Source organism: Arthrobacter sp. LT660, assembly GCF_056172845.1.
The window spans coordinates 1,997,845-2,901,289 of sequence record NZ_CM149651.1 but is presented as its reverse complement, the minus strand read 5'-3'; the positions used below and the strand labels follow the sequence as shown (position 1 = coordinate 2,901,289).

824 protein-coding genes, 10 tRNA genes, 3 rRNA genes, 1 other RNA gene, 20 pseudogenes and 9 riboswitches (2 of these 867 running past the window's edge) are annotated in these 903,445 nt (G+C 68.4%); of the genes and pseudogenes, 425 read left to right on the top strand and 433 right to left on the bottom strand.

Annotated elements, in window-relative coordinates; genetic code table 11:
• Positions 1-77, bottom strand: the start of a protein-coding gene (locus tag AC0QSG_RS13505; protein WP_475375771.1) for a helix-turn-helix domain-containing protein. Its footprint begins 1,420 nt before the window's first position; 77 of the gene's 1,497 nt are visible here — the first part of the coding sequence; its start codon is at positions 75-77; the stop codon falls past the left edge of the window.
• 157 nt (positions 78-234) lie between these two features.
• Between AC0QSG_RS13505 and aceA the strand changes: the two genes are divergently transcribed.
• From aceA to AC0QSG_RS13490, 3 genes are all read left to right on the top strand, one after another.
• The gene (gene aceA, locus AC0QSG_RS13500) at positions 235-1,539 is read left to right on the top strand and encodes an isocitrate lyase (RefSeq protein WP_475375770.1); all 1,305 of its coding nucleotides are present in this window, start codon (positions 235-237) and stop codon (positions 1,537-1,539) included.
• 32 nt (positions 1,540-1,571) lie between these two features.
• A complete protein-coding gene (gene aceB / locus AC0QSG_RS13495) occupies positions 1,572-3,203 on the top strand; it encodes a malate synthase A (RefSeq protein ID WP_475375769.1) in 1,632 nt (543 codons plus the stop codon).
• A 96-nt stretch (positions 3,204-3,299) separates the two neighbouring features.
• Positions 3,300-3,539 (top strand): hypothetical protein, encoded by a 240-nt coding sequence (locus AC0QSG_RS13490; RefSeq protein ID WP_475375768.1) that lies wholly within the window; start codon positions 3,300-3,302, stop codon positions 3,537-3,539.
• 32 nt (positions 3,540-3,571) lie between these two features.
• Here AC0QSG_RS13490 and AC0QSG_RS13485 read toward each other — a convergent pair whose 3' ends face one another.
• The 6 genes from AC0QSG_RS13485 to benA form a co-directional block, all read right to left on the bottom strand.
• Positions 3,572-6,295 carry a LuxR C-terminal-related transcriptional regulator gene (locus AC0QSG_RS13485; protein ID WP_475375767.1) on the bottom strand — a complete coding sequence of 908 codons (2,724 nt, stop codon included), beginning with the start codon at positions 6,293-6,295 and terminating at the stop codon, positions 3,572-3,574.
• 86 nt (positions 6,296-6,381) lie between these two features.
• Entirely contained in the window at positions 6,382-7,755 is a 1,374-nt protein-coding gene (locus AC0QSG_RS13480) for an MFS transporter (RefSeq protein WP_475375766.1), read from the bottom strand.
• A 70-nt stretch (positions 7,756-7,825) separates the two neighbouring features.
• Positions 7,826-8,620 (bottom strand): 1,6-dihydroxycyclohexa-2,4-diene-1-carboxylate dehydrogenase, encoded by a 795-nt coding sequence (locus AC0QSG_RS13475; RefSeq protein WP_475375765.1) that lies wholly within the window; start codon positions 8,618-8,620, stop codon positions 7,826-7,828.
• Complete coding sequence (gene benC, locus AC0QSG_RS13470) at positions 8,617-10,209, bottom strand: benzoate 1,2-dioxygenase electron transfer component BenC (RefSeq protein ID WP_475375764.1); 1,593 nt, start codon at positions 10,207-10,209, stop codon at positions 8,617-8,619. The genes AC0QSG_RS13475 and benC overlap by 4 nt, the downstream gene beginning before the upstream one ends.
• A gap of 23 nt (positions 10,210-10,232) precedes the next feature.
• Complete coding sequence (benB, locus tag AC0QSG_RS13465) at positions 10,233-10,760, bottom strand: benzoate 1,2-dioxygenase small subunit (protein ID WP_475375763.1); 528 nt, start codon at positions 10,758-10,760, stop codon at positions 10,233-10,235.
• Positions 10,761-10,770: 10 nt separating this feature from the next.
• Positions 10,771-12,198, bottom strand: coding sequence for a benzoate 1,2-dioxygenase large subunit (gene benA, locus AC0QSG_RS13460; RefSeq protein WP_475375762.1), 1,428 nt, complete (start codon positions 12,196-12,198; stop codon positions 10,771-10,773).
• Between the two features lie 287 nt (positions 12,199-12,485).
• Here benA and AC0QSG_RS13455 point away from each other — a divergent pair, with 287 nt between their 5' ends.
• Both AC0QSG_RS13455 and AC0QSG_RS13450 read left to right on the top strand, forming a co-directional pair.
• The gene (locus AC0QSG_RS13455) at positions 12,486-13,709 is read left to right on the top strand and encodes a benzoate/H(+) symporter BenE family transporter (RefSeq protein ID WP_475375761.1); all 1,224 of its coding nucleotides are present in this window, start codon (positions 12,486-12,488) and stop codon (positions 13,707-13,709) included.
• Positions 13,710-13,737: 28 nt separating this feature from the next.
• Complete coding sequence (locus AC0QSG_RS13450; protein ID WP_475375760.1) at positions 13,738-14,451, top strand: DsbA family oxidoreductase; 714 nt, start codon at positions 13,738-13,740, stop codon at positions 14,449-14,451.
• Positions 14,452-14,609: 158 nt separating this feature from the next.
• Here AC0QSG_RS13450 and AC0QSG_RS13445 read toward each other — a convergent pair whose 3' ends face one another.
• The 3 genes from AC0QSG_RS13445 to AC0QSG_RS13435 form a co-directional block, all read right to left on the bottom strand.
• Positions 14,610-16,004 (bottom strand): IS1380 family transposase, encoded by a 1,395-nt coding sequence (locus AC0QSG_RS13445; RefSeq protein WP_475375142.1) that lies wholly within the window; start codon positions 16,002-16,004, stop codon positions 14,610-14,612.
• Between the two features lie 122 nt (positions 16,005-16,126).
• Positions 16,127-16,813: a LytR C-terminal domain-containing protein gene (locus tag AC0QSG_RS13440; RefSeq protein ID WP_475375759.1), complete on the bottom strand. Its 687-nt coding sequence runs from the start codon at positions 16,811-16,813 to the stop codon at positions 16,127-16,129.
• A gap of 2 nt (positions 16,814-16,815) precedes the next feature.
• On the bottom strand, positions 16,816-17,115 hold the full coding sequence (locus AC0QSG_RS13435) for a type II toxin-antitoxin system VapB family antitoxin (protein ID WP_435728195.1): 300 nt from the start codon (positions 17,113-17,115) through the stop codon (positions 16,816-16,818).
• Positions 17,116-17,296: 181 nt separating this feature from the next.
• Here AC0QSG_RS13435 and AC0QSG_RS13430 point away from each other — a divergent pair, with 181 nt between their 5' ends.
• Positions 17,297-18,322, top strand: coding sequence for an isopenicillin N synthase family dioxygenase (locus AC0QSG_RS13430; RefSeq protein WP_435728194.1), 1,026 nt, complete (start codon positions 17,297-17,299; stop codon positions 18,320-18,322).
• Positions 18,323-18,442: 120 nt separating this feature from the next.
• On the opposite strand, the gene AC0QSG_RS13425 is transcribed toward AC0QSG_RS13430, so the two are convergent.
• From AC0QSG_RS13425 to AC0QSG_RS13410, 4 genes are all read right to left on the bottom strand, one after another.
• Positions 18,443-19,930, bottom strand: a complete 1,488-nt coding sequence (locus AC0QSG_RS13425) for a multicopper oxidase domain-containing protein (RefSeq protein ID WP_475375758.1) — start codon at positions 19,928-19,930, stop codon at positions 18,443-18,445.
• A gap of 3 nt (positions 19,931-19,933) precedes the next feature.
• Complete coding sequence (locus tag AC0QSG_RS13420) at positions 19,934-21,349, bottom strand: multicopper oxidase domain-containing protein (RefSeq protein WP_475375757.1); 1,416 nt, start codon at positions 21,347-21,349, stop codon at positions 19,934-19,936.
• Complete coding sequence (locus AC0QSG_RS13415; RefSeq protein ID WP_475375756.1) at positions 21,342-22,001, bottom strand: hypothetical protein; 660 nt, start codon at positions 21,999-22,001, stop codon at positions 21,342-21,344. Before AC0QSG_RS13415 ends, AC0QSG_RS13420 begins: the two co-directional genes overlap by 8 nt.
• A gap of 254 nt (positions 22,002-22,255) precedes the next feature.
• Positions 22,256-22,340, bottom strand: a tRNA-Ser gene (locus AC0QSG_RS13410).
• Between the two features lie 120 nt (positions 22,341-22,460).
• On the opposite strand from AC0QSG_RS13410, the gene ffs reads away from it, so the two are divergent.
• The 4 genes from ffs to recR all read left to right on the top strand — a co-directional run bounded on the left by ffs (position 22,461) and on the right by recR (position 27,018).
• Positions 22,461-22,557: signal recognition particle sRNA small type (gene ffs, locus AC0QSG_RS13405), an RNA gene on the top strand.
• A gap of 20 nt (positions 22,558-22,577) precedes the next feature.
• Positions 22,578-23,516, top strand: a complete 939-nt coding sequence (gene gluQRS / locus AC0QSG_RS13400) for a tRNA glutamyl-Q(34) synthetase GluQRS (protein ID WP_475375755.1) — start codon at positions 22,578-22,580, stop codon at positions 23,514-23,516.
• On the top strand, positions 23,513-26,365 hold the full coding sequence (locus AC0QSG_RS13395; protein ID WP_475375754.1) for a DNA polymerase III subunit gamma and tau: 2,853 nt from the start codon (positions 23,513-23,515) through the stop codon (positions 26,363-26,365). Before gluQRS ends, AC0QSG_RS13395 begins: the two co-directional genes overlap by 4 nt.
• Positions 26,366-26,418: 53 nt before the next feature.
• On the top strand, positions 26,419-27,018 hold the full coding sequence (recR, locus tag AC0QSG_RS13390) for a recombination mediator RecR (protein WP_435728188.1): 600 nt from the start codon (positions 26,419-26,421) through the stop codon (positions 27,016-27,018).
• A gap of 47 nt (positions 27,019-27,065) precedes the next feature.
• Here recR and AC0QSG_RS13385 read toward each other — a convergent pair whose 3' ends face one another.
• On the bottom strand, positions 27,066-27,824 hold the full coding sequence (locus AC0QSG_RS13385) for a GntR family transcriptional regulator (protein ID WP_475375753.1): 759 nt from the start codon (positions 27,822-27,824) through the stop codon (positions 27,066-27,068).
• Between the two features lie 341 nt (positions 27,825-28,165).
• On the opposite strand from AC0QSG_RS13385, the gene ehuB reads away from it, so the two are divergent.
• From ehuB to AC0QSG_RS13360, 5 genes are all read left to right on the top strand, one after another.
• Positions 28,166-29,086 carry an ectoine/hydroxyectoine ABC transporter substrate-binding protein EhuB gene (ehuB, locus tag AC0QSG_RS13380; RefSeq protein WP_475375752.1) on the top strand — a complete coding sequence of 307 codons (921 nt, stop codon included), beginning with the start codon at positions 28,166-28,168 and terminating at the stop codon, positions 29,084-29,086.
• A gap of 86 nt (positions 29,087-29,172) precedes the next feature.
• Positions 29,173-29,901 (top strand): ectoine/hydroxyectoine ABC transporter permease subunit EhuC, encoded by a 729-nt coding sequence (ehuC, locus tag AC0QSG_RS13375; protein WP_475375751.1) that lies wholly within the window; start codon positions 29,173-29,175, stop codon positions 29,899-29,901.
• Positions 29,898-30,566, top strand: coding sequence for an ectoine/hydroxyectoine ABC transporter permease subunit EhuD (gene ehuD / locus AC0QSG_RS13370; protein ID WP_435728184.1), 669 nt, complete (start codon positions 29,898-29,900; stop codon positions 30,564-30,566). The genes ehuC and ehuD overlap by 4 nt, the downstream gene beginning before the upstream one ends.
• Positions 30,550-31,398: an ectoine/hydroxyectoine ABC transporter ATP-binding protein EhuA gene (gene ehuA, locus AC0QSG_RS13365; RefSeq protein ID WP_475375750.1), complete on the top strand. Its 849-nt coding sequence runs from the start codon at positions 30,550-30,552 to the stop codon at positions 31,396-31,398. The genes ehuD and ehuA overlap by 17 nt, the downstream gene beginning before the upstream one ends.
• Positions 31,399-31,623: 225 nt before the next feature.
• Positions 31,624-32,910, top strand: a complete 1,287-nt coding sequence (locus AC0QSG_RS13360) for an aspartate kinase (RefSeq protein WP_475375749.1) — start codon at positions 31,624-31,626, stop codon at positions 32,908-32,910.
• On the opposite strand, the gene AC0QSG_RS13355 is transcribed toward AC0QSG_RS13360, so the two are convergent.
• A complete protein-coding gene (locus tag AC0QSG_RS13355) occupies positions 32,907-33,920 on the bottom strand; it encodes a D-2-hydroxyacid dehydrogenase (protein ID WP_475375748.1) in 1,014 nt (337 codons plus the stop codon). The two genes, AC0QSG_RS13360 and AC0QSG_RS13355, sit on opposite strands and share 4 nt — an antisense overlap.
• A gap of 57 nt (positions 33,921-33,977) precedes the next feature.
• Between AC0QSG_RS13355 and AC0QSG_RS13350 the strand changes: the two genes are divergently transcribed.
• Genes AC0QSG_RS13350 through AC0QSG_RS13320 form a run of 7 tightly spaced genes read left to right on the top strand, consistent with a single transcriptional unit; the run spans position 33,978 to position 45,105 of the window.
• Positions 33,978-35,273: an aspartate aminotransferase family protein gene (locus AC0QSG_RS13350; RefSeq protein ID WP_475375747.1), complete on the top strand. Its 1,296-nt coding sequence runs from the start codon at positions 33,978-33,980 to the stop codon at positions 35,271-35,273.
• A complete protein-coding gene (locus tag AC0QSG_RS13345; RefSeq protein WP_475375746.1) occupies positions 35,270-38,308 on the top strand; it encodes an FAD-binding and (Fe-S)-binding domain-containing protein in 3,039 nt (1,012 codons plus the stop codon). Before AC0QSG_RS13350 ends, AC0QSG_RS13345 begins: the two co-directional genes overlap by 4 nt.
• Positions 38,305-39,774: an NAD-dependent succinate-semialdehyde dehydrogenase gene (locus AC0QSG_RS13340; protein WP_475375745.1), complete on the top strand. Its 1,470-nt coding sequence runs from the start codon at positions 38,305-38,307 to the stop codon at positions 39,772-39,774. The genes AC0QSG_RS13345 and AC0QSG_RS13340 overlap by 4 nt, the downstream gene beginning before the upstream one ends.
• A 60-nt stretch (positions 39,775-39,834) precedes the next feature.
• A complete protein-coding gene (locus tag AC0QSG_RS13335; RefSeq protein ID WP_475375744.1) occupies positions 39,835-41,178 on the top strand; it encodes a M24 family metallopeptidase in 1,344 nt (447 codons plus the stop codon).
• Positions 41,175-42,395: an aminotransferase-like domain-containing protein gene (locus tag AC0QSG_RS13330; protein WP_475375743.1), complete on the top strand. Its 1,221-nt coding sequence runs from the start codon at positions 41,175-41,177 to the stop codon at positions 42,393-42,395. Before AC0QSG_RS13335 ends, AC0QSG_RS13330 begins: the two co-directional genes overlap by 4 nt.
• On the top strand, positions 42,392-43,657 hold the full coding sequence (locus AC0QSG_RS13325) for a M20 family metallopeptidase (protein WP_475375742.1): 1,266 nt from the start codon (positions 42,392-42,394) through the stop codon (positions 43,655-43,657). The genes AC0QSG_RS13330 and AC0QSG_RS13325 overlap by 4 nt, the downstream gene beginning before the upstream one ends.
• The gene (locus tag AC0QSG_RS13320) at positions 43,654-45,105 is read left to right on the top strand and encodes an MFS transporter (RefSeq protein ID WP_475375741.1); all 1,452 of its coding nucleotides are present in this window, start codon (positions 43,654-43,656) and stop codon (positions 45,103-45,105) included. The genes AC0QSG_RS13325 and AC0QSG_RS13320 overlap by 4 nt, the downstream gene beginning before the upstream one ends.
• Before the next feature lie 71 nt (positions 45,106-45,176).
• On the opposite strand, the gene AC0QSG_RS13315 is transcribed toward AC0QSG_RS13320, so the two are convergent.
• Both AC0QSG_RS13315 and AC0QSG_RS13310 read right to left on the bottom strand, forming a co-directional pair.
• Positions 45,177-45,872 carry a GntR family transcriptional regulator gene (locus AC0QSG_RS13315; RefSeq protein WP_475375740.1) on the bottom strand — a complete coding sequence of 232 codons (696 nt, stop codon included), beginning with the start codon at positions 45,870-45,872 and terminating at the stop codon, positions 45,177-45,179.
• 168 nt (positions 45,873-46,040) lie between these two features.
• Entirely contained in the window at positions 46,041-49,139 is a 3,099-nt protein-coding gene (locus AC0QSG_RS13310; protein ID WP_475375739.1) for a S8 family serine peptidase, read from the bottom strand.
• 191 nt (positions 49,140-49,330) lie between these two features.
• Between AC0QSG_RS13310 and AC0QSG_RS13305 the strand changes: the two genes are divergently transcribed.
• From AC0QSG_RS13305 to AC0QSG_RS13285, 5 genes are all read left to right on the top strand, one after another.
• The gene (locus tag AC0QSG_RS13305) at positions 49,331-50,275 is read left to right on the top strand and encodes a 3-methyladenine DNA glycosylase (protein ID WP_475375738.1); all 945 of its coding nucleotides are present in this window, start codon (positions 49,331-49,333) and stop codon (positions 50,273-50,275) included.
• Positions 50,272-50,799, top strand: a complete 528-nt coding sequence (locus tag AC0QSG_RS13300) for an SSI family serine proteinase inhibitor (protein WP_475375737.1) — start codon at positions 50,272-50,274, stop codon at positions 50,797-50,799. The genes AC0QSG_RS13305 and AC0QSG_RS13300 overlap by 4 nt, the downstream gene beginning before the upstream one ends.
• Positions 50,800-51,022: 223 nt before the next feature.
• Positions 51,023-52,720 carry a carbon starvation CstA family protein gene (locus tag AC0QSG_RS13295; protein ID WP_435728169.1) on the top strand — a complete coding sequence of 566 codons (1,698 nt, stop codon included), beginning with the start codon at positions 51,023-51,025 and terminating at the stop codon, positions 52,718-52,720.
• Between the two features lie 118 nt (positions 52,721-52,838).
• Entirely contained in the window at positions 52,839-53,093 is a 255-nt protein-coding gene (locus tag AC0QSG_RS13290; RefSeq protein ID WP_435728168.1) for a cory-CC-star protein, read from the top strand.
• Between the two features lie 44 nt (positions 53,094-53,137).
• Positions 53,138-54,226, top strand: coding sequence for an ArsA family ATPase (locus tag AC0QSG_RS13285; protein WP_475375736.1), 1,089 nt, complete (start codon positions 53,138-53,140; stop codon positions 54,224-54,226).
• 682 nt (positions 54,227-54,908) lie between these two features.
• Here the strand turns inward: AC0QSG_RS13285 and AC0QSG_RS13280 are convergent.
• Positions 54,909-55,265 (bottom strand): GntR family transcriptional regulator, encoded by a 357-nt coding sequence (locus tag AC0QSG_RS13280; RefSeq protein ID WP_475375735.1) that lies wholly within the window; start codon positions 55,263-55,265, stop codon positions 54,909-54,911.
• The gene (locus AC0QSG_RS13275) at positions 55,262-56,248 is read right to left on the bottom strand and encodes a hypothetical protein (protein ID WP_475375734.1); all 987 of its coding nucleotides are present in this window, start codon (positions 56,246-56,248) and stop codon (positions 55,262-55,264) included. Before AC0QSG_RS13275 ends, AC0QSG_RS13280 begins: the two co-directional genes overlap by 4 nt.
• Before the next feature lie 293 nt (positions 56,249-56,541).
• On the opposite strand from AC0QSG_RS13275, the gene AC0QSG_RS13270 reads away from it, so the two are divergent.
• On the top strand, positions 56,542-57,864 hold the full coding sequence (locus AC0QSG_RS13270; RefSeq protein ID WP_475375733.1) for an ATP-binding protein: 1,323 nt from the start codon (positions 56,542-56,544) through the stop codon (positions 57,862-57,864).
• A gap of 7 nt (positions 57,865-57,871) precedes the next feature.
• On the opposite strand, the gene AC0QSG_RS13265 is transcribed toward AC0QSG_RS13270, so the two are convergent.
• Together AC0QSG_RS13265 and AC0QSG_RS13260 are read right to left on the bottom strand one after the other, a co-directional pair.
• The gene (locus tag AC0QSG_RS13265) at positions 57,872-58,282 is read right to left on the bottom strand and encodes a YchJ family protein (RefSeq protein WP_475377315.1); all 411 of its coding nucleotides are present in this window, start codon (positions 58,280-58,282) and stop codon (positions 57,872-57,874) included.
• Positions 58,279-58,407 (bottom strand): hypothetical protein, encoded by a 129-nt coding sequence (locus AC0QSG_RS13260; RefSeq protein ID WP_475377353.1) that lies wholly within the window; start codon positions 58,405-58,407, stop codon positions 58,279-58,281. Before AC0QSG_RS13260 ends, AC0QSG_RS13265 begins: the two co-directional genes overlap by 4 nt.
• 178 nt (positions 58,408-58,585) lie before the next feature.
• On the opposite strand from AC0QSG_RS13260, the gene purS reads away from it, so the two are divergent.
• From purS to purL, 3 genes are read left to right on the top strand one after another with little or no spacing between them, the layout of a single operon-like run.
• On the top strand, positions 58,586-58,837 hold the full coding sequence (purS, locus tag AC0QSG_RS13255; RefSeq protein ID WP_435727763.1) for a phosphoribosylformylglycinamidine synthase subunit PurS: 252 nt from the start codon (positions 58,586-58,588) through the stop codon (positions 58,835-58,837).
• Positions 58,837-59,592: a phosphoribosylformylglycinamidine synthase subunit PurQ gene (purQ, locus tag AC0QSG_RS13250; RefSeq protein WP_435727762.1), complete on the top strand. Its 756-nt coding sequence runs from the start codon at positions 58,837-58,839 to the stop codon at positions 59,590-59,592. Before purS ends, purQ begins: the two co-directional genes overlap by 1 nt.
• Positions 59,589-61,889, top strand: a complete 2,301-nt coding sequence (purL, locus tag AC0QSG_RS13245; RefSeq protein ID WP_475375732.1) for a phosphoribosylformylglycinamidine synthase subunit PurL — start codon at positions 59,589-59,591, stop codon at positions 61,887-61,889. The genes purQ and purL overlap by 4 nt, the downstream gene beginning before the upstream one ends.
• A gap of 405 nt (positions 61,890-62,294) precedes the next feature.
• Here the strand turns inward: purL and AC0QSG_RS13240 are convergent, their stop codons facing one another.
• Genes AC0QSG_RS13240 through AC0QSG_RS13230 form a run of 3 tightly spaced genes read right to left on the bottom strand, consistent with a single transcriptional unit; the run spans position 62,295 to position 64,848 of the window.
• Positions 62,295-62,993 carry a TetR/AcrR family transcriptional regulator gene (locus AC0QSG_RS13240; RefSeq protein WP_435727760.1) on the bottom strand — a complete coding sequence of 233 codons (699 nt, stop codon included), beginning with the start codon at positions 62,991-62,993 and terminating at the stop codon, positions 62,295-62,297.
• Positions 62,994-63,024: 31 nt separating this feature from the next.
• Positions 63,025-63,933 carry an SDR family oxidoreductase gene (locus AC0QSG_RS13235; RefSeq protein ID WP_475375731.1) on the bottom strand — a complete coding sequence of 303 codons (909 nt, stop codon included), beginning with the start codon at positions 63,931-63,933 and terminating at the stop codon, positions 63,025-63,027.
• Between the two features lie 9 nt (positions 63,934-63,942).
• Positions 63,943-64,848 carry an oxygenase MpaB family protein gene (locus AC0QSG_RS13230; RefSeq protein ID WP_475375730.1) on the bottom strand — a complete coding sequence of 302 codons (906 nt, stop codon included), beginning with the start codon at positions 64,846-64,848 and terminating at the stop codon, positions 63,943-63,945.
• 50 nt (positions 64,849-64,898) lie between these two features.
• Here AC0QSG_RS13230 and AC0QSG_RS13225 point away from each other — a divergent pair, with 50 nt between their 5' ends.
• Positions 64,899-65,939, top strand: a complete 1,041-nt coding sequence (locus AC0QSG_RS13225) for a hypothetical protein (protein ID WP_475375729.1) — start codon at positions 64,899-64,901, stop codon at positions 65,937-65,939.
• Between the two features lie 7 nt (positions 65,940-65,946).
• On the opposite strand, the gene AC0QSG_RS13220 is transcribed toward AC0QSG_RS13225, so the two are convergent.
• Positions 65,947-66,279 carry a putative quinol monooxygenase gene (locus AC0QSG_RS13220; RefSeq protein ID WP_475375728.1) on the bottom strand — a complete coding sequence of 111 codons (333 nt, stop codon included), beginning with the start codon at positions 66,277-66,279 and terminating at the stop codon, positions 65,947-65,949.
• A 117-nt stretch (positions 66,280-66,396) separates the two neighbouring features.
• On the opposite strand from AC0QSG_RS13220, the gene AC0QSG_RS13215 reads away from it, so the two are divergent.
• Positions 66,397-67,200, top strand: a complete 804-nt coding sequence (locus tag AC0QSG_RS13215; protein WP_435727754.1) for a DUF1206 domain-containing protein — start codon at positions 66,397-66,399, stop codon at positions 67,198-67,200.
• Here the strand turns inward: AC0QSG_RS13215 and AC0QSG_RS13210 are convergent.
• From AC0QSG_RS13210 to AC0QSG_RS13195, 4 genes are read right to left on the bottom strand one after another with little or no spacing between them, the layout of a single operon-like run.
• Positions 67,197-67,628 carry a CoA-binding protein gene (locus AC0QSG_RS13210; RefSeq protein ID WP_475375727.1) on the bottom strand — a complete coding sequence of 144 codons (432 nt, stop codon included), beginning with the start codon at positions 67,626-67,628 and terminating at the stop codon, positions 67,197-67,199. The two genes, AC0QSG_RS13215 and AC0QSG_RS13210, sit on opposite strands and share 4 nt — an antisense overlap.
• Before the next feature lie 53 nt (positions 67,629-67,681).
• A complete protein-coding gene (locus AC0QSG_RS13205; RefSeq protein WP_475375726.1) occupies positions 67,682-68,569 on the bottom strand; it encodes a carbohydrate ABC transporter permease in 888 nt (295 codons plus the stop codon).
• Between the two features lie 2 nt (positions 68,570-68,571).
• Positions 68,572-69,513 carry a carbohydrate ABC transporter permease gene (locus AC0QSG_RS13200; protein WP_435727751.1) on the bottom strand — a complete coding sequence of 314 codons (942 nt, stop codon included), beginning with the start codon at positions 69,511-69,513 and terminating at the stop codon, positions 68,572-68,574.
• On the bottom strand, positions 69,510-70,880 hold the full coding sequence (locus tag AC0QSG_RS13195) for an ABC transporter substrate-binding protein (RefSeq protein ID WP_475375725.1): 1,371 nt from the start codon (positions 70,878-70,880) through the stop codon (positions 69,510-69,512). The genes AC0QSG_RS13200 and AC0QSG_RS13195 overlap by 4 nt, the downstream gene beginning before the upstream one ends.
• A 166-nt stretch (positions 70,881-71,046) precedes the next feature.
• On the opposite strand from AC0QSG_RS13195, the gene AC0QSG_RS13190 reads away from it, so the two are divergent.
• Together AC0QSG_RS13190 and xylB are read left to right on the top strand one after the other, a co-directional pair.
• Positions 71,047-72,003 carry a sugar-binding transcriptional regulator gene (locus AC0QSG_RS13190; protein ID WP_475375724.1) on the top strand — a complete coding sequence of 319 codons (957 nt, stop codon included), beginning with the start codon at positions 71,047-71,049 and terminating at the stop codon, positions 72,001-72,003.
• Entirely contained in the window at positions 72,000-73,403 is a 1,404-nt protein-coding gene (gene xylB, locus AC0QSG_RS13185) for a xylulokinase (protein ID WP_475375723.1), read from the top strand. Before AC0QSG_RS13190 ends, xylB begins: the two co-directional genes overlap by 4 nt.
• 12 nt (positions 73,404-73,415) lie before the next feature.
• Here xylB and AC0QSG_RS13180 read toward each other — a convergent pair whose 3' ends face one another.
• From AC0QSG_RS13180 to AC0QSG_RS13145, 8 genes are all read right to left on the bottom strand, one after another.
• Positions 73,416-74,900 carry a mannitol dehydrogenase family protein gene (locus tag AC0QSG_RS13180; protein WP_475375722.1) on the bottom strand — a complete coding sequence of 495 codons (1,485 nt, stop codon included), beginning with the start codon at positions 74,898-74,900 and terminating at the stop codon, positions 73,416-73,418.
• Between the two features lie 95 nt (positions 74,901-74,995).
• A complete protein-coding gene (locus AC0QSG_RS13175; RefSeq protein WP_475375721.1) occupies positions 74,996-76,429 on the bottom strand; it encodes an NtaA/DmoA family FMN-dependent monooxygenase in 1,434 nt (477 codons plus the stop codon).
• A gap of 2 nt (positions 76,430-76,431) precedes the next feature.
• The gene (locus AC0QSG_RS13170; RefSeq protein ID WP_475375720.1) at positions 76,432-77,682 is read right to left on the bottom strand and encodes an acyl-CoA dehydrogenase family protein; all 1,251 of its coding nucleotides are present in this window, start codon (positions 77,680-77,682) and stop codon (positions 76,432-76,434) included.
• A gap of 29 nt (positions 77,683-77,711) precedes the next feature.
• A complete protein-coding gene (gene nikE / locus AC0QSG_RS13165; protein ID WP_475375719.1) occupies positions 77,712-79,343 on the bottom strand; it encodes a nickel ABC transporter ATP-binding protein NikE in 1,632 nt (543 codons plus the stop codon).
• A 15-nt stretch (positions 79,344-79,358) separates the two neighbouring features.
• Positions 79,359-80,270, bottom strand: a complete 912-nt coding sequence (locus tag AC0QSG_RS13160; protein WP_475375718.1) for an ABC transporter permease — start codon at positions 80,268-80,270, stop codon at positions 79,359-79,361.
• A 17-nt stretch (positions 80,271-80,287) separates the two neighbouring features.
• A complete protein-coding gene (locus tag AC0QSG_RS13155; RefSeq protein WP_475375717.1) occupies positions 80,288-81,247 on the bottom strand; it encodes an ABC transporter permease in 960 nt (319 codons plus the stop codon).
• Between the two features lie 6 nt (positions 81,248-81,253).
• Positions 81,254-82,909: an ABC transporter substrate-binding protein gene (locus AC0QSG_RS13150; protein WP_475375716.1), complete on the bottom strand. Its 1,656-nt coding sequence runs from the start codon at positions 82,907-82,909 to the stop codon at positions 81,254-81,256.
• A gap of 93 nt (positions 82,910-83,002) precedes the next feature.
• Positions 83,003-83,092, bottom strand: a riboswitch (SAM riboswitch).
• A gap of 380 nt (positions 83,093-83,472) precedes the next feature.
• On the bottom strand, positions 83,473-84,729 hold the full coding sequence (locus AC0QSG_RS13145) for an acyl-CoA dehydrogenase family protein (RefSeq protein ID WP_475375715.1): 1,257 nt from the start codon (positions 84,727-84,729) through the stop codon (positions 83,473-83,475).
• An 8-nt stretch (positions 84,730-84,737) separates the two neighbouring features.
• A riboswitch (SAM riboswitch) is annotated at positions 84,738-84,835 on the bottom strand.
• A gap of 225 nt (positions 84,836-85,060) precedes the next feature.
• Positions 85,061-85,151, top strand: a riboswitch (SAM riboswitch).
• 5 nt (positions 85,152-85,156) lie between these two features.
• On the opposite strand from AC0QSG_RS13145, the gene AC0QSG_RS13140 reads away from it, so the two are divergent.
• The 7 genes from AC0QSG_RS13140 (at position 85,157) to AC0QSG_RS13110 (ending at position 92,983) form a co-directional block, all read left to right on the top strand.
• Positions 85,157-85,987, top strand: coding sequence for an ABC transporter ATP-binding protein (locus AC0QSG_RS13140; protein WP_475375714.1), 831 nt, complete (start codon positions 85,157-85,159; stop codon positions 85,985-85,987).
• Between the two features lie 77 nt (positions 85,988-86,064).
• On the top strand, positions 86,065-87,105 hold the full coding sequence (locus AC0QSG_RS13135) for an aliphatic sulfonate ABC transporter substrate-binding protein (RefSeq protein WP_475375713.1): 1,041 nt from the start codon (positions 86,065-86,067) through the stop codon (positions 87,103-87,105).
• On the top strand, positions 87,105-87,947 hold the full coding sequence (locus AC0QSG_RS13130; protein ID WP_435727737.1) for an ABC transporter permease: 843 nt from the start codon (positions 87,105-87,107) through the stop codon (positions 87,945-87,947). The genes AC0QSG_RS13135 and AC0QSG_RS13130 overlap by 1 nt, the downstream gene beginning before the upstream one ends.
• A 145-nt stretch (positions 87,948-88,092) precedes the next feature.
• Complete coding sequence (acs, locus tag AC0QSG_RS13125; protein WP_475375712.1) at positions 88,093-90,048, top strand: acetate--CoA ligase; 1,956 nt, start codon at positions 88,093-88,095, stop codon at positions 90,046-90,048.
• Positions 90,049-90,612: 564 nt separating this feature from the next.
• Positions 90,613-91,347 carry an ArsR/SmtB family transcription factor gene (locus AC0QSG_RS13120; RefSeq protein ID WP_475375711.1) on the top strand — a complete coding sequence of 245 codons (735 nt, stop codon included), beginning with the start codon at positions 90,613-90,615 and terminating at the stop codon, positions 91,345-91,347.
• A gap of 101 nt (positions 91,348-91,448) precedes the next feature.
• Positions 91,449-92,540 carry a YihY/virulence factor BrkB family protein gene (locus tag AC0QSG_RS13115; RefSeq protein WP_475375710.1) on the top strand — a complete coding sequence of 364 codons (1,092 nt, stop codon included), beginning with the start codon at positions 91,449-91,451 and terminating at the stop codon, positions 92,538-92,540.
• Between the two features lie 77 nt (positions 92,541-92,617).
• Positions 92,618-92,983: a lipopolysaccharide assembly protein LapA domain-containing protein gene (locus AC0QSG_RS13110; RefSeq protein ID WP_475375709.1), complete on the top strand. Its 366-nt coding sequence runs from the start codon at positions 92,618-92,620 to the stop codon at positions 92,981-92,983.
• On the opposite strand, the gene AC0QSG_RS13105 is transcribed toward AC0QSG_RS13110, so the two are convergent.
• Complete coding sequence (locus AC0QSG_RS13105) at positions 92,980-93,597, bottom strand: histidine phosphatase family protein (protein ID WP_475375708.1); 618 nt, start codon at positions 93,595-93,597, stop codon at positions 92,980-92,982. The two genes, AC0QSG_RS13110 and AC0QSG_RS13105, sit on opposite strands and share 4 nt — an antisense overlap.
• A gap of 113 nt (positions 93,598-93,710) precedes the next feature.
• A riboswitch (SAM riboswitch) is annotated at positions 93,711-93,802 on the top strand.
• A gap of 56 nt (positions 93,803-93,858) precedes the next feature.
• Here AC0QSG_RS13105 and sfnG point away from each other — a divergent pair.
• From sfnG to AC0QSG_RS13090, 3 genes are read left to right on the top strand one after another with little or no spacing between them, the layout of a single operon-like run.
• A complete protein-coding gene (gene sfnG / locus AC0QSG_RS13100; RefSeq protein WP_435727731.1) occupies positions 93,859-95,055 on the top strand; it encodes a dimethylsulfone monooxygenase SfnG in 1,197 nt (398 codons plus the stop codon).
• Positions 95,055-96,428: an O-acetylhomoserine aminocarboxypropyltransferase/cysteine synthase family protein gene (locus AC0QSG_RS13095; protein WP_475375707.1), complete on the top strand. Its 1,374-nt coding sequence runs from the start codon at positions 95,055-95,057 to the stop codon at positions 96,426-96,428. The genes sfnG and AC0QSG_RS13095 overlap by 1 nt, the downstream gene beginning before the upstream one ends.
• A complete protein-coding gene (locus AC0QSG_RS13090; RefSeq protein WP_475375706.1) occupies positions 96,425-96,925 on the top strand; it encodes a CoA-binding protein in 501 nt (166 codons plus the stop codon). The genes AC0QSG_RS13095 and AC0QSG_RS13090 overlap by 4 nt, the downstream gene beginning before the upstream one ends.
• Positions 96,926-97,005: 80 nt before the next feature.
• On the opposite strand, the gene AC0QSG_RS13085 is transcribed toward AC0QSG_RS13090, so the two are convergent.
• The 3 genes from AC0QSG_RS13085 to AC0QSG_RS13075 all read right to left on the bottom strand — a co-directional run bounded on the left by AC0QSG_RS13085 (position 97,006) and on the right by AC0QSG_RS13075 (position 99,469).
• A complete protein-coding gene (locus tag AC0QSG_RS13085) occupies positions 97,006-97,926 on the bottom strand; it encodes a hypothetical protein (protein ID WP_475375705.1) in 921 nt (306 codons plus the stop codon).
• Complete coding sequence (locus tag AC0QSG_RS13080) at positions 97,913-98,443, bottom strand: RNA polymerase sigma factor (RefSeq protein ID WP_475375704.1); 531 nt, start codon at positions 98,441-98,443, stop codon at positions 97,913-97,915. Before AC0QSG_RS13080 ends, AC0QSG_RS13085 begins: the two co-directional genes overlap by 14 nt.
• Before the next feature lie 240 nt (positions 98,444-98,683).
• Positions 98,684-99,469, bottom strand: a complete 786-nt coding sequence (locus tag AC0QSG_RS13075; RefSeq protein ID WP_475375703.1) for a carbon-nitrogen hydrolase family protein — start codon at positions 99,467-99,469, stop codon at positions 98,684-98,686.
• 69 nt (positions 99,470-99,538) lie between these two features.
• Here AC0QSG_RS13075 and AC0QSG_RS13070 point away from each other — a divergent pair, with 69 nt between their 5' ends.
• Positions 99,539-101,119: an FAD-dependent monooxygenase gene (locus AC0QSG_RS13070; RefSeq protein ID WP_475375702.1), complete on the top strand. Its 1,581-nt coding sequence runs from the start codon at positions 99,539-99,541 to the stop codon at positions 101,117-101,119.
• Here AC0QSG_RS13070 and AC0QSG_RS13065 read toward each other — a convergent pair.
• The 8 genes from AC0QSG_RS13065 to bioB form a co-directional block, all read right to left on the bottom strand.
• Positions 101,073-103,580 (bottom strand): excinuclease ABC subunit UvrA, encoded by a 2,508-nt coding sequence (locus AC0QSG_RS13065; RefSeq protein WP_475375701.1) that lies wholly within the window; start codon positions 103,578-103,580, stop codon positions 101,073-101,075. The genes AC0QSG_RS13070 and AC0QSG_RS13065 overlap by 47 nt on opposite strands.
• Before the next feature lie 38 nt (positions 103,581-103,618).
• Positions 103,619-104,908 carry an adenylosuccinate synthase gene (locus tag AC0QSG_RS13060; protein WP_475375700.1) on the bottom strand — a complete coding sequence of 430 codons (1,290 nt, stop codon included), beginning with the start codon at positions 104,906-104,908 and terminating at the stop codon, positions 103,619-103,621.
• A 206-nt stretch (positions 104,909-105,114) separates the two neighbouring features.
• Positions 105,115-106,620, bottom strand: a complete 1,506-nt coding sequence (locus tag AC0QSG_RS13055) for an SLC13 family permease (RefSeq protein WP_475375699.1) — start codon at positions 106,618-106,620, stop codon at positions 105,115-105,117.
• A gap of 27 nt (positions 106,621-106,647) precedes the next feature.
• Positions 106,648-107,373: a dethiobiotin synthase gene (gene bioD, locus AC0QSG_RS13050; RefSeq protein ID WP_475375698.1), complete on the bottom strand. Its 726-nt coding sequence runs from the start codon at positions 107,371-107,373 to the stop codon at positions 106,648-106,650.
• Positions 107,370-108,464: a cytochrome P450 gene (locus AC0QSG_RS13045; RefSeq protein ID WP_475375697.1), complete on the bottom strand. Its 1,095-nt coding sequence runs from the start codon at positions 108,462-108,464 to the stop codon at positions 107,370-107,372. Before AC0QSG_RS13045 ends, bioD begins: the two co-directional genes overlap by 4 nt.
• On the bottom strand, positions 108,461-109,636 hold the full coding sequence (locus tag AC0QSG_RS13040; protein ID WP_475375696.1) for an aminotransferase class I/II-fold pyridoxal phosphate-dependent enzyme: 1,176 nt from the start codon (positions 109,634-109,636) through the stop codon (positions 108,461-108,463). The genes AC0QSG_RS13045 and AC0QSG_RS13040 overlap by 4 nt, the downstream gene beginning before the upstream one ends.
• Complete coding sequence (locus AC0QSG_RS13035) at positions 109,636-111,003, bottom strand: adenosylmethionine--8-amino-7-oxononanoate transaminase (protein ID WP_475375695.1); 1,368 nt, start codon at positions 111,001-111,003, stop codon at positions 109,636-109,638. The genes AC0QSG_RS13040 and AC0QSG_RS13035 overlap by 1 nt, the downstream gene beginning before the upstream one ends.
• The gene (gene bioB / locus AC0QSG_RS13030; RefSeq protein WP_475375694.1) at positions 111,000-112,115 is read right to left on the bottom strand and encodes a biotin synthase BioB; all 1,116 of its coding nucleotides are present in this window, start codon (positions 112,113-112,115) and stop codon (positions 111,000-111,002) included. The genes AC0QSG_RS13035 and bioB overlap by 4 nt, the downstream gene beginning before the upstream one ends.
• 106 nt (positions 112,116-112,221) lie before the next feature.
• Between bioB and AC0QSG_RS13025 the strand changes: the two genes are divergently transcribed.
• Positions 112,222-112,797, top strand: a complete 576-nt coding sequence (locus AC0QSG_RS13025; RefSeq protein WP_475375693.1) for a TetR/AcrR family transcriptional regulator — start codon at positions 112,222-112,224, stop codon at positions 112,795-112,797.
• Here AC0QSG_RS13025 and AC0QSG_RS13020 read toward each other — a convergent pair.
• Positions 112,769-113,197, bottom strand: a complete 429-nt coding sequence (locus AC0QSG_RS13020; protein WP_475375692.1) for an SRPBCC family protein — start codon at positions 113,195-113,197, stop codon at positions 112,769-112,771. The genes AC0QSG_RS13025 and AC0QSG_RS13020 overlap by 29 nt on opposite strands.
• 68 nt (positions 113,198-113,265) lie before the next feature.
• Positions 113,266-113,892 carry a thymidine kinase gene (locus tag AC0QSG_RS13015; RefSeq protein ID WP_475375691.1) on the bottom strand — a complete coding sequence of 209 codons (627 nt, stop codon included), beginning with the start codon at positions 113,890-113,892 and terminating at the stop codon, positions 113,266-113,268.
• 62 nt (positions 113,893-113,954) lie between these two features.
• Between AC0QSG_RS13015 and AC0QSG_RS13010 the strand changes: the two genes are divergently transcribed.
• On the top strand, positions 113,955-114,602 hold the full coding sequence (locus AC0QSG_RS13010) for a hypothetical protein (protein ID WP_475375690.1): 648 nt from the start codon (positions 113,955-113,957) through the stop codon (positions 114,600-114,602).
• 9 nt (positions 114,603-114,611) lie between these two features.
• On the opposite strand, the gene AC0QSG_RS13005 is transcribed toward AC0QSG_RS13010, so the two are convergent.
• The 3 genes from AC0QSG_RS13005 to AC0QSG_RS12995 form a co-directional block, all read right to left on the bottom strand.
• Positions 114,612-115,037 carry a DUF3151 domain-containing protein gene (locus AC0QSG_RS13005; protein ID WP_475375689.1) on the bottom strand — a complete coding sequence of 142 codons (426 nt, stop codon included), beginning with the start codon at positions 115,035-115,037 and terminating at the stop codon, positions 114,612-114,614.
• Between the two features lie 8 nt (positions 115,038-115,045).
• Entirely contained in the window at positions 115,046-116,068 is a 1,023-nt protein-coding gene (gene fbaA, locus AC0QSG_RS13000) for a class II fructose-bisphosphate aldolase (protein ID WP_475375688.1), read from the bottom strand.
• Positions 116,069-116,162: 94 nt separating this feature from the next.
• A complete protein-coding gene (locus AC0QSG_RS12995) occupies positions 116,163-117,422 on the bottom strand; it encodes a lipase family protein (RefSeq protein ID WP_475375687.1) in 1,260 nt (419 codons plus the stop codon).
• 344 nt (positions 117,423-117,766) lie between these two features.
• On the opposite strand from AC0QSG_RS12995, the gene AC0QSG_RS12990 reads away from it, so the two are divergent.
• On the top strand, positions 117,767-118,960 hold the full coding sequence (locus AC0QSG_RS12990) for a TerC family protein (protein WP_475375686.1): 1,194 nt from the start codon (positions 117,767-117,769) through the stop codon (positions 118,958-118,960).
• An 18-nt stretch (positions 118,961-118,978) separates the two neighbouring features.
• Here the strand turns inward: AC0QSG_RS12990 and AC0QSG_RS12985 are convergent, their stop codons facing one another.
• Positions 118,979-119,677 (bottom strand): TrmH family RNA methyltransferase, encoded by a 699-nt coding sequence (locus AC0QSG_RS12985; protein WP_475375685.1) that lies wholly within the window; start codon positions 119,675-119,677, stop codon positions 118,979-118,981.
• Positions 119,678-119,735: 58 nt separating this feature from the next.
• On the opposite strand from AC0QSG_RS12985, the gene AC0QSG_RS12980 reads away from it, so the two are divergent.
• Both AC0QSG_RS12980 and AC0QSG_RS12975 read left to right on the top strand, forming a co-directional pair.
• Complete coding sequence (locus tag AC0QSG_RS12980) at positions 119,736-120,776, top strand: magnesium and cobalt transport protein CorA (RefSeq protein ID WP_435727701.1); 1,041 nt, start codon at positions 119,736-119,738, stop codon at positions 120,774-120,776.
• Complete coding sequence (locus tag AC0QSG_RS12975) at positions 120,773-121,570, top strand: HAD-IIA family hydrolase (protein ID WP_435727700.1); 798 nt, start codon at positions 120,773-120,775, stop codon at positions 121,568-121,570. Before AC0QSG_RS12980 ends, AC0QSG_RS12975 begins: the two co-directional genes overlap by 4 nt.
• Here the strand turns inward: AC0QSG_RS12975 and AC0QSG_RS12970 are convergent.
• The 5 genes from AC0QSG_RS12970 to AC0QSG_RS12950 form a co-directional block, all read right to left on the bottom strand.
• The gene (locus AC0QSG_RS12970; protein ID WP_475375684.1) at positions 121,534-122,079 is read right to left on the bottom strand and encodes a gluconokinase; all 546 of its coding nucleotides are present in this window, start codon (positions 122,077-122,079) and stop codon (positions 121,534-121,536) included. The two genes, AC0QSG_RS12975 and AC0QSG_RS12970, sit on opposite strands and share 37 nt — an antisense overlap.
• A complete protein-coding gene (gene manD / locus AC0QSG_RS12965; protein WP_475375683.1) occupies positions 122,076-123,305 on the bottom strand; it encodes a D-mannonate dehydratase ManD in 1,230 nt (409 codons plus the stop codon). Before manD ends, AC0QSG_RS12970 begins: the two co-directional genes overlap by 4 nt.
• A gap of 68 nt (positions 123,306-123,373) precedes the next feature.
• Positions 123,374-124,840 (bottom strand): mannitol dehydrogenase family protein, encoded by a 1,467-nt coding sequence (locus AC0QSG_RS12960; protein WP_475375682.1) that lies wholly within the window; start codon positions 124,838-124,840, stop codon positions 123,374-123,376.
• Entirely contained in the window at positions 124,837-126,243 is a 1,407-nt protein-coding gene (uxaC, locus tag AC0QSG_RS12955; protein ID WP_475375681.1) for a glucuronate isomerase, read from the bottom strand. Before uxaC ends, AC0QSG_RS12960 begins: the two co-directional genes overlap by 4 nt.
• 89 nt (positions 126,244-126,332) lie before the next feature.
• On the bottom strand, positions 126,333-127,340 hold the full coding sequence (locus tag AC0QSG_RS12950) for a LacI family DNA-binding transcriptional regulator (RefSeq protein ID WP_475375680.1): 1,008 nt from the start codon (positions 127,338-127,340) through the stop codon (positions 126,333-126,335).
• A 196-nt stretch (positions 127,341-127,536) separates the two neighbouring features.
• On the opposite strand from AC0QSG_RS12950, the gene AC0QSG_RS12945 reads away from it, so the two are divergent.
• The 4 genes from AC0QSG_RS12945 (at position 127,537) to AC0QSG_RS12930 (ending at position 133,014) form a co-directional block, all read left to right on the top strand.
• A complete protein-coding gene (locus tag AC0QSG_RS12945) occupies positions 127,537-128,544 on the top strand; it encodes a TRAP transporter substrate-binding protein (protein WP_475375679.1) in 1,008 nt (335 codons plus the stop codon).
• Between the two features lie 30 nt (positions 128,545-128,574).
• Positions 128,575-129,078 (top strand): TRAP transporter small permease, encoded by a 504-nt coding sequence (locus AC0QSG_RS12940; protein ID WP_475375678.1) that lies wholly within the window; start codon positions 128,575-128,577, stop codon positions 129,076-129,078.
• A gap of 8 nt (positions 129,079-129,086) precedes the next feature.
• The gene (locus AC0QSG_RS12935; RefSeq protein WP_435727693.1) at positions 129,087-130,397 is read left to right on the top strand and encodes a TRAP transporter large permease; all 1,311 of its coding nucleotides are present in this window, start codon (positions 129,087-129,089) and stop codon (positions 130,395-130,397) included.
• Between the two features lie 238 nt (positions 130,398-130,635).
• The gene (locus AC0QSG_RS12930; RefSeq protein ID WP_475375677.1) at positions 130,636-133,014 is read left to right on the top strand and encodes a glycoside hydrolase family 3 protein; all 2,379 of its coding nucleotides are present in this window, start codon (positions 130,636-130,638) and stop codon (positions 133,012-133,014) included.
• An 86-nt stretch (positions 133,015-133,100) separates the two neighbouring features.
• On the opposite strand, the gene pyrE is transcribed toward AC0QSG_RS12930, so the two are convergent.
• Both pyrE and AC0QSG_RS12920 read right to left on the bottom strand, forming a co-directional pair.
• A complete protein-coding gene (pyrE, locus tag AC0QSG_RS12925; protein ID WP_475375676.1) occupies positions 133,101-133,667 on the bottom strand; it encodes an orotate phosphoribosyltransferase in 567 nt (188 codons plus the stop codon).
• 9 nt (positions 133,668-133,676) lie between these two features.
• On the bottom strand, positions 133,677-135,071 hold the full coding sequence (locus AC0QSG_RS12920) for an HNH endonuclease (protein ID WP_475375675.1): 1,395 nt from the start codon (positions 135,069-135,071) through the stop codon (positions 133,677-133,679).
• Between the two features lie 224 nt (positions 135,072-135,295).
• On the opposite strand from AC0QSG_RS12920, the gene AC0QSG_RS12915 reads away from it, so the two are divergent.
• Both AC0QSG_RS12915 and AC0QSG_RS12910 read left to right on the top strand, forming a co-directional pair.
• Positions 135,296-135,745 carry a MarR family winged helix-turn-helix transcriptional regulator gene (locus tag AC0QSG_RS12915; protein WP_475375674.1) on the top strand — a complete coding sequence of 150 codons (450 nt, stop codon included), beginning with the start codon at positions 135,296-135,298 and terminating at the stop codon, positions 135,743-135,745.
• A complete protein-coding gene (locus AC0QSG_RS12910; RefSeq protein ID WP_475375673.1) occupies positions 135,746-137,377 on the top strand; it encodes a stealth family protein in 1,632 nt (543 codons plus the stop codon). It abuts the gene before it with no gap.
• On the opposite strand, the gene AC0QSG_RS12905 is transcribed toward AC0QSG_RS12910, so the two are convergent.
• Positions 137,374-138,324 (bottom strand): phosphodiesterase, encoded by a 951-nt coding sequence (locus AC0QSG_RS12905; RefSeq protein ID WP_475375672.1) that lies wholly within the window; start codon positions 138,322-138,324, stop codon positions 137,374-137,376. The two genes, AC0QSG_RS12910 and AC0QSG_RS12905, sit on opposite strands and share 4 nt — an antisense overlap.
• Before the next feature lie 194 nt (positions 138,325-138,518).
• Between AC0QSG_RS12905 and nadE the strand changes: the two genes are divergently transcribed.
• Entirely contained in the window at positions 138,519-139,340 is an 822-nt protein-coding gene (gene nadE / locus AC0QSG_RS12900) for an ammonia-dependent NAD(+) synthetase (protein ID WP_475375671.1), read from the top strand.
• 4 nt (positions 139,341-139,344) lie between these two features.
• Here nadE and mmsB read toward each other — a convergent pair whose 3' ends face one another.
• Positions 139,345-140,265: a 3-hydroxyisobutyrate dehydrogenase gene (gene mmsB, locus AC0QSG_RS12895; RefSeq protein WP_475375670.1), complete on the bottom strand. Its 921-nt coding sequence runs from the start codon at positions 140,263-140,265 to the stop codon at positions 139,345-139,347.
• 146 nt (positions 140,266-140,411) lie between these two features.
• On the opposite strand from mmsB, the gene AC0QSG_RS12890 reads away from it, so the two are divergent.
• The 7 genes from AC0QSG_RS12890 to AC0QSG_RS12860 all read left to right on the top strand — a co-directional run bounded on the left by AC0QSG_RS12890 (position 140,412) and on the right by AC0QSG_RS12860 (position 147,872).
• Complete coding sequence (locus tag AC0QSG_RS12890; RefSeq protein ID WP_435727684.1) at positions 140,412-141,215, top strand: exodeoxyribonuclease III; 804 nt, start codon at positions 140,412-140,414, stop codon at positions 141,213-141,215.
• Between the two features lie 2 nt (positions 141,216-141,217).
• Positions 141,218-142,081 carry a DUF8083 family protein gene (locus AC0QSG_RS12885; RefSeq protein ID WP_475375669.1) on the top strand — a complete coding sequence of 288 codons (864 nt, stop codon included), beginning with the start codon at positions 141,218-141,220 and terminating at the stop codon, positions 142,079-142,081.
• A 62-nt stretch (positions 142,082-142,143) separates the two neighbouring features.
• Positions 142,144-142,506, top strand: coding sequence for a hypothetical protein (locus tag AC0QSG_RS12880; RefSeq protein WP_435727682.1), 363 nt, complete (start codon positions 142,144-142,146; stop codon positions 142,504-142,506).
• Positions 142,503-144,095, top strand: coding sequence for a hypothetical protein (locus tag AC0QSG_RS12875; protein ID WP_475375668.1), 1,593 nt, complete (start codon positions 142,503-142,505; stop codon positions 144,093-144,095). Before AC0QSG_RS12880 ends, AC0QSG_RS12875 begins: the two co-directional genes overlap by 4 nt.
• Positions 144,096-144,134: 39 nt before the next feature.
• Positions 144,135-144,644 carry a hypothetical protein gene (locus AC0QSG_RS12870; RefSeq protein ID WP_475375667.1) on the top strand — a complete coding sequence of 170 codons (510 nt, stop codon included), beginning with the start codon at positions 144,135-144,137 and terminating at the stop codon, positions 144,642-144,644.
• The gene (locus tag AC0QSG_RS12865; RefSeq protein ID WP_475375666.1) at positions 144,641-145,957 is read left to right on the top strand and encodes a hypothetical protein; all 1,317 of its coding nucleotides are present in this window, start codon (positions 144,641-144,643) and stop codon (positions 145,955-145,957) included. Before AC0QSG_RS12870 ends, AC0QSG_RS12865 begins: the two co-directional genes overlap by 4 nt.
• Positions 145,958-146,174: 217 nt before the next feature.
• Positions 146,175-147,872 (top strand): glycoside hydrolase family 13 protein, encoded by a 1,698-nt coding sequence (locus tag AC0QSG_RS12860; protein WP_475377314.1) that lies wholly within the window; start codon positions 146,175-146,177, stop codon positions 147,870-147,872.
• On the opposite strand, the gene AC0QSG_RS12855 is transcribed toward AC0QSG_RS12860, so the two are convergent.
• The 11 genes and pseudogenes from AC0QSG_RS12855 to AC0QSG_RS12805 form a co-directional block, all read right to left on the bottom strand.
• Positions 147,869-148,480: a hypothetical protein gene (locus tag AC0QSG_RS12855; protein ID WP_475375665.1), complete on the bottom strand. Its 612-nt coding sequence runs from the start codon at positions 148,478-148,480 to the stop codon at positions 147,869-147,871. The two genes, AC0QSG_RS12860 and AC0QSG_RS12855, sit on opposite strands and share 4 nt — an antisense overlap.
• Positions 148,477-149,055: a hypothetical protein gene (locus AC0QSG_RS12850; RefSeq protein WP_475375664.1), complete on the bottom strand. Its 579-nt coding sequence runs from the start codon at positions 149,053-149,055 to the stop codon at positions 148,477-148,479. The genes AC0QSG_RS12855 and AC0QSG_RS12850 overlap by 4 nt, the downstream gene beginning before the upstream one ends.
• Complete coding sequence (locus AC0QSG_RS12845) at positions 149,052-149,402, bottom strand: hypothetical protein (RefSeq protein WP_475375663.1); 351 nt, start codon at positions 149,400-149,402, stop codon at positions 149,052-149,054. The genes AC0QSG_RS12850 and AC0QSG_RS12845 overlap by 4 nt, the downstream gene beginning before the upstream one ends.
• Positions 149,399-149,590 carry a hypothetical protein gene (locus AC0QSG_RS12840; protein WP_435727674.1) on the bottom strand — a complete coding sequence of 64 codons (192 nt, stop codon included), beginning with the start codon at positions 149,588-149,590 and terminating at the stop codon, positions 149,399-149,401. Before AC0QSG_RS12840 ends, AC0QSG_RS12845 begins: the two co-directional genes overlap by 4 nt.
• Complete coding sequence (locus tag AC0QSG_RS12835) at positions 149,587-150,063, bottom strand: Asp23/Gls24 family envelope stress response protein (protein WP_475375662.1); 477 nt, start codon at positions 150,061-150,063, stop codon at positions 149,587-149,589. Before AC0QSG_RS12835 ends, AC0QSG_RS12840 begins: the two co-directional genes overlap by 4 nt.
• Positions 150,064-150,104: 41 nt before the next feature.
• Positions 150,105-151,895 carry a GmrSD restriction endonuclease domain-containing protein gene (locus AC0QSG_RS12830; RefSeq protein ID WP_475375661.1) on the bottom strand — a complete coding sequence of 597 codons (1,791 nt, stop codon included), beginning with the start codon at positions 151,893-151,895 and terminating at the stop codon, positions 150,105-150,107.
• Positions 151,896-151,897: 2 nt separating this feature from the next.
• Positions 151,898-152,173, bottom strand: a pseudogene (gene rhuM, locus AC0QSG_RS12825) (RhuM family protein); the annotation flags it as partial.
• Between the two features lie 153 nt (positions 152,174-152,326).
• Positions 152,327-153,673 (bottom strand): IS256 family transposase, encoded by a 1,347-nt coding sequence (locus AC0QSG_RS12820; protein ID WP_475375126.1) that lies wholly within the window; start codon positions 153,671-153,673, stop codon positions 152,327-152,329.
• A gap of 59 nt (positions 153,674-153,732) precedes the next feature.
• Complete coding sequence (gene rhuM / locus AC0QSG_RS12815) at positions 153,733-154,413, bottom strand: RhuM family protein (protein ID WP_475375660.1); 681 nt, start codon at positions 154,411-154,413, stop codon at positions 153,733-153,735.
• A gap of 15 nt (positions 154,414-154,428) precedes the next feature.
• Positions 154,429-154,638, bottom strand: coding sequence for a type ISP restriction/modification enzyme (locus AC0QSG_RS12810; protein ID WP_435727671.1), 210 nt, complete (start codon positions 154,636-154,638; stop codon positions 154,429-154,431).
• Positions 154,635-155,282 carry an amidohydrolase family protein gene (locus tag AC0QSG_RS12805; protein WP_475375659.1) on the bottom strand — a complete coding sequence of 216 codons (648 nt, stop codon included), beginning with the start codon at positions 155,280-155,282 and terminating at the stop codon, positions 154,635-154,637. The genes AC0QSG_RS12810 and AC0QSG_RS12805 overlap by 4 nt, the downstream gene beginning before the upstream one ends.
• Before the next feature lie 166 nt (positions 155,283-155,448).
• Here AC0QSG_RS12805 and AC0QSG_RS12800 point away from each other — a divergent pair.
• A pseudogene (locus tag AC0QSG_RS12800) lies at positions 155,449-156,973 on the top strand (IS1182 family transposase).
• 285 nt (positions 156,974-157,258) lie between these two features.
• Here AC0QSG_RS12800 and AC0QSG_RS12795 read toward each other — a convergent pair.
• The 3 genes from AC0QSG_RS12795 to AC0QSG_RS12785 all read right to left on the bottom strand — a co-directional run bounded on the left by AC0QSG_RS12795 (position 157,259) and on the right by AC0QSG_RS12785 (position 157,636).
• Positions 157,259-157,334: transfer RNA gene (locus tag AC0QSG_RS12795), tRNA-Phe, on the bottom strand.
• A gap of 52 nt (positions 157,335-157,386) precedes the next feature.
• Positions 157,387-157,460: transfer RNA gene (locus AC0QSG_RS12790), tRNA-Asp, on the bottom strand.
• 100 nt (positions 157,461-157,560) lie between these two features.
• Positions 157,561-157,636, bottom strand: a tRNA-Glu gene (locus AC0QSG_RS12785).
• Between the two features lie 121 nt (positions 157,637-157,757).
• On the opposite strand from AC0QSG_RS12785, the gene AC0QSG_RS12780 reads away from it, so the two are divergent.
• From AC0QSG_RS12780 to AC0QSG_RS12770, 3 genes are all read left to right on the top strand, one after another.
• Positions 157,758-158,129: a metallopeptidase family protein gene (locus AC0QSG_RS12780; RefSeq protein ID WP_435727663.1), complete on the top strand. Its 372-nt coding sequence runs from the start codon at positions 157,758-157,760 to the stop codon at positions 158,127-158,129.
• Positions 158,129-159,070, top strand: coding sequence for a cation diffusion facilitator family transporter (locus AC0QSG_RS12775; RefSeq protein WP_475375658.1), 942 nt, complete (start codon positions 158,129-158,131; stop codon positions 159,068-159,070). Before AC0QSG_RS12780 ends, AC0QSG_RS12775 begins: the two co-directional genes overlap by 1 nt.
• Positions 159,071-159,248: 178 nt before the next feature.
• A complete protein-coding gene (locus AC0QSG_RS12770) occupies positions 159,249-160,874 on the top strand; it encodes a C40 family peptidase (protein ID WP_475375657.1) in 1,626 nt (541 codons plus the stop codon).
• A gap of 3 nt (positions 160,875-160,877) precedes the next feature.
• Here the strand turns inward: AC0QSG_RS12770 and AC0QSG_RS12765 are convergent, their stop codons facing one another.
• Complete coding sequence (locus AC0QSG_RS12765; RefSeq protein ID WP_475375656.1) at positions 160,878-161,846, bottom strand: universal stress protein; 969 nt, start codon at positions 161,844-161,846, stop codon at positions 160,878-160,880.
• Positions 161,847-161,948: 102 nt separating this feature from the next.
• Here AC0QSG_RS12765 and AC0QSG_RS12760 point away from each other — a divergent pair, with 102 nt between their 5' ends.
• Positions 161,949-163,397 carry an NCS2 family permease gene (locus AC0QSG_RS12760; protein ID WP_475375655.1) on the top strand — a complete coding sequence of 483 codons (1,449 nt, stop codon included), beginning with the start codon at positions 161,949-161,951 and terminating at the stop codon, positions 163,395-163,397.
• 7 nt (positions 163,398-163,404) lie between these two features.
• On the opposite strand, the gene AC0QSG_RS12755 is transcribed toward AC0QSG_RS12760, so the two are convergent.
• The 3 genes from AC0QSG_RS12755 to AC0QSG_RS12745 are packed head-to-tail and all read right to left on the bottom strand — an operon-like array spanning position 163,405 to position 165,133.
• Positions 163,405-164,250 carry a spermidine synthase gene (locus AC0QSG_RS12755; RefSeq protein WP_475375654.1) on the bottom strand — a complete coding sequence of 282 codons (846 nt, stop codon included), beginning with the start codon at positions 164,248-164,250 and terminating at the stop codon, positions 163,405-163,407.
• A complete protein-coding gene (locus AC0QSG_RS12750) occupies positions 164,243-164,767 on the bottom strand; it encodes an N-acetyltransferase family protein (RefSeq protein ID WP_475375653.1) in 525 nt (174 codons plus the stop codon). Before AC0QSG_RS12750 ends, AC0QSG_RS12755 begins: the two co-directional genes overlap by 8 nt.
• 54 nt (positions 164,768-164,821) lie before the next feature.
• A complete protein-coding gene (locus tag AC0QSG_RS12745; protein ID WP_475375652.1) occupies positions 164,822-165,133 on the bottom strand; it encodes a thiamine-binding protein in 312 nt (103 codons plus the stop codon).
• A 98-nt stretch (positions 165,134-165,231) separates the two neighbouring features.
• Between AC0QSG_RS12745 and AC0QSG_RS12740 the strand changes: the two genes are divergently transcribed.
• Positions 165,232-166,647 (top strand): amino acid permease, encoded by a 1,416-nt coding sequence (locus AC0QSG_RS12740; protein WP_475375651.1) that lies wholly within the window; start codon positions 165,232-165,234, stop codon positions 166,645-166,647.
• A gap of 48 nt (positions 166,648-166,695) precedes the next feature.
• Here the strand turns inward: AC0QSG_RS12740 and rraA are convergent, their stop codons facing one another.
• A complete protein-coding gene (gene rraA, locus AC0QSG_RS12735; RefSeq protein ID WP_475375650.1) occupies positions 166,696-167,160 on the bottom strand; it encodes a ribonuclease E activity regulator RraA in 465 nt (154 codons plus the stop codon).
• 72 nt (positions 167,161-167,232) lie between these two features.
• Between rraA and pta the strand changes: the two genes are divergently transcribed.
• The 5 genes from pta (at position 167,233) to AC0QSG_RS12710 (ending at position 174,112) form a co-directional block, all read left to right on the top strand.
• Positions 167,233-169,320 carry a phosphate acetyltransferase gene (pta, locus tag AC0QSG_RS12730; RefSeq protein WP_475375649.1) on the top strand — a complete coding sequence of 696 codons (2,088 nt, stop codon included), beginning with the start codon at positions 167,233-167,235 and terminating at the stop codon, positions 169,318-169,320.
• 2 nt (positions 169,321-169,322) lie between these two features.
• Positions 169,323-170,465 (top strand): acetate/propionate family kinase, encoded by a 1,143-nt coding sequence (locus AC0QSG_RS12725; RefSeq protein WP_475375648.1) that lies wholly within the window; start codon positions 169,323-169,325, stop codon positions 170,463-170,465.
• Between the two features lie 10 nt (positions 170,466-170,475).
• Positions 170,476-171,066 carry a P-loop nucleotide/nucleoside kinase family protein gene (locus AC0QSG_RS12720; RefSeq protein WP_475375647.1) on the top strand — a complete coding sequence of 197 codons (591 nt, stop codon included), beginning with the start codon at positions 170,476-170,478 and terminating at the stop codon, positions 171,064-171,066.
• Positions 171,067-171,107: 41 nt separating this feature from the next.
• Positions 171,108-172,871 (top strand): dipeptide ABC transporter ATP-binding protein, encoded by a 1,764-nt coding sequence (locus AC0QSG_RS12715; RefSeq protein ID WP_475375646.1) that lies wholly within the window; start codon positions 171,108-171,110, stop codon positions 172,869-172,871.
• Positions 172,872-173,074: 203 nt separating this feature from the next.
• Positions 173,075-174,112 (top strand): hypothetical protein, encoded by a 1,038-nt coding sequence (locus tag AC0QSG_RS12710; protein WP_475375645.1) that lies wholly within the window; start codon positions 173,075-173,077, stop codon positions 174,110-174,112.
• Positions 174,113-174,148: 36 nt separating this feature from the next.
• Here AC0QSG_RS12710 and AC0QSG_RS12705 read toward each other — a convergent pair whose 3' ends face one another.
• The 6 genes from AC0QSG_RS12705 to AC0QSG_RS12680 all read right to left on the bottom strand — a co-directional run bounded on the left by AC0QSG_RS12705 (position 174,149) and on the right by AC0QSG_RS12680 (position 180,043).
• A complete protein-coding gene (locus tag AC0QSG_RS12705; protein WP_435727647.1) occupies positions 174,149-175,120 on the bottom strand; it encodes an ABC transporter permease in 972 nt (323 codons plus the stop codon).
• On the bottom strand, positions 175,117-176,121 hold the full coding sequence (locus AC0QSG_RS12700) for an ABC transporter permease (RefSeq protein ID WP_435727646.1): 1,005 nt from the start codon (positions 176,119-176,121) through the stop codon (positions 175,117-175,119). Before AC0QSG_RS12700 ends, AC0QSG_RS12705 begins: the two co-directional genes overlap by 4 nt.
• 70 nt (positions 176,122-176,191) lie before the next feature.
• A complete protein-coding gene (locus tag AC0QSG_RS12695; protein WP_435727645.1) occupies positions 176,192-177,883 on the bottom strand; it encodes an ABC transporter substrate-binding protein in 1,692 nt (563 codons plus the stop codon).
• 202 nt (positions 177,884-178,085) lie between these two features.
• Positions 178,086-178,397, bottom strand: coding sequence for an AzlD domain-containing protein (locus tag AC0QSG_RS12690; RefSeq protein ID WP_475375644.1), 312 nt, complete (start codon positions 178,395-178,397; stop codon positions 178,086-178,088).
• Positions 178,394-179,134: an AzlC family ABC transporter permease gene (locus tag AC0QSG_RS12685; RefSeq protein WP_475375643.1), complete on the bottom strand. Its 741-nt coding sequence runs from the start codon at positions 179,132-179,134 to the stop codon at positions 178,394-178,396. The genes AC0QSG_RS12690 and AC0QSG_RS12685 overlap by 4 nt, the downstream gene beginning before the upstream one ends.
• 9 nt (positions 179,135-179,143) lie before the next feature.
• Complete coding sequence (locus AC0QSG_RS12680) at positions 179,144-180,043, bottom strand: glycerophosphodiester phosphodiesterase (protein ID WP_475375642.1); 900 nt, start codon at positions 180,041-180,043, stop codon at positions 179,144-179,146.
• Between the two features lie 125 nt (positions 180,044-180,168).
• Between AC0QSG_RS12680 and AC0QSG_RS12675 the strand changes: the two genes are divergently transcribed.
• Positions 180,169-181,443, top strand: coding sequence for a DUF445 domain-containing protein (locus AC0QSG_RS12675; RefSeq protein ID WP_475375641.1), 1,275 nt, complete (start codon positions 180,169-180,171; stop codon positions 181,441-181,443).
• Between the two features lie 46 nt (positions 181,444-181,489).
• Here the strand turns inward: AC0QSG_RS12675 and AC0QSG_RS12670 are convergent, their stop codons facing one another.
• Positions 181,490-182,314, bottom strand: a complete 825-nt coding sequence (locus tag AC0QSG_RS12670; protein ID WP_475375640.1) for a hypothetical protein — start codon at positions 182,312-182,314, stop codon at positions 181,490-181,492.
• A 153-nt stretch (positions 182,315-182,467) separates the two neighbouring features.
• On the opposite strand from AC0QSG_RS12670, the gene AC0QSG_RS12665 reads away from it, so the two are divergent.
• Complete coding sequence (locus AC0QSG_RS12665; RefSeq protein ID WP_435727639.1) at positions 182,468-182,719, top strand: DUF6458 family protein; 252 nt, start codon at positions 182,468-182,470, stop codon at positions 182,717-182,719.
• On the opposite strand, the gene AC0QSG_RS12660 is transcribed toward AC0QSG_RS12665, so the two are convergent.
• From AC0QSG_RS12660 to AC0QSG_RS12650, 3 genes are all read right to left on the bottom strand, one after another.
• Positions 182,716-183,351: an alpha/beta hydrolase gene (locus tag AC0QSG_RS12660; RefSeq protein WP_475375639.1), complete on the bottom strand. Its 636-nt coding sequence runs from the start codon at positions 183,349-183,351 to the stop codon at positions 182,716-182,718. The genes AC0QSG_RS12665 and AC0QSG_RS12660 overlap by 4 nt on opposite strands.
• 52 nt (positions 183,352-183,403) lie before the next feature.
• Positions 183,404-184,723: an endonuclease/exonuclease/phosphatase family protein gene (locus AC0QSG_RS12655; protein WP_475375638.1), complete on the bottom strand. Its 1,320-nt coding sequence runs from the start codon at positions 184,721-184,723 to the stop codon at positions 183,404-183,406.
• A gap of 287 nt (positions 184,724-185,010) precedes the next feature.
• Positions 185,011-185,083, bottom strand: a tRNA-Lys gene (locus AC0QSG_RS12650).
• Between the two features lie 77 nt (positions 185,084-185,160).
• On the opposite strand from AC0QSG_RS12650, the gene AC0QSG_RS12645 reads away from it, so the two are divergent.
• The 3 genes from AC0QSG_RS12645 (at position 185,161) to AC0QSG_RS12635 (ending at position 187,667) form a co-directional block, all read left to right on the top strand.
• Complete coding sequence (locus AC0QSG_RS12645; RefSeq protein ID WP_475375637.1) at positions 185,161-185,817, top strand: hypothetical protein; 657 nt, start codon at positions 185,161-185,163, stop codon at positions 185,815-185,817.
• A 244-nt stretch (positions 185,818-186,061) separates the two neighbouring features.
• Positions 186,062-186,643 (top strand): hypothetical protein, encoded by a 582-nt coding sequence (locus tag AC0QSG_RS12640; RefSeq protein ID WP_475375636.1) that lies wholly within the window; start codon positions 186,062-186,064, stop codon positions 186,641-186,643.
• A 7-nt stretch (positions 186,644-186,650) separates the two neighbouring features.
• Positions 186,651-187,667, top strand: coding sequence for an inorganic phosphate transporter (locus tag AC0QSG_RS12635; RefSeq protein ID WP_475375635.1), 1,017 nt, complete (start codon positions 186,651-186,653; stop codon positions 187,665-187,667).
• A 131-nt stretch (positions 187,668-187,798) separates the two neighbouring features.
• On the opposite strand, the gene pstB is transcribed toward AC0QSG_RS12635, so the two are convergent.
• The 4 genes from pstB to AC0QSG_RS12615 all read right to left on the bottom strand — a co-directional run bounded on the left by pstB (position 187,799) and on the right by AC0QSG_RS12615 (position 191,976).
• Positions 187,799-188,578: a phosphate ABC transporter ATP-binding protein PstB gene (gene pstB / locus AC0QSG_RS12630; RefSeq protein ID WP_475375634.1), complete on the bottom strand. Its 780-nt coding sequence runs from the start codon at positions 188,576-188,578 to the stop codon at positions 187,799-187,801.
• 28 nt (positions 188,579-188,606) lie between these two features.
• Positions 188,607-189,728 (bottom strand): phosphate ABC transporter permease PstA, encoded by a 1,122-nt coding sequence (gene pstA, locus AC0QSG_RS12625; RefSeq protein WP_475375633.1) that lies wholly within the window; start codon positions 189,726-189,728, stop codon positions 188,607-188,609.
• Entirely contained in the window at positions 189,728-190,660 is a 933-nt protein-coding gene (pstC, locus tag AC0QSG_RS12620; protein ID WP_435727631.1) for a phosphate ABC transporter permease subunit PstC, read from the bottom strand. Before pstC ends, pstA begins: the two co-directional genes overlap by 1 nt.
• 206 nt (positions 190,661-190,866) lie before the next feature.
• Positions 190,867-191,976 (bottom strand): phosphate ABC transporter substrate-binding protein PstS, encoded by a 1,110-nt coding sequence (locus AC0QSG_RS12615; RefSeq protein ID WP_475375632.1) that lies wholly within the window; start codon positions 191,974-191,976, stop codon positions 190,867-190,869.
• A 227-nt stretch (positions 191,977-192,203) separates the two neighbouring features.
• Between AC0QSG_RS12615 and AC0QSG_RS12610 the strand changes: the two genes are divergently transcribed.
• From AC0QSG_RS12610 to disA, 3 genes are read left to right on the top strand one after another with little or no spacing between them, the layout of a single operon-like run.
• On the top strand, positions 192,204-193,331 hold the full coding sequence (locus AC0QSG_RS12610) for an FUSC family protein (protein ID WP_475375631.1): 1,128 nt from the start codon (positions 192,204-192,206) through the stop codon (positions 193,329-193,331).
• Between the two features lie 51 nt (positions 193,332-193,382).
• Positions 193,383-194,762: a DNA repair protein RadA gene (gene radA, locus AC0QSG_RS12605; RefSeq protein ID WP_475375630.1), complete on the top strand. Its 1,380-nt coding sequence runs from the start codon at positions 193,383-193,385 to the stop codon at positions 194,760-194,762.
• A 57-nt stretch (positions 194,763-194,819) separates the two neighbouring features.
• Positions 194,820-195,896 (top strand): DNA integrity scanning diadenylate cyclase DisA, encoded by a 1,077-nt coding sequence (gene disA / locus AC0QSG_RS12600; RefSeq protein WP_435727627.1) that lies wholly within the window; start codon positions 194,820-194,822, stop codon positions 195,894-195,896.
• Here the strand turns inward: disA and AC0QSG_RS12595 are convergent, their stop codons facing one another.
• Positions 195,897-196,574, bottom strand: coding sequence for a hypothetical protein (locus AC0QSG_RS12595; RefSeq protein WP_475375629.1), 678 nt, complete (start codon positions 196,572-196,574; stop codon positions 195,897-195,899).
• 91 nt (positions 196,575-196,665) lie between these two features.
• Here AC0QSG_RS12595 and AC0QSG_RS12590 point away from each other — a divergent pair, with 91 nt between their 5' ends.
• Together AC0QSG_RS12590 and AC0QSG_RS12585 are read left to right on the top strand one after the other, a co-directional pair.
• Entirely contained in the window at positions 196,666-197,697 is a 1,032-nt protein-coding gene (locus tag AC0QSG_RS12590) for an HhH-GPD family protein (RefSeq protein WP_475375628.1), read from the top strand.
• Positions 197,698-197,723: 26 nt separating this feature from the next.
• Positions 197,724-198,173: a hypothetical protein gene (locus AC0QSG_RS12585; protein ID WP_475375627.1), complete on the top strand. Its 450-nt coding sequence runs from the start codon at positions 197,724-197,726 to the stop codon at positions 198,171-198,173.
• Between the two features lie 113 nt (positions 198,174-198,286).
• Here AC0QSG_RS12585 and AC0QSG_RS12580 read toward each other — a convergent pair whose 3' ends face one another.
• The 6 genes from AC0QSG_RS12580 to lysS form a co-directional block, all read right to left on the bottom strand.
• Positions 198,287-198,550 carry a hypothetical protein gene (locus AC0QSG_RS12580; protein WP_475375626.1) on the bottom strand — a complete coding sequence of 88 codons (264 nt, stop codon included), beginning with the start codon at positions 198,548-198,550 and terminating at the stop codon, positions 198,287-198,289.
• A gap of 168 nt (positions 198,551-198,718) precedes the next feature.
• Positions 198,719-199,231: an amino-acid N-acetyltransferase gene (locus AC0QSG_RS12575; protein WP_475375625.1), complete on the bottom strand. Its 513-nt coding sequence runs from the start codon at positions 199,229-199,231 to the stop codon at positions 198,719-198,721.
• A gap of 85 nt (positions 199,232-199,316) precedes the next feature.
• Positions 199,317-201,848: an ATP-dependent Clp protease ATP-binding subunit gene (locus AC0QSG_RS12570; RefSeq protein ID WP_475375624.1), complete on the bottom strand. Its 2,532-nt coding sequence runs from the start codon at positions 201,846-201,848 to the stop codon at positions 199,317-199,319.
• Between the two features lie 100 nt (positions 201,849-201,948).
• Positions 201,949-202,245, bottom strand: a complete 297-nt coding sequence (locus AC0QSG_RS12565; RefSeq protein WP_435727621.1) for a histone-like nucleoid-structuring protein Lsr2 — start codon at positions 202,243-202,245, stop codon at positions 201,949-201,951.
• Positions 202,246-202,329: 84 nt separating this feature from the next.
• Positions 202,330-202,491, bottom strand: coding sequence for a hypothetical protein (locus AC0QSG_RS12560; protein WP_435727620.1), 162 nt, complete (start codon positions 202,489-202,491; stop codon positions 202,330-202,332).
• Positions 202,492-202,498: 7 nt separating this feature from the next.
• Positions 202,499-204,031: a lysine--tRNA ligase gene (gene lysS / locus AC0QSG_RS12555; protein WP_475375623.1), complete on the bottom strand. Its 1,533-nt coding sequence runs from the start codon at positions 204,029-204,031 to the stop codon at positions 202,499-202,501.
• An 89-nt stretch (positions 204,032-204,120) separates the two neighbouring features.
• Here lysS and AC0QSG_RS12550 point away from each other — a divergent pair, with 89 nt between their 5' ends.
• Positions 204,121-205,008 carry an alpha/beta fold hydrolase gene (locus AC0QSG_RS12550; RefSeq protein ID WP_435727618.1) on the top strand — a complete coding sequence of 296 codons (888 nt, stop codon included), beginning with the start codon at positions 204,121-204,123 and terminating at the stop codon, positions 205,006-205,008.
• A 3-nt stretch (positions 205,009-205,011) separates the two neighbouring features.
• On the opposite strand, the gene AC0QSG_RS12545 is transcribed toward AC0QSG_RS12550, so the two are convergent.
• The 7 genes from AC0QSG_RS12545 to AC0QSG_RS12515 form a co-directional block, all read right to left on the bottom strand.
• Positions 205,012-206,997 carry a M13 family metallopeptidase gene (locus AC0QSG_RS12545; RefSeq protein ID WP_475375622.1) on the bottom strand — a complete coding sequence of 662 codons (1,986 nt, stop codon included), beginning with the start codon at positions 206,995-206,997 and terminating at the stop codon, positions 205,012-205,014.
• A 201-nt stretch (positions 206,998-207,198) separates the two neighbouring features.
• Positions 207,199-209,562 carry a phosphoketolase family protein gene (locus AC0QSG_RS12540; RefSeq protein ID WP_475377313.1) on the bottom strand — a complete coding sequence of 788 codons (2,364 nt, stop codon included), beginning with the start codon at positions 209,560-209,562 and terminating at the stop codon, positions 207,199-207,201.
• Between the two features lie 102 nt (positions 209,563-209,664).
• Positions 209,665-210,432 (bottom strand): ATP-binding protein, encoded by a 768-nt coding sequence (locus AC0QSG_RS12535; RefSeq protein WP_475375122.1) that lies wholly within the window; start codon positions 210,430-210,432, stop codon positions 209,665-209,667.
• On the bottom strand, positions 210,432-212,021 hold the full coding sequence (gene istA / locus AC0QSG_RS12530) for an IS21 family transposase (protein ID WP_475375123.1): 1,590 nt from the start codon (positions 212,019-212,021) through the stop codon (positions 210,432-210,434). Before istA (AC0QSG_RS12530) ends, AC0QSG_RS12535 begins: the two co-directional genes overlap by 1 nt.
• 351 nt (positions 212,022-212,372) lie before the next feature.
• Positions 212,373-212,489: ribosomal RNA gene (gene rrf, locus AC0QSG_RS12525) — 5S ribosomal RNA — on the bottom strand.
• 225 nt (positions 212,490-212,714) lie between these two features.
• A 23S ribosomal RNA gene (locus AC0QSG_RS12520) occupies positions 212,715-215,846 on the bottom strand.
• A gap of 585 nt (positions 215,847-216,431) precedes the next feature.
• Positions 216,432-217,957, bottom strand: a 16S ribosomal RNA gene (locus tag AC0QSG_RS12515).
• Together the 16S, 23S and 5S rRNA genes form the textbook arrangement of a ribosomal RNA operon.
• 578 nt (positions 217,958-218,535) lie before the next feature.
• Between AC0QSG_RS12515 and AC0QSG_RS12510 the strand changes: the two genes are divergently transcribed.
• The gene (locus tag AC0QSG_RS12510; protein WP_475375621.1) at positions 218,536-219,546 is read left to right on the top strand and encodes an NAD(P)H-dependent flavin oxidoreductase; all 1,011 of its coding nucleotides are present in this window, start codon (positions 218,536-218,538) and stop codon (positions 219,544-219,546) included.
• Positions 219,543-220,451: a phosphotransferase family protein gene (locus tag AC0QSG_RS12505; protein WP_435728817.1), complete on the top strand. Its 909-nt coding sequence runs from the start codon at positions 219,543-219,545 to the stop codon at positions 220,449-220,451. The genes AC0QSG_RS12510 and AC0QSG_RS12505 overlap by 4 nt, the downstream gene beginning before the upstream one ends.
• Before the next feature lie 3 nt (positions 220,452-220,454).
• Here AC0QSG_RS12505 and panC read toward each other — a convergent pair whose 3' ends face one another.
• The 14 genes from panC to dacB form a co-directional block, all read right to left on the bottom strand.
• A complete protein-coding gene (gene panC, locus AC0QSG_RS12500; protein WP_435728818.1) occupies positions 220,455-221,396 on the bottom strand; it encodes a pantoate--beta-alanine ligase in 942 nt (313 codons plus the stop codon).
• Between the two features lie 30 nt (positions 221,397-221,426).
• A complete protein-coding gene (locus tag AC0QSG_RS12495; RefSeq protein WP_475375620.1) occupies positions 221,427-222,302 on the bottom strand; it encodes a Rossmann-like and DUF2520 domain-containing protein in 876 nt (291 codons plus the stop codon).
• On the bottom strand, positions 222,295-223,725 hold the full coding sequence (locus tag AC0QSG_RS12490; protein WP_475375619.1) for a PH domain-containing protein: 1,431 nt from the start codon (positions 223,723-223,725) through the stop codon (positions 222,295-222,297). Before AC0QSG_RS12490 ends, AC0QSG_RS12495 begins: the two co-directional genes overlap by 8 nt.
• Positions 223,722-224,234, bottom strand: a complete 513-nt coding sequence (locus AC0QSG_RS12485) for a PH domain-containing protein (protein WP_435728823.1) — start codon at positions 224,232-224,234, stop codon at positions 223,722-223,724. The genes AC0QSG_RS12490 and AC0QSG_RS12485 overlap by 4 nt, the downstream gene beginning before the upstream one ends.
• A complete protein-coding gene (locus AC0QSG_RS12480) occupies positions 224,215-224,718 on the bottom strand; it encodes a DUF3180 domain-containing protein (RefSeq protein ID WP_435728824.1) in 504 nt (167 codons plus the stop codon). The genes AC0QSG_RS12485 and AC0QSG_RS12480 overlap by 20 nt, the downstream gene beginning before the upstream one ends.
• Positions 224,719-224,724: 6 nt before the next feature.
• Positions 224,725-225,243, bottom strand: coding sequence for a 2-amino-4-hydroxy-6-hydroxymethyldihydropteridine diphosphokinase (folK, locus tag AC0QSG_RS12475; protein WP_435728826.1), 519 nt, complete (start codon positions 225,241-225,243; stop codon positions 224,725-224,727).
• On the bottom strand, positions 225,240-225,620 hold the full coding sequence (folB, locus tag AC0QSG_RS12470) for a dihydroneopterin aldolase (protein ID WP_435728828.1): 381 nt from the start codon (positions 225,618-225,620) through the stop codon (positions 225,240-225,242). Before folB ends, folK begins: the two co-directional genes overlap by 4 nt.
• 2 nt (positions 225,621-225,622) lie before the next feature.
• Positions 225,623-226,555, bottom strand: coding sequence for a dihydropteroate synthase (gene folP, locus AC0QSG_RS12465; RefSeq protein WP_475375618.1), 933 nt, complete (start codon positions 226,553-226,555; stop codon positions 225,623-225,625).
• Positions 226,556-226,560: 5 nt separating this feature from the next.
• Positions 226,561-227,166, bottom strand: coding sequence for a GTP cyclohydrolase I FolE (folE, locus tag AC0QSG_RS12460; RefSeq protein WP_475375617.1), 606 nt, complete (start codon positions 227,164-227,166; stop codon positions 226,561-226,563).
• A gap of 24 nt (positions 227,167-227,190) precedes the next feature.
• On the bottom strand, positions 227,191-229,293 hold the full coding sequence (ftsH, locus tag AC0QSG_RS12455; protein WP_475375616.1) for an ATP-dependent zinc metalloprotease FtsH: 2,103 nt from the start codon (positions 229,291-229,293) through the stop codon (positions 227,191-227,193).
• 203 nt (positions 229,294-229,496) lie between these two features.
• Positions 229,497-230,048, bottom strand: a complete 552-nt coding sequence (gene hpt / locus AC0QSG_RS12450) for a hypoxanthine phosphoribosyltransferase (RefSeq protein WP_475375615.1) — start codon at positions 230,046-230,048, stop codon at positions 229,497-229,499.
• Between the two features lie 108 nt (positions 230,049-230,156).
• Positions 230,157-231,206, bottom strand: a complete 1,050-nt coding sequence (tilS, locus tag AC0QSG_RS12445) for a tRNA lysidine(34) synthetase TilS (RefSeq protein WP_475375614.1) — start codon at positions 231,204-231,206, stop codon at positions 230,157-230,159.
• A 23-nt stretch (positions 231,207-231,229) separates the two neighbouring features.
• Positions 231,230-232,375: a zinc-dependent metalloprotease gene (locus tag AC0QSG_RS12440; RefSeq protein ID WP_475375613.1), complete on the bottom strand. Its 1,146-nt coding sequence runs from the start codon at positions 232,373-232,375 to the stop codon at positions 231,230-231,232.
• 61 nt (positions 232,376-232,436) lie between these two features.
• The gene (gene dacB, locus AC0QSG_RS12435; RefSeq protein ID WP_475375612.1) at positions 232,437-233,894 is read right to left on the bottom strand and encodes a D-alanyl-D-alanine carboxypeptidase/D-alanyl-D-alanine endopeptidase; all 1,458 of its coding nucleotides are present in this window, start codon (positions 233,892-233,894) and stop codon (positions 232,437-232,439) included.
• 130 nt (positions 233,895-234,024) lie between these two features.
• Here dacB and AC0QSG_RS12430 point away from each other — a divergent pair, with 130 nt between their 5' ends.
• From AC0QSG_RS12430 to AC0QSG_RS12415, 4 genes are all read left to right on the top strand, one after another.
• A complete protein-coding gene (locus AC0QSG_RS12430) occupies positions 234,025-234,543 on the top strand; it encodes an inorganic diphosphatase (RefSeq protein WP_475375611.1) in 519 nt (172 codons plus the stop codon).
• A 114-nt stretch (positions 234,544-234,657) separates the two neighbouring features.
• A complete protein-coding gene (gene yczE / locus AC0QSG_RS12425; protein ID WP_475375610.1) occupies positions 234,658-235,371 on the top strand; it encodes a membrane protein YczE in 714 nt (237 codons plus the stop codon).
• Between the two features lie 102 nt (positions 235,372-235,473).
• On the top strand, positions 235,474-236,085 hold the full coding sequence (locus tag AC0QSG_RS12420; protein WP_435728843.1) for a hypothetical protein: 612 nt from the start codon (positions 235,474-235,476) through the stop codon (positions 236,083-236,085).
• A 108-nt stretch (positions 236,086-236,193) separates the two neighbouring features.
• Positions 236,194-236,562 (top strand): DUF1761 domain-containing protein, encoded by a 369-nt coding sequence (locus AC0QSG_RS12415; protein WP_475377312.1) that lies wholly within the window; start codon positions 236,194-236,196, stop codon positions 236,560-236,562.
• A gap of 21 nt (positions 236,563-236,583) precedes the next feature.
• On the opposite strand, the gene AC0QSG_RS12410 is transcribed toward AC0QSG_RS12415, so the two are convergent.
• On the bottom strand, positions 236,584-237,420 hold the full coding sequence (locus AC0QSG_RS12410) for an HAD family hydrolase (RefSeq protein ID WP_475375609.1): 837 nt from the start codon (positions 237,418-237,420) through the stop codon (positions 236,584-236,586).
• Positions 237,421-237,549: 129 nt separating this feature from the next.
• Entirely contained in the window at positions 237,550-238,836 is a 1,287-nt protein-coding gene (gene serS / locus AC0QSG_RS12405) for a serine--tRNA ligase (RefSeq protein ID WP_475375608.1), read from the bottom strand.
• Between the two features lie 38 nt (positions 238,837-238,874).
• Between serS and AC0QSG_RS12400 the strand changes: the two genes are divergently transcribed.
• A complete protein-coding gene (locus tag AC0QSG_RS12400) occupies positions 238,875-239,930 on the top strand; it encodes a diacylglycerol/lipid kinase family protein (protein ID WP_475375607.1) in 1,056 nt (351 codons plus the stop codon).
• A gap of 24 nt (positions 239,931-239,954) precedes the next feature.
• Here the strand turns inward: AC0QSG_RS12400 and pheA are convergent, their stop codons facing one another.
• Both pheA and AC0QSG_RS12390 read right to left on the bottom strand, forming a co-directional pair.
• Complete coding sequence (pheA, locus tag AC0QSG_RS12395) at positions 239,955-240,896, bottom strand: prephenate dehydratase (RefSeq protein WP_475375606.1); 942 nt, start codon at positions 240,894-240,896, stop codon at positions 239,955-239,957.
• Positions 240,893-241,219, bottom strand: a complete 327-nt coding sequence (locus AC0QSG_RS12390; protein WP_435728852.1) for a rhodanese-like domain-containing protein — start codon at positions 241,217-241,219, stop codon at positions 240,893-240,895. Before AC0QSG_RS12390 ends, pheA begins: the two co-directional genes overlap by 4 nt.
• 112 nt (positions 241,220-241,331) lie before the next feature.
• Between AC0QSG_RS12390 and AC0QSG_RS12385 the strand changes: the two genes are divergently transcribed.
• Entirely contained in the window at positions 241,332-242,732 is a 1,401-nt protein-coding gene (locus AC0QSG_RS12385) for an amidase (protein WP_475375605.1), read from the top strand.
• Here the strand turns inward: AC0QSG_RS12385 and AC0QSG_RS12380 are convergent.
• Entirely contained in the window at positions 242,725-243,132 is a 408-nt protein-coding gene (locus tag AC0QSG_RS12380; protein ID WP_435728855.1) for a DUF4190 domain-containing protein, read from the bottom strand. The two genes, AC0QSG_RS12385 and AC0QSG_RS12380, sit on opposite strands and share 8 nt — an antisense overlap.
• A 107-nt stretch (positions 243,133-243,239) precedes the next feature.
• Between AC0QSG_RS12380 and pgm the strand changes: the two genes are divergently transcribed.
• Positions 243,240-244,886, top strand: a complete 1,647-nt coding sequence (gene pgm / locus AC0QSG_RS12375) for a phosphoglucomutase (alpha-D-glucose-1,6-bisphosphate-dependent) (protein WP_475375604.1) — start codon at positions 243,240-243,242, stop codon at positions 244,884-244,886.
• Between the two features lie 99 nt (positions 244,887-244,985).
• On the opposite strand, the gene AC0QSG_RS12370 is transcribed toward pgm, so the two are convergent.
• Entirely contained in the window at positions 244,986-245,540 is a 555-nt protein-coding gene (locus AC0QSG_RS12370; RefSeq protein ID WP_475375603.1) for an NAD(P)H-dependent oxidoreductase, read from the bottom strand.
• Between the two features lie 124 nt (positions 245,541-245,664).
• The gene (locus tag AC0QSG_RS12365; protein ID WP_475375602.1) at positions 245,665-247,137 is read right to left on the bottom strand and encodes an aldehyde dehydrogenase family protein; all 1,473 of its coding nucleotides are present in this window, start codon (positions 247,135-247,137) and stop codon (positions 245,665-245,667) included.
• A 73-nt stretch (positions 247,138-247,210) separates the two neighbouring features.
• A riboswitch (TPP riboswitch) is annotated at positions 247,211-247,304 on the top strand.
• Between AC0QSG_RS12365 and thiM the strand changes: the two genes are divergently transcribed.
• The 5 genes from thiM (at position 247,296) to AC0QSG_RS12340 (ending at position 252,816) form a co-directional block, all read left to right on the top strand.
• Complete coding sequence (gene thiM / locus AC0QSG_RS12360; RefSeq protein WP_475375601.1) at positions 247,296-248,126, top strand: hydroxyethylthiazole kinase; 831 nt, start codon at positions 247,296-247,298, stop codon at positions 248,124-248,126. It overlaps the preceding riboswitch by 9 nt.
• Positions 248,123-248,806, top strand: coding sequence for a thiamine phosphate synthase (thiE, locus tag AC0QSG_RS12355; RefSeq protein WP_475375600.1), 684 nt, complete (start codon positions 248,123-248,125; stop codon positions 248,804-248,806). The genes thiM and thiE overlap by 4 nt, the downstream gene beginning before the upstream one ends.
• The gene (locus tag AC0QSG_RS12350) at positions 248,803-250,425 is read left to right on the top strand and encodes a bifunctional hydroxymethylpyrimidine kinase/phosphomethylpyrimidine kinase (protein ID WP_475375599.1); all 1,623 of its coding nucleotides are present in this window, start codon (positions 248,803-248,805) and stop codon (positions 250,423-250,425) included. The genes thiE and AC0QSG_RS12350 overlap by 4 nt, the downstream gene beginning before the upstream one ends.
• Positions 250,426-250,470: 45 nt before the next feature.
• Positions 250,471-251,787 carry a uracil-xanthine permease family protein gene (locus tag AC0QSG_RS12345; RefSeq protein WP_475375598.1) on the top strand — a complete coding sequence of 439 codons (1,317 nt, stop codon included), beginning with the start codon at positions 250,471-250,473 and terminating at the stop codon, positions 251,785-251,787.
• 30 nt (positions 251,788-251,817) lie between these two features.
• On the top strand, positions 251,818-252,816 hold the full coding sequence (locus tag AC0QSG_RS12340) for an aminoglycoside phosphotransferase family protein (RefSeq protein ID WP_475375597.1): 999 nt from the start codon (positions 251,818-251,820) through the stop codon (positions 252,814-252,816).
• Here the strand turns inward: AC0QSG_RS12340 and AC0QSG_RS12335 are convergent.
• The 5 genes from AC0QSG_RS12335 to AC0QSG_RS12315 form a co-directional block, all read right to left on the bottom strand.
• Positions 252,813-253,655, bottom strand: coding sequence for a glycerophosphodiester phosphodiesterase family protein (locus AC0QSG_RS12335; protein ID WP_475375596.1), 843 nt, complete (start codon positions 253,653-253,655; stop codon positions 252,813-252,815). The genes AC0QSG_RS12340 and AC0QSG_RS12335 overlap by 4 nt on opposite strands.
• A 25-nt stretch (positions 253,656-253,680) precedes the next feature.
• Positions 253,681-254,478 (bottom strand): HAD family hydrolase, encoded by a 798-nt coding sequence (locus tag AC0QSG_RS12330; protein ID WP_435728869.1) that lies wholly within the window; start codon positions 254,476-254,478, stop codon positions 253,681-253,683.
• A gap of 18 nt (positions 254,479-254,496) precedes the next feature.
• Positions 254,497-255,411, bottom strand: a complete 915-nt coding sequence (locus tag AC0QSG_RS12325) for a carbohydrate kinase family protein (RefSeq protein ID WP_475375595.1) — start codon at positions 255,409-255,411, stop codon at positions 254,497-254,499.
• Positions 255,412-255,511: 100 nt separating this feature from the next.
• Entirely contained in the window at positions 255,512-256,333 is an 822-nt protein-coding gene (locus tag AC0QSG_RS12320; RefSeq protein ID WP_475375594.1) for an alpha/beta hydrolase family protein, read from the bottom strand.
• A 4-nt stretch (positions 256,334-256,337) separates the two neighbouring features.
• Positions 256,338-257,180: an enoyl-CoA hydratase/isomerase family protein gene (locus AC0QSG_RS12315; protein WP_475375593.1), complete on the bottom strand. Its 843-nt coding sequence runs from the start codon at positions 257,178-257,180 to the stop codon at positions 256,338-256,340.
• A 218-nt stretch (positions 257,181-257,398) separates the two neighbouring features.
• On the opposite strand from AC0QSG_RS12315, the gene AC0QSG_RS12310 reads away from it, so the two are divergent.
• Complete coding sequence (locus AC0QSG_RS12310; RefSeq protein ID WP_475375592.1) at positions 257,399-259,369, top strand: HNH endonuclease; 1,971 nt, start codon at positions 257,399-257,401, stop codon at positions 259,367-259,369.
• Between the two features lie 68 nt (positions 259,370-259,437).
• On the opposite strand, the gene AC0QSG_RS12305 is transcribed toward AC0QSG_RS12310, so the two are convergent.
• The gene (locus AC0QSG_RS12305; protein ID WP_475375591.1) at positions 259,438-260,736 is read right to left on the bottom strand and encodes a carboxylate--amine ligase; all 1,299 of its coding nucleotides are present in this window, start codon (positions 260,734-260,736) and stop codon (positions 259,438-259,440) included.
• A gap of 179 nt (positions 260,737-260,915) precedes the next feature.
• On the opposite strand from AC0QSG_RS12305, the gene AC0QSG_RS12300 reads away from it, so the two are divergent.
• Both AC0QSG_RS12300 and AC0QSG_RS12295 read left to right on the top strand, forming a co-directional pair.
• Positions 260,916-262,304 (top strand): OFA family MFS transporter, encoded by a 1,389-nt coding sequence (locus tag AC0QSG_RS12300; protein WP_475375590.1) that lies wholly within the window; start codon positions 260,916-260,918, stop codon positions 262,302-262,304.
• Between the two features lies 1 nt (position 262,305).
• Positions 262,306-262,452 carry an MFS transporter small subunit gene (locus AC0QSG_RS12295; protein WP_435727927.1) on the top strand — a complete coding sequence of 49 codons (147 nt, stop codon included), beginning with the start codon at positions 262,306-262,308 and terminating at the stop codon, positions 262,450-262,452.
• A gap of 96 nt (positions 262,453-262,548) precedes the next feature.
• On the opposite strand, the gene AC0QSG_RS12290 is transcribed toward AC0QSG_RS12295, so the two are convergent.
• Complete coding sequence (locus tag AC0QSG_RS12290) at positions 262,549-263,268, bottom strand: FadR/GntR family transcriptional regulator (protein ID WP_475375589.1); 720 nt, start codon at positions 263,266-263,268, stop codon at positions 262,549-262,551.
• A 128-nt stretch (positions 263,269-263,396) separates the two neighbouring features.
• Between AC0QSG_RS12290 and AC0QSG_RS12285 the strand changes: the two genes are divergently transcribed.
• Both AC0QSG_RS12285 and AC0QSG_RS12280 read left to right on the top strand, forming a co-directional pair.
• Positions 263,397-263,924, top strand: a complete 528-nt coding sequence (locus tag AC0QSG_RS12285) for a gluconokinase (RefSeq protein WP_475375588.1) — start codon at positions 263,397-263,399, stop codon at positions 263,922-263,924.
• Positions 263,925-263,944: 20 nt separating this feature from the next.
• On the top strand, positions 263,945-265,345 hold the full coding sequence (locus AC0QSG_RS12280) for a GntP family permease (RefSeq protein WP_435727933.1): 1,401 nt from the start codon (positions 263,945-263,947) through the stop codon (positions 265,343-265,345).
• A gap of 87 nt (positions 265,346-265,432) precedes the next feature.
• On the opposite strand, the gene AC0QSG_RS12275 is transcribed toward AC0QSG_RS12280, so the two are convergent.
• Complete coding sequence (locus tag AC0QSG_RS12275) at positions 265,433-266,224, bottom strand: substrate-binding domain-containing protein (RefSeq protein WP_475375587.1); 792 nt, start codon at positions 266,222-266,224, stop codon at positions 265,433-265,435.
• A 35-nt stretch (positions 266,225-266,259) separates the two neighbouring features.
• Between AC0QSG_RS12275 and AC0QSG_RS12270 the strand changes: the two genes are divergently transcribed.
• A complete protein-coding gene (locus AC0QSG_RS12270) occupies positions 266,260-266,667 on the top strand; it encodes a DUF5997 family protein (RefSeq protein WP_435727936.1) in 408 nt (135 codons plus the stop codon).
• Positions 266,668-266,761: 94 nt separating this feature from the next.
• Here the strand turns inward: AC0QSG_RS12270 and AC0QSG_RS12265 are convergent, their stop codons facing one another.
• From AC0QSG_RS12265 to AC0QSG_RS12250, 4 genes and pseudogenes are all read right to left on the bottom strand, one after another.
• Positions 266,762-267,193, bottom strand: a complete 432-nt coding sequence (locus AC0QSG_RS12265; protein WP_475375586.1) for a universal stress protein — start codon at positions 267,191-267,193, stop codon at positions 266,762-266,764.
• A 55-nt stretch (positions 267,194-267,248) separates the two neighbouring features.
• The gene (locus AC0QSG_RS12260; RefSeq protein WP_475375585.1) at positions 267,249-267,947 is read right to left on the bottom strand and encodes a dienelactone hydrolase family protein; all 699 of its coding nucleotides are present in this window, start codon (positions 267,945-267,947) and stop codon (positions 267,249-267,251) included.
• Between the two features lie 32 nt (positions 267,948-267,979).
• Complete coding sequence (locus tag AC0QSG_RS12255; RefSeq protein WP_475375584.1) at positions 267,980-268,855, bottom strand: phosphotransferase family protein; 876 nt, start codon at positions 268,853-268,855, stop codon at positions 267,980-267,982.
• A gap of 350 nt (positions 268,856-269,205) precedes the next feature.
• Positions 269,206-270,274: pseudogene (locus AC0QSG_RS12250) on the bottom strand (M14 family zinc carboxypeptidase).
• 248 nt (positions 270,275-270,522) lie between these two features.
• Between AC0QSG_RS12250 and AC0QSG_RS12245 the strand changes: the two are divergent.
• The 5 genes from AC0QSG_RS12245 (at position 270,523) to AC0QSG_RS12225 (ending at position 277,511) form a co-directional block, all read left to right on the top strand.
• Positions 270,523-272,316 (top strand): L-lactate permease, encoded by a 1,794-nt coding sequence (locus tag AC0QSG_RS12245; RefSeq protein WP_475375583.1) that lies wholly within the window; start codon positions 270,523-270,525, stop codon positions 272,314-272,316.
• 174 nt (positions 272,317-272,490) lie between these two features.
• A complete protein-coding gene (locus AC0QSG_RS12240; protein WP_475375582.1) occupies positions 272,491-274,671 on the top strand; it encodes a malate synthase G in 2,181 nt (726 codons plus the stop codon).
• Positions 274,668-275,096, top strand: a complete 429-nt coding sequence (locus AC0QSG_RS12235; protein ID WP_475375581.1) for a GlcG/HbpS family heme-binding protein — start codon at positions 274,668-274,670, stop codon at positions 275,094-275,096. The genes AC0QSG_RS12240 and AC0QSG_RS12235 overlap by 4 nt, the downstream gene beginning before the upstream one ends.
• 75 nt (positions 275,097-275,171) lie before the next feature.
• Positions 275,172-276,542 carry an FAD-binding oxidoreductase gene (locus tag AC0QSG_RS12230; RefSeq protein WP_475375580.1) on the top strand — a complete coding sequence of 457 codons (1,371 nt, stop codon included), beginning with the start codon at positions 275,172-275,174 and terminating at the stop codon, positions 276,540-276,542.
• Between the two features lie 213 nt (positions 276,543-276,755).
• On the top strand, positions 276,756-277,511 hold the full coding sequence (locus AC0QSG_RS12225; protein WP_475375579.1) for an IclR family transcriptional regulator: 756 nt from the start codon (positions 276,756-276,758) through the stop codon (positions 277,509-277,511).
• Between the two features lie 253 nt (positions 277,512-277,764).
• On the opposite strand, the gene AC0QSG_RS12220 is transcribed toward AC0QSG_RS12225, so the two are convergent.
• Positions 277,765-277,848 (bottom strand) — tRNA-Leu (locus tag AC0QSG_RS12220).
• A 275-nt stretch (positions 277,849-278,123) separates the two neighbouring features.
• Between AC0QSG_RS12220 and AC0QSG_RS12215 the strand changes: the two genes are divergently transcribed.
• From AC0QSG_RS12215 to pknB, 8 genes are all read left to right on the top strand, one after another.
• Entirely contained in the window at positions 278,124-279,170 is a 1,047-nt protein-coding gene (locus AC0QSG_RS12215) for an ISAs1 family transposase (RefSeq protein WP_475375578.1), read from the top strand.
• A 93-nt stretch (positions 279,171-279,263) separates the two neighbouring features.
• The gene (locus AC0QSG_RS12210; protein ID WP_435727954.1) at positions 279,264-279,998 is read left to right on the top strand and encodes an FhaA domain-containing protein; all 735 of its coding nucleotides are present in this window, start codon (positions 279,264-279,266) and stop codon (positions 279,996-279,998) included.
• The gene (locus tag AC0QSG_RS12205; RefSeq protein WP_475375577.1) at positions 279,995-280,477 is read left to right on the top strand and encodes an FHA domain-containing protein FhaB/FipA; all 483 of its coding nucleotides are present in this window, start codon (positions 279,995-279,997) and stop codon (positions 280,475-280,477) included. The genes AC0QSG_RS12210 and AC0QSG_RS12205 overlap by 4 nt, the downstream gene beginning before the upstream one ends.
• Before the next feature lies 1 nt (position 280,478).
• Positions 280,479-281,891, top strand: a complete 1,413-nt coding sequence (locus AC0QSG_RS12200; RefSeq protein ID WP_475375576.1) for a PP2C family protein-serine/threonine phosphatase — start codon at positions 280,479-280,481, stop codon at positions 281,889-281,891.
• Entirely contained in the window at positions 281,888-283,318 is a 1,431-nt protein-coding gene (locus tag AC0QSG_RS12195) for an FtsW/RodA/SpoVE family cell cycle protein (protein ID WP_475375575.1), read from the top strand. Before AC0QSG_RS12200 ends, AC0QSG_RS12195 begins: the two co-directional genes overlap by 4 nt.
• Entirely contained in the window at positions 283,315-284,760 is a 1,446-nt protein-coding gene (locus AC0QSG_RS12190) for a peptidoglycan D,D-transpeptidase FtsI family protein (RefSeq protein WP_435727960.1), read from the top strand. Before AC0QSG_RS12195 ends, AC0QSG_RS12190 begins: the two co-directional genes overlap by 4 nt.
• Positions 284,757-286,682 carry a protein kinase domain-containing protein gene (locus tag AC0QSG_RS12185; RefSeq protein WP_475375574.1) on the top strand — a complete coding sequence of 642 codons (1,926 nt, stop codon included), beginning with the start codon at positions 284,757-284,759 and terminating at the stop codon, positions 286,680-286,682. Before AC0QSG_RS12190 ends, AC0QSG_RS12185 begins: the two co-directional genes overlap by 4 nt.
• A gap of 22 nt (positions 286,683-286,704) precedes the next feature.
• Positions 286,705-288,735 (top strand): Stk1 family PASTA domain-containing Ser/Thr kinase, encoded by a 2,031-nt coding sequence (pknB, locus tag AC0QSG_RS12180; RefSeq protein WP_475375573.1) that lies wholly within the window; start codon positions 286,705-286,707, stop codon positions 288,733-288,735.
• Between the two features lie 27 nt (positions 288,736-288,762).
• Here pknB and AC0QSG_RS12175 read toward each other — a convergent pair whose 3' ends face one another.
• The 3 genes from AC0QSG_RS12175 to AC0QSG_RS12165 are packed head-to-tail and all read right to left on the bottom strand — an operon-like array spanning position 288,763 to position 290,377.
• Positions 288,763-289,407 carry an anthranilate synthase component II gene (locus AC0QSG_RS12175; RefSeq protein WP_475375572.1) on the bottom strand — a complete coding sequence of 215 codons (645 nt, stop codon included), beginning with the start codon at positions 289,405-289,407 and terminating at the stop codon, positions 288,763-288,765.
• Positions 289,404-289,574, bottom strand: a complete 171-nt coding sequence (locus AC0QSG_RS12170) for a hypothetical protein (RefSeq protein WP_435727968.1) — start codon at positions 289,572-289,574, stop codon at positions 289,404-289,406. The genes AC0QSG_RS12175 and AC0QSG_RS12170 overlap by 4 nt, the downstream gene beginning before the upstream one ends.
• An 8-nt stretch (positions 289,575-289,582) precedes the next feature.
• A complete protein-coding gene (locus AC0QSG_RS12165) occupies positions 289,583-290,377 on the bottom strand; it encodes a class E sortase (RefSeq protein ID WP_475375571.1) in 795 nt (264 codons plus the stop codon).
• 176 nt (positions 290,378-290,553) lie between these two features.
• On the opposite strand from AC0QSG_RS12165, the gene AC0QSG_RS12160 reads away from it, so the two are divergent.
• Entirely contained in the window at positions 290,554-290,805 is a 252-nt protein-coding gene (locus AC0QSG_RS12160; protein WP_435727971.1) for a cell division protein CrgA, read from the top strand.
• A 126-nt stretch (positions 290,806-290,931) separates the two neighbouring features.
• Here the strand turns inward: AC0QSG_RS12160 and AC0QSG_RS12155 are convergent.
• Positions 290,932-291,738: pseudogene (locus AC0QSG_RS12155) on the bottom strand (SDR family oxidoreductase).
• A gap of 53 nt (positions 291,739-291,791) precedes the next feature.
• On the opposite strand from AC0QSG_RS12155, the gene AC0QSG_RS12150 reads away from it, so the two are divergent.
• On the top strand, positions 291,792-292,289 hold the full coding sequence (locus tag AC0QSG_RS12150; RefSeq protein ID WP_475375570.1) for a DUF3817 domain-containing protein: 498 nt from the start codon (positions 291,792-291,794) through the stop codon (positions 292,287-292,289).
• 48 nt (positions 292,290-292,337) lie between these two features.
• Here AC0QSG_RS12150 and AC0QSG_RS12145 read toward each other — a convergent pair whose 3' ends face one another.
• The 5 genes from AC0QSG_RS12145 to AC0QSG_RS12125 form a co-directional block, all read right to left on the bottom strand.
• A complete protein-coding gene (locus tag AC0QSG_RS12145) occupies positions 292,338-292,826 on the bottom strand; it encodes an SRPBCC family protein (protein ID WP_475375569.1) in 489 nt (162 codons plus the stop codon).
• 64 nt (positions 292,827-292,890) lie between these two features.
• Complete coding sequence (locus AC0QSG_RS12140; protein WP_475375568.1) at positions 292,891-294,093, bottom strand: PQQ-dependent sugar dehydrogenase; 1,203 nt, start codon at positions 294,091-294,093, stop codon at positions 292,891-292,893.
• Between the two features lie 38 nt (positions 294,094-294,131).
• Positions 294,132-295,106, bottom strand: a complete 975-nt coding sequence (locus AC0QSG_RS12135) for a GNAT family N-acetyltransferase (protein ID WP_475375567.1) — start codon at positions 295,104-295,106, stop codon at positions 294,132-294,134.
• Positions 295,107-295,750: 644 nt separating this feature from the next.
• Positions 295,751-296,389: a rhomboid family intramembrane serine protease gene (locus tag AC0QSG_RS12130; RefSeq protein WP_435727982.1), complete on the bottom strand. Its 639-nt coding sequence runs from the start codon at positions 296,387-296,389 to the stop codon at positions 295,751-295,753.
• 357 nt (positions 296,390-296,746) lie between these two features.
• Positions 296,747-297,292, bottom strand: a complete 546-nt coding sequence (locus AC0QSG_RS12125) for a peptidylprolyl isomerase (RefSeq protein WP_435727984.1) — start codon at positions 297,290-297,292, stop codon at positions 296,747-296,749.
• 157 nt (positions 297,293-297,449) lie between these two features.
• Between AC0QSG_RS12125 and AC0QSG_RS12120 the strand changes: the two genes are divergently transcribed.
• Both AC0QSG_RS12120 and AC0QSG_RS12115 read left to right on the top strand, forming a co-directional pair.
• Positions 297,450-298,394: a hypothetical protein gene (locus AC0QSG_RS12120; RefSeq protein ID WP_435727985.1), complete on the top strand. Its 945-nt coding sequence runs from the start codon at positions 297,450-297,452 to the stop codon at positions 298,392-298,394.
• 81 nt (positions 298,395-298,475) lie between these two features.
• Positions 298,476-299,315: a glycosyltransferase family 2 protein gene (locus tag AC0QSG_RS12115; protein WP_435727987.1), complete on the top strand. Its 840-nt coding sequence runs from the start codon at positions 298,476-298,478 to the stop codon at positions 299,313-299,315.
• Between the two features lie 6 nt (positions 299,316-299,321).
• On the opposite strand, the gene AC0QSG_RS12110 is transcribed toward AC0QSG_RS12115, so the two are convergent.
• From AC0QSG_RS12110 to dnaA, 12 genes are all read right to left on the bottom strand, one after another.
• A complete protein-coding gene (locus AC0QSG_RS12110; protein WP_475375566.1) occupies positions 299,322-300,215 on the bottom strand; it encodes a DMT family transporter in 894 nt (297 codons plus the stop codon).
• A gap of 108 nt (positions 300,216-300,323) precedes the next feature.
• Positions 300,324-300,396, bottom strand: a tRNA-Ala gene (locus tag AC0QSG_RS12105).
• Between the two features lie 12 nt (positions 300,397-300,408).
• Positions 300,409-300,525 carry a DLW-39 family protein gene (locus tag AC0QSG_RS12100; RefSeq protein ID WP_475375565.1) on the bottom strand — a complete coding sequence of 39 codons (117 nt, stop codon included), beginning with the start codon at positions 300,523-300,525 and terminating at the stop codon, positions 300,409-300,411.
• Positions 300,526-300,559: 34 nt separating this feature from the next.
• A tRNA-Ile gene (locus AC0QSG_RS12095) sits at positions 300,560-300,633 on the bottom strand.
• A gap of 122 nt (positions 300,634-300,755) precedes the next feature.
• A complete protein-coding gene (locus AC0QSG_RS12090; protein ID WP_435727991.1) occupies positions 300,756-301,346 on the bottom strand; it encodes a DUF3566 domain-containing protein in 591 nt (196 codons plus the stop codon).
• A complete protein-coding gene (gyrA, locus tag AC0QSG_RS12085; RefSeq protein WP_435727993.1) occupies positions 301,343-304,012 on the bottom strand; it encodes a DNA gyrase subunit A in 2,670 nt (889 codons plus the stop codon). The genes AC0QSG_RS12090 and gyrA overlap by 4 nt, the downstream gene beginning before the upstream one ends.
• A gap of 51 nt (positions 304,013-304,063) precedes the next feature.
• Positions 304,064-306,064, bottom strand: a complete 2,001-nt coding sequence (gene gyrB / locus AC0QSG_RS12080) for a DNA topoisomerase (ATP-hydrolyzing) subunit B (protein ID WP_475377311.1) — start codon at positions 306,062-306,064, stop codon at positions 304,064-304,066.
• A gap of 421 nt (positions 306,065-306,485) precedes the next feature.
• Complete coding sequence (locus AC0QSG_RS12075) at positions 306,486-306,983, bottom strand: DciA family protein (protein ID WP_475377310.1); 498 nt, start codon at positions 306,981-306,983, stop codon at positions 306,486-306,488.
• 62 nt (positions 306,984-307,045) lie between these two features.
• The gene (gene recF / locus AC0QSG_RS12070; RefSeq protein ID WP_475375564.1) at positions 307,046-308,227 is read right to left on the bottom strand and encodes a DNA replication/repair protein RecF; all 1,182 of its coding nucleotides are present in this window, start codon (positions 308,225-308,227) and stop codon (positions 307,046-307,048) included.
• A 14-nt stretch (positions 308,228-308,241) separates the two neighbouring features.
• Positions 308,242-309,129, bottom strand: a complete 888-nt coding sequence (gene gnd, locus AC0QSG_RS12065; protein ID WP_475375563.1) for a phosphogluconate dehydrogenase (NAD(+)-dependent, decarboxylating) — start codon at positions 309,127-309,129, stop codon at positions 308,242-308,244.
• A gap of 42 nt (positions 309,130-309,171) precedes the next feature.
• Positions 309,172-310,293: a DNA polymerase III subunit beta gene (dnaN, locus tag AC0QSG_RS12060; RefSeq protein WP_475375562.1), complete on the bottom strand. Its 1,122-nt coding sequence runs from the start codon at positions 310,291-310,293 to the stop codon at positions 309,172-309,174.
• A gap of 413 nt (positions 310,294-310,706) precedes the next feature.
• Positions 310,707-312,122, bottom strand: a complete 1,416-nt coding sequence (dnaA, locus tag AC0QSG_RS12055; protein WP_435728001.1) for a chromosomal replication initiator protein DnaA — start codon at positions 312,120-312,122, stop codon at positions 310,707-310,709.
• Between the two features lie 547 nt (positions 312,123-312,669).
• Here dnaA and rpmH point away from each other — a divergent pair.
• From rpmH to AC0QSG_RS12015, 8 genes are all read left to right on the top strand, one after another.
• Complete coding sequence (gene rpmH, locus AC0QSG_RS12050) at positions 312,670-312,807, top strand: 50S ribosomal protein L34 (RefSeq protein ID WP_003800212.1); 138 nt, start codon at positions 312,670-312,672, stop codon at positions 312,805-312,807.
• A gap of 95 nt (positions 312,808-312,902) precedes the next feature.
• Complete coding sequence (gene rnpA, locus AC0QSG_RS12045; protein WP_475375561.1) at positions 312,903-313,283, top strand: ribonuclease P protein component; 381 nt, start codon at positions 312,903-312,905, stop codon at positions 313,281-313,283.
• Positions 313,270-313,641, top strand: a complete 372-nt coding sequence (yidD, locus tag AC0QSG_RS12040; RefSeq protein ID WP_475375560.1) for a membrane protein insertion efficiency factor YidD — start codon at positions 313,270-313,272, stop codon at positions 313,639-313,641. Before rnpA ends, yidD begins: the two co-directional genes overlap by 14 nt.
• A gap of 6 nt (positions 313,642-313,647) precedes the next feature.
• Positions 313,648-314,604: a membrane protein insertase YidC gene (gene yidC / locus AC0QSG_RS12035; RefSeq protein ID WP_435728007.1), complete on the top strand. Its 957-nt coding sequence runs from the start codon at positions 313,648-313,650 to the stop codon at positions 314,602-314,604.
• A 3-nt stretch (positions 314,605-314,607) separates the two neighbouring features.
• Positions 314,608-315,153 carry a Jag family protein gene (locus tag AC0QSG_RS12030; RefSeq protein ID WP_475375559.1) on the top strand — a complete coding sequence of 182 codons (546 nt, stop codon included), beginning with the start codon at positions 314,608-314,610 and terminating at the stop codon, positions 315,151-315,153.
• Between the two features lie 34 nt (positions 315,154-315,187).
• On the top strand, positions 315,188-315,823 hold the full coding sequence (gene rsmG / locus AC0QSG_RS12025; protein ID WP_475375558.1) for a 16S rRNA (guanine(527)-N(7))-methyltransferase RsmG: 636 nt from the start codon (positions 315,188-315,190) through the stop codon (positions 315,821-315,823).
• Between the two features lie 63 nt (positions 315,824-315,886).
• Complete coding sequence (locus AC0QSG_RS12020; protein WP_475375557.1) at positions 315,887-317,005, top strand: ParA family protein; 1,119 nt, start codon at positions 315,887-315,889, stop codon at positions 317,003-317,005.
• 484 nt (positions 317,006-317,489) lie between these two features.
• On the top strand, positions 317,490-318,644 hold the full coding sequence (locus AC0QSG_RS12015; RefSeq protein WP_475375556.1) for a ParB/RepB/Spo0J family partition protein: 1,155 nt from the start codon (positions 317,490-317,492) through the stop codon (positions 318,642-318,644).
• A 1,615-nt stretch (positions 318,645-320,259) separates the two neighbouring features.
• On the opposite strand, the gene trxA (AC0QSG_RS12010) is transcribed toward AC0QSG_RS12015, so the two are convergent.
• The 5 genes from trxA (AC0QSG_RS12010) to AC0QSG_RS11990 all read right to left on the bottom strand — a co-directional run bounded on the left by trxA (AC0QSG_RS12010) (position 320,260) and on the right by AC0QSG_RS11990 (position 325,777).
• On the bottom strand, positions 320,260-320,583 hold the full coding sequence (gene trxA, locus AC0QSG_RS12010) for a thioredoxin (protein ID WP_435728013.1): 324 nt from the start codon (positions 320,581-320,583) through the stop codon (positions 320,260-320,262).
• A 27-nt stretch (positions 320,584-320,610) separates the two neighbouring features.
• Positions 320,611-321,591 carry a thioredoxin-disulfide reductase gene (gene trxB, locus AC0QSG_RS12005; protein ID WP_475375555.1) on the bottom strand — a complete coding sequence of 327 codons (981 nt, stop codon included), beginning with the start codon at positions 321,589-321,591 and terminating at the stop codon, positions 320,611-320,613.
• A 107-nt stretch (positions 321,592-321,698) separates the two neighbouring features.
• A complete protein-coding gene (locus AC0QSG_RS12000; RefSeq protein ID WP_475375554.1) occupies positions 321,699-323,456 on the bottom strand; it encodes an ABC transporter substrate-binding protein in 1,758 nt (585 codons plus the stop codon).
• A gap of 100 nt (positions 323,457-323,556) precedes the next feature.
• A complete protein-coding gene (murJ, locus tag AC0QSG_RS11995; protein WP_475375553.1) occupies positions 323,557-325,254 on the bottom strand; it encodes a murein biosynthesis integral membrane protein MurJ in 1,698 nt (565 codons plus the stop codon).
• Positions 325,244-325,777, bottom strand: a complete 534-nt coding sequence (locus AC0QSG_RS11990) for an NUDIX hydrolase (RefSeq protein WP_475375552.1) — start codon at positions 325,775-325,777, stop codon at positions 325,244-325,246. Before AC0QSG_RS11990 ends, murJ begins: the two co-directional genes overlap by 11 nt.
• Before the next feature lie 111 nt (positions 325,778-325,888).
• Here AC0QSG_RS11990 and AC0QSG_RS11985 point away from each other — a divergent pair, with 111 nt between their 5' ends.
• From AC0QSG_RS11985 to AC0QSG_RS11975, 3 genes are all read left to right on the top strand, one after another.
• Entirely contained in the window at positions 325,889-327,340 is a 1,452-nt protein-coding gene (locus AC0QSG_RS11985) for a CCA tRNA nucleotidyltransferase (protein WP_475375551.1), read from the top strand.
• The gene (locus AC0QSG_RS11980) at positions 327,337-327,927 is read left to right on the top strand and encodes a histidine phosphatase family protein (protein WP_435728021.1); all 591 of its coding nucleotides are present in this window, start codon (positions 327,337-327,339) and stop codon (positions 327,925-327,927) included. Before AC0QSG_RS11985 ends, AC0QSG_RS11980 begins: the two co-directional genes overlap by 4 nt.
• Positions 327,928-328,761: 834 nt before the next feature.
• Entirely contained in the window at positions 328,762-330,447 is a 1,686-nt protein-coding gene (locus AC0QSG_RS11975; protein WP_475375550.1) for a formate--tetrahydrofolate ligase, read from the top strand.
• A 93-nt stretch (positions 330,448-330,540) separates the two neighbouring features.
• Here the strand turns inward: AC0QSG_RS11975 and AC0QSG_RS11970 are convergent, their stop codons facing one another.
• Positions 330,541-331,626 carry an inositol-3-phosphate synthase gene (locus tag AC0QSG_RS11970; protein WP_475375549.1) on the bottom strand — a complete coding sequence of 362 codons (1,086 nt, stop codon included), beginning with the start codon at positions 331,624-331,626 and terminating at the stop codon, positions 330,541-330,543.
• A gap of 229 nt (positions 331,627-331,855) precedes the next feature.
• Here AC0QSG_RS11970 and AC0QSG_RS11965 point away from each other — a divergent pair, with 229 nt between their 5' ends.
• From AC0QSG_RS11965 to AC0QSG_RS11905, 13 genes are all read left to right on the top strand, one after another.
• Entirely contained in the window at positions 331,856-333,313 is a 1,458-nt protein-coding gene (locus AC0QSG_RS11965) for a glycosyltransferase family 87 protein (protein ID WP_435728024.1), read from the top strand.
• 74 nt (positions 333,314-333,387) lie between these two features.
• Positions 333,388-334,314 carry an ABC transporter ATP-binding protein gene (locus tag AC0QSG_RS11960; RefSeq protein WP_475375548.1) on the top strand — a complete coding sequence of 309 codons (927 nt, stop codon included), beginning with the start codon at positions 333,388-333,390 and terminating at the stop codon, positions 334,312-334,314.
• A complete protein-coding gene (locus AC0QSG_RS11955) occupies positions 334,311-335,129 on the top strand; it encodes an ABC transporter permease (RefSeq protein ID WP_475375547.1) in 819 nt (272 codons plus the stop codon). Before AC0QSG_RS11960 ends, AC0QSG_RS11955 begins: the two co-directional genes overlap by 4 nt.
• Before the next feature lie 93 nt (positions 335,130-335,222).
• Positions 335,223-336,539, top strand: coding sequence for a sensor histidine kinase (locus tag AC0QSG_RS11950; RefSeq protein WP_475375546.1), 1,317 nt, complete (start codon positions 335,223-335,225; stop codon positions 336,537-336,539).
• An 82-nt stretch (positions 336,540-336,621) separates the two neighbouring features.
• Positions 336,622-337,290 carry a response regulator gene (locus AC0QSG_RS11945; RefSeq protein ID WP_475377309.1) on the top strand — a complete coding sequence of 223 codons (669 nt, stop codon included), beginning with the start codon at positions 336,622-336,624 and terminating at the stop codon, positions 337,288-337,290.
• 10 nt (positions 337,291-337,300) lie between these two features.
• Complete coding sequence (locus AC0QSG_RS11940; RefSeq protein WP_435728029.1) at positions 337,301-337,516, top strand: hypothetical protein; 216 nt, start codon at positions 337,301-337,303, stop codon at positions 337,514-337,516.
• A complete protein-coding gene (locus tag AC0QSG_RS11935) occupies positions 337,506-338,786 on the top strand; it encodes a M18 family aminopeptidase (RefSeq protein ID WP_475375545.1) in 1,281 nt (426 codons plus the stop codon). Before AC0QSG_RS11940 ends, AC0QSG_RS11935 begins: the two co-directional genes overlap by 11 nt.
• A gap of 37 nt (positions 338,787-338,823) precedes the next feature.
• Complete coding sequence (locus AC0QSG_RS11930; protein ID WP_435728031.1) at positions 338,824-339,426, top strand: GNAT family N-acetyltransferase; 603 nt, start codon at positions 338,824-338,826, stop codon at positions 339,424-339,426.
• Between the two features lie 227 nt (positions 339,427-339,653).
• Entirely contained in the window at positions 339,654-339,959 is a 306-nt protein-coding gene (gene rpsF / locus AC0QSG_RS11925) for a 30S ribosomal protein S6 (protein ID WP_435728032.1), read from the top strand.
• 41 nt (positions 339,960-340,000) lie between these two features.
• Positions 340,001-340,567, top strand: a complete 567-nt coding sequence (locus AC0QSG_RS11920) for a single-stranded DNA-binding protein (RefSeq protein WP_475375544.1) — start codon at positions 340,001-340,003, stop codon at positions 340,565-340,567.
• A gap of 63 nt (positions 340,568-340,630) precedes the next feature.
• A complete protein-coding gene (rpsR, locus tag AC0QSG_RS11915) occupies positions 340,631-340,870 on the top strand; it encodes a 30S ribosomal protein S18 (protein ID WP_149956646.1) in 240 nt (79 codons plus the stop codon).
• 15 nt (positions 340,871-340,885) lie between these two features.
• On the top strand, positions 340,886-341,338 hold the full coding sequence (gene rplI / locus AC0QSG_RS11910; RefSeq protein WP_475375543.1) for a 50S ribosomal protein L9: 453 nt from the start codon (positions 340,886-340,888) through the stop codon (positions 341,336-341,338).
• Between the two features lie 147 nt (positions 341,339-341,485).
• A riboswitch (SAM riboswitch) is annotated at positions 341,486-341,601 on the top strand.
• Between the two features lie 15 nt (positions 341,602-341,616).
• Positions 341,617-342,123, top strand: coding sequence for a flavin reductase family protein (locus tag AC0QSG_RS11905; protein ID WP_435728035.1), 507 nt, complete (start codon positions 341,617-341,619; stop codon positions 342,121-342,123).
• A gap of 37 nt (positions 342,124-342,160) precedes the next feature.
• Here the strand turns inward: AC0QSG_RS11905 and AC0QSG_RS11900 are convergent, their stop codons facing one another.
• Positions 342,161-342,607: a hypothetical protein gene (locus AC0QSG_RS11900; protein ID WP_475375542.1), complete on the bottom strand. Its 447-nt coding sequence runs from the start codon at positions 342,605-342,607 to the stop codon at positions 342,161-342,163.
• Positions 342,608-342,635: 28 nt separating this feature from the next.
• A pseudogene (locus tag AC0QSG_RS11895) lies at positions 342,636-342,923 on the bottom strand (DUF1801 domain-containing protein); the annotation flags it as partial.
• A 753-nt stretch (positions 342,924-343,676) separates the two neighbouring features.
• Between AC0QSG_RS11895 and dnaB the strand changes: the two are divergent.
• Complete coding sequence (gene dnaB / locus AC0QSG_RS11890; protein ID WP_435728037.1) at positions 343,677-345,053, top strand: replicative DNA helicase; 1,377 nt, start codon at positions 343,677-343,679, stop codon at positions 345,051-345,053.
• Positions 345,054-345,095: 42 nt separating this feature from the next.
• Here dnaB and AC0QSG_RS11885 read toward each other — a convergent pair whose 3' ends face one another.
• The 4 genes from AC0QSG_RS11885 to AC0QSG_RS11870 form a co-directional block, all read right to left on the bottom strand.
• On the bottom strand, positions 345,096-345,611 hold the full coding sequence (locus tag AC0QSG_RS11885) for a GyrI-like domain-containing protein (protein ID WP_475375541.1): 516 nt from the start codon (positions 345,609-345,611) through the stop codon (positions 345,096-345,098).
• Positions 345,612-345,689: 78 nt separating this feature from the next.
• Positions 345,690-346,724, bottom strand: a complete 1,035-nt coding sequence (locus AC0QSG_RS11880; protein ID WP_475375540.1) for a pirin family protein — start codon at positions 346,722-346,724, stop codon at positions 345,690-345,692.
• A 32-nt stretch (positions 346,725-346,756) separates the two neighbouring features.
• Entirely contained in the window at positions 346,757-347,044 is a 288-nt protein-coding gene (locus tag AC0QSG_RS11875; RefSeq protein ID WP_475375539.1) for a MoaD/ThiS family protein, read from the bottom strand.
• A gap of 8 nt (positions 347,045-347,052) precedes the next feature.
• Complete coding sequence (locus tag AC0QSG_RS11870) at positions 347,053-348,165, bottom strand: WD40/YVTN/BNR-like repeat-containing protein (RefSeq protein ID WP_435728041.1); 1,113 nt, start codon at positions 348,163-348,165, stop codon at positions 347,053-347,055.
• Between the two features lie 145 nt (positions 348,166-348,310).
• On the opposite strand from AC0QSG_RS11870, the gene AC0QSG_RS11865 reads away from it, so the two are divergent.
• From AC0QSG_RS11865 to AC0QSG_RS11845, 5 genes are all read left to right on the top strand, one after another.
• A complete protein-coding gene (locus AC0QSG_RS11865) occupies positions 348,311-349,108 on the top strand; it encodes a dioxygenase family protein (RefSeq protein ID WP_475375538.1) in 798 nt (265 codons plus the stop codon).
• Positions 349,109-349,345: 237 nt separating this feature from the next.
• The gene (locus AC0QSG_RS11860; protein ID WP_475375537.1) at positions 349,346-351,079 is read left to right on the top strand and encodes an ABC transporter ATP-binding protein; all 1,734 of its coding nucleotides are present in this window, start codon (positions 349,346-349,348) and stop codon (positions 351,077-351,079) included.
• Positions 351,080-353,101: an ABC transporter ATP-binding protein gene (locus tag AC0QSG_RS11855; protein WP_475375536.1), complete on the top strand. Its 2,022-nt coding sequence runs from the start codon at positions 351,080-351,082 to the stop codon at positions 353,099-353,101. It begins immediately after the preceding gene.
• 55 nt (positions 353,102-353,156) lie between these two features.
• Positions 353,157-353,918: a CPBP family intramembrane glutamic endopeptidase gene (locus AC0QSG_RS11850; RefSeq protein ID WP_435728045.1), complete on the top strand. Its 762-nt coding sequence runs from the start codon at positions 353,157-353,159 to the stop codon at positions 353,916-353,918.
• Positions 353,919-353,978: 60 nt separating this feature from the next.
• Complete coding sequence (locus AC0QSG_RS11845) at positions 353,979-355,145, top strand: MFS transporter (protein ID WP_435728075.1); 1,167 nt, start codon at positions 353,979-353,981, stop codon at positions 355,143-355,145.
• A 14-nt stretch (positions 355,146-355,159) separates the two neighbouring features.
• Here the strand turns inward: AC0QSG_RS11845 and AC0QSG_RS11840 are convergent, their stop codons facing one another.
• A complete protein-coding gene (locus tag AC0QSG_RS11840) occupies positions 355,160-356,023 on the bottom strand; it encodes an NYN domain-containing protein (RefSeq protein ID WP_475375535.1) in 864 nt (287 codons plus the stop codon).
• 62 nt (positions 356,024-356,085) lie between these two features.
• On the opposite strand from AC0QSG_RS11840, the gene AC0QSG_RS11835 reads away from it, so the two are divergent.
• The 5 genes from AC0QSG_RS11835 to AC0QSG_RS11815 all read left to right on the top strand — a co-directional run bounded on the left by AC0QSG_RS11835 (position 356,086) and on the right by AC0QSG_RS11815 (position 359,443).
• Positions 356,086-357,450 carry an MATE family efflux transporter gene (locus AC0QSG_RS11835; RefSeq protein WP_475375534.1) on the top strand — a complete coding sequence of 455 codons (1,365 nt, stop codon included), beginning with the start codon at positions 356,086-356,088 and terminating at the stop codon, positions 357,448-357,450.
• A 65-nt stretch (positions 357,451-357,515) separates the two neighbouring features.
• On the top strand, positions 357,516-358,250 hold the full coding sequence (locus AC0QSG_RS11830) for a S1C family serine protease (RefSeq protein WP_475375533.1): 735 nt from the start codon (positions 357,516-357,518) through the stop codon (positions 358,248-358,250).
• Positions 358,251-358,260: 10 nt separating this feature from the next.
• A complete protein-coding gene (locus AC0QSG_RS11825; RefSeq protein ID WP_475375532.1) occupies positions 358,261-358,497 on the top strand; it encodes a PDZ domain-containing protein in 237 nt (78 codons plus the stop codon).
• Positions 358,498-358,525: 28 nt separating this feature from the next.
• A complete protein-coding gene (locus AC0QSG_RS11820; protein ID WP_475375531.1) occupies positions 358,526-359,104 on the top strand; it encodes a hypothetical protein in 579 nt (192 codons plus the stop codon).
• A 36-nt stretch (positions 359,105-359,140) separates the two neighbouring features.
• Positions 359,141-359,443 (top strand): hypothetical protein, encoded by a 303-nt coding sequence (locus AC0QSG_RS11815; protein ID WP_475375530.1) that lies wholly within the window; start codon positions 359,141-359,143, stop codon positions 359,441-359,443.
• 2 nt (positions 359,444-359,445) lie between these two features.
• Here the strand turns inward: AC0QSG_RS11815 and AC0QSG_RS11810 are convergent, their stop codons facing one another.
• Positions 359,446-359,772 carry a hypothetical protein gene (locus AC0QSG_RS11810; RefSeq protein ID WP_435728051.1) on the bottom strand — a complete coding sequence of 109 codons (327 nt, stop codon included), beginning with the start codon at positions 359,770-359,772 and terminating at the stop codon, positions 359,446-359,448.
• A 90-nt stretch (positions 359,773-359,862) separates the two neighbouring features.
• Positions 359,863-360,420 carry a CGNR zinc finger domain-containing protein gene (locus tag AC0QSG_RS11805; RefSeq protein ID WP_475375529.1) on the bottom strand — a complete coding sequence of 186 codons (558 nt, stop codon included), beginning with the start codon at positions 360,418-360,420 and terminating at the stop codon, positions 359,863-359,865.
• A gap of 88 nt (positions 360,421-360,508) precedes the next feature.
• On the opposite strand from AC0QSG_RS11805, the gene AC0QSG_RS11800 reads away from it, so the two are divergent.
• Positions 360,509-361,453 (top strand): EamA family transporter, encoded by a 945-nt coding sequence (locus AC0QSG_RS11800; RefSeq protein ID WP_475375528.1) that lies wholly within the window; start codon positions 360,509-360,511, stop codon positions 361,451-361,453.
• A 6-nt stretch (positions 361,454-361,459) separates the two neighbouring features.
• On the opposite strand, the gene AC0QSG_RS11795 is transcribed toward AC0QSG_RS11800, so the two are convergent.
• From AC0QSG_RS11795 to AC0QSG_RS11785, 3 genes are read right to left on the bottom strand one after another with little or no spacing between them, the layout of a single operon-like run.
• Positions 361,460-363,820 carry a heavy metal translocating P-type ATPase gene (locus tag AC0QSG_RS11795; RefSeq protein ID WP_475375527.1) on the bottom strand — a complete coding sequence of 787 codons (2,361 nt, stop codon included), beginning with the start codon at positions 363,818-363,820 and terminating at the stop codon, positions 361,460-361,462.
• 12 nt (positions 363,821-363,832) lie between these two features.
• The gene (locus AC0QSG_RS11790) at positions 363,833-364,057 is read right to left on the bottom strand and encodes a heavy-metal-associated domain-containing protein (RefSeq protein WP_435728055.1); all 225 of its coding nucleotides are present in this window, start codon (positions 364,055-364,057) and stop codon (positions 363,833-363,835) included.
• Positions 364,058-364,079: 22 nt separating this feature from the next.
• Complete coding sequence (locus AC0QSG_RS11785; RefSeq protein WP_475375526.1) at positions 364,080-364,409, bottom strand: metal-sensitive transcriptional regulator; 330 nt, start codon at positions 364,407-364,409, stop codon at positions 364,080-364,082.
• A 105-nt stretch (positions 364,410-364,514) separates the two neighbouring features.
• On the opposite strand from AC0QSG_RS11785, the gene AC0QSG_RS11780 reads away from it, so the two are divergent.
• The gene (locus tag AC0QSG_RS11780; protein ID WP_475375525.1) at positions 364,515-365,663 is read left to right on the top strand and encodes a lipid II:glycine glycyltransferase FemX; all 1,149 of its coding nucleotides are present in this window, start codon (positions 364,515-364,517) and stop codon (positions 365,661-365,663) included.
• A gap of 21 nt (positions 365,664-365,684) precedes the next feature.
• Here the strand turns inward: AC0QSG_RS11780 and pstS are convergent, their stop codons facing one another.
• From pstS to AC0QSG_RS11765, 3 genes are all read right to left on the bottom strand, one after another.
• Entirely contained in the window at positions 365,685-366,827 is a 1,143-nt protein-coding gene (gene pstS / locus AC0QSG_RS11775) for a phosphate ABC transporter substrate-binding protein PstS (protein WP_475375524.1), read from the bottom strand.
• A gap of 173 nt (positions 366,828-367,000) precedes the next feature.
• Positions 367,001-367,261: a GlsB/YeaQ/YmgE family stress response membrane protein gene (locus tag AC0QSG_RS11770; RefSeq protein WP_475375523.1), complete on the bottom strand. Its 261-nt coding sequence runs from the start codon at positions 367,259-367,261 to the stop codon at positions 367,001-367,003.
• Between the two features lie 14 nt (positions 367,262-367,275).
• Positions 367,276-368,229, bottom strand: a complete 954-nt coding sequence (locus AC0QSG_RS11765) for a DUF2254 family protein (protein ID WP_475375522.1) — start codon at positions 368,227-368,229, stop codon at positions 367,276-367,278.
• Between AC0QSG_RS11765 and AC0QSG_RS11760 the strand changes: the two genes are divergently transcribed.
• Positions 368,155-368,664, top strand: coding sequence for a hypothetical protein (locus AC0QSG_RS11760; protein ID WP_475377352.1), 510 nt, complete (start codon positions 368,155-368,157; stop codon positions 368,662-368,664). The two genes, AC0QSG_RS11765 and AC0QSG_RS11760, sit on opposite strands and share 75 nt — an antisense overlap.
• 221 nt (positions 368,665-368,885) lie before the next feature.
• On the opposite strand, the gene AC0QSG_RS11755 is transcribed toward AC0QSG_RS11760, so the two are convergent.
• Positions 368,886-369,236 (bottom strand): hypothetical protein, encoded by a 351-nt coding sequence (locus AC0QSG_RS11755; protein ID WP_435728061.1) that lies wholly within the window; start codon positions 369,234-369,236, stop codon positions 368,886-368,888.
• A 142-nt stretch (positions 369,237-369,378) separates the two neighbouring features.
• On the opposite strand from AC0QSG_RS11755, the gene AC0QSG_RS11750 reads away from it, so the two are divergent.
• Positions 369,379-369,645 (top strand): SHOCT domain-containing protein, encoded by a 267-nt coding sequence (locus AC0QSG_RS11750; protein WP_435728062.1) that lies wholly within the window; start codon positions 369,379-369,381, stop codon positions 369,643-369,645.
• Positions 369,642-371,144, top strand: a complete 1,503-nt coding sequence (locus AC0QSG_RS11745; RefSeq protein WP_475375521.1) for a multicopper oxidase family protein — start codon at positions 369,642-369,644, stop codon at positions 371,142-371,144. The genes AC0QSG_RS11750 and AC0QSG_RS11745 overlap by 4 nt, the downstream gene beginning before the upstream one ends.
• 38 nt (positions 371,145-371,182) lie before the next feature.
• On the opposite strand, the pseudogene AC0QSG_RS11740 reads toward AC0QSG_RS11745, so the two are convergent.
• Positions 371,183-371,407, bottom strand: a pseudogene (locus AC0QSG_RS11740) (hypothetical protein); the annotation flags it as partial.
• 148 nt (positions 371,408-371,555) lie between these two features.
• Between AC0QSG_RS11740 and AC0QSG_RS11735 the strand changes: the two are divergent.
• The gene (locus AC0QSG_RS11735; protein ID WP_475375520.1) at positions 371,556-371,747 is read left to right on the top strand and encodes a hypothetical protein; all 192 of its coding nucleotides are present in this window, start codon (positions 371,556-371,558) and stop codon (positions 371,745-371,747) included.
• A 182-nt stretch (positions 371,748-371,929) separates the two neighbouring features.
• Here the strand turns inward: AC0QSG_RS11735 and AC0QSG_RS11730 are convergent, their stop codons facing one another.
• Positions 371,930-372,160 (bottom strand): DUF2188 domain-containing protein, encoded by a 231-nt coding sequence (locus AC0QSG_RS11730; RefSeq protein WP_435728065.1) that lies wholly within the window; start codon positions 372,158-372,160, stop codon positions 371,930-371,932.
• Positions 372,161-372,362: 202 nt separating this feature from the next.
• Between AC0QSG_RS11730 and AC0QSG_RS11725 the strand changes: the two are divergent.
• Both AC0QSG_RS11725 and AC0QSG_RS11720 read left to right on the top strand, forming a co-directional pair.
• Positions 372,363-373,409, top strand: a pseudogene (locus AC0QSG_RS11725) (PDDEXK nuclease domain-containing protein).
• 448 nt (positions 373,410-373,857) lie between these two features.
• Complete coding sequence (locus AC0QSG_RS11720; RefSeq protein ID WP_475375262.1) at positions 373,858-375,111, top strand: IS256 family transposase; 1,254 nt, start codon at positions 373,858-373,860, stop codon at positions 375,109-375,111.
• A 737-nt stretch (positions 375,112-375,848) separates the two neighbouring features.
• Here AC0QSG_RS11720 and AC0QSG_RS11715 read toward each other — a convergent pair.
• The 11 genes and pseudogenes from AC0QSG_RS11715 to AC0QSG_RS11665 all read right to left on the bottom strand — a co-directional run bounded on the left by AC0QSG_RS11715 (position 375,849) and on the right by AC0QSG_RS11665 (position 385,658).
• Positions 375,849-376,736, bottom strand: a complete 888-nt coding sequence (locus tag AC0QSG_RS11715; RefSeq protein ID WP_475375519.1) for an Abi family protein — start codon at positions 376,734-376,736, stop codon at positions 375,849-375,851.
• A gap of 455 nt (positions 376,737-377,191) precedes the next feature.
• Complete coding sequence (locus tag AC0QSG_RS11710; protein WP_435729153.1) at positions 377,192-378,538, bottom strand: IS256 family transposase; 1,347 nt, start codon at positions 378,536-378,538, stop codon at positions 377,192-377,194.
• Between the two features lie 63 nt (positions 378,539-378,601).
• Positions 378,602-379,243: a DUF6338 family protein gene (locus AC0QSG_RS11705; RefSeq protein ID WP_475375518.1), complete on the bottom strand. Its 642-nt coding sequence runs from the start codon at positions 379,241-379,243 to the stop codon at positions 378,602-378,604.
• Positions 379,244-380,604: 1,361 nt separating this feature from the next.
• Positions 380,605-381,018, bottom strand: a complete 414-nt coding sequence (locus AC0QSG_RS11700; RefSeq protein ID WP_475375517.1) for a DUF2243 domain-containing protein — start codon at positions 381,016-381,018, stop codon at positions 380,605-380,607.
• 25 nt (positions 381,019-381,043) lie between these two features.
• A pseudogene (locus tag AC0QSG_RS11695) lies at positions 381,044-381,100 on the bottom strand (hypothetical protein); the annotation flags it as partial.
• Between the two features lie 239 nt (positions 381,101-381,339).
• Positions 381,340-381,750 carry a DUF302 domain-containing protein gene (locus tag AC0QSG_RS11690; protein ID WP_475375516.1) on the bottom strand — a complete coding sequence of 137 codons (411 nt, stop codon included), beginning with the start codon at positions 381,748-381,750 and terminating at the stop codon, positions 381,340-381,342.
• A 91-nt stretch (positions 381,751-381,841) separates the two neighbouring features.
• Positions 381,842-383,158: an MFS transporter gene (locus AC0QSG_RS11685; RefSeq protein ID WP_475375515.1), complete on the bottom strand. Its 1,317-nt coding sequence runs from the start codon at positions 383,156-383,158 to the stop codon at positions 381,842-381,844.
• Between the two features lie 84 nt (positions 383,159-383,242).
• Positions 383,243-383,614, bottom strand: coding sequence for a thioredoxin (trxA, locus tag AC0QSG_RS11680; RefSeq protein WP_475375514.1), 372 nt, complete (start codon positions 383,612-383,614; stop codon positions 383,243-383,245).
• 45 nt (positions 383,615-383,659) lie between these two features.
• Positions 383,660-384,553 (bottom strand): sulfite exporter TauE/SafE family protein, encoded by an 894-nt coding sequence (locus tag AC0QSG_RS11675; RefSeq protein ID WP_475375513.1) that lies wholly within the window; start codon positions 384,551-384,553, stop codon positions 383,660-383,662.
• 63 nt (positions 384,554-384,616) lie between these two features.
• Positions 384,617-384,913, bottom strand: a complete 297-nt coding sequence (locus AC0QSG_RS11670; RefSeq protein ID WP_475375512.1) for a rhodanese-like domain-containing protein — start codon at positions 384,911-384,913, stop codon at positions 384,617-384,619.
• Positions 384,914-385,019: 106 nt separating this feature from the next.
• The gene (locus AC0QSG_RS11665; RefSeq protein WP_475375511.1) at positions 385,020-385,658 is read right to left on the bottom strand and encodes a rhodanese-like domain-containing protein; all 639 of its coding nucleotides are present in this window, start codon (positions 385,656-385,658) and stop codon (positions 385,020-385,022) included.
• 72 nt (positions 385,659-385,730) lie between these two features.
• On the opposite strand from AC0QSG_RS11665, the gene AC0QSG_RS11660 reads away from it, so the two are divergent.
• Positions 385,731-385,988, top strand: coding sequence for a metal-sensitive transcriptional regulator (locus AC0QSG_RS11660; RefSeq protein ID WP_475375510.1), 258 nt, complete (start codon positions 385,731-385,733; stop codon positions 385,986-385,988).
• A 336-nt stretch (positions 385,989-386,324) separates the two neighbouring features.
• Here AC0QSG_RS11660 and AC0QSG_RS11655 read toward each other — a convergent pair whose 3' ends face one another.
• Positions 386,325-387,728, bottom strand: a complete 1,404-nt coding sequence (locus AC0QSG_RS11655) for an MBL fold metallo-hydrolase (RefSeq protein ID WP_475375509.1) — start codon at positions 387,726-387,728, stop codon at positions 386,325-386,327.
• A 179-nt stretch (positions 387,729-387,907) separates the two neighbouring features.
• Between AC0QSG_RS11655 and AC0QSG_RS11650 the strand changes: the two genes are divergently transcribed.
• On the top strand, positions 387,908-388,099 hold the full coding sequence (locus tag AC0QSG_RS11650; protein WP_475375508.1) for a hypothetical protein: 192 nt from the start codon (positions 387,908-387,910) through the stop codon (positions 388,097-388,099).
• 132 nt (positions 388,100-388,231) lie between these two features.
• On the opposite strand, the gene AC0QSG_RS11645 is transcribed toward AC0QSG_RS11650, so the two are convergent.
• The 3 genes from AC0QSG_RS11645 to AC0QSG_RS11635 are packed head-to-tail and all read right to left on the bottom strand — an operon-like array spanning position 388,232 to position 390,260.
• Positions 388,232-388,582, bottom strand: coding sequence for a hypothetical protein (locus AC0QSG_RS11645; RefSeq protein WP_475375507.1), 351 nt, complete (start codon positions 388,580-388,582; stop codon positions 388,232-388,234).
• Positions 388,579-389,487, bottom strand: a complete 909-nt coding sequence (locus tag AC0QSG_RS11640; protein WP_475375506.1) for a cytochrome c biogenesis CcdA family protein — start codon at positions 389,485-389,487, stop codon at positions 388,579-388,581. Before AC0QSG_RS11640 ends, AC0QSG_RS11645 begins: the two co-directional genes overlap by 4 nt.
• Positions 389,487-390,260 carry a DsbA family protein gene (locus tag AC0QSG_RS11635; protein WP_475375505.1) on the bottom strand — a complete coding sequence of 258 codons (774 nt, stop codon included), beginning with the start codon at positions 390,258-390,260 and terminating at the stop codon, positions 389,487-389,489. The genes AC0QSG_RS11640 and AC0QSG_RS11635 overlap by 1 nt, the downstream gene beginning before the upstream one ends.
• Before the next feature lie 238 nt (positions 390,261-390,498).
• Here AC0QSG_RS11635 and AC0QSG_RS11630 point away from each other — a divergent pair, with 238 nt between their 5' ends.
• Positions 390,499-391,041 carry a hypothetical protein gene (locus tag AC0QSG_RS11630; protein ID WP_475375504.1) on the top strand — a complete coding sequence of 181 codons (543 nt, stop codon included), beginning with the start codon at positions 390,499-390,501 and terminating at the stop codon, positions 391,039-391,041.
• Complete coding sequence (locus tag AC0QSG_RS11625) at positions 391,038-391,439, top strand: BlaI/MecI/CopY family transcriptional regulator (protein ID WP_475375503.1); 402 nt, start codon at positions 391,038-391,040, stop codon at positions 391,437-391,439. The genes AC0QSG_RS11630 and AC0QSG_RS11625 overlap by 4 nt, the downstream gene beginning before the upstream one ends.
• Before the next feature lie 960 nt (positions 391,440-392,399).
• On the opposite strand, the gene AC0QSG_RS11620 is transcribed toward AC0QSG_RS11625, so the two are convergent.
• Positions 392,400-393,026 carry a recombinase family protein gene (locus AC0QSG_RS11620; RefSeq protein ID WP_475375502.1) on the bottom strand — a complete coding sequence of 209 codons (627 nt, stop codon included), beginning with the start codon at positions 393,024-393,026 and terminating at the stop codon, positions 392,400-392,402.
• Between the two features lie 210 nt (positions 393,027-393,236).
• Between AC0QSG_RS11620 and AC0QSG_RS11615 the strand changes: the two genes are divergently transcribed.
• Both AC0QSG_RS11615 and AC0QSG_RS11610 read left to right on the top strand, forming a co-directional pair.
• Complete coding sequence (locus AC0QSG_RS11615) at positions 393,237-393,713, top strand: hypothetical protein (protein WP_475375501.1); 477 nt, start codon at positions 393,237-393,239, stop codon at positions 393,711-393,713.
• Positions 393,714-394,021: 308 nt separating this feature from the next.
• Entirely contained in the window at positions 394,022-394,825 is an 804-nt protein-coding gene (locus AC0QSG_RS11610) for a hypothetical protein (protein WP_475375500.1), read from the top strand.
• Positions 394,826-394,888: 63 nt separating this feature from the next.
• Here AC0QSG_RS11610 and AC0QSG_RS11605 read toward each other — a convergent pair whose 3' ends face one another.
• Entirely contained in the window at positions 394,889-395,287 is a 399-nt protein-coding gene (locus tag AC0QSG_RS11605) for a hypothetical protein (protein WP_475375499.1), read from the bottom strand.
• Positions 395,288-395,796: 509 nt separating this feature from the next.
• Here AC0QSG_RS11605 and istA (AC0QSG_RS11600) point away from each other — a divergent pair.
• From istA (AC0QSG_RS11600) to AC0QSG_RS11590, 3 genes and pseudogenes are all read left to right on the top strand, one after another.
• Entirely contained in the window at positions 395,797-397,338 is a 1,542-nt protein-coding gene (gene istA / locus AC0QSG_RS11600; RefSeq protein ID WP_475375124.1) for an IS21 family transposase, read from the top strand.
• Positions 397,335-398,114: an IS21-like element helper ATPase IstB gene (gene istB / locus AC0QSG_RS11595; RefSeq protein WP_435728490.1), complete on the top strand. Its 780-nt coding sequence runs from the start codon at positions 397,335-397,337 to the stop codon at positions 398,112-398,114. Before istA (AC0QSG_RS11600) ends, istB begins: the two co-directional genes overlap by 4 nt.
• Before the next feature lie 491 nt (positions 398,115-398,605).
• Positions 398,606-398,791, top strand: a pseudogene (locus tag AC0QSG_RS11590) (IS256 family transposase); the annotation flags it as partial.
• Between the two features lie 91 nt (positions 398,792-398,882).
• Here AC0QSG_RS11590 and AC0QSG_RS11585 read toward each other — a convergent pair.
• Positions 398,883-399,209 carry a histidine phosphatase family protein gene (locus tag AC0QSG_RS11585; protein WP_475375498.1) on the bottom strand — a complete coding sequence of 109 codons (327 nt, stop codon included), beginning with the start codon at positions 399,207-399,209 and terminating at the stop codon, positions 398,883-398,885.
• Positions 399,210-399,512: 303 nt separating this feature from the next.
• Positions 399,513-399,947 carry a VOC family protein gene (locus AC0QSG_RS11580; protein ID WP_475375497.1) on the bottom strand — a complete coding sequence of 145 codons (435 nt, stop codon included), beginning with the start codon at positions 399,945-399,947 and terminating at the stop codon, positions 399,513-399,515.
• A 119-nt stretch (positions 399,948-400,066) separates the two neighbouring features.
• Between AC0QSG_RS11580 and AC0QSG_RS11575 the strand changes: the two genes are divergently transcribed.
• The 5 genes from AC0QSG_RS11575 to AC0QSG_RS11555 all read left to right on the top strand — a co-directional run bounded on the left by AC0QSG_RS11575 (position 400,067) and on the right by AC0QSG_RS11555 (position 405,528).
• Positions 400,067-401,374, top strand: coding sequence for a GAF domain-containing protein (locus AC0QSG_RS11575; RefSeq protein WP_475375495.1), 1,308 nt, complete (start codon positions 400,067-400,069; stop codon positions 401,372-401,374).
• A 204-nt stretch (positions 401,375-401,578) separates the two neighbouring features.
• Positions 401,579-403,102, top strand: a complete 1,524-nt coding sequence (gene adh / locus AC0QSG_RS11570) for an aldehyde dehydrogenase (RefSeq protein WP_435727870.1) — start codon at positions 401,579-401,581, stop codon at positions 403,100-403,102.
• Positions 403,103-403,234: 132 nt separating this feature from the next.
• Positions 403,235-404,269, top strand: a complete 1,035-nt coding sequence (gene adhP / locus AC0QSG_RS11565) for an alcohol dehydrogenase AdhP (protein WP_435727869.1) — start codon at positions 403,235-403,237, stop codon at positions 404,267-404,269.
• A 103-nt stretch (positions 404,270-404,372) separates the two neighbouring features.
• Positions 404,373-404,786, top strand: a complete 414-nt coding sequence (locus AC0QSG_RS11560; RefSeq protein ID WP_475375494.1) for a DUF779 domain-containing protein — start codon at positions 404,373-404,375, stop codon at positions 404,784-404,786.
• Positions 404,787-404,898: 112 nt separating this feature from the next.
• Positions 404,899-405,528, top strand: coding sequence for a DedA family protein (locus AC0QSG_RS11555; protein ID WP_475375493.1), 630 nt, complete (start codon positions 404,899-404,901; stop codon positions 405,526-405,528).
• Between the two features lie 13 nt (positions 405,529-405,541).
• Here AC0QSG_RS11555 and AC0QSG_RS11550 read toward each other — a convergent pair whose 3' ends face one another.
• From AC0QSG_RS11550 to AC0QSG_RS11535, 4 genes are all read right to left on the bottom strand, one after another.
• Positions 405,542-406,588, bottom strand: coding sequence for an NAD(P)-dependent alcohol dehydrogenase (locus tag AC0QSG_RS11550; protein ID WP_475375492.1), 1,047 nt, complete (start codon positions 406,586-406,588; stop codon positions 405,542-405,544).
• A gap of 68 nt (positions 406,589-406,656) precedes the next feature.
• Positions 406,657-407,067, bottom strand: coding sequence for a MerR family transcriptional regulator (locus AC0QSG_RS11545; RefSeq protein ID WP_475375491.1), 411 nt, complete (start codon positions 407,065-407,067; stop codon positions 406,657-406,659).
• Between the two features lie 109 nt (positions 407,068-407,176).
• The gene (locus tag AC0QSG_RS11540; RefSeq protein WP_475375490.1) at positions 407,177-407,638 is read right to left on the bottom strand and encodes a pyrimidine dimer DNA glycosylase/endonuclease V; all 462 of its coding nucleotides are present in this window, start codon (positions 407,636-407,638) and stop codon (positions 407,177-407,179) included.
• A gap of 365 nt (positions 407,639-408,003) precedes the next feature.
• Positions 408,004-408,210 (bottom strand): hypothetical protein, encoded by a 207-nt coding sequence (locus AC0QSG_RS11535; RefSeq protein WP_475375489.1) that lies wholly within the window; start codon positions 408,208-408,210, stop codon positions 408,004-408,006.
• 368 nt (positions 408,211-408,578) lie between these two features.
• Between AC0QSG_RS11535 and AC0QSG_RS11530 the strand changes: the two genes are divergently transcribed.
• The 5 genes from AC0QSG_RS11530 (at position 408,579) to AC0QSG_RS11510 (ending at position 413,750) form a co-directional block, all read left to right on the top strand.
• Positions 408,579-410,300, top strand: a complete 1,722-nt coding sequence (locus AC0QSG_RS11530; RefSeq protein WP_475375488.1) for a gamma-glutamyltransferase — start codon at positions 408,579-408,581, stop codon at positions 410,298-410,300.
• Between the two features lie 151 nt (positions 410,301-410,451).
• Complete coding sequence (locus tag AC0QSG_RS11525; RefSeq protein ID WP_475375487.1) at positions 410,452-410,940, top strand: hypothetical protein; 489 nt, start codon at positions 410,452-410,454, stop codon at positions 410,938-410,940.
• A 114-nt stretch (positions 410,941-411,054) separates the two neighbouring features.
• Positions 411,055-411,663 carry a DUF305 domain-containing protein gene (locus tag AC0QSG_RS11520; RefSeq protein ID WP_475375486.1) on the top strand — a complete coding sequence of 203 codons (609 nt, stop codon included), beginning with the start codon at positions 411,055-411,057 and terminating at the stop codon, positions 411,661-411,663.
• A 28-nt stretch (positions 411,664-411,691) separates the two neighbouring features.
• Complete coding sequence (locus AC0QSG_RS11515) at positions 411,692-412,561, top strand: F510_1955 family glycosylhydrolase (protein ID WP_475375485.1); 870 nt, start codon at positions 411,692-411,694, stop codon at positions 412,559-412,561.
• 55 nt (positions 412,562-412,616) lie between these two features.
• Positions 412,617-413,750, top strand: a complete 1,134-nt coding sequence (locus tag AC0QSG_RS11510) for a DUF418 domain-containing protein (protein WP_475375484.1) — start codon at positions 412,617-412,619, stop codon at positions 413,748-413,750.
• Here AC0QSG_RS11510 and AC0QSG_RS11505 read toward each other — a convergent pair.
• Both AC0QSG_RS11505 and AC0QSG_RS11500 read right to left on the bottom strand, forming a co-directional pair.
• A complete protein-coding gene (locus AC0QSG_RS11505; RefSeq protein ID WP_435727857.1) occupies positions 413,739-414,149 on the bottom strand; it encodes a four-helix bundle copper-binding protein in 411 nt (136 codons plus the stop codon). The genes AC0QSG_RS11510 and AC0QSG_RS11505 overlap by 12 nt on opposite strands.
• 136 nt (positions 414,150-414,285) lie before the next feature.
• The gene (locus AC0QSG_RS11500; protein ID WP_475375483.1) at positions 414,286-415,476 is read right to left on the bottom strand and encodes an ROK family transcriptional regulator; all 1,191 of its coding nucleotides are present in this window, start codon (positions 415,474-415,476) and stop codon (positions 414,286-414,288) included.
• Between the two features lie 209 nt (positions 415,477-415,685).
• Between AC0QSG_RS11500 and AC0QSG_RS11495 the strand changes: the two genes are divergently transcribed.
• The 7 genes from AC0QSG_RS11495 to AC0QSG_RS11465 are packed head-to-tail and all read left to right on the top strand — an operon-like array spanning position 415,686 to position 423,006.
• Positions 415,686-416,483, top strand: coding sequence for a sugar phosphate isomerase/epimerase family protein (locus AC0QSG_RS11495; RefSeq protein ID WP_475375482.1), 798 nt, complete (start codon positions 415,686-415,688; stop codon positions 416,481-416,483).
• Positions 416,480-417,625: a Gfo/Idh/MocA family protein gene (locus tag AC0QSG_RS11490; RefSeq protein ID WP_475375481.1), complete on the top strand. Its 1,146-nt coding sequence runs from the start codon at positions 416,480-416,482 to the stop codon at positions 417,623-417,625. The genes AC0QSG_RS11495 and AC0QSG_RS11490 overlap by 4 nt, the downstream gene beginning before the upstream one ends.
• Before the next feature lie 36 nt (positions 417,626-417,661).
• Entirely contained in the window at positions 417,662-418,984 is a 1,323-nt protein-coding gene (locus tag AC0QSG_RS11485; RefSeq protein WP_475375480.1) for an extracellular solute-binding protein, read from the top strand.
• A gap of 10 nt (positions 418,985-418,994) precedes the next feature.
• On the top strand, positions 418,995-420,035 hold the full coding sequence (locus AC0QSG_RS11480) for a carbohydrate ABC transporter permease (RefSeq protein WP_475375479.1): 1,041 nt from the start codon (positions 418,995-418,997) through the stop codon (positions 420,033-420,035).
• On the top strand, positions 420,028-420,867 hold the full coding sequence (locus tag AC0QSG_RS11475; RefSeq protein ID WP_475375478.1) for a carbohydrate ABC transporter permease: 840 nt from the start codon (positions 420,028-420,030) through the stop codon (positions 420,865-420,867). The genes AC0QSG_RS11480 and AC0QSG_RS11475 overlap by 8 nt, the downstream gene beginning before the upstream one ends.
• Before the next feature lie 10 nt (positions 420,868-420,877).
• On the top strand, positions 420,878-422,002 hold the full coding sequence (locus AC0QSG_RS11470) for a Gfo/Idh/MocA family protein (protein WP_475375477.1): 1,125 nt from the start codon (positions 420,878-420,880) through the stop codon (positions 422,000-422,002).
• Between the two features lie 2 nt (positions 422,003-422,004).
• Positions 422,005-423,006: a sugar phosphate isomerase/epimerase family protein gene (locus AC0QSG_RS11465; RefSeq protein WP_475377308.1), complete on the top strand. Its 1,002-nt coding sequence runs from the start codon at positions 422,005-422,007 to the stop codon at positions 423,004-423,006.
• Between the two features lie 93 nt (positions 423,007-423,099).
• Here the strand turns inward: AC0QSG_RS11465 and AC0QSG_RS11460 are convergent, their stop codons facing one another.
• From AC0QSG_RS11460 to AC0QSG_RS11450, 3 genes and pseudogenes are all read right to left on the bottom strand, one after another.
• Complete coding sequence (locus AC0QSG_RS11460; RefSeq protein WP_475375476.1) at positions 423,100-424,179, bottom strand: MFS transporter; 1,080 nt, start codon at positions 424,177-424,179, stop codon at positions 423,100-423,102.
• A 147-nt stretch (positions 424,180-424,326) separates the two neighbouring features.
• On the bottom strand, positions 424,327-424,554 hold the full coding sequence (locus AC0QSG_RS11455) for a hypothetical protein (protein WP_475375475.1): 228 nt from the start codon (positions 424,552-424,554) through the stop codon (positions 424,327-424,329).
• A gap of 130 nt (positions 424,555-424,684) precedes the next feature.
• Positions 424,685-425,083, bottom strand: a pseudogene (locus AC0QSG_RS11450) (YsnF/AvaK domain-containing protein); the annotation flags it as partial.
• Between the two features lie 130 nt (positions 425,084-425,213).
• Here AC0QSG_RS11450 and AC0QSG_RS11445 point away from each other — a divergent pair.
• The gene (locus tag AC0QSG_RS11445) at positions 425,214-426,464 is read left to right on the top strand and encodes an IS256 family transposase (protein ID WP_475375474.1); all 1,251 of its coding nucleotides are present in this window, start codon (positions 425,214-425,216) and stop codon (positions 426,462-426,464) included.
• Between the two features lie 13 nt (positions 426,465-426,477).
• On the opposite strand, the gene AC0QSG_RS11440 is transcribed toward AC0QSG_RS11445, so the two are convergent.
• The gene (locus AC0QSG_RS11440; RefSeq protein WP_475375473.1) at positions 426,478-426,921 is read right to left on the bottom strand and encodes a PRC-barrel domain-containing protein; all 444 of its coding nucleotides are present in this window, start codon (positions 426,919-426,921) and stop codon (positions 426,478-426,480) included.
• A gap of 407 nt (positions 426,922-427,328) precedes the next feature.
• Between AC0QSG_RS11440 and AC0QSG_RS11435 the strand changes: the two genes are divergently transcribed.
• Complete coding sequence (locus tag AC0QSG_RS11435) at positions 427,329-428,405, top strand: AI-2E family transporter (RefSeq protein ID WP_475375472.1); 1,077 nt, start codon at positions 427,329-427,331, stop codon at positions 428,403-428,405.
• Positions 428,406-428,432: 27 nt separating this feature from the next.
• Here AC0QSG_RS11435 and AC0QSG_RS11430 read toward each other — a convergent pair whose 3' ends face one another.
• Complete coding sequence (locus tag AC0QSG_RS11430) at positions 428,433-429,191, bottom strand: hypothetical protein (RefSeq protein ID WP_475375471.1); 759 nt, start codon at positions 429,189-429,191, stop codon at positions 428,433-428,435.
• Positions 429,192-429,202: 11 nt separating this feature from the next.
• A complete protein-coding gene (locus AC0QSG_RS11425) occupies positions 429,203-429,613 on the bottom strand; it encodes an alpha/beta fold hydrolase (protein WP_475375470.1) in 411 nt (136 codons plus the stop codon).
• Positions 429,614-430,301: 688 nt separating this feature from the next.
• Here AC0QSG_RS11425 and ectA point away from each other — a divergent pair.
• From ectA to rlmN, 9 genes are all read left to right on the top strand, one after another.
• Complete coding sequence (gene ectA / locus AC0QSG_RS11420) at positions 430,302-430,766, top strand: diaminobutyrate acetyltransferase (RefSeq protein ID WP_475375469.1); 465 nt, start codon at positions 430,302-430,304, stop codon at positions 430,764-430,766.
• Positions 430,767-430,858: 92 nt separating this feature from the next.
• Positions 430,859-432,127, top strand: coding sequence for a diaminobutyrate--2-oxoglutarate transaminase (gene ectB / locus AC0QSG_RS11415; protein ID WP_435727848.1), 1,269 nt, complete (start codon positions 430,859-430,861; stop codon positions 432,125-432,127).
• A gap of 72 nt (positions 432,128-432,199) precedes the next feature.
• Entirely contained in the window at positions 432,200-432,604 is a 405-nt protein-coding gene (locus tag AC0QSG_RS11410; protein WP_435727847.1) for an ectoine synthase, read from the top strand.
• 136 nt (positions 432,605-432,740) lie between these two features.
• Positions 432,741-433,640, top strand: coding sequence for an ectoine hydroxylase (gene thpD / locus AC0QSG_RS11405; RefSeq protein ID WP_435727846.1), 900 nt, complete (start codon positions 432,741-432,743; stop codon positions 433,638-433,640).
• A gap of 161 nt (positions 433,641-433,801) precedes the next feature.
• A riboswitch (TPP riboswitch) is annotated at positions 433,802-433,916 on the top strand.
• On the top strand, positions 433,909-435,372 hold the full coding sequence (locus AC0QSG_RS11400) for a sodium:solute symporter family transporter (protein ID WP_435727845.1): 1,464 nt from the start codon (positions 433,909-433,911) through the stop codon (positions 435,370-435,372). It overlaps the preceding riboswitch by 8 nt.
• On the top strand, positions 435,369-436,565 hold the full coding sequence (locus tag AC0QSG_RS11395) for a LuxE/PaaK family acyltransferase (protein ID WP_475375468.1): 1,197 nt from the start codon (positions 435,369-435,371) through the stop codon (positions 436,563-436,565). The genes AC0QSG_RS11400 and AC0QSG_RS11395 overlap by 4 nt, the downstream gene beginning before the upstream one ends.
• A gap of 5 nt (positions 436,566-436,570) precedes the next feature.
• Entirely contained in the window at positions 436,571-438,118 is a 1,548-nt protein-coding gene (locus tag AC0QSG_RS11390; protein WP_475375467.1) for an acyl-CoA reductase, read from the top strand.
• Positions 438,115-438,921: an SDR family oxidoreductase gene (locus tag AC0QSG_RS11385; protein WP_475375466.1), complete on the top strand. Its 807-nt coding sequence runs from the start codon at positions 438,115-438,117 to the stop codon at positions 438,919-438,921. Before AC0QSG_RS11390 ends, AC0QSG_RS11385 begins: the two co-directional genes overlap by 4 nt.
• A gap of 58 nt (positions 438,922-438,979) precedes the next feature.
• Positions 438,980-440,347, top strand: a complete 1,368-nt coding sequence (rlmN, locus tag AC0QSG_RS11380; RefSeq protein ID WP_435727841.1) for a dual-specificity RNA methyltransferase RlmN — start codon at positions 438,980-438,982, stop codon at positions 440,345-440,347.
• Positions 440,348-440,384: 37 nt separating this feature from the next.
• Here the strand turns inward: rlmN and AC0QSG_RS11375 are convergent, their stop codons facing one another.
• Positions 440,385-440,873: a septum formation family protein gene (locus tag AC0QSG_RS11375; RefSeq protein WP_475375465.1), complete on the bottom strand. Its 489-nt coding sequence runs from the start codon at positions 440,871-440,873 to the stop codon at positions 440,385-440,387.
• Positions 440,874-440,914: 41 nt separating this feature from the next.
• On the opposite strand from AC0QSG_RS11375, the gene AC0QSG_RS11370 reads away from it, so the two are divergent.
• From AC0QSG_RS11370 to AC0QSG_RS11350, 5 genes are all read left to right on the top strand, one after another.
• Positions 440,915-441,733, top strand: coding sequence for an oxygenase MpaB family protein (locus tag AC0QSG_RS11370; protein WP_475375464.1), 819 nt, complete (start codon positions 440,915-440,917; stop codon positions 441,731-441,733).
• Between the two features lie 123 nt (positions 441,734-441,856).
• A complete protein-coding gene (locus AC0QSG_RS11365; protein ID WP_475375463.1) occupies positions 441,857-442,291 on the top strand; it encodes a hypothetical protein in 435 nt (144 codons plus the stop codon).
• A 121-nt stretch (positions 442,292-442,412) separates the two neighbouring features.
• Positions 442,413-443,567 (top strand): aminotransferase class I/II-fold pyridoxal phosphate-dependent enzyme, encoded by a 1,155-nt coding sequence (locus AC0QSG_RS11360; RefSeq protein WP_475377307.1) that lies wholly within the window; start codon positions 442,413-442,415, stop codon positions 443,565-443,567.
• A 91-nt stretch (positions 443,568-443,658) separates the two neighbouring features.
• Positions 443,659-444,054 carry a hypothetical protein gene (locus tag AC0QSG_RS11355; RefSeq protein ID WP_435727829.1) on the top strand — a complete coding sequence of 132 codons (396 nt, stop codon included), beginning with the start codon at positions 443,659-443,661 and terminating at the stop codon, positions 444,052-444,054.
• Positions 444,055-444,184: 130 nt separating this feature from the next.
• Positions 444,185-444,958: an SRPBCC family protein gene (locus tag AC0QSG_RS11350; RefSeq protein WP_475375462.1), complete on the top strand. Its 774-nt coding sequence runs from the start codon at positions 444,185-444,187 to the stop codon at positions 444,956-444,958.
• Between the two features lie 67 nt (positions 444,959-445,025).
• Here AC0QSG_RS11350 and AC0QSG_RS11345 read toward each other — a convergent pair whose 3' ends face one another.
• Positions 445,026-445,238 carry a hypervirulence associated TUDOR domain-containing protein gene (locus AC0QSG_RS11345; RefSeq protein ID WP_435727827.1) on the bottom strand — a complete coding sequence of 71 codons (213 nt, stop codon included), beginning with the start codon at positions 445,236-445,238 and terminating at the stop codon, positions 445,026-445,028.
• Positions 445,238-445,804, bottom strand: a complete 567-nt coding sequence (locus AC0QSG_RS11340) for a DUF488 domain-containing protein (protein ID WP_475375461.1) — start codon at positions 445,802-445,804, stop codon at positions 445,238-445,240. Before AC0QSG_RS11340 ends, AC0QSG_RS11345 begins: the two co-directional genes overlap by 1 nt.
• On the opposite strand from AC0QSG_RS11340, the gene AC0QSG_RS11335 reads away from it, so the two are divergent.
• Positions 445,779-446,414, top strand: coding sequence for a DUF2695 domain-containing protein (locus AC0QSG_RS11335; protein ID WP_475375460.1), 636 nt, complete (start codon positions 445,779-445,781; stop codon positions 446,412-446,414). The genes AC0QSG_RS11340 and AC0QSG_RS11335 overlap by 26 nt on opposite strands.
• A gap of 12 nt (positions 446,415-446,426) precedes the next feature.
• On the opposite strand, the gene AC0QSG_RS11330 is transcribed toward AC0QSG_RS11335, so the two are convergent.
• The gene (locus AC0QSG_RS11330; protein ID WP_475375459.1) at positions 446,427-447,473 is read right to left on the bottom strand and encodes an FUSC family protein; all 1,047 of its coding nucleotides are present in this window, start codon (positions 447,471-447,473) and stop codon (positions 446,427-446,429) included.
• A gap of 49 nt (positions 447,474-447,522) precedes the next feature.
• Positions 447,523-448,929, bottom strand: a complete 1,407-nt coding sequence (gene purB, locus AC0QSG_RS11325) for an adenylosuccinate lyase (protein ID WP_475375458.1) — start codon at positions 448,927-448,929, stop codon at positions 447,523-447,525.
• Between the two features lie 172 nt (positions 448,930-449,101).
• Here purB and AC0QSG_RS11320 point away from each other — a divergent pair, with 172 nt between their 5' ends.
• Positions 449,102-449,464 carry a hypothetical protein gene (locus AC0QSG_RS11320; protein WP_475375457.1) on the top strand — a complete coding sequence of 121 codons (363 nt, stop codon included), beginning with the start codon at positions 449,102-449,104 and terminating at the stop codon, positions 449,462-449,464.
• Positions 449,461-450,882: a hypothetical protein gene (locus AC0QSG_RS11315; RefSeq protein ID WP_475375456.1), complete on the top strand. Its 1,422-nt coding sequence runs from the start codon at positions 449,461-449,463 to the stop codon at positions 450,880-450,882. The genes AC0QSG_RS11320 and AC0QSG_RS11315 overlap by 4 nt, the downstream gene beginning before the upstream one ends.
• On the opposite strand, the gene AC0QSG_RS11310 is transcribed toward AC0QSG_RS11315, so the two are convergent.
• The 5 genes from AC0QSG_RS11310 to AC0QSG_RS11290 form a co-directional block, all read right to left on the bottom strand.
• On the bottom strand, positions 450,851-451,255 hold the full coding sequence (locus tag AC0QSG_RS11310) for a phage holin family protein (RefSeq protein WP_475375455.1): 405 nt from the start codon (positions 451,253-451,255) through the stop codon (positions 450,851-450,853). The genes AC0QSG_RS11315 and AC0QSG_RS11310 overlap by 32 nt on opposite strands.
• A 32-nt stretch (positions 451,256-451,287) precedes the next feature.
• Complete coding sequence (locus AC0QSG_RS11305; protein ID WP_475375454.1) at positions 451,288-453,999, bottom strand: AMP-binding protein; 2,712 nt, start codon at positions 453,997-453,999, stop codon at positions 451,288-451,290.
• A gap of 141 nt (positions 454,000-454,140) precedes the next feature.
• The gene (locus tag AC0QSG_RS11300; protein ID WP_475375453.1) at positions 454,141-455,685 is read right to left on the bottom strand and encodes an FAD-dependent oxidoreductase; all 1,545 of its coding nucleotides are present in this window, start codon (positions 455,683-455,685) and stop codon (positions 454,141-454,143) included.
• The gene (locus AC0QSG_RS11295) at positions 455,682-457,841 is read right to left on the bottom strand and encodes a molybdopterin oxidoreductase family protein (RefSeq protein WP_475375452.1); all 2,160 of its coding nucleotides are present in this window, start codon (positions 457,839-457,841) and stop codon (positions 455,682-455,684) included. Before AC0QSG_RS11295 ends, AC0QSG_RS11300 begins: the two co-directional genes overlap by 4 nt.
• Positions 457,842-457,899: 58 nt before the next feature.
• On the bottom strand, positions 457,900-459,303 hold the full coding sequence (locus tag AC0QSG_RS11290) for an MFS transporter (protein WP_475375451.1): 1,404 nt from the start codon (positions 459,301-459,303) through the stop codon (positions 457,900-457,902).
• A 151-nt stretch (positions 459,304-459,454) separates the two neighbouring features.
• Between AC0QSG_RS11290 and AC0QSG_RS11285 the strand changes: the two genes are divergently transcribed.
• From AC0QSG_RS11285 to idi, 10 genes are all read left to right on the top strand, one after another.
• Positions 459,455-460,576, top strand: coding sequence for a histidinol-phosphate transaminase (locus AC0QSG_RS11285; RefSeq protein WP_475375450.1), 1,122 nt, complete (start codon positions 459,455-459,457; stop codon positions 460,574-460,576).
• 120 nt (positions 460,577-460,696) lie between these two features.
• On the top strand, positions 460,697-461,860 hold the full coding sequence (pdhA, locus tag AC0QSG_RS11280) for a pyruvate dehydrogenase (acetyl-transferring) E1 component subunit alpha (protein WP_475375449.1): 1,164 nt from the start codon (positions 460,697-460,699) through the stop codon (positions 461,858-461,860).
• On the top strand, positions 461,857-462,831 hold the full coding sequence (locus AC0QSG_RS11275; protein WP_475375448.1) for an alpha-ketoacid dehydrogenase subunit beta: 975 nt from the start codon (positions 461,857-461,859) through the stop codon (positions 462,829-462,831). Before pdhA ends, AC0QSG_RS11275 begins: the two co-directional genes overlap by 4 nt.
• Before the next feature lie 53 nt (positions 462,832-462,884).
• Entirely contained in the window at positions 462,885-464,381 is a 1,497-nt protein-coding gene (locus AC0QSG_RS11270) for a dihydrolipoamide acetyltransferase family protein (RefSeq protein ID WP_475375447.1), read from the top strand.
• A gap of 112 nt (positions 464,382-464,493) precedes the next feature.
• Positions 464,494-465,387: a LysR substrate-binding domain-containing protein gene (locus AC0QSG_RS11265; protein ID WP_435727811.1), complete on the top strand. Its 894-nt coding sequence runs from the start codon at positions 464,494-464,496 to the stop codon at positions 465,385-465,387.
• Complete coding sequence (locus tag AC0QSG_RS11260) at positions 465,384-466,484, top strand: enolase C-terminal domain-like protein (RefSeq protein WP_475375446.1); 1,101 nt, start codon at positions 465,384-465,386, stop codon at positions 466,482-466,484. Before AC0QSG_RS11265 ends, AC0QSG_RS11260 begins: the two co-directional genes overlap by 4 nt.
• A gap of 26 nt (positions 466,485-466,510) precedes the next feature.
• The gene (catC, locus tag AC0QSG_RS11255) at positions 466,511-466,789 is read left to right on the top strand and encodes a muconolactone Delta-isomerase (RefSeq protein ID WP_435727809.1); all 279 of its coding nucleotides are present in this window, start codon (positions 466,511-466,513) and stop codon (positions 466,787-466,789) included.
• A gap of 157 nt (positions 466,790-466,946) precedes the next feature.
• Positions 466,947-467,795, top strand: coding sequence for a catechol 1,2-dioxygenase (catA, locus tag AC0QSG_RS11250; protein ID WP_475375445.1), 849 nt, complete (start codon positions 466,947-466,949; stop codon positions 467,793-467,795).
• Positions 467,796-467,881: 86 nt separating this feature from the next.
• On the top strand, positions 467,882-468,499 hold the full coding sequence (locus tag AC0QSG_RS11245; protein WP_435727807.1) for a flavin reductase family protein: 618 nt from the start codon (positions 467,882-467,884) through the stop codon (positions 468,497-468,499).
• 119 nt (positions 468,500-468,618) lie between these two features.
• The gene (gene idi / locus AC0QSG_RS11240; RefSeq protein WP_435727806.1) at positions 468,619-469,179 is read left to right on the top strand and encodes an isopentenyl-diphosphate Delta-isomerase; all 561 of its coding nucleotides are present in this window, start codon (positions 468,619-468,621) and stop codon (positions 469,177-469,179) included.
• A 79-nt stretch (positions 469,180-469,258) separates the two neighbouring features.
• On the opposite strand, the gene AC0QSG_RS11235 is transcribed toward idi, so the two are convergent.
• Positions 469,259-469,870 (bottom strand): flavin reductase family protein, encoded by a 612-nt coding sequence (locus tag AC0QSG_RS11235; protein WP_435727805.1) that lies wholly within the window; start codon positions 469,868-469,870, stop codon positions 469,259-469,261.
• Positions 469,871-470,100: 230 nt separating this feature from the next.
• Complete coding sequence (locus AC0QSG_RS11230; RefSeq protein WP_475375444.1) at positions 470,101-470,703, bottom strand: NAD(P)-dependent oxidoreductase; 603 nt, start codon at positions 470,701-470,703, stop codon at positions 470,101-470,103.
• A gap of 99 nt (positions 470,704-470,802) precedes the next feature.
• On the opposite strand from AC0QSG_RS11230, the gene AC0QSG_RS11225 reads away from it, so the two are divergent.
• The 3 genes from AC0QSG_RS11225 to AC0QSG_RS11215 all read left to right on the top strand — a co-directional run bounded on the left by AC0QSG_RS11225 (position 470,803) and on the right by AC0QSG_RS11215 (position 473,839).
• Positions 470,803-471,183 (top strand): winged helix-turn-helix transcriptional regulator, encoded by a 381-nt coding sequence (locus tag AC0QSG_RS11225; protein WP_475375443.1) that lies wholly within the window; start codon positions 470,803-470,805, stop codon positions 471,181-471,183.
• A complete protein-coding gene (locus tag AC0QSG_RS11220; protein WP_475375442.1) occupies positions 471,180-471,902 on the top strand; it encodes an NUDIX hydrolase in 723 nt (240 codons plus the stop codon). Before AC0QSG_RS11225 ends, AC0QSG_RS11220 begins: the two co-directional genes overlap by 4 nt.
• Before the next feature lie 269 nt (positions 471,903-472,171).
• Positions 472,172-473,839 (top strand): ribonuclease J, encoded by a 1,668-nt coding sequence (locus tag AC0QSG_RS11215; RefSeq protein WP_435727801.1) that lies wholly within the window; start codon positions 472,172-472,174, stop codon positions 473,837-473,839.
• A 232-nt stretch (positions 473,840-474,071) separates the two neighbouring features.
• Here the strand turns inward: AC0QSG_RS11215 and AC0QSG_RS11210 are convergent, their stop codons facing one another.
• The 4 genes from AC0QSG_RS11210 to AC0QSG_RS11195 form a co-directional block, all read right to left on the bottom strand.
• On the bottom strand, positions 474,072-475,361 hold the full coding sequence (locus AC0QSG_RS11210) for an aminotransferase-like domain-containing protein (protein ID WP_475375441.1): 1,290 nt from the start codon (positions 475,359-475,361) through the stop codon (positions 474,072-474,074).
• 68 nt (positions 475,362-475,429) lie between these two features.
• Positions 475,430-476,029 carry a hypothetical protein gene (locus tag AC0QSG_RS11205; RefSeq protein WP_475375440.1) on the bottom strand — a complete coding sequence of 200 codons (600 nt, stop codon included), beginning with the start codon at positions 476,027-476,029 and terminating at the stop codon, positions 475,430-475,432.
• A gap of 153 nt (positions 476,030-476,182) precedes the next feature.
• Complete coding sequence (locus AC0QSG_RS11200; protein WP_475375439.1) at positions 476,183-476,563, bottom strand: helix-turn-helix domain-containing protein; 381 nt, start codon at positions 476,561-476,563, stop codon at positions 476,183-476,185.
• 7 nt (positions 476,564-476,570) lie between these two features.
• Positions 476,571-478,112: a glycoside hydrolase family 1 protein gene (locus AC0QSG_RS11195; protein ID WP_475375438.1), complete on the bottom strand. Its 1,542-nt coding sequence runs from the start codon at positions 478,110-478,112 to the stop codon at positions 476,571-476,573.
• A 259-nt stretch (positions 478,113-478,371) separates the two neighbouring features.
• On the opposite strand from AC0QSG_RS11195, the gene AC0QSG_RS11190 reads away from it, so the two are divergent.
• Together AC0QSG_RS11190 and AC0QSG_RS11185 are read left to right on the top strand one after the other, a co-directional pair.
• Entirely contained in the window at positions 478,372-479,550 is a 1,179-nt protein-coding gene (locus AC0QSG_RS11190) for an NAD(P)-dependent malic enzyme (protein WP_475375437.1), read from the top strand.
• Positions 479,551-479,824: 274 nt separating this feature from the next.
• Positions 479,825-480,664: a Gmad2 immunoglobulin-like domain-containing protein gene (locus tag AC0QSG_RS11185; RefSeq protein ID WP_475375436.1), complete on the top strand. Its 840-nt coding sequence runs from the start codon at positions 479,825-479,827 to the stop codon at positions 480,662-480,664.
• A gap of 26 nt (positions 480,665-480,690) precedes the next feature.
• Here AC0QSG_RS11185 and AC0QSG_RS11180 read toward each other — a convergent pair whose 3' ends face one another.
• Entirely contained in the window at positions 480,691-480,987 is a 297-nt protein-coding gene (locus tag AC0QSG_RS11180; RefSeq protein WP_475377306.1) for a DUF503 domain-containing protein, read from the bottom strand.
• A gap of 120 nt (positions 480,988-481,107) precedes the next feature.
• On the opposite strand from AC0QSG_RS11180, the gene AC0QSG_RS11175 reads away from it, so the two are divergent.
• Positions 481,108-481,953 (top strand): HpcH/HpaI aldolase/citrate lyase family protein, encoded by an 846-nt coding sequence (locus tag AC0QSG_RS11175; protein ID WP_475375435.1) that lies wholly within the window; start codon positions 481,108-481,110, stop codon positions 481,951-481,953.
• Positions 481,954-482,050: 97 nt separating this feature from the next.
• Here AC0QSG_RS11175 and AC0QSG_RS11170 read toward each other — a convergent pair whose 3' ends face one another.
• The 3 genes from AC0QSG_RS11170 to AC0QSG_RS11160 all read right to left on the bottom strand — a co-directional run bounded on the left by AC0QSG_RS11170 (position 482,051) and on the right by AC0QSG_RS11160 (position 483,636).
• Positions 482,051-482,254 (bottom strand): cold-shock protein, encoded by a 204-nt coding sequence (locus tag AC0QSG_RS11170; RefSeq protein WP_435727790.1) that lies wholly within the window; start codon positions 482,252-482,254, stop codon positions 482,051-482,053.
• 244 nt (positions 482,255-482,498) lie between these two features.
• On the bottom strand, positions 482,499-482,768 hold the full coding sequence (locus AC0QSG_RS11165) for a hypothetical protein (protein WP_475375434.1): 270 nt from the start codon (positions 482,766-482,768) through the stop codon (positions 482,499-482,501).
• Between the two features lie 4 nt (positions 482,769-482,772).
• Complete coding sequence (locus AC0QSG_RS11160) at positions 482,773-483,636, bottom strand: fumarylacetoacetate hydrolase family protein (protein ID WP_475375433.1); 864 nt, start codon at positions 483,634-483,636, stop codon at positions 482,773-482,775.
• Positions 483,637-483,860: 224 nt separating this feature from the next.
• Here AC0QSG_RS11160 and AC0QSG_RS11155 point away from each other — a divergent pair, with 224 nt between their 5' ends.
• Positions 483,861-484,328 carry an Hsp20/alpha crystallin family protein gene (locus AC0QSG_RS11155; RefSeq protein ID WP_435727787.1) on the top strand — a complete coding sequence of 156 codons (468 nt, stop codon included), beginning with the start codon at positions 483,861-483,863 and terminating at the stop codon, positions 484,326-484,328.
• A 148-nt stretch (positions 484,329-484,476) separates the two neighbouring features.
• Here AC0QSG_RS11155 and AC0QSG_RS11150 read toward each other — a convergent pair whose 3' ends face one another.
• Positions 484,477-485,205, bottom strand: a complete 729-nt coding sequence (locus AC0QSG_RS11150) for a FadR/GntR family transcriptional regulator (protein WP_475375432.1) — start codon at positions 485,203-485,205, stop codon at positions 484,477-484,479.
• A 76-nt stretch (positions 485,206-485,281) separates the two neighbouring features.
• On the bottom strand, positions 485,282-487,084 hold the full coding sequence (locus AC0QSG_RS11145) for an L-lactate permease (protein ID WP_475375431.1): 1,803 nt from the start codon (positions 487,082-487,084) through the stop codon (positions 485,282-485,284).
• A gap of 250 nt (positions 487,085-487,334) precedes the next feature.
• On the opposite strand from AC0QSG_RS11145, the gene AC0QSG_RS11140 reads away from it, so the two are divergent.
• The 4 genes from AC0QSG_RS11140 to AC0QSG_RS11125 all read left to right on the top strand — a co-directional run bounded on the left by AC0QSG_RS11140 (position 487,335) and on the right by AC0QSG_RS11125 (position 491,102).
• A complete protein-coding gene (locus AC0QSG_RS11140; protein ID WP_475375430.1) occupies positions 487,335-488,135 on the top strand; it encodes a (Fe-S)-binding protein in 801 nt (266 codons plus the stop codon).
• Positions 488,132-489,658 (top strand): lactate utilization protein B, encoded by a 1,527-nt coding sequence (locus tag AC0QSG_RS11135; protein WP_475375429.1) that lies wholly within the window; start codon positions 488,132-488,134, stop codon positions 489,656-489,658. The genes AC0QSG_RS11140 and AC0QSG_RS11135 overlap by 4 nt, the downstream gene beginning before the upstream one ends.
• Positions 489,655-490,293, top strand: coding sequence for a LutC/YkgG family protein (locus tag AC0QSG_RS11130; RefSeq protein WP_475375428.1), 639 nt, complete (start codon positions 489,655-489,657; stop codon positions 490,291-490,293). The genes AC0QSG_RS11135 and AC0QSG_RS11130 overlap by 4 nt, the downstream gene beginning before the upstream one ends.
• Before the next feature lie 158 nt (positions 490,294-490,451).
• A complete protein-coding gene (locus AC0QSG_RS11125) occupies positions 490,452-491,102 on the top strand; it encodes a peptidyl-tRNA hydrolase (protein WP_435727781.1) in 651 nt (216 codons plus the stop codon).
• A 151-nt stretch (positions 491,103-491,253) separates the two neighbouring features.
• Here the strand turns inward: AC0QSG_RS11125 and AC0QSG_RS11120 are convergent, their stop codons facing one another.
• Positions 491,254-493,197: a S8 family serine peptidase gene (locus AC0QSG_RS11120; RefSeq protein WP_475375427.1), complete on the bottom strand. Its 1,944-nt coding sequence runs from the start codon at positions 493,195-493,197 to the stop codon at positions 491,254-491,256.
• A gap of 148 nt (positions 493,198-493,345) precedes the next feature.
• Positions 493,346-494,131 (bottom strand): endonuclease/exonuclease/phosphatase family protein, encoded by a 786-nt coding sequence (locus AC0QSG_RS11115; RefSeq protein ID WP_475375426.1) that lies wholly within the window; start codon positions 494,129-494,131, stop codon positions 493,346-493,348.
• 639 nt (positions 494,132-494,770) lie between these two features.
• On the opposite strand from AC0QSG_RS11115, the gene istA (AC0QSG_RS11110) reads away from it, so the two are divergent.
• Both istA (AC0QSG_RS11110) and AC0QSG_RS11105 read left to right on the top strand, forming a co-directional pair.
• On the top strand, positions 494,771-496,360 hold the full coding sequence (gene istA / locus AC0QSG_RS11110) for an IS21 family transposase (protein WP_475375123.1): 1,590 nt from the start codon (positions 494,771-494,773) through the stop codon (positions 496,358-496,360).
• A complete protein-coding gene (locus AC0QSG_RS11105) occupies positions 496,360-497,127 on the top strand; it encodes an ATP-binding protein (protein WP_475375122.1) in 768 nt (255 codons plus the stop codon). Before istA (AC0QSG_RS11110) ends, AC0QSG_RS11105 begins: the two co-directional genes overlap by 1 nt.
• Positions 497,128-497,219: 92 nt before the next feature.
• Here the strand turns inward: AC0QSG_RS11105 and AC0QSG_RS11100 are convergent, their stop codons facing one another.
• From AC0QSG_RS11100 to AC0QSG_RS11055, 10 genes are all read right to left on the bottom strand, one after another.
• Positions 497,220-497,816, bottom strand: a complete 597-nt coding sequence (locus AC0QSG_RS11100; RefSeq protein ID WP_475375425.1) for a hypothetical protein — start codon at positions 497,814-497,816, stop codon at positions 497,220-497,222.
• 136 nt (positions 497,817-497,952) lie between these two features.
• The gene (locus AC0QSG_RS11095; protein ID WP_475375424.1) at positions 497,953-501,150 is read right to left on the bottom strand and encodes a type I restriction endonuclease subunit R; all 3,198 of its coding nucleotides are present in this window, start codon (positions 501,148-501,150) and stop codon (positions 497,953-497,955) included.
• 22 nt (positions 501,151-501,172) lie between these two features.
• The gene (locus tag AC0QSG_RS11090; protein WP_475375423.1) at positions 501,173-501,589 is read right to left on the bottom strand and encodes a hypothetical protein; all 417 of its coding nucleotides are present in this window, start codon (positions 501,587-501,589) and stop codon (positions 501,173-501,175) included.
• Positions 501,586-501,996: a helix-turn-helix domain-containing protein gene (locus tag AC0QSG_RS11085; protein WP_475375422.1), complete on the bottom strand. Its 411-nt coding sequence runs from the start codon at positions 501,994-501,996 to the stop codon at positions 501,586-501,588. The genes AC0QSG_RS11090 and AC0QSG_RS11085 overlap by 4 nt, the downstream gene beginning before the upstream one ends.
• Positions 501,993-502,376 (bottom strand): hypothetical protein, encoded by a 384-nt coding sequence (locus tag AC0QSG_RS11080; protein ID WP_475375421.1) that lies wholly within the window; start codon positions 502,374-502,376, stop codon positions 501,993-501,995. The genes AC0QSG_RS11085 and AC0QSG_RS11080 overlap by 4 nt, the downstream gene beginning before the upstream one ends.
• Before the next feature lie 3 nt (positions 502,377-502,379).
• Positions 502,380-503,498, bottom strand: a complete 1,119-nt coding sequence (locus AC0QSG_RS11075; protein WP_475375420.1) for a PDDEXK nuclease domain-containing protein — start codon at positions 503,496-503,498, stop codon at positions 502,380-502,382.
• Between the two features lie 48 nt (positions 503,499-503,546).
• The gene (locus tag AC0QSG_RS11070) at positions 503,547-505,100 is read right to left on the bottom strand and encodes an SNIPE associated domain-containing protein (protein ID WP_475375419.1); all 1,554 of its coding nucleotides are present in this window, start codon (positions 505,098-505,100) and stop codon (positions 503,547-503,549) included.
• 84 nt (positions 505,101-505,184) lie between these two features.
• A complete protein-coding gene (locus AC0QSG_RS11065; RefSeq protein ID WP_475375418.1) occupies positions 505,185-506,294 on the bottom strand; it encodes a restriction endonuclease subunit S in 1,110 nt (369 codons plus the stop codon).
• A complete protein-coding gene (locus AC0QSG_RS11060; RefSeq protein ID WP_475377305.1) occupies positions 506,291-507,862 on the bottom strand; it encodes a class I SAM-dependent DNA methyltransferase in 1,572 nt (523 codons plus the stop codon). The genes AC0QSG_RS11065 and AC0QSG_RS11060 overlap by 4 nt, the downstream gene beginning before the upstream one ends.
• A 65-nt stretch (positions 507,863-507,927) precedes the next feature.
• On the bottom strand, positions 507,928-510,045 hold the full coding sequence (locus AC0QSG_RS11055) for a hypothetical protein (RefSeq protein WP_475375417.1): 2,118 nt from the start codon (positions 510,043-510,045) through the stop codon (positions 507,928-507,930).
• A gap of 262 nt (positions 510,046-510,307) precedes the next feature.
• Here AC0QSG_RS11055 and AC0QSG_RS11050 point away from each other — a divergent pair, with 262 nt between their 5' ends.
• The 3 genes from AC0QSG_RS11050 to AC0QSG_RS11040 all read left to right on the top strand — a co-directional run bounded on the left by AC0QSG_RS11050 (position 510,308) and on the right by AC0QSG_RS11040 (position 512,290).
• Positions 510,308-510,817 (top strand): hypothetical protein, encoded by a 510-nt coding sequence (locus AC0QSG_RS11050; protein WP_475375416.1) that lies wholly within the window; start codon positions 510,308-510,310, stop codon positions 510,815-510,817.
• On the top strand, positions 510,814-511,449 hold the full coding sequence (locus tag AC0QSG_RS11045) for a hypothetical protein (RefSeq protein ID WP_475375415.1): 636 nt from the start codon (positions 510,814-510,816) through the stop codon (positions 511,447-511,449). Before AC0QSG_RS11050 ends, AC0QSG_RS11045 begins: the two co-directional genes overlap by 4 nt.
• Before the next feature lie 70 nt (positions 511,450-511,519).
• Positions 511,520-512,290 carry a TM2 domain-containing protein gene (locus AC0QSG_RS11040; RefSeq protein WP_475375414.1) on the top strand — a complete coding sequence of 257 codons (771 nt, stop codon included), beginning with the start codon at positions 511,520-511,522 and terminating at the stop codon, positions 512,288-512,290.
• A gap of 159 nt (positions 512,291-512,449) precedes the next feature.
• On the opposite strand, the gene AC0QSG_RS11035 is transcribed toward AC0QSG_RS11040, so the two are convergent.
• From AC0QSG_RS11035 to AC0QSG_RS11015, 5 genes are all read right to left on the bottom strand, one after another.
• Complete coding sequence (locus tag AC0QSG_RS11035) at positions 512,450-513,397, bottom strand: glycosyl hydrolase family 32 (protein WP_475375413.1); 948 nt, start codon at positions 513,395-513,397, stop codon at positions 512,450-512,452.
• A gap of 63 nt (positions 513,398-513,460) precedes the next feature.
• A complete protein-coding gene (locus AC0QSG_RS11030; protein ID WP_475375412.1) occupies positions 513,461-514,405 on the bottom strand; it encodes a carbohydrate ABC transporter permease in 945 nt (314 codons plus the stop codon).
• Between the two features lies 1 nt (position 514,406).
• Positions 514,407-515,345, bottom strand: a complete 939-nt coding sequence (locus tag AC0QSG_RS11025) for a carbohydrate ABC transporter permease (RefSeq protein ID WP_435727772.1) — start codon at positions 515,343-515,345, stop codon at positions 514,407-514,409.
• Between the two features lie 59 nt (positions 515,346-515,404).
• Positions 515,405-516,691, bottom strand: a complete 1,287-nt coding sequence (locus tag AC0QSG_RS11020) for a sugar ABC transporter substrate-binding protein (RefSeq protein ID WP_475375411.1) — start codon at positions 516,689-516,691, stop codon at positions 515,405-515,407.
• 81 nt (positions 516,692-516,772) lie between these two features.
• Positions 516,773-517,819: a LacI family DNA-binding transcriptional regulator gene (locus tag AC0QSG_RS11015; RefSeq protein WP_475375410.1), complete on the bottom strand. Its 1,047-nt coding sequence runs from the start codon at positions 517,817-517,819 to the stop codon at positions 516,773-516,775.
• 199 nt (positions 517,820-518,018) lie between these two features.
• Here AC0QSG_RS11015 and AC0QSG_RS11010 point away from each other — a divergent pair, with 199 nt between their 5' ends.
• Positions 518,019-518,966 carry an ABC transporter ATP-binding protein gene (locus tag AC0QSG_RS11010; protein WP_475375409.1) on the top strand — a complete coding sequence of 316 codons (948 nt, stop codon included), beginning with the start codon at positions 518,019-518,021 and terminating at the stop codon, positions 518,964-518,966.
• Positions 518,963-519,778: an ABC transporter permease subunit gene (locus tag AC0QSG_RS11005; protein ID WP_475375408.1), complete on the top strand. Its 816-nt coding sequence runs from the start codon at positions 518,963-518,965 to the stop codon at positions 519,776-519,778. Before AC0QSG_RS11010 ends, AC0QSG_RS11005 begins: the two co-directional genes overlap by 4 nt.
• A 128-nt stretch (positions 519,779-519,906) precedes the next feature.
• On the opposite strand, the gene AC0QSG_RS11000 is transcribed toward AC0QSG_RS11005, so the two are convergent.
• The gene (locus tag AC0QSG_RS11000) at positions 519,907-520,560 is read right to left on the bottom strand and encodes a GntR family transcriptional regulator (RefSeq protein WP_435728931.1); all 654 of its coding nucleotides are present in this window, start codon (positions 520,558-520,560) and stop codon (positions 519,907-519,909) included.
• Positions 520,561-520,695: 135 nt separating this feature from the next.
• Between AC0QSG_RS11000 and AC0QSG_RS10995 the strand changes: the two genes are divergently transcribed.
• The 4 genes from AC0QSG_RS10995 to madM are packed head-to-tail and all read left to right on the top strand — an operon-like array spanning position 520,696 to position 524,635.
• A complete protein-coding gene (locus AC0QSG_RS10995; protein WP_475375407.1) occupies positions 520,696-521,928 on the top strand; it encodes a malonyl-CoA decarboxylase domain-containing protein in 1,233 nt (410 codons plus the stop codon).
• A complete protein-coding gene (locus AC0QSG_RS10990) occupies positions 521,925-523,454 on the top strand; it encodes an AMP-binding protein (RefSeq protein WP_475375406.1) in 1,530 nt (509 codons plus the stop codon). Before AC0QSG_RS10995 ends, AC0QSG_RS10990 begins: the two co-directional genes overlap by 4 nt.
• Before the next feature lie 9 nt (positions 523,455-523,463).
• Complete coding sequence (madL, locus tag AC0QSG_RS10985) at positions 523,464-523,871, top strand: malonate transporter subunit MadL (protein WP_475375405.1); 408 nt, start codon at positions 523,464-523,466, stop codon at positions 523,869-523,871.
• Positions 523,868-524,635, top strand: a complete 768-nt coding sequence (gene madM, locus AC0QSG_RS10980) for a malonate transporter subunit MadM (RefSeq protein WP_475375404.1) — start codon at positions 523,868-523,870, stop codon at positions 524,633-524,635. Before madL ends, madM begins: the two co-directional genes overlap by 4 nt.
• Positions 524,636-524,901: 266 nt before the next feature.
• Here the strand turns inward: madM and AC0QSG_RS10975 are convergent, their stop codons facing one another.
• Genes AC0QSG_RS10975 through AC0QSG_RS10960 form a run of 4 tightly spaced genes read right to left on the bottom strand, consistent with a single transcriptional unit; the run spans position 524,902 to position 529,848 of the window.
• A complete protein-coding gene (locus AC0QSG_RS10975) occupies positions 524,902-526,371 on the bottom strand; it encodes an ABC transporter ATP-binding protein (RefSeq protein WP_475375403.1) in 1,470 nt (489 codons plus the stop codon).
• Positions 526,368-527,228 (bottom strand): ABC transporter permease, encoded by an 861-nt coding sequence (locus tag AC0QSG_RS10970; RefSeq protein ID WP_475375402.1) that lies wholly within the window; start codon positions 527,226-527,228, stop codon positions 526,368-526,370. Before AC0QSG_RS10970 ends, AC0QSG_RS10975 begins: the two co-directional genes overlap by 4 nt.
• Positions 527,225-528,241, bottom strand: coding sequence for an ABC transporter permease (locus AC0QSG_RS10965; protein WP_475375401.1), 1,017 nt, complete (start codon positions 528,239-528,241; stop codon positions 527,225-527,227). Before AC0QSG_RS10965 ends, AC0QSG_RS10970 begins: the two co-directional genes overlap by 4 nt.
• A gap of 2 nt (positions 528,242-528,243) precedes the next feature.
• Entirely contained in the window at positions 528,244-529,848 is a 1,605-nt protein-coding gene (locus AC0QSG_RS10960) for an ABC transporter substrate-binding protein (RefSeq protein ID WP_475375400.1), read from the bottom strand.
• Between the two features lie 390 nt (positions 529,849-530,238).
• Between AC0QSG_RS10960 and AC0QSG_RS10955 the strand changes: the two genes are divergently transcribed.
• From AC0QSG_RS10955 to AC0QSG_RS10935, 5 genes are all read left to right on the top strand, one after another.
• A complete protein-coding gene (locus tag AC0QSG_RS10955) occupies positions 530,239-530,880 on the top strand; it encodes an ABC transporter permease (protein WP_475375399.1) in 642 nt (213 codons plus the stop codon).
• The gene (locus AC0QSG_RS10950) at positions 530,873-532,195 is read left to right on the top strand and encodes an ABC transporter ATP-binding protein (protein ID WP_475375398.1); all 1,323 of its coding nucleotides are present in this window, start codon (positions 530,873-530,875) and stop codon (positions 532,193-532,195) included. Before AC0QSG_RS10955 ends, AC0QSG_RS10950 begins: the two co-directional genes overlap by 8 nt.
• The gene (locus tag AC0QSG_RS10945; RefSeq protein ID WP_475375397.1) at positions 532,192-532,962 is read left to right on the top strand and encodes an ABC transporter permease; all 771 of its coding nucleotides are present in this window, start codon (positions 532,192-532,194) and stop codon (positions 532,960-532,962) included. Before AC0QSG_RS10950 ends, AC0QSG_RS10945 begins: the two co-directional genes overlap by 4 nt.
• Before the next feature lie 4 nt (positions 532,963-532,966).
• Complete coding sequence (locus AC0QSG_RS10940; RefSeq protein WP_475375396.1) at positions 532,967-533,977, top strand: glycine betaine ABC transporter substrate-binding protein; 1,011 nt, start codon at positions 532,967-532,969, stop codon at positions 533,975-533,977.
• Positions 533,978-534,220: 243 nt separating this feature from the next.
• Positions 534,221-535,456: a glycerophosphodiester phosphodiesterase family protein gene (locus AC0QSG_RS10935; RefSeq protein WP_475375395.1), complete on the top strand. Its 1,236-nt coding sequence runs from the start codon at positions 534,221-534,223 to the stop codon at positions 535,454-535,456.
• Positions 535,457-535,471: 15 nt separating this feature from the next.
• On the opposite strand, the gene AC0QSG_RS10930 is transcribed toward AC0QSG_RS10935, so the two are convergent.
• Positions 535,472-535,618: a hypothetical protein gene (locus AC0QSG_RS10930; protein ID WP_475375394.1), complete on the bottom strand. Its 147-nt coding sequence runs from the start codon at positions 535,616-535,618 to the stop codon at positions 535,472-535,474.
• A 116-nt stretch (positions 535,619-535,734) separates the two neighbouring features.
• Positions 535,735-536,985, bottom strand: a complete 1,251-nt coding sequence (locus AC0QSG_RS10925; protein ID WP_475375393.1) for an MFS transporter — start codon at positions 536,983-536,985, stop codon at positions 535,735-535,737.
• A gap of 533 nt (positions 536,986-537,518) precedes the next feature.
• Here AC0QSG_RS10925 and AC0QSG_RS10920 point away from each other — a divergent pair.
• From AC0QSG_RS10920 to AC0QSG_RS10910, 3 genes are all read left to right on the top strand, one after another.
• The gene (locus tag AC0QSG_RS10920) at positions 537,519-538,055 is read left to right on the top strand and encodes a flavin reductase family protein (RefSeq protein ID WP_475375392.1); all 537 of its coding nucleotides are present in this window, start codon (positions 537,519-537,521) and stop codon (positions 538,053-538,055) included.
• Between the two features lie 90 nt (positions 538,056-538,145).
• On the top strand, positions 538,146-538,844 hold the full coding sequence (locus tag AC0QSG_RS10915) for a maleylpyruvate isomerase family mycothiol-dependent enzyme (RefSeq protein WP_475375391.1): 699 nt from the start codon (positions 538,146-538,148) through the stop codon (positions 538,842-538,844).
• A gap of 635 nt (positions 538,845-539,479) precedes the next feature.
• Positions 539,480-540,439 carry an aldo/keto reductase gene (locus tag AC0QSG_RS10910; protein WP_475375390.1) on the top strand — a complete coding sequence of 320 codons (960 nt, stop codon included), beginning with the start codon at positions 539,480-539,482 and terminating at the stop codon, positions 540,437-540,439.
• Positions 540,440-540,451: 12 nt separating this feature from the next.
• Here the strand turns inward: AC0QSG_RS10910 and AC0QSG_RS10905 are convergent, their stop codons facing one another.
• From AC0QSG_RS10905 to AC0QSG_RS10895, 3 genes are all read right to left on the bottom strand, one after another.
• Positions 540,452-540,715: an OsmC family protein gene (locus AC0QSG_RS10905; RefSeq protein WP_475375389.1), complete on the bottom strand. Its 264-nt coding sequence runs from the start codon at positions 540,713-540,715 to the stop codon at positions 540,452-540,454.
• A gap of 18 nt (positions 540,716-540,733) precedes the next feature.
• Positions 540,734-540,997: an OsmC family protein gene (locus AC0QSG_RS10900; protein ID WP_475375388.1), complete on the bottom strand. Its 264-nt coding sequence runs from the start codon at positions 540,995-540,997 to the stop codon at positions 540,734-540,736.
• A gap of 36 nt (positions 540,998-541,033) precedes the next feature.
• Positions 541,034-541,149: riboswitch (SAM riboswitch) on the bottom strand.
• A gap of 348 nt (positions 541,150-541,497) precedes the next feature.
• Positions 541,498-542,892: an IS1380 family transposase gene (locus AC0QSG_RS10895; RefSeq protein WP_475375387.1), complete on the bottom strand. Its 1,395-nt coding sequence runs from the start codon at positions 542,890-542,892 to the stop codon at positions 541,498-541,500.
• Between the two features lie 470 nt (positions 542,893-543,362).
• On the opposite strand from AC0QSG_RS10895, the gene AC0QSG_RS10890 reads away from it, so the two are divergent.
• The gene (locus AC0QSG_RS10890; RefSeq protein WP_475375386.1) at positions 543,363-544,229 is read left to right on the top strand and encodes an alpha/beta fold hydrolase; all 867 of its coding nucleotides are present in this window, start codon (positions 543,363-543,365) and stop codon (positions 544,227-544,229) included.
• Positions 544,230-544,303: 74 nt separating this feature from the next.
• Here the strand turns inward: AC0QSG_RS10890 and mhpA are convergent, their stop codons facing one another.
• Positions 544,304-546,055: a bifunctional 3-(3-hydroxy-phenyl)propionate/3-hydroxycinnamic acid hydroxylase MhpA gene (gene mhpA / locus AC0QSG_RS10885; protein ID WP_475375385.1), complete on the bottom strand. Its 1,752-nt coding sequence runs from the start codon at positions 546,053-546,055 to the stop codon at positions 544,304-544,306.
• Positions 546,056-546,298: 243 nt separating this feature from the next.
• On the opposite strand from mhpA, the gene AC0QSG_RS10880 reads away from it, so the two are divergent.
• On the top strand, positions 546,299-547,399 hold the full coding sequence (locus tag AC0QSG_RS10880) for an oxidoreductase (protein WP_475375384.1): 1,101 nt from the start codon (positions 546,299-546,301) through the stop codon (positions 547,397-547,399).
• Between the two features lie 7 nt (positions 547,400-547,406).
• Here AC0QSG_RS10880 and AC0QSG_RS10875 read toward each other — a convergent pair whose 3' ends face one another.
• From AC0QSG_RS10875 to AC0QSG_RS10850, 6 genes are all read right to left on the bottom strand, one after another.
• Complete coding sequence (locus tag AC0QSG_RS10875; protein ID WP_475375383.1) at positions 547,407-548,120, bottom strand: IclR family transcriptional regulator; 714 nt, start codon at positions 548,118-548,120, stop codon at positions 547,407-547,409.
• A gap of 234 nt (positions 548,121-548,354) precedes the next feature.
• Positions 548,355-549,398 (bottom strand): 4-hydroxy-2-oxovalerate aldolase, encoded by a 1,044-nt coding sequence (gene dmpG, locus AC0QSG_RS10870; protein ID WP_475375382.1) that lies wholly within the window; start codon positions 549,396-549,398, stop codon positions 548,355-548,357.
• A 9-nt stretch (positions 549,399-549,407) separates the two neighbouring features.
• On the bottom strand, positions 549,408-550,358 hold the full coding sequence (locus tag AC0QSG_RS10865) for an acetaldehyde dehydrogenase (acetylating) (protein WP_475375381.1): 951 nt from the start codon (positions 550,356-550,358) through the stop codon (positions 549,408-549,410).
• A 17-nt stretch (positions 550,359-550,375) separates the two neighbouring features.
• Positions 550,376-551,218 carry a 2-keto-4-pentenoate hydratase gene (locus tag AC0QSG_RS10860; RefSeq protein ID WP_435728957.1) on the bottom strand — a complete coding sequence of 281 codons (843 nt, stop codon included), beginning with the start codon at positions 551,216-551,218 and terminating at the stop codon, positions 550,376-550,378.
• The gene (locus AC0QSG_RS10855) at positions 551,215-552,156 is read right to left on the bottom strand and encodes a 3-carboxyethylcatechol 2,3-dioxygenase (protein ID WP_475375380.1); all 942 of its coding nucleotides are present in this window, start codon (positions 552,154-552,156) and stop codon (positions 551,215-551,217) included. The genes AC0QSG_RS10860 and AC0QSG_RS10855 overlap by 4 nt, the downstream gene beginning before the upstream one ends.
• Before the next feature lie 91 nt (positions 552,157-552,247).
• A complete protein-coding gene (locus AC0QSG_RS10850) occupies positions 552,248-552,697 on the bottom strand; it encodes a PaaI family thioesterase (protein WP_435728959.1) in 450 nt (149 codons plus the stop codon).
• A 220-nt stretch (positions 552,698-552,917) separates the two neighbouring features.
• On the opposite strand from AC0QSG_RS10850, the gene AC0QSG_RS10845 reads away from it, so the two are divergent.
• Positions 552,918-553,361, top strand: a complete 444-nt coding sequence (locus tag AC0QSG_RS10845; protein ID WP_475375379.1) for a VOC family protein — start codon at positions 552,918-552,920, stop codon at positions 553,359-553,361.
• Between the two features lie 69 nt (positions 553,362-553,430).
• On the opposite strand, the gene AC0QSG_RS10840 is transcribed toward AC0QSG_RS10845, so the two are convergent.
• A complete protein-coding gene (locus AC0QSG_RS10840) occupies positions 553,431-554,807 on the bottom strand; it encodes an MFS transporter (protein WP_475375378.1) in 1,377 nt (458 codons plus the stop codon).
• Between the two features lie 161 nt (positions 554,808-554,968).
• Entirely contained in the window at positions 554,969-556,738 is a 1,770-nt protein-coding gene (locus AC0QSG_RS10835) for an HNH endonuclease (RefSeq protein ID WP_475375377.1), read from the bottom strand.
• A gap of 530 nt (positions 556,739-557,268) precedes the next feature.
• Between AC0QSG_RS10835 and AC0QSG_RS10830 the strand changes: the two genes are divergently transcribed.
• Positions 557,269-558,006 carry a GTP cyclohydrolase II gene (locus AC0QSG_RS10830; RefSeq protein WP_475375376.1) on the top strand — a complete coding sequence of 246 codons (738 nt, stop codon included), beginning with the start codon at positions 557,269-557,271 and terminating at the stop codon, positions 558,004-558,006.
• Here AC0QSG_RS10830 and AC0QSG_RS10825 read toward each other — a convergent pair.
• Positions 557,988-558,965: a DUF6454 family protein gene (locus AC0QSG_RS10825; RefSeq protein WP_475375375.1), complete on the bottom strand. Its 978-nt coding sequence runs from the start codon at positions 558,963-558,965 to the stop codon at positions 557,988-557,990. The genes AC0QSG_RS10830 and AC0QSG_RS10825 overlap by 19 nt on opposite strands.
• A gap of 332 nt (positions 558,966-559,297) precedes the next feature.
• Here AC0QSG_RS10825 and AC0QSG_RS10820 point away from each other — a divergent pair, with 332 nt between their 5' ends.
• The 9 genes from AC0QSG_RS10820 to AC0QSG_RS10780 all read left to right on the top strand — a co-directional run bounded on the left by AC0QSG_RS10820 (position 559,298) and on the right by AC0QSG_RS10780 (position 566,772).
• Complete coding sequence (locus tag AC0QSG_RS10820; protein WP_435728078.1) at positions 559,298-560,119, top strand: enoyl-CoA hydratase-related protein; 822 nt, start codon at positions 559,298-559,300, stop codon at positions 560,117-560,119.
• A 150-nt stretch (positions 560,120-560,269) separates the two neighbouring features.
• Positions 560,270-561,619 carry an aromatic ring-hydroxylating oxygenase subunit alpha gene (locus tag AC0QSG_RS10815; RefSeq protein ID WP_435728079.1) on the top strand — a complete coding sequence of 450 codons (1,350 nt, stop codon included), beginning with the start codon at positions 560,270-560,272 and terminating at the stop codon, positions 561,617-561,619.
• A 28-nt stretch (positions 561,620-561,647) separates the two neighbouring features.
• Positions 561,648-561,995, top strand: a complete 348-nt coding sequence (locus AC0QSG_RS10810) for a bifunctional 3-phenylpropionate/cinnamic acid dioxygenase ferredoxin subunit (protein WP_475375374.1) — start codon at positions 561,648-561,650, stop codon at positions 561,993-561,995.
• Positions 561,985-563,196, top strand: a complete 1,212-nt coding sequence (locus AC0QSG_RS10805) for an FAD-dependent oxidoreductase (RefSeq protein ID WP_475375373.1) — start codon at positions 561,985-561,987, stop codon at positions 563,194-563,196. Before AC0QSG_RS10810 ends, AC0QSG_RS10805 begins: the two co-directional genes overlap by 11 nt.
• Before the next feature lie 43 nt (positions 563,197-563,239).
• A complete protein-coding gene (locus AC0QSG_RS10800; protein WP_475375372.1) occupies positions 563,240-563,851 on the top strand; it encodes an aromatic-ring-hydroxylating dioxygenase subunit beta in 612 nt (203 codons plus the stop codon).
• A 27-nt stretch (positions 563,852-563,878) separates the two neighbouring features.
• Entirely contained in the window at positions 563,879-564,730 is an 852-nt protein-coding gene (locus tag AC0QSG_RS10795; protein ID WP_475375371.1) for an SDR family NAD(P)-dependent oxidoreductase, read from the top strand.
• A complete protein-coding gene (locus AC0QSG_RS10790; RefSeq protein WP_475375370.1) occupies positions 564,727-565,617 on the top strand; it encodes an AMP-binding protein in 891 nt (296 codons plus the stop codon). Before AC0QSG_RS10795 ends, AC0QSG_RS10790 begins: the two co-directional genes overlap by 4 nt.
• Positions 565,608-566,273, top strand: a complete 666-nt coding sequence (locus tag AC0QSG_RS10785; RefSeq protein WP_475375369.1) for a class I adenylate-forming enzyme family protein — start codon at positions 565,608-565,610, stop codon at positions 566,271-566,273. Before AC0QSG_RS10790 ends, AC0QSG_RS10785 begins: the two co-directional genes overlap by 10 nt.
• Before the next feature lie 4 nt (positions 566,274-566,277).
• A complete protein-coding gene (locus tag AC0QSG_RS10780) occupies positions 566,278-566,772 on the top strand; it encodes a GNAT family protein (RefSeq protein WP_475375368.1) in 495 nt (164 codons plus the stop codon).
• Positions 566,773-566,783: 11 nt separating this feature from the next.
• On the opposite strand, the gene AC0QSG_RS10775 is transcribed toward AC0QSG_RS10780, so the two are convergent.
• The gene (locus AC0QSG_RS10775) at positions 566,784-567,596 is read right to left on the bottom strand and encodes an IclR family transcriptional regulator (protein ID WP_475375367.1); all 813 of its coding nucleotides are present in this window, start codon (positions 567,594-567,596) and stop codon (positions 566,784-566,786) included.
• A gap of 71 nt (positions 567,597-567,667) precedes the next feature.
• On the opposite strand from AC0QSG_RS10775, the gene AC0QSG_RS10770 reads away from it, so the two are divergent.
• The gene (locus AC0QSG_RS10770; protein ID WP_475375366.1) at positions 567,668-568,255 is read left to right on the top strand and encodes a helix-turn-helix domain-containing protein; all 588 of its coding nucleotides are present in this window, start codon (positions 567,668-567,670) and stop codon (positions 568,253-568,255) included.
• Between the two features lie 59 nt (positions 568,256-568,314).
• Positions 568,315-568,422, top strand: a riboswitch (TPP riboswitch).
• On the top strand, positions 568,420-570,225 hold the full coding sequence (gene thiC, locus AC0QSG_RS10765; protein WP_475375365.1) for a phosphomethylpyrimidine synthase ThiC: 1,806 nt from the start codon (positions 568,420-568,422) through the stop codon (positions 570,223-570,225). Its footprint overlaps the riboswitch before it by 3 nt.
• A 659-nt stretch (positions 570,226-570,884) precedes the next feature.
• On the opposite strand, the gene AC0QSG_RS10760 is transcribed toward thiC, so the two are convergent.
• Entirely contained in the window at positions 570,885-571,610 is a 726-nt protein-coding gene (locus AC0QSG_RS10760) for a DUF72 domain-containing protein (protein WP_475375364.1), read from the bottom strand.
• A 98-nt stretch (positions 571,611-571,708) separates the two neighbouring features.
• On the opposite strand from AC0QSG_RS10760, the gene AC0QSG_RS10755 reads away from it, so the two are divergent.
• The 5 genes from AC0QSG_RS10755 to AC0QSG_RS10735 all read left to right on the top strand — a co-directional run bounded on the left by AC0QSG_RS10755 (position 571,709) and on the right by AC0QSG_RS10735 (position 575,841).
• The gene (locus tag AC0QSG_RS10755) at positions 571,709-572,119 is read left to right on the top strand and encodes a TOBE domain-containing protein (RefSeq protein ID WP_435728101.1); all 411 of its coding nucleotides are present in this window, start codon (positions 571,709-571,711) and stop codon (positions 572,117-572,119) included.
• On the top strand, positions 572,116-572,889 hold the full coding sequence (modA, locus tag AC0QSG_RS10750) for a molybdate ABC transporter substrate-binding protein (protein ID WP_475375363.1): 774 nt from the start codon (positions 572,116-572,118) through the stop codon (positions 572,887-572,889). Before AC0QSG_RS10755 ends, modA begins: the two co-directional genes overlap by 4 nt.
• Positions 572,886-573,713, top strand: a complete 828-nt coding sequence (locus AC0QSG_RS10745) for an ABC transporter permease (protein WP_435728103.1) — start codon at positions 572,886-572,888, stop codon at positions 573,711-573,713. The genes modA and AC0QSG_RS10745 overlap by 4 nt, the downstream gene beginning before the upstream one ends.
• Positions 573,710-574,759 carry a sulfate/molybdate ABC transporter ATP-binding protein gene (locus AC0QSG_RS10740; protein ID WP_475375362.1) on the top strand — a complete coding sequence of 350 codons (1,050 nt, stop codon included), beginning with the start codon at positions 573,710-573,712 and terminating at the stop codon, positions 574,757-574,759. The genes AC0QSG_RS10745 and AC0QSG_RS10740 overlap by 4 nt, the downstream gene beginning before the upstream one ends.
• Before the next feature lie 113 nt (positions 574,760-574,872).
• On the top strand, positions 574,873-575,841 hold the full coding sequence (locus tag AC0QSG_RS10735; protein WP_475375361.1) for a zinc-binding dehydrogenase: 969 nt from the start codon (positions 574,873-574,875) through the stop codon (positions 575,839-575,841).
• A 22-nt stretch (positions 575,842-575,863) separates the two neighbouring features.
• Here AC0QSG_RS10735 and AC0QSG_RS10730 read toward each other — a convergent pair whose 3' ends face one another.
• The gene (locus tag AC0QSG_RS10730; RefSeq protein ID WP_475375360.1) at positions 575,864-576,685 is read right to left on the bottom strand and encodes a hypothetical protein; all 822 of its coding nucleotides are present in this window, start codon (positions 576,683-576,685) and stop codon (positions 575,864-575,866) included.
• A gap of 11 nt (positions 576,686-576,696) precedes the next feature.
• Entirely contained in the window at positions 576,697-577,620 is a 924-nt protein-coding gene (locus AC0QSG_RS10725) for an NAD(P)H-binding protein (protein ID WP_475375359.1), read from the bottom strand.
• Positions 577,621-577,717: 97 nt separating this feature from the next.
• On the opposite strand from AC0QSG_RS10725, the gene AC0QSG_RS10720 reads away from it, so the two are divergent.
• Both AC0QSG_RS10720 and AC0QSG_RS10715 read left to right on the top strand, forming a co-directional pair.
• Positions 577,718-578,539, top strand: coding sequence for an SGNH/GDSL hydrolase family protein (locus tag AC0QSG_RS10720; RefSeq protein ID WP_475375358.1), 822 nt, complete (start codon positions 577,718-577,720; stop codon positions 578,537-578,539).
• Between the two features lie 94 nt (positions 578,540-578,633).
• Positions 578,634-579,899 (top strand): MFS transporter, encoded by a 1,266-nt coding sequence (locus AC0QSG_RS10715; protein WP_475375357.1) that lies wholly within the window; start codon positions 578,634-578,636, stop codon positions 579,897-579,899.
• Positions 579,900-579,904: 5 nt separating this feature from the next.
• Here AC0QSG_RS10715 and ald read toward each other — a convergent pair whose 3' ends face one another.
• Entirely contained in the window at positions 579,905-581,035 is a 1,131-nt protein-coding gene (gene ald / locus AC0QSG_RS10710) for an alanine dehydrogenase (protein ID WP_475375356.1), read from the bottom strand.
• 113 nt (positions 581,036-581,148) lie between these two features.
• Between ald and AC0QSG_RS10705 the strand changes: the two genes are divergently transcribed.
• From AC0QSG_RS10705 to AC0QSG_RS10665, 9 genes are all read left to right on the top strand, one after another.
• On the top strand, positions 581,149-581,664 hold the full coding sequence (locus AC0QSG_RS10705; protein ID WP_475375355.1) for an Lrp/AsnC family transcriptional regulator: 516 nt from the start codon (positions 581,149-581,151) through the stop codon (positions 581,662-581,664).
• A gap of 120 nt (positions 581,665-581,784) precedes the next feature.
• Positions 581,785-582,543: a pullulanase X25 domain-containing protein gene (locus AC0QSG_RS10700; RefSeq protein ID WP_475375354.1), complete on the top strand. Its 759-nt coding sequence runs from the start codon at positions 581,785-581,787 to the stop codon at positions 582,541-582,543.
• Between the two features lie 115 nt (positions 582,544-582,658).
• Positions 582,659-584,845 (top strand): glycogen debranching protein GlgX, encoded by a 2,187-nt coding sequence (gene glgX, locus AC0QSG_RS10695; protein WP_475375353.1) that lies wholly within the window; start codon positions 582,659-582,661, stop codon positions 584,843-584,845.
• A complete protein-coding gene (treY, locus tag AC0QSG_RS10690) occupies positions 584,842-587,157 on the top strand; it encodes a malto-oligosyltrehalose synthase (protein ID WP_475375352.1) in 2,316 nt (771 codons plus the stop codon). The genes glgX and treY overlap by 4 nt, the downstream gene beginning before the upstream one ends.
• Complete coding sequence (gene treZ, locus AC0QSG_RS10685) at positions 587,154-588,965, top strand: malto-oligosyltrehalose trehalohydrolase (RefSeq protein WP_475375351.1); 1,812 nt, start codon at positions 587,154-587,156, stop codon at positions 588,963-588,965. The genes treY and treZ overlap by 4 nt, the downstream gene beginning before the upstream one ends.
• A 132-nt stretch (positions 588,966-589,097) precedes the next feature.
• The gene (locus AC0QSG_RS10680) at positions 589,098-589,391 is read left to right on the top strand and encodes a DUF1540 domain-containing protein (protein ID WP_435728116.1); all 294 of its coding nucleotides are present in this window, start codon (positions 589,098-589,100) and stop codon (positions 589,389-589,391) included.
• A 127-nt stretch (positions 589,392-589,518) separates the two neighbouring features.
• Positions 589,519-590,751 carry an NRAMP family divalent metal transporter gene (locus AC0QSG_RS10675; RefSeq protein ID WP_475375350.1) on the top strand — a complete coding sequence of 411 codons (1,233 nt, stop codon included), beginning with the start codon at positions 589,519-589,521 and terminating at the stop codon, positions 590,749-590,751.
• Positions 590,752-590,755: 4 nt separating this feature from the next.
• Positions 590,756-591,571 carry a putative hydro-lyase gene (locus tag AC0QSG_RS10670; RefSeq protein ID WP_475375349.1) on the top strand — a complete coding sequence of 272 codons (816 nt, stop codon included), beginning with the start codon at positions 590,756-590,758 and terminating at the stop codon, positions 591,569-591,571.
• An 88-nt stretch (positions 591,572-591,659) separates the two neighbouring features.
• Positions 591,660-595,025, top strand: coding sequence for a DEAD/DEAH box helicase (locus AC0QSG_RS10665; protein ID WP_475375348.1), 3,366 nt, complete (start codon positions 591,660-591,662; stop codon positions 595,023-595,025).
• A 13-nt stretch (positions 595,026-595,038) separates the two neighbouring features.
• Here AC0QSG_RS10665 and AC0QSG_RS10660 read toward each other — a convergent pair whose 3' ends face one another.
• The 13 genes from AC0QSG_RS10660 to AC0QSG_RS10600 all read right to left on the bottom strand — a co-directional run bounded on the left by AC0QSG_RS10660 (position 595,039) and on the right by AC0QSG_RS10600 (position 609,380).
• Positions 595,039-596,022, bottom strand: a complete 984-nt coding sequence (locus AC0QSG_RS10660; RefSeq protein WP_475375347.1) for a 2-hydroxyacid dehydrogenase — start codon at positions 596,020-596,022, stop codon at positions 595,039-595,041.
• On the bottom strand, positions 596,022-597,188 hold the full coding sequence (locus AC0QSG_RS10655; RefSeq protein WP_475375346.1) for a mandelate racemase/muconate lactonizing enzyme family protein: 1,167 nt from the start codon (positions 597,186-597,188) through the stop codon (positions 596,022-596,024). The genes AC0QSG_RS10660 and AC0QSG_RS10655 overlap by 1 nt, the downstream gene beginning before the upstream one ends.
• Positions 597,185-598,279, bottom strand: a complete 1,095-nt coding sequence (locus AC0QSG_RS10650; RefSeq protein WP_475375345.1) for a tartrate dehydrogenase — start codon at positions 598,277-598,279, stop codon at positions 597,185-597,187. Before AC0QSG_RS10650 ends, AC0QSG_RS10655 begins: the two co-directional genes overlap by 4 nt.
• A gap of 24 nt (positions 598,280-598,303) precedes the next feature.
• On the bottom strand, positions 598,304-598,744 hold the full coding sequence (locus AC0QSG_RS10645; RefSeq protein WP_475375344.1) for a tripartite tricarboxylate transporter TctB family protein: 441 nt from the start codon (positions 598,742-598,744) through the stop codon (positions 598,304-598,306).
• A gap of 1 nt (position 598,745) precedes the next feature.
• Positions 598,746-600,293, bottom strand: coding sequence for a tripartite tricarboxylate transporter permease (locus tag AC0QSG_RS10640; protein WP_475375343.1), 1,548 nt, complete (start codon positions 600,291-600,293; stop codon positions 598,746-598,748).
• A complete protein-coding gene (locus tag AC0QSG_RS10635; RefSeq protein WP_475375342.1) occupies positions 600,293-601,267 on the bottom strand; it encodes a tripartite tricarboxylate transporter substrate binding protein in 975 nt (324 codons plus the stop codon). The genes AC0QSG_RS10640 and AC0QSG_RS10635 overlap by 1 nt, the downstream gene beginning before the upstream one ends.
• A gap of 126 nt (positions 601,268-601,393) precedes the next feature.
• On the bottom strand, positions 601,394-602,470 hold the full coding sequence (locus AC0QSG_RS10630) for a tartrate dehydrogenase (RefSeq protein ID WP_475375341.1): 1,077 nt from the start codon (positions 602,468-602,470) through the stop codon (positions 601,394-601,396).
• A gap of 68 nt (positions 602,471-602,538) precedes the next feature.
• On the bottom strand, positions 602,539-603,435 hold the full coding sequence (locus AC0QSG_RS10625) for a LysR family transcriptional regulator (protein ID WP_475375340.1): 897 nt from the start codon (positions 603,433-603,435) through the stop codon (positions 602,539-602,541).
• Between the two features lie 48 nt (positions 603,436-603,483).
• Positions 603,484-604,170 carry a GntR family transcriptional regulator gene (locus AC0QSG_RS10620; protein ID WP_475375339.1) on the bottom strand — a complete coding sequence of 229 codons (687 nt, stop codon included), beginning with the start codon at positions 604,168-604,170 and terminating at the stop codon, positions 603,484-603,486.
• A gap of 149 nt (positions 604,171-604,319) precedes the next feature.
• The gene (locus tag AC0QSG_RS10615) at positions 604,320-606,068 is read right to left on the bottom strand and encodes an acetyl/propionyl/methylcrotonyl-CoA carboxylase subunit alpha (protein WP_475375338.1); all 1,749 of its coding nucleotides are present in this window, start codon (positions 606,066-606,068) and stop codon (positions 604,320-604,322) included.
• Complete coding sequence (locus AC0QSG_RS10610; RefSeq protein WP_475375337.1) at positions 606,065-607,696, bottom strand: 5-oxoprolinase subunit B/C family protein; 1,632 nt, start codon at positions 607,694-607,696, stop codon at positions 606,065-606,067. Before AC0QSG_RS10610 ends, AC0QSG_RS10615 begins: the two co-directional genes overlap by 4 nt.
• A complete protein-coding gene (locus AC0QSG_RS10605; protein WP_475377304.1) occupies positions 607,693-608,451 on the bottom strand; it encodes a LamB/YcsF family protein in 759 nt (252 codons plus the stop codon). The genes AC0QSG_RS10610 and AC0QSG_RS10605 overlap by 4 nt, the downstream gene beginning before the upstream one ends.
• A 77-nt stretch (positions 608,452-608,528) precedes the next feature.
• Entirely contained in the window at positions 608,529-609,380 is an 852-nt protein-coding gene (locus AC0QSG_RS10600; RefSeq protein ID WP_475375336.1) for a hypothetical protein, read from the bottom strand.
• Between the two features lie 158 nt (positions 609,381-609,538).
• Here AC0QSG_RS10600 and AC0QSG_RS10595 point away from each other — a divergent pair, with 158 nt between their 5' ends.
• A complete protein-coding gene (locus AC0QSG_RS10595) occupies positions 609,539-610,039 on the top strand; it encodes a DUF456 domain-containing protein (RefSeq protein WP_475375335.1) in 501 nt (166 codons plus the stop codon).
• Positions 610,040-610,133: 94 nt separating this feature from the next.
• On the opposite strand, the gene AC0QSG_RS10590 is transcribed toward AC0QSG_RS10595, so the two are convergent.
• The gene (locus AC0QSG_RS10590) at positions 610,134-611,894 is read right to left on the bottom strand and encodes a S8 family serine peptidase (RefSeq protein WP_475375334.1); all 1,761 of its coding nucleotides are present in this window, start codon (positions 611,892-611,894) and stop codon (positions 610,134-610,136) included.
• Positions 611,895-611,952: 58 nt separating this feature from the next.
• Positions 611,953-612,102 (bottom strand): alpha/beta fold hydrolase, encoded by a 150-nt coding sequence (locus AC0QSG_RS10585; RefSeq protein ID WP_475375333.1) that lies wholly within the window; start codon positions 612,100-612,102, stop codon positions 611,953-611,955.
• A gap of 352 nt (positions 612,103-612,454) precedes the next feature.
• Here AC0QSG_RS10585 and AC0QSG_RS10580 point away from each other — a divergent pair.
• The 7 genes and pseudogenes from AC0QSG_RS10580 to egtC all read left to right on the top strand — a co-directional run.
• Positions 612,455-613,219, top strand: a pseudogene (locus tag AC0QSG_RS10580) (FAD-dependent oxidoreductase); the annotation flags it as partial.
• Between the two features lie 56 nt (positions 613,220-613,275).
• Positions 613,276-613,461, top strand: a complete 186-nt coding sequence (locus AC0QSG_RS10575) for a hypothetical protein (protein WP_475375332.1) — start codon at positions 613,276-613,278, stop codon at positions 613,459-613,461.
• A 90-nt stretch (positions 613,462-613,551) separates the two neighbouring features.
• Positions 613,552-613,776: a hypothetical protein gene (locus tag AC0QSG_RS10570; RefSeq protein WP_475375331.1), complete on the top strand. Its 225-nt coding sequence runs from the start codon at positions 613,552-613,554 to the stop codon at positions 613,774-613,776.
• Positions 613,777-613,886: 110 nt separating this feature from the next.
• Positions 613,887-614,897: an L-histidine N(alpha)-methyltransferase gene (gene egtD / locus AC0QSG_RS10565; RefSeq protein ID WP_475375330.1), complete on the top strand. Its 1,011-nt coding sequence runs from the start codon at positions 613,887-613,889 to the stop codon at positions 614,895-614,897.
• Positions 614,898-614,920: 23 nt separating this feature from the next.
• Positions 614,921-616,237, top strand: a complete 1,317-nt coding sequence (locus AC0QSG_RS10560; RefSeq protein WP_475375329.1) for a glutamate-cysteine ligase family protein — start codon at positions 614,921-614,923, stop codon at positions 616,235-616,237.
• Entirely contained in the window at positions 616,224-617,603 is a 1,380-nt protein-coding gene (gene egtB / locus AC0QSG_RS10555; protein ID WP_475375328.1) for an ergothioneine biosynthesis protein EgtB, read from the top strand. The genes AC0QSG_RS10560 and egtB overlap by 14 nt, the downstream gene beginning before the upstream one ends.
• A gap of 2 nt (positions 617,604-617,605) precedes the next feature.
• Positions 617,606-618,355 carry an ergothioneine biosynthesis protein EgtC gene (gene egtC / locus AC0QSG_RS10550; RefSeq protein WP_475375327.1) on the top strand — a complete coding sequence of 250 codons (750 nt, stop codon included), beginning with the start codon at positions 617,606-617,608 and terminating at the stop codon, positions 618,353-618,355.
• Here egtC and AC0QSG_RS10545 read toward each other — a convergent pair.
• The 9 genes from AC0QSG_RS10545 to AC0QSG_RS10505 form a co-directional block, all read right to left on the bottom strand.
• Complete coding sequence (locus AC0QSG_RS10545) at positions 618,300-618,953, bottom strand: mycothiol-dependent nitroreductase Rv2466c family protein (protein WP_475375326.1); 654 nt, start codon at positions 618,951-618,953, stop codon at positions 618,300-618,302. The genes egtC and AC0QSG_RS10545 overlap by 56 nt on opposite strands.
• Before the next feature lie 70 nt (positions 618,954-619,023).
• Positions 619,024-620,469 carry a cryptochrome/photolyase family protein gene (locus AC0QSG_RS10540; RefSeq protein WP_475375325.1) on the bottom strand — a complete coding sequence of 482 codons (1,446 nt, stop codon included), beginning with the start codon at positions 620,467-620,469 and terminating at the stop codon, positions 619,024-619,026.
• Between the two features lie 48 nt (positions 620,470-620,517).
• On the bottom strand, positions 620,518-621,372 hold the full coding sequence (locus tag AC0QSG_RS10535) for a prenyltransferase (RefSeq protein ID WP_475375324.1): 855 nt from the start codon (positions 621,370-621,372) through the stop codon (positions 620,518-620,520).
• Positions 621,369-621,683 carry a lycopene cyclase domain-containing protein gene (locus AC0QSG_RS10530; protein WP_475375323.1) on the bottom strand — a complete coding sequence of 105 codons (315 nt, stop codon included), beginning with the start codon at positions 621,681-621,683 and terminating at the stop codon, positions 621,369-621,371. Before AC0QSG_RS10530 ends, AC0QSG_RS10535 begins: the two co-directional genes overlap by 4 nt.
• On the bottom strand, positions 621,680-622,012 hold the full coding sequence (locus AC0QSG_RS10525; protein ID WP_475375322.1) for a lycopene cyclase domain-containing protein: 333 nt from the start codon (positions 622,010-622,012) through the stop codon (positions 621,680-621,682). Before AC0QSG_RS10525 ends, AC0QSG_RS10530 begins: the two co-directional genes overlap by 4 nt.
• A complete protein-coding gene (gene crtI / locus AC0QSG_RS10520) occupies positions 622,009-623,577 on the bottom strand; it encodes a phytoene desaturase family protein (RefSeq protein ID WP_475375321.1) in 1,569 nt (522 codons plus the stop codon). The genes AC0QSG_RS10525 and crtI overlap by 4 nt, the downstream gene beginning before the upstream one ends.
• Positions 623,574-624,458 carry a phytoene/squalene synthase family protein gene (locus AC0QSG_RS10515; protein ID WP_475375320.1) on the bottom strand — a complete coding sequence of 295 codons (885 nt, stop codon included), beginning with the start codon at positions 624,456-624,458 and terminating at the stop codon, positions 623,574-623,576. The genes crtI and AC0QSG_RS10515 overlap by 4 nt, the downstream gene beginning before the upstream one ends.
• A gap of 4 nt (positions 624,459-624,462) precedes the next feature.
• On the bottom strand, positions 624,463-625,512 hold the full coding sequence (locus AC0QSG_RS10510) for a polyprenyl synthetase family protein (protein WP_475375319.1): 1,050 nt from the start codon (positions 625,510-625,512) through the stop codon (positions 624,463-624,465).
• Positions 625,503-626,015 (bottom strand): MarR family winged helix-turn-helix transcriptional regulator, encoded by a 513-nt coding sequence (locus AC0QSG_RS10505; RefSeq protein WP_475375318.1) that lies wholly within the window; start codon positions 626,013-626,015, stop codon positions 625,503-625,505. The genes AC0QSG_RS10510 and AC0QSG_RS10505 overlap by 10 nt, the downstream gene beginning before the upstream one ends.
• A gap of 115 nt (positions 626,016-626,130) precedes the next feature.
• Here AC0QSG_RS10505 and AC0QSG_RS10500 point away from each other — a divergent pair, with 115 nt between their 5' ends.
• Both AC0QSG_RS10500 and AC0QSG_RS10495 read left to right on the top strand, forming a co-directional pair.
• On the top strand, positions 626,131-626,967 hold the full coding sequence (locus tag AC0QSG_RS10500; protein WP_475375317.1) for a tryptophan-rich sensory protein: 837 nt from the start codon (positions 626,131-626,133) through the stop codon (positions 626,965-626,967).
• A complete protein-coding gene (locus AC0QSG_RS10495) occupies positions 626,964-628,433 on the top strand; it encodes an SDR family oxidoreductase (RefSeq protein ID WP_475375316.1) in 1,470 nt (489 codons plus the stop codon). The genes AC0QSG_RS10500 and AC0QSG_RS10495 overlap by 4 nt, the downstream gene beginning before the upstream one ends.
• A gap of 32 nt (positions 628,434-628,465) precedes the next feature.
• On the opposite strand, the gene AC0QSG_RS10490 is transcribed toward AC0QSG_RS10495, so the two are convergent.
• Positions 628,466-628,945: an Lrp/AsnC family transcriptional regulator gene (locus tag AC0QSG_RS10490; protein WP_475375315.1), complete on the bottom strand. Its 480-nt coding sequence runs from the start codon at positions 628,943-628,945 to the stop codon at positions 628,466-628,468.
• 381 nt (positions 628,946-629,326) lie between these two features.
• Between AC0QSG_RS10490 and AC0QSG_RS10485 the strand changes: the two genes are divergently transcribed.
• The 10 genes from AC0QSG_RS10485 to lepB all read left to right on the top strand — a co-directional run bounded on the left by AC0QSG_RS10485 (position 629,327) and on the right by lepB (position 639,792).
• On the top strand, positions 629,327-629,560 hold the full coding sequence (locus AC0QSG_RS10485) for a helix-turn-helix domain-containing protein (protein ID WP_475377303.1): 234 nt from the start codon (positions 629,327-629,329) through the stop codon (positions 629,558-629,560).
• Between the two features lie 64 nt (positions 629,561-629,624).
• Positions 629,625-630,146, top strand: coding sequence for a hypothetical protein (locus AC0QSG_RS10480; protein WP_475375314.1), 522 nt, complete (start codon positions 629,625-629,627; stop codon positions 630,144-630,146).
• Positions 630,146-631,594, top strand: coding sequence for a phytoene desaturase family protein (locus AC0QSG_RS10475; RefSeq protein ID WP_475375313.1), 1,449 nt, complete (start codon positions 630,146-630,148; stop codon positions 631,592-631,594). The genes AC0QSG_RS10480 and AC0QSG_RS10475 overlap by 1 nt, the downstream gene beginning before the upstream one ends.
• A 130-nt stretch (positions 631,595-631,724) precedes the next feature.
• Positions 631,725-631,797: transfer RNA gene (locus AC0QSG_RS10470), tRNA-Ala, on the top strand.
• 399 nt (positions 631,798-632,196) lie between these two features.
• Positions 632,197-634,224 carry an Ig-like domain-containing protein gene (locus AC0QSG_RS10465; RefSeq protein WP_475375312.1) on the top strand — a complete coding sequence of 676 codons (2,028 nt, stop codon included), beginning with the start codon at positions 632,197-632,199 and terminating at the stop codon, positions 634,222-634,224.
• A 237-nt stretch (positions 634,225-634,461) separates the two neighbouring features.
• Entirely contained in the window at positions 634,462-635,451 is a 990-nt protein-coding gene (locus AC0QSG_RS10460; RefSeq protein WP_475375311.1) for an AfsR/SARP family transcriptional regulator, read from the top strand.
• A 192-nt stretch (positions 635,452-635,643) separates the two neighbouring features.
• Positions 635,644-636,267, top strand: a complete 624-nt coding sequence (locus AC0QSG_RS10455) for a response regulator (protein WP_475375310.1) — start codon at positions 635,644-635,646, stop codon at positions 636,265-636,267.
• Complete coding sequence (locus AC0QSG_RS10450) at positions 636,260-637,630, top strand: sensor histidine kinase (protein WP_475375309.1); 1,371 nt, start codon at positions 636,260-636,262, stop codon at positions 637,628-637,630. The genes AC0QSG_RS10455 and AC0QSG_RS10450 overlap by 8 nt, the downstream gene beginning before the upstream one ends.
• A gap of 93 nt (positions 637,631-637,723) precedes the next feature.
• Entirely contained in the window at positions 637,724-639,331 is a 1,608-nt protein-coding gene (locus AC0QSG_RS10445) for a multicopper oxidase family protein (RefSeq protein ID WP_475375308.1), read from the top strand.
• Positions 639,316-639,792 (top strand): signal peptidase I, encoded by a 477-nt coding sequence (lepB, locus tag AC0QSG_RS10440; RefSeq protein WP_475375307.1) that lies wholly within the window; start codon positions 639,316-639,318, stop codon positions 639,790-639,792. Before AC0QSG_RS10445 ends, lepB begins: the two co-directional genes overlap by 16 nt.
• Here lepB and AC0QSG_RS10435 read toward each other — a convergent pair.
• The gene (locus AC0QSG_RS10435; RefSeq protein WP_435728161.1) at positions 639,761-640,414 is read right to left on the bottom strand and encodes a sensor histidine kinase; all 654 of its coding nucleotides are present in this window, start codon (positions 640,412-640,414) and stop codon (positions 639,761-639,763) included. The two genes, lepB and AC0QSG_RS10435, sit on opposite strands and share 32 nt — an antisense overlap.
• A 27-nt stretch (positions 640,415-640,441) precedes the next feature.
• Entirely contained in the window at positions 640,442-641,002 is a 561-nt protein-coding gene (locus AC0QSG_RS10430) for a hypothetical protein (protein WP_475375306.1), read from the bottom strand.
• A 125-nt stretch (positions 641,003-641,127) separates the two neighbouring features.
• Here AC0QSG_RS10430 and AC0QSG_RS10425 point away from each other — a divergent pair, with 125 nt between their 5' ends.
• Both AC0QSG_RS10425 and AC0QSG_RS10420 read left to right on the top strand, forming a co-directional pair.
• Positions 641,128-641,442, top strand: coding sequence for a hypothetical protein (locus AC0QSG_RS10425; protein WP_475375305.1), 315 nt, complete (start codon positions 641,128-641,130; stop codon positions 641,440-641,442).
• A 326-nt stretch (positions 641,443-641,768) separates the two neighbouring features.
• A complete protein-coding gene (locus AC0QSG_RS10420) occupies positions 641,769-644,117 on the top strand; it encodes an HNH endonuclease signature motif containing protein (RefSeq protein ID WP_475375304.1) in 2,349 nt (782 codons plus the stop codon).
• Positions 644,118-644,129: 12 nt separating this feature from the next.
• Here AC0QSG_RS10420 and AC0QSG_RS10415 read toward each other — a convergent pair whose 3' ends face one another.
• From AC0QSG_RS10415 to AC0QSG_RS10395, 5 genes are all read right to left on the bottom strand, one after another.
• Positions 644,130-644,957 carry an IclR family transcriptional regulator gene (locus AC0QSG_RS10415; protein ID WP_475375303.1) on the bottom strand — a complete coding sequence of 276 codons (828 nt, stop codon included), beginning with the start codon at positions 644,955-644,957 and terminating at the stop codon, positions 644,130-644,132.
• 82 nt (positions 644,958-645,039) lie between these two features.
• A complete protein-coding gene (locus tag AC0QSG_RS10410; RefSeq protein WP_475375302.1) occupies positions 645,040-646,287 on the bottom strand; it encodes a M24 family metallopeptidase in 1,248 nt (415 codons plus the stop codon).
• A 254-nt stretch (positions 646,288-646,541) separates the two neighbouring features.
• A complete protein-coding gene (locus tag AC0QSG_RS10405; protein ID WP_475375301.1) occupies positions 646,542-647,375 on the bottom strand; it encodes a creatininase in 834 nt (277 codons plus the stop codon).
• A 53-nt stretch (positions 647,376-647,428) separates the two neighbouring features.
• Positions 647,429-649,207, bottom strand: a complete 1,779-nt coding sequence (locus AC0QSG_RS10400; RefSeq protein WP_475375300.1) for a BCCT family transporter — start codon at positions 649,205-649,207, stop codon at positions 647,429-647,431.
• Positions 649,208-649,360: 153 nt separating this feature from the next.
• The gene (locus AC0QSG_RS10395) at positions 649,361-650,020 is read right to left on the bottom strand and encodes a GntR family transcriptional regulator (protein WP_475375299.1); all 660 of its coding nucleotides are present in this window, start codon (positions 650,018-650,020) and stop codon (positions 649,361-649,363) included.
• A 147-nt stretch (positions 650,021-650,167) separates the two neighbouring features.
• Between AC0QSG_RS10395 and glyA the strand changes: the two genes are divergently transcribed.
• The 6 genes from glyA to purU are packed head-to-tail and all read left to right on the top strand — an operon-like array spanning position 650,168 to position 657,626.
• Entirely contained in the window at positions 650,168-651,634 is a 1,467-nt protein-coding gene (gene glyA, locus AC0QSG_RS10390; RefSeq protein ID WP_475375298.1) for a serine hydroxymethyltransferase, read from the top strand.
• A 4-nt stretch (positions 651,635-651,638) separates the two neighbouring features.
• On the top strand, positions 651,639-652,856 hold the full coding sequence (locus tag AC0QSG_RS10385; protein ID WP_475375297.1) for a sarcosine oxidase subunit beta family protein: 1,218 nt from the start codon (positions 651,639-651,641) through the stop codon (positions 652,854-652,856).
• Between the two features lie 13 nt (positions 652,857-652,869).
• Entirely contained in the window at positions 652,870-653,181 is a 312-nt protein-coding gene (locus tag AC0QSG_RS10380; protein WP_475375296.1) for a sarcosine oxidase subunit delta, read from the top strand.
• A complete protein-coding gene (locus AC0QSG_RS10375; protein ID WP_475375295.1) occupies positions 653,178-656,093 on the top strand; it encodes a sarcosine oxidase subunit alpha family protein in 2,916 nt (971 codons plus the stop codon). Before AC0QSG_RS10380 ends, AC0QSG_RS10375 begins: the two co-directional genes overlap by 4 nt.
• A complete protein-coding gene (locus AC0QSG_RS10370) occupies positions 656,083-656,703 on the top strand; it encodes a sarcosine oxidase subunit gamma (RefSeq protein ID WP_475375294.1) in 621 nt (206 codons plus the stop codon). Before AC0QSG_RS10375 ends, AC0QSG_RS10370 begins: the two co-directional genes overlap by 11 nt.
• Positions 656,704-656,756: 53 nt before the next feature.
• A complete protein-coding gene (gene purU, locus AC0QSG_RS10365; protein WP_475375293.1) occupies positions 656,757-657,626 on the top strand; it encodes a formyltetrahydrofolate deformylase in 870 nt (289 codons plus the stop codon).
• 38 nt (positions 657,627-657,664) lie between these two features.
• Here the strand turns inward: purU and AC0QSG_RS10360 are convergent, their stop codons facing one another.
• Complete coding sequence (locus tag AC0QSG_RS10360) at positions 657,665-658,657, bottom strand: AraC family transcriptional regulator (RefSeq protein ID WP_475375292.1); 993 nt, start codon at positions 658,655-658,657, stop codon at positions 657,665-657,667.
• A gap of 241 nt (positions 658,658-658,898) precedes the next feature.
• On the opposite strand from AC0QSG_RS10360, the gene AC0QSG_RS10355 reads away from it, so the two are divergent.
• From AC0QSG_RS10355 to AC0QSG_RS10335, 5 genes are all read left to right on the top strand, one after another.
• Positions 658,899-660,248 carry an ABC transporter substrate-binding protein gene (locus AC0QSG_RS10355; RefSeq protein ID WP_475375291.1) on the top strand — a complete coding sequence of 450 codons (1,350 nt, stop codon included), beginning with the start codon at positions 658,899-658,901 and terminating at the stop codon, positions 660,246-660,248.
• A 63-nt stretch (positions 660,249-660,311) separates the two neighbouring features.
• Entirely contained in the window at positions 660,312-661,283 is a 972-nt protein-coding gene (locus AC0QSG_RS10350) for a carbohydrate ABC transporter permease (protein WP_475375290.1), read from the top strand.
• Positions 661,280-662,200, top strand: a complete 921-nt coding sequence (locus AC0QSG_RS10345; protein ID WP_475375289.1) for a carbohydrate ABC transporter permease — start codon at positions 661,280-661,282, stop codon at positions 662,198-662,200. The genes AC0QSG_RS10350 and AC0QSG_RS10345 overlap by 4 nt, the downstream gene beginning before the upstream one ends.
• A gap of 30 nt (positions 662,201-662,230) precedes the next feature.
• On the top strand, positions 662,231-663,289 hold the full coding sequence (locus tag AC0QSG_RS10340; protein WP_475375288.1) for an NAD(P)-dependent alcohol dehydrogenase: 1,059 nt from the start codon (positions 662,231-662,233) through the stop codon (positions 663,287-663,289).
• Between the two features lie 47 nt (positions 663,290-663,336).
• Positions 663,337-664,287, top strand: coding sequence for a carbohydrate kinase family protein (locus AC0QSG_RS10335; protein WP_475375287.1), 951 nt, complete (start codon positions 663,337-663,339; stop codon positions 664,285-664,287).
• Here the strand turns inward: AC0QSG_RS10335 and AC0QSG_RS10330 are convergent.
• Complete coding sequence (locus AC0QSG_RS10330) at positions 664,284-665,399, bottom strand: glycosyltransferase (protein WP_475375286.1); 1,116 nt, start codon at positions 665,397-665,399, stop codon at positions 664,284-664,286. The genes AC0QSG_RS10335 and AC0QSG_RS10330 overlap by 4 nt on opposite strands.
• A gap of 85 nt (positions 665,400-665,484) precedes the next feature.
• Between AC0QSG_RS10330 and AC0QSG_RS10325 the strand changes: the two genes are divergently transcribed.
• Positions 665,485-666,369, top strand: coding sequence for a glycosyltransferase family 2 protein (locus tag AC0QSG_RS10325; RefSeq protein ID WP_475375285.1), 885 nt, complete (start codon positions 665,485-665,487; stop codon positions 666,367-666,369).
• On the opposite strand, the gene AC0QSG_RS10320 is transcribed toward AC0QSG_RS10325, so the two are convergent.
• The 6 genes from AC0QSG_RS10320 to AC0QSG_RS10295 form a co-directional block, all read right to left on the bottom strand.
• Positions 666,366-667,469, bottom strand: coding sequence for a glycosyltransferase (locus tag AC0QSG_RS10320; RefSeq protein ID WP_475375284.1), 1,104 nt, complete (start codon positions 667,467-667,469; stop codon positions 666,366-666,368). The genes AC0QSG_RS10325 and AC0QSG_RS10320 overlap by 4 nt on opposite strands.
• Positions 667,470-667,477: 8 nt before the next feature.
• The gene (locus tag AC0QSG_RS10315; protein WP_475375283.1) at positions 667,478-668,638 is read right to left on the bottom strand and encodes a glycosyltransferase; all 1,161 of its coding nucleotides are present in this window, start codon (positions 668,636-668,638) and stop codon (positions 667,478-667,480) included.
• Positions 668,639-668,676: 38 nt separating this feature from the next.
• Positions 668,677-669,348: a hypothetical protein gene (locus tag AC0QSG_RS10310; RefSeq protein WP_475375282.1), complete on the bottom strand. Its 672-nt coding sequence runs from the start codon at positions 669,346-669,348 to the stop codon at positions 668,677-668,679.
• An 82-nt stretch (positions 669,349-669,430) separates the two neighbouring features.
• Complete coding sequence (locus tag AC0QSG_RS10305; RefSeq protein ID WP_435729084.1) at positions 669,431-670,039, bottom strand: protein-tyrosine phosphatase family protein; 609 nt, start codon at positions 670,037-670,039, stop codon at positions 669,431-669,433.
• Positions 670,036-670,689 carry a VWA domain-containing protein gene (locus AC0QSG_RS10300; RefSeq protein WP_475375281.1) on the bottom strand — a complete coding sequence of 218 codons (654 nt, stop codon included), beginning with the start codon at positions 670,687-670,689 and terminating at the stop codon, positions 670,036-670,038. Before AC0QSG_RS10300 ends, AC0QSG_RS10305 begins: the two co-directional genes overlap by 4 nt.
• Positions 670,690-670,735: 46 nt before the next feature.
• Positions 670,736-671,098 carry a hypothetical protein gene (locus AC0QSG_RS10295; protein ID WP_475375280.1) on the bottom strand — a complete coding sequence of 121 codons (363 nt, stop codon included), beginning with the start codon at positions 671,096-671,098 and terminating at the stop codon, positions 670,736-670,738.
• 147 nt (positions 671,099-671,245) lie between these two features.
• Between AC0QSG_RS10295 and AC0QSG_RS10290 the strand changes: the two genes are divergently transcribed.
• From AC0QSG_RS10290 to AC0QSG_RS10275, 4 genes are all read left to right on the top strand, one after another.
• Positions 671,246-672,478 carry an NAD(P)/FAD-dependent oxidoreductase gene (locus AC0QSG_RS10290; RefSeq protein ID WP_475375279.1) on the top strand — a complete coding sequence of 411 codons (1,233 nt, stop codon included), beginning with the start codon at positions 671,246-671,248 and terminating at the stop codon, positions 672,476-672,478.
• 106 nt (positions 672,479-672,584) lie between these two features.
• The gene (locus tag AC0QSG_RS10285; protein ID WP_475375278.1) at positions 672,585-673,829 is read left to right on the top strand and encodes an MFS transporter; all 1,245 of its coding nucleotides are present in this window, start codon (positions 672,585-672,587) and stop codon (positions 673,827-673,829) included.
• Between the two features lie 95 nt (positions 673,830-673,924).
• Positions 673,925-673,997 (top strand) — tRNA-Ala (locus AC0QSG_RS10280).
• 133 nt (positions 673,998-674,130) lie between these two features.
• Positions 674,131-674,616, top strand: a complete 486-nt coding sequence (locus AC0QSG_RS10275; RefSeq protein WP_475375277.1) for a hypothetical protein — start codon at positions 674,131-674,133, stop codon at positions 674,614-674,616.
• Here the strand turns inward: AC0QSG_RS10275 and AC0QSG_RS10270 are convergent.
• The 24 genes and pseudogenes from AC0QSG_RS10270 to AC0QSG_RS10155 all read right to left on the bottom strand — a co-directional run.
• Positions 674,605-675,687, bottom strand: a pseudogene (locus tag AC0QSG_RS10270) (recombinase family protein); the annotation flags it as partial. The gene AC0QSG_RS10275 and the pseudogene AC0QSG_RS10270 overlap by 12 nt on opposite strands.
• Positions 675,688-675,835: 148 nt before the next feature.
• On the bottom strand, positions 675,836-676,033 hold the full coding sequence (locus tag AC0QSG_RS10265; protein WP_019482647.1) for a hypothetical protein: 198 nt from the start codon (positions 676,031-676,033) through the stop codon (positions 675,836-675,838).
• A complete protein-coding gene (locus AC0QSG_RS10260) occupies positions 676,033-676,659 on the bottom strand; it encodes a hypothetical protein (RefSeq protein WP_019482646.1) in 627 nt (208 codons plus the stop codon). Before AC0QSG_RS10260 ends, AC0QSG_RS10265 begins: the two co-directional genes overlap by 1 nt.
• Positions 676,660-676,677: 18 nt before the next feature.
• A complete protein-coding gene (locus AC0QSG_RS10255; protein ID WP_019482645.1) occupies positions 676,678-677,145 on the bottom strand; it encodes a single-stranded DNA-binding protein in 468 nt (155 codons plus the stop codon).
• An 84-nt stretch (positions 677,146-677,229) separates the two neighbouring features.
• Positions 677,230-678,936, bottom strand: a complete 1,707-nt coding sequence (locus tag AC0QSG_RS10250) for a type IV secretory system conjugative DNA transfer family protein (protein WP_083850887.1) — start codon at positions 678,934-678,936, stop codon at positions 677,230-677,232.
• A gap of 74 nt (positions 678,937-679,010) precedes the next feature.
• Complete coding sequence (locus AC0QSG_RS10245; protein ID WP_019482643.1) at positions 679,011-679,574, bottom strand: hypothetical protein; 564 nt, start codon at positions 679,572-679,574, stop codon at positions 679,011-679,013.
• On the bottom strand, positions 679,571-681,055 hold the full coding sequence (locus AC0QSG_RS10240; protein WP_019482642.1) for an ATP-binding protein: 1,485 nt from the start codon (positions 681,053-681,055) through the stop codon (positions 679,571-679,573). Before AC0QSG_RS10240 ends, AC0QSG_RS10245 begins: the two co-directional genes overlap by 4 nt.
• On the bottom strand, positions 681,052-681,891 hold the full coding sequence (locus AC0QSG_RS10235; RefSeq protein WP_019482641.1) for a hypothetical protein: 840 nt from the start codon (positions 681,889-681,891) through the stop codon (positions 681,052-681,054). Before AC0QSG_RS10235 ends, AC0QSG_RS10240 begins: the two co-directional genes overlap by 4 nt.
• An 89-nt stretch (positions 681,892-681,980) precedes the next feature.
• On the bottom strand, positions 681,981-683,450 hold the full coding sequence (locus AC0QSG_RS10230) for an SCO6880 family protein (protein ID WP_019482640.1): 1,470 nt from the start codon (positions 683,448-683,450) through the stop codon (positions 681,981-681,983).
• 7 nt (positions 683,451-683,457) lie between these two features.
• Positions 683,458-685,014, bottom strand: a complete 1,557-nt coding sequence (locus tag AC0QSG_RS10225) for a TrbL/VirB6 family protein (protein WP_035766772.1) — start codon at positions 685,012-685,014, stop codon at positions 683,458-683,460.
• Between the two features lie 40 nt (positions 685,015-685,054).
• A complete protein-coding gene (locus AC0QSG_RS10220; protein ID WP_050994907.1) occupies positions 685,055-685,327 on the bottom strand; it encodes a DUF6112 family protein in 273 nt (90 codons plus the stop codon).
• A 160-nt stretch (positions 685,328-685,487) separates the two neighbouring features.
• Entirely contained in the window at positions 685,488-685,754 is a 267-nt protein-coding gene (locus AC0QSG_RS10215; RefSeq protein WP_019482637.1) for a DUF6112 family protein, read from the bottom strand.
• Positions 685,755-685,759: 5 nt separating this feature from the next.
• A complete protein-coding gene (locus tag AC0QSG_RS10210) occupies positions 685,760-687,415 on the bottom strand; it encodes a M23 family metallopeptidase (protein ID WP_019482636.1) in 1,656 nt (551 codons plus the stop codon).
• Between the two features lie 20 nt (positions 687,416-687,435).
• Positions 687,436-688,131: a hypothetical protein gene (locus AC0QSG_RS10205; RefSeq protein WP_019482635.1), complete on the bottom strand. Its 696-nt coding sequence runs from the start codon at positions 688,129-688,131 to the stop codon at positions 687,436-687,438.
• 41 nt (positions 688,132-688,172) lie between these two features.
• Entirely contained in the window at positions 688,173-689,180 is a 1,008-nt protein-coding gene (locus AC0QSG_RS10200) for a ParB N-terminal domain-containing protein (protein WP_019482634.1), read from the bottom strand.
• A complete protein-coding gene (locus AC0QSG_RS10195) occupies positions 689,177-690,076 on the bottom strand; it encodes a hypothetical protein (RefSeq protein ID WP_475377302.1) in 900 nt (299 codons plus the stop codon). The genes AC0QSG_RS10200 and AC0QSG_RS10195 overlap by 4 nt, the downstream gene beginning before the upstream one ends.
• A 96-nt stretch (positions 690,077-690,172) precedes the next feature.
• Complete coding sequence (locus AC0QSG_RS10190; RefSeq protein ID WP_019482631.1) at positions 690,173-690,571, bottom strand: hypothetical protein; 399 nt, start codon at positions 690,569-690,571, stop codon at positions 690,173-690,175.
• Entirely contained in the window at positions 690,568-691,317 is a 750-nt protein-coding gene (locus AC0QSG_RS10185; protein WP_019482630.1) for a DUF2637 domain-containing protein, read from the bottom strand. Before AC0QSG_RS10185 ends, AC0QSG_RS10190 begins: the two co-directional genes overlap by 4 nt.
• Positions 691,317-692,264 (bottom strand): bifunctional DNA primase/polymerase, encoded by a 948-nt coding sequence (locus tag AC0QSG_RS10180; protein WP_475375276.1) that lies wholly within the window; start codon positions 692,262-692,264, stop codon positions 691,317-691,319. Before AC0QSG_RS10180 ends, AC0QSG_RS10185 begins: the two co-directional genes overlap by 1 nt.
• Positions 692,264-693,391: an ArdC-like ssDNA-binding domain-containing protein gene (locus tag AC0QSG_RS10175; protein WP_475375275.1), complete on the bottom strand. Its 1,128-nt coding sequence runs from the start codon at positions 693,389-693,391 to the stop codon at positions 692,264-692,266. Before AC0QSG_RS10175 ends, AC0QSG_RS10180 begins: the two co-directional genes overlap by 1 nt.
• Positions 693,392-693,541: 150 nt before the next feature.
• Complete coding sequence (locus AC0QSG_RS10170) at positions 693,542-694,144, bottom strand: hypothetical protein (RefSeq protein WP_337459694.1); 603 nt, start codon at positions 694,142-694,144, stop codon at positions 693,542-693,544.
• A 53-nt stretch (positions 694,145-694,197) separates the two neighbouring features.
• Entirely contained in the window at positions 694,198-695,454 is a 1,257-nt protein-coding gene (locus tag AC0QSG_RS10165) for an MFS transporter (protein ID WP_475375274.1), read from the bottom strand.
• The gene (locus AC0QSG_RS10160; RefSeq protein ID WP_019482626.1) at positions 695,451-695,573 is read right to left on the bottom strand and encodes a hypothetical protein; all 123 of its coding nucleotides are present in this window, start codon (positions 695,571-695,573) and stop codon (positions 695,451-695,453) included. The genes AC0QSG_RS10165 and AC0QSG_RS10160 overlap by 4 nt, the downstream gene beginning before the upstream one ends.
• Positions 695,570-696,847, bottom strand: a complete 1,278-nt coding sequence (locus tag AC0QSG_RS10155) for an NAD(P)/FAD-dependent oxidoreductase (protein WP_019482625.1) — start codon at positions 696,845-696,847, stop codon at positions 695,570-695,572. Before AC0QSG_RS10155 ends, AC0QSG_RS10160 begins: the two co-directional genes overlap by 4 nt.
• A 303-nt stretch (positions 696,848-697,150) precedes the next feature.
• Here AC0QSG_RS10155 and AC0QSG_RS10150 point away from each other — a divergent pair, with 303 nt between their 5' ends.
• The 8 genes from AC0QSG_RS10150 (at position 697,151) to AC0QSG_RS10115 (ending at position 708,802) form a co-directional block, all read left to right on the top strand.
• Complete coding sequence (locus AC0QSG_RS10150) at positions 697,151-698,734, top strand: MFS transporter (protein ID WP_019482624.1); 1,584 nt, start codon at positions 697,151-697,153, stop codon at positions 698,732-698,734.
• Positions 698,735-698,741: 7 nt separating this feature from the next.
• Positions 698,742-701,996: a beta-phosphoglucomutase family hydrolase gene (locus AC0QSG_RS10145; protein WP_475375273.1), complete on the top strand. Its 3,255-nt coding sequence runs from the start codon at positions 698,742-698,744 to the stop codon at positions 701,994-701,996.
• Positions 701,989-703,041, top strand: coding sequence for a type II glyceraldehyde-3-phosphate dehydrogenase (locus tag AC0QSG_RS10140; protein WP_026041049.1), 1,053 nt, complete (start codon positions 701,989-701,991; stop codon positions 703,039-703,041). The genes AC0QSG_RS10145 and AC0QSG_RS10140 overlap by 8 nt, the downstream gene beginning before the upstream one ends.
• 125 nt (positions 703,042-703,166) lie before the next feature.
• Complete coding sequence (locus AC0QSG_RS10135; RefSeq protein WP_019482620.1) at positions 703,167-703,379, top strand: heavy-metal-associated domain-containing protein; 213 nt, start codon at positions 703,167-703,169, stop codon at positions 703,377-703,379.
• 335 nt (positions 703,380-703,714) lie between these two features.
• Entirely contained in the window at positions 703,715-704,494 is a 780-nt protein-coding gene (locus AC0QSG_RS10130; protein WP_475375272.1) for a hypothetical protein, read from the top strand.
• Positions 704,495-704,539: 45 nt separating this feature from the next.
• Positions 704,540-706,918 carry a heavy metal translocating P-type ATPase gene (locus tag AC0QSG_RS10125; RefSeq protein WP_019482618.1) on the top strand — a complete coding sequence of 793 codons (2,379 nt, stop codon included), beginning with the start codon at positions 704,540-704,542 and terminating at the stop codon, positions 706,916-706,918.
• Between the two features lie 290 nt (positions 706,919-707,208).
• Positions 707,209-708,441, top strand: a complete 1,233-nt coding sequence (locus tag AC0QSG_RS10120; RefSeq protein WP_475377301.1) for an MFS transporter — start codon at positions 707,209-707,211, stop codon at positions 708,439-708,441.
• 1 nt (position 708,442) lies between these two features.
• Positions 708,443-708,802, top strand: coding sequence for an ArsR/SmtB family transcription factor (locus AC0QSG_RS10115; protein ID WP_019482616.1), 360 nt, complete (start codon positions 708,443-708,445; stop codon positions 708,800-708,802).
• Between the two features lie 56 nt (positions 708,803-708,858).
• Here the strand turns inward: AC0QSG_RS10115 and AC0QSG_RS10110 are convergent, their stop codons facing one another.
• Positions 708,859-709,191, bottom strand: coding sequence for a metal-sensitive transcriptional regulator (locus AC0QSG_RS10110; RefSeq protein WP_019482615.1), 333 nt, complete (start codon positions 709,189-709,191; stop codon positions 708,859-708,861).
• Positions 709,192-709,425: 234 nt separating this feature from the next.
• Between AC0QSG_RS10110 and AC0QSG_RS10105 the strand changes: the two genes are divergently transcribed.
• The 10 genes from AC0QSG_RS10105 (at position 709,426) to AC0QSG_RS10060 (ending at position 718,605) form a co-directional block, all read left to right on the top strand.
• A complete protein-coding gene (locus tag AC0QSG_RS10105; RefSeq protein ID WP_019482614.1) occupies positions 709,426-709,638 on the top strand; it encodes a YHS domain-containing protein in 213 nt (70 codons plus the stop codon).
• Positions 709,639-709,702: 64 nt separating this feature from the next.
• A complete protein-coding gene (locus AC0QSG_RS10100; RefSeq protein WP_019482613.1) occupies positions 709,703-710,044 on the top strand; it encodes an NADH-quinone oxidoreductase subunit A in 342 nt (113 codons plus the stop codon).
• Positions 710,035-711,432, top strand: coding sequence for a hypothetical protein (locus AC0QSG_RS10095; protein WP_019482612.1), 1,398 nt, complete (start codon positions 710,035-710,037; stop codon positions 711,430-711,432). The genes AC0QSG_RS10100 and AC0QSG_RS10095 overlap by 10 nt, the downstream gene beginning before the upstream one ends.
• Positions 711,425-712,384 (top strand): complex I subunit 1 family protein, encoded by a 960-nt coding sequence (locus AC0QSG_RS10090; RefSeq protein WP_202802717.1) that lies wholly within the window; start codon positions 711,425-711,427, stop codon positions 712,382-712,384. Before AC0QSG_RS10095 ends, AC0QSG_RS10090 begins: the two co-directional genes overlap by 8 nt.
• A 94-nt stretch (positions 712,385-712,478) precedes the next feature.
• On the top strand, positions 712,479-713,036 hold the full coding sequence (locus tag AC0QSG_RS10085) for an NADH-quinone oxidoreductase subunit J (protein ID WP_026041046.1): 558 nt from the start codon (positions 712,479-712,481) through the stop codon (positions 713,034-713,036).
• A gap of 20 nt (positions 713,037-713,056) precedes the next feature.
• A complete protein-coding gene (locus tag AC0QSG_RS10080) occupies positions 713,057-713,350 on the top strand; it encodes an NADH-quinone oxidoreductase subunit NuoK (protein ID WP_475375271.1) in 294 nt (97 codons plus the stop codon).
• Positions 713,347-715,206 carry an NADH-quinone oxidoreductase subunit L gene (locus AC0QSG_RS10075; RefSeq protein ID WP_019482608.1) on the top strand — a complete coding sequence of 620 codons (1,860 nt, stop codon included), beginning with the start codon at positions 713,347-713,349 and terminating at the stop codon, positions 715,204-715,206. Before AC0QSG_RS10080 ends, AC0QSG_RS10075 begins: the two co-directional genes overlap by 4 nt.
• Positions 715,207-715,208: 2 nt before the next feature.
• Positions 715,209-716,837 carry a complex I subunit 4 family protein gene (locus AC0QSG_RS10070; RefSeq protein WP_019482607.1) on the top strand — a complete coding sequence of 543 codons (1,629 nt, stop codon included), beginning with the start codon at positions 715,209-715,211 and terminating at the stop codon, positions 716,835-716,837.
• Positions 716,834-718,267: an NADH-quinone oxidoreductase subunit N gene (locus tag AC0QSG_RS10065; RefSeq protein WP_019482606.1), complete on the top strand. Its 1,434-nt coding sequence runs from the start codon at positions 716,834-716,836 to the stop codon at positions 718,265-718,267. Before AC0QSG_RS10070 ends, AC0QSG_RS10065 begins: the two co-directional genes overlap by 4 nt.
• Positions 718,268-718,311: 44 nt before the next feature.
• A complete protein-coding gene (locus AC0QSG_RS10060; protein ID WP_019482605.1) occupies positions 718,312-718,605 on the top strand; it encodes a glutaredoxin family protein in 294 nt (97 codons plus the stop codon).
• Positions 718,606-719,494: 889 nt separating this feature from the next.
• Here the strand turns inward: AC0QSG_RS10060 and AC0QSG_RS10055 are convergent.
• Together AC0QSG_RS10055 and AC0QSG_RS10050 are read right to left on the bottom strand one after the other, a co-directional pair.
• A complete protein-coding gene (locus tag AC0QSG_RS10055) occupies positions 719,495-720,037 on the bottom strand; it encodes a hypothetical protein (protein ID WP_475375270.1) in 543 nt (180 codons plus the stop codon).
• Positions 719,947-720,252: a response regulator transcription factor gene (locus AC0QSG_RS10050; RefSeq protein ID WP_237715265.1), complete on the bottom strand. Its 306-nt coding sequence runs from the start codon at positions 720,250-720,252 to the stop codon at positions 719,947-719,949. Before AC0QSG_RS10050 ends, AC0QSG_RS10055 begins: the two co-directional genes overlap by 91 nt.
• Positions 720,253-720,852: 600 nt before the next feature.
• Between AC0QSG_RS10050 and mobF the strand changes: the two genes are divergently transcribed.
• Positions 720,853-724,383, top strand: a complete 3,531-nt coding sequence (gene mobF / locus AC0QSG_RS10045) for a MobF family relaxase (protein WP_035766706.1) — start codon at positions 720,853-720,855, stop codon at positions 724,381-724,383.
• Here the strand turns inward: mobF and AC0QSG_RS10040 are convergent.
• The 4 genes from AC0QSG_RS10040 to AC0QSG_RS10025 all read right to left on the bottom strand — a co-directional run bounded on the left by AC0QSG_RS10040 (position 724,313) and on the right by AC0QSG_RS10025 (position 725,873).
• Positions 724,313-724,960 carry a DNA-processing protein DprA gene (locus AC0QSG_RS10040; protein WP_475375269.1) on the bottom strand — a complete coding sequence of 216 codons (648 nt, stop codon included), beginning with the start codon at positions 724,958-724,960 and terminating at the stop codon, positions 724,313-724,315. The genes mobF and AC0QSG_RS10040 overlap by 71 nt on opposite strands.
• A gap of 22 nt (positions 724,961-724,982) precedes the next feature.
• Positions 724,983-725,288 carry a DNA-processing protein DprA gene (locus AC0QSG_RS10035; RefSeq protein WP_475375268.1) on the bottom strand — a complete coding sequence of 102 codons (306 nt, stop codon included), beginning with the start codon at positions 725,286-725,288 and terminating at the stop codon, positions 724,983-724,985.
• A gap of 5 nt (positions 725,289-725,293) precedes the next feature.
• Positions 725,294-725,455, bottom strand: a complete 162-nt coding sequence (locus AC0QSG_RS10030; RefSeq protein WP_019482530.1) for a hypothetical protein — start codon at positions 725,453-725,455, stop codon at positions 725,294-725,296.
• A 76-nt stretch (positions 725,456-725,531) separates the two neighbouring features.
• Positions 725,532-725,873, bottom strand: coding sequence for a hypothetical protein (locus AC0QSG_RS10025; protein WP_019482529.1), 342 nt, complete (start codon positions 725,871-725,873; stop codon positions 725,532-725,534).
• A 291-nt stretch (positions 725,874-726,164) separates the two neighbouring features.
• On the opposite strand from AC0QSG_RS10025, the gene AC0QSG_RS10020 reads away from it, so the two are divergent.
• From AC0QSG_RS10020 to AC0QSG_RS09985, 8 genes are all read left to right on the top strand, one after another.
• Positions 726,165-729,533: an NACHT domain-containing protein gene (locus AC0QSG_RS10020; RefSeq protein WP_019482528.1), complete on the top strand. Its 3,369-nt coding sequence runs from the start codon at positions 726,165-726,167 to the stop codon at positions 729,531-729,533.
• A 704-nt stretch (positions 729,534-730,237) separates the two neighbouring features.
• Positions 730,238-731,254, top strand: a complete 1,017-nt coding sequence (locus AC0QSG_RS10015) for a hypothetical protein (RefSeq protein WP_019482527.1) — start codon at positions 730,238-730,240, stop codon at positions 731,252-731,254.
• Complete coding sequence (locus AC0QSG_RS10010) at positions 731,251-732,141, top strand: hypothetical protein (RefSeq protein ID WP_019482526.1); 891 nt, start codon at positions 731,251-731,253, stop codon at positions 732,139-732,141. Before AC0QSG_RS10015 ends, AC0QSG_RS10010 begins: the two co-directional genes overlap by 4 nt.
• 55 nt (positions 732,142-732,196) lie before the next feature.
• Positions 732,197-733,192, top strand: coding sequence for an ImmA/IrrE family metallo-endopeptidase (locus AC0QSG_RS10005; RefSeq protein ID WP_019482525.1), 996 nt, complete (start codon positions 732,197-732,199; stop codon positions 733,190-733,192).
• Positions 733,193-733,313: 121 nt separating this feature from the next.
• Entirely contained in the window at positions 733,314-734,375 is a 1,062-nt protein-coding gene (locus AC0QSG_RS10000; protein WP_019482524.1) for a nucleotidyltransferase domain-containing protein, read from the top strand.
• A gap of 77 nt (positions 734,376-734,452) precedes the next feature.
• Positions 734,453-734,842 (top strand): hypothetical protein, encoded by a 390-nt coding sequence (locus AC0QSG_RS09995; RefSeq protein WP_156809013.1) that lies wholly within the window; start codon positions 734,453-734,455, stop codon positions 734,840-734,842.
• Positions 734,839-735,360, top strand: coding sequence for a hypothetical protein (locus AC0QSG_RS09990; protein ID WP_019482522.1), 522 nt, complete (start codon positions 734,839-734,841; stop codon positions 735,358-735,360). Before AC0QSG_RS09995 ends, AC0QSG_RS09990 begins: the two co-directional genes overlap by 4 nt.
• An 822-nt stretch (positions 735,361-736,182) precedes the next feature.
• Positions 736,183-737,034: a formate/nitrite transporter family protein gene (locus tag AC0QSG_RS09985; RefSeq protein ID WP_475375267.1), complete on the top strand. Its 852-nt coding sequence runs from the start codon at positions 736,183-736,185 to the stop codon at positions 737,032-737,034.
• Between the two features lie 21 nt (positions 737,035-737,055).
• Here AC0QSG_RS09985 and AC0QSG_RS09980 read toward each other — a convergent pair whose 3' ends face one another.
• Positions 737,056-737,475 (bottom strand): hypothetical protein, encoded by a 420-nt coding sequence (locus AC0QSG_RS09980; protein WP_475375266.1) that lies wholly within the window; start codon positions 737,473-737,475, stop codon positions 737,056-737,058.
• A gap of 155 nt (positions 737,476-737,630) precedes the next feature.
• Between AC0QSG_RS09980 and AC0QSG_RS09975 the strand changes: the two genes are divergently transcribed.
• Genes AC0QSG_RS09975 through AC0QSG_RS09960 form a run of 4 tightly spaced genes read left to right on the top strand, consistent with a single transcriptional unit; the run spans position 737,631 to position 743,327 of the window.
• Entirely contained in the window at positions 737,631-738,317 is a 687-nt protein-coding gene (locus tag AC0QSG_RS09975; RefSeq protein WP_475375265.1) for a hypothetical protein, read from the top strand.
• Between the two features lie 49 nt (positions 738,318-738,366).
• The gene (locus AC0QSG_RS09970; RefSeq protein ID WP_475375259.1) at positions 738,367-739,614 is read left to right on the top strand and encodes an IS256 family transposase; all 1,248 of its coding nucleotides are present in this window, start codon (positions 738,367-738,369) and stop codon (positions 739,612-739,614) included.
• Positions 739,615-739,659: 45 nt separating this feature from the next.
• Positions 739,660-740,331 carry a hypothetical protein gene (locus AC0QSG_RS09965; protein WP_475375264.1) on the top strand — a complete coding sequence of 224 codons (672 nt, stop codon included), beginning with the start codon at positions 739,660-739,662 and terminating at the stop codon, positions 740,329-740,331.
• Positions 740,313-743,327, top strand: a complete 3,015-nt coding sequence (locus AC0QSG_RS09960; RefSeq protein WP_475375263.1) for a Tn3 family transposase — start codon at positions 740,313-740,315, stop codon at positions 743,325-743,327. The genes AC0QSG_RS09965 and AC0QSG_RS09960 overlap by 19 nt, the downstream gene beginning before the upstream one ends.
• Before the next feature lie 226 nt (positions 743,328-743,553).
• Here the strand turns inward: AC0QSG_RS09960 and AC0QSG_RS09955 are convergent, their stop codons facing one another.
• Entirely contained in the window at positions 743,554-744,633 is a 1,080-nt protein-coding gene (locus AC0QSG_RS09955) for an XRE family transcriptional regulator (RefSeq protein WP_019481158.1), read from the bottom strand.
• Positions 744,634-744,646: 13 nt separating this feature from the next.
• Positions 744,647-744,946, bottom strand: a complete 300-nt coding sequence (locus AC0QSG_RS09950; protein ID WP_019481157.1) for a type II toxin-antitoxin system RelE/ParE family toxin — start codon at positions 744,944-744,946, stop codon at positions 744,647-744,649.
• Positions 744,947-745,565: 619 nt separating this feature from the next.
• On the opposite strand from AC0QSG_RS09950, the gene AC0QSG_RS09945 reads away from it, so the two are divergent.
• The 6 genes from AC0QSG_RS09945 (at position 745,566) to AC0QSG_RS09920 (ending at position 751,424) form a co-directional block, all read left to right on the top strand.
• Positions 745,566-745,829, top strand: coding sequence for a DUF3892 domain-containing protein (locus AC0QSG_RS09945; protein WP_019481156.1), 264 nt, complete (start codon positions 745,566-745,568; stop codon positions 745,827-745,829).
• A gap of 98 nt (positions 745,830-745,927) precedes the next feature.
• A complete protein-coding gene (locus AC0QSG_RS09940; RefSeq protein WP_475375262.1) occupies positions 745,928-747,181 on the top strand; it encodes an IS256 family transposase in 1,254 nt (417 codons plus the stop codon).
• Positions 747,182-747,222: 41 nt separating this feature from the next.
• Positions 747,223-747,633 carry a hypothetical protein gene (locus tag AC0QSG_RS09935; RefSeq protein WP_475375261.1) on the top strand — a complete coding sequence of 137 codons (411 nt, stop codon included), beginning with the start codon at positions 747,223-747,225 and terminating at the stop codon, positions 747,631-747,633.
• A 362-nt stretch (positions 747,634-747,995) separates the two neighbouring features.
• The gene (locus AC0QSG_RS09930) at positions 747,996-748,544 is read left to right on the top strand and encodes a recombinase family protein (protein ID WP_475375260.1); all 549 of its coding nucleotides are present in this window, start codon (positions 747,996-747,998) and stop codon (positions 748,542-748,544) included.
• 75 nt (positions 748,545-748,619) lie between these two features.
• Positions 748,620-749,867 (top strand): IS256 family transposase, encoded by a 1,248-nt coding sequence (locus AC0QSG_RS09925; protein WP_475375259.1) that lies wholly within the window; start codon positions 748,620-748,622, stop codon positions 749,865-749,867.
• A 510-nt stretch (positions 749,868-750,377) separates the two neighbouring features.
• On the top strand, positions 750,378-751,424 hold the full coding sequence (locus tag AC0QSG_RS09920; RefSeq protein WP_026040851.1) for an NAD(P)-dependent alcohol dehydrogenase: 1,047 nt from the start codon (positions 750,378-750,380) through the stop codon (positions 751,422-751,424).
• Positions 751,425-751,507: 83 nt separating this feature from the next.
• Here the strand turns inward: AC0QSG_RS09920 and AC0QSG_RS09915 are convergent, their stop codons facing one another.
• From AC0QSG_RS09915 to AC0QSG_RS09905, 3 genes and pseudogenes are all read right to left on the bottom strand, one after another.
• Positions 751,508-751,990: a hypothetical protein gene (locus tag AC0QSG_RS09915; RefSeq protein ID WP_019481149.1), complete on the bottom strand. Its 483-nt coding sequence runs from the start codon at positions 751,988-751,990 to the stop codon at positions 751,508-751,510.
• Positions 751,991-752,125: 135 nt separating this feature from the next.
• The gene (locus AC0QSG_RS09910) at positions 752,126-752,842 is read right to left on the bottom strand and encodes a VIT1/CCC1 transporter family protein (protein ID WP_026040850.1); all 717 of its coding nucleotides are present in this window, start codon (positions 752,840-752,842) and stop codon (positions 752,126-752,128) included.
• Positions 752,843-752,901: 59 nt separating this feature from the next.
• Positions 752,902-753,121, bottom strand: a pseudogene (locus AC0QSG_RS09905) (heavy metal translocating P-type ATPase); the annotation flags it as partial.
• 262 nt (positions 753,122-753,383) lie between these two features.
• On the opposite strand from AC0QSG_RS09905, the gene AC0QSG_RS09900 reads away from it, so the two are divergent.
• Complete coding sequence (locus tag AC0QSG_RS09900) at positions 753,384-753,968, top strand: recombinase family protein (protein ID WP_019481146.1); 585 nt, start codon at positions 753,384-753,386, stop codon at positions 753,966-753,968.
• Positions 753,969-754,051: 83 nt separating this feature from the next.
• Here AC0QSG_RS09900 and AC0QSG_RS09895 read toward each other — a convergent pair whose 3' ends face one another.
• The 4 genes from AC0QSG_RS09895 to phnC form a co-directional block, all read right to left on the bottom strand.
• Complete coding sequence (locus AC0QSG_RS09895) at positions 754,052-755,089, bottom strand: phosphonate dehydrogenase (RefSeq protein WP_475375258.1); 1,038 nt, start codon at positions 755,087-755,089, stop codon at positions 754,052-754,054.
• Positions 755,086-755,922 carry a phosphonate ABC transporter, permease protein PhnE gene (gene phnE, locus AC0QSG_RS09890; protein WP_019481144.1) on the bottom strand — a complete coding sequence of 279 codons (837 nt, stop codon included), beginning with the start codon at positions 755,920-755,922 and terminating at the stop codon, positions 755,086-755,088. Before phnE ends, AC0QSG_RS09895 begins: the two co-directional genes overlap by 4 nt.
• The gene (gene phnD, locus AC0QSG_RS09885) at positions 755,919-756,815 is read right to left on the bottom strand and encodes a phosphate/phosphite/phosphonate ABC transporter substrate-binding protein (protein WP_050994815.1); all 897 of its coding nucleotides are present in this window, start codon (positions 756,813-756,815) and stop codon (positions 755,919-755,921) included. The genes phnE and phnD overlap by 4 nt, the downstream gene beginning before the upstream one ends.
• A gap of 82 nt (positions 756,816-756,897) precedes the next feature.
• Positions 756,898-757,698, bottom strand: a complete 801-nt coding sequence (gene phnC / locus AC0QSG_RS09880) for a phosphonate ABC transporter ATP-binding protein (RefSeq protein WP_019481142.1) — start codon at positions 757,696-757,698, stop codon at positions 756,898-756,900.
• A gap of 172 nt (positions 757,699-757,870) precedes the next feature.
• Between phnC and AC0QSG_RS09875 the strand changes: the two genes are divergently transcribed.
• The 3 genes and pseudogenes from AC0QSG_RS09875 to AC0QSG_RS09865 all read left to right on the top strand — a co-directional run bounded on the left by AC0QSG_RS09875 (position 757,871) and on the right by AC0QSG_RS09865 (position 761,006).
• Positions 757,871-759,109, top strand: a complete 1,239-nt coding sequence (locus AC0QSG_RS09875; protein ID WP_019481141.1) for an alpha-D-ribose 1-methylphosphonate 5-triphosphate diphosphatase — start codon at positions 757,871-757,873, stop codon at positions 759,107-759,109.
• Between the two features lie 755 nt (positions 759,110-759,864).
• Positions 759,865-760,164: pseudogene (locus tag AC0QSG_RS09870) on the top strand (recombinase family protein); the annotation flags it as partial.
• 80 nt (positions 760,165-760,244) lie between these two features.
• On the top strand, positions 760,245-761,006 hold the full coding sequence (locus AC0QSG_RS09865; protein ID WP_475375257.1) for an HNH endonuclease: 762 nt from the start codon (positions 760,245-760,247) through the stop codon (positions 761,004-761,006).
• Between the two features lie 71 nt (positions 761,007-761,077).
• Here the strand turns inward: AC0QSG_RS09865 and AC0QSG_RS09860 are convergent, their stop codons facing one another.
• The 6 genes from AC0QSG_RS09860 to AC0QSG_RS09835 all read right to left on the bottom strand — a co-directional run bounded on the left by AC0QSG_RS09860 (position 761,078) and on the right by AC0QSG_RS09835 (position 766,334).
• Complete coding sequence (locus tag AC0QSG_RS09860; RefSeq protein WP_475375256.1) at positions 761,078-762,511, bottom strand: DUF1731 domain-containing protein; 1,434 nt, start codon at positions 762,509-762,511, stop codon at positions 761,078-761,080.
• Between the two features lie 112 nt (positions 762,512-762,623).
• Entirely contained in the window at positions 762,624-762,884 is a 261-nt protein-coding gene (locus AC0QSG_RS09855) for a GlsB/YeaQ/YmgE family stress response membrane protein (protein ID WP_435728410.1), read from the bottom strand.
• A gap of 200 nt (positions 762,885-763,084) precedes the next feature.
• Positions 763,085-763,216, bottom strand: a complete 132-nt coding sequence (locus AC0QSG_RS09850; protein WP_475375255.1) for a hypothetical protein — start codon at positions 763,214-763,216, stop codon at positions 763,085-763,087.
• Between the two features lie 59 nt (positions 763,217-763,275).
• On the bottom strand, positions 763,276-763,503 hold the full coding sequence (locus AC0QSG_RS09845) for a hypothetical protein (protein WP_435728406.1): 228 nt from the start codon (positions 763,501-763,503) through the stop codon (positions 763,276-763,278).
• Positions 763,504-763,699: 196 nt separating this feature from the next.
• Complete coding sequence (gene putP / locus AC0QSG_RS09840; RefSeq protein ID WP_475375254.1) at positions 763,700-765,223, bottom strand: sodium/proline symporter PutP; 1,524 nt, start codon at positions 765,221-765,223, stop codon at positions 763,700-763,702.
• 118 nt (positions 765,224-765,341) lie between these two features.
• A complete protein-coding gene (locus AC0QSG_RS09835) occupies positions 765,342-766,334 on the bottom strand; it encodes a LysR family transcriptional regulator (protein WP_475375253.1) in 993 nt (330 codons plus the stop codon).
• A 172-nt stretch (positions 766,335-766,506) separates the two neighbouring features.
• Between AC0QSG_RS09835 and AC0QSG_RS09830 the strand changes: the two genes are divergently transcribed.
• Positions 766,507-770,127, top strand: a complete 3,621-nt coding sequence (locus AC0QSG_RS09830) for a proline dehydrogenase family protein (RefSeq protein WP_475375252.1) — start codon at positions 766,507-766,509, stop codon at positions 770,125-770,127.
• A gap of 82 nt (positions 770,128-770,209) precedes the next feature.
• Here the strand turns inward: AC0QSG_RS09830 and AC0QSG_RS09825 are convergent, their stop codons facing one another.
• The 6 genes from AC0QSG_RS09825 to AC0QSG_RS09800 all read right to left on the bottom strand — a co-directional run bounded on the left by AC0QSG_RS09825 (position 770,210) and on the right by AC0QSG_RS09800 (position 776,644).
• A complete protein-coding gene (locus AC0QSG_RS09825) occupies positions 770,210-770,776 on the bottom strand; it encodes a rhodanese-like domain-containing protein (protein ID WP_475375251.1) in 567 nt (188 codons plus the stop codon).
• 73 nt (positions 770,777-770,849) lie between these two features.
• Positions 770,850-771,134 (bottom strand): HPr family phosphocarrier protein, encoded by a 285-nt coding sequence (locus AC0QSG_RS09820; RefSeq protein ID WP_435728397.1) that lies wholly within the window; start codon positions 771,132-771,134, stop codon positions 770,850-770,852.
• Between the two features lie 59 nt (positions 771,135-771,193).
• Positions 771,194-772,882 carry a putative PEP-binding protein gene (locus AC0QSG_RS09815; RefSeq protein WP_475375250.1) on the bottom strand — a complete coding sequence of 563 codons (1,689 nt, stop codon included), beginning with the start codon at positions 772,880-772,882 and terminating at the stop codon, positions 771,194-771,196.
• Entirely contained in the window at positions 772,879-774,888 is a 2,010-nt protein-coding gene (locus AC0QSG_RS09810; RefSeq protein ID WP_475375249.1) for a PTS fructose transporter subunit IIABC, read from the bottom strand. Before AC0QSG_RS09810 ends, AC0QSG_RS09815 begins: the two co-directional genes overlap by 4 nt.
• 8 nt (positions 774,889-774,896) lie before the next feature.
• Complete coding sequence (locus AC0QSG_RS09805; protein ID WP_475375248.1) at positions 774,897-775,862, bottom strand: 1-phosphofructokinase family hexose kinase; 966 nt, start codon at positions 775,860-775,862, stop codon at positions 774,897-774,899.
• The gene (locus AC0QSG_RS09800) at positions 775,859-776,644 is read right to left on the bottom strand and encodes a DeoR/GlpR family DNA-binding transcription regulator (RefSeq protein WP_435728391.1); all 786 of its coding nucleotides are present in this window, start codon (positions 776,642-776,644) and stop codon (positions 775,859-775,861) included. Before AC0QSG_RS09800 ends, AC0QSG_RS09805 begins: the two co-directional genes overlap by 4 nt.
• Positions 776,645-776,819: 175 nt before the next feature.
• Between AC0QSG_RS09800 and AC0QSG_RS09795 the strand changes: the two are divergent.
• Positions 776,820-778,668, top strand: a pseudogene (locus AC0QSG_RS09795) (glycoside hydrolase family 15 protein).
• 84 nt (positions 778,669-778,752) lie between these two features.
• On the opposite strand, the gene AC0QSG_RS09790 reads toward AC0QSG_RS09795, so the two are convergent.
• A complete protein-coding gene (locus tag AC0QSG_RS09790) occupies positions 778,753-780,024 on the bottom strand; it encodes an MFS transporter (protein WP_475375247.1) in 1,272 nt (423 codons plus the stop codon).
• Positions 780,025-780,270: 246 nt separating this feature from the next.
• Between AC0QSG_RS09790 and AC0QSG_RS09785 the strand changes: the two genes are divergently transcribed.
• Entirely contained in the window at positions 780,271-780,870 is a 600-nt protein-coding gene (locus AC0QSG_RS09785) for an acyl-CoA thioesterase (protein WP_475375246.1), read from the top strand.
• A gap of 115 nt (positions 780,871-780,985) precedes the next feature.
• Here the strand turns inward: AC0QSG_RS09785 and AC0QSG_RS09780 are convergent, their stop codons facing one another.
• Genes AC0QSG_RS09780 through AC0QSG_RS09765 form a run of 4 tightly spaced genes read right to left on the bottom strand, consistent with a single transcriptional unit; the run spans position 780,986 to position 785,853 of the window.
• On the bottom strand, positions 780,986-782,668 hold the full coding sequence (locus tag AC0QSG_RS09780; RefSeq protein WP_475375245.1) for a glycoside hydrolase family 13 protein: 1,683 nt from the start codon (positions 782,666-782,668) through the stop codon (positions 780,986-780,988).
• Between the two features lie 40 nt (positions 782,669-782,708).
• On the bottom strand, positions 782,709-783,611 hold the full coding sequence (locus AC0QSG_RS09775) for a carbohydrate ABC transporter permease (protein ID WP_435728381.1): 903 nt from the start codon (positions 783,609-783,611) through the stop codon (positions 782,709-782,711).
• Positions 783,608-784,531: a carbohydrate ABC transporter permease gene (locus tag AC0QSG_RS09770; RefSeq protein WP_475375244.1), complete on the bottom strand. Its 924-nt coding sequence runs from the start codon at positions 784,529-784,531 to the stop codon at positions 783,608-783,610. Before AC0QSG_RS09770 ends, AC0QSG_RS09775 begins: the two co-directional genes overlap by 4 nt.
• Before the next feature lie 23 nt (positions 784,532-784,554).
• Positions 784,555-785,853 (bottom strand): ABC transporter substrate-binding protein, encoded by a 1,299-nt coding sequence (locus tag AC0QSG_RS09765; RefSeq protein ID WP_475375243.1) that lies wholly within the window; start codon positions 785,851-785,853, stop codon positions 784,555-784,557.
• A 108-nt stretch (positions 785,854-785,961) separates the two neighbouring features.
• Between AC0QSG_RS09765 and AC0QSG_RS09760 the strand changes: the two genes are divergently transcribed.
• The 4 genes from AC0QSG_RS09760 to AC0QSG_RS09745 all read left to right on the top strand — a co-directional run bounded on the left by AC0QSG_RS09760 (position 785,962) and on the right by AC0QSG_RS09745 (position 790,679).
• On the top strand, positions 785,962-787,233 hold the full coding sequence (locus AC0QSG_RS09760) for an ROK family protein (protein ID WP_475375242.1): 1,272 nt from the start codon (positions 785,962-785,964) through the stop codon (positions 787,231-787,233).
• 63 nt (positions 787,234-787,296) lie between these two features.
• A complete protein-coding gene (locus AC0QSG_RS09755; protein ID WP_475375241.1) occupies positions 787,297-788,094 on the top strand; it encodes a CPBP family intramembrane glutamic endopeptidase in 798 nt (265 codons plus the stop codon).
• Between the two features lie 100 nt (positions 788,095-788,194).
• Positions 788,195-789,982: an FMN-binding glutamate synthase family protein gene (locus AC0QSG_RS09750; protein ID WP_475375240.1), complete on the top strand. Its 1,788-nt coding sequence runs from the start codon at positions 788,195-788,197 to the stop codon at positions 789,980-789,982.
• A 79-nt stretch (positions 789,983-790,061) separates the two neighbouring features.
• A complete protein-coding gene (locus AC0QSG_RS09745; protein ID WP_435728374.1) occupies positions 790,062-790,679 on the top strand; it encodes a tRNA-specific adenosine deaminase in 618 nt (205 codons plus the stop codon).
• Between the two features lie 13 nt (positions 790,680-790,692).
• Here AC0QSG_RS09745 and pcaC read toward each other — a convergent pair whose 3' ends face one another.
• The 7 genes from pcaC to AC0QSG_RS09710 form a co-directional block, all read right to left on the bottom strand.
• Positions 790,693-791,106 carry a 4-carboxymuconolactone decarboxylase gene (gene pcaC, locus AC0QSG_RS09740; RefSeq protein WP_475375239.1) on the bottom strand — a complete coding sequence of 138 codons (414 nt, stop codon included), beginning with the start codon at positions 791,104-791,106 and terminating at the stop codon, positions 790,693-790,695.
• Between the two features lie 23 nt (positions 791,107-791,129).
• On the bottom strand, positions 791,130-791,948 hold the full coding sequence (locus AC0QSG_RS09735; RefSeq protein ID WP_475375238.1) for an alpha/beta fold hydrolase: 819 nt from the start codon (positions 791,946-791,948) through the stop codon (positions 791,130-791,132).
• Positions 791,945-793,348 (bottom strand): lyase family protein, encoded by a 1,404-nt coding sequence (locus tag AC0QSG_RS09730; protein ID WP_475375237.1) that lies wholly within the window; start codon positions 793,346-793,348, stop codon positions 791,945-791,947. The genes AC0QSG_RS09735 and AC0QSG_RS09730 overlap by 4 nt, the downstream gene beginning before the upstream one ends.
• A 28-nt stretch (positions 793,349-793,376) precedes the next feature.
• Positions 793,377-793,955 (bottom strand): protocatechuate 3,4-dioxygenase subunit alpha, encoded by a 579-nt coding sequence (gene pcaG / locus AC0QSG_RS09725; protein ID WP_475375236.1) that lies wholly within the window; start codon positions 793,953-793,955, stop codon positions 793,377-793,379.
• On the bottom strand, positions 793,956-794,789 hold the full coding sequence (gene pcaH / locus AC0QSG_RS09720) for a protocatechuate 3,4-dioxygenase subunit beta (RefSeq protein WP_475375235.1): 834 nt from the start codon (positions 794,787-794,789) through the stop codon (positions 793,956-793,958).
• Positions 794,790-794,866: 77 nt separating this feature from the next.
• Positions 794,867-796,069 carry a 4-hydroxybenzoate 3-monooxygenase gene (locus tag AC0QSG_RS09715; RefSeq protein WP_475375234.1) on the bottom strand — a complete coding sequence of 401 codons (1,203 nt, stop codon included), beginning with the start codon at positions 796,067-796,069 and terminating at the stop codon, positions 794,867-794,869.
• 149 nt (positions 796,070-796,218) lie between these two features.
• Positions 796,219-796,701 (bottom strand): MarR family winged helix-turn-helix transcriptional regulator, encoded by a 483-nt coding sequence (locus AC0QSG_RS09710; RefSeq protein WP_435728364.1) that lies wholly within the window; start codon positions 796,699-796,701, stop codon positions 796,219-796,221.
• A 150-nt stretch (positions 796,702-796,851) separates the two neighbouring features.
• Between AC0QSG_RS09710 and AC0QSG_RS09705 the strand changes: the two genes are divergently transcribed.
• The 10 genes from AC0QSG_RS09705 (at position 796,852) to AC0QSG_RS09660 (ending at position 806,663) form a co-directional block, all read left to right on the top strand.
• Positions 796,852-797,778 (top strand): SDR family oxidoreductase, encoded by a 927-nt coding sequence (locus tag AC0QSG_RS09705; RefSeq protein WP_475375233.1) that lies wholly within the window; start codon positions 796,852-796,854, stop codon positions 797,776-797,778.
• 11 nt (positions 797,779-797,789) lie between these two features.
• Positions 797,790-798,677: an amidohydrolase family protein gene (locus AC0QSG_RS09700; RefSeq protein ID WP_475375232.1), complete on the top strand. Its 888-nt coding sequence runs from the start codon at positions 797,790-797,792 to the stop codon at positions 798,675-798,677.
• A complete protein-coding gene (locus tag AC0QSG_RS09695) occupies positions 798,674-799,861 on the top strand; it encodes an acyl-CoA dehydrogenase family protein (protein ID WP_475375231.1) in 1,188 nt (395 codons plus the stop codon). Before AC0QSG_RS09700 ends, AC0QSG_RS09695 begins: the two co-directional genes overlap by 4 nt.
• 52 nt (positions 799,862-799,913) lie before the next feature.
• Entirely contained in the window at positions 799,914-800,369 is a 456-nt protein-coding gene (locus AC0QSG_RS09690) for a MaoC family dehydratase (protein WP_475375230.1), read from the top strand.
• A gap of 178 nt (positions 800,370-800,547) precedes the next feature.
• Entirely contained in the window at positions 800,548-801,534 is a 987-nt protein-coding gene (locus tag AC0QSG_RS09685) for an ABC transporter substrate-binding protein (protein ID WP_475375229.1), read from the top strand.
• 28 nt (positions 801,535-801,562) lie between these two features.
• Positions 801,563-803,185: an o-succinylbenzoate--CoA ligase gene (gene menE, locus AC0QSG_RS09680; protein ID WP_475375228.1), complete on the top strand. Its 1,623-nt coding sequence runs from the start codon at positions 801,563-801,565 to the stop codon at positions 803,183-803,185.
• Positions 803,182-804,156, top strand: coding sequence for an ABC transporter substrate-binding protein (locus tag AC0QSG_RS09675; RefSeq protein WP_475375227.1), 975 nt, complete (start codon positions 803,182-803,184; stop codon positions 804,154-804,156). The genes menE and AC0QSG_RS09675 overlap by 4 nt, the downstream gene beginning before the upstream one ends.
• Complete coding sequence (locus AC0QSG_RS09670; RefSeq protein ID WP_435728352.1) at positions 804,153-804,986, top strand: ABC transporter permease; 834 nt, start codon at positions 804,153-804,155, stop codon at positions 804,984-804,986. Before AC0QSG_RS09675 ends, AC0QSG_RS09670 begins: the two co-directional genes overlap by 4 nt.
• Entirely contained in the window at positions 804,983-805,756 is a 774-nt protein-coding gene (locus AC0QSG_RS09665; RefSeq protein WP_475375226.1) for an ABC transporter permease, read from the top strand. Before AC0QSG_RS09670 ends, AC0QSG_RS09665 begins: the two co-directional genes overlap by 4 nt.
• 76 nt (positions 805,757-805,832) lie before the next feature.
• Positions 805,833-806,663 carry an ABC transporter ATP-binding protein gene (locus AC0QSG_RS09660; protein WP_435728415.1) on the top strand — a complete coding sequence of 277 codons (831 nt, stop codon included), beginning with the start codon at positions 805,833-805,835 and terminating at the stop codon, positions 806,661-806,663.
• Between the two features lie 48 nt (positions 806,664-806,711).
• Here AC0QSG_RS09660 and AC0QSG_RS09655 read toward each other — a convergent pair.
• From AC0QSG_RS09655 to AC0QSG_RS09645, 3 genes and pseudogenes are all read right to left on the bottom strand, one after another.
• Positions 806,712-806,909: pseudogene (locus AC0QSG_RS09655) on the bottom strand (ABC transporter ATP-binding protein); the annotation flags it as partial.
• Between the two features lie 236 nt (positions 806,910-807,145).
• A complete protein-coding gene (locus tag AC0QSG_RS09650) occupies positions 807,146-807,895 on the bottom strand; it encodes an IclR family transcriptional regulator (protein ID WP_435728350.1) in 750 nt (249 codons plus the stop codon).
• 9 nt (positions 807,896-807,904) lie between these two features.
• Positions 807,905-808,960 (bottom strand): enoyl-CoA hydratase/isomerase family protein, encoded by a 1,056-nt coding sequence (locus AC0QSG_RS09645; RefSeq protein WP_475375225.1) that lies wholly within the window; start codon positions 808,958-808,960, stop codon positions 807,905-807,907.
• A gap of 212 nt (positions 808,961-809,172) precedes the next feature.
• Between AC0QSG_RS09645 and AC0QSG_RS09640 the strand changes: the two genes are divergently transcribed.
• The 5 genes from AC0QSG_RS09640 to AC0QSG_RS09620 all read left to right on the top strand — a co-directional run bounded on the left by AC0QSG_RS09640 (position 809,173) and on the right by AC0QSG_RS09620 (position 813,986).
• Positions 809,173-810,384, top strand: coding sequence for a thiolase family protein (locus AC0QSG_RS09640; protein WP_475377300.1), 1,212 nt, complete (start codon positions 809,173-809,175; stop codon positions 810,382-810,384).
• 38 nt (positions 810,385-810,422) lie between these two features.
• Positions 810,423-811,094 (top strand): 3-oxoacid CoA-transferase subunit A, encoded by a 672-nt coding sequence (locus tag AC0QSG_RS09635; protein WP_435728348.1) that lies wholly within the window; start codon positions 810,423-810,425, stop codon positions 811,092-811,094.
• The gene (locus AC0QSG_RS09630) at positions 811,094-811,759 is read left to right on the top strand and encodes a CoA-transferase (protein WP_475375224.1); all 666 of its coding nucleotides are present in this window, start codon (positions 811,094-811,096) and stop codon (positions 811,757-811,759) included. The genes AC0QSG_RS09635 and AC0QSG_RS09630 overlap by 1 nt, the downstream gene beginning before the upstream one ends.
• Before the next feature lie 51 nt (positions 811,760-811,810).
• Positions 811,811-812,635: an IclR family transcriptional regulator domain-containing protein gene (locus AC0QSG_RS09625; RefSeq protein ID WP_475375223.1), complete on the top strand. Its 825-nt coding sequence runs from the start codon at positions 811,811-811,813 to the stop codon at positions 812,633-812,635.
• 154 nt (positions 812,636-812,789) lie between these two features.
• Positions 812,790-813,986, top strand: coding sequence for an SH3 domain-containing protein (locus tag AC0QSG_RS09620; protein ID WP_475375222.1), 1,197 nt, complete (start codon positions 812,790-812,792; stop codon positions 813,984-813,986).
• A 2-nt stretch (positions 813,987-813,988) separates the two neighbouring features.
• Here AC0QSG_RS09620 and AC0QSG_RS09615 read toward each other — a convergent pair whose 3' ends face one another.
• The 7 genes from AC0QSG_RS09615 to nirD all read right to left on the bottom strand — a co-directional run bounded on the left by AC0QSG_RS09615 (position 813,989) and on the right by nirD (position 818,969).
• Positions 813,989-814,924, bottom strand: a complete 936-nt coding sequence (locus AC0QSG_RS09615) for a LysR family transcriptional regulator (protein WP_435728344.1) — start codon at positions 814,922-814,924, stop codon at positions 813,989-813,991.
• A 63-nt stretch (positions 814,925-814,987) separates the two neighbouring features.
• On the bottom strand, positions 814,988-815,251 hold the full coding sequence (locus tag AC0QSG_RS09610) for a hypothetical protein (RefSeq protein WP_475375221.1): 264 nt from the start codon (positions 815,249-815,251) through the stop codon (positions 814,988-814,990).
• Between the two features lie 90 nt (positions 815,252-815,341).
• Positions 815,342-816,334, bottom strand: coding sequence for an LLM class flavin-dependent oxidoreductase (locus AC0QSG_RS09605; RefSeq protein ID WP_475375220.1), 993 nt, complete (start codon positions 816,332-816,334; stop codon positions 815,342-815,344).
• Positions 816,335-816,362: 28 nt separating this feature from the next.
• Positions 816,363-817,211 carry a methylenetetrahydrofolate reductase gene (locus AC0QSG_RS09600; protein WP_475375219.1) on the bottom strand — a complete coding sequence of 283 codons (849 nt, stop codon included), beginning with the start codon at positions 817,209-817,211 and terminating at the stop codon, positions 816,363-816,365.
• Positions 817,212-817,362: 151 nt separating this feature from the next.
• Positions 817,363-817,566, bottom strand: a complete 204-nt coding sequence (locus AC0QSG_RS09595; RefSeq protein ID WP_343901574.1) for a cold-shock protein — start codon at positions 817,564-817,566, stop codon at positions 817,363-817,365.
• A 222-nt stretch (positions 817,567-817,788) separates the two neighbouring features.
• Positions 817,789-818,574 carry a sirohydrochlorin chelatase gene (locus tag AC0QSG_RS09590; RefSeq protein ID WP_475375218.1) on the bottom strand — a complete coding sequence of 262 codons (786 nt, stop codon included), beginning with the start codon at positions 818,572-818,574 and terminating at the stop codon, positions 817,789-817,791.
• A gap of 8 nt (positions 818,575-818,582) precedes the next feature.
• Positions 818,583-818,969 carry a nitrite reductase small subunit NirD gene (nirD, locus tag AC0QSG_RS09585; RefSeq protein WP_435728334.1) on the bottom strand — a complete coding sequence of 129 codons (387 nt, stop codon included), beginning with the start codon at positions 818,967-818,969 and terminating at the stop codon, positions 818,583-818,585.
• Positions 818,970-819,275: 306 nt separating this feature from the next.
• Here nirD and nirB point away from each other — a divergent pair, with 306 nt between their 5' ends.
• The 3 genes from nirB to AC0QSG_RS09570 are packed head-to-tail and all read left to right on the top strand — an operon-like array spanning position 819,276 to position 824,127.
• A complete protein-coding gene (gene nirB, locus AC0QSG_RS09580; protein WP_475375217.1) occupies positions 819,276-821,984 on the top strand; it encodes a nitrite reductase large subunit NirB in 2,709 nt (902 codons plus the stop codon).
• Positions 821,981-823,009: a uroporphyrinogen-III C-methyltransferase gene (gene cobA, locus AC0QSG_RS09575; protein ID WP_475375216.1), complete on the top strand. Its 1,029-nt coding sequence runs from the start codon at positions 821,981-821,983 to the stop codon at positions 823,007-823,009. The genes nirB and cobA overlap by 4 nt, the downstream gene beginning before the upstream one ends.
• Positions 823,006-824,127 (top strand): uroporphyrinogen-III synthase, encoded by a 1,122-nt coding sequence (locus AC0QSG_RS09570; protein ID WP_475375215.1) that lies wholly within the window; start codon positions 823,006-823,008, stop codon positions 824,125-824,127. Before cobA ends, AC0QSG_RS09570 begins: the two co-directional genes overlap by 4 nt.
• Here AC0QSG_RS09570 and AC0QSG_RS09565 read toward each other — a convergent pair.
• Both AC0QSG_RS09565 and AC0QSG_RS09560 read right to left on the bottom strand, forming a co-directional pair.
• Positions 824,099-824,677 carry a DUF2087 domain-containing protein gene (locus tag AC0QSG_RS09565; protein ID WP_475375214.1) on the bottom strand — a complete coding sequence of 193 codons (579 nt, stop codon included), beginning with the start codon at positions 824,675-824,677 and terminating at the stop codon, positions 824,099-824,101. The genes AC0QSG_RS09570 and AC0QSG_RS09565 overlap by 29 nt on opposite strands.
• 180 nt (positions 824,678-824,857) lie before the next feature.
• Complete coding sequence (locus AC0QSG_RS09560) at positions 824,858-826,432, bottom strand: MFS transporter (protein ID WP_475375213.1); 1,575 nt, start codon at positions 826,430-826,432, stop codon at positions 824,858-824,860.
• Between the two features lie 127 nt (positions 826,433-826,559).
• On the opposite strand from AC0QSG_RS09560, the gene AC0QSG_RS09555 reads away from it, so the two are divergent.
• Together AC0QSG_RS09555 and AC0QSG_RS09550 are read left to right on the top strand one after the other, a co-directional pair.
• Positions 826,560-827,102, top strand: a complete 543-nt coding sequence (locus AC0QSG_RS09555) for a TetR/AcrR family transcriptional regulator (RefSeq protein ID WP_475375212.1) — start codon at positions 826,560-826,562, stop codon at positions 827,100-827,102.
• Position 827,103: 1 nt separating this feature from the next.
• Positions 827,104-828,354, top strand: coding sequence for an MFS transporter (locus AC0QSG_RS09550; protein WP_475375211.1), 1,251 nt, complete (start codon positions 827,104-827,106; stop codon positions 828,352-828,354).
• A gap of 31 nt (positions 828,355-828,385) precedes the next feature.
• Here the strand turns inward: AC0QSG_RS09550 and AC0QSG_RS09545 are convergent, their stop codons facing one another.
• Positions 828,386-828,937, bottom strand: a complete 552-nt coding sequence (locus tag AC0QSG_RS09545) for a DUF1697 domain-containing protein (protein WP_475375210.1) — start codon at positions 828,935-828,937, stop codon at positions 828,386-828,388.
• Between the two features lie 105 nt (positions 828,938-829,042).
• On the opposite strand from AC0QSG_RS09545, the gene AC0QSG_RS09540 reads away from it, so the two are divergent.
• Positions 829,043-829,357, top strand: a complete 315-nt coding sequence (locus tag AC0QSG_RS09540; RefSeq protein ID WP_475375209.1) for an acylphosphatase — start codon at positions 829,043-829,045, stop codon at positions 829,355-829,357.
• A 39-nt stretch (positions 829,358-829,396) separates the two neighbouring features.
• Here AC0QSG_RS09540 and AC0QSG_RS09535 read toward each other — a convergent pair whose 3' ends face one another.
• Together AC0QSG_RS09535 and AC0QSG_RS09530 are read right to left on the bottom strand one after the other, a co-directional pair.
• Positions 829,397-829,801 (bottom strand): hypothetical protein, encoded by a 405-nt coding sequence (locus AC0QSG_RS09535; protein ID WP_475375208.1) that lies wholly within the window; start codon positions 829,799-829,801, stop codon positions 829,397-829,399.
• A 41-nt stretch (positions 829,802-829,842) separates the two neighbouring features.
• On the bottom strand, positions 829,843-830,373 hold the full coding sequence (locus AC0QSG_RS09530; protein WP_475375207.1) for a hypothetical protein: 531 nt from the start codon (positions 830,371-830,373) through the stop codon (positions 829,843-829,845).
• Positions 830,374-830,666: 293 nt separating this feature from the next.
• Here AC0QSG_RS09530 and AC0QSG_RS09525 point away from each other — a divergent pair.
• The 3 genes and pseudogenes from AC0QSG_RS09525 to AC0QSG_RS09515 form a co-directional block, all read left to right on the top strand.
• A pseudogene (locus AC0QSG_RS09525) lies at positions 830,667-832,241 on the top strand (Tex-like N-terminal domain-containing protein); the annotation flags it as partial.
• An 81-nt stretch (positions 832,242-832,322) separates the two neighbouring features.
• Positions 832,323-833,291 (top strand): IS481 family transposase, encoded by a 969-nt coding sequence (locus AC0QSG_RS09520; protein ID WP_475375206.1) that lies wholly within the window; start codon positions 832,323-832,325, stop codon positions 833,289-833,291.
• Positions 833,288-834,244: pseudogene (locus AC0QSG_RS09515) on the top strand (helix-hairpin-helix domain-containing protein); the annotation flags it as partial. The gene AC0QSG_RS09520 and the pseudogene AC0QSG_RS09515, both read left to right, overlap by 4 nt.
• Before the next feature lie 5 nt (positions 834,245-834,249).
• Here the strand turns inward: AC0QSG_RS09515 and AC0QSG_RS09510 are convergent.
• Positions 834,250-835,947 (bottom strand): ABC-F family ATP-binding cassette domain-containing protein, encoded by a 1,698-nt coding sequence (locus tag AC0QSG_RS09510; protein WP_475375205.1) that lies wholly within the window; start codon positions 835,945-835,947, stop codon positions 834,250-834,252.
• A 142-nt stretch (positions 835,948-836,089) separates the two neighbouring features.
• On the opposite strand from AC0QSG_RS09510, the gene AC0QSG_RS09505 reads away from it, so the two are divergent.
• Positions 836,090-836,593: a ferritin gene (locus tag AC0QSG_RS09505; RefSeq protein WP_475375204.1), complete on the top strand. Its 504-nt coding sequence runs from the start codon at positions 836,090-836,092 to the stop codon at positions 836,591-836,593.
• A gap of 346 nt (positions 836,594-836,939) precedes the next feature.
• Positions 836,940-839,240 carry an HNH endonuclease signature motif containing protein gene (locus AC0QSG_RS09500; protein WP_475375203.1) on the top strand — a complete coding sequence of 767 codons (2,301 nt, stop codon included), beginning with the start codon at positions 836,940-836,942 and terminating at the stop codon, positions 839,238-839,240.
• 58 nt (positions 839,241-839,298) lie between these two features.
• Here the strand turns inward: AC0QSG_RS09500 and AC0QSG_RS09495 are convergent, their stop codons facing one another.
• The 4 genes from AC0QSG_RS09495 to AC0QSG_RS09480 form a co-directional block, all read right to left on the bottom strand.
• A complete protein-coding gene (locus AC0QSG_RS09495; RefSeq protein ID WP_435728554.1) occupies positions 839,299-839,697 on the bottom strand; it encodes an RNA-binding S4 domain-containing protein in 399 nt (132 codons plus the stop codon).
• A gap of 73 nt (positions 839,698-839,770) precedes the next feature.
• On the bottom strand, positions 839,771-840,976 hold the full coding sequence (locus AC0QSG_RS09490; protein WP_475375202.1) for a glycerate kinase: 1,206 nt from the start codon (positions 840,974-840,976) through the stop codon (positions 839,771-839,773).
• 25 nt (positions 840,977-841,001) lie between these two features.
• Complete coding sequence (locus AC0QSG_RS09485) at positions 841,002-842,198, bottom strand: sugar diacid recognition domain-containing protein (RefSeq protein ID WP_475375201.1); 1,197 nt, start codon at positions 842,196-842,198, stop codon at positions 841,002-841,004.
• Between the two features lie 13 nt (positions 842,199-842,211).
• Positions 842,212-842,991 (bottom strand): DeoR/GlpR family DNA-binding transcription regulator, encoded by a 780-nt coding sequence (locus tag AC0QSG_RS09480; RefSeq protein ID WP_435728552.1) that lies wholly within the window; start codon positions 842,989-842,991, stop codon positions 842,212-842,214.
• Positions 842,992-843,282: 291 nt separating this feature from the next.
• Here AC0QSG_RS09480 and AC0QSG_RS09475 point away from each other — a divergent pair, with 291 nt between their 5' ends.
• The 8 genes and pseudogenes from AC0QSG_RS09475 to AC0QSG_RS09440 all read left to right on the top strand — a co-directional run.
• Positions 843,283-844,644, top strand: coding sequence for an ABC transporter substrate-binding protein (locus AC0QSG_RS09475; protein ID WP_435728551.1), 1,362 nt, complete (start codon positions 843,283-843,285; stop codon positions 844,642-844,644).
• Between the two features lie 22 nt (positions 844,645-844,666).
• On the top strand, positions 844,667-845,575 hold the full coding sequence (locus AC0QSG_RS09470) for a carbohydrate ABC transporter permease (RefSeq protein WP_435728550.1): 909 nt from the start codon (positions 844,667-844,669) through the stop codon (positions 845,573-845,575).
• Positions 845,575-846,471 carry a carbohydrate ABC transporter permease gene (locus tag AC0QSG_RS09465; RefSeq protein ID WP_435728549.1) on the top strand — a complete coding sequence of 299 codons (897 nt, stop codon included), beginning with the start codon at positions 845,575-845,577 and terminating at the stop codon, positions 846,469-846,471. The genes AC0QSG_RS09470 and AC0QSG_RS09465 overlap by 1 nt, the downstream gene beginning before the upstream one ends.
• Before the next feature lie 7 nt (positions 846,472-846,478).
• Positions 846,479-849,703: a glycoside hydrolase family 2 TIM barrel-domain containing protein gene (locus tag AC0QSG_RS09460; RefSeq protein WP_475375200.1), complete on the top strand. Its 3,225-nt coding sequence runs from the start codon at positions 846,479-846,481 to the stop codon at positions 849,701-849,703.
• On the top strand, positions 849,700-851,835 hold the full coding sequence (locus tag AC0QSG_RS09455) for an alpha-galactosidase (RefSeq protein WP_475375199.1): 2,136 nt from the start codon (positions 849,700-849,702) through the stop codon (positions 851,833-851,835). Before AC0QSG_RS09460 ends, AC0QSG_RS09455 begins: the two co-directional genes overlap by 4 nt.
• Positions 851,836-851,894: 59 nt before the next feature.
• Positions 851,895-853,013 carry a galactose-1-phosphate uridylyltransferase gene (galT, locus tag AC0QSG_RS09450; protein WP_475377299.1) on the top strand — a complete coding sequence of 373 codons (1,119 nt, stop codon included), beginning with the start codon at positions 851,895-851,897 and terminating at the stop codon, positions 853,011-853,013.
• Positions 853,010-854,266, top strand: a complete 1,257-nt coding sequence (gene galK, locus AC0QSG_RS09445) for a galactokinase (protein ID WP_475375198.1) — start codon at positions 853,010-853,012, stop codon at positions 854,264-854,266. Before galT ends, galK begins: the two co-directional genes overlap by 4 nt.
• Positions 854,267-854,356: 90 nt before the next feature.
• A pseudogene (locus AC0QSG_RS09440) lies at positions 854,357-855,147 on the top strand (TIGR00366 family protein); the annotation flags it as partial.
• A 51-nt stretch (positions 855,148-855,198) separates the two neighbouring features.
• On the opposite strand, the gene AC0QSG_RS09435 reads toward AC0QSG_RS09440, so the two are convergent.
• Positions 855,199-856,152 (bottom strand): aldo/keto reductase, encoded by a 954-nt coding sequence (locus AC0QSG_RS09435; protein WP_475375197.1) that lies wholly within the window; start codon positions 856,150-856,152, stop codon positions 855,199-855,201.
• 219 nt (positions 856,153-856,371) lie between these two features.
• Here AC0QSG_RS09435 and AC0QSG_RS09430 point away from each other — a divergent pair, with 219 nt between their 5' ends.
• Positions 856,372-857,445, top strand: a complete 1,074-nt coding sequence (locus AC0QSG_RS09430) for a GTP-binding protein (RefSeq protein WP_475375196.1) — start codon at positions 856,372-856,374, stop codon at positions 857,443-857,445.
• On the top strand, positions 857,442-857,564 hold the full coding sequence (ykgO, locus tag AC0QSG_RS09425) for a type B 50S ribosomal protein L36 (RefSeq protein WP_133409460.1): 123 nt from the start codon (positions 857,442-857,444) through the stop codon (positions 857,562-857,564). Before AC0QSG_RS09430 ends, ykgO begins: the two co-directional genes overlap by 4 nt.
• 45 nt (positions 857,565-857,609) lie before the next feature.
• Here the strand turns inward: ykgO and AC0QSG_RS09420 are convergent.
• Positions 857,610-858,885 (bottom strand): annotated as a pseudogene (locus AC0QSG_RS09420) (cation:proton antiporter).
• Positions 858,886-859,193: 308 nt separating this feature from the next.
• Here AC0QSG_RS09420 and AC0QSG_RS09415 point away from each other — a divergent pair.
• Positions 859,194-859,961, top strand: a complete 768-nt coding sequence (locus tag AC0QSG_RS09415) for a SurA N-terminal domain-containing protein (protein ID WP_475375195.1) — start codon at positions 859,194-859,196, stop codon at positions 859,959-859,961.
• Between the two features lie 15 nt (positions 859,962-859,976).
• Here the strand turns inward: AC0QSG_RS09415 and AC0QSG_RS09410 are convergent, their stop codons facing one another.
• Both AC0QSG_RS09410 and AC0QSG_RS09405 read right to left on the bottom strand, forming a co-directional pair.
• A complete protein-coding gene (locus AC0QSG_RS09410) occupies positions 859,977-860,969 on the bottom strand; it encodes a 2-hydroxyacid dehydrogenase (RefSeq protein WP_475375194.1) in 993 nt (330 codons plus the stop codon).
• The gene (locus AC0QSG_RS09405; protein WP_475375193.1) at positions 860,966-862,153 is read right to left on the bottom strand and encodes an AI-2E family transporter; all 1,188 of its coding nucleotides are present in this window, start codon (positions 862,151-862,153) and stop codon (positions 860,966-860,968) included. Before AC0QSG_RS09405 ends, AC0QSG_RS09410 begins: the two co-directional genes overlap by 4 nt.
• Before the next feature lie 203 nt (positions 862,154-862,356).
• On the opposite strand from AC0QSG_RS09405, the gene AC0QSG_RS09400 reads away from it, so the two are divergent.
• Positions 862,357-862,677: an META domain-containing protein gene (locus AC0QSG_RS09400; RefSeq protein WP_435728538.1), complete on the top strand. Its 321-nt coding sequence runs from the start codon at positions 862,357-862,359 to the stop codon at positions 862,675-862,677.
• A gap of 68 nt (positions 862,678-862,745) precedes the next feature.
• Here the strand turns inward: AC0QSG_RS09400 and AC0QSG_RS09395 are convergent, their stop codons facing one another.
• The 5 genes from AC0QSG_RS09395 to AC0QSG_RS09375 form a co-directional block, all read right to left on the bottom strand.
• Positions 862,746-864,149 (bottom strand): NAD-dependent succinate-semialdehyde dehydrogenase, encoded by a 1,404-nt coding sequence (locus AC0QSG_RS09395; RefSeq protein ID WP_475375192.1) that lies wholly within the window; start codon positions 864,147-864,149, stop codon positions 862,746-862,748.
• A gap of 230 nt (positions 864,150-864,379) precedes the next feature.
• On the bottom strand, positions 864,380-865,441 hold the full coding sequence (locus AC0QSG_RS09390; protein ID WP_475375191.1) for an aldo/keto reductase: 1,062 nt from the start codon (positions 865,439-865,441) through the stop codon (positions 864,380-864,382).
• Positions 865,442-865,509: 68 nt separating this feature from the next.
• Complete coding sequence (locus AC0QSG_RS09385; RefSeq protein ID WP_475375190.1) at positions 865,510-866,718, bottom strand: thermonuclease family protein; 1,209 nt, start codon at positions 866,716-866,718, stop codon at positions 865,510-865,512.
• Positions 866,719-866,988: 270 nt separating this feature from the next.
• Positions 866,989-867,198, bottom strand: a complete 210-nt coding sequence (locus AC0QSG_RS09380; protein WP_475375189.1) for a hypothetical protein — start codon at positions 867,196-867,198, stop codon at positions 866,989-866,991.
• Between the two features lie 312 nt (positions 867,199-867,510).
• A complete protein-coding gene (locus AC0QSG_RS09375; protein WP_475375188.1) occupies positions 867,511-868,695 on the bottom strand; it encodes an acetyl-CoA C-acyltransferase in 1,185 nt (394 codons plus the stop codon).
• 80 nt (positions 868,696-868,775) lie between these two features.
• Here AC0QSG_RS09375 and AC0QSG_RS09370 point away from each other — a divergent pair, with 80 nt between their 5' ends.
• Positions 868,776-869,561 (top strand): alpha/beta fold hydrolase, encoded by a 786-nt coding sequence (locus AC0QSG_RS09370; RefSeq protein ID WP_475375187.1) that lies wholly within the window; start codon positions 868,776-868,778, stop codon positions 869,559-869,561.
• Between the two features lie 154 nt (positions 869,562-869,715).
• Here AC0QSG_RS09370 and AC0QSG_RS09365 read toward each other — a convergent pair whose 3' ends face one another.
• The 6 genes from AC0QSG_RS09365 to AC0QSG_RS09340 all read right to left on the bottom strand — a co-directional run bounded on the left by AC0QSG_RS09365 (position 869,716) and on the right by AC0QSG_RS09340 (position 876,151).
• On the bottom strand, positions 869,716-871,011 hold the full coding sequence (locus tag AC0QSG_RS09365) for an acyl-CoA dehydrogenase family protein (protein WP_435728531.1): 1,296 nt from the start codon (positions 871,009-871,011) through the stop codon (positions 869,716-869,718).
• A gap of 89 nt (positions 871,012-871,100) precedes the next feature.
• A complete protein-coding gene (locus tag AC0QSG_RS09360) occupies positions 871,101-871,922 on the bottom strand; it encodes a TetR family transcriptional regulator (protein ID WP_475375186.1) in 822 nt (273 codons plus the stop codon).
• Positions 871,919-872,740 (bottom strand): amino acid-binding protein, encoded by an 822-nt coding sequence (locus AC0QSG_RS09355; protein WP_475375185.1) that lies wholly within the window; start codon positions 872,738-872,740, stop codon positions 871,919-871,921. Before AC0QSG_RS09355 ends, AC0QSG_RS09360 begins: the two co-directional genes overlap by 4 nt.
• 174 nt (positions 872,741-872,914) lie before the next feature.
• Positions 872,915-874,372, bottom strand: coding sequence for a DHA2 family efflux MFS transporter permease subunit (locus tag AC0QSG_RS09350; RefSeq protein WP_475377298.1), 1,458 nt, complete (start codon positions 874,370-874,372; stop codon positions 872,915-872,917).
• 129 nt (positions 874,373-874,501) lie between these two features.
• A complete protein-coding gene (locus AC0QSG_RS09345) occupies positions 874,502-875,485 on the bottom strand; it encodes a PhzF family phenazine biosynthesis protein (protein ID WP_475375184.1) in 984 nt (327 codons plus the stop codon).
• Positions 875,486-875,605: 120 nt separating this feature from the next.
• Entirely contained in the window at positions 875,606-876,151 is a 546-nt protein-coding gene (locus AC0QSG_RS09340; RefSeq protein ID WP_475375183.1) for an AMIN-like domain-containing (lipo)protein, read from the bottom strand.
• Positions 876,152-876,469: 318 nt separating this feature from the next.
• Between AC0QSG_RS09340 and AC0QSG_RS09335 the strand changes: the two genes are divergently transcribed.
• Complete coding sequence (locus tag AC0QSG_RS09335; RefSeq protein WP_475375182.1) at positions 876,470-877,576, top strand: mechanosensitive ion channel family protein; 1,107 nt, start codon at positions 876,470-876,472, stop codon at positions 877,574-877,576.
• A gap of 187 nt (positions 877,577-877,763) precedes the next feature.
• Here AC0QSG_RS09335 and AC0QSG_RS09330 read toward each other — a convergent pair whose 3' ends face one another.
• Positions 877,764-878,567 (bottom strand): SDR family NAD(P)-dependent oxidoreductase, encoded by an 804-nt coding sequence (locus AC0QSG_RS09330; protein ID WP_475375181.1) that lies wholly within the window; start codon positions 878,565-878,567, stop codon positions 877,764-877,766.
• Positions 878,568-878,765: 198 nt separating this feature from the next.
• Here AC0QSG_RS09330 and AC0QSG_RS09325 point away from each other — a divergent pair, with 198 nt between their 5' ends.
• On the top strand, positions 878,766-879,800 hold the full coding sequence (locus AC0QSG_RS09325) for an iron-siderophore ABC transporter substrate-binding protein (RefSeq protein ID WP_475375180.1): 1,035 nt from the start codon (positions 878,766-878,768) through the stop codon (positions 879,798-879,800).
• A gap of 32 nt (positions 879,801-879,832) precedes the next feature.
• Here AC0QSG_RS09325 and AC0QSG_RS09320 read toward each other — a convergent pair whose 3' ends face one another.
• Positions 879,833-880,678: an MBL fold metallo-hydrolase gene (locus AC0QSG_RS09320; RefSeq protein ID WP_475375179.1), complete on the bottom strand. Its 846-nt coding sequence runs from the start codon at positions 880,676-880,678 to the stop codon at positions 879,833-879,835.
• A 56-nt stretch (positions 880,679-880,734) separates the two neighbouring features.
• On the opposite strand from AC0QSG_RS09320, the gene AC0QSG_RS09315 reads away from it, so the two are divergent.
• The 7 genes from AC0QSG_RS09315 to AC0QSG_RS09285 all read left to right on the top strand — a co-directional run bounded on the left by AC0QSG_RS09315 (position 880,735) and on the right by AC0QSG_RS09285 (position 888,784).
• Positions 880,735-881,799, top strand: coding sequence for a FecCD family ABC transporter permease (locus AC0QSG_RS09315; protein WP_475375178.1), 1,065 nt, complete (start codon positions 880,735-880,737; stop codon positions 881,797-881,799).
• A complete protein-coding gene (locus AC0QSG_RS09310; protein WP_475375177.1) occupies positions 881,796-882,824 on the top strand; it encodes a FecCD family ABC transporter permease in 1,029 nt (342 codons plus the stop codon). Before AC0QSG_RS09315 ends, AC0QSG_RS09310 begins: the two co-directional genes overlap by 4 nt.
• A 1-nt stretch (position 882,825) precedes the next feature.
• Positions 882,826-884,817, top strand: coding sequence for an SIP domain-containing protein (locus AC0QSG_RS09305; RefSeq protein ID WP_475375176.1), 1,992 nt, complete (start codon positions 882,826-882,828; stop codon positions 884,815-884,817).
• 79 nt (positions 884,818-884,896) lie between these two features.
• A complete protein-coding gene (locus AC0QSG_RS09300; RefSeq protein WP_475375175.1) occupies positions 884,897-885,856 on the top strand; it encodes an Lrp/AsnC family transcriptional regulator in 960 nt (319 codons plus the stop codon).
• A 189-nt stretch (positions 885,857-886,045) separates the two neighbouring features.
• A complete protein-coding gene (locus AC0QSG_RS09295; RefSeq protein ID WP_475375174.1) occupies positions 886,046-886,792 on the top strand; it encodes a DUF5058 family protein in 747 nt (248 codons plus the stop codon).
• Positions 886,793-886,817: 25 nt separating this feature from the next.
• The gene (locus tag AC0QSG_RS09290; RefSeq protein WP_435728516.1) at positions 886,818-887,552 is read left to right on the top strand and encodes a hypothetical protein; all 735 of its coding nucleotides are present in this window, start codon (positions 886,818-886,820) and stop codon (positions 887,550-887,552) included.
• Between the two features lie 14 nt (positions 887,553-887,566).
• Positions 887,567-888,784: an amidohydrolase gene (locus AC0QSG_RS09285; RefSeq protein ID WP_475375173.1), complete on the top strand. Its 1,218-nt coding sequence runs from the start codon at positions 887,567-887,569 to the stop codon at positions 888,782-888,784.
• A 19-nt stretch (positions 888,785-888,803) separates the two neighbouring features.
• Here the strand turns inward: AC0QSG_RS09285 and AC0QSG_RS09280 are convergent, their stop codons facing one another.
• Positions 888,804-889,268 (bottom strand): universal stress protein, encoded by a 465-nt coding sequence (locus tag AC0QSG_RS09280; RefSeq protein ID WP_475375172.1) that lies wholly within the window; start codon positions 889,266-889,268, stop codon positions 888,804-888,806.
• Positions 889,269-889,364: 96 nt separating this feature from the next.
• A complete protein-coding gene (locus AC0QSG_RS09275; RefSeq protein WP_475375171.1) occupies positions 889,365-890,537 on the bottom strand; it encodes an MFS transporter in 1,173 nt (390 codons plus the stop codon).
• Positions 890,538-890,660: 123 nt separating this feature from the next.
• Here AC0QSG_RS09275 and AC0QSG_RS09270 point away from each other — a divergent pair, with 123 nt between their 5' ends.
• Positions 890,661-891,428: a phosphatase PAP2 family protein gene (locus tag AC0QSG_RS09270; RefSeq protein ID WP_475375170.1), complete on the top strand. Its 768-nt coding sequence runs from the start codon at positions 890,661-890,663 to the stop codon at positions 891,426-891,428.
• Here AC0QSG_RS09270 and AC0QSG_RS09265 read toward each other — a convergent pair.
• A complete protein-coding gene (locus AC0QSG_RS09265; RefSeq protein WP_475375169.1) occupies positions 891,425-891,970 on the bottom strand; it encodes a MarR family winged helix-turn-helix transcriptional regulator in 546 nt (181 codons plus the stop codon). The genes AC0QSG_RS09270 and AC0QSG_RS09265 overlap by 4 nt on opposite strands.
• 94 nt (positions 891,971-892,064) lie before the next feature.
• On the opposite strand from AC0QSG_RS09265, the gene AC0QSG_RS09260 reads away from it, so the two are divergent.
• Together AC0QSG_RS09260 and AC0QSG_RS09255 are read left to right on the top strand one after the other, a co-directional pair.
• Positions 892,065-893,942, top strand: coding sequence for an ABC transporter ATP-binding protein (locus tag AC0QSG_RS09260; RefSeq protein WP_475375168.1), 1,878 nt, complete (start codon positions 892,065-892,067; stop codon positions 893,940-893,942).
• A 113-nt stretch (positions 893,943-894,055) separates the two neighbouring features.
• The gene (locus AC0QSG_RS09255; RefSeq protein WP_475375167.1) at positions 894,056-895,168 is read left to right on the top strand and encodes a glutathione S-transferase family protein; all 1,113 of its coding nucleotides are present in this window, start codon (positions 894,056-894,058) and stop codon (positions 895,166-895,168) included.
• Between the two features lie 106 nt (positions 895,169-895,274).
• Here AC0QSG_RS09255 and AC0QSG_RS09250 read toward each other — a convergent pair whose 3' ends face one another.
• A complete protein-coding gene (locus AC0QSG_RS09250) occupies positions 895,275-896,816 on the bottom strand; it encodes an alanine/glycine:cation symporter family protein (RefSeq protein ID WP_475375166.1) in 1,542 nt (513 codons plus the stop codon).
• A 231-nt stretch (positions 896,817-897,047) separates the two neighbouring features.
• On the opposite strand from AC0QSG_RS09250, the gene AC0QSG_RS09245 reads away from it, so the two are divergent.
• The 4 genes from AC0QSG_RS09245 (at position 897,048) to AC0QSG_RS09230 (ending at position 902,300) form a co-directional block, all read left to right on the top strand.
• Positions 897,048-898,721: an alkaline phosphatase D family protein gene (locus AC0QSG_RS09245; RefSeq protein ID WP_475375165.1), complete on the top strand. Its 1,674-nt coding sequence runs from the start codon at positions 897,048-897,050 to the stop codon at positions 898,719-898,721.
• Positions 898,718-900,052 carry an alkaline phosphatase family protein gene (locus AC0QSG_RS09240; RefSeq protein ID WP_475375164.1) on the top strand — a complete coding sequence of 445 codons (1,335 nt, stop codon included), beginning with the start codon at positions 898,718-898,720 and terminating at the stop codon, positions 900,050-900,052. Before AC0QSG_RS09245 ends, AC0QSG_RS09240 begins: the two co-directional genes overlap by 4 nt.
• Before the next feature lie 76 nt (positions 900,053-900,128).
• Entirely contained in the window at positions 900,129-901,097 is a 969-nt protein-coding gene (locus tag AC0QSG_RS09235; protein WP_475375163.1) for an RNase H family protein, read from the top strand.
• A 30-nt stretch (positions 901,098-901,127) separates the two neighbouring features.
• Complete coding sequence (locus tag AC0QSG_RS09230; RefSeq protein WP_475375162.1) at positions 901,128-902,300, top strand: serine hydrolase domain-containing protein; 1,173 nt, start codon at positions 901,128-901,130, stop codon at positions 902,298-902,300.
• 14 nt (positions 902,301-902,314) lie between these two features.
• Here the strand turns inward: AC0QSG_RS09230 and AC0QSG_RS09225 are convergent, their stop codons facing one another.
• Positions 902,315-902,473 (bottom strand): hypothetical protein, encoded by a 159-nt coding sequence (locus AC0QSG_RS09225; protein WP_475375161.1) that lies wholly within the window; start codon positions 902,471-902,473, stop codon positions 902,315-902,317.
• Between the two features lie 581 nt (positions 902,474-903,054).
• On the opposite strand from AC0QSG_RS09225, the gene AC0QSG_RS09220 reads away from it, so the two are divergent.
• On the top strand, positions 903,055-903,445 hold the 5' portion of the coding sequence (locus AC0QSG_RS09220) for an SGNH/GDSL hydrolase family protein (RefSeq protein WP_475375160.1). Its footprint extends 380 nt past the window's final position; only the first 391 of its 771 coding nucleotides appear in the window; it begins with the start codon at positions 903,055-903,057; the stop codon falls past the right edge of the window.

The window sequence follows — 903,445 nt, the reverse complement described above, 5'->3', positions numbered from 1 at the left end:
TCCAGGTCGTCGGCGGCGGCGTCCGGGGAGCTGGTGGACGTGCCCTTGGCGGGGCGGTTCCAAGTGGGAGTCGTCATTTCTTGATGGTACGCGAAGAAATGCCAATCTTTCCTTCAATTCCCTCTAGAGAAGTGTGCTGGAGTGCAGAAAAGTGAGTCGTACGAAGAAAAACGCCGGAAGCCAGGCACCGTCGCCCAGCACCAACGTCCGGCCGAGCGATACGAGGAGAACACGATGACCGAGAACCAGAACCCCACCGCATCCCGCGAAGAGGCCTTGGAGCTGGAGTGGAGCACCAACCCCCGCTGGGACGGCATCACCCGCGACTACTCGGCCGCCGACGTCGTCCGCCTCCAGGGACGCGTCCAGGAGGAGCACACGCTGGCCCGCCGCGGATCCGAGAAGCTCTGGACGCAGCTGACCGAGGAGGCCAAGACGGGCGGCTACACCAACGCCCTCGGCGCCCTCACCGGCAACCAGGCGGTGCAGCAGGTCAAGGCCGGCCTCCGAGCCATCTACCTCTCCGGCTGGCAGGTCGCCGCCGACGCCAACCTCTCCGGCCAGACCTACCCGGACCAGTCGCTGTACCCGGCCAACTCCGTCCCGCAGGTCGTCCGCCGCATTAACAACGCGCTGCTCCGCGCGGACCAGATCGAGTTCTCCGAGGACATCCAGACCGTCGAGGACTGGATGGTCCCGATCGTCGCCGACGCCGAGGCCGGCTTCGGCGGACCGCTCAACGCCTACGAGCTCATGAAGTCGATGATCACCGCCGGCGCCGCGGGCGTGCACTGGGAGGACCAGCTCGCCTCGGAGAAGAAGTGCGGCCACCTCGGCGGTAAGGTGCTCATCCCCACGAGTCAGCACGTGCGCACCCTGAACGCCGCCCGGCTCGCCGCCGACGTCTCCAACACCCCGTCGGTCGTCATCGCCCGCACCGACGCCGAGGCCGCCACGCTGATCACCTCCGACGTCGACGAGCGCGACCAGGAGTTCATCACCGGCGAGCGCACCGCGGAGGGCTTCTACAAGGTCCGCAACGGGATCGAACCCTGCATCGCCCGCGCCAAGGCCTACGCGCCGTACTCCGACCTCATCTGGATGGAGACCGGCACCCCGGACCTGGAGCTGGCGCGCAAGTTCGCCGAGTCGGTCAAGTCCGAGTTCCCGGACCAGATGCTCTCCTACAACTGCTCGCCGTCGTTCAACTGGAAAAAGCACCTCGACGACGCCACGATCGCCAAGTTCCAGCGTGAATTGGGCGCCATGGGCTTCACCTTCCAGTTCATCACCCTGGCCGGCTTCCACGCCCTGAACCACTCGATGTTCGACCTCGCCCAAGGCTACGCCGAGTCCGGGATGAGCGCATACGTCGAACTCCAGGAACGCGAGTTCGCCTCCGAGGCCCGCGGATACACCGCCACGAAGCACCAGCGCGAAGTCGGCACCGGCTACTTCGACAAGATAGCCACCACCCTGAACCCCGGCGGTAGCACCCTCGCCCTCGTGGGGTCCACCGAAGAGGGCCAGTTTCACTAACCAGCCTTTTGGACCAGCAAGGAGTTTGAGCCATGAACGATCCCATCACCCTCAATGGAATCACCCTCACCGCGTCCCCCGTGTGCCGGCAGGAGGAGATCCTGACGCCCCAAGCGCTGGACTTCCTCGCCACCCTGCACCGGACGTTCGAACCACGACGTCGGGAGCTCCTCCAGGAGCGCACGTCCCGCACCCGGCGCATCGCCAACGGCTCCGACCCCCGCTTCCTCCCCGAGACCCGAGGCATCCGCGAGGACCGCGAGTGGCGCGTGGCCCCCGTCGCCCCGGGTCTCGAGGATCGCCGCGTGGAGATCACCGGCCCGACGGACCGCAAGATGACCATCAACGCCCTGAACTCCGGGGCCAACGTGTGGCTCGCCGACCTGGAGGACTCCAACACCCCCACGTGGCGCAACGTCGTCAAGGGACAGCTGAACCTCCGGGCCGTCCTGGACCGCAACATCGACTTCGCCTCCCCCGAGGGGAAGGAGTACAAGCTCGCCGGGCAGACGCTGACCGACCTGCCGACCATCGTGGTCCGGCCGCGCGGCTGGCATCTGCCGGAGAAGCACCTGCTCGTCGCCGGCGAGCCGATCTCCGGTTCGCTCGTGGACTTCGGACTGCACTTCTTCCACAACGCCCAGCGCCTCATCAGCCAGGGCCGCGGCCCGTACTTCTACCTCCCCAAGACGGAGAGCCACCTGGAGGCCCGCCTCTGGAACGACGTCTTCGTGCTGGCGCAGGACCTGCTCGGCATCCCACAGGGGACCATCCGCGCGACCGTCCTGATCGAGACCATCACGGCGGCGTTCGAGATGGAGGAGATCCTGTACGAACTCCGCGACCACGCCGCGGGCCTGAACGCCGGACGCTGGGACTACATCTTCTCGGTCATCAAGAACTTCCGCACCCGCGGACCGCGCTACGTGCTGCCGGACCGTGCGATGGTCACCATGACGGCCCCGTTCATGCGCGCCTACACCGAACAGCTGGTCCGGGCCTGCCACCGCCGCGGGGCGATGGCGATCGGTGGGATGTCCGCCTTCATCCCGAACCGCCGGGACGAGGCCGCCAACACCGTGGCGTTCGAGAAGGTCACCGCGGACAAGACCCGCGAGGCCAACGACGGCTTCGACGGCACTTGGGTGGCCCACCCGGACCTGGTGCCGGTGGCCCGCGAGGTGTTCGACGCCGTCCTCGGCGACCGGGCCAACCAGCTGGACCGGCAGCGCGAGGACGTTGTTCCCGACGACCGCGCGCTCCTGAACATCGCCGGCACGCAGGGACTGATCACCGAGGGAGGGATCCGGAGCAACATCGAGATCGGCATCCGTTACATCGAGTCGTGGCTGCGCGGCAACGGCGCGGTGGCCCTGCAGAACCTGATGGAGGACGCCGCCACCGCGGAGATCTCCCGCTCGCAGATCTGGCAGTGGATCCACCAGTGCGCCGTCACCGACGAGGGCGACCTCATCACGCGGCACCGGGTCCAGGAGATCGTCGAGGAGGAGTTCGCGCGGATGGAGCGCTTCGAGGGCGACCGTTTCGAGGACGCCCGGGAGATCTTCGAGGAGTGTGCCCTGACGGACGACTACCCCGAGTTCCTCACCATCCCGGCCTACGACCGCTTCCTGTGCGAGACCAAGGAGCACCAGAGCGCCTGAGCGGCGCACAACGGCGCGACGGCGGCCACATTCCCCTTGGGTGTGGCCGCCGTCGCGCCTATTCTGGTGTCATCCCCCGAGAGCAGGAGGCACACGGTGGCACACGAACGGCAGGAACCCGCATGGACCGCGTCCGAACCCCTGGACGACGGCGACGCGCAGGCCCTCTCCGACGGCGTGATCGACTTCGAGGACGCCCGGCCCGCGGCCGCATCGTCGGCCGACGATCCGGCCGGCGTCGACAGCGAACGCCGGGTGGTCCTGCAGGACCGGCGGGACGGCACCGACGCGGACGCCCCCGACGTCGAGGACCCACTGGATCCCCGCGACGCCTGAGCCGCGCACGGGCGCAGTCCGCCTGCGCGGGCTCAGTCCGCTTGGGCCGGGTCCGTCAGGCGGTAGCGCGCCGCGAGTTCGCTGCGCGAGGCGACGCCCAGCTTGTCGTAGGCATGCGTCAGGTGGTACTGGATGGTCTTCACGCTGATGTAGAGCTCCTCCGCCGCCTGTTTGTTGCTCAGCCCCGCCGCCACCAGTTTGGCCACCGCGCGCTCCTGCGGTGTCAGCGCGGCCATGTCCGTGTTCTCGCGCCGCGAGACGCTGGTGCCGGCGGCCTGCAGCTCGCGCTCGCACCGCTCCACATAGGCGGCCGCGCCCATCGCGGCGAAGTCGGCGCGCGCGGTGGTGAGCACCGCCGCGGCCTCCCTTCGCTTGCCGGCCCGCCGCATGGTCTGCCCGTAGGCGAAGTCCACGCGGGCCCTGTCGAACGGCCGGTTCATCCCTGCCAGCTGGGCGCGGCCGGCCTCGAACGCCGCGCGCGCGCCGTCCGTGTCCCCCTCGGCCCCCAGGATACGGCCGCGCACATAGGCCATCCGGGCGGTCGCCGAGCGGTGACCCCTGGCGGCCGCCAGCTCCTCGAGCGGGCGCAGGAACGCGGAGGCCTCCGCCACCCGGTCTTTCATCACCAGCGCGTTCGCGTAGACGTCCTGCCACGGCCAGAACCCCGGCTCGTCCAGTCCCACCGAGCGGTTCAGCAGCAGCAGCGGCTTCAGCGCCCGGATGACGCCGTCGTAGTCCGAGCGCGCCTCCGCCGCGCTGGCCATCGCCAGCCGCCCCGGCACCTGCATGACGGGGTAGCTGTCCGACGTGGCGCGTCCGCGCTCGAGGTGTTCTGCCGCGGCGTCCCAGTTCCCGCGCAGCGCATGGATCTGCGTGGCGGTCCAGTGCAGCAGCGGCCGCACCAGGTCCATGCCCACCCGCTCCTGCAGGGCCACGGCTTCCTCGGCGACCTGCAGCGAACGGGACCAGCGGCCGGCGGAGAACTCGACCCGGGCCAGCCACGCCCTGGCCCACAGGGAGATCCGGTAGGAGCCGTCGCTGAAATCCGTGGAGACCGCGGCGGAGAGCTCCTCCCGCGCGGCCTCGTGCTGGTCGGTGGCCAGGTGCAGCCACCCGCTGCCCATGAGGACCCGTTGGTGCTGCGCGCCCAGATCCTTCCGCGATTTCAGCTGCGCGTAACCCTCCTCCGCCTCCGCGATCCGGCCCATGGCGCCCAGCCCCAGCCCGCGGATGGCCTGGGATTCGATGAACGCCGGGCTGTCCGGGCGCGCCAATGTTCCCGCCTGCGCCGCCCAGTGCAACAGCTCCGGTCCGTCGATCAGCGCCAGCGAGTGCAAGACGCGCCGCTGGGCGATGGTGGCGCGCAGGTCCCGCCCCGCCTCGCCGGTGGCGGCATCCCACGCCCGCGTCAGCAGTGCCTCCGCAACCCCGCCTTGCCCCTGCAGGATGGCGATGTAGGCGGACACCGCGTCGCGGAAGGGGCTCGGGGCGAAGTTGCCGACCTCGTCGGCGTGCGCCAGCGCACGCGGGAGCTGGCCCGCCGCGACCATGGCGTCGATCGCCCGGAGCAGACGGGTCTCGCGCCCCTCGGTTGTCGGGAAAAGCTGGCTCGCCGTGAACAGGGCGTCCGCGGCATTCTGCCAGGCTCCGGCCTCCGCCTCGCCCGCCGCGTACTCCTCCAACTCGGCGGCCAAGGCTGCGTCCGGCAGGAGGCTGGCCGCCGCTCGGTGCAGCAGCTTCTGGCCGCGGCCCTCGAGCCGCGCCGCGGCGGCGAGGTGCAGCATGTTCCTCCGGGACAGCGGCACCCGGTGGTAGACGGCGGCGCGCCGCACCGGCGACGCGAAACCGACGGTGAGCGCCCCCGAGCCCCCGGACAGGGTCAGCAGGCCCGCATCGACCGCCTCCTCCACCGGTCCCAGCGGTTCCGGCAATCCGGCCAGCGCGGCGGCGTCGCGCAACGGGGACACCAAGCCCAGGACGGCTGCGGCCTCCACCAGGTCGCGCGCCGGAGCACCGAGCCGCTCGAGCGCCCGCGCGACCTCGGCGGAGAGTTCGGCGGGGGCGGGCAGTTCCGGTTGCCACTGGCTCCGCAGTTCGTGGGGATACTCGCGCAGCAGCGCCAGGATGTGACGGGGGTTGCCGTCCACATGGGCGGCCAACCGGTGCGACGCCGCCGTCGACAGTTCCACCCCGGCCCGCAGGGCGATGCCGCGCACACAGGTCCCGTCGAGGGGCCTCAGGACCACGGCCGTTCCCCGCTCCCCGTCGTGGAGCGCGCGGGCGCCGGGCGGCAGCAGGTGGGCCTCCTCCTCCGTGAGCGTGACCAGGACCAACAGCGGCTCGTCGGTCAGCCGGCGGACCGTGAACAACAGGGCGCGCAGCGTTTCCTCGTCCACCCAGTGCAGGTTCTCAATCAGGACGACGCCGGCGTCCCGCCCCCCGGCGCGCAACGCGGCCAGCAACCGCTCCCCCGGGGGGCCCGTCCCGTTGGCATCCGGGACGGGTGCGCCGAGCAACTGCCGCAACACTCCGCCGTCGTACTCCCGCTCCCAGGCGGCCCCGCTGGCACGCAAGACCGACGTGCGCGGGTGCGCGGCCAGGAAGGCCTCGACCAGCGCCGACTTGCCGATCCCCGAAACGCCGCGCACCACCGCCAGCTGCGGCTCCCCGGCGGCCGCCGCCTCCAGCAGTCCGTCGAGGATCGCGAGTTCGCGCTCCCTGCCCTCAAACGCGCCCGTTGTCCCGATGCCTCCCATGGGCACCAAGACTAGCGGCAGAGGGCGCCCCGCGATGCGGGGCGCCCTCTGTTTGGTGCGCGTGTGCCGTTCGGAAGCGGCGGAGGCTACGCCTTCTCGAGCGGGGCGGCCGACGGCGCGTGGCGCGCGTCCGCCGGGACGACCTCGACGATGTCCTCCGGACGCTTCGGGACGAACATGGTCACGAAGGCACCGGCCGTCGCCACCGCGGCGAAGACGTAGAACGCGACCTGGTTCTCGACGCCGGACGCGAGCAGGAACCCGCCCACCAGCGGGCCGAAGATTCCGCCTAGGCGGCCGAACCCGGCGCACCATGCCACGCCCGCGCCGCGGGCGTTGCTGGAGTAGTAGTTGGAGACGAAACCGTAGATCAGCACCTGCGTGCCGATGGTTCCGACGCCGGCGACGGCCACCAGTGCGAGCAGGACCGCCAGGGGGAACTGGAGCGTCATCAACACCATGGCCAGTGCGGCCATGAAGAACGTCGTCGAGACGATCCGCTTCGGACCGAAGCGGTCCGCGGAGATGGAGGCGATGACGCCGCCGACGATCGCTCCGGCGTTGAGCACCAGCAGGAAGGTCAGCGAGTACGTCTTGCCGTATCCGTAGAGGCTCATGATCTGCGGGAGCCAGGTGTTCAGGCCGTAGGTGAGCAGCAGCCCGGAGAAGCTCATCAGGCCCAGCAGTGCGGTCGGGAACGCGTAGCGCTTGGTGGCAAGGGCGGCGAAGCCCACGCGTTCGGCCTTCTTGACGACGACGCTGCCCTCGATGGCGCCAGCGGGGACGTTCACCGGGACGCCGGTGCGCTCGGAGACGCGGACGGCCTCGTCGAGGCGGCCCCGGGTGACCAGCCACTGCGGGGATTCGGGCAGCTTGAGCAGGGCCATCGGCAGCAGGAACAGCAGCGGCAGCGCGCCGATCCAGAACAGTCCGCGCCAGCCGATGACGTCGATCAGGACGATCGCGAGCAGCGAGGCCAGCACGCCGCCGGCCGGTACGCCGGAGTAGACGACGGCGTTGTAGAAGTTGCGCTTGCCGGCGGGGGCGAACTCCGCCACCGTGGCTCCGGCGGTCGCCACGAGGGCCCCTACGCCGATGCCGGTGAGGAAGCGCATGATGCCGAACGTGGCGATGTTCGGGGCCATGGCGGTGATCGCCATGCCGACGGAGAACCAGACGATGCCGGTGATCATGACGCGGCGGCGACCGACGTAGTCGCCGACCGCTCCCGTGGTCAGCGCGCCGACCAGGACACCCATCAGGGCGTAGCTGCCGAGGGCTCCCGCCTGCGCCGGATCAAGCTGGCCGAGCTGGGTCGGGTCGCTCAGCAGGCCGGAGACGACCGTTCCGTAGACCACGAGGTCGTAGCCGTCGAAGATCAGGGCGATGGCCGCGATGGACACCACCCAGCGAACGGTTTTCTTCTGCCTGAGGGATACTGCGAGTTCTGAGGTGTTCATGGTGCGACTCCATTGTCATGGAACCCGCCGGGGGACGGCGGGCCCGAAGGATGGTGCGGGATGGTCTGTGCTAGCCGAGGTCCCCGCCGGCCACCGGCAGCGTGTTGCCGGTGATGTACGAGGCCTCGTCGGAGGCGAGGAACGCGATCGGCGCCGCCTGCTCGTCGAGCGTGCCGTAGCGCTTGAGCAGCGACGACCCGATCGTCTGGTCGACGATCTGCTGGTACCAGGCGGTTTCCCGCTCCCCCTGGGGGGAGGGACCGCGGCGGACCTTGCGTTCCGGCGCCTCGGTGCCGCCCGGGGCGGTGGCCACCACGCGGATGCCGTGCGGGGCCGCCTCCAGGGCGAGGGAGGCCGTGATGGCCTTGACCCCACCCTTGGCCGCGGCGTAGGGGACGCGGTTGACGCCGCGCGTGGCGACGGAGGAGACGTTGACGATCACGCCGGCGCCGCTTTCGATCATGTGCGGCAGGACGGCCCGGCAGGACCACAGCGTGGGGAACAACGAGCGGTTGATCTCCTTGCCGATCTCCTCCGGCGTGTAGTGCTCGAACGGCTTCGCCCAGATGGTGCCGCCGACGTTGTTGACCATGACGTCGACCCGCCCGTGCTCGGCGATGGCCGCGCGGACGGCCGAGTCGGCGCCGTCGTACGTCTCCAGGTCCGCGGTGACGGAGATGGCGGACGCGCCCTCGGCGCGCAACCCGGCGGCGACCTCGTGGACCAGTTCGGCGCGGTCCACCAGGACGACGGCGCCGCCCTCGGCGGCGATCCTCCGGGCGACCGCAAGGCCGATGCCCTGCGCCGCCCCGGTCACGACGACCGCCTTGCCGTCGAAGCGGCCGGCGTGGATGGAACCGCTCATGCGCTTGCGTTTCCGGCGTTCTCGGCGGCGCGCATGGTGGCCTTGGCGTGCTCGTTGTGCGCGACGATGCAGCGGCGCGCCGCCTCCTGATCGTTGTTCTCGAACGCCGAGACCAGCTCCAGGTGGTCGTTTGCGACGGAACCCTCGACCCAGTGTCCGCTGCGCAGGACCTTGGACATCAGGCCCTGGACCTCGAGCCGGGAGTACGCCTCGCTGAGGAAGCGGTTGCCCGTGCAGGCGAACAGGAAGTCGTGGAAGGCGGCGTTGGAGACGGTGAAGCCCTCCGCGTCATCGAAGCGCTCGCCGCTCAGCGACTTCCCGGCGACCTCGGCCAGGATGCGGTATTCGGCGAGCTGCTCGGTGGTGAGCCGGCCCATCATCAGTTCCATGGCACCGAGCTCCAGCGCCATCCGGGCATCGAACTCGGCCTCGAACGTCGAGTGCTCCTCGCCGATCTCGTATCCGGTGCCCGGGGCGGGCGCGGCGGGGGCCACGGGCGCGGCCTCCTCGGCGACCTCGGCGACGGCCTCCGCGACCGCTTCCCCTACCTCGGCCTCGGCTTCGGCGGGCGCCTCGGCGGCCGGGACGGCCAGCGCGAACTTCTCGTAGTAGAAGTTCACCGGCACGATGTCCTCGGCGGCCAGGTGGCGGCGGACGCCTTCGACCATGGGCGGCGGGCCGCACAGGTAGATGTCGACGTCGCCGTCGTTGAGGTGCTCGGGCAGAAAGTGGTTGGTGACGTACCCCTTCTTCTCCGCCGTGCTTTCGGGGTCGCCGACGACGACGTCGAAGGTCAGTTTCTCGATCTTCGCGGAGTAGTCCTCCAGCACGTCGACCTCCACCAGGTCGGTGTCCGTGGTGACGCCGTAGATCAGGTGGACGGGCTGTTCCGGCTGCTGGCCGGTCATCTTCTCCAGCATCGACAGCAGCGGCGCGAGGCCGGTTCCGCCGGCGAGCAGCAGCGCCGGCCGCTTGAGCTCGCGGAGGAAAAAGCTGCCCATCGGACCCGTGAGGGTGAGCTTGTCGCCGACCTGGGCGGTGTCGCGCAGGTAGGAGGACATGACACCCTTGTCCGTGATGCGGATCAGGAAGGACAGCGTGTTCTCGGTCGGGCCGGAGCTGAACGAGTACGAGCGTGCCTGGTCCGTTCCGGGAACGGACACGTTGACGTACTGCCCCGGCAGGAAGGCGAGCGCGTCGCGGTTCTCGATCTCGACGTCGAAGCCGTAGGTCGTCGTGGACAACCGGCGGATCTGCGTCAGCGTGGCCTCGAACTCGCCGGCCTCGGTCTTCGCGACGTCGGAGGTCGTGGGGATCTGCAGGACCAGGTCCGATTCGGGGACCATCTGGCACGGCAGGCAGAAGCCCTTGTCCGCCTCTTCGTCGGACAGCGCGTCCTCGATGTAGTCGCCGCCGTCGTACTTGCCGGACTCGCAGAAGGACTTGCAGGTACCGCACGCGCCGTCCCGGCAGTCCAGCGGGATGTTGATGCGGGCCTTGTAGGACGCGTCGGCGACGGTCTCGTTCGGCCCGCACTTGATGAAGCGGGTGATCCCGTCTTCGAAGCTCAGGGCAACCTGGTAGGTCATGTGAATCGCTCTTTCCGAGGGGATCAGATGTGGTAGATGTCCACGACGTGGTGGATGAAGTCGTTCTTGAGGACGACCTTCTTGCTGGTGATGACCGGTTGCGGGCCCGAGAAGTCCACCGTGTAGTACGACGCGCCGAAGTAGGTGTCGACGTTCTGGTACCGGTAGTACAGCGTGAACCAGTTGAAGCGCAGTTCCACCAAGCCGTCCGCCTGGGAGAGGATCTCGACGTTGTTGATGTTGTGCCCGGTGCGCGGCTCCGGCAGGCTGGTGGCGCTCGAGCGGTCCGTCTTGATGCGGAAGACGCGGTCCTCGAGGCCTCCGCGGTTGGAGTAGTAGATCAGCGAGATCTCGCGCTGCGGGTCCTCGGTGAGCTTGTCGTCGTCGGCCCAGGCCGGCATCCAGAACGTGGCCTCGGGGTGGTAGCACTCGATCCACTCGTCGAACTGGCGGTCGTCGAGGTAGCGGGCCTCGCGGTAGAGGAACTGCTCGACGTCGGCCTGCGAGACCCGGCCGGCGACGTTGCCTTCGGTGGTGTTGGTGATCGTCATTGCCCGCTCCCTAGCGCTCGGTGTTTTCGGTGTGGCCGTGGCCGCTGCACGGGTCCGCGGCGGACGCGCCCGGGGCTGATGCCTGCGGGGCCGCGATCTCCGCGGCGACCGCGGCACGCATGGTGTCCCGCCAGTAGCCGTGTTGGATCGGGTACAGGCCCTCGTCCTCGGTGCGGGCGCCGCTGGAGATCGGCTTGAGCCCGATCTTGTCAGCGTTCTCGTCCGGACCGGTGATCTGGTGCGCCTGGCCGCGGCTGAGGTCGTTCCACTTCGCTGAGGTGGCCATGTACGTCTTCTGGCAGGAGCGGAACTCCTCGAGGTCGTCCGGGGTGGCCATGCCGGAGGCGTTGAAGAAGTCCTCGTACTGGCGGATGCGGTTGGCGCGGGCCGCGTCGGACTCGCCCTTGGGGGCGATGCAGTAGATGGTGACCTCGGTCTTGTCCACGGCGATCGGACGGAACTGGCGGATCTGGGATCCGAACTGGTCCATCAGGTACACGTTGGGGTAGAGGCACAGGTTGCGGGAGATGTTGATCATCCAGTCCGCCTTGGCCTCCCCGAACTTCGCCACGAGCTCGTCGCGCTGGTCGAACAGCGGACGGTTGGCCGGATCCAGCCACTCGGTCCACAGCAGCAGGTGGCCGTGCTCGAAGGAGTAGTAGCCGCCCTTCTGCTTGGCCCAGCCGCCGGCGTCCATGGTCTTGGTGTCGTTGGTGGACTCGCCGGCGGTGCGGCGGGCCTGCGTGGCCGCGTAGTTCCAGTGCGTCGCGGAGACGTGGTAGCCGTCGGCGCCGTTTTCCGCCTGAAGCTTCCAGTTGCCGTCGTACGTGTACGTCGAGGAACCGCGCAGGACCTCCAGTCCGTCCGGCGACTGGTCCACGATCATGTCGATGATCTTCGTGCTCTCGCCCAGGTGCTCCTCGAGCGGCTTGACGTCCGCGTTCAGCGAACCAAAGAGGAAGCCGCGGTAGTTCTCGAACCGCGCGACCTTCGTGAGGTCGTGCGAGCCGTCCTTGTTGAACTGCTCCGGGTAGCCGGCGCCGCGGGAGTCCTTGACCTTCAGGAGCTTGCCGGAGTTGTTGAACGTCCAGCCGTGGAACGGGCAGGTGAACGTGGTCCGGTTGTCCGTCTTGCGGCGGCACAGCATGGCGCCGCGGTGGCTGCACGCGTTGATGAGGGCGTTCAGCACGCCCTCCTTGTTGCGGGAGATCACGATGGGCTGGCGGCCGATGTTCGTGGTCAGGTAGTCGCCGACATTGGGGATCTGCGACTCGTGCGCCAGGTAGATCCAGTTGCCCTCGAAGATGTGCCGCATCTCGAGCTCGAAGATCTCCTCGTCGGTGAAGATGTTGCGGTTGGCGCGGAAGACGCCGTTTTCCTCATCCTCGATCAGGGCCTGGTCCAAACGTGCGCTGACTTCATCGAGTATCTCGGTCATGGCGTCTCCTTCTGTGTATTCATTGCCACTGCGGCCGCGCCATCCTGCCGAATGGGACGCGGGAAAAAATGGGTGACCTCAACCATCACACCTAGTGCGCGCGGTCACACTGGGCATTTACCTAGGCTTGACCAAGGGTGCCTATTGAGAGCCTTTTCCTATGGATTACGGGGCTTTTGGTATTTGTGGCACGCTCCTCGGCGGCGTACGGTGGGCTGGGTTTGGGTGTGCCCCGGATCACACCGGATGCCCTCCACACAGACCCCCACACGAATGAAAGGCGCGGCATGCAGTCATCCACCGGGCTCCGCGCCCCCGACGCGCGGCGCGGCGGCTTCTTCCGCGACGTCTCGTTGTCCGCCGTCGTGGCGGGGTTCATCGCCGTCGCCGTCTCCTACGCCGGACCGCTGCTGGTGGTTCTCGGGGCCGCGAAGCGCGCCGGGCTGACGGCCGACCAGACCACCTCCTGGGTGTGGGCCATCTCGGTCGGCAGCGGGATCGTCTGCGTCCTGCTCAGCGTGATGACGCGGATGCCCGTCGTCGTCGCGTGGTCCGTACCGGGAGCGGCCCTGTTGCTGACCGCGCTGGGCGACTACGCGTATTCGGACGCGATCGGCGCGTACATCGTCGCCGGGGCCCTCGGCCTCGCGCTCGGCGTTTCGGGCCTCTTCGGCCGCCTGCTCACCGCCGTTCCCCGGCCCGTCGTGGCCGCCGTTCTGGCCGGCGTCCTCCTGCCGTTCGTGATCAACGTGGCCGGCGCCGTCGTCGACTCCCCGCTGGTGGCCGGCGGGCTGGTCGCCGCCTACCTTCTGGGCCGCCGCTTCCTCCCCAAGTACGCCGTCCTGCTGGCCCTTCTCGCCGGCGTCGTGCTCGCCGTCGCCTCCGGCCAGGCCACCGCGCCGGAGGTCGAAGCCTCGCTGTCCGGCCCGCTGTGGACCACCCCGACGTTCTCCCCGATGGCCGTGCTGGGCATCTCCGTTCCGCTCCTGATCGTGACGATGGCGGGCCAGAACGCACCCGGGCTGGCCATGATGATCTCCAGCGGCTATGTGCCCAACGACCGGCTGCTGCTCGGCGGGGCGGCGGCCGCCTCCATCGTCTTCGCGCCGTTCGGCGCCCACTCGATCAACCTGGCCGCGATCACGGCCGGGATCTGCGCGGGCAGGGAGTCCCACGAGGACCTCCGCCGCCGCTACGTCGCCGGCGTCGCCTGCGGGGCGTTCTTCATCCTCTTCGGCACCTTTAGCGCGACCATCGTTTCCCTGCTCGACGCCGTCCCCGACGAACTCGTCACGGCGATGGCCGGCGTCGCCCTGGCCGGGGCCCTCCAGGGCGCGTTCGCCGACGCGATGGCACCGGACAAGCGGGGTCCGGCGGCGGTCGAGGCCGCACTGATCACGCTAGTGGTGACCGCCTCCGGCATCGCGCCCTGGGGCATCGTCGCGCCCTTCTGGGGGTTCCTCGCCGGGAGCCTGGCGTACCTGCTGTTGCGCCGCACACGCCGGGAATAGGCCCGTCCGTCCCGGGGTTCACCCTCGTATGAACCAGCCCCGCCTCACCGTAGACATTTGGTCCGACATCGCCTGCCCCTGGTGCTACATCGGCAAGCGCCGCTTCGAGACGGCCCTGGCCGGCCTCCCCTTCCGCGACCAGGTCGACGTCGTGTGGCACAGCTACCAGCTGGACCCCTCGCTGCCGGAGCGCTATGAGGGCACGGAGACCGAATACCTCTCCACCATCAAGGGCCTGCCCGCCGCGCAGGTCACCCGGATGCTGGAGCACGTCACGGGCCAGGCCGCCGGCGAGGGGCTCGCGTACGACTTCGGGAACCTCAAGGTCGCCAACTCGTTCACCGCCCACCGCCTCCTGCATCTGGCCAAGGAGAACGGCCGCGGCGACGAGGTCAAGGAGGCGTTGCTCTCCGCCCACTTCGAAAAGGGCCTGGATACCGGGGACCGCGGCACGCTCCTGTCGCTTGCGACGGAGGCCGGGCTCACGGAGGCCGACGTCGCCGGCGTCCTGGACGGCGACGACTACCGGGATGCCGTCGAGGCCGATTTCGCGCAGGCGCGCGCCCTCGGCATCACCGGGGTCCCGTTTTTCGTGCTGGACATGAAGTACGGCATCTCCGGGGCACAGCCCGCCGAGGCCTTCGCCAAGGCGCTGACCACGGCATGGGGGGAAAGCAACCCGCTCACCCTGGTTGCCGCCGGCGCCGACGGCCAGACGTGCGGTCCGCGGGGCTGCGACTAGCCTTAGCCTCGATCCACCGATGCGTGGTGAGTGATAGATCGTTTACGTGAACTTTTGAGTTACGTGGTTTTGGGTGTCGTTGATGTCCCGGCCTCGCTGCCGGTGGTGTTCCACGTTGTTTTTCCGGTAGTGCCGCGGTACGGCTGACTGGTCGGTTTTCAGGAAGGTTGTGGTGGTGCGTTCACTGCGGTGAAGAGTCGTTCCCACGCCGATTGCCAGGGCCATGCCTCGGGTAGGCGTAAGCGGATTCTTCGGCCACTGGAGGCGATTCGGGCCGGGACGTTGACGAGCTTGGCCCGGATTGTTGCGGTCCTGGCTTTGGTGAACTTCCCAGCGGCCAGGACGCCCGCGGTCCGGGCGAGGTTGTAGGCCATTACGGCCAGCGCCAGCCAGGCGGAGTTCGCCCCGAAGTGCCCGGATGGAAGGTGTGCCAGGGCACTGTTTTTCAGGTCGGCGTTGACTTGTTCGATGATGGCGTGTTTGCGGTGGGCCGCATCCGCGGCGACTGTGTCCAGAACGTCGTTGGTGACGGTGGTGAAGAACGCGTGGAACCGATGCGCCTGGAACAGGGTCGGCTGGCCGACTCCGGATTGCGGGTTCAGCTCGGGTATGCGGCGCACGACGAGGCGTCCGGTGACTTGTTCGCCCTTCTTGCGGGAGGTGAACGCGGTGAAGGATGTTTCGGCGACTTCCGCGCGGGAAATCCAGGCGCCGGCGTCCTCGTCGAAGACCGCGTCGGTGTATTCGATGGTTGTCCACGCGGAGTCCTCGATGCCGGCGATGGCGCGTTTCACTGCCTGGTCCATGCGCACGGTTACCGAGATATCGGCCCTGGCGGCCAGGGCGGCGGATACCGGCGCGTGGCCGTAGTAGGCCGAATCGAAGCGGCAGAGCACCGGGGCCCCCTCACGGATGCGCCCCAACGTGGACAGGGCATCGGCAACCAGCCGCCTGGCGCCGCGGGCCGAGTTCGCCGCGCCCTTGCGCAACCGTTGGGCCAAAACGATCGGGGCGGCGTCCTTCGTGGAGGCGGTGGCCAGGAGGGCGTTCAGTCCCCGCACCCCGGAGTAGCCGTAGCCCGATCCCTGTTTCTGGTAGCCGTGGACCTCGATGATCGTGTCGTCGACATCGACGAAGACGAAGCCGGGGTCCGAGGGGTTTCCCAGTGGTGCTGCCCTGTCGGCGAGGTTGACCAGGAAGCGGGAGGCAACCGCGTCGATCTGGCGGACGTGTCCGAAGGTAAAGGACCGCAGGAACGAGCCCAGAGTCGAGGGAGCATAGGCGGAGCTGAAGATCCGTTTGGTACCGCCGTGGCGCAGCACTGCCATGTCGTCGATGGAATCCGCCCCGGCGGTCATCCCGGCCACCAGCGAGGTGACCTTCAAGCCGGCGTTCGCGCCCTTGTCCGTGGGCACAGTGAGCCGCGCGTCGGCCAGTTCGCGCAAGCCCGCGTCCCTGGCCAATCCGAGGATCGGCACCAGCCCCGCGGCAGACACGAGGTTGGGCTCGTCGAAGGAAACTGACACGGCGGAGGGACTGTGGGAAACTTGCACCTGCGAGATGCCCTTCTGATTCAGGAAACTTGTTCTGTGGTAAGTCCAATTTTCCCTGAAAAGACGGGCATCTCCTCATTAATGACGTCCTACCCCACCTGAGCCCGTCGGTGGATCAAGGCTTAGGGGGCCGGCGTCGCCTCGGCCGACTTCTCCTCCTCCGCGGTCGCCCGCGGGCAGCGCAGGCGTCCGTCGTCGGTTGAAACGGACGCGGCGTCGATGATTTGGTCGAACTGCTGCCCCACCACCAGGTCCACCGAATCGCCGTCGTTCGCTGGGTCCTTCACGTACTCGGTGCCTTCGATGTGGTGCTGGAGGGTCAGCGCTTGGCCACGGCCTGCCGTCCCGGAGACCACGGCCGCCACGATGTCCGGATCGTTGAGCACCTTGTTGCCCACCTCGCCGATCGTGAAGCCGCGCTGTTCGAGCCGGTTGGCGGCGGCGCCGGCCAATCCGTTGATTTGCGTGGCGTTGTAGACGTTCACCGTGACGGTTTGCGGGTCGAGGTAGGGGTATGTCTGAACGGGGCACGCCGGTTCCGCCACCGCGGTCACGGGCGCCTCGGCCTCCGGCTCCAGGGCGGGGATAACCAGTTGCCGGGTCGAGACCAGGTAGGCGCCGACGAGCGCCGCCACCACGAAGGCCACCAGCAGCACCAAAACGACGCCGTGGCGCAGCCGCTTCATGTAATGGTGGGGGTCGTTGACGTGTTCGGGATCGCTGGCGTCGAAGTCGCGGGCCAGGTCGTCCTCGGTGACGATGCGGTGTCCATGCCACTCTCGCGGGTCCACGCGCTTCTTACGCGCCATGCCTAGTCCTCCAGGACCAGCACGCGCGCATGCATCACTGAGCGGTGGTGCAGCGCCGTGCGAACCGCCCGGTGCAGCCCGTCCTCGAGGTACATGGTGCCCCGCCACACCACGACGTGCGGGAACAGGTCGCCGAAGAAAGTGGAGTCCTCCGCGAGCAGCGCGCCGAGGTCCAGGGTGGTCTTGACCGTCACGAGCTCGTCCAGCCGGACCTGGCGCGGGGAGACGACCGCCCAGTCCTTGGGCGAGACGTAACCATGGTCCGGGTACGGGCGGGAATCGCCAACGGCTTTGAAGATCACCAACCCAGCTTAGGGAACGGCGGACCAACATAGAACGACCGCAGCCGCGTCGGCGGTGCGGCGCGTCGAACGGCAAGCCGGCGGCGCCTTAAGTCAAGGGTTCCGCAATGTTCCGACACATGACGGAATAGCGCGTCATGATCGCTTCCCCGGCCACGTAACACGGGCCTAACGTTGTGTCATGAACACAGTCCGCACCTCCGTTCCCGTATTGGATATGTCCACCGCGCGCACCGCCGACGGACATTTCGATCCCGACTTCATCGCCGCGCTGCGCGACGCCGCACACAATGTCGGCTTCTTCCAGATCACCGGCTACGGGGCGCGCGCCGAGCAGGCGCGGGAGCTACTGGACACCATCGCCCGCTTCTTCCGCCTCCCCCTGGAGGAGCGGCTCAAGCTGGACAACCGCAGCTCGGCCCAGTTCCGCGGATACACCCGCCTCGGTACGGAAATCACGCGCGGGCGCGCCGACTCGCGCGAACAGATCGACTTCGGTCCTGAGCGCGAGACGCTTCTCGAGGTGCCGGCCGACCGCCCGTACCTGAATCTGCAGGGACCGAACCAGTGGCCCGAGGCCTTCCCGGACCTCGAGCACGCGGCCATGGAATGGGCCGGACTCATGAGTTCGATCGGCGCGGAGCTGCTGTCCGCGATCGCCGTCTCGCTCGAGCTGCCCGAGGACTACTTCGCCGAGCCGTTCGAATCCGCCCCGGCCTGGATGGGCAAGCTGGTCCACTACGTCGGCGGCAATCTGGTCCCCGAGGCAGGCAACCAGGGCGTCGGCGCCCATGCGGACTACGGTTTCGTGACCCTGCTGCTGCAGGATCTGGTGGGCGGGCTCGAGGTCAAGCCCTACGGCCAGGACGAGTGGATCACGGTCGAACCCATCGAGGGCGCGCTCGTGGTGAACCTCGGCGAGATGCTGGAGGTAGCGACCAACGGCTACCTGATGGCCACCATCCACCGCGTGACCGCTCCCCCGGCCGGCGTCGACCGCTATTCGGTGCCGTTCTTCTGGTCGCCGCGCCTCGACTCGGTGATCGACACGATTCCGCTGCCGCCGCACCTCGCGGCGGACGCGCGCGGCGCGTCGGACGATCCCCACAACCCGATGCTGTCCTCCTACGGGGCCAACGTGCTCAAGGGTTGGCTCCGCGCCCACCCGCAGACCGCGAAGATCCACTACCCGGAACTGGCCAAGTAGCCTCCGGCGCTGATCCGCGGCGGGCTTTCCAGCCCAACCGGTGGTGTCGGGATACATGTCGAAAAGCCTCGCGCATTCCGACACATATCCCGACACGGACAGAACTGGTTGGGTTGCCGGCTACGAGGCGATCAACTTCAGCGTCCGTGTCCCGAGCACCGCCCCGGTGATCCAGTGGTGCCACTCGATCGACATGACGTACTCGCCCGGCACCTCCGGATGCAGCAGGATGTCGTAACGCTCGGCGGCGCCCATCGCCACGACGTGGGTGGTCAGCCGGTTCGCCTGGTCCTCCAGCATGCTGGTCGGGATGGAGGGCCCCAGGGGATCCGACGTGTCCCGGTAGGGACGCCCGTCGTGGGCGATCAGTTCGGCGATGCGGGCGTACTTGCCGTCCGGTCCCTTGAACTTGATCTTGTTCGGCAGGTAGTTGCCGTCCAGCAGTCGCATCAGACTGGGTGCGCGCCCTTCCCTCTCGATGTTGATCGGCAGCTGGTCCGGGGCCCACACGGCCTCGTCCTTCTCCACGCGGCTGTCCAGGAGGCCGCCGGTGATGTAGAAGTTCGTCGGTTCGAACCGGTTCAGTCCCACGTCCTCGCCGGACAGCCCGGCCGCGTGGCCCAACTCGTGCCAACGCGGGTCCACCGAGTACGGCATGATGAGCGACTCCGTGGCGATGTCGTACAGCGGGCCGTCGGCGAACGCGCGGCGCATGCCGGCGGGCACCGGGAATTCTGGCAGCACCACGGGATCCACGATCAGCGGCCCCAGCAGCCCCATTTGCGCATGCAGTGGCGTGTTGACGTGGCAGTGGTAGAAGTACGTTCCAGCCGCCCCGTAGTTCGGGTCGCCCGCGCGGCCCGGCTCCGCCCTCCACTGGTAGGTGTAGACGTCGTCGATCTCGAAGGACGTGTGCCCCACGCCGTCGTTCCGGGGGTCCGGTTCCATGCCGTGCCAGTGGACCGTGTGCGGGCCCAGGCTCGGCTCGACCGTCGCGTGGAAGACCTCGTTCTCCTTCGGCCGCAGGCTGGGGCCGGGGAACCCGCGGCCGGACGCGTCGTTGTCAAAGACCCACATCTTGAAGTCGGCGCCGTCGGGGAACGTGAGCTTGCGGCCGGAGACACCGAGGTTGACGGCGTACTGGGGTGTTTGCCGGAACTCCGTCACCGGCCGGTCCTGCTCCATCTGATGCGAGGCGAAGTCGGCCTGCGAGTCGTACTCGACCGCCGCGCCGTCGTCGTCCTGCGGTCGGAGCGTCGATGGGGCACCGCTCGACGGCGCACTCGACGACGCGGGAGCCGAGGAGGAGGGCGGCACGGAGGAAGTCAGCGCCTCCGATGAAGTCACGGGTGCTGACGTGGACGCCGGGGCCCGGGTCGGCGTCGCGGACCGCCCGGCTCTCCGTTTGTCCTCTTCCCTGGCCTTCTTGGCCGCCCGCGCCTTCCTGGCCGCTTCGGCCTTCTTCGCCTTGCGCTCGGCGGCCTTCCGCTCGCGTTCCCGGGCTATCTTTGCCGCCTTCGCGAGCGCACGGGCGCGCCGCTCGTCGGCCTTGGACGCCCGCTTGGAGCGTCGCCGTGCGGTTACTGTCCCGATCTGTGCTGAAGCCATGACCTACACCCCCCAAGGCATTGATTTGAGATTCCAGTGGGCGACCAGGCCGCCCGGGTACAAACCGCCGGCCGCGGTTTGCGACGGCTCGGCGTGGCAGTGCATCGGATACAGCCAGTCGGTTCCCCTGGCCTCCCACACCATGTCCGTGGCGTCCGGCGGTCGCTTCATCGGGATCATGCAGTCCTTCGCGTCCATCGGCTCCAACTCCACGACGTCCTCCCACTGCTGCAGGACCACGTGCCCGTCGGCATCGACATAGCCCCGCGTGCGCGGCCACTCCACGTTGTTGCGCCGCACGGTCCACAAGTGGTTGCCGTGGAAGTGGATCTGGTGGAAGACGATGCCCGGGTTGACCAGACGCACCATCTGCCCGGCGCGGATCGTGCCGGCCACCAGGTCCTCCCCGAACAGCCGCACATCGACCTGTCGCGGATAGCCGGAGATCAACGACTCCTCGTGGCATGCTTGGTTGATGGCCTTGTTCGGCGAATGGGCCAGGGCCTCGTACCCGCTGCGGTCGTTGAGCAGGAAGTACCGCGGGACGGCCGGGTTCGCCTTCTGGTCCACGGTCCCGCCCGCAGCTTCGATGGCCGCCCACTCCGGATCGACGGCGTGCGCCATCCACAGCCATTGCCGTTCGAAACAGGCCTGGTCCTTGGCCACGTGCCAGGGTTCCTCCGGGTCGGCGACCAACAGGCATCCGAACAGCCCCAGGGTCCGTTGGACCGGTGCATTGGTCGAGTCGTGGTAGATGTAGGTGCCGGGCGGCGGCGCCTCGAATTCGAGCATGCCGTACCCACCCGGCGGAATGTCTCCCGTCGTCAACTCGGTCCCGTCCGCTCCGGCGCGGGCGATCGTCAGCCGGTGCGTGCCGGCCAGCGTGTTGAACACGCGCAGCCGCACCGTGGCCCCAAGCTCGGCGATCAGCGTACGTTCCGGGAAGTGGCTGGCCCAGTAGTCGCGGCGGATTAGGAACTGTCCCACGTTTGCGGGATCCTGGGTCAGCGGCGTGGGCGTCCCGTCCGCAGGCACCTCCGCGTCCAGCGGATAGGTCCGCGAATCGACGATCCGCCCGTCGGCCGTGAAGACCTTCGGCTTCATGCGCAGGGCCGGTTTGGCGGCCTTGAGCGTGGTCGGCGCGTCGCCGAACCCGCGGTGGTAGACCAGCGAGTCGTCGACCATCTTCGCGTATCCCTCGTTGATGTAGATGTCGAGGACGCCCGGCAGCGGAACCTCGGCCGCGGGCACGGCCGCCGGCGTGCGCACCGGCCGGACCGCGGCTCGCGCGGCCACGGACGGTCCGGCGGCCAGGGCGACCACCGCCACCACACCTGCCGCGGCGCCGAGCTTCAGCGCGTCCGCGCGGTCCACCCGCGTGTCCCCGCCCGTTCCCGTGGCGTTCTGGTTCTCACGCATGGCTGGCCTCCAGGTATCCGGGCCGCCACGCGACCGCCGGCAGGGGAAGTTGCAGGGACCCGGCGTTGACGGCGACGACGTCGTCGAATTGCGCCGTGAAGGCATGGGCATCGGACGGAACCAGGAAACTGATGTCCCCGCCGATCGACCCGCCCGGCGGCACCACGGACGCCCGGAGATCCGATCCCCGGTTGACCACCAGCCACGGCTGCGTATCCGGCAACACCCGCAACTGGCCCGGGGACAAGAGGACGTCCTCGTCGGATTCGTTGAAGACCTCCAGACGGAGCACCAGATGGTCGCCGTACGTCATGTTCGCCGGTTGCGCGGAGGACGTTCCGGCGACCTCGTGTCCGCTGTGCGAGGCACCCGCCCCCACTCCCGACAGCCTCGACTGTCGTTGCGCGGCGACGATGCGCAACCTTCCGAAGCTCGCGGCCACCGTCGTCGTGCCGGGCGGCCCGCCCGAGGCGAACGCCGCGGCCAACGCGCTGATACCGCCGGCGCCGACCACGATGGACGAGCCCAGCACCAGACCAAAGCCACGCCTAGACAGCCCTTCGACCGCCACGCCGGATGTGCCGCCGGCGTCGAACGCGCCATTTCCCAATTTTTCGTCGCGCAGGCGCGACTTCCCCCAAGTCCCGAACACGGTAAAACCATCCTTATAGTCGATGCCCCAAACATCGAAGGACCCTCAATACTGCCCCAAACGCGGTCCGAAGGTCCTCCATCTCCCCACTTGCGACTTAGTATGCACCCGCGTCAAAAAAGTGTAAATAGTCAGGGGGCAGTCAATACATCGATTCGAGTGAATCGCGCCGGCAGTCGGCTCTGACTTGGGCCTGGAAGGCCTCGGTTAAACGAAAAAGATCCCGCCACAAGGGCGGGACCTGTTCCGATCCGCGGAGGATGGGGGATTTGAACCCCCGAGGGCGTGAACCCAACACGCGTTCCAGGCGTGCGCCATAGGCCGCTAGGCGAATCCTCCAGATTGCTCAAAAGAGCAGTCTCCAGAGTACCGGAGAAACCGCCGGGGGACGAATCGGGGCCGGGATGGCATGCCTGCGGTGCCGGTTTCGAGGCGCGGGCCCAAGCGGTTAGACTATTTGTCGGCCCCCCGTGTGGTGTCATCCTGTCGAACTCCCCCAGGACCGGAAGGTAGCAAGGGTAGATGGGCTCTGGCAGGTGCACGGGGGGTCTTTAATTTTCCGCGGGAGGTGCCACGGTGGGAGCAGGACGCTTCGCCCCGAGCCCTTCGGGCGAACTGCACGTCGGCAACGTCCGCACCGCCATTCTCGCCTGGCTCTTCGCCCGCTCCACCGGCCGCCGGTTCCTGATCCGCGTCGAGGACCTCGACCGCGCACGGGCCGGCGCGGAGGCCCACCAGCTGCGCGACCTCGCGGCCATAGGCCTCGACTGGGACGGCCGCGCCGAACGCCAAACGGACCGCATGGACGGCTTCCGGGACGCCGTGGCGGCGCTCCTGGCCCGCGGGCTGCTCTACGAATGCTTCTGCACCCGGCGCGACATCGCCGAGGCCGCGTCCGCTCCGCACGCGGCGCCCGGCTCCTACCCGGGAACGTGTCGCCTTCTCGGCGACGCCGAACGCAGCGAACGACGCCGGCACAGCCCGGCCGCGCTGCGTCTCCGCACCGACGTCGTGCGCCTGACCGTCGCCGATGAACTCCACGGACCGTACACCGGCGCCGTCGACGACTTCGTGGTGCTCCGCAACGACGGCGTGCCCGCCTACAATTTCGCCGTCGTCGTCGACGATGCGCTGCAGGGCGTCGACCAGGTGGTCCGCGGGGACGACCTCCTCAGCTCGTCCCCGCGCCAGGCGCACCTCGCCTCGCTCCTCTACGGACCCGCCGCCGTTCCCGCCTACGCGCACGTGCCGCTGGTGCTCAACCAGGAGGGTAGACGACTGTCCAAGCGAGACGGTGCCGTGACGCTGACGGACCTTGCGAACGACGGCGTTCCGCCGGCCCGCGTGCGCGCCCTCCTGCTGCGTTCGCTGGGGCTTCCGGAGGACTCGCTCGCCTCCGCGCTGGCCGCGTTCGAACCGGCCCGGCTCCCGCGGGAGCCTTGGGTCCACTCGCCCCTCACAGCGGCCGATCGAGGATGCGGCGAGACGCCGCAAACGGATAGGGTGCAGTGGTGAGTACAGCCCTTTACCGTCGCTACCGTCCGGACACTTTCGCGGACGTCATCGGGCAGGAGCATGTCACCACCCCCTTGATGGCGGCGCTGGAAAAAAACCGCGTCAACCACGCCTACCTCTTCTCCGGACCTCGTGGCTGCGGCAAGACCACGTCGGCCCGCATCCTGGCCCGCTGCCTGAACTGCGAACAGGGCCCCACCGCCGCGCCCTGCGGCGCCTGTGGAAGCTGCGTGGAGCTCGCGACCGGCGGTCCCGGCTCCCTTGACGTGATCGAAATCGACGCCGCGAGCCACGGTGGCGTCGACGACGCGCGCGACCTGCGCGAACGCGCCACGTTCGCCCCGGTCCGCGACCGCTACAAGATCTTCATCATCGACGAGGCCCACATGGTCACGTCCGCCGGGTTCAACGCCCTCCTCAAGATCGTCGAGGAACCGCCCGAGCACATCAAGTTCATCTTCGCGACGACGGAGCCGGACAAGGTCATCGGCACCATCCGCTCGCGCACCCACCACTACCCGTTCCGGTTGGTGCCGCCCGAGCCGCTGATGGCGTACCTCGAGAGGCTCAGCGAATCCGAGGGCGTGCCCGTCGCGCCCGGCGTCCTGTCCCTGGTGGTCCGCGCCGGCGGCGGTTCCGTCCGTGACTCGCTGTCCGTCTTGGACCAGCTGATTGCCGGCGCCGGTCCGAACGGGCTCGACTACGAGCTCGCCGTGTCCCTCCTCGGCTACACGCACGCGTCCCTGTTGGACGACGTCGTCGACGCGATGGCGGCGCAGGACGCGGCGGTCGTCTTCGGCGCGGTGGACCGCGTCATCCAGACCGGCCACGATCCTCGCCGCTTCGTGGAGGACCTCCTCGAGCGGTTCCGCGACCTCATCATCGTCAAGGCGATGCCGGACAACGCCGCGCAGATCATCCGCGGGTTGCCCGAGGACCAACTCAACCGCATGCGGCAGCAGGCCACCCAGCTGGGGCAGGCGGAGCTGAGCCGCTCCGCCGACGTGACGAACCAGGCCCTGACCGAGATGACCGGGGCCACGAGCCCGCGCCTGCACCTGGAGCTCCTGTGCGCGCGGTTGCTGTTGCCGGCCTCCGACGCGACGGAACGCGGCATCAACGCGCGTATCGACCGGATCGACCGGCGGCTGGCGTACGCCGGGGATGTGCCGGCCGCATCGAATGCCCTCCCGACCGCCAACTGGTCCGACGCCGGAACCGCGCCGGCCTCGTCCGGAACGTCATCCGGCGGCGGTTTCGAATCCCCCCGCGAACAGGGTGCGGCGCAGGTCCGCGAGGCCCTGCGTTCCGCGCGCAAGCAGGATGCCGGGGACCCGCCGGAGGTCGCCCCCCGGGACGTCGGCGACCAGAACCCGACTGTCGCTCCCGCCGCCCCCGTCGCACCAGCTGTCGCCCCCGTGACGGCGGTGGCCACCGCGTCCTCGCCGGCCGCCGTGTCGCCCGCCGAAGCTCCCGCCGCCAAATCGCCCGCGGCCGCACCGGGGGAAGCCGCGGATGCCTCACCCGATTGGGGCGGGAACTGGGGCGTGGTGCCGGAAGCCGAGTCCGAGTCCGACAAGCCGGCGTCTGTCCGGTCCGAACCGGTTGCCACCCCGCCCGCTCCCGAACGCGGGCCCACCCGCGACCAGCCCGTTCCGCAGACTGACGAAAAGGTCTCCGGTCCCGTTTCGGAACCGGCATCGGTGCAGACCCCGGAACCCGCTTCCGCTCCCCCTTCCCCCAGCGCGCCCGCGGCGGGCTCCATCGAAATGTTCCGCCGGGCCTGGCCCGAGATCATGGCCGCCCTGAAGGAGGAGAAGAAGTACGTTTGGCTGACCATCCAGCCGCACGCCTCCCTCGCCGGCTACGACGGCCGCACGCTGACCGTCGCCTTCGCCAACCCCGGGCCGATGAGGGCATTCGAGGGCAAGCCGGAGAACGTCGGCCTCCTGCAACAGAGCATCCACAAGGTCCTTGGGGTCAAGTGCGAGATCGTCATCACCGCCGGGGGTTCCGCTCCGGCGGGTGGTTCGGGCCCAAAAGCTGACCGCCGGCCAACGCCGGCGGCCGCCGAACCCGTAGCAACCGCGGCACCGCACCGTCCTGCCGCGCCCTCTTCAGAGCCCGCGCCCGCCGTGGCCGCCGCGCCGACCGGCTCTCCCGCGCCCGCCGCGGCCGCGGCTCGATGGAAGGCCGCTCGGCAAACGGAGACGTCCCGCGGTCCCTCGCGCGCCGCTTCGCCACCACCATCCGACGACGAATCCCCCGACTTCGGTCCCGAGCCCGAGGACGAGGGCGGCTACGACTGGGGCGCGGACAACGTCCCCGTCCCCGACTGGGAGCAGCCCGTCCCGCCGAGCGCCGCCGCGCCCCGCCCGGCCGGACTCGCCGCCGCACCCGCTCCTGCCGTGCGCATCCCGGGCGCCGCGGCACCGGCCCCCGGAGCCGCGGCACCGCCGCCGTCGGACTTCCAGCCCATGGACTCGGACTCCGTATCCATGCCGTCGCCGTCGCCCGAGGCGTCGGCACCCGCCGCCCCCGCACCGGCACCGGCGTCGTCCGGTCAGAAGCGCATGAGTCGCTACCAGCAACTCCTCAGCCAGGCGCGGGAGTCGGGTCCGCCGGAAACCCGGACCCAACAGCCAGCCGCGCCCTCCGGCCAGCCGGGAGGACCCGCCGCATCCCCGGGCGGCGGCAAGCCCGTAGAATCGACCTACGTTGAGGACGTCCCCAGCGACGACGACATCGCGATCGAGGAGTCCGGGGTCGTCGGGCGACCGGCCATCGAGCGGATCCTCAACGGGCGGCTAATCGAGGAACGCAACCACGACGGTTCCCCCGTCACCTGATTCCCGGTCCACGGCCGCCGTGGTCCCATCCCATCCCAGCAGTGTGAGGTCTTGTGTACGAAGGCGCAGTTCAGGAACTGATCGATGAGTTCGGCCGACTACCTGGCATCGGCCCCAAGTCCGCGCAGCGCATCGCCTTCCACATCCTGGAGGCCAACCGCGAGGACATGGACCGGCTCGCCGACGCCATCCGCGCGGTCAAGGACAAGGTCAAGTTCTGCTCGATCTGCTTCAACGTCTCCGAGCAGGAGACCTGCAACATCTGCCGCGACGCCCGCCGCGACGAAACCATCCTGTGCGTCGTCGAGGAATCCAAGGACGTGATGGCCGTCGAGCGCACGCGCTCCTTCCGCGGCCGGTATCACGTGCTCGGCGGCTCCATCAATCCGATTGCTGGCATCGGACCGGACCAACTGCATATCCGCGAACTGCTCGGCCGCCTGCACGACGACAAGATCGAAGAGGTCATCATCGCAACGGATCCGAACCTCGAGGGCGAGGCGACCGCGACCTATCTGGCGCGCATGCTGAAAACCATCGGCATCAAGGTGACCCGCCTCGCCTCGGGCCTGCCGGTCGGCGGCGATCTGGAATACGCCGACGAGGTCACCCTCGGCCGCGCGTTCGAGGGGCGCCGCAGCGCCATCGGCTAGCGACCCACGGCCGGCCGCGGCATCCGCCGACAGGCGGGAGGCGGGCCCTAACCGCCGATCGGACCGAGTTCGAGCTCGTCGTGGGATAGCTCCGCGGCCATCGTCCGGACCCCGGCTTCGGGGTGGCCGGTCAACCGATGGACCGTGCCCGAAAAGTGTTCCCGCAAGGCCCGAACCGCGCCCTCGCCATCGCCTTTCAACACCAGCTCGAGCCGTTTGCTGTGCGGGCCGTGCATGTCCGTGCGGACCACGTATCCCAACGGATTGCCAAAACTGGCCATGCGGGTTTCGATGACCAGCGTCGACATGCACCGGGTCAACCGCTGGTTGCCCGCCGCACGCACCATCTCGAAGTGAAAATCCAGGTCCGCGTCGCCGATGGCGCGGGCCATGGCCTCCTGCTCGGCCTGATCGGCGAGGACCTCTGCCTGCTCGCACGCGACGAGGACCCGCCGCAGGACGGTCCTCGAATCCTCGAGCCGGCGCGCGCGGCATTCGGGATCCGGCTCCCGGGCCAATCGTCTCAGGGCGGCGCCCTCGATCGCCAGCCGCGCCTCGTAGAGTTCTTCCAGTTGGTCCATTCCGACGGTCGCGACGCGCAGTCCCTGCCCCGGCCGAGCGACCAACAGACCCTCCTGGACGAGCCTCTGGGCGGACTCCCGAAACGGTCCCCGGCTCACGCCCAGCTGTCTGGCGATCTCCAGGTCCGGCAATGGGGTCCCAGGCAACAGCCCGCCGTCGTAAATCGCATTGCGCAATTCCAGGGTGATGAGGTCGACGGTCGAGGAACGCTGAACGCGGGGCACGCTGGGAGCTCCACCCGTCGGAGACCTGTGCATTCGAGCTCCATTCGTCGTGGCCGAGTCCGGTCCATCGGGGAACAGGGGCGTTCCGGGCGGTGACCACCAGTGATCGTAACTTAATCGTGACCGCGGGCCCTCCGCCGTCGGAACGGACGGAACCTTCCGCAGGATGTCGCGGAAATCCGCGCCAATACTGGCATCTAAGCACAAGGACCCCGGGGTTGTCGACAAAAGGACATGAGGACAGACGGATTGTAAAGTGGCTGTCAGATCGATAGCGTGGCACTAATCACAGGCCGCGCCGTGGCCGCCGCACCGTTGATAATCCGCTGAAGGGGCACATCATGAACAGCAACCAACGACGCCGGGCGCTCGCCGCCGGCTCGATCCTGGCTTCGCTCTCGCTCGCGCTGACCGCCTGTGGCGGTTCCACGACAACCGAGAGCGAGGGTGGCGGCAGCGCGGCGGCACCCGCCGGAGACAACAAGCTTGAGGCGCTCCAGGAGGCCGGCACCATCACGGTCGCCATCGCCGGCGAGGCCCCCTATTCCTACGAGGAGGGCGGGGAGCCGACGGGCGCCACCATCGCCCTGGCCGAGCAGATCTTCGGCGAGATGGGCATCGACAACGTCGAGACCGTGCTCGTCGACTGGAACTCGCTGATCCCCGGGCTCAACGCGGGTCGCTTCGATGCCGTGAGCGCCGGAATGTCCATTCTTCCCGAACGCTGCGAACAGGCCGACTTCGCGGACCCCGAGATCATGTACACCACCGCGCTGATGGTCCAAGAGGGCAACCCCATGGAACTGACCGATCTCGACTCCGTGGTGGACAAGGGCGATGTGAAGCTGGCGGTCCTCGCGGGAGGCATCGAAGCCGGCTACGCGGACAGCCTCGGACTCGACGTGCAGTCCGTCCCAGACGCCCAGACCGGCATGGACACGGTAGCCAACGGCCGCGCCGACGCCTTCGCCATGACGGCCATCTCGCTGAACTTCATGGCCGACCAGAACCCCGACGCCGGGGTCGAGGTCACCGAGGCCTTCGAGCAGACCATCGACGGCACGCCGCAGGTCGGGGCGGGATCCACGGTCTTCCACCAGGACGACGACGAACTCCGTGAGGCCTACAACGAGGGTCTGGCCAAGATCACCGAGTCGGAGGAAACCTACCTCGACGTGGTGGGCGAATTCGGATTCACCGCCGAAAACCTGGCGCCCGAGGACCTCACCACCGAGCAGCTTTGCTCGGGCGAGGTGGGTTAGCAGCGACAATCCCGTGGACCCCGGCGCCGCCGGGGTCCACGCGCACCGTGGTCCCCACAGCCCCCTAGCAAAGGAGTCCGTCCGCCGTGGACGAGAAATTCGAGGCGCTCGGCGAGGCCATGCCGCGCCTGCTCAACGGGATCTGGATCACCCTCGAGCTCACCGCCCTGGGTGCAATCCTCGCCTTCGCCATAGCCGTGGTCCTGGGCCTGATGTCCTCGCACCGATCCAAGCTGGTCCGGATTCCGGCCCGCGTGGTCGTCGAGTTCTTCCGCGGCACGTCGCTGGTGGTTCAACTCTTTTTCCTGTTTTTCGTCCTCCCCCAGCTCGGGGTTGACCTACACCCGCTGGTCTGCGGCGTGCTGGGGCTGGGGCTAAACTACGGTGCCTACGGTGCCGAGGTCGTCCGGGGTTCGCTCAATTCCGTCCCGGCCGGCCAGTGGGAAGCCACCACCGCGCTGAGCCTGGGCAAGGTCAAGCGCATGCGGCGCATCATCTTTCCGCAGGCATGGGCCCTGATGATCCCCTCGCTCAACAACCTGCTCATCCACCTGATGAAGGGCACCGCGATCGTCAGCTTCATCACGATCGCCGACTTCACGTTCCAGCTCGACCAGCTCAAGCGCGTCACCGACACGTTCTTCGCCTACGCACTGGTGGGGCTGATTACGTACTTCCTCATTGCGCTGGTGCTCACGCTGCTGATGAACGCCTTGGAGCGGCACGCCAAGCACAAACTCGGCCAGGGCAAGTCGTTGCGCTCGATCCTCAGTCCCGCGCCGACGCCCACCACCCAGAGCGGAGTCGCCGCATGATCGCCGTTCCCGCCGCCGTCGATTGGAACTGGGACGCCACCTGGGATTCCCTGCCGATCCTGCTGATGGCCTTCCTCGAGGTCACCCTGCTGGTCACCGTGCTGAGCACCCTGATCGCGGCGGTCCTCGGTCTCGCCATCGCCATCGTGATGCGCGTGGCTCCCAAGCCGATCGCCGTCACCGTCAAATGGATCGCCAACTTCATCCGCATGACACCGATCGTGGTGCAGCTGTTGTTCGCGTACTACGCGTTCCTGAACCTCGAGGCCCTCACCATTGGCATCATCATCTTCGGTGTCCACTACTCCACGTACATGTCGGAGGTCTACCGCGCGGGCATCGATTCGGTGCCCAAGGGACAGTGGGAGGCCACCACTGCCCTGTCGATGTCGGCGGGGCGCACCTGGACCGCCGTGATCGTCCCGCAGGCCCTGCGCGCCACCATTCCCGCGTTGGGCAACTACGCCGTCTCGATGTTCAAGGACACTCCGTTCCTCCTGGTGATCGGCGTGGTCGAACTCGTCAACGCCGGCCTGATCTACGGCGGCAACGCCTTCCGCTACGTCGAGGCCATCACCCTGGTCGGCATCATCTTCCTGCTGGCCAGCTACCCCACCTCACTCCTCATCGGCAGATTGGAAAAGCGCCTTGCCTTCAACACCTGAGTCGTCCGCGACGGCCACCCCGTCCCCGGCGGCCGGCGGAACGCCGGTCATCGAGTTCCGCGACGTCGAAAAGCGCTTCGGTGACAACGTGGTCCTGAAGGACCTGAACTTCTCCGTGTCCAAGGGCGACCGCGTCACGCTGATCGGGCCCTCCGGCTCCGGCAAGACCACGATCCTCCGCCTGGTCATGACCCTCGAGAAGGCCACCGACGGCTTCATCTTCATCGACGGCGAGCCCCTCACCCACGAGGAGCGCAACGGAAAGCGCGTGGAGCGCAGCCCCAAGGAGCAGAAGCGGATCCGCCAACGGATCGGCATGGTCTTCCAGCAGTTCAACCTGTTCCCCAACATGTCCGTGCTGGAGAACATCATCGAGGCGCCGGTGCACGTGCTGGGCCAGTCCAAGGCGGAGGCCACGGCCAACGCCCGCTCCCTGCTGGAGAAGGTGGGGCTGGCGGACAAGGCGGATCAGCACCCGACGTCGCTCTCCGGCGGCCAGCAGCAGCGCGTCGCGATCGCCCGCGCGCTGGCCATGGACCCCGAGATCCTGTTGCTGGACGAGGTCACCAGCGCGCTGGACCCGGAAATCGTCGGCGAAGTGCTGGGCATCCTGCGCCACATCGCGGAGACCACGGATATCACCATGCTGATCGTCACCCACGAGATGCAGTTCGCACGCGACGTCTCCAATCGCGTCCTGATGTTCGACGGCGGCAAGATCGTCGAGGAGGCCGCCCCCGACGTCATGTTCAGCAACCCGAAGCACGAACGCAGCCAGGCGTTCCTGCGCGCAGTGCTCGGCGGCGCCGAGGGGACGATCGGCACGCACTAGATCCGGTGTGCGACACCGGCACGTCCACACGCTTGGGGGCGCCGGCGTGCTGCGCACACGCATGCCTGCGAATACATCACCTCGTATGACATTGCCAGTCAATGTGACCCCGTGCGGTCACGAATCCCCGGGGCCCGAAACGGCCTCGCTACACTGAAAAATGCATGCGCCGGGAACGTCGGCGCAGTCTACCCAATTCCCTACCCCCGTGGAGTGTGCTGTCCCATGAGCCTCATTGTCCAAAAGTTCGGCGGTTCTTCCGTGTCGGATGCCGAGGGCATCAAACGCGTCGCCCGCCGGATTATTGACACCCAGGCCGCCGGGAACGACGTCGTTGTTGTCGTCTCCGCGATGGGCGACAGCACCGACGAACTCCTCGACCTCGCCGGCCAGCTGACCGACGAGCCGCCCGCGCGGGAGATGGACATGCTCCTCTCCGCCGGCGAGCGGATCTCCATGGCCCTGTTGGCGATGTCCATTAACAGCCTCGGCGGCAAAGCCGTTTCCTTCACCGGGAGCCAGGCCGGAATGATCACCGACTCGATCCACGGCAAGGCCCGCATCATCGACGTTTCGCCGCACCGCGTGCGCCGCGCGATCGACCGCGGCTACGTCTCCATCGTCGCCGGATTCCAGGGCATGGCCAAGGAATCCAACGACATCACGACCATGGGCCGCGGAGGATCGGACACCACCGCCGTGGCTCTGGCCGCCGCCCTGGATGCGGACGTCTGCGAGATCTACACCGACGTCGACGGCATCTACACGGCGGACCCGCGCATCGTCCCCTCGGCCCAGAAGCTGGACCTCATCTCCTCCGAGGAAATGCTGGAGATGGCCGCCTCGGGCGCCAAGATCCTGCACCTGCGCTGCGTGGAGTACGCGCGACGCTTCGGGGTGCCGCTGCACGTGCGTTCGTCCTTCAGCAACAACGAGGGGACCTGGGTCCAGCCCAACCCCGACGACCAGATCAAGATCGAAGAGGGAGCACCCATGGAACAGCCCATCATCTCCGGCGTCGCGCACGACCGCTCCGAAGCCAAGGTCACCGTCACGGGCGTCCCCGACGTCCCCGGCTCGGCCGCGGAGATCTTCCGCGTCATCGCCGGCGCCAACGTCAACATCGACATGATCGTGCAGAACATCTCGAAGGCCGAGACCGGCAAGACGGACATCTCCTTCACGCTGCCGATCGTCGAGGGCAAGGACGCGATCGCCGCACTGCGGCAGGCGCAGGCCGAGATCGGATTCGAGGACATCTCCTACAACGACAACGTCGGCAAGCTCTCCCTCATCGGCGCCGGCATGCGCTCCAACCCGGGCGTCTCGTTCCGCTTCTTCGAGGCACTGCACCAGGCGGGCGTCAACGTGGACATGATCTCCACCTCCGAAATCCGCATCTCCGTGGTCACCGACGCCGCGCTGCTGGACACCGCGGTCCGCGCCGTGCACGGCGCCTTCGACCTGGACGGCGAAGCCGAGGCCACGGTCTACGGCGGAACCGGCCGCTAGGCCCCGGCCCGGGTGGACGTGGGCGCCGGCACGTAGCCGCGTTCCTTGTCCACCACGTTCCCGAGCGGCTCGCCGGCCACATAGGCGTCCAGGTTCTCCAGGAACTGGTCCGCCAAGGCGTCCCGCCACCCCACCACGTCACCGCACATGTGGGCCGAGACGTGGACATTCGGCATCTCCCAGAACGCGTGGTCCGCAGGTAGCGGCTCCACGGTGAAGACGTCCAGCGACGCCGCCGCGATGCCTCCGTCCCGCAGCGCCCGCTCCAGTTCGGGCTCGTCCACGAGGGCTCCGCGCCCGATGTTGACGAGGTGCGCGTGCGGGGCCATCGCGGCCAGCACGGCCGCATCCACGATTCCGGCGGTCTGCGGGGTCAGCGGCGCCGCCAGCACGACGTGGTCCGCCCAGCCGACGTGCTCGGCGAGGTCCGCGCTGTCGACCACGGTGCCGAAGTCCGGGTGGTCCGTGCGGGCCGTGCGTCCAGCCCCGCGCACCTCCATGCCGACTGCGTGCAGCAGCCGGGCGGTGGCCCGCCCGATTCCCCCGGTGCCCACCACGAGCGCGCGCGAACCGCGGGTCGCCGTCGGTTCCCGGTGCCGCCACACGCCGTCGCGCTGCAGCGACTTGCTGGCGTGGAGCTGCTTCTGGTGGGCCATGACCGAGGCCAGCACGAACTCCGCGATCGGCACATCGAAGAAGCCGTGGGCATTGGTCAGGAGCACGTCGGAGTCCCGGAGCTCGTCGAACATGATCGCGTCCACGCCGGCCGCGGCCACGTGCACCCACTCCAACCGGTCGGCCCCCGGCCAGGCGTCGCGCAACGCCGAGCTGAAAAAGTCCCACAGCAGGACCGCGTCCGTTCCGGCGAGCGCCGCGGCCAGGTGGTCGGCGTCGGTCAGGACGACGTCGGCCCGTGCCCGGATGGCGTCGATGTTGTGCGGTTCCGGGACTCCGGGTGCGGTCAGGACGGCCAGTCGCGGCCGTGTTTCATTGCTCTTCACGCCCTCCACGCTACGGCATTGGTAGATTGTTGACAATCATGCCGTGTGATGTGCAACATAGAACTCATGACAAGCCTGAGCCCCCTCCTGAAACAAGCCACCCCCGTAATGGTGGACCACGCCCTCGGCTCCTGGATTTACGGCACCGACGGACGTTCCTACCTCGACTTCACGACCGGCATCGGCGTGACCAGCACCGGCCACTGCCACCCGAAGGTGGTCGCCGCCGCCCGGGAACAGGCCGGCAAGATCATCCACGCGCAGTACACCACCGTGATGCACCGGCCGCTGCTGGAGCTCACCGACAAGCTGGGCGAGGTCCTGCCCACGGGACTCGACTCCGTCTTCTACGCCAACTCCGGCTCGGAGGCCGTCGAGGCCGCCGTCCGCCTTGCCCGCATGGCCACGGGCCGCCCCAACATCGTCGTCTTCCAGGGCGGGTTCCACGGCCGCACGGTCGCCGCCGCATCGCTCACGACCGCCGGCACCAAGTTCTCCGCGGGCTTCGCGCCGCTGATGGCCGGCGTCCACATGTCCGCGTTCCCCTACGCCTACCGCTACGGGTGGGACGAGGACACCGCGGTGGCCTTCGCCCTGCAGGAACTGGACTACCTCCTGCAGACCCGCACCGCCCCCAACGACACCGCCGCCTTCCTGATCGAGCCCGCCCTGGGCGACGGCGGCTACCTGCCCACGCCCCCGGCGTTTCTCGAGGGCCTGCGCGAGCGCGCCACGCACCACGGGATCCAGCTCATCATCGACGAGGTGCAGGCCGGCGTCGGACGCATGGGCCGTTTCTGGGGACACCAGTTCTCCTCGGCCGAGCCGGACATCATCGTCACGGCCAAGGGCATCGCCTCCGGCTTCCCGATCTCCGCGATCGCCGCGTCCACGGAGACCATGTCCAAGGGATGGCCCGGATCCCAGGGCGGCACGTACGGCGGCAACGCCGTCTCCGCCGCGGCCGGCGTCGCCACGCTCGGCGTCGTCCAGGAGGAGGGCCTCGTCGAGAACTCCCGGCTCCGCGGCGACCAGCTGCAGGCCGGCCTGTTGCGCATCCAGGAGCGCTTTCCCGCCATCGGCAACGTGCGCGGGCTGGGCCTGATGCAGGGCATCGAGTTCACCGGCGCCGACGGAAAGCCCGACGCGGCCACCGCGACCGCCGTCCAGCAGGCCACCACGGAGCAGGACCTCCTGACGCTGACCTGTGGTCCCGCGGGCAACGTCGTCCGCCTGATCCCGGCCCTCGTCGTCACCGAGGACGAGATCTCCACGGGCCTGGCCCGTTTCGAGGCCGCCCTGGGCACCGTGGCGGACGCCGCCACGGCCGACCCCGTCTTCGGAGAGCCCTCCTACCGATGACTTCGCTCCACACCGCTGCCGCGCAGGCGCCGTCGAACGGCTCGTCCGTCCTCGACCGGCTGCGCGGCGCGGGGCTGGCGCCCGACGACAGTTCGCGCCGCCTCGCCGAGTACTCCTACGACGCCTCCAACTACCGGGTCCCGCCGGTCGCCGTCGTCTTCCCCGCCTCGACCGACGACGTCGTGCGCGCCATGGCCGCGTGCCGCGCCTCGGGCACGCCGCTCGTCGGCCGCGGAGCGGGAACGTCGATGGCCGGCAACGCGATCGGGCCCGGCGTCGTACTTGACTTCTCCCGACACCTCACCGGCATCGGCGCCATCGACGAGGACGCCATGACCGTGGATGTGGAGCCGGGCGTGATCCTGGCGACGCTGTCCGCCGAGGTCGAACGCCGCACGGGAAACCGGCTCACGTTCGCCCCCGACCCCTCCACCAAGGCCCGCGCCACGGTCGGCGGCGCGATCGGCAACGACGCCTGCGGCAACCACTCGGTGCGCTACGGCCGCACCAGCGACCACGTCGAGGAGCTCGACGTCGTCACGTCCGACGGCGCACGCCTCACCGCGCACCGCACCGGGCTGCGCGCCACCGATTCGACAGACGCGGCGTCCGTCCGGCGCGCCGCCGAACTGTCCGCCGGGCTGCGGGACCTCGCCGCGGCGAACCTCGGGGACATCCGCGTGGGACTGGGACGCATCCAGCGCCAAGTCTCCGGCTACCATCTGGACCACCTGCTGCCCGAGAACGGATTCGACGTGGCCCGCGCGCTCGTCGGCTCTGAGGGCACTTGCGCCGTCGTCGTACGCGCCCGCGTGCGTCTGGTCCCCAAGCCGGCCAGCCAGCTGCTGCTGTGCGTCGGCTACCCGGACGTCGTGGAAGCGGCCCGCGACGTGCCGACGATCCTGGGCTTCGACCCCGCCGCGGTCGAGGGGATCGACGACGCGATCGTCGAGACCATGCGTTTCCGCCGCGGCGACGACTCCGTCACCGGACTCCCCGCCGGCCGCGCCTGGCTGTACATCGGTCTGGACGGGACGGACCCGAAGGCCGTCGAGGACAAGGCCGAGGCACTGCTGGAGGCACTGCGCGGGAAGGGACGCATGGTCGACGGGCGGGCCGTCCCGGACGCCGCCGAACGCGCCGGGCTCTGGCGCGTCCGCGAGGACGGCGCCGGGCTGTCCGCGCGCCTTCACACCGGCGGGGAATCCTGGCCCGGCTGGGAGGACTCCGCCGTCGCGCCGGAAAACCTCGCCGACTACCTCGCCGACTTCCGCGACCTGCTGCAACGCCACGGACTCACCGGAGTGATGTACGGGCACTTCGGAGCCGGATGCATGCACGTGCGCATCACCTACGACCTGCGCAGCGACGCCGGACGCCGCGTCTTCCGGGCGTTCACCCGCGACGCCGCGGAACTGGTGGTCGCGCACGGCGGATCGCTCTCCGGCGAGCACGGCGACGGCCGCGCGCGTTCCGAGTTCCTGCCCCTGATGTACTCCCCCGCCCTCATGGAGGCGTTCCGCGCCTTCCGTGCGGCCTGGGACCCGGACGCGATCCTCAATCCCGGATCGCTGACCGAACCGGACGCCATCGACGAGAACCTCGCGCTCGAGGGCGTGCCGGACCGCGAATGGCGTACCAGCTTCGACCTGCGCCCGCTCGGCGGCCACGGGAACGATTCCGTGGCCGCCAACGAACCCGCGCACCCGGAAACGGACCAGCCGGGGAAGCTGGACGACTTCGTGCACGCCGTCCAGGGCTGCATCGGCGTGGGACGCTGCCGCACGCCGTCGGGCGGGGTCATGTGCCCCAGCTACCGGGCGACGGGCGACGAAAAGGACTCCACCCGCGGACGCGCCCGGGTGCTGCAGGACATGGTCCGCGGCGCGGCGACGGTCGCCGAGGGCTGGAAGTCCGAGGACGTCCGCGAGGCGCTGGACCTCTGCCTGTCCTGCAAGGCGTGCTCGTCCGACTGCCCCACCGGGGTGGACATGGCCACGTACAAGTCCGAGTTCTTCTCGCACTACTACGAGGGCCGGCGACGTCCGGCGGCCCACTATTCGCTCGGATGGCTGCCGCTCTGGCTCAGGCTCGCCGGCCCGGTGGCCCCGCTCGTGAACGCCGTGCTCGCCACGCCCCTGGCCCGCCTGGCGCCGCTCGCCGGCGTCACCGCCAAGCGCGCCATGCCGCGCTTCGCCGGCGCCTCCGCGTGGCGCCGCGAGGTGCGCGACGCCGGCGCGACCGACGGCCGCACGGCGGGCGGGGACTCCGGCGTCGTGTTGTTCGTGGACACGTTCACCCGGGGGTTCCGCCCCCGGGTCGCCGGCGCGGCGGCCCGGGTGCTGGCGGGCTCCGGGGACGCGGTCGAGTGCTCCGCCGACGCCTGCTGCGGACTGACGTGGATATCCACCGGGCAGCTGGACACGGCCAAGCGGAAGCTCGCGCACGCGGCCGCGGCGCTCGACGACGGCACGGACCGCCCGATCGTCGTCGTCGAACCCTCGTGCGCGGCGGCGCTGCGCAAGGACCTCCCCGAACTGGTGCACACCGACCAGGCCAAGCGGGTCGCCGCGCGCATCCGCAGCTTCGCCGGGCACGTGTCCACCCTGGCCGCCGCCGGCACCCTGCCGGCGCCGGCCACGGACCTGCCGGAGCGCGTGGTGGTGCAGACGCACTGCCACGAGTACTCGGTGTTCGGCGCCACCACCCAGCGCAAGGCGCTGGCGGCCGTCGGGGTTCCCGACGTCGTGGAGGCGACCGGCTGTTGCGGCGTCGCCGGCAACTTCGGATTCGAGAAGGAGCACTACGACCTCTCGATGAAGGTCGCCGAACAATCGCTGGCCCCGGCGCTGGCCTCCGAGACCGCCGCGCCGGTGCTCGCCGACGGCTTTTCCTGCACCATGCAGGTCCAGCAACTCGATTCCGAACGCGCCGGGCTCCATCTGGCCGAGCTGCTGGACCCGGGCCGCCGAACCACCCCCGTAAAACCAACCACCCCCGAAACAAGCACCAAACAGACCAAGGAGAAGCCATGACCACGCTGCAGAACCACGAGGCACCGGCAGTGGCCGGCATCCGCACGGACCTGTTCATCGACGGACAGTGGGTCGAGTCCACCTCCGGGAAGCGGTTCGACGTCGTCAACCCCGCCACCGAGGAGACCATCGCCACCGTCGCCAACGGCAACGCCGAGGACGCCCGCCTGGCCATCGAGGCCGCCGGCCGCGCCCAGAAGGACTGGGCCCGCACCGCCCCCCGCGTCCGCAGCGAGATCCTGCGCCGTGCCTACGACCTGATCATGGCCCGCCAGGACGAGCTCGCCCTGCTCATGACCACCGAGATGGGCAAGCCGCTGGCCGAGGCGAAGGGCGAGGTGGCCTACGCCGCCGAGTTCTTCCGCTGGTTCTCGGAGGAGGCCGTGCGCATCGGTGGCGACATGACCACCACCGGCGACGGCAAGAACCGCATCATGGTCTCCAAGGAGCCGGTGGGCCCCTGCGTCCTCATCACGCCGTGGAACTTCCCGCTGGCCATGGGCACGCGCAAGATCGGGCCGGCCATCGCGGCGGGTTGCACCATGGTGTTCAAGCCGGCCAACCTGACGCCGTTGTCCTCCCTCGCCCTCGTCGGCATCCTCGTGGAGGCCGGGCTTCCCGCCGGAGTCCTGAACGTGGTCCCGACCACCAGCGCGGGAACCGTCGTGACGCCCTGGATGGAGAGCGGCATCGCCCGCAAGATCAGCTTCACCGGATCCACCGGCGTCGGCGTCCGGCTGCTGGAGCAGGCCGCGCAGCACGTGATGCGGTCCTCGATGGAGCTCGGCGGAAACGCCCCGCTGCTGGTCTTCGAGGACGCCGACCTGGACCGCGCCGTCGAGGGGGCCCTGGCCGCCAAGATGCGGAACATGGGCGAGGCCTGCACCGCCGCCAACCGGATCTTCGTCCAGCGCCCCGTCGCCGACGAGTTCTCCCGGCGGCTCGCCGAACGCATGGGCTCCCTGACCGTGGGCGACGGCGCGGCCGCGGGCACCGACGTCGGACCGTTGGTGGAGCGCAAGGCGCTGGACAAGGTCCAGGAGCTCGTCGACGACGCCGTCACCCGCGGGGCGACGGTCGTGTGCGGCGGCAACAGCCCCGACGGCGCCGGCTACTTCTACAACCCGACCGTCCTGTCCGGTGTCCCGGCCGACGCCAACCTGATGTCGGAGGAGATCTTCGGACCCGTCGCCCCGGTCATCCCGTTCGACACCGAGGAGGACGTGGTCCGCCTCGCGAACGACACCCCCTGGGGCCTGGCGGGCTACCTGTTCACGTCCGATCTGGACCGGGCGTTCCGCGTCGGCGACGCCCTCGAAGTCGGCATGGTGGGCCTGAACACCGGGATCGTGTCCAACCCGGCGGCGCCCTTCGGCGGCATCAAGGCCTCCGGACTGGGGCGCGAAGGCGGCCGCGTGGGCATCGAGGAATTTTTGGAGACCAAATACATGGCCATGCCCCGCTAACCGTCCCTACCCTGTACGTCAAACCGCACTCCAACCCACAGAAACCCGAAAGGACAACGCATGGCAAGTGACGGCATCGCCATCCAAGCGTTCACCGGCGATGAATACGTCGCGCGGCTCGCAGCCGTGCGGGCACGCATGCAGGAGCAGGGCCTCAGCGCCCTGATCGTGACGGACCCCGCCAACATCTACTACCTGACCGGGTACAACGCGTGGTCGTTCTACACGCCGCAGATGGTCTTCGTCCCGGAGGAGGGCGAGATGGTCCTCTACGCACGGGAAATGGACGCGCACGGCGCGTTCCGGACCAGCTGGCTGCCCCCGGAGAACATCGTGGGCTACCCGGAGAGTTACATCCAGCGCCCGCACGTCCACCCGTTCGACTGGGTCGCCTACTCGATGCGCCGGCGGCAACTGGTGGCCCGCGCCTCGCGCGGCTGCGTCGGTCTGGAGATGGACGCGAGCTTCTTCACCCCGAAGGCCTACCGCGCCCTGGTCAACGCCCTCCCGGAGTGGACGCTGGTGGACAGCTTCGAACTCGTGAACTGGGTCCGCGCGGTCAAGTCCCCCGCGGAAATCGACCTCATGCGCAAGGCCGCGTCCGTCACGACCCTGGCCATGCAGGCCGCCCGGGAGGCAATCGACGTCGGCGTGCGACAATGCGACGTCGCCGCGGCGATCTCGGCGGCACAGGCCGCTGGCAGCCTCGACGCGGGCGGCGACTACCCCGCGATCGTGCCCATGCTGCCGACCGGCGAATCCGCCGACACCCCGCACCTGACCTGGAACGACGACCGCCTGAAGAAGGACCAGGCGGTCATCGTGGAACTGGCCGGCGCCCACCGCCGCTACCACGTGCCGATGGCCCGGACGTTCGTCCCCGGACGCGCCCCGGACCACGTGCAGCGCTTGGCCGACGCCGCCGACCACGGGCTGGCCGCCGTCCTGGAGACGGTGTCAGCCGGAGTCCCGGTGTACGACCTCGCCCAGGCGTGGAACCTCACCCTGTTCGAGTACGGCTACGAGAAGCCCTCGCGGTTCGGTTACTCGATCGGCATCGGTTACCCGCCGGATTGGGGAGAGCGGACCATCAGCCTCCGCAGCGAGGACCAGACGGTCCTGCAGGAGAATATGACGTTCCACCTGATCTGCGGCATGTGGATGGACGGCTACGGCTACGAGGTCTCGGAATCGATCCGCGTCACCGCAACCGGCGTCGAATTGTTCACGTCGTTCGGGCGTGGACTGCTTCCCGCGGGCGACTCGGGCCTCGAGGCCGTCCGAACGGGCCAAATGCCCATCGTCACGGACCACGGGGTCGCGCCACCCCGCGTCGTGACGGTCGGCGATCCCGCAGGCCTCCCCGCCGCCAACGACCACCTCGACACCAAGGATTTCGAATGATGCTCCCCACCCTGCCCCTGGCCGCCCGCGCGGATTCGCTGGTCGGCTCCGTGATCGATTCCAGCACGTCGCTGCTCGCGGCGCAGAAGCACGACATCGTTCGCTTCGCCATGGGATCCCCCGCCAGCGAGTTCGTCCCGGTCGACATCTTCAACGACATCGCCGCCACCGTGCACGACGCCTCCTCATACACCTACGGCGCCAGCGAGGGCGAGCCCCGCCTGCTGGACGCGCTGCTGGAGTACTTCTCCGACAAGGCCGAGGCCACCACGGAGGACCGGGTGACCATCACCTCCGGTGGCATGCAGGGCCTGGACATCGCGTTCAAGCTGTTCGTGGATCCCGGGGACCTGGTCGTCGTCGAATCCCCGACGTACACCAACGGCTCCGCCACCGCGCTGAGCTACGGCGCCAAGCTGCTTGAGGTGCCCATGGACGCCGACGGCCTCGACGTCGATGAGCTCGAGCGGCTCGTGGAGGCCGGCGGCACGAAGCCGAAGGCGATCTACACGATCCCCAACTTCCAGAACCCCTCCGGGACCACGCTCTCCACGGAGCGCCGGATCCGGCTGATCGAGCTGGCCCGGAAGTGGAACGCCGTCATCATCGACGACGACCCCTACGGCCTGCTGCGTTTCCAGGGCGAGGACCTGCCCGGGTTCCGCGAGCTCAGCGGAGAAGACCCGCTGGTCTTCTCGGTCCGCACCTTCTCCAAGATCCTGGCCCCGGGCCTGCGCGTGGGCTGGATCGACGCGGACCCGTCGCTCCGCCAGCTGGTGATCAACGCGAAGCAAGCCATGGACACGTGCACTAACGTCCCGGCGCAGCACGTCGTCGCGGAGTTCCTCCGGCGCGGAGGGCTCGACGAGCACCTCGCCGGGCTGCGCGAGGAATACAAGAACCGAAAGGCCGCGATGGCGGCGAGCATCGAGCGCCACCTGGGCGGCCGGGTCCGCACGACCGACCCCGAGGGCGGGTTCTTCCTCTGGGTGACCCTGCTCGGCCCGGACGCCGCGGTGGACTCCCGCCGGTTGTTCGAGATCGCGCTGGCCCAAGGCGTCGCCTTCATCCCGGGGCCGGCACTGTCCGCGGAGGGCCGCTTCAAGGACGCGTTCCGCGTGTGCTTCGCCTCCAGCAACCCGGAGCGCACCGAGGAAGGCGTTCGCCGGCTGGCCGGCGCGCTGGACACGGCCCGGGCCGAACTGGACACCGAATGACCGCGACGCAGGCGGTCGGCCTGACCGGCTCCGAACGCGCGCTGGTCGACGCCGTCGACGTCGACGCACTCGTCGAGCTGGCCTGCGCGCTGGTCGCCGCCGGCGGAGAGAACCCGGGAGGCACCGAGGAGGCGACCGTCGTCGTACTCGAGGAGGCGGCGGGCCGGCTCGGGCTCGAGGTCCTGCGCGACGACGTCGCGCCGGGCCGTCCGAACGTGCTGCTGACGCTTCCGGCCACCACCGAAGCGGTCGGCGAGGGACTCCTGTTCCTGGGCCATTCCGACGTCGTGCCGGTGGGTCCGGGCTGGAGCCGGGAGCCGTTCGCTCCGGTCGTCGAGGACGGGCGCCTGTACGGGCGCGGTTCCACGGACATGAAGGGCGGACTCGCGTCCGTCCTCGCCGCAATGGCCGCGCTCAAGGCGTCCGGCTTGCCGCGAGGCGGTCCGGTGACGCTGGCGTGCACCGTCGACGAGGAGGACCTCGGCATCGGCATCCGTGCGCTGGCCCGCGCCGGCCTGCCGCACCGGTACGCCGCGTGCGTCGTCGCCGAACCGACGGACCTCGAGACCGTCATCGCCTGCCGCGGAGACAGCTACCTGGAGATCGCCGTCACCGGACGTGCGGCCCACTCCGGCCGGCCCTCCGACGGGCGCAACGCGATCGATGCCGCGGCCCGCATCTGCGCGCTGATCGCCGAGGACCACAAGGACCTGCAGGGCAGTCTCGATCCGCTGCTCGGCGCAGGGTCGTGGAACGTCGGCATCATCGAGGGTGGCCGCGGCACCTCGATCGTGGCGCCGGAGTGCCGCATTTCGGTGGACCGCCGCCTGATGCCGTTCGAGGACGCCCAGGAGCTGTGCGCGAACCTGCTGCGGCGGATTTCCGCGGCGGGATTCGACGGAGACGGGATCGAGGTGGGCGCCGAGGTCACCATGTCCATGCCCGGATTCTCGACGCCGGCGGACCATCCGCTGGTCCGGTCCTCCACGGATGCGCTCCGCGACGCGGGCACGGCCTCCCGCGTGGCCGGCTGGACGGCCGCCTGCGACGGCGGCTTCATCGCCCGCGACTTCGGCGTCCCGACCATCGTCATGGGGCCGGGCGGACTGAACGACCAGGCTCACCAGCCCGACGAATGTGTCAGGCTGGAGGAACTCGCCACAGCCGCCCGCGCCTACGCGCTGATGGCTACACGACTGCTCACTCCCAACACATCGACCACCCGGGGCGCCCCGGTCCGAACAGAAGGCAGGATCCTATGAAAGAGAATCCCCGCGGAGGCGAGGCAATGGTGGAGGACTCGAACGCTCCCGGCGCCGAGCCCCAGACCCCAGAGGGCAAGACCGAACTGAAGCGTTCCATCCTCGGATCAGCGCTTGGCAACGCGGTCGAGTGGTTCGACTACGGCGTCTACGGCTACCTGACGATTTTCATGGCCGTGAACTTCTTCGGATCCGAGGAGGGGGACGGCGGACTCGGCGTGACGCTAACGCTGGCGACGCTGGCGCTGTCCTTCCTGGTCCGCCCGCTCGGCGGCATCATCCTCGGCCCCCTCGGCGACAAGATCGGCCGCCAGAAGGTCATGGTCATGACGGTGACCATGATGACCGTCGCCACCGGTGCGATCGGTCTCCTGCCGACCATCTCCTCCGTCGGCATCCTGGCCCCGATCCTCCTGCTGGTCTGTCGTCTGGTGCAGGGCTTCTCCGCCGGCGGCGAGTATGGCGGCGCCGCGGTCTACATGGCCGAGTACGCCCCCGACCGGCGCCGCGGCTTCTTCGGCTCCTTCCTGGAGTTCGGCACCACGACCGGGTTCATCCTGGCCGCGATCGTCTGCACGTCGCTGACCACGATCGTCGGAGACCAGGCCATGATGGACGGCTGGTGGCGCCTGCCGTTCCTGCTGACCGTTCCCCTCGGCCTGACGGCCCTCTACATCCGGACGCGCCTGCACGAACCCGAGGTCTACGCGGAGGCCAGCGAATCCAGTGAGATCACGAAGTCCCCGATCCGCGACGTCTTCCGCCGCAACTGGCGCCAGATCGTGGTCCTGATGGGCTTCGTCGTGCTGCTGAACGTCGCGTTCTACCTGATCCTCGGCTACATGCCCACCTACCTGAGCACCCAGCTGGACCACAGCACGGCCCAGGGCAACTGGATGCTGGTCGGCATCATGGCGATGATGCTGGTCGCCATCCCGCCGATGGGCGCGCTATCGGACAGGGTGGGGCGCAAGCCCCTGCTGCTCGCCGCCGCCGCAGGATACGCGCTGCTCTCGGTCCCGGCGATCATGCTGCTCGGGATCGACAACCTGTTCCTGCAGTTCGTCGGGTTGGCCGTCCTGGGCCTGCTGCTGGTGATCCTGGTGGCATCCGTGTCCTCCACGCTGCCCGCCCTGTTCCCGACGGCCGTGCGCTACACGGGCTTCGCGATCGGCTACAACTTCTCCACGGCGTTCTTCGCGGGTCCCTCGCAGACCCTGGCGAACCACCTCGTTGAGACCACCGGCAACACGCTGATCCCGGGCTGGTACCTGGCGATCGCCGGCGTCATCGGGTTCGTCAGCATCCTGTACATGCGCGAGACGTCACAGGCGTCCCTCCGCCACGAGGAACTGCCAGGCGATCCCGGCTCGTTGGGGCTTCCGAGCACCAAGTGGGTGCAGGTCAACCGCGAGAAGGCAGACGCCGGCAAGGCCATGTCCCGCTAGTTCCGCCAGCCCGGGACACCGGGAACCGGCACCCGCTTTGGCCGGGCCGGAGCCACAAGCTGCATCGGCAGCTAGACGGCTTCGGCCCGGCCAAACATGCTTCCGGCGATCTGTTCCACGGCGGAGTCCATGTGCCGTGCCAGCAGGCCGTGGAGCCGGGCGACGTCGGCAGCACCGATGGCGCGGGCGATGTCCCGGTGCTCGCTAATGCGGTCCTGCGGCGTGTAGCCGGTGTCCTCCAGGGCGGACAGGCACATCCGGGTCTCGGTGACGAGCGTGGCGTGCATGCGCGAGAGCCGCAGGCTGCCGGCCAGATCCACGAGGGTCTCGTGGAACTCGATGTCCAGTTCCGACAGCGGGCGCGGCTCCAGGTTCCCGGCGACGACGAGCGCCTCCATGCGGTCCACGATCCGATCCAGGGCGGAGGCGACCTCCGACTCCCGGTGGTCCAGTTCGATGATCTTCAGGCAGGCGGAACGCTCGACGGCGGTGCGGGCCAGGTAGATGTCGGCAACGTCGTCGGCCGTCGGCTCCGCGACGAAGAGCCCGCGGTTGCGGATACTGAGCAGCAGCCCCTCCTGGGCCAGCCGCTGCATGGCTTCGCGCAAGGGCCCACGGCTCACGCCGAGCTGCCGGGCGAGGTCCGCCTCCCCCAGTTGCTCCCCGGGACCGAACTCGCCGTTGCCGATGGCGGTCCGGATCTTCCGGGCAATGATTTCCGGAGTTGATTCCTGCCTGAGCGGCTCGAGCGGGTTGCGCGTGGTCATGGCATCGTCTTCCGGTCCGGGGCATTTGGTTTGCAGACAATCCTACAACCCGCACGGTCATCGGCCAAGGAACGCGTCACACCCGTCCGGCTTCCCGAGGGACCCGCAGAGACCGGTGGCGGCCGCCGGACTGGGTCCGGTGGCCGCCACTGGCTGGTGCTGGTCTGTTTACTTGAGCGAGGACTTCGGCAGCTTCGCCGCCTCGTCGCCCGTCAGGACCACGGGTGATTCCGCCGCGGCTGCCGCTCCGCCGACGGAGACCTGGACGCCGATCGACTTGCCCGTGCCGTCCAGCGAGATCTTGCCGAAGTACACGCCGGACTCGAGGCCGGACCAGGCCGCGGTGATGGCCGTGGGCTCGCCGTTGACGAGCTCCAGCGGATCCGGGGAGACCTCCAGGTTGCCGGCGTCGTCCGCCAGCGCCACGAAGTCCATGCTGGCCGTCGCCGGTCCGCCATCGGACGTCGAGTACAAGTTGGCGATGATCCGGTAGTTGCCGGCCGCCGGCGCGTTGAGCACAATGCGCTCGCTGGCCGATGCCGTGGCGGCCTGAACGACCGTGCCGGCCGGGGTGATCAGGAACAGGTCCCAGTCGTCCGTGGCGTCGTCCGCGTTGACCGCGAACGTCGCGGACGTGGACCCCGCCGGAACGGTGACGTTCTTGATGCCGTTGGACGCATCCTCCCGCGCCGAGGGCGAGCCTCCAGGCACCTTTTCCGTCGTGGTGCTGTCGGCCTTGGCGAGTCCGTTCACGGACAGGTCGACCGTGCGGTCGACTCCGCCGACGACATCGATGACGCCGGAACCCTCGCCGGACTCGGACTCGAACGAGGCCACCGCGGGGGCCTGGACGGTCACGGGCCGGACGCTGACCGGGGAGGTCACCGTCGCGCCGCCACCCTTGCCGCCCTCGCGGGCCCAGGTGAGGGATCCGTGCGCGAACCGGTCCGCCTCCGCCGTCGTGCGCTTGAACGTGACGGTGAACGTCTTTGACTCGCCGGCCTTCTTGAAGGCGAGCTTCGAGGGGCTGACCGTCACGTCGACGCCGGGAACATCGGCCGACGCCGTGTAGGTGCCCTTCGTGGTCGCGGTGACGGTGCGGGTGACCGTGGTTTCACCGATCAGGTTGCCCAGCGCGTAGGACGCGAGGTTCAGGTCCTTCGCCTCGAGCTCGCCGTCCAGCATGGCGTTCCAGTCGTCCACGCCGTTGTCGTAGACCAGGCCCGGAGCGGTCATCGCGCCCGGATCGGCCATGCCGGCGCCGGTGGCGAAGTTGTCAAGATCCGCCGAACCGTCGGCCTTGACGGCGTCGTACGCCGTGGTCATCATGGCCGACTTCACGGCGGCCGGCGACCACGTGGGGTACTTGCCGAGCATCAACGCGCCCATGCCGGCGGCGTGCGGGGACGCCATCGACGTTCCGGACATGAAGCCGGCGGTGTCGCCGTTGTAGCGGGCCGGAACGACGCCGGACATCACGTTCACGCCGGGGGTCGCGAGGTCCGGCTTGAGCAGGTCGGAGCCCTCGGCGAGCGTCGGGCCGCGCGAGGAGAAGCCGGCGATCTGCGGGAATTCGACCGAGGGCAGGCCGGTGGTGTCCGTCATCCGGATGGTGCCCGTGATGCCCGGGTTGGACGCGACCTGTTCCTTGATGGCCGGATTGGAGATGTGCACGGTCGGGACCGCGTGGATGTCCGAGTCCTCGGACATCGGGGAGAGGTTGACGAGGACCATGCCCACGGCGCCGGCGTCGCCGACCACCTGCGACTTCTCGACGCGGGCGTTGACGCCGCGGTCGCAGACCACGATCTTGCCCTCGGCCTTGGCCGGGTCGATGGTGTCCGGCAGGCACAGTTCGGGGTTGGTGGCGCCGGTCCTGCCGGCGTCGGCCGCGAGGACCAGTTCGGTGTCCAGCACCTCGCGGGAGGCGACCGAGACGCCGCGGTACTTGGTGCCGTCCTCCATCTCGACCGTTCCGGTCAGTTCGGCGGAGAACGTGGACGCGGCCACCGTGGTGAGCCACGGTGAAGCGTGATTGACGGTGGAGACCGTCGGGCCCGAGTTGCCGGCCGAGGCGGCGACGAAGACGCCCGCGGCTGCGGCGTTCTTGAACGCCGTGGCCACCGGGTCGAGGACCGAGTTGTTGTTCCCGGAGATCGAGTAGTTCAGGACGTCGACGCCATCGAGGATCGCCTGTTCGATCGCCGCGACCGAAGCCGCGGTGTAGCAGCCGCCGGTGTTCGGATCGGTGTCTTCCCAGCAGATCTTGTAGACGGAGACCTTCGCCGAGGGTGCGACGCCGGACCCCGTGCCGAAGTCCCGCCCGTTGACGGTCTGCTGCGTGTCGTTGTTGCCGGCGGCGGTGGACGCCGTGTGCGTTCCGTGGCTTCCGATGTCCACCGGGGAGATGACCTCCTCGGGAGCGCGCTTCTCCTCGGGGACGAACTTCAGGAAGTCGTCGGCGAAGTAGCGGGCGGAGAGGACCTTGTCGTTGCACAACGAGCCGTCAAAGCCCTCGCCGACCTCGCACTCGCCCTTGAAGACAGTGCCATCGGACTTCAGCATGGCGATTGCGCCGTCCGAGCCGCGGTACGGCTCTCCGACCTTCGCCTTCTTCTTGCCCGGGAGCGCCGAGACCTCCGAGCCCTCCAGGTAGGGGCTGGAGGGGAGGTAGCCGGTGTCGATCACGCCGACGACGACGCCGCGGCCGGCGTTCCGCTCGCCCTTGAACTCCTCGGCCCACACGCCGTCTTCGCCGCGCAGCCCGAGGTAGTCGACGGATGCGTAGTCGGGCGCGAACTGGACGTTCTCGCTGACCGAGAGGACGTTCTTGTCCTTGGAAAGATCCTGGGCCTGACGGGCGGTCAGATTCGCCTGGAAACCGTTCAGGGCCGTAGTGAAGTCCCGCTGGACCGCCACCTTCTGCGACTTCGCGACCGCCTTCTGCGCCTTCCTCAGGTGCGCCTGGTACGCCTTGACGTTGCGGTCTCCGGCGTCGAGCTTCTTGCCCCGCTCCGGTTGCGTGGCCGCGATGCCGGGGACCCCGCCGTCGTAGCTGGCAACCGGAGCCTCCTTGAGGACGACGATGTAGTTGCCGTCCTTGAAGGACTGGGGCGAGGCCGCGACGGCCGGCGTTTCGGCTTCGGGGGCCGCGGCGGCCTGCTGGGCGCCGAGGCCCATGGTCAGGACCAGCGGCAGGCCCATGGCGACGGCGGTTGCGGCGCGCCAAACGGGGCGCCTCCCCGTCCGCGCTGAGACGTTCTCCATAACTAGCTACCTTTCGTGGGTGCGGTGATGATGCCCGATGGGCGAGATGTCCTCCGCGGCGTCCTTCGTGTCCCATTTCACACAGGGAGGGATCTGAATGAAATGTACCTCAACTGTTCAAGAAATGAAATGAGTGATTGACACTTTCCGTAGATTCGCGGACGGCGCAGCACCCGGCCGACAATGGAGTCATGATCGAGCCGGAACCCGAAGTCCTGCCAGAGGATCTCTGGCGACCACGCGCCGCCGCACACGCCGCGCGGGTGGACCGGTTCGCCGCGCCCTTCCTCGACCGCCGCATGACCGGCAGGAAGCACCCCGTCGAGGATTTCCTCTTCACCTACTACACCCAAAAGCCCGGCCAGCTGCGGCGCTGGCACCCGGGCCCCGGCGTCGTCCTTGCGGGTGATGCCGCCCGCGAGCGTGCGGGCTGGAAGTTCTACGCGCACAGCGCGGCCGGGGCCGGGATGGAACTCGACGCCGGCGCCTTCGCCACCGCGCGCGCCGAGGCACTCGGGTTCGCGCGCGTCATCCTCTCCGGAACCGCGGCCCGCCCCGCACAGTTCTCCTGCTTCGGCCTGCACGAGTGGGCCATGGCGTACCGCTCGGAGGAGAACGGGATCCGCCACGAGTACCTGCCGCTGCGCCTGGGCGCGTCCGGCACCGACAGGGTGGTCGAGGAGAACCGCATCCGCTGCACGCATTTCGATGCGTTCCGTTTCTACGCACCCCAGGCCGTGGCCCTGAACGAGCTGACGCCGACGCGCGAAACGCAGCGGGACCTCGAGCAGCCCGGGTGCCTGCACGCCAACATGGACCTGTACAAGTGGGCCTACAAGCTCTCCCCCGCGGTTCCGAGTGACCTGGTCATGGACTGTTTCGAGTTGGCGTGGGACATTCGAACCATGGACATGCAGGCCTCACCGTACGACCTCGGCGACTGGGGACACGAGCCGATCAGGATCGAAACGCCCGCTGGCAAGGCGCGCTACGCCGACCTCCAAAGAGGCTTCGCGGAGCGCTCCGCCGTGTTGCGTGGCCGACTCCTGACGGCCTTCGAGGACATCGACGCCGCGGTGGCCGCGACGTCGGGGGCGATTTCGGGGACGACGCCGGTCGCGGGGGTGGTGCCGTGACGGCGGCCGACCGCCCACGTTCGCCCCGGACCGTGCGACCGTTCGCCACGCTTTGCTTCGCCGCCGGGCTCTTGGTCTTGACCGCCTGCGGACAGACGACTCCCGGAACGCCGGGGGGATCCGGGGGCAGCACCGGCAGTACCAGTGGGGAGCCCACCGGTACTGCCACCGCGGGCTCCGGCGTCACGGACGTGACCGTGGAAGTCATGGCGAACGGCACCGACGTCGACGCCACGCACCGGGTGGTGTGCGTGGATGGCGCTCCCGCCGCCGGCACCGACCATCCGACGCCGGAAGACGCCTGCGCGTTCTTGTCCGGCCCCGACGCCGGACTGCTGACGGCGCTCCCCCGCAAGGATGTCGCCTGCACGCAGCAGTATGGCGGACCGCAGAAGGCCCGCGTGCACGGAGTGGTCGACGACAGCGAGGTGAACAAGACGTTCAGCCTCACGGACGGGTGCAAGATCGGCGAGTGGGATTCGGCACGCGCACTGCTTGGCATGGGATCCGGCGCCGGAACCTGACCACGGCCACCCTGGAACCGCTCACCGCAAAATCGGGCGCCCCCGGCGCACCGCCGAGCCTGGACATCGCGGCCCCATGTGATCCAGCGCACTGGCCATTATGATTGGCGCTGATCAACCTCGCCGGCCGGACCATCACGGCTGAAAGCCCCACGTCAGCGCACCCACGACTTCGCAGACGGACCGAGTAGCTGGCGAACCCACACAGGAAAGAGGTTTGGCCTTGAGTTCCGTCGCACTCGCGCTCATTGGCATCGCAATGGTCATTGCGGGCTATCTGCTCTATTCGAAGTTTTTGGCCCGGCGCGTCTTCGCGCTGGACCCGTCCTACCAGACGCCGGCCCACCGCTACCAGGACGGCGTCGACTTCGTCCCCACCAACAAATACGTCCTGTGGGGCCACCACTTCACGTCCGTTGCCGGCGCCGCGCCGATCGTCGGCCCGGCCATCGCCGTCATCTGGGGCTGGGTGCCCGCGGTCCTCTGGGTCACGCTCGGCACCGTGTTCTTCGCCGGCATGCACGACCTCGGCGCCCTTTGGGCCTCCAACCGGAACAAGGGCCAGTCGATCGGCACTCTCTCCGGCCGCTATATCGGGGCTCGCGGACGCAACCTGTTCCTGGTGATCGTGTTCCTGGTTCTCCTCATGGTCAACGCGGCGTTCGCCACGGTGATCTCCAACCTTCTGGTCGCCACCCCGACGGCGGTCATCCCCGCGTGGGGTGCCATTGTGGTTGCGCTGTTCATCGGGCAGGCGATATACCGCATGAAGTGGAGCCTGCCGTGGGTCTCCGCCCTCGGCGTCGTGGCCCTGTACGGCCTGATCCTGCTGGGTGACGCATTCCCGGTGGTCCTGCCGGAGACGATCCTGGGCCTGAGCGCGAACGCGTTCTGGATCATCATCCTCTTCGTCTACGCCGGCATCGCCTCGCTGCTTCCGGTGTGGATGCTGCTGCAGCCGCGCGACTACATCAACGGTCTGCAGTTGTTCATCGCCCTCGGCATCCTCTACGGCGCCATCCTGATCTCCGCGCCCACGCTTGTGGCACCGGCTTTCAACACCAATCTGCCCGAGGGCACGCCGTCGATGGTTCCGCTGCTCTTCGTCACCATCGCCTGCGGTGCCATCTCCGGCTTCCACGGCATCGTGGCGTCGGGGACTTCTTCGAAGCAGCTGAACAAGGAAACTGACGCTCGATTCGTCGGGTACTTCGGCGCCGTCGGCGAGGGCCTGCTGGCCCTCGGAACCGTCATCGCCGTGTCCGCGGGCTTCCGTACGGTGGCCGAATGGGAAGAGGTCTACTCCGCGTTCGGACAGGGCGGCGTGGGTGCGTTCGTCACCGGCGGCGGGACCATCGTGAACCAGGGACTCGGGCTTCCGGAGTCGCTCTCCGCCACGATCCTGGCCACCATGGCGGTGCTGTTCGCGGCCACCACCATGGACACGGGCGTGCGCCTGCAGCGCTTCGTGGTGTCCGAAGTCGGCGACATCGCCGGCATCCGCGTCAATCCCGCCGTCGCCACGCTGGTTGCGGTCGGCGTGACCGCCGGCCTGACGTTCAGCGCGGGCGGCGATGGCTCGGGCGGAATGCTGATCTGGCCGCTGTTCGGCACCACCAACCAGCTGCTGGCCGGCCTGACGCTCTCGATCGTCGCGGTCATGCTGATCAAGCGCCGCCGTCCGGTCCTGCCGGCCCTGATCCCGCTGACGTTCATCCTCGCCATGAGCGTTCTGGCGCTGCTGGTCCAGCTGAAGGGCTTCTACGAGGCGGGCAACTGGTTCCTGCTCGGTTTGGACCTCGTCATCCTTGTGGCCGCCGTCTGGGTCATCGTGGAGGCAGTCATCGCAATGGGCCGCGCCCGGCGCGAGCCCGCGGACGCCGACAACGCGGACGACGTGGACCGCTTGGTCGACCGGTAGGTCCGCTGGACCTAAGTCCGGCCGGGGGTAGCCCCGACGGGCTGGCCGTGGCATCCTCGAGATGCCCCGGCCAGCCCGGCAGCCCCCCCATCACCGACCACGAAGAATGCGAGCGGGCATGAGTTGGATGGAAAAGGCCAGCCGCGGACTCGCCGAGTTCTACGCGGCACCGTACCGCAGCGCCTTGGCACGTGCCCGCCGGGACGAGGAGGACCTGTTCATGATGCTGGTCCTTTCCGAATCGCTCGGCGTGCCGAATCCCGCCAGCTACTACACGCTGGAGCTGCTGCCCGTGATGTTCGACCGATTCCACGAGTGGCACCGCCGCATGGGCATGGAACGTTCACCGTTCGACAACCTGTCGTGTTGCTGATTCCCGCCCTATGGCACGAAGAACGTCTCCCGCACAAGGAACCCATGTCTTCTGAAGCTTCCCGGCCCGACACGGATGTCGACGGACGCGGTGACCTCCGCGCCCTCGGTCCGGGCGCACGCGTCATGTTCTTCTCCGGCAAAGGTGGGGTCGGTAAGACCACACTGGCCGCTGCCACCGCGGTGGCGCGTGCCGACACCGGAGAGCGAGTCCTTCTTGTTTCCACGGACCCGGCACACAACCTCGGGCACCTCTTCGAATGCCGCCTGGGGGACGCCCCCCGCACGCTCATCGACTCTGATGGCGCAGGCGGGGGGCGTCTCGACGTCGTCGAAATGGACCCGGCGGCGATCACGGCCCGGCACCTTAAGGACGTGGGCGCCACCATCCGGAGGATGATGCCCGAGCACCTGCACCACGAGGTGGACAAGTACCTCAAGCTGGCCGCCGATGCCCCGGGAACCCACGAAGCCGCCGTACTGGAGCGGATAGCCGAACTCACGGAGACGTCCTTCGACAGGGCTGCTCCCGTTGCGGAGGCACCGGGCCTCGGCCGGTTTGGCCGCTCCGCAGGCTCGGCCGCGGATTACGACGTCTTGATCTTCGACACGGCACCCTCGGGGCATACTTCGCGGCTCATGGCTCTGCCGGAGATGATGACGGCGTGGACGGACGGTCTTCTCCGCCGCCGCGCCGCCAGCGAGAAGTTCGGGGAGGCCCTGGTGGGTCTCGGCGGCGCGCGCAAGGACGAGGACTCAAGGGACGCCCGCATCCGCCAACTGCTGACGCGCCGCCGGAAACGTTTCGCCGGGCTCCGCGAGCTCCTGACCGACGAGTCGCGGACCGCATTCGTGCTGGTTCTGGCCGCCGAGCGGCTCCCGGTGGCCGAAACCATCGAATTCCATGAACACCTGCGTTCACAAGGGATCTCGGTGCGCGCCCTCCTGGTCAACAAGCGGTCTCCCCGCGACGCCGGGGACTTCCTGGCGCAGCGCCGCTCCGCCGAAGATCGCCACGTGGCCGAGCTGAACCGCGCCCTGCCAGGGCTCCCGGAGATGAACCTGCGTTTGTCACCCGGCGAAATCCGTGGGATCGACGGACTGCGCGCGGTCCCCAGCTTGATCGAGCCCTAAACCGACGGTGCAGGATCTCCGCGATTTCATGCGGTTTTGCGTGGTTTGAGGTGTTGGAGGAGGCGTGTGGCGGAGCCTGCGCCGACCCCGGCACGGCGTCCGACTCGGCCCCTTGCTCGGAGCCCCACTCGCCACCTGACCCGGCACCCCGCCGGGTACCCCGCTGCGGGTCCGGCACCGGCGTCGGCTGCTGTTCCTTGGACATGGCTCCACGCTACCTACCACCACCGACAAAATGGGAACAAACCTTCGAACGAGGAAAAGATTCCCATACCGGCACCTGTGGAGGAGAGAAGCGACGCCCGGCATCGCTCTTCACGCCAGGGAATCTGGCCACCGCGGCGCTACGACACCCTGCGTGACGTGCAGCGTTGTTCCGACCTTCGGCGCCTTCCGTGCCACAGCTCTAGACGCAGGCGTTTCGCCTGTGCCAGATGGGCCAGGTGGTCCAGGTAGCGCCGTCCCCCAGTAGGTTCTTCTCGTCCCCAGCGGCCGTCCGCACCGGGCACAGAATCGGTTGCTCGCATGTGCGCAACACGTTGTCCACGAGGTTCCGCTGGTCATGGGCGGACCCGATCACCTCGCTCGCCATCGCGGCGATTGCCGACAAGGAGAGCCCCGAGGCACTGACGCGGGGACGCCTGCCGCATCCCCGGGCGTGGCGATGGACCTTTCTTATCCGTCAGTCCCGCGCTTCCCACCTCGAGGCAACCACGCCGAGTGCCTCGTCGAGCTCCAGGCCGGCGGAACGTGCGACCCGAACGAGGGCGGCGGCGGCGGCGAGCACCGCGTCACTCGTCAGCTGCCCCGGGTTCACGCGCGTTCCGGCCGCACGCCCCGTGCGGATCAACCCGGCACCCTCAAGCTCCCTGTACGCCTTGGCCACGGTCCCCGGCGCGACGCGCAGGTCGCCCGCGAGCTGCCGCACGGTGGGCATCCGGGCGTCCGCTTCCAAAGACCCGGTGCGGATCAACGCCGCCAGCTGGGACCGGATCTGTTCAACCGGCGGGCTCGGCGAGGCGGGATCCACGGAGATCACGACGCGACCGAACGCGCGCCGCGGCGGTCTCCGGAGGCGACGGCCAGACCCTCCACCACGACGCCGCCCGCCCGGCAGAGGAGCACCAGTGCTGCGAGGCCGGCGACAAAGGCGCCACCTATCAGGAGCAGAGCAAGGATCGGGCCCTGGGAGTTTCGCAACGCCAGCCCGGCCATGAGGGACACCACCGCGACTTGGAAGAGGAGGACAGAGGTCGACGCGGACACAACGAACCGGGTTTGCACAACGCGCAAGGCGGTGTCGACGCCGAACAGCGCCTCGTCGGCAGGGCGGGCAGCCCGCGCCGCCCGACGCAGGACCCACCACACCCCGACCACCAGCACCAAAGTTCCCGCCATCAGCGGCACACCGTAGAACCAGCCGGGAAAAGGCCCGGTTGTCTGCACGGTGACACCCTCGCCGATCACCGGGATTCCGTCGACCAGCGGGATGACGACACTCCGCAAGAAGCGGTGCTGGCCGTCCTCGCCGGCAACGGACCCGAGCCCGGCGACGGCGAGGCCCACCACCAGGAGGCAGGCCGCGGCCAGCGGAAGCGCGAAGGTCCGGCCGCGGCCGAAGCTCGTGGATCCGCGCGGGGTCAAGTCCGCGACGACCACGCCGCCCCGCGCCTGGGGCCAGCGCGGGCTGGGCACGAGCGCGATGACCGGCAGGCCCGCCAGCGCGCCGGCCATGGCGGCAAGGAAGAACGGCAGCCCGTGGTGTTCGCCCCCGTCGAGTCCCCACCACGCGCAGGCGGCGGCAACAGCGAGCCCCGCGGCCAACGCGGCGGCTTCGGTCCGCGCCACCCAACGCACTCCGGGGTCGGCTTCTGCCCGCCGTCCACGATCCAGCGCCGCCAGCTCCCCTGCGAGACCCGTGGCACCGTGGGGGGTGCGCCGGAGCACCGCAACGAAGCCCCATAGGAGGAGCACCAGCGCGAGGGCGACCAGCAGGATCATGACTAGCTCGAGCATGGCCATGGGGTGGGTCCATTCGATCGTGGGTGACGACGGCTTGTGCCATCCAAATAATACAAACGAATCTCGCCTCTTGTGTCAACACCTTGGCACAACAGTTCCTTATTCGGGTAGGCGCGCGGGCTCGGCGCCGGATGCGGTTCCACATATGTGCCGGAAGTACGGCACCCGTTTTCCCACAACGCGAAGAATCGCCGTTCTTTCACGCGGAGCCCCCTAGATCGCCGCGTGGATTTGCAGAAGAGTGGAGAGCACGAAAGCAGCCGGGGCCGCGGCCCCAACGAACGGAGACGCTCATGACCACCTGGCGCATCAGGGACTTCCACTCGGCCGACCTCGACGGGATCCTGCACCTCTGGGAATCCCTCAAGGCCACCGGCGTCGAACCCGTCTACGCGCTCTCCGAGGTGCTGGCCTCCTGCGAGAAGGACCACGCCGTCGTCGCGGTCCAGGGCGAGCAGGTGGTCGGCGCCGCCGTCGGGCGCGCCGCGCACGACCAGGGCTGGATCGTCTTCCTCGCCACGCTGCCGGAATTCCGGGGCCGCGGCATCGGCACCTCGCTGCTCGCCGCCGTCGAAAACCGAATGGCCCCGCACGGGCTGAACAAGCTCTCAGCGCTGATGCCGGAGGCGGAGACCCGCGTGGACGCGTTCCTGGACCGCGGCTTCGTCGTGAAGCAGAACCTGCGCTACTTCGAACGGAAAATCCCGGTCCAGCGCCAGGAACTCGAACCGCTGGCCCAGCTGGGCGGCCGCATCCTCGCCCGGGACCTCTGGGAGAACGTGGCCGGCATGCGCAACGAAAAGGAATTGCTGGAGCGTCGCCTCGTCCTGCCCCTGGCCGAGGCGGATCTCGCCGACGAATACGGCGTGGTGCCCCCGCGCGCCGTCGTGTTGTTCGGCCCTCCCGGAACCGGCAAGACCACGTTCGCGAAGGCGATCGCCTCCCGGCTGGAATGGCCGTTCGTCGAGGTGTTTCCGTCCCGGCTCGCCTCCGATCCGCGGGGCCTGGCCGGCGCGCTGCGCGAAACGTTCCTCGAGATCGCGGAATTGGAGCACTGCGTCGTGTTCATCGACGAGGTGGAGGAAATCGCCGCCCAGCGCTCGGGCGAACCGCCGTCGCCCCTGCAGGGCGTCACCAACGAGCTGCTTAAGATCATCCCGGCGTTCCGCGAACAGCCCGGCCGCCTTCTGGTCTGCGCCACCAACTTCATTCGCGCCCTGGACTCCGCGTTCCTGCGCCACGGCCGCTTCGACTACGTCATCCCGATCGGACTGCCGGACAGCCAGGCGCGCGAGGCCATGTGGCAGCGCTTCATTCCCGCGCATGTGGTCGGCGGAGTGGACGTGGCCCTGCTGGTGGAGCGCACCGGCGGCTTTTCCCCCGCGGACATCGAGTACGCGGCCCGGAGTGCGTCCCAGCGCGCCTTGGAAAAGGCGGTGTACGACGACGACAACGGCGGAGCGGCCACGGAGGGCGGCGCGGCGGTTTCGGGCCAGGCCCGCAAGGGACCGTCGACGCAGGACTACCTCGACTCGATCGCGGACACGCGGACCACCGTCAGCGACGAGGTCCACGGGAAGTTCCTCGAGGACATCGACGCGCTCGGCCGGGTGTGAGGGCGCGCTATTCGCCGTCCACGTAGTACCAGCGGCCGTCCTCGCGGACGAAGGCGCTGACCTCGCGCTGGGCGCCGCGTTCGCCGTCGTGCCGGTAATGCGCCGCGAACTCGACGACGCCGCGGTCGTCGAACGGTCCGCCGGCCTCGACCCGCACGACGTCGAGGCGCCGCCAGACGGTTCCGCCGTCGAGTTCCAGCGATTCCGGGCACGTTGACGGATGCCAGGTGGCCAGCAGGTAGTCCACCCGGCCGGCCACGAACGCGCTGTAGCGCGAGCGCATCAGCCCGGCCGCCGTGGGAGGCCACACGCCGTCGTCGAAGCCCGCGTGGAAACGCCCGCAGCACGCGCCGTAGGCCTCGCCGGACAGGCAGGGGCAGGACGCGGCGTCAGCGGTGCCGGGGGCCGGCGGGGTCAGGACCCGCGCCGGTCGTCGGCGCGCTTGCGCAGGACCAGTCGCAGGAGCCCGGCCGCGACGGCGGTCGCCATGATGGGGAGCAGGAACGACGGCGGACGCCCGTCGGTCGATCGTTGTGTAGCCATGGCACCAGATTACGTCCCCCGCTCTCCGCACCCCAGTGGCACCGGTCACGGACGCCGGGCCGCCCGGCGTCGAGCCGGTAGACTGGGCGGGCAAGCTCGCGGAGCGCCGGCACCCTGGCGTGAGACGGCACCTCCGCAGGCGGCTTTAACCACACCCCTCGCGCACAGGAGACACCGGATGCCCCGGATCGTTGTTGATGTTATGCCCAAGCCCGAAATCCTTGACCCGCAGGGCAAGGCCATCGTGGGGGCGCTCCCGCGGCTCGGCTTCGACGCCTTTTCCGGCGTCCGCCAGGGCAAGCGGTTCGAACTCACCGTCGAGGGCGAGGTGACCGAGGCCGTCCTGGCGCAGGCCCGCGAAGCCGCCGAGACGCTCCTGTCCAACCCGGTGATCGAGGACGTCGTCAACGTCGAGGTCGTCGCCGAATAATGAGCACCGGAATCCCCCTGATCGGCGACTATTCGCCCGCGCCGGGCGCCGCGCTCTCCGGCGCCCGCATCGGCGTCGTCACCTTCCCCGGAACGCTGGACGACCGCGACGCCGCCCGCGCCGTGCGCCTCGCCGGCGCCGAGGCCGTGCCGCTCTGGCACGGCGACGACACCCTTTCCGACGTCGACGCCGTGGTGATCCCCGGCGGCTTCTCCTACGGCGACTACCTGCGCGCCGGGGCGATCTCACGCTTCGCGCCCATGATGGGCCGCATCATCGACGCCGCGAAGTCGGACGCCAAACTGCCCGTGCTAGGCATCTGCAACGGCTTCCAGATCCTCACCGAATCCCACCTGCTGCCCGGTTCGATGATCAAGAACGACCACCTGAAGTTCCTCTGCCGCGACCAGACGCTGCGCGTCGAGAACGCCGCGACATCCTGGACCAACCAGTACGACGCCGGCCAGGAGATCTCGATCGTCCTGAAGAACCAGGACGGGCAGTACATCGCCGACGAGAAGACGTTGGACGCGCTCGAGGCCGAGGGCCGCGTGGTGTTCCGTTACGTCGGCTGGAACCCGAACGGCTCCCGCCGCGACATCGCCGGCATCTCCAACGCCGCCGGAAACGTCGTGGGCCTCATGCCGCACCCCGAGCACGCCGTCGAGGCCGGCTACGGTCCCGACCACACCGGAACCGACGGACTGGGCATGTTCACCTCCGTCCTGACCACCCTCGTTGGAGGAACCAAGTGACCCAGCAGTTCAACATCGACACCGTTGAGCACGCCGCCACCACCCCGGACACCGAGCTTCCCTGGGCCGAACTGGGCCTGAAGCAGAACGAGTTCGAGGAGATCATCAAGGTCCTGGGCCGCCGCCCGACCGCCGCCGAGCTCGCGATGTACTCGGTCATGTGGTCCGAGCACTGCTCCTACAAATCCTCCAAGAACCACCTGCGCCAGTTCGGCGAGAAGGTCACCGAGGAGATGAAGAAGGACATGCTGGTGGGCATCGGCGAGAACGCCGGCGTGACCAACCTCGGCGACGGCTGGGCCGTGACCTTCAAGATCGAGTCCCACAACTCGCCGTCGTTCGTGGAGCCCTACCAGGGCGCGGCGACCGGCATCGGCGGGATCGTGCGCGACATCATCTCCATGGGTGCCCGCCCGGTTGCCGTGATGGACCCGCTGCGCTTCGGCGCCATCGACCACCCGGACACCGCCCGCGTCATGCACGGCGCGGTCGCCGGCATCGGCGGCTACGGCAACTCCCTGGGCCTGCCGAACATCGGCGGCGAGATGGTCTTCGACTCCGTCTACCAGGGCAACCCGCTGGTCAACGCCCTGGCCGTGGGTGTCATGCGCCACGAGGACATCCGCCTGGCCAACGCCTCCGGCAAGGGCAACAAGGTGGTCCTGTTCGGCGCCCGCACCGGCGGGGACGGCATCGGCGGCGCCTCCGTGCTGGCCTCCGAGTCCTTCGACGACACCAAGCCGTCCAAGCGCCCCGCGGTCCAGGTCGGCGACCCGTTCGCCGAGAAGGTGCTCATCGAGTGCTGCCTGGAGCTGTTCAAGGGCTCCCTCGTGGAGGGCATCCAGGACCTCGGCGCCGCGGGCATCTCCTGCGCCACGTCGGAGCTGGCCTCCAACGGCGACGGCGGCATGCAGGTGGAGCTCACCTCCGTCCTGCTGCGCGACCCGACCCTGACCCCGGGCGAGATCCTGATGTCCGAGTCGCAGGAACGCATGATGGCCGTCGTCTCCCCGGAGAACGTCGAGGCGTTCGAGGCCGTCATGGAGAAGTGGGCCGTGGAGTACTCCTGGCTCGGCGAGGTCACCGACACCGGCCGGTTGATCATCACGTGGAACGGCGAGACGATCGTCGACGTCGACCCGAAGACGGTCGCGCACGAAGGTCCGGTCTACGACCGCCCGTACGCGCGCCCCGAGTGGCAGGACAAGCTGCAGTCCGAGACCTTCCGGTCCTCCGACGCCGGCGCCGGGCTTCCGGCCACGGGCGAGGCGCTCAAGGCCGCGGTGCTGGAACTGGTCGCGTCCCCGAACATGTGCGACAAGTCCTGGATCACCAACCAGTACGACCGCTACGTCGGCGGCAACACCGCCCTGTCCGCCCCGGACGACGCCGGAGTGATCCGCGTCGACGAGGAGACCGGTCTGGGCGTGGCGCTGTCCACCGACGCCAACGGCCGTTACGCGTTCCTGGATCCGTACACGGGCGCGCAGCTGGCCCTGGCCGAGGCCTACCGCAACGTCGCCACGTCCGGCGCCGTGCCGATGGCCGTGTCCGACTGCCTGAACTTCGGCTCCCCCGAAGACCCGGACGTGATGTGGCAGCTGGCCGAATCCATCCGCGGCCTCTCCGACGCGTGCATGGAGCTCGGCGTCCCGGTCACCGGCGGCAACGTCTCGCTCTACAACCAGACGGGTTCGACGCCGATCCACCCCTCCCCCGTGGTGGCGGTGCTCGGCAAGTTCGACGATGTCGCGCGCCGCACGCCCTCGGGCTGGCGTGACGACGCCGACGGCCAGGCCATCTACCTGCTCGGCACCACGCGCGACGAGTTGGACGGGTCCGAGTACGCGAACATCCGCGGGCAGCTCGGCGGCCTCCCGCCGAAGATCGACCTCGCCGCGGAGAAGACGCTCGGCGCGATCCTGATCAACGCTTCCCGCGACGGCATGATCGACTCCGCGCACGACCTCTCCGAGGGCGGGCTCGCGGCGACCCTGTCCGAGATGTCGCTGCGCTACGGCGTCGGCGCCCGCGTGGCGCTGGACGACCTCTGCGACCGGGACGGCGTGGACGCGTTCACGGCGCTGTTCTCCGAGTCCCAGGCGCGCGCCGTCGTGGCGGTGCCCCGCTCGGAGGAGGTCCGCTTCAACGACATGGCCACGGCCCGCCGGTACCCGGTGGTGCGCCTCGGCGTCGTCGACACGGAATCCGATGCGCTCGAGGTGCAGGGCCAGTTCACCCTGGACCTGGCGGAACTGCGCGAGGCCCACGAGGGGACGCTGCCGAAGTACTTCTAACTTCGACAAAGCCACCTGCCTCCCCCTCGCGTTTCGACGAAGGTAGATGTCGGTTTCGGCCACGAATCCGACATCTACCTTCGGTCAAACGGGGGCGGGGGGCATCTGCCTTCGTCGAAAATAGGCGCGCAACAGAAGAGACCCCAGCCGAATACGGCCGGGGTCTCTTCGTAACTACTCCGAGGGACGTTCTAGATGGCCGAAGCGATCCAGATAACCAGGGCAACAGCCACCAGCACGCCCACGATGGTCCAAACAAGGTTGTTTCCGCGCATGTTGATTCCTCCGTTTCTTTGTCGTTACCCCCCATTATGGTCATAGACACGCGCCAAACCGGCATCGAAGGGCTGGCGTGTTTCTCGAATCACCAGAAGGCGGGGGAAAACTTCGGCGCAATGGGCCGATTCAGCGCAGCAGCGCCAGCCTGTTCAACAGGCTTTCGAGCGCCTCCTCGAACTCCTCCGTGGTGCGGTCGTCCGAAAGCGGGCCCTTGAGCCGGAGTATCACCGGGTAGTCGCTCAGGTCGGATTCGGCCATCTCCTCCGGCGTTCCGGTCTCCACCGGGGTGATGTCCGCGCCCAGTGCCGCCACCTCCAACAGCAGGTGGCCCAAGAGGAAACTGCAGAACGCCCGGTAGGCCGCCACCGATTGCTGGTCGCCGAAGCCCGAGCTGGTGAGCGCGCCCAGAAACGATTCGATCCACTTCAGACTCCGCAGCGGCGGCTGGATCCAGGGAGCCTGCGGTGGCTGGGTGGCGATCAGCGGAAAGATCTTCGGGTGCTCCAGGGCGATGCGCCGGACGCCGTGCGCGAGCCGGACCAGGTAGTCCTCCCAGCCGTCCTGCGGCTCCACATGCACCTCCGCGTCGGCGGACAGCCCCTCCAGCACCTGTTCCACGATCCCGTCGAGCAGATCGTCGCGGGAGGGGACGTAGCGGTAGAGCGACATCGCCTCGACGCCCAGTTCGGCGCCCAGGTGGCGCATGGACAGCTGCCGGAGGCCGTGCTGGTCGATGTACGCGGTGCCGGCCTGGAGGATCATGCGCCGGTCCAGCCGGCGTTTTGGCGCGGGCTTCTTCGGCTGCTGGTTTCCTGGTGAAGTCACGGACTTACCCCTAAGTAGGCTGTTGGAAATTCTACGCGGGAAAACCGATCCCGGCCATGCCTGCCGTCACGTCGAACAGCCGGCCACGGTCCGCGTCCCGGCGCGCGGCGAGCGGCAGCCGGGCGGCCACCGGCGGACCGGCCAGCCCCAGCACGCCGTTCGGTCCGAAGTACATGGCGCCGTCCGGGTCCGTGGCCGCCATCAACACGGGCAAGGCACCGGCGTCGGCCTCGTGTCCGAATTGGGACCATCCCACCCCTGCGCCGAGATGCCGACGCAGCCCGCCGTCGCGCCCCTTGCCGTCCAGGGGCCCGTTGTTCACCAGCTCCGTGCGCGCCAGGCCCGGGTGCGCGGCCCGCGCCGAGATGCCCCATCCCAGCTCCCGGCTGCGCGCGTCGAGTTCCAGCGCGAACATGACGTCCGCGAGCTTCGACTGGGCGTAGGCGGACCACGGCGAGTAGCGGCGCCGGAGGTTCGGATCGTTCCAGTGGATGCGACCGCGCCACGCGGCGACCGATCCGAGCATCACCACCCGCCCGGCGGCCGCCCGCAACCCGGGCAGCAGCCGGGCGGTCAGCGCGTACGGGCCCACGTAGTTGGTCGCCCACTGCTGCTCCAAGCCGTCGGGGCTTTCCCTGCGCTTCGGGATGGCCATCACGCCCGCGTTGTTGACCAGCAGATCCAGCGGGCGTCCGGCCTCGCGTTCCGCGAACGTGCGCACGGAATCCAGCGACGCGACGTCGAGTTCGGCCAGCTCCAGCCGGGCATCCGGTTGGTCGCGCCGCAGGCGTTCAAGCGCGTCCCGGCCTTTCGCCGCGTCGCGCACCGCCAGTACGACGCCGGCCCCCGCGCCGGCCAACGCTTTGGCCGTTTCGAGGCCCAGCCCCGAGTTCGCGCCCGTGACGATGGCGCGCTTGCCTTGCAGATCCGGTAGCAGCATGCCGTCAGGCTACCCGCTGGCGGCGGCCCCGAGGCGGGCGAGTCGACGCCGGGCCGCCAGTTCGCTGGGGCTCCGTTTGCCGAGGGCAGCGCCGACGACGGCGAGCGACACCCGCCCCGCCGGAACGAGCGGCAGCCGCACGCGCGGCCGGCGCAACCCCAACAGTTCCCGGTATCTCGGAGGCAGCGTGTCCACGACGGCGGCGAACAGGAGCCGGTACCCGGGGAGCAACAGCGGATCGAGCGGCGGGTTCCGCAGGAAGGACACCACCTCCTGTACCCGCGGTCCGCCGGCGAGTTGGCCATCGGCGTCGTACTCCCCCAGGCGCGCCCGCAGCGCGGCCTCCGTGCGCGGCGGGTCGGCGATGCCCATCAGTTCCCCGGCGACCGCCCACTCGCGGACGTACGCATCGGCTCCTCCCGGCACCGGGCCGCGGAAGAGTTCGTGGCTGCGCAGGAAGGCGTCCGTGAACGCCAGGTGCACCCATTCGGCCAGCGCCGGGTCGTTGGCCGAGTACGCCTGTTGTGTCCCGTGTCCGTCAATGTAGGTTCCCGTGACCGCAACGTGCAGTTTCCGGACGTGGTCGCAGGCCCGGCGCCCGGCGACCGTGTCCCCGTAAGTCACCGTGAAGATCCAGCGGATGGTTCCCGCGAGACGGGCGAGCGGATCGGCGCGGTAGTCGGAGTGCTCGACGACGCCGGCCAACGCCCCGGGATGCAGCGCCTGCACCAGCAGCGCCCGGATGCCCGCGGCGATCGGCGTCATGCCGCCGTGCACGGCCCAGACCGCGGAGTCCGGCGGGAAGTGCCCGGCGTCGTCGCCTTCCGCCAGGGCGGTCTCCCAGGCCGGAATGCCGTCGGTCTGGCCCGCGAACGTGAGCTGGAGACGGGTGCGCAGGGGTGCCAGGACGTCCATCCCCCGAGCCTACGCCGCCGCGGACTTCCGCGGTTGGCTAGGCTGTGTGCATGGACAGCAGCCGGGCCGCAACGGACCACCACCAGGGCACGACGGCGGCGCGGCGGGCGGCGTTCACGGCCGCCATCGCGGTGCTGGCGGTGGTCGCGCTGACGGGCTGCGAGACGGCCCGCGGCGTGTTCCCCAAGGCGTTCCCCTCCGAATCCGCGACCTCCGCACCGCCCGTGCGTGCCTCCCCCGCCGCCGACGATGCGTGGAAGACCGTCACCACGCGGGCCGGGGACCTGTCCTTCCGGATCCGCGACGGCTGGTCCGTGGAGTCGGCCGCCGCCACGCCCGGCTCGTCCCTCACCGGCATCCCGGCGTACGCCGTGCTCAACGCCGACGGAACCGAGATCGCCCGGCTGCAGCAGAACCCGGGCCCGCAGACCGAGGGCGCCCTGCCCGGTTCGACGTTCACGCACCTCGACGCCGTTCCGGCCCCGGACGCCGACCTGCTGGTCGACTCGGCGAAGGCGCAGGTGCGGTTCGACCTCACCACCCATCCGAACGCGGACAGCGAGGCCGCCTACGGGCTCACGTCGGGCGTGGCGGTCACCGCCAAGACCGCCCCCGGTGGCCGCGTTCCGCTGGGCGGCGGGATCGACGGGACGCCGAAGCTCGCCGGGCCGCTGGTGTTCCAGGGGATCTTGGCGCTCGGCCCCAACGAGCACACGCCGAGCCAGCAGGACAAGGCGCTGGCGGCGGCTAAGGCGTATGTCCTCACCCAGGAGTACGCGGACCTGACGGCCATGTTCCAATCTCTCGCCTACCACCCGGATCGCGCCACGGGCACCGAGTGCGGCGGCTCCACCTTCACGTACTCCACCGTGAACATCGACTGCGACACGGTCCTGGAGGTCTACCACACGGCCCGGATCGCCGAGCGCTACGATGCCCGCTCCGGGTCCAACGTGCGCGTGCTCGGCGCCTACTCGTGCACGCTCAAGGAACTCGGCGCGAAGCTCGACGGAATCCGCAAGGGAGAGGGCATCGACGGCGTGTGCCGGGTCGACGGCGGCTACGGCTCCTTCACAGCCACCTGGCGGTAGCCGGGAACTACTCCGGGGAACCGTCGATCCGCAGCTCGCCCATGCGGTCCCAGCCGTCGCCGTCGATCTGCCGGCTGATGATCCGCGGTGTCTCGGCCAGTGCGGGACGCATGGCGTCCAGTCCCGCGGCGAAGTGCTCGCTGGAGACGTGGGCCTCGGCGGCGCCGTCGCGGAACGCCTCCACGAGGACGAACTCCTCCGGGTGCTCCACGCTGCGGGACCAGTCGAACCACAGGTTCCCCTCCTCGGCCCGCGTGGCCTCGGTGAAGGGAGCCGCGATGTCCAAAAAGCGTTCGGTGTATTCGGGCCTGGTCCGGAATTTGACGACGATGAAGATCATTCACCCAGCCTAGCGAGAATCTCCCGGTCGGCCCGGGCCCGCCGCAGTCGACCGTGTTCCAGTGCCGCCTGCGGCGCATCCACTGGTAGTCCACGCGCAAGATCCTATGCTTAGGTTATGGGAAAACCACGCGAAGCCGTGAATGCGGCGAAGAAGGCCTCCGACCACCCCTGGTTCGAACGCGTGGCGCGGATCGGATACGTCGCCAACGGAGTGCTCCACGGCCTCATCGGCGTGTTGGCGCTGAACGTCGCGTTCGGGAAGTCGGGCGAGGCGGACCAGGGCGGCGCCCTGGACACCCTGGCCCGGCAGCCATTCGGCGCGGCCATTCTCTGGGTGTGCTTCCTCGGATGCATCGTCCTCGGGCTCTGGCATTTCGCGGAGGCCGGCTTCGAATCGCATGCGAAACTGACGCGGCGGCTCAAGGACGCGGGTACCGGCGTCGTGTTCATTGCGGTGGGTGCGGCGTTCGGGCGCTACGCCATGGGCGGCAGCGAGGACTCGGGCGAGAAGACCAGCGCCGTCAGCGCCGAACTGATGAAGAACCCCGCGGGGATCGTGGTCCTGGTCGCGCTCGGCGCGGCGTTGATCGCCGTCGCCGGCTACTACGTCTACAAGGGAGCCACCCAGCGCTTCCGCCGGGATCTCCGCCTGCCGTCCGAGCCCAACGTGCGGCGGGCCATCACGGTCACCGGGACGGCCGGGTACGTCGCGAAGGGTCTGGTGCTGGCCGCGCTGGGGCTCCTGTTCATCGTCGCCACCATCCAGCACGACCCGGAGGACTCCACCGGAATCGACGGCGCGCTGAAGTCGGTCCGCGACCAGCCGTTCGGGCTCCCCGCACTGGTGACGATCGGCGTCGGGCTGATCGCCTACGCCGTGTACCTGGTGCTCCGGTCCCGCTACGACAAGATGGACTAGCGCAGCCGGGCCGCCTCGATTTTCGGGCAGGTGTCCATGACGACGTCGAGGCCGGCCGCCTTGGCGCGGGCCGCCGCCGCCTCGTCCACGACGCCGAGCTGCAGCCACACGGCCTTTGCGCCGACGGCGATGGCCTGGTCCACGACGGCGCCGACCTTGGACGAGTTCACGAAGCAGTCCACGACGTCGATGTCCCCGGGGACGTCGGCCAACCGGGTGTAGCCCCGCTCGCCGTGTACGTCGTCCCCCTTCAGCGACACCGGAACGATCCGCATCCCCAGCGTGTCGCGGATGAACAGCGAGACCGAGCGGGCAACGCGGCGCGGGTTGTCCGAGAGGCCCACCACGGCCCAGCGGGCCGGGGTGGTCATCAGCCGGACGATCGTGTCCGGGTCGTTGGCGTGGCGGGTGTGCTCGGCGTCCGTCATGGGACACACGCTACCCCCGGCCGCGGCGGCCCGGGCTACTTGACGGCCTTGGGCTACTTGACGGCGCCCATGGACAGACCGCGGACCAGCTGCTTCTGCGCCAACCAACCGGCCAGGACCACGGGCAACGAGGCCAGGACGGACGCGGCGGACAGCTTGGCGAGGAACAGTCCCTCGCTGGTCATGGTGGACATGAGGAACACCGGGACCGTCGCCGCCTGCGCGGCCGTGAGGTTCAGCGCGAAGAAGAACTCGTTCCAGGAGAAGATCACGCAGATCAGCGCCGTCGCCGCGATGCCGGGCGTGACCATGGGGATCAGCACCGACCGCAGGGTCTTGATCAGGCCCGCCCCGTCCATCGACGCGGCCTCCAGGACCTCGTGCGGAACCTCGGAGAAGAAGGACCGCATCATCCACACGGCGATCGGCAGGTTCATGGCCGTGTAGAGGACCACGAGGGTCCAGATGTTGTCCAGCACCCGCAGCTGTCCGGAGATGACGTAGATCGGCATGATGACGGCCACGACCGGCAGCATCTTGGTGGAGATGAAGAAGAACAGCACGTCGGACGTCTTCTTCACGGGCCGGATGCTCAGCGCGTATGCCGCCGGGATGGCCAGGAGGATCACCAGGCCGGTGGAGACGCCGGTGGCGATGATCGAGTTCAGGAAGAACGGCGCCGCGTCGGAGGAAAGGACGGCGCGGTACTGCTCCAGGGTGGGCTCGAAGAAGAACGTGGGCGGGTTGGACGCGGCCGCGTTCTCCTGCTTGAAGGACGTCGCGACCATCCACATGACCGGCGCGAAGAACACGAGTGCCAGGATCCAGGTGGCGACCGTGAGGATCGGGCCGGCGGGGAGCCGGCGCCTGCGCGGCTCCGGGGCCCCGCTGGTGCCCGCGGGGACGCGGTTTTCCGTGGTTGCTGTGCTGGGGGCTGCCATGGCTAGTCCTTCGTGTCGAAGCTACGGAAGATCAAACGCAGGGCGAACGTCGCCACCGCGATCGTTGCGATGACCACGACGACGCCCATCGCGGCGGCCTGCCCGATGTCGAAGCCGAGGAACGCCCGCTGGTAGATGTAGAAGGGCAGGTTCGCGCTGGCCGTTCCCGGCCCGCCCGCGGTCATCAGGTAGATCTGGTCGAACGTGTTCACCACGTAGATGGCCCCGAGCAGGACCGCCAGTTCGATGTAGCGGCGGAGCTGGGGCAGGGTCACGAACAGGAACGTCTTTCCCCAGCCGGCGCCGTCGATCGACGCGGCCTCGAGCACGTCCCGCGGCTGCGCCTGCAGTCCGGCGAGCACCAGCAGCATCATGAACGGCGTCCACTGCCACACCAGCGCCATCACGACGGAGAGCAGCGGGGCCTGCGAGGTGAAGTCGATGGGTCCGGCGCCGAAGAGGCCGATCACCCAGTTCAGGAGCCCGTAGCTGGGGTTGAGCATCGAGACGCCCCAAAGCATGGACGAGGCCACCGGCATGATGAGGAACGGCGTGATCAGGAGCGTGCGGACGATCCCGCGTCCCTTGAAGTCGCGGTCCAGCAGGATCGCGAACAACGTCCCCAACACCAGAGCGACGGCGACGCAGCCCAGCGTGATGAGCACCGAGTTCAGCGCGGCGCCCCGGAACGTGGAGTCCCCGAAGATGTCAACGAAGTTCCGCAACCCCACGAAGGTGTTGCCGTCCGGGCGCAACAGGTTCCACGACCGCAGCGAGTACCAGATGGTCATCAGGAACGGCAGCTGTGTCACCAGGATGGTGAAGATCAATGCCGGGAGCAGCGGCAGCCGCCGACTCCATCCTTCGCGGCGTGCCGCTCGGCGCGTCTCCCGGACCCGTCCGGCGTCAACCGGCCGTTCCCTGCGCATTGTCGTGGCGCTCATGCCTGGCCCTCCGTCTGATAGGTGCGTGCAACGGTCTCCGCGAAGCCCTGCGCCTGGGCGAGGGCCTCGTCGACGGTCTGGTTGCCCGCGATGGCCGCGGAGATCTGCTGGGCCACCCGGGTGCCCAGGTCCTGGAACTCGGGAATGCCCACGAACTGCAGGCCCTCGTAGGGAACGCTGCCGACGATCGAGTTCTCCTGGGTGGCGTTGCCCATGGCTTGCAGCGTGGGTTCGGCGTAGGCGCTGGCGATGTCCGCGTACTCGGGGATCTCGTACGTGGACCGCCGGCTCCCCGGAGGCAGCCGCTCCCATCCCAACGAGTTGCCGACCAGGTGCATGTAGTCCTTGTTCGTCATCCAAGAGACGAAGTCCCAGGCAGCCTGCTTGTTGCGGCTGCTCTCCGGGACGGCCAGCGCCCAGGTGTACAGCCACCCGGCCGATTTCGTGTCGCGGACCGGCGCCAGCGCGTAGTTGGTCTTGCCGACCACCGTGGAGGACCCCGGATCCTCGATCGAGGAGACCATGGCGGTCGCGTCATACCACATGGCCGCGTTGCCCTGCGCGAAGCGGGTCAGGCAGTCGCCGTACCCGGACGTCGCCGCGCCGGGCTGTCCGTGGGAGCGGACCAGGTCGACGTAGTCGCCGACGGCCTCGCGCACCTGCGGGCTCTGCAGCTGGGGGTTCCAGTCCTCGTCGAACCAGCGACCGCCGTAGGTGTTGATGACGGTGTTCAGTGGAGCCATGACCTCGCCCCACCCGGCCAGCCCGCGCAGGCAGATTCCCGAGAAGTCGCGCTCCGGGGCGTGCAGCCGCTCCGCGAAGGTGCGGATGTCGCGCCACGTCGGCTGCTCCGGCATGGTGAGGCCGGCGTCGTCGAAGAGGTCCTGGCGGTAGACCACGAAGGAGGACTCGCCGTAGAACGGGACGGAGTACTGCGAACCCTCGTAGGTCAGCGCCTCGCGGATGGTGGGGAGGAAATCCGCGGCGTCGTAGCCGGCCGTCGCGTCCATGTACGGCGTGATGTTGGCCAACCAGCCGTTCTCGGCCCACATCGGGGTCTCGTAGTTGGAGATCATCACGACGTCGAACTCGCCGCCGCCGGTGGCCACGGACGCGGTGATCTTGGCGCGGGCCTCGTTCTCCGGCAGGGACACGAAGCGGACGTTGATGCCGGGGTGCTTGGAGCGGAAGTCCTCCATGAGGCCGACGGCGTCAGTCATCTGCGGGTTGGAGACGATCGCGACCACGATGGTGGTCGCCCCCTCCCCGGCAGACGCCCCGCAGGCGGTCAGGCCGGCCGCGGCGAAGGCGCCCGCACCGAGGCCCAACAGCCGGCGGCGGTCGAGTGTCACGTTGGGTATCTGCATGGAACGGCTCCTCGTTGGTCCGGCCTGGCTGGTGTCCGGTCCGAACCGGCGCTCATTTGATTGTCGAACATCGCTCATTTGAATTGTGACTCTAGTCATATAAGATCAAATGAGCAATGCCGTGACGCTCAGAAGTGGCAATCCGGCCCAAAACTAGGAGCGATGCATGCACGCACGGCACCAGCGGATGCTGGCCGATATCGCGGCGCTCTACTACCTGGACAACGCCTCCAAGGTGGAGATCGCGCGCACCCATGGAATGTCCCGTTTCCAAGTGGCCCGCTACCTCGAAGAGGCGAAGCGGGAGGGGATCGTGGACATCACCATCCACCGTCCGCATCTGGTCGCCGCCGGCGCCGAGGGACTGGCGGACGCGCTCGGCCTGCTCTCCGTCGAGGTCGCGCGGGCACCGCAGCCGGGCGACGACGGCCGCGACACCCTGGCCCGCGCCGCCGCCGGCGTCTTGGCGGACATCGTGGTCCCCGGCGCGACGGTTGGCGTCTCCTGGTCCCGCACCCTGAACCTGATGGCCGCGCACCTGCCCTCCCTGCCCGGTTGCGACATGGTCCAGCTGGCCGGGGACCTCACCATCGGTAACGACGGCGGCTCCGGGCAACTCCTGCACCGCCTCGGGCTCGTATCCGGCGGTAGGGTATGGCCGCTTCCGGCCCCGTTGTTGGTGGAGAGCGCCGAAACCGCCGCGAGCCTGCGCCGCCAGCCGGAAATCAGTGCGGCACTCGACCGTGCCGACTCGCTGGACATCGCCGTCGTCGCACTCGGCACGTGGACGGAGGGCCATTCCACGGTGTGGCAGCGAGTCGGGGAGGCCGAACGGCTCGAGGCCCTGCGAGCCGGGGCCGTTGGGGAGGTCTCCGGGCGGTTGATCGCCGCCGACGGGTCCGCGGTCGCGGGGACACTCGACGAGCGCGTGATCGCCGTCGGACTGGACCAGTTGCGCCGGACCCCGTCCCTCCTGGCGGTGGCGCGCGGCGCGAACGGGGCGCCCGGCGTCTTCGCGGCCGTGCGGGCCGGACTGGTCAACCACCTCGTGGTCGACGAGCCCTTGGCCGCCGCACTGCTTGCGAAACTGGAATCAGCCGAATCGAGCGAAGGAGAAGCATGATGGACGCCGTGGTCGGGGTGGATTCGTCCACGCAATCCTGCAAGGTTTTGGTCGTCGATGCGGAAACCGGCGAGGTGCTGCGTTCCGCGAGAGCGGCCCATCCCGACGGAAGCAGCATCGATCCGCGCGTCTGGATCGCCGCCCTGCGTTCCGCATGGGAGCAGGCGGCGCCCGGCAGCAGGGAGCGGATCCTCGGTGTCGGGCTGGCCGCACAGCAGCACGGCATGGTCGCGCTCGACGACGCCGGCGAGCCCGTCCACGACGCCCTGCTGTGGAACGACGTGCGCAGCGCGGACGCCGCCCGGGCCATGGTGGACGAGCGCGGCGCGGAGTTCTGGGCCGAGGCCGTGGGGTGCGTCCCGGTCCCGTCGTTCACGCTGACCAAGCTGGCCTGGATGGCGAAGCACCGCCCGGACGCCGCCGCGCGGACCGCGCGCGTGGTGCTCCCCCACGACTATCTGAACCACGCGCTGACGGGGCAGTGGTTCACGGACCGCTCCGACGCGACCGGCACCGCCTACTTCAGCACCCGGGACGGGTACCGCGAGGACCTCCTCGAGGAGTACTTCGGGCGGGTTCCGGAGTTGCCGGAGGTGATCGCGCCGGGTGCGGCCGGGGGAACGCTGCTACCGGAGTGGAACCCCTGTCCGGTGCCCGTGTCCGCGGGGGCCGGGGACAACGCCGCCGCGGCGCTGGGGTTGGGGATGGCCTCCGGGGAGGTGGCCGTCTCCATCGGCACCTCGGGGACCGTGTTCGCCTCCGTCCCGGACGCACCCGCCCCGGACCCGAGCGGGGCGGTCGCGGGTTTCGCCGACGCCGGGGGCGGGTTCCTGCCGCTGCTCGCCGTCATCAACGCGGCCCGGGTCATGTCCACGACGGCGGAGCTGCTGGGGGTGGGACTCCAGGAATTCGACGCCCTGGCCTGCGAAGCAGATCCCTCCGCCGCGGCACCGCTGATGATGCCCTACTTCGACGGCGAGCGCACGCCGAACCTGCCCGACGCGCGCGGCGCCCTGACCGGAATCAGCCGCGCGGGCCTCACCCGGCCGAACGTCGCGCGGGCGTCCGTGCTGGGCGTCCTCAATTCGCTGGCCGACGCCGCGGATGCCCTGGAGTCGGCGACGGCTCCGGCGGACAGGGTGCTGCTGATCGGTGGCGGGTCCAGGTCCCACGCGTTGCGCACCGCCGCGCCGGAGATCTTCGGCCGCACGGTGGACGTCCCCGCCGCGGGAGAGTACGTGGCGCTCGGGGCGGCGCGGCAGGCCCTTTGGGCGGCCACCGGCACGCTTCCGACGTGGGAACGCCGGCTCGACGCGACGCACGTCCCCGCGGGCGCGGGCTGGGGCCGCGACGTGCGCGAGCGGTACTCCGCGGAGCGGCTGCGCCTGTACGGGGTGTAGCCGGAGGCGCGGCTAGCGCCAGCCGGCGTCGCGCATTCGGGTGACGAGCGCCGTCGCACCCTCCGAACGCAACGTGTCGAGGGCGCCGGTGTAGGCCCGGGTGAACTCCGGACGCTCGGCGAGGTCCCCGAAGAGGCCGCGGTCGCGCAGGAACGCCAACGGGTCCTCGCCGTTCCGGCCGGCCGCCGCCATGACCCGGTCGCGGAGACGGTCGACGACCTCAATGGGACGGCCCTGTTCGTCGGTCCCCTCCGCGTAGCGGGCCCACGACGCGACGATGGCCGCGCTGAGGCGCACCGCACCGCCGTCGCGCAGATTTTGCCGGATGACCGGGACGAGCCAGGTGGGGATGCGGTCCGAGGATTCGGCGGCGAGGCGGGCCAGCGTGTCCTTGACCTGCTCGTTGGCGAAGCGGTCGATCAGTTGGAGCTTGTAGGCCGCGAGGTCGATTCCCGGGACCGGCTGCAGGGTGGGCGTCGCCTCGAGGTCCATGTAGGCGGTCAGGAAGCCGACGAAATCCGGGTCCTGGCAGACCTCGTGCGCGTAGCGGTACCCGGCCAGGTAGCCCAGGTAGGCCATCCCCTGGTGGCTGGCGTTAAGCAGGCGGAGCTTCATGAGTTCGTAGGGCTCGACGTCGGAGACCATCTGGACGCCGGCCTCCTCCCAGGCGGGGCGGCCGGCCGTGAAGTTGTCCTCGAGCACCCACTGGAGGAAGTCCTCGCTGACCACGGGCCAGCGGTCGTCGATCCCGTACTCGGAGGCGACCGTCTCCCGGTCCGCGTCCGTGGTCACGGGCGTGATGCGATCCACCATGGAGCTCGGGAAGGCGACGTTGGCGCGGATCCATGCGGCCAGTTCGGGGTCACGCAGCTCGGCGAAGGCCGTGAAGACCCTGGCCGCGAGGTGGCCGTTGCCCTGGATGTTGTCGCAGCTCAACACGGTGAACGGCGGCGTTCCGGCCTCCCGACGTCGGCGCAGCGCCTCGACCACGAAACCGAAGGTGGTGCCCGGGACGGCGCCGGGGCGCAGGTCGGCGGCCACGGCGGGGTTCTCGGCGTTGAATTCGCCGGTGGCCTGGTTGTAGTTGTAGCCCCCCTCGGTGACGGTGAGGGAAACGATGCGGACGTCCGGGTCGGTCAGCTGGGCAAGTACGGCCTCCGGGTCGTCGGGCGCGAAGAGGTAGCGGGCGATGGACCCGATCACCCGCGCTTCGCGCGTGCCGTCCGGGGCCTTCTCGACAAGCGTGTAGAGGTGGTCCTGGGCCGCGAGGGCGTCGCGCATGGCGGAATCGTGCGGCATCAGTCCGACGCCGCAGATGGCCCAGTCGAGGTCCCGGCCGGCCGACATCAGCCGGTCGAGGTACAGCGCCTGGTGCGCGCGGTGGAATCCCCCGACGCCGAAATGGACGATCCCGACCCGGCGCTTCTCGAGGGCGTAGGTCGGGACCGCCACGGCGGCGTCCAGTTGGTCGAGCGTCTGGTTGTTGAGCTGGCCCATCACACGTTCCCGTCGGTCGGAGAGACGAAAGTGAGACGAGCATAACATTTGAGCCATGCCGGGCGCTCAGATGAGCGATCGGGTTGGCTCAGGTGTCAGCGGGCCGCGTCGATCCCGCTCGCCTCCAACGGGGCCTCGGTTGCCGCTGCGGAGTGCCGGGCGAAAGCCCCGCGGTACCGGGCCGCGGGGTGGTTGGACTCGAGGTGAGCGCCGCGGCCGAAGACCTTTTCGCGCAAAGTCCCCGGGGCGTACTCGGTTTGGGCAAGGCCGCGCCGGCGGAGCTCCGGCAGCACCCCCTCGATGAAATCTGTGTAGGACTCCGGGAGGATCTGGTTCATGACGTTGACCCCGTCCATGCCAGCGTCCTGCCATCGCTCCAACGCGTCGACGATCTGTTCCGGCGTTCCCGCGATTTGCTGCGCCTTGGCCCGGTAGCGGGCCAGATCGCCGATCGTGGGCTTGCCGCCGGGCACGGCGGCGATCGCGGCCTCGAGCACGCCGCGCGCGCCCTCGGTCTCCAGCTCGCCGAGCGGTGTGTCGAGGTCCAACCCGCCCAGGTCGACGCCGATGCCGCCGCCGATGTGGGCGATGATCGCGTGCGGATCCAGGTACTCGTCGAACTCGGCCTCCTTGCGCCGCGCTTCCTCCTCCGTGCTGCCGACAACGAAGGAGAGCCCCGCGAAGACCTTGACGTCGCCGGCGGACCGTCCGGCTTGCGCCTCCAGTACGCGTAACTGGTCCACCTGCTTCCGCACGTAGTCCGTGTGCGGGGCGAACAGGAACGTCGCCTCGGCGTTGGCGGCCGCGAAGGCACGGCCCCGGGTGGAGCTGCCCGCCTGGAACAGGAACGGCGTGCGCTGCGGGCTCGGGATCGCCAGGTGCGGTCCCTCGATCGAATAGCGGGCACCCTTGTGGTGGATCTTGTTGACCTTGGCCGGGTCGGCGAAGACGCCGCTGTCCTTGTCGGCGAGGACCGCGCCGTCGTCCCAAGACCCTTCCCACAGCTTGTAGGCGGCCTCCATGTATTCGTCGGCCCAGTCATAGCGGTCGTCGTGGGCCGTGAGGCCGCCGGCGCCGAAGTTGCGGTGCGAGTTCTCCAGCACGCTGGTCACCACGTTCCACGCCACGCGTCCGCCGGAGATGTGGTCCAGGGTGGAGAGTTGACGCGCCAACTGGTACGGCTCGGACTGGATCACGGAACTGGTCATCGCCAGGCCGATGTGCTCGGTGGTGGCGGCCAGCGCGGACACGAGAACCAGCGGGTCGTGCGAGGGGACCTGCATGCCCTTGCGCACGTGGGATGCCCAACCGCCCTCGTGGTTCCCGTAAAGACCAACCACGTCGGCGAAAAACAGGTTGTCGAACTTCGCCTCCTCCAGCTCGCGGGCCAGGTCGGTCCACAGCGAAAGTTCGTGGAAGCGGTGCTGCTGTGCCCGCGGGTGCCGCCACTGGCCACCGAGGATGTGACTGGGCGTGTTCATGAGGAACGCGCTCAGCAAAAGGCGCGGCCTGTTCTCGAAAGTTCCCATGTCTACTTGTTCCCTTCTGTGGCGGCGACGGCCGAACCGGCGGTCGCCTCGCCGATGCTGTTCAGCCCGGTCGGAATGGTTCCGTTGATGTGGAAGTCGCCCACCGACCTCGCCTTGAACACCACCGGGTTGTGCGTGGCGACGGTGCGGGCGTTGCGCCAGTAGCGGTCGAGCGCCTTGCCCCTGGAGGTGGCGGAGGCGCCCGTGACATCGAACAGCGCGCCCGCGGCGTCCAAGACCAGCTTCGGGATAGTGACGTGGGCCGACTGCACCGCGAGTTCCGCGCGCAGGAACGCGGAGGCCTCGTCCAGGCCCAGATCCGGGTCGACGGCGGCGTCCAGATCGCGCGCCGCGGCCGCGACAATGGCTTCGGCCGCGTAGACTCCGGCGGCGATTTGCCCGACGCGTTCCTGGATCAGCGGATCATTGCGGAACAGGTCGCCGGATCCGGTGTTGAACGTCCGCGTCCGGGTGCGCACGATCGCCGAGGCCTCCCGCAGGGCCGCGCGACCGATCCCCGCCAGGACGGAAAGCAGGACCAACTGGAAGAACGCGGGTTCCAGCGTGCTGGATACCTTGCGGAGGATGATGTCCTTCTCGGCGACCTCGACGTCGTCGAAGATGGCGGTTCCGGTGCCGGTCAGGGGCTGACCGAAGCCGTCCCAATCGTCGAGGATGGTGACCTTGGGATCGTCGACCCGAACCAGCGCGTACTGGCGGCCTTCGACGCCCTCCGTGCTGGCCATGACGACCACCCAATCCGCGAAGATGCTGCCGGTGGTGTAGAACTTCTCCCCGGCCAGCAACCAGCGCCCTTCCGCGCGGCGCAGCTTGGTCGCCGTCGTGCCCAGGGCGTTTCCGGACCGCTCCGTGGCGGCGTTTCCGAAGATTTCCCCGGCGAGCACACGCGGGAACCAGCGCTCCTGGAACTCCAGGGGCTGCAGCGCGATGGTCTCGCCGAACGCGAAGTGGCTGCGCAGCAGGTGGGACACGTTCGAGTCGGCCTCGGCCAGCTCGACGAGCAGTCGGAAGAGGTGCTCGTGGCTGATTTCCGCTCCGCCGTGCACGGCCGGGACACGAAGCGCCGTGAATCCGGATTCCTTCAGCCACCGCACCTGCTCGAACGGCAGCGTGCGGGTTGCTTCTCGCTCCTGCGCGCCCGCGGCGATGCGGTCGAACACGGGGCGGAACCGAGCGGCGAGTCCCGCGTAGTTGGCTTCGGTTGATTGCCGTTGCTTGAGACTGGTGGCCATGTGACTTCCTTCGGATTCGATGTTGTTCTCTAGAGGGCCGCGAGTTCGCGCAGCCTGTGCCCCGGGTTCGCGTCCAACAGCAGCGACGTGTATTCGCTCTGCGGATCCGCGAAGACGCCCGCCGTGGGACCGGTTTCAACCAGACGTCCGCGGCGCATGACCCCGACGTCGTGCGAGATGCGCTCGACAATGTGCAGGTCGTGCGAAATGAACAGATAGGACAGGCCGAGCCGCGACTGCAGGTCCTCAAGGAGCGCGAGGATCTGCGCCTGCGTGAGGACGTCCAGTGCCGAAAGCGCCTCGTCCAGCACCAGCGTGCGGGCGCCCAGGGCCAATGCCCGCGCGATGGCTACACGCTGCCGCTGGCCACCAGACAGCTCGCGGGCGCGCAGCGGTGCGACCCGCGTCGGCAGGCTCACCTGGCCGAGGAGCTCGGCGACCTTGGCTTTGCGTTCGGTCCGGCTGCCCACGCGGTAGCTGTTCAGGGGTTCAGCCACGAGGTCCTCCACCGAGAGCCTCGGGTCCAGAGCGGAATCGGGGTTCTGATACACCAGCTGCAGTCCGCGCCAGAGCTCCCGCTTGCCGGTTCCGCGGAGTCCGGTGACGTCGCGTCCGTCGATCCGCACGGTCCCCCCGGTGGGATCGAGCAGCCTCATGATCATCCGAGCGGTGGTCGACTTTCCGGATCCGGATTCGCCGACGAGCGCGAACGTGGTGCCCGGGCGAACGGCGAACGAGACGCCGTCGACGGCCAGGTGTTCGGACTTTCCCCGGCCGAACGCTTTGGCGAGTCCGGAGACCTCGATCGCTGGGGCTTGCGTTCCGGCGTCGTTACCTGGCCGCTCGATCGGCGCCGTCGGGGCCGCCTCCGCCAACAGGCGAACCGTGTATTCGTCCTCCGGGCGGGTGAGGATGTCCAGCACGGGGCTGTCCTCGCGGATCCTCCCCCGCTGCATCACCACGATCCGGTCGGCCAGGTCCGTTGCGACGGCCAGGTCGTGGGTCACGAAAATGACGGCGGTTCCGCGTTCCCGGGCCAGCCGCGTGAAGACGTCCAGAACCGTCCGCTGCACCGTCACGTCCAGTGCGGACGTCGGTTCGTCGGCGATCAACAGCTGGGGATTGAGGCAGAACGCGATGGCGATCAGCACACGTTGCTTCAATCCACCGGAAAGCTCGTGGGGATACTGTCCCAGTCGCTCCTCGGGGCGGTCGATCCCCACCGTCTCGAACAGGCGGACCACCTCGGCGCGGAGTTCCGCCCGTGAGCGCCTGCCGCCGTCCGGGTGGAGCCGGAACACCTCGGCGACTTGGGAACCCACGGTTTGCACGGGGTCCAGCGAGGCGCCCGGATCCTGCGGGACCATTCCGATGCTCTTACCGCGCATGCGTTCAAGTGCCCGCTCCGGAAGGGAGAGCAGGTCGGCGCCCGCGAAGTCGATGGCACCGTCGAGGTGGGCGTTCGCGGGGAGCAGCCCGATGATCGCTTTGGCCAGGGTGCTCTTCCCGGAGCCGGACTCGCCGACCAGCGCGACGATCTCGCCAGTGCGCAGCGTCAGGTCCAGACGGTCGCCCGCCAGCACGGACTCCCTTCCGGAGCCGTAGGTGATGCTCAGTCCGCGCACGCTCAGTAGCGCTCCTGTGGGGGTTGTGGTGGTCATGGTGTTCCCTCGTCCCTAGAAACGGAAGATCTTTTGTAGCTGCCGGCCGAGCCCCGCGAGCAGGATGACGGCGGCGACAATGACAACGCCGGGAAGGCTGGTCAGCCACCAGGCGGTGGCCAGGTACTGCCGCCCCTCGGCGATCAGGAGGCCCCACTCGGGCGTGGGAGGCGGAGAGCCGAACCCGAGGAAACCAAGGCCGGAGATCGCCAGGATCGCCGCGCCCAGATCCACGGCCAGCAATGCCAGTACCGGCCCGCAGGCGTTGGGAAGGATGTGCTTGACGACGACGGACGCGTACGAACCCCCGTTGAGGAACGCCGCCTCCACGTAGTCCAGGTTGCGAACGCGCAGGACCTCGGAGCGGACGACGCGGGCGAAGGACGCGATGGAGGCGATGCCGACGCCCACGCCGAGCGAAATCGGTCCCGGCGCGTACGCCGTGACGATGATCAGCGAAATGAGGAAGCCGGGAACGGCGAGCAGCACGTCCACCAGCCGCATGGTGGCCGCGTCGGCGAAGCGTCCCGCCGTGGCTGCGGCCAGCCCGATGGCCGTGCCGACCACCAGTCCGATCAACACGGCCAACCCCGCCGTGAGCAGGGTCTGCGAGGTGCCGTGCACCACGCGCGCGTAGACATCACGACCAAGGTGGTCCGTGCCGAACCAGTGTTCGGCTCCCGGGGCCTGGAACTTCTCGGCCGGCACTCCTGTGACGGGGTCGAAACCGGTGAAGAGTCCGGGCAGGAGCGCCCATCCCAGCACCAGTAATAGCGGGGCTGCGGTCAACCACAGCGCCGGCAAATGCATGGCGCCGCGGTGCCGCCCACCCGTCGGCCCTGGGTCGGGGGTGGATGCCTGCGTCGCAGCCTCGGGTGGGAACGCCACCGCGGCGACCGGGGCGATCGTATCCGGCTTGGTGCTCATGTTCGCTCCGTTTCTTATCAGGCGGCCAGCGCACGGGGTGCGCCGTGGGTGCTGCTTTTCAGGATCCGCGGGTCCAGCAGCGGGTACAGCAGATCCACGGCGAGGTTGACCCCCACGAAGGCGGTCGCGGTCAAAAGCACGAGCCCCTGGACAAGCGGCACGTCCTGGGCGGTAACCGCCTGGAGGACGACCTGCCCCAGGCCGGCGCGGGCGAAGACGGTCTCCGTGATCACCGACCCGGCCAGCAGCGTGCCGACCGTGATACCGCTGATGGTCATCGCCGGCGCAGCCGCGTTCTTCAGTGCGTGCCGGTAGAAGATCCACGCCGGAGAGGCGCCCTTTGCCCGCAGCACGTCGATGAAGGGTTGCGCATAGACGGCGTCGAGACTCTTCAGCAGGACTTGGGCGATCGGTGCCGAGACGTGCACGGCGAGCACCAGGACCGGGACGGCCAACGACGCGAACGAACCGTCCGGGAAGAGCGACATCACCCCCCACTGGATGGCGAGCACCTGCAGCAGGACCAGTCCAAGCCAAAAGACCGGCACAGCGGCGAAGAGCGGGGGAAGGTTCAGAATGGTCCGCTTGAGCCAAGTGGCCCGTGCCAGCGTGGCGGTCGCGGCGAGCGCAACCGCCAACAGGACCGCGCCGACGAACGCACTGCCGGCCAGCGCCAGCGTGGACGCGATGACGGAGCCGATGCGTTCCGAAACGGGTTGCCCCGAAGCGAGCGAGTAGCCCACGTCTCCGCGGAGGATGTCCGCGAGCTGGCCGACGTACTGCACCAACAGCGGCTGGTCATAGCCGTACTGGGCCTTCATGGCGGCGATTGTCGCCGGGTCGGCTGCCGCATCGGCGGAGAGGAAGATCGTCACGGGATCGTTGGGCAGGAGCTGCACGGCCAGGAAGACCAGCGTGTAGGCGAGCCAGACGACCAACAGGGACTGTCCGATCCTTCTCGCGATGTAGGCGGCCACGGCGGACTACTCCCCGGTCTTCCAGGCGCCCTGGAATATGGGCGCGGTTCCGGAGGTGAATTCCACGTGTGAGCCCGGGGCTCCCCCGTAGACCTGCACCTCGTCCCACAAGACCAGCGAAAGTGCCTGGTCGACAACCAGTTGACGCTGTTCCTCGGCCACGAGTTCCAGATGTTCCTCGTCGCTGGCCGCGGCGCGTTCCTCGGCGAAGAGTGAGTTGAGGTCCTTGTCCGCGTTGAGCGTCTGGGTGTTGCTCTCCGGTCCGAAGACCGGGCCGAGTCCCCCGTAGGCGAACTGCCGGGTGCCGAAGAACTCGATGTTGGGGTCGATCATGGCCGTGGCGAGGAACGTGTTGTCCGCTGCTCGGTTGACCAGCTTCACGCCGATCTGGCGCCACTGCTGCTCGATCAGTTCGAAGGCGGGTTTGATCACCACGGAGTTGTTGGAGGAGGTGACGGTGACCTGCAGCTTCTCGCCGTCCTTTTCGCGGATGCCGTCTGTTCCGACCTTCCAACCCGCCTCGTCGAGCAACTGCTTGGACTTCTCGGGCTCGTAGGCGAGTTCCGCGGAAAGGTCGACGTATCCGGGCGCCGCGCGGTTGAGCACCGACCCGGCAATCTCGTAGCTATCCGAAAGCACGGTGTCCTTAATGGTCTGGCGGTCAATGCCGACCTGCAGTGCCTGACGCACCTTGACGTCGGCGAGCTTGCCGCTGCCGATGCGCACGGCGGCCATGTTCGCCGTTAGGTCCACGCCCTTCGCGGGAAGCACCTGCGCTCCTCCGGCTGCCAGCGCCGCCTCATCGGCAGGCTGCAGGCCGCGGACGAGGTCCACCTGGCCGGACTGCACGGCGCCGGCACGGTGGGCAACCTCCGGTAGGTACTTCACGGCGAGCTTGTCCAAATAGGCCGCACCCTGGTTCTCGGCCGTCTCGGGGGCCCACGCGTAGTCGGCTCGCTTGGCGAACACGACCTCCTCGTCCGTCTTCTCGGACTCGAACACAAACGGGCCCGAGCCGACGATCTTCGAGATTGCGGACTGGCCCGCGTTGTCCAGCTTCAAAGTTTCCGGGGAAACCAGTCCGGCGGTCACCGAAGAGGTCGCCCGGAGGAAGTTTGCGTCCGGGCTCTTCAGCGTGACCTTCACCTGGCTGTCGGCAAGAACCTCGGCGGACTTGTAGGACGCGAAGTCGACGTTCGGCTGCACCTGGGCGGCCTCGACCCCCAGACCCAGGGCGTCGAGGTTGGCCTTCACGGCCTGCGCGTCCAGCGGCGTCCCGTCGGAGAACGTCACGCCATCGCGGATGGTGAATGTGAACTCGGTCTTGTCCGCGTTGGCCTCGAACTTGCTCGCAATCCATCCGACCAGCTCGCCGTTCTCAGCGTCGAAGTAGGTGAGGCGGTCGAGCACGCTGTTGAGGACGTTCGCCTTCTCGTAGAAGCGCGCGGCCTGGGTCTGCCAATTGTTGATCGGAGTGACCTCGGCATAGGTGAACGTTCCGCCCTGCACCGGCTCGCCGGCGGCGGCCGACGGCTGGTTGCCGGACGCGCCCGATCCGCAGGCCGCCAATGCCAAGGAGGCGGCTCCCAACAGTGCGACGAGTGCGGAAGCGCGGCGAACGGTGCCGCGGCCGGGACGGGAAATACGGGGTGTGGGTTCCATAGTGGATCCTCTCGGTTGTTACCGAGGAACGCTCTGTCCGCAGCTGTGTGGACGTCGGCGGACCGACGTTTAAGAACCTGCGGAGTCTGGCAATCTCCATCGGTCCTGGCATGAGCACCGGCCCCGAGGGGGTGGTTGCTGCGGCGTCAATGAGCCAGGTCTCTCAGCCGCTCTGGATGGTTGTCGTGTGACTGCGGAACCTCCGCGGTCATGTTTAAAGTGTCTTGCAGGATCTTCGATGTGACCAAGGATTACGGCGATATGGCGAAACAAACGGACACGAACCGGCTTGGTGACTCATTCGTTCAATGTTGCTCCAGATGACGCCGGGTTACGTGAGAGTGCGGCGCCGAGTAGCCGGACCGCATTTTTGCGAGGAGTCTGACCGCGACTAGGCGAGGCCAGCGGTCCTCGTCCTCGCGATGGGATGTGGGAGGTGCTCCAGACCGGGTGAAAATATCGAGATCTCCCGGAATTTCGGCAGGTCTCGGCAATATTGGGCGGTCTCGGCTGCAGGAGGGCGGGAGCGGTCGCGGTCGCGGCACCGCCAACCGACCAACCGCTCAACGCGCGAAACCCACCTGGGCCACGTCTCCCACGGCGTCGAACTTCCGCGGGGCGGTTCCATTGACCTCGTAGTCCCCGACGATCCGCGCCTTGTAGATGGTCGGGTTGTGGGTCGCGACCGTGCGCGCGTTCCGCCAGTGGCGGTCCAGGTTGCACACGCGCGCCGTGGACGAGGCGCCGAGACCGTCGAAGAGCTTGGACGCCGCGGACAGCACCAGCGGCTGGACCACGGTCTGCGCGCGGTTGGCGGCCAGCTCGCACACGGCCCACCGCTCGGCCTCCGTCAGCCCCGACTCGCCATCCACGGACTCGACCTCCGCGACGGCGGCCAGCACCACGGCGTCGACCGCGAACGCCGTGGAGGACATCTCTCCGATGAGCTGCAACACCTGCGGCTCCTCACGGACGGGAACGCCCGTACCGGTGCTGAATGTCCGGGTCCGTGCCTGGACGGCCGCGCGGGCGTCGGCCAGCGCGGCCCTCGAGATCCCGGCCAGCACGGCGAGCAGAACCAGCTGGAAGACGGCCGATTCCACGTGCGCCTCGAGCTCGGCCGGCCGAAGCAGGGTGTCGACCGGAACGTCGTCGAAGGTCGTAGATCCCGTGCCGGTCAACTGCTGGCCGAAGCCGTCCCAATCGTCGAAGATCCGCACGCCGGAGTGCTGCGTCGATACGACGGCGATGTGGCGCCCGGCGACGCCCGGCACCGTCGCCGCGACTGCCGCCCAATCGGCGAAGATGGTGCCGGTGCAGTAGTACTTTTTGCCCGTCAGCCGCAACAGGCCGTCGTGTTCCAGGAGCCGGGTGTTGAGCGTTCCGAGTTCATTGCCTCCGCGCTCGGTGTACGCGTTGCCGACCAGCTGTCCCCCGACGAAGCGGGCAAACCAGCGGTTGCGGACCTCCGCGTCGTCCAGCGTCAGGACGGATTCGACGAACCCGACGTGCGAACGGAGCAGGTGGGACACCTGCGAGTCCGCCTCGGCCAACTCGATGAGCAGCCGGAAGGTGTCCGCCAGCGATGCCCCGTAGCCGCCGTCCGCCTCCGGCACGCGCAGGGCGCCGAACCGCAGCTGGTTGAGCCATCCGACCTGCTCGTAGGGCAGCACCCGCTCGGCGTCGCGCACCGCGGCGCCCTCCGCGATGCGCTCGAAGACGGGCCGAAACACGTCGGCCAGCTCGTCGTAGTGGCTGGTTGCGGGCACGCCCGGAGTCAGTTTGATCAGGTGGCGGGCGGGGACAGGGAACTGCTCCACAGTGAATCACTCCATCGGACCTAGCGTGAGCACCTACCTCCCGACGGACGGGAAGGGGTTGCTGCGGCGTCATGGAGCCAGGACTCTCGGCCGCTCTGGATGGTTTGTTGACTCATTTGTACCCGGCCATCGCGGGCTCGCCAAACATCGGACTGCCTCTCCGGGCGCGATTCCGGGATCCAGCGCCCCGTAAATATCCTGAAGATTCGGTGCAAGGACACGCCTTTGCCGAAGTTTCTTCGAAAAATACGCACACCGAAGTATTACGCCGAATGTTTCGGGGATGCGTCGTAACTTGCCGAATGCGCCGGGATGACATTAAGTTGACTCAATACCATCCCGAGCGGCCGAGAGATCTGGCTTGTTGACGCCGCAGCAACCACCCCGTCCGGGGACGGTGCTAACGCCAGGACCGATGGAGTTGAGCATGAGCACCACCACCGCGCCGGACAACCGGCGGACATCCACTTCCACCCGCCAGCCGGGTTCCGCGCTGCCCGTCTCGTTCTCCGGCCTCGGCCGCGCGTTCGGCGACGGCGACGCCCGCCGCGCCGTCCTCGAATCCATAGATTTCGACGTCGTTGCCGGCGAGGTGCTGGCCATCCTCGGTCCCAGCGGCTGCGGCAAATCAACCCTCCTGCGAGCGGTGGCGGGCCTCGACCGTCCGACCAGCGGCGGGGTGTCCATCGACGGACGCGACATCCACGGTCTCGACGACCGCTCCGCCGTCGCCTTCCAGGAACCGCGGCTGCTGCCGTGGCAGACCGTCCGGCGGAACGTCGCGCTCGGACTCCCGCGCGGGACGCCCAAGGCGGAGGGTGCGGAACGGATCGCGGAACTGCTGGACCTCGTCGAGCTGTCCGGACACGCCGACCACCGCCCCCGCGAGATCTCCGGCGGCATGGCCCAGCGCGCCTCGCTGGCGCGGGCGCTGGCCCGCCGTCCGGGCGTGCTCCTGCTGGACGAGCCCTTCGGCGCGCTCGATGCCCTCACGCGGCTGAAGATGCAGGACCTGCTCCTGGACATCCACCGCGCCCACCCCGCCACGGTCCTCCTGGTCACGCACGACGTCGACGAGGCCCTCCAGCTCGCGGACCGCGTCCTGGTCCTCGGCCGGGTTCCCGGGCAGGAGGGCGCCGGCATCACCCAGGTCCTCACGGTCCCCGGCGAGCGCCCGCGCGACCGCGCGTCCGCCGAACTGGCCCGTCTGCGCTCGTCCCTGCTCGAAAGCCTCGGCGTCGACTCCCACCGACACTGACACCGGCTTACCCACCGACACCCCCGGCCGACGTCGGCCACCACCCGCATCCCACACCGCATCCCCGAAGGAACCCCATGATTTCCCACGCCCTGTCCCCCGTCTCCCGCCGCCGTTTCCTCGGACTCGGCGCCGCCGGTGCCGCCGCCGCGCTCCTGACCGCCTGCGCGGGCGAGGGCTCCGGTTCGGAGGCCGCGGCCGGCGCCGCCAAGACGCTGAACATCGACTTCGCCACCTACAACCCGCTCAGTCTGGTCATCAAGGAAAAGGGTTGGCTCGAGGCCACGCTGAAGGAGCAGGGCGTAACGGTCAACTGGCTCCAGTCCGCCGGGTCGAACAAGGCCAACGAGGCCCTGCGCGCCGACGCCATCCAGGTGGGTTCAACTGCAGGATCGGCTGCCCTGCTGGCCCGCGCCAACGGATCCCCCATCAAGGTGATCAGCCTCTACTCGCAGCCGGAGTGGTCCGCGCTGGTGGTGCCGAAGGATTCGACCATCAAGTCCGTGGCCGAGCTCAAGGGCAAGCAGATCGCGGCGACGAAGGGCACCGACCCCTACTTCTTCCTGGTCCAGTCGCTCGAGGAGGCCGGGCTGTCCATCAACGACGTGACCGTACAGAACCTCCAGCACGCGGACGGGCGCGCGGCCCTGGACAACGGCTCCGTGGACGCCTGGGCCGGGCTGGACCCGATCATGGCCGGCGCCGAGCAGGCCGGGGCCACGCTGCTCTACCGAAACCTCGACTTCAACACCTACGGCTTCCTCAACGCCACCGAGAAGTTCCTCAACGACTCCCCGGAGCTCGCGCAGACCGTCGTCGACGCCTACGAGAAGGCCCGCGGATGGGCCGCGGAGAACCCGGAGGAGACCGCCGCGATCCTCGCCGACGTCGCCTCCCTGGACCAGGCCGTCGCCAGCCAGGTCATCCTCGAACGCTCCAACCTCGACGTCGACGGCGTTCCGGGCGAGGCCCAGACCAAGGTCCTGACCACGGTCGGCCCGATCTTCGTCGAGACCGGCGACGTGTCCGACCAGGCGGACATCGACGACGCCGTCGCGACCATCGTCGACGACACCTTCGCGAAGAAGGCGGACGCCTCGACCATCAAGGACGCGTGATGACGCTCGGCCCGAACACCAAGGTCTCCGACGGGGCGGTCGCCGGCCGCGCCTCGTCGACCCGCGGCACGACGCCGGCCCGCCCCCGGGGTGCCACCGCGCGCCGGGTGGCGATCGGCGCCGTCGTGCCGGTGGCCCTGCTGGCGTTGTGGCAGGCGGCCAGCTCGCTGGGATGGGTCTCCGCCGTCGCGCTTCCGGCGCCCGGGGCCGTGTTGGCCGCCGGCGCGGAACTCGTCGAGCGCGGCGAGCTGACCCGGCACATCGGGATCTCGCTGCAGCGCGTGCTGCTGGGCTTCGGCATCGGCGCGGCGCTCGGGCTGGCGCTGGGTTCGCTCGTGGGCCTGTCCCGGTGGGCCGACGCGCTGCTCGGCCCGACGGTCGGCGCGTTCCGCGCGGTGCCGTCCCTGGCTTGGGTGCCGCTGCTGATCCTGTGGATGAAGATCGGCGAGGACTCGAAGGTCACGCTGATCGTCATCGGTGCGTTCTTCCCAATCTTCACCACCGTGTACCTGGCGCTGCGCCACGTGGACAAGAACCTGGTGGAGGCCGCGCGCGCCTTCGGCGTCAACGGTCTGCGGCTGCTGACCACCGTGCAGCTGCCCGCCGTCGTTCCGGCGATCTTCTCCGGGCTGCGGCTCGCGTTGGCGCAGGCGTGGCTGTTCCTGGTCGCGGCGGAGCTGATCGCCTCGTCCATGGGGCTCGGCTTCCTGCTGACCGATTCGCAGAACAACGGCCGCACCGACCGCCTGCTCCTGGCCATCATCCTGCTCGCCGTGATCGGCAAGATCACCGACGGGCTGCTGGGGATTCTCGAGCGCTGGGCCGTGAACCGCTGGGCGTAGGAACACGCCGCGCGGGACGTGCGCCCACGGCCGCATCCCGCCTCCGCGCGCCGGCGCGAATGTTGCGTTTTGCGCGGCACCGGTTTGCGGCCGCGGCCCCGCGGGACCTTTAGTAGTGCTACCGCCAGGATCGATGGAGCTGATGATGACGAACCAGAACGAAACCGAGCGCCTCGCCTTCTGGGAGGAGGCCGCGTCCCGCCTCCAGTGGGCCGAGCCCTGGCACACCACCCACTCGGCCACGCCCGCGGACACCGCCGCCCGCCGCGGCCCCGAGCTTCGCTGGTTCGACGGCGGGAAGCTCAACGCCGCCGTCAACTGCGCCGACCGCCACGTCGCGGCCGGCCGAGGCGACAAGGTGGCCCTGCACTTCGAGGGCGAGCCGGGCGACACGCGGACCGTCACCTACCGCGAACTCACCGCGCTCGTTTCCCAGGCCGCCAATGCGCTGACGGAACTCGGCATCGGGAAGGGCGACCGCGTCGTCGTCTACCTGCCCGTGCTGGTGGAGACGGTCGTGATCACGCTTGCGTGCGCGCGGATCGGCGCCGTCCACTCGCTGGTCTTCGGCGGCTTCTCCGCCGAGGCGCTGCGGTTCCGCGTCGAGGACACCGGGGCCAAGCTGCTGGTCACCACGGACGGCCAATTCCGCCGCGGCACCGCCGTGCCGGTCAAGTCGCAGGCGGACGAGGCCGTGTCCGGGGACAACGCGATCGAGCACGTCCTGGTCATCAACCGCACCGGACACACCGACGTTGACTGGGTCCAGGGCCGCGACGTGTGGTGGCACGACGTCGTCGACTCCCAGCCCACCGAGCACGCAGCCGAGGCGTTCGACGCCGAAACGCCACTGTTCATCATGTACACCTCCGGCACCACCGGGCAGCCGAAGGGCCTGGTCCACACCACCGGCGGTTACCTGACGCAGGCCTCCTGGAGCCACGAGTTCCTGTTCTCCCACCCCGATCCGGCGCAGCGCGAAAACGACGTCCACTGGTGCACCGCCGACCTCGCCTGGGTCACCGCCCACACCTACGAGATCTACGGACCGCTCTCCAACGGCGTCACCCAGGTCATCTACGAGGGCGTGCCCAACGCACCCCACCCGGGCCGGCACTTCGAGATCATCGAACGCTACGGCGTCACGAGCTACTACACGGCCCCCACGCTGGTGCGCTCGCTCATGGGCTGGTTCCCGGACGGCATCCCGGCCCCATACGACCTCTCCTCCATCCGCCTGGCCGGAACGGTCGGCGAGGCCGTCAACCCCGAGGCCTGGCGCTGGCTGCGCACGCAGGTGGGCCGCGACGCCGTCGTTCCCGGGGACCCCGATTCCGGCGTGCCGATGGTGGACACCTGGTGGCAGTCGGAGACGGGCGCGACCGTCCTCTCCCCGCGCCAGGACGATCCCTCGTTCAAGCCCGGCTGCGCCACGCGCGCGCTGCCCGGACTCGCGACGGACATCGTGGACGACGCCGGAGCGCGGGTTCCGGCGAACACGCAGGGGAACATCGTTCTCACCCGGACGGGGCCGGCGATGGCGCGCACCGTGTGGGGCAACCCCGAGCGCTACTTCACGTCCTACTGGGAGAAGTACGCGGCGCAGGGCTGGTTCCTCGCCGGGGACGGCGCCCGGTTCGACGACGACGGCCACACCTGGATCCTGGGCCGGACCGACGACGTCATCAACATCTCCGGGCACCGGCTCTCCACGATCGAGATCGAGTCCGCGCTGGTGTCCCACGCCGCGGTGGTCGAGGCCGGCGTGTGCCCGACGTTCGATGCGAAGACCGGCCACGCGGCGACCGCGTTCGTGGTGCCTCGCGACGCGTCCCTGATCGGCGGGACGCTGGCCGACGCGCCGGCGGACGTCCGCGACTCGGTGGTCGCCGCCCTGCGGGCCCACGTGTCCACGCAGATCGGACCAATCGCCAAGCCGCGCGACGTCGTGTTCGTGCCCGACGTGCCGAAGACCCGCTCGGGGAAGATCATGCGGCGCCTGTTGACCCAGCTGTTCGAGGGAAGCACGCTTGGCGACACCACCAGTCTGCAGAACGAGCCGTGCATCGAGCGGATCAAGGAGATCTGCGACGCCCGGTAGGCCCGGCGTCGTGCCGTGCCGTGCCGTTGCGTGCCGTCGTGAGCAACTATGGCACAACTCCGGCACAACGCCCCTAGTCAGAGCGCCGAGGAGACCGCAAAGCCGTTCACGGGGGCCCAAAACCGCTCAACTCGGTACGGCCGCGGACGCGCTACATGCAGCCGCCGGACTGGGCATGGAACATCGGGCCTCCTCCGGCGGTCGAATTCAACGTCCATGGCCGCGCCTTCGCGCCACGAATGACGGATCCGGCGAACGACGGCGGCCCGACGGTGCGGAGGCCGGCCGCCGTCCGGGCGGCGAAAGATGCGACGGCTGCGGCCTAGTCATCTATCGTGTTGCTGATTATTGGGGAACTGGTGTGCGTTGTCATGCCAACAGAATCGATCCGGCGAGGGCGGCACGCCACGATTTGGCGAGGACCGAATCCGGGAATACTCCGCGCAGCCCCAGGCTGGCCCAGGCGCCACCCGGGCGCGGCGGGCGCGGGCCACTCGCCCACCGCCAGGATTCGGCCTCAGCCGAATCCTCGCGTCCGGGTGCGCGTCGCCCTACCCTGATTCCATGCACATCACACTCACCAGCGGGGACCTCACGAAGATCCGCTTCGAGGCCTCGCACCTGTGGGAAACGGTGACCAGCCTCCGCGCGCTCCAGGTGGGCACGCCCATCCACCGTCCGTGGATCGAATCGGCCAAGCGGAGCATCGCGGCGTCCATGGACCCACGCAAGGGCGCCCACCTGAGGCTGTTGAGCACGGTGGTCCTCCCGCGGGGCTTCATGGCGGACGGGCTGACCCCACCCCCCGGCACCAGGATTCGTTCGAGGAGATGCCGGCGGCGGTGGCCGCGACTGCGCTCCGTGCTGTTGGCGGACATCGACGCCCGCCTGGCGCGGATCTCGCGGAGCGGCATCGTGGAGGTGTTCCGCTCGTTGCACCCCAGTGTGATCCCGACTCCGACCGGGCTGGAGATCGTCCGGGGGTGCGATCAGGTGGTCCCACCGGATCCCGGGCAGGGGCTGATCCTGGTGCCCAACGCCTTCATCTGGCCCAATACGCGCGTGTTGAACGCCCGCCCGGTGGCCCAGCTGCCCGGCCGGCCCCGGGCACAGATCCTCGCCCAGCTGGACGTCCCCATGACCACCACCCAACTGGCCTGCGCGCTGGACCTCGCCGCCGGGACCGTCACCGGCCACCTCAAGATCATGGCCGCGGGCGGGCTGGCGTCCTCGCTCCGTTCCGGGCGGGAGGTCTTCTACCAACGGGCCGACGTCGGCGAGGCACTCGCGCGCATGTAGAAGGCGCGCCGTCCTTTCCCTTGAACGCGCCGCGGGCCCGTGCTTTGCTGGCGGCGATCACCACCGAGGAAACGCGATCACGACAGAGGAAAGGCGGGGCCATGGCCGAGCGCAGCACGAAGGGCACGAGCGCGGAAAAGGCTCACACCGCCCCGGATCCGAACGACGATAGGAAACCGGACAGCCCCCGGGACGTCGGCAAGCCCGCCTGGAAGTACATCCTCAAGCGCACGCTCCGGGAGTTCTCGCGGGACCAGTGCACCGACCTGGCCGCCGCGCTGACCTACTACGGAGTCCTGTCCCTGTTCCCCGCCCTGTTGGCGCTGGTCTCCCTGTTGGGGGTGGTCGGCCAGGCCGAGCAGACGACGCAAACCCTCCTGCAGGTCGTCGAGGGCGTCGCCGACCCGTCCGTCGTGGACAGCATCCGGCCCACGATCGAGCAACTGACGGGTTCGTCGGCCGCTGGGTTCGCGCTTGTCGCGGGCCTTTTGGGCGCCATCTGGTCCGCGTCCGGCTACGTCGGAGCCTTCGGGCGTGCCATGAACCGGATCTATGAGATCGACGAGGGGCGACCCTTCTGGAAGTTGCGGCCAACGCTGCTGGCCATCACGGTGGTCCTGCTTCTGCTCGCCGTCGTGATGGCGTTGCTGCTGGTCCTCTCCGGACCGGTTGCGGAGGCCATCGGCGGTGCGATCGGCTTGGGCGAGACCGCCCTCCTGATCTGGAACATCGCCAAGTGGCCGGTGATGGTGGGCTTCGCCGTCCTGATGATCGCCGTTCTCTACTACGCGACACCCAACGTCAAGCAGCCCAAGTTCCGCTGGACCAGCATGGGTTCCCTGATTGCGTTGGTTGTCCTGGCCCTGGCGACGCTCGGCTTCTTCTTCTACGTCTCCAACTTCGGCAACTACAACAAGACCTACGGGGCCATCGCCGGCGTCATCGTCATGCTGCTCTGGCTGTGGCTGGCGAACATCTCGCTGCTCTTCGGCGCGGAGTTCGACGCGGAGATGGAACGCGGGCGCCAGCTCCAGGGCGGGCTGGAGGCCGAGGAGAGCATCCAGCTACCGCCGCGGGACACCAAGGCCAGCGACAAGAAGGCCGAGAAGGAGCGCCAGGACGTCAGCGACGGCCGTTCGCTGCGCCGGAAATCCGGCCGGGGCTCCGGCCTCGGCTCCGAGCGCGACTCGTAGTCCGGCGGCGGTGCGGCACGCCGGATCCGTGCAACAGTTGGAGTGAAACCGACAACCCGGCAGGAAGAGGCCACACCATGAGCGGCGAACCGAAGAACCCGAACACACCGCCAACCCCCACCACCCCAACGCCGACGGCGCCTCCGGCGCGCGAAACCCCGGACAGGAAACACGCCACGCGCACCGGAATGATCTGGGCAGCGACCATCGCGGCCCTGGTCCTGCTGGTGTTGCTGATCGTCTTCATCGCACAGAACCAAACGACCGTTCCGCTGCGCTACTTCGCGGTGGAGAGCACGGTTTCGCTGGGGCTGGCGCTGCTGGCCGCGGCCGTGGCCGGCGGATTCGTGGTGGCCAGCGCCGGGGCGGCGCGCATCATCGCGCTCCGCACCCAGGCGAGCCGCGAGAGCCGCAAGCGCGCCAAGACACAGGGCCGCCGCTAGGCCCCCACCGGCGTCGCCGTCCCGGCCGCGCCCGGGGCGAGGTGCACGACGTCGGGCGGGTCGCCCTCGGGCGCACCGCGGCGTGCGCCAGCGAACAGCTTGGCGTCGAGTTCAACGATTTGGCCGTTGCGGAACCGCGGGTGGTCCGCGCCGAGGATCCTGGTCAAGGTGAGGCGCAGCAGCGTCCCGTGCGCGACGGCGACGACGTTTCGCCCGGGGTACCGCTCCACGAGTCCGGCGAGGGACCGCACCCCGCGGTCGGCCACCTCGTCCTCGGGTTCGGCGGATTCGAGCAACCGGTCGATGTCGTGCCGCGGGAGCCCGGCCACCACGCGACCCTCGCAGCGGCCGTAGTCGCGCTCGGCCAGGCCGGCCAGGGTCTCCGTGGGTTCGAGTCCGAGCACCACACCGGCCAGGGAGGCGGTCTCCGCGGCGCGGGCCAGCGGCGAGGAGACCAGCACGTCCCACCCGCCGGCCGCCAGCAGTTCGCGGCCGGCGGCCCGCGCCTGGCCGCGGCCCACCTCGTTCAGGGCGATGTCCATCCGGCCCTGCAGGCGGCCCTCCGCGTTCCAGTCGGTCTCCCCGTGACGCACCAACGCAAGTTTCGATCCCATCCCTCCAGCCTATCGCCCGCGTTCCGGGCCGCAGGATATTCGATCCGGCAACCCCGCGACGCAATCCGGCTCAACATTCTTTGATCGCGGCCCCGTTCTTGCCACAATGGAACGAACCATCCCGAGCGGCCGAGAGATCTGGCTCGACGACGCCGCAGCAACCATCCGCCCCCCGGAAAGGTGCTACCGCCAGGACCGATGGAGAGCGCGCAAGCGATCTTCCGCCCAGCGCCCGCGGCGCCCGTCCCCAAGGAACCAGCCATGAGCACCAATAACCCCGTCAGCCCCGTGGCCGATCTCGAGACCCCGCTCAAGTTCGCCTATTGGGTGCCGAATGTCTCCGGTGGGCTCGTCGTCTCCACGATCGAGCAGCGCACCAGTTGGGACTTCGACTACAACAAGAAGCTGGCCCGCATCGCGGAGAACTCCGGCTTCGAGTACGCGCTCACGCAGACGCGCTACGCCGCCAGCTACGGCGCCGACAAGCAGCACGAGGCCACCAGCTTCTCCCTCGCCCTGCTCGGCGCCACGGAACGCCTCAAGGTCATCTCGGCCGTCCACCCCGGCATGTGGCACCCCGGCGTGCTCGCCAAGTTCATCATCACCGCCGACCACATCTCGGGCGGCCGTTCCGCCGTGAACATCGTCTCCGGCTGGCTCAAGGACGAGTTCGTGAACTTCGGCCTCGAGTGGCTCGAGCACGACGAGCGCTATGTCCGCACCGAGGAGTTCATCAACGTCCTGCGCGGGCTGTGGACCGAGCAGAACTACAGCCAGTCTGGCAAGTACTACAACATCAACGACTTCACGCTGAACCCGGCGCCCGTGGACATCCCCGGCCGCGCCCACCCGGAGATCTTCTTCGGCGGAAACTCCACAGCGGCCCAGGCCGCCGCCGGGCACGCCGCCGACTGGTACTTCTCCAACGGACGCTCCCTGGAGGGATTCAAGGACAACATCTCCGGCGTGGTGCAGGCCGCGAACGACGGCGGCCGCACCGCGGCGGCGAAGCCCCGCTTCGGTCTCAACGGCTTCGTGATCGCCCGCGAGACGGAGAAGGAGGCGCACGAGACGCTGCGCGAGATCATCGCCAAGGCGCACCGCCCCGCCGTCGAGGGCTTCGCCAACGCCGTCAAGGAGGCCGGGCAGTCCACCAAGGACGGCAAGGGCATGTGGGCCGACTCCACGTTCGAGGACATGGTCCAGTACAACGACGGCTTCCGCTCCGAGCTCATCGGCACCCCCGAGCAGATCGCCGAGCGCGTGATCGAGTTCAAGAAGATCGGCGTGAACCTGATGCTCACCTGCTACCTGCACTTCCAGGAGGAGGTCGCCGCGTTCGGCCGCGACGTGCTGCCGATCGTCCGCGAACTCGAGGCGGACCTCGCGCGCAAGAACGGCACGGAGCTGAACACGGACCTGCTGCCGACCACCAACCTCGAAGGGGCCACCGCCTAATGGCAGACCACCAGTTCGGATTCCGCACGCGCGCCCTGCACGCCGGCGGCACGCCCGACGCTGAGCACGGCGCCCGCGCCGTCCCGATCTACCAGACGACGTCGTTCGTCTTCAAGGACACGGACGACGCCGCCAACCTGTTCGCGCTGCAGAAGTACGGGAACATCTACTCGCGGATCGGCAACCCGACGGTCGCCGCGTTCGAGGAGCGCATCGCCTCCCTCGAGGGCGGCATCGGCGCGGTCGCCACCGCCTCCGGCATGGCCGCCGAGTTCATCACGTTCGCGGCGCTGACCCAGACCGGCGACCACATCGTGGCCTCCTCGAAGCTCTACGGCGGAACCATCACGCAGCTGGACGTCACGCTGCGCCGCTTCGGCGTGGAGACCACGTTCGTGGACAGCAACGACGCCGCCGACTTCGCCGCGGCGATCCGGGAGAACACCAAGGCCGTCTACACCGAGGTCGTCGCCAACCCCTCCGGCGACATCGCGGACCTGAAGGGCCTGGCCGAGGTCGCGCACGCGGCGAACGTGCCGCTGATCGTGGACTCCACGCTCACCCCGCCCTACATCCTGCGCCCGATCGAGCACGGCGCGGACATCGTCATCCACTCCGCCACCAAGTTCCTCGGCGGACACGGCACCACGCTCGGCGGCGTCGTCGTGGAGTCCGGGACGTTCAACTGGGGCAACGGCAAGTTCCCCACCATGACCGAGCCCGTGGCCAGCTACGGAAACGTCTCCTGGTGGGACAACTTCGGCGAATACGGCTTCCTGACGAAGCTGCGCTCCGAGCAGCTGCGCGACATCGGCCCGGCCCTGTCCGCGCAGTCCGCGTTCCAGCTGCTGCAGGGCGTCGAGACCCTGCCCCAGCGGATGGACAACCACCTCTCCAGCGCCCTGGCCGTCGCCCAGTGGCTGGAGGCCGATCCGCGCGTCACCTACGTGAACTACGCGGCGCTGCCGTCCCATCCCCAGCACGCGCGCGCGCAGGAACTGCTGCCGCAGGGCGTCGGATCCGTCTTCAGCTTCGGCGTCAAGGGCGGCCGCGAGGCCGGCGGCCGGTTCATCGAGGCGCTCCAGCTGGCCAGCCACCTGGCCAACATCGGCGACGCGCGCACGCTGGTGCTGCACCCGGCGTCGACCACCCACCAGCAGCTCTCGGCCGGGCAGCTGGAGGCGGCGGGCGTCCCCGGGGACCTGATCCGCCTGAGTGTGGGCCTCGAGGATGTCGAGGACATCCTGTGGGACCTCGACCAGGCGCTCGAGGCGTCCCAGCAGGACGTGGCGGGCGGCGGGCTCGCGGCTCCGGAGTACGACGGCGAGGCGTGCGCCGTCCCGGCGCCCGCCCAGATCGGAGCGGCACAGTGAGCGCAACCACCGAAGAGCGCACCTGGGAGGGCCCCTCGGCCCCCGAGCGGCTCAACATCCTGCGGAACACCACGTCCATCGCGATAGTCGGCGCGTCCAACAAGCCGAGCCGGGCGTCGTATTTCGTGGCGACCTACCTGCTGTCCTCCACCCGGTACAAGGTCTACTTCGTGAACCCGGTATTGGACGAGATCCTCGGCCAGCCCGTGTACAAGTCGCTGGCGGACCTGCCGGAGACGCCGGACCTGGTGGAGGTCTTCCGCAAGCACGACGACCTTCCCGGCGTGCTCGACGAGGCCGTTGCCGTCGGGGCCAAGACGATCTGGCTCCAGCTGGGTTCATGGCACGAGGACGTCGCGGCGGACGCCGAGAAGGCCGGGCTGAACGTGGTGATGGACCGCTGCGTGAAGATCGAGCACGCCCGGTTCCACGGCGGGCTCCACCTGGCCGGGTTCAACACCGGCGTGGTCAGTTCGAAGCGGCAGGTCCTCGCCTAGGCGGGAACGCACAAGGGCCCCGTGCGTGGCCGGCACCACCACGGTGCCGGGACGGGCACGGGGCCCTTGCCGTGTTGGTGCTAGCGCGGCAGGTTGAGCTTCAGCTTTTCGACGGGGCGCTTCACCATTGCCGGGGCCTTGGACACGGATCTCTTGACCGAGGTCGTCGCCTTCTGCGCGGCCTTGCGGGCCGCCGCCTTCTTGGCTTGTGCCGCGGCTAGAGCGCGGGCGGACTGTCCAGCGGCCTTCGCCTTGGCTTGTGCCTCCCGCTTCGCCTGCGCCACTTTCTGCGACTGCGTCTGTGCCTTGCGCTCTGCCGCGGCTTGTCGCTGCGCCGCCGAGTTCTGGGCCGCCGACTTCTGGGCAATCGACTTCTGTTGCGCCGCCGCCCTTTGCTGGGTCGCGGAGTTCGCCCCAGCCTGGGTGAGGGCCTTCGCCGCGCCGGCGCTCGCTGTCTTGCTTTGGGCTTGCGCCTTCTCCTGCTTCGCGGGAATTTTCGGCGCCGCGGCCGGTGCCGCCGCGGAACGTGTCTGGAGCCCTGGAGGGTCCACCTCGCGCGGGACGCTGGAGGGCACGGCCACGGGAGCGGGCGTGGGGGCCGGGACGGACGTGACCCTGGCTCGGGGATATTCCGTGACGGGACCCGCCGCGACGCCCACCGAGGAAACGGTCGGCGCCTTGTCCTGCCACGACGTTGCGGCCGCGACACCTCCGAGGCCGGCGGCAAGGGCCAAGGCCAGGGCGGTTCCTGCGGCGGTCGAGCCTCGCCGTCGGCGCATCGGCACCACGTTGGACTTCCCGCCGTCGGACTTCCCCCCGGCAGCGTTCTCGCCGATGCCGTCGAGCAGCGCCTTCAGTTGGCCGGTGGGGCCGGGAGCTTCGCGATCCGCGTAGGTCTCGAGGGACATGAGCGCCTTTTCCAGGCGCGGGTCCGACGGGACGCCACTCTCCGCGAGCAGACGGGCCACGTTCGCAGCGCTGTTGCCGTCAATGCGTGTCATTCGTGTCCGCCTCCTCCAAAGTCTTCTTCATGGCCAGCAGCCCGCGCCGCTGCAACTGCTTGATGGCCCCCGGGCTTTTGCCCATGATGTTGGCCGTTTCTTCAATGCTCATTCCCGCCACGACCCGGAGCAGGACGCACTCCCGCTGGTCCGTCGGCAGTCCGTCGACGACTGCGCCGAGGGGGCCGGAATCAAGCCGGTCCAAGATGGTTTCGTGTGCGGAAGAGGCCTTGCGCGGATCCGTGTCCGCCTCGTATTCGTCGAGGCGGGGCGCGCGGACCCTGGCCCGGGTCGCGTCAACCATCCGCGCGTGGGCCACCGAGAACGTGAACCTCTTGAATCCAGCGATGCCTCCCTCAAGCTTGGCCAGCTGGGTAAAGACCGCCAGGAACACATCCTGCGTCACACCCTCGGCGTCTTCCACGCCCTTGGCCTCGAGATAGCCGCGGACTTGACCTGCCAGACCCCCGTACAACACGGACAGAGCCTCGGCATCACCTTGCCGGGCCCTGTTCATTACCTCATCCGTGAGGACGGGGACCAAGACACTCCTGAAATCGTTTGGGACGGTTTGGGCTAGAGTCTAGTCGCCCCTAGCCGCCCGTCGACGAATCGTCCGGCCGGAGATGTTCAGAAGCCGGGCCGAGACTCGTTGGGGGGAACCCTCGGCCCGGCTTCTTCACTTCGGTAATCGCGGCCACACCCACGGAAGTTACGCGCGGCCGAAAAACTTTCGATCCGCGGCAACCGGCCCCGTTCACACGCCGATTCGGCGGTTCTTGAGGACGGGCAGGAACTCCCGCACCTCGTCGAGCCGCCGCCGCGTCACGTCCACGGTCACCAGTTCCTCGCGCTCGTCGTCGAGGAAACCGACCGGAATGCCCAACGGATCCAGGATGGCGGAGTGCCCGATGGTGTTCGTCGAGCTCGTCCCGGCGGCCGCCACCCACACGGTGTTCTCCACGGCCCGCGCCTTGAGCAGGGTTTCCCAGTGGTCGATCTTGTGGTCTCCCTTGAACCAGGCCGCGGCGACCAGCAGCACGTCGGCGCCGTCCACGGCCAGCTTCCGCGCGAGTTCCGGGAACCGGATGTCGTAGCAGGTCATGACGCCGAACTTGAGGTCGCCGATCTCGAACGTCCCGGTGGCCTCGGGGTCGCCCGCCTTGATCTTCGTGGACTCCTGGTAGGAGAACGCGTCGTAGAGGTGCACCTTGCGGTAGGTCCCCACGATCCGTCCGGTCGCGTCGACGACAACAAGCGTGTTGTACGGCTGCGGCTCACCGCTGGCCTCGTAGCCGCCGGCAACGATCGCGATCGAGTTCTCGGCGGCGATGAACGAGACCTGTTGCACGAACGTCGACCAATCCCGCTCGACGGCGGAGGCAAGGTCGCCCTCGACCTTGCGCACGGTGAACATCGTCTCCTCGGGGAAGAGCACGAGCCCGGCGCCCTCGGACGCCGCGCGTCCCGCCAGCCTGCGGACCACATCCAGGTTTTCCTCGAGGGTTCCGGCCGGAGAAAACTGACCAACACTGATTTTCATCTTGCTGCCTTCCGCTGGGGGACTGTTTCCAGCGTACCCAGACCGCGTCGCCGAGCGTAGCCTGTGGTCATGGGCACTGCCTTGTTGCGCACCGAGGTCGTGGTGGTCGGCGCCGGACCGACCGGCCTGATGGCCGGCAACTGGCTGGAGAAACTGGGGATCCACGCCATGGTCATCGACGCCAAGCCGGGCCCCACGCGGGAGTCCCGCGCACTCGGCGTGCATTCGCGGACCATGGAGATCTACCGGCAGCTCGGGGTCGTCGACGAGGTGCTGCGGCGGGCGGTTCCGGCGTCCGAATTGCGCCCGGGGGTGGGTGTGCGCACGCTCGGAGCGCTTCCGCTGGGGCGGATGGGCCACGGGCTGACGAAGTACCCCGGTATCCACATCCTCGAACAGAGCGACAACGAGGAGATCCTGTCCCGGCGCCTCGCCGCGCGCGGCCGCGCCGTCTGGTGGAACCACGCCTTCGTCTCGCTGGAGCAAATGCACGACGACGGCCGCGTCGCCGTCGAAGCGGACGGCTCCGAGGGGCGCATCAGGATCCTGGCCCGGTACGTGATCGGCGCCGACGGCACGTCCTCCCCCGTCCGCCGCGCACTCGGCATCGGGTTCCAGGGCGTCACGAGCGAGCAGGTCTTCTACGTGGTGGACGCCAACGGCGTGTCCGGGACGGGGTCCGGCATCAACCTGCGCGTCAGCGAGGAGAACTTCATGCTCGCCTTCCCCATGGGCCCGGACGGCTCCGGCGGCGAACGTGTGCGGCTGCTCGGGATCGTTCGCCAAGAAGACGATGCCGCGCCGATCGGTCAGGAAGCCGCCGCCGTCGACGAGGGGCGGGCACGCGCCACGCTCGCCGGCGACTTCGGCATCCGCTACACCGGCGCCGGGTGGTTCGCGACGTACCGGGTGCACCACCGTGTGGCCGACGCCTTCCGTCACGGCAGGGTGTTCCTGACCGGGGACGCGGCCCACATCCACTCCCCGGTCGGCGCGCAGGGGATGAACACCGGCCTCCAGGACGCCCACAACCTGGTCTGCAAGCTGGCCGATGTGCTGTGTGGCCGCATGCCCCGGGACTATCTGGACCGCTACGAAGCGGAACGCCGGCCCGTGGCACTGCGGCTGGTCTCGACGACGGACCGGGTGTTCACCGCGGTGACCTCCACCTCCCGGGCGGCGCGTGCCCTGCGGACCGTGGTGCTGCCGCGCGTGTGGCCGGTGGCCATCAGGCTGGTGCCGCGGTCGCCGGCCGGCGGCAGGATGTTCGGGTACGTGTCCCAGATCCGGATCCACTACTGGATGACGGAGTCGGAGCGCCGCGCCGCGGAGGCCACCCGTGGTCTGGCGCGGTGGAACCGCCGCGGCATGCTGGTGGGTCGCCGGCTCCCCTGGGTCCCCGACAACCACGCCCCGCTGCAGGACGCCTGCTGGCAGGTCCACGCCTACGGACCGTCCGCGGCGGCGTTGGGCGGCGAGGTTGGGCGGCGCCACGGCTTTCCGTTGCATGGGTTCGCCGCCGCCCCGGGACGGCACCTGCCGGACGGCACCGTCGTCGTCGTGCGGCCGGACGGGTTCGTCGCCGAGGCGCACCGCGCCGCCGCTAGGATTCCGTCCCCGGAAGCCTCGCGGCGAGGTAGGGCGCGGTAGCGCTTCCCTTGGCGACGGCGACCTGCGCGGGAGTGCCCGCGGCCACGAGCCGCCCGCCCTTGTCGCCGCCGGACGGGCCCATGTCGATCACCCAGTCGGCGGCCGCCACCACGTCCATGTTGTGTTCGACCACCACCACCGTGTTCCCGGCGTCCACCAGCCGGTCGAGTTGGCGCATCAGCCGCACGACGTCGGCCGGGTGCAGCCCCGTCGTCGGCTCGTCCAGCACGTAGAGCGTGTGCCCGCGCTGCAGCCGCTGCATCTCGGTGGCCAGCTTGATCCGCTGCGCCTCGCCGCCGGAGAGCTCCGTGGCCGGCTGTCCCAGCCGGAGGTACCCCAGGCCCACCTCCCGCAGCGTGGCGAGGCTCCGCGCGGCCGCGGGAACGTCCGCGAGGAACTCGGCGGCGTCGTCGACGGGCAGGGAAAGGACCTCCGCGATGTTCCTGCCCCGGTACGTGACCTCCAGCGTTTCGGGGTTGTAGCGCGCACCGTGGCAGTCTGGGCAGGGGCCGTAGCTTCCGGGCAGGAACAGGAGCTCGACGGCGACGAAGCCCTCGCCCTGGCACGTGGGGCACCGCCCCTCGGCGACGTTGAAGGAGAACCGGCCGACGCCGTATCCCCGCCGCCGCGCCTCGTCCGTCCCGGCGAAGGCCTTCCGGACGGAGTCGAACAGGCCGGTGTAGGTGGCCAGGTTGGAGCGCGGCGTCCGCCCAATGGGCTTCTGGTCCACCGTCACCAGCCGGTCGAGGGTCTCCAGCCCGGCGACGTGCGCCACGGACGCCACCGCCTCGGGGACCTCGGGCTCGCCGTCCGCCGGTCCGTCCGCGGCCGCGGCGCGAGCCTCCGGCCTGACGTGCCGGCGCACCGAGTCCGCCACGACCCGCACGAGCGAGGACTTCCCGGAGCCCGAGACGCCTGTCACCGCGGTCATCACGCCCAGTGGGAACTCGGCGGTCAGCGAGCGCAGGTTGTGCAGTTCGATGCCCTCCAGGCGGATCCGGCCCACCGCCTCGCGCGCGCCGACACCCCCGGCGGAATCCGGGCGCGCTCCGGAGGCCGACCCGTCGCCGTCGAACAGGAAGCCGCGCGTAATGGAGGCGCCGACGTCGGCCAGCCCCTCCACCGGCCCGCTGTAGAGGACGTCGCCTCCGCCCTCGCCGGCGTGCGGCCCGACGTCGACGATCCAGTCCGCCCGGCGCACCACGTCCATGTTGTGCTCGACGACGAAGACCGAGTTTCCGGCCTCCTTGAGCTGCTGCAGTACGGCCAGCAGGGGTTCGGCGTCCGCGGGATGGAGTCCGGCGGACGGCTCGTCCAGCACGTAGACGACGCCGAAGAGCCCCGACCGCAACTGGGTGGCGATGCGCAGCCGCTGCGTTTCGCCCGGGGAGAGCGTGGGCGTGGTCCGGCCGAGCGCGAGGTAGCCGAGCCCCAGGCCGAGCAGCACGTCGACGCGCCGCACCAGATCCTCCGTGATGGGCGCCGCGATGTCCGCAACGTTGGGCCCGCCAGCGGTGGCCGGATCGCAGGAGCGCAGCCGCTCGGCGAGCACGGTCATCGGCAGGGCGTTGAGGTCCGCGATGGTGGCGCCGTCGAACGTGACGGCGAGGGCCTCGGCGCGCAGGCCGCTGCCGCCGCATTCGGCGCACGGGCCGGATTCCATGTAGCGGAGCACGCGGTCGCGCATGGTCTGGCTCTTCGAGTCCGCGAGCGTGTGCATGACATAGCTCTTGGCGCTCCAAAACCGGCCCTTGTACGGCTTCGCCACGCGGTCCCGCTCCGGGTTCACCTCGACGACCGGCTGTTCCTCGGTGAAGAGGATCCAGTCGCGCGTCTTCCGCGGCAGCTTGCGCCAGGGGACGTCGACGTCGTGGCCCAGGACGGTGACGATGTCGCGGAGGTTCTTGCCCTGCCAGGCGCCGGGCCACGCCGCGATGGCGCCGTCGCGGATGCTCAGCGAGGGATCCGGGACCAGGGACGCCTCGGTGACGGTGTGCGCGACGCCGAGTCCGTGGCAGACCGGGCAGGCCCCCGCGGCGGTGTTGGGCGAGAACGAGTCCGAATCCAGCCGAGGCGCGCCTTCCGGGTACCTGCCGGCACGGGAGAACAGCATGCGCAGCGAGTTGGAGAGCGTGGTGATCGTCCCGACGGTCGATCGCGAACTGGCCGTTCCCCGGCGCTGCTGGAGGGCGACGGCGGGCGGCAGCCCGGTGATCTCCTCCACCTGCGGGTTGTGGCCCTGGGTCAGGAGCCGGCGCGCGTACGGGGCCACGGATTCGAAGTACCGGCGCTGGGCCTCGGCGTAGATCGTGCCGAACGCGAGCGAGGACTTGCCGGATCCGGAGACCCCCGTGAACGCCACCACGGCGTCCCTGGGGACATCGACGTCCACGTTGCGCAGGTTGTTTTCGCGGGCGCCGCGGACGCCGACGAAACCGGAAGCGGGGGAACTGGTTGCCATTCCCCCGACTCTAGCCGCGAATCCCTGCCCGTCGAGGCCTAACCGTTGACGAGGTCGTGACGCACGATCGTCTGGTCGCGGTCCGGACCGACGCCGATGGCCGAGAACCGCGCGCCGGACATCTTCTCCAGCGCCAGGACGTAGTTCCGCGCGTTCTCCGGAAGATCCTCCAGCGTCCGCGCCCCGGTGATGTCCTCGGTCCAGCCCTCGAAGTGCTCGAAGATCGGCTTCGCGTGGTGGAAGTCGGTCTGCGTCATCGGCATCTCGTCGTGGCGCACGCCGTCGACGTCGTACGCGACGCACACCGGAATCCGCTCGATGCCCGTCAGGACGTCCAGCTTCGTCACGAAGTAGTCCGTGAATCCGTTCACCCGCGCGGAATAGCGCGCCAGAACGGCGTCGTACCAGCCGCAACGGCGCGGGCGGCCGGTGTTCACGCCGAACTCGCCGCCGGTCTTCTGCAGGTATTCGCCCATCTCGTCGAAGAGCTCCGTGGGGAACGGTCCGGCGCCGACGCGGGTGGTGTAGGCCTTGACGATGCCGATGGACCGGGTGATGCGCGTGGGGCCGATGCCCGAGCCGACGGACGAGCCGCCCGCCGTCGGGTTCGAGGACGTGACGAACGGGTAGGTGCCGTGGTCGACGTCGAGCAGGGTGGCCTGGCCGCCCTCCATGAGGACCACCTTGCCCTCGTCCAGGGCCGTGTTCAGCTCGAGGGTGGCGTCGATCATCAGGGGGCGCAGGCGTTCGGCGTAGGAGAGGAAGTACTGGACGATCTCCTCCGTCTCCACGGTGCGGCGGTTGTAGATCTTGACCAGCAGCTCGTTCTTCTGGCGCAGCGCGCCCTCGACCTTCTGGCGCAGGATGGATTCGTCGAAGACGTCCTGGACGCGGATGCCCAGGCGTCCCACCTTGTCCATGTACGCCGGGCCGATTCCGCGGCCGGTGGTGCCAATGGCGCGCTTGCCGAGGAAGCGTTCGGTGACCTTGTCCATGGTCTGGTGGTACGGGGCGACGAGGTGGGCGTTGGCGGAGACGCGGAGCCTGGAGGTGTCGGCGCCGCGGGCCTCGAGCCCCTCGATCTCCTCGAAGAGCGCCTCGAGGTTCACCACGCAACCGTTGCCGATGATCGGGATGGCGTTCGGGGAAAGGATGCCCGCGGGAAGGAGCTTGAGCTCGTACTTCTCGCCGCCCACGACGACGGTGTGCCCGGCGTTGTTGCCGCCGTTGGGCTTGACGACGTAGTCGACCCGCCCCCCGAGCAGATCGGTGGCCTTGCCTTTGCCCTCGTCGCCCCACTGGGCTCCGACGATCACGATTGCTGGCATGGGATCCTCCCCTTGCTGGTTCGGCCAGACCGGTTCGCACCGGGTTCCGGCGGTGCCGGACACAAGAACGCCCCTGACCACTCGCCCGCGCCCCGTCCCGGGGGCGCGCGTAAGAGATAGGGGCTCTTACGCGCCGAGTTTACCGGAGTGGGCAACAACATGCGAGTTATCCACAGGAGGCGGCGTCCGGCCGGTGCCGCGTTCTGTCAATAGACGAGCCCGAAGACCCAGGCGGCGAGGGTGAGCGTGGTGATCGTGGTCAGGACCAGGGCGATGAGGTTCAGCCAGACGCCGGCCCGGACCATGTCGTCGATCTGGACGTGGCCGGAGGCGAAGGCGATGGCGTTGGGCGGCGTGGCCACCGGCAGCATGAACGCACAGGTCGCGGCGATCGCCACGGGGATGACCAGCAGCATGGGGTCGATGCCGAGTCCGATGGCGACGCCGCCGATCAGGGGCAGGAACGTCGCGGCGGTCGCGGTGTTGCTGGTGAGTTCGGTGAGCAGGAGGACCAGTCCGGCGATGACGGCGACGAGCAGGATCAGTGGAAGCGCCTCGAGGCCTGCGACTTTCGTGCCGATCCATTCGCTCAGGCCGCTGGATCCGAACTGGGAGGACAGCGCCAGACCGCCGCCGAAGAGGATGAGGATGTCCCACGGCAAGGCCTTCGCGCTCGACCAATCCAGCAGGGGAACGCCCTTCCGGACATCCGCCGGGAGGACGAACAGCACGACGGCGACGGCCATGGCGATGACGGCGTCGGCGATATTGGAATCCGGCCAGAGGAACGGCACGCAGATCCAGGCCGCGGCGGCGAGGACGAAGATCGCCAGGACCTGTTTTTCGCCCACGCTCATCGAACCGAGCTTCTTGTACTCACTGTGGATCAGTTGACGGCCGCCGGGGATCTCATCCATTTCCGGCTTGTAGACGACGCTGGTGAGCAGAAACCAGGCGATGGCCATGAAGACGATGGCCATGGGAACGCCCACCAGCATCCATTGGCCGAACCCGACCGTGACGTCGTGGTTCTCGGCCAGGTAGCCGACCATCAGCGCGTTGGGCGGGGTCCCGATGATGGTGCCGAGCGAACCGATGGACGCCGCATAAGCGATACCGAGCATCAGGGCGATGCTGAAGTTCTTCGGCGCGCGTGTGCCGTTGCCGGACTCCGCGACGAGCGTGATGACCGAGAGCCCGATGGGAATCATCATCACGGCGGTGGCCGTGTTGGAGACCCACATGCTCAGGAATCCGGTGGCGACCATGAATCCGGCAATGAGCATCTTCGGCTTGGTGCCCACCAGCAGGACCGTCGCCAGGGCGATGCGCCGGTGCAGGTTCCAGCGTTGCAGGGCCAGGGCAAGCAGGAAGCCGCCCATGAACAGGAAAATGATGGGATTGGCGTAGGGCGGCGCGACGTCGTCGATCGGCGCCACGTTGAGCACGGGAAAGAGCACCAGGGGCAGTAGCGCGGTCACGGCCAACGGAACGGCCTCGGTCATCCACCAGACGGCCATCAGGGCCGCGATCGCCGCCGTCGTCCGGCCGGCCTGTTCAAGGTCCGCCGGGAGCAGGAAGTACACGGCCACGGCCAACAGCACGCCGGCTGCCAGTCCGATGCGTTTGCGCATGATGACGCGGGGATCCTCCGCCGGAGCGCGCATCCCGGGCGCGACTGAATGGTCAATTCCAGTGGACGGCGTTGTCATGGTGGAACCTTTCAACTCGGACAAAATTCATGAATCGGCTCCGTTCGAGTATACGACCGCCGCCCGCCCCAGCAACGAAGCGGCCCGCGCGCGGAACTTCGCCGGGGAAAGCCCGGCGGATCCGGCGGGCAGCTTCCCCCACCACTCGATGCCCCGTTTCAGGCACGCGTCCCGCAGGAACTCCTCGTTGGACAACTCCACCGCGGTCGGGACGGCGGGCCAGGCCCCGATCAGCACTCCGGCGACCGGCACCCCGCGCGCGCCCAGGGCCTCCAGCGTCAGCAGCGTGTGGTTCAGCGTTCCCAGGCCCGCCCGAGCCACCACCAGCATCGCGCCGCCGGCGGCCAGCGCCAGGTCCGCGATCGTCTCTCCGGCTGCGGTCAGCTCCACCAGGACGCCGCCCGCGCCCTCGACCAGCACGACGTCGTTCGTCCCGCCCAGCTCCGCTACGCGCCCCGCGTGCTCCGCGAGCGTGGGCAGCCCGGCCCCTTCGGCGGCGGCCGCCGCGACCGGGGCCATGGGTTCGGCCAACCGGGCGCCCTCGGCGACCACGATGCCCGGCCCGGCCAACCGCGTCACCTCGCCGATGTCGCCACCCGGGTGTTCGGCTCCGTGCCCCGCGGCCGGCTCCCCGGTCTGCACCGGCTTGTAGACGGCCGTGCGCATTCCGGCCGCATCCAGCGCGGCCGCCAGTGCCGCCGTCGCAACCGTCTTGCCGACGCCGGTGTCCGTTCCCGTGACCATGAGGATCATGCGGACCCCTCCCCGGCCATCCGGGCGGCAACCCGCAGCGGCGCCTGGAAGGACAGCAACCGCAGCCACGGCGGCTCCGGCCCCGTCCCCACCGCCGCGGGAAGCAGCCGCGCCGCCTCCCGCAGCGCCAGCACGGCCTCGAGCTCCGCCAGGCGCGCGCCCAGACACCGGTGCAGGCCGTACCCGAACGCCAGGGCGTAGCCGCTGGAGTCGCCCGCCCGGTGGTGCCCGCTCAGCTCCAGCACGATCTCCGCCCCCGCCGGCAGGCTGTGCCCGTCGACGACGGCCCGCGTGACGGCCCGGCGCCGCCACGTGTGCACGGACGATTCGGTCGCCAGGATCCTGCGGACCTGCGCGCGGGCCGCCGGTTCCTCGCGGCACGCCGCCCACGCCTCCCGGTCCCGCAGCGTCCGGTACAGCACGGTGTTGATCAGCAGGGCGGTCGTTTCCTGCCCGGCGATGACCAGGAAGTACCCCAGCGAGCAGATCCGCCGGACGTCGAGTCCGGCGTCGTGCAGGACGCCGAACAGGTTTCCGCTCCCCCGCGACGCCTCCACCTCGCCCCGAAGCCACGCGTAGAACTCCGCCGCGCTGCGGGCCAGCTCCACCTGCCGTGCGGGGTCCGGCCACCCCCAGAACAGCTCGAGCGAGTCGCGGCTCCACCGCTTCAGGGCGTCGCCGTCGGGGACCGCGGTTCCGGTAAGCCGGGCCATGATGGCCGGCGGCACCACCGACGCCAGCGCCTGCCCCAGGTCCACGTCGCCCCCCACAATCATCCGTTCCCGGGCGGCCTCCGCGGCGTCAGCCGCCAACGCGGCAATGTCCGCCTCCAGCGCGCCGACCTTCCCCGGGCTGAAGAACGCTGCAACCGTGCGCCGAACGTCCAGGTGCTCCGGACCGGACGCCGACGCGAGCACCGGAGGCAGCGAGAAGCCGACGCGCGCCAGCACCCGCAGCGCCTCGGGACACAACGGCACGACGGCGGTGAGCGCGTTCTCCGGCAGGAACTCCTCGGTGCGCCGCAGGACATCGCGTACCGTGTCGGGGTCCCGCACGCGCAGGTAGCGTCCGTCGGTGTCGGTCTTGGTCATGCGGTGGCTTCCTCACGGGACGGGCGGTCGCTGGCGCACCGGTCGCTGCGGCGCAGGACGTCGGCGACCTCGGCGAGCGCCCGGTCGAGGTCCGCCGCGTTCTGGTTGGCGCGTGCGGTCACGCGGAGGCGGGAGACGCCGTCGGGCACGCTGGGCGTCCGGAAGCAGCCGACGGCGATGCCCCGGGTGCGCAGTTCCCCGGCCGCCGCGGTGGCCACGGCGGCGTCTCCCACGCGGACCGAGTGCACGGCGCCGGTCCCGGATTCGAAGCCCGGGCCGGCGAGCGCGGCGGCGATCCGGTCCGACCGTTCGGCGAGCGAGCCGGGGAGCCCGGGTTCGGAGGCGACGATGCGGGCCGCCTCCGCCGCGGCCGCGGCGGGTCCGGGGGCCAGCCCGGTGTCGAACAGGAAGGTGCGCGCGGTGTTGACCAGGTGTTCGCGCAGAGCCTCGGCGGGCGGCCCGGCGGCCAGGACGGCGCCGCCCTGCGCCCCGAGTGCCTTGGACAGCGTCGCGGTCACGACGACGTCGGGGTCCCGCGCCAGCCCGGCCGCGTGGACGGCCCCGGCCCCGTGGACCCCGAGCGAGTGCGCCTCGTCGACCACCAGGAGCGCGTCCAGTTCCCGGCAGGCGCGGGCCAGTTCGCGCAGCGGCGCCGCGTCGCCCAGCACCGAGTACACGGACTCCACCACGACGACGGCGCGCGGCACCGTGCGGCGCGCGAGCAGCTCGCGGACGTGTGCGGCATCGTTGTGCCGGGCGGTTTCGACCGGGCTGCGGGAGAGCCGGGCGCCGTCGATGAGACTGGCGTGCGCGTGGGCGTCCAACACCACCAGCGTCCCGGGTCCCCCGAGCGCGCCGAGCACGCCCAGGTTGGCCGTGTATCCGCTGGAGAACACCAGCGCGGCGTCCCGGCCGGTCAGGGTGCGAAGGGCGGACTCGAGCTCGTCGTGCACCGGGAGGGTTCCGGTGACCACCCGGCTGGCGGCGGCCCCGGCGCCGAACTCCGCAACGGCCCGGCGCGAGGCCTCGGCCAGCCGCGGATCCCGGGCCAACCCGAGGTAGTCGTTGGACGCCAGGTCGTAGAGCCCGGCGGCGCCGCGGGTGTCGCGGACGGTGCCGCGGTCCGCCCGCACCCGGGCGCGTCCGGCGATCCAGTCGTGCATGGAACCCATCAGTGGTCCTCTCCGGCGCCGTCGTGAACCTCGGCGATCGCGGCGGTCACGGCCGCACCCAGTACGGCGATGTCCTCCGGCACACAGACATAGGGGGGCATCACGTAAACGAGGTTCCGGAACGGCCGCACCCAGGCGCCGTGGCGGACGGCGGCGCGGGTGACGGCGACGACGTCGACCGGGCGATCCAGTTCCACGACGCCGACGCCGCCGAGCACCCGGACGTCGCTCACGCTCCGGAGGCCCGAAGCGGGACGCAGCGCGGTGGTCAAGGAATGGTGCAGGGCGGTGGTGGACTCCCGCCAGGCGGGTTCGGGCTCCCCCGCGGCGAGCAGGTCCAGCGAAGCCGCTGCCACCGCGCAGGCCAGCGGGTTCCCCATGAACGTGGGGCCGTGCAGGATCGCGCCGTGTTCCGATCCGGACAGGGCCGCGGCGACGCGCGTGTGGCACAGCACGGCCGCCAGGCTCAGGTAGCCGCCGGTCAGCGCCTTGCCCACGCACATGATGTCCGGCACCACGCCGGCCCACTCGCTGGCGAAGAGTTTTCCGGTCCGGCCGAAGCCGGTGGCGATCTCGTCCACGATCAGCAGCAGCCCGTGCCGGTCGGCCGCGCGGCGCAGCATCCGCAGGGCCTCGGGCGGGTAGACATGCATCCCGCCGGCCCCCTGCAACACCGGTTCGACGACGATCGCGGCCAGTTCCGCCTCGTGCGTGCCGGCCAGCCGCCCGAGGTCGGCCTCCCACGCGGCCAGCGCTCCGGCGTCGTACTCCCAGGTCCCGGAATCCAGTGGCTGGCCGTCGGGCACGCGCAGGCGTGCGGCCGGGGGCCGCGGGGCGTGGACCTGCCCGGCGACGAGCCCGGGGAAGGCCGCGTGCATCCCGTCCACCGGGTCGCACACGCTCATGGCCGCGAAGGTGTCGCCGTGGTAGCCGCCGCGGATGCTCAGGAACCGCTGCCGTCCCGGCCTGCCGGACGCGGCCTGGTACTGGACGGCGGCCTTCAGCGCGACCTCGACCGAGACGGAGCCCGAGTCGGCGAGGAAGACGTGCTCCAGCCCCTCGGGGGCCATGCGCACCAGGCGTTCGGCTAGTTCGACGGCGGGGGCGTGCGTCAGTCCGCCGAACATCACGTGGCTGAAGTCGCCGAGTTGGCGGGCCGCCGCGGCGTCGAGCGCCGGGTGCCCGTAGCCGTGGACCGCGGACCACCAGGACGCCATGCCATCGATCACCGTGTGGCGGCCGGCGCCGTCGTCCAACGTGAGCGTGGGACCGGACGCGCCCGTGACGGCGAACAGCGCCCCGCCGTCCAGCGGCGCGTACGGGTGCCACAAGAGGCCGGCGTCGCGCTCCAGGAGCCGCGGGCTCACGCGTTCGGGGCGGCGCCGGTTCCCGCCCCGCGCTGCCGGAGGACGGGGCTGGAGGCCGAGGCACCGGCGTCGTGCCCCAGGATGGTGAAGCCGGCGTCGGCGATCATGGCCAGGTCCGCCTCGGCGTCCTGACCCTCGGAGGTGAGGTAGTCGCCGAGGAAGAGGGAGTTCGCCACCTCCAGCGCGGTGGCCTGCAGCGAGCGCAGGTGCATTTCGCGGCCGCCGGCGATGCGCAGTTCCTTGTCCGGGCAGGCGAGACGGACCATGGCGAGGATCCGCAGGCAGCGCAGCGGGGTCAACTCCCACGTGCCCTCCAGCGGGGTGCCCTCGAACGGCATGAGGAAGTTGACCGGGATCGAGTCGCTGTCCAGCTCGCGCAGCGCGAAGACGGCCTCGACGAGCTGCGCGTCGTTCTCCCCCATGCCGACGATCAGCCCGGAGCACGGGGACAGGCCCGCGTCCTTGGCCTTCTCGACGGTGGCGACGCGGTCCGCGTACTCGTGCGTGGTGCAGATGTCCTGGTACTTGGACTCGGCGGTGTTGAGGTTGTGGTTGTAGGCGTCGACGCCGGCCCCGCGCAGCGTCTCGGCCTGGCCCTGCTTCAGGATGCCCAGGCAGGCGCAGACCTCGACGCCGGGGTGCTCGTCCTTGAGCTGCCCCACCATTCCGGCGACGCGCTCGACGTCGCGGTCCGAGGGCCCCTTGCCGCTGGCGACCATGCAGACGCGCGTCGCGCCCCCGCGGATGCCGAGGGTTGCCTGCTGCACGGCCTCCTCCGGCTTGAGCCAGCTGTATTTGAGGATCTGCGCGGCCGAGCCGAGCCGCTGCGAGCAGTACGTGCAGTCCTCGGGGCAGAGGCCGGACTTCAGGTTGACCAGGTAGTTGACCTTGACCGTGTCGGCAAAGTGGCGGCGGCGGAGCGTTCCGGCCGCGGCGACCAGGCCGAGCGTTTCGGCGTCCGGCACGGAGAGGACGGCGAGCGCCTCCGCCGCGGTGAGCCGGTGACCCTCCAGGATCCGCCGGGCGAGATCGGACGGCCCGGGGCCGTTGGGCTGTGCCGCGCCCTTTTCCGCGCCCGTTTCCGCCTGCTGCCGATCGATGGTTTCCGTCATAGCCGTCCTCCTGAACAGTGTTCAATTCACTTGACTACAACCTACACCACCACTGGGGGGAGGCCGCGTTCCTCAGAGCGCCGGTGCGCGCCCCTAGACTGTGGGCATGGCGCTGACACGGGAACAGGTGGTGGAGACCGCCGTCGGCATCCTCAGCGACTTCGGCCTCGGCGACCTCTCCATGCGCCGCCTGGCCCGCGAACTCGACGTCCAGGTCGGCGCCCTGTACTGGCACGTGAAGAACAAGCAGGAGCTTCTGGTCGACGTCGCTGCGCGGCTCCTCGGCGGCATCGCCGGGGACACGGCGCCGTCAGCCGAACCCCGGGAAGCCATCCGGCGGCTGGCCGTAGCGATCCGCGGCGCGCTGGCCCCCGTCCCGGACAGCGCCGAGGTGGTCCAGCTGGCCCAGACGATGCAGCCCGCCGCGTTGGCGCCGATCATCCGCCTGCGGAACCTGCTGGAAGAAGCCGGCGTTCCCGCGAACCGCTCCGCGTGGGCCCAGCACCTGTTGCTCAACCACATCCTGGGCTCCGTGGCCGCGCAACAGGACCGGGCGACGTTGGACGCCGTCGGCGCGACCGGCGGTCCCGACCTGGGCGAGGCGGCGTTCGCGTGGGGTGTCGGCGCGATCCTCGACGGCGTGCTGGGCCGGCCTACGGAGCCGCTTCCGCATACCGCTTGAAGTTGGCGAGCTGGGTCTGGTCCGCCTCGGCGACCGAGGCGGCGATGTCCCCCGCCATGTCCCCCAGTTGCTCTCCGACACGGACGGTGACATCGAGCGTCAGCCGCGTGTCCAGGCCCTCGGCCGCCAGCAGATACGCATAGTGGACTCCAGCGTCCCCCTCCCCCGTGGAGATGGTGATGCTCCGCCCGGGATCAAGCGCGGTGATCTCCGCGGTGCGGTCGTGTCCGCGCGCGTGGAAGTCGATCACGAGTCCCGGTTCAGTGGGTCCCTCCGCGTGCATTTCCGTCACTCCGGGCATCCACACCGGCGCGGCCACCCAGTCCGTGAGCAGGGCCCACGCGCGAGGAGGGGGAATGTGCACAACCACGCTCTCGGCGAGCGCCTGGACCGGTTCCATACCTGCATGATGCTCGCCCGCCGGCGATCAGGGAAGAGCGGGCGGTCCCGGGACCCCGGTCGGAGGACTCAGGATCCCAGCCGGCCGCCGGACGCCTCGAGGTAGCAGGACCCGCACAACGACTCGTACCAGACGTCCTGGCCGTCGATGGCGACCTGGTCGCCGTCGAACACGACGCCGTCCCCGACGCGACGGGTGTTGAAGATGGCCTTCCGCCCGCAGCGACAGATGGTCTTGAGCTCCTCCAGCGTGTGGGCGATCTCCATCAGCCGGTGCGATCCGGGGAACGCCCGCGTCAGGAAGTCCGTTCGGATGCCGTAGGCCAGCACCGGCACGTTGTCCCGCACGGCGATGCGGAAGAGGTCGTCGACCTGCGCGCGGGAGAGGAACTGGGCCTCGTCGACCAGCAGGCACGCGACGGGCTGCCGGTCCACGTGTTCCAACAGGGCATCGGGATCGTCGCCGGCCGCGTGCGCGGCATACAGGGCGCGGACGGGCGCGTCCGGCGGAATCAGGAAGTCCACGGAACGCGTCATGCCCAGGCGGGACACGATCTCCGCGTCGCCCTTGGTGTCGACGTCCGGCTTGGCCAGCAGGACGCGCTGGCCGCGCTCCTCGTAGTTGAACGCCGCCTGCAGCAAGCCGGTCGACTTCCCGGAGTTCATGGCGCCGTAGCGGAAGTAGAGCTTGGCCAAGGGGGTCCTTTCGACGGGTGCGGCTATCGATTCTATGCGGAGCGGCCCCGTAGCGTGGGGCCATGGAACGCTTCACGGGGTACATTGCCGGGTTCGGCACCACTGGGGGCCGGCGGCTGGTGGTCGGGCATTGGACCGAGTCCCCGCTGGGCGCCTTCACGGACGTGATGACGGAGGACCGAGCCGGAAACCGAACGTTGCTGGCCCCCAACCGCGCGGTCGCGGACTACGTTTGGGCGACCTACCGATTCGACGACGTCGTGGTGTCCCCACTGACCGCAGCCCTAACCGGGGACCTCGTCCTGCGGGTTTGCGGCGGTCCCCTGGACCTCACGGTCCACCTGGGCGCGGTCACCGCGCTGGGACGGGCGATGGAGCGCATCCCGGCGCGTCTCGCCGTCCATCCCGCGTGGCTGGCCGCCATCAACCCGTTGGCGCGCGCGCTGGTGCCCGGCGTCGCGACGGCGGGCTCGGCCGGCGGGGGCCGCCGCGAGTTCTACGGAGTCCGCTCGATCCGCGGCATCGACCGGGTTTCCGCGGGCTGGGGCGGCGCGGACCTCGGCGCGTTGGCCCCGGTCGATCCGCCCGTGCGCTTTGGGTTCAGTTCGGTTCCCCGCACTCCCCAAGCCGTGGCCATCACGACGACGGTCCTCCCACCACGGCGCGGGGCCGCGGCGGAAGGACCGTCTCTTCGTCGTAGCTACCTGTAGCTACCGGGGCTATTCGCCGGACTCGATGGCGGCCTTCGCCGCCGGGTCCGAATCGTCCAGGAACTTGCCGATCCGATCGACCTCGTCCGCCTCGCCGATCGCCGCGGCCGCACGGCCCAGCGCGTACAGCGAGCGCAGGAAGCCGCGGTTCGGCACGTGGCGCCACGGGACGGGCCCCTGTCCGCGCCAGCCGGACTTCCGCAGCGAGTCCAGCCCACGGTGGTAGCCCACCCTGGCGTACGCGTAGGACTCGACCGGGTGGCCCTCGGCGAACGCGTCGTCCGCCAGCAGCGCCCAGGCGAGGGACGACGTCGGCTGGGCCGCCGCGATGTCCACGGGCTCGTCGCCGGCCGCCAGGCGGGCGTCCACCTCCGTCTCGTCCGGAAGCAGTGTTTCGGAAATGCCGAGCAGGTTGCGGCCCAGGCCCTCGCTCACGCCGCCGCCTACTTCAGGCTCTTGCCGGCGGAGCCGAGCTGACGCGCGGCCTCCACGATGCGGGCGGCCATGGAGGCCTCGGCCGCGGCTCCCCAGACGCGCGGGTCGTAGGTCTTCTTGTTTCCGACCTCGCCGTCGATCTTCAGGACGCCGTCGTAGTTGGCGAGCATGTGGCCGGCCACCGGGCGGGTGAACGCGTACTGCGTGTCCGTGTCGATGTTCATCTTGATCGTGCCGTAGGAGACCGCGTCGGCGATCTCCTGCTCGGAGGAGCCCGATCCGCCGTGGAAGACGAGGTCGAACGGGTTGTCCTTGCCGATCTTCGCGCCGACCTGCGCCTGGATGTCCTTCAGGATCTCCGGGCGCAGCTTCACGCCGCCGGGCTTGTAGACGCCGTGCACGTTGCCGAAGGTCAGCGCGGTGATGTAGCGGCCGTTTTCGCCTGATCCCAGGGCATCGATGGTCGCCAGCGCGTCCTCGACCGTGGTGTACAGCTTGTCGTTGATGGCGTTCTCGACGCCGTCCTCCTCGCCGCCCACGGTGCCGATCTCGACCTCGAGGATCTGCTTGGCGGCCGCGGTGCGGGGAAGCAGCTCGGCCGCGATGCGCAGGTTGTCCTCGAGGGTCTCCGCCGAGCCGTCCCACATGTGCGAGTTGAAGAACGGGTCGCGCCCGGCCTTGACCTCCTCCTCAGATGCGGCCAGCAGCGGCAGCACGAAGGAGTCCAGCTTGTCCTTCGGGCAGTGGTCCGTGTGCAGGGCGATGTTGACGCCGTAGCTCTTGGCGACCTGGCGGGCGAAGGCGGCGAAGCCCAGCGAGCCGACCACCATGTCCTTCACGGATGCGCCGGACCAGTAGGCCGCACCGCCGGTGGAAACCTGGATGATGCCGTCCGACTCCGCCTCGGCAAAGCCGCGGATCGCCGCGTTGAGCGTCTGCGACGAGGTCACGTTCACCGCCGGGAAGGCGTAGCCGCCGGACTTGGCGGCGTCGATCATGGCGTTGTACTTGTCCGGGGTTGCGATAGGCATGCTGACTCCTGATTCGATGGGGTGGGAGTAGACGTCGTTGGCTAACTATCATCCTAACGATTCCGCGGGCGACGCTGCGTTCTGTGTCACACGGCTACAGCCGCCAGCAGCTCGACAGCTGTCCGGCGCCGTCGAACCGCGCCTTGAGGAACAGCAGCGCCCGCGGCGTCGCCGCGGCGTACCCGCCCAAGTGGGTCGGGGCGAGCGTCGTGTCCCACGAGACGTTCGCGCCGGCGTCGCACCAGCGCTCGGCGACGCCGCGTCCGGCGCGGTAGGGGATGACGTCGTCGAGCAGGCTGTGCGAGAGCAGCACGGGCACGCGGGGCGCCCGCCCGTCGCCGATGAGCTGTTCCCGCAGCGCCGGCGCGAACCCCTCGCCGCGGGACAGCCGCGTGAAGTTCTCGCCCGAGTTGGTGAGGGTGGAGGTTTGCGCGAACGCGTGCGCCAGCAGCCCATCGACGGTGCAGTCCTCGGCCGCCTGCGCCACGCGCTGGCGTCCGGAGTCGTTCAGGATTCCGTCCAGGTCCAGGGCGTACTGCGCATCGAGCGAGGAGAGCGCAAAGAGCAGGAAGGCGGGGTAGAGCGAGGAATCGATCTGCGCGGCCACGGGGTCCAGGTCCCCCGGGACGGCGCCGGCATAGGCGCCCTTGAGGTTCAGTTCCGGCGCGTAGGCGTGGGCGAGCTCCGCGGCCGACGCCGAGGCCGCGCCGCCCTGCGAATACCCGACCAGCCCCACCGGGTTGGTTGCGCCGATGCCGGCGACGCCAAGGCGCTGGGCCGCGCGCACCGAGTCCAGCACCGCTTGGCCCTGCGCGGCGCGGGCCATGTAGCTGTGCGTCCCGGGCGTCCCGAGCCCCTGGTAGTCGGTGAGCGCCAGCGCGTAGCCGGCGTCCAGCAGGGCCGAGACCATGGGGCCCTCGTACTCCTGGCCGATCGCCATCTGCCGCGACGGCGCGCAGCGGTCCGCCGCGCCCTGCGTCCCCACCGCGTAGCCGATCAGCGGGCGCTGGCCGGCCCCGGTCCAGACCTTCGTGGGCACCAGCACGGTTCCGGTCACGGCCATGCGCTCCCCGTGGGCGTCGGTCGAGGAGTACATGATGCGGGTCGCGGCCGCGGCGGGTTCGATCAGGCGCACCGGATCCAGATAGAACCGTGTCGGCTCGCTGCGGATCACCGTCCCGTCGCCCGCCGGCAGCTCCGACGGCGGAACGTAGAAGTCGCCGTCGACGGTGGCCGCGAGCTTCTCGAGCGCGCGCTGGCGCTCGAGGTCGCCCTCGGCGAGGGCCCCGGCATCGGACGCGTCGGTGGTGTCCACGGTCCCGGCGTGGGCGGGCGCGATGGCCCCCAGGGACATGACGACGGCGAGCGCCGCGGCCGCGGCTCCCGTGGCGAGGCGGCGGGCGGTGCGGTGCCTCCGGACTCCTTCGATGGGGGCGGCGTCGTTGCCGCGCCGGCCATCCCGCGATTACTCGCGGGTAATATGTGGGGCACGTCACACCCTATGGGCACTTCCGCGCATCCGTAAAGGTCGGCACAGCGAACCGACAGGCGCCTCCGCTATGCTGGGCTGAGCGTGAGGGAGTATCCCCGCGCTGCACCCGTCAACACGCGAGGCACCGTTGCCGCGCCGGGTGCAGCGACCGGACGGCGTCCGGTGGAGAGACTCGCGGGAATCAACGTCCCCGAAAGGATCCGCCCGTGACCGTTCCCCCGTTTGTCTGGATAGCGACGATCATCGCCATTGTGGGCCTGCTGGCCTTCGACTATTTCTTCCACATCCGCAAGGCGCACATTCCGCAACTCAAGGAAGCCGCCATCTGGTCCTCCGTCTACGTGGGCTTGGCTATCCTGTTCGGAATCGGGGTGCTCGTTGTCGGAGGCGGAACCATGGGCGGGGAGTACTTCGCCGGGTACATCACCGAGAAGGCGCTTTCGGTGGACAACCTGTTCGTGTTCCTGGTCATCATGGCCAGCTTCAAGGTCCCGCGCGAGGACCAGCAGAAGGTGCTGCTCTTCGGCATCGTCTTCGCCCTGATCATGCGCACGGCGTTCATTTTCGCCGGTGCCGCGCTCATCAACACGTTCTCGTGGATCTTCTACGTCTTCGGCCTGATCCTGCTGCTCACGGCCGGCAACCTGCTCAAGCCGAGCGGGCACAGCGACGACCAGGCCAACAACTTCATCATCCGGCTCGCCAAGCGCTTCCTGCACACCTCGGACCACTACGACGGCGACAAGCTGTTCACGATCGTCAACGGCAAGAAGGCCCTGACCCCGATGCTGCTGGTGATGGTGGCCATCGGCGGGACGGACATCCTGTTCGCGCTGGACTCGATCCCGGCGATCTACGGCCTGACCCAGAACGTCTTCATCGTCTTCACCGCCACGGCCTTCTCCCTGATGGGCCTCCGCCAGCTCTACTTCCTGCTCGACGGACTGCTGGACCGGCTCATCTACCTCTCCTACGGACTCGCCGCGATCCTGGGCTTCATCGGCGTCAAGCTCTTCCTGCACGCGCTCCACGAGAACAACCTCCCGTTCATCAACGGCGGCGAACACGTGGACGTCATTGAGATCACCACCGCGCTCTCCCTTTCGGTGATTGTCGGCGTCCTGGTGCTCACCGTCGTCGCCTCCCTGGTCTCCAAGGCCGGCAAAGCCCAGACCGCCATCAACAACGCCCGCCGGCACGCCGAGACGTACCTGGACCTCGACTACACCGCCGACACGGCCGAGCGCGAGCGGATCTACACGAGCCTCGTCCAGGAGGAGGAGAACATCCGCACCATGGAGCAGAAGTACCGCGACAAGGCCAAGGACGTGGACGCGATCCGCGCTAAGGTCGCCCTCGCCCACGAACGGCACCGCGAGCTGGCGTCCGGCCCGGCCTAGGGAGGCGCCCCGGGGAACTCAGGCGGGGAGCTGGCCGAAGACGTGCCGGCGGATCCACGCGTGCATGGCAATGCCCGCGGCGGAGGCCGCGTTGATGGAGCGGGTGGAACCGAACTGCTCGATGCTCAGCGTGGCCTCCGCCGCCGCGTGCACCTCCTCCGAGAGCCCCGGGCCCTCCTGCCCGAACACCAGGACGCAGTTGCGCGGCAACTCGAAGGTCTCCAGCGGCACGGAGTCCGGGAAGATGTCGATCCCGATGACCGCGAGCCCCTCGCCGGCCGCCCATTCGGTGAACTCCGCGACGGTGGCGTGGTGCCGCACGTGCTGGTAGCGGTCGGTGACCATCGCGCCGCGCTTGTTCCACCGGCGTCGTCCGATGATGTGGACTTCCTTGGCGAGGAACGCGTTGGCCGTGCGCACCACCGTGCCGATGTTCATGTCGTGCTGCCAGTTTTCGATCGCGATGTGGAAGTCGTGCCGCCGCGTGTCCAGGTCGGCGACGATCGCCTCGTGCGACCAGTACCGGTACTTGTCCGCGACGTTGCGCCGGTCGCCGTCGCGCAGCAGCTCCTCGTCCCAGTGCGTCCCCTCGGGCCGCTCGCCCTCCCACGGCCCGACGCCGACGGGCGGGTTCGGGTCCTGCCACGCCACGGTCGGCTCCTCGGCTTCGGCGGGCGCGGCGGCTGAATCGGGGGCTTTTTCGGGGGCGTTCTTCACCGTCCAATCCTAGTTGGTGGAAGACTGGCCCTACCCGCACGCCGAAAGGAGCCCGCCCGTGGCAATTGTGGACAGCGCCATCTACGTCGACGGCAAGCGGACCGCCGCGCCCGCGGACTTCACGGAGACCTTCGAGCACATGAAGGCGGTCGGGGGCATGGCGTGGCTGGGCCTCTACCGCCCGGACCATGCCGAGCTGCGCGCCGTCGCGGACGAACTCAACCTGCACGAACTCGCGATCGAGGACACCCTCAACGGCCACCAGCGCGCGAAGATGGACCACTACGGGGACCACACGCTGGTGGTGCTGCGGCCCGCGCGCTATCTGGACGACGTCGAAAAGGTCGAGTTCGGGGAGCTTCACGTGTACACCGGCCCGGACTTCGTGGTCACGGTGCGCCGCGTGGAGGTCCCCCATCTCGCGCCCGTGCGCCGGCGGCTCGAGGACGATCCCGCGCTGCTGTCCATGGGCCCGCACGCCGTGCTCTACGCGATCCTGGACCAGGTCGTCGACGAGTACGTGCCCGTGGCCGACGGCCTGGACAACGACATCGAGGAGATCGAGTCGGAGCTGTTCACCGGGAACACCCTGGTGGCGCGGCGCATCTACGAGCTATCCCGGGAGGTCGTCGAGTTCCAGCGTGCGGTCTCCCCCCTGGAGCGCATGGTCTCCGTCCTGCGCCGCGCGGCCGTCAACGACGACGCCGAACCGCGCGGCAGCGCCGTCGAGCGTCCCGGCGCGGACCCGGCGGCACTGGAGCTGGACCGGCTTCTCGCGGACGTCCAGGACCACGTGATCCGCCTGACCGAGCGGATCGCCGCAATGCGCCAGGTGCTCACCAACGCGCTGTCCCTGTCCTCCACGCTGATCTCGCAGCGGGCGGCGGAGGCCAGCGTGGAGCAGAACGAGCAGATGAAGCAGATCTCCTCCTGGGCCGCCATCCTCTTCGCCCCCACGCTGGTGGGGAGCATCTACGGCATGAACTTCCAGCGCATGCCGGAGCTGTCCCTGGCCTGGGGCTACCCGGCCGCGCTCACCCTGATGGCCGCCACGAGCGTCTGTCTTTTCCTGGTCTTCAAGAAGAAAGGTTGGCTATGAGCCCCCTGATCCAAAGCCGCACCCCCCACGACATCGAATGCTGGCTGACCGACATGGACGGCGTGCTGGTGCATGAGAACCAGCCGATTCCCGGCGCGTCGGATCTGATTTCGCATTGGGTGGACACGTCCAAGCGGTTCCTGGTGCTGACGAACAACTCCATCTTCACGCCTCGGGACCTGCAGGCGCGGCTGTCCGCGTCCGGGCTGGACATCCCCGAGGAGAACATCTGGACGTCAGCGCTGGCGACGGCCGAGTTCCTCAAACGCCAGGTGCCGGGCGGCCGGGCGTATGTCATCGGCGAGGCGGGATTGACGACGGCGCTGCACGAGGCCGGCTTCATCCTCACCGACCAGGATCCGGACTACGTGGTCCTCGGCGAGACCCGCACCTATTCCTTCGAGGCGATCACGAAGGCGATCCGGCTAATCGACAGCGGCGCCCGGTTCATCTCCACCAACCCGGACGCCACCGGCCCCTCGACCGACGGCGCGCTGCCGGCCACCGGCGCGGTGGCCGCGCTGATCACCACGGCGACGAAGCGCACGCCCTACGTCGTGGGCAAGCCGAACCCCATGATGTTCCGCTCCGCAATGAACCGGATCGAGGCGCACTCGGAGACCACCGCGATGATCGGGGACCGGATGGACACGGACATCATCGCCGGCATGGAGGCCGGGCTGTTCACGGTGCTCGTGCACACGGGAATCACCCGGCCGGCGGACATCGCCGCCTACCCGTTCCGCCCGGACGCCGTCTACCCCTCGGTCGCGGAGCTGCTGCGCGAGATTTGACCAAGCCACGCCGTCGCCGCGTGGGCGATCTCGGCGGGCTCGGCGGCGATGTCGAACACGCGCCCGGCCTCGTCCGTTTCCAGCTCTTCGAGCGTCGCGAGCTGGGAGTCCAGCAGGCTGGCCGGCATGAAGTGCCCCGGCCGGTCTTCCATCCGCTCCCTAAGGAGCGCGCGGCTGCCGTGCAGGTGCACAAACACGGCCTGCGGCGCGGCGGCGCGGATCAGGTCGCGGTAGGAACGCTTCAGCGCGCTGCACGCGATCACCAGGGTCTCCCCCGGGGCGGCGGAGGCCAGGCGTTCGCCGATCTCGCGGAGCCAGGGCTCCCGGTCGCCGTCATCCAGCGGCTGGCCCGCGGCCATCTTGTCGATGTTGGCCTGCGGGTGCAGCGCGTCGCCGTCGAGGAACGTCCCGCCCAGGTCCTGCGCGGCGAGCGCCCCGACCGTGGACTTGCCACAGCCGGAGACGCCCATGACCACCACGCGGTGGCCGCCTTCGGTCCGGGTGCTCACCAGTCGTGGACCGTTCCGTCGATCAGGCGGTTGTACGGCAGGTAGGCCTGCTGGTACGGGTACTTCGCCGCCGCCTCCGCGTTGAACTCGACGCCGATGCCGGGCCTGTCGCCCGGGTGCAGGTAGCCGTCGGTGAAGGACATCGACTGCTCGAAGACCTCGTTGGTGGCCACGGAGTGCTGCATGTACTCCTGGATGCCGTAGTTGTGGATCGCGAGCCCCACGTGCAGCTGGGCCGCGAAGCCGATCGGCGAGATGTCCGTCGGGCCGTGGAAGCCGGACTTGATCTGGTACTGGGCGGCGAAGTCCATCATCTTCTTCAGCGGGGAGATGCCGCCGAAGTGGGTGGAGGCGGCACGCACGTAGTCGATCAGCTGTTCCTTGATGATCGCCTGGTAGTCGTAGACCGTGTTGAAGACCTCGCCGATGGCCAGCGGGGTGGTGGTGTGCTGGCGGACCAGGCGCAGGGCCTCCTGGTTCTCGGCCGGGGTGCAGTCCTCGAGCCAGAACAGGTCGTACGGCTCCAGGGACTTGCCCAGCCTGGCCGCCTGGATGGGGGTCATCCGGTGGTGGCCGTCGTGCAGCAGAGGGATCTCGGGGCCGAACTCGTTGCGCACGGCCTCGAACACGGTGGGCAGGTGGCGGAGGTAGGCGCGGGTGTCCCAGTCCTCCTCCTGCGGGAACGCGCCGCGGCCGGCGGGCTCGTAGTCGTAGCGCTCGCCCGAGGACTGGGTCTGCGCGGCGACGCCGTAGACGGCCTTGATGCCCGGGACGGCGGTCTGCACGCGGATGGACTTGTAGCCCAGTTCCAGGTGCTCGCGGATGGAGTCGAAGAGCTGCTCGGTGTCGGTTCCGGAGGCGTGGCCGTAGGCCCGCAGGCCGTTGCGGGACGCCCCGCCGAGCAGCTGGTACACGGGCAGGTTCGCGACCTTGCCCTTGATGTCCCACAGCGCCATGTCAACGGCGGCGATCGCGGCCATGGTGATCGGCCCGCGGCGCCAGTAGGAGGAGCGGTAGAGGAACTGCCACGTGTCCTCGATCCGGTGCGGGTCCTTGCCGATGAGCAGCTGGGCGACGTGGTCCTTCAGGTAGCTGGCCACGGCGAGCTCGCGGCCGTTGACGGTCGCGTCGCCGATGCCGACGACGCCGTCGTCCGTGGTCACGCGCAGGGTGACGAAGTTGCGCGACGGGCTGGTCACGAACACTTCGGCTTTGATGATCTTCATCGGTGGGGGTCCTCTCGGAGGTGGGATTCCGTGTAGTGGGAAGGAAGCGTGGAAGGTGTGCGGCGGGCCTAGCCGGCGATGGTGCCGCGCTGGCGCACGACGCCGGCGACGGCCTCGGCATCGTCGCCCAGCGCCTTGTCGACGACACGGAGCAGCGCTGCGGTCTGCGCCGTGGCGTCACCCGCGGAATCGGCGAGGACGGACGCCAGTTCGGCCGCGGCCGGGTCGGGGATTTCGACGCCGGCGGCCGCCTGCGCGGCCATCTGGTCCGCCCACGCGGCGAGCAGCCGCAGCGCGGCCTCGCCGTCCCGGCCGGCCTCGCGTTCGGCCCGGTAGACCGGGACCGCGCGCATGGCGAGCTTGACGGACCCGTCCATGGCGATCTGCGCCAGGTGGTGGGCGATGCGCGGGTTCCCGAACCGGTCCAGCAGCGCGGCGCGGTAGCCCGGGATGTCCAGCACCGGATCGGTCAGGTGGGCGGCGGCGGCGTCCCAGAACGCGTCGACCCAGCCGGCGACAGCGGGGTCGACGAGCGCCTCGGCGACCGTGGCGTGCCCGCGGAGCTGGCCCGCGTAGGCCATGAGCGAGTGCGCGCCGTTGAGCAGCCAGAGCTTGCGGCGCTCGAAGGGCTCGAGGTCGTCGACGAACACGGCGCCGGCCTCCTGCCAGTCCGGGCGTCCCGCGGGGAACTCGCCGCTCAGGACCCAGCTGCTGAAGGGCTCCGTCACCACGGGCGAGGCGTCGGAGTAGCCGGTACCCCCGGCGACCGCGGCGCGGTCGGCGTCCGTGGTGCGCGGGGTGATGCGGTCGATCGACGTGTCCACGAACGAGACGTTCTCCGCGATCCAGGCGGCCAGCTGCGCGTCGACCAGCTCGGCCATTCCGACGACGGAGGCCCGGGCCGCGGCCCCGTTGCCGGCGAGGTTGTCGCAGGAGACGACCGCCAGCGGCCAGCCGTCTGCCGCGCGGCGGACGGCGAGCCCGGCGACGAGGCGCCCGGGCGCCGTCGTGACCTGGCGTCCGGTGAGGGATCCGGCCGCGTCGGGATCGGCGAGCTCCAGCAGCCCGTCGGAGTAGTGGGCGGACAGCGCGGCGGCATCCGCGGCGACCGCGGCGTCGGCGATGTCCAGCCGCGGCTTTCCGCCGCCCGGCGCCAGCTTGTAGCCGGCCTCGGTGACGGTCAGCGTGACCATGGCCGTGGAGGGCAACGCCAACAGCGAGGCGAGCGCGTGGAGGTCGGCGCCGTCGTGTGCCTCGACGATCGAATCGACGACGGCGAACGTGTCGCCCTCCGCGCCGCGCTCGACGAGCGTGAACAGGCCGTCCTGTCCGGCGAGCTCGTCGGCGGCGGCGGCGCTGCGGCCGGTGAAGGCGGCGATGCCCCACTTGTTGCCCCCGACGAGTTGGGTGTACCGCGCCTGGTGCGCTCGGTGGAACGCACCCAGTCCGAGGTGGACGATGCGCACGGGGGCGCGCTCACCGGCGTCGTACGTGGTGGCGTTCAGCGGCCGCGCGGCCGTGGTCAGGGCGCTCACAGCTTGAACGCCCGGCGCGGCGACGTGTCGACGACGTCGACGATGAGTTCGCGGGCGCGCTCCTCGCTGACCCGGTGCTCGGCGACGAGCCGGGCCAGGAACGCGGCCTCCGTGCGGCGCGAGGCGTCGTGGCGGGCCGGGATCGAGCAGAAGGCGCGCGTGTCGTCGATGAACCCGGAGGAGCGGGAGAAACCGGCGGTCTCCGTGACGGCCGAGCGGAAGCGCAGCATCGCGTCCGGCGCGTCCAGGAACCACCACGGGGCGCCGATGTACACGGACGGGTAGAAGCCGGCCATCGGGGCGAGTTCGCGGGAGAACACCGTCTCGTCCATGGTGAAGAGGATGAAGTTGAAGCCCGGCGCGGTGCCGAAGTCCTGCAGCACGGCCCGTACGCCCTCGGTGTAGCTGACCGGGAACGGGATGTCGTGGCCCGTGTCGGCGCCGAACTTCTCGAAGGTCGGGAGGTGGTGGTTGCGGAAGGATCCGGGGTGGACGGTCATGACGAGCCCGTCCTGGACGGACATGCGCGCCGATTCGTACATCATGTGCGCCTCGAAGATGTCGCGGTCCTCCGCCGTCGCCTCGCCGCAGCGCGCCTTGGTGAAGAGGCGCTCCGCCTCGGCCCGGTCCAGCTTCAGCGTCTGCGGCGTCTTGCTGCCGTGGTCGGCCGAGACCGCGCCGTGCCGGATGAAGAACTGGCGGCGGTTCTCCAGGGCCGCGATGTAGCCCGCGTAGCCGGACGCGCCGTCGCCGGCCTCTCCGATGAGCCGGTCGACGTTCTCCACCCAGTCCGGGTGCGCGATGTTGAGGTAGGCGTCGGGGCGGAACGTGGGGACCACGCGGCCGGAGAAGGTCGGGTCCGCGGCGATGTCCGCGTGGTGCCGGAGGTCGTCCATCGGGTCGTCGGTGGTGGCGAGGACCTCGATGTTGAAGTCCTTGAAGAGCTGGCGGGGGCGGAAGCCCGGCTCGTTGAGGCGGAGCTGGAGCGCGTCGTAGGTGGCGTCGGCGGTCTCCTCGGAGATCTCTCCGCCCAGCTTGAACACGTGCTCGAACTCGGAACGGAGCCAGTAGCCGGAGGCGGTGCCGTCGAACAGCGGCCAGGCCTTGCAGAACTCGCGCCAGATGGACCGGGAATCGACGTCGGGGCCGGAACCGAGGGTCAGGCGCTCCATGGGGACGCCGTTGGCGTGGATCAGTCGCTTGACGTAGTGGTCCGGCGTGACCAGCAGCGACGCCGGATCCGGGAACGGGGTGTCGTTCGCCAGGACGGCCGCTTCGACGTGGCCGTGCGGGGAAATGATCGGGAGGTCTTCGACGAGGGCCAGCAGGTCCCGGGCAATGGCGCGGACGCCGGAATCGGACGGGAGGAGCCGGTCTGGCGCGGCGGCAATCGATGGGGACATGCCAACATCGTTTCCGTCCGGCGGGCCCGGGGTCAAAGAGTTGCCATTTGTTGGCAACATCAATTTCAGGCGGGCGGGGCGGTCGCGACTCAGGCGGGGGCCGGTCCGGTCGAATCGCGCACGACCAGCCGCGTGGGCAGGACCACCGGCGTGTTGGACCTGGACTTCGCGCCGGCGGCGAAGGCCAGCAGGTTGTTCACCGCGGTCGCACCCAGCGAATACAGCGGCGCCTCGACCGTGGTCAGCGACGGCGTGACGAGCGCGGCGCCGTAGCTGTTGTCGAAACCGACCACGCTGAGGTCCCGCGGCACGCGCACCCGCGCCCGGCGCAGCGCCTTGATGAAGCCAATCGCCATCTGGTCGTTGTACGCGATCACGCCGGTGGTGCGGTGCTGCAGCCATTCGGCCGCCAGCTCCTCTCCCCCGCCGATCGTCGGCGCCCTGGAGCTGGTCCGCCGCACGGCGAGGTCCAGTTCCAGCGCCGCCTCGCGGAGCGAGCGCCACCGCATCCCGTCCGCCCAGGATGCCTCGGGCCCGGCGAGGTACGTGATGTTCCGGTGCCCCAACTCGCCCAGGTGCTCCGCGGCGCGGCGGATTCCCCGCGGGTTGTCCGTGACCACGCTCGCGACGTCCTTGACGGCGCGGTTCATCACGATCATCGGCTTCTGCTTGGCCAGCATCCGGATGGCGGAATCGGACATCCGGGAGCTGGAGAGCACGATCCCGTCCACCGACGCCAGCGCGCGCTCCAACGCCAGGCGCTCTTTGGCCTCGGACTCCTGGGTGTGGGCCAACAACATGGTGTAGCCGGATTCGGCGGCCGCGGCCTCCGCCCCGCGCACTATTTCGGCGTAGACGGGGTTCCTGATGTCCGCGATGACCAGGGCGATCATCGAGGTCCGCTGGCCCTGGGCATGACTGATGCCCCTGACGTGCGCGGAGCGGTATCCCACGGCGGCCGCCGCCTCGAAAATCCGTTGCGCCGTCTGGTGGCTGACGCGGCCCGGCCGGGCGAAGGCACGGGACACCGTGGACGCCGAGACCCCGGCGGCTTCGGCGACGTCGTAGATCGAGGGCAGTTTGGACGCATCTGTCATGTGGACCTCCCGCGCCAACTGTAGGCGCGGCGCGTGCAACTAGTGGCAACTTGTTGAAAAGTGAAGCTTGGGACTGGCTCCATAGAGTTATGGCAATGGCCCGCCGCCCCCGGCGGAAAGGTCCATCGTTGCGAGTGAGTCGGCCGGACATCCGCGCCCTTACAGATGCCCGTGAAAGGGCAGGAAAAGGTAAACCATGCGTACCACCAAGTTTGTTGGACTCGCAGGCACCGCGACAGTGATGATGCTGTCGCTCGCGGCCTGTGGCGGCGGCGCTTCGGAAGGCGGCGAAACGAAGGAGTTTCGCCTCGCCCTGAACCAGACCGAGACCCACCCCTCCTATATCGCCCTGGACAACTTCGGCACCAACGTCGGCGAAGGCACCGAGGACCGCGTGTCCGTCGACGTCTACGCCAACGAGACCCTCGGCGCCCAGCAGGAGGCCATCCAGCTGGTCAGCGACGGATCGGTCGATATGGCCGTCGTCTCCGGAACGCAGCTGGAGAACCTGAACTCCGAGTTCCAGGTCTTCAACCTCCCGGGTGTCTTCGACAGCGTCGAGCACCAGATGAGCGTCATCGGCGACGACGCGATCGTCGGCGACCTCTACGCCTCGCTCGAGGACCAGAACATCACCGTCCTGGGCGGCCTCACCCAGGGCACGCGCAGCATCTACAACTCCGAGCGCGCGATCAACACCCCGGAAGACATGAAGGGCATGAAGATCCGCGTCCAGGAGTCCGACGTCCAGATGGACATGATCGAGAGCATGGGAGGCTCCGCCACCCCGATGGCCTTCGGCGAGGTCTACACCGCGCTGCAGTCGGGCGTGATCGACGGCGCCGAGAACAACGAGGTGTCCTACCTGACGCAGAAGCACAGCGAGGTCGCCAAGTACTTCTCCAACACCAACCACCTGGTGGGGCTGGACTACGTGGTCATCAACACCGACGCCTACGAGGACATGTCCGAGGAGGACCGCGCGGTCTTCGACGAGCAGTGGGGCGCGGCCGTCGAGGAGCACACCGAGCTCTGGACGACCGAGACGGAGAAGGCCCACGCCGAGCTGGAGGCCGCGGGCACCGAGTTCAACGACGTCGACACCGAGGCGTTCCGCACCGCTCTCGAGCCGCTGATCGAGAAGTACGTGACGTCCGATTCGGTCCAGGCAATCTACGACGCCGCACGCGCGGCCGCCGAGTAGCCAACGCATCGCCGACGAACAGGTAGTTCCATGCAAGTAGTCAAGAAAAGCCTCGACCGGGTCCTCGCGCTGGCGTGCGTCGCCCTCTTCGCGATCCTCGTGGTGACGGTGGTCTGGCAGGTGTTCTCACGCCAGGTCCTCCAGAACCCCAGCGCCTGGACGTCTGAGTTGGCGCAGTACCTGTTCGTTTGGCTCGGCCTCTTCGGGGCGGCACTCGTGTTCGCCGAACGCGGCCATATCGCCGTCGACTTCCTGGTCCGCAAGTTCGCACCGGCCGTGGAGAAGGCGACGGCGATCTTCGTCCAGGTCGCCATCGTCGCGTTCGCCGTGCTCGTGCTGGTCTGGGGCGGACTCCGGGTGACCGAACGGACGTGGGGGCAGGCCCTCTCGGGCCTGCCCGTCACGGTCGGCCCGCTCTACCTGGTCATGCCGATCACGGGACTCATTGTCATCTTCTATGCGGTCTACCACGCCCTCGCGATCATCCGCGGGGACGAAGCGCCCATCGAAGACACCGAACCCGACGTTATCTAGGAGTCACCGTGGAAACTGCATTGCTCGCGGGACTCATACTCCTCGTCGGGATCGTGGTGCTCATCGCACTGTCCGTTCCCATCGCCGTCGCCATCGCGCTTCCCTCCGTCGCGGCGATCATCGCCGTGATCGGCTTCGACCGCGCCGTCCTCACCACCTCGCAACAGATGTTCGCCGGCATCAACTCGTTCACGCTGCTGGCCATACCGTTCTTCATCCTCGCCGGCGTGCTCATGAACAACGGCGGCATCGCCGCGCGCCTGATCGACGCCGCCAAGGTGCTGGTCGGACGGATGCCCGGTTCGCTGGCGCAGACCAACGTCGTCGCCAACGCGCTCTTCGGCTCCGTCAGCGGGGCCGCCGTCGCGGCGGCCGCCGCCGTGGGAACCGTCATGGGGCCGCGTCAGGCCAAGGAGGGCTACGACCGCAGCTTCTCGGCCGCCGTCAACGTGGCCTCCGCGCCGTCCGGAATGCTGATCCCGCCGAGCAACACGTTCATCGTGTACTCGCTGGTCAGCAGCACCTCCATCGCGGCGCTGTTCGTCGCCGGCTACGGTCCGGGCCTCGTCTGGATCGCCGCCTGCATGCTGGTGGTCTACTTCTACTCGCGCAAGCGCAAGGAGATGAGGTCCACCGAGCGGGTCACGTTCGCCGTGGCCGTCCAAACCCTGCTCAAGGCCGTTCCGTCGATGCTGATGATCGTCATCGTGATCGGCGGAATCCTGGCGGGCGTCTTCACGCCCACCGAGTCCGCGGCGATCGCGGTCGTCTATTGCCTGGTCCTGGGGTTCGCCTACCGCGCCATCAAGGTCCGCGACCTGCCGGAGATCCTGCTCAACGCCACCAAGACGACTGCGATCGTCATGCTGCTGGTGGGCGTCTCCACGGCCATGTCCTGGCTCATGTCCTTCGCGAGGATCCCGGACCTGATCTCGGATAGCTTGCTGGGACTGACCGAGAACCCGACGATCATCCTGATCCTCATGATGGTGATCCTGCTGGTCGTGGGAACGTTCATGGACCCGACGCCGGCCATCCTGATCTTCACGCCGATCTTCCTGCCGATCGTCATGGAGTTCGGCATCCACCCGGTCCACTTCGGAACGATGATCGTCTACAACCTCTGCGTAGGTACCATCACCCCGCCGGTGGGCAACGTGCTGTTCGTCGGCGCCCGCGTCGCCGGGCTCCGCCTCGAGCCGGTCATCCAGCGGATCATCCCGTTCCTGATCGCGCTCATCGTGGGGCTGTTCCTCGTGGTGTTCGTGCCCGAGTTGAGCCTGTGGCTGCCGACCCAGCTGGAGCTGATCAAGCCCTAGCGTTTCCGCGTCGCCCCCAGGATCCCCCGCAGGCCGTGTGCCCGCGGGGGATCCGGCGTTAACCGGCCTTCCCGAAGCGGCGCGGCCGGCTGCAACAGGGCAACAAAAGCAATTGTTGGCAACCAGTCGGACAATCAACGTGTCTCGGGTCACTGTGGAGATGCGCCATGCGGCGGCCTTTCCTACGGGCCCCGCGCGCACCTCGCACCCATCCGACGGAGGCTTCAGCATGATCCGAATGTTCCCCCCAGCCCACCGGGGCCGCGCCGTTGCGGCCCTGGTCGTGCCCCTGGCGCTCGCCCTGGCGGTTCCCGCCGCCGGCGCGCCGCCCGTGCGCGAGAGCGCACCCGCAAACGTGCCCGCCACCGCGCAGAAGGACGCGCGGAAGGACCAAGGCAACCACGGGAAGCCGCCAGCGCTCGGCGCCCGGGTGAAGGACACCATCAAGGTCAACGGACGGACGTTCAAGGACCTCAACGCCAACGGCAAACTCGACGCCTACGAGGACTGGCGCCTTCCGGCTGGCGAACGCGCGGCCAACCTGGTGTCCCTCATGACGCTCGAGGAGAAGGCCGGCCTCATGCTGATCGACACCCTCAACGCGGCCTGCGACCAGGACACGCAGACCCGGGGGACGCTCGATCCGGCCGCGGAGGGCTACATCAACGACCAGAAGATGCACCGTTTCGTCTTCCGCAACACCGTGACCAGCGAGGACAAGGCCGTCTGCGGCGGCGCCACGGGCGGTTTCCGGGCCGGCACCTCCCTGACGCCGGAAGAGGCCGCCAAATACACGAACTCCGTCCAGGAGCTCGGCGAGGCCACCCGGTTGGGCATCCCGATGCTCTTCAAGTCCAACGCGCGCAACCACATCGACCCGAACGCCCGCGCGGGCATCAACGAATCCGCCGGCGCGTTCAGCGCCTTCCCCAAAGAGGCCGGCATCGCCGCCGCGGCCCTGGGCGAGGAGGCGCTGCGCACGGGCGAGGCACCCACGGACGGGGACATGTCCGTCGTCGAGGATTTCGCCGGCGTCATGGGCGAGGAGTGGGCGTCGATCGGCCTCCGCGGTATGTACGGCTACATGGCCGACCTCTCCACCGAGCCGCGCTGGTACCGCGCGCACGAGACCTTCTCGGAGGATGCGGACCTCACGTCCAACATCATGTCCTCGCTGGTCGAGAACCTGCAGGGACCGGTCGGCGACGAGGGAGTCTCGCTCAGCCCGGACTCCCCCGTGGCCCTCACCATGAAGCACTTCCCGGGCGGCGGGCCGCAGGAACTGGGCATGGACGCGCACTACTCGTTCGGCAAGACGCAGGTCTACCCGGGCGACGGCTTCGGGTACCACCTCCAGCCCTTCGAGGCCGCCATCGAGGCCGGCGTCTCGTCGATCATGCCGTACTATGGCGCACCGGTGAACGTGACCCACAACGGCGTCGACTACGACGAGACCGGCATGGCATTCTCCAACCAGATCGTGAACGACCTGCTCCGCGGCGAACTCGGCTTCGCCGGGTACGTCAACTCGGACACTGGCATCATCAACGACCGCGCCTGGGGCCTTGAGGACAAGACGGTTCCGGAGCGCGTGGCCGCGGCCATCAACGGCGGCACCGACACGCTCTCCGGCTTCCACGACGTCAAGACCATCACCGAGCTCGTCGACGCCGGACTTGTCACAGAGGAGCGCGTCACTCTCGCGGCCACACGCCTGACGGAGCCGTTGTTCCAGATGGGGCTCTTCGAGAACCCGTACGTCGATCCGGCCGCGGCCGGCGGCGTCGTCGGCAACGCCGCCAACCGCGAGGTCGGCCTCGACCTGCAGCGCAAGTCGGCAGTGCTTTTGGAGAACAAGGAAACGGCCGACGGCGACAAGGTCCTGCCGCTGAAGCCCGACTCCGACGTGTACGTCCTGGGTGATTTCACCGAGGAGACGGTCGCCAGCTACGGCTACGACGTGACCAACGGCAACACCGCGGACCCGGCGGATCGCCCGAGCGCCAAGGACAGCGACTACGCGTTGATCTCGGTCACGGTCAACAACAAGGACACCGGTTCCTACGTCAGCAACGCCGCGGAATCGGGAATGAACCCCGAGCACATCAACCCCTCCGTATTGGAGGGCGTGACGGGTCTCGACGGCCAAAGCCCGTTTGGCGCTGCGGACGCGTGCGTCGCCCAAGGCGCGGCAAGCTGCACCGACAACGGGCTGCGTTTCGGCGGTTCGCTGCCGTGGGAGACCAGCGTGCTGGACTTCACCGGCATGGCCGAGTCCGAATCGTGGGAAATCAGCCCGTCGCTGGACACCATCCAGCAGGTGATGGGCGAGGTCGAGGATCCCAGCAAGGTGGTCCTGCACGTGTACTTCCGCCAGCCGTTCGTGATGGACGAAGCCAGCGGACTGCGCGACGCCGGAGCGATCGTGGCCGGGTTCGGCATGGGCGACACCGCGCTGATGGACGTCCTTTCCGGCAAGGTCGCGCCGCAGGGACGCATGCCGTTCGCCCTGGCCGGCACCGCCGACGCCATTCGCCAGCAGTTCAGCGACCTGCCGGGCTACGACGAGACCGATGACGGGGCGCTGTACCCGTTCGGATACGGGTTGGACTACTGATCCGTCCCGTGTATCCCCCCGACAAGGAAGGCGCCCGCTCCGATGGGAGCGGGCGCCTTCTGTGTTTTGCCGGGTCAGGGACCCTGTTAGTCGAGAAGCCCGAGCTCGTCCTTGCCGAACGCGAAGAGGTACGGAACGCCCGCCTCCGCCTCGATGCGCTCCTTGGAGCCGGTGCTGCGGTCGACGATGACCGCCACGGCCTTCACGTTGCCGCCGGCGTTGCGCACCCCCTCGACGGCGGTCAGCGCGCTGCCGCCCGTGGTGGAGGTGTCCTCCAGGACCACCACATCGCGCCCGTCCACCGAGGGGCCCTCCACCTGGCGGCCCATGCCGTAAGACTTCTGCGCCTTGCGGACCACGAAGGCGTCGACGGCGCGTCCCGCGTCGCCCGCGGAGTGCATCAGCGCCGTGCCGACCGGGTCAGCTCCCATGGTCAGCCCGCCCGCGGCGGCGAACTCGATGCCGGCCTGGTCCAACAGCTCGAGCATGACCTGGCCGACCAACCGCGACGCCTCGTGGTGGAGGGTGATGCGGCGGAGGTCGATGTAGTAGTCGGCTTCCTTGCCGGAGGACAGAATCACCTTGCCGCGGACGACGGCCAGCTCCTTGATGAGTTCGAGCAGGCGGGCACGGGCATCGCTGTGGGTGGTCATGGTTCGATTCTAGTCGGGCGAGGAGGGCGGCGATCCGGGCGGCGGTGGCGGTGTCCCGGGCGGCGCCGGCGCCGTGGATGTGTACCGATGGCCGCTCGGCGTCGTCGTCGTGATGGTGTTCCGGACTCCATTCGCGACCGCCGCGACCTCCGAGAACCATCCCTCGGCGTCCTTCGAGTAGTTGCAGGTTTCGCAGAGGCCCTGCGCATTGGCCATGCTCGTTGCGCCCCCGGCCACGAACGGGACGACGTGGTCGTGGTGACGGATGGGCGCGTCGCACCACGACCGTCGGCACTCAAGGTCCCGGGCCGCGATGAGCCGGCGCATGTTGTCGGGGAAGACCCTTGCCTTGGAGTCCATGGCCATCAACTGGCCGGTCGTCGGCGCCGTGTACAGGCGCCGGATCCAGACTTCCGGCGCGGCTCCCGGGTTCGCGGTCCGGCTGGGCCGCGAAAGCGGAGAATACCGCACGAGGTCCCGCACGGTCTGCGCGGGAACCACGCCGTACCCGACGAGTTGCGCGGGCTCCGCGTCCCCTTGGAACAGCGTCCGGTCGGTCAGCACGACCTGCAGCTCCACCTTCACCGCTCCCGCGTGGGACTGCCCGGTCACGCGTTCGACGAGCGTGTCCGCCATGACCTGTCCGCGGTTGCGCTCATCGCCGGCCGCCCGGCGGCTGTCCGCCTCCTGGCTCAGCGCCTTGTAGACGGCGACCCCCTGCGCTACAGGCAGAAGCCCCGACAGATAGACCATGGTGTCCGGCGCCGGGCGACAGGTCACCGTCCGCTCCTCGACCGCCTTCGCCGCCCGCTTCACCACGGCGCGCGCATCGAGGGCCATCGCCGCGGCCCTCACCTCTCCCGCGAGTTGCTTGGTGCCCTTGCCCTCCAGCAGCGAGGGATCGCCACAGATTTGTTCATCGATCCGCGCCCGATCCTCGACGTCGAGACACGCCGTCTCGCGGACGATCACCGTGGCGCGCCATTCGTTCAGGTTGCCGTGGGCCAGTGCGGCGAGGGTGTGGGGCATCTCGCGCACCAGCATCTTGGCCGTGCCCAGCTGAATCTTGCCCTGATGGGGAGATTCCTTCCGCGCCAACGCCACCTGCGCGGCCACGGCGGAACCGCGTTTCCTGGCGGGGACCCCGGATGCGGCCTCGTCTCGCCGAACGGCCTCGTCCAACCGGACCGCCAGTCGGGCCTGGGCGGCACACGCCGCCGATTTGAGGACCTCCAGGGCACGGAGCTGGTCGACCAACGGCGCCTGCCCCGGTTCGCCGACGGCGCCTCCCGCGCCGACTTGCCCCATCCGGGACACCCAATCCAGCACTTCGACCGCATCCGGCACAAGACCCGCGTCCGGCACGGACGTTCGGGCGTCGGGAACGGCTGGATCGAAAGGCATGTCCCCAACGTATCGACGGTGCAAGGCCCGCAGGGGAACACGCCTTCGAATGTGGATGGCCGGGATCGGCAACTCGCCTGTGGGGGACGAGTCCGTGCGGCGGGAAACGAACGGCCGCCGTCATCGAGGACACTGCGGGCGTGGCGTCCACGCCGTCCACGGGCTAAGGGTAACCCCGCGCCTGCTTGGGCGACATCGGGGTGTCCCGGCGTTAGGCTGGGGCCATGGATGCTCAGAGATCGCTTGGATACTGGCTGAAACTAGTGGACTCGCTCATTTCGGAGCAGTTCGCGGTTTCGCTTGAGGAACACGGCGTCACCCGCCGGCAATGGCAACTGCTCAACGTGCTCGAGAAGGGGCCCGCGACGGGCGGCGAACTGACGTCGGCCCTGTCGCCGTTCTTCGGCGAGCCCGTGGCCGAAGGCGAACCCACCAGCCCCTCCGAACACCTTGCCGAACTCGTGGAGTCCGGCTGGGTCGCCGAGGACGGCCACACGTTTACGCTCACGGAGCGCGGGGCCACGAGCCTGGACCGTCTGACGGAACTGGTCGACTCGATGCGCGAAGAATCCAGCGCCGGCGTGTCCCCCGAGGACTACTCGACCACCGTCTCCTCGCTCCGCCGGATGGCCCTCAACCTCGGCTGGAACGATCCCGCCGGTCAGGCCGACTAGATGGCCAACGCTCTCACCCCCGCCGATGTGACCCCCGGCGAGGTCTACCACGGAGCGCCCGAGCCCGAGTCGCCGTTGGGCGAGGTCCGCGAAGTCACGTCCCCCGAGGCGATGGCCCGGTTCCTCGACCGTGAGGACATCGTGCGGGTCAAGGGCCGCTACGCGCTGCTGAACAAGACGATGACCCCGCACACGGCCATGGTCGCGGACCTGTTGTTCGTCCGCGGCGTGCTCGAGGACGCCGGCATCCCCTACCTGCTGGTCCGCGGAAACGACGCGCGGCCCGTCATCGCCGTGGATTGGGAGAAGCGCAAGAAGCTCCGCAAGGCCCTGGTCGCCGCCTGCCAGGACGAGCCGTTCTATTCGATGACGGTCGACACCCGCAAGGACAAGGCGCTCCTGGTCGCCGACGGGCGCCTGGGAAGCAGTGGCAAGGCGCGCATGTTCCGCCTCTACCGCCCGCGCGTCGAGCCCGAGGGTGGGCTGCACTACGGCCAGGGCACGGGCGTTCAGATCGAGCTCTGGCGATGGAACGACGACGGAACGCTCCACCTGCCGATCGAGAACTCCCTCACCCGCGCCACCCTTCCCGCGGCCGAGGCGATCCGCGGCACCGTCTGGCGCTTCGGCGTCGAGTGGCCGACGATCGAGAACATGTTCGCCGACCACGCCGCGGACATCGACTTCCCCATCGACATCGTCTTCTCTTGGGTGGACGGCAACAACCCCGAATACCAGCGCTACCGCGCGTCGTTCATGGAGAACGTCGTGGTCGGGGAGGGGGACGACGCCGAGGCACGCTTCCGCCAGATCGACGAGTTGAAATATGCTCTGCGGAGCATCCACATGTTCGCCCCGTGGATACGGCGGATCTTCATCTGCACCGACTCGGACCTTCCGGAGTGGCTGGACACCGAGCACCCGGACGTGACAATCGTGCGCGCCGCGGACCACTTCAAGGACCCGGCCAGCCTCCCCACGTTCAATTCGCAGGCCGTCGAGTCGCAGCTCCAGCACATCGAGGGGCTCTCCGAGCACTTCCTGTATTCCAACGACGACATGTTCTTCGGCCGTCCGGTGGGCCCCGATATGTTCTTCTCCCCGGGCGGCATCACCAAGTTCATCGAGGCGCCCACCCGCATCGGGCTGGGCGACAACCACCTGGACCGTTCCGGCTTCGAGAACTCGGCCCGTGTCAACCGCCGCCTGCTGCACGACAGGTTCGGCCGGATCACCACGCGCCACCTCGAGCACACGGCCGCGCCTCTGCGCCGCAGCGTCATGATCGAGCTCGAGGAGCTGTTCTCCCGGGAGTTCCGCGAGACGGCGGCCAGCCGCTTCCGCGCGAAGGACAACATCTCCGTCACCAACTCGCTCTACCACTACTACGCGCTGCTCACCGGGCGCGCCGTCACGAAGGTCGGCGCCAAGGTGAAGTACGTGGACACCACCATGTACTCGGGGCTGGATGCGCTGGCGCGGATGCTCGCCAAGCGCAACCAGGACTTCTTCTGCCTCAACGACGGCAGCTTCCCGGAGGTCCCCGCCCAGGAGCGGCAGCAGGTCGTGACCTCCTTCCTGCGCCGCTACTTCCCCGTTCCGGGGCCGTGGGAGAGGCCGGAGGAAGGTTAGGCGATCTGGCGCCGCGGCGCACTCGGCGCCTCCGCGACGTCGTCGTCGTAGTTCTCGTAGTCGAGCCCGTGGTTGGCCAGCGACTCGGTGACCTCGGCCGGGTCGTACACCGTGCCCACGGATTCCCCCCCGGCGCGCGGGACCACGGAGTGGACGATCGTCTCCGGATAGACGTGGATCAGGTTGTAGGACTGCGCGGCGTCGCGTCCCCGCGTGCCGCGGACGCCGTTCACGGGGTCGACGGCGGTCGCGAGGTCCTGCGTGTAGCAGGTGGCCGAGGCGACAGATACGGGGATCCCCGCGAACATGGCGTTCGTCGAGTAGTGCAAGTGCCCGCCGATGATGGCGCGCACGTCCGTGCCGCGCAGGATGTTCTCCAGTGCCGCCTGGCCGCGCAGCTCCACCAGGGTGGCCAGCGGCTGGATGCTTGGCACCGGCGGGTGGTGCAGGGCCAGCAGGGTCCCCTCCGGAGCCGGCTGGAGGAGTTCGGCGCGCAGCCAGTCGTGCTGGTGCGGTGCGAGTTCGCCGTGGTGGGATCCCGGGACGGTGGTGTCCAGCGTGATGACGCGCAGTCCCCCGATCCGGTACACGCGGTCCAGCGGCTCGGTGCTGCGGCCCTCGTCGAGTAGGTTCTCGCGCAGGTTAGCCCGGTCGTCGTGGTTGCCCATCGCCCAGATGATCTGGGCTCCGAAACGCTCCGCCGCGGGTTCTACGATGGCCCGGAGCCGGGCATACGCGTTCGCCTCGCCCTTGTCCGCTAGGTCGCCGGTGAAGATCAGCGCCTCCGGCCGCGCGCCGCTGGCCTCGAGGGCGGCGAAGACCTCGCGCAGCCGGGCCTCGCTGTCCAGGGTCCCCAACAGCGGCACGTCGCCGCCGACCAGGTGGGTGTCGCTCAGGTGTACCAAAAAGTGCTCCGGGCGGGGATGCTCGGGCCGGATGGTTGCCATGACCAGCTCTCTCCGTTGTTGGCGGGACCTTTCGGCCCGCCGCGTGGACTGTCTCCACAATCAATATCCAAGCACGGCTTGCGCGAACCGGGAACGCAATCCCGGGGCAAGTTGCGTTCCCGTCGCCGGATTGGCGCGAATTTGCCCGCTGTTAGGCAACGCGCACGAAACGACGGCCCGCTAGGGTGGTTTCCATGCGCGATCTACAGGTGAGGATCATCGAAGAAATGGGCGTGAAGCCCACCGTCGACCCCGCGGAGGAGGTGGCCCGCCGGGTGGGGTTCCTGAAGGACTACCTCAAGACCACCGGGACCCGCGGCTTCGTGTTGGGCATATCCGGTGGGCTGGATTCCACGCTCGCGGGCCGCATGGCCCAGATTGCCGTCGGGGAGCTGGCCGTCGAGGGCGTGGAGGCGGACTTCGTCGGCGTCCGCCTTCCCTACGGCGTCCAGCACGACGAGGACGACGCCCGCGCGGCGATGGACTTCGTGGGCGCCAAGACGGAGCAGACCTACAACATCAGGCCGGGCGTCGACGGCTTCGAGGCGGAGTACGAGTCCGCCACCGGCGAACGCATCTCCGACTTCAACAAGGGCAACATCAAGGCGCGCCTGCGCATGGTGGCCCAGTACGCGCTGGCCGGCGAGGGCAACTTCCTGGTCGTCGGCACGGACCACGGCGCCGAGTCGGTCACGGGGTTCTTCACCAAGTACGGCGACGGCGGCGCGGACATCCTGCCGCTCTTCGGCCTGAACAAGCGCCAGAACCGCCAGCTGCTGCGCCACCTCGGCGCGCCGGAGCGCCTCTGGGCCAAGGTCCCCACCGCCGACCTCCTGGACGGCAGGCCCGGCCGGACGGACGAGGACGAACTGGGGCTGTCCTACGACGAGATCGACGACTACCTGGAGGGACGCGAGATCGCACCGGAGGCCGCCGAACGGATCGAGGCGATGTACCTCCGGACGCGCCACAAGCGGACCGTCCCGGTCAGCATCCTGGACAACTGGTGGAAATGACCGGCTAGCCGGCGTCCCCGGAGCGGTCGCGGATGTCCGTGATGATGCCGGAGAAGTCGCGGCCCGCGCCGCCCTCCTCGGCGAACCGGTCGTAGATGCGCGAGGCCAGCGGGCCGAGTTCCGCGGCCACGCCCGCGCCCTCCAGCGCGTTCAGCGCCAGCCGGAGGTCCTTGGCCATCAGCGCCCCGGCGAATCCGGGCTGGTAGTCGCGGTTCGCGGGGCTGGTCGGCACGGGTCCCGGGACGGGGCAGTTGGTCGTCACGGCCCAGCACTGCCCGGAGGCGGTGGATACGACGTCGTACAGGGCCTGGTGGGTGAGCCCGAGCCGCTCCCCCAACACGAACGCCTCCGACGCCGCGATCATGGAGATGCCCAGGATCAGGTTGTTGCAGACCTTGGCCGCCTGCCCGGCGCCGTGGCCGCCGCAGTGCACGATCCGCCGCCCCATGACCTCCAGCAGCGGTTCGATGGCGGCGAAGTCCTCCCCCAGCGCACCGACCATGAACGTCAGCGTCCCGGCCTCGGCGCCCACGACTCCCCCGGAGACGGGAGCGTCCGCGGACCGGTGTCCGGCGGCGACCGCCAGCTCGGCAGCCTCCCGCGCCTCGTCCACGTTGATCGTCGAGCAGTCCAGGAACATGGTGCCGGCCGGCGCCGTTTCCAGCAGGCCGGGTCCGCCGTTTCCGCGGTAGGCGTCCAACAGGTGTCTTCCGCTGGGGAACATGGTGAGCACCACGGCCGCGCCGTCGGCCGCCGCGGCCGCGGATTCCGCCGTGGGCACCCCGTTCTCCCGTGCGGCGTCCAGGGCGGCGGGCATCACGTCGAACCCCAGAACGTCGTGGCCGGCCGCCACCAGGTTTTTGGCCATCGGTCCGCCCATGTGCCCCAGCCCGAGGAAGGCGATCCTTCCCGTCTCCTTGCTCATCGCGCGTTCTCCTTCGTTGTCCGGATGCCCCCACCCCGTCGCCTTCAACCTACCCGCAGTCGCGGCCGAGGGCCACGGCTCCGGGGACCCGCGTGCGCCCCTTCGCAGGACCTCGGACTCCGGCGCGCACTTGATAGGTTGGAGGCGTGAAGATCGCTACCTGGAACGTCAATTCCCTCCGTGCCCGCGCCGACCGCGTCGAGGATTGGCTGCGGCGTACCGACGTCGACGTCCTGGCCATCCAGGAGACCAAGTGCAAGGACGAGAACTTCCCCTGGGAGCTCTTCGAGAACAACGACTACGAGGTGGCGCACTTCGGGCTGAGCCAGTGGAACGGCGTCGCGATCGCCTCCCGCGTGGGCCTGGAGGACGTGGAGCGCACGTTCATGGACCAGCCGCCGTTCGGCAAGGGCGGCAAGGACCCGGTCCAAGAGGCCCGCGCCATCGCCGCGACCTGCGGCGGCGTCCGCGTCTGGAGCCTCTACGTCCCCAACGGCCGCGCTCTTGAGGACGAGCACATGCCGTACAAGCTGCAGTGGCTGGACACGCTGAAGCGGCACGCCTCCGCGTGGATCACGGAGGACCCCGCGCGTGAGGTCGCGCTGATGGGCGACTGGAACATCGCCCCGCACGACGACGACGTCTGGGACATCGACTTCTTCCGCGCCAACGCCATGACGCACGTGAGCGAGCCGGAGCGCGCGGCGTTCAACGCGTTCCTCGACGCCGGGTTCGTGGACGTCGTCCGGCCGCACACCCCCGGCCCCGGCGTCTACACGTACTGGGACTACACGCAGCTGCGCTTCCCCAAGAAGGAGGGCATGCGGATCGACTTCGTGCTGGGCTCCCCCGCCCTCGCCGCGCGGGTGACCGGGGCGTCGATCGACCGCGAGGAGCGCAAGGGCAAGGGCGCCTCGGACCACGCCCCCGTCATCGTGGAGCTCGGCTAGCCGTGGCCCCGGACGCGGGCGGCACGAACGGCACGGCGCGGCGGAACGTTCCGCCGACGTCGTACCTTCGCGTCTACGAACCGCTGCGCGCCTATTCCGACGCCGATCAGCTGCTGATCGCCGCCCAGCGCTCCGTGCCGCGCACCGTGTTCGAGGAGCGGGCCGCCACCGAGTCGATCCGGCGGGTCACCCGGCACGTCTCCGACCCGTTCCCGCACCACACGGGCGAGCGGTTCCGCATCCTGCACTACCCGGGCGCGGACGCGGCCACCACCGCGTACTTCTGCCCCGACCAGCTTCCCGTGCGCGCCACGCTCGCCGCGGAGCAGCTGGACGGGAGCATGCGCCCGCAGCTGCTGGAGCTCCTGGTCCCCGACGCCGCCCGGCAGGCCAACGCCGGCCGCCTGGAGCACGACGGCTTCGCGGACGCCGTCGCCGCGCTGCACACGCGCAGCGCCACCTGGGGGGTCCCCTTCGCCTGGTTCGTGGTGCTGCGCGAGGACGACCACTGCGAGGTGGACGACGACGGCGAGGCCGTCCACAGCGTCCGGCTCGCCGCGCCGTCCGTCCAGGTCCTGGAGCGCGCGCGCTTCGCGGCCGCGTCGCTGGCGGTCAACGCCCCCGAGCTGGACATGCTGGACGAGCTGACCGCGCTGAGCGAGTGGCTCCGCCTGTTCCACGCGGACTCGATCGTGGAACTCGACTACGGGCGCCTTGCCGAGCTGGTGTGGCCGGACGATTCCCCGCACGACATCCGGATGGGCATCGAGTCCCTGGCCGAGGGGGACATGCTGGGCGCCGCCGCGTCCTACCGACGCCTGGCCTCGCGCTGGCTGAAGATCCGCCAATTGGGCCGCGCCAGCTAGGGGAGTTCTCCCCATCGACGAATCCCACAGACCCTCTAAAGTGTTGAGTCGAGGGGGTCAACATGCCGGGTAAGTACGAGATCAACGTCGGCGACGCGCGGGCTGCCGTGTCCGGCGCGCGGAGCAACTTCGACGACCTCCACGGCCACGAGGCGAAGATCAAGGCGTCCAGCGGGGAACTCGCCGACGCCTCCCGCGAGCCGAAGATCGAAGCGGCTCTGCAACAGGTCTTCGACGACTTCCTGAAGCCCTGGACCGCCACCTTCGTGGAGCACGGGGACAACATCCTCACCGCCGCGGACGCGATCATCTCCGAGTTCGTCGCGGCCGACGGGGAAATGGAGTCCGCGGCGAACCTCGTCCGGCAGGCGGGCATCCAGCACCGGGTCGGGACCATCGACGACACCCCGGACTACGGCGGATGAGCGCCGGTGAGGGGATGCACGTCCCGGACATAGTGTTTTCGGCCTACCTTCCGGAGAACCTGCCCGACGCCGGCCAGATCCGCGGCGCGGGCGCCGGCCTCAAGGCGAAGGGCGACAAGGTCGACACCGTCTACTCGAATACCATCGGGCACTGGAACAGGCTGCCCGCCGCGGCGACCTACCCGAACTCGTCGACCGTGGACAACGCCTTCAGCACGGAGATCCTGCCGCTCGCCGAGGCGGTCGTAGCGGGCATCGACGGCATCCGGAAAGCCACGGACGCGTTCGCCGCGAGCCTCGACGACTTCGGTGGCCGGTACGCCACCCTGTCCGCCGATGTGGCCGCGTTCAACGCCCTTCCGGCCCGCGTGTCCTCGACGGAGCAGCAAACGGAGGCCCGGGACACCGGAAGCTACCTGCCGACCACGCGGACGATGCCGGAACACCAACGCCTCACCGGGCTGCTGGCGACGGCGAAACAGGACTACGAGGGCTTTGTCGACACGTGCGAGGCCGCGATCAAGGCGTCGGCCCCCGCGGCGGCGGCGCCGTCGTCGGGCCGTGCCGTGGTCGCGGTCATCAAGGGCTTCAAGAACACCTACGGCATGGTCAACACCAGTATCGACCGCGCCACCACCATCCAGTCGACGCGGGGCGGCCGCCTCAAGCTGGTCTGGTCGATGAGGGAACGCACGTTGTCGCAGTTCGCGTTCGACGGCGCCCCGAACCTGAAGAAGTTCCTGTTGGACCGAAAACTCGGTCCGTTCTCCACCCCCGAGTTCGTGGGGCGCCACTCGGACGAGTTCGCCCGCTGGGCCGACGCGAAGTATCTGAAGTTCACGACCGGCGCGAACACCTGGGCCGATTCGGTGCTCCACCCCGGGCTCATGCTCATGATGCCCGCGGCACTCCGCGGTAAGCTCTCCGCCCTCGGGGGATCCAACCGGATCAACCTCGGTTCCGATCGTCTTCAGCTCTTCCGGAAGAGCAACAGCCACGGCCGGACGCAGTTCACGCTGAACATCGGCGGGGCCGGGGAGCGCGGACGCCACAACAAGGCGATCGAACGCATCGCGAAGGTGGACGGCGCGCTCGACAAGTTCAACAAGAGCCCCATCGCCAAGTGGGGCGGCCGCGGCCTGGGCGTGCTCGACACGGGCATGACGTACTACGACTCCTACACCTCCAACTACAACGAGGCGCTGAGGAACAACCCCGACGCCGATCCGTCGGACATCCGCAGCGAGGCCGTGAAGTCGACGGCCGTCGAGGGGACCGCGGAAACAGCCGGCAAGATCGCCGGCGGCGTGGCGGGCCGGGCGCTCGGCGCGGCCGCGGGCCAGGCGCTCATCCCGATTCCGGGCGTCGGGGCCGCGGTCGGCGGATTCGTCGGCGGCATCGCGGGCGAGTGGGTCGGCGGCAAGATCGGCAAGGGCGTCGGCGAGTTCATGAACGACTGGCGGCAGGGCGGCTCCAGCAAGGCCTTCGGCGATGCGGCCGACGCCGTCGGGGACGCGGGTGCCGCCGCGGTGGACGGACTCAAGGACGTCGGGAAGAGCCTCGGAAAGAAACTGCTGGGATGGGGCTAGTACTCTCGATGGACACCAACAGACCGGAGAACGTCCCGCATGCTTGAGGACACGAATTGGTACCTGCTCTTCCGCTTCGAGTTCTGGGGCGGCGTCGCCGTTGCCCTGCTCCTGTGGTGGTTCCCCACGACCCTGGCTCGCAGGGCGCTCGGCGGTAGTTGGCGCAGTTGGGTCATGTCCCCGCCCATTCCGTTCCAGATCTCGTCGCGGAACACATGGCCGTTCATGGCCGCGGCCGCGGCCGTCGCGATGGCCATCGCGCTGCTCAGCCTCCCGTTGGAGGTCCTGAACTGGGAAGGCGCGCGGCAGGGGATCTGGAATCTGTTCTTCGTGCCGTGGGTGTTCGTCTTCCTCTCCTTCTTCTGGTGGCCGCTGGGGCTGAGCCCTGCGTGGTACCGGGAGTGGGCCCGGTCCCGAGGCTCGCGCGGAACCAACCCGTGGTCCCCCGCCGAAGCGGCCGCGGTCCGCGACGCGCCTCCGTCGAAGAAGCGCGACCGCCGGCTGGCCGACGTCGAACGTTGCCTGAGCAAGGAGGACCGCCTCCCATGACCGAAGCGACCGGACGCACCGGAACCGTGTCCCTGACGCTGCCCGAGGGGTGGCAGGCCGGCCCCAATCGGGACGAATACGAACTGCTGGCCCTCCTCCCCGCGCCGTCCGAATCCTTCGGGCCGACCGTCGTCGTCACCGTCAACCCATACGACGGCGGCATCGCCGAGTTCCTGGAGCGGGCGCTGGAGGGCATCGCCTCCGGGACCGCGGCCCCGCAGATCGTCGATATCCGTCCCTGGGGACGCGCGCCGGAGTCCGGGCGGAGCATCGCGTACACCCAACTCTCGCCGACGCACGGGCTGAGCCTGTTCACCACCGATTTCCTCTTCATCGAACGGGGCCTGGCCGTCCAGGTCACGGCGACGGCGACCGTCCAGCAGTGGCAGTTCCTGGGTCCGTTGCTGCACGACGTCGCCGCCTCCGCGCGCCTCGCCGGGGCCAACGCGGCGGGCGACGGCGCGGGCGCGGCGCTGCCTCCCGTTCCCGCCGGCGCCGTGGATCCCGTGGCCTCGGCCGCGCTGGGGCACGAGGTGGAGAAAATCGACGGCCTCGTGAAGGCGCAGCCGTTCGAGTTCGACGGCGCGTGGATCCACGGCAGGTCGCTCGAGGTCCTGACCGAGCTGTGCCAGGGGCTCCGGATCGGGTCGCTGAACCGGTCCTCCTACGCGGAGCCCCTGCGCGAGCTGGAGGAGCTCGAGTTCGTCGACGGCGCCGCGCTGACCGATCTGGGGTCGGCGGTCGGGGCGCATCTGGTCGAGCCGCAGGCGTCCTACCGCATCACCGGACTGGACAGCGGGGGCGAATCCTGGTTCCAGGCGTGGGCGCACGGCGCGACGGCCCTGCTGGTCGCCGAACCCGGCTACCACCGCGTGCTGGGCGGCCCGGCGGAGGGCCGCCCCTCGCCCGAGCACTTCAACCTCCAGCTGGTCCCGCTGACGATGCTCTCCACGCTCATGGCGCGGTGGGTGGGCCTGCAGCCCGCCTGGAACCTGGCGCTGCTGCCCAGCCCGCTTCCGGTGGACGACCTGGCCCGCGGATGGCCGGGCGACCGCACTCCCCCGGCCGGGTCCAACGCCGCCATGCGCGCGTTCTGGGACGAACCGTGGTTTTCCTGGACGCTCACCGCGACCGGCGTCGACTCGGAGCCGGACGACGTCGCCTACCTCAACGGCGGGCGGGTGGGCCACCAGCGGATGTTCGACGAGGGTTCGGCCGTGACCCTGTCCCCCACGGACTCCACGTTCGTCTTCCTGCAGCTCGAGGACCGGATCCAGGCGACCATCTTCGGACGCCGCGCGGTGGTTCTCTAGGAGCGGCGGGGCAAGTGGCCGGGGTGGAACCGCTTTCACGCCGTCGTTAGACTGTCCGGGTCACCAACCGTCGACGCGATCCCGGAGGACGCCCGTGCAGCAGCCCAGCACCACCCCAGCAGGCACCGAAGCCGCCCCGTCCCGCGGCCCGTGGTGGGCCGACGCAGTCATCTACCAGGTCTACCCCCGCTCGTTCGCCGACGCGGACGGGGACGGGATGGGCGACCTGCGCGGCATCGCCGGGAAGCTGCCCTACCTCGAACGCCTCGGCGTGGACGCCGTGTGGCTGTCCCCGTTCTACAAGTCCCCGCAGGCCGACGCCGGGTACGACGTCGCGGACTACCGCGCCGTGGATCCGCTTTTCGGCACGCTCGAGGACTTCGACGCGATGCTGGCGGACGCGCACGCCCGCGGCATCAAGGTGATCGTGGACCTGGTTCCCAACCACACCTCCGACGAGCACGTCTGGTTCCAGGCGGCCCTCGCCTCGGCGCCCGGTTCCCCGGAGCGCGCCCGCTACATCTTCCGCGACGGCGTCGGGCCGGACGGCGCGCAGCCGCCGAACAACTGGCAGTCGATCTTCGGCGGACCGGCGTGGACGCGCACCACCGAACCCGACGGCGCCCCGGGACAGTGGTACCTGCACCTGTTCGACACGAAGCAGCCGGACCTCGATTGGGAGAACCCCGAGGTCCACGAGGAGATGAAGGACGTCCTGCGCTTCTGGCTGGACCGCGGGGTCGACGGCTTCCGCGTGGACGTCGCCCACGGCATGGTCAAGGCCGAGGGGCTACCGGATTGGTCGGCGAAGGTCGCGATGGTCGCAGGCAACGAGAAGCCGACGGTCGCCGAGCCGACGGACACCGGGAACGTCTCCGTCATCGAGCCGTCCATGGACCTCCCGCCGGAGGACCGGAACGAGACCAACATGGCGCCCTCGGGCGAGGACACCCCGCCGTACTTCGACCAGGAGGGCGTCCACGCGATCTACGAGTCGTGGAACAAGGTCCTCGCGGAGTACGACGGCGACCGCATGATGGTCGCCGAGGCGTGGGTGGAGCCGATGTCCCGGATCTTCCGCTACGTCCGCGCGGGCGAGATGCAGCAGGCCTTCAACTTCGGCTTCCTGCTGGCCGGCTGGGACGCCGGGCGCATCGCCGACAACGTCACCGAGACGCTCGCCGAGGCCGCCGCCGTCGGCGCCCCTCCCACCTGGGTGATCTCCAACCACGACACGGTCCGGCACTCGACCCGCTACGGGCTCAGCGACCCGACGACGTTCCCGAAGGGCATCGCCGCCGACGACGAGCAGCCGGACGAGCGCCTGGGCTGGGCCCGCGGCCGCGCGGCCGCCATGGTGATGCTCGGCCTGCCGGGCTCCTCCTACGTGTACCAGGGAGACGAGCTCTCTCTCCCTGAGCACACGACGCTGCCGGCCGAGGCGCGCCAGGACCCGAGCTTCTTCCGCACCGGCGGCAAGGAGCGCGGCCGCGACGGCTGCCGCGTGCCGATGCCCTGGGCCGCCAACGCCCCCGGGTACGGGTTCTCCGACGGCGACGCGGCAACTTCGGGCCGGGCGTCCGCGCCGTGGCTCCCCCAGCCGGACAGCTACTCCGCTTACGCGGCGGACCGCCAGGTCGGCGTCGAGGGCTCCACGTTCGAGCTCTACCGCGAGCTGTTGGCCCTGCGCGCCGAGCACGGCCTGGGACACGGCGCCCTGCGGTGGGCCGAAACGCACGACGCCGAGCACGGGCTCCTGGGCTACAACAACGGCGGCGTGCTGGTGCTGGCGAACATGGGCGTCGCCCCCGTCGAGCTGCCGGCCGGCCACCGCGTGGTCGCCTCCAGCCACACAGAGGCCGTCGCCGACGGGCAGCTGTCCGCGGACGCGGCCGCCTGGCTGCTTCCGGCCTAGCGGACCCGCTCGGCCCGCGACATGCGGGTCCGGGCGCCGCCGGCGAGGTGGATGAGCACCGGGCCGCCGCGGCCCAGCGCGGCCTGCACGGCGGCGACGGCGGCGGAGACGTCGTCGGCGATCCGTCCGGGGGCCGCGCCCAGGCGCGGCTGCACCTTGACCCGCAGTCCGGCGTCGTGCTCCGCCTCCCACGTGGTGACGTGCACGGAGACGACGTCGGGGCGCCCGGCGAGCGCGGCGCGGATGGCCTGCTCGGGGACGGCGGCGACCATTTCGACGACGCCGCGCGCCTCGTCGTCGTGGTATTCGCGGGCGAAGACCCCGGTCTTGCCCTTGCCCTGGACGGCGACCCACCATGCCATGAGCAGGATGAGGCCGATCATGGCGACGGCGACCATGATCCACAGCCACGAGTCTCGCTGGCCGGTGAGCGTGGTGGCCTCGAAGAGGGCGCCGCTGGACTCGCCGACGCGCGCGGCGAGTCCGCGCCACCGGTCGGCGTAGCCGCGGAACGCGGAGAGCAGCAGGCCGTGGGCGCCGGCGGCGGTGAGCAGCAGGCCCAGGATGGTCAGCACGGTGCGGTTGACGGCGCGCGGTGTCTGGTTCACTGTCCCAGCACCCCGCTTTCGGCGACGCGGACGTGGACGTCGGGGACCGGTTCGATCCGGTTGCGGCGCAGTTCGTCCTCGACGGCGGCGCGGATCCCCTCGGGGTGGACGGGGATTCCGGACGTCGGGCGGACCTGGACCTCCACCCGCGAGCGGGAGACGACGACGAGCACCTGTTCGGGGGCGACAGCCGCCTCGGTGCGGGCGCGGCGGGCGAGCGTCGCGGCGATTACCTCGTTGTCCACCACGACGACGGCGTGCGGGTCCGGCAGCGCGTGGCGGGCGCGGCGGCCCGGCAGGATGCCCTGCAGCAGGAAGTAGAGCCCGAGTCCCAGGACGGCCAGGCTGCCGGCCGCGAGGACGAGCGGATCGGCCGAGCCGGGGAGGTTGGCGAGCCAGTCCCACCACTGTTCGGGTGACCGGATCCAGACGTCCTGGCCGATGGACTTCAGCGCGGCCTCGAACATGAGGTAGAGGCAGAAGGCCGTGACGACGACCGCCGCGACGACCGATGCGGTGGACCGGGCCGAGTGGAGTTCGTGGCGTTCCAGCCGTTCGCGTTCCTGCTCCGTCACCGGGCCCTCCTCTCCGGCCGGGCCGTGGTGCCGGTGACGCGGACGTCGACGCGGCTCACGTGGGTCCCGGTGAGCTCCACGAAGCGGTCGCGGACGGCGGCGCGGGAATCGCGGGCCATTTCCCAGACCGTGGGCGCGCCGTGCCGGCCGGCGCCGGTGGCGTGCCGGCCGATGGGGAGGGGCAGGCTGAGGCCGAGGGCCAGGGAGCCGAATTCGTCGTTGAGTCCCACGCGGACCTGGGCCGGCGGGACGGCGAAGACGTCCGCCGCGACCGCGCGGGCGGTGCTGGTGAGGGCCTGCGTGCTGATCCGCGTGTGCCCGGCGTACTCGGGTGCCGGCTGCGTCACGACGACGAGCGCCGTCCGGTCAGCGCGTCGCGCACGCCGCGCAGGTCGATCCGCCCCTCGAGCACGCGGCCGACCAGCAGGCCGACGGCGAGGAAGATCGCCATGAGGACGAAGCCCCCGAAGCCGTGCTCCAGGGAGGCCCAGCCGAGCACGGCGGCGACCGCGAGTCCGAGCAGGGTGGGGTTCATCGTGGCTCCGTTGGTGGTGGGGCCGGCGCCGCGGGCGGCAGGCCGGGGAGGTGGACGTCGCCGATCTCCACGTTGACCTCGATCACGCGTAAACCGGTGAGGGATTCGACGGCGCGGAAGACCGCGGCGCGGACGTCGGCGGCGATGGCGTGGAGCGGGCGGCCGTAGGTGGCGGTGAGGACGACGTCGACGGCGGCCTCGGCGGTTCCGACCTCGGCGGTGACGCCGTGCGCGGTTTCGGCGGTGGCCCCGACGGCCCCGCGGAGGGCGCCGAGGGCGCGGTGGGAACCGATGCCGAGGGAGAACACCCCGTCGACGGTGCGGGCCGCCGCGGCGGCGACCTTGGCGACGGCGGCGTCGGAGATGGCCGTGGTGCCGGTCGCGCCGGAATGCGTTTCCTGCCTGGGCGGGGTGCTGGGTGGAGCACTGGGCTCCGGCGGCAGCGGGTCCGGCGTGGCGTCGAGGCGGTCCATGGATCCACCCTACCGCCCGGCTCCTGAGGCGGGCAGGACTATTAGAGGCTGCGGTAGTAGTCCCTGATGAAATGCGCCATCAGGCGCCTGCGTTCTTGGAGGAAACCTTGGTAGGACTCGGCGGTCGTGGTGTAGATGCTGTCCGGTATGGCGTTTGCGGCGAGATTCTCACGTAGTTCGTAGCCTTCGGAAATCTCACCCAGTTCACGGGCGCCCGATCCGATCTGGGCTTGGACCCGGTTCATGTAGTCAGCGGGGGCCGAATCCCTGATGGCTATGTTGATCGGAGTCTCTGTGAGTGCGTAGTTGGCGATCTGGTTGTAGTCGCCGCGGTCCGGCACGCCGTTCTTCTGGAGATAGTTCTTGGGAACCAGGTGGTGGATGTCCCCGGCTTCCTCCACCATGCTGCGCACCGTGATGTTTTTCGAGAGGAATCCGCGAGCTCCGGAGTGGACTTGCGCCGCGAGAAACGTCTGGAAGTACGGACTCCGAATGCTTGTGGATTCCATGTCCATGGGTACGGCGACGTCCCAGAAATTCTCACTCATGGCGGACTTCTCAATATTCGCCAAGAGCTCGGGCGCCCCTTGCTCCGCGATGCGGCGGATGTCGGCTTCGAAGGCAGTCTCGAAGGACCCCGTGTATCGGCTCGTGATCAGCGACATCACGAACCAGCGGCGCACCACGTTTTTGATCTCGCCTTCCGTCATCCTCTGTTCGCTGCGCAGGTGGAGGTACAGGGCATAAGCGAAGTTCAGGGCGTTTCCGGAGGTGATCATGCTGGATGAGATGAAGCCGGCCGACTTGATGGTCATGGTGAACTGCTGGAAGTTGTACTGGTTGACGATTTCAAGAAGCACGTTCTCGAGCCGCTTGAACGATTCGACGGCGAGCTGCTCATCGAACCGCCTGGTTTCGAAGTCCCTTCCCGACAAAACGCTGACCAGCGCGGCGACTTTGCCGCGCTTGAACTCCTTGATTCCGGCTACGCGAATAACGTCGGTATAGCTGGGGTCGTACAGGTCCGAGGAATCGTTGCGGAGCCAGGCAATCCTCTGCATATAGCCGGAAGCAGCGAACGCAGCGTCGTTTCGGGATATGTCGTCGTATACATGCGGCGCTACGGCCAGATGGCAGAAATAGTCGATCAGTTTGCGCAGATTCGAGCCGAACGTACCGTGGCTGGCAATCTTGCTCATCGCGAAATCGGCGCTGCTGAGGGGCACGCCTTTGGAGTTAATTCGGATGAAGATCTCGGTGACCGTGTTGATGTCCAGATCGTCAGCAAGCGTGATGATCCCGACCTGCGCGGTCCTGATCGCCCCCAGCTTTCCGAATGCCTGCTCGACGGAGAGCTCGTCGGCTTCGGGGTTAGCCGCTAGGTAATTCCTGATGAAGCTCATGACACCGGGTGCACTGATGTACTCGGCGATGTCGGAAACCCATTCCGGGCTTCGCTCAATGACTGGAGTAAGCGTGGCGAACTCTTCGGTGACTGGGTTGAACGCGATCTTGATGCGCTTCTTCCGGTAAGTCTTATCGACAACATTGGCCCCTACGAGTGCCGCGGTCATGGCGGTGATCCGCTGCTGGCCGTCGATGAGGATCTGTTTGAAGTTGGACGTACTCCCGTCCTTGAGACCGACGTCAAGGCTCTGCCACGTGATGAGGTAACCGATGGGGAAGCCATTGTAGAGGGAATCCATGAGGTCGCGCACTTTGGTGGTGTTCCACACGAAAGGCCGCTGCATCTCGGGAATGGCGACCTGCCCACTGCGGACCCACCCCAGGAGCGTGTCGACCTGCTGTTGCTGGACGGTGTATTTGGCCACGGTCAGATCTCTCTCCCGGACGAATCGTCGCGGTCATGTGTAGAAGTGTCAACGGCCCCGGCTGTTCGCAAGAGTTCGTTCAGGTCGTGCGCTTCCTCTTCGAGAGCCAGTTCGGCGTCCTCGGTACGGCGCCGGTTGTTGAAGTCCAGGAAGCGGTCCGCCTGCGCTACCCAATCGGCCATGAGGGTCTGTTGGCGACGGCGCGCGCGGTCCTCTGCGAAATCGAGGAACATCACGGTCAGGCGGTCGAGTTCCGTGACTTCGTCCGCCGTGAGGTAGTTTTTTGCTGTCTCCGCGTCGCTTCGCTTGACCTGTTGACCCGCCCAGTTGGTGAGGGGCCTGTCAAGCTGTTTGTGTAAGTGAACTAGTCAGTTAGTGGTTTTAGTCGTTTCAGAGGTGGACGACTTAGCGTCTTCTGGTCCGTTTTGGTGTTATGCGAGGTGTTGTTCGAGGCGTTCGGGGTAGGTGAGCATCAGGTGCTGGAGGGCCTGGTTCCAGCCCATGGTTCCGGCTCCTTCGACGAGGCCTCCGCTGGTCGATTCCCGGGTGGTGGTGCGGGCCTTGGCCCTTTCGCGGGCGCGTTTGTCCTCGATGTTGCAGATCGCCAGCCAGAGCAGTTTGGTGGCGGCCTGGTCGTTGGGGAAGTGCCCGCGGGTCTTGGTGACCTTGCGCAGCTGGTAGTTCAGCGACTCGATCGCGTTGGTCGTGTAGATGACCTTCCGCAGCGCCGGCGGGAAGCCGAGGAACGGCGTGAAGCGCTCCCAGGCGTGCTCCCATGTCTTCACCGCCGCGGGGTACTTGACCCCCCATTTCCCGGCCGCGAACTCATCCAGGGCCTCCCGGGCGGCTTCCTGGGTCGGGGCCGTGTAGATGGTGCGCAGGGACGCGGCGACCTGCTTGCGGTCTCCGTAGGACACGAAGCGGGTGGAGGCTCGGATCAGGTGCACGACGCAGGTCTGCACGGTGGCGTGGGGCCATGTCGCGCCGATCGCCTCGGGGAACCCGGTCAGGCCGTCGCAGCACACGATCAGCACGTCCTTCACGCCCCTGTTGGCCAGCTCCGCGCAGACCCCGGCCCAGAACTTGGCGCCTTCCGTCTCGGCGATCCAGATGCCCAGCACGTGTTTGATGCCCTCCATGTCCACGCCCACGGCGATGTGGGCGGCCTTGTTCTTCACGTGGTGCCCGTCGCGGATCTTCACCACGATCGCGTCCAGGTACATGATCGGGTAGATCGCATCCAGCGGCCGGCTCTGCCAGGTGATCACCTCGTCCAGGACCTCGTCGGTGATCTTGGAGATCGTCTCGCGCGAGAGCTCGGTGCCGATCGTGGAGGCCAGGTGGTGTTCGATGTCGCGCACCGTCATGCCCCCGGCATAGAGGCTCACGATCATGTCGGCCAGCTCGCTGGTGCGCCGCGATCCCTTGGGAACCAGGCGGGGCACGAACGTGCCGGCCCGGTCCCTGGGCATGCCCAGTTCGACGTCCCCGGCACTGGTGGACACCGTCTTGGGGTAGGTGCCGTTGCGCGAGTTGGACACCGCGCGTCCGGCGTACTCGTTCTTCTCATACCCCAGATGCCCGGACAGTTCGGCCTTCAGGCCACGCTCCAAGCCGGCCTTGATGATCTGCCGGATGAACCCGTCCTTGCCGTCGAGCTCGATCTCCCCACGGTCGATCTGGCCCATCAACTCGTCAAAGGCCCCCGAAGACTTCAGCGCCTCCATGTCCCCCACCGCAGCCATCCGCTCGGCGGTTTTGGACGCGTCTACTTTCATCACCGGATTCTTGTGGTCAGTCACAGTCACAATCATGCTCCATTCCAAGGGTGACTAGGCTACTTACACACACCATCTGACACCCTCTTGGTGAGCCCCATGTTGGCCGAGCTCGAGTCCGCACGCTCAAGGACGAGCTCCGCCGCGGTCCTGCCTGCAACCGCGTAGATCAACTTGTTCTGAATGGTGGCGAAGAACGTCCTGGCGGTATCCGAACGGCTGTCGTAGTCCGCGCTCGTCTTCGCGAAGATTTCACGGACCTTTTGGTAGAACCGCTTCTCCGAAGCCCTGATGCTGCGAATCCGCTCCAGCAGCTCGTCGAAGTAGTCAGTTCCTGCCGGATCCTTCAGGTAACCGTCGTTCATCGCGAAGCCCTTAACCAGGTACTCCTTCAAAACGGTGGTGGCCCATTGCCGGAACTGCACGGCTCGGGGTGTAGTCACCCGGTAACCGATGGCAAGAATCATGTCGAGGTTGTAGAACTTGACCTCGCGCTGCACCTGACGCGTGCCCTCGGTTCGAACACTTAACTCTGAGTTAATAGTTGAACTAGGCACCTCACCGTCGGCAATGATCCGCCGGATAAGTTGTGCGATATTTGGAACGGACGTCCCGTACAGCTCCGCCAACTGGGTTTGAGACAACCAGGCTGTCCCTCCCGACGCCCGCAGTTGGACTCTCTGCTGACCATCGTCGCTGGCGTACAAAATAACCGCGCCGGTCCCCTCCTGTTCCCCCATCGTCCCCGTCCCCAGTTATTCGGCAATGTCTAGCGCCGGCAGCGCTGCCACGATCCTATGGGTCTCCACCGACACTGTCACGATCCGTTTGATGAGATCGATGACGTACCGCGGATTCCCAACCTCGCGGCAGTAGTCATTGGGATCGTTGGTGATCTGCGAGTCCTTGTGGGTGGTTACCGGGTAGCGGTCCAGGATCCACTCCAACGCCGACTTGCCGTTCACCTGGTCTCGAAGACCTCCTCCGGGATGCCCTCGAGGGTGATGTTCTGGCTGTAGACGATCCGCGTCTTGTCCTTCCGTGAACCCCGGGACAACTTCTGCACGCGGTAGTACGCGTACTGTTCCTCACCGGACGATGGCGGCTCGGAAGAACGCACTTCCGTCAACTCGCCCGGGACTAGGGGAGAGAATCCCCCCACCTGGATATGGACCTTGAAGATCCGGGCACCCTGTTCCAGGCTGTGCGCGACGATTCGTTCCACACCGGGCTCCGGGTAGAACGTGGCGGAGTGGATGGCATCGCAATGCACCGAGGCGAACGCCGTCGAGTAGTCGTTGAGCCACTCAGCCATGCCTGGGCGGTGTGCGTAGTTCAGCGTGCTGAAGGCCTTCACGCCCATGTTCCGGAGCGTTCGCACGCGCTCCTCCTCGGTATTCCGGTAGACGATGCGCCAGGCCGGAGCGCCGCTGTCCGCAACGCCGTCGAAGAATGCCCAAACCTTCTCCATCACGTTCCGGGGCATGAAATGCACGTGCAGGTCGATGATTCCCGGCACGCCCAACGAGTCGAGGTAGGTGCGGATCTCCGCATCTGAACCCGGTACGGCCGGTATGGCCACGACGAACCTCCCATGGTTGCTTCTCATCGGCGGGCGCACCCGTTTCCCACGCGCCGAGACTCAGCCTAAGCAGGCCCCGGGCGGAGCCACCCGTGCAACTCGCTGAGGGGCCGCACTAGGAAACTGCTGAACAATTTTCCAGGTTTAAGGCGCGCCTCCGGCGTTTCGGGCCGTGGTCATTAAGACTTGATGAATGCAGGGATTTGAGCAGGCCCAACGCGGGTTGTTGGATGTGCAGGCACTGGCCGGGGAGTTGTTGGCTCCGGGCAGTGCCTTCGCGTTTCTGGCCGAGCACCGGGAGCGGTTGTTTCCGGACTCGATGATGGAAGACCTGTTCCCGGTGCGCCGCGGCAGGCCTGCGATTCCGGCTTCGGTGATCGGCTCGGTCCTGGTCCTCCAGGTCTTGGAGGGCCTGTCTGACCGCGGGACGGCGGAGGCTTTGACCTTTGACCTGCGGTGGAAGGCGGCCTGCGGTTTCGGGCTCACCCAGGCCGCGTTCCATGCCTCCACGCTCACGTATTGGCGCAAGCGCCTGGCCGCCAGCGAACGTCCCCACCGGATCATGGAGGCCGTGTTCGAGGTCGTCACCGAAACCGGGGTCCTTGCCGGCAAGCGCCGGCGTGCCGTGGACTCGACCGTGCTCGATGACGCGGCGGCCAGGCAGGACACCGTCACGCAGCTCATTGCCGCGATCCGCCGCGATCCGTCGCTTCGGCCGCGACGTCCCCGAGGGAGCTACCCTGTTGGCCGTCCATGCCACCGGGTACGACTATTCGAGGGTCGGGAAGCCGGACATTGCCTGGGACGACAGGGAAGCCAAGGCCAGTGAGTCCTTTGCGTTGCTGGCCCTGGTGGCCGGTCAGGACGTGGAACCGGCCGAAGGGTCCGACGGCACCGACGGGCGGTGGCGCATCGCCCGCAGGGTCGCCAAGGACCGGATCATTTCGGTGGTGGATCCCGAGGCCCGGCACGCGCACAAGTCCCGCTCGGTCTTGCGCGATGGATACAAGGCCCACATCGTGGGCGAACCGGAAACCGGGATCTATACCAGCGGGGCCGTGACGAAGGCCGGCGGTCCGGGCTCCGGAGATGCCGAGGCCGGAATCCAGTTGCTGGGCACCGACCCCTCCATCCCCACCACCGACACCGCGGCCGCGACCGGGGACGGGGAACGGTTGAAGGTGCTCGGCGATTCGGCCTACGGCTCCGGGAACATGCTCGAGGCCCTGGAAACCGCCGGACATGAATCGGTGGTCAAGCCCAGGCCGCTGCGTCCGGCCGTCACCGGTGGGTACGTCTTGGACGACTTCGCCTACGACCCGGAAAAGCAGACCCTCACATGCCCCAACGCCGTGGTGCGCAAGATCAGCGCCAAGGGCAACGTGAACTTCGGCGCCGCCTGCAAGGGCTGCCCGCTGCGGCAGATGTGCACGAAGGCGAAGAAGGGCCGCAAGGTCGTCATCACCGAACACCACGGCAGGCAACGCGCCCACCGGGCCGCGGCCAAGGACACCGGGTTCCAACACGACTACCGGGCCTACCGGCCGTTGATTGAACGATCCATTGCCTGGCTGGTCGCCGGGGGCAACCGGCGCCTGAGATACCGGGGGACGGTCAAGAACAACGCCTGGTTGCAGACCCGTTTGGCGGGCCTGAACCTTCGGCGACTGCTGAAACTGGGTCTCACCCGCCAAGAAGGGGCGTGGATCCTGGCCTGAGACCCCGGCCGGGGTGGGATCCGGGACCGTAACCCGCCACGGAGCCCGGTAGCCGACTATGGGGGCCGCCGAAAACGATCCCCAACCCAAAACCGGTGATCGAAAAGCCGTGGGCCACCAAGGCTCCCAACGCCAAGGAAGACCGGCCCGGTACAAAAACACCCGAACCGGCCCTCCAAAAGACCACTAAATCAGCAGCATCCTAGGGCCGAATCAAGGACGACGGCGCTCCGGCACCGTCCGGGCAAAAGCAAAACCCCCCGGGACATCCCGAGGGGTTCTAGCTGGTGGCTCCGACCGGCGTCGATCCGGTGACCTTTCGATTTTCAGTCGAACGCTCTACCAACTGAGCTACAGAGCCTGGCATCATCTGACGATGATCACCGTGATCCTCCGTCGCCGGAAAACCAAAGCGACCCTGACGGGACTTGAACCCGCGACCTCCGCCGTGACAGGGCGGCGCGCTAACCAGCTGCGCTACAGGGCCTTGCTCGTGGGTTTCACCCCACTGTTCACCGGCTTTGAACCCGGCTCACAAGACCTAAACTTTAGCAGAGGGAAACCCCGCTTGTGAAATCAGGCCTTGCTGGTACCCCCAACGGGATTCGAACCCGTGTCGCCGCCGTGAAAGGGCGGTGTCCTAGGCCTCTAGACGATGGGGGCTCAGAACTCCGCGCGGGATCACTCCCGCGCAGTGGACCTCATAAACTATAAGCGACGCCCGGGCATCCGCAAAACCGGCTTCGCGAACGGCCCGGCACGTCCCGCTGGGTAGAGTCGGGGCATGGCCTACAGCATGTCCGGGGACGACTTCGAACGCGCGGTGGTCCGCGCCCTCGACGAGGTCCCGGAGCCGCTGCGGGACATGATGGACAACGTCGCGATCTTCATCGAGGACCGCTACGAGCCGCTCCCCCACGAGGACCCGGAGACCGTCCTGCTGGGCCTGTACGACGGCGTCCCGCTCACCGAGCGCGACCAGGGCTGGGGGGCCGGCTCCATGCCGGACCGGATCATCCTCTACCAGGACTCGATCCTGGACATCTGTGACACCGAGAAGGACGTCGTCGAGGAGGTCGGCATCACCGTGGTCCACGAGATCGCCCACCACTTCGGCATCGACGATGACACCCTGCACTCCCTGGGCTGGGGCTGATGGGCGCCGGGCACGGGGCGCACGCGGGCCACACCCACGGGCTGACGGGAGGGACGGCCTCCTCGCGCCACCGGCGACGGCTGGCCGCCGTCGTCGCCATCACCCTCCTCGGCGTGGCCGCGCAGTTCATCGGGGCGCTGGTCTCGGGCTCGCTGGCGCTCCTCGCGGACGCCGGGCACATGCTCTCAGACGCCGCCGGGGTGTCGATCGCCCTGTTCGCCGTCTGGGTCGCGGGCCGCCCCGCGACGTCGAAGCGGACCTTCGGCTGGCAGCGCGCCGAGGTGCTCGCCGCGCTGGCGAACGCCACCGCGCTGGTGGCGATCGCCGTCGTCATCTTCGTCGAGGCCCTGCGCCGCTTCGGGGAGTCGCCGGAGATCCAGACGACGCCGATGCTGCTCGCCGCCGCCGTCGGCGGCCTCGCCAACCTGGTGTGCCTGGCGATCCTCCACGGCGGGCACCGCGAGAGCCTCAACGTCCGCGGCGCGTACCTGGAGGTGCTCGGCGACCTGCTGGGCTCGGTCGCCGTGGTGGTCGCCGCCGTCGTCATCATGCTCACGGGGCGGACGGTCGCGGACCCGATCGCCTCGATCGCGATCGCCGTGATGATCCTGCCGCGCGCCTGGTCTCTGATGCGCGAGGTCGTGGACGTGCTGCTGGAGGCCGCGCCGCGGGGCGTGGACCTCGACGAGGTGCGCCGACACATCCTGTCCGTCGACGGCGTGACCGGCGTCCACGACCTGCACGCGTGGACCATCACCTCCGGCGTCCCCGTGTGCTCCGCCCACGTGGTGCTGGACGGCGAATCGTTCACCCCGGAGCGCGCCCACCTGGTCCTGGACCAGCTGCTGGGCTGCCTGGGCGAGCACTTCGACACCGAGCACTGCACCTTCCAGCTGGAGCCGGCGGGACACGTGGGCCACGAGTCGGCCGGCCACGCGTAGGTTCGAAAAGCCCGAAATTCCGGGTCAGAATGACACTGATGTTATTCGTGATGAAGTTGTGACGCTTGTTGCATGTGTTGCTCCAGTTGACTTAGTCTCGAGATAAGTCAGTATCCGAACCGTGACCTTTTGGCGTCCTCGCACCCGCCCGGCACGGGCTCCCGCAGTGAGGATCAGCATGGCCAAGCGGCACACACTGGGCGTCGCCCTGTGCACCATCGCACTTCTGGGGAGCACCGCCCTGGCGGGAACCGGCGCCCTGGCCGCCCCCGGAAGCGGCTCCCGGACCGCCAGCGTCGAGTTCAGCGCCGCGCAGATCGAGGCCGCGAAGAACAACCCCACCCGGCTCGCCGGCATGGTCGCCAAGATCGAGACGGCCATCGGGGATTCGAACGCCGAACTGCTCGGCGCCGAGGCGTCCGCCCTCGAGGGTCTCGACGCCTCCACCGCCGCGGCCGAGGTGCTGCGCGAACGCAATGCCGCCGCGCAGGACGCCCAAACCCAGGCCGCCAAGGCCTCCGCCTACCACCGCGCCGTCCGCGAACAGGTGGGACAGCTGGCCGGGGACCTCTACCGCAACGGCGGCATCAACCCCGGCGTCGTCTCGCTCCTGGAGGACGGCGACGACAACGACATCCTCTACAAGGCCGCCACCATGAACACGCTGGCCGCCAACCGTTCGCGCACCCTCAGCACGGCCGAACAGGCCGCCACGCTCCGGGCCGAATGGCGGAACTATGCCGCGGCGACCGAGGACGCCGCCGCCGAGGCCGCCGGGGCCAGCGCCGCCGCGCTCGACGAGGCGGAACGCACCCGCGCCGCCTACGAGGACCGCGCCGCGGCCGAGCAGAAGCTCCGCGGGGAACTCATCGCGCAACTGGCCTACCTGCGCGACACCTCCGTGGCCGCCGAGTCCACGCGCATCGAAGCCGTCGAGAACGCCCAGCGCGAGGAGGCCCTGCAGGCCACGCTGGCCGCCGGCCCGGCGGCACCCGCCGCCGTCGCCCCCGTCGCCGAGGCCGCTCCGGCGGCGCCCGACGCCGTCCCCGACGCGGTGCCCGTGGCCAGCTCGCTGTCCCCCATCGCCCCCGCCGCGCCGGCCGCCGAGTCCCGCCCCGCACGGGCGGCCGCGCTGCCCACGAGGCCCGCCACCAGCACCACGCCGGAGCCCGCACCCGCGCAGGCCGCCGCCAGGACCACCGCGCCGGCGGCCGCGCCAATCAAAACCACCCCAACCAAAGCCGCTTCCCCCAAGAGCACGCCGGCCCCGGCCACCCAGGCCGCGCCCACCCAGGCCGCGCCCGCCCCGAGCAGGACGGCCAGCCCGACGCCGACCCCCACGCCTCCGCCGGCCCCGAAACCGGCGCCCAAACCCGAGCCGACCCCGGAACCGGAGCCAGCCCCGGCCCCGTCTGCGGGAACCAGCTCGTCCATCGTCGAGCCGGCGATCTCCTGGGCCATCCGGACCGCGGACGACGAGAGCATCCAGTACCGCTACGGCGCGAACGGCCCGGACTTCTACGACTGTTCGTCCTTCACCCAGCGGGCGTTCGGCAAGGGCGGGCTGTCCCTGACGCGGACGTCCACCAGCCAGTACTTCAACGCACCCACCAAGCTGCCGCTGAGCCAGCTCAAGCGCGGGGACCTGGTGTTCTCCTCCAGCAACGGCGGGTCGTCGTTCTACCACGTGGCGATCTACCTCGGTAACGGCCAGGTGGTCCACGCGCGGAACCCGTCAGTGGGGATCTCCGTCACGCCACTGAGCCACGTCAACAACCTCTACCCGTACGCCGGGCGGTACTAGCCCCTACCGGGTGTCGGCCGGATCGTCGAAGTCAGGGCGGTTCGCCAGGCGGGCGTCGTCGCGGTCCGGGACCACCATCACCGGGCCGCGCGAGTGGTGCAGCACCCCCTGGCTGGTGGACCCGAGCAGCATGCCGGCGAATCCGCCGCGTCCGCGGGAGCCGGTGACCAGCAGGCTCGCCTTGGACGACTCGTTGATCAGCACCTCGATCGGCGGCCCGTCGATGACATCGGACTCGATGACCAGGTCAGGGAAGTGGCTCTGCAGCCACCGCGTCCCGGAACGCAGCTGCCGGCGCACGTCCAGCGTGAGCGCCTCCTGGTCGACGGTCGCCGGCATCCAGGCCAGCGAACCGGTCAGCGGCGGGAGCGCGCAGACCACGCGCAGCGGAACGCCGCGCGCCGTCGCCTGCTCGGCCGCGACCAGGACAGCCAGCCGCGCGCGCTCGGAACCGTCGACGCCGACCACCACGATGTCCCGCTGCCCGGGCGCCTGCTCCGCACGGTCCCTCACGCACAACGGCACGACGACGGAGGGGCACTTCGCGTGCGCGGGCAGGGCGCTGCTGACGGAACCCAGCAGGCGCCCGACGAATCCGCCGCGGCCACGCGTCCCGACGACCACCAGGTCCGCCTCCGCGCTCAGGTCCAGCAGGACGCCGGAGGGATCCCCGGACTCCACCCGCGCACGGACCTCGATGCCGGGATCCGTGATCCTGTCGCGGGCCTGGCGGAGGACTTCCTCGGCGCCGTCGCGGATGACCTGGTCGTCCAGCGTCGCGTAGCCGGCGTCCATGCTGGAGGCCGCGAAGACGGGGATCGTGTAGGCGGTAACGATGTTCAGGGGGACCCTGCGGCGTTTGGCCTCCGCGGCGGCCCAGTCCAGGGCGCACAACGCGGGATCCGAGCCGTCGACACCCACCACGATTCCATCCGTCGGGATGGTCGATCGATCGTGAGCTTGTTCACTCATGGCCTTCGCTCCTTCGTCATTGGCGGGGCTCCGTTGCCTCCATTGTTCACCCTACCCAGACAAGCGTCCATGTCAGCCGGGCGAACCGCATAGGATTTCCCCATGCAAAAACAGGCCTCTGCGGTTGTGGACCGCTACTTCCGCATGACCGAGCGCGGTTCCAACTATTCCCGCGAGATCCGCGGTGGTTTCGCCACGTTCTTCGCCATGAGCTACATCGTGGTCCTCAACCCGCTGATCCTCGCGGGAGCGGACTCGACCGGCGCCGAACTCGGCATCCCGCGCGTCGCCGCGGTGACGGCGCTCGTGGCCGGCGTCATGACCATCCTCATGGGCGCATGGGCCAAGCACCCGTTCGCCATGGCCGCCGGGCTGGGCGTCAACGCGTTCATCGCCATCACCGTCGCCACCAACCCGGGCCTGACCTGGCCGGACGTGATGGGCCTGGTCATCGTGTCCGGTGCCACCATGCTGGTGCTGGTCCTCACGGGCTTCCGGACCGCCGTGTTCAACGCCGTCCCGGCCTCCCTGAAGACCGCGATCGTGGTGGGCATCGGCATGTTCATCGCCCTCATCGGCCTCGTCAACGCCGGTTTCGTCCGCCGCGTGCCGGACGCCGCGGGCACCACGGTCCCCGTCGGCCTGGGCTTCGACGGCACGCTCACCGGATGGCCGATCCTCGTCTTCATCGTCGGGCTGCTCCTGACCATGGCTCTGGTGGTGCGCCACGTCAAGGGCGCCATCCTCATCGGCATCGTCGTCTCGGCCATCCTCGCCAACATCCTCGAGGCGGTCTTCAGGATCGGCCCGAGCTTCAACGGGGCAACCGGCGAGTTCAACCCGGAGGGCTGGTCGCTGGTGGTGCCCTCCCTGCCCGAATGGACCCTGCCCGACCTGTCGCTGATCGGCGAGGCCAACGTGTTCGGCGCCTTCCAGAACCTGGGCGCCACCGCGGCCCTCCTGCTGGCGTTCGTGATCCTGCTGTCCATCTTCTTCGACGCGATGGGCACCATGGTGGGGCTCGCCAACGAGGCCGGGACCGTGGACAAGGACGGCAACATCCCCAACGTGGACCGGGTCCTGCTGGTGGACGCGCTCGGCGCGATCGCCGGCGGCGGCGCCTCCACGTCGTCGAACCAGATCTACGTGGAGTCCGGCGCCGGCATCGGCGAGGGCGCCCGCACCGGGCTGGCGTCCATCGTCACGGGCGTCCTGTTCCTGCTGGCCATGTTCCTGACGCCGCTGATCTACCTGGTGCCGTTCGAGGCCGTCGCGCCGGCCCTCGTGGTGGTCGGTTTCATGATGATCAGCCAGGTCTCGCGGATCGATTGGACCGACTGGGGCGTGGCGATCCCGGCGTTCCTGACGTTTGTGCTGATGCCGTTCACGTACTCGATCGCCAACGGAATCGGTGCGGGCTTCGTCGCCTACGTCTTCATCCGTGCGGTTCAGGGGCGCGCCCGCGAGGTGCACCCGCTGATGTGGGCCGTCGCGGCCGCCTTCGTGCTGTTCTTCGGCATCGGGGTGATCGAGCAGGCCGCCGGCATGTAGGGGCGCGTCAGCGCGCGAAGGCGCGCACGGCGGCGTCGTCCAGCATCTTCGCGGGGACGGCTCCGCCGAGCAGCTCCCGCACCAGCGCCGGGGTCGGTTCGATCGGGGCGTCGGAGCCGGCGATGACGACGTTCCCGCGGCGGCGCCCCTTGAGCATGGCCGGATCCGCGACGATCGCCGTGTGCGGGAACACCGAGCCGATCACCGCCGCCTCCGCCCGCGCGTTCCCCAGGTCCGGGGTGTCGCCGCAGTTCACCACGTAGAGCCCGCCCGCAGCGAGCACCCGGTGCGCCTCGCGGGTGAACTCCGGCGTCGCCAGCTCCGGGGGCGTCTTGTCCCCGGCGAAGACGTCCCGGATGACCAGCTCCCGCGTCGCGGACGTCAGCGAGGACAGCACGACGCCGGCGTCCCCCACCCGCAGCCGCAGCAGCGGCGCCCGAGGCAGGTCGAACCACGCGCGCACCAGTTCGGCGAGCCTGCCGTCCAGTTCGACGACGACCTGCCGCGCGTCCGTGTATTCGGCGGCCGCCCAGCGGGCCATGGAGCACGCCCCGCCGCCGAGGTGCAGCGCGCGGAGGCGACGCGCGGCGCCGTCGTGTTCGCCGCCGGCGTACTCGGTGGCGGGGAAGCGCGCGCGGACCAGGGCCGCGATCCAGCGCATGTACTCGAAGTCCAGGCGCGCGGGGTCGGCGAGGTCGACGTGCGAGGAAGGCACTCCGTTGACCTTCAGGATCCACCCGGTGTCGCTGTAGGCGTCGCGCTCCAGGGTGGCGGTGCCGGTGTCTATCGGATAGTCGCCGGGCGCGGGGCCGGCCGCCGCCGCGCCCGGCGACTTGCCCGAGCCCCTACCCACGCCGGACCATGCGCACCTCGTTCAGGCCCGACCACCGGCCCTCGAGCGCCTCGGTGCGGCCGTCCGCCGCGAATCCGTTCTTGCGGTAGAAGCCCTGCGCGCGCGGGTTGCGCTCCAGGACCCAGACCAGCGCCGGGAGGTCGCCGATGGCCCGGCGCATCAGCCGCGCGCCCAGGCCGGAACCGTACGCCTCGGCGAGCACATAGAGCAGCTGGAGTTCGACGCCGACGCCCGCGTCCACGTCGTCGGCCAGGGCGGGGGCCGCGCCCGAGCAGCCGACAACGCGCCCGGCGGCGTCCTCCGCGAGCCACAACTCGGCGCCGGCGTGCAGGCCGCGGGTCCACCAGTCGACCTGCCCGTCGCGGCCGGCCGCCTCCTGCTCGAAGAACGACTCGGGCCGTTGCGTGGAATACGCCTCGCGCCAGGCGGCGAGCTTCATGTCCAGGACGGCCGGAACGTCGGCCACGGCGGCTCGGCGGATGGTGAATGCGGGGGTGCTGGAATATGGAACGGTCACGCTGACAAGGTTAGCCGCGGTCGGGGCCGGCCGGGGTCGGTTCCGGGGTCCGGGCTAGTCGCTGTCGAGGCGGCCCAGCGCCTCCTCCAGGCGCTCAACCTTGCCGTCCAGCTCGCCGGTGTGGCCGGGGCGGATGTCGGCCTTGAGCACCAGGGAGACGCGCGAGCCGTGGGCCGCGACGGCCTCCGTGGCGCGCTTGACGACATCCATGACCTCGTCCCACTCCCCCTCGAGCTCGGTGAACATGGACGACGTCCGGTTCGGGAGTCCGGACTCGCGGACGATCCGCACGGCGGCGGCAACGGCGTCGTGCACCGAACCGTCCGTGCCGGAGGTGGACGGGGCGACGGAGAAGGCGACGATCATAAGGACAATTGTGTTGCATAACACGACCCATGGAAAACTTGATGCGGCCGACGCCCCACCGGGCGCGCCGCTCCCCACGCCACGACCCAGGCAGGACCATGCACACGAACACCGACAACGCCCAGGAAACGGGCTCCCGGACCGCGCTGAACCGCAAGCTCTCGCTGCGCCATATCAGGTTCATCGCGCTCGGATCCGCCATCGGCACCGGCCTCTTCTACGGATCCTCGGCCACCATCCAGGCCGCCGGCCCCGCCGTCCTGATCGCCTACGTCATCGCCGGTTGCGCGGTGTTCGTGGTGATGCGCGCGCTCGGCGAAATGGCCGTGCGGCACCCCGTCGCGGGCTCCTTCGCGCAGTACGCGAACCGCTACGTCAGCCCGCGCATCGGCTTCCTCACCGGATGGACCTTTGCGTTCGAGATGGTCATCGTCGCGATCGCCGATATGACCGCCGTCGGGCTGTACATGGGCATGTGGTATCCGGACGCTCCGGGCTGGATCTGGATGCTCGCCGCCATGCTGCTGATCGGCGGGCTGAACCTGATGCGCGTGGGCGTGTTCGGGGAGCTGGAGTTCTGGTTCACGCTGATCAAGATCACCACGATCGTGGCGATGATCGGCGGCGGCCTGTACCTCTTGGTCTTCAGCGTGAGCATCGGCGGCTACCAGCCGGGGTTGCACAACCTCTTCGACCACGGCGGCTTCGCCCCGTTCGGGGTGTGGGGCATCGTCATGAGCCTGGGGATCGTGGTGTTCTCCTTCGGCGGCATCGAGACGCTCGGCATGACGGCCGGCGAATCGGAGAACCCGCGCACCGCGATTCCGAAGGCCGTGAACACGGTCCCGGTCCGGATCCTGGTGTTCTACGTGCTGTCCATCGGCGTGATGCTGTCCCTGTTCCCCTGGAACGAGATCGGCTCCGAGGGCAGCCCGTTCGTGCAGGTGTTCGCGGGGCTCGGCATCCCCGCCGCCGAGCACATCATCAACGGCGTCGTGCTCACGGCCGCGCTCTCGGCGATGAATGCCATCTTCTTCGCCGCCGCCCGGACCATGTACGGGCTGGCGGAGCAGGGCCACGCGCCCAAGTCCTTCACGCACGTCTCGCGCAACGGGATCCCCGTGTGGCCGGTCGCCATCATCGTCGCCTGCCTCATTGTGGGGCTGGGGCTGTTCTTCTGGATCCCCGACCAGCTGTTCCTGCTCGTCGCGTCCATCGCCACGTTCGCCACGGTCTTCACGTGGGGCTCCATCCTGCTGTCGCACCACCGGATGCGGCGCGAGATGCGCGCGGCCGGCGAGCCCGCCGGCAGCTTCTCCCTCCCCGGATGGCCGGGGCTGACCTATGTGGCGATGGCCTTCATGGCGTTCGTCGTGGTGATCCTCGCGTTCACGCCCGCCGGACGCACCGCCCTGGTGGTGGGCTTTGTCTGGCTGGGTCTGCTGCTGGTGGCGTACCACTTCCTGGTTCGCAGCGAAGGCCGACGCCGGATCGAGCTCGAGGTCCGGGACTGACCAACGCAACACCGAGAATCCCGGGCCCTCCGGCGGCGGGGCTGCAGGTCAGCCGGCGACGAGGATCCCGTCCTCGTCGCTCCACAGCATGGCCCCGGGAGTGAACACGACGCCGCCGAACTCGAGGACAACCTCCGTTTCACCCACGCCGTCCTTCGCGGATTTGCGCGGATTCGAGCCCAACGCCTTCACGCCCAGTTCCAGTCCGGCCAGGGCCACGCGGTCTCGGATCGCCCCGTTGACCACGACCCCGGCCCAGCCGTTCGCGACGGCCGCCGCCGCGATCATGTCCCCCATCAGTGCCGATTCAAGCGACCCGCCGCCGTCCACCACGAGCACGGCTCCCCCGCCCGCGGAATTGAGGGTCGACTTGACCAGTCCGTTGTCCCGGTGGCAACGGATCGTCCGGACGGGTCCGGAGAACCTGGTGTGTCCACCCAGATTGAGAAGTTGCAGGGACACCGACTGTAGCGTTTCGTCGGCGTCGAAGAGATCGCAGGTGGTGAACGTCATGCGCCCAGCCTATGGGACGGCGGTTGCGGTTAGATTGGACGGATAGCCCATCCGCACCACAGGAGGAGCACCATGGCCCGCGGCCTGTACGTGAGCGCATCGACGTCGTCGAGCGGAAAATCGCTGGTCACCCTCGGCCTGGCGGACATGCTGCACCGGCGGGCCGACAGGATCGGCTTCTTCCGCCCCATCGTCGAGGGCGACTGCGGCGCGACGGCGAACGGGGCCGGGGACGCCGTGGTCACCCTGATCGGCGACCTCTTCGGCCTCGAACCGCAGCATGCCGTCGCGGGCATGACCCGGGCCGAGGCGCGCGAACTGATCGTTGACGGGCGGATCGACGAGATCTACTCGCGCTCGCTCGCCACCTACGCCGAGATCGCCCGCAACGTCGACGTCGTCATCGTGGAGGGCACGGACCTGACGGGGCACGACTTCGCCGTCGAATTCGACCTCAACGCGCGTTTGGCCAACCACCTCGGCTGCCACGTCGTCGCCGTCGTGAGCGCCGCAGACAAGAGCGTGGCGGAGGCGGCCGACGCCGTCGACGTCGCCCGCGAGGCGTTCCATGAGGAGAAGGCCGCGCTGCTCTCCGTGATCGTGAACCGCGCCCGGCCCGACGACGTCGAGGCCATCCGGCGGGCCGTACGCCCCGGCCAGAAGCGCCGCCCGGTCTACGTCCTGCCGGAGATCGAGGAGATCGTCCGCCCGACCGTCGGCGAGGTCTCCTCCGCCCTCGGCGCGCGGCTCATCGCCGGGCTGCCCGACCTCGACCGCGACGTCCGCCACGTCATGGTCGCGGCGATGAACGTCGGCTACCTGCTGGAGCGCTACCGCGACGGCGCGCTGGTGATCACCCCGGCGGACCGCTCCGACGTGATGGTCGCCGCCGTCGCCACGTCCCGGACGCCCGGCTTCCCGTCCACCGCCGGGCTCCTGGTGACCGGCCCGCGCCCCGTCGAGGACTCCGTCCTGCCGCTGTTGGCCGAGGCGCCGTTCCCGGTGTTCGCCGTCGAGGAGGACACGTTCACCTCGGCCCACCGAGTGTGGGAGGTCAGCGGCGCGCTGAAGGCCGGCCAGCCGCGCAAGACCGCGGCGGCGCTGGGCACCTGGTACCGCGAGGTCGACGAGGACGAGCTCCTGGCGCGGATCAGCCTTCCGGCGCCGGAAACCATGACTCCCCTGCGCTTCCTGCACCAACTGATCGACCGCGCCCGCGCGGACCGGAAGCGGATCGTCCTCCCGGAGGGCGAGGACCTGCGGATCCTGCGTGCCGCGGAGATCATCCGCCGCCGGGACATCTGCGACCTGGTCCTGCTCGGCAAGACGGCGGAAATCCGGGACCTGGCGACGCGCCGCGGCGTGGACCTCACCGGGATCGACGTCGTCGACCCCGAACGCAGCGACCTGCTGGAGCCTTTCGCGGCCGAATACGCCCGGCTCCGCGCGCACAAGGGCGTCACCGTCGGGCAGGCGCGCGAACGGATGGTGGAGCGCTCCTACTTCGGGACCATGATGGTGCACCTGGGGCACGTGGACGGCATGGTCTCCGGCGCCGCCCACACCACCGCCAACACCATCCGGCCCTCGCTGGAGTTCATCAAGACCAAGCCCGGGGTGTCGATCGTGTCCTCGGTCTTCCTGATGCTGATGGCGGACCGCGTCCTCGTCTACGGCGACTGCGCGGTCAACCCCGAACCCGACGCAGCTCAGCTGGCGGACATCGCCGTCGCCTCCGCCGCGACCGCCCGGAGCTTCGGCGTCGCGCCCCGCGTCGCGATGCTCTCCTACTCCACGGGCACGTCGGGTTCCGGCGGGTCGGTGGACGACGTCCGCGCCGCAACCGAGCTGGTCCGCTCGCGCGAGCCCGGCCTCGACGTCGACGGTCCCATCCAGTACGACGCCGCGGTCGACGCCTCGATCGGCGCCTCCAAGCTGCCGGGCTCGTCGGTCGCGGGCCAGGCCACCGTGTTCGTGTTCCCCGACCTCAACACCGGAAACAACACCTACAAGGCCGTCCAGCAGTCCGCGGGCGCCGTCGCGGTCGGCCCCGTGCTGCAGGGTCTGAACAAGGCCGTCAACGACCTGTCGCGCGGATGCACCGTCGACGACATCGTCAACACCGTCGCCATCACCGCCATCCAAGCCCAGGAGTCCTGAGCATGCGCGTCCTCGTCATCAATTCCGGTTCCTCCTCGCTGAAGTACCAGGTCCGGGACACCGACACCCACGAGGTGCTGCTGTCCGGCCTGGTCGAGCGGATCGGCGAAGAGGTCCCGGACCACGCCGCCGCGCTGGACACCGTCGACGCGCACCTGCACCGGGTCCTCGGGGAAACCACGGTCGACGCCGTCGGCCACCGGGTGGTGCACGGCGGCGAGCGCTTCGCCGAACCCGTGCGGATCTCCGATGACGTCACCGACGCGATCGAGCGACTCGCGCCGCTGGCCCCGCTGCACAATCCCGCCGCCGCCCTGGGCATCCGCGCCATCCTGGAGCGCTGGCCCAAGATGCCGCAGGTGGCGGTGTTCGACACCGCCTTCCACCGCACGATGCCCGAGCATGCGTGGCGCTACGCCGTGCCGGAGGCCCTGTACCGGGAGCACGGGGTGCGCCGCTACGGCTTCCACGGCACCAGCCACGACTACGTCACCGGCCGGGCCGCCGAGCTGCTCGGCGTGGACCGCGCGGACTTCAGCGCCGTCGTCGCGCACCTCGGCAACGGCGCGTCCGCCACGGCGATCCGGGGCGGCGTCAGCGTCGACACGTCCATGGGCTACACGCCGCTGGAGGGACTCGTGATGGGCACCCGGTCCGGGGACCTGGACCCCTCGATCATCACCCAACTCATCATCCGCGGGGAATATACCGCCGAGGACATGGACCGGATCCTCAACAAGGACTCCGGGCTGAAGGGGCTGGCGGGCGAAAACGACATGCGCGCCGTCGTGGAGGCGGCCGAAGCCGGCGACGACCGCGCCGAGCTGGCCCTGTCCGTCGCCGCGTACCGCCTGCAGAAGTACATCGGGGCGTACCACGTCGCCGTCGGCGGGGCCCAGGCGATCGTATTCACGGCCGGCATCGGGGAGAACTCCTCGCCGTTCCGCGAGCGCGTCGCCGCCGGACTCGCCGCCCTCGGCGTCGAACTGGACCCCGCCGCGAACCTCGAGCGCTCGCCCCGGCCCCGCGTGGTCTCCACCGCCGCATCCGCCATCCCGGTACTCGTGGTGCCCACCGACGAGGAGGCGGAAATCGCCCGCGCCTCGGCCGACATCGTCCGCGCGGACGTCCCCGGACAGACCTAGGCCGATGGCCATGACCGCCGATCCACCGAGGGGTGCGACGCAGGGAAACGCCGGGCCGCGCCTGATCGTGTTCTGCGGCCTCCCGGGGGCGGGCAAGACCGCCGCCGCTGACGCGCTCGCGCGCCGGCTGGGACTGCCGGTGTTCGGCGTCGACCCGCTGGAGGCGTCCCTCGTGGCCGCGGGCATCAACCAGAACCGGCAGCCGACGGGCCTGGCCGCGTACTCGGCCGTGGAGGCGATGGCGGAGGCGCAACTGCGCAACGGCCTCGGCGTCGTCATCGATGCCGTCAACGACGTCGCCGAGTCGCGCGGGCAATGGATCCGCCTCGCGGCCCGGACCGGCGCCGCCCTGTCCTGGTTCGAGGTGATCTGCTCCGACCCGACGACGCACCGCATGCGGCTGCAGAAGCGCCAGCGTACCGAGGACCCGCTGATCGGCGCGCCGACGTGGGAGTCGCTGAACCGCCGTCGTCGTCAGCTGGCCATCTGGCGCGACCCCCGCACGGTCCTGGACTCGCTGCACCGCACGCCCGAGGAACTCGCCGAGGATGTCGCGGCGGCACTGTCCCGGGCACACACCACGGCGCGAAGCCAGTTGTGACCGCACTCACTTTTGCCATGGACTAGGGCAGGATGGAGGGCATGACCGAACACCGCGCCGAGCCCCTCGACATCACGCCCCGCGACAGCCCCGCCGCAGGATCGCCGCCCCCCGGGGGCGAGCCGTCCGTCCTGTTGGAGATCTCCGACCTCGCCGTTGGCTTCGCCACCATGCACGGCGAGGTGAGGGCCGTCGAGAACGCATCACTGCGGTTGCGGGCCGGGCGCACGCTGGCGATCGTCGGCGAGTCCGGGTCCGGGAAGTCCACCACCGCCATGGCGGCGATCGGGCTGCTGCCGGCCAACGGCCGCGTGACTGCCGGCAGCATCAAATTCGACGGCGAGGAGCTCGTCGGGATGCCCGAGTCGCGGATGCGGGCGATCCGCGGGCGGCAGATCGGGCTGGTGCCGCAGGACCCGATGTCCAACCTGAACCCCGTCACGAAAATCGGCCAGCAGGTCGCCGAGACCCTGCTGGCGCACGGCATGGCGACGTCCCGGAACGTGGATGCGAAGGTGGTCGCGACGCTCGAGGCCGCCGGACTGCCCGACGCGCGCGAACGCGCCAAGCAGTACCCGCACGAGTTCTCCGGCGGCATGCGGCAGCGGGCCCTGATCGCGATAGGCCTGGCGTGCCGGCCGCGGCTGCTGATCGCCGACGAGCCCACGTCCGCGCTGGACGTGACCGTGCAGCAGACCATCCTGGACCAGATCGGGCGCATGACCGACGAGCTCGGCACCTCGGTCCTGCTGATCACCCACGACCTCGGCCTGGCCGCGGAGCGCGCCTCGGACCTGGTGGTGATGCACCGCGGGAAGGTCGTGGAGGCCGGGCCCGCGCGGCAGCTCCTGGAGGACCCGCAACACCCGTACACGCGGTCGCTGGTGGGGGCGGCGCCGTCCGTCGCCGCGGTGCGCCTGCGACCGGGTGCGTACGCGGGCGACGCCGCCGCCCGTGCGGCGGCCGCCGCCGAAGCCGTCGCCGAGAACCTGGATCCCGCCGTGGCGACCGGGAACATCGTGGAGATCCGGGACCTGAACAAGGTGTACAGGCGGCGCGGGTCCAAGGAGGACTTCTACGCCGCGAAGGACGTGTCGCTGGACATCCCGCGCGGATCCACGGTCGCGATCGTGGGCGAGTCCGGATCCGGGAAGACGACGACGGCGCGCATGCTCCTGAAGCTCATCGAGCCGACCAGCGGCACCATGGTCTTCGACGGGATGGACGTCGCCACGCTGTCCAAGGCGCAGCTGAGGGATTTCCGCCAGCGCGTCCAGCCGGTGTTCCAGGACCCGTACTCTTCGCTGAATCCCATGTTCACGATCGGCCGAATCGTCGAGGAGCCCCTGACCACCTACAAGCGGGGCAACGCGCGGGAGCGGGCCTCCCGGGTCCGGGAGTTGATGGACCAGGTGTCGCTGCCGCATTCGATGCTGCGGCGCTACCCGGCGGAGCTGTCCGGTGGTCAGCGCCAGCGCGTGGCGATCGCGCGGGCGCTGGCGCTGAAGCCGGAGCTGATCGTGTGCGACGAGCCCGTGTCCGCCCTGGACGTCCTGGTGCAGGCGCAGATCCTCCACCTGCTGGGCGACCTGCAGGCCGAGCTGGGCCTGAGCTACCTGTTCATCTCCCACGATCTCGCCGTGGTGCGCCTCATTTCCGACTACGTTTGCGTCATGAAGGAAGGCGAGCTTGTGGAGGCCGCCAGCTCCGAGGAGATCTTCACGAACCCGCGCCACCCCTACACCCGCCGCCTGCTCGCCTCGATCCCGGGCAACGAACTCGAAATAGATCCGGACGCCGCCTGACCCTCCCCCACCACCCACCCACCACCGGAAGTGGACATTTCCTCGCGTTGGAGCGTGTGGTTTCGTCCACTTCCGGTGGTGTGGGGGCGGACGGCGGCCGGATTGATTGTCCACAGGCAGCAGTTGTTGGTCGCGGACCGGCAGGCATCCACAGCCCGACCAGAAAGCGGGCGTGGACCCGCGCTCCGGCCCACGCTGGTTCCATGGAGTTTCCCGCAGCGCGCATCGTCACCTCCGCCTCCGTCCGCAGGGCCGGCGGCAGCCTCCGGGCCGTCGCCCGCGAATACGAGTCCGGCGCTCTGGTGCGGCTGATGCGCGGTGTGTACATCGACACGGACGATTGGATCGGCGCCACGACGTGGGACCGATACCTGCTGACGACGGCGGGGCTCGCACTCGCCGAACACCGTTACGTCTTCTGCCGGGAGACGGCGCTGGTCCTGCTCGGCATCCCGCTGGGCACGGTCCCGGAGCGCGTCCACGTACTGGTCGGGCACCCGGCCAGGGTCGGGGCACGGCGCGGGACCCTGGCCTACGCCAAGCCGCCGGAGGGGCGACCGCCGTCGGGTTTTCCGGTCACCGGACATCGCCTGGAGGGCATCGGCAGGGCACACGTCGACTCCGAAGAACTCGGGGTCAGGCTCCACTGCACGGATCTGGACAACACCCTCGCGGACACACTCGCCGACCTCCGACTGGACGCTTCCGCCGTCGTACTGGATGCCGTCATGGCGGGCCGCGACGCGTTGGCGGAACACCGGAGAACCCGCGCGCAGCTCGCCGCCTTGGCGCGGAACGAGTCTTCGGCCGCGCCCCGGCGGCGGATGCTTGCGGCGGTGAGGTTCGCCGATCCCGCGTCGGAGTCCCCGGGCGAGTCGCGTAGCCGTGCGGTGATCCACCAGCTCGGCTTCGTGGCTCCCGTGCTGCAACGCGAGGTGCGGGACGCGCGCGGGCTGGCCGGCAGGGCCGATTTCTGGTGGCCGTCCGTCAACGTGGTCGGCGAGTTCGACGGGATGGTGAAGTACGTGCGGTCGCGGGAACTGTCGGGACAGGATCCTTCGGAGGTCGTGGTCTCCGAGAAGTTGCGGGAGGACCGGCTGCGGGCGGCGGGGTGCGGCGTCGTCCGGTGGGGCTGGGCCGACCTCGAGGATCCGCGACGCCTGGCCGCGAAGCTCGACGCCGCCGGAATCCCCCGCTTCCAGCGAAAAAAACCCCGCGAAGTGGACAATACCGCCGGTTAACAAACCGTTGCATTGTCCACTTCGCGGGGTGGGGGGTTAGCGCTGGCGGGACTTGGGGTCCAGCGCCTCGCGCAGGGATTCGCCCAGGAGGGTGAAGCCCAGCGCGGTGATGGCGATGCAGATGCCCGGCAGGAAGGCGAGCTGCGGCGCGATGCCGAGCTCGGCCTGCGCGTAGGTAAGCATGCGCCCCCACTCGGCGGTCTGCGGCACGCCGCCGCCGAGCCCTAGGAAGGACAGCGCGGCCGCGTCGATGACCGCGGTGGCCAGCGTCAGGGTGGCCTGGACGATGACCGGGCCCACGGAGTTCGGCAGCAGGTGGCTCATGGTGATGGTGCGCCGGCTCAGGCCCAGGGTCTGCGCGGCCAAGATGTAGTCGGCGCCCTTCTGCTGGAGCATGGACGATCGCAGGAGCCGCGCGAAGATCGGGACGGCGGAGACGCCGATGGCGATCATGATCGCGTAGGCGCCCTGCCCCAGCACCGCGGCGATGGAGACCGCCAGCAGCAGGTTCGGCACGGACAGCAGGATGTCGACGAACCGCATGATCACGTTGTCCACCCAGCCGCCGATCCCGCCGGCCAGCAGCCCCAGGATCATGCCGCCGACCAGGCCCATGGCGGTGGACACGACACCGATGGTCAGCGACGCCTGCGCCCCCCAGATGAGCTTGGAGAGCACGTCGCCGCCGAAACGGTCCAGGCCCAGCGGATAGCCGTCGATCTCGCCGGGTCCCGGGATGTTGGTGGGGGTGATCTCCGTGCGCCCCGGGAGGTCGTTGCCGCCGTACGGCGCGAGGATCGGCGCCAGCACCGCCACCAGCAGGAACGCCAGGACGATCACGGCTCCGGCGATGGCGGCGGGATTGCGGCGCAGCCGGATGAACGCGTCGCGCCAGACGCTGGTGCCCTTGGCATCCCGGACCTCGGACGACGGCGGAGGCGCGGCGGCGCCGTCTCCGGCCGGGGACATTTCGGGTCCGCCGGGGGCGGGGGGAAGAGTCATGCTCATTGCACACGCACCCTCGGGTCGATAAGGCCATAGGAAACGTCAACCAGCAGGTTGATCAGCGAATAGATGATCGCGATGAAGATGATGAACCCCTGCAGCACCGGATAGTCGAGTGTGAAGATGGCATCGCGCAGGAACCGTCCGATCCCGTTGAACGCGAACACGGTCTCGGTCAGCACCGCCCCGGAGATCAGCAGCCCCAGCTGGAGGCCGATGGTGGTGGTCACCGGCAACATGGCGTTGCGGAGGATGAATCGGTTGCGGATCAGGGTTGTCGAGAGGCCCTTCGCCCTGGCCGTGCGGACGTAGTCGGCGTTCATGACCTCGAGGACGGAGGCGCGCGTTATGCGCACGATGATCGCCAGCGGGATGGTGCCCAGGGCGACGCCGGGAAGGATCAGGTGCACGAAGGCGTCCCAGGCCGCGTCCCACTCCTGGGTCATCAAGCCGTCCAAGACGTAGAAGTCGGTGACGTGGGTGGCGTTGATCCGCGGGCTTTGGCGTCCGTCCGTGGGGAACCACGGCAGTTGGATCGCGAACACCCACTTGAGGATGAACGCCAGGAAGAACACCGGAATCACGATCCCGAAGAGCGAAATCAGCACCGAGGCGTGGTCCTGCCACTTGCCGACGTTCCTGGCCGCCCAATAGCCCAGCGGGATGCCTATCCCGATCGCGAAGACCAGCGCCACCGCGCTGAGTTCCATGGTGGCGGGAAAGCGGCTGGCGAACTCCTCCAGGACGGGCCGGCCGGTGCGCAGGCTGACCCCGAAGTCCCCCGTGAGCAGCTTGCCCATGTAGAGGAAGTACTGCGACAGGATGGGCTCGTCGAAGCCGTAGAGCTCGTTGATGCGGGCGACCGCCTCCGGGGTGGCCTTGTCGCCGAGCAATGCGGTGGCCGGCCCGCCGGGCAGGTTGCGGACCCACAGAAACAGCAGGATCGACAGGCCGAAGAGGGTGGGAACAAGCAGTGCTAGCCGCTTGCCGATGACTCTGAGCACGGGGTCCTCTCGAGAGTGGTCAAAACGGCGCGGCGACGGGCCCGGGCCCGCCGCCGCGCGCGATGAGGGGCTACTTATTCAGTTTGATCTCGTTGAAGACCTCGTCGTTGACCGGGCTGGTCGGGAACGAGTCGACGCGTTCGTTGAAGGCCAACGACGGCGCCGGGTGCGCCAGCGGGACGGCCGGGACGAGCTCGGCGATGTCCGCGTTGATCTCCTCGTACAGCGGGGTCTGCTCCTCGAGGACCGGGACGCCGCGCGCCTCGGTGAGCTTGCCGAACAGCTCCGGGTCGTTGAACCCGAACTCCGGCTTCTCGCCGCCGAAGAAGACGCCGACGAAGTTGTCGGTGTCGTTGTAGTCGCCGGTCCAGCCGAGCAGGTGGATGCCGTGGTCGGCACCGCCCTGGATGCGGTCCAGGTAGTCCGGGCTCCACTTGTCCGGCTGCGCGTTGACCTTGATGCCGACCTCCGCGAGCTGGGCGCTGATATTGGTGAACACCTGCTCCGGCGTCGGCATGTACGGCCGTGAGACGCCGGTCGGGTAGTTGAAGTCCAGGTCGAAGCCGTCCTCGTAGCCGGCGTCGGCCAGTAGCTGCTTCGCCTTCTCCGGGTCGTAGTCGTACGCCTCGACGTCGGGGTTGTAGCCGTTCACGGAGTCCGGGATGAACTCGATGGCCTTCTTGGTGCCCTCCGGCAGCGTCTGCTTGATGAGCGCGTCCTTGTCGATCGCGTGCGCGATCGCCTGGCGGACCTCGAGCTTGGCCAGCTCCTCCACCTTCTGGTTCATGCCGAGGTAGAGGATGGTGAACGGGTCGCGGGCCATGATCTTGTAGCCGGCTTCCTCCAGTGCCGCGGTGTCGGCCGGGGCCACCAGGTCGTAGCCGTCGATGTCGCCACCCTCGAGCGCCTGGCGGCGGGCCACCGGGTCCTCGATGACGCGGAAGACGATGCGCTCGATCTGGCCCTTCTCGCCCCAGTACTCCTCGTTGAAGGAGAGCTCGATCTGCTGGCCGTTGTCCCAGCTGCCGAACTTGAACGGGCCGGTTCCCACCGGGTGGCCGGTCGCGTACTCGGAGAGCACCGGGGCCTCGGACGTCCCGCTGATCTCGTCGGCGCCGAACTCCTCCATGGCTGCCGGGGACTGCATGGAGAACGCCGGAAGGGACAGCGACGCGATGAAGCCGGCGAACGGCTTCGCCAGCGTGATCTTGGCCTCCGACTCGGAGACCGGCTCACACGACTCGTAGACGGCGTTCTCGGGGCTGTCCTTGTAGCCCTTGAACAGCGCGTTGTAGTAGTAGCCGACGCTGGCCGCCTGCTGGATGCCCTCGAAGTTGTACCAGCGTTCGAAGTTGGCGCATACGGCTTCGGCGTTGAAGTCCGTGCCGTCGTGGAACTTCACGCCCTCCTTGAGCTTGAAGTCGTAGACGAGTCCATCCTCGGAGTTCTCCCAGGACTCGGCCAGCAGCGGGGCCGGGTTCGCGGTTCCGGATTCGGTGCCGACGAGGCCCTCGAAGATCTGGCGGGAGACGCGGAACGATTCGCCGTCGGAGGCGAAGGCCGGGTCGAGGGATTGCGGGTCCGAGGACGCCGCGAAGATGAAGGTCGAGTTGACGTCGCTGTCAGCCCCGGCCCCCGCGTCCGCGTCCTCGCGCTCGCTCTGGGCGCATCCGCTGAGGACGAGCGCCCCGATCGCGAGCGATGTGGTGATGGTGGCAAAGCGGCGGGCGGCCGTTCGCTTCGGCCTGCCATTGTGGGTCATGGCTTCTCCTGGGTTCGAGTCCTGGCACCGGCAGCCGCGCCTGACGACGTCGGCCCTCCGGGTTCGGAGCGTCGGTGCATGATGTGAGCCTAGTCTCATTCAAGACTTGTTTCACGCGTTCCCGGGAAGGATCACAGGGCCGACGATCACGATTCGATTACGGGCGCGGACGTGCGCCCGGGAGCGCCGGACCGTCGCCGGGTTAGGGCAATCCCGCCAGGCGCAGGAGGGCCGCGGTGGCCGCCCCGACGATCACCACCACCAGGAACGGGGCGCGGAGGGCCAGTACGACGCCGGCGGCCAGCAACGCGCCGAGGCGGGAGTCGAGTGCCAGCTCCTGGCCGGAGCCGAACGCGTTCACCGCGGTGAGCGAGGCCAAGAGTCCGATGGTGAGCGCGCCGGCGACGCGGGTGACGTGCGGGTTGTCGAGCAGGCGGGCGGGCACCAGGTAGCCCAGCAGCTTCGTGGCGTACGAGACCGCGCAGGCCACCAGGATCCAACCCCAGAGGCTCACGGCGCCGCCTCCCCCGCCGCCCGCGCGTGCTCCGCGGCGTAGGGATCCACGTCCGGCTCCAGGCCCTCCCCGTCCGGGCCCCGGACAAACCAGCCCCAGATCCCGGCGACCAGTGCCGCCACCAGGATGGGCAGGCCCGGCGGCGCGAACGGCACGGCCAGGACGGTCACCAGGGCGGCGACGACGGCGAGCGCCACCGGCTGACCCGAGCGGAGTCGCGGCCAGAGCAGTCCCAGGAAGGCAGCGACCGCCGCGCCGTCGAGGCCCCACGCCTTGGGATCGCCCAGCGCGTCGCCGAGCAACGCGCCGGCGACCGTGAAGAGGTTCCACATCACGAACACGCCGATGCCCGCGACCCAGAACCCCCGGCTCCGCTCGCCCGGCTCGGTCTGCCCGGAGGCCGTCGCCGCGGATTCATCGATCGTAACGTGCGCCGCGAGGGCCTTGCGCCATCCGGAGGGCCGGAGCAGGGCGTTCATCTGCATTCCGTAGACCACGTTGCGCACGCCCAGCAGGGTTGCGGCCCCGAACGCGGCGGACCCGCCTCCGCCGCCGGCCACCACGCCGATGAACGCGAACTGCGAACCGCCCGTGAACATCAGGGCGCTGAGCGCCACGGCCTGCCAGACGTCGAGCCCCGAGGCCACGGCCAGGGCCCCGAAGGAGATGCCGTAGAGCCCGGTCGCGACGGCGATGGCGGCGCCGACCTTGACGGCGGGCGACTGGGCGAATTTCACCAGTCCAGTCTAGTGCGGGATCGCCTGCGGGGACGCGGCCAGGGCGGGTGGCACCGCACCGTTCCGGGCGGCGAGGTGCCGTTTGACGTGGGCGGGACGGTTGCTGGTCAGTTCCTGCACGCCGAGCCCCACGAGGTAGTCGACGTCGTCGTCTGCGTCCACCGTCCAGGCGCGGATCCGCAGGCCGGCCCCGATCCACCGACGCAGGGTCTCGGAATTCGCGCGCGCGAACGCCACCCCGGGACCGGCGATGCCGACCGCCCCGGCGTCCAGCCTGTCGATGCTGCCGTCGAGGGTGCGGAGGATGACCTGCTCCATGGCCGCGCGGCCGATCATCCCGAAGTCGTCCATAAAGTCCTCGTCTATCCCGGTCACGAGCTGGCAGAGGTGGTGCCCGGGAACGCCCTGGAGCAGGTAGTCGATCGAACCGGGGTCGAAGCTCATCAGGCTCACGGCGACCTTCCCGATCCGGGAGGTCTCGGGGTCCCATCCGGCCCGCATCAGTTCCGCCAGGACCCGTTCCTCGAGCTTCCGGCCAAACGGACTGGGGTGCTTCAGCTCGATCGCGAGGCCGATCTCCCGGTCCGCCAGGCGCGTCATCTCCAGGATTTCCGGCAGCGTGACCAGCTGCTGCGAGCGGGCCCCATACGGGTCGGGGACGCGCGCCCCCTTCCACGAGGAGAAGTCCAGGCGGCGCAGCTCCCGCAGGGTGTACCCGGCGACGGACCCCGTGCCGTCGGACGTCCGGTCCACCGTCTGGTCGTGGTGGCAGACCACGTGGAGGTCCTGGCTCAGCTGGACGTCGCACTCGACGCCGTCGGCCCCCTCGTCGATGGCCTGCTGGTACGCGGCGCGGGTGTTTTCGGCGTAGGCCAGGCTGGAGCCGCGGTGCGCGAAGACTCTCTGCATATTCCCAAAAATACGCGATGATTCCGGCCCCGGCACCGCATGGGGGGACCGGGCGGGTGAACTATCGTTGAAGCCTTGGGAGCCGCCTAGCCCTAGAGATGACGCCCAGCCGCGAGGAGCCCACGATGGACGAGACCACCGACGCGAAAACCGGAGCGACGACGGACGCGGAGCGGGCTGTGGCCCTGACCCGCATGAAGCGGCTGGCGACCGGGCTGCTGGTGGCCCTCGCCGTCGTCTTCGCCGTGTCCTTCTCTTTGCAGGACCGGTACCCGTGGCTTGAGTACGTGCGGGCGGCGGCCGAGGGGGGCATGGTCGGCGCGCTGGCGGACTGGTTCGCCGTGACCGCGCTGTTCCGCCATCCGCTGGGGCTGAAGATCCCGCACACGGCCATCATCCCGCGCAAGAAGGACCAGATCGGCGAGAGCCTCGGCGGGTTCGTGCAGGACAATTTCCTGTCGGACGAGATCGTGTCCCGGAAACTGGACGGCTTGGCGCTCGCGGCGACGGCGGGCGCCTGGCTCGCCCGGCCCGAGGGCGCCGAACGCGTGGCCACGGAGGGCGCGACCGTGATCCGCGGCGTCCTCGGGGTCCTCGACGACGAGGACGTGCTGCGCCTGCTGGAGTCCCTCGCCCGGAAGCACATGCTGGCCCCCGAGTGGTCCTCCACGCTGGGCCGCGTCCTGGAGACGGTGGTGCGCGACGGCCACCACCGCCAGCTCGTGGACCTGTTGGCCGACCGCGCGGCGGACTGGGTCGCCGCGAACCGCGCGACCGTCGTCGGACTCGTCGCCGAGCGCTCCCCCACGTGGCTGCCCGGGGCGCTGGACCAGCTGGTCGGCGAGAAGCTGCACCGCGAGCTGGGCCGGTTCATCGACGCCGTGCGCGCGGACCCCGGGCACAGCCTGCGCCGAAGCATCGACGGTTGGCTGGGCGACTTCGCGGCCGACATGCAGTCCAACGCGGACACGGTGGCGAAGGTGGAGCGACTCAAGCATTCGCTGCTGGGGGACCCGCAGCTGCGCGAGCTGGCCGCGGCGGGCTGGGCCAGCATCAAGGCGGCGCTCGTCGACGCGGTGGAAAACCCGGAGTCCGAACTGCGGCGCTCGTTCGTTCGCGCCGTCGCGGACCTCGGACGGCGGCTGACCGAGGACGCCCGGCTGGCGGGCAAGGTGGACGCCTGGGTGGCCGGTGCCGTCGGCTACGTGGTGCGCACCTACCGCGGCCAGATCGCCGACGTCATCCGCGAGACGGTCGCGCGCTGGGACGGCGCGGAGACCAGCCGGAAGATCGAGCTCCAGGTGGGACGGGACCTGCAGTTCATCCGCATCAACGGAACCGTCGTCGGCTCGCTCGCCGGGCTGACGATCTTCGCGGCCGCGGACCTGCTGCTGCGGTAGCCGTGCGGACGGCTACGTCTCGGGCGTGGGTCCGCGCGGAGACTTCCTAGGACCCGGAACGACGCCGGCGCTCGGCCTCGATGTCGCGCTCGACGTCGGCTTGCGCGCGTTGGATCGCGCCGCCGTCGTGCCCCTGGGACCGTCCCGATGCCCTCGCGAGCTCGCCCGGGATGATGGTCGGCAGCGGGCCGAAGGCCAGCGACGCGGCCTCGACGACCTTCTTGCCGAGGAAACGGTTGCCGGCGCCGCCAACGGCGGCGCCGATGCCGAACGGGATGGCCCGCCCGAGCAGCGAGGCGCCCTGGGTCGCCAGCATCCGGCGCAGGAAACGCTTCTGGACGCTCTTGGAGATGCCGCCCCACATGCCGCCCGGGCCGGTCGCGCCGAACACCGAGCCCCATCCGCGGACCGGACCCGCGCCCTTGCCGGCGGCCTGATGCGTGAGCGCGGAGATCATGGAGCTGCCCTCGTCGCCCATCAGGACGGCCATCACCAGGGCGCGCGCCTTGTCCGGATCCGCGGTGGTGATGCCGTGAAGCTCCGCCAGCGACTGCGCGTAGAGCGCGCTCGCCTCCAGGAAACCCACGGTCGCGGCGGCGGAGAGTCCCAGCGAGGCCACCGTCCCGATCCCGGGCACGACGGCTGTCGCGCCGACCGCGGCGCCGCCGCCGGTCACGGCCACGAGATAGTCGCGTTCGATCAGGCGGGCCAGTTCGGCCGCGCTCGCGCCGGGGTTCTTTCGGTGCAGCCTGGACAGGTAGGCGAGGACCAGCGGCCGCTGGACGCCGATCGCCCTGAGCATGGCGCCCTGGATGCCCTCCACCGGCTTGCCGTCCTCGCCGAGGACCACGGAAGTGAATTTGTCTGTCATAACAGCACCACTCTATGGGGTGGAACCGACGACCGCGAGGGATGCGAATCGCGGTGTCCATGCCGTGTGGTTTGGCCCGGTCAAGGGTAGTTTGGGTGTTGTGGCACCGGCCACACGGCGGTTGTTGCCGCCGCAGTCGAAAGGGGCACCCCCATGCGCATTGGCCTTTCCATCTTCCTCCTCGCCCTCGGGGCGATCCTCGCGTTCGCCGTCAGCGACGCGGTCCCCGGGGTCGACCTGACGATCGTCGGCTACATCCTGATGGCCGCGGGCGTCCTCGGCGTGATCATCTCGCTGGTTGTCGGCATGCCGCGGTCCAGGCGCCGGGTCAGCGAGTCGCGGACCCTCCAGGACCCGCACACCGGCGAGGCCGTGACGCGGAACGAAACCCGGAACGACCTCTAGCCCTCCCGCGGCAGGTAGTGCCGCAGGAACGCTCCGGCGTCGCGCAGCTCGTCCGCGCTCGTGGCGTGCCCCATGCCGGGGTAGGTCCGCGCGGTCAGCCGCGTGTGCCGCTGCAGCCACCCGGCTGTGTGCTCGGCCGCGTCGGCGTTGATGACCGGATCAGCCCGGTCGCGCCCCCAGAAGAACGGCGTGCGGCCGACCGGGCCCCCCGGTTCCGGATCGATCAGCTCGAGGAGCTTGCTATCCAGCACGAACCCGCTCAGCCCGACCGCCGAGCGGTACGCCCCCGGCCTCAGCCGCATCAGCGTGGTGGCCATGGCCATGCCCTGCGAGTAGCCGAACAGGTTCACCGATTCGAACGCTTCGGCGTGGGCGTCCTGGAAGTCCAGCACCGACTGGGCGGAAGCGACGACGTCGGCGAAGTCATGCGCCAGGAAATAGTCCAGCAGGAACCAACCGCTGGCCCCGCCGACATCGAGTCCGCCGCGGAGTGCGACGCCCGTCACGTTCGGCGGCAGCGTGCCGAAATGCCGTGCCATCGCCGTCTCCGATGAACCGTAGCCGTGCAGCATCAGCAGCAGGTGCGTGCCCGCGCGCGCCGCGGGCGGCTTGGAGAACAGGGCTTCGGGCATGGGGACATCCTAGGTCCGGGCGTATCGCATCTCGGCCCCTTGCCCGGGGTGGCTAGGTCGCGGAGAGGCTGACGTCCACCCAAACCAGCCGATGGTCGCTGGTCCGGAACGGGTTGCCGCCCACCAGGTCGGCGCCCTCTTCCGCGGCCGAGGGCCAGAAGACGCCCGATCCGGCCACCGGGAGGTCCCGCGACGGAAGTACGTAATCCACACGGAGTGGTCCGGTGCCGCGGCCCCGGAAGTCCGCCGTCCGCAGCCTGGCAGCATCGTCGGACTCGTCCCGTGGCACACCGTCGGGCGTGAACGAGGTGAAGCCCCATGATCCCCCGCCGGCGGCCGCCCCCGTGGACGACGGAAGCGGATCCGTGAGCCGCGGGTTGTCGAGGAGCCGGGAAACCGCGCCCTCGCGGGACCCGCCGCGCAGCGGATCCGCATTGAGGTCGCCCAGAACCACGAAGCGCTCACCGGCCGGGAGACCGCCCTGTGCTCCGGCGTCGTCATAGATGTACTCGGCGGCCTTGCCGCCGGAGACGTAGTCGCTCAACAGGCGGATCTCGTCGTGGTTGCGGCGGGCGTTGCGGCGTTCCGGGCCGTCGAAGACGGGCGGTGTGGGGTGCGCGGCCACCATGTGGACGACCTGGCCATCGACGTCGACGGGCACGTCCCAGTGCGACTTGCTGCTGAGCCGGAAGACGTTGCGCACCAACGGGCTGTAGTAGCCGGACGGCATCAGGTTCTTCGGCATGTCCTTCCACAGGAAGTTCTGGAACGTGCGGACCTCATCCTCGAGAATCGGATACTTCGAGTAGAGGACCATGCCGTACTGGCCCGGAAAATCGCCGAAACCGAAGGAGTCGTCGGCGCCGCCCACGGATCCGTCGCGGTCCAGGTCGGCCCCGATCGGGACACCGGTGTTGGTCGGAGCGGCGTACATGTAGGGGTAGGTGAGGCCCGACTGGCCGTTCTGTCCGGCGGAGAGGTAGTTGTCGCGGAAGAGCGTCGCGGCCTCGTGGTCCTCGTCATAGTCGAACTCGTTCAGCAGCACCACGTCCGGTGCGGTGCGCTGGATCACTTCGGCCACGGCCTGGGCCTGGGCGTTGTTGGGACTGGTCAGATCCGAGACCAGGTCCCCCGCCGCGGCACGGTTGAGGGAGACGTTGTAGGTCGCGACCCGAAGGTCCGCGGCGCTGCCCGATTCCGTCGACGAGAATCCGTCCGCCCAATTCCGCGCGCCGTCCGCGGCGATGTTGTTGCCCATCAAAACCGGTCCTCCCGCGGGAACTTGGCGTTCCGCGTATGCCGGCGCGCCCACACCGACGGCCAGACAGGCAGCCAGCAGGACGGCACAGGCCGCACGGGGAAACGAATGCATGGAACCAGACTAGGCGCTCGGCCTTCGCAACGGCCGTGACAAACGCCACTTGTGGATGGCAGGGCCTCTTGGGCGGATGTGGGGGAGACCAGCGGGCACGCCCCGATCGCCGTTATTCCGCGGATCTCCGGGGAGGTAACGGGCCGGCGGCCGTTCCCTCGGACAAGCCCATCGTTGCCGGATCGATATCTGCGACGTACGTATTCGGCGTCCTTCCATCGGCGGACGTCACGATGCCGAACCAAAAGCGCCCCGCGCCGGCCGTGGCCGACGCGGGGCGCCCGGGGTGGGCCCTGCGGGGATCGAACCCGCGACCCGCGGATTAAAAGTCCGATGCTCTACCATCTGAGCTAAAGGCCCCTGGCCGCAAAACGGCCGAACACCATGCTAGCGCAAGCCCGGCGCCGTGCGGCGTCGACGGGAGTATCGTTCCTGCCATGGCTCCCACGAATCAAGGCCGCGGATCCGGTGCTCCGCGCCACCACAAGCCCAAGCCCTTCGCGCCGGCCGACTTCGAGCCGTACGTCGGTGGGGCGGATCCGGCCCGCGTCTCCGAGGCGGCGCACCTGGCCGCCCAGGCGCTGGTGCATCACGGACGCGCCAGCGAGGATCCGGCCGTCACCGAGCGGCTCGTGGCGCTCGCGGACAAGGAGGGGCTCGAAGCCATCGCGGAAATGTGGGCCGAAAGCCCCGCGCGTTCACTCCCGGGCGCGCTCTGGCGGCTGTACGCGCTGCGCGCCGTGACCGTCCAGGACCCGGAACGCATGGCCGCGTACTTCTCGGCCGGACGCCAGCGGGCCCAGGTGGAGCACGTCGTCGCCGGCGTCGCGGAACCGCCGGGCGCCGAGGAACTGCGCACCATGGCCGACTCGATTCTCTCCGGGGCGTTCGACGGCGACTTCGACGTCGCGCTGGAGCGCGCGGCCGCCTTCTGCCGGGTGGTGGCGCTGGGACAGGTGGACCATGCCGACGCGGCGGAACACGCCAACGGCGCCCACGCGAGCAAATTGACACGCAATTCACATCTGCTGGTTCGGACCGCGGAGGACCTGGAGGCCGCGGCGCACGCCTGGAGACGCCAGGAACTGGCCTGACTAGTGTTGTTGACAGGACCGGCGGCCGGGGAGAACACTGTAGGCGGTGCCGGACCGCGGTAACCCCGGGCTCCAACTTGCAGCCGCTTCGAGCGGCCTTCCGCCGAGAGGCGTTCCCGGTTCGGCACCGCCCCGCTCAGCCGCGTCGCCTGTGCGTAGACTTGCAACCGACCCTTGCATGCCCCGCACACCACTTGGCGGTTACCTCGTGAAATTCAGCCTGTTCCCCTCGGAAAAACGAGCCTTGGAACTACTGCTTGGCCTGTGCACGGAGGTCCACAACTGCCTGGAGGTCCTTTCCCAGATGCTGGGGTCGATCGCCGAGGACCGTCCGGAACTCGTGGAGGAGCTCAACCGCATCGAAATCGGCGCCACCGATCTGCACTACGCCCTACTGACGCACCTGCGCACCAGTTTCGTGAACCCGCTCCCCCGCGAAGACCTGTACACCTTCTCCCGGCTGCTGCACGAGGTCGTGACAGACCTGTCCGGCGCGGGCCAACTCATGGGTCAACCCGGCGTCAAATGGTTGTCGGAACGCGCCGCCGAGCAGCTGGAGATCATCGCCCGCCAGACGGAGCTGACCACCACCGCCATCGGCGAACTCGACCGGCTGGACGACCTCGAGGACACGTGGCTCCAGATGGTCCGAACCACCAAGCGGGCGCACCGGACGCACCACAGCTGGCTGGGCGAAATCGGCGAGCTCCACAAGGCCTCGGCCATCGTCAGGCACCGCGCGGTGGCCGACCAACTGCTCGCTTCGGCCAATTCCCTGCGCGCCGTCGCCGACCACCTGGGCCGAGTCCTGGTCAAGGAGTCCTGAGCCCGGGATGGAGACACCCTTCCTGGCCGTGGTGCTCGTGGCCATGTGCGGATACGCCTTCCTCAACGGCTATCGCGACGCCTCCAACTCCGTCGCCACGGCCGTCCGCACCCGCGCCCTGACGCCCACGGTCGCCGTCGTGACGACCGCCCTGTTCGTCTTCGCCGGGACCATGCTCGGCACCGGATTAGGCGCCTACCTCGTCTCCGCCGTCGGGCTGAACCTCCCCGCCGGGAAACAAGGGCTGGGCATCATGCTTGCCGCCGTGGTCGCGGCGGGCGCCTGGGGCCTCTACTGCCTCTGGCGCGGGTTGCCCATGTCATCCACGCACGCCGCGATCTCTGGATTGGCCGGCGCCAGCGCCGCCTCCGCGGTTCTGGGCGGAAACGGCGTGGGCGCCGAAGTCGGCCTGATCCTCCTGGCCGTCGGGCTTCCCCTCGTGGTGACGCCGATCGTCGGATACTTCGTGGCGTACGTGCTGGTCTTCCCGGCGACCTGGTTGCTGCGCCACTCGTCGTCCGGCGACGTGAACCGCTTCGGGCGGGCGGGCCAGGGCATCGGCGCCTGCGCCGTCGCCCTGGGACACGGCCTCCAGGACGGGCAGCGCACCGGCGCGATGATCACGTTGGCGCTGGTGGCGGGCCACGCAACCGAACCCGGTTCCATTCCCGTCGGCGCGCAGCTCGCGGGCGCCGCGTTCCTGTCCGCCGGCGCCCTCGGCGGCGGCTGGCGGATCGCCCACACCCTCGGCTACAGGCTGGTCTCCATTGATCCCATGCGCGGCATGACGGCCCACGCCGTCTCCGCGGCCATGCTCTATCTGGGCTCCATGGTGCTGCACCTGCCGCTGTCCACCACGCAGGCGGTGGCCAGCGCAACGGTGGGCGCCGGCGCCAACCAGCGGTTCGAGTCCGTGATGTGGCGCAACGTGCTCCAGATGGTCCGCTATTGGCTCGCCACACCGCTGGTCTGCGCCTTGGCGGCGGGCATCCTGTTCCTCTCCCTGCACCCGCTGCTGGCCTGACGCAAAGGGAAACGGCGGGCGCCGGCACGAAGCCGGCACCCGCCGTCGATCCCCCTCAAGATCCCCTGAAGATCCCCCTCCAGGGTCGTCCCCGTCCGGCGCAGGCGCCGAACGGGGAACGCTAGCCGGACCTACCCGAAGCGGCCCGAAACATAGTCCTCCGTTGCCTTCACGGAGGGATTGCTGAACATGGTGGCGGTGTCGTCGAACTCGATCAGCTTGCCGGGCTTGCCCGTGCCCGCGATGTTGAAGAACGCCGTCCTGTCGGACACGCGCGCCGCCTGCTGCATGTTGTGCGTGACGATGACGACCGTGTAGTCGTTCTTCATCTCGTTGATCAGGTCCTCGATGGCCAGCGTGGAGATCGGGTCCAGCGCCGAGCACGGCTCGTCCATCAGAATCACCTCGGGCTTGACGGCGATGGTACGGGCGATGCAGAGCCGCTGCTGCTGTCCGCCGGAAAGACCGGAACCCGGCCTGTCCAGGCGGTCCTTGACCTCGTTCCAGAGGTTCGCGCCCTTCAGCGACGACTCGACGAGGTCGTCGGCGTCTCCCTTGCTGATGCGCTTGGAGTTAAGCTTGACGCCGGCCAGCACGTTGTCGCGGATGGACATGGTGGGGAACGGGTTGGGCCGCTGGAAGACCATCCCGATCTGGCTGCGGACCGTCACCGGGTCGACCCCGGACTCGTAGAGGTTGTCCCCGTCGAGGAAGACCTCACCCTCGACGCGGGCGCCCGGGATGACCTCGTGCATACGGTTCAGCGTGCGGAGGAACGTGGACTTGCCGCAGCCGGACGGGCCGATGAAGGCCGTCACGGATTTGGCCTCGATGTTGATGGTGACATCCTCGACGGCCTTGAAGTTGCCGTAGAAGACGTTGAGGTCTTTGACTTCGATGCGCTTGGACATGGGATTCCTTAGCTGAATGCTTGGCGGCCTAGCGGCCGGACTTGGGAGCGAAGATGCGGGCGATCAGGCGGGCGCCGAGGTTGAGCACCATGACCATGGCGATCAACAGCAGGGCGGCGGCCCATGCGCGCTGCGCGCTGGGGTCGATGTTGGTCGGCGACGTCGGCGTCAGGATCTGGTAGTAGATGAACGTCGGCAGGGTCGACATCCAGTCCGAGAAGACGTTCCAGTTGATCCCGTTCGCCAGGCCGGCCGTCACGAGGATCGGCGCGGTTTCGCCGATGACGCGGGCGATCGCCAGGGTGACGCCGGACGCGATGCCGGAGATCGCCGTCGGAATGACGACCTTGGTGACGGTGCGCCACTTGCGCACGCCCAGCGCGTAGGAGGCCTCGCGCAGTTCGTTCGGGACGATCTTGAGCATCTCCTCCGTCGCGCGGACTACGGTCGGGATCATCAGGACGGACAGTGCGACGGCGGCAACGATGCCCATGCGCGTACTGGGACCGAAGAGGAGCCCGAAGAGCGCCGCAGCGAACAGGCCGGCCACGATCGACGGGATGCCGGTCATGACGTCGACGAAGAACGTGATGCCGCGCGACAGTGTCCCGTTCTTTCCGTACTCCACCAGGTAGATGGCGGCCAGCATGCCGATCGGCACCGAGATGATGGTGGACCACAGGGTGATCAGCAGCGTCCCGACGACGGCGTGGTAGGCGCCGCCGAGCACGGGCGTTCCCGCCTCGACGGTCTCGTTGTCGATGGCTCCGGTCATCCCGTTCATCGACGTGAACAGGAAGTCGTAGGTCATCCCGGGCATTCCGCGCTCGAGCACCGTCCAGATGACGGAGATCAGCGGCACGAGGGCCACGAGGAAGGCGCCGTAGACCAGGTAGGTCGCGAAGGCGTTGCCGCCGTGGCGGCGCCCCTCGACGGCGACCGTCGTGGCCGTCGCGGCGACGACGAAGAGGACGGCGGCGAGGATCAGGAACGTCGCGACGCTGAAGCCGATGAGCGTGGACAGCGCGGCGCCGACGATCAGCGCGCCGGCGCCGACCGCGGGGATGGCCCAGCGGGGGAGCCTGCCCTTGGACAGGCGGTTGCGCCGGGAGGCGGTGGTTTCGGGAATCATGGTGTTTGTGTGGCTCATCAGTTGGCTCCCGAGAATTCCTTGTGCCGGGCAATGATCCAGCGGGCGATCATGTTCACGGCGAGGGTGATGAGGAACAGGACCAGGCCCGCGGAAATGAGTTCGGCGAGGCGCAGGCCGAAGGCCTCCGGGAAGTTCAGCGCGATCTCGGCGGCGATGGTCTGGTTGCCGGTCTTGATCAGCGACGGGATCAGGCCGCCGGTGGAGAGCACCAGCGCCACGGCCATGGTCTCGCCGAGGGCCCGGCCGAGGCCGAGCATCACGGCGGAGATGATGCCGGGCCGCGCGAACGGAAGCACCGCCATGCGGATCATCTCCCAGCGGGTCGCGCCGAGCGCCAGGGCGGCCTCCTCGTGCAGGCCGGGCGCCTGGAGGAAGATCTCGCGGCTGAGCGAGGTGATGATGGGCAGGACCATGACGGCGAGCACGATGCCGGCCGTCAGCATGGTCTTACCGGTCTGGCTGGCGGGGCCCTCGAAGATCGGGATGAAGCCCGCGTTCCGGGACAGCCACTCGAACGCCGGCACCAGGGCCGGGGCCAGGACCATGTACCCCCATGCGCCGTAGATAACGGACGGAATCGCCGCCAGCAGGTCGATCACGTAGCCCAGGCCCGCGGCGAAACGGCGCGGGGCGTAGTGGGAGATGAACAGGGCCACGCCGATGCCGATCGGCGTCGCGATGAGGATCGCGATGGCGGCCGCGATGACCGTTCCCACGACGATGGGCCAGATGTAGGAGAAGAAACCCTCCCCGCCGCTGATGTCGGCGGGGTCCGCCTGGAAGGCGGGGATGGCCTGCACGAGCAGGAACATGGCAACGGCGAAGAGCGTCACCAGGATGAGGATGCCGGCGGACAGGGAAAGCCGGGAGAATATCTTGTCTCCGGCCTGTCCCGACCTCCCGCGGCTTGTCAGCGCACTGGTAGTCATAACGACCTTTCGGTCCTTTGGCGTCCGCTGCCCTGTGGGGGGATCCGGCGGGCGGACGCGCTGTCTTGAGGGGACGAACGGCCGGTCCCGTCCTGCGCGACCACGGGTCTCGCGGGACGGGACCGCCCACTTCGCTTACTTATTAGTACAACACGGGCCGATCAGCACCAACATTGGCCGGTACCGCGCCCGCGGACGCCCGATGGCTAGGATGCGCCCTCGATGGAGTCGATCGCGGCCAGCGCCCGCTCGCGGAGGGACTCGGACATGGGCGCGCTGCCGGCGGAGTTCGCGGCGTCGTCCTGGCCCTGCTCGCTGACCACGTACTCGCCGAAGGCCTTGACCAGGTCAACCGTCTCCTGGTCCTCGTAGGACGTGCAGAAGAGCTCGTAGGACACCAGGACCACCGGGTAGGAACCGATTTCGGTGGTGTCCCTCTTCAGGTCCAGCGACATGTCGTTCTCGGAGCGGCCCGCAACCGGGGTGGACGTCTCGACGGCCTTGGCCGCGGCCTCGGCGGACAGCTCGGTGTATTCCTCGCCGACCTTGACGCTCACGGTGCCCAGTCCGCCGACTGCGGAGGCGTCGGCGTAGGTGATGGCGCCGTCGGTGGCAGTCGTCGTGGAGACGACGCCGGAGGTTCCCTTGGCGTTCTCGGCCTGGATGGCGGAGGGCCAGTCTCCGGAGACGTCGTAGGTCCACACGTCCTTGGCGGCGGCCGCGAGGTACTCGACGAAGTTCTCGGTGGTGCCGGACTCGTCGCTGCGGTGGACCACGGTGATGGCGGTGTCCGGGAGCTCGACGCCCTCGTTCTGGGCCGCGATCTCCTCGGCGTTCCACTTGGTGATCTCCTGCTTGAAGATCTTGGCGATCGTGTCGGCGTCGAGCTTCAGGGTATCGACGCCCTCGAGGTTGTAGGCGATCGCGATCGGGGAGATGTAGGCGGGGATGTTGATCGCGCCGTTGGGGCCGCACACTTCCTTCGCGGCCTCCATCTCCTCGTCCTTCAGGTACGCGTCCGAGCCGCCGAATTCGGCGGCGCCGGCGATGAACGCCTCGCGGCCGGCGCCCGAGCCGTCCGGGGAGTACTGCAGCGACGCTCCGCTGTGCTGGGCGGAGAATCCGGCCTTCCAGGCGTCCATGGCGGCGTTCTGGGCCGAGGAGCCGATGCCGGTCAGCGTGCCGGAGACCGAGGAGTCCCCGGCCGGGGCGTCGCCGCCGGCCGAACCGGTGGCGTTGTCGGAACCGCAGGCGGTCAGGCCGAGTGCTGCGACGGACAGGACTGCTGCGGCTTTGCCGAAACGGGTAACCTTCACGATTTTTTTCCTTCGTTAAGCGGGATTGAACGGAAACGGTGGGGATCGCTCGCCAACGACACTATGGGGGCGAGGTAACAAAATGTTCGGGCGAAGGTGAACACGGGGTGAACAGCTGCCCCGCAACAGGGCCAAAGCTCACTATTTCCACGCTTTTCGGCTAGCTTGCGGCCCTCTCGCGGTCACGTGAGATTCGCGTCACCCCGCGCATACGGCAAACTGTAGGCATGACCCCGGCGAACCCCCTGCGCAGACTGGCCGCGTTCGCCGCGCGGCGCACCCGCGTCGGCGCGCTGCGCGTGAGGTCGTCCCTGCTGAAGATCGTCCAGATCACCGTGTGCGCCGTCTCGGCGTATTGGTTCGCGGAGATCGTCCTGGGCCACGAGGGCCCGCTCTTCGCCGCGACGTCGGCCATGATCGCGTTGGGGTTCGGCCGGGACACGCGCATGCGGCGGACCCTGGAGGTCGCCTTCGGGTGCACGCTGGGCATCCTGATCGGCGACGTCCTGCTCTCGGTCCTCGGCACCGGCCTCTGGCAGGCGGCCCTCGTCGTTTTCATCTCGCTCGTCGTCGCCCGCTTCCTGGACAGCGGGACCATCTTCAGCACGCAGCTGGGGCTGCAGGCGCTGCTCGTGGTCCTCCTGCCGGCCCCGGAGGACGGCGTGTTCTCCCGCAGCGCGGACGCGATCGTCGGCGGGGTGGTCGCGCTCGCGATCACCGTTCTGACACCGCGGGATCCACGCCGCGAGCCGGCGCACGAGGTACGCAGCCTCCTGACCGAGCTGGCCGGGGTCCTGCGGGACAGTTCGACGGCGATGCGCCAGTCCGATTCGACGCTCGCCTGGCATGCCCTGGTCCGCGCGCGCGGCACTCAGTCACTCATGAACACCATCCCCGCGTCGGTGCGCGGGGCCCAGGAGATCGCGACCATGTCGCCCGCGTTCCGCCGCCAGCGCGGCGAGCTCATCCGTCTCCGGAGGATCGCCGGCAACGCCGATCTCGCGGTGCGCAACTCCCGGGTCTTCGCGCGCCGGCTCGCCTCGGTCATCAACCACGCGGCATTGAGCGACGAGGCCATCGAGGAACTCTCACCCCTGCTGGACGAGCTCGCCGATGCCGTGGACGTGCTGGCCCGCTCCGTCGCGGAACCGCAGCAGGCCGGCCGGGACCGCGCCGAGCACACGGCCAGGAAGGACCTGGCCGCCTGCGCCACGCTGTTGAATCCGCAGTCCCTGAACGTCGCGGGGGTGCAGGGAGAGGGCCTGGTGCTGCTCCTGCGCCCGATGACCGTGGACCTGATGGAGGCCGCCGGGATCCAGCACGACGAGGCCGTCGGCTACCTGCCCGGACTTTAGGCGGCACGGCGAACACCGGGCTGTCGGGACGAGCGGATAGAGTCGTTCTCCATGGCCACCAAGACCTCCACCCGCGCGAAATCGGGCCCCGCCTACCGCTGTTCCGAATGCGGTTGGACCACCGCGAAGTGGGTGGGCCGGTGCGGCGAGTGCCAGGCCTGGGGAAGCGTCGACGAGATCGGACAGGTCGGCGCCAAGACGACGGCGGCGGCCACCATTTCGCGCCCGGCGCTGCCGATCGCCGACGTCGACTCCTCCGTCGCCGGCTACCGACCCACCGGGGTCGGCGAACTCGACCGCGTGCTCGGCGGCGGGCTGGTCCCGGGCGCGGTCATCCTGCTCGCGGGGGAACCGGGCGTGGGGAAGTCGACGCTACTGCTCGACGTCGCCGCCCGGACGGCCCGCGGCAGGCGCCGCGTGCTGTACATAACCGGCGAGGAATCCGCCGCGCAGGTGAAGATGCGCGCCGAGCGGATCAACGCCGTCGCCGAGACGCTCTACCTCACGGCGGAGACCGACCTGGGGATCGCACTGGGCCAGATCGAACTCCTCGATCCCGAACTGCTGATCGTCGATTCGGTACAGACCGTCTCCTCGTCGGAGACCGACGGCGCCGCGGGCGGCGTCACGCAGGTGCGCGAGGTCGCCGCGTCCCTGATCAACGCCGCGAAGAAGCGGAACATGACCACGCTGCTGGTCGGCCACGTGACGAAGGAGGGTTCGATCGCCGGACCCCGGCTCCTGGAGCACCTGGTGGACGTGGTGTGCCAGTTCGACGGCGAGCGCCATTCGCGCCTTCGCCTGCTGCGGGCCATCAAGAACCGCTACGGCCCCACGGACGAGGTGGGCTGTTTCGACCTCACCGAGACCGGGATCGAGAGCCTCGCGGATCCCAGCGGCCTCTTCGTCACGCGGACCAAGGAGCCCGTGTCCGGCACCTGCATCACGGTGACGCTGGAGGGTCGCCGCCCCCTGGTCGCGGAGGTCCAGTCGCTGCTGGCCAAGACGGCCAACTCGCAGCCGCGCCGGGCCACCAGCGGACTCGACTCGGCGCGCACCGCCATGATCCTGGCGGTGCTGCAGAGCCGGGCGGGCCTGGACCTGTCCACCCTGGACTCCTATGTGGCCACGGTCGGCGGCGTGAAGCTCAGCGAGCCCGCCGTGGACCTGGCGGCGGCGCTGGCGATCGCCGGCGCCAAGCTGGACCGGCCGCTGCCGTCCCAGTTCATCGCCTTCGGCGAGGTCGGCCTGGCCGGGGAGGTCCGCCCCGTGCCGGACATCGCCCGCCGCATCACCGAGGCGGAACGGCTGGGCTTCCGCTACGCGGTGGTTCCCGCCTCCCCGAACGGTCCCGGCCAGGTGCCCGAAGGGTTCCGCGTGTGGCAGGTCAGCACGCTGACCGAGGCGCTCGAGGTGGCTTTCCGGGCCTGACGCGCGCGCCCGGGCGGGCGGCACATACGATGGTGGTAACCGCCGGAAGGAACCGCCATGCCCAAGAGCCCCGAAGAAGCGCTGCGGACAACGCTCGCCCGCGTCGCCCCGGGCACCCACCTGCGAGACGGACTGGAACGGATCCTCCGCGGGCGCACCGGAGCCCTGATCGTCCTGGGGTCAGACCGGACCGTCGACAGCATCTCCTCGGGCGGCTTCGACATCGACATCGTCTTCTCCCCCACGCGGCTGCGTGAACTGGCCAAGATGGACGGCGCGATCGTGTGCGACCGCGACGGTTCGAACATCCTGAAGGCCGCGGTGCAGCTGGTTCCGGACCACACCATTCCCACGCAGGAGTCGGGAACGCGGCACCGCACCGCGGAACGCGTCGCCATCCAGACCGGTTTCCCCGTCATTTCCGTTTCCCAGTCCATGCAGATCATCGCCATCTACATTCAGGGCATCCGCCACGTCCTCGAGGGTTCCGAGCCGATCCTCGCGCGCGGCAACCAGGCCCTCGCGACCCTGGAGCGCTACCGGAACCGGCTGGACCAGGTCACCAGTTCGCTCTCGGCGCTCGAGATCGAGGCGATGGTGACGGTCCGCGACGTGGCGGTGGTCCTGCAGCGGCAGGAGATGGTGCGGCGCATCTCGGACGAGATCGCGCAGTACGTCCTGGAACTCGGCATCGACGGGCGCCTGCTCGCGCTGCAGTTGGACGAACTCAGCGCGGGGTTGGGCGCCGGCAGCGACCTGCTGCTGAAGGACTATTCCGAGCTCGGCAGCGAGCCACAGGACATCGAGGCGGCACTGTCCAGGCTCCACGAATTCTCGTCGGCGGACATGATCGACCTGGGGAAGATCTCCACCGTCCTGGGCTTCACGCCCGGGACCGATTCGCTCGACGCCGTCCTGCACCCCAAGGGGTACCGCCTGCTGGCGGGCATCAAGGCCGTGCCGCGCGCGGTCGCGGACCGGCTCGTGGCCAGTTTCGGCGGCCTGCAGAACCTGATGGCGGCGAACATCGAGGACCTGATGGCCGTGGACGGAATCGGCGAGCAGCGCGCGCGCACGGTCCGCGAAGGCCTGTCCCGGGTGGCGGAGTCCAGCCTGCTGGACCGGTTCATGTAACTACTGGAGCGTGAAGGGCGCCCTGTTGCTTGCGGTCTCGCCCAGCTTGGCGGTGAAGACGTAGGTTCCGGGCCGCGGTTTGGCCTCGACCGTCTTGCATCCCGGCGCGCTGCGCAGCCGCTCCCACGTGAAGCGGGCGGTTTCGGTCTTGCCCGCGGCGATCGACACCTCGACGTCGGTGGCCTCCGCCAGGCAGTCGACGGTGGAGAAGATGCGGTCCGAGCCGCTGACCACCGTGAACTCCTGTTCGGCGGTTCCGACGTTCACCGTGCATTCGGCATCCCCGGTGTTCTCGATGGACATCACCAGGACCGGGTCCTCGTTGGCCCCGTAGGCGGACTGGTCCGTGTCCGCCGTGACGGAGATGTTCCCCGCCCCGCAGTCCTCCGGCGCCGTTTCCTCCGAGGCCGAGGCCGACGGCGATCCCTCGGCGCCGGACGGGGAAGCGGACGCGGACCCTGAGGACGTCGACACAGAGGACCCGGCCGACGACGGCGCGGCCACGCCCCCGGCGGCGTCCGGATCCGCGTTGGCCCCGAAAAGGCCGGCCAAGGCGACGACGCCCCACGCCAGCAGCCCGAGGACCACCATCGCCAATACGGCGGCGACCGTGCGCCGCCGTCGGAGCACCTCCGAACTGGGGCGCCCGGCACCCGATCGCGACTGCTGGTTTGCCATGCCTCTAGGCTATGGAAGACCCACTGCGCGCGGTGGTTCCCACGCCGGACGCTAGGGTATTTATGCCGCAACCACCCGAACCAGGAGCACCGTGCCCCCTCAAGCAGAACGTGCCCGGCCGGTCGCGCACGCCGAACCGCCCGCCGGCCTCCACCGCCGCGTCACCGAATGGTATGCCCTGAACGCCCGCGATCTGCCGTGGCGACGGGACGATCGCACCGCCTGGGGCGTGATGGTCAGCGAGTTCATGCTCCAGCAGACACCCGTGGTTCGCGTGACCCCGGTATGGACGGAATGGATGGCCCGCTGGCCGCGGCCGGCCGATCTCGCCTCCGAGCCGGTCGGGGAGGCCCTGCGGGCGTGGGGCCGCCTGGGCTATCCCCGTCGCGCCCTGCGCCTCCACGCAGCCGCCCAGCGCATTGCCGAGGACCACGACGGCGCCGTGCCCGACTCGCACGCCGAGCTTCTGGCCCTCCCCGGCGTCGGCGCGTACACGGCCGCAGCCATCGGCAGCTTCGCGTTCGGCAGGCCGGAGTCGGTGGTGGACACGAACATCCGCCGCGTCCACGCCCGCCTGGTTTCCGGGCGCGCCCTCCCCGAACCGAGCTACACGGCCGGGGAGGCCCGGCTCGCCGAGGCGCTGATGCCGGATTCCGCGCACGACGGCGGTGCGCTGGCCAACGCGTGGAACGCCGCCGTCATGGAGCTGGGCGCCCTCGTCTGCACGGCGCGGTCGCCGCGTTGCGCCGAATGCCCGGTGCTGGAATCGTGCGCGTGGGTTGCCGCGGGCCGGCCCGAGCCGCACTACGTCCCCAAGGGGCAAGCGTGGGCGGGAACGGACCGACAGGTGCGCGGCGCCATGATGGGTGTGTTGCGTGCCTGCGACGGACCCGTGCCCCGGCACCTGTTGGTCGGAGTCGCCGACGTCGTGTTCTCCGGTGGCACCCGGGACTCCGCGCCGGGCGAAGCCGCCGCGCTCCCCGGCGGCGGGGGCGCGGAGGCCGCGTGGCGGCGCCTGACGGAGCTGCCCGCCGCGGCTCCCCAGCGCGAAGGCTGCCTGCGGGGCCTGTTGTCCGACGGACTGGCGCACGAGGGGCCGGACGGCGTCGCCCTGCCGCACTAGGGGTGTTCCGCGCCTATCCTGAAACCATGTCCACGCGTCGGTCGGGTCTCCGCGCGGGGACGGCGCCGTTGGTCTTCATCGTGCTGGTGGAGGCCGACTCGGTCCCGGATAAACCGCCGTCCGGCGTACTCGTCGAGGCCTGCCAAGACGGCGCGTGCCGCTCCGCGCAGATCCACCTGACGCCCGGCATGGACTCCGTGGACCTGGGTTGCGCCGGGGATGCGCACGATGCCCCGTGTTCGGCGGTCTCCGTGCCCAACGGGACGCTGACGGGGTCCTGGCCCGTGGACGGGTTCGCCGCCGGGCCACTCACGGCGACCGTCGCGGGTCGGGGGTTCGGGCCATTCGCCGCCGAAGTCGTGGGGACGAACGCGGTGTCCGGTGCCGGCTCCTGCCAACAGACGCGGTTCCAGACCACGCTGCGCATCTCAGGCGGCGTGCTCACGGCGCCGGAGTCTCGGGTGGTACCGGACTGACCCTTCGGATCAGCGCCGACGGGAGGCCCGGGCCCGCAGGGGCCCCACACCGGGAAGTCCCCGCCGGCACATGGCCGGCGGGGACTTCCCGTGTTGCGGTACTGCCGCGGGGACTACTGGTTTCCGCGGTTCTCGCCGTCAGGGTTGCCCTGCTGCTGGTCGCCCTGCTGACCCTGCTGCTGGTCGCCGTCCTGACCGCCGAGGTGCTGCTCCTGCGCGCCGTCGATGAAGTCGTCCGCCTTGCCCTGGTGCTCGCCCAGCTTGTCGCCGTGCTGCTCCTGCAACGAGTCAACACCGTCGTTGATCTTGTCGCCGTGCTCGTTCTTGAGGTTCTCCGCGTGTTCGCCGAGTCCGCCGAGGTTGTCTCCGAAGCCCATCGTCGACCTACTTTCGTTGGTGTTTCATGTGGTGATATTCGGTCCCACGCGCCCCGGAACCGTCCGCTGGAGGCGGTGGCCGGTGGTGCGCGGCCTCCACCGTAGGCACGCCGGAGACTCCCTGTCCACCCATTTTGTCGAATTCGCGGTGAACAGCCGACCCATCATCTAAGAAGGCAACACCGCGATCATCCGCGTGTTCCCGAGGGTGTTGGGCTTGACGCGCGCCAGGTCAAGGAATTCGGCCACGCCCTCGTCGGTGGAGCGCAGCAGTTCGGAATAGACGGTGGGGTCCACGACGCTCTGGTCCGCCATCACCGCGAACCCGTTGCGCCGGAAGAAATCGACCTCGAACGTCAGGCAAAAGACCCGGCCGACGCCGATGTCCCGCGCCTCCTCCATCAGCCTATCCAGCAACGCCTTGCCGACGCCGCGCCCGCGCCAGGCGCCGGAGGTCGCCAGCGTGCGCACCTCCGCGATGTCCTCCCACATCACGTGCAGCGCACCGCACCCGACGATCCCGCCGTCGTGCGCCTCCGCCACGAAGAACTCCTGGAGGTTCTCGTAGTACGCCACCGCCTCCTTCTCCAGCAGGACGCGGTCGTCGGCCAAGGGCTTAACGAGCTTGCGGATGCCCGCGACGTCCGGAGTGCGTGCCCGGCGGATGGAAAACGAAGTCATGCGCCCCATCTTAGGCGCGCGGAGAGGCCCGCCCCGCATGAGCGCGGAGCGGGCCTCGTGCATAGCTGCCGGTGTGCCGCCGGGACTACTTGCCGTCGTGCGTCAGGTGGCCCTCGATGGCCGCCGGTTCGTCCGCGCCCTCGATGGCCGCGTCCTCGACGTGGCCGACGAAGGTGAACTTCGCGTCGTCGCCCTCGCCCTCGACGTCCACCGTCACGGTCTGGCCGGTGACCAGTTCATTGAAGAGGATCTTCTCCGAAAGCTGGTCCTCGATGTCGCGCTGGATGGTGCGGCGCAACGGACGGGCACCCATGGCGGGGTCATAGCCGCGTTCGGCCAGCAACACCTTTGCGGCGGGTGTAAGCCTGACGTGCATTCCCTTGTTCACCATCCGCTTCTCCAGGCGAGCCACGAACAGGTCGACGATCTTGACGATCTCCTCCCGGGTCAGCTGCGGGAAGACCACCACGTCGTCGACGCGGTTCAGGAACTCCGGGCGGAAGTGCTGGCGCAGTTCCTCCTGGACCTTGGCCTGCATGCGGTCGTAGCCGGTCTTGGTGTCCGTCGCCGACTGGAAGCCGGTCATGACGCCCTTGGAGATGTCGCGGGTTCCGAGGTTGGTGGTCATGATGATCACCGTGTTCTTGAAGTCCACGACGCGGCCCTGGGAGTCCGTCAGGCGGCCGTCCTCGAGGATCTGCAACAGCGAGTTGAACAGGTCAGCGTGGGCCTTCTCCACCTCGTCGAACAGCACCACGGAGAACGGGCGGCGGCGGACCTTCTCGGTGAGCTGACCGCCCTCCTCGTAGCCGACGTATCCCGGAGGGGCGCCGAAGAGCCGCGAGACCGTGTGCTTCTCGGAGTACTCGGACATGTCCAGCGTGATGAGCGCGTCCTCCTCGCCGAACAGGAACTCGGCAAGGGCCTTGGCGAGCTCGGTCTTTCCGACGCCGGTCGGGCCGGCGAAGATGAACGAGCCGCCGGGGCGGTTCGGGTCCTTCAGCCCGGCGCGTGTGCGACGGATCGCCTGCGAGATGGCCTTGATGGCCTGGTCCTGGCCGATGACCCGCTTGTGGATCTCCGCCTCCATGTTGAGCAGGCGGCTGGACTCCTCCTCGGTGAGCTTGATGACCGGGATGCCGGTGGAGTTCGCGAGGACCTCGGCGATCAGTTCGGCGTCGACCTCGGCGATCTCGTCCATGTCGCCGTTCTTCCAGGCCTTTTCCTTCTCGGCCCGGGCGTCCTGGAGCTTCTGTTCCTTGTCGCGCAGCGACGCGGCGCCCTCGAAGTCCTGCGAATCGATGGCCGCCTCCTTCTCGCGGCGCACGTTGGCGATCTCCTCGTCCATGGCCTTGAGCGCCGGCGGCGCCGTCATTCGGCGGATGCGCAGGCGCGCGCCCGCCTCGTCGATCAGGTCGATCGCCTTGTCCGGGAGGAAACGGTCGGACACGTAGCGGTGCGCCAGCTGCGCGGCGGCCTCCAGCGCCTCGTCCGTGATGGACACGCGGTGGTGCGCCTCGTAGCGGTCGCGCAGGCCGCGGAGGATCTCCGTGGTGTGCTCCACGGAGGGCTCCTTGACCTGGATCGGCTGGAAGCGGCGCTCCAGCGCGGCGTCCTTCTCGATGTGCTTGCGGTACTCGTCCAATGTGGTGGCGCCGATGGTCTGCAGCTCGCCGCGGGCCAGCATCGGCTTGAGGATGGAAGCCGCGTCGATGGCGCCCTCCGCGGCGCCGGCGCCGACGAGGGTGTGGATCTCGTCAATGAACAGGATGATGTCCCCGCGGGTGCGGATCTCCTTGAGCACCTTCTTCAGGCGCTCCTCGAAGTCGCCGCGGTACCGGGATCCGGCGACGAGGGAGCCGAGGTCCAGCGTGTACAGCTGCTTGTCCCGGATGGTTTCGGGAACGTCGCCGCGCACGATCGACTGCGCGAGGCCCTCGACGACGGCGGTCTTGCCGACTCCGGGCTCGCCGATGAGCACCGGGTTGTTCTTGGTGCGGCGCGAGAGCACCTGCATCACGCGCTCCATCTCGAACTCGCGGCCGATCACCGGGTCGAGTTTGCCCTCGCGGGCGGCGGCCGTGAGGTTGCGGCCGAACTGGTCCAGGACCACGGAGCCCGCCGGGGTGCCCTCCTGCTGGCCCTGTCCGACGCCGGCGCCGGCGGTCTCCTTGCCGCCCTGGTAGCCGGAGAGCAGCTGGATGACCTGCTGGCGCACGCGGTTCAGGTCGGCGCCGAGCTTCACGAGGACCTGGGCGGCGACGCCCTCGCCCTCGCGGATCAGGCCGAGCAGGATGTGTTCCGTGCCGATGTAGTTGTGGCCGAGCTGCAACGCCTCGCGCAGGGAAAGTTCGAGGACCTTCTTGGCGCGCGGCGTGAACGGGATGTGGCCGGAGGGCGCCTGCTGGCCCTGGCCGATGATCTCCTGGACCTGCTCGCGCACGGCCCCCAGCGAGATGTTCAGCGACTCGAGCGCCTTGGCGGCGACCCCCTCGCCCTCGTGGATCAGGCCGAGCAGGATGTGCTCGGTTCCAATGTAGTTGTGGTTGAGCATGCGCGCCTCTTCTTGGGCGAGCACGACAACGCGACGGGCACGGTCGGTAAATCTCTCAAACATGCGGCACACTCCTAGCTAACGCGTATTTCGATGCTACGCACCAAACGCGCGCTTGGGGCGCTTGTTCGCCGTAGGGATAAACCTCCCGGCGCCCGGCGGGCTAGGGATGGGCCGTGCGGTAGGCCTCGATGACCTCGGAGTGCAGCCGGCCCCGCTCGCTGACGTGGAAACCCTGCTCGGCGGCCCACGCGCGGATTGCCGGAGCCTCGGCCGAGGAGTACGCGTTCGAGCGCCGCGCGGCGTCGACGAACGGGGCGAGGATCTCCCGCAGGCGGCCGGCGTTGGCGGCGCCCAGGTCGATCTCATAGTGGCTGCCGTCCAGCCCGAAGTGCACGGTCTCCTCCGCGGGCGACCCGTCAAGGTCGTCGACCAGCGTGATTTCGACTTTCCGTGCCACGGTGGCTCCTAGGTCAAGTCAGGGGTGCGTTGCCAGTCTATGCACTTCCCGCGGGCGGCAACCATCTTTGCCCGCGACGGAAACTCAATTTCCGGCGTCGTCCTTTGGGTTTTCCTCGGCGCTGCGCGCGTCCGCCTCCGCCTCGGCGCGCCGTTCGTTGCGGTCCACGCGGAAAAGCGTGCGGACGACGAACCAGAAAATGAGCGCGACGACGACGGTCGGCGCGAGGACCTCCACGTATTGCATCCCGAGCCTACGCTTCCGGCTTCAGGAGCGGGAAGAGGATGGTCTCGCGGATTCCGGCGTCCGTGAACAGCATGACCAGGCGGTCGACGCCGAGCCCGATGCCGCCCATCGGCGGGGCGCCGTACTCCAGCGCCCGCAGGAAGTCCTCGTCCAGCTGCATGGCCTCGTCGTCGCCGCCGGCCCCGAGCGCGGACTGCTCCGTGAGCCGCTCGCGCTGGATCACCGGGTCGATCAGCTCGGAGAAGGCGGTGCCGCGCTCCATGCCGCCGATGATGAGGTCCCACGCCTCGATGACGCCCGGCTTGGAGCGGTGCGGGCGCGCCAGGGGCTGCGCCGTCGGCGGGTAGTCGAAGACGAACGTCGGATCGATCAGCGTGGGCTCGACGATCTCGCCGAACAGCTCGATGACGAGCTTCTCGGCTCCCCACTTCGGGTCCGTCTTGACCTCGTGCCGCTCGGCGATCCCGCGCAGCGTGGCCTCCGGCGTCTCCGGGGTGATCTCCTGGCCCACGGCCTCCGAGAGCCCGGGGTAGACGCCGAGCCAGCGCCACTCGCCGTCGAGGTTGATGGTGCCCTTGGACGTCTCGATGCTCCTGCCCGCGCCGACGGCGTCCGCGGCGTTGAGGATGATTTCCTTGATGCGGTCCGCCATGACGAACTGGTCCGCGTAGATTTCGTAGCACTCGAGCGTGGTGAATTCCGGGGAGTGCGTGGAGTCAACACCCTCGTTGCGGAAGAGCCGGCCCACCTCGAACACGCGCGGGATGCCGCCGACGACGGTGCGCTTGAGGTAGAGCTCCGTGGCGATGCGCAGCGTCATGCCCTGGTCGAACGCGTTCAGGTGCGTGCGGAAGGGGCGTGCCGCCGCGCCGCCGTGGACGAGTTGCACAATGGGCGTCTCGACCTCCACGTAACCGTGGCCGTACAGGGTGTCGCGGATGGCGCGGGTGACGGCGTCGCGCTTGTAGATCATTTCGCGGGCCTCGTCGCGGACGATCAGGTCCGCGTAGCGCTGGCGCACGCGCGTCTCCTCGTTGAGGTCGGCGTGCAGCACCGGCATCGGGCGGATGGCCTTGGACGCCATCTCCCATTCGGTGACCATGATGGAGAGCTCACCGCGGCGGGAGGAGACCACCGCACCCTTGACGAACAGGTGGTCGCCGAGGTCGACGAGCCGCTTGAAGTCCGCGAGGGACTCCTCGCCGACGTTGGCCAGGGACAGCATGGCCTGCAGTCGCACGGCCGCGCCGGACGGACCGGACTCTTGGAGGGTCGCGAAGCAGAGCTTCCCGGTGTTGCGCTGGAAGACCACGCGTCCGACGATGCCGACCAAGTCCTCCGTCTCCTCACCCGCCTCCAGGTGCGCGTACGCGTCGCGGACCTCCAGCAGGGTGTGCGTGCGCGCGACGCCGACCGGATACGCCTCGCGTCCGGAGGCCAGCAGCTCGGCGCGCTTCTCCAGGCGCACCTGGCGCTGGTCGCTGACGTCGATGGGCGCGGGAGTCGCGGCGGGGGCGGCGGTTTTGTTCTCGGCAGTCACGGTAGACAATTCTACGTCCTTCGGGATGTCCGCGCCCCGGGGCCGGCGACGCCGCCCCGGGCACGCCCTCTCCATAGGATGGGGAGACCATGAAAGAGCGCATAGTACCCACGCCCGACGGCGGCCGGCTGGCCCTGCACACGTACGGCCAGGCCGACGCGCCCGGGGACCGGCGCGTCCTGGTGGTCGGCGGCGCGTTCATCACGGCCCTGATCTACCGGCCCTTCGCCAAGTCCCTCAGCCGGTGCCTCGGCGAAAGTTGGGCGGTGGATGTCTACGACCGGCGGGGCCGGGGACGCTCCTCCGACCAGCCCGACGGCTACGGGATGCACACCGAGATCGCCGACCTCGCGCTGATGCTTCGGGCCACGGGCGCGCGTAACCTCTTCGGCCACTCGCTCGGCGGGGCCGTGGTGCTCAACGCCGTGCAGGCCTTCCAGTCCGGGGACCCCGACGACGCGCGCTTCGCCGACCCGTCGCTGGTCCCGGACCGGCTCGCCGTCTACGATCCAGCGATCAACATCGACGGGAGCATCGACTCGGCATGGGTCGAGGGGTTCATCCAGGCCGTCGAGGCGGGACGGTGGCGGCTCGCGCTGGCGCGGCTGCAGCGCGGAACGCGCCACTCCCCCACCCTGTCCAAGGTGCCCGAGCCGATCCTGGCCGTCCTGTTGGCGGGAACCGCCCTCACGCGCGCCGGACGGATGTTCCGGCGGCTGCTGCCCACGGGCGTGGGCGAGTTGCGGGCCGCGCTCCAGGAGGAGGACACGGCCGCGCATTTCGCCAGCCTGCCGCCCAACACGCGTTTCATGGCCGGCGCCAACAGTCCGGAGTATTTCCGCGAGACCGCCCGGATCCTGCACGGGACGGTGGCCGGCTCCGGCTACGAGGAGTCCCCGAAGGGGATCCACGCCTCCGTGCCGGCCGCCGTCGGCGAGCTGGTCAGCGACGTCGCCGAATACTTCCAGACGCCCTAGCGGCTACCAGATCTCCACGCGGTCGGCAGGGTCCAGCCACATGCCGTCGCCCGGTTTTGTCCCGAAGGCCTCGTGGAAGGCCGCCATGTTGCGGGGCACCTGGTTGCAGCGGAACTCCCCCGGCGAGTGCGGGTCGGTGGTGATGCGGGTGACCATCGTCTCCGGCCGCGTCAGCGAGCGCCAGCATTCGGCCCACGCGTGGAAGAAGCGCTGGTCCCCGTTGCGCCCGTCGAGGACCTCGTCCTCGTCCTGGCCGCGCGCGGTCAGGTCCAGCTTGTAGGCCTTGTACGCGATGCCGAGCCCGCCGAGGTCGCCGATGTTCTCGCCGAGGGTGAGTTTTCCGTTGACGTGGTACTCCGGCGCCTCGGGCGGAACCAGGGCGTCGTACTGCGCCACAAGCTTCCCGGTCAGTTCCTCGAACGCGGCCCGGTCCTCTTCCGTCCACCAGTTCTTGAGCTCGCCGGTGCCGTCGAACTGGGATCCCTGGTCGTCGAAGCCGTGCCCGATCTCGTGGCCGATCACCGCGCCGATGGCGCCGTAGTTGGAGGCCGCGTCGCGGTCGGCGTCGAAGAAGGGCGCGCGGAGGATGCCGGCGGGGAAGCCGATCTCGTTCAACAGCGGGTGGTAGTACGCGTTCACCGTCTGCGGGAACATGAACCACAGGTCGCGGTCCACGCCGTCGTCGATTTTCTTGAGTTCGCGGGCGAACTCGAACGCGTTGGCGCTGGCGACGTTGGCGATCAGGTCCGCCGGATCCGCCTCGATGGCCGAGTAGTCGATCCACTTGACCGGGTAGCCGATCTTGGGGCGGAACATTGAGAGCTTCTCCAGCGCCTTGGCGATGGTCTCGCGTCCCATCCACGGCAGGGCGGAGATGGAGAGGCGGTAGGCCTCCGTGAGGTTGGCGACCAGGCCCTCCATCAGTTCCTTGCTGCGCTGCGGGAAGTGGCGCTCCACGTAGAGCTGGCCGATGTCCTCCCCGACGGCCCCCTCGGTAAACGCCACGCCGCGCTTCCAGCGCTCCTTGAGTTCCTTGGTCCCGGCGAGCTTGGCCGAGTAGAAGGAGAAGTTCTCCAGGACGAACGCCTTGGAGAGGTACGGCGCGTTGCTCCGGACCACCTGGACCGCGAGCCAGTGCCTCCATGCGCCCAGCGGCTGTTCTGCCAGCACCTTCTCGAGGCCCTCGAGGTAGCTGGGCTGCCAGACGTCGACCTCCGCGTAGTACCGCTCCGCGATCCCGGCGCCCTCGAGCCACAGGCGCGCGGAGGGGTGCAGCGCGAACAGCTCGTCGGCGGTCATCAGGTTGTAGCGGGCCTGGGCGTCGCGGCACTTCACGCGGTCCCAGTGGTGGGCGGCCAGCGCGGCCTCCAAACGCACGACGGCGTCCGCCGCCTCCTCGGCGTCGGGCACCTCGGCGAGCGTGAGCAGGCGCCCGAGGTGTGTCCGGTATTCGGCCAGGAGGTCGGCGAACTGCTCCTCGCGGTAGTACGACTCGTCCGGCAGGCCGAGGCCGGACTGCAGGATGGTCAGCAGATTCCGGTCCGGGGCGCCCGCGTCGCTGCTTGCGCCGGCCTGGAAGTATCCCGAGACGCCGCGGCGCTGCAGGGATCCCGCCAACCGCACCAGGGACCCGATGTCCCCCAGCTCGTAGACCGCCGCCAGATCTCCCCGGATCGGTTCCATGCCGCGGGCCTCGATCGCGTCCTCGTCCATGAAGCTGGTGTAGAGAGCGCCGATCCGCACCTTCCGGGCGTCGCCGGCCCCACCGTTGGACGCCGCGGCCCGCGCGTCCTCGATGATCTCCAGCACGGCCGCCTCGGACTCGTCGCGGAGCTGCATGAAGGAGCCGTAGCTGCCCTGGTCGCCGGGGATCTCCGCCGTGGACAGCCAACCGCCGTTGACGTGCCGGTACAGGTCGTCCTGCGGGCGGACCGACGCGTCGCCGTGGTCGCGCTTGGGTGTCGGCAGTGCCTTGGGTTCTGCGGTCATGGCTCCCCGTAGATCGTGGTGTCTCGGCCGCCGCCGGTTTCCCGGCGTCGACTGTGGCGTGCATTACGTTCTGAAACACTCACTTTACTGGGATGGTCACCCGAGAGCGCCCGCTTTGGCGGAAGTTTCCGGGGGTTTCCTCTCAACGCGAAATTCAGCCGGCGCGGAAACCCGGTGAGCGATATCCTCCGCGCATTTCCCTCAGAGCGTCCAGCCGTCGATCTCCGACAGGTCCTCCCCGTGGCTGCGCGTGTGGTCGTGGGCCTGGCGCAGGCGGAGCTCATAGCGGGACCGGAGCCCGGGTTGCCGGGCTTCGACCTCCGGAACCCGGTCCAACACGTCCAGCGCCAAGTGGAACCTGTCGATCCGGTTCAGCATGGCCATGTCGAACGGCGTCGTGGTGGTGCCCTCCTCGATGTAGCCGCGGACGTGGAAGTTGTCGTGGTTCGTGTGCCGGTAGGCCAGCCGGTGGATGAGCCACGGGTACCCGTGGTACGCGAACACCACGGGGCGATCGGTCGTGAAGTAGGAGTCGAAGGCGGACTTCGCCAGGCCGTGCGGATGGGCGCGGTCGTCCTGCAGCCGCATCAGGTCGATCACGTTGACCACGCGTATCCGCAGCTCCGGGTCGTCCGCGCGCAGCATGGCGGCCGCGGCGACCACCTCCGTCGTCGGAACGTCGCCGGCGCAGGCGAGGACGACGTCGGGTTCCCGCCCCTCGACCTCGCTGCCGGCGAAGTCCCACACCCCGAGCCCCGCGGCGCAGTGCTCCGCGGCCTGCCGCGGATCCAGCCATTGCAGGGCCGGGGCCTTGCCCGCGACCACCACGTTCACGTAGTCCCGGGTGCGCAGAACGTGGTCCATGGTGTGGATCAGGGTGTTCGCGTCCACCGGCAGGTAGACCCGCACCACCTCCGCCTTCTTGTTGACCACGTGGTCGATGAAGCCCGGATCCTGGTGGGAGAAACCATTGTGGTCCTGCTGCCACACGTGGGAAGACAGCAGGTAGTTGAGGCTGGCCACCGGACGGCGCCATGCCAGTTCCCGGTGCACCTTCAGCCATTTGGCGTGCTGGTTGAACATGGAGTCGACGATGTGCACGAACGCCTCGTAGGAGTTGAGCACCCCGTGCCGGCCGGACAACAGGTAGCCCTCCAGCCACCCCTGGCAGAGGTGCTCGCTCAGCACCTCCATCACGCGGCCGGCGCGGGCCAGGTGCTCGTCGACGTCGCGGATCTCGCCCTGCCACACTTTGTCCGTCGCCTCGTACACGGCGGAAAGTCGGTTCGACGCGGTCTCGTCCGGCCCGAAAAGGCGGAAGTTGCGGGGGTTGCGCCGGATCACCTCGCGCATCCACCCCCCGAGGTTGGCCATGGCACCCAGCCGTTCGGTGCCGGGCGCGCCGACGTCCACGAGATGCTCCGCCGGATCGGGAAGGTCGAGTGGCTCCAGCAGCCGACCCCCGTTGGCGTGGGCGGTAGCGCTCATGCGCAGCTCGCCCTCCGGCGCGAGTCGCACGACGTCGGCGCGCGGCGTCCCGTCGCCGTCGAACAGTTCGTCGGGTCGGTAGGACAAGAGCCACTCCTCCAGCTGCGCCAGGTGACCGGGGTCCTCGTGGATGCCGGAAAGCGGGACCTGGTGAGAGCGCCACGTGCCCTCCACGGACTGGCCGTCGACGGTGCGGGGGCCGGTCCATCCCTTGGGTGAACGGAACACGATCATCGGCCAGATCGGCTGGGCCTCGTCGACCCGATGCCGGTCCGCACCGGGCCGTTCGTCCGCGGCATGTCCGCCGCGGGCCCGGTCCTGGATCCCCCGGATGCCGTCGAGGCACGCGTCCAGCGCCGCCGCGAAGTCGGCGTGCGCCCCTGCGTGGTCGTCGGGGTCTCCGACGGTGACGAACCGCGGGGCGTAGCCGAGGCCCTCGAAGTATTTCCGGAGCCGCTCTTCCGGCATCCGTGCCAACACCGTGGGGTTCGCGATCTTGTAGCCGTTCAGGTGGAGGATCGGCAGGACGGCGCCGTCGTGGACCGGATCGATGAAGTTGGTCGACTGCCAGGATCCGGACAGCGGACCGGTCTCGGCCTCGCCGTCGCCGACGACGCAGGCCACGATGAGGTCCGGGTTGTCGAAGGCGGCCCCGTAGGCATGGGCCAGGGAGTAGCCCAGCTCGCCTCCCTCGCTGATGGAACCCGGCGTCTCCGGCGCCGCGTGACTGGGCACGCCGCCGGGGTAGGAGAACTGCCGGAACAGCCGATCGAGGCCGGCCTCGTCGGTGGTGATGTCCGGATAGACCTCGGTGTAGGTTCCCTCGAGGTAGGCGTTGGCCACGTTGGCGGGCCCGCCATGGCCCGGGCCCGTGACGAACAACATGGATTGGGCGCGTTCCCGGATGGCCCGATTCAGGTGAGCGTAGATGAAATTCAGTCCGGGCGTGGTTCCCCAGTGGCCCAGCAGGCGCTTCTTGACGTCGTCCGCCTCCAACCGGCGACGGAGCAGGGGGTTGGCCCGGAGGTAGATCTGGCCGACGGAGAGGTAGTTGGCCGCCCGCCACCAGCGTTCCAGTGGCGAGTAGCGCTTGCTGGTAGCGGTAGTCCATTTAGTCGGTAGCGCGGTTCTGGCGAGGTGGTAGCGGCCCGGGCGCTGTGTACCCGGGCCGCTCCGGTGTTATTCCCAGTAGTCCTGGTGGGCGCGGGCCTGGTCGTTTTGGTGCCTTCGCATATCGATCTGGCCGAGGTTGATGATCCGGGCGTTGTTGGCGAGGCGGTTCACGATCGAGTCCGCCGCGACCCGATCGGGCAGTTCGGCGATCCAATGCGCCGGCCCGGTCTGCGAGGCGATCATCGTCGGCAGCCGGTGTTCGCGGTTCGCGAGGATCGCGAACAGGTCGCTGGCGGCGTCGCTGTCGATGCCGACGGTGAGGAAGTCGTCGATGATCAGCAGGTCGATGTTGGAGAGCTCGTTCAGCAGTTTCTGGTGGGCGATGCCGTCGCCGCGTGCGATGACGAGCCGACGGGCGAGGTCGTCCATCCGGAAGTAGAGAACCGAGTGTTCGCTCTGGCAGGCGCCGATGGCCAGCGCGCAGGCGAGGTAGGTTTTCCCGCCGCCGGTGGGCGAGATGATGAGCAGGTTCGTCGCGTCGGAGCGCCAGTCGTGGGCGGCATAGCGTCGCATCCGAATGGGGGTGATGCCGCGCCCGTCGCGGTAGTCGACCTCGGCGACGGTCGCGCCCGGGATCGGGAAGGCGGCCTGGCGGATGAGTTTGTCGACCTTGTTGATGCGCCGGGACTCAAGGGCGTCGTCGACGGCGGTTAGGAACAGCTGCTCGGGGGTGAGGGTGTCGTTGCCTTCGTCTTGGATGAGCTCTTCCAGCCGGGTCGCGACGTGGGTCACGCGCAGGGCCCGGAACTTGTCATAATCGATGCTGGTGAACATCACTTCCCCTCCTCGTCGCGTGCATAGTGGGAGGCATCGCGAACATAGACGTCTGGCATGGTGTCGCGGAAAACGACGGTGCTGACGCGTTTGCGTGTCGAGGCCGCCGGGACCTGCGGCCGAGGCTTCTTCGCGTCGCTGTCGATCGCCGCCATCAGACGTTTCAGTGTCGAGTAGGTCGGATGGGCGCTGCGGTTCACGAGTTCCTGGCAGGCCGCCTCCAGCCGTTCCCGGTTGTTTTTGCCGAGCCCGTCCAGGACGTTCTGGCAGGACAGGTAGCCCTGCGCCTCAATCACCTGGCCGTCGAGAATCTGCTCGATCACCGTGACGGTTGCCGGCCCGACGCTGCGCGCCCGATCGGTGAACCACCGCCTGGACCACAGCCCATCGATATTGCGGTGCTGCGGCGGGACATGGCCGGGCAGGGTCGAGTACTGGCCCTTTCGGCCGGTCAACCGCGGGTGTTCGCAGAGCATCTCGTGCCCATCGAAGACCGTCACCCGGGACGAGGTCAGCCTCACCCGCAACAGCTTCCCCGCCAAAGCGAACGGCACCGAATACCGCTGCGTTTCGGCGGTGACGTGGTAATTACGGCCGGCCTTCAGTTCCTTCCAGGAGACGTCTTCGAACGCAGCGTCCGGCAACGGCTCGAGGAACTCCCGTTCCTCGGTGTCGAACCTCTCCCACCTGGTCGTATCGTCAGCGCGGCGGATGTCGTGGTTGATCTCCCGCACCCGCTCCTCGATCGCAGCATTCAACTCGGCCACGGTCGTGAAGACATCGTCGTCGAGGTAACCGATGACGCGCTTGTTCACGACGTTCACCGCGTTCTCGGCTGCGGCCTTGTCACGCGGGCGCTTAACGCGTGCCGGAACGATCGCGCACTGGTAATGGTCGGCGAGCTGCTGATACCGAGTATTCACAACCCGCTCCGCGTCACCCTTGTGGACTTGGTGGGTCGAGGTCGTCGGGTTGTCCGGAACGACGATCTGCGGAACGCCGCCGAAGAACGTGAACGCCTGAACGTGAGCGTCGAGCCAGGCCGGGGACTTCATATCCGCGTAGGCGCGGCAGAAGATCACGCCCGAGAAAGGCAGCACAGCAACGAACAACACCGCCCTGACCACCTCGCCGGTGATCGTGTCAACGACGTCCATCGTGTCGCCGGCCCAGTCCACCAGCATCGCCCGGCCCGGCTCGTGCCGGAGCACCGCCACCAAATCGTGGGTGCGGAGATAATCGGTGAACAGGGCGCAGAACTGCGAATACCCGTACTTCTTGCCCGCGTCCTTGGTATCGACGTAACGGCGCCAAGCCAACAGCAGAGTGAAGTGCCGGTTCTGTTTCATCGACGCCAGCACCTGCGACAGGTCGGGCTGGACGTACTCCTCTGATACCTTCCGGCGCCCGTCGGGGAACCACTTCGCGAGCTCAGTGTCGGTGATCGCACCCACCGAAGTGACACCCCGGCCCTGGATCTCCTGCCGAACCCGGGCCACGTCGCGATGCGAGCACCCCGCGATCTCGACGACTTCGCGGTAACTCCGCCCCTCCAGCAACAGCCCCAATATTTTCCGATAGTCCACCATGAACCCGCCCTTAACAATGAAACGACAACGCCGAATGCGTTGTCCCTTCACAGCAGAGCAGTACATCAACCGCCAGCGCTACCGTGTACCCGGAAACGTGCTACCAACTCGACGGACTACCGCTACCACCAAGCGCTAGGTGCCATTCCAGCGCTTCCACGTCCGGGGCGTGCTCGGATGAATCCAGATCGGTGTGCGAAGTAGCCATGGGACGCACGCTACCCGCAGCCGTCCGGCGGTTGCAGGGGTGGCGGCGCACCGAAGGACGCCATGCCACCGGAAGTCGCTCTTCAACCTGGGCGTTAAATGGGTCGGGGCCCCAACTGTGTTGGGGCCCCGACCTGAAATTATGTCCGGCGGTGTCCTACTCTCCCACACCCTCCCGAGTGCAGTACCATCGGCGCTGTGGGTCTTAGCTTCCGGGTTCGGTATGGGACCGGGCGTTTCCCCCACGCTATGACCGCCGTAACCCTGTGTCCCGTTCCGCCCGGCACCGGTGGTGTGGGGGTGGGAAATCGTGTGGGTCACGGTTGTTTTCGTGACGTTCCCGCCCACCGTGGTTCACCCCCTGGTTTTTGGTGGGGGTGTGCCGTGGTGGCGGGTTATTTTGTTGTGGTTTTCCGAAACGGTTGTTGTTTCGGGACCGCATAGTGGACGCAGCGTTTCTTGCCACACGCTGTTGGTGTGGTGTTTGTGGTGTAAGTTGTCGGCCTATTAGTACGGGTCGGCTTCACGAGTCTTTGGTCCTCGCTTCCACGTCCCGCCTATCAACCCAGTGGTCTGCTGGGGGCCTCTCACCATAAATGGTATGGAAATCTCATCTTGAAGCGGGCTTCCCGCTTAGATGCTTTCAGCGGTTATCCCATCCGAACGTAGCCAATCAGCGGTGCACTTGGCAGTACAACTGACACACCAGAGGTTCGTCCGTCCCGGTCCTCTCGTACTAAGGACAGACCTTCTCAAATTTCCTGCGCGCGCAGCGGATAGGGACCGAACTGTCTCACGACGTTCTAAACCCAGCTCGCGTACCGCTTTAATGGGCGAACAGCCCAACCCTTGGGACCTACTCCAGCCCCAGGATGCGACGAGCCGACATCGAGGTGCCAAACCATGCCGTCGATATGGACTCTTGGGCAAGATCAGCCTGTTATCCCCGAGGTACCTTTTATCCGTTGAGCGACGGCCGTTCCACAACGTGCCGCCGGATCACTAGTCCCGACTTTCGTCCCTGCTCGAGCTGTCGCTCTCACAGTCAAGCTCCCTTGTGCACTTACACTCGACACCTGATTGCCAACCAGGCTGAGGGAACCTTTGGGCGCCTCCGTTACTCTTTAGGAGGCAACCGCCCCAGTTAAACTACCCATCAGGCACTGTCCCTGACCCAGATCATGGGCCGAAGTTAGGAATCCGGTACGGCCAGAGTGGTATTTCAACGATGACTCCACCCGAACTGGCGTCCGGGCTTCAACGTCTCCCACCTATCCTACACAAGCCGCACCGAACACCAATACCAAACTATAGTAAAGGTCTCGGGGTCTTTCCGTCCTGCTGCGCGTAACGAGCATCTTTACTCGTAGTGCAATTTCGCCGAGTTCATGGTTGAGACAGCGGGGAAGTCGTTACTCCATTCGTGCAGGTCGGAACTTACCCGACAAGGAATTTCGCTACCTTAGGATGGTTATAGTTACCACCGCCGTTTACTGGGGCTTGAATTCTCAGCTTCGCCTTGCGGCTAACCGGTCCTCTTAACCTTCCAGCACCGGGCAGGAGTCAGTCCGTATACATCGTCTTGCGACTTCGCACGGACCTGTGTTTTTAGTAAACAGTCGCTTCCCCCTGGTCTCTGCGGCCCCGATCCCCTCCCACACGCAAGGTGTGTTCAAGGTTGGGGCCCCCCTTCTCCCGAAGTTACGGGGGCATTTTGCCGAGTTCCTTAACCATGATTCTCTCGATCGCCTTGGTATTCTCTACCTGATCACCTGTGTCGGTTTGGGGTACGGGCGGCTGGAACCTCGCGTCGATGCTTTTCTTGGCAGCAGAGGATCACCGGATCACCCCGAGAACGGGGCGCCTATCGGGTCTCAGGCATCGTGAACGGCGGATTTGCCTACCGTTCGCCCTACACCCTTGGACCAGGTCGATTCCATTGCCTGGCCCGGCTACCTTCCTGCGTCACACCTGTTAATACGCTTACCTCCCTGGCTCGGGTCCCGCGCCGCGCACCCGGTATCCCTCCCGAAGGAGGAATGGTGGGCGTTTGGGGCGGTTAGCATCGCCAGCTCGGTATGGGCGGTTCTTCGCCGGTACGGGAATATCAACCCGTTGTCCATCGACTACGCCTGTCGGCCTCGCCTTAGGTCCCGACTTACCCAGGGCAGATTAGCTTGACCCTGGAACCCTTGATCATTCGGCGGACGGGTTTCTCACCCGTCTTTCGCTACTCATGCCTGCATTCTCACTCGTGCCGGCTCCACAACTGGTTCACACCGCTGCTTCACTGCCGGCACGACGCTCCCCTACCCACCCGGACGGCTGGACCACGAAGGCCTGCCTCAATATCCGGATGACGCAACTTCGGCGGTGTGCTTGAGCCCCGCTACATTGTCGGCGCGGAATCACTTGACCAGTGAGCTATTACGCACTCTTTCAAGGGTGGCTGCTTCTAAGCCAACCTCCTGGTTGTCTTCGCAACTCCACATCCTTTCCCACTTAGCACACGCTTGGGGGCCTTAGTTGGCGTTCTGGGCTGTTTCCCTCTCGACTATGAAGCTTATCCCCCACAGTCTCACTGCTGCGCTCTCACTTGCCGGCATTCGGAGTTTGGCTGACGTCAGTAACCTTTTGGGGCCCATCGGCCATCCAGTAGCTCTACCTCCGGCAAGAAACACGCAACGCTGCACCTAAATGCATTTCGGGGAGAACCAGCTATCACGAAGTTTGATTGGCCTTTCACCCCTACCCACAGCTCATCCCCTCCATTTTCAACTGAAGTGGGTTCGGTCCTCCACGCGCTCTTACACGCGCTTCAACCTGGCCATGGGTAGATCACTTCGCTTCGGGTCTAGATCACGCCACTGCAACGCCCTATTCAGACTCGCTTTCGCTACGGCTTCCCCACACGGGTTAACCTCGCGACGTAACACTAACTCGCAGGCTCATTCTTCAAAAGGCACGCCGTCACCCCAACAATGGAGGCTCCGACGGATTGTAGGCACACGGTTTCAGGTACTGTTTCACTCCCCTCCCGGGGTACTTTTCACCTTTCCCTCACGGTACTTGTCCGCTATCGGTCATTAGGTAGTATTCAGGCTTACCAGGTGGTCCTGGCGGATTCGCACGGGATTTCTCGGGCCCCGTACTACTTGGGATACCTTCACAGGGCGGCGGAAAGCATTACGGCTACGGGACTCGCACCCCCTATGGTCCGGCATTCAAACCGGTTCGCCTATACTTCCGCACCTCGCCCCACCAGTCCGGCAGAACTGATATGGATGGTCCCACGACCCCGGCCATGCAACGCCCGCCGGCTATCACACATGACTCGGTTTAGCCCCATCCGCTTTCGCTCGCCACTACTCACGGAATCACTGTTGTTTTCTCTTCCTGCGGGTACTGAGATGTTTCACTTCCCCGCGTTCCCTCCACGCAGCCTATGTGTTCAGCTGCGGGTCACACAGACACTCGCGCGCTGTGCGGGGTTTCCCCATTCGGAAATCCTGGCGTCAACGTCCGGTTATCGACTCGACCAGGCTTATCGCAGATTCCCACGTCCTTCTTCGGCTCCTAATGCCAAGGCATCCACCGTGCGCCCTTGAAAACTTGACCACAAACAGGCCAAGCAAAGAGCTATCTACAAATCGAGAGAACCACACGGACAACCGGACCACGAAGGCCAGGCCACCGGGGTTCTCAAATCAAAGAAATTGCTATTTGCACGGAAAACACCACAAAGGGCGTTCCCCGGTACAAGATGCTCGCGTCCACTATGCAGTTCCCAAACAACAACCCCAACACACCCACACCCCACCACCAACACCCCCGCAAAAAAGGGGATGCCGGAACCGGCGGGCCTAGGCCATGCGCGGGGACAACCAAGACACACAACCGCCCCCCCCACCACACACCCCGCACAACCGTGCGGAACATGCGCCGAAGGGCGCGGGCCTGTTGTCTCAGGGCCCAACAGTGCGCCATGGACCCGCCCCGACACCGACCCGGACCACCGCTTTCCAACCCCCCCCAAAAGGGGAGGCGTACTCGCACGGTCCAGGCACACGCCGGAACAGGCCACAATCCGTTGACATTCCACCCATGAGCACCCGCCGGCCGACAAACGCGGCCGCAACGGGCAAACACTGAACAAAACCCCCCACACTCAAGTGCGGACGGCGTTTGCTAGCTGCTCCTTAGAAAGGAGGTGATCCAGCCGCACCTTCCGGTACGGCTACCTTGTTACGACTTAGTCCCAATCGCCGGTCCCACCTTCGACGGCTCCCTCCCACAAGGGGTTGGGCCACCGGCTTCGGGTGTTACCAACTTTCGTGACTTGACGGGCGGTGTGTACAAGGCCCGGGAACGTATTCACCGCAGCGTTGCTGATCTGCGATTACTAGCGACTCCGACTTCATGGGGTCGAGTTGCAGACCCCAATCCGAACTGAGACCGGCTTTTTGGGATTAGCTCCACCTCACAGTATCGCAACCCTTTGTACCGGCCATTGTAGCATGCGTGAAGCCCAAGACATAAGGGGCATGATGATTTGACGTCGTCCCCACCTTCCTCCGAGTTGACCCCGGCAGTCTCCCATGAGTCCCCGGCATAACCCGCTGGCAACATGGAACGAGGGTTGCGCTCGTTGCGGGACTTAACCCAACATCTCACGACACGAGCTGACGACAACCATGCACCACCTGTGAACCGGCCCCAAAGGGGAAGCCGTGTTTCCACGGCGGTCCGGCCCATGTCAAGCCTTGGTAAGGTTCTTCGCGTTGCATCGAATTAATCCGCATGCTCCGCCGCTTGTGCGGGCCCCCGTCAATTCCTTTGAGTTTTAGCCTTGCGGCCGTACTCCCCAGGCGGGGCACTTAATGCGTTAGCTACGGCGCGGAAAACGTGGAATGTCCCCCACACCTAGTGCCCAACGTTTACGGCATGGACTACCAGGGTATCTAATCCTGTTCGCTCCCCATGCTTTCGCTCCTCAGCGTCAGTTAATGCCCAGAGACCTGCCTTCGCCATCGGTGTTCCTCCTGATATCTGCGCATTTCACCGCTACACCAGGAATTCCAGTCTCCCCTACATCACTCTAGTCTGCCCGTACCCACCGCAGATCCGGGGTTGAGCCCCGGACTTTCACGGCAGACGCGACAAACCGCCTACGAGCTCTTTACGCCCAATAATTCCGGATAACGCTTGCGCCCTACGTATTACCGCGGCTGCTGGCACGTAGTTAGCCGGCGCTTCTTCTGCAGGTACCGTCACTTTCGCTTCTTCCCTACTGAAAGAGGTTTACAACCCGAAGGCCGTCATCCCTCACGCGGCGTCGCTGCATCAGGCTTTCGCCCATTGTGCAATATTCCCCACTGCTGCCTCCCGTAGGAGTCTGGGCCGTGTCTCAGTCCCAGTGTGGCCGGTCACCCTCTCAGGCCGGCTACCCGTCGTCGCCTTGGTGGGCCATTACCCCGCCAACAAGCTGATAGGCCGCGAGTCCATCCCCAACCGCTAACACTTTCCACCCCCCACCATGCGGCGGAAGGAGAATATCCGGTATTAGACCCAGTTTCCCGGGCTTATCCCAGAGTCGGGGGCAGGTTACTCACGTGTTACTCACCCGTTCGCCACTAATCCCCCCAGCAAGCTGGGGATCATCGTTCGACTTGCATGTGTTAAGCACGCCGCCAGCGTTCATCCTGAGCCAGGATCAAACTCTCCGTAAAAAAATACAGACACAACCAAGAAGACCCAAGGAAAATCGGGCCAACGATTGCACCAAGCAAAACAATCCCGGCAAAAAAACCCTCCCACCACACCGAGGTGCGGCAAAAAGGGCCATTCACCAATAATCGATAAAAAATCGGTGTCAACAAACATGGCACACTATTGAGTTCTCAAACAACAGACGCTTCCAACCTCCACGACCCGGTAACCGGCGCTTCGCTCTGGAGCAACTTGTCTAACTTACCCTACTGCGTGTCGCTTCGCAAATCCACCGTTTCCGGCTCGCTGCGACTACGATGCGCTTTCCCTCAATCCGAGTTCCGGGCGCAAAACGCTCCGGTCCATTTTGGACTGATTTTGTAGGGTTGGGCCGCCTGCGATCTTCAGCGTTTCCGCTGTCCTTGTCCCGGCGACTCAGAAAACTTTACACGCGATCCGCCCCCGCGCCAAATCGCGGGCTCTCCCCGGAAAATCCTTGCCCACGCTGGGATCCAGCCCCCTCAGGCCCCCTCTGGAGACGCCACGGCGCACCACGGGTTTTTGAGCCCTGCGTCACACCTAATCCTAGACTTGACGCATGTCCCCACAACGCGCATCGACGCCCCCGTCCCCCGCAGCCGAACGCCACGATCTCGCCGCCCGCCTGGGCCTGTCCGAACCACTGGTCAACGCCCCCATGGCGGGGGCGGCCGGCGGACGTTTGGCCGCGGCCGTCTCGCGGGCGGGCGGGCTCGGCATGGTCGGCATCGGCGGCGGGGCGACGGCGGAGTGGATCTCGGCGGAGTCGGCTCGGGCGCGCGAGTCCGGCGGCGCGTGGGGGGTCGGACTCATGGCCTGGGTCCTGGAGAAATCGCTCGACCCGCTGCGTGCCGCGTTGGAAGCCCGGCCCGGCCTCGTCTGCGTGAGTTTCGGCGACCCCGGGCCGGCGGCCGCCCTGGCGCGGGAGGCGGGGGTACTCACCGCCATGCAGGTCGGTACCGGCGCCGAACTCGGCCGGGCGCTGGAGGACGACATCGACGTCGTGGTGTGTCGTGGAAGCGAGGGCGGCGGACACGGCCGCAACGACGTCGCCACGCTGCCGTTGCTCCAGCTCGCCCTCGACTCGACCGACAAGCCGGTGGTCGCTGCCGGTGGCATCGCGACGGCGCGGGGCGTGGCCGCCGCGCTGGGAGCCGGCGCGCAGGCCGCCTGGGTGGGCACCCGGTTCGCGGCGTGCGTCGAGTCGCTCAGCCACGCGCGCGCCAAGGAGGCCATCTCCGCCGCGGGCCTCGACGACACGGTCTACACCCGGGCCTTCGACATCGCCCAGCGCATCCCGTGGCCGAGGGAATACGGGGGCCGCGCGCTGGGCAACGCGTTCAGCGCGCGGTGGGCCGCCGACGAAGAGGGCCTGGAGCGGGAGTTGGCGGAGCACCCGGAGATCACCGCGGAGATGGAATTCGCCCGCGCGGGCGGGGACACGGCCACGGCGCCCGTCTACGCCGGCCAGTCCGCCGCCATGACCCGCGCCGGGGAAACGGCCGCCGACGTCGTGGCCGACCTCGCGCGCTTCCGCACCCACCTGCGGGACGCCGCGGCGCGCTGGTGATCCCCCGCGTTCCCGGCGGGCGGATCCACGGCTCGTTGACGCCGCGGCAGGAGACGGTCCTGGCCGCGGCCTTCCCCGGCATGGCCGTGGCCGCGGACCACAGTTGGCCGACGGGCGCCACGGTCTTGGAGTTCGTCGCCGGCGGCGGACGTTACATCCTCAAGGCCGCGGAGGATTCGCACCACATCGTGCGGGAGGCCCGCGCACACCGGACCTGGCTGGGCCCACTGGCCGGGAATGCCCCGGAACTGGTCCTGTACGACGGGCGGGCCGGGCTTTTGGTGACGCGCCACCTGCCCGGACACATCGCCCTGGGCTCCCCCGCGGCGGGGGACCCGGACGTGTTTAGACAGGCCGGTTCCCTGTTGGCGCACCTGCACCGGGGAGCTTTCGGCGGGGAGCGCGCCTCCACCCGCTACGAGGCCGCCATGGTCCGGCGCAGCGCGAACCTGGTGGAGCGTTCGCGCGGCCTGGCCCCGGCGGAGGAACTGGAGACGTTGGCGCGGTGGCTGCGGAACTTCGCGCCGTCGCCGGTGGAGCTGGTCCCCACCCACGGCGACTTCCAGCCGCGCAACTGGCTGGTCCGTCCGGACGGACGGGTGGCGCTCATCGACTTCGGCCGCGCGGATCTGCGGCCCTGGTACACGGATCTGGTGCGACTCGAACACCAGGAGCTCGCGGGCCGCGGGGATCTGCGGTCGGCCTTGCTGGAGGGCTACGGCGGACCTTCCGCGCCGCCCCGCAGCGCCGGATGGATGCTGGACAACGTCCTGCAGTCGCTCGGAACGGTCGTCTGGGCACACGAACGGGGCGACGCCGCCTTCGAGCGGCAGGGCCGCGGGATGCTTGCCACCACCGTCCGCACGCTGGGCGAGGGGCCGTGGCCGCCCGATTCGGTGCGCTGACCGCTAGGAGCCGGCGGTTCCCAGCGGCAGGTTGTCGATCAGGCGCACGGAACCGACGCGGGCCGCCACCAGCGCCAGGGCCTCGCCCGTGAAGGGGGTCTCGCGGCAGTTGAACGCCAGCGGCTCGAGCGTCGCGGGATCCACGACCTCGAAGTAGTCGAGATCGACGAGCGGCTGGCTGCGGATCAGCGCCTCGGCGTCCTCGGGCCGCAGCGCCTGGTGCGCGTCGGCGCGCTCGCGCATCAGCGTCAGCGCGCGGGACAGCACCAGCGCGGCGTCGGCCTCCGGGGCGGAAAGGAACCGGTTCCGGCTCGAGAGGGCGAGCCCCTCCGGCGACCGGACGATCGGCACGGCGCGGATCTGGACGGGATAGGCGAGGTCCGCGACCATCCGCCGGATGATGGCCAGCTGCTGCGCGTCCTTCTGCCCGAAGTACACGCTGTAGTGGACGGCGACCGCCGTGTTCAGCGGGGCGGCCCCGTAATGCAGGAGTTTGGCCACGACGGCCAGCACGCCGTCGAAGTGCCCGGGCCGCGAGGCGCCCTCGAACTTGGCGCCCAAAGCGCCGCTGGAGACCGCGACGAGCGGCGCTCCGTCCGGGTAGACCTCCGACTCCTCGGGCGCGAACACGAGGTCCGCGCCGGATTCGGCGAGCAGCTCGACGTCGTTCTCCAGCGTCCGGGGATACCGCTCGAAGTCGGCCTCGTCGTTGAACTGGAGCCGATTGACGAAGACGGAAACGACGACGACGTCGTTCTCCTCGCGCGCGGCGCGGACCAGTCGCTGGTGGCCGGCGTGCAGCGCACCCATCGTGGGCACGAGGGCCAGCCGCCGGGGCTTTCCGGGCTGGTCCAGCGAGGACTCGAGCAGCGCGCGCGAGGCGTTCTTCAGCTCGGAGACGGTGCGGACGATCCTCGGCGGGGTCGCGGGCTCTGCGGTACTCACGCCAAGAGTCTAGTCCCGCCGCCCGGTGCCCTACGCGAGGGCGTCGAGGATCGCCGCGGCCCGTGCGTCGCTGAGCAGGCCGCGCGCCACCGCGCGCTGGGCCGTGGCGCGGGCCATGGCCAGGTACGCCTCCCGCACGTCGGGCGGGACCTCCTCCTGGGCCAGCGCCTGGCGATGGATGGACACCGTTCCGACGTCGCCGCGGGCGACCGGGCCGGTGAGCGCGCCCTCCCCCGTGGACAGGGCGTTCTCCAGCGAGGCGCGCATCAGCGGCCCCAGGACGCGGTCCGGCCGGTCGATGCCCACGGCGCGCAACAGTTCGGACGACTGTCCGGCGACGGTCACGAGGTGGTTCGAGGCGTGCGCGAGCGCCGCGTGGTAGAGGCCGCGGTCCTTTTCCTCGACAACGGTGGGCTCCGCACCCATCTCCACCACGAGGGCCTGCGCGATGGGCAGCATCATGCGATCGGCCGTCACCCCGAACATGCAGTCCCGCAGTCGCGTCAGGTCCAGGCTGAGCCCGGTGAAGCTCATGGCCGGGTGGATGGCCAGCGGAATGGCGCCGGCGTCGCGCGCCGGTTCGAGGATCCCGACGCCGTAGCGTCCCGCGGTGTGGACGACGAGTTGGCCCGCCTGCCAGTGCCCGGCGTCCGCGAGGCCCTTGACCAGGGGACCCAGGGCGTCGTCCGGCACCGCGATCAACACCAGTTCGGCACGGCGGAGGATTTCGGGGATCGGCAGGATCGGCACCCCGGGCAGCAACGCGTCCGCACGTTCGCGCGAGTCCTCCGAGACGGCGTGGACGCCCACAACCCCGTGTTCGGCGGCGCGCAGGGCCGCGCCGAGTACGGCGCCCACCTTGCCGGCGCCGATGACGCCTACGCCCAGGCGGCCGGGCTTATTCATGGTTCTCGCCTTCCAGCCAGTGGTCGCGGTCCCGCAGGTGGCGGGCCGTTGCCGCGCGGTGGGCCTGTTCCAGGAACAACGCGCGTCCGCATTCGACGTCAGTCTGCACCACGCACGGGTCCACCGGACCACTGGTGGTGGCCAATTGGACGTCGCAGACGCCGAAGCGCCGCGCCAGCGGCCCCTGGCTGAGCACCAGTCCCTGCGTGCGTTCGTGGGGAACCAGGACCAGCCGTTTGACGAGCACGCCGGAACGCGCCAGCAGGGCCGTCCCGGTGACCGCGAACCCCTGCCTTCGCCAGGCCAGCGGCGCCAGCAGGCGGGCGCCACGCGGGGTGTTGGTGAAACCCGCCTCGGGACCCCTTCCGCCGATTCCTGCGTCGATCAGCGCCAGCGGGTTCTCGGTTCCGGGGTCCGGGAGCACCACGGCAAGCACGTTCAGCACGTCCTCCCGTGTGCCCACCGGCAACAGCGTGGAACGCGAGGCGCCGTCACCGCCCGCGTTCCCGTAGCCCGCCACGTTGACCACCACCTTGTGCCAGCCGAACAGCCGCCACACGACGCCCTGGCTGATCTGGATGGCTTGCACCCGGCCCGGCGGGACGGTCTGGTGCCGGGTGTCGAGCAGGCCGTAGCTCAGGCGCAGTCCGTCCGCGGCCACGCCGGCCCGGAAGTTGTAGCCCTGGCTGAACTGCCCCCACGTGGCGGGGACGACGCCGAGGAGGAACGGAAGGAGGAAGAACACCGAGAACGCGCCATCGGTGATCCGCATGGCGAGTAGCCCACCGACCAGGACCAGCGCCGTGATCCACACCCACGGGCTGAGCAGGACCGATCCGACCAGCCGGCCCGCCGGAACCACCGCGACCACCGTCTCCGGAGCCTCCGGCGCGTCCTCGGACGGAGCCGTGGCATCCGTCTCGAGTCCCGCGGCGCGGGCCAGGATGGTGTTGCGCAGCCGCTTGGCGTCGTCGAGCTTGAGGAAGGCGAGGCTCATGGCGGTCTCGCCGGCGTCGGCCACCTCGAATTTCAGCTCGGCCAGCCCGAAGACGCGCGCGATCAACGGCTGGGCGATGTCGATGGCCTGGACGCGGTCGATGCGCGCCTGCCGTTGCTGCCGGAACACGATGCCGGAGTTGACGTTCACGTGGCGTTCGGTGATCTGGTACCGGGTGAACCACCAGGACAGAAAGAATCCCAACACGATCAGCACCAGGACCCCCAGGCCCACCGCAATGGTCACCAGCAGATCCGGTGTGAACTGCCAGCGCCCCGACGCGCCCTCCGAGGCCTGGCCCTGGGCGAAGATGTCCTCGAGCCAGTTTTGGCCCCAGAAATAGGCGAACGCCAGCACCGCGATCCAGCCGCGGACCAGCGGCGACACGGGGTGCACCCGGTACCAGGGGACCTCCGGCTCGCTCACAGTCCCGCCAGCCTGGCCTCGCCGCGGGCCGACAGCTGCTCGCGCAGCCGGGTGCCCTCGGCGGCGGGCAGCCCCGGGATCTCGGCGGTCGCGCTCGTCGAGGCGGTGTGCAGCTGTACCCTGCACAGTCCCAGCTGGCGGTCGATCGGGCCGACGGCGACATCCACGTACTGCATGCGGCCGTACGGGACCACAAGGACCTTCTGGAAAAGGAGGCCCGAACGCACCAACAGGTCGTTCTCGCGTTCGGCGTAGCCGATGGCACGCACCTGCCGCGGAATCAGGATCAGGGAGACGATCTCCAGCCCCACGACGGCGGCGGGCACGCCCCATGCGAGCCACAGCGGATAGGCCGGCCAGATCCCCGAGAGCCGAAGCGCCAGGGGGACGCCGAGGAGCACGAGGGCGACAAGGAAACCGACCAGCGAGCCGATGATCCGGACCCGCGCGTACTTCGGGGAAACCCTCCGCCACTGAATACCGGCGGGATCAACTGGTTCCTGGGGCATACCCTTCGTTTTCCTCACTGTCGCGCGCGTTCGCGTCGGGTGCGGACGGGTCGTCCGGCGGCAGCTTGCAGAATTGCTCAACCGCCCATCCCACAATAACCATTGCGACGGCCGCTCCCATCATCACCAGGGACGATGTGGAGGAGCCGGTGCGCAGCCCGCTGGCGGCCATCAGGTCCACGAGGATACCCAGGTGCCAGCCGGCGATCAGCGCCCCGGCGTAGGCCGTGGCCTGCGCGAGGACCAGGGTGCGGGCGGCCTGAAGCGGATCCAGCATCCGGCGGAGCTTGCCCTGTTGGTAGCGCCGGACCCGCAGCCCGAATCCGAGCGTGATCAGGATTCCGGCGCCCATGGTGATCAGCGAGGTCCAGTGGAGCACCGGAGCGGGCAGTCCGTTGGTCGAGGCCAGCCATTGCCCGATCCACCCGGCCAATGCCGCGCCGAGGCAGATCGCCAGGAGCCAGAGGGGCCTGATGGTGCTCATCAACGCTCAGCCGTCCCCTTCGGGCCGGTAGGGCCGCAACCCGTCGGCGTCGGGCGCCCTGCCGGCCAGTTCCGCCACCGCCACGCCCCCGAGCGTGGCATCCGGGTCCATCCGGGACCACGGCTGGAGCACGAACGCGCGCTCGGCCGCCCGGGGATGCGGGACCGTCAGTTCCTCGCAGTCGATGGCGTGGTCCCCGTAGGTGATGATGTCGATGTCCAGCGTTCGCGGTCCCCAGCGGACGTCGCGCACGCGGTGGTGCCGCCGTTCGACGTCCTGGCAATGGCGCAGGAGGGCCAGCGGGGCCAGCGTGGTCTCCACCTCGATGACCATGTTCAGGAAGTCGGGCTGGCCTGCCGGCCCCCCGACCGCATGGGTCTGCACCACCGGGGACACCCGGCGCAGGGTGACCGCGTCGCCATCGGCGATCTCGGCGACGGCGCTTAGCAGCGTCTCACCCCGCTTCCCCTGGTTGCTGCCCAGGGCGAGCACGGCCACGATCGGCGCGGCGCTCCCGGAGGTCACGGGCGCTCCCGGTGGATGGTGATGGCGACGTCGCCGAACGGCACCGGGATGGGCGCCTGCGGCTTGTGGACGGTGATGCCGACGGCGTCGACCGCGAAGTCCGCCAGCACCCGGGCGGCCAGTTCCTCCGCCAGCTTCTCGATGAGGTCGAATGGGCCGGAGGCCACGACCCCGGCGACTGTCTCAGCGAGTGCCCCGTAGTTGGCGGTGTCCGCGAGGTCGTCCGAGGCGGCCGCCGGGCGGATGTCGGTGTGCAGCACGACGTCGACGACGAACGGCTGGCCGTCCCGCTTCTCGTGCTCGAAGACGCCGTGGTGCCCGATGGCGGTGATGCCGCTGACCGCAATGGTGTCGCGGGGGGCGGCGCCTGCGGCCATGGCTAGGCCCCGGTTCCGGCCGGGACGAGTGCGGGGTTCGCCCACGCGGTGGCGACCTTCACGGCGTCGAGCGTGGACTCGACGTCGTGCACACGCACGCACCAGGCGCCCGCGGCGGCGGCCAGTGCGCTGGTGGCGGCGGTGGCGACGTCGCGCTCGGCCGGCGGGGCGGGCTTTCCGGCCTCCGCGAGCAGCGAGCCGAGGAAGCGCTTGCGGGACGTGCCGATCAGCACGGGGTGGCCGAGGGCCGACAGCTTGTGCGTCGCGCGCAGCAGCGCCCAGTTGTGTTCGGGCGCCTTGGCGAAGCCCAGTCCCGGATCGAGGACGATCGACGACGCCGGAACGCCGGCGGCCAGGAAGCGGTCGCGCAGTTCGGTGAGCTCGGCGAGGACCTCCGCGACGACGTCGGTGTAGTTGGCCTCCGTGACCATCGTCTGGGCGTCTCCGCGGCGGTGCATGAGCACGTAGGGGACCTTGCGCTCGGCGATCAGCGCCGGCATGTCCGGTTCATGGGTGAGGCCCGAGACGTCGTTGACGATGTGCGCCCCGGCGTCCAGCGCGGCCCGCGCCGTGGAGGTGTGCATGGTGTCGATGGAGACGATCGCGCCGGCCTTCACGAGGGCCTTGATCACGGGCAGCACCCGGTTCCGCTCGTCCTCGGGGGAAACGAAGTCCGCACCGGGGCGGGTGGACTCCCCGCCGACGTCGATGATGTCCGCGCCGGCGTAGAGCATGCGCAGCCCGTGGCCGATCGCGTCGTCGGCGCGCACGTAGCGGCCGCCGTCGCTGAAGGAGTCCTCGGTGACGTTGAGGATGCCCATGACCAGCGTGCGTCCGGTGGGCAGGTCGGCGAACCGCTTCGGCGCCTTGATGGGACGAATGACGGGAAGGGGGGAGGTTGCGGGGCCGGTTCCGGGGATTGCTCCGAGGGACATGGTTCCTACTTTCCGAGAATGAGGCCCATGGCCTCGGCGCGGGTCGCCGGCTCACGCAGCTGGCCGCGGACGGCGCTGGTGACGGTCTTGGCTCCGGGCTTCCGGACGCCCCGCATGGACATGCACAGGTGTTCGCATTCGACGACGACGATCGCGCCGCGCGGCTCGAGGTGGCTCATCAGCGCTTCGACGATCTGGGTGGTCAGGCGCTCCTGCACCTGGGGACGGCGCGCGTACAGCTCGACGAGCCGCGCCAGTTTGCTCAGGCCGGTCACCTTGCCGTCCCGCCCGGGGATGTAGCCGATGTGCGCCGTGCCGTGGAAGGGGACGAGGTGGTGTTCGCAGGTGGAGTAGAACGGGATGTCCTTGACCAGGACGAGTTCGTCGTGCTCGATGTCGAACGTGGTGGCAAGCAGGTCGGCGGGGTCCATGTGCAGGCCGGCGAAGAACTCGGTGTACGCCTTGGCCACCCGGGCGGGCGTCTCCCTGAGGCCGTCGCGGTCCGGATCCTCGCCGATGGCCTCGAGGATCTCCCGCACCGCGCGCGCGATGCGTCCCTGGTCCACGGCCGCCGCGGGCGCGTCTGTGTACTCTTCGTCGATGTCCGTCACGGTTCCGATCCTAGCTTGCCCGGGCTAACCGCGGTCCGGCACGGGCAGGCCGCCGCTGTCCGGGCCGCTGCCCCGGCCGGGGCCGAATCCGCCGTCGTTCCCGCTGTCCGGGCCCGGGTGTCCGCCCGGGAGGTCCGGCCCGCTTCCCGGGTCCACGACAACGTCCGAATGGCCCTCGTTCTCGCGCGCGGCGCGTCCCTCCGCCTGCTGGCGCAGCTCGACCGGGGACATGATGGGGCCCTCGGCGTGGACGGGGCGGCTGTCCTTGGAGAGCCAGACCTCGCGCTCCGGGCGTTTGACGATGTCCGCGAAGACCTCCACCAGGTCCTTCTGGTTCAGCGTCTCGCGCTCCAACAGGGCCAGGGCCAGGCGGTCGAGCACGTGGCGGTTCTCCGTCAGCACCGCGTAGGCCTCGTCGTGGGCCGCGTCGATCAGCGCGCGGACCTCCTCGTCGACGATGGCGGCGATGCGCTCCGAGTAGTCGCGGTCGTGCCCGGCGTCGCGGCCGAGGAACGGCTCCCCGCCGCCGGAGCCGAGCTTGACCGAACCGATCCGCTCGCTCATCCCGTACTGGGTGACCATCTTGCGTGCGGTGCCCGTCGCCTTCTCGATGTCGTTGGATGCGCCGGTGGACGGATCGTGGAAGATAATCTCCTCGGCCACGCGGCCGCCCATGGCGTAGGCGAGCTGGTCCAGGAGCTCGTTGCGCGTGATCGAGTACTTGTCGTCATCCGGCACCACCATCGTGTAGCCCAACGCCCGACCGCGGGGAAGGATCGTGATTTTCGTGACCGGGGCGGAATGGCGCATCGCCGCCGCGACGAGCGCGTGTCCGCCCTCGTGGTAGGCGGTGATCTTGCGCTCGTGTTCCTTCATGAGGCGCGAACGCTTCTGCGGTCCCGCCATGACCCGGTCGATGGCCTCGTCCAGGGCGCGGTCGTCCACGAGCTGGGCGTTGGAGCGTGCCGTGAGCAGGGCGGCCTCGTTGAGCACGTTGGCCAAGTCCGCGCCTGTGTAGCCGGGGGTCTTCTTGGCCACGGCGCGGAGGTCGACGTTCTCCGCCATCGGCTTTCCCTGGGCGTGGACGCGCAGGATCTGTTCGCGTCCCACGAAGTCCGGCGCCTCCACCGGGATCTGCCGGTCGAAGCGTCCCGGGCGCAGCAGGGCCGGATCCAGGACGTCCGGGCGGTTGGTGGCCGCTATGAGGATGACGTTGGTGTTCACGCCGAATCCGTCCATCTCCACGAGGAGCTGGTTCAGCGTCTGCTCGCGCTCGTCGTTGCCGCCGCCCACGCCGGCGCCGCGGTGGCGCCCGACGGCGTCGATCTCGTCGACGAAGATGATGGCGGGGGCGTTGTTCTTGGCCTGCTCGAAGAGGTCGCGCACGCGGGACGCGCCCACGCCGACGAACATCTCGACGAAGTCGGAGCCGGAGATCGAGTAGAACGGCACGCCCGCCTCACCGGCGACCGCGCGCGCCAGCAGCGTCTTGCCGGTTCCCGGGGGGCCGTAGAGCAGGACGCCCTTGGGGATCTTCGCCCCGACGGCCTGGAACTTGGCGGGCTCCTGCAGGAACTCCTTGATCTCGTGGAGCTCCTCGACGGCCTCCTCGGCGCCGGCGACGTCCACGAAGGTCACCTGCGGCATGTCCTTGGTGATGAGCTTGGCCTTGGACTTGCCGAACTGCATGACCTTGGATCCGCCGCCCTGGGCGCGCGAGAGCAGGAACCAGAACAGCAGGGCGATGAGGATGAACGGGATGAGGATTCCGAGCATGCTCAGGAACCAGTTGTTCTCCACGGGCTGGTCGGTGAACCCGTCGAGGTCGGCGTCGTCCATCGCCTGGACGACGTCCTCGGCGCGCGCGTTGGAATAGAAGAAGGAGACCTTCTCTCCCTTGTCGACGCCGTCGAGGGTGAAGCTCTCCTTGAGCGAGAGGTCCACGCGCTGGTCGCCGTCGAAGATCTTCGCCTCGCTGGCCTTGTTCTCCGCCAGAAGTTGGAGCCCGACGCTCGTGTCGACGCGTCCGGTGTTGCCGGACGTGAGCGAGGGCAGGAAAACCAGCAGCGCCACGGCGCCCACCAGCACCCAAATGACCCAGCTGTTGAGGATTTTCTTGACGTTCATGCGTTGGGGGCCCTGTCCCCCGTCCCTTCTGGTCGAACCACGCGGCGCTTGGGCGCCGCACCGGTCCGCGCAGGCCGGGGCTGGACCCCGGGAGCGCGGAATGCTCTCACGGCAATGCGTTGCCTTCCAGCATCGCACTCCCGTGGGCTTTCACGCATGGCGGGCCGCGAAAGTTCCCTCAGGGCGTAGCGGTGGCGGCACCGCTACGCGTAGACGTGCGGCGCGAGGGTTCCGATGAAGTCCAGGTTGCGGTACTTTTCGTCGAAGTCCAGGCCGTAGCCGACCACGAACTCGTTCGGGATCTCCATGCCGACGTACTTGACGTCGATCTCCACCTTGGCGGCCTCGGGCTTGCGCAGCAGGGTGCAGATCTCCACGGAGGCGGGCCCGCGGGACACCAGGTTGGCCTTGAGCCAGGAAAGCGTCAGTCCGGAGTCGATGATGTCCTCGACGATCAGGACGTGCTTGCCCATGAGGTCGGTGTCCAGGTCCTTGAGGATCCGCACGACGCCGGAGGACTGCGTCCCGGAGCCGTAGGAGGAGACGGCCATCCAGTCCATCGTCACGTGCGAGTGGAGGGCGCGCACGAGGTCGGCCATGACCATCACCGCGCCCTTCAGGACCCCGACCACCAGGATGTCCCGGCCCTCGTAGTCCGCGTCGATCCGGGCGGCCAGCTCGTCGATCTTCTGCTGGATCTCCTCCCGCGTGTAGAGGACGTGCTGGAGGTCTGCGGTGACGTCGTTCGAATCCACGAATGGCTCCTGATCGTTGCTGCCCGTGCGGAGGGGCGGTGGGGGATGCGCTACTCGCTTCCTAGGGTGCCACAGCGCGGGCGCCGGTGGGGAACGACGCCGGGCGGATCAGCCGCGCGGGCGGCGCGGGTCCGCGCCGGGAACCAGCACGAGTGTGGGCGACGCCACGCCGTCGTTCCCCCGCAGCCGGGCGCGGAAGGCGGCGACCGGCCCCGCGAGCTGGACCGGCCCGGCCGAATCCGATCCCTCCAGCAGCAGCCCCAGCGCCCGCACGCGCTCGAACGCGGGCGGTTCCCCGCCGGCCAGCACGACGGCGGAGCGCAGCACGCGGCGCCGCAGCGCCGGGTCGAGAGCCAACAGGGAGGCGACGGGGAGGCCGACGCCGTCGGGCACCCCGGGTGCGGCGTCCAGGGCTTCGCGCAGCGCGGCCGCGCACAGGTGGTCGAGGTAGTCGGCGTCCTCGCGCGCGAGTTCGGCGGTGCGCGCCAGCGCCTCCGCCGCCCCGGGACCGAGCGCCGTTTCCAGCGCAGGCAGGACGTCCAGGCGGACGCGGTTGCGTGCCGCGCGGCGCTCGGTGTTGGTCGGATCGCTCCAGTAGTCCAGGCGCTCGTGCGCGCAGATCGCTTCCGTGTCGGCGCGGCGCAGGCCCAGGAACGGCCGGAGGTACCGTCCGCGGGCGCGCGGCATCCCGGACAGGGAGCGCGTACCGGAGCCGCGGGACAGCCCCAGGAGCACCTGTTCGGCCTGGTCGTCGAGCGTGTGACCGAGCAGGATTCCGGCGGCGCCCGCGTGGTCCGCCGCGGAATCGAACGCCGCGTAGCGGGCCCTGCGGGCGTCGTCCTCCGAGCCGTTGCCGCCCACGGCGGACCGCTCGAGGAGGACGGGATCCAGCCCCAGGGCCCTGGCCTGTTCCACCGCCCGCGCCGCGACGGCGGCGCTGCCGGCCTGCAGCCCGTGGTCGACGACGACGGCGCCGGCGCGGAGCCCGCCCTTCCGTCCGAGGAAGGCCGCGGTCGCCGCGAGGGCCAGCGAATCCGCTCCGCCGCTGCACGCCACCAGGTACAGGTCGCCGGCGGCGGCGCCTTTCCCGGGCCGGCCGGTGGCGCCCACCGTGTCCCGCAGCGCCGCGCGCACGGCATTGCGGGCCGTGGCCAGCACCGGCGGGAGCTTGCCGCCCACCGTTAGGAGGAGCTCGGTTCGATGCCCGCCACCCGGGAGATCCACTCGTCCGGATGGTGCAGCTCGCGTTCCGTCGGGAGATTCTCCGGCCCCTCCCACACCACGTTGAAGCCGTCCATGCCGATCCGCCTCACCACGGCGGAGACGAACCGCTGGCCGTCCGCGTACTGGCGCATCTTGGCCTCCATGCCGAGGAAGCGGCGCAACCACGTCTCCACCGCACCGCGGTTGGCGCCGCGGTCGTTGAAACGCTGGCGGATGGTCTTCACGGACGGAACGATCGAGGCGTCGACGGCGTCCATGACCACGTTCGCGTGGCCCTCGAGGAGGCTCATGACCGCCGTCAGGTGGCTCATGACGGCGCGGTCCTCGGGGTCCTGGATCACCGAGAGCAGGCCCGCGCCGGAGCCGGGCTCCGGCGTCGTTGCTTCGTCGCGACGGTCGCGCCCGACGCGCGACTCGACCGCCGCGCGGGCCGCTGCCCTGAGGCGGTCACCGAACCCGTCGGCCTTGTCGAAGAGGCCCCCGGTGAGCTGGCCGATGCTCTCGCGCAGGTGGTCGCGCAGCCACGGCGCCGACGCGAATTGGACCCGGTGCGTCTGTTCGTGGAGGCAGACCCACAACCGGAAGTCCGCCGGTTCCACGTTGAGTTCGCGCTCGATTTCGACGATGTTCGGGGCCACCAGGAGCAGCCTCCCGCCGGGGGCGATGCCGGCCCGCATCAGGGCCGCGAAGGGATCGTATTGTCCGAGGACCTTGGAGGAGAGGAACGCGAGGATGCTGCCCATTTCCGCGCCGGTGACGGTCGCGCCGACGGCGACCGATCCGGCGTCGAGCTGGTCCCGCTTCGTCTCGGCCAGCCGCCGCAGGACGGGCTCGAGCAGCGCCTCGAAGCTGTGTACGTTCGCGCGCGCCCACGATGCGCGGTCCACGATCAGCACCTGCGAATCGCGCAGGTCGCGCGCCGCCTCGAGCCCCGTAATGCGGTGGACGTGGCCGACCGACTCGTCGGCGTGCCGGCGGAGGTCGGCAACGACGTCGGCCGCCTCTGCGGGCGTCAGCTTCGGGCCCGGCGTCGAAAGGCGCGCGGCCGTTCCAGCGGCCAGTTCCCAGTTGATCAGCCGGACGGGTGTGGTGGAGGTTTCCATGTGACCATCAGATCACGGAAGGCTGTGGAACCGGCCGGATTTCGTCGAAGGCCGATGCGGGTCAGCGGCAACCGCACCCGGCGAGAACCGTCGCCGCGCGGTCCAGTGCCGCGCGGGCGGGCCCCAGCGAACCGGGGATGTCGCGTGCAAAGAAGGAGAACGCCAGCAGGCGGCCGTCGGCCGTGACCACGGTCCCGGTCAGAGTGACGAGGCCGGTGAGCGTGCCGGTCTTGGCCCGCACCAGCCCCTGGGTGGAGTCGCCGTCCAAGCGTCCGGAGAGCGTTCCCGTGGCGCCCGCGACCGGCAGCAGGTAGGTGAGGTCCCGCAGGTCCGGGTTGTTGGAGGCGCCGGCCGCGCGCAGCGTGGCGACGAGTTGCGCCGGGCTGACGCGGTTCGCGTCCGAGAGCCCCGACGTGTCCGCAAGGGACATGCCGACGGTATCCACCCCGAGCCGCCCAACGGCCTCCCGCACGGCCTGCGTGGCGCCCCCGAACGTTGCGGGCTTGCCCGCCTCGATGGCCACCAGGCGCCCCATGGCCTCCGCCACGTAGTTGTCGGATTCCACGCCCATGTGGCGCAGCTGGTCCCGCAGCGGAGCCGACTCGACGGCGGCGAGTTCCCGCGCGCCCTGGGGCGCGGCCGCCCGACCCACGGGCTTGGCCACGGTCGGCGCGGCGGCGACCGTGGCCTTGCGGTCGGCGAGCTCCGCGGCCAGCAGCGCCCGGAAGACGCTGGCCGCCCGCCGTGCGGGATCCTTGACGCGCGGACTGTTCGGCTTCGCGTCCTTCCGCGCGCTGTAGAGCGCGATGGGGCCGACCGCGGTGATGTTGGAGGTCTCCACGAGGGACGCGTCCCACACGGGGTTGACCGCCGCCCCCGTAAACAGCGAGTCGTCCAGGAACACGCGCAGGGTCACGGCGGATCCGGCGCCCTGCGCCGCGCCCTCCAGCAAGGCGTCGGCGGTGCGTTCGGCGAGCGTCGCCAAACCGGCGCGGCCGACCACGCCCGTGCCGGACGCGCCTGCACCCAGCAGCACGTCGCCGCCCCCCACGAGGAACAACGCGTTCCCCTCCCCGCGCACCACGGACGTCCGGAGCGTGGTGTCGGCGCCGAGTTCGGACAGTGCCGCGGCGGCGGTGGCGATCTTCAGGCTCGAGGCCGGCACCATCGGGACCTTGCCGCCGCGGTCGTACAGCACGCTGCCGCTGGACACGTCGGCGACGGACGCGGAGAACCGCGCTCCGCCGTCGGCCTTCAGTGCCTTGTCCAGCGCGGCCTTGACCTTCGCGGCGCCGGGAACCGGCGCGCTGTCGCCCACGGGGGGAAGCGCGGTGAGCGAGGCGGGCGGGACGGACGGCGCCGGCACGGTCCGCGCGGGCGCCACGGCGGGGGAGGCGGCCTCTGTCGGCGCGTCCGCGGGATCGAAGGCCGGCAGCAGGTTGAGGGTGATGGCGCCGAGGAGCGAGCCGAGGACCACGACGAACAACAGCGACGTGAGCACGCGCGGGCCCCTGTTCATGCGCACTCCTAGAAATAGTTGTTGCGCCGCGCCGCAATATACGCTGTGCACAGCACCTTAAGACTAGACGGCGCGACGGCATCCCCATGGCCGGGCCGCCCCCAAGACACCGAAAGTCGAGGAGACTCAGATGAGCCACGACGTCACCATCGAGATCCCGTCCGGATCGCGCGTCAAGTACGAAATCGACCACGAAACGCACCGCCTGCGCCTGGACCGCGTGCTGTTCACGTCGATGCAGTACCCCACGCACTACGGCTACTTCGAGGACACCCTCGGCGAGGACGGCGACCCGCTGGACGCGCTGGTCTGGATCCCCGGCGTCGACCTCATCCCGGGCGTGCTCGTCGAGTCCCGCCCGATCGGCGTCTTCAACATGACCGACGACGGCGGCGGCGACGCCAAGCTGATCTGCGTCCCGGCCGACAAGCGCTTCGACCATATCCGGGAACTCGAGGACATCGACGCCTGGCTGATCCAGGAAATCGAGCACTTCTTCCTGCGCTACAAGGACCTGGAGCCCGGCAAGTGGGTCAAGGCCGACGGCTGGGAGGGCCGCGAGGCCGCCGAGGCCGAACTGGCACGCTCGGTCGAGCGCTTCGCCAAGGTCGGCGAGGAGCCCGAGGAAGACGATCCCCAGGGCCGCTAACCCCCGTTCCTCCCTCACCCCCGCGCGCCCCCGCGAAGTGGACATTACCGCCGGTTACTTACCCGCGGTGATGTCCACTTCGCGGGGGTTTGTTGTTAACGGGATGATGGACCCATGGCCCCTTCCCCCAATCCCAGGCTCCTGGCGCTGACGCCGCTCGAGCAGCTCCGGGCGGGACGGCTTCCCGGTCGGCTCGTGCGGTTGTTCTTCGGGCTGTCCCTCTTCGGCCTCGCCATGGCTGCCTTCGTGCGCGCGGGCCTCGGCCTGGAGCCCTGGGGCGTGTTCCACTACGGGATTGCCACCAAGCTGCCGCTCACGCTCGGGACCGTCGTCGTTCTCGTCGGCTTCCTGGTCCTGCTGCTGTGGATCCCCCTGCGCCAATGGCCGGGCGTGGGCACGATCGCCAACGTGGTGTGGATCGGCGTGGCGACGGACGTCGGTTTGGCGCTGATCCCGCCCGTGGCCGCGTGGCCCGCGCAGTGGGGGCTGTTCGCCGCCGCGTTGGTGCTCAACGCCCTGGGCGGTGGACTGTACATCGGCAGCCAGTTGGGGCCCGGACCGCGCGACGGCCTGATGACGGGTCTTCACCTGCGCACGGGCCTCAGCCTGCGGTTGGTCCGGACCGTGCTCGAGCTCTCGGTTTTGGGCCTGGGCTGGCTCATGGGCGGGATCGTCGGCGTGGGAACGGTGCTGTACGCGCTGCTGATTGGTCCGCTCACTCAGTTCTTCCTGCGCTGGACCGTCGTAGAACTTCCCGGCGTCGCATCCCGCACCCTGCGCGACCCGCCTACCCCACCCCGCGAAATGGACATTACCACGCCGCGTTAACCGGGGTTTTGTCTACTTCGCGTGGTGGGGGGGCGGGGATGACGTGGGGTAAGGGTCTGGGGAAATCAACCGAATAGGGTTGCTGAGCGGCATACTGGTGGCATGTACGTCCTGACCATCAACCAGCGCGACTCGCGCGAGGTCGGGGACCGGGTCGACGAACTCGTCGCCGGCCTCGGCCACCTGCCCGCGGCCATCCCCTTCCAACGCTCCGTGGGCGACGAGGCCATCGGGGTGGTGGCCGAGCCGGGGACCGCCGTTGAAGCCGCCATGATCGCGCTCCGCACGCGTCGCTGGCACGTGGGCATCGGCGTCGGCTCCCTCCACGTCCCGCTCCCCGAGGAGATCGCACATGCCGAGGGGTTCGGACTCGTCTACGCGCGCCGGGCGGTGGACCGCGCCCGGAAGACGGGCGAGCGGGTTCCGCTGGCGGTCGCCGGGCCTGACACGGAGGTCGCCGCGGAGGCGCAGGCCGTGCTGCGGCTGATCGGGCAAATCGTGTCCACGCGGACCGACGCCGAGTGGGCCGTCCTGGACTTCATGGTTCCCGGCGTCAGGGGGCAACAGCGCGCCATCGCCGACGAACTGGGCGTCACCACCCAGGCGGTCTCCAAGGCGGTGGTCCGGTCCCACTGGAACGAGGAATGGGCATGCCGTCCCGCCGCCGCCCGGCTCCTCGGCCTGGTCGCCGGCCCCGCTGTCCTTACACTCTAGTCAGCACCGGATTATCGGCGCCCCGCACACCGGGCCGAAGCAAACGAGGAGCAGGTCACGGTCCCCGAAATCAACGTCTTGGCGGTCGTCGTCGCCACACTGTCCACGATGGTCATCGGCTCCGTCTGGTACACGCCCAAGGTGTTCGGGAACTACTGGATGAAGACCGCCGAGGTCACGCCGAGCGGGAATTCCAGGGACGCGATCCGGCCGATCCTCGTCACCCTCGTGGTCAGCGCGATCACCGCCTGGGTGCTCGCGGGGTCGGCCTCGATCGCCCACGAGTTCTACGGCGGCAGCTTCCTGGGCAACACCTTCGTGACCGGCATCATCCTGTGGGCCGGCTTCACGGCCGCCCGCTTCACCACGCACGACGCCTTCGAGGGTCGCCCGGCGGGATTGACGGTGCTCAACTGCGCCCACGAACTCGTGACGGTCCTGGCGATGTGCCTCGTGATCGGCCTGTTCGGAGCCTAGGGCCAGCGGCCCGGACGCGGATTAGAGCAGGCTCCGCAGGACGGCCTCCAGGCCGTCGTCGTCCACGCCCGCGGCGATTTCGTCGGCCGCCGCCTTGACCTCGTCGGGGGCCTGGCCCATCGCGACGCCGCGGCCCGCCCACGCGAGCATTTCGATGTCGTTCCGCCCGTCGCCGACGGCCACGGTGTCTTCGGGGGCGATGCCCAGGCTCTCGCGCAGCACCTCGATGCCGCTGGCCTTGTTGACCCCGTCCGCCGCGATGTCCAGCCACGCCGTCCAGCCGACCGAGTAGGTCACGCCGTGCAGCCCGATGGCTTCGACCGCCTCGCCGAAATCCTCCGCGGTCGAGTCCGTGGAGAACACCACGAGCCGGACGGCCGTCGCTGCCAGCAGGTCCTCGAAGGGCACGCCCGTCGCCACCACCCCGAAGCTCGCGTCCTGGAAACGCTCCGTGGACAGGAAATTCCCCGCGTTGTCCTCCAGCGCGTACTTGGCCGCCGGAAGGGCCTCGCGCAGGGCCATCAAAGCCGGAGCCGGGTCGAAGGTCTTGCGGTCGATCACCTCGAAGCGGTCCTCGAGCGTGGGGTCCAGGCGCACGGTGACGCCTCCGTTGCAGCACACGGCGTACCCCGTGTGGATGTCGAGCAGCTCGAGGATCGGCAGCGTGGCCCCCAGGGAGCGTCCGGTGGAGACGACCACCTCGTGGCCGGCATCGACGACGGCGCGCGCCGCGGTCCGCACCGCCTGGGACATGTGCCCCTCGTGGTTCACGAGGGTGCCGTCGACGTCGAGGCAGACCATCTTCTTGTTTTGGGTTTCGAACCGGTCTTCGGTGCCGGTGTTCATCGCGAGTGTCATTAACCCAGTCAACCACTCCACCCCGTCAAAGCGACATAACGCGCATCACGCGGGAGGTGAACTGCCCGTGAATATCCACAGGAAACCCACAATGTGGGTATCCGCGGCGTCGCGGCCCCGCCCGACGGGTCAAACGAGCGGCAGGACCTCCATGCCGCCCAGGTAGGGGCGGAGCGCGGCGGGCACGTTGACGGTCCCGTCCGCGTTCTGGTGGTGCTCGAGGATCGCCACGATCCACCGGGTGGTGGCGAGCGTCCCGTTCAGCGTCGCGACCGGGCGCGTGCGCCCCGGCTTGCCCTCGGCGTCGAACTCGCGCTCGCGGATGTTGAGGCGGCGCGCCTGGAACGTGGTGCAGTTCGACGTCGACGTCAGCTCGCGGTAGGCGTCCTGCGTGGGGACCCACGCCTCGCAGTCGAACTTCCGCGCGGCGCTCATGCCCAGGTCGCCAGCGGCCGTGTCGATGACCCGGTACGGGAGCTCGACCTTGGCCAGCATCTCCTCTTCCCAGGCCAGCAGCCGCCCGTGCTCGGCCGCCGCGTCCTCCTGGGAGCAGTAGACGAACATCTCCAGCTTGTTGAACTGGTGCACGCGGATGATGCCGCGGGTGTCCTTGCCCGCGGAGCCGGCCTCGCGGCGGTAGCAGGAGCTCCAGCCGGCATAGCGCGTGGGCCCGGCGGCCAGGTCGATGATCTCGTCGGCATGGTACCCGGCGAGGGCCACCTCCGAGGTGCCCGTGAGATACAGGTTGTCCCGCTCGAGACGGTAGATCTCGTCGTCGTGCGCCACGTCGAAGCCCGTGCCCTGCATGGTCTCCGGACGCACCAGGGTGGGCGTGATCATCGGGATGAAGCCGTTGGAGACGGCCTGGTCCAGCGCCATGTTCATCAGCGCGATCTCCAGGCGGGCGCCGACGCCGCGCAGGAAGTAGAAGCGGGACCCGGAGACCTTCGCGCCGCGCTCCATGTCGATGGCGCCCAGCAGCTCCCCCAGCTCCAGGTGGTCGCGCGGCTCAAAGCCCTCGGCGGCGAAGTCGCGCGGAGTCCCGACCGTCTTCACCACGGTGAAGTCGTCCTCGCCACCGGCGGGGGCGCCGTCCTGGATGAGGTTCGGGACCGAGCGCTGCAGGGACGTGAGTTCCTCCTGGGCGGCGTCCGACGCGGCCTGGGCCGACTTGACGCGGGCCGAAAGCCCGCGCACCTCGGCCAGCAGCGCCTGCTTCTCGTCGCCCTTGGCCTGGGCCACGCGCTTCCCGAAGGCGTTCTGCTCGGCCCGGAGGTTCTCGTAGGAGGTGATCGATTCACGGCGCGCGGCGTCCGCTGACACGATGGCGTCGACCACCGATTCGTCGGCGCCGCGGAAGCGCTGGGAGGCGCGGAACTTGTCGGGATTCTCTGCGAGTTCTTTAACGTCGATCACCAGTACAGGGTACAGAAGGCGGCTAATGTGGGAGCACTATGACCCTAGAGATCCTCGTCCTCCTCCTCGTTGCCGCGACGCTCGTGATCGCGGGGACCAGCCTCTACTCCGTGCGCCGGCTCAAGGGCCGGATCAGCGAGATCGAGGACGCCCCCGCCGTCGCCGGATCGATCGGCTACTCGGTGCCGCTGCAGAAGGTCGCGATGGTCGTCAATCCGTCCAAGTTGGGGGCCAGCGACGCGATCCTGGCCGTCAAGGCCGCCTGCGCCGGCGTCGGGTTCTCCGAACCGCTCATTCTGGAGACCACCGTGGAGGACCCGGGCCACGCGATGACCGTCGAGGCGCTGGAGAAGGGCTGCACGCTGGTGATCGCCGCGGGCGGCGACGGAACGGTCCGCGAGGTCGCCGAGGTCCTCGCCGGCACCGGGGCCACGATGGCGCTCCTGCCCCTGGGCACGGGGAACCTACTGGCCCGGAACCTGGACTTCAACGTCGAGGACATGGACAACGCCCTGCGCGTCGCCCTGCACGGGCGGTCCCGTTCGATCGACGCCGTGCGGATCGTGCTGGAGCGCACGGACGGAAGCACCGGTGAGAACGTCTTCCTGGTGATGGCGGGGATCGGATTCGACGCCGACATGATGAGCGACACGAACGACGACCTCAAGGCCAAGGTCGGCCCCCTGGCCTACGCCGAGGCGGGCATGCGGCACCTGCCCGGCCGGCGCCGCAACGTCACCATTTCCATCGACGACGGCCCGGAGCAGACGCGCAAGATCCGCTCGGTCATCGTCGCGAACTGCGGCAAGCTGCAGGGCGGCCTGGACCTGGTTCCCGACGCCGTGGTCGACGACGGGAAACTGGACCTCGTGGTGATGAGCCCGCGCTCCGTCGTCGGATGGGTGTGGATCGCCGCGAAAACCGCGCTCCGGCACCGCCGCGGGATCCCGGTGATCGACTACTACCAGGCCCGCAAGGTCCGCATCTCGGCCGCGGACCCCATCAGTTCACAGCTCGACGGCGACACCACCGGAGACGTCACCGCGCTGACCGTCGAGGTGCTTCCGAAGGCCCTGAGCATCCGGGTGCCCTAGCGGCATCGGCGGCCGGGTCCGGAGCTATTCGGGCAGCCGCGACCGCAGCGCCTCGACCCAGTCGCGCGCCTGCGCGAACGCCCCGTCCGTGTTGTGCCGCGCCACCGAGGGGCGCGAGACGGCGGCCTCCGGCTGGGCACTCGGATAGGACCCGAGGTAGCGGATCGCCGGACTGATGCGGTGCAGTCCCGCGAGGGCGTCGGACATCCGGGCCTCGTCGATGTGCCCGTCCGCGTCCACGGAGAAGAAGTAGGACCCCAGCCCCGCGCCGGTGGGGCGGGACTCGATCCGGCTGAGGTTCACGCCGCGCGCCGCGAACTGCTCGAGGATGCCCATCAGCGCACCCGGGTGGTCCTCCGGCAGCGGGATCACCACCGTGGTCTTGTCCGATCCCGTGGGCGCCGGCAACGCGCCCGGCCGGCGGACCAGCACGAAGCGCGTGACCGCGTCCCGGTTGTCCTCGACGCCCGACCGCAGGACCTTCAGCGGATTCTGGCGGGCGACCAGCGGCGAGCAGATCGCGGCGTCGTACCCGTGGCCCGGTTCCAGCAGCGCCAGGGCGCCGGCCGCCGTCGACGACGCCGGGACGAACTCCGCCTTGGGCATGTTCGCGCCCGCCCAGTTGCGGCACTGGGCCCAGGCGTGCCCGTGGGTCGCGACCGTGCGGATCTCCTCGAGCGAGTCGATGCCTTCGCGCACCACGAGGTCGAACGTGATCGGCACCAGGACCTCGCCGACGATCTGCAGCGCGACGCCGGTCGCGATGGCGTCCAGCGTGGCGGACACCCCGCCCTCCACCGAGTTCTCGATCGGCACCATGGCTGCGTCGGCGGCCCCGGAGCGCACGTTCTCCAGCGCGGCGTTCACGCTCGACGCAGGCACGCGCTCGGCGTCGTCGGCGCCGGGGACCTGCAGGAGCGCTGACTCCGTGAAGGTTCCGGACGGCCCCAGGTACGTGTAGATCATCGGACGTTGGGCTCCTGCCCGTTGTCGCTCTCCATCGGAAGTCCGGCCTCCAGCCACGCCCCGGAGCCGCCGGCGATGTTGAAGGCGGTGTACCCCTGACCCACGAGGAACGCCGCGACCTGCGCCGAACGGCCGCCGGTGCGGCAGATCACGTAGGTGTCCTCGTCGGGATCCAACTCGTCGAGCCGCGTGGGGATCTCCGCCATCGGAATGTGGAGCGCGCCCTTGGCGTGGCCCTCGACCCACTCGTAGTCCTCGCGCACGTCCAACACGGCGGCGCCCTCGGGAATCTGGTTGACCTCGACGGTCTCGAACTCGCTCATTTTCATCCTTTCGGTGGGATCCTCCCCAACCACCCCAGCCTATAGTGGGGGAAACGGCCGGAACTCAACATGAAGGGGTCCGATCAGCCCACGCGGCGGGCACCGGTAGACCATGGATCCATACTCACACCCCCACACCGCGCTCGAGTTGCGCGGCCTGCTCGCCTCCGGCGCCCTGTCCGCCCGCGAGGCCGCCGAGCACTACCTCGCGCGGATCGCCGAGCTCAACCCCCGCCTCGGCAGCTTCACGACCGTCACCGGCGAGCGCGCGCTCCGGGACGCGGACCGGGCCGACGCCGCCCTCGCTGCCGCCCGGCGCGACGGGGCCGAAACGCCGCCGCTGCTCGGCATGCCGCTCGCCTGGAAGGACCTCTGGGAGGTCGCCGGGGTCCCCACCACCTACGGGACCGCCGCACTCCCCCACGTCCCCGCGGAGACCGACCATCCGCTGGTGTCCCGGGTGCACGCCGACGGCGCCCTGAGCCTGGGAAAAACGCAGATTCCGGAGTTCGGGCTCAACTGCTACTCGGAAAACCGCATCGCCCCTCCGGCGCGCAATCCGCTGGATCCGCGCCTGTCGCCGGGCGGTTCCTCCGGCGGGAGCGCGGCCGCCGTCGCCGCCGGAATGTTGCCCTTCGCCCCCGGGAACGACGGCGGCGGTTCGGTCCGCATCCCGGCCGCCGCGTGTGGCCTGGTGGGCCTGAAACCGGGCCTGGGCACGGTTCCGGCGGACCTGGCCAACGGCTCCGTCGACGCCTGGGGCGCGCCGCGGTTCGTCGCCTCGGGGCCGATCGCGCGCAACGCCGCGGACGCGGGCCTGCTCCTGGACTCCATGGTCGGGGGCACGGGCGGCGCGTTCCTGGCCGCGGCGCTCGCGGCCGATCCGGGCGGCGGGCGTGCGCTGCGCATCGGAGTCTCCACGCACTCGCCCTTCGCGTCGCACTACGAGATCGCGCTCTCCCCGGCGGCCGCGGCGGCGCTGGATGCCGGCGTCGTGCTGTTGGAACGGGCCGGCCACCACGTGGAGGAGGCGGAGATCCGCTACGACAACCGCTATGCGCCGGCGTTCCAGGCCATCTGGACCGCGGGGCTGGCCGAGGCGCGGATCCCGCGGGCCGGCGAGCCGCACCTGACGCGGTTTACGCGCTCCTTCCGCGATCGGGCGATCGCGCGCCCCGACGCTCAGAAGGCGTCCGCCGCGCGCATCCTGCGCCGCATCGCCGAGGACTCGCGCGCGCAATGGGGACGGTACGACGCCGTGCTGACGCCGGCCCTGGCGCAGACGCCCCGCCCGATCGGCCACTACAACTCGCATCCCCCGGACGACGACTACCGCCTGCAGTGCCAGTACACGCCGTTCACGTCGATCGTGAATGTGGCCGGCGTGCCGGCCATCGTCCTGCCCACGCTGTCCACCGGGGCGGGACTGTCGATGGGGGTGCAGCTGATCGGCCGCGCCGGCGCCGAGGCCGGGCTGCTGGGACTGGCGGCGCAGCTCGAAGCGGCTAGGTGAAGTCCCCGGACATGGCGGACATGACCGGCAGGAAGAGCACGAGCAGCAGCAGGAGCACGAGCCCCAGAACCACGACGAGGTAGCCGAGGACAAGCCCGGCGATCGCCATGCCGCGGCCCTCCGGCTCCCGGCGCAGGGCGATGTGCCCGACGACGATCGCGCCTATCTGCGGAAGGAGGAGGAACCCGCCGGTTACGAGCCCAACGATGCCCAACACCAGCGCGACGATGCTCAGCGTCTTCGGTTCCGCGGCCGGATACGCGCCGGGGTAGACGCCGGGATGGGCCTGCTGCTGCGGCGCCTGGGCGGCGTACGGATTCTGCGGCGCGGGACCTCCCGGTTCCGAGTACCAGGAGGGGTGGCTCGGATCGTTGAACGGCCGTTGTTGCTCGTTGCCCATGGTCCCCGCGTCCTCGCTGTTCGTCCCCGCTGTACGCACCCATTCTAGGATGGCGAAATGTTCCCGCACACATCCGACTTTGGCGGCGGATCTGTAAAGCTGTACCCATGGCGAACCGAGCGGGCACAGTAGCCCTCCCCCAGGACCTGATCGACGTCGACGCGGTGCGCGGCGCGTACTTCGACATCATTCCGGATCCGTCCGATCCCGTGCAGCGCGTCGCTTTCGGCACGTCGGGACACCGCGGAAAATCCCTGAACGGCTCGTTCAACGAGAACCACATCGCGGCCATCACCCAGGCGATCGTGGAATACCGGACCGGCCAGGGCATCACCGGTCCGATCTTCGTCGGCAAGGACACCCACGCGCTCTCGGACCCGGCGCAGGACACCGCCCTGGAGGTGTTGGCGGCCAACGGCGTCCGGGTCCTCCTGGACGCGCGCGACGCCTGGACCCCGACGCCGGCGCTGAGCCACGCGATCCTGGCCCACAACCGCGACGGCGGCGCCGCGCGGGCCGACGGCATCGTCATCACCCCCTCCCACAACCCGCCCAGCGACGGCGGCTTCAAGTACAACCCGCCGCACGGAGGACCCGCCGACTCCGACGCCACGGGCTGGATCGCGGGCCGCGCCAACGAACTGCTGGAGGGCGGCCTCAAGGGCGTCAAGCGCATCCCGCTGGCGCGGGCCAAGGCCGTCGAATCGGTCGGGACCTTCGATTTCCTCGCCGGCTACGTCGACGACCTGCCCTCGGTGCTGGACATCGACGCCATCCGCAACGCCGGCGTGCGCATCGGCGCGGACCCGATGGGCGGCGCCTCCGTGGACTACTGGGCCGCCATCGCCGAGCGCCACCGCCTGGACCTGACCGTGGTCAACCCCGAGGTGGATCCCCGCTTTGCGTTCATGACCTTGGACTGGGACGGGAAGATCCGCATGGACTGCTCCTCGCCCTCGGCCATGGCCTCGCTGATCGGCAAGGTGCGCGACGGCGGGGACCTGTACGACATCGCGACCGGCAACGACGCCGATGCGGACCGCCACGGCATCGTCACCCCGGACGCCGGCCTGATGAACCCCAACCACTACCTCGCCGTGGCCATCGACTACCTCTACCGCAACCGGCCGCAGTGGCCCTCCGGCGCCGGCGTCGGCAAGACGCTGGTGAGCTCGTCGATGATCGACCGGGTCGCCGCATCGCTCGGACGCGAGCTGGTGGAGGTGCCCGTCGGCTTCAAGTGGTTCGTGCCGGGCCTGCTGGACGGAACCGGCGTGTTCGGCGGCGAGGAGTCGGCCGGGGCCAGCTTCGTGCGCTTCGACGGCACCCCCTGGACCACGGACAAGGACGGCATCCTGCTGGCCCTGCTCGCGTCCGAGATCCAGGCCGTCACCGGCAAGTCCCCCAGCCAGCGGTACGGCGAACTGACCGCGGAGTTCGGCGCGCCGTCGTACGCCCGGATCGACGCCGCGGCGACCCGCGAGCAGAAGGCCGCGCTGGGCAAGCTGTCGGCCTCGGACGTCACCGCGACGACGCTCGCGGGGGAGGAGATCACCGCCAAGCTGACCGAGGCACCCGGCAACGGTGCGGCCATCGGCGGGCTGAAGGTGACCACCGAAAACGCCTGGTTCGCCGCCCGCCCCTCCGGGACCGAGGACGTCTACAAGATCTACGCGGAGTCCTTCCGGGGCGACGAGCACCTCGCGCAGGTCCAGGCCGAGGCGAAGAAGCTGGTCGACGGCGTGATCGCCTAGTCGCCCGGGAACCGGGCACAACGAAAAGGCCGGCCCCGTGGGGACCGGCCTTTTCCGCGCCGGCGGGCGCCGGCGTCTTGCTGGTTCTTTTCGGTCGCGCTAGTTCTTTTCGGCGGCGGCGCGGATGCCCTCGAGCACCGCGGCGACCTGGCCGGCGACCTCGGCGTCGTCCTTCGGGTGGGTCTTGGCGAAGCGGACCAGGGAACCCGGGATGGACAGCTTGACGTCCTCGAGGACGGTCGCGCCGGCGATGCCGACGGCCTTGCGGGCCTCGTCCTGCGCCCACACGCCGCCGAACTGGCCGAACGCGGTGCCGATGACGGCGGCCGGCTTGCCGGTCATGGCGCCGGCGCCGTACGGGCGGGACAGCCAGTCGATGGCGTTCTTCAGGACGGCCGGCATGGTGCCGTTGTATTCCGGGGAAACCAGCAGCATGGCGTCCGCGGCACCGGCGGCGGCGCGCAGCTCGGCCGCGGCGGCCGGAACCTGGCCCTCGATGTCGACGTCCTCGTTGTAGAACGGCAGGTTCTCGAGGCCCTCGAACACGTTGACCTCCACGCCCTCGGGCGCGTTGGCGGCGGTGGCCTCGGCCAGCTGACGGTTGGTGGATCCGTTGCGCAGCGAGCCGACGAGGGTCAGGACGGTGGTTGCCATGGGGATGCTCCTATTGGTTTGGGGAACCGGCGCGGGGGCCGATCGATCTTCCACAATATGCAACCGCATGCAATACCGGCCTGTTCCCGTCTCCGTCGTGACGCTCGACACCCTCGCGGCCGCGCTAGAGGATCCGGCGCAGCAGCCCCGCCTTCAGCCGCCCGTACGGCGGGTACACGGCCCGGAGCGTATCGACCACGGCCGTCTTCGACAGAACGGACCGGAACTGGCTGAACGTCTCGAACCCCGCCCGCCCGTGGTAGCTCCCGTGCCCGGACGCGCCGACGCCGCCGAACGGGAGCGCGGGGATGGCCAGGTGCGCGTTGCAGACGTTGTGCCCGATCGCCCCGGCACGCACGCGGTCCTCGAAGGCGGACTGCAGCCGGGGCTTCTCGCTGAACAGGTACGCCGCCAGCGGGGAGGGACGGGAGTTGATGAACCGCACCGCGTCGTCGAACGAGGCCACACGCACGATCGGCAGGACCGGCCCGAAGATCTCCTCGGTCATGACCGGGGACGCCGGGTCGACGTCGGCCAGAAGGGTCGGCTCGATGAACAGCGACTCGGCGTCCGAAGCGCCGCCGCTCACGATGCGGCCCGCGCCGCCCGCGGCCGCCTCGATGAACCCCGCGAGCCGGTCGAACGCGGGGCGGTTCACGATCCGTCCGTAGTCCCGGCTTTTCGCGGGGTTGCGACCGTAGAAGGAAGCGATCGCCTTGGGGAGGTGCTTCTCCAGCCCGTCCGCGGACGTCCCCACGGCCAGGACGTAGTCCGGGGCCACGCACGTCTGGCCCGCGTTCGGGAACTTGCCGAAGGCGATGCGGCGCGCGATCGCCGCGGGGTTGCCGTCCACGACGACGGCGGGGCTCTTGCCTCCCAGCTCAAGCGTGGTCGGCGTCAGGTGGCGGGCGGCCGCCTCGGCCACGATGCGGCCCACCCGCTCGCCTCCCGTGAAGAAGATATGGTCCCACCGCTGGGCCAGCAGCGCCTGGCTGGTCTCGACGCCGCCTTCCACGACGGCGACGGCGCGGGGGTCGAGGTACCGGGGAACCAGTCGCGCGATCAGCTCCGACGTCGCCGGCGCGAGCTCCGAGGGCTTGAGGACCACGCAGTTCCCGGCGGCCAGCGCGCCCACCAGCGGCGCGAACACCAGGTTGACCGGGTAGTTCCACGGACCGATGACCAGCACCAGGCCCAACGGCTGCGGCTCGACCTTGGCGGACGCCGGCTGGAACGCCAGCGGAACGCGGACGCCCTTGGCCTCCATCCACTCGGTGAGGTGGAGCTGCGCATGGTCGATCTCCCCGCGCACCAGATCCAATTCGGTCAGGTGCGCCTCGACGGCCGATTTGCCGAGGTCCGCGGCCAACGCCTCGAGGAACTCGCCCTCGTGGGCGTCGAGCATGCGCTCCAGTGCGCGCAGCTGCCCCGCACGGAACCTCCGCGGGTGGGCCAGCTGCGTGGACGCCGAGTCGCGGAGCCGGGTGACGGTCTCCGCGACGGTGGGGACGACCGGGGCGTCCGGGTCCGCCGACGAAACGTCCGCGACGGTGTCCGCGCGCGGCGGACGCGGCTTGGTGCGTGTAAAAAGACCCATGGTCATCAACCTAGCCGTTTCGGCATCCGCCCGAGCACGAGGGAGTTCACGGGCGGAACACGGTAAGCTCGCCTGCAGTGACACGGGGTGTCCGCCAGGGACTGAGATCACACCCGTACACACCTGATCTAGTTCGTACTAGCGGAGGGATGTCGCCCATGGATTCCATTGCGCCTTCACACCTTGTTCCACCCGTCGTCTCGCCCGAATCGGCCGCGAACCACCTGGGGCGGCTGCGCGCCACGGCGCCGCTGGTCCAGTGCCTGACCAACACGGTCGTCGCGAACTTCACGGCCAACGTCCTCCTCGCCGCCGGCGCCGCCCCGGCCATGGTGGACGTTCCCGGCGAGGCCGCCGAGTTCGCCCGCCTCGCCTCCGGAGTCCTGGTCAACCTCGGGACCCCGCACCGCGAGCAGCGCGAGGCCATGCTCGAGGCCGCCCGCGCCGCGCACGAATCCGGCACGCCCTGGGTGCTGGATCCCGTGGCCGTGGGCGCGCTGGCCCTGCGCACCGGGTTCGCGGGCATGCTCGTTGAGCTGCGCCCCGACGTCGTGCGCGGCAATGCCTCGGAGATCATGGCCCTCGCCGGCGTCGGCGCGGGGGGACGCGGCGTGGACGCGACGGACGACGTCGACGCGGCGCCCGGCGCGGCTGCCGCGCTGGCCCGCCGGACCGGCGGCGTGGTGGCAGTCTCCGGCGCGGTCGACCTGATCACGGACGGCGAGCGCACGGTGCGCGTGCACGGCGGCAGCCCGCTGCTCACGCGCGTCACGGGCGGAGGCTGCGCGCTGGGCGCCCTGGTCGCCGCGTTCGCCGCGGCCGCGGACGATCCATTCGCCGGCAGCGTCGCCGCGCATGCGTTCTTTTCGGTGGCCGCGGAGGCCGCGGCCGCCTCGGCGACGGGTCCGGGGAGCTTCGCCGTCGCATTTCTGGACGCACTGTCCTCCACGACGCCGGAGCAGCTCGCGGAACGGGCGGTGCTGCGATGAGCGCCGCGTTCGACCTCTCGCTCTACCTGGTGGCCAACGCGGGGAGCACCAACGGGCGCCCGCTGGCGGAGATCGTCGCCGCGGCGGTCGACGGAGGGGCGACGATCGTCCAGCTCCGGTGCAAGGACGTCCCGGCCCGCGCCTTCCTCGACGACGTCGTGGCCTGCTCCGAGCTCACCGCGGGCCGCGCGGCGCTCGTCGTCAACGACCGCGTGGACGTGTACCTGGCCGCCCGTGAGGCCGGCGCCCGCGTCGACGGCGTGCACATCGGGCAGTCGGACCTGCCGGCGCCGCTGGTGCGCCGTTTGATCGGCCCGGACGCGATTCTCGGTCTCAGCTCGGGGAAGCTGCCCCAGCTGGAAGCCCTCGCGACCATGCCCGCCGGCACGGTCTCCTACCTGGGGACAGGTGCGGTTCGGCCGACGCCGACGAAGAAGGACCACCCGGATCCGATCGGCTTCGGCGGGCTGGCGGAGTTCGTCGCCGCCGCGCCGCTGCCCTGCGTGGCCATCGGCGGGCTGGGCCACGGCGACGCGGGCGCGGTCGCCTCCGCGGGGGCGTCCGGCATGGCGGTGGTCCGTGCGGTCTGCGCGGCGGAGGACCCGGCCGCCGCCGCGCGATCGCTGCGTTCAGAATGGGAGGCGGCCCGCGCCGCGCGCCGATCGGGGGAGCGCGCATGAGCGCCGTGCCCAACATCCTGTCCATCGCCGGGTCCGATCCCTCGGGCGGCGCCGGAATCCAGGCGGACCTGAAGTCGATCGCCGCGTGCGGAGGCTACGGAATGACCGCCATCACGGCGCTGACGGCGCAAAACACCCGCGGCGTCAGCGGCGTCCACATCCCCCCGGTGGATTTCCTGGCCGCCCAGCTGGCGGCGGTCGCGGAGGACATCCGGATCGACGCCGTCAAGATCGGCATGCTCGGCAACGCGGAAACCATCCGGACGGTGTCCACCTGGCTCCAATCCCTCCCCCCCACCACGCGAAGTGGACATTACCGGGGGTTAGTTAAGGGTGGTGATGTCCACTTCCGGGGGTTGGGGGAGGGGCGGCCGGTGGTGGTGTTGGATCCCGTCATGGTCGCCACCAGCGGGGACCGGCTCTTGGACGACGACGCCGGGGCCGCGCTGCGCGCGCTGCTTCCCCTCGCGGACCTCGCCACGCCCAACCTCGCCGAGCTCGCCGAGCTGTCCGGCGCGCCCCTGGCCACCAGCTGGGGACGGGCACTCGAACAGGCCCGCTCCGTCGCGGCCGAGTTCGGGATCCTGGTTCTCGCCAAGGGCGGCCACCTGGCCGGCCACCCCGGCGGCTGCCCCGACGCGCTCGTGGACGCGGACGGCGTCGTACTGGAGGTCCTCGGGGAACGGGCGCCGACACGCAACACCCACGGAACGGGCTGTTCGCTGTCCTCGGCGCTCGCCACGCTGTACCCGCGGACGGGCAACTGGCCGGACGCACTGCGCCTGGCCAAGGCCTGGCTCGGTCAGGCGCTCGCGGCCGCTGACGCCCTCGACGTCGGATCCGGCGAGGGACACGGCCCCGTCAACCACTTCGCCGGGCTCTGGCAGGGCGGCGTTCCGCCGACCCCGGACGCCCTGCTCGGTTCCTGGTGGGAGGACATCGCCGGGATCCGGGCGGGCATCGACGACCTCGCGTTCATCCGCGGACTCAAGGACGGGACGCTGGGACAGGAGGACTTCGAGCACTACCTCGGGCAGGACGCGCTCTACCTGCGCACGTACGCCCAGGTGCTGTCACGGGCGTCGGAGCTGGCGCCGAACGCCGAGGAACAGCGCTTCTGGGCCGCCTGCGCCACGGGCTGCCTCGAGGAGGAACTCGAACTGCACCGCGCCCATCTCGGGTCCGCCGCCCCGCCGGACCCCACCGCGACCACCGCGGGCTACCTGAACCACCTCACTGCGTCCGGCCGGACGTACCCCGTCCTGGTCGCCGCGATCCTGCCGTGTTTCTGGCTCTACCAGGACGCCGGAACCCGGCTGGCCGCGGCGGCCCGGGACGGGCACCCCTACGCCGACTGGCTGGCCGCCTATTCCTCACCCGAGTTCGACGCCGCGACCCGCGACTCCATCGACCTGGTCCAGAAGGTCGCGCTGCGCTCCGGCGCCGACGAGTTGGCGGCCATGCGCCGCGCCTTCCACGAGTCGTCCCGGCACGAGTTGCTGTTCTTCGCGCAGACAGCGGCCGACGGCGATCCCGGGGGCTCCGGGCCCGAGCTCGCCGAGACCGTGCCGGCCCCAGGGTGCGGCACCGTCGTGCCGGCCGGGGCGCGCGCGGAGTAGGATTCCGGGGGGATCCCCCACCCAGCACCCTCTGCGGAAGGCACCATGAGCAACCCCCTCGGCTTCGGCTGGACCCTGCACGGCGACGGCAAGACCATCCGCCCCGGCACCGTCGTCGCCCCCGACGAGCGACTGAACTGGTTCCAGACCACGGGCATCGGCGTCCAGCACGTGATGGCCATGTTCGGCGCCACCGTCCTGGTGCCCACCATCACCGGTTTCCCGGTCACCACCACGCTGCTGTTCTCCGGCATCGGAACCCTGCTGTTCCTGATCGTCACCGCCGGCCGCGTGCCCAGCTACCTGGGATCGTCGTTCGCGTTCATCGCGCCGGTCGCGGCCGCCATGGGAGCGCACGGCATGGGCGGCGCGCTGGGCGGGATCGTCCTCGCCGGCGTCGCGCTGTTCCTGGTGGGCCTGGTGGTGCAGAAGGCCGGCGCCGGCTGGATCCACGCCATGATGCCGCCCGTGGTGATGGGCACGATCGTCGCGCTGATCGGCCTGAACCTCGCCACCACGACGACGGCGGCCATGGAGGAGGTGCCGCTGACCACCTTCACCACCGTGGCCGCGATCGTCCTGTCCGCGGTGCTGTTCAGGGGACTGCTGGGGCGGCTGTCGATCCTCGTGGGCATCGTCGTCGGCTACCTCGTGGCCCTCGCCCAGGGGCAGGTGACGTTCGCGCCGGTGGGCGAGGCCGGCTGGCTCGGGCTGCCGCCGTTCGCCGTTCCGTCCTTCCACTTCGACGTGCTCGCCCTGTTCCTGCCGGTCGTCTTCGTGCTGGTGGCGGAGAACATCGGCCATGTGAAGACGGTGGGCCTGATGACCGGACGGAACCTCGACGGGGTCAACGGCCGCGCGCTCATGGCCGACGGCGCCGCGACGGTCCTCGCCGGGTTCGGCGGCGGTTCGGGCACCACGACCTACGCGGAGAACATCGGCGTCATGGCGTCCTCGCGCGTGTATTCGACCGCCGCGTACTGGGTGGCCGGAACCGTCGCCATCCTGGTGGCGTTCCTGCCCAAGTTCGGTGCGGTCATCAACACCATCCCGGCGGGCGTCAGCGGCGGCGCGGGGATTGTGCTGTACGGCATGATCGGCATCATCGGCGCCCGGCTCTGGGTCCAGAACCGCGTCAACTTCTCCAACCCGATCAACCTGATGACCGCCGGCGCGGGCCTGATCATCGCGATCGCCAACCCCACGCTCGCCGTCGGCGGCATGCAGTTCGGCGGGATCGCGCTGGGAACGGCCGCGACGCTGGCAATTTACCACGCCATGGGAACCATCGCCCGGGCCCGCGGGACCGAGCCGACGGACGCGCCCGAGGACGAGGGCGCCGAACCCAGCAAACTCGGTTGAGCGGCCGGCCGCCCCCGGTAGGATTGCCGGGTGGCGGACTGGAACGAGGAGTGGGAAACGGAGCACTGGCGGGCCGAGGCCCGCGAGTGGATCTCCCTGGTGCTCGATTCGTACTCGCTGCGCGCGACGGGACCGTCCGACCAGGGACCGATCGACCTGTGGTCCACCCGGATCACCGTTCCGACCGACCACGGCACCCTGTACTTCAAGGCGAACAACCCCGGCCAGTTCGCCGAGGTCACCGTGACCTCCACCGCCGCGAACCTGGCGCCGGACCAGCTCGTGATGCCGCTGGCGATCGAACCGGTGCGTGGTTGGATGATCTCCCCGGACTACGGCGAGACGCTCCTGTCCGTCCCCACCACGGACTACCAGTTGTGGGGCCGGATCGTGCGGGACTTCGCGCGGCTGCAGCAGGACCTCGTTCCGTTCGGCGACACGCTCTTCGACGCCGGACTCCTCCAGCTCGACCCCGCCGGGCTCCCCGGCTACATCGACGGCCAGTTGATGCTGCACGCGTCCATGCCGCCGGACCACCCGCTGCACCTCCCGGCCCGCGACGCCGAGTACCTCAACGCGCGGCTCGGCGACATCGGAGACATGACCGCGTTCCTGGCCTCCGGCCCCGTGCCACTGACCCTGGACCACAACGACCTGCACCGGGGCAACGCCTTCCTCCCGGTCACCCCCGACGAACCGCTGCGGTTCATCGACCTCGCGGACGCCTACTGGGCCCACCCCTTCTCCTGCCTCGGCGTGCCCATCCGCGTGATGTGCGAGGAACTGCGCGCCACGCCCGACGATCCGCGGATCCGCCGCGTGGTCACGGCCTACCTCGAGCAGTGGCGGGAATACGGGACGGTGGAGGAGCTGCGCCCGTACGTCGAGCCCGCGTTGCGCGCGGGAAAGATGCAGTCGCACGGGACCTGGATGCGGATCCTCGCGGGGGCGTCGGAGGCCGACGTCGAACGGCACGCGCACCAGGTCCTGCGCCCGCTCGCCGAGCTCGCCGAACCGGTCGTCGGCTAGCTTGGCGGACGGCTGGGTCCGGCCCCCGCGCCGTACTGCGGCCACTGGCCCCGCTCGGCCATGACCTCCGCCAGCAGGTCCGCGCGGTCCGCCATCAACCCGTCCACGCCCATGTCCAGGAGCCGGCGCATGTCCCCGGGATCGTCCACGACCCACACGTGGACGTGCAGGCCGGCCGCGTGGGCCCGCCGGACGAACGCGGGCGTCACGACACGAAGCGGCCCGTGCCGTTCCGGCACCTGCAGCGCGGCGATGCTGCGCAGCCTTCGGCGGAGCAGACGCGACAGCCCCACGGGTCCGAGCAGGGTCACCAGCGACACGGTGGCCAATCCGCCGCTGGCCGCGACCGGCTCGCCCAGGGCGGCCGTCAACTGCCGCCGCCGCGCGTCGGAGAACGAGGCGAGCATGACCCGCGCGTGGGCCCCGTGGTCCTCGATGATCCGGGCCACGGGCACGACGCCGGCGCGGTCCTTGACGTCGACGTTCAGCCGGATGTCCGGCCACTCGCCCAGCAACTCCTCGAAGGTGGGGATCGGTTCGCGCCCCGCGACGCGGACCCCGCGCAGTTCGGCCAGGGTGCGGTCGGCGACGCGTCCGGTTCCGTCCGTGGTGCGGTCCAGTTCCTCGTCGTGGCAGACCATCGGGACGCCGTCGCGGGTCGTGCGCACGTCCAGCTCGAGGTAGCCGAAGCCCAGTTCGACGGCGGCGCGGAACGCCGCCATGGTGTTCTCCTCGCCGTTGGGCGCGTACCCGCGGTGGGCGAACGCGAGCGGCCAGCCGCGCGGGGCATCCCCGCCGGAGACCTGCAGATACGGGACGCCGCCCCCATGCGTGCTCACGGTCCCGACTCTACCGGCCGGAGCGTCAGCGCAGGAGCCCCTCGATGACGCGCGCCACGCCGTCGTTCTCCAGGGTCTCCGCGACCGAATGGGCCGCCGCCTTCGCCAGGGGGTGCCCCGATCCCATGGCGTAGCCGCGACCCGCCCAGGCGAGCATTTCGACGTCGTTCGGCATGTCCCCGAAGGCGACGACGTCGGCCGCGCCCAGCCCCAGCGCGGCGGCGTAGACCTCCAGCGACGCCGCCTTGTTGACGTCCCGCCGGGCCATCTCCAGTAGGGCGACGTTCGGCGCGGAGTGCGTCACGGACACCAGGTGCCCGATCGCCGGGTGGACGGCCTCGAGGAACTCCTCGGCGGTGTACTCGCGCGACTTGGCGAGGAACTTCACCACGCCCTCCTCGCGAAGCCGGTCCATGGGGAACGCGCCGGGGACGACGCCGTCGAGCAGTCGGGCCTCGGACGGCTCCACGAACCCGGGCTCCAGGTACAGGCTGCTAGTGGTCTCCGCGGCGAACCGCGCGCCAGGCTCCAGCTCGAGGATCAGGGCGCGGGTGTCCCGGACCAGCTCGCCGTCGACCGTTTTGGCGTCGAGGACGGTTTCCGCCTCGAGGTCGTAGACCAACGCCCCGTTCGAGCAGATGACCGTGCCCAGGTGCCCGAACGCATCCTGCACGGGACCCAGCCAGCGGAACGGGCGTCCGGTGACGAAGACGACCTCCACCCCGGCGTCGCGCGCGGCGCGGAAGGCGTCAACGGTCCTCGCGGAAATGGTGTTGTCCGGGTGGAGGATGGTCCCGTCGAGGTCGCAGGCGATCAGGCGCATGGAGGGCCGCCGGGCAGGCTAGCGGATCTCGTGGCGGAAGGGCGGATTGGCCCCGGCCCGCGAGACGGTGATGGCCGCGGCGCGGGCGGCGAAGGCGAGGATCTCCGCCAGCTGTCCGGCCGTGAGGGCGTGCAGGGCGTCGCGGCGGGACGCTCCGACCAGTTCGCGGTCCACCAGCGCGGAGACGAGCGCGGCCATGAACGAGTCCCCGGCGCCGACGCTGTCCACCACGTCCACGACGGGCGCGTCCGCCTTGGCCGGGCCTCCGGCGACGAGCCCCCAGGGTCCGCGGGATCCGTAGGTGGCGACCACCATCGCCGGCCCCAGCCCGAGCCAGGCCGCGGCGGTGTCCTCCACGCTGCGGCCCGGATACAGCCATTCGAGGTCGCTGTCGCTGGCGCGCACCACGTCGCTGAGCTGGACGAACCGCTCCACCTGCGCGACCGCGGCGGAGTGGTCCTCCACGAAGGTGGGGCGGATGTTCGGGTCGAAGGTGATGGTCGCGTGGGGGCGCGCGCGACGGACTGCCTCCAGGACGGTGGTGGCGCCGGGTTCCACCATGATGGCGATCGATCCGGTGTGCAGCAGTTGGGCGTCGTCGAGGGCGCGGTCGGAGACGGCGGCGAAGCCGGCCAGGTCCCACACCAGGTCGAAGTCGTACGTGGCGGCGCCGACGGGGTCCAGGACGCCATGGGCGGTGCTCGTCGGGTGCGCGTCCGGCGGCAGGACCTCCTGGACCGAGTTGTCGCGCAGGTGTTCGTGGATCTTGCGGCCGTATTCGTCGTCCCCGTAGCGCCCGACGAACGTGACGGGGTGGCCGAGCCGGGCAAGGCCGACGGCCACGTTCATGGGGCTTCCACCCACGTAGCTTTGGGGTGCGGACATTCCTCCGGACAGGACGTCCACGAGGGTCTCACCAATGACTGTCAGCACAACTCAACCTCACCTCGGCGTTGACGCGGTGCACTCAATATACCGGTGCGCCACGACCATCCGACCAACGGAACCGTGCTTCCGCCGTGCGACATACCCCTCAGTCCGTCCACGTCAGCCGCTCCAGCGCCCGAACGCAGGCCTCCCACGCGGCGCTCCAGGGGGTGATGGGGGTGAAATGGTCCCCGGGCATGGTCTCCAACCGCACCGGGTCGCCGGCGGCCGCCGCGGCATCCGCGTAGGAGCGGGCCAGCGCGAAGGGCACGGCTTCGTCGTCGTCCCCGTGGAGGACGACCACCGGCACGCCGATCGGCAGCATCGCCACAGGGTCCGCCCACCGCCAGCGCTCCGGCTCCGCGGACGGATCGGCGCCCATGAGAAGCCGCGCCGCCCCGTGGCTCAGCCCGAGCCGCTCGGCGAGCGACATGTCCAGGACGCCGGCCTGGCTCACGACGCCGGCGATCGGCGTGGCGGGATTCGCGCCCGGCGCGCCCGCGGGCAGCGTGTGGCGTCCGGCCGCCCAGACGCCCAAGTGGCCCCCGGCGGAGTGTCCGAGGACGACGACCGGGCCCGTTTCCCCGGCGACTCGCTCCATGACGGCCGGCAGCAGATCCAGGCCGGCGGCGACGTCGTCGAAAGTGTGGGGCCACCCGCCGGCGTCGTTCCCGGCGCCGCCCGTCCTGCGGTACTCCAGGTTCCAGACCGCCCACCCGCGCGCCGCCAGGTCCGCGGCCAGGGGCCGCCCGAGTTCGGCTCCGTACTCGGCGCGCCAATAGCCGCCGTGCACCACCACCACGACGCCGGGGCGGGTGCGCCGGGCGGGCATCGTCAGTTCGGCGTACTGGCTGGGCGCGGGGCCGTAGCGGTGCGTCGTGGTGGCGGACGCGGCGGGCACGACGTCGGCTCCGCCGCCGTCTTCCATGGGGTTACCGCCCCGGGAAGTCCGGCGTCTCCTTGGCGAGAAACGCTGCGCGCCCCACCCTGGAGTCCTCGGTGGTGAAGGCCGTGTGGAAGCTCAGTGCCTCGACGTCGAGCCCCTCCTTGACGGGTAGCCCGTAGGCCGCGCCCATGGCCGTCTTGGCGTTCGCGACGGCCGTGGGGGACTCCGCGGCGATCTCCGCGATGGTCGCCAGGGCAGCCTCGAGTAGTTCGGCGGGATCCGCGAAGACCGCGTTGGCCAGCCCGATCCTCAGCGCCTCGTCCGCCTTGATCCGGCGGCCCGTGAAAATCAGTTCCCGTGCCTGGCCCACCCCGACGCGCTGCTGCAGTCGCACGGAGCCTCCGAAGCCGGGCACGAGGCCGAGATTGACCTCGGGCTGGCCGAAGCTGGCGTTCGCGGAGGCGTAGATGAAGTCGCACGCCATGGCGAGTTCGCAACCACCGCCGAGCGCGAAGCCGTTGACCGCCGCGACGACGGGAACCGGGAGGGATTCCAGCCGCAGGGTGACCTCGTGCATGCGCCTGCCGTAGGCCTCGGCAGCCTCGGCATTCATCCCCGACATCTCGCGGATGTCCGCACCGGCGACGAAAGCCTTGCCCGCGCCCGTCAGCACGACGCCGCGGACCGGCCAGTCACCGTCGCGTCCAACGGATTGCAGGGTTCGCGTCAGGTCCAGCAGGTCGTCGACCATTTGTCCGGCGAGGGCGTTCATCGCCTCCGGACGGTCGAGGGTGACGACCAGCGCTGGCCCTTGGACCTCCGCGCGCAATGTCTCGTAAGTGCCCCAGTCCATATCTGCTCCTTCGTCGACGTCGTTTTGCCCAAGCATGCCAGATCCCTCGTGGGCCGAGGGGCGAGGCCGGGTTGGCGACCGCTGAGGTTGACTGCTGAGGTTGACGCCTGAGGGCTGGCGGCGATGTGTCGTCGTGTGGCGGGTGCCAGCCGATGACGCGGCTGACTCGTCCTCCACGGGTGCCGGTATGGGAATCTTTTCCCCGTTCGAAGGGTTGTTCCCATTTTGTCGGTGGCGGTCGGTACCGTGGAGTCATGTCCAAGGAACAGCAGCCGACGCCGGAGCCGGGCCCCCAGCGGGGCGTCGGGCCGGGTGCGGGGCCAGGTACCGGGTCAGGTGGCGAGGCAGGCGCCGATCCGGGTGCCGAGCGAGAGATTGCGCCGGGGCCCGCGAAGGTTCCGCCGCCCGTCGTGGATCCGCGGAACGTCGGCGCTCAGATCGCCGGTTCCCCGGGCGTGAGCGGCGCCTCCGGCGGGCCGGGTGGTTTCGCGGCGGAGCTGGCGGCGGTGGGTGCGGTGGCGGAGTATCTGGGCGGGATGCGGTATGCGGATCTGGTGGCGGAGTCCGCCGCTGGGGATTCCGCCGGCCGGCCCTCGCGCGCCGATCGCGGCGAAGGCTCCAGCGGGTTACCGGCTGATCCCGCCGGCACCGCCGGCACCGGCGGCCCTACCGTTCCTTCGCGGCCAGCCGAACGGGGTGGGGGTTCGTATGTGTCGGATGGGACGGTGATCCGTCGGCGGGGGACCGCGGATCGTTCGGATGCGGCGGTGGTGGATCTGATCCGGGGGCTGGAGGTCGTGAAGTCCGCGGTGTGCGCGGCGCAGGCCCGCCTGGCCGCGGGGCTGGACGCCTCGATGCGCTCCGCCCGCGCGGACGCCGGGATCCCGGCGGACAGGCGCGGGGACGGGATCGGGCACCAGATCGGGTTGGCCCGGCGGGAGTCCCCGCACCAGGGCGCCGCGCACCTGGCCCTGGGCAAGGCCCTGGTGGCGGAGATGCCCCACACCCTGGCCGCGTTGGAGACCGGGGCGTTGAGCGAGTGGCGGGCCACGGTGCTGGTGCGCGAGACCGCGTGCCTGTCCGTTCAGGACCGCGCCGCGGTCGACGAAGAACTCTGCGCGGACCCGGACCTGCTCGAAGGCATCGGGGACAAGGCCCTGCGGAACAAGGCCAGGGCCATCGCCATCGCGGCCGACCCGGCCGCGGTCGTGAAGCGCTCGCGCAAGGCCGAAGGCGAACGCCGCGTCACCTTCCGTCCCGCGCCGGAGACGATGGTCTACGTCACCGCCCTGCTGCCGGTCGCCCAAGGCGTCGCCGTCCGGGCCGCCCTCACGAAGGAGGCGGACCGGCTCCGCGCCGCCGGGGACCCCCGCGGGCAGGGCCAGAGGATGGCGGACACCTTCTACGAACGCGCCACCGGCAAGGCCGTCGCCGACGGCATCGACGTCCAGGTCCAACTCGTCATGACCGACCGGGCCCTGTTCCAGGCCGACGCCGAACCGGCGCACCTGAACGGCTACGGAACCATCCCCGCCCAACACGCCCGCGACCTCATCCGCCTCCACCCCAAGAAAACGCCAGACACGGACGACCCCGACGCCGCCGATGCCGCCGGAGGCGCCATCCCCGAGACCGGTGGCACGGCGGCCCGGCCGGGAACGGCGTTCCACCGCCAACCAGATCCCGGACCGGCCCGAGAACCGGATCCCGAGCAGGGGACCGTCACCTGGTCTCCGCCGAACGACATCCAACCCGCCCCGCCACCGGGGTCGATGGTGTGGCTGCGCCGGCTCTACACCCACCCCACCACCGGACAGCTGCAGGCGATGGACTCCCGGGCGCGGATCTTCCCCGCCGGGATGCGCCGCATGGTCGCCGCCCGCGACCAGGACTGCTCCAACCCCTGGTGCGACGCCCCCTTCCGCCACCACGACCACATCGTCCCCGCCGCCGCCGGCGGACCCACCACCCTGGAGAACTCCCAAGCGCTCTGCGAAGAATGCAACTACGCCAAAGAAGCCCCCGGCTGGTCCGTGATCCCCGTCCCCGGCATCCGGCACACCGTCCAAACCACCACGCCCACCGGCCACACCTACACCTCCACAGCACCGGCCCTCCCGGGCACCCCGGCCCCCCGGCAGCCCGCAGGGGAACTCATCGAATACCGCGGCCAACACCGCAGAACACGACTCCTCCAACACCTCAAACCACGCAAAACCGCATAGTCACGGGGCAGCGTGAGACGAGGCGGGAGTCAATGCGGAGGGACGTCGAACCGAGAAGGGGATGCCGCCTATCCTTCGCGCGGCGGGTACTGGCGGAACTTGCGAAACTGGTTGACGGCGCTCAGCGCTATGTAGAGCAACCGGCGCGGATGCCGCTCGGCCTTGTAGCGCAGGGGGTTGGCAACTCGACCGTTCTTCATCAGCCGGTCTGCCTTTTCCCCCACAGGACCGCGCAGATGACGCCGAAGCAGCGCCAAAGGAAGCACGGTACACAGCACCTCCTCGCGGACGATCGCCATGCTGGCACTCCCCTGCGTCGAGCCTTCCGGCGTCACGGCGGAGTCAGTGTCGCGAGCGGCGGTGTCGTACTCCACTCCAAGGTATTCGCGAACGTAGAACCGGGACGCGTTATGACCGGCGGCGGTCAAGTAATAATGGTTTCTTCCCAGCCGGGGATTGAGCTCGAAGAATTTCACTTCTCCGTCGCGCGGGTCCAGCTTGGCATCGAACATCGCGAACCCGGTCCACCCAAGGTGCTCCAAAATGCGCCGCCCGTGATCGATGACCTCGTTGTCGACGGCGGTGACGATGCCAGCGGAGTTTCCGAGCACGATCGGCGCGTGTTCCTCCACGACCACCTCTCCGTAGCCGGCAAAGCGGACAGCCCCGGACCGGTCGCTAAAGTATGTGCAAAGACGCATATTCGTGTCACCGCCCGGAACAAGCTCCTGAAGTATGAACGACTCGGCATACCCGGACACCGCAATCCGCGCCAACAGGTCTTCCAGCTCCAGACGATTGTTGATCGTGTGGACCTTCTGCTTTCCCTCGAACTTGGCGCGCACCCACGCCGACGAGTCCGCCGGCTTCCCGATCAGGGGGAAAGGCAGGTCGTCCGGCAGCGGCTGCGGGTGCGAGGCGGTGTCGTAGGAGACCGTTCGCGGATGCGGAACACCCAGCTCGGCGCACATTGCGTAGAAGTTCTGCTTCAGCGCCGCACGCTCCATCGTCTCCAGCGACACGTAGGGAATCGTGTAGAACTCACCGAGCGCCCTGCGATGCCGCGTGATCAGCATGACCTGCAGGTCCAGCGAGCCGCAGAGCAAGAGAGGGCGTGGCCGCGAGCCGTCGCCGGTCAGCTCCCGGGCAACGTCCAGGAGGTGCGCCACGACGACGGCGTCGTCCACCATCGTCCCGGCCGGACGGACATCGATCGCGACGGAATGGTCCAGGACGCCGTTGGACCCGGCGGGAACGGCAACGCTGACGGCACCGTAGGCCTCGTGGAACTCCCTGGCCAGCGAATACGTACCGATGTCACCGCCCAGAATCACCGGGACAAAGGGCTGTGAATCCGGAATGCGCATGAGAACAAACCTAATGGGCGTCGCGCACGGGGAGCGATTTCGGCGCGGGCATCGCCGGACGATTTGGCGCCGCCAACTTAAAGCTATGCAAGCGGCATGATCCGTAACACAATGGCTGGAGGCAACCAACGGCCGCGCATCAGCGCGGCCGTCTTCGCGCAAACGCAGCAGGAGGCACCATGCGCTGGCTCGACAGATCGCATTCCATCGCACCCCCGGGGTTCAACCGCTGGCTGATTCCCCCGGCCGCGCTGGCCGTCCACCTGTGCATCGGCCAGGCCTATGCGACCAGCGTCTACAAGATCTCGCTCGTGGAGCACTTTGAGACCAGCCAGACGGCGATCGGGGTCATCTTCTCGATCGCCATCGTGATGCTGGGACTGTCCGCCGCCATCATGGGCACCTGGGTCGAACGGAGCGGACCGCGCATGGCGATGTTCACGGCCGCCTCCTTCTGGAGCGCTGGCTTCCTCGTAGGTGCCGCCGGAATCTTCACTGAACAACTCTGGCTGGTGTACCTCGGATATGGATTCCTTGGAGGAATCGGCCTCGGCATCGGCTACATCTCGCCGGTATCCACCCTCATCAAGTGGTTTCCCGACCGCCCCGGTATGGCCACCGGCATGGCGATCATGGGCTTCGGTGGCGGTGCCTTGATCGCTTCCCCGCTGTCCACACAGCTTCTGCGGACGTTCGACCCGAACTCCGGCGCGGAAGGCTGGATCGCCAGTGGCGACGCCGTCGGGCGGTTGTTCTTGACGCTAGGCATCGCCTACTTCGTGGTCATGATGTACGGCGTCTTCAGCATCCGTGTTCCGGCGGAGGGCTGGCGCCCGAACGGCTGGGACCCGTCGATGACCAAGCACTCCGAACTCGTGACGAAGAACCACGTCTCTGCCTCAAACGCCATCAAGACGCGGCAATTCTGGCTGTTGTGGACCGTACTCTTCCTGAACGTGACAGCGGGTATCGGCATCCTGGAGCAGGCGTCCCCGATGATCCAAGACTTCTTCCGCACTTCTGACGGCAATTCCGCGCTGAACGCTGCGGTCGCCGGCGGTTTCGTGGGCCTGCTGTCCATCGGCAACATGGCTGGCCGTTTCATCTGGTCCAGCACGTCCGACCTAATCGGGCGGAAAAACATCTACATGGTCTACCTCGGCGTGGGAGCCGTGCTCTACCTGGTGCTATCGCTGTTCGGCGGCAGCTCGACGCTCCTGTTCATCCTGTTCGCCTTTGTCATCATCAGCTTCTACGGCGGCGGATTCGCCACCGCGCCCGCCTACCTCAAGGACCTGTTCGGCACGTTCCAGGTCGGCGCCATCCACGGCCGACTGTTGACCGCCTGGTCCGCCGCCGGCATCGCAGGTCCCATGATCGTCAACGGAATGCTGGACGCCCAGGGCAAACCGGGAACCCTGATGGCGCAGAACTATCAGCCGGTCTTGCTGACCATGGTGACGCTCCTGGCTGTCGGTTTCGTGGCCAACCTGCTGATCAAGCCGGTGGATTCGAAACACCATGAACCGGACAAGAACACCACCCACGATTACGCGAAGGAGTCCTGACATGGCCACGGCCAGGCAACCGCAAGCACACGACGTCCGAACCAAACCGGCGGTCGGCAGACTCGCCGTCGGATGGCTGCTGGTCGGAGTTCCCCTTCTCTACGGCATCGTCCAGACACTCACGCGGGTGGCCCAACTGTTCCAGTAGCACCAACCGCTCCATGAGGCTCGGCCGTTCGGTGCGCATCGGCGCCCGGACGGCCGCCTTATTGATGGGCCCTCCTTGGTTCTTCCCGGGGCGGAGTTAACCCGCTCCCCCGTCGAGGTCCTTCTCCAGCGCATGGCGGACCTCGTCCACCAGGACCTGCATATGCGCTTCGGCGGCGACGCGGTCTCCCGCGGCGATGGAAGCCGCCACGGCCTCGTGCTCGTCCAACGCCTCGGAATGTGGCCGGAAGGGCATGAGCCCCTGTTGCGTGCGGCCCGAGAGGACCTCCGCGACCACGGACCGCAGCGAGGCGAACATCGCGTTGCCGCTGGACTCCAACAGGAGCGAGTGGAAGGCGATGTCCGCCGCGAGGAAGGCCTCGAGTTCGCCGGCCTCACCATGCCGGCGCAGGTCCGCGGCAAGAGCCACCATCTCCGCCCGCGCCCCATCGGACGCCCGTTCGGCGGCCCCCGCGGCGGCGATCGGCTCCACCGCTATGCGCAATTCGGTCAGTTCGGCGTACTGGCGGTCGCGCCCTGGGCCGGCCAGCCGCCACCGGATGATGCGCGGGTCCATCGGATTCCAGAAGCGGGACTCCTGCACCACAAGGCCCAACCGGCGCTTGGGATAGACCAGGCGGAGGGACTCAAGCACCCGCATGCAGTCCCGCATCACCGTGCGCGATACCCCGAACCGCTCCTGGAGGCGTTCCAGTGTCAGGCGTTCACCCGCGGGCAGCTCGCCGCCGACAATCTCGCGCCCAAGGGTCTCGATGATGGGTTCCTGAAGCACCTTTGCCCCGGTTGGCCTGTTCATAATCCACATAGTAGGCAACGCGGAGCGAAAAAGCCTCAATTAGATACTACCTTTACAGAATCAAAGGTGCTATCTTTTGTAGCGCAGCACACATGCACGAGGCCAGCGACGTCCTTCCAGGAGCACATATGGACACCGAACAAGCGCGCACGCCCAGCACCCACGTGGTGGTGATGGGCGTGTCCGGATCCGGGAAAACGACCCTGGCGCAACTTCTTGGTGGCAGCCTCGGCTACCCGGTGGCGGAGGCCGACGAATTCCACCCCGAGGCCAACGTCCGCAAAATGGCCGCCGGAATCCCCCTCACGGACGCCGACCGCTGGCCGTGGCTGGAAACCATCCGCGGCTGGATGGAAACCAGCGCGAATGCCGGACACGGCAGCGTCGTCACCTGCTCGGCCCTGAAGCGCGAGTACCGCGACCTGCTGCGCCAGGCATCCGGCGTCGTGCTCTTCGTCCATGTCACGGCGGATCCGACCACCTTGGCTGACCGCATGGGTCAGCGTGCGGGGCACTTCATGCCCGCTTCGCTCCTGCCCAGCCAGCTCCAGACGCTCGAACCCCTGGAGCCGGACGAAGGCGGGCTGACGCTGGTCAACGACACCACGCCCGACAATTTGGCCGCCCGCGCGCTCGCGGGCATCGGCCACCCTTAACCCCCAACCCCGGAGAAAACATGACCATCGAAGGCTGGACCCAGACCCTGGGCGCAGGACCCCTTCTCGGCATCGCCGCCGCAGCCATCCTGCTTCTGCTGTTCCTCATCATCAAAATGCACATGCACGCGTTCCTCGCGCTGATCCTGGTCAGTCTGCTGACCGCGTTCGCCACCGGCATCCCCGCAGGCAACGTCGTCTCCGTGCTGACCGGCGGGTTCGGCTCGACCCTGGCCAGCGTCGCGCTCCTCGTGGGCCTCGGCGCCATGCTCGGCCGCCTCGTCGAGACGTCCGGTGGCGCCAAGGTGCTCGCCGATCGCCTGATCGGCATCTTCGGCGAAAAACGCGCACCGTTCGCGCTTGGTGTCGCGTCCCTGATCTTCGGCTTCCCGATCTTCTTCGACGCCGGCCTCGTGGTCATGCTGCCGGTCATCTTCGCCGTCGGACGGCGCCTAGGCGGGTCGGTGCTCCTCTACGGGCTCCCGGCCGCCGGCGCGTTCTCGGTGATGCACATCTTCGTTCCGCCGCACCCCGGGCCCGTCGCGGCCAGCGAGTTCTTCGGCGCCAACGTGGGTTTCGTCCTGCTCATCGGACTCGTCGTCGCGATTCCCACCTGGTACGTCACCAGCTACCTCTTCGGCATCTGGGCCGGCAAGAAGTGGGACCTTCCCATCCCGTCGCTCCTCGGCCAGGCCGACGCCGAGCACGAGGCGAACCCGCCGAAGTTCGGCGCCGTGGCCTCCGTCCTCCTGCTCCCGCTGGTCCTGATTTTCCTGAACACCGGCCTGAACACCCTCGCTTCCTCGGGCGCCCTCGCCGAGGGTACGTCCGAAGCCACGTGGTTCCAGTTCCTCCGCGCCATCGGCGAGACGCCCGTCGCGCTGTTGATCTCCCTGTTCGTCGCAGCGTTCGTCCTCGGCCGGCGTCGCGGGATGGAGTCCTCCGCGATCGAACAGATCATGGAGAAGGCGCTCGGCCCGGTCTGCTCGGTCATCCTGATCACCGGCGCCGGCGGAATGTTCGGCGGCGTCCTGCGCACCTCCGGCATCGGCGATGCGCTAGCCGACGTCCTGGGCGACCTTGGCGTGCCGCTCATCGTCGCCGGGTTCCTGATCTCCGGCATCCTCCGCATCGCCCAGGGTTCGGCCACCGTCGCGCTCACCACCGCCGCGGGCCTGCTGTCGACCGCCGTTGCCTCCGCCGGCCTCAACGACATCCAGCTGGCCACCATGGTCATCGCGGTCGCCGCGGGCTCGGTCATCGTCTCCCACGTGAACGACTCCGGCTTCTGGCTGGTCGGCCGCTTCTTCGACATGGACGTCAAGACCACCCTGAAGACGTGGACCGTCCTGGAGACGCTCATCGGCGTCATGGCGTTCGTCCTCGCCGCGGGCATCTTCGCGGTCGCCTCGATCGGCTAGTTCCCGCATTTCAAGCGGCAGTACGACGCCGGAGGCCCGTCCCGTGGGGGCGGGCCTCCGGCGTCGTACTGCTTTCCGGGGTCGGGGCTAGCGCTTTCCGCGGCCCGCCCCGCCGGACTTCCCGCCGCGGCCCCCGCGTCCCCCGGACTTGGGCGCACCCTTGCCGCCGCCGGACTTGCCGGTCTTCGAAGTCTTGCCGCCCTTGCCCGAACCCGCCGCCGCTCCGGCACGCGAGGGTCCGGACTGGCGCTTCTTCAGCGCCTTGGCGGCGTCCTGCTGCTGGCGTTCCTGCACGGACGGCTGGCGGGAGGAGTGGGCGGCCCGTCCCCGGACAATCCCCACGAACTCCTCGATCAACGGGTTCTCCGGATCGTCGCCCTGCGGCCGGCTCCAGGCGAGGCCGATCCGGGTCGATTCGACGCCCAGCACCTCGCGGCTGACCACGTCCTTGCGCTGATACATCCGTGCGAGGGACATCGGGAGCACCAGCAGGCCGGCCCCGGTCCCGACGACCTCCATGGCCATGGCCGTCCCGCCGACGTCGTTCGGGTAGTCGGCGAGGTCGAGGAAGGTCTCGTTGGAGAGGTCGGCCAAGGGCACGGCGTCGTCGTAGAGCTCGACTTCGTGCTCGCGCGGGGCGCAGACCACCGGGAGCTCCTCGTAGAGGGAAATGACATGGGTGCGGGAGTCAGCCGGCGACTGGCCATCCGGGAACCGGACGAACACCAGGTCCGCCGCCCCGTCCGACAGCAGGGCGAGGGGGGCGCCGGCGTCGTGCAGCGCGGCCTGAACGGGGGCGTCCGGGTAGCGCTCCTGCCAGCGGTCCAGCCATTTACCGGGGGTGACTCCGGGAACGTACGCGATCTTCAGTTCTGACACCCGGCCCAGCCTACCGTTACCGGTAGTCTGGGGGGATGACGCAGAAGACCCCGCAGACCATGAAGCCGGCGACCGCCGCGAAGAAGCTCGGCATCTACCTCCCGGGTGCGCCTGCGGAGTTCCAGGAGAATCCCGTGAGCCGGGACGCGCTCAACGAGATGATGAACGAGCCGCCACAGTGGCTTGTTGACCTGCGCCAGAACGGTCCGCACCCGCGGCCGGTCGTCGCGCAGAAGCTCAACGTCACCATCTCGGGACTGGCGCGCGGCGGTGTCACGGAGGCGCTGACCACCACCGAGATCGAGGCGTTGCTGGCCGACCGTCCCGAATGGCTCCAGGAGGAGCGCTCCAACATGGCGGCCGTCCGCGCCGAGGAGACACGCGTCCGCGAGGCCGCGGCGGCCAAGGCCGAGAAGGCGGCGAAGGCCCAGAAGGACGCCTAACGGGTCCCCACGGCCACACACGCATACGGGAAAGCCCGCCGACTTCCACAGGAGTCGGCGGGCTATTCGGTTTTTCAGGTGAGAACCGCGGAAGCTATCCGGCGGTCTTGACGATGTAGACGTCGCAGGGCGCCGCGTGGGCCACGCTGCTCGCGACGCTGCCGAGCACGCGTCCGAGGCCTTTCATCCCCACGTTGCCGACCACGATCAGCTGGGCGTTGGAGCGGGTGGCCTCCTCGACGAGCGCGTCCTGCGGCTTGCCCTTCACGGCGACCGAGCTGATCGTGGCCCCCGGCACCACCTGGCGGAGCTGCGAGGCGGCCTTCTCGGCGAGCTTCTTGGCCTGCTCGGCGTCGTCCAGGATCCACGTGTCGCTGCCGATCTTGACCACCTCGGTGTTGTCCTTGGCGTGCGCCGTGACGACGGACAGGTCCGCGCCGAGACCGGCCGCGATGGTGGCGGCCCGCGTCGCGGCCTTGAATGACGTGTCGCTTCCGTCGACGCCGACGATGACTGTTCCTGACATGTTTACTCCTTATCGGGGTGCGCGCCGAACGGCCCGCGCGGTGGGTTGGTCTGCGCTACGCGAGGCGCTGGGAGAGGAATTCCACGGCCTGTCCCCAGGCCAGGTTGGCGGCCTCCGGGCGGTAGTTGCCCTGCGGGTTGCCGTCGTTGTGGAAGGCGTGGGGAGCGTCGTAGTAGTGGAAGACGACGTCGGCGGCGGATTCGCGGCGGATCTGCGCCTCCTGCTCGCGGGCCTTTTCGACGGGGTAGAACCCGTCCTGCTCCGCGTAGTGGCCCTGGATCGCGGCCGTGACGCCGGTGTAGGTGTCGGGGACTCCCTGCCCGACGCCGTAGAAGGGCACCGCGGCGGCGATGCGTTCGCCCTGTTGGGCGGCCAGCGACAGGACGAATCCCCCGCCCATGCAGAATCCGATGGCCCCGACGGCGTCACCTGTGACGGCGTCCAGGTACAGCAGGTGGTCCACGGCCCCCGACAGCAGGCGGGCGCCCTCCTCGGCCGGGAGCTTGGACATCATCTCGCCCGCCTCGTCGCCGTCGTGCGTGATCCGGCCGCCGTAGAGGTCCGGCGCCAAGGCCACGAAGCCGGCCGCCGCGAGACGGTCCGCCACGTCGCGGATGTGGTCGGTCAGGCCCCACCACTCCTGGATGACGATCACTCCAGGACCGGTGCCGGATTCCGGCAGCGCCAGGTACCCGTGTGCCTGTTCTCCGGCGGACTCGAACGTCGTGTTCTGGTGCGGGGTCTTCTCTGCCACTGAGCACTCCTCGTCGTAGAATGTCGCGTACATCACCAGTCTATGCATACGGATCGGCGGCGTATCCTCTCGGCCGCGCGTCCGATGGTCCGCTCCAACTCCTCCGCCGGGCGATTTCTCGTCAGGGCGAAGCCGATGGTTTGGAGCGGAAAGGATTGGCTGATGACCTTTGCTCGTTGGATCGTCGACTTGTCTGCGAGGTGGGGCGCAACCTGCCAGCCGTGCCAGTCGGCGAGACTGGCTATATCATCGGCCGGATCGTCGCGGCTCGCGAGGTCCCAGTCAAGGACGCCAGCCACGCTGTCGCCGCTCCATAGGACGTTCCAGCCCGCCAAGTCGCCGTGGTTTAGGACCCTGGCGGGAGGCTCGAGGGCGGCCAGGTCCGCGACGATGCGCCGACCGATCTGACGCAGTGCGCTCGGGAGTCGCGGCACAACGAGCTCCCGCAGGACCGTTTCCCAGTCCTCGCCTCCGCAGAAGGCGTGCGGCGTCGCCGTGTGCGCGGAAACGTGGTCGATATCGACGTCGTGGATCGCATCGACGAGAGCCCGCAGCGTTTGGGGGTCCCCGGAGCCGACAGGGTGCACGGTTCCGCGGATTCTCTCCGTGGCAACGGCGAGCAGGCCGTCCCGCCGGGCCACGGAACCAACCGAGCGCGGCACGCGGAACGGTAGCATGGGCAAACTGTCCACCAAGCGCTGGCTGCGCTCAAGCTCGGCGTGGGCCCTACCATCCCGTGCGATCCTGCAGGCCACCGCATCGGTGAGCACCGACACATGGCCGGAACCGCTCTCCACCCACTCCCATTCGACGGGCGGCGTCCGGTCCCCGGCTTCCGTCAGGACGTCGGTGACGAGACGGGCCATCTGGGTCTGGTCCGGCCGCGCATAACGCGTTTCATGGTCCATACCTCGACCCTACTTAAGGAGGCGCCCGCTAGACGCCAACCCTCATCCCGGCGATCTCTCGGGCGAGCAACCCGGACGTCGCGGGCGGCAGTCCCAGCAACGGGATCAGGGCGACCTCCTGCAGGTGCACGGGGTCCCACCCTGGGACGCGTCCAGCAACTTCCGCCCGACCTGCGCCGCACTGAGGCGCCTCTACGTCCACGAGGACATCTACGAGAACGCAGTCGTCGCCGGTCCGGGCCGCCAAGGACGCCGGCGCCCGCGAGGTCGCGGCGCGGATGGATGCCGGCGTCGGGGCTTCTCACCCACAGCATACGACGCCGGTGCCCTACCCGGGTGGGGCACCGGCGTCAAACTGCCTTCCGGTACTCCCCGCGGACGTTCTGCTCCGCGAGCGAGTCCCAGAAGGAGGTGTCGACGTCGTCGATCGAGCCGTCCGAGATCGCGCGCACCGTCGCGTCCAGGGTCGTGACGGTCTGCCTGATCAGGTAGCCGTTGCTCTTCTGGCCGAGGACCGCGTCCGGGTTTTTGTGGTCGCTCATGCCACGCATCTCGAAGAGCAGCGTGGAGATCCCGTATTCGACGGCGATTCCGTTGCGGCTGATGGTCTGCGCCGTGCCGCCCACGTACTTGCCGAGGTGGCCCCACCCGATCGAATCGACCGCGCCGAAGACGACGCCGCCCAGCTTCTTCGGTCCCTACAGGACATCGGGATCCACGTTGGGGGTGGTCGGATAGAGGATCGAACCCGAAACCAGCTTCCCGTTGCGCTCGCTCTTGGCGCCCTGGTGGTGCAGGTCCACCATGTTGGCGAGTAGCGTAGGCAGACATCACGTTGGTGTTCTGGGCGCGCGTCTCGGGTTCGATCATGGAGACGTGGTCGCGGTTCAGGTCGGCCTCGTTGGCGTTGTAGCGGGTCAGGTGCCGGTCCCCGGAGGCGATGTAGTCGTCCAGGGAGAAGCCGACGTCGCCCATGGCGCCGTCCGGGTTCAGCATCGGCACCACGAGGACGTTGACGCCGTCGAGCACTCCGCGGGACTTGCCGGTGCCGAGGTGCTTGATGAATTCCAGCGCGCCCTCGGTGGTGAGCTGCTCGTTCCCTTGCTGCTGCGTCAGGAACAGGATAGTGGGGTTGCCCGGATCCGAAACGTACTTCGCCAGGTAGAGGTCCCGGCCCTTCACCAACTGTCCGATCACCTCCTGCTCCATCGCGTCCTGCTTGGCGTCCTGCTTTTTGAGCTCGGCCGCCAGTTCGTCGTACGTGTGCAGGATGGAGGTGTTGATGGTCTCGTTCCCGCCCTAGCCCGGACCATTTCCGACGCCGAAGGCCGGCTGGGCGACGACGGCGCCCGCGCAGGCGCAATAAAACCCCAGGTTTAGCCGGACACGGGCGGTCCGAGGGAAGAACCTCTTGGCCATCGGCGCTCGCCTGGCCCAACACGTAGTCCGTAGTGGTACTCCACGGCGATTCCGTTGCGGGTGATGGTCTCCGCCCTGCCGCCGCCCCCGTCAAGGAATTATTTGGGCGTACGGGGCCACAAGGAAGACTGCTCAGGTCGGTTGCAGCCACGACATAAAACGTGGCTTGGCTCACAGTATGCAAAAAAACACGCTATGGTCTGTGGTCTGACCATCACTCTGTCACCCCCTCAACGTGGAGGATTTACGTGGACAACCTAGCCGTACTGGCTCTCTTAGCATTAGCGCCGATCCTCTTGGTCGGTGTCCTCCTTGCTGGCTTTCGCTGGCCAGCCAAATATGCCATGCCGGTCGGCTACGTTGCCGTAGTGCTCGTGGCGCTGTTCGTGTGGCAAATGGACTTCACAGGGGTGCTCGCCGCCACCCTTGAAGGCCTCATTACTGCCGGTACCTTGCTCTACATAGTGTTCGGCGCACTCCTATTGCTTTCCACCCTCACGGTGAGCGGCGCTATGTCTGCGATCCGTGCCGGATTCAACAATATTTCCCCCGACCGCCGCATTCAGGCCATCATCATCGGTTGGCTGTTCGGGAGTTTCATCGAAGGCGCCTCAGGCTTCGGCACCCCCGCGGCCGTCGTTGCGCCGCTGCTGCTGGCGCTCGGTTTCCCTGCCATGGCTGCAGTCATGGTGGGACTCATCATCCAGAGCACACCGGTGAGCTTCGGCGCCGTCGGTACGCCGATCCTCGTCGGCGTTGGCCAGGGGCTCGGCGGCGATCCCGCTGTGGCCGAACGTATCAACGTTCTGGGCCTGACCATGCCGGAATTCGTGAGCTCCATCGGATTTCAAGTTGCCGCGATCCACGCCATCGTCGGCCTGCTCATACCTCTGATCTTGGTTTGCATGCTCACAGGATTCTTCGGCCAAGAAAAGCGCTTCCGGGACGGCCTGTCGGTTTGGCCATTCGCCATCTACGCGTCCGTGGCCATGACCGTTCCCTACGTCCTGACCGCCCGGCTCCTGGGTCCGGAATTCCCGTCACTCTTTGGCGGACTGATCGGGCTTGTGATCGTCATGTTCACCTCCAGCCGCGGCTTCCTGATGCCAAAGGAAACTTTCGACTTCGGCCCCCGCTCCAGCTGGTCGGACCGCTGGATGGGCACCCTCGAGCCTGCCAAGGCCGCCGACATGACGGCAAACATGAGCCTTGTGCGCGCTTGGGCACCCTATGTGCTGATGGGGCTGCTGCTCGTGGCAACCCGTGTCATTCCGGAACTCAAGGGCTTCCTCACCGGCCTCGCCATCCCCTTCACGAACATTCTGGGCACCGACATCTCCACCAGCGTTCAGCCGTTCTACCTGCCCGGCTTCGTGCTCATTCTTGCCTCCGGCTTCGCATTCGTCCTGCACCGGATGAAGGGCAAGCAGATCCTGCAGGCGGTAAAGGTCTCTGCCGGCCAGCTTGTCGGCACCGCAGTGGCGCTGCTCTTTGCCGTTCCCATGGTCCGTATCCTCATCCAGTCCGGTCCGGAACTGAACGCCTCCGGGCTCTCCAGCATGCCCGTCACGCTCGCCGAAGGTGCGGCCGCGATCTCCGGCGGATCATGGCCGCTCATAGCGCCGTGGGTCGGTGCCCTGGGAGCGTTTGTCGCTGGCTCCAATACGGTGTCAAACCTGACATTCTCGCAGTTCCAGTTCTCCACTGGCGCCCAGATCGGGGTCCCCCCGGAGGCTGTAGTAGCGGCCCAAGCCGTAGGCGGCGCCGGCGGTAACCCCATCGCGATCCACAACATCGTCGCCGCATCGGCGACCGTGGGCTTGCTGGGGAGGGAAGGGGATCTACTGCGAAAGACCATCCTTGTCACCATTTACTACTGCCTTACTGCGGGCATCGTCGCATTCCTCTTTATCCACGGGCTGGGCCTCAACGTCGGCACCATCATGCTGGTCATGCTGATCGCGGGGCTTGGACTGCTGGTCCGGTGGATGCTGAAGCACAAGCCACGCCGTGAAGTCGTCGGGATCCAAACCCGACCTTGACGGCCGCTCTTCAGGCTTCTACGTGAGATGGTCCGGTGGATGCGCCGTCGCCTCCACCGGACCGCGCCATCACATGTGCGGGACAGCATTGACAGGACGTAGGTACGGTCGTTAGATTCTACTTGTTGGAAAGTTGTTTCCGCTTTGTGGAATATCAGAGATTAGGCGAGGATCATGTCGAAGCGAATTGACACTAACGGCCTTGACGTGGCCGAGGAGCTCTACGCCTTTGTGCGGGACGAGGCGTTGCCCGGCACTGGCATCGAGGAGAATGACTTTTGGAGCGGTGCCGCGGCGCTCATCGAGGAGTTCTCACCAAAGGTGTCCGAGCTGCTGAGTGTTCGTGAGCAGCTGCAGCAGCAGATCGACGAGTTCCATCGCACGAACGGTCCCGCGGATCCCGAGGTGTACGAGGAGTTCCTGCGTTCGATTGGCTACCTGGCTGATGAGCCCGCAGATTTCACTATCACGACGGATCAGGTCGACCCTGAAATCGCCACGGTGTCCGGACCTCAATTGGTCGTACCGCTGCTGAATGCGCGCTTTGCGGTCAACGCGGCCAACGCCCGCTGGGGCTCGCTGTACGACGCACTATACGGAACCGACGTCATCGACGAGGCGGAGGGACGTGGCCGAACCGCCGACTACAACCCCGTCCGGGGCGCCGCCGTCGTCGCCCGCGGGCGTCAGTTCCTCGACGAGCACGCGCCTTTGAAAGCCGGCTCGCACGCGGCTGTCACCGCCTACCGCATCGACGGCAACGTCCTCGTCGCCGAGACCGCGGACGGCACTACAGGGCTAGCCGAAGACGACCAACTGCGTGGCTATCGGGGAGCAGCGGATGCGCCCGAGTCCGTACTACTCGTCCATAACGGCCTGCACGTGGAAATCCAGATCGATGCCACCCACGCCATTGGCTCGGACGACCCGGCCGGCGTCAAGGACATTGTGCTGGAATCCGCAGTCACAACCATCATGGACCTCGAAGACTCGGTCGCGGCCGTCGACGCGGAGGACAAGGTGGTCGGCTACCGAAATTGGCTACAGCTGATGCAGGGCACGCTCACAGCCGAGGTCGCCAAGGGTGGGGGCACGTACACCCGAAAACTCAATGCTGACCGTCAATACACAGCACCTGACGGGTCCGAATTGGCCATGACAGGCCGGTCGCTGTTGCTCATCCGCCAGGTCGGCCACCTCATGACGAGTGACGCCATTCTTGATTCGGCTGGTCAGCCGGTGCCGGAAGAAATCCTCGACGCCTTGTTCACGGGGCTGGGATCCGTACACGACCTTCGCGGGCAAAACGCGCGCCACAATTCGCGGACCGGCTCGGTGTACATTGTGAAGCCGAAAATGCACGGACCGCATGAAGTCGCTGTGGCCTGCGCTTTACTTGCGGGCACCGAGTCGGTGCTGCGCCTTGACCCGCTCACGCTCAAAATCGGAATTATGGATGAAGAGCGCCGAACCTCGGCGAATCTCAAGGCGTGTATCTGGGAGGCCCGCGATCGCGTAGTGTTCATCAACACCGGCTTCTTGGACCGCACCGGAGACGAGATCCACACCTCGATGCTCGCAGCGCCCATGGTGCGCAAGGCGGACATGCGCTCTTCCAGCTGGATTACCGCATACGAGGACGCCAACGTCGACATCGGGCTGGAGTGCGGTTTCCGCGGCCGGGCGCAAATAGGCAAGGGAATGTGGGCGGCACCGGACAACCTAGCGGATATGCTCGCCCAGAAAATCGCGCACCCGCTCGCTGGCGCCAACTGCGCCTGGGTTCCCTCGCCCACCGCGGCAACCCTGCACGCCATCCATTACCACCAGGTTGACGTGGACGCTCGACAGGCAGACCTCGCTGGGGAGCGTCGATCCACGCTGCGTCAGCTGCTTACGCTCCCGGTCGGGGACCCGACCGGCTGGGACGCCAGCGCTCGGCGCAATGAGCTGGACAACAATATCCAAAGCACCTTGGGCTACGTAGTGCGCTGGGTCAACGCGGGCATCGGATGCTCTAAAGTCCCCGATATTGCTGGAGTGTCACTCATGGAGGATCGAGCCACCTGCCGCATTAGCTCGCAGCACGTCTCCAACTGGCTCCAGCATGGCGTCGTGAGTACGGACGAGGTCGAAGAATCGCTGCGCCGCATGGCCAAGGTCGTCGATGAGCAGAATGCCTCAGATCCAAGCTATTTGCCGATGTCCCCCGAGTTTGAAACCGAGGCGTTCCTTGCCGCCCGCGAGCTCGTCCTTGACGGCGCCGCACAACCGTCCGGATACACCGAGCCCGCTTTACACCGGCGTAGAGCCGCACAGAAACACCTCGACAACCTCGCCAGGAGCACTTCATGAACCTAGATCTAGCCACTGCCCAATCCATCATCTCCCAGGCCCTCACCTCCGGTGAGCAACACAACTTCAAACCACTGACCGTCGTCGTCCTCGACGCAGGAGGCCACGTCGTTGCCGCCGTTCGCCAGGATGGCGCATCGAATAACCGTTTCGAAATTGCCCAAGGCAAGGCCTACGGTGCCCTCGCACTGGGGATGGGCTCACGGGCGCTCATGGAGCGCGCAGAGCAGCAACCCTACTTCATCGCCGCGGCAACCGCCGCCCTCGCAGGCCGCTTGATACCCGTACCCGGCGGCGTCCTCGTCCGAGATGAAGACAATACGGTCAAGGGCGCCGTCGGCATTAGCGGAGACAGCTCCGACAACGATGAAACAGCGGCAGTGTCGGCGATCGAGGCGATCGGTCTCATGGCGCAAGTGGCCTAAGCGCCCCCGTGGTTTGCGCTTCAGACGACTACCGTTCCATCCGTATCGCCCAAGAAAACAAAGAGGTTTCCTTGCATGAGCACTACAACAGCTCCCACAGCGTCTACTGCACTCCTGAACGCCAGCTCCCACTCGTCGACCCAGTTGGACGAACGTGTCCGGGTCAGCACGGACCGGTCTGGTTACGTCCCGCCCAGCCTTCCGGATGGCGTCGTGTACGCGACGAGCACGGAGGAAGTGGTTGCCACCATGAAGCTGGCAGCGGCACACAACGTGCCGTTGGTTCCCCGCGGCGCCGGCACGGGATTGGCTGCGGGAGCTTCGGCCCACGCGGGCGAGGTGGTTCTTGACCTGGCCCGGATGAACAAGATCCTCCACATCGACCCTGTGGAGCAGCTGGCCGTCGTGGAACCCGGCGTTCTCAACGCTGAAGTGAATGCCGCAGCGGGGGCTCACGGCCTCTTCTATGCGCCGGACCCCGCGAGTACGGCAATCTGTTCCATCGGCGGCAATATCGCCACAAACGCCGGTGGAATGTGGTGCGCAAAGTACGGCGTGACGCGGGAATCCGTCTTGGCCCTCAAAGTCGTCCTGCCCGACGGCCGGGTGTTGCGGACGGGACGCAATACGATCAAGGGGGTTACTGGGTATGACCTGAATGCCCTGATGATTGGCTCTGAAGGCACGCTCGGCGTCGTGGTGGAAGCCACGTTGCGCCTGCGACCCCGCCCCATCCAGACCGCTACCGTTGCCGCCTATTTCCCGGACGTCGCTGCCGCCGCCCGCGCTGCGTCCGCCATCATCGCGGCCCGGCTGCAGCCCTCGGTGCTGGAACTCATGGACGGCCCAACTCTGGAAGCAGTAGACGCGGCGCACGGCACCAATCATCGCTCCAAGGGCGGCGCCTTTCTGTTGGCCCAAACCGACGGTTACGGCGCCTTCTTGGAGCAGGATGTCCTGCTGCAAGCTATCGAGCCTTTCGCCAGTTACATCGAGAAAGCCCTTGAACCCGCGGACGCGGATGCGCTGGTGGCCACACGAAGGGAAGCCATCCCGTCGCTTGAGCGGCTTGGACGGGTCTCGATCTGCGATATCGGCGTGCCTCGAAACCAGTTGTCCGCAGTGTTTGCGGGGCTGGAAGACATTTCACGGAAAACCGGCGTTCGAATTTTCAACATTGCCCACGCGGCAGACGGCAACCTTCACCCGATGATCGTCGTAGAGCCCGACGAATCCATCACCGAAGGCCCCGCCAAGAAGGCACTCGGTGACATGTTCTACCTCGCCCAGCGCCTCGGCGGCACATTAACGGGCGAGCATGGCATCGGTCTGCTCAAGCGGGACTGGCTGGAGGAAGAGCTCGGCAGCGTTTCGCTGGAACTTCAGCGGTCGATTCGCAATGTGTTCGATCCGCAGGGAATTTTGAACCCGGGTAAAGCCATCTAGCGAGACCCGCGGTCCCTCTATCCCGTCGAGTGAAAAGGTGACGCGGCTGCGGCCACCCGGGTGGCGCCCAGCCGTGGCCACGTCGATGGCGGCGGTGAAGTGCGACGGTCCTCAACCGGCTGGCAAGCTTCTCTTTGAGGTATCTTGAAGGATCAAACATCTTTTCACGATGCGGACAAGTGTTGTCAGAAACCGAGCCACAGGAGCAGCTAGATGACTGAGCAAGCCCGTAGAGGCGTCCAGTCCGTTGAGCGGGTCTTCGAACTCTTGGAACTGATCACCGACGCGGGAGGCGACGCCACACTCAGCGAGTTGGCTTCATCCACAGATCTGCCACTGCCCACCATCCACCGCCTGCTCCGCACCTTGGTGTCACTGGGCTATATCCGCCAGTTGCCGAACCGGCGGTACGCCTTGGGTCCGCGGTTGATCCGGTTGGGCGAAGGAGCGAACAAGCAGCTCGGCGCCGTAGCCCGACCGCAACTGAAAACACTAGTGGACAGGCTGGGGGAGACCTCGAATATGGCCGTCCTCGACTCGGACATGGTGATCTACGTGGCGCAGGTCCCTTCCCTGCATTCGATGCGCATGTTCACGGAGGTGGGCCGCCGCGCACACACGCATGACACGGGCGTGGGCAAAGCTATCCTGGCCCAGCTTGACGACGACGTGGTCCGCGGGATCCTGGCCCGATCGGGCATGCCAACTCCCACTCCGAAGAGCATTAGCGACGTCGAGAGCCTCCTAGCCGACCTAGAGCTGGTTCGGGAACGGGGTTACTCGATAGATGAGGAGGAGCAAGAGCTGGGGGTTCGGTGCTTCGCGATGCCCATACCGAACGCGCCCACTCCCTCCGCCATCTCCGTCTCCGGACCGGTGTCCCGCGTGGACCAATCCTTCGGCGAACGCGCCGTTCCGCTGCTCCGCGAGGCTGCCCAAGCCATATCGGACGAGTTCAACGGCAACTGATCCTGACAGCGCCAAAGGCCGGGCCCATGGCTGGACAACGGCTACAAGGGAGCCGCCCCTTGACGCCATAGCCATGACCAAAAGCAGACGGAGTCCGGACAACAAGGGCCTTCCCGTAACAGAACGGGGCCTAAGTAAACGGTATTGAGGCTAAACAAGAAAAACCGGCCACCCTTTCGGGGTGACCGGCTTTCCATTCGCATTTCGGGAGTTTCACAAACTCACTATTCAGAGTTTCGCAAACATCCCTCGGTGCGCGAGGGGGGACTTGAACCCCCACGCCCTTGCGGGCACTGGCACCTGAAGCCAGCGCGTCTGCCAATTCCGCCACTCGCGCAAATCACCGAATCGAGGGTTTCCCCCCGAACAGCGAGATCAATCATAACCGGCACCGTGGCGGGTTGCCTAATCGGGCAGGGCTATTTCAAAGTCCGGTGGGGCTGGCTGCATCGATCCGGTATTGACCTGTGCCCGGCGCGGCGGCTTTTAATCAAGGAGAACTCCTGTGAATCCGGTGTTTACCACAACGCCGAGACACAGGAGTCCCCCGATGCAATCTTCCCCCACGAACCTGCTTTCACAGCGCTTCTTTGCGGTGCTCGCACGCTGACGATGATCCGTGAATGGGCCGACCGCACCCACCGGGACCGGCTCCTGTTCGGCTGCGGCAGGGCACCATCCCTGGCCATGATCCACCGCATCGCGTTGCTGGTGGACCCCGTCGGCCTCGACACCGCGGTCGCGGCCTGGACCACTGCCCGCACCAGGACCTCGGATACGCCGTTGCCGGCGATCGCGATCGACGGCAAGGAGGTCCGCGGATCCAAGCACGCCAACGGGGACCGCGTGTTCCTCATGGCGGCTTTGGACCAGGCCGATGGCACCGTGCTGGCCCAGGAGGCCATCGGCGTGAAAACCAACGAGATCCCCCACCTGCCCCTGCTCCTGGACCGTCTCGGGAGCCTGGACGGAAAGGTCGTCACCATCGATGCCCTGCACACCCTCGGCGTGCAAGCCAAGGCGATCATCGCCCGCGGCGGTCACTACGTCTTCACTGTCAAAGCCAACCAACACGCCCTGCGCGAGAGGAGAGCCTCCCAAGGCTGGTCCCGCCGGACACCGGGATACCAAGCCCGGGAGAAGGCCCACGGCCGCACCAGCACCCGGGAAGCCGCCGTCCAACCGGCCCAAGCCTGGATCGGGTTCCCCCACGCCGCCCAGACCATGCGGATCATCCGCGGCCGCAACGAGCACGGCACCGAAAACAAAACCGGTGAGCTCGCCTACGTGATCACGTCGCTACCACCGAAACTCGCCGGAGCCACGGAACTGGCGGAACTGATCCGCGGCCACTGGGGCATCGAGAACCGACTCCACTGGGTCCGCGACACCGCCTACCGCGAAGACGCCTCCCAAGTCCGCACCGGCCACGCCGCGCACGTCATGGCCGGCCTGCGCGCGCTGGACCACGAACCAGAAACCGTGCGCCAACTCACCGGACTTCGAAATCGCCCTGCTAATCGGGGCACTCCACCGGTGCGCGGGGCCACAACCGCCCGCACCGCGCCGCACCGCATGGAACCAACACGGACATCCCGAACGTTTCCATATGGGTGTGATTCGGCACCCCTAGGACCTATTCCTAGGCGGGGCAAGTAGTATCGGAAAGGCACGGGCCAACCGGTCCGCCGTTCCGCCGCGCATCGCGGCGGTCCACAGCGAACACCAACGACAGCGAGAGGAGCGGCGCCCATGGGCTTGGTAGACAACGTTGAGCGCGGCTTGGAAAAGCTGGTGACTAGCGTGTTCCGGGGCTCCGGTTCCGCGGACGTCCAACCCGTGGAGATCGCCAGCCGACTCCGCCACGAGATGGACACCCGCTCCCTTACCCTCTCGCAGGGACGCACGTTGGCGCCCAATGTCTTCACGGTCCAGCTCGGCGAGGACGACTTCGCCAAGGCACGCGAATGGGGCGAGCCCCTCGCGGGCGAGCTGTGCGACGTGGCCATCGAACACGCCAGGAGCCAGCGGTACACGCTGCAGGGACCGGTCCGCGTTTCGTTCAGGAAGGACAGGTCCCTGAAGGTCGGCCATTTCGCCGTGGAGGCAACGATCTCCAAGGAGGCCGCACCGGCCAAGGCCGCCCCCGCCACACCGGCCGCGCCCGCCCACCAGCCCGCAGGCCTGCAACCCGTTCTGGATCTCAATGGGCAGCGCTACGCCCTCAACGCGGATTCGATCGTCCTTGGGCGCGCCTCGGACGCCGACATTCCCGTGGACGACCCGGGCGTCTCACGCCGACACGTCGAAATCCTCCGGGAGGGTGGATCCGTCTTCGCGGTTGACCTCGGATCCACGAATGGAAGCTACGTCAACGGCCAGCGGGTCGACGGCCGCGCCGAGCTCTTCGATGGTTCGATTGTCGCCATGGGCCGTACCCGGATCACGTTCCGACTCTTGCCCCAACGCACTGGAGGCCGCCCGTGACCGAGTTAGTCCTCACCGCGCTGCGCCTCGGTTTCCTCATCCTTCTCTGGATCCTCATTCTCAGCATCGTCGGCGCGTTGCGGCGCGACCTCGTCGTGGGCAAGCGTGAACGCACCGGAGCCCCGAGCGCGCGACAGGCCCGCAACAACCCCCAGGCGACGGCGGAACCGGAACAACCCGCCAAACAGACGTTTCGGACGCTGGCCGTACTCGAAGGACCGCTGGCGGGAACCACCCTGGACCTGGCTGCCAGCCCCATCCTGCTGGGCCGTGCCCAAGAGGCAACGCTGGTCTTGGAGGACGACTACGCCTCCGGTCGGCACGCCCGCCTCTTCCCGCAGGGCAGCCGCTGGTTCATCGAGGACCTCGGATCCACGAATGGCACCTACCTGGGCGAGAGCCAGTTGACCCGCGCGCAGCCGGTGGACCCGGGGCAGCGCATCCGGATCGGCAAAACCGTCATGGAGTTGAGGCCGTAGCATGGCCCTCACGTTGCGGTTCGCGGCGCGGTCCGATGTAGGCAAGGTCCGCGCCAAGAACGACGATTCCGGCTATGCCGGGCGCTACCTCGCGGTGGTTGCCGACGGCATGGGCGGTCACGTCGGTGGCGATGTCGCGTCCGCGTCCACCGTGCTGGACCTCGTACATCTGGACCACGCGAACCAGGTGGGCGCCGAAACGGTGTTGCCGGACGAGATCCAGACCGCTAACTCCATCCTTAACGAATTGGTCAACGCCAACCCGAAGCTTTCCGGGATGGGCACCACGGTCACGGCGCTGCTGTTGACGGAAGACCGCTTCCAGTACGCCCATATCGGCGACTCCCGGGCCTACCGCCTGAAGAACGGGGTGTTCGAACAGGTCAGCAAGGACCACACGTTCGTCCAGCGACTCGTCGACGAGGGTCGATTGCGCCCGGAGGAGGCGGAAACCCACCCGCACAAGAACGTGTTGATGCGCGTGTTGGGCGACTCCGACGCCAGCCCCGAGCTGGACATCGAGCAGTACGAGGTCGAACCGGGCGAACGTTGGCTGCTTTGCTCCGACGGACTCAACGCCGTCGTGCCCGACACCATCACAGAACAGATCATGCGCGGCACTTCCTCGCTGCAGGAGACGGTCGATGACCTGGTCGAGGTCACCCTCGCCAACGGTTCCCCGGATAACGTCACGATCGTTGTCGTCGAGGTCTCGCAGGACGACGACGCCGGTGCGCCTCCCTCGGCGGGCAACGAATCCGCACCCGACACCGGGATGCTGCAGATCGCGCGCGACGGCGACGTCGAGGCAAGCGCCGCCGTAATCCGCCACGAACTATCCCATAGGCCCCACGCACTGGTCGGCGCCGCCGAGCTGGCGACCCGCACGGGCCGGATCCCCGTGGTCACGCAGCGTTCCGCCGAGAAACGCGCTGCGGCGATCCTCACCCACAAGGCCTCCACCACGATGCCTCCGCACGGGGACGCCGCGGAGGACCACGGTCGGATGCGGCCCCCGTCCCGCGGCTGGCTGATACCGGCCTTCATGGCAATCATGGGCCTGATTCTGTTGTCTGTCTTGAGTCTGGGCTACCTCTGGACGCAGACGCAGTACTACGTCGGCAACGACAGTGGCCGCGTCGCAATCTTCAACGGCGTCTCCCAGGATCTGGGGCCGATCAAGCTCTCCCACGTGGACACGGTGACGCCGATACCGCTCGAAGCCCTGCCCTCCTACACCCAGCAACGCCTGCGGACGTCGCTGCCGGCCAAGGACCTCGGCCACGCCCAGGACATCGTCCGCGAATTGACGATCACCGCCAAGCAGTCATGTCCCGTCATCGTTCCCAGCGCGCCCGAGTCCGGCGACGCGCCGCCCACCCTGCCCAGCTACTGCGAGGAGGTGGCACCATGACGGATATCCAGACGGCCCCGGTCGCCCGCCGCAACACCGAGCTTTTCCTTCTCGTTCTGGCACTTGCCGTGGCCGTAGGCGCCAACTACCTGGTGAGCCTGAGCAATCCCGACGGGCTGGACCCTGATTTCGCGACCCAGGGCGGCATCCTCGCCGGCCTCGCCATCGCCATGCACGTAGTGCTGCGCATCTGGGCCAAGTACGCGGACCCGATCATCCTGCCCTGCGTGGTCGCGCTCAACGGGATCGGACTGGCCATGATCCACCGCCTGGACCTGGTCAACGACGACAACGCGGCTACCCGGCAGCTCCTGTGGACCGGCGTGGCCATGACCGCTGCCATGATCACGCTGTGGGCCATCCGCGACCACCGGGTCCTGCGCCGGGCCACCTATATCTTCCTGGCCGTGAGCGCCATCCTCCTGCTCATGCCGCTGATTCCGGGGCTCGGGCTGGAGATCAACGGCGCCCGTATCTGGGTGGGCCTCGGCCCGTTCTCCTTCCAGCCCGGCGAACTCGCGAAGATCACGCTGTCGATCTTCTTCGCGGGATACCTCTCCAGCAACAGGGACCTGATCCTTTTGGCCGGCCGCAAGTTCGGACCCATGCAGTTTCCGCGCGGCCGCGACCTCGGACCGATGGTCGTGGCCTGGCTGGTGAGCATCGGCGTGCTGGTGTTCCAGCGCGACCTGGGTTCTTCGATCCTGTTCTTCGGCCTGTTCATGGTGATGATCTACGTCGCCACCGCTCGCATCAGCTGGATCGTGATCGGCCTGGGCATGATCGCCGTGGCCGGCGTCCTGGCGGCCCGTTTCATGTCGCACGTCTCACTGCGCATGGACTCCTGGATCAACGCATTCGACCCCGAAATCTACGACCGCCAGTTCGGAGGCAGCCGGCAGATCGTCCAAGGGTTGTTCGGCCTCGCCAACGGAGGGCTGGCCGGCACCGGAATCGGGAACGGCCGCCCCGACTTCGTGCCCCTCGCCAACTCGGACATGATCGTCGCGGCGCTGGGCGAGGAACTCGGCCTGATCGGGCTCACCGCCGTCATCCTGCTCTACGTGCTACTGGTCAGCCGCGGAATCCGCGCCGCGTTGGGCACCCGCGACGCCTTCGGCAAGATGCTCGCCGCGGGCCTGTCCTTCACGATCGGCCTGCAGTGCTTCGTCGTGATGGGCGGCGTCACCCGGCTGATCCCGCTGACCGGGCTGACCACGCCGTTCATGTCCGCCGGAGGATCCGCGATGCTTTCCAACTGGATCATCGTCGCCCTTCTGCTCCTGGTCTCACACAACGCCCGGCGGCCAGCGGCCAGCGGGCCGATGACCGACCTCGAGCGGGCGACGTCCGCTCCCTCCGTGGGCAAAAAGGGTCCCGACACGAAAAGGGCCGGCAAACCGGTCGGCAAGCGAGGACCGGCATGAACCAGGCCATTCGCAACGTATGGATCTCCGTGATGCTGATGTTCGTGCTGGTGCTCGGCGCGCTGAGCTACATCCAGTTCTTCGCCGCGGCAGACCTCACGTCCAACTCGCTGAACAACCGCCAGCTCTTCCGCGACTTCGACCTCCCGCGCGGTGCGATCCTCGTGGACGGGGAACCGATTGCCGAATCCGTGGACGCCGACGGTCAGTTCGACTACCAGCGCGTCTACAACGATCCGAAGCTCTACTCGCACCTCACGGGGTTCTACTCGCTCGCGTTCGGTTCCCGCCACCTCGAGTTCGCCATGAACGAGGAACTGTCGGGCCAGAGCGACAGCCAGTTCTACGACCGCATGATCGCGCTGCTGTCCGGCGGGACCAACGAGGGCGCCTCCGTGGAGCTGACCATCGACTCCGAGCTGCAGAAGGCCGTCTACGACATCCTGCCCGACGGCGTCCAGGCCACGGCGATCGTGTCCGACCCGTCCAGCGGCGACATCAAGGCCATGGTCTCCAAACCGTCCTACGACACCAACGACCTCGCCATCCACAGCACCGGCCAGGCACAGGCCAACATGGACGAGATCCTGAAAACACCGGGCCTGAGCCCGAACATCAACCCCGCCATCGGCCACCTGATCGCCCCCGGCTCCACGTTCAAGGTGCTCGACGTCGTCGCCGCGCTCGAATCCGGGGAGTACGACCTCGACACGGTGATCGACAACCCATCCAAGGTCACCCTGCCGGGCACCACCGCGGAACTGAGCAACTTCGGCGAGGGCATCTGCACCCAGCAGCCACGGGCCAGGCTGGATTTCATCATGGCGCAGAGCTGCAACACGCCCTTCGTGGAGATGAGCCAGAAGGTTGGCCAGGACGCCCTGCGTGACGTCACCGAACGCTTCGGTTTCGGCCAACAGCTTCAGGTGCCGCTCCGGGTCACCCCGAGCGTCTTCCCTCCGGACCTCAACGACGCCCAACTGGCGCAATCGGCGATCGGCCAGTTCGACGTCAAGGTCACTCCGCTGCAGATGAACATGGTTGCCATGGGGATCGCGAACGACGGTGTCATCATGAAGCCCAACCTGGTGCGCAAGGTGGTCGCGCCGGATCTACGGGTCCTGAGCGAAAGCACACCCGAGGAGTTCAGCACGGCCACCACCCCGGAGGTCGCCGAGCAGGTCACGGAGCTGATGCGCGGTCCGCTCGACGGCGGGACGGCGGCCGCCGCGGACATCCCCGGGCTGGACATCGCAGCCAAGACCGGTACCGCGGAGATCGGCGACTCCGGTCTCGTGAACTCCTGGATCACCGGGTTCGCTCCCGCCGACAATCCAGAGGTGGCGGTCACGATCGTCATCGAGAAGGTCGAATACCCGACCGGAAGCACGCTCACCAGTCCCAACATGAAAAAGATCCTAGAGGCGGTGTTCAACAAGTGAGGCCAACATCAGGAATCACCCTGGGCGGACGGTTCCAACTGACGGACCGCATCGCCATCGGTGGCATGGGTGAAGTCTGGAAGGCCAAGGACCAGATCCTCGGACGCATCGTGGCCATCAAGGTCCTCAAGGAGGAGTACACGGGCGATCCCGGGTTCCTCCAGCGTTTCCGTGCGGAGGCCCGCCACACCGCTCTGCTGAACCACAACGGGATAGCCAACGTCTTCGACTACGGCGAGGAGGGCGGTTCCGCCTACCTCGTGATGGAGCTGGTCCCGGGGCCGCCCCTTTCCTCCGTCATCGAACGCGAGAAGGTGCTGTCGCCGGACCGTACGCTGTCCATCGTCGGACAGACCGCGCGCGCCCTGGCGGCCGCCCACGCCCAGGGGCTGGTGCACCGCGACGTGAAGCCCGGGAACCTGCTGATCCTCCCGGACGGCCGCGTGAAGATCACCGACTTCGGCATCGCTCGCATCGCGGACCAGGTTCCGCTCACCGCCACCGGCCAGGTCATGGGCACCGCCCAGTACCTCGCCCCGGAACAGGCCACCGGTCAGCAGGCGACCGGCTCTTCGGACATCTATTCGCTCGGCGTCATCGGGTACGAATGCCTCGCCGGGAGGCGTCCGTTCTCCGGCGAATCCCAGATCGCGATCGCCCTCGCGCAGGTGAACGATTCGCCGCCGCCACTGCCGGAGTCCATCCCCGCGCCGGTCCGCGCCCTCATCATGTCCATGCTCTCCAAGAGCCCGGAGGACCGTCCCGCAAACGCCACGAAACTGGCAGAGGCCGCGGAGGCCATCCGAGCCGGAAACATCCGGGCCGCAGAGGCCGCGGTCCCCGGGATGCTCCTGTTCAACGCGGAAACGGCCCCCACCGCAGCCGTTTCCTCCGACGACATCGCCACGCGTGCCAATCCGACGCCGGGTGGCTCGAACCGCGCCCCCAGCACCAGCGCCTTGCCGACCGTGGCCGGGGCCGGGGCAGCGGGTGCGGCCGGCGCGGCGGCCGGTGCAGCAGCCGCCTCACAGGACGGAAATTTCGATTCCGTCGTCGGGGCCAGTCGGCGCTGGAACCCGGACGCGAACGACGACGAGGCCGCGGAAGTCGCCGATGAAGAGCCCGCCAAGCGGCGTAGAAGCCCCTGGACCTGGCCCTTGATCGCGCTTGTGGCCCTGATCCTGTTCGCCGTCCTCGGCGCGTTGCTGCTGCCGTTGATCCCCGCGGGTGACGATGAACCGACGTCGTCCGCACCCTCGTCGCCGTCCAGCTCCTCGTCGTCGTCCTCGTCTTCGTCATCCTCGGCGCCGTCCTCGACCAGCGCGCCGGCGACTTCCGCCCCGGCCACCACCGCCGCGCCGGAAACCATCACGGTGAGCGAGAACGCCTACCTCGGCAGGATGTTGGAGGAAGCCCGCGCGGACCTCGTGGCGCTCGGCTTCGAGGTGACCACGGAACCGCAGGAAAGCGAGCAACCCGAGAACACCGTTCTGGCGGTCTCGCCCACCGGAGAGCGCACCCGCGGGGAGACCATCAACCTCGTCTACGCGGTCCCGCCGGAGGAGGAAGAGCAGGCGACCGTGCCGTCCGGTCTCGTCGGCCAAAGCGAACAGGAAGCCGCGGCCTCGATCCGCAACGCCGGGCTGATCCCCGTGTCCTCCGGCACGACCGCCAGCGACCAACCGGAGGGAACCGTCGTGTCCGTCGATCCCGGGGAGGGCCAGGACGTGGACCCGGGCTCGGAGGTCGCACTCACCCTGTCGGAGGGACCCTCCGAAACCCCGACACCCACGCCGACACCCACGCCGACACCCACCCCAACGCCCACCCCCACGCCGACGGCGGCCGACAGCACGGAGCCTTCAGCCGCGCCGGCGAGCTCGAGCATCCTGCCCGAGCTGTCCCCACCGGCCGACGGCTAGGAACGGCATCCAGAGGAACCCCGTGACTGAACCCCGCATTCTCAATGACCGTTACGCCGTCGGCGACCTGATTGGCCGCGGCGGCATGGCCGACGTGCACCAGGGCACCGACGTTCGTCTCGGCCGCGAGGTGGCCATCAAGCTGCTGCGTCGGGACCTCGCCCGGGACCCGGTGTTCCAGAGCCGTTTCCGCCGCGAGGCGAAGGCCGTTGCCGGATTGAACCACCCCGCCATCGTCGCCGTGTACGACACGGGCGAGGAGGAGTCACCCAACGCCCAGGAACATGATGTCCGGGCGCCGTTCATCGTCATGGAATACGTGCACGGGCGGACCCTGCGCGATCTGGTGCGCTCGGGCGAGCTCACGGTCGAATCGTCGGTTCGCCACACCCTCGGGGTCCTGACGGCGCTGGCCTACAGCCACCGCAAGGGGATCGTCCACCGGGACATCAAGCCCGCCAACGTCATGGTCACGGCCGACGGTGCGATCAAGGTCATGGACTTCGGGATAGCCCGCGCCCTCGCCGACTCGGCGGCGACCATGACGCAGACGCAGGCCGTCGTGGGAACGGCCCAGTACCTCTCCCCCGAACAGGCGCGCGGCGAGAGCGTCGACGCCCGGAGTGACCTCTACTCCGCCGGATGTCTGCTCTACGAACTCCTCACCGGCCGTCCGCCCTTTGTCGGCGACAGTCCGGTCTCCGTGGCCTACCAGCACGTCAGCGAAGAGGCGCCCCCGCCCAGCGAACTGAATTCCGACGTCGGGCCTCAGTTGGACCGCATCGTCGCGGTCGCCCTGCGCAAGGACCGCGACGACCGCTACCAGGACGCCGACGCGTTCGCCAAGGCACTTGCGGCCGCGGCTGCCGGAACGCCGGTTCCCGGGGACCGCGGCGACGCGACCACGGCCCTGGCCGTCTCCGCTGCCTCCACCCGGGCGCTCGACACCGTCGAAGACAACCCCACCCAGACGCTCGCCTCCGCCTTCGCCCCGTCGGTGGCGGCGGGCGGCGCCGCCGACGCGCCCGCGGGAGGCCCCGCAACCGGTGCGCTGGGGATCATGGAGGATCCCGGACACCCTCACCCGAACGGCGAGCTAGCGGAGCGAAGGCGCTACGAAACCAGCCGGCGTCGGGCCTGGATCACCGTGTTCTCCGTGATTACCCTGCTGGTTATCGGTGTCGGAGCGTGGCTTTTCTGGAACTGGAACCAACAGGAACTCGCACGGAACGTGTCCGTCGCCGTGCCCAGCGTCGCCTCCATGGACCAGACGCGGGCCCAAAACGCGCTGATGGCCGTGAATTTGGTGCCGGCAGCGGAGGAGGTCTTCGACGATTCCGCGCCCGAGGGCATGGCTGTCGGCACGGACCCCGCGGCGTCCCAGCAGGCCCCCGTCGGTAGCCGGGTCCGGTTGTTGATCTCCAAGGGGCCGGAACAGGCGACGTTGCCGCAGGACCTCGCGGGGCAGACGGAAGCGTCCGTGACGCGCGTCCTCGAGGAGCTGGGACTGAGGGTCGGCGACGTGACACAGGAGAACAGCGCGAGCGTGCGCGCCGACCGGCTCATCGCCACCAATCCGAAGCTCGGGGAGCAGGTCAAGGCGGGCAGCAGCGTGGATCTGGTGTTGTCCACCGGCGAGGTGTTTGTGCCCAACCTCCTGGACCTCACGCTGGAACAGGCGCGCAAGGCCCTGGCCGACGAGGCCGTGGGACTTTCCCCAAGCGTCGTCGAGGTGGAGAACACGGTGTTGGAGCCCGGTACGATCACGAAGCAGCAGCCGGAGGCCGGGACCTCTCTCGAACAGGGCGGAACGGTCGTCATCACCGTCACAAAAGAGCCCGACGCACCGGTGGAACCCGCTCCGAGCGAATCCCCCCCGCCCAGCGCCCCCGCGTCCAGCGCCCCCGCCGACTCCAGCCCGGCGGCGGGCTCCGACGAACCGGACAACGAGGGCAACGGCAACGCAGGCAATGCGGGGGGACCCGACAACGCAGGGGGACCAGGGAACTCCGGCCGCGGAAACGCCAGCGAGGCGCCCGGCCAGCAGCCGTAGCCGCGAGGCGGGGCGTTCGTGGGTCGGCTACTCCTTGATGAGCGGGCTCAGGGTGGCCGCCTTGGCCGCTGCCCCGCGGACGCCCAGGGACTCGAGCCAGTTCCCCAGCATCTGGTACCCGCCCTCCGTGAGCACGGATTCGGGGTGGAATTGCACGCCCCACAGCGGCGCGTCCCGGTGCGCGAGGCCCATCACCACGCCCCCGCCGGTCTCCGCGATAATCTCCAGCACGTCCGGGACGGTGTCCCGCACGGCGGCCAACGAGTGGTAGCGAGTGGCCGTGAACGGGTCCGCCACGTCGTGGAAGACCGGGTGGCCGCCGTGGTGGATCAGCGACGTCTTGCCGTGCATCAGTTCCTCGGCATGCGTCACGACGCCGCCATACGCCTCGGCCAGGGCCTGGTGCCCCAGGCACACGCCGAGCATCGGTTTCGATTCGACGCCGCACCACTTGATCATCTCCACGCACACTCCGGCGTCCGCGGGAGTGCCCGGTCCGGGCGACACGAGGACACCGTCGCGGCTGGCTGCCAGCTCGATCGCCTCGGCGAGCGTCACGTCGTCGTTCCGGACGACCGTGGTTTCCGCGCCGAGTTCCTGGAGGTAGCCCACCAGGGTGTAGACGAAGCTGTCGTAGTTGTCGATCACGAGGATCCGTGCGGGGGCGGTCATCGCGGGAGCACCAGGCCAATCGTCGAATCGGTCCATGGGCTGAATTGGTTGGCCCACGGGAAGACGTATTCCATCAGGACAAGTATGACGGCGACAATCAGCAACAGCGAAATGAGAACCCGTGTCCAGAGCCGGCCGGGCAGGTGCCGGAAGATCCAGGCGTACATGGCGTCCCCTACTTCCCGGCCACGGTGGCCGCGACGGCGTCGGCTATGGCTGCCGGTGGACCGGCCGACGAAGGCCGCCACGATTCCAACTCCGCGTAGGAGACGATCCGCATGGCCGTGCTGAAGGGCGGATCGCAGCTGGTCAGCGTCAGGAGCGGGGCCTCCGGCACGGCGTCCGGACGGTGCGGAACGGGAAGCAGGACCTCCGTTTGCGTAGGATGGACGATCTCGGTGCTGCGGTACGCATAGGTGTAGTAGCCCTCGGACGTCTGCACGTGGATCCGGTCTCCGACGCGCAACCGGTCGATGCCTCGGAAGACCCCGCCATGCGTCTGCCGGTGAGCGGCAACCGCGAAATTTCCCGGTTCGCCCGGCATTTGTGTGGAGGGATAGTGGCCAATCCCGAGATTATCCAGGACATCCGGCCCAACGCCGCGGGTCACCGGCCGGGCGAAATCCTCGCCGAAGCGTGGGATGTACATGATCGCAAAGGTGGAGCCGTCCAGCGCGCGCCGTGCTTTGGGCGGTTCGCCGAACTCGGCGCGGTCCGACCATGCAGCCGCTTCCGGGTCGTCCCCTTCCCGCGTCTCCGGAACCAGTCCGGGCACCGCCACGTCGCCGAACTCCCGTGCCAGGGCCGTGGTGGCCGCCTCCTGTTTCCGGTCCGCCTCCAGATTCGTCCACCACAGTTGCCAGGCGACGAATAGCAGGAGCAACAGCCCCGCCGTGATCAGGAGCTCGCCGACGACGCCGATGGCCCGCCGGGCGATGCCGGTCCGACCGCGCGTGGGCTCTGCGGGCACGGCTCTCCTTCGGTTCGGTGGCGCGCCCCGCGGTCCACTGGTCGAGGTCCGTGCAACGGATAGGATGGGGGCACCACGGTCGCCCGTCCTTCCCTCGAATCGGCGGGTCCACAGCCAGAATATCGTCCGTCGGCCGGAACCGGGGATTGTTCCGCCGACTGAGGTCAGGAGACGCAGTGCCAGAGTCAAGGATGCGCCGCAAGGACCGCCGTCCAGACCGGACCCCCGCGGCGTCCGGCGATTACAAGCCGCTGCCCGTTTGGTACAAGCCGGTGATGTTCGGCCTCATGATCCTGGGCCTGCTGTGGATCATCGTCTACTACATTTCCGAGGGCCTGTTGCCCATCGTGGTCGCCGGCGGTTGGAACATCGTGATCGGCTTCGGGTTCGCCATGGTCGGCTTCGTCATGACGACCCGCTGGCGCTAGCCCTCGTCTCTCGTTTCGACTGAGTTCCCGCCCGCCCCTCTCGTTTCGACTGAGGTAGATGCTCCTTTTCGGCCTAATTCAAGCATCTAACTTTGTCGAAACGCGGGTGCGGGGTGAACTGCGGGATCAGGCCGAGAAGCCACCGTCGGCCTTGACCAGTTGCCCGTTGATCCAGCCGCCGGGACCGGAGAGCAGGAACGCGACGACGGCGGCCACGTCCGCGGGGGTGCCGAGGCGCCCGCCCGGTTGGCGTTCGGTGAGCGCCGCGCGGACCTCCGGCGTCATCCACCCGGTGTCCACGGGGCCGGGATTGAGGACGTTCGCGGTGATCCCCTGACGGGAAAGCTCGCGGGCCGCCGCCAGCACGATCCGGTCCATCGCACCCTTGCTTGCCCCGTAGGGCATGTTCCCCACCGTGTGGTCGCTCGTGAGGGCGAGAATCCGACCGCTCCCGTGAAGCGCCGACGGGAAGCGTGCCGCGAATTCGCGCACCAGAAGCCACGAGGCCCGCGTGTTCACCGCGAAGTGGCGTTCGAAGGCCTCCACGCCGGTGTCCATGATCCCCGAATCGACGGACTCGCAGTGGGACATCACCAGCGCCGAGACGTGACCCAACTCGGCGGACGCGGAGTCGAGCAGCCGGGACGCGACGGACGCGTCCGCCAAGTCCGCCTCCAGAAGCACCACGCGCGCCCCGGTCACCTCGAGCTCGGACGCGAGCCCGTCGGCGTCGTCCGGCTGGCGTCCCCAGGGCATGCGGTCGTCGTAGGGACCCCAGTAGGCCAGGGCCAGATCCTATCCGGCCGCCGCCAGTGAGCGGGCGACGGCCGCGCCGAGTCCGGCGGCGCGGCCAACTCCGGTGACCAGGGCCACCGGCCGGTGGCCGGCTTCCGCCGCCGGCGCCTCCGTGGTGTCGTGATTCGCATCATTCATGGCACCACCCTACGGCCGGGCGTGGCATGCTGGAGGGTGGACGAGAGGACACCATGACCGACACCCGGACCCCCACCGCCCCGCCGCGGAACACCTTGTCGCCGAAGCGGCTCTACGGAGCGCTCGCATTCGCCGAGATGGTGACGTGGGCACTGCTGATCATCGGCATGGCGCTGAAGTACTCGGGCACCAGCGAGGCATTCGTTCCCGTGTTCGGCCCGATCCACGGGGTGGTCTTCATCGCCTACTGCGTCGTGACCTGCTTCGTGTGGGTCAACCAGCGCTGGAGCTTCGGGCGCGGCGCCGCCGGGCTCGCGTCCGCCGTCGTTCCGTTCTGCACCATCCCGTTCGAAAAGTCCGCGGAACGCCGCGGCCTGCTGGAGGGCGGCTGGCGCCTGGCCGAGGGCGGCGACGAGCCGCGCGGGCCGGTCGAGCGGATCCAGGCCCTGTGCCTGCGCCACCCGGTGGCCGCCGGCATCGCGGGGATCACCTTCGTGGCGCTCGCGACGGCGGTCCTGCTGGTCGTCGGACCACCCGTTCCCAAGGGCTGATAGCCCGGCGCTCCTCGCCTGCCGTGGGCGGCGCAGGCGGCGCGCGGTCTACAGGGACTCGTAGTAGTCGCGCATCCCGGGATAGTAGGACTCGAAATCGGGCATCGGCCCGTTGACACGGCTCGCGGCCAGCCGGTCGAGGTAGAACTCCCACCCGGCTCCGATCTGCCCCAGTCCCGCGCGGGACGCCAGATGTTGGATGAGCCGGACCAGCGTTCCCGGTCCGGTCCGCTCCAACCGGAACTCCAGGTCCCAGACGCCATGCTCGTCGTGCATGGAAACCTCCAGCCGGTGCGGCGGCTCGCAGGCGACCACGTCCAGGCGCGATGTCGGTGCGCCGTCCTCCGCCGTCATCGTCACCACCACGCGGCCGCCGGGCCGCCCCTCGCCCTCCCACGGGCCGAACCACAGGGCCGTGCGCGTGCTCTCGGTCAGGCTGCCCCAGACGTCGGCCACGGGCGCCTGCAGGTAGCGTTCCACCACCAGGTCGATTCCCGAGTCCGTGGGGACGACGCGACCAGTCGGATCAACCGGCATGTGCGCACCTCCGTCCCGCGGGTTCGGCCGGTGCGGTCGCCCGGATGCTTTAGTTTCCCCCCGCCTATCCCGCGGGGGCAAGGGCCAGCCGCAGAATCCTGGAGGACGCGCCCTCGTTCGTGGCCACCCACAGCTGGCCGCCGGTGGACTTCCCCGCTTCGCCCGCCGCGGCCCCCGCGGCGCTCCGCGGCACGGTCACCACCTCCCGTAGCCGCCCGTACTCGCCGCGCAGGAATTCCCGTGCGCCGGGCAGGGCTCCGCCGGCCCCGGTCTCCGAGCCGCTTTGGGGCAGCGGCAGTTGCCACAAACGTTCCCCGCGCAGGCAGGCCGCGTAGGCGTATCCGCCGGCGATCGCCAAGGCGCTTGGCGAGGCCTCCGCGGTGGCGCTCCAGACATGGACGGCGGGCACGAACCGGCCGTCGTCGGCCGCGCCCGTAACCTCCGGCCACCCGTAGTTCCCGCCGTCGCGTATGAAATTGAGCTCGTCGTCGCGGTCGGGCCCGAACTCCGTGGACCACATTCGTCCCTCCGGATCCCACCCGATGCCCTGGACGTTCCGGTGGCCCAGCGACACGAACGGCGCCGGCGTCCGCAGGGGCAGGTCCCGACCCGCGGCCACGTCCAGGCGCAGAATCTTGCCGGACGGGGATTGCGGATCCTGGGAGGCCTCGCGGCGGCCCGCGTCGCCTGTTCCCACATACAGGAGACCGTCGGGGCCGAACCTGATGCGGCCGCCGTTGTGGTTCCCGGCGGAGGGCATGCCGGTCAGCACGGGTTGTTCCCTGCCGAGCCCGGTTGCGCCGACCTTGAACCGGGACACCCGGTTGCCGTCGTCGGCCGTGAAGTAGGCATAGAGCAGGGCGTCGTTCCCAAATCCGGGGGACGGCTCCAGTCCGAGTAGGCCCCCTTCTCCCCCATGCACGACGCCGGGGACCACCCCGAGGACGTCGGTGCCGCCGTCGGGCTTGACCCGGTGGACGGCGCCGGTGTCGCGCTCGGAGACCAGGGCGGTCCCGTCCGGGAGGAAGACGATGGACCACGGCGTGTCCAGGTTTTCGGCCACGGTGCCGACGACGCGCGGTTCGGGCGGCGGATCGCCGGCCGCCGTCGTTCCGTTGGGCGACGCCGGAGCGACGCCGGTCGAGACCGCACCACCACCACGACTGCGGCCGGCGTCGGAGCACGCCGCGAGCAACCCGCCGCACAGTGTGGCGGCGCCGGCCGCGAGCACCGTCCTCCGGCTTGCGCGTGCATCCCGCTGGTCCATGGCCCCAGCCTAGGACCGGGTGCCCGCGGGGTCGACGGCTACGGCCGAAGCAGGCGGGAAAAAACGACGTTGGTGCGAATCTTGCGAAAACCGACACGCTCGTACAGGCCCACCGCTCCCGTGGGACTGTCCGAATCCACGCCGAGGTCCACGATCCGATAGCCGTCCTCCTTCGCCGCCCGGACGACGTCGGTCAGCATGCGCCCAGCGTGTCCCCGTCCCCGGGCACGACGGCGGGTGCCCACCAGACTGACGTAGAGCTCCCCGGGGGCCCATTCGCCGCTCAGCAGGTAGGAGTCCACGGCGTCGTCCTGGCTCGCGGTTGGTTCGGGGTTGAGAACCAGCCTGCTGTACCCGGGACGGAAGCTGCGCGAGTTGAGTTGGTCGAGCCACTTTTCGGCCGACCGTTCCGTGGATCCCCAGTGGTCGGCGAACGCCTCGTTGTGCGCCACCCGGGTGGCCTCGGCGTACTCGGGTGCGAACGCCACGGCCGGGGAGTCCGAGGCTTCCGCCATCGTGGGGGCGGCCGGGGCTTCCCACCGGGCGAGGTAGACGCGCATGTCCTGAAAGTAGCGGACTGGTTCGTAGCCCCTGGCGGCGACCATCCGCGCGGCCGAAGACCCCGGTTTACCCGACCACACGTCGACCGTGGTTGGAATGCCGGGATGACGCTGCCCGGAAAGTTCCCTGCCGCGTTCCTCCATCCTGTCCATGATCTCGCGGCCGATGCCACGCCCACGGTGGTCCCCGACGACACCACCGCCGATGTGGGCCTTGGCGCGGCCGTCCCTGAGCGTATCGCTGACCCGCAACTGCCCGAAACCAACCATGGTGTCGCCGTCCCAGACGGCGAGGCTGTCCACGGAGGCATCGAACCCCGGTTCCGCGATCTCCTCGGCAAGGTCCTCGGGCCCATAGACCTCATCGGTGTCGTCCTGCCGGGCCAGAAGGTTCGACAACACACTCCATGCCGGGGTGTCTTCCACCTGGATGCTTCGCCAGACCAGTGCCATGGGCAACTCCCGTCTCGATGCGGCCGGTCGTTTCTACCGGTCCCGTGATTGGTATTTCCCAATGCGGTATCTGGAATCTATCCCTCGGGCCGGCGAATGTCACGCCCCGAGGCGCCGTTCCCGTGAACCAAGAAGTACACATGCTGTGAACATGGTTATCCACACATGGGGACAGAACTGTTGGTAAGTATGTTCTATTCGCCGTCAGCGGCGGGATGCGCTACCCGCGAAGGGCATGAACTACATCGATGTAAGTTGTGAACACTGTGGATAGAGGCTGTGGATAGGCGTTCGGGGGCGCCATTTTCCGCGCCAAACCAAGGAACGGCTGCGTGGGAACTGTGTTTCCGGCTTTGGCAACGTCGGGGGGTACATGGTCATTCACTGCGCACAGGATGTGCACAGAACTTATCCACAGGTGTGGATGACTATGTGAATCATCAAGGGAATTCCCTTGGTTTCAAGTTCGTGGACGCTCCCTGCGGGCATCGGGCGCCTCGGGGGGCGGTGAACTACACGGCTGTCACTTATTAACACTGTGGATAAGTCCTGTGGAAACCAGACAGGCACGTCCCCGGCGGAAGGCGGGAACGTGCCTGGTGAAGACCTTGCGTCTGGTCGTCGGGCGGAGACCGTGTTGGGGCCTATGCGACGCCGAAGAGCCGAACGGGAACCAATTGCCAGCCATACCAGGTCAGGCCCAGCAGGATGGCCGAAACCAGCCCCACACCCGTCCACTGCACCAGGGAGCGCCGCGGGCCGCGCGGCGCGTACGCGAACACCGCTGCGAGCGCGGCCCCGGTGAGGAGTCCGCCCAGGTGCGCCTGCCAGGAGATGTTCACCCCCGGGAGGAAGCCGAGGACCAGGTTGATGCCTATGAGGATCAGAATAGGCCGGTAGTTGCCGCCCCTGGCCTTCATCACCACGAGCAACGCGCCAAAGAGGCCGAACACCGCGCCGGACGCTCCGACCACCCCGACCCGGGGCGATTCCAACAGCAACACGGCAACCGAACCACCGAAACCCGCAATGAGGTACAGCATCAGAAACCGGAGCCTGCCCAACAGCGGCTCCAACGCCTGGCCAATCACATACAGCGCATACATGTTGAAGGCGATGTGCATGAGGAAACCCGTGGAGTGGAGGAACGTCGCCGTGAGCATCCGCCACGGCTCGCTGCCCGTGTAGAGGCCTGCGTAGAGCAGCAGGCCCTCGAGCGGGGGCACCGCGAACTGGCCCACGAAGACCGCCAAGCACGCGGCGATGATCGCGTAGGTCACCACGGGCTTCCCCCCTCGCTCTTTTCCCCCGAAGGCGGTACGGGTGGCACGGACCTGGGAACCGGTCGCCTTCACGCAGTCGACGCACTGAACACCGACCGCCGCGGTGCGCTGGCACTCGGGGCAGGCCGGTCGTCCGCAGCGCTGACAGCGGACGTATGAGGTGCGGTCCGGATGCCGAGGGCAAACGGGGACCTGCATCTCGGGTTGCTCCGCGGGAACGCCGAAGGCCATGGGGGTCTCTCCTGATAGGTGGGTTGGCGGACGCTTAAACGCGAACGGGTCCCGTCACGGATTCGAAAGAACCGAGACGGAACCCGCCGTGCCGCGAATGCCGCGAAAGTACGGAGTGCCGGGTGCCTAGACGGCTTCGACGTCGATGGTGTTGATGACGACGTCCTCGAGCGGCTTGTCGCGGCCGTCCGTCGGAATCGCGTTGAGCTTGTCGACGACCTGGCGGGAGGCCTCGTCGGTGACGTCGCCGAAGATGGTGTGCTTGCCCTGCAGCCAAGTGGTCGGAGCCGCCGTGATGAAGAACTGGGAACCGTTGGTTCCGCGTCCCATCTGGATTCCGGCGTTGGCCATCGCGAACTTGTACGGCTCGGTGAAGTCGAGGTCCGGGTTGATCTCATCGTCGAAGCGGTAGCCCGGTCCGCCGACGCCCTGGCCCAGCGGGTCCCCGCCCTGGATCATGAAGTCGCTGATGATGCGGTGGAAGATGGTTCCGCTGTAGAGCGGGGTGTCCGTCAGTTCCTGGCCGGATTCCGGGTGGACCCAAGCCTGCTCGCCGGTGGCGAGGCCAATGAAGTTCTTGACGGTCTTGGGCGCGTGGTTGCCGAACAGGTTGACCACGATGTCACCGTGGTTGGTGTGGATGGTGGCCTTGTGTGTGGGAATGGCAGTCATGCGCCTATTCTTCCATGGCCCCGGGGGGCCCCGGCCCCCCATGTACGCGGACAGTGAACACGGCGCTCGACCGCCCGTGCCTCGCCCGCGTGGATGGCCCGCCCGAAGTGCAACGCGTAGGCTAGGCGCGGATGCTCCAACAATTCGGGAGGAACGTGTGAAGAAGACAGAACGCATTGCCCGTGACCTTGGTGATTCGGTCACCACCGGTGTGGAAGGTGCCCGCGATTGGGCCACGCCCCGGGTGGAGGCGGCCGTGGGCTGGGCGGTGCCACGCCTCGAGAAGGGAATCGAGACGGCTTCCCCCAGGATCCAAGAGGGGCTGCATCGCGCGGCCAGCGAGCTTGCCGGGGGTGTCGCGAAGGTGACGCCGCGGATCCAGGACGGCTTGGACCGTGTCGCGCCACGCATCTCCCAGGTGGTCGACGAGGCTTCCCCGCGTATCCAGCAAACGCTGGACAAGGCGACGCCGGCGATCCACCGAGCGCGCGACCTCGTGGTGAACCAGTACATCCCCACGGCCAGCGCCAAGCTGGGCGAGGCCGCCGACTACACCGCGCGCCGTTTGGACGGGGCCACCTTCCCGCAGCCGGTGCACGAGGCGGTCGCCTCGTTCTCCGGAGACAAGAAAGCGCTGAAGAACGCACAGAAGTCCGCCGTCGTCGCCGTGCGCCAGGCCGGTAAGCAGCTCCGTAGGGAACAGGCTCACCAAGGCCGCAAGCGCGGGTTCCTGATCTTCGGGATCATCGCCGCGGTGGTCACGGCCGGCGTCGCCGCTTGGAAGGCGTCCAAGCCCGTCGAGGATCCATGGAAGTCACCGGCGCCTGTGGAACCCACCCCTGTGCCCGTCGCGGTGCCCGCGACGGAGACCGAGGCCTCGACCGAAGAGGTCCGCGAGCATCTCGCCACCGCCGAGACGCCGTCGGTCGACTCGCCCGAGCCCCTGTTCGCGGAAACCGCCCAGGGATCCGCGGCCGGGGTCGACGCCGATTTGGCCACAGAGGACGCGACGGATGGCGACTCCGACGCTTCCCCGAAGCCGGGCCCGCGCGGCGCCGCACACCGCGCGCCCGCGACAGGCACTTCCACGACGGAGGGCTAACGCCCCACGGCGCGGAATGGGGGGAGGTTCGCTACGGCGGACCTCCCCTTCCGCATGTCCGGTCGCTGATAGATTGGACATGTGGATAACGTCAAACCCAGGGTCTCGATCGTCGTTCCGGCGTACAACGAGGAAAGCGTGATCCGCCAGTGCCTGGTCGCCGCGATCTACCAGACCGAGCCGGCACATGAGATCATCGTCGTCGACAACATGTCCCGGGACACCACCGCGGAGATCGTGCGGCAAATGCAGGCCGAGTATCCCGAGGCTCCCATCCGGCTGATGAGCCAGGATCGCGAGCAGGGGCTCATTCCCACGCGCAACTACGGGCTCGGCGCGGCCACCGGAGACGTCCTGGGACGCATCGACGCCGATTCGGTGCTGGAACCCGATTGGGTGGAGCAGGTCTCCCGCACCTTCTCCGACCCGGAGGTCATGGCGGCCACGGGGCCCGTCGTGTACTACGACATGCCCATGCGGCGCTGGGGTCTCAAGGCGGACGACAAGATGCGCCAACTGGTGCTGAAGGTCGCCTACAAGCAGTACCACTTCCTCTTCGGGTCCAACATGGCGCTGCGCCGCACGGCGTGGAAGACCATTGCCTCCGAGGTGTGCCGCGACGAGGCGGACGAAATGCACGAGGACATCGACATCTCGGTCCATCTCGCGGACCACGATCTCCTCATCCGGTATGTCCCTGGCATGGTGTCCGGCATGTCCGCGCGCCGCCTGGAGGATTCGCCGAAGGACTACCGCTACTACGTCACCCGGTTCGACCGCACGTACAAGGCGCACCAGATCAACCGGACGGTCCTGAAGATCCCGATGCTGATCTTCATGTCCATCTACTACCCGGCGAAAATGCTGCGGTACATCCACACGGTGCGCAGCTCGCAGCCGGTGCGTCGCGGCGGGATCTGAGCCGCCCTAGTCGGCGCCGAGCTCGGCGGTCCTGCGCAGCGCGGCCTCCCGCCCCTGCCCGCGCACGACGGCGATCAGCCCCAGCACGATCAGTCCGAGTCCGACGTAGGTTCCCGCCGGCAACTGCTCGGCGAGGAACACGGCCGCCAGGAGGGCCGCGCCGGGGATCTCCAGCAGGATGATCGTGGAGACGGTGAGGGCGCCGAGCGTGGACAGCAGGTGGTTGAAGATGCTGTGTCCCAGGAGCTGGGCGCAGACGGCCAGCGCCACGATGCCGACCCACCCCTCGGGCGGGAAACCCCACAGGGGTTCCCCGAAGACGAGGCACAGCCCCAGCAGCACGAGCGCCGTCATCGAGTAGCAGAGCGTGGTGTACGAGCCCGTGTCCATGGTCTCGCGCGCCTTGCTGCCCGCCAGGGTGTAGGCGCCCGCCAGCGCGCCCCCGGCGATGGCCAGCACGTCTCCGCGCAACGCCTCCGGCGAGCTCCCGACGTCGAACCCCGTGATCACGACGACGCCGGCGAGGGCGAGCAGCATTCCAACGGCGGCCTGGGTCGGCAGCTTGATGCCACGCAGTCGCTGGAACAGGACGATCCAAGCCGATTGGAGGCAGACCAGCGCGGTGGCCGCCGCGACCGAGGTCAGGCGGATCGACGTGGTGAAGCAGACGAAGTGCAGGGCCAGGGACACCGCGGCGACGGCGCTCCATCCCCATTCGCGCCGTCCGGCGGAACGCAGGCTCTTGGGGTTGCCGGCCAGCACCGGCACGGCCGTGGCCGCGGCCCCGATCGCGTTGCGCCAGAACGCCATGGCCATGGGAGGAACGCTGGGCGTCGCCGCGATGATGGGGCCGGACGCCGAGACGCCCAGGACGCCGATGGCGGCCAGGAGGATGATCACCGCACCACTCTAGGCCCAGGCGCGAACATCCAATGGCGATCCGTGGGCGGAGTGTGCACAAACGACGAAAGGTCCCGGACCAGTGGCCCGGGACCTTCGTTTTCACGGTGGAGGCAAGGGGACTCGAACCCCTAACCCCCTGCTTGCAAAGCAGGTGCGCTACCAATTGCGCCATGCCCCCGTGGGGTCGGAACTAGTCGATCGTGTCCGTCGACTCGCTCCAGACGGATTTCTCCGCCTCGGTTTCCTTCCACTTCCGATACGTGGCGATTCCCGCGATGGCGGCCGCCAAGACCAGCAGTTTCCGCATCGGGACCTCGTTCATTCCGGAGGGAGGGATTCCGTGGGCGTACCAGGACTTGAACCTGGGACCTCTTCGTTATCAGCGAAGCGCTCTAACCGCCTGAGCTATACGCCCTCAGTGTCCCTTGAGGACGAGATATGACTTTACCCGAACATTTGGCCCATAAACAAATCGGTTCCCGGGCCGCGGTGCGAACCACGTCCCGGGAACCGATCGAACGGCCTGCGGCGCGTCGTTTAGTCGTCGGTCAGCGTGATTCCGATGCCACCGACCAAGGTGGAGGAGATGTTGTACAGCACCGCCGCCAACATGGACAGGGCGGTCAGCAACACCACGTTCACGACGGCGATGATCGTCGCGAAGGAGGCCACCTGCCCCAGCGAGGCCAGTTCCTTCAGGTCGAAGCTGCTCTCGCTGCCCGCGACCTCGAGCAAGAGCTCGTTGACCCGGTCGAAGATGCCGGTCAGGTCGAGCACCGACCACAGGACAACCGACGCCACCACGGTGACGATGCCCAGCGCGACGGACAGGAGGAACGCCATCTTCAGGACGGACCAGGGATCCACCTTGCTTACCAGCAGGCGGGCCTTGCGGACCTTCGCTTTGGGTGCGGGACGCACCAACTGCTGCGGACGCTGGCCCGGACGCTGCTGCCCGGAACCGGCGGGACGCTGCCCCGGACGCTGCTGCGCGGCCCCGGCGGGGCGCTGGGCGGTGCCCCCGGCGCGCTGCTGCGCAGACGGAGTCTGGCGCGGCGCGGCCGGACGGGTACCGGCCTGCCCCGCGGGGCGGGGGGTCCCCGGTCGGGGGTTGTTGGGGGTGCTCACGCGTTACCTCCATCGGTGTCTGGCTCCGGGGCGGCCTCAGCCGATTCCGGCTGTGCGCCGGCATCGGTCAGGGCGTCGCCGGACGGGGTTCCGTCTTCGGCGGCCTGGATTTGGTCTGGATCCAACGGTACTGCATCGTCTTCCGCGTCGGCTCCCAGCCCACGCTCGGCGTTCTTCGCCACGGCAATGATCCGGTCCTTCTTGTCCGGCTTCGCGAAGATCACACCCATCGTGTCGCGGCCCTTGGCGGGGACCTGTTCCACCCGGGAACGAACCACCTTGCCACCGCCCATCACCACGAGGACCTCGTCCTCCTCCTGGACGATCAACGCGCCCACCAGGTCGCCGCGGTCCTCGGCGAGCTTGGCCACCTTGATGCCGATGCCGCCGCGGGACTGAACGCGGTATTCCCCCACCGAAGTCCGCTTCGCGTAGCCGCCCTCGGTCACCACGAAGACATACGAATCATCACGGACGACGTCGGCGGCCAACAATTCGTCGGTGTCGCGGAACTTCATCCCGGTCACGCCCGAGGTGTTGCGCCCCATCGGCCGCAGCGCCTCGTCCGTGGCGGTGAAGCGCACCGACTGCCCCTTCCGCGATACCAGCATGAGATCGTCGGTCTCGGACACCAACCGCGCCGAGACCAACTCGTCCCCGTCGCGCAGGTTGATGGCGATCACGCCGGCGGACCGGTTGGTGTCGTAGTCGACCAGCCGAGTCTTCTTGACGAGGCCGTTCCTGGTGGCCAGCACCAGATACGGGGCCTGCGCGTAGTCGCGGAGGTCCAGCACCTGCGCGATCCGCTCGTCGGGCTGGAACGCCATGAGATTGGCCACGTGCTGGCCCTTGGCGTCGCGCCCGGCCTCGGCGAGCTCGTAGCACTTGGCCCGGTAGACGCGACCGTGGTTCGTGAAGAAGAGCAGCCAGTTGTGGGTGGTGGTCACGAAGAAGTGCTGGACAACGTCGTCCCCGCGCAGTTGAGCGCCCCGGATGCCCTTGCCGCCACGGTTCTGCTGGCGGTAGTTATCGCTGCGCGTGCGCTTGACGTAGCCCCCGCGCGTGATGGTGACTACCATCTCCTCCTCGGGGATCAGGTCCTCGATGGACATGTCCCCGTCGTAGCCCATCAGGACCGCGGTGCGACGATCGTCGCCGTGCTTGTCGACGATCTCCTTGAGCTCCTCGGAGATGATGGTGCGCTGGCGTTCTGGATCCCCGAGGATCACCTTGTACTCCGCGATCTCGATTTCCAGCTTGGCGTGCTGGTCCTGGATCTTCTGGCGTTCCAGCGCGGCGAGTCGGCGCAGCTGCATATCCAGGATGGCCTGGGCCTGCAGGTCGTCGATGTCCAACAGGGACTTGAGGCCCTGGCGCGCGTCGTCGACCGTGGGGGAACGGCGGATCAGCGCGATGACCTCGTCCAGCGCGTCAAGCGCCTTGAGCAGGCCACGCAGGATGTGGGCCGCCTCTTCGGCCTTGCGCAGGCGGAACTGCGTGCGGCGCACGATGACGTCGATCTGGTGCGTCACCCAGTGCCGGATGAACGCGTCGAGCGAAAGCGTCCGCGGGACGCCGTCAACGATGGCCAGCATGTTGGCGGAGAAGTTGTCCTGCAGCTGCGTGTGCTTGTAGAGGTTGTTGAGGACCACCTTGGCGACGGCGTCGCGCTTGAGCACGATCACCAGGCGCTGGCCGGTGCGTCCGGAGGTTTCGTCGCGCAGGTCGGCGATGCCCTGCACCTTGCCGTCCTTGACCAGGTCGGCGATCTTGATGGAGAGGTTGTCCGGGTTGGCCTGGTACGGCAGTTCCGTGACCACCAGGCACGTGCGGCCCTGGAGCTCCTCGACACTGACGACGGCGCGCATGGTGATCGAGCCGCGGCCCGTGCGGTAGGCGTCCTCGATCCCCTTGTGGCCGAGGATGGTCGCGCCGGTGGGGAAGTCGGGTCCCTTGATGCGCTTCAGGAGCTCCTCGAGGAGCTCATCCTTGGTCGCGTCGTGGTTCTCCAGATACCACTGCACGCCGTCGGCGACCTCGCGCAGGTTGTGCGGCGGGATGTTGGTGGCCATGCCGACGGCGATTCCGGAGGACCCGTTGACGAGCAGGTTGGGGAACCTGGCCGGCAGGATGGTCGGCTCCTGGTTCTTTCCGTCGTAGTTGTCCTGGAAGTCGACGGTTTCCTCGTCGATGTCGCGGACCATTTCCATGGCCAGCGGGGCCATCTTGGTCTCGGTGTAACGCGGGGCGGCTGCGCCGTCGTTGCCCGGCGATCCGAAGTTGCCCTGGCCCAGCGCCAGGGGGTAGCGCATGGTCCAATCCTGGATGAGGCGGACGAGGGCGTCGTAGATCGCGGAGTCGCCGTGCGGGTGGTACTGGCCCATGACTTCGCCGACCACGCGGGCGCACTTGTTGTACGAGCGCTCGGGACGGTAGCCGCCGTCGAACATCGCGTAGAGCACGCGGCGGTGGACGGGCTTCAGCCCGTCGCGCACGTCCGGGAGGGCGCGGCCGACGATGACGGCCATCGCGTAGTCGAGGTAGGACCGCTGCATCTCGGTCTGCAGGTCGATCTGGTCGATGCGGTCCACGAATGTCTGTGTCTCCGGCATGATCCGGCCCTCGATCTCGGGTCCGTCGGGGTTTTCGGGCGTCTCGTCGCTCATCGGATTCTTCCTTTAGTCACATCTGGGGAACGTGTGGGGAGGTGCGCGGGACTAGATGTCCAGGAAGCGCACGTCCTTGGCGTTCTGCTGGATGAAGTTGCGTCGCGATTCGACGTCCTCGCCCATGAGCACGGAGAAGATCTGGTCGGCCGCAGCGGCGTCGTCCATGGTGATCTGGCGCAGCGTCCGGTGGTCGGGGTCCATGGTGGTGTCCCACAGCTCGGTGTAGTCCATCTCGCCGAGGCCCTTGTAGCGCTGGATGCCGTTCTCCTTGGGGAGGCGCTTGTTCGACGCCGCTCCGGCCTTGAGGGCGTCGTCGCGCTCCTTGTCCGTGAACACGTAGTCGTGAGCCGAGTTGGACCACTTGATTCGGTACAGCGGCGGCATGGCCAGGTAGACGTAGCCCTGTTCGATCAGCGGACGCATGTAGCGGAACAGCAGCGTCAACAGCAGCGTCGTGATGTGCTGCCCATCGACGTCGGCGTCGGCCATCAAAACGACCTTGTGGTACCTGAGTTTGGTGGCGTCGAACTCCTCGCCGATGCCCGTGCCGAAGGCCGTGATCATGGACTGGACCTCGGAGTTGCCCAGGGCCTTGTCCAGCCGGGCGCGCTCCACGTTCAGGATCTTTCCGCGCAGGGGGAGGATCGCCTGGGTGCGCGGATCGCGCCCACGCTTGGCCGAGCCGCCGGCGGAGTCTCCCTCCACGATGTAGACCTCACACTCGACCGGGTTCTTGGACGAGCAGTCGGACAGCTTGCCCGGCATGCCGAATGTCTCCAGCGGGCTCTTGCGGCGCGCGTTGTCGCGCGCCTTGCGGGCCGCCAGACGGGCCTGGGCCGCGAAGAGGGACTTGCGGATGATGTCCCTGGCGGTGTTCGGATTGCGCTCCAGCCAGTCGCCCAGCTCCTCGTTAACGACGCCCTGGACGTAGCCCTTGGCGATCGAGTTGCCCAGCTTCGTCTTGGTCTGGCCCTCGAACTGCGGCTCGCCGAGCTTCACGGAGACGACGGCGGTCAGGCCTTCGCGGATGTCGTCGCCCGTGAGGTTCTCGTCGTTTCCCTTGAGCAGGGTCTTTTCCCTGGCGTACCGGTTGATGAGCGAGGTCATCGCCGCCCGGAAACCCTCCTCGTGGGTGCCGCCCTCGTGGGTGTTGATCGTGTTCGCGTAGGTGTGGACGGATTCCGAGTAGGCGGTGGTCCACTGCATCGCGATCTCAACGGAGATCTGCTTGTCCTTGTCCTCGCTCTCGAACGCGATGACGTCGTCGTGGACCAGCTCCACCTTCTTGGACGCGTTGAGGTGCTTGACGTAGTCCAGCAGCCCGTCCTTGTAGAGATAGTCGACGCTGCGGTGCTTCGGCTCGGCGGCCTCGGCGGCGCGCTCGTCATCCTCCTCCGCGATTTCGTCGGCGGAGTCCTCGAGTGCGCGCTCGTCGGTCATCGTGATGCGCAGGCCCTTGTTCAGGAACGCCATCTGCTGCAGCCGCGCCCGCAGGGTCTCGAAATCGAACTCGACGGTGTCGAAAATGTCCGGGTCCGCGTAGAAGGTCTGGGTCGTTCCCGTGCCGTTCGCGTCCTCGCCCTTGACGAGTTCGCCCTGTGGCTTGCCGCCGTCCGCGAAGGACATGCGCCAGACGCTGCCCTGGCGGCGGACCTCCGTGTCGACACGCCGCGAGAGGGCGTTGACGACGGAGATTCCGACGCCGTGCAGACCCCCCGATACCGCGTAGCCGCCGCCGCCGAACTTTCCTCCCGCGTGCAGGATGGTCATCACGACCTCGACGGTCGGCTTGCCCTCGGTGGGGTGGATGTCCACCGGGATGCCGCGGCCGTTGTCCACGACCCGCACTCCGCCGTCGGCCTGGAGGGTGATCTTGATGTGGTCGCAGTAGCCGGCCAGGGCCTCGTCGACGGAGTTGTCGACGACCTCGTAGACGAGGTGGTGCAAGCCGCGGGGACCCGTGGAACCGATGTACATGCCGGGCCGTTTGCGCACGGCCTCGAGTCCCTCGAGGACCGTGATGTCGCTTGCGCCGTATTCGTGCGTCACGCGCCCGCCGTTCGAGAGGTCCTGAGCGCCTTCGGAAGGGGCTTCCGCCGTCTCCTGCCGGTCTTCCCCGACGCCGGAATCCCGGGGTTCCTCGTCCGGGTTTTCCTCGGGTGCGGTGTTCTCTATATCCACAGGCGCTACAGACTCCTTGTGCAATTCCGGCGGGCGGCGCCCGTCAGGCCGCCACTCATGAACCGGCGTCCCACAAAGCTGGGGGACACCACGCCCTAAATTCTACCGCGAATCGTCTCTGGAATCGCGCCGATCCACGGCCGATAGGCCCCCATTGGCCAAAAAAGTGCCATAGAAGCCACTGATGGACCCTCGCATGTGGGCCTGTATGGCTCCCGGGCTTGCGGGGCGTGAGCAGGCAAGGCAACGCAGGCGACTCGGCCCCGTTCCCCGAATGGCCCCCACACCGCTATCCGTAGGTGTCTCGGGGGCCCCTGCCCTGTACCCGGCGCATTCCCTTGCGCCAGCTTGGCGCCGAAGGACCGATCACCCGGATGACGGTCACGACGCCGGGACCGAGCTTCTCGTCGAAGGTCTTCAGCAGGCTGTGGCTCAGGAGCCGCAGCTGGGTGGCCCAAGCGGTGGAATCGCACCTGACGACCACCGTCGTCTCCTCGAAACTCTCCGGCGTGCAGTGCGCGGAGATTTGGGGGCCCACGAGCTCCGCCCATCGGGAAATCACCGATCCGACGGCGACGGGAGAGGTCCAGCCCCGGTCCCGCACCATGCGCGAGAACACGTTCCCGATGCCCTGGGGGTCGCGTCCGTCGTCGTATTGGATTCCCGCCGGCGACTTTCGCCGCGTGGCGCGCACCTCCGCGGCGCGCTCCCCGGCCCGCTGCGCCTGGGCCGCGTTGACGCGGATTTCCCCGCGCGCCGCCGCGGACTCGCGCATCCTGTTCAGCATGGCCCGCGCCGCGTCGAATTCGACGGGCTGTTTGCCCGTCGGGGCGGGTTCCCGCCGATCGGTCACGACTCCACCGTTCCGGGGCCAACACGCAGGACCGTCCCGCCCAACTCCTCCGGGACATCCTCCGGCACCGCGGCGGTGACGATGACCTGTTCGGCGTCCGCCACCACGGCCGCGAGTTTCCGCCGGCGCCCGGTGTCCAACTCGGCGAACACGTCGTCGAGGATGAGGATCGGCCGGGCACCCTCGCGCGGATCGTCCTCACACATGGCCCGGTAGGCGGCCAGCCGCAGGGAAAGCGCCAGCGACCAGGTCTCGCCGTGGGACGCGTACCCCTTCGCCGGCACGGCCCCGAGACCCAGGAGCAACTCGTCGCGGTGCGGGCCCACCAGCGTGAGCCCGCGCTCGAGTTCCTTCTTCCGCCGGGCAGCCAGTGCCGTCAGCAGGAGCTTTTCCAACTCCGCCGTGCCGGCGTCGGCAAGAGGGTTCTCCTCCGCTCCCGGCAACGGTCCGGGTGTGCTGTCGTCGTCGAGTTCCTCCACCACGGTCGACCGATAGACCGCGGTCGCCGCCTTCGATCCATCCGTGAGCCCCGCATAGGACGCTTCGAGGTGCGGCGTCAAGAGCGCCAGAACATCCAGCCTTCCGCGGAGGAGCCGGGCGCCCGCTTGGGCGAGGTGCTGGTCCCAGACGTCCAGCGTCGCCTCGTGGGAGGAAGTGAACCTCCCGGCCGCGCGCCCGGATTTGAGGAGGGCGTTGCGTTGCTTCAGGACACGTTCATAGTCGCCACGGGTGGCGGCATGGTGCGGCTGCAGCGTCACCAGCAGATCATCCAGGAACCGACGCCGGTTGGAGGGGTCTCCCTTCACCAGCGCGAGGTCCTCCGGGGCGAAAAGGACGGTTCGGACAATGCCGAGGACGTCACGGGCGCGTACCGGGTTGGCCCGGTTGATCCGCGCACGGTTGGCCTTGCCGGCGGTGATCTCCAGTTCGATCGACGTCGCCTGGGCACCGCGTTGGATGCGCGCCCGAACCAGCGCCCGGTCCGTGCCGAACCGGATGAGCGCCGCGTCTGATGAGACGCGGTGCGATGACAGCGTGGCCAGGTAGCCCAAAGCCTCGGCGACATTGGTCTTCCCGACTCCGTTGGGTCCGACCAGGACGCTGGTGCCTGCCGCCAACTGGATGTCCACCTGGGCGTAACTGCGGAAATCGGTCAGGGATATGTGAGAAACGAACACCCGGGGGTATGTCCCTATTCGCCGGGGCGCTTGACCGCGTGGCCGCCGAACTGGTTGCGCAGCGCCGCCACCATCTTCATTGCTGGCGCGTCGTCCTGGCGCGACGCGAACCGGGCGAAGACGGAAGCGGTGATCGCAGGCGCCGGGACCGCGTTGGAGATTGCCTCCTCCACGGTCCAGCGCCCCTCGCCCGAGTCCTCGACGTAGCCGACAACGTTGGCGAGCTCCGGATCTTCGCGCAGGGCCACGACCAGCAGATCCAGCAGCCAGGAGCGGATAACCGTTCCCTCCTGCCAGGCGGCGAAGGTGCCCGGAACATCCTTGATGATGTCCTTCGCGGCAAGGAGTTCATATCCCTCCGCATAGGACTGCATGATGCCGTATTCGATGCCGTTGTGGACCATCTTGGCGTAATGGCCGGCGCCGACCTCCCCGACGTGCACGAAGCTTCTGGCGGCATCGCCTTCCGGGCGGAGCGCATCAAAGACCGGCATGATTTCGGCGATGTCCGCGTCGGATCCGCCGGCCATCAGGCCGTAGCCGTTTTCCAACCCCCATACTCCGCCGGAGACGCCGCAGTCGACGAAACGGATCTGTTTCTCCGCGAGTTCGGCGGCGTGGCGCCGGTCGTCGCTGAAGCGGGTGTTGCCGCCGTCGATCACCAGGTCGTCCGGGGAAAGCCGGTCCTTGAGATCCGCGATGACGGAGTCGGTGATAGCTCCCGAGGGAACCATCAGCCACACGATGCGGGGCGTCGGCAACGCTTCCAGCATTGCCTCGACGGTGTCCACGTCAGTGAGCCCCGCATCGCGGTCGTATCCGGTGACTTCGACGCCGCCCTGGCGTAGGCGGGCGCGCATGTTGAAGCCCATCTTCCCGAGACCGATCAAACCTATGTGCATGGGTTTCTCCTTGTCGTCGATGTGGACCCGGACGGCCCCGCTCTAGCTGGGAAGCCTCACGGGCATGACCAGGTACCGGTAGTCGTCCTCATCGTCTCCGTCGAGCGACTTCTGTGCCGTCATCATGGCCGGCTTCGGCGCGGTGGTGAAGGAGAAGCGGACGAACTCGCTGTTGAAGGCGTTTAGTCCCTCGCCGAGGTAGGCGGGGTTGAACGCCACGGTGATGTCCTCGCCGTCAAGCTGTGCCTCGATGGCTTCCTCGGCCTGCGCGTCCTCGCCGGTTCCGGCGTCGAGGGAAAGCTGTCCTTCGGTGAAGGCCAGCCGCACGGGCGTGTTCCGCTCGGCAACCACGGCCACGCGACGGACGGCCTCGACGAGGTCGGTGGTGCGCACGGTCGCATGGATGGGCGTGTTTTCCGGGAAAAGCGAACGGATCTTCGGATAGTCGCCGTCCACGAGGAGGGACGTGGTGCGGCGGCTGCCGCTCTCGAACCCAATGAGGTCGTTGCTCTGGCCGAGTGCGATCTTGATGTCGCCGGCCCCTCCAAGGGTTTTGGCGACCTCATTCAGTGTGCGGGCCTTGACGAGCGCGGATGTCGAGATGCCCGGGTTAGCGGGACGCCATGAAACCTCGCGGAGAGCCAGTCGATAGCGGTCGGTCGCCAGGAATGTGATGAGGTCGTCTTCGATCTCCATCTTGACGCCGGTGAGGATGGGGAGCGTGTCGTCCTTCGACGCCGCAACGATGACTTGGCTGATGGCCTGGGCAAAAGCCTCTCCATCAACGACGCCGGCGATGTCCGGAAGTGCCGGCAATGCCGGGTAGTCAGCGACCGGCATGGTGGCCAGATGGAAGCGGCTGCGTCCACAGGTGACGGTGACTTTGTTGCCTTCCGTCTCGATCGTGACCTTCGCCTGCGGGAGGCTCCGGCAGATCTCGGCAAGAAGCTTTCCGGAGACCAGGATCGTCCCCTCCTGGGGTGTTTCCGCGGGAATCTCCAGGTGCGCCGAAATCTCGTAGTCGAAACCGGCGAGGGAAACGACGCTGTTTTCCGCTGTGATGAGGATCCCCGATAAAACCGGCGATGGCGGGCGCTGGGACAGTGAGCGGGCAGTCCAGGACACGGCTTCCGCCAGGACGTCCCTTTCGACACTGAACTTCACGTATTCCGCCTTTCACAGCACATGGGGTGACAACTTTCCGTTGCAAGCTTAGCCGGAAGGCTCGAACGGGGAATACCAGCGCAGGGAGCGGTGGACAGGTCGTGGGAACCAGCGGGTGGAATGGGAACTTGTTATCTGGAATCTCATAAAAGGTGGGATTCGTAGTGTTAATAAGTCCTGTGGATTCTGTGGATAACAGGCGCAGACCGTACGGCAAGGCCGATTATGCATGTGCACAACATGTTGGTTCGCCATGGCTAAGTGCCGGTCGGCGGTGGACAAAGATCCGCGCCGTTTAAGGGATCCACAGGGGAAGGCGGATTTATGCGCAGGTAAGCGGCTTCGTCCACTTAACCATCCACAGGTTTATCCACAGCTGTGGTTGTCGCCGCATTGGCAGGGATCGGGGCCGGTCAGCCTTCGCGCTGTTGTTGCTTGATCCGGTTGGTCAGTTCCGTCACCTGATTGAAGATCGCACGGCGTTCGGCCATCAGTTCGCGGATCTTTCGGTCGGCGTGGATCACGGTTGTGTGGTCGCGGCCACCCATTTCCTGCCCGATCTTGGGGAGGGACATGTCGGTGAGTTCCCGTAGCAGATACATGGCGATCTGTCGGGCGGTCACGAGCGTCCGGGTCCGGGACTTGCTGTTGAGTTCCTCGATGCTGAGGTTGAAGTACTCGGCTGTCTGGGCGACGATCGCCGCCGGCGTGATCTCCTGGGCCCCCTCGTCGGTGATGAGGTCCTTCAACACGGTTTCGGCGAGGGCCATGTCGACGCCCTGGCTGTTGAGGGACGCGAACGCGGTGACGCGGATGAGGGCACCCTCCAACTCGCGGATGTTGGTGGAGATCTTCGAGGCGATGTACTCCATGACGTCGTCCGGCGCCGAGAGTCCTTCCGCGGTCGCCTTCTTGCGCAGGATGGCGATCCTGGTTTCGAGTTCCGGCGGTTGGATGTCCGTCAGCAGGCCCCACTCGAAGCGCGATCTCATGCGGTCCTCAAAGCCGGCCAGCTGCTTCGGCGGCAGATCGGACGTGATGACGACCTGCTTGTTGTGGTTGTGAAGCGCGTTGAAGGTGTGGAAGAACTCCTCCTGCGTGGCGTCCTTGTTGGCCAGGAACTGGATGTCGTCGATCAGGAGGATGTCCACGTTGCGGTAGGTCTGCTTGAAGCTGGCCCCCTCGTCGTCGCGGATCGAGTTGATGAAGTCGTTCGTGAATTCCTCGGAGTTCACATACCTGACCCGGATGCCGTTGTAGAGATGGCGCGCATAGTGGCCGATGGCGTGCAGCAAGTGGGTCTTACCCAGACCGGAATCTCCGTATATGAACAACGGGTTATATGCCTTGGCGGGTGCCTCGGCCACGGCCACCGCTGCGGCATGTGCGAAGCGGTTGGACGATCCGATCACGAAGGTGTCGAAAATGTACTTGGGATTGAGTCGGCCGAATTCCTGGGACGTCGAGGGGGGGGACGGCTGCGGGCGGTTATCGCTGATCCGTTCCTTGGGGACGGGCGGCTGCTCGGACTCGGCCGGCTCCGGGCTAGCTTCGGGCACCAGATCGGAGTCGATACTGAAGGCACAGAGGATGTCGTCCTGGAATACTTGGCGGAGGGCGACGTCAAGGGGCCCCTTGAGCTGGGTCTGCAGGACTTCCCGGGTGAGTTCGTTTGGGACGGCCAACAGGAGTGTGGTGCCGATCAGCCCCTGCGGCTGGGCAAGCACCACGAAGCCGCGCTGACGCGGGGTGACGCGATCGTCCTGCTCCAGGTTGCGCACCACCTGACGCCACGCGCTGCCTACCGTGTTCGATTCTTCCGTGCTCACTATCGCAGTCCCCTCAAAGGTGTTGCCGCTCGAAAGGCGGAGGTTCCCGTCCCGGCCGAGTGCACCGGACGGCGACGGGAGTTCCGATTCTAGCCGTCATCCACAATGTTGTTCACAGACGGTGGATAACTCGATCGTTGGCGCGAACCTCCCGCTAGCGGACACGTAGATGCCTCCGCTCCCGGAATGACGGGGAAGTCGATGAAATCCGTCGTCGCCGCCCGACCGCCTCGGATCCAGCTTGTCCACAACTGTGGATTCGCTACACACAGGGTGTGGGAACTCGCTGTAGGGTTGGGAGAAGTAGACGGTGGCCACAGGTGGCCCCAGGAAGCCCCATCCCCGGTTTGACGGGGAGGGCTTCTTTCCCCTACCGTTATTTAGTCCTGTGTGTGTGTTTTCAGTGATGCCTTACGTCCTTGGTCGAGTCAGACAGGGGACAGGGCACCTGCGGAACCGCCACTTTTTGATTCGAGCGTCAGCCTGTTCTTCCCACCTTGTAGCAACGGGTTAAGGCGCATCAAATGATCGTCTTGGAGTTACTACTGTGAGCAAGCGGACTTTTCAGCCGAATAACCGCCGTCGTGCCAAGAAGCACGGCTTCCGTCTTCGTATGCGCACCCGTGCGGGTCGTGCCATCCTGGCTGCGCGCCGCGGCAAGGGCCGCACCGAACTCTCCGCATAGCATCGAGCGGATCCGCACGGATCGGCCGCATTCTTCCATGAGTGCCTTCTCCCGCGGCATCGGCGTCTGACGCCGTGCTGCCGAAGGAGCACCGGATGCGAACCGCCGGGGAATTCTCGAACACCGTACGTTCCGGCGCCCGCTCTGGGCGCCGGAACGTAGTGCTATATGCACGTTCCCGAATCGAGGAGGGCGCCGAGGCGCGTTCGCGGTTCGGGTTTATTGTGTCTAAAGCGGTGGGGAACGCTGTTGCCCGGAACCTCGTTAAGAGGAGGTTAAGGGCGGTTGCCGCCGAGGCCTTGGTTAATCAGGGCCACACCTACGACGTCGTCGTGCGTGCCCTGCCGTCCGCCGCTCAGGCGACCTGGGCCGAACTTTCAGTCGAGGTATCCGAGGCGATTACGGCCGCCTGCCGCGCGGCGGACCGTAAGGCGACGACCCAGAGGTCGGGGAGGGACAACCATGGCATTTCCTGAGGAAAAACCGTCAACCGGCGTCATTCGCCGTCTTGTCGATGTGCCCCGGCAGATTGCCGTGGCGTTGCTCAAGGGATACCGCGTGGTCGTTTCCCCGCTCTATGGCGATGTCTGCCGCTACTTCCCGAGTTGTTCCGCCTACGCGCTTGAATCCGTCACAGTCCACGGCGCGGTTAAGGGCTCCGGATTGGCCGCCTACAGGGTTCTTCGCTGTAATCCGTGGAGCCACGGTGGCATCGACCACGTGCCGGCCGGCCGCAGGATTTGGCCGAACGGCCACACCCCAAAGATCATGGTGTTGAATCATCCGCCGATTCCCGCCGACGATGATGCCGCAGACGCGGCTCGAGGAGCATGACCTTTAATGGAATTCTTTGACACGCTGCTGTGGCCGTTCCGCCAGGTGGTTTCGTGGATCCTTTGGGCGTTCCATGAATTGTTCACCTGGGTGGGCATGGACCCGGATTCAGGTTGGACCTGGACGCTTTCCATCGTTTTCCTGGTGCTTCTTATCCGGACCGCCCTGATTCCCGTCTTCGTCAAACAGATCAAGGCGCAGCGCGCCATGCAGGCGCTGCAACCGGACCTGCGCAAGCTGCAGGCCAAGTACAAGGGGAAGAAGGACCAGCTCTCGCAGCAGGCGATGATCGCCGAACAGCGGGAGCTATTCAAGAAGCACAAGACCAATCCGCTGTCTTCGTGCCTTCCGATCCTCGTGCAGATGCCGTTCTTCTTCGCGCTGTTCACCGTGCTGAACAACGCGGCGAAGGCGAGCGCTTCGGGCGATCCCATCGGTGCGCTGTCGGCCGCTCATATCCGGAGTTTCGACCAGTCGTCGATTTTCGGCGCCAAGCTCTCCGACACCTTCCTCGGCACCTTGAATTCCGGCTCCCCCAGCATGTCCGTGATCGTCACCGCCCTCGTCATGATCATCGCGATGACGGCGTCGCAGTTCATCACGCAGAAGCAGATCATGTCCAAGAACATGACCAAGGAGGCCCTCGAGGGCCCGTTCATGCAGCAGCAGAAGATGATGCTCTACATCCTTCCCCTGGTGTTTGGGATCGGCGGCATCAACTTCCCGATCGGTGTTCTGATCTACTGGACCGCTTCCAACGTCTGGACCCTTGGACAGCAGTTCTACGTCATTCACAACAATCCCACTCCCGGTTCCCAGGCGGAGCGCGAGCTCAACGAGCGTCGGGCTGCGAAGGGACTTCCGCCGCGGGGACAGAAGAAGATTGAGGACACCGTTCCCGAGGTCGTTGAACCGAAGGTGCAGCGGACGCAGCCGCAGCGCAAGAACAGGAAGAAGAAGTAGTCCATGAGCAACGTTGACGAGACCTCTACGCCGCTTGACCCCGCCACGCAGGACGCCGACGACGAGTCCTCGCCGAGCAGGTTGGAGGAAGAGGGCGACGTCGCCGCGGACTATCTCGAGGAACTTTTGGACATCGCCGACATCGATGGGGACATCGACATCGAGGTCCGTAGCGGACGGACGTACATTTCGATCGTCAACGAGGAAGGTGGCGACGAGCAGTTGCGCGGCCTGGTCGGGCATGAGGGCGAGACGTTGGAGGCCCTTCAGGAGCTCACCCGGCTGGCCGTCCTGTCGTCCACGGGGAACCGGTCGAGGCTGGTGTTGGACATCGTCGGCTACCGGGAGGGTCGTGTCAGCGAATTGCAGGGCGTCGCGGAGGACGCCGTCGCCAAGGCACGTGAGTCTGGAGAGCCAGTGGCACTGCCTCCCATGAGCGCCTACGAGCGCAAGCTCGTGCACGACGCCGTCGCCGCCCTTGGATCTCACAGCGAGTCCGATGGCGAAGGACCGCGCCGGCACATCGTCGTCTCGGCCAACGAGGCCTAGGACAGGCACCAGAGGAGAGCGGAACCACGTGAGCATGGAGCATGAACCTACGGCGGAGGAACGCCGCGCCGCCAAACTTGTTTTCGGAGATCGACTCCCCCTAGCCGAAAGGTACGTCGAGCACCTGGCAACGTCCGGTATGGAACGCGGGCTGTTGGGTCCACGCGAGGTTCCCCGGCTCTGGGGGCGTCACGTTCTTAACTGTGCTGTCGTGGCGGACCTGATCGCCCAGGGCTCCGAGGTCGCGGACGTGGGCAGCGGGGCGGGGCTGCCGGGGCTCACGTTCGCCATCGCGCGGCCGGATCTTTCGGTGACGTTGATCGAGCCGTTGGAGCGTCGATGCATTTGGCTCAGCGAGGTGACGGAAGATCTTGGGTTGGACAACGTGACCGTTTACCGGTCCCGTGCCGAACAGGCCGTGGGGCACGTCGTTGCCGATGTGGTGACCGCACGGGCCGTGTCCGCCCTGGGCAATCTCGCCGGACTGACGATCCCGTTGTTGGGCGGTTCCGGCGAAGTCTTAGCGATCAAGGGTCGCAGCGCGGCCGAGGAAATCGACAAGGCATCGAAAGCCATTCGGAAGCTCGGCGGACGGGGAACCGAGGTGGTGACTGTCGGCGAGGACGTGCTCGAGGAACCAACGACGGTTGTCCGCATCCGCGTCGGTTGACGTCGAACCGATAGTCTGTACTGGTGGCCGATGCGCCATGCAGTGCGTCGAGGAGGAGGAGTAGTGAAGAGCTCGGGAAGCAAGATCCCGCCGTTTGCAGCACTCTTTCGTTCGTCGACGACCGTCAGGACTTCGGTGCAACTCGAAAAGGTTGCAAATGCTGGTGAAGACACCGTTTCACGTGAAACGACTGGTCAGGAGACCACACAGTCGGCGTCAGTCGTCGCGCACGAAGACCCCGTACGGTCGCAAGAAGCAGTTCAGGCTCGAGCAGAGGCACCGGTTCAGAACGTTATGGACACCATTGACGACAGCACACCGCTGGCCAGTGAACTGGCTAGCGAAAACAAGCGACGCGAACGCCTGAGCGGCCGTACACTGCCCAGCCCGGATGAAACACGCTACTTCACGGTCAGTAACCAGAAGGGCGGGGTCGGCAAAACAACCACCACGGTGAACATCGCCGCGGCCCTTGCCTCCGCTGGTCTGAATGTTCTCGTCGTTGATATCGACCCGCAGGGCAATGCGTCGACCGCGTTGGGGATCGAACACCACGCCGAGGTCGACAGCATCTACGATGTGCTCATCAACGACGTTCCCTTAGCCGAAGTCGTGGCGGCTTGTCCGGACGTTGACAACTTGGTTGTTGCGCCGGCCACCATCCATTTGGCAGGCGCGGAGATCGAGTTGGTTTCACTCGTTGCCCGCGAGCAGCGGTTGCGGCGCGCCCTGGACCAGTACGCCAAGTACCGCGAAGAAAACCACCTGCCCCGGCTGGATTATGTTTTTGTGGATTGTCCCCCAAGCTTGGGGCTGCTTACGGTCAACGCGTTCGTCGCCGCTCGAGAAGTGCTCATCCCCATTCAGTGCGAGTACTACGCTTTGGAGGGGCTAAGCCAACTTCTGAAGAACATCGAGATGATCCAGAAGCATCTGAACGCGGATCTGGTTGTTTCGACCATTCTTCTCACCATGTACGACGGCAGGACCAATCTGGCGTCCCAGGTGGCAGCCGAGGTGCGAGAGCATTTCCCGAAGCAGGTACTCGGAGCCCTGATTCCCAGGAGCGTCCGGATTTCCGAGGCGCCCAGCTACCAACAGACCGTTATGACCTACGATCGCAACTCAACAGGCGCGCTTTCCTATCTCGAGGCAGCCACGGAGATTGCGGAACGCGCCTAGCCTCCGCGTAACGACGCATTGCGCCAAGTAGACTCGTTCTCGAGCATTCACGCCCGGCAGTACGGGCACATCGCCGAGAGGAAGTCACATGGCGGAAAAGCGACGGGGTTTGGGGCGCGGCTTAGGAGCTTTGATCTCCAGTGCACCCAGCAGCGACGAGACGTCTGAAGTTTCGGACGGAGGTACCGCTGATCGTTCAGTGCAGGCTGTGGCCGGAGGCGACTCGACGGACGAAGCCCAATCCGTTTCACGTGAAACGCTACGCACGGAGTCGGAACCCATTGGCGACTCCCGGGGCTCTGGCACGCCCAGGATGGGCTCAACGCGGTCTGAGGGTGCGGATGTCGGCGCCATCTCCGATGAGTCTCCAGTGGAGGTCACGAGGGCATCTGAGCGCAAACCTGCCTTGGATGCAGCTGCCGGTGCTAAATTCCAAGCTCCGACGGCCAGCGGAGGGAAATCTGCTGATCGCAAGACGCGTCCGGTGGATATGTTCTTTACGCCGGGTAAGTCCGCCGCAGATTCACTGACAAACGAGAAGCCGGCAGCTAGCAACGGCGCTGGCGATGACGTGCGCGCCGAAACCCGTTCACCGCGGACAAAGGCAACTGGAAAGCGTCCCCAAATGCCGGACTTCATCGGCGAAGTGCGAGGACGTGGTTCCGACGGTGCACGGTCACGATCTGAAGTTGATTCGTCGGCCGTCCACGAGACGACCGCGGGCATTTCTGGGCCTTCCGAGGACAGTGCGCGGACTTCATCTGCGGAGGAAACCGATCGTTCGATCGACTCGGAAGTTTCACGTGAAACACTCGTCGCCGTGCCGGGCGCTTCGTTTGCCGAGATCCCGGTGGACAAAATCCACCCGAATCGGAAGCAACCGCGAACGGACTTCGACCAGGAGGATATGGCAGAGCTTGTCCACTCCATCAAGGAAGTGGGCCTGCTTCAGCCGATCGTAGTCCGCCCGTCCCCTGAAGGCGGCGATGCAGCTTATGAACTTGTCATGGGTGAACGTCGTTGGCGGGCAACCCAGGAGGCTGGCCTCGCAACGATACCGGCCATTATCCGTGCCACCACGGACATGGATCTTCTTCGCGACGCTTTGTTGGAGAACCTCCACCGTTCCCAGTTGAATCCGCTTGAGGAAGCGGCAGCGTATCAGCAGCTTTTGCAGGAATTTGGATGCACGCAGGACGAGTTATCGGAGCGGATTGGTCGGTCGCGACCACAGATTTCCAATACGATACGTCTCATGAAACTGCCGGCACTGGTGCAGCGACGTGTTGCAGCGGGTGTCTTGAGCGCTGGACACGCGCGCGCACTCCTCGCGCTGGCCGATGTGGGCGATATGGAACGGCTTGCTCAACGTATCGTGAATGAGGGGCTCTCTGTCAGGGCCACCGAAGAGATCGTCGCGCTCAGCGATGGACTCCGTCGGCCGGCCAAGGAATCGTCGCCGCGGACGACGGCTCGTCACGAGCGCCTGGATTTTTTGGCTACGTCACTCTCAGATCGCTTGGACACCAGCGTAAAGATCACGTTGGGGGCAAAAAAAGGCCGCGTCAGCATCGAATTCGCCAGCGTCGACGACTTGAACCGCATCATGGGCGTCATTTCTCCCGGTTCGCCTAACTGAACGATCAACAAGAGAGCGAATCGGTGGGTGTGTTTCACGTGAAACACACCCACCGATTCGTAACCGGTTCGTCTTCGGCCTTTGGTCCGAGAATGCCCGTCAGCGGGATCTGCGCCTGGACAGTCCGTCCACTTTGATTCCCGGCATCTCATCAATTTGTTAGGGATGATGACCGCACATACCAAGCTTGTAGTTCAAAAGTCTGGTTGACCCTGGTTATGGTCTTCACAGACTTACTTTGCTCGGCGTCGCGTCCTGCCTCCACGCAGACTCGATTTGGCCTACAATCCGGTATCGCTTCACTTGAAACATGGCCATATTCGAAAGTCGCGAGCCCGCGCGTCAGGGCGTTGTGTTTCACGTGAAACTATCGACAAGTCTGCGCTAATCTTTTTCGGTGACGCCGTCCTTGGGTCAATGTAGGCGCGGCCGACGGCGTGAATGCGTGTTCTTCGTGTCGTTCTCCACGCTAAACACTCTGTGAACTTCTAACTCGAGACGAAGACTATGGTTCTAGATGACAGCCACGAGGGACTCCTGTTCACGATGGGCGTCTTTGTATCAGATCAGTCGGTTGGGACGACTGCTCGGTGCATCCGTGATCGGGCCAGAGTACAGCGGTCCCCCCTGATGCCGCGGGACACCCGTGTTTCACGTGAAACCGTCGCCGTTTCCATCGCGTTACACGTTTTGAACGCTCCATTGATCGCCGCGTATAGCGTAGAGGCCGGGGCACATTGCGCGTTGGAAGCGTCGTGATCGCGCGCACGGACGATGGCGGGCAAGCGGTTACCGTGTTGTGATGCTTTGAGCGGGTAAGTACAAGCGAGCATTGAGATAAAAGGCGCCTTGTTGTGCGATGCGTCCATGCTCGCGTTCCACGACGGTTGGTCGTTGTGGCTACAAAGTACCAGACCGCGCTCCGTCGAGTAGCGGTGCTCACTCAATGCTTTGCCGCCCATGTGCATTTTCTGGTCTGCCAGAGAAGTGCGTCTCGTATCCAGGCACTTCACTGACCGAGTGTGGAGACGCGACGATCTCCCAAGAACGGGTCCCCTCGAACCCGCCGTTCCTGGATTCTGAACCCCATGCCTTCCCGTGTTTCACGTGAAACCACATGATCCAGCGGTGAGGGGTTTGAAGAACCACCGATTTCCCGGCACGGAGTCGATCGCAGGTTGCGATACCGACCGAGGTTTTGTACTGCCGTAATGGCTCGGGTGAATGGCGCATGCGTGAGCAGAACTATCGCATTCGAAGCGGAGTCTCAATGCCGCGGTGCAGGCAGGCGCGGACTCAGGGTCTGTCAAAAAGCTAGAGCTATATGGTCAGCGCGAAGCGAGACGCGAGGAACTGGCGTCCGTGGCGGCGGGTGGTCCGGCCGTAGCTTGATGACAAGTATCACTGCCTCGGCGCAACGTCCGTGAGCGACATATAGCTCGAGAACAAACCAAAACGTTTGTAATACGTGGTTAGTTTGCTGACAAGCCGTCGGCCCGGGCAGAGCCAGGTCTCTGGACCCGGCAAAAGCACCTCGACGCAGAAAGGGTCCACACCGGTTGCTCCGGCATGGACCCTTCCTCCGGACGTTTGGGTCCAGAAGCAATTTCACGGATTAGAGGTAGGCCGCGAATTCCTGTTCGATGACTTGCTTTGGCTTCGCTCCGATCGAACTGGCGACGTGCTCCCCTCCTTGGAACACGAAGACGGCCGGAATGCTGGTGATGCCGTACTTCGCGGCGATGGCCGGGTTGTCGTCAACATTGACCTTCACGACCTCGATCTTTTCCGCATGCTCTGCGGCAATCTGATCGAGGATCGGGGACAGCTGGCGGCACGGGCCGCACCATTCTGCCCAGAAGTCCACGAGTACCGGCTTCGCGGAATCGAGGACATCGGTCTGGAAAGTGGCGTCGGATACGTCCTTGGCGTGGCTCATGTGCATGGCCCTTTCTGGTTGGTTCGACTACAGGCTTGCGCCGGCCGTCTCTGTCTTGGAGGAGTGGAGATCGGAAAGGAAATGCTCGACGTCCAGGGCGGCTATGCAACCGGAACCGGCAGCAGTGACCGCCTGACGGTATGTGGGATCGATGACGTCGCCCGCGGCAAAGACACCGGGAATGTTGGTCTTGGATGTACGCCCCTCGACGGCAATGGTCCCCTCCGCCGTCAGGTCCAACTGGCCCTTGACGAGCTCGGTTCGTGGATCGTTGCCGATGGCGACGAAGACGCCGGTCACGGGGAGCTTGGACGCCGTCCCATCGACGAGGTTGCGCAGCTTAATGGCCGTGACCTTCGCATCGCCCTCGAAGCCCTCCACACCGGTGTTCCATACGAACTCGATCTTCGGGTGCGCGAGCGCCCGGTCCGCCATGATCTTCGACGCCCGAAGCGTGTCCCGGCGGTGTACGACGGTCACCTTCGAGGCGAACTTCGTGAGGAACAGAGCCTCCTCCATGGCCGAGTCGCCACCTCCGACGACGGCGATTTCCTGGTCCCGGAAGAAGAAGCCGTCGCACGTGGCGCACCAGGACACGCCGTGGCCCGACAGACGCTTCTCGTCCGGCACACCGAGTTCGCGATACGCGGACCCGGTGGAGACGATGATGCTGTGGGCGCGGTACGTGTCCCCATTGGCCAGAACGACGGTCTTGACCTCGCCGCCCAATGCGGCGGAGGCGACGTCCTCGAACAGGATCTCGGCGCCGAAACGCTCGGCCTGGGCCTGCATGTTGTCCATGAGATCCGGCCCCATGATCCCGTCGCGGAAACCCGGGAAATTCTCCACGTCCGTGGTGTTCATGAGTTCGCCGCCGGCGGTCACGGAACCCGCGATGACCAAGGGTGAAAGATTGGCGCGGGCGGTGTACACGGCGGCCGTGTATCCCGCGGGTCCGGAACCGACGATGATGACGTCGCGGATGTCATTGGTAGTCTCAGTGGCCACGCTCGGTGAACCTCTCTGTAGGTCCAGGGAGCATGGTGCCCTCCGGATCGGTGATCGAGTCTGCCCTGCACAACGAGCCAAGGCATGCCGGTATTCCCGGCCGGTGTCTAGGAGACCTTGATCTCCGCGACCTGTAGGCCGTATGGCCGCGAGTTGTTGGAGCCGGACGCCAGACGAGGAAGCTCCGTGACGTTGATGAACACATACTGGGCCTTGGCGGGACCCCCGTCGTCACCCGCGACGGGAACGGTGACGGTCGGTCCGGTAAAGGATCCCGAGGTGATTTCCCGCGCTGATCCGAGGTCGTTGGTGTCGCCGATCCGGATCTCGAATGCGCCGCCGGTGCCGTTAAGCCCCGACAACTCCACCGACGAAACGTCGGACTCCTCCTCGAGCTCCACCACCAAAACCATGTTCGATGCGAACCCGCCAAACTGCGGCTGCGTGAACGAATACGATCGGTACATGCTGCCCTGGCTCCCGTCGATCGCGTTGACGAGAGTCGCATCGGTTTCCGCATTCAGCGCCTGGTTACCCGGAACCAGACGCGAGAGACCGGTTATACGGGGTTCCACCACGGGGGCTTCGGACGATTCGGGGGCGGCGCTGGACTCCGCGGATCCGCCTTCGTTCTCTTCCTCGCTTGCGGCCGGCGCGGAGCTGGTGCCGGCCACTGGCCCGGGTTCCTCACCGGGACCGAGGTTGTTGAAGGCGAACACCACCGCGACGATCAACAGAATCGCCAACACCGCGCCAACCAGAAGGCGCGTGCCCTTCCTGCCGCCGGAGGAAGCGTCCTCGTATTCGTCGTCCGCATAATCCGCAGTCTCGGCCGGATCCTGGAAAGAGCGGGCCCCGGCGGGAAAAACGGACGCCTTGCGCAGGCCGCCGTCCTCCGCGGGGGGTGAGCCCGGCGCACCGGCACCGGCACCAACGCCGGCGGTACCAGCTGCACTGGCGGCAGCCGTCCCGGCCGTTGGCGGGGTGTTGGTGTCGTCGCGTGGTTCGTGCCGGTGACTTGGCGCCTCGTCGGCAGCGAAGTCGTCGGCGTCGTACATCGAAACCTTGGAGGATGTCGGGTGGGCCGCGGTGGGGGGCTGGGGGGCCTCGGGCTGCGCCTGCGTCGCCGCGCCATGGTCGGCAGGGGACGAATCCGCGGCGGAGCGCGGGGCCTCCGTGGGCCGCGGGGGAACACGCGCGGCGGGGTCGGCGGCGCCTGCCGCGCCGGCACCGGAAGCCGTGGCGTTCGCCGCCGCCGCGGCGCTCGCTCCAGCGGCACCGGCCGCCCCGCCTGCGGCCGCACCACCCGTTGCCGCGTCGTCGCCCGAGCCCGGCGCGTTCCGGCCCTTGGCGAAACGGGATTTGAAGCCGGACAGGCGGTCCGTGAGGTTGATTTCGGGGAGCCGGCCGATCATGCCCGGACGGTTCTGCTCCTGGGCGCGCAGTTCCTCGTAGTACTCGTCGTCGTCCTCGTAGACGTGCGGCTCCATGGAGCGCGACTCGCCGAAGATCTCGGAACCGAGGGTGTCGGTGTAGAACGGCTCCACGAAGGGTTCGTCACGCTGAATTACGAGGTCCAGCAGGTCCGCGGGCGCCGCGGTGTTCGTGATCAGGTAGGTGGTGCCGTCGGAGATGCCGAGGTCCAGGACCTGCATGGCGCCATAGCGTTCCCCCGTGGCGATCTCGCGGGCGCTGGTGGCCACCTGGCTGGCGTTCTCCGCGGATGCCACCAGGATGCTGACCTCGCGGTTGAGAACCTGATCGGTCCCGTCCAGGACCACGTCGCCGTCAGCGGAGGCCAGAACCACGCCGGAGACCTTGTAACGGCCGCCGAGAACTGTTCCGACATCGATGGGCTGCGACACTATTGACTCCCGGGATTGGATGGTGGGTGCGGTTGCACCCGTCTCAGTTGCTCGTACCATGCTACCGGTGCGCGCGCCGCGACCCACGAAGCCATGGTCCCTATCGGCGCGAAAGGCGTCCCAGATCCGGAATTCGGCGGGCCAGTGGGCCCAGGAACTCCTCCAGCTCCGGTAGGCGCGCGGCCCGCAACAGCAGCAGGAAGACCACCAGCATGACCGAACCGACGACGGCGATGCTCACCACGGCGTTCGGAATGCCGTCCCAGGGGTACCCGTCGCTGTAGCCTCCCATCAGCCAAAGGACCGCCGCCCCCACTGCGCCGGCCGCCGCCGCCATCCAGCCGATCCGGATGTAGGTGCCGGCCACCTCGGACGTTCCGTAGTCGCCGTACCGGCGCACCACGAGGACGTGGGCAAGCACGGCGGACAGGACGTTCGTCAGGCCGTACAACAGGGCGATGCCCACGGCGATCCGCGTCGCGGGCAGGAATGCAGCCATGGTGTACGCGGCGGCGAGTCCGACGGCGGCGATGGTCGTCTGGATCAGCATCGGCGTCTTGGTGTCCTCCTCGGCGAAGAACACCCGGATGAGGAAGAAATGGATGCTCTTGAACGGAAGCCCCAGGGCCGTCAGGACCACGAGCTGGCCAATCGCGGCGCCCGCAGCCGCGGCCGTGCTGCCCGTTCCGCCGAAGATCCTGCCCACGGGGCCGGCCAGGACGATGAACGCCACCGAGGCGAAGACAACCGGCACCGCAGTCGTCCGTAGTCCGCGCGAGAGCAGGGGCCCGATCGCCTCGCGATCGCCGTCCGCGAAGGACCGCGACAATTCGTTGAACAGGACCGTGGCCAGCGACAGCGCGAAGATCGAGTGCGGCAGCACGGTGATGAGCTGCGAGGTGTTCAGCGCGTACTCGCCCGCCACCGAGGCGCCGCCCGAGTCCAGGGCCGCACGGGCCGGCGTCGCACTGGAGACCAGGCGCGCGTAGGCCAGGGACGCGACGTTGCCGACCGTCATCGAAACCAGCGTCCAGACGGCGAGGCGCCCCACGTGGCGAAGCCCCATGCCGCGCCACCCGAATTTCGGGCGGATGTGCAGTCCCATCCGGGCCAGCGGAAGGAACAGCACGAGCGCCTGGAGCGCTATCCCGAGCGTCGACCCGCCGGCCAGCAGCAGCGTCTGTTGCCGTGTCCAGGAGGCGAAGGGATCGTCGGTGCCGCCATAGGCGCCGAAGAGGGCCATGTAGGTGCCGATCACGGCTATCTGCACCACATTGTTCACCACCGGGGCCCACATGTAGGCTCCGAAACGACCGTGGGCGTTGAGCACCTGGCCCACCACGGCGTAGACGCCGTAGAAAAAGACCTGCGGCAGGCTCCAGTAGGCGAACGCCGTGCCCAGGGCCAGCATGGAAGGCGTCCAACCCTTGGTGAGTAGCGTGATGATGGGCCCGGCGAGCAGGGTCAACAGGACGGCGAACCCGGCCATCACCACCACCGTTAGCGTGATGAGCCGGCTGGTGTAGTCGGAGCCACGGTCCGCGGCCTTGGACGCCTTGATCAGCTGAGGCACCAGTACCACGTTGAAGATGCCGCCCGCGAGCAGCATGAAGATGATCGTGGGGATGATGTTGGCTTTTTCGAAGACGTCGGCAACGGTCGTGATGGAGCCGATCGCGACGGCGAGCAGCGCCGTCCGCACGAAGCCGAGGATCCGCGAGACGAGCGTACCGGACGCCATCAGCGCATAGGCCCTCGAGTGCCCGCCGGAGGCCGTGGGGGTCTTGCTAGTCGACATGCTGTGGAAGGACTTCCCGCGCGAGGTCGGCGATGCGGCGCTCGTTGGGGAAGGACAGGCGCTTGCCGAGCTCCGCGATGGGGACCCACGCGACGTCGACGGCCTCATGGTCCGGATCGTTGTCGATGGTCAGTTCCCCGCCTGTCGCCCGCAACAGGAAGTGGTGCACCGTCTTGTGCACGCGGTAGCTGGTGACGGTGAACCAGTAGTCGATGCTCCCCAGCGGTGCCAGGACGCGCCCGGCGATGCCGGTTTCCTCCTCGACCTCGCGGACGGCGGCTTCCTCGTTCGTTTCCCGGCCCTCCGGGTGGCCCTTGGGAAGACACCATTCCAGGCGGCCGCCCCTGTTGTAGCGCGCGATGATCGCCACGGGCAGCTTTGGCTTGGAGGTGTCCACAATGACCCCACCGGAGGAAACCTCCTCGACGGTGGGGAGCGCGTGGTGTCCCGGCTGCGCCTGCGCGTGCGCCATTGACGCAGTCAACGGCGTGCGCTTCGGGGCGCTGGGAACTGGATGGGCCATGCGCTCCACTCTATCTATGTTTCGCGCGGCACCGTGTTGTCCCCACGCGCGGAGAGGCAACACGGCCCCGAGCAGGCCGAACGGGTGAAAGTCTGGCAGGGTTAAAGCACTATGCAGCAGCTTCCAGACCCGACTGCGCTCACCGCGCTCCTGCCTCCCGTCGTCTTCGACCTGGCGCGCCGCTTCACCGACGCCGGCCACGAGCTCTCGCTCGTCGGCGGACCCGTGAGGGACCTGTTCCTGGGCAGGGTCTCGCCGGACCTGGATTTCACGACGGACGCGGACCCGGACCAGACCCTCGCGGCGGTCGCCGGATGGGCCGACGCGACATGGGAGGTCGGGCGTGCCTTCGGGACCATTGCGCTGCGGAAGGGCAACGACTCCATTGAAGTCACGACCTATCGTGCGGACGCGTATGACGCCGATTCCCGCAAACCGGCCGTCGCCTTCGGCACCTCGCTGAGCGACGACCTATACCGGCGCGACTTCACGATGAACGCCATGGCCCTGCGCCTTCCCTCGCTCGAGCTCGTCGATCCGTTCGGCGGGTACGGAGACCTCGCCGCCGGCGTCGTCAGGACACCCGGCGCGCCGTCGTCGTCCTTCTCCGACGACCCGCTGCGCATGATGCGCGCCGCGCGGTTCGCCTCCCAGTTGCGCGTCGCGGTCGCGCCCGAGGTCAGCCAGGCCATGACGGACATGGCCGAACGAATCGACATCATCTCCGCCGAGCGGGTCCGGGACGAACTCGTCAAGCTGGTCTGCGGCGCCGATCCGCGCACCGGGATCGACCTGCTCGTGGAGACCGGCTTGGCCGACCGGGTCCTGCCCGAGGTCTCCGCGCTCAAGCTGGAGGTGGACGAGCACCACCGCCACAAGGACGTCTACCAGCACTCGCTCCAGGTACTCGAGCAGGCCACCGAACTCGAGACCGGACCGGACGGTCCCGCGCCGGCCCCCGACTTCGTGCTGCGCTTCGCGTCCTTGCTGCACGACGTCGGCAAGCCGGCGACGCGGCGCTTCGAACCCTCCGGCGCGGTCACCTTCCGACACCACGACGCGATCGGCGCCAAGCTGGTCAAGAAGCGGATGCGCGCCCTGCGCTTCGACAACGAGACCATCAAGTCGGTGGCACGGCTCGTGGAGCTTCACATGCGCTTCTACGGCTATGGCGAGGCCGGATGGTCCGACTCCGCGGTGCGCCGGTACGTCACGGACGCCGGCCCGTTGCTCGAACGGCTGCACCGGCTGACCCGATCGGACGTGACCACGCGCAACCGGCGCAAGGCCGAGCGCCTCGCCTTCGCGTACGACGACCTCGAACACCGCATCGCCGAATTGGCGGAGCGGGAGGAGATGGAAGCCATCCGGCCGGATCTGGACGGCCAGGCGATCATGGGCATTCTGGGGATCTCCCCGGGGCCCGTGGTGGGACGCGCCTACCGGTACCTGCTTGAACTGCGGCTCGACAATGGACCCATGGACCGGGCGGCCGCCGAGGCGGCGCTCACGGCGTGGTGGCTGCAGCAACCCGAATCATCAACCGAGGAGACCCAGTCATGATCGAACTTCCCCGCCTCTGGCTAGTGCGCCACGGCGAGACCGAGTGGTCGCGCAGCGGCCAGTACACGGGCCTGACGGATTTGCCCCTCACGGCCGAAGGGGAGGTGCAGGCCCTCGAAACGGGGCGGAAGCTGGCGGCGGTCCGCGAGGCGGGAACCAACTTCGGCCTGGTGATGACCAGCCCGCTCCAGCGGGCGCGTCGTACGGCGGAACTCGCCGGCTTTCCCGACGCGGACCAGGTGCCCTGGGCTCACGAATGGGACTACGGGGACTATGAGGGCGTGAACTCCGCGGACGTGCGCGCCGAGGATCCCGCGTACCTCATCTGGGACAACGGCGTGCCCAACGGCGAGACCCTGGAACAGGTCGGGGCCCGCGCGGACAGCGTGATCGACCGCGTGCGCACCGAGCTCCACTCGGGCGGAGACGCGCTGCTGGTGTCCCACGGCCATTTCAGCCGCGTGTTGACCGCGCGCTGGCTCGGCCTGGACGCGAGCTACGGACGGCATTTCGTCTTGGGTACGGCGCAACTGTGCCGGCTGGGCTGGGACAAGCGGTCGCCCGCCGTGGAGGCCTGGGGGATCTGACTCGGGCACGGCGTGTTGTACGCGACGCGCCGGTTGGTATTTCAACAAGCCGAGAAAATTCGGCGCAGACGGTGGCTTTCCGGCGTCGTACTGTGTAGCTTGTAATCGGTGATTGAGAAAACTCAATGCGAGCTCTCGATCAGCGGACAATATTGGAGCCGGTTAGCCGGCCTGTTCACCTAAAAGGAGGTGGGATTCGTGATTACTGAAATGGAATTCAGAGGAGTGTTTAGCACTCCGGCCGGCACCGGCCACCGAGCCCGTGCAATCGCCCCCGCCTCTGGAACAGCGCTCCGCTAAGCGCACACCGGCCGTCTGCCGAAGACGCTGCTCCCGAGGCCTCCCGCCTCAGAGGTTCCCCAGGAAGAGCAGCGATGTCCGCAAAAACCAGCACCAATTCGCCGACCCCGGCGCGTTCCGCCGAGTTCATCTTCTCCGGTCCGGACGTACTCAGCCCCAGGCCGGCGAACCGCACGGTCCACGTGCGGACCCTGTCCCCCCGCCCTCGCGAAGGGAGGTGAGAGGAATGCGCAAGGATCGCCGAGATCCACGCCAGGAGCGCACCACCCGGTTCAATCCGGAGCCGCGCCAACGCACCGAGGCACAGTTTCCCCTGGAGATGCTCTTCCGCATCCGGTAGGGCACGCAGCCGGCCCAGCCGGCCAGATGAGCGGCCCGCCACAGGAGGACGAATGGCCAATTTCCACTTACCGACCGCAAAGCCCGCCGGCTTCACCGGCGGGCTTTGCCGCTTAAGATAGCTTGGTTTCCACGGCGGCCGATAGGGCAGCCGAGAACCGACGCGGCCACAAGCCGAGAAGGCCAAGTGATCCCATGACGACGACGTCATCCACCGACCAAAGCGACCTCGCCATCGCTGGCCGCGCCACGCTCCGGCCCATCGCGGAGATCGCCGCGGCGGCCGGCATTCCCGAGGACGCGCTGGAGCCCTACGGTCGGCACAAGGCCAAGATCGACGTCGGCGCGCTGCTGCCGCGGGACGCCGCGCCGGGCAAGGTGGTTCTGGTGAGCGCCATGTCCCCGACGCCGGCGGGCGAGGGGAAGTCCACGGTCACGGTCGGGCTCGGGGATGCGTTGGCGCGGGCCGGCCGCAGCACCATGATCGCGCTTCGCGAACCCTCGCTGGGACCCATCTTCGGCATGAAGGGCGGCGCCACCGGGGGCGGATACTCCCAGGTGCTGCCCATGGAGGACATCAACACACACTTCACCGGAGATTTCCACGCCATCACCAGCGCCAACAACCTGTTGATGGCGCTCGTGGACAACCACATCCACCAGGGCAACGAACTCGGGATCGATCCGCGGCGGATCACGTTCCGCCGGGTCATGGACATGAACGACAGGGCGCTGCGGTCCATCGTGATCGGACTCGGCGGCCCCAGCGAGGGCGTTCCCCGGGAAGACGGCTTCGACATCACCGTGGCCTCCGAGGTCATGGCGGTGTTCTGCCTGGCGGCGGACCTCGCGGACCTCAAGGAGCGGCTGGCCCGGATGACGGTGGGCTACGGCTACGACCGGCGGCCGATCACCGTCGCGGATCTCGGTGCGCAGGGCGCCATGGCGATGCTCCTCAAGGACGCCATCAAGCCGAACCTCGTTCAGACCATCGCCGGCACTGCGGCGCTGGTCCACGGCGGGCCGTTCGCCAACATCGCGCACGGCTGCAATTCCGTGATCGCCACCAACACCGCGCGGAATCTGGCGGACATCGTGGTAACCGAGGCCGGGTTCGGCGCGGACCTCGGCGCGGAGAAGTTCATGGACATCAAGGCGCGCTGCGCGGGATGCGAGCCCTCCGCCGTCGTGCTTGTCGCCACGATCCGGGCGCTGAAGATGCACGGTGGCGTTTCGAAGGACGGCCTGGCCAACCCGGACCCGGAGGCGGTCCACGCCGGGCTCGCCAACCTCGAACGCCATGTCCGCAACGTCCGGAAGTTTGGCATCGCGCCCGTCGTGGCGCTGAACCGCTTCCACAGCGACACCGAAGAGGAGCTGTCGCTGGTGTTGGACTGGTGCGCAGGACACGGCGTGGAGGCAGCCGTTGCGGACGTGTGGGCGTCGGGCGGCGCCGGCGGCGCCGAACTGGCGGCGAAGGTACTCGCGGCGATCGAACGACCCACCGATTTCCGGCACCTGTATCCCTTGGAACTGGGCGTGGAGGAGAAGATCGCCACGATTGTGCGGGACATCTACGGCGGGGCCAGCGTCGAATTCTCCCTCCAAGCCAGGCGTCGGCTGGAGGAGATCCGTGCCAACGGCTGGGACTCCCTTCCGGTGTGCATGGCGAAAACGCAGTATTCGTTCTCCGACAACCCGGCCTTGCTCGGTGCGCCCGACGGCTTCACCGTGCACGTCCGGGACCTGATCCCCAAGACGGGTGCCGGCTTCATCGTTGCCCTCACGGGGACGGTGATGACCATGCCGGGACTGCCCAAGGTTCCCGCGGCCATGCGCATGGACGTGGACGCCGACGGAAACGTGGCCGGACTCTTCTAGGACGCACCCGACGAGACGGGGGTCTTGGCGGACTTGGCCAACCCGACCCCGCACCCCTTTAGCTGAGGGGCGCGGGCATCGCGGCTACGGTTCCTAGCGCTCGATGTCGCCGCGGATGAAGGCCTCGACCTTCTCGTGGGCGATGTCGTCGTTGTACTGCTCGGGCGGGGACTTCATGAAGTAGGAGGATGCGGAGAGGATCGGACCGCCGATGCCGCGGTCCAGGGCGATCTTCGCGGCGCGGACTGCGTCGATGATCACGCCGGCGGAGTTCGGGGAGTCCCAGACCTCGAGCTTGTACTCGAGGGAGACGGGGGCGTCGCCGAAATTGCGGCCCTCGAGACGAACGAACGCCCACTTGCGGTCATCCAGCCACGCGACGTAGTCGGACGGGCCGATGTGGACGTCGTCGGCCCCGAGCTTGGCCGAGGTGTTGGAGGTGACGGCCTGGGTCTTGGAGATCTTCTTGGACTCGAGTCGGTCGCGCTCGAGCATGTTCTTGAAGTCCATGTTGCCGCCGACGTTGAGCTGGTATGTGCGGTCCAGCGTCACGCCGCGGTCCTCGAAAAGCTTTGCCATGACCCGATGGGTGATGGTCGCTCCGATCTGGGACTTGATGTCGTCGCCGACGATCGGGACGCCGGCGGCGGTGAACTTGTCGGCCCATTCCTTGGTTCCGGCGATGAAGACCGGCAAGGCGTTGACGAACGCGACGCCGGCGTCGATGGCGCACTGGGCGTAGAACTTGGCGGCGGCGTCGGAGCCGACGGGGAGATAGCAGACCAGGACGTCGGCGCGGGACTCCTTGAGGGCGGCGACCATGTCGACGGGCTCGGAGTCGGACTCAACGATGGTCTCGCGGTAGTACTTCCCGAGGCCGTCGAGGGTGTGGCCGCGCTGGACGGTCACACCGGTGGGGGGGACGTCCGCGATCTTGATGGTGTTGTTTTCGCTGGCGAGGATCGCCTCGGACAGATCGAGGCCCACCTTCTTCGCATCGACATCGAACGCCGCAACGAACTGGACGTCGTTGACGTGATACTTGCCGAACTGGACGTGCATCAGGCCAGGGATCGTCGCGTCCGGGTCGGCGTTCCTGTAGTACTCGACGCCCTGAACCAGCGACGTGGCGCAGTTTCCCACGCCGATTATTGCGACCCGAATGGGGTTTCCCGACAATGTGACTCCTCAGCAGAAATTCATGAAACGCGGCCGGGGGCCGCGTTAAAGCCTTCACGAGTCTAAATGAACGGATCCCCAACTTTTATTCCTTGGAGGTGCGACAAAACCGCATTCAGACGGGCGGCACTCCGTGTCCCGCCGCTACCGGGGAGCAACCCCGTCCGCCGGTGCCGACGTGATGCCTCGGGATACGGTTGGGACCCGCGCGCAACGTAGGCTGAAACACATGGCGCAACCACCCAAGGATCCAGGGCACCGGCCGTCCCTTGGGCCTGTGCGCATCACGGTGCCCAGCCGCAACGATCCGCTGCTCCGCCGCCTCGTCGAGGTTATCGGCGGCCCGCTGGGTCGCCACGCCGACCCGGGCCGCGTCTCCCCGGGGTTCTGGACTGTTGAGCGGGTGCTGGTGTTGCTGACCGTGGTCGCCGCGGTCGTGGCGGTGCTGGCCAAGAACATGTGCCGGACGCTGGGGTGGGGCGGATCGAACCCGTACATCTGGGCCTGCTATTCCGACTGGCCCGCCCTGTTCCACGCTCGGGGGTTCGCGGAGAACGCGTTTGCGCCGTTCGCGGCGGGGGCGCAATTCGAATACCCCGTGCTGATGTCCGTCGTCGCCAGCCTCACGGCCTTTCTGGTGGTTCCGGGAGAGTACGACCGGACCCTCGCGTACTTCGACATCAACCTGTTCTTCGTTTTCCTGCTGTGGATCGTGACGGTGCTGGCCACCGCGCGAAGCGCCGGCAGACGACCGTGGGACGCCGCGATGGTGGCGGTGGCGCCCGGAATCATCCTGGCGTCGAGCATCAACTGGGACATGTGGGCCGTGGCCCTGTTGGCGCTTGCCCTGCTGGCCTTCGCGCGCAACGAGTCCTTCCTCGCGGGCGTGCTGGTGGGGCTCGGGGTCGCCATGAAGCTGTATCCCATCCTGTTCATCGGTGCCGTACTCGTCCTCGCGTTGCGGACGGGCCGCGTCAAGCCACTGGTCGTGACCGCGGGCGGGGCCGCGGCGTCGTGGTTGGCCGTGAATCTTCCGTTTATGCTCACCAACTTCGATGCGTGGCTGCATTTCCTCCGATTCACACGCGAGCGCGAGGCGGGGTTGTCCTCCTTGTGGCACGCGTGGAACGTGGCCGCCGGGGTCCTGCCCGGTGTGCCGAACCTGGGTGCGGACACGATCAACTCGGCCGGCTTCTGGCTCTTCGCCGCCAGCTGCGCGGGCATTGCGGTCCTTGGCCTCACGGCGCCGCGGCGCCCCCGGATGGCGCAATTACTGTTCCTGACCGTTGCCGCGTTCGTGCTGTTCAACAAGGTGTATTCGCCCCAGTTCGTGGTGTGGCTCATTCCCTTGGCGGCGCTGGCCTGGCCCAGATGGCGCGACTTTCTCCTCTGGCAGCTGGTCGAAGTGCTCCACTTTTGGGCGATCTGGATGTACCTCTACGCCTCCACCGCGGACATCCAGCCACAGAATACGTTCCCCGAGGCGTTTTACGTCTACGCCGTCGTCGCCCATATGTTGGCAACGGCATATATCATGTACTGCGTCGCACACAGCATGATGCACCCCGAATTCGATCCGGTCCGACGCGTCGGCCAGGACGATCCGCAAGCGGGACCCTTCGCCGGGCTTCCCGACGGCGGCCTCCGGGCGCTCTTGGCCGGGCGCAGAGTAGGGAACTACTCCTGAAGGCGTAGGGCGGCCCACCGAAGATCATCCGCGGGGGCGGCTCCCGCGCGCGGCGACCTCCGTAGTCTTGGTACATGATCCAGGCGACCTCCCTAGCCAAGTCCTACGGCGCAAAGCATGCCGTGGATGGCATAAGCTTCAGCGTCGAGCCCGGCCGCGTCACCGGATTCCTAGGGCCAAACGGCGCGGGGAAATCCACCACGATGCGCATGGCGATGGGACTCGACCGGCCCACGTCCGGCCAGGTTACCGTCAACGGAAAGCGTTTTGCCGAACACGCTGCCCCGCTACGGGAGGTCGGGGCCCTGCTCGAGGCCAAGGCGGTGCACAAATCACGCAGCGCCAGGAACCACCTCCGTGTCCTGGCCGCGACGCACTCCATCCCGGACCGCCGCGTGGACGAGGTGATCGAATTGACCGGTCTCGGTGCCGTCGCACGCAAGCGCGTGGGTGGTTTTTCGCTGGGAATGGGCCAACGGCTGGGCATCGCCGCGGCCCTGTTGGGGGACCCGCAGACACTCATTCTGGACGAACCCGTCAATGGGCTCGATCCCGAGGGGGTCCTTTGGGTTCGCAACCTGGCGCGCGGCCTCGCGGCCGAGGGCCGCACCGTGTTCCTGTCCTCGCATCTCATGAGCGAGATGGCGGTGACCGCGGACCACCTGATCGTGATCGGCCGCGGACGCATCCTCGCGGACGCCCCGATGGCGGAGATCCTGAATGGGCGGGATTCCGCACGCAGCCGCGTCAAGACCGAGCAACCGGACGAGCTCTTTAGGGCGCTCGCCGCTCCGGGCGTCCAAGTCACGCTCGTCGGAGGCGACACGCTCGAGGTCACGGGCATCCCTCCGCGGGACATCGCCGGCCGCGCCCTTGACCGCGGGATCCTGGTCTACGAACTCACGCCGCTGGTGGTCTCCCTTGAGGACGCGTACATGGAGCTGACCAAGGACGAGGTTGAGTACCACTCCGGAACCGCGGGAAAGCAGGCGCAACCATGACAGCGACGATGGTGCGCAACACGAGTTTCTTCCGGGTCCTCAGGTCGGAGACCATCAAGTTCACGTCCGTGCCGTCCACGCCGGTGCTCATCCTGTGCACGATGGCGGTGATGGTGGGCTTCGCGGCCCTCAACGCCTGGGCGATCGGTTCGTTCTTCGAGAACGCGCCGGGCAACGCGGACATGGCCGCGGGAACGGACGAGGTCCAGGCCGCCGCGGACAGCGTCGCTGCCGGCGGAGTGGTCTTTGCCCAGCTGATCATGGGATCGCTGGCCGTTCTGGTGATGAGTTCCGAATTCGCGACGGGCATGTCGCGGGCCACCTACGCGGCGGTTCCCAAGCGCTATCCGGTGTTCCTGGCCAAGGCCCTGCTGGTGGCCGCTGTTTCGTTCCTGGTCGCCGCGGTGTCCATCCTGATTGCGTATCTGGCCATCGGCCCCATCACGGATCACTACGGGATCCCCTTGGACTTCGCGTCGGCGGGGTTCCAGCGGAGCCTGTGGGTATCCGCCGCCTACGTGGGCGCCATCTCGTTGATCGGCTTCGCCCTCGGCTCCCTGCTGCGGAACTCCGCCGGCGGCATCGTGACACTGGCCGGGTTGACGTTCGTGGCTCCGATCGCCTTCGCCCTGCTTCCGGGGGAACTCGTCGCGAAGACCGCGCGGTTCTTCCCCGACTCCGCCTACACCAACCTCCTCGCGGCGCAGACGGCGCCCGACGCCCTGGAGAAGTGGCAGTCGGCGCTGGTGCTCGGCCTGTGGGCCGCGGTCCCCTTGGCCGTGGCCGGCATCGTGGCCCAGCGCCGCGACGTGTAGCGGCCCCCCGACCCGCCGCGGGGACACGGAACGAACGGCCGTCGTCCCCGCGGTCCACCACCAGTCGCCGACCGCGAAAGCTAAGCTCGCACCATGATCACAGAGCGGCCTCACGAAGGCTCGGGAACCCCCGACGCCACCTTCGCCGAGCTCGCTCAACGGCGCCGCGGACCGCTCATGCACTACCTGAGGAACCATCCCCGCGTGCTGGACGCCCTGGTGTGCGCGGGTTACCTGGCGCTCACGGTCACGCCGATGGTCGCCACCGGGCCGGAAGCACGCCCACTCGAGTTGGGAGGCGCGGTGCTCATCGCCATCGTGCTGTGGTTCCGGCGCCGGCGGTCTCTCCTGGTGCTGGCCATGGTGTTTGTGCTGGAGGCCGTGGCGCTCTTCTCCAACCCGATTGAGAGTCCCGCGGGGGTTGGCCTGTGGATCGCCCTCTATACCGCGGCCACCAAATATACTGCCAGGCGCATGTTTCCCCTTGCCGTCCTGATCAGCGCCATGGAGGCGATGACGCTGATGGCGTGGGTCGATCCCACTCTCCTGGGTCTGGAACCGGCCGCAGTCCCCACCGGAGAGGAGCGCACGCCGTTGATGCTCGGATTCATCGCGGCGCTGATCCTCGCGCTCAACCTCACCTGGGTCGCCGTCGGAGCGATGGTTCGCAACAACAGGCTGCACGACGCCGAGTTGGCCAATTGGGCCCGTCGCGTCCAGGCCTTGGCCCAAACCTCGGAACGCAACCGCATCGCACGTGAGATGCACGACGTGGTCGCCCACTCGCTGTCCGTGATGATCGCGCTGTCCGACGGCGCCGGCGTCGTGCTCAAACGCGATCCCCAGAAGGCGGCCGGGGTCCTGTGCGAGCTCTCCTCCACGGGCCGGAGCGCGCTGGCGGACATGCGCCGGGCGATCGGGGTGCTGCGAGACGGTTCCAACGCGCCCCTGTCGCCCCAGCCCGCCACGTCCTCGCTGCGCGAGATGCTCGAGGGGTTCCGGGTCGCCGGACTCCCGTTGCGCGTGAGTCATACCGGCCCCGAGCTACCCCACGATGCCGCCCTGCAGTTGACCGTCTACCGGATCGTCCAGGAGTCGCTCACCAACGTCTTGCGCTACGGCCGGGACGTGACCCGCGTCGACGTCGGAATCGAGCGCGACGGACAAACCGTGCGCATTAAGGTTGCCGACGACGGGCAGTCGGCCGGATCGGCGCGCGAGACCGTCGGCAGCGGCCAGGGGCTCCAGGGCATCGCCGAGCGGACCGCCATCTACGGGGGGTCCGTCTACGCGGGGCCCGGCCCGCGGGGCGGTTGGGTGGTCCACGCCATCCTGACCGCCCCGGACGTCGAAACCACACCACGATCCTTCCAGGGGGAACCGAAAGATGACCAAGCAAACGGACGCTGACGGCGGGTCCGCTCAGGCCTCGCCGGCCGAAGCGGGTCGGCCTATCCGGATCCTGCTCGTCGACGACCAGCCACTGCTGCGCATGGGGTTTCGGCTGATTCTCGAGGGGGAGGGTGATCTCCGCGTGGTCGGAGAGGCGGGTGACGGCGAGGAGGGCGTCGCCAGCGCGGCGTTGTTGAGTCCGGACGTGGTTCTGATGGACGTGCGGATGCCGAAAATGGACGGCATCGAGGCCACCCGTCGCATCGCGGCCGCGAATGCGGACGCCCGAATCATTATCCTGACCACGTTCGATCTCGACGAGTATGCGTTCGCGGGCCTGCGCGCCGGGGCCTCAGCGTTTCTGTTGAAAGACGTCGCACCGCACGAGCTCGTCGGCGCCGTCCGGCTGGTCGCCAGCGGCGACGCGGTGGTGGCGCCGCGGGTCACGCAGAGGCTCCTGGAAACCTACGTGCGCGCCTCCGGTGCCGACGGCGGGCCCGCGCATGACGACGCCGGCGCGCGGGCGGTCGCGGCGGAACGCGACCCGCTGCTCCAGGACCTGACGCCACGGGAACTAGAGGTCCTCGGAACGATCGCCGAGGGACTGTCCAACGCCGAAATCGCGCACCGCTTCTTCCTGTCGGAGGCCACGGTGAAAACGCATGTGCGGCGGATCCTGATGAAGCTGCACCTGCGCGACCGCGTGCAGGCGGTGGTGTACGCCTACGAAACCGGCCTGGTCGTGCCCACCCAGGGCCTGGACTACTAAGGGGACCGGCGTGGACATAGAATTCCTCCGCAGCCCCTGGTTCATGCTCTCCGTGATCCTCATGGCGGGCGGCGCCTTCCTCCTCTGGGTGCTCGGCTGGGCGCCCGCGGGCTGGAGTAGCATCGTGGTGGGCGTGGCCGCCATGGCATTCGCCCGGTATCGACAGGGCCCCGGAGCCCCGCGAAACCATCCCGGACAAGGACCGAAGGACGGACATGCCCAGTAGTGCCGCGCTGGAACACATCGAGGACCTGGGTCGCTACGTCTCGGCCTCGCCGTCGAGCTTCCACGCGGCCGAGGAGGCCGCGCGCCGGCTAGACGCCGCCGGGTTCGAGCGGGTGTCGGAGCGCGAGGCCTGGGAGGGAACGCCGGGCGCGCGCTACACGGTGCGCGACGGCGCCGTCGTCGCGTGGATGGTACCCGGAAGCGCCGGCCCCACCACCGGATTCCGCATCCTGGGCTCGCACACCGACTCGCCGACCTTCAAACTCAAGCCCAAGCCGACCACGGGCCGCGACGGCTGGCTGCAGGCGGGCGTCGAGGTCTATGGCGGACCGCTGCTGAACTCCTGGCTGGACCGCGAACTGCTCCTGGCGGGCCGGCTCGTCGCGCGGGACGGGACGGAACACCTGGCCCGCACCGGAGCGCTGCTGCGCTTTCCGCAACTGGCCATCCACCTGGACCGCAATGTCAACGACGGCCTGACGCTGGACAAGCAGCGGCACATGAATCCCGTCTGGGGGCTCGGCGATCCCTCACATGCCGATCTCCTGGGTGTGCTGGCGGGTTCCGCGGGGCTGGAGCCGGAAGACATCGGTGGCTACGACGTCGTCATCGCGGACGCACAGGCGCCCGCCGTCTTCGGCGCCGACGGCGAGTTCTTCGCCTCGGGAAGGTTGGACAACCTCTCGTCCGTGCACGCTTCGCTGGCAGCGCTCGAGGCGCACCGCCGGGCCGGGGACGGAGACCACATTGCGGTGCTGGCGGCGTTCGACCACGAGGAGGTCGGTTCCGCGTCGCGCTCCGGCGCCTGCGGTCCGTTGCTGCAGGAGGTCCTGGAGCGGATTTCCGCCGGGCTCGGGGCCGGTGCCGACCACCGCGCGCGGGCCTATGCGGACTCGGTGTGCGTCTCGGCCGACGCCGGGCACGCGGTGCACCCCAACTACGGCGAGCGGCACGACCCGGCCAACCGGCCCCTGCCCGGCGGCGGGCCGCTACTGAAGATCAATGCCAACCAGCGCTACACGACCGATGCCTTCGGTGCCGCGCTGTGGTCCCGCCTATCCGGCGTGGCCGGCGTTCCCTACCAGGAATTCGTCTCCAACAACGCGCTGCCGTGCGGTTCGACCATCGGTCCCTTGACCGCAACGCGTCTCGGCATCCGCACGCTGGATGTCGGCATCCCTTTGCTCTCCATGCACTCGGCCCGGGAAATGTGCGGCGTCGAGGACCCTCTGGGACTGGCCAGGGTCGCGGAGGCCTTCTTCCGGGACTGACACCACCAACGGCGGCAAAGTAGATGGGGGAGCGGACATGTCCGGACCGACGCGTCAGACGATCTTCACGCACAAGCCGACCCTGCTCGGACAGGGTTTCCTGTTGCGGCCGTTCACCGAGGCGGACATCGGGGCGATGGGGCCGATCCTCGCCGATCCCGAGGTGCTGCGCCTCACCGGAAGCGTGCACAGCACGGCGGAACTAGAGGCGGCCACGGGCGTGCTCGACGACGAGACGCTGGACTGGTACCGGACCCGGGCGGACCAGCCGGACCGCATGGATCTTGCCGTCGTCGATGCCGCCACCGGCGCCTGCCTCGGGGAGATCGTCCTCAACGACTGGGAGCCGCGGAACCAGGCGTGCGGACTGCGGATTCTACTGGGACCGGGCGGGCGGGACCGCGGTCTCGGAACGGCGTCGGTTCGGCTGTTGCTGGAGTACGTGTTCACGCAAACGGACCTGTTCCGCATCGGGCTGGAGGTCCACGCCTTCAATCCGCGCGCGCTGCGGGCCTACGAGAAGGCGGGGTTCGTCGTCGAGGGCCGGCGGCTTGCCGCCCACGTGTTCGACGGCGTGCGCAGCGACGTCATCACCATGTGTGTGCTGCTGCGGGACTGGATGGACGCTGACGCAACCTAGGCGGGTGGACTCGGCGTCCACACGCCCGGGGGCGGCGGGCGCGATCCACAAGTCGACCGGCGGCCGAGTGCGGGCGGCACGGCGGGGTTAGTCTGGGGTTCGGACATCCGGTAGGATGGTTCAGGCTGTTTCCGCCGTGCCCGTAGTCGGGCGTGGCGGCAGCCAACGCAAAGAACCTCCTGTTACGGAAAGACCGTGACCGTTTAGCCCAAAGGAGGTGGGTTCACATGCGTAATTACGAATTGATGGTACTGATCGACCCCGAGGTCGATGAGCGTACCGTGGAGCCGACTCTCGGCAAGTTCCTGGACGTCGTCCGCAACGATGGTGGAACCATCGACAACGTCGACATCTGGGGCCGCCGTCGCCTGGCCTACGAAATCCAGAAGAAGACCGAAGCGATCTACGCTGTCGTCAACTTCACCGCCACCCCGGCGACTTCCGCGGAACTTGACCGCCAGCTGTCTCTGAACGAGACCATCCTGCGCACCAAGATCACCCGTCCGGAAGAGCAGAAGGTCACCGCAGAGTAGTCTGCGTTTCCTTTACGTAGAGACCGACAACAGGAGGCACCATGGCAGGCGAGACCATCATCACGGTCATCGGTAATCTCACCAGTGACCCGGAGCTTCGTTTCACTCCGTCCGGTTCGGCGGTGGCGAACTTCACCATCGCTTCCACCCCGCGGACCTTCGACCGCCAGACCAACGAGTGGAAGGACGGCGAAACGCTGTTCCTCCGCGCATCGGTGTGGCGCGAAGCTGCCGAAAATGTCGCCGAGACGCTGACCAAGGGCATGCGAGTCGTCGCCCAGGGTCGGCTGAAGTCGCGTTCCTACGAAACCAAGGAAGGCGAAAAGCGCACGGTCACCGAGCTTGAGGTCGATGAAATCGGCCCCTCGCTGCGCTACGCCTCTGCCAAGGTCGCCCGCACCCAGCGCTCCGGCGGTGGCGGCGGCAACTCCGGCGGGTTCGGCGGCGGCAACGCCGGCAACTCGGGCGGATTCGGCGGCGGCAACTCCGGTGGAAACTGGAGCGCCCCGGCGGAAGACCCGTGGGCGTCCTCCTCCTCCTCGTCGTCCTCCGGCGGCGGCGGTGGTGGCTGGGGCAGCAACCCCGGCTCTGACGAACCGCCTTTCTAAACACCATATTCACCATCCCGCAGAACCTTTCTGCGGGCTCCACTAGATCAAAGGAGCTCCACGATGGCTAAGGCTGAACTCCGTAAGCCCAAACCAAAGTCCAACCCCCTGAAGGCCGCTGACGTCAAGGTCATCGACTACAAGGACGTCGCATTGCTGCGCAAGTTCATCTCCGACCGCGGAAAGATCCGTGCCCGTCGCGTGACCGGCGTCTCCGTCCAGGAGCAGCGCAAGATCGCCCAGGCCATCAAGAACGCGCGCGAAGTTGCCCTGCTGCCTTACTCCGGCGCTGGCCGCGGCTAAGGAAGGGATACCAACATGGCAAAGCTCATTCTGACCCACGAAGTCACCGGACTCGGTGCCGCAGGCGACATTGTCGAGGTGAAGAACGGTTACGCCCGTAACTACCTTCTTCCCCGCGGTTTCGCCCTGACCTGGACCAAGGGTGGCGAGAAGCAGGTCGAGTCCATCAAGGCCGGCCGTGCCGCCCGCGCCGTTGCCAACTTGGAAGACGCGCAGCAGCTTGCTGCTGCGCTGTCCGCCAAGCCGGTCAAGGTGACCGTCAAGGCCGGTGCTTCCGGCCGTCTGTTCGGAACCGTCAAGGCCGAGGACATCGCCAAGGCGGTCCAGGCCGCCGGTCTCGGTGCCATCGACAAGCGCAAGGTTGAAATGCCGGAGCACATCAAGTCGACCGGCAACTACCAGGCGACCGTGCGACTGCACGAGGACGTCTCCGCCACGCTCGACCTGCAGGTCATCGCGGCAAAGTAGTCACGTACGCGGCGGGATCCGTCCCGTCCGAACGAGTGCTTGAACACGGAAGGGTCCCGCCTGTTGGCGGGGCCCTTCCGCGTCTCCTTGCGAAATGTTGCGTGGGTCTTTGACCCCGTCCCTCCGTCCGGCCTAGCGTTGTGGGTGAATCAAGAGCGCCAACGCGAAGCCCTGGCTCGTTGGACGGCAACCCTCTTTCGGTAGTGGGGTGCTCCAGGTGATGATTCGGCCGCCCGGATGCCCCGGAGCGGCAAGTGCCGAGCACGCGAAGGAACACCATGCCGCTGACAGGAAGACTCCAGCCGGACTCGCTACGCAACTCGTTCGCCCGCTTCCCCTCCGGGATCGCCGCTCTGTGCGCCACGGTGGACGGAAAGCCGCAGGGCATCGTCGCCTCGTCCTTCACCGTGGGCGTCTCGTTGGATCCACCGCTCGTCATGTTCGCCGTCCAAAAGACCTCCCGGACCTGGCCGATCGTGCGCGGCGCCGCGCGGATCGGCGTGTCCGTTCTGGGGGAACTCCACGAGGGTGTCTGCCGACAGATTGCTTCCCGCGACGGGGACCGTTTCGCGGGACTCAAGATCGAAACCACCGAGGAGGGTGCGCTCTTTCTGGACGACGCAGCCCTCTGGCTGGATTGCAGCGTGGAACAGGAAGTATCCGCTGGCGACCACGACGTGGTGATCCTGCGCGTACACGGGCACGAGTCCCACGGCGACGTAAATGAACCGCTGGTCTTCCACGGGTCCGAATTCCGCAAGCTGCAGGAATCCGCGCTCGTTTAAACCGCCGTGATAAGCCGTCCCGGTCGCGTTGGCGCGGTCAGGCGGAGCGCATGGAATTGACGACCTTCGTGGCCTCGCCCAGAGACGCGCCCGTGTCCCGACGTACCTTGCGGATCGCCTCCACCGTCTTGCCCGCGCGGATCAGTTGCAGTGTCTCCAGATAGGCGGGATCCGGTGTCCCTCCGGGAGGGTGTTGCGCACTGGCCGCGCGGCTCGCGGCGTACGAAGCGCCCTGGCCGGTGCGGCCGGAGGAAGCCCTGGCGGCGGCCGTTGAGCGTTCCACGGTGGCCCGCCGGATCCTGTCGGCGCGCTCCGTCTCCTGCCGCTGCTGCTCCGCCGCCGCCGCGTTCAGGCGCGCAATGTAGTCGTCCTCCTCGTTGGTCTGGTTTCGTGGCCTGTTGGCGATGGAGGCCACCAGGAGCCAGACCAGGCCCCCGGCGACCAGAACCGTGATCAACAGCTCCGGAGGGCTCATTCCGAACATCGTGTGCTCCTTTGTGGCGGGCGGGCCGCTAGGTGGTTTGGGGTGCCGTGCCGCCGGCGTGGAGTTCGGCCATGACGTGACGGTATCCCGCGGCGGTTAGTTCCGCGAGGACGCGGAGGTCGACGTCGTCGAGCTTGTTGACGTAGAGGCAGGCGGCCCCGGTCCGGTGCTTGCCGAGTCGCGGCAGGAGCGCTGCGGCGTCGGAGCCGTACGTCAGTCCGTACAGCGAGAGCCCGGCGCCCCGGGGTGAGAATCCGACGGCGCACGCGTCGCCCTCGCGACCGGACGCGTAGCGGTAGTGGTAGGCGCCGAAGCCGGCCGGATCCCCGTGGCGCGGCTTCGTCTTGGCTTCGGTCATGCGCACAGTATCGCAGTGCCCCAGACGGGCCACAAGGACCGTTCGCGGCCAGAGGGGCTCTCTGGCCGCCGGTCGGGTACGGCACGGTCGGGGACCTTCTGATGGTGCGGTGGCCGACCCTGCGAAAGCAGGCACGCGGGACACCTGGCCAGTCCACGCCGCCTCCCACCAACCCACGGCGCCCCTGTCATCCCTGCGTCATCCAGCATGAACCCGGTACCTACGCCGTGGAAACGGACGACCCGCGCGGCTTGCGGAGACGAATCGCGGGCGTGTCTGTGGATAAGTTGGGGATATGTGGGTAACCGGTGGCACCCCTAGGTGTTTACTCGGCAGTAAACATGCAACGTCGACCTGAATGTTCTCGGGAAACTAATTTCCCGCAATTGTCCGACATCTACTAACTGCCTAGTCAGACACCTATTGAGGACTAAAATACTTTGTCATCCACAGGGTCATCCCCAGTCTGTGCACGCAACACGCCGTAGTACCCACAGGTTCTCCACACGGGCTGTGGATAAGCGTGTTGGGCTGGGCCGATTAAGGGTCTATGGTGGCAAGGTCTTCGGTCCAATTGTGGATAAGAGGCTGGTTTGCCACAGCTCCATCCACATGGCTACTCAATGGCCCCAGGGTGTGGGAACCCGCTGTGATACTGGAGTCTTCAGGGCGCGCCGCAGGCCGCCCACGTTCACCTGGAAGGTAATTGTCGTGTCGTTGACGCAAGCGGAGCCCAAGGGTTCGCGGGAGGCGGAGTTCGGGCGCACCCCGCCGCAGGACCTCGTGGCCGAGCAAAGTGTGCTCGGCGGCATGATGCTTTCCAAGGACGCCATTGCGGACTGCGTCGAGGTCCTCCGAGGCATCGACTTCTACCGTCCCGCGCACGAGTCGATCTACGAGGCGATCATCGACCTCTACGGCCGGGGCGAGCCCGCGGACGCAGTAACCGTCTCGGACCTGTTGACGAAGCGGGGTGAGATCTCCCGGATCGGCGGCCCCGCCTACCTGCACACGCTGATCCAGTCGGTTCCCACGGCGGCCAACGCCGGGTTCTACGCGGAGATCGTCCGCGAGCGCGCGGTGCTGCGCCGTCTGGTCGAAGCTGGCACCAAGATCGTCCAGATGGGCTACTCGCAGGACGGCGAGGTCGACGAGATCGTCAACCAGGCCCAGGCGGAGATCTACGCCGTCGCCGAGCGGCGCACCGCCGAGGACTACGTGGCGCTGCGCGACATCATCGAAGGGACCGTCGACGAGATCGAATCCGCCGGCAGCCGCGGCGAGGGCATGATCGGCGTCCCGACGGGGTTCTACGAGCTCGACGAGTTGACGCAGGGGCTCCACGGCGGCCAGATGATCGTCATCGCCGCGCGGCCCGCGGTCGGAAAGTCCACGTTCGCCTTGGACTTCGCCCGGTCCGCGGCCATCAAGAACAACATGACCACCGTCTTCTTCTCCCTCGAAATGGGCCGGAACGAGATCGCCATGCGTCTGCTCTCCGCCGAGGCGAGCATCGGCCTCCAGGACCTGCGCAAGGGCACCGTCAAGGACGAGCAGTGGGGCAAGATCGCCACGACCATGGGCCGCCTCAACGATGCCCCGCTGTACATCGACGATTCACCGAACATGTCGCTCATGGAGATCCGGGCTAAGTGCCGTCGGCTGAAGCAGAAGCACGGCCTCAAGATGGTCGTCCTGGACTACCTCCAGCTCATGAGCTCGGGAAAGCGCGTGGAATCCCGGCAGCAGGAGGTCTCCGAGTTCTCGCGTGCGCTCAAGCTTCTCGCCAAGGAGCTCGACGTCCCGGTCATCGCGCTTTCCCAGCTGAACCGTGGATCCGAGCAGCGCACCGACAAGAAGCCCATGATCTCCGACCTCCGCGAATCCGGATCGATCGAGCAGGACGCGGACATGGTCATCCTGCTGCACCGCGAGGATATCTACGACAAGGAGTCCCCACGCGCCGGCGAGGCCGACGTGATCGTCGCCAAGCACCGAAACGGCCCCACCAAGACGATGGTCGTCGCCTTCCAGGGCCACTACTCCCGGTTCAACAACATGGCAAGCGAGGGCGGCGGCGGGTTCTAACCGCGGCCACCGGCCCGCGCGCCGCCGCGACGCGACACGGGGCTACCGGTCGACTGGCAGGTAGAGGTCCGTCCGCATTGCCGCGGGGTCGCCGTCCGGCGAAGGCCCGGTGACGTAGACCTCCCAGAACGGCAGTCCCGGCGTGTGCCCGTTGGCCTGGACCCACTCCATGAGCGACGACCATGCCGCGGCGAGCTGTTCGTAGCCGTCAAGATGGGAGACGGTGGCCGCGGCTCCTCCGGGCAGGACGGACGCGTGCACCAGGGTCCCGTCCTCCGTGGCGTGCTCGCCGGAGAGGGGATGGTCGATCGCGAAGCCCACCTCGAGGTCCATGGTCTGCCCCGGCATGAGCGTGTGCAGGGCGAAGGCCGGGCCCACGGCGGTCAGCGATCGTTCCCTCAGGAATGCGGTAAGTACACGGAACGAGTCGTCGTAGAAGCCTCCGATAGATTCGGCGGGAATGTCCCGGCCGCGGACGACGGCGGTGCGCGCCTCGGCGAGGTTCAGGATCGCGGGAGCCTCCCGGGCGGGAGCCACATGCGGGTGCTGCTGGGTCATGGTTTGCTCCTCGCTGCGGGGACGAAAGCCTTGGTGGGCGCTACCCTACGCCCGCCCCGCCACCGGCAACAGGGCACGCTAGCCCCGGGGCCGCATCCGGACCTGGGGCAGGGCGGGTGCCGGCAGCGGCGCGGGCCGGCCGTCGGGAAACGGGCCGAAGCGCGGGAAGGGGGCTCCGTCGTCGTACGCTCCGGTTTCCTCCGGGGTTCCGCCCGCCGCCGTCGGTACGGCCGGTTCGCGGCCGATTTCGGCCTGGTAGGCGGCGCGGTAGGCGACCACCTCGTCGTGCGAGCGGCCCACGAAGTTCCACCACATGACGATCTGTTCGCCCAGCGGCTCCCCGCCGATCAGCAACGCGCGCACCGGTTCATCCCCGGCCGCAAGCACGACGCCGGTGCGCCCGGTGGGCAGGTACGCCAGGTTGTCCCGGGGAACGGGATGGCCGTCGACGCGCAGTTCGCCGGCGTCGAGCAGGATGCCGTGTTCGTGCGACGGATCGAGGGCGAGGGACCACTCCGTCCCCGGTTCGAGCAGCAGCTCGGCGCCCACCAGCGGCGTGTGTGTGCGGACGGGGGACACGCCGCCGCCGAGCGATCCCAGGAAGACCCGCATTTCCCACCCGTCGCCGGAGACGGGTTCGGGACGGAAGTGCTCGAAGCCCGGTTCGATGTGCCTCGTCGCGTCCGGCAACGCCGTCCAAAGCTGCGCGCCGTGGAGGACCTCGGTTTCCGGTGTGGAGAACTCGGAGTGCGTGATGCCGCGGCCCGCGGTCATCAGGTTGAGCTCCCCGGGACGGACGGTCGCCTCGTTGCCGGCCGAGTCGACGTGCTCGACCTGCCCCGTGAAGAGCCAACTCACCGTTTGCAGGCCCGTGTGTGGATGCCGCGGCACCTGCATGCCGCCCGAGGCGGCCACGTTGTCGGGACCGTAGTGGTCCAGGAAGCACCACGCGCCGATGAGGCTCCGTTGGCGTTGCGGCAGCGTGCGCCGCACGTCCATGGCGCGGGGTCCGCCGAGCGGGACCTTGCGGGGCTCCAGGAGTTCGACTGCGGCGGATGCCGCCTCGCGGCCGTCGCACAGCAGTTCGTCGGGCGCGGGATCCAGGTTGCTCATGGTGAGAGCCTAGGCGCGCCGCGGCGGGGGTGCTACCCGCCGGCCACGGACTGGATGACCATGATGCGCGTGCCGTCCGGCGCCGGCGTGTCCAGCCCGGCGAGGTCGCGGATGTTGTCGCGGCCGACGAACACGTTGGCGAACCGCCGGACCCTGCCGGTCTCGTCGCGCACCCGCCTCGCGAACACCGGGAACTGGGCGGAGACGGCGTCGAGGACCGCTCCGACGGTCGCCCCGGCGTCGCACTCCACCTCGAAGACGCGGCGCCCGCCCACGGCGGGAGCGAGGACCGCCGGGACCTGCAGGGTGACGCTGGCCATGCGAACCCCTAGCGCACGACGGCGGCGCGGACGCTGAGCACGTCGGGGAGCCGTTCGGCGACGGTCGTGAAGCTCGCGCCCTCGTCGGTGCTGGCGAAGACCTCGCCCGAGCGCGTTCCAAAGTAGACGCCCACGTCGCCGTCGTGGTCGTCGGCGCCGGCGGCATCGCGCAGCACGGAGTTCCATTCGACGTCGGGAAGTCCGGCGTGCTGCTCCTCCCACGTCGTCCCGGCGTCCTTCGTGCGGTAGACGCTGAGCCGGGTTCCCACGGGCGTGCGCTGGTAGTCGCCCTGCAGGGGCACCGTCCACGCCGTGTCCGGGGTGCGCGGGTGGCTCAGGAACACGAAACCGAAGTCGGCCGGCAGGCCGCCGGCGATGCTGACCCACTGGTCTCCGGCGTCGTCCGTCCGGTAGACGCCGCCGTGGTTCTGCGCGTAGAGGCGGTCCGGGTTTCCGGCGTCCGCCGCGATGCGGTGGACGCACTGCCCGAACTCCGGTTCCTCGTCCGGCATGAAGCCGGCCGCGATGCCCCTGTTGCGGGGTTCCCAGGAGGCGCCCGCGTCGCGGGAGCGGTAGACCCCGCCCGTGCTCATGGCCACGTGGACGGTGTTCTCGTCCACGGCGTTCGGGAGGATCGTGTGGGCCGTCGCGCCGCCGCCGCCGGGTTGCCATTGGGTTCGGTGGGGATGGTCCCAGAGGCCGCGGTTGAGCTCGAAGTGCTCGCCGCCGTCGGTCGACTTCCACACGGAGATCGGTTCGCAGCCGGCCCATACGACGCCGGGCCTGGCCGCCGTGTCCGGGCGGATGTGCCAGATGCGCTCCAGTGCGGCGTCCGTGTCCGCGGGGAACTTGACGGCGCCGTTCTCCGGCTCGGACCAGGTGGCGCCGAGGTCGTCCGAATACACGACGGTGGGCCCCCAGTGCCAATCCGTCACGCCGGCGAGGATGCGCGTGCCGCCGTTCCGCGTGTCGATCGCCACCGAGGAGACTTCGATGTTGAGAAAGTGCGGTTCACCCAGGTTCCAGCTGGCTCGGTCCCCGCTGGTGGCCAACCACAGGCCCTTCTTGGTACCGATGGCGATCAGTGTCGTCGTGGCCGTATCGGTGGTTCCGGTGCTCATGGCCCACAGTCCACCACCGCATTGGTTGCCCGGCAAGGGCCTACGGCATGCCATTTACCGTCGGGTCCGCGTACGCTCGCCACCAAGGTAGCCACACCGTGATTTCATGCTTGAACATTCAATCAAAAACGTTTAGACTGGACCCATGACGCAGACAATCGAGCGGCCCCCCGTCCTGTTCCTCAGCCATGGCGCCCCGCCCCTGGCCGACGACGCGCGCTGGACGCGCGAGCTGGCCGACTGGTCCGGGGAGATCGGCAAGCCCAAGGACATCCTCATGGTCTCGGCCCACTGGGAAAACGCGCCCGTCACGCTCAGTGCCACGCGCCGTCCCGCCGAGCTGGTCTACGACTTCTGGGGCTTCCCGCAGAAGTACTACGACGTGCGCTACGACGCGCCGCAGGCCACCGAGCTGGCCGACGAGGTCGCCCGCCTGGCCGGCGACCACGGCCACCACGTCGAGCGCGACGAGGAGCGCGGGTTGGACCACGGTGCCTACGTTCCACTGAAGGAAATGTTCCCGGATGCGGACGTGCCGGTGGTGCAGATGTCCATGCCGACGCTGGATCCGCAGGGACTCTTCGAACTCGGGAAGTCCCTGGCGCCGCTGCGCGAGCGAGGAACGCTCATCGTGGGCTCGGGGTTCACCACGCACAACCTCCGCTGGTTCAACCCGTCGGCGGGACCGGACGTGGCGCCGCCGACGGCATCCAGCGAATTCGACCACTGGGCCGAGGAGGCCATGGGCCGCGGCGACATCGATTCCATCCTGGACTTCCTGCACAAGGCTCCCGCCGCCCGCGAGGCGCACCCGCGGTCCGAGCACTGGGCGCCCCTCTACGTCGCCCTCGGAGCGGCATATGCCTCGGGCGGCATAGAGGCGAAGACCGCCATCGACGGATTCTGGTTCGGCCTGTCGAAACGGTCCTGGACCCTGGGCTGACCTCCTGCACCCCCACCCCCCGAAGTGGACATGACCGCGGTTTATTACCCGCGGTCATGTCCACTTCGGGAGGCGGGGCGCGGTGGGGTGGGTAGTCGCGAAATCATCCCTCCGGCGGATCCCCCGCACGAAGACCGGAGGCTAAAGTGTGCCTTGCCCCGTCGCAATTGCGTCGGTCGCTCCCGAGATCCTCCGCCACCGCGAGGCCGTGGGGCGTTTGAAGAAGGACTTGGACCCATGCTCTTGCGACTCATCCTCCAGTACTCCAAGCCATACAAGCGCTGGATCGCGGCCGTGCTGCTGCTCCAGCTGGCCACGACCATCGCGACGCTGTTCCTGCCCAGCCTCAACGCCCGGATCATCGACGAGGGCGTCACGCAGGGGGACACGGACTTCATCTGGCGCACCGGCGGCGTGATGCTCGCCGTCGCGTTCGCGCAGGTGCTGACCGCCGTCGCCGCCGTGTACTTCGGCGCGAAGACGGCCATGGCGATCGGGCGGGACCTGCGCAGCGGCGTCTTCCACACCGTGTCCGCGTTTTCGGCGCGCGAGGTGAACCGGTTCGGGGCACCGACGCTCATCACCCGCGGCACGAACGACGTCCAGCAGGTGCAGATGCTGGTGCTCATGGGGCTGAACTTCATGGTCTCCACGCCGATCATGTGCATCGGCGGCATCATCATGGCCCTCCGCGAGGACCCGGGCCTGTCCTGGCTGGTCTGGGTGTCCGTGCCGGTGCTCGTGGTGGTCGTCGGTTTCCTGGTCTACCTGCTGATGCCCCTCTTCCGCCTGATGCAGGAGCGCATCGACTCCATCAACGGCGTCCTGCGCGAGCAGATCATCGGGATCCGCGTGGTCCGCGCGTTCGTCCGGGAACCGTACGAGACCCAGCGCTTCGCGGCCGCCAACGAGCGCCTGACCGAAGTCGGCGTCAAGGTCGGCAACCTGTTCGTGCTGATGTTCCCGCTCATCGGGATGGTCCTCCACCTCGCCACCGCGTCCGTCCTCTGGTTCGGCGGGCAGCGCGTTGATTCCGGCGAGATGCAGGTCGGCGCGCTGACCGCGTTCCTGCAGTACCTGCTGCAGATCCTCATGGCCGTCATGATGGGCACCTTCATGGCGATGATGATCCCGCGCGCCGCGGTGTGCGCCGAGCGCATCGCCGAGGTGCTCGACGTCGAGCCCTCGCTTCGCGACCCGCCCACGCCGGCCGTCGAGGTCCCGCGCACGGGAACGGTCGAGTTCCGCGGCGTCGCGTTCGGGTACCCCGGCGCCGCCGCGCCGGTTTTGTCGGGCCTGACCTTCACCGCCGAACCGGGCAAGACGACGGCGATCATCGGCTCCACGGGAGCCGGCAAGACCACGCTGCTGAACCTCATCCCGCGGCTGTACGACGCCGACGCGGGCGACGTCCTGCTGGACGGCGTCCCCGTGGGGGCGATGACGCGCGCGCAGATCTCCGAGCGCGTGGCCGCGGTGCCGCAGCGGCCGTACCTCTTCTCCGGGACCATCGCGTCCAACCTGCGCTTCGGCAGGCCGGAGGCCACCGAGGCCGAGCTGTGGGAGGCCCTCGAGACAGCGCAGGCCGCCGACTTCGTGCGCGAGCGGGCCGAGGGTCTCGAATCACCCGTGTCCCAAGGCGGGACGAACGTGTCCGGCGGACAGCGGCAGCGGCTCTGCATCGCCCGCGCGCTGGTGGCCCGTCCCTCCGTGTACCTCTTCGACGATTCGTTCTCGGCGTTGGACGTCGCGACGGACGCGCGGCTGCGGGCGGCCCTCAAGGGGCCCACGCGGGACGCGGCGGTGGTCATCGTCGCCCAACGGGTTTCCACCATCACCGAGGCGGACCAGATCCTGGTGCTGGACCGGGGCGCCGTCGTCGCCCGCGGATCGCACGGCGAGCTGCTGGAAACCTCGGAAACGTACCGGGAAATCGTCGAGTCGCAGAGCAGCGTGGAGGAGGTGGCCTAGATGGGAAAGCGCAACAGGGAAAGCGAAGCGCGGGCCGGGGCCACTACGTCGCCCGTGGTCGAGGAATTCGAGGACATGTCCATGGACGACGGCTGGGGCGGGCAGCAGTCCGTCCGGAAGGCCAAGCGTTTCTGGCCGTCCGCCGCGCGGCTGATCGGCCTGCTGGCCCCGGAGAGGCTGGCCATGGCCGTGGTGCTGGTGTTCGTCTCGGCCAGCGTGGTGCTGACCGTCATCGCCCCCCGGATCCTGGGCCGGGCGATGGACGTGATCTTCTCCGGCGTCGTCGGAAAGAACCTGCCGCAGGGCGCCACGCAGGACCAGGTCATCGCGGGGCTGCGCGCCGAGGGACAGAACGACCTCGCGGACATGCTCTCCGGGATGGCCGTGGTCCCGGGCGCCGGAATCGACTTCGTGGAGCTCGGCCGCCTGATCATGATCGTGCTGGCCATGTACTTCGTGGCGTCGGCGTTCATGTGGGCGCAGGGCTACATCCTCAACCGCCTCGTCATGCGCGTGGTGTACAACCTACGCCGGGACGTCGAGGACAAGCTCAACCGCCTGCCCCTGAACTACTTCGACACCCGCCAGCGCGGCGACGTGCTCTCGCGGGTGACCAACGACGTGGACAACATCCAGAACGCGCTGCAGCAGGCGTTCGCCCAGCTGGTGCAATCACTTCTGACGGTGATCGGCATCATCGTCATGATGTTCATCGTGTCCTGGCAGATGGCGCTGATCGCGCTCGTCGCGTTGCCGCTCTCCGGAGCCGCCGCCGCCCTGATCGGCACGCGGGCGCAGGGACTTTTCGCCGCGCAGTGGAAGTCCACCGGCTCGCTCAACGGCCAGATCGAGGAGTCGTTCTCGGGCCACGACCTGATGAAGGTCTTCGGCCGCGAGGACGATGCGCGGGCGAGGTTCGAGGAACGCAACGAGGAGCTGTTCAAGGCGTCATTCGGCGCGCAGTTCGTCTCGGGGACCATCTTCCCGGTCATGCAGTTCATCTCCTACCTGGCGTACGTTGGGATCGCCGTCGTCGGCGGCCTGCGCGTGGCCTCCGGGCAGATGACGCTGGGCGACGCGACGGCGTTCATCCAGTACTCGCGCGAGTTCACCCAGCCGCTGGGCCAGATGGCGGGCATGGCGAACATGCTGCAGTCCGGCGTCGCCTCGGCCGAGCGCACGTTCGAGCTGCTCGACGCCGACGAGCAGGACCGCGAGAACGCCACGGCGAGCCTGCCGGAACGCACGGACGGCCACGTGGGATTCCACGGCGTGACGTTCTCCTACGATCCGGAGAAGCCGCTCATCGAGGACCTGTCCTTCGAGGCGCATCCCGGCCACACGGTCGCGATCGTGGGGCCGACCGGGGCAGGCAAGACCACGCTGGTGAACCTGGTCATGCGCTTCTACGAGCTCGACGGCGGGTGGATCACGGTCGACGGCGTGGACGTCACGTCCCTGTCGCGGGCCGAACTGCGCTCCAAGGTGGGCATGGTGCTCCAGGACGCGTGGCTGTTCAACGGCTCCATCCGGGACAACATCCGCTACGGGCGGTTGGACGCGACCGAGGAGGAGGTCCTGGCCGCAGCGGAGGCGACCTACGTCGACCGTTTCGTCCGGGCGCTGCCGGAGGGCTACGACACGGTGATCGACGACGAGGGGACCAACGTCTCCACGGGGGAGAAGCAGCTGATCACCATCGCCCGGGCGTTCCTGGCGAACCCGTCGCTGCTGATCCTGGACGAGGCGACGTCCTCCGTGGACACGCGCACCGAGCTCCTGGTCCAGCACGCCATGGCCGCCCTGCGCACGGACCGGACGAGTTTCGTGATCGCCCACCGGCTCTCCACGATCCGGGACGCCGACACCATCCTGGTGATGGAGTCCGGGCGCATCGTGGAGCAGGGCAACCACGAGGCGCTGCTGGCGGCCCGTGGCGCGTACCACCGCCTCTACGTCTCGCAGTTCGCCGCCCCGTCCCCCACCGAACCACGCGAAGTGGACAATACCGCGGTTAACTAACCCCCGGTAATGTCCACTTCGGGTGGCGGGGGCGGGCGGAGATAGGCTGGTCGGCATGCAGCACGTCCCGGGCCAGTTCCCCACACCCGCGCCACGGCGCCGGCAACCCGTCTTCGATCCGGGACCCTTCCGCCGCGGGGACGCGGTGGTCCTGCTGGCGTACGTGCTGTTGTTCGTTGTCGGGCTCGCCGGCCTGCTCACGCTGGTGCCCGGCTTCCACGAGACGTTCACGACGCCGGACAGCGCGTCGTTCGCGGTCAACCTCGTCGCCTACGCGGTGCTGTTCACGGCATCGATGATCATGGGCGTCGGCGCCCTGGCCTCCTCGCTGCGCACGTTCCGGTACCACCCGTGGGCCAAGGGCTTCCTGATCCCCGGCGCGTGGCTCGGGAGCCTCATCATCACCGCCAGCGTCCTGATGACCATGGGCGAGGCGGTGAAGAGCGAAAACCAGCTGGCGATCGAAGGCATGACGACGTCGGTGCCGTTCCCCACGATGTTCGTCGTGGCCGTGGTGATGGGTCCGTTCGTGGAGGAGTACGTTTTCCGCCACCTCCTGATCGGCAAGCTGAGCCGCAGGATCAACGTCTGGGTCTGCGTCGCGATCTCGATCGTCTTGTTCGCGGGCATCCACTTCATAGGAACCGGGTCCTTCGATCCGACGTCGTTGGTTCCGTACCTGACGCTCGGCACGGTGATCAGCGTGGCCTACGTCCTCAGCGGCAAGTCCCTGGCGTACGCGTACATCCTGCACGTGTTCAACAACGGCGTGGCCCTGGCGATCGCCTACACCGTGCTCCCGCTGCTGGAACAGTAGGTGGCCCGCGAACCGGACGGCTGGGCCGGCCACGCGCACGGAACTCCGGGGTACCGGCGGATGATCCTGGCCCTTTTCGCGGCCGGCGTGGCCACGTTCGCCCAGCTGTACTCGGTCCAGGGCGTCCTTCCGGAGCTCTCGCGCGACCTCCGGGTCGCCGAATCCCAGGCGGCGCTCGCCGTTTCCTCGGCGACCCTCGGCCTCGCCGTCGCCGTCCTCGGGTGGTCCGCTGCCGCCGACCGCTACGGAAGGCTCCGCACCATGACGGTCGCGGTCGTCGCCGCCGTCGCGCTGGGCCTGTTGGTTCCCGCGGCTCCGACCTACGAGACTTTGTTGGCCGTCCGCTTCGTCGAAGGGCTGGCGCTGGGCGGCATACCGGCGGTCGCTCTGGCGTACCTGAGCGAGGAGGTCGCACCGCTGCACGCGGCCGTCGCTGCGGGGACGTACATCTCCGGGACGTCGCTGGGCGGCCTGGCCGGACGCCTGGTGGCCGGACCGCTGAGCGAGTTCGTCAACTGGCGCGTGGGCACCCTCGCCGTGAGTCTTCTCGCCGCGGTCGCGGCGGCGGTGTTCATCGCGTCGGCGCCGCGGCCGCGCGGGTTCGTGCCGGTTCCACGAAGATCGGCCGACGCCGTTCCGCTGCGCCTGTTGCTCGTCCGGAACCTGCGCAGCTCGCGATTGCTGGCGCTCTACGCGCAGGGCCTGTTGCTGATGGGAGGATTCGTCGCCGTGTACAACTACCTGGGCTTCCGACTGGAGGCGCCGCCGTTCCTCATCCCGGTCTCGCTGGGTTCCCTGGTGTTCCTGGCGTACCTGTCCGGGACGTGGTCCTCGCGCAGGTCCGGCGCCCTCGTAGGCCGGTTTGGACGACTGCCCGTGCTGCTGGGTTCGATCGGGGCCATGGGGGCGGGCCTCGCGGTCACGCTCATCGACTGGCTTCCGGCCGTCGTCGCCGGCCTGCTACTACTGACCGCCGGGTTCTTCTCGGCCCACGCCGTGGCCAGCGGCTGGGTCCCCGCGCTCGCGGTGGGCGGCCGCGCGCAGGCGGCCAGCCTCTACAACCTGGCCTACTACGGCGGATCGAGCCTCTTCGGCTGGGCCGTGGGACTGGCGTTCGCCCCGTGGGGTTGGCCCGGGGCGGCCGGCCTGGTGGGGTTGCTACTGGTTCTGGCCGCGGCCATCGCAACCGGGGCGCTGCGGGACGGCGCGGCACCGGCCGGAGCCTGATCCGCGGGGGACAGTCACATGCCGGCGGGCTTGCCGCCGCCCGCAACGGGCCGCGCCATTTCGAGGGCCAGGTGCAACCGCAGGAAGGCGCCCAGCGTTGCGCTGCCGAAGTCCTTGTGGGTGGTTTCGGGCCACTGCTTCCGCAGGAGCGAGCCCAGCGCCGAGCCGGCGACCTTGCCATCGACGACCAAGGCGGGGTTTGCGCCGATCAGCGACTGGACGGTCTCCTTGTAGGCCTCGAGGGTCGGTGCATCCGCGAGGGCCGGAACGGCCTGCTTCGCTGCCGACTTGGGTGGGACGGACGGCGTCATGGCCTTTTTCGCCGGCGTCTTCGCCTCGATCCGGTCCGCGACGGGGGTGGCAGTCAGCCCCAGCGGGCCGAACTCGTACGCGTCGTCGGCCACGGAACGGAGCATGTGGCTGGAGATGCCGGCGTCCTCGTGGCCACCGGAGACGACCACGACGTATTTCCCGAGCGCGTGGAGCCGCCGCACCAGCGGGATGAAGCCCCCGTCGCCCGTGACCACCACGAAGGTGTCGATCCACGGGGAGTCGTGGGCGACGGCCAGCGCGTCGACGCACAGCTCGATGTCCGCCGCATTCTTCACCCGGGCTCCGAAGGAGAAGACCTGCACCGGTTCGATCCCGTGGCGCTGGATGTCGCCCTGGTATGCGAACATGTCCGGGTGCGCCCAGTTGGCGTACGCGCGGACCACGGCCAGGCCAGCGCCGACGCCGGTGTGTTCCACCACGCGGCGCACCTCCGTGACCAGGTTCCCGAGCGGGACGGCGCCCACTGTCCGACCGTATCCGCCGAACAGGTTCTCCAAATCCACAAGAACGGCGACGTTTCGCCGCGGTGGCACACCACTAGCCATCAGACCCCCCAGTCCACGATTTACCGGCAAGCCTACCGCCGGCGCCGCACTAGGCTGTCAAGGTGACCCCTGACCCCCGCGCGGACGCCGCCGAGCCGCGCCATCTGGGCCGCACGATCCTCGCGCTCGCCGTCCCCGCGCTCGGCGCCCTCATAGCCGAACCGCTGTTCCTCATCGCCGACACGGCGATCGTCGGCCACCTCGGCATCGACGAACTCGCCGGCGCCGGCCTGGGCACCACGGTGCTGCACACCGCCGTCGGACTCATGATCTTCCTCGCCTACTCCACGACGCCGGCCGTCGCCCGCCATGTCGGAGCACGACGCCGGGACCTCGCCCTCGCGGCGGGACGGGACGGTATCTGGCTGGCCGTCGCGCTGGGCGCGGTGCTGGCGGTGGCCGGATGGCTGTCAGCGCCGGCGCTGTTGGGCGCCATGGGGGCCGAAGGGGCCGCGCTCGCCTTCGCCGTCGACTACCTCCGCTGGTCCATGCCCGGCCTGCCCGCGATGCTGCTGGTCCTCGCCGCGACCGGAGTCCTGCGCGGACTGCAGGACACGAAGACGCCCCTGGTGGTGGCCGGCGTCGGATTCGGCGCGAACATCGTGCTGAACTACGCCCTCGTCTACGGCGCAGGGATGTCCGTTGCCGGCTCGGCGCTCGGCACGTCGATCGCGCAGTGGGGCATGGCGGCCGTCTACCTCTGGCTGCTGGTGCCCCGGACCCGCGCGGAGGGCGTGCGGCTGCGGCCGAGCCGTGGCGGCATGCTCGCCACCGGGAGGGTCGGGTCCTGGCTGATGCTGCGCACCGCCTCCCTGCGGCTGGCCCTGCTGGCGACCGTCTGGGTGGCTACGTCCCACGGCACCCTCACGCTGGCCGCACACCAGTTGGTGTTCACGCTCTTCACGTTCCTGGCGTTCGCCCTGGACGCGCTCGCCATCGCCGCGCAGGCCCTGATCGGCAAGGAGCTCGGCGCCGGCAACACGGCCATGGCCCGCCGGCTGACCGCGACGATGACGCGCTGGGGCCTGCTGTTTGGCGTGGCCACCGGCGTGCTGCTGGCGCTCGCCGCCCCGTTCGTCGGCGCGCTGTTCACATCCGACGCCGATGTCCAGCGCGCCGCGGCCGTCGGCCTGTGGGTCCTGGCCGCCGCGCAGCCGGTGTGCGGACTGGTGTTCGTCCTGGACGGCGTGCTGATCGGGGCCGGGGACGCACGGTACCTCTCAATCGCGGGCGTCGTGACCCTGGTCGTGTACCTGCCGCTGCTGTGGCTCGTCGCCCTGACCGACCTTCCCGGCACGTCGGCGATTCTCTGGCTGTGGCTCGCCTTCGGCGTCGTGTTCATGTGCGCCCGGGCGGCCACGTTGCTCTGGCGCGTGCGCGGCGACGCATGGATGGGGGAGTCCGCGGGACTCACAGCGCAGACATAGCCTCCGCTGGGACGGGGCACGGGCGGATGGGATGGAATGGATACATCGCCCTCCCGAAAGGATGCATGGACACGAATCCCGCAAACTGCACCACCCGCCACCCCCTTGCCCTCCGTGTCGGCGCCGGCGCCAGCCTCGCCGCCTTCGCAGTGGCGTGCGTCGCGCCGGCCGCCTCGGCAACCGCCGTTGACCCCGCGTTGGAGGGGGCCGGCAGCTCGTTGGGCCACGGATACAGCGGCTACAGCGGCTCCGCGGCGGCCGCCACGTCGACCGCCGTCGACCCGGGCACCCGCACGGACGCCGCGGGCGTGTTGCTGGTTAAGACCGAGACCGCCTCCGGCGGAGGCGCCGGCACCGGAATGGTCCTGACGTCCGGCGGCCTGGCCCTCACGAACCACCACGTGGTGGAGGACTCGACCGAGGTGCGGGTGACCGTGGCGGACACCGGGGCCGTCCACACGGCCACGGTCGTGGGCAAGGACGAGGCGAACGACGTCGCCGTCCTCCAGCTCAAGGACACGTCCGCACTGGAGACCGTGTCCATGGACGACGACGGAACCCGGCCCGGCGAGGCGGTCGCCGCGATCGGCAACGGTCGCGGCCAGGGCTACCTGACGACCGTCGCGGGCGTGTTGGAGTCGACCGGCGATTCTCTCACCACCCGGGACGCGGACGGCGAGGTCGTCGGCATGACCACCGCGGCCTCGACCGGAGTCGGGGGCCGTGGACATCGGCCCCGATGCGGCGCTCGGCGTGGCGGTCGCCTCGCCCGCCGCCGCTGCATCTGGGCCCCGGGGTGACGGACAACCGATGGAGGCGGGCGCCGCGGTCGTGGACGTAACGCCGGAATCGGTCGCGGACGCGGCGGGCCTGACCGTCGGCTCGACCATCACGGCGATCGGCGGTGTCGACGTCGGCGACCACGGGGAATTGGCGCGGACCCTCTCGGACCACGAGCCCGGGGACACGGTGTCGATGTCGTGGAAGGACGCCGATGGCGCGAACCGGACGGGTTCGGCGGTCCTGGATGCCAGCGGCACCAACTGACCGGGCCGTCGCGAACTAGAATCGGGAGGTGCCTGCCCTGACGACACCCCCCGAAATCGCCGAAGCGCTCTGGAAACCCGTGATGTTCCGGTCCGTGGTGGCCGCGGTCTTCGGTGGGCTCTCCGTGTTCTGGCCAACGCCGGGTGAGAACGTGTTCGCCTACGCGTTCGCCGCGTACCTGGTTCTGACCTCCAAGGCCGTGTGGGATTTCGCACAGGCCGCCGTCGTTCCCTCGCCCGTCCGCGGACTCCTCGGCGGAGCCGCGATCGCCTGGTCGCTCGCCGCCGTCTCCATGTTGCTCATGCCGGGTGGGAGTGCCGTGGCCCTTGCCGGAGGTTCCGCGCTGGTGCTGTCGGGACTGATGGAACTGACCGCCTGGCTCCGTCGCCGCGCCGGTCTCGTGGCCGTTCGGGATTTTCTGGTGACGGGTGTGGTCTCCGTCGGGACCGGCGTCGGCCTGCTCGGGTCGCTCGCGATGGGACTCGATCTGGACGCGCATGGGCTGTTCGGCATCGCCGGCGGTGGTGCGATCATCGTGGCCGTGTTCGGCCTGATCGCCGCGTTCGGGTACCGGCACGATGCCAGACGCCCCGCCGAACCTCGCTAGACTGGGAGCCACACCATCCCTTCAGGAGGAACCCCCGTGGGCAACAACCCGTCCCAGCAGAAGCCCGACTGGCAGCAGAGCATCAAGGCGCCGTTGACCTTCTCGGTGGTCCTGGGCCTGGTCGCAGGCGTGGCCGCGTCCGTCTTCGCCACCGGAGGCTCCGACGAGCCGTTCCGCATCGACATCGGATTGACCGCGTTCGGCATCGCCTTCGTGGCGAGCCTGCTGGTTATTTCCGTGCTGACGATGGCAAGCAAGGACAACCCGAAGAGCCACGGCGGGGGTGCCGGCGTGAACCGTTCCTCGCTGAACCCGGACCGCCGCAGGCCCAAGGGCTAGCTTCAGGAGGCGGTCTCGACGCCGTCCTTGCCGTCCCATTCCCGCAGGAACTGTTCGCGGGTCATTTCCTCGAGGTCGCGCCGGATGAGGGCCACAAGACCCTCCGCCTCGTCGATGTTGTTGCCCGTGATGCGCAGTACCTCGGCGTTGTTGTCGATGCGGCGGACCACCGCCGTCGCGCCCATGGCGTCCGAGCCGTCGCCGCCGAGCACCGCGTCCGCGATGCCCACGAACCAGCGTCCGGCGGCCTTGAACGGTCCGTCGGTTGCCTTTTCCAGATCGACGTCGTAGTCGGCCGAGGCGTGCGCGGCCGGAATCTCGTGGGTCACGGTCGTTCCTTTCGTGGTTCCTGCGGCGGGTGGAACCGCCTGACCCCAGTCTATGACCGGATGCCCCCGCGTGGACGGCACACCTGCGGACTACCCGTCCGTCCCGCCCGCCCGTGCGCGCCGCCGCCGATAGGCCCGGACATGCTCGCGGTTGGCGCAGTTCCCCGTGTCGCAGTACATCTTGGAGCGGTTCCGAGACAGATCGAGCACGACGGCGCCGCAGTCGTCCGCGGCGCAGACCCGCAACCGCTCCAGCTCCCCGGACCGCAGGACGTCGACGAACGCCATGGCGGCCTCGACGGCCATGCGTTCGGCCAGCGGGGCCTCCGGCGTCGTGGCGTGCAGGTGGTAGTCCCAATGGTCGTGCTTCACGAGCTGGGGAAGAGCGCGGGCGTTGCGCAGGATGTTGTTCACCGTGGCGACCGCCGCGTCCTCGTCGGCCAGCCAGATGGATCTCAGCGTGGCCCGGAGCTGGCGCACCGCGCGCAACTCGCCCGCCGAATGCGTGCGCGATCCGGTGAACTGCTCCCGGGCCAGGAACTCGTCCAGATCGGCGCGCGTCAGGAGTCCGTCGATATCCGTCTCCGCGGTGTTGACCAGATTCACGACGGATCCGAGTGCAACCAGGGTGTCAGGTGCAAAGCTCATTTTCGCTCCTGTCGAACTTCGGTGGATTGGGCGTATGTTTCTTGTCATTAGTGTATGCGATTTTACTTATGACACCCGAAAGCAGGCCATGGCAACGCAACAAGCACCGGGGAAGACCGCCCTCCGTAGCCCCGCAATGACGGGCATTTGGATCGCGCTCTTCTCCTCGGCGGTTTTCGGGATCTCGGGATCCTTCGCGAAACCGCTGTTGGAGTCGGGATGGTCCAGCGGAGCGGCGGTTGGGGCCCGCATGGCCGGTGCGGCGCTGATCCTCCTGATTCCCACGCTCGTCGTCCTGCGCGGGCGGTGGGCGACCGTGTTGGAGAACTGGAAGCCGATCAGCCTGTTCGGGCTCTTTGGCGTCGGCATCTGCCAGTTCTCCTACTTCCAGGCCGTCGAGCGGCTGAGCGTGGGGGTCGCGCTGCTCCTCGAGTACCTGGCGCCCGTCCTGATCGTCCTGACCCTCTGGGCGCGGAGCCGGCGCCTTCCGGCCCCGCTCACCATCGCCGGGACCGTGGTCTCGTTGCTCGGGCTCGTCCTGGTGCTGAACCTGACGGGAACCGAGCGCGTGGACCCGATCGGCGTGCTGTGGGGGCTCGCCGCCGCCGTCGGGCTGGCCGTGTATTTCTTCATCACCGCCAAGGCCAACGCCACGCTCCCGCCGCTGGTGCTGGCCACGGGAGGCCTGGTGGTGGGTGCCGTCCTGATGTTCCTCCTCGGTGCCGTGCGCCTGCTGCCGATGGAGGCCACGTTCACGGACGTCGACTTCGTGGGCTTCGCGACGCCGTGGTGGGTCGCGCTGCTCGGACTCGTGGTGGTCGCGACGGTGATCGCGTACGTTTCCGGCATCATGGCCGCACGCGCCCTGGGCAGCAAGCTGGCGTCGTTCGTCTCGCTGACCGAGGTCCTGTTCGCCGTCCTGTGGGCTTGGCTGCTGCTCGGCGAGATGCCGGCGGGGATCCAGCTGCTCGGCGGGTCGCTGATCGTCGGCGGCGTTCTGCTGGTGCGCGCCGACGAGATCCGCTCGCCCTGACTCGCCTTACCGCCCGAACCGCCGAAGCCGGAGGCTGTTCGCGACCACCAGCACGGAGCTGGCCGCCATCGCCGCGCCGGCGAGCATCGGGTTCAGGAGGCCCAACGCCGCCACGGGGATGCCCAGCGTGTTGTAGAGGAACGCCCAGAACAGGTTGGCCTTGATCGTCGCGAGCGTCTTGCGGGACAGCTCGATCGCCTGCCCGACCTGGGCTACGTCGTTGCCCATCACGGTGATGTCCGCGGCCTCGATGGCCACGTCGGTCCCGGACCCCATGGCGATGCCGAGATCGGCCTGCGCCAGCGCGGGGGCGTCGTTCACGCCGTCGCCGACCATGGCAACGACCGCGCCGGCCGCCTGCAACTGGCGAACCGCCTCCACCTTGCCCTCCGGCAGCACGTCGGAGAACACCGCATCCGGGTCGATCCCCACCTCGGCCGCCACCTGACGTGCGACCGGTCCGTTGTCGCCGGTGAGCAACACGGGACGCAGGCCCAGGGCCCGCAGTCGGGAGATCGCGCCCGCGGATCCCGCCTTCACGGTGTCGCGCAGGCCTAGGACGCCGGCCACACCACCGTCGACGGCGACCAGCACCGCCGTCGTGCCCTTGTCCTGGGCGGCGTGGAGCGCGGCGTAATCGGTGTCCCGGAGCTCGACGCCGTTGTCGGCCAGCCACTGGGCCTTGCCCGCCAGCACGACGGCGCCGCCGACGTCCGCGCGGACACCGCCGCCCGCCTCGGAGGCGAAGTCCCGCACCGTGGAGGCGACCCGGCGGAAGCCGTCGGCCTCCTCGGCGGCCTCGACGATCGCGCGGGCGATCGGGTGTTCGGATCCGGATTCGGCCGCCCCGGCGAGGGACAGCAATTGTTCGCGGCCGAAGTCCCCGAGCGTTTCGACGTCCACGACTGACAGCTTGCCCTCGGTGACGGTGCCGGTCTTGTCCAGCAGGACCGTGTCCACCCGGCGTGTGTCCTCGAGGACCTGCGGGCCGCGGATGAGAATGCCCAGCTGGGCCCCGCGGCCGGTGCCGACCAGCAGGCCGATCGGCGTGGCCAGGCCCAGCGCGCACGGGCAGGCGATCACCAGCACGGTGACCGCGGCCGTGAACGCCGGTCCCAGTTCGCCGCCGATGGCCAGCCAGAGCACGAACGTCAGCACGGCGATGGCCAGTACGATCGGCACGAAGACGGCCGAGATGCGGTCGGCGAGCCGGGCGATCGGCGCCTTGCCGGTCTGCGCCTCGGAGACCAGGCGCCCCATCTGCGCCAGCGTGGTGTCGCGGCCCACGCGCGTGGCACGGACCAGGAGCCGGCCGGAGGCGTTGATCGTGGCGCCGGTGACGGTGTCGTCCGGACCGACGTCCACCGGCACGGATTCGCCGGTGATCAGGGAGGTGTCGACGGCGGAGGCGCCCTCGACGACGTAGCCGTCGGTGGCGATCTTCTCGCCGGGACGCACCACGAACTCGTCGCCGGGGACCAGATCGGCGGCGGGGACGCGGACCTCGCGTCCGTCGCGCACGACCGTGGCCTCCTTCGCGCCCAGGTCCAACAGGGACTTCAGTGCGTCGCCGGCGCGGGCCTTGGCGCGCGCCTCGAGGAACCGACCGAGCAGCAGGAACGTCGCAACGACGCCGGCCACTTCGAAGTAGAGCTGGTGTCCGGCCCCATCCATCGCCATGCCGGTGCCCGCGTGTTCGGTGAGGCCGGGGTCCGCGATGAGCTGCCAGGCGGAGAAGAAGTAGGCGGCGAGCACGCCGATGGACACCAGCGTGTCCATGGTGGACGCGCCGTGGCGGGCATTGATTGCGGCTGCCCGGTGGAACGGCCAACCGGACCAGAGGGTCACCGGCGTCGCGAGGGCGAACGCCACCCAGCCCCAGTGCGGGAACTGCGCGGCGGGGACCATGGAGACGATGAACAGCGGCACCGTGAAGATGGCGGCGACGATGAGCCGCGGCGCCAGCTGGCGTGCCGTGCCCCCGTGTCCCATGTGGTCGTCAGCGCCGTGGACCGCGTGGACCGCGTGGTCCGCGGGAGCCCCGGGAGAGCCGCCGGATCCCGGGCCAGCGCCGTCGTCGTTCCCCGTCGTGGCGCCGGGGGCGCCCGGGGGGTGGTGGGCGTGGGCATCGCGCTTGAGGCTGGCCTGGTAGCCGGCCGAGCCGACGGTGTCGATGAGCTGCTGGTCGGTGACCTCGTGCGGGACGGTGACCCGCGCGGACTCGAGCGGCAGGTTGACCAGCGCCTCGACGCCTTCGATCTTGCCGAGCTTGCGCTCGACCCGACCTACGCACGAGGCGCAGGTCATTCCCCGGATGTCCAGCTCGACAATCCGGCCGGCACCTCCGGCCGTGTCCTCGTTGCCCATGGCTTTGCCTCCTTACGCGTTGTTTCCCACCACGGTGTAGCCGGCCTCGGCGACGGCCTCGCTGAGCGTCGCCTCGCTGACGTCCGTGGCGGAGGTGACGGTCGCGGTGGACACGCCCCCGGCGACGAGTTCCACCTGGACGTCCTGGACGCCGGCGATGGACTGGATTTCCTCGGTGACAGAGGCGACGCAGTGGCCGCAGGTCATGCCGTCGATGCTGATGGTCTTGGTGTTCATGGTGGTTCCTTTCAAGGGGGTGTCAGCGCAGCAGGCGGCCGATGGCGGCCGATGCCTCGCGGACCTTTTCGTTGACGATTTCCGGGTTGCCGGTGGCTTCGGCGTCGCGCGCGGCGCCGACGACGCAGTGGGCGATATGTCCCTCCACCAGTCCCAGGCTGACCTTGTGGAGGGCGGCGTTGACGGCCGAGACCTGCGTGAGGATGTCGATGCAGTACTTTTCTTCCTCGACCATGCGGGCGATGCCGCGCACCTGTCCTTCAATCCGGCCGAGCCGCCGAAGGAGCCCCTCCGTGTCCGTGGTGTAGGCGTGTTCGCGGTGTTCGTCCCCGCGCGCTGGTTCCGTTGACATGCTGCAAATATACCCCCGGTGGGTATCCGGGGTCAAGTACCCCCTAAGGGTATCCTTCCGGTGCGCCGAACCCGCCGGGACGGGCCCCGTTGCTATGCTGTCCCGGTGCCAGTGAACCAGCTTTCCGTCCGCCCGATCACCCACGACGAGCACCGCGCCCACCTGGCCACGCGCCCCGAGTCCAGCTTCCTGCAGCTGCCGGCCTGGTCCGGCGTCAAGCGCGAATGGCGCGCCGAATACCTGGGCTGGTTCGATGCCGCGGGCGAGCTCCGGGGTTCCGCGCAGGTCCTCCACCGTCCGGCGCCCGTCATCAAATGGACTCTGGCCTATCTCCCGGAGGGTCCGGTGATGGACTGGGAGTCCGTCTCCGCGCCGGACGTCTTCGAGCCCATGCTGGCGCACTTCCGCCGCAACCGCGTTTTCCTGGTGCGGATGGGTGTGCCGCTGATCGGCCGCCGCTGGACCGGTGCGGCGGTCCGCAAGGCGCTTTCCGCGGGCGGCCACTCGCTGGTCACCGAGCTGGAACCGGCGCACGACGACGGACGCGCCGCCCTCGTGGCGGCCCAGCTGCGCACCACGGACTGGCGCAAGCAGGACGTCGGCGAGGACTTCGCCGCCGGCCAGCCCGAGTTCCAGGCCCGGATCCCGCTGGTGTCCGACGACGGAACGCCCCTCGACGTGGATGGTGTCCTCGCGGGCATGAACCAGAACGCCCGCCGCGAGACCCGCAAGGCAGCGTCGGGACCCCTCGAGGTCCAGACGGGCGGGGAGGGGGACATCGAGCGTTTCCACGCCATCTACCGCGAGACCGCCGAGCGCGACGGATTCACCGGGCGGCCGGCGCACTACTTCACCACCATGTTCAACGAGCTCAACGCCCACGCGCCGGGGACGTGCACGGTGTACTTCGCCGTGCACGAGGGGCGCGACCTCGCCGCCGCCATCCGCGTGCACAGCGGGCACGGCGCCTGGTACGTGTACGGGGCGTCGTCGGCCGCCGAACGCAAGCTCTTCGCGCCGAAGGCCCTGATCCACCGCATGGTGGAGGATTCGCTGGCGGAGGGTTGCCGCTTCCTGGACCACGGCGGCGTCTCGGCGACCCTGGACAAGGAGCACCACCTCGCGGGGCTGACCCTGTTCAAGACGACGCTGGGCTGCGACGTCGTCCAGACGGTCGGCGAGTGGGACTACGCGCTCAACCGCCCGCTGGCGGCCGGATTCAACCTGTACATGAAGAAGCGCTCCAAGCACTAGCCGGCGTCGTGCCCCGGTTGTCTACCGGGTGGTGATGCTCTCGACGGCGGCGTTCGCGCGCTCGGCGAGGGCGTCCGGCATCGGCGCGCTCCCAACCGAGTCGGCGGCCGTTTGCTGGCCCTCGTCGCTGACCGCGTACTTGCCGAAGGCCTTGACCAGCTCCACCGTCTCCGGGTCGGGGTAGGACGCGCAGTAGATCTGGTAGGAGACCAGGACCAGCGGGTACGCGCCGGGCGCGGTGGTGCCGCGGTCCAGCTTCAGCGCGAAGTCGTGCTCGCCGCGTCCCTCGACGGGCTGGGCCGCGTCGACGGCCAGCGCGGCGGCTTCGGCGCTGACGGCCACGAACTCGTCGCCGACCTTCAGCTTGGCCTTGCCCGCGGTCTTTCCGGCGACGGAATCGTCCACGTAGGCAATGGATCCCGCGGTGCGGGTGACGGTGCTCATGACGCCGGCGTTGCCCTGCGCATTCTCGCCGCCGAGCCCCGAGGGCCAGGAGCCGTCCTCCTCGTCCGTCCAGGTGTCCGGCGCCGTTGCGTGCAGGTAGTCGGTGAAGTTCTCCGTGGTTCCGGAGTCGTCGGAGCGGTGGACCGCGGTGAGGCGCATGTCCGGGAGGTCGACGCCCTCGTTCAGCGCGGCGATCGCCGGATCCGACCAATTGGTGATTTCACCGCGGAAGATGCCCGCGACGGTCTCGGCATCCAGATTGACCTCCTTGATGCCCGGGAGGTTGAAGGCCAGGGCGATGGGGGAGATGTAGGCGGGGATGTTCATCGCGCCGCCGGGTCCGCAGTACGCCTTCGCGTCCTCCATCTCCTCGTCGTCCAGATACGCGTCGGAGCCGGCGAACGCGGCGCCGCCGGCGAGGAAGGCGGTGCGTCCCGCGCCCGAGCCGGCCGGGGAGTACTGCACGCGTACACCCGGGTTCAGCGCACTGAAGCTCGAGATCCACGTGGACATCGCTGCGCTTTGGGCCGAGGATCCGACGCCGGTGATGGTTCCGGAGAGGTCGGACGCGTTGGCTTCGGCCGCGCGCCGCTGCTCTTCGCCGAGCGGGTAGTCGGAACCGCAGGCGGCGAGCGTCAGGACGACGGCGGCGCCGGCGAATGCGGCCGCGGCACGGCGGTGTCGGACGGGGAGGGGACGGGGCGTCGACCTGAAATGCATGAGAGCCAGTGTACGGACATCCGGGGGCGTGGCGGACGACAACGGCAGAAGGCCCCAGTCCGGGGGACTGGGGCCTTCACCATCACTCGCTCACTCGCACCTTGAGAGGCAAGTACCACGTTACCGAGCCACGCTGTGCGGCACCTGTGGGGGGCGGAGGAAATCCCTGCAGGTCAGCGTACGGCCTTGCGGCGGCCCGCCAGTCCTTCGGCGACCCCGATCAGCAGGACGGCCGCGACGACGGCGACGATGAAGCCGAGGACGTTGAGCTCGAAGATGTCGCCGGTGTTCAACAGGCTCGCGATGACGCCGCCGATGACCGAGCCCGCGAGCCCAAGCAACAGGGTGGCGATCAGGCCGAGGTTCTGCTTGCCCGGCTTGATGAGCCGCGCAAGCGCGCCGATGACGAGTCCCGCGATGATGAATCCAATCATGTTCCAGCCCTTCTCTAGGTTCCGGGACCGCTCCTTGGCGGCTCCTCGGCCAGCAATCCTATGCCAGTGTGCGCCGCTGCGCCTCCCGGGCGGTCCGTGGATACCGGCGTGCGTGTGCCGACGCGTTCTTCCACTGGAAAAGTGAACCGTGCGATACGGAGAGGGCGGGGAGGTGGCGGCGCGCCGGATCGTTGGCGGAAAGGCCGCCGATGGCCCCCGCCAACGCAACCGCGACTTGGGGGTCCTGGCGCCCGTAGGTGCGGATGGACCCGAAGGCCGTAGCCAGCGGGTCCGTGAAGTTGGGCAGTGGCAGGACCGCCCCCCGGCGCTTCGGCGTCGAGCCGGGCCACCGGTCCGCAGTCGCGGCGCAGGGCCCTGACGAGCACGGCGGAGGCATGGTGGATGGCGTGGACCGCAATGGTGGGGTCGTTGGTGCCCGGGGGTAGTGCCCGGGCAGCGACGTCGGCCAGTTGGCTGAGCGAGAGTGCGGTGTCTATGAGCTGCGTCCGTTCAGGGCCCAGCTTAACCGCGGCGTTGATGCTGGCGGTGATCCGCGTGATCTCCTCCTCGGAAAGGTCGGGGCCGCCGGCCACCGCCAGGATGGCGCCCTCCAGGACGTCGTCCCCCGGCATGGCGTTCAGGTGGACGACGCTCTCGATTTCCCTTCCGACCGCTGCGACGTCGGCGACCTCGACCGACGTCGGGAACCCGCTTGCCTGCGAGAGGATGATGACCCGTGGTTGGGCGGGGGCCGTGATCCGCGTTTCGGATCCCGCGGGCCAGGTGTGCCAGAAAGAACGCCAGCGCGGCGATACTGCAGAGTCCGAGGACGAAGGCGAAGGTCCTGAGCATGCGGGGCGTGTATTGGCTGCTCGCCAACTGCGTGCGAGGAGATGGACGCCGCGGGGGAGAAGGTCACCGTCTCGGCGGTGCGCTCCCGCGCGGGCGTCTCCATGGAGGCCGCCCATCTCGGCGTCGAGGAGTGGCGGGCCCAGGCGCGGCAGTCCGAGGTCGCGATCCCGGAGGCCGTGCAGCGGGCGTTCGTCGGAGCGTGGGCCGCCGCCCGGTACCAGGCGGACCGCGAAGCGGCCGGCCACCTCGTCGAGGCGGCGCAGGTCGAGGCCAGGGGCGCCGGGGACCTCGTCGACACCGAAGCCGCGCGCGTCGACGCCGAAGCGCAGCGCGCCGCGGCGGCCGAGGAGCAGGTGGCGCACCTGACCGAACGCCTTGCCGCCCTGATCGCCCAGACCGAGGGCCAACGCCGGGACGCGGCATCGGCGCTGGAAGCCGAGCGGGCCGCCGCCGCGGTCGCACGGGAGGAGCTCGCAGAAATGCGCGGACGTCTCGCCGTCCTCCAGGAACAGGCCGAGCTGTACTGGAGCAAGGACGACACCGACCGGTAGGCGCGCGGGCCGCCCCTATCACGCGCGAAGGTCCCGGCCCGGGGGAGACCGGGACCTTCATCATCACTCGCACCTCCAAGAGGCGCTCCCGACACTACGGAACCGGACTGTATGGCCTCTGTGCGCCGGGCGGGAACCCGCTGGAGCCGGCTTTTGCGTGGGGGACCGGTCGCCCTGATCCCGGAGGGCACCGTCGGGTCCGTCCGGCGTCGGGGTGGCGGCTACGGGCGTTCGTTGCGGCGGGTGAGTCCGAGCAGGGCGAGGGCGGTCTGGAGTTCCGGGGTGTCGGCGGTGAGTTCCAGGGGTTCGAGGTCGGTGACGTGGCTGCTGGTCTGGCCGTCGGTGTCCCGTTCGTACACGGCCCAGAGCAGCAGGTCGTCCCCGTGCCGGGAGCGGAACTGGATGCCGTCGCAGAAGTCCGAGCCGTCGGGGTTCCTGCGGGTCCAGAGGTGCTGGGAGACGTCCTGGGTGAGGAGCCGGTGCTCGGCGTTCTTCAGGGCCGCGGCGTCGAAGTCCTTGAGGTTGTAGGCCAGGGCGCGGCCCTTGAAGAGCTCTGCGGGCGGACGGATCATGATGGGCAGGTCCGGGCTGGTCGCTGCGTTCGGTTGACATCCTTAGCCGGCGAGAGTCAAGACTTGTTCGGGCGTGCGCGCCAGAAGGCGCATAGCTACGAGAGAACTGACCGCGTACGACGAGAGATTGAGGAGCACGATCATGATGAACGGCGATGGTATGGGCGGCATGGGATTGATATGGATCTTCGGGCTGCTGGTGCTCGTGGGGGTGCTCGTGTTGGTGATCGTGTTGGTGAAGGCCTTCTCCGGCAAGTCCTCGAACAATGACAGCCCCGACGCCGGCCGGGGACCGGGCGGGGATCCTGACCGAGGGAGGCAGATCGTTGAAGAGCGCTACGCCCGTGGGGAGCTGAGCACCGAGGAGTACCGGGAGCGGCTGAGGATTCTGAAGGAGGGCGGCCGGTGAGTCCGTTGAACCGCCGTCAGCTGCTGGCTCTGGGTGCCGCCGGTGCCGGTGCCACAGCCCTCGGCGGGGCGGGGATGTGGTGGATAACCAGCAACGACCCCCGATACGTAGGCACCGAGGAACTGACCGAGCCCTCGGTGCTGTCCAGCCGCGACGGCGTGCTGGAACTGGATCTTGAGGCCGCCCCGCTACGTCTCCAGGTCGGCGGGCGTGAAGCCTCTGTGCTGGCCTTCAACGGGTCCCTGCCGGGCCCGACCCTGCGTGTGGCGCCCGGGGACACGATCCGGGTGACGATGACGAACGCGCTTCGGGCCCCGACGAACCTGCACGTGCACGGGTTGCACGTCTCCCCTGAGGGCAACGGCGACAACCCTTTCCTGAGCATCAGCCCGGGAGAGTCGTTTGAATATGAATTCGTCCTGCCCGAGGACCACCCGGCGGGCACCTACTGGTACCACCCACACCGCCACGGACATGCTGCCGATCAGGTCGCCGCCGGCCTGTATGGGGCGATAGTGGTTGAGGACCCAGAGCTGATTCCGGTGACCCGCGAGCGGGTCCTGGTCGTCTCGGACCTGTCCCTGGACTCCTCCGGTAACCTCGCTGAGGTCGACCGGATGCAACAGATGATGGGCCGGGAGGGTGAGGTCGTCCTCGTCAATGGTCAGGTTCACCCGCGACTGGACGCCGCACCGGGGGAACGGGAGCGGTGGCGGATCGTCAACGCCTGCCCCTCCCGGTACCTGCGCCTGCAGCTGGAAGGCCAACAGGTCCGATTGCTCAGCCGTGACCTCGGGCGCCTGCCGACCCCTGAGGAGACCACCGAAGTGGTGATCGCTCCCGGCAACCGCATCGAGCTGCTCGTCGAGACCACCGCGGGCTCATCGGTCCTAGCCGCGGCGCCCGTAGACCGCGGCGGCATGGGCGCCATGATGGGTGGGGGCATGATGGGCGGAAACGGTCCAGGCAGCGGGGGAGTGATCGAGCTGCTCACCCTCAAGGTGTCCGGTGACCCGGCGCAGACGCCGGAGCCCGTGCCGGCAGGGCCTGCGCTGCGGGACCTGCGCGGGGAATCCGTCACCGGTCGCCACACTTTGGATTTCTCCATGGGTATGGCCGGCAGTATGGACGGTGACGGCCCGATGATGGGCGATGGAGGCGGTGCAGACACCATGATGGCCTTCTCCATCAACGGCCGGGAGTTCGACCCCGCCCGGACTGATACCACGGTGGCGGCTGGGGCCGTGGAGGAGTGGACACTGGTCAACTCCAGCCCCATGGACCACCCCGTACACCTGCACGTGTGGCCGATGCAGGTCATCGAGGACGGTGACCGCGACGTCTCCCAGCCGAGGTGGCAGGACGTCGTCAACGTCCCAGCCTTCGGGCAGGTCAAAGTCCTTATCGCCTTCGACGACTTCCCTGGACGAACCGTTTATCACTGTCACATCCTCTACCACGAGGATCAAGGAATGATGGGCATCGTCGAAGCTCGCTGAGGCTAGGGCGGCCGGAGCGCGAGGTCGCTGCCTGACCGTTAGTGCCATAGCTGCGTCCGACGGCAGGGGACCCCCGAGCAGAATCCCGTCCCATGGGACCGCCGGGTACTAGGGCGTGTCTCCCAATAGGGAGAGATGATGACGGTGGGCAGAACGGTCGCCGAGCGGTACGTGAGGGCCAGTTTGTCGTAGCGGGTGGACAGGGATCGCCATTGCTTGAGGGTGTTGAAGCTGCGTTCGACGACGTTGCGCTGCTTGTAGGCGTCCTTGTCGTAGGTGACGGGACGTCCGCCCGTGGTGCCCTTGCGTTTTCGGTTGGCTTTCTAATCTTCCTTTTCGGGGATGACGCATTCAATGCCAAGGCCGCGTAGGTACGTCCGGATTGCTTTGGAAGAGTAGGCTTTGTCGGCCATGCCGCGGTCCGGACGTTTGCGGGACCGTCCGGGACCAGCCCGTTCGCGCCGGGACGCGGCATCGGCGCTGGACGCCGAGCGGGCCGCCGCCGCGGCCGCACGGGAGGAGCTCGCCGAAATGCGCGGACGTCTCGCCGTCCTCCAGGAACAGGCCGAGCTGTACTGGAGCAAGGACGACACCGACCGGTAGGCGCGCAGGCCGCCCCCTTGTCACGCGCGAAGGTCCCGGCCTGGGGGAGACCGGGACCTTCATCACCACTCGCACCTTCAAGAGGTGGCACCTACATTACCGTTGCGCCGGCCCAGACCGGCCCAGCTACTTAACGCTGAGTGCTGCGAAGGTCAGGATCATCTTGTTCCCGTCTCGATGTCTCAGTTCTTGTCTCGCGGGGGATTGGGGTCGTTGCCGTAGGAATTCTTGGCACCAATGGTTCCGTCGAGATTCTTGATGACGTGCTCGGCCTGATCGCGCTTGGCGGCCGCCCGTCCCTGCTCCTGCTGCTCGGCCTTCGTGCCTCCCACGGAGAAGGCTCGGCTGCTTCCCTGGCGCCGGCTCTTCCAAACGCCGTCCTCGCTGTAGGTCTCGATCTCAGGCTTCACCACGGCTAACTCCTTCATCCGAAAAGAATCCACTAACAACCCGAAGTCTATTCACGGCCTCCGACAACTTGCGGTCTGACGGAGGGATGCGGGAATCAATCGCCGGGCAAGTGAGTTTCGTCGGAGGCGCCGCTATGGGCGCCAAGACGAGTCCACTGTTCGCGGACGCTGTGTCCGGCAGGCGGCAGCAGTGGGGCTGGCTAGGATGAAGTCCGTGACGACGTCCGGTGAACTTGTGCTGCCCGATGACTATCCCGCCTTTCTCGGTCAATTGAAGGACCGTGTCAGCGGGGCCCGCCTGCGGGCGCTGCGGCGGGTGAACACCGATTTGCTGGAGCTCTATTGGACGATCGGACGGGACATCCAGGCCCGGCAGGAAACCCAGGCGTGAGGGAGCGGGGTCATCGGCCGGCTGGCCGAGGACCTGCGCGCCGCGTTCCCGGAGATGAAGGGCTTCTCCCGCAGCAACCTCTTCTACATGCGCGGGTTCGCCACGGCCTGGCCGGAGCCAATAGTCCAACAGCCTGTTGGACAACTTCCCTGGGGACACATCACCGTGCTGCTGGACAAGCTCGATACCGCCGAAACGCGGGATTGGTACGCGTCCGCGGCCGTTGAACACGGGTGGTCCCGCAACGTGCTGATGAACATGATCATGAACAGGACCCTGGAGCGCTCGGGCTCGGCGCCCTCGAACTTCGCACAGCACCTGGTGGCGCAGGACTCCGAACTGGCCCAGCAAGTCGCCAAGGACCCCTACTCCTTCGAGTTCCTGGGCCTGTCGGGCAAGGTCGCCGAACGGGACCTCGAACAGGCCCTCATGGACCGCATCACCGAAACGTTCAGGGAACTCGGCAACGGGTTCGCGTTCGTGGGACGGCAGGTGCACTTCGACGTCGACGGAGACGACTTCTACATCGATCTGCTGTTTTTCCACGTCGAGCAGCTGCGCTACTTCGTCATCGAGCTCAAGACCGGGAAATTCCAGCCCGAGTACGCCGGCAAGCTCAACTTCTACGTCGCCCTGGTCGATGACAAGCTCAAACGCCCAGCCCATGCGCCGACCGTGGGGATCCTGATCTGCGGCAGCAAGAACGACCACAGCGTCAGGTACGCCCTGGGCCGGTCCACCTCGCCGATGGCCATAGCCGCCTACACCTACGACGAACTGCCGGCCGCCGACCGGGACCTGGTGCCACCAGAGGAACAGCTCACCGCCGCCCTGGACGCCCTGCCCGACGGGGACTCCTAGCCGCGCACCCGTTCTGTGCAGGTTCCCGGGTGCGGTCGCGGGGACCGCGCACCATTGGAAGGTGCAGGATCCCGTCAAAACGCCCGCTTCCATCCCGGCGTTCAGCGACGGGCCACCCGTCCATGGCCGCCGGGCGCCGAGAACCTACTCCCGGCCCCCGGAACAGCCGCCCATGCCAGTTCCCTCAACAGGGAACGAAACGGTCGTCCCGGTAGTGGAAGAAGCATGGGAAGAACAACCGGGAGGAGCACGATGGCAGGGACGAACTGGAACGAAGGCGAGCATGTCGAGGTCGTGGACTCGGCGGGGACAAAGTTCAGTGGCAAGTAGTGCCCATTAGCGTGGTGTAACAGCCCGGGCTCGGGCGTGTTGATCCCGAACGTGAGGCGGCCACCGCGTGATTCTTGAAACGACCTACCAAAGTACGTTTCGAAAGAGAGACCACGCGATGACCGCACCCCATGTTATCGATCCTGCCCGCTTCCTGTCAGAACAGCTCGAACAAGCCTCGCCGGACCTGATGCGCCAGATGCTGACCACCTTCGTCAACGCCCTGATGAGCGCCGAGGCCGACGCTGTCTGCGGCGCCGACTACGGTGCCCGCTCCCAGGACCGGACGAACTCCCGCAACGGGTACCGCCACCGGGACTTCGACACCCGGACCGGGACGCTGGACGTGGCGATACCGAAATTACGCTCGGGGTCGTATTTCCCCGACTGGCTACTCGAGCGCCGGCGCCGCGCGGAGGCCGCGCTGACAACCGTGGTCGCCACCAGCTACCTGCTCGGCGTCAGTACCAGGCGGATGGAGAAGCTCGTCGAGACCCTCGGGATCACCAAGCTCTCGAAGTCCCAGGTCTCGGTCATGGCCCAAGACCTGGACGCCCAGGTCGAGGCGTTCCGCACCCGCCCGCTCGACGCCGGACCGTACACGTTCGTCGCCGCCGACGCCCTGGTCCTGAAGGTCCGCGAGGGCGGCCGCGTGGTGAACGTGCACGCGATGGTCGCCGTCGGGGTCAACGCCGACGGCCATCGGGAGGTCCTGGGCATCCAAGCCTCCTCCGCCGAGGACGGGGCCGGTTGGCTGGGCTTCTTCCGCGACCTGAGCGCCCGCGGCCTGACCGGGGTGAAGCTGGTGACCTCAGACGCCCACGCCGGGCTCGTCGCCGCCATCGGCGCGACCCTGCCCGGTGCCGCGTGGCAACGTTGCCGAACCCACTACGCGGCCAACCTGATGTCCGCCACGCCCAAGAGCAGCTGGCCGTGGGTCAAGACCCTGTTGCACTCGGTCTACGACCAGCCCGACGCGGTGTCCGTGCACGCCCAGTTCGACCGCGTCTTGGCGGCCCTGGCCGAGAAGCTGCCCAAGGCCGCGGACCACCTCGAGGCCGCCCGCGAGGACATCCTCGCGTTCACCGCCTTCCCCAAGGGACTCTGGCGCCAGGTGTGGTCCAACAACCCCCAGGAACGGCTGAACAAGGAGATCCGTAGGCGCACAGACGTGGTCGGGATCTTCCCGGACCGCCCCGCCCTGATCCGCCTCGTCGGCGCAGTACTGGCCGAGCAGCACGATGAATGGACCGAGTCCCGCCGCTACCTCGGCCTCGACCTCATCCAGCAATCACAAGCCGTCGGCACCACACCCGCCGCCGAGACGGACAAGAAGGAGGACACCCAGCCCGACCTGGCGCTCAGCGCCTAAGCAACCCAAGAATCACGCGGCAAACGCGTTACACCACGCAAATGGACTTGACCCAGTGGCACCGTGGAACAGGTCGCTCCAGAGATCGGGGCAGCGTGGATCCGCGAAGACGGATTGGGCGAACGGCGACTGGTGATCACGGACGAGGTAGTTGCACCGGACTAACCTCGACGCATTTTCGTGACAGCCGAAGGAGTCTCCACGCTGTATCCACGGAATTAGTCGCGCTGCCCGTGGTGCCGCTACAGACTCCTTCGGCGACAAACGACCCACGTTCCTGCCTGGTCATGCGGCCGTTTGGTTTTGTGAGACAGCTTGGTAGGAGCCCTTACCTAGATGCCCGAGCGTAAGAAGTTCACGTAGAAGTAGAAGGATGATGCCGTGGAGTTGGTGATTTCCTCCGGTCGTCCGATTTTCAGGCAGGCGTGCCAACAATTGAGCGTTGAATTGCTACTGCGGCGGCGCCGCGGACCCATTGGTCGAAACCCGTGGGTTGGATGGACAGCGGCGTCCGTGGAGGCCCGGGACGAATGGGTCATGGTGTTCCGGTGGAGACGAGCGGATCGCCAGGCCCTCGACATCAGGCCGCGGATGGATCCGAGACAGGCGCATACAGGATAGGCGCGCCGAGTCTGGGAGGAACAGGGCTTCGGCACCCTTGGGCAGGGACCCCGGGGCTCTTCATATGCGCCGTTATCGGCGTTTCAATGACAACGGCGCTGGCCAAAAGTCGGCGGCTAGCGTCGATGAGGTTTCGTCAGCCCAGCGAGGAACTCCGGGTATGCGTTGATGTGGCCGTACAAAGACTCTGAGAATGAACTGGTCTTTTTGATGCCGTCTACGGCATCCGCAAGCATCACTATGTATGCCCAGGGCGTGCGGTAATAGATGTCTTTGTCTCGGTTGGACTTGAGCCGTTTGAGGACGGTCGGCGGGTATACGCAGCTGTGGTTCCAAATTCGCGCGTTATGTGCGCACTTATTCCGCAAGGTTGAGAATGACCGCGAAATCGTTTCTGCAAATGCTGGATCCGGGTAGCCGAATGATTTGCTTACGGGGTAGCGAACGTCATCGTCCAAGAGCAGTCGATACATCTTCGACACTGTGCCCATGCTTAGCACCTCAACCGCTACCCAAATGGGGATGGGTTTTTCGCGTTCGATATGCGACTTCACGAAGTCCTCGTGCGACCGCTTGAGCTCACTGTCTATGTCCCGCACGAGATCTGTTCGGTACGACCTGACTTCACCGTCGCGCTCATATTTCTCGTCGCGGTACAGCTCGATCGAAGAATAGTTATAGGCGTCTTTGTGTACGGAAAAGAAGTAAGCCAATCGCGTACGGAAGGCCACCTCAAAAATACTCAGACCCTCGAATAAGAGACTGCGCAGAATTTCATCAAATTCGTAGACATCAACTATTTGCTGCAGGGTGGTGTCCGCGTGGAATTCATTGTCTCCGTTGTGAGGCGACTTTTGGAAGTACCGCCAATAACCGGACAATCGGTAGTAGCCCTTGCTTAGGAGCAGGCTCGTCATTGTGGTTTCATCGCCGGCTGCGAGTTTAAGTTTGCGCTCGCTGAGGAGCTCGAGCTGCTGAGGAATAGTGAGTGCCGGTTTATTCACTGAATCAGCATAGTTAAAGAAAAAGCCCGCCGGTCTTGGGGAAGCTTTCGCTCTAGCCCTGGCGGGGTTTGTTGCATAAAACGATACCGTAAGTGCCCGGGAAAAGAAAAAGAGTCTGGCATGTCAGACCTCGTATCGGGACTTGACGGGTTCGAGCCTCGTAATCTGCACCGTCTAACCCGCGTTGGCATGCGGCGCCAAGTTGTGCGGAATGATGATGCCATGGCTTCTTCTTCCTTCGGGCAGGTCCTTGACCAGCTGTACTTCTCCGCGACCGACTAGCGGGACAAGGGCTCCAAGTTCGAGCGGCTGATCAAGCGCTATCTGGAGCTGGAGCCGAAGTACGCGGACCAGTTCGCGGGCCTGTCAAGCTGTTTGTGTAAGTGAACTAGTCAGTTAGTGGTTTTAGTCGTTTCAGAGGTGGACGACTTAGCGTCTTCTGGTCCGTTTTGGTGTCATGCGAGGTGTTGTTCGAGGCGTTCGGGGTAGGTGAGCATCAGGTGCTGGAGGGCTTGGTTCCAGCCCATGGTTCCGGCTCCTTCGACGAGGCCTCCGCTGGTCGATTCCCGGGTGGTGGTGCGGGCCTTGGCCCTTTCGCGGGCGCGTTTGTCCTCGATGTTGCAGATCGCCAGCCAGAGCAGTTTGGTGGCGGCCTGGTCGTTGGGGAAGTGCCCGCGGGTCTTGGTGACCTTGCGCAGCTGGTAGTTCAGCGACTCGATCGCGTTGGTCGTGTAGATGACCTTCCGCAGCGCCGGCGGGAAGCCGAGGAACGGCGTGAAGCGCTCCCAGGCGTGCTCCCATGTCTTCACCGCCGCGGGGTACTTGACGCCCCATTTCCCGGCCGCGAACTCATCCAGGGCCTCCCGGGCGGCTTCCTGGGTCGGGGCCGTGTAGATGGTGCGCAGGGACGCGGCGACCTGCTTGCGGTCTCCGTAGGACACGAAGCGGGTGGAGGCTCGGATCAGGTGCACGACGCAGGTCTGCACGGTGGCGTGGGGCCATGTCGCGCCGATCGCCTCGGGGAACCCGGTTAGGCCGTCGCAGCACACGATCAGCACGTCCTTCACGCCCCTGTTGGCCAGCTCCGCGCAGACCCCGGCCCAGAACTTGGCGCCTTCCGTCTCGGCGATCCAGATGCCCAGCACGTGTTTGATGCCCTCCATGTCCACGCCCACGGCGATGTGGGCGGCCTTGTTCTTCACGTGGTGCCCGTCGCGGATCTTCACCACGATCGCGTCCAGGTACATGATCGGGTAGATCGCATCCAGCGGCCGGCTCTGCCAGGTGATCACCTCGTCCAGAACCTCGTCGGTGATCTTGGAGATCGTCTCGCGCGAGAGCTCGGTGCCGATCGTGGAGGCCAGGTGGTGTTCGATGTCGCGCACCGTCATGCCCCCGGCATAGAGGCTCACGATCATGTCGGCCAGCTCGCTGGTGCGCCGCGATCCCTTGGGAACCAGGCGGGGCACGAACGTGCCGGCCCGGTCCCTGGGCATGCCCACCTCGACGTCCCCGGCACTGGTGGACACCGTCTTGGGGTAGGTGCCGTTGCGCGAGTTGGACACCGCGCGTCCGGCGTACTCGTTCTTCTCATACCCCAGATGCCCGGACAGTTCGGCCTTCAGGCCACGCTCCAAGCCGGCCTTGATGATCTGCCGGATGAACCCGTCCTTGCCGTCGAGCTCGATCTCCCCACGGTCGATCTGGCCCATCAACTCGTCAAAGGCCCCCGAAGACTTCAGCGCCTCCATGTCCCCCACCGCAGCCATCCGCTCGGCGGTTTTGGACGCGTCTACTTTCATCACCGGATTCTTGTGGTCAGTCACAGTCACAATCATGCTCCATTCCAAGGGTGACTAGGCTACTTACACACACCATCTGACACCCTCGATGTCGTCACAGCGGATATAGAGTCCATCTGGAGCCGAGACATCCTCGGTGAAGCTCCCATCACTATTCATGGCGTATCCGACCTCAAGGAAGATTTCCCGGGGATCCGGAAAGGAACTGGCAAAGGATGAGCTCCCAAACCATCCGCCCATCCATGCACCGTCAGAGGACTGCACACGTATCCACCCTTCCCCACGCTCGGCGAAAGCAAAGTCCCAAGCACTCGGGGTTGGATCCCATTGATTGCGGAGGCCCAACTTCTTGACGACAGTCGAGGATATAAGCACGAACCAGCTTGAAGTTAGGGCATAAAAAACAAACCTTGCCCCCAACCATGGAACCGCGAGTACCAGCACAAAAATCCAAAATGCCACCCAGCGCCAAGAGGTTGGTAGACCGTCAGGACCTACAGCTAGTCCGTAGGGAGGGAACCCAAGGGCAACGATATAGAGGCAGAAGAAGACAACACTCGTCGCTATTGAGCGCAGGACGCGGATGCTGACGCTTTGTTCATCGGGACCAGGGCCACGCACCCGCCGAAGGCTAATCTGATAGACGAAGCCGGGCACAACGGCAGCGACAATGATCAGCAATTGGACTGAATCTTGAGGGTACAACCACTCTCACCTGTCGAAATAGTCGGGCCTTTGCCCTTAGAGGATATTGGTGATCGTACGTGCTTCGCTTCTCGCATCCTGACAAGCTCGGACTCGACATCAGACCTTCGGTTGTCACCGAGGCCTACGTTGCACAGCATGGGACGCGGTGTCGCGTGTCAATCTTCGAAGTCGTCTTGCGGAATGACCGAAGCCGCATAACCACCTCGGTCGGCCTCACATGCCCAGCTCAAAAGGTGCCCTACGTCCCAGTTCCTTGGAAGTGGAGCACCCTGCGCGGGGTAGTCCGCAGCGAGCGGCACGCCAGCGAATTCTGCCTCAGTATTAGTGCCACAAAGATGTCCCGAACCAAACGTGCGGAAGATACTTTTGGCACAACTTCCTGCCATCGCGGTACGACCAGGTGCGTCCGTCGCGATCGATACCGGCCGGATTGTCGTTCCCGGGTGCTGGTCCGCTCGTCTCCTTGAGCTAGTTGGCCCGCCGGCCGTGGCTGTTGCCCCGTACGCCGTTCCGGCCATGACTGTTCGCGCGCTGTCCGGCGCGCTCCTGGCTCGGTCGCGGACGGAACGGGATCTCTGGTTCCGGCAGCGGCTCGTCAAAGCCTTCAAGTGCCGGGGGAGCGTCGAACACGGCCGGGGGAGCAGCCGTTTCGGGGGATGCCGGACTGACCAACGGGTCCGGTCCGGCCAACGGGTTCATGAACAGGGTTTCAGGGCGCACGGAGGCCTTTCGAGCGGGGCGGGAGGGTTGGATCAGCCTACCCGTGAAGTCCGAGATGTCACTGCCTACCTCGCAGGGCGCGAGTCTCCGGCGGCTGGTTTATACCTTCACGTGGGAGGAGCGCGCCCCGACGACCGGGAGGCCGTCGTCAACCTCGAACTACACGACGTCGGGGACGGCACCTGCCTGGTGCTTTCCCAGGGGGCATTCCTGACTTCCCGGCGCCCGGCTCTGCACCGCCTTGGTTGGACGGACTCCTTAGAGAGGTTTCGCGCTGCTGTCAGCGGCACGAGGGATTCTCCCCGCCACCGGGCGCGACGGCCTCCGGTTGAAAAAGTGGCAAAGGAGTCAGAATGGGGTACACCACAACCTGACGTCAGGATCGCTGATCAAACCTGTCAGATTAGGGTTTGTTTTCGCGATAGTGGACACCTCTGGCGAGGGGTCCACTAGAGTTCAACCTGACGGTTTGGGGAGTACCGGATAGTGCCGCGAGGCAACTGCCATCTGACGCTGTGATGCGCACGTCAAGTTCTTGAGGCGGTTCGGTTGGGTTTGGTTACGCGGCGAGGGTTTCTTGACCGCGGATCTGATAGGCAGTCGGTGCTGCCGTTGGTGGGCGGCGTGGTTTTCGGCCGTCACCGGCGTCGAGCCTTGGTAGCGGCGAGATCGAGTGCGTGGCCCGAACGCTGCAGCAACCACCCTCCCACTATGAGCAGGGCGCCTAACAATAGGAAGGCGATGTCCGCGACGGTTTGGTTGGGCCCGCTGACGACGTGGTGTATCCCGAGGAGGTGGTGGTCCACGATTCCCTCGACTACGTTGAACACCCCCCAACCGGCCATGATCCAGCCCCAGAGCATCCGCGAACTCCATACCCGGCCGCGCGAATGCGTCACCCGGGAGTAAAGGATGCCCAGCCCCGCCAACACTGCCAGCCACGTGAGGGTGTGGAAGAGGCCGTCCCAGAGGGTGTTCATTTGTAGGCCGTCGACGGTATTGGCGGGGTAGTCGCCGATATTGATGTTGGCGGTCGCGGCGCTTGTGAGCATGGTGCCACTGGAGGATCTGATGGAGCAGGATTCCGTCGACGAACCCGCCCAGTCCAATCCCCAGCAGCAACCCCGGCAGCATGATGCGCTTGCGGTCGGCAGTGGACTCGGGGTTGTTGTCTTCCCTACTGTTCCCGTTCATCTCCATTCCCCCTTCTGGGCCGGGCGCTCGGGCTCGTGATGGTTGGGAGGCTACGCCGCGGGACCGGGCGACTCAATTGATGCGCGGGGCCACCCGGGCGGCCGCGCTCCGAACCCGGACGGGGCTCCGCCTATGGGCACCCGCGCGGCGTCTCGCAGGATTCTGAGGGTCCGCAGCGTCTACCGGCCGGCGATGTCCTCGAGGGCTGTCTGGAGGCGGGTGTCGGCGTCGTTGGCGACGTCGCGTGTGGCGTCGCTGTCGCTGAGTTGGACCATGGTTTGTGGGTCGATGGTTTCGACGGTGGTTTCCGTCGCTTCGGGGGCGCGGCGGACGACGACGTTGCAGGGGAGCAGGGCGCCGAGTTCGGGCTCGGCGCTGATGCCGCGCTGGGCGAGCTGCGGGTTGCAGGCGCCGAGGATGATGTAGTCGCCGAGTGCGTCTCCCGCTTCTTGTCCGAGCTTCTTGGTGAACGTCGCCCTGACGTCGATCTCGGTCAGGACGCCGAAGCCCTGCTCGGCGAGGGCGCCGCGGGTGCGTTCGACGGCGTCGTCCCACGTCAGGGGGACGGTGATGGTGTGGGTGTAGGCCATGGTGGTTCTCCTTGTGTTTCGGTGTGGCTGAGTTTGTCGGGTCAGTGGTCCGTTGCAGTGGAGCGCGGCGGAACCTGTCACCTACGCCACGCTACCTGCGAGTTTCTCGGCGCGGAAGCCGCAGGTCAGGGTCCGTTCGCCGGGCGGAAGGGGGGTGCGTTTCGTACATTCGGACCGCGACGGCGATGGCCGCGGCCGCACTGAGGGCCGCTGCCGACCAGACGGCGGCTTGCAGGCCAGCCGCGTCGGCAACGACACCGCCGAGGATCGCGCCGACCGCGTAGCCGAGGTCGCGCCAGACGCGGTAGACGCCCACGGCGCGTCCCCGCCAGGCGGGGTGGGCGACGTCGCCGACGGCCGCCAGGAGCGTGGGGTAGACCATCGCGGTTCCGACGCCGAGCAGCACGGTTCCGGCGGCCCAAGCCCCGAATCCGTGGCCGAGGGCGATGACTGACAGGGCGGCGGCCTGGGTCGCCATTCCTGCGCTGATGAGGTGCTTGCGTCCGATCCGGTCCGAGATGGCGCCGGTGGCCAGCTGCCCGAGTCCCCAGACGCCCGGGTAGAGCGCGAAGAGCAGACCGATCTGTCCCGTGCTCAGCTCCGCGGTGGCGAAAAGGAGGGGGAACAGGCCCCAGGCGAGGCCGAAGTTCAGGTTGTTCACCAGCCCGGCCAGGCTGGCCGAGGACAGCGCCGGTTCGCGCAGGCTCGCCAGCGCCAGGATCTGGCGGTTGGTCAGGTTGGCGTCCAGATTATGCCCCGGGGCTCCGCGGACGGCCACGCGACCGGCGTCCAGCCGGGTGTGGCCTCGGGTCTCCCTGACGAAAACGCCGGAGAGAAGCAGTCCCAGGGCGGTGTAGGCGAGTCCGAGGAGAAAGGGCGCGGGGCGCAGGCCGTATTGTTCGGCCAGGTAGCCGGCCAGCAGGGACGTGGCCGCCACCGCCCCGTAGCCGGCGGCCTCGTTGAGCCCCATGGCCAGTCCGCGCTGCGCCGGGCCGACGAGGTCGATCTTCATGACGACGGTGGTGGACCACGTGAGTCCTTGGTTGATGCCCAGCAGGACGTTCGCGGCGACCACCCATCCCCAGTCCGGCGCGAGGATGAGCATGATCGGCACCGGGATGGCGAACAGCCAGCCGGCCAGCAGCACCGGCTTGCGTCCGTAGCGGTCCGAGAGCGTCCCGGCGAACCAGTTGGCGATCGCCTTGGTGATGCCGAAGGCGGCCACGTAGGCGAAGACGAACGTGTAGCCCGTTAGGCCGAACTCAGCCTCGGCGAGAAGCGGCAGGACGGTCTGTTGCTGGCCGACCATGCCGCCGACCAGCGCGTTGACCGCGACCAGCAGGGTGAACTGGGCGGCGTTGGCGCGCAGCCCCAGGGTGGGCAGGCGTGCCGTGGTGGTGTTCTTCATGCGGGAGCTCCTGGCGGCGTTTGGCACCGCTCGGCGGCGGGGAGGGGCGGTTGCGGCAGGGGGACCAAGCGGGCGCCGGGCGAACTAGGCCTGCTGGGTACGCTGCGCTTCGAGCTGGGCGCGGACCTCGGCCATGTCCAGCGCCTTGACCCCGGCGATCACTGATTCGAGGTCGGCGGCGCGTAGCGCACCGGGCTGGCTGAAGACCAGCACGCCCTCGCGGAAGGCCATCAGTGTCGGGATGGAGGTGATGGACGCGGCCGCCGCGAGGCTCTGTTCGGCCTCGGTGTCGACCTTGCCGAAGACGACGTCTGGGTGCTGCCCGGACACGGCCTCGTAGGTGGGGGCGAACATGCGGCAGGGGCCGCACCAGCCGGCCCAGAAGTCCACGAAGACGATCGAGTTCTTCGTCAGGGTCTGCTCGAAGTTCTGTTCCGTGAGGTTGACGGTGGCCATGGTGCTCCTTCGTTCTGGTGCTGTTGCCGTGGGGGCGGCGGTGGGTCAGTGCGTTTCGGTCGTTTCGGTGGCCTTGGGGGCCGCGAGTGCCTTGCGCAGGGGGCAGGCGGGGACGGCGTACCAGCAGAGCGCGGCGGCCGCGGCGAGGGCGGCGGCGGCGATGCCGAGGACGAGGTTGGCGGGGGAGGGCAGTTCCTGCATCAGGACGAAGACGCCCATGGCCAGGACGAAGATGCCGAATCCCTTGCGCAGTGCGGCCTCGGGGATGCGTCCGGCCAGGCGGGCCCCGATGAACGAGCCGAGGATCGCCGCTGCGGTGACGCCGCCGACGAGCGCCCAGTCGAGGGTGACGGTGGTGAGGTAGCCTCCGAGGCCGGCGAAGGATTTCATGGCGATGACCACCAGCGAGGTGCCGACGGCGACGGGCATGGACAGGCCTCCGAGCAACGCGAGCGCCGGGACGACGAGGAAGCCGCCGCCCGCGCCGACGAGTCCGGTGACCAGACCCACGACGAGGCCTTCGAGGATGACTTTGCCGACGGGCAGTTCATCGTTGTGCGGTGCGGCTGTGCGCTCCTTGCGGCCGCGGATCATGGCCAGGGAGGTGGCGACCATCATGAGCGCGAAGGCGATCATGAGGATGGTTCCGGGGATGTGTCCGCCGAGGAGTCCGCCTCCGAAGGCCCCTGCCATGCCAGCGGCGCCGAAGACCAGGCCGGTGCGCCACTTCACGCGCTTTTTGCGGGCGTGGTCGACGGCGCTGACGGCGGAGGTCGCTCCGACGACGAACAGCGAGGCGGCGATGGCTTCCTTGGGGTTCAGGCCGGCGACGTAGGTGAGGATCGGGACGGTGAGGATGGACCCGCCGCCGCCGAGCAGGCCGAGCGAGAGCCCGATCAGCACCGAGAGCAGGAGGGTCAGCGCGAGCGTGACGGTCATGGGTGGGGATCCTTGTCGGAAGAGGAGGGAGGCGGTTGCGTCGGTGCGCTACGGGCCGCTTGGCTAGGTGGTGGGCAGCCCGGCGCTCTGCCAGGCGGTCATGCCGCCGGCCATGGTGTCCGCGGCGAATCCGGCGGCGTTCAGTGCCTCGGCGACGCGGGCGCTGCGGTTGCCGCTGCGGCAGACGACGACGACGGGGCGGTTGCGGTCGATTTCGCCCAGGCGGGCGTCGAGGTCGCCCATGGGGATGTGGAGGGCGCCGGGGATCATGCCCTCGGCGACCTCGAAGTCCTCGCGGACGTCGAGGACCTGGTCGGTGTCTTGGCGGGCCGCGGCCTGCTGGATGTCGATCTCGCCCATGTTGTCTTTCCTTCGGCGTTGTTGGTGGTTGGAGGGAGGGGCCGCACGGCCCCGGTCTGTTGGTCCGCCCGGGGCCGTCCCCGACGGGACGGCCCGGGCGGGTGGTCTACTTCTGTGCCGGCAACCGGTCGATCGCGGTGCGGGCCGAGGGCTCGGACGCGGTCTTGTTCCAGGGCATCTTGGCCAGGGCCTGGCCCATGGCGCAGGTGTTGGTGGCCGCGGAGAACGTCAGCCCGGTGCCGATCGCGCCGGCGAGGAGGCGCATCCTGGGGGAGACGAGCTTCCCGGCGACGAGTCCGGTGACCACGAGGGAGCCGGCGACCATGCGCACCTGGCGCTCGAGGTCCCAGCGCTGAGCGCCGCGGACGACCTCGCCCCCGGCGGCCGCGAACCCCGGGACGCCGCCATTGAGGACCAGTGCGGTGCCGATCCCGGCGCCGCCGAGGCGGGTGCGGGCCTGCTCGGCGCGGACGCCGGACTGGCAGACCAGTACGACGCGGCTGCCGAGGCGCTCGGCGAGTTCGTCGGTGTGCTCGGACAGCAGCGGGAGCGGCACGTTGTAGGAGCCGCGGATGTGCATGGTCTCGAATTCGGCGGCGGAGCGGACGTCGATGACAATCAGGTCCTCGTGCCGGTCGATCCACTCGCGCAGGGTCTGTGCGTCGAGGTCGGTCACGGTGGGGGTTGCGGAGGCCAAGGGGGTCTCTTCCTGTCGAACGAATGTGTCTCCAGAAGTCTGCCACATACCCCATAGGGTATGCAACACACCCTCCGGGGTATAAGATTGGGGGAGCGAACACCATCCGAGGAGAAACCCATGCAGCTCGACACCACCGACCTCAAGCCCGTCATCAACCGCCTCAAGCGGGCCCAAGGCCAGCTGGCCGCCGTGACCCGCATGCTGGAGGAGGGCCGGGACTGCAAGGACGTCGTCACCCAGCTCGCGGCCGTTTCGAAGGCGTTGGACAAGGCGGGCTTCGCGATCATCGCGACGGGCCTGGAGCAGTGCCTGGCCAGCGAGGACAACTCCATGGACAAGAAGGACCTCGAGAAGCTCTTCCTGTCCCTGGCCTAGACACCGGGGGCGGGTCCCCGGCGCGGATGTTCCGCCGGCCGGTTTCGGCGAATGGAAAGGGTGCCGCGTAGTGCGCGCGGCACCCTTTTTGTGCCTCGGCGGCCCTTTGGGGCCGCCTGCGTGGCCCGCGCCCCAGGGAGCGGATGCCGGGGGCGGTGCCCTGCGGAGCCTTGCCTCGGGGGGCTCGGGTGTGGGCGCGGAGGGGGCCGTCGTCACACGCCGTGGTCCTCGCGTCGCCGGGGCGCCCGCTGCCCGTGCGCGGCACGGACGCACGAAGGGGCGCACCGCTGTCTGCGGAGCGCCCCTTCCTTGCGTGTCCGGTGTGCCGGCGCGCTGTTAGGCGTTGGCGGGCTGTGACGCCTTCCAGTCGGACCAGGCGGCGTAGCTGCCGTCGAGTTCGACGACGTCGTGTCCGGCCCGGCGCAGCGCGCTCGCGGCGACGGAGTTCCGCACGCCGCTCTGGCAGTAGGTCACGATGGTGCCCTCGGCCGGCAGCTGGTCCTGGTGCCAGAGGACGCGGCCGGCGTTGAGCTGGCGGGACCCGGGGATGTGTCCCTCGGTGTGTTCGGTCTTGTTGCGCACATCCAGAACCAGCGCCGCGTCGAAGCCGTCCAGCTCCTCGGGCTGGATCAGCCGCGGGGTCTGGAGGGGCAGGCCCCCGAGGCCGGTGACGTAGCCGGCGACCTTGTCGATGCCGACGCGGACCAGGTGGTCCCACATTTCCTGTGCCTGCTCCTGGTCCGCGGCAAGCAGGACCAGTGGGCGGCTGTCCGTCTCGGGGTCCACTGCCCAGGCTCCGTAGCTGGCGGTCTTGTTCCCGGCCGGGATGTTGACCGATCCGGCGACGGTGCCCTTGTGGACCTCGTGGTTCGGGCGCGTGTCCACGAACGTGACCGTGTCCTGCTCGAGGTCGCGGGCCACGTCCTCGGCGGACAGTTCCGCGAGGGGGGCCCGCTCCCCCAGCATGGCCGGGCCCTGGCGGTTTTCGCGCTTCATACGCCCGAAGTAGGCGTGGGCGTCCGGCTGCCCGTCGAGCAGCTCGTCGACGAAGCCCTGCTCGTCGTTCGCCTCCAGGTGCTTGCCCCACCAGGCGTAGAGGCGCTCGTAGCCGACCGTGGTGGACGGCAGCGCGCCGAGCGCCTTCCCGCAGGCGCTGCCCGAGCCGTGGCCCGGGAAAACCTGCACGTGGTCCGGCAGGGTCAGGAACTTCTCGCGCAGGCTTCGGAAGAGCTGCTTGGCGCCCTCGAAGCGGGTGTCGGTGCCGCCGGCGGCCTCGTCCAGCAGGTCCGGACGGCCAAGGTCCCCGGAAAACACGAAGTCGCCGGAGAGCAGGTAGCCGGGCTGGTCGCTGAACGCGCCGTCCGTGACCAGGAAAGAGAGGTGCTCCGGGGTGTGCCCGGGGGTGTGCACGGCCTGGACGGTGATGTTGCCGCTGGTGATCGCGTCGCCGTCGTGCAGGCGGTTGGCCTCGAAGCCGTACTGCCAGTCCGCGCCACCCTCGCCTGAGACGTACATCTGCGCGCCCGTGGCGGCGGCCAGCTCGCGGGTGCCGGAGAGGTAGTCGGCGTGGATGTGGGTCTCGGCCACGGCGACGATTTTCATGCCGTTGGCCGCCGCCAGATCCAAATAGGTGGCGATGTCCCGGCGGGCGTCGACAACGACCGCCTCCGCCTTCCGCTGGCAGCCGATGAAATAGCTCGCCTGGGCCAGGTCCTCGTCGTAGATGCGCTCGAGCAGCATGTTTTCTCCTTCAGGTTGTCTTGGACACCCATGGGGGTATCCGCCTTCCCTCCTAACAATAATACCTACTGGGGTATCCCGCAAGCCCGCTTCCGCATGTTTGCATACCTATGGGGGTATGAGGGACGATGGGGCGGGAGCAGTCCCTCCCACACCGAACGCGAGACGGAGTCACAAGAATGTGCCGAGCAGTCACCTGCCGAAAGTGCGGCAAGACCACCTGGGCCGGATGCGGCAACCACGTCGACCAGGTCATGCGCAACGTACCCAAATCCAACCGCTGCACCTGCGGCGTATCCGCGAAGGCGCCCGCCAAGACCGAGCGGACCGCCGGGGCGGGATGGCTCGGCAGGCTCTTCGGCCGGGAGTAGGCCCCCTCCGGATTCCGTCGGCGCGTTGGCACCCGCCGGCGTTGGCGCCCGTGCTCCATAAACCTTGCGCTTGTGGCCTTGGGCCTGTGGCTATGGCCCCAGGGCCACATCCGGCGTTGCATTCCGGCCCAGTCAGACGCGGACATAGGCGGTGCCCTCGTACTGGCGTTGGGCGAGGTGGGCGACTGCGGCCGGAACGACCACCACGCCCTCGGCCAACGCCCCGGGGATCATTCCGGCCGAACGCAGGCTGTTCGCGCACGCCGCGATGGACAGGCCGGGGTTGCCTGCCAGTGTGGCGATGTCGCCCGCATGCTTTCCGTCCGCCGCCAACTGGCGCACCGCCGGACCCTGGACGACGATTTCCACGACCGCGTCGGGCATCTCTCCGTGCGCGTTGCGGGCCATCCGCACGGCCGCCGCCACGTCCGGGAAAGGCTCGGCGCCCGGGCCGGCCAGATGCAGCAGAAGCCGCCGGGTCACGGTAGGGCCTTCCCGGGAACCCCGGCGTCCCGTACGGCGGGTGCCGCCCCGGACGGTGCTGCGGGCACGGGCGCTTCCTCGGCGCGCAGGCGTCTGCGCACGGCCGTGATCCACCAGGCCAGCAGCAACACCGCCAGCAGGGCTGGCCATGACCAGCCCGGAAGCGTGGCGTCAATCTGGCCCGCGGCGGCGGAAATCCGGTCCATGGTGCCGGCGGAGAGAAGCTCGGGCATGGTGAGGAGTCCCCCGGTGGTGAGCATGACGATCCCGACGGCGGTCGTCACGGACCCCGCGACCAGTGAGTTCGTGTGGAGGCGGAACCGGCCCACGCGCACGAGGTGTCCGCGCAGCCATCCGGCGCGGAAGTTGCCGGCGCGGCGCATGGCCGCGGCCACGCCGAGCACGGGCAGCACCATGCCCAATGCGTAGCTGGCCAGCAGCATGCCGCCGCCGAGTGCGCTGCCGTTGGCCAGAACGAGGGTCAGGATCGCCCCCAGCACGGGCCCGGTGCAGAACCCGGCGACGCCCGCCACGGTCCCGAGCAGGACCGCGCCCCACGGCGAGGCGGAGCCGGCACCCCGGGGGCGGGCGCGCCCGGGCAGCAGCCGGGACAGGTCGAATCCTCCGCCGAGGATCTGGACCAGTCCCAGGGCCACGATGACCCATGCGCCAGCGACCACCAGAAGGCGGCGGTCGATGGCGAGGGCACCGCCGAGCCAGCCGATGCCTAGGCCCAGTGGGACGAGCGTGGCCAGCATGCCGACCAGGAAGGCGAGCCCGAGTACCCGGAGCCGGTGGCCGGAGGTCGCGGCATGGGCGAAGAACGCGGGCAACAGCAGGGCGTTGCACGGGCTGAAAAGCCCGAGCACGCCGCCGGCAAAGGCGAAGACCAGGCCTGCTTCCATTATTGCTTGCCCTCTTCGGCCTTCCGGAGTTCGGCGTCGATGGCGGCTGCGAAGTTCTCCATGGGTTGCGCGCCGACGAACGGCGTCTGATTGATCAGGAATGACGGGGTGCTCATGACGCCTAGCGACACGGCCTCGTCGAGGTTGCGCTGCACCGCGTCCTTGGCATTCTTGCTGTCCATGTCGGCCAGGAACTGCTCCCCGTCCAGTCCCAGGTCCTCGGCGGTGGCCTTGAGGTTCTGGTCGGTGTATACCGACTTCTTGGCTATGGTGCCGCCCTCGGCCATGCGGGCATGGAAGGCCACGTAGCTTCCCTGCATGGCCGCGGCCTGGGCGGCGTGCGCGGCGACCAGGGACTCGTCGCCGAACAGGTCAAGGTCCCGCCACTCGATGCGCAACAGCCCGTGGTCGATGTACCGGCCCATCAGTTCGGGCAGCGTGTCCGCCGTCCACTTCGCGCAATACGGGCACTGGAAATCGGTGTACGCGACCATGACCACCGGAGCGTTGACATCTCCCAGCGCCGTCGGGTCCTTCGGGTCCAACCGCGCGACGTCGGGTAGGGCCGCCGTGTTTTGGGCCGGCGGGCCGGTGTCCTGCCCGGGGTTTTGCGCGGCGGCGGCCGGCGCCGGGGTCGGCGCCTGGTCGCCGCCGGGGAGCTGCACGCCGATCAGCAGGCCGATGGCCAGAGCGACGGGGATGGGGGCAACCCACAGCCACGGAACCCTGCGCCGGGTTCCCGCCACCCATCCCCGAAATCCGGATGCGCGCACCGTCCGCTCCTCCCCGGTGTGCCCGGACTCGGCCATGCCACCCCCCGGCCTTGCCTGGTTACGCCCGGGTTCTGCCTTATCGCTCTCGGAAGTCTGATCCACGGTCCCGCCGCTTTCGCTCGATTTGCTACTATGTTGCATAGTAGATCTACTATCCTTGATAGTAGATAGCGATCCGAAGGGCAAATTCGGGGACGCTTTTTTGGACAAATCACGCACCGAGCACCAAGGAGGCACCATGCGGCGCACAATGGCCGATTTCCGCCGCCGCCTGCCGTTGGCCGGCGCGGCGCTGCGCTGGTGGGGCCCCCGGCAGTGGACGGGCGCCGCCGCCTTGGCGCTGGCCATGGCCCTGCTGCTCGGCTTCGCCACGGTACTCATTCCCAACGGCGTCTTCAGCCGGGACATCCCGCCGGTGCCGTGGAACTACCCCGTCTGGATAGGCACCTCCGTCCTGAGCGGCCTGCTGGCCGCGAGCTACATCCGGCCATCGGTCCCGGCACGGGGAACCACCGCGGAACCGACCCGCCGCAACTCACGCTTTGGCCTGGCCGGCGGGCTGCTGGCATGGTTCGCGATCGGCTGCCCGGTCTGCAACAAGATCGCCTTGCTGGCACTGGGATACTCCGGCGCCATCACCTACTTCGCGCCGCTGCAGCCCTGGCTCGCGACACTGGCCCTGGTATTGACGGTGCTGGCTCTGGTGTACCGCCTGTCCGGGCAACTGGAATGCGCAATGCCGGATCCCCGGCCCGAAATACAGGAAAGGATGCCATCATGACCACCACGACCCGCGGGGACGCCGAAGAACTGCCGTTCGTGCCCGGAGCGGCACCGCCCGTCGGGGCGCTGGAACGGCGCGTTCTGGACGTGCTTTGGAAGACCCGGCAGGCACACACCGCCCGCCGCATGGTGGCGGCGCTCGTGGCGGAAAGTGGCCAAAAGCCGGCGTATACAACCGTCGCAACCGTCCTGAGCCACCTCGTGGACAAGGCGCTCGTGGACCGCGAGCTCATTGGTGGCGTATGGTCCTATTCCGCCGCGCTTACCGGCTGCCAGTTCTCCGCCGCGCACATGGTGCGCGCGCTGGACGAAACCAACGACCGCCGACGCTGCCTCACCCGCTTCGCCGGCATGCTCGACGCCGAGGACGTCGCGTTCCTGAGGTCCCTGCTCTAGCGACCGTAGCCGTGCGGGCGGCGCAGCCTGACAGCTAGCAGCAGCCAGTGAAGGTCTGAGGGCGGACGGCCAGGGAAAGAAGGAACAACGCGATATTCCATACCCGCTGCCCACGTCAAGGCACCCCGAGGCCCACCCACGACCCCGAGCGTCTCTTTCACTTTCCATGGCCTTCCGCATCGCCGGACTCTTCGCCCAGCCCATCGAGTCCATCTTCATACCGGACGAAGAGGCGCCCCCCGCTGACGCGGGACTGGAAGGGCGCCCTCTCTGCGCGTCCTCGCCGCAGCCCAAAGCTGGAGATGAGGAAGGCGCGGTCGGTACGGACGTTCAGGATCCCTCAACGCCGGGATCCCCGCCCCTCGGGGTCGCCAGGCTGTCCGCGGTGGCCCTTTCCTACTTGTCTGAGTGTCCGGCCGACGGCCCGGCCCGCCTCGCACCGGAGGGATACCCCACCCACTCGCCGCACCCGCTCGGGAAAATGTTGGTGGCCCTTTCGACGCACTCATATGCATCCCGCCGCGCATCTTGGTTCGGACCCTAGAACTCAGCCAGCAGCTCAAGCGTCGTGAACCGCCGTTCGTCGCCGAGCACCTCATAGGTCGACTCGCGCCCCAGGGAAAAGAGGCCGGAGCGCTCCTGCGCTACCACCCTGAACCACTTCTCCTGATACTCCATGCTGGCCAGAATAGCCGCGGCTACGCCAACGGGACCGCCCCGCAGGTACCTTCAGAGCTGGTCGGCACCGACGGCGTCGTCTTATCTAACGTTCCATTGCTGAGACCAGGTGCGGGCATGCCATGGGGACGCCTCATAGCGCCCAAGCTCTTCCGTGGGAAATCGCCTTGTGCGGTCTCAATTCCGTTCTGTCGCATAGGTGGCCCGTGGCCGGCTTTTGGTGCGACAAGCCGTGCAAGGGACCTCAACCCCGCAACGCTTGTATCACTTGCAATGCAAGCATTACTTGTATTCCTGCGGGCGGTCAGGCGAGGCCACTGGTTCTGTCCGACTCGCGGTGAGGGCTTGCTGGTGGCGGTAGAGCGTCGCGCGGCTCCACCCGACGAGGCGTGCGGCGTCTTCCGCGGTGCGTCCCTTCGCGCGGGCTTCCGTGGCGAGCGCGAGCTTGTCGGCGATCACGGCCGGATCGGAGAGTGGCCGGCCGAAGCGGGTGCCGCCTTGGCGGGCTGCGGCGATCCCGGCGTTGACGCGTTCGACGATCAGTTCGCGCTCGTACTCGGCCAGGGTGGCGAGCATGTTCAGCATTAGCCGCCCGGTCGAGGTCGCTGGGTCGATTCCGTCCGATATGGACCGGACGTGCACGCCACGTTCGCGCAGCAGGTTCACGGTGTTCAGGACGTCGATCAGGGAACGGCCCAGCCGGTCCACGCGCCAGACAACGACGGTGTCGCCCGCTTGCGCGTAGTCGAGGAGTTTCTTCATTCCGGGGCGGTCGATTGCCGTCTTGCTCCCGGACGTGATGTCGGCGAACACGTCGCGTTTCTGCACGCCGACCTTGAGTAGTGCGTCGAGCTGCAGCTGCGCGTCCTGGCTCGACGTGCTGACCCGTGTGTATCCCAGTTGCCTCATCTCGCCATTCTGCCTCGAAAAACCCCTCCCAAGGCACGGATGAGACGATTTACGGTGAGACGACTTTCCGAGACAGCACGGGCCCCGTCTTTCCGGCACGGATTTTCGGCACAACCTGCACAAGGGGCGTGTCTCGAAAAGCTGTAGATTTTTGAGACATGATCGCCGGGAAATGGTCCGTTCCGCGGGTAAGGCAGGCAGAATCAGCATGTGACGGATTTCCTGAACCCTGCCCTGCTTGACGCCACCCTTCGGGCGGCTGAGCAATGGCGCATTCTCTTTGCCGACCTCGGGACCTTTGCCGGTGGCGTGACCTTCAGCCACGATTCCGCGGCGTTCGGTGGGGACGGAGCGGACATTGCGAGGATCGTGGTCAACGGCGTCGAGATCGAAGCGGCCGAGTGGGCGTCGCACGACATCCGGTTTTCTGCCGAGTTTCCCGACGGACGGTCCGTCTATGGAGAGGAGACCTTCTTCGAGGAGACCGACGGCCGGGGTGGATTGTTCGGACTGCGGCGGGTGCAGGAAGCGGACGTGGAGGCCCGCTCCGCGCTCAACGCCTTGATGGTTCTGGCGACCATGAAAGCCATCGCGGACACGGTAGCGAAGAAGTCCTGGGACGATATCCGGTGTTCGGGCGGAATCGACACCCCCATAGGCAGGTTGTCTGCTTTCAACCCGGCGTGACTCCCCGGGGAAACCCGCACCACGGCAGTCCACGCGAGCACAGGGAGGTGCAGGCCGCTCAACGGTTCTGCAGGACGCCAAATAGCCCCACGATATACGCGCCAGTTATCGATGCGATTCACAGCTTGGGAGGACAGCATGAACGAATTTGATCTTCGCCCCGATCCCAGTGGTGGTTTCGATTTTCTGGTCGATGGCCGGTTCCTTCGGGAGATCGTTTTCGATGGCGAAGACATGGAGAACGTGAGGTCACCTTGTTGCGCCGGGGGCTCTCCTCCGGCGGGGCACAGGATCAGATACGTCGCCTGATGGGGGAGCTGCCTGGAGAGTTCTTTCCGGATCGGGTCTGGCTCTATTTCTGCCCCGAATGCTTTAGCGAGGGCTGTGGCGGAATCAGCGCCAGGGTCCAGGTCGGACGCGAGCGGGTGGTGTGGAGCGACTTCCGCCACGACGGGATGCCCGGCACCGACAACGAAGTAGAGCACTTCGACGATGAAGACGCGATCACCGCCGTCGGGACACTGGTCTTCGACCGCGGCGAGTACGAGGCCGCCTTGGAGCGGACGGCCGGACAGCTGGGCCGCAGCTTCGTAGCCTATTGGCGCAGCACGGCGGCCCTTAGCCAGGCGACCCTTGGACTGGAGCGCGTGGTTTCCCGCAGGCAGTTGCGGAAGCGGCCACCGGATCCGAAGGAGGGATTGCAGTGGACCATCGACAGGCGTCCGCTGTCCCGGATTCTGCGGGGGACCGCTGGCAAGCTTTCCAAGAGGGGACAGGGGCTGCAGTCCGACCTGTATTTTTCCGTGGTCCAGGAGCGGCACGGCAGCTACGGGGAAGAGGGCCGCAACGCGATACGTCTATTGCTCGGCGAGGGAACGTGGGACGACCTGCCCGGCAGGGTACCCCTTCTCGTCGGGGACTGCCTCGACATCCCGTGCGGGGTCGTCACCACCCACGTCGAACGCATGGAAGACATTGTCGTGTGGAGTGACTTCAGGGTTCACGGGACGGGACCGGACGAGTACGGCCACCCCTACGACCCCAACCTGACGTTCACCTTCGACCGCCGGCAGCACGACGAGACGCTGTGGCGCGTGTTGGCAAAACTCTGATGGCGTGAGTGGGCCGGTTGCAAGACAGCCGCGCGGATGGATTCGCGGCTGCTCGCGGCGTGGTTAGTGGAACTTCTTCATTCTCCACTCGGCGCCCTCGGCCATCGGGACGGAGAGATAAGGACGCTTGAAGACGCGGCTCTTGCGCTCCACAGGGACCCTGCCGCTGAGGAAAAAGTCCACGATGGCGTCCACGGATTCCTTCGCGAACCCGGTCTGGTCCTCCGGCTCTCCTCCGATCAGGTCGCGGCGGATGTACTGACCGTCGTAGACGATCTCTGGCGCCTCGCTGCCGAGGACCAGCGTGAAGGTTGCGAGTCGTGTCCCCTTGATCTCCGCGTAGACATGGTTGTCGCGTATGCGTGTCGTGCCATCGACACCGTCGGGAAGACCGGCGAAGATGCCCTCGACTTCGCCGGCAAGCCATGACAGATACCGGCGTACTTTCTCTTCATCATTCATCGGCAGCAATCCGTCCCCAGAGCGAACCGCGTTCGCGCGCTGGTCCTGTCCTCGCAGCCCACTGCAGTTCCGGCCGGTTTTCGCTCTGGTTCATGCCTTGATCCTAATGACCCGCGTCTTCGATGCGGAGCCGGAAACGTTCGAAGCGACGTGATCGCGTAGACGCTCAGTGTGTATCCGCCTCGGACGGTGCCGGGTGCTCTGCAATCCACCATCTGCAAGGCGACCGCACCTCGCTTGATCCCGAGTTCGTGGGACAAGAGCATGGTGTCGGTTGTGGGGCGGCCATACGGACAGGCAGGTCCTGAAGTGCAAGTGTTAGCGGCCATGAAAAACTGCCCATAGGCGGCCACGGAACTGCCCACTGACGGCCATGGAAACTGCCCGTTGGTGGCCGTGAGATCTGCCCACTTCTTTGACGTAGCCCTGCTGCTTAAGCGGCGGGAGCCTCTTCCCGGGGTTTGATAACGGTGTCTAGTCGCACCAAAGTCGCCCGGGAAGAGGCCCTAATGAAGTTTGACGGAGAAATCATGGAAATACTTGCTGCGTATGATCTGACGGGTTCGTTGCGCGCCGCCGCGGAACTCACCGGCTGCTCGCACCACACGGTCGCCCGGCACGTCGCTGCCCGGGACGCCGGTCAGCCGATCGCCGAGCCGGCCTACCGGGGCCGGGTCACTGATGCGTTCCTGCCCAAGATCGAGGAATGGATCGAGGCTTCCAAGGGCAAGATCCGAGCCGATAAAGCCCACGAGAAACTCCGTGCCCTCGGTTACGAGGGTTCGGAACGCTCGACCCGCCGGGCAGTCGCGCAGGTCCGCGCCGCCTGGCGGCTCGGCCACGTCCGGGTGCACCGCCCCTGGGTGACCGAACCTGGTCAGTGGATCCAGTACGATTTCGGCGACGGCCCAGTGATCGAGGGCAAGAAGACCGTGTTGTTCGTGGCATGGCTGGCGTGGTCCCGGTTCCGGGTCGTGATCGTCCTGCGGGACCGGACGGCGCCGAGTGTGTTCGCGGCGCTGGACCGCACGTTCCGTGTCGTGGGCGGCGCCCCAACCTACGTCCTCACCGACAACGAGAAAACGGTCACCGTTTCCCACGTCGCCGGGGTCCCTGTCCGTAACCAGCAGACGGTCGAGTTCGCCCGCCATTACGGCGTGACGGTCCTGACCTGCCAGCCGGCTGATCCCGCGTCCAAGGGCGGCGTGGAGTCCTCGGTGAAACTCGCCAAGGCCGACATCGTGCCCAAGGACACCAACCTGCGCCCCGAATACGCTTCCTTCGCCGAGATCGAGGCGGCGTGCCAGGGCTTCATGGATGAGGTCAACCACCGTGAGCACCGCGCTACCCGCCGAAAACCCGCCGCGATGCTGACCGAGGAAGCGCCACGGTTGCACCGCATCCCGGACACCGCGCACACGGTCGCGTTCGGCCTCTCCCGGTCCGTCCCGGAGAACACGCCGATGGTCACCTTCGAGAACGGTCAGTACTCCGTCCCGGCGTATCTGCTCGGCGCGGGGGTGTTCGTCCGATCCCACGGCGCCGGACCCGATGAACAGGTCATCGTCGTCCACCACGGCAGCCAGGGCCCGGTGGAAGTCGCCCGGCACCGGCGCGCCCGGCCCGGCAGCCCGGCGATCAACGACGCCCACTTCCCGGACCACCGGCCCAGGATCCCTGGCGACTACACAGCGAAGGCCCGGACGGCCGCGGAGGCGGAGTTCCTCGCGATCGGGGACGGCGCCCGGACCTGGCTGCTCGAGGCCGCAGCCGCCGGGACGGCACGGATGAACGTGAAGATGGCCGAAGCCGTCGCCCTGGCCAAGATCGCCGGGCAGTCCGAAGTCGATCACGCGTTGGGAACCGCGGCCATCCATGGCCGCTTCGCGAACAAGGACCTCACCTCGATCCTGAACGCAGCGGGTTCACGCACCACCACCCATGCCGCCAGGGAAACCCAGTCCCTCACCCAAGGCACCGCAGGGTGGGCAGCCATCGGCCAGCCACCCGCAACCGCCGAGGCCGCCGCCGTTCTGGAGGAAAGCGCATGAGTCCGGTCCCGGTCACCGCACCGGCCTTGCCGGCGGAGCTGGAGGCGCTGATGCGGCAGCTGAAGATGCCCCACGCGCGGGCTTTGGCGCCGGAGCTGATCGCGACTGCCCGCGCCCAGCGCTGGGAACCGGCCGAGGTCGTCAAGGCCCTGTTCGTCGAGGAAGTCGCCGGTCGATCCCGCTCCATGCTTGCCGCCAGGCGCAAGGCCGCGGGCTTCCCGACCGGGAAAACCTTCGACACCTGGGACCCCGCCGCATCCTCGATCCCCACGCCGACGCAGCAGGCGCTGCGGACGCTGGAATGGATCGGAAGGAAGGAGAACGTCGTGATCTGCGGCCCCTCCGGCACGGGCAAGACATTCTTCCTCGAAGCCCTCGGGCAGCAGGCCGTCGAAGCCGGACTGCGGGTCGCTTGGTTCCGCCTCGAGGACCTCGGCGCTCTCATGCGCGCCCACCGTTCCGATGACAGCGTCACCAAAGTCGTCGCCCGGATCCTGCGCGCAGATCTGGTGGTGGTCGATGACATAGGCCTCTTGCCGGTCGGCGTTGACGCGGCGGAGGGACTCTACCGTCTCGTCGACGCCGCTTATGAGAAACGGTCTATCGCGGTGTCCTCAAACTTGCATCCTGCCGGCTTTGACGAGCTCATGCCTAAAACCCTGGCAACGGCAACCGTGGACCGGCTGCTGCACCACGCCCACGTCTGCCAGACATCAGGAGATTCAATCCGACTCAGCCAGGCCTTGGCCGGAAAAGGAGTCACGCCAATGAACTAAACCCCGACCCCAACATGGCCAACGCCACCGAACATCAGGTGGGCAGATCTGGTGGCCATGAGTGGGCAGTTTTCATGGCCACCAGCGGGCATTTCTGCTGGCCGCCCATGGGCACAAACTATTGGCCATTGACATGCAAGATGCTATTTGCGGTTGTGAAAGCAAAACTGTCTTGCAACAGTGGTTGAGTACCGGATTTCCGGTCCCAGCTTGCAAGACATGGTAGCAAGGCGGTCGGACCCTTGAGTTTCCGCGGACGCGAAAGTGTCTCGACGGCGTGTCTTGCAACCCGCCGGTTGCAAGACAGGTGGTCGGCCCAGGAACAGATCGAATCGAGGTTGGCCGGACTTCCTAAGCCTTGATGTAGCGAGACGATATGCAGGTGGCGCTGGCTCGGGGGCCGACCGTGAACCCGGCATCCCGGTTCGGGGCGCTCGATGAGCCGAGACGCACGTCTTTAATGCCTTCGCCGCCGCGGATGTCGTAGGGGTTTTCCCAACCCCGCCGCCCTGCTCAGACTCGCCGGCGCGGTCCTCGTCGAGCAACACGATGAATGGGAAGCCGGAGACCGCCGCTATCTCTCGGAGGCCTCCATGGCCGAACTCAAGGCCATGGATGAGACCACCACCGCACCGATCGAGGAGGCGATTTCACTCCCAGAACTCACTGCAGCGTGATCAGAACACTGACCCTTACGGTGTCGAGGCAAACTCCACCTGAGCGGGGGCACACATTCTGGTTAGATTCCTCGCCTACTGTCTGCACTCTTTACTCTTTCTTCTTCATTCGCTTTAGCACTTTCTCGGATTTCCGGTCTCCCCCCTCAGCTCCGCTGCGGATCCATGCAGCGCCTTCTTCCGTCTTGCCCAGTTTCATGAGCAAAGTGCCCAGATTCAACTTTGCATAGAGTTCGCTCGCGTCCAGCCCCAGCTCCCGGGCGATCGGGTCCGCGGTCTGCTGGGTCCTGACGAGGTTGGGCGTGTACAGGGTCTCGATGCCCACGCCGCCGAGGGCCGCCGGCAGCGCCATCGCCTGCTCGCGCCCGAGGTCAGTCAGGTCGGCGCCGGGTGCGGCGGTGTCGAGGTTCTGCCCCACGTTGGAGGTCGTTTGACCGTGGCGGACGAGGACGAGTCGGATGTCCCCCATCCTGCCACCGCCGGGGTTCCGGCCGCCGATGCCCGGGCGTAGAGTGACGCTACCTGACACTCGATGAGGGAGATGGCAATGGGCGAGTACCGCGCGTACACGGACAGCGAAAAGGCCTCCTACGTGGCCCCGGCCTGCGATCGGTGCGGACAGCATCGGCACATGACTTGGGAGGACAAGGGGGGCGGCGATGCGCATTGGGTTCCGCGCGACGCGGGCTGCTCCAACGAGGCCTGCACCGGATAGCGTCGGCTATTCGCCCGTCGCCCCGGTGGGCGTCGCGTCCTCAGGCTGCTCCATCCAGGTCAGCTCCCACACGTGCCCGTCCGGGTCCGTGACGGCGGAGCCGTACATCCCCGGGAACTCGGATTCCGCCTCCCGGTAGACCAAGCCGCCGTTGGCGGCGGCCACCCGCGTCAGTTCGTCCACGTGGGCGGACGAGTCGCAGCTGAGTGCGTTGAGCATCTGCTTCGCGCCCTCGCCGAACGACGCCTGGTCGCCGCCGCGCAGGAAGCCCGCGAAGAACGGCTCCTGAAGCGACATCACCCAGATGTCCGGCGTGACCATCCAGGCGGTGGCGTCGTCGTTGGAGAACGCCGCGTTCCGTTCGAAGCCCAGCGCCCCGTAGAACGCATTGGCGGCGGCCAGGTCCCGGGTGGGCAGGTTGACGAAGATCATGCGACCCATGGCTTGTGTCCTTGTCTCTGGGTCCGGCGGTCCGCCCCGCCGGCGCGTGCCTTAAGACTAGACTGTGTTCCACGCCACATGCCGGGACCCCGGCGCCCTTTCGACGGATGGTGACCTACATGGGGTTGACGACGCCCGCCTCCCGGACGCTGCAGCGCCATGCGCGCGCCGCCCACGCTGTCCTGGGTCATGGCAGGCCGGACACGACCGCGGAGGGTTCGCCACTTGCCGGTCTGCGCCCAGTGGTCCACGATTCATGGCTCCGCTCGCTCGATTTCCTCCCCGATCCGGACCGCGTCCAGCCGGGTCCAGGCCTGGCCGGCACCGAATTGGAGGCCTACCGACGCGCCCATCCGCTCGCCGTCGTCATGCCGGTGATCGACCGCCTCCTGGTGCAACCGGCTCGAGACACCGGCCTCTTGGTGGCCGTCGGCGACGAGTTCGGGCGCCTGCTCTGGGTGGAGGGCGATTCGTCCGCCCGGCGTCGGGCCGAGGGGATGGCGTTCGTTCCCGGCGCCGACTGGTCCGAACGGTCCGTCGGCACCTCGGCGCCCGGGACGGCGCTCGCCACCGACCGCGGTGTCCAGGTCAGCGGCGCGGAACACTACAGCCGCCAGGCGCACCGGTGGAGCTGCACGGCCGTCCCCGTGCACGACCCCGCGACGGGGCGCCTCATCGGCGTCGTGGATCTCACCGGCAACGCCGACGCCGTCGCCGCGCACTCACTGTCGCTGCTGCACGCGGCCGTGGCCGCCGCCGAAGCGGACCTCCGATTCGGCTCAGCCAGGGGACGAGCCCCGCGGCGTGCCGCCCCTCGCGCCGCCGTCCGTCCGGCGGGGGCGGGCCTCGCGGTCCTGGGGCACGACGCCGGAGTCCTCGCCTCGGGCGGGTCCCCGCTCGCGCTCGGCGGACGGCACGCCGAGATCCTGACGCTGCTGGCGTGGCACCGGTCCGGGCTCGACGCCGACGCGCTCGCCGACGCCGTCCTGGGCGACTCCGGACAGCGGTCGACGCTGCGCGCGGAGATGGTCAGGCTCCGCCGGGCGCTCGCCGGCCACGATTCGTCGCCGTCGCTGGTCTCGCGTCCCTACCGGCTGGAGCCCCGTCCCGCGCTGGACGCCCGCGACGTGTTGGATCTCGTGGCCCGCGGCCAACACCGCCGCGCCCTGGCGGCCTACCGGGGTCCCGTGCTGCCCCGGTCCTCCGCGCCCGGAATCGAGGCGATCCGCGCCGAGGTCTCCGGCGGACTGCGCCAGGCGATGCTCCAGGACGCCGGCGCCGACGTGCTGATGGACTACCTGGAGCTGCCGGAGGCGGCCCGGGACGCGGAGGCGCTGCACACCGCGTTGCAGGTGCTTCCGCCGCGGTCGCCGCGCCGCGCCGTCGTCGTCGATCGGTTGGAACGGCTGGAAGCCGAGCTCGCCTGATCCCCGGCCGGCACCCCCGGACCCTCGTGAGCGGCTTTGGACCTTCCCGAGCGGCATTGCCGCGTGTGGCCCGCTATGGCTAGCGCGTTTCCGTGGCAGGACGCGCAAAGCCGCTCACGACGGCCCGGTGCAACCCGGGTGCAACGTCCCCGGGCGTAGCGTCACACCCACCAGCAGCGAACACGCGCCAACAAAGGAGTTGCCATGACCGTCTATGCCGTCCCGGGAACCGAGGGATCGCCCGTCACGTTCAAGACCCGCTACGAGCACTACATCGGAGGCGAATGGAAGGCCCCGATCAAGGGCGAATACTTCGAGAACATCACGCCGGTGACGGGCAAGGGCTTCTGCGAGGTCGGCCGCGGAACCGCCGAGGACATCGAGGCCGCGCTCGACGCCGCCCACGCCGCCGCCCCGGCCTGGGGCCGCACCAGCCCGGCCGACCGCGCCGTGATCCTCAACAAGATCGCCGACCGCATGGAGCAGAACCTGGAGATGCTCGCCGTCGCCGAGTCCTGGGACAACGGCAAGGCCGTCCGCGAGACGCTCAACGCGGACATGCCCCTGGCGATCGACCACTTCCGCTACTTCGCCGGCGCCATCCGCGCGCAGGAGGGCGGCCTCTCCCAGATCGACGAGAACACCACCGCCTACCACTTCCACGAGCCGCTCGGCGTCGTGGGGCAGATCATCCCGTGGAACTTCCCGATCCTCATGGCCGTCTGGAAGCTGGCTCCCGCGCTGGCGGCGGGCAACGCCGTCGTGCTGAAGCCAGCCGAGCAGACCCCGGCGTCGATCCTGGTTCTCGCCGAGCTCATCGGCGACCTGCTCCCGGCCGGCGTGCTGAACATCGTCAACGGGTTCGGGCTGGAGGCCGGCAAGCCGCTGGCCTCGAACAAGCGCATCCGCAAGATCGCGTTCACCGGCGAGACCACCACCGGCCGCCTGATCATGCAGTACGCGTCGGAGAACCTGATCCCCGTCACGCTGGAGCTCGGCGGCAAGAGCCCCAACATCTTCTTCGAGGACATCGCCGCGAAGGACGACGCCTTCTACGACAAGGCGCAGGAGGGCTTCACGATGTTCGCCCTCAACCAGGGCGAGGTCTGCACGTGCCCGTCCCGCGCGCTGATCCAGGAGTCCATCTACGACCAGTTCATCGGCGACGTCGTCAAGCGCACGGAGGCCATCACGCAGGGCAACCCGCTGGACACGGACACGATGATGGGCGCGCAGGCCTCCAACGACCAGCTGGAGAAGATCCTCTCCTACCTGGACATCGGCCGGCAGGAGGGCGCCGAGGTGCTCACCGGCGGCGGGCGCGCCGACCTCGGAGGCGATTTCACGAACGGCTACTACGTGCAGCCCACGATCTTCAAGGGCCACAACAAGATGCGCGTCTTCCAGGAGGAGATCTTCGGTCCGGTGGTCTCGGTGACCACGTTCTCCGACTACGCGGACGCCATGTCCATCGCCAACGACACCCTCTACGGACTCGGCGCAGGCGTCTGGAGCCGCAACGGCAACGCCGCGTACCGGGCGGGCCGGGACATCCAGGCCGGACGCGTGTGGGTCAACCAGTACCACGCGTACCCCGCGCACTCGGCGTTCGGAGGGTACAAGTCCTCCGGGATCGGGCGCGAGAACCACCTGATGATGCTGGACCACTACCAGCAGACCAAGAACCTGCTGGTCTCCTACTCGGAGGACAAGCTCGGCTTCTTCTAAACCCGGAGCGCGCATCCCGCGCCCCACCCGCACCATCGAATGCCAAACACGGGATTCGCCATTCACAGGTCGTGGGCGCGCACCGGCAACGTCGCCGGGGCGCGCACGCGATCCCAACAGATAGGCAAAACCATGAGCACCATGAAAGCCGCGATCGTTCGCGCCTTCGGCGAGGAACTCGACGTCGGTACGACGGAAGTCCCCACGCCCGGCCCAGGCCAGGTGCTGGTCAAGCTCATCGCCTCCGGAGTCTGCCACACCGACCTGCACGCCGCAGGGGGCGACTGGCCCGTCAGGCCGAGCCTCCCGCTCATTCCCGGCCACGAGGGCGTGGGCACGGTCCAGCAGCTCGGCGAGGGCGTCACCGAGCTAAAGGTGGGTGACCTCGTCGGCAACGCCTGGCTGGCCAACGCCTGCGGAAGCTGCGAGTTCTGCGGCACAGGCTGGGAGACGCTCTGCGAATCCCAGTCCAACGGCGGTTATTCCGTCAACGGTTCCTTCGGCGAGTACATGCTGGTGGACGCGAAGTTCGCCGCTCTCATCCCCGACGGCGCGGACCCCTATGAGATCGCCCCGGTGCTGTGCGCCGGCGTCACGGTCTACAAGGGCCTCAAGCGGAGCGAGGTGAAGCCCGGTCAGTGGGTCGTCATATCGGGAATCGGCGGCCTGGGCCACATCGCGGTCCAATACGCCGTCGCCATGGGCATGCGCGTCGCCGCCGTCGACGTCGCTGAGGAGAAGCTGGCCCTGGCCCGCAGCCACGGTGCCGAGGTCACAGTCAACGCATTCGCCGTCGATCCGGCGGAGGCCATCCAGCAGGCCACAGGCGGTGCGCACGGAGTGCTCGTCACGGCCGTGCACCCGGCGGCGTTCGGCCAGGCGATCGGGATGACCCGCCGCGGCGGCACGATTGTCTTCAACGGCCTGCCCCCGGGCGAGTTCCCGGCGCCGATTTTCGACATTGTGCTTAAAGGGCTGACCATCCGCGGTTCGATCGTCGGCACCCGGCAAGACATGGTTGAGGCGCTGGAATTCTACGCGGCCGGCAAGATCAAGCCCACGTTCCACACCCGCCCCCTAGAGGATGTGAATGCGGTCTTCGACGAGATGCGGCACGCCAAGATCGACGGGCGCGTGGTCATCGACTTCGTGGGAAGCGCCGCTTGACACTACCCGCCTAGCAGGGGACCAGAGCGAGACCGGTCCGGACGAGCGCAGACCGCGCGCTTCCGGGCCGGGCCGCCACCGCACCAATAACAGGGAGAACACCATGGACGCGACACTCGACGCCCGGCCCGCGATCGAGGGCGAGACGCGCTCGCGCGTCGCGCTGACCGGGGAGGCGGCGGCGCTGCTGCGCCGGCTGTGGGACCGGCACGGACCGCTGATGTTCCACCAGTCGGGCGGGTGCTGCGACGGCTCGTCGCCGATGTGCTTCCCCGAGGGGGACTTCAAGACCGGGGGATCGGACCTCCTCCTGGGCGTCTTTGATTTGGCGGACGACGCCGGTGCGCCCCTGGGGGAGATCGGCTTCTGGATGTCCCGGGAACAGTTCGAGTACTGGCGGCACACGCACCTCACCGTGGACGTGGTGACCGGCCGCGGGGCGGGGTTCTCCGTGGAGGCCCCGGAGGGCAAGCGGTTCCTGATCCGCAGCCAGATCATCGGCCCGGAGGCCGGCTGAACGGACCCCCTTTCGGCTGATCCAGTCGGGGCCCGGCCCGGTATCATGGTGGTACGCCGTCGGCGTCCGCGCGCCGGTGCGGAGCCGCCGTCGATCGTGGGAAAGGGAAGCCGTGGACCAGTGGGGCGAGCTCCTGCGTGGACTCGATCCGTTGTGGGTATATCCCCTCGGCGCGCTCATCGTCACGTTGTCCGCGATGGTCCCGCCGGTGCCCAGCACCACGCTCTTCGTGGGACTGGGCGCGGTCTCCGCCAGCTCGGACGCCTTGGACCCCTACCTGCTGGCCGCCGCGATGTTCGCCGGCGCGCTGGCGGGCGACGCCGCGACCTACGCGCTGGCCCGACGGTTCGACATGGCCTCCTGGAGCCTCATGCGGGGGCGGAAACGCCAGTCCGCGCTGGATTCCGCACGGCGGCGCCTAGCACACGACGGACTGCCGCTGGTGATGAGCTCCCGCTACATCCCGCTGGGCCGGCTGACCATGAACCTGGCCTCGTCCCTGACGCCGGTCCCGTGGAACAGGTTCCTGGTCCACGCCTGCGTGGCGGGGGCCGTGTGGTCCGTGTATTCCGTGGGCGTGGGTGCGATGTCCGGCATCTGGCCGCAGGTCTCCACGGAGTTCGCCGTCGTGCTCGCGATCGCCGTGTCGTTGTTGCTCGGCAAGGCGTTCAGCATGCTGGCCGAGTGGGTCGAGGATCGCCGGCCGGAAACCAGCCGGGACCTCGAGGCCCTGGCCGAGTAGGCCCGCCGGGCGGTTAGCCGAGCGTGGCGGTGTCGATGACGAAGCGGTAGCGCACGTCGGAGGCGAGGACGCGCTCGTAGGCGTCGTTGATCTTGTCGGCCGGGATGACCTCGATCTCCGAGCCGATGCCGTGTTGCGCGCAGAAATCGAGCATCTCCTGGGTTTCGGCGACGCCGCCGATCATGGAGCCCGCGAACGACCGGCGGCCGCCGATGAGCGCCATCGCGTTGACCGGCAACGGTTCCGCCGGCGCCCCCACATTGACCATGGCGCCGCCGACCGTCAGGAGCCCCAGGAAGGCGCTGACGTCGACCGCGGCGCTGACCGTGTTGATGATGAGGTCAAACGAACCGGCCAAGTCGGTGAACGTGGATTCGTCGCTGGTCGCGTAGTAGTGGTCCGCGCCAAGGCGCAGGCCGTCCTCCTGCTTCTTGAGGGACTGCGAGAGCACGGTGACCTCGGCACCCATCGCGTGTGCGATCTTGACGGCCATGTGGCCGAGGCCGCCGAGTCCGACGACGGCGACCTTCCTTCCGGGCCCGGCGCCCCAGCGCTGGAGGGGCGAGTAGGTGGTGATGCCCGCGCAGAGAAGGGGAGCGGCGACGTCGAGCTCGATGCCCTCGGGGATCCGGAGCACGAAGTCCTCGGTGACGACGACGTGCGTCGAGTAGCCGCCCTGGGTGGTGGTCCCGTCGCGGTCGGTGGCGCCGTAGGTCCCCACCGTTCCGTTGAGGCAGTACTGCTCGTCTCCCGCCGCACAGTTCCTGCAGTCCCCGCAGGAGTTGACCATGCAGCCGACGCCGACCCGGTCGCCGACGGCGTGTGTGATCACCTCGGATCCGATCTCCGCGACGATGCCCGCGATCTCGTGCCCGGGGACCAGCGGGTACGGCTGCGGGCCCCAGTCCCCGCGCACGGTGTGGATGTCGGAGTGGCAAATGCCGGCGTACTTGATGTCGATCAGGACGTCGTGGGGACCGACGTCGCGGCGTTCGATGGTGGTGGGAACCAGGTCCCCGTCGGCCGAGGGGGACGCGTAGGCGTTGACGGTGGTGCTCATGGTGATTCTCCTTCGTGAGGGCGGTGGGGGCGCGACCGATCAGCGGCCCGCCGGGTCCACCGTGGCGTCTACTGCTTCTTGGTCTTCTTAAGGGCGTCGGCCAGGGATCGAGCCTCGGCCGCCAGGTGCGCGGCCGCGTCGGTGTCGCCGGCCTGGACCGCTTCCCAGTAGTCGATCTTCAGGGCGACGTAGCGCTTCCGCAGGGCGATCCACCTCGACTCCGTGGACAGCTGCTCCTGTTGCGTCCCGAGCAGGGCGATCTGCTCGGCCGCGGCGGCCGCGCCGTGCTGGCCGTTTGCGACGTAGCGGCGCATGTCGCCGACCGACATTCCCGTCGCGCTGAGGCACGCCACCCAAGTCAACAGATCCAGGTTGTCCTCCGTGTAGACCCGGTGTTTGCTGCTGGCGTCGCGACCGATCGGCGCGATCACTCCGATTGACTCGTAATAGCGCAGGGTGCTGGCCGGAAGGCCGGTCATCGCCGCCGCTTCCTTGATCGTGTAGGTCCGCCGGATGGTTGGTGCGCTCCCTTCCTCAACGATAGGAACTTCAAGTACTTGAAGACAAGGGGTGCGTGGTTCGGGAGGTTCAGCCCAGGATTTCCCAGGGTTCGATCTCACCCTCAACCACCCTGAAGAGTGGGTGCGGATCCGGTGCGGCGGACTCCAATGCGGGGAGCCGTTCCGGATCGCGGACGGCCAGTTTCGCGGACAGGTGGGCGCGTTCGTAGTTCATCTGTCCGCGCGTGACCGTCAGGAAATCCGGGCCGCCGGCCGACGCCGCGCCGGGTTCGACGCCGGCCGGCGGTACGACGATGAGGGACCGGTTGAAGTTGTAGCCGCGCGCAGCTGCCTCGCCGGCCATGCCCGCGAGGTAGGCGCCGATGGCGGCGACGGGTTCGGGACAGGCGCGGAAGCGGACCAGTTGCGGGTGGTTGCGGTAGCCCGCCGTCGCGCCCTGGAGCACCTTTTGGGCCAGCAGCGTCTCGCGCCAGCACGCCACCAGACCCTTGGAATCCAGGTACCGCGGATGGAGACTCCAGATGCGCATCCCCCCAGCCTAGCCATGATGATCGAGAGAGAACGGCACGTTGGCCGAGGCCGGATGCGTTGGAGCACATCACCAGCGCCCCGGGACGTGCCAGCGGTGTAGGTGCGGGGGCAGCCGGCTCGCCTGACCCTCCATAGGACGGACCGGTCGCGCGGGCCGCAAGGCACCGGCGGTCCTTCCGCCCGTGGAACCGTCGCAACACCTCACGGCTCGGGCTGATTTTCTCTGCCCGGGGGAGCGATGGCTGATTACACCAAGCAATGGTTGTGCCTCGGAGACCGGATCGGTAGCTCACCCTCGAATTAGCCCAGCACGCGTTTGCTGCCGACACTCTGTGCGTCCGCAGCAAACGCGTGCTGTGTGGATCAGTTGTTTGTGATGGTGACGTTGCCAGCGTCCGTGCGGCAGATGGTCTGGCCCTGGTCGGAACGGTCTACGGCAATCGCCCGTGCCAGCACGGCGATCTGGTTGACAGCAACGTCTGCGACGTCGCATGCGGTCACTGCAGCTAGAACTGCGGCGTTGACGTCCACGGCATCCTCAATGGTGATGTCGCCGACGTTCACATTCACGAGACCGTCCTAGACGGTCGGCGCGGCCATGGCCGGGGCCATTCCGCCGGTGAAAAGCAAGGATCCTGCGAACGCTGTGCCTACTGCAGCTTTGGTGAAGAGACGCATGGTTAGCTCCTTGTTGATAGTGTGGATTGGGTAACGTCAAGGTAACGATCCGCATGCTTTCGGTCAAGAGATAGCGCTGACTCAGCGGTGATATTCGCAGAATGCGCTAGAGCACAGGGTTCCTGTAGGGCGCAAGAGGAACGTAACCAGACCGTTGGGTCTGTCCGCGTCGGAAAACGCCTGGCCTGCTCTGGGGATTTCCCCGGCCACCTAGCCGGCCGTTGGGCGGCCGCGCTATTGCCGGTAGCGTGGAGCGCACCATGACGATTGTAGGAATGCGGGCCGCCGCCGCTTTGGCCGCCGCCCTGTTGACACTGACCGCCTGCACCGCGCCGCAACCGGGACGACCGCCCGCCAGCAGTGCGGCGCCGTCAAGCTCGGCGCCCAGCACGTCCGCGAGCCCCTCGCCCAGCGCTTCGGCCGAGGCCAGCACCACGCCGGACGCGGAGGCGGAATCCCTGCTCGGGCAGCACGGGGTCTCGGCCGCGCATCCGGCCGCCGTCGATGCCGGCATGAAGATCCTGGACCAGGGCGGCAACGCGGCGGACGCGGCCGTCGCCGTGGCGTTCGCGGTCGCCGTGGTGGAGCCCTTCGCCTCCGGCATCGGCGGCGGCGGCTCCGCGGTGCTCGCCGAGGCCGGAGCCGACCCGATCGCCTACGACTACCGCGAGGTGGTCGCCAACGACGGCGTCATCCCCGATTCCGGCACGGGCATCCCGGGATTCGTCTCGGGCCTCGCCCGCATCCACGAGGACCACGGCTCCCTGGAGTGGAAGGCCCTCCTGGCGCCCGCGATCGACCTCGCGGAGAACGGCTTTCCCATTACAGACTTCCTCGCCCTGCGCATGGAAAGCGACGCCGGCCCGGCAGCGCTCGACGGGCTCGGCCAGTTCAAGGCCTTCGCCGGCATCGGGCTGCTGAAGTCGGGCGACGAACTGGTGCAGGAGGACCTCGCCGCCACCATGCGCACGCTCGCCGACGAGGGTCCCGAGGCGTTTTACACGGGCAGCCTCGTCGCCGACCTCACGAAGGTCGACGGCATCGACGCCGCCTCGCTGGCCGACTACAAGCCCGAGCGGCTCAAGCCGGCGCGCGGCGCGTTCGGCGAGTACGACGTCGTTTCCGTTCCGCCCGCGCTGCCCGGCCCCGCCGTCGTGCAGTTGCTTCAGGTGGCCGAGGGACTCGGCATCGCCGACTCCGCCCCGGGATCCGCGCCGTACGTGGACCGGATGACCAAGGCCTGGTCCGTGGCCGACTCCACGGTGACCGAGCACTTCGGCGACCCCCGGTTCGTGGACGTGCCGGTCGATCGGATCACCGACTCCGAGGCGAACGCGGAGCTGGGCGACAACGCGCAGGCCAGCGGCGCCGGCGCGGAGACCGGCGACGCGCCGCAGGCGGGCGGACCGATCGAGGCGGGCAACACCACGCACCTCACGGTGGTCGACTCCAGCGGATTCACCGTCTCCATGACCAACACCATCACCAACTTCTGGGGCGGGGGAAAGACCGAAAGCGTCGGCGGGTTCTTCCTCAACAACCAACTCTCCCGGTTCGCTTCGCTGGACACCCCGAACAACCAGCCCGAACCGGGCCGCAAATCCGTGAGCTGGGCCGCGCCGTCGCTGGTCATGGACGGCGAGGACCGCGTGGTCATGGGCCTCGGCAGCCCGGGTGGACACCAGATCCCGAACATCCTCGCGGGCGTGCTGGTGCCGTGGGCCCTGCAGGACGCGCCGCTCCAGGAGGCGATCGATTCGCCCCGCTACCACCTGCAGGACGGCGTCCTCGCCGTCGAGCGGGATCCGTCCGCCGGACTGACGGGATTCGTGGACTCCAAGGGCTGGGAACTGCAGCGCACGCAGCGCGAGGAGGCCGTGTTCGGCTCCGTGCAGGCGCTGGAGATCGACTACGAAACGGGGAAGATCATCGGCGCCAAGGACACCCGGCGGGAGGCGGACTTCGCGACCGCCGAACCGTAGCCCGCGGCAGAACGGTCCGGGGACGGCGCCTCGCCGGGATAACCGCGGCGTAGTGATCTAAAATGGACCGTAGATCTTGAAAAACCCACCACCCCGCCGAGTGCACACCGAAGCGATGCGCACGGGGATTGCCTTGGGAAGGAGGCCGACCGTGACCAGCAGCCCCGCCGCAGCGCACGGCCGGCTGTCCGGAGCCACGCTCGCGCTGGGCAAGGTTCTCCTGTTGTTGGGGCTGCTCCTAGTGCACGTCGTCGGCGGGGACCACGTTCCCGCCACGCATGCGGCCCACACCCAGACCGCGACGCATTCCTCCCCTGCGGATGCACATCGACACGCCACCGCCGCGTCCGAGGCGGCCGCGCCGGCGTCGTTCTCAGCTTCGTCCGCGCCAGCGTCGGATTCGCTGGCCGCGGACGGGCACGACGCCGGATCGTGCGTGGGCGAAGGCTGTGGCCTGACGATGGCGATGGCGGGGTTGTGCCTGATCGCCCTCCTCGCCGGCGGCCTGATCCTCCGCCGGGTCTACCGCAATGCTTCCCCGCTGGTCCGGCGCGGACCTCCGCCGGTGCGGCTCTGGAGGCCAATCCCCGCCGTCCGCACGGGACCTTCGCTGGTTCGTCTGTCGATCAGTCGCACCTAAAAATGCGCACGGACCGCACCCTTGAGGGGGTCGGTTCGTGCTTCGCCGCGCCCGCCGCTCCCCGGACGGCGGATCAATGCCAGTGAATCCGCATGCACTCGAAGGAAAAACACCATGAAGAAAGACAAAGCACTCGCCGCCACCCTGCTGGCCGCCACGCTCGCGCTGACCGGCTGCGCCGCCGGAACCGACCCGGGCGCCGGATCCGGCATGGACCACGGTTCCATGTCGGCTTCAGCGGAGTCTTCGCCGGACGACGCCGCGGAGCACGGGCCGGCGGACACGATGTTCGCCCAGATGATGATCCCCCACCACGAGCAGGCGGTGGAGATGAGCGAGATCATGCTCGCCAAGGACGGATTGGATCCGCGCATCCTGGACCTGGCGAACAAGATCAAGGCCGCCCAGGCGCCGGAGATCGCGACGATGACCGAATGGTTGGGCGCCTGGGGGGAGCCCGTGGAAGCCGAATCCATGGGCCACTCCATGGAAGGCATGATGACCGACGAGGATCTGGACGCCCTCGATTCCGCGAAGGGAGACGCGGCGGCCGAGCTGTTCCTGACCCGGATGATCGAGCACCACGAGGGGGCCGTCGAGATGGCGGAGAACCAGGTCGCCGAAGGATCGAACTCCGAGGCCGTGGCGCTCGCCGAGCAGGTCGTCGAAGACCAACAGGCCGAGATCAAGGCCATGCAAGAGATGCTGCCGGATTTCCGGTAGCGTCGGCCTCGGCCCAAGAAAGCGAATCATGCCTTTTCTCCCGTTACGTCCCGTCCGGCGGAGACGCGTACCCGGCGCGCCGCGCGCGCTGGTCGTCGCGGCCGCGGGGGCCATCCTCGCGCTCGCCATCGCCGGATGCTCCGCGCAGCCGGCGGAGCCGACGCCCGGTGACGCCGAGACCGCCGGCGGTCTCGCCCACGTCCATGGTGCCCACGCCGACCCCGACACGGGGAAGCTGCTGCTTGCCTCCCACCACGGCCTCTTCGACGCCACCCGGGAACCCGCTGAGCGGATTGGTCCGGAGGTTGATCTCATGGGCTTCACCGCCGACGGCAACGGGGCTTTCTACGCCTCGGGCCACCCGGGGCCCGGCGTCGACCTTCCCAACCCCGTGGGACTCCTGAAGTCGACGGACGGGGGAGAAACCTGGGATCCGCTCTCCCGCCAGGGCGAGTCCGATTTCCACGCGCTCACCACCACCCGGGACGGGATCGTCGGATTCGATGGCGAACTTCGCACCAGCGCGGACGGCACCGCGTGGGAGACCGTCCGGAACGCGCCGAAGCCCTACGCGCTGGCCGGCAATCCGGAGGGCCGCGTGGTGCTGGCGACCACCGAGGATGGCCTCTGGAGATCGGAGGACGGGGGCGCCTCGTGGTCTCCGCCCTCCGGCGGGCCCGTCCTGCTCGCCGCGGCCTTCGTGGACGCCCGGACCGTGGCCGGCGTCGCGCCGGACGGCGCCGTGTACATCAGCGACGACTCAGGAGAAACGTGGGCGGAGACCGGGGCTAGCGGCGGCCAGCCCGCCGCCGTGACCGGGACCCGGGACGACGCCGGGGAGGTCACCGTCTGGGTTGTCGAAGCCGACGGCACCTTCGAGGAGGTGCGGATACCGTGACATTCGACCCCATCTCCGTTTCCGCGCCCGCATGTGAAGGGGCGTGACGCCGAACATGGCGCAAGCCACCGAACCCGTTCCCGTGTCCCCCGAGGAGCGCCCCGCCGAAGGCGGCCGCATCGTGGCCCTGGACGCTGCCCGCGCGGCGGCGATCGTGGGCATGATCGCGGTCAACGTCGGCCCGCGGGAGGACGGCGGCGGACTGCTCGCGGTGCTCTACGGGTTGCCTGTCGGACGCGCGTCCCTGTTGTTCATGATGCTCGCCGGAATCGGGATGTCCATCCTCTCGCGACGCGCGCGCAGGCCCGGGGGACGGCTCCCCTGGCCCTCCGTGCTCTGGCGCGCCGGGCTGCTCTTCGTCTCCGGGCTCGCCCTCCAGCTCCTGGACCATGAGGTCAGCGTGATCCTGGCGACCTACGGGATGCTCTTCCTGCTCTGCCTTCCGTTGCTGCGGGCCCGGGCACGCGTCCTGGCCTGGACGGCCGGCGTGGTCACTGTTGCCGGACCGCTCCTGTGGGTAGGCGCGCAGGTGGCCGCCGGCGACACCTACCGGTTCATCCAGCCGACGCTTCTCGACCCCCCCGCCGACGTCCTCCGTGGGACGTTCCTGTCTGGGTCCTATCCGGTGGTGGTGTGGGCCGCGCCGTTCCTCGTGGGGCTCCTCTTGGGGCGCGCCGATCTGAGGAGCCGGGCGCTCCACAAGCGTTTGGTCCTGTGGGGCGCGGTCGCGGCGGTGGCGGGCTACGTGGTCTCCCGGCTGCTGATCCTGGCGTTCGGCGAGCCACCGAACCGCATGGGGTGGGACCACCTCGTATCCGCGGTGGACCATTCGCAGATGCCGTTGTGGCTGGTCTCCGGCCTGGGCAGCGCGGCCTTCGTGCTCGGTATCTTCATGCTGGCAGAGCGTTTCGTGGCCCGTCGACTCGGGGCGCTGATCGCCGCGGGGCGGTTGTCCCTGACCATCTACGTCGTGCACCTGGGCGTGCTCGCCGCGCTCGTGAGGCCCGAGCCGCACACCCTTTACGACGGGATCCTGATCACCACGGTTCTCTCCGTCGGCTCCATAGTCTTCGCCGTGCTGTGGCTGAAGTGGTTCAAGACGGGGCCGCTCGAGTACCTGTTGCGTACCCCCGACCTGCCGCGCTGGCGCCGGGGGAACGCGAGGTCCCCGGGGGCCTCAGGGGAGTAGGGCCAGCAGTTCGGCGCAGGCTTCCTCGCAGCGGCGGCAGGCGTCCGCGCAGACGCGGCAGTGCTCGTGCATTTCCGCGTGGCCCGCGCACTCGTCGCCGCACGCCTTGCAGGCCGCGCGGCAGGCCTCGAGGAGGGCGCGCACGACGCCGGCGTCCCGTTCGGTTTGTCGGGAGAGCACCGCCCCGGTCGCCGCGCAGACGTCGGCGCAGTCGGCGTTCAGCCGGATGCATTTGGTCAGGCCGGACACCATGTCCTCGCCCAGGCAGGCGTCCGCGCATGCGGTGCACGTGGCGGCGCATTCGAAGCACGCGGCAATGCAGGCGGCGAGCTTGTCGGCGTCGGGCGTTGCCGCGGCGCGGGGGTGGGTGTCGATCATGGCGGCAATGTGGTGCGTCATCGGTCTCTCCTTCGTTTGGGGTGAGGTGTCGTCCTCCGACGGGGTCCGAAAGGGACCCCCGTGGCCGACCCTAACCCACGGGATAGGAAGGGGGAACAGGGGCGGCGTCGACGCGACGGGGCGCCGCGTCGCACGGTCAAGCGGTGTGCCGCGGGATTCGGCCCGCCGATTCGATCGCCTCGGGGGAGAGCGCGTAGTCCGTCGCCAGCGCCGCGGCACCCATTACACCGGCGCGGTCGCCTGCCGTGGAAGTGACGATCCGCAGGTGTTTGGTCGCCAGTGGCAGCGACCGCGTGTAGACGACCTCGCGGATGCCGGCCAGCAGGTGCTCTCCGGCCTGGGCGAGAGACCCGCCGACCACGATGAGCGACGGATTGACGAGGCTGACGTAGGTGGCCAGCACGCTCCCCAGATGGCGGCCGGCCTCGCGCACCATCCGGACCGCCTCCAGATCGCCCTCACGGACGCGTCGGGTGACGGTGCCGCCATCATCCAATCCCAATTGTCGGGCGATGGCGGGGCCGCTCGCCACGGCCTCCAGACAGCCCGTGTTACCGCAGGCGCACGGCGCGTCGAGGCCGCCGGGTACCCGCACGTGGCCGAGGTCTCCCGCAGTGCCCTGGGCGCCGCGCTGCAGGACACCGCCGGCGATGATGCCGGCGCCGATCCCGGTCGCGACCTTGACGAACACCATGTCGTTAACGTCCTGCCAGGCTGTCTTGCGCTCGCCGAGGGCCATGATGTTCACGTCGTTATCCACCAGGACGGGGACATCGAAATCTTGCCGAAGCCGTCCCGGGACATCGAATCCGTCCCAGCCCGGCATGATCGGCGGGCTGACCGGGCGCCCGGTCTCGAATTCCACCGGCCCCGGTAGGCCGATGCCGATCGCGGCGAGATCGACCGGCGTGCGGCCGGCGTCGTCGAGGAGCCGACTGATGGTCGATGAGAGCCACGCCAGCACCTCCTCCGGGCCGCGCCTGATCGGCAGGCATTCGCGCAGCTCGCCCATTATCGTGCCGCCCAGGTCGGCCAGGGCCACCAGTGCGTGGCTGGCGCCGAGGTCGGCGCCGATGACGACGCGCGCCTCGGGATTCAAGGCGAAGAGCGACGGCGGTCGCCCGCCGGTGGAGTTCGCACCGCCGAAGGGCGCCACGTAGCCGAGACCTAGCAGAGTGTCGACGCGGGTGGAGACAGTGGAGCGGGCCATTCCGGTGATCTGCGCCAGCTCGGCACGGGTGCGCGGGCGTCCGTCGCGTAGTAGTTGCAGGAAGTCCCCGGCGCGGGCCAGGTCGGCCCCGGGGTTCTCCGAGTCCGTGGTGCTCATGTGCGGCTCCTTCCCTGCTTCGCCCGAATGATGGTGGCGATGGCCCGTATAGAGCATGCCAGTCCAGCGCCAGTTAGGCACGATTGCGAACGATGCGTCGATTCCAGTTGGGCTTTCAATGGTTCATTTAACATCTTTTGCTTGACTGCCGTCAAAAGTCTGCCTAGGCTCGGAGTGACGCAGAACACAACGACCAAATGGGAGCCACCATGACCGAATCGCACGTGATCCCCGCCGCGGCGATCGCCGACCGCACCACCGGACTCAACGTCTCCGTCCAGCTCTACAGCGTGCGCGACGCCGTTGCCGCGGACCTGCAGGGAACGGTCGCCCGCCTCGCTGGCCTCGGCTTCCGGAACGTGGAACCGTACAACTTCGTCGCTCTCGCCGACGACCTGCGCCGCGCCTTGGATGCAACCGGATTGAAGGCGCCGTCCGGACACGCGCCGCTGCTTCGCGAGGATCAGGAGGAAATCTTCGCCGCCGCGCTGAAGCTGGGGATCACCACGGTGATCGACCCCTACCTCCCGGCCGAGCACTGGGAAACCGAGGAGCAGGTCGCCGCTACTGCCGCCACGCTCAATGCCGCGGCTGTCGCGGGCGCCGCCCACGGAATCCGCGTGGGCTACCACAACCACGAATGGGAGATTTCCACCCGCATCAACGGAACCACCGCCCTGGAACTGATGGCCGCCCACTTGGACCCCGCCGTCGTCCTGGAGGTGGACACCTACTGGGTCGCCGTCGGAGGCGAGGATCCTGCCGCCTTCTTGGACCGCCTCGGGGACCGCGTGAAACTGGTGCATCTGAAGGACGGACCCGTGAACCGCGACACCGCCGCCCAACAGCCCGCCGGCCAGGGTGCCATGCCGATCGACGCCGTGCTAGAGGCCGCGGTGCGCAACGGAGTGGAGATCGGCGTCGTTGAGTTCGACTCGTACACCGGCGACCTCTTCGAAGCGCTCGGCGCCTCGCTCGCCTACCTCGATGGTGGTGCCGCGCGATGACCGCTCCGGACACGGCCACCGACGCGCGCGTCGCCGCGCACCGTTCTGGTCCCGTCGGTGTCGGGATCATCGGCGCCGGCGTGATCAGCACGCAGTACCTGGACAACCTGACGACGTTCTCCGACGTCGTCGTCCACGCCATCGGCGACCTGGTGCCCGCCGCGGCGCAGGCACGCGCCGAACAGTATGGGATCACCACGCACGGCACCCCTGAGGACGTTCTGAACCACCCCGATGTGGAGATCGTGGTGAATCTGACCATCCCCGCGGCGCACGTCCCCGTGGCCCAGGCGGCCATTCGGGCCGGCAAGCACGTGTGGAGCGAAAAGCCGTTCGCCCTCGACCGGGAATCCGGACGCGCCCTCCTGGCAGAGGCCGAGGCCGCCGGTCTGTTGCTGGGTTGCGCCCCGGACACGTTCCTCGGGGCGGGTCTGCAAACGGCCCGCCGCGCCATCGAAGCCGGCGTCATCGGCACCCCGCTGACGGCGCTGACCCTGTTCCACGTCCCCGGCCCGGAAGCCTGGCACCCCAACCCTGAGTTTTTGTTCCAGGCCGGAGCAGGCCCGCTGCTGGACATGGGCCCGTACTACCTCACCGCCCTGATCCAAACGTTCGGCTCCATCCGGCGCGTCGCCGCGATGGGCAACCGCTCCCGGGACATGCGCACCATCGCCACCGGACCCAAGGCGGGCACGGACTTCGACGTCGCCGTGCCCACACACGTGGGCGTGCTCATCGAGTTCGAGTCCGGTCAGCAGGCGCAGTCCATCTTCAGCTTCCAGTCCACGCTCAAGCGCATGGGCTGGATCGAGATCTCCGGCACCGAGGCCACGCTATCCCTGCCCGACCCGAACATGTTCGACGGCGAACTACGCATCACGCGCCCCGACTCCGACGACTGGGAGGTGTTGGAGCTCCAAGGCTCAACCGCCGGCCGCGGCCAGGGCGTGCTCGACATGGCGCGCGCTCTCCGTGCCGGACGCGAACACCGCGCCCAGGGCGTGCTCGCATTCCACGTGGTCGACGCGCTGTTGGCCATCGACGAGTCCGTGGCGACCGGGGAGTTCGTGGCCGTCATGTCCAGTGCCCCAGCGGTGCCGCCGCTGCCCGCCGACTGGGATCCCACGGCCCCGACCCTCTAATCGCGTTCCACCCTTCCCACCACTGTAGGAGTAGACATGAACAAAACCCTCCGCCTCGGCGCCGTCGCCGTGGCCTCCGCATTCACCCTCGGCCTCAGCGCCTGCGGCTCCTCCGGGGGCGGCGACGCCGGCGCACAGGAAATCACGTACTGGGCGACCAACCAGGGCGAGTCCCTGGACCACGATCGGGAGGTGCTCTCCAGGTCACTGGAACGCTTCACCGAGGAGACGGGCGTCAAAGTCAATCTCGAGGTCATCCCCTGGACCGACATGTACAACCGCATCCTCACGGCGGTAACGTCCGGCGACGGCCCCGATGTGCTCAACATCGGCAATACCTGGGCGGTGACCCTGCAGGAAACCGGCGCGTTCGAGGCGGTGGAGGGTGAGTTCCTCGAGGCCGTCGGTGGGCAGGACCGTTTCGTGGCCTCCAGCTGGGCGACCGCGGGCGCGGAGGGCAAGGCCCCGACGTCCGTGCCGCTCTACAGCCAGGCATACTCGCTGTACTACAACACCGAACTCTTTGACGAGGCCGGTATCGAGGCGCCGCCGGAAACCTGGGACGAGTTCGTCGACACCGCCAAGAAGCTCACCAAGGACACCGACGACGACGGCAAGATCGACCAGTGGGGCATCTCTACCGAGGCGGGGGCGGTGACCAACGGCGCGCACCACTCCTTCATCTGGGGCAAGCAGAATGGTGGCGCCATGTTCGACGCAGAGGGCAAGCCTACTTTTGACGCAGAGGGGCAGATCGCCGGAGTTAACCAGTGGATCGATCTCATGGGCACTCACAAGGTCATGAGTCCCTCGGACGCCGAGATGACCAACGGCGCCGACGCCGTCGCCAACCTGATCGATGGTCGCGCCGCCATGGTGATGAACCAGAACCCGGTCAAGAACTTCAAGGCACGGGACTTCACTGATTGGGCCGTCGCCCCGATGCCGCTGGTCGATCCCGCGGCCACCGGTGACCAGGCGGTCATGAGCTTCGCAGCCGGCTCCAACATTTCGGTCTTCAAGAACTCGGACAACAAGGAGGCCGCGTACCAACTGGTCTCACACCTGACGGACACCGAGGAACAGGTCTACCTCAACGACTCCTACACGTCCCTGCCGACGGTCACCGACGCGTACGACGCAGAGGAATTCCAGGACGAGGGCGCCAAGCTGAAAGAAATGACCCTCGCCGACCACGCGCAGCCGATGCCGCTGGTGGCCCAGGAGGGCCAGATGGAGACCCTCGTCGGCACGGCGGTGAAGGGACTCTTCGCCCAGGCGGCCACAGGGTCCGTGACACGCGCAGACGTCGAGCGCGCGCTCGCGGACGCCAACAACCAGATGTCGGCCGCCCAGTAGGGAGACCTCAATGCCACCGAACAACGACGCGCCGGTACTGGACCGGCAGGAACCCGCCCCCTCCGAACCGGGCGTGCGCGCCGAGCGCCGCGCCCGGGGCGGCGGACCCTCGGCGGCCGCGCTACGGCGCCGCACGCCGCGCGGCAAGGCCGAATCGCGCCTCGCCTACTACCTGATCACCCCGGCCGGGCTCATGGAACTGCTGATCCACATCGTCCCCATGGCTTTAGGCATTTGGATCGCGTTCACCGCACTGAACCAGCTGAACCTCACGGACTGGCTAAACGCCCCCTTCGTGGGCCTGCAGAACTTCGCCAACGGATTGAACCCGGATTCGACGATCGGACAGTCGTTCTTTGCCGCGCTGGGCCGCACCACCTTCTACACGGTGGTGGTGGTCGCCGGGTCGTGGATCCTGGGCATGGCCGGCGCTGTGTTCCTGTCCTCCAAAGTCCGGGGCCGCACCTTCCTGCGCACCCTGTTCCTGGTGCCCTACGCGTTGCCCACCTACGTGGGGACAATCGCCTGGGCCTTCATGTTCAACCAACGCGACGGGGCCGTGAACCAGGTCCTGGTGGACGTGTTCGGGTTCTACGGCGGGGAACGCCCGTTCTGGCTGCTGGGCGAGAACTCCCTCGCCGCCATGATCGTGGTGAACGTCTGGACACTGTGGCCGTTCGCGTTTCTGATGCTCCTCGCCGCCCTGCAGAACGTCTCCGGCGACGTCTACGAGGCCGCTAGTCTGGACGGAGCCAGTCTTTGGAGCCAGTTCCTGCACATCACACTGCCCATGGTGCGCCCGGCCAACGGCGTGCTTGTCCTCGTGATGGGGCTTTGGACGTTCAACCAGTTCAACATCCCGTTCGTGCTGTTCGGTCCGTCGTCGCCTGCGGAGGCCATGCTGGTCACCCCCCTGATCTACCAGAACTCTTTCGGGTCCTGGAACTTCGGCCTCGGTGGCGCGATGAGCGTCCTGCTGTTGCTGGCCATGCTCATTGCCACGGCTTTCTACGTCCGCATGGTCCTGCCTAAGGGAGCCGACAATGATTGAGACCAAGCCCTTCAAAATCATCCGCGCGATCGTCCTCACTATCCTCACCATCTGGGTGGTGGTCCCGCTGTACGTGGTGTTCTCCACGTCCGTGAAACCGCTGGCGGACGTCTCCGGGGTCTTCCGCTGGATCCCCGAGCGGATCACGTTCGAGCCGTACCTGGACATTTGGCAGACCGTGCCCCTGGGTCGGTACTTCGTGAACTCGTTGATCATCACCGTGACGGCGACTGCGTGCTCGGTGGTCATCGCAATCCTCGCCGCGTACGCCATCTCCCGCCTGGACTTCCGCGGCAAACGGGCGTTCAGCCTGACGGTGCTCTCCACGCAGATGCTGCCCGGCATCTTGTTCTTGCTGCCGCTGTTCTTGATCTTCACGCAGATCCGTAACGCCACCGGCATCCAATTGCAGGGCAGCTTCGGCGGCCTGATCCTGACGTATCTGACGTTCACCCTGCCGTTCGCGATCTGGATGCTCACCGGGTACCTGGCCTCGATCCCGCCGGCCCTCGAGGAGGCCGCAATGATCGACGGCACCAGCCGACTCGGGGCACTGTGGAGGGTGGTGCTCCCGGTCGCCAAGCCGGGCATCGTCGCCGTCGCCGTGTACTCGTTTATCGCCGCGTGGGGCGAGGTGCTCTTCGCTTCCGTGCTCGCCAATGAATCGACAAAGACGCTGGCGCTGGGACTGCGCGCGTACGCCTCCGAGACCGACGTTTTCTGGAACCAGCTGATGGCGGCCTCCGTAGTGGTCTCGCTGCCGGTCCTCATCGGGTTCATGCTGGTGCAGAAGCACCTGGTGGCCGGCCTGTCCGCCGGCTCCGTGAAGTAAGGGAGTGGACATGAAAGAACTGCGGGTTGCCACCGTCGGCTACGCCTTCATGGGACGGGCGCACTCGAACGCCTGGCGCAATGTGGGCGCCTACTTCGACGTCCCTGACGTGCGGCAGGCTGTTCTGGTGGGTCGCGACCCCGCCGCCACCAAAGAGGCCGCACGGCGTCACGGCTGGGCGGAGACAGCCACGGACTGGCGGGATGTGGTGGGGCGGGACGACATCGACATTATCGACATCTGCGCCCCCGGCTGGCTGCATGCGGAGATCGCGATCGCGGCGCTCGAGGCCGGCCAGCACGTACTCGTCGAGAAGCCGCTGTCCAACACCCTCCCCGAGGCCCGCGCGATGGTTGCCGCCGCGGAGGCGGCGCCGAATCAGGTGTCGATGGTCGGATTCACGTACCGCCGCGTGCCCGCGCTGGCCTATGCCCGCGATCTCATCCATTCAGGACGGCTGGGCACCGTGCGGCAAGTCCGCGCCGATTATCTGCAGGACTGGCTCGCGGACGCCGGCGCCCCGATGACCTGGCGCCTGCGCAAGGAGACTGCCGGCTCGGGCGCGCTGGGGGACATTGCCTCCCACGCGGTGGACCAGGTCCAGTACCTCACCGGGCAGAAGGTGACGACGGCCTCGGGCACACTGCACACGTTCGTCCCGGAGCGTCCGGGCCCGGACGGCCCGGAGCCGGTGACAGTCGACGACGCCGCTTGGGCGACGTTGGGGCTCGACGGCGGCGCCGTGGCGAGCGTCGACGTGTCCCGTGTGGCGTTGGGACGGAAGAATGCACTGCGGATCGAGGTCTACGGGAGCGCCGGCGCGCTCTCGTTCGACCTCGAACGCCCCAACGAACTGCAGTTTCTGGACGGCGCCAACCCGGTGGAGGAGTCCGGTTACCGTCGCGTCGTTGTCACCGAGCCCGGCCACCCCTATGTAAATGCATGGTGGCCCCCAGGCCACGTGCTCGGCTGGGAGCACGCGTTCACGCACCAGGCGGCCGACTTCCTCGGTGCGATCGCGGACGGACGCCCCGCGTCGCCGTCGTTCGCGGACGGCTTGGTCGTGCAACAGGTTCTGGAGGCGATCGAGACAAGCGCTGGCAACGGCGGGTCCACCACTCGGATTGGAGCATGACTATGGCACGCAACTTCACGCTGTTCACCGGACAGTGGGCGGACCTGCCGCTGGAGGAGGTGGCCCGACTCGCCGCCGGCTGGGGCTACGACGGGTTGGAGATCGCGGTCTCCGGCGAACACCTGGACGCGTGGCGGTGGGACGACGACGAGTACGTCGCCGGACGCCTCGAGATCCTCGAACGCCACGGGCTGAAGGTCTGGGCCATCTCCAACCACCTCAAGGGCCAGGCGGTCTGCGACGACCCGATCGACTTCCGGCACCAGGGGATCGTCGGGGAACGCGTCTGGGGCGATGGCGACGCCGAGGGCGTGCGGCGGCGCGCGGCCGAGGAACTCAAGCACACCGCGCGGCTGGCGAAGAAGCTCGGCGTGGACACCGTCGTCGGATTCACCGGATCGTCCATCTGGCAGTACGTGGCGATGTTTCCGCCGGTCCCGGCGGAGACCATCGATGCCGGGTATCGGGACTTCGCGGACCGCTGGAACCCGATCCTGGACGTGTTCGACGAGTGCGGGGTGCGTTTCGCTCATGAGGTTCACCCGTCCGAGATCGCCTACGACCACTGGTCCACCGTCAGAACGCTGGAGGCGATCGGGCACCGCGAGGCGTTCGGGCTGAACTGGGACCCGAGCCACATGATGTGGCAGGGGATCGACCCGGTGGCGTTCATCTCCGACTTCGCCGACCGGATCTACCACGTGGACTGCAAGGACACGCGGATGCGGATGGGCGGGGGGCGCAACGGCATCCTCGGCTCGCACCTGCCGTGGGGCGACCCTCGGCGCGGCTGGGACTTCGTCTCCGCCGGACGCGGCGACGTGCCCTGGGAGGACGCGTTCCGGGCCCTCGCGGCGGCCGGCTACGCGGGACCGATTTCGGTCGAGTGGGAGGACGCCGGGATGGACCGCCTTCACGGCGCGCCGGAGGCACTGGCCGCGCTCAAGAGGTTCGACTTTCCGGCGTCGGCCCTGTCCTTCGACGCCGCCTTCAAGCAGGGCTGACGCCGAGGCGGCCCGGGCCCCGCGCCGGGGGAGCGCGGGACCGGGCCGCGGCCGGGGGGAGATGCCGGGGCGCCGTGGGGCGCCCCGGCATCGTCAGTTTTCGCGAATGAGCGCGCTGTCCTTGGTTTCCTTCATGAGGACGCCGGTGGCCAGCGTGATCGCCGCAACGGCGATCAGGTAGAAGAGGAACCAGTCCTGGTGTCCGGTCTGCGACAGGGCGGCGTTGATGTGAGGAGCGGTTCCGCCGAAGATCGCCGTCGCCAGGGACAGCGGTCCCGCGACGCCGACCGCGCGGACCCGGGTCGGGAACACTTCAGCCCACACGGCGCCGTTGACGCCAAAGAGCAGTGCCATGATCGTCAGCGACGCAAGCATCGCCAGCAGCAGGCGGCCGAAGCTGCCGTCGGCCAGACCTTGGATCGGGATGGTCAGCAGGACGAAGGCGACGCCGAACGCGATGGCCATGGGCCTGCGGCCGACCCGGTCGCCGAGCCATCCGGCGCACAGGAAGTAGACCTGCGCGATCAGGCTGGCGGAGAGCCCGAAGACGATCAGGATGGCCTTCCAGTGCCCCGGCAGCCCGCCCCTGGCGGTCTTCGGGGCGCCGTCCGGCGTGCCGGACGACGCGGTCATGGCCGTCTCCTCGAAGGCGTCCGTTTCGGTGAGCCGACGGCGGAGGTACAGCGCGTAGAGGTCCAGCACGCCGCCGATGCCGAACGCGACGCGCCATCCCCACTCGCGGATGCCCATTTCGCCGCCGTGCGCCAGCCACTGAAAGAGGCGCGCGAGGAGCAGGATCACGGACGCGGCGATCCCGACGGTCCCGTAGGTGGGGGCGAAAAAGATAACGATACTTCCGACGGCGGTGAGCATCATCGCCAGGGTCAGGTTCTGGCGGCGTCCCACCCGGTCGGCGTAGGCCCCGAACAGGAACCCTCCGATGAGGTGGGCGACGAATCCGACGGCAAACACGGCGAGCGTTGCCAGAAGCGCGGACGCGGGGTTGTTCGGCTGGAAGAACTGGACGGCGAAGTAGGTGGCGAAGATCGAGTAGATGGTCCAGTCAGCTGCGCCGGCTGGAGGTGCGGCGGGCGACAGAGGCGCTTGCCGTTGCCCGCGCGTGCGAGCTGGCGACCGCCGTCGAACTGGCGCGCGTGCGCGAGTTGGTCCCACAACGAGTACCTGGCCGATGCGATGACGCCGCTGCAGGGACTCTCCCGACGGTTCTGGCTGGCCCACATCCGTTGACTTCGCGCTGGGGGTCGCGACCAGCAAGGCGCGTCTCGGCAGCAGGACGGCGCCGACCGCCTGACCCGGGGATCAACCGGGGAACGGGACGTTCGGGACGTCGCCGTCGTCGTCGCCGTCCTTGTCGCCGAAGGCCTTCGTCGCGAGGCGGTCGGCGGTTCCCTCGTCGCCCTGGACGGGGATTTCGCCGGATTCTCCCTGTACGCCCCGCTCGTCGTTTCCGCCGGTCGGATCCCCGTCGGGATTGTGGTCCCGCGGGTTCTCGCTGTTCGGATCGAACGGGCTGTCGGTGTGGCTCACGGTTCCTCCTGATACGGCGGGCGGTGGTCACGGCCACCATACGTCCGCGGCGGACCCGGACCAAGGGAACGACGGCGGAAACAGAAAGAGGGACCCCGGACGCAGCGTGCGCCCGGGACCCCTCTGCCGGTTAGCGGTTGTCGTCGCCGTCCGTGTCGATCTGTTCCTTGCGGACCCGCTCGGCGACCGTCTCCTCGTCGGTGAAGGTCTCCTTCTCCAAGCGGACCCGTTCGACGGGAACGGTTTCCTTGGCGACGACGGGGCGCTCCTCGTTGAGGACCACCTCGTGCTCCTCCTCGCTGAGCTCCGGGCCGGAAAGGGCGTCTCCGCGGTTGGCCTCCGTGATCGGTTCGCGTTCGATGCGGACCTCTTCCCGGCTGACGGGGACGGTGGTCGTCACGTTTTCCGTGACTATGTACTTGCGCAGCCGCGCCCGGCCGGTCTCCCGGGATTCCGTGCCGACCCGCACCTGCTCCTCGGAGCGGGTCATCGCGTCGTCCGTCGTCGGTCCGGAGGTGTCGTGGCCGACCGTCTCGGGTAGTGCCCATTAGCGTGGTGTAACAGCCCGGGCTCGGGCGTGTTGATCCCGAACGTGAGGCGGCCACCGCGTGATTCTTGAAACGACCTACCAAAGTACGTTTCGAAAGAGAGACCACGCGATGACCGCACCCCATGTTATCGACCCTGCCCGCTTCCTGTCAGAACAGCTCGAACAGGCCTCCCCGGACCTGATGCGCCAGATGCTCACCACCTTCATCAACGCCCTGATGAGCGCCGAGGCCGACGCGGTCTGCGGCGCCGAATACGGTGTCCGCTCCGAAGCCCGGAACACCTCACGCAACGGATACCGCCGCCGCGAGTTCGACACCCGCGCCGGCACCCTGGATGTCGCCATCCCCAAGCTGCGCCAGGGTTCCTACTTCCCCGATTGGCTCCTCGAGCGCAGACGCCGAGCCGAGGCCGCCCTGACCACCGTGGTGGCCACCTGCTACCTCCTCGGTGTCAGCACCCGCCGGATGGAGAAGCTCGTCGAGACCCTCGGGATAACCCGCCTGTCAAAGTCCCAGGTCTCGCTAATGGCCGCCGACCTGGATGAACAGGTCGAGGCGTTCCGAACCCGCCCGCTGGATGGCGGCCCGTACGCCTTCGTGGCCGCCGATGCGCTGGTCCTGAAAGTCCGCGAAGGCGGGCGGGTAGTGAACGTACACGCGATGATCGCCACCGGGGTCAACGCCGACGGACACCGCGAGGTCCTGGGCATACAGGCATCCTCCGCCGAGGACGGGGCCGGCTGGCTCGGCTTTTTCCGCGACCTGACCGCCCGGGGACTGACGGGGGTGAAGCTGGTGACCTCCGACGCCCACGCCGGCCTCGTCGCGGCCATCGGCGCGACCCTGCCCGGGGCCGCGTGGCAACGGTGCAGAACGCACTACGCTGCGAACCTGATGTCTACGACCCCCAAGACCAGCTGGCCGTGGGTGAAGACGCTGCTGCACTCGGTCTACGACCAGCCCGACGCCGCCAGCGTGCACGCCCAGTTCGAGCGCGTGCTGGACGCCCTGCAGGACAAGCTGCCCAAGGTCGCCGAGCACCTCGAGGGCGCCCGCGCGGACATCCTCGCGTTCACCCCCTTTCCGAAGGGGTTGTGGCGCCAGGTGTGGTCCAACAACCCCCAAGAGCGCCTGAATCGCGAGATCCGGCGCAGGACCGACGTGGTGGGCATCTTCCCCGACCGCGATGCGCTGATCCGCCTCGTAGGCGCCGTGCTCGCCGAGCAACACGACGAATGGATCGAATCCCGCCGCTACCTCGGACTGGACCTCATCCAGCAATCACAAGCCGTCGGCACCAAGCCCCCGACCATCACCGAACAGGAGGACCCGAACACCGACCTGGCGCTCAGCGCCTGACCAACATCAAGAATCACGTGGTGAACGAGTTACACCACGCCAATGGACTTGACCCCGTCTCGCGGTCCATCGCATCGCGCTCGGCGTCGCGGTCGGTGAATCCCTTGACCTCGTCCTGGAATCCCGATGCCGCGCCGGGCGCCGCGAGGTTGTAGTGCCGGTACAGCTCGGATTCCTCGTCCGGGGTGATCTCGCGGTCCGCCTCGATGCGGGGGGCGTCCTTGATGTGCGACTTTTCATAGGGAACGCGAAGGTCTGAGCCGTCCATGGACGCGTCCGCCAGCGGTACGAAGGTCTCGGACGTGCCGAAGAGTCCGGTGCTGACCGTCGCGAAGGAGGGTTCCCCGCTGTGATCGTCGAGGTAGACCTGGCCGACGCTGCCGACTTTGTCGCCGTCGGATGAGTAAACCGTGCCCTTGCCTGAGAGCAGCGTGTCGATGTCGTTGGAACCAATCATTGTCTTCTCCTGTGGTCGTGGCTGCGGTGCCCGCGGCCCTTTCGCATGGATCGAACGATCCCTTTGATCTCCACTTCTGGCGTCCGTGTGGGTGTCCGCAAGTGTTTGACTGATCCCGACGATAGCCGCTTACGACGTAAATTGGCGGCTTGGGCAGTAGTTAATTTCATCCCTTGACCACCGTCTGCGGCCGCGGCATACTTCGCCGCATTGCCTCGACGCGAACAGCACTCGAGACCTGGAAAGCGAAGCGTCCGCGACTCGATCCAGGTTCGGATACGGCTGCTGCCGCCCCGGATGCCGGTCAATGCCGCGTCCCGAGCATCGGTAGGCTGGTGGTCGCCGTTGATGGGTTTGGGCTTCAAGAGTCGTGGTTCCGCGACCTGCCCCAGAGAGGAAAGGTCCGCGTGGCACAGATCAATCAGGATCCCGGTGAGGGGATGCGGTGGCCAGACAGCCTGAGCCGGGCCGGGGAACGCTCCCGCCAACTTCTGTGGGTGCTCGCGCTGGTGGCCGTCGCCGTCTTCGTGCTGTTGCAGGTCCGGCTCGTGGTCATCCCGTTCCTGCTGGCCCTGATCCTGGCCGCGGCCATCGTCCCGCTGGTCAATTGGCTTCGCCGCAGGGGGTGGCCTGATGCGCTGGCGACCGGTACGGCGTTCGTCGCGCTCCTGACGGTGTTCGGTGCAGTGGTCGCGGGCATCGTCGTTACCGTCCGCAGCCAATGGGACTCCCTGGTCGCCAAAGCGGGCGAGGGGTTCGACCAGTTGTACGCGCTCCTGAGGCAGGGACCCCTGCCCGTGGACGATGCCATGGTCCAAGACGCCCGCGAATCCGCGATGGACTTCGCCACCGGCGCCGGCGCGGGGAACCCCGCCGTGGACGGCATCTTCGCCGCCGGCTTCGTCCTCATGGCCGTCATCCTGTTCTTCTTCCTCAAGGACGGCAGGAGTATGTGGGTGTTTTGCCTTCAACCCGTCACGGGCCGGCAGCGGGCGAAAACGCGGCTCGCCGGGATCCGCAGCATCGAGGTCTTGGGTGGTTACGTCCGGGGCACGGCCATCGTGGCACTGGTCGACTCCGTGCTGATCGGGATCGCCCTGTGGATACTGCAGGTCCCGCTGGCGCTACCCCTGGCGGCCGTGGTCTTCGTGGGGGCCTTCATCCCACTGATCGGCGCGACCTTCGCCGGTGTCCTCGCGGCCGTCGTCGCGCTGGTGGCCAACGGTCCGCTGGCGGCGCTGATCGTCGTCGGCGTCATCGTCGCCGTAAACCAGCTCGAGGGCAATCTTCTTCAACCGGTGGTGATGGGCAAGACCCTCAACATTCACCCGCTGGTCATCCTGGTGTCCCTGGCCGCCGGGACCGTCCTCGCGGGAATCACCGGCGCCATTCTTGCGGTTCCGGTGGCCGCCGTCGGCTGGTCCGTCGCCAAAATATGGATCGGCAACCGGTTCGGCTCCGGCCCGATCCCCGGCCGCCACTAGACCCGCCACGGCCGAACCGCGGCACCGCTACGCGGGGCGTCGGGCTTGCGGGCCGCCTCGCGACGAGTCTCCCGGACCGTCTCCCGGTGTCGTACGGTGCGGGACCGGCACCGGACCCGATAGCGGCTCCCGCAGGAAGTACGCGCCCAGGGAACCGGCGAGGGTGGCGAACACGGCCACCGAGTAGAGCGCCAGGATGATCTGCAGGACCTTGGAGAACGCGTCGTCCGTCGTGATCCCGCTCCCCGTGATGGTGGCCAGGGCGGCCTCGTAGAGGGCATCGGTGTAGTCGGCGTGGGAGCCGACGGCGTAGAGCAGTTGGCTGGACGCCAAGACCACGACGGCGGTGATCGTCGCCAGCCACCCGATCCGGTTGGACAGCAGCCGCCCCGCCGAGCGGGACCCGCGGACCCCGGCGGACAGGATCCCGCCGACCCTGGCCAGGCGACCCAACCGCAGCAGTCGCACGGCCTGCAGGGCGCGGAAGAAGCGCAGAAACGGCACGAGCAGGAAGATCACCTGCCACCAGTTCCGCTTCCAGAACGCGCCTTGGAAACGCGCAATGTGGGCGCGTATCAGGAACTCGGCGACGAAGATCGCCCAGAACACCCAGCCGACGACGGCGAAGGTCCGGCTCCAGCCCGGGTCCGAGACCAGGAGCTGACCGAGCACCACGAACAGGAAAACTACCCCGAGCAAACCCATCGGCCGGTCGAGTCGCGCGGCGAAAGCCTCCGCGGACCACAACCGGCTCCGTGCCCCCTCGTTCGTCGTCGCGTCGTCCACCGTGCCCCTTTTCAGCCCGTGAGGTGCTCGGGCATGGCGGACGCGACGGCCTCCGTGGAGTCTTCGGTGGGGATGTGCCGGCCAGTCACCTCCACGAGGTCGCTCCCGGATATCTCGCGGACGTACCGGCGCGCGAAGGCGACCTTCTGGAAGTCGTCGTCGCGTCCCCAGACGAGGCGGGCGGGGATGGCGGTCTCGGGCAGACCCGGGACCAGATCCGTGGTGAGGCGCGCGTCCGCGGCGCCTGCCATCGCCATCCACGACCGGCAGCGGGCCGGGCTTGTCCAAGGGGAGGTGTAGTCCGCTATCTCGTCGTCGCTCAACTCGCGGCCCACGGTCATTTGCATGGTCTTCGTCCGTACGGCGAGCAGGTCCTCGGGCGTGGTCCCCGCGCGGACGTCCGGGTTGCGGAAGCGGGCCACCGCGGGGAGGGGTCACGAGTCGAACATGACCGAATTGACGAGGACGAGCTTATCGACGCGTCCACTGTGGACGGCGAGATGTTGGGCGACGCCGCGGTGGCGGTTCCGGCGACGTCGACCTCTTCCCGGCGCATGTGGGAGGTGTCGGGTTCCATGGATCCTCCTGGAATCGTGCAGCGAGCGCCACGCCCGCTTCGGCGGCGCGCTCCGTCCGTGGGGTCGGTGCGCCGTACCCACACTCTAGGCGCCTTCGGCGGCACGCAAAGGGGTTTTTCGTTCCCGAAACCAGCCGCGAATCGAGTCCGCGCGTCGGCGGACGGGACGCCGTCGCGGTGGGCGCCTCTGCCTGGCAAGCGGGCGGGCACGCTACCCCGTGAGGGCGTCCAGCGGCAAGATGAACGCTACGAAATATAACGGCTTGGTAACGATGGCGAAGGCGGGCCCGGGTTGTGACTACGCTAGCGCGCTGGCCGCGCCAACCCGGCGATCCCCGGGGGTGCTCGACGGGGCCGCGGGCCGCCGAAATATCGCCAAATGGTGTCAAATACCCCGGACCCGGCTTGATGTTCTCACACAGGTCGCTACCTTGGAATAGATGGCTGACCAACTCGAAGAACCCCAGACACGTCCGAGGCACGAGGCAGAATTCCGCCACCCAGATACCACCGACGGCCACGCGCTCTGGCGCATGGCACGCGACACGGAGGTCCTGGACCTCAACTCGTCCTACTCCTATCTCCTGTGGTGCCGCGACTTCGCGGCGACGTCCATCGTCGCCACCGCGGGCAACGAACCCTGTGGCTTCGTCACGGGCTACATGCGCCCCGACGAGCCCGGCACGCTGATGGTGTGGCAGGTCGCGGTCGACGAAAGCCAGCGCGGACGCGGCCTCGCCGCGGCCATGCTGGACGAACTGGCCCACCGGGCCGGCGCCGACCGCGTGGAAACCACGATCACGGCGGACAACGCGGCCTCCAACCGCCTGTTCACCAGTTTCGCCGAGCGCCACGGAGCGGATTTCGACCGCGAACCGCTCTTCACCCCGGATCTCTACCCGGACGGCCACGACACCGAGTACCTGTACCGCATCGGCCCGCTCGGCCTCGACGCGGACCTGCGCGCACTGCAGCTGACCGGCGCATCCGCCCGCTGACCGCGCCGCGCGCCACTCCACCACCGCCGTACGACGCCGTTGCCTCCGCACCGTCCACGGCGCCACTCGCACCACCACCGAAGGGATTTCCCATGACTGATATTTTCGAGACGCTCGAGTCCGAGGTCCGCGGCTACTGCCGCAGCTGGCCGGCAGTGTTCACGCACTCCTCCGGCAGCACCATGACCGCCGAGGACGGCACCGACTACCTGGACTTCTTCTCCGGAGCTGGCGCCCTCAACTACGGCCACAACAACCCGAAGCTGCTGGCGCCGCTGATGGACTACCTGGCGAGCGGCGCCGTCGTGCATTCGCTCGACATGAAGACGCCGGCGAAGCGCACGTTCCTCGAGACGTTCCAGCGCCTCATCCTGGAGCCGCGCAACCTGGACTACAAGGTCATGTTCCCCGGCCCGACAGGGACCAACACCGTTGAGGCGGCCCTCAAGCTGGCCCGCAAGGTCACCGGCCGCCAGCACATCCTCTCCTTCACGAATGCCTTCCACGGCATGACGCTGGGCTCGCTGTCCGTCACCGGCAACTCGATGAAGCGCAAGGGCGCCGGCATCCCGCTGACCAACAGCTCCAAGATTCCGTACGACGACTACTTCGACGGCGAGACGGCAGATTTCCTGTGGCTGGAGCGCGTCCTCGAGGACAGCGGCTCGGGCGTGGACAAGCCGGCGGCCATCATCGTCGAGACCGTGCAGGGCGAGGGTGGCCTCAACGCCGCGCGCGCAGGCTGGCTCCGCGGACTCTCCGACCTGTGCAAGAAGCACGAGATCCTGCTGATCGTCGACGACGTGCAGGCCGGCTGCGGCCGCACGGGCACGTTCTTCAGCTTCGAGGAAGCCGGCATCGAGCCGGACATCGTGTGCCTCTCCAAGTCCATCTCCGGCTTCGGCCTGCCGATGGCGCTCACCCTGTTCCGCCGCGAACTGGACGTCTGGGGCCCGGGCGAGCACAACGGCACCTTCCGCGGCCACAACCCCGCGTTCATCACCGCCACCGCGGCGCTGGAGAACTACTGGGCCAACGACGACTTCCAGAACCAGGTCGCCGGCACCATCGCCACGCTGCACCGCGGACTGGACGCGTTGGCCGCCTCGGTCGAAGGCGCATCCGTCCGCGGACGCGGCCTGCTCGCCGGAGTGCGCTTCCCGGACAAGTCCACCGCCGGGCTCGTGGCAGCCGAGTCGTTCCGCCGCGGTCTCCTGGTGGAGACCTCGGGACCGGACGACGAGGTCCTCAAGCTCATGCCGGCGCTGACCATCAGCGACGCCGACCTGAACCGCGGCCTGCAGATCCTGACAGACGCCACGCGCGTCGCCGTGGGCGCCCCCGCGCTCGCCACGGTCTAGCACGACGCCGGAACCCGCCTGCCCGGGCCGCCGCGCGCGGCGGCCCGGGCACCCCAGAACCAAAGGAGCACCATGCTTGTTACCCAGTTGAACGATCTCAACGACACCGACCGCGACATCAAGTCCGACACCTGGCGCAGCCGCCGCATGGTGCTGTCCGGGGAGGGCGTCGGTTTCTCGTTCCACGACACCGTGATCTACGCCGGCACGACGTCGACGTTCCACTACGCCAACCACATCGAGGCCGTGTACTGCGTCCAGGGCGAGGGAACGCTGACGGATGAGACCACCGGCGAGGTCCACGACCTGCGCGACGGCACCATGTACCTGCTGAACGGCAACGAGAAGCACACGGTGCGCGCCACCAGCGAGTTGCGCATGGCCTGCGTCTTCAACCCGCCGGTCACGGGCCGCGAAGTGCACGACGAGAACGGCGTCTACCCGCTGATCGTCGAGGAGCCCGCGCCGGTCTCATAACCCGCGCCGGGGCACCGCCCCCAAGGATTTGCCCATCCGCAAGGCTGGGCAGCAACGATGTGCCGGCCCGAAAGGTCCGGCACATTGGTGTCTGCGCGGTACGGCGCAGACCGGCAACAACCGAGGAGGAACGGACATGACGGAGACACTGAGTCGCCTACACGACCAGTATCCAACACGAACAGGCAGCGACTACAAGGTGCTGGACCGGACCGGTCCCGTGGTCTGGGGATCCGCCACCGACGGTCCCATGGACGCGGGGACCCTCGAGGGTTTCGAGTCCAAGGGCTACCTGGCCATCGACCAGCTCATCACCGCCGACGAGCTGGAGACGCTCCGGGGCGAACTGAGCCGGCTGTCCGAGGACCCGACCGTCCGCGCCGACGACCGCACCATCGTCGAGGCGAAGTCGCAGGAGGTGCGCTCGATCTTCGACGTGCACCGCACCAGCGCGGTCATGCGGAAGATCGCCAACGACCCGCGGGTGGTGGAACGCGCCCGGCAGATCCTGGGCTCGGACGTCTACATCCACCAGTCCCGGGTGAACTTCAAGCCCGGCTTCGAGGGCAAGGAGTTCTCCTGGCACTCGGACTTCGAGACCTGGCACGCCGAGGACGGGATGCCCACCCCGCGCGCGGTGAGCGTCTCGATTTCGTTGACGGACAACTACTCCTACAACGGGCCGCTGATGATCATGCCCGGTTCGCACAAGAAGTACATCTCGTGCGGGGGAGAGACCCCGGAGGACAACTACAAGGCGTCGCTGGTCATGCAGGGCGCCGGCACCCCGGACAAGGAGACGCTGACCCGGTTCGCCGACGAATACGGGATCGACGTCCTCGAGGGCAAGGCCGGCGGGGCGATCATGTTCGACTCGAACTGCATGCATGCCTCCAACGGCAACGTGACGCCGTACCCACGCTCCAACGTGTTCATCGTGTTCAACAGCGTCGAGAACACCCTGGTGGAGCCGTTCGGCGCGGCCGAGCCGCGCCCGGACTACATCGGAGTCCGGGACTTCACGCCCGCGGGCTAGACAGTGCGACGGCGGTGCGCCCGCTGGCCGTTTTCGGGGTTCGATGTCCCCGGGAACGGCCAGCGGCGCGTGGGCCAGTAACATGCCCGCGAACCGATCCACAGCCTCGAACGCTTGACGAATTCCGGTTTGGAGGCGGGCAGCGGCGCGACTACAGTCGAGTCGTGTAGAGCGGGAGCTCGGGTACGAACCGGGCTGAGAGGGCGAATGACGACGTCGCCGACCGCATGAACCTGTCCGGGTAATGCCGGCGAAGGGATGAGCATTCATGCTTGGTGTTTCCACGACCATCGCAATTCTGGCGGGCGTTCTCGGTGTTTTCGCGTGGGTTGGGCTGGCCGTGGGCCGGGACCGCGACCTCGAACAGTTCACGGTGGCACGCGGCAGCCAGGGCGGACTTGGACTGGGGCTGTCGTTTTTTGCCTCGGGCGTCGGGGCCTGGATACTCTTCGCGGCGCCCGAGGTCGGCGCTTCAGTGGGGCTGGCCGGCGTCCTGGGGTACGCCGTGGCGATCACGGTTCCCCTGTTCGGCCTCGTCTTCGTGGGACGGCGGTTGCGGGCGCTGGTTCCCGAGGGGCACAGCCTGATCGAATTCGTTCGGATCCGCTACGGCCGCACCATGCACGTCTACGTGCTCGGCATCTCCGTCTTGTACATGCTGGTGGCGTTGGCAGCTGAACTGACCGCCGTCGGCGCCGTGCTCGGACGCCTGTCCAGCATGGATCCGCGGGTCGGCATTGCCGCGGTCGCGCTCATCACCGTTCTCTATACGGCCTATGGGGGCCTCCGCGCCTCCATCCGGACCGACCGGTGGCAATCTTGGCTGTTGTTTCCCCTGCTGATAGTCGTCGGCGCACTGCTCTTCGGCGGACTGTCGCGGGAAGCCGCGCCGATGGATCCGGCGTTGTTCGCCGTGGACCTGACGGGCGTCGAGGCGGCACTGACGCTCGTCGTGGCGGTGACGGCAACCACCCTCTTCCACAACGGCTACTGGCAGCGGGTGTGGGCGGCCCGGGACGGGCGTGCGCTGGGCCGCGGAGCGGTCCTCGGGGCAGTGACGCGCTTTCCCGTCGTTTTCGCCGCGGGCATGGTCGGTCTGCTCGCGGCGGCCTATGGCGTCTCCCTCGGCGAACCGCCCGCACCCTTCTTCGCCCTGCTGGATTTCCAGCCCCAATGGGTTCTCGCGCTGGTCCTCATGCTCACCCTCGCGCTGGTGGCATCCACCGTGGACACGCTGCAGAACGGACTCGCCGCCGTTGCCGTCACGCACACCCCTTCCATGGGGCTCACCGGTGGACGCATCGCAACGGCAGTGTTCACGGTCATCCCGGTACTCGTCGCGTTCCAGGGCTTCTCGGTGCTGCGTCTATTCCTCATAGCGGACCTTTTCTGCGCGGCCACCATCGTGCCCGCGTTGCTGGGGCTGTGGCGCCGTTCGACGCCGGGCGGCGCGGTCAGCGGTTCGGTGGCCGGCCTCGTGGCCGCCCTCGGGTACGGTTTCGCGGTCGGCGGCAGCCTTCCCGAGGCCATTGCCGTTGCGACCTTCGCGGAGGGACTCGCGCTTCCCCCGTTCCTCGCCGCGCTGTTCGCCTCCGCACTGGTCACCGTCGTGGTTTCCCTGGCGTCCGGACGGAGCCGGGACATGGAGGGCATTGGTGCGTTGGCCACGCCATTGACGTCGCCGCAACGGCCGGGACCGTCCGCCGCCGATGCGCCGGAGACGGTCCGATGACCGCCGACGCGGAGCCGGCCGCGGCCGTGGAACGCGACAGCCTGGATCTGCGGATCCAGGCATTCGTCGAACGCGGTGCCGCACCGTCGGAAACCGGCGGCGGGGGCGGGGCCGGCGGGAGCGACGCGGAGGTCGAATTCGGGGGACTCGCGCTCGAGTTGTTCGAGCACCAATACCGCCACAACAAGGCCTACCGGCGCTTTTGCCGCTCGCGCCGCGCGGAACCGGGGAGGATCACCAGCTGGGACCAGATCCCCGCTGTGCCGTTGGCCGCGTTCAAGCAGCTCACTCTCGCGTGCGAGCCACCGGAGGACGCGGCGGCGGTCTTCATGACCAGCGGCAGCACCGACCCCACCCAGCGGGGGCGCAACCACCATCCGCACCTCCACTTGTACGACGCGTCGCTGCGCGCGGGATTTGAGCATTACTTCCTGCCGGACCGTAAACGCATCCGCCTGCTGGTGCTCAACGCCCGCCCCGGGGAGCAGCCGCATTCCTCGCTCGCGTACTTTTTCGGCCGCCTGGTTGATTTCTTCGGGGCAGCGGGCAGCACCCACTTCATGGAGAACGACCGCCTCGACGTGCGGCGCGTGGCGGCGGTCCTGCGGGAGGCCGAGGAAGCGGGGGAGCCCGTCGCGCTGCTGGGCGCCTCCTTCGCCTACGTGCATTTGCTGGACGCCTTCGACAACGAGGGACTTGCCTTCCGCCTGCCGGCGGGGAGCCGCCTGCTGGACACCGGAGGGTACAAGGGACGCTCCCGGGAGGTGTCCGCCGAGGACCTGCGCGCGCGGTTCGGGCGGCTCCTCGGACTTCCCGAGTCCCGGTGCGTCAACTACTACGGGATGACCGAGATCAGCTCCCAGTACTACGACACCGCACTCCGCGACGGCTGGGAGGGAACCGGCGTCCGGACCCGCCGCAAGGGCGTCCCGGCGTGGACGCGGATCCGTGTGGTGGACCCGGAGACCGGGGCGTCCGTGGAGCCTGGGCAGAGGGGCCTGATTGTCCACTACGATCTGGCCAACCGGGGATCGTGCCTAGCGGTTCTGGCCGAGGACGTCGGCCACCTGGTCGCACCGGATCCCGGTCGGGAAGCCGCGATCGAATTCGTCCTCCGTGGCCGTGCCGAGGGAACCGAATCCCGCGGGTGCTCGATCGCCTTGGACGAAATCCTCGGCGCGAACCGGAGCTGATCGCCATGACCGCCGCCGAACAACGGCAAGTCCCGCCGCCCACCGGCCGCCCGCCCGCCGCGGGGCCGGCCGTCGATGGCTTCTTCCTGCCCCAACTCAGCCAGTCCGAGCTCGACGGCCTCGGGTGGGAAACCCGCTCGTGGGGCGCCGTCGATCTCCGCATGCCGGTCGTGACTCCGGCTCTGGTGGACCTCGTGTGTCGGCGGCTCCTCCAAGCCCAGGTCGATTGCCTGGCCGAGCGTCCGGTCATGGAGATCGTCGAAGTGCTCGGACGGGTAGTGGCGAAATGGTCTGATCCGGACTACCCGTTGCGGCGGCAGGCCGAGGAGCTGCTGCCCACAGTGACCGGGTATTCGCCGGACATGGTGCGCCGGGGGCTCAAGGACTACCTCAAGACCTTTCGTCGAGACCGACTGCTGCGTTTCCTCGCCCAGGACTTCGACAACCCGTTGGTGCTCGACGGCTTCCAGCCGAACCGGGCGCAGGGACGTTCCCGCGCCTACGGACCGGGGCTGACGACGCAGTTTTTCGCCGGCAACGTTCCGGGGCTGCCGGTGTGGAACCTCGTGTGCGCGCTTCTGGTGAAGTCGGCGACGTTGGGAAAATCCGCGTCCGGGGAACCATTGTTCGCGGTGCTTTTTGCGCGCAGCCTGGCCGAGGAGGACCCCGCCCTCGCCGCGTGCCTGTCCATCCTGCACTGGCCGGGCGGGGACGACGCGATTGAACAGGCGGCCTTCGCCCACTCCGGGGCCGTGACCGCGACCGGTGGCCGCTTGGCCATCGAGAGCGTCGCAAAGCGCCTGCCCGCAGGCATGCCGTTCGTGCCGCACGGGCACAAGATGAGCTTCGCCGTCGTCGGGCGGGAAGCCCTGGCGCTGAACCGCTACGCTGAGACCGCCCGACGCGTGGCGCACGATGCCTCGCAGTACGACCAGCAAGGATGCCTGTCCCCGCATTGCGTGTTCGTGGAACGCGGCGGGGCGGTGGACCCCGGGACGTTCGTGGAGGCCGTGGCGTCCGAAATGGGGCGATTCGAGCGCAACAAGCCCCGCGCCCGGCTCACCCTCGAAGAGAGCGCGGGCATCGAGCGGGTCAGGTCGCACTACGAGTTCCGGGCCTACGAGGACGAATCGGTCCGGCTGTTCACCAGCGAATCCGGAACCAGCTGGACCGTGGTCTACGAAGAAGGGCCGGTGCGGTTCGAACCCTCGCCGCTGAACCGGCTCCTGCGGGTGCATCCGGTGGACGGAATCGACGACGTCGTACGCCTCGCGGGCCCCCTGTCCCGTTACCTGCAGAGCGTCGGCATCGCGTGCTCGCCCGAACGCCTGGACGCATGGTCCTTGGCGCTGGGACGGTGTGGCGTCGACCGGATCTGTGCCGTGGGGCAGATGCCGGAGCCCGCCGCCGGGTGGCACCACGACGGACGCGGAAACCTCACGTCGCTGGTCCGCTGGGTCGACATCGAGGGCGCGGCCGAGGCTGCCCTGGAACATTACGACGCCGAATGGACGCTTCCCGGGCGCCACGTCAGCCAGGGGATTCGCCCGTGAGCCGGGAGGGCCCGGGACGCGCCCTCGGCACCAGCAACCTCCTGGCGGACCGGGTAGCGATTGTCACCGGGTCCAGCCGGGGGGTCGGGGCCGCGACCGCCCGAGCGCTCGGCGCCCATGGGGCGACCGTCGTCGTGAACTACCTGCGGAACGCCGAGGCGGCGCACCGGGTGGTCGCGGAGGTGGAGGCCACGGGCGGCCGGGCGGAGGCGTACGCCTCCGATGTCACCGACGCCAATGCCGTCGCAGCGATGGTCGAAGACGTCACCGAACGATGGGGCCCGGTCAACCTGCTGGTGAACAACGCGCTGCGGAGCTACACGTTCGATCCGCTGACCCGCCGCACGGCGTGGGACATCTCCTGGGAGGAGTACCAGTCGCAGTTCGAAGGCAGCGTCGGCGGCGCGTTCAATCTCTGCCGCGCCGTGTTGCCCGGGATGAAGGGTGCGGGAGGCGGGCGGATCATCAACCTGGTCACGGACCTCATCGAAAGGCCGGGCGTCGCCTACCACGACTACAACACCGCGAAATCGGCCCTGCGGGGGTTTTCCCGCAACCTCGCGTCGGATCTGGGACCCTTCGGCATCACGGTGAACTGCGTTGCCCCGGGGCTCGTGTATCCAACAGATTCGAGCAGGGCCGCGACCGACGAACAGCGCGACGCGCTGGAGGCGGCCACGCCGCTGCGGCGGCTCGCCACCCCGGAGGACGTGGCCGGCGCCGTGCTGTTCTTTGCCAGTGGATGGTCCGGTTTCGTCACCGGCGGCTGTCTGTTCGTCGACGGCGGGCTCGTGATGAACTGACCCTCCTTCCCGGCGCACCGCCGCGTCCGGGCTGGACACGCGTGGGAGAATGGACGTAATGACTTCAGACCAGCACCGCAACGAGGACCGGAAGCACACCCCCGCCGGTCCGGGTTCCCCGGCCGTCCACGAGCCGGCCGACCTCCATCCCGCCGACGGACACCACCGGACGGGCACGTCCCGGGCGCACGCCGTCCGCCCCGAGCGCACGCCGGAGAAGCTGACCACGAAGCGCAGCGACGGCCGCATCCAAGTCAAGCCAACGGCCGAGGGCTGGAAGCAGGCCATGGGTCCGGACGGACGGCCGCAGCTGCAGTTCGGCACGCGCACCCGGGTGACCCAGCCGCCGGAGCACCTGGCGGACCTCTCCCTCCAGGAGCGCCAGGCGAAGCTGAAGGAGATGGGGTTGCCGGCGTTCCGCGCCAAGCAGCTCTCCGTGCACTACTTCCAGCACTACACCACCGATCCGGAGGTGATGAGCGACCTCCCGAAGGACCGCCGCGGGGAGCTTGCCGGGGCGATGTTCCCGAAGCTGCTGACCGAGATCAAGCGCCTCACCACGGACAACGGCGACACCGTCAAGTTCCTGTGGCGGCTGTTCGACGGCTCGCTGGTCGAGTCCGTGCTGATGCGCTACCCCGGACGCGTGACGCTGTGCGTGTCCAGCCAGTGCGGCTGCGGCATGAACTGCCCGTTCTGCGCCACCGGACAGGCGGGACTGACCCGCAACATGTCCGCAGCGGAGATCCTGGACCAGATCGTCCAGGCCAACCGGGTGATCGCCGAGGGCGGACTCGGCGGGACCCGGCGCGACGGCGGGCACGACGCCGAGCGCGTCACCAACATTGTTTTCATGGGCATGGGCGAGCCGCTGGCGAACTACAAGCGCGTGATGACGGCCGTTCACCGCATGGTCGCCGAGGGGCCCGAGGGTCTGGGCATGAGCGCCCGGAACATCACGGTGTCCACGGTCGGGCTGGTCCCGGCGATCAACAAGCTGGCCGAGGAGAACGTCCCGGTCACGTTCGCGCTGAGCCTGCACGCGCCGGACGACGAGTTGCGCGACGACCTGATCCCGGTGAACTCGCGGTGGAAGGTCGACGAGGCGCTCGACGCCGCGTACAACTACTACCGCGTCACCGGACGGCGCGTGTCCATCGAGTACGCGCTGATCAAGGACATGAACGACCACCCGTGGCGCGCGGAGCTGCTGGCCAAGAAGCTGAACAAGCGCGGCCGCGGCTGGGTCCACGTGAACCCGATTCCACTGAACCCGACACCGGGCTCCATCTGGACGGCGTCCGAGCGCGACGTCACCCGCGAGTTCATCAACCGGTTGATCGACAACGGAATCCCGACCACGCTGCGCGACACTCGCGGCAAGGAGATCGACGGGGCCTGCGGCCAGCTCGCCGCCGCTGAATAGCCGGGTCGACCGGCACGGCCGGCACGGTGTTCCGGACCTAGCGCTTCGATCCGGCCAGCGTCCCGGTTGTCTCCTCGAAGCCCGGCATCGCCACCATGCAGAGGACTTCGCGGTCGCCTTCGGCCCAGCTCTCCGGCGTAGGATTCAGGCTGCTGGTCTCCAAGGTGGAGTCGAGCCAGGAAACGCCGACGAACTTCGCGAACGCCGGGTCGCACATCTCCTCTTCGATGAGCGACCACTCGTCGTCCGTGGCCGGGAGCTCGCCCTGGGTCAGGTTGAAGCCGTGGAAGACCTCCATCTGGTGGGGCTCTGCGCACGGAATAATCCGCACGGCGCTGACCTCCTCCTGTCCCGGATCCTGCAGGCAGTCCCCGACCTTGACGGCAAAGGCGTCGGCCCGCGCGGCCGCGGTGGCGGCACCGGCGTCGTCCCGCGGAGCGTCGCCGGGTATGCCGAGCGCCGAGCAGCCGGAAAGAACGACGGCGGCGCCAGCCGCCAGGGCGAGGTGAAGCAGGCGCTGGTTCATGGGGTCCCCCGACCAATGATGCGAATGATGGCAAGAGCATAATGCACGTTACGATCGCCGTCATGGGACTCGATGGGAGACACGGCAGTCGCATGCACGGGATTGCCGACGTCGCACCGGAATCTGTGCTGTTGGCGGGCGCCGGCCGCGCGATCCTGCTGCAGTTGGCGCATCCCGCGGTGGGCCACGGCGTCGCCCGGCACAGCTCGTTCGCGCACGATCCCCTGAAACGCCTCCACGAGACGCTCCGATACATCTATGCGCTGACGAACGGGACGCCGGAGCAGGCCGCCGCGGCGCGGGCTTGGGTCGATCGGGCCCATGGGCCGGTGCGGGCGGACGCGGCGGCGGACGGGATCCACCCCGCCTACGACGCCCGCGATCCCGAACTGCAGTTGTGGGTCGCGGCCACGCTTTACGATTCCGCGACCGCCATCCGTGGCGCGGTTTTCCCGCCGCTGTCTCCGGCGGCCGCGGACGCGCTGTACCGGGACTACGCGGTGCTGGGCACGGCGCTGCAGATGCCGGCGGAGCTGTGGCCGGCCACGCGAGAGGCCTTCGCGTCCTACATGGCGGGCATGCTGCCGACGCTCCGCGTGGACGACGCCGTCGCCTCGGCCGCGCGCGAGCTGCTGGCCGCCCGGAACGCCCCACTATGGGCGCGCCTCCTGATGCCGCTGGCTCGGCTGTTGACCGCCGGGTTGCTGACGCCGGAGTTGCGGACGGCCTTCGGCCTGCCGTGGTCCGCGGCCCGGGACCGGGTGTTCCGCGCGGTCCTTTCCGCGACCGCCGTCGTCTATCCCCGGCTGCCGGAAGCCATCCGGCACGCCCCGATGCGCTACTATCTCCGGTGGCCCTGAGGGCCGCGGGAGTCTGGAAACTCCCTGCACAGGATCCCGGCCGGGTCGGACCTTCCACAATTACCGGTATCCCGCTCCACCGGGCCCGTCCTGCCGGGACCATGGTCGTGGAAGGGAGAAACCATGACAGATCAGGACCATTCAACCGAAGTGGGACTGCGGGAGGTGCTCGCGGAACTGCCCCTGGCCCAGAAGGCGCCGAAGCATTGCGAGTGCCTCGTCTGCTACGTCTACCGCATGTGGCGAAACCACGGCGCCGGAGGCCAGTTGGAGCTAGCCAGCCTCTACCGGACGTACGCCGCGTCCAAGGACACCACCCTGATCGAGAGACTCCTCGCCGCCGGCGTCGGCACGGACCGGGAACTTGTTTTCTCCGTTCATCGACCCAACGAGCCCAATTGGGACCCGACCGGATATTGCTCGTGCCACAAGCCGGTCGACGGGGTGCCGTGGTGCCACGAGGTGGTGCGTGGTTCCACGGCGGCGTGCGACTTGTGGCTGCGCTCGGGAAACGAGAGGCCCGCGGGGGCACACAAACACAAGCGGCTCTGGGCATGACCGGTGACGCGGGGCGGGTGTGGAAAGCTGGAGGCGACCGCCGCCGTTCTGCCGCAGGAGTGCCTCCGTGAAACCCCAACCCACCGTCGCCAGCCGCGCACAGGTTCCCGCCTTCCAGGTGATGGACATCCTCCAGCGAGTCGCGGAACTTCGGGCACAGGGGCGCGACGTCGTGTCCCTGTGCGCGGGCGAGCCGAGCGGTGGAGCACCTACGGCCGTCTCGGAGCGGGCGGAGGCCATCCATGCCTCGCGGACGCCGCTGACCTACACACCGGCGCTGGGACTCGCCGTCCTGCGGACGGCAATCGCGGAGCATTACCGCAGTTGGTACGGCCTCGAGGTCAACGCCCACAACGTCGCCGTCACCACCGGGTCGTCCGGCGCGTTCATGCTCACGTTCCTGTCCGCCTTCAACGCGGGGGACCGCGTGGCGCTGGCCCGTCCCGGCTACCCCGCCTACCGCAACATCCTGCGCGCACTGGGTGTCGATGTCGTCGAGGTGGACTGCGGACCGGGGTCCCGATACCAACCCACGCCCGCGTTGCTCGACGCCGCCGAACGCGAACACGGCCCGCTGTCCGGACTGGTACTCGCGTCCCCCGCCAACCCGACCGGAACCATGGTCTCGCGCCCCGAACTTGCCGCGCTCTCCGCGTGGTGCGCCGAGCGCGGCGCCCGACTGGTCAGCGACGAGATCTACCATGGAATCACCTACGCGGACGCTGGGACACAGGACGCCCGCGGCGTGTGCGCGTGGGAGCTGGACCGCAGCGCGGTGGTCATCTCCAGTTTCTCCAAGTACTGGGGGATGACCGGCTGGCGGCTCGGCTGGGCGATCGTCCCGGACGATCTGGTGTCCACGGTCGACGCGCTGGCCGGCAACGTGGCGCTGTGCCCGCCGGCCCCTGCGCAGTACGCGGCGATCGAGGCGTTCGGCGAGGGAGCGTACGCCGAGGCGGAGGCCTTCGTCGCGGAGTTCGCGGCCACCCGCGCGGCCCTTCTGGCGAACCTCGAGCGTTTGGGCTGGGGAGACGCGGCACCCGCCGACGGTGCCTTCTACCTCTACGCCGACCTGGGTGCGGCGTTGGAGGGCTTCGAGGACTCGACGGCGTACTGCGCCGCGCTGCTCGAAAGCGAGGGGGTGGCGCTGGTTCCGGGCGCTGATTTCGACGCGGTGGGCGGGCGCCGCGCTGTGCGGCTGAGCTTCGCCGCGGGCCAGAAGGCCGTGCTGGAGGCCGTCGAACGCATCGTGAGGTTCCAGGAACGACGGCGGTGACAGCCGTATACGAGGGTCTTGACAAGTCCGGCCGCGCGATGCAATTTCTTTCTGAAGCCACACGGACGGCCGGAAAGAACAGGAGCCCAAAATGTTCGGTGGACGCAGCGACGGCGACCGCGGCGGATGGCGCCGCTACGACGACAACCTCTTCCCCGTGTTTCATGAGCGGTTTGAGGAGCGTTGGGGACCGGGCACGGCACCATTTCTGGACCCCAGTGTCTACGACGAGAACCAACCGCGGCCGCGCGCGCAATGGATCAACGTCGACACCGGGGCGGCGGTCGCCGTCGTGCCGGTGTGGGAAGACGGGAGCGAGCACCGGACGTTCGCTGTCTTCTACCTTCCGCCGGCCGGCGGGATTTGGGCGCTGCGGCCCGGTTTCACGCAATACGTCGAAGACGCCGACGATACAGCGCTACGGAACGACTCGTTCCGGAAGGCCGTCGTGCACGCCGAGGCGTTCATCTTCGGGCAACAGCAGTAGGGAAGCGGCGGTTACGGCGGATTCGAAAACCGCGGGTTCCTTGTCTGGCAACGGGTGGGAGCAGGCGGTAGCGTCTCCGGCGTGGCCAGGGCCACCCAGTTTCATTCCGGATCTAGCCAAAGGAGACGTCGTGAGCACGAGGATTGAGAAGCAGATCATGGTGAACATGCCCGTGAGCGCGGTTTACAACCAGTGGACCCAGTTCGAGGACTTTCCCCAATTCATGGGCGCGATCAAGCAAGTGACGCAACTCGGCGACGACCGCCTGGAGTGGATCGCGGAGATCGGCGGGGTCCGCCGGCAGTGGGAAGCCCGGATCGTGGAGCAGGTCCCCGACCAAAAAGTCGCGTGGGCCGCGACGGAAGGCGCCACCAACGCGGGGGTGGTGACGTTCGAGGACGTCGGCGGCGGGCAGACGTCCGTGCGGCTTTCCCTCGAATACGATCCCGAAGGCCTGGTCGAGAAGATCGGGGACAAGCTCAATGTCGTCGAGAAGCAGGCGGAGGGGGACCTCGTCCGCTTCAAGGAGTTCATCGAGTCCGAGGGCTACGCGAGCGGCGCGTGGCGCGGAACCATCAACGAGGGAGCCGGCGCCACCCCCGGGGTGCAGGACGCCGCCGCGTCGCGCGGCGACAGCGGCAAGGCCGGCGTGTCCGGAACCGCCGCGGCGGTCGGGCTCGGGGTCGCAGCGGCCGCAGGTGCCGCCGCAGCGGCATCGGGCAAGAAGTCGGGCGCGGACCAAAGCACGACGCCGGCCACGGTTCCGCCAGTGACGCCGGTCGTCGCCCCGGACCCGGTCGTCGTGGAGGAAACGGACCCCGCCGCGGGCATCACCGTGGTCGGACCGGGCGAGGACGCAAAACTGCCTCCCACCACGGACCCCCGGGGCACGACGCCGCGGTAGTCGGGACGTTGCGTCGGCGGCGCCGATACCGGACACGATTTCCGGTATCGGCGCCCGGCCCTTCCGCCTACTTCAGCTTCCGAAGCGCTTCTTCCTTGTGGGCGGCGACGTGGCTGGTTTTATCGCTTTCGATCTCGTACTGCGGGTCATCGGGGCTTGCGTGCCGTTGATGTCCCTTGTACTGAAAGTCCTTGACGTGGATCTTGGTGATCGTGCCCGAAACCCGTCCCGCCTCCGAATTCCAGCTCACGTGGTCCCCTACCTTGAATTTGCTGCTCATCAGGCTTCCTCCTCGCCGACAGGATAGGTGACGACGCCGTCGCGGCCCACCGTTGGCGTCGCTCCCGATTGTCCGAACTCGTGTTCGCGCGGCCGGCCGTTGACGGTCAGGTGCACCACCCGCCACCCACGGGCGGCCAGTACGTTGGAGATGAGCAACCTGTGGCACCGCCACGGCATCGGTTCGCCGCACATCACGACGACGTTCCGGTTTTCGGCCAGACGGGTGAGCCGCTCGAGTCCCTGCTCGAACTCCGGCGTGAGCGTGTAGTCCGCGTAGTTCTTGAAGCTCGCGTTGTGCCAGCCGCCGTTGACGACCGGGTCGATCCCGCGTTGGCGCGGACGCCGGCCCCCGAGCTCGGTCAGGTGCAGGTATTCGACCCCGGACGCCGCCAACCATGAAGACATCTCCCCGGCGTCGAACTGCGGGCTCCGACGCGAGCCCGGCATCTTGCGCACATCCGCCAACAGCGTGATTTCGGCGGCCGCAAGCGTGCTGGCCACGGCCTCCTGCGGGCAGGTCCAATGCCCGATCGTCCACATGGTCCCCGGCCACTTCGACGTCATCGTCCTGAGTGCCTTTCGCGCGTCGCAGTCTTACACAGGGTGCCCGACGCCGGGTGTGCTTGTCGCCATCTGGGCTCCCCCTGTTTCCGACCGATATCGCCTCCACAGGAGGCACGACGTCCGCGTCATCCACAAATGGGGGCCAGCATTCCCGGAGAGGTTACAGGCTTGCCATGCTCACTGGCAACGGCGACGACCAGCCGCCGGCGAAGGGAGCGGAAACATGGGTGAGCTGGACATCAACAACCTGGAGGGCGAACTGCGGTCCCTGTCCGCGGAACTCACCAGTCCACGAGCGCGGGAGTGCCTACTGTGCTACCTGTACAGGATGCTCGATTTCGGATGCCGGGGACACGCGTTCACGGAAAGGTACCGTGACGAGGCGGCTCCCCGGTCGACGGCCCTGCTGCGACGGTTGGCCCGAATGGGCGCCTGCTGCTGCGAGTGCGAGGTCTTCCTCAATGCGTTCCAACCGAACCCGAGACACGTTTCGGTCGACGAGAACGGCGATTTCGTCATGAACCCGGTGCCGGAATGCCACGGTGTTAGGCGTGGCTCCACCCAGCCGTGCTGCCTCTGGGTACGCATTCGGCGCGGGCGATGGCGGTGAAACGGCGGTGGGCTACACCTTGTGCAGGGCGTCCCGGATTCGGTGCAGGCATTTCGCCACCGACCCTTGGACCTGAAAGTTGTCTGACCCGGCCGCCGGCTCGGACACTAGCCATTCCTCGAGTTCGACGAACGGCTCTTGCCCCGTCTCCGGGGCGTCGTCCGGCGTCTCGCCGTCCGCCGCCGTGCGCGCCGACGCGTCGCGGAGGCACCGGGCCACCAGCCTGCGGAAGGATTCGGGCAAGTCTCCGTCCAGGCCCTCGCCGACAAGCGGACCGACGAGGAGCTCCGTGAGGTCGTGCACCTGGAAGGAGATGCTGTCCAAGGCGTTCATGGTGACGTAGTCGTCGCTCTGGTCGATGCCGAGTAGCTTGGCCCGCGGATTCCCCCGGGCGCTCTCGCCGCCAAGGTCCAGTCCCGCCCGAACACGTCGCGAGTCGTCGAGCAGGGCCTGTGCCCTTTGGCGCCACACGTCCCCATCGGGCGGCCATCGGTCGCCGACGTCGTCGGCGATGGCGTCCAGGTCGCGTGCCAGCCGTTGCCGGAACTGCTCCAGATCCAACGTTGCCGTCGCCGTGCGGAGTGGCGGAAACACGACGAAGTTCACCGTTATCCCCACCAGTATCCCGAGCCCCATCTGGACGAGGTATCCAAAAGAGTAGCCGTCGGCGTCGCCGCCACCGAGCACCAGCACAAACAGGGCGGAGATGGGAAGGTAGTCGCGACCGGCACCCACGCGGGGAAGCCCGCCGAGCAAGACCCCGACGCCCGTGACCAACATGATTCCGGCCAGCGGGGGCACGGAAAGCAGGACGAACGCCCCCGCCAGAAGGATTCCCAATACGATGCCCAGCAGGGTCTCGAGACCAACCCGGAACGAATGCACGAAGGTCGGGTGCATGGTGATGACCGCGCCGAGGGGGGCGTAGTACGGGAACTCCGCGGCCACGCCCGGCATGAACGGCGCCAGAACCCAAGCGGTGCCCGCGGCCAGGGCCACCTTCCCGGCCAGCAGGGTGCGTTCGCCCATTGCGTGGCGCATGCGTTCGGAGATCTTCATTCGGCCTACTGTGTCACCGGCGTCCCGCGCAGACAACTCCTGGGATGCGCTACTTCAGGTGGTCGACCAGGTCCGGCGCGATGCCGTGGTACGTGGCGGGGGTCAACCGCAGCAGGCGCTCGCGCGCGCCATCGGAGAGCCCGAGTCCCCCGACGAACTCCTTCATCCGCGCGGCGTCGACCCGGTGCCCTCGCGTAAGGTCCTTGAGCCGCTCGTACGGGTTCTCCATGCCCTCGACGCCTGCGACGGCCTCGGCGCGCATGACCATCTGGATGGCCTCGCCGAGCACCTCCCAGTTCTGGTCGAGGTCCTCGGCGAGCACCTGCGAGGCGACGTCCAGGCGGTCCAGTCCCTTGGCGACGTTGGAGATCGCCAGCAGTGAGTGGCCGAACGCGGTGCCGATGTTGCGCTGCGAGGAGGAGTCGGTGAGGTCGCGCTGCCACCGGCTGGTCACCAGCGTCGCGCCCAGCGTGTCCAGCAGGCCGTTGGAGATCTCGAGGTTGGCCTCGGCGTTCTCGAAGCGGATCGGGTTGATCTTGTGCGGCATCGTCGAGGAACCGGTGGCACCGGCCACCGGGATCTGCGCGAAGTAGCCGATCGAGATGTAGCTCCACACGTCCGTGCAGAAGTTGTGGAGGATGCGGTTGAACCGGGCGACGTCGGCATACAGTTCGGCCTGCCAGTCGTGCGACTCGATCTGCGTCGTCAGCGGGTTCCAGGAAAGCCCGAGCCCCTCGACGAACGTGCGGGCGACCTCCTGCCAGTCCGCCGACGGCACCGACGCATAGTGCGCGGCGTACGTGCCCGTGGCGCCGTTGATCTTGCCCAGGAACTCCGTTCGGGCGATGCGGTCCAGCTGGCGGCCCAGACGCCACGCGACGACGGCGAGCTCTTTGCCGAGGGTCGTCGGCGTGGCCGGCTGTCCGTGGGTGCGGGACAACATCGGGATCTCGCGGGTGGACCCGGCCATCGCCGCGATCTGTTCCACGAGCGTGCGCGCGGCCGGCAGCCAGACGTCCTCGACGGCGCCCTGGACGCCGACGGCGTAGGAGAGGTTGTTGATGTCCTCGGAGGTGCATCCGAAGTGCACCAGCGGGGTCAGGTGCTCGAGCCCGAGGCCTCCGAGTCGACGCCCGATGTAGTATTCCACGGCCTTGACGTCGTGGACGGTGACGGCCTCGATCTCCGCGAGTTCGGCGACGGATGCGGCGTCGAACTCGGTGGCGATCCGGCGCAGTCCCTCGACCTGTTCGGTGGTCAGCGGCTCCGTGCCGGGCAGCACGGACTGGCCGGTCAGGTGGATGAACCACTCGACCTCCACATGCACCCGGTCCCGGTTCAGGGCCGCCTCGGACAGGTAGTCGACCAACGGTGCGACGGCGGCGCGGTAGCGCCCGTCGAGGGCGCCAAGGGCGAGGGGTTCGGAAGCGAGGGAAGTGCGCGCGGAATCAGCCATGCGGCCATTCTTCCACGATCCGCGGCGTCGTCGAGAGTCGGTGTCATGCCCTCCACACGACCGCCCCGGATGGCGCGATCCACATTTCGGGTGGTCGCCGAGTGCGGCGGTCCGTGGCCTTCTAGCGTGGGATGACCGGTTCGAACGGCCGACGGAGGGGCGGGCAAGGGCAATGGGCGGGGAATGGAACGACATGGTCTGGGAGGACATGGAGCGGCGCGCCCTGCAGGCGGACGAGTACGTTGCCGCCGCCCGGCGGAGCCTCGGGGAGCTGCACGGGCTGGACTGGGTCTCCCCGGCGGGCGTGGCATTCCACCGGCAGCTGGCCCTGCTGCAAGCGGAGCTGCTGCTCCTGTCCGGCAGCGTGGACGGGGCCCGGCATGACGTTCAACAGGCGCGGGTCTTGGCGGCTGCCCTCCGGAGCCTGCGCAATCTGGCGTTGACGGCGGCGGCCGAACAGGTGGTCGAATCGGCCACCAGGCCGTTGTTGCCGGGCATGGGGTTGCCGGAATGGGGAGGGGCAGGACCCCGATGAGTGCCCGAAGCAGCGGCGGAGTCGCCAGCGCGGACTTCAGCCTGGCGGAGCTCGAGCGCGCGCGGACGTTTCTGGGCCGCACGGCGTCGGACTTGGGCGAGGCCGCGGGCTGCCTCGACGGTTCGCTCCTGTCCCTGGCGATGCTGGCGGCTTCGGAGGACGCCGCCTTGGCGGCGACGGCGGAATGGCAGCTCCGGCGGGCATCGCTGCTGGTCCGCGGCGCCCAGGCGCAGGCCGGCATCCTGGGCGAGGCCGTCGAGCGGAGCCGCGTGGTCTACGAGGAGACCGAACAGCGGGTGCGCCGCCTGGTCAACGAGGCCCGCGCCGCCCTGCTCCCGCTGATCCTGGCGCACGACCTGCAGACCAACGGATTCCGGCCCAGGACCGTGACGACCGAGGACCTCATCAACCAGTCGCCGGCGCTCGTCGGCACGATCCTGCCGATTCTGTTCCCCGCCTCGTATCCCGTCGCTGCGCAGTTCGGCAAGCTGCGCGACCGGGCGCACGGGGGGTTGTTCGAGACCACCGTGGCGGAGCGGCTCTACCCGCGGATCGCGGGTGTGGCCACGGACCTGGAGTGGGTGAGCGTCGCGCCGTTGGAGATCCGCGGACATTCCTCGCGCTCGGGCGTGCCGTTCCGGGGCGGCATGGACGACTTGCTGGCCCTCCAGGCGGATGCCGAACCCGGGCGTTCCGGTCATGGCGCGATGCTGGTGACCACCGTCGCCACCGATCGGGGTACGGTGCACGTGCTGACGCTGCCGGGAACACAGTCGGAGTCCGGCGCGGAGGGAACCAACCCGTGGGACGGGGGTGGCGTGGTGGAGGGCATGGGACTCGGGAGCCAGCACGTGGCCGCCGGGGCGTTGGAGGCGCTGGAACTTGTCGGAGCGGAACCGGGGGATCGGCTGGTCCTCACGGGCTACAGCCAAGGCGGCATCCACGCCGCGAACCTCGCGGTCGATCCGCGCGTTTCCGCCGCCTACGACGTCGAATACGTTGTCACCGCCGGATCGCCTGTGGGCGGGACCCCGCTGCCTTCGCAGGTGCGCGGCCTGCAGCTCGAGCACGTGGACGACCCGGTGCCGGGGACGGACGGAGCCACGAATCCCAACGGGCGCAACCAGGTCACCGTGTACTTCGACGGTTACGCTCCGGAGACGGACAGGGCGGCGGGCGGCTTCGGCGCGGCACACGGGCTGGGCAACTACGCCCAACAAACACGTGCGCTGGCGGACTCGGAGGACCCTGCGGTGGTGGAGGCGCGGGCGGCCCTCGGAACGGTGTTCGCCGGAGCGGCGGTGGCCACCGTGCACACCGTTCGCCTCGGGCGCGCCCCGGTCGGTGGAGTCCCCAGCGGCGGCGCCCCCGGCCGGCGCCGAGCCACTAGTCGCGGCCAGGGACCACCCAGCCGATGACCGCGGAGACGACGCTGATGATGATCGATCCCAGGATGGCGTCCCAGAAGAAGCTCGCCACGTTGAAGCCGATCGGGGTGAAATCGGCGATCCACGAGGTCAGCATCAGCATGCCCGCGTTGATGACGATCGCGAACAGCCCCAGCGTCAGGCACGTGATCGGCAGGGACAGGAAGCCGATGATCGGCCGCACCACCGCGTTCACGAGTCCGAAGATCAACCCGACGAAGAGGTACGCGAGGATGATCCCGGCCGTGTCGTTTCCCGTGGCTTCGGCGGTGGCTTCGGACCCGATGGTGATGCCGGGCAGGAGCCACGCTGCCGCGGCCAGAGCGAGGGCGTTGACGATGACGCGGACTATGAAGCTGAACATGCGCCCATCCTGACACACCGCGGGCGCGACCGTCAGGCCGGTGGCCGCGCCCGCGCGGCAAATCTCTCGAGACGGCGCATCGCACGCGATGAGACTGCCCAATACGCGATGCCTCCGACCAGCGACGCCGCGACGGCCAACGCCGCACCATGGTGCACGAGCGGCGGATAGATCAGCCAGTGCGCCAGATAGGCGTAGACGGACGCCATCGCAAGCACGCCGATCGGTCGGTGGAGGAGTGCGGGCAAATGGAAGACGGGGACCCAGACCATGACCAGGATTCCGGCGAGGATCACGGCGTTCCGGGAGGGGTCGTCCGCGAAGAAGTTGGGTGTGCTGGCCGCGGCGATGGCCGTGAGCAGGAGCCGGTGCCGCAAGGTCCGGGCCCGGGCCGCAGCCCAACCCAAAGCGAAGAGCCACAGCACCGGCATGGTGTGCGGGGCGGGGACGTCCAGGATGCCGAATCGCGGGACCAGCCCGATGGCCAGGAGCCCCACCGGAACCGCGAACGGGAACCGCCGCTCCGTCCGATCGACCCACGGCACCGCGAGCAGCGCCGCCATGCACACGAGGATGTACACCAGGAGCTCGATGAACCAGAAGTTCCAGGTGTTGCCTATCGATGTGGGCCCGAGGAACGCGTTGAGCAGCGCCACATTGTACCACTCGTATTTGTCCGGGGAGACGAGCACCGCAACACCGATGAACGCGACACTCGGGACGACGATCCGTGCCAGGCTGACCAGTTGCCGGCGCAGTCGCGGCAGCCGGCCGCCGGCCAGGTGGAACCTCGCGAAATTGAACCCGCACAGGGCCATCAGCACGTGTGCTGTGCCCTGGAAATCCAAGAGGCCGACGTGCGAGGAAACGATGGCCACAATGGCGACCGCCCGAAGCGCAATCCCGGATTCCAGGGGAGCCATCCGCAGCGCCCGGGCGGCCGCGGAACCGATGTCGCTGTTCCGGTGGCGCCCGGGCACCGGCGGGGTCGACAGCGGTACCAAGCGCGAGACGGGAGTGACGTGCCAATCCGCGGGTAGGTGTCCCAGCAACTGCTCGAGGCGGATGGACGCGGCGACGTAGGAAAGCGAGTCGCCCCCGAGTGAGACGAACGAGTCGCCGTCCTTGACAGAGTGTGGATCGACGTCGAGCGTGTCGGCGAAGACGGACCGGACGTCCTCGGGGCCGGATGCGACGGCAGCGGTGCCCGCTGGGCCGAGCACCGCCGGGCCTCCGCCTCGGGAGCCGAATCCGGCGTCGGACGGGCCCGCCGACCACGGGCGGGCGGATACCGGCGCGTCCAGTGCCCGCACCGCCGGGTAGTCGATCTTGCCGTTCGCCAGCCGGGGGAGATCAACGACCGGATGCACGGCGACCGAACGGCGGGGCAACCCCAGCCGCCCGGCGAGGTCCTTGGCGAGCAGGCCGCCGTCATGCTCCCCGGCGGCGGCCACGACCAGCCGTTCGTCCGCGCCGGTGGCGGCGGCGTCCACGCCCAGATCCGCCAGGAGTGCCTCGACCCGGCCCAAGTCCACCCGCAGCCCGACGATCTTGACGAAACGGCTCCGCCGCCCGACGATCCGGTACAGGCCGTCGTCGCCCAGGCGCGCCAGGTCTCCGGTCCGCAGCTCGTCGACGACCCGGCCGAGGGCGAGGTCCGCAGGGGATTCGGCGTAGCCGAGCATCGTGTTGGGGCCGCTGTAGACCAGCTCGCCGTCCTCCAGCCCGTCCACCGGATCGATCCGGAAGGTCCCTCCCGGCACCGGCACGCCGATGGCGTCGGGGTGCTCGGCGGCCAGCTGCGGCGGCAGGTACGCCATGCGCGCCGTCGCCTCCGTCTGCCCGTACATGACGAAAAGTTCCCAGCCGCCGGCTGCGCCCAGGCGCGCGTACCGGCGCACCACCTCCGGCGCTAGCCGCCCCCCGGCCTGGGTGACACAGCGCAGCGATGGCAGGTCCATGGCCCCGAATCCGACGCGCTCCAGCAGCTCGAACGTGTACGGCACGGCGGCGAAGGACGTGGCGCCCGCGGCCCGGAACGCCTCCCAGAAGCACGGGTCCACGACGGACAGTTCGGTGAGCACGAGCGACGCGCCACGAAGGAGGTGGCTATTGACCACCGAGAGACCGTAGCAGTAGGACAGCGGCAGCGTGGTGGCGGCGCGGTCGCCGGGGCCGATGCGCAGGTATTCGGCGATGGATTCCGCGTTGGCCTGCACGTTCGCGGCGGAGAGGCGCACCAGCTTCGGTGAGCCCGTCGAACCGGACGTGCTCATGAGCAAGGCGAGCTCCGGGTGCCGGTCGTGTGCCGACCCGGGGTGCCGTTCCTCGATCAGAGTGGCTTCCCCGCCGCCGCGCAGGACCACGTCCGGGGCGTAGGCCGCGACCAGCGCCTCGAGGGTCTCGGGCTTGTCCGCGGGGACGACGGCGAGCGGGTGTCCCGTGGCGAGGCACGCCAGATACGCGACTAGCGAGCCCAGCGTGTTGTCCGCCGCGAGCACCGCGAGCCGCGGCTCCGGACCCAGGCGCGCGGCCACGTCGTCGACCTGTCGGGCGAGCTCCGTGTAGTCCACCGTACGGTCCGGGAGCACGACGGCGGCGCGCGCGCCGAAGTGCGCCAGGCGCTGCGCGAAGGGGACTCCGCGGAGCGTGGTGGGCGGCGGCTCGGTGGGGCCCGGGGACGCGGCGGTGGCCAAGGGTGCGACGGTTGCCGACGCGGGGCGGGTGAGGGCGGACGTGCTCATGGACGGACTTTCCGGAAGGGGATCCGGCGGAGGGGCGCATGGAAGTGACGTCGGGCGCGCCGCCGGGTGACGTATCCAAGGATACGAGCTTAGGGACACCTGAAAGAACAACGCAAAGGCAATGTGTCGTAATTTGTCGCCTCATCTGGCCGCGGCGACGGCCACCCTCGCGAGCATCTCCTCGATCCGGTCCCGGCAGCCGCCGCATCCCGTCCCCGCCCGGCAGGCCCTACCCACGGCGTCGACCGAGTCGTTGCCGGAGTCCACGGCGGCCGTGACCTCCCCGTGGGTCGCCCCGCTGCAGCGGCAGAGCACGTCGTGCTCCCCGACCGGAGGTGCCGCGGCGGGCAGTGCGGCGTCGTCGAGGCGGAAGAGCGTGGTGCGGTCCGCCGGGAGCTCGCTTCCGCGCTCGTACAGCAGCACCAGCTCCGCAGCCGTCCGGGGCATCCCGACCGCCAAAAACCCCGTCAGGACGCCGCCCACCGTGACCATCTTGCAGTAGCGGCGCTCTTCCGGGTCCGACCAGACGCTGACGCGCTCGGGCCCGCCGTCCCACGGCCCCACGGCGACGCCACCGGCCGCGGCGAGGTCCACCCCGCGGGCCTTGAGCAGGATGACGCCGGGACGCTCGGCGGGGACGCCCGGACGCTTTGCCGGGACGGAACCGGAGGGGCGCAGCGGATTCTCGGCAAGGTACCCCGCCAGCCAGGACGCCTGCGTCCACCCCGGGCCGATCAGGCCGCTCGGCGGACGCCCCTCCACGGAGGCGCAGTCGCCGATCGCGAAGACCCGGTCCTCCGTGTCCGCCCGCAGATGCCCGTCGACCCGGATGCCACGCTCGACCACCAGGCCGCATCCCTCGGCCAGTCCGGCCCGCGGGCGAACTCCGGCGGAAACTACCAGCAGGTCGCCCGGCACCACGGAACCGTCGTCGAGTTCCAGCCCGGCGAAGTGTCCGGCTTCCAGCCGCACGCCGACCGCCTTCGCCCGGGGGATCACGTCGACGCCGGCGGCTCCCAACGCGGCCGCGAGGACCCGGCCACCGTCGTGGTCCACGGAACGGGCCAACGGAACGTCGCCGTGGTGCACCAGGGTGGCCGAGGCGCCGGCCTCCCGGATCGCCAGCGCCGCCTCCACGCCCAGGATGCCGCCGCCGAGCACCACCACGCGGCCGGCTGCCCGGACGACCGTCAGCAGGGCGGCGGCGTCGTCGAGCCCGCGTAGCGCGATGACGCCGTCCGGAAGCGACGCCTCGCCGCGCGGGGAGAAATCCAGCCCGCGCAGGACGGGGATGGTGGGACGGGCTCCCGTGGCGAAAACCAGCCGGTCGTAGGGGACCGGCGGACCGTCGGACACCGTCACCGTGCGGCGGGCCCGGTCCACGCGCAGCGCGGTGGTTCCCAGTCGCACACCGACCCCGGAGGCCTCGAGTTCCGCCGCGTCGGCGAGGGAGACGGCCTCCGGCGTGGTGCGTCCCGTTCCGACGTCGGCCACCAGGACGCGGTTGTACGCGGCGTGGCGTTCCGCGCCGAGGACGGTGACGGCGATTTCGCCGCCGGCGACCCGCGGCAGGAGCTCCTCGACCAACCGCGCGGCCACCGGTCCGAACCCGATGACGACGAGGCGTTCCGGAAATCCGGTTGCCGAGGAACCGGCCACGGTTCCGGTGTTTTTCGGGGCGCTCATCGGGCACCCGCCAGGATGGCCTGCGGTTCCACCGCGGTCCGGAGGCCCCGCACCACCACCGACGTGTTCTTGAACGCCGGCATCGAACTGATGGGATCGGTTAGGCCCGGGGTGAGCAGGTTCGCGCTACCGTCACCGCCGAAGTGGAAGGGCAGGAACACGCAGTCCGGGCGCACGTCCGCGGTCAGGCTCGCGCGGGCCACGGCCCGGCCGCGATCGTTGCTGATCGAGACGGCGTCGCCGTCGGCCACGCCGAGGGCCAGCGCGGTGGACGGGTGGAGTTCGGCGCGCGGCTCCGGTTGCGCGGCCGCCAGCTCGGGCACCCGCCGCGTCTGCGCGCCCGACTGGTAGTGCTCCAGCAGCCGGCCGGTCAGCAGCGTCAGGGAACCGGGTTCGTTGAGCGTCTCGGCCGGGGCGGAGAGCCGAACCGGGACGAGCCGGGCGCGCCCGTCCGGGTGGGCGAAGCGGTCCAGGAACAGTCGCGGCGTGCCGCATAGGCGCGGCCCGTCGGCGGCATTCGTCCCGCAGGCTCCGACGGCGTTGCCGGTCCCGTCGGCGTCCGCGGTGCCGTCCGGGCACGGCCAGTACACCGCCGCGCCGGCATCGAGTTCCTCGTAGCTGATGCCCGAGTAGTCGGCCAGTCCGCCGCGGGAGGCCTCGCGCAGTTCGGCGAACACCTCGCGCGGGTCGGCCGGGAAGCGGCCGGGCGCATCGAGCCGCCGGGCCAACTCGGACAGGATCCACAACTCGGAACGCGCCTGACCCGGTGGCTCGGTGGCACGGCGGCGTCGCAGCACCCGCCCCTCCAGGTTGGTCATGGTGCCCTCCTCCTCGGCCCACTGCAGGACCGGCAGCACGACGTCGGCCTCTGCCGCGGTCTCCGAGAGGAAGAAGTCGGACACCACCAGGAAGTCCAGCCGCCGCAGGCCGGCGATGACGCGACCGGAGTCGGGCGCCGACACCGCGACGTTGGCGCCGTGGACCATCAGCATCCGCGGCCCGCCGGGCAGGCCCAGGCTGTGCAGGAGTTCGGTGGCGGGAACGCCGGGGCCGGGGATCAGCGATTCGTCCACGCCCCAGGCCGCGGCGACGTGCGCGCGGTGCGCGGGGTCGGTGATCTTGCGGTAGCCGGGCAGCTGGTCCGACTTCTGCCCGTGCTCCCGCCCGCCCTGCCCGTTGCCCTGGCCCGTCAGCGTGCCGTAGCCGCCCGCCGTCGTGCCGGGAAGCCCCAGCAGTAGCGCCAGGTTGATGGCCGCCGTCGTGGTGTCCGTGCCGTTGGCGTGCTGTTCCACGCCGCGGCCGGTGAGGATGTACACGCCGGGACCGCCGGAGCGCGCGGTTTCGGCCGCGGCGGCGAGGCGGTGCGCGGCCTCCCGGACCATGCCGGCGGGGATCCCGGTGCTGGCCTGGACGCGCTCGGGCCACCAGGGGGCCACGGAACGCACGATCGCGTCGCGCCCCCCCGTGCGATCGGCGAGGTATGCCTCGTCGGCCAGGCCCTCCATGAGCACCACGTGGGCGAGGCCGAGCAGCAGCTGCAGGTCCGTTCCGGGGGTGGGCTTCAGGTGCAATCCCGCGCCGTCTTCCGTCAGTTTCGCGGTGGCGGAGCGGCGCGGATCGACGACGATCAGCCCGCCGGCGTCGCGCGCGCCCTGCAGGTGGCGGACAAACGGCGGCATGGTCTCGGCGACGTTGGAGCCCAAGAGCAGGATGGCGTCGGCGCGGCCGAGGTCGGTCAGCGGGAAAGGCAGGCCGCGGTCCAGGCCGAACGCCCGGTTGCCGGCGGCGGCCGCGGAGGACATGCAGAACCGCCCGTTGTAGTCGATCATCGCGGTCCCTAGGGCCAGCCGGGCGAACTTGCCCAGCTGGTAGGCCTTCTCGTTGGTCAGCCCGCCGGCGCCGAACACGGCCACCGCGTCCGCGCCGTGGTCCCGGCGGATGCCGCGCGCCCGGTCGGCGACGGCGTCCAGCGCGTCGTCCCACGTGGCGGGGCGCAGCTCGCCGTCGTCACCGCGCAGCAAGGGTTGCGTGATGCGTTCCGGCGAGCCCAGCAGCTGGGCCGCGGACCACCCCTTGCGGCAGAGCGCGCCGCCATTGGTGGGGAAGTCCCGTGCCCGGATCTCGGGGACGCCGCCGTCGACCGGAGTCACTGTCATGGCGCACTGCAGGGCACAATACGGGCAATGCGTCGGGGTGGGTGCGGAGGCCGGCACGCTACACCCCCTGCCGTGCGAAAGCCGTGCCCGGACGCAGGTAGCAGAACCAGGTGACCGCCAGCATCAGAACGTAGGCGGCGATGAACCCGACGAAGGCCGCCGTGTAGGCGCCGGTGGCCCCGGCGGAGGCGCCGAGGGCCTGCGGGATGAGGAAACCGCCGTACGCGCCGATCGCGGAGACCAGCCCCAGGGCGGCGGACGCCTGCCGCTCCGGCGAGACCGAGAGCGCTTCCGGGGTGGACGGGGCCTTGCCGACCGAGCGCAGCGCGAAAACCGTGGGGATCATCCGGTAGGTGGATCCGTTGCCGATCCCGCTGGCGGTGAAGAGCAGGATGAACAGCCCCAGGAACAGCCAGAAGTTGCCCACGGGAAGCGTCAGCGTGACGGCCAGGGTGATGGCCGCCATGACGGCGAACGCGGTGACCGTGATGCGCGCCCCGCCGATCCGGTCCGCGAGCCGGCCCCCGAGGGGCCTGGCGAGCGAACCGACCAGCGGGCCCAGGAAGGCGAGCGACAAAGAGGCGCCGACGACGGCGAAGGTGGAGAACTCCGGGAACGTGTCCTTGATGAGCTTCGGGAAGACCGCGGAGAATCCGATGAACGAGCCGAACGTCCCGATGTAGAGGAAGGCGATGATCCACAGGTGCGGTTCCTTGAGCGCCGCGAGGGACCCGGCGACGTCCCCCTTGGCGTGGCTGAGGTTGTGCATGTGGCGGCGCGCGCCCCACGCGGCGAAGAGGATGAACGGGATCCAGAAGAGCCCGGCCATCGGCAGGTTCAACGCGCCGGCGGCGAACGCCGTCACGGCCAGCGGGACGATCAACTGCGCGACGGCGGCGCCCAGGTTCCCGCCCGCGGCGTTCAGTCCCAGCGCCCAGCCCTTTTCCCGAGCCGGATAGAAGTAGGTGATGTTCGCCATCGAGCTGGCGAAGTTGCCGCCGCCGAAGCCGGCCAGGCCGGCGAGGGTGAGCATCATCCAGAACGGCGTGGTCGGATCCGAGACCGCCCAGGCCAGCCCCCCTGCCGGAATGAGCAGCAGAAGCGCCGAGACCACCGTCCAGTTCCGGCCGCCGAACCGGGCGACCATGAAGGTGTAGGGGATTCGCAGGGTCGCTCCGACCAGGCTCGGCATGGAGATGAGCCAGAAGATCTGTCCGGTGGTCAGCTCGAAGCCCGCCGCCGGAAGGTAGATGGCCACGATCGACCAGAGCTGCCACACCACGAAGCCCAGGAACTCGCAGAAGATCGACCACTTGAGGTTCACGCGCGCCGTGTCGCGGCCGATCCCCTCCCAGAAGTGCGAGTCCTCGGCGTTCCAGTTGTCGATCCACCGGCCGGGGCGCATGGCCAGGACGGGGGGCTGTGCCCGGGTGCGGGCTGTGAGTTGCTCGGCGGGACCCATTCGGAACCTCCACTTGGTCTGGATTCGTTTGGCCCCAGCCTGCCAACGCCGCGTTTCGGGCAGGCCCGGCCCGTGTTGCGTTTGGCGAAATGGTTTCTCACCGCCGTTCTGCGCTCCCGTGAGGAAGGCCGTGCGGCGTTAGGCTGGGGCCATGACTTCAGAGAATTCCGTCGCGCCCAACGAGGTGCAGCCCCGCCCCGTGCTCGAGGTGTTGCCCAAGTACGCCGCCGGCAAGCCGCCAGCGGCCGTCGAGGGGCTGTCCGCGTACAAGCTTTCCTCGAATGAAAACCCCATGCCCCCGGTGCCGGCCGTCCTGGCCGCCATCAAGGACGGCGTCGACTACAACCGCTACCCCGATCCCGTGGCAACGAAGCTGCGCGACGCCCTGGCGGGTTTCCTCGACGTCCCGGCCGAGGACGTCGTCACCGGTGCCGGCAGCCTCGGCGCCCTCACCCAGATCCTGCTGACCTTCGCGGGCCAGAACGACGACGGCGTCGCGGACGAGGTCGTCTACGCCTGGCGCTCCTTCGAGGCCTATCCCATCTGCGTCGGCGCCACCGGCGCGGATTCCGTCAAGGTCCCGCTGCTCGCCGACGGGCGCCACGACCTGGACGCCATGGCCGCGGCCGTCAACGACCGCACGTCGGTGGTGCTCCTGTGCACCCCGAACAACCCGACCGGTCCCATCCTGACGACGGCGGAGGTGGAGGGCTTCCTCGCGGCGGTCCCCCGCAACGTCCTGGTGGTCATCGACGAGGCGTACAACGAGTTCGTCCGCGCCGAAGACGCCGTCAACGGGATCGACGTCTACCGCCGGCACCCGAACGTCGTCGTCCTGCGCACCTTCTCCAAGGCGCATGGGCTGGCGAACCTGCGCGTCGGTTATTCGGTGTCCCGCCCGGAGATCACGCGGCACCTGCGGGTGATGGCGACGCCGTTCGCCGTCTCGTCGCTCGCGGAGAAGGCAGCCGTCGCGTCGGTCGAGAATTTCGGCGATGTTGTCGAAAGGGTACAAAGCCTGGTCGACGAGCGGGAACGAGTCGTGCGCGGACTGCGCGAGCTGCAGTGGGACGTTCCGGACGCCCAGGGCAATTTCGTTTGGCTGAACCTGGGCGCCGATACGGAGGAGTTTGCCCGGCTTGCCGCGGAACGCGCGCTGTCGGTGCGCGCGTTCGGCAGCGAGGGCGTGCGGGTCAGCATCGGCGAGCCGGAGGCCAACACCCGTTTCCTCGAGCTTTGTAGCAACTATCCAAACCGGCCGACCCTTTCCTAGTTGGTAACAGAACGGGGGACGGTCCCGGACGGCCAGTAGGCTGGAGGAAACGGTTCCGTCATATGCCTGGTCGGGAATGCATTCCCGACCAGGCATATTTCAAGCGAAGGGCAGCGGCGCATGACGTCCACAGGGCAGGAAACCACCGAGTCGGCCACCGGCGAGGCCGGCATGGTCCAACTGCTGGGCCCGGACGGTTCGGTCGGCTTCGACGCGGACTATTCGCCCTACGTTGCGGACGTGGACGCCGAGACGCTGCGGAGTTTCTACCGCGACATGGCGCTGACCCGCCGGTTCGACGAGGAGGCCACGGCGCTCCAGCGGCAGGGACAGCTGGCGTTGTGGGTCCCGCTCCGCGGCCAGGAGGCCGCGCAGATCGGCTCCGGCCGGGCGACGCGCCCCAACGACTACATCTTCCCCACGTACCGCGAGCACGGGGTCGCCCTCACCCGCGACGTCGACTTCCCGCAGATGCTGCGGATCTTCCGCGGGATCTCCAACGGCGGCTGGGACCCGCGGGAAAACAACTTCCACATGTACACGATGGTGCTCGCCGCCCAGGCGCCGCATGCCACGGGCTACGCCATGGGCGTCAAACGCGACCAGGCCGGCTGGGACAGCGACCGCCTGGAGAAGGAGGGCACCGCCGTCGTGGCCTATTTCGGGGACGGCGCGTCCTCCGAGGGCGACGTCCACGAGTCCATGGTGTTCGCGGCCAGCTACAAGGCCCCGGTGGTGTTCTTCTGCCAGAACAACCAGTGGGCCATCTCCGTCCCGTTCAGCGTCCAGTCGCAGGTCCCGCTGGCGCAGCGCGCCCACGGCTACGGCTTCCCAGGGGTCCGGGTGGACGGCAACGACGTCCTCGCGGTGCTCGCCGTGACGCGCTGGGCGCTGGAGCGCGCCCGCCGGGGAGGGGGACCGGTCCTGATCGAGGCCCACACCTACCGCATGAGCGCGCACACGACGGCGGACGATCCCACCAAGTACCGACTGAGCGCGGACGAGGAGCCGTGGATCGCCAAGGATCCGCTGACCCGGCTCGAGAAGCACCTGCGCGCCGAGGGACAGGCCGACGACGCGTTCTTCGCGCGGGTCTCCGCCGACGGCGATTCCATGGCCGCCCGCGTGCGCCGCGAGGCCCTCGCCTTCGAGGCGCCGCCACTCGAGAAGTCCTTCCGCAACGTCTACGCCGAGGCCCATCCGCTGATCCAGGAGGAGCTGCGCTGGCACCTCGACTACGAGGCCGGCTTCACCGACGCCTCCACGAAGGAGTCCGGCCGATGACCTCCATGACCATCGCGAAGGCGATCACCGCCGGCCTGCGCCGCGTGCTCGAGGACAACCCGAAGTCCCTGCTGATCGGGGAGGACATCGGGCGGCTCGGCGGCGTCTACCGCGTGACGGAGGGGCTGCTGGCGGACTTCGGCGAGGACCGCGTCGTCGATTCCCCGCTGGCCGAGTCCGGGATCGTCGGCACCAGCATCGGGCTCGCCCTGCGCGGCTACGCGCCGATCGCCGAGATCCAGTTCGACGGCTTCGTCTTCCCCGCGTTCAACCAGATCACCACCCAGCTTGCCAAGATGCGCGCCCGGTCCGAGGGCCGGCTGGGCGCCCCGGTGGTCATCCGCATCCCGTATGGCGGCGGCATCGGCTCGATCGAACACCATTCGGAGTCGCCGGAGGCGCTGTTCGCGCACACCGCCGGCCTGCGCATCGTCAGCCCGTCCAACGCGAACGACGCGTATTGGATGATCCAGCAGGCCGCGGCCTGCGAGGACCCGGTCATCTTCTTCGAGCCGAAGCGCCGCTACTGGCTCAAGGGCGAGGTGGACACCGAGAACCCCGCACCCGACGCGTTTTCCGCCCAGGTGGTCCGCGAGGGCACCGACGCCACGATCGTCACCTACGGGCCGCTGGTCCCGGTCGCCCTCGCCGCGGCGGAGGCCGCCGCCGAGGACGGCCGCGAGGTGGAGGTCATCGACCTGCGCTCGATCAGCCCGATCGACTTCGACACGGTGATCGCGTCCGTCGAGAAGACCGGCCGCCTGATCGTCACGCACGAGGCACCGACGTTCGGCGGCATCGGCGGCGAGGTCGCGGCCCGCGTCTCGGAGCGGGCCTTCCTGTCCATGGAGGCCCCGGCGATCCGCGTCGGCGGCTTCCACATGCCCTACCCGGTCTCGAAGGTCGAGGAGCAGTACCTCCCCGACATCGACAAGCTGCTCGAGGCGCTGGACCGCTCCTTCAGCTTCTGACCGTTCCGCCGTCCGCCCACAGACCGTCGCCAGCGAACCACCCAGGAGACACCATGAGCACCTTCACCCTCCCCGACGTCGGCGAAGGCCTGACCGAGGCCGACGTCGTCTCCTGGAAGGTCAAGCCGGGGGACACCGTCGCCGTCAACCAGGTGTTCGTCGAGATCGAGACCGCGAAGTCGCTGGTCGAGCTCCCCAGCCCGTACGCCGGCGTCGTCACCGCGCTGCACGCGGCCGAGGGGGAGACGCTCGCCGTCGGCGCGCCGCTCTTCTCCGTCGACGAGGAGGCCGACGGGTCCGCGGGTCCCGACCTGCCCATCGAGGTGGCCGATCCGGACGCCCCGAAGGAGGGCGTGGCCGGGGAAGGCCAGTCGGAGGAGGACAAGTCGGCCGCGCCCGGGCCGCTGGTCGGCTCCGGCCCCAAGGCCGATCCCGTACGACGCCGGCCGCGCCAGCGCCCGGGCGCCGTCAGCGACGCCGGCGGTGCCTCGGGGACGACGCCGGCCCCGTCGGGCGCCCCGGCAAGCCTCCCATCCGGCGCGGCTCCGGCAAGGGGCCCCGTGGCGAACGCCGCCCCCGGCGCCGCCTCCCGCTCTTGGACCGCGGCTTCTGCCGCCGCGGCCGCCGCGTCCGCCGGGCCGATGGCCGCCGAGTTCCTGGGCCGCGTGCTCGCCAAACCGCCCGTCCGCAAGATCGCCAAGCAGCTGGGCATCGACCTCTCCAAGGTCCCGGGAACGGGCGGCCGGGGGGAGGTCACCCGCGAGGACCTGATGTCCTACCAGGCCCAGCGCGAGGCCGAGCAGGCGGCGGCGCCGTCGTTCTGGGCGGCGAAGGAGGCCCCGCTGGACAGTAGGATCGAGCGCGTCCCGGTCAAGGGGGTGCGCAAGGCGACCGCCAAGGCGATGGTCGAGTCCGCGTTCACCGCTCCCCACGTGAGCATCTTCGTCGACGTCGACGCGTCGCGGACCATGGAATTCGTGCAGCGGCTCAAGAAGAGCCGGGACTTCGAGGGCATCCGGGTATCCCCGCTGCTGATCCTCGCCAAGGCCGTGGTGTGGGCCGCGGCGCGCAACCCGAGCGTCAACGCGAGCTGGGTGGACACGGACCAGGGCGCCGAGATCCGGGTGAAGCACTTCATGAACCTGGGCATCGCCGCAGCCACGCCGCGCGGGCTGCTGGTGCCCAACATCAAGGACGCGCAGGACATGAACCTGCGCGAACTCGCGGTCAACCTCAACGAGCTCGCCACCACGGCGCGCGAGGGCCGCACCCGCCCGGACGCGATGCGCGACGGGACCCTGACCATCACCAACATCGGCGCGCTGGGGATCGACATCGGCACGCCCATCATCAACCCGGGCGAGGTCGCGATCGTCGCGTTCGGGACCATCAAGCTCAAGCCGTGGGTGGTGTCCGGGGAGGTGGTTCCGCGCTGGATCACGACCCTCGGCGGCAGCTTCGACCACCGCGTGGTGGACGGGGACCTGTCCGCGCGCTTCATGGCGGATGTCGCCGCGATCATGGAGGAGCCCGCGCTACTGCTGGACTAGGCATTGATATGGATTGCCTCTCAGTAAGGGCCCAATGAGTATTTCCCTCGCCTAGTCCGCGCGCCTACTCTGTTGCGTGGGGCACACGGCCCCGTGGACCCGAGGAGCGCCAATGGAGACGCGACAGCTGCGCTACTTTGTCGCCGTGGCCGAGGAGCGCCACTTCGGCCGCGCGGCCAGCCGCCTGCACATGGCCCAGCCGCCCCTGTCCCAGCAGATCAAGCAGCTCGAGGAGCAGCTCGGCACCCAGCTGTTGGCACGCACCACCCGCAAGGTGGACCTGACCCCCGCCGGGGAGCTCCTGCTGACCCGCGCCCGGGTCCTGCTGGCTGAGGTCGACCAGCTGGCCCACGACGTCCGCCTGGTCGGCGAGGGCGCCAGCGGCGTCATCCGGGTCGGTTTCGCCGGCTCGGCCACCTACCGCCTGATGCCGCGCATTGTCGAGGCCGCCCGCCGGGGCATGCCGGGCCTGCGGCTCAAGGTCCAGGGGGAGATGCTCACTCCCCAGATGGAGGAGGCGCTGGAAGAAGGACGCATCGACGTCGCCGTGCTGCGGCCCCCGATCCGTTCCACGGACATCGACCTCAAGTTCCTCGAACAGGACTCGCTGGTAGTCGCCCTCCCGGAGGACCATGCGCTGGCCTCGCGCGGAACGCTGGACCTCGCGGACCTCTCCGGAGAGGCCTTCATCTCCTATCCGCACGCCTCCGCCGTGAACAGCATTTTCGTGGAGGCCTGCCGCAAGGCCGGGTTCCGCCCCGACGTCGTGCAGGAGGCCCGCGAGACCTCGACGCTGCTGTCCTTCGTCGCGTCCGGAACCGGCGTCGCGCTGGTCCCCACGACGCGTCGCATGTTCGCCCTCCAGGGCATCGTCTTCCGCCCGTTGCGCGACGCGCCGGTGGTGGACCTCGCCGTCGGCTGGAAGTCCGGCAACGTCAGCCCCCTGGTGCGCAACTTCCTAGACCTCTTCGACCCCCCAGCCTCCACGGAAGGAACCACCGCGTGAAAATCGAGCGGATCGAGGCGATCCCCTACGCGATCCCGTACACCCACCCCCTGAAGTTCGCGAGCGGCGAGGTGGAAGCAGCCGAGCACGTCCTGATCCGCGTCCACACCGACGACGGACTCGTCGGCACCGCGGACGCCCCGCCGCGCCCCTACACCTACGGCGAAACGCAGGACTCGATCCTCTCGATCGTCGAGAAGGTGTTCGCCCCGCAGCTCGTGGGCCTCGACGTCCTGGACCGCAGCAAGGTGCGCGCCGTGATGGACCGCACCATCCACAACCAGGTCGCCAAGGGCACCGTGGACATCGCCCTGTGGGACGTGATCGGCAAATCCGTCGGCACGCCCGTGCACAAGCTGCTCGGCGGCTACACCGACCGGCTGCGCGTGAGCCACATGCTGGGCTTCCGGCCGGCGCAGGAACTCCTCGAGGAGGCCCTGCGATTCGGCGAGGACTATGGCATCACCACGTTCAAGCTCAAGGTCGGCCGCCGCCCGCTGGCCCTGGACATCGAGGCGTGCCACGTGCTCCGCGAGGGGCTCGGCGACGACGTCGAACTGTATTTGGACGCCAACCGAGGCTGGACCGCAAACGAGGCCATGGAGGTCCTGCAGCGCACCGAGGGACTGGGCATCACCCGCCTCGAGGAGCCGTGCGACGCCAAGGAGGCCATGAGCCGCCAGCGGCTCGTCGTGAAGTCGTCCATCCCGATCGTCGGCGACGAATCCGTGCCGACGGCCGGGGACGTGTCCCGCGAACTGCTCTCCGGCGGCTGCAACTCGATCTGCATCAAGACCGCCCGCAGCGGCTTCACGGAGGCGCAGGAGATCCTGGGCCTGTGCACCGGACTGGGCGTGGACGTCACGATGGGCAACCAGATCGACACGCAGATCGGGTCGCTGGCCACCGTGACGTTCGGCGCCGCGTTCGAGGCGACGTCCCGCCGGGCCGGGGAGCTGTCCAACTTCCTGGACATGGCCGACGACCTGCTCGCCGAGCCGCTGAGGATCGTCGACGGCACCATCGCCGTGCGGGATGTCCCGGGCGTCGGCGTCGAGGTGGACGAGGAAAAGCTCGCCCGCTACCGCATGAACTGACCCAACCCACCACCCGAAGGAGAAGCATGCTGTTTTTGGCCCGCATGGACGTCACGTTCCCCCCGCACCTGGACGCCGAGGAGATCTCCCGGCTGCAGGGGCTCGAGAAGGAGTACTCGCAGGCGCTCCAGCAGGACGGCCGGTTCGCCGGTATCTGGCGCGTGGTCGGCGAATACGCGAACTACTCGCTGTTCGACGTCGAATCCAACGACGAGCTCCACACCATCCTCAGCGGATTCCCCATGTACCCCTACATGAAAGTCAAGGTCACGCCGCTGGCCAAGCACCCGAACTCGATCCACTAGCGGCCGTACCCCTTGATTAGGTCGAAAAAGCTATCAATCGGGGCGAAAAGCATATTTCCCCTTACTTGATGTCACGCCTAAATTGATAGCAGGCATCAAGCGAGACCCACATCACGCCGGTGACGCCGCCGGCGCCGAAGCAGAAAAGGAATAGACCATGAGCATCGAGAACGAAACCGCATCCGCCGCCAAGTCGGGCAGCGCCGCCACCGACCGTTTCCGCCAGTCCGGCAAGACCGGAGCCGTCGCGGCCGACGTCGAGCGGGTCAGCCTCCTGGCCGGCAAGCTGATCAAGGCCGCCAACGACATCGTGCTCGAAGAGCGCGTGACCTACGACGAGTTCAACGCCCTGAAGGCATGGCTGATCCGCGTCGGCGAAGACGGCGAATGGCCGCTGTTCATGGACGTTTGGGTCGAGCACTCCGTCGAGGACGTCGCCACCAGCCACCGCGAGGGCAACAAGGGCTCCATCGAGGGCCCGTACTACGTCCCCGAGTCCCCGGAGCAGAAGTCCCCGGCCAAGATCTCGATGCGCGAGGACGAATTGGGCACCCCGCTGCTCTTCCAGGGCCAGGTCCGCTCCACCGACGGATCGCCGCTCGCCGGCGCCAAGATCGAGCTCTGGCACGCCGACGAGGAGGGCTTCTACTCGCAGTTCGCCCCGAACATCCCGGAGTGGAACCTCCGCGGCGCCTTCATCGCCGACGACCAGGGCAACTTCCAGATCGAAACCATGCAGCCGGCTCCGTACCAGATCCCCACGGACGGCGCCTGCGGCCAGCTGATCGCCGCCGCCGGATGGCACGCCTGGCGTCCCGCGCACCTGCACCTGAAGGTGTCCGCCCCGGGCCACGAGCTGCTGACCGCCCAGCTGTACTTCCCGGGCGACCCGCACAACGAGGATGACATCGCGACCGCCGTGAAGCCGGAACTCATGCTGGACATCCAGCCGGCCGACAACGGCGTCCAGACCACGTACGACTTCGTGCTGGACCCGCAGGCCTAGACCGCATTGGCGGTCCGGTTGCCTCGGCAACCGGACCGCCGCGTCTTTTAACCCCGTTTATGCCTGCCGTGCCGAAGGAGCCAGCGATGACCCGACACAACACCCTGCGCGCGGTCCGGCCCCGGGCGTTGCGCGACGCGTTCGGCCGCCTCGGGACCGGCGTGGCCGTGGTGACCACGCTGGACGAGGAGCGCGTGCCGTACGGGGCGACCGTCACGTCCTTTGCCGCCGTGTCGGAGGATCCGCCGCTGGTGCAGGTGACACTGCGCCGCACGTCGAAGGCCACGCGCGTCCTCAAGTCCTCGCCCTTCGCGGTCAACATCCTGGCCGCGGACCAGGCGGACGTGGCGCGGAGATTCGCTGGCGATACGGTGATCCCGGCGCCGGATTGGTCGCTCCACGGGGACGTTCCGGTGCTGGAGGGCAACGCGTCCACCATGGAGTGCCGTCCCTGGAACCTGTACGACGGCGGCGACCACGTCATCGTCGTCGGCGAGGTGGTGGCGCTCGCCGTCGGAGACGCGGAACCGCTCCTGAGCCAGGGCAGCGGATTCCGCCGCTTGGGCGAGCAGCTCCTGGCGGTACGATCCGCGGGATCCCCGGCGGGCTCCCCTGCCGGCGCGGTTGCGGGCGCCCCGGCTGACGCCCCGCCGGCCGATCCGGGCGGCTGGCTCGCCGGCGTCGGATCGTTCACGCGACTCTAGCGGGCGGGGGGCACCGGCGTCGTCCGCCATGGTGGACGGCTCCGGTGGAACCCCGCCGACGGGACTGCGGGGCGGGGAATCGGATAGCCTTTCCGGACAGGCCAAGGCGAGGTGGATTGATGTCACAGGACGGGAATGTTCCCGAGAGCGTCGTGCTGTTGGACGGCGCGCACGGCCCGATCGGCACGGCGCCCAAGGCAACCATCCATACGGAGGATACGCCGCTGCACCTGGCGTTTTCCTGCCATATTTTCAACTCCGACGGGCGTGTGCTCGCGACGCGCCGCGCGCTGGACAAGAAGGCGTGGCCCGGGGTCTGGACCAACTCCGTCTGCGGGCACCCCGGGCCCGGCGAGGACATGGCCGATGCCGTCCGTCGCCGCGCGCGCTTCGAACTTGGCCTCGACCTGGACGCGCTGGCCCTGGTCCTGCCGGACTTCCGCTACCGCGCCGTGGATGCCTCCGGGATCGTCGAGAACGAATTCTGCCCCGTCTACTTCGCGCGCGCCTCGGGGGAACCGGATCCGGTTCCCGGCGAGGTCGCCGATTTCCACTGGGTGCGGCCGGAGGATCTGCTGTCGGGCGCCGACGCCACGCCGTGGGCATTCAGCCCCTGGATGGTGTGGCAATTGGAGCAGCTCGCGGTGCGCGGCCTTGCCTACGCGGGTCCCGGAGCCTGACTCCCGCTATCTCCCGCGTCGTGAATTCCGCTACTTCCCGTGGCCTGACTGCCTGATGCCTCCTGCCCTGACCGCCTGCTCAGCGCTTGCCGGTGTTCCAATCGGCCATGCGGATGCGGTCCAGATGGACGACGTCCCCGAGGGTGCTCCATCCGTTGCCGCCGAGGCGCGCGAGCGGGTCCAGCCGCTCCGGAACCGGTTGCCCGTCCTCCAGCGCCTCCTCGTTGACGGCGATGTGCCGAACCAGCCCCAGGACCAGAAACGAGTTCGCCACGGAGATGACCTGGTGGAGCGTGCACTCGATCGCGGCGGGGGAGTCGGCGACACGGGGCGGCGCCACCGTGAGGCTCGGTTCTGGACGGACGGCAGCCTGCGTGAACTCGCTGGTGCCGTGAGGGAAGCGGGTGGCGGAGGCGTTCACCTGCTTGAGCAGGCTAGCCGGCGCCACATTGACCACAAACTCCCCGGTTGCCTCGATGTTGCGGAGGGTGTCCTTGCGTGATTCCGAGGTGAATTGGACGATTCCCGGGTCCGTTGCGGCGACCGTGAAGAACGAATGTGGCGCCAGGTTCGCAACGCCGTCCCCGTCCATGGTCGACACCCAGGCGATGGGCCGGGGAATGACCAACGACGTCAGCAGGCGGTAGATGTCCCGCGCCGGGACGGACCCGGCATCAAAATCGATGCGCATGCCTCCAGCAAAACACACCCCTGCATGCGGGCGCGTGGCCAGACCGGCGCCACAGCCGGTCCGCAGCGCGTGCGACCCCGTCAGCCGGCGCCACATCGGCCGGCCATCCAGGGTCGGGCTGTGTCCGCCCGCGGATGGATCCCCGCATTCCGGCGGATGGAACCCGCCCGCGGGAGCCGCGGGAACTGCGGCGGAGCGGCAATGTGGCGCCGGCTGCCAGGGGGCGCGGGCTAGTTGGCGACCGTGAAGCGGCGGTTCTCGTGCTTGGGGTCCTCGAGCTCGTCCAGCACTGCGACGGCGAAGTCCTGGGTGGACACCGATTCACCCGCGGGGGAGTCGACGCCCAGCTTGTAGGAACCGGTGCGCTCGCCGGGTGCGATCCGCGGAGCCGGGGCCAGCATGGTCCAGCTGAGCCCGGAGGCGGAGTTGTAGGCCTCGAGGACTTCACCCATCGTGGTCGCCTCGGGCTTATAGGCATCGGGGAACCCGGCCAGGTCCTTGAGCTGCACGCCGTCCACTTCGGTGGCTCCGGCCCCGCCGACCACGAACACGCGTGCGGAAACGAGGGTCTCGGAGATGTTCTCGTGTGCGGCGACGAACGGCGCGTGGGTCGAGCCGTCGCGTGGAGGTGCAACGGAGAGCACGACCGCGTCGTGGGATCCGGCGAGTTTTTTGTACGCGGGGACATCGGCGATGTCAGCGGCAGCCGCCGCCGCGCCCGGAACCTCTGCGCCGGAACGCGACACGGCGGTGACATCGTGCCCGCGGCTCACGGCCTCCGCGACGATCTGGCTGCCGACCATGCCGGTGGCTCCGTAGACTGCGATCTTCATGGGTGGTCCCTTCGTGGGGTTTAAGCCACCGGTCGATGGCCTGTTCCCGACGATAGTATCAACTTGATACCGAGCACCTCAAAGTCATACAGTACCCCTATGGATACCGGGCGCCGCTTCAATGTGATGGAGCCCGGCTGCCCTTCGCGCGTGGTGCTGCAGCGCATCGGTGACAAGTGGACGCCCCTGGTCATCCACGCCCTGAGGGACGGCCCGCACCGATTCTCCGTGCTTCGTTCGGCGGTCGGCGGCGTGACGCCCAAGGTCCTGACACAGACACTTCGCGCCCTCGAGCGCGACGGTCTGGTCCGCCGGACGGTCTACGCGGAGGTGCCCCCGCGCGTGGAGTACCAACTGACCGACACCGGCCGCACGCTGCTGGGGCCTCTCGACGCCGTTCGCATCTGGGCCGAGCAGCACGCCGCGGGCATCCTCGCGGCCCGGGACGACTACGACGACCGCGCAAAGGCCCAAGCATGACCAACGTGAAGAAACCAGCCGCGGAACCCGAATTCCACGGGGACGCGGCAACCGTCGTCCTCCTGCGCGATTCCGCCACCGGTCCGGAGGTCCTCCTCTTGGAGCGCCTGCGCCACAAGGGATCGTTCGCGGGCGCCTGGGTTTTCCCTGGCGGTTACGTCGATCCGGAGGACCGGCACGACGACGATTCGGACGCCGCGGCCCGGCGCGCCGGCGCCCGCGAGACGTTCGAGGAGACGGGTCTGCGGATCGGCGTCGAGGAGCTGGTTCACCTGTCCGTCTGGCTGCCTCCGGCCAGCGCCCCCAAGCGGTTGCGGACGTGGTTCTTCCTGACCCACGCGCCCGACGCGGAGATCGTCCTCAGTCCCGACGAGCACCTCGACCACCTCTGGATGCGCCCGGCCGACCTGCTCGAGCGCCACGGCCGCGGCGAGGTGTCTCTGGTCACGCCCACCTGGGTCACGCTCCACGGGTTGGCGGGCGTGCCGTCGGTCGGCGAAGCGCTGTCCGCGGCGGCGGGGGCGGCCCCGGAGACGTTCCGCAGCCGCATGCTTTCGCTGCCCGGCGGCGGGCGGGCCGTGGCCTGGGACGGCGACGCGGAGTACGACGCCGGTGCCCCGGCCGGCGCCCCGGCGTCGGCTGCGCGGATGGTGGGCGGTGCGGCGCGACACCGGCTGGACATGAGTTCCCTGCCTTGGGTCTACAGCCGAACCGACTAGTCCGGCTGGGGAACTGGACCCTTGCGCGGTAGAGTCGTACCGATGCCTGATTGCCCGCCGCCCGACCCGCGAAGCGTAGGCGCACCGCCGATGTACCGTGACGGTGGCGCCATGTCCCCGCCCGACCGGCCGGCCGCACATGATGCATCCCCCAAATTTTCGATGCACACCGGTTGAGATAAACCACAGTTTTGAAGCACCGCGGACCCACGTCGCAGGACAGCCTGCCGCCGCACCACGAAGATCGCAGACCCGAGGAAGCCGAACACATGACCAAGTCGCTCGCAGAATTGTCCACCCCGCCCAAGCTCGCCCAAGGAGCCATGCGCATCGTCGCCCTCGGTGGCCTCGGTGAAATCGGCCGCAACATGACGGTGTTCGAGTTCGGCGGAAAACTGCTGATCGTCGACTGCGGCGTCCTCTTCCCCGAGGAGGTCCACCCCGGCGTCGACGTCATCCTCCCGGACTTCACCGCCATCCGCGACCGCATCAACGACGTCGTCGGCATCGTCTTGACACACGGCCACGAGGACCACATCGGTGGCGTCCCGTACCTGTTGCGCGAACGCCGAGACATTCCCCTGATCGGCTCCACGCTGACGCTGGCCTTCATCAAGGCCAAGCTCAAGGAGCACCGGATCAACCCCAAGACCGTCGAGGTCAAGGAGGGCGACCGCACCCCCATGGGTCCGTTCGACCTCGAGTTCGTCGCGGTCAACCACTCCATCCCGGACGGCCTGGCCGTCGCCATCCGCACGCCGGCCGGCATGGTGCTGCACACGGGCGACTTCAAGATGGACCAGTTCCCCCTCGACAACCGCATCACCGACCTGGCCGGCTTCGCGCGCCTCGGCACCGAGGGCGTGGACCTTTTCCTGACGGACTCGACCAACGCCGACGTGCCGGGCTTCACGACGTCGGAGAAGGACCTCCTGCCGGCCATCGACGAGGTCTTCCGCAAGGCGCCCAAGCGGATCATCGTGTCCAGCTTCGCGAGCCACATCCACCGCATCCAGCAGATCCTGGACTCGGCGCACGAGCACGGCCGCAAGGTCGCGTTCGTCGGCCGTTCTATGGTCCGCAACATGACCACCGCCCGCGAGCTGGGCTACCTCAACGTGCCGCGTGGCCTACTGGTGGACTTCAAGACCCTCGAGAAGATGCCGGACAACAAGGCAGTCTTCGTCTGCACCGGTTCGCAGGGCGAGCCGATGGCCGCCCTGGCCCGCATGGCCAGCCGCGACCACATGATCAACATCAATGACGGCGACACGGTGCTGCTGGCCAGCTCGCTGATCCCGGGCAACGAGACGGCCATCTACGGACTGATCAACGCCCTGACCGTCCTCGGCGCGACCGTGGTCCACAAGGGCAACGCCAAGGTGCACGTCTCCGGACACGCCTCCGCCGGCGAGCTGGTGTACTGCTACAACATCGTCAAGCCGAAGAACGTCATGCCCGTGCACGGCGAGCACCGCCACCTGCGCTCCAACGGCGAACTGGCCATCCGCACCGGTGTCCCGAAGGAAAACGTCATCATTGCCGAGGACGGCGTCACGATCGACCTGCAGAAGGGCCACGCCAAGATCAGTGGCCGCATCCCCGCCGGCTACGTCTACGTGGAGGACGGCGTGGTCGGCAAGGCCACGGAGGCCTCGCTGCAGGAGCGCATTCAGTTGGCCGAGGACGGAACCGTCACGGTGCTGGCCATCCTGGACCCGAAGACCAACAAGCTCGTCGAGGATCCGGAGTTCTTCCCCCGCGGCTTCGTGCACGAGCCGGCCGACTTCAAGCCGGCCATCGCGGCCATCGAGAAGGCCCTCAGCGGCGCGCGGAACCGCGATCCGGAGGAGGTCATCGCCGACGCGGTCGCCGTCTGGATGAAGCGGGCCTACCGCCGCAGCCCGGTCATCACGGCCATCGCGGTCGACGCCTAGGCACACGCGGCACCCGGCGCCACATCGGAATGCCCCTCCACCCGGAGTCTCGGGTGGAGGGGCATTTTGCTGTGCGGATTGCCTGCGGGTCCGGGAAAAACCGGTCACGGTGACAGGTTGCGGATCCGGAGGGGTTAGTGGCTTCCCGCAATGTGGCGCCGGCTCACCGCCCGCCGCCCGCCGCCCGCCGGCCACCGGACAACCGCGAGCGCGGCAGGGGAAACCCGGGGAGCTAGCCGGCCATGGCCTCCGCCAGCACCGGTGCCAGCCGCCGGACGCCCTCGTGGATCTTGTCCGCTGCCACCGCGCTGAACGCCAGCCGCAGCTTGTTGCTCGGCTCGTCAGAGGGAGTGAACGCGGCCCCGGGGATGAAGACCACCCCCGCGTCGATGGCCCGCGCCAGCAGCGGATAGGTATCGATCCCCTCCGGAAGCGTCACCCACACGAAGAACCCGCCCTCGGGCTTCGTCCATTCCACGCCGGCCGGCATGAATTCCTCCAGCGCGTCCAGCATGGCCGCGCACCGCTCCGCGTAGAGCGAGCGGTACGTGCGGATCTGTCCCCGCCAGTCGTGTTCGTTCAGGTAGGCGCTGATCAGGTCCTGGTTCAGCGTCGGCGGGCAGAGGGTCACGGCCTCGCTGGCCAGGTAGAAGCGGCGCAGCAGGTGTTCCGGAACCAGCGCCCAGCCGATCCGCAGCCCGGGGGCCAGTATCTTGGAGAAGGACCCCATGTAGAGCACGTCCTCCGGGTTGGCGGCCCGCAGCGTGGTGTGCGGTTCCCCGTCGAACTTCAAGAGCCCGTACGGGTTGTCCTCCACCACCAGGATGTTGGCCTCGCGGCAGATGTCAACAATCCGCTGGCGGCGGTCCTCGGCGAGCGTGATGCCGGACGGGTTGTTGAAGTTGGGGATCGTGTAGAGGAACTTGATGGTCCCGCCGCCGGCCCGCACCTCCGCGATGCGCGCCTCGAGCTCCTCGGGGACCAGGCCGTTCTCGTCCATGCCCACCGGAACCACGGTGACCTCGTGCGATTCGAACGTGTTGAGCGCCCCGACATACGTGGGGTCCTCGCACAGGACCACGTCGCCGGGGTTACAGAACACCTTGCATGCGACGTCCTGCGCCGACTGCGAACCCGTGGTGACGACGACGTTCTCCGGCCGCGCGTCCGTGATGCCCTCCTCGGCCATCACCTCGCAGATCTGCGCCCGCAGCCCCGGAGTGCCCTGCCCGCCGCCGTACTGCAGCGCGGAGAGCCCCTCCTCGGTGATGATCCGGTAGGCCATACCGCCGATCTTCTCGAGCGGCAGCGACTGCAGGAACGGATTGCCCCCGGCCAGGGAGACGAGGCCCGGGCGCATCGAGATGTCGAAGACGTCGCGTACGGCGGACTGCTTGATGTTGGCGGCGCGCTGCGAATACAGGGATTCGTGGCGGTGTGCGGCGGCGGCGCGGGCCAGCGCGACGTCCGTTTCGGTCTGGACCGGATCACTGGCGGCAAGGGGGATATTGGATGTGGTCACCGACACATCCTAACAACCCAAGTTGCCAAATAAGCAACGGTTGTTCCCTGGATGCATCCCGGCGGCCCCTACTCGGTCCCCGCGAGATCCCACAGCGGCGTCCCGTCGACCAGGATCTCCGCCCTCGGGGTCCCGGCCGCCAGCATGGCCGTATGCCGGAGCTGCTCGTGGATCCGTGCGTCGTCGCAGGTGCCCCCGGAAACCACCGCGCCGGTCAGCAGGACGGTCACCGTGTCCCCGCGCACGGTCGCCCCGACGTACTCCAGCTCGGACCGGTGCAGCGCGTTCAGGAGCCCCGACGGTGCGACGAAGCGCTCGCGCCCGGCCAGGAGGTGCCGTATCGCGCCCTCCACTTGGTCGGTGAACTCTGCCGGGTCCGTTGCCGTGGCGACGACGCTGTCCCCGCACCCGATCGCCGGGCCCGCCACGCCGCCGTCGTCCACCGCCACATAGAAAACGGTGAGCGGCGCCAGCGCGGTGATGCTCGCGGCCGCCGGCGGTCCGGCCGGCATCGCGGACGGCGGCCCCGAACGCGGGGCGCCGGGGGACAGGTCCACACCACGGTCCGACGGCGCGGCGCCGGGTTCCGGCACGACGGCGGCGCATCCCGCCGCGGCCGCGAGCGCCAGTGTCGCGAGGACCGCGCCAACGCTGCGAACGGCCGGCATGGCGCTCCCTTAGGGCCCGGGCGCCGCGGGTGGCGCCTGGCTTCACGGTAGGTCGCGGCCGCCCCGCCACACAGCACATCTCGGCATCGGTTGGGCGACGTTTCGGGCCGCCCGCACTGTCGGCGCGCCCCCGCCGTCGGCCCGCCCCCACCGTCAGTGGGCCCGCGCCTCCAGCCACGCCTGCACGTCCCGCGGCCGGATCCGGCGGTGGCTGCCGCGGTACTCGACCGGGATGGTCCCCGCGTCGGTCAGCCGGCGCATGTACGTGTTGGAGACCCCCGCGAGCTGCGCGGCCTGCGATGTGTTCAGCAACAGTTCGCTGGTGCTGATCGTGACGGCCTCCCCGCGGGACAGCCGCGCGAGCAGGTCCATCACGGCGTCCGCCGCGCCGGCGGAGAGGCGCAGCGCGGTCCCGTCCACGAACACGGTGGCGTCCGGCGCGTCGCCGAGCGCCTGCGCCAGCCGCGCCGCCTCCGGGGCGGGCAGCGGTTCGTGGTGCGTGGACTTGGTCAGTGCTGTGGTCTCCGACGGCATGGCACCATCATGCCCCGACGACGTCGGATTCCACCGCACCGTCCTCTTCGGGCAGCCCCGCACGGTGTGCGATCACCTTCGCCAGCCAGTGGTAGGACGCCTTGGGCGTGCGGTTCAGGGTCTCGCGGTCCACGTGCACCAGCCCGAACGTCTGCCGGTACCCCGCCGCCCACTCCCAGTTGTCCATCAGCGTCCAGACGAAGTACCCGCGCAGGTCCATCCCGGCGGCCGGTCCGCCCGGCTTCACCGCGTCCAGGGCGGCGGTCACGTGCTCCCGCAGGTAGTGGGCGCGGGCGGTGTCCTGGACCTGCACGACGCCGGTCGCCGGGTCGAGTTCCGGCGCCTCCTCGAAACTCACGCCGCCCTCCGTGATGAAGACCGGGGGCATGTTCGGGTACCGATCGCGCATCCGCCCCAGCATGACGCCGAGGTGCCCGGGGACTATGGGCCAGCCGTACGCGGTGAGCTCGGCGCCGGGCCATTCGACTACGTGGAACGGGGTGGCGGCCTCCTCGGGCTCCCCGCCGGTGGGCAACACCAACGACGCCGGCAGCGGACCCTCCTCGCCCGGTCCGGAGGCGACGAGAGTGGGCATGTAGTAGTTGAGCCCGTAGAAATCCAACGGCTGGTTGATGGTCGTCAGGTCCCCGTCGCGGATCCTCAGGCCGGCGAAGCGGGCGGCCGCCTGGACCGCCGCCGGGTAGGTCCCCAGGAACACCGGATCGGCGAATAGCCGGTTGTAGGCGGTGTCCACGAGGTCCGCCACGGTCCGGTCCAACAGGCTGGTCGGATCGGCCGGCTCGCTGGGCGAGTGGACGTTGGACATGCCGATCCCTCCCGCCACACCCTCGGCCCGGAGCGCCTGGGTAGCCAGGCCGTGGCCCAGCAGGAGGTGGTGCACGGCCCGCAGCGACTTGACGCCGGCGTTCCCCGCCGGCGCGTGGAGCGCCGAGCCGTAGCCGTTCCCGGCCACCGTGGCCGGTTCGTTGACCGTGCACCACCAGCGGACCCGGTCGCCGAACTCGCGGCCCATGACCGCGGCGTAGTCGGCGAACCGGTACGCCGCGTCGCGTTCCATCCACCCGCCGTCGTCCTCTATGTACTGGGGCGTGTCCCAGTGGAAAAGCGTCAGCATCGGGGCGATCCCACGCGCGTCCAACTGGTCCAGCAGGCGGTGGTAGAAGTCCAGGCCGCGGCGGTTCGGGACGCCGGAGGCATCGGGGAAGATCCGTGGCCACGCCGTGGAGAAACGGTACGCGTCCAGGCCCAGTCCGGCCATCAGCGCGACGTCCTCCGGCATCCGGTGGTAGTGGTCGGTGGAGACGTCGGCGGTCGAGCCGTCGACGGCGGCCTCCTTGCCCGCCACCCAGGTGTCCCAGACGCTGGGTCCGCGGCCGTCTTCGCGGACGGCTCCCTCCACCTGGTAGGCGGCCGTCGCGGCGCCGAGAACGAAGCCCGGGGGCAGCCTGCCGGCCAGCACGCGGGCGGAGATGCTGAGGTCTACGTGGTCGGGACCCAGGGCGTCCGGACCCGGGGGTTGGAATGTCATAGGGATATTGTGCGCCGTCCGGCGCGATTTTGGACCGGGACGTTTTCGGGCATTCGACATGACGCGGCCACCGCCGATGCCGTACCGTGGAAACGAGGTCTAAAGAAAGTACTGACCACTGCGAAGGTGCGCGCCACCACCCTTGGCCGTCATCCGCAGAGCGAGGCAGGAATCCCGCCGCCCCACCCCGGGCCGCGATGTTCCCGCGGAACCCGCGCCGCGCCCGCTGACCGATCAGAGACTTTCCTCAGGAGCAAAGATGCCCACCACTGCGACCGACCCCCAAAACGCCGTCTCCCCCATCACCGGGGAGGAGATCTTCGCCTCCCACGAGGGCGGCAAGCTTTCCGTCGAGTGCACCATGCCGCTGGATTCCAAGCGCGCCCTGTCCATCGCGTACACGCCCGGCGTCGCCCAGATGTCCCGCGCCATCGCCGAGGATCCCGCCAAGGCCGCCACCCACACCTGGGCCTCGCGCCTGGTCGTGGTGGTCTCCGACGGCACCGCCGTCCTCGGCCTCGGCGACATCGGCCCCGCCGCGTCGCTGCCCGTCATGGAGGGCAAGTCCGCCCTCTTCAAGACCTTCGGCGGGTTGAACTCCATCCCGCTCGTGCTGGACACGACCAACGTCGACGAGATCATCGAGACCCTGGTGCGGCTGCGCCCGAGCTACGGCGCCGTGAACCTCGAGGACATCGCCGCGCCGCGCTGCTTCGAGCTGGAGGAGCGCCTGATCGAGGCGCTCGACTGCCCGGTGATGCACGACGACCAACACGGCACCGCCGTCGTCGTCCTGGCCGCCCTCACCAACGCCGCGAAGGTGACCGGGCGCGCGTTCGGCGACCTGCGCGTCGTCGTCAGCGGTGCGGGCGCCGCTGGCATCGCGATCGCCGAGATCCTCGTCAACGCGGGCGTCGGCGACGTGGTGCTGGTGGATTCGCGCGGCACCATCAACCGCGAGCGCGACGACCTGAACGCCATCAAGGCGAAGTACGCCGCCAAGACCAACAAGAACGACATCATGGGCGGCATCCGCCAGGCGCTTGACGGCGCGGACGTTCTGGTGGGCGTCTCCTCCTCGAAGGTCGCGGAGGAGGACCTGGCGGGGATGAACGAGGACGCCATCATCTTCGCGCTCTCCAACCCGGACCCGGAGGTCCTGCCCGACGTCGCGGCCAAGTACGCGGCGGTCGTCGCCACGGGGCGTTCAGACTTCCCGAACCAGATCAACAACGTGCTGGCGTTCCCGGGCATCTTCCGCGGCGCGCTCGACGCCGGCGCGCGCCGCATCACGCCGGAGATGAAGATCGCCGCGGCCCACGCCATCGCGGCGCTGGCCGAGGAGGACCTCAGCGCGGACTTCATCGTGCCGTCGCCGCTGGATCCGCGCGTGGCCGAGGCCGTGGCGAAGGCCGTGGGCGAGGCCTCCCGGGGGTAACCGGCCTCCCGCGGTAGCCGGCGCCACATTGGAGCTGCGCAGGTGCCCGCTGCGTGGTGCCTGAGCCCGCGTGCGCCGCGATTCCGCGAAAGGCAGCGCACCTGGGCGGGCTGGTCCCGCGCGCGGGGGCATGACGCGGCCCAATGTGGCGCCGGCTGTACGGCGGTGCGCCGATCTCATCCGCGGGAGACGGCCCAGGAGCGCGCCGAAACGTCACCGAACCGCTCCCTGTCCGTTCTCGTTTGCGCGAACGGGGAGCGGTTACGGTGCCGTCATGAGCGAGAACGCAACCCCCACCGGCCGTGGCCGGAAGACAGCCGTCGCACTGCTTGCGGCGGCGCTGGTGGCCGCCCTGGTCTGGGTGGCGGTCCTGCTGATGCAGCAGGCGGGCGGACCGGACGCCGGAACCCCTGGTACGACGCCGCCCCCGGACTCGAGCGCGGCTCCCACCTCCGCGGGCGGTTCCGCGACGCCGACCCCCTCGCAAAGCCAGTCGCCGACCCCGTCGCGGACGGCGTCCGCCTCCGACCTTCCGGGCACCGCGCCGTCGTTGCCCGCCGCCGAGGCGGCCACGGTGGTCTGGCCCGATCCGGACGGCACCCTGCGGTACGGCGACCCGGAGGAGGCCGCCGCCGGCTTCGCCGAGGAGCTCGCGGGGTACACCGATCCCGTCTACGGCGAGTTCATGCAGGGCGATTCGCGCTCCGGCGAACTGGAGGTCCGCGCGGTCGCGGACGGCGCGGTGACCACCGTGCTGCTGCGGCAACTGTCCGACGGCAACTGGTACGCCCTCGGGGCGATGAGCACGGAAATCCAACTGGAATCGCCCGCTGCAGGCGAGCAGATCGTCTCGCCTGTCACGCTGTCCGGTTCCTCGCGCGCGTTCGAGGCCACCGTCGAGGTTGCGGTCCGAGCCCACGGCAGGGACGAGCCGCTCGGGACCGGGATCGTGATGGGTGGATCCGGGCCGGACATGGGGCCGTTCAGCGGGAACGTCGAATGGGACAACCCCGGTTCCGGAGGCGGCGCGCTGGTGCTCTTCGAAACCAGCGCCAAGGACGGCAGCGTGTGGACGGTCACCGTGGTTCCGGTCGGGTTCGCCCCGCAGCCGTAGCGGCGGCGCCGCCTATCCGTCCCCGCCTATTCGTCCTTGGACGAACCGATCCGCCTCCGCGCGCTGAGCAGCTCGACTTCGGGACGGTACGCGACGAGGCGCTCGACGGCGTCGAGCACCTCCACCACGTGCGCGCGGTCCGCGGCGACGACGGCCGCGGAGATCCCCGCGCGCCGGTGGAGGTCCAGGTGCCCCGTCTCGGCGGCCGAGACCTCGAAGCGGCGCCGCACCTCGGAGATGATCGGGCGCACGGCGGCCCGCTTCTCCTTGAGCGAATGCACGTCGCCGAGGAGGACATCGAACTCGATCCAGCCGAACCACATGGTTTCATCATCCACCCTCATGTGGCCTGGGGCACCTGTAGGGCGTGAAGAGGCAAGTCAGGACGCGTATGGCGGGACACTCGGTGGAACGCCCCAAGGCGGAGTGAGTAGGCTGGGGGCATGTCCCTTCGCAACCGACGCGCGGCATCGCTGCCCGCCAAGCTTTCCCGCTCGTGGCTTCTGGTGAACGCCGCGAAGCCGGAACTGTACGCGCCCGCGCTCGCCTCCGAAGCGGACTCGGTCATCTTCGACATGGAGGCCGCGGTCCCGGAGGCGCAGAAGACCGAGGCGCGCGACGCCGTCGTGCACGCCCTGAACTCCGGAATGACCGCCTGGGTGCGCGTCAACGGCCTCGAAACCGAATTCTGGGCCGACGACCTCGCAGCCCTCTCCAAGGCCAAGGGCCTGCGCGGCGTCATGCTGGCCATGACGGAGAAGCCGGAACAGGTGACCTACACGGCCATGCGCCTGCAGGCCGGCACGCCGGTGCTCGCGCTGATCGAATCCGCCATCGGCATCGAGAACGCGACGGCGATCGCCTCCGCCCCGGGCACGTTCCGGCTGGCCTTCGGCACCAACGACTTCCGCAAGGACACCGGCGTCTCCGAGGACCCCCTGGCCCTGGCGTACGCGCGCGGCAAACTGGTGGTCGCCTCCCGCGTCGGCCAGCTCCCGGGCGCCATCGACGGCCCGGCCACTCCCGGCGCGACCGGGGGAGAGGTCCACGCCGCCTGCCAGACCACGGCGTCGATGGGCATGACCGGCAAGCTCTGCCTCTCCGCGAACCAGGTCGAGGACGTCAACACCGGCCTGTCCCCGAGCACCGACGAGCTCAGCTGGGCCCACGACATGCTCTCCGCGCACGCCGCCGGCGCCTCCATCGGCGACGGCTCCTACCTCCCGCGGCTGGCCCGCGCGCAGAAGATCGCGGACCTCGCGGACTCCTACGGGCTCTGGAACGCCTAGGCCTTTCGGACAAACGGAAAGGCCCCGGTTGCGCCGTATGGCGCTTCCGGGGCCTTTCGTCGTTCAACCTCGCCTGACGGCGGGTGAAGCTATGGGGTTACAGCGGGCGAATGTTCTCTGCCTGCAGACCCTTGGGACCCTGCACGACGTCGTATTCGACCTTCTGGTTCTCGTCGAGCGAGCGGTAGCCGCTGCTCGCGATTGCGGAAAAGTGAGCGAAAACGTCCGCCGATCCATCGTTCGGCTCGATGAATCCGAAGCCCTTTTCTGCGTTGAACCACTTAACGGTGCCTGTTGCCATGATGCTTCCTTCGATATTGCGTACAGCTGCGATCGTCGATCAGGGAGCCTCGCAGCATCGCTGGGTCCCTCCCCTAAACGTATGGTGACGTGGACGGTGTGGCAAGCGATACGGGGTATTGGTTTCCCGCAGGACGCTGAAAGTTCACATTTGTCCCGGTTGCGGGTGGATTTCGGTGAAATCGGAACGTTTTTCCGGCCGCGGCGCGGTGCCGCGTTGCCGGATGTGACGTGCCTTGGTGCGTCTATGACGTCGGGCGAGGGGGCGGACGACGGCGATGCGGCCCATTCCGCGCGCCGCTCCACCGCGTCGGCCTCGCGTCGGGTCTCCCGTGCGTGCGGCGGTGGCGGACCAGCATGTTGACCAGCCACGCGGCGGTCGACGGCTTCGGCAGCGCGAGGATGGCCTTGCCGGTGACCTTGTCCGGCTCGGCCTTGGCGGCCGCCGTCCGCGCGGCGACGAACCCGCCGGGCATGGACCCGAAGAGTTCGGCGGCAACCGCGGCCAGGTCCACGTACCTAGTGTCCGTCGGGCGCCGCGACCAGGACGTTGCGCTGGGCGCCGAGGCCCTCGATCTCCGTCTCCAGGACGTCGCCGGCCTTCAGCCAGGGGTGGCGGCCGCGCTCGTTGCGCCGGCCCAAGGCGACGCCGGCCGGGGTGCCCGTGAGGATCAGGTCGCCGGGGCGCAGCGTCACCATCGTGGAGAGGTACGCGACCAGCGCGGCGGGGGAGAAGACCAGGTCCGCCGTCGAATCCTGCTGCACCACCTCGCCGTTGACGCGGGTGGTGATTCGGGCGCCGGGGGTGAACTCGTCCGGGGTCACGAGGTAGGGGCCGACCGGGCTGGCCGCCTCCCAGCACTTGCCCTGGGTCCACTCCGGCGTGCGGCCCTGCCAGCCGCGCATCGAGACGTCGTTGGACACCGCGTAGCCGGCGATGTGCCGTTCGGCGTCCTCCTCCGGGATTCGCCGGCCGGCCGCGCCGATGACGATGGCGAGTTCGCCCTCCCAGTCGATCCGGTGGTCCTCCGCGGGGATTTCGATCTCGTCCGTGGGGCCGGTGAGGGATTCGGCGAACTTCGTGAAGACGGTCGGGAACTTCGGGGTCTCGTTGCCGGTTTCCGCGATGTGGTTGCGGTAGTTCAGGCCGATGCAGAAGACCTTGGCCGGGGCGGGGATCAGCGTCGCGAAGGTGGCGGCGCCGGCGTCGTGCCTTGCGCCGTTTGCCTTGGCCGCGTCCAGCGCGGACTCGCGCTCCGCGGCCGGCGCGGCCAGGAGGGCGCCGACGTCGTCGAACCCCTCTATTTCGACGGCGGCGGAGCCGTCGATGAGGGCGGCGAATGTTCCGCCGGATTCCGGGTGGCGAAGGGTGGCGAGTCTCATGGGACCATCCCACCACAGGGGCGCGGAGCCTGTGGGCACGGGGGTGGAAATGCGTCGTTCGCCGTGGGAGAAATGAGCCAAAAAGGGACTGGCACTCCGCGGCGGAGAGTGCTAATTTAATCGTGGGTTGAGCGGATGGCACTCAAGTTTGAGGACCGTCGATCGACCCCCACAACACGAGAAACACGGCACCGGGGTGGTGCCCCACGAAGGAGTTGATCATCATGGCAAACACATTCGATCCGTTCCGCGAGCTCGACCGCGTGGCCGGCGCGCTGTTCGACAACCGCCTGCGCGACGTGCCCATGGACCTCTACCGCCAGGGCGACCACTACATCCTCAGCGCCGACCTGCCGGGCATCGATCCGGGATCGGTGGACATCGACGTCGACGGCCAGCTGCTGACCATCCGCGCCGAGCGCACGCTGGGCGAGCAGGAAGGCGTGAAGTGGCTGACCCGCGAACGCCGCGGCGGCAGCTTCGTCCGCCAGCTCAACCTGGGCCAGGGCATCAACATCGAGGCGATCACGGCGCACTACAACAACGGCGTCCTGATGCTCACCATCCCGGTGCGCGAGAGCGCGAAGCCGCGCAAGATCGCCGTCGAGACGGGCAGCCGGGACAACGGCGCCGACCAGATCGAGGGCGAGGCGACCTCGGCCCCCGGCGGACAGGGGGCCGTGGGGCAGTAGGCCTCCGGATCTCGCCGAAGCCAGATGCCCCACCCTTGCGTTTCGACTGAGGTAGATGTCGGTTTCCGCCCGGATTCGGACATCTACCCTCGTCGAAACGGGGGTGGGGGACATCTGGCTTCGTCGAAAGAAGGCGTCGCGGTGGCGGCTAGCCCTGGGTCTCCGCGTAGAACCATTCGATGTGCTCGCGCAGCAGCTTCGAGGCGCGCTGGCCTTCCCCGGCCGAGACCGCCCCGAGGATGCCGTGGTGCTGGGTGCGCAGCACGCCCGCGACCGGTTCCCAGTCCTCGTCGCTGCGGATCGACTCGGCCACGTAGTCGCTGATCGACAGCCGCAGCGACTCCATCATCGCCTCGATTACCGCGTTCCCGGCCAGTGAAGAAAGCAGGACGTGGAAACGGGCGTCGAGGGCGTGGAAATCCGACCGGCCGAGCGCCGGGTCGTCCATCTGCTCGAGCAAATCCGCGGCCACGGCGAGTTTCGCGCGTGTGGCGTCGTTTTCCGGGTCGATCTTCGTGGCCTCCGCAGCACCGGTTTCCAGCAGGATGCGGGTCTGGACGATCTCGGCGACCGTCAGCTGGCGGGTGGCGACGTGCAGCCGCAGAGCGGCGGCCAACCCGGCGGCCGGCCGGGACACGATGACCGCCCCGGCGTTCGGGCCGGACCCGGTGGAGGTGCGCACGACGCCGAGCACGTCCAGGATGCGGATGGCGTCTCGAACCGACGCCCGCGAGAGCCCATGCGTCTCGGCAAGGGCCCGCTCGCCCGGAAGCTGGTCGCCTAGCTTCAGCGAACCCGAGCGCAGTTCCGCCTCGATCGCCTCGAGCACGGTTTCGTAGGCCCGCGGGCTGGGGGGTCTGGGGGGCTTGCTGTTCACCGATTCATCTTCCCACGTAACAAGGGGCGGGGGCGCCGGGAACGAGTGCGCCCGCCCCTCGCTGCGTGGCACGGGATCAGTCTCCGGACGCCCGGCCGGCGGACCTCGGGACGGCAAGGTGGGGCTTCTGGTTGAGCATCCACCGGATCGCCAGCGTGATGCCCGCGAGCAGCAGGACCAGCATGACCGTTCCGAGGTTCAGGCCCAGCCCGTGGATAACGAGTAGTGCCAGCGTACCGGCGGCCAGGCAGTAGTAGGTGGTGACGATGATGGTCTTGCGCAGCAGGTCGCCCTCCCGGCCCAGCATCCCGACGGTCGCGGAGGCGGCGACGATGTTGTGGATGGAGATCGGGTTGCCGCCCGCCCCGCCCACTGCCTGCGCCGCGACGACCGTCTCCGGGGGAACGCCGATCTGGGCGCCGGTGGAGAACTGGAACTGCGCAAAGGTCAGGTTGGACACAGTGTTGGATCCGGCGACGAAGGCGCCGAGGGCACCCACCCACGGCGCGATCGCTGGCCAGGCCCCTCCGGAGACCGCGGCCGCGGCCTCCGCCAGCGTGACCGGCATGCTGGAGAGGCCCGAGGCGTTGAGTTCCGGGCCCGACTGGATGAGGATGCGGACCAGGGGAAGTGCGAAGAGCAGTGCGACGGCGGTGCCGAACAGTTGTCCCGCGGAGACCTTGAACGCGCGGGCGATCTGCGTCCCGTTCATCCGGTGCAGGATGAAACCGAACACCGAGGCGAGAATGAGCATGAATCCCGGGAGGTAGAACGGTTGCACGGTGGTGGTGATACCCGTCCCCAGGATGTTCTCGACGGGGATGGCGAGGCCGGTGAGGAAACCCTTGAGGTCCGGAATGACGCGGGAGGCAACGAGCAGCACGCCCATCAGGACGTACGGAGCCCAGGCCCGGACCGTGCTCATCGGGGCGGACATGTCTGCGGCCTTCGCCGGTTCCAGCGTGCCGGTCCAGCGTGCCTCCCAGCCCGAAGCCGGCCCGAAGTCGAAGGTGTCCTTGGGCATCAGGAACCCGCGGCTGGACGTGAACATCACCAGGGCCAGGCCCGCGAGTCCGCCGAACAGCGACGGGAACTCCGGGCCCAGGAACCGGGCGGTAAGCACCGAGGGGATGGTCATGGCGACGGACGCGTAGAGCGCGAACGGCCAGATGGCCAGGCCGTCCCGGAAGCGCCGCTCGGGGCCGAAGAACCCCGTGAGCATGCAGACGAGGAGCAGCGGGATGAGCAGCCCGATGACGGCGTGGATTGCCGCGACCTGGAACCCGATCGCATTGACGAATTCGGGCATGGTCAGGCCGAGCAGGTTGACGCGCTCCGCGACGGCTGGGTCGCCGCCGAGTCCCTGGTTGACCCCGATGAGGATGGGCGTGCCCACGGCGCCGAAGCTCACCGGGGTGCTCTGCACGATCAGGCCCACCATGACGGCGGCCATGGCCGGGAAGCCCATCGCCAGTAGCAACGGGGCGACGACGGCGGCGGTGGTGCCGAAGCCGGAGGCTCCCTCGATGAAGCTCCCGAAAAGCCAGCCGATGATGATGGCCTGGATACGGCGGTCCGGGGAGATGTTGTTGAATCCGGCGCGGATGGTGGACATCGCGCCGCCCACCGTCAGCGTCGAGAGGAGGAGCAGCGCGCCGAACACGATGTAGAGCATGGTGCCGGCGACCACGAGGCCCTCGAGCGACGCGGCGAGCACGCCGCTGAAGTCCATCTTCCACACCAGCAGCGCCACCATTACGGCGACGGCGTAGCCCACAGGCATGGCGTACTTGGCCGGCCAGCGAAAGCCGGCAAGAAGCACGCCCACCACAAGGATCGGCGAGAGCGCAAGAAGCGCGAGTACGGCTAGGTTGTCCATGTTTCTGGTCCTCTCTGACCATTCTTGCGCTGCGTGGGGGATTCCGCATGACCGCGCCGAGACGAAGAGACTATGGTCGGACCACTATGGTCCGACCACAGAAGCATAACCTAGGATTACTGCATGTTGTGAGGGGCGTCACGCGAAGGTCGCCCGACCTGTGATATTGGACTCCGTTGCGGAGGCGTGCCTACTATGGTCTGACCACACGGCGGCGCCGTGTGTAGCCCCATCCCCCGAAAGGCGCTCCATGAGAATCGCACTCTTCGCCACCTGCATCGTCGATGCCATGTACCCGAGCACGGCCCGGGCCACGGTGGCCATCCTCGAACGGCTCGGCCACGAGGTCGTCTTTCCCGCCGGACAGGCCTGCTGTGGGCAGATGCACCTGAACAGCGGCTACTTCGACGAGGCCCTCCCGGTGGTGCGCAACCACGTCTCCGCCTTCGAGGCCATGGAGTACGACGTCGCCGTCGCGCCTTCCGGCTCGTGCGTCGCCTCGGTGAAGCACCAGCACCCGATGCTCGCGCGGCGCTGCGGCGACCAGGCGCTGGAGGGCCGGTCGACCGCCGTCGGAGCGAAGACCTACGAACTGTCCCAGCTGCTCACCGACGTCCTCGGCGTCACGGACGCGGCAACGCAACTCGGCTCGCACTTCCCCCACCGCGTCACCTACCACCCCTCCTGCCACGGCATGCGCCTGCTCCGTCTGGCCGACCGGCAGTTGGACCTGCTGCGCACGGTGGGCGGGATCGACGTCGTCGAACTCCCCGAGGCGGACCAGTGCTGCGGCTTCGGCGGCACGTTCTCGATGAAGAACGCCGGCGTCTCCTCCGCGATGCTCGTCGACAAGGCCGCCGCGATCGAATCGACCGGCGCCTCCCTCTGCGCCGGCGGCGACGCCTCCTGCCTCCTGCACATCGGCGGCGGGCTCTCGCGCACCGGAAGCGACGCCGGAACCGTGCACTTCGCCGAGATCCTCGCCAGCACGCTGGAGGCACCGTTGGCGCACGACGGCGGCGCCACCGTGCGGACGGGGGCGTCCCGATGAGCGGCACGTTCCTGGGCATGCCCGCGCTCCCCGTCTTCGGCACCGGCAACCTGCACGCCGACGAGGCCTTCCCGGCCGCCGCCGAGCGCGAGCTCGGCAAGCCGCAGCTGCGCGCCAACCTCCGTCACGCAACCCACACCATCCGCGACAAGCGCCTGAAGGTGGTCGGCGAACTCTCCGACTGGGAGCAGTTGCGCGATGCCGGTTCGGCCACCAAGGAGGCCGTGATGGCGCGGCTGCCGGAGCTGCTGGAGCAGTTCGAGGCGAACTTCACCGCCCGCGGCGGGACCATCCACTGGGCGCGCGACGCCGCCGAGGCCAACCGCATCGTGACGGAACTGGTGCGCGCGACCGGATCCACCGACGTCGTCAAGGTCAAGTCGATGGCGACCCAGGAGATCGGGCTGAACGAGCACCTCGAGGCGGAGGGGATCTCCGCGTTCGAGACCGACCTCGCGGAGTTGATCGTGCAGCTCGGGCACGACAAGCCCAGCCACATCCTGGTGCCCGCGATCCACAAGAACCGCACCGAGGTCCGCGACATCTTCCTGGCCGAGATGCCCGGCGTCGACCCGGAACTCACCGACGACCCGGCGCTGCTGGCCGCCGCGGCCCGGAAGTACCTCCGCCGCAAGTTCCTGGACACCCGCGTGGCCGTCTCCGGCGCGAACTTCGCGATCGCGGACACCGGCACGCTCGGCGTCGTCGAGTCCGAGGGCAACGGGCGGATGTGCCTGACGCTCCCGGAAACGCTGATCACCGTGATGGGCGTGGAAAAGCTGCTGCCGTCGTGGGAGGACATGGGCGTGTTCATGCAGCTGCTCCCGCGCTCCTCCACGGGCGAGCGGATGAACCCGTACACCTCCACGTGGACCGGAACCACGGACGGAGACGGGCCTCAGGACATGCACCTGGTCATGCTGGACAACGGCCGCAGCGCCGCGCTGGCGGACAAGATGGGCCGCGCCGCGCTGCACTGCATCCGCTGCAGCGCATGCATGAATGTGTGCCCGGTCTACGAGCGCACCGGCGGGCACGCCTACGGTTCCACGTACCCGGGACCGATCGGAGCGATCCTCTCGCCGCTGCTCACCGGGATCACGTCCGAGGAGAACGGCTCGCTGCCCTACGCCTCCACCCTGTGCGGGGCCTGCTATGACGCCTGCCCCGTGAAGATCAACATCCCCGAGATCCTGGTGGAGCTGCGCGCGCAGGACGTCGAGGCGCAACGTAAGGAACGCCGGATCCCCAACCAGATGGACCTCATGATGACCGGAGCCTCCTGGGCGTTCTCCTCCGGGAAGCACCTGGGACTGCTCGAGAAGGCGCTGCCCCTGGGCCGGCTGGCAGCGGGACGGAAAAAGAAGATCAAGAGGCTGCCCGGGATCGCCGCCGGCTGGACCGGCAGCCGGGACATCCCGGCGCCCCCGGCCCGGGCCTTCCGCGACTGGTGGGCGAAGGAACACCGGCCACCGTCCGGGGCATCCGGCGGCGGGACCGCACCGAAGGAGAACGGCAAATGAGCGCCCGCGAAGAGATCCTCGACCGGTTGCGCGCCGCCCTGTCCGACGCCCCGGCCGCCCCGCCCATCCCGCGGGAGAACCGGCAGGCCGGCGACCTGGGCGCGGAGGCGCTGATCGAGATGCACACCGACCGGCTGGTGGACTACAAGGCCAGCGTCCGGAACGTCGTCGCCGCGGAACTGCCGGCGGCGCTGGCCGAACTGCTGTCCGGCGCGGGCAGCTACGTGGTCCCCCCGGGGATCGACGCCGCGTGGCTGGACCACCCGGACCTGGCCGACGACGCCCGGCGCCGCGTGGATGCCGTGGACGCGCCGCTGACCGTGGCCGAACTGGACGGGACGGACGCGGTGCTGACCTCCAGCACGGTCTCCGTGGCCGAATCAGGGACGATCATGCTCGACGGCAGCCCGAACCAGGGGCGGCGCGCGATCAGCCTCATCCCGGACCAGCACGTGTGCGTGGTGCCCGCGTCGTCCATCGTGCAGATCCTCCCCGAGGCGCTCCCGCGGCTGGACCCGGTCCGCCCGCAGACGTGGATCTCGGGGCCGAGCGCGACGAGTGACATCGAACTGGAGCGGGTCGAGGGGGTCCACGGCCCCCGCCAACTGGACGTGGTCATAGTCCGCGACCTCTAGCCCCTTCTCCCGTTTCGACGAAGGTAGATGCTCTCTTTCGGGCGAATTCCGACATCTACCTCCGTCGAAACGGGGTGGCGCGACATCTGCCCTCGTCGAAACGGATGAGGCGCGCGGCCGCGGCCGTGCGGTGACCGCGGACAAACTAGCCTTGACGGGTGAGCGAATACACCGAACGCGCGTCCGGCGAGCTGGTCCAACCGATCATCCTGTTGGTCGACAAGGCCGATCCCGCGTCCCACGCCGAGGGGGTGGCCGCGGCGGCACTCGCCTCCGTGCAGGCCTTTCTCGGCGACCTCGATAATCCCGACTGGCAGGCGTGGGCCGCGGGTGCGTTCGCCAAGACCGTCCGCCGGGCCGACGTGAATCCGTTCGCCAAGATGCTCGCCGCGCACCCGGACCACGCTCTTGCCGAGGTCGGAAAGGGCCGGGCCGCCGGGCTCGGTCCGATGCCCGCGGACGGGCTCCCGAAGCCGCTCGCGAAGCTGCAGGTTTCCGGCACGCAACTCCCCGCCGGGCCGCCGCTGCCGGACGCGCCCGTGACGATCGCGCTCAATGCGTCCCTGGACATGTCCACCGGCAAGGCCGCCGCGCAGGCCGCCCACGCGTTGTTCGCGTGGTTGCTTCAGGCGGATCCGGCCACTGTCCGAGCCTGGCGCGCGGCCGGGTGCCCGCTGTCGGTCCGTGATCTCGTCCGCCGCGACTTCCGGGCCGGCGCCCGCGCCGCGGCTGGGCCCGTCATCCAGGACGCGGGCCGCACGGAGATCGCGCCGGGCTCGGCAACGGCCTACGTCGTCGTCACCCTGTAGGGTACGACGCCGGTGCGCCGCACCGCGGAGCCGCGCCCCGGCGTCGTGCTTTCGACGGAGACAGATGTCGGCGCCATTCGTTTCGACGACGGTAGATGCTGGAGTTTGGTCCGAAAGCGACATCTACCTTCGTCGAAACGAGATGGGGGCGCTAGTTGGCCGTGACGGATGCGTCGTCGATGCGGAACAGGGTCGCATACGAGGAGTCCTCGACGCCCTTGAACCGCAGGGTGACGGTCTTGCCGCGGAAGTTGTTCAGGTTGACCGTCCGCTCCTGGTACGTCGAACCCGCGTCCAGGTTGGACCAGGTGCCCATGTTGTACGTGCCGTTGCCGTCCAAAATCTGGACGGTCAACTTGTCGTAGGCGTAGGAGGACGTGCCCTCGTTCGTCAGGACCCGCAGGTGGAACCTCAGCTCCGCGGAGGTGGCGTTGGACGGGATCGCGACCTTCTGGTCCAGCGTGTACGTGGTGGAGCTGCCCCAGCCGTTCAGGCCGGCCAGACCGCTACCGGTGCGGGCGGCGGAGCCGGTCTCGAAGGTGTCGGCGCGGTTGGCCGTCCAACCGGTCGAGCCGCTCTCGAATCCCGGGTTGGTCAGCAGGTTCCCGCTCGGCTCCGGTGACGGCTCCGGGGTGGATCCGCCGAGCGCGTTCATGATCTTGGTGGCGTCCAGCAGTCCTGTGCCGCAGCCGATGCTGCAGCCCGCCGGCATGGGACGGGTGCCGTCCTTCAGCGCGGACTCGACCTGGGCGGGCGTGAGCGTCGGGGACTTGGACTTCATGAGGGCAACCATGCCGGCGACGTGCGGGGTGGCCATCGAGGTGCCCTGGTAGAAGGCGTAGCCCTCGCTGGCCGGCGTCGTGGTGCCGGTGTTTATGGTGGACAGGACGCCCTGGCCGGCGTAGCGCGTGTCGCCGCCCGGGGCCGTCACGTCGATGGCGGAACCGTAGTTCGTGTAGAAGGTCGGGCCCCCGGAGGGGTTGCTGGCGGCGACCACCACCACGTTGCCGCAGTTGGCCGGGCGCACGTTGAGCGCGTCCTGGCTTTCGTTGCCGGCGGCGACGACCACCGAGGTCCCGAGGGAAACGGCGGAGTTGATGGCGCTCTGGTAGGTGGTGCCGCACGCGCCGCCGCCGCCGAGGGACATGTTGATGGTGTCGGCGGGGTTCGGGTTCGCGGGCACGCCGGGGACGGATCCGCCCGCAGCCCAGACGATCGCGTCGGCGATGTCGGAGAGGCTGCCGCCACACTTGGCGAGCACGCGGACCGGGACGACCTTGGCGTCCGGAGCGACGCCGGCAACGCCCTTGAAGTTGTTGGTCACGGCAGCTACGGTTCCGGCGACGTGCGTGCCGTGCCAGGAGGAGTTGCCCGGGGTACTGGCGCCGCATTCGCCGGCCGCGTACCAGTCGCCCTGGTCCAGGGGGTTGGCGTCGCGGCCGTTGCCGTCGCGCGCCGAGGTGGAGTTGGAGACGAAGTCGTAGCCGGGCAGGACGTTGGCGTTCAGGTCCGAGTGGTCGGTGATGCCGGTGTCGAGCACGGCGACGACGCTGCCGGATCCCGTGGAGGAATCCCAGGCGGCCGGCAGGCGCATGCCGTTGGTGCCGCTGTAGTGCCACTGCTCGCCGTAGCGGGTGTCGTTCGGGCTCATCGAGATCTTCATCATCGCGTCCGGCTCGATGGATTCGATGAGGCCGGAGGCCGCGATGCCAGCCATGAAGGCCTTGGCGTCGGCGCCCTCGAGTTCCTTGCTGGCCTTGACCACGAAGCCGCCGACGGCCATGGCGCGCAGTTCCTTGACGGAAACACCCGCGTCCTTTGCGGCCTTGCCCCAGGCCTTGGCGCGTTCGGACTTGCCCGCGGCCTTCGCGGAGCGCTTGTACTGGACGATGAACTGGTCGTAGCCTTCGCCGGGTTGGACCGAGCCGATGGTGGCTTTCGAGTCGCCGTTCGGCGCGGGTGCGGGCTTGGCGGCCGACACGGAGGTCGGGACCGCGGCGGCCGGGAGTGCGCCGGCGCCAATGCCGGCGAAACCGATGGCCACGGCCGCGGAAGCGGCCAGGGTTCGGGTGAGGGGGGTGGCGAAACGTGCCATGAATGGTCTCCTTCTTGATTTGTGATGCCCGCGCGGGAGTACCGGTGATCAAGCGGATTCGGCGCGTGCCGATACGGAGCGTAACCCCGTTTATCTCGTGAAGGAAGTGCTTATCAAAGCATTCCTTGAGAATATTTGATGTAGTAAGTCATGACTTTACAAATCTAGTCGTCTCGCTTGCGGAGGGCGGCAGGGAGCCGAGAAGGGATTCTGGCGGGGTGGAAGCCTGGCCAGAAAAGTTGCCCGCTCCGACGTCGGGCATCCTTGGTTCATCGATGTCGAGGATCAGCGGCATGTGGTCGCTGTGCCTGAGCCACTCCACGTGGTGCCCAACGGTGACCGCGGCCGTGGCGCCGCCGATGAAGGCGTAGTCGATATGGTGTGGCTTGGCGGCGTTCCGCGTGAAGTAGAACGTCGGGTGGGGTTCCGTTCCCTGGGCGGCGATTTCCTGGCGGTGGTAGGCGCTGTGCAGTCCAAGTTGTTCCAGTTTCTCGACGAGCATCGAATGGTTTCGTCCCTTGTGCAGGTGATCCCATTTGGTGCTGCTGTTGAAATCGCCGATAAGGAGCGAAGGTGAATGCCGAAGGAAATCCTCGTGGTGGTTGACGATCTTGTGCGTGACCCTCACGTACTTCAGGTCCTTGTCGAGGACGTGCGCCCATAGGCCGATGATGTTCATCCCGTCGACCGTGAACGGAATATGCCACGGCAGTTGCCGTTCCGGCTCGTGGCGCTCGTAGGTGCGGTCGGCGAAGCCCACGACACCCAGACCCTTGTTCGGATTGGCCCCGACCCAGGCTTTGAAAGGAGCCACGGACTCTTCGATGGCCTTCTCGGACACCTCCGCGAGGATCGCGATGTCCGGGTGCAGGGCCTCGATGAGGTGCCGCTTCTTGGCTAGTCCCATTGCGCAGTTCCACGAGACGATCCTCATGAGTCAGCCTTCAAACATTCCCGGCTATCCGAAACCACTAGTCGACAGGCGTTCCGTGACTATCGACATAGGTCACGCCAAGCCCTTCGTGGAACTCGACGACGACGTAGTTGGTTTCGCAGTCCCGGCAACTCCATTCCGGGCGGATTCCTGGAGGTAGGGCGCAACCGCCAAGAACCTCTTTGTCGTCATCCGGTGGTCCTGCAGGCATGCCCCAGATGATTGATTTGGGATTCCGCGTCCCGCAGTTGGGACACGATGGCGCGGCAGCGAATGCCCGCAGTTTCTCCAGAGACGGCCTGTGCGCAATCTGGTGGCAGTCGCTGCAGAGAAGGGCGATGTCGTCCACGTGGTCCTGAATCTCCAGCAAAAGTGGTTCCACGCGTAGACGGAAGAAATGTGGCTCCAAGGTTGGTGGTTCGATGCGGGCGCATGCGGCACAGACGATGTCGTCGACTGGCCCCTCTTGGAGTAGGGCTGTGACAGCAAGTGACTGGCACCTAGCGCTTGGTGGTAGCGGTAGTCCGTCGAGTTGGTAGCACGTTTCCGGGTACACGGTAGCGCTGGCGGTTGATGTACTGCTCTGCTGTGAAGGGACAACGCATTCGGCGTTGTCGTTTCATTGTTAAGGGCGGGTTCATGGTGGACTATCGGAAAATATTGGGGCTGTTGCTGGAGGGGCGGAGTTACCGCGAAGTCGTCGAGATCGCGGGGTGCTCGCATCGCGACGTGGCCCGGGTTCGGCAGGAGATCCAGGGCCGGGGTGTCACTTCGGTGGGTGCGATCACCGACACTGAGCTCGCGAAGTGGTTCCCCGACGGGCGCCGGAAGGTATCAGAGGAGTACGTCCAGCCCGACCTGTCGCAGGTGCTGGCGTCGATGAAACAGAACCGGCACTTCACTCTGCTGTTGGCTTGGCGCCGTTACGTCGATACCAAGGACGCGGGCAAGAAGTACGGGTATTCGCAGTTCTGCGCCCTGTTCACCGATTATCTCCGCACCCACGATTTGGTGGCGGTGCTCCGGCACGAGCCGGGCCGGGCGATGCTGGTGGACTGGGCCGGCGACACGATGGACGTCGTTGACACGATCACCGGCGAGGTGGTCAGGGCGGTGTTGTTCGTTGCTGTGCTGCCTTTCTCGGGCGTGATCTTCTGCCGCGCCTACGCGGATATGAAGTCCCCGGCCTGGCTCGACGCTCACGTTCAGGCGTTCACGTTCTTCGGCGGCGTTCCGCAGATCGTCGTTCCGGACAACCCGACGACCTCGACCCACCAAGTCCACAAGGGTGACGCGGAGCGGGTTGTGAATACTCGGTATCAGCAGCTCGCCGACCATTACCAGTGCGCGATCGTTCCGGCACGCGTTAAGCGCCCGCGTGACAAGGCCGCAGCCGAGAACGCGGTGAACGTCGTGAACAAGCGCGTCATCGGTTACCTCGACGACGATGTCTTCACGACCGTGGCCGAGTTGAATGCTGCGATCGAGGAGCGGGTGCGGGAGATCAACCACGACATCCGCCGCGCTGACGATACGACCAGGTGGGAGAGGTTCGACACCGAGGAACGGGAGTTCCTCGAGCCGTTGCCGGACGCTGCGTTCGAAGACGTCTCCTGGAAGGAACTGAAGGCCGGCCGTAATTACCACGTCACCGCCGAAACGCAGCGGTATTCGGTGCCGTTCGCTTTGGCGGGGAAGCTGTTGCGGGTGAGGCTGACCTCGTCCCGGGTGACGGTCTTCGATGGGCACGAGATGCTCTGCGAACACCCGCGGTTGACCGGCCGAAAGGGCCAGTACTCGACCCTGCCCGGCCATGTCCCGCCGCAGCACCGCAATATCGATGGGCTGTGGTCCAGGCGGTGGTTCACCGATCGGGCGCGCAGCGTCGGGCCGGCAACCGTCACGGTGATCGAGCAGATTCTCGACGGCCAGGTGATTGAGGCGCAGGGCTACCTGTCCTGCCAGAACGTCCTGGACGGGCTCGGCAAAAACAACCGGGAACGGCTGGAGGCGGCCTGCCAGGAACTCGTGAACCGCAGCGCCCATCCGACCTACTCGACACTGAAACGTCTGATGGCGGCGATCGACAGCGACGCGAAGAAGCCTCGGCCGCAGGTCCCGGCGGCCTCGACACGCAAACGCGTCAGCACCGTCGTTTTCCGCGACACCATGCCAGACGTCTATGTTCGCGATGCCTCCCACTATGCACGCGACGAGGAGGGGAAGTGATGTTCACCAGCATCGATTATGACAAGTTCCGGGCCCTGCGCGTGACCCACGTCGCGACCCGGCTGGAAGAGCTCATCCAAGACGAAGGCAACGACACCCTCACCCCCGAGCAGCTGTTCCTAACCGCCGTCGACGACGCCCTTGAGTCCCGGCGCATCAACAAGGTCGACAAACTCATCCGCCAGGCCGCCTTCCCGATCCCGGGCGCGACCGTCGCCGAGGTCGACTACCGCGACGGGCGCGGCATCACCCCCATTCGGATGCGACGCTATGCCGCCCACGACTGGCGCTCCGACGCGACGAACCTGCTCATCATCTCGCCCACCGGCGGCGGGAAAACCTACCTCGCCTGCGCGCTGGCCATCGGCGCCTGCCAGAGCGAACACTCGGTTCTCTACTTCCGGATGGACGACCTCGCCCGTCGGCTCGTCATCGCACGCGGCGACGGCATCGCCCACCAGAAACTGCTGAACGAGCTCTCCAACATCGACCTGCTGATCATCGACGACTTCCTCACCGTCGGCATCGACAGCGACGCCGCCAGCGACCTGTTCGCGATCCTCGCGAACCGCGAACACCGGCTGCCGACGATGATCGCCTCGCAGACCGGGCCGGCGCATTGGATCGCCGAACTGCCCGATCGGGTCGCGGCGGACTCGATCGTGAACCGCCTCGCCAACAACGCCCGGATCATCAACCTCGGCCAGATCGATATGCGAAGGCACCAAAACGACCAGGCCCGCGCCCACCAGGACTACTGGGAATAACACCGGAGCGGCCCGGGTACACAGCGCCCGGGCCGCTACCACCTCGCCAGAACCGCGCTACCGACTAAATGGACTACCGCTACCAGCAAGCGCTACTCGCCAAGTGACGAAGTCGCCTCGGCGGAATCCAGCGGTGGGCAAGTTCCGGCTTCTACAAAGACCGGTCGCGGATCGCTAGTCAGCTCTGCCATGATGCTTAGCACCTTGTCTGCGACCCCGTTGTCTAGCTTGGCGGATTCGCGGGGCAGGGATGCGTCAATTATGTTCTCGACTTCAGCCAGGGCGACGGGATTCGAGAATGTTGCGATGCGTTCTACGAAGACTTTGCCATTGACCACCGATGTCGCGGCCTCGAGGGAAACGATGAGCGGCGGTGTGGAATTCAGTGCCGTCAAGATGAGATCGTTCTCTCGAATTCCCTCGATCAAACTCCATGGGTAGTCGGCCACGTTCGTTACCAACGCGCGAACAGCACGCTCGTGATCCTCCTCCCAGCACCAGTAGAGTCTCTGGCCGTCTTCCCGGCTCAAGGAACTCGCTAGGCCCCATATTTCCTCGGGGCGCCGGAGGGGATAGTCCTCAGGCTCCTCGGAAGTCTCGAAATAGACCTCGCTTTCATAGTCCAGAAGGGCATCGATAAGGTCACTCCGTGATTCGAGCTGGAGATCTTCCTCATCAACATCGAACACCTTCTCGTAATGCTCAATAAGCGCCTTTCGGTCCAACCTGTCGTAGACCGGATCGTATCCATGCAGCCGTGCCTTGATCTTTTTTTCATGTTCCCCCGCTTCATAGCCGAAACCGTACGAGTCGTTTCCAAAATGTCTACGGGATCCTCTGTGCCATCGATTCCATTTGCTCGATCACCAGCTTGATCGCCTCCGGCTGCTTGTCCGGCGGATAGCCGTTGAGCACCAGCAACCGCTTGATTGAGGACCGCAGCTTCGCCCGCACGTCCTCGCGGACCGTCCAGTCCGTCCGGACGTCCCGGCGCATGATCGTCACCAGCTGCCGGGCGATGTCGGCCAGTTTCCCTTCACCTTGAACGTCGACTGCCGATTCGTTCTGCGTGATCGCGTCGTAGAACGTCAACTCGGCATAATCCAAGGGGGGTGAGAAGCGCTTGCCGCGTTCTGCTTCCGCGAGCGCCTCCTTCGCCAGCTCGACAAGCTCCGCGATCACCTCCGCCGAGCTCAGCTGCTGGTTCGTGTACTTGTTCATCAGCTCGGTGATGCGCTCGGAGAACGCGCGCTGCCGGATCGTGTTGTGCCGCGTCGACTTCGCGGACTCCTCGGCCACCAGCTTGCGCAGCGCCTCGATGGCCAGCTGCGGGTTCCGGGCCTTCTGCGTCTTGGCGATGAACTCCGGCGTCAAGTCGCTCAGTGACGGCTTCGGCATGCCGGCGGCCTCGTAGATGTCCAACACGTCGCCGGTCGCGTCCGTCGCCGAAGCGATCAGCTGCCCGAGCATGCGCTGGATCTCCTCCGGCACCGGCTCGCCCCGCCCCTGCCGGTCCAAGGCGTCGAACTTTCCCATCCACACGCGGATCTCCTCGTACACCTGGATCTCCGGCCGCAGGCCCTCCAGCGCGCCGGACCCCGAACACAGCGCCCACGCCCGCGCCAACTGCCCGGACACCTGCCGGTACCGCACGGCCAGGGGCTGCGCACCGTCGTCGGACGGTGAATTTCCCGGCGTGGCCGGGCTGCGCAGGTAGTTCACCGCGCCGTGCACGGCGTTCAGGAACGACTTCGGCCCGGGCTTGTCCAGCACGGCCCGCCAGTCGTGCCCGGCCAGCATTCCGCGCACCTGGTCCACCAGCTCGCGCGCCAACGCGGCGACCTCGTCCACGTCCCGCCCGACCGGCTTTTTCTCCTGGTCCGTGGACGTGTACTCGGCCAGCGCCTTCGCCAGGTTCTCGGCCAGCGGCGCGTACGCCACCAGCAGCCCGTCCGCCTTGCCGCGGAACGTGCGGTTCACGCGCGCCAGCGTCTGCATCAGCAGCGCGCCCTTGAGCGGCCGGTCCAGGTAGAGCGTGTGCAGCGGCGGGGCGTCGAAGCCGGTGAGCATCATGTCCTTGACGATCACCAGCTCCAGCTCGTCGTCAGCGTCCTTCAACCGCTCCTTGATCGCGTTGTTCGCGGAGTCGCGGCGCACGTGGTCGGCGACCGGCGGCGCGTCGGACGCCGTCCCGGAGTAGACCACCTTGATCTTTCCCCTATCCAGCTCGTCGGAGTGCCAGTCCGGCCGCAGCGCCACGATCGCCGAGTAGAGGTTGGCGCAGATCTCCCGCGTCCCGCCCACGATCATCGCCTTGCCGAACGTCGGCGCGCCTTCGGTGTCGGCGATAAACGGTGCGACGACGCCGCGGCGCGCCTCCCAGTGCCCCACCAGGTCCTTCGCCAGCTCCTCGAGGCGCTCCGGAGCGCCGTACACGGCGTTCACCACGGCCACGGACTGCTCGATCCGCGCGCGCTCCGTGTCGTCCAGCCCGGCGGTCGCCTCGTCCGCGGCGGCGTCGAGGTCCTCCTGCGTGACGCCGTCGGCCAGCTGCACCTTGATCAGCCGCGGCTCGAAGTACACGGGCACGGTCGCGCCGTCCTCGACGGCGCGGGAGAGGTCGTAGACGTCGATGTACTCGCCGAACACGTCCCGGGTGTTGCGGTCCTCGAAGGAGATCGGCGTGCCCGTGAACGCGATCAGCGTGGCGTTGGGCAGGGCGTCGCGCAGGTGCCGGGCGTAGCCGTCGAGGTCGTCGTAGTGGCTCCGGTGCGCCTCGTCGACGATGACGATGATGTTCCGCCGGTCGCTGAGCAGCGGGTGCACCGTGCCGGAGTCCTTCTCTTCCTTGGACAGCCCGAACTTCTGCAGCGTGCTGAAGTAGATGCCGCCGGTGACCCGGTCGGTGAGCTCCGCGCGCAGCTCGGACCGCCGCCGGATCTGCTTCGGGGTGTCCGGCAGCAGCTGGGAGCGGGAAAAGCCGGAGAACAGCTGGCCGTCGAGTTCGTTTCGGTCGGTGATGACGACGACGGTCGGGTTGCTCAGCGCGGGGTTCCGCATGACGGAGGCGGTGTAGAGCTCCATCTCCATGGACTTGCCGGAACCCTGGGTGTGCCAGACGACGCCGGCCTTGCCGTGGGTGCGCACCGCGTCGATCGTGCTGCCCACGGCCTTGTTGACGGCGAAGTACTGGTGCGGCTTGGCGATGCGCTTGAGCAGGCCGTCGGCCCCGGCGTCGAACGCGGTGAAGGACAGCAGCAGCTGCAGGAAGCGCGTGGGGTTGTAGAGGCCCGCCAGGGCCGTCTCGATCGGCAGGACGGATTCGCCGTCGAGCGTGGCGTCGGCGGGGACGGGCTTGCCGTCGTCGTCCACGTTCCACGGCGAGAAGTGGTTCAGCGGCGTGAACGGCGTCCCGTACTTTGCGTTGATGCCGTCGGAGGCGAAGGCGAACACGCAGAAGCGGAACGCCAGCGGGAACTCGCGCAGGTAGGTCTGCAGCTGGGCGTGCGCGGCGGCGACGTCCGCGGTCCTGGAGCCGGCCCTCTTGAGCTCCACGATGCTCACGGGCATGCCGTTGCAATAGAGCACGACGTCGAATCGCCGGCGGTATTCGCCGGCCACGAGGGTGACCTGGTTGACGGCCAGCCAGTTGTTGTCAGATTCCTCCGCGCTCAGGAGGCGCAGCGTGGGGTTGCGTTCGGTGCCGTCCGCGTCGAGGTAGCCGATGCGGTACCCCTCCACGAGCATCCTGTGGATCCGGTGGTTCTCCGTGATGGCGTCCTGCGAGGACGGCGCGGCGATCTCCGCCAGCGCCTGCTGCAGGTACTGCTCCGGGACGCCGGCGTTGAGCCGGCGCAGCGCGGCGAGCAGGCGCGGCCGGATGAGCAGTTCCGCCCAGGAGTCGCGTTCGTCCGTGCCCGGCGCGATCGCGTCCCCGTGCTTCGGTTCCCAACCGCTCTCGCCGAGCTGGTCGAGGACCAGGCCCTCCCAGTCGGCCTCGGTGAACCTGGTCTGCAGTGTCACGTGTCCCCGCCTTCTGATCCGTTCATTCGGATTCGTCCTTGGCTTCTTCGGAACGGACCAGTTGGTCTATTTCCGGTCCGGGGCTTTCTTCCGGTACCTCGGCGTCGACGCCGACGACGGCAAAGACTGTCCGCAATCCGGAGCGTGCAAACGCATAGAGCGTGTTCAGAGCGTTTGAGGCGGCTAAGTCGCTTTCAAAGGCCTCCGGATCACCACCGTCCAGCGAGTCATGGAGTAGGGCGGCCAAGCGAATACTGCCGGAGCTGGACTTGCCGACGACGTGCAACGTGGCGAGGAGGACCCGGCCCTGCGCGTCTTCTTCCAGTTCGGGGGCATAGCTGACGTACCAATTGGCGCGGGGTTCGCGTGGATCCTCCCAAGAGGCATCCACGCCCAGAATCTCCGGATCGGACATGCGAAAGCGCTCGTGGACCTTCACGATCGTGCCTTTCTGGTTTGTAGCCACTCGCCGTCGTGAGTGGTGCGGATGTGTCCGTCTTCTCCGTGACGCTTGGATTCTGTCGCACCGGAGCTGCGCCATTTCGCGGAGCGTTGGACGGTGCGTGGTTTGGAGCCGGAAAGGTTTGTGGCCGTCAGCTCGAGTCGATGGCCAGTGGCATGAAGGGTGGCGGCGAGCTTCCTGACCGTGATGTTGCGTTCCCCGGCCAACCGTGCGGAGATTTCGCTTTTACTGACATTCAAGGCGTTGGCCAGAGCCGTTTTGGACATGTTGCTCTCCGCGAGGGCGGCCGCGATGAGTTCGCTGGCGTCGATCATCGCCGCTTCCTCAGCGTAGGTCGCATCAAATTCCGCATCCCCGACCGGGAATACTGCTTCACTCTTCACGGCTTGTCTCCGTTCCATTCCCAATAGATCGCTAGTGCCTTGTCGACCTCTGCCGGTACTTGGCTGTTTTTTGGTTTTTCCCGTCCGTGCGTTACGTACCAGCGTTGCTTCGATCGGATGACGTAGAGGCGGTACTTGTCGGTTTTCAGTTCGTACACGACGGGGTCCGTCCCAGAGGGGCTCAACCGGCGTATGTGTTGTGGCGACTGGACCGGCAGTCCCGCAGCTAACCGCTCGAAGTAGCGCCGGAAGCGTGCCTGAAAGCGCTTCTCAAGCCCTTGAATAAAGTCCTTGGCATCGCATCTCCCACTTCCCCGCACGACGGCAATGACGGTTTCGTTGCCCGGTAACAGCTGGATCCCGTCCGGAGGTTCAGTCATAACTTAACACGCGTCGTTACTTGTTGGCCACGGTCCGTCGCCCATCTCTGCTTCGAGCTCGTCGATGGTCGGCAACCCGCCAGCCAGTTCCGCCGGCATCGATTCCTCCAGCTCCGTCGCCCATTCGGCGACGCCGATGGGGGAGTTGTAGCCGCGCAGCGCATATTCCGCGACCACCGCGTTCTTGGTTTTGCACAGCAGCAGGCCGATGGTCGGTGCGTCCCCGGGCTGGGCCAGCAGGTCGTCGACGGCGCTCATGTACATGCCGAGCTGCCCGAGGAATCCAGGCTCGAACTTGGTGGCCTTAAGCTCGACCACCACAAACCGGCGCAGCCTGAAGTTGTAGAACAGCAGGTCGGGGAAGAACTCGTCCCCTGCGATGTCCAGCCGCATCTGGCGACCCACAAAGGCGAATCCGCGCCCCAGCTCAAGAAGGAACCGCTCAACGTGGGAGACGAGCTGCGATTCGAGTTCGCGCTCGTTCCGCCGGCCGGTCATCGAGAGGAAATCGAAGATGTACGGATCCCTGGTTGCGTCCTGTGCCAGGTCAGCGGACGACGGCGGAAGGGTCGCCTTGAAGTTCGACGTAGCCTGGCCGGCCCGCTCGTGGAGGCGGGTGTCGATCTGGTGCTCCAGGTGGCGGTAGGACCATCCTTGATCCGCAGCGGTTCGCACGTACCAGGCTCGGGTGGACTGATCGGTCGTCTTGTCTAGGAGCAGGACGTGGTGGGACCAAGGCAATGTTGCAGACGGTGTCTGCAACATTTCGAAGTCCGGCCAGGCCGCTGCGAATGTCTTCATGTAGCGAAGATTGCGGGGTGAGAACCCACGAGCTTCAGGAAATATTTCGCGCAAGTCCGCCGAGAGTCGCGTGACAACTTTCGATCCCCAACCCTCGGAGGATTCGCGAGCCAGGAGGTCGCGGCCGATTGCCCAGTATGTGGCGACGAGTTCTTGGTTGGCGGCAGTAACCGCACGATTCCGTCCCTCCGCAACGCGCCCGGAAACGGCGTCGAGGAGATCCGGGTACCAGGTGGGAAGGGAGCCCCGTGCAGGCGTACTGGCGAAACTTACGACGGAATCGTCACTCGCAGCGTGAGGATCTTCATCGCGTGGCTTCATCTGCCTTGTCCTTTCCTGGCTACTTGAGGATACGGGGGAGGGCGGCCGCTAGACGGCTTCCCCGGATAGAACGCCTCGGCTCATGCGGTACTCCTCCGCTTCGGCGTCGGTGTCGTACTGGACGACCTCCACAGCATGCTCTTGGAGGGCGGCGAGGACTTCCTCGGGGGTGGCGTAGAAGAACTCCTTACGTCCATTTACCTTGTTTACGCGCTGATCCGAGAAGTGCTTGTGAAGCATGTTTTCCACGCCCACGGCATCTTCCGTGAAGAAGAGAGCGTGGACATCGAACCGGAAGGGGACAGATGCGTCGCCGAGCTCGCGGACTCGATCCATAGGTTCTTGCCGCCTAGTCATACCGATTTTGACGACGCCATCACCGAATGCGCCAATGTTTGAAATCACGTACACGTGCCCTAGACGGAAGTTGGATTCGTACTCCTCGATCCGGTGCTGTTCGTCCTCCAGTTCCTTCATTTTCTCGCTCATGCGTGCCGCGCCTTCAGCGTTTCCTTGAGCGACAAGGCTGCGATAGGTCTCTTGATACCGCGCCATCTCGCGATCTAGCTGCTCCCGCTTCCGGGCGATTTCTGCTTCGACCTTGCGCTGCTCGCGCAGTTCCTCGCGACGTGCGCGTTCTTCCTCTTTTTCGGCCGCAACGGCTTGGAGGTGCTTGGCAGCGAGCTCCAATTCCTTGATCCGCTGTTTGTGGTAACTGGTGCCTATATGCAGGTCGATGAGCGTGGTGTTGCGCTCGATCATGTCGCGCGCTGTTTCGAGGCGCTTGATCGCCGTATCGAGATTGCCGGCGCGAACAGTCTTGACGCAGTTTTCGGCCTCGGCGTTGTATGCACGCAACATGACGGTCGACATCTGCTTGACGAACTTCTTCCCCTCTTTCTCCGAGCCATTGAAGGTGAACCCGGAGGACGCGCGGATGGCGTCCTTCGCGCGCGCAATCCGTTTAATCTCGGTGCGCACCTGTTCGAGCTCACCCTTGAGGGTCGCCGAGGATTCGGCGGGGTGCTCGAAGTCGAAAAGACCCACGCGTTGTAGATCCGCCTTGGTGCGGACGCTAATGAGCTCGCTCTGGATGGCTTCAACTTCTGTACGGAGTTGAAGGGCATTTGCCTCACTGTCCGTGATGGCGGCGTTCAGACTAGCTCGTGTTTCCTCCATGACGACGACGTCGGAGAAGTCATGCTTCTCGATGACGTGCCGGAGAGCCGCGTTCTGTTGCGTCAGATTCTGGGCGGTCTTCTTGGCCGTCCAGAAGCTGATCTTGTCCGGCTGCACGGGTTCGCCAAGAAGGGAGACCTGTTGCGCCTGCGGCAGCATAGGCACCGGAGGTTTCAGTCCTGGCTCCGACAAGAGTTCGCCAGCAATCGTTTCGGATTCTTGCGCTGCTGCGTGCTTCTTCCGGTCTTGGTTCATCGACCAGGCGATACCTAGCCCCATGACCAGCACGGCGATAGTTAGCAGCGGACCAACGGCGGGCACGCCGCTGAGCGCTAAGGCGATGATGATTACGACGACGGCAAAACAGCCGATACTGCCCTTTCCGAGCGGCTCGTGTGACTGGTTCCGAATGATCTTTGCCAAGTTCCCCCAACTTTCTTCGTGATCTATGACGCCGTCGCGGTGCAGAGCTGTGATGCACCCACGCGAGCCACCCGGAATGTGACTCTACGTGAGGGCGCCCACAGTTTGCTCTGCCTCTTGAACCTGCAGCTTGCCGGACATGAGGTGAGGAAGTAGCGCATCCCGTGTAGCGGCCAGTTGAGAGTTTTCGACGATCTTCTGGGTCACCGTATCCAGTAAGGGCTCGAGTCGAGTCTCGACATCGGACGCAGTCTCAGCGAAATCAGGAATGTTCAGATGCTGGAAGGTTTTCATCGTGATCGTGTCAAAAACCGATCCGTGGGCGATCGACTTCGCTCTTTCTGCAGCCCTCAAGATTGAGAAGTAGAGAACTCCTGCGGGGAGAGCCTCTGGGACGAACCCATAGCACGATTGGTTAAAGGCTGAGGGTCTGGCAAGCCGGGCGACAGCCCCGACAGTTCCGCGCGCGGTCAATATGACACTGCCGGACGGTAAGGGCTTGGCCTTGGTGCGAATCGTGGCCCGCTCAGTAATCTTCTCTTGCGTATCGAGAATGACGGCGTAGTTCGCGCCCGTCACATCTTTTGCGGATGCCCATAGCGCGCTTCCGCCCCAGAACTCGTCGACTCCTCGCGCCGGTGTACCTCCGAGAACTGGAGTCAGTACGTCACTCATGGCCAGCGATCCGAGATGGGCTGTTGCGGCGTCGTACACATGCCCCGCCAGCTCATTGGCTGTTGCGGCGAGCTTGGTGTTGGCGGCGATCTTGTCGTCGAGGGCGCCGAGCACTTCGGCGATGGCCGCTTGTGCAGCGACGGGTGGCCAAACGACGGAGAGCGGATGCAGATGATTGCGGTTCAGGGTTGGATTCGCAGAGCCAGCATCTAACCAAGACACATCCAACTGTGACATGAAGTAGTAAACAAACCGAGGGTGGCTCCCCTTGAAGTCCTGTACCCACAGAGTGGTGTCGTGAGGCCAGTAGTTGCCCGGAAGAAAGTATGTTTTCCCAAGCGTCCCCTTTCGACCGATCACTACGCCTGGTCCGGTAGCTGCGGCAGTGTCGTGATAACTGCCGGTACCTCCGGACGAGACGACCGGTATGCGTCCCGGACGCTGAGACGTCCGAGTGATATCGAACCCCCGCTGAAAGTTAAGAACCTCCCCCAGCGTCGTCTGCTTCCACTCCGTCACGAAACCCTCCCCAACTGCTCGCGCACAACCTGCGCCAGCCGCTCGGACTCCTCGAACTGCTCGAACAGCTCCGCCTTCAGCCGCTCGATCTTCTCCTCGATCGGCTCTCCGTCGTCCTCCACGTCGGCCGCGCCGACATAGCGTCCCGGGGTCAGCGCGTAGTCCGCGGCCTTGACCTCCGCCAGGGTGGCCGAATAGCAGAAGCCGGCCTCGTCGCGGTACTCCATGCCCTCCGCCGACGCGGTGCCGCGCCAGGCGTGGAAGGTGCCGGCGATCTTCGCGATGTCCTCATCACTCAGCGCGCGCTCCGCCCGGTCCAGCATGTGCCCCAAATTCCGGGCGTCGATGAACAGCACCTGCCCGGTGCGGTCCACGGAGCCGTGCCCGCCCGCGGTCTTGTCCTTGGAGAAGAACCACGTGCACACCGGAATGCCGGTGGAGCGGAACAGCTGCGTCGGCAGTGCGACCATGCAGGAGACCAGGTCAGCCTCCACCAGCTCTGCGCGGATCTGCCCCTCGCCGCCGGAGTTCGAGGACATGGACCCGTTCGCCATCACCACGCCGGCCGAACCGCCCGGCGCCAGCTTGGCGATGATGTGCTGGATCCACGCGTAGTTGGCGTTGTTCGCCGGCGGGACGCCGTAGCGCCAGCGCGGATCGGACTCGTTGCGGGCCCAGTCCTTGATGTTGAACGGCGGGTTGGCCATGACGAAGTCGGCCTGCATCTCCGGGTGCTGGTCCCGGGCGAACGTGTCCCCCCAGCGCGGGGCCAGGTTGGCGTTGAGCCCGTGGATGGCGAGGTTCATCTTCGCCATCCGCCACGTGCGCTCGTTGAGCTCCTGCCCGTAGACGGAGATCGCCGTGCGGTCCTCGTGGTGCGCGTCCAGGAACTTCTCCGTCTGCACGAACATGCCGCCGGACCCGCAGCACGGGTCGTACACGCGCCCGTGGGTGGGCTCCAGCACCTCCACCAGCACGCGGACCACGCCGGCGGGGGTGTAGAACTCCCCGCCGCGCTTGCCCTCGGCCTTGGCGAACTTCTCCAGGAAGTACTCGTAGACCTCGCCGAGCAGGTCCCGGGCGCGGCCGGCGCCCTGGCCGGTGAAGCGGGCCGAGTTGAACAGGTCCAGCAGCTCCCCGAGCCGGCGCTGGTCGATGTTGTCCCGGTTGAAGATCCGCGGCAGCGTGCTGGCCAGCGACGGGTTGGCGGCCATCACGGCCTCCATGGCGCCGTCGATCAGCTCGCCGACGCTCTTCGGCGCCTGCCCGCCCGCGGCGGGCAGGCCCTTGGCGTTCTGCGCCAGGTACTCCCAGCGCGCGTGCTCCGGAACCCAGAAGACCCCGCGCCCGGTGTACTCGTCGGTGTCGTCGATCAGCTGGGCGACCTGGTCCTCGGACATGCCGTCCGCGGCCAGCTCCGCGGCGATCTGCGCGCGGCGCTCCGTGAACGCATCGGACACGTACTTCAGGAACACCAACCCCAGGATGACGTCCTTGTACTGGGAGGCGTCCATGGATCCGCGCAGCTTGTCCGCGGCCTTCCACAGGGTGTCCTTGAGCTCCTTCATGGTGCTCGGCAGGGGATCCTGCTTCGCTTTCCCTTGCTGTGTCGGGGACTTCTTCGGTGCTGGCACTAGGGCCGTCCTTCCATGGGGGTATCGGTGTCTATGATCTCAAGTTCGTGGGCCGCGACGCCCGCGACGAGCCGGTCCGCCAACGCGGCGATCCGCGCCACACGCTCCGCGGCGGCCGCGCGCTCGTCCTCCAACCGCGCCAGGGCCGCGGCCAGCGCGGCCGCACCGTCCGGGGGGACCGTCCGCACCACCCAGCGGCGCCACGAACCGGCGGCGCCCGCGTTGATGTCGGCGGCGACGACCGCGGCCACCAGCCCGCCGGCGTCCGCCGCGTTGATCCGCAGGATCCGGGCCGGATACCGCACGACGGCGGCGCCTCCCGCGTCGATCGCGGCCGCGGGACGCGGGCCGGCACTAAAGACAATGTCCCCCGGCTCCGTCATTTTGGCCCGCGGATAGCGGGCGGCGAGCACCAGCGCGGGGATGCTGGCGCCGGCGGCCGCGCGCCCCAGGTCCTCGGCCCGCCAGACGCGCACACCGGGACGGGCGCCGCGGGCGGCGTCCGGGACCACGTCGTCCTCGTCCATCCGGGCGCCCGGCAGGCAACGCACCTGCCCGGCGTCGGACAGCGCGCCCAGCGTGCGGCGCGCCGGCGTCGTGCCCGTGGCTGGGACCCGGGGTGCGCCGGGAACGACGCCGAAGCCCAGCTCCCCGCGCCGCGCGCCGGTGGCGTTGACGGCATCCAGTGCAGCCTCCGCCCGCAGCAGGGATTCGCCCGGCACGGCAACGCCGGCGGCCGGGCCGCGGGGAGCCTCCACCAGCGAGCGGCGCGCGAGCAACACCGGCGTGCGGACCAACCGGGCAAACCGGAACGCGTGGCGCCGTATGGCCTCCCGGCCGCCCAGGGAAGCCGCAAGGTCCGTTGCCAGGTCCTGGACCGCGGCCCAGTCCAGCACCGCGTCGAGCAGGTCCGCGACCATGACCCAGCGCTCGCCGAGCGGAACGCCCGCCGGTTCGGGACCCAGTACCCACAGCGCCAACGCCTGGCGGGGAGCGGACGGCCGCAAGCCACGGGGGAGCCGGACAGCGGCGCGCACCCGGCCCGAGCGCAGGGTCGCGGCACGCACATTGTCCAGGTTCGGATCCGCGAGCCGATCCACAAGCAGCGCGGCCGGGGCGATCACCACGGCGCGCTCGGTGGGACCGAGGGCCAGGACCAATTCGTCGATGGCCTCCAGCATCGCCGCCGGCGCCTGGTCCGCCAGCGCGGGGCCGGGGAACTGGGCCAGGTTGACGGTGCCGGGGGCGGGTTCCGCCGGGTGCCGGAGGTTCACGTTGTCCCGGGTCCGGGCATGGATGCGCAGGCGGCGCAGGGCCAACCGGTGCGCGGCCTGATGGGTGGCCCGATCCGATGGGCGGCGTTCCGGGCGGCCGCCGGTTCCCGCCGACGGCCGCGGCAGCTGAAACGTCCCGTCGGTGTCCTCGCCCAGTAGATCGGCGACGGCGAGAAGCAAATCCGTGCCACCCGGGGTCGTCTCGGCGAAGAGCCGCGCCCCGGCGCCGATCTCCAGCGCGGCCGCTGCAACGACGTCGTGCGCTTGGGCGGAGAGGGAGGTGGAGGCGTGGCCGGGCAGGGCAGTGCGCAGACTCTCCGCGAGGAGGCGTTCGAAGGCGGGTGCCGCGCCGTAGGCCGCATCGACCAGCCGGTCCGTGTAGGCGGCGAGGGCCGGCAAGTCCGCGCCCAGGGCTTCGAGTTCGGCGTAGAGGAACGCGTCCTCCGGGTCCTGCTCGTCCGCCGCGTCCAGCAGGTCCGCGGCGTCGAGTCCCGCCAGCGGTTCATCCAAGGCGGCGCGCAGCGCGAGGAGCGCCGAGACCGCGGTGAAACGATCCCGGGCGTCCACCACGTGGGCGGCGACGTCCTGGGCGGCGTGCACATTGTTGCCGAGCCCGGTGCGGCCGAGCCAATCGACCACCTGGCCGGCGTCGAAGAGCTCCTGCTGTCCGTGCGTGCGCGCCGGGGCGGGGAAGGGATGCCGGCCGCCGCGGTTGCGCGAACGCCACACCGTCACCACGGGGCGTTGGACGCCTGCAAGGCGGGCGACGTCGGCGAGCGTCAGGAACTCCCGGGGTGAAGGGGGCGCGTGCTCTTGGGGGTGCTGCGGGTTGGCCTGCTGCACTTTTGCTCCCCCTTTGCGTTTCGCGTGCCCTTGTGGCCCGCTCCTTCACCCGAACTCTACGGGGTGACGGACAAAACAGAACCTAGACGCTGATAAGACCCCTTATCAGGCTGGAAAGACCAGAACGTCACGGGTGTTCCGTAGCTTCGGAGACGTCGGCACGGCGCCTGCCAGCCGGCGGACCGGACGGCGGGCTGGTCGGGGGGCCCGCCGCCCGGTCACCGCACCATCAATCACCGCACCCGCCCTTGAAGGAGAAACCATGGACAGCCAGCAGACGGAAACACCGGCCGAAGAGCGGCCGCGAATATCACGTGCCTGGCTCATGCCAGCGGGAATCGGGCTCTGCTTGGGGTTGGGGCTGGGGATCGTGATGGGGCAGGTGGCCGCATCGGGGGATGCGGCCTCCACCGCGGCGCCCGATGCGGTGGCTTCCGATATCGACGCCGCGGACGCGACCACGCAACCGATTGCGGACGCCGTTTCCGCCTGCGACGCCTCGGTTTTTCTCGGCATCGACGTGCTGGACGACGGTCACAGCCTCCAACTGCAGACCAGTGGAAAAGAATCCATCGGTGCGCCCTTCGAGACGGTGCTGTGCGTCCTCGAGGAGCTGGACATCCCCGAGTCCGTCGTGTCCCGGATGGAAAGCACGCGAGCCCTCGACGGGCGGCAGGACGCCGCCTGGGCCAACTACTCCGCCACCTGGGGCTACCACCCGGATGACGGCCTCGACGTCATTGTTGAAACCACCCTTACGGAGGAGCCATGAGCACCGACCAGCCCGAGTCCGTCCAGCCCACCGCGGAGGAGGCGCCCAAGGCGCCCCGACGCAGGGCGTTGAAGGTCGCCGCGGCGGTGATCGCCGGCGTCGTGCTCTTTGGTGCTGGCGCTGCCGCAGGGTCCGCCGGCGTCGATCCGACCGCAAGCGAGCAGTACCGCGCCGTGGTGGGGGAGCGCACCGCGGCCGCCGGCGAGCGCGAGGCGGCGCAGACGAAGTACGACGAGCTCGTGGCGGACTATAACGAGCTCGAGGCCTCGGTCCAGGAGCGCGAGGAGGCGGTCCTGGAACAGGAGGGGGCGCTGGAGACCCGCGCCGGCGAGCTTGAATCGGCGGAGGCAGCCGTCGCCGACCGGGAAGCCGCCGTCACGGGGGCCGAGGAAGAGAAGGAAGCCAACACGGTGTCCAACGGGACCTGGACCGTGGGGGTGGACATCGCCGCCGGAACCTACCGTGCCACCGAGCCGGTCGACTCGAACTGCTACTGGGCCATCCTGCGCACCGGGAGCAACGGCGACGACATCGTCGAAAACGACCTCCCGGGCGGCGGGCGTCCGAGCGTGAAACTCGCCAAGGGGCAGGACTTCAAGTCCAACCGCTGCGGGAGTTGGAGCAAGCAGTAGCCGCTTCCGCCACCGATTCATTCATCGCATCCACCGTGGGCCGTAGGGTCCACTCCGAAAGGAAACCATCATGAGCCACACCATGCAGTATCCGGGGGCGCCGCAGGGCATGCCCGCTCCAGCCGTTGAGCCGAAATCGTTCCTGACCACATGGCTGCTGTCGCTGTTCCTGGGCATCTTCGGCGTCGACCGCTTCTACCTCGGCAAAGTGGGCACCGGTCTGCTGAAGCTCTTCACACTCGGTGGCCTCGGCGTCTGGGTGCTGATCGACCTGATCATCATCCTGGCCGGCGGGATGCGCGACAAGCGTGGTCTGCCACTTCGGTCGACGCCGAAGCAACGGATGGTGGCGTGGATCGCGACCGCCGTCGTCGTGCTGTTGGGGGCAGTGAACGGGGCGTCGACCGCGGGGAACGCTCCCGACGCGCCCACGGGGACCGGGCAGGTGGTGGCCGCTGAAGAACCCGCGGATGCCGAAGCACCGATTGAAGCTGAGGAGCCGGCCGAGGCCGAAGCGCCGCCGGTCGAAGCCGAGGCCATGTGGACCGAAGTCGTCGCGCTGGAGGGCCGCGCCGACGCGGCCAGCCCGGCGTTCGAGCTGACCGGCGGCGAGGCGCGCATGACCTACAGCTTCGAGGGAGACCCGGACATGTCGATCGGCGCCGTCTACGTGCTGACCGAGGGCACGGACCTCCACGCCGACGGTGGGATCCCGCTGGTCATGCTGAGCGAACCGGAAAGCTCCACCACCGCACTGCACAAGAATGCCGGCAGCTACTACCTGAACGTGACCGCGGCCAACATGAGCGGCTGGACGGTGACGATCGAGGAGAAGAAGTAGCGGGGTCCCGTGGCGGGAGCTTGCGACGTCGGCATCTCGACAAAGCCAGATGTCCCCGCCCCCCGTTTCGACGAAGGTAGATGCTGGAATTCCGCCCAAAACGGACATCTACCTTCGTCGAAACGGGGATGGGAGGGAGGGGAGGAGCGGGGCGGCTGGCTAGGGGCCGGTTACCAGGCGGTCTCCTTCCCACCGGACCGGCAACGGATCGATGATGCCACCCAGGAACGGGCCAGTCTCGTTGGCGTCGCGGAATGCGAAGAGCCACCAGGACCGATCATCACGGCGCTGGAGCAGCCGGCCCACGTAGAGGCTTTCGTCCGTCAGCGGGTAGGCGTTCTCGATGTCGAACGGTCCCAGGAGGGATTCCGCGGGCACGGCCCAGGTGCCGCCGCGTTCGCCCCGTCGGGCTTCGGTGGAGTGGACGGCGCCGCAGGAGAAGATGAGCACCGGGCGGCCCTCGACCTCCTCCACCTGCAGGACCTCCAACTGTCCGAAGCCGCGCTCGGAAGGAGCGGTGAGCGGGTCGCGGAGCTCCCAGGAACGCAGGTCGGCGGACCACGCATGGCCGACCACCCCGCGTCCCAGCACCGGACCCTGCGCAGAACGGGCCGTGATGAGCATGTGCCAGCCATCGCCGTCGGGCGCCGGGAAGACCCAGGGGTCGCGGAAGGCCTCGTCGTGCCACGCTCCGCAGGCGAGGGTCTCGTAGCGCGCCGGATCCGCTTCGAGGACCGGCGCCCCGTGCTTCTCCCAGACCATGAGGTCCGACGACGTCGCGTAGCCGACGCGCTGCACGTTGATCCCGTCCGGCGACAGCGAGGCCCCCGTGTAGAAGAGGAACCACGTGCCGTCGGGGTGCCGGACCACCGAGCCGGTCCACGTGGCGAGGTCGTCGAACGCCGGGGCGTCGCTGCGGACGAGGGCGTCCGCGACGCGGGTCCAGGACGTCAGGTCCGTCGACACGGCGTGCCCGATCGACGCGCGGTGGTGCCGGGCATCGGGATCGTGCAGGGCGCGGGAGGCATAGAGGAAGAAGAGGTGGTAGGTCTCGCCGTCGTCGGCGAACCAGTAGTCCCAGACCCAGGAATCGGGCAGGTCGAACATGTGAATCCTTTCGTTGGCCGGCGCGAGGCCGGCGGAAGTGGTGGCGCCGTACCGGCCGGGCGCCTAGCCCTTGACGCCGCTCGCGGCAATGCTGCTCACGAAGGCACGCTGGAAGATCAGGAAGACGATTAGGACCGGAAGCGTGATCAGCGATGTGTAGGCCATGACCTCGCCCCACGCCGTGTTGATCTGGAAGAAGTACTGCATTCCCACCATCACCGGCCGCTTGGCCTCCTCCTGGACCACCATGAGCGGCCACAGGTATTGGTTCCACGCCGGCAGGAACGTCAGGATCGCCACCGTGGCGAAGGCCGGGCCGGACAGCGGGACGATGATGCGCCGGTAGATCCCGAACCAGCTGGCGCCGTCGATGCGGGCGGCCTCGTCCAACGACGGCGGAATGGTGGAGAAGTACTGGGTGAAGAGGAAGATCGAGAACGCGTTGGCGATGAACGGCACAATCTGCACCTCGTAGGAGTTCAACCAGCCGAAATCGTACTTCAGCAGGCCGCCTTCGAAAACGAGCGTCGGCAGCTTGTTCACCCAGTAGACCATCGGGACGGCGATGGTCTCGAACGGGACGATCAGCGTTGCGACGACGAACGTCAGCACCACCGCACGGCCCTTCCACCGCATCCGCGAGAGCGCGAAGCCGGCCATGGAGTTCACGACGAGCCCGATCCCGACCGTCAACACGGTGACGAGGACGGAGTTGAAGAGGAACTGCGCCACCGGGACGCGGTCGAAGACGCCGAAGTAGTTGTCCAGGCTGATGTCCCCGCTCGGGACGAACGCCATCGGCGAGTCGATGTCCTGCAGGATCTGCGCATCCGGCTTGAGGCTGGAGACGAACATGAAGACCAGCGGGAACAGGAAGAGCACGGCCAGGGCGGACATGCCCAGGTAGAAGCCGATCCGCCGGATCCGCCGTTGCCGCGACGCGGACGGCGCCGCCTTTCCGGGACGCTGGGCGTCCCGCGGTGCGGTTGCTAGTTGTGTGGTGCCCATGTCAGGTCCTCTCTCGGGTAAGCCAGCGCTGAACCAGCGTGATGAGCAGGACGGCGATGAAGAAGATCAGAGAAATCGCGGCCGCGTAGCCGATCTCCTGCTGCTCGAAGCCCTTCCGGACGGCATGGAAGACCAGGGTGGTGGTCGAGTTCAGCGGTCCGCCCTGGGTCATGACGTCGATCTGTACGAACAACCCGAGCGCGGCGATGGTGATGGTGACTAGGACGAAGACCATGGTCGGCTTCAGGCCGGGCCAGGTGACGTTCGTGAACTGCTTCCACGGTCCCGCCCCGTCCATGCGCGCGGCCTCGTAGAGCTCATCCGGGATGGTCTGCAGGCCGGAAAGCCAGATGATCATGTGGAAACCCACGGCCTGCCAGATGGAGAGCACAATGATGGCGCCGAGCGCCGTATCCGGATTCTGAAGCCAATCGACGCCGCTCCACAGACCGAACGTCAGCATGTCGATGAAGGAGTTGATGAGCCCCTCCTTCTGGTACATGAACTTCCAGAGGATGGATACGACGACGATCGACGTCACCACCGGAATGAAGAAAATCACCCGGAAGGCGGTCACGCCGCGGAGCTTCTGGTTGACCAGCACCGCGAGCAACAGACCCAGCCCGGCCTGCACCGGGACCACGACGACGGCGAAGATCACCGTGTTCCAGACGGAGTCCAGGAAGACGGGGTCCGCGGTGAAGACGCGGAGGAAGTTGTCGAATCCGACCGCCCGCGGCGGGTTCGGCGAGATCAGGCGCGCATTGGTGAAGGAGAGCGTGAAGGTCAGGAGGACTGGGATCAGCAGGAACGTCACCAGGAGTATTCCGGCCGGCGCGATCATCGCGAGCCCGGCCCAACTCTCCCGGCCGCGCGCGGAGCGGAACTTGCGAGGAGGACGACGGCGGGCCGCCGTCGTCGTGGGTGCTGCAGCGGTCATTATCGTGTTCTTCCGTCAGGGGCGGCGGGGGCCGGGAGCCCCCGCCGCCGTGCCGATCCCTAGAAGCCGTAGCCGTCGTTGGAGGCGATGTTCGCGTCGATTTCGTTGACCGCGGAGTCCAGCGCCTCCTGGGCGTCGGCGCCGCTCATGATGTCCTTCGCCGCCTTCTCGAAGGTGCTGGAGATGACCGCGTAGGCCGGCGTCTCCGGGCGGAGGACGGCGTATTCCTGGGAGAACTCGACGAAGGGCCGGAGGGTCCCGTCGTCACCGAAGTGTTCCGAGGCCTGGGCTGCGGCCTCGGTGGCCGGGATGACCACCTGCTTGTCGGCGAACTCGGTGATGTACTCGTCCTGGAAGCTGAACTCGAGGTACTCGCGGGCGCCGTCGGCCGCGGCGCAGGAGGAGGAGATGCCCCACTGCCAGGAGCCGCCGCCGATCTTCGGGCCCTCGCCCAGGTCGACCGGCGGGAGGATCAGCAGGTCGTCGCCCACGGCGTCGATGGCGTCCATCGCGTTCCAGACGCCCGTGTAGCTGAGGGCGACCTCGTCGTCGATGAACTCCTGGTTGCCCACCGTGCCGTCGTTGCTGGCGTAACCGGACTCGAACAGCCCGGCGAACCACTCCGCCCACTCCACGGCTTCGGGGCTGTTGAGCGCGCCGTCGGCGGTAAGCATCGTTTCCCGGTCGATCAGGTCCGCACCGGCGCTCTGCAGCAGCGGCGAGTAAGCGTAGGGCCACCACTCGCCGGTGTCTTCGGCGCCGATGTCGATCGGCGTTTCGTATCCCGCGGCCTTGAGCTTCTCGAGGGCGGACCCGAACTCGTCCTTGGTCCACGGCTGCTCCATGGTCGGAATCCTGATGTTCTCGGCCTCGAGGACCGACTTCCGGGCGAAGATGCCCAGCGCGGCGTCCCAATAGCCTGCCGAGTAGATCTCGCCCTCCCATTCGCCGACCGCGGTCGGAAGCAGGTTGTCCGTGAGCTCGGTGGGGAGGTCCAGCGGCTGAAGGTGGCCGGCCCACGCCCAGTTCGGCATGATCGGGCCGTCGAGGTCGAGCAGGCAGGGAAGGTCGCCCGAGGCGGCGGCGGCCACGACGGCGTCGTTGTAGGCGCCCTGCGGGAAGGACTCGTGGACCACCGTGTAGTCCTCCTGCGACTCGTTGAAGTCGCTGATGATCCGTTCGTAGACGGCGAGCTCGGCGGGGTTTCCGGCCGAGTGCGTCCACATCTTCAACTCGGAACGGCCGTCGGCCGTGGTGTTGTCCTGCCCGGCCTGGCCGCAACCCGTGAGGGCCAGGGCGGAAACGAGGGCGGTGGAGACAAGTAGTGGTGCGGTGCGTCGCGCCATTGTGGTTACCTTTCATAGGTGGACGGCTTCAGCGCCGGCCATTGTTCGGGTGCCGCCCCAGCGGGACGGCGTCTCGGATGTTCAGGCTCGCCGCCGGTCGATGCTTGCCGGCTTGGCCGGCGGCGGGCCCACGGATTCCCGTCTCACGACGGGGCACTCCATGCGGTGAACGGTGCCGTTTTTTACCGTGTTGACGCCGAGCACGGTCTCCATCGCCCAGCGGCCCATTTCGTAATGGGGAAGCGCGATGGTGGTCAAGGGGGGATCCAGCTCCGCGGCCACGAGTTGTTGATCGTCGTAGCCGACCACGGAGAGGTCTTGGGGAATCCGCAGGCCCCGGCGGTGGGCGGCGACGTAGACGCCCGCCGCCATGCGGTCGTTGAAGGCGAAGACCGCCGTCGGGCGTTTCTCCGCGGGCAGATCCAGCAGCTCGTCGGTGGCGGTCCGGCCACCAAGAGCCGTGGTGTCCCCACGCACGTGGAGTGCGGGATCCGCCTCGAGCCCCGCGGCCGCGAGGGCCTCCCGATATCCCGTCAGGCGGAGACCCGAAGCGAGCACGCCGGATTCGTTGCTGTCCACGTAGGCGATCCGCCGGTGGCCGGCGGCGATCAGTTCCCGGACCGCCGCACGGCCGCCCGCCTGGTCGTCCGGTACGACGGCGCTGTGCGAGGCCTGCGACGGGCGGCAGTCGAGGAACACCGTTTCCTTCACGAGGCCTTCCGGTGCCGGCACGACCCGGTGGTACATGCTGGCGTAGATCATCGCGTCGACCTGATGGGCGGCCAGTGCGCTGATCGAGTCCCGCTCGACAGCCGGGTCGCCGGCGGTGTCCACGAGCAAAAGCAGGCGGCCGTTCTCTCTTGCGGCATCTTGGGCTCCGGCGAGCATCCGGCCGGCGAACGGTGTCGTGGCGATCTGGTCCGAGATGAGGCCGACGGTTCTGGTCTGCCGGGTCCGAAGACCCCGCGCCAGCGAGCTGGGACGGTAGCCGATCTTCTCCGCCGCCTCCCTGACCCGCAGGCGGGTTACGGCGGAAATGCGGGAAGGCGCGTCGTTCAGGACCAGCGAAACGGTGCTCGCGGAGACGCCGGCAGCCTGGGCGACGTCTGAGATGCGTGGCTGGCCCAAGAAAAGTCACGTCCTTGTGGAGAGGTTGATAAATCGATTGATCAAGCTGTCGATCTATTGTGACACCGGTCATCATTTGGCGTCAAGGGGGTGTGTTCTCCGGCGTCATTCCTGATCGTCCCGCCTCTGGCGCGGTAGGCGCGCTCGGCGCACAATGGCGACAGGGGCCGCCGCGCCGGGCGCCCGTGAGGGGGACGGCATGGGGAACGCCATCGCGGTGGAGGGACTGGCCAAGCGCTTCGGCAACCGCGAGGCGCTGCGCGGGATCGACTTCGAGATCGAGCGCGGCAGCGTGTTTGGGGTGATCGGACCCAATGGGGCCGGCAAAACCACCGCCATGCGCTGCCTGCTGGACATCATTCGGCCCACGGCGGGAACGGTCCGGGTGCTTGGCACGGATCCGCGCCGGGCGGGCCCCGAGGTCCGACGCCGGATCGGGTACCTTCCCGGCGAACTGGCCCTCGAGCGCCGGATCACCGGCCGCCGGATGATGTCCCACTTCGCCGCCATCAGCGGGCCCGTCCGGCCCGGGCGCGTCGACGGACTCGCCGCCCGGCTGGGCCTGGAGCTGGACCGACAGTCCCGCAAGCTCTCCAAGGGCAACAAGCAGAAGCTCGGCCTGGTTCAGGCGTTCATGCACGATCCCGAACTGCTCATCCTGGACGAGCCGACGTCGGGACTGGACCCGCTCATGCAGCGCGAGTTCCTCGCGATGGTGGAGGAGGCCAAGGGCCGCGGCCAAACCGTGTTCCTGTCCTCGCACATGATCGGCGAGATCCAGCAGGCCGCGGACACGGTGGCGATCCTGCGGGACGGGCTGATCGTGCGCACCGCGACCGTCGCGGAACTGCGCGCGGGGGCCCGGCGTCGGCTGCGCGTCGTCGCCGCTGCCGGTCCGGACGCGCTCGCCGCGCACCTGGACCGGCTCCCGGGACTGGAGCGCTCCGGCGTCGTACGGCTCGAGGAAGGGGCGAGCGTTCTCGACGCGGCCTACGCGGGCGACGTCGGTGCGCTGCTCCACGCGCTGTCGGGACTCGACGTGCGCGATCTGGTCCTGGAGGAACCGGACCTGGAGGAGGCCGTGCTGGAGCTTTACGGCTCCGGCCCCGGCAACGGGCGGCTCCGCGCCGAGGGGGAACGGCGATGACGGCCCCGGCCCACCGGCCGGTGCCGACGCTGTTCGCCAAGGCTCTCGCGGACACGTGGCGCTCCACCCTGGTGTGGGCCGCGGTGCTCCTCGCCGTGCTGGCCCTCTACCTTCCGCTGTACCCGTCGATGGCCGGCCCGGAGATGGAGGGGCTGCTGGCGTCCCTGCCGCCGGAGCTCATCCGGGCGCTGAACTACGACCAGATCGGCACCGGGCCGGGCTACGCGCAGGCCACGTTCTTCGGGCTGCTGGGGTTCATGCTGACGTCGGCCGTCGCGATTTCGACGGGGTCGGCCGCGATCGGCGGGGACGAGGACGCGGGACTGCTGGAGCTCACGCTCGCGCACGGGGTGACGCGCACCCAAGTGGTGGTGGGGCGGGCGCTGGCGCTCCTGGCCACCGTGGCATTGCTGATGCTCGTGGTCTACGCCGGGGTGTGGGCGCTGAACGGGCCGTCCGAGCTGGGCCTGGAGGCCGGGCCGCTACTGCAGGGCGTGGCGCAGTTCCTGCTTCTGGTGCTGCTCGGCGGGACGGCTGCGATGCTCGGCGGGGCGGTCGGCGGCCACCGGACGCACGGGACGGTGGCCGGCGCCGTCGTGGCCGTGGGCGGGTACGTGCTGAACGCCGTGGGAAACCAAAGCGCGGACCTCGAATGGATGCATGCGCTGTCCCCCTACAACTGGGCGCTCGACGGCTTGCTTTTGGTCGAGGGCATCGACTGGACCGTTTTCTGGGGGCTCGCCGGATTGAACGCGCTGTTCGTGGCGCTCGCCGTCGTCGCGCTGCGCCGCCGCGACGTCGGGGGAGCGTAGGCGCCCCCTCCCGTTTCGACGGAGGTAGATGCTCCCCGCCCCCGTTTCGACGGAGGTAGATGCTGGAATTCCGCCGAAAACGGACATCTACCTTCGTCGAAACGCGGCCGGGTGGGGGAGGGTTTCTGCTATTCCTGCAGTAGGCCGTCGAGGTTCAGGACCATCTCCGTGTACTCGTCGCCCTGGATGACCACATGCGTCCTCGCCAGCGCACGGGCTTCCTGGGCGGAGCCGTCCCTGATGGCCTGGGCGATGGCGCGGTGCTCGCGCAGGCTCCGCGACATGCGGTCGCCCACGCGGAGTTGCAGGCGGCGATAGACCTCCAAGCCGCCCTGCAGCTTCTCCGTCTCCCGCCTGAGGAAATCGTTGCCCGAGCCGGCGTAGATCGTCCGGTGAAAGCGGCTGTTGGCGTCGTAGTATCCGTCCGGATCCCCGGAGTCGACGAACTGCTCGCAGGCGACGAGCCATCCCGTCATTTCGTCGGCCACGTCCGGCGGCATGCGCCGGGCCGCCAGCTCGGCGCAGAGGCCCTCCAGGTCCGCCATGACCTCGAAGCGCTCTGCGAGCTCGCGCATGCTCAAGCGCGAAACGAACGTCCCGCGCTTGGGCCGGATCTCCACCAGGCCGGATGTACTCAGGTGCTGGAGCGCATCGCGGACCGGCGTCCGCGAACACCCGTATTCCGCGGCAATGCCCTCCGGGTCAAGCTTGTCGCCAGGGCGGAAGCGGCCCTCCACGATCGCCTCTTCCAGGCCGCGCCGAACGCGTACGGCTTCTGACATGGGCGCCTCCTCTTCGTATGCCTCAAATTTAGCGCAAGCGCACGACTATGGCGTGGATCACATACATGCTGTACTGTCGCTGTTATATACAACACAGCATTCCATGTATATATCCATTCCCGTCAGGAGCACCCCATGGACACTCCCGTCCCGCTGTCAGCACGCTTGACAGCGAACTGCGCAGCACTGCTGGACGTCGGTGACGGCCACTTCAAGCCCGCGATGGCGGCCGCCATCTTGGACGAGTTCGAGGAACTCGACGCACACGGCCGGGCCGCCTTCTTCCGGTTCCTTCATCGCGATCTGACGCCGGACCCGGAAGCCGTTGGCGACGCCATCGCGCATTGGCAGACCGAGCCGTCCCAAGAAGCAGCCCAACGGCTGCACGCGGTGAGCGAGTCACCGCGCCAAGCCCTACTCCGCGGGCTCAACCTGGCGCCCGACGGAACGTTTCGGTTGGTCTCCATGCGGTCCCGGTTCCTGGAGGTCTTGGACCGGCATCCCGAGTTCAAGCCGGTCGATCAGGATTTCCTGCACCTGTTCCGCTCTTGGTTCAACGCGGGCTTTCTGAAGTTGCAGGAACTTTCGTGGGACTCCTCCAGCGCACTCGTCGAGCACATTCTCGACTATGAGTCCGTACACCCGCTGGAAAGCTGGTCCGAGTTGCGGTCGCGACTGAAGCCGGCGGACCGGAAGTGCTTCGCGTTCCTGCACCCCTCGATGGGGGACCGGCCGCTCATTTTCGTCGAGGTGGCCGTGACCGAGGAGATCCCACACTCGACGGAGTTCATGGACGACCTGGACCGCGTGAACCACACGGCCACCGGAACCGTGGCGACGCTCTACTCCATCAACAACACCTTCCCCGGCCTCCGCGGAATCCCGTTCGGCAATCACCTCATCAAACAGGTGATCGCCCACGTGCGCCGCGAAAATCCACGGATCACCACGTTCGTGACGCTCTCCCCGGTCCCGGGCTTCCGCGCCTGGCTTGAGGAGCGGTCGGCAGACGGTTCGGATTCGGATGGGCTGATTCGCGCAGCCGAGAAGGCGCTGCAGCCCGGGGCCCCGGACGACGCCGTCTCTTCAGTCCGCGCGGCGATCACCGCCGCCGCGCACAGCTACCTCTTGGAAAGCACGGACAGCCGGGGCAGGCCGTTGGACCGCGTAGCCAGATTCCACCTGCGCAACGGGGCCACCCTGCACCGTATTAATTGGCCGGCGAACACCGAGAAGCACGTCATGGAGCAGTCCGTGGGGCTCATGGCCAACTACATCTACCAGGGCAACGAGTTGCACCAGCTCGCCGCGGCCGGATCCTACGCGGCGGCCACACACTCATCCACTACGGCCGAGGAGGCACCATGAAGACCATTGTTCAAATGTTCGACGACGCGGCGGGGCGACGAGGGGAGAAACCCCTCACCATCGAGCCGGACGGACGGAACCTGAGCTACGCGCAGGCGCACGCCCTGACGGAACGGCTGGCCGGCATCCTGACCGCCCTGGGCGTGAAACCGGGGGACCGGGTCGCCGCCAAGGTCGAGAAGCTGCCGGAGGTGATCGCCCTCTACCTAGCGACCCTCAGGGTCGGCGCGATCTACCTGCCTCTGAACACGGCATACACGGGCAGTGAACTCCAGTACTTCATCGACGACGCCCGGCCCAAGGTGTTCGTTTGCAACCCCGGGGAGGAAACCGGGCTCGCGCAGAGCAGTCCGGACCACGTTGCGTTCGTGTCGATGGGTCCGCGGGAGAGCGGAATCCTCTTCGAGCAAGCCCCCGAGCCGTTCGTGCCGCCGGCCGTGGACCTGGATGCCCCGGCTGCCATCCTCTATACTTCGGGAACCACCGGCCGTTCCAAGGGCGCCGTGCTGACCCACCGCAACCTCGCCAGCAACTGCTCCACGCTGACGGAGGCCTGGCGGTACACCGAAGACGACGTGCTCATCCACGCGCTGCCGATTTTCCACATCCACGGACTGTTCGTGGCCATCAACATGTCGGTGACCAGCGGGGCCACCATGCACTTCCTGCCCAAGCTGGACCCCCAGGCGATCGTGGACCTCATGCCCACGTCCACCGTGCTGATGGGCGTGCCGACCTTCTACACCCGGCTGCTCAAGCATGCGGAGGTCACCGCGGAGACCACGGCGGGCATGCGCCTGTTCGTCAGCGGGTCGGCGCCCCTGACCGCCGAAACGCACCACGAGTGGAAGGCCAGGACCGGCCACGCCATCCTGGAGCGCTACGGCATGACCGAGACCGGCATGATGTGCTCTAATCCCTACCGCGGCGAGCGCAAGGCCGGGACCGTCGGTCCGCCGTTGCCGGACATCGACGTGCGGATCGTCGACCGGGAGACCAACACGGTGTTGCCGGGCGGAACGGTGGGGCAGATCGAGGTCTCGGGACCGAACGTGTTCCGCGAGTACTGGAACAAACCGGAGAAGACCGCCGAGGACTTCACCGATGACGGCTACTTCATCACCGGCGACCTCGGGATGATCGACGACGACGGCTACCTCGCGATCGTCGGACGGGACAAGGACCTCATTATTTCCGGGGGCTACAACATCTACCCCAAGGAGATCGAGGACCTCATCGACGAACATCCGGCGGTGCGCGAGTCGGCGGTGGTCGGGGCTCCACACGCGGACCTCGGGGAGGTGCCCCTCGCCGTCGTCGTACTCCAAGAACACCACACCGCGACGTCCGAGGAGATCCTCGACATGGTCCGCCCGCACCTCGCACGGTTCAAGCAACCGCGGGCGGTCGTCTTCAGCGCCGAGCTGCCCCGGAACGTCATGGGCAAGGTCCAAAAGGCCGAGCTCCGGAGAACGCACGCAATGCTCTTTCAAAACCAACAGACGCCCGTGGGAACCAGGGGCTGAGAGGACAACATGATTATCACAGGAGTAGCGGTACTGGGCGCTTGTTATGTGGCCGGGATGCTCTTAGGCGAGCTCCTCGGCCTGTTGATCGGAGTGGAGTCGAACGTCGGCGGCGTCGGCTTCGCGATGATTCTGCTGGTCCTGGTCACCCACCGGATGCGGAGGGCGGGCCTTCTGCCCTCCGCCACCGAACACGGGGTGTTCTTCTGGAGCGCCATGTACATCCCGATCGTGGTGGCCATGGCCGCCACGCAGAACGTGGTCGCCGCCGTGAGCGGCGGACCCATGGCACTGCTGGCGGGGATCGGGGCCCTGGCCGCAGGATTGGCGCTGGTGCCGGTCCTAGCCAGAATCGGCGGACAAGCCGAACCACTGCCTTCGCTGGAGGAAGAAAAGACTAAGGAGGAAGTGGCATGACCGATCTCATTTCAGGCGTGCTGGAGGCCAACGGTCTCATTGTGGCGTTCGTCATCGTCGGGGCGTTGGTGCTTGCATCCAACTTCCTGTCCACCAAGCTGACCCGCGGCAGGCTGCAGGGCTCCGCCATCGCCATCATGGTCGGGCTCGCCCTCGCGTACTTCGGCGGGCTTCACACCGGGGGAGAAAAGGGTCTGGCGGACATCGCCGTCTTCGCCGGCCTGGGCGTGATGGGCGGCGCCATGCTGCGCGACTTCGCCATCGTCTCCACTGCCTACGGCGTGGACCTGAACGAAATCAAGAAGGCCGGGGTCACGGGCATCCTGGCGGTCCTGCTGGGCGTATTCGTCTCCGCCACCGTCGGCGCGGTCGTGGCGGTCGCCTTCGGGTACACCGATCCCGTCAGCATGGCGACCATCGGAGGCGGCGCGGCCACGTACATCGTCGGCCCCGTCACCGGCACCGCGCTCGGCGCCAGCAGCGAGGTGATCGCGCTGAGCGTGGCGGCCGGGCTGGTCAAGTCGGTCATCGTCATGGTCGGCACGCCCTTCATTGCGCCGTTGATCCGGCTGAACAACTACAAGTCCGCGATGGCGTTCGGGGGCCTGATGGGGACCACTTCGGGCGTGGCCGGCGGATTGGCCGCCACCGACAAGCGGCTCGTCCCCTACGGCGCGATGACGGCGACGTTCTACACGGGCATGGGCGTCCTGTTGGTGCCGTCGGTCTTCTACTTCGCGCTGGTGGCGATCACCGGCGGTTGAGGACCGCGAACGGAAGAGGCGAGGATACGACGGCGGTGCGCGCCGCCGTCGTGGGGGTGAAGGTCGAAGTCCGTAGGGCCTAACGGCCCACCAGTGGCCCGCCGGCTTCCCATTTCGACGAAGCCAGATGCCCCCACCCCCCGTTTCGACGAAGGTAGATGCTCTGATTCGGCCGAATCAGAGCATCTACCTCAGGCAAAACGGGAGGGGGAAACATCCAGCTCAGGCGAAAATCCCCCGGCCGGACCCTCCCCGGCGCCGGCGGATCAGACCGCCGCCGGCACGGGCTCGCGGTCCGCGGCGCTGGGCGCCTCGCCGAGGCGCAGCCGCCGGGCCGCGACCGCATCCGCGAGGTCCTCGTCGTGGGTGACGAGGACCAGCGCGGCATCGTGCTCCGCGACCTGGTCCATCAGGCAGCGCACGGTTTCCTCCTGCGTGAGCAGGTCCAGCCGCGAAGTGGGTTCGTCCGCGAAAAGCACGCGCGGGCCCACCAACATGGCGCGGATGATGGCGATCCGCTGCAGCTCCCCGCCGGAGACCTCGCCGGGACGTCGGTCCAGCAGCTCGGGCGAGAGCCCCAGTCGTTCCATCAGGATTCCGACGCGGGACGGGTCCGCCCCGTGCCGTCGCACGACGTCGCGCAGCCCCGCCCGGATCGGCACGCCGGGGGCGAACGAGACCGCGGGGTCCTGGTACAGCTTCTGGACCCGGCCGCCGGACAGCGCGGGGTCGTGGCGCACGGTGCCGGCATCGGTATCCACGAGCCGCAACAGGATCCCGCCGAGCGTCGTCTTCCCGCAGCCGCTGGGCCCGGTGAGCGCGAGCCGTTCGCCGGCCGCGATGTCCACGTCCAGCCCGGAGAACAGCGGCTTTCCGGAGTACGACTTCGCGAGGCCCGACGCCGTAATCAGCGCCGCGCCGGCACCGCCGCCGCCAACCGCGCCCCCAGCGCCACCCCCGCCGCGCCACGGCACGTCCCACCGCCGCGGCTCGGCGGCGAGCAGGCGCCGCGTCCAGGCGTGGTCCGGCGCGCCCAAGACGCGCTCGGCCGGACCCTGCTCGACGACGGCGGCCTGCCGCATGACCAGCACCGTCCCTCCGAGCGCCCGCGCCAGGGCGAGGTCGTGCGTGATGGTCAGCAACGCGCCGCCGTCGTCCGCGTGCTTGGCCAGCATCCCGGCCAACGCGTCGCGCGCGACGGCGTCGAGACCCTTGGACGGCTCGTCGGCGATCAGCGTGTCCGCCCCGCCCATGGTCGCCGCCGCGAAGGCGACGCGCTGGGCCATGCCGCCGGACAACGTGTGCGGGTACGAGCGCCCGCTCCCGGCCAGCCCCAGCCCGGCGAGCCGTTCGCCGGCGGTTTCCAGCGCGCGCAGGCGCCCGCGCCGGCCGCTATGGAAACCCGGCGCCCCCTCGGCCACCTGGACGCCGACCCGCATGGTCGGGTCCAAGGCGAGGACGGGCTCCTGCGGAAGCAGCGCCAGCCGCCGCCCCCACAACCGCCGCCTGGCCCGCGTGTCCGCCAACGGCGACTCGGCGCCGTCGTGCCGGATCGTGCCCTCCACCCGCAGTCCGGGCGGCAGGCTGCCCATCAGCGCGTGCGCCAGCAGCGATTTGCCGGACCCGCTTTCGCCGACGATCGTCACCGGTTCGCCGGGGACCAGCGTCAGGCGCGGGACGTCCACGAGGACGCGGTTGCCGTGCAGGACACGGACATCGAAGAGTTCGGTTGTCATCGGCGGACCTCCTGGGAACGCAGGCCGAGGAGCCCGACCAGCAGCGCGAACAGCACCGCGGTGGGTGCCAGCACCATCCAGGGGGCCTCGTGGTAAAAGGGAAGGGCCTCGGTGATCATGAGGCCGAGTTCGGCGGTCGGCGGCTTCAGGCCCACGCCGACGTAGCTCAGCGTGGACATCGCCAGGACGGCGGTCGCGGTGCCCATCGTGGCCATGCTCAGCAGCACGGGCGCGAGTTCCGGCCAGAGGTGCCGGCGCAGAACGTGTACGACGCCGAGCCGTAGCAGCCCCGCGGCCTCGACGGCCGGGCCGGTCAGCACGCTCACCGCGCGCGCCCGCACCACGCGGAAGTACTCGACCCACTGCGCCAGCGCGATGCCGATGTAGATGGTCCACAGTTCGCCCGAAGCCAACGCCGCGAAGATCAGCACGATCAGCAGCGCGGGCAGGGCCAGGAACACCTCCGACAATCCCAACAGGACGCGGTCCAGCCAGCCGCGGCGCCACGCGGCGAGGACACCCAGCGTGGTCCCGGCGACTGCGGCGGTCGCCACGCACAGCACCGCCAGCAGCAGCGAAAGCCGGGTGGCGTGGGCCAGCCGCGCGGCGACGCTGCGGCCGAGGTGGTCGTGGCCGAGCGGCTCGGCCGGCGTGGGCGGCTGCAGGAACTGCGCCAGGTCCTGGCCGGCGTACTGCCGCCACACCAACGGCCCGACGACGGCGAAAAGCACCAGCGCGGCCAGCAGCGTTCCGGCGGCGAACCTCGCGGCGCGGGGCGCCCGGCGCGCGGGGACTTCGGCGGACGCGCCGGGTGCGGGGACGGCGGGAACGGTGGGGGTGGTCGTGTCCAAGGTCATCGGGACTCCCGGGTTCGTGGGTCGAGGGCGAGGACGGCCAGGTCGACGACGGTGGAGACCACCACGACGATCAGCGCCAGCGCGAGGACCGTGGCCTGCATGGAGGGGACGTCGCGCCAGAACACGGAGTGGACCAACGCGTGGCCGAGGCCCGGCCAGGCGAACAGGCTCTCGACGACCACCACGCCCTCCACCAGGACCAGCACCTGCACGCCGAGGTAGGCCACGAGGGTGGTCCCGGCGTTGCGCAGGACGTGGCGGAGGAACACCAGCCGCGCGCCGAGTCCCTTGGTGGCGGCGAAGTGCGCCTGGTCGGAGGCCAGGACCTGCCCGACGGCGTCCCGGGTCACCCGGGCGAACAGCCCGGACAACCCGACGGCCAGCGTGAGCGCCGGAAGCACAGCGCTGCCTTGTTGCCCGTGTCCGGCCGCGGGTACCCAGCCGAGCTGGACGGAAAAAACGATGATCAGGACCAGCCCCAGCACGAACGGAGGAAGGGCGCGCACGACGGCGACCCACAGGTCCGTGAGCCGGGCCGGCACTCCGCCGGGGCGGTGCGCCGCGGCGGTGCCGATGGCCAGGCCGGCTGCGACCGAGGCGAGCAGCGCCCACGCCGCGAGCTCGACCGTGGCGCCCAGGTGGCGGCCGAGTTCCTCGGCGACCGGGACGCCGGTGACCAGCGAGGTGCCGAAGTCGAACCGCAGCGCGTCGAGCACCCACGCGCCGAGCTGTTCCCACACGGGCCGGTCCAGGCCGAGTTCCGCGCGGATCCCCGCGGCGGCAGCGGCGTCGACCTTGTCGTAGCCGTAGCGTCCGGCCGCGATGCGGAAGGCGATGTCGCCCGGCAGGGACTGGACGATCACGAAGCAGGTCACCGTGACCGCGATGCAGACGCCGAGCGCCTGGGCGGCGCGGCGGGCCAGGATGCGCCCGGCTGCCCGCAAGGGCGCGGAGAGGCCGGGCGCGGACGGGCCGGGCGCGGAGAGGCGGGGATGGAGGGTCGGGGCGCTCACGGTCACTTCCCGAGGGAGACGCCGGCGAGACCCCAGCCGCGCTCCAGCGGATCGAGCTCGAAGCCCTGCACGGAGTCCGCGACGACGGCGCTCTGCCGATACCAGGCCACGGGCACCACGGGCTGCTGCTCCTGCAGAATGCCGGCGACCTCGAGCCGTGCGTCGTTCGCGGCTGTTCCCGCCTGGTCCGCGTCGGTGGCGAGGCGGTCCAGCGCGGTGTTGAGCGCGGGGTCGTTCCACCCCATGGATCCCCAGTCGCCGCCGGCCTCCGGGTAGTCCTTCAGGAGCGTGACGGTGGGGTCCGGGACCAGGGCGAAGTTGCGCGCGAAGAGGGCCATGTCCAGGGAGCCGTCGTGGTGTCCCGCGGCGATTTCACTGGAGTTGTCGACCCGGACGTCCACCTTGACGCCGACCTCGGCGAGGGCCGCTTGGATCGCGGTGGCCAGGGTGGGCAGCTCGGGCCGGTCCGGGAACGTCAACAGCGTGAGGCTCAGCGGCTCGCCGTCCTTGGTGCGCACGCCGTCGGCCCCGGCGCGCCAGCCGGCTTCGTCCAGCAGTGTGGCCGCGGCCCCGGCGTCGTGCTCCAGGGGTGCCAGATCGGCGTCGTGCCAGGCCTCGAGGGCCGGGGGGAACATCTGCGTGGCCGCGACCTCCGGATCGCGCAGGACGGCGGTGGCCATCGCGGGACGGTCCAGCGCCATGGAGAGCGCCCGCCGGACGCGCTGGTCCTTCAGCGCGGGGTGCCCCGCGTTCAGCTTCAGCAGGATGGTCCGGGGCAGGAGCACCGATTCGACGCTCACTCCATCCGCGTCCTTGATCCGCTGCAGGCTGGTCGGATCCATGCCGAACGCGATGTCCGCCTGCCCGCTCTGCGCCATCAGCGCGCGGTTCTCGGCGCGGCCGACGCTCTGGTAGACCACCTCGGGCACGGTGGGCGCGGCGCCGTCGTACTCCGCATGCGCCTCGAGCTCGATCCGCGCCGGTGGCGCGACATCCACGACCTTGTACGGCCCGGAGCCCACCACCTCGCTGACGGTCCCGTCCTCCGCGTAGGCGGAGGGGGCGAGGATCTGCGTGCTGGTGGCGGCGAGGACGGCCGGCAACGGCGCGAACGGCTCGGAGAGTTCGACGACGACGGCGGCGCCCTCGGCGCGGATGTCCTCGATCGGTGCGGACGTGATGGTGTTCGCCTCGGAGGCCCGGGCGGTGTCCAGGGCGGCGACGACGGCGACCGCGTCCACGGGGGTGCCGTCGTGGAACGCCGCGCCGTCGCGGAGGGTGAACGTCCACTCGAGTCCGTTGCCGGAGGCGTTCCATTCGGTGGCCAGCCCGGGCAGGAGCTCGCCGGTGGGGCCGGCCTCGACGAGGGTCTCGGCGACCTGCAGGCGGGTGAAGATGCCCTCGGCGGTTTCCGGCTCGATGCTGTGGACCTCGTAGGGGCCGATCACGTCGAGGGTGCCGTCGCCCGCTCCTGCCGTTGCCGCACCGGCCCCCGACGACGCCGGGGCGCCGGCTCCGGGGGTGGCCGCGCCACTTCCGCACGCGGCGAGCAGGGTCGCGGTGGCCAGGGCGAAGGCGGTGGGGATCAGGGCATTGTTTCTGGGCATGGGTGTCCTAGGGGTGCGGGTCAGTGGTGGGATGGGCCGGGGTGGCGGCTCCAGTCTAAGTCTAATAAGAATCATTAGCAATTTGCGTCGAGGGTCTTGTCGACCCCCCATTCCCGGCGTTCTTGCCCGCTCCGGGCTGTCGGCGTTTCGACGAGGGACGATGCGCTCCCCTCCGTTTTCGACGAAGGTTGATGCCCGCATTCTGCTGAATTTCGACATCTGCCTTCGTCGAAACGTGGGGGAGGGGGCGGTCACGAATTGGTTACGATCCCATCGTGCATTGCCAACGAAACTCGGCGGAGGTGGAAACTGTGGCTACCGTGTTACGCCTGACGTGGTGCTTTGGGATCCGGTCGGCAACTACGCAACCAGGGTGAAGAAGGTCAAAACATGTCCGAATTCGTCGGCGAGAGATACCGCCAGATACTTTTCGCCGCGTGGCAGCATTTCAGCCTCGTGGCCCAGTGCCTCATTCTGGCGACCGTCGTGGCTGTGCTCATCGCGGCGCTGGTGTACCGCAGTAAGACGGCGAGCTCGGTCGCCAACAGCATCTCCGCCGTCGGCCTGACCATCCCGTCCTTCGCGATGATCGGACTGTTGATCGCCCCGTTCGGCTTCGGAGTCCCGCCGGCCGTCATCGTCGTGGCGTTCTTCGCCGCCCTGCCGATCCTGCGCAACGCGGTGGTCGGGCTCGGCGGCATCCCGTCCGCCACCGTGGAATCGGCGCGCGGCATCGGCATGAGCCGCCTGCGCACCCTGGCCACCGTGGAAATCCCGATGGCCTGGCCCGTGATCCTCGCCGGAGTGCGCGTCTCGGCCCAGATGGTCATGGGGGTGGCCGCCGTCGCCGCCTACGCGCTCGGCCCGGGCCTCGGCGGATTCATCTTCTCCGGGCTCTCCCGGCTCGGTGGCGCCAACGCCTTCGAATCCGTTCTCGTCGGCGTCGTCGGCGTCGTCCTGTTGGCACTCGTCCTAGACCTGGTGCTTGTCGGCATCGGTCGAATCACAACCCCGCGAGGTATCCGTGTCTGAGACCGCAACCGTCCCGCAAGAATCCCCCGACGGCGTCACAGGCGCCTCGATCCTGCTCCGCGAGGTCACCAAGCTCTACCCCGGGCAGTCCAAGCCCGCCGTCGGCGGCCTGACCCTGGAGATCCCGGCGGGATCGATCGTCATGCTCGTCGGACCCTCCGGCTGCGGCAAGACCACCACGCTGAAGATGATCAACCGGCTGATCGAACCCACCAGCGGGAGCATCGTCATCAACGGCGAGGACGTCACCGGAATGGACGGCGACAAGCTGCGCCGCCAGATCGGCTACGTCATCCAGGCCGGCGGCCTCTTCCCGCACATGACCGTTGCCCACAACATCGCGCTGGTGCCCAAGATGCTCGGCTGGGACAAGGCCCGCACGGCCGCCCGCGTCGACGAGCTGCTGGAACTGGTATCGCTGGATCCGGCGACGTACCGCGACCGCTACCCGAAGGAGCTCTCCGGCGGGCAGCAGCAGCGCGTCGGCGTCGCGCGCGCCCTCGCGGCCGATCCGCCCGTCCTGCTCATGGACGAGCCCTTCGGCGCCGTGGACCCGATCACCCGCCAGCGGCTGCAGGACGAGCTCATCAACATCCAGTCCGAACTGCAGAAGACCATCGTCTGCGTGACCCACGACTTCGACGAGGCGGTCAAGCTCGGCGACTGGATCGCCATCTTCAACGAGGGCGCGCAACTGGTCCAATACGATTCCCCGGACCGCATCCTCGCTAACCCCGCCAACGAGTTCGTCGAGAACTTCATCGGGTCGGGCGCCGGGCTGAAGCAGCTCACCCTCAACCGCGTCCACGACGTCGAACTCGCCGAGGCCGTCACGGCCGTGCCCGGCGACCTGGCCAGCGACGTCCTGTCCCGGCTGCAGGGCGCCGGCGCGAAGAACGCAGTGGTCCTGGACAAGCGTGACCGCCCCATCCAGTGGCTCTCGCGCCGCCAGCTCAGCCGGATGGAGGTCGTCACCGATTCGGTCGACGCCTCCCTGGCGCTGGTCTCCGACCGTTCCACGCTCAACGACGCGCTGGACGTCATGCTCGTGGGCAGCACCAGCGCCGCCCTCGTCACCGGACGCCGCGACGCGTTCCTCGGGTTGGTGACGGTGGACACCGTCATGGACGCGATCCGCTCGGCCCAGGAGGCCGCGCAGGGCGACGCGGACTCGCCGGTCGGCCTGAACAGCGGAGCCATTCCGACGACGGCGGCCGAGTCCGCGCTTGCGGCGGCGGGCAACGCCGGAGATGCGGGGGATGCCGGCGACGGTTCCGTCACGGAGGCCGAAGGGGGAGAGGGGTTGCGGCCATGAGCGTCAACGCCCCCGAAGCGGAGGAAGTAGAGGCGCGGTCCGCCGGCGGTTCGTGGCGGGCGCTGTGGCTCCAACTGGCGTTCATCACCGCCGGATTCGCGGCGCTCCTCATCTGGCTGAGGACCGCAGACCTGTCCGAGACCGAACGCGCCACGCTGGCCCCGGACGCCCTCTGGGGCTACACGGTGGAGCACTTGCAACTGACCATGACCGCCGCCATCATCGTGCTGGTCGTCGCGATCCCCCTGGGCATCCTGCTGACCCGCGGACCGCTGCGGCGCTACAGCGGACCGGTGATGGCCGTGGCCAACATCGGACAGGCGGCCCCGGCCATCGGCCTGGTGGTGTTGCTCGCCTTCTGGCTCGGTTTCGGGTTCTGGGCCGCGACCGCTTCCCTGGTCGCCTACGCGATCCTGCCGGTGCTGCGCAACACGATGGTCGGGCTGCGCCAGGTCGACGAGCGGCTGGTGGAGGCCGGCCGCGGGATGGGCATGAGCGCCGCCGCGGTCCTGTTCAAGGTGGAACTGCCGCTTGCGGTGCCCGTCATGCTGGCCGGTATCCGGACGGCCCTGGTGTTGCTGGTCGGCACCGCGACCCTGGCCACCTTCATCAACGGAGGTGGCTTGGGCATCCTGATCACCACCGGGGTGAACCTGAACCTCACCGTGGTGCTCGTGGCCGGCTCCATCCTGGTGGCCTTGCTGGCCCTGCTGATCGATTGGGCGGGCCGGCTCTTCGAGCACGTGGCGCGCCCGAAGGGACTGTGACCCGATGACCACCAAGAACCCCCATGTGCGGGGCCGCCTGGCGGCCACGGCCGCGCTGGCCGCAGCCGTGCTCGCCCTCGCCGGATGCGGACTGCAGCCGGCTGCCTCCTACGTGCCTGAGGCGGAACCGGGCAGCATCCGGCCCGTCCCGGGTCTGCCCGAGGACGCGAAGATCACGATCACCAGCAAGAACTTCACCGAACAGCTGATCCTGGGCAAGATCGCGGTACTCGCGGCGGACGCCGCCGGGTTCGAGGTCAACGACCTGACCAACGTCCCGGGAAGCCAACCGGCCCGCGAGCTCATCGCCTCGGGCCAGGCGGACATGCTGTGGGAGTACACGGGAACGGCGTGGCTGACCTACCTGGGCCAGGACGCGGGCATCCCGGACCAGCAGGAGCAGTGGCAGGCCGTGCACGACATGGATCTGGAGAACGGCCTCACGTGGGCACCGGCCGCCCCGTTGAACAACACCTACGCATTCGCCGTGCGCAGCGAGGCCGTCGAGGAATTCGGCGGCATCTCCAAGTTGTCGGAGATCGCCGACCTCCCGGTGGAGGACCGCACGTTCTGCGTGGAGGCCGAGTTCAATTCCCGCCCCGACGGCATGAACCCGATGTTGGAAACGTATGGGATGGAGCGGGGCGCCGCGGATGGCGTGCCGGACGGCAACATTGGCATCTACGACACCGGCGCCGTCTACTCCGCGACCGACAACGGCGACTGCAACTTCGGCGAGGTGTTCACCACCGACGGCCGCATCGACTCGCTGGACCTGGTGGTCCTCGAGGACGACAAGACGTTCTTTCCGGCCTACAACGTCGCCGCCGTGTTCTTCACCGAGACGCTGAGGGAATACCCCCAGTTGGAGGAGGTCTTCGGGCAGATCTCGCCGCTGCTCAACGACGAGGAGATGCGCAGGATGAACCTCGAGGTCGACGTCAACGGCGCCGAGCCGGCGGACGTCGCCTTCGAATGGATGGTCTCCGAGGGCCTCATCACCGAACCCGCATAGCCTTCGCTCCCTCCTTCCCGCCCTCCCCCTTCCCGCGTTTCGACGAAGGTAGATGCTCTAAATAGGCCCGAAATGGACATCTACCTTCGTCGAAACGCGGGGGCGGGGCGCCTACCTTCGTCGAGATTCGTCGAAACCATCCTTCACCCGCCATTCACCGCCCGTTGTGCAGCCCTTCGTGGCGTTCGGACACCCTCGTATACAGGGGAACCGATCGAGCCAACCACGGAAGAGGACCACACCATGTCACAACGCCTGTCCACCCTGCTCGCCGGATCAGCCGCCGCGGCCGCTATCGGCCTCTCGATCCTGGCGCCCGCCGCCACGGCACAGCCCGCCGACACCGCCCCCGAGCGCGCCGAATCCGCCGACGCGCCGCTGGTCATCGGGCACCGCGGGGCGGCGGGCACCGCCCCGGAGAACACCGTCGCGGCGTTCAAGCACGGCCGCGCCTCCGGGGCCGACTTCTTCGAGATCGACGTCCAGCTCAGTGCCGACGGCGTGCCATTCCTCTTCCACGACGACACTCCCGCGCGCACCACCAACGTCGAGGACGTGTTCCCCGATCGCGCTGCCGACCCCATCACCTCGTTCACGTGGGCCGAGCTCCAGCAGCTCGATGCCGGATCCTATTTCGGCGGGAAGTTCGCCGGCGAGGGCATCCCCCACCTCGACGACGCCGCGCGCGTCGCCACGCCGGAGACCGGCGTCTACATCGAGATCAAGTCGCCCCGGAACTCGCCGGGCATCGAGGCGCAGGTCGCGGACCGCCTGGCGAACGACCCGGCGTGGTCGAGCCTGCTGGAGGCGGACAAGATCCAGGTCATCGGCTTCGACGAGGGTTCCAACCGCACGTTCGCACAGCTCGCGCCGGAGGTTCCGCTGCAGCAGCTCTCCAGCACCGTTCCCGGCCCGGCGACCATCGAGTCCTGGGCGACGTTCGTCGACTCCGTCGGCACCAACTACCGCACCCTGACGGAGCAGAACGTGGCCGACGTGAAGGACGCCGGACTCGTCATGGGCGTCTACACGGTGAACTCGCCGGAGGCCGTGGACACGGTGATCGGCCTCGGGGTCGAGGCCGTCACCGGGGACTTCCCCATCCAGACCATGCGCCACGTCGCGGGCCTCAAGCCGTTCCCGGCCGCACGCGGACTCGAGATCGTAGACTCCGTGAACAACCCGGCAGGCGACGACGTCCAGCCCGAATCGGGCGAGCACGTGGTGCTGCGCAACACCACCGGCCACACCGTGGACGCCAGCGGACTCCTGCTGCGCGACGCCGCCAACAACATCCTGCGCGTCGGCGGGGGCTACCTGCTCGCGCCGGGCGCGGAACTGCGCGTCTACACCGGCCCCGGCACCAACTCGGCCGAGGCGTACTACAACGGTGGAACCGCGTCCGTGCTGAACAACACCGGCGACTCCGTGGCCCTGTGGAGCGCGAACGGCCAGCTTTTGGACGTGTTCGCGAACTAGGGCGGCCGAGGCCGGTCAGCTGACCAGGCGGGCCCGGGCGTCGAGGATCGACCAGATGTTGCCGGCCAGTTCCGCGGCATTGACGCCCGGGACCCGCAGCGTCTCATCCCGGTGGATCAGCGCGACGTCGGCCGACTTCAGCGGCGTCCGCTTGGAGCACATGATGCCGCTGCTGAGTTGGCCGTAGCGGAGGGCGATGTAGACGGAGGAACCGCGACGCCGCCACGTTCGCCCCGACGATGAGCAAGATGCCCAGCTACTGGACCCCTGGCCGGTCCCTACGCCTGAGCCGCCGGTTCCGGCGTCGTCCTGCCCGCCAGCACCGGAGAGAACGCGAGGACCAGGATTCCGGCCAGCGGCACCACGAGCAGGCCGGTCGCCAGGCTGGTGGCATCGGCCACGGCCCCGACAATCGGCGGGGACAACAGGAAGCCCACCCGCATCAGCCAGCTCACCACGGTGAGGCCGGTGCCGGGCCTCAGGCCGGGGAGCTCGTCTGCCGCGTGCATCGCGGCGGGCACCAGGGTGGCGACGCCGAGGCCGGCCGCGGCGAAGCCGGCGATGGTCCCGGGGACGCTGGGGAAGAGCAGCGCGGTCCCCATTCCGACGGCGGTGATCGCCCCGCCGGCCTGGGCCACCGCGCGCTGCCCGAACCGGTCCACGAGACGGTCCCCCATGAGGCGGCCGATGAACTGCGCGCCGGTCAGGGCGACGAATCCGAGGGCCGCGATGGGCGCCGCGGCGCCGAGACCCGCGCTGAGGTAGATGGCCGACCACGAACTGCCGGCGTCTTCGACCAGCGCGCCCGAGGAGGCGATGAGCACCAGCGCGGCCAGTACCGCGTACTTGGCGAAGAGTCCGCGCCCTCCGGCCGGGGCGCGCGCGGGGGCGACGGCGTCGTGCGCGGGTTCGGGGGTCTCGGCCGGTTCCGCGCCGGGCAGGAGGAAGCGGTGGAAGGCGAGCACGACGGCGGCGAAGAGCGCCAGCGAGGTGGCCAGATGCGCCCCGCGCGGCACGTCGAGACCCACCGCCGCGGCGCCCATGAGCCCGCCGAGGACCGCGCCGATGCTCCAGACGGCGTGGAACGAGTTGAGGATCGAGCGTCGGTAGAGCCGCTGCACGCGCAGCCCGTGCGAGTTCTGTGCGACGTCGGTGATGGCGTCCATCGCTCCGGCGAGGAACAGGGCGCCGGCCAACAGCGCCCAGGACGGGGCAATCCCCGCGAGCAGGATGCCGGTGCCGGTGAGGAGGGTGCCGACGCCGGCGACCCGTGAGGAGCGGAAGCGCCGGATGAGCGCGCCCGAAGCGAGGCCGGCGAGCAGGGCGCCGAGCGGGAACGCGGCCACGGCCGCGCCGAACGCCGCGTTGCTCAGGCCCAGTGTGTTCAGGATCTCGGGGTAGCGGGGCACGAGGTTCGCGAACAGGGCGCCGTTGGTCAGGAAGAGCAGCGACACCGCCAGGCGGGCTCGGCCGTGGGCGCGGGCCTCGGCCGGGGCTCCGCGGTTCGGGGTCAGGGTTTCGGGGTTCACGGGGTGGTGGTCACTCTCTCGACGGCATGGCGGATCTCCGCGACGGGCAGGGGGTCCAGGGACAGGGTGCGGTGGATGGACAGCCCCTCGATGAGCGCGTCGACCATCACCGCGGTGGCCGGGTCGAAATGCCGTTCGAGCGCGTGGCGGCTCCGGGATAGTGGCGGCGTGTGCGCGCGGCGGCGGTCCCGATGTCGATGGTCGCACGGGTCCCGGCGGGATGTCCTGGCATGTGGACAAGCGTACGCATGCCGCATGGTGCGGCCGGTTCTGGTTCATCCGAAAAAACCTTTCCCAGACGTCCAATCCGATGCCGGGGCCTTCCGAACTGCCCTTGCCCGATCACCCAACAGAAGCGACGGAGGTTCGCAGATGCGGAACAACTTCTGGACGAAGACCCTGGCCGTTGCGACCGTCAGCGGAGCGGTCATGGGCGGTCAGGCCACGCGCGTCCAACGCCGCTCTGGCGTGGCGCCGGTTGCCGCCCTAGGGTTGACGGCAGCAGGCCGTAAGCGCCGCCGGAGGGAGGCAGGATGGCAGGCGAAAGCGCCGCACGCACGCCGCCGGACCTTTCCGAGGCCTTTCGCGAGGCGTTCGGGGGCTACCCCGCGGGCGTCGCCATCGTCACGGCCGCGGGCCCCGGCGGGCCGTTCGGCATGACCGTCTCTTCCGTGATCTCCGTATCCGCCGATCCCGAGGCGCTGGCGTTCTCCGTCGCGGCGAACAGCGTCTCCGGCGCGGCCGTGCTGGCCAGCGAGGGGATCGCGGTCCACTTGCTGACCGTCGCCAACCGGCGCCTCGCGGAACTGTTTTCCCGCCCCGGCTCGCGGCGCTTCGGAACGGACATGGACTGGTACACGGCGCCCACCGGCGAGCCCATCATCCGCGGGGTGGGAACGGTGTTGCGGTGCGCGATCATGAGCCGCACGCCGGTGGGTCCGGGCGTCCTCGCGGCGGCGCGCGTCCTGCAGGTGTCCGACGGCGGTTCGCCGGCCGTCCCGCTGGTCTACCGTCGCCGGACCTACTACGGGCTGGAGCAGCACGCCGCACTGCGCGGCCGGCGGGCGTAAATCGCCTCCCCGGTGGATCGGTCAGGACCGTTTGGATATGGATCGCCGGTAAGGGCGATTCGCGCCGTGGCCACTGGATAAGGTGGCCTCATGATCAACTCAGCTTCCCTCCACTCGGACATCTCCAGACTCGGCCGCGAAACGGACATGTTCCTGGCCACGATCGAGTCGCTGGCGGACGACGAACTTCCCCGGCCGTCGCTGTGCGGGAGCTGGAGCCGCGCCGACGTCATTGCGCACTTGGCCTCCAACGGTCGCGCCCTGGTCAAGCTCATTGATTGGGCCGTCACGGGCGAGGAGCAGCAGCCCTACGCGTCCCGGGAGGTCCGCGACGCGGAGATCGCGGAGATCGCCGCCCGCCCGCGGAAGGAACTGCTCGATGCTTTCCGGGAGTCCGCGGCGTACTTCTCCGAGCAGGCCCGGCGGCTGACGGGCGACCTTGCGGTCGAGGAGGTGCACCTGCACGGCAAGCGGATCCCCGTGCTCTCCATCGTGGCACTGCGCATCGCCGAGGTCGTCGTCCACCACAACGACTTGGACACCGCCTGGACCATAGAGGAGGCCGATCCCGACTCGGTGCTCGACGCCCTCGAGGCGGCGGTGCGCACCATGCGGGCCAAGGACGCCCCCGGAATGACCCTGGTGACGGAGGAGCGCGACGAGTGGGTGATCGGCGACGGCGCCCTGCGCGTGGAATCGGACCGGGAGGGCCTGCTCGAATGGCTGTCCCGTGGCCATGCCGGATATTTGGAAGCCGACGGCCCCCTGCCGACGCTGCCCCCCTGGTGACGCCGTACCCCTCAAGCGCGAAAACGCCCCCGCCGGTCTCATCGGCGGGGGCGTTTTCATGTGCCGCCTCTTGGGTTTGGCACGCGTTCCCGCCACTTGGGGGAAGGCGGGAACGAAAGATCCAAGCGGCTTGGGGGAAGCATTGGATCTGTTGGAACACTACCCGGGAGTAATCATTTTGTAAAACGCGGCATTGCCTGGCGTGTCGGCGTCGTTGAAGGGGGTCGGCCGGTCCAAACAGCGTGGGCCGGTCCAAACAACAGAGTGCCCCCGCCCTGCCTAGGGGTGGGGGCACTGGTTCTGCATCGGCATTGGCCTGGTCCGATGCTGGCGGGCCCGCCACTTGGGGGACGGCGGGGCCGCGTGATCCTGTTGGCCCTTGGGGGAGGCCGTTTGGATCTACCTAAGAGACTAGACCTTGAGTGACGAATCTTGTCAAGGTCTGTTGGGGTCCTGATGAAAATTGATCTCTGGCCGGGTGCGGATCGCTGTGCTGCTTGCGCTCGGAACGCGCCTCCACACTGTGGGATTCGACGGCGGCGAGGGATTGCCGATACGTGCCGACCCGAGCGCGTACGACGCCGGCGCGCACCGGCGTCGTACGCTGTGAGTCCACCTACCGAAGGAGCACCAGCATGCACGACGCCGGATCCCGCCTGATCTTTGGATGCATGGGCCTGGGCGGTGGTTGGGGCGCCGGCCCGCTCGAGGCCGCCGACGTTTCCGAGGCGCACCGCGCCGTCGACGCCGCGCTGGAGGCCGGGATCACCGTGTTCGACCACGCGGACATCTACCGCAACGGGAAGTCGGAGGAGGTGTTCGGCCGCGTCCTCGCCGAACGCCCCGAGCTCCGCGACCGGCTCCACCTGCAGACCAAGTGCGGCATCATCCTCGGGACGACCGAGACCCCGGGACGCTACGACGCCTCCGCCGCGACCATCGCCGCCCGGGTCGAGGACAGCCTGCGGCGCCTGGGCGCGGACCACGTGGACACGCTACTCATCCACCGGCCGGACCCGCTGGCCACCCCGGCCGAGATCGCTGGCGCCTACGCCGATCTCAAGGCCGCCGGCAAGGTGCGCCGGCTGGGCGTCTCCAACATGTCCGCCGAGCAGATGGCTGCGCTGCAGTCCGCCCTCGACGAGCCGCTGGCCGTCAACCAGTTGGAGATGAGCCTCCACCGGCTCGGCTGGCTGGAGGCCGGCGTCCTCGTCAACCACGCGGAGGGCGCCGACGTATCCTTCCCGCGGGGCGCGCTCGAATACTGCACCGCCAACGGCGTCGAACTCCAGGCCTGGGGCCCGCTGGCCCAGGGGCGCTACAGCGGCCGGCCGGCCGACGGCGCGGGGACGGAACCGGCGGACGCGGAGGCTTCCCGCATGGTCGCCGCCCTGGCGCGACGCTTGGATTGCGCGCCGGAGTCCGTCGTACTGGGCTGGCTGATGCGCCACCCCGCGAATATCCGGCCCGTCGTCGGGACGTCGAACCCCGGCCGCATCGCGGCCTGCGCCGACGCCGAACGCGTCGCCGAGGCCATGGCCTCCGACGACTGGTACGCCCTCTGGACGGCCGCGCGCGGACGCCCGCTGCCGTAGTCCCCTGCCCTATCAGGCCGGGTTCGCGGCCACCTCGATCTCCACCGGCGTCGGGTTGGCGAACAGGTCCAGCACCGGGCAGCGTTCGTCGACGGTCCGCCGCAGTTCGTCGTAGCTCTCCTGCGATTCCGGTCCGGTGATGACCACACGCAGGCGAACCGCGGAAAAGCCCGGCCGGACCGTTGCGTCGGCGCCGAACAGACCGCGCACGTCGAGGTCCCCCTCGGCGTCGATCGTGATGTCGTCTACCCGGATGCCGAGCTGATGGGCGTACAACCTGTAGACCACCACCTGTCAGGAGGCCAAGGCGCCGAGCGCGTATTCCACCGGGCTCGCCGCCGCGTTGTCGCCGGCCAGCCCGGCCGGCTCGTCGACGGTGAATTCGTGTCCTCCGGTCGTGATGCGGGTGGCCACCGAACCCTCGCCGGCCCCCCGTGCGCCATACGTCAGGCGGGCGTTCGCTGCGTCGGCGGCGATTTTGCCGGACCAGAAGGCTCCGGCGTCGTCGAGCCGCGCGGCGCGAACCTCGTTCAGATCCTGCAGGGAAGTCTGGGTCATGACCGATCCTTGGTGTCGTGGCGCATGCCAGGCACGTCGCCATACTTACGCCGCCCAAGCCGGGCCGGCGTCGAATCCTCACCTGGGGCACCCCGCTACAGCGGGAGGGTTGCCGTCCAACCGGCCAGGGCCCGTGGTTGGAACTCTTGATTCTCCGACGAGTCTGACGGGGGATGGCGGGTTGGTTCAAGGGTTTCGTCACGAACCGCAACTCGCCGAAACATGTCGACGCGGGCGGTTTCGGCGGCGGCCTTCGCCTAAACGGCCGTGCCGGAGCAGAATGGGAGCCGTCAGCCGGATCCGGCAATTGCCCAGAACCCATGCTGAACACGTTCGGCGGCTCTTAGCTTTGATCCACCGAGCCGCAGTGATTACTCGGCTGATTGCTTGAGTCCTTGAGCAACCTGACGTTGGGCGTTGTGGATGGTCCGGCCTCGCTGCCGTTGGTGTTCCACGTTGGTTTCCGGGTGGCGCCGCGGGGCGGCTGGTGGATGGTTTTCCTAGGCTGGTTGTGGTGGTGCGTGGACGGCGGCGAAGAGCTTCTCCCATGCTTGTTGCCAGGGCCATGCTTCGGGCAGGCGTAATCGGATTTTCCGGGCGCTGGCGGCGATTCGCGCCGGGACGTTGACCAGTTTGGTGCGGATGGTGGCGGTCCTGGCCTTGCCGAATTTCCCGACCGCGAGCATCCCTGCGGTGCGGGTGAGGTTGTAGGCCATGGCCGCGATGCCCAGCCACGCGCCGTTGGCGCCGAAGTGCCCGGAGGGAAGGTGGGCCAGGGCGCTGTTTTTCAGGTCGGCGTTGACCTGTTCGATGATGGCGTGTTTGCGGTGGACCTTGTCGGCGGCGACCGTGTCCAGGACGTCGTCGGCGACGGTGGTGAAGAACGCGTGGAACCGGTGCGCCTCGAACAACGTCCCCTGTCCCGGTCCGGCTTGCCGGTTCAGTTCCGGGATGCGGCGGACGACGAGCCGGCCGTTGACGTGGTCGCTTTTGCTGCGGGAGGAGAACGCCGTGAAGGGTGTTTCGGCGACTTCGGCGCGGGAGATCCACGTGCCGGCGGCCTCGTCGAAGACGGCGTCGGTGTATTCGATGCTCTTCCACGCGGAGTCCTCGATGCCGGCGATGGCCCGTTTCACCGCTGGGTCCATGCGCACGGTGACCGAGACATCTGCTCCGCCAGCCAGTGCGGCGGATAACGGTGCGTGGCCGTAGTAGGCCGAATCGAAGCGGCAGAGCACCGGCGGGCCGGCCTGGACGCGTTTGACGGTCGCCAACGCGTCGGCGATCAGGCGCTTGGCGCCGCGGGCGGAGTTCGCCGCGCCCTTGCGCAACCGTTGGGCCAGGATCACCGGGGCGGTGTCCTTCGTGGACGCGGTCGCCAGCAGGGAGTTCAGTCCGCGGATCCCGGAATATCCGTATCCGGAGCCCTGCTTCTGGTAGCCGTGGACCTCCACGATCGTGTCGTCGACATCGACGAACACGAAGTCGGATGCTCCGGGGTGTCCCAGCAACGGGGCCCGGTCGGCGAGGTTGGCCAGGAAGAGGGAAGCGACAGCGTCGATCTGGCGGACGTGTCCAAAGGTGAAGGATCGCAGGAACGATCCCAGGGTCGAGGGCGCATAGGCGGCGTTGAAAACACGGTTCATCCCGCCGTGGCGCAACAGGGACATGTCGTCGATCGAATCGGCGCCGGCAACCATCCCGGCCACCAGCGAAGCGACCTTCAACCCCGCGTTCGCTCCCTTGTCGGTGGGCACCGTGAGCCGCCGGTCCGCCAAATCGTGCAGCCCAGTGCCCCGGGCCAATTCCATGATGGGAACCAGCCCCGCGGCAGCGATGAGGTTGGGCTCGTCGAAGGAAACTGACACGGCGGCGGCACTGTGAGAAACTTGCATCTGCGAGATGCCCTTCTATTTCAGGATTGTTGTTCTATCGCAAGTCCAATTTTCCCTGAAATGCTGGGCATTTCGTCTTTAATTACGCGCGGCCCCGCCACAGCTCCTCAGTGGATCAAGGCTTAGGCCAGCGAGGATTCGGCCGAAAGGGAAAAGATCGTGCAGGGTGCGGAGCCGGAAGTGCGGGGAACCGCGCTCGCGCTCGCGGCCGTCTCGGGACGCCCCATCCGGCGAGCTGGCGGGACCCGGGACGGGAGCACTCGCGGGGTGCCCGCTGGTGGCGCGCCGCCGTCGTGCCGTGGCCTTTGTCCCGTTGCCACTGTGCCGTCTGGCGGAACGCCTCCGTGGCTCAGTGCGCTGGCGTCCCTAGGCTGGATGGGGAGGGGACCCCTGCGCTTGCGCAGGGCCGCCCCACCCAGGCCGCGGGTCCGCGAGGACCTCTGCGCGACGACGAGCAACAGGAGTGCGCCATGACCACAGTTCAGATTCCCGACTACACCACCGACGAGTTCTTCGGCCTCGAGGACAAGTGGCTCGAGACCGCTCCCGGCGAGGTCACCCACTACCACGAGCTCGGCGAGGGCACCCCGATCCTCTTCCTGCACGGTTCCGGCACCGGCGTCACCGCGGCCGCGAACTGGTGGCTGAACCTCCCGGAGATCTCCGAACTCGGCCGCTGCATCGCGATCGACTCGATCGGCTACGGCCAGTCAATCGTGGCGCCGGGCACCGAGTACGGCATCAAGGAATGGGTCCGCCACTCCGTGCGCGTGCTGGACGCGCTGGGCATCGACAAGACCTGGATCGTGGGCAACTCGATCGGCGGCTGGGTGGCGATGCAGTTCGCCATCGACTTCCCGGAGCGACTGCTGGGCATCGTCTCCATGGGCACCGGCGGGGCGAAGAAGACCGCGGCGCTGTCCGGCCACGCGAAGCCCGAGCTGTCCGAGGCCGGCATCCGCCGAACGCTGGAGCAGTTCGTCGTGGACAAGTCGCTCGTCACGGACGAGCTCGTCTCGCTGCGCTACCAGTCCGCGCTGAACGACACCGCCTCCGACCGACTCGTCGAGGTCGTCACGGCCCGCGACCGGGACCGCGACGCCCTCCCCCTGGACTTCGACGTGCTCTCCAAGTTGGAGATCCCGGTCCTGCTCATCCACGGCATGCAGGACGTCGTCATCCCGCCCTCGCGCACGTGGGAGCTGCTCAACGTGATCCCCACCGCGGACGCGCACATCTTCAGCCAGTGCGGCCACTGGTCCCAGGTGGAGCGTGCCGAGGAGTTCAACTCGGTCATCAAGGAGTACCTCGCGGCCCGGGGCGTCGGCGGCAAGTAGCGCATCCGGCAGGACCAGGAAACGGAAAAACGGTCCGGCTCCCTGTGGGGAGCCGGACCGTTTTGCGTGAGGGACTAGCCCAGGAGCTCGCGGGCGTCATCCGGAACCTGCACCGCTCCGTGGGCCGCCGGCTCGCCGGTGAATGCCATGGAACGCAGGATCGCGTCCAGCGTCGCCGGGGCGTTCTGCGTCAGGCAGGCTCCGGCGACGAACCGGTCCGGACGCAGGAACACCAGTGGAGTCGGGCGCTCGTCGAACCACTTTTTCATGCGGCCGGTGTGATCGCCGAGAACCAGCACGTCCTCGCCCATGTCCCGCTCCGCCCAGACCCGCTGCGTCTCGGGAAGGACGCAGACCAAGCGGGCGCCCAGGGCGCGGAGCTTCTCCAGCGACTCGGACGGGAGCACGTCCTTCGGGTTGTTGCCCCAGACGACGACGGACCACCAGTTGCCGATCGCGTCGTCGAGCAGGACGTTCGCGCCCGCCTTCGAATTCACGCGCGGCTGCGGGAACTGGACGCCAACCGGAGAGACCTTGTTGTTTGCCGTCAGCACCGGCACCAGCTTGCTGGTCAGCCTTGCCGCGGCGCGACCGGACGCCTGCGTGTTGGGATCCGCCAGGACCCCTTGTGTGTAGCGCGGCATCGGCTTGAACTTCATGTCGGAGAAGTAGCTCTTCACCGACGGGAAAAGATTCAGGACCGACGACGCCGCGTCGCGGCCGGCGGCCAGCACCGGGTTGGTGATCTTGATGAAGTTCCCGAATGTCAGGGACAGATCCACCATCGCCTGTGCGTGCTCCTTGCGCTCCGTGGTGAAGGTGTCCAGCAGCGCGTCGCCGGCCTGGCCCGACAGCACGGCGGCGAGCTTCCAACCGAGGTTGGTGGCGTCGCGCATGCCCGAGTTCCACCCCTGACCCATCCAAACCGGCATCAGGTGTGCGGCGTCGCCGGCGATCAACTGGCGGCCCTTCCGGAAGTTGCCGGCCACGCGTGCGTGGTGCGTGAACACGCGGCGGCGGATGAAGTCCAGCTTCGTCGGGTCCGGGACGTGCGCGCTGAGCAGGTTGTTGACGTAGGCCGGATCCGTGACCTGCTCTTCCGTCTCGCCGTCGTGCAGCATGAATTCCCAGCGCCGTACGGCGTGGGGCAGACCGATCGAGACGTAGGGGCGCTTCGGATCGGCGCCGAGAAACACGTTGGGCGTGCCGAGCGGATCGTTGTTGACGTCCACGACGAGCCAGCGGGTGGAGGGGGACTCGCCCTCGAAGGAGACTCCCATGCGCTTGCGCGTCGGTGACTTGCCGCCCTCGCAGCCCACCAGGTACTGGGCGGTGAAGTTCCGTTCCTCGAGTTCCCCGTCAGGCCCGGCGACCAGTGCGACGGCGGTGACTCCGTCGGCGGTTTCCCGCACGTCTTCGACGCGGTGGCCAAAGAGCACCTGAACGTGTTTGAAGCGCGCGAGGCCCTCGTAAAGCGCCTTGTCCGCCTCCGGCTGGATGAAGCCGTGCTTGCGGCCCCAGCCGAATTCGTCGGTCTGGGGGTTGTTGACGAGGATGACCTTTCCGGCGCCGTTGACCAGCCGCATGATGTGCTGCGGCGTGGTGTGCGGCTGGATGGTGTCCACGAGGCCGACGGTCTGGATGGTGCGGAAAGACTCGTCGTCCAGGCCGACACCGCGCGGATAATCGATCAGCTGGTCCATGGCCTCCAGCACGGTGACCTTGCGGCCGTACATGCCGAGGACGTTCGCCAGCATCAGGCCGGCTGGACCGGCTCCAACGATCAGTACTTCGCTGGCATCGGGGCTGGGCGTGGGGTTGTTCATGACAATCTCATCCTTCAGTGTATATAGCGCACAGTTCAAGCGATATGTGCAACAATTTGGGATCCATCTCATCAGCAGACTGTGACGCAGGTCAACAGTCGTGTTCTGTTGCGCGGAACGTTCGCACGCCGGAGAACCCCCACGGGGAATATTGGGCACCCGTCCCGTCCTTGTGGAAGCAGTGCGCCGAGGACTCCGGCGTATCGACCACGAAAATCCACGAGACTTTCTAGGACACCGCACATGCCTCACTTTGCTCCCCTCTGGAACTCCTTCAAGATCGGCCCCACAGAGGTGCCCAACAGGGTTGCCCTGGCGCCCATGACCCGCGTGAGCGCCACCGAGGACGGCTACGCCACGGACCGCATGGCGGCCTATTACTCGCGGTTCGCCGACGGGGGCTTCGGGTTGCTGATCACCGAGGGCATCTACACGGACACCGCCCACAGCCAGGGCTACCGCTTCCAGCCGGGCCTGGCGACGGCCGAACAGGCCGAAGCGTGGGCGCAGGTCGTCGACGCCGTCCATGCGCGCGGATCCCGCATGTTCGCCCAGCTGATGCACGCCGGCGCGCAATCCCAGGGCAACCGGTTCGTCCCGACGACGGTCGGCCCCTCCGCGATCGCCCCGAAGGGCGAGCAACTCGGCTTCTACCGCGGGGAGGGTCCCTACCGCCGCCCGGCCGAGATCACGAGGGAACAGATGTGCGAGGTCCGGGAAGGCTTCGTCGCCGCCGCGCTGAACGCCCGCGCCGCCGGATTCGACGGCGTGGAGATCCATGGCGCCAACGGGTACCTCCTGGACCAGTTCCTCACCGACTACCTCAATGAGCGTACGGACGAATACGGGGGAACGCCCGAGCACCGTGTGCGCTTCGCCGTCGAAATCAGCCGGGCCGTCCGCGAGGCAGTCGGCCCGTCCCTGAGCGTCGGCATCCGCATCTCTCAGGGGAAGGTTAGCGACCACGGACACAAGTGGTCCGGCGCCGCGGAGGCTGAGACCATCTTCACGGCCCTCGCCGCGACCGGGATCGACTACATCCACACCACGGAACGCCGGGCCGACGCCCCGGCCTTCGAGGGGGGCGGCGATTCGCTCGCGGCCCTGGCCAAGCGACATTCCGGGCTGACCATCATCGCCAACGGGAGCCTGGACGATCCCGCCTCCGCGTCGGCACTCGTCGAGTCTGGCGCGGCGGACGTGGTCGCCCTCGGGAAGGCAGCGCTGGCCACGCGAGACTGGCCGCGGCGGGCCCGCGGAAACGCCGGGTTCGACGAACTGGACGGCAGCGTGTTCTCGCCCGTGGCCGATGTCAAGGACTGGGAGCTGGTCGCCTCCGCCTGAGGCGCGGCTAGGATTCCATCCGCTCGGCGATGCGGGCGGCGGCGGCGCGGAGTGGGCCGACGGCGTTCGTCGCCGCTTCTTCGCGGACGGTGATGACGTTCAGACACGCCTCGATGCCCACGGCCCGCGCGTCCAGCGGGACGGCGAGTCCATACATGTTCGGTTCGACCTCGCCGAAGGTGAGCGCGAAGCCGTCGGACCGCACCCGTGCCACGACCGCGGTTTCGCTCCCCGACGTGGGGCCCGCGGCAAGCAGCGCATGGCCGGCGGCCCCGCGTTCCAGCGGGTGGCGGCTGCCCTGCGAAAACGCCACGTGGTACGAGCCGCGCGTGGGCGCGACGACGGCGAGGGCCACGGCGTCGTCCCCCTCACGCACGATGAGGGCAACGGTCGCGCCGAGCCCGTCCGCCGTCTCGCGCAGCACCGGCAGCGCCGCCGCGTTGACCGCCCGCAGCGCGGCGGAGGACAGTGCCAGCAGGCCGGCGGCGCCGCGGTAGCGGGCATCGTGGCCGCGGTGCACCAAGCGCGCATCGGCCAGGGTGTTCAGGATCCGGTACGCGATGGTGCGGTGGACGCCGGCGCGCTCGGCCACCTCCGCCACGCTCAGGCCGTCGCGGGAGAGCGCCACGGCCTGCAGAACATCCAGCCCGCGCGCCAGCGTCTGGGATCCCGCGGTGCGGGAGGCCGGGCGCGGCAGCTCGACGTCGGGTTGCTGGTTCACGGCTCGATCTTCGCACATGCCGCAGGTGCCGCCCGCGCCCCGAGGACTATGCACGTTGGGGAATGTCCCCGCGCCGGTGGAGGGCTCCGCAACGGGCCGGTCGCCAGCTCGAAGCAAGCCCACGTAGATCTCGACGAAGCACGATGCCGAACTCTCCGGTTTCGACGAAGGTAGATGTTCTTTTTTGCGCGAATTGGAGCATCTACCTTTGTCGAAACGGTAAGTGGGGAGGGGCTACTTGCCCTCGGCCGCCAGTTGCACGGCGACGTCGACGATCATGTCCTCCTGCCCGCCGACGTAGCCGGCCTTGCCGATCTCCTCGAGGATCTTGTATGCGGGGACGCCGTAGCGTTCGGCGGCGCGTTCGGCGTGGATCAGGAACGAGGAATACACCCCCGCGTAGCCCTGCATGATGGACGCGCGGTCCATGACCGGCATGCGGGTGATGAACGGCTTGACGATGTCCTCCGCGGCGGCCATGAGGCCCTGCGTGTCGACGCCCGTTTTGATCTCCAGGCGGTCGAACGCGGCGGCCAGGACCTCGGTGGGGGAGTTGCCCGCACCGGCGCCGAGGGCCACGAGCGTGCCGTCGATCTGTTTGGCCCCGGCACGCACCGCGTAGACCGAGTTGGCGACGCCGAAGCTCATGTTCTGGTGGCCGTGGAAGCCGACCTGAGCGTCGTCGCCGAGCTCGGAGACCAGCGCGGAAACGCGGTCGGAAACGTCCTCGAGGATCAGCGCGCCGGCCGAGTCGACGACGTAGACGCACTGGCAGCCGGCGTCGGCCATGATGCGCGCCTGCTGGGCGAGGTTTTCCGGCGTCGTGCGGTGGGAGAGCATCAGGAAGCCGACGGTTTCCATCCCCAGCTTACGGGCGTGCTGGAAGTGCTGAATCGAGATGTCGGCCTCGGTGCAGTGGGTGGCGATGCGCGCGACAGAGGCTCCGGCGTCGTGCGCCTGGTTCAGGTCGTGGATGGTGCCCAGGCCCGGGAGCATCAGGACGGCGATCTTGGCCTGCTTGGCCTCGTCGACGGCGGCCTTGATGAGGTCCAGTTCCGGCGTCAGGGAGAAGCCGTAGTTGAAGGAGGAGCCGCCGAGGCCGTCGCCGTGGGTCACCTCGATGACCTCGACCCGGGAGTCGTCCAGGGCGCGGACGACGTCGCGCACGTGGCGCTCGGTGAACTTGTGGCTCATGGCGTGCGAGCCGTCGCGGAGGGTGGTGTCCGTCAGGCGGACATCGAAGATCGTGGGCACGGGGGTGTCCGTGGTGGTGGTCATGGCGGGCTCCTACTTGGTTTCGGTGCCGGCGCTGGCCAGCTCGGCGGAACGCTCGTCCATGCGTTGGGCGAGCAGGTCGGCGGTCCGGGTGGCGGCCGCGGTGATGATGTCCAGGTTGCCGGCGTACTCCGGGAGGTAGTCGGCGGCGCCGGCGACCTGCACCCAGATGCCGACGCGGCCGTTGCCGCCCCAGTCCTCGCGCGCGGTGTCGAACTGCGGCTCGACGCGCAGTTCGTAGCCGGGCACGTAGTCGCGGATGTTCTCCGCAGCCGTCTCGATGGCGGCGCGGATCGCGTCCTGGGTCGCGCCGGGCTCGGCTGCCTGGGCGGGGATGGCGCAGTAGATGGTGTTGCGCATCATCATCGGCGGCTCGACCGGGTTGATGATGATGATCGCCTTGCCCCGCTTGGCCCCGCCGACGACCTCGAGTGCCTTGGCGGTGGTCTCGGTGAACTCGTCGACGTTGGCGCGGGTGCCCGGGCCGGCGGACTTGGAGGCGATGGACGCGACGATCTCCGCGTAGTCCACCGGGACGACGGAGGAGACGGCGGCGACGATCGGCGTCGTGGCCTGGCCGGCGCAGGTGATCATGTTGACGTTCATGGTGTCCGTCAGCGAGTCGAGATTCACGACGGGCGCGAGGTACGGCCCGACGGCGGCCGGCGTCAGGTCGATCGCGTGGATCCCGGCGGCCTTGTACTTGGGGGCGTTGGCCGCGTGGGCCTTCGCGGACGTGCACTCGAACACGAAGTCGGGCAGCTCGTCCTGCGCGAGGAGCCAGTCGACGCCCTCGGCGGAGGTGGTCAGGCCCAGGCGGGCGGCGCGGGCGAGGCCGTCGGAGGCCGGGTCGACACCGATCATGAACTTGACCTCGACGTTCTTCGAACGGCGCATTAGCTTGAACATCAGGTCGGTACCGATGTTGCCGGACCCGACGATGGCGGCAGTCTTCTTTGCCATGGGGAAATCCTTAGGGGTTAGACGAAGTTGATGGTGAGTGAGCCGAGTGACCCGAAATCCGCGGTCGCGGAGCTTCCGACCTCGACCGGGAGGGCCTTCGTGAACGAGCCCGGCAGAACCAGCTGCCCGGCCTCCAAGGCCACGCCCTGTTCGCCGAGGACGTTGGCCAGCCATGCGAGCGGGGCGACGGGATCCCCCATGACGGCGTCCCCGGTTCCGGTCTCGCGGCGTTCGCCGTCGATCAGGAGCGAGCATTCGACGCCGGCGAGGTCCTCCACGGCGACGTCCAGCGGCGTCGTTCCGACGGCGATGGCGCCGCAGGACGCGTTGTCCGCGACAGTGTCCACGAGCCTGATGTCCCAGTTCTCCACACGGGAGTCGATGATCTCGATCGCCGCGTACACGGAGCCGATGGCCGCACGGGCCTGTTCCACGGTGACGCCCGGTCCCCGCAGCGTCTCCTTGAGCACGAATCCGAACTCGGGCTCGACCTTGGGCGCGATGAACGCACCGGCGGGCAGCTTGGCGCCCTCGTGGTGGACCATGTCCTCGAAGAAGAACCCGAAATCGGGGGAGTCGACGCCGAGCTGCTTCTGCATTGCCAGGGACGTCAGCCCGACCTTCCGCCCGGCCAGCACGCGGCCGTCGGCGAGGTGCCGCTCCAACTGGTGCGTCTGAACCGCGTAGGCGTCCTCGAGGGTCATGTCGATCACGCGATCGCGCAGCGGAGCCACTGGTTCCAGCGTCTCGGTCGCGTCGAGGAGTTCGTCCGCCAAGCGGCGCATCTGCTCGTCCCGGGTCGCCTCGTCGGAGTGGTTGGAGGTCCAGTCGGCCGCGCCGCTCTCTGCCGCTGTCGTCATGGCTTGAGCACCGCCGTCGTCACTCCGAAGCCTGCGATGTATTCCTTGATGGGCTTGTAGAACTCGTACGTGACCTCGTATTCACCGCAGGCGCGCAGCGCCGAGTAGGCCGCGACCCAGGTGCGGACCTCGTGCGAGGAGTGGCCGGCCGCTGCGGTCATCTCCGCCGGGATGTAGGCGTCGAAGCGCTGGACGTCGCCGGACTTGCAGGCCTCGAGGAACTCTCGGTCCCATTCGGGGTTCAGATCCATGATGTCCGCCTCGCCGCGGGCGAAGGCCTTGGCGGTGTCGATGGTGCGCTGCTGGCGAGCGGCGCGGGCCTCGGGAGTGGGGTGGCGGCCGTCCGTGAGGAACGCGCGCTGCTCTTCGGTCGCTGTCGCGATTTGCGGGACGGGCGGATCGTGGGACAGTCCGCCGGAGCCGATGAACAGCACCTTTTTGTCGGTGTCCTTGAAGTAGTTTCCGACGGCGGTGCCGAACTCGCGGATGCGGCTCATCTTGGAGAACGGAGGGGCCACGGAGTTCACGAACACGGGGATCACTGGGATGGTGCTCAGGTCGCCGAAGATGATTTCCATGGGCTGGACCGCGCCGTGGTCGACTTCCATCTTGCGGGAGATCGCCGTTTCGATGTCCTGGTCGATCACATACTGGGCGAGCGCTTCGGCGGTGTCGGTCGGCACGTTGAGGGGGCCGGACCACGAGTCGTAGTCGCCGGTGCCGTGCGCCTCGTAGCCGATGCAGAACGGCGGCATGAGGTCGTAGAAGAAGCCGTTGTAGTGGTCCGGGCCGAAGTTCACGATCAGGTCCGGCTTGAAGTCCGCGGCGAAGGCGCGAACCTGGTCGAACGCGGCCTCGACGGCTGCCTTGACGTCGGCCGGGGGGTCCGTGTGTTCCAGCAACGGGCTGTGTGACATGCACACGAGGGCCTGTTTCATGGCGCTAGCTCCTTTGGTTCGTCCTGCTTCAATTGCACACCCGGCGGCCGGTGGTGAACATACGCCTGTTCCGCCTAACGGAACACGGAGGCTACTTGCCGACGTTGCGTTCCTTGATCACGTACGTGAACGTCGAGTGCACAAGCTCCTTGCCGTCGGCGTCGCGGACGGCGACCTCGGCGACCGCGACGGACCCGCCTCCGCGCAGGATCCGCGCCGTCGCTATGGCGGGGGAGGCCTTGGAGTTGGACATGAAGTTCAGGTTCGACTGGACCGCCAGTGGGAACTGGCCCGTTCCGGCATAGGCCTGCATGGCCAGGAACGTGCCGGTGATGTCCGCTGCGCCGAAGAGGGCGGCGGCGGAGAACATGCCGGTGGCTTGGGACAGGGGCTCGGTCAACTGCATGCTCATGCTGATCGAATCGGAATCGACCGCGTGGGGCTTCAGCCCCAGCGTGGCCACGATGTCGTCGAAGCCAAGCCGGGCGGTGAACTTGTCGACGTACACGGTGAATTCGTCGAGGTCGGCGGGATGTGCCATGGTGGGCTCCTTGGCTGGTGGTCGGCGTGTGCTTGGTTGCCGCGCGGCGGGGCGGCTGCCTTCACCCTAACGACGCCGGCACCCGTCCGTTGAGGACGGGTGCCGCCTGACAGAACGCCACGAAACACGCTCTCCGCAGGGTCGGTCGCGAAGGCGCCAGCGTGCACGCGCGCCTCTCTGGGGGTTGAGCGACCTGATCCAGGGCAATTACCGTGTGGCCATGGCCAGTCGAATTACCGAGTTCGTTATCAACGCCGTCGATCCAGACGCACTGGCCGCTTGGTGGTGCACAGTCCTCGGGTACGAGGTTCTGGAACGGGACGAGGAGGGCTGGGTCGAGATTGGACAGCCGGGGCAGTCGGTCCTCGTTGCCGACGACCCGGACGCGGACGAGGCGGACCGGGCCGCGCCATCGGCGCCTTGGCAGCCCACGCTGCTGTTCGCGCCCGTAGCCGAGCCGCCATCGGGAAGGCCCCGTCTCCACTTCGACATCAACCCCACCGACCGGGATCAGACCGCCGAGCTCGATCGGCTCCTGAACCTGGGTGCCGTACGAACCGAAGTGGGCCAGGCCGGCGACGAGTCCTGGGAAGTCCTCGCCGACCCCGAGGGCAACGTATTTTGCCTCCTCGCGAGCCGTGTGCGGGCGTTGCGTCGCGACTGATAGGACGGCGCAACGGACCCCGGCATGACACTGGAGTCCGCTGCGCCGCCGTCGTGCGGGAAGCCGCGCTTAGGCCGACGAAACGGCAGATGCCTCGTCGCGAGCGGTCTGGTCGCGGGCCGCTCGGCCGCGGGTCTCCTTGGAGAGGTATACGGCGAGGGCCGAGAGGGCGATCAGGCCAATGAAGTACCAGGCGATGTTGTTGGTGCCGCCGCCGTTCTCCAAGCCGATGAGCCACGTGGCCAGCAGGGGCGCCGTGCCGGCTCCGAGGACCGAGCCGACCTGGAACGTCAGGGAAACGCCGGTGTAGCGGTCCTCGGTCTCGAACTTTTCGGCGAGGAAGGCGCCGATCGGTCCGTACATCGAGGCCTGGATGATGGGATTGCCGACCATGAAGGCCAAGGCGATCAGCCAGAAGCTACCGGAGTTGAACATGGCGAACATCGGGAAGACCAGCGTCACGGAGACGGCGGCGCCTGCGAGCATCACGGGCTTGCGTCCGTACTTGTCGGAGAGCCAGGCGAAGAACGGGATGGCGAAGATGTGCACGAACGAGGATGCGGTCAGCATCATCAGCGCCGTCTGGCGGTCGACGGCGCCCGATGCCACGACGTAGGGAACCATGAAAACCGCGAGGAGCGCCTGCATGAACAGCGGTCCGGCCACCGCGAGGATGCCGTATACCGACGAAAGCGGGTACTTCTTCAACACTCGCAGGATGGGGACGCCAGTGTGGATTTCGCCGGCTTTGCGGGCCTTGACGAAGTCCGGGGACTCGGTGACGCGGTACCGCAGGTAGAGTCCGATGATCACGAGGGCCGCAGACATCAGGAACGGGATGCGCCAGCCCCAGCTGAGGAACGCCTCCTCGGGCAATCCGGCGAAGAGCCCCAGGATCAGGGTGGCGAGGACAGAGCCGGTCGGACCGCCGGTCACGGCAATCGAGGCCGCGATTCCGCGGTTCTTTTCCTTGACGTGCTCGGCTGCCATCAGCGTGGCGCCGGCCCATTCGCCGCCGACGGCGAGCCCCTGCACAACGCGCAAGAGTACGAGGATCAGCGGGGCTGCGACGCCGATGGCCGCATAGGTCGGCATGAGCCCGATGCAGATGGAGACGATACCCATCATCATCAGGGTGATGAACAGCATGTTCTTGCGCCCGAACTTGTCACCGTAGTGGCCGAACAGGATGCCGCCGATGGGGCGGGAGATGTAGCCGGCCAGGAGGATCACGAAGGACAGCATCGTGCCGAGTGCGGGATCCATGTCGGCAGAGAAGAAGAGCTTGGGGAAAACGAGTCCCGCGGCTGCGGCGTAGAGCAGGAAGTCGTAGTACTCGACGGTGGATCCGAGGAAGCTGGAGACCAGCGCGCGGCGGGTGTCCTTCTTCGTTGATTCACCATGCGCCGACGGAACGGCCGTCGAATGCGAGGGGATGGAAGACATGGTTTCTCCTGAACATGCTGTGTGGGATTGGACCGGTGGGTCTGCCACAAGAGTGCAGGCTGTGATGACCGACACCTACACTGTGTGCCGAGGAGTGGAACGTTAATCCAGTTTCGCTCCTCGGAGGATGTTCGCCAACGTGGGCTTTCGCGCCACTCTTCTCATGCGATTTTGCGTGGTTTGAGGTGTTGGAGGAGTCGTGTTCTGCGGTGTTGGCCGCGGTATTCGATGAGTTCCCCTGCGGGCTGCCGGGGTGCCGGTGTGCCCGGGAGGGCCGGTGCTGTGGAGGTGTAGGTGTGGCCGGTGGGCGTGGTGGTTTGGACGGTGTGCCGTGCGCCGGGGACGGGGATCACGGACCAGCCGGGGGCTTCTTTGGCGTAGTTGCATTCTTCGCAGAGCGCTTGGGAGTTCTCCAGGGTGGTGGGTCCGCCGGCGGCGGCGGGGACGATGTGGTCGTGGTGGCGGAAGGGGGCGTCGCACCAGGGGTTGGAGCAGTCCTGGTCGCGGGCGGCGACCATGCGGCGCATCCCGGCGGGGAAGATCCGCGCCCGGGAGTCCATCGCCTGCAGCTGTCCGGTGGTGGGGTGGGTGTAGAGCCGGCGCAGCCACACCATCGACCCCGGTGGCGGGGCGGGTTGGATGTCGTTCGGCGGAGACCAGGTGACGGTCCCCTGCTCGGGATCCGGTTCTCGGGCCGGTCCGGGATCGGGTGGGCGGTGGAACGCCGTTCCCGGCCGGGCCGCCGTGCCACCGGTCTCGGGGATGGCGCCTCCGGCGGCATCGGCGGCATCGGGGTCGTCCGTGTCTGGCGTTTTCTTGGGGTGGAGGCGGATGAGGTCGCGGGCGTGTTGGGCGGGGATGGTTCCGTAGCCGTTCAGGTGCGCCGGTTCGGCGTCGGCCTGGAACAGGGCCCGGTCGGTCATGACGAGTTGGACCTGGACGTCGATGCCGTCGGCGACGGCCTTGCCGGTGGCGCGTTCGTAGAAGGTGTCCGCCATCCTCTGGCCCTGCCCGCGGGGGTCCCCGGCGGCGCGGAGCCGGTCCGCCTCCTTCGTGAGGGCGGCCCGGACGGCGACGCCTTGGGCGACCGGCAGCAGGGCGGTGACGTAGACCATCGTCTCCGGCGCGGGACGGAAGGTGACGCGGCGTTCGCCTTCGGCCTTGCGCGAGCGCTTCACGACCGCGGCCGGGTCGGCCGCGATGGCGATGGCCCTGGCCTTGTTCCGCAACGCCTTGTCCCCGACGCCTTCGAGCAGGTCCGGGTCCGCGCAGAGTTCTTCGTCGACCGCGGCGCGGTCCTGAACGGACAGGCACGCGGTCTCGCGCACCAGCACCGTGGCCCGCCACTCGCTCAACGCCCCGGTCTCCAACGCGGCCAGGGTGTGGGGCATCTCCGCCACCAGGGCCTTGCCCAGGGCCAGGTGCGCGGCGCCCTGGTGCGGGGACTCCCGCCGGGCCAACCCGATCTGGTGCCCGATCCCGTCCCCGCGCCTGTCCGCCGGGATCCCGGCGTCCGCGCGGGCGGAGCGCATCGAGGCGTCCAGCCCCGCGGCCAGGCGGGCCTGCGCCGCGCACACCGCGGACTTCACGACCTCCAGCCCCCGGATCAGATCCACCACCGCCGCATCCGAACGATCCGCGGTCCCCCGCCGACGGATCACCGTCCCATCCGACACATACGAACCCCCACCCCGTTCGGCTGGCCGCGAAGGAACGGTAGGGCCGCCGGTGCCGGCGGTGCCGGCGGGATCAGCCGGTAACCCGCTGGAGCCTTCGCCGCGATCGGCGCGCGAGGGCCGGCCGGCGGAATCCCCAGCGGCGGACTCCGCCACCAGATCCGCATACCGCATCCCGCCCAGATACTCCGCCACCGCACCCACCGCCGCCAGCTCCGCCGCGAAACCACCCGGCCCGCCGGAGGCACCGCTCACGCCCGGGGAACCGGCGATCGGGGAGCCTGTGCCCGGAGAATCACTGCGCGGGACTCCAGAGTCGCGGGAACCCGCTCTCGCGGATCCAGCGTCCGGGGAATCCACGCCGGACGGCGGCGGCGATGGCGGTTGCGCAGAAACCGAGCACGAACCGGGCGGGGGTGGCGGAGCCTGCGCCGACCCCGGCACGGCGTCCGACTCGGCCCCTTGCTCGGTGCCCCACTCGCCACCTGACCCGGTACCTGACCAGGCACCCGGCCGGGTACCCCGCTGCGGGTCCGGCTCCGGCGTCGGCTGCTGTTCCTTGGACATGACTCCACGCTACCGACCACCACCGACAAAATGGGAACAAATCTTCGAACGAGGAAAAGATTCCCATTCCAGCACCTGTGGAGGACGAGTCAGGGCGGAATGAAGAGCGCGGCGGCTCCGCGAGGCTCGGCAAACAGAGAGCGCGCTCGGAACTAACCATTGAAACCTCAAGCACGCCACTGTAGAATAGTTTCACATTCAACCAACGGAGATTCTCCATGCAGACCGCGACCACCGCCCATTCAGTCATCACGCCCGCGCTCCGCCTTGCGGCAGAGGGAGCGACGAACGACGACGCCGTTCAGGTACGCACCCGTGTCAGCGTCCCGTTGGAATTCGCCGACGGCTACGGCACCGCGGTGGACGTCTTCACGTTCACAGGCCTCTCCGACGGCCGCGAGCACCTTCTGCTCGGACTCGGCGATTGGCAGGCCGCCCTGACCCGTTCCGCCGCGGGCGGCGAAGCCCCGCTGGTCCGCCCGCACAGCGAATGCCTGACCGGCGACGTCTTCGGCTCCCAGCGCTGCGACTGCGGTCCCCAGCTGCGCGAGTCGGTCGAGCGCATCGCCGAGGCCGGCGGTTTCCTCCTCTACCTCCGGCAGGAAGGCCGCGGCATCGGCCTCTACGCGAAGCTCGACGCCTATGCCCTGCAGGACGCCGGCCTGAACACCTACGAGGCCAACGTCGCCCTGGGCCACGGGGAAGACGAGCGCGACTACTTCCCCGCCGCCCAGATGCTGCTCGCGTTGGACGCGGACCGGATCCGCCTCCTCAGCAACAACCCGGACAAGGCCGCCCAGTTGGAGTCCCACGGCGTCGCCGTGACGGAGAACGTCCCTACCGGCGTTTTTCTCTCCAGCGCCAACTCCCGCTACCTCGAGGTGAAGCGGGACCACACCGGGCACACTCTCGATCTGGGCCTGCCCGGCGCGATGGCCTACGGACGCGCTTCGTAGACGAACAGCTCCGTTCCGGCGACCTCATCGCCGTCGTCCGGGGCGGCGAACATGCGCAACACGCCGCCGTCGGACTCCAGCGCCACGGGGTTCCGCGTCATGGAGTGGCCCGCCGTCGACGTCATGCCCACGGGAACCTCGTGCTTGATCTCGCCCGTGGCCAGATCGGTCAGGGCGAGGCCGCCGAGCTCGTACGTTCCGCCGTCGGCCGTCGCCAGGTTCGTGACTCCCGAGCAGAGCTGGTGGCCCGCTCCGGCGTACTCGCAGTCCTGGTAGTCGATGAAGTGGCTGGGGTTCGCCGACGAGTCCACGACCTTGCCCTGCCTGTTCCACGTGAAGAACGTGCGCGATCCCCAGCTGACACCGTTGAGCTTGCCCGTGGACCGGTCCATGGTCACCCCGCCGACGTGGTCGTCGTGGCGCAGGCGCTCCGTCACCTCGTACGTTTCGGGGTCGATGGAATAGACGATCGACGCGCTGTCCGGGCGGTATTCGGCGACCGGAACCCAGACCTGCTTGCCGTCGAAATCGATGCCGCCCGGGTGGTAGATGGACCCTTCGCCGACCACGATGTCCTTGAGCAGTTCGCCGTCGCGGTTCAGCACGAAAACGTGCCCGCGGCCGACGCCGGCGGAACGGTCCACGCCATCGACTGGCTCCGGGTAGCGGACGGTCGGCTCGATGATCTCCACGCTGGACAGGAAGATCTTGTCGCCGACAACCGACATTCCCTGCGGATGGTGCGTCTCGAAATCCAACGACAGCTTGCGGGCCAGGCTCCAGGCGGTTCCGCGGTCGGTCTGGGAGAAGGCGGACGCCTCGGCCGTGAGCCGGGTGCGCTCGCTACCGCTCTGGGCGCGGTCTGAGTGGTCCGCCGGTGCGGCGGACGCGGCTGTGAGGCCCGTGGCGGCGACGGCGAGCGCGAGCGCTGCCGTGGTCAGTGACCTGGTGAATTTCATGCTGTGCTCCTGGGGAAGGCGCCTGCGCCCGGTCCCCACCCCGGACGGTTGCCGGACGGCAACACCCAGGGACACTATTCGGGTCGGCGAACGGCGGCGTGACTCGCGCGGAAATCCACGGTGAACGCCGGGCGGCGTTTCCGGATCCAGTCGCGTTCCGTTCGACGGCACAACGCTTCCCCACCCTGCCCGCACCATGTCAGAGTGGGCCGCACCCAGCAACAATGTGCCATAGGTTGCGGTTACCGGGCCGCGGAACAAGGCCGCGGGAACGAAACCCCGACCGCCATGGCGCGGGCGCACCCGCCCGAATCGACCACCGGGAGAACCCAGTGAACACCGAAAAGGCGCCGGACGGCGTCGTACTCCTTGAGCGCCGCGGCCCGGCGCTGGTCGTCACCATCAACCGGCCCGAACGCCTGAACGTCGTCAACACCGAGGTCGCCACGGCGCTCGGCGCGGCGTTTGAGGCGGCCGACGCCGATGCCACCGTCCGCGCGGTGGTGCTGACCGGCGCGGGGGACAGGGCGTTCACGGCCGGCGCGGACCTCGAGGCGTTGGCGGCGGGGGAACTGCTGCGGTCGGAGGCCCCTGGCGGCGACGCGTGGGGGTTCGCGGGGATCGTGCGGCACCACATCTCCAAGCCCGTCATTCTCGCTGCCAACGGCGCGTGCCTCGGCGGCGGGACGGAGATCCTGCTGGCGTGCGACCTAGTGGTCGCCGCCGAACACGCGGTCTTCGGGCTCCCCGAGGTCAAGGTGGGCGTGTACCCCGGCGGTGGCGGTGCCTTCCGGCTGTACCGCCACCTGCCCCCGAAGATCGCGTTGGAGGCGATGCTGACCGGGCGCGTCCTGGTGGCGGACGAGGCGGCCCGCTGGGGCTTGGCCAACCAGGTGGTTCCGGCCTCGGAGTTGTTGGATGCCGCCCTGGAGCTGGCCGACCGGATCGCGGCCAACGCGCCGCTGAGCGTCGCCGCGACAAAACGGATCGCGCGGGGCTTCGAGCCGGACGGGGACGGGCTGGCGTGCCCCGACGAGGACGGCGGCTGGGCGCGCACCTACGCCGAAGGACCCGGCGTCCTCGGCTCGGTCGATTGCGTCGAGGGGGTCGCCGCCTTCAAGGAGAGGCGCGCACCCGTCTGGACCGGCAATTAGGGCTTGACAAACCGCCGCGTCCTAGTGTTCGGAACGGGCGTTGGCCAATGGGTCGCGGCGGGTGTGTGATGTAACCGGAGCACATCGCGCCACCTGGCGCGGATCCGCGCTCCGCTCGTACGACAGTCCCCGTCAGAAGGAAGCATTCCGATGAGCACCACGGACTCCTGCCCGTCGAAGGCCAACCCCGCCATCGGCAGGCTTCCCCGGCCGGAATCGATGGCAACCAACATCGACGTCTCCACGCTCGTGGATGCCGACGGCGGCATGATCGACCGCTCCATCTATACGGACCAGGGCATCTACGGTCAGGAGATGCGGCGCGTCTTCGCCCGCAGCTGGCTGTTCCTGGCCCACGAGAGCCAGTTCAAGAAGCCCGGCGACTTCTTCACCACCTTCATGGGCGAGGACCCGGTCATCGTCACGATGGACAAGACGAAGACCATCCGCGCCTACCTGAACTCCTGCCGGCACCGCGGCGTGCGGCTCTGCCGGGCCGACGCCGGCGCCACCAAGATGTTCACCTGCACCTACCACGGCTGGTCCTTCGACCTGGCCGGCGCGCTGCAGTCCGTGCCCAACGAGACCGCCTACCCGGAGGACTTCGACCGCAAGGATTGGAGCCTCATCGACGTGCCCAGCCTGGCCATCTACAAGGGCCTGATCTTCGGCAACTGGGACCCCAACGCGGAACCCCTCGAGGACAACCTGGGGGACATGCGCTACTACATGGACGCGATGCTGGACCGCGACCCCGAGGGCACCGAGGTCATGGGCGGCGTCATGAAGTGGGAGCTGGAGGGCAACTGGAAGCTCGCCGCCGAGCAGTTCGCCACCGACTGGTACCACGTGAACATGTCCCACGCCTCGGCGCTGATGGTCATGTCTCCCACCGGCCGCGGGCCCAAGGCGGAGATCGTCGCCACCCCCGGGCGCCAGTTCGTGGCCCCCAACGGCCACGGCGCCGGCTTCCCCACGCACCCCAAGTCCCGGTTCGACGCCGGCCCGGTCCATGAGTACTACGACTACCCGGCGCTGCGCGAACGGCTCGGGGACGCCGCCGTCGAAGGACCGATGACCACGGGCCACGCGACCGTGTTCCCGAACTTCTCCTACCTGCCGATCAACGGATCCATCCGCGTCTGGCACCCCAAGGGCCCGGACAAGATCGAGGTCTGGGCCTGGGTCCTGGTGGACAAGTCCATGCCGGACGAGGTCAAGGACGCACAGCGCCTCTACAACCTGCGCACCTTCGGACCCTCGGGCATCTTCGAGGCGGACGACGGCGAGAACTGGTCCGAGGTTCAGGCGATCTCCCACGGTTTCGTCACCAACCGCGTCCCGCTGAACTTCCAAATGGGGATCGGCAGCGAACGCGAGGACGGCGTCTACCCCGGCCAGACCTCGGAACTCTATTCCGACGCCGCCGGCCGCGCCTTCTACAGCCACTGGGCGGGGCTTATGAACGAACCGGCCTGGCACGAGAACATGGGCAAGTAACCAATACCACCAGCCAAGGAGCAGGACCATGAGCGAAGCAATCAACGTGGGCAGCGTCGACGACATCGACGAGGGCGAGGCGAAGGTCGTGCCCGGCGACGAAAACGGCACCGGCGAGGACATCGCGGTGTTCCACGCCGAGGACGGCAACTTCTACGCGCTGAACGACGAGTGCACCCACGAGACCGCGTCGCTGGCGGACGGCTGGATCGAGGGCACCGAGGTCGAGTGCCCCGTGCACTCCGCCAAGTTCTGCCTCAAGTCCGGCGCGGCCATGTGCATGCCCGCGACCGTCGCGGCGCGCACCCACAAGGTGGTCGTCGAGGACGGCGAGGTCCTGCTGTATCCGAACGAAGGCGCCGACAATGCCTCTTGACTCGGTCACCATCGTCGGCGGCGGGATGGCCGGCTTCACCACGGCCAAGGAGCTGCGCTCCCGCGGGTACACCGGCTCCCTGGCCATCATCGACCCCGAGGGCCTGCCCTACGACCGCCCGCCGCTGAGCAAGGACTACCTTCTGGGCAGCCGCAGCAGCGAGCAGATCCTGCTTTCGGCCGCGGCCTGGTTCGAGGAACACCACGTCGAGGTCGTCACGGGCCGGGCCGTCGCGCTGCGGCCGGACGCCGGAGTCGTGGTCCTGGAGGACGGGACCGAGCGCGCCGCGGACCGGATCGTGCTGGCCACCGGCGGGTCCGCCCGCCGCCTGGACATCCCGGGCGGGGACCTGGAATCCGTCCTGGAGCTGCGCAACCGCGCCGACGCCGACAAGCTGCGCGGTCTGCTGAAGCCCGGCGTCCGGCTCGCGATCATCGGGGCCGGCCTGATCGGCGCCGAGACCGCGTCCTCGGCCATCGCGCTGGGCGCCGACGTCACGCTGATCGATCCCGTCGACCCGCCACTGGTCCCCGCCGTCGGCCCGGAACTCGCCGGACGCCTGCACCGCATGCACACCGAGCGCGGAGTCCGCCTGGTCACGGGCATCCCCGCGGCCATCACGGTGGACGACGCCGGGCACCACGTAGGGATGGACGACGGCTCAACGATCGATGCCGACCTGGTCCTGGTGGGCATCGGAATCGTTCCGGAGACGGCGCTGGCGGCCTCCGCGGGCCTGGACATCGAGAACGGGACGCTGGTCGACGAGCACCAGCGCACCACCCACCCGTTGGTCTACTCCGTGGGCGACTCGTCCCGGACGCGGTTGCCCGATGGCACGCTGTTGCGCCGAGCGGAGCATTGGGAACACGCCATGAACACCGGAACGACGGCGGCCGCCTCGCTCCTCGGGCAGGACCTGCCCGCGCACGGCGCCTCCTGGTTCTGGTCCGACCGCCACGGCGTGCACGTCGAGGGCGTCGGCTCGATGCTCGGCGAGGGCAGCGTGGTGCTCCGCGAGCGCGACGGCGTCCCGCTGGCCAGCTTCCGGCTGGACCCGGACGGATACATGGGAGGGTGCGCCGCGATCGACGGCGGCCTGACCGTGCGCGCGGCCCGCCGCATCATCGACCGCAGGATCCTGGTGGATCCCGCGAAGCTGGCGGACCCGGACATCGACCTCAAGAAACTCGCCCGCTAACCCCGATCCCATCGATCCCCTCCAAGAAACGCGAGCCGAAACCATGACCGAAAACGTGGCCCCCATGGCGGGGCTGGACACAGCCGCACCGGACAACACCACATCGGACAAGGGCGCGCCGAAGACCGACGAGTTGGACGGCCGCCTGGTCGACTCCGAGCTGTCCTACCGCGTCCAGCAGTTCTACTTCCGCGAAGCCGAGCTTCTGGACGACGGCCGCTTCGCCGACTGGCTCGAGGTGTTCGACGACGACCTCTTTTATTGGGCCCCGCTGCGCACCAACCGGCTCCGCCGGCAGGCGGCGCTGTCCATCGGGCGCGAGGGAGAGGCCGCCTACTTCGACGAGACCAAGGAATCCCTGGCCTGGCGCATCCGCCGCTACGACTCCGGCATGGCCTGGGCCGAGGATCCGCCATCGCGGACCCGCCACCTGATCTCCAACGTCACCGTCCACCACCAGGGCGACGGCACCCTGAGCGCGCGCTGCGCCTTCCTGGTCTACCGCAACCGCCTGCAAACGGAAACGGACATCTACGCCGGCGGACGGACGGACATCCTGCGCATCCAGCCCGACGGCGGATTCCGCGTCGCGCGCCGAGAGATCCTCTTCGACGCCAATGTCCTCCAGGCGAAAAACCTCAGCACGTTCTTCTAGCCGCACCGTTCACCACGAGAGGTCCACATGAGTGAAACACAGCAGGCCGGCTGGCTCCGGGGCGACGTCGCCCTGGTGACCGGCGGAGGGTCCGGGATCGGCCGGGCCGTGGCCGAACGCTACCTGGCGGAGGGCGCCTCCGTGGCGATCTTCGGCCGCGACCTCGCCAAGCTGCATGCCGTGGTTGACGCGAGCGCCGCGCCGGAGCGCATGCTGGCGATCGCCGGCGACGTGCGCGAGACGCGCGACCTGCACGACGCCGTCGAACAGACCGTCGCGCGCTTCGGCAAGCTGGACATCCTGGTGCCCAACGCCGGAATCTGGGACTACAACCGCTCCATCACGCGCCTGGACGGGGAGCAGTTGGGGGACGCGTTCGACGAGCTTTTCTCCATCAACGTCAAGGGCTACCTGCTCACGGTGGAGGCGGCGTGGCGGGAACTGGTCAGGACCCGGGGGTCCATCGTCATGACGCTGTCCAACGCCTCCTTCCACACCGCCGGCGGCGGGCCCGTCTACACGGCGTCGAAGTTCGCCTGCCGCGGGCTGGTCAACCAGCTCGCCTACGAACTCGCGCCGAAGGTGCGCGTCAACGGGGTCGCGGTCGGCGGCATGAACACGGACCTGCGCGGACCGGCGTCGATCGGTCTGGACGGCCGCTCCATCGCGGACTCGTTCGCCCGCTCGGAGGTCACGGGCAACAACCCGCTGATCCCGCTGCACGACGCCTCGGTGGAGCCCGTGGACTTCACCGGTTCCTACGTGCTGCTGGGATCGCGGAACAACGCCGGGAACATCACCGGCGCCATCATTCCCGCGGACGGCGGCATCGCCGTCCGCGGTTTCGGGGACCGGGCCGCGGGAGGCGACCAGCTATGAGCAACCGGATCGACATCAACCCGGTCGGCGGCGTGCTCCGCCAGGCCGCGTACTCGCCCGACTCCACCGCGCTGGTGTACGAGGGGCGCGAGATCGGCTACGGCGAACTCGCCCGCGACGCCGGCCGGCTGGCCGCCGCGCTGCGCGCGCAGGGCGTGGCCGACGGCGACCGCGTGGCCTACCTGGGCCTGAACAGCGCCACGTTCATCACCACCATGCTGGCCGCCTGGTGGCTGGGCGGGGTGTTCGAGCCGCTGAACTTCCGGCTCGCCCCGCGCGAGGTCGGCGTGCTGCTGGAGCGCTCGGCGCCCACGGTCGTCGTCGTCGAGCCCTGCCACCAGGACGTCGTCGAGACCCTGGCGGGCTTCGCCGGGCACGACGCCGGAACGCAGCGCTTCGTGCTCGTGGACAACGATCCCGCCGTGCCCGTGGCGGGCGAGCCGGCGTCGTTCTGGACGCCCCTGACCGCGTTCCTCGGCGCCGCCGGCGGTGAGGTGCCCGAGGCCGTGGAACGGTCCGAGGACGATCTGGCGATCCTGATGTTCACGTCCGGCACCACCGGGGTCCCGAAGGGCGTGCAGCTCACGCACGGAAACCTGTGGTGGAACTCCGTGAACGTCGATTCGCTGGTGGACACGCGCCGCGGGGACACCAACCTGGCGGTCGCGCCGCTGTTCCACGTCGGCGGGCTGAACGCGCTGACCATCCGCGTGCTGGTGCGCGGCGGCACCACGGTGCTCCGCCGCACCTTCGATCCGCGGCAGACCCTGCGCGACATCGAGGAGTACGCGGTGTCCCAGGCGTTCCTGGTCCCGGCGCAGCTTTCGGCGATGCAGCAGACCAAGGAGTTCGAGGCGCACGACATCTGGTCCCGCCGGTGCTGCTGAGGCAGTACGAGCACAAGGGCGTGGCCGTGCAGCAGGCGTGGGGCCTGACCGAGACGTCCCCGTTCGCCACGTACCTGCCCTCGGAACTGACGTACGCGAAGGGCGGATCCTGCGGGATCCCCATGCCGTACAGCCAGGTCAAGATCGTGGATCCGGCGACCGGTGCGGACGTCCTCGCGCCAGGCGAGACCGGGGAGATGTGGACGAAGGGGCCCAACGTCACTCCCGGTTACTGGAACGACGACGCCGCGACAGCCGCCGCGTTCCACGACGGCTGGTTCCGCACCGGGGACATCGGCTACCGGGACGCGGACGGCTACTTCTACATCGTGGACCGGCTGAAGGACATGATCATCACGGGCGGCGAGAACGTCTATCCGGCGGAGGTCGAGCGCGCGCTGATGGAGTACCCGGGCGTCCTGGACGTCGCCGTCGTGGGCGTCGACGACGAGAAGTGGGGCGAGTCGGTGGTGGCGGTCATGAGTTGCGCCGACGGGTCCGTGCCGGACATCGAGTCCGTCCGCGAGTTCACCGCGACTTACCTCGCGCGCTATAAGCTGCCCAAGAAGCTGGTGCTGACCGCCGCGGTTCCGCGCAACGGGGCGGGAAAACTGGACAAGCCGGCCATCCGCCGCCTGGTCAGCGAGGAGGAGTAGCCGCATGGTGGACCACGACGAGCACGCCGACAACGACCACGCCAACGACGAGGTGGACCAGCTGCGCTGGCCCGATGCGCTTCCGCCGTCGTGGGCGGCCGCCCCGGTTTCCGCGGAGCCGGGTTTCGAGTCCACGTTCGCGGTCACCGAGGACGGGGCCCCGCGGGGAAGCGTCTCGGTGGTCCGTGTGGCCAAGAGCGAGTTGGACGCCGCCTACCCGGCCTCCGTGCGGGACCGGCTGCTCGTGCCGTCGCCCGACGCCCCTGCGGAGGCGCTCCAGCTGGTGTCCGAACGCGTCATGGAGGCCGAACCGGCCTGCCGGCGCCTGGTGGTCTCCACCCCGGAGGGGGACGTCGCGCAGATCGCGCGTGCAGAGAGGGCCGGCTACCGCTACGTCGTCGACGTCGACCTGCCGGACCGGGCGGTCTCCCTGATGGCCGCCGAACCGGACTGGGTGCTCGAGGAGTCGCGCCGGATCGACGACGTCCCCACGCGCTAGGCGGTCCGGCGCTAGGCGCTCTTGGCCGCCTGCCGCTTGGCCTGGTGCTGCTGCCCGCTGATCGCCGCCACGGCGCGCGAGGCGGCGTAGCAGACCTTCCGCAGGACGGTGGCCTGCGAGTCCGGGACGAACTTGCCGACCGGCCCGGACACGGACATCGAGGCCACCGGCTTGCCGTTGGGACCGAAGATCGGCGCCGCGATGCAGTTCAGGCCGGTGAGGATCTCCTCGCGGTCGAACGCCAGGTTGGTGTTGCGGACCTCGAGGAGCTCGCGGCGGAACGTGTCTGGGTCCGTGATGGTGGCCGGCGTCCAGGCCAGCATTTCGGAGCGCATGGCTTGGTCCGCGGCGTCGGGATCGTAGGCCAGGAGCACCTTGCCGACGGCGGTGCAGTAGGCCGGGGCACGCCCGCCGATGCGCGAGGGGCTGCGCACCTGCAGGTGTCCGTAGAGCTTATTGAGGTAGACGACGTCGGTGCCCTGCAGGACGGCGAGGTGGACCGTCTGCTTGGTCAGTTCGTAGAGGTCCGCGAGGAACGGCGTGAGCGCGTCCCGCATGCGACCCTGCAGCGCGTCCTCCTGCGTCGAGCCCAGGTCCTGGATCATCTTGCCGAGCCGGTATGCGTTGCCGGCGCGCTCCACGGCACCGTTGTTCTGCAGGGTGGCCAGCAGCCGGAAGGCGGTGGACTTGGACAGCGAAGCCCGGCGGGCGAGTTCGCTGACGCCGACGCCGACGAAGGCGTCGTTGCCGAAGGCGTTGAGCAGCGACATGGCCTTGTCGACGGCCGTCCGGTCGTCGCGGGGCGCGGGGGTGCTACGGGTCATGCTTTAGTTTCCCGTGCTGTCGACGAAGTGTCAAACATGACAGTTCGTCACTTATAGGTGACACTATACGGGTGCAGGCCAACGACCTCGTCTCCCGGAACATCCGCCGTTTCCGCGTGGAGCGCGACCTCTCGCTCGGCGAGCTGGCGGCGCTGGCGGGCATCTCCAAGCAGACCCTGTCCAAGGTGGAGGGCGGCGTCGGGAACCCCACGGTGGGGACCCTGGAGAGCATCGGGCACGGGCTCGGCGTCAGCGTTGTGCGGCTGCTGACCGAATGGGGGACTCCCGTCCACGAGTCGCTGGCCGCCGACGCGCACTGGCGGCCCGCTGATGCGGGGCACATCAGGGACCTGGACCGGATCTACGGGTCGGGGTACGTCCGGACGCACGTGGTCCGGTTGCATCCGTCGTCGGAGGCCCACGTTGTCGAGGCGCACGGATTCGGCTCCCTGCACCAGTTGTATGTGGTGTCCGGGACGCTGGAGGCCGGTCCGGTGGGGGACCTCCGCCGCCTGGGCGAGGGCGATTTCCTGCGTTTCCCGGGCGACGCGGAACACGCCTACCGGGCGGTCGGAGGCCCCGCCGTCGCGCATCTGACGACGACGGCGCCCCAGGTGCCGCAGTTCCCGCACGGGGACGGCGCCGGGGATCCGGCCTGAGCCCTCGCTCCGGAATCGGGCGCCCGTTGGCCCGGGCGCCCCAAGTGGGCTAGGCTAGCCATCGTCCACACGGGTGCCCTGGCAAGGGCTGAGATCAGGCTGACGCTGCCTGCGACCGTCGAACCTGTCCGGGTCATGCCGGCGTAGGAAGTGAGGGCTCATCCGTGAGCGTTTCAGCAGAAAACCAGTCCACCCACCGTGCCTCCGAACAGCACCCGGCCCACTCGCCGGCGTTCCTGGAGGACGCCGACTCCGGCATCCGCGTGCCGGTGACGGCGATCAGCCTGGACGATTCCCCGGACGGAAACCCGAATCCGCCGCTGAACGTCTACCGCACCGCGGGGCCGGGCAGCGACCCGCTGGAGGGGCTGCCGCCGTTCCGCGCAGCGTGGATCGAGGGCCGCGGGGACACCGAGGAGTACGGCGGCCGCGAACGCAACCTGTACGACGACGGGAAGTCGGCCGTGCGCCGCGGCGCGGCATCGGCCGAATGGAAGGGCACGCGCCCGGTTCCCCGGCGTTCGCTGCCCGGGCGCGTGGTGACGCAGATGCACTACGCGCGCGCCGGCGTCGTCACCGAGGAGATGCGCTACGTGGCGCTCCGCGAGGGATGCGACGTGGAACTGGTGCGCAGCGAGGTCGCCGCCGGACGGGCCATCATCCCCAACAACATCAACCACCCAGAGTCGGAGCCGATGATTATCGGCAAGGCGTTCCTGGTGAAGATCAACGCGAACATCGGCAACTCCGCCGTGACCAGCTCGATCGCCGAGGAGGTGGACAAGCTGCAGTGGGCCGCCCACTGGGGCGCCGACACCGTGATGGACCTGTCCACCGGCGACGACATCCACACCACGCGCGAGTGGATCATCCGCAACTCGCCCGTCCCGATCGGCACCGTGCCCATCTACCAGGCGCTGGAGAAGGTCGGCGGCGACGCGGCGAAGCTGGACTGGGAGGTCTTCCGCGACACCGTGATCGAGCAGTGCGAGCAGGGCGTGGACTACATGACCATCCACGCGGGCGTGCTGCTGCGCTACGTGCCGCTGAGCGCCGAGCGCGTCACGGGGATCGTGTCCCGCGGCGGGTCCATCATGGCGGGCTGGTGCCTGGCGCACCACCGCGAGAACTTCCTCTACGAGCGCTTCGACGAGCTCTGCGAAATCTTCGCCAGGTACGACGTCGCGTTCTCCCTGGGCGACGGGCTGCGGCCCGGTTCGATCGCCGACGCGAACGACGCCGCTCAGTTCGCGGAGCTCGACACGCTGGCCGAGCTGACGAAACGGGCGTGGGAGTTCGACGTCCAGGTCATGGTGGAGGGGCCCGGGCACATCCCGTTCCACCTGGTGCGGGAGAACGTGGAGCGCCAGCAGGAGCTGTGCGACGGCGCTCCGTTCTACACGCTGGGCCCCTTGGTCACGGACATCGCGCCGGGCTACGACCACATCACCAGCGCCATCGGGGCCACGGAGATCGCCCGTTACGGCACGGCGATGCTCTGCTACGTCACCCCGAAGGAGCACCTCGGGCTGCCGAACAAGGACGACGTGAAGACAGGGGTGATCACGTACAAGATCGCCGCGCACGCCGCCGACCTGGCCAAGGGCCATCCGGGTGCGCACGAGCGTGACGACGCCCTGTCCAAGGCGCGCTTCGAGTTCCGCTGGAAGGACCAGTTCGCGTTGTCGCTGGATCCGGCCACGGCGGAGGCGTTCCACGACGAGACGCTGCCGGCCGAGCCGGCCAAGACGGCGCACTTCTGCTCGATGTGCGGGCCGAAGTTCTGCTCCATGCGGATCTCGCAGGACATCCGCAAGCAGTTCGGCTCGGCCGCGGACCAGCAGGTGCTGGCCGAGGACATCGAGCGGCGGATCTCCGAGGGCATGGAGGAGAAGAGCCGCGAGTTCGCCGGGGCCGGCGGCAGCGTCTACCTGCAGCCGACCATCGGGGTGGGCTCGCCGAACGTCTAACCAGTGGCGGTGGGCACCGACAGGCGGGGCATAGGACCGCCGCGACAGGTCACCGTTATCGACCTTTTGACCTATTTGGTGGCGTTGGGATGGTGTGTGTGGGCGTCGGTCAGCACAACGGAGCGTTCGTCGACGTAGAACCAGATTCTGGCGCCATTTGCCAGCTCGTACTGCCGTCGGCGGGGTTTCGTTCCTTTATGGGTGACAAACTCGAGATCACCCTTCATCCCATGACACGTCGGATCGTCAGCGAGGGGATCAGTTGTCAGTCGCTCCCAAGCTTGGACGACGCGCGCTTGATGCCCCAGGCCATGCAAGAGCTCCCCGCGCCTGCGGGGATGAGCCCGGTGGTGAACCCACCCTCGACAGCGCCCTCGAGAGCTCCCCGCGCCTGCGGGGATGAGCCCTGCTCCTGCATCCGCTCTTGGCTCTTGGCGAGGAGCTCCCCGCGCCTGCGGGGATGAGTTGAAACCGGCGGCACGGCGGCCGAGGTGGTAGAGGAGCTCCCCGCGCCTGCGGGGATGAGCCCCCCCGGTTACCCAGTCATCGAGCGGCCCGGATGAGCTCCCCGCGCTGGCTAACGCCGTCGACTGGGGCCACCTCATCTACCGCTGAGCGGTCCCGCTACCTGCGGGGCTCCGCGGCCTCGTTCCGCAGGCCTACCCGAGGAAGTGGCGCAGCGTGCCCGCGTTGCGGACGGCGTGGCCGTCGCCGTCGTTGTTGAAGTAGACGTAGACGTCCCTGCCGGCGGCCCGCCATTCCCGGATCCGGTCCGCCCACCAGCGCAGGTCGTCTTCCGAGTACGACCCCGCGTACAGGTGGTTGTGGTCGGGTCCGTGCATGCGCACGTAGACGAACGGCGCGGTCGCCTCCAACACGCAGGGCAGCCCGGCGCCACTCATGATGCAGTAGGCGGCGCCGTGCCGGGCCAGCAGGGCGTACACGTCCGCGTGGTGCCAGCTGGCGTGCCGGAATTCCACCGCGACCCGGATCCACTCGGGCAGCCCGTCGAGGAAATGGTGCAGCCGGGCGTCGTCGCGCTCCATGCCCGGAGGCAACTGGACCAGCAGGACGGCGCGCTTTTCCGCAAGCTCGTGCCAGGAAGACGCTATCCGCCGGGTCCACGCCTCTGGGGCATAGAGCCGCTTCGCGTGCGTCAGCCCGCGGGGCGCCTTGACCGTGAACGCGAAACCGTCCGGCAGGCGCCGGCGCCACCCGGCGAAGGTCTGGTCGCGGGGCCACCGGTAGAAGCTGGCGTTCAGCTCGACGGTGTCGAACTGGCGCACATAGTGCGCCAGCCGATCCCGGTCCGGGGTGCCGGCCGGGTACAGGACGTCGTTCCAGTGTGCGTAGCTCCAGCCGGACGTGCCGATGCGGACTTCCATGCCATCCCTTATATCGTGAGCCGCATCGAACCCGGCGAAATCTCCCGATGTGCGGAGAAAAACCCCCAAACTATCCGCAAATAGGGAAGTATGGGTGCATGCCCACGATCCGCATTGCCGAGGCCGCCCGCTTCCTGGGCGTCAGCGACGACACCGTCCGGCGCTGGACGGAGAACGGCACCCTGACCGCTGAGCGCGACGACGCCGGTCGGCTGGCCGTCGACGGCCTGGCGCTCGCCCGCCTGGCGAGGGACCAGTCCCACCTTCCCGACGACCCCACGCGCGTCGGATCATCGGCCCGCAACCGGTTCGTCGGCCTGGTCACGGACATCACCGCCGACCGCGTCATGGCGCAGGTCGAACTGCAGTGCGGTCCCTTCCGCGTCGTCTCGCTCATGAGCACCGAGGCCGTCCGGGACCTCGGCCTCGAGCTCGGCTCCGTGGCCACCGCCGTGGTCAAGGCCACCACGGTCATCATCGAAACGCCCCAGGGAAAGAGCGTGCCGTGAGCGCCCGCCGCCGCGCCGCCGTCGCGCTCGCCGTCGCGGCCATCGCCACCGGAGTCTCGGGCTGCGCCGCCGCCGAGCCCGGGGACACCGTCACCGTCTTCGCCGCCGCCTCGCTCCGGGACACCTTCACGCAACTCGCGGACGACTTCGAAGCCCGGAACCCCGGCACGGACGTCCGCCTCAATTTCGCGGGGTCCGCGGACCTGGCCACGCAGATCGCCCAGGGCGCCCCGGCGGACGTCTTCGCGTCCGCCGACGAGCGCACCATGGCCCAGATCGCCGACGCCCAACTCACCGACGGCGCACCCCGCGCCTTCGCGACCAACACGCTGGAGATCGCGGTGCCGTACGCCAACCCGGCCGCGATCGGCGGCCTCGCGGACCTGGCCCGGCCCGGCGTCAAACTCGTCGTGTGCGCACCCCAGGTGCCCTGCGGCGCCGCGGCCGCGGAACTCGCGGACGCGGCCGGCGTCGTGCTGGCGCCGGTCAGCGAGGAGTCCTCCGTCACGGACGTGCTCGGCAAGGTGCTCTCCGGGGAGGCCGACGCCGGACTGGTCTATTCCACCGACGTCCGGGCCACGGACGCCGAGGCGGCGGGGGACCGGGTCCGCGGCATCCCCGTCCCCGGTGCCGGCGCGGCCGCCACCACGTACCCCATCGCGGCGCTGGCGACCGGCGCCAACCCGGACGCGGCGCGCGCCTTCGTCGCACTCGTCACCGGCGCCGACGGGCAAAAGACCCTGCACGACGCCGGATTCGGCACCCCGTGAGGGCCGCCGCGAAGCCGCGCGCCGGAGCCGGCTACACCGGCGTCCCGGGCTGGGTCTACGCCCTCGCCGTCGCCGGGGCACTGCTGGTGGTGCTGCCGCTCGCGGGCATCCTGGCCCAGGTCGACTGGCCGCGCTTCGTCCCGCTGGTCACGTCCGAATCGTCGCTGACCGCGCTCGGCCTGAGCCTGCGCACGGCCACCGCCAGCACTGCCCTGTGCGTCGTCTTCGGCGTGCCGCTGGCCATGGTCCTGGCGCGGAGCCCGTTCCCCGGCCAGCGTCTGCTCCGCGCGTTCGTCCTGCTGCCGCTGGTCCTGCCGCCTGTCGTCGGGGGCATCGCCCTGCTCTACACCTTCGGGCGGCAGGGCCTCCTGGGCCGGTACCTCGAACTCGCCGGCATCCAGATCGCGTTCTCCACCGCCGCCGTCGTGCTCGCCCAGACGTTCGTCGCGCTGCCGTTCCTCGTGGTGAGCCTCGAGGGCGCGCTGCGCACCGCCGGCACCCGATACGAATCCGTCGCGGCCACGCTCGGCGCTCGCCCCACCACCGTGCTGCGCCGCGTCACGCTGCCGCTGGTCCTGCCCGGCCTCGCGTCCGGCGCCGTGCTGTCCTTCGCGCGCTGCCTCGGCGAATTCGGCGCCACGCTCACGTTCGCCGGGAGCCTGGAGGGCGTCACCCGGACGCTGCCGCTGGAGATCTACCTGCAGCGCGAATCCGACGCCGATGCCGCCGTCGCGCTGTCCCTGCTGCTGGTCGCCGTGGCCGTCGCCGTCGTCGGGCTCTCCTACCGGCGCCGCGCCGCCGCGCCCCGGGGGGCGGCGGCATGAGCTTCCGCCTGCGCGCCGCCGTGGAGGCGCGGGGTTTCGACGTCTCCCTCGACGTCGCGCCCGGCGAGACCGTCGCCATCCTCGGACCCAACGGCGCCGGCAAGTCGACGCTCCTGGCCGTCGCCGCCGGGCTGCTACGACCCGACGCCGGCCGCGCCACCATCGGGGACCGCGTCCTGTTCGACGTCGGCAACGGCGCCGACCGGTGGGTCCCGCCACACACCCGCGGCACGGCTCTGCTGGCGCAGGAGCCGCTCCTCTTCCCGCACTTGAGCGCCCTGGACAACGTCGCGTTCGGCCCGCGCAGCGCCGGCGCCTCCCGGGCCGCGGCCCGGGAGACGGCCGAACGCTGGCTGGGGGAGGTCGACGCCGAAGACCTCGCCGGCCGCCGCCCCGGCGCCCTTTCCGGCGGCCAGGCGCAGCGCGTGGCGGTCGCCCGGGCGCTGGCCGCCGACCCGGAACTGCTCCTGCTGGACGAGCCCATGGCCGCACTCGACCTCCACGGCGCGCCACTGCTGCGGCGCCTGCTCAAGCGGGTCCTCGCCGGCCGCCGGGCCGTCATCGTCACCCACGACATCCTCGACGCCCTGATGCTGGCGGACCGGGTGGTGGTGCTGGAGAACGGCCGGGTGGCCGAGGAGGGGCCGACCCGTGCGGTGCTCGAGAGGCCGCGCAGCCGGTTCGCCGCTGGATTGGCCGGGCTGAACCTGATGGCCGGAACGCTCGGCCGCGAGGGAGTCGCCACGGCGGACGGACGGGGCGTCGCGGGGCACCACGACGACACCGTGCGGCCGGGCGACGACGCCGTGGCGGTCTTCCCGCCGTCGGCCGTGTCGGTTTTCCTGGTCCCCGAGCACGGCAGCCCGCGCAACGCGTTCGGCGTCCGGATCACGGACCTCGAGCCGCACGGCGACCAGATCCGCGTGCGCGCCGGGGGCCTCGCTGCGGACATCACGCCGGCGGCGTCCGCGGACCTGGGCCTCGCGCCCGGAATGGACGTCCACTTCGTGGTCAAGTCCGCCGCAGTCGCCATCTATCCGGCGTGAGCGCGGCGGGGCAGTGCGATGCCGACAGGCGGAACGCCGGGTCGAACGGGACGGTGCGATTCGGCAGACTGTCAGTGACGCCCCACACCGCCACATCTAGGAGCCACCCGCGCATGCTCGCCGCCGTTGCCGTCTCGCAAAACCCCGACGATCCGCTGTCCGGACTGGAACTCAAGGAGGTCCCCACGCCCGAGGCCGCGCCCGGCTGGACGCGCGTGAGGGTCAAGGCGTCCTCGCTGAACATGCACGACGTCTGGACGCTGCGCGGGATCGGGCACGACCCCAAGAACATCCCGATCATCCTGGGCTGCGACGTCGCCGGCGTCACGGACGACGGCCGCGAGGTGGTGGTCTACCCGGTCATCGCCGATCCCGACGCCGGATTCGGCGACGAGACCCTGGACCCGAACCGCGCGTTGCTCTCCGAACGGCACGACGGCGGGTTCGCCGAATACATCGTGGTCCCCGACCGCTGCCTCGTGGACAAGCCGAGGCACCTGAGCTTCGAGGAGGCCGCCTGCCTACCCGTGGCCTGGTCCACCGCCTACCGCATGCTGTTCACCCAGGCCGGCATCAAGGCCGGGGACCGCGTGCTGGTCCAGGGCGCCGGCGGCGGGGTGGCCGGCGCCGCGATCGCCCTCGCCGCGGCGGCCGGCGCAACCGTCTACGCGACCAGCCGCACCGAGGAAAAGCGCGGGCTCGCCCTCGAATTGGGTGCCCACGCCGCCTTCGAGTCCGGGGCGCGCCTGCCGGAACGCGTGGACGTCGTCATCGAAACCGTGGGTGCGGCCACGTGGGCGCACTCCCTGCGCTGCCTGCGTCCGGGCGGGGCGATCGTGATCGCCGGAACCACCAGCGGCACCAGCCCGGAGGCGGACCTGGGCCGGATCTTCTACCAGCAGCTGCGGATCCTCGGCTCCACCGGATCGACGCGCCACGAGACGGTCGCGATGCTGCGCATGCTGGAGGCCACCGGGCTGCGCCCGCGGATCGACCGGACGGTCCCGCTGGCACGGATCCACGACGGCTTCCAGGCCATGATCGACGGCGACACCGCCGGCAAGATCGTCGTCACCATGTAGCGGAGGCCGACGCCGCCGGCGGCTATTCGTGGCCGTCGAGGCGGGCGAGCGCCGCGGAGGTGCCGAGCTCCGGCCGGTCCGCGGGGTGGTCCAGGTAGTGCCGCAGCGCGGCCAGCAGCCGGTGCGGGTCGCAGGCCAGATGCTGGACGAGGACCACCACGGGTCGGTCGCTGCGCGCGGCCGCGCCCTCCCGCAGGCGTAGCACCATGAGGGCCGGTCCCCGCTTGCCCAACGGCGAACGGCCGGGCGGGTCCTCCGCGGAGACGGACTCGATGTCCCGCCAGTAGACCTCGTGGATCCCGTTCGGGGCCAGGACCACCACGCGGCTGCGCGTGAGGTAGACGCCGGCCCGTTCGCGGGCGACCGCGGTGCGCATGTGGCGCAGGCCATGGCGCAGGATCCACAAACCGATCAGCAACAGGAACACGGACGCCCCGACCAGCAGGAACCGCGACGGTTCGCTGTGCAAGAGCAGGTATCTGGCAGCCAGGGCGAGGGAAGCCACGGCGGTCACGACGCCGAGTCCCACGGTGCTGGCGCCGAACGGAGTGGAGACCGGCAGCAGGTCGAAACGCGTGGCCGCGCGCCGGCCCGTGGAGGTCTCGACGGCGGCCGTCGCGGGCGGTTGCGTCTGAATGCCGCGGCGAAAGGCGCGCACGATCGAGCCGGTGCTGCCGGCCGCGATGGCCAGCACCGGAACGGCGAAGAACCAGCGGCCCATCACGGCCGCGGCAACGCCCAGTCCCAGCAGGAAGGCGGCCAGGACAAAGGCGGGGACCAGATGGTGGGCGAGCTTCCAGCCCCGGTGCGGGGGATCCCAGAGCCGTGACGCGGGTGGGGCCATCGTCGCCAACCCTAGGCCCCGGCCGCCGACGGGCGTTCCAGCGTCTGGGCCAGGGAGCGCGCGGGCCTGCCGAGCAGGGATTCGACGTCGTCCGTCGTGGCGCCCAGGTCCCCGGCGGCGATGGCCGTGTAGGTGCTCACCCACGCGTCCACCTGCCAGGGGTCCGCACGGTAGCCCGCACGGGAGGCGTAGGCCTCCTCCAGCGACTCGTGGTGGAACGCCGCGGCGGTGCCGGTGAGCGTGGTGATCGCGGCGCAGGCTTCGGAAAGCGTGAAGGCCTCCGGCCCGGTGAGGTTGTAGGTCCGGCCGGCGTGCGCCGAGGACTGTCCGGCACCCAGCGCGTTCGCGGCTTCGCGGAGCACGACGGCGGCGCAATCCGCCACGTCGTCCCGCGCCACTGCGGCCACGCGCCCGTCGCCGGAGGGACCGCGCAGGATGCCGTCCTTCCCGACGAAGAGCGGGAAAATGTCCTGGTAGAAGTTGTCGCGGAGGATGGTCCAGGCCATTCCGGAGGAGCGTAGGTGCTCTTCGGTATGGAAGTGGTCGCGCCCCAGCGTGAACACGGAATCCGGCGCGGCCCCCACGAAGGACGTGTACACCACGTGGCGGACACCGGCCCGCCGGGCGGAATCGATGAAGGTCCGGTGGCTGTCCAGGCGGTCGGCCGCCTCCGCCGCCGAAACCATCAGCAGCACGTCCACGCCGCGCATGGCCAGCTCGGCGTTCGGGTCGGTGTAGTCGACGGCGCCGGCCTCGACGGCGGCGCCGCCCGCCGCCGCGCGGAGCGCCTGCGCGGCGGACTCGGCGCGGGCCGCGTCGCGGGAGAACACCCGCAGGGGGACGGCTCCGGCCAGTCCGCGGGCGACCCGGCCGCCGATTTCCCCGGCGGCCCCGGCGATGGCGACGACGGCGGGGCGAGAAGGTGCAGGTTCCATGGCTCCACCGTACGCCGGGAGCGCGGCCGCAGAAGGGTTAACCCGGCGTTTGTGCATGCGTCGACCGCCCGCCGTCCACAATGCCTAGCCTGAGTGGATGGTTGAACGGTTCGTGGTGATCGGCGACTCCTTCACCGAGGGCGTGGGGGACTGGGACGCCCGGCTGCCCAACGGGGTGCGCGGTTGGGCGGACCGCGTGGCGAAACAACTCTCCAAGGCGGATCCCACGTGGGAGTACGCGAACCTGGCCATCCGCAGCCGGCGCCTGGACCGGATCATCGAGGAGCAGGTCGAACCCGCCTTGGCCATGCGGCCCACCGTCGTCTCCTTCTATGCCGGCGGCAACGACATCCTGGAGCTCCGCCACGACATGGACGCGATCCTGCACAGCTATGCGCGCGCCGTCGAACGCCTCTGCTCCTCCGGGGCGCGGGTCCTGCTCTTCACCGGCTTCGACGTCCCGATGCACCCGGTGCTGGAACCCATGAAGCGACGGAACTGGGCGTTCAACCGCGCCGTGCGCGAGCTCGCCGCGAAGCACGAGCGGGACGGCGCCGTGCTGGTGGACTACTGGACGTGGGACGCCTATCAGGACCGGCGGATGTGGGACACGGACAAGCTCCACATGAACCGCGCCGGCCACCGCTACATGGCCATCCAGGTCCTGAACATCCTCGGCGTCGTGCACCAGTTGGAGTTCGAGGAACTCGGGCCGCAGGACCGGGTGGTCCTCCGGGACGGACTGATCCGCGACGCCGAGTGGCTGCGCCAGTGGGTGCTGCCGATGTTCGGCCGGAGGCTGCGCGGAGTCACGCTGGGGGACCGGCTGGAACCCCGCTGGCCCGAACCGGTCAGGCCGGCCGACGGCCTGAAGCGGCTCTACCGCAAACGAACGCGGACTACCATGAAGGCATCATGAATTCACTGCGCAAACTCCAGAAACCCATGGCATGGATCGTCGTCGTTTCGATGGTGGCCATGACCGGAGCCGGACTCCTCCAGGTCCTGGCCGGGTGAGCACCGGCCCGGTGACCGGCGGGGCCACCGTCCCGGAGGCGCTCGCCGAACCGGTCCGCCGGGTGGGACCGAGATGGGTCACCGGCGTCGTGCTGGTGAACGTCGGCATCAACGTGGCGTTTTTCGCGCCGATCAACATCCTGCTGGGACTCCAGGCGACGGCGATCGACGCGGCCAACAAGGAAGCCATCCTCTCGCTGGTGACGGCGTGCGGGGCGGCCGTCTCGCTTGTCGCCAATCCGCTCAGCGGCGCCCTGTCGGACAGGACCGTCTCCCGCCTGGGACGGCGCTCGCCGTGGATCCTCGGCGGCGCCATCCTGGGGACCGCCGCCCTGCTGTTGCTCTCGGGCGCGACGACGATCGCCCTGCTGCTGCTGGGCTGGTGCCTGGTCCAGCTCGGCGCCAACGCCGCCTACTCCACGGTCTTCGCGGCCATCCCGGACCGGGTTCCGGTGGAGCAGCGCGGACAGGTCGGCGGGCTCGCAGCCATGGGACAGACCCTCGGCATCCTCGGCGGCTCGGTGATCGGCTTCGTGATCTTCGGCAACATCGCGTTCGGCTACTGGCTGTGCGCGGCTGCGCTGCTGCTCTCCGTGGTGCCCTACCTGGTCCGCTCCGACGACCCGGTCCTCCCGCGCGCCGAGCGGGAGCCGTGGAAACTGGGCGAATTCCTGCGCGGCTTCTGGATCAACCCGGCGCTGCACCCGGACTTCGGCTGGGCCTGGTTGACCCGGTTCCTGATGTTCGTGGGGAACCAGCTGACGATCGTCTACCTGCTGTTTTTCCTCACCGACGTCATCCGCCACCCCAACCCGCCGGGCGGCGTGCTGGTGCTGACCGGCCTCTACGCCGGGATGGTGGTGGTCACCAGCGTGATCGCGGGCCGGTGGAGCGACCGGGTCGGCAAGCGCCGCGTCTTCGTCGCGGGATCCTCCGCGCTGATTGCCTGCGCAGCGCTCATCATGGCGATCTTCCCGGTTTGGACCGGGGCAATCGTGGGCGCCGGCGTGCTGGGCATCGGCTTCGGCGCCTACCTGGCGGTCGACTTCGCGCTGCTCACCCAGGTGCTGCCCTCGGCCGCGGCCCGCGGGAAGGACCTCGGCGTCATCAACATCGCCGCGGCCCTTCCGCAGGTCGTGGCCCCGGCGCTGGCACTCGTGGCCGTCAAGTACCTCGGCGGCTACGGCTCCATGTTCACGCTCGCCGCGGTCATCGGGCTCGCCTCCGCCGTGCTGGTGTACCGGATCAAGTCGGTTCCCTAGGTCCCCTATCGCGCCAGCGCCTCGCCGGCAAGGACGGAGGTCGTGGCCAGGAAGTCGAGCCCGTGGGCCTCGGCGACGGGGGCGTAGGTGATCCGTCCGTCGTGGACATTCAGGCCGGCGGCGAGTCCCGCGTCCTCGCGCAGCGCCTCGCGCCAGCCCTTGGACGCGATGCGCAGCGCGTAGGGGAGGGTCGCGTTGGTCAGCGCCGCGGTCGAGGTTTGCGGGACCGCGCCCGGCATGTTGGCCACGCAGTAGTAGACGGCGTCGTGCACCTTGAAGATGGGATCGGCGTGCGTGGTGGGGCGGGAGCCCTCGAAGCAGCCGCCCTGGTCGATCGCGATGTCCACGAGCACCGAACCCGGGCGCATCTGCGCCACCATGTCCTTGGTGACGAGCTTCGGCGCGGCCGTGCCGGGAATCAGCACGGAGCCGATCACGAGATCCGCCGCAGCGACTTCGCCGGCGATGGTGAAGGCGGACGAGGCGAGGGTCTTGATGCGCCCCTTGTGCGTGGTGTCGATTTCCTTGAGACGGCCGAGGTTGATGTCGATGATGGTGACGTCGGCACCCATGCCCGCGGCGATGATCGCCGAGTTCTCTCCGGCGACGCCGCCGCCGATCACGACGACCTTGGCCGGACGGGTCCCGGGGACGCCGCCCATCAGGATGCCGGCTCCGCCGCTGGGCTGCTGCAGGTGGACGGCGCCGATCTGCGCGGCGAGGCGTCCGGCGACCTCTGACATCGGGGCCAGCAGCGGCAGGCTCCGGCCGGACGTCACGGTCTCGTACGCGATGGCAGTGGTTCCGGCGGCGACGAGCGCCTCGGTGCATTCGCGGGATGCCGCGAGGTGCAGGTAGGTGAAGAGCACCTGGCCGCGGCGCATGCGGTGGTACTCGTCCGCGATGGGCTCCTTGACCTTGAGGACCATGTCCGCCTCGGCCCACGTGGCGTCGGCGTCGGCGGCGATGCGCGCCCCGGCGCTGACGTAGACCTCGTCCGGGATGCCGGAGCCGACTCCGGCGCCGGACTCGATGACGATGTCGTGGCCGCGGCCGACGAATTCGGACACGCCTGCGGGCGTGATGGCCACGCGGAATTCGTTGTTCTTGATTTCCTTGGGTACGCCGATGATCATGGTTTTCGCTCCTGGATGGGGGTGGATCTCTTGCATCAATCGTAGGTTTTCCTGCGGTTCTATAGGGCTTAGGCGGAAGTTCTTGCGGTAATCTCAGATCAATCTAAGTTTTAATGCGGAAAACGGAAGGTGTGACGGTGGCCACAGTGAAAGATCTTCGGGGTCGGCGTCCGGTGGATCTCGACGAGATCGACCGGGGTCTGCTGCGCATGCTCTCGGAGAACGCCCGGCGCACCAACAACTCCCTCGCCCAGGAGCTCGGCATCGCCGCGTCCACCTGCCTGGCCCGGGTGAACTCCCTCCGCGAATCCGGGGTCATCCGCAAATTCACGGTGGATATCGATCCGGAGGTGCTCGGGCACGCGCTGGAGGCCCTGATCTTCGTCCGCATCCGCGCGGGGGCCCGGCACCTGATGTCCGCCTTCGCCGAGGAGATCCGCGCCAAGCCGGGCGTCACGCAGTTGTTCTTCCTCGGCGGCACGGACGACTTCCTCATCCATGTGGCCGTCAAGGACTCCAACGACGTGCGGCAGTTCGTCCTCGACAACCTCTCGGCCAATCCGGCGGTCGCCTCGACCCAGACGTCTCTGGTCTTCGAGCACTCGCAGGGCCTGGTCCCCTGGGTGTGAATCCGCGGGTGTGACCAGAGTCACGGTGGCTACCCGCCGGTAGTTCACCTTTTATGTCTGGTTTTGGCTGCATCCCTGTGAAATGACTGGTTGTACACCCCTGCACCGAGGAGCACTTTCATGGCGATCCAGAACACCGAACGGCGGCTCAAGGCCGTGCTCGACATGTTGAGTGCGGCAGCCAGCGAAGGAGCCCCCGTGAACGCCGGGACGGTCCTCGCCGAGGCGCTCGTCCAGGTGCCGCCGACCCCGCAGGAGGCGGAGTTGCTCAGCGGCGGAATTCCACGCGGCCACAAGAACCTGACGACGGCGACGGCCCGTTTGGTCAAGGCCGGATGGATGGTCAAGAACAGGTCGGGTTGGAGCGCCACGGATACGGGACAGCGGGCGACCGTCGCGTTCCCGACGGCGGCGAAGTTCGCCGAGGCGCTGGCGGCCGGAACCCCGGTGCCGGAGGGCACGCCGTTGCCGAAGCCGAAACCCGCGAAGGCCGCGGCCAAAAAGGCCCCCGCCAAGAAGGCCCCGGCCAAGCGGCAGCCGCGCGCGAAGAAGACGGCCGCCGTCGTGCCGCCGGAGGGACAGCCGCGCTCCGTCGCCCTGGCCGGAGACTTCGCGACGCACCTCGGCGCGGACGAGAACTGGAACCCGGCCACCCCGGCCGTGCAGATGGCGTTCGATCCGTCCGAAGACCGGTGGAGGCTCGCGGTCGACCTGCCCCGCGGGCGGTACGAGTACAAGGTCGTCCTGGACAACTCGTGGGACGAGAACTACGGGGCGTTCGGCGTGCGCGACGGGGCCAACCACTCGCTCGAACACCCGGGCGGGCCGCTCGTCTTCGCCTACGACCACGGCGCCCGCGACATCGTCCCCGGGCGGTAGCCGGCACGGCGCACGTATCCGTCCGCCCGTCGCCACCCCTCTATAGTGTGGAGACAGGCAGGACGCGGCCCGATGCGGGCCACATGCATCACCCACACGAACGTTTGGAGAATCCATGGAAGTTTGGCCCGGCGACGCCTATCCCCTCGGCGCGACCTACGACGGCAACGGAACCAATTTCGCGCTCTACAGCGAAGTGGCCGAATCCGTTGAGCTTTGCCTCTTCGACGAGGAGGGAACGGAAACGCGGGTGGTGCTCACCGAGGTCGACGGCTTCGTCTGGCACTGCTATCTTCCACAGACCATCCCGGGCCAGAAATACGGCTACCGCGTGCACGGACCGAACGATCCCGGCGCCGGACAGCGGTGCAACCCGAACAAGCTGCTGCTTGACCCGTACGCCAAGGCCGTCCACGGCGAGATCGATTGGGACCAGGCCCTCTTCGGCTACAACTTCGGCGACGAGGAATCCCGCAACGACCAGGACTCCGCGGCCCACATGATGATGGGCGTCGTGGTCAGCCCGTTCTTCGACTGGGACGGGGACCGCAAGCCCAAGACCCCGTACCACCAGTCCGTCATCTACGAGGCGCACGTCAAGGGCCTGACCGAGATGCACCCGGACATCCCGGAGGAGCAGCGCGGCACGTATGCGGGCGTCGCGCACCCCGCCGTGATCGCCCACCTGCAGAAGCTCGGCGTCACCGCGCTGGAACTCATGCCGGTCCACCAGTTCGTCAACGACAGCACCCTGCAGGACAAGGGGCTCTCCAACTACTGGGGCTACAACACCATCGGCTTCTTCGCCCCGCAGAACACCTACAGCTCCACGGGGGACACCGGCCAGCAGGTCCAGGAGTTCAAGGCCATGGTCCGCGCGCTGCACCTGGCGGGCATCGAAGTGATCCTCGACGTGGTCTACAACCACACCGCCGAGGGCAACCACCTGGGCCCCACGCTCTCCATGCGCGGGATCGACAACGAGTCCTACTACCGCCTGATGGAGGACGACAAGCGGTACTACATGGACTACACCGGCACCGGGAACTCGCTCAACGTGCGCAATCCGCACTCGCTCCAACTGCTGATGGACTCGCTGCGGTACTGGGCCACGGAAATGCACATCGACGGCTTCCGGTTCGACCTGGCCTCCACGCTGGCGCGCGAGTTCTACGACGTCGACAAGCTCTCCACGTTCTTCGAACTCATCCAGCAGGACCCGGTGGTTTCCCAGTGCAAGCTGATCGCCGAGCCGTGGGACATCGGCCCCGGCGGCTACCAGGTGGGCAACTTCCCGCCGCAGTGGACCGAATGGAACGGCAAGTACCGGGACACAGTGCGCGACTTCTGGCGCGGGGTCCCGTCGACGCTGGGCGAGTTCGCGTCCCGCATCACCGGCTCCGCAGACCTCTACGAGCACTCCAGCCGCCGTCCCGTGGCCTCGATCAACTTCGTCACCGCCCACGACGGCTTCACGCTCCGGGACGTGGTCTCCTACAACGAGAAGCACAACGAGGCCAACGGGGAGGACAACAACGACGGCGAGTCCCACAACAGCTCCTGGAACTGCGGCGCCGAGGGCCCCACGGACGATCCCGAGATCCAGGCCCTGCGTGCGCGCCAGCAGCGCAACTTCATCGCCACGCTCCTGCTCTCCCAGGGCGTGCCGATGATTTCCCACGGCGACGAGCTGGGCCGCACCCAGGACGGCAACAACAACACATACGCCCAGGATTCCGAGCTCAGCTGGATCCACTGGGAGGAGTTGGACCAGCCGCTCCTCGAGTTCACGGCGGCGGTCAACAAGCTGCGCGCGGAGCACCCCACGTTCCGGCGCCGGCGCTTCTTCGACGGCCGTCCCGTCGAGGTTGAGGACGGGGGCAAGCTCCCGGACATCGAGTGGCTCGGCGCCGACGGGCGGCCCATGAAACCTGCCGACTGGGACGCGGACATCGCGGCCTCGATCGGCGTGTTCCTCAACGGCAACGGGATCGCCGGGACGGACAGCCGCGGCCAGGAAATCCAGGATCTGAACTTCCTGCTCTTCTTCAACCCGCACCACGACGACGTCGACTTCAAGCTTCCGTCGAAGGCCTACGCGCCGCGGTGGGACCAGGTGATCGACACGGCCGGCGCCTACGCCGACAGCGAGCCGGTGGACGCGGGAACGTCCGTGACCGTTGTGGGCCGCTCGATGCTGGTGCTGCGCGCCCATGAAGCCGAGGAGGCGGATCTGGACCATTCGGTTGCCGCGTCTCTGGCGGCGCTGGCCGGATCGAAGAACCGCGAGACGTCCGCATGAGGATCCCGCTGAGCACCTACCGGCTGCAGATCCGCGCGGGGTTTACGCTTCACGACGCCGCGGCGCTGGTGCCCTACCTGACGGAGCTCGGCGTGGACTGGGTGTATCTGTCTCCGATCCTCACATCCGAGGAGGGATCGGACCACGGCTACGACGTCACCGATCCCACCACGGTGGATGCCGCTCGCGGCGGACCCGAGGGGCTGCGCGCGCTCTCCGAGGCCGCCCACGCAGCCGGGATGGGCGTGCTCGTGGACACCGTCCCGAACCACATGGGCATCGCCACGCCGCGGCAGAATCCGTGGTGGTGGTCGCTCCTGCGGGAAGGCCGCGAGTCCCGCTACGCCGAGGCGTTCGACGTCGACTGGGACGCCGGCGCGGGGCGGATCCGCCTGCCGCTGCTGGGCGACGGGGACACGGAGGAGAACGAGCTGAAGCTGGTGGAGGCCGACGGCGTCTTCGAGCTGCACTACTACGACCACCAGCTCCCCGTCGCCGCGGGGACCGCCGCGGCCGGGGACGATCCGCGTGCCGTGCACAACCGCCAGCACTACCAGTTGGTCAACTGGCGCCGGGCGGACAATGAACTGAACTACCGCCGGTTCTTCGGGGTCACCACCCTGGCGGGCCTGCGCGTGGAGGTCGACTGGGTCTTCGACGAGTCGCACGCCGAGATCAAGCGCTGGTTCGACGAGGGCCTGGTCGACGGGCTGCGGATCGACCACCCGGACGGGCTGGCCGATCCCGCCGGCTACCTGCGCCGGCTCCGCGAACTCACAGGCGGGGCGTACGTGCTCGTCGAGAAGATCCTGGAGCCCGGCGAGCGGTTGCCCGAGGACTGGGAGTGCGAGGGTACCACCGGGTACGACGCGCTCGCAGACGTCGACCGGCTCTTCGTGGACCCCGCCGGCCGGGAGGTCCTCAGCGAGGTCGCCCCGGCGGAGCGGTACGCGCCGATGATCCACGACACCAAGCGCGCGATCGCCGACGGGCTCCTGCGTTCCGAGGTACTGCGTCTGGCGCGGTTGGTCCCGGCCGACGCCGGCCTGGAACACGAGGCGGCCGCGGACGCGATCGCCGAGGTCCTCAGCTGCTTCCCGGTGTACCGCAGCTACCTTCCCGTGGGCGCCGAGCACCTCGAGGAGGCCGTCATTGCGGCCCGGGTCCACCGGCCGGACCTCGCGGAAACCATCACGGCCCTGCACCCCCTGCTCGCGGAGGACACCGGCGCCACCGAGCTGGCCACCCGCTTCCAACAGACCTCCGGGATGGTCATGGCCAAGGGCGTGGAGGACACCGCGTTCTACCGGTTCACCCGCCTGACGTCGCTGAACGAGGTCGGGGCGGACCCGTCGGTGTTCGCGATCGAGCCGTTCGACCTGCACACCAAGTTCGCCACCCGGCAGCTGTCCAACCCGCTGTCCATGACCACGCTGTCCACGCACGACACCAAGCGCAGCGAGGACAACCGGGCCCGGATTTCCGTGCTGTCCGAGCTGCCGCGGGAGTGGGCCGATGTGTTCGCCCAACTCGACGCACTGGCCCCGCTCGGGGACCTGCCGTTCGCCGACCTGCTGTGGCAGGCCGCCATGGGAGCCTGGCCGATCTCGCGCGAACGCGCCCACGCCTACGCCGAAAAGGCGTCGCGGGAGGCCGGAAACAGCACCACGTGGACCAAACCGGACACCGAATTCGAGGACGGTCTCCATGCCGCCGTCGACGCCGCCTTCGACGACCCGGAGGTCAACCGGATCATCGGGGAGTTCGCGTTGCGGATCAAGGCCGCGGGCCGTTCCAACTCGCTGTCCGCGAAGCTGGTCCAGCTGACCATGCCCGGCGTCCCGGATGTGTACCAGGGCACCGAGGTGTGGGACCACTCGCTGGTGGATCCGGACAACCGGCGGACGGTGGATTTCGATCGGCGCCGGGAGATGCTGGACGAGGTCCGTAACGGGGAACCGCCGGAGGTGACCGGGCGGGCCGACGCCAAAATGTTGCTGGTCCACCGCGCGCTGCAGCTCAAGCGCGGGCGCCCGGAGTTCTTCACGGGATACGAGGCCGTCGCCGGCGAGGGGGACGCAGCGGAGCACGTGTTCGGGTTCGACCGCGGCGGTGCCATCACGCTCGCCACGCGTCTGCCCGTGGGGCTCGAGCGCGCCGGCGGATGGCGCGACACCCGCGTGCTGCTGCAACCTGGGAAGTACCGAGATGTCATTACCGGGAGGCTCTTGTCCAGCGACGGCGCGCTGGCCGTCAAGGAGGCGTTCGCCGTCTACCCGGCGGCGCTTCTGGTCCGCGAGGAGGAGCAGTGAGGATCAGGTTCGATCTCTGGGCGCCGGCCGCCGGGGAAGTGAGGCTTCTCGCCAACGGCGCCACCGTCCCCATGCGGCGCGCGACGCCGGATTCCCCGTCCGACGCCGGCTGGTGGACACCGGCCGAACCGGTCCCGGACGGCGAGGTCGACTACGGGTACCTGCTGGACGGGGACACGACGCCGATGCCGGACCCTCGGTCCCGACGCCAGCCGGACGGCGTCCACGGGCTTTCGCGGACGTTCGACGCCGGGGCGCACGCCTGGGAGGACGGCGACTGGGTGTCGCCCGGGCTCTCTGGCGGGGCGATCTACGAGCTGCACATCGGCACGTTCACGCCGGAGGGAACCCTGGATGCCGCGGCGGAGAAGCTCGGCTACCTCGCCGACCTCGGGATCGACTTCATCGAGCTGCTCCCGGTCAACGCGTTCAACGGAACCCACAACTGGGGCTACGACGGCGTCCTCTGGTACGCGGTGCAGGAGACGTACGGCGGGCCCGCGGCCTACCAGCGCTTCGTCGACGCGGCGCACCAGCACGGGCTCGGGGTGATCCAGGACGTGGTCCACAACCACCTCGGCCCCAGCGGAAACTACCTGCCGCGGTTCGGCCCGTACCTCAAGCAGGGCGACGCGAACACGTGGGGCGATTCGCTGAACCTCGACGGCCCCGACTCCGACCGGGTGCGCGCATACATCGTGGACAGCGCTCTCATGTGGCTCCGCGACCACCACGTGGACGGGCTCCGGCTCGACGCGGTGCACGCGCTGCGCGACGAGCGCGCGGTACACCTCCTGGAGGAACTCGCCGCCGCCGTCGACGCGCTGGCTGCGGAGACCGGCCGCCCGCTGTTCCTCATCGCGGAATCGGACCTGAACAACGACCGGCTGATCCAGCCGCGCGACGTCAACGGCTACGGCCTGGCCGGCCAGTGGAGCGACGACTTCCACCATGCCGTCCACGTGAACCTCACGGGGGAGACGGAGGGCTACTACGCGGACTTCGAATCCGTCGGCGCCCTGGCCAAGGTGCTGCGCGACGGCTTCTTCCACGACGGTGCGTGGTCCTCCTTCAGGGCCCGGCACCACGGGCGGCCGATCGACCGGGCGCGCGTCGAGCCGCGGCAGCTGGTGGTCTGCACGCAGAACCACGACCAGATCGGCAACCGCGCTGCCGGCGACCGGATTACCGGGGCGCTCGGTTTCGACGACTTGGCGCTGGCCGCCGTCCTCAACCTGACCTCGCCGTTCACCCCGATGCTGTTCATGGGGGAGGAGTTCGCGGCCGCGTCCCCGTGGCAGTTCTTCACCTCCCACCCGGAGCCGGAGCTGGGCAGGGCCACCGCCGAGGGACGCCTCGCCGAGTTCGAACGCATGGGGTGGGACCCCGCCGTCGTGCCGAATCCGCAAGACCGCTCGACGTTCGAGAATTCCCGGCTGGACTGGTCAGAGCCCGCCGGCGGCGACCACGCACGGATGCTCGCGCTCTACCGGGAGCTGTTGGCGCTGCGCAGGGCGGAACCCGAGTTGCGAGACCCGGCATGGCCGGACGCCGTTGACTTCGACGAGGCGGACCGCTGGCTGGCCCAGTACCGGGGAGGTCTCGCGATCGTGCTCAACCTCGCCGACGCGCCGCGCGAGATTCCCCTGCGCGGGACGCCGGGCCGGGTCCTGTTCTCGACGGGGGGTTCCGCGGACGACGCCGGCGCCACCGCGGGCGCGGACACGGGCCTTACGCTGCCGGCACGCTCCGCCGTCGTGCTCCGCATGTCCTGGCGACCGACGGAAACGCCGTCCCGGGGATCGTAGGGCGGTCCGAGACGAACCTAGCCGCCAGACGGAATACGTGCGGAAACCGGCACTAATTTTCCGCGGCGTTCCGGGCGTATGGTGAACGCAGCGGCCCGCACCAGGCCGGGCCGATGGCATGAGGAGAACACCATGACTGTCACGCCAACCGTCGCGGAATGCACCGTGGCCAACTGCTCGTTCAACGACCACTCCCATTGCGAGGCCGCCGGGATCACCATCGGCGGAGCCTCGGACCACGCCCAGTGCGCCACGTTCGTGGACACCGGAACGCACGGGGGACTCCCGAAGGTCCTGTCCTCCGTGGGCGCGTGCCAGCGTTCCGAGTGCGTCCACAACGACCACCTCATGTGCGGCGCCAGCGAGATCCACGTGGGGCCCGGCGCCGACAACGCGGACTGCCTCACGTACAAGCACGCGGTCTGAGCGCACCAGGGACCGTCCGGAGCCCACATGTTTGTTCAACAATCCCTTGCGCGCATTGTTGAACAACCTGTAGGGTTCCATTTCAACAACCCTGTGACTGGCGTCACCGCACCGGACGGATACCCCCATGGCAGAAACCGGCACCAACCAGCCCGGCACCAAAATCAACCTGAGCCACTCGGCCAGGCGCACCGCGCTCCTCGGCGCGATGTTCCTGATGGCCACCAGCGCCATCGGCCCCGGCTTTATCACCCAGACCACGGTCTTCACCGTCCAGCTGGGTGCCGCCTTCGCATTCGCGATCCTCGTCTCGATCCTCGTGGACATCGCCGTCCAGATGAACGTCTGGCGCGTTATCGGAGTCTCCGGCCTGCGCGCCCAGGAACTCGGCAACAAGGTCCTCCCCGGAATCGGCTGGTTCCTCGCGGGACTCGTCTTCATCGGCGGCGTCGTGTTCAACATCGGCAACATCGCGGGAACCGGCCTCGGCGCCAACGCCATGCTCGGCGTCGACCCGAAGATCGGCGGCGGCCTGTCAGCGCTGGTCGCCATCATGATCTTCGTCAGCAAGAAGGCCGGCATGGCCCTGGACCGGATCGTGGTGCTACTCGGCGCCATCATGATCCTGTTGATGATCTACGTGGCCATCGTCGCCGCCCCACCGGTCGGCGACGCGCTGCGGAACACGTTCCTGCCGGAGAAGATCGACTTCCTGATCATCACCACCCTGGTCGGCGGGACCGTGGGCGGCTACATCACCTACGCCGGCGCGCACCGCATGCTGGACTCCGGCGCCACGGGCATCGAGCACGTCGCACAGATCACCCGCAGCTCCGTCCTGGGCATCATCGTCACCGGCGTCATGCGCGTCCTGCTCTTCCTCGCGATCCTCGGCGTCGTCGCCGGCGGCGTCGCGCTGACCAGCGACAACATGGCAGCCGAGGCGTTCGGCGCGGCGGCCGGAGAAATCGGCATGCGGCTCTTCGGCGTCGTGCTCTGGGCCGCGGCCCTGACCTCCGTGATCGGCGCTGCGTTCACCTCCGTCTCCTTCATCACCTCCTCCAGAACCTCCGAGCGCAAGCGCAACCTGATCACCGTGGCGTTCATCGCGGTCTGCGCCGTGATCTACCTGTTCCTCGGCCAGGCTCCGCAGCAGCTGCTGATCTTCGCCGGCGCGTTCAACGGACTGATCCTTCCGGTCGGCTTCGGCGTGCTCCTCTACGTGGCCTGGCGCCGCCGGGACCTCCTGCACGGGTACGCGTACCCGAAGTGGCTCCTGATCATGGGCGTCACCACCTGGCTGCTGACCCTCTTCCTGGGGTGGAACGCCATCCTGAGCCTCTCGAAGATCTGGGCGTAGCGGCATGGCAAAGGCGGGTGCCGGCACCGTGCTTCCGGAAAACCACGCCGCGCTGGCTCCCGCCCGCGCCCGCGAACTGTTCCGCGGCGGTCTCGTCGCGCCGACCGCGGGCGTCTCCCGGGGATACGCGCAGGCGAACCTGATGATCGTGCCGAAGGCGCAGGCCTACGACGTGCTCCTCTTCGCCCAGCGCAACCCGAAGTCCTGCCCCCTGCTGGGAGTGCTCGACGCCGGAGAAACCACCGGCCCGCTGCTGGCCGGCGGCGACATCCGCACGGACGTCCCCCAGTACACGGTGTACCGGGACGGCGAGCTGGTGGACGAGCCGACGGACATCTCCGCGTATTGGCGCGGGGATCTGGTGACGTTCATCGTCGGCTGCAGTTTCACGTTCGAATCGGCGCTGCTCGACGGCGGCGTGCCGGTCGCGCACATCGAGCAGGGCGTCAACGTGCCGATGTTCCGCACGAACCGGCGGTGCGCACCCGCCGGGTCCCTGTCCGGACCGCTGGTGGTCTCCATGCGTCCCATCCCCGCGTCCCAGGTGTCCGACGCCGTGCGGATCACCTCCCGCTATCCCGCCGTGCACGGGGCTCCGGTGCATGTGGGGAACCCGGCCGAACTGGGGATTGCCGACCTCGGCCGGCCCGACTTCGGGGACGCCGTGGCGATTCCGGAGGGCCACATCCCCGTGTTCTGGGCGTGCGGAGTCACGCCGCAGGCCGCCGTCATGGAATCCCGGCCCTCGCTGGCGATCGGCCACGCCCCCGGGCACATGCTGATCACCGACGCGCGGGACGGCGACTACCTGGTTCCGTAGGCCGCGGGCCCGGCGCCGCGCGGCCCGGAGGCCCCGTGCCGGCGTCGTCCGGTCCCGGCCCGCCGCGGCGCATCGGTAGGATGACCCGGTGACCCCCCAGCCGAACCCGCCGTACCCACCCATGCTGCATCCCGTCGAGATCCGGCAATTCGTCGGCGCCGCGGCCTTCGAGCGCGGGATCGACTATTTCGACGACGACCGCGTCGGCGGGATCGAGTGGAACCCGGAGAGCCGGCAGGTCGCCGCCTACGTGGAGGGGGCCCCGCCGACTCCCTACCGGACGCTGGTCACCTTCACCCGCGGAACGAACCCGCAGCCGGGCATCTCGGCGTGTTCCTGCCCGATGCGCAGCCGCTGCAAGCACACCGCCGCGCTCCTGCTGGCCGCCTCCCACGCCGCCATGCGGGCCGCGGAACGGGCCTCGGCCGCACCCGTCAAGCAGTTGCCGCCTTGGCGGCGCAAACTCGATGCGATGCTCGGCGGCGACGAAGCCACGGACGCGCCCGGCCCGCTCGGGGTCCAATTCGAGGTGGTCGACGTCGGCGGGCGGCGCCGGAAGAAGCAGCGGCGGCTCTCGTTGCGGCCCGTCACGCTGAACGACAAGGGCCGTTGGATCTACGGCAATTTGCGCTGGGGTGGCTTCGGACCCTCGCCCTACAGCAACCTCCACTACTCCTACCAGCAGCAACAAACATCCTTCAGCGACGCCCAGAAGCGCTGGATGGAGGACCTGCACGTTCTCGCCGACGGAACCTACGGGCAAAGCGCCATCTACCTGGAGGAGTTCGCCTCGCCGGTCCTCTGGCAGTTGCTGGCCGGGGCGCGCGACGCCGGAATCGTGCTGCGCGGCGCGACGGCCGCCGCCCGGTTGACCATCCACGCCCCGGTCGCCGTGGGGCTGGACCTCGTGGACGCCAACGGCAAACTACGGGTCGCGCCGGCCATCCACTTCAACGGGCACGGCGACGCCGCGGCCCCGTTGTCCGGCGATGGGCTCGAGCTGGGCATCATCGGGCAGTCCGGCCACGGTGTCTGGTGGCAGGACCAGCCGGACGTTCCGGCGCGCGAGCGGCCCGTCCACCTGGCGCCGTCCGTCGGGGAAGTGCCCGGCGTCGTCGTGCAGTTGTTGGAAGACCGCAAGCCGTTGGAGATTCCGCGGAACGGCCGTGTCGCGTTCCTGAGCGACTACGTCCCCGAACTGGGACGACTGACGACGCTCGGCTCCAGCGACGGATCGATCGAGGTGCCGGAACCGGTGCCCCCGCACCTCTGGCTCACGGCCGGCCATTTCCGGCGCCGAGGCCCCCGCAACAAGCCCGATGTCACCGGCCTGCGCCTGGCGTGGACGTGGGACTACGGCACCGAGGGCGCGCGGAACCTGCCGCTGGTCGACGACGGACAGGGCCGCCGGGACCGCCAGTTCGAGACAAGCGTGCTGCACCGCGTGACGGGCGTGTTGGACGATTTTCCCGGCGCATGGCGGTCGGCGTTTCCGCAACCGTTGCTGGGGATCCGGGGCAGCATCGAGCCGCTGGAGCTCGAGGGTGTCGACGCCGCGCGGTTCAGCGCCGAGGCCATGCCGCTGCTTGAGGGGTTGGACGGCGTCTCCGTTCAGGTCCAGGGCGAGGAGGTCGAGTACGTCGAGTTGACCGATGCCCCCGAAATCTCCGTCAGCGCCAGCGAATCCGGGACCAGCGACTGGTTCGACCTCGGCGTTCAGGTCCACCTGGGCGGCGCCGAGATCCCGTTCGACCAGCTGTTCGTTGCACTCGCCCAGGGGGAGGACTACCTGCTGCTCGACGACGGTGCCTACCTTTCCCTGGACAAGCCCGAATACCGGCAGCTCCGCCGGCTCATCGAGGAGGCGCGCACCCTGCAGGACCGCGAATCCAAGGGCCTGCGGATCAGCCGGCACCAGGCCTCCCTTTGGGACGAACTGGTGGAACTGTCCGCCAACGCGGAGCAGGCCGAATCGTGGAGGCTGTCCGTGGGCGGCCTCCTGGAACTGGAGACGATCGAGCCGACCGCTCCGCCGGCCGCGCTACAGGCCGAACTGCGCCCCTACCAACAGCAGGGTTTCTCCTGGCTGGCGTTCCTCCACGACCACGGGCTTGGCGGGGTGCTGGCGGACGACATGGGGCTGGGCAAGACCGTCCAGACCATCGCGTTGATGCTCCACGCGCACGACCGGGCCAGGTCCGCGGGGGAGCGGGCCAAGCCGTTCCTCGTGGTCGCGCCGACCTCCGTGGTGCCGAACTGGGCCACCGAGGCGGCGCGCTTCGCGCCGAGCCTGCGCACCGCCGTCGTCGGGGAGACGCTCAAGCGCACCGGCATGGAACTCGGCGCGGTGTTGGAGGGGGCCGACGTCGTCGTCGTCTCCTACGCCCTCTTCCGGCTGGAGAACGCGGACTACGCGCGCCACGACTGGTCCGGACTGATCCTCGACGAGGCGCAGTTCGTGAAGAATCCCGCGACGAAGGCCGCCGCGCAGGCGCGCGAGTTCCCGGCGTCGTTCAAGCTGGCGATCACCGGAACACCGATGGAGAACAACCTTTCCGAGCTGTGGTCGATGTTCGCCATCACCTCCCCGGGACTGTTCGCGTCCGCCAAGAAATTCGACGAGGTCTACCGCAAGCCGATCGAAAAGGACGGGGACAAGGAGCGCCTGGCGCAACTGCGGCGCCGGATCCGTCCGCTGATCATGCGCCGCACCAAGGAGCTGGTCGCCACCGAGTTGCCGCCGAAGCAGGAACAGGTCCTCGAGTTGGAGCTCTCGCCGAAGCACCGCACCATCTACCAGCGGCACCTGCAGCGCGAACGGCAGAAGGTGCTGGGGATGATCGACGAGATGGACAAGAACCGCTTCCAGATCTTCCGCTCGCTCACCATGCTGCGCCAGCTCAGCCTGGACGCGTCGCTGGTCGACGAGCGGTACGCGGGCGTGCCCTCCAGCAAGCTCGACGCGCTGCTCGAACAGCTCGACGACCTCGTGGCCGAGGGGCACAGCGCGCTGGTGTTCAGCCAGTTCACGTCGTTCCTGGGCAAGGCCGCGCAACGGCTGGACGAGGCCGGGATCCCGTACGCGTACCTCGACGGCAGCACCAAGTCCCGCGGCAAGGTGATCGAGAAGTTCACCGGCGGCTCGGTCCCGGTGTTCCTGATCAGCCTGAAGGCGGGCGGGTTCGGGCTGAACCTCACGCAGGCGGACTACTGCTTCATGCTGGACCCGTGGTGGAACCCGGCGAGCGAGAACCAGGCCGTGGACCGGGCACACCGGATCGGGCAAACGCGGAACCTGATGGTCTACCGGCTGGTCGCCAAGGACACCATCGAGGAGAAGGTCATGGCGCTGAAGGAGAAGAAGGCCAAGCTGTTCTCCGCCGTCATGGACGAGGACGCGGCGTTCGGCTCCGCCATCGACGCGGAGGACGTCAGGTCGCTGTTCACGGACTGACGCCGATCCGCGGTCAACGGAACTCGGGGACGGGCGTCAGGGGAGCGTCTCCGTGGAGCACCGCGAGGATGTTGTCCACGGCGAGATCGACCATCCTCTCCCTCGTTGCCTGGGTGGCGGAACCGACGTGGGGGAGCGAGGCGATCCGGGGATGGGTCAGCAGCGGGTTTGAAGGATCCCGGACCGGCTCGGTGTCGAACACATCCAGCCCGGCGGAGTGGATGGCACCGGCGTCGAGCGCCCCCAGCAGCGCGGCGGTGTCGACCACGGGGCCGCGCGCGGTGTTGACCAGCGTGGCGGTGACCTTCATCCGCTCGAGTTCCGGCTGACCGATCAGATGCCGCGTCTCGGCCGTCAACGGGACGTGGAGGGAGACGATGTCCGAGCGTTCCAACAGTTCCTCCCAGGGCACGGCCGTCGAGAGGTCCGAGGTTCCGGTCCGGGACAGGTTGTGCAGGACGGTCATGCCGAACCCCGCCGCCCGCCGGGCAACGGCCTGTCCGATCTGGCCGAAGCCGGCCAGGCCCAGCGTCGCTCCGGTGACATCGAGACCCAGATGCTCGTCGAGTGTGGAGCGCTTCCACCGCCCGGCACGCAAATCGTCCACGGCCGGCAGCAGCAGTCGCCGCGCGAGCAGCATCAGGGCCATCGTGGTGTCCGCCGTCGTTTCATGGAGGACATCCGGGGTGTTGGTGACCGGTATCCCGTGCTCGACGGCGGCCGCGACGTCCACGGCGTCGTACCCGGCGTTCGGAAGGGCGACGACGCGGACGCGGCCGCGGGCGTCCTCGAGGAAGGCCCGGTCGACCTTCGCGTAGGCGGCCAGCACCGCGTCGGCTCCCCGGGCGAACTCCCGGAGCGCCTCGCCGGCGGCCGGCACGACGTCGTCGTCCGGCCAAAGCACGACGTCGGCGTGCTCACGCAGGCGGTCCAGGCCGCGGCCTGGCAACGACGAGCGCGTGATGGCGACCAGGGGACGGCCGGGGAGCGGGCACATCAGGCGCTCAGCTCCCGCATGACCCGGTACAGATCGCTCTTGCCCTCGAAGCCGATGCCCGGGAGATCCGGCATGGTGATGTAGCCGTTGTCGACCTCGACGCCGTCCGGGAAGCCACCGAACGGCTGGAACAGGTCCGGGTAGGACTCGTTGCCGCCGAGTCCGAGCCCGGCGGCGATATTCAGCGACATCTGGTGTCCGCCGTGCGGGATGCAGCGGCTGCGCGACCAACCGTTCTCGTCGAGCATGTCCAGTGTACGGAGGTACTCCACCAGTCCGTAGCTGAGGGCACAGTCGAACTGGAGCCAGTCCCTGTCCGGCCGGAGTCCGCCGTACCGGATGAGGTTCCGGGCATCCTGCATTGAAAACAGGTTCTCGCCCGTGGCGAGCGGCTTGGCGTAGGCCGCCGCGACGTCGGCCTGAGCCTCGTAGTCCAGCGGGTCGACCGGCTCCTCGTACCAGAAGAGGTCGTAGGCCGAGAGCGCTTCGGCGTACTCGATGGCGGTCTTGCGGTCGAAGCGGCCGTTCGCGTCGACCGCGAGGCTCTGGCCCGGGCCGAGCATGCCGAGGACGGCCTCGATCCGCTGGAGGTCCTCGGACAGGGACGCCCCGCCGATTTTGGCCTTGACGGTCGAGTAGCCGCGGTCCAGGTATCCCTGCATCTCGTCGCGCAGTCCCTGGATTCCGCGACCGGGCTGGTAGTAGCCGCCCGCCGCGTAGACGAACACCTGGGGATCCGGCCGGTTGTCTCCGTACCTCTCGGCGAGGAGCCGGAAGAGGGGCCGTTCCTCGATCTTGGCGACGGCGTCCCAGACGGCCATGTCCAGGGTGCCGACGGCGACGGACCGTTCGCCGTGGCCGCCCGGCTTCTCGTTGGCCATCATGGTGTCCCAGATTCGCGCGGGGTCGAAATTGTTGCCCGTCTCATCCAGCAGATCCGCGGTCGGGGCCTCCATGATCCGCGGAATGATGCGCTCGCGCATGAGGGAGCCCTGGCCGTAGCGGCCGTTGGAGTTGAATCCGTAGCCGACCACGGGCCTGCCGTCGCGCTCCACGTCCGTGATGACCGCGACCAGGCTCAGGGTCATCTTCGTGAAGTCGATGAACGCGTTGCGGATGGGGGAACTGATCGGGAGCGTCTGCTCGCGGATCTCGACGATTCTCATTTGGTGGCTCCTGCGGGGGTGTCAAGCCTGTTGAAGGCGGAAACGAGGGCATCGGACACGTCGTCCGTGCTGGCTGTGCCGCCGAGGTCCGGCGTGCGGATGTCGGTTTCGGTCAGGACGTACTCCATGGCTGCGATGAGGTCGCGTCCGGCGTCGGGGTGGCCCAGGTGATCCAGCATCATGGAGGCGGCCCAGACCTGGCCGAGCGGGTTCGCCTTGCCCTGCCCGGCGATGTCCGGAGCGGAACCGTGAACGGGCTCGAACATGGAGGGGAATTTCTTCTCCGGGTTCAGGTTCGCCGACGGGGCGATCCCGATGCTGCCGATGATCGCCGCGCCGAGGTCCGTGAGGATGTCGCCGAACAGGTTGGATGCCACGACGACGTCAAACCGGGCCGGGTCGAGCACGAACAGCGCCGCCAGGGCGTCGATGTGGTATTCGGAAACGGTGAGATCCGGGTGGTCCTTGGCAAGGTTTTGCAGGGTCTCGTCCCAGAACGGCATGGTGTGGATGATGCCGTTGGACTTGGTGGCGGACGCGAGCTGGCCCGTGCGCTGCTCGGCGAGATCGATCGCGTAGTTCATGGCGCGTTCCATGCCGAAGCGGGTGAAGATCGATTCTTGGATGGCCATCTCCTGAGGCATGCCGCGGTAGAGCCGCCCGCCGCTCTCGGAATATTCGCCCTCGTTGTTTTCGCGGACCACCAGGAAGTCGATGCCCCCGGCCGGAACCTTCCGCAGCGGGCTCTCGATTCCGGCCAGCAGCCTGACAGGACGAAGGTTGATGTACTGCTGGAAGGCGCGCCTGATGGGGATCAGCAGTCCCCACAGGGACACGTGGTCGGGGACGCCCGGGAAACCGACGGCGCCGAGGAAGATCTGGTCGCATGCGGCGAGTTGGTCGAGCCCGTCCTCCGGCATCATGCGGCCGGTCCGCGCGTAGTACTCGCAACCCCATTCGAACTCCTGCCAGTCGAAACCGAACCCGTAGCGTTTTCCTGTCAGCTCGAGCAGCTTTTGCGCCGGCGGCATCACTTCGGTGCCGATCCCGTCGCCCGGGATCACGGCAATGCGGTAGCTGGGACTTGTCATGGGTGTTCCTTTGCTGTGGAGGTCTTAGAGGGTGAATTCGGGCAGGTTGACGTACAGGATCCTCGTGAATCCGAAGTAGAAAACCAGCACGACGCCGACGGCGACGCCGAAGTCGAGGAGGATGTTTTTCCAGTTGGGACGTGACGTGCGCATGAGCGCGGCCACCAGGGTGAAGAAGATGATGCTGCCGAAGAGGTATCCCAGGACGGGTAGTGATGCCACCCACGCGATCAGCAGGACGAGCGCCCGGCCCAGGTCCTTGTGGCCGAGCCTCCCGATGCTGTTCCAGCCGGTTTCACGGTCCCGCCAGATCACCCCCCGGGCGACGAGAACCACCCCGAGAACACCGAGCGCGGTCAGGACGGCGTCCGGGAAGATCCCGCCGTAGTCGCTGGAGTACGCGCGCTGGACCCAAAAGACCAGGCAGATCACCAAGACCACTGCGCCACCGATGATGTTTCCCATGTCAGCGTCCTTCCGTGGTGCCGGCGCCGTGTGCGGTCCGGCGCACCGGCGTCGTCCGCCCGGCCCGGCGCTTTTGGATGAAGGGCCACGCCAGCGAGATCACGGACATGGCGATCAGGACCAGGCTGATGGGCCGGGTGAAGAAGGTGAGCCACGGAAGCGCTTCCCCGGAGGACGTCAGGATGCCTTGGACGAGGCCTGTTTCCGCGATGGTGCCCAAAACGAGCCCCAAGACGATCGAGGCGCCGCCGATTCCCACACGTTGCAGCAGGTAGGCCGCGATGCCCAGCGCCAGCATGATGAACACATCCACGACGGAGCTGCGGATGGCGTAGGCACCGATGATCGTTAGGACAATGATGCCGGGGGCCAAGTAGCGGACCGGGAGGGCCATGACCCCGCGCTGCAGGCCGCGGCCGGCGACGAGACCGACCGGGACCATCATGACCGCTGACACCGCCAAGGCGATGATGAACGTGTACACGAGCGGACCGGACGTTTCGAACAGCTGCGCGCCAGGGCGCAGCCCGTGCAACAGGAGCACGCCCAAGATGATGGCGTCCGGCGGGGTTCCGGGGACACCAAGCGTCAGCGTGGGGATGAATCCGCCGCCGACGGTGCCGTTGTTCGCGGACTCGGAGGCGACGACGCCGTCGATCTCTCCTTCGCCGAACGTTTCGGGGTGCTTCGAGGCCCGCTTGGCTTCGTTATAGGCGACCAGGTTCGCGACGCTTCCGCCGGCGCCCGGCAGGATGCCCACGAACGTCCCGATGATCCCGGAGCGGACCAGGTTCACCGGGCGGCTGAGGATTTCCTTCAGCATGCCGCCGAGCCGGTCTTTCTCGCGGGTCTCGTCCACCATGTGCGCGTCGCGGGTGCGCAATGCGATGAGGCGGATGACCTCGGGAATGGTGAACAGGCCGATCAGAGCCGGCACCAGGGGGATGCCGCCCTGCATCATCGGCTCGCCGAAGGTGAACCGCACGTCTCCGCCCACCGGTGCGATCCCGATGGTGGCCAGAAGGAGTCCGAGCAGGCCTCCGATGATCCCCTTGAGCAGCGACCCCGAGGCCAGGCTCGCGATGATCGTCAGGCCGAAGACCGCCACCCAGAAGTACTCCTGGGGGCCGAAGCGCAGGGAGAAGGAGGCGAGCGGAGGAGCCAGGAAGATCAGCCCGATGACGCCGATGATCCCCCCGACGAACGAACCCATGGTCGCCCCCACGATGGCGAATTCGCTGCGCCCCTTCCGCGTGAGTGGATATCCGTCGAGCGCCGTGGCGATCGACGACGGCGTGCCGGGGGCGTTGACGAGGATCGCCGTGAAGGCGCCTCCATAGATGGCACCCATGTAGAAGGCGCCGAGCAGGACCAACCCGGAGGTCGGGTCCATGGCGAAGGTGAAAGGGACCAGCAGCGCCACGCCCATGGTGGCGCTCAGGCCGGGCATTGCCCCGAGAGCCATGCCGCTCAAGGTGCCGACGAGCACCAGGAGCAGCATGGACGGGGCAAGGTTGGCCAGCAGCCCTTGCCCGAGAACCTCGAACATTACGGAACCAGTTCCAGCCTCGTCAGCAGGTCCTCATAGACCGCTGTCCGCTCTTCGGTCAGCTTCGCGGCCTCTTCGGGCCCGTAGTTCTCCAGGACGAAGGCCTGCTCCTCGAAGGCCGACACGAGGTCGGGATCCTGGTTGACCTCCGCGAAGGCGTCGGCGAGTACCTGCACGACGTCGTCCGGGGTGTCCTGCGGGACGGAGACGCCGCGGTACGCGCCGTCGACCAGGTCGTGCCCCTGCTCCGCGAAGGTGGGAACGTCCGGGAGCCCGGGCATGCGTTCCTCGGTGGCGACGGCGATGGCGCGGACCTGGTCACCGAGCTGCGAGATTTGCGGGGTGTAGGACATCAGCGCATCCACGTGCCCACCGAGCAGGGCCGGCACGGCGGTACCAGTACCGGAGAAGGGGGTGTAGGTGACGTCAACATCGGCCATGTCATTCAGCATGAGCGTGCCGATGTGATTGGCGGTGAAGTCACCACTGCCGCCGACCGACATGGCACCCGGCTTTTCCTTGGCCGCCGCGATGAAATCGTCCAAGGTCTCGATGTCGCTGTCTGCCGGAACCAACAGGGCGTTGGGAGTGCTCTGGAAAATATAGACCTGCTTCAGGTCCTCCGTCTGGTAGCCGGCGTCGTCGCGCAGCATCGGCTGAAGGATGATGTGTGGCAGGTTGCTCCCCATGAATTTGTAGCCATCCGGGGCGGTGCGGGTGAGCTCGGACCAGCCCAGGGCGCCGCCGCCGCCGGGCTTGTAGGAGACGTTGACCGGTTGGCCGAGGACCTCCGCAAGCTTCTCCTGCTGCAGGCGAGCCGTGATGTCCGACTCTCCACCGGCGTCGAACGGCAGGATGTAGTCCAAGCGCTTCTGCGGGAAGTCGTTTGCCGACCCTTCTCCGCCGCCCGCACCACCTCCGCATCCCGCTACGGCGAATGCGACGGCGATGGTTCCTGCGATCGATGCGAGCATGCGACGGCTTTTCATCTTTACCTCCATTGGTAAGGGTGGCGCTGGTTCTTTCAGGTGGGTATCAGCCTGCGTTAGGAGAAGTGATACAGATCACTTCTGTTCATACTGTTCACAGGTTCCGGGCGGCTACCTGAGGCGGCCGATGACGGCAGCCGTGACCTCCTCGGTGGTGGCGGAACCGCCGAGGTCCTTGGGCAGGATCCCGGCTTCGGTGGTGGACCGGATGGCCTCGGCCAAGCGTTCCGCCTCATCGGTGAGGCCGAAGTGATGGAGCATGAGACCGGCGCTGGAGATGGCGCCGATGGGGTTGGAAATCCCTTGACCAGCGATGTCCGGAGCGGAACCGTGGACGGGCTCGAACATGCTGGGAAAACGCTTTTCGGGGTTGTAGTTGGCGCTGCTGGCTAGGCCCAGACTTCCGGCCAGGGCGCTCCCTAAATCAGAGAGGATGTCGGCGTTGAGGTTGGACGCGACGACAACGGAGAGCTCCTCGGGCTTGAGCACAAACTTCGCCGCCATGGCGTCGACGAGCACGCTCTCGGTCTCCACGTCGGGGTAGTCCTTCGCGACCCGCTTGAAAACGTCGTCCCACAGCACCATGCCGAACTGCTGGGCGTTGCTCTTGGTCACGCTGGAGAGTTTCGGCCGCGTGCGGGTGCGTGCGATGTCGAACGCGAAGCGGATGATCCGTTCGCAGCCGACCTCGGTGAACAACGAGGACTGCACGGCCACCTCGCCTCCCGCCCCACGGGCTCCAAGGTTGCGGCCGCCGAGACCCGCGTATTCGCCCTCGCTGTTCTCCCGGACCACGATCCAGTCGAGCTCGGTGTCGTCGGCCTTGCGGAGCGGGCTGGTGACGCCGGGGAGGAAGTGGACCGGACGAACGTTGGCCCACTGGTCGAACCCCTGGCAGATGGCAAGGCGAAGGCCCCACAGGCTGATGTGATCCGGGACGGTGGGCCAGCCGACGGCTCCGAAGAAAATGGCATCGAAGTCGCGCAGTTGGTCGAGCCCGTCGTCGGCCATCATGACGCCGTGTTCGGCGTAGTAGTCGCTGCCCCAGGGGAACTCGGTCCACTCGAAGGAGACGCGCCCGTTCGAGTCTGCGGCGATGGCGTCAAGTACTTTCCGTCCTGCGGCGGTGACTTCCTGCCCGATGCCGTCGGCGGGAATGGCTGCGATGCGAAATGTCTGAGAGGTCATAGTGCGACGCTAGGGCAGATTGTGATCCGTGTCTCAGACTTAGATCCTCTCCGACCCATAGGGTGGGCCTATTCGCGCTTGTCAGCACGGTAATCGAGCACGACGTCGGCGAAGGCCTGAGCCGCCGGTGTCAAGGCCGCCGGTGCCCGGTAGGCCAGCCCCACTTTGAGGACGTGGGTCGGCTCGAGGTGCATGACGGCGGCGCCGTTCCGGCGCGCGTAATCGCTCCAGGCCGCCGCCAGCACCGCCATTCCGCACCCGGCGAGGACCAGCGGAAGGACGGCAGCGCGGTGCGCCACCTCGACCGCGATGGTCGCGTCCTCGCAGCAGACCAGGATTTCGTCCACGACCTTGCGCATGACGCTGCCCTCCTGGGAGGTGATGAACCGCTGTCCGTTCAGCTCATGGTGCTGGACCACCGAGCCGTCCGCGAACGGCTGCCCGGGAAGTCCGACGAGCACCATGGCCTGTTCCTCGACGGTTTCGCAATGAATTCCGGCGGTCGGCAACAGGTCCGCACTGCCGAACATGCCGAGTTCGCACGCGCCGCTGCCGATGAGGCGCATGACGTCGGCGCCGGTGTAGGCGGACTGCGCGCTAATGGTCATGCCGGGGTAGCGTCGGCCGAACCGCACGGCAATGGAGCGGAATGGTTCGATCGATTGGGAGGGCATGAGCGCGAGGTCGACCTGCCCGGCTTCCTTGCCCTTGAGCGTCTCCACCGTCGTGCGGAAAGCGTCAAGGTCGCGGACGGCTCGCCGGGCCGGCTCGATCAGCGCCCGCCCGGAGGCGCTGACGACGACAGCCCTGCCGGTGCGGTGGAACAGCTGGACGCCCAGTTCCCGCTCGAGCGCCAGCACGGCCTGGGACAACGAGGGCTGGGCAACGAGCAGATGCTCCGCGGCCCTGCCGAACCCACCGTGCTCGACAACGCCAAGGAAGTACTTCAGGTGCCGGATGTCCATGGCCTAATCCTGCCCCACGGTGGGGGCGGCCGGCGCGCGGGTGGGCGGTTAGCGCCCCGCGGCGCCCAGGTGGCCGAGCAGTTCGGTCTCAGCGGCGTCCATGTACGAGCGCAGCGCCTCGGCGGCGGCCTCCCGGTCACCGGCCCGCAGATGGCCCACCAGTTCGACGTTGCGGTCCACGTAGTGGCTGTGGAAATCGGGCGCGGTGGCCATCGAGTGGAAGACCAGGCGCATCTTCGCCAGCACGCGTTCCATGAGAACCTCGAGCGTTTCGCTCCCGGTCAGCGACACGACGGCCTTGTGCAGCGCCTGGTTGGCGTCGGCCATGTCCGTGACCGATCCGGCGTCGCGCGCGGCGACGGCGCGTTCCACGATGGCGTCCATCGCCCCGAGCGTCTCGTCCGTGACCTCGCCCCACAGCACGGCGGCGGGCTCGATCGTCCGGCGGACGCGGTAGATCTCCCGGACGTCGTCCGATCCCGGGTGCGCCACGAACACGCCGCGGTTGGGGATGCGGTCCACCATCGCCTCGCCGGCGAGAACGGCAAACGCCTCGCGCAGAGTGTTCCGCGAGACTCCGAGCGCGGTGGACAGAGACTGCTCGGACAGCTTCGCGCCGGGCACCAGCTGTCCCTCGGCGATGCGGGCGCGCAACACCGACGCCACCCACGAACCCGTGTGAGCATGTTGTGCCGAGCCGGTCCCGAGGCTCCCCAGCAGGGCGTTCATAAGCATGCTCTCCAATCTAATTGATCTCCGCCGGTTCCCCGGCCCAGCATTTCGACAACGCCACCTGTCATCCCCTCCCGTTTCGACGAAGGTAGATGTCAGTTTCGGGTCGAATTAGAGCATCTACCTTCGTCGAAGCGAGTCGGAGGCGGTGGTCAGGCGATGGTTGCCAGGTTGTCCCCGCGCGCGACGGCGTTGCCCGGCTCCTGTGCGCCGCGCGCCACGGTGCCGGCGCGGTGGGCGGCCACCGTGGTCTCCATTTTCATGGCCTCGAGCACGGCGACCGGGGTGCCGGCGTCGACAGCGGCGCCGTCCTCGACCAGCCACTTGACCAGGTTCCCGTTCATCGGCGACGCCAGCGTAAGGCCGTCGAGATCGGCCTCGCCGGAGTCTGCGCCAGTGGCGGTCCCGGAGCCTCCCGTGCCTCCGCCGCCGAGCAGCGCGGCGAGCAGCTTGGCGGGGAGCCCGAGCTGCACGGCCTTGCCGTCGATCTCCACGGTGATCCGCCCGCGTTCGGCACCGGGGGCCGCGGCCGCGAGCTCGTCGGAGGCCGCCAGTTCCTCGGCGAACCCGGATTCGATCCACGTGGTGTGTACGCCGAGCGAGTCCTCGGCCGTGAACGCGGGGTGCCGGACCACGGCGCGGTGGAACGGAACCACGGTCGGCAGGCCGCGGATGACCAGTTCGTCCAGGGCCGCGCGGGCCCGGCGGAGCGCCTGCGGGCGGTCCTCGCCGTGGACGATCAGCTTGGCCAGCAGCGAGTCGTACTCGGCGGGGACCGTGGAGCCGGAGCGGACGCCGGTGTCCACGCGGATGCCGGCGCCGGTGGGCGCCTCGAACGCCACGACGACCCCAGGGGAGGGCAGGAACCCGCGCGCTGGGTCCTCGGCGTTGAGCCGGAACTCGATCGCGTGGCCGCGCGGCGCCGGGTCCTCCGTCAGCGAAAGCTCCAGCCCGTCGGCGATGCGGAACTGCTCGTGGACCAGGTCCACGCCCGCGGTCTCCTCGGTGACCGGGTGCTCCACCTGCAGGCGCGTATTGACCTCCAGGAAGGAGATGACGCCGTCGGGCGCCACCAGGTACTCGACCGTTCCGGCGCCGGTGTAGCCGGCCTCGCGGCAGATCGCCTTCGCCGATTCGTGGATGCGCGTCCGCTGCTCGTCGGACAGGAACGGCGCGGGAGCCTCCTCCACGAGCTTCTGGTTGCGGCGCTGCAGCGAGCAGTCGCGGGTTCCCACCACCACCACGTTCCCGTGGGTGTCGGCGAGGACCTGGGCCTCCACGTGGCGGGGCTTGTCCAGGAACCGCTCGACGAAGCACTCGCCGCGGCCGAACGCCATGGTCGCCTCGCGCACCGCGGACTCGAACGCGTCCTCGATGTCCTCCATGCGCCGGGCGATCTTCAGCCCGCGTCCGCCGCCGCCGAACGCGGCCTTGATGGCCACCGGGACCCCGTGGATCTCCGCGAACGCCCGGACCTCGGCCGCGTTGGCGACCGGACCGTCCGTCCCGGGGACCAGAGGCGCGCCGGCGCGGACGGCGATGTCGCGGGCGGTGACCTTGTTGCCGAGGTCGCGGATGGCTTGCGGCGTTGGTCCGATCCAGCTCAGGCCGGCGTCGATCACGGCCTGGGCGAAGTCCGCGTTCTCGGACAGGAAGCCGTATCCGGGGTGCACGGCGTCCGCGCCGGAGCGGGCGGCGGCGTGGAGGATCTTCGGGATGTTCAGGTAGCTGTCCGCGCTGGAGGAGCCGCCGAGCGCGAAGGCCTCGTCGGCGAGGCGGACGTGCAGCGAGTCGGCGTCGGGGTCCGAGTAGACGGCGACGGAGCCCAGCCCCGCGTCGGTGCAGGCGCGCGCGACGCGGACGGCGATCTCGCCGCGGTTGGCGATCAGTACCTTTTTCATGCGTGGAGTCCTTCGGGGGTGGGGGAGGGTTGGAGGGTGTCGGGATCGACGACGGCGAAGCGCACCCGCGTGCCCGGCGCCAGCTGCGCGGCGGCCGGAAGGTCCTCCGGCACCACGACGGCGATCACCGGGTACCCGCCCGTCACGGGGTGGTCGGCGAGAAACAGGACGGGAAGGCCCGACGGCGGCACCTGCAGCGCGCCGGCGACGGCGCCTTCGCTGGGCAGCTCCCCGTCCCTGACGCGGGCGAGGGGGCGGCCTCCGTCCGGTTCGAGCCGGACGCCGATGCGGTTGGACTGGGTGGTCGCGGTCCAGGGGTGGGCGGTCAGCGCGTCGAGCGCGTCGGGGCCGAACCAGTCGTCACGCGGGCCGAGCGTGACGCGCAGGGTTGCCTCGCCGGCGGGGCGCAGGGTGGTCGGTTCCGCGGCACCGACCACGTGGCCGGGGCCGGCCGGACCGACGCCGAGCACCGTTCCGGCGGCCAGCGGCGGCTGCCCGATGCCGGACATCGAGTCGGTGGCGCGGCTGCCCAGGACGGCGGGCACGGCCAGGCCGCCGCGGACGGCGAGGTAGGAGCGCAGCCCCGCGGTGGGCGCCTCGATGCGGAGCGTTTCGCCGTCGCGCAGTGCGAACGGGGCACGCAGCGGGGCTTCGGCGGAGCCGTGCGGGCCGGAGACGGTGGCCGGGGTCTCGGCGCCGGCGAGTGCCAGGACCAGGTCGCCGCGGGCGGCGACCTCGAGCCCGCCGAGGAGGGACTCGACGACCGCGTCGCCCGGCGGGTTGCCGACGAGCCGGTTGGCCTGCCGCGCCGCGGTCTGGTCCGCCGCGCCCGAGGCGGAGACGCCGAGGTCGCCGAGTCCGGGACGGCCGAGGTCCTGGATCAGCGACTGCATCCCGGGGGAAAGGATTTCGAGTGCGCCGTGCGCGTGGCCCGTCTCCGCGGCCGGGGCAGTCACCTCGTCGCCGGCGGCGTCCGAGGCAACCGCGACCTCGATCGATTCGCGAATCGCGGTGTAGCGGACGGTGTCGCCGGGGCGGACGAGTGCGGGCTTCTCGCGCCCGAGGTTCCACATGGTGGCTGCGGTCCGGCCGATCAGCTGCCATCCGCCCGGGGACTGCCGCGGATAGACGGCGGAGAAGTTCCCGGCGAGCGCCACGGACCCGGCCGGCACGGCGGTGCGCGGGGTCCCGCGGCGGGGGACGTTCAGTGAGTCGTCTTCGCCGACCAGATAGGCGAAGCCCGGGGCGAAGCCGCCGAACGCGGCCGTCCACAGCTGGCCGGTGTGCGCGGCGACGACCCCGTCGGCCCCGAGCCCGGTGAGCCGACCGACCTCGGCGAGGTCCTCGCCGTCGTACACCACGTGGATGTCGACGGGTGCGCCGGCGTGGGCGGCGCGGGCGGACGCCTCGGCCTGGGGGCCGAGCTCCGTGATGGCGCGGCTTCCGCGGACGGCGTTAGCGCGCGAATCGAACTTGACCAGCACGGATTCGGCGGCGGCGAGCACGTCCTGCTGGCCGGTGAGGGGGTTCTCGAGCAGCATTCCGTGCAGGGCGAGGACGGCGTCCAGCGGCTGGATCTCGACGAGTAGCGACCGCGTTCCGGCCCAGCGGATGCCCTTCAGGCTCACGCGAAGCTCTGGATTTCGACGCCGGCGCCCTCGAGCCCGGCGCGGACGGCGGCGGCCATGGCCACGGCGCCGTCCGTGTCGCCGTGGACGCAGATGCTCTCGGCCCCGGTGCGGATGGTGGAGCCGTCGCGCGCGACGATCTCACCCTCCGTGGCGAGGCGCACCATGTTGGCGGTGACGATCTCGGGATCGTGCAGGACGGCGCCCTCCTCGCGGCGGGAGACCAGCGTCCCGTCCGGGTTGTAGGCGCGGTCGGCGAAGGCCTCGGAGACGGCGCGGAGACCGGCGGTCTCCGCCAGCGTGAGGGCGAGCGAGCCCGGAAGGAGCAACAGTGGAAGGTCGCCGCCGAAAGCGCGGACCCCGTCGACGACGGCCCGGGCGTGGCCCTCGTGGGAGAAGATCGTGTTGTAGAGGGCGCCGTGGGGCTTGACGTAGCGGATGGTTCCGCCGGCCGAACGGGCCAGGGCGTCGAGGGCCCCGAGCTGGTAGAGGACGTCGTCGGCCAGCTCGGTGGGGGAGCAGTCCAGGAACCGACGGCCGAAGCCCGTGAGGTCCCGGTAGCCAACATGGCCGCCGATGGTCACGCCGGCGGCCACGGCGTCGCGGCACGTCTGGGCGATGGTGCTCGGGTCGCCGGCGTGGAAACCGCAGGCCACGTTGGCGCTGGAGACCGAGCGGAAGATGGCGGCGTCGTCGCCCATGGTCCAGTTGCCGAAGGACTCGCCGACGTCGCTGTTGAGGTCGATGGTGGCCAAGGTGATCCCCGTCTCGTTGGTGGTTATCCAAGCATGCACCAGAGACGCGGATTGTTCAACAATTTTCTGCGGGGTGGTTAGATTTCCCAGTCTCCGGAGGTGTCGCCGCCGAAGAAGCCGCCCTCGCCGCCGAGGAATCCGTCGAAGACTCCGCCGGCCTGGCCGGTGAGGTCCTCGCCCGCGCCGCTGAACGTCTCGCCGATTCCGGCCACGGAGTCCTCCAGGGCACCGAAGCCCTCGCCGAGTCCTTCGGCCGCCCCGGCCAGGCCGTCGCCCATGCCTGTGAAGCCCTCCAGCAGGGGCCCGGCGACGGCGGAACCGATGAACGCGCCCGCCACACCGGCCATGAGCCCCGCGCCGAGTCCGCCCGCCGCGCCGGCGGCCATGCCACCCAATCCCGCGCCGCGGCCTCCACCGGCTCCGCCGCGGCCCAGGATCTTCTCCATGAAACCGGGGCGGGACACCTCCGCGCGGGTCGCCGCGCGGGCGAGGTCCTCGGGGCGGTCGGACCGGGGGCGCTCCGCCGGGGGCAGCTGTTCGCCCAGCTCTGTCTGCAGCAGCGAGCGCTGCTGCGGCGTCAGGCTGGCGAAGGCCTCCTGGTGGGCGCGCTCCATGTCCTCCGGCGGGGCGGTGCGCAGCATGTACTTGTACTTCGCGATGGCGGCCTGGTCGTCCGCGGATCCCCGCGGTGCCGTGGTCCGGGGCTGAGCGGGGGCATTGCCCTGGCCCGGGGGCCGTCCCTGCGGATGGCCGTAGCCCTGCTGACCGTAACCCTCCTGACCCTGTCCGTAGGGCTGGTTCCCGTGGCCCTGCTGCCGGCCGCCGTCGTGCTGCTGGGGCTGCTGGCCGGTCCGCTGATCCAACTGCTCCTTGACGTATTCCCCGGCCATGCGCTTGCCCTGCTGGACCAACTTGTCGAACATGCCCATGGTGGTTCTCCCTGCCTCGTCTGATCAAGCCCTGTTGCCCGGCGCGCGCGCCGGGCCCACCCCGTACAACTCCCCCGGCCTCCCGCCCGTTCCCCCGGCCGGTGTGGCGTCCGCCGCCGCCCCGCCGGGACGGCGCCCGGCGGTGGCAGACTGGGACCGTGGACCTCCAAATCATCGCCACCGTCGTCGCCGGCCTGCTGCTCGCCGTGGCCGCGGTCGGGATCGTCTATCCGATCCTTCCCGGCAGCTGGCTGGCGATCGCGGCCCTTCTGGCGTGGGGCTGGATCCTGGGCAGCGCCGCGTCGTGGACCACCGCCGTGATCGGCATGGTGATCGCCGGCGTCGGTTGGGCGGCCTCGGCCGTGCTGACCGGGCGCAACCTGCAGCGCCAATGCATCCCGCGGCAGTCCATCGCCGTCGCGCTGGTGTGCGCGGTGGTGGGCATGTTCGCGATCCCCGTGGTGGGGCTGTTCGTCGGGTTCGGGCTGGGACTGCTGCTGTCCGAGTTCGCCCGGCGCAGGCATTTCGGGGAGGCGCTGCGGGCCAGTGGATCGGCGCTGAAGGCCACCGGCATCGGCATCCTGGTGGAATTCGGGTGCGCGGCGCTGGCGGCGTCGGTGTGGACGATCGGCGTCTTCTGGCACTTCACGACGCGGTAGGCGGCGACCCGCTCCCGCCCCGCCCGGGGACCGGTCGGGGCGGGCACGGGTCGGCTATCACCTGACTGTGCCGTACCCGACCGCTGCGGACGGCCTACTTGCCCTTTCCGGGGTGCGTCGAGGTCTCGACGAACGGCTGGACCGAGCCGGTGTAGGGCGTGACGGTATTGGTTCTGCCGACAACTCCCACCTTCCACGTGCCGGCCTCCGGGTACGTGGTCAGGACCTCGCGCTCGGTGATCGGCGAGTCAAGCAGGCCGGCGGAGGCACCGACCTCGTTGCCCTGCGGGTCGTAGAGGAACAGGTAGATGTTCTCCGCCGGATTGAGCCACGAGATCTCGGTGTGGAGGGCGGCGGTGCCCTCCGCGACCTCGACGTCGTGGTAGCTCCAGAACGCGTCGTCGATCTCGGAGACCGACGTGTCGACCGCGTAGCCGCCGGGCAGGACCTGGCCGGAGAGCTCCTGCGGTTCGCCGCTGGCCTCGAAGCCGTTGAGGGACAGGGACGACTTGCAGGTGGTCTTGCCCTTTTCGGCCATGGCCACGGCGGCCTGGGCGTCCAGCATGCCGGCGCCGACCTCGAAGGACGCGTAGCCCGGCATCTCGGCGGCGGAGCACTCGAGGACGCCGATCACGTCGGCCGCGCTCAGGTCCGGGTTCGCCTCGAGAATCAGCGCGACGACGCCGGACACGTGCGGCGTGGCCATGCTCGTCCCGCTGGCCCGGGTGTACTCCGGGTTCTCCGCGATGACGCCTGAGGACATCTGCGCGCCGGTCGCGGACCGTGCCGCCCCGATGTCGACACCGGGTGCGGTGATGGTCGGACGGTAGAGGCCGTCGTCGGCCGCGCGGTTCTGGTTGCCGTCGGGGCGGCCGGTCGAGGAGAAGCCCGCCAGTGTGAAGTCCTTGTTGGCGGCGGCCACGGACACGACGTACGGGGAGACGGAGTTCCGTCCCATCGTGTTCGGACTGCCGGAGTTGCCGGCCGCGAAGACTGTGACGACGCCGGCGTCGTACGCCTCCTTGGTGGCGATGTTCACGGGGTCCTCCGGATCGTAGTCGCTGCCCCCGCCGCCGCCCCAGCTGTTGGAGACGACGCGGACGTTGTGCTCGGCGCCGTCGGTCAGGATCCAGTCGTAGGACTGGATGGCCCACCAGGACAGCACGTTGGCCGAGCCGAGCTTGAAGCTGATGATGTCCGAACCCGGTGCGACGCCGGTGAACTTTCCGTCGCTGGCGGCGCCGGTGCCGCCGATGGTGCCCGAGACGTGTGTGCCGTGCCCGTGGTCGTCGTTGCTGGTGGGGTTGTCCACGAAGGCGACGTTCGTGTCGCTGAGCGGATCGCCGAGCACCGCGAAGTTGCGGACGACCTTGTCTCCGTGGGGGAGGTCCGGGTGGGAGGCGTCGGTGCCTGTGTCCGTGACCGCGACCGTCACACCGCTTCCGTCATAGGCTCCGCGCAGTCCGTTGCCCGCCCAGACGTCGTCGGCGTTGATCATCTCGAGGCTGTCGTCGAGATACAGGTCGTCTCGGGTGTTGTCCCAGACGCTGCGGGTCGAGTCCCACGACGCGACGTCCAGGATCTGGGCCGGCGACAGGGTGGCAAGGCCCATGTCGAGCGTCCTGGTGGTCTGCACGTCCGGGTCCAGCGCCGTGAGGGCCTCCAAGCCCGAACGGTCGTCGAAGGAAACGATGACCTCCAGCGAATCATCGCTGGAGTCCAAGAACTCCTGGACCGTGGGGGACAGCGCGGCGCCGTCCAGCGCGGCGGTGGTCGAAGCGGTCGCCGGGGCGATCGTCGCACCCAGTAAGCCGAGGAGCGCAAGGGGCAGTGTGAACCTTTTTGTCAAATTCATAACGGAGAGGCTAACAGGATATTCACAGCTTGATAATAGGGAGTGTCTCCGGCGGATTTCAGTCCAGCAGCGAGTTGATGGGGTCGGCCACGGCCCGCGGGTGGTCCTCCGGGGTGAAGTGCTTGCCGCCGGGAATGCGGATCACCTGGGTCCCCAGGTCGCGGGCCAGACGCTCGCCGTACTCGAGCTTCTGGAAGCGGTCTGCCACGCCCCACACCACCCGCGCGGGCGCCACCCTAAATGAAGCTGCAGATGCGTTCGGCGTCGCAGGTGGCTGGATCGCCGTCGGCCGCGGACCGGTGGTAGTCGGCGACCGTCGCGCGCAGCGCCGTCAGCTCGGCGATCCGCCGGTCCAGATCCTCCAGCTGCCTGGCCAGCAGCCCGCTCTCCTCTCAGAACCGCAGCGTCTTGGCCGTGGTGCCGGTCGCCGCGGCGACTTCCCCGATGCGCATGCCCAGCTTCTCGTCGATGCCGATCGTTGGCAGGGAGTTTCCCGGTGCTTGACCTTCCACCCCAGGGGAAGGTGCAGAGTGGGGGACAGGCCCATCAGAGGAGGGAAAATGAACGACGCTTCGACCGCATCGCACGACGTCGATCTCGCCATCCGCGCCACCGACCTCGGCCAGCGGGTGGCGCTGGTGGAGCGAGGCACCACCGGCGGAACCTGCGTGAACACCGGCTGCGTGCCCTCCAAGGCCCTCTTGGCCGCCGCGGAGGCCCGGCACGTTGCGCTGGACACGAACCGGTTCGCGGGCATCGAAACCAACGCGGGACCGGCCGACATGGCCGAGCTGGTCCGGGGGAAACAGTCGCTGGTGGACTCGCTGCGCGCCGGAAAATACGCCGACTTGATCGACGACTACGGCTGGGACCTCCATCGCGGACAGGCCGCCTTTGCCGGCACCCCGGAGGCGCCCGAAGTCCGGGCGGCCGACGCCCGCGGCAACCACAGCATTCTCCGCGCGCGGCACTACCTCGTGGCGACCGGCGCGGCACCCTGGGCGCCGGACATCCCCGGGCTGAACGACGTCGACTACCTCACCTCCACCACGGCGATGGACCTCGACGAGGTCCCGGAGTCGCTCGTGGTGGTCGGCGGCGGTTACGTGGCCTTGGAACAGGCGCAACTGTTCGCGAGGCTCGGATCGAAAGTCACGATGCTGGTGCGCTCCCGGCTGGCCTCTGCGGAGGAGCAGGAGGCCTCCGACGCCCTGCTGGGGATTTTCGAAGACGAGGGAATCCGCGTCATCTACCGGGCACAGATCGATTCGGTGCGCCGGGATGCGAACGGCGGCGGCGTCGTCGTCGGGGCCACCGGCGCCGGGAGGTTCGTCGACTATTCGCACCTGCCGCGGGTGGTGTTCACGTCCCCCGGGCGCTGGTGAACCGTGACACGCGCGGCTTCGTCAAGATCGTCGCCGACGGCGTGTACATCGTCTCGGCAGGGATGACCGTGGAACAGATCGGGAACCTGTGGAGCCCCTACCTCACGATGGCCGAGGGCCTGAAGATCGCCGCGCAGTCCTTCCGGACGGACGTCGCGCGTCTGTCCTGCTGCGCCGCCTAACGGCCAGGAACCACCCAACAGACCACCGGCGGTCGACGCCGGCAAGGATTAAGATGCCGCATCCGCAGCAAGGAACTGGGCGCACTGAAGGTGCAGTTCGGCAAGGTCCCCAACATCCATGGCGCTATGGCGCACTCGCCACTCTCGGCCAAGGCCGCGGGCGAGGAGCAAACGGTTACCGGCCGCGAGGGCAAGGTGGACTTGGGCCCGAAGCTCACCGAACTCTCCATCCACGTGAACCTGAACCTGTTCACCACCTACTTCAACCACATGGACCAGACGGATCTGGAGCTGCCGGCGGCACCGGACCTGTAAATCCCCGTTGCCCGCCAAGGCAGGACGTACGATGACGGCAGGGGCCCGGCCGCGGGTCCCCGTCGCCGTGCCGTATCCAACCACGGACCCAGAGCAGGACGGTGTGATCGTTGAGTGCCGAATACCGCGAAACAACGGCAGGACTTGCCGAGATCGCGCACCACTTGCCGCCCCACTTCTTGGAGCGGTCCCTGCGCGCGGATGTGCTGGCCGGGCTGACGTCCATGCCCAAGACGCTGCCGCCCAAGTGGTTCTACGACGACCGCGGAAGCGAGCTGTTCGCACGCATCATGGAGCTGCCGGAGTATTACCCGACGCGTGCCGAACGCGAGATCCTGCAGTTGCACGCGGCAGAGATCGCCGCGGCCCATCCCGCCGAGACCCTGATCGAGCTGGGCTCGGGGTCCTCGACGAAGACCCCCCTGTTGCTGTCGGCGCTGCAGGCCGCCGGCCCGTTGCGCCGGTACGTGCCGGTGGACGTCAGCGACGGCGCGCTGCTGGATGCAGGCGCCCGGCTGGCCACGCAGTTTCCGGCCTTGGAACTCAGGCCGGTGGCGGCCGACTTCGAGCACCAGTTGCACGTCCTGCCCCGCGAGGGAAGCCGCATGGTGGCCTTCCTCGGAGGGACCATCGGCAACTTCGACCCGGAGCAGCGGGCCCGCTTCCTTGCCGGTGTCCACGACCTGCTGGGCGCGGACGGCGGCTCCCTGCTGGTCGGCAGCGACCTGATCAAACCGGCCGAGGTGCTGGTTCCGGCCTACAACGATTCGGCGGGCGTCACGGCCGACTTCAACAAGAACGTGCTGCGCGTGCTCAACCGCGAGCTGGGGGCCACCTTCGACGTGGACGCCTTCGAGCACGTGGCGCTGTGGCGAGCGGAGGAGGAACGGATCGAGATGCGGCTCCGTGCCACCTCGCCGCAGACCGTGCCGCTGCCGGGCGTCGGCGTGGAGGTGTCCTTCGCCGAGGGCGAGGAACTGCTGACGGAGATCTCCACGAAGTTCAGCCGCGAGGGCATTTCCGCGGAACTCCGCGACGCCGGCTTTCGGATCTCCGGCCAGTGGTTCGACCCCCTGGAGCGGTACGCGGTCACGCTCGCCGAAGCCGTGCCGGCGTCGTAGGTTCAACGGAAGGAGGGCAGGCCGTGGCTTCCCTGGACGATGCAGAACAGGACCGGCGTCCACTCTCGGAGACGGATGCGGAGATCTACGTCGCATCGGTCTGTTTCAAGACCGGCCCGCCGGGCAAGATCGGCGTGGAAGTCGAGCGCACCGTCCACCGGCAAGGCAAGCCCGCGGACCCCGTCTCTGTGGCGCAGGTGCGCGACGCCGTGGAACCGGCGGGAGGCCGCCTTCCCGGCGGGGGACTCCTCACCTTCGAACCGGGCGGGCAACTGGAAATCAGTTCGGCCTGCGCCGCGGACCTCCCGGGCGTCGTCGCGGCCACGCGCGGAGACCTGGATGACGCCGGGGATCTCCTGCGCCGCACCGGGCTGGAGTTCGGCGACCTGGCGCTGGATGCCCTCCGCCCTCCCGTCCGCACGCTGGACCTTCCCCGCTACGCCGCCATGGAGCGGCAGTTCGATCTGGCCGGCACGGCCGGCCGCACCATGATGTGCTCCACCGCCTCGCTCCAAGTGGCGCTCGACGCAGGCAACGAAGGCACGGGGCCCGACGGCGCCATTGCGCGCTGGCGCCACCTGCACGCCCTGGCCCCCGTAATCACCGCGATGTTCGCGAACTCGCCGTTCGTGCGCGGGGCGCCGAACGGGTGGGCCAGCAACCGGCAGGCCGCCTGGCTCGGGATCGATCCGACCCGCACCGACGCACCCCGGACGCTGGGCGAGGACCCCCGCGGGGACTGGGCCCGCTACGCGCTCGACGCGAACGTGCTGTGCATCCGGCCACGGGACGACGACGACGCCTGGTCCGCGCCCACCGGTCTGACCATGCGCGGCTGGTTGCGCGGGGAGGGGCCGCGGCCCGTTGAGCCGCGGGACCTCGAGTACCACCTCACGACGCTTTTCCCGCCCGTCCGTCCCCGCGGCTTCCTCGAACTGAGGGTGATTGACGCGCAGGCCGGCGGGGACTGGGAAGTCGCAACCGCCGTCGTCGCGGCGTTGGTGGAGGACCCGCGGGCGTCGGCCGCATCGGCGGAGGCGTGCCGCGCGGTTCCGGCCGAGGACGCCACCGCACTGGCCGCCGCCCGGGAGGGAATGACGCGACCGGGGCTGGCCCGCGCCGCCATGCTCTGTGCCGAGGCCGCCTTCGGGGCGCTGCCGCGTCTCGGGGCCGATGCGGCCACGCAATCCCGCGTGGGGGCCTTCATCGAGCGTCTGACCAGCCGGGGCCGCAGCCCCGCCGACGCGGCCGCCGAACACTGGCGGCTTACCGGCCGCATCGAAGCCTTCGATACGGAACATCCCTTCCACAGCGTAAGGAGCGGACATGCAGGCATCTGACGCCACCCCATCCGCCACGCCCGATCCCGCAGCGGTTCCCGCCCCGGCGGAGCTCAGGAACGAACTGGCGAGGCGCCTGGAGCGATCGCGGGCCCGCACTCTGGCGCTGACCGACTACGACGACGGCGAGCTCGTCAAGCAGCATTCGCCCCTGATGTCGCCGCTGGTCTGGGACCTGGCGCACGTCGGCAGCCAAGAGGAGCTGTGGCTGGTGCGCGACGTCGGCGGGCGGCCGCCGCTGCGCGGCGACATCGACGAGATGTACGACGCCTTCCAGCATCCGCGCAGCACCCGCCCAACCCTGCCGCTGCTGTCTCCGGACGAATCCCGGCGGTATCTCGCCGAGGTGCGGGACAAGGCCCTGGACATCCTCGACCGGACCCCGCTGGAGGGCACACCGCTGCTGGAGAACGGGTTCGCGTTCGGCATGATCGTCCAGCACGAGCAGCAGCACGCCGAGACGATGCTCGCGACCCATCAGCTCCGCGACGGGGACCGGATCCTGCCCCAGACCCCTTTGCCGGACACCCGCGGCACGGCGTCCCTGCGGTCGGAGACCCGGCCGCCGGAGGCGCTGGTGCCGGGCGGTTCGTTCGACATGGGCACTTCGGTGGAGCCGTGGGCGCTGGACAACGAGCGTCCCGCGCACGCCGTGGAGGTTCCGGCCTACTGGATCGACACGGCGCCCGTGACCAACGGCATGTACCTGCGCTTCATGGGGGCCGGCGGCTACACGAACCCCTCCTGGTGGCATGCCGATGGCTGGCGGCACGTCAAGGAAGCCTGCCTCGGCGCCCCGAAATACTGGCACCGGTCCGACGGCGAGTGGCTGCGGACGCGGTTCGGCGCCGTAGAGCCCGTCCCCGTCGACGAGCCCGTCCAACACGTCTGCTGGTACGAGGCGGACGCCTACGCCCGCTGGGCCGGGCGCCGGCTGCCCACGGAAGCCGAGTGGGAGAAGGCCGCGCGCTTCGACCCCGCGAGCGGGCGGTCCCGCCGATACCCCTGGGGCGACGCCGAACCGGCGCCCGGGCAGGCGAACCTGGGTGGATCCGCGCTGCGGCCCGCACCGGCCGGTTCCTATCCGGGGGGTGCGTCCGCTCTGGGCGTCCGGCAAATGGTGGGCGACGTCTGGGAGTGGACCGCCAGCGACTTCGGCCCCTATCCGGGTTTCAGGGCCTTTCCGTACGCGGAGTACAGCGAGGTGTTCTTCGGTTCGGACCACAAGGTGCTCCGCGGAGGCTCCTGGGCCACGGACCCGGCCGCCAGCCGGGCCACCTTCCGCAACTGGGACTATCCGATCCGCCGCCAGATCTTCGCCGGGTGCCGCACCGCGCGCGACGCCGGGCCGGAAGAGGTGGCCTAGGCATGTGCAGGCACCTGGCGTTCCTCGGCCCCTCCACGTCCCTTGCCGACGTCGTGCTGGCGCCGGAGCACGGGCTGCTGAAACAGTCGTGGGCTCCGCGGATGCAGAGGTTCGGCACCGTCAACGCCGACGGATTCGGGGTGGGTTGGTATGCGGACGGGGACCCGCGGCCCGCTCGCTACCGGCGCGCGGTGCCGATGTGGGCGGATCCGTCTTTCGCCGACGTCGCCCGGGTCACCAGGACCACGGCGGCGCTCGCCGCGGTGCGCTCGGCCACCGTCGGGACGACGCAGGACGAGTCCGCGGCGGCCCCCTATGCCGACGGGCCGTGGCTGTTCAGCCACAACGGCCGCATCGAGGGGTGGCCCGCGGCGATGGAGGCGATCGCGGGGGAGATCCCCGCCACCCGCCTCCTGGGATTGGAAGCCCAGGTGGATTCCGCTCTGGTCTGGGCGCTGGTGCTTGAGGCGTTGGCCGCCGGTCAACCCCCGGAGGCGGCCCTGGCCGGGGCCGCCTCGAAGGTGCTGGAACATGCGCCCGCGCGCCTGAACCTGTTGCTTACCGACGGGCGGAGTATCGCGGCGACCGCCGTCGGGGACACCCTCTTCTGGCGCTCGGGCGGGAACGGCACCACGGTGGCGAGCGAACCCACCGACGACGGACCCGGTTGGCACCCCGTCCCGGACAACTCGGTGCTCACCGCAACGGACGACCAGGTGGACGTGCGTCCGCTGGAGTTTGTGCAGTCTTGAGCCGGCGCCCTATTTCTTGGTGCGCCGGCTTCCGCCGTGCCAGTCCTCCTGCGTTCCGACGTCGTCGGGTCCACGCCGAGCCCCGCAGCCGAGGCAGCTCCCGCAGGCTGCGCTTGAGCTCCGCGAAGCCGGGAAACCGGGCCAGCCCCACCCCGTGGTCCCAGAGTTCGGCGGCCTCGTCTTCCCGGGGTGGCCTGCTGATCACCGGACCGAGGAGCGCCACGCCCTCCGGGGGCTGGAAGTGGATGATCGGGGTCCCCACGTCCTTCCCGGTGAGGCCGAGCGCCTGCTCGGTCTCGGCGGCGAGCACCGCGTCCAACGACTCGTCCTCCAGCGCGGCGGGAAGGCAGGCCTCCGCCAGCGCGTGTTCCAGGAATTCGCGCGTGCCACGGCGGTCCAGGCCGGACGCCTCGATCCCATCCGCGGGTTCGGAATCGAAGATGCGTCCGCCGAGTGCGGAGTACAGCCGGGCCACCGCGTCCGGCCCGTGGTCCTCGCGTGCGCGCGCGGCCACCCGGAGCAGGCGCAGACCGGCGGTGTGTCCGGCCTCGTATTCCGCCGGGAAGCGCGAGGCGTAGTCGATGTCCGCCTGTTTCATGCGTCGGTCCCCGGCTTGCCTCGGTTGGTCATGGGTTGCTTCCCCACCCTCACCGCGGCAGGCCGCGGTGTCAACGAATCCCGGAGTAGGCATCGAGGGCGTGCCGCCGGGATTCCTTGAGGTCCACCAGCGGCTCGGGGTAGGAGGGCAAGAGCATCTCCGGCACCCAGCACGCCACGTAGGCGCCGTCGGGATCGAACCGCTTCGCTTGGGTCTGAGGGTTGAAAATGCGGAAAAACGGTGCGGCGTCGGCGCCGGACCCGGCCACCCACTGCCAGCTTGCGGGGTTGGTCGCGGCGTCCGCGTCCACAAGGGTTTCCCAGAACCACTGTTCGCCGACCCGCCAGTGGACGCCGAGGTTCTTGGCCAGGAAACTGGCCGAGACCATGCGCACCCTGTTGTGCATCCATCCGGTGGCCCACAGCTGGCGCTGGCCGGCGTCGACCAGCGGGATGCCGGTCAGCCCGGCCTTCCACGCGGACACCGGGTCCAAGCCCTCCGCGCGGGATACCGCCGCGGGATCGGCGGGATCGGTCCGATCCGAGGGCGCCGCGTTCGGGCCCCGCAGGATGTCCGGCGTGTGGGATCCGGGTTCCTTGGGCCACTCCCAGGGGAAGGCATCGAACTCCGGGCGAAGGTTCTCCGTCGCCAGGTCCGGATGGTGGTAGAGCTGGTGCCAACAGAACTCCCGCCAGCCGATTTCCGCCCCGAAGACCCCCGCCCCGGGGCCGTCCCCACGCACCGCCCCCAGCCGGTGCCAGACCTGGAACGGGCTGACGTGGCCCCAGCGCAGGTAGGGGGAAAGCCTGCTGGTCCCGGGGCGGTCTGGCCGGTCCCGGCCGTCGGCGTAGTCGCGCACCGGCCCGTCGAGAAAGTCGTCCAATGCCCGCAGGCCCGCCGTTTCGCCGGGCGCCCAGGCCTCCGACAGGCCTGCCGACCAGTCGGGCCGCCGGGGAAGCAGTCCCCAACCGGCGAGATCGTCGCCGGCGGGCGCGGAAGACGCGGGCATCGCCACTGGTCCCGGCGCGTCCAGCGGCGCGCGGAAGTCCTGCGCGGACACCGTTTTCCAGAACGGCGTGAACACCCGATACGGGTTTCCCTGCCCGGTGCGCACCGTCCACGGCTCGTGCAGCAGCGAGGCCTGGAAACTCTCGGCGTGGACGCCCGCCGCGCCGGCCCAGTCCTTGACGGCGGCGTCGGCCGCCCGTTCCGGTCCGCCGTACCTTCGGTTCCAAAACAGCTGGTCCGCCCCGGCGTCCGCGGCGAAGGAGGGGACGACGTCGGCCGCCGCTCCCCGGCGCAGCACCAGTGGGATTCCCAGCGCCTCGAGGTCCGTGCGCAGGGCCTCCAGCCCGTGGTGCAGCCACCATTTCGCGGCCGCGCCCAGGGGCCGGACGCCCGGCGACACCTCGTCGAGGACGTACAGCGCCACGGCGTCGCCCTGGTGGGCGGCGGCGAGCAGGGCGGGGTGGTCCGCCGTGCGCAGGTCGTCGCGGAACCACACGATGGCGGCCATGTTCGGGTCCTTTCGCGGTGGATGGGAACGGGCGGGACAACCGGCGGCCTAGCGGACAGCCGCGTACCAGATGAGCAGCATGGTCACGAGGAATCCCGTGAGGTAGTTGAGCCAGAGGAACCGCCGCCAGCCGGCGTTCGCCGCGGGAGACCCGGCGTCGTCGAGCCGCGCGAACGGCAGCACGTTCGCCAGATACGGCAGGGCGAGCAGCGCCGCCAGCGGTCCCGGCCACTGCGCCCCCAGCATCAGCAGGCCCGCGGCCGCATACGCCCCCGCCGCGGCCAGCACGGTCCGGCGCGCGCCGAGCACGGTGCCGATGGAGCCGATCCCGGCCTCGCGGTCCGGCACGATGTCCTGCACCGCGCCGAACGCGTGGCTGGCCATGCCCCACAGGAAGTACGCCGCCAGCAGGCACCACAGGCCCGGCGTGTAGTGCGCGCCGGCCAGCGCCAGGCCGTATGCGGCGGGGGAGACGAAGTGCGTGCTGGAGGTGGCGGAGTCCAGGAAGGGCCGCTCCTTGAAGCGCAGCCCCGGGGCGCTGTACGCGTAGACGGCGAACAGGCTCGCCAGCAGGACCAGGTTCGCGGTCCACGAGCCCACCAGCGCCAACACCGCCACGAACGGCACGACGGCGACCGCCGACGCCCACAGGATGGTCCGGTGCCGCGAACGGTCCACGACGGCGCCCTCCGCGCCGCCCTTGCGCGGGTTGCGGAGATCCGACTCGTAGTCGAACACGTCGTTCACGCCGTACATCGCCAGGTTGTACGGGAGCAGGAAGAACACCGTGCCGAGGACCAGGATCCAGTCGATCCCGCCGGTGGCCAGCAGGTAGGCGGCCGCGAACGGGTATGCGGTGTTGACCCAGGACACGGGGCGCGAGGTCGCGATGAGGTCCCTCACCGGCCGGCCCCGTCCCGCGGCGCGAGCAGCATCCACAGCGCCGGCAGCAGGATCGCGGCGCCGAGCGGGTAGGCGAAGTCCTCGATCGGCGCCAGGCCGATGCGGATCCCGGTGAGCGCGTCGCCGCCGTAGTCGAACAGGCCGGAGGCGATCATCACGTTGTCGAACACGGCGGTGAGCACGAAGAGCGCACCCACGGACAGTGCGACGGCGGCCGGCGCCCCGCGGCGGATCCGCCGGGCCGCCCAGGCGGCGATCCACGCCAGCGCGGCGAGGCCGAGGAACACGGAGTTGAGCGCCAGGAACGTCACGGTCGGGCCTCCCGTCCGGCGTCGCGGTGCCGGAGCCAGACCAGCGCTCCGGCGAAGAGGATCATGGTCTGGTAGCAGAGGAAGGCCAGGAAGAACGCCTCCTCCAGCGGGAACTGCTCGCCGAGCATGATCCCCGTCATCAGCGGGGAGTCGCGGTGCAGGAAGATCCCCTCGGCGATCGCCCACACGTCCCACGCTGAGAAGTAGGCGACGCCCGCGGCCATGACCACCGCGGCCCGCCCGGGCCGGTGGAAGAAGAACAGGCGGAAGCGGGCGTCAAGCAGCGCCATGCACCCCAGCAGCGCGACGAGCACCAGAAGATATGTCATGCCGGCTCCGGCAGCGGTCCCGCGGTCCGGTCCCCGCGCATCGCCTTGAGGATCAACTCGGCGCTGATCATGCACATGGGAACGCCGACTCCCGGCCGTACGGAGCTGCCGGCGTAGAGCAGGCCGGAGACCTTGCGGCTGCGGATACCCGGCCGCAGAAACGCGGACTGCCGCAGGGTGTGGGCGGCGCCGAGGGCGCTGCCGCGCCAGGCGTTGACGTTCCGCGCGAAGTCGGCCGGTCCGTACGTGCGGCGCACGGCGATGCGTTCGCGCAGGTTCCCGACCCCGGTCCATGCGGCCAGCTGGTCGATCGCGGCGTCCGCCACCCGCTCCACCCGCGGCGACCCGCCGCCGTCGTGCCCGCCGCTTCCCCAGGACTCGTCCGCGGGGGAGGGGACCAGGATGAACAGGTTCTCGTCTCCGGCGGGCGCCACGGCGTCGTCGGTCGCGCTGGGGCGGCAGACGTAGATGGACGTCTCGTCGGCGAGGTCGCGCCCGGCCTCGATCCGGCCGAAGTTCTCGCGCCAGTCGGAGGTGAAGAGCAGGTTGTGGTGGGCGAGTTCGGGCAGGCCGCCGCGGATGCCCAGGCAAACCAGCACGGCGCTGGGCCCGGAATCGCGGCGCCGCCACGCCTTCTCCGGATGGGTGCGCAGGCGCTCGGGCAGCAGCTCGGTCTCCACGTGGTGCAGGTCCGCGGCCGCGACGACCGTTCCCGCCTCCTGGCGGTGCGTGGCGCCGTCGTCGGACGCCCAGAGGACGCCGGCGACGCGCTCGCCGTCGGGTCCCGGCGCCGTCTCGATGCCGCGCACCGTGGCGCCCGTGGTGATCCGGACGCCGGCGTCGCGCGCCACGCGTTCCATGGCGTCGACCAGCGCGGCGAACCCTCCGCGCGGGTACAGCACGCCGTCGGCCAGGTCCAGGTGGCTCATCAGGTGGTACATCGCGGGCGCCCGGAACGGCGTGGTCCCGAGGAACACCGCGGGGTAGCCCAGCAGCTGGCGTTGTCGCGGGTCCTTGAAGCTTCCAGACACGAAGGAGGCCAGCGGCTGCAGCAGCAGCCGGCCCAGGCGGCCGACGCGGGAAACGACGGCGGGGCGCAGCAGCCCTCGCAGGCTGGCGAAGTCGTCGTAGAGGAAGTGCGCCTTGGCCAGGCGGTAGGTCTCCGCGGCGGAATCGAGGTACCGGCCGAGCCGGGCGCCCGATCCGGCGTCCATGGACTCGAACAGGGCGGCGGACCGTTCGCGCCCGCTGAGCACGTCGACCGGCGCCCGGTGCCCCTCGAACCACGTCCGGTAGGCCGGCTCCAGCGGCACCAGATCCAGTTCGGCGGCCGCGCTGGTGCCCATCAGGGCGAACCAGTGGTCGATCACCTCCGGCATCAGGTACCACGACGGCCCGGTGTCGAAGCGGAAGCCGTCCTTCTCCCACCGCCCGGCGCGGCCGCCGAGCCCGTCGTTTTTCTCCAGCAGCACGGTGTCGTGCCCCTCGCGTGCGAGCAGACCGGCCGTGGCGAGCCCGGCGATGCCGCCGCCGATGACCACGCAGGGCCCGTCCGGTGCCGTCACCGTCGTGATCCGAGCGCCGGCTGCAGGGCGAGGACCCGAACGGCGACCGCGGCCTTCGCGGCGGCGGGCACGCGGATCCGTCCGGAGCACAGGCGGGCGGCCGGCGCGCGGTCCAGCCGGCCGACGAGTTCCGCGAAGAGTCCGTGGGCCAGGGCCACGGCCCGGCGCGCTCCCGGCGCGAGGAGCGCGATGCCGGCCTCTGCGGCGGCGAGGTCGGCGCGGATGTCCGCGACCAGTTCGGCCTTGCGGGCGTCGTCGATCTCCCCGGCGGAGGCGCCCGGGAAGTAGGAGCGGCCCAGCTCTCCACCGTCGGCCGCGAGATCGCGCAGGAAGTTGACCTTCTGGAACGCGGCGCCGAGGCGGGTGGCCGCGTGCTGGAGCTCGGCGTCGTGCCCGCGGACGGCCCCGGGCATGGACTGGAACACGCGCAGGCACATCAGGCCCACCACCTCCGCCGAGCCGTGGATGTACTCGCCCAGCGAGTCGTCCGTATGCCGGGAGGTGCTGATGTCCGCGCGCATCGACGCGAAGAAGGGGCGGGTCAGCTCGGTGCCGATCCCGTGGGCGCGGGCCGTGGCCGTGAAGGCATGCACGGCCAGGTTGGTGCTGTAGCCGCAGGCCAGGGCGGACTCCGTCTCGCGTTCCAGGGTGTCGAGCTGGGCCGCGACGGCCTCCGGGTCCAGTCCCGCGGCGGCCGCGGCGCCGTCCACCGCCTCGTCGGCGATGCGCACCAGCGCGTAGATGTTCTCGACGCCGCGGCGCGCGTCCCCGCCGAGCAGGCGGCAGGCCATGCCGAACGACGTCGAATAGCAGGAGATGACGACGCCGGCGCTGCGCGTCGCTGCGTCCGTATACCGTCCCAGCGGACCGAGGGTCTTCATGGTTCTACTGCTCCCGGTTCAGGACGTGGCGGGCGATGGATTCGAGTTCGGCGTGGCGGGCGGGATCCAGGCCGAGGCCGGCGGCCTCCTCGAGTGCGGCCGAGACGAGGCTCGCGGCCAGCTCGCGGGCACGGGACTCGGCGCCGCTGGCCCGCAGGGCTTCGCGCACCGGCGCCACGCCGGACTCCGAGCGCCGCAAGGCCTCCCACGCGGCGGTGAATTCCGGGTCGGTGGACGCGAAGGCCGTGAGCACGGTGCGCTTGCCGCGGCGGAGGTCCGACTCGACGGACTTGCCGGTGGTCGCCGGGTCGCCGAAGGTGCCCAGCACGTCGTCGACCACCTGGTAGGCCGTGCCGATGCGGCGGCCGATCGATCCCAACCGGGCGGCGTCGGCCTCCTCGGCGCCGGCCAGCAGCGCGCCCGCGTGCAGCGGCGCCTCGAACGAGTAGGCGGCCGTCTTGAGCCGTTCCATGGTCAGCACCTGGTCGAGTTCCACGGCCTCGGGCGCCAGCGAGAACAGGAGGTCGTCCAGCTCGCCGGCCGCGGACGCCTGGATGGCGCCGTGGACGACGTCGACGATCTCGCCGGTCCGGCCGACCGCGGCCCCGGCGGTCGCCGCTAGCTTGACCGCTCCCGCGAGCAGCAGGTCCCCGGCGATGATTGACGCGGAGTGCCCGGCGTGCTCGGCCTCCTCGCGGCCGAACCCGGCGCGCGCCGCCTCGTCCCGGTACAGGGCGCCGACCGTGGGCGCGCCGCGACGGACGAAGTCGCGGTCGATGACGTCGTCGTGCACCAGCAGGGCCGCGTGCAGCATCTCGAAGGCGGCGCCCAGCCGGGCGCACGAGCAGTGGTCCGTGCCGCCGTAGGCCCGGAATCCGAAGTGGACCAGCCGCGGGCGCAGCCACTTGCCGCCCGCGACCGTGCCCGCAAGCCGGGACCAGAGCGTTTCGAAGTTGGTCGAGGCGATGCCGGGGTGCCGGCGCGAGGCGCGGACCTCGGCCTCGAGCTCGCGCCGGACGGCGGCGCGGTAGTCCTCGGTGCGGGTCAGTTCCATGCCAGGCCGCCACTGTCGGCATCCGGTTCTTCCGCCTCGGCCATTTCGGCGGCGCGATCCTTCATGGCGGCAACGACGGAGTCGAGGTAGGCCACGACGGCGGCCTGGCCGGCGTCGTCCATGTCGGACACGACCGTGTCCGTTTCCAGAATCATCGGCATGAGCTGCTCCATGGTCTCGCGGATGGTGGACTCCGTCGGCTCCACCAGCCAGCGGCGCCGGTCGGTGGCGTGCGGAACACGCCGGGCGTGTCCCGCCGCCACCAGCCTATCCACGACGGTGGTCGTTGCGGCACCGGTGAGGTGCACGGCGCGGGCGAGTTCGCCCGGGCTCATCGAACGGGCGCGCATCAGGTGCTGCAGGGCCTGGAAGTCGGTCTCGTTGATGTCCAGGTGGAGCCGCATCCGGTATTCCATGAGCTCGTTCAACACCAGGACCTCGCGCAGACGGTGGCTGGCCGCGTGCACGCGGGGAGGAGTGAAGGCGGCCCGTTCCGGTTCCATGCTCCCCTTCAAGGTAGTTAGAATTTCTAGAGACATACTCGTGGAATGACATTGATTTGTCGAGCGACGGCCGGTAGACATTGTGGGGAAACCACCGAGGAACGGAGCGCGCGGCATGGGGCACAGCGAGCCACTGGGTAGGAAAGCGGCGGCGTGGGCGGTTGCCGCCTGCGTCGCGGCCTCGATAGTCTTCGCCTTTCTCGGCAGCGGCGCGCTGGGTGGAACGCCCATCCAGGATGCGGCCGGCGGCTGGCTGTCCGCCGACGGCACGCCCCTGGCGCCCGCCGGTGGGGCGTTCTCGATCTGGAGCGTGGTCTACGCCGGACTCGTGGTCTATGCGGCGCTCCAATTGCTGCCCTCCCGGCTGCGCTCGGAGCGGCACCGCGCGCTCCGCCCATGGACCGCGGCCTCCGCGGTGCTCAACGCCGCCTGGATCTGGGTTGTCCAGGCCGGATGGCTGGCCGTAAGCGTGCTGGTCATGCTCCTCCTGCTCGCCGTGCTGGCCCGCATCATGGTCCTGCTCGTGGTCCGGCCCGTCGGCAGCGCGCTGGACGCGATCGTCGTCGACGGCGCGTTCGGGCTGTACCTCGGGTGGGTGGTGGTCGCGACCGTTGCCAACGTCTCCGCCTGGCTGGCGTCCCTCGGGTTCGCGGCGTTCGGTCTTCCCGTGCCCGTCGCCGCCGGAATCGTGTTGGCACTCGCCGTGGCCGCCGGCACCGCGCTGGCCTTCTACACCGGCGGGCGCCTCGCGCCGGCCGGGGCCATCGTCTGGGGACTGGCGTGGATCGCGGTCGGACGGCTCGATGGCGGAACGGTCTCCGAACCGATCGCCTGGACGGCAGGGGCGGCAGCCGTGCTGATGGTGGGCGCGACCCTTCTGGCCCGCCGCACGCCCCGGGCCCGGACGGAACACAGTCGGCGGCTCGCCGTGATGCACGGGACGCGGCGGTGAGCCTCGTCGCCGTCGCCGGCGCCACGGGCTACATCGGGGGGCGGCTGGTGCCGCTCCTGCTCGAACGCGGGCACACGGTCCGCGTGCTCACCCGGGACGGCTCCAAACTGCGGGACGTGCCGTGGGGCTCCGGCGTCGAGGTCGTGGAGGGTTCCCTCGAGGACGCCGCAACGGCGACCGCGCTGGTCGGGGGCGCCGACGTCGTCTACTACCTGGTGCACTCCATGGGAGGCGCGGGCGCCACCGACTTCGAGCGCACCGAACGCAAGTGCGCGCTGAACACGGCGTCCGCCGCGCGCGATGCCGGAGTCGGCCGGATCGTCTACCTCTCGGGGCTGCACCCCGACGGCGAACTCAGCCGGCACCTGGCCTCGCGCGCAGAGGTGGGCGAGATCCTGCTGGGATCGGGCGTGCCCACCATGGTGCTGCAGGCCGGCCTGGTGATCGGCTCCGGATCCGCGAGCTTCGAGATGGTGCGCCACCTCACCGACGTGCTTCCGGTGATGCCCGCGCCGCGGTGGGTCGAGAACCGGATCCAGCCCATCGCCGTGCGCGACGCGCTGCACTACCTGACGGCCGCGGCCGACGTCCCGGCGGAGGTGTCCGGGACGTTCGACGTCGGCGGGCCGGACGTCCTGACGTACGCCGAGATGATGCGCGGCTACGCCCGCGTGGCCGGGCTCCGCGAGCCGCTGGTGGTCGCGCTGCCGGTGTTGACGCCGTGGCTGGCCGCGCAGTGGGTGAATCTGGTGACGCCGATTCCGCGCAGCCTCGCTATCCCGCTCGTCGAATCGCTGCAGCACGACTGCGTGGTCCGCGAACGCGGAATCGACGCCGTGATCCCGCCACCCGAGGGAGGCCCGACCGGCTACCTCAAGGCGGTCGAATTGGCGCTGATCAAGATCGAGGCGGGCGCCGTGGAGACGTCGTGGGCCACGGCCCACGCGATCGGCGAACCGGCCGAACCGCTTCCGAGCGATCCGGAGTGGGCCGGGCGCACGGTGTTCACCGACGCGCGCGAACGGGCGACCAGTGCGACGCCGGAACAGGTGTGGAAGGTGATCGAGGGCATCGGCGGGGAGAACGGCTGGTACTCGCTGCCCCTGGCCTGGTCCGTCCGCGGACTGATGGACAAGGTGGCCGGCGGGGTGGGGCTGGAGCGCGGACGCCGCAGCCGGGACCGGCTGCAGTTCAACGACGTCGTGGACTGGTGGCGGGTCGAATCGCTGGATCCGGGGCGGACGCTCCTGCTGCGCGCGGAGATGAAGGTCCCCGGTGGAGCGTGGCTGGAGCTGTCCGTGGAACCGGCGGATGCCGGCGGCAGCGTCTACCGGCAGCGGGCCATCTTCTTCCCCCGCGGTTTGGCGGGGCGGGCCTACTGGCTGGCCGTGCTTCCGTTCCACGGGGTCATCTTCAAGTCCATGGTGGACCGGGTGACGGCGGCGGCTGAGGGCGCGGCGGCCTAGCGGGACCTACCGCGCTGCGGCCCTGGCGGGATCTACCGCGCGGGCAGGCCGAGCAGGCCCGTGGTCCGGTAGCCGATGACCTCGCGCAGGAACATGGACGTGGACGTTCGGGTGATGCCGGGGCAAAAGCGGATCTCCTCGCTGACCCGGTAGAGATCGTCCGGGTCCGTCGCCACCACCCGGATCAGCAGGTCGGTGTCCCCGGCGGGCGCGAAGCACTCCAGCACCTCCGGGATTTTCCGCAGGGCCTCGATGGCCTCGTTCAGCTGGGACTGGTCCAGTTCGGCGCTGACGGCCGCCGAGACCCCCCGGCCCAGCGCGGCCGGTGTGATGCGGCTGCTGTTGGGGCGCAGCGCGCCGGAGCCCGCGAGCTTCTCGAGGCGCGACTGCACGGTGCCGCGGGCGAGCCCCAGCCGCTGGGCCAGCATCATGACGGGGATGCGCGGGTCGTCGTCGAGGGCGGAGAGGATCCGCCGGTCCGTCTCGTCGAGCTTGTACGTTTCGGGGGTCATGGGTCTCCTTGGGCTGGCGCACCCGGTTGCGTCGGGGGTGTACTGCGAATCCGGTCAGAGTGACCAGAGGGGACACCCCGACTCTCTCAAGACTAGGCATATTGACCAGTCAATCCCAAGTCCATTGCGCGGTATGACCGATCCTTGCTTAACTGGACGCAGATGCGGGGCGGCGCCACAAGCGCGACACCCGCTCGTTGACGGTTCGCGGCGACAACCCCGCGGCGACCCGGCACGGCCCACAAGGCCCGCAACGACATGAGCATACAAGCGAAGGGATCCGCGCGGCCACGGCCGCACGGGTCCCTTCGCTTGTCCACATTCGCGCGTCCCGGCTGGATCGGGGCCGAAAGTCGGGATAGCTTCGTCATCATGAGATTCATGCGTCTTGAGGATGTGGCCGAGGAGCTGAACGTCAACATGCCCCAGGTCCGTTCCCTCGTGCGCAGCGGGGACCTCCCCGCGATCAAGGTCGGCGGCCGGGGCGTGTGGCGCGTGGAGCGCGCCGAGCTCGAGGCGTACATCCAGCGGCAGTACTCCGCGGCCCGCGAGTCGCGCGGCACCGTGGACCAGGGAACCGAACGGGACGCGGTCGAACAAGACCACGACGCGTAGGGCTTTTGCGGCGCGTCCGGCGGCGGTAGCGTTCAAGCCCACCGGCATATCGAGAAAGGCCCCCATGGCGGAGCAGACCCCCACCATCGACCACGAGTTGTACAGCGCGTACCTTAACGAGCACCTGCTCGCGTCCGAATCCGGAGTGAAGGCCTTCAAGGCCGCCGCGGACACGTGGGACGGCACCGAGTACCGCGCCGTGTTCCTGGACCTGGTGCAGCAGATCGACGCCGACAAGCGCGACCTGCTGCGCATCATGGCGGCGCTCGGCTACCGGCCGAGTCCCGTGAAGGAGGCGCTGACGCTCGCGGCGAACACGGTGGGCCGGTTCAATCCGGTGAACATCCTGCGCTCCAAGAAAGCCGGCATGACGCAGTTGGAGCTCGACGTCCTGGTGGGCATGGTGCGCACCAAGGGGATGATGTGGGAGACGCTGATCATGCTCGCCGACGCGGACAAGCGCCTCGATCCCGCGCTGCTGGCGGACTTGGCGCGCCGGGCCGAGGACCAGATGCGCCAGATCCGGGGCGTCAACAACGAAACGTACCGGCGGCGGTTCATGCCGCCGGCCAGCGACGACAGGTAGTGGGGAGCACCCAGCTCATGGAGGGCACCGCCGTCGTCGTGGGAGCCGGACCGAACGGCCTGGCCGCCGCGGCGAGACTTGCCGTCGCGGGGATGCGGGTGACCGTCTTCGAACAGGCCGGAACCATCGGTGGGGCCGCACGCTCGGCGGACGTGCTCGGCGAGGGGACCATCACGGACCTCGGCGCAGCAGCCCACCCGTTCGGCGTCGGCAGCCCGGCCTTCCGCGAACTCGGCCTGGAGGCGCACGGACTGGAGTGGGTCCATCCGCGCTACCCGATGGCGCATCCGCTGCCTGGCGCGCCGTCCGCGATCCTGCACCGCGACGCGGCGGAGACCGCGCGAAGCCTCGGCGTGGACGCGCGGGCGTGGCTCCGCCTCCACCAACCGGTGACGCAACGTCCTCGGGAGGCGCTGGAGAACCTCCTGGTTCCATTGGTGGGTGTTCCGCCGCATCCGCTGACCATGGCGTCGTTCGGGATCCGCGCTGCGTGGCCCGCGTCGTTGTTGGCGCGCGCCGTGTTCCGCACCGAGGCGGCCCGCGCGCTCTTCGCCGGTTCGGCCGCTCATTCGACCCTGCCGCTGGGCCACCCGATGACGGCCGCGTTCGGGGTCGTGTTCGGAGGGTTGGGGCACACCACGGGGTGGCCCGTGGCCAAGGGCGGGACGCAGCGGATCACGGACGCTCTGGCCGCCGTCGTGATGGAAAACGGCGGGACGATCCACACGGACTCCCCAGTCACGGACCTGCGGCAACTGCCGACGGCGGACGCCGTCCTGCTGGACCTCACGCCGCGGCAGCTGCTCGCGCTCGATGGAACGGGGCTGACGGACCGGTACCGCAAGCACCTGCGCCGATGGAAGTACGGGACCGGCGTCTTCAAGGTCGACTACCTGCTGGACGGCCCCGTGCCGTGGTCGGACCCGCGCACGGCGGGCGCGGGAACCGTCCACGTGGCCGGGACGCTGGACGAACTGGTGGCCGCCGAGCGGGAGTCGAACAGTGGCCGGCCGCCGGTGAAACCGTTCGTGCTGGTCAGCCAGCAGTCCGGCGCCGATCCCTCGCGGGTGCCGGCGGGCAGGCAGGTGCTGTGGACGTACGCGCACGTGCCCAACGGCAGCACGCAACCCATGGGCGGGAGAATCGATGCCCAGCTCGAGCGGTTCGCTCCCGGATTCAGGGACCGGATCATCGGGCGCGTGGAGACCAGCCCGAGCGAACTGGAATCGTGGAACCCGAACCTGGTGGGCGGGGACGTGGGCGGCGGCTCGCTGGCCGGCCTGCAGCAGGTGTTCCGGCCGGTGCCCACCCTGAGGCCCTATAACACGGGGACCCCGGGGGTGTACGTCTGCTCCTCGTCGACGCCACCCGGAGGGGGAGTGCACGGGATGGGCGGATGGAACGCGGCACGGGCCGTCATGCGGGACCTGTCCAGGACCCGTCGCTAGCCGCGCCGCGGGACGAGCCTCTGGAACACGCCTGCGGGGCGGCGTTGCGGCGGATGCGCCGGTCGTTTTTGCCCGCGCGGCGGCTGGCCGCTAACCTTAGGGATATTGCGTTTCCCCGGAACCGCGACGCGGGGCTTTAGCTCAGTTGGTAGAGCGTTTCGTTCGCAATGAAAAGGTCAGGGGTTCGATTCCCCTAAGCTCCACAGCCGAACTCCGTTGGATCCACGCGCAGGTGGTGGATCCAACGGGGTTTTTCTTTTTGCCGTGGCCCGGCGTCGGACACCAAGGTATCCCCAAGCTCGGCGGGAGAAGGTCGTCTTGTCTTCAGAAAGTCCGAGTCGACCCCCCGCTCGTTGGCACTGAAGACGATCCGGGCCCGTGGTGGCTCTGCACACAGCGGGCCCGGATCCCGCACGTCCACGACTGGCCCCCAACATGCCGCGGACGTGCGTTTCCCCTGTCCGGGCACAGTGCGGCGCCGCGGGATGGCGAGGCGTCCCCCTACAGGTTTTTCATAGGGAAATCCGACTAGAAATCGAGCCACGAGGCGGCGGGGATGCCGCTTCGGCCTAGAGGGGGCACACCCTGCAGCAGGAGTCATCATGTTCAACCGCGCACGGGCCCTAGAAATCCCAGAGCCACCCACGAACTTGTTGCCGTTCCGGAAGTCGGTCGCCGGCTTCGCCACCACCGCACTGCTGGCGGCCGCGCTCGTGCCGCTTGCCATCGGACCGGCCTCGGCCAACGTGGCCGGCGTCGGACCGGTCGACCCGCAGAACGGGTATCCGACCTGGTTCTCCGACGGCACCGCGAAGCTGCAGCTTTGCTACATGGCCGGCGCCGGCTGCCTCGCGGAGCCGCCCAACCCGGACCTTCCCGCTGCCTACCCGGACAACTTCCCCGAGGAGGCCTTCTGGTTCGCCGCCGAGGCGAGCGGAGGGAACCTCGGCCTCTACGAGGCGGCCCTCGAGGCCGCCCACGCGAACGACGTCGTCAAAGCGGGCGAGCAGATCGGCTTCGGGCGTCTGCGCTTCATCATCGACAACCTCGTCGCCGGCCAGGCGTACACGGTGACGCACCCCTACGGCGTCCACACTTTCACCGCAGAGGCGGATCCCAAAGTCGGCGGCCGCATCAAGGCCACCCTGGACTCCGGCGTCTGCGCGCCCACCCCCACCACTCCCTGCGATTGGAACCAGGTGGGCGCGGCGTTCCTCGGCGACTACACCGTGGGAAGCACGGCGTCGTTCCTCCGCCAGGTCGGCGCCGCCCCGGGAACCCTCGGCGACATCAACACGGCACGCCAAGTCACCGGCGCACCGTCCGGCAACAACTTCGTCACCGTGACGGGTCCCAACGCGGGCGGCCCCGGCATCAACACGCTGACCGTCAGCACCTTTACCGTCCAGGGCCTGCTGTTCACGGGCAGCGACGGCGCGCCGAGCACACCGGACCTGACGGTGGCCAGCGACACCGGCCGCTCGAACACGGACAACATCACGCGCAGCGCCACACCGACCTTCACCGGCACCGCGGCGGCTGGCACCACCGTGCAACTCCTGGTGGACGGCTCGACGACGCCGGCGGTCTCCGGGGTCGCCACGGCCGGAGGCACGTACTCGCTCCGCCTCCCGACGGCCCTGACCAGCGGCATCCACCGCGTCCAGGCCCGGACCGCGAACCTGACCTCTCCGACGCTCACCACGACAGTGGACACGGTGGCGCCGGTGACGAGCATCGTGGCCCCGTACCCGTCAACGCCGAGCCTGGACAACACACCGACGCTGAATTCCCGGGCCAACGAGGCGCGGGCGACGTTCCAGTGCCGGCTGTTGCCCAGCAATTCCGCGTGGGAACAGAACTGCGCGGCGGCCAAGACGTATGACGCACAGGTCAACGGCACGTACGTGTTTGACGTCCGTTCGGTGGACATCGCCGGGAACGTGGGCGCGATCGCCAGCCGTACGGTTCGGATCGGGAGCGCCGACACCGTTGCGCCGGTGATATCAACGCGCACGCCCGCGGTCAACGCAACGAATGTGGGGACCGGTGCTAACGTTTCGGTCCGCTTCAACGAGTTCATCCAGGGCGCTTCCACGAGGACCTTTACGCTGAAAAACCCCGCAGGAACCGTGATTCCCGCAACGGTGACCTACAGCCACCTGTCGCGTTGGGCCACGATCAACCCGACGGCGGCCCTCCTACCGAACACCGTCTACACGGCGTCGCTCATCGGAGGACCGACAGGCATACGAGACTTGGCGAACCGTCCGCTCGCATCGACCAGTTGGAAGTTCACGACCACGGCTGCACCACGCGTCATCAAGCGCACGCCGGCCGTCAACGCGGTGCAGGTAGCGGTGGCGGGCAACGTCACAGCCACCTTCAGCGAAGCCGTCGTCGGAGTTAGCGCCACCACGTTCACGCTGAGGAACGCGACGACTGGCGCCGCTATCCGAGGAACCGGCAGCTACAACGCCACGACGAGAACAGCAACACTGAACCCGGCCGTCAACCTCGCCAGAGGCACACGCTACATCGCCCGTTTGGTGGGGGGCAGCACCGCCATTCGTGACACGCAGGGAACCCCGCTGCGCACCGGAAGCTGGATCTTCACGACCGTGAGATGACAGCCCGGTGCCCTGCGGCCACCGCCACAGGGCACCGACCGCAAGCCATCCGCAGACACAACCAGAAGCCGTCTGTCCCACGCCCACCGGGTGGTGCAGGCGGCCTCTGTATGACACCGCCAATTGCAACCGACATCCACGGGCACCCCCCACTTTTGGGGTGTCCCACCCCCCAAGCGGGGCTTACCGCTCTCCGGGCCGCCCGGCAGGATGGAGGCACTTGGAGGAGGGGGAGTCATGGAATCGATCATTGGGGTGCGAGGCCAGACAACAACCGTGCCGCAGGCACGACTGTCCGCGCAGATCATCGGCACGCTTGGGGTGCGCCGGGGAGAAGAAGTCTTGGGATCGCAGGAGCTCGGAGGGCCCAAATGCCGGCAGATCCTGGAGATCCTGCTGCTGCAGCTGGGACGACCGGTCTCGAAGTCGAGACTGATCGAACTGCTCTGGGAGGGTGAACCGCCGAACGCGGCGGTGTCCACCCTGGAGAGCTACGTCAGCGTCTTGAGAAGGCGGCTCCAGCCGGGGATGGGCAAGTCGGGTCCGCTGCGCACCACCACTGGCGGCTACGTGCTGGACCGCGCGTGGGTCGACTTGGACCTGGACCGGTTCGAGACCCGGCTCCACGCGGCCGAGCATTCCGAACCCGCCGTGGCCTACGGACTGCTGACGGAAGCCCTCGCGCTCGCGACGGGCCCGCTGCTCGGCAATGAGTTCCTGCCCAACTGGGCGGAGAGCGAGCGCCACTTCCACGCCTCTCGGACCACCGCCGCGCGCGTCCTCGCCGCGGAGACGGCGCTGGGGCTCGGCAAGCTGGACGAGGCGGCAGGCTGGGCGCATGCGGTCATCGACGCCGAGCCGCTGAACGAAAGCGCGTGGACCGTTTTGGTCCTGTCCAGCGAACGCGCAGGACGGCCCGTGGAGGGCCTGCGCACGTACGAGAGCTGCCGGCGCTTGCTGTCCGACGAACTCGGTTGCGCGCCGGGACCGGTGCTGCGCGACGCCCAGGCGCGGATGCTCAAGGCGACGGCAGAAGCCCAGAGCGAGTTCGGCGACGTCCTCGCGGCGTTGTTGACGCTCCAGGACCGCATGAGCGCCGGTGGGGTCGGCAACGGCGCGGACGACGGCGAGTCGGGGACGCGCGCGGGGAGCTCGGCGTGGCGGGACTTCCAGGAAGCCGGCGTCGTCGTCCGACGCTATCTGCAGCGCGCCATGGCGGTGGCGTGAGGATTCCCCGTTCCACAGAAAATTATCGTCAATAACTGGTCGCCCGCCCTATGCGGTTCTCCCCGCGCGGTGGATACTGAGGGCACTCGTTGCTCCGCTTGGGGTGGGGCAACGGTTTGGGGAATCGATGCCGGGGGACTTCTCATGGTCGTGGACACGGCGGCAGCGCCGCAAACAATGAGCATTGTGGTGGTGGATGACCACACCACGTTTGCCGAGCTATTGATCGGCGCGTTGGGCCGGGAACCCGACCTGCGGTGTCTCGGCATTGCCAAAACCGTCGAGGACGGCGTGCGGCTGTGCCTGGAGCTCCGCCCGGACATGGTGGTTATGGACTACCACCTGCCCGACGGCAACGGGCTCGAATGCGCGGAGCGTATCCTGTCCGCCTACCCGGAGGCGTGCATCGTGATGTTAACCGGGGACCCAACACCGGATGCGTTGGAGCGCGCGGCGGAGCTCGGGATCTGCGGTTTTCTGCCAAAGGACGGGTCCCTTTCGACCATGCTGGACACGTTGCGGCGGGCCCGCGGCGGAACCATGGTGGTTCACCCGGCACTTTTGGCCCAGGCGAGAAGCCGTGCGAATCGGCGGTCGGCGTCGGCCGGCGTTTTGACGCGCCGCGAGCTGGACGTCCTGCGGCTGATGGCCGGCGGCGGAGACGTGCGCACCAATGCCGCCCGCCTGGGAATCTCCACCCATACCTGTCGCGGTTACATCAAGGCGATCCACTCGAAGCTCGGCGTCCACTCGCAACTCGAAGCCGTGGTCACGGCTTCCAGGATGGGTCTTCTTCCCGCGGCGCACAATGCCTAGGCCCGCGCCGCCGAAGAACGAATTCGAGGGCCGCGTTCCGCGCCGACAACCGACGGTGCGGTCCGCCGTCTACCGCTTCCTCGTGGCCGGACTCCTCGTTCTCGTGGTGGTCGCCACGCCCGTTGTCCTGTGGATCCGCGCCGTCGCGGAGGACCATGCGCTGGACAACGCCATAGACATGACGCAACGGCTCGCGGACTACGCGATCGGTCCGCTGGTTACAGAGAACCTGCTGGCAGCGGAGCCGGAGGCCCTGCGGTCCATGGAGGAGCGACTCGCGCCATGGGTGGACGACGAGGCAATCCGCCGCATCAAGGTGTGGACCGCGGACGGACGGATCGTCTATTCGGACCAGACAGAGCTGATCGGCCAGACGTTCGAGCTGGAGGACTGGGCGGAGCAACTCCTCGGTGGCGGTCCTGCGACCGCCAGCATCGAGAGCCAGCTGGAGCTCGAGAACGAATTCGAGTCGCACGAGGGCGAACTCGTGGAGGTCTATGTGGCGTCCTCGTCGGTCACGGGCCAACCGTTGATTTTCGAGGCGTATTTCGACGACGACGTGGTCCGCCGGGAGCAGGCCTCCGTGCTGTTGACGACGGCGCCAACCATCCTGCTGGCCCTGGTGGCGCTCCAGGCGGCACAGCTCTTCCCGGCCATCCAGCTGGCGCGGCGCGTGCAGTCGCACCAACTGGACCGGCGCCGGCTGCTGCAGCACGCGGTGGACGCGGGGGAGTTGGAGCGCTCCCGGCTGGCACGCGACCTCCACGACGACGTCATCCAAGAGCTCTCCGGGCTTTCCTACGCGTTGGAGGCGGACGACATTACCGCTCATGGCGGAAACGTCGGGGTGGTTTCGCCGCCGCACGCCATCCTGCGCAACAGCATCCGAACACTGCGCGGCATCACCTCGTCCCTCTATTCGCCCACGCTCGACGGCGATGCCCTGCCCGAGGCCATCGCCGCCCTCACGGATTCGCTCGCCGCGAGCGGCACGGGCGTGACGCTGAACGTGCCAGTGATCAAGGTGCTCTCCAACGAACGGGCCACCATGTTCCACCGCGTCGCGCGCGAGGCGATCGCCAACGCGGCCAAGCACGCCGGCGCTTCCAATGTCGACGTGTCCCTCGCCGCGACCGGCGGGAACACCGTTTTGACCGTGCACGACGACGGCGTGGGCTTCGACCCGCACACCGAGTCACCCCGGGGACACCTCGGCCTGCGCATCATGCGGGATATCGCCGCAGCGGCCGACGGGACGCTGGAGGTCCGGTCCGAACCCGGACGCGGAACAACCGTGACCGCCACCGTCGCAAACGACGCGGCCGGACGCCCCGCCGTCGTGCCCGTTTCCGCGCCGAACTGAGCCTGTCAAATGGTGGTCAAGTTTTTCCCAAGAACCGAGGAGCATGCTGACCGTGGCTGGGGAAGCGCGGGGGGCGTAAGGAGCGGGGAGAAGATGAATATTTCGAGAAGGAAAGTCCTTCTGTTGGGCGGCTTGGGGGTCGTCGGCATGGGAGCAGCGGCGGTGCCTTGGGACACGGTCGATGCGAAATCCGCCAGCAGGCTGAAGGACTCCGAGATGCCGCGGCCGTTCCGGGCGGCTTTCGTCCAGGCCCCTTCGCTGCGGCCGAGCTCGACGGGAATCGACCCGGTGGACGGCGCGCCGGTCAACTACTACTCGGTGGTCGAACAGCAGGCAATGGCACAGATCCTGCCCCGCCTGCAGACCCCGATCCTCGGCTACAACGGCATCTTTCCGGGGCCGACGATCAGCGTCGAACGCGGCACCAAGGCCGTGCTGCGCGTGCGCAACAAGCTGCCCGCGACGGATCCGCGCGACGGGCACGTGCTGGCGACATCAACCCACCTGCACGGATCGGCATCGCTGCCGCAATACGACGGCTACGCATCCGACGTCACCAACCCGGGTTTCCAGAAGGACTACCGCTATCCGAACTTCCAGCCGGCCAGGACGCTCTGGTACCACGACCACGGGGTGCACTTCACGGCGCAGAACGCCTATTCGGGTTTGGCGGCGCAGTACCGCATGCATGATCCGCAAGAGCGCAGGCTGCTACCACAGGGCGAATTCGACGTCGGACTGACGATCTCCGATGCCATGTTCGCCGCGGACGGGACGCTGGGCTACGACGACAACTCCCACTCCGGCCTGTGGGGCGACGTCATCCTGGTGAACGGGAGGCCGTGGCCGGTCATGAAGGTCCAGAAGCGCGTCTACCGGTTCCGCATCCTGAACTGCTGCATCTCGCGCTCGCTCCGGCCGAGGCTCAGCACCGGCGACCCGATGGTGATGGTCGCGACCGACGGGGGGTTGATGCCCCGTTCGCAGGGCGTTGCGTCATGGCGCCATGGCGGAGCCGAACGCTACGAGGTGCTCATCGACTTCCGCAGGTATGCGACGGGGCAGCGGGTGGTGCTGAACAACCTCTCGAACAAGAACAATGTCGACTACGAACACACGAACAAGATCATGGCCTTCGACGTGATCGACGCCCCCGTGGACACAGCCGATCCCACGTGGAACCGGATCCCCACGGACCTGGATGTTGCCAACGAGGTGATGGCGCTGAAGGAGGGGGACGCGACCAAGAAGCGCTACATGCGCGTGCAGCGCGACGACGACACCAACCTCTGGACCATCAACGGCACCGGCTGGCAGGACGTCATCGCCAGCGGCTACAAGAAGGTCTTCGCCGACGTCGCGCTCGGGGCGACGGAGATCTGGGAGATCGAGAACAAGTCCGGCGGGTGGTTCCACCCGGTCCACATCCACCTGGTCGATTTCAAGGTCCTCAGCCGCAACGGCCGTCCCGCGTTCGCCTACGAACAGGGTCCGAAGGACGTCGTCTACATCGGGGAGGGCGAGAAGGTCAGGGTGCTCATGAAGTTCGGTCCCCACAAGGGCCGCTACATGGTGCACTGCCACAACCTTCCGCACGAGGACCACGACATGATGGTGCAGTTCCGCGTCGGCCTCAAGGAGAGCGACCCCGACGTGAACGACCCGATCCTGGCCGCGGCGCCGCAATGGGACGCCGACTGAAAACCGGCGTCGCGCTCGGCGTGTTCGCGCTGGTCCTGGCGCTTCGCCTCTGGGTGTTCGCGCCGGTGACGGTCGCGTCGGACAGCATGGAGCCCGCGGTTCCGGTGGGGAGTACGGTCCTGACGTTCAGCCTGGGTCCGTCCCTCGGCGGCATCGCCGTCGGGCGCTTGGTTGTCTTCGAGGTCCCGGACGACGGCGGCCGCGCGCTCAAGCGCGTGGTGGCGGTGGGCGGTCAAAGCGTCGCCATCCGCGATGGCCTGCTCGTCGTCGACGGGCTGACCGTGCGCGAACCCGGCGTTGACGCCAGCCGTATCGACGCGACGTATTTCGGACCGGTCGAGGTTCCCGACGGCCACGTGTTCCTCTTGGGCGACAACCGGGCGGCGTCCATCGACTCCAGGGAATTCGGCAGCGTGCCGGTCTCCGCCATCACCTCCACGGTGCTGGTTCCGCGCCCGTGAAGACGGCCGAGACGCACGTGCCTCCACCGCACAACGACGACCGGATGTGGACAACTCCTCCGGCTGTGGCGGCGGCGACGCCCATGATGCGCAGGCCCAGCCGGCCCTCGGCCGGAACGGCGTCGGCGTCGAACCCGACGCCGTCGTCCCGAATGGTCAGGACCGTTTGGCCGTCCCGACAGGTGACCGCGACGCAGACGTTCCCCGCACGAGCGTGCCGGGCGATGTTGGAAAGCGCCTCGCGCGCCACCCGGTAGCACGCGCGGGAGCGTTCGGGTCCAAGGCCCTGCGCGTCCCGCACGGTCAGGGCCGCGCGGACGCCACCATCCACGGTGAGGGAGTCCGTGAGACGCGCCAGGGTCTCGGGGAGGCCTACGCGGCCGAGATCCGGGGTGCGCAAGGAGTCGGACAGCGACTGGAGTTTTTCGATGCTCTCCGTGAGCACCGTGTGCGCCGGCGCCAGGAGCCCGGGCTGGTTGCCTCGACCTGCGGCGGCCTCCTCGGCCTCGAGGGCATAGGCGAGGCCGGCCAGAACCTGGATGACGTCGCCGCGGAGGTCGCGAACCACGCGCGCCTGCTCCAACGCGGAGAGGTCCGCGCTCGGATAGGGGTATGTATGCACCGTCCGGACCTCCTGTTCCTTGTGCGTTCAGCGTCCGCCGGAGTGGTGTCCCGTGCCGAGGGACAGCCGCATGTCGCCGGGGCCGTCGAGAACGAGTTCGATGGCGCGGTCCGGAATCTCGAAGATCAGGGTCGCGTGGATGTTGCCGCCCTGTCCGATCTGCCGCTCCGCCGGGGACGACCACAGGGGCCTTGGTTTGTCCGGACCCACATGCCGAATCCGGTAGTCGGACGCCTCGAACTCGAGGCCGTCCGCGTCCAGGGCGGTCAACTCCAGCAGCACGCGGACGCGGTGGGCGCCCGCTCGGGCGGTGCCGGGCAGCGCGACGCCGGACGGGGGTTCCCAGCCGTCCGTTTCCAGGGGGACGATCCCGTTGATCCGGGCCAGTCCGCCGTCGACGGCGCTGGATGCGCCCAGCATGGTGGCCGGCGCCTCGTCGTTGGCGACGTGGAGCGCGCCGATGCCGGTGCCCAGAACGGCCAGCAGCGCCACGGGCAGCACCCAGCGCTGCGTTGTGGCGTACCAGGGACCGCCGCGTGCCGATTCGGAGCCCAGCGAGGGAACATGCGCGTCGTCCAAGAGGTTCATGGGACATTCTGACCCGGCGACCATGTGGAAACCCTGACCGGGTTGTGGCCGCGTGCCGGTGGGGGAACCGGGGGCCGAACAGGTCGCTGTGCGGATGGCCGAACGGGTGACGGAGAATGGACAGCATGGCAGAGAAACCCGACCCGTTCAGGCACTCGGAAAAAGCTGCCGCCAACCGTCTGGTTAAGGCGACGGTGCTCGCCCGTTGGTTGTGGGACCGGGGGATCGATGGCGACGAGCTGGTGGCCTGCGGTGCGGCGCAGCGCCGACGGATGGCCCGTGCGGCGGGTGTCAATCCGCCGTCGGGTATCGACACGTGGTCCGTGGTCGCCGAGATGTTGGACGAAAAGTCGGCCTGGATGGAACGCCATCCGGGCCACCCCTCCGGAGCGCGCGAGCATGAGGATGAAAAGTCGCAGTGGATTGGCGAACGTTCGTAGGGGATGACAGCCGGAGCTGAACGTTCGGCGTTCGGTTCGAGAGGTGGTCGACTCCCCCACAGTTAGTCTTCACCGCAAAATTAGCATCTCTTTTCCCCAAATGGTGTCTTGGGGTCTATTTTGTCGTATCTGTTTTCTAGTGTTGGTGTATGGACGGGAAGCGGGATTCGGAGAGTGGCCGGGGGGACGCGCGGGGCGCGGTCCCGGGCCCTGGCGGGTCCGAAGGCTCCGCATCCACCGGGTCCGCGGGTGGCGCGGCGGATTCCGCGGATTCCGGTTCCGCCCGGCATTCGGGGTCTGCCGGGGAGCCTGGCGGGACGGGGTTGGTGGAGCCGGTCGAGGCGGTGGAGGGCGTGTCGGCGGAGCATGCGTTGTTCGTGGGTGGGCGGTTGCGGGTGGTGGATCCGGGGGCGCTGACGTTGGAGGAGGCGGTGTTGCTGACCCGCGAGGGCGCCCGGCGGCGTGCGGGGCTGGACGCGGACGAGGTGCGGTTGCGGGCCGCGGCCGTGGAGGCGGTCCACCGCGAGCGGTTGGCGGAGCTCACCGAACTGGCCAGGACCTCCCGGGGCGTCTACCGGCCGTGGGCGGAGCGGTTGCGCGCGGAGTTCGCCGAGACGGACCCGAAGGTGGATTGGTGGGCGACGGCGGCCGCGGCGACCGAACTGGCCCCGGCGACCGGAACGTCCGAGGCGACGATGCAGGCGCGCGTCGCCCACGCGATCGAGCTCACCACCCACCGGAAGGCGTCCCTTACCGCGCTGGGGAACGGGGAGCTGGGGTTCGGGCACCTGCGGGTGATCCTGGAGGCCTGCGAGGCCGTCCAGCCCGCCGCGGTCCCCCCTCCGGGGAACGGGGCGGACCCGGCCGTGGTGGAGCGGTACCGGCGGGACGTGGCGGCGGAGGTGGAGTTGATGGAGGCGCAGCGGGACTGGCTGGAGGCCGAGCTGCTGGCCTTCGCCCCCGGACGCACCCCGGCGGATTTGGGGAAGAAGGCCCGGCGGGTGCAGGCGAAGATGGGTCCGGGGGTGCTGCGGGAGCGGGTGAAGGCCGCCGGGGAAAAGCGCGGGGTCTGGGTCGAACCCGGAACGGACGGGAGGTCTCGGATGCACGCCGAGCTCCACGCGGTGGACGCGGTGGCGATGATGGACCGGATCCAACGCATCGCCACGACCCTGCACCGCGTCCAGGGCGAGGAGCGGACCATGGCGCAGCTGCGCGCCGACGTCCTGGCCGCCCTGGTGCTGGGCACCGAGGACGGGGACACGTGGGCGAACATCAAGGCCGAGATCATGGTCCTGCTCCCGCACGACGTCCTCACCGGCGACGCCGGCACCCTCCTGGAAACCACCCTCGCCGCCATGGACGCCATGGACGCCACGGACGCCACGGACGACGCCGGGAACGCCGATAGCGCGGGCGCCACCGACGACGCCGACGACGCCGACGGCGCGGACGGCGCGGACGCCACGGGCGCTCCCTCCGGCGCCGTCGGCGTTGGCGGCGCTGGCCGCCCCACCGGCTTTCCTCCCCACCGCACGGCCGGGACGGCCCCGCCTGGCGATCGAGGCGGCAGGGACGGAGCGTCGTTCGGGGGCAGGGACGCTGCCGGCGGCGGGGCCGTCCATGGCGCAGACGCCGCCGGCGACAGGGCCGCCGACGGTGGTGACGGCGCTGCCGTCGCCCACGAGCGGGGTGTCGGGGCGTGCGGGGCTGATGGGGCGGTCGGCGGCGAAGGAACCCGCGGGGGTGGCGCCGCGGACATCCCGGCGGGCACCCGCCCGGCGCAGGACAGCGGTCCGGACACGGCCACGGCCCCTGCCAGGGCGTCTGAAACGACCCCGGACGCCGAAACCGCGGACGGACCGGCCACGGCAAACGAAACAACCACCACGGACACCACGGCCACCGAGACCGGCGATCCGGACGCCGCGGCCGCAGACGCCGACCCGGCGGACGGCGCCAAACCCGGCGCGGGACCCGGCGCGGGACCAGGTGCGGGATCCGGCGGGGTTCCCGGTGGCGGTCCCGAGGTGTGCGAACTGGCCGGATACGGCCCGATCGACCCCGGCGCCGCACTGCACCTGGCCCGGCTTGCCGCGACGTGGGCGACGCTCTACGCCTCCCCCGACGGCACCGCGATCGTCGCCATGGGACGGGCCCGCTACCGACCCACCGAACCGATGCGCCGGATGCTCACCGCCCGGGACCCCTACTGCACCCACATCGGCTGCACGCGCGTGGACTCCGAAAACGACCACATCACCGAATGGCAGGACGGCGGAACCACCGACCTGGACAACCTCGCCCCGCGCTGCCCCAAACACCACAAGATGAAAACCGTCGGACTCTGGCAAACCCTCACCACCGGAAACGGCTCCATCACCCACACCTCGCCGGCCGGATTCACCTACAACACCGACACCGAAATCCCCTGGCAAACCACCAAACCACCCCCGCCACCCGGCGGCCGAAGCGACGGTCGCCCGGACCCCCACAACGGCGGAATCCGAACCGAGCACCAACCCGAAGCCGAAGCCGAAGAATCCTGGCGACGATCACTGGCCGAACTCCGCCAAAAAACCGACACCAGCCAGCCCCCTCCACCGGACCCAGAACCGGAGCCGGGGCCCGGGCAACCCAACGGCGCCGTCAACGACGACGAACCACCGTTCTGATTCAGGATCGTTCTATGCGCTGGACTTTGCGAGCGCATCGGCCGCAGGGTCTGGAGTTTGCCAACCCATGCGGCCACTGACGGCAGCGGCCGCCTCCACGCAGGCTCGCGCCAACTCAGGAAGTTGTCCGCGGGCTACACGGAAGTAGGGGGCGGCCACCAGAATGGCCGCGACGACCTGCCCGCGGTGGTCCCGAATGGGAGCCGCGACTCCGACTTCCTCGGACGAGGTTTCACCGTAGTTGAACGCATGGCCGCGGTCCCGGACGGTGGCCAACCGGTCGAGGTACGCCGCGGTCGAATGCGCCGTCGAGTCGTCGATCTTGACCGTGCCGTCGGTCAACAGGGACCGCACGTTTTCCGGTTCCTCGTCCGCCAGGAACACCTGTACGGAGGCGCTGAGGGCCGTTGCGTATCGGCTGCCCATGGGCGAGGTGTGCTTGACCTGTTTGGTGCTGGGAATCTGTTCGACCGTCACCGATTCGTTGCCGTCCCAGATGTTGAGGGCGGCCGTTTCACCGGTGGCTTCCGCCAACTTCTGAAGTGCCGGGAAGGCGACCCGGCGCACGTCGAGGTTGGCCAACAGCGGGCCTGCGATGGCGATCAGACCCATGCCCAGGCGATATTTGCGAGATTGTTCGTCGCGTTCGACGATGCGCTCCTGCTCGAGGGTCGCGAGTATCCGCGAAATGCTCGATTTGTGGAGCCCGACCTGTGCGGCGATCTCGGTCACGCCGAGCATTGGTTCGTCCGTGGTGAAGCAACGCAGAACCTGGACCACATTGACGATGACCGATGGATTCCTGGACTCTGCGTTCGTCTCGGTGGCCTGCGTTGGCACGATCTCGCTCCTTCTTGTGGCGGCCGTGGGGCGGCAGGCCGATCGCCTGCCGCACCACGCTGTTACCGCCGAAAATCCACGGCTAGCAGGGGATGATGTTGTTCTCCGGTCCGAAGCCGAACTTGGTGATGTTCTCCGCGCCGTCCTCGTTGACCACGAGGATATCGTGCTCGCGGTAGCCGCCGGCGCCGGGCTCCCCATCCATGACGGTGATCATCGGTTCCATGGAGACGACCATGCCGGGCTCCAGGACGGTGTCGATGTCCTCGCGGAGCTCCAGCCCGGCCTCGCGGCCGTAGTAGTGGCTCAGGACGCCGAACGAGTGTCCGTAGCCGAACGTGCGGTTGGCGAGCAGTCCGCGGTCCACGTAGATCTCGTTGAGTTCGGCCGCGATGTCCTTGCAGACCGCGCCGGGCTTGATGAGCTCCAAGCCGCGGCGGTGGACCTCGACGTTCACGTTCCAGAGCTCCAGGCTGCGCTCGTCCGGTTCGCCGAGGAACAGCGTGCGCTCCAGGGCGGTGTAGTACCCGGATGTCATCGGGAAACAGTTCAACGATAGGATGTCGCCGCGCTGGAGCTTCCGGGTGGTGGCCCAGTTGTGCGCGCCGTCGGTGTTGATGCCGGACTGGAACCAGACCCACGTGTCGCGGACTTCGCGGTCCGGGAAGGTCTTGGCGATCTCGTGGATCATGGCCTCGGTGCCGATGAGTGCGACCTCGTACTCGGAGATGCCCTCGCGGATCGCTGCCTTGATGGCCTCGCCGCCCAGGTCGCCGATGCGGGCGCCGTGCTTGATGACCTCGATCTCTTCGGCGGACTTGATCATGCGCTGGCGCATGGCGTCCTGGGACACGTCGAGGAGCGTGGCGCCGTCGAATGCGGCCTGGATGCGCTCGCGGACAAGGCCCGGGAGGGCGTCGTCCTCGACGCCGAGGCGGCGCGTCGCGACGCCGCGCTGGCGCAACGCCTCCTGGAGGGCGAAATAGAAGTTGTCCCGCTGCCAGTCGGTGTAGACGATGTTCTCGCCGTAGCTGGTGCGCCACGGCATGCCGGCGTCGATGTTCGCGGTCACGGTGACGGAGTCGTCGGCGGTGACGACCAGGGCGTAGTTGCGGCCGAACGTGGTGAAGAGGAAGTCCGAGTAGTACTTGATGCCGTGGTAGCTGGTCAGGATGACGGCGTCGAGTTCCTTGGCGGCCATGATCCGGCGCAGGCCGGACAGGCGGCGCTCGAACTCGGCATCGGAGAAGGTCAACGGCTGCTTGGTGCCGTTGTGCAGGACCTTCAGCCGCTCCAGCTCGGCGATGGAGTTCGGGGTGGTCAGCGTCATGGTTTGCTCCTTCGGGCGAATGATCTCTGTGTATCGGCTAGTTGCATTCAACGCAACTGCGTTGCACTCATCACATCATGTGGCACCGGTCACGTCAAGCCCTCAATATCGCTGATTTCGAAGCGTCCCCACCTCGTCGTGGACACGGCGGGAAACGCGGAAGGGATGGAACTGGCGTCGACCGATTCCGTCCCTTCCGCGTGTTCTTGCCGGGGCTCCGTGTCCGCTCGACCGTGACAGTGCCCCGCCCGCGGCTACTCCCGCGCGTCGCCCGTCGAAGCCCCCACGGCGCGCGCCGTGCCGAGTTCCTCGGCGATGTCCCGCGCGAGGTCTTCAGTGACCTGCCGGAACAACAGCTCGCCCTTTTGCGCGTCGGAGCCGGCAGGGGCGGAGAGGCACCCCGTGGCCGGAGTGCGTCCCGGCACGACAGGAAGGCGGTCGAACCGCGGCAGGTCGGCGGCCGGATGGTCCACCGCGCGGCCCAGGTCCACCAGCCCGGGTTCCAGATGCAGCATGAGCGAGGTCTCCAGAACCCCGCCGTGTTCGATGTCCCATCCGGGGAATCCGTCCGGGTAGACGGACCCTAGCGTCTCGTCGGAGACGTAGTCCCAATAGGACAGCAGCAGCACGCACTGATCGTCGCCGTCGCGGATTCCGAGTTCTCCGAGTGCCAGATCGATGCCCTCGTAGAGGAACTGGTAGTTCTCGTAGTGCCCGTTGACGAACACGACGTTCCGAACCCCCTGCCGCAGCAGGGACAGAACCAGGTTGCGCGTGAGTCCGATAAGCGTGGCCGCGTCGAGACTCACGGTTCCGGGCAGATGGTTCCCGCCGCCGGACTTCTGCTGGGACTTGTAGCCGTAGGCGACGGGCTGGGCCACCAGGGAGCCCGTTGCCCGCGCGGCGACCTCCGCGATGCGCTGCGAAAGGATGGCGTCCGTCCCCATGGGCAGGTGGGGTCCGTGCTGCTCGAGCGCCCCGACCGGCACCAAGACCGTGCCAGAACCCGTCCGCAGCCAGTCCGTAAACGTGTGCGCATCGAGCCCGGAAAGATGGACTCCGCGCGACGCTTCATTGCGAGCTTCCACGTTTTCTCCTTTTCGGTGGTGGCCCCGCAAGGGGGCCACCACGGTTGTGGTGCCTAGTCCCGTTGGGGAGACGGGCTGGGCGCGACGTCGGCCTCGACGAGGTCGTCGTCGTGGTTCGGGTCGTTGACCTCACGCTCCAGTTTTTTGGTCGCCTTGTCGCGGTTGCGCAGGCGGCGGATGAGGTTCGCGATCATCAACAGGATGACGAACGAGAAGGGGAAGGCGCCGATGATCGTGCCGGTCTGCACCGTGTCGACGACGGCGGTCCCGCCGATGGAGAGCAACACCAGTGCGACGGCGGCGATGCTGAGTACCAGCACCACGCGGAACCATGGTCCGGCCTTCTTCGGCGCGGAGACGAACTCCGCCAGCGCGTACGTGCCCGAGTCCAGGCTGGTGATGTAGTAGGTCGCCACGAGGATGGTCGCGGCCACCAGCAGCACGCCGCCGATCACCGGCACCATCGCCAGAGTGGAGAACAGCCCGCTGGACGTGTTCGCGGCGACGTCGTCGGAAATCGATCGGTTCGTCGCGTCGTCGTAGTAGAGCGCGGCCGAGCCGATCACACCCACCCAGATCATCACGATGAGGGACGGAATGATGGTCACGCCGAGGACGAACTCGCGGATCGTGCGCCCGCGGGAGATGCGTGCGATGAACCCGGCGACGAAGGGCGAGAACGCGATGACCCAGCACCAGATGAAGACCGTCCACCAGCCGTTCCAGCTGTCCTGCCAGGAGTCCAGGGGGCCCGTGGCGACGGCGGCGTCCGTCCACAGGCTCATCGGGATGAAGTTGTAGATGAAGGCGCCGAAGGTCTGGGAGATGTTGGAGAGGATGTAGATGGTCGGGCCGAAGACGAAGACGCCGGCAACCAGGACGATGCTGAGGATCGAGTTCGCCTCGCTGATGCGCTTCATGCCCTTGTTGACACCCACGAACGCCGAAATCGCGGCGAGCCCGGCGAGGCCGATGATCACGGCGATCCAGACGCCCGGACCGGCGGTCACCCCGGTGAAGGTCGAGATGCCGGACGTGAACTGCAGCGCGGCGAAACCGAAGGACGTCGCGAGGCCGAGCACCGTGGCGATGATGGCCAGCAGTTCAACGACGACGCCGGCCGGACGCTGCGCGCGCTTCGGGAGGATGTCCACGGTCGCCTCGCGGAACGTGAGCGTCTTGCCGAGGTTGTGGTGCGAATAGGCCAGGCAGATGGCGACCACGCAGTACATGGCCCAGGCCGTCAGGCCCCAGTGGAAATAGGTCCACACCATGCCGCCCTCGCCGGGGTTGGCTCCCGCCGGGATGAGTGGGACCTCGTCGCGGAGCATGATGGGCTGGGCAACGGACCAGAAGATCAGCCCGATGCCCTGTCCGCAGGCGAAGAGCATGGAGTACCAAGCGAACTTGCTGTGCTCCGCCTTGGCTTTGGGGCCACCGATGCGAATGCGTCCGATCTTGCTGGCTGCCAGCCAACAGCACACCCCGACGGCGATGGCCGAGTACAGGATGAAAAGCCACGTGAAACCGGACGTGACAAACGTGCGCATCCGGCCGATCACCTCGGCGGCGCCGACCGGGTTGACGGTGACGGCAATGATAACCGCGATGATCAATACCGGCGGCAGGACCTTGATGATGGTCCGGTCCAGGGGCGGGATGGTCTGCCCGCGGAAGCGGGGGAGTTCTCCGCCTCGAAGCGGCCAGCGGGAGGCGGGCGGCGCGTCTTCGGTGTGGCCAACCCCATGGGAGGTGGGTTCGGGGTTTGGGGCAGGGACTGATTGCGCGCCGGCAGGGATCTTGCTTTCTGCCTGTTGCTCGTGGATTGACATCGGACTGACCCTTCGAATGTCCGACCTTTACAGTCGGAATGAGTGTGGGGAGCTCGTTGGCCGGGGGTGGGGCGCCTTGAGTTGCAGTTAGCGCAACCCGGTTGCATTCAACAATACCGTGACACCCATCACAGTCAAGGGGTCCGTGCCGATCTATAGGACGGAACGCACCGTTTGTTCGAAATGGCCGATATGCGCGGAGGCCAGGTCGCCGGCCAGATCGGCGTCGCCGGCCAAGATCGCGCGCAGCAGGCCCACGTGCTCGGTGATGTGCTCGGAGATGGACGGCAGCCGGTCCAGCACCAGGCACCAGATGCGGGTCGCCAGGTTGTCCAGACGCACCAGGGACTCTTCCAGGTGGTGGTTGCCGGCCGCGCGGTAGATCAGGCGGTGCACCTCGAGGTCGTACTGCATGAGTTCGCGCCGCCCCTGGGTGGTGTCGAGACGCTCGATGGCCTGGGCCACCTGCTCCAGTTCCACGCGGATTCCGGCATGGGGGTTCAGGGCGGCCCTGCGGGCGGCCAGTGGCTCCAGTGCGTGGCGGATCTCGGAGATCGCCGCCAGTTCGGTGATGTCGACGATGGTGGCGAACGTTCCCCGGCGGGGGTAGGAGACGACGAGATGGTCCGTCTCGAGCCGCTTCAGCGCCTCGCGCAGCGGCGTTCGGCCGAACCCGAGATCGTTCGCCAGTCGCGCCTCGTTGATGGGCTCGCCGGGCGCGATGTCCAGCATGATCAGGCGATCGCGCAGGATCCGGTATGCCCGCTCGGCGAGCGAGAGCTCCTCGTCGACGATCGTGTCTGGGCTGCTCATGCTTCCACTCCTCACGTCCGGGAGTCCGGCTCCCGGGGTTGGCCCGAATGTCCGTCCTCCGGGCGCTTGACCAACTGTGATCCCCATCATACTATGGTTCAAACACTGATATATCAGTTGTCGACGCGTAAGCACGAGGAGGATTTGATGTCACAGGCGACTTCGATGTCACAGGCGGCGGAGAGCACGGAGCAGTACGCCGCCCCGGTGGCGGGCGAGACGGGCGGTGCGACCGCGGCCAGCACAGGCGGCGCCGGTTCGGGAACCGGCGCCGGCACCACCGCCGCCCACGGTCCAAAAGCCCCTGCCGCCGTCGCTGCGGGTTCGTTGACGCAGGACATCTCGGTGTTGGATCCGGAGGTGGCTGCGGGGATTGATGCGGAGTTGCGTCGGCAGCAGGATGGTTTGGAGATGATCGCGTCGGAGAACCATGCGGCGTTGGCGGTGATGCAGGCGCAGGGTTCGGTGTTGACGAACAAGTACGCCGAGGGGTATCCGGGTCGGCGGTATTACGGCGGGTGCGAGCATGTGGATGTGATCGAGCGGTTGGCGATCGATCGGGTGAAGGCGTTGTTCGGTGCGGGGTTCGCGAATGTGCAGCCGCATTCGGGTGCGCAGGCGAACGCGTCGGTGATGCACGCGTTGATCCGTCCGGGGGATACGGTGATGGGCCTGAACCTGGCGCACGGCGGGCATTTGACGCACGGGATGAAGATCAATTTCTCGGGTCGTTTGTACAACATCGTGCCGTACGGGGTGGATGAGTCCACGTACGAGGTGGACATGGACGAGGTCGAGCGTCTGGCGGTGGAGCACGAGCCGAAGATGATCGTGGCGGGTTGGTCGGCGTATCCGCGGCGGTTGGATTTCGCGCGGTTCCGGGCGATCGCGGACAGGGTGGGGGCGTACCTGTTTGTGGACATGGCGCATTTCGCGGGTTTGGTGGCGGCGGGTTTGCATCCGTCTCCGGTGCCGCATGCGCATGTGGTGTCCTCCACGACGCACAAGACGTTGGGCGGTCCGCGGGGCGGGATCATCCTGACCAACGACGCGGAGATCGCGAAGAAGGTCAATTCGGCGGTGTTCCCGGGTCAGCAGGGCGGTCCGTTGGAGCATGTGATCGCGGGCAAGGCGGTGGCGTTCAAGGTCGCCGGGACCGCGGAGTTCCGGGACCGGCAGGAGCGCACCTTGGCGGGTGCGGCGATCCTGGCGGAGCGTTTGGGCCGTGCGGATGTGGCGGGCAAGGGCATTGGCGTGTTGACCGGGGGCACGGATGTGCACCTGGTGCTGGTGGATTTGCGGCATTCGGAGTTGGACGGGCAGCAGGCGGAGGATCTGTTGGCGTCGGTGGAGATCACGGTGAACCGCAACGCGGTGCCGTTTGATCCGCGTCCGCCGATGGTGACGTCGGGTTTGCGGATCGGGACGCCGGCGTTGGCGACGCGTGGTCTGGGCGAGGAGGCGTTCGCGGAGGTCGCGGACATCATCGCCGAGGTCCTGGTCGCGGGGCCGGACGCCGACACCGCGGGACTTCGTGCCCGTGTGAAGGCCGTCGCCGACGCGCACCCGCTTTATCCGCACCTCGCGCCGCTTTCCACCCAGATTGGAGCATAAGACCATGGCAGACCTTCTCCCGGAGCACCCGGAATTCCTCTGGCACAACGCCGACCCCAAGCCGTCCTACGACGCCATCATCGTCGGCGGCGGCGGGCACGGCCTCGCCACCGCCTACTACCTGGCGAAGGACCACGGCATGACGAACATCGCCGTGATCGAACGCGGGTGGCTCGCCGGCGGCAACATGGCCCGCAACACGACGATCATCCGCTCGAACTACCTGTGGGACGCCAGCGCGGGGATCTACGAGCACTCCCTCAAGCTCTGGGAGCAGCTCCCCGAGGAGCTCGAGTACGACTTCCTGTTCTCCCAGCGCGGAGTCATGAACCTCGCGCACACCCTCGGCGACGTCCGCGAGAGCGTGCGCCGGGTCAACGCCAACAAGCTCAACGGGGTCGACGCCGAGTGGATCACCCCGGAGCAGGTGAAGGAGCTCTGCCCGATCATCAACATCGGGGACGACATCCGCTACCCGGTCATGGGCGCCACCTACCAGCCCCGTGCCGGCATCGCCAAGCACGACCACGTGGCCTGGGCCTTCGCCCGCAAGTGCGACGAGATGGGCGTGGACATCATCCAGAACTGCGAGGTCACCGGCTTCATCAAGGACGGCGACCGCGTGGTCGGCGTCGAGACCAACCGGGGCCGCATCAACGCGGGCAAGGTTGCCCTCTGCGGTGCCGGGCACTCCTCGGTCCTCGCGGAAATGGCCGGCTTCAAGCTGCCGATCCAGTCCCACCCGCTGCAGGCCCTGGTGTCCGAGCTCCACGAGCCGGTCCACCCGACCGTTGTCATGTCCAACCACGTCCACGTCTACGTCTCGCAGGCGCACAAGGGCGAACTGGTCATGGGCGCGGGCGTGGACAGCTACACCGGCTACGGCCAGCGCGGCGGGTTCCACGTGATCGAGGACCAGATGGCGGCCGCCGTCGAGCTGTTCCCGATCTTCGCCCGGGCCCACGTGCTCCGGACGTGGGGCGGCATCGTGGACGTCACGATGGACGCTTCGCCGATCGTGTCCAAGACCCCGGTGGACCAGCTCTACGTCAACTGCGGCTGGGGCACCGGCGGCTTCAAGGGCACGCCCGGCGCGGGTTTCACGTTCGCCCACACCATCGCGACCGACGAACCGCACCCGCTCAACGAACCCTTTGCGCTGGATCGCTTCGAAAGCGGCCGCCTGATCGACGAACACGGCGCCGCCGCCGTGGCCCACTAGGAAGGACCCGAACATGCTGCTCATCGAATGCCCCTGGTGCGGGCCCCGCAACGAGACCGAATACCACTACGGCGGACAGGCGCACGTCGCCTACCCGGAGAACCCTGAGGGGCTCAGCGACAAGGAGTGGTCCGAGTACCTCTTCTACCGCGAGAACCCCAAGGGACTCTTCGCGGAACGCTGGGTCCACTCGGTCGGATGCCGCAAGTGGTTCAACGCCGTCCGCGACACCGTCACCTACGAATTCGCCGCCGTCTACAAGCCCGGCGAGCCCCGCCCGGACCTCCGGGCCGCCGCCAACTACAGCAAGGAAGGAACGAAATGAGCACCACGGCACAGACCCGGCGGCTCGACGCGTCCAGCGCGCCGCACGCGCGCATCGACCGCGCATCGACGCTCACGTTCACGGTCGACGGCGAGAAGCTCACCGGCCACCCCGGGGACACGGTCGCCTCCGCCATGCTGGCCTCCGGACGCGTCGCCTGCGGGCCGTCGCTGTACCTGGGCCGTCCGCGCGGGATCATGTCCGCCGGCGTCGAGGAATCGAACGCCCTGATCAAGGTCCGTTCGCGCTATGCGGGCCACGTCGACGAATCGATGCTGGCCGCCCCCGTCGTCGAACTCACGGACGGCATGGACATCAGCCTGCTCAAGGGCCTGGGCCAGCTGGACCCGCGCACGGACGAGGCCATCTACGACCGCAAGTACGTCCACGCGGACGTCCTCGTCGTCGGCGCCGGGCCCGCCGGGCTGGCGGCCGCCCGCGACGCCGCGGCGTCCGGGGCCCGCGTGGTCCTGCTCGACGAGCAGCCGGAGGCCGGCGGCTCGCTGCTGTCCTCCTCGGAGGAGACCATCGACGGAAGGCCGGCCCTGGAGTGGATCGCCGAGACGCGCGCGTTCCTCGACTCCGCGGCCGAGGTCACCTACCTTCCACGCACGACGGCGTTCGGCAGCTACGACTCGAACTACATCGTCGCGGTCCAGCGCCGCACCGACCACCTCGGCGGCTACGCCGGGACCGGCGTGTCCCGCGAGCGCATCTGGCACGTCCGCGCGGCCCAGGTGGTCCTGGCCACCGGCGCGCACGAGCGGCCCCTGGTGTTCGGGAACAACGACCGCCCGGGCATCATGCTGGCCTCCGCCGTGCGCAGCTACCTCAACCGGTATGCCGTCGCCGTGGGCGGCAACATCGCCGTCGCCACCACCAACGACTCCGCCTACGCGTTGGTGAGGGACCTGCACCGCAACGGCATCCGCGTCGCCGCGGTCGTCGACGCCCGCGCAGAACTGACGGCGGCTGCCGCCGAAGTCCAGACGCTCGGCATCCGGGTCCTGACCTCCTCGGCCGTCGTGGAAACGACGGCGGACGACGCCGGACGCGTCTGCGGCATCACGGTCGTCGGAATCGACGCGGCCGGCGAGCCCGCCGGGGCGACGGAGGAGATCGACGCCGACACGCTGGCCGTCTCCGGCGGCTGGAACCCCGTGGTCCACCTGCACTCGCAGCGCGAGCGCCGGCTGGGCTGGGACGACGCGCTGTCCGCGTTCGTGCCGGGAAAGCCGGTGCAGAACCAGCGCACGGCGGGCGCCGTCAACGGACGCCTGGACCTGACCAGCGCCCTTTCCGAGGGTGCCGCCGCCGGTGCCGCCGCCGCGACGGCCGCGGGCTTCGCGATCGAACCGACCACCGCCACGGCCCCGGCCGAGGAGATCGCCCCGACGCGCCCGCTGTGGCTGGTGGCCGGCCCGGGAACCCCGGACGCCGACTACCGGAACCACTTCGTGGACTTCCAGCGCGACCAGACCGTGGCGGACGTGCTGCGCTCCACCGGCGCCGGAATGCGCAGCGTGGAGCACGTGAAGCGCTACACGTCGATCAGCACCGCCAACGACCAGGGCAAGACCTCCGGCGTCAACGCGATCGGCGTCATCGCCGCCGCGCTGGGCACCGAGGACATCGCGGAAATCGGCACCACCGCGTTCCGCGCACCCTACACGCCCGTCGCGTTCGCGGCCCTGGCCGGCCGCCAGCGCGGGGAGCTCTTCGATCCGGCCCGGCTGACGTCCATCCACCCCTGGCACGTCCAGCGCGGCGCCCTGTTCGAGGACGTCGGGCAGTGGAAGCGTCCCTGGTACTACCCGCAGGCCGGCGAGGACATGGACGCGGCCGTGCTGCGCGAATGCGCCGCCGTCCGCGACTCCGTGGGCTTCATGGACGCCACCACGCTCGGCAAGATCGAGATCCGCGGCAAGGACGCCGGCGAGTTCCTGAACCGGATCTACACCAACGCGTTCAAGAAGCTCCAGCCGGGGCTCGCGCGCTACGGCCTGATGTGCACCCCGGACGGCATGATCTTCGACGACGGCGTGACGTTGCGCCTGGACGAGGACCGGTACCTGATGACCACCACCACGGGCGGCGCCGCCAAGGTGCTGGACTGGCTGGAGGAATGGCTGCAGACCGAGTGGCCGGACCTGGACGTGGTGTGCACGTCGGTGACCGAACAGTATGCGACCATCGCCGTCGTCGGGCCGAAGTCCCGTGCCGTGCTCGCGAAGGTGGCGCCGGAACTGGACCTGGACGCGGAGGCTTTCCCGTTCATGGCGTTCCGCGAGACCACCCTGGCCTCCGGGATCCCGGCACGGGTCTGCCGCATCTCTTTCTCGGGCGAGCTCGCGTACGAGATCAACGTGTCCTCCTGGTACGGACTGAACGTGTGGGAGGACGTGGCCGCGGCCGGCGCGGAATTCGACATCACCCCCTACGGCACGGAGACCATGCACGTCCTCCGCGCGGAGAAGGGCTTCATCATCGTCGGCCAGGACACGGACGGCACGGTGACCCCGCAGGACGCGTCGATGGAATGGGTGGTCTCCAAGGTCAAGGACTTCGTCGGCAAGCGGTCGTTCTCGCGGGAGGACACCCGGCGCGAGGACCGCAACCACCTGGTCAGCCTGCTTCCCGTGGACCGGTCCTTCCGGCTCCCCGAGGGCGCCCAGCTGGTCCGGGAGGGCACGCCGATCACGCCCGAGAAGGGACAGGTGCCGATGGAGGGCTACGTGACCTCCAGCTACCACTCCGCGGCACTCGGCCGCAGCTTCGCGCTTGCGCTCATCAAGAACGGGCGCAACCGCATCGGCGAGACCCTGCAGGCGCCCCTGGACGGCCGCCTCGTCGACGTCATCGTCTCCGAAACCGTACTTTTCGATCCCGAAGGGAGCCGTCGTGACGGCTGAACAGCTCATGACCAACACCTCCACCCTGCGCCGCAGTCCGCTGGAGCACCTCGCCCCCGGTTTTCCGGACCACGACGTCGAGGGCGGGCGCGGCGTGACCCTGCGCGAGGACGCGTTCGCCACGATGGTCGGCATCCGCGCCGTTCCGGGGACCGGCGCGCACGATTCGCTGGCCGCGGCCACCGGCGTCGGGCTACCGGCCGGACCCGGCGAGGTGGCCGGGGATCCGGACGGGACCGCCGTGCTCTGGCAGGGACCGGACGAGTTCCTGCTGGTGGCTCCGGACGGCACGGAGATCATGCAGGAGCTCGTCGAGGCGCTGGGCGAGGAGCCCGGATCCGTCGTCGACCTCTCGGCCAACCGGACCATCCTCCGGCTCGAGGGTCCGAGCGCCCGGCTGGCGCTGGAAAAGGGCTGCCCGGCGGACCTGCACCCGCGTGTGTTCGCCCCGGGAACCGCCCTCTCCACGACACTGGGGCCGGTCCCGCTGTTCCTCTGGAAGGCCGGCGAGGCGTCCTATCTCCTGCTGCCGCGGGCGTCCTTCGCGGACTACGTCGCGCGCTGGCTGCTGGACGCAATGGTGGAGTACTCCGCGCCGGAGGTACGGTAGTGGCGCCGGCTACCGGCGTCGAGACGAAGACCGCAACGGAGGTCCGAACGAAAATGGAACCGAGCAAGAACGACGTCGAGCACGTCCTGACCCTGCACTGTCCCGAGCGTCCGGGGATCGTCCACGCCGTGTCCGGGTTCCTGTTGGACCAGGGCCGGGACATCGTGGAGCTCAAGCAGTTCGGGGACCGCCAGGCGGGGCACTTCTTCATGCGGGTGGACGTCGCCGGACCGGACGCCGCGGACCTGACGGAGTCGATGCGGGCGGCGTTCGCACCGATTGCCGAAGAGTTCAACCTGGAGTGGCGCCTGGAGCCGCTGGGCACCAAGCGCCGGGTACTGATCATGGTCTCGAAGTTCGGTCACTGCCTCAACGACCTGCTCTACCGCTCGCGCATGGGTGAGCTGCCCATCGACATCGTCGCGGTGGTCTCCAACCACCCGGACCACCGGGACCTGGTCGAATGGCACCACATCCCGTTCTTCCACGTGCCCGTCACTCCGGAGACCAAGCCGGCCGCAGAGGCGAAGCTCCTGGACCTGATGGACGACTTCGACGTGGAGCTGGTGGTGCTGGCGCGCTACATGCAGGTGCTCAGCGACGAACTCAGCCGCAAGCTCACCGGCCGGACCATCAACATCCACCACTCGTTCCTGCCCAGCTTCAAGGGGGCGAAGCCCTATCACCAGGCGTTCGCGCGCGGAGTCAAGACGGTCGGCGCCACCGCGCACTATGTCAACAGCGAGCTGGACGAGGGCCCGATCATCTCCCAGCAGACGGTCGACGTCGACCACACGTTCTCCCCGGGGGACCTCGTCGCCGCCGGTCGCGACACCGAGTGCAAGGCCCTGTCCAACGCGGTGAAGTGGCACTGCGAGGGGCGGGTGTTCCTCCACGACAAGCGGACGATCGTCCTGCGCTAGGACTGGAAGCGGGGCTGGGACCGGGACCGGAACCAGAATTACGCCGGAGGGGCCGCGCCGGTGGCGCGGTCCCTCCGGTATGCGCGCGGAGTGACGCCCGCTTCCCGGAGGAAGTGCCGGTTGAAGTTGGACAGGTTCGCGAATCCGACCCGGTGGCAGATGGTGGAGATCGGCTCGTCCGTGGTTTCGAGCAGGCGCTTGGCGTGGGCGAGCCGCAGCTTCCGCACGAGGTCGCTGAAGTTCTGGCCCGTGGCGCGCTTGAAGTACTTTGAGAACGTGGGTTCCGCCATCCCCACCAACGCCGCCGCCCCGGCCATCGTGACGGTGCCCGCGTGGTTGTTGAAGACGTACTCGAGAACGATGTCGACGACGGCGGCGCCCTGGCCGTCCAGTTGCGGCCTGAACCATTCGTCCGCGAGATAGCGGCGGTCCTCCCGGGGCGACCCGGCCAGGACGGAGAACAGCCGGAGCAGGTGGTGGAGCCGTTCCAGGCCGTCGGACGCGCCCAGGGCCTCGATGGCCGCGGCGGCCTCCGCCGCCGTCGGCCCGAGGAACTGGATGCCGCGGGCGGACTCGTCCAGGAGCAGGCGCACCTCCGACATCTCCGGCATGACGGCGGAACACTGCCGAACCCATTTGCCGTCGAACTGGATGACGGCGTCCCGCTTCTCCAGCAGCTGGCCCGGCTCCAGGTCGCTGACCCAATCGTGGGGTAGACCCGATCCGATCAGCGACACGTGGCCGGCCTCGAACGTGCCGATGTGGTCGCCCACGATGAATTTCCCGGTGCCCTTCCGGATGAGATGGACCTCGTATTCCGGATGGTAGTTCCAGCGCGCGAGCGGGCTGGGATAGTCGTGCTCGTGCCACCGGAAGGACTGGTTGGGATCCGCCGGAATGACCTCCCGGTTGGCGCGGATGCCCAGGAGGCGTTCCGCCAGCCGGGCCGCGGCGCTCTCGGCCACGCCGCCGGGCGCGTCACCGGCCATGTCGTTGCCGCGCACGTAACCCTCCGACCTGTCGCGAGTCATGCATATTGGACGGGTAAACCCCGCGGTTCCCCAGAGTAACCGTTCCCGCGCGCAGCCGCTCGGAAAATTCGTATCGGAATTCGGCAAGCCAGGCGCTAGTTGTGCGGCGGGTCACACGCGGAGAATTGAGCTACCGAGCGAGGCCCCCGATGTCCGGTGCCGGCCCCGTTTTCCGCACCGGTCCCGACGAACTCGTCGGCGTTCCGAAGCTGTGCGACCCACGAGTACAAAGGAGTCCTTAATGCGCCCGAAAACACGAGCGGTATCGATGGCCGCGGGGGCCTTGTGCCTGAGTCTGGCCGCCACGGCCTGCGCCGGGGCCGGCGGCGGGTCGTCCGCGGGCGACGCCGCGAGCATCAACGTCCTGATGGTCAACAACCCGCAGATGGAGGACCTGCAGCGGCTGACCGCTGCGAACTTCACCCAGGAGACCGGGATCAAGGTCAACTACACGGTGCTTCCGGAGAACGATGTCCGGGCCAAGATCAGCCAGGAGTTCTCCAGCCAGGCGGGCCAGTACGACGTCGCGTCGCTGTCGAACTACGAGATCCCGTTCTACTCGGCGAACGGCTGGCTCGCGCCGCTGGACGCGGTGGCCGCGGATGGGGCCTTCGACCAGGACGACATTCTCCCGGCATACACGGCCTCCCTGACCGGCGAGGACGGCAAGCTCTACGGAGAACCGTTCTACGGCGAGTCGTCCTTCCTGATGTACCGGAAGGACGTCTTCGAGGCCAAGGGCCTGACCATGCCGGACAAACCCACGTGGGACGAGGTGGCCGAGCTCTCCGCCGAGGTCGACGGCGCGGAGCCGGGCATGCGGGGTATTTGCCTGCGCGGCCAGCCGGGCTGGGGACAGGTCTTCGCCCCGCTGACGACCGTGGTTAACACGTTCGGCGGCACCTGGTTCGACAAGGACTGGAACGCGCAGGTCGACTCTCCGGAGTTCGTGGAGGCGACGAAGTTCTACACGGAGCTGGTCCGGGAACACGGGCCGGCGGGCGCCGCGCAGGCGGGCTTCACCGAATGCCTCAACAACATGACCCAGGGCAAGGTGGCCATGTGGTACGACGCGACGTCCGCCGCCGGGGTGATGGAGGCCGATGATTCCCCGGTCAAGGGGAAGATCGGCTACGCGCAGGCACCGGTCAAGGAGACGGATTCCTCCGGTTGGCTGTGGACCTGGTCGTGGGGCGTGCAGGCGGCGTCCAAAAAGCAGGACGCGGCGGGCCAGTTCATCGCGTGGGCGAGCTCGAAGGACTACGAGGAGCTCGTCGCCGAGGAGCTCGGCTGGGCGAGGGTCCCCTCGGGCAAGCGGATCTCGACGTACGAAAACGCCGACTTCCAGGCGGCCGCGCCGTTCTTCGAGGCCGAACGCACCGCGATCGAGAACGCGGACCCGACGAACCCCGGGGCGCAGGAGCGTCCGGCGATCGGCATCCAATTCGTCGGGATCCCCGAGTTCGCGGACCTGGGCACCACGGTGTCCCAGGGGGTGAGTTCCGCGATCGCGGGACAGGGCACCGTTGAGGACGCGCTGGCCAAGGGCCAGCAGGCGGCCCAGGAAATCGGCGACAAGTACAAGAAGTAACACCCACACCAACAGGTTCCGTGGCCCGCCCGGCGGCGGGCCACGGAACCGCAGGAGAGTCCCATGACCACCACCACGCAGCGCACGGCGTCCACACCCGGACCCGGCGCCCCCCGAAACCCCAGGAACGCGAAATCGCGCCAGCGGGCCCTGGCCTGGGCGCGGCGCGCCCCGCTGCTGCCGGCGCTGATCTTCCTCATCGTCGTCACCCAGCTTCCCTTCGCGGCGACGCTCGTCATCTCCTTCCTGGACTGGAACAGCCTGCGCCCGGACGAGACCGGCTTTGCCGGGTTAGGGAACTACGCCCAGGTGCTCACGGACCCAGATCTCCGCCAGTCGATCCTGACGACCATCGTGCTCACCGTCTCGGTCGTGCTCTCCAGCCTGCTGATCGGGCTGGGCCTGGCGCTGCTGTTGGACAAGAAGTTCATCGGCCGCGGCCTGGCCCGAACGCTGCTGATCGCACCCTTCCTGGTGGTGCCCGTCGCCGCCGCCCTGATCTGGAAGCACGCCCTGCTGAACCCGACGTACGGGTTGATCAACGGCACCCTGACCTGGATCTGGTCGCTCTTCGGCAGCGACGCCCCGCCCCAGCCGGACCTGCTGTCCCAAGCGCCGCTGATGGCGGTCATCGTATCCCTGGTCTGGCAATGGACCCCATTCATGATGCTCATCCTGCTCGCGGGCCTGCAGTCCCGTCCCATGGACACCGTCGAGGCCGCCCAGATGGACGGGGCCAGCGGGTGGGCCATCTTCCGCCACCTCACCCTGCCGCACCTGCGCCAGTACCTGGAACTGGGCGGACTTCTCGGGGCGATCTACATCGTGCAGAACTTCGACGCGGTCTTTACCCTCACCTCCGGCGGACTGGGCACGGCCAACCTGCCCTACTCCATCTACCAGACGTTCTACTTCGCCAACGAGTACGGCCTTGCCTCGGCCGCCGGCGTCGTGGTCGTCATCGGCACCATCATCGTGGCGACCTTCGCCCTGCGCACCGTATTCTCACTCTTCAAGAAGGAGGACGCGCGATGAGCACCCTCGCACCCGCCGCGCCCCGCAACACGTCCCCCGGTCCCACGGCACTGAACACCGGAACCCGACGCCGGCGCGGCAAGTCCCGGATGGACCCCACCCGCAACAACACCGCCGCCGGCATCGCGGCCTGGCTCATGGCACTGCTCTTCGCCACCCCCGTGATCTGGATGATCCTGACCTCCTTCCATTCCGAAACCGACGCGGCGACCAACCCGCCCTCGATCGCGGCGGGACTGACCCTGGACGCGTACAGGGAGTTCTTCGGGGCCAGCTCCGGCATCAGCCCCTGGCCGCCGCTGATCAACTCCGCCACGGCCTCCATTCTCTCCACGGTCCTGGTGCTGCTTCTGGCCATTCCGGCCGCCTATGCCCTGTCCATCAAGCCGGTGAGGAAGTGGACCGACGTGATGTTCTTCTTCCTCTCCACCAAGATGCTTCCCGTCGTCGCCGGGATCCTGCCGCTGTTGCTCTTCGCCAAGACCGCCGGCGTCCTGGACAACGTGTGGTTCCTGATCCTGGTGTACACCGCCATGAACCTGCCGATCGCCGTGTGGATGATGCGCTCGTTCCTCGCCGAGGTCCCCGTCGAGATGCTCGAGGCCGCACAGATCGACGGCGCCGGCCTCCTGCTGACCCTGCGCAAGGTCGTCGCCCCGGTCGCGATGCCGGGAATCGCGGCCACGGCGCTGATCTGCTTCATCTTCAGCTGGAACGAACTCCTCCTCGCGCGCGTCCTCACCGGCGTCATGGCCGGCACCGCCCCCGTGTTCCTCACCGGATTCGTCTCCAGCCAGGGACTGTTCCTCGCGAAGGTCTGCGCCGCCGCCGTCGTCATCTCCCTGCCCGTGCTCTTCGCAGGCTTCGCCGCACAGGACAAACTTGTTCAAGGACTTTCGCTCGGCGCCGTGAAGTAACCGACCCCCCGAATAAAAGGAGTACCCGGAATGACTACAGCAACCCCGCTGGCCCACCGACACGGCGACGAGCTGCCCACCAGCATGCGGGCGTCGGTCCTGCGGCGCGAGAACGTCATGGGCATGGAATCGCTGGACCTTCCCCGACTCGACGCCGATCAGGTCCTGGTGCGCGTGGCGGCCGTCGGCGTCTGCGGCAGCGACGTCCACTACTACGAGCACGGGCGGATCGGGGACTACGTCGTGGACCATCCGCTGATCCTCGGCCACGAACTGTCCGGCCGGATCGCCGCCGTCGGCAGCGCCGTGGATCCGGACCGCATCGGCAAGAGGGTCGCCGTCGAACCCCAGCGACCCTGCCGCAAGTGCCTCCAATGCCGGTCCGGCCGCTACAACCTCTGCCCGGACATCGAGTTCTACGCCACGCCCCCGGTCGACGGCGCCTTCGCCGAATACGTCGCCATCCAGGAGGACTTCGCCTACGACATTCCCGACACCGTCAGCGACGAGGCCGCGGCCCTGATCGAACCGCTGTCCGTGGGGCTCTGGGCCTGTGAACGCGCCGGGATCCGCCCGGGAAGCCGGGTCCTGATCGCCGGCGCCGGACCGATCGGCATCATCGCCGCCCAGGCGGCGCGCGCGTTCGGCGCGGCCGAGGTCCACATCTCCGACATCGCCGAGGACCGGTTGGAGTTCGCGCTCCGGCACGGCGCGACGCACGCCATCGACGCCCGTCGGGACAGCACGGAGGGGCTGGACGCCGACGCCTTCATCGACGCCTCGGGATCCCCGCAGGCCGTCCGGTCCGGCATCCGGGCCGTCGCCCCCGCCGGGCGCGTCATCCTGGTCGGCCTGGGCGCGGACGACGTCGAGCTGCCCGTCTCGTTCATCCAGAACCGCGAGATCTGGCTCTCCGGCGTCTTCCGCTACACCAACACCTGGCCGCTTGCCATCCAACTGGTCGCGGACGGCACGGTGGACCTGGACGTCCTCGTCACCGGGAGATTTTCGCTGGCGGAGTCCGAGGACGCGCTGAAGGCGGGCCGCCAACCCGGGCAAATGAAGGCCGTCGTGTACCCGGGCCGCTGAGGCCGCCTAGTATGGACAACCATGCACGAGCACGCGAGGACATCCAGATGACGGAACAAGCACGTGGCGCCCGGGTCACGGTGGTCGGCGAATCGCTGGTGGACATCATCCACGATCCCCGCGTCAGCGGCGTCGCGGACGAAACCCATCCGGGCGGTAGCCCGATGAACGTGGCGGTCGGCTGCGCCCGCCTGGGCCTGGAGACGAGCCTGGTGACGCACTTCGCCGACGATCCGCACGGGCGGATGATCGCCGGGCACCTGGCCGCGAACGACGTCGTGGCCATCGTCGACGACGCACCGCCGACTTCCAGCGCGCTCGCCACGCTGGACCACACCGGCGCGGCGCAGTACACGTTCACGCTCGGCTGGGACCTCGCGGACGCGGCCGACGCCGCGCTGGCGGCCGTGGCCGGATCGCTCCACGTGCACACGGGATCCATCGCCACCGTGCTGGCGCCGGGCAGCGACATGGTGTTTCGGCTGGTCGAGGCCGCCCGGGAGCGCGCGACGGTCAGCTTCGACCCGAACTGCCGGCCGGCCATCAGCCCGGACGCGGACGAGGTCCGCCGGCAGACGGAGGGCTTCGTTGCCGCCAGCGACATCGTCAAGGCCAGCGACGAGGACCTGCGTTGGCTGTATCCGGACCGGACCCTGGACGATTCCATGGAGGCGTGGCTGGGCCTCGGGCCGGCGCTCGTGGCGTTGACCCGCGGAGCCGACGGGCCCGTTCTGCTCTCGCGGTCGGGACGTGTGGATTTGCCGGGCGAGTCCATCACGGTGGCGGACACCGTGGGCGCCGGCGACTCCTTCATGGCGGGGCTGATCTCCGGCCTCGCGCAGCTGGATGCCCTGGGAGCGGACGGAAGGGAACGGCTGCGCGCCCTCGACCGGGACAGCCTGCGCACCCTGGCCGCCTACGCGAACAGGGCCGCTGCCATCACCTGCTCCCGCCGCGGCGCGAACCCGCCGCGGACGGCCGAACTGGGTTCGATCTAGGCGAGCACCGAGGCCAGGGCCGCCGCGTAGATTTCCGCGTGCTCCTCGGCCAGACGGAGGCGCTCCGCCCGCCGTTCCGCCACGGTCGGCGCGGGCCAGGAGCGGCTCCGGTAGAGGCTCTCCACGGCGTTGGCGAGCGATGCCGCATCCAAATGGCCGGCGTCGTGCGCGTATTCGACCACCGAAGGGTGCTGGCCGCGGTAGTGGCCGCAGCTCGGGGCGATGACCGAGGTCCCCACGTCGCGGCACGCCTCCAGCCAGCCGGAATGGGTTCCGAACCGGTACGGCAGCACGGAGACGTCCAGGGACGCGAGGTAGGCGAAGAACGCGGTCTCGTCGTAGTAGTCGTGGGCGTCCAGCACCCAGCGCCCGGCGTCGTGCCCGCCGCGCAGCAGCCGCGCCGGTTGGGGCCGGTAGTCCTTCGACTCCGGATCCAGGAGATCCCGGTGGATGTTGACGACGAGTTCGGAGTGGGGGAGCGCGCCCACCGCGTCCGCCAGCGGCTCGACGATCCCCGGGTCCATGTTCTGGCGAATGCTCTTCAGGTGCACACCGACGCGGAACGGGTGCCCGGCGGTCGGCGGCGCCGCGTCCCCGGCCGACCGGCGTCGTCCGGCCTGCAAGGCCGCCATGGTCGGGAAATCCACGACGTGCGGGTGCGGGAGCACGGCGGCCTCCACGCCCCAGCGCGCACGGATTTCCGACGCCGCGCCCTCGGTCAGGGTGATGACCCGATCGGCCGCGGGCATCAGGATGTCCAAGTGCGCCTCGTGGGCGCGGGGATCCTCGTGGTGCGGGTTGCGCAGGTCGTGGGCGGTGTAGACCAGGGGCTTGGAGCGCCGGCGGAGTTCGTCGACGAGCGCCCGCAGATCGTCCGCGGAGATGGCGTCGAACCCGAAGTGGATGTGCATGAGGTCGAACTCGGCATGGTGCTCGGCCACCCAGTCCGCGGAGAGCATCACGGGCGGCCACCAGAGGGACTGCGTGAATTTCCCGCCGCCCGCCGGGTCCGGATCCGGCAACCGCCACACCCGCGGCCCGCGGTCCGCGTCCGGCGCCTCGAGATGCCGAATGTACACCTGGCTGTGCGGAATCGACGCCACCCGGATCATTCCACCTGACTCCTCGCCAACCATCTGTCTCCCTTCAATGCGCCAGTTAGGCTACCGAGAGTAGGACACCGAAAGGGGAACGGACATGGATAGGGACGTGGCCGCGCCGGACGTCTCGCTGCTCGTGATCGTCCGGGGGCGCGCGGAGCACCTGCGCAGGCTGGTCGACGGGACGAACCGGGCCGAGCCGAAGCCGCGGGAGATCGTCGTCGTCCACATGGGCGAGCCGGAGACGGAGGGCCTCGAGTCGGACATCCCGGTCCGGCGGTTTCGTCTCGAGGTGCCCGACGGCGGAACGCTGCCGCTGGCGGCCGCACGCAACCTGGCCGCACGCGAGGCCACCGGCGGGTTCCTGGTTTTCCTCGACGTCGACTGCATTCCCGCGCGCTGCATGTTCGGCGAGCTGTTGCGCGACGCCGAGTCCGTCGGCGGGATCGCCATGGCCACCCCGCGGTACCTCCGAGCGCCACTGGCTCCGGACGAGCCCGTCGACGATGCGCTCCTGCATGGCGCCTCCGTGCCCCACCACACCCGCGCCGCCCTCGGGACCGCCGGCGCGGTGCAGGCCTCCACGCGGTACGAGATGTTCTGGACGCTCGGCTTCGCGGTGGCCGCCGGCGACTTCGGGCGGATCGGCGGATTCGACGAGTCGTTCGCCGGCTACGGCGCCGAGGATACCGACTTCGCCTTCACCGCCCGGCGCCTGGGCGTCCCGCTCGCGTTCTCCCGCGCCACCATCTACCACCAGCACCACGGATCGTACCGGCCGCCGTTGAACCACTTCGCCGACATCGTGGCCAACGCCGGCGCGTTCCGGGACAAGTGGGGGACCTGGCCGATGGAGGGTTGGCTCGACGCCTTCGCCCAATTGGGGCTGGTGGAGTGGACCCCGTCCGCGACCTCGATCCGCGCGCTGCGCCGCCCGACGGACGATGAGGTCGCCGCCGCGGCCCACGAGGGCGCCTACTAGGGGGACGAGGGCTGGGAAACCGCGCGCCGGAGCAGAACGTCGAGACTTTCGCGGAAGGCGTCGCGGTGCGTGAAGAGCGCGTCCGCGAGCCCGCTCCCCGGACCACACGCGAGCCGGTCGAGAAGCGCCTCCCAGTCGTCGACCGCATCCCACGTGGGGACGCTGACCGTGCCGGGAATCCCCGCGAGTCGGCCGGCAAACGCGGCCTGCTCGCCAAACGGCCGCTCCTCCGGCACGACGACGGTGGGGCGCCCGGCCGCCGCGGCGGCGGCGATCGCGTTGTGGCCGGCCGAGGTGACGACGACATCGGCCCCGGCCAGCAGCGCGCCGGGGTCCGCGACGACACCCAGGACCTCCAGGTTGTCCGGCGGATCCACCCCTGAGCCATCGTCCCGTTCGGCCTTCGCGTCGGCCAGCCGCCCGGCCACCTGCCAGTCCCACCCGGGCGCCGCCCGGGCGGCCCACTCGATCCCCGCGAGGTCCACGCCCCCGCCGAGGCTGGTTTGCACCACCACCCGGCGCCTGGGTCCGGCGCCGTCCGGAGCCTTGCCGCGAAGCCCGGCGGCATGCGGCGCCAGCATTCCGAGGTAGTCGCTCTTGCCGCCGTGCAGGGTCAGGTGCGCGGGATCCTCCAGCGCGGAAGGGAAGTACGCGACGAGCCGGGAAGCGACACCGTACGCCGTCCGGTGCGCGGCGTCGGTGCGGTCCCCGGGCATGCGGCGGTACACCACGGGGTAACCGGAGAGCCGTGCGAAGACGGCGGCCTCGACGGACACGTCCACCAACACGGCGTCGGCGCCGAACTCGGCCCACGCCCGGGAGAGGCCCGCGAAGCGCCGGCGGATGGCTGGATGGTCGGGGGCGTAGTGGAAGCCGTCGGCGGCAGCGTGGCGGAGGGGAGCGCCGTCGTCTCCCACGTCCGGCTCGAGCGGAACATACTCGGTGGGCCCGGGCAACAGGTTCGCGTCCCGGGGGCCGGTGCTCGTCACCAGGAGATCCACGAGGTCCAGCGAGGCTATGTTCTGGGCGTGGCGCAGATGCCCCGTCCCGTGGTGGTGGGCGTAGTACGCAAGCCGGAGCCGACGTCGTCCGCCGGACACGGCCCCGCTCAATGTCCACCCGCCGGTTCGTCGGCCGTTTCGCCGGCCGGGTCGGCGGCCCGTGGTTGCCGCGCCGCGCTCCCCATGCCCACCAACCGGTGCATCAAGGCTTCGTAGTGCTCGGCCATGGTCTCGACGGAGAACCTCCGCGCGGAGTCGGCCACGACGTCGTGGGACAGTCCGCGCGCCGAGGCGATGGCCGCCGCCAGCGAGGCGGCGTCGCTGCGGGAGGCCACGAATCCCGCGCCGGGGGCGATGATCTCGGCCATGGCGCCCGCGGGGAGGGCCGCGACCGGGGTGCCGCAGGCGAGCGCCTCCACGACGTTCAGTCCGAACGGCTCGTCCCACAGCGGCGAGGCGACAAACACCTCCGAGCCGGACACCAGTTGGCGAAGCTCCGCGTGGTCCAGGTGTCCCGCGTAGCGGACGGAGGCTCCCAGCTCCGGTTCGATGAGCACGGAGAAGTATTCGGGGTCGTGGATCGGGCCGGCCAGCACCAGTTCCATGCCGGCGAGGCGCGCCGCCTCGATCGCCACGTGGGCGCCTTTTTCCGGCGTGATGCGGCCCGTCCAGACGGCTTGGCCGGTCCGCCGCGCGGGGCCTGCGGTCCACTGGCGCAGCGGGATTCCGTTGTGGACGACCCCGAGAGCGGGCAGGTGCGGACGCCAGCCGCGGGCGTTGGTCTCCGAGACGCTGACGTAGGCGTGGCGGGGGTCGGGTTCCCAGCCCGCGCCGCCGAAGACGTCGACAATCCGGGGCAGCGGCGGCGTGTGGAAGACGTGGAGCGTCGGGACGCCCCGCAGCTCCCGGTGCGGGACCGGGCTGAGGGAATTGTTCAGGACCACATCGAACCCCCGGCGGGCGGCGCGGACCGCGGAGCGCATCGCCCCGTCCAGAACCCTGTGCTGCCGGTCCCGCGACACGCTGTCCGGGTAGCCGTTGACGCGGAATCGCCCGTCCAGGACCGCCACCTGCCGGCACACGACGTGGCTGCCCTCCTTCGCGAAGAGAACGACGTCGTGGCCGCGGTCGGCGAGCGCGGCCACCGCCTGCGCGGTGTGGGCCTCGAGGCCGCCGGCGAACGGGGAGGCGACCGCGTGGTGCAGGTGTGCCAGAACGGCGATCCGGAGCCCGGGCTTTCGGTGTGAGGTGTGGTGGCGTCGCGTCATGTCCGCATCATGGCAGATCCGGAGCGTGATCCCGAGGGTTAGGGACGCCAGAACGTGGCGATGGCCGGACGGATCGCCGAATGGACGTGCGGGCCGTCCCGGCAGATGCCCGACCACAGCAGGTACGCCTCCACCACCAGCGGTATGGCCGGGTGGTCGCCGGACCGGTGCGCCGGATACGCGTCCTCCGAGGCCAGCGCCCGGTCGCCGCGGTCCGGCACCGTGAGCGGCGGACGCGCTTCGGCGGCGGACGGATCGCGGCCGCCGGCGTCCTGCCGTCCCGCGTAGCCGGGGAGGGCGATATCCAGCGTCGTGAAGGTGGCACCGTCGGGGCTGGCCGCCACCGCCGCAACGTAGTCCACGTCGTCGTCGTGCCGCACCCACCGGCGCCGCGCCGACGGTGGGACGACGACGAAGCCCCCTCCGCCGACGTCGTGCAGCATGTGCCGGACCGAGCCGGGACGCTCCAGGAGATCCAGCTCGTCCTCGAGCGCGGCACGCTCCTCGGGGGTGGGCGTCCGGCCCAACAGCTCGTCGTGGGCCAGCACGTGCTGCTCCGTCCAGGCGATGAAGTGCGCCGTCGGATCGTCCGCCAACGCCTCGCCGGCGAGCAGTTCCGCCCAACCGACCAGGGCATCCGCGAACCCCGGATCGCGGCCGGGCCCGGCGGGGTGGCCGTACCCCATCGCCTTGGTGAACCCCGGGTCCATGGTGTCCTCGCTGTTGCCGTGGCGCCGCTCCGCGCGGGAGGGCGGCGGCCCGGACGGGCCCTTACCTGCGACGATATCCCGCTCAGGCGGGCAGGTGCGCGTCGTCGATCCGGTGCTGGCGCATGGCCCGCTGGATGAACCCGACCCGGCTGGGGGTCATCGTGACCTCGATGTGCGCCTCGAGCGCCTTCAGTTCACGGCGCCACTTCCGCGCCGGTTCCCCGCGCCGGATGCGCCTTGCGGCGTGCGCGGCCAGCGCGTCCACGGCGTAGGCGACGAACGCCTGCGGGCGGGCTTCGCGGATGGCCTCGAAGGCCTCGACCGTTCCGAACCCGCGGTCCAACAGGATCGCGTACCCCATCGACGGGCCCCGGTTGATGCCCATGTGGCAGTGCGCCAGGACCTTTCCGCCCTCCCGGCGGGAGGCCCGGGCAACGCGGACGCCGGCGTCGAACAGGGCGGCGTCCACCGTGTGGCCGGCGCGGTCGTCGGTTCCCAGCCAGTGGTAGCCGATGCCGAACTGCGGCCACACGTCGGAGTCGTCGGCCTCGCTGCGCATGTCCAGGATGTGGGTGACGCCGGAGTCGACGATGTCCGCGGCCTGCAACGCGGCCCGGGTCGGCGAGTGCGCCAGGTCACCGCCGACCGCGAGGTCGGCGGCGACCCAGCTGATGTTGGCGCGGATGCTCACTTTCCGGATTTCCGGCGCTCGTCCGGTGAGAACACGCTGGCGGTGCGGACGGCGTCGACGGACTCCCCGCGGCGGCCCATCCGGCGGGCTCGGGAGGTCATCTGGCTGTAGGCGGACATCGCGACGTCGACGGTTTCGCTGGTGAAGGTCAGGGACCGGTCCGCCGAGATGCCGAGTCCGGTGCCGACCTCCACGGCGTCCTGGTTGGACCCCAGATAGGAGACGATCCAACCGGACTCCTTCTCCACCGCGTTGACCAGCTTGCGGATGCCGGGGCGGTCGAACTCCACCGACGCGTTCTCGTGCCCGTCGGTCATGATGCCGAAGTGCACCTGACCCGGGCGCTCCGCCGCCGGGAGCTCGGCGATGCCGGCCTTCGTGGTGGCCACGGTTCGCGCCATGGCGTCCAGCAGGGCCGTGGCGCCCCGCGGCTCCAGGACCAGCGGCGGCACGTCGGCGATCGGCCGGTCGACGTAGACCGCGTCGAACTCCGTGTCGAACTGATACAGCGAAACGTTGCAGCGCCCCGGCTCGGCGCGCTGGCCTTCGACCATGGCGGCGAACCCGCCGACGATGTCCGGTTTGATGGACTGCATGGAACCGGAGCGGTCCAGCAGGAAAACCATGAGTGTGAGCTCCTTGTCCGGCATGGCGTGCTCCCTTGCGTTCGTGGTGCGTCGGATGGGGGGTGGTGGTTCAGGTGGCGCGGCGGCGCTTGAAGGTCATCTTGGGTTCGGGGGCGGGCCGGCCGAGTTCCGAGTCGTAGCGGGCACGTTCCACCGACGAGCTCCCGACCTTGCCGTCCGGGTCCGAGTAGCCGCCCAGCGTCTCGGTGCGGGCTAGTCGCGGGGGAACCGCGTTGGGGGAGAGCCCCGCCCGCAACGCCACCGAGCGAAGCGAGGCCCCTTCCAGGGCCGCTTCGGCCATGGCGTCGTTGAGGACATCGTCCAGCAGTTCGCGCACCTCGCCGAGGCGCTCCACGGCTTCCATCGAGTCCTCGGGGAGGTCGCGCAGCAGGTCCGCTGCCCGGGCGACGTCGTTGCGGATTTTTTTGTGCATAGACCAAGTATGCGCAGTTTCTGCGTATTTGTCCAGAGTGCACGCGTGCGCTTTTTGACGCCTACCTTGACCGGCCCCCGGACCGGGTCCAAGCTGGGCATCAGTGGTCCGCCGTCGCGGTGGGCCGTGTCCCGGGAGGAGCACGCCATGTCGGAACGGGCACAGAACGGATCGACCGGTGGTGGCGGCGTGGTCGTCATCGGCGCTGGGCTCGCCGCCGCGCACGTCGTCGGCACGCTTCGCGAGGAGGGGTACGACGCCGACATCATCCTGGTGGGCGACGAACCGGCCGCCCCGTATGAAAGGCCGCCGCTGTCCAAGGGCTACCTCCAGGGCAAGGACGAGCGCTCCAAGGCCTTCGTGCACGACGAATCCTGGTACGCCGAGCACGGCGTGACGCTGCTCCTGGGTGAGACCGCGGACGCCATCGACCGCCGCAACGCCACCGTGTCCCTATCCTCCGGCGACGGAGTTCCGTATTCCACCCTGGTGCTGGCGACGGGCGCTTCGCCGCGCAGGCTGCCGCTTCCCGGGGCGGACCTCGAGGGCGTCCTCACCTTGCGTCGGCTCGAGGATTCGGAGGCGCTGCGGCACGCCTTTGCCGCCGGCGGTCGGTTGGCGATCGTCGGCGCCGGCTGGATCGGGCTGGAGGTGGCCGCGTCGGCGCGCGGGGCGGGCATGGACGTCGTCGTCGTCGCCCCGGACGCGGTTCCGCTTCAGGCCGCACTCGGCAGGGAGATGGGGGAGCACTTCGCCGCCCTGCACCGGCGCAACGGCGTCGACTTGAGGTTGGACACCCGCGTGATGGGAATCCTCGAACGCGACGGGCGCGCGGCCGGCCTGGCGACCGATGCGGGCGACGTTCTGGCCGATGTCGTACTGGTGGCCGTCGGGGCGGTCCCCAACACGGCGCTCGCCGAGGGCGCCGGACTGGCGGTCGACAACGGGGTCGTCGTCGACTCGCGGCTCCGGACGGAGGACCCGGCGATCCTCGCCGTGGGCGACGTCGCCAACGCCCGGCACGCGACGCTGGGACCGCTCCGCGTGGAGCACTGGGACAACGCGATCCGGCAGGGCAAGCTCGCGGCGCAGACGATCCTCGGCCGGGACAGCGCGTACGACTGGCTGCCCTATTTCTTCACGGACCAGTACGACGTCGGCATGGAATACGTCGGGCGCGCCGGCCGCGATGCCGAGGTGGTGGTCCGCGGGGACGCGTCGAAAGAGGAGTTCATCACGTTCTGGATCGAGGGCGGCACGGTCACGGCGGCCATGAACGTCAACATCTGGGACGTCGGCGACGCTTTGCGCGCCGTGGTGGGCCGCAGCGTCCCTTCCGGGCGACTCCGGGACCCGGCGGTGCCGTTGGGGGAGCTGTAGGACGAGGGCGGGGAATGAAACGGGTTCCGTAGACTGTTCTGGGTTCGTCAGCGTAGCCGCACCTCCGTCCCGCGCGCCCTACGCACCACCCCCAGACAGGATCCGAATGACCCCCTCTGCCCGCTCCACACTTCCACGCGGCACGCGGCTCGAAGGCCGCGCGCTGCTGCTGGCCGTCCTGGCGCTCGCCATGGGCGGCTTCGGCATCGGCACCACGGAGTTCGCCATCATGGGCCTGCTGCAGGAGGGTGCGGCCGATCTGGGCGTGACGAACCCGGACATGGGACTGATGATCTCCGCGTACGCCATCGGCGTGGTGGTCGGCGCCCCGGTCATCACCGCCGTCGGCGCGCGCGTGCCCCGCAAGACGATGGTCCTGTGGCTGATGGCGTTCTTCACGCTCGCCAACGTCTCCTCGGTCGTGGCCCCGAACTACGAGTGGATGCTGTTCACCCGCTTCCTCTCCGGGCTGCCGCACGGCGCGTATTTCGGGATCGCCGCGATCCTGGCTGGTTCGCTGGTCCCGGCCACCATGCGCGGCCGCGCCATCGCCTGGGTCATGTTGGGACTGTCGGTGGCCAACGTCCTGGGCGTGCCCGCGGTGACATGGATGGGCCAGCAGCTCGGCTGGCGGTGGATGTTCGGCGTTGTGGGGATCGTCGGCGCCCTGACCTGGATCAGCATCAAGACCTTCGTGCCGTTCAACCCGGCGCACGCCGAGGCCAGCATCCGCCGCGAGCTCAGCGCCCTGCGCAGCGGCCAGGTCTGGCTGGCGATGCTCGTCGGCGTCGTGGGGTTCGGCGGGTTCTTCGCGGTCTACGCGTACATCAGCCCCACGCTCACGGACGTCACGGGCCTGCCGATCGGATCCGTTCCGCTGGTCCTGGGACTCTACGGCGTGGGCATGGTGATCGGAAACCTCCTGGGCGGGCGGCTGGCGGACTGGTCCGTGCGCGGCAGCATCTACATCGCGACGGGCGCCATGGTGGTGTTCATGACGACGTTCGGGCTGGTCTCTCCCTACCCGGTCCCGGCACTGATCATGGTGTTCATCCTCGGCGGCACCGGCTCCATCCTGGTGCCCGGACTGCAGGCGCTGCTGATGGATTCCGCGCCGCGGGCGCAGTCCCTGGCCGCCTCGTTGAACCACTCGGCGCTGAACGTGGCGAACGCGCTCGGCGCCGCGCTGGGGGCAGTGGTCATCGGCCTCGGCTTCGGGTACCAGGCGCCCGCGTTCGTCGGCGCGGGGCTGGCACTGTTGGGACTCCTCCTGGCGCTCGCGGCCGGGCATGGGGCACGACGCCGGTCCGCCTCCACGCCGTCGGACGCGGTCGACGCTCCCGTGGCCTAGCGCCGGGCCGTTCTCCGATTGGCGCGGCACGGCTCCGGTGCTGTAGATTATTGATTCGGCTCGGGCACCGGTTTCCGGTGTGGGGCCGCCTCCGCGGGGGTATGGCGCAGTTGGTAGCGCGTCTGCATGGCATGCAGAAGGTCAGGGGTTCGAATCCCCTTACCTCCACGTAAGTAGAGAAATTCGAAACCTGCCCCGTCTGATGGCGGGGCAGGTTTGTGTCCCGGTCCGGTTGGGTCGTCTCGCCCCTGTGCTCTTGAGCGAGGACAGCGGCCGCCGGTTCGGCCGGCACGAACGTGACGTGTTCGTCCTCGTCGACGATGATCCGCTTGAACAGCGCGCGGTTGAGGATGCGGCGTTCAGTAGGTTCGCACTTGCTGTAGAGGTCTCCGAGGTCGGTGAGGACACCGACAATCTGATCGAGCCCCTCATGAGCGTTGTGGTATGTGTTCGCGAGACTATCGAGCCGGCTGGTGATCGCGTGCAGGCTGGTACGGATGCGGCCCTGTTCGGTCTTAAGCAGGTCGAGCGGGATGGCGTCGGCGTAGTGGGCTTGGACGAGCTTGAGGCGTTCGGCATCGAGCTTTTCGCGCTGTGCAGTAAGTACGACGCGTTCGTCGTCGCTGGAGGTTTCGAGCTGGGCGAACACCTGGTGCAGGAGTTGGCTGATGCGTTGCGCTTCCTCGTCGGTGAGACCGTTGATGCCGTAGCCGCGTTCGATGCGGTTCTCGATCCGTTCGGCGAGGATCGCCGAGCGAGTGCAGCCGTTCTTCTTGCGTCGCCCTGAGCAGGTGAAGTACTCGTAGCGATCACCTTGCTTGTCACGGGGCCGTTCGATCATGAGCTTGGCGCCGCACGAGCAGTACACAGTTCCCTTGAGGTAGTGGTCGTACTTCTGAGGCCGATCGCCCACGGCATTCTTCGCATCGAGTTGGGTCTGGACGCGCAGCCACGTGTCCGAGTCGACCAGAGGAGTATGGGCGCCGTCGTAAGTGACGCCACGGAAGGTCACGGTGCCCTGGTAGTAGGGATTGGTCAGTACCTTGTGCAACCCCGTGGTGGTGACCGGTCTTGCCGGCTGTGAGGGTGTGGGGCGGGTCGCTAGGCCACGGGTCTTCAACTCACGTGCGAGGGAGGACAGGGACCAGTCGCCGGTGGCGTAGGCGGTGAACGCGAACCGGATCAGCTCGGCGCGGTCCGGGTCCAGTTCGATCTCTCGGGCTTCTCGGCCCTTGGCATCGGTGGTGCGCACGTTCAGGTAGCCCACCGGTGCCTTGGTCGGCGTGCCGCCGATTGAAGCCTTCTGCGTCATCCCCTTGACGACTTCCTGGGCCAGGTTGAGGGAGTAGAACTCCGCCATGGAGGCGAGGATGCCGTGCATGAGCATACCTGAGGGCGACTCGTCGATGTTCTCCGTGACCGAGACCAGAGTGATGTTTGCCTCGCGCAACGTGGCATGGATGATGGCGTCGTCGAGCCGGTTGCGAGCGAGCCGGTCGATTTTGTTGATGATGCACAACTGCACCGGGTTTGCGGCGATGTAGTTAAGCATCTCCTGCAACGCCCGCCTGCGGGTGGTCTTGGCAGACTCGCCGGGCTCGATGAACTCCTTGACGATGACCGCACCGAGCTGTTCGGCTTTGCGCTGGGCGGCTTCACGCTGAGCGGGGATGGACAGACCTTCTTCGAGGCCGTTGCGTGTGGCCTGGTCCTTGGTAGAGACCCGCAGATAGGAGACGGCGGGCACAGGTCCGTCCGGCCGTTCCTCCCTGACTGCGGCCGTCTGTTGGCGTTTGTCGGCAGCGAGGGTGCGGAGCGTTGCGAGGTCGATGCCGGAAGGAAGATAGGTGGGAGTCATCGGGTGACCGCCTTTCAGGTGCCCAACTGTCAGTTGGGTGTCTGGGGCGCTGGATGGCGGTCACATCAGGAATCGAAAAGGACACCCCTCAATGAGGGGCTTAGGATCAGTGCCAGCGACGCCGTGATCGTCGTGTTGACATCTGATTCTACCGCCTGGCTGTGAGCAGTTGTCGGAGGTGCTTGCCTGCTTGGGCGGCGGTGTCGTCTTCGGAGGCGCGCAGTGCGAGCCGGATGAGGACTTCGGCAACCTTCTCAGCGTCGATCTCCTCGCGTCGGTCGAAACGAACCCGGACCGGCCGGTCTGCGCCGGAGCGTTCGCTCTTGGGCGAGTAGGAGCGCACCATCAGCGCTCGCCTCGCTCACGTTGGTCACCGGGACGGTGGTCGAAGAGTTCACCGGTGGATTCGTTGATCGTGACGAAGAACGCATCTTCCGCGGCTTGCCGCTCTCGGACCTGCTCGCGGACGAAGTCCACGAACTCTGAATCCCGGTCGGCGATCACGTCGTCCTCCACCGGTGGTGCAGGCTCTTCGCCAGGCCAGGCAGTTTGCCGGGTCGGGCGGTCACGGTCGAGTCGGGTGCCGGAGGCGGCGACCCAGTCACGCAGCCGCGCCCTGGCGTCGGCGAAGTCGCGGTGCCAGCCGATGGGCGCGGAGCCGTTCTGGTCGGGATCGTAAGCGCATAGCCAGTGCAGATGCAGTGCGGAGAGTTCCCAGACAAGTTCGGAATGGTGGTGCCAAAACGGAGGGATCACGGCGGCGGGGAGCCCGTAGGTGTGGCGCAGCCAGTCGACCCACCGGTTCAGCTCCAGCCACTCTTGCTCCAGGTCGTGGGCGGAGAGCAGATTCCAGTTCACCGGATGCGGCGGCCCGCCCACCGACTCATTTGTCATCTCAGCGCCGAAGTCGTCGTCCAAGTCCTCATCGAGGTCGCTCTCGTCGGGCTCCGGGGGCGCCATATCGTCACTCATGATGCTGCTCCTCCCGGTTCAGCGGCCCAGCACCGAAGCATCGGCAGCCGGCCGGGATTGAGGCGGGTCGAACACTCGGTTGTGCTCGCGGGTCGCGCTCTCGCGCTCGGCGGCAACACCGGTCCGGCGGGGGACGCGGTCCACCTCGTAGCGCGTCCGGGCCGTATCGTGGCCGATCTTCTTGGCCACGAACTCCTCGCCCTCGATCTCTTGCTCGTCGCGGGTGTAAGCGTACTCGTGTGCGTAGCCTTCGGCCACGAAGTTGTCGCCTTTGGTGAAGCGCTCGTAGGCGCGTTCGGCGGTGGCCCGGTACAGCACGAGATTGCTGAAGCTCGGCTCCAGCTTCGTGAACGCCCCGTCTTCTTCGCGACGGTAGTTCTCCTGCCCGAACCGGGCATAGAACCGAGCGTCACCGGTCTCCGTGGTCGTGAGCTGCGGATCGGTGGCGATAAACCCCGAGATGGACTGCTGCGTGTGTATAGCCATCGGACCTTCTCCTGACGATGAGTCGCGACCACCAGGACGTGGTCGCTGTGTCAGTCAGGTGCACGGCCCTTACCCATGCAGGGCTCACGACTGCGCAGGGTGGCGGAGCAGTGCTTCGATCTCGTCTCGGTCGATCTTCAACCTGGCGGCGTCCGGCCGGGTAGGCCAGGCACGTAGGTCGGTGACGATCGGTGGTGCGGAGCGCAGGAGCGTGATCCCGGTGCCGAACGGCAGGGTTCTGATCCGGTCGGGTGGAAGAATCGCGACACGGCGCACTGAGCGCTGATTGGAGCGGGTGCCGTGGTCTCCGAGGGTGACGGAGTCGGTGTACTCGTCGCGCTCGCCGATCAGCGTGGAGAGGTCTTGGAGGTCCCGGCTGTTGGAGGCGCCGCCGAGGATGATCTTGACGATGGAGGCGTCCCAGATCGCGCCGGCCGCGTTGTCGTTCCACTTGTCGCGCGCTTGGGCCAACGATTGGAGGACGGGCAGGGTGGTGATGCCGGTGCCACCGCCTTCGGCCATCAAGGTCGGTAGCGATGGCAACGGTGCGAGGTTGCCGATTTCGTCGAGGGCAAGCAGCAGGGGCGGATCGAGCCTTGCGCCGGGTGAGCGGGCAGCGAGCTTCCGGGCAGTTTCGACGAGGTCCTCCACGAACGCGGCCACCAGGGCGGCGGATGCGCCGGCGCCGGCGCCCGTGGCCAGCAGGTAGAGGGTGCCGCGGTCGCGGATGAAGGTCTCGGGGTCGAAGCCCTCACCCGGCCCGGGCGACACCTCATTGAGCACGCGGGGGTCGGCAAGGGCACCGAGGGCCAGGGCGACGCCCTGCCAGATGCTGTCGCGTGTCTTCGGATCGGCGTCGATCATTGCCCCGAGCGATTCCGCCCACCCGGTCGCGGCCATAGGCGAGTTGGTGAGGATCGCGACGGCTTCGGCAGCCGCAGACGGGTCGAGTGTCCATCGGAACAGTTCAGCCGGTGACCGGTAGTCGAGGGCAGCGGCATGTAGAAGGGCTTGAAGTGCGGTGCGGGTCTTACCTTCCCAGAACCCGCCCGAATCGACGCCGCCGGCGGACAATCCAGTGGCAGCGGCAAGGCCGGTGGCGCGGATCATCGCCGTCAGCGGGTCCTCGCACCCGCGGACCGGCGACCAGCGGAGTCCGCCGGGGATGCCTACGGCGAGGTGCTGGGGGTCGAACACCGCCACCGGGCCGAGGCGCTCTCGGGCGCGCAGGGTCGCGGTGAGGTTGTCCGGGCGTGTGCTGGTGGTGACGACGGCGCCGGGGGCGTCGAGGATGGCGTTGATGACGACCTGGAGGCCTTTGCCGGATCGGGGTGGTCCGATGAGCAGGATCGAGTCCTCCACGCTGGCCCACACGTCCCGTCCCTTGGAGGTGCCGATCCGGTATCCGACGTCCGCAGGAGCGGGATTGTTCAGCGACGGACGCAGCGTCCGGGCACGGTGCAGTAGCGCCTTGGCGGAGGCGCTCTGGTTTACCTCGTAGGCGGTGGCGGTGCCGGCAAGGCGCCGCGGATCCGTCTCGAACTTGCGGGAGTGGCGACGCAGCCGCATCCATACCCATGTCCCTGCCGTCGCGAGGCCGGTGAGCAGGATCGCTGTGACAATCCAGTACGTCACCGCGTTGAGGCCGGCGGCGTCGAGCGCTGTGGCGGGATCGCCAGGGTTGAACAGTACCCTCAGCCCGGAGGCGGGGCCGGCGGCAGGTTGGGGCGTGCCGGTGAGAAACGCGGCCACTGATCCCGCCGCGCGCAGGATCAGTGCGGCACCGAACATCGCCACTAGTCCGACGAGGGCGGCGTTGGTCAGCTCGTCGCCGAACGAACCACCTTGGCGCTGCTGGGACGCGTTCACGGCAGCCGCCGAACATGGACGGCGCCCGAGATGCGCCCGAGCAGCACCACCTCGCCGCAGCCGTCGCGCAGAAGTGAAGCGTGTTGGGTCTTGTCGAGGAGGGTATGGGCATGACCAGTACCGGCGGCGTCGGTGTGGGAGACAATGACCGCGACGGCGATGTTCTCATCGGACGCGAACCCGTCAGCGGTGACCTCGATCAACTGCGGTGCGCGCGTTCTCGTGGCGTGATTACCGCATTGCTTCTCCAGTTCGGCTGCTGAGGGTGGTTCACGAGTGGTGCGTCTGCCGGGTCGGATGATGTCGGTGAACACGCTCCCGTCAGTCTCACGGATCTCTATGCGCACCGCGGATGTCCGGTCCTTGGTGATGGCATTCAGCAGGATTCCGAAGGCGTTCCGCGTCCATATGTGTTCGTCGGCTGGCGGTGGGAAGGGGTTCCCGTCGACCGTGACCTTCAGAACGCCCGGCTCAGTGACGGTGATGATCACGTGCGGCAGTACGACCGGCGTCTGTTCGGATTCCTGCCAGGTCGAACGTCGTGGGGGTTTGCGGTTCATCGCTTTACCCCTGAGATGAGCCTGGAGCTGGTGTCGAACAATTCCAGTTCAGCGGGATGCAGCTGGTGTTGGGTTACGAAGGCCCTGTCTTTGATACGCCAGAGCCCCTGCCCGACACCTAACGAGGGGAGAAGTTTCTGTTCGGTGCCGGTGAGCCCGAGAGCAATAGCGGTGGGGCCGAGCTGATCGGGCTCTTGCCGGTATACGATCCGGGTCTCGGCGTTGGCGAGCAGGCTGCTGGCGAGGGATCGCATGGCGGAGCCGGCGTCGCCGACGTTGTCGAGGTCGGAGAGCTTGTGGAAGATCAGCATGTTCGCGATCCCGTAATGCCTGGCCAGCCGCCAATGTGCGTCCATCCGTCGCAGCAGTGCCGGGTGGGACATGAGCCGCCACGCCTCGTCATAGATCACCCACCGCTGCCCACCGTTGGGGTCCAATAAGGCGGACTCCATCCACGCCGACGAGCACGTCATCAGCACTGAGATCAACGTGCTGTTCTCGGTGACACGGGACAGGTCCAGGGAGATCATCGGCAGGGACGGGTCGAACGCCACCGTGGATGGTCCGTCGAACAGCCCGGCGAGGTCGCCGGCGACCAGGCGGCGCAGGGCGTGGCCGACGAGCCGGCCGTCTTCGGCCAACCGGTCGTCGGCGTCCGCGCTGGGGGTGAGGACGCGATCGACTACCATCGGCAGGATCGGCACGGTGTTTTCCCGCACAGTCTCGCTCAGTGCCAGGTCGATCGCGGTGTGCTCCAATGGCGTCAGATCCCGAGCGAGGACGGTCTCGGTCAGCGACCCGATCAGGTCGCGGCGGCGGGCCGCGACCGTGATGGCCCACTGCTCATTTGAGAGCCCGGAGGGCCGGTGGCCCTCGTCAAGTGGGTTCAGTCGCGTGTTGAGCCCATGGCCGAGGACGATCGCCTGACCACCGACAGCCTCGGCGACCGCGGTGTGCTCGCCCTTCGGATCACCGGGAATATAGACCCGCCGCCCGAACGGCAACGATCGCGTGTAGAGCGACTTCGCCAGGCTGGACTTGCCAGAGCCGACGATCCCGGCCAGGACAACGTTCGGGGCCGTGATGACGCCACGGGCGTAGAGCACCCACGGGTCGTACACGAAGCTGCCGCCAGAGTAAAGGTCTTGGCCGACGAACACCCCGTCGGAGCCGAGACCGCCTTCGGCGATGAACGGATACGCCCCTGCCAACGTCGCCGACGTGTCCTGATGCCTCGGCAGGCGGGACCGGCCGGGGGTGCGTAGCGCGGCCGGGCCGGGTTCACCCGCGGCAGACAGAAAGGTGGTGGCGCGCCGTTCGCTCCGCCGGGCCTCCGCTTCCGCTTTCGCGGCTGTCTGCTCGGCGCGATGCTGTTCAGTCTGGAGCCGGACGGCAGCCTGCCGGCGCTGCTTGCGCAGCCAGCGCCGGTCGGAGGCCAGGGCGACCAGGACAGAGGTGTGCAGCCGCTCGTGTTCGCTCACAGTGACAGTCCCCGGGACTGCTTCACCCCGGCAAAGCCGGGTTGCTCGAACCACGAAGGATCAGGCGCACGCCGTACACGCGGAGCGGCCGTCTCTTCTTCGTTCGGCACGGGAACATCGTGTCCGACACTCGTCTCACGTGCGGTTGCGGTGCCGGGTTCGGGAAGCGCGTCTTCGGTGAGCACAGTGTGCTGACGAAGCAGGCTCACGTGCCCCATCGCCGCGTTCGAGGTGAGGGTGTAGCCGTCCGCGGTCACGGACCGGTCGAGCGCGCCGCTCGGTGGCTCGTCGTAGACGTACCCATTCTCCAACGCTGCGACGGTGGTCTCGTACCCGTAGTCGAAACCCTTCAAGTGCTCGATCGCGGCGGCTGCTCCATCACGGTCGATCAGATCGAGCACCTCATCGGCATCCTCACCTTGGAGGAACACCACAGAGACCCACCGTCGCGTGGCAGTCTTCGTTAGTGGCTCTTGGTCGAGAGCGGGATCGGGGTGCCAGGCGATCCTGCCCGCATGACCGAACGCTGTATCGAGCCGGTCGTGCACCTGATCCAGCAGTGTGCCGGCCTGGTGCAGCTCGTCCGAAGCGGCGAGGGCACGGTCCGCCCCGCTGGGATGGTCGCCATGGTCGTCGTGGGCACGGCCGCGGTGGGCCAGGTGAGCATTCGCGAGCTGGTCGAGCACCTGCCGAAGCGACCGTACCCCGGAGGTCAGGTCACTGAGCACGGCGTACGTGTCGGCGGGGTTGTCGAAAGCGAGGCTGGCGTGGGCGAGACCGCGCAGCGCTTCGGATGCCTCGGCGGCATCGGCGAGTGGGTTGTGGAACGTGGGCATGAACGGCCTCCCGTGAACTCAGGCGAATCCCCGGATTCGGGGTCACGGGTCAGGTGCGCGCACCTGACACAACTTGCCCAGCGGATTTGTCAAATGCGGCGGCAGAGCGGGAGCGCTGCGGCGGTGAACGCGGCGGCCTGCTGGCCGACGAGTAGCCGGGTCTCGCATGAGGCTTGGATCGCGGCCTGTTCGATGGCGGCGACGGCGGCCTCCAGCTCGTCGATTGTCGGGGCGGAGACGCTGATGAGGCCGGTATAGCGCAGCACGCCGTGGCCGGCGGTCAGGTCGGCTTCCTGCTGGAGGACGTCGTGGTACTCGGCGGTGAGGGCGGCATCTTCGATTTGGCCGATCTTCGCTCGCTGGGTGGCGTTGCTGATGTGCTCGACCTTCTTCTTGCGGATGTCCCTGGCCGCCTGGTCGGATCGCATCGGCGTGCAGAGCAGCGAGAAGCTCCGCTGGATGCCGGTGGAGAGCAGCACCGGGGACAGGAAGCCGGGGTAGACCATCGAGCGGGGCCATTCCGAGATCCACAGCACCGCATGATGTGCCGAGTCGGTGCGTAGTCTCGTCCATGATTCGTTCACGGCGACAGGCCCGGCGGTGGCAAGGCTCTGGCCCAGCTCACCGTGTCGCTGCAGCGTCGCAGCGATCGCCGGGTCGTACGCACCACGAAGGATGACGGCGATCTGTCCAGGGGTGAGCCACCCCGAGGGGGTCAGGTCGGCTGATCGCAGGGCGGCGACCATCGTGCTCATTTCTTGGCGGAGTACGGCTGCGGTGCCGCGGATACCGCCGCCTGCGGTCCTGATCTGCCGGGCGGCGGTCCTCATGTCCAGCGACAGAGACAGCGTGGTTGCGTGGCGTTCGCCGGCGGGGCCGGCGCGGTCGATGAGTTCGGCGTAGGTGGTCGCCGCCCAGCTGTCATCGGCGGTGCCGTGGGAGGCCCACCATTCGGCGAGTCCGGTGCCGGAGTCCGGCAGGGTGCGCTCCAGCACCTGGAGGGTGGCGATGCGGCCCGAGCGGCAGAGGGTCGCTAGGACGCGGCCCCAGGAGATGACGCGGCGTTCCTGCTCGCCCGGATCGAGGAGGACGAATGCCGCATGCGACACCTCGCACACGACCGTTAGGGTCTGCTGGTGGGGGTCGTGGATCATCCCGGCGCCGCTCTGGGGGTCGGTGTACTCCCGCAGCCGGGCCATGTCACCGGGAAGTGCGAGGGTGCCGACCGGACGCGGTGTCACCACCCGCCGCCGGTACAGAAGCTGCCCGCCGGTGGACCGCCAGAGCCACCAGAACGCGACCGGCAGCCACTCGATGGCCGGACGTCCCGTGATGGGTATCCACGTCAGTGCGACCGCGAGCACCCAGACGGGCGCGGTGTAGGCCAAAAGGATGCCACCACCGCCGTAGAGGGCGCCGACGACTGAGAGCACGCCGATCGTCAACGTGATCAGCTGTGCCAGCGACAGTCCTAACAGCACGCCCCGACGGGTGAGCCGGGAGAACTTCACCGGCACCAGCTCCGACGAGGCCGGGCGCTCGTTCTTCGTCTTAGTCACGGCCTCTTCACTCCTTCCCGGTGGGCTTCGGTACCGGCGGCAGTGGTTGCTTCGGCGGACGCGGCGTTGGCTTCATTGGAGTCGGTGTCTGCTTCGGCGGGGCCGATTCAGGCGTAAATGGAGCCGCTTGCGGTGCTTGCGGTGCCGGTGTGGGCCGACCCGCTGATGGAGCTTTTGGCCCCGGTATGGACGGTGGCGGTGCTGCTTGCGCCGGTTGCGGTGGCGTGCTGCCGGTCTGAGCGGCCGAGTTTGCTGCGGTCTCACCGTGGCCGCCGAGGGCTTTACCGGCTATGGGTCCAGCGCTCGCGGCATCCTTGGCGACCTTCCCGGCAACAACTGCCGCTGCTGCGGGACCAGCCGCCGCTGTACCAACTCCTGCTCCGCCGCTCGCGCCAGCTCCCGCGCCGGCACTTGACCCAGCTCCTGCGGACCCGTCCGCGGCGGCGTTGCCTCCGCCTGCTCCGGCGGTTCCGTCCGGGGCCTGGACTCTGGGGTTCCTCGGCTGGAGTGGGCTCTGCCCACCGGCACCATCGCCCTTGGCACCCCCACCGTGGCCCCCGCCACCGTTGCTCGCACTGCCGCTGCCGCTGCCTCCGTCGAGGACCTTCTTCGGCTCGCCGCTGCTTTGCGGCTTGGTCGGTGACGGGACGGGCCGGTTGAGCGCATTTTTCGCGTCCTGCTCGGACCCGATCGCGTGGTACATGTCGAATCCCACGAACGAGAGGAACTTGTACGTCAGGTACGGCGCGAAGGCAGCCATCGCCATGAGTACGATCCCGGCGATCGGATCGCTGACCGATGACAAGTCCCCGTCAATCGGCGCCGACACCTGGGTGATGGCGACGAGGAACATGACGACGAGGACGAGCTTGGAGCAGATCAGCGCGATGACGAACATCGCCCACTTGCTGATCCACCCACGCGTGGCATCCCACGATGCACCGGAGAAGGCCAGCGGCGCGAGCACGATGGCGACCAGCAACAGGGCTTTGCGGACGAGGAGAGAGAACCAGACGATGGCGGCTGCACTGATCGCGAGCCCGGCGAGGAAGATCGTGATAATCGCCCCGACACCGGGTGCGGCGATGTTGATCCCGACCAGGCCGGCCGCGAGCAGGGTGATCTTGTCGCCCATGGATTCGGTGGTCTCGCCGGCGGCCTGGATGATCCCGATGCAGAGCTGGTCGACGATTTCCAACAGCAATGCGGTCAGCGTGATGACCACGAACGACCCGAGGACCGACTTCGCCAAACCGAGTGCGGCGCGAGACAGTGTAGTGGGGTCACGTCGGATCAGTCCGGTGATGAGTTGGAGGAAGAAGAACAGCAGCATCACGAAAACCGCGATGCCGAACAGGATGTTGTAGACCGCCACGTACTCCTCGCGGGTGACATCGACCAGCGTGGTCGTGTCGAATACCGCCCAGACGGCCTCGAACAGCCATCCCGCTGCTGCTCCCATCGCTTGGGCGAGCCAGTCGAACGGCGCCGCCACCAAACTGGCGGCGGCTTCGCCGGCAGTGTCGCACACGGACGAGATGATGGGGACGTCGCACACAGCCACCACAGATCACTCCCTCTTACTCGGGTGTTGGTGGGCGGGGTCAGACCTGCTGGCCGACGTTCCAGAAGAAGTTGATCAGCGTCACACTGGCACCGCAGATGACCGCGGCACCGCAGCTCACGAGGACGCCGACCTTCCCTCTGCCGGCCAGGTGCGGGTTGGAGGAGTTGGCGCCGAAGCCCCATACGATCGCGCTGATGATCAGCGCGAGGACGGACAGGATCAGGCCGATGGTCATGATCGCCCCGACGATGGTGCGCAGTTGGGTGATGCCGGGTAGGCCGTCGCTGTTGGGGTTGATGTCGATCTGCATCGGCAACGCGGGACCGTACAGGCTGGCGGCTTCGATGGCGAGGGTCAGGGTGTTCACGGCGGAGTGCTCCTTTACTGGCGAGGCGGGTGGTTCTCGCAGTTCAGGTGCACCGCCCACCCCAGACACCGCCGGTGGCAGAGGTTCGATGGGCGAGCAGGGTTCAGAGTTGCTGGCCGAGGTCGATGAGCCAGTTCATCCACGCGACCCCGCCGCCGGCGAGGACCGCAGCACCCAAGGCGGTCCATGCGCCGATACGCGCTTTGGTTGCAGCAGCGTGGTTTCCGTTGCTGGTGGCGATGGCCCAGATGATGGCGCACACGATCAGCATCAGCACGGCAATAATGAGCGCGAAGGTCAGCAGTGCGCCGATCACCTCGCGCAGATCGCCGATTCCGCTGAGGCCCTCGAAGTCGGGGAACACGTCCATGCCGCTCAGATCCTGGACCGGACGGTGACGTGGAGGTGGTCGTAGTGGCCTCCGGTCACGTCGCTGGGGTCGTGCATGCCGCCGCCGTCGTAGTCCCGCCAGCCTTCGTCGTCGCGGGCGAGGGTCCAGATTTTGCCTTGCCAGATCAGGTACTCCACGCCGAGGGTCTCGGCGTGGTCCTTCATCCAGTTGGTGGCCTCCCACCCGGCTTCGAGCTGCGACGGGGTGGGGTGCTGGCCGATGGCGTTGCCGAATGTGAGGTCACAGGCCCGGCCGAGGGGGTGCTCGGATACGGTGCCGGGCCGCGGTGAATAGCAGGCCCAGGAGGTGTCGGGGAAGGTGGCGATGCCGCGGGCGTAGAGGTGCAGAAGGCGGGCGGTGATCTGCCCGTCGCTCGTGGGGTCATCCACCATCCGGTCCGGGTCGCCGTCGAGCGGGTCTGGGACGCGACCGGGAACACTGGTGTCGGGGTCGCAGCCGGCCGGTGTTGCGGTCGCTGGTTCGAGGAGGTCGGCGGCGTCGTGGCTGGTGAGCCAGGCGGCGGGGTCGGTGTGCTCGCCGCTGGTGCCACCGGTGCGGGCCTCGAAGTGCAGATGCGGCCCCGTCGAGTAGCCGGAGGAGCCGACGTCGCCGATGTGCTGCCCGGCGGTCACCTGGTCGCCGGTGGTGACATGGATGCCGTGTTCCCACATGTGCCCATACCCGGTCGCGACGGCCTGCCCGGCGATGGTGTGCTCTATGACGATGAGCCCGCCATAGCCGCCGGAGTACTCGGCGACGGTAACGATGCCGTCCGCGGCCGCGAGGATCGGGGTGCCGTCCGGTGCGGCGAAGTCCGTGCCGGTGTGGAAGGCGTCTTCTCCGGTGATCGGATGCACCCTCGGTCCGTACTCGCTGGTGTGCACCCAGGTGTCCTCCGGGAGGGGGAACACGACGCGTGAGGACTCGGCCGCGACGGTCTGCACGGCAGGGACCGCGGTGCCGCCGGTCGAGATGCCCCCAGCGACGGTTGTGGTGGTTGCGGTGAGGGTGGTCAAGATGGTCTCGGCGACGGGCTCGTAATTCCGGTAGCGGTCCGGGTAGGCGGAGACTTCGACGGCTTGGGCGGCTTCGCCCTTGTCCATCTGCTCCCAGCCGGGGATGTCCAAGAGCCCTCGCGGTGAGGGATAGTTGGGGCCTTTTGGTCCGCCGAAGAACGCCCGCGCCTGGTAGACGGGGTCCATGAGGTCGGCGACCGTGCCCCAGCCGGACTGCGGGCGCATCTGGAACAGGCCGAGGCTGTCGTTGTCGGAGCCGTCGCCGTCGTTGGGGTAGCCCACCGATTCGGGGTAGGCGCTGGTGTTGGACAGCATCCGGAGGGTGGATTCGGTCAGCGCGGCCATGAGCGCAATCACCAGCCCGTCACGGGTGATGCCGTCGATGCTCGTGCCGGTCTCGATGATCGTCGCCGCATGCGTGAGCTGGGTGTTGTTCAACGTGAAGGTCTCACCGTTCGGTGTTGTGACGGTGAGTTCTCCAGGGACGTCGCCAACTGTGAGGTTGGTGCCCGCGGCGGTGCAGGAGGCGGTGGCGGCGGGGTTCATCACCACCCCAACACCGACCAGTACGAGCGACGGCGCCAGGAACGCCAGCGCGAGGGCGGCGATGGTGAGCTTCTTCATCACGAGTAATCACCTCGCGCCTAACTGAGTGGGTTATCGAGTTGGGACAACCGGAGCAGGTGGCAGGTGTCGTAGGTCGGGGCGCAGACGATGAACACGGTGAAGGCCACCGGATGCTCGGAGGTGACGTCTTCGCCGTTCCAGATGCCGGTGCGGTGGCGGGTGCCCTTGATCGTGTACGCGATGGTGCCCTCGGCGAGCTGCCCGGGCTGTGCCTGATCCACGGCCGTGTCCCAGACATCGGGCACGAACATCTCGTCGATGGTCAGGTGCTGGGCGGTGGCGTAGTGACGCAGTTCCGTCCAGGCTTCCCGGTTGGGCAGGTAGGTCGCGATGTCGGAAGCGACACCGGCCTGCTCAGCACCCGAGGGGTCGCCGACGGCGAGGATCACGCTCGTGTAGTCCAGGGGCATGAACCCCGAGGCGGTGTCCCAGGCGAACAACGCGGTCGCGATGTTGCGGGCGAAGGTCTCCGGATCGTCCGAGGCGCGTACGGTCGGCAGGCGCTGCGTCGCAGTAGGCACCGGATGGCTCGGTGATGTGAGGACCAGCCCAGGCGGCCGGCTCCCGTCGCTGCCGCTCTCGTTCGTGGTGGGTGGTCCGGTGATGAGGCCGTAGACGCCGATGCCGGCCAGCACGAGGACCGTCACCAGTACGGCGAGCACGGCGATCAGACGGTGTCGGGAACGAGGCTCGGGGAGGTCGGGAATCTTCATGCCCGGTAGGTGCACCACAGCGCCCGTGGCTAAGTCGAAGGTCAGAGCGCGCGCAGATGCCCCCGCGCCGGGACGGATTCAGTGTTGTTGTGTCTGTCCCGGGCGGCGCGCAGCTCCTCGGCGAACCGGCTCGTGCCCTCAGCGGCCGCAAGGAAGGATTCGATTTGCTGGTCGGTCAGTTCGGCGGCGAGCTGGTCGATGTCGTAGTGCGTCCACCAGTCGGCCAGTTCAGTCCAGGTCAGCACGAACGCCCGCACCGGATACCGCACCGGTTCACCACCATCGTCGGCTACTGGCTTGGAGCGGGGGGTGCGCTTCTTCGCTTTCTTGGCACGAACGAGCGCCTCGGCGGCAAGTTGATGCAGATTGGCCTCGCGCTCCTCCGGGGCCGTGGTGACAGCGGCGCGCACCGCTTCATAGATCGGGTGCACCGGGGCACCACCGTCGATGCGCTTCAGTTCAGCGCTCACCTGCTCACGCAAGTCGGCGGGCTGGCCGGGGTCGTCAGCGATCTTCTGGAGGTGGCCGATCTTCTCCAGCGTGGTGTGGGACGCACCGCCGGGAATCATCGCCGCCGCCTGCTCACGGCTCCTCCCGGGTGCGCCGCTTGACGGTGGTGCAAAATGTGCACCACCGTCGCCTCCCGGCTGATTCTCGGTGCTGAACCGTGCCGAAGCCTGCCGGCGGGCGGCGTCCTCGGTCATGAGCGCTTTCAGTTCCCGGTACAGGGCAGCCGCCTCGGTCTGGGTCAGCGGCTTGTGCAACACGTTTTCGTCCTGCTCAGCGAGGAGATGTCCGAGTCGATCGGAGATGCCCGAGCGGACCCACACGTTGACGGTTTTCCAGCCGAGCTGCTTGATCGCCGCCAACCGGCGCGCACCACAGACGAGCACACCATCTGGGGTGATGGTAACGGGTTGCAGGAGGCCGCCGCGGTCGATGGAGGTGGCGAGTTCATGGATGTCACCCAGCTCGGCACGGTGCCGCCGCCCCACCATGATCGAGGCGACCGTGCGCTCTAGTTCGATGTGTCCCGATGGCGCGCTCACGACTGGGCACCTCCGCGATGCCCACTGCTCTGTGCTGCGAGAGAGACAGCGAGGATGAGATCGTCGTCGCGCAGCAGCACCGGCAGGGTCTCGCCGATCAGCAGCCGCAGCAGCACACCCCGCCCGGTCGCGGTAGCGGTGTAAGGGGGGTGGGGGTTGCCAAGCAGTGTCTTCAGCAAGGTGGTCCAGGAGCGGCCGGGGATGTCGAGGAGTGCGCGGGCGTGCTTGTCCCGCCGCAGCGCTTCATAGGTACCCTGACGGGTGCCGATCCTCGCCAGCGCCCCGCACACATGCTCAACCGCAGCCCGTGCCGTGGCCGGTGGCCAGTCCAGCAGCATGAACAAGGTGATCGCGTCCTCGACCGCAGATGACGCCGACGTGCACGCCCGCGCCGACGCCGCCGAGCCGTCTCCGTCGTCACCGTCGTGGGTGGTCTGGGTGTGATCGGTGACATGGAACGCCGGGTGGTAATCCGTCAGTGGATTGTCGCGATCCGCGAAGCGTTCGGGATCATGAAACGCCGATACATGCGGACGTCTGGCCTGATGGACTGAACAGAGCAGGCCTTGGGCGCGTTCTTCGAAGACGCAGGTGATCCGCACCGCATGCGTGACCACCGCCCACGGATCGACGGCCTCTCGTGCCGCTTTGGTGCGCATCACATCGAACGCCGCACTAGCGCTCTCCCATGGGTCCAGACCGTGTTTGCGCGCCAACGGTGCGTACTTTTCCGCGGTGAAGGTCATCAGTTTTGCCGCGGTAGGGTCGCGCCCCCATGCGCCCGGCCCGGCGGCGTGGAGTCGGTGCAGCAAAGCGCGTAGACCCTCGCTGGTCGTGAAGTCACCGCCCGGCTCGGGCGTCTTGTCGGTGGTGACGGTGTGCGTGTGCTCGGTCATGGTCAGGGCACCTCCTGACAAGCAGGTGCGCACGCCGTCCCCACAGGCGACGTTCTCGCTCGGTGCCTCGGTGGTGCTCATGGTCGGCTGCCCTGCTCAGCTCATCCCGACTCCAGGCCTCAATGAAGCGGCCTGGAGCTTCTGGCTGCGGCCGAAGGCCGACAGCGGCGGCAGCCGGCGCGTCCGATCCCCGAGACCCCGCAGGCGCGTGGCCGTGGTGGTGCGGGTGCGGCGGACTAGTTCGACCTCGAAGTCGATACCTCGACCGGCCAGCTCTGCGCCGTGGCGGGTGAGCAGGTCCGTAGGCCGCACCCACTCCACACCCCGTACACGCCGGCCCGCGCCCGGAATCGGTGTTTCGTCGTTGTTACTGCGGAGGCGGGAGGTGTTCGCGGCCTGGACCGCTTCCGGTGCCTCGACCTTTTCGACGGACTCCGTGGCGATGCGGCTTGTGTCCGGCTCGGGCTCATGCTGCGGGTCGTGATTGGGGTTCATGAGTTTTTCGCCTCCTCGGCATCGGTGCGTTCGGTGTTGTCGGAGAGGTGGGCGCTGGCGAACCACCGGCCCACCGTCGATGCATGGACACCGAGTTCGCGGGCGATCCGAGTGTTCGACCACCCCCGGTCACGCAGCTCGCGTGCGTGCGCTCGTCGACTCGTACTCGCGGCGACAGTGTGAGGGCGCGGAGCCGCGTCGATTGCCGGTGAGGCTTCTACTGAGGCGCCGGCATTCGGCGGAGTCGCCAGCGCGCTGGTACGTGACTCCGCGGGTCCAGCGGAGAGTTCTGCCAGCTGCTCGGCAGATCTCAGGCCGTCGGTGGCGGGGAGCGGTCGGGTGAGGATGACCGTCAGGTGGGTGATCGCCAGCAGCACCACCGGAGGCACCGCCGCCACACTGGCGGCCAGCACGTCGGGGACATCGGCATCGGCGGCGACGACGGCATGGATCGCGTTCGCGGTAACCGACACCGCGGCGCCACCGATCAGCAACGCCCACGGATACCAGGTCGACCGGTGGCCGGCGAGAGCGACGACAGCGACGGTGGCGACCACGATGATCCCGTCGACGATCAGCGGCCACGCCCACGCCTGCCTCCCACCGACCCCGGACCGCGCGGCCAGATCAGCCAACGCGGTGAAACTGAGCCAGAAGGCTCCGGCAGCGATGAAAACCGTTCCGGCAACGGCGGTGATCACGGCCCAGCGCCGGCCCGCGTGTCGGTTGCGGACGTGCGCCGTCATCACAGTCCCCGAACCCTCAACGGCGACTGGCGTGTGGTGTCTCGGGCGAACCCGCCATCGGTAGCCAGCGGCGAGGAGCCCTGCACCGACGACGACGACGATTCCCGCCGGCGGGGGAGCGTAGTGCGGTAGGCCGAGCGGACGGTCGCCGTGATTTCCCGCTCACCCAATCCCGCTTCCGAAGCCGCCGCCGACAGCACATCCAAGGTCTCCGAGACCGGAGAGCCGTTCTCGGCGAGGCGACACGCGGCCCAAAACAGGCCACGATTGCGTTCGCCCTCACCACGGGCGGCGACCCACCCCGCCAACCGCGACAGATCCGCCTCCCGCGCCACATCCTGGCTCGCCGGGCGACGAGGTGCCGGACGGGGGTCGAGGAAGTCCCGCAACCGGTCCGCATCCAGGCTTGTGGCGGGGCCAGTGCTGATCGTGTACACCTCATACCGAATCTCGGTGCCGTTGATGAATCGGCGCGACGGCGGGGCGATGATGTAGCCGCCGTCCCCGCGGAAGTCGATCCCGGCACGCGCCGCCTGCCAGGACCGTTGATCCGCCTCCAGGATGGCCGGGAAGTAGGCGTGCATCCCGCCCGACGGGGACCGCACCAAGAACTCCCACCCGTGCACAAGTCCGGCCCCGCCCGCGCGAGCAAATGCCTCGTAACCATTGACCGGGCCGTGCACGTCGACGTCGACGACCACGACACCCGAGGCGGCACCGGTGGGCAGGCCGATGTTCGCCGTCGGCGTTTGCCTCCACCACGCGTCCACCTGGCCGGGATCAGTTGTCGCATCGAGCAATCCATGCTCGGCGATGGGGCGCTTCCCGCCCGGCACGCACGGAAACACCGGGACGTCGGCTGCCGCGAACCCTTGCGCGGCAGCCGACAGTGACAAGGACTTGTTCATCCGCAACAGAGCGGCAGCGAAACCACCGTGCGTGAACATCACAGCCCCCGCACCGAACCCGGCGACACGGCCGCGGGCTCCGGTTTCGGAAGCGGCTCCACCCGCCGACGCGTCACTGGCCGTGCAGGCGCCGACCGCTCGTGCGTGACCTGTTCTCGGGCCGGCTGGCCGCGATGTGATGGTTCACGGTCAAGACCCGGCGGCGTCCCGTCACTGATCTGGGCGCTGTGGAGCTGGTCCAGGATCGTTGAGGCGGTCTTGCGGACGCGCTCGCCGGTGGCTTTGACGATCTCGACCGGTTCCTTGCCATGCACTCTGGCCGCCCACGTCGAGACGTACGGGATGGTGTAGCCGCTGGTGTCCATGTCGTGGGCGGCGCCGATCATGAGCGCGACCGATTCGGCCTCAACCTCCCCGATACCGCGGTGCTGGCGAGCGTCTTCGGCGTCGGGGCCGTGCATCAGAACGTGGCCGAGTTCGTGGGCGAGGGTCTTGACCTGCGCGGCGGGGTCCATGTTCTCGCGGACCGCGACCGTCTTCGCGGTGTAGTCGGTCATCCCGTTGGCGCCGTGGATCATCCCCTCGTGGGGCACCCGCAGCACCGCGAACCCGCGCTCCTCAACCAGCGCGGCCAGGCCATCCCAGAGTCCTGCTGGTGCTTCGCCTTCCAGCAGTTTCGGTGCCGGCGGCTCCGGGATCGGATCGCCGGTGGTCTGGGAGGCGTCCCAGACGTAGGCCGGCCGGACCGCGAACATCTTCGACCGCACCACCTCGCCGGGCCGCGGTTTCTCGCCCTTGCCGAGCCGCCGCCAGGACTCGGCATCCGTCGGGTTCGACGACGCGAAGCGGCCGGTGACCGGGGCGAAGATCATGTACCCCGGCTGACCTTTCTGCACCTGCCGACCCAGGCCCTGCCACTGCCGATACCCGGCCACATGCGACGGCACCGGCTCCGGAACACGACCAGCGTCGTAGCCCGCCCCATGCTGCGCCCAGATCAGCAGCGTGTTTGAGAATGATCTGGCTCTGAACCGTGCTGCGAAGGTGAGCGCGCGGCGCCAATCATCGCCGGAGACGAGCTGTTCGACAGCACCGGTCAGGCGCTCGTGCAGCTCGTCGAGCTTCGCTTCTCGTGCGGCCTGGTCTTGCTCCCGTGTCCTGACCATCGCCCGGTCTCCTCCCGCTACCCTGAGCACCGGGCCGATCGGGCTCGGTGACCATCAGGTGCGCCGGGAATACCAGCAAGCGTGAGACGGACAACGGATGGGCGATGTGACTGTCCGGCGCGGTGGTGAACCCGACGTATCCCCACCGGGTTACCAGCCCACAAACCGCCCTGGTGCGGTGTCGGGCGATGATGCGGATGTGCGTATCACCGAAACGGACATGTGTATCGTAGTCTCAGGCTGGCGCCTGATTCCGGCTGAGCTGCCGATAACGGGTCGGGGTAACCCCGACCGCCTGGCGGAACATCCGGGCGGCATGGCCCCGACTGTGCCAGCCGACCTGACGCATTGCTGCCTCGACGGGCAGATCGCCATATCTTCGGTGCCGGGCCTGCCGACATCCAGGATCTGGGCAGGCTCGGTGTAGCGGGCATCCATGAAATCCTGAGCTTCAAGCCGATCGGCGAGCATCGGTGCGTGTTGCCAGTACACCTGATCAACGAGGTAAATTCTATCCAGATACAGCGTTGTGGCGGTGATGGTCTCCTCCGGTTCGTTGCCATATAAGGTGTGTGCCGCCAGGATGACCACATTGCCCGGACGCACCGTTCTCTCGCCGAACTCGCTATACAGCAGGGCGGACCCCGCCCGAATGAAAATGATTTTGACGCAGTCAAACGCGACAGGTCCGACAGGATGACGAACGATCATCGTCCGGGCAACGATCGGTGAGAACCTGTTTCTGCTATCCACCCAACGCCCCCTTGTTTGAATCCTCGACTGCTATCGATGGCAGCACCGGCCAGTTATACCGGCAGCGGTTCCTTCTGGACGGTGCTGCAGGTGGATCCGGCACAGGGGCAGCGGCTTAGTGCGGCGTGGATGGCTGTTTCGGCGCTGCCTGGGGCTTCCGGCAGGCGGGTGAGGAGAATCAGGGCGGCTGTCCCGGCCGCCGCGCTCGTTAGGGTCAGGATGGGTGCGTATCCGAACGGTTCCTGCAGTAGCCCGATACCTGTGTATCCGACGGCGCCGAGTCCTGAAGCGACGCCGAGGATTCTCGCGAAGGCTGGGCCGACTGAGGTCTCGCCGGCTTTTTTGGCTGAGGTCACCAGCAGCGGAAGTGTTCCGGCGAGCCCAGCACCTGCAATGGCCATCGCCGCGGGGGTCCATGCCAGTGGTACATATGGCATGGCCAGGGAAGCAAGCACTCCTGCGCCCGCGGCGGAGAGCATGACGGTTCGAAGCTTCACCCGGCGCACCCACAGTGCAAGGAGTATCCCGCCGACGGCCGCCGACGCGCTGTAGGCTGCAACGGAGTAACCAAGCAGGGCATGGGTCGCGCCCAGATCCGCGGCCAGGATCAGTGGGGCGCTTGCCATGACTGTAACGCCGGTCAATGACAGGAGCGCCGCCGCGGCTACCGGCATCACCATGGATGGGTTGTCCGCTGATCCCGATGGAGTAGGATATTTGTGCTCGTGCGGTGCTGCGCTGCGCACGGTGCGGGAGAATAGAAGGCCGACGGCGACGGCCAGCAGCGGCACGGTGAACGGCACGGCGGCCGCTCCGGCCAGGGAAGTCACACTGCCGAGGACTGCCACCGGTACCAGCGCGGCCCCGGCCATTCCCACGGCGGAGAACACGGCCACCGGCAGTGACTCCTGCCCGGCTGGCGCTGATCGTGCCACCAGTGCTCCGGCCGCGGGATGAAACATTGCCGATCCCAGGCCGCCAGCCGCAACGGCGGCGATCGCCTGCGCCGGGTGGACAGCGGCGGGGAGTAGCCCGTACCCAGCGGCGGCCAGGAACGCGCCGGTGATGGCTAGGGCGCCGTCGCCGAACCTTTGGGCCAAGCGTGCTCCCAGTGGCTGGAACAGCGAAGCCGAGGCCAGCGCGACGGAGACAAGAATTCCGAGGACCGCCGGGTCTGCGTCGGTTCGGTTTTGGATCACGGCTTGGAGCGGGATGAGGCTGCCGGCAAGGCCGTCAAGGAACAGGTGGGCCGCTCCGGCTGCAATGGCGATTACGCTCACTGTTCCCAGGATGCGTTTGGTCCGGATCACGGGCGGCCTCCACCCTGGCAGATTCCGGCGCAGGTGCGGGAAACCTCGGTGATGACGGTCAGGACAATCGACCAGTTTCCGACCTGTTTGCTCAGCACGCCGCGCAGTGTCGTATTCACTGTGGCCCTCCTACGGGCTCGAAGCTGGCCTCAGTCTCCAGCTCAGCGGCGTGTGCCCGGCGCGCGATCGCCGAACGCAGCTGATTCACGGCGCGGGCGCCGCCGACCCCTACGGCGCCGGTGATCCGGTCTTCGGCGTCGAAGAAGGCGAGGGCGAACCGGGGAGAGTCGAGGTTTCCGAGAATGAACTGCTCACGGACGCCGTTTGCCGGGCTGCCGAGGATGGTGAGTTTGGTCCCGTGTACATATGTGCTGTAGCTGGCAGTCGCCGGCGGGATGAGCGGCTGCGTGGACCCGACCTCGGACGGCTCCCCGTGCAGGTCCCGAAGAATGGCCGCGGCGGCCGATCTGCCCTGGCTGATGGCGGCGCCCCAGTGTTCGATCCGTGCAGGTTTCCCGTCGAGTCCCGGTACTGCCGCGGCGTCCCCGGCGGCGTACATTCCAGACAATCCCTCAACGCGCTGATCCTGATCCACCAGGATTGCGCCTGGCCGGCGTCCTGCCTGTAACGGTATCCCGCTGCCCTCCAGCCACCCCGTGGCGGGAGTGACACCCAAAGATGCGAGAACGACCGCGGCGTGAAGACTGTTTCCAACGGCGAGGCTCACCAGCAGCGCTTCGTCCGCGGCCCGTATTTCAGTAATGGTGGTGGCCGGGCGGAAGTCGACGCCGGCGGTGCGGTGCGCTGTGGCGACCCACTGCGCGATGGTGTGTCCCAGATGGTTTCGCATCGGCAATGGTGACGGGTCGGTCAGAGTGACCTGGCATCCTGCTTCGAGCAGTACCGCCGCGGTCTCCGTGCCGATCAGGCCCGCCCCGGCAATCACCACATGACCCGGCAGGTTGGCAATGGTGAGAGCCCGCAGGCGTTGTGTGTCTGCTGCGCTCCGGAGACGAAGGACGCGGCTCCGGGCTCCGTCATCCACGGCGGCGGTCAATGCGCGAGGTTCTGCGCCGGTGGCCAAGAGCACCGCGTCGGCCTCAATGGTGGCGCCGTTCTCCAGCTCCACGGTCCGGGTTGACGGGTCAAGGGCTGTAACGTTCGTGCCCAGCTGCCATGCGTAGCCCGGCAGATCCATCCCGGGCAGGATGATGTTCTCTAGGTCCACCGCGCCGGAGAGAAGACCCTTATTGACGGTGGTCCGGTTATAGGGTGCCAGGTTTTCCGCTCCGATCACGGTTACTTCCAGGTCTGTGCCTGACTGGTGCAGTGCCTGGGCGGCGGAGCTTCCGGCCGCTCCAGCTCCAATGATCAGAATCCGCTTGCGCATCATGTGTGTTCCTTTCTTTTCGGGTACCCCAGGAGGGTATATTTCAAACATACCTCATGGGGGTATCCGGAGTACACCTGCTTTGATTGAGTAGAATCCCCATCCCGTCCGGCCACCCACACGGCTCCGGTTTCATGACGACAACTCAAAGTGTGGACATCAATACAGTACCGGGCTAGGGTATCAGTTGTACGGTACCCACCTAGGGTATCAAGATTGGTTGTATCGCATTGTCCGGAGGCACCTAAATGCCGACGGTGGCATGGAAACCAAATACTGAGAATGAATCCGAGAAGGGAAAAGCCGATGTCCTCTGCGAACAGCACGACCGATGTGCGGGCAGGAGGTAGGGAGTGGGCCGGTCTTGGTCTGCTGGTCCTGCCCTCCATGCTGCTGTTTATGATGCTTACCATCCTGTTTCTGGCGATACCGCATATTGCCGCTGATCTGGAGCCCACCAGCATCCAGATGTTGTGGATCCTGGACATTTACGGTTTCCTGATGGCCGGATTCCTGGTCACGATGGGAACCCTCGGTGACCGGATCGGGCGCCGAAGGCTGCTGATGATTGGCGCGGCGGCGTTCGGTATTGTTTCCGTGGCCGCGGCCTATACGGATGATCCGGCCATGATGATCTTCTGGCGGGCCATTCTCGGTATCGCGGCGGCTGCGCAGATGCCGGCCACACTGGGCCTAATCTTCTCCATGTTCCGCGATCCGAAGCAGCGTGGGGTGGCCATCGGTGTCTGGGCGGCAGGCATTTCCGCTGGAGTGGCACTGGGCCCGCTGCTGAGCGGACTTCTGCTGGAAGCCTTTTCCTGGCGCGCAACGTTCCTGGTGGCGGTGCCGGTGATGCTGTTGGTTGTCATCGCCTCACCGCTGTTGTTGCCTGAGCACCGCGACCCGAACGCGGGCAGGCTCGATCTGTTCAGCGCGGTACTCTTGGTGGCCACCCTGTTGCCGATCATCTATGGGATCAAGGCATTTGCCCGGGAGGAAGCTCTGACGGTACCGCTGCTGACCATCGCCGCCGGCCTGGGCTTCGGGCTGTGGTTCGTGATGCGCCAACTGCGTTCCGCGTCACCTCTGCTGGATGTGCGGCTGTTCGCCAACCGTACGGTCAGCGGTGCGCTGGTCGTGTTCCTTCTCTCCGCAGCAGGACTGGGCGGCGTGTACTTCATGTTCACCCAGTACCTCCAGCTGGTCGCGGGACTCTCGCCGCTGCAGGCCGGGCTGGCGGTCCTGCCCGCAGCACTGATCCTGATTGTCGTCTCGATGCTCTCACCGGTGCTGGCACGAAAAATCCGTCCCGGCAACGTGATCGCCATCGGCCTCGCGGTGCAGGTGATCGGTTACCTCCTGCTCACCCAGGTGGAGAGCACCTCCGGACTGCCCCTGCTGATCGCCGGATTCATGATTCTCTACCCGGCCGTCGCACCGTCCATGGCCCTCACCACGGACCTTGTGGTCGGTTCGGTGCCGCCGGAGAAAGCAGGAGCAGCCTCCGGACTGGCCACCACGGCCAACGACCTCGGCATTTCGCTGGGCGTGGCGGTCATCGGCAGCGTCGGGGTCGCCACCTATCGCGGCCAAATCGACGGCGCACTTCCCGCAGGCCTGTCCGCCGAGGCGGGAGCCTCCGCGCGGGACAGCATCGACGGCGCCATCGCGGCCGCCGGCGAGCTCCCCGCGGAATTGAGTACGGCACTGCTGGAGACCGCGCGCGCGGCCTTCGCCAGCGGACTCAACGTCGCCGCCGCCGTCGCCGCCGGGATAGCCGCCGTCGCCGCAATCCTCGCTGCCACCCGGCTGCGGCACGTACCGCCAACAGGTTCGGCGCCAGCCGAGCCGGAGGCCGAGCATACGGCGACCGAAGTGGATGCGGGGTAGGAATCCAGTGTCAGTTCAAGCTTCCCAACCGGCCCGGGGGCGTTTGCGTCAGATCGCAGCATTGCCCTACGACGCAGTCCTGTTTGACATGGACGGGGTTCTCACCCAGTCGGCGACAGTGCACGCGCACGCCTGGAAGGAGCTCTTCGATGATGTTCTCCAGGATCCGCGGCTGGCGCTCGGAGAGGGCATGCGGGCCTTCGATAGTGATTCGGACTACCGTCTGTATGTTGATGGCAGGCACCGTGAGGATGGTGTTACCGCTTTTCTGGCCTCGCGGGGATTGAAGATCCCCGCGGGCAGCCCGGGAGACGGGGAGGATGTTTGGTCTGTCCACGGTCTGGGTGCCAGGAAGAACGCTCTGTTCCAGGAAGTGGTTGCCCGGGACGGAATCCGGGCCTTTCCGGGAACTGTTGCGTTGCTGGGCCGGCTGCGCAGTGGTCGGGTACTTGTTGGTCTGGTGACGGCCAGCCGCAATGCCGGGGCGATGTTGAAGGCAGCTGGACTCGAGGCAGAGTTCGATGTCGTTATTGACGGAGAGACAGCTGCCGAGCGGGGTCTGCCCGGCAAACCGGATCCATCCATGTTTCTTGAGGCCGCCCGCCAGCTCGGTGTGCCGCCCCAGCGTACGGCGGTGATTGAGGACGCCGCCGCTGGCGTTCAGGCGGCCCGCCGCGGCGGTTTCGGACTGGTCGTGGGAATCGACCGTACGGGCCATCGAACCCAATTGGAGCTGGCAGGCGCCCACATCGTTCTTGGCGATGTCGCCGAACTGGATCTGGGCTCCACGCGCGCCGATCCATGGACCCTGGTCTACCAGGGGTTCGACCCGGCACACGAAGGACACCGCGAAGCGCTCACAGCCCTGGGCAACGGGTATATGGCGACCCGTGGAGCGCACCCGGAACGCAAAGACGACGGCGTTCACTATCCGGGCACCTACCTTGCCGGCGTCTACAACCGCACGGCCAGCACCATGCACCGCCGCGAATTGGAGGAAGAGCACCTGGTCAATGTCCCGAACTGGCTGCCAGTGGATATTCGTATCGGCGACGGTCCGTGGTGGTCAACGGGAGACATCAACACTTCGCAGGAAAGCGTTGAACTCGATCTGCGCCGGGGCCTGCTCACACGCCGAGTAATGTTGTCCGCTCCGGGGGCAGGACGGCTCTCTATTGTGCAAAGGCGGCTTGTCTCCATGCACAACCCTCATCTTGCCGCTTTGGAAACAACCATTGCTGCTGATGGCTTCACTGGCACCGTGAGTGTGCGCACCGGCATAGACGCAGGTGTTACCAACACCAACGTCCGCGACTACGTCGGCACAGGCCACCGCCATCTGAGCGCCCCCGCTTTCACCGAGCCCGACGGCGACACGGTCCTGTGCGAAGTAGAGACCAATCGGAGCCGGATACGCATCGCACTCGCCGTGAGAACCATCGTCAGCTGCGGCGGAAAAGTGGAACCCGGATCGGTGGACGGAACCGGGCAATACCGGCGGCAGTTCGATGCCCGGTTAGCCGATGGCCAGTCGGTCACCATGGACAAGACCGCCGCCGTGGTGACATCGCGTGATGGGGCGATCTCCTCACCTGCGACGGGTGCGCTGGCCGAACTGGCCGGCAGCGGACGGGGTGTGAGCGAACTGTTGGAAGACCACGAAGCGTCCTGGAGGCGTCTCTGGGACCGCTTCGCGATCACACTGGATACAGACGCGCAGTCCCAATTGGTGCTCAACCTACACGTACTTCACCTGCTCCAGACGATCTCCGTGCACACCGCCGTCCTGGACGCGGGAGTGCCGGCACGAGGCCTTCACGGCGAGGGCTACCGGGGCCACATTTTCTGGGACGAACTATTCGTCTTTCCGGTGATCGGGATCCGCGTCCCTGGAATCAGCCGAGCACTGCTGGACTACCGCTGGCGAAGGCTGGACGCTGCGCGCGCCGCAGCCAAGACCGTCGGCCTTGAGGGCGCGCTCTTTCCGTGGCAGAGCGGAAGCGATGGGCGGGAAGAGACCCCAAAAGAGCTCTACAACACCCGATCGTCCCGGTGGATGGAAGACAACTCGTACCGCCAGCGGCACGTGGGACTGGCAGTGGCCTATAACGCGTGGCAGCACTATCAGGTATCAGGGGACCGCGATTGGCTGTTGGAGCGCGGAGCGGAACTGATCGTTGAAGTGGCCAGGATATTCGCATCCCTGGCCACCTTCGACCAGGCAGAGGACCGCTTTCATATCTCCGGTGTGATGGGTCCGGACGAATACCATGACGGATACCCGGACGCGCCCGGGGCAGGAATCCGCGACAACACCTACACCAACGTCCTGGTCTCGTGGGTCTGCGAGCGGGCCTGCGATGTCATGGTGGAGCTGGCCGGCCATCCGGCCAACGAACTCACCGATCGGCTACACATCCGACCGGAAGAGATCAGCCTCTGGTCCCGGCTCGCGCGCAGGCTCTCCATTCCCTTCCATTCCGATGGCGTATTGAGCCAGTTCGAGGGGTACGCGGATCTGGCCGAACTCGACTGGGCGCACTACCGGGCCAAGTACGGCAATATTGGCCGGCTGGACCTGATCCTCGAAGCGGAAGGTGACGCCACCAACCGGTACAAGCTGGCCAAACAGGCGGACGTGCTGATGCTGATCCATCTCCTCGGCCCCCAGGGAGTGCTCAAGCAGCTCCACCGGCTCGGCTACCCCTTCAGCGATTCGGACCTGGAGCAGACAGTCGAGTACTACCTAGCCCGCACCGCGAACGGTTCAACGCTCAGCCGGGTGGTACACGCCTCGGTATTGTCCAGATTTGATGAATCACGGGCCTGGGAAGTCTTCCGCGAAGCCCTGGTGGCCGACCTGGACGACACCCAGGGAGGCACCACCCAGGAAGGAATACATCTGGGGGCAATGTCCGGGACCGTCGACCTGATCACCAGATCGTTTGCCGGACTGCAGACAGAGGCCAATGCCCTGACCTTTGCCCCGCGGCTGCCGGCGCACTTGGGCAGGATCTGTTTCCAGCTGCGATACCGCGGACACCGCGTCGAGGTCACCCTGAGCAAGGACCGAATCCTGATCCACCTCCAACCCTGCACCGCGCCGGCCGTGCGCATCGGTGTCGCCAGCAACTATGTCGAACTGGCAGGCGGAGAATCCAAGGACTTCCCAATGGCCGCCGCCGACCCTGACAGGTCCGGTCCGGAAACACCTGACGGGCAACGAGATCAACTGCAACCGAAGGTAGGAACAGATGAGTAAAACGCGGGTGGCAATCAATGGATACGGCGTCATTGGCAAGCGGGTAGCGGATGCGGTGCTGCTCCAACCGGATATGGAACTCGTCGGCGTTGCCGACGTCGTTGCCGATTGGCGTATCCAGGCGGCGGCCAACCGGTTCACTGTGTTTGCGGCCACAAACGAGGCGCGGGTTGTCATGGAACGAGCCGGAATCACCGTCGTGGGCGGGTTGCAGCTGCTCTTGGAGGAGGCCGATGTCGTCATAGATACAACTCCCAAGCAGGTTGCCGCAGATAATCTGGCAGGCTACCGGGCGGCCGGCGTGAAAGTGGTGCTGCAGGGAGGTGAATCCCACGAAACCACAGGGCACTCGTTTGTCGCGCAGGCCAATTACGACAGCGCGTTGGGCAGGGACATGACCCGTGTGGTCTCCTGCAACACCACCAGCATCGTCCGTGTCCTTGGCGCATTCCAGGATGCAGGCCTTCTGGCCAAGGCGCGCGGGGTCCTCATCCGCCGGGCTACCGACCCGTGGGAATCACATGTGGGCGGAATCATGAACACCATGGTTCCCGAACCGACAATCCCATCACATCAGGGCCCGGATGCACAGACAGTCCTTCCGGATCTGGACCTGGTGACCATCGCAGCCAAGGGCGCGCACACGCAGAGCCATAACCATTACTGGACGCTTCAGCTGACCCGCCCGGCCGGGCGCGAGGAGGTCATCGCCGCCCTTCGCGCCGCACCACGCATCGCCTTCATCCGCATGTCGGACGGGCTCGTTGCCCTGAACTCGACCATTGAGCTGATGAAGGATCTCGGCCGGCCCAGGGGAGACATGTGGGAAGTGGCTGTGTGGGAAGACCTGATCACCGTCCAGGGCGACGAGGTTTTCCTCACCTATCAGGTATACAACGAAGCCATTGTGGTGCCCGAAACAATCGACGCGATCCGGGCACTGACCCGTACGGCGCCGGACGCGGCGACTTCCATGAGAATTACCGACTCCACCCTGGGCATGCGGCAGGACTTCCTGGCCGCGAAGACCTCGACGGAGGGGTAGCCGGCATGCGCAGAATCCAGAACAGAGGTACCCCCAGAGGGTATTTGTCATCCATACCTTATGGGGGTATGCTTAGTACACCCGGGGGGTACCCGGCAATTTCCAACCGAGAGGAGCACGTCACCATGGCGAGCAATACCTACACCGTAAAGGGCATGACCTGCGATCACTGCGTCGGATCGGTCACTGCTGAAGTCACCAAGATCCCCGGCATCACCGATATCTCGGTGGACGTCGCCGCCGGACGCCTGACCGTCGACAGCGACGGACCCATTTCGGATGACGCAATCACCGAAGCAGTAGAGGAAGCCGGCTACGAGGTAGTCGTCCCGGCGTGATCCATTCCGGTCCGGCGGGCTCATGCCCGCCGGTCCGGCGGGCACCGCCGATAAGCAACCGCTGAACAGGTCACTGCCTGGAAGGCAGACTATGAAAGGCAAGTAACGCAATGCGCACTCCCATCAAATTGGCCGCTTACGGCGGAATTCTTGCTGTGGCTTTCGCCGGGGCGCTCGGAACGGGCAGTGTTCTCGGCAGCCCGGTGCCTCCTGCTGAGGAGACGCATAATATGGAGGAGATGGACGGCGGGTCAACTTCTTCTTCGGAAGCCGGTGCGCACAGTGAAATGCAACCGGACCAGCCAACCGCTGGGGGCGAATTGCCCGGAGGGTTGATGGTCTCCGAGCGTGGCTACACCCTCCAGCCCGAAACCGGAATCCTTCCAGCCGGATCGGCAACACAGCTGAACTTTCAGATCCTGGCCGCTGACGGCGAGCCCGTCACCGAATACGAGCAGAGCCACGATAAGGACATGCACCTAATCGCGGTCCGCAGCGACACCACCGGTTTCCAACATGTGCACCCTGAGCTCTCGGAGGACGGGACGTGGAGTGTGCCGGTCGATCTGACCGCCGGTACCTGGCGGGTCTTCGCGGACTTTGTTCCGGCAGACAATGAATCGGACGAAGGTCTAATCCTGGGTGTCGATATCGCGGTTGCCGGCGAGTACACACCGGAAGAACTGCCAGCCGTATCAAGAACCGCTGAAGTCGACGGCTATACCGTGACCTTGGACGGAGAGCTCGTTCCCGGCGCAGAATCCGAACTCACGCTCTCCGTCAGCCGCGACGGCGAACCCGTGACCGATCTGCAGCCGTATCTCGCAGCCTACGGACACCTCGTCGCACTCCGGGACGGCGACCTCGCGTACCTGCACGTGCACCCGGCCGGAACCCCGGGCGACGGCCAAACCGAGTCCGGACCAGCCATCACCTTCTACACCACTGTCCCATCGGCGGGGGATTACCGGTTGTATCTGGACTTCCAGCACGACGGCGTGGTCCGCACCGCGGAGTTCACCGCCACCGCCGACCGGGCGGAGACATCCGCCGACGCCAGCGAAGAAGCGCCCGAACAAGAGGAAACGACCGATGAGGGCCACACGGACCACTAGACCGGACTTTCCAAGACCAGAACCAGCACCTCAGAAGGAGGAGCCATGAGCACCATTCCGGACAGCATCCGGCAACAGCCGGTCAACGCGGGCCAGATTGAACTGGCCATCAGCGGAATGACCTGCGCCTCATGCGCAAACCGCATCGAAAAGCGCCTGAACAAGCTCGACGGCGTGACCGCGACGGTCAACTACGCCACCGAAAAAGCCAAAGTCAGCTTCCCCGCCGGCATTGAGCACGAGGACCTCGTGGCCGAAGTGGAGAAGGCCGGCTACACCGCCAAACTGCCCCAGCTAAAAAAGCCGCAGCAGGGTACCGGCCAGGATGAAGATGCGGCTGAGGAAGGTGCCGGGGAACTGAACAGCCTGCGCAACCGGCTGGTGGTCAGCACACTGCTTTCCATCCCGGTGATCGCGATGGCAATGATTCCAGCGCTGCAGTTCACCTACTGGCAGTGGCTTTCCTTCGCGATGGCCGCCCCGGTGCTGGTATGGGCCGCACTGCCCTTCCACAAGGCAGCGTGGGCGAACCTCAAACACGGTGCCGCGACCATGGATACGCTCATTTCCATGGGCACCATCGCCGCATTCGCCTGGTCCAGCTACGCCTTGTTCCTCGGCACCGCCGGTGAACCCGGGATGACCCATCCCTTTGAGCTCACCATCGCCAGGATGGACGGCACATCGAACATCTACCTTGAAGTAGCAGCTGGGGTCACCACCTTCATCCTGGCGGGCCGATACTTTGAGGCAAAGTCCAAGCGCCGCGCCGGAGCCGCACTGCGTGCGCTGCTGGAAATGGGCGCCAAGGAAGTCTCCGTCCTCCGCGAAGGACCAACCGGTAAAACCGAGGAACGCATCCCCGTGGACGCCCTGACCGTTGGCGATGAATTCATTGTCCGGCCGGGGGAGAAAATCGCCACCGACGGCGTCATCACCGAGGGCTCCTCCGCAGTTGACGCTTCCATGCTCACCGGTGAATCAGTGCCCGTGGAAGTGGTCCCCGGAGACAACGTCACCGGCGCCACCGTCAACGTGGGCGGGCGTCTGCTCATCCGAGCCAGCCGGGTTGGATCCGACACCCAACTGGCGCAAATGGCCCGCATGGTCGAAGACGCGCAGAACGGCAAGGCACAGGCACAGCGGCTCGCGGACCGGATCTCCGGAATCTTCGTACCCATCGTCATCGCTCTGGCAGCAGGCACTCTCGGCTGGTGGCTCGGTACCGGCAGTGGCGCCGAGTACGCCTTCACCGCGGCGGTCGCCGTGCTGATCATCGCTTGCCCGTGCGCCCTTGGCCTGGCAACACCTACCGCATTGCTGGTCGGCACGGGCCGCGGAGCGCAGCTCGGCATCATCATCAAGGGTCCCGAGGTCCTTGAATCCACCCGCAAGGTAGACACCATCGTCCTGGATAAGACCGGAACGGTCACCACCGGACGCATGACTCTGCTCGATGTGGTTGCAGGCACGGGTGAGGACCGGGACGAGGTGCTCCGGCTGGCCGGTGCGCTGGAGGATGCCTCCGAACACCCCATTGCCCAGGCAATTGCCAAGGGCGCCACCGAGAAAACCGGAGACCTTCCGGGGGTGGAGGACTTTACCAACCTTGAAGGAATGGGCGTCCAGGGCGTTGTTGACGGACGCGCCGTTCTGGTAGGACGCGCCAAGCTGCTGGCCGACTGGTCCCAGCCGCTCACCGCGGAACTGGAACGCGCCAAGGCCGACGCCGAAGCGGACGGCCGCACTGCCGTCGCCATCGGCTGGGACGGTAAGGCCCGCGGAATCCTGGTTGTTGCGGACGCTATCAAGGACACCAGCGCGGAAGCGATCGCGCAGTTCAAGCAGCTCGGCCTCACCCCGGTGCTGTTGACCGGTGATAACGAGACCGTTGCCCGCTCGGTCGCCGCCCAGGTGAACATCGAGCAGGTGATCGCCGAGGTCATGCCGCAGGACAAGGTCGACGTGATCAAGCGACTCCAGGGCGAAGGGAAAGTCGTGGCCATGGTCGGCGACGGCGTGAACGACGCCGCTGCCCTGGCCCAGGCTGACCTGGGCCTGGCCATGGGAACCGGAACCGACGTCGCCATCGAGGCCTCCGATCTCACCCTGGTCCGCGGCGACCTTCGGGCCGCGGCGGATGCCATCCGGCTCTCCAGGCGGACCCTTGGCACCATCAAGGGAAACCTGTTCTGGGCCTTCGCCTACAACGTGGCTGCCCTTCCGCTGGCCGCCGCCGGACTGCTCAACCCGATGCTCGCCGGGGCGGCCATGGCGTTCTCATCCGTCTTCGTCGTCTCCAACAGCCTCAGGCTTCGCGGATTCAAACCGCTGCGAAGCAACAGGCAGGACAAACCAGCCACCACGCGGGATAGTGCCGCTGCCGAACCGAAGCACCTGACCGGTGCAGGCACGGAGCGCTGACGGGCGCATCAAAGTACGATCGCACTTCGTTAACCGACGGCCGGTGGACTCGCAACCTACGGGTTCGCCGGCTTTCGATCGTTCGACGAGCGCCCGCAAAGCCCCAGGGCCAGCCGCTCCCACCCAACCGGAAACCCTGGAATGGAGCAGACGGCATGTTGACTGGTCGTCCCTGAATCACCGTTGATAATTACTCTGTAAACCCGCGAATCAAAAGCACACTGTAAGTGCATACGTGTGCACTTATGTGCTATAAATGAAACCAATTGTTCCAAGGAAAGGGTTTCATTGTGCTTGAGGTACTTCGGGTGACCGCCTACCGGAAGCTGTTCACGGCGCAGATCGTGGCGCTACTGGGAACCGGTCTGCTCACTGTTGCGCTTGGCCTGCTGGCGTTCGATCTGGCCGGCGGACAGGCCGGCGCGGTGCTGGGCACGGCATTGACCATCAAGATGCTCGCCTATGTGTTCGTTGCTCCGGTGATGGCCGCGTTGGTGGAGCGCCTCCCGCGCAAAGCGGTGCTGGTCTGCGCTGATCTGGTGCGGGCCGGCATCGCCCTGGCGTTGCCGTTCATTGACCAGGTTTGGCAGATATATGTCCTGATCTTCATTCTGCAGTCGGCGTCGGCTACTTTCACCCCGGCGTTCCAGTCGCTGATTCCTGTGGTCCTGCCGAAAGAGAAGGACTACACCCGGGCGCTCTCGCTGTCCCGGCTGGCTTATGACCTGGAGTCCTTGCTCAGCCCGGCCCTGGCTGCTGCGTTGTTGACGGTTATGTCCTACAACAACCTCTTTGTCGGGACGATGGCAGGATTCCTCCTCTCCGCCCTGATGGTCGTTACCACCCGGCTCCCGCAGCTGGCCCCCGCGGAACGGTCCGGGGCGCTGATGCACCGCACCACCCTGGGCACCCGGATCTTTCTGCGCGAACCGTCTCTGCGCGGTCTGATGGCACTGAATCTGGTGGTCGGCTGCGGAACTGCACTGGTGCTGGTTAATACGGTCATCTATGCCCTGGACATCTTCGACGGATCCAACACAGACCTCGCGATCGCTCTGGCCTGTTACGGTGCCGGTTCAATGGTCGTGGCGCTCGCGGCGCCACGGATCCTTGACCGGATTCCGGACCGGTCGCTGATGGCCCTGGGGGGAATCATCCTTCCCCTGGCGATCACCGCGGCAGCAGTGATCGCGTGGAGAGGGGAATCCTGGCCGTTACTGCTCGCCGTCTGGACCGTACTCGGGGCGGGAACCTCGATGATCAACACTCCCTCGGCAAGGTTGCTGCGCAGGGCTGCAACCGACAACACACGTTCCTATCTCTTCACCGCCCAATTCTCCCTCTCACACGCCTGCTTCATCATCACCTACCCGGTCGCAGGCTGGATCGGCGCCGCCGCAGGACAGTCCGCCGCCGCCGTCGTACTGGCGGTTCTGGCTACACTGGGGACACTGGCCGCACTTCGTTTGTGGCCGCGTCGCGAGAGTGCGACAACCGATGCGCTTGCGCAGGAAGGCCGCTGATGTGACCGAAGTTCCGCAGACCCCGGCGCCGAGCCTCCACCACCCGGATGCCCCGGATGAGCTTCGCCTGGAAGCGGGCGCGGCCACGTTCCGGATGCTCTCCGATCCGACCCGGCTGCACATCCTGTGGCTATTGACGCTGGGCCCTGCGGATGTCACATCCCTGGTGGAGGCCACCGGCAGTACCCGCACCTCTGTCAGTCAGCATCTGGCGAAACTGCGATTCAGCGGCCTGGTCAGCACGCAGAAAATCGGGCGGAACGTGGTCTACAGCATCATCGACGGCCACCTGTCCCGCCTAGTGGCCGAGGGGCTGAACCACGCTGACCATCGCGTCACCGGCGAACCGTCGCACGGATAAGACCGAAGACTGCGTGCCCGGGAAACTGCGCTTCAACAACGCGTAGTGATTCGGTGTCAGGACCTGACGAGGCGCGCGATGGCGTCGGAGGCTTCCTTCAGCTTGGCCTTCGCCTCGTCGCCGCCGGTAGCCGCCGCTTCGAGTACGCAGTGACTCATGTGGTCATTGAGCAACCCGAGGGCTACTGATTCCAGTGCCCGGGTCATGGCCGAAACCTGCGTCAGAATATCGATGCAGTACTTCTCATCCTGAACCATCCCCTGCAGTCCGCGGGCCTGGCCTTCGATACGCTTCAGCCGCCGCTGGTAGTCCTCTTTGTTGGAGATGTAGCCGTGCGCTCCACTGTGCTCGTCCATTTGGGCGACAGTCGCCGTCGTCGTTGTAGCCATGATTGAATCCTCTGCTCGCAGTGTTAGTGGGAGTTGCTGCCGGGTGCTGAAGCGGTCGTACCATACAGGGTACCCCCCTATGGTACCAAATTATGAACAGGAAAGGTATCCACGTTGGCCAGCGCAAGGCAGGGCCCGCAGTCACTTGCCCTTTAGATCCTTGCAATTGCATACCCCCATGCCGTATCGTCGATAAACGTCACGCATACCCCCTACTGGTATTAGGAGAAATTGATGGGACATCATCATCACGCCCCAAGCGGCGATGAGAAGCGCAACGAAGACGAGATCGCTTACTGCCCGGTTATGAAGGGTTCGACGGTGCTCAAAGCCGACGCCGAGGAGGAGGGGCTGGTGCGCGATTACAAGGGTAAGCGCTATTACCTCTGCTGCGATGACTGCGCGCCGATGTTCGACGCCGACCCGGACAGGTACGCAACCGCCTAACCAATCCGGGAAACAGTTCGCAAAACAATCTACTGACCATCCTGACCGCTGGAAGGAGCGTTACGTGTTTGCCGTTGTTTCACTGCTTGCCGTGGTCTTGGCCGTCATCCTGGGCGTGTTCGGCGCAGCGATGGCTTTCAGGATCGCACGTAAGCCCGTCGAGGCGCTGCCCTATGAGTCCGGTTCCCTGCCGGAGCAGCACGCATTCTCCCGGTACCACGTTCGTTGGTATGCCGTCACCCTGCTGTTTCTGGCCTTCGATATGGAAATGATCTTCATGTATCCCTGGGCTGTGGTGGTCGCGGACATGGGCGCTTCGGCCGTCATCGAAATGTTCGCGTTCCTGGCCGTCCTCTTTGTTGGTGTGGTCTATGTATGGCGGGAGGGCGCGCTGCGATGGTCATGATGAACCGACTGCGGACATGGGCACTGGCCCGTCCAGGTGTATTCATCATCGACGCGCCCGGCAACGACCGGTTGCGGTGGCTGGTCGAAGCTGAAATCGACCGCCGCGGATGGCAGGTGGCGTTATCCCCGGCGGATGCGGGTTTGATGCTGACCATCGGAACGCTGCCGCCGGGCCTGTCGCAGGCGACAGACGTTCTGTGGACCCAAATGCCCCAGCCACGACACCGGCAGGTCATCGACCAAAGCGATATCGCCTGGCAGTTCGACGCCGCTGTCGCAGCCCTCACCACACCGTCCGCTTACGAAGCGAACCCTTCTGATCCAGCAACCCAACTTTCCTCGGCGCAGGACGCTACGGGCGGCTCGGATTCCGGGCATCAGGATCCGGCCCATGAGATGGATTCTAGTGACCCGGACGCCGACGGGATAAGCCCGCACGATATGGGTGGCCACAACGTGGGTGAGCACAGTGATCACATGATGGACAGTCGCAGCGGTGATGACATGGGCGGCCACGACGGCCACGCCATGGAGTCGGACGCGGATCCCGGAATGGATCCCGACGGTCGTGGAATGGACCACAGTGCTCATACGATGGATCACAGTGCTCACTCCGGGCATGACATGGGCGGTCATATGCATCATGGCGGCGATGTTGCGGGGTTGGCGATGGCGGGGACGGCTCCGGACCGGGATGGTTTGGAGCTGGATGAGTTGAAGGTGACCCTGGGTCCGGTGCTGCCGGGCTGGCCGACCGGACTGGTGCTGAAGGGTTCGATGCAGGGTGATGTGCTGACCGGTGTGTCGTTGTCCTGGTTGGACGGTCCAGTCCCGGATTCGGCGGTTCAGCATTCTGAGTCGGATGCGGCGGCCGTCGCATTGGATGCGCTGGCAGGGTTTCTTCTGGTGGCCGGTTGGCCGTTGCTCGCACGCCGGGCGCGGGACGCCCGCTGGGCTCTGTCAACGGACACTGGCACTGCCGGGGAAAGGGAGCACGGCCGCAGGACCGCCGCTGCGGTGGCGCGCAGGGTGGCCCGCTCCCGGTTCCTGGCCTGGTCAGTCAGCGGGATAGGTGACGACGACGCCGGATCGGCTCACAGTCCGCGAGTCACGGCGGCGCGCGGCGCCGTTAACGACCGAATGACCGGCGATGTCCTGGACAGGGTCCGCGCGCTGGCCGCGGTTGCGGCGGGGGATACGTCGTCGTTGCCGCGGGTTGCTCCCGAGCACATTGAGACTCTTCTTGAGGGCGCTGAGCTCGCGGCAGCGCGATTGATCGTCGCCAGTTTCGTGTTTGATCCGGCGCCGGTGTTGCTTCCGGATGGACCTGGAAATGACAGGTCCGGACATGACGGGTCGGGACATGGCGGGGCCGGACATGACTGATCCGATGGGCGGAACCGGCATGACCCTGGCCGCGGCGTGGGGGCTGTTGCCTGCCGTGCTGGCCGTCGGCGTGGCGGCGTTGATCCTGGGGACGGTTTTCGCGGTTGCTGACAGTGTTGTCCTCAGCGGCGGCCGGATGCGCAGCGCGGTGGAGCCGTTCCGCTCGACGGCGCGGTGGCTGGCGCAGCAGCGGCGGACAACGCTTGCCCCCGACCGGCTGCTGTGGCGATCAGGTGTCATCGCCGTCCCGGTTTTGGCTGTGTTGTCCCTGGCGGTGGTGCCCATCGGCGGGCGCACACTGTTGTCCACCAGCGCGGATCTGGTGTGGTTTAACGCCATGGAGGCGCTGCTGTGGGCGGCCGTGTGGCTGGTGGGATGGGGCCCCAACGCTGTCCACTCGCTGGTTGGCGCCTATCGGTTCCTGGCGCAGGGGCTGGCCTATGAACTGCCGCTGATGTTCGCGCTGATCACCGCCGGACTGGGAGCCGGCTCGCTGCGCACCACTGACATTGTCGCAACACAGGAAAACCTGTGGTTTGTGGTCACCATGCCGGTGGCTTTTGTCGTGTTCCTGGCCAGCGCAGCGGCGTTCGCCTTCTGGGGCCCTTTCGCGTCACCGGCCGGCGCGGACATCGCCGCCGGCGTGATGTCGGAGCTCTCCGGGGTGGACAGGTTACTCGTCCAGGCGGGACGGGCAGTTGTTCTGGGTGCGGCGGCGGCAATGTCCGTTGCGCTGTTCCTCGGCGGCGGTGCCGGGCCGTGGCTGCCGGAACCGGTCTGGTATCTGCTCAAGACCCTGCTGGTGATCCTGGCGATGGCAGCTATCGGGCGGCGGATCCCGGTGCTGCGTCCGGACCGGTTTGTGGAGTTCTCCTGGATGGTGTTGATACCCGCAACACTGCTGCAGACACTGTGGGTTGGCCTGTTGGTGCTCTCGGGGTTCTACCCATGAGCGCCCGGGTAAACGGCGCGCGGTTGGACCGCGCAGGGACAGGCAGCACCAGGATCAACAGGGAAGGGACGGTGTTTCGGTGATGCTGACTGGAATGGCGATTGTGGCTGTGATCGTACTTGGACTCGTTTCCGTGGCGGCCGGCGTCGCGGTGTTCGTGGTGGACTCCATGGCGAAGGCCACCTTCGCGTTGCTGGTCTCGTTCTTGGCCGTGGCAGGAGTCCTGCTGGCGATGGAGCTGACGTACCTTGCGGTGGTTACCGCGCTGATGATGACGATCGAGATGGCCATCATGGCCGTGTTCATGATCATGTTCATGATGAACCCGGCGGGTTTGATGCCGATGACCATGGTCCACAACGCCCGCGCATCCGCCGTGGCCGGCGTCGTCGTTTTTGTTGTTCTGGTCCTGGGGATCTGGACCATTGACTGGCCGGCCCGTGTTGGGAGCCTGCCCGCTGACAGCACGCGGCAGCTGGGTGAGGCGATCATGGGCAGCCACATGCTGGTGATGCTGGTGATCGGCGTAGGGCTTTTCGCGACCATCATTTCCGGCACGGTCCTGGCCACGCACCGCGGACGTTATGACCGCTTCGGACCCGATCTACGGGCCACCAAACCGAGTGACCCGGTGGGCGGTGGGTTTCGATGACGGATACTGTGACGCTTCAATTGATCCTGACCGTCGCGGCGGCGCTGATCGGCGTGGGCCTCTTCGGGGCGCTCTCCCAGCAGTCGATCGTGATGGTGATGATGGGCCTGGAGCTGATTGTCAACGGGGTGATGCTAGCAGGCGGTGCGGCCTGGTACTTCCTGACCCCGGAATTGCCCGATGCGCAGATGCTGGTGGTGGTTGCCCTGGTGGTGATGGCGGTGGAAATGGCGATGGGGTTCGGTGCGACGCTGGCGATCTACCGTGCACGTCAGGTGGACATGGTCGACGACGCCACGGAGCTGAGCGGATGACTGCCCCTCAGGCGATACTCGCCGCCCTCGTGTTTACTCCCGCGGCGCTGGGAATCCTGTTGCTCCTCGCCGGCCGGCGCGCCGACAGGGCGGCCGGACCCTTAGCCGTAGGTGCAACCCTGGCCGTCGTGGCCCTCGCGGCAATCGGTGCGGCGACCCGGCCGGTGCTGTCGCTGCCGTTTATCGGCCTCGTGGAAGGCGGCGACTTCGCCGTTGGGGTGGACGGGCTCTCCGCCGTCCTGGTCATCACGGTTGCGGTGGTGGCCGCCGCGGTCACTGTCTTCGCCGTCGTCGACCTGGCGCCCGACGTTCCGAGGGCGCGATTCCTCGGATATCTGCTCCTCTTTACTGCCGCGATGCTTGTCACGGTCACGGCCACCACCGTGCCGGCGTTGTTGGTGGCGTGGGAGTTGATGGGCGCCACCTCCTACGCCCTGATCGGATACTGGTGGCAGGTGCCGGGCAAAATGGCCGCCGGGACCAAAGCCTTTGTCACCACCCGTGCCGGGGACGTTGGCCTGTACGTCGCCGCGGGTGCCGCGTTCGCCGGGACCGGGACACTGGTGCTGGATGACCTGGCCTCCGCGGACGGCGCCTGGCGGGACGTCGCCGCCGCCGGAATACTCCTCGCCGCACTGGGTAAGTCCGCGCAGCTTCCCTTCTCCGCCTGGCTCTCCGCCGCGATGGAAGGCCCGAGTCCGGTGAGCGCCCTGCTGCACTCAGCAACGATGGTCGCCGCCGGCGGGTACCTGCTATTACGTACGCAGCCGCTGCTGGAATCGACCGGCTGGGCGGCACCCACCGCGGCCTGGATCGGGGCTGCCACCGCGCTGGTCCTGGGCGCAATTGCGGCGGCGCAGAAAGACCTCAAGCAGCTGCTTGCTGCGAGCACCGGAGCGCAGATTGGGTTTGTGGTTCTCGCCGCGGGCGTCGGCACGACGGCGGGAGGCACGGCTCAGCTGGTGTCGCACGCCGGAGTGAAGGCGGGCCTGTTCATCGCGGCCGGGGCGTGGCTGAGCGCACTGGGCACCAAACAGCTCGCCGGGCTTCGCGGCGCCGCACGCAGGCACCCGGGCATCGGGGCCTCCGCCGTCGTCGCTGCTGTGGCGCTGGCCGGGGTGCCGCCCCTGTCCCTCTGGGCCACGAAGGATGAAGTGCTTGCAGGGGTTGACGGCGGCGTCCTGCGGATTGTCGCGCTGGCCGCTGCTGCCCTCTCGGCGGTCTACGCCGGGAAGATCCTCGTCGTGATCCTGGGGTTCGTAAAGGAAGCCGGCGCCCGGCCGGATACGGAAGAACCGGGCAGCCGGAAGGTACCCCGGGCCACATCAGTGGTGGCGGGCCTGCTGGCTGTCACCGCCGTCGTCCTTGGCGCCCTTGCCCTCGAGCCGGTTGCGAAGCCCTTCAAAGAACTGCTCGGGGCTGAAGGGGAAGCGTCGCCCGGACTCGCTGACTTTGTGGTCTCGGGGGCACTCGCCGTCGTCGTGCTCGGGGCCACCGTTGCGCTGCGGTCACAGCTGATCCGCCTGGAGCGCACGCCCCTGGCCACCTGGTTGGGACTGCCCGCCCTGCTCTCGCCGCGGCCCTGGCTCGCCGTCGCCCGCGCGGCGGCAACCATTGATGACCGGGTGCTGGACCGCGGCGTCCTTGCTGTCGCATCAGCCGTCCGGCGCGGAGCGGTGCTCATTGGCCGTGCCGATCACCACATGGTGGATGGCGCCGTGCGCGGTATTGGGTCCCTGACCCGCCGCGCCGGTTCCGCGATGCGCCGCCCGCAGACCGGGCTGGTGCACCAGTACTACTTCCAGGCCGTCGTGGGCCTCGGTGCGCTGTTTCTCCTACTGATCGTCGTGAGGTAACCATGCTGCTCTCTATTGTTATTCTGCTTCCCGTGGTGGCCGCGGGGGTGCTGTTGGCGGTGCCCGGACTGCCGGACCGTGCGGCGTCGTGGTTCTGGGTGGCCGTTGCCGCGCTTGACCTCGCGTTGATCGTTGGGATGTGGATCGGTTTCGCCTCGCAAAGAACGGCCGGCGCAGCCGGGATTGTGGACGGCATCGCGTATCAGGAGAAGATCCGCTGGATCCCCACCGTGGATGCTTCCTACCATGTGGGTGTTGACGGGCTGTCGTTGCCGTTGATCGCCATGACCGGTGTGCTGTTCCTGGCCGCCGCTATCTGGTCGCTGCGGGAGAAGCAGCGGCCCCGGACGTACGCGGCGCTGTTTCTGTTTCTGCAAACCGCGTCGATCGGGACTTTCGCTTCGCTGGATCTGATCCTCTTCTTTGTGTTCTTCGATCTGACCATCGTGGGCATGTACTTCGTCATTGCCGGGTGGGGCCACGGGAACCGGCGCCGCAGCGCGCTGAAATTTTTTATCTACACCTTTGTAGGCTCCTTGGCGCTGCTGGTCGGATTTATCGGCCTCTTTCTCGGCAGCGAAACCCGCACCTTTGACATGGTGGCCCTCGCCGCGGACCCGCCCCTGACCGACTCCCCGGTGGCCGCCGGCCTGGTCCTGCTCGCCATCTGCGTGGGACTGGCCGTCAAGACCCCACTGTTCCCCTTCCATACCTGGCTGCCGGACGCCCACACGGACGCGCCAGCCGCTGGCTCCGCGATCCTCGCCGGTGTGCTGCTGAAACTGGGCACGTACGGCTTTGTCCGCATCGCCATGCCCATCTTGCCCGACGCCTGGCAGCGCTGGGCCATGGTGATCGTTATCGCCGGCGTGGTCAGCGTCCTCTGGGGCGCCTTCACCGCCCTGGCCCAGACCGATCTGAAACGGATGATCGCCTACACCTCCGTGAACCACATGGGCTACATCATGCTGGGTCTCGGCGCCGCGGGCCTGGTCAGCCAGGCCGATGACCAGGCCCGCACCATCGCTGTCACCGGCGCCATGGTGCAAATGGTCAGCCACGGACTGCTCACCGGCGCACTGTTCCTGCTCACCGGGGTCCTCTTCAACCGCGGCGGCACCTACGCCTTCAACCGGTGGGGCGGACTCGCCTGGCCCGCACCCATCTTCGCCGCGGCTTTTGGGGTGGCCGCTTTCGGGTCGCTGGGACTGCCCGGCCTGTCTGCATTCATTGCCGAGTTCCAGATCTTCACCGGCGCGCTGCAGGCCGCGCCGATCGCCACCGTCATTGCGGTCACCGGGATTGTTGTCACCGCAGGCCTGTTCCTGGTGGCGCTGCAGCGGCTGCTGACCGGGGACACGAAAGTGCCCGAAGCCACCGGCCTTGCGTCCGCACGATCCCACGGGGGCGGCGGTAGCGCGGCACGGGGCGGCGGGACGCGCGGCGTCAAGACAACGACCAGGAACGACGGCGCCCGCGCGCCTGCCGTATTCAAGGACCTACATGGGCGCGAGCTGACATCAATCCTTCCGCTGCTGATCCTCTCCGTGGCGATCGGGTTGTTCCCGCGTGCACTGCTGGACATCATTGAACCCGCCGCTGCCGCGCTTGCCTCACTGGTGGGCCGATGACGGGCATGGAGGGCATGTCCGCCAATCCGCTGGACCTGCTGCCGGAACTCCTGCTGCTCCTTGGGGCTGTGGGCGGCCTGCTGCTGGGCCTGTGGACGCCGCAGGACAAGCAAGGCAGAGTCCGTATGTTGGTAATTGTGGCGGCCCTCGCCAGTGCGGCTGCCGCCGTCGTCGATCTCACCGAGCCGGACAAGGGCGTGTTTGAAGACAGTTGGATGATCGACACCACCACCGGCGTGGTCCGCATCACTGTTGCCCTGGCTACGGCCGCGGCCGTGTTGCTCAGTTCCACGTCGCTGGCGGGCCATCCCCGCGAGACCGAGGCTTATGTCCTGATGGTGCTCGCAGCGCTCGGCGCCATTGCTCTTGCTGCCAGTAATGACCTGCTGATGCTCGCAGCCGCTTACCTGCTCGCCAGCGTTCCGCTCTACGCCCTGGCGGGATTCGCCAAGGACGCCAGGGGAGTGGAGGCCACCCTGAAGTATTACCTGATGGGAGCACTCGTGGGGGTCCTCATGCTCGTGGGCGTAGCCGCCCTGATCCTCGCCGCGGGCACCGGCAACTACCTCGAACTCGCCGGGGCGCTGCCGGAGGCGGCGATGCCGTTGGTCGCTGTCGGTGTCATCGGGGTGCTGGCAGGTATGGCGTTCAAGGCCGGGGCAGTGCCGGTGCACTTTTGGGTACCCGATGTGACCGCCGGGACTACTCCTGCGATGGCCGCCTTCATTACCACCATTCCGAAACTCGGGGCCGTTGCCGCGGCCTTCCGGCTGGTCGCCGAACCGTTCGCCCAAATCCAGCTCGACGTGCCTTTGCTTGTTGCGGTCATCGCCGCCGCCAGCATGACCCTCGGCAACCTGGCCGCCTTCCAACAGACCGAAGTGCTTCGGCTGCTTGCCTACTCCACGGTCAGCCAGGTGGGCTACATGTTCATGGTGGTAGCCGTCGCCGGTCCGAGCGAGTATGCCGTCCCTGCTTTGGCGGTCTACCTGGCCGGATACGCCGTGACCAACCTCGGAGCATTCGCGGCCGCCGCCGCGCTGCCCGCGGCTGGTTCTTTGAAGGAGTGGGCTGAGGGTGTTCGCGGGCGTCCGTGGCTGGTACTCAGCCTCGCGGTGCTGCTCTTGGGCCTGGTGGGCACCCCTCCCACTGCGGTCTTTGTTGGCAAACTGGCCATCTTCACCGCCACAGCGGACGGAGGCATGGTGTGGCTTGTGGTGCTGGGTGCGGTCAACACTGTTGCGAGCCTGTTCTATTACCTGCGCTGGATTGCGCCCGCCACCCGGGTGGTTTTTGCGGGTTCCGAAGATCCGCCAGCTGCTGGTCCGGCTCAGGTACAGTGGGGTCCGGCTTCCACTGTCCATGCGGCAGCCGTTGTCTCAGTTCTCCTTGGGGCCGGTGCGGGCGTCTGGCTCGCGTTGGTTGTCTAAGTTTGCTCCAACACTGTTATTGACCCACACAATCAGGAGGCCCCATGGCACAGAACACAGGCAATCCCCAACAGCAGGCGGAAACACTCACCGTCTACGGTGCCGACTGGTGCCCGGACGTGCGCCGCAGCCGGAAACTGCTCGATGCGCAAGGCGAGCGTTACGTCTATGTCAACCTGGACCACGATAAGCCTGCGGAGGCGCTGGTCCGTCGGCTCCAAGGGGGCAAACGCCGCATCCCCACACTGGTGTGGCCGGACGGCGCCTTCATCGTAGAACCGACCGACGAACAGCTTTCTGAATACCTCAATAGCCAAGCTGCCGATTGGCGCCAGTGATGATTGATCTGTAACAAGCCTTGACTGCAGGGCCGTTGCGGAACCGGCACGTTGCTATGCCCCCGGTGAAGAAATCGAATCGACGAGTCGGGATTCGCAAGGTTCGGCACCAGTTCAGAATCAAGAGATCCGCCCCTTGATGGCGTGATCTGCCACGGGGGAGGTCGAACTCTGGATTCGATGTACGCCTCCTAATCTGCGGGAGGTCAAGCACCGGGGCAGGCAAAAGGATGGATTTCTGAAAGCTGCGGAAGCCTGCAGACGCAGCTACGGGTGTTGGTTGCGCCTCCGATTGGTTTCGGTAGGTGCCTAGTGGAACTATAACGCAGAGCCTCATTCGAACGTGTCTCTACCGAACACCGGGTGTCCGGTAGCCGATCCTCACCGCAACGATTTAGACGCCAATAGCCAAGAAGAATCCCACACAAACTGTGGATATATTCGGGAATCGGCGAACTGCTCGGGCTTGGTTGGCGTGATGGGTTGGGCGAGAATGGAACTGGCGCCCGCTCCGCTAGTGGTCCATTATTTCTGAACCGTCAGGCACCCCGAACACGAGAGTGGCAGGTCCGCCAAACCTATCCCGTTTCCGTTGGCCGTTGAAAAAGGACGCGGCGTCCGCGAGCGCCCGTGATGAACGATTGTGGCAGACATTCGCCGAGCCCGCGGTCTCACCCATGCGCGGCTTTTTGATGCGAACGTCGATGTCGTCGACTTTGCTCGAGGCCGCGTCGCCAGGGAGCATGGGAAGAACGTCGAAAGGGATGCCACCGAGCGGGGTCCCGCCGGACAAAAGCTTGAGGCGCCAGTGCCAACACGAATCATTGCGATATTCAGGGTCAGCGCAGCAAGTGATCATAGCTGGTGAGCATCACTACGCCGTTCTCGATCAACCGCTTGCGAATAGTGTTCGCGCTGAAACCATGCCACGCCCGATCGTCTCCACCGACTTGCCCTCGGCGTAGATCCGAGCGGCTTCCTCAATCTGCTTCGCGTCAAGACCTACCTTTCGAATGGGCGTGCCTCGGCGCCGGAGGTGCTTACTAATGCTTCCACGGTGGATGCCATACTTCTCGCCCAGTTCCTTGACCGTCACGCCGGCGTTGTAGCTGGCCGTCATCTCATCCGACTGCGCTGACGTTAGACGGGCATGGCGCTGGGGGATAACTGACCGGTCACTCGCTGCCCTTGGTGAGTTGGCAATCTTGTGTAGCAAGGAACGGATTTTGACGGTCTGGCCGCTTTGTTTCGAATAGGCATGTAGGACTCCCACGCCACCACCATTCGAAACACGGTCAGTTTCACAAACTTCTGGGATAGCTTCGATGATTCCGGCCGGGTTCATGGACCCGGAACGCAGCGACAAGGCCGCCACAAAGCTGCTGGGCCAACTCGCATGTTGGGCGCGCGCAATGCGCAGCGCCCGCGCCACCGCCCCCTACTACGCCTGATCGTCGAAAGCCGGGAGGCCTCCGAACCGGGCTGTTCCGTCGACCTGCCCGGCGCCGATGGAGTCCCCGGCTGAATCAGTCCGGTCTCGTAAGCCAGAACGACCAGCTGCGCGCGGTCCCTGGCCTGCAGTTTCGCCAGGAGTCTACTGACGTAGGTGCGGGAGGTAGCTGGACTGATGTATAGCTTCGCCCCGATTTCATCGTTGGAGAGTCCCCGCCCGATTTCGGTGAGTACTTCGCGCTCGCGTTCGGTCAGGTACCTCAGGGGTTCGTCGCTGACTGTTGATCTATGGCTGCCAGCCAGTGAATCCAGGACTTTTCGGGTAATGGCAGGGGAGAGGAGCGAGTCTCCCCTGAGGCGACAATCCGGATGGCCTGACGCAGATCACCTGGAGCGATGTCTTTGAGTAAATAATCAGGTCGAGCCCGCCGTACCCGGAGAACAGCGACCCGATCCGTAGACGACGGCCTTGGGTCTCGTCGTTCGACTGGCGCATGAGGACTCCGGCAGATCGGTGATCCCCGGCCGTCGTCCTCTCGGAGACTCTTGACCGGGCTGGTCACCTGCCAGGTGCTCGCCACACGTCCCGCGATCGCCCCTGTAGACCTCCCGAGCCGGCTCAACGAAGTCCTCGTCCTCGCCTCTACTCTGAACCACCACGCGTCTTGCAGACGAGGTCAGAGCCTTGTCAACCAGTGTTGACACGTCGCCGGCGGATCGCCGTCCACCGCCTTCGGTGCGAGGCGGTCATTGGTCGCTCACCTGACCGTCGAGGAGGCGACAGTGACGGTTTCGATGCGCGTGATGTCGGCGGGCGACGGATACAAGTACCTGCTGCGTACGGTCGCCGCGGCCGACGGTGACAGGTCGCTGTCGACCTCTTTGACGCGGTACTACGCCGAAGCAGGGAACCCACCGGGCCGCTGGCTTGGCCGCGGGCTACCAGCCTTGGATGCCGGGCAACTCCATGAAGGCGATGAGGTCTCCGAGCCTCAGCTACAGCTCCTCGTGGGGATGGGCCGCGATCCGGTCACCGGCGAGCCTCTGGGTCGCGCATACCCAGAATATCGGTTTGTCTCCGAGCGCGTCGCGGACCGCGTGGAGGCTCTCGACCCGGCCCTGAGCCTTGGCGAACGCGCCGATGCTGTCGCTGCGATCGAGGCCGAGGAGGCTACGCGGGGCACGCGCAGGGCTGTTGCTGGGTTCGACTACACCTTCTCGATCCCGAAGTCAGCCAGCGTCCTATGGGCCGTTGCCGATGCGGGCACGCAGGCGCTGATTGCGGAGGCGCATCATGCGGCGGTGGCGGAGATGGTTGCGTTCATCGAGCGGGAGGTTGCCGCAACCAGGGTGGGTGCAACCGGCCCGGACGGTGCGGTCGCGCAGGTAGACGTGACCGGGGTGATCGCGACCGCGTTCGACCACTACGACTCCCGCGCCGGCGACCCTCATCTGCACACCCATGTGGTGATCTCGAACAAGGTGCAGACCGCGCAGGACGGGAAGTGGCGATCGCTGGATGGGCGGCCGATGCACGCCGCGACGGTAGCCCTGTCGGAGTTGCACGAGGCGATGTTTGCTGATCATATGACCCGTGCCTTCGGTGTCGGCTGGGAGCAGCGGGATATGGGGCGCGACCGCAATCCTGCTTGGGCCATCGCCGGCGTGCCGGAGAGGTTGGTGGCGGAGTTCTCCACCCGAGCCCGCCACATCGAGGTGGAGAAGAACCGGCTGATCGAGGAGTATGTCGAGCGCCACGGCCGCCAGCCCTCGACCGTGACAATCCTCAAGATCCGTGCCCAAGCGACCCTCGTGACCCGGCCGGAGAAGGAAGTCCGCTCACTTGCGGATCTCACCGGCGACTGGCGCCGCCGCGCCACCGGCTTGTTGGGCGAGGACGCCACCACCTGGGCAGGTCGCGTGACGTCGAACGACGCTCCATTGTTGCTGCGCGCCGATGACGTCCCGCTCGATGTCATCGCTGAGTTCGGGCGCAGCGTGGTCGGGACGGTCGGGGAGAAGCGGTCGACCTGGCGGCGCTGGAACCTGGCCGCGGAGGCGGCCCGGCAGACGATGAGGTACCGGTTCGCCAGCACCGAAGACCGCGAGGCCATCGTGGGTCTCGTCGTTGATGCAGCCGAGTCCGCGTCGCTGCGGCTCACTCCGCCGGAGCTGGCGACCAGCCCGGCGCTGTTCCGCCGTCCCGATGGGTCCTCGGTGTTCCGGCCGAGGCACTCGACGGTGTTCTCCTCCGAGGAACTCCTCGCCGCCGAAGACCGACTCCTGGAGCGCTGCCGCACCATGACCGGGCCGACCGTCCCACTGTCCGCCGTTGAGGAGGTCACCGCGAAGCCCGACCGCGACGGGCGACTGCTCGGGGACGACCAGGCTGCGGCCCTCGCCGCCGTCGCGGTCTCGGGTCGTGTTGTTGATGTGCTGGTGGGGCCGGCGGGCGCGGGCAAGACCACCGCGATGAGCAGCCTGCGCCGAGCATGGGAGACCGAGCACGGCAAACGATCGGTCGTGGGACTCGCGCCCTCGGCAGTCGCGGCGCAGGTGCTCGCTGACGATCTCGGGATCTCCACGGAGAACACGGCGAAGTGGTGGACCAATCATCGACTCCGTGGCGCCACTTTCCAGGCCGGACAACTGGTGATCGTCGATGAAGCCTCGCTCGCCGGCACCCTCTCCCTGGACCGCATTACAAAGGTAGCCGCCGGTGCTGGTGCGAAAGTCCTCCTCGTGGGCGACTATGCGCAGTTGCAGTCGGTCGAAGCCGGTGGGACGTTCGGTCTCCTGGTCGCGGATCGTGACGACGCGCCGGAGCTGGTCGACGTCCACCGGTTCACCCACGAGTGGGAGAAGACCGCATCCCTGGCCCTCCGGCACGGGCGCACCGAGGTCATCGACACGTACATTGACCGCGACCGCGTCGCCGGCGGCGAGGCCGACGCCATGAGTGAAACCGCCTACACGGCGTGGCGCGCCGACTGCGCGAAGGGGCTGGTGTCGGTGCTGATCGCGGAATTCCGCGAGGACGCAGCCACGCTCAACCGCCGTGCCCGCGCCGACCTCATCCTAGTCGGTGTCCTTGAGCCCGGCCGGGAAGTCGAGCTGAACGGCGGCACCCAGGCGGGCGTTGGGGACACGATCATCACCCGACGCAACGACCGCCGCCTCCGCAACGGCAAGGACTGGGTCCGCAACGGCGAACGCTGGACGATCACCGGTGTCCGCGACGACGGCTCCATCACCATCCGCAGGGCCGGTCGCCGGTTTGGCGGCTCTATCGTCCTGCCCGCTTTGTATGTGGCCGAGCATGTTGATCTCGGGTACGCGGTCACGGCGCATCGTGCGCAGGGCATCACCACCGACACCGCCCACGTCCTGATCGAGGCGACGACGGCCCGGGAGAACCTCTATGTCGCCATGACCCGCGGACGCCAGTCGAACCGGGCCTACGTCGTGCTGAACCGCCCCGACGATCACGCCGCCCCACACCCCTCCGACTACCCCGATGCCACCGCGCGCTCGGTGCTGTTCGGGGTGCTCCAGCATGTCGGCGCTGAGCTCTCCGCCCACGAGACCATCACCGCCGAGCAGGAGACCTTGGGGTCGATCGCCCAGGTCGCCGCCGAGTACGAGACCATCGCCGCGGCCGCGCAGCACGACCGGTGGGCAGGGCTCGTCCGCACCAGCGGCCTCAACGAAGAGCAGGCCGGAGCCGTCATCGACTCGGAAGCGTTTGGCGCCCTCGCCGCCGAGCTGCGTCGCGCCGAGGCCAACCACCACGACATCGACCGGCTCCTGCCACGCCTCGTCTGGGCGCGAGGATTCGAGGACGCCGACGACGTCGCCTCCGCCATCCACCACCGCCTCGCTCGGGCGACTGCCCGCCCGGCTGGGTCCGGGCGCAACCGCAAGTCCTCGCGTCTCATCGCCGGCCTCATCCCACACGCCGACGGTCCCATGAGTAGGGACATGCGCGACGCTCTGGATGAGCGCCACCGCCTCATCGAGGCCCGAGCCGATGCCGTCCTCGACACGGCCATGCAGTACAACGAGCCCTGGACCAGCGCACTCGGGCCGATGCCGAACGACGCACCCAGGACACGTCTGTGGCGGCGGGGTGCACGGGTGATTGCGGCCTACCGCGACCGGTACGCCATCACCGACCCGATGCCTCTCGGCGCCTCACCCGATTCGACCGCTCAGAAGATCGACCGCGCCCGCGCGGAAGCAGCACTTAGCGCACTCAACACTCAACCGAACCCGGCTCCGGAGCGGCAACCGGCACAACGGACCACCCCCGAGCTGGGCTTGTAGGCGGGCTCCCGCGCAGAGAGGGCCACGCACCGACTCGTGTGCAAGGCCCCAGGGAACGTGGGTGGTGGCCTACATAGATCGCGTATGCCCGGTCGGGCTCGGCCTCTGCTGGCGGGAAGATTCCGGACCCAGCTCCGAACGTTCGACTCCATGCTCCGATGGGCGACGGGTCAGGTGCTCGACGTCCGTGGCATTTCGTGACGACACGAGCTGTCCCATCACGCAGCAGCATGTGCTTGCCCGCACTAGTCACCGAGGTCACGGGGCCGGGCACCGCGCCGACGCCGCGACCCAGTACGCACGCTTCGGCCGCGACACGGAGTGAACCTGAGCGCACTCCTGCTTCCACGACGACACTGGCTTCGGACAGAGCCGCCATGAGTCGTCCGCGGGCCAGGAACCGCCGCCGCGTCTGGGTTGTGCCCGGCGCCATCTCGCTCACCATCAGACCGACGTCTGCGACTCGGTCCAGCAGTTCTCGGTGGCCGGCCGGGTAGGGGCGGTCGACGCCACCGGCCAATACCGCGATCCTGTCCCCGCCCGCAGCCAGCGCAGAACGGTGCGCCGCGCCCTCCATCCCGTATGCGCCCCGGCAACGACTACATGCTCGTTCCGGCGATATCGGCGGCCAGCGAGCCAGCCATGTGTTGCCCGTAGGAGGTCGACGCTCGCGAGCCGGTGATCGTCACGAAGTCCTCCATCGGACGTGCGAGAAACGACGTCGCGCACCGTGCCCACAGCACGTACGGGGTGCGATCACCGAGGTCGGCGAGGGCCTTCGGCCAGTGCTCGTCACCCGGTATCAGGACGGTGAAGGCACTCTTCTCGATGCCGTTCATGCGCTTCGCCATATCTTCCGGCCGGTGCGGTAGCGCCAAGCGGTCACGCCACATCGTGGCGTCCACACGGTTCATCCCTGGGATCGCGTCCTCGTCGTCGATGAGACGTAGTGTCTCGATCGCACCGACGCGGGGAGGACACGACCGGTGACGGAATCATCCGGCTCGGCAAGGATCGACAGCAGCATGCGCGCCGTGCGCTCGTCGTGGGTCAGATCGGTGATCGCGGACATGATCTGGGGCTCCTTCTCGGTCGGATGACGTCGAGAAGGAGCACGGCACCGGTCAGAGGCGGGTATGTGCGGGCGGTTACGCCGCGACGACGGAATGGCGAGCGACCCGGCGATCCCGCCGCTCCGCGGCCCGGACGCGGATCAGCAGCACCAAGCTGACCGGGCCCATGATCGCGAACTTCATCGCGTTCCAGACGCACAGCAGCACCAGCAGATGCAGCCAACCCGGTCCGCCATCCTCGATCAGCACTCTCAGGATGCCCGCGACGTACAGGTAGGGGATGACCAGCAGCATCGCCGGGAGCCTCCACTTGAGACCGCGGCGGGTGCGAATTGCATCGAGCAGGATGTTCGTGGGCATATAGCAGCGCAGGAAGTAGCGGGTGTGGACGCTGGCGGTCCAGATCAAGCGGAACATGAGCGCAGTCCTCTCCTCGTCTCCGGCGACAAGGAATCAAGAATGACCGCTCCGGCCGTAGCCGTCTGGCCGTCCCACCGCGTCCGGCGATGGTCAAGCAGGTAAAGGCCGCCAACTCCAAGATACCGCTGGTGCCGCTGGGATGGAAGAGAACGACGAGAGACCGAGTGCGCGTGCGGCCTGCGTGGCTCCGTGCATCCTTACAGCGAACAGGGTTCAATGGATGCAACAGGTGAGGGGTTCCCGACGACGCCCGGCGAGATGTTCGGGCTGGAGTAGAGAAAGCAGACAATGCCCGAGAGTCGACATCGCTACCTCTACGAGCGCCTCGGTGACCACGACTTCCAGCAGCTCGTCAGCGCTGTGCTCGCGCATCAGTTTCCCGACTACATCCCAATGGCTCTCCGCCAGGCTGATGGCGGCCGTGATGGCCTGCGCAAGGGTGATGCCTCGAAGGTGCTGATCTATCAGGTCAAGTGGTCGGTCAACGGGAAAGAGAAGGACCCAGTCACGTGGCTCGATGAGTTCGTGCGGAAGGAGGAGGCCAGCCTGCGGCGCCTGGCCGGCCAAGGCGTCCGCCACTACATCCTGGTCACCAACGTGGGCAGCACGGCCAAGCCGGAATCAGGCACGTTCGACCAGCTGGACAAAAAACTCAAAGCATACGCGAAAGACTTCGGCTACGAGCAGATGACCTGCATCTGGCGCGAAGCGCTAAACCCGTGGGTCGACAACGCCCCGACCGAGACGAAGTGGGCCTACGCCGATATGCTCGCGGGTTGGGATCTCATCCGATACCTGGTTGCAGAGCACGTCGGCATTGGTAAGGACAAGGCGCATCGTGACCTGATCCGCAAGGTAGCTGCGGCACAGTGGGAAGACGACAAGCGGGTCAAGTTCAGCCAGTCCGATGTGGACCGCGAGAGTGTGGTGGACCTCTTCGTCGACGTCACCGCTGACCGCGTCCACACCGCAGCCAGCAGACACCTGCAAGCACAAGCACCGACCACCTTGGGCGGTGCCGCGGCCTACCTGCTGCGCGCACCGGCGCCTTTCACCCTCGTCCGGGGCGCGCCAGGACAGGGCAAGTCGACCCTCAGCCAGTACCTCTGTCAGGTCCACCGCAAGTCGTTCATTCCCGAGGCGGAGCGACCTGACTCACTACCCGAGCTGGATCAACCACGGTTCCCTATCAGACTGGATCTGAGCGATTACGCGCTCTGGCTCGGCGGCAACGACGTGTGGGACCACTCCGAGGACCGCAAGCAACGTAAGGCCAAGGCCCGTAAGGGTGAGCAGGCGACGATCGAGTGCTTCCTCGCCGACCTAATGACGCACGAGAGCGGAGGGATCGCCGCTGGAGCGAAGACGGTTCAGGACATCTTCGAGCGCGTCCCAAGCCTGGTCGTGCTGGACGGCCTCGACGAGGTAGGCAGCGCCACCATGCGCGGCAGGGTCGTCAAAGAGATAGACAAGTTTGTCGGTCGTGGGAAGGCTTACACCGACCCGCCGAGGGTCGTCGTCACTACGCGGCCCAGCGCCGGTGAACTCCCCGAGCCGTCACCGAACCTGTTCGAGATCGTCACCCTCAACCAGCTCACCGTGGAGCAACGTGACGCCTACCTGCGCAAATGGTGCTCAGTCCGGGGGATCAGGGGCAAGGACGGTCGCGCCCTGCGCAAGAGCTTCAGGGAGAAGAGCCGCGAGCCGTACATCAATGAACTCGCCGGTAACCCGATGCAGCTCACGATTCTGTTGGACCTCCTCCACCAGCAGGGAGCGGCCACTCCCACCCAGCGCACCGATCTCTACGACAAGTACGTCGAGCTTCTCCTGGCCCGCGAAGCGAACAAGCACCCCAAGGCGGTTCGCGACCACAAGGAAGAACTGATCGAGATCATCCCGTTCCTCGGCTGGTACCTCCACGCGCACACTGAGGAATCCCAGATCAACGGCCGCATGAGCGTGGACGAGCTCAAAGAGGCAATGCGGCACTTCCAACGCACCTACGGCAACCGTGAGTCGATCGTCGACCAGCTGTTCGAAGGAGCCAGCGACCGCCTGTGGGCGCTAACCAGCAAGGTCGAGGGGACCTACGAATTCGAGGTCCTCTCCCTGCGAGAGTACTTCGCGGGCCGGTTCCTCTACCACAACGCGGGCGAGGACAACACGGCCTTCGACAGCACGACCGTGCTGCGCGAGCTTCTGCGTCGACCGTACTGGCTCAACACCGCCAGATTTTACGGCGGCAACGCGAAGGGCAACGGCATCTATCCGCTGACCGCTGGAATCGAGGAGGAGCTGGCGCAGAGCACGTCACCCGCATCCTACCTGGCCGCATGGGCACTGCTCACCGATGGAGTCTTCCAGCGCCGCCCCCGCGAGGCACGCAAGGTCCTCACGGCACTCTGCTCAGACAGGGGGATCGCGTTCCTGTTGTCCGCGTTCGACCGCCGCGACATCGTCGCCCTGCCTGACCTGCCGGATCTCCCCGGCGACGACGGGGCCGACCCCACTTGGACGCGCCTCACGACGCAGATCAGCAATGTCCCAACGGACAACGAAAACACGCAACGTGTAAGCGCCCTGCGAGAGCTGTTGAACCAGCGCAGCCAGTTCGCAGCATGGTGGTACGAGCAACTCACCGGAGCCATCGGCACCCCTCAGCAGAACGCGTGGCTCAGGATCGGTGCCGAATGCGAAGCTGGCGCAGGCGCCACTGCATCGTTCGAGCACATCGACCTGTCCGATGGCGCCGCGGAACTCTTCCTGAGCACTGGCCTCGTTCCACTGCCCGGAGGCGCACTCGAAGCAGCGCTTCTCGACGCCGTCTTGGATGGCGAGTGCCCGTGTGTGACATCGACCCGATCCATGCCGGCACAGGTCGCGGTCGCCCTCTCTCCAGGAGATTTCCTCACGAGCTCCAAGACAGGTTTCATCGCCAGCGATGAGAAGACGAAACGCCGCCGAAGTGAGGCGATCAACCAGCTCAGAAAGGCCGGATCTCCGTACGCCCAGATCGCTAGGCAGCGAGCCTTCAAAGCCGGGCAGAAGGGCAGCACATTTCCTTGGTCGGAGACCGCCGCCGCGCTGCACGAACATACCGGACGACGCTGGCTTGCGTCCGAGATCGCCATCATCGGCGCTGCATCTCCGTTCCCGCCCGCCTACACCAAGAAGCCCGGTACGACCCCGTTCGGCAGCACGAGCCACCCCTCCGAACTGCTCGCCCAGACCCGCAGTAACAGCCGCAAAGCCGAATGGTGGAGCGAGCAGCTCGATGCGCTCGACGACGATCTAGCAAGAGCGGAATGGGCACTCTCCATTTGGTGTACCGCAACCGGTCCAGTCGTCTCAGAACTGTTGCCCTCGCTGGAGACCGTGCTCGACCAACTTCCTCCGCCACGCCGCAGCGCAGTCTTGCGAGCCGCCGAACAGATTGCCCGTTACGGCTGGCTGAACAACCGACCGGTGACAGCGGCCACGGACGACCCAGAGCTAGCCGCCCTCAACCAACTCCGCGCCCCTGGGGCGTCGACGGCGGGGCGATATGGTGTGGCATCCGCAGCCCGCCATAGTACGGCGACGCAGGCCCCGCTGCTCAGCGTTGCCCGAGAAGGAAAGTGGCTCAAAGTTGACGCGAAGCCCGCCTATCGATAAAGAGCACAGTAGCGCGGCGTGGGCGACTCGGAGTAGCCGAATGATGGGGAGCCCCTTGTATGGCCCCCTTTGCTGACGGTCGTCGACCATCAGTGCAAACTGCAACCGACGCGGAATGCGCTATCGGGCAATTTCTGCCGGCCCCTTGACACGCCTCAGCGGCCCGGGCCGGCTCCGGCTCCCCGACCTCTTGAGGTCTGCGGCCAGGCGATGTGTGGAGCCCGACGGCGACATTACGGCGCCCTGCCCCTCTCGAACACCTCGACCGGCGCGCGGCCGCCTACGCGGGACGTGCCGGAGGCTCCGCATTCGAAACCGGTGATCGCGAAGCGTTGTTCCGGATCAGGCAACAGCCCCGCAACTTTAGCGGGCGTGTACGCTGGCGAGCCAGATCAGACGGAACATTGCGACAGTCCTCTGCAAGTCTCCAGCGACAAGGAATCTTGAAGGACTATCCAGCCGAGGCCGTCCAGGCATGCCACCGCATCCGACGGCGGGGCGTAGCAGGTAGAGACCGCCTACGCACCGAGCTCCCGCTGTGCTCGACTCCGGGGAATGGCTTGGCGCGCCAGAAGCGGACTCTGCCTGGCGGCTGCACCCGCCTATCGCCTGAGCCAGACTACTCACTCTGCGTGTCGCACGGCCGCTGTCTCGCCGAGGTGAGACGATGACCACGTGATCTGGGTCCGTCGGTAGGAGTCCGCGTGAGCGCGTTCGATGAGATAGGTCGGCGCGCAGATGCGGGTGGGACCGAAACCGTCGCTTTGCTGCGCCAGCTTGGTGCTCAGGTGACGCGCGCGTCGTCCTTCCCGCCTCCAGCCGAACACCAAAGCTGGAGTCCCGAAGCAGTCAATGACCTGCTTGCGGACATGTTCTCGAAGGACCCAGCACGTGGTCGGGTCTTCGTCCTCGCGTGTTACGTGCAAGCAACCGATCAGAATTCTCTCGAACGACTCATCCTGAAGAGCATTCGCAACTTCCTGATCGATCAAGCCAAGGGAACTGAACGCGGCAAGCTTCGACGCCGGCTGGACACTCTTCTCACTGATGATGATCGTTTCGTTCGGCCGCCTGACCTCAAGGGCATTTGGGCTTGGGCGCTTGTGCATCGGGCCATGAACCTGTGGCAAGGCGACCTCGATGAGCTGCACCAAGCGGCGGCTCGGGTGCGTGGCTATCAGATCCTGAGCTGGAACACCGCTGGGCAAACGCCGAAGCACACAGTGGTCGCGCTCACTGCGGTCTCGCACGGAGTAATCGATCACGCGGACGGCGCCGTTCGTGATGAGGACCTCGCCGCAGTCATCGAGCGACGATTCGCACTACTCGCGCCGCCAGTCTTTATCGAGGTTCCCGACGGTCCATTCACGGTTGCCGCGACCGCCCTGCTGACCGCGGGCGATGACCCAACTGCCGATCTGGGCGTACGAGAACGAGCTGAACAGCTTTGGTTGACGCTGACCGCGGAGGAACAAGCACTTCTGCCCATCCTCGGGCAGAGCTTGGAGGCGCGGCGAGCCGCGACAGGTATGGGACGCGCGGTGACGCAGGCGTTGAGCGAGGCCCTCGCCGAACGGCTCAAATTGGCGACCGTCGGGGACGATGATTGTGAGGAGATCGTTCTGCGGATGGTGGAGATCGCTGCCGAAAATTCCGAATCACGTCGTCTGTCCAAGGTAGGACCGCACGCGTCGCGGTCTCCGAGAGAGGAGCCGATGTGATTCGTGACGCTGCACGCCCGCAATCAAGACTTGAAGCAGCCGCTTCCAGGGTCACCGTTCCCGAGGCGGTTCGCCAGGCGTGGACCGATACCGCGCCGGGACTGACCGCTGGACAGGTCTGGCGTGCGCGGTGGGGCGATAGGGTACAACTCGTTGTCATCCTCGGCACAGAGCGACGAACCACGGTGCTGCCACTGTCGTTCGACCTCGACTACACCGACTCGACAACCACGCGCATCGCGGCTGAAGCCAACCCGTTCGGTGTTCCGCTGATCGCCTGGCACGGCCTCCCAGAGGTTCTGCCCAGCGCGGTCTTCGACCGTTTCGTCGGTCAGCTGGCTCCCGACGCCACAGCAACCCTGGCCTCGGAGCCCATTCCGGCCGCTGAGGATAGTTCCGTCCCACACCCGGTACGCGTGTATCGCGCCTTGCTCGAAGACACGATGGAGGAACTTGCGGCCGCGCAATGGTCGGATGGCGGGTCAGGGCAACTCAGCGTCACCCTGCAACGCGCAGGACTGAGCGTTCAGGATGTCGCCGACGCGCTTGGAGCGACACCGCAGAGGGCATTCGCTATCTGGCGTGGTCAGGTGCCCCTCAGTCGCGAGGAGGCGGAGACCTTCGCACCATTGCTCGGTGAGTCGGTAGACGCGATCATGGCGGCGAACCCCACGCCACCATCTGACCTCATTGTTTGCCTGGAACAACCGGCGCGGCACCGCCAGGTTCTTGCATACGCTGCACGGCGCAGTGTGGATGTTCCTACCGCCTACCGTGACGTCGCATACCAGACCTGGGCCCTCGCAGCGCGGCAGACAGGCGCGAAGGCCATAAACTGGGACCTCCGACTCGACACACTCTTCGCGGCGGTACTTAATGAGCAGTGAACGTCGCCCTCCCACCGGCGTATCCAGAAGCCTGGTTATCGACCAGGTGACCGCCATGCTCGACCACACCAACACCTCTGACCCAGGACTCCGATCGCAGCTCTTCGACGATGCCGTGGGCACCTTGACAGCCCGAAACGACATCGATGTGCGTCTCGTTCCCGATCAGGAGGTTGACGCCTCCCGATGCAGCGTCGCGGGTGGGTACCTTGCCAACCACACGCCGCCCGTTCTCGCCGTCTCAGAAGCAGCCAGCCGCGGTCGACGGGCCTTCACCGCGTTACACGAATACGGCCATCACCTCCAGCAGAGCGTATACGCCCTCATGGAACGCCTGACGCAGCAAGCCGACGGTGGGCTCAACCTGGAAGACGCTGCCTGCGACACTTTCGCCTCCGCCATCTTGCTGCCGAAAGAGCTTGTCCACCAGCACATCACGGACCGGGGGCCGTCAGCGGCGACCGCGCTGTCCCTGTGGCAAGCCGCGCCGCAGGTCTCCAGGGCAGCTGTCTGCGTCCGCGTGGCCCTGACACTCCAAACCCCTGGTCACGTCACGCTGCTCGACGAGAACGGCATCGTTGTCTTCTCCTCCTCGCGTGAACTTCCCCCGCTGCGCCGCGGCAGCGACCAATCCCGGGGCAGGATCGTGCAGGGAGCATTACGTGCGCCCGGCCGGATCATCGAGGATGAGACGGAGTTCTTCTACCGGGACGGCATTCGCGGGCAGAAACTCTATGCGCAGGCAACCGACATGGGCGGCATGACCGTGGTCGTCTCCGTGACCGAACGAGCTGCATGGCGCAAGCTGTCGTTGCCACGCAGAGACAGCGGTCCCAAAGGCGTGTACAGAATCTGTGAGCACGGCGCGTGCGGCCACGAGTTCCACACGTTCGAGCGCCCCTGTGAGCAGTGTGGTGTGCCTACATGTCCTGAGTGCGGACAGTGCAACTGCGGCTTCCGGCTGCGCGAACAGACCTGTCCGGCTTGCTACCTGGTGAAGGCATCCCATCTCTTCGACGAGAAAACTGGAATGTGTCAGGACTGCGCCTGAACCCCAGCGACAGCCGAAGCGAATTACGTCGTCTGTCTTCAGTAGAGCATCGAAGTAATGCTCCGCGTGGGACTCGACGCCGGGAGAGTCACCAGCTCACACCCCCGGAGAGGAGAACGCCATGACAACCATCAGCCCCACCATCACTCTCGAACAGATCGTCAATGATGCTCGCCGCAGGATCGAGGTCTCCGACCCCGAACTCGAAGAAGCACGAAAGCGCCGTTCTGCGATCGGAGCCGCGTTGCGCAACGAGTTCATCGCCAGCCGCACCTACGTCAACGGCAGCATCGCCCACGGCGACGCACTCACGCCACTCGCCGACGTCGATCTCGGCGTCGTCGTGCCCGACCCGGACAAGGAGTACGGGCCGGGCAAGCGCGGACCGAAGGACCTCAAGGAGCGTGCCGCGGACGCTATCCGTGCCGGTCTAAAGGAGGAGTACGGAGACCTTGCCGTCGAGGTCAAGGGCCGCAAGCGCTCCATCCTCGTGCGATTCCGCGACCCGGTGGCCCCGGGACAACCGGACTTCACTGCCGACGTGATCGTCGCCATCGACAACCCTGACGGCGCGGGCCTCTACATCCCTCGATTCGATACCTGGGATCGCTCCCACCCCGAGAAGCACACCGAACTCGTCAACACCGCGAACAAGATCACCGAGGCCCGCTTCGCCCGTGTCGTGCGACTACTCAAGCACTGGAACCGTAGCAACAGCAAACCGATGTGCTCCTGGAACATTAAGGCGCTCGCGCTCGACTGCATCATTGCCCCGACAGCCCTAATTCCGGGGCTCCACGCATGGTTCGATCACGCGATCGAGCAGCTCTCCCGCGGCGAGACCCCCGATCCCGCTGGCGTCGCGACGAACCCCATCAAGCTCAACGCCACCCGAACCGAAGTCATCCGCCGACTCACCCGCGCACTGGAGAAGCTCGATCGTGCCATCGAGTACGAAAAGGACGGCTACATCGTCCTCGCCCACAACGAACTCGCGAAGTTCTTCAACGATCCTGAGATGATGCCCGCCCCGGACCCCGTCGCGGTAATGGAGGAAGAAGCCCTTCGGATCACCGCGCAGAAGACCAAGGACACCAAGACCTTCGGCTCGCCCGCCCTCCTGACGGGCACCGGCGCCTCCGCTGGTCGAGTTCGTGGAAACGTACGCTCATGGGGAGCCTGACCATCCGGTGGTACGGGGCCGACCCTGTGTGGACGCTCCCGTTCCAACGCGACGCAAGACGACACTACGGCCAAGCCATGTCCATCGAACTGCGCCGCGACTACCTCCTCTACCGTCACGAGGGCCTCGATATCCCTGGACGCGATCAGCCAGTTCCCTTACAGATTCGCTTCGAAGCGCACCCGTTCTACGAGACCTACGGGCTTGCACCCCAGGACTACCCGCGAGTGTTTGCCGACCCCGGATTGGCCTCACCTCACCGCATGCCCGACGACAGCCTCTGCCTCTTCTACCCCGCAGACCCACCCGAGCGAAGATGGACAGCAGACGACGGTCTCCTCGCGCTCCTCGATCTCGCCGGTGACCACATCTACTTCGAAACCTACTGGCGCCACACCGGAGGCCGTCGAGGCGGCAAGTGGCTCGCACCAGAGGCACCCCACGGCTACCCAGGTAGAACACGATGACCCCGACACCGCTGCCCTCCACCGAATCAGTGCTCACGGTAGCAACCGTCAGCTGGGACGGCATCGCGACCATCATCGCCGCGCTCCTCGCCACGATCGTCGCCATCATCGGGTACAGCATCCAGCAAGGGCTCGCCCGCAAAGAGCGGCGAGCCGTCATCTATAGCGAGGCGCTGCGCGCAGTCGAGGACTACCTGGAAGCTCCGTACCTCATAATCCGCCGCGACGGGTCAGCTTCCGCACGCCAGAGCATCACCACGCACATCAGTGACATCCAGTCGCGCCTGTCCTACTACTGCGCGCTACTGGACATCCATGCGCACTCTGAGATCAGCACCGCGTACCAGGCACTGGTTTCCTCAGCGCGGGCCGAAGCCGGCAAGACGATGTCAGCCGTTTGGCGAGGCCGTCCCACGCGGCGAGACAAGGGTGTGCCGATCGCCTCACGTTACGACCGCTCCCGCAGCGACGACGCCCGACGCGCCTACATTGCGGCTATCAAACGCCACGACGCATGATCGGCCGAGTCTGCGGGGCGTGAAGCAGTCAGCCCCGATTCGCTGCTGACCGGAGGATGAAGGAAGAGCCCTCGGCAACTCCGTTCCTATCACCGTTGCCGTCCATGCGAGTCCCGCATGACCATGCCCTCGGTGAGCAGCCAGGCGCGGACGGTCCCGGCTGAGAATCCTAGCCCGTGCCCGATCCGGTCCAACGATTCACCGGCCGCGTACCGGCACCTCATCTCGTCCACCTCGGCCTCGAACGGCGACCGACGCCGCAATTGCACCCCTCGTGAGCGAAGCAGTGACGATAGCGCGGGACGGCTGACGCCCAAGTCAACGGCGGCCTCTCGTAACGTCGCCCCCGCCCTATAGCGCGCCTCCGCCCCGAGCAAGAGATCCTCACTGACGATCACCTGCTGCCTTACACACGGCGATTCCCGGCGGCCTGAACGTCTGGTCCTACGTCTGATCGCCAAGTGCTTGGCCGCCATCTGAGCCAAGGGAGGGGCAAGTTTCGAAAATGCTCCCGCTAGGTCCACCGCAGAAATGGGTTTTCCGGTTCGCAAGAACCGGGAAGCCCATTTCTTTTTGCCCTGGCGTAGGCGTAGGTCGACGGGCGGATGGCGACCGGTGGTGCCGCGAGGCCCGCGTTCGGGACGCGGGCCGGCGCCGTCGTCGTACTCTCCCAGCGTGCCTCTCACCACCGTCGGCCCAAAGCGTGCGCCAAACGTAACGCGCCGGGGCTCCCAGGACACGTGGCCGAAACGCCGGACGAATACTGTCTTCCCCATGCCGCCAATGCGGACCGAAGAAGAAGCCCTAACCCGGAGCGTGCCCATGTCCTATGTGAAACCCAGTGATCTGATCACGGCGATGATCGACGCCGGCGAGTCGAAGATCTTCATGTCCACGAGGGACACCGTGGTGCGCGCGTCCATGGCCGGCGCGCTGCTCTCCCTGGCGGCCGCGTTCGCCGTCACCGTGAGTGTGACCACGGGCATTCCGCTGGCGGGGGCGATCCTCTTCCCGGTCGGTTTCATCCTGCTGTACCTGCTCGGCTACGACCTGCTGACCGGCGTCTTCGTCCTGACGCCGCTGGCCTGGCTGGACAGGCGGCCCGGCGTGACGGTGCGCGGCATCCTCCGCAACTGGGGCCTGGTGTTCGTCGGGAACTTCATCGGCGCGTTCACCGTGGCGGTCCTCATGGCGATTGTCGTGACCTATGGCTTTGCCATTCCGCCGAACGAGGTAGGCGTTGCCATCGGCCACATCGGCGAGGGGCGCACGCTCGGCTACGCGGAGCACGGGGCGTCCGGGATGTTGACGCTGTTCGTGCGCGGAATGCTGTGCAACTGGATGGTGTCCATCGGCGTGGCCGGCGCGATGATCGCGAAGGACGTGCCCGGGAAGGTGATCGTCATGTGGATGCCGATCATGCTGTTCTTCTTCATGGGCTTCGAACACTCGATCGTCAACATGTTCCTGTTCCCGTCGGGGTTGCTGCTTGGCGGCGAGTTCACGATCATGGATTACCTGGTCTGGAACGAGATCCCCACGGTGCTCGGCAACCTCGTCGGTGGCCTGTTGTTCACGGCGCTGCCGCTCTACGTCACCCACGCGCGGACCAAGGCGCCGACCAGCGCGGGCGCCGAGACCGCCGACGTCGCCGGAGCCGGAATGCGGCGCTAGCGGTCCGCCCTCGGCGCGTCGTTAGAGCATGTCCGGATCCGCGCCCATGCCAGACAGCGCCGAGATCCAGTCGGCGACGGGAGCGACGCTGTCCATATCCGGTTTGTCGCCCGGCACCGCGAAGAAAGCCATGTTGCGCAGTTGTTCTTCATTGAAAAGCCCGCGCACGTGCTTCGAGACGTCGTTTTCCCCCACCAGAACGACGGCGGTGGGCCGCGCCATCGCTACGTCCCGGGCGAGGGCGGCGCCGTGTAGGCGTCCCAGCGTCACGGGGGAGACCAGCACCATTGCCTGCGCGCGGACAATCTCGTGAGGCGAGGCCTCGGCGACGGGGGTCTGCTGCGCCCGGCGACCGAGCGAATGCAGCCGGTCTGCCAGGAGTTGTGCACAATAGCGGGTCGGTCCATGGTGCCGGTGGAACACGATCGCGGTCATCGACATGGCACCAGAGTAGACCTGTGAGCGCTAAAGGGCAGTGGCGCGGACCGTTGGGCTCGGCCTTCGTGACTCGTCCTCCACGGGTGCCGGTATGGGAATCTTTTCCCCGTTCGAAGGTTTGTTCCCATTTTGTCGGTGGTGGTCGGTAGCGTGGAGTCATGTCCAAGGAACAGCAGCCGACGCCGGTGCCGGGCCCCCGGCGGGGCGTCGGGCCGGGTGCGGGGCCAGGTACCGGGTCAGGTGGCGAGGCAGGCGCCGATCCGGGTGCCGAGCGAGAGATTGCGCCGGGGCCCGCGAAGGTTCCGCCGCCCGTCGTGGATCCGCGGAACGTCGGCGCTCAGAGCGCCGGTTCCCAGGGCGTGAGCGGCGCCTCCGGCGGGCCGGGTGGTTTCGCGGCGGAGCTGGCGGCGGTGGGTGCGGTGGCGGAGTATCTGGGCGGGATGCGGTATGCGGATCTGGTGGCGGAGTCCGCCGCTGGGGATTCCGCCGGCCGGCCCTCGCGCGCCGATCGCGGCGAAGGCTCCAGCGGGTTACCGGCTGATCCCGCCGGCACCGCCGGCACCGGCGGCCCTACCGTTCCGTCGCGGCCAGCCGAACGGGGTGGGGGTTCGTATGTGTCGGATGGGACGGTGATCCGTCGGCGGGGGACCGCGGATCGTTCGGATGCGGCGGTGGTGGATCTGATCCGGGGGTTGGAGGTCGTGAAGTCCGCGGTGTGCGCGGCGCAGGCCCGCCTGGCCGCGGGGCTGGACGCCTCGATGCGCTCCGCCCGCGCGGACGCCGGGATCCCGGCGGGAGGGTGTTTCATTGTCTGTGTAAGGGTCCGGTCTCTAACTGGGGTGTGACCTGAGGTTTTACCCTGTGAAAGGACGGGCCGTTTTGGCCAAGAACACCATGATTGAGAATCCGTTGGATGGCGTTTTGAGCGCCGATCAGATCGACGCATTGGTGAGCGCCGCCGAGGACCTCGGTGAGGGCCGGCACGGGGTCGAGGAGCTGCTGTCCCGGATGACCAAGGCGGTCCTGGAACGGTCTTTGGAGACCGAGCTCAGCGACCACCTCGGCTACGAGTCCGGGGACCCCGCCGGAGCCGGGACGGGCAACTCCCGCAACGGAAAAACCACCAAGAGCGTGCAGACCCTGCAGGGCCCCTTGCAGATCACCGTGCCGCGGGACCGGAACAGCTCCTTCGAGCCGGTCATCGTCCCCAAGGGAGCCCGCCGGCTGGGCAAGGTCGAGGACATGGTCCTGTCCCTCTACGCCCGGGGGATGAGCACCCGCGATATCGGTTCCCATCTGGAGGAGATCTACGGATCGCGCGTCTCGGCCGCGACGATCTCCCGCGTCACCGACGTCATCGCCGACGAGATCACCCACTGGCAGTCCCGGCCCTTGGAGGAGGTCTACCCGATCGTCTATATCGACGCCATCTGGCTGAAGATCCGGGACGGCGGCGTCGTGGTCAACAAGGCCTGCCACGTGGCCGTGGGCGTTGATTTGGAGGGCCGCAAGCAGGTCCTGGGACTCTGGCTCGGCGCCTCGGAGGGGGCGAAGTTCTGGGCGAACGTCCTGACCGAAATCCGCAACCGCGGAACCCGCGACATCCTCATCCTGTGCTGCGACGGGCTGACCGGATTGCCGACCGCGGTCAACAGCGTCTACCCCGAAACCGTGGTCCAGACCTGCGTGGTCCACCTGCTGCGCACTGCCATGAAATACGCCTCCTACAAGGACCGTAAAACGATGGCCAGGGACATGCGCCCGATCTACACCGCAGCGACCGTGGAGGCAGCCCAGCTGGCCATGGAGCACTTCGCCGAGGCCTGGGGCACCAAGGCCCCCGGTGCGGTGCTGGCGTGGCGGAACGCGTGGGAGGACTTCACGCCGTTCCTGGCGTTCACCCCCGGGATCCGCAAGGTCATCTACACCACCAACCAGATCGAATCGATCAACTACCAGCTGCGCAAAATCACCAAAACCAGAGGTTCGTTCCCCTCGGACGAGGCCGCGATCAAACTGGTCTATCTGGGGATCCGCAACATCGAAACGACCAGGGGCGGAGAACTCGGAACCGGCACCGCCGGATGGCACCAAGCACTCAACGCATTCGCCATCCAATTCCCCAACAGACTCCCGATCTGACCACCTGGCAGACCGGATAACCGACCGGCCCCTTACACAGCAAACTTGACAGGCCCCCCGGCGGACAGGCGCGGGGACGGGATCGGGCACCAGATCGGGTTGGCCCGGCGGGAATCCCCGCACCAGGGCGCCGCGCACCTGGCCCTGGGCAAGGCCCTGGTGGCGGAGATGCCCCACACCCTGGCCGCGTTGGAGACCGGGGCGTTGAGCGAGTGGCGGGCCACGGTGCTGGTGCGCGAGACCGCGTGCCTGTCCGTTCAGGACCGCGCCGCGGTCGACGAAGAACTCTGCGCGGACCCGGACCTGCTCGAAGGCGTCGGGGACAAGGCCCTGCGGAACAAGGCCAGGGCCATCGCCATCGCGGCCGACCCGGCCGCGGTCGTGAAGCGCTCGCGCAAGGCCGAAGGCGAACGCCGCGTCACCTTCCGTCCCGCGCCGGAGACGATGGTCTACGTCACCGCCCTGCTGCCGGTCGCCCAGGGCGTCGCCGTCCGGGCCGCCCTCACGAAGGAGGCGGACCGGCTCCGCGCCGCCGGGGACCCCCGCGGGCAGGGCCAGAGGATGGCGGACACCTTCTACGAACGCGCCACCGGCAAGGCCGTCGCCGACGGCATCGACGTCCAGGTCCAACTCGGGGTCTGGGGAAGAATCGCCCGGAAATTCACGCTAAGGAGTCAGCGGCCTGTTGAATGGGTGACATGGCGGTCGATTTTCTAAGTAATGAGCAGGTCGCAGGGTTCAGCGGATTCCCCGACGAGGTACCAGCGGAGGACCTGGAACGTTTCTGTTGGTTGGACGATGCCGATTTGTCGGTGGTTGGTCGCCGCCGGGGAATGCACAACCGCCTGGGATTTGCTGTTCAACTGATCACGGTGCGGGTAGTCGGACGTTTTTTGACGGATCCATTGGCTGTTCCGTGGCCGGTGGTGGAATCCCTGGCCGGGCAGCTGGGCATTGCCGATGCTTCCGTGCTCAAGCTGTATGCGCAGCGGGGACAGACCGGGTACGAGCACGCCGCGGAAATCTCCACCGAGTACGGGTATGCGGATTTCTCCGATCCGGCCAGGTACGAAGAGCTGAGGCTGTTTCTGGAGGCCCGGGCCTGGACTTCGTCGGAGGGACCGGTGCGTTTGTTTGAACGGGCAGCTCTCTGGCTGCGTGAGCGCAAGGTCCTTCTCCCCGGCGTCTCCACGTTGACACGACTGGTTTTAGAGGTCCGCTCCGGAGCAAATGACCGCCTCCATTCCATGCTGGTGGACGCGGCCGGCCCCGCATTGATTCTGGAATTGGAAGGTCTGCTTCGCGTTGGGGAGGGGTCACGGCTGACCGCGTGGGAACGGCTGCGGACCGGGCCCTCGAGGGTCTCGGTGCCGGAATTGCTGCGGCAGTTGGAGCGGCTGGCACGCCTGCGGGCCCTGGGTGCCGGGACCATCGATGTGGAGATGATCCCCGAGGGCCGGATGAACGCCCTTGCCCGCTACGGGTTGGCGGGCAAGGCCTCATCGCTTCGAGGACTATCGGGACAGCGCCGGGGTGCGACACTGCTTTGTGCCGTGCGCGCATTGACGTCGGAGGTTGCCGATGATTTGTGTGATGCCCTGGACGCCATTGTCAACGAACGCGTTCTGCGCAAGGCAACCAGGGAATCCACTGCCGCCCGGTTGAAGTCCCTGCCCCGTTTGTCCAAGGCCTCACTGCAATTGGCGAAGGCCGCGAAAACACTGGTCGAGGTGTTGGACAACACGGAATATTCCGGCGCAGAGGCCGCCTCGGTGCTGGCCGATCAGGTTTCCTTGTCCGAGCTACGCGCCGCGCTCGAGGTGGTGAACGAAGTGGTGAATCCCGAGGGTGCCGAGGCTGACACCGCGGCCGAGATGCTGCGCCGGTTCGCCACCGTGCGCTCGTTCCTGCCAGCATTGGCCGAGGCGGCACCCTTCGGGGCCACCGCGGGCGGGACGCCAACGTTGGCGGCGCTGACGGCACTGCCGGAAGTTCTGGACGGCCGCAAGAAAGACCCTGCCGAGGTTGATCTGTCCGTACTCTCTCCAACTTGGCATCGCCTTGTCACGGCTTCGGAGGAAATCGACCGCAAGGCCTACACGGTGGCAGTGACGGTGGCCGTCCACAAGGCGCTGCGGCGCCGGGACATCTTCGTGGTGGGCGGGCGGCGCTGGGGAGACCCTCGGGCGCGGTTGCTGACCGATCCGGCGTGGCAGGCCACCAAAAAAGAGACCTTGAGGGCACTCCAGCTGCCGGAAGAGCCAACGGAGCATCTGGCTGGTGTGCGCCACCGCCTTGATGCCCGATATCGTGCGGTGGCTGAGCAGTTGGCCGACAATCCAACGGTACGGATTGATGATGCCGGCAAAGTCCACCTCTCACCCCTGGAAGCCAAAAAGGTCCCGGAGTCCCTGACGCAGTTGCGGGGGATGGTCTCCGGGATACTGCCGAGGGTGGACCTGCCCGATGTGCTGCTGGAAGTACATTCCTGGACGGGATTCCTCTCGGAATTCAGCCACGTCTCGGAGGCCTCCGCGAGGATGGTCCAGCTCGATGTCTCCGTCGCAGCCCTCCTGGTGGCCGAGGCCTGCAACGTCGGACTCACACCGGTGGTAAGGGATGGCCACCCCGCCCTGACACGTGGACGCCTGAGCCACGTCGACCAAAACTATGTGCGTGCCGATACGCTGCGCGCGGCCAACGCCCGCCTGATCAAGGCCCAGTCCGGTCTCGGACTCGCGCAACGCTGGGGCACAGGCCTGCTGGCGTCCGTCGACGGGATGCGGTTCGTGGTGCCGGTGGCCACCGTCAATGCCGGGGCAAATCCGCGCTACTTCGGCCAGGGCCGCGGCCTGACCTGGCTGAACTATCTCAACGACCAGGTCTCCGGCCTGGGCGCCGTCGTGGTTCCGGGAACGGTCCGCGATTCCCTGCACATTCTCGATGGGCTGCTCGATCTTGACGGCGGCCAACGCCCCGAGATGGTCGCCACTGACACGGCCTCCTACTCGGACCAGGTCTTCGGGCTTTTCACGCTGCTCGGATATCGGTTCTCACCCCGACTGGCCGGGTTGCCGGACCAACGGTTCTGGCGCATCGACGCCACGGCGGATTATGGGAAGCTGAACGCGGTGGCCGGCCGCAACCGCATCAACCTGGATCTCATCACGTCGAACTGGCCGGACATGCTCCGCCTTGCCGGGTCCCTGACTGCCGGGACCGTGCGTGCCTCGGAAGTCCTGCGGGTCACCCAGGGAGGCGGGGCACCGACGCTGCTCGGGAAGGCGTTGGCGGAGTACGGGAGGATTGCCAAGACCGAGCATCTGTTGGACTTCATCGATGCCGATGAGGGGTACCGCCGGCAAATCCATACCCAGTTGACTGTGCAGGAATCCCGGCATGCCCTGGCCAGACTCATCTTCCACGGCAGGAGGGGCCAGATACGGCAGTCCTACCGGGAAGGCCAGGAAGACCAGCTCGGCACCCTTGGCCTGGTCCTGAACGCCGTCATCCTATGGAACACCCGCTACCTGGAAGCCGCACTCACCGGGCTCCGCGACCGCGGCCACATCGTTGCAGACGAGGACGTGCAACGGCTCTCGCCGCTGGTCTCGGAACACATCAATATGCTGGGCCGCTACTCTTTCACTGCAGGCGCCACAGGAACGGAACTTCGGCCATTGAGGAACCCCGATGAGGACCTGGAGACCTAAACGAGGCAACATTTCCCTGAACATATCCCCGCCCGCAAGGGAACCCTTAACGGACGGTTGCTGCTGGCACCAATCCGTCGGCCACACCAGTCCAAGAAGTGGCTCTATGGCGAATAGCCGCATTTAGGAAGCTGCACAAACGTCTACAAAACCCGGTAGCGTCGAGCCACGATTTCGTACGGCCCGAAGTAGACAAGTTTTAGTCGTTGGCACGGTCGATGTCTATCTAACTCCAGCTGTCTAGGTGCGCGCTCACGGTCGGCGCTCCTCTTGCTAAAGCGGTTCGGTAGTCAAGGACCTTATCGCGTTGTAGTCTTCCGAGTACAACCACTGGATGAACACCTAAGTGCTGAGCGGTGGAATCGATCCAGCCCCTACGCACGGCTGCTGGCGGAGTAGGGAGTCCCCCTGGAATCTGCCATTCGCCGGCCCTCTCGTCGGCCGCGAGCTCTGTCGGTTCGCTGGATGACTCTTCGTCAATAACGAGACGTTCGGGTGTCACATGCCCGAGTACGATGTGTGCCACCTCGTGAAGCAAAGTGAAGAGGACTACATCGAGTCGTTTACCTCGGCCCGACAGAGCAATTACCGGTTTTCGGTTGTCGTCATCAAGAAGAAACGAGGCCCCGTTCAGCTTGCTTCCAGGGAATGCTTCGACGTAGACAAGACGCACTCCAACGGCAGCAAATTCGGCGGGAAGCTTTGCGAAATTATCTGAGACCGAGACCATTCCGGACAAGCGTTCAGCCAGTTTCGTGAGTCCTTCGACGTCGTATTCACTAACCGCAAGTTTTTGCGCATGCTTACGAGCACAGGCCAGCCAGGCCTTTTGAGTTGGGGTGGGTTCTTCATCACGGTTAGAACGGCGTGCTGCTGCAAGAAAGCGCGGAGCGTCTTCAATGTTTTCAATTTGGAACAGATCGACTAGTTCACTTTGCTGCTCCGCCAAAGACCTGCCAGTCAGGATGCCGCGCTTGAGAAGTAGAGATACCGGGGCGAGTTCGTTCATTCGAGCACGGAGCTTGACCTCATCCAAGTCCCTGCGAGCGTCGACATTCTGAGACTGGCTCCACAGAAGATGGGAGTTTTGAAGGTTTAGCCAGTACTCCGGGCCAGTACCGAGAGCTGCTCCGATCTGAGCCGCTGACTCTCGGGTGATTTCCTTCTTGCCTGCGATTATCTCCGAAACGAACTGCGCCGGACGTCCGAGAATCTGGGCGAAGTCGTTCTGGGACCAATGACGTGCTTCAAGCTCCTCGGAAAGAAAATCCCCAGGAGGGAAAGCTTCAATGAGCTCGGGGGCCATAACTATCAGTCCTTCAGTGGTAGTCAACGGCTTCAACGACGATGGCTATTCGCCCGCCATCCTGCGTCTGGAACCGAAGAATAAGCCGGTACTGCTTGTCTATTCGAATCGACCATGTTCCAGCACGGTCACCCTTCAGCTTCTCTAGGTGGAGGGACTTCAATGCTCTGAGATCTTGGTCAGTAACCGCCGCATGCAGCTGTTGGATCCGTCGCCGAAAAGCCTTTGTAACGATTGGTGCCCAACGAGAAGTGCGATGGTCTGGCTCGTAGGCGAGTTTCCGGAGATCCTCGTCCTCGTAGTCCACCTGCATTCCGTAAGCCGTCCTTCACCCCTGATGTGAATAACACCCTACAGGAAGCGCCCACTTAGTAGATGTAACTATAGCCCACAACTCGCTTACTAACATCACCCTTGCGCCCTAAGCATGATGCGACTACACTAATTATGTCGGGATGTCCCGGCACGCAAAAAGGGCGGACCCGTTACAGCGGATCCGCCCAGCAACTCGAGGTCAGGACCGCAAGCTCCATGGTTAGTGGTACTAGCGATTCTAACGGAGTCATCGGCGGCCAAGAATGGTCACCCTCCCCCTCGGATGAGTGTTCTGAGGAGGACACCATGGCACGATCAGTTAGCCGCAGCGCCCGGACGGGACGGTTTGTCACGAAAGCCACTGCTGCGCGGTCTCCGCGGACCACGACGACGGAGCGAGTAGGCGCTGGGGCAGGGAATGGACGCAGCGTGAATCGCTCGGCCGCGACGGGCAGGTTCGTCACCGACTCAACCGTGCGCAGGAACCCCAGCGGAACAATCACACAGCAGGTCTGACGCTCAGGGGCGGATTCAATATTCCCCCCTGCCTGGTCCCGCACACTCGACAGCGACGGGAACTACACGCACAAGACATAAGTCCAAACTAGGAGTAAGCCATGGCAGTAAGAATTACACACGTACACGTCGAGGGATTCCCGGAAGATCACCAGCACATCACCAGCTACAAGTGGACAAACGAAGAGACCAACGGCGCTGGAACTAGCGACAAGCCGGCGATGGTCGAGTGGATTGACGTGAAAAAGGGCCGGGCATATGTAGGGACCGGCTCTTCGCGGGTAGAGGTGGGTGTGGTTCACCCTGAAAACGCGGCCCCATACCTCCGCACCCATGCCGAAGTAGTGCCCATTAGCGTGGTGTAACAGCCCGGGCTCGGGCGTGTTGATCCCGAACGTGAGGCGGCCACCGCGTGATTCTTGAAACGACCTACCAAAGTACGTTTCGAAAGAGAGACCACGCGATGACCGCACCCCATGTTATCGATCCTGCCCGCTTCCTGTCAGAACAGCTCGAACAAGCCTCGCCGGACCTGATGCGCCAGATGCTGACCACCTTCGTCAACGCCCTGATGAGCGCCGAGGCCGACGCTGTCTGCGGCGCCGACTACGGTGCCCGCTCCCAGGACCGGACGAACTCCCGCAACGGGTACCGCCACCGGGACTTCGACACCCGGACCGGGACGCTGGACGTGGCGATACCGAAATTACGCTCGGGGTCGTATTTCCCCGACTGGCTACTCGAGCGCCGGCGCCGCGCGGAGGCCGCGCTGACAACCGTGGTCGCCACCAGCTACCTGCTCGGCGTCAGTACCAGGCGGATGGAGAAGCTCGTCGAGACCCTCGGGATCACCAAGCTCTCGAAGTCCCAGGTCTCGGTCATGGCCCAAGACCTGGACGCCCAGGTCGAGGCGTTCCGCACCCGCCCGCTCGACGCCGGACCGTACACGTTCGTCGCCGCCGACGCCCTGGTCCTGAAGGTCCGCGAGGGCGGCCGCGTGGTGAACGTGCACGCGATGGTCGCCGTCGGGGTCAACGCCGACGGCCATCGGGAGGTCCTGGGCATCCAAGCCTCCTCCGCCGAGGACGGGGCCGGTTGGCTGGGCTTCTTCCGCGACCTGAGCGCCCGCGGCCTGACCGGGGTGAAGCTGGTGACCTCAGACGCCCACGCCGGGCTCGTCGCCGCCATCGGCGCGACCCTGCCCGGTGCCGCGTGGCAACGTTGCCGAACCCACTACGCGGCCAACCTGATGTCCGCCACGCCCAAGAGCAGCTGGCCGTGGGTCAAGACCCTGTTGCACTCGGTCTACGACCAGCCCGACGCGGTGTCCGTGCACGCCCAGTTCGACCGCGTCTTGGCGGCCCTGGCCGAGAAGCTGCCCAAGGCCGCGGACCACCTCGAGGCCGCCCGCGAGGACATCCTCGCGTTCACCGCCTTCCCCAAGGGACTCTGGCGCCAGGTGTGGTCCAACAACCCCCAGGAACGGCTGAACAAGGAGATCCGTAGGCGCACAGACGTGGTCGGGATCTTCCCGGACCGCCCCGCCCTGATCCGCCTCGTCGGCGCAGTACTGGCCGAGCAGCACGATGAATGGACCGAGTCCCGCCGCTACCTCGGCCTCGACCTCATCCAGCAATCACAAGCCGTCGGCACCACACCCGCCGCCGAGACGGACAAGAAGGAGGACACCCAGCCCGACCTGGCGCTCAGCGCCTAAGCAACCCAAGAATCACGCGGCAAACGCGTTACACCACGCAAATGGACTTGACCCTGTGGCAGCCCAACTACGGCGATGATATCGGCTTCACCCCCTCGATGTGGTTAGAGCGCTCGATGGGACGTACCGATCACCAGTGGCGGTCGTACTCGCTCGACGGAGACGACGAAGTGGCGCGCATGCTGCTCACCCCCACGTACTCGAGTCACACGCATAGACGGGCAACCCGAGCCGTCTTACTCGACGCAATCGAGGTTCGTGCAGACCTGCAGCGCAGCGGAGCTCACATCGGCCGGATGATCATTGAGGAGCTCGTGGACGACCACCGCAATTGGGAGATCTATGCTGGTCCCACTGCGTCATCGGCGCTTTTCTGGGACGAGAAGCTAGGCTGGCCCAGATGCGACTGCAACGACTGCTACGGCCGCGACTTCGTCGTCTGGCGGCCGTAGCAGTATCTGCGTGAATGGAATGCGTCTTTAATTCGGTCCCAGGCCATAACTTCCGCCGTAAGCCAGCAAAGTAGCGATCACACTGAGCGTCGCCACGAAGCGTATAAAATCCTCAGACGATACTGGGCACCTTCGATCCACCAAGGCTGGCTGTCCTGTCCTAACAAAGGATCGTTTGACTGGACTTACGGCTGGGGTCGGCGGTCGGTCGGTGGTGTTCAGTGTTCGCGGGGGAGTTGGAAGTGGCGTGGCGTCCCAGCAATGTGTCTCACGAGGTATATTCTCATCAATAATGAAAGTGACGTTTGTTGAGTATGAGAGACATGGCTATGGGAAGTATTGGGTATGCGAGGGTCAGCACGTTGGAGCAGAACGCGGATCTGCAGCACGCGGCTTTGAAAGCGGCTGGGTGTGAGCGGGTTTTTACCGATCACGGGGTGAGTGGGACGAGGGCGAGCCGCCCCGAGCTCGACAAGCTCCTGGATCATCTCCGCGCGGGGGATGAGGTGGTGGTGTGGAAACTGGACCGGCTGGGACGCAACACCCGGAACCTGCTGGCCCTCATCGATGATTTGGAGCACAGGGGAGTGCACTTCCGCAGTGTTACCGAGGGCATCAGCACGACCGGTTCGATGGGTAGGGCGATGCTGACGGTGATGTCAGCTTTTGCGCAGCTAGAGCGTGATCAACTGGCTGAGCGGACACGGGCAGGTATGGCTGCAGCGGCGGAGTATGGGAGGAAAGCTGGCAGACGGGAAGTCACCGCGGACCATGCGAAGGTCAAGCGCGCCCTTGATTTGAAATCTCAAGGGGTAGCACCGGCCGATATTGGGAAGATCATCGGGGCCAGCCGGGCGACGGTGTATAGGTATCTGGCGATCGGAAGTGAGGGTGTTTCATTGTCTGTGTAAGGGTCCGGTCTCTAACTGGGGTGTGACCTGAGGTTTTACCCTGTGAAAGGACGGGCCGTTTTGGCCAAGAACACCATGATTGAGAATCCGTTGGATGGCGTTTTGAGCGCCGATCAGATCGACGCATTGGTGAGCGCCGCCGAGGACCTCGGTGAGGGCCGGCACGGGGTCGAGGAGCTGCTGTCCCGGATGACCAAGGCGGTCCTGGAACGGTCTTTGGAGACCGAGCTCAGCGACCACCTCGGCTACGAGTCCGGGGACCCCGCCGGAGCCGGGACGGGCAACTCCCGCAACGGAAAAACCACCAAGAGCGTGCAGACCCTGCAGGGCCCCTTGCAGATCACCGTGCCGCGGGACCGGAACAGCTCCTTCGAGCCGGTCATCGTCCCCAAGGGAGCCCGCCGGCTGGGCAAGGTCGAGGACATGGTCCTGTCCCTCTACGCCCGGGGGATGAGCACCCGCGATATCGGTTCCCATCTGGAGGAGATCTACGGATCGCGCGTCTCGGCCGCGACGATCTCCCGCGTCACCGACGTCATCGCCGACGAGATCACCCACTGGCAGTCCCGGCCCTTGGAGGAGGTCTACCCGATCGTCTATATCGACGCCATCTGGCTGAAGATCCGGGACGGCGGCGTCGTGGTCAACAAGGCCTGCCACGTGGCCGTGGGCGTTGATTTGGAGGGCCGCAAGCAGGTCCTGGGACTCTGGCTCGGCGCCTCGGAGGGGGCGAAGTTCTGGGCGAACGTCCTGACCGAAATCCGCAACCGCGGAACCCGCGACATCCTCATCCTGTGCTGCGACGGGCTGACCGGATTGCCGACCGCGGTCAACAGCGTCTACCCCGAAACCGTGGTCCAGACCTGCGTGGTCCACCTGCTGCGCACTGCCATGAAATACGCCTCCTACAAGGACCGTAAAACGATGGCCAGGGACATGCGCCCGATCTACACCGCAGCGACCGTGGAGGCAGCCCAGCTGGCCATGGAGCACTTCGCCGAGGCCTGGGGCACCAAGGCCCCCGGTGCGGTGCTGGCGTGGCGGAACGCGTGGGAGGACTTCACGCCGTTCCTGGCGTTCACCCCCGGGATCCGCAAGGTCATCTACACCACCAACCAGATCGAATCGATCAACTACCAGTTGCGCAAAATCACCAAAACCAGAGGTTCGTTCCCCTCGGACGAGGCCGCGATCAAACTGGTCTATCTGGGGATCCGCAACATCGAAACGACCAGGGGCGGAGAACTCGGAACCGGCACCGCCGGATGGCACCAAGCACTCAACGCATTCGCCATCCAATTCCCCAACAGACTCCCGATCTGACCACCTGGCAGACCGGATAACCGACCGGCCCCTTACACAGCAAACTTGACAGGCCCTCGGAAGTGCTTAGACGAGAAGCGTCGTTCCTGCGATGGATCCGAATCTGAGTCAGCTGGCATCCAAAATCGCCTTGGATGATGAGGTGACTTCCGCTGACAGCTGGCCAAACTACAGCGAAACACGTGAGTAGTACTGGTGTTGCCGGGACTCCTCAGCGGACGCCGGCAACACCGCTGATCATGCATTGAGCCGCTGATGTTTCGCTGGCACCTGTAGCGGGGGCGACAGACCATCTCGTAGTCGAGCACTCCTAGCCGCATCGCGTGGAACTTTGATGTGTTCGACCTCACCCTCGCCCGTGAGGAGCTCACAGCGGTCGATATGCTTGGGACTGGCGTCCGCGGCGGCCCCGACCTCGGACGCGGTGGAGTTGCTGACGTATCGGCCTCGACATCCTTTGAAGCCGGACCCGCACGTCCATCATTCCCGCACCACCCTCGTAGGAGAATCATGCGCACCGTCAACGCCATCGCGGCACCGTCTGCCACCGAACCGCTGATCAGGACCACCATCGAGCGCCGCGCCGTCGGCCCGAAGGATGTTTTGATCGACATCGCCTACTCCGGCGTCTGCCATTCCGACATCCATACCGTCCGCGGCGAGTGGGGAGACATTCAGTACCCCCAGGTCGTCGGCCACGAGATCGTCGGCACCGTGAGCGAAATCGGCTCCGAGGTCACCAAGCACAAGGTTGGCGACCGTGTGGGCGTGGGCTGCATGGTCAATTCTTGTGGTGAGTGCGAGTACTGCGTTCGCGGCGACGAGCAGTACTGCAGCAAGGGAAACATCCAGACGTACGGAGGCGTCGATCCCGTCGACGGCACCATCACCCAGGGCGGCTACTCGCAGGCCGTCATCGTCACGGAGGACTTCGTGCTCCGCGTCCCCGAGAGCCTCGACTTCGATAAGGTGGCCCCGCTGCTCTGCGCAGGGATCACGCTTTACTCGCCGCTGCACCACTGGAAGGCAGGACCGAACACGAAGGTGGCCATCGTGGGCCTGGGTGGTCTGGGCCATATGGGTGTGAAGATCGCCGCAGCGCTCGGCGCGGACGTCACCGTGCTCTCGCAGACGACCTCCAAGAAGGACGATTCCCTCCGCTTTGGTGCGAAGGCCCACTACGCCACGAAGGATCCGGAGACCTTTACGGAGCTTGCGAACTCGTTCGACCTGATCATCAACACGGTTTCAGCCAACGTTGACATGGGCGCCTACCTCGGCCTCCTCAAGGTCGACGGGACCCTCGTGAACGTTGGGGCGCCGTCCGAGCCCCTCCCGGTCCCCGCGTTCGCCCTCATCCCGGGCCGACGCAGCTGGGCCGGTTCCATGATCGGCGGGATCCGCGAAACCCAGGACATGCTGGATTTCTGCGCCGAGCACGGCATCCACCCCGAGACCGAGCTCATCGGAGCCGACGAGATCAACGACGCCTACGAGCGAGTCCTTAACTCCGACGTCCGCTACCGCTTCGTCATCGACGCCACCACCCTCGCCTAACCTCCCCCACGAAACACGAACAGGTCACCCCTACCGCACCGGTAAGGGTGACCTGTTTTTGTGAGACGGTCAGTCGCACAGGTCTATCCGCCCCAAACGGAGGCAGAGCCGGAGTGTCCGGTGATGATGCTTTGGTAGATGATGACGAGTCCGCCGGCCACGCCGAGGACGACGGCGAGGATCTGAACCGGGCGTGTGCTGAGAAGACCTCGTAGACCACGAAGCCGCTGGGGCCGGATCAAGGCCTGAGGGAATGCGGTGAGGAGTTGGGCTGCGACGACGACGAGGAATACCAGGGCGAGGGCTTTGAAGAGGTCTCCTTGCTCTGCGTGCGCTTCGATGAGCGCAGATTCGGGCATGCTGCGCTCGAGTTGTTCGCCAGCTTCCGCTGTCAGGAGGGACAGTGGTGCGAGGAGGACCGCCAGGATACCCAAGAGCCACGCCAGGCGGGGGCGCAGCCGGGGTGCGACTGCGAACAGGACTGCCAGGAGTCCGGCGATCGGCGCGAGGACCACGACGGCGTGGATGAGCAGGATGTGCGCCGGTAGACCACCGATTTCGATCATGGGATGACTCCTTCAACGTGAATGGGACGTGCGGTTAGTGTGAGCCCTGCTTATGAAGCTAGGCCTCGACGGGGCTGCGTTGGCTGAGTACCTGCAGGGAGTTACCTGGGTGACTTCAGATCGGCGCGTGATTGATCATGCGATGCCAGTGGTGCCAAGGAGGGCTCCGACGAGGTAGGTGAATGCCATCGCCAGCGCCCCGCCGATGACGAGTCGGAGCATGGCGCGGCGCCGGGAGCTCCCGCCGACGTGGGCGCTGACAGCCCCGGTGATCGTCAGTGCCACCAGGACCGCGACGAAGGTCAGGGGTATGCGGACGTCCGCCGGGAGCAGGAGGATCGCGAGCATCGGCAGGACGGCACCGGCCGCGAACGCTGCAGCGGACGCGAACGCCGCATGCCAGGGGTTTGCGACTTCGAGTTCGTCGATGTTCAGTTCCGCTGAGAGGTGGGCGGCCAGGACATCATGGCCGGTCAGTTCGACAGCAACCTGCCGGGCCGTGGCAGGCGTGAGCCCTTTTGCCTCGTACAACCCGGCAAGCTCGTCGAGTTCGCCGTCGGGATCCTCCCGCAGCTCCTGCCTCTCTTTCTCGATCAGTGCTTCCTGACTGTCCTTCTGGCTGCTGACCGACACGTATTCGCCCAGGGCCATCGAGACCGATCCGCCCACCACGGCGGCGGTACCGGCGATCAGGATCGGCGCGAGAGTGTTCGTCACCCCGGCGACCCCGATCACCGTGGCCGCTGTGGACACGATCCCGTCGTTGGCGCCCAGCACGGCAGCCCGCAACCAGTTCAACCGTGCCGCCACACCACTGTCATGGGGCTCAATAGGGGCTTGCGCATCAGTCATGGAAGCAGTCAACACCCGGCGGTTGGATCCATCCACGCAGGATAGGCTCACCTAAACCACGCGACCTTCACTCCGCGCGCCTGCAGAGCCTTCACCGCGGCCCGGGATTCCTCGCGAACCTTGTCCTCGAGCCTGACCGTGCCGATGACCGAGCTGTCACGAATGATGTGCAGCACTGACGCACCACGACCCACCCACCCCTGCACCGTTTCGGCAATATCAGCCGGGGGTCGTGAGGCTAAGCTCTTTGAGCATGTTCGGCTCGCCCACAGCGATCTCTAGATACCTCATCCGATAATGCGGCTCACAAAGCTCGGAAGCGGCTCTGTCTAAGACAGAAAGCGTCGAGACACGTTTCCAAGACAAGGAGAGCGACGGAATGACGGGGGAGTGGCCCTTCAATACAGGGTCGGCCAGCGGAGCGTGTGCAGACGACTTCGGACTTTTTTCAAAACCGCGTGTTTCCGCACATGTCAGATTCCCGTATACCGTGCCCGCAATTAAGCCCGGTGATGGGGGGCTAAACGGTACACTCAAAACCATGACCGGACTCCTGATCGGATACGCGCGCGTATCCACCAATGACCAAGACCTCACGGCGCAGAAGAACGCCTTGCTTGCCCTCGGAGTGTCACCGGAAAAGACTTTCACCGACCAAGGCCTCACCGGCGCGAACAGGGCACGGCCCGGACTGGGGCAAGCGTTGGCGGCCTGCCGGGGCGGGGACACCCTGGTCGTGACCAAGCTTGACCGCCTGGCCCGGTCCCTGCGCGATGCAAAGGACATCGTTGACGAACTCACCCGTCGCGAGGTCAAGCTCAGCATCGGCGGCTCCGTCCATGACCCCACCGATCCCGTGGGCAAACTCCTCTTCAATGTCCTGGCCATGGTTGCCGAATTCGAGGCAGACCTGATTCGGGCCCGCACTCGTGAGGGGATGGCCGTCGCCAAGGCAAAGGGCCGGCTACGCGGAAAACAACCCAAACTCTCCAAAGCCCAGGAAGCACACCTGGTTTCCGTTCACCGGGCGGGAACGCACACGACTGTTGAAATTGCCGAACTTTTCGGCGTAGCCCGGTCCACCGTCTACCGTGCCATCAAACGCGCTGGCGAGCCCGCCGCTTAGATCCATATAATTTCACCGCCCGAGCCGGAGCGCCCTTAGCGTGAATTTCCGGGCGATTCTTCCCCGGACCCCGATAGGACCGATCATAGGGCAGTAGGCGTTCCAGCAGATCCCACGCCACACGGGCGGTTGACGGCTCCGTGTGGTTCATGCCCTGCAAGGGCCTGCAGTATGGCAGTGGCGGCGTGCTCCTCAATTTTGAGACGAGTCGCGGCCACGGCAGATCCCAGGTGTGGCGTGAACAGCGTGCGGTCCTGCATCGCCAACAGCTCGGCGGAGATGGCAGCGAGCCGGTCCGGTCGGGACAGGTCCTCGAACTCGAAAACGTCAGCCGCGAAGCCACCGAGCTGTCCGGCGCGTAGGAGCTCGATCACCGCGGATTCGTCGACGACGGAGCCGCGGCCGACGTTGACGAGTAGCGCCCCCGGTCGTATTGACTCGAGCCGATTCCGGTCGAGCAAGTGGACTGTCTCCGCCGACAGTGGGGCGCAGACCACAACGGCGTCGCTGCGCTCCAGCAGGTCGGACAGGTCCGCACGCCGGATGTCGAGTAGTGCTTCATCGGCCGCCGATAGCGGTTCAGGGTCGAAGTAGAGCAACTCGGGTGCGAATCCCCGCAACATCCGTGCAACAGCCCGGCCGAGGTTGCCTGCCCCTACGATGCCGATCGTCGATCCTACGAGGGTCCTCCCGTAGAGCGTCGGCCGCCACCCGGCGAAATTCGAGCGCACCCGGCGGTCCCCGGCGGTGATGTTCCGCGCGAGCCCGATGAGCAGTCCGACCGCCAGTTCTGCGGTGGGCTCGGTCAGGAGGTCCTCGACCCTGGTCAGCCAGATGCCTCGCTCTGTGCAAGCCTCGACGTCGATGTTGTCGTTCCCTTTGAGGGCTCCCGCGACCACCTTCAGGTTGGGGCATGAGTCGAGGAGCTCTGCATCGACCCGGTCGGGCATGAACACCATCAATCCTTCGGCCTCTGCTGCGCGGCGCCGCACCTCGGAGGCCGGGAGACTGCTGTCGCTCTGGTTGGCGACAACTTCGCAGCTTTCGCTGAGCAATTCGAGGATCGGCGCATGCACGCGGTGCGTCAGTACGACCTTCGGACGTCGACTGTGTTGTTTCATTGGAACCTCTTTCGCAACGCTCCGCCGAGAGCGTCGACTACGGTCACGGTGGCCAGGATGACGAGCAGGATTGCGGCGACCTCGTCGTACTGGAGGGTTCGCAGGGCGGCGATGAGTTCGAAGCCGATGCCGCCGGCGCCGACGACCCCGACGACGACCGACGCTCGGAAATTGAACTCCCACCTGTAGACGGTGACGTCGGCCATCTGCGGCAGCACCTGGGGCAGGATGCCGTGGAGAATCACTTGGGCCGGGCCGGCTCCTGTCGCCCTGGCGGCCTCGACAGGGGCTTCGGCAGCGTGCTCAATCGCTTCGGCGAAGAACTTTCCCACCATGCCGGCAGAATGGATCCCCAATGCCAAAGCCCCGGGCAGCGCGCCGAAGCCGACGGCGGCGACGAATACGATCGCCATGATCAGTTCGGGCACTGATCGCAGCACGTTCAGGATGAGCCGCGCGACCCAGTAGATCGCCGGGTGCGGTGAGGTGTTGCGTGCTCCGAGCAATGCGAGAGGGACGGAGAGCAGCACAGCCAGTGCTGTGGCCGCGATGCTCATTGTCATCGAGTCGAGCAGGGGCCCCCACCAGCTGTTCAGATGGGTGAAGTCCGGCACCCACATCTCGCTGAGCAGGTCGGCAATGTCGGCGAGGCCTGTGACCATGCGGTTGGCGTCGAGCAGACCCACGGCCCAGGCACTCAGGATCACCGCGACGAGGATCAAGCCCGTGATGGAGAACGAGCGCCTCCAGCCGGATTGTGCCTGGTCGGTGATTCGCTGGTATTCCTGCTCTCTGCGATCCTCGCGCGGCACGCTGACCGCGGGGCTGCTCACTGGTAATCCTCGAGATCGATGTCGAGCAGCGGAGCGAGGTCGCGAACCTGATCGTAGTCCGAATCGGCAACCTCTGCGAAGCCGGCGGCTCCGAATGGTTCGAGCACCTCGGGATCGTCGAGTTCCAGGAACGCCGCCCGCAGCTTCTCCTTCAGGTCCTCGGGCAGATTGGACTGCATCGTCCAGGGGTAGTTGGCATAGGGATCCGATTCCTGGACTTTCACGACAGTCTCGGAGTCGATGAGCCCCTCCTCGACCATGCGCTCATAGATGGGCAAGCTCATGCCCCCCGCGTCCGCATTGGCGTTCTGCACTGCCAAGGCCACAGCATCATGGGAGCCGACGTGCTGTTCCTCGTAGTCACCCTGGTCTACTCGGAGGTCCGCCTCTTCGGCGAGCATGGCCTTGGGAATGAGGTGACTGGACGTGCTGGCCTGGTCTCCCCACGCAACGGTCTTGCCGGCGACATCCGCGAGGTCCTCGATGCCGGAATCCGCGTTGGCGATGAACACTGCCTGGTATGTCGGGTCCTCACCCTCGACTTCCTGCAGGGCGGCGAAGGGCTCGATGTCGGCCTTCTCCTGGGCGAGGACGTAGGACAGAGGGCCGAAGTAGCCGAGGTCGATGCGGCCGCGGGCCATCGCCTCGATCATCGAGGAGTAATCGGTCGTCACCACGAGCTCGACGTCAAGCCCGAGTTCCTTTTCGAGGTGCTCCTTGAGGGGCTCATTGTTCTTGATCACCTCCGACGCGTTCTCGTCGGGAAGCAGCGCAACGCGGAGGGTTTCCGGGGCGGTGGTTGCCTCTGAACTGGCACCACAACCGGAGAGGACGAAGGTGAAGGCAGTCGTTACAGCGATCGCGGCAGTCGCCAAGCGGGTGGGTCTAGGCATGGGAATTCACTCCTGTTTCAGCAGTTCGGAAGGTGGTCGATCTCGGGGGTGGCGGTCGAGGTTATTGAGTCCTGAGCGTTTGCTAGTCAGCAGAAGTCGGCAGCGAAACGGTCTGTGCCGACAGTGGAAGGGCATCGGCCTGCTCGTCGGCGGGCACGCCGCCGTAAATCACCAGCAAATCCTCATCGGTGACCCCGGCTGCAGGGCCGTCGTAGACGATTTCCCCGTGTGCCAGGCCGACGATGCGGTCGGCGTGCTCGAGCGCGAGGTCGACCTGGTGGAGGCTGGCAACCAGGGTGATGCCGCTCTCCTGACAGACTCGGCGCAGCAGCTCCATCACGCGACGCGCAGAGTTGGGATCGAGGCTGGCGACCGGCTCATCGGCAAGGATCAGGTCCGGTTGCTGCGCGAGCGCTCGAGCGATGCCTACTCGCTGCTGCATGCCACCGCTCAGGTTGTCTACCCGGGTCAGGGCCTTGTCCAGCAGTCCGACGCGTTCGAGCGCTTCGAGCGCGATGCGCTGGTCGCCGCGACTGGAGGGCAGGATGCTCTGCCAGAAGCTGTGATAACCGACCCGGCCGAGGAGCACGTTGCGCAAGGCCGAGAAGCGTGGGATCAGCTGGTGGTGTTGGAATACCATCCCCGTGCGGCGGCGGTGTCGACGCAATTCGCGGCGGGAGTCGAGTGACGCCGTCCCGTCAACCCGCACGGAGCCGGTGGTGGGTTTGACGAGCAGGTTCATGCATCGCAGCAAGGTCGACTTGCCGGCACCCGACGGGCCGAGCAGCACGGTGACTTTTCCGCGCTCGATCGACAGATCGGTTCGGGCCAATGCTTGAACGCCGCCTTCGTAAGTCTTGCTGACATCGACGAGCTCTATCATGAAAGTCCTCTATACGAGTGCGCTGTACGAGTGAAAACGTATAGAGGACTTGTGAAGTCCGGGCGCTGTGGGAGACAACGGTTTGTGAACCCCGATGAAACAGCCCGTTAACCCACAGCAGTTAAGGCGGCGTACACATCCAGGCAAGAAGCAAATGTCAGGCTGATCAGCCATGACACCCTTTACCCCGGACGGCGCAGTGAGCGATCTGGTGATCGGCCATGCCTCCGCCGTGCTGCCGGACGTGGTCATCGAGGACGCCAGGCTAGTCGTGCGTGGTGGCCGGATTGCGCACGTCGGGCCGCATCCTCCCGGGGCCTCCTGTGACCTCGATGTGCGCGGGGCATACCTGCTGCCGGGCCTCATCGACGTCCACAGCGACATGTTGTCGCGCGAGATGAGGCCCCGGCCGGGAGTCGTCCTCGATCCGAGTCTTGCCATTGCATCGGCTGGTGCGCGCCTTCGAGCTGCGGGGACCACCACGGTCCTCCACGGGCTGGCGTTCCAGGAGCGATCGATTGTAGGGACCGCCATTGACTCTCCTGCCGCGTCCGAGCTTTCGGAAGCCCTCGCTTGCACGGACGACAGGCAAGTCGACCACCAGGTCCTGCATCGGCTCGACGTACGCTGCGAATACGGCCGCGAACTGCTCGAGAAGGAACTTGAGCCGCGAGCCGAGCTCTTATCCCGTCCTGCTGACCGCTCCGGAAGCCCGGCGCCTGAGGGCCGGGGCGCAGGTGTGCCGGTCGTGTCATATGAAGACCACACGCCCGGACAGGGGCAATTCGCAGATCCGATGACGATGCAGCGCTGGCTCGTGCTGAACGAGGGAATGTCGCAGGATGACGCCGCCGACCACGTCGAATGGTGGCGCAGCAGCCGCGAGAAACGACAGGGCGTGCGGGATCGCGTGCTTGCATGGCTGGAAAGCCTTGCCCGGAAGGGCCTGATCCGGCTCTTCGGTCATGACTTGGCGACGCGGGACGACGTCGAAGCGGCGGCCGCGCTCGGATGTTCGGTGGCAGAGTTCCCGACGACGTTAGAAGCGGCGCGCGCCGCCCGAGACCAGGGAATGCTCGTCATCGCTGGAGCGCCGAACGTCGTTCGGGGTAGGTCCCACACGGGAAATGTTTCTGCGGCTGAGCTTGTATCTGCTGGCCTGGTGGATGGGCTCGCGAGCGACTACATTCCAACGTCGCTGCTGCCGAGTGTGGTGCGGCTGGTGAGCCAGAGAATCGCGACACTCCCAGAAGCCGTGCGTCTCGTCACCTCGGGACCGGCCGCGTGCGTCGGTCTCGACGACCGCGGCACCCTCACAGAGGGAACGGTCGCCGACCTGGTACTCGTCGATTTCAGCAAGACGTGGCCCTCGGCGATCACGATGAGAGCCGCCACTGCTGCTGAAGTGTGAACACGTCCGACGTGTGGCTTAGCTCGAGACCGTGTTGACCGAGATCGGTTTGGTGGAGATCCAGGCGTCGCGGAACCGTGACGGGCCGCTCACACCGGTGATCGTGCCCGAGCGCAAACACCACTTGGAGGGGATCGACCAGATCGTGAGCCGAGCGCCCCAGGCCTGGAGAATCAAAGAATGACTTGGATCCTCTCCGGGCCCTCGCCGAACCCCCGCTCGATGGTCGATTACAGTTCGTAACGCTCTAAGTCGATCTTGCAACTTTGATAGCTTCGGCGGATGAATCCTGTTCGTTCGACGATCTGCACCTGCATTCTCGACCTCACCAGTGCGCGGGTCGGCCCGACCGTCGTCGACCCCGGCTGCCTGTGGCACGGGGTGGAAATCGGGGACCACGTACCGACGTGGCTGTGGCCGACTGAAGAGTCGCATTAGTCGGGCGTTTGCAAGCAACAGGAGCTCCGGCATCAGCTTTTCCCGACCCATTGACCGGTTGCATTCGTTGCGAGCCGGGCGCCAGGACCAGGAGTTCGGGGTCGGCGCGGACAGGGCACGCTCACCGCTGGCCGTGCCCCAACACCTACACGCCCCGAACGGCGCGAGTGGCAGGCCATGACGGCGTCTGCTGCCATCGGTGCGCCAGGAACCAGCGGGATGCCCCCGTCCTTCAGGGTGGCCCATGGGGACGGCACACTGATCAAGGGGCTCGACTGAGAACGTCCTAAAAGCTCCTTCCCTTCTGTTCGCTTAGCGGCGGCTCCGTCCATGACCCCACCGATCCCGTGGGCAAACTCCTCTTCAATGTCCTGGCCATGGTTGCCGAATTCGAGGCAGACCTGATTCGGGCCCGCACTCGTGAGGGGATGGCCGTCGCCAAGGCAAAGGGCCGGCTACGCGGAAAACAACCCAAACTCTCCAAAGCCCAGGAAGCACACCTGGTTTCCGTTCACCGGGCGGGAACGCACACGACTGTTGAAATTGCCGAACTTTTCGGCGTAGCCCGGTCCACCGTCTACCGTGCCATCAAACGCGCTGGCGAGCCCGCCGCTTAGATCCATATAATTTCACCGCCCGAGCCGGAGCGCCCTTAGCGTGAATTTCCGGGCGATTCTTCCCCGGACCCCAACTCGTCATGACCGACCGGGCCCTGTTCCAGGCCGACGCCGAACCGGCGCACCTGAACGGCTACGGAACCATCCCCGCCCAACACGCCCGCGACCTCATCCGCCTCCACCCCAAGAAAACGCCAGACACGGACGACCCCGACGCCGCCGATGCCGCCGGAGGCGCCATCCCCGAGACCGGTGGCACGGCGGCCCGGCCGGGAACGGCGTTCCACCGCCCACCCGATCCCGGACCGGCCCGAGAACCGGATCCCGAGCAGGGGACCGTCACCTGGTCTCCGCCGAACGACATCCAACCCGCCCCGCCGCCGGGGTCTATGGTGTGGCTGCGCCGGCTCTACACCCACCCCACCACGGGGGAGCTGCAGGCGATGGACTCCCGGGCGCGGATCTTCCCCGCCGGGATGCGCCGCATGGTCGCCGCCCGCGACCAGGACTGCTCCAACCCCTGGTGCGACGCCCCCTTCCGCCACCACGACCACATCGTCCCCGCCGCCGCCGGCGGACCCACCACCCTGGAGAACTCCCAAGCGCTCTGCGAAGAATGCAACTACGCCAAAGAAGCCCCCGGCTGGTCCGTGATCCCCGTCCCCGGCGCACGGCACACCGTCCAAACCACCACGCCCACCGGCCACACCTACACCTCCACAGCACCGGCCCTCCCGGGCACACCGGCACCCCGGCAGCCCGCAGGGGAACTCATCGAATACCGCGGCCAACACCGCAGAACACGACTCCTCCAACACCTCAAACCACGCAAAACCGCATGATGCTCCGGACGGATTCACCGTCTCGAGGGCGTCGATACCGGCCTCAACATGGCGTATGCCAAGTGTGCGTTTCAGGCAATGATCTCGTCCAGTGCCGGCCCCAAACTGGGGTGACGGAAGCGGAATCCGGCGGATTCCAAAACCTTCGATGTCGCGTGCCGTCCCGTAAGTCCCAGTGCGGCGTCCGTCCGCAATGCGAGGGCGCCGACCTTCAGCAGGGGAGCCGGGGTGGGCAGCGCAAGTCGCTTCAACGGGCCGGGTGCGAGGCGCGCGCGCAGCAGTTCCATGAGTTCGGCATTCCGAACAGGTTCCGGCGCCGCGGCAATCACCACTCCCTCGGGCAGTTCGACGCCGGGTTCCAGGCCAAGCGCGGCGCGGACAACGGCCAACCAATCCTCCAGGTGGATCCAGCTGAACCACTGTTGTCCGTCGCCCACGGTGCCGCCGAGGCCGGCGCGCGCAAGCATGGCCAGCCGGTCGTAGGCGGGACACTCCTGTTCCAACACGATCGACGTGCGCAGGACCGTCGTGTGGTCTGCATGCGCCCTCTCGGCGGCAGCCTCCCAGGGTCGGGCGACGCCTGTCATCTGCTCCAGCGCGGCAGGTCCGACAGGCAACGGGGAGCCTTCATGCATCCTGCCTTCACCGGCGTCTCCGAAGATTGCGGTTGTGCTGCCCTGCACCCAACGGGTCACCGGACGCTCGAGCGCCGCACTGGCTTGGGCCAAGACACGGGTGGCGTTGACACGCGAGCTGCGCAACGCAGCGATGTTGGCCGCGGTAGGAGGCGCGTCGACCAGTTTTCCGGCGAGATTGACGACGGCGACCGGCCCGTCATGCGAGTCCTCGCTATCGTGGTGTCCCAGTCCCTTTGCCCGCCCGAGTTCCTTGGTCCACGCACCTACATCCCGGCCGTCCCACCACGCTTGCCGGAACGGCGATTTGGGATCCGGATGGCGGCTGAGCAGAACAACGTCGTGTCCGCGGCAGAGCAGATCAGCTGCCAAGCGGCTTCCAAGGAAGCCGGAGCCGCCCGCGATGACGATCTTGAGGTCGCGTGTGCGGGTTCCGCCGGCCAGCCGATAAAGATGTGCGCAGTTCGCGGCGAATCCGGAAGCCAGGGGTTTGGCGGTGGTTTCCGCGAACACGGCCGAACCGTGCCCGTTGATCGATACCGTCTGGGTGAGTCGAGTCCCGCCGTCAACCGGCTCCAGCTCCCAGCGAATCGCGAGTCCGCCTCCGGGCTGGTCCTGCCGCCAGGCGATCAACCGTTCAGGGTCGAGATGGGTCACGACGGCGGGAGGTGCGGTGCGGGCATGGATGGCGCCCAGCGCGCGCGGATTCGGAACGTAATCCAGGCCCGTCCCCACCGCGAGGGATGCGCGCGGCGTGAGCGACCGGACGGCGCGGTTCCAGCGCGGCAACATGGTGGGGTCACCCACCACAGTCCATAGTGTCTGCGGCGAGAGGGCGAGGAAGTGTGCTTGGGTGCGGGACCAGGACATGCCCTCCACCCTAGTCGTGGACGTAGTAAAAAACCGCTGGCGACCGTCCCGGGGGGAACGGTCGCCAGCGGCAGCGGGTGGACGGTAGGTTCGCCGTCCGGTCGCACGCTTGTTAGGCGGCGCGCCTCTTGGTGATGAAGCCCCAAATGATGAGGACCAGAAGTGCGCCAATGATGGCCCAGAACCACGAGATGAGATCGAAGAAGCCTGCGGTCCCGCTGCCGAAGAGGCTACCGATCCAACCGCCAATCAAGGCGCCAATCACGCCGAGAATCAGTGTTGCGATCCAGCCGCCGCCTTGCTTGCCGGGCAGGATCAGTTTGGCGATGGCGCCCGCGATGAGGCCGAGAAGCAGAAATGCCAGGAAATTCATGCGATTTTCCTCCCTATATGGCCGTCCCGTCCGGAACGGTTTGTTGGTGCGCCGGCGACGGTGGCCACCGGTGTGACTCTCGAAACGTTACCAAAAGGTGGGCTCAGGGTATCCGTAACGTCGCAAATCAACCACATATTTTGGTGTGTTCACCGGGACTTTCCCGAACCGATGCCGAGCCGTCGGGCGGCAGACGTGGGTTATGCCTGCGGCTCCGGGAATTCGCCGTCATCCGTGTCCCGCCAGGGCTCGCCCCCGGCGTCCTGAAGCTCGCGATCCGCGGTCACCTCATCCGTGTAATCGGCCAGCGGATGCGGGGGCATGTGGTCCATCAGTTGCCTGGCGGCATGGGGCCAGCTGATTGCGCCGGAGCGGCGGCGAGTCTACGCCGCTACGCGGTCATGCCGAATGCCAGGTGGAGCACAAAGACGCGGTAGACGTCGCCGTGGAGCATGACCCGGCATCCGGTGGCGTCGTCGCGTACCCAGACGACGCCGTGGGCGGGAGCGGTGGCCTCCACGCGGCCGCGGTAGTGGACATCGTTGAAGCGGCGCGCCTCGACGGTGTCCCCGGGGCCAAGCGTCCGAAGATCCTGGATGTGGCTGACCGAAACGCTCATGGTGTGTTCCTCGCGGATGGTGCGGATGCTGATGCCCCAACTCTCGCGCCACGTTGTTACCGCACGGTTTCCGCGCGGTTAGACATGGGTGATTTCCGTCTTGAGCCAGTGTGTTGTGCGCCACCGCGCTCATGGCACCGCGCGGAAACGGCGCCCCGGCCGGTGGGCCGGGACGCCGTCGCGCCTTGGGTGAAGACTAGCCGCGTGGAGCGGTGGCCAGTTCCTCGCCGCCGACGTGGCCCTCCATCAGGGAGAACTCCGCTTCGATCGTTTCGTTTCTGCGGTACGTCGCCTTGGAGACCGCGACGGCGGCGATGGTGCTCAGGATGAAGCCCGGAACGATCTCGTACATGGAGCCGGCCAGCGCGGGGATGTTGCCCCAGACGAACACCGTCACCGTGCCTGTGACCATGCCGGCCAACGCGCCCATCGACGTCAGCTTGCGCCAGTACAGGCTCAACAGGATCAACGGGCCGAAAGCGGCGCCGAATCCGGCCCACGCGAACGCGACCAACTCGAGGATGGTGGTGTCCTTGTTCAACGCCATGAGCGATGCGACCACGGCGATGACCAGCACGCCGAGGCGCCCGAGCATCACCTGCTTCTTGGGCGTCGACTCGCGGCCGACGATGTTGTAGAGGTCCTCGACCAGGGCGGAGGAGCAGACGATCAACTGCGAGGAGATAGTGGACATGATGGCCGCCAGCACGGCCGCCAGGACCAGACCGGCCACGAACGGGTGGAACAGGATCTGCGACAGCAACAGGAACACCGTTTCCGGATCATCCAGTGACAGGGCGGGATCGGAGGCGAAGTACGCGATGCCGATCAACGCGGTGGTGACGGCGCCGATGGAGGTCAGAACCATCCAGCCGATGCCGATGCGGCGCCCGGCCTTCGCGTCCTGCGGGGTGCGCAGGGCCATGAACCGGACGATGATGTGGGGCTGCCCGAAGTAGCCCAGGCCCCATGCGGCGGTGGAGAAGATGCCCAGCGCCCACAGCAGGGAGTTGCCCTCGCCGAAGCCCGCGAAGAGGTTCAGTGCCTCGGGGTTGATCTGCTGGATGCGTTCCACTGTGGCGCCGATCCCGCCGGTCTGGAACACCGCGACGATGGGCACGGCGATCAGGGCCGCGAACATCAGCAGTCCCTGGGCGACGTCGGTCAAGGTCGCTCCGAGGAAGCCGCCGAACAGCGTGTAGACCAGCGTCACGATGGTGACGGTCAGCATGCCCGCGAGGTAGCTCCAGCCGAAGGAACCCTCGAAGAACTTGCCTGCGGCGACCATGCCGGAGGACACGTAGAAGGTGAAGAAGATGAGGACCACCACGGAGGCGGTGATTCGCAGGACGTGCGACTTGTCCTTCAGCCGCTTCTCGAAGAAGCTCGGAACGGTGATCGCGTTCTGCGAGACCTCCGTGTAGGAACGCAACCGCGGGGCAACGAACTTCCAGTTGAGCCATGCGCCGATGGTCAGACCGATCGCGATCCAGGCCTCGATGAGTCCGCTGACGTAGATGGCGCCGGGGAGCCCCATCAGAAGCCATCCCGACATGTCCGAAGCGCCGGCGGACAGGGCGGCGACGCCGGGCTTGAGTTTGCGTCCGGCAAGCATGTAGTCATCGAGGTCGCTGGTGCGCTTGAAGGCGAAATAGCCGATGGCCAGCATGGCGGCCAGGTAAACGCCGATGGCGAATAGCTGGAAAGTCTGGTCAGTCATTTTTCCTTGGGTTGAGGGACTCACGGTGTGAACCTGCGGCGTCGGTGGCGTCGGGGCGCCCGGCTGCCTCCAGTGTTGCACTCACCGGTCGAAGCGTGTGACGGCAGTCACCGTGACGTTATCTTTCCGTGATCATTTTAGCCGAGGAGGAGGCCAGCCCGACCGCTTCCTTGAGCAAGGCCCGCCGGACCGCGGCGATCGCGGGATGCGCGGCGCTGGACCTGCGCATCGCCGTGAACACCGTACGCTGCGGCAGGCCGGGAAGGTCGACGAGTCGCACGGCCGCCTCGCGCTCGGACCAGACCAGGTCCGGCAATAAGGCGACGGCGTTGCCGGACTCCACGAGCCGGACATGTGCCTGGAGGTCAGCCGTCTCGTAGCGGACATCCGGCTCGAATCCCGCCGACCGGCAGGCCTGCTCGGCCCAGTGGCGGGAAGCGGCGCCGTGCGGCTCCATGACCCAAGGCAGGCGCGCCGCCTGGGCCAGGGACCCGACCCGCTGGAACTCGGCCGGAATCCCCGGGCCGGCGTGCGACCGGGCGGTCGAGTCGCCGTCGTCTTGCCGGCCGCCCTGCGGCGGGCCGGGCAGCGCCAACCGGATCTCGTCGTGGATGAGTGGCTCGCGATCGAGTTCCGTGTAGTGGGGCACCGAATGCCCCGGGTACTGCTCGGCCACCACGAGGTCGAAATCGCGTGCCCAGGTCTCGTGCAGCGCGGTCTCCGGTTCGTGTTGGACCATCTCCACCCGCACCGCGCCGTGCGATTCCCGCAGCGCGCGCAAGGCGTTGGGCACCAGCGCCAGGGCGGCCGTCTGGAACACGGCCAGACGCACGGTCCCGCCGACGGTCTGCGCCGTCGCGGCGAGCGCGGATTCGGCGCGCTCGAGCGATTCCAGGAGTTCCGAGGTGTGGGCCACGAGGACCTGGGCCTGGGGAGTCAACTGCAGCCGGCGCCCGCTCTTGCGGAGCAGCTCCACCCCGGACTCCTTCTCCAACAGGGAGAGCTGTTGGGACACCGAGGAGGGGCTGTAGTTCAATGCGGCGGCGACCTCGGCGACCGTGCCGCGGATGCTGAGTTCGCGCAGGAGTCGCAGGCGCCTGACGTCGAGCATGCGGGGCTCCCGGGGGGTCGGGCAATCATTCGGTTTCACCGAACAATACCGTTCGGAAAAGATCGCTTTTGCTTAACCTACGTCGGCCGGATACTTGTGTCCAAAGGGCCCTAGCGCGCGCCACCATCGGCGTGCGGGGCCAGCGCCCCCATCCCGAAGGAGCACCCAGCCAGTGACGACCCCCCCCACCACCCCGGCCACCGCATCCATCCGACCGCAGGACGTCGCCGACGACGCCGTCGCGCTGGTCCGCCATTGGCTCGCCGAGGGCGCGAAGGTCCCGGTCGACGCCTCGGGCGAACAGCTCGCCGGCGTCCTGAAGGACCCCAACGGGCTGGACTTCACGGTCGGGTTCGTGGACGGCGTCGTCCGTCCGGAGGACCTCTCGGTCGCCGCCCGCAACCTGAAGGCGATCGCGCCGAAGGTCCCCTCGTTCCTGCCCTGGTACATGAAGTCCGCCGTGGCTCTGGGCGGCGCCATGGCACCGGTTCTCCCGGGCGTCGTCGTGCCGATCGCCCGCCGCGTGCTGCGCGAGATGGTCGGGCACCTGATCGTCGACGCGACCGACTCCAAGCTTGGGAAGTCCATCGCCGCCGTCCGGAAGGACGGGGTGAACCTGAACGTGAACCTGCTCGGCGAGGCCATCCTCGGCGAGGGCGAGGCCGCCCGGCGCCTGGAGGGAACGCGCCGCCTGCTGGAGCGCGACGACATCGACTACGTGTCCATCAAGGTCTCCTCCACGGTCGCCCCGCACAACCACTGGGCCTTCGACGAGGCCGTCGGCCACATCATCGAGAATCTCGCTCCCCTTTACCGGCTGGCCCGCGATTCCTCGCCCCGGAAGTTCATCAACCTGGACATGGAGGAGTACAAGGACCTGGACCTGACGCTCGCGGTGTTCATGGAGCTGTTGGACCGCGAGGAGTTCCGCGGCCTCGAAGGCGGAATCGTGCTGCAGGCCTACCTCCCGGACGCGCTGTCCGCCATGATCCGACTGCAGGAATGGGCGGCGAAGCGCACGGCCGAAGGCGGCGCGCCGGTCAAGGTCCGTCTGGTCAAGGGCGCCAACCTGCCCATGGAGACCATGGACGCCGACGTCCACGGCTGGCCGCTTGCCACGTGGAACAGCAAGCAGGAATCGGACACCTCCTACAAGGCCGTGCTGGACTACTCGCTTCACCCCGAGCGGATCCGCAACGTCCGCCTCGGCGTCGCCGGCCACAACCTCTTCGACGTCGCGCTGGCGCACCTCCTCGCCGAGGGGCGCGGAGTGTCCGCCGACGTCGAGTTCGAGATGCTGCTGGGCATGGCCACGGGCCAGGCGGAGGCCGTCAAGCGCGACGTCGGTTCGCTGCTGCTCTACACGCCGGTGGTCCACCCCGCCGAGTTCGACGTCGCCATCGCCTACCTGATCCGCCGCCTCGAGGAGGGGGCCAGCCAGGAGAACTTCATGTCCGCGGTGTTCGAGCTCGAGGGCAACGAGGCGCTCTTCGAGCGCGAGAAGAACCGTTTCCTCGCCTCGTTGGCCGAGTTGGGCGACGAGGTCCCGGCCCCGCACCGCATCCAGGACCGCAACACGTACGACGCCGATGCCGCCACCGCGGCGGTCCTCGCCCGCGCGGCCGAGCAGGAGGACGCCGGGGTGCCCGCGGGCTACGGCAACCCGGTCGCGACGTTCGACAACACCCCGGACACCGACCCGGACCTGCCGGCGAACCGCGCGTGGGGACGCCGGATCCTGGAGCGCGTGCCGGACTCCGAGCTCGGAAACGCCACCGTCGCGGCGCACACCCTGACCACCACGGACGAGCTGGAAGGCGTCGTCGCCGCCGCCACGGGTGCGGCCGACGCGTGGGGCGCGCTCTCCGGTGCCCGGCGCGCCGAGGTGCTGCACCGCGCCGGGGTCCGCCTGGAGGCCCACCGGGCCGACCTGTTGGAGGTCATGGCGTCCGAGTGCGGCAAGACCCTGGACCAGGGCGACCCCGAGGTCTCCGAGGCCATCGACTTCGCGCACTACTACGCCGAGCTGGCCAAGAAGCTGGACCAGGTCGACGGCGCCCGCTTCGTGCCCTCGAAGCTGACTGTGGTCACCCCGCCGTGGAACTTCCCCGTGGCGATCCCCGCCGGGTCCGCGCTGTCCGCGCTGGCGGCCGGCTCCGGCGTCGTCATCAAGCCCGCCGCCCAGGCGCGCCGCAGCGGCGCCGTCATGGTCGAGGCCATCTGGGAGGCCCTGGACGAGGCGGGCGTCGGCCGCGAGATCCTGCAGTACGTGCAGCTCTCCGAGCGCGACCTCGGCACGGCGCTGGTGTCCCACCCCGCCGTCGACCGGCTGATCCTGACCGGCGGCTACGAGACCGCGCAGCTGTTCCGCTCCTTCCGCCAGGACCTGCCGCTGCTTGCGGAGACCTCCGGAAAGAACGCCCTCATCGTCACCCCGTCCGCGGACCTGGACCTCGCCGCGCGGGACGTCGCGCAGTCCGCGTTCGGGCACGCCGGCCAGAAGTGCTCCGCCGCCTCGCTGGTGGTGCTGGTCGGATCCGTCGCCACGTCGCGCCGCTTCCACCACCAGCTCGTCGACGCCGTGCGGTCCCTGAAGGTCGGCTACCCGGTGGATCCGCAGACGCAGATGGGCCCGATCATCGAACCGGCCGGCGGGAAGCTGCTCCGCGGGCTCACCGAGCTCGGCGAGGGCGAGAAGTGGGAGCTCCAACCGCGCCGGCTCGACGGGACCGGCAAGCTCTGGAGCCCCGGCCTGCGCTACGGCGTCCGCCGCGGATCCGAGTACCACCTGACGGAGTACTTCGGCCCGATCCTGGGCGTCATGACGGCGGCGACCCTCGAGGAGGCCGTGGAGATGGTGAACGAGGTCGACTACGGCCTGACCAGCGGGCTGCACTCGCTGGACCCCGACGAGCTCGGCTACTGGCTGGAGAACATCCAGGCGGGCAACCTCTACGTCAACCGCGGCATCACCGGCGCGATCGTGCGCCGGCAGCCGTTCGGCGGCTGGAAGAAGTCGGCCGTCGGCGCCGGCACCAAGGCCGGCGGGCCCAACTACCTCGTGGGCCTCGGCTCGTGGAAGGACGCGCCGGCGGAGGCATCGCCCGCACCGGCGACCGTTCCCTCGGGAGCGCCCGCACGACTGCTCGACGCCGTCCGTTCGGCGACCGTCGGGGGGTCCGCCGGCCTGGACACGAACGACGCCGATTGGCTCGCCGGGGCGCTGGCCTCCGACGCCGCCGCGTGGAGGTCCGAATTCGGCGTGGCCAAGGACGTGTCCGGCCTGCAGGCGGAGCGCAACATCTTCCGCTACCGCCCCGTGCCGGTCACCGTGCGCTACGAGGCCGGAACGTCCGGCCGCGGCGTCGCCGAGCTGGTTCGGGTGGCCGCGGCGGGGCTGCGCGCCTGGGACGACGCCCCCGCCGCCGGCCCGGGCCGTGCCGGGGCGCGGATCACCGTGAGCACCGGCGTCGAACTGCCCGAATCCGTTGCCGGGGCGTTGCGGACGGCCGGCGTCGTGGTGGCCGTGGAGGACACGGCCGAGTGGGCGGCGCGGGCCGCGCGCCTCGCCGAGCGCACCGGACCGGACTCCGCCGCGCGGATCCGCCTGATTGGCGCGCCGGCCGCGGCGACCGCCGAGGCGACCGGCGGCAAGCCGGACGTCGCCCTGTACGCGAACGACGTCGTCTCCGCGGGGCGCGTGGAGCTGCTGACGTTCCTGCACGAGCAGGCCGTGTCCATCACCGCGCACCGGTTCGGCACGCCGAACCACCTCAGCGACACGTTGATCTAGTACCGGCAACGACCCAGGACCGGCAACAACCCGGTTCCGACAACGAAGAAGCGCCCGGCGATACCATCGCCGGGCGCTTCTTCTATGACAGCTCGGCGCGGACGGAGTCGAGCGTCGGCTCGGTCGCGGAGCGGTTCCAGGGCATGCGTCCCAGGACGTCGGCCATGGGGCAGATGTTCGCGAGCGCCGTGGCCGCGAGGGCGCCGGCCACCCCGCCGGCCAGCAGGCGCAGGTTGGGGGAAACGAACTTGCCGCCGAGCAGGCCGGCCAACACGAGCGAACCGGCGGTCAGCCGCACCTGGCGGTCCATGGCCCAGACCTGTTTGCCGCGCACGACCTCGCCGCCGTGTTCCGCGAAGCCGGGAACGCCGCCGTCGAGCACGGTGGACTCGAGGCCGACCGCCGCCAGGGCCTTGCTCGCCTGCTCGGCGCGGGCGCCGGTCTGGCAGGCGAGGACCACGCGGTTCCCCTGCAGCGACGCGGCGAGCTCCTTCGCATGGGCGCCGATGATCGGCAAGGGGATGTTGATCGACGACGCGATGCGCAGGGACTCGTGTTCGGCCGCCGAACGCACATCGAGCACCCGCACGTCGGGGTGCAGGGAGCGCCATTCGGCGAGGACAGCGGGGGCGATGGTCGAAGTGGTCATCCTTCGATCATCCACGCATGACGCCGCCCTCCGCAAAGGGCGGCGTCATGCCGCGAGATCTCCGCGGCGCCTGCTACTCGGCGTCGTGGTCCGTCTCGAGGATCGTGACGAGCGCGTCGAGGGCGGCCTCCGCGTCGGCGCCGTCGTCCTCGGTCCGGAGCACGACCTTGGTGCCGTGCTCGGCGCCCAGCCCCATCAGCGAGAGGATGCTCGACGCGTCCAGCGCGTCGTCCACCGGCTCGCCCTCCAGGGCGATGGTGACCTCGACGGGCTGCTCGGCGGCGGCCTCCGCGAAGATGGCGGCGGGCCGCGCGTGCAGGCCGACGCGGCTGGCGATGGTGGCGGTGCGTTCTGCCATGGTGTTTCTCCTTGGGTCGGGTGTTCGGTTCGGTGGACGGATGGGTGGTTTCGCGCCGCTCAGAGTCCGAAGACGTCGAGCTCGGGCAATTCGGTGCGGACGGCGATCCGCGCCTCGTCCGCCGAAGCGGCGGCCAACGCCAGCCTAGCGATCCGCTGCGCCCCGGCAAGGTCCACGGTCTTGAGGATGGCGGCGACGGCGGATAGGGCGCGTTGGTTCATCGACAGCGTCGACACCCCGAGCCCCACGAGAACGACGGCGAGGGCCGGGTCAGCCGCGGCCTCGCCGCACACGCCCACCGGCTTGGCGCCGCCCGCCGCGGAGGCGCCGCCGTCGCAGGTCGCCTTGATCAGGTGCAGGACGGCGGGCTGCCACGGGTCGTTCAGCTCGGCGAGGGCGCCGAGCTGGCGGTCCGCGGCCATCGTGTACTGCGTGAGGTCGTTCGTGCCGATGGATGCGAACTCCACCTCCGCGGTCAGCTGCCGCGCCATGACGGCGGCGGAGGGGACCTCCACCATCACGCCCGGCGTCTTCAGCCCCGCCTCGGCGCACATCGCCGCGAACGCGGCCGCCTCGGCCGGGGTGGAGATCATCGGCGCCATCGTCCACACGTCGGCGTCCGAGCCCTCGGCGGCCTCGGCGATCGCGGACAGCTGGCGGGCCAGGACGCCCGGGACGGCCGCGTCGGTCCGGTAGCCGCGGACCCCGAGGGCGGGGTTCGGCTCCGAGTCGTCGGTGAGGAACGGCAGCGGCTTGTCGGCGCCGGCGTCCAGCGTCCGGACAACCACCTTGGATCCCCCGAAGGCGTCGAACACGGCGCGGTAGGCCGTAACCTGTTCGTCGTGGGCGGGCTCGGTGTCCCGGCCCAGGAAGCAGAACTCGGTCCGCAGCAGGCCCACGCCCTCGGCTCCCGCCGCGGCGGCCACGACGGCGTCGGCTCCGCTGCCGACGTTGGAGAGAAGCGGGACGAGGTGCCCGTCGGAGAGCCCGCCGGTGCCGTTGAAAGCGGGCAACTCGACCCGGGACGCGTAGGCCTCGGCGAGGGCAGCCTCCTCCGGTCCGGGACCGCGCACCACGGTGCCGCCGATCCCGTCGACGAACACGGAGTCGCCGTCGGCCAGCGCCACGGTCTCGCGGGCGGCGACGATCGCCGGGAGCCCCAGCGAACGGGCGATGATCGCGGTGTGCGACTGCGGTCCGCCGTCGCTCGTGACCAGCGCCAGCACGCGCGCCGGGTCGAGGGTGGCGGTGTCCGCGGGAGCCAGGTCGATGGCGCAGAGCACGAACGGTTCGTCGGCATCGGGAATGCCCGGCGCCGGGACACCGCGCAGTTGCGCGACGATCCGGGCGCGGACGTCCAGGACGTCCGTGGCGCGTTCGGCCATGTAGCCGCCGAGGGCGCCCAGCTGGGTGGCGACGGCGTCCGCGGCCTCCCAGATGGCGGACTCGGCGGTGGTGCCCGAGGCGACCAGCCTGGTCGCCGACTTCAGCAGCGTCCGGTCGGAGGCCATCAGGGCGGTGGCCTTCAGCACGGCCGCGGCGTCCCCGGTGGCGGCGGCCGCGCGCTCCTTCAGGGCCGCGGCGACGGCGCGCGTGGCCTCGGTCAGCCGCTCGGTTTCCGCCTCGGCGGTGACGCCCTCGGGGAGCGGGGCACCGTCGGCCGGAGCCGTGATGGGGTCCGGCATCCGGCGGACCGGGCCGATGACGCGCCCGGCGCTGACGCCGACGCCTTCGAACGTCTCGCTCATGCCGCCACCTTCTTTTCGCCGGCCGCCTCGACGGCGTGGGACTTGCGGGCGTAGCGCTTCAGGGCGATGACGGCGAGCGCCGAGACGATGACGCCGACGGCGACGGAGATCAGGAACATCGCGATGTTGCCGATGGCGAAGAAGACGAAGATGCCTCCGTGCGGTGCCTGCGAGGTGACGCCGGTGGCCATCACCATGGCGCCGGTGACGCTGGCGCCGAGCATGCTGGCCGGAATGACGCGCAGCGGGTCGGCCGCGGCGAACGGGATGGCGCCCTCGGAGATGAACGCGGCTCCGAGCAGCCAGGCCGCCTTGCCGTTCTCGCGCTCGGCCAGGGAGAAGCGGCGGTGGTCCAGGGCGGTGGCCAAGGCCATCGCCAACGGCGGCACCATGCCGGCGGCCATGACCGCGGCCATGATCTCCCACGGGGCCTGGTTGGCGATGGAGCCCGTGCCGAGTCCGGCGACGGCGAAGGAGTAGGCGACCTTGTTCACGGGTCCGCCGAGGTCGAACGCCATCATCAGGCCCAGGATGACGCCGAGCAGGATGGCGGCGGTTCCGGTCATGCCCGTGAGCCAGTTGTTCAGCCCGGTGGTCAGCGAGGCGATGGGGCCGCCGAGGAACAGGAACATGGCACCGGAGGCCAGGATGGAGCCGAGCAGTGGGATGATCACCACGGGCATCAGGCCGCGTAGCGCGCGCGGAACCTTCCAGGAGCCCATCCAATGGGCCACGACGCCGGCAAGCAGGCCGCCGACGATGCCGCCGAGGAAGCCGGCTCCCATGAATCCGGCGACCGCGCCGGCGGTGAACCCGGGGGCCAGCCCGGGGCGGTCCGCGATGGCGAAGGCGATGTAGCCGGCGAGGACCGGGACCAGGAAGCCCATGGACAGGGCGCCGATCTTGAAGGCGACCGCGCCGAGGTAGGCGGCCAGTCCGCCTTCGGGCAGGTTTCCGAAGTTGTTCTCGAGGACCACGGTGTCGGCGACGTCGGTGATGTCGTAGCCGCCCAGGAGGAAGCCCAGGGCGATCAGCAGGCCGCCACCGGCGACGAACGGGATCATGTAGCTCACGCCGGTGAGCAGCGCGCGCTTGAGCACGGCGCCGAACCCTTCCTTGCCGCCGTCGCCGGCGAACTCGGAGTCGCCGCCCGCGCCGTAGCCGGCGACGCGGCGGGCGTTCGGGTCCTTGGCCGCGGCCAGGGCCTCGGCGACCATCTCGGCGGGCTCGTCGATTCCGCGCTTGACCGGGGACTGGACCACGGGCTTGCCGACGAAGCGCTCCTTGCCGCGGACGTCGACGTCGACCGCGAAGATGACGGCGCCGGCAGCGGCGATGATGGCCGGGTCCAGCGGCGTCGCGCCGGAGGATCCCTGCGTCTCCACGTGCAGGTCGACGCCGGCGTCGGCCGCCGCGGCGACCAGCGAGTCGGCCGCCATGTAGGTGTGGGCTATGCCGGTGGGGCAGGCGGTGACGGCGACGAGGACTGGACGCTCCGGCGTCGTGCCGGTGTCCGTGGTGGTTGCATCGGGGACCGGCGTGGCGGCGGCGGGGGCCGGGCTGACGGCGTTCTCGACCAGGGCGACGATCTCCGCCGGCGTCGTGGCGGCGCGCAGGGCCGCGGTGAAGTCCTTCTTGACCAGCGAGCGGGCGAGCTTGGAGAGCAGCTTCAGGTGTTCCTTGTCGGCCCCCTCCGGCGCCGCGATGAAGAAGACGATGTCCGCGTCGCCGTCCTTCGCGCCGAAGTTCACCTTCGGATCCAGCCGGGCCATCGCGAACGTGGGTTCCAGCACGGCGGTGGAACGGCAGTGCGGGATCGCGATGCCGCCGGGGACGCCGGTGGCGGTCTTCTGCTCGCGGGCCACGGCGTCGGCGTAGAGGCCCTCGAAGCCGCTGGCGCGCCCGGCTCCCACGACCAGTTCCGTGAGGCGGTGGATCACATCGGTGCTGGTCGAACCGAGGTTCGCGTCCAGCAGGACCAGTTCTTCGGTGATAAGTCGGGACATGGCTTTTCCTAGAGGGTTTGGAGGGCGGCGACGGCGACGGCATCCGGCGTCGTCTGGCGGGGGGACGGAATGGTGGTGCCGGGCAGCGACACCGCGGCGGAGCCGTGGGCCACCGCCTGGCGGAGGCAGTCGGGGGCCGAGGCCCCGCGGCTGTGGGCGAGCAGGTAGCCGGCGAGGGACGAATCCCCGGCGCCGACGGTGCTGCGCGCGGCAACGGGCGGATGCGTGGCGTGCCACGCCCCGTCCGCCGTGACGAGTACGGCTCCCTTGGAGCCCAGCGTGGCGAGTACGGCTCCCGTTCCGCGGTTCAGGAGGTCGCGGGCGGCCTCCGCGGCGCGGGCCGGATCGGATTCGAAGTCCTCCTCGGAGCCCGTGCCGGTCAGTTCGGCGAGCTCCTCGGCGTTGGGCTTGACGAGGTCCGGCGCGCTGTCCGGCCCTGCCGCGAAGAGCGCCCGCAGCGGGTCGCCCGAGGTGTCGACGGCGACGAGCGGCGCGCCGGCGCCGAGCTCCCGGCGGAGCTGGAGCGTCAGCGATGCGTAGAAGTCGGCGGGGACGCCCGGGGGCAGCGAACCGGCGAGGACCACCCAGGCCGCGCCGACGGCCTCCGCGATGACCGAGTCCGCCAGCAGGCGCAGGTGGCCGGCTGACAGCACGGGTCCCGGCTCGTTCACCTTCGTTGTGGTCCCGTCCGGTTCGGCGAGCGTGATGTTGCAGCGCAGGGCCTGGCCGATGGGCAGCGCCCGGTGGGCCAGCCCGGCCTCCAGCAGGCCCTGGACCACGGGGTCCGTGGCGTCGCCGGGAAGCACGGCCAGGGTGGGAACCCCTGCGGCGGCGAGGCCGCGGGAGACGTTGACGCCCTTGCCGGCCGCCTGCGCGGTGGCGGAGGCCGCGCGTTGGACACCGCCCCGGGTCAGTTCGCCGGCCAGTTCGACCGTGCGGTCGATGCTGGGGTTGGCGGTCAGGGTAACGATCATGCGGATACCACCTCGATGTCTGCTTGTTCCAGGGCGGAGGCCAGGGCGCGGCTCGGCGTTCCGGTGGTGACGAGGGTGTCGACGTCATCGAACGCGGCGAAGCGGACCAGCGTCTCGACGTCGAGCTTGCTGGCGTCGGCGAGCACGACCACCCGTCGGGCCGAGCGCACGATCGCCGTCTTCACGGCGGCCTCCATCGGGTCGGGCGTGCTCAGGCCGAAGTCCGCGTGGACGCCGTTGGCCCCGATGAACGCGATGTCCGGACGCAGATCGCCGAGTTGGTCGATGGTGCGGCTGCCCAGCGCCGCGCTGGTGAGGCCGCGGACCCTGCCCCCGAGGATCTCGAGCGCGAAGTCGGAGGCCGCGGAGATGCGGTAGGCGATCGGAACGGCGTGGGTGACCACGAGCAGCTCGGCGGCCCGGTGCGGTGCGAGCGTCTCCACCATCTGGGCCGCGAGGAGTTCGGTGGTGGTGCCGGCGTCGAGCACGACGGACGCGTTTCCGGCGGGGATGAGCTCCAGCGCCCGCACGGCGATGCGGCGCTTGTCGTCGAGGTTCCGGTCGGTGCGGACGGACAGGCTTTCCTCGGCGGTGCTGGCCTTGGCGGTGGACACGGCCCCGCCGTGGACCCTCCGCAGCGCGCCCGACTTCTCCAGGTGGGCGAGGTCGCGGCGCACGGTCTCCCGGGTGATGTCGAACTGGCCGGACAGCTCGGCGACTGTCACCTGCCCCTGGGTGGCGACCAGTCCGCCGATCAGGCGGTGGCGTTCCTCGGCGAACATCTGCGGGGCCTCCGTGGGGTCTGGGTGATAGGCGTCACATGCGTACCTGCGTTGGAACGACTTTAGTGGCGGACTCGGTCACATGTCAACATAAATCCACATAAAACCAAATAAACGGGCATCGTCGGCGTGGTGCCGTCTTGCGTCGGTTCGGCTTGTCGGATTGGGTGGAGGGATGGCTTCCCCCATCGAGGACTACGCGCTCCTGTCCGACCTGCGAACCGGCGCCCTGGTGTCGAGCACGGGGAGCGTGGACTGGCTCTGCTTCCCCCGCTTCGACTCGCCCTCCGTTTTCGCGTCGCTGCTGGGCGACTCGAACCACGGCCGCTGGCGGATCGCGCCGGTCGGCGCGCCCGACGAGTGCGCGCCGAGGCAGGGCACGGACGTCGGGGCGGAAGGCGCGGGCGTTCCGATCGTCGTCGACCGCTCCTACGTCGACTCGACGTTCGTCCTGCGCACGCTCTGGAGAACCCCGGGCGGTGAGGTGCTCGTCACCGACTTCATGCCCGTGGGAGATCGCCGCGCCTCGATCGCGCGCCGCATCGAAGGACTCGCAGGGAGCGTCACGATGCACCAGGAGTTGACCATCCGCTTCGATTACGGCGAAGTCGTGCCCTGGGTGCGCCGGGACGGGGACGGCATCACCGCCACCCAATCCATCGTCGCCATCGCCGGACCGAACGCGATCGTCCTGCACGGGGACCGGCTGCCTAGCGCCGCCGGCCACAAGCACTCCGGCGAGTTCGTGGTCTCCGCCGGCGAGGTCGTCGACTTCGAACTGTGCTGGTTTCCTTCCCACCGCACCGCGCCGAAGCGCATCGACGTCGGACAGAGCCTGCAGCACACGACGACGTACTGGCGCGATTGGGCGCGGGACATCCCGAAGCAGGGGGCGTACGACGCGATCGTCCGGCGCTCGCTGCTGGTGCTGCGCGCGCTGACGCACGAGGCGACGGGGGGAATCGTCGCCGCCCCGACGACGTCGTTGCCGGAGGCGTTCGGCGGCGAGCGGAACTGGGACTACCGCTTCTGCTGGCTGCGCGACGCGGCCCTGACGCTGGAGGCCATGATGACGCACGGCTACGGGAAGGAGGCGCTCCAGTGGCGCAACTGGCTGCTGCGCGCCGTGGCCGGGGACTCGACCGACCTGCAGATCATGTACGGACTCGGCGGCGAGCGGCGCCTGCCCGAGCGGAACCTTGACCACCTGCCCGGCTACGCGGACTCGCGGCCCGTGCGCGTGGGCAACGGCGCCGTCGACCAGTACCAGGGCGACGTGGTCGGCGAAGTGCTGGTCGCGCTCGAGAAGCTGCGCAACATGGGCGGCACCGAGGACCATTTCTCCTGGCCAGAAGGCGCTGCTGAGCTACGTGGAGCGGCACCGCGACCGCGAGGACCACGGGATCTGGGAGATGCGCGGGGATCCGCAGGTCTTCACGCACTCCCGCGTCATGATGTGGGCTGCGTTCGACCGCGGCGCGCGTGCCGTGCGCGAACACGGGCTCGACGGCGACGCGGATCTCTGGGAGAAGCACCGCGACGACCTGCGCGGGGAGATCATGTCCCGGGGTTTCGACGCCGCGGAGAACACCTTTACCCAGACCTACGCCAACACCGAGGTGGATGCCTCCCTGCTGGTGCTGCCGCAGGTCGGGTTCGTCGCCTACGACTCGCCGGAGATGCTAGGTACCGTGGAGCGGCTGGAGCGCGACCTGGTCGATCCGACCGGCCTCATCCACCGCTACCGGACCCAGACCGGGCTGGACGGGCTCCCGCCGGGGGAGCATCCGTTCCTGGCGTGCTCCTTCTGGCTGGTGGAGCAGTACGCCCGCTCCGGCAGGATCGACGACGCGCGAACCCTGATGGACCGGCTGGTCGGCTACGCCAACGGGCTGGGGCTCATGGCCGAAGAGTACGACACGGAGAACCTCCGCATGGCCGGGAACTTCCCGCAGGCGTTCTCCCACCTGGCGCTGATCCGGGCCGCGGACGCCGTCAACGGGCACGGGCAGCCGGCCGTCTGACATCCCCACCCCCCGAAGTGGACACTGCCTAGGGTTAGGTCCCGTGGTCATGTCCACTTCGCGGGGTTGTAGACGGGTGTAGCGCTATGCGGCTTGGGCTGCGGGTTCGCTGTCCAGCGGGTGCGCGATCTCGTCCTTCGCCATGCGCGCGGCGAGCCAGGCGGCGACGGCGATCACCGGAGAGACGACGCCTCCCACGAGGAACACGATCCACAGCGGCACCACTTCGCCGATGGGTCCGGCCAGGGCCATGGACACCGGCATCAGTGCCAGCGACACGAAGAAGTCCAGGCTGGAGACCCGGCCGAGCATGCGGGTGGGAACGCGCCGCTGCAGCAGCGTTCCCCAGATGACCTGCCCGGTGCCGCCGCTGGCGCCGACGATGAACAGGATGGCCGCGAGCTGCCAGAACTGGGTCGAGAATCCGATCCCGACCAGCGGCAGCGTGCCGAAGCCCCACAGCATGATCATCCAGGTGAGGTAGCGGCGCGGCAGCGGTAGCGACGCGGTGAGCATGGACCCGACGGCGGCCCCGATGCCCAGCGCGGCCAGCAGGAAGCCGAACGTCCGGGCGTCGCCTTGTAGCTGGCCGGTGACCACGAACGGAAGAAGGACTTCGAGGGGCCCCACCCAGCTGAGGACGGAGATGACGGCGAACAGCAGGGTCCACAACAGCCACGGCGTGCGCACCGTGTAGGAGACGCCCTCGCGGAGGTCCGCCACCACGGACGGGCGCACGGTGCCCGGCTCCAGGTGCGCGTCGTAGCGGCTGTCGTTGCTCAGCCGGGTCATGACGAGCAGGGCCGCGAGCTGGCAGACGGCGATGCCCGCGATCGCATGCGCCGGCGAGAACGAGGCGACGACCATGCCGGCGGCCGCGGGTCCCGCGGCCTGTTGCAGCACGGGCCGCAGCGTTCCCTCCATGCCGTTCGCGGCCAGGAGGTCCGACGACGGGAGGATCCGCGGCAACAGCGCCGAGTAGGCGGGGAAGAAGAACGCGGCGCCCGCGCCGACCATGAACCCGGCGACGGCGAGGTGCCACATGGCGACGTTTCCGGTCAGCGCCAGGACGGACAGGATGGTCATGACCGTCAGGCTGGTGCTCTTCACCGTCAGGATGATCCGGCGGCACGAGAAGCGGTCGGCCGCGATGCCCCCGGCCAGGACCAGCGTCACGAGTCCCACGCTGGTGGCCGACGCGACGATGGAGAGCTGCGCGGGTCCGCCGCCGAGCCGCGTCACCTGGAACACCATGGCGACGGCCCAAATGCCGTGTCCGAACACGCTCAGGACAAGGGCAGTGATGAGGGTGCGGTAGTCGCGGTAGGCCAATGGCCGGAGGGCGCGCGGTGCCATGGTGGTCCCCTTTTGGGAAATGGTGCGGTTCTTGGGCGCGACGGCGGGATCCGACCGCATGCGCCGCATCAAGTGTGCCCCAGTGATTGGATTCAGTCAATCAGTACCCTCGCCCGCCCGCCGCCACGCTCCCGCCCTCAACCTCCGGAAGTGGACATTACCTAGGGTTATTTGCCGCGGTCATGTCCACTTCGCGGGGCCGACGGGCGGGGCGGGGCTAGGTTACTGGCGAGTATTGTCTGTTCCATGCACATGATCTTCAGGTTTCTGGTATTGCTGTTCACCGCCCGCCGCCGCGGCCGGCTTTCATTGTTCGACGCCGGATCGTTGCCCATGCGGGCGCTGCTCACGGACATCGATATGGCCGGACACGTCAACAACGGCATGTACTTCTCCCTGTTCGACCTGGGACGGACCGATCTGATGGTCCGCGCCGGAGCCTGGGACGTCATGCGGCGACGCGGCTGGTCGCCGGTGGTCCAGGCGGAGACGGTGACTTTCCGCAAGTCGGTGGTGCTGCACCAGCGGTTCACCCAGGAAACGCGGATCGCCGGTCTCGACGACCGTTGCATCTACTTCGAACAGCGCATCGTTGCCGACGGCGAGGTGTACGTCAGCGCCCTCATGGCCACGCGGCTACTCTCAAAGAACGGGCCCGTACCCAACGCCGAGATCCTGGAAGCGATGGGCGCCGAGGTCCCGACCGATCTGGAGCTTCCCGAGTGGGCGGAACGATGGCGCCGGGACACGGCGCTTCCCGGTTCCCGCAAGTCGGCTCCGCACGCCTGGTCGAGGTCCGGCTCATCGCCCTCCTTGCAACGCGAAGTGGACATTACCGGTATGTAACTAACCCGGGTAATGTCCACTTCGCGTGGTGGGGGAGGGACGTACGACGCCGGCCGCGCACCCGGGCGAATGGCTCGCCTTCGGTGCGCGACCGGCGTCGTATTTGTTGCTCTTGCTACTGCTTGAGCCAGGCGGTTGCGGCCCCCGGCAGCGCGCCGTCCGCGACCGGGGCGCTGCCCAGGAGCACCTCGCCCTCCGGGAGCGGCGCCGGCTCGTCGCCGAAGTTGGTGACCGTGACCCAGCCGTTCGGCCGGCGGAAGGCCAGCACCGACTCCGATCCGGTCTCGACCCACTCGAGCGTCTCCTCGGTTTGGAGTTCGCGGCGCAGGCGCAGGGCCGCGCGGTAGAGCTCCAGCGTGGATCCGGGGGCCCCGTCCTGGGCCTCGACCGAATACTCGCCGAACCAGCCGGGTTGCGGCAGGTGCGCACCGCTGGCGCCGAATCCGAACGAGTCGCCGTCGCGCTCCCACGGAAGCGGCACGCGGCAACCGTCGCGGCCCTTGTCCACGCCCGGGTTCCGGAAGAACGTCGGGTCCTGTCGCGCGCCGTCGGCGATGTCACCGACCTCGTGCAGGCCCAGTTCCTCGCCCTGGTAAAGGTACGCCGAACCCGGCAGCGCCAGCTCGAACAGGCTCGCGGCGCGCGCGCGGCGCTCGCCGAGTTCGCGGTCCAGCTGGTCCTCCGGGGCGCCATCGAGAATCCACGACTGGCCCTGCTTCTGGTCCTGCTCCGTGCTGCCCACGGCCTGCTCCAACGGCGGCAGCCCGTAGCGCGTCGCGTGGCGGACGACGTCGTGGTTGGACAGGACCCAGGTCGACGACGACCCGGACTCCCCGGCCAGCTCGGCGCTGTCGCTGACGACCTCGCGGAACGCCGCGGCGTCGAACTCCTGCGTCAGCAGATCGAACTCGAACGCCTGGCCGAGGCCCTCGGCGCTCGCGTAGCGCGGACGCCGGTGGCGGTCCACCCAGGCCTCGGCGACGGCCGTGCGCGGCGGGTGGTAGGAGTTGAAGACCTGGCGCCATTCGGCGTAGATCTCGTGCACCTCGTCGCGGTCCCAGATCGGGTGGGCGCCGCCGTCGCGGGGAATCGCGTCCATCTCCATCCTGGAGGGAAGCGGTTCGGACATGTCCTTGGTCAGCGCGTGCGCGACGTCGATGCGGTAGCCGTCCACGCCGCGGTCCGACCAGAAGCGCAGGGTCTCCAGGAAGTCGTCGCGGACCTCCCGGTTGGACCAGTTGAAGTCCGGCTGCTCTGACGCGAAGAGGTGCAGGTACCACTGGCCGTCCGCGACCCGCGTCCAGGCCGGTCCGCCGAAGATGCTCTGCCAGTCGGTGGGAGGCGCGTTGCCGTCCGGCCCGGTGCCCTCGCGGAAGATGTAGCGGTCGCGCTCGGCGCTCCCGCGGCCCGCCTCCAGCGCCGCCTGGAACCAGACGTGGTCGTTGGAGGAGTGGTTCGGGACGACGTCGATGACCACCTTGATGCCCTCGGCATGCAGGACGGCGACCATCTCGTCGAATTCCTCGAGGGTCCCGATCTTCGGGTCGACGTCGCGGTAGTCGGCGACGTCGTACCCGCCGTCGGCCAGCGCCGACGGGTAGAACGGGCTCAGCCAGACGGCGTCGATCGAGAGCCGCGCAAGGTACGGCACGCGGGAGATGACGCCCTTGAGGTCCCCGATGCCGTCGCCGTTGGCGTCGGCGAAGCTACGCGGGTAGATCTGGTAGACGGCGGCCTGGCGCCACCAAGTGGGATCGTCCATGCGGCGGACCGGGGATTCGGGGGAGGTGGTGGTCATGGGGTGTTGTTCCTTTCGGAGAGGGTGGTCTGGGGTTCTGCTACTTCACGGCTCCCTGGGTGACCCCGGAGAGGACCCAGCGCTGCGTGAAGATGAAGACGACGATCGAGGGCGCCATCGCCATGAGGTAGGACGCGAAGGACACGTGGTAGTTCTCGCTGAACTGCGTCTGGAAGATCTGCTGGATCACCGGCAGGGTCTGCACGGTGGGGTCGGAGATGATCAGCGACGGCATCATGAAGTCGTTCCAGGAGGCCAAAAAGGCGAAGATGCCGACCGTCGCGCTCATCGGGGCGAGCAGCGGGAAGATGATGCGCCAGAAGGTCTGCCACGTGCTGGCGCCGTCGATCCGCGCGGCCTCGTCCAACTCGTCGGGCATGTTCCGCAGGAAGGTGGTGAGCAGCAGGACGTTGAAGCCGAGGCCGAACATCACGTGCAGGAGGCCGACGCCGAGCGGGTTGTCCAGACCGAGGATGCCGGTGAGCTTGATCTGCGAGAGCGCCAGCACCGGGAACGGCAGGAACATGGCCGCCAGCAGGTAGAAGAAGGAGAAGCGGAAGAACTTGCGGTCCCAGTTCACGTGGATCGCGTAGGCCGCGGCACTGCCGACGAGGATGGCCCCGACGACGGCGACGGCCGAGACGAACAGCGAGATGGTGAAGCTGACGGGGAAGTCGGTCAGCTTCCAGGCCTCGACAAAGCCCTCGATGCTGATCGGATTCGGCAGGTCGAAGGCGCGTCCCTGAACCGCCTGGGCGCCGGTCTTGAACGCCATGGAGACGGTGACAAACAGCGGGACGAGCACCGCGAGCGTGCACAGCCCGAGGACCATGGTCAGGCGCCAGTTGACGCGGTCCCTCGTCAACGGGGACGCGGACCGGTCCGGGCCTTCGGCGGGGGCCCTGCGGGTGGTGCCGATGGGATTCATGCCCTGGGTGGTCATCGGGACTGCCCCTTTCCGCGCATCAGACGCAGCTGGATCATGGCGATCGCGAGTGCAATCAGGAAGAAGATGGTCGCGTTGGCCATCTGGTAGGCGTAGTCGCCCGTGTCGAAGCCGGAGAAGATCGTCATGGCGACCGAGCGCGTCGACGTGCCGGGGCCGCCGCCGGTCAGGCCGATGATGACGTCGTAGGCGTTCAGGAAGTTCTTGAACGTCAGGATCACGTTGATGACGATGTAGCCGGCCATCAGCGGCAGGGTGATCGTCTTGATCTGCTGCCACGCGCTGGCGCCGTCCAGGGACGAGGCCTCGTAGAGTTCGCGGGGGATCGCGACGAGCCCGGCGATGTAGATGAGCATGGTGCCGGGGATCGCCTGCCACGCCGTGACCAGCACGATCGAGAGCCACGCAAGGTCCGGATTGGCGAGGATGCTGTCCTCCAGCGGTCCGAACCCGATTGCCTGCGCGGCGGCCGGCAGCGACTTGGAGAACAGGAAGTTGAAGACGTACGCGATGATGATCGCGGAGACCACCATGGGGATCACGAACACCGTGCGCAGCAACACGCGGGCGCGGATCTGCGAAGTCAGTCCCACGGCGAGCAGGAAGGCGATGACGTTGGTGACGACGACGGTCACGGCCGCGAAGCCGAGGGTGAAGCCGTAGGAGGCCAGGATGGCCGGATCGGTCAGCATGAGGGCGTAGTTGGACACCCCAACGAAGTCCCATTCGCCGTAGCCGACGGAGTTGGTGAAGCTGAAGAAGATGCCCATCACCGCCGGCAGCGTGATGAAGAGCGTGAACGCGGCGATGGCGGGCAGGAGGAAGAGGTAGTGCGTGCGGTCGATGCGTCGCTTGCGGTGGGGCCGCACGTCGGTATGCGCCGTCCGGGCGGGCGCGGGGGAGGTTGTCAGGGCCATGGGAATTCCTTGCCGGTCGCGGGTTAGGAGCGTCGGGCCAGGCGGGCCCAGTCGGCGTCGAGGGTGCGGAGCGTGTTCTCCAGGTCGGCGCCGAAGACGATCGCCTGCGAGTAGCTCTCAAACGGAATGGTTCGGGGCACGCCCTGCGACGCGCCCTGGTAGAAGGCGCCGCGGTCAACATACGGCTGCATCTCCAGCAGGCGCTCGTCCTCTACGGGGGGAGCGTCCTTCCGGACGCCGAAGCCGAGGGCGTGGGCGTTGTAGGCGTCCTGCACCGCCGGTTGCGTGAGGAACCGCAACAGGGTGCGGGCCTCCTCCTTGCGGTTGGACTTCTCCGGGATCCAAAGCGAGAGGTCCAGGTTGACGCGGACCTTGTTGTCGGTGGCGTCCTCCGTCATCGGCAGCGGGAACGTGCCGACGCGGATGTCCGGATTGAGCTTCTCGAGTTCGAGGAGCGCCCAGGGGCCCTGCAGGTACATGGCGGCCCCGCCGTTCGCGAAGGCCACGTTGCCGTCGCCGTACTTGCGCCCGGCGGCGTCCGCGTTGGAGTAGGCGGCGATCTCCAGCATCTTCTCGAGCGGTTCGCGGAACACGCGGCTGAAGGAGACGGGGGAGTCCGGCGTGATGTCGGCCCCCTGCTCGCGCATCTTCGAATAGAAGTCGATCACGTCCACCATGCCGCCGATCGAATAGTCGACCAGGCCCTGCATGACCGTCCACGCGTCGCCGAAGGTGCTGTAGATCGGCGTGACGTCGGCGGCCTCGAAGGTCTTGCAGGCGGCGATGAACTCGCTGTGCGTGGTGGGCACGGCGACGTCGTGCTTCTCGAAGAGGTCGCGGTTGTAGATCACGGACGCGGCCATCATCGAGTACGGCATCACCGAGGTCTGCCCCTCGAAGCCCGGGTACAGGTCGACGAGGTCCTGCACCAGCGGCGAGATCGCCCGCGACTGCGGGAGGTCCGCGAGGTTGGAGAGTTCGCCGCGGGCCCGGAAGTTCGCCATCTCGTAGTTGTAGTTCAGGCAGCCTAGGTCCGGCGGGTCGTTGCGGACGAAGGTGCCCGCCAGGCCGCCGAGGCTGCCGCCGATCTCGTGCACGGGCAGGATGCCGGGGTGTTCGGCGGCGAAGTCGCCGAGCAGGTCCGCGAAGTAGGGAATCACCTCCGGCTTGGACTGGAAGAAGCGCACCTCGGAGGCAGCCGAGGCGGCGCCCCCGCAGCCCGCCATGCCGAGGGTGGCAGCCCCGCCGAGGCCGGCCAGGAAGGCGCGCCTCGAGGTCGATCCGGTGGCCCGGAGGGGGCAGGGTGAAAGCGGTCTGAGCATTACTTCGTCTCCTTGGTGTGAGCGGAGGGCGCGGGATTGTGTGACCGGCACCACAGGAAGCTGAAGATAATTTAGCACGTAAATTTATGTTCGTCTATAATCTTTCGCATGGAGACTTCCGCAGGGATTCGGGCCGGCCACCGCGCTTTCTGGCGCGGGACGCCGAAGGTGTACGACGCCGGATCCTCGCCGCGCGCGGGCAACGCGCGCCGCGTCCTCGCCGCGGCCTGGCCGGGGGAGCCGCTCACGGCGGGGGACCTGATGGAAGCTACCGGGCTGACGCGCGCCACCGTCCTGTCGGTGTGCAAGGACCTGGTCTCCGCGGGCTGGCTGGGCGAACTGGCCGATGCCCGCGCGGCCGGCGACTACGAAAAGGGCCGTCCGGCGCGGAGGTACGCGTTCCGGCCGGACTGCCGCTACGCCGTCGGAGTCGACGCCGGCGCACATTCCCTGACCGCCGCCGTCGTCAATCTCGCGGGCACAGAACTGGCGCGGATCCGGCGCGCTTCGGACCCCGAGGCCTCCGGCCTTGACCGCCGCGCGGCCCTGGAATCTCTGGTGCTCGACGTGCTGGAACAAGCAGGAGTCGCTCCCGAGGCGGTCGCCGCCGTCGTCGTCGGCGTGCCCGCGCCAGTGGACGCGTCGGGAAGGTCGCCGCAGGACAGGCTGGACAACTTCTGGAACCGCATGAACCCGGAATTCATCACCGTATTTGGGGACCGCGACTGGGACGTCGTCGTGGACAACGACGCCAACCTGGCCGCGCTCGCGGAGTCCGCGACCGGCATGGATGCCGGCGTGCGGGGCTTCGCTACGCTCCTCTCGGGCGAACGTTTCGGCGCCGGGGTCGTCATCGACGGGCAACTGATGCGCGGCAAGCGCGGCGCCGTGGGAGAGCTGCGGGTCCTGGATCTCGTGGTGGGTGTGGATTCGGCGGATGGGCTCGCGCACCAGGCCCGCGCCGAACTGCGCAACGCCGCCGCGGCGGGCCGGCTCGTCGGGATGCTCGCGGCATGCCCGGACATGGAGCCCGACGCCAAGCACGTCTTTGCCGCGGCGGAGTTGGGCGACCCGCTCGCACTTGAGATCGTCGACGTCCTGGCGCGGCGCCTCGCCCCGGTGGCGATGTTGCTGTCCGGCATGCTGGACCTGGAGCGGATCATCGTCGCGGGCGCCATCGCGCCGGCCGTGGGGCCGGTGCTCAAGCGCACGCGGGAACTCATGGGCCGGGACAGCACGCTCTCCTGGGCCGAACTGGTGGCCTCCGAACACGGAGACGGCGTCGTGCTGGCCGGCGCCCTGCACTCGGCGATCGCCCTGGTCCGCGAAGGCGCCCTCACCCCCTCCCCACCCCCCGAAGTGGACATTACCGGTATGTAACCAACCGAGGTATTGTCCACTTCGGGGGGTGGGAGGAGCGACTAGGTGAAGGAGATGGCGGGAATGGAACGACGGACGGCCTCGCCCAAGTTGGTGCCCTCCGCCCTGGTTTCACTGGCTGGATTCCTGATTTTCGTGCCGGAGGAACGCGTGATCGGCCTCGGCGTGCTGGCGCTCGCCCTGGTCGTCGCGGTGGCCATCGATCGGCCCCTGTTCAAGGACCTGCTGCTGATCGCGTTCGGCCTGGCGATCATCAGCACAGTGCCCATCACCACGGACATCAGCACGGAGCACATGATCGTGATGGGCGCCGCCATGATCCTCGCGGTCGGCATCCCGTACGCGGTATCGCGCTTCCTGTTCCGCGACCACGCCATCCGCTTCCCCGTGATGACCGGAAAACGCTGGACACGGGCCGAGTGGTGGTACCTGCTCGCGGTCCCGGCCCTGGGATACGCGCTGCTGCCCGTGTACATGGTCGGCACCGGCGTCTACCGGAACTGGCCCGCGGTGGACGACGCCGACGGGATCCTGCGGCTGTTCGCCGGGACCAACGCGTTGGGCATCTGGGACGAACTCTTCTTCATCTGCACGGTCTTCGCCCTCCTGCGCCGGCACCTTCCCGACTGGCAGGCCGTCGTGCTCCAGGCGGTGCTCTTCACATCGTTCCTGTGGGAGCTGGGCTTCCACGCGTGGGCGCCGCTGTTCATCTTTCCGTTCGCCGTGGTGCAGGCGCTGATCTTCCGCGCCACCAAATCGCTGTCCTACATCGTGTGCGTGCACCTGCTCTTCGACTTCGTGCTGTTCCTGGTGCTCATCCACGCCCACAACCCGCAGTGGATCCGGATCTTCGTGTACTGACCGGAACGACGCCGTTGCTCCCGCGGTCTCCCGGCCCGCCACCGCACGGCCCGCCAAGCCCTCCACGGCCCCGCCCGCCACGCGGCGGTATGCTCGGGCCATGGCGCGCTTCCTGATCCTTGCCCTGCTGTTGGCCCTCGGCTTCGCCACCATGGTGGCCGCGGCGCTCGGGTCCGCCGGATGGTGGATCCTGTCCGCGGTGCTGGTCGCGCTGCTGGTTCTGGGCATCCACGACGTGCTCCAGACGAAGCACGCCATCCTGCGCAACTTCCCGGTGCTGGGCCGCATGCGCTACCTCCTGGAGTCCATCCGCCCGGAGATCCAGCAGTATTTCATCGAGCGGAACTACGACGGCAAGCCGTTCGACCGCGACACCCGCTCACTGGTCTACGCCCGGGCGAAGGGCGCGGACAGCCACAAGGCGTTCGGCACGGAGCGGGATGTCAACGCGCTCGGCTACGAGTTCCTCCTGCACTCGACGGCGCCCGAGGCTCCGGCGGCCGAACCGCACAAGGTGCGCATCGGCGGACCCGACTGCGCCCGGCCCTACGACATCGCGCTGATGAACGTCTCGTCGATGAGCTTCGGGTCCCTGTCCAAGAACGCCGTGCTGGCGATGAACAAGGGCGCGGCGCTGGGCGGCTTCATCCACGAGACCGGCGAGGGCGGCCTCACGAAGTACCACCTGGAGTACGGCGCGGACCTCTTCTGGGAGATCGGTTCCGGGTACTTCGGCTGCCGCGACGCGGCCGGGCGCTTCGACCCGGAGCGGTTCGCCGCCAGAGCCGCCCGCGACGAGGTCAAGGGCATCACGCTGAAGCTCAGCCAGGGCGCGAAGCCGGGGCTCGGCGGGGTCCTGCCCGCCGCCAAGGTCACGGCGGAGATCGCCGAGGCGCGCGAGGTGCCGCTCGGCCGGGACTGCATCTCCCCGGCGTCGCACCCGGCGTTCGGCACGCCGCGCGAACTGATGGGGTTCGTCGCGGAGCTGCGCCGGCTCTCGGGCGGCAAACCGATCGGCTACAAGTTCTGCGTGGGATCGCGGACGGACGTGCTCGCCATGTGCAAGGCCATGTTGGAGACCGGGGTGGCGCCGGACTACATCATCGTCGACGGCTCGGAGGGTGGCACGGGAGCGGCGCCGCTGGAGTACGAGGACCACGTCGGGACGCCCCTGACCGATGGCCTCATGGTGGTCCACAACGCGCTGGTCGGGTGCGGACTCAGGGACCGGATCAGGATCGGCGCCGCCGGGAAGGTCGCCACCGGCAGCGACATCGTCAAGCGGCTCATCCAGGGGGCCGACTTCACGATGAGCGCGCGGGCGATGATGATGGCGACCGGTTGCATCCAGGCCCAGAAGTGCCACACCAACGCGTGTCCGGTGGGGGTCGCCACCCAGGATCCGCGGCTGGTGCGCGCCCTCGACGTCGAGGACAAGGGCAACCGCGTGCACAACTACCAGAAGCTCACCGTGCGGGAGGCAACGCAGATCTTGGCGTCGATGGGCGTCACCGAGCCCGGTCAGCTGAACCAGCGCATGCTGCGGCGCCGGGTGGACCACCTCACCACGCGCAGCTACGCAGCCATCTACAACTGGCTGCGCCCGGGCGAACTCCTGGTCGATCCGCCGCGGGGCTGGCGCCTGGATTGGGAGGAGGCCGACGCCGATCATTTCGGCGAGCACGCGCCGACCCCCTGGCTGGAGCCGATGGAGGCGTACGACGACGCCGTGGCGGACTGGGGTGCCGCACGGCGCGCGGGCGCGGCCAAGGGCACGGACGCGGTGCCGGCCCCCAGCCGGGTGGAGGTCAAGGACACCACCCACGGGACCACCCCGCGCGTGGCCGGAAGCGCGGTGCGGCCGGAGGCCCGGCCCGGCGGCTCCTGACGCCTGGCGGCGGTTGCCCGCGCGGGCCCGGCGGGTGGACGATGGAGGACGGCTCCGCCCCAACCACCCGGAGGTTCACATGGCACACCTTCCCACCGGCTTCGTGCTCGAGTCGCCCCCGTGGCTCGCCGACGCACTCGCCGAGCTCCCGGACGCGCTACCGACGCCGGAGGACCGGATCCGCGCGGCGAACCGCCTGGCTCTGCGGAACGTCGAAGAGGGCACCGGCGGGCCGTTCGCGGCGGTCGTCACGGAGGCGCCGGACGGGCTGGTGGTCTCCGCCGGCGTCAATCTGGTGCTCCACTCCGGGCTGTCCGCGATGCACGCGGAGGTCGTCGCGCTGCAGTTAGCCCACACCGCCACCGGCGGCTGGGACCTCGGGGCCGGCGGCGCCCGCCGGAGGCTGAGCATCAACGCCCAGCCGTGCGTCATGTGCCTCGGCGCCGTGATCTGGTCCGGCGTGCGCGCGGTGGAGTTCGCGGTGGGCAGCCGCGAGGTCGAGTCGTTGACGGGCTTCGACGAGGGCCCCGTGCCCGCCAACTGGGAGGGAGAGCTCATCGCCCGGGGAATCGATGTCGACGACGGCGTCCTGCACGAGGAGTCGCTGGCCGTGCTGGGCGAGTTCCGGCGCCGGACCGCGGACGGATCGGCCGTGGTCTACAACGCGCGCGCCACCGGCAAGGTGACGCCGATCTAGCCCCGGAGCAGCCCTAGGCTTCTTCCCCGGTCTCGGCCGCGTATTCCGCCAGCACCTGCTTGCCGATCTTGAACGCGACGTTCGCCGCCGGGACCGAGCAGTAGATGGCGCACTGCAGGAAGATCTCCTTGATCTCCTCCGGGGTCACGCCGTTGCGCAGCGCCGCGTGCACGTGCATCTCCAACTCTTCCCAGTAGCCGCCGGCGATCATGGCGGTCAGCGTGACGGCGGAACGCGTGGTGCGGTTCAGGCCCGGGCGGGTCCAGATCGTGCCCCACGCGTAGCGGGTGATCATCTCCTGGAACTCGGACGTGAATTCGTCCGCGTTGGCGTTGGCGCGGTCCACGTGCTCGGCGCCGAGGACCTCGCGGCGGACCACCATTCCGGCGTCGTACGGGTCGCCGGGCAGGCGCGCGGAATCGGACATGGGGACCTCCAAGGGGTTCGGAATCAGGCGCCGGTGGCGTCGCGGTAGAAGTCGACGAGCAGGCGGGACATCTCTTCCGGAGCCTCGGCGGGGGCCAGATGCGCGGCGGACTGCACGACGGCGGAGCGTCCTCTCGCGACGCCGGCGGCCAGTGCCTCGGCGTCGGCGGGCGGGCACACGGCGTCGTGCGCGCCGGCGACCGCGAGCAGCGGATCGGTGATGTTCCCGAGTTCGGGGCGCAGGTCGAAGCCGGCGAGGGCGCCGCAGGCGTGGGCGTAGGCGAAGCGGTCGGCCTCCTGCAGGGTGTGCAGCAGGGCCGTGGTGACCTCGGGGTTGCCGTCGATGAACCCGGGGGCGAACCAGCGTTCCGCGGATCCGGCGACCATGGTCGGGGTGCCGGCCTTGGCCACCAGCTCGGCGCGTTCGGTCCACGCCTCGGGCGTGCCGATCTTGGCCGCCGAGCACACGATCGCGAGCGCGCTGAACAGCCCGGGGTAGTCGTGCCCCAGCTGGATTCCGGTGGCTCCGCCCACGGAGACCCCGGCGTAGAAGACGGGTAGCGCCGCATCGAGCCGGCCGTCCTCCTCGAGCCCCTTCACCAGCGTGACGACGGCGGCCGCGAGCTCGCCCATCGTGAACGGCTCGGTCGAGGGCGCGCTGGCGCCGTGCCCGGGGAGGTCCCAGGCAACGAGCCGGAAGTGTTCGGTGAGGTACGGCACGGCCGGTCCCCACAGGGCCACGGCTCCGGTGCCGAGTGAGGGGCCGAGCACCAGGGTGGGCTTGCCCGCCAGGTCCTCGGCGGAGTGGTTGAGGGCGGTCGCGGTCAGCTGCGGTTCGGTCATGGTTCCTTCCGGGGGTCTTGCCACGCGGCGTTTCCGGCCGCGGCGCGGTCGATGAACGTGCGGGCCTGGCCGAGGTAGCCGGACGGATCCAGCGCCTCGGCGAGTTCACTGTCCGAGAGCCTATCGGCGGGGACGGCCGAGCGCAGAAGATGACGCAACGCGGTGCCCTCCTCCAGCGAGCGTTTGACCAGGGCCTGGACCTCCGCCTTGCCGCCATCGATCAGCGGGGCGAACCGGGACACGATGCGCTCGCTCACCAGCAGGTCCCCGCCCATCGCCGCGTTCCGGGCCATGGCCTCCGGGTCCACCGTGAGGCCGGACGCCAGCTCGGCGAGCTTCTCCGCGGCGCCGCCGGCCAGGCGCAACAGTTCCCGCAGGGCGGGCCACTCGCTGTGCCAGGCGCCGTCGGGCCGCTCGTCCACCGCGGTTCCGGCTGCGAGGAAGAGCTGCGCCGCGTGGTTCGGCGCGGCGAGGGCGGCGCTGCGCAAGAGGACCGACAGCACCGGGTTGCGTTTCTGTGGCATGGCCGACGAGCCGCCCTTGCCCTCGGCGACGGGTTCGGCGACCTCGCCCACCTCGGGGCGCGCCAGCACCAGCACGTCCGCGGCGACCTTGCCGGCCGCGGCGGCGACGTCCGCCAGCGCCGCGCCGAGTCCCGTGACCGGCAGCCGGTTGGTGTGCCAGGGGGCCCCGGGATCGGCCAGGCCCAGTCGGGCGGCCAGCGCCGCGGTCAGGTCGGCGACGCCGGCGCCCTCCGCGGCATCCGGGCCGACGGCGTCGGTCAGCGAAGCCAGTGTGCCGACGGCACCGCCCCACTGCAGCGGGGCCGCGTCCAGCGCCGCGTCCAGGCGCCGGCCCGCGAGCACGACGCCGGAGAGCCAGTTCGCGGCCCGCAGGCCGAACGTCGTCGGTAGCGCGTGCTGGGTGAGCGAGCGGGCGACGCAGAGCGTGTCCGCGTGCCGGGCGGCGAGGGCCTCCAACGCGTCGGCGGCGCGGGCGAGGTCGGCGCGGATGATCGCTCCGGACCGGACGGCGAGCAGCATCAGCGCGGTGTCGACGATGTCCTGGCTGGTGGCCCCGCGGTGCACTGCGGCGGCGGCCGACGCCGGAGCCCCCTGGCTGCCCAACTCGCGGCGCAGGTCCGCGAGCAGCGGGATCAGCGGGTTGCCGCCGTCGCGTCCGCGCGCCGCGATGGACGGCAGGTCGTAGAGCGAGGCGTCGGCCGCCGCGTCGAGCGCGTCGGCGTCCGGCTGGCCGCAGTGCCCGGCGTCGGCCAGCACCGCGACCCAGGCCGCCTCGACGTCGAGCATCGCCTGGACCAGCGCGGCGTCGCCCGTGGCCGCGGCGACGGGGGTTCCCGCCCACGCGGGGGACAGCAGGCCGTGGTCCGCCTCGGTCATTCGTGCTCCCAGGGGTTGTTGTTCGCGGTCAGGCGCCGCGCGGGTACTCGAGGAAGACCGTCTCGCCGTCGCCCTGCAGGCCGACGTCGAAGCGGAGGTCCCCGTTGGGTTCGCGGGTGGCCACCAGCGTACTGCGGCGGTCCGCGTCCAGCGAGGCGAGCAGCGGGTCGGCGGCCAGGGCCGCGGTGTCCTCCGGCAGGTAGATCCGGGTGAACAGGCGGTTCAGCAGGCCGCGGGCGAACACCGTGAGCATGATGAACGGGGCCTTGCCGTCCTCGGTCGCGCCCGGATTGACGGTGTCGAAGGTGTAGCGGCCCACGTTGTCCACGGCGGCGCGTCCCCAGCCGGTGAAGGTGTGCCCGTCGCGGATCAGGGAGCCCTCGCGCTGGACGACGTTTCCGTCCTCGTCCGCCTGCCAGATCTCCAGCAGCGCGTCGGGGATCGGCGTTCCCTTACCGTCGGTGACGACGCCGTGTAGCCGGATGGCGCCGGGGTGGGCGCGGTCGACGAGCTTGTGTCCGTCGGCGAAGGGCAACGCGTAGCCGTAGAACGGGCCGATCGTCTGGCCCGGCGTGGGCGTCAGCTTGAGTCCGGGTGCCTGAGCCATTTAGTGCTCCTCCTCTTCGGTTTCCATCCAGGTGCGGTTGCTGCCGGTCAGGACGATGTCCCAGTTGTAGCCGGTGGCCCATTCGTGGCTGGTCAGCGAGTGGTCGTAGGTGGCCACGAGGCGCTCGCGGGCCGCAGGATCCGTGATGGCCTGGTAGATCGGGTCCAGGCTGAACAGCGGATCGCCCGGGAAGTACATCTGCGTGATCATGCGCTGGGTGAATTCCGTGCCGAACAGCGAGAAGTGGATGTGCGCCGGGCGCCACGCGTTGTGGTGGTTCTTCCACGGGTACGGGGCGGGCTTGATGGTGGTGAACCGGTACTCGCCATTCGGTCCGGTAATGGCTCGGCCGACGCCGGTGAAGTTCGGGTCGATCGGCGCGGGGTGCTGGTCCCGCTTGTGGATGTAGCGCCCGGCCGCGTTGGCCTGCCAAACCTCAACGAGCTGGCCGGCCACGGGGCGGCCGTCGCCGTCGAGCACGCGTCCGGCGACCACCAGGCGCTCGCCGATCGGCTCGCCGTTGTGCTGGATGGTCAGGTCCGATTCGAGCGGGTGGACGTCGCGCTCGCCGAAGGCGGGGCTCCACAGCTCGATCGATTCGGGATCGGCGTGGTGGAGGGACTTGGTGGGATGGCGCAGCAGCGACGAGCGGTAGGGCGCGAAGTCGATACGCGGCTGGACCTCCTCGGCCTGGCCCGCGGCGACGCCTTCGCGGTACTCCGAATGGAGGTCCTCAATCTCCCGGGTGATCGCCTCCTGGGAAAGGGCCGTCGCGGCGGGGTCGAGCACGTGGCTGTTTTCGAAGGACTCGTTGGCGTTCTTCTCGGAACCCACAAGGCTCTCCTTTCGGTGGTGTGTTGTCGCCGTGGTGGTGCGGTTGCGGTTTTCCAATGTCCGGGTGGGCAGGGCGCTCAGGCGGGCCTGCCCGCGTGCGGCCACCCGGTGTAGGACTCCGCGAGGTACTGCCTGCCGTAGCGCGAGCTGGTGACCGTCTCCAGTTCGCCGAGTGCCCGCCGGCGCATGAACGGGTCCCCGTTCGGCGGCGTGTGCAGCATGCTGGTCATCCAATAGGAGAAGTTCTGCGCCTTCCAGACCCGTTTCAGGGCGCGGTCGGAGTAGCACTCCAACAGCGAGGGGTTGTTCGTGGAGTAGTGGGAGTCGATGGCCTCGAACAACACCCGGACGTCGGCGAAGGCGAGGTTCAGGCCCTTCGCTCCGGTGGGCGGGACGGTGTGGCCGGCGTCGCCCACCAGGAACATCCGCCCGTGGCTCAGCGGCTCCCGCACGAACGAGCGGAAGGCCAGGACAGTCTTGTCGAAGATAGGGCCGGTCTTCAGTTCGAACCCGTCCGGTCCGGCGACGCGCTTCTGCAGCTCCGCCCAGATCCGGTCGTCGGACCACGCCGCGGTGTCCTCTTCGGGATCGCACTGGAAGTACATGCGCTGCACGGTCTCGCTGCGCTGGGAGATGAGGGCGAAACCGTCGGGCGAGTTGGCGTAGATCAGTTCGGGGGAGCTCTTGGGCGCCTCGGTGAGGATCCCGAACCAGGCGAACGGGTACTCGGTCTTGAAGTCCTGCGTGCCGGGGACCGCGCGCCGGCAGAAGCTGCGCGAACCGTCGGCGCCCACGAGGATGTCGCAGTGGACCTCGAACCCGGCGCCGGATTCGTCCGTGAAGTGGAACTTGGGGGTGTCGGTCTCCAGGTCGAAGACCGCGTCGACGACGGCTCCGAACCTGACGTCGCCGCCGTCGCGTTCGCGTGCCGCGGCGAGGTCCACGAAGACCTCGTTCTGCGCGTAGAGCGTGACGGTCGCGTCGACGAGGTCCTTGAAGTCGAGCGGGTGGGATTCGCCGTTGAAGCGGAGGTCGATACCCGCGTGTTCGTCGCCGTGGGTCAGGACCCGGCCGTCGACGCCGGAATCGGAAAGCATCGCGACCGAACCGGCCTCGAGGATGCCCGCGCGGTGGGTGTTGCGGATGGTCTCGTGGTCGCGTGATTCGACGACCAGATTCTCGATGCCGGCTTTTGCGAGAAGGTGGCTGAGCATGAGCCCGGCGGGCCCGCCGCCGACGATGCCGACCTTCGTTTTGACGACGGTGCGGGACGCGACCATCGGATGCCTCCTTCGGGGATCAACCGGATGCGCCGACCCATCGAAAGTCGATGGCGGAGCGTTCCGTCGTGTACGGATCCAGTGTGTGCCCGGCCGCTGGCCCCGCGCCAAGGGTGTCTCATTCAATGAGATTTATGTCGACCTCGGGCCTATGTCGATTGCGGAACCCCGCCGAACGCGGCCTTGGCCAGTAGCCGCAGGAGTACTTCGCGCTCCGACGCATCCAGCCCCGCGAGGGCCTCGTCCTCGGCGGCCGCGGTTGCCTTGCGGGCCTCGCGGTAGACGGCGCGTCCCTCGAGGGTGGCGGACACCAGCTTGGAGCGCCGGTCGGAGGGGTCGGATTCGCGGCCGACCAGTCCCCGGCGTTCCAGTGCGTCGACCAGTGCCACGATCTGGCTCGGGTCCAGGGACAGGAAGTCCGCGAGTTCCCGCTGGGTCGGTGCGGGCTCCGCGCAGGCCAGCGAGAGCACCGAGTAGGAGCGGACCCGAAGGTCCAGTGCGGCCAGCCGCCCGTTCGCCAGGGCGGAGCCCAGGGAGCGGGTGCGCGCCACGAGGAAGCTCGGCTCCCTGGCCAGGTCGGAATCCATGAGGCGCGGGGCGCCGGTGGTGGTGGCCGGATTACTGGGGGCCATGAGCCCTCCGATCGTGTCAGGGTGCCGACCCGTCCTGCGGGTCGAATATTCGTTGACTTTCTCAAGAATATAAGTTGTCATGTATTTGAGATAAGAATCCCACGGAAGCGCGCCGCTCGGCAATACGCGGACGCAGGCAAAGGAGCCAACATGTCACTCGCAGGAAAAACGGCGATCGTCACCGGCAGCGGCCGGGGCCTCGGCCTCGCCTACGCCCGGGAACTGGCGCGTCGGGGAGCGGCCGTCGTCGTGAACGACGTCGACGCCGCGGTCGCCGAGGCGGCCGTCGCCTCCATCGCCGCCGACGGCGGGCGAGCGGTGGCCGTCGTGGCACCGGTGGGCAGCACGGAGACGGCCAGGGCGCTCGTCGGAGCGGCCATTCAGCACTTCGGGGGCCTGGACATCCTGGTGACCAACGCCGGGGTGCTGCGCGACAAGTCGTTGCTGAAGATGACCGACGAGGATTTCGACCTCGTGGTGAACGTACACCTCCGGGGCACGTTCACCTGCGTCCGCGAGGCCTTCGGCCATTTCAAGGAGTACGGTGTGGCGGGGCGGATCATCGCGATCGGCTCGCCCACGGGCCAGCGCGGAAACTTCGGCCAGACGAACTACGCCGCCGCCAAGGCCGGCATCGTCGGCATGGTGCGCACCTGGGCGCTGGAGATGAAGCGCGCCGGAGTCACCGCGAACGTCGTCATTCCGGTCGCCGTGACGGACATGACCCGCTCCGTCCCGTTCTTCGCCAAGGCGGTCGAGGCCGAGGACAACGGCGAGCCGATGCCCGCCTTCTTCCGCAAGGACCTCGGTTTCGGGACGGCCGACGACGTTTCCGGTCTCGTCGCCTACCTCGCCTCGGACGAGGCGGCGGGCATCACCGGCCAGGCCATCGGCGTCGGTGGCGACCGGCTGCAGCTCTGGAGCCACCCGGAGGCCATCGCCAGCGAACTCCGTGACGGCGGCTGGGACTACGAATCGCTGCGGGCGGGCTTCCCGTTTTCCGGGAACCTGCAGACCGTTGGCGAGGGCTTTCCCGAGCTTCCCGCCGAGCTGCGCCCCGAGCCGGCCGGCAAGTAGGGGTGTCGGTCATGCGCTACGAATCGGCCATCGACGTCGAGGCGGTCTCGGCGATCGACATGCACGTCCATCTTGAGGTCGACGGGCACGGGCACCAGGCCATGCCGCAGGGCCTTTTCGACGCGTCGGCCAAGTACTTCAAGGCCGAGGAGCGCACGCCCTCCATGGACCGGATCGCCGGGATCTACCGCGGGCTGAACATGGCGGCGGTCGTGTTCACGGTGGACGCGCGGACGGCGCTCGGGCACCTGCCGAACTCCATCGACGACCTCGTCGCCGGGGCAGCCCGCCACAACGACGTCCTCATCCCTTTCGGAACCGTCGATCCCCGGACCGGCGAGGAAGCGATCGCCGAAGCCCGCCGCCAGGCAGGCGAGCTCGGCGTGCGCGGCTTCAAGTTCCATCCGTCGCTGCAGGGCTTCGACCCCTCGGCCGCCCAGTTCACCCCGTTGTGGGACGTGCTGGAGGGGCTCGGTCTGCCGTGCGTCTTCCACACCGGACAGAACGGGATGGGCGCGGGGCTTCCGGGCGGGAGGGGCATCAAGCTGCGCTATTCCAACCCGCTGCTGCTGGACGACGTCGCAGCGGAGCACCCGGGACTGACGATCATCATGGCGCACCCCTCCGTCCCCTGGCAGGAGGAGGCCAATTCGATCGCCACGCACAAGGCCAATGTGTTCATCGACCTCTCCGGCTGGAGCCCGAAGTACTTCCCCGAGTCGCTGGTGCGGCTGGGAAACAACGTCCTTTCGCGCAAGCTCCTCTTCGGCACCGACTTCCCCCTCATCACCCCCGAGAAGTGGCTGTCCGCGTTCGAGGCCCTGCCGCTGAGGGACGAGGTCCGTCCGGGGATCCTCAAGGGCAACGCGGCGGCCCTCCTGGGGCTGGGACAGCGGTGACCGGTTTCTACCCGAGCGACCGCTACGGCTTCTCCGAGCTGCTCACCCCCGGGGAACTGTCCGCGCTCGGGCGCCTCCGCGGGGTCCTGGACCGCGACGTCCGCCCCGTGCTCGCCGAGAGCTGGGAACGGGGCGAGTTCCCGTTCCACACGCTGAAGCCGCTGATCGACCTGGACCTCATGGACCCGGCCGAGGTCCGCGCGGAGGGCGGGCGCCCCTCGGCGCTCTACGGCGGATTTCGCAACTTCGAGCTGGGCCGCACCGATGCGTCCATGGCCACGCTCTACAACGCGCAGTCGGGTTTGTTCCGCACCACGGTCAACCTCGGCGGAAGCCCCGGGCAGGCCGCGGAGCTCGATCCGCTGATCCGCTCCTTCGGGCTCACGGGTGTTTTCGCGCTGACCGAGCCGGAGCACGGTTCCGACATCGCCGGCGGGCTGCGGACCCGCGCGCGCTTCGAGGCGGACGAGGACGGCGGCTCGTGGGTCATCGACGGCGCCAAGCGCTGGATCGGCGGGGCCGCCACCGCGGACGTGCTGGCCGTGTTCGCGCGCGACGAGGCCGACTCGCAGGTCAAGTGTTTCCTGGTTCCCGCCGGTGCGCCCGGTGTGGCCATCGAGAAAATGCACGGCAAGACGTCCCTGCGCATCATGCAAAACGCCGACATCACGTTCGATGGCGTCAGGGTGCCCGCTTCCGCGCGGCTCGCGAACATCAACTCGTTCAAGGACGTTGCCGCGTGCCTGCGCAACATGCGCTCGGACGTCGCCTGGATCGCCACCGGCGTGGCCGCCGGGGCCTACGAAGCCGCCCTGCGCTATGTCACCACGCGCGAGCAGTTCGGACGCCCCCTGGCCGGATTTCAGCTCATCCAGGAGAAGCTGGCCCGCATGCTGGCCAACGTGACCGCCTGCCTCGGCATGGTGGTCCGGCTGACCCAGCAGCAGGAGGCCGGGGTCTACCGGGACGAGAACTCCGCGCTGGCCAAGATGTTCACCGCGCAGAGCCTTCGGGAAACGGCGGCGCTCGCACGCGAGGTCGTCGGCGGCAACGGCATTCTGCTCGAGTACGACGTCGCCCGCTTCCACGCGGACGCCGAGGCCATTTACTCCTACGAGGGCACACACGAGATTTGCGCGCTCGTCGTCGGGCGCGCCGTCACCGGCGTCGGCGCCTTCACCTAGGCCGCACACCCTGGATTTTCCCACCGACCCAACACCACAGGAGGAACCCGTCATGGGCCAGACCGTCATCAGCTACGAGGAACTCGCCAACGCCGCCGGAACCGATCTCGGCTACAGCGAATACCGCACGATCACCCAGGAACAGGTCAACACGTTCGCCGACGCGGCAGACGACCACCAGTGGATCCACACCGACCCCGAGAAGGCCAAGGAGGGGCCGTTCGGGGGACCCATCGCCCACGGCTACCTGACACTTTCCCTGCAGATCGCGTTCTGGACCGAACTCTTCGAGGTGTCCGGGGTCAAGACGAAGGTCAACTACGGGCTGGAGAAGGTTCGCTTTCCGGCGCCGGTTCCCGTCGGGTCGCAGGTCCGGATGAAGGCGACCATCGCCGCGGTCGAGGAGGTCAAGGGCGGCTACCAGATTGCCGTCGACCAAGTCGTCGAGGTCGAGGGCGCCGCCAAGCCGTCAGTGGTCTCACGCGGGATCTACCGCTTCTACGCCTAACTCGCCATCTACGCCTACCGAGCCGCAGCGCGCTCCCCGACGGTCAAAAGATTGTCACAATCGACGTAAAAGTCTTGATTTTCTCAACTATTGAACTTACATTCGATTCGGGTGTGATGCGGATCACATCGACCAACGGGCCGGGGTTGCCAATCCCGCCGGACACAAGGAGCAAGTCATGAGGAATCACCTCGGCACGATGTTCGCGGGCGCAGCGGTCGTGGCCCTGGCGCTGACCGGCTGCGGGCAGGGCTCGCCCTCCGGGAGCGGCGGCGGGGACGGGGACGACGCGAATGGCGAGTTGACCAGGGTCAGTGTCGGCGTGCTGTCCATCGCCCCGTCCGCCGCGGTGCAGTACGGCATCGACGAGGGAATCTTCGAGGAGCATGGATTGGAGATCGACTTCCAGACCGGGCAGGGCGGGGCGGCCATGCTCCCGGCAGTTTCCACGGGCACCATGAACTTCGCCATCGGCAACCCGCTCTCGGTGCTCGTCGCGGCGGACAAGGGGCTGGACATGAAGATCGTCTCCGGTTACTCCAATTCCAAGGCCGAGGGTGATGACATCACCGGAGTCGTGGTGCGCAAGGACTCGGGCATCGCAGGCTGGAAGGACCTTGCCGGCAAGACCGTGGCCGTGAACGCGGTGAACACCCAGGGCGACCTCACCATCATGGAGGCCGCCGCCCAGGACGGAGCCGATGCGACGGCCGTCAAGTTCAGCGAGATCAGCTTCCCGGACCAGCCGGCCCAGCTCGAACGCGGCAACATCGACGCCGCCTGGCTGCCGGAGCCCTTCCTGGCCAACGCACTGGCGGACGGGGAGAACGAGTTGCTCGGATACAACTACCAGGACGTCGTCCCCGGCCTGCCGACCATGGTCGCGTTCACCTCGGGCGCCTACGCCGAGGAGAATGCCCAGACCGTGTCCGACTTCCAGGCGGCCCTTGCCGAGACCCTCGAGGCGGCGGAGGCCGACGCCGAAGGCGTGAAGACCTCGGTTGCGGGCTTCCTCAAGATCGAAGAGGAAGCGGCCCAGAAGATCAACATGGAGGAGTTCGCGGCTGAGATCCGCACGGAGGAGATGAACGCCATGGGCGAACTGATGCTCAAATACGGTTTCGTGGACAAGGCGCCGGACGTCGAATCGATCCTGGTCAAGTAGCCGCGACGCGGAGGAACGGAGGCGCGGAGTGCTCAACAACGGAATCGGCGCGTGGATTCACAAGCGCCGCGTCAAGTCCGCACAGGGGATCGCGGTCGTATCGGCCGACGGGTCGCTCGGCTACGCCGAGATGGCCGGCCGAATCGACCGGTTGGCCAACGCGCTGGCCGACGCCGGGGCGGAACGCGGGAGCCGGGTCGCCTACCTGGGCAACAACCACCCGGCCTTCCTCGAAACGCTGTTCGCCTGCGGCCTCCTCGGCGCCGTTTTCGTGCCGTTGAACACGCGGCTGGCTCCACGCGAGCTGACCTACGCACTGGAGGACTCCGGCAGCGGCATGCTCATCCACGCCGCCGAGTTCGACGACTTGGCCGCCGCCAGCGTCGGGGGCGCCCCGGTGTCGCGCCGCTGGAGCGTGGGCGGCCCATCGAGCCCGTTCGAGGAGTTGGTGGCCCTCGGCGCCGACGCGCACCCGGATGTCCCGGTGGCCCTGGAGGACCCGGCGATCATCCTCTACACCTCGGGGACCACCGGCAAGCCCAAGGGGGCCGTGCTGACCCACGGGAACCTGACGTGGAACGCCATCAACGTCCTGGTCGACTACGACGTGACCGGCCGCGAGGTGGCGCTCATGATCGCGCCGATGTTCCACGTGGCGTCGCTCGGCATGGGGGCGCTGCCCACGCTGCTCAAGGGCGGGACGCTCGTGCTGCAGGACCGCTTCGATCCCGGAGCGGCGCTGGCGGCGATCGAGAGGCACGGCGTCACATCGCTGTCCGGAGTCCCGACCACGTTCCAGATGCTCGCCGAGCATCCGGCGTGGGCCGGCGCGGACCTGACGTCGCTGGCGAAGCTCACCTGCGGCGGGTCGGCCGTTCCGGCGCGGGTCCTTGACGCCTACGAGGAGCGGGGCCTGTCCTTCTCGGGCGGCTACGGAATGACGGAGACCGCTCCTGGCGCCACGTCCCTGCAGCCGGAACGTTCGCGCGGAAAGGCGGGATCGGCCGGACTGCCGCACTTCTTCACCGACATTCGGATCGTGGATCCGCTGGGTACGGACGTGCCGGCAGGCGCCGTGGGGGAGATCCTGGTCTCGGGACCCAACGTCGTCCCCGGCTACTGGAACCGGTCCGAGGCGACCGCTGAGGCCTTTGCGGAAGGCGGATGGTTCAAGTCCGGCGACATGGGCTACGTCGACGACGAAGGCTTCCTCTACATTTCCGACCGGCTCAAGGACATGATCATTTCGGGCGGCGAAAACATCTACCCGGCCGAGGTGGAGCAGTTGGTCATGGAACTTGATTCGGTCGCGGCGGTCGCCGTGGTCGGGGCGCCGGACGACACCTGGGGCGAGGTTCCGCTGGCGGTAGTGGTTCCCGCCGAGGGGCGGGAACCGTCGGAGCAGGAAATCCGCGCGCATCTGGAGGGGCGGCTGGCGAGATACAAGATCCCCAAATCCGTGCGGTTCGTCGATGAACTGCCGCGCACGGCATCCGGGAAAATTCGCAAGATCGAAGTCAGGCGGCAATTCAACGGCCAGCGTATGTTCGAAACGAGACCGGTCCGGTGTTCTGAATCACACCGGACCGCACTACCTTTGACCCATCAGCCAACACCCGTTCACCATGCACGACAAGGAAGTCAACCATGAAAAAGCTCACGAAGTCCGCGGCATTGGCCGCTACGGTATTGGCGCTGGCCGCATGCGGGGGAGGATCCCCGAGCGGTTCCGACGGCGGCGGCGAGTCCACGGGAGCCGGCGATCTGACGACGGTCACGGTGGGTGTCATCCCCATCGTCGACACCGCCCCGATCTGGCTGGGGGAGGCCGAGGGGATCTTCGCCGAGGAGGGCCTGAAACTGGACATCCAGACGGCGACCGGCGGTGCCGCCATCGTCCCGGGCGTCCAGTCCGGCAGCTACGACTTCGCGTTTTCGAACCTCATCTCGCTCATGGTCGCCAACGACAAGGGCCTGAACATGAAGATCGTCGCCAACGGCGCCACCACCACCGGAACGCAGGAGGACTTCGGCGCCGTCGTGGTGGGTGCCGATTCCGACATCGCCTCGCCGAAGGACTTGGCAGGCAAGAAGGTATCGGTGAACAACCTCTCCAACATCGGAGACACGACCATCAAGACCGTGGTCGAGGAGGACGGCGGGGACCCGGACGGCGTCGAATTCGTCGAGGTCGGCTTCCCGGACGCTCCGGCGGCGCTGGAGAACGGCGTCGTGGACGCGGCCTGGATCCTCGACCCGTTCCTGAGCCAGGCGGTCGGCGACGGGGCCAAGGTCATCAGCGCGAACTTCACCGACTTCGATCCGAACCTGGACATCGCCGCCTACTTCACCAGCCAGACGACCTTCGACGAGGATCCGGAACTGACCGAGAAGTTCCAGCGCGCCATGAACAAGTCACTGGAGTTCGCGCAGGAGAACCCGGACAAGGTCCGCGACATCGTCGGCACCTACACGAAGATCGACGAGGCGACCCGTGCCGAGATCGTGCTGCCCCGCTACCAGGTCGAGATGAGCCGCGAGGCGGCGCAGAAGCTCGGCGACGCCGCCGTGAAGTACGGGACGCTGGAAGAGGCGCCCGACCTCGACGCGCTGCTGCCATGACCCACGCCCTGGAAGCGCCGGCGCGGCAGAGCGCCGGGAAGAAGGCGGGACCGGCCAAGGCCCTGCCGAAATGGCTGCTCGGCCTGGCGGGTGTGGTGGTCTTCCTGGGGGTGTGGGAACTCCTGCCGGCGCTCGGCGTCGTGGAGGCGAGGTACCTGCCGCCGGCGTCGGAGGTGATCGTGGCGCTGGTGCTCGACTTCGGGCTCACCGCCTTCTGGGTGGCCGTGGGCGAGACCCTGTTGGCCTGGTCCCTCGGCCTGGCGATGGCGGTCGCCCTGGCCCTGGTGCTGGGACTGGTGATCGGGATGTCGCCGTTCCTGCGGCGCTTCACCAACTCCTCCATCGAGTTCCTGCGGCCGATCCCGTCGGTTGCCCTGATTCCGTTGGCCGTGCTGCTGTACGGGGTGAAGATCGAGTCATCGCTGATGCTGATCGTCTACGCGTGCTTCTGGCAGGTCCTCATCCAGGTCCTCTACGGGGTCGCGGACGTCGACAACGTCGCCATGCAGACCGCGCAGTCCTACGGCTTCACCCGCTGGCAGCGGATCAAGGACGTCGTCTTTCCGACCGTGCTGCCGTACCTGATGACCGGTGTCCGGCTCGGGGCGGCCGTCGCGCTGATCCTGGCGATCACCGCCGAACTGATCATCGGTTCCCCCGGGCTGGGACATGAGATCGCCCTGGCCCAGTCCGGCGGAGCGATCTCGGGGATGTACGCGCTGATCCTCGCCACGGGCCTGCTCGGGGTGCTGATCAACTCGGGCATGCGCGTGGTCGAGAAGCGGGTGCTGGGCTGGCACCCGTCCGTCCGCGGGGAGGTCATCGCATGAAAACGCTCAAGTCCATCGGTTATGTCCTCGCCCTTCCGGTTCTGCTGCTCGCGCTTTGGTGGGCCGGGACCTCGGGGGAGCCGAACTTCTTCGTTCCCACCCCGCCGCAGCTCGTGGAAACCTTCGGTCCGACGTGGCTCCAGGGCAGGATCGTCTCGGACGTGGTGCCCAGCCTGGGCCGGCTCGTGGTCGGCGTCCTGCTCGCCATCGTCCTGGGTGTGGTCGTGGGGTTGCTGGTCGGGTTGAACCGGACGCTGCGCGCGATCACGGAACCGGTCTTCGAGTTCTTCCGCGCGTTGCCGCCGCCGGTGTTGATTCCGGTGCTGATGCTGCTGATCGGGGTCAACGACTCGATGAAGGTCGCGGTCATCGTCTCCGGGGCGGTGTGGCCGGTGCTGCTGAACACGATCGAGGGAGTGCGCTCGATCGATCCGGTGCAGAACGAGACGACCCGCTCCTACGGCATCAGCGGATTCTCCCGCATCCGCTACCAGGTGCTGCCCTCGGCGATGCCGACCATCATGGCCGGCATCCGGCAGTGCCTGTCCATCGGGTTGATCCTGATGGTGATCTCGGAGATGTTCGCCTCCTCCTCGGGGCTCGGATTCACCATCGTGCAGTTCCAACGTTCCTTCGCGATCCCCGAAATGTGGTCCGGCATCATCGTGCTCGGACTGATCGGCGTCGTCATGTCGTTCATCTTCCAGTGGGCCGAACGGCGCGTCCTGCGCTGGTACCACGGACTGAAAGAGGTAGAAAATGCAGCCTGAGACCCAGAAACCGCAGCCGGACCACATCGCCCAGCCCTCGGGAGCGTCGGCGACGCCTGCGCCGTCGGGACGCACCATGCCCGCCGGGACGGCGTTGCTCTCGGTCCGGAACCTGAAGAAGGTCTACAAGACCGACGGCGGCGACATCGAGGCCGTCCGGAACCTGACGTTCGATCTGGGACGCGGAGAGCTGGCCTGTCTGGTCGGACCGTCCGGGTCCGGCAAGACCACGCTGCTCAAGTGCATCGCCGGCCTGCTCGGCGCCACCGAGGGGGAGGTGCTGCTGGACGGGCAGAAGGTCACCGGTCCGCCGAAGAAGATGGCGGTGGTGTTCCAGGAGTACGGGCGCTCGCTCTTCCCCTGGCTGCGGGTGGCCGCCAACGTCGAACTGCCGCTGAAGAACGCCGGGGTCCCCAAGGCCGAGCGTGCCCGCCGGGTCGCCGAGGCGCTGGAGGCCGTGGGGTTGGACCACGTCCCCAAGTCCTACCCGTGGCAGCTCTCCGGCGGGATGCAGCAGCGCGTGGCGATCGCCCGCGCCGTCGCCTACCAGCCCGAGGTCCTGCTCATGGACGAGCCGTTCGCGGCCGTGGACGCGCAGACCCGCGCGGACCTGGAGGACCTGGTCCGCCGTTTGTGGAAGGACCTGGGCATGACCGTCCTGTTCGTCACCCACGACATCGACGAGTCCGTGTACCTCGGTGAACGGGTCATCATCCTGTCCTCCTCGCCGACCGTGGTGCAGGAGGACATCGAAATCGACCTGCCGGCGGAGCGCGACCAGCTCGAGACCCGCTCCGCGGCGCGCTTCACCGAGCTGCGCCACCACGTCTACGAGCAGATTCAGCTCGCGAAGAAGGGGCACCGCCCGGAGCAGGCCATCACCTCGGTCGTCCGGGACGCGAAGTAGGGACGCGGCCGGCCCCGGGAGCCGCGGCTCCCGGGGCCGGCAACGGCCTTAGGCGACCGCAGGGGGCAGCATCAGCCCTGCGCCCGGGATGGCGTCCAGAAGCGCCCGCGTGTAGGACGTTTGTGGATTGTCGAAGACGTCGTCCGTGGTCCCGACCTCCGCCAGCTTGCCCTTCTCCATCACGCACACGTGGTCCGCTATCTGCCGCACCACGGCGAGGTCGTGGGTGATGAACAGGTACGTGACCGGGCGGCAGCCCGTTGGCGCGCAGGGTCTCGCGCACTTGGAACCCGATCAGCGACATCGGATTCAGCTTGGAGGTCGGATCCTTCGGAGCCATGCCAATCGGGGGACCCGCGCAATTCGATCATTCGTTTCTCCGGCGCCGAGGTGATGTCCTCGCCGTCGAACAGCATGTTGCCGCCAGACCCCCACAGCGTGGGGCATTTCGCCGCAAAGTGTGACCAGCGCACATCCCGTCTTTACTTTTCGGCACCCGCGTCGAGTCCGCGCGCAATGCCCCGGGCCGCCGTCCGCAAGGCCATGACCGCCGCCGGGAGCTGGTCCGAACCACGTGGAACCACGATGGCCAACGCCGCCGCCGCCCGTCCCCTCGCGTCCAGGATCGGGACGGCCGCGCCGGTTGTTTCCTCGTCGATGAAGCCGTCGAAGGTCGCGTAACCCCGGAGCCTGATGTGCGCGAGCTCGCGACGGATGTCCGCGTGCCGCTCGGCGACCGCCGCTGCATGCCGTTCGAGGTACCCCTCCAACACTGGCCCCGACGAGAAGGCCAGCAACGCCATCCCCATCGACGTGAGGTGGACCGGCATGCGCCCGGCGACGTGTGCCTGGTTGACCACGGAATCCGGCCGGGACAGGCGTTCGACGATGAGCACCTCGTCCTCGTGGAGCACGGCCAGCTGCGTGTTCTGGCGGACCAGTTGGTTGACGTCCTCCATGAACGGCAGGGCCACCTGCCGCAGGTCGCGGGTGGCCGAGGAGCGGTTGGCGATTTCCCACAACCTCACGCCGAGCCGGATCTCGCCGTTCGCGCCGCGGGCCAGGAGCCCGTGCGCGACCAGGTCCTCGACCAGCCGATAGGCGGTGGCGCGGGGAACGTTCGCCCGGCGGGCCAGTGCGCCGACGGTCAGCGACCGCAGGTCCGGGCCGAACGCGTCGAGGATGCGGACCAGCCGGTCCAGCATCGCGTCTCCGGACGGGGAGTTGGCCACGGCCGGGGCCTACGCCGGGTGCGGCATGATGGCGGCGACCGCAGCGGTGTCGACCCCGGCCGCGGTCTCCGGCGACCAGGCGGGATTGCGGTCCTTGTCGATGACCTGCGCACGGATGCCCTCCGGCAGGTCCGGGTGGGCCATCAGGTAGGCGGCGACCCGGTGCTCGCGCCGCATGGCCTCTTCCAGGTGGTCATCGGCGCGGGCGGCGCGGATCGCCTGAAGCGCGGCCTCCGTGGCGAGCGGGGAGTTTGCCCTGATGGAGGCGGCGGCCCGGGCGGCGCCGGCATGGGGGAGCTCGTCGAGGCGGTCCAGGATCGCGTCCACCGTCTCGGCCGCATACGCCGCGTCGATCCACGGCCGGTCCGCTGCGATGGCCAAGGTGGCGGCGGGCGCCGGCGAGGCGTGGAGCACCTCGAGCGCGGCCCCGACGTCCGCCGCGGAGAGCCCCGCGAGGTCCGGGAGGGTGGCCACGACGTCGTCGAGCGTGTCCACGGCGACGCAGAAGTCGGCGAAGCCGGCCAGGATGGCGTCGCCGGCGCCCATCTCGGCGGCGGTCAGTCCGAAGTGCTCCCCGAGGCGGCCGGGCGCCCGGCCGAGGAGGTGGGTGCCGCCGACGTCGGGGGAGTAGCCGATGCGGGTTTCCGGCATGCCGATCCTCGAGCGCGGCGTCACGATCCGGACCGCGGCGTGGCCGGCGAGGCCCACCCCGCCGCCCATGCACAGGCCGTCCATCAGGGCGACCACCGGCTTGGGGTAGGTGGCGATCTTGCGGTCCACCTCGAACTCCTCGGACAGGAAGTCGAGGAAGTCCTGGTGGCGGTTGGACCGGATCGATTCGTAGAAGCCCTTGATGTCGCCGCCTGCGCAGAATCCGCGCTCGCCGGCCCCGCGGAGGACCACGATCCCGATCGCCGGATCCGCCCGCCACGCCTCGAGGGCCGCGTCGATGTCGGCGACCATCTCGCGGGTGAGCGCGTTGATCTTCTCCGGCCGGTTCAGCGTGATGACGCCGAGTCCGTCGCCGGCCGCCGCGATGACGTGTTCTGCCACTTGTTCCTCCATCTACGGATGCTGCTTTCGACGCTACCCGAACACCCTGCCCGCCAGCCCCCATCCGTGTCGGGATACATGTAGGAAAGCCGCGCCCATTCCCGCATGTATCCCGACACGGATGCCGGAAGGGCCCTTGCCGCCTCCGGACCGCGCTGGTAAAGTTCATTGGACGCACAGAAGTTCATATAGTGCACTTTTACGCCACGGAGCAGGAGAAGTTCATGCAGCAGGCCTATGTGTACGACGCCGTACGCACGCCCTTCGGGAAGATCGGCGGATCGCTCGCCGGCCACCGCCCGGACGACCTCGCGGCCCACGTGGTCCGCGAAATCGTGAAGCGCGCGCCCGGCCTCGACGCCGGAACGATCGACGAGGTGGTGTTCGGCAACGCGAACGGCGCCGGCGAGGAGAACCGCAACGTGGCCCGCATGGCCACGCTGCTCGCCGGACTCCCAACGTCGCTCCCGGGGACCACGGTCAACCGCCTCTGCGGTTCCTCGCTGGACGCCGCCATGATGGCCTCCCGGCAGATCGAGGTCGGCGAGGCCGACCTGATGCTCATCGGCGGCGTCGAGTCCATGAGCCGCGCGCCGTGGGTCCTGCCCAAGACCGAGCGCCCCTTCCCCATGAGTAACCTCGAACTGGCCAACACGACGCTCGGCTGGCGCCTCGTGAACCCGCAGATGCCCGCCGAATGGACGGTCTCCCTCGGTGAGGCCACGGAGCAGTTGCGGGAGAAGCACGGCATCTCCCGCGAGGAGCAGGACGGGTTCGCCGCCAACTCCCACCAGTTGGCCGCCAAGGCCTGGGACGAAGGCAAGTACGCGGACCTCGTGGTCCCGGTGCCGCCGAACTCCAAGCGCGGCATCGAGCTCGCCCGCGACGAGACGGTCCGCGCCGACTCCACCGCCGAGACCCTCGGCGGCCTGCGCACGGTCTTCCGCACCGGCGAGCACGCCACCGTCACCGCCGGCAACGCGTCCCCCATGAGCGACGGAGCCTCCGCCGCGTGGCTGGGTTCCGAGAAGGCGTCCGGCCTGCTCGGTCTGGAGCCCCTCGCCCGCATCGCCGGCCGCGGGGCCGCCGCGAACGAGCCGCAGTACTTCGGGGAGGCTCCCGTCGAGGCTGCGAACCTCGCGCTCAAGCGCGCCGGAATCGGCTGGGGCGACGTCGCCGCGGTCGAACTCAACGAGGCGTTCGCCGCCCAGTCCCTCGCCTGCATCAGGCAGTGGGACATCGACGAGGCCATCGTCAACACCTGGGGAGGCGCGATCGCCATCGGCCACCCGCTCGGCGCCTCCGGCCTGCGCGTGCTCGGGACGCTGGCCCGCCGCCTGCAGCAGTCCGGCGCCCGCTACGGCGTCGCCAGCCTGTGCATCGGCGTCGGACAGGGCCTCGCCGTCGTCCTCGAAAACACCGCATCCAACCGCTGATCCCACCCGAACCACACACCAGGAAGCAGGAGCCACCCATGGCACCACGCATCGCCACTTCCGCCGCGGACGCCGTTGCCGGCATCCACGACGGGGCAACCGTACTGATCGGCGGGTTCGGCAACGCCGGCCAGCCGATGGAACTCATCGACGCGCTGCTGGACTGCGGCGCGAGCGGCCTGACCGTCGTCAACAACAACGCCGGACAGGCCGACGCCGGGCTGGCCCTGTTGATCAAGGAACGCCGCGTCGGGAAGATCATCTGCTCGTTCCCGCGGCAGTCCGATTCCTGGCACTTCGACACGGCCTACCGCGCCGGGGAGATCGAGCTGGAACTGGTCCCGCAGGGCAACCTCGCCGAGCGCATCCGCGCCGCGGGGGCCGGAATCGGCGGCTTCTTCACGCCGACCGGCTACGGGACCATGCTGGCCGAGGGCAAGGAAACCCGCGTCATCGACGGCAAGGGCTACGTCCTGGAGTCGCCGATCCGCGGGGACGTCGCGCTGATCAAGGCGCTGCGCTCCGACGGCCTGGGCAACCTGACCTACCGCAAGACCGCCCGCAATTTCGGTCCGATCATGGCCGCCGCCGCGAAGCAGGCCATTGTCCAGGTGGACGAGGTCGTCGAAACCGGCGCGATCGACCCCGAGAACGTCGTCACGCCCGGCATTTACGTGGACACCGTCGTAGCCATCCCAGGAGAGAAGTAATGAGCGAATTCACCTCCACCGAGGCCGCACTGACCCGCGACGAACTGGCGCGGATCGTCGCCGCCGACATCCCCGGGGGCGCCTTCGTGAACCTCGGCATCGGCCAACCGACCAACGTCTCCAACTTCCTCACCGCGGAACAGGGCGTCACCCTGCACACCGAGAACGGCATGCTGGGCATGGGCCCGGTCGCCACGGGCGACGACGTCGACGGGGACCTCATCAACGCCGGCAAGATCCCGGTCACCGAGCTGCCCGGGGCATCCTACTTCCACCACGCCGACTCGTTCGCGATGATGCGCGGCGGCCACCTGGACGTCTGCGTCCTGGGCGCGTTCCAGGTGTCCCGGAAGGGCGACCTGGCCAACTGGCACACGGGCGCGCCGGACGCCATCCCGGCCGTCGGCGGAGCCATGGACCTGGCCATCGGCGCCAAGGCCACGTGGGTCATGATGAGCCTGTTCACCAAGGGCGGCGAGTCCAAGATCGTCGAGGCGCTCACGTACCCGGCGACCGGCCTCGGATGCGTCTCGCGCATCTACACCGAGTCCGCGGTCTTCCTCATCGGCGAAGACGGCGTCACGGTCCGCTCGGTCCACGGCACCACGTTCGAGGAGCTGGCCGAGCGGCTGCCGGTCCCCGTGAAGAAGGCCTCGTCGCGCTGACCTAGGATGTAGTGCGCGGCCCACCGGCCGCGCACCACGGGAAGGGACCTCATGGAGTACGACGGCGACGGCTCGCCAGGCGTCCCGGCCGACGGCGCCGCCGCCGGCAAGTTCGTCCAGTCCCTCGCGCGGGGGCTGGACGTCATCAGGGCCTTCGACGCCGAGCACCACTCCATGACCCTGACCGAGGTCGCCAAGCTGACGGGACTCTCGCGCGCGACCGCGCGCCGGTTCCTGCTGACCCTTGCGGACCTGGGCTACGTGCGCACGGACGGCAAGCGCTTCGAGCTCACGGCGCAGGTCCTGCAGTTGGGCTACGCCTACCTCTCCAGCCATTCGCTGCCGCAGCTGATCGAGCCCGTGCTGGAGGAGCTCTCCGCCGAGCTCAACCAGTCGGCGTCGGCCTCCGTGCTGGACGGAACCGACGTCGTCTACATCGCCCGGGTGCACACGCGCCGGATCATGCGCGTCGGCATCGCCGTCGGCACCCGGTTTCCCGCCTACGCGACGTCGATGGGGCGCGTCCTTCTGGCGTATCTGGAACCCGGCGCGCTGGAGCGGGCCCTGGCGACGGGACCCCTGGACGCGCTGACGCCCAACACGGTGACGGATCCGGTGCTCCTGCGCGCGGAGCTGGCCGCGGTCCGCGAACGGGGCTGGTGCCTCGTCGACCAGGAACTCGAGTTGGGGCTTCGGTCCCTCGCGGTGCCGGTCTTCGCTCCGGACGGGACGGTCGCGGCGGCGCTGAACGTCTCCATGGGTGTCCTGTCCGGCGCCGCGGGCGCGGCCTCTCCGCTGGAGGCGGCCATGGAACTGCTGCCCGCGCTCCGGGCGGCCGCGGACCGGGTCGAGGAGGCGCTGCGCGCGCAGCGGTAGGCGTTACGCAAACGTAGGCGACGAAACCCGCCGGACGCCCGGACGCGGGTATAGAGTCTGCGTACCTTGAGTTCGGCGGCGGCTCCCGGCCCGCGCAGGTAGCGGGTCCGGCCCATGCCAGCCGGAGTCTCTTTCGCATCGGGGGATCTGAATAATGGCTTGGAAACACCTTGGGCTCCGCGGCTTGGCCGTCGGGCTCGCACTGGGCGTCGTCGTCTCCGGTTCCGCGCTCCCGGCCGCCGGGACCCAGCACCGCCAGGCGCCCGCCGCCGCCATCGTGCTTGCGCAGCCCGTCCTCGCCGCCGCGCAGCCCCTGCCGGCCGCGGTCGCCACGAAGTCGGCGCGGACCACGGCCAACCTGCACCTGCGGCAGCGTGCCGGAACGCAGTACGCGTCGCTGGCGCTGATACCGCTGGGAACCGTCGTCGCCCGGACGGGCCGGACCGCGGGGACATGGTGGGAGGTCATGTACGGGGGCAAGACGGGCTGGTCCAGCTCCGCCTACCTGCGGGCCGTCGTGTCGTCGTCTTCAGCGCCCGCGCCGGCCCCGAGCGCCTCGTCCACCCGCTGGTTCTCCGGCTCACAGGCCCTATATACGCGGCCCGCGTACTCGTCGAAGCGCCTCATGGCACACTCCCGGGGAACCAAGGTCACCGTGTTGCGGACTTCGGGCACCTGGAGCGAGGTCCGCGCGCCCAGCGGCACGGGTTGGGTCCGCACGGGAGGGCTGTCGAAGTCCGTCACCCGCTACACCGGAGCCACCATCTATCCGTCGTCGTCCCACCGGTGGACGATGTACCGGTCCAACATCAGGACTGGTCCGTCCACGGGCCACCGCAGCCTGGGGGTACTCCCGGCCGGGGAGATGATGCCGCTGATCGAGTCCCGGAACGGCTGGTCCAGGGTCAAGTCCTCGAGGGGGACCGGCTGGGTCAAGGGCACGCTGCTGACGAACCTCGCCACCAAGGCGCCGCCGCACCTCCAGCCGGTGACCAGCCGCATGCTGGGCGCCGTGAAGCGCAACTTCCCGACCGCATACTCGTCCGTCGGGACCGTGCGGGAGGGGTCGGTGGGACACCGGCTCGGGCTGGGCGCGGACCTCATGATCACGAACTGGAGCGCGGCATCCGGCATCGACAACGGCAACAGGATCGTGGACTACATGATCCGGAACCAGAAGGCGCTGGCCATCGACTACATCATCTGGCGCGACAGGATCTGGTTGAGCCAGGACCGGCAGTGGGGCCCGTATTCCATGGGTGGGTGGGGCCGGCACCTGAGCCCGAGGGGCTGGAACGCGACCACGCTGCACTACGACCACATCCACGTGGACACGTTTGTCGCGCGGTAGCCCTAGCGCAGGCGGGGACCGATGCTGATCCGCCGCAGCTCAGCGGCGAGGCGGTCCATGAACACGTCGACCTGCGCGCTGCGCCGGTCATTGAGCTGGAGTGCGAAGATGCTGCGCGCGAGCCGGATCTCGGGCACGTCGACCACCACGACGCCGTCGGGCCGGTCCTGCATGGCGAGGTCAGGCACCAGGGCCGCGCCGAGGCCGGCGGCGGCGAGCTGCAGCGAGGCGTTGAAGTCGTCGCAGTAGGCCACCACCCGCGGATGCAGGTCGCAGGAGGCGAACAGCCGGGAGATGACGGTCGCGTCCGACGTCCCGGGGTGGTGCATGATCCACGGCATGTGCGCCAGCTGTTCGGCGGTGACCTCGGACCCGTCCGCGATCCGCCACGAGCGGGGGAGGACCACCCGGAAGTTGTCGTCCCCGATCCATTGGCGGTCGATGGTGTTGGGCCACGCAAGACCCGCCTGTCCCACTTGGAACACCAGCGCCAAGTCCAGCTCCCCGCCCGCATGGAGACCTTGGATCGTCTGGTGCGGTTCGCCGACGCTGACGCGGAGGCTGATGCCCAGGGACTGCCAGTCGGGTGACCCGAGGAGCTTGGGCAGGGCGAATGTGGCCAGGGAGGGGAAGATGCCGAGGCGCAGTTCGCGGACGCCCGCCCCGTCCTGGCCGGCCCCGGCGGTGTGGCTTGCGGCGAGGAGGGCGTCGATGTCCGTGAGGACCTTTTTCGCGTGCCGGGCCATCGTCGTGGCGGCGTCCGTCGGTTCGATCGCGCGCGCGGAACGACGGAACAGCGAGACGCCCGCGTCGCGCTCGAGTGCCGACATCTGCTGGGACACCGCGGAGGCCGTGTATCCCAGCCGCGCGGCCGCGGAGGCGAAGGAACCCTGCTGTATGACCTCGAGGAGGGTGCGCAGGTGCACCGGGTTGACCATCAGGACTCCTTGCGCTGGACGCTGTGAGGGGCGCTTACGCTAATTCATCCTAGTGCCCCCGGACTACTCGGCGTCCGCGTCCGCCCGTTCCCCGCGCGGCTCCTCGTCGTCCCATTCCTCCTCGGCGTCCTCGTCGTCGAGGTCCGCCGCGGTTTCGAGGTCGTCGTCGAGCAGGTAGTTGTGCTTGTGCAGGGGGTCGACCCCGTCCATGGATTCGGGCGCATCGGAGGATCCCTCGTAGGGCTGGCCGTCGCGTCCGTCCTCCGGTCCGTTCAGGTCGTCGTCCGCCTGCTCGTCGAAGACGGTGTCGTCGAATGCGTCGCTCATGGGTTCCTCCTGGTGGCCGGCCGGACTGGTCGCCCAGCGGTGTTCCGTTCAGTCACAGCGTAGGACGATGCCGGCGGCGGCGACAGCCCCCTAGGGCACCAGGCCCATCGCCCCGGCGGTGAGCCTCAGGGAGACCAGCCGGTCTTCCGGCAACGGCGCGTTGTGGACCGTGATCAGCTCGTCGGCCCGCGCGTGGTCGGCGAATCCCTCGAGGTACTCGCGCACGGCGTCCGGCGTTCCGACCGCCGTGTAGGCGAGCATCCGCAGCACCGATTCCCCGGCGGGCGAGGTGAGCAGCATGTCCACCTCGTCGTCGGTGAACGGCTGCTCGCGACCGCGCCCCAGCATCATCCGGATGCGGCTGCGCCGGACGTCCTCCATGATCCGCTGCGCCTCCTCGTTGGTTTCCGCGGCCACGACGCCGACACCGGCCACCACATGGGGTTCGGCCAGCTGCTCCGACGGCCGGAACTCGGCGCGGTAGAGCGCGACGGCCTGTTCGAGGGAATCCGGCGCGAAGTGCGAGGCGAACGAGTACGGCAGGCCCAGCTGCGCGGCGAGGCGCGCGCCGAACAGGCTCGAGCCGAGGATGTACAGCGGCACCTGCGTTCCGCGTCCGGGGTAGGCGTTCACGCCCGGAATGCGCGAGGCCGCGCCGAGGAACGACTGCAGCTCCAGGACATCGTGGGGGAAGGCATCGGCCGACGCCGGATCGCGCCGCAGCGCGCGGAAGGTCGCCTGGTCGCTGCCCGGGGCGCGGCCCAGGCCGAGATCGATCCGGCCGGGAAACAGCGTCTCCAAAGTCCCGAACTGCTCGGCGATGACCAACGGAGAGTGGTTGGGCAGCATGATCCCGCCCGCACCCAGACGGATCGTCGAGGTGTGGTGCGCGACGTGGCCGATCAGGACCGACGTGGCGCTGGAGGCGATGGTCGGCATGTTGTGGTGTTCGGCGTACCAGACGCGCGTGTAGCCGCATGCCTCCGCGGCCTGCGCGAGTTTCACCGACTCGACGAAGGTCTGGGCGGCGCTGCCGCCGGGGGCGATGGGCGCGAGGTCGAGGACCGAAAGTGGAATGCTCACAAGGGCGGCAACCCGTTCGGCGACGCGTTCATTCCCCGCGGAAGCCGGCGATCCAGTCGACCGTCGCGCCGATGCCGCCGAAGGTGTAGAAGTGGAACGCCACCTCACCGTGCGTATCCGCCACGTAGCCGGCCGCGAAGTCGCGGATGAACCGGTCCGGTCCCGCGGTTCCCAAGAGGTTGGCCAGCGAGAAACCGTACTTCTGCGCCACGCCGGCGGACGAGGCGACGCCGAAGCGCCGGGCGAAGGCGAGCAGGCGCCGAACGCCGGCCGGCCCCGGGACGCCGATACGCACGGGAAGGTCGATGCCGCGGTTCCGTACCTCGGCGAGCCAGACCAGCACCGGCTCCGGATCGAACCCGAACTGCGTGATGATCGCTGCGTCCAGGCCCTGCCCGCGGAGGGCCTCCGTTTTGTCCTCGAGCGATTGCCACAGCGTGTCCGTGTCGATCTGCGGGTGGCCCTCCGGATAGCCGCCGACGGACACTCGACCGAACCCGTGGCGGTGCAGGGCGCCGCTGCGGATGATGGACAACGCATCCGCGTACGGTCCGGCCGGTTCGGCGGGATCCCCGGCGACCACGAACGCCTCCGTGGAGCCGGCTTCGGTCGCGAGCGAGCCGAGGAAACCGTCCAGCCCGGCGGGGGAGGACAACAAACGGGCGGCGACGTGAGGAACCGGGACGAAGCCGGCCCGCCGAACGGCCAGGGCGGCGGCGATGCGCGCGCCCATGTCCTCGTGGCCCAGAAACGTCACGTTGACGCGCGTGCCCGGCGGTATCGCGTCCCGCGCCGCCTCCAGTCCGGCGATGTCCTTGCCGGTCATCTCCAGGGAGAAGCCGTCGAGGAGGTCTCGGGGCTGGCTCGGCGTCGTCATGGGGATCCTCCATTTCCGGCCACGTCGTCGTTGCGCGGACTCTGTGCTGCGCCGGGTTGCGTTTGCCGCATTAAAGAACGAAGGCGGCACCCTCAGCGGGTGCCGCCTTCGCGGTGTTGAAAGAGCCCGATGATTCGGGCTGATCCGCTACTTAGACAGCGCGGATGTCGGTGGCCTGCAGGCCCTTCTGGCCCTGGGTCACCTCGAACTCAACGCGCTGGCCCTCTTCGAGGGAGCGGAATCCGTTGGACTGGATCGCGGAGTAGTGCGCGAACACGTCGTCCGAGTTGTCGTCCGGAGCGATGAAGCCGAAGCCCTTTTCAGCGTTGAACCACTTAACGGTACCAATTGCCATGATGTGTCCTTTCAGACTGTCCGCAGGGGACGTAGGGGTTGCGACCACCGGACTTGGTGGCCCCATGCAGCTACGAGATTTACCGCGAGTCAAAAAGAGACACGCCCCGCGAACGGGGACTTGGCACTGAAACTACTACGAGAAAACTACGACTACATGCCCAACGATACCGGAGGACCCGCACAGAACCAATTCGCGGCGGACGGACCCCGCCGCATCGCCCTACAGCCGGTCGAATCGTTCGAGAACCAGCTCCACGAGTTCCGCCGGAACTTCCGTCCCGGGAACCAGCAGGGGCGCGGAGACGACGTCGGCCCCGCAGCCCGCCACCATCGCGGCGAAGTGCCCCGGCGCCATGAGGTACGTGGCGACGACGACGCGCCCGCGGGCGAACCAGCGCCGGCGGGACCGGCTCGAGGCCCGCTCGACGGCTTCGGGGACGGAGGGTCCGGCCGCCGAGACGAACGCGGTCTCCACCCCCGTTCCCAACCGGTCCGACAGCAGGCGTCCCATCGTGTGGCAGTCCGCGATGCCCTGCGGATCCGTGGACCCGGCGCACGCCAGGATCACCTGGTCGCCGCGGCGCAGCCCGGCTTCCACGAGCCGGCGTTGCACCACGGTCGCGAGTCGCGGATCCGGGCCCAGCGCGCGGGAGAGCGTCGTCCCGGGCGCGGACGCCGCGGACCCGGCGAGGTCGTGGCGCGTGTGGAACCCCGTGGACAGCAGCAGGGGCACGATCCGTGGGCTGCCCCCGCAGGCGTCCAGCACCACATCGACGCCGGGAGTCTGCACGTCGACGTACGCCGCCGCGACGGGAACGTCGGGACGTGCGGCGGCCACGGCGTCGACCAGCTCGGTGATCGCGGCACGGCCCGCCGGGCTGTTGGTTCCGTGCGACGCCGCAACGAGGGTGGTCGCCCGGACGGGCGGCTCCCAGCCGCCCCACGCGGAATTGAACGCCGGGGCGAGTGGGGCGGCGGCCTCCCCGAGCATGTTCTTCTCCAGCATCGCGGCCGTCACAGTCCGAACCCGACCCAGAGCCGGCCGTCCTCCACGCGGACCCTGTGCACCGGAAGCGAGAGCCCCGGCGAGGTGAGGCATTCGCCCGTGTCGAGGCGATAGGTCTCCTTGTGCAGCGGACTGGCGATGGTGTGCACCAGGCCCGCGTCGGTGGAACGGCCGCCCATGATGCCGCGGGCCATCACCTGGGACCCGGTCGCCGGGCAGCGCTGGTCGGCGGCGTGGACCGACCCGTCGGCGAACCGGAACAGGGCCACCTGCCTGCCGTCGATCCAGGCGGCCTCGCCCCAGCCCGTCTCCAGGTCGTCGAACCAGCAGACGTCGTGCCAGTCCTGGGTGCCTGCGGCCGTGGCGGGTGCGTGTTCCTCGATCAGGATGGTCATGGCGTGTCTCCTTTGTTGGTCGTTGCCTCTTCGTTGGGCGTTGCACCGAGCCTAGGAAGGCGGTGTTACGCGTTCGTCCGGCCGGCGTTTCGCCCCGGTAAATCCACTCTCACGCACCGGCGAATCTGCCCGTGAGGGCTTCCGGCGGCGGCTTGGCGCCCTTGTTTCGGCCTTGTTTCCGGCGGTTCACCGGAAACCCGCGGATCCCGGAAAACAATGTATTGCGAATGAAACGCGGGGGTAATTGGGGGGCAAACGCCGCTTCCTAGGCTTGTCCCCAGACGGACCACCACGAGCGAGGACACCATGAGCACAGCATCCGGCAAGACGAGCACCTTCGGCAGCACGGACGGCGAGCGCCGGATCGTGGTGATCGGCGGCGGCCCCGCGGCGCACCGCTTCACCGAGGCCATCGCGGCGCGCGGCCTCGACGGAACCAGGGTCACCGTCCTGACCGAGGAAACCCACCTCCCGTACGACCGCGTCGCACTCAGCAAGGCCCTCACCGAACCGGGCGTCGACCTCACCCTGGGCGGGAGCCTGTGGGACAACGACGCCGTCACGCTCGTCACCGGTGCCCGCGCCGTCGACCTGGACCTCGCGGCGCGGGAGGTCGTCACGGCCGACGGTGGGCGCCACGCCTACGACGAGCTGGTCCTCGCCACCGGCTCCAACGCGGCGACGCTCCCGATCCCGGGCAACGAGCACACCCACGTCTACCGCACGCTGGAGGACGTCTGGTCCATCAACGGGCAGGTCGCCGAACTCACCGAAAAGCTCGGGCGCGCGATCAACGCCGTGACGATCGGCGGCGGACTGCTGGGGCTGGAGGCGGCCGCCGGGTTGCAGTCCCTCGGCGCGAAACCCATCGTCATCGACGGCGGCAACTGGCTCATGGGCACGCAGCTGGACGAGGGCGCCGGTCAGGCCATGGGCAGGCTCGTCGCCGGCAAGGGCCTGGAGGTCCACGGCGGCGTCTTCCCGAAGGCGGTGCTCACCGAGGAACACGACGGCGAAACCCGCGTTGTCGGCGTCGAAATGGCCGACGGACGCATCATCGACGCCGACATGGTGGTCGTCTCGATCGGCGTCCGGCCCCGCGACGAGATCGCCCGCACGCTCAACGCCCGCGCCAAGGAAGAGGCCGCCGCGGCGGCCGGGAAGCCGGCGGACGAACTCGGCGACGAGGACTTCGTCCCCGTGTTCCGCGTGGGTGCCCGCGGCGGCATCGTCATCGACGAAACCTGCGCCACCGACGTCGAGCACGTCTGGGCCGTCGGCGAGGTCGCGAACTTCGGGGGCCTGTGCATCGGCCTGGTCGCCCCCGCCAACACGATGGCGGAGATCGTCGCGGACCGGCTCTCCGGCGGCGACGCCTCCTTCGGCGGATTCGACACCGCCACCAAGCTGAAGCTCTCCGGCGTCGACGTGGCCAGCTTCGGCGACGCGTTCGCCAAGGCGGACGGCGCGCTGGAGGTCGTCTACGCCGACCCGGCGCGCGGCGTCTACCAGAAGATCGTCGTCACCGACGACGCGAAAACCCTTCTCGGCGGCATCTTCGTCGGCGACGCCGCCCCGTACACATCGCTGCGGCCGCTCCTGGGCCGGGAACTCCCCGCCGAACCCGGCGCCTACCTCTCCGCCGCCGGAGGCGGGGACGCCCCGGACACCGAACTGCCCGACGACGCCATCCTCTGCTCCTGCAACAACGTCTCCGCCGGCTCCATCCGCGACGCCGTGGGAGGCTGCGGGACCTGCGAGGAAAACGACCCCGTTCAGGACCTCGGCGGGCTGAAGGCCTGCACCCGCGCCGGTACCCAGTGCGGGTCCTGCGTGCCGATGCTCAAGAAGCTTCTGGAAAAGGAGCTCGTCAAGGGCGGCGTCGAGGTCTCCAAGTCCATGTGCGAACACGTCGAACTGTCCCGCGCGGAGCTCTTCGAAGCCGTCCAGCTGGCCGGCCTCGCGTCCTTCGACGCCGTCATGGAGCGCTTCGGCACCGGGCTGGGCTGCGACATCTGCAAGCCCGCAATCGCCTCCATCCTCGCGTCGCAGCACTCCGGCTACCCGCTCGACGGCGGGCTCGGCGGACTGCAGGACACCAACGACCGCGCGCTGGCCAACATGCAGAAGAACGGCACGTACTCCGTGGTTCCGCGCATCCCCGGCGGCGAGATCACCCCGGAGAAGCTGGGCGTGATCGCCCGCGTCGCCGGAAAGTACAACCTCTACACGAAGCTCACCGGCGCGCTCAGGATCGACATGTTCGGCGCCCGTCTGGAGCAGCTGCCGGAGATCTGGAAGGAGCTCGTCGAGGCCGGCTTCGAATCCGGCCAGGCCTACGGCAAGTCGCTGCGCAACGTGAAGACGTGCGTCGGATCCACGTGGTGCCGTTTCGGCGTGCAGGACTCGGTCGCCATGGGCATCGCCATGGAGCTGCGCTACCGCGGCCTGCGTGCGCCGCACAAGTTCAAGATGGGCGTCTCCGGCTGTGCCCGAGAGTGCGCCGAGGCCCGTGGCAAGGACGTGGGCGTGATCGCCACGGCCGACGGCTGGAACCTCTACGTCGGGGGCAACGGCGGGGCCAACCCGGCCCACGCCCAGCTGCTTGCCAAGGACCTCGACGACGACACGTTGCTGAAGTACGTCGACCGCTACCTGATGTACTACATCCGCACGGCGGACCGGCTGCAGCGCACCGCACGCTGGATGGAGGACCTCGACGGCGGGATCGACCACGTCCGCTCCGTCGTCGTCGAGGACTCGCTCGGCCTGGGCGCGGACCTCGAGGCGGCCATGGCCCGCCACGTCGACGCCTACGAGGACGAGTGGGCGGCCACCCTGGCGGACCCCGACCGGCTCCGCCGCTTCCGCTCCTTCGTGAACGCGCCGGACCAGAAGGACGACTCGCTGGACTACGTCGAAGAGCGCGGGCAGCGCCGGCCGGCCGGCCCCGTGCCGCTCGGGGACACCATCCCGGTGGGCCCGCAGGGCGCCGGCGTCGGGGCGACCCCGTGATCGCCGGCACGCTGGAACTGACCGGCCACACCGTCGTCGTCTGCGGACGCCTGGAGGCGGCCCGCCGCGCGACCGCACGCTACCGGGCCATGGGCGCGGACGTGCGCAGCGCCGTCGCCCCGTCCGACCTCGCCTCGCTGTCGCCGACCCTGGGGCGCGCCAGCCTGCTGGTAGCGGTCGACGACGGCCGGCCCGGCTGGGACGTCCTGCCGGCGCTGTGCCGCGAACGTCGCCTGATGCTGGTCCGCGAACCCGCGGCGGCCACCACCGGCACCGTGGCCCTGGTCGGCGGGGGACCGGGAGCCGCGGACCTGGTCACCGTGCGCGGCGCCGAGGCGCTCGGCCGCGCCGACGTCGTGTTCTACGACCGGTTGGGACCATACGGCACGGTCGCCTCGCTGGCGCCCGGCGCCGAGTTGGTCGACGTCGGGAAGCTCCCGGGGCACCACAAGGTGCCGCAGGCGCGGATCGAGTCGATGATCGTGGAGGCGGCGCTCACCGGCAAGGCCGTGGTCCGGCTCAAGGGCGGGGACCCGTTCGTCTTCGGGCGCGGAGGCGAGGAGGTCGCGGCGTGCGTCGCGGCGGGGATCCCCGTCACCGTGGTTCCCGGCATCACCAGCGCGGTGTCCGTGCCGGGCGCGTCCGGCATCCCCGTGACACATCGCGGCGTGAGCCGCATGTTCACGGTCGCCTCGGGGCACGAACCGTTCGGCGAGTCGGAGCTGGAGCACCTCGCGGGGCTGCGCAGCACCATCGTCATCCTCATGGGCGTGGGCACCTTGCCGCAGACCGTCGGCGGGCTGCTGCGGCACGGGCTGGACCCGGCGACGCCTGCCGCCGTCGTCGAGCGCGGGTTCAGCGACACGCAGCGCAGCACGGTGGCCCGCCTGGACAGGCTGGTCGTCGCCGCGGCACTTGCGGGCTGCTCGTCCCCGGCCGTCGTGGTGATCGGCAATGTCGTCGCCGTCGGCGGCGCGGCGGAGGCTGCCGAGGTTGCCGGGTTTCCCGTCGGGGCGCGGCGATGAGCGTGGTTCCGGGGGTGCCCGGTGAGCAAAGCCTGGAGGGCTTCCGGATCGGGGTCACGTCCGATCGGCGCTCCGAGGACCTGATCGACGCTCTGGTGCGCCGCGGAGCCTGCGTGCTGCACGCGCCCGTGCTCCGGATCGAGCCCGTGGCGGAGGATGCCGAGCTGGTCGCCGAGACCCAGGCGATCATCGCGGCGGAGCCGGAGTTCCTGCTGGTCACCACCGCCTACGGGATGCGGCGCTGGATCGAGGCGGCGGACGCCCATGGGATGGGGGAGGAGCTGGCGGACGTCCTGGAGACGGCCAGGATCCACGTGCGTGGGCCCAAGGCCCGCGGCGCGGTGCGCGCGGCGGGTTTCAACGACGAGGGGATCAGCGAGGACGAACGCACCGCCACGCTGGTGCGGAACGTCATCGACGCCGGTGTCTCCGGCAAGACCGTCGCGGTCCAGCTCCACGGCTACGCCGACCTCGAGGGGCTGGAGCGTCTCCGTGCGGCCGGCGCCACGGTGCTGACGGTGTCGCCGTACCGCTGGGTCGCCCCGGAGGACAGCGAGGAGAAGGTCGAACGGTTGATCGACGCCGCGTGCAGCGGCGGGCTCGACGTCATGACGTTCACGTCCGCGCCGGCCGTCGACGCGCTGTGGAGCGCGGCCCAGGCACGCGACCGCTACTGGCCGTTGGTGGAGGCGTTCCAGTCCACGCTGACCGCGGCCGCCGTGGGCCCGGTGACGGCGCAGCCGCTGCTGGATGCGGGCATCGAGCCGTTGGTGCCCGAACGCTACCGGATGGGCGCGATGATCCGGCAGATCGTCGAGCACCTGTCCGGGCGCGGGACCCACCGCATCGATACCGCGCTGGGCCAGTGCAGCGTGCGCGGCAACGCGGTGGAGCTCGGCGGCGTCCGGAGCGAACTCAGCGCGTCCCAGCTGGCGTTGTTCCGGGCGCTGGCCGACGCGCAGGGCGCCGTCCTGCCGCGCAGCGAGCTGGTCGGGATCCTGCCCGAGGGGCAGGGCGACCACGCGCTGGACATGGCGGTCAGCCGCCTGCGGCAGGCGCTGCCCGAGGGCAAGCTCGTCGCCACCGTGATCAAGCGGGGGTACCGGTTGAACGTGTAGCCGGTGCCGGCGTTGTTGCCGTTTCCGCGGCCGGTGCCGCTGTCTGGCCGGCGAGGAACCGGGGCAGCCACAGCTTCTCCCAGCCGCTCGTCTCCTGGGCTTCCTGGGAGTCGCGTTCGGGCACCTGCCGGCACACCCAATAGCTGCCGCGTCCGTCGCGCGCGAGATATCGGTAGTTCACGAGTTCGCGGCGGAGGAAGGCGACGTCGTTGTGCGCGCGCCCCAGCACCGTGTTGACCTCGGTTTCGGAGTAGGTTCGGCCGGGTCGGAAACCCGCGAGCAGGTCCAACAGGACGGCGGCGCGTGCTTTGCGGCGCGCGGGGATCGAGCGCAGGAGAGGGCCGTCGAAGTAGGGGCGGACCAGTCGGTCCTGCTCGGTTCGGGCGGCCAGAAGCGCATGGTCGACGGCGTCGCCGGGCAGTTTCACCGGGTCGTCGGCCGGCGCCGCACCGCGGTCGGGGCGGAGGTTGGCCCGGGCGGCGGCGTAGGTCTCGCCGGTCTCGGCCATGCGCCGTCGGACCAGATTCTTGAAGTCGCGGTCTCTTGTCATTTTCCACCTCGGGGCCGCGCATCCGCCCCCAGCGCGCTACGACGGCCCGACATGGAACAACAAGGGGCGGGTCCGACCCGAGGATGCTCTCCCCTTTGCCGTCACGCGGGTGCTGGGGACACCGCGACGGCTCGGCGCCGGGTCGCGCCGCCATCACCATGACACGGTTTTCCGGACCCGTCAAAGACCGGCGTCGAGTTCGTCCCCGGCGAGTCGCTGCCCGCGCAATGAGCGGTGAACGATCACCGCTGCCAGCAGCGTCAGCACCACGGCGATCGCAGCGGTGAACACGACGCCGGTGTCGAAGGCCAGCGCGGCGGCGTCGCGCAGCTGCTCGGCCACGGCGGGCTGGGTGGGACCGAGCCCGTCCGCCACGCGGTGGGCGCCGCCGAGCGTCTGGCGGGCCGCCTCGGCCTGGGCGGCGGCGAGGTCCCCGGGCAGCACGAGTCGGGCGGTGTACACCGCGTTCAGGATCGAACCGAGCACCGCGGTTCCCATGACCGAGCCGACCTCGTAGGCGGTTTCGGAAATCGCGGAGGCGGCCCCTGCCCTGGCGGGGGGAACCGCCGAAAGGACCAGGTCGTTGGAGATCGTCTCAGCCATCCCGACGCCCGCACCGAGCACGCTGAAGGCCAGCATCAGGGCCGGCACGGAACCGGACTGACCGAACGCGAAAACGATCGCGTAGGCGGTGGCGTTCAGCCCCAACCCGGCGACGACGACGCAAGACGTGCGGAAACGGCGCACCAGCGGCACGGCGAGGAAGCCGAACGCGACGGTCAGCGCCAGTCCGGGCAGCATCAGCAGTCCGGCCTCGATGGGGGAGTGGCCGGCGATCAGTTGGAGGTGCTGCGAGAGGAAGTAGATGAACCCGACGAGCGCGAACACACTCAGCAGGTTCACCGAGAGTGCGCCGGTGAAAACGGGGTTGCGGAACAGCCGCACGTCCAGCATCGGGTTGGGCCGGGCGAGTTGGCGCCGGACGAACAGCGTGCCGGAGGACACGCCGACGGTGATGGCCAGCACCGGGACCAGTGCGGAATGGGCCGTGGTCGCCTCCTTGATGCCGAAGACGATCGGGGCCAGGGTTCCGACGGCCAGCAGGATGCCCGCCGGATCCACGGGGGCCGGCCGCGGGTCGCGGGATTCGGGCACCAGCAGCGGGCCGGCGACCAGCAGCGGAAGCAGCATCGGCACGGCCAGCAGGAATACCGATCCCCACCAGAAGTGTTCGAGTAGGGATCCGCCGAGCAGCGGTCCCAGGGCGGCGCCGCCGGAGAAGCCGGCAGCCCAAACGGCGATCGCGATGCGCCGTTCGTGGGCGTCGACGAAGATGTTGCGGATCAGCGAGAGCGTGGCCGGCATCAGCATGGCTCCGAAGAAGCCGAGCAGGGCACGGGCGGCGATCAACTCTTCGGCGCCCGGCGCGTAGGCGGCCAAGGCCGAAACGGCGGCGAAGCCGGTGCCGCCGATCAGCAGCAGCCGACGGCGGCCGAAGCGGTCGCCGAGCGCGCCCATGGGCACCAGCAGGCCGGCGAGCACCAGCGGGTAGACGTCGATGATCCAGAGCAGCTGCGGGCCGGTGGGGCTCAGCGCGGCCGTGAGGGCGGGTACGGCGAAGCTGAGCACCGTGTTGTCGACCGAGACGAGAAGGACGGGAAACATCAGCACGGCAAGCGCGGCCCAGCGGCGGACCCGGCCCGGTTGGGGGTGCCGGGGAGCGTCGTGCCGGAGCGGTGGCTGGCGGATGGTCATCGAGGCGTCCTGTGCGAAGTGGCGGAGTCGGGGCGGGTGCCCCTCTATAACTATACCGTCTAGACGGTATGGTTCAAGATGTCCGACGATGACGTTGAACACGTGCCGCCGGGCTAGAGTTTCAGGCATGTCTCGACCACCTGCGGCCAAGGAGAAGGTCCTCGACGCCTACTGCGAACTGCTGCGCAGCGACGGCGAGCGGGCTGCCACACTGGACGCCACCGCCGCGCTCGCCGGGGTTTCCAAGGGCGGGCTCCTCTACCATTTCAAGTCCAAGGACTCGCTGGCCGACGCCGTCGTCGAGCGACTCCTTCAGGCCGCCGCCGACGATGTTCGGACGATGGCCGCGGCCGAGGAAGGCGCTTCCCGGTACTTCGTCAGGACCTCCGTGCAGACGGGGTCGACGATGGACACCAGCTACGCCGCCGCGCTCCGGCTTGCCGCCGGTTCCTTCCAAGCCGCCACCGATGCGCTGGACACCGTCCACGGGGGGTGGTTCGACCTGATTCGCCAAGAGGTGGGCGACCCGCACGCGGCGGAGGCCATCATGCTGATCGGCGAGGGACTCTACTATCACTCGACCATGCCGGGGACCCCCTACTTCGGGAGGGCCACCGGTTCGCTGGAGGACCTGCTGCATCAGGTCGATCGCCTGAAGTCGGGCATCTGACGTGGCGTTCAGACTGCCACGCCAGCCATGGCGCGGGCGGATCGCGGCGTTGTTCGGCATCCTGGCGATGGCGCTGAGCCTGCGCGCCGCCGTCGTCGCCGTGCCGCCGTTGCTCGGTCGGCTGGGCCCGGAGTTGGGGTTCGACTCCTTCAGCATTGGGATGCTGGCCATGCTGGCCCCGATCGTCTTCGCGGCCTTCGGGTTGGCGACGCCGCGGATGATCACGCGGTGGGGACTGGAACGCGTCCTGCTCGGGGCCGTGGTGCTCGCCGTCTTCGGACAGCTTGGCCGCTCCATGGTGGGCGGGGTGGTTCCTTTCCTGGGACTATCGGCGGTCACGATGGCCGGCTACGGGATCGGCAACGTGGTGCTTCCGCCGCTGGTGAAGCGCTATTTCCCGGACCGCATGGCCGTCGTCACGGCCGGATACGTCACGATGCTGGCCATCGGAACGGCCATGAGTCCGCAGTTCGCCGTGCCCCTCGCCGACGCCGTCGACTGGAGGTTCTCGATCGCCTTCTGGTCCCTGGCGAGCGGAGTGGTGCTCGTGCCGTGGGCCGTCCAACTCCTCGGCGACCGCCGGCGGCACCAAAGTGGCGGCACGCCGGCGCGGCCCGCGGCCGTCCGCGTCGCCCGGGAGGACCAGTTGAACCCATGGCGCTCGCCGGTGGCGTGGGGCCTGGCCATCTTCCTGGCCGGCAATTCGGCCCAGACGTACGTCTACTTCACGTGGCTCCCGCCCTACCTGATCTCCCAGGGGCTGGACCCGGCGACGGCGGGCAGCGCGCTGGCCTATTTCGCCATCCTCGGGTTGCCCGTCAGTCTCTTGGTGCCGCTGTGGGTACCGCGGATGCGCCACCCGATCGTCGCCGTCGGACTTTTCGTGGCGTGCTGGATCGTGGGACACACGGGAAACTTCTTGTCGCCGACATCGGGGACCTGGGTCTGGATGACCTTCGCGGGGCTCGGCCAGGGAACGTTTGCGATGGCACTGTTGATGATGAATCTCCGGTCGCGCACCACCTACGGTTCCGGCGTGCTGTCCGGGTTCAGCCAGGGGTTGGGCTACGCCGGGGCCGCCCTCGTCCCGCTGGTTTTCGGTGTCGTCCGCGACGCAACGGGCGGTTGGGGCGCCTCCTTCTCGATGCTCGGCGTCTGCATCGTGGTGTTGCTGATCGGGGCGGCGATGATCAACGGCCCGCGCCGGATCGAGGACGCGCCGCCCGCGCGGCACGGTGGGCACGGAACGTAGGGAACACCCGAATCGGTGATCCGGCGGCGCGTCAGGAACCGGCGGGCTCGCATCTGGCCAAAACCTTGCGCATCGTGTTCAGGTTGCGCGTCGTGGCCAGCGGTTTGTAGCGGACGCGGCCGAGCTGCCTGGCCAACTTCGAATCGAGCGTGTTGCCCCGGGGAATATCCCAATACAGGACATCCCCGACACCCTTGAAGCGCTCCTCGGGCGACGGTTCGGGACAGGCGGCGACGGCCTCGCGGACCGTCTCCGCGCTCGTGGTCAGGATGGCGTACGCGTGGCGGGCGACGCCGTCGTCCGGAGTCGTGAACGGGTAGCCGTCGACGATCTCGGCGACCTGTCCGGGTGTCTTCACGATTACCCAGGCGTCGTAGTCGAATCCCGTCCGGAGGGCCGCCTCCACGTCCTTCTTGACCGTGCTTGCGTCCGGCATCGAGGCGTCCAGGACCACGTTGCCCGAGGAGAGGAGCGTGGAGACGTTGTGGAAACCCGCATCGGTGAGGACGCGCCGCAGATCCGGCATGGCGATGCGGATCCCGCCGACGTTGACGCCCCGGAGAAACACCGCATAGGTAGGCATGCGTGCATTCTTCACCAGCGGACGCGCGGCAACAAGCGGCGCCGCGGCACGGATCCGGTGTTCGGCGCGCTCGATCGGCCCGAATCCCGGTGCGACACTGGTCGCATGGCGAACACATCCGAGGGATCGATCAGCCGGGACGGCGACGCGGACATCCGCCTCGAGGCGACCGTGACCGGGCGGGTCCAAGGTGTAGGTTTCCGCTACACGGCAAGGGAAACGGCCGTCGGCCTCGGGCTGGTTGGCGAGGCGGTCAACCTGCGGAACGGTTCCGTACGCGTGGTGGCCGAGGGATCCCGGCGCGCACTCGATGCGCTCCTAGAGTGGTTGGAATCGGACCGGACTCCTGGACGGGTCGGTTCCGTGGAGGTTCTTTGGGTGGAAACCAAGGGCGACTTGTCCGGTTTCGACACGAGGTAGCGGCCGCTCGCGTTTGCCTGGTCGTCAGGCGGGGCTGCCTTAGTTTGTTGTTTCTCCGCCGGTGGCCTCCGCGCAGGCGTCCTTGAGCGACTGTTCCAGGTCGGCGGTGGTCTCGCCACCCGCCTGGTCCCCGGAGTCGGCCAGCCCCTGGGCCGGATCGAGGATCTCATCGGGCAGACCCGCGGCCCGGCCGGCGTCCAGCAGGCCACCCAGCAGCCTGACGTCCTCGGCGCTGACCTTGCCGTCCTCGACCGGCTTGCACAATTGCGCGATCAAGGCCTCGCGCCCCGAGCCGGCTGCCTCCGATGCCGCTTCGCTGGCCTGGTCCACCGCTCCGCTTGCCGCATCGCGCACGGCATCCTCGGCCTGGGCGCATCCAACCAACCCGAGTCCGGCCGCAGCGAGAAGGATGGGCAGTGCGAGGCTTTTCGAAATGTGGAGCATGCATCAATCGTAGGCGGTGGCGGCGACGCGGCGAACGGCGGTCACCAACCGGAGGCACGCTCCCACCCCGTTTCGTCGTGGCCGTTGCCCCACGGGTCGGCCCAACGCGTCTCCGCCGTCCAACCCTCCGCCGCCAGGATCCACGCTACGGCCGCGCGGTCGAGGTTCTCCGCGCCGCCCACGCCCATGAGACAGAGGTGGTCCTCGACGATGTCGACCAACTGGCGGAAGGTGCCTCTGCGCCGGACAACCTCGGCGCCGACTTCCCCCAGGAGGCGCCCGCACCTCAGGCCCGGGGTTCGTAGTAGAGCGAATGCGGTGGTCACCAGGTCTTCATCCTCGAGTCCCGCGATCCCGGACCGGACAATCCGCGGTGGATTGACCACGGGGCGCGGCGGAGGACTGAGCAACAGCGCCGTCCGCCAGTCGTAGTCCTCCGATGCCAAGGCCCGTCTGGCCGCATCCAGCACCTGGTCGGCGGGGCAGCCGCGGTGCTCGAGTGGCAACATGAGGCGAAGCCGCCGCGTCACCGCCACCTGCTTCCGGTGGACCGCCTCGGCGAGGTCAGCCATATCCGCTCCCTGGCGCACACGGCCCAACAGCCGCAGATGCTCCTCTTCCGTCCACGGCTGGCCGTTCCGATCGTCAGTGGGCGGCGGTACGGGGGCTGTGCCTTCCCGATATAACTCCATGTCCATCTCCCTTCGATGGATCCATGCTGGCAGGCCATCCCACACGAACATCGACTTATCCACAGGTTTGAGGGGCAAGTGCATCAATTCCTGTGGCGGCCTTCGTACGGCCAGATCCGGTGACGTACCGCCGTTTCCGGTCTGCCAGCCATACTTCCGGCAAACTAGACCGGGTGAGTACCGTCGAGAAATCCCAGCACCGAGCCGCCACCGGGCGTCCCGCCAGCATCGAACAGACCATTGCCGACGAACTCGGCGTCGAGCTATGGCGCGTCCGGGCCGCCGTCGAGCTGCTCGACGGCGGGGCCACCGTCCCGTTCGTCGCCCGCTACCGCAAGGAAGCCACGGGCACGCTGGACGACGCCCAGCTGCGCGACCTTGAGGAGCGCCTGCGCTATCTCCGCGAGCTGGAGGACCGGCGCGCCACCGTCCTGCAGGCAATCGAAGAGCAGGGTGCGTTGACCGCGGACCTGCGCAACGCCGTCGTACGGGCCGCCACGAAGGCCGAACTCGAGGACCTCTACCTCCCCTACAAGTCGAAGCGGCGCACCAAGGCGCAGCTCGCCCGCGAGGCCGGCCTGGAGTCGCTGGCCGACGCGCTGCTCAACAATGCGCGGTTGGATCCGGAGACGACGGCGGCGCGCCACCTGGCGCCCGGGTTCGAGGCGCCGGCGGATGCGCTGGCGGGCGCCCGTGCGATCCTCACGGAACGCGCAGGGCAGGACGCCGCGCTGGTCTCGGAACTCCGCGAGCGGGTATGGACGCGGGGACGGCTGCGTTCGAAGGCCTCGCCCAAGGCCGGGGCGGACGCCGCGAAGTTCTCCGACTATGTCGATTTCGCCCAGGCGCCCGACAAGCTGCCCAGCCACCGCGTGTTGGCGCTGCTTCGCGGCGAGCGCGACGGCGCGCTGTCCCTCGAGATCGCCGAGGCCGACCCCCGGGACGACGCGTCGCTGGCCGCCGCCCGGCAGCGGTGTGAGGGCGCGGTCGCGCGGTCCCTGGGCATCCGCGGGCCGGCAGACGGCCCCGCGGGCGAGTGGCTGGCGCAGACGGTGAAGCTGGCCTGGAAGCGGACGTTGCTGTCCCGGATCGAATCCGACCTCCGCACACGGCTGTTCGACGCCGCCCAGGACGAGGCGATCCGCGTCTTCGCCGCGAACCTGCGCGACGTGCTGCTCGCCGCCCCGGCGGGAAACCGTGCGGTGCTCGGGCTGGATCCGGGGCTGCGCACGGGCGTGAAGGTCGCCGTCGTCGACGGAACCGGCAAGGTCGTGGACACCGCGACGATCTACCCGCATGCTCCCGCGAAAAGGTGGGACGAGTCCCTGGCGACGCTCGAGGCACTGGCCGTCCGCCACGCCACGGCTTTGGTGGCGGTCGGCAACGGCACCGCCAGCCGCGAAACCGACAAGCTCGCCGGCGAGCTGCTGGCCCGGCTGGCCAAGAATCCGGCCTTCGTCGGCCCGGCGGCCGCCGACCCGTCCGCGGGTGCGGCGCCCGCGAAGGTGATCGTGTCCGAGGCGGGGGCCTCCGTCTACTCCGCGTCCGCACTTGCGAGCGCGGAACTCCCGGACCTGGACGTGTCGCTGCGCGGCGCCGTCTCGATAGCGCGCCGGCTCCAGGACCCGCTGGCCGAGCTGGTGAAGATCGAGCCCAAGGCGATCGGCGTCGGCCAGTATCAGCACGACCTCTCGCCGGCCAAGCTGGACCGTTCCCTAGATGTATTGACCACGAACGTTGGTAACGCTCGGCGTGGGTGATTGAACCAAGGAAGACCTCCGGGTGAGTGTGGGCTTATTCAGAGTCCGTCTCACCACAGGAGGTCTTCCATGGTCCACGCTAACGCACGTCTCGCGCCGAGGGGGCGCTTGTCCCTGGCCCAAGCCATCGTCGAGGACGGTTGGCCCCTGCGGCGGGCCGCAGAGCGCTTCCAGGTCTCGGCCACCACCGCCGCCCGGTGGGCAGGTCGCTACCGCGAGCTCGGCGCCGAGGGCATGGACGACCGTTCCAGCCGGCCCGAGAGCTGCCGACACCGGACCCCGGTCCGCCGCGAGCGCAGGATCATCGCCATGCGCGCGAACCGACGCTGGGGTCCGGCACGCATCGGGTACCGACTGGGGATGCATCCCTCGACGGTGCACAAGGTCCTCTCCCGCCACGGGCTTTCCAAACTGAAGTGGCAGGACCGCGCCACGGGCCGGAACATCCGCCGCTACGAGCACGAACGCCCCGGGGACCTGGTCCACGTCGACATCAAGAAGCTGGGCCGGATCCCCGACGGCGGCGGCCACAAGGCCCTGGGCAAGGCCGCGGGCCGGCGGAACAAGACCGGCACCGCGGCCAACCGCAGGCCCGGCTACGCGTACCTGCACAACGCGGTCGATGACCACTCCCGCCTGGCGTACACCGAGATCCTCGGCGACGAGAAAAAGGAGACGGCTGCCGCGTTCTGGGAAAGGGCCAACGCCCACTTCAACAGCTGCGGCGTCGAGGTGCGGCGCGTGCTGACCGACAACGGATCCTGCTACCGGTCCCACGCCTTCCGGGACGCCCTGGGCCCGGACATCAAGCACAAGCGCACCCGTCCCTACCGGCCCCAAACCAACGGCAAGGTCGAACGCTACAACCGCACCATGCTCGAGGAATGGGCCTACGCCCGCACCTACACCTCGGAGACCGAACGCGTTGCCGCTTTCGAAACCTGGCAACACCACTACAATCACCACCGAGGCCACACTTCGCTACGAGGACTTCCACCAGCGTCCCGCGTACCCAACCTCAGTGGTCAATACACCTAGACGCCGTCGTCGAGGACTGCGTCAACGCGGTCGGGGTGGACGTCAACACCGCGTCGCCCGCGCTGTTGGCGCGCGTCGCCGGGGTCGGCGGGACGCTGAGCCGGAACATCGTGGAATACCGGGACGCCAACGGCCCCTTCGCCTCGCGGGCGGAGCTGAAGAAGGTGCCGCGGCTCGGCGCGAAGGCGTTTGAACAGTGCGCGGGCTTTCTGCGGGTCGCCGGCGGGCGCAACCGCCTCGACGCCTCTGCCGTCCACCCCGAGGCCTACGGCCTGGCCCAGCGGATCCTGGACACTGCCGGACTGACCGTGGCCCGGGCCACGCCGGGAACGGCCTCCGAAGCGCTGGCGCGGTTGGACCCGGCCGGATTCGTGGACGACAGGTTCGGCCTTCCGACCGTCCGCGACGTCATGGCGGAACTTTCCCGGCCCGGCCGGGACCCTCGCCCCGACTTCACCACCGCGTCCCTGAAGGAGGGCGTCGAGAAGATCGGCGACTTGGCGCCCGGGATGGTGTTGGAGGGAACGGTCTCCAATGTGGCGGCTTTCGGCGCGTTCGTCGACATCGGCGTCCACCAGGACGGATTGGTCCACGTCTCGGCGCTCAGCAACGGCTTCGTCTCTGATCCGCGCGAGGTCGTCCGGTCCGGCCAGGTCGTCAAGGTCAAGGTGCTCGAGGTCGACGCGGCCCGCAAGCGCATTTCCCTCACGCTGCGCCTCGACGACGAGGTGGGCGACGCTCGGAAAACCCGGCACGACGCCGGACGCGGGGCGGGCGCGAAGGCGCCGGGGAACGACGTCGGTGGCGTGCCCATCGAGAAAGCGGGCCCGAGGACGAAGGTGCCGCGCGCCGACGTCGTGCGTGGACGTCCCCGGGTCGTTCCAGGCAAGCCGGCGACCCCGACGGCCGACACGGCGCTGGCCGAGGCCCTCAGACGCGCCGGGCTGGCCTGAGTCCCCTACCGCTCGCGCTGTACCCGCGCCTCGTCCCAGACCGGTTCCTCGGACTCGTAGACCTTGCCGTTGGACCCGAAGACCAGGAACCGGTCGAAGGACTTCGCGAACCAGCGGTCGTGGGTCACCGCGAGGACTGTGCCCTCGAACGCGTCGATCGCTCGCTCCAGTGCCTCGCCGGAGTGCAGGTCGAGGTTGTCGGTGGGCTCGTCGAGCAGCAGGAGCGTCGCGCCGGAGAGCTGCAGCAGCAGGATCTGGAACCGCGCCTGCTGGCCACCGGAGAGCGAATCGAAGGACTGCTCCGCCTGCGCCGCCAACCCGTAGCCGTCCAGGGCGCCGGATGCCGCCTCCCGGGCCATGCCCGAGCGGTGCTCGTCGCCGCGGTGCAGGATGTCCAGCAGGCTCCGCGAGGCGAGGTCGGGGCGCACATGCGTCTGCGCGAAGTAGCCGGGGCGGATCCGGGCGCCGAGCTTCACGGTGCCCTCGTGCGGGACTTCCGCGATGACGACGTCGGACACCGGCACGTGCTCGCGCTCCGGATCGGTGCCCCCCGAGGCGAGCAGACGCAGGAAGTGCGACTTTCCCGAGCCGTTCGCGCCGAGCACGCCGACGCGGTCGCCGAACCAGATCTCGGTCGAGAACGGCTTCATCAGGCCCGTGAGCTCCAGCTTCTCGGCGACCACGGCCCGCTTCGCGGTCCGGCCGCCGCGCAGGCGCATCTTGACGTTCTGTTCGATGGGCAGCGCCTCGGGCGGTCCGATCTCCAGGAACTTCGCCAGCCGGGTCTGGGCGGCGTGGTACCGGTTGGCCATGTCCGACCGGAACGCGGCCTTGTTCTTGTACATGTTGACGAGTTCCTTGAGCTTGAGGTGCTCCTCGTCCCAGCGCTTGCGCAGTTCCTCGAACCGGGCGTTGCGGTCGGCGCGGGCCTCGACGTAGGTGCCGAATCCGCCGCCGTGGATCCAGGCGCCGGCCCCGTTGACGCCGGGCTCCAAGGTGACGATGCGCTCCGCCGCGATGTTCAGGAGCTCGCGGTCGTGGCTGATGAACAGCACGGCCTTCTTGGAATCGTTGAGCTTGGCCTCGAGCCAGCGCTTGCCGGGGACGTCGAGGTAGTTGTCCGGCTCGTCGAGCAGCAGGACCTGGTCCGGGCCGGAGAAGAGCGCCTCGAGGACCAGCCGCTTCTGTTCGCCGCCGGACAAGGTGGACGCCGCGCGGTACTGCGCGCGCTCGTAGGGGATACCGAGGGACGCCATGCACACCTCGTCCCAGACGGTTTCCTGTTCGTAGCCGCCGGCGTCTCCCCAGTCCACGATCGCCTGGGCGTACCGCATCTGGGTCTTCTCCTCCGCCTCCGGCGTCGCGTGGTCGGCGAGCATCGCGTTCTCCGCGGCGGCGAGCTCGGCGGCCGCGTCGGCAATCGACTTCGGGGCGGCGGAGACCAGCAGGTCCCTGACCGTGGACTCGTCCCGGACCTGGCCCACGAACTGGCGCATGATGCCCATGCTCCCGGACCGTCCCACCGTGCCGCCGTCCGCGACGAGGTCGCCGGAGATGACCTTGAAGAGGGTCGTCTTGCCGGTTCCGTTGGGGCCGATCAGCGCCGTCTTGCTCCCGTCTCCGACCTTGAAGGAGACACCGTTCAGCAGTTGTGTTCCGTCGGAGAGGAAGTAGTCGATCCCGGCGACGTCAATATGACCCATCCACCAATCCTACGGGTGAGCGGTGTTTGGTGAGCCAAGCATTCAAAGGGTGCGATAGGCCGGTGTGCCCGAAATATCGATGCCCCGGTGAGTAAGGCCAGACTGCGGTGAACCTCGGGGAAATTCGCCGTAGATTGATGGAATGAACCTCAACGGACAGCTCGAAGCAGCATTCAACGACCAAGTGACCCTCGAGCTCGAGGCGTCGATGGTCTACCGCCAGCTCGCCGTCGAAATGGAGCTCCTGGACCTGCCCGGCATCGCCGGATGGTTCCGCACGCAGGCACAGGAAGAGATTGCGCACGCGGAGAAGTTCATCGCACACATGGTGGACCGCGAGGCCCACCCGCGCATCGGGGCGATGCACGCGCCGTCGGTCAGCGCGACTTCGGTCCTGGAGGCTTTCGAATCGTCGCTGACGCACGAGCAGCGGGTGTCGGACGCCATTCGCAACCTGTACCGCACGGCGCAGCAGCAGGGCGACATCGACGCACTACCCATGCTCAGCTGGTTCGTGTCGGAGCAGCTTGAGGAGGAGGCGACGGTCAACGCGATCATTGGCCGCGTACGACTGATCGGCGAGGACGGCAACGGATTGCTGAGCCTCGACGCCGAGCTCGGCGCCCGCCAGGGCGCGAAGACCTAAATACGACGCCGGCGCACTTCTGTTCGGAGCCCGTCGGCTCCAGTCCCGATTCCTTGGTGCGGCAGGGGTTGTTCCTCCACGGTTTCGAATGAGTGGGAAATTAGCATCTCTTTTCCCCAAATGGTGTCTTGGGGTCTATTCTGTCGTATCTGTTTTCTAGTGTTGGTGTATGGACGGGAAGCGGGATTCGGAGAGTGGCCGGGGGGACGCGCGGGGCGCGGTCCCGGGCCCTGGCGGGTCCGAAGGCTCCGCATCCACCGGGTCCGCGGGTGGCGCGGCGCCTGCCGCGGATTCCGGTTCCGCCCGGCCTTCGGGGTCTGCCGGGGGGCCTGGCGGGACGGGGCTGGTGGAGCCGGTCGAGGCGGTGGAGGGCGTGTCGGCGGAGCATGCGTTGTTCGTGGGTGGGCGGTTGCGGGTGGTGGATCCGGGGGCGCTGACGTTGGAGGAGGCGGTGTTGCTGACCCGCGAGGGCGCCCGGCGGCGTGCGGGGTTGGACGCGGATGAGGTGCGGTTGCGGGCCGCGGCGGTGGAGGCGGTCCACCGGGAGCGGTTGGCGGAGCTCACCGAACTGGCCAGGACCTCCCGGGGCGTCTACCGGCCGTGGGCGGAGCGGTTGCGTGCGGAGTTCGCCGAGACGGACCCGAAGGTGGATTGGTGGGCGACGGCGGCCGCGGCGACCGAGCTGGCCCCGGCGACCGGAACGTCCGAGGCGACGATGCAGGCGCGTGTCGCCCACGCGATCGAGCTCACCACCCACCGGAAGGCGTCCCTTACCGCGCTGGGGAACGGGGAGCTGGGGTTCGGGCACCTGCGGGTGATCCTGGAGGCCTGCGAGGCCGTCCAGCCCGCCGCGGTCCCCCCTCCGGGGAACGGGGCGGACCCGGCCGTGCTGGAGCGGTACCGGCGGGACGTGGCGGCGGAGGTGGAGTTGATGGAGGCGCAGCGGGACTGGCTGGAGGCCGAGCTGCTGGCCTTCGCCCCCGGACGCACCCCGGCGGATTTGGGGAAGAAGGCCCGGCGGGTGCAGGCGAAGATGGGTCCGGGGGTGCTGCGGGAGCGGGTGAAGGCCGCCGGGGAAAAGCGCGGGGTCTGGGTCGAACCCGGAACGGACGGGAGGTCTCGGATGCACGCCGAGCTCCACGCGGTGGACGCGGTGGCGATGATGGACCGGATCCAACGCATCGCCACGACCCTGCACCGCGTCCAGGGCGAGGAGCGGACCATGGCGCAGCTGCGCGCCGACGTCCTGGCCGCCCTGGTGCTGGGCACCGAGGACGGGGACACGTGGGCGAACATCAAGGCTGAGATCATGGTCCTGCTCCCGCACGACGTCCTCACCGGCGATGCCGGCACCCTCCTGGAAACCACCCTCGCCGCCATGGACGCCACGGACGCCACGGACGACGCCGACGGCGCGGACGGCGCAGGCGCCACGGGCGCTCCCTCCGGCGCCGGCGGCGTTGGCGGCGCTGGCCGCCCCACCGGCTTTCCTCCCCACCGCACGGCCGGGACGGCCCCGCCTGGCGATCGAGGCGGCAGGGACGGAGCGTCGTTTGGGGGCAGGGACGCTGCCGGCGGCGGGGCCGTCCATGGCGCAGACGCCGCCGGCGACAGGGCCGCCGACGGTGGTGACGGCGCTGCCGTCGCCCACGAGCGGAGCGTCGGGGCGTGCGGGGCTGATGGGGCGGTCGGCGGCGAAGGAACCCGCGGGACCGGCGCCGCGGACATTCCGGCGGGCACCCGCCCGGCGCAGGACAGCGGTCCGGCCACGGCCACGGCCCCTGCCAGGGCGCCTGAAACGACCCCGGACGCCGAAACCGCGGACGGACCGGCCACGGCAAACGAAACAACCACCACGGACACCACGGCCACCGAGACCGGCGATCCGGACGCCGCGGCCGCAGACGCCCACCCCGCGGACGGCGCCAAACCCGGCGCCAAACCCGGCGCGGGACCCGGTGCGGGACCCGGTGCGGGATCCGGCGGGGTTCCCGGTGGCGGTCCCGAGGTGTGCGAACTGGCCGGATACGGCCCGATCGACCCCGGCGCCGCACTGCACCTGGCCCGGCTTGCCGCGACGTGGGCGACGCTCTACGCCTCCCCCGACGGCACCGCGATCGTCGCCATGGGACGGGCCCGCTACCGACCCACCGAACCGATGCGCCGGATGCTCACCGCCCGGGACCCCTACTGCACCCACATCGGCTGCGCGCGCGTGGACTCCGAAAACGACCACATCACCGAATGGCAGGACGGCGGAACCACCGACCTGGCCAACCTCGCCCCGCGCTGCCCCAAACACCACAAGATGAAAACCGTCGGACTCTGGCAAACCCTCACCACCGGAAACGGCTCCATCACCCACACCTCGCCGGCCGGATTCACCTACAACACCGACACCGAAATCCCCTGGCAAACCACCAAACCACCCCCGCCGCCCGGCGGCCGAAATCACGGTCGCCCGGACCCCCACAACGGCGGAATCCGAACCGAGCACCAAGCCGAAGCCGAAGAATCCTGGCGACGATCACTGGCCGAACTCCGCCAAAAAACCGACACCAGCCAACCCCAACCACCGGACCCAGAACCGGACCCGGGGCCCGGGCAACCCAACGGCGCCGTCAACGACGACGAACCACCGTTCTAGCGCTCGCGACGACACCTACGTCTGCCAGTCGATCGAGCTGGAGGATATGGGTAATACGCTATCGATCGCGTGGTTTCAGGGTTTCGCGCAGTCTTTCCAGCTCGCGTCGGTCTTTCTTGGTCGGGCGACCCGCTCCGCGTTCGCGCACGGGAACGGTGGCCACAAGCTCCTTCGGTCGTTCCGGCGTATGGTCCACGAAACAACGCGCCGCCGCCTCCGCGCCGACGCGCTTGACGATGAGTCCACGAATCTCGAGGATGCGCTCCGACCCATGCTGACGGACCCGGACCGTGTCACCCGGAACAACCGTTTGCGCGGCCTTTACCGGGCGTCCGTTCAGCCGAACGTGGCCGGCCCGGCAGGCCGCCGTCGCAGCGGAACGCGTCTTATACGCGCGGATCGCCCACAGCCAGGCGTCGATGCGCACGGCGGATAGGACTTTCGGAGTCGTCTTCATGTGCCACCGAGTTTACCGGCGGGCCACTCGGGCGCCAGTTCCCGCGCACAAGGTCGCGCGCCGAAAGCATCGATCAGGAATCGCTCTTTGTGCCGAACGCGCGCGGCGAATTGAGCGGATGGGCAAGCGCCGAACAGAGGTGCGCCGCGGCATCCTCTATGAGCGCCTCGGCGTCTGCGACCAGTTCCGGCAGGGTCGCCGCCCCCCGCGCGATGGAAACCGCCGCGGTGATGCCGGCCTCGCGGCATTGGAGCGCCGTAAGCTGCACGGTTCCGGCCACGACGACGACGGCACTCGACGCCGGCGCCATGCGCCGGACCGCGTCGATGACCTTCCCGCCGAGCGACTGCGCGTCCAGGCTCCCCTCGCCCGTCAGCACGACGTCGGCTCGCGCCAGGGCGGCCCGCAATCCCACGGCGTCCGCCACGAGCTCGGCGCCGGGCACTGTCTCGGCGCCGAGCAGTGCGACCAGCGACAGCGGCAATCCACCGGCCGCACCGAACCCGGGGGTGGCCAGAAACGGTTCGGCGCCTGCCGCCAATGCGGTGGTGCGGCCGGCCAGCACGCCGGCGAGGTTCTCCAGGCCCGCGTCGAGCAGCGCGATGTCCGACGGCGTCGCCCCCTTTTGTGGACCAAACACCGCAGCGGCGCCGCGATCGCCGCACAACGGGTTGTCCACATCGACGGCCACGCGCCACCGGACGGCGGCCGCGCGTGGATGTAGCCCGGACAGGTCCACGGAACGGACGTCGGCCAAACCCGCGCCGCCGGGGGCCACGGGCGAACCGGTCTCGTTGAGAAACCGCGCGCCGAGGGCCGTCAGCAAGCCGGTTCCACCGTCCGTGCTGGCCGAACCGCCGATGCACAGCAGGATCTCGCCGACGCAGTCGTCCAGCAGGCGGCGCGCGATGAGGCCCACCCCATGGCTGTCGGCGCGCAGTGGCTGCAGCGGAACGTCGGAGACGTGCGGCAGACCGTTGCCCTCGGCGGCCTCGATGATCCCGGTTTTCCCGTCGGCCGAGACACCATAACTGGCGGTCCGGGGGCGACCGAGGGCGTCCGCTGCCGGGACCATTATGGGCTCGCGCATCCAGCTGGCGAGCAGCGCGTCGAGCGTTCCCTCTCCGCCGTCGGCCAACGGAACCTCGAGGATTTCCGCGTCCGGTCCGTAGGCCGCACGTGCTCCGCGGGCCATCGCCGCGGCGGCTTCGGCCGCGGAGGCGCTGCCCTTGTAGGAATCCGGCGCGACGACGACTATCGGGGAACGTGTAGTGGGCATGCCTTCGACTCTAGGGTGCCCGCACTCACGGGACCACAGTCAATCTGCCCATAGTTCGGGTCGACGAGACTGGAAGTTGGGGTTGTTCTGCACACCCGCGCGCATCAACGAGCGGCGATGCGTTCCCGGCCTGCGGGGGAAGAATCAACGACCGGGCAGCGACCAGACCCAGCCGCAGGGTCAACGCCTGCCGCGGATCGCGGGGATTCAGGCCCGTGGACACGGCTATCCGATCCAGTCTTTGGAGCACGGTGTTGCGGTGCGCAAACAGGGCCCTTGCGGCTCCGGAAACGGAGCCGCCGGCCTCCATGAAGGCGTCCAGCGTCTGCCGCTGGATGGCCGAGAGGGTGGCAACGCGTGCCGCCATGTGCCGCGAGCTCTCGCGCGGCATGCACGCGACCGCCAGTTCCGCGGCGAGGTCCCGGACGTGCAGTCCTCCACCAGACGGGGGCAGGACGTCGGGCCTGGCGGCGAGGGCGGCGAGAGCCTTCGCCGAGTCCTGCAGCGAACGGCCGTCGGTGCACCCGTCCCCCAGGAGCGGCACGACGCCGGAAATCACCGCCGCGGCGGCGAGGGCACCGGCGTCGTGTTCCGACGTACCGAGCAGGACCCATGTCGCCCCTCGGAACGAGGCCCACCGATAGCGGCCCGAGCGCGCGAACAGGTCGGTAACGTCGTTTGAGGCGCCTGCCGCGGCCGGCGCGGCGACCGCGGGGGCAGCGGTGGAGTCGGTGGGGGAATCGACGCGGACCGAGCCCCCGGAGGGCGGCCGCAACAGTGCGGCGAGTCGCCACGGCGGAGCAAGGGGAGCGGCGGCGTTCGGGGATGCGGGCCGCGCGAGCGCATCGCGCCTGGCCGCGGCGTCCACCTCCCATTCGCGTTCGAGGAGCAGCTTGAGGGCCAGCGCCGCGACTTCGGCGAGCGGGGATACCGTCGCGGGATCGCCGGACAGACCGACGACGCCCACGACGCGTCCGTCGATCTCGAACGGCATATTAGCGCCCGCGAGGCCGCCCTCATGCTCCTCGTCGCGGTGGATCAGCACGGCCGTGCCCGTCGCGGCCGCCTTTCGGGCTCCCGCATGCAGCGTCCCGATGCGCGCAGTATCGCGCGAGGCGATGATGAGGCCCGTCGCGTCCATGACATTGACGTTGTGCCGCAGGGTAGGCGAGATTCGGTCGACGACGCGCTGCGCCGGCGTACTGCTCAGGGGCGTCTCCACGGTGTCGCCATCTCTAGCGCGCCACAACAACCGAGTCGATCGACTGGCGAAGCGTCTCAACGGCCTCCGACGGCAGCGCCGCGTCCGTCACCAGTACGTCCGCATCGGACAGGGGTGCGATGTGGCATAGCCCGGTGAGGCCCCACTTCGTGTGGTCCGCGAGCACGATGTGCTGCGCGGCAGAGGCGATGAACGCCTGGTTGACCTGTGCCTCGAGCATGTTCGGGGTCGTAAACCCGTCCTCGGCGGTCATCCCGTGGACGCCTATGAAACATGCGTCGACATGCAGGTGGCGGAGGGCCGCGACGGAGAGCGGGCCGACCAGGGCGTCCGACGGCGTACGCACCCCGCCGGTCAGAATCACGGTCTGCGTGGTGTTTTCCGCCGCGTAGAACACCTCCGCGATGCGCGGCGAGTTCGTGACGATGGTCAGGTCCGCGATACGCGTGCAGTGCCGGGCCAGCGCGTAGGTGGTGGTTCCGGAGGTCAGGGCGACAGACATTCCCTCGTGAATCAATCCGGCCGCAGCCTCCGCGATCCGGTCCTTCTCCGCGGACTCGAGGGTCAGTTTCTTAACGAATCCGGGCTCGACGCTGGTGGCGGCCTGTTCGCGGGTCGCGCCGCCGTGGACCTTGACGACGGCGCCGCGTGCCGCCAGCGCGTTGAGGTCGCGGCGGACGGTCATCTCCGACACGCCAAGTTCGGCAGACAGCGCGGCGACGCGCACCTGTCCGTGCTTTTCGATCCTGTCGAGGATGTGTTGCTGCCGATGCGGCGGAAGCATCTCAATCATGAACCCGCCTCCATTTCGCTGGTTGTATATGGACAGCCTAGCCATGATGCAAAGAAAACCAACATGCTCTTGCTCCATCGTGTTCACTTAAGTGCTCATCGCGTGAAGGCCGTTATCTGCAGTATTACTCCGGGAAACCTCGATATTGCATGACCTGTTGTGTTGGACTGTGACCCGTGTCATAGTTGCCAAGAGTTGTTTTGAGTACGTTTATGGTCGAGTTTGATCGATTATTCAGAATTGCCAACCCGTTACCGGTCGGCCCAGTGCGTGAACTTCAAAGGAGAAACCGTGGCTATCCGTTCCAACCCCGTCGCCGGAGGGCGGCTGTCGCCAAGCCCACTTGGCCTCGGACCGCTGTCCAGCGTCCCCGTCACTCGCCGCAACGTCCTGGGCGGCGCCTTCGGCCTCTCGACGCTGGCGGCGCTCACCGCCTGCGGCGGATCGGGCGGTGCCGGCGCCGTTTCAGCGGGCACCGGTGCCATCAGCCTGGGTTCCAACCAGTCTGACGCCGTTCCCAAGGCCGCGTACCAGCAGATCGTCGACGCGTTCGTCGAGGCCTCCGGCTCCGAGGTCCGCATCAACACGATCGACCACAATACCTTTCAGGAGCAGATCAACTCCTACCTGCAGGGAGAGCCGGACGACGTCTTCTCGTGGTTCTCGGGCTACCGCATGCGCTTCTTCGCCGACCAGGGCTTGGCCGGCGACATCTCGTCCGTCTGGGACACGATCGGCGACAACTTCAACCAGTCCTTCAAGGACGCCGCTACCGCGTCCGACGGCAAGCAGTACTTCGTGCCCCTCTCGTACTACCCGTGGGCGGTCTTCTACCGGAAATCAGTGTTCGCGGACAAGGGCTACACGGAACCGAAGACCCTGGACGAGTACATCGCGCTGAACGAGGAAATGCTCAAGGACGGACTCACCCCCATCGGCTTCGCGGACAAGGGCGGCTGGGAGGCCATGGGAACCTTCGACGTCCTGAACATGCGCATCAACGGATACGAGTTCCACACCAAACTGCTTGCCGGCGAGGTTTCGTGGGAGTCGCCCGAGGTCAAGGAAGTGTTCAACACGTGGGCGAAGCTTCTGCCCTACCACCAGGAGGGCGCGCTCGGCCGCGACTGGCAGGAGGCCGCACAGGGTCTGCTGCAGAAGAAGTCCGGCACCTACCTCCTCGGAATGTTCGTGTCCCAGCAGTTCCAGGACGCCGAGGGTGGCGAGGCCCTCGATGACCTGGACTTCTTCACGTTCCCCGAGGTCAACGCGGATTTCGGCACAGACGCCATCGACGCGCCGACCGACGGGTTCATGATGAGCTCCAGGACCCAGAACGCGGGAACGGCCAAGCAGCTGCTGGAGTTCCTCGGTGGTGCGGAGGCTGAACAGGTCAATTCGGAGGCGGACAAGGGCATCGTCGGCCCGGCCAACAACATCGACACGTCCGGCTACACGGCGCTGCAGAAGAAGGCGGTCGAGGTCGTGGGCGGGGCGAAGCACATCGCCCAGTTCCTGGACCGCGACACCCGCCCGGACTTCGCCTCCACGGTGATGGTCCCGTCGCTGCAGTCCTTCCTCAGGGACCCCAAGGACATCGACACGGTGCTGCAGGACATCGAGGCCCAGAAGAAGGCCATCTTCGTCGGCTGACCCCGGCCAGGAGAGGAACACAATGACTTCGACAACCATCAACCGCCCGCGCCCGGGCCGCGGCAAGGTCAGGCGGTATTCGGGCTCGGACCGGATCGTCATGGCCCTGATGCTCGGCATCCCGGCACTCATTGTCCTGGCCTTCGTCTGGGGACCGGCGCTGGCATCGGTGTTCCTTTCCTTCACCCGTTGGAACGGCGTGACGGCCATCGAGCCGGTCGGGACGCAGAACTACGAACAGATCGCCACGATCTATCCGCCGTTCTGGCCCGCACTGCAGCACAACCTGATCTGGCTGGCCGTCCTCGGTCTCGTCGCCACGCCGCTGGGTCTTTTTCTGGCCGTCCTACTGGACAAGAACATCCGCGCAAGCCGCTTCTACCAGAGCATTTTCTACCTGCCCGTGGTGCTCTCCCTGGCGCTCGTTGGCTTCATCTGGACCCTGCTGTACTCGCAGGACCAGGGCCTGATCAACCAGCTCACCGGAGCCGAGGTGAACTGGCTGGGGGATCCGGACATCAACCTCTGGGCCGTCCTGGTGGCGGCGGGCTGGCGCCACGTCGGCTACATCATGGTGCTGTACCTGGCGGGCCTGAAGGGCGTGGACCACGCCATCAAGGAGGCCGCGGCGATCGACGGGGCCAACCAGGTCCAGACATTCTTCCGCGTGGTCTTCCCGACGCTGAAGCCCATCAACGTGGTGGTTCTGGTGGTCACGGTGATCGAAGGGCTTCGGGCGTTCGACATCGTCTACATCATCAACAAGGGCACCAACGGACTGGAATTGCTGTCCGTGTTGATCACCAACAACATCATCGGCGAGGCCAGCCGGATCGGTTTCGGGTCCGCCATCGCGGTCATCCTGCTGGTCATTTCCCTGGTCTTCATCATCACCTACCTTGTCCAGACCTTCCGGGAGGAAGAACGCTGATGGCACTCTCCACACCGCTCCGCTCCGACCTGCCCACGGACACCACCGCGCCGCAGGAACCTCGCCGCAAGGCGGCGGCCCGGCCGGGCAGGGTTGTCCTGCACATCAGCCTCGCCGTCTGGGCCTTCTTCTGGCTCACGCCGCTGATCTGGGCCGTCTACACCTCCCTGCGCCCGTACTCGGAGACCGCGGTCAAGGGCTACGTGTCGCTGCCTGACACTCTCAACTTCGACAACTACGTCGCCGCGTGGACCCAGGCCGAACTGCCCAAGTACTTCTTGAATTCGCTCCTGATTGCGGTCCCCGCCGTCGTCCTGGTGCTGTTCCTGTCCTCGATGGCCGCGTTTGTCCTAGCCCGCTTCAGCTTCGGGCTGAACATTCCGCTGCTGATGTTCTTCACGGCCGCGAACCTGCTCCCGCAACAGGTCATCATCACCCCGCTGTACCGGATGTTCCTCTCCGTCGGGCTCTACAACACACAACTCGGCGTGATCCTGATTAACGTGGCCTTCCAGATGGGCTTTTGCGTCTTCGTGCTGAGCAACTTCATGAAGGCGCTGCCCCCGGAGCTCGGCGAGGCCGCCCAAGTCGACGGCGCGGGCGTTTGGCGGCAGTTCCATCAGATCATCCTTCCCTTGACCCGCCCGGCCCTCGCCGCCCTCGCAACCTTGCAGTTCGCCTGGATCTACAACGACTTCTTCTGGGCCCTGGTGCTGCTGCGCGACGGCGACGCGATGCCGGTCACGAGCGCGCTGAACAACCTCAAGGGCGCGTTCTTCACCGACAACAACCTGGTGGCCGCCGGTGCCGTGATGATCGCGCTGCCCACCGTCGTAATCTTCATCGCCCTGCAGAAACACTTCGTCGCCGGCCTGACCTTCGGCTCCAACAAGTAGGACAACCATGGATTCCAGCGCGACCACCCAAGAGGCCCGCACCCCCGCCGACGATCCCGCGGCCACCGATCTCCCGTATTATCTCAACCCCTCGCCGGGTTCCGGCGCGTTGCCAGCGCGCGCACACCTGTCCTCGGACCGCCCCGAGGCCTCCCTCGCCGGACGGTGGGGCTTCCGTTACGCCCCGAGCGTCGCCGCAGCCCACCCCGATCCGGCGGGCGGAGGCGCCGGATTCCCGGACACGACGGCGGTTCCGGGTCATTGGGTCCTCGACGAGTCAAACGGTCCGCTGGTCACCGGGCGGGTGAACCGGTTCGGCAGCCCCTGGTACACCAACGTGGTCTACCCGTTCCCCGTGGACCCGCCGTTCCTTCCCGACGCCAACGGCACGGGCGACCACCTGCGGGAGTTCACGCTCGAGGAACTCGGCTTCGGCGACGCCGTGCGGAGGGGCCTGGACCGGATCCTGCTGCGCTTCGAGGGTGTGGAGTCGGTCTTCAAGGTGTGGCTCAACGGAACCGAACTGGGGCACGCGGCCGGGAGCCGGCTCACCCACGAGTTCGACGCCACTGCGGCGCTGCGTGCCGACGGGCCGAACCGGCTGGTGGTCCGCGTCCACCAGTTCTCGGCGGCCAGCTACCTGGAGGACCAGGACCAGTGGTGGCTCCCGGGCATCTTCCGCGACGTCCGCCTCATCGGCCGGCCGCGCCGGGGCGTCACCGACGTGCGCGTGGTCGCCGACTACGCCGCCGGGCATGGCACTCTCACGGTCGAGGCCGATGCGACCGTGGCAGCGCACCCGTTGGTCCTGCGCATCCCCGAGCTGGGCATCGAACGCGCGCTGGGCACGCCCGACGCCGGAGGGCCCGCCCGCGCGGTCGTGTCGGTCGGCGCCGTGCAAGGTTGGACGGCGGAGACTCCCCGGCTCTATGCCGCGGAATTGGCCGCGCCGGGGGAGAAGATCTCCCTGCGCCTGGGCTTCCGCCGCGTGGCACTCGAGTCCGGCGTGCTCACCGTCAACGGGAGCAGAGTGCGCCTTAAGGGCGTGAACCGCCACGAGTTCGACCCCCGCGCCGGCCGCGCCGTCACCGAGGAGTTCACCCGCGCCGAACTGCTGGTGATGAAGCGCCACAACATCAACGCCATCCGCACCAGCCACTACCCGCCGAACCACCACCTGATGGACCTCGCGGACGAGCTCGGCTTCTGGCTGATCGACGAATGCGACCTGGAGACCCACGGTTTCGTCGAGCAGGCCTGGGTGTGCAACCCCTCCGACGACCCGGCGTGGCGGGATGCCTACCTGGACCGCATCGAGCGCACCTGGCGGCGGGACGCCAACCACCCCAGCGTGGTGATGTGGTCCCTCGGCAACGAGTCGGGGACCGGCGCCAACCTCGCGGCCATGGCCGACTGGGTCCGCGAACACGACCCCATGCGGCCCGTCCACTACGAGGGCGACCACGATGCCGCGTACACCGACGTCTACTCCCGGATGTACGCAACGCCGAAGGAATCGGAGTCGATCCTGCGCGGCGATGCCGTCCCCTCGGCCACCGTGGCGGGCTCCGCCCGAATCGCCGGACAGCCCTACCTCCTGTGCGAATACGTCCACGCCATGGGCAACGGGCCCGGCGGGATCACCGACTACGAGGTCCTGTTCGACGCGCACCCGCGCGCCGCGGGAGGGTTCGTCTGGGAGTGGAAGGACCACGGTATCCTGGCCCAAACCCCGCGAGGGGCGTCCGTGTACGCCTACGGCGGCGATTTCGCCGAACCCATCCACGACGGGAACTTCGTGCTGGACGGGCTCGTCTTCGCCGACGGGACGCCCGGGCCGGGCCTGATCGAATACGCCAAGGTCATCGAACCGGTGCGGATCGAACCGGACGCCAGCGCCGGGTCCGTCGCCATCGCCAACCGGCAGGACTTCGCCGACACCTCGGCGTTCGACTTCGGATGGGCCGTACACGATTCCGACGGCCATGCCATCGCGTCCGGCGGTCTCGCCCTCGCCGCGTTGCGGGCGCACGAAGGCACGACGGCGGGCCTGCCGCCCGAGGCTCTGGATGCGCTGCGCCGCACCCTGCGGGAACGGGCCGGAGCGGTGCTGACCGTCGAAGCCAGGCTCGCCCGCGCCACTCCGTGGGCGGACGCCGGCCACCTCCTCGCCTGGGGCCAGTCCGGCGTCCCGGTGAACACGAACGGAGGCGGTCCCGCCGGGGGCGCCGCCGTCCTCGGCGCCGGTGCCCCGTCACCCGGCGTACTGCCGCCCGGTGCCGATATCGGACCCGACGGGCTGCTTCGCTCGTTCGACGGAATCGCCCTTGGGGGCCCGGCTTTCGGCGCCTTCCGCGCCCCCACGGACAACGACGCCGGGACCATCGAACCCACGAGGGACATGCGCCACGTGTCCGCCACCGATCCGTCCGTTCACGCCGATTTCGACTGGGACGCCCACGCCGGGACCGAACCGGGGCCGGTCGTGGCCATCGCCCAGCGGTGGAGGGACGCCGGCCTGCACGTGCTGCAGCGGCGTACCGTGGCCCTGGAGCGAGGGCGGGGCATCGTCCGGGCGGAGCACCGCTACGCGCCTCCCGCACGCGCCACCGGCTTCCGGGTCATGACGAGCTGGACCGCGGCGGCCGGCCCCTCCGCGACCTCCGGACCCGCCGGCACCCTCAGGCTGAGCGCCCGCATGGACGCGCTGCAGGAATACGGGTTCCCGCTGGCCCGGCTGGGCCTCGATTTCGTCGTGCCCCTTGACGCGCTCGCGGAGGGGCCGGACACCGTGCGCTGGTTGGGGCTCGGCCCCGGCGAGGGCTACGCCGACTCGCTCCGGGCACAACGGTTCGGCCGGCACGCGGCGGCGCCCGCGGAGCTCCACATGGCGTACCCGATGCCGCAGGCCAACGGTCGGAGGGCCGGACTGCGCCGCCTGGAGCTGGGGCTCTCGGACGGCCGGCGGCTGCGCATCGACGTCGTTTCCGGCCCCGAGGACACCGGCTTCACCCTGAGTCCCTGGAGCCAGAGCGAGCTGGACGCGGCCGGGCACCCGTGCGAGCTGCCGCCGCCGACCGCGTGGCACCTGGGCATCGACGCCGGACAACACGGTCTGGGCAGCAGGTCCTGCGGCGTCGACGTTCCGGCCCGCGATGCACTCCTCGCCACCGGGGCCGAACTGGTCCTGGACATTTCCATCACCGCCACCTCGAGTTTGGAATCCACGTGAGTCTCGTCAGTCTGGCCGGAAGCGGCGTCGCACTGGTCCTGGAAACGTCCGGGGCACCCGCCGTCGTTCATTTCGGCGCCGATCCGGGACCGCTCCCGGACTCCCTCGTGACAGGCCCGGCCGTCCACTCGGGCTACGACGTCCCGGTTGCGCCGCCGCTGTGGCCGCTACCGGCCGGCGGCTTCGCCGGCACCCCACTGCTCAACGGGCACCGCAACGGTCGGGACACGTCGCCGCGCTTCACCGACCCGACGGTTGCCCTGGACTCCAACATGCTGACGCTGCGGTCCGCCGATGCGGAGACCGGCCTGTCGCTGACCACCAGGTTCGAGCTGCTCGACGGCGGGCTGCTGCGCATGGCCCACACGCTAGCGAACGACGGTGGCGCGCCCTACGAGGTGCAGTCACTGACTATGGCCCTCCCCGTGGGACAGCAGGCCGGCGAGCTGCTCGACGTCGCCGGGCGCTGGACCCGGGAACGCCACCCGCAGCGCGCACCCTTCAACGTCGGGACCTGGTCGCGGACCGGGAGGCGTGGACGCACCGGACACGACGCCCCGCTCTTGCTCGCGGCCGGGACCGAAGGCTTCGGCAACCGGAGCGGCGAAGTCTGGGCCGCGCACTTCGGATGGAGCGGCAACTCCACCGTCTTCGCCGAACGCGACGCGGCGCCGTCGCGCGTGATCGGCGCCGGCGAACTGTTCGGGACGCGCGAATTGGTGCTGGATCCGGGCACGAGGCACACGACGCCGTGGCTTTACCTTGCGTACTCGGACACCGGACTCGACGGGGTGGCGGAGCGTTTCCACCGCCACTTGCGCTCCCGGCCGAGCCATCCGGCACGCCCCCGCCCCGTGGTGCTGAACACGTGGGAGGCCGTCTACTTCGACCACGACCTCGGCGAGTTGAAGGAACTGGCCGGCTCTGCGGCGGAACTGGGTGTGGAGCGGTTCGTGCTCGACGACGGGTGGTTCGGATCGCGCCGCGACGACACCTCCGGACTCGGCGACTGGCGGGTGTCCCCGGACGCATGGCCCGGGGGGCTGCTTCCGCTGGTCTCCCACGTGCGTTCGCTGGGCATGGAGTTCGGCCTCTGGGTGGAACCGGAGATGGCCAACCCGGATTCGGGCCTGGTACGCAGCCATCCGGACTGGCTGTGCCGCGCGCGGAACGACTCCCTCGCGCCGACGTGGCGGCGGCAACACGTCGTCGACCTGGCCAACCCGGCGGCCTTCGCCCACATCCTCGACGCGATCGATGCCGTCCTAGCCGAATGCCGCGACGCCGGGGAACCCATCGCGTTCCTCAAATGGGACCAGAACCGCGACCTCACGGACATGGCCTCCGCCGGCCGCCCATCGCAGCACCGCCAGACCCTGGCCGCATACCGGCTGATGGACGAGTTGCGCGCGCGGCACCCGGGACTGGAGATCGAGTCCTGCTCCTCCGGCGGGGCCCGGGTGGACCTGGGAGTCCTGGAGCACACCGACCGCGTGTGGGCGTCCGACTCCAACGACGCGCTGGCGCGGCAAACCATCCAGGAATGGACGCAGCGCGTACTGCCGCCGGAACTGGTGGGACAGCACATCGGCCCGGGCACCGCGCACACGTCCGGGCGCACGCACGCCCTAGCGTTCCGCGGCATCACCGCGCTCTTCGGCCACTTCGGCATGGAGTGGGACATCCGGGATGCCGTGGGGCCCGACCGGGAGACGCTCCGCGAACTGGTGGCCCTCTACAAGGAGCACCGGGCGCTGCTGCACACGGGCACGGCCGTCCGAGCCGACCTCGTGGAGCGGGCGTACTCCCTGTACGGGACGGTGGCGTCCGACCGCTCGGATGCGTTGTTCGCCTTCGTGGCGCTGGCCGCATCGGACAACGAGGCCCCCGGCCGCATCGCCGTTCCGGGCTTGGACCCTGGGAGGACCTACAGCGTCCGGGGCTTCGTCCCCGGCAACGAACCGGGGACCTTCGGGCACCGCGGGGCGCCGGCGTGGTGGGACGGCGGCATCGTCGCGACCGGTCGCCACCTGGCCACCATCGGAATCCCGATGCCCGTGCTCAATCCCGAACGGGCCGTGCTGCTCCGTTTTCAGGAATCTCCCCGCAACCAGGAAGCGGTGGCCCAGTGATCCCCGCGCAACGCCGCAACACCACTCCCGAACACGGATCCGGAGCGGCCGTGCCGACCATCGACGACGCCCCGCACCGGCCCGTGAGGTCGCTCCTGGCGGATGGCCGGGAACTGCTGTACTTCTTCGACGGCGACAGCGGCGCCGCCTTCGCGCCGCCGGCGGATCTCCGGGAGCTTCCGCCGCGCCCGGACGCGTCCGATCTGCGCTGGGACCCGCTGACGGGGGAATGGGTGTCGTTCGCGGCGCACCGGCAGGCCCGCACGCACCTCCCGCCCGCGGACGAATGCCCGCTGTGCCCCACGGACGGGGGGCACCCCACGGAGATCCCGGCGCCGGACTACGACGTCGTCGTGTTCGAAAACCGCTTCCCCTCCTTCGGTCCGAGGCAGCTCGACACCGTGCCGGAACCGGTCCTCGGAACGGCCGCACCGGCGCACGGGCGCTGCGAGGTCATCGCATTCGGGGCCGGCCACACGGACTCCTTCGGGGACCTGGGCCCGGTCCGGGCGCGGACCGTCGTCGAGGCGTGGGCGCAGCGCACCGCCGACCTGTCGGCGATGCCCGGCGTCGAGCAGGTTTTCGCGTTCGAGAACCGGGGCGCGGACATCGGCGTCACCCTGCACCACCCGCACGGCCAGATCTACGCCTACCCGTACGTGCCCGCCCGCACACTGACGCACCTGGCACAGGCCAAGGCCCACCGCGCACGGACCGGGCGGAACCTGATGGGCGACATCCTGGAATTCGAGGTGGACTCCGGGGAACGCGTCGTCGAACGTGGCGAGCACTGGACGGTCCTGGTTCCGTTCGCGGCCAGGATGCCGGTCGAGGCCCACATCGTCCCGCACCGCCACGTGGGGAGCCTCGCCGAGCTGACCCCTGCCGAGCGCGGCGAGCTCGCCGACGTCTACCTGCGCCTGGTGCGCACAGTCGACGCCTTGTACGAAACGCCCACGCCCTACATCTCGGCGTGGTTCCAGGCGCCCACCCGCCACCCGGACCGGGCCGAGGCGCGCCTGCACCTCCAGCTCACCTCGCCCCGCCGGGCGGAGAGCAAGCTGAAATACCTTGCGGGTTCCGAGGCCGCCATGGGAGCGTTCATCGGGGACGTGACTCCCGAATCGACAGCGGAACGCCTGCGGGACGCCGCGGCAGGCCTGGGAGGACGTATATGAGCACGGAGCGGGTTCCGACCAGCACACGGAACGACGGCGCAGCCCTCGCCAGCGCGTTTGCCGACCTCTTCGCGGCCGAGCCCGACGGTGTGTGGGCGGCACCGGGCCGCGTGAACCTCATCGGAGAACACACCGACTACAACGAGGGATACGTCCTCCCGTTCGCGATCGACCGGTGTGCGCGCGTCGCCGTGCGGCGGCGGCCGGATCCCCCGGCGCCCGCAGCGGCGGACCGCACGCTGCGCATGGCGACCCTCCAAGACCTCGACGACGCCGGTGCCCGCCCCGCCGTCGTCGAGGTATCGCTGGACGGCCTGTCCCGGGACGCCGTCGAGCCGTGGGCGCGCTACATCGCCGGAGTCGCCTGGGCCTTCCAGCAGCGCGGGGTCGATGTCCCGGCGCTCGACGTCCTGTTGGACTCGGACGTGCCGATCGGGGCGGGACTCTCCTCCTCCGCCGCGATCGAATGCGCCGTCGCCCTGGCCATCGACGAACTGACCGGCGCGCGCCTCGGCCGAAGCGAACTGGTGCTGCTGTGCCGGCAGGCGGAGAACGATTTCGTCGGCGCGCCCACCGGCATACTGGACCAGTCGGCGGCACTGCTCGGCACCGCGGACCACGCCTTGTTCCTCGATTGCCGGAGCCGCGCGGACCGGCAGGTGCCGCTGCCGCTCGCCGCGCACGGGTTGGCCATCCTCGTCGTGGACACGCGGATCAGCCACGCGCACGACACCGGCGGGTACAAGGAACTCGTCGCCGCCTGTGCCCGTGGAGCGGAGACACTGGGCGTTTCCTCGCTGCGGGACGTCACGGCGACGCGCCTGGACGCGTCGGGGGACGCGCTGGACTACGTGACCTTCCACCGCGTGCGCCACATCGTCACGGAAAACGAGCGGGTGCTGGACACGGTCCGGCTGCTGGAAAACGCCACGGGCGATTCAGGCACGGACGCCGCCGGACCGGGCGGCCCGGCGGCGATCGGCGACCTGCTGACGGCGAGCCACGCCTCGATGCGCGACGACTTCGAGATCTCCTGCGTGGAGCTCGACCTTGCGGTGGATACCGCGCTGGAGGCCGGCGCGTTGGGCGCGCGCATGACCGGCGGCGGCTTCGGCGGCTCGGCGATCGCGCTGGTCGGGGCGGTCGACGCCGAATCGGTCGCCGACCGGGTTCGCGCGGCTTTCGCCGAAGCGGGCTACGCGACGCCGGACATCTTCACGGTGGCTCCGGGGCCCGGGGCGCGCAGGCTGTAACGGGGCACGGAAGCCCGCGGCGCGGTGTCGATGCCGTTTTCCGCCGCGGCCTTCGATACGGTGGTGGGGATCACATCACCATGCCGTCGGCGGCCGGTCCGCAAGCTGCTGCGGGCACTGGGCGGGGTGCCGCGCACAGCCATCCAGGCCTACCTCTTCGTCTTCCTCGTGGCCGCGGTCGCCTCGTTGATCACGTGGGGTTTGGGGTTCGTCGTCGGCGCCCTGCCGGCCAAGGAGGTCGCCGCGCAGGGACGCGAACGCGGTCTCAGGCTGCATTTCCCGATGCTCGTCGCGTGCGGTTTCGCCGGATTCGTGGTCTGGCACATGGGCTACTCCGGCTCCGGTCCGCTGACCGCGGCAACGCCCGACTCGTTCATCGTCGTCGAGCTTGGCCGCGTGCTGCCCATCTCCGAGACCACGTTCTCCGTCTGGAACATGGTCGCCACCGTCGCGACGATCGTCGTCGTCGCACTCGCCCTGTTCCTGGTGGCGCCGCGCTCCGGGGACAAGATCATCGAGCTGGCCCGCAACGCTGACCCTGGACATCGTCAACTGGACGTTCCTGGCGCTGATCCTGCTGCTGGTGCGCGGAACCCGTTCGAACTCGTCGCGCTCACCAAACACGCCGCGTCCAACGTCGGCGAGATCCTCCTGCGGTTTCGCTCTGCGCGGGGATCCTCGGCATCATGACCGGAGCCGGTCTGATCGAGGTCTTCTCCGACGCGTTCGTCGCCGTTTCGACCCCCCAGACGTTCGGCATCCTTGCGTTCCTGAGCGCCGGATTGGTCAACTTCTTCGTTACCTCCGGCGGCGGACAATTCGCCGTGGAGGCGCCCATCATGCTCGGCACGGCGGCGGAGCTCGGCGTCGGGGCTGGTGTTCGCGGCCACGCTGCTGATCGTCTCCCTGTAGCCGAGGGAACGCCCCGTCCGTTAGTTCAGGTAGGCCGCCGGGGACGACGCCTCGTCCAGCGCCCTGACGTCTTCGGCCGAGAGGTCAAGGCGGGCGGCGGCCAACAACGACCCCAATTGCGCAACGACGCGCGCGCTGGCGATTGGGGCGGCGATCTCCGGCTTGGCGCGGAGCCACGCCAGGGCGATGGTGGCCGGTTCCTCACCGTGGCGGGAGCCGATCCGGTGCAGCTCGTCGATCACTCCGAGGCCGGCGTCGGAGAAGTGCCGTTCGACGCCCTTGCGGCGGGCGACGTCCGCGAAATCCTCGGGCGTCCGGTACTTGCCCGTCAGGAAGCCGGACGCGAGGGCCGAGTACGGCAGGACGGACAGCTGGTGCTCGGCGGCCAGTGACACGTATTGCGTCTCGTACGGCTCGCGCGCCACAAGGTTGTAGCGGGGCTGCAACGCGACCGGGCGCGGTACGCCGAGCTCGTCGGAGAGCCGGATCCACTCGCGGACCCGCTCGGGGGAGTAGTTGGACAGGCCGATGTGCCGGATCTTGCCGGCCTGCACGAGTCGGCCGAAGGCCTCGATCGTGTCCGCCAGCGGGATGTCCTGATCGTCGTAGTGCGCGTAGTAGAGGTCGATGGCTTCGGTGCGGAGCCGCGCCAGCGAGGCGTCGGCGGCCGCGGCCACGTTCGCCGGGGCGAGACCGGCGAAGTCCGGGTGCGTGCCGACCTTGCTGGCGATGACGACGTCGTCGCCGGCACCGCGCGTCGCCAGCCAGGAACCGATGATGGATTCCGATTCGCCGCCCCTGTTGCCGGGGAGCCAGGCCGAGTAGCCGTCGGCAGTGTCGATGAGGTTGCCGCCATCCGCCGTGAAGGCATCGAGCACCTCGTGGGATTCGTCCACGTCGGCGGTCCAGCCGAAGGTGTTCGCCCCGAGGGCCAGCGGGAAGATTTCCAGGTCCGAGGTTCCGATAAGTGGCACGTGCGTTCCTTTCGACCACGGCGGGGGTGGAGGCGCCGCTATTGCTGGGGAAGTAGGCCGCCGCCGCAGAGTCCGGAGGAGTCCGTACACCATTCAAACTACCGTGTGGCGCGAATCATGCCAGTGGCCGGGCCGAATCGTTGTATTCGGATGGGGCCGGGACCGGAGGACGCGAAACCGCGTTGCAAATGAGAACCTTTCTCATATAGGCTCGTGGGCATGCATGTGACAGTCGTGAGTTCCCTGGACGTTTTCAGTCGGCAGGAGGCGTGCGCCGCGCTGGCCGCCGAGGCGCCGGGCGCCGTCGTCGTCTTCCACGACCTGCTCGAAGACGGGGTGGCGGTTCGCCGGATGTTCAGGGACGGCCAGCGCGTTGACCGGCGGGCCTCGACGCTGGAACACGGATGCCTGAGTTGCACGGTCCGCCTCGATATCGTCCCCACCATCGCGAGCCTGATAGATGCGGAACATATTGTTCTCGGCCTACCGCCGGCGGTCGCTTCCGCCACCGCCGTGCACGCGCTCCTGCGGGGCCTGGGCGACGCCATCTTGATCGATTCGGTGGTTCTGGCCTGCGCACCGGACGCCTTGGAGGACCAACTCTGGGACCACCACACATTGTTTGAATCCGGCTTCACCCCGGTGGAGGAAGACGACCGCACCCCGGGCGAGTTCCTGGTGGGGGAGCTTTCCTTCAGCGACACGGTGATCCTCGCCGATCCGGCGGTCCTCCCCGTCGATCCGGCCGAGCGCGCCCGCGGCGCGAGTCTGGTGCGGGAACTCGCTCCGCATGCCGAGGTGACAGAAAGGGACGGAGACTTGCGGATCGGCGTCCACCATCTCGCGGAGGCGACCGCCCGTGCGGTCCCCGGATCCGTGAGCGCCCCGCGGGAGTCGTCATCCCCGTTCACCACCGTTGTGCACAGGATCGAACGTCCACTCCATCCCGAGCGCTTCCGCCACGCACTCGCCACGCTGGCCGAAGGCTGCTGCTGGCTGCGCGGACGGCTCTGGGTGGCCTCGGCCCCCGGCTGCCGGATCGCGCTGCAGGGGATCGGGCCACGCGTGTGGCTCGAGAACACCGGGCCGTGGATGCCCGGTGGGCATCCCGCCTTCGGTGACCGCGGAACCGTTCTGGCACTCACCGGCGAGGATATCGACGCCGCCGAGGTCGCGATGCTGATGTCGTCCTGCGAACTGACGGAAGCGGAGATGCGCGACGAAGCCACCTCGTTCCCCGATCCCTTCCAACTGGAAGAACCGACCCACACACAACAGAGGAGCAACCCATGAAGGTACGCAATTCGCTGCGCGCGCTGAAGAAGATCCCGGGGGCGCAGGTCGTCCGACGCCGCGGCCGGACGTTCGTCATCAACAAGAAGAACCCCAGGATGAAGGCCCGCCAGGGCTGACGATCCCTCCCCTGCGCGATCGGGGGGCGGGTTCCCGGGTCCGGCCTAGACGGCGGTCTTGGGAGCCTGCCCTTCGTCGCCGAACTTCCTGCGCGCCTGGCGCTGCCGGTGCCTGTCGATCGCGTTCATCGCCGGCGCCGTGGTGATCCCGTGTAGCAAAATCGACATGGCTACGACGAGGCCGACGAAGGCCCACAGGCGGTCCGTTTCCTGGCCGAAGGAACCCTGGTCGAGCGCGTAGGCGACGTAGTACAGCGAGCCGATGCCGCGGATGCCGAAGAAAGCGAGGGCAAGCCGTTCCCGGGGGCCGGTGCCGCCCCGGGCCAGCGCGATCCAGCCGGCCGCAGCACGACCAGGAAAAGCAACGCGGCAAGCACCTCCGGCCAGCCGACGCCGGCCAAGAGCCCACGCGAAATCGCACCGCCCAGCAGCACCAGGATGATGACCGTCAACAGGCGCTCAAGTTGTTCGACGTAGCTGTGCAGCACCCGGTGGTACCCGTGGGTGTGTTCGGCGCCGCGGATCGTCACGGCGCAGACGAACACCGCGATGAAGCCGTAGCCCTCCACCATTTCGGCCGCCCCGTAGGCCAGGAAGGTGGCGGCCAGGGCAACGAACCCCTCGGAGTGTTCCGCGAGCCGGATGCGCCGGAACCGCCGCGAGAAGAACACCGCCGCCAAAACCTTGCCCGTGCCAAAGCCGGCCAGGAGGCCCACGCCGATTCGCCAGAGGACGTCCACGGCGATCCACTCGGGGAACCAGCCCTCGGGCGAGGCCCCCGCCAGGCTAACGGCGACGGCGAGGTAGACGAAGGGGAACGCGAGGCCGTCGTTGAGTCCGGCCTCCGAGGTGAGACCGAAACGATCTCGTCCTCCTGGTCCGCTTCGTCGTCGTCCGCGGGTTCGCCGACCTGGACCTCGGACGCGAGCACGGGATCGGTTGGCGCCAGGGCGGCCGCGACCAGAATCGCCGAGGCAACGCCGAGGCCCAACACCCACAGCCCCACGAGGGCCAGCCCGAGGATGCATAGGGGCATGGCGATGGCCAGCATGCGCCACGTGGTGGCCCAGCGGTGCCATCCGATCGGACGGTCGAGGGCGAGCCCGGCCCCCATGAGCGAGATGATGACACACACCTCGGTGAGATGGGTCGTGAAGGCACCGTATTGCGTCGGGTCGGGATTCGGTAGGTCGTCAACGAGGCCGAACACCAGGGCGCCGGCGCCGAGGAAGACCATCGGCAAGGAGACGGGGGCCCGGCTCAGGAGGTGCGGTAGTACCGCCGCGGCGAAGACGGCGGCCCCCGCCGCCGCGAAAACGATGCTGGGATCTCGAACACCGGGAGAGCCGGCTCAGCCTTGGTCGGGTTCGACGGCCGAAACGGCCGCCTCGACGCGCACAGCGGCGAGAGTCGCGGCTACACACGCATCCACCATGACCCGGCTCCTTACTTAGGTGTCGAGCGCAACGCTATGCGCCGCGAGGGCGCGGCGCAACGGCTGCGGGGGCGACGTTCAGCCAACGGCCCACGCGTACGGCGTCACCGAGAGGAGGGTCAGGGTCTGCCCAGTTCCCGTTCAGGGGCCCTTGCTAGTTTCGCTGGGATTCGTCGTCTTCAGGAGGTAGGAACGTGAACAAGAAAAAGATGCTGGCCGCGCTGGCGCTCGTGGGGTCCCTATCCGTGGTCACCGCATGTGGCGGGGAGAGCGAGCCGGCTCCGGAATCGTCTGCTGCGCAGGAGTCATCCGAGCAGGGCGGCCAGGGCCAGGCCGCCCCGTCGCCGGATCTGAGCGGTGTGCCCGATGTGGTGGCCACGGTCAACGGCAAGGATATCGGCAAGGACGAGTTCAGCCGTGTCTACGAGAGCCAGTTCCAGCAGTCGGCCATGCAGTCGCAGATGAGCGGGCAGGAGGTGGATCAGGACGAGCTGAAGAAGAACGCGGCCGAGTCGATGGTCGGCACCGAACTGCTCGTGCAGCAGGCACACAAGGAAAACATCAAGGCTACGGACGCGCAGGTATCGGAGGCCCTCTCCGCCGCCGCGAAGTCCAACCAGATGAGCGGCGAGGAGTTCTTGGCCGCGCTTGAGAAGCAGGGCATGGACCGGGAACTGATCGATTCCCAACTGAAGCAGCAGGTTGAGGTGGAGGCCGTGACCAAGAAGGAGCTCGGCACGTTCACCGCCAGCGAAAAGGAACTCCAGGCGGCCTACGACGAGGCGAAGGCGCAGCAGGAACAGCAGCCGACCGCGGAGTCGGGAGAGGCCGCCAAGATGCCCGCGTACGAGGAAGTGAAGCCGCAGCTTAAGCAGCAGGTGGTGCAGCAGAAGGAAGGCGAAGCGACGCAGAAGCTCGTGGAGAAGCTGCGCGCCGATGGGGATGTCAAGGTGAACATCTGATCCGCCGGGGACATGTCAGTCGATCGGCGTGACCAGGTTGCCGTCGCGCAGGTAGGAGCGCAGGTTCTCCAATGTCAGCTCGGCCATGTCCCGCCGGGTCTCGTGGGTGCCGCTTCCCAGGTGTGGCAGCAGGACCACGTTGTCGAGGGCCATCAGCGCCGGCGGAACGCGGGGTTCGTCGGCGAAGACGTCGAGGCCGGCCCCCGCGATGCGGCCCTCGACCAAGGCGTCGACCAGGGCGCCCTCGTCGATGACGGAGCCGCGGGCGATGTTGACGACGTAGCCGTCGGGGCCGAGCGCGGAGAGCGCGTCGGCGCCGACCAGACCGGCCGAGTCCGGGCCTCCGGCGGCGGCCACGATGAGGACGTCGACGGCGGCGGCCAGGCCGACGACCGAGTCCGCGTAGGCGTAGGGCGAGCCCGCTACGGAACGGCGATTGTGGTAGTGGACCTCGCAGCCGAAGCCGTCGAGACGTCGGGCGATGGCGGACCCGATGCGGCCGAGGCCGAGGACGCCGACCCGCTTGCCGGAGGCGCGCACGGCCAGCGGGAAGCTGCCCGTGCCCTCCCAATCGCCGCGCCGCACGAAGCGGTCTGCGGCGGAGACGCGGCGCAAGACATCGAGGTAGAGGACCAGCGCAGTGTCGGCGACACAGTCCGTCAGGACGTCCGGGGTGTTGCTGACCCGTATGCCGCGCTCCTTGGCCTGCGCGACGTCCGTGGCGTCGTACCCGGCACCGTAGTTTATGATCGCGTTGAGGCCGGTCAGTCGACGCATCAGCTCCGTGTCCACGCCGAAGCGTCCGGAACATACGACGACGTCGATCCCCGCCGCATAGCGGTCGAGGAACTCGCCGCGTTCGGTGGTTCCGGCCGGCAGCCGCAGGGCATCGAACTCCTCCGACAAGACCGCGGAAACCAACGGGTTCACCGGCCCGACTTCGAGGATGTGTCCGCCAGCGGCCCCGTTGGAGGGGTTCGCGGCCCTGTGCCCGGCGTGGGTGGTCATGCTTCGCCGCGTTCCCGCTCCTCGCGCTCCCGCTCTTCCTGCTGCTCCGCGTCGCGGCCGGTCCAGATCTTGACGACGGCCCATCCGACGGCGGTCAGCGGCACGGCGAGCACCGCGCCGACCAGCCCCCCGAGGACGGTGCCGACGGTCAGGGCAAGTAGGACGACGAGCGCGTGCAGGTTCAGTGCCTGTGCCATGACCACCGGCTGGAGGAAGTTGCCCTCGAGCTGGTTCACCAGCACCACCACGCCCAGGACGATGAGTGCGACGACGGGGCCGTTTGCCACGAGCGCCACCAGGGTCGCCAGGATTCCGGCGAACGTCGCGCCCACCATCGGAATGAAGGACGTGATGAAGACGATCACGGCCAACGGGAGGGCAAGCGGAACCTGCAGGATCCACAGCGCGACGCCGATGCCGGCTGCGTCCACGAGGGCGATGGTCGCGGTTCCGCGGATGTACCCGCCCAGTGTCTCGACGGTCCGTGTGCCGGAACGCTTCCAGTTCTCCTGGTGGCGGTCGGGGATCCAGCTGAGGAAGAACGCCCAGATCCTGTCGCCGTCTTTGAGGAAGAAGAACATGATGACTAGGAGCAGGACCAACCCGGCGAGGAAGCTTCCCGCGGCGGAGAGCCCGGACAGCGCGCCGGCCCCGAACTGGCTGGAGGTCAGGAAGTCGGTCGCCCCGGCGATTCCCTCGTCGATCTGCTCCTGCGAGATGTTGATGGGCAGGTTCTCGACCATGCCCTGAAGCTGGTGGAAGCCTTCCACAGCCTGCTCCACCAGGGTGGGCCATTCGGCACGGACGGCGAAGACGATCCCGGTGCCGATGCCGCCCAGGACCACCAGGGATCCCAGGAAGACCGACCACGCGGCGAGCATGGGGGACATCACCCTGCGGGCGAGCGCCACCACCGGCCAGAGCGCGCTGACCAGAATCAGGGCGATCAGCAGCGGCAGGACGGCCAGGCTGAGCTGTAGCAACGCGTAGATCGTGGCGCCCGCGAGCACCAACACCACCAACACCTGCGTGGAGCGTGTGGCACTGCGGCCCAGGCTGTCGCTCCACAACGCTGCGGCGCGGTCGCGCGGACCGAACCTTGTGGGCAAGGCGGCGGCAGGCGCTGTCGACGGGGCGGCATTCCTGGCCCCACGGCGTCGGCTACTGAAAGGACGGAACGTCATGTGACTCCTCATTCTGCGGCGTATTCCCACTCTAGCCAGCGTCGCGGCCGGCCAGGACCACTCACGCGGCGTGGCGGCGCGCCGCGGGGCATCGACGTCGACCTCGCGTACCGGACGCTGGACACGCAAAAGTACCTCTACGCGGAGGCGTGGCACTTCGAGTAGGAGGGGCGCTAGCCGCGTCCGCGCCGTACTGTGGCCCCATGGAAGACACGGCAGGCGATCCCACCGGAACATGGGGCCAACGGGAGCGGGGACGGCCGTGGCTGTCCTTCGACGACGCCCGGTGCACCGGGTCCGACGGCTGCAACAAGATGGCCGGCCCCTGGCGCCAGTCCGGCGGCGGGAGGATCGAGGTGGGACCGATGATGGTCACGCGAATGTTCTGCGAGGGCGTCGACACGTGGTTGTCCAACGTCGAGGCGGTGGCCATCGACGGAGACCGGATGCTCGTCTTCGGCACGGACGGAAAGCGGCTGGGATCCTTGCGGCGCACCGCCGGCATCCCGGGGGGTGGTGGCTAGGGGGGCGGCCGGGGGACGGCCCCCAAGGAAGCCGTCCCCCGCCGCCGGCGTGCCGGCCCGCAGGGGGCCTAGTCCGCTATGTAGAGCAGTCGCTTGTTGACGAATTCGTCCATGCCCAACGGGCCGAGTTCGCGGCCGAAGCCCGAGCGCTTGACGCCGCCGAACGGCATTTCGGCGCCCTCCGCGGCCGGGAGGTTGACGTTGCTCATGCCCACGTCCAGGCGTTCGGCGACCTTGCGGGCGCGCTCCGGGTCGGTGCTGAAGACGGCGCCGCCGAGACCGAAGGGCGTGTCGTTGGCGAGCCGGAGCGCCTCTTCGTCGCTGGAAACCTTGTAGACGACGGCGACGGGTCCGAAGAGCTCCTCCGAATACGCCTGCATCTCCTTCGTGACGCCCGTCAGCACGGCCGGGGCGAGGTAGGCGTCGGGCCCGTCGGACAGCGTGCCTCCCGCGTGGAGCACTGCGCCCTGCTCGACGGCGGTGCCCACCTGCCGCGACAGGCCCTCCGCGGCGGACCGGGAGGACAGCGGCCCGTAGGTGCCGGCCTCGTCGTCGGCCGGGTTGCCGGGACGCAGGCGGGAGGCCAGGGACGTCAGCTCGGCGACGAACTCGTCGTAGATGTCCGCCATGACGATCATGCGCTTGTTGGAGTTGCACGCCTGGCCGGTGTTTTCCATGCGCGTCTCCCACGCCATCGCGGCCGCGGCCTTGACGTCGTCGGCGTCGAGCACCACGTAGGGATCGGATCCGCCGAGTTCCAGCACGGCCTTCTTCAGGTTCTTGCCGGCCAGCGACCCGATGACCGCGCCGGCGCGCTCCGAGCCCGTCAGCGAGACGCCCTGGATGCGCGGGTCGGCGATGATGTCCGCGATCTGCGCGTGGGACGCGAAGACGTTGACGTACGCGCCGGCGGGCAGGCCGGCGTCGTCCATGATCTTCTGGATCGCCAGAGCGGAGCGCGGGCACGTTTCGGCGTGCTTGAGGATGATCGTGTTGCCCAGCATCAGGTTCGGGGCGACGAAGCGGGCCACCTGGTAGTAGGGGTAGTTCCACGGCATGATGCCGAGCAGCGGGCCGACCGGGAGCCTTTGCACGACGGCACGGCCGCCGGCGAACGTCTTGATCGGCTGGTCCGCCGCGAGGGTGGGGCCCTCCGTGGCGAAGTAGTTGAAGATATCTGTGCAGAACTCGGCCTCGCCCTTGGACTGGGAGAGCGGCTTGCCCATTTCCTCGGTGATGATCGCGGCCAGCTCGTCCGCGCGTTCCGTGAAGAGCTCGGCAATGCGGGAGACCACTTTGGCTCGGTCCGTCATCGGCACGTCCCGCCATTCGCGGTAGGCCCGGTCGGCCGACCCGATGGCCCGGCCGATCTCGCCGTCGGTTGCGGTGGGGAACGATTCGACGACCTCGCCGGTGGCGGGGTTCAGGACGCGGTAGCCGGGTTCGGCGGGCGTATTGGCGGTGGCGGTCACGGCCGGACTCCTATCAGTTGCTGCTCGCGGCGGAGGGATGGCCGACCGCGGGGTACACACATCATGTCCCGAATGGGCGAAATTGTGAATTCAGTCACGGGCCGGCGGGCTCGCGAGCCTGAGGTGGAACCAACCCGCCTGGGTCGCCAAGCCCCAGCCCCGCCACCGGAAGTGGACATTACCGCCGGTTTAATACCCGTGGAAATGTCCACTTCCGGTGGTGGGGTGGGCTACTGCTCCGACTGGCCCCGCCACAGGTCGACCTCGGCGACGTCCGTGGTGATGCCGTCGATCCGGCGCAGCTCCTCGTCCGTGAAGCTGGTGTTCGCCAGCGCACCGAGGTTTTCGTCCAGCTGGGCGGTGGAGGAGGCGCCGAGCAGCACCGAGGTCACGCCGCCGTCGCGCAGCAGCCAGGAGATGGCGAGCTGCGCCAGGGACTGACCCCGCTCGGCGGCGAGTGCGGCGAGCTCGCGGGCCTTTTGCAGGTTTTCGTCGTTGAGGCCGGACAGGGAGTTGCGGCCGCCGGCGGGAACGGCGTCGTTGTTGTCCAGGTACTTGTTGGTCAGGAGGCCCTGGGCCAGCGGCGTGAACGCGATCGACCCCATCTCGTGGGCGGCGAGCGTTTCCAGCAGGCCGTCCTCGACCCAGCGGTTGAGCAGGGAATAGGAGGGCTGGTGGATGACCAGCGGCGTGCCGAGCTCTCGGGCCACGCGGACCGCCTCGACGGTGCGCTCGGGGGAGTAGGAGGAGATGCCGACGTAGTTGGCCTTGCCCTGGCGCACGAGCCGGTCCAGGGCGTCCACCGTTTCCTCGATGGGCGTCTCCGGGTCGGGGCGGTGGGAATAGAAGATGTCGACGTAGTCCAGCCCCATGCGCCGCAGGGAGGCATCGGCAGAGGCGGTGATGTACTTCCGCGAGCCGTTGTTCCCGTAGGGACCCGGCCACATGTCCCAGCCGGCCTTGGAGGAAATGATGAGCTCGTCCCGGTATGGCTTGAAGTCGGTGCGCATCATGCGCCCGAAGTTCTCCTCCGCCGAGCCGTACGGCGGGCCGTAGTTGTTAGCCAGATCGAAGTGGGTGATGCCGCGGTCGAACGCGTGGCGCAGCACCTCACGCTGGGTGTCGAACGGCCGATTGTCACCGAAGTTCCACCACAGGCCGAGGCTGACGGGCGGCAACAGGAGGCCGGAGTTGCCGACCCGGCGGTAGCCGAAGTGGTCGTAGCGGTTTTCCGCGGCGACGTAGGGGCGGTGGGATTCGGGAATGCGGGGGAAATGGACGTCGTCAGCCATGGGGGCCTCCTGAAGGGTGGATGGCGGGTTCCCAGCCATGCTACGTCGATCCCCGTCGGAGTTTGCGGCTACCCGCAGGGCTTCCACGACTTTCCGCCGGGGGCGTAGCAGCGCGGGCCCGTATAGCCGGCATACGGGTTCGACGCCGGAGGCGGGGTGTACGCGGGCTTCCTCGCCGGAGCGGGGACGCTGCGTTGGGCGTCCTGGCGCGCGGCCTCGGCGGCGGCGCGACGGGCGGCCTCCCGCGATGCCTCGGCCTCGGCCCGGCGGGCGGCGTCTGCCCTCGCGGCGGCCGCCTTCGCCTGCCGGTCCGCTTCCTTGGCGGCGGCTGCCTTGGCTGCCTTGGCCGCCTTCTCGGCCGCCGCGGCTTTCTCGGCTGCCGCTTTCTTGGCCGCCGCCTTCTTTTTGGCGACTTCTTCCTTGCGCTTCGCCTCGGCCGCGGCGCGTGCCTCGGCGGCCTCGAGCCGGGAAACGATGCCCTCCAGGCGCCTCAGCTCGCCCGCTCCGGCGGCGATGGCCCCGGTCAGCACGGCGGAATGCGCCGTGACCTGAGCCGGTGCGTAAGCGGACCGCATGGCGGTCCCTCCGAGGTTGGCGGCCGACCGTGCCGATTTCAAAGCCGCATCCGCGGCGGCGAGGGCAGCGACGCCAGTCGCCACGCTGGCCGCCGCCTCGGCGATGGCGACCGGGGACTCCGCCGCGAGGGCCTCAAGCGGTGCGACCGCGCTCGCGACCCGTCCGGGCAACGTACAGGGAACCGCGGGGTCGTTGAAGCCCACGGGCCGCGCTGTGGCGGTCTGTTGCGCCTCCAGGACATCGTCGTAGAACCGGCGGTTCGGCTCGAAGAGCACGGCAACGCCCAATCCCTCGGCTGCGATGTCGGCGTTGACCAAAGAGTTCGATTCGAACACCCCGGCGAGGGTCCGGCCATAACGGTCCAGCCGTTCCCGATCGTATTCCAGGGTGACGGCGGTTCCGACTGGGAGCCGCTTTTGGAGGTATGCGGTCGCCTCCGGACCCAAGCATTCCACGGGTTTGTTGGGATGTTTGGTTTCGGGGGTGTCCACGTTGAGCAGCCTGACGGTCTGCTCCGTGCCGTCCACCGACGCCACAAGGGTATCTCCGTCGATGACGCGCACCACGGTGGCCCGGTCCTGGTCCCGCGACGACGCCAAGGCGACACCGCCAGCTGCGGCGCCGAGCACCAGGGCGGCGACGGCGACGCCGGCCACCTTGCTGCCGACCGCCGCGCCCGAAACGGCACTGAAGATTCCCATGGCGTTGCCCCCAACGATAAGGTCCGATGATCACCGGACAATACCGGTCACTGGGGACATTTTAGGCGGACCGGTGACAATGTGACCTCTGGCGTCTGGGGTTTAACGAAAGAAGCACCGGCCGTAGCGGACAAGGAGGCTGGAAAGCCGCTACAACCGGTGCTTCTGATCACTTGCATCACTCGCACCTTGAGAAGGTGGTTTCAGCCTAGGGACTGTTTCTTGGAGTCCGCTGTGCGCCGGGTCGGAGCCTCATGTGAGGCGAGGAAGTCAGTAGTTCGACGGCGGATCGGAGGCCGGGAACGATTCGTCTTCCCACTCCTCCACCAACACCTCGTCATGGTCGTGCTTCATCGTCGCCGTTTCGCCGGCGAGCTTCTCCGCGTCCGTCTTCGCCGCATCGGGTTTTCCCTCACCGGGCTTGGTCTGCGGGGGCGTCGGAAGATCCTCTGCCGGGGTTTCCTCGATTGATGGGTTCACGGTGGCTCCTTCTGGATTGGACGAATCTACTGGGACCAGTCTCCCGCCGGTGGGCGTGCCTGTCGAGGACTAGGGCAAGCGGAGTGCCATGGGCCATTAAAAAGGGCGAGCACCGACCGGACGGCAGTTGGGGGGATAGCCGTTGCTCCGGTCGGTGCTCTTCATCACTCGCACCTTCATGAGGTGACTTCAACTCTACGAAGCCAAGCTTGGCATTGCCTGAGAAATGGGTCTGAACGCCGTGTGAATCCGGCTGCCACAAGGGGTGACACGAGTCACACGGTCTGCCAGCAGCCCAACTGGCGCGTCCTTTTAGGCCCTGAGTACCAGCGCGTCGCCCTGCCCGCCGCCGCCGCACAACGCCACGACGCCGACGCCGGACCCGAGCCGCTTAAGCGCCAGTGCCTGGTGAAGCGCCAACCGCGCTCCGGACGCACCCACGGGGTGGCCCAGCGCGATCGCCCCGCCCTCGCGGTTGAAAACCACCGGATTCAAACCCAGGTCCTTGGCCGATTGCAGCACGACGGAAGCGAAGGCCTCGTTGATCTCCAGCAGATCCACGTCGCCAGGCGCCAGACCCTCCTTGGCCAGGGCGGCCAGGATGGCGTCGCTGGGTTGGGAGTGCAGCTGGCCGTCCGGTCCCGCGGTCTGGCCGTGTGCGCCGATCTCGCAGAGCCAGTCCAAGCCGGCCTCGATGGCGGCGGCCTTGCTGGCGACCACGACGGCGGCCGCGCCGTCGGAGAGCGGGGAACTCGAACCCGCCGTGATCGTCGCGTTCGGGTCTCGCGAGAACGCCGGTCGCAGCGCCGCGAGCCCCTCCGGCGTCGTGCCCTCCCGGATGCCTTCGTCGCTGCCGAGCAACACCGGTGCGCCGCGGCGCTGCGGCACCTCGATGGGGGCGATCTCCTGCGCGAGCAGGTCCCGCGCCGCGGCGGCGCGCTGGTGCGATCGCGCGGCCACCTCGTCCTGCTCCGCCCGCCCGATCCCACGATCGATGTTGCCGCGGTCGGTCGCCCCGCCCATCAGCTCTCCGGAGACGGGATCCTGCAGGCCGTCGTGGTTCAGCGAATCGACCAAAGCGGAGTCTCCGAGCGCCAGCCCCGCCCGGACACCCTTGACCAGGTGTGGCGCGTTGGTCATCGATTCCTGTCCGGCGGCGACGATGAAATCGGCCTCCCCTGCACGGATCATGCGCGCGGCATCGATGACGGCCGTGAGGCCCGAAAGGCACAACTTGTTGATCGTCACGGTCGGCACGTCCCACCCGATGCCGGCCCCGAGGGCCGCCTGCCGGGCCGGGCCCTGACCCGAACCCGCGAGGACCACCTGGCCCACGATCACATGGCCGATCCGCTCCGGGGGGACGCCGGCCCGCTCCAAGGCGTGCCGGATCGCATGGCTGCCCAGTTCGGTCGCGGACAACGGGGAGAGCCCCCCGCGGAACTTGCCGAACGGGGTGCGCGCGCCCGCAAGGATCACGGGGGTGGTGTCGGTCATGGTGTTTCCTCCGGTGGTGTTGGCTGCAGGGATTCTCCGCGGTGCCCGGCGGTCGCCGGCGCGGTCGGTAGTCTGGGCGGATGGCAGATGCGCTGAACGCGTTCGACGGAACCCGGATCGCCTACGACGTCTCCGGCGAGGGCCCCGCCGTCGTGCTGTTGCATGGTTCGGCTCTCTCGCGCGCCATCTGGCGCGGGTTGGGGTACGTCGCCGCGCTGTCCGGCGGGCATACGGTGGTGCGCATCGATGCCCGCGGACACGGCCGCAGCGGCAAACCGCACGACGCCGGCTCGTACGCGATGCCGCTCGTCGCGGGGGACGTGCTCGCCGTGTTGGACGCCGAGGGGATTGGACGCGCGGGCATCGTCGGCTATTCGTTCGGCGCGCGGGTGGCGTTCGCCCTGGCCGTCTCCGCCCCCGACCGCGTGGAACGGCTGGCCACGCTGGGCGGCACGCACCGCCCGCAGGCCGGACAGCTGGCCAAGGTGTTTTTCGACGGCTATGCCGAGGCGTTGCGCGAGGACGGCATGCCGGGATTCGTCGACGGGATGGAAGCCGCCGGGCGGGTGATCGATCCGGCAACGCGGGCGGCGTTCCTGGCCAACGATCCCCTCGCGCTGGCCGCCTATTTCGAGGCGACGGAGGCCGCGCCCGGATTGTCCGATTCGCTGCTCCACCAGCTGGCCCTCCCCGCTCTGCTCCTGGCCGGCACGCGCGACCCCGAGCGGCTTGCCGATTCCCGGTACGCCTCGTCCGTGATGCCCAACGCGCGCTTCGTGGAGCTTCCGGGCCGCACGCACGCCGCAACGCTCCACACTGCCCATGAGGTTCTCGAACACCTGGTTCCCTTTCTGCGTTCGCGCTAGTCGGTGCCGGCTCCGCGCTGCTGCCGGCCTGAACACTTTTGGGTTCAACTGCCCGCCTAGTCCCTAGTGGGAGACCGCGAACCGCGCCAAAACCGCTCACGGAGGTTCGAAACCGCTCACGAAGGTACGGCAGCCGCGGGCGGACGGGTGGGAGTCAGCCGGCGAAGGCGGACAACCCCGTGATCGAGCGGCCGATGATGAGCGCCTGGACGGTTTCGGTTCCCTCGTACGTGTGGACGGCCTCGATGTCCGCGATGTGCCGGGCGACACGGTTCCGCAGCAGGATGCCGTTCCCGCCCAGCAGGTCTCGGGCGTTGGACGCGATCTGCCGGGCGGTGCGTGTGCAGGTGTACTTCGCCAGGGAAGCCTGCACCGGGCTGAGCTCGCCGCGCTCCTCGAGGGCGGTCATCTGCATGACCATCAGCTGCATGGTGGCGAGTTCCGAATGCATTCGGGCGAGCCGTTCCTGCACGATCTGCGATGCGGCCAGCGGGCGCCCGAACTGGATGCGCTGGGCGGCGTACTGTACGGCGGTCTCGTAGCAGGCGGTGGCATGCCCGACGGCGGACCATGCGACCCCCAGCCGGGTCGCGAAAAGCACCTTCGCGGTGTCCTTGAACGAGTTGGCGCCCGGCATGACGCGGGAATCCGGTACGAAGACGTTCTCCAGCCGGATGTGGGCCTGCCAAATCGCGCGCAGGCTCAGCTTCCCCTCGATGGTGGTGCCCGTGTAGCCCTCGGACTCCTGCGGCACGATGAATCCGCGCACGGCGCCGGCGTCGTCGCGTGCCCACACGATCGTGACGCCGCCCGTGGAGCCGTTGCCGATCCACTTCTTCTCGCCGTTGATCACGTAGCCGCCGTCGACCCGGGTGGCGCGCGTTTCCAGTGAAACCGAGTCCGAGCCGTGCGTCGGTTCGGTCAGCGCGAACGCGCCGAGAACCTCCGCGGTGGCCAGTTTCGGCACCCACTCGGCAACCTGCTCGGCGGAGCCGAGCATCGCTACCGAGCGCAGCGCCAACCCCGCCTGGACGGCCCCGATCGTGGAGACGGATCCGTCGCCGCGGGAGAGTTCCATGTTCACCAGCCCAGAGGCCAGCGCACTCATGGCGGGGTAGCCGTCGACGTCCATCCCGTCGCGCAGCAGATCGAGCTCCCCGAGCCGCGTGGCGAGTTCGAACGGATAGTCGGCGGCGTTCCAGTAGGCGTCGATGACGGGGCGCACCTCGTCGAGCGAGAATCGGCGGGCCCGGTCCCAGTAGGCCCGGTCGGCGTCGGGGATGTCGCGGAAGAGGCCGGCGGGGTCGGCGTCGACCTCGCCCCACAGTTCGTAGTCGGGCTCGACGACGCCCGCCGGGAATTCGGCGGAGGTGTCGCCGGGTCGGACGCCGGACGCGGCCTCACGCGCGAGGTCGTCGAGGTCGGTTGCGGTGGGGTTGAGCGGAGCCATGGGGATTCCTTCGTCGTGCGGCTGTTTCCCCATAGCATCCTTGAAACTCCGGTTCACGTCAAGGAACTAAGTCCCATTCTCGGGTTCGTTCAGTCGCGGGGCAGCGCCTCGCGCACGGCGGCGATGATGTCTTCCGTGGCCGCGCCGGGGTCCAATACGGTCACGACGACGGCGCCCCGCACCCCGCCGACCGTGCCACCTTGATCTGCGCCGCCTGCCTTTGCACCCGCCCCGAAGGCGGGGAGGCGGGAGGCTGCGAGGTTGGATCCGCGGTCGGCGAGCCGCGGCTCGAACAAGTCGGCCAGGCCGCGGAGCTCCCGAGCCAGATCGCGGCGCACTGCGTCGCCCGGTCCGCGCAACCATCGCCGCAGGAAGGCGTTGTGGACGGCCACCACGGCCGCGGCGAAGGCCACGGATGCGCTGCCGCCCTCCGCGCCCTCCCGACCCTCGCGACCCTCGAGGCCGGCGTGCCCGGCGTCCTCGTTCGCGTCGCCGACGTCGCCGCGGTGCGTGGAGTAGGCGGCGTCGAGGCCGCGGCGGAACGTCCGTTCGTAGCGGTGGGTGCTGACCAGTTCGCGGTCGCGCAGCGCGGGGACCTCCTGCAGCAACCGATGCCGCAGGAGGGACGCGTCCGGGCGCGAGGTGTGATGGTCGAAAACCGCCAGGGCCGCGTCGACGACGGCGGCCGCGGGCCGGTCGCGCCCAGCCGCGAGGACCGTCTCGACGACGTTGATCACGGCCTCCATGTCCGCGAACACCATGTCCTCCTTGGTGCCGAAGCGGCGGAAGAACGTGCTGCGGCTGATGCCGGCGGCGGCGGCCAACTGGTCCACGCTGGTGGCGTCGAATCCCTGCTCCAGCAGGAGCCGCAGGGCGGCGTCGGGGATCGCGGACGGCGGCGTGGGACTCATGCCGGTGAATCTAGCACGGCGGGTCGGACTCGCCGCGCCCGGTCGACCTCCACCGCCTCGGCCAGTTCGGCGAGGCGGTGCGCGCGGGCGGACTCGGCCGGGGTGAACGGTTCGCCGGGACGGTGGGCGACAAGTGGTGTCCCGGACGGCGTCGGCAGCCGCAGGACGGTACCGGAGGCGCCGTCGCCGTCCGACGGCGGTGCGGCCCGGGTGCCGCCGGGTCCGCCGGTGCGGGAGACGTTGACGGCGCCGGCGGGGGAGTGGATGGTCGCGCCCAGCAGCTCGGACAGCGCCTCCGCCAGGGACTCGGGCTCGGCGGCCACCCGCGCGGCCAGCCCCAGGCTACGGGTCTGGGCGTCCGCCAACGCCATCGGCGTGGTGGGCCAGACCGCGCGGCTGCGCGCGCCGGCCGTGCGCAACGCCCCCAGCAGTTGCGCTTCCCCGAGCGACGCCGGCGCTGAGACCACGAGTTCGTCGAGCACCGCGGCGCTGGCGTCCCCGAGCGGGTGCACGTGGATCGCGAGGATATTCGCGTCCACGACGGCGAGTTCGTGGGTGACCCGCTCGAGCGCGCCGGCGCGGTCCGACAACGAGAACCGCAGCCGCCACAGCGCCTGCGCCTCGTTCAACTCCCGGTGCCGGCGCAGTTGCGGCGCGTGGAGGAACCCCCGGAGGAGGCGGGCGGCCGAGGGCTCGGCGACCCAAATCGCCAGCGCCGTGGCGGCAAGTGTCAACAGCACAACCTTGAGAAGCAACGGGAGCTCCAACTGGATCACCGCCGCATGCACGATGAGCTCCACCGGCAGGATCGCTAGCACCAAACCAAGCATCCGCCGCAGGTGGGCGGGTTCCGGAGGTTGCCCGCAGTCCGGGCATGCCAGCGGATGGGCGGGTGGGGCGTGTTTATCGCGACGGGTCCGGACGGACCCCGTGAGCCTCTTCATGCGGCAAGCATGGCCCGCCGGTGTGTCGGCGGTGTTGCGCCGGCGTCACTATCGTGTGAGATCGTCGGTCGCGTCTGTCCGCGGCCGCTCGGCATCCGTGGCCGTCCGCTGCGATCGGAAGAACAGCGCCACGACGCCGCCCGCGACCGCCACCAGGCCGGGGAGCAGCAACGACTGCCCCAGGGCGGCGCTGAACGCGGCGTGGAGGAACTCGGGGACGGGTTCGCCCATGCTGCCCTCGCCGCCACCGGGAACCGCGGCTCCCCGCCCGGCGGCCGCTGCCGCCGTTTCCGCGGCGATGCGCCCCTCCATTAACGCCGCGATCAGCGCAGACCCGAGGACCGCGCCGACCTGCCGGGTGGTGTTGTAGACGCCGGACCCGGCGCCGGCCTCCGCCTGCCCCAGGTCGCGGGTGGCGGTCAGGGACACGGAAGGCCAGATGAGCGCGCTGCCCAGCCCCATGAAAATGGGTGGCACCAGAAGCAGCCAATAGGGGGTCTGAGGGCCCATGACGAACCCGTAGGCCACCATGGAACACCCGAAGATCAGGAACCCCGGCACGGCCAGCCGCTTGGGGTCGATCCGGTTGACGAAGCGGCCCGCCACCGGGGCCAGCACGCCGGCGCAGACGGCCATCGGAGCGATCATCAGGGCGGAGAGCGTGGGGGACAGCCCGCGGACGGACTGGAGGTAGAGCATCAGCGGGAAGCTCTGTGCCGTGATCGCCAGGCCCATGGCCATGATGGCCACGTTGGCCAGCGAGAAGTTGGCGTTGCGGAACAGCCCCAGCGGCAGCAGGGGATCGTTCCGGTTGAACCGCTGCCAGAGCAGGAACAGCGCCAGCACGCCGATACCGGCCCAGATCACGTGCCAGATACCGATTCCCCCGGCGACCTCGCCCCAGCCATACGTGTTGCCCTCCTGGATGCCGAACACGATGAGGAACATCGCGACGGCGGACAGCGCAACTCCCGGCAGGTCGAAGCGCTGGCTGTGTGCCTCGAGCTGCGGGACCCGGGTCCACACCCGCCAGAAGGCGACGACGCCGACCGGGACGTTGACGAAGAAGATCCACTCCCAGCCGAGCGTGTCCACCAGCACTCCGCCGAGCAACGGCCCGGTGAGCGTCGCGATCCCCGCCACGGCGCCCCAGATGCCCATGGCGGCGCCGCGGCGGCTCGCAGGGAACATGCGGGTGATGAACGTCATCGTCTGCGGGCTCATGAGTGCGGCACCCAGACCCTGGAGCACCCTGGCGGCGATCAGGGTTCCGATGTCCGGGGCCAGTCCGCACCACAGTGAGGCGAGGGTAAAGACCGACAGCCCCACCAGGTACATGTTCTTCGGCCCGAAGCGGTCGCCGAGACGACCGGTGATGAGCAGCGGGACGGCGAACGCGAGGAGATAGGAGCTGTTGACCCAGACGACGCCGTTGATGTCCGTGCCGAGCCCGCGCATGATGGCGGGCATGGCCGTGGACACGATGGTCGAGTCGACCAGAATCATGAAGAACCCGATCACCAACGCCCAGAGGGCCGCCCAGGATTTCCGGTCCTGGACGTCGTCGGCGGGTGGCTGTTCGGTGTTCACCGCTCGAGCCTACTCCGCGAGCCCGCGCACCCGGACGGACGGCGGCTAGCGGGTGCGCATGGTCCCGTCGATGCAGGTGACGGCCTGCCCGGCAATCCAGACGCCGCCGTCGTCCGTGAAGACCTGGACGTGGCCAGCGCGGCCCAGCCGCGTGCCCTGGCGGACGGTGTAGCTTTCCGGGACCAGCCCGGCGGGGATCAGCCACTGCGCCAGCCCCGCGTTGAGGCTGCCGGTCACCGGATCCTCGGGGAGGCCCTCGCCGGGGCAGAAGGCGCGGACCTCGTAATCGGCGGGGGCCGTGGCGACGACGGCCTGGAAGACGCCGGCGTCGTCCCGACCGGGGCGCCCCGGCAGCGGCTCCAGTTCAGCGCGGGCGCCCTTGGGGCGTTCAGCACGCTCGTCTCCGTATCCCGCGGCGGAGCTCCCGGCGGAGGTGTGCGGGCCGATCACCCCGACCTCCAGGCCCTCCAGCACGGCGAAGTCGGGTTCCAGCGCCAGCACCGCGTCGGCGTCGCGCAGCAGCAGGCCGGCCCACAGCGGTCCGTTGGCCACCCACTGGTGGCCGAGGACGTCCCCGGCCACCAGGCCCAGGCCGGACAGCGCCCATTCGAGCACGTCGTCCTCGAGCGGCCCCGTGCGCACCAGTGGCGGCGCCTTCAGCGCCAGCCGGCGTCCGTCGTCGTCCGGGTCCGCCTCGGTGCGGATCTCGATCAGGCCCGCCGCGCACTCCTGGACCACGACGCCGGGGCGCGAACTCCGGCCTCCTGCCTCCAGCCACGCGTGCGCCGTCCCGAGGGTGGGGTGGCCGGCGAAGGGGAGCTCCGTCGTTGTCGTGAAGATCCGGACCCGGTAGTCGGCGCCGGCCTGCGTCGGCGGCAGGATGAACGTCGTTTCGGCGAGGTTGGTCCAGTTCGCGAAGCGCAGCATGTCCGCCTCGGAGAGGCCCGCGCCATCCAGGACCACGGCCAGCGCGTTGCCGCGGTACGGCACGGAGGTGAAGACATCGACCTGTTTATAGGGACGTTCCATCTCAGCATCGTGGCACAGGCGCCCGGACGGGTGGCGGCCTGCCGCGGTTCGTGACGCCACTGTTGCGCCGGAACACACGGGAGGGGCCGCCGCGTCGCGGCGGCCCCGGCCCTGTCGTCCTTACCAGCGGTGGGCGACGTCGATGACCAGCCGGGAGTTGTTTCCCGGGCCGTCGAGGACGAAGGTGCGGAAGGGGAGCCGCGCGCGGACCCCGAGCCCGAACGAGGTCTGGCCCTCGAAACTCCCCAGGAAGGCGACCTGGCGGAATGTGCGGTACCCGGCGACGTTGACGACCTTGGCGCGGTTCGCCGGCGCGTACGTGGCGCGGCCCGTGGACGTGTAGGCCGGCGCGCGGACCACGACCTGGAGGTCGGCGGCCCCGGCGAGCGGAACCACTCGACCCTCGCCTCCGGTGTGTACGTGGGCAACGTAGCGGACATCGTAGCCCTTGGCGTCGCCGCGGAGGTCCACCACCATGCGGTCGAAGCAGGTGTGGCGTCCGGTACGGACATTGGTGACCTGGGCGGTCGACATTGCGGCGCGGTGCTCCGCGAGGGAGCCCCATGTGATTCCGCAATAGGGGGCGGCGGCGGCGGGTCCGGCGGGGCCCAGACCGAGGCCGGCGACCAGCAGCGCCGTGGCGATGCCGGCTTTGAGTGCTTTCATGGTGATCGTCTCCCAAGGACGGGGGGTGGCTGTGACGGATTCATGATGCGCCGGGGCGACCGCCGCGGATAGTCGTTTTCCCAAGTGCGGCGCAAGCGTTATGGCCGGTAACGGGAGGCGGTCGGGCGATTCGGCGGCCCGGCGCCGGGGGAGGCCGCGAACATCACCGCCGGGGGCACCGCGGGTGTCTATTGCGTCACCGTGCCCGCTCGCCCGGCGCCGCGCGGTCACGTTCTGACGTGGCCGGTCACAATTCCGCCCCGCCGGGGCCGGAGGTTCGCGTCGCGCCAACCCCGCCACCTGTGGAACATTGGAGCAATGCTTGCCTTTCCGACCTCATCCCCGCCCGAGCTGGCCGACACCATAGGCGGCCTCGCGGCTGCCACGGGCGCCGGTGCCCTGCCCGAGGCCGCCCGGCCGCTCGTGGCCGTCGCGATCGCCGTCGCGGCGGCCACGGCCATCACGCTGGTGCTCGCCGTCGTGATCGGCCGCATCCTGCGCGACCACCCGGCCCTGCGGACGGACATCAACCGGGCCCGGCTGCCCTTCCTGTTGGTGCTCGCGCTCGCCGGATCGACCACGGCCCTGCAGGCCACCGCGCAGGACACCGGATGGCACGACGTCGTCAATTTCCTGCTCTTGTGCGCGCTGATCGGCTCGTTTGCGTGGCTGATCACGGTCCTGTTGCACCTGCTGGAGTCGGCGCTGCTGGCCAAGTACCGGAAGGACCTGCCCAACCAACGCCGGATGGCCAAGCTGCGCACCCAGGTGACGCTCCTGCGCCGCGTGGCGATCGCCGTGGTCATCACGCTCGCCGTCGCGGGCATCCTGTTGCTGATACCCCAGGTGCGGGCGCTCGGGGCCGGTATCCTGGCGTCCGCGGGTCTGATCTCCGTGGTCGCCGGCCTCGCGGTGCAGGGCACGCTCTCCAACGTCTTCGCCGGACTGCAGATCGCGTTCACGGACGCGATCCGGGTGGACGACACGGTCTTCGTGGAAGGGCAACAGGGAAATATCGAAGAGATCACGCTGACCTACGTCGTGGTCACCATGCCGGACGAGCGGCGCATGATCCTGCCCTCGACGCACTTCACCACCCAACCCTTCGAAAACTGGTCGCGCGGGACGTCGGACATCAGCGGGACCGTCGTCCTGGACCTCAATTGGACCGCCCCGGTGGAGCGGCTGCGCACGCGGCTCCAGCAGGTTCTGGACGCCACGGACCTCTGGGACGGCCGCTCCGGCGTGCTGAACGTGGTCAACGCGGTGGGCGGCATCCTCCAGGTCAGCATCTTCGTCAGCGCGCGGAACCCCGGCGACCTCTGGTCGCTGAAGAACCACGTCCGCGAACGCCTGGTCCACGAGATCCAGGAGAAGTACCCGGACGCGCTGCCCGCGCCCGTGGGCCAGCGCCCGCTCGCCTGATAGGCGCCCGCGGCGCCATGGCCCCTCGGCGAGGCAGGTGCCGATCGGCATGATTAGCACACGCTGGCCTGGCCCAAGTCCGAGGGATGAGCCGAATTCGACATAAGGCATGCCTAAGAACTCCCGGCGTGGGGCGGTTCGCCGTAGTGCCGTCATGTGACGCCGGCGCCGTGGCCGACCCTGCGCGCTAGTCGCGCCCGCGGCCGATGCGCTCCACCAGCGCGTCGGGCACGAACCGCGCCAAGGTCACGGCGACGCGGTAGCGCGCCGAGGGGATGGAGACCGACTTGCCCGCGCTGGCATCCGTCAGCGCCACTTCCACCACGCGGTCCGGGTTCAGCCAGGCCCAGCGTGGAATCCCCTTTTTGTCCATGCCCATGCGCTCGTGGAATTCGGTATGCACCAGGCCGGGGCAGACGGCGGTGACACTGATCCCGCGGTCGCGGTAGAAGACGTTGGCCCACCGGCTGAAGTTGACCAGCAGGGCCTTGGAGGCCGAGTAGGTGCCGCGGGGCGTGAACGCGGCCACGGAGGCGACGTTGATGATCCGGCCGCCGCCCTGGGCGGACATCGCGCGCAGGGCGGCGTGGGCCAGCGACAACGGGGTTTCCGTGTGGATGCGGAGCTGTTCCAGCTCCGCCTCGAGGCTGTTGTCCGCGAAATTGCCCTTCAGCCCGTGGCCCGCGTTGTTGATGAGCATGGTGACCGGGCGGTCGACGTCGAGGAGCCGTTCGGACACGGCCGCGATTCCCTCGTCCGTCACCAGGTCCGCCGGGATCGTCTCGACCGGGACGGCGTAGCGCGCCGTGAGGTCAGCGGCCAGATCCGACAGGCGCCCGGCGTTGCGGGCCACCAGGCACAGGCCGTACCCGCGGGATGCGAGCTGGCGCGCGAATTCCGCCCCCAGGCCGGCCGAGGCGCCGGTGATCAGCGCCGTGTATGGGGGGTGTGCCGTGAAGCGGACTTCGGACTGGGGTGTGGCGCTGGACATGCCCCGACTGTAGCGAAGCTCGGCGTGCCGCCCAAGAGCGACCCGGATCCGTTCCCGCCCGGGGGAGCGAAACCGCGGCGGTATCGCCCGAGACGTTTTACGTCAGAATTTCTTTGCGTAATTAGCAACACGAAGGCTAACCTTACTGAGCAATCCACTCCGGGTCCCCGGAGCCGTTCACTCCCTCAAAGGAATCCCATGGAATTCTCCCGCCGGGCCGGCCTGCTGGCCGCCGCCGCCGCCGTCGTCCTCTCAGCCTCCGCCTGCGGCGCGGGTGCCGCCTCCTCGGAGGCCGCGGCCTCCTCCTCCGACGTCTCCGGGGCCTTCCCGGTAACGGTGGAGCACGTCTACGGCGAGACCACGATCGAGTCCCAGCCGGAGCGCGTCGCGACCCTCTCCTGGGTGAACGCCGACGTCTCGCTGGCACTCGGGGTCGTCCCCGTCGGCATGGCCTTGGACACCTGGGGCAACAACGACAACGGCTCCACCGACTGGAAGGACGCCAAGCTGGAGGAGATGGGCGCGGCCATTGGTACCGCCAAGGCGCCCGCGCAGTACGACGAGACCGACGGCGTGAACTTCGAGGAGATCGCGAAGCTGAGCCCGGACGTCATCGTGGCCGCCTACTCGGGCCTGACTCAGGAGGACTACGACAAGCTCTCCAAGATCGCCCCCGTCGTCGGTCCCGTCTCGGCGAACTACACGACGTCGTGGCAGGACGCCACGTCCACGATCGGCAAGGCGCTCGGCAAGACCGCGGAGGCCGACGCCGTCATCAAGGACGTCGACGAGCAGGTCGCTGCCGTCACCGAGGCCAACCCGGTCCTGAAGGACACCACCTTCATCGCCGGCAACCTCGAGCCCGAGGCCGGCGGCATCAACATCTACGCCGGCGGCGACAACCGCCCCCGCTTCCTGACGGCGCTGGGCATGACCGAGGCGCCCGTCGTGGCAGAGAACGCCAAGGACGGCGAGTTCTACTACAACTGGTCCGCAGAGCGCGCCAACGAGCTCGAGTCCGACGTCTTCTTCACCTGGCTACCGGCCGGAACCACGAACGAGTCGATCCAGAAACACGCCCTGTTCGGCCAGATCCCGGCCGTGAAGAACGACGGACTCGTGGCCACCAGCGACGACCAGCTCACGCTGGCGATCTCCGCCGCCAGTCCGCTGAGCCTGCCGTGGGCCCTCGACGAGTTCACGCCGATGGTCGTCGAGGCCGCGAAGAAGTAGCGTCCCCGACGCGTATCGGTGCCCCCGTGGCACTAGCCTCCGCCCGTGCCGCCCAGCAGATAGTGCAGCTGGGCGGCGACGGAGTGCTCGGCCGCGCCGCGCACCGAAGGGTCTACGTCCGAATACACGACGTCGGCCACTTCGACGACGCTGGGGGCGGGGCCCACGCCCGTGTGGCCCAGCGCCGCGAGGGCGTCCCGTACCTGGTCCAGACGCTCCAGGCGATGGGCGCGGTACCGCGCGACCACGTCGTCCAGCGCTGCTCCGACGGGCCCGTGCGCGGGCAGCAGGGCCGCCGGCCCGAACCCCGCGAGCGTGTCCAGCGAGTCGAGGTAATCCCCGAGCGTTCCGTCGGGGAAGTCGAGGATCGTGGTGCCCCGGCCCAGGATCGTATCCCCGGTGGCCATCGCGCCGTGGGGCCCGTCGTGGGGCAGGAAGAAGGACACCGAATCGGAGGTGTGGCCCGGCGTCGCCAGCGCCCAGAACTCGAGGCCCGCGGCCCGGACGACCTCCCGGCCGCCCGTCCCTCCCGCCAGCAGCGGTTCGGCCCCGCGGCAGAATTCCGGGAGCGCCGCGCGGACCGGGGCGCCGGTCAGCCGATGGAACGTGTCGATGCCGCCAGTGTGGTCCGGGTGCCGGTGCGTCACCAGGACGAGTTCCACGCGACCCTGGCCCGCCAGCGCGGCCAGGTGGCCGGCATCGTCCGGCCCGGGGTCTACCACCACCACCGAGTCCGAACCGGGGAAGGAGAAAACGTAGGAGTTCGTTCCGTCCAGCGTCATCGGGCCCGGATTCGGAGCGGTCAGCACCGAGCCGAAGGCCGAGACGGGCTCCGGGACCGGCCCGGAATAGGGTCCCTGCGGGAGCGTATGTACCATTCCCACAGTCTAGGGACAGCCCCCGGGCGGGCCATCCAACCATGAGGGAACCATCGATGACCACCACCACCGCGAGCGGCGCCGTACGCGCTTCCGCGTCGGCATCCGTGCGTAGGGCGCCGTTGCGCCTGCGCGAAACCGTGCTGCTCGGAGCCGTCCTGTTGGCGCTCCTGATCGCGGCGGCCGTGCTGTCCCTGACGGTCGGCGCGCGGGCCACCTCGCTGGGCACGGTCTGGGACGCGCTGGCCGCGCCCGAGGCCGGCAACGGCGACCACGCAGTCGTCGGCTCCCGGATCCCGCGGACGATCGCCGGGCTGCTGGTCGGCGCGGCGCTGGGTCTGGCTGGCGCCGCCATGCAGGGTATCGCCCGCAACCCGCTCGCGGATCCCGGCATCCTCGGGGTGAACGCCGGCGCCGCGCTGGCCGTCGTCCTGGGCATCTACCTCCTCGGTGTCGCGAGCATTTCCGGCTACATCTGGTTCGCGTTCGCCGGCGCGGCGGCCGCTTCCGTGCTGGTGTACCTCGTGGCGAGCCTCGGCCGGGAGGGTGCGACCCCGCTCAAACTGGCGCTGGCCGGCGCGGCGCTGGCGGCGGGCCTGGCAAGCGTCATGAACGCCGTGCTGATGATGAGCGACCAGGCCCTGGACAGCTTCCGCTTCTGGCAGGTCGGCACCCTCGGCGTGCGGACCATCGCGGAAACCGGCCAGGTGTTCCCGTTCCTCCTGGTGGGCGCGACAGTGACGCTGTTTTCCGCCCGGCTACTGAACGGGCTGGCGCTCGGTGACGACGCCGCCCGGGGCCTCGGCATCCGCGTCGGCTGGGCGCGTGCCGCCGCAGCCGTGGGCGTGGTGCTGCTGTGCGGCGGCGCCACGGCCCTGGCCGGGCCCATCGGGTTTGTCGGGTTGGTCGTGCCGCACGCCGTGCGCACCCTCGTCGGTGGCGACTACCGCAAGATCCTTCCGCTCGCGGCTTTGGCAGGGCCGGTTCTGCTCCTGCTCGCTGATGTCGCGGGACGCGTGGTCCTGCCGCCCTCGGAGGTCCAGGTCGGCGTGATGACCGCCCTCATCGGGGCCCCCGTCTTCATCTGGCTCATCCGCCGCGGAAAGCGGGTGGCCCTGTGACCATCGCCCCCGAGATCGTGCCGCAGCGGCGCCGGCTGCGCGGCCGGGCCTTCGTGGTCTGCGCGGCATTGGGCGCCGCCGCCGTCGTGCTGTTCCTGACCAACGTCCTGCTGGGCGGCTATTCCGTCTCCGTCCCCGATTTCCTCGCGATCCTGGGCGGCGAGACGATCCCCGGCGCAACCTTCATCGTGATGGAGGACCGGTTCCCCGCCGCGGTCGTGGGCGCGCTCGCGGGCGCCTGCTACGGGATCTCCGGCACCGTGTTCCAGACCCTCCTGCGCAACCCGCTAGCCAGCCCGGACGTCATCGGCATCGGCTACGGTGCGGCCACGGCCGCCGTCGTCGGCATGCTGGTCTTCGGGCTGCAAGGCCCCGCGCTGGCGCTCGTCGCCTTCGCGGGGGCACTGGTGGTCGCGCTGGCCGTGTACTGGCTCGCGGACGCCGGGCGGCACACCGGGGCGCGGATGGTGCTCACGGGCATCGCGTTCGCGGCCATGCTCCAGGCGGTGATCAGCTACCTGCTGACGCGGACCGACATCCGCACGGCCGGGGACGCCCTGCACTGGCTGGTCGGCTCGCTGACCTCCAGCAACTGGGAACGGGCAGGAACGCTGGCCGTGGCCATGGCGCTGCTGCTGCCATTCGCCGCACTGGCCGGCGGCAGGCTGCGCATCCTGGAATTGGGCGACGACGCCGCGGCGGGACTGGGCTTGAACGTGCCCGGCACCCGGCTGGGCCTGGTGCTGCTCGGCGTCGCCTTCACCGCCGTCGCGACGGCGGTCACCGGCCCGCTGGCCTTCGTGGCCTTCCTCGCCGGACCGCTGGCGCGCATGATGGCCGGCGGACGGCACAACCTGGCCTGCTCCGCGCTCACGGGCACCGTCTTGGTGCTCGGGGCGGATTTCGTGGCGGGCAACGCATTCGGCGACACCAACCTTCCCGTGGGGGTGGTGACGGGCGCCCTCGGCGCGCCGTTCCTCCTGTGGCTGCTGGTGCGCTCCAACAAAACCGGAACCGGAGGCTGAGATGGCGACCCTCGAGGCGCGCTCCCTGACCCTGTCCTACGATGCCACGACCGTCGTGGACGATCTGACGCTGCTGCTCCCCGCCGGAGAGGTCACGATGATCGTCGGCGCCAACGGCTGCGGGAAGTCAACCCTGCTGCGCGGGCTGTCCCGGCTGCTGAAGCCCGCCGGCGGATCCGTGCTGCTCGACGGCGCGGACATCCACGGGCGTCCGGCGAGGGAGGTCGCCAAGGTCCTGGGCCTGCTGCCGCAGTCTCCCATCGCGCCCGACGGCATCTCCGTGCGCGAACTGGTGGGCCGCGGCCGCTACCCCCACCAGGGTTGGTTCCGCCGCTGGACCGGCGAGGACGATTCCGCGGTAGACCGCGCACTGTCCTCCACCGGGACCACGGAGCTGGCCGAGCGCCCGGTCGACGAACTGTCCGGCGGGCAGCGCCAGCGCGTATGGATCGCCATGGCGCTGGCGCAGGAGACCGACCTGCTGCTCCTCGATGAACCGACGACGTTCCTGGACGTCGCGCACCAGCTGGAGGTCCTCGACGTGGTGGCGGACCTGAACCGCCGACGCGGGACCACCGTGGCGATCGTGCTGCACGACCTCAACCTCGCGGCCCGCTACGCGGACCACCTCGTTGCGCTCAAGGACGGGCGGATCGTGGCGCAGGGCCGCCCCGCCGACGTCGTCACCGAAACCATGGTCCAGAGCGTCTTCGGCATGCCGTGCCGGGTGATCCCGGACCCCGTGGCCGGAACGCCGCTGGTCCTGCCGATCGGCCGGAACCGCGTGGTCCGGCGCGCGGCGGCACCGGCCGCCGGGGCCGGCGGCGCCTGCACCCCGGAACGGTCCGCCCTGGAGTCCGAAGCTCCCGCGGCGGCGGGCGGCTTGGCGCGGCCCGCGCAGGACGACGCCGTTGCCGGGTCCGCGGCGCCGGGCGCGGCGGTTCCCACGGCGCTGGTCGTGGACGACCGCCGACCGTCCCTCGAGGTGTGTTCCACGCTGGCGTTCGCGATGACCGCCGTGGAGGTGCAGACCCTCGGGCCGAGCTTCCGCCGCATCACCTTTGCCGGCGCCGATCTGGCGCACTTCGGCACCGGGGGTTCGCCGCTGGACCTGCGCGTCAAGGTGATCGTGCCGCCCGCGGGGGAAACCGGTGGGGAACCGTCCGCGCCGCGGCCCGGAGCCGGCGGGAACGGCGACCTGCTGGCCCACCTGCGGCCCGGCGGTTCGGTGTCCGGGGAGGAGGCCTCCGGCTGGTACCGCGCATGGCTGGCGCACGAACCCTCGGTGCGCGGAAGCATGCGCACCTATTCGATCCGTTCGTTCCGGCCGGCGGGCCACCCGGGCAACGTCGGGCCGACCCCGGAACTGGACATCGACTTCGTCCTGCACATCCGCCGCGAGAACGGGCGGCTCGTGGGCGGACCGGCGTCCGTCTGGGCCGCCGAGGCGGAGGCCGGCGCCGAGGTGACACTGCTGGGACCCAACAAGAACGTGTGCGGTCCGGACTACGGCGGGATCGAGTTCCGTCCCGGCCCCGCCCGCCGCATCCTGCTCGCCGGGGACGAGACCGCCGCGCCGGCCATCTGCTCCATCCTGGAGTCGCTGCCGCCCGGCATCACCGGAAACGCCTTCATCGAGGTGCCGGCCGTCGACGACATCCAGGGTTCGTTCACCCGGTCCGGCGTCACCGTGGAGTGGCTCCCGCGGGGGTCCCGTCCGCACGGGGAGCTGCTCGCGTCCGCAGTGCGACAGACCGTAGCGATCCCCGGGGCGGGGGCCGTGGACACCGGTGTGGACCCGGAGGACGTGGACATCGACGCCACGATCCTCTGGGAAACCACCCAGGGAGCCACGCAACCGTTCTACGCGTGGCTGGCGGGGGAGGCCGGGACCATCAAGGAACTGCGGCGCTACCTCGTGCGAGACGCCGGAATGGACCGCAAGCAGGTCTCCTTCATGGGGTACTGGCGGCGCGGCAAGGCCGAGGCGTAGCGGGACGGGTCGCACGACGTTCCTGTCGCCGGCCTGCCGTTAGGCTTCTCGGTGACCCTCTGGAGGAAAGGTGGCGCCCGTGGACCGGGTTCTCGACGACTTGGAAATGCGCATCGTGGCCGCGCTCCAGGTGGACCCCCGCGCGCCGTGGCGGAAGATCGCCGCGGTGCTGCAGGAGCCCGAACGCACGATCGGCCGGCGTGGCAACGAGCTGATCGAGGCGGAGCTCGTCAACATCGTGGGCATTCGCCTGCGCGCGGAGTCGGCGCTGCTGCGGCTCCAGTGCGCGCCCGGAACCGCGCGGGTAACAGCCGAATCCGTGGCGCAGCGGCAGGACTCCACGTTCTCCTACATCATGACCGGGGGCGCCGACTGCGTCGCGGAGCTTCTGTTCGACCACGGCGCAATGCGTAATGTGCTGACCACGGAGGTCCCGGCGACGGTGGGGTTGGTGCGCGCGCTGAGCTATCCGATCCTCCGCTATTTCCGCACCATCAGGCGGTGGACGTCCGAGGCCATCACGCCCGAACAAATCGCGGCGCTGACCAACGATTTCACGCCGGAGACCGCGGGCATGATCCCCGACGACACCCTGTCCGGCGTCGATCTGCGGATCGCCAACGCCCTGGCGGAGGACGGCAGGGCCAGCCTCGAAACCATCGCCCGGCGGGCTTCGACGTCGGAAACGACGGCCGGCCGCAGGCTGGACTGGATGCTGGCGAACAGCCGCGTGCAGATCCGGGCGCTCGTGGAGCCGGCGACCCTGGGGCTTCCCGTGGAGGCGATGCTCTGGATCAGCGCGGCTCCGCAGAAGGTCGAACACCTGGGCCGCCTGCTGGCGACCCATCGGCAGGTCCGCTACGCGGTGGCCGTCGCGGGCGCCTGCCACGTCGTTGCCAACGTCACGTTCGCGACCAACGCGGAGCTCTACGACTTCATTACGACGTCGGACTGGGCCCAGGAGGCGGAATCGATCGAGTCCACCATCCTATTGCACGCGCGCAAGCGCGGGGGACGGTTGAACCACCTGGCCTTTTGAGTCGGCCGCGCCGCCGCACGTGACGATTACCGACGAAAAAGACACGTGGGAGGCCCGGCGTGGGGGATGTGGCCAAACATCTGTCTATTTCCGGCAGCTCTTGTCATGACGCGGATCACACTGGATCGTGGTGTTCACCCCAAGGAAGCTTTGGGTGTCCCCGATCACATGAACAGGAGCCGCGCAGGCATGAGTTCCCTGAACATCCCGCTGCAGGTCAACCCCGGATCCACGGATATTCTCGCCGCGGCCAACTCGCCCATCGTCTGGTTCTGCGCGCTCGGCGTCTTCGCCGTCATCGTTCTCCAGTCGGTCCTCTACGTGAAGGCCGCCCGCAAGGCCGCCCCGGAGATCGGCATGGAAGCCACGGACGTCAAGGACGCGTTCCGCGCCGGCGCCGTCGCCTCCATCGGCCCGTCGCTCGCCGTCGTGCTGGTGGCCGTCGCATTGTTGGCCCTCTTCGGGACGCCCGCGGTGCTCGTACGTATCGGCCTCATCGGCTCGGCGGCGGCGGAGGTCGCGTCCGCCGGCATCGCGGCCGGCACCGCGGGGGTTACCCTCGGCGGTCCGGACTACACGCAGCAGATCTTCGCGCTGGCGTTCATTGCCATGAGCCTCAGCGGGGCCATGTGGATGCTCTCCACGCTGATCCTCACCCCGGTTCTCAAGCGCGGCAGCAAGAGCCTGGCCAAATTGAACCCCGCCGCCATGGCCATCATTCCGAGCGCCGCCCTGCTGGGCGCCTTCAGCATGCTGACGCTCAGCGAGCTTCCGAAGTCCGGTGTCCACGTGCTGGCGGTCGTCGCCTCCGCGGCTGCCATGGGCGTGTGCCTGTTCATCGCCAAGCACTTCGGCGTTCGCTGGCTGCGCGAATGGGCGCTGGGAATCTCCATCGTCATCGCCCTTATCGTCGCGTACTCCACCCACTCCGCCTAGCCCGCATTTTTCGAAGGGAAACACCATGAGCATGCAACTCGACAGCCGCGCCGCCGCGGGCATGACGGAGTTTGAAAACACCACGTCCCGCTGGGGCAGCATCACGATGACCGCGGGCCTGGTGCTATCGCTCATCGGTCCGGTCTACCTGGCCTTCTTCTCCGGCATGGAACTCACCGGTGGCCAGATCTGGGTCGCGTTCCTCGCCGTCGCCGCGGTGTTCGGCGTGCTGTGGATCCTAGAGCCCGTGACGTACTTCCCGATCCTCGGCTCCTCCGCGATGTACCAGGCGTTCATGATCGGCAACATCTCCAACAAGCTCCTGCCCGCGGCGCTCGTCGCCCAGTCCAGCATCGGAGCCAAGCCCGGAACGCGGCGCGGGGACATCGCCGCCGTCATGGCGATCTGCGGGGCCGCCGCCGTCCACCTGACGTCGCTGCTGATCTTCGTCGGCATCCTCGGCACGTGGCTGATCAGCGTCATTCCGACGGAGGTCATCGACGTGGCCCGGTTGTACATCCTGCCGTCGGTCCTCGGCGCGGTTCTCGTGCAGAGCATCGTATCGATGCGTCAGGTGCGCGCCACGATCATCGCCGTCGTCCTGTCCCTGATCATGCTGTTCGTGGTGATCCGGTCCGTGCCGCAGATGGCCTTCTACGGAACCGCCATCGTCGTGGTGTCCACCATTTTCCTGGCGTGGTTCCTACGGGACCGCAAGACGGTCCACGCGCCGGTCGCCGAAGAACCGCACGAATCCTAGGAGTCCCCCGAATCATGGCAACGACACACAACCCACTGGAACTCACCGCGGCAGAGCGCGAGGAGATGCACGGCCTTTACCGCCACCTCCACGCCAACCCCGAACTGTCCATGCAGGAGTCCGCGACCGCCGCGTACATCGAATCCGCGCTGGACGCGCTGGGCGTCGAGAACTTCCGCTGCGGCGGAACCGGCGTCGTCGGCGTCATCCGCAACGGTGACGGCCCCGTGGTCGCGTTCAGGGCGGACACCGATGGGCTGCCGATCGCCGAGGACACGGGACTCGACTACGCCAGCACGGCCCGCGGGACGCTCGAGGACGGGACCGAGGTCCCCGTCATGCACGGTTGCGGCCACGACACCCACGTGACGGCGTCGCTCACCATGGCGAAGGTGCTCCTGCGCGAGCGCGGGACCTGGTCCGGCACGCTGGTGCTGGTGTTCCAGCCCGGCGAGGAGACCGGGGCCGGCGCCCGCGCCATGCTCGAGGACGGGTTGTGGGACCGCGCGCCGCGGCCCGAAGTGGTCCTCGGCCAGCACGTCATGCCGCTGCGGGCGGGGCACGTCAACTACAGCCGCGGCACCGCCATGGCCATGGCGGACTCGCTCAAGGTCACTGTCCGCGGAAAGCAGTCGCACGGGTCGCAGCCGCAGAACAGCATCGATCCGATCGTCATCGGCGCGCACATGGTCACGCGGCTGCAGACCATCGTCTCTCGCGAACTGGGGCCGTTGAAGCCCGCCGTCGTCACGGCTGGTACCTTCCACGCGGGGCTGAAGGAAAACATCATTCCGGACCGCGCGGAGTTCACGCTGAACATCCGCACGTTCGAGGAGCCGGTCCGCGCCCAGGTCATCGCTGCCGTGAAGCGCATCGTCAGCGCCGAGGCCGCCGCCGGCGCGGCGCCCGAGCCGGAGGTCGAGGAGCTCTACTCCTTCCCCCGCTGCTACAACGACCCCGACGCCACCGACCGCGTCGCGGCCGCCCTGCGGAGCGTACTCGGCGAGGACAACGTCCACGAACAGCCGGCGCTGATGGGCAGCGAGGACGTCGGGCACCTGGCCGATTCGATCGGCGTTCCGCAGGTGTACTGGATGTTCGGGGGGTTCGAGGGGCCGGCGGAGGAGATGCCGGTGAACCACTCGCCGTTCTTCGGGCCGGTCATGGAACCGACCCTCAGCACCGGTACGGCGGCGGCGATCACCGCGGTCCGGGCCTACCTCGCGCCGTAGCGGGGCGGCGCCGCGCCCGTCAGCCCAGTGCGGTGTCCGTCGTGTGGACCACCAGCACGGGGCAGTGGGCGCGTGCCACGCAGGCCGAACTCACGGATCCCAGATGGAGGCCGTGGAACCCCCCATGGCCTCGCCGGCCTAGAACCAGCATGTCGGCATCCCGGCTGGCCTCGATCAGGAGGGGCCGTGCGCTTCCGTACCGGACCACCGCCTTGAGGTCCTTCGGCCGGTCGTCACCGAAGGCCTTCCCCAGGGTCCGTTCCAGATCCTCCTTGGCGCGATCCTCGAATTCATTCCGGCCAATTTGCGAGTAGCCGTCGGGAATCGCCGGAATATCCCAACAGGCAAGGGCCACGATGCGTTGGCCCAGCGCGCCCGCGATCCGGTGTGCCGCCCGCAGCGCCGTGACCGATCCCTCGGATCCGTCGATGCCGACGACTATCCGGCCGGCCTGGGTGCTCTGGTCGTTGTTGCTCTCTTCCACGGCTTCCTCCTGTTGGCCACCCGACCGCGTTCCGTGGCCGGGACTTGTGCTGACATGCCCATCATGCGCCGCCCGACCTGCGCTGTATAGGACGGGTCACCGCGCGTTTGCGGCCACCGTTGCGATCGACGCGGCACAGAGGACGGCGACGGAGCCCAGGATCGCCACCGGATCCACCCACTGTCCGGCGAAGGCCAGGACGGTGGGGGCCAGGAACCCCAGATAGGCCAGCGTGTAGTAGCGTCCGGTCAGCGCCCCCATCTGGTGCGGACCGGCCGCGCGGTGCGTCTCCAGTAGTCCGGACACCATCGTCAGCCCGTACCCGGCGCCCAACACCGCGGAGGCCGCCAGTCCCGTCCACGGATCCTGCACGACGACGGCGAGCAGGGCCACCAGTAGACCGCTCAGGACGGTCCCCAGCGACGCGAGCAGGGCACGCGCGGACCGGTCCGAGTCGACACGGCGCGCCAACGGCTGGACCGCCACGCCGCAACCCAGGGTCAGGGCGACGGCCGCCGTCGCATAGAGCACCCGCGAGCCCCCGACGTCGTCGATCATGCCGGGGACGACGGCGAAACCGATCGTCCCGGATCCGAAGACCCAGGGCGCGGCCGGGGCGACGACGCGGCGGAACCTCGGGACCGGCGTCGTGGTCAGAAGGCGGAGGATCCCCGGCGGACGGTTGGTGCGGGGGCGCGTCTCCGGCAGGCGCGACGCGAGCACCAGCAACGGGACGCACAGGACCATGTGCAGCAGGTACGGCAGGATCCCGGGGTGCGGCGCCCAATTCGCCACCAGCCCGCTGACCACCGGGCCCAGCCAGAATCCGGCCGTCGTCAACAGTGAGGCCCTCCGCGCTCCCGCGCCGACGGCGGGCACCTCGGTCCACGGACGCTGGGAGAGTTCCTTGACCCAACTCGTCGCCGCGGCCATGGCGATGCCCGTGGCGACGCCGGCCACGAATCTGCCGACGAACAGCGCGGTCGGCCCCAAGCCGCCGAATGTCATGATGGCGCTGGCGAGGATGGACAGGAGGATGGCGCCAAGGGTCAGCCGCCGACGTCCCGCGAAGTCGGAGACGGGTCCGGTGACCAGCAGGGCGGGAATCAGCCCCAGCACGTAGATGCCGAGCATCGCGGTCACGGCCAGCTCGGAAAACCCGTGCTCCTGCCGGTAGAACGCGAGCAACGAGGCGAACTGGTTGGCTCCCCAGCCGACCATCATCAGGGAGAGTCCGGCGGGAAGCCAGAGGCGCGGGGCAGTGGTCACCGCCCCATCCTGTCCTGTCCGCGGCGGGTCGGCACAATCCGGGTTCCGCCCCGCGCAGCGGACGGTCCGGGGATCCGAGCCGATGTCCTGCGCGGCCGTCCCCGGAGGGCTACGCTTTTGGGCATGGCAGATGCGCGCGCCGTGGTGCGGCGCTACTTCGACGAACAACGGCCCATGCCGGAGCAGGGGCGGCTGGGTCTGCTGCGGACGGCGGCCACCTTGGCCGTCGTTGGCCTCTCCGGCTTTGCCTACATCCTGTGGAGCATCCTGAACGACGCCGGGGCGGCCGCCCTGGACGAACCTTTGCGCGACTGGTTCGTGGAGCTGCGCGGTCCGCGATGGGACGGGGTGATGTGGTTCCTCTCCATGGTCACCGGCCCCGTCTTCCTGCCGGTGCTGATGTTGGTGCTGACCGTGGGGTGGATCTGGTTCGGCAAGCACGCCTGGCGTCCCACGATGCTCGCCGGCGGGATGCTGCTGGGCGTCGGAATCGCCATTGTCATCCGCGACACCGTGGACAAGCCGCGCCCACCGCCGGACCTGATGGTGCTGTTCGAGGCCGACCATACGTTTTCCTTCATTTCCGGGCACACGCTGGGCGCGACCAACTTCGCGCTGCTGGGCTTCTACGTGCTCTATTCCAGGCACACCAACCCGAGGCCGTGGATGTTCTGGGGCGGCCTCGCGGCGGCGGTGCTGTGGATCCTGTCGTCTGCCTCGAGCCGCCTCTACACGGGGTTCCATTGGTTCACCGATGTTGTCGGGTCCATGTGCATCGCGATGGCCATTCTCGGTCTGGCAATCGCCGTGGACACCTGGCGCACGGCGGAACCCGTCGGCACTCCGGCGGGTCCCGACACGGAGCCGGCTGGACCTCCGGCGGCCCGCTAGGGCATTCGCCGGGGGGCGACCGGATCCGTGTCCTCGGCGAGGAGGGTGAGCAAGCGGGCAAGTTCCGCCTGCTCATCCGTTTCCAGCCGCCCGAAGAAGCGGCCTGACTCGCGACGCCGAACGGCCATGACACGTTGCTGGAGCGCCGTGCCCTGCGCGGTCAGCACCACCTGCGTCGCCCGGCGGTCGCGCGGATCGGCCCGCCGTGTCACGAGTTGCTTCACCTCGAGTTGGTCGACCACCTCCGTGGCCGAACGCGGAGCGATGCGCAGCCGGTCCGCGAGCTCGTTCAACCTCAGCGCCTGGGGCTCGGCCTCGACATCGTCTCCGGCAGCCGGTCGCCGCCGGTGCGGGGCTTCGGGATACGTATGTGGGTGGACGTGGCCGCCGCCGGCCAGGACGTGGAGGGCGCGCCACTGGTGCGGGGTCAGTTCGAACGGCGCCAACTGAGCAGCCCAAGTCCGTCGCAGCCCGCGGAACGCCGCATGGAAGAGGTCGCCGAGAGCGGCCGAGTCGGGGAGCGGGGGATGGTTGAGGGGCATGCCACCAGTCTACAGATTGCCGGGCAACCACATAGTGAGGTAACCTCTGTATTGAGTGCGCGACGGGCGCATCGCTTCACAGGAGGTGGCGTCCTTGGCGAAACCACAGAGTCCCCCCGCGGATGCGGTCGGCACGGTGCCCGTCGGCGGCAGCGGAGGATCCCACCGGGTCGGGCGCGTCGACCCGGCCGACCGGAACCAGCTGAGCGCCCATCCCGTCAGTCTCCGTCGCATCGCGGTCCTCTTCGCTCCGCACAAGGCCCGCATCGCCGTCGTCGTCCTGCTCATCAGCATCTCCGCGGTGGTCGGGCTCGCCCAACCGTTCCTCATCCGGGCCATCATCGACAGCGCCCTTCCGGACGGTAACGTCCCCCTGCTCACGTCGCTCGCCGGAGGCCTCGTTGCCGTTGCCGCGGCCACCGCGGTCATCGGCGTCGTCCAAACGTGGATGGCGACCGACATGGGCCAGCAGGTCATGCACGGGCTGCGGACCAGCCTCTTCACCCACCTGCAGCGCCAATCGCTCGGCTTCTTCACCCGAACCCACGGAGGCGACGTCCAATCCCGCCTGACGCACGACATCTCCGGCATGCAATCCGTGGTCACCACCTCGGCCACCTCCGTCGCATCCAACCTCACGACGGCGGTGGCCACGGCCGTTGCCATGGTGGCCCTTTCGCCCCAGCTCAGCCTGTTGTCCCTGATCGTGATCCCTCCGGCCATCTGGATCAGCCGGAGGGTGGCCCTGCTCCGCCGCGACATCACGGCCGAGCGCCAGAAGGAGTTGGCCAAACTGCACACCCAGGTGGAGGAGGGACTGTCCGTCTCCGGGGTGCGGCTCGCGAAAACGCTCGGAACCACCGGACGCGACGCCGGACGGTTCGCCGAGTCCTCGGAGCGGCTGATCGGCCTGGAGATGCGCTCGCAGTTGGCCGGCCGCTGGCGTATGGCGACCATGGGAATCGTCTTCGCCGCCATCCCCGCCGCGATCTATCTGGCCGCGGGCTTCCCGGCCGCCACCGGCGGAATGACGATCGGCACGCTGGTGGCGTTCACCGCGCTGCAGGGGACCATCTTCCGGCCCATCATGGGACTGCTCAACGTCGGCGTCCAGTGGGTCACTGCACTGGCCTTGTTCAGCAGGATCTTCGAATACCTGGATCTCGAGCCGGACATCGCGCCGCCCCTCCGGCCGGTGGCCCTCGAACCCGCCGCCATCCGCGGCGAGGTGCGGTTCGAGAACGTGGAATTCGCCTACGACGGGGGAGCGCCTGTCCTGCGCGGGGTGAACCTGCGCGTGCCGGCCGGCACCACGACGGCGGTGGTGGGACCAACCGGCTCCGGGAAGACGACGCTGGGCGCCCTGGTTCCCCGCCTGCACGACGCAGGCAGCGGGCGCGTCACCATCGACGGCGTCGACGTGCGCGACTTTTCGGCCGTCGACCTCGCGAGGGTCGTCGGCGTCGTGTCGCAGGAGTCCTACCTGATCCACGCGTCGATCCGGGACAACCTCCTGCTGGCGGCGCCCGGCGCAGACGACGCCGCGCTGTGGGGCGCGCTGGCCTCGGCACACATCGCGGACCTGGTCGCCGGGCTGCCCGCGGGGCTGGACACGCTGGTCGGCGCCCGCGGCCACCGCTTCTCCGGCGGCGAACAACAGCGCCTGGCGATCGCCCGCACCATGCTGCGCGACCCCCGGGTCCTGGTGCTCGACGAGGCCACATCCGCGCTGGACAACACCACCGAGGCGCAGGTTCAGGCTGCACTGGACAGGCTGGCCGAAGGCAGGACCACGATCACCATCGCGCACCGGCTCTCCACCGTCGAGCGCGCGGACCAGCTGGTGGTGTTGGACGGGGGCCATATCGCCGAGCGGGGCGCGCCCGCCGAGTTGCTGGCGGCGGGCGGCGCCTACGCCCGCCTGGCGGGCACCGCAGAGGCTGGCCGCCTCGAACGGCAACCGACCTCGTGACCCGCGGGGCCCTGGCTGCGCGGCGCGGTCCAGGCCGGACAACGGGAATCATCCACCGCCCGCGGGCGGTGATGGCGCGTGCGGGTAACGCGCGGCGAACGTAGGGTATGGGGATGGCAGACAACGACTTCTCGACCCGAGGTTCCTACGTCACCGGTGGCGCCGAATTCAGCCGCGACACGAACTACATCGACGACAGGATCGTCGCGGATCCGGAGGCTGTCCGGGCGTCCGGTGGGGCCTTCGGCAGCAGCATCGGCGATGCGCGCGGCGGATTGCCCGAGGGCGCGCAGGCGTGGCCGGTCGAGCCTGGCCGGTACCGTCTGATCGCCGCCAGGGCCTGTCCGTGGGCCAACCGCGCCATCATCGTCCGGCGCCTCCTGGGCCTTGAGGACGCCCTTTCGCTGGGCACCCCGGGACCGACGCACGACGCGCGGTCGTGGACGTTTGATCTCGATCCGGACGGCCGCGACTCCGTGCTGGGCACCGAACGGCTCCAGGAGAACTTCTTCAAGCGGTTCCCCGACTACCCTCGCGGGATCACGGTGCCGGCGATCGTCGACATCCCAACGGGCGGGGTCGTCACCAACAACTACCCGCAGATGACACTGGACTTCTCCACCGAGTGGACCCGGTTCCACCGCGAGGGCGCCCCGGATCTGCTTCCGGCGGACTTGCTCGAGGACATGCAACCCGTCATCAAGCGCATTTTCACGGAGGTCAACAACGGCGTCTACCGCTGCGGCTTCGCCGGGTCGCAGGAGGCCTACAACGACGCGTACGACCGGTTGTGGGCTGCCATGGACTGGCTCGAGGAGCGCCTGTCCGGCCAGCGGTACCTGATGGGGGACACCATCACGGAGGCCGACGTGCGGCTGTTCACCACGCTGGTGCGGTTCGACCCGGTGTACCACGGGCACTTCAAGTGCAACCGGAACAAGCTCACCGAGATGCCCGCCCTGTGGGGCTACGCACGGGACCTGTTCCAGACCCCGGGCTTCGGCGACACCGTGGACTTCGAACAGATTAAGGCGCACTACTACGTGGTCCACGAGGACATCAACCCCACCGGGATCGTTCCGGCGGGACCGGACCTCGCGGACTGGCTGGACCCGCATGGCCGCGAGGCGCTCGGGGGTTCCCCGTTCGGCGCCGGCACGGCGCCGGGTCCGGTGCGGGCGGGCGAGGAAGTCGCCGCCGGCGCCAACCCGCTCTACCCCGCGTAGCCTCCACGCCCGGCCCCGGGCGAAGCGCACAAGCCGACTGCCGCCGTCGTACCAAACAGTACGACGGCGGCAGCCGGCTTGTGCGTGAGCGGTCGGGCGTCCGGAGCTAGAGCCGGGCCGATTCCTTCTCGAGAGGTGCCCGCTTGTAGGACTCCCAGAAGGTGGCGCCCACGATGCCGAGCGGGCGCGGATCGAAGACCGGGTCCAAGCCCAGCTTCTTCTGCGCCTCGAAGTCCTTGAGCGCCTTGAAGGCAGGCTTCTGCAGGATCAGGATGCCGATGATGTTCAGCCACGCCATCAGGCCGACGCCGATGTCGCCCATCGTCCAGGCATCCGCGGCGGTGTTGACGCAGCCGTAGGCGACGGCGATGAGGATGAGCACCTGCAGCCCCATGGTGGTGACCCGGCCGATGCTGACCTTGAGGCCCGGGATGAGCCTGTTGGACGAGTTGCCCACCAGGAACCGCAGGTTGGTTTCCGCCATGTAATAGTAGGCGAAAACGGTGGTCAGGCAGAAGAAGATCAGCGTGATGGCGATGAACGCCGCGCCGAAGCCCGGGAAGACGCTGTCGAAGCCGGTCTGCACGAACTGCGGTCCCACCGTGGCCGAGGCCGAGAGCAATCCGCCCTCGAGGAGGACGTCGGTGTCCTCGGTGCCGCCGGAGAATACGCGGTAGGCGCCGGTCGAAAGGATCAGGAAGCCGGTGGCCGAGCAAACGAACAGGGTGTCGATGTAGACGGCGAAGGCCTGCACGAGGCCCTGCTTGGCGGGGTGCGAGACCTCGGCGGCGGCCGCCGCGTGGGGTCCCGTGCCCTGGCCGGCCTCGTTCGAGTAGACACCGCGCTTGACGCCCCACATCACGGCCAGGCCGATGACGGCGCCCAGCGCCGAGTCCATGCCGAGCGCGCTACGGAACACCAGGGAGATGATTTCCGGCAGCTGCGCGGCGTTCACGAAGACCACGACCAGCGCGAGGAGGATGTAGGCGACGGCCATGAACGGAACGACGAATGCCGCGACGCTGGCGATGCGCTTGACGCCGCCGATGATGACGAAGGCAAGAACAATGACGGATCCGACGGCGACGATCCACGACGGGATCGTCCAGGCGCCGTCGATCGCGGTGGCCATCGAGTTGGCTTGGACGCCCGGCATGAGGACGCCGCAGGCGAGAACGGTGACGGCGGCGAAGACGTAGCCGTAGACCTTGAAGAACGGCGCGCCCTTGGTGTGCGCCATTGCACGGGACAGGTAGTACGCGGGTCCGCCGCGGTACTCGCCGGTCAGCGGGTCGCGGGTCTTGTAGATCTGGCCGAGGGTCGATTCGATGAACGACGTCGAGGCGCCCAGGAAGGCGACCATCCACATCCAGAACAGCGCGCCCGGTCCGCCGAAGGCGATCGCGGTCGCGACGCCGGCGATGTTGCCGGTGCCGACGCGCCCGGAGAGGGACATGGCCAGCGCCTGGAACGACGAGACGCCGGACGCCGACTTCTCACCGCGGAGGAGCTGCTGGACCATGCCCTTGACATGCCGCACCTGCAGGAAGCGCGAACGGACGGAGAAGTAGACGCCGGTGGCGAGGCAGAGATAGACGAGCCAGTCGCTCCAGATGACGTCGTTGATGGCTGATAGGGCATCGCTCATAAGTGTGGGGTCCCTCCATGAAGAGCGTGGGTGTTGCGTGTGGGGGTGGCATTAGCGGTGCGCAGACCGGCTAGGCAGTGGCGCGTCGCACAAATGCCTGTGAAGTTTCTCACAAATGCTTTCGATTCGTCCATTCGACCCTGCCCTTGCCCATGAAATGCCCGTGAACCATGGATGAACGACCGCGGTTTGGGGGGTTCCGGGATATCACAGCGGGATACTCTCGCTGGCGTGAACCCCGCATCCCAGTCCCCAAAAAACAAGCCCTCAACATCCCTGCCGTCCCGCCGCGTGGTGGTGGCGGGCGTGGCGGCGGCGCTTGGCGCCGTCGTCGTCCAGCCCGGTTTCCTCCCGCTGGCCGCGGCATCGGCCTCCGGGGCATTCCGCCACGGCGTGGCTTCGGGCGATCCCGAACCGGACGGCGTGCTGTTGTGGACGCGGGTCAGCCCGAGCGAGGCGGCGGCGCCGGGATCGGGAGCCGGACCCGACGTCACGGTCCGCTGGAGCGTCGCGGCCGATTCCGCGTTCAGCAAGGTGGTGGCCCGCGGCAGCACACGGACCGGCGCGCACCGAGACCATACGGTCAAGGTGGAGGTCGGCGGCCTGGACCCCGCAACGGATTACTGGTTCCGCTTCGAGGCGGCCGGGTCGACGTCGGTGATCGGACGCACGCGTACGGCACCGGCCGCCGGCTCGGCCGTTGAGCGCCTCCGCTTTGGCGTTGTTTCCTGCTCAAACTGGCAAGCCGGGCACTTCTCCGCATACCGCCACCTGGCCCGCGAGCGGCTCGACGCCGTTCTGCACCTGGGCGACTACCTCTACGAGTACGCGCCGGGTGAATACCAGGCCCGCGACGTCGTGGTGCGCCCGCACGATCCGGCCCGCGAGACGACGACGTTGGCCGACTACCGGCGCCGGCACGCCCAGTACAAGACCGACCCGGAACTGCAGCTCCTGCACGCGTCCGCGCCGTTCATCGTCACGTGGGACGACCACGAAACGGCGAACGACGCGCACGCGACCGGCGCCGAGAACCACACGGAGGGCGCCGAGGGGACGTGGGCGGATCGCCGCGCGGCCGCCCAGCGGGCCTATGCCGAATGGATGCCGGTCCGCTACGAGGCCGGCGGCGAGCTGTACCGGCGCCTGGAATTCGGCGCCCTCGCGTCCCTGTCCATGCTGGACCTGCGGACCTACCGCGACGCGCAGGCCACCCACCAGGTCTCCGGAGAGATCGACGACCCCGAACGCAGCATCACGGGCGCGGAACAGATGGACTGGATGTTGTCGGGTCTCGCCTCGGACGGCCCGCAGTGGAAACTGGTCGGCAACCCCGTGATGATCACGCCGGTGCGCGTGCCGTCGACGCTGTCCACCGAAGAGATCGGGGGCCTGAACGAGCTGCTGGGCACCAGCGACATTGACGGCGTTCCCTACAACGTCGACCAGTGGGACGGGTACGCGGCCGACCGCGGCCGGGTGCTGCGCCATCTGCGGGACAACGCGGTCCGCGACACCGTGTTCCTGACCGGCGACATCCACTCCGGCTGGGCCTGCGACCTGCCCGCCGACCCGTCCACCTATGCGCTCAACGGCGCGTCCGCCGGCACGGAACTGGTGTGCACCTCCGTCACCAGCGACAACCTTGACGACATCCTCCGCGTGCCCCCGCGCACGGCGTCGCTGGCGGTGGAGGCGGCCATCAAGGCCAACAACCCGCACGTCAAGTACCTTGATTTCGATTCGCACGGGTTCTCGATCCTGGACGTCACACCGGCCGCGACGCGCATGGACTGGTACCGCATTGCGGACCGCACCCTCGCGGGCTCGGCGGCACACCTGGTGGAGTCGTACACGGTCGACGCCGGCACCCAGAAGGTGCGGCGGACCGGTGGTGCGCTGTGAGCGGCGGCACCCGCCGGACGTTCCTGCGCGCCGCGGGGGCTGGTGCCGCGGCGGTCCTGCTTTCGGGCGGAACGACGGCGGCGTGGGGCTCCGCATCCCAGGACGCGCCGGGCCGGACCCGCGTGTACGTCCTGGTGGTGGATGGCTGCCGTCCCGACGAGATCACGTCGGGAACCACGCCACGTCTCGCTGGCCTGCGGGATGCCGGCGCGAACTTCCCCGCCGCCCGTTCGCTGCCGGTGATGGAGACGATCCCGAACCACGTCATGATGATGACGGGCGTGCGCCCGGACCGCAGCGGCGTGCCCGCAAACTCGGTCTACGACCGTGCGCTGGGGGAGATCCGGACGCTCGGGCTGCCGGAGGACCTGCGCTTCCCGACCCTGCTGGAGCGTGTGCGCGAGCTGGGTCTGACCAGCGCTACCGTGCTCAGCAAGGACTACCTGTTCGGCATCTTCGGGGAGCGGGCCACCTACCGCTGGGAGCCGGAGCCGATTGTCCCGGCGAGTGGGCACGCTCCTGACCCATTCACCGTGGACGCGGCGATGGCGCTGGTGGACGAGGCGGATCCCGACCTCTGTTTCGTCAATCTCGGCGACATCGATCGGATGGGCCACTCGGACCTGACGGGGACCACGCTCCGGGCCGCACGTGAACTGGCACTGCGGACCACGGATCTCCAGGTGGGGCGGTTTGTGGACCATGTGAAGGACCGCGGGCTCTGGGAGTCCAGCGTTTTCCTGGTGCTGGCCGACCACTCGATGGACTGGTCGCACGCGTGGAAGACAGTGTCAGCGCGGAGCATCCTCTCCGGTGGACCGGGCACCGCGGCCATGGGAGGGGACGCCCTGGCAGACCGGTTTGCGATCGCGCAGAACGGCGGCGCGGACCTGCTCTACTGGGTGGGCCCGCCAGCGGAGAGGGAATCCGGACTGACACGCGCCACCGCTCTGCTCACGGCGCACGACGGCGTCCTGGCCGTCCACCGCCCGGCCGACCTACGGCTCGGCCCGGAGGCCGGGGACCTGGTGGCGTATTGCGCGGCAGGGTGGCGCTTCACGGATCCGTATGTGGCGTCCAACCCGATCCCCGGGAACCACGGCCACCCGGCCACGGAGCCCATTCCTTTCTTCGTGGGCGGCGGCAGCCCGCTGGTGCGGCGCGGGGCCACGCTCTCTGAACCGGCACGGACGGTCGACGTCGCGCCGACCATCGGATGGCTGCTGGGTTTGACTGAGCCGGCCGGAGGATACGACGGCGCCGTGCGCAACGCCGCGTTCACGGCGTCGGCCTTCCCGGTCGCCGGGGCATCGGTACCGCCGGGGAGATAGCACGGGAACCCGTTCGTCCGGGGATCGGTCCGGAGCCGGTTCGAAGCTGTCGGATCAGGATGGCAGGATTGAATCCATGACAATCACTGCCGCCGCGGACGGCTCCGCCCTCGGAAACCCCGGTCCTGCCGGGTGGGCCTGGTACGTCGACGACGAATGCTGGAGGGCCGGCGGCTGGCCCCACGGCACGAACAACATGGGCGAGCTCATGGCGGTCCTGGACCTGTTCCGGTCCACGTCGCACCTTCAGGCCGAGCACCTGCACATCCTGTGCGACTCGCAGTACGTCATCAATTGCGTCACCAAGTGGATGCCGGGGTGGAAGCGGAAGGGCTGGAAGAAGTCGGACGGCAAGCCGGTGCTCAACGTCGACCTCCTGAAGCAGATCGACGATGCCATCGAGGGCCGCAACTACAGTTTCGAATGGGTGCGTGGCCACGCCGGCCACGAACTCAACGAGGCCGCGGACGTGCGCGCCCGGGCGGCCGCCACCGCGTTCCAGGGCAGGCGTCCCGCCGACGAGGGTCCGGGCTTCGCCGGCGCGGCCACCCGCGCGCCGGCAACCCCCGCGGACCAGGGGGCACAGCGCGCCGTCGTTGAGGCGGACCGCGAGGCGCCGCGCGCGGGAGCCGAGCAGGACGACCTGTTCAGCGAGTTGGAGGACGTCCGCGAGACGGGCACGGGCAGCGCGGACATCGACGCGGTGGTGACCCTGGAGCGCGAGCTGTTGGAGCCCGCGGTCCGCTCCGAGGTGGGCCAGCTGAACTACCTCCTCCACCCCGGCTACCGCGAAATAGCCGCGGACGGCACGCTGCGGGACAAGGAGTCGAGCATCGCGGTGCTCGCCACGCTCGAACCCGGCGGAGGGCCGTCCGGGACCGTCGGCCGGTTCGAACTGCTCGCCTCGGACGTCGTCGGCACCGACGTCGTGCAGCTGGCCTACCGCCTGTCCGGCGCGGGAGGGACCGCCGTCGTCGGTTCCGCGTGGCAGCGCGACGCCGGCCGCTGGCGCCTGCGCTTCCGTCAGGAGACCCCCGAGTCCTGACCGTCGGCCGCCGCCCCCTACACTGGGCGCATGAGCGAGACGACCGAGAGCCACACCGTGACCGGAGACCTCCACGATCCGCGCTTCGCGCCGGTCGCCGAGCTGCTGGGCGAACTCGCCGCGGAGGACGCCGACTATTCGGCGCAGCTTGCCGTCTACCACGACGGCCTACCCGTCGTGGACCTCGCAGTGGGACCGCACAGCGCACGCGATTCGCTGACGGGCGTCTTTTCCTGCTCGAAGGGGGCCTCCGCCATGGTGGTCGGCATCCTCCTGCAGGAGGGCGTGTTGGAACTCGACGCGCCCGTCGCCGCCTACTGGCCCGAATTCGCCGCCAACGGCAAGGAACTCGTCACCGTCCGCCAGCTGCTCAGCCACCAGGCGGGCCTCCCGGGCGTCGACGGCGGCATGACGCTGGAGGAGTACGAGGACTCACGGCTCGCCGCCCGCATCCTGGGCGCTGCGGCGCCGTCGTGGCGGCCGGGGGCGGCGCATTGCTACCACGCGTTGAGCATCGGCGTGTTCATGGAGGAACTGGCCCGCCGGACGGCCGGCGAACGCCTGCAGGACATCTACGAGCGCCGGATCAGGGCGCCGTTCGGCATCGACTTCCATCTGGGACTGCCGGAAACCGAGGAGCCGCGTTACCGCGACGTGCTCAAACCAGCGCAGGAAGCCGAGCTTCCGTTCGTCGACCCGTTCGGCGTCTTCGGCCTGTCCGTCAACTCGACCGCCGGCCTCGAGGGCCCGGACGGTCCCAGCCGGGACATCCTGGACCTGCCGAACGTCCGCTCGGTCCGGGCCGCCGGGCTGGCAGCGGCCGGCGGGGTGGCGAACGCCCGTGGCATCGCGCGCCTGTACGCGGCCGCCAGCACCGGTGTGGTCGGCGCGGACGGAACGCTGGGCGAGCCGTTCCTCTCCGACGCGACGCGCGCCGCCATGTCCCAGGAGCAGGTCTTCGGCCCCGACCGCGGGCACGGGCTCCTCGGCGCATTCGGGATCGTCTTCATGAAGTCCCAGCCACGCAACGACTTCGGCTCGGCCAGGGCCTTCGGGCACGACGGAGCCAACGCCTCCCTGGGTTTCGCCGACCCCGCCTACGGGATCGGTTTCGGCTACGTCCCCGCCCGCGCCGAGCTGTCCGGGACCGGATCGCGCGCCGGCCGCCTGACGGTGGCCGTGCGGCAGGCCCTCCTGGGCTAGCCGTGGGTCTCGCGCTACCGGGACCAGCCGATGGAGGCGAGGACCTCGCCGTCGTGGTGCACCGCGAGCGCTTCGGTGCCCGGCGCGAGCAGTGCCTGCGCGAGTGCCCTCGGACCCCCGGCCACAATGGCGGCGGCCGTGCGCCCGGCCTCGGCGATGCCTTCCGCCGGCACGCCGACCTGCCGGTAGGCCCCGTCTGCGCCGCACGGGATTGGCGCGCCAGCGGCACACGTCGCCAGCGCCGTGGTGAAGCCGGGCGACGGCGACCCCGTGCAGAGGATGTCGCCGCCCGCGCTGACGGCCGGCGCGGGAGCGTCAGATCCGTGAGCGCCTGGCCGGTACGGGCGAGCAGCCGGACCTCGAGGTCCGTTCCGGTCGGCATCCGGGCCCCGTCCTCGAGAAACACGCGTTCCACCGCCTGCACGGCCGCGTCGAGTTCCGCCGGATCCATGGGTGCGCTGGCCGCGACGACGGTTCCGGCCGCGACGAACGTGCGCGTCGTGACGGGGAAGGCGAAGGGCGCGCTTCCGGCGCTCACGCGAAGGCGCCGTCGGTGGTGGCCTGCAACGTCCGCGGATAGTGCGCGGCGACGGAGATGAAGATCGCGTTGCGGATGCTCACGGTGTGTCCTCTCGGGGTCGTTCGGCAGGCCGGTGCCCGCCCCCAGCCTTTCGCGCCGAGCTAGGCGTGCGCTGTGAATGGCGTCGGCCCTATTTCGGTGCCGCTCGGCACCGAACGTGGCTAGGCTGGCTGCGTGGACTTTGAAAAGCGATACGTGGCCCTGGGGGATTCGTTCACGGAGGGCGTGGGCGACGACGATCCCCGGCGCCCCCACGGCGTCCGCGGATGGGCGGACCGGGTCGCCGAACAGCTCTGCGCCGCGGACCCGGAGTGGGGCTACGCGAACCTCGCCGTCCGCGGCAAGAAGATCCGCCAGATCCTCACGGAACAGTTGCCCGCGGCCCTGGCGCTCAAGCCGACCCTGGTGACGCTGTACGCGGGCGGCAACGACATCCTGCGCCCGAGCGTCGACATCGACAACCTCATGCGCGGCTACGAGGAGGCCGTGGCCGCGCTGTCCGGAACCGGCGCCGCCGTCGTATTGTTCACGGGGTTCGACTCGTCGGGGTCGGCGGTGTTCGGCA

Bases quoted from the DNA above. Each gene is read 5' to 3' on its own strand.
- AC0QSG_RS09555 (WP_475375212.1), top strand. From the start codon at position 826,560: ATGTCTCGACCACCTGCGGCCAAGGAGAAGGTCCTCGACGCCTACTGC.
- disA (WP_435727627.1), top strand. From the start codon at position 194,820: ATGCCCAAGAGCCCCGAAGAAGCGCTGCGGACAACGCTCGCCCGCGTC.
- AC0QSG_RS11220 (WP_475375442.1), top strand. From the start codon at position 471,180: ATGACCAACGTGAAGAAACCAGCCGCGGAACCCGAATTCCACGGGGAC.
- AC0QSG_RS11485 (WP_475375480.1), top strand. From the start codon at position 417,662: ATGAACAAAACCCTCCGCCTCGGCGCCGTCGCCGTGGCCTCCGCATTC.
- AC0QSG_RS09530 (WP_475375207.1), bottom strand. From the start codon at position 830,373: ATGGCTGACCTCGCCGAGGCGGTCCACCGGAAGCAGGTGGCGGTGACG.
- AC0QSG_RS10990 (WP_475375406.1), top strand. From the start codon at position 521,925: ATGAAGACCATTGTTCAAATGTTCGACGACGCGGCGGGGCGACGAGGG.
- AC0QSG_RS10310 (WP_475375282.1), bottom strand. From the start codon at position 669,348: ATGGACCCGGGGTTCACCAAGGCGATGGGGTACGGCCACCCCGCCGGG.
- AC0QSG_RS12560 (WP_435727620.1), bottom strand. From the start codon at position 202,491: ATGCAATACGTGGAGGTCCTCGCGCCGACCGTCGTCGTCGCGCTCATT.
- AC0QSG_RS12660 (WP_475375639.1), bottom strand. From the start codon at position 183,351: ATGCCCGAAGCCCTGTTCTCCAAGCCGCCCGCGGCGCGCGCGGGCACG.
- AC0QSG_RS11080 (WP_475375421.1), bottom strand. From the start codon at position 502,376: ATGACTGAACCTCCGGACGGGATCCAGCTGTTACCGGGCAACGAAACC.
- AC0QSG_RS10755 (WP_435728101.1), top strand. From the start codon at position 571,709: ATGCCCACGATCCGCATTGCCGAGGCCGCCCGCTTCCTGGGCGTCAGC.
- AC0QSG_RS10900 (WP_475375388.1), bottom strand. From the start codon at position 540,997: ATGACCCAGACTTCCCTGCAGGATCTGAACGAGGTTCGCGCCGCGCGG.
- AC0QSG_RS10260 (WP_019482646.1), bottom strand. From the start codon at position 676,659: ATGAGTGACGATATGGCGCCCCCGGAGCCCGACGAGAGCGACCTCGAT.
- AC0QSG_RS09820 (WP_435728397.1), bottom strand. From the start codon at position 771,134: ATGGCAGAACGCACCGCCACCATCGCCAGCCGCGTCGGCCTGCACGCG.
- AC0QSG_RS10590 (WP_475375334.1), bottom strand. From the start codon at position 611,894: ATGAATTTGACAAAAAGGTTCACACTGCCCCTTGCGCTCCTCGGCTTA.
- AC0QSG_RS09775 (WP_435728381.1), bottom strand. From the start codon at position 783,611: ATGACCACCCAGGGCATGAATCCCATCGGCACCACCCGCAGGGCCCCC.
- nirB (WP_475375217.1), top strand. From the start codon at position 819,276: ATGAGCACAGCATCCGGCAAGACGAGCACCTTCGGCAGCACGGACGGC.
- mmsB (WP_475375670.1), bottom strand. From the start codon at position 140,265: ATGAGCAAGGAGACGGGAAGGATCGCCTTCCTCGGGCTGGGGCACATG.
- AC0QSG_RS12585 (WP_475375627.1), top strand. From the start codon at position 197,724: ATGTCCACGCGTCGGTCGGGTCTCCGCGCGGGGACGGCGCCGTTGGTC.
- rplI (WP_475375543.1), top strand. From the start codon at position 340,886: ATGGCAAAGCTCATTCTGACCCACGAAGTCACCGGACTCGGTGCCGCA.
- AC0QSG_RS11120 (WP_475375427.1), bottom strand. From the start codon at position 493,197: ATGGCACGTTTCGCCACCCCCCTCACCCGAACCCTGGCCGCTTCCGCG.
- AC0QSG_RS10635 (WP_475375342.1), bottom strand. From the start codon at position 601,267: ATGCTCGCATCGATCGCAGGAACCATCGCCGTCGCATTCGCCGTAGCG.
- AC0QSG_RS11340 (WP_475375461.1), bottom strand. From the start codon at position 445,804: ATGACGTCGAAGTGGCCGGGGACCATGTGGACGATCGGGCATTGGACC.
- AC0QSG_RS11040 (WP_475375414.1), top strand. From the start codon at position 511,520: ATGAGCCACACCATGCAGTATCCGGGGGCGCCGCAGGGCATGCCCGCT.
- AC0QSG_RS10025 (WP_019482529.1), bottom strand. From the start codon at position 725,873: ATGTTCCGCTTGATCTGGACCGCCAGCGTCCACACCCGCTACTTCCTG.
- AC0QSG_RS10460 (WP_475375311.1), top strand. From the start codon at position 634,462: ATGGAATCGATCATTGGGGTGCGAGGCCAGACAACAACCGTGCCGCAG.
- AC0QSG_RS10895 (WP_475375387.1), bottom strand. From the start codon at position 542,892: ATGCAAGTTTCTCACAGTGCCGCCGCCGTGTCAGTTTCCTTCGACGAG.
- pcaC (WP_475375239.1), bottom strand. From the start codon at position 791,106: ATGTCCGATTCCGCGCGCCTGCCCGGCGACCCGTACGACGCCGGAATG.
- AC0QSG_RS10670 (WP_475375349.1), top strand. From the start codon at position 590,756: ATGGCAAAGGCGGGTGCCGGCACCGTGCTTCCGGAAAACCACGCCGCG.
- AC0QSG_RS10395 (WP_475375299.1), bottom strand. From the start codon at position 650,020: ATGAGCAGCCCAGACACGATCGTCGACGAGGAGCTCTCGCTCGCCGAG.
- AC0QSG_RS11020 (WP_475375411.1), bottom strand. From the start codon at position 516,691: ATGGCGCGACGCACCGCACCACTACTTGTCTCCACCGCCCTCGTTTCC.
- AC0QSG_RS11980 (WP_435728021.1), top strand. From the start codon at position 327,337: ATGATCGAACTTCCCCGCCTCTGGCTAGTGCGCCACGGCGAGACCGAG.
- AC0QSG_RS11610 (WP_475375500.1), top strand. From the start codon at position 394,022: ATGGGGGAGCTGCCTGGAGAGTTCTTTCCGGATCGGGTCTGGCTCTAT.
- AC0QSG_RS09610 (WP_475375221.1), bottom strand. From the start codon at position 815,251: ATGAGCGACGCATTCGACGACACCGTCTTCGACGAGCAGGCGGACGAC.
- rnpA (WP_475375561.1), top strand. From the start codon at position 312,903: ATGCGAACCGCCGGGGAATTCTCGAACACCGTACGTTCCGGCGCCCGC.
- AC0QSG_RS13040 (WP_475375696.1), bottom strand. From the start codon at position 109,636: ATGGGTTCCATGCACGACTGGATCGCCGGACGCGCCCGGGTGCGGGCG.
- AC0QSG_RS09950 (WP_019481157.1), bottom strand. From the start codon at position 744,946: ATGCAGGTGGACTACGAGGACGAGGATCTCCGGAAACTCGCCTACGAG.
- AC0QSG_RS09865 (WP_475375257.1), top strand. From the start codon at position 760,245: ATGACCGACCGGGCCCTGTTCCAGGCCGACGCCGAACCGGCGCACCTG.
- AC0QSG_RS13115 (WP_475375710.1), top strand. From the start codon at position 91,449: ATGGCCGAGCGCAGCACGAAGGGCACGAGCGCGGAAAAGGCTCACACC.
- AC0QSG_RS11630 (WP_475375504.1), top strand. From the start codon at position 390,499: ATGCGGCGCACAATGGCCGATTTCCGCCGCCGCCTGCCGTTGGCCGGC.
- AC0QSG_RS11500 (WP_475375483.1), bottom strand. From the start codon at position 415,476: ATGAGCACCACGGACTCGGAGAACCCCGGGGCCGACCTGGCCCGCGCC.
- AC0QSG_RS11865 (WP_475375538.1), top strand. From the start codon at position 348,311: ATGACGCAGACAATCGAGCGGCCCCCCGTCCTGTTCCTCAGCCATGGC.
- AC0QSG_RS12510 (WP_475375621.1), top strand. From the start codon at position 218,536: ATGTCCCCACAACGCGCATCGACGCCCCCGTCCCCCGCAGCCGAACGC.
- AC0QSG_RS09340 (WP_475375183.1), bottom strand. From the start codon at position 876,151: ATGAAAGCACTCAAAGCCGGCATCGCCACGGCGCTGCTGGTCGCCGGC.
- AC0QSG_RS10020 (WP_019482528.1), top strand. From the start codon at position 726,165: ATGCCCGAGAGTCGACATCGCTACCTCTACGAGCGCCTCGGTGACCAC.
- AC0QSG_RS09430 (WP_475375196.1), top strand. From the start codon at position 856,372: ATGCATGTGACAGTCGTGAGTTCCCTGGACGTTTTCAGTCGGCAGGAG.
- AC0QSG_RS09295 (WP_475375174.1), top strand. From the start codon at position 886,046: ATGAGTTCCCTGAACATCCCGCTGCAGGTCAACCCCGGATCCACGGAT.
- AC0QSG_RS12875 (WP_475375668.1), top strand. From the start codon at position 142,503: ATGAGCGCCGGTGAGGGGATGCACGTCCCGGACATAGTGTTTTCGGCC.
- trxA (WP_435728013.1), bottom strand. From the start codon at position 320,583: ATGAGCCACGCCAAGGACGTATCCGACGCCACTTTCCAGACCGATGTC.
- AC0QSG_RS12880 (WP_435727682.1), top strand. From the start codon at position 142,144: ATGCCGGGTAAGTACGAGATCAACGTCGGCGACGCGCGGGCTGCCGTG.
- AC0QSG_RS13180 (WP_475375722.1), bottom strand. From the start codon at position 74,900: ATGGGCCAGCTCAACAACCAGACGCTCGACCAACTGGACGCCGCCGTG.
- AC0QSG_RS10525 (WP_475375322.1), bottom strand. From the start codon at position 622,012: ATGACATATCTTCTGGTGCTCGTCGCGCTGCTGGGGTGCATGGCGCTG.
- AC0QSG_RS10510 (WP_475375319.1), bottom strand. From the start codon at position 625,512: ATGGAACTGACCCGCACCGAGGACTACCGCGCCGCCGTCCGGCGCGAG.
- AC0QSG_RS09385 (WP_475375190.1), bottom strand. From the start codon at position 866,718: ATGGGAATCTTCAGTGCCGTTTCGGGCGCGGCGGTCGGCAGCAAGGTG.
- phnD (WP_050994815.1), bottom strand. From the start codon at position 756,815: ATGCCTAGACCCACCCGCTTGGCGACTGCCGCGATCGCTGTAACGACT.
- AC0QSG_RS09925 (WP_475375259.1), top strand. From the start codon at position 748,620: ATGATTGAGAATCCGTTGGATGGCGTTTTGAGCGCCGATCAGATCGAC.
- AC0QSG_RS10970 (WP_475375402.1), bottom strand. From the start codon at position 527,228: ATGACCTTGGACACGACCACCCCCACCGTTCCCGCCGTCCCCGCACCC.
- AC0QSG_RS10805 (WP_475375373.1), top strand. From the start codon at position 561,985: ATGCCTCTTGACTCGGTCACCATCGTCGGCGGCGGGATGGCCGGCTTC.
- AC0QSG_RS11480 (WP_475375479.1), top strand. From the start codon at position 418,995: ATGCCACCGAACAACGACGCGCCGGTACTGGACCGGCAGGAACCCGCC.
- AC0QSG_RS09715 (WP_475375234.1), bottom strand. From the start codon at position 796,069: ATGGTCGCGTCCCGCACCGTCGTCAAAACGAAGGTCGGCATCGTCGGC.
- AC0QSG_RS12835 (WP_475375662.1), bottom strand. From the start codon at position 150,063: ATGGACCGCCTCGACGCCACGCCGGACCCGCTGCCGCCGGAGCCCAGT.
- AC0QSG_RS13195 (WP_475375725.1), bottom strand. From the start codon at position 70,880: ATGCAGATACCCAACGTGACACTCGACCGCCGCCGGCTGTTGGGCCTC.
- AC0QSG_RS11840 (WP_475375535.1), bottom strand. From the start codon at position 356,023: ATGGCTAGTGGTGTGCCACCGCGGCGAAACGTCGCCGTTCTTGTGGAT.
- AC0QSG_RS12665 (WP_435727639.1), top strand. From the start codon at position 182,468: ATGCGCATTGGCCTTTCCATCTTCCTCCTCGCCCTCGGGGCGATCCTC.
- AC0QSG_RS10740 (WP_475375362.1), top strand. From the start codon at position 573,710: ATGAGCTTCCGCCTGCGCGCCGCCGTGGAGGCGCGGGGTTTCGACGTC.
- ehuD (WP_435728184.1), top strand. From the start codon at position 29,898: ATGATCGCCGTTCCCGCCGCCGTCGATTGGAACTGGGACGCCACCTGG.
- AC0QSG_RS11920 (WP_475375544.1), top strand. From the start codon at position 340,001: ATGGCAGGCGAGACCATCATCACGGTCATCGGTAATCTCACCAGTGAC.
- radA (WP_475375630.1), top strand. From the start codon at position 193,383: ATGGCCACCAAGACCTCCACCCGCGCGAAATCGGGCCCCGCCTACCGC.
- AC0QSG_RS09290 (WP_435728516.1), top strand. From the start codon at position 886,818: ATGAGCATGCAACTCGACAGCCGCGCCGCCGCGGGCATGACGGAGTTT.
- AC0QSG_RS10190 (WP_019482631.1), bottom strand. From the start codon at position 690,571: ATGAACCCCAATCACGACCCGCAGCATGAGCCCGAGCCGGACACAAGC.
- rpsR (WP_149956646.1), top strand. From the start codon at position 340,631: ATGGCTAAGGCTGAACTCCGTAAGCCCAAACCAAAGTCCAACCCCCTG.
- phnC (WP_019481142.1), bottom strand. From the start codon at position 757,698: ATGATAGAGCTCGTCGATGTCAGCAAGACTTACGAAGGCGGCGTTCAA.
- AC0QSG_RS10375 (WP_475375295.1), top strand. From the start codon at position 653,178: ATGAGCACCACGGCACAGACCCGGCGGCTCGACGCGTCCAGCGCGCCG.
- AC0QSG_RS13320 (WP_475375741.1), top strand. From the start codon at position 43,654: ATGAAAGAGAATCCCCGCGGAGGCGAGGCAATGGTGGAGGACTCGAAC.
- AC0QSG_RS11105 (WP_475375122.1), top strand. From the start codon at position 496,360: ATGTTCACCAGCATCGATTATGACAAGTTCCGGGCCCTGCGCGTGACC.
- AC0QSG_RS09590 (WP_475375218.1), bottom strand. From the start codon at position 818,574: ATGCTGGAGAAGAACATGCTCGGGGAGGCCGCCGCCCCACTCGCCCCG.
- AC0QSG_RS09400 (WP_435728538.1), top strand. From the start codon at position 862,357: ATGGAAGACACGGCAGGCGATCCCACCGGAACATGGGGCCAACGGGAG.
- AC0QSG_RS13350 (WP_475375747.1), top strand. From the start codon at position 33,978: ATGACAAGCCTGAGCCCCCTCCTGAAACAAGCCACCCCCGTAATGGTG.
- AC0QSG_RS09895 (WP_475375258.1), bottom strand. From the start codon at position 755,089: ATGAAACAACACAGTCGACGTCCGAAGGTCGTACTGACGCACCGCGTG.
- AC0QSG_RS11690 (WP_475375516.1), bottom strand. From the start codon at position 381,750: ATGGCCTACACCCACACCATCACCGTCCCCCTGACGTGGGACGACGCC.
- AC0QSG_RS09705 (WP_475375233.1), top strand. From the start codon at position 796,852: ATGTCACTCGCAGGAAAAACGGCGATCGTCACCGGCAGCGGCCGGGGC.
- AC0QSG_RS11945 (WP_475377309.1), top strand. From the start codon at position 336,622: ATGGGGTTTCGGCTGATTCTCGAGGGGGAGGGTGATCTCCGCGTGGTC.
- AC0QSG_RS12125 (WP_435727984.1), bottom strand. From the start codon at position 297,292: ATGACTGCCATTCCCACACACAAGGCCACCATCCACACCAACCACGGT.
- AC0QSG_RS13085 (WP_475375705.1), bottom strand. From the start codon at position 97,926: ATGACACGCATTGACGGCAACAGCGCTGCGAACGTGGCCCGTCTGCTC.
- AC0QSG_RS10960 (WP_475375400.1), bottom strand. From the start codon at position 529,848: ATGCCCAGAAACAATGCCCTGATCCCCACCGCCTTCGCCCTGGCCACC.
- AC0QSG_RS09805 (WP_475375248.1), bottom strand. From the start codon at position 775,862: ATGATCGTTACCCTGACCGCCAACCCCAGCATCGACCGCACGGTCGAA.
- AC0QSG_RS12320 (WP_475375594.1), bottom strand. From the start codon at position 256,333: ATGGAAGACGGCGGCGGAGCCGACGTCGTGCCCGCCGCGTCCGCCACC.
- AC0QSG_RS10935 (WP_475375395.1), top strand. From the start codon at position 534,221: ATGTCACAACGCCTGTCCACCCTGCTCGCCGGATCAGCCGCCGCGGCC.
- AC0QSG_RS13110 (WP_475375709.1), top strand. From the start codon at position 92,618: ATGAGCGGCGAACCGAAGAACCCGAACACACCGCCAACCCCCACCACC.
- AC0QSG_RS09660 (WP_435728415.1), top strand. From the start codon at position 805,833: ATGCCCGCCGGGACGGCGTTGCTCTCGGTCCGGAACCTGAAGAAGGTC.
- AC0QSG_RS10465 (WP_475375312.1), top strand. From the start codon at position 632,197: ATGTTCAACCGCGCACGGGCCCTAGAAATCCCAGAGCCACCCACGAAC.
- AC0QSG_RS12285 (WP_475375588.1), top strand. From the start codon at position 263,397: ATGGACACCGAACAAGCGCGCACGCCCAGCACCCACGTGGTGGTGATG.
- AC0QSG_RS10655 (WP_475375346.1), bottom strand. From the start codon at position 597,188: ATGAGAATCGTCGAGATCCGCGAGCAGACGCTCCCGATCAGTTCCCCC.
- AC0QSG_RS13105 (WP_475375708.1), bottom strand. From the start codon at position 93,597: ATGGGATCGAAACTTGCGTTGGTGCGTCACGGGGAGACCGACTGGAAC.
- AC0QSG_RS11560 (WP_475375494.1), top strand. From the start codon at position 404,373: ATGGACGCGACACTCGACGCCCGGCCCGCGATCGAGGGCGAGACGCGC.
- benA (WP_475375762.1), bottom strand. From the start codon at position 12,198: ATGACCGAGATACTCGATGAAGTCAGCGCACGTTTGGACCAGGCCCTG.
- AC0QSG_RS11545 (WP_475375491.1), bottom strand. From the start codon at position 407,067: ATGACCGGCCTTCCGGCCAGCACCCTGCGCTATTACGAGTCAATCGGA.
- AC0QSG_RS09365 (WP_435728531.1), bottom strand. From the start codon at position 871,011: ATGGCTCCGCTCAACCCCACCGCAACCGACCTCGACGACCTCGCGCGT.
- AC0QSG_RS12030 (WP_475375559.1), top strand. From the start codon at position 314,608: ATGAGCAACGTTGACGAGACCTCTACGCCGCTTGACCCCGCCACGCAG.
- AC0QSG_RS10410 (WP_475375302.1), bottom strand. From the start codon at position 646,287: ATGACGCTGACCACCCCGAACTCCATCGCCGAGCTGGAGCGGCTGAAG.
- AC0QSG_RS09645 (WP_475375225.1), bottom strand. From the start codon at position 808,960: ATGGAGGAACAAGTGGCAGAACACGTCATCGCGGCGGCCGGCGACGGA.
- AC0QSG_RS09755 (WP_475375241.1), top strand. From the start codon at position 787,297: ATGGAACGACGGACGGCCTCGCCCAAGTTGGTGCCCTCCGCCCTGGTT.
- yidD (WP_475375560.1), top strand. From the start codon at position 313,270: ATGGCATTTCCTGAGGAAAAACCGTCAACCGGCGTCATTCGCCGTCTT.
- AC0QSG_RS09700 (WP_475375232.1), top strand. From the start codon at position 797,790: ATGCGCTACGAATCGGCCATCGACGTCGAGGCGGTCTCGGCGATCGAC.
- pstB (WP_475375634.1), bottom strand. From the start codon at position 188,578: ATGTCCAAGCGCATCGAAGTCAAAGACCTCAACGTCTTCTACGGCAAC.
- AC0QSG_RS11620 (WP_475375502.1), bottom strand. From the start codon at position 393,026: ATGAGGCAACTGGGATACACACGGGTCAGCACGTCGAGCCAGGACGCG.
- AC0QSG_RS12170 (WP_435727968.1), bottom strand. From the start codon at position 289,574: ATGTACGCCTGGATCTTCCGGCACCTGCCCGGCCGGCTCTGGACACGG.
- AC0QSG_RS09915 (WP_019481149.1), bottom strand. From the start codon at position 751,990: ATGATCGAAATCGGTGGTCTACCGGCGCACATCCTGCTCATCCACGCC.
- AC0QSG_RS09325 (WP_475375180.1), top strand. From the start codon at position 878,766: ATGGAATTCTCCCGCCGGGCCGGCCTGCTGGCCGCCGCCGCCGCCGTC.
- AC0QSG_RS09750 (WP_475375240.1), top strand. From the start codon at position 788,195: ATGGCGCGCTTCCTGATCCTTGCCCTGCTGTTGGCCCTCGGCTTCGCC.
- AC0QSG_RS13270 (WP_475375733.1), top strand. From the start codon at position 56,542: ATGACCACCTGGCGCATCAGGGACTTCCACTCGGCCGACCTCGACGGG.
- AC0QSG_RS11375 (WP_475375465.1), bottom strand. From the start codon at position 440,873: ATGAACCAGCGCCTGCTTCACCTCGCCCTGGCGGCTGGCGCCGCCGTC.
- AC0QSG_RS09800 (WP_435728391.1), bottom strand. From the start codon at position 776,644: ATGTTCGCCGAGGAACGCCACCGCCTGATCGGCGGACTGGTCGCCACC.
- AC0QSG_RS11140 (WP_475375430.1), top strand. From the start codon at position 487,335: ATGAGAATCGCACTCTTCGCCACCTGCATCGTCGATGCCATGTACCCG.
- AC0QSG_RS09760 (WP_475375242.1), top strand. From the start codon at position 785,962: ATGGAGACTTCCGCAGGGATTCGGGCCGGCCACCGCGCTTTCTGGCGC.
- AC0QSG_RS13345 (WP_475375746.1), top strand. From the start codon at position 35,270: ATGACTTCGCTCCACACCGCTGCCGCGCAGGCGCCGTCGAACGGCTCG.
- AC0QSG_RS11135 (WP_475375429.1), top strand. From the start codon at position 488,132: ATGAGCGGCACGTTCCTGGGCATGCCCGCGCTCCCCGTCTTCGGCACC.
- AC0QSG_RS09770 (WP_475375244.1), bottom strand. From the start codon at position 784,531: ATGGCCCTGACAACCTCCCCCGCGCCCGCCCGGACGGCGCATACCGAC.
- AC0QSG_RS10250 (WP_083850887.1), bottom strand. From the start codon at position 678,936: ATGTTCGGTGCCGCACTGATCCTGCGCGCGGCGGGATCAGTGGCCGCG.
- AC0QSG_RS12720 (WP_475375647.1), top strand. From the start codon at position 170,476: ATGACCGCCGATCCACCGAGGGGTGCGACGCAGGGAAACGCCGGGCCG.
- AC0QSG_RS12195 (WP_475375575.1), top strand. From the start codon at position 281,888: ATGACGGATATCCAGACGGCCCCGGTCGCCCGCCGCAACACCGAGCTT.
- AC0QSG_RS10185 (WP_019482630.1), bottom strand. From the start codon at position 691,317: ATGACGGCGCACGTCCGCAACCGACACGCGGGCCGGCGCTGGGCCGTG.
- AC0QSG_RS11285 (WP_475375450.1), top strand. From the start codon at position 459,455: ATGACTTCAGAGAATTCCGTCGCGCCCAACGAGGTGCAGCCCCGCCCC.
- AC0QSG_RS11160 (WP_475375433.1), bottom strand. From the start codon at position 483,636: ATGAGACTCGCCACCCTTCGCCACCCGGAATCCGGCGGAACATTCGCC.
- purQ (WP_435727762.1), top strand. From the start codon at position 58,837: ATGAGCACCGGAATCCCCCTGATCGGCGACTATTCGCCCGCGCCGGGC.
- AC0QSG_RS11985 (WP_475375551.1), top strand. From the start codon at position 325,889: ATGCAGCAGCTTCCAGACCCGACTGCGCTCACCGCGCTCCTGCCTCCC.
- AC0QSG_RS10295 (WP_475375280.1), bottom strand. From the start codon at position 671,098: ATGCACAAAAAAATCCGCAACGACGTCGCCCGGGCAGCGGACCTGCTG.
- AC0QSG_RS09940 (WP_475375262.1), top strand. From the start codon at position 745,928: ATGACCGCACCCCATGTTATCGATCCTGCCCGCTTCCTGTCAGAACAG.
- nikE (WP_475375719.1), bottom strand. From the start codon at position 79,343: ATGACCACCACAACCCCCACAGGAGCGCTACTGAGCGTGCGCGGACTG.
- AC0QSG_RS13130 (WP_435727737.1), top strand. From the start codon at position 87,105: ATGACGCTCGGCCCGAACACCAAGGTCTCCGACGGGGCGGTCGCCGGC.
- AC0QSG_RS11235 (WP_435727805.1), bottom strand. From the start codon at position 469,870: ATGCGCATCGATTTTGATGCCGGGTCCGTCCCGGCGCGGGACATCTAC.
- AC0QSG_RS11370 (WP_475375464.1), top strand. From the start codon at position 440,915: ATGCACGTTACGATCGCCGTCATGGGACTCGATGGGAGACACGGCAGT.
- AC0QSG_RS09785 (WP_475375246.1), top strand. From the start codon at position 780,271: ATGCACATGATCTTCAGGTTTCTGGTATTGCTGTTCACCGCCCGCCGC.
- pheA (WP_475375606.1), bottom strand. From the start codon at position 240,896: ATGATCTACACGTACCTGGGGCCGTCCGGAACCTTCACGGAGTCAGCG.
- AC0QSG_RS10640 (WP_475375343.1), bottom strand. From the start codon at position 600,293: ATGTTCGAGGTTCTCGGGCAAGGGCTGCTGGCCAACCTTGCCCCGTCC.
- uxaC (WP_475375681.1), bottom strand. From the start codon at position 126,243: ATGTCCCCATCGATTGCCGCCGCGCCAGACCGGCTCCTCCCGTCCGAT.
- AC0QSG_RS12305 (WP_475375591.1), bottom strand. From the start codon at position 260,736: ATGCGCATTCCGGATTCACAGCCCTTTGTCCCGGTGATTCTGGGCGGT.
- benB (WP_475375763.1), bottom strand. From the start codon at position 10,760: ATGACGATCACCAACACCACCGAAGGCAACGTCGCCGGCCGGGTCTCG.
- AC0QSG_RS10910 (WP_475375390.1), top strand. From the start codon at position 539,480: ATGCACGACGCCGGATCCCGCCTGATCTTTGGATGCATGGGCCTGGGC.
- AC0QSG_RS10860 (WP_435728957.1), bottom strand. From the start codon at position 551,218: ATGACGACAGCGGCAGAGAGCGGCGCGGCCGACTGGACCTCCAACCAC.
- AC0QSG_RS10780 (WP_475375368.1), top strand. From the start codon at position 566,278: ATGGTGGACCACGACGAGCACGCCGACAACGACCACGCCAACGACGAG.
- AC0QSG_RS12595 (WP_475375629.1), bottom strand. From the start codon at position 196,574: ATGGCAAACCAGCAGTCGCGATCGGGTGCCGGGCGCCCCAGTTCGGAG.
- AC0QSG_RS11175 (WP_475375435.1), top strand. From the start codon at position 481,108: ATGTCCCTTCGCAACCGACGCGCGGCATCGCTGCCCGCCAAGCTTTCC.
- AC0QSG_RS09845 (WP_435728406.1), bottom strand. From the start codon at position 763,503: ATGAGCGTTTCGGTCAGCCACATCCAGGATCTTCGGACGCTTGGCCCC.
- AC0QSG_RS13260 (WP_475377353.1), bottom strand. From the start codon at position 58,407: ATGGCTACACAACGATCGACCGACGGGCGTCCGCCGTCGTTCCTGCTC.
- AC0QSG_RS09825 (WP_475375251.1), bottom strand. From the start codon at position 770,776: ATGACCACTTCGACCATCGCCCCCGCTGTCCTCGCCGAATGGCGCTCC.
- AC0QSG_RS11860 (WP_475375537.1), top strand. From the start codon at position 349,346: ATGCTCTTGCGACTCATCCTCCAGTACTCCAAGCCATACAAGCGCTGG.
- AC0QSG_RS11000 (WP_435728931.1), bottom strand. From the start codon at position 520,560: ATGTCAGAAGCCGTACGCGTTCGGCGCGGCCTGGAAGAGGCGATCGTG.
- AC0QSG_RS12410 (WP_475375609.1), bottom strand. From the start codon at position 237,420: ATGACACTCGCGATGAACACCGGCACCGAAGACCGGTTCGAAACCCAA.
- AC0QSG_RS13425 (WP_475375758.1), bottom strand. From the start codon at position 19,930: ATGGCTTCAGCACAGATCGGGACAGTAACCGCACGGCGACGCTCCAAG.
- AC0QSG_RS11575 (WP_475375495.1), top strand. From the start codon at position 400,067: ATGGGGTTGACGACGCCCGCCTCCCGGACGCTGCAGCGCCATGCGCGC.
- AC0QSG_RS09910 (WP_026040850.1), bottom strand. From the start codon at position 752,842: ATGACTGATGCGCAAGCCCCTATTGAGCCCCATGACAGTGGTGTGGCG.
- AC0QSG_RS11445 (WP_475375474.1), top strand. From the start codon at position 425,214: ATGACCGCACCCCATGTTATCGACCCTGCCCGCTTCCTGTCAGAACAG.
- AC0QSG_RS10815 (WP_435728079.1), top strand. From the start codon at position 560,270: ATGAGCACCACGGACTCCTGCCCGTCGAAGGCCAACCCCGCCATCGGC.
- AC0QSG_RS11180 (WP_475377306.1), bottom strand. From the start codon at position 480,987: ATGTGGTTCGGCTGGATCGAGTTCGATGTCCTCCTCGGCGACGTGCAT.
- AC0QSG_RS12400 (WP_475375607.1), top strand. From the start codon at position 238,875: ATGACCCTAGAGATCCTCGTCCTCCTCCTCGTTGCCGCGACGCTCGTG.
- AC0QSG_RS09565 (WP_475375214.1), bottom strand. From the start codon at position 824,677: ATGACAAGAGACCGCGACTTCAAGAATCTGGTCCGACGGCGCATGGCC.
- aceA (WP_475375770.1), top strand. From the start codon at position 235: ATGACCGAGAACCAGAACCCCACCGCATCCCGCGAAGAGGCCTTGGAG.
- AC0QSG_RS11155 (WP_435727787.1), top strand. From the start codon at position 483,861: ATGGCAAACACATTCGATCCGTTCCGCGAGCTCGACCGCGTGGCCGGC.
- AC0QSG_RS10090 (WP_202802717.1), top strand. From the start codon at position 711,425: ATGACTGATCCGATGGGCGGAACCGGCATGACCCTGGCCGCGGCGTGG.
- AC0QSG_RS13020 (WP_475375692.1), bottom strand. From the start codon at position 113,197: ATGGAACCGGTCCAGGCGCTCGCCGAGAGCGTGGTTGTGCACATTCCC.
- AC0QSG_RS09410 (WP_475375194.1), bottom strand. From the start codon at position 860,969: ATGACCACCCACGCCGGGCACAGGGCCGCGAACCCCTCCAACGGGGCC.
- AC0QSG_RS11360 (WP_475377307.1), top strand. From the start codon at position 442,413: ATGGACATCCTCCAGCGAGTCGCGGAACTTCGGGCACAGGGGCGCGAC.
- AC0QSG_RS12480 (WP_435728824.1), bottom strand. From the start codon at position 224,718: ATGAGCACCATCAGGCCCCTCTGGCTCCTGGCGATCTGCCTCGGCGCG.
- AC0QSG_RS10070 (WP_019482607.1), top strand. From the start codon at position 715,209: ATGCTGCTCTCTATTGTTATTCTGCTTCCCGTGGTGGCCGCGGGGGTG.
- AC0QSG_RS12270 (WP_435727936.1), top strand. From the start codon at position 266,260: ATGACGCAGAAGACCCCGCAGACCATGAAGCCGGCGACCGCCGCGAAG.
- AC0QSG_RS10515 (WP_475375320.1), bottom strand. From the start codon at position 624,458: ATGAAGACCCTCGGTCCGCTGGGACGGTATACGGACGCAGCGACGCGC.
- putP (WP_475375254.1), bottom strand. From the start codon at position 765,223: ATGACTGACCAGACTTTCCAGCTATTCGCCATCGGCGTTTACCTGGCC.
- AC0QSG_RS11490 (WP_475375481.1), top strand. From the start codon at position 416,480: ATGACCGCTCCGGACACGGCCACCGACGCGCGCGTCGCCGCGCACCGT.
- AC0QSG_RS09470 (WP_435728550.1), top strand. From the start codon at position 844,667: ATGACTTCGACAACCATCAACCGCCCGCGCCCGGGCCGCGGCAAGGTC.
- AC0QSG_RS11550 (WP_475375492.1), bottom strand. From the start codon at position 406,588: ATGAGCACCACCGTCAACGCCTACGCGTCCCCCTCGGCCGACGGGGAC.
- AC0QSG_RS11700 (WP_475375517.1), bottom strand. From the start codon at position 381,018: ATGCTCACAAGCGCCGCGACCGCCAACATCAATATCGGCGACTACCCC.
- AC0QSG_RS10355 (WP_475375291.1), top strand. From the start codon at position 658,899: ATGCGCCCGAAAACACGAGCGGTATCGATGGCCGCGGGGGCCTTGTGC.
- glgX (WP_475375353.1), top strand. From the start codon at position 582,659: ATGGAAGTTTGGCCCGGCGACGCCTATCCCCTCGGCGCGACCTACGAC.
- AC0QSG_RS09685 (WP_475375229.1), top strand. From the start codon at position 800,548: ATGAGGAATCACCTCGGCACGATGTTCGCGGGCGCAGCGGTCGTGGCC.
- AC0QSG_RS09600 (WP_475375219.1), bottom strand. From the start codon at position 817,211: ATGACGACGCCGAGCCAGCCCCGAGACCTCCTCGACGGCTTCTCCCTG.
- AC0QSG_RS09955 (WP_019481158.1), bottom strand. From the start codon at position 744,633: ATGGCCCCCGAGCTCATTGAAGCTTTCCCTCCTGGGGATTTTCTTTCC.
- rsmG (WP_475375558.1), top strand. From the start codon at position 315,188: ATGGAGCATGAACCTACGGCGGAGGAACGCCGCGCCGCCAAACTTGTT.
- AC0QSG_RS09390 (WP_475375191.1), bottom strand. From the start codon at position 865,441: ATGGCTGACGACGTCCATTTCCCCCGCATTCCCGAATCCCACCGCCCC.
- AC0QSG_RS13135 (WP_475375713.1), top strand. From the start codon at position 86,065: ATGATTTCCCACGCCCTGTCCCCCGTCTCCCGCCGCCGTTTCCTCGGA.
- AC0QSG_RS12135 (WP_475375567.1), bottom strand. From the start codon at position 295,106: ATGGCACTGGTCTGGCGAAGCATCCAGGTGGAAGACACCCCGGCATGG.
- AC0QSG_RS10625 (WP_475375340.1), bottom strand. From the start codon at position 603,435: ATGGACATCCGGCACCTGAAGTACTTCCTTGGCGTTGTCGAGCACGGT.
- AC0QSG_RS11825 (WP_475375532.1), top strand. From the start codon at position 358,261: ATGGAGGCGGGCGCCGCGGTCGTGGACGTAACGCCGGAATCGGTCGCG.
- AC0QSG_RS11050 (WP_475375416.1), top strand. From the start codon at position 510,308: ATGGACAGCCAGCAGACGGAAACACCGGCCGAAGAGCGGCCGCGAATA.
- AC0QSG_RS13340 (WP_475375745.1), top strand. From the start codon at position 38,305: ATGACCACGCTGCAGAACCACGAGGCACCGGCAGTGGCCGGCATCCGC.
- AC0QSG_RS09975 (WP_475375265.1), top strand. From the start codon at position 737,631: ATGTCCAAGGAACAGCAGCCGACGCCGGTGCCGGGCCCCCGGCGGGGC.
- AC0QSG_RS13200 (WP_435727751.1), bottom strand. From the start codon at position 69,513: ATGAGCGCCACGACAATGCGCAGGGAACGGCCGGTTGACGCCGGACGG.
- AC0QSG_RS12865 (WP_475375666.1), top strand. From the start codon at position 144,641: ATGACCGAAGCGACCGGACGCACCGGAACCGTGTCCCTGACGCTGCCC.
- AC0QSG_RS09835 (WP_475375253.1), bottom strand. From the start codon at position 766,334: ATGCTCGACGTCAGGCGCCTGCGACTCCTGCGCGAACTCAGCATCCGC.
- AC0QSG_RS12705 (WP_435727647.1), bottom strand. From the start codon at position 175,120: ATGAGCATGACTCTTCCCCCCGCCCCCGGCGGACCCGAAATGTCCCCG.
- AC0QSG_RS11855 (WP_475375536.1), top strand. From the start codon at position 351,080: ATGGGAAAGCGCAACAGGGAAAGCGAAGCGCGGGCCGGGGCCACTACG.
- benC (WP_475375764.1), bottom strand. From the start codon at position 10,209: ATGACCTACCAGGTTGCCCTGAGCTTCGAAGACGGGATCACCCGCTTC.
- pstA (WP_475375633.1), bottom strand. From the start codon at position 189,728: ATGAGCCACACAAACACCATGATTCCCGAAACCACCGCCTCCCGGCGC.
- AC0QSG_RS10790 (WP_475375370.1), top strand. From the start codon at position 564,727: ATGAGCAACCGGATCGACATCAACCCGGTCGGCGGCGTGCTCCGCCAG.
- AC0QSG_RS10175 (WP_475375275.1), bottom strand. From the start codon at position 693,391: ATGGTCAGGACACGGGAGCAAGACCAGGCCGCACGAGAAGCGAAGCTC.
- AC0QSG_RS12535 (WP_475375122.1), bottom strand. From the start codon at position 210,432: ATGTTCACCAGCATCGATTATGACAAGTTCCGGGCCCTGCGCGTGACC.
- egtC (WP_475375327.1), top strand. From the start codon at position 617,606: ATGTGCAGGCACCTGGCGTTCCTCGGCCCCTCCACGTCCCTTGCCGAC.
- AC0QSG_RS09710 (WP_435728364.1), bottom strand. From the start codon at position 796,701: ATGGCCCCCAGTAATCCGGCCACCACCACCGGCGCCCCGCGCCTCATG.
- AC0QSG_RS10485 (WP_475377303.1), top strand. From the start codon at position 629,327: ATGCGTCTTGAGGATGTGGCCGAGGAGCTGAACGTCAACATGCCCCAG.
- AC0QSG_RS13290 (WP_435728168.1), top strand. From the start codon at position 52,839: ATGAGTTGGATGGAAAAGGCCAGCCGCGGACTCGCCGAGTTCTACGCG.
- AC0QSG_RS11075 (WP_475375420.1), bottom strand. From the start codon at position 503,498: ATGAAGCCACGCGATGAAGATCCTCACGCTGCGAGTGACGATTCCGTC.
- AC0QSG_RS10285 (WP_475375278.1), top strand. From the start codon at position 672,585: ATGACCCCCTCTGCCCGCTCCACACTTCCACGCGGCACGCGGCTCGAA.
- AC0QSG_RS09510 (WP_475375205.1), bottom strand. From the start codon at position 835,947: ATGGGTCATATTGACGTCGCCGGGATCGACTACTTCCTCTCCGACGGA.
- purU (WP_475375293.1), top strand. From the start codon at position 656,757: ATGGAACCGAGCAAGAACGACGTCGAGCACGTCCTGACCCTGCACTGT.
- AC0QSG_RS10795 (WP_475375371.1), top strand. From the start codon at position 563,879: ATGAGTGAAACACAGCAGGCCGGCTGGCTCCGGGGCGACGTCGCCCTG.
- AC0QSG_RS12370 (WP_475375603.1), bottom strand. From the start codon at position 245,540: ATGGCAACCACCGTCCTGACCCTCGTCGGCTCGCTGCGCAACGGATCC.
- AC0QSG_RS09735 (WP_475375238.1), bottom strand. From the start codon at position 791,948: ATGACCGAACCGCAGCTGACCGCGACCGCCCTCAACCACTCCGCCGAG.
- AC0QSG_RS13070 (WP_475375702.1), top strand. From the start codon at position 99,539: ATGGGCACTGCCTTGTTGCGCACCGAGGTCGTGGTGGTCGGCGCCGGA.
- purS (WP_435727763.1), top strand. From the start codon at position 58,586: ATGCCCCGGATCGTTGTTGATGTTATGCCCAAGCCCGAAATCCTTGAC.
- AC0QSG_RS11850 (WP_435728045.1), top strand. From the start codon at position 353,157: ATGCAGCACGTCCCGGGCCAGTTCCCCACACCCGCGCCACGGCGCCGG.
- AC0QSG_RS11025 (WP_435727772.1), bottom strand. From the start codon at position 515,345: ATGACCGCTGCAGCACCCACGACGACGGCGGCCCGCCGTCGTCCTCCT.
- AC0QSG_RS11770 (WP_475375523.1), bottom strand. From the start codon at position 367,261: ATGATTGGATTCATCATCGCGGGACTCGTCATCGGCGCGCTTGCGCGG.
- thiE (WP_475375600.1), top strand. From the start codon at position 248,123: ATGAGCGCCGCGTTCGACCTCTCGCTCTACCTGGTGGCCAACGCGGGG.
- AC0QSG_RS09790 (WP_475375247.1), bottom strand. From the start codon at position 780,024: ATGGCACCGCGCGCCCTCCGGCCATTGGCCTACCGCGACTACCGCACC.
- mhpA (WP_475375385.1), bottom strand. From the start codon at position 546,055: ATGAACAACCCCACGCCCAGCCCCGATGCCAGCGAAGTACTGATCGTT.
- AC0QSG_RS09540 (WP_475375209.1), top strand. From the start codon at position 829,043: ATGGCGAACACATCCGAGGGATCGATCAGCCGGGACGGCGACGCGGAC.
- AC0QSG_RS10210 (WP_019482636.1), bottom strand. From the start codon at position 687,415: ATGAAGAAGCTCACCATCGCCGCCCTCGCGCTGGCGTTCCTGGCGCCG.
- AC0QSG_RS10220 (WP_050994907.1), bottom strand. From the start codon at position 685,327: ATGCAGATCGACATCAACCCCAACAGCGACGGCCTACCCGGCATCACC.
- AC0QSG_RS13170 (WP_475375720.1), bottom strand. From the start codon at position 77,682: ATGGCCACCAGTCTCAAGCAACGGCAATCAACCGAAGCCAACTACGCG.
- AC0QSG_RS10150 (WP_019482624.1), top strand. From the start codon at position 697,151: ATGTCCTCTGCGAACAGCACGACCGATGTGCGGGCAGGAGGTAGGGAG.
- AC0QSG_RS10110 (WP_019482615.1), bottom strand. From the start codon at position 709,191: ATGGCTACAACGACGACGGCGACTGTCGCCCAAATGGACGAGCACAGT.
- AC0QSG_RS09255 (WP_475375167.1), top strand. From the start codon at position 894,056: ATGGCAGACAACGACTTCTCGACCCGAGGTTCCTACGTCACCGGTGGC.
- rraA (WP_475375650.1), bottom strand. From the start codon at position 167,160: ATGACGTTCACCACCTGCGATCTCTTCGACGCCGACGAAACGCTACAG.
- AC0QSG_RS10060 (WP_019482605.1), top strand. From the start codon at position 718,312: ATGGCACAGAACACAGGCAATCCCCAACAGCAGGCGGAAACACTCACC.
- AC0QSG_RS12675 (WP_475375641.1), top strand. From the start codon at position 180,169: ATGGACGAGACCACCGACGCGAAAACCGGAGCGACGACGGACGCGGAG.
- pta (WP_475375649.1), top strand. From the start codon at position 167,233: ATGGCCCGCGGCCTGTACGTGAGCGCATCGACGTCGTCGAGCGGAAAA.
- bioD (WP_475375698.1), bottom strand. From the start codon at position 107,373: ATGATCCTCATGGTCACGGGAACGGACACCGGCGTCGGCAAGACGGTT.
- AC0QSG_RS13360 (WP_475375749.1), top strand. From the start codon at position 31,624: ATGAGCCTCATTGTCCAAAAGTTCGGCGGTTCTTCCGTGTCGGATGCC.
- AC0QSG_RS11530 (WP_475375488.1), top strand. From the start codon at position 408,579: ATGACGATTGTAGGAATGCGGGCCGCCGCCGCTTTGGCCGCCGCCCTG.
- AC0QSG_RS10775 (WP_475375367.1), bottom strand. From the start codon at position 567,596: ATGACCCGTAGCACCCCCGCGCCCCGCGACGACCGGACGGCCGTCGAC.
- AC0QSG_RS11245 (WP_435727807.1), top strand. From the start codon at position 467,882: ATGACCCGACACAACACCCTGCGCGCGGTCCGGCCCCGGGCGTTGCGC.
- AC0QSG_RS09250 (WP_475375166.1), bottom strand. From the start codon at position 896,816: ATGAGCGATGCCCTATCAGCCATCAACGACGTCATCTGGAGCGACTGG.
- AC0QSG_RS10730 (WP_475375360.1), bottom strand. From the start codon at position 576,685: ATGGCCCCACCCGCGTCACGGCTCTGGGATCCCCCGCACCGGGGCTGG.
- AC0QSG_RS10675 (WP_475375350.1), top strand. From the start codon at position 589,519: ATGGCAGAAACCGGCACCAACCAGCCCGGCACCAAAATCAACCTGAGC.
- AC0QSG_RS11400 (WP_435727845.1), top strand. From the start codon at position 433,909: ATGCTTGGTGTTTCCACGACCATCGCAATTCTGGCGGGCGTTCTCGGT.
- nadE (WP_475375671.1), top strand. From the start codon at position 138,519: ATGCGCGATCTACAGGTGAGGATCATCGAAGAAATGGGCGTGAAGCCC.
- AC0QSG_RS09640 (WP_475377300.1), top strand. From the start codon at position 809,173: ATGCAGCAGGCCTATGTGTACGACGCCGTACGCACGCCCTTCGGGAAG.
- ykgO (WP_133409460.1), top strand. From the start codon at position 857,442: ATGAAGGTACGCAATTCGCTGCGCGCGCTGAAGAAGATCCCGGGGGCG.
- AC0QSG_RS11005 (WP_475375408.1), top strand. From the start codon at position 518,963: ATGACGGCCCCGGCCCACCGGCCGGTGCCGACGCTGTTCGCCAAGGCT.
- AC0QSG_RS13430 (WP_435728194.1), top strand. From the start codon at position 17,297: ATGAACACAGTCCGCACCTCCGTTCCCGTATTGGATATGTCCACCGCG.
- AC0QSG_RS11720 (WP_475375262.1), top strand. From the start codon at position 373,858: ATGACCGCACCCCATGTTATCGATCCTGCCCGCTTCCTGTCAGAACAG.
- AC0QSG_RS12310 (WP_475375592.1), top strand. From the start codon at position 257,399: ATGTCCAAGGAACAGCAGCCGACGCCGGAGCCGGGCCCCCAGCGGGGC.
- AC0QSG_RS11580 (WP_475375497.1), bottom strand. From the start codon at position 399,947: ATGGGTCGCATGATCTTCGTCAACCTGCCCACCCGGGACCTGGCCGCC.
- AC0QSG_RS10680 (WP_435728116.1), top strand. From the start codon at position 589,098: ATGACTGTCACGCCAACCGTCGCGGAATGCACCGTGGCCAACTGCTCG.
- AC0QSG_RS11345 (WP_435727827.1), bottom strand. From the start codon at position 445,238: ATGAGCAGCAAATTCAAGGTAGGGGACCACGTGAGCTGGAATTCGGAG.
- pstC (WP_435727631.1), bottom strand. From the start codon at position 190,660: ATGACTACCAGTGCGCTGACAAGCCGCGGGAGGTCGGGACAGGCCGGA.
- ehuB (WP_475375752.1), top strand. From the start codon at position 28,166: ATGAACAGCAACCAACGACGCCGGGCGCTCGCCGCCGGCTCGATCCTG.
- AC0QSG_RS10720 (WP_475375358.1), top strand. From the start codon at position 577,718: ATGGTTGAACGGTTCGTGGTGATCGGCGACTCCTTCACCGAGGGCGTG.
- gnd (WP_475375563.1), bottom strand. From the start codon at position 309,129: ATGCACATAGGTTTGATCGGTCTCGGGAAGATGGGCTTCAACATGCGC.
- AC0QSG_RS11880 (WP_475375540.1), bottom strand. From the start codon at position 346,724: ATGAGCAACCTGGATCCCGCGCCCGACGAACTGCTGTGCGACGGCCGC.
- AC0QSG_RS12330 (WP_435728869.1), bottom strand. From the start codon at position 254,478: ATGCGCCTGATCGCCTGCGACCTCGACGGGACCATCCTCCACCCGGAC.
- AC0QSG_RS11310 (WP_475375455.1), bottom strand. From the start codon at position 451,255: ATGTTCAGCTTCATAGTCCGCGTCATCGTCAACGCCCTCGCTCTGGCC.
- AC0QSG_RS11495 (WP_475375482.1), top strand. From the start codon at position 415,686: ATGACCGAATCGCACGTGATCCCCGCCGCGGCGATCGCCGACCGCACC.
- AC0QSG_RS12230 (WP_475375580.1), top strand. From the start codon at position 275,172: ATGAGCACTACAACAGCTCCCACAGCGTCTACTGCACTCCTGAACGCC.
- ftsH (WP_475375616.1), bottom strand. From the start codon at position 229,293: ATGAACGTCAAGAAAATCCTCAACAGCTGGGTCATTTGGGTGCTGGTG.
- AC0QSG_RS12860 (WP_475377314.1), top strand. From the start codon at position 146,175: ATGGGCGACCTGCGCGGCATCGCCGGGAAGCTGCCCTACCTCGAACGC.
- gyrA (WP_435727993.1), bottom strand. From the start codon at position 304,012: ATGAGCGACGAGACGCCCGAAAACCCCGACGGACCCGAGATCGAGGGC.
- AC0QSG_RS12215 (WP_475375578.1), top strand. From the start codon at position 278,124: ATGATCCGTGAATGGGCCGACCGCACCCACCGGGACCGGCTCCTGTTC.
- AC0QSG_RS10300 (WP_475375281.1), bottom strand. From the start codon at position 670,689: ATGCCGGACAAGGAGCTCACACTCATGGTTTTCCTGCTGGACCGCTCC.
- AC0QSG_RS12575 (WP_475375625.1), bottom strand. From the start codon at position 199,231: ATGACTTCGTTTTCCATCCGCCGGGCACGCACTCCGGACGTCGCGGGC.
- treY (WP_475375352.1), top strand. From the start codon at position 584,842: ATGAGGATCCCGCTGAGCACCTACCGGCTGCAGATCCGCGCGGGGTTT.
- AC0QSG_RS09780 (WP_475375245.1), bottom strand. From the start codon at position 782,668: ATGACCACCACCTCCCCCGAATCCCCGGTCCGCCGCATGGACGATCCC.
- AC0QSG_RS09480 (WP_435728552.1), bottom strand. From the start codon at position 842,991: ATGATTGAGATGCTTCCGCCGCATCGGCAGCAACACATCCTCGACAGG.
- glyA (WP_475375298.1), top strand. From the start codon at position 650,168: ATGTCACAGGCGACTTCGATGTCACAGGCGGCGGAGAGCACGGAGCAG.
- xylB (WP_475375723.1), top strand. From the start codon at position 72,000: ATGATGGACGCCGTGGTCGGGGTGGATTCGTCCACGCAATCCTGCAAG.
- AC0QSG_RS13315 (WP_475375740.1), bottom strand. From the start codon at position 45,872: ATGACCACGCGCAACCCGCTCGAGCCGCTCAGGCAGGAATCAACTCCG.
- AC0QSG_RS09920 (WP_026040851.1), top strand. From the start codon at position 750,378: ATGCGCACCGTCAACGCCATCGCGGCACCGTCTGCCACCGAACCGCTG.
- istB (WP_435728490.1), top strand. From the start codon at position 397,335: ATGAGTCCGGTCCCGGTCACCGCACCGGCCTTGCCGGCGGAGCTGGAG.
- AC0QSG_RS11305 (WP_475375454.1), bottom strand. From the start codon at position 453,999: ATGAGCACGTCCGCCCTCACCCGCCCCGCGTCGGCAACCGTCGCACCC.
- AC0QSG_RS11440 (WP_475375473.1), bottom strand. From the start codon at position 426,921: ATGATTGGTTCCAACGACATCGACACGCTGCTCTCAGGCAAGGGCACG.
- rhuM (WP_475375660.1), bottom strand. From the start codon at position 154,413: ATGGGGGAACAGGAGGGGACCGGCGCGGTTATTTTGTACGCCAGCGAC.
- AC0QSG_RS13150 (WP_475375716.1), bottom strand. From the start codon at position 82,909: ATGGAACCCACACCCCGTATTTCCCGTCCCGGCCGCGGCACCGTTCGC.
- AC0QSG_RS10340 (WP_475375288.1), top strand. From the start codon at position 662,231: ATGACTACAGCAACCCCGCTGGCCCACCGACACGGCGACGAGCTGCCC.
- AC0QSG_RS12975 (WP_435727700.1), top strand. From the start codon at position 120,773: ATGAGCCCCCTGATCCAAAGCCGCACCCCCCACGACATCGAATGCTGG.
- AC0QSG_RS09765 (WP_475375243.1), bottom strand. From the start codon at position 785,853: ATGCTCAGACCGCTTTCACCCTGCCCCCTCCGGGCCACCGGATCGACC.
- AC0QSG_RS11765 (WP_475375522.1), bottom strand. From the start codon at position 368,229: ATGGGCGGCCTCCATGGAGACGCCCGCGCGGGAGCGCACCGCCGAGAC.
- AC0QSG_RS11355 (WP_435727829.1), top strand. From the start codon at position 443,659: ATGTTCGGTGGACGCAGCGACGGCGACCGCGGCGGATGGCGCCGCTAC.
- AC0QSG_RS12495 (WP_475375620.1), bottom strand. From the start codon at position 222,302: ATGAATAAGCCCGGCCGCCTGGGCGTAGGCGTCATCGGCGCCGGCAAG.
- AC0QSG_RS11905 (WP_435728035.1), top strand. From the start codon at position 341,617: ATGCCGCTGACAGGAAGACTCCAGCCGGACTCGCTACGCAACTCGTTC.
- AC0QSG_RS09545 (WP_475375210.1), bottom strand. From the start codon at position 828,937: ATGCCTACCTATGCGGTGTTTCTCCGGGGCGTCAACGTCGGCGGGATC.
- yczE (WP_475375610.1), top strand. From the start codon at position 234,658: ATGGCCCCTTCCCCCAATCCCAGGCTCCTGGCGCTGACGCCGCTCGAG.
- AC0QSG_RS11875 (WP_475375539.1), bottom strand. From the start codon at position 347,044: ATGGCCAGCGTCACCCTGCAGGTCCCGGCGGTCCTCGCTCCCGCCGTG.
- AC0QSG_RS09815 (WP_475375250.1), bottom strand. From the start codon at position 772,882: ATGAGCGAGACGTTCGAAGGCGTCGGCGTCAGCGCCGGGCGCGTCATC.
- AC0QSG_RS10075 (WP_019482608.1), top strand. From the start codon at position 713,347: ATGACTGCCCCTCAGGCGATACTCGCCGCCCTCGTGTTTACTCCCGCG.
- AC0QSG_RS10450 (WP_475375309.1), top strand. From the start codon at position 636,260: ATGCCTAGGCCCGCGCCGCCGAAGAACGAATTCGAGGGCCGCGTTCCG.
- AC0QSG_RS13275 (WP_475375734.1), bottom strand. From the start codon at position 56,248: ATGGCCATGCTCGAGCTAGTCATGATCCTGCTGGTCGCCCTCGCGCTG.
- rpsF (WP_435728032.1), top strand. From the start codon at position 339,654: ATGCGTAATTACGAATTGATGGTACTGATCGACCCCGAGGTCGATGAG.
- AC0QSG_RS11805 (WP_475375529.1), bottom strand. From the start codon at position 360,420: ATGAGCTTTGCACCTGACACCCTGGTTGCACTCGGATCCGTCGTGAAT.
- AC0QSG_RS13455 (WP_475375761.1), top strand. From the start codon at position 12,486: ATGCAGTCATCCACCGGGCTCCGCGCCCCCGACGCGCGGCGCGGCGGC.
- AC0QSG_RS10480 (WP_475375314.1), top strand. From the start codon at position 629,625: ATGGCGGAGCAGACCCCCACCATCGACCACGAGTTGTACAGCGCGTAC.
- AC0QSG_RS10245 (WP_019482643.1), bottom strand. From the start codon at position 679,574: ATGAACCGCAAACCCCCACGACGTTCGACCTGGCAGGAATCCGAACAG.
- AC0QSG_RS12710 (WP_475375645.1), top strand. From the start codon at position 173,075: ATGGAGTTTCCCGCAGCGCGCATCGTCACCTCCGCCTCCGTCCGCAGG.
- AC0QSG_RS11760 (WP_475377352.1), top strand. From the start codon at position 368,155: ATGGACGCCGCGGGGGAGAAGGTCACCGTCTCGGCGGTGCGCTCCCGC.
- AC0QSG_RS09995 (WP_156809013.1), top strand. From the start codon at position 734,453: ATGTCCATCGAACTGCGCCGCGACTACCTCCTCTACCGTCACGAGGGC.
- mobF (WP_035766706.1), top strand. From the start codon at position 720,853: ATGCGCGTGATGTCGGCGGGCGACGGATACAAGTACCTGCTGCGTACG.
- AC0QSG_RS11300 (WP_475375453.1), bottom strand. From the start codon at position 455,685: ATGAGCGCCCCGAAAAACACCGGAACCGTGGCCGGTTCCTCGGCAACC.
- AC0QSG_RS11790 (WP_435728055.1), bottom strand. From the start codon at position 364,057: ATGAACACCAAGACCATCAGCATCGACGGCATGACCTGCGGCCACTGC.
- AC0QSG_RS11665 (WP_475375511.1), bottom strand. From the start codon at position 385,658: ATGTGGCAGACTTCTGGAGACACATTCGTTCGACAGGAAGAGACCCCC.
- AC0QSG_RS13440 (WP_475375759.1), bottom strand. From the start codon at position 16,813: ATGGCGCGTAAGAAGCGCGTGGACCCGCGAGAGTGGCATGGACACCGC.
- idi (WP_435727806.1), top strand. From the start codon at position 468,619: ATGTCACAGGACGGGAATGTTCCCGAGAGCGTCGTGCTGTTGGACGGC.
- AC0QSG_RS11660 (WP_475375510.1), top strand. From the start codon at position 385,731: ATGCAGCTCGACACCACCGACCTCAAGCCCGTCATCAACCGCCTCAAG.
- AC0QSG_RS13220 (WP_475375728.1), bottom strand. From the start codon at position 66,279: ATGATCTTCATCGTCGTCAAATTCCGGACCAGGCCCGAATACACCGAA.
- AC0QSG_RS09460 (WP_475375200.1), top strand. From the start codon at position 846,479: ATGGATTCCAGCGCGACCACCCAAGAGGCCCGCACCCCCGCCGACGAT.
- AC0QSG_RS09620 (WP_475375222.1), top strand. From the start codon at position 812,790: ATGGCTTGGAAACACCTTGGGCTCCGCGGCTTGGCCGTCGGGCTCGCA.
- AC0QSG_RS10845 (WP_475375379.1), top strand. From the start codon at position 552,918: ATGGCCAGTCGAATTACCGAGTTCGTTATCAACGCCGTCGATCCAGAC.
- AC0QSG_RS11965 (WP_435728024.1), top strand. From the start codon at position 331,856: ATGGCGCAACCACCCAAGGATCCAGGGCACCGGCCGTCCCTTGGGCCT.
- AC0QSG_RS13175 (WP_475375721.1), bottom strand. From the start codon at position 76,429: ATGGGAACTTTCGAGAACAGGCCGCGCCTTTTGCTGAGCGCGTTCCTC.
- AC0QSG_RS11290 (WP_475375451.1), bottom strand. From the start codon at position 459,303: ATGGGTCCCGCCGAGCAACTCACAGCCCGCACCCGGGCACAGCCCCCC.
- AC0QSG_RS12485 (WP_435728823.1), bottom strand. From the start codon at position 224,234: ATGCCCCAGGAACCAGTTGATCCCGCCGGTATTCAGTGGCGGAGGGTT.
- AC0QSG_RS13060 (WP_475375700.1), bottom strand. From the start codon at position 104,908: ATGCCAGCAATCGTGATCGTCGGAGCCCAGTGGGGCGACGAGGGCAAA.
- AC0QSG_RS12365 (WP_475375602.1), bottom strand. From the start codon at position 247,137: ATGGGTCTTTTTACACGCACCAAGCCGCGTCCGCCGCGCGCGGACACC.
- AC0QSG_RS10825 (WP_475375375.1), bottom strand. From the start codon at position 558,965: ATGAAATTCACCAGGTCACTGACCACGGCAGCGCTCGCGCTCGCCGTC.
- AC0QSG_RS11800 (WP_475375528.1), top strand. From the start codon at position 360,509: ATGGCAACGCAACAAGCACCGGGGAAGACCGCCCTCCGTAGCCCCGCA.
- AC0QSG_RS10235 (WP_019482641.1), bottom strand. From the start codon at position 681,891: ATGCCCACGTTCCACAACCCACTCGCCGATGCCGCCGAGGCATCCGAA.
- AC0QSG_RS12140 (WP_475375568.1), bottom strand. From the start codon at position 294,093: ATGGACCAGCGGGATGCACGCGCAAGCCGGAGGACGGTGCTCGCGGCC.
- AC0QSG_RS10345 (WP_475375289.1), top strand. From the start codon at position 661,280: ATGAGCACCCTCGCACCCGCCGCGCCCCGCAACACGTCCCCCGGTCCC.
- sfnG (WP_435727731.1), top strand. From the start codon at position 93,859: ATGAGCACCAATAACCCCGTCAGCCCCGTGGCCGATCTCGAGACCCCG.
- AC0QSG_RS10330 (WP_475375286.1), bottom strand. From the start codon at position 665,399: ATGATCCGGGTGGCGTCGATTCCGCACAGCCAGGTGTACATTCGGCAT.
- AC0QSG_RS12240 (WP_475375582.1), top strand. From the start codon at position 272,491: ATGTCGAAGCGAATTGACACTAACGGCCTTGACGTGGCCGAGGAGCTC.
- AC0QSG_RS09675 (WP_475375227.1), top strand. From the start codon at position 803,182: ATGAAAAAGCTCACGAAGTCCGCGGCATTGGCCGCTACGGTATTGGCG.
- AC0QSG_RS10195 (WP_475377302.1), bottom strand. From the start codon at position 690,076: ATGACCGAGCACACGCACACCGTCACCACCGACAAGACGCCCGAGCCG.
- AC0QSG_RS11950 (WP_475375546.1), top strand. From the start codon at position 335,223: ATGATCACAGAGCGGCCTCACGAAGGCTCGGGAACCCCCGACGCCACC.
- AC0QSG_RS10380 (WP_475375296.1), top strand. From the start codon at position 652,870: ATGCTGCTCATCGAATGCCCCTGGTGCGGGCCCCGCAACGAGACCGAA.
- AC0QSG_RS13215 (WP_435727754.1), top strand. From the start codon at position 66,397: ATGGGAAAACCACGCGAAGCCGTGAATGCGGCGAAGAAGGCCTCCGAC.
- AC0QSG_RS10505 (WP_475375318.1), bottom strand. From the start codon at position 626,015: ATGGAACCGGAACGGGCCGCCTTCACTCCTCCCCGCGTGCACGCGGCC.
- AC0QSG_RS12715 (WP_475375646.1), top strand. From the start codon at position 171,108: ATGACCGAACACCGCGCCGAGCCCCTCGACATCACGCCCCGCGACAGC.
- catC (WP_435727809.1), top strand. From the start codon at position 466,511: ATGCTGTTTTTGGCCCGCATGGACGTCACGTTCCCCCCGCACCTGGAC.
- AC0QSG_RS09935 (WP_475375261.1), top strand. From the start codon at position 747,223: ATGGACTTGACCCTGTGGCAGCCCAACTACGGCGATGATATCGGCTTC.
- pstS (WP_475375524.1), bottom strand. From the start codon at position 366,827: ATGCATTTCAGGTCGACGCCCCGTCCCCTCCCCGTCCGACACCGCCGT.
- AC0QSG_RS12905 (WP_475375672.1), bottom strand. From the start codon at position 138,324: ATGGCAACCATCCGGCCCGAGCATCCCCGCCCGGAGCACTTTTTGGTA.
- AC0QSG_RS11605 (WP_475375499.1), bottom strand. From the start codon at position 395,287: ATGAATGATGAAGAGAAAGTACGCCGGTATCTGTCATGGCTTGCCGGC.
- folP (WP_475375618.1), bottom strand. From the start codon at position 226,555: ATGTCCCTCGGAGCAATCCCCGGAACCGGCCCCGCAACCTCCCCCCTT.
- aceB (WP_475375769.1), top strand. From the start codon at position 1,572: ATGAACGATCCCATCACCCTCAATGGAATCACCCTCACCGCGTCCCCC.
- AC0QSG_RS10265 (WP_019482647.1), bottom strand. From the start codon at position 676,033: ATGGTGCGCTCCTACTCGCCCAAGAGCGAACGCTCCGGCGCAGACCGG.
- AC0QSG_RS13235 (WP_475375731.1), bottom strand. From the start codon at position 63,933: ATGCTGCTACCGGATCTGCAAGGCAAGCGCGCCATCGTCACGGGCGCG.
- AC0QSG_RS11315 (WP_475375456.1), top strand. From the start codon at position 449,461: ATGAGTGCCCGAAGCAGCGGCGGAGTCGCCAGCGCGGACTTCAGCCTG.
- AC0QSG_RS10290 (WP_475375279.1), top strand. From the start codon at position 671,246: ATGTCGGAACGGGCACAGAACGGATCGACCGGTGGTGGCGGCGTGGTC.
- AC0QSG_RS10760 (WP_475375364.1), bottom strand. From the start codon at position 571,610: ATGGAAGTCCGCATCGGCACGTCCGGCTGGAGCTACGCACACTGGAAC.
- AC0QSG_RS09350 (WP_475377298.1), bottom strand. From the start codon at position 874,372: ATGATTCTGGTCGACTCGACCATCGTGTCCACGGCCATGCCCGCCATC.
- AC0QSG_RS13450 (WP_475375760.1), top strand. From the start codon at position 13,738: ATGAACCAGCCCCGCCTCACCGTAGACATTTGGTCCGACATCGCCTGC.
- AC0QSG_RS12610 (WP_475375631.1), top strand. From the start codon at position 192,204: ATGACCCCGGCGAACCCCCTGCGCAGACTGGCCGCGTTCGCCGCGCGG.
- egtB (WP_475375328.1), top strand. From the start codon at position 616,224: ATGCAGGCATCTGACGCCACCCCATCCGCCACGCCCGATCCCGCAGCG.
- AC0QSG_RS11710 (WP_435729153.1), bottom strand. From the start codon at position 378,538: ATGAAAGTAGACGCGTCCAAAACCGCCGAGCGGATGGCTGCGGTGGGG.
- AC0QSG_RS11145 (WP_475375431.1), bottom strand. From the start codon at position 487,084: ATGGACAACCTAGCCGTACTCGCGCTTCTTGCGCTCTCGCCGATCCTT.
- AC0QSG_RS11930 (WP_435728031.1), top strand. From the start codon at position 338,824: ATGTCCGGACCGACGCGTCAGACGATCTTCACGCACAAGCCGACCCTG.
- AC0QSG_RS09970 (WP_475375259.1), top strand. From the start codon at position 738,367: ATGATTGAGAATCCGTTGGATGGCGTTTTGAGCGCCGATCAGATCGAC.
- AC0QSG_RS09960 (WP_475375263.1), top strand. From the start codon at position 740,313: ATGGCGGTCGATTTTCTAAGTAATGAGCAGGTCGCAGGGTTCAGCGGA.
- AC0QSG_RS11670 (WP_475375512.1), bottom strand. From the start codon at position 384,913: ATGGGCGAGATCGACATCCAGCAGGCCGCGGCCCGCCAAGACACCGAC.
- pcaG (WP_475375236.1), bottom strand. From the start codon at position 793,955: ATGGCTCAGGCACCCGGACTCAAGCTGACGCCCACGCCGGGCCAGACG.
- AC0QSG_RS11275 (WP_475375448.1), top strand. From the start codon at position 461,857: ATGACCTCCATGACCATCGCGAAGGCGATCACCGCCGGCCTGCGCCGC.
- AC0QSG_RS10660 (WP_475375347.1), bottom strand. From the start codon at position 596,022: ATGTGCCCGCTCCCCGGCCGTCCCCTGGTCGCCATCACGCGCTCGTCG.
- AC0QSG_RS10930 (WP_475375394.1), bottom strand. From the start codon at position 535,618: ATGTGCTCCAAGCGGACGCCGCTGAAGTCGGCCGACGTCGCGCTGATC.
- adh (WP_435727870.1), top strand. From the start codon at position 401,579: ATGACCGTCTATGCCGTCCCGGGAACCGAGGGATCGCCCGTCACGTTC.
- AC0QSG_RS09625 (WP_475375223.1), top strand. From the start codon at position 811,811: ATGGAGTACGACGGCGACGGCTCGCCAGGCGTCCCGGCCGACGGCGCC.
- AC0QSG_RS11515 (WP_475375485.1), top strand. From the start codon at position 411,692: ATGCCTTTTCTCCCGTTACGTCCCGTCCGGCGGAGACGCGTACCCGGC.
- AC0QSG_RS12225 (WP_475375579.1), top strand. From the start codon at position 276,756: ATGACTGAGCAAGCCCGTAGAGGCGTCCAGTCCGTTGAGCGGGTCTTC.
- AC0QSG_RS10255 (WP_019482645.1), bottom strand. From the start codon at position 677,145: ATGGCTATACACACGCAGCAGTCCATCTCGGGGTTTATCGCCACCGAT.
- AC0QSG_RS11410 (WP_435727847.1), top strand. From the start codon at position 432,200: ATGCTTGTTACCCAGTTGAACGATCTCAACGACACCGACCGCGACATC.
- AC0QSG_RS09465 (WP_435728549.1), top strand. From the start codon at position 845,575: ATGGCACTCTCCACACCGCTCCGCTCCGACCTGCCCACGGACACCACC.
- AC0QSG_RS09860 (WP_475375256.1), bottom strand. From the start codon at position 762,511: ATGTCCTGGTCCCGCACCCAAGCACACTTCCTCGCCCTCTCGCCGCAG.
- AC0QSG_RS10920 (WP_475375392.1), top strand. From the start codon at position 537,519: ATGGCAGGCGAAAGCGCCGCACGCACGCCGCCGGACCTTTCCGAGGCC.
- AC0QSG_RS09315 (WP_475375178.1), top strand. From the start codon at position 880,735: ATGACCACCACCACCGCGAGCGGCGCCGTACGCGCTTCCGCGTCGGCA.
- AC0QSG_RS09945 (WP_019481156.1), top strand. From the start codon at position 745,566: ATGGCAGTAAGAATTACACACGTACACGTCGAGGGATTCCCGGAAGAT.
- AC0QSG_RS10630 (WP_475375341.1), bottom strand. From the start codon at position 602,470: ATGACCTCTCAGACATTTCGCATCGCAGCCATTCCCGCCGACGGCATC.
- AC0QSG_RS12940 (WP_475375678.1), top strand. From the start codon at position 128,575: ATGCAAGTAGTCAAGAAAAGCCTCGACCGGGTCCTCGCGCTGGCGTGC.
- AC0QSG_RS11030 (WP_475375412.1), bottom strand. From the start codon at position 514,405: ATGGGCACCACACAACTAGCAACCGCACCGCGGGACGCCCAGCGTCCC.
- AC0QSG_RS10040 (WP_475375269.1), bottom strand. From the start codon at position 724,960: ATGGAGGGCGCGGCGCACCGTTCTGCGCTGGCTGCGGGCGGGGACAGG.
- AC0QSG_RS10945 (WP_475375397.1), top strand. From the start codon at position 532,192: ATGAGCGTCAACGCCCCCGAAGCGGAGGAAGTAGAGGCGCGGTCCGCC.
- AC0QSG_RS10005 (WP_019482525.1), top strand. From the start codon at position 732,197: ATGCTCGACCACACCAACACCTCTGACCCAGGACTCCGATCGCAGCTC.
- AC0QSG_RS10065 (WP_019482606.1), top strand. From the start codon at position 716,834: ATGACGGGCATGGAGGGCATGTCCGCCAATCCGCTGGACCTGCTGCCG.
- AC0QSG_RS12235 (WP_475375581.1), top strand. From the start codon at position 274,668: ATGAACCTAGATCTAGCCACTGCCCAATCCATCATCTCCCAGGCCCTC.
- AC0QSG_RS10085 (WP_026041046.1), top strand. From the start codon at position 712,479: ATGGCGATTGTGGCTGTGATCGTACTTGGACTCGTTTCCGTGGCGGCC.
- AC0QSG_RS12290 (WP_475375589.1), bottom strand. From the start codon at position 263,268: ATGAACAGGCCAACCGGGGCAAAGGTGCTTCAGGAACCCATCATCGAG.
- AC0QSG_RS11115 (WP_475375426.1), bottom strand. From the start codon at position 494,131: ATGAGGATCGTCTCGTGGAACTGCGCAATGGGACTAGCCAAGAAGCGG.
- nirD (WP_435728334.1), bottom strand. From the start codon at position 818,969: ATGACCATCCTGATCGAGGAACACGCACCCGCCACGGCCGCAGGCACC.
- AC0QSG_RS12430 (WP_475375611.1), top strand. From the start codon at position 234,025: ATGAGCCACGACGTCACCATCGAGATCCCGTCCGGATCGCGCGTCAAG.
- madM (WP_475375404.1), top strand. From the start codon at position 523,868: ATGACCGATCTCATTTCAGGCGTGCTGGAGGCCAACGGTCTCATTGTG.
- AC0QSG_RS12915 (WP_475375674.1), top strand. From the start codon at position 135,296: ATGGATGCTCAGAGATCGCTTGGATACTGGCTGAAACTAGTGGACTCG.
- AC0QSG_RS10315 (WP_475375283.1), bottom strand. From the start codon at position 668,638: ATGACGCGACGCCACCACACCTCACACCGAAAGCCCGGGCTCCGGATC.
- AC0QSG_RS11540 (WP_475375490.1), bottom strand. From the start codon at position 407,638: ATGCGCATCTGGAGTCTCCATCCGCGGTACCTGGATTCCAAGGGTCTG.
- AC0QSG_RS09345 (WP_475375184.1), bottom strand. From the start codon at position 875,485: ATGGAACGTCCCTATAAACAGGTCGATGTCTTCACCTCCGTGCCGTAC.
- AC0QSG_RS10975 (WP_475375403.1), bottom strand. From the start codon at position 526,371: ATGACAACCGAACTCTTCGATGTCCGTGTCCTGCACGGCAACCGCGTC.
- AC0QSG_RS11010 (WP_475375409.1), top strand. From the start codon at position 518,019: ATGGGGAACGCCATCGCGGTGGAGGGACTGGCCAAGCGCTTCGGCAAC.
- AC0QSG_RS11190 (WP_475375437.1), top strand. From the start codon at position 478,372: ATGCCCACCACTGCGACCGACCCCCAAAACGCCGTCTCCCCCATCACC.
- folB (WP_435728828.1), bottom strand. From the start codon at position 225,620: ATGGCCGCAGGCGCCGCCCCCCGCGACACCATTGCGGTCAGCGGCATC.
- AC0QSG_RS11470 (WP_475375477.1), top strand. From the start codon at position 420,878: ATGAAAGAACTGCGGGTTGCCACCGTCGGCTACGCCTTCATGGGACGG.
- AC0QSG_RS10500 (WP_475375317.1), top strand. From the start codon at position 626,131: ATGGGGCACAGCGAGCCACTGGGTAGGAAAGCGGCGGCGTGGGCGGTT.
- AC0QSG_RS11465 (WP_475377308.1), top strand. From the start codon at position 422,005: ATGGCACGCAACTTCACGCTGTTCACCGGACAGTGGGCGGACCTGCCG.
- AC0QSG_RS09810 (WP_475375249.1), bottom strand. From the start codon at position 774,888: ATGTCCCGACTTATCACCGAAGAACTGGTCCTGCTGGACGCGAACCTC.
- AC0QSG_RS10155 (WP_019482625.1), bottom strand. From the start codon at position 696,847: ATGATGCGCAAGCGGATTCTGATCATTGGAGCTGGAGCGGCCGGAAGC.
- AC0QSG_RS11200 (WP_475375439.1), bottom strand. From the start codon at position 476,563: ATGCCGTCGGAGACCACAGCACTGACCAAGTCCACGCACCACGAACCG.
- AC0QSG_RS12315 (WP_475375593.1), bottom strand. From the start codon at position 257,180: ATGCTTGGGCAAAACGACGTCGACGAAGGAGCAGATATGGACTGGGGC.
- AC0QSG_RS12745 (WP_475375652.1), bottom strand. From the start codon at position 165,133: ATGATCGTCGCCTTCTCCGTCGCCCCGTCCACCTCCGGCACGGACGGT.
- AC0QSG_RS11230 (WP_475375444.1), bottom strand. From the start codon at position 470,703: ATGAAGATCGCAGTCTACGGAGCCACCGGCATGGTCGGCAGCCAGATC.
- AC0QSG_RS13325 (WP_475375742.1), top strand. From the start codon at position 42,392: ATGACCGCGACGCAGGCGGTCGGCCTGACCGGCTCCGAACGCGCGCTG.
- AC0QSG_RS10215 (WP_019482637.1), bottom strand. From the start codon at position 685,754: ATGGACGTGTTCCCCGACTTCGAGGGCCTCAGCGGAATCGGCGATCTG.
- AC0QSG_RS09635 (WP_435728348.1), top strand. From the start codon at position 810,423: ATGGCACCACGCATCGCCACTTCCGCCGCGGACGCCGTTGCCGGCATC.
- thpD (WP_435727846.1), top strand. From the start codon at position 432,741: ATGACGGAGACACTGAGTCGCCTACACGACCAGTATCCAACACGAACA.
- AC0QSG_RS11335 (WP_475375460.1), top strand. From the start codon at position 445,779: ATGGTCCCCGGCCACTTCGACGTCATCGTCCTGAGTGCCTTTCGCGCG.
- AC0QSG_RS10650 (WP_475375345.1), bottom strand. From the start codon at position 598,279: ATGACAAGTCCCAGCTACCGCATTGCCGTGATCCCGGGCGACGGGATC.
- AC0QSG_RS11955 (WP_475375547.1), top strand. From the start codon at position 334,311: ATGACAGCGACGATGGTGCGCAACACGAGTTTCTTCCGGGTCCTCAGG.
- AC0QSG_RS11185 (WP_475375436.1), top strand. From the start codon at position 479,825: ATGAGCGAGAACGCAACCCCCACCGGCCGTGGCCGGAAGACAGCCGTC.
- AC0QSG_RS11900 (WP_475375542.1), bottom strand. From the start codon at position 342,607: ATGTTCGGAATGAGCCCTCCGGAGCTGTTGATCACGGTTCTGGTCGCC.
- AC0QSG_RS11045 (WP_475375415.1), top strand. From the start codon at position 510,814: ATGAGCACCGACCAGCCCGAGTCCGTCCAGCCCACCGCGGAGGAGGCG.
- AC0QSG_RS09305 (WP_475375176.1), top strand. From the start codon at position 882,826: ATGGCGACCCTCGAGGCGCGCTCCCTGACCCTGTCCTACGATGCCACG.
- AC0QSG_RS09520 (WP_475375206.1), top strand. From the start codon at position 832,323: ATGGTCCACGCTAACGCACGTCTCGCGCCGAGGGGGCGCTTGTCCCTG.
- AC0QSG_RS12550 (WP_435727618.1), top strand. From the start codon at position 204,121: ATGAAAGAGCGCATAGTACCCACGCCCGACGGCGGCCGGCTGGCCCTG.
- bioB (WP_475375694.1), bottom strand. From the start codon at position 112,115: ATGACGGAAACCATCGATCGGCAGCAGGCGGAAACGGGCGCGGAAAAG.
- AC0QSG_RS09235 (WP_475375163.1), top strand. From the start codon at position 900,129: ATGACAATCACTGCCGCCGCGGACGGCTCCGCCCTCGGAAACCCCGGT.
- AC0QSG_RS12670 (WP_475375640.1), bottom strand. From the start codon at position 182,314: ATGACAGACAAATTCACTTCCGTGGTCCTCGGCGAGGACGGCAAGCCG.
- AC0QSG_RS10600 (WP_475375336.1), bottom strand. From the start codon at position 609,380: ATGGGCATGTTCGACAAGTTGGTCCAGCAGGGCAAGCGCATGGCCGGG.
- AC0QSG_RS13140 (WP_475375714.1), top strand. From the start codon at position 85,157: ATGAGCACCACCACCGCGCCGGACAACCGGCGGACATCCACTTCCACC.
- AC0QSG_RS12255 (WP_475375584.1), bottom strand. From the start codon at position 268,855: ATGGACCATGAAACGCGTTATGCGCGGCCGGACCAGACCCAGATGGCC.
- AC0QSG_RS10850 (WP_435728959.1), bottom strand. From the start codon at position 552,697: ATGGCACATCCCGCCGACCTCGACGAATTCACCGTGTACGTCGACAAG.
- AC0QSG_RS11655 (WP_475375509.1), bottom strand. From the start codon at position 387,728: ATGCTGCTCGAGCGCATCTACGACGAGGACCTGGCCCAGGCGAGCTAT.
- AC0QSG_RS10105 (WP_019482614.1), top strand. From the start codon at position 709,426: ATGGGACATCATCATCACGCCCCAAGCGGCGATGAGAAGCGCAACGAA.
- pdhA (WP_475375449.1), top strand. From the start codon at position 460,697: ATGACGTCCACAGGGCAGGAAACCACCGAGTCGGCCACCGGCGAGGCC.
- AC0QSG_RS09330 (WP_475375181.1), bottom strand. From the start codon at position 878,567: ATGTCCAGCGCCACACCCCAGTCCGAAGTCCGCTTCACGGCACACCCC.
- AC0QSG_RS11675 (WP_475375513.1), bottom strand. From the start codon at position 384,553: ATGACCGTCACGCTCGCGCTGACCCTCCTGCTCTCGGTGCTGATCGGG.
- AC0QSG_RS11130 (WP_475375428.1), top strand. From the start codon at position 489,655: ATGAGCGCCCGCGAAGAGATCCTCGACCGGTTGCGCGCCGCCCTGTCC.
- AC0QSG_RS13330 (WP_475375743.1), top strand. From the start codon at position 41,175: ATGATGCTCCCCACCCTGCCCCTGGCCGCCCGCGCGGATTCGCTGGTC.
- manD (WP_475375683.1), bottom strand. From the start codon at position 123,305: ATGAAGATCATCAAAGCCGAAGTGTTCGTGACCAGCCCGTCGCGCAAC.
- AC0QSG_RS11225 (WP_475375443.1), top strand. From the start codon at position 470,803: ATGGATACCGGGCGCCGCTTCAATGTGATGGAGCCCGGCTGCCCTTCG.
- AC0QSG_RS09320 (WP_475375179.1), bottom strand. From the start codon at position 880,678: ATGGTACATACGCTCCCGCAGGGACCCTATTCCGGGCCGGTCCCGGAG.
- AC0QSG_RS12740 (WP_475375651.1), top strand. From the start codon at position 165,232: ATGCACACGAACACCGACAACGCCCAGGAAACGGGCTCCCGGACCGCG.
- AC0QSG_RS12385 (WP_475375605.1), top strand. From the start codon at position 241,332: ATGGATCCATACTCACACCCCCACACCGCGCTCGAGTTGCGCGGCCTG.
- AC0QSG_RS12545 (WP_475375622.1), bottom strand. From the start codon at position 206,997: ATGACCGCAGAACCCAAGGCACTGCCGACACCCAAGCGCGACCACGGC.
- AC0QSG_RS12280 (WP_435727933.1), top strand. From the start codon at position 263,945: ATGACCATCGAAGGCTGGACCCAGACCCTGGGCGCAGGACCCCTTCTC.
- AC0QSG_RS09980 (WP_475375266.1), bottom strand. From the start codon at position 737,475: ATGTCGATGACCGCGATCGTGTTCCACCGGCACCATGGACCGACCCGC.
- AC0QSG_RS12680 (WP_475375642.1), bottom strand. From the start codon at position 180,043: ATGCAGAGAGTCTTCGCGCACCGCGGCTCCAGCCTGGCCTACGCCGAA.
- AC0QSG_RS11960 (WP_475375548.1), top strand. From the start codon at position 333,388: ATGATCCAGGCGACCTCCCTAGCCAAGTCCTACGGCGCAAAGCATGCC.
- ectB (WP_435727848.1), top strand. From the start codon at position 430,859: ATGACTGATATTTTCGAGACGCTCGAGTCCGAGGTCCGCGGCTACTGC.
- AC0QSG_RS09665 (WP_475375226.1), top strand. From the start codon at position 804,983: ATGAAAACGCTCAAGTCCATCGGTTATGTCCTCGCCCTTCCGGTTCTG.
- AC0QSG_RS09335 (WP_475375182.1), top strand. From the start codon at position 876,470: ATGCTTGCCTTTCCGACCTCATCCCCGCCCGAGCTGGCCGACACCATA.
- ald (WP_475375356.1), bottom strand. From the start codon at position 581,035: ATGATCATCGGCGTACCCAAGGAAATCAAGAACAACGAATTCCGCGTG.
- AC0QSG_RS12390 (WP_435728852.1), bottom strand. From the start codon at position 241,219: ATGAGCGAGTTCGAGACCGTCGAGGTCAACCAGATTCCCGAGGGCGCC.
- yidC (WP_435728007.1), top strand. From the start codon at position 313,648: ATGGAATTCTTTGACACGCTGCTGTGGCCGTTCCGCCAGGTGGTTTCG.
- AC0QSG_RS12770 (WP_475375657.1), top strand. From the start codon at position 159,249: ATGGCCAAGCGGCACACACTGGGCGTCGCCCTGTGCACCATCGCACTT.
- AC0QSG_RS11795 (WP_475375527.1), bottom strand. From the start codon at position 363,820: ATGGGCAACGAGGACACGGCCGGAGGTGCCGGCCGGATTGTCGAGCTG.
- AC0QSG_RS13285 (WP_475375736.1), top strand. From the start codon at position 53,138: ATGTCTTCTGAAGCTTCCCGGCCCGACACGGATGTCGACGGACGCGGT.
- AC0QSG_RS13065 (WP_475375701.1), bottom strand. From the start codon at position 103,580: ATGGCAACCAGTTCCCCCGCTTCCGGTTTCGTCGGCGTCCGCGGCGCC.
- AC0QSG_RS12805 (WP_475375659.1), bottom strand. From the start codon at position 155,282: ATGAGAAGCAACCATGGGAGGTTCGTCGTGGCCATACCGGCCGTACCG.
- AC0QSG_RS10095 (WP_019482612.1), top strand. From the start codon at position 710,035: ATGGTCATGATGAACCGACTGCGGACATGGGCACTGGCCCGTCCAGGT.
- AC0QSG_RS10140 (WP_026041049.1), top strand. From the start codon at position 701,989: ATGAGTAAAACGCGGGTGGCAATCAATGGATACGGCGTCATTGGCAAG.
- AC0QSG_RS10425 (WP_475375305.1), top strand. From the start codon at position 641,128: ATGGCAGAGAAACCCGACCCGTTCAGGCACTCGGAAAAAGCTGCCGCC.
- AC0QSG_RS09990 (WP_019482522.1), top strand. From the start codon at position 734,839: ATGACCCCGACACCGCTGCCCTCCACCGAATCAGTGCTCACGGTAGCA.
- AC0QSG_RS12145 (WP_475375569.1), bottom strand. From the start codon at position 292,826: ATGCCGGTTGATCCGACTGGTCGCGTCGTCCCCACGGACTCGGGAATC.
- AC0QSG_RS12950 (WP_475375680.1), bottom strand. From the start codon at position 127,340: ATGACAGATGCGTCCAAACTGCCCTCGATCTACGACGTCGCCGAAGCC.
- AC0QSG_RS10955 (WP_475375399.1), top strand. From the start codon at position 530,239: ATGTCCGAATTCGTCGGCGAGAGATACCGCCAGATACTTTTCGCCGCG.
- AC0QSG_RS09560 (WP_475375213.1), bottom strand. From the start codon at position 826,432: ATGACCATCCGCCAGCCACCGCTCCGGCACGACGCTCCCCGGCACCCC.
- adhP (WP_435727869.1), top strand. From the start codon at position 403,235: ATGAGCACCATGAAAGCCGCGATCGTTCGCGCCTTCGGCGAGGAACTC.
- AC0QSG_RS12345 (WP_475375598.1), top strand. From the start codon at position 250,471: ATGAGCAACCCCCTCGGCTTCGGCTGGACCCTGCACGGCGACGGCAAG.
- AC0QSG_RS10735 (WP_475375361.1), top strand. From the start codon at position 574,873: ATGCTCGCCGCCGTTGCCGTCTCGCAAAACCCCGACGATCCGCTGTCC.
- AC0QSG_RS09670 (WP_435728352.1), top strand. From the start codon at position 804,153: ATGACCCACGCCCTGGAAGCGCCGGCGCGGCAGAGCGCCGGGAAGAAG.
- AC0QSG_RS12695 (WP_435727645.1), bottom strand. From the start codon at position 177,883: ATGACCCACAATGGCAGGCCGAAGCGAACGGCCGCCCGCCGCTTTGCC.
- AC0QSG_RS11035 (WP_475375413.1), bottom strand. From the start codon at position 513,397: ATGTTCGACCTGCCCGATTCCTGGGTCTGGGACTACTGGTTCGCCGAC.
- AC0QSG_RS13160 (WP_475375718.1), bottom strand. From the start codon at position 80,270: ATGAGCACCAAGCCGGATACGATCGCCCCGGTCGCCGCGGTGGCGTTC.
- AC0QSG_RS10800 (WP_475375372.1), top strand. From the start codon at position 563,240: ATGACCGAAAACGTGGCCCCCATGGCGGGGCTGGACACAGCCGCACCG.
- AC0QSG_RS11935 (WP_475375545.1), top strand. From the start codon at position 337,506: ATGCCCAGTAGTGCCGCGCTGGAACACATCGAGGACCTGGGTCGCTAC.
- AC0QSG_RS11270 (WP_475375447.1), top strand. From the start codon at position 462,885: ATGAGCACCTTCACCCTCCCCGACGTCGGCGAAGGCCTGACCGAGGCC.
- AC0QSG_RS13075 (WP_475375703.1), bottom strand. From the start codon at position 99,469: ATGAAAATCAGTGTTGGTCAGTTTTCTCCGGCCGGAACCCTCGAGGAA.
- AC0QSG_RS09630 (WP_475375224.1), top strand. From the start codon at position 811,094: ATGAGCGAATTCACCTCCACCGAGGCCGCACTGACCCGCGACGAACTG.
- AC0QSG_RS13080 (WP_475375704.1), bottom strand. From the start codon at position 98,443: ATGAACAGGGCCCGGCAAGGTGATGCCGAGGCTCTGTCCGTGTTGTAC.
- trxA (WP_475375514.1), bottom strand. From the start codon at position 383,614: ATGGCCACCGTCAACCTCACGGAACAGAACTTCGAGCAGACCCTGACG.
- AC0QSG_RS13210 (WP_475375727.1), bottom strand. From the start codon at position 67,628: ATGACGGACGCCGAGCACACCCGCCACGCCAACGACCCGGACACGATC.
- AC0QSG_RS12930 (WP_475375677.1), top strand. From the start codon at position 130,636: ATGTTCCCCCCAGCCCACCGGGGCCGCGCCGTTGCGGCCCTGGTCGTG.
- AC0QSG_RS13480 (WP_475375766.1), bottom strand. From the start codon at position 7,755: ATGAACACCTCAGAACTCGCAGTATCCCTCAGGCAGAAGAAAACCGTT.
- AC0QSG_RS13055 (WP_475375699.1), bottom strand. From the start codon at position 106,620: ATGACAACGCCGTCCACTGGAATTGACCATTCAGTCGCGCCCGGGATG.
- AC0QSG_RS11830 (WP_475375533.1), top strand. From the start codon at position 357,516: ATGGACACGAATCCCGCAAACTGCACCACCCGCCACCCCCTTGCCCTC.
- AC0QSG_RS12570 (WP_475375624.1), bottom strand. From the start codon at position 201,848: ATGTTTGAGAGATTTACCGACCGTGCCCGTCGCGTTGTCGTGCTCGCC.
- AC0QSG_RS12265 (WP_475375586.1), bottom strand. From the start codon at position 267,193: ATGTCAGGAACAGTCATCGTCGGCGTCGACGGAAGCGACACGTCATTC.
- AC0QSG_RS09730 (WP_475375237.1), bottom strand. From the start codon at position 793,348: ATGACCGAGGCGGACCACGGCCTGCTGTCCCCCGCGTGGGCGGGAACC.
- AC0QSG_RS12995 (WP_475375687.1), bottom strand. From the start codon at position 117,422: ATGTCCCTGGGGGCCATCGCGCCCGCCCACGCCGGGACCGTGGACACC.
- AC0QSG_RS09370 (WP_475375187.1), top strand. From the start codon at position 868,776: ATGGCAGATGCGCTGAACGCGTTCGACGGAACCCGGATCGCCTACGAC.
- AC0QSG_RS10940 (WP_475375396.1), top strand. From the start codon at position 532,967: ATGACCACCAAGAACCCCCATGTGCGGGGCCGCCTGGCGGCCACGGCC.
- AC0QSG_RS10180 (WP_475375276.1), bottom strand. From the start codon at position 692,264: ATGTTCACGCACGGTGGTTTCGCTGCCGCTCTGTTGCGGATGAACAAG.
- AC0QSG_RS09230 (WP_475375162.1), top strand. From the start codon at position 901,128: ATGAGCGAGACGACCGAGAGCCACACCGTGACCGGAGACCTCCACGAT.
- AC0QSG_RS11330 (WP_475375459.1), bottom strand. From the start codon at position 447,473: ATGAAGATCTCCGAACGCATGCGCCACGCAATGGGCGAACGCACCCTG.
- AC0QSG_RS09360 (WP_475375186.1), bottom strand. From the start codon at position 871,922: ATGAGTCCCACGCCGCCGTCCGCGATCCCCGACGCCGCCCTGCGGCTC.
- AC0QSG_RS11265 (WP_435727811.1), top strand. From the start codon at position 464,494: ATGGAGACGCGACAGCTGCGCTACTTTGTCGCCGTGGCCGAGGAGCGC.
- AC0QSG_RS13120 (WP_475375711.1), top strand. From the start codon at position 90,613: ATGCACATCACACTCACCAGCGGGGACCTCACGAAGATCCGCTTCGAG.
- AC0QSG_RS10880 (WP_475375384.1), top strand. From the start codon at position 546,299: ATGCCTCACTTTGCTCCCCTCTGGAACTCCTTCAAGATCGGCCCCACA.
- AC0QSG_RS11870 (WP_435728041.1), bottom strand. From the start codon at position 348,165: ATGAGCACCGGAACCACCGATACGGCCACGACGACACTGATCGCCATC.
- AC0QSG_RS13305 (WP_475375738.1), top strand. From the start codon at position 49,331: ATGATCGAGCCGGAACCCGAAGTCCTGCCAGAGGATCTCTGGCGACCA.
- AC0QSG_RS13190 (WP_475375724.1), top strand. From the start codon at position 71,047: ATGCACGCACGGCACCAGCGGATGCTGGCCGATATCGCGGCGCTCTAC.
- AC0QSG_RS13420 (WP_475375757.1), bottom strand. From the start codon at position 21,349: ATGCGTGAGAACCAGAACGCCACGGGAACGGGCGGGGACACGCGGGTG.
- AC0QSG_RS10125 (WP_019482618.1), top strand. From the start codon at position 704,540: ATGAGCACCATTCCGGACAGCATCCGGCAACAGCCGGTCAACGCGGGC.
- AC0QSG_RS12780 (WP_435727663.1), top strand. From the start codon at position 157,758: ATGGCCTACAGCATGTCCGGGGACGACTTCGAACGCGCGGTGGTCCGC.
- AC0QSG_RS12945 (WP_475375679.1), top strand. From the start codon at position 127,537: ATGCGTACCACCAAGTTTGTTGGACTCGCAGGCACCGCGACAGTGATG.
- AC0QSG_RS09875 (WP_019481141.1), top strand. From the start codon at position 757,871: ATGACACCCTTTACCCCGGACGGCGCAGTGAGCGATCTGGTGATCGGC.
- AC0QSG_RS11195 (WP_475375438.1), bottom strand. From the start codon at position 478,112: ATGACATTCCAACCCCCGGGTCCGGACGCCCTGGGTCCCGACCACGTA.
- AC0QSG_RS11785 (WP_475375526.1), bottom strand. From the start codon at position 364,409: ATGTCAACGGAACCAGCGCGCGGGGACGAACACCGCGAACACGCCTAC.
- AC0QSG_RS09615 (WP_435728344.1), bottom strand. From the start codon at position 814,924: ATGGTCAACCCGGTGCACCTGCGCACCCTCCTCGAGGTCATACAGCAG.
- AC0QSG_RS10995 (WP_475375407.1), top strand. From the start codon at position 520,696: ATGGACACTCCCGTCCCGCTGTCAGCACGCTTGACAGCGAACTGCGCA.
- AC0QSG_RS11170 (WP_435727790.1), bottom strand. From the start codon at position 482,254: ATGGCAACAGGCACCGTTAAGTGGTTCAACGCAGAAAAGGGCTTCGGA.
- AC0QSG_RS12175 (WP_475375572.1), bottom strand. From the start codon at position 289,407: ATGACCGCCCCCGCACGGATCCTCGTGATCGACAACTACGACAGCTTC.
- thiM (WP_475375601.1), top strand. From the start codon at position 247,296: ATGGATTCCATTGCGCCTTCACACCTTGTTCCACCCGTCGTCTCGCCC.
- AC0QSG_RS10830 (WP_475375376.1), top strand. From the start codon at position 557,269: ATGCAGACCGCGACCACCGCCCATTCAGTCATCACGCCCGCGCTCCGC.
- AC0QSG_RS10615 (WP_475375338.1), bottom strand. From the start codon at position 606,068: ATGAAAAAGGTACTGATCGCCAACCGCGGCGAGATCGCCGTCCGCGTC.
- istA (WP_475375123.1), top strand. From the start codon at position 494,771: ATGGTGGACTATCGGAAAATATTGGGGCTGTTGCTGGAGGGGCGGAGT.
- AC0QSG_RS10705 (WP_475375355.1), top strand. From the start codon at position 581,149: ATGCGGAAAACGGAAGGTGTGACGGTGGCCACAGTGAAAGATCTTCGG.
- pgm (WP_475375604.1), top strand. From the start codon at position 243,240: ATGGCGAACCGAGCGGGCACAGTAGCCCTCCCCCAGGACCTGATCGAC.
- AC0QSG_RS12840 (WP_435727674.1), bottom strand. From the start codon at position 149,590: ATGAACCCCACCCTGCTCGGACTCGCGGTCGCCGCCGTGCTCGGCTGG.
- AC0QSG_RS11295 (WP_475375452.1), bottom strand. From the start codon at position 457,841: ATGACAGTGACTCCGGTCGACGGCGGCGTCCCCGAGATCCGGGCACGG.
- AC0QSG_RS12190 (WP_435727960.1), top strand. From the start codon at position 283,315: ATGAACCAGGCCATTCGCAACGTATGGATCTCCGTGATGCTGATGTTC.
- ectA (WP_475375469.1), top strand. From the start codon at position 430,302: ATGGCACGCGACACGGAGGTCCTGGACCTCAACTCGTCCTACTCCTAT.
- AC0QSG_RS11060 (WP_475377305.1), bottom strand. From the start codon at position 507,862: ATGAAGGAGCTCAAGGACACCCTGTGGAAGGCCGCGGACAAGCTGCGC.
- AC0QSG_RS11505 (WP_435727857.1), bottom strand. From the start codon at position 414,149: ATGACGCACCACATTGCCGCCATGATCGACACCCACCCCCGCGCCGCG.
- AC0QSG_RS11625 (WP_475375503.1), top strand. From the start codon at position 391,038: ATGACCACCACGACCCGCGGGGACGCCGAAGAACTGCCGTTCGTGCCC.
- AC0QSG_RS12350 (WP_475375599.1), top strand. From the start codon at position 248,803: ATGAGCGCCGTGCCCAACATCCTGTCCATCGCCGGGTCCGATCCCTCG.
- AC0QSG_RS12645 (WP_475375637.1), top strand. From the start codon at position 185,161: ATGGCTCCCACGAATCAAGGCCGCGGATCCGGTGCTCCGCGCCACCAC.
- AC0QSG_RS10915 (WP_475375391.1), top strand. From the start codon at position 538,146: ATGATCAACTCAGCTTCCCTCCACTCGGACATCTCCAGACTCGGCCGC.
- AC0QSG_RS13475 (WP_475375765.1), bottom strand. From the start codon at position 8,620: ATGAGCGGTTCCATCCACGCCGGCCGCTTCGACGGCAAGGCGGTCGTC.
- AC0QSG_RS10865 (WP_475375381.1), bottom strand. From the start codon at position 550,358: ATGGCAAAGAAGACTGCCGCCATCGTCGGGTCCGGCAACATCGGTACC.
- AC0QSG_RS11735 (WP_475375520.1), top strand. From the start codon at position 371,556: ATGCCGCGGTCCGGACGTTTGCGGGACCGTCCGGGACCAGCCCGTTCG.
- istA (WP_475375123.1), bottom strand. From the start codon at position 212,021: ATGGTGGACTATCGGAAAATATTGGGGCTGTTGCTGGAGGGGCGGAGT.
- AC0QSG_RS09745 (WP_435728374.1), top strand. From the start codon at position 790,062: ATGGCACACCTTCCCACCGGCTTCGTGCTCGAGTCGCCCCCGTGGCTC.
- AC0QSG_RS09850 (WP_475375255.1), bottom strand. From the start codon at position 763,216: ATGGACCACATGCCCCCGCATCCGCTGGCCGATTACACGGATGAGGTG.
- AC0QSG_RS09375 (WP_475375188.1), bottom strand. From the start codon at position 868,695: ATGACCGACACCACCCCCGTGATCCTTGCGGGCGCGCGCACCCCGTTC.
- AC0QSG_RS12075 (WP_475377310.1), bottom strand. From the start codon at position 306,983: ATGCTGAACAGGATGCGCGAGTCCGCGGCGGCGCGCGGGGAAATCCGC.
- AC0QSG_RS10445 (WP_475375308.1), top strand. From the start codon at position 637,724: ATGAATATTTCGAGAAGGAAAGTCCTTCTGTTGGGCGGCTTGGGGGTC.
- AC0QSG_RS09495 (WP_435728554.1), bottom strand. From the start codon at position 839,697: ATGAAGACGACTCCGAAAGTCCTATCCGCCGTGCGCATCGACGCCTGG.
- AC0QSG_RS11885 (WP_475375541.1), bottom strand. From the start codon at position 345,611: ATGACCCAGCAGCACCCGCATGTGGCTCCCGCCCGGGAGGCTCCCGCG.
- AC0QSG_RS09595 (WP_343901574.1), bottom strand. From the start codon at position 817,566: ATGGCAATTGGTACCGTTAAGTGGTTCAACGCTGAAAAGGGCTTCGGC.
- AC0QSG_RS10335 (WP_475375287.1), top strand. From the start codon at position 663,337: ATGACGGAACAAGCACGTGGCGCCCGGGTCACGGTGGTCGGCGAATCG.
- AC0QSG_RS13485 (WP_475375767.1), bottom strand. From the start codon at position 6,295: ATGGGAGGCATCGGGACAACGGGCGCGTTTGAGGGCAGGGAGCGCGAA.
- AC0QSG_RS12210 (WP_435727954.1), top strand. From the start codon at position 279,264: ATGGGCTTGGTAGACAACGTTGAGCGCGGCTTGGAAAAGCTGGTGACT.
- AC0QSG_RS12725 (WP_475375648.1), top strand. From the start codon at position 169,323: ATGCGCGTCCTCGTCATCAATTCCGGTTCCTCCTCGCTGAAGTACCAG.
- AC0QSG_RS13025 (WP_475375693.1), top strand. From the start codon at position 112,222: ATGGCGCTGACACGGGAACAGGTGGTGGAGACCGCCGTCGGCATCCTC.
- AC0QSG_RS10890 (WP_475375386.1), top strand. From the start codon at position 543,363: ATGACCACAGTTCAGATTCCCGACTACACCACCGACGAGTTCTTCGGC.
- pyrE (WP_475375676.1), bottom strand. From the start codon at position 133,667: ATGACCACCCACAGCGATGCCCGTGCCCGCCTGCTCGAACTCATCAAG.
- AC0QSG_RS13225 (WP_475375729.1), top strand. From the start codon at position 64,899: ATGGACAGCAGCCGGGCCGCAACGGACCACCACCAGGGCACGACGGCG.
- AC0QSG_RS11640 (WP_475375506.1), bottom strand. From the start codon at position 389,487: ATGGAAGCAGGCCTGGTCTTCGCCTTTGCCGGCGGCGTGCTCGGGCTT.
- AC0QSG_RS10385 (WP_475375297.1), top strand. From the start codon at position 651,639: ATGGCAGACCTTCTCCCGGAGCACCCGGAATTCCTCTGGCACAACGCC.
- AC0QSG_RS10135 (WP_019482620.1), top strand. From the start codon at position 703,167: ATGGCGAGCAATACCTACACCGTAAAGGGCATGACCTGCGATCACTGC.
- lepB (WP_475375307.1), top strand. From the start codon at position 639,316: ATGGGACGCCGACTGAAAACCGGCGTCGCGCTCGGCGTGTTCGCGCTG.
- AC0QSG_RS12580 (WP_475375626.1), bottom strand. From the start codon at position 198,550: ATGGGCTTCGGAGACAACCTCGGCGGACTCGGCGAACACGCGGAGAAC.
- AC0QSG_RS09505 (WP_475375204.1), top strand. From the start codon at position 836,090: ATGAACCTCAACGGACAGCTCGAAGCAGCATTCAACGACCAAGTGACC.
- AC0QSG_RS11685 (WP_475375515.1), bottom strand. From the start codon at position 383,158: ATGAAGAACACCACCACGGCACGCCTGCCCACCCTGGGGCTGCGCGCC.
- galK (WP_475375198.1), top strand. From the start codon at position 853,010: ATGAGCACGGAGCGGGTTCCGACCAGCACACGGAACGACGGCGCAGCC.
- AC0QSG_RS12415 (WP_475377312.1), top strand. From the start codon at position 236,194: ATGGTCATCGGCTCCGTCTGGTACACGCCCAAGGTGTTCGGGAACTAC.
- AC0QSG_RS10205 (WP_019482635.1), bottom strand. From the start codon at position 688,131: ATGAAGATTCCCGACCTCCCCGAGCCTCGTTCCCGACACCGTCTGATC.
- AC0QSG_RS10545 (WP_475375326.1), bottom strand. From the start codon at position 618,953: ATGAAACAGGCGGACATCGACTACGCCTCGCGCTTCCCGGCGGAATAC.
- AC0QSG_RS10490 (WP_475375315.1), bottom strand. From the start codon at position 628,945: ATGACCCCCGAAACGTACAAGCTCGACGAGACGGACCGGCGGATCCTC.
- AC0QSG_RS10540 (WP_475375325.1), bottom strand. From the start codon at position 620,469: ATGGCCGCCATCGTGTGGTTCCGCGACGACCTGCGCACGGCGGACCAC.
- AC0QSG_RS11510 (WP_475375484.1), top strand. From the start codon at position 412,617: ATGGCGCAAGCCACCGAACCCGTTCCCGTGTCCCCCGAGGAGCGCCCC.
- AC0QSG_RS10030 (WP_019482530.1), bottom strand. From the start codon at position 725,455: ATGTCCGCGATCACCGATCTGACCCACGACGAGCGCACGGCGCGCATG.
- AC0QSG_RS13095 (WP_475375707.1), top strand. From the start codon at position 95,055: ATGGCAGACCACCAGTTCGGATTCCGCACGCGCGCCCTGCACGCCGGC.
- AC0QSG_RS11205 (WP_475375440.1), bottom strand. From the start codon at position 476,029: ATGCCGGCCGTTCGCAGCGTTGGCGCGGTCCTCGCGACACTGGCGCTC.
- AC0QSG_RS12420 (WP_435728843.1), top strand. From the start codon at position 235,474: ATGTACGTCCTGACCATCAACCAGCGCGACTCGCGCGAGGTCGGGGAC.
- AC0QSG_RS09690 (WP_475375230.1), top strand. From the start codon at position 799,914: ATGGGCCAGACCGTCATCAGCTACGAGGAACTCGCCAACGCCGCCGGA.
- AC0QSG_RS11755 (WP_435728061.1), bottom strand. From the start codon at position 369,236: ATGATCCGTCCGCCCGCAGAGCTCTTCAAGGGCCGCGCCCTGGCCTAC.
- AC0QSG_RS09535 (WP_475375208.1), bottom strand. From the start codon at position 829,801: ATGCTCCACATTTCGAAAAGCCTCGCACTGCCCATCCTTCTCGCTGCG.
- AC0QSG_RS10620 (WP_475375339.1), bottom strand. From the start codon at position 604,170: ATGCTTATGAACGCCCTGCTGGGGAGCCTCGGGACCGGCTCGGCACAA.
- AC0QSG_RS09985 (WP_475375267.1), top strand. From the start codon at position 736,183: ATGTCCTATGTGAAACCCAGTGATCTGATCACGGCGATGATCGACGCC.
- catA (WP_475375445.1), top strand. From the start codon at position 466,947: ATGAGCATCGAGAACGAAACCGCATCCGCCGCCAAGTCGGGCAGCGCC.
- AC0QSG_RS10810 (WP_475375374.1), top strand. From the start codon at position 561,648: ATGAGCGAAGCAATCAACGTGGGCAGCGTCGACGACATCGACGAGGGC.
- AC0QSG_RS13010 (WP_475375690.1), top strand. From the start codon at position 113,955: ATGGAACGCTTCACGGGGTACATTGCCGGGTTCGGCACCACTGGGGGC.
- AC0QSG_RS12440 (WP_475375613.1), bottom strand. From the start codon at position 232,375: ATGGAAACCTCCACCACACCCGTCCGGCTGATCAACTGGGAACTGGCC.
- AC0QSG_RS11395 (WP_475375468.1), top strand. From the start codon at position 435,369: ATGACCGCCGACGCGGAGCCGGCCGCGGCCGTGGAACGCGACAGCCTG.
- murJ (WP_475375553.1), bottom strand. From the start codon at position 325,254: ATGTCGACTAGCAAGACCCCCACGGCCTCCGGCGGGCACTCGAGGGCC.
- AC0QSG_RS12100 (WP_475375565.1), bottom strand. From the start codon at position 300,525: ATGCGGAAACTGCTGGTCTTGGCGGCCGCCATCGCGGGAATCGCCACG.
- rlmN (WP_435727841.1), top strand. From the start codon at position 438,980: ATGACTTCAGACCAGCACCGCAACGAGGACCGGAAGCACACCCCCGCC.
- AC0QSG_RS09405 (WP_475375193.1), bottom strand. From the start codon at position 862,153: ATGACGTTCCGTCCTTTCAGTAGCCGACGCCGTGGGGCCAGGAATGCC.
- acs (WP_475375712.1), top strand. From the start codon at position 88,093: ATGACGAACCAGAACGAAACCGAGCGCCTCGCCTTCTGGGAGGAGGCC.
- AC0QSG_RS12760 (WP_475375655.1), top strand. From the start codon at position 161,949: ATGCAAAAACAGGCCTCTGCGGTTGTGGACCGCTACTTCCGCATGACC.
- AC0QSG_RS10700 (WP_475375354.1), top strand. From the start codon at position 581,785: ATGGCGATCCAGAACACCGAACGGCGGCTCAAGGCCGTGCTCGACATG.
- AC0QSG_RS12150 (WP_475375570.1), top strand. From the start codon at position 291,792: ATGACCGACACCCGGACCCCCACCGCCCCGCCGCGGAACACCTTGTCG.
- AC0QSG_RS10400 (WP_475375300.1), bottom strand. From the start codon at position 649,207: ATGTCAATCCACGAGCAACAGGCAGAAAGCAAGATCCCTGCCGGCGCG.
- AC0QSG_RS11845 (WP_435728075.1), top strand. From the start codon at position 353,979: ATGATCCTGGCCCTTTTCGCGGCCGGCGTGGCCACGTTCGCCCAGCTG.
- AC0QSG_RS11390 (WP_475375467.1), top strand. From the start codon at position 436,571: ATGACCGCCGCCGAACAACGGCAAGTCCCGCCGCCCACCGGCCGCCCG.
- AC0QSG_RS11520 (WP_475375486.1), top strand. From the start codon at position 411,055: ATGAAGAAAGACAAAGCACTCGCCGCCACCCTGCTGGCCGCCACGCTC.
- AC0QSG_RS12635 (WP_475375635.1), top strand. From the start codon at position 186,651: ATGGAGACACCCTTCCTGGCCGTGGTGCTCGTGGCCATGTGCGGATAC.
- AC0QSG_RS10325 (WP_475375285.1), top strand. From the start codon at position 665,485: ATGGATAGGGACGTGGCCGCGCCGGACGTCTCGCTGCTCGTGATCGTC.
- AC0QSG_RS11365 (WP_475375463.1), top strand. From the start codon at position 441,857: ATGACAGATCAGGACCATTCAACCGAAGTGGGACTGCGGGAGGTGCTC.
- AC0QSG_RS10855 (WP_475375380.1), bottom strand. From the start codon at position 552,156: ATGAAACAGGCCCTCGTGTGCATGTCACACAGCCCGTTGCTGGAACAC.
- AC0QSG_RS11320 (WP_475375457.1), top strand. From the start codon at position 449,102: ATGGGCGGGGAATGGAACGACATGGTCTGGGAGGACATGGAGCGGCGC.
- AC0QSG_RS12920 (WP_475375675.1), bottom strand. From the start codon at position 135,071: ATGCCTTTCGATCCAGCCGTTCCCGACGCCCGAACGTCCGTGCCGGAC.
- AC0QSG_RS10725 (WP_475375359.1), bottom strand. From the start codon at position 577,620: ATGGAACCTGCACCTTCTCGCCCCGCCGTCGTCGCCATCGCCGGGGCC.
- istA (WP_475375124.1), top strand. From the start codon at position 395,797: ATGAAGTTTGACGGAGAAATCATGGAAATACTTGCTGCGTATGATCTG.
- AC0QSG_RS09270 (WP_475375170.1), top strand. From the start codon at position 890,661: ATGGCAGATGCGCGCGCCGTGGTGCGGCGCTACTTCGACGAACAACGG.
- AC0QSG_RS10360 (WP_475375292.1), bottom strand. From the start codon at position 658,657: ATGACTCGCGACAGGTCGGAGGGTTACGTGCGCGGCAACGACATGGCC.
- purB (WP_475375458.1), bottom strand. From the start codon at position 448,929: ATGGCTGATTCCGCGCGCACTTCCCTCGCTTCCGAACCCCTCGCCCTT.
- AC0QSG_RS13045 (WP_475375697.1), bottom strand. From the start codon at position 108,464: ATGACCAAGACCGACACCGACGGACGCTACCTGCGCGTGCGGGACCCC.
- AC0QSG_RS09285 (WP_475375173.1), top strand. From the start codon at position 887,567: ATGGCAACGACACACAACCCACTGGAACTCACCGCGGCAGAGCGCGAG.
- dmpG (WP_475375382.1), bottom strand. From the start codon at position 549,398: ATGACCACCACCACGGACACCCCCGTGCCCACGATCTTCGATGTCCGC.
- AC0QSG_RS11475 (WP_475375478.1), top strand. From the start codon at position 420,028: ATGATTGAGACCAAGCCCTTCAAAATCATCCGCGCGATCGTCCTCACT.
- AC0QSG_RS13310 (WP_475375739.1), bottom strand. From the start codon at position 49,139: ATGGAGAACGTCTCAGCGCGGACGGGGAGGCGCCCCGTTTGGCGCGCC.
- AC0QSG_RS13205 (WP_475375726.1), bottom strand. From the start codon at position 68,569: ATGGCAGCCCCCAGCACAGCAACCACGGAAAACCGCGTCCCCGCGGGC.
- AC0QSG_RS11215 (WP_435727801.1), top strand. From the start codon at position 472,172: ATGACCAAGTCGCTCGCAGAATTGTCCACCCCGCCCAAGCTCGCCCAA.
- AC0QSG_RS13230 (WP_475375730.1), bottom strand. From the start codon at position 64,848: ATGGACGTCCTGGCACCCCTGCGCACCCGTCTCCAGCTCACGTTCGCG.
- AC0QSG_RS09490 (WP_475375202.1), bottom strand. From the start codon at position 840,976: ATGCCCACTACACGTTCCCCGATAGTCGTCGTCGCGCCGGATTCCTAC.
- AC0QSG_RS12655 (WP_475375638.1), bottom strand. From the start codon at position 184,723: ATGCATTCGTTTCCCCGTGCGGCCTGTGCCGTCCTGCTGGCTGCCTGT.
- AC0QSG_RS12820 (WP_475375126.1), bottom strand. From the start codon at position 153,673: ATGAAAGTAGACGCGTCCAAAACCGCCGAGCGGATGGCTGCGGTGGGG.
- AC0QSG_RS12200 (WP_475375576.1), top strand. From the start codon at position 280,479: ATGGCCCTCACGTTGCGGTTCGCGGCGCGGTCCGATGTAGGCAAGGTC.
- AC0QSG_RS12765 (WP_475375656.1), bottom strand. From the start codon at position 161,846: ATGAGTGAACAAGCTCACGATCGATCGACCATCCCGACGGATGGAATC.
- AC0QSG_RS10430 (WP_475375306.1), bottom strand. From the start codon at position 641,002: ATGAACCTCTTGGACGACGCGCATGTTCCCTCGCTGGGCTCCGAATCG.
- AC0QSG_RS12910 (WP_475375673.1), top strand. From the start codon at position 135,746: ATGGCCAACGCTCTCACCCCCGCCGATGTGACCCCCGGCGAGGTCTAC.
- AC0QSG_RS10840 (WP_475375378.1), bottom strand. From the start codon at position 554,807: ATGTCTTCCATCCCCTCGCATTCGACGGCCGTTCCGTCGGCGCATGGT.
- AC0QSG_RS12295 (WP_435727927.1), top strand. From the start codon at position 262,306: ATGGCCACGGCCAGGCAACCGCAAGCACACGACGTCCGAACCAAACCG.
- AC0QSG_RS13335 (WP_475375744.1), top strand. From the start codon at position 39,835: ATGGCAAGTGACGGCATCGCCATCCAAGCGTTCACCGGCGATGAATAC.
- AC0QSG_RS09900 (WP_019481146.1), top strand. From the start codon at position 753,384: ATGACCGGACTCCTGATCGGATACGCGCGCGTATCCACCAATGACCAA.
- AC0QSG_RS12775 (WP_475375658.1), top strand. From the start codon at position 158,129: ATGGGCGCCGGGCACGGGGCGCACGCGGGCCACACCCACGGGCTGACG.
- AC0QSG_RS10000 (WP_019482524.1), top strand. From the start codon at position 733,314: ATGACAACCATCAGCCCCACCATCACTCTCGAACAGATCGTCAATGAT.
- AC0QSG_RS12300 (WP_475375590.1), top strand. From the start codon at position 260,916: ATGCGCTGGCTCGACAGATCGCATTCCATCGCACCCCCGGGGTTCAAC.
- AC0QSG_RS11975 (WP_475375550.1), top strand. From the start codon at position 328,762: ATGACGACGACGTCATCCACCGACCAAAGCGACCTCGCCATCGCTGGC.
- AC0QSG_RS09265 (WP_475375169.1), bottom strand. From the start codon at position 891,970: ATGCCCCTCAACCATCCCCCGCTCCCCGACTCGGCCGCTCTCGGCGAC.
- AC0QSG_RS11650 (WP_475375508.1), top strand. From the start codon at position 387,908: ATGTGCCGAGCAGTCACCTGCCGAAAGTGCGGCAAGACCACCTGGGCC.
- AC0QSG_RS12870 (WP_475375667.1), top strand. From the start codon at position 144,135: ATGCTTGAGGACACGAATTGGTACCTGCTCTTCCGCTTCGAGTTCTGG.
- AC0QSG_RS11750 (WP_435728062.1), top strand. From the start codon at position 369,379: ATGATGAACGGCGATGGTATGGGCGGCATGGGATTGATATGGATCTTC.
- AC0QSG_RS09855 (WP_435728410.1), bottom strand. From the start codon at position 762,884: ATGAATTTCCTGGCATTTCTGCTTCTCGGCCTCATCGCGGGCGCCATC.
- AC0QSG_RS10350 (WP_475375290.1), top strand. From the start codon at position 660,312: ATGACCACCACCACGCAGCGCACGGCGTCCACACCCGGACCCGGCGCC.
- AC0QSG_RS10645 (WP_475375344.1), bottom strand. From the start codon at position 598,744: ATGGGAAACATCATCGGTGGCGCAGTGGTCTTGGTGATCTGCCTGGTC.
- dacB (WP_475375612.1), bottom strand. From the start codon at position 233,894: ATGAACAGGGGCCCGCGCGTGCTCACGTCGCTGTTGTTCGTCGTGGTC.
- AC0QSG_RS12380 (WP_435728855.1), bottom strand. From the start codon at position 243,132: ATGGGCAACGAGCAACAACGGCCGTTCAACGATCCGAGCCACCCCTCC.
- AC0QSG_RS11990 (WP_475375552.1), bottom strand. From the start codon at position 325,777: ATGGCCCATCCAGTTCCCAGCGCCCCGAAGCGCACGCCGTTGACTGCG.
- fbaA (WP_475375688.1), bottom strand. From the start codon at position 116,068: ATGCCTATCGCAACCCCGGACAAGTACAACGCCATGATCGACGCCGCC.
- AC0QSG_RS09570 (WP_475375215.1), top strand. From the start codon at position 823,006: ATGAGCGTGGTTCCGGGGGTGCCCGGTGAGCAAAGCCTGGAGGGCTTC.
- madL (WP_475375405.1), top strand. From the start codon at position 523,464: ATGATTATCACAGGAGTAGCGGTACTGGGCGCTTGTTATGTGGCCGGG.
- AC0QSG_RS10130 (WP_475375272.1), top strand. From the start codon at position 703,715: ATGGTCTCCGAGCGTGGCTACACCCTCCAGCCCGAAACCGGAATCCTT.